This is a genomic window from Cellulomonas fengjieae (assembly GCF_018388465.1).
GTDB lineage: Bacteria > Actinomycetota > Actinomycetes > Actinomycetales > Cellulomonadaceae > Cellulomonas > Cellulomonas fengjieae.
In genome coordinates, this window is sequence record NZ_CP074404.1 from 1772338 (window position 1) to 2695083 (window position 922746).

Annotated in this window: 823 protein-coding genes, 12 tRNA genes, 1 other RNA gene, 2 pseudogenes and 3 riboswitches (1 of these 841 only partly in view); of the genes and pseudogenes, 347 read left to right on the top strand and 491 right to left on the bottom strand. The window is 72.8% G+C overall.

The window, feature by feature from the left end:
- Together KG102_RS08205 and KG102_RS08210 are read right to left on the bottom strand one after the other, a co-directional pair.
- On the bottom strand, nucleotides 1-863 hold the 5' portion of the coding sequence (locus KG102_RS08205; protein ID WP_208213577.1) for an HAD-IIIA family hydrolase. It extends 673 nt beyond the left edge of the window; 863 of the gene's 1536 nt are visible here — the first part of the coding sequence; it begins with the start codon at nucleotides 861-863; its stop codon lies off the left edge, out of view.
- Nucleotides 860-2512 (bottom strand): carbamoyltransferase family protein, encoded by a 1653-nt coding sequence (locus tag KG102_RS08210; protein ID WP_208290110.1) that lies wholly within the window; start codon nucleotides 2510-2512, stop codon nucleotides 860-862. Before KG102_RS08210 ends, KG102_RS08205 begins: the two co-directional genes overlap by 4 nt.
- A 153-nt stretch (nucleotides 2513-2665) precedes the next feature.
- Here KG102_RS08210 and KG102_RS08215 point away from each other — a divergent pair, with 153 nt between their 5' ends.
- Both KG102_RS08215 and KG102_RS08220 read left to right on the top strand, forming a co-directional pair.
- Nucleotides 2666-4135 (top strand): aldehyde dehydrogenase family protein, encoded by a 1470-nt coding sequence (locus tag KG102_RS08215; protein WP_208290030.1) that lies wholly within the window; start codon nucleotides 2666-2668, stop codon nucleotides 4133-4135.
- A 189-nt stretch (nucleotides 4136-4324) separates the two neighbouring features.
- A complete protein-coding gene (locus tag KG102_RS08220; protein WP_208290029.1) occupies nucleotides 4325-4732 on the top strand; it encodes a hypothetical protein in 408 nt (135 codons plus the stop codon).
- A gap of 282 nt (nucleotides 4733-5014) precedes the next feature.
- Here the strand turns inward: KG102_RS08220 and KG102_RS08225 are convergent, their stop codons facing one another.
- Nucleotides 5015-5725 carry a GAF domain-containing protein gene (locus KG102_RS08225; RefSeq protein WP_208290028.1) on the bottom strand — a complete coding sequence of 237 codons (711 nt, stop codon included), beginning with the start codon at nucleotides 5723-5725 and terminating at the stop codon, nucleotides 5015-5017.
- Between the two features lie 422 nt (nucleotides 5726-6147).
- Between KG102_RS08225 and KG102_RS08230 the strand changes: the two genes are divergently transcribed.
- From KG102_RS08230 to KG102_RS08245, 4 genes are all read left to right on the top strand, one after another.
- A complete protein-coding gene (locus KG102_RS08230) occupies nucleotides 6148-7110 on the top strand; it encodes a PAS and ANTAR domain-containing protein (protein ID WP_208290027.1) in 963 nt (320 codons plus the stop codon).
- A 150-nt stretch (nucleotides 7111-7260) separates the two neighbouring features.
- A complete protein-coding gene (locus tag KG102_RS08235; protein WP_243884858.1) occupies nucleotides 7261-7533 on the top strand; it encodes a hypothetical protein in 273 nt (90 codons plus the stop codon).
- Between the two features lie 22 nt (nucleotides 7534-7555).
- Nucleotides 7556-8074 carry a DUF2243 domain-containing protein gene (locus KG102_RS08240; protein WP_208290026.1) on the top strand — a complete coding sequence of 173 codons (519 nt, stop codon included), beginning with the start codon at nucleotides 7556-7558 and terminating at the stop codon, nucleotides 8072-8074.
- Between the two features lie 260 nt (nucleotides 8075-8334).
- On the top strand, nucleotides 8335-8751 hold the full coding sequence (locus tag KG102_RS08245; protein WP_213363047.1) for a hypothetical protein: 417 nt from the start codon (nucleotides 8335-8337) through the stop codon (nucleotides 8749-8751).
- 215 nt (nucleotides 8752-8966) lie between these two features.
- Here the strand turns inward: KG102_RS08245 and KG102_RS08250 are convergent, their stop codons facing one another.
- The 3 genes from KG102_RS08250 to KG102_RS08260 all read right to left on the bottom strand — a co-directional run bounded on the left by KG102_RS08250 (nucleotide 8967) and on the right by KG102_RS08260 (nucleotide 11066).
- Nucleotides 8967-9170, bottom strand: a complete 204-nt coding sequence (locus tag KG102_RS08250) for a DUF2188 domain-containing protein (RefSeq protein WP_208213569.1) — start codon at nucleotides 9168-9170, stop codon at nucleotides 8967-8969.
- A 133-nt stretch (nucleotides 9171-9303) separates the two neighbouring features.
- Nucleotides 9304-9921 (bottom strand): GNAT family N-acetyltransferase, encoded by a 618-nt coding sequence (locus KG102_RS08255; protein ID WP_208290025.1) that lies wholly within the window; start codon nucleotides 9919-9921, stop codon nucleotides 9304-9306.
- 347 nt (nucleotides 9922-10268) lie between these two features.
- Nucleotides 10269-11066 (bottom strand): GAF and ANTAR domain-containing protein, encoded by a 798-nt coding sequence (locus KG102_RS08260; RefSeq protein WP_213363048.1) that lies wholly within the window; start codon nucleotides 11064-11066, stop codon nucleotides 10269-10271.
- Nucleotides 11067-11317: 251 nt separating this feature from the next.
- On the opposite strand from KG102_RS08260, the gene KG102_RS08265 reads away from it, so the two are divergent.
- From KG102_RS08265 to KG102_RS08285, 5 genes are all read left to right on the top strand, one after another.
- Entirely contained in the window at nucleotides 11318-12610 is a 1293-nt protein-coding gene (locus KG102_RS08265) for a cation:proton antiporter (protein WP_208290023.1), read from the top strand.
- A 417-nt stretch (nucleotides 12611-13027) separates the two neighbouring features.
- Nucleotides 13028-14407: an FGGY-family carbohydrate kinase gene (locus KG102_RS08270; RefSeq protein ID WP_208290022.1), complete on the top strand. Its 1380-nt coding sequence runs from the start codon at nucleotides 13028-13030 to the stop codon at nucleotides 14405-14407.
- Nucleotides 14408-14463: 56 nt separating this feature from the next.
- Entirely contained in the window at nucleotides 14464-15366 is a 903-nt protein-coding gene (locus KG102_RS08275; protein WP_208213564.1) for a hypothetical protein, read from the top strand.
- A 19-nt stretch (nucleotides 15367-15385) separates the two neighbouring features.
- A complete protein-coding gene (locus KG102_RS08280; RefSeq protein ID WP_208290021.1) occupies nucleotides 15386-15985 on the top strand; it encodes an AAA family ATPase in 600 nt (199 codons plus the stop codon).
- Between the two features lie 35 nt (nucleotides 15986-16020).
- Nucleotides 16021-17019 (top strand): LacI family DNA-binding transcriptional regulator, encoded by a 999-nt coding sequence (locus KG102_RS08285; protein ID WP_208290020.1) that lies wholly within the window; start codon nucleotides 16021-16023, stop codon nucleotides 17017-17019.
- Here the strand turns inward: KG102_RS08285 and KG102_RS08290 are convergent, their stop codons facing one another.
- Both KG102_RS08290 and KG102_RS08295 read right to left on the bottom strand, forming a co-directional pair.
- Nucleotides 17020-18015, bottom strand: a complete 996-nt coding sequence (locus KG102_RS08290; RefSeq protein WP_208290019.1) for a LacI family DNA-binding transcriptional regulator — start codon at nucleotides 18013-18015, stop codon at nucleotides 17020-17022.
- A 34-nt stretch (nucleotides 18016-18049) separates the two neighbouring features.
- On the bottom strand, nucleotides 18050-18778 hold the full coding sequence (locus KG102_RS08295) for an SDR family oxidoreductase (protein WP_208290018.1): 729 nt from the start codon (nucleotides 18776-18778) through the stop codon (nucleotides 18050-18052).
- 251 nt (nucleotides 18779-19029) lie between these two features.
- Here KG102_RS08295 and KG102_RS08300 point away from each other — a divergent pair, with 251 nt between their 5' ends.
- The 6 genes from KG102_RS08300 to KG102_RS08325 all read left to right on the top strand — a co-directional run bounded on the left by KG102_RS08300 (nucleotide 19030) and on the right by KG102_RS08325 (nucleotide 24709).
- Nucleotides 19030-19731 (top strand): nucleoside/nucleotide kinase family protein, encoded by a 702-nt coding sequence (locus KG102_RS08300; RefSeq protein WP_208290017.1) that lies wholly within the window; start codon nucleotides 19030-19032, stop codon nucleotides 19729-19731.
- Between the two features lie 2 nt (nucleotides 19732-19733).
- Complete coding sequence (locus tag KG102_RS08305) at nucleotides 19734-20501, top strand: ATP-binding cassette domain-containing protein (protein ID WP_208213558.1); 768 nt, start codon at nucleotides 19734-19736, stop codon at nucleotides 20499-20501.
- The gene (locus KG102_RS08310; protein WP_208290016.1) at nucleotides 20501-21673 is read left to right on the top strand and encodes an ABC transporter permease; all 1173 of its coding nucleotides are present in this window, start codon (nucleotides 20501-20503) and stop codon (nucleotides 21671-21673) included. Before KG102_RS08305 ends, KG102_RS08310 begins: the two co-directional genes overlap by 1 nt.
- Nucleotides 21674-21755: 82 nt before the next feature.
- Nucleotides 21756-22739, top strand: a complete 984-nt coding sequence (locus tag KG102_RS08315; protein ID WP_208290015.1) for an ABC transporter substrate-binding protein — start codon at nucleotides 21756-21758, stop codon at nucleotides 22737-22739.
- A gap of 80 nt (nucleotides 22740-22819) precedes the next feature.
- A complete protein-coding gene (locus tag KG102_RS08320; protein ID WP_208290014.1) occupies nucleotides 22820-24286 on the top strand; it encodes a mannitol dehydrogenase family protein in 1467 nt (488 codons plus the stop codon).
- Between the two features lie 21 nt (nucleotides 24287-24307).
- Nucleotides 24308-24709 carry a universal stress protein gene (locus tag KG102_RS08325; protein ID WP_208290013.1) on the top strand — a complete coding sequence of 134 codons (402 nt, stop codon included), beginning with the start codon at nucleotides 24308-24310 and terminating at the stop codon, nucleotides 24707-24709.
- Between the two features lie 210 nt (nucleotides 24710-24919).
- Here KG102_RS08325 and KG102_RS08330 read toward each other — a convergent pair.
- Nucleotides 24920-24996, bottom strand: a tRNA-Leu gene (locus tag KG102_RS08330).
- A 102-nt stretch (nucleotides 24997-25098) separates the two neighbouring features.
- Between KG102_RS08330 and KG102_RS08335 the strand changes: the two genes are divergently transcribed.
- Nucleotides 25099-25782 (top strand): ANTAR domain-containing response regulator, encoded by a 684-nt coding sequence (locus tag KG102_RS08335; RefSeq protein ID WP_208213552.1) that lies wholly within the window; start codon nucleotides 25099-25101, stop codon nucleotides 25780-25782.
- A 51-nt stretch (nucleotides 25783-25833) separates the two neighbouring features.
- Here the strand turns inward: KG102_RS08335 and KG102_RS08340 are convergent, their stop codons facing one another.
- On the bottom strand, nucleotides 25834-26598 hold the full coding sequence (locus KG102_RS08340) for an endonuclease/exonuclease/phosphatase family protein (protein WP_208290012.1): 765 nt from the start codon (nucleotides 26596-26598) through the stop codon (nucleotides 25834-25836).
- 59 nt (nucleotides 26599-26657) lie between these two features.
- On the opposite strand from KG102_RS08340, the gene KG102_RS08345 reads away from it, so the two are divergent.
- Nucleotides 26658-27290 (top strand): nucleotidyltransferase family protein, encoded by a 633-nt coding sequence (locus KG102_RS08345; protein WP_208213550.1) that lies wholly within the window; start codon nucleotides 26658-26660, stop codon nucleotides 27288-27290.
- Between the two features lie 185 nt (nucleotides 27291-27475).
- On the top strand, nucleotides 27476-28777 hold the full coding sequence (locus KG102_RS08350) for an ABC transporter substrate-binding protein (RefSeq protein WP_208213549.1): 1302 nt from the start codon (nucleotides 27476-27478) through the stop codon (nucleotides 28775-28777).
- Between the two features lie 125 nt (nucleotides 28778-28902).
- Here the strand turns inward: KG102_RS08350 and KG102_RS08355 are convergent, their stop codons facing one another.
- From KG102_RS08355 to KG102_RS08370, 4 genes are read right to left on the bottom strand one after another with little or no spacing between them, the layout of a single operon-like run.
- A complete protein-coding gene (locus tag KG102_RS08355; protein ID WP_208213548.1) occupies nucleotides 28903-29688 on the bottom strand; it encodes an ABC transporter ATP-binding protein in 786 nt (261 codons plus the stop codon).
- Nucleotides 29685-30608 (bottom strand): ABC transporter ATP-binding protein, encoded by a 924-nt coding sequence (locus KG102_RS08360; RefSeq protein WP_208213547.1) that lies wholly within the window; start codon nucleotides 30606-30608, stop codon nucleotides 29685-29687. Before KG102_RS08360 ends, KG102_RS08355 begins: the two co-directional genes overlap by 4 nt.
- Nucleotides 30598-31584, bottom strand: a complete 987-nt coding sequence (locus KG102_RS08365) for a branched-chain amino acid ABC transporter permease (protein ID WP_208213546.1) — start codon at nucleotides 31582-31584, stop codon at nucleotides 30598-30600. Before KG102_RS08365 ends, KG102_RS08360 begins: the two co-directional genes overlap by 11 nt.
- Nucleotides 31585-31593: 9 nt before the next feature.
- Entirely contained in the window at nucleotides 31594-32946 is a 1353-nt protein-coding gene (locus KG102_RS08370; RefSeq protein WP_249667521.1) for a branched-chain amino acid ABC transporter permease, read from the bottom strand.
- Between the two features lie 327 nt (nucleotides 32947-33273).
- On the opposite strand from KG102_RS08370, the gene KG102_RS08375 reads away from it, so the two are divergent.
- The gene (locus KG102_RS08375) at nucleotides 33274-33987 is read left to right on the top strand and encodes a GNAT family N-acetyltransferase (protein WP_208213545.1); all 714 of its coding nucleotides are present in this window, start codon (nucleotides 33274-33276) and stop codon (nucleotides 33985-33987) included.
- On the opposite strand, the gene KG102_RS08380 is transcribed toward KG102_RS08375, so the two are convergent.
- Nucleotides 33903-34307, bottom strand: coding sequence for a PaaI family thioesterase (locus tag KG102_RS08380; protein ID WP_208213544.1), 405 nt, complete (start codon nucleotides 34305-34307; stop codon nucleotides 33903-33905). The genes KG102_RS08375 and KG102_RS08380 overlap by 85 nt on opposite strands.
- Between KG102_RS08380 and polA the strand changes: the two genes are divergently transcribed.
- The 3 genes from polA to KG102_RS08395 all read left to right on the top strand — a co-directional run bounded on the left by polA (nucleotide 34306) and on the right by KG102_RS08395 (nucleotide 39227).
- Nucleotides 34306-37065 carry a DNA polymerase I gene (gene polA, locus KG102_RS08385; RefSeq protein WP_208290011.1) on the top strand — a complete coding sequence of 920 codons (2760 nt, stop codon included), beginning with the start codon at nucleotides 34306-34308 and terminating at the stop codon, nucleotides 37063-37065. The genes KG102_RS08380 and polA overlap by 2 nt on opposite strands.
- Before the next feature lie 144 nt (nucleotides 37066-37209).
- Entirely contained in the window at nucleotides 37210-37560 is a 351-nt protein-coding gene (locus KG102_RS08390) for a DUF485 domain-containing protein (protein ID WP_208213542.1), read from the top strand.
- The gene (locus KG102_RS08395; RefSeq protein WP_208213541.1) at nucleotides 37557-39227 is read left to right on the top strand and encodes a solute symporter family protein; all 1671 of its coding nucleotides are present in this window, start codon (nucleotides 37557-37559) and stop codon (nucleotides 39225-39227) included. Before KG102_RS08390 ends, KG102_RS08395 begins: the two co-directional genes overlap by 4 nt.
- A gap of 27 nt (nucleotides 39228-39254) precedes the next feature.
- Here the strand turns inward: KG102_RS08395 and KG102_RS08400 are convergent, their stop codons facing one another.
- Nucleotides 39255-40073, bottom strand: coding sequence for a class I SAM-dependent methyltransferase (locus KG102_RS08400; protein WP_213363051.1), 819 nt, complete (start codon nucleotides 40071-40073; stop codon nucleotides 39255-39257).
- 102 nt (nucleotides 40074-40175) lie between these two features.
- On the opposite strand from KG102_RS08400, the gene KG102_RS08405 reads away from it, so the two are divergent.
- The 7 genes from KG102_RS08405 to KG102_RS08435 all read left to right on the top strand — a co-directional run bounded on the left by KG102_RS08405 (nucleotide 40176) and on the right by KG102_RS08435 (nucleotide 48702).
- Nucleotides 40176-41201: a 6-phosphofructokinase gene (locus KG102_RS08405; protein ID WP_208213539.1), complete on the top strand. Its 1026-nt coding sequence runs from the start codon at nucleotides 40176-40178 to the stop codon at nucleotides 41199-41201.
- Nucleotides 41202-41462: 261 nt separating this feature from the next.
- On the top strand, nucleotides 41463-42968 hold the full coding sequence (rpsA, locus tag KG102_RS08410; RefSeq protein WP_208213538.1) for a 30S ribosomal protein S1: 1506 nt from the start codon (nucleotides 41463-41465) through the stop codon (nucleotides 42966-42968).
- Between the two features lie 85 nt (nucleotides 42969-43053).
- Nucleotides 43054-43683: a dephospho-CoA kinase gene (coaE, locus tag KG102_RS08415; RefSeq protein WP_208289993.1), complete on the top strand. Its 630-nt coding sequence runs from the start codon at nucleotides 43054-43056 to the stop codon at nucleotides 43681-43683.
- Nucleotides 43680-44312, top strand: coding sequence for a pyroglutamyl-peptidase I (pcp, locus tag KG102_RS08420; RefSeq protein WP_208289992.1), 633 nt, complete (start codon nucleotides 43680-43682; stop codon nucleotides 44310-44312). The genes coaE and pcp overlap by 4 nt, the downstream gene beginning before the upstream one ends.
- A gap of 36 nt (nucleotides 44313-44348) precedes the next feature.
- On the top strand, nucleotides 44349-46454 hold the full coding sequence (gene uvrB / locus KG102_RS08425) for an excinuclease ABC subunit UvrB (RefSeq protein ID WP_208213535.1): 2106 nt from the start codon (nucleotides 44349-44351) through the stop codon (nucleotides 46452-46454).
- 204 nt (nucleotides 46455-46658) lie between these two features.
- Nucleotides 46659-47666 (top strand): TerC family protein, encoded by a 1008-nt coding sequence (locus KG102_RS08430; protein WP_208289991.1) that lies wholly within the window; start codon nucleotides 46659-46661, stop codon nucleotides 47664-47666.
- Between the two features lie 10 nt (nucleotides 47667-47676).
- Entirely contained in the window at nucleotides 47677-48702 is a 1026-nt protein-coding gene (locus KG102_RS08435; protein ID WP_249667522.1) for a TerC family protein, read from the top strand.
- 1 nt (nucleotide 48703) lies between these two features.
- On the opposite strand, the gene KG102_RS08440 is transcribed toward KG102_RS08435, so the two are convergent.
- Entirely contained in the window at nucleotides 48704-48988 is a 285-nt protein-coding gene (locus tag KG102_RS08440) for a YciI family protein (protein WP_208213533.1), read from the bottom strand.
- A 37-nt stretch (nucleotides 48989-49025) separates the two neighbouring features.
- On the opposite strand from KG102_RS08440, the gene KG102_RS08445 reads away from it, so the two are divergent.
- The 3 genes from KG102_RS08445 to KG102_RS08455 are packed head-to-tail and all read left to right on the top strand — an operon-like array spanning nucleotide 49026 to nucleotide 52435.
- Nucleotides 49026-50186 (top strand): acyl-CoA dehydrogenase family protein, encoded by a 1161-nt coding sequence (locus KG102_RS08445; protein ID WP_208289990.1) that lies wholly within the window; start codon nucleotides 49026-49028, stop codon nucleotides 50184-50186.
- A gap of 2 nt (nucleotides 50187-50188) precedes the next feature.
- Nucleotides 50189-50713 (top strand): GNAT family N-acetyltransferase, encoded by a 525-nt coding sequence (locus tag KG102_RS08450; protein ID WP_243884843.1) that lies wholly within the window; start codon nucleotides 50189-50191, stop codon nucleotides 50711-50713.
- Between the two features lie 30 nt (nucleotides 50714-50743).
- Complete coding sequence (locus KG102_RS08455) at nucleotides 50744-52435, top strand: AMP-binding protein (protein WP_208289988.1); 1692 nt, start codon at nucleotides 50744-50746, stop codon at nucleotides 52433-52435.
- Nucleotides 52436-52457: 22 nt separating this feature from the next.
- Here the strand turns inward: KG102_RS08455 and KG102_RS08460 are convergent, their stop codons facing one another.
- Nucleotides 52458-54281, bottom strand: coding sequence for a glycoside hydrolase family 15 protein (locus KG102_RS08460; protein WP_249667523.1), 1824 nt, complete (start codon nucleotides 54279-54281; stop codon nucleotides 52458-52460).
- A 107-nt stretch (nucleotides 54282-54388) separates the two neighbouring features.
- Between KG102_RS08460 and uvrA the strand changes: the two genes are divergently transcribed.
- Nucleotides 54389-57286: an excinuclease ABC subunit UvrA gene (gene uvrA / locus KG102_RS08465; protein WP_249667524.1), complete on the top strand. Its 2898-nt coding sequence runs from the start codon at nucleotides 54389-54391 to the stop codon at nucleotides 57284-57286.
- 74 nt (nucleotides 57287-57360) lie between these two features.
- On the opposite strand, the gene KG102_RS08470 is transcribed toward uvrA, so the two are convergent.
- The gene (locus KG102_RS08470; protein WP_208213528.1) at nucleotides 57361-57873 is read right to left on the bottom strand and encodes an OsmC family protein; all 513 of its coding nucleotides are present in this window, start codon (nucleotides 57871-57873) and stop codon (nucleotides 57361-57363) included.
- Between the two features lie 73 nt (nucleotides 57874-57946).
- On the opposite strand from KG102_RS08470, the gene uvrC reads away from it, so the two are divergent.
- The 9 genes from uvrC to KG102_RS08515 all read left to right on the top strand — a co-directional run bounded on the left by uvrC (nucleotide 57947) and on the right by KG102_RS08515 (nucleotide 67028).
- A complete protein-coding gene (gene uvrC / locus KG102_RS08475; RefSeq protein ID WP_208289986.1) occupies nucleotides 57947-59986 on the top strand; it encodes an excinuclease ABC subunit UvrC in 2040 nt (679 codons plus the stop codon).
- Complete coding sequence (gene rapZ, locus KG102_RS08480; RefSeq protein WP_208213526.1) at nucleotides 59983-60927, top strand: RNase adapter RapZ; 945 nt, start codon at nucleotides 59983-59985, stop codon at nucleotides 60925-60927. Before uvrC ends, rapZ begins: the two co-directional genes overlap by 4 nt.
- Nucleotides 60924-61901 (top strand): gluconeogenesis factor YvcK family protein, encoded by a 978-nt coding sequence (locus tag KG102_RS08485; RefSeq protein WP_208289985.1) that lies wholly within the window; start codon nucleotides 60924-60926, stop codon nucleotides 61899-61901. Before rapZ ends, KG102_RS08485 begins: the two co-directional genes overlap by 4 nt.
- A 47-nt stretch (nucleotides 61902-61948) precedes the next feature.
- Complete coding sequence (whiA, locus tag KG102_RS08490) at nucleotides 61949-62929, top strand: DNA-binding protein WhiA (protein WP_208213524.1); 981 nt, start codon at nucleotides 61949-61951, stop codon at nucleotides 62927-62929.
- Nucleotides 62930-63151: 222 nt separating this feature from the next.
- Nucleotides 63152-64156 (top strand): type I glyceraldehyde-3-phosphate dehydrogenase, encoded by a 1005-nt coding sequence (gap, locus tag KG102_RS08495; RefSeq protein WP_208213523.1) that lies wholly within the window; start codon nucleotides 63152-63154, stop codon nucleotides 64154-64156.
- A 117-nt stretch (nucleotides 64157-64273) separates the two neighbouring features.
- Entirely contained in the window at nucleotides 64274-65473 is a 1200-nt protein-coding gene (locus KG102_RS08500) for a phosphoglycerate kinase (RefSeq protein ID WP_208289984.1), read from the top strand.
- A 2-nt stretch (nucleotides 65474-65475) separates the two neighbouring features.
- The gene (gene tpiA, locus KG102_RS08505) at nucleotides 65476-66270 is read left to right on the top strand and encodes a triose-phosphate isomerase (protein ID WP_208213521.1); all 795 of its coding nucleotides are present in this window, start codon (nucleotides 65476-65478) and stop codon (nucleotides 66268-66270) included.
- Nucleotides 66271-66426: 156 nt separating this feature from the next.
- Nucleotides 66427-66669: a preprotein translocase subunit SecG gene (gene secG / locus KG102_RS08510; protein ID WP_208213520.1), complete on the top strand. Its 243-nt coding sequence runs from the start codon at nucleotides 66427-66429 to the stop codon at nucleotides 66667-66669.
- 11 nt (nucleotides 66670-66680) lie between these two features.
- Entirely contained in the window at nucleotides 66681-67028 is a 348-nt protein-coding gene (locus KG102_RS08515) for an RNA polymerase-binding protein RbpA (RefSeq protein WP_208213519.1), read from the top strand.
- Between the two features lie 66 nt (nucleotides 67029-67094).
- On the opposite strand, the gene pgl is transcribed toward KG102_RS08515, so the two are convergent.
- From pgl to tkt, 5 genes are read right to left on the bottom strand one after another with little or no spacing between them, the layout of a single operon-like run.
- Complete coding sequence (gene pgl / locus KG102_RS18960; RefSeq protein WP_208289983.1) at nucleotides 67095-68543, bottom strand: 6-phosphogluconolactonase; 1449 nt, start codon at nucleotides 68541-68543, stop codon at nucleotides 67095-67097.
- Complete coding sequence (locus tag KG102_RS08525; protein WP_208213517.1) at nucleotides 68540-69457, bottom strand: glucose-6-phosphate dehydrogenase assembly protein OpcA; 918 nt, start codon at nucleotides 69455-69457, stop codon at nucleotides 68540-68542. The genes pgl and KG102_RS08525 overlap by 4 nt, the downstream gene beginning before the upstream one ends.
- Nucleotides 69454-70995, bottom strand: coding sequence for a glucose-6-phosphate dehydrogenase (gene zwf / locus KG102_RS08530; protein WP_208213516.1), 1542 nt, complete (start codon nucleotides 70993-70995; stop codon nucleotides 69454-69456). The genes KG102_RS08525 and zwf overlap by 4 nt, the downstream gene beginning before the upstream one ends.
- The gene (gene tal, locus KG102_RS08535; protein ID WP_213363052.1) at nucleotides 70992-72134 is read right to left on the bottom strand and encodes a transaldolase; all 1143 of its coding nucleotides are present in this window, start codon (nucleotides 72132-72134) and stop codon (nucleotides 70992-70994) included. The genes zwf and tal overlap by 4 nt, the downstream gene beginning before the upstream one ends.
- Nucleotides 72135-72192: 58 nt before the next feature.
- Nucleotides 72193-74364, bottom strand: coding sequence for a transketolase (gene tkt / locus KG102_RS08540; RefSeq protein ID WP_208289982.1), 2172 nt, complete (start codon nucleotides 74362-74364; stop codon nucleotides 72193-72195).
- A 461-nt stretch (nucleotides 74365-74825) separates the two neighbouring features.
- Here tkt and KG102_RS08545 point away from each other — a divergent pair, with 461 nt between their 5' ends.
- From KG102_RS08545 to KG102_RS08615, 15 genes are all read left to right on the top strand, one after another.
- A complete protein-coding gene (locus tag KG102_RS08545; protein ID WP_243884827.1) occupies nucleotides 74826-75707 on the top strand; it encodes a heme o synthase in 882 nt (293 codons plus the stop codon).
- 8 nt (nucleotides 75708-75715) lie between these two features.
- Nucleotides 75716-76657 (top strand): site-specific tyrosine recombinase XerD, encoded by a 942-nt coding sequence (locus tag KG102_RS08550; RefSeq protein WP_208289980.1) that lies wholly within the window; start codon nucleotides 75716-75718, stop codon nucleotides 76655-76657.
- Between the two features lie 113 nt (nucleotides 76658-76770).
- On the top strand, nucleotides 76771-77586 hold the full coding sequence (locus tag KG102_RS08555) for a ParA family protein (RefSeq protein ID WP_243884825.1): 816 nt from the start codon (nucleotides 76771-76773) through the stop codon (nucleotides 77584-77586).
- Nucleotides 77555-78484: a segregation and condensation protein A gene (locus KG102_RS08560; RefSeq protein ID WP_307802446.1), complete on the top strand. Its 930-nt coding sequence runs from the start codon at nucleotides 77555-77557 to the stop codon at nucleotides 78482-78484. Before KG102_RS08555 ends, KG102_RS08560 begins: the two co-directional genes overlap by 32 nt.
- On the top strand, nucleotides 78481-79158 hold the full coding sequence (gene scpB / locus KG102_RS08565) for an SMC-Scp complex subunit ScpB (RefSeq protein WP_208213510.1): 678 nt from the start codon (nucleotides 78481-78483) through the stop codon (nucleotides 79156-79158). The genes KG102_RS08560 and scpB overlap by 4 nt, the downstream gene beginning before the upstream one ends.
- A 293-nt stretch (nucleotides 79159-79451) precedes the next feature.
- Nucleotides 79452-80198, top strand: coding sequence for a pseudouridine synthase (locus KG102_RS08570; protein WP_208213509.1), 747 nt, complete (start codon nucleotides 79452-79454; stop codon nucleotides 80196-80198).
- Nucleotides 80195-81304, top strand: coding sequence for a prephenate dehydrogenase (locus KG102_RS08575; protein ID WP_208289979.1), 1110 nt, complete (start codon nucleotides 80195-80197; stop codon nucleotides 81302-81304). The genes KG102_RS08570 and KG102_RS08575 overlap by 4 nt, the downstream gene beginning before the upstream one ends.
- The gene (gene cmk / locus KG102_RS08580) at nucleotides 81286-81996 is read left to right on the top strand and encodes a (d)CMP kinase (RefSeq protein ID WP_208289978.1); all 711 of its coding nucleotides are present in this window, start codon (nucleotides 81286-81288) and stop codon (nucleotides 81994-81996) included. Before KG102_RS08575 ends, cmk begins: the two co-directional genes overlap by 19 nt.
- Nucleotides 81993-82679: a lysophospholipid acyltransferase family protein gene (locus tag KG102_RS08585; RefSeq protein ID WP_208289977.1), complete on the top strand. Its 687-nt coding sequence runs from the start codon at nucleotides 81993-81995 to the stop codon at nucleotides 82677-82679. Before cmk ends, KG102_RS08585 begins: the two co-directional genes overlap by 4 nt.
- Nucleotides 82680-82691: 12 nt before the next feature.
- Nucleotides 82692-83513 (top strand): class I SAM-dependent methyltransferase, encoded by an 822-nt coding sequence (locus KG102_RS08590; RefSeq protein ID WP_208289976.1) that lies wholly within the window; start codon nucleotides 82692-82694, stop codon nucleotides 83511-83513.
- A 57-nt stretch (nucleotides 83514-83570) separates the two neighbouring features.
- The gene (der, locus tag KG102_RS08595; RefSeq protein ID WP_208289975.1) at nucleotides 83571-85046 is read left to right on the top strand and encodes a ribosome biogenesis GTPase Der; all 1476 of its coding nucleotides are present in this window, start codon (nucleotides 83571-83573) and stop codon (nucleotides 85044-85046) included.
- Nucleotides 85043-86086 carry a hypothetical protein gene (locus tag KG102_RS08600; protein WP_208289974.1) on the top strand — a complete coding sequence of 348 codons (1044 nt, stop codon included), beginning with the start codon at nucleotides 85043-85045 and terminating at the stop codon, nucleotides 86084-86086. The genes der and KG102_RS08600 overlap by 4 nt, the downstream gene beginning before the upstream one ends.
- 28 nt (nucleotides 86087-86114) lie before the next feature.
- A tRNA-Pro gene (locus KG102_RS08605) sits at nucleotides 86115-86188 on the top strand.
- 182 nt (nucleotides 86189-86370) lie between these two features.
- Nucleotides 86371-86631 carry a helix-turn-helix transcriptional regulator gene (locus KG102_RS08610; RefSeq protein ID WP_208213502.1) on the top strand — a complete coding sequence of 87 codons (261 nt, stop codon included), beginning with the start codon at nucleotides 86371-86373 and terminating at the stop codon, nucleotides 86629-86631.
- 260 nt (nucleotides 86632-86891) lie between these two features.
- A complete protein-coding gene (locus tag KG102_RS08615) occupies nucleotides 86892-87560 on the top strand; it encodes a hypothetical protein (RefSeq protein WP_208289973.1) in 669 nt (222 codons plus the stop codon).
- 335 nt (nucleotides 87561-87895) lie between these two features.
- Here KG102_RS08615 and KG102_RS08620 read toward each other — a convergent pair whose 3' ends face one another.
- Entirely contained in the window at nucleotides 87896-88540 is a 645-nt protein-coding gene (locus tag KG102_RS08620) for a BTAD domain-containing putative transcriptional regulator (RefSeq protein WP_208289972.1), read from the bottom strand.
- Between the two features lie 235 nt (nucleotides 88541-88775).
- On the opposite strand from KG102_RS08620, the gene KG102_RS08625 reads away from it, so the two are divergent.
- Both KG102_RS08625 and KG102_RS08630 read left to right on the top strand, forming a co-directional pair.
- Nucleotides 88776-89084 carry a DUF389 domain-containing protein gene (locus KG102_RS08625; RefSeq protein ID WP_208289971.1) on the top strand — a complete coding sequence of 103 codons (309 nt, stop codon included), beginning with the start codon at nucleotides 88776-88778 and terminating at the stop codon, nucleotides 89082-89084.
- A 200-nt stretch (nucleotides 89085-89284) separates the two neighbouring features.
- Nucleotides 89285-90532, top strand: coding sequence for a hypothetical protein (locus tag KG102_RS08630; protein ID WP_208289970.1), 1248 nt, complete (start codon nucleotides 89285-89287; stop codon nucleotides 90530-90532).
- A gap of 432 nt (nucleotides 90533-90964) precedes the next feature.
- Here the strand turns inward: KG102_RS08630 and KG102_RS08635 are convergent, their stop codons facing one another.
- The 7 genes from KG102_RS08635 to KG102_RS08665 all read right to left on the bottom strand — a co-directional run bounded on the left by KG102_RS08635 (nucleotide 90965) and on the right by KG102_RS08665 (nucleotide 99072).
- Nucleotides 90965-91762, bottom strand: a complete 798-nt coding sequence (locus tag KG102_RS08635; protein WP_208289969.1) for an HpcH/HpaI aldolase family protein — start codon at nucleotides 91760-91762, stop codon at nucleotides 90965-90967.
- Nucleotides 91747-92466: a 2-keto-4-pentenoate hydratase gene (locus KG102_RS08640; protein WP_243884821.1), complete on the bottom strand. Its 720-nt coding sequence runs from the start codon at nucleotides 92464-92466 to the stop codon at nucleotides 91747-91749. Before KG102_RS08640 ends, KG102_RS08635 begins: the two co-directional genes overlap by 16 nt.
- 74 nt (nucleotides 92467-92540) lie before the next feature.
- On the bottom strand, nucleotides 92541-93644 hold the full coding sequence (gene hpaD / locus KG102_RS08645) for a 3,4-dihydroxyphenylacetate 2,3-dioxygenase (protein WP_249667544.1): 1104 nt from the start codon (nucleotides 93642-93644) through the stop codon (nucleotides 92541-92543).
- A gap of 61 nt (nucleotides 93645-93705) precedes the next feature.
- Complete coding sequence (gene hpaE, locus KG102_RS08650) at nucleotides 93706-95205, bottom strand: 5-carboxymethyl-2-hydroxymuconate semialdehyde dehydrogenase (RefSeq protein WP_208289967.1); 1500 nt, start codon at nucleotides 95203-95205, stop codon at nucleotides 93706-93708.
- Nucleotides 95202-95924, bottom strand: coding sequence for a GntR family transcriptional regulator (locus tag KG102_RS08655; RefSeq protein WP_208213494.1), 723 nt, complete (start codon nucleotides 95922-95924; stop codon nucleotides 95202-95204). The genes hpaE and KG102_RS08655 overlap by 4 nt, the downstream gene beginning before the upstream one ends.
- The gene (locus KG102_RS08660; protein WP_208289966.1) at nucleotides 95906-97378 is read right to left on the bottom strand and encodes a fumarylacetoacetate hydrolase family protein; all 1473 of its coding nucleotides are present in this window, start codon (nucleotides 97376-97378) and stop codon (nucleotides 95906-95908) included. Before KG102_RS08660 ends, KG102_RS08655 begins: the two co-directional genes overlap by 19 nt.
- A 50-nt stretch (nucleotides 97379-97428) precedes the next feature.
- Nucleotides 97429-99072 carry a thiamine pyrophosphate-binding protein gene (locus KG102_RS08665; protein WP_208289965.1) on the bottom strand — a complete coding sequence of 548 codons (1644 nt, stop codon included), beginning with the start codon at nucleotides 99070-99072 and terminating at the stop codon, nucleotides 97429-97431.
- 98 nt (nucleotides 99073-99170) lie between these two features.
- On the opposite strand from KG102_RS08665, the gene KG102_RS08670 reads away from it, so the two are divergent.
- Nucleotides 99171-101015, top strand: coding sequence for an FAD-binding monooxygenase (locus KG102_RS08670; protein WP_208289964.1), 1845 nt, complete (start codon nucleotides 99171-99173; stop codon nucleotides 101013-101015).
- A gap of 6 nt (nucleotides 101016-101021) precedes the next feature.
- Here KG102_RS08670 and KG102_RS08675 read toward each other — a convergent pair whose 3' ends face one another.
- Both KG102_RS08675 and KG102_RS08680 read right to left on the bottom strand, forming a co-directional pair.
- Nucleotides 101022-101909 (bottom strand): phenylalanine 4-monooxygenase, encoded by an 888-nt coding sequence (locus KG102_RS08675; protein WP_208289963.1) that lies wholly within the window; start codon nucleotides 101907-101909, stop codon nucleotides 101022-101024.
- A gap of 75 nt (nucleotides 101910-101984) precedes the next feature.
- Entirely contained in the window at nucleotides 101985-102806 is an 822-nt protein-coding gene (locus KG102_RS08680; RefSeq protein WP_208289962.1) for a universal stress protein, read from the bottom strand.
- 400 nt (nucleotides 102807-103206) lie between these two features.
- Here KG102_RS08680 and KG102_RS08685 point away from each other — a divergent pair, with 400 nt between their 5' ends.
- From KG102_RS08685 to KG102_RS08700, 4 genes are all read left to right on the top strand, one after another.
- Nucleotides 103207-103815: a DUF5709 domain-containing protein gene (locus KG102_RS08685; protein WP_208289961.1), complete on the top strand. Its 609-nt coding sequence runs from the start codon at nucleotides 103207-103209 to the stop codon at nucleotides 103813-103815.
- A gap of 115 nt (nucleotides 103816-103930) precedes the next feature.
- On the top strand, nucleotides 103931-105157 hold the full coding sequence (locus KG102_RS08690; protein WP_208289960.1) for a PP2C family protein-serine/threonine phosphatase: 1227 nt from the start codon (nucleotides 103931-103933) through the stop codon (nucleotides 105155-105157).
- 81 nt (nucleotides 105158-105238) lie between these two features.
- Nucleotides 105239-105667, top strand: coding sequence for an SRPBCC family protein (locus KG102_RS08695; RefSeq protein ID WP_208289959.1), 429 nt, complete (start codon nucleotides 105239-105241; stop codon nucleotides 105665-105667).
- Nucleotides 105668-105729: 62 nt separating this feature from the next.
- A complete protein-coding gene (locus KG102_RS08700; RefSeq protein WP_208213485.1) occupies nucleotides 105730-106749 on the top strand; it encodes a zinc-dependent alcohol dehydrogenase family protein in 1020 nt (339 codons plus the stop codon).
- Between the two features lie 19 nt (nucleotides 106750-106768).
- Here KG102_RS08700 and KG102_RS08705 read toward each other — a convergent pair whose 3' ends face one another.
- On the bottom strand, nucleotides 106769-107269 hold the full coding sequence (locus KG102_RS08705) for a DUF4334 domain-containing protein (RefSeq protein ID WP_208213484.1): 501 nt from the start codon (nucleotides 107267-107269) through the stop codon (nucleotides 106769-106771).
- Between the two features lie 133 nt (nucleotides 107270-107402).
- A complete protein-coding gene (locus KG102_RS08710) occupies nucleotides 107403-109796 on the bottom strand; it encodes a helix-turn-helix transcriptional regulator (RefSeq protein ID WP_208289958.1) in 2394 nt (797 codons plus the stop codon).
- Between the two features lie 597 nt (nucleotides 109797-110393).
- On the opposite strand from KG102_RS08710, the gene KG102_RS08715 reads away from it, so the two are divergent.
- The 7 genes from KG102_RS08715 (at nucleotide 110394) to KG102_RS08745 (ending at nucleotide 117115) form a co-directional block, all read left to right on the top strand.
- Complete coding sequence (locus tag KG102_RS08715) at nucleotides 110394-111617, top strand: hypothetical protein (RefSeq protein WP_208289957.1); 1224 nt, start codon at nucleotides 110394-110396, stop codon at nucleotides 111615-111617.
- A gap of 13 nt (nucleotides 111618-111630) precedes the next feature.
- A complete protein-coding gene (locus KG102_RS08720; RefSeq protein ID WP_208289956.1) occupies nucleotides 111631-111936 on the top strand; it encodes a hypothetical protein in 306 nt (101 codons plus the stop codon).
- Nucleotides 111933-112181, top strand: coding sequence for a hypothetical protein (locus KG102_RS08725; RefSeq protein WP_208213480.1), 249 nt, complete (start codon nucleotides 111933-111935; stop codon nucleotides 112179-112181). The genes KG102_RS08720 and KG102_RS08725 overlap by 4 nt, the downstream gene beginning before the upstream one ends.
- A gap of 10 nt (nucleotides 112182-112191) precedes the next feature.
- Nucleotides 112192-114051 (top strand): S8 family serine peptidase, encoded by a 1860-nt coding sequence (locus tag KG102_RS08730; protein ID WP_208289955.1) that lies wholly within the window; start codon nucleotides 112192-112194, stop codon nucleotides 114049-114051.
- A gap of 68 nt (nucleotides 114052-114119) precedes the next feature.
- On the top strand, nucleotides 114120-115148 hold the full coding sequence (locus KG102_RS08735) for a trypsin-like serine peptidase (protein WP_208289954.1): 1029 nt from the start codon (nucleotides 114120-114122) through the stop codon (nucleotides 115146-115148).
- Nucleotides 115145-116152: a hypothetical protein gene (locus KG102_RS08740; RefSeq protein ID WP_208289953.1), complete on the top strand. Its 1008-nt coding sequence runs from the start codon at nucleotides 115145-115147 to the stop codon at nucleotides 116150-116152. Before KG102_RS08735 ends, KG102_RS08740 begins: the two co-directional genes overlap by 4 nt.
- Nucleotides 116153-116317: 165 nt before the next feature.
- Nucleotides 116318-117115, top strand: a complete 798-nt coding sequence (locus KG102_RS08745) for a response regulator transcription factor (protein ID WP_208289952.1) — start codon at nucleotides 116318-116320, stop codon at nucleotides 117113-117115.
- 50 nt (nucleotides 117116-117165) lie between these two features.
- Here KG102_RS08745 and KG102_RS08750 read toward each other — a convergent pair whose 3' ends face one another.
- Nucleotides 117166-117786 (bottom strand): flavodoxin family protein, encoded by a 621-nt coding sequence (locus KG102_RS08750; RefSeq protein ID WP_208289951.1) that lies wholly within the window; start codon nucleotides 117784-117786, stop codon nucleotides 117166-117168.
- Between the two features lie 131 nt (nucleotides 117787-117917).
- On the opposite strand from KG102_RS08750, the gene KG102_RS08755 reads away from it, so the two are divergent.
- On the top strand, nucleotides 117918-118073 hold the full coding sequence (locus KG102_RS08755; protein WP_208213474.1) for a hypothetical protein: 156 nt from the start codon (nucleotides 117918-117920) through the stop codon (nucleotides 118071-118073).
- Between the two features lie 26 nt (nucleotides 118074-118099).
- Here KG102_RS08755 and KG102_RS08760 read toward each other — a convergent pair whose 3' ends face one another.
- Nucleotides 118100-118843, bottom strand: coding sequence for an MBL fold metallo-hydrolase (locus tag KG102_RS08760; RefSeq protein WP_208289950.1), 744 nt, complete (start codon nucleotides 118841-118843; stop codon nucleotides 118100-118102).
- A 193-nt stretch (nucleotides 118844-119036) separates the two neighbouring features.
- Between KG102_RS08760 and KG102_RS08765 the strand changes: the two genes are divergently transcribed.
- On the top strand, nucleotides 119037-119885 hold the full coding sequence (locus tag KG102_RS08765) for a glycosyltransferase family 2 protein (protein ID WP_208289949.1): 849 nt from the start codon (nucleotides 119037-119039) through the stop codon (nucleotides 119883-119885).
- A 36-nt stretch (nucleotides 119886-119921) separates the two neighbouring features.
- Here the strand turns inward: KG102_RS08765 and KG102_RS08770 are convergent, their stop codons facing one another.
- The 8 genes from KG102_RS08770 to KG102_RS08805 form a co-directional block, all read right to left on the bottom strand.
- Nucleotides 119922-122678, bottom strand: coding sequence for a cation-translocating P-type ATPase (locus KG102_RS08770; RefSeq protein ID WP_208289948.1), 2757 nt, complete (start codon nucleotides 122676-122678; stop codon nucleotides 119922-119924).
- A 211-nt stretch (nucleotides 122679-122889) separates the two neighbouring features.
- Nucleotides 122890-123198 (bottom strand): DUF2249 domain-containing protein, encoded by a 309-nt coding sequence (locus tag KG102_RS08775; RefSeq protein ID WP_208289947.1) that lies wholly within the window; start codon nucleotides 123196-123198, stop codon nucleotides 122890-122892.
- Nucleotides 123199-123375: 177 nt separating this feature from the next.
- Complete coding sequence (locus KG102_RS08780) at nucleotides 123376-124353, bottom strand: manganese catalase family protein (RefSeq protein ID WP_208289944.1); 978 nt, start codon at nucleotides 124351-124353, stop codon at nucleotides 123376-123378.
- 61 nt (nucleotides 124354-124414) lie between these two features.
- Nucleotides 124415-125473, bottom strand: a complete 1059-nt coding sequence (locus KG102_RS08785; RefSeq protein WP_208213468.1) for a YihY/virulence factor BrkB family protein — start codon at nucleotides 125471-125473, stop codon at nucleotides 124415-124417.
- 78 nt (nucleotides 125474-125551) lie between these two features.
- The gene (locus KG102_RS08790; RefSeq protein ID WP_208213467.1) at nucleotides 125552-126178 is read right to left on the bottom strand and encodes a DUF3618 domain-containing protein; all 627 of its coding nucleotides are present in this window, start codon (nucleotides 126176-126178) and stop codon (nucleotides 125552-125554) included.
- Nucleotides 126175-126585: a phage holin family protein gene (locus tag KG102_RS08795; protein WP_208213466.1), complete on the bottom strand. Its 411-nt coding sequence runs from the start codon at nucleotides 126583-126585 to the stop codon at nucleotides 126175-126177. Before KG102_RS08795 ends, KG102_RS08790 begins: the two co-directional genes overlap by 4 nt.
- Nucleotides 126582-127277, bottom strand: coding sequence for a hypothetical protein (locus KG102_RS08800; RefSeq protein WP_208213465.1), 696 nt, complete (start codon nucleotides 127275-127277; stop codon nucleotides 126582-126584). Before KG102_RS08800 ends, KG102_RS08795 begins: the two co-directional genes overlap by 4 nt.
- A 294-nt stretch (nucleotides 127278-127571) precedes the next feature.
- Nucleotides 127572-128768, bottom strand: coding sequence for a zinc-dependent alcohol dehydrogenase (locus KG102_RS08805; RefSeq protein WP_208289941.1), 1197 nt, complete (start codon nucleotides 128766-128768; stop codon nucleotides 127572-127574).
- 141 nt (nucleotides 128769-128909) lie between these two features.
- Here KG102_RS08805 and KG102_RS08810 point away from each other — a divergent pair, with 141 nt between their 5' ends.
- The 6 genes from KG102_RS08810 (at nucleotide 128910) to KG102_RS08835 (ending at nucleotide 134360) form a co-directional block, all read left to right on the top strand.
- Nucleotides 128910-129350, top strand: a complete 441-nt coding sequence (locus KG102_RS08810; protein ID WP_208289940.1) for an SRPBCC family protein — start codon at nucleotides 128910-128912, stop codon at nucleotides 129348-129350.
- A gap of 92 nt (nucleotides 129351-129442) precedes the next feature.
- A complete protein-coding gene (locus tag KG102_RS08815) occupies nucleotides 129443-129631 on the top strand; it encodes a hypothetical protein (protein ID WP_208289938.1) in 189 nt (62 codons plus the stop codon).
- Nucleotides 129632-129805: 174 nt separating this feature from the next.
- On the top strand, nucleotides 129806-132079 hold the full coding sequence (locus tag KG102_RS08820) for a beta-L-arabinofuranosidase domain-containing protein (protein WP_208289937.1): 2274 nt from the start codon (nucleotides 129806-129808) through the stop codon (nucleotides 132077-132079).
- A gap of 44 nt (nucleotides 132080-132123) precedes the next feature.
- Entirely contained in the window at nucleotides 132124-132909 is a 786-nt protein-coding gene (locus KG102_RS08825; protein ID WP_208289936.1) for a deoxyribonuclease IV, read from the top strand.
- A 222-nt stretch (nucleotides 132910-133131) separates the two neighbouring features.
- The gene (locus tag KG102_RS08830) at nucleotides 133132-133638 is read left to right on the top strand and encodes a sigma-70 family RNA polymerase sigma factor (RefSeq protein WP_208213459.1); all 507 of its coding nucleotides are present in this window, start codon (nucleotides 133132-133134) and stop codon (nucleotides 133636-133638) included.
- Nucleotides 133635-134360: an anti-sigma factor family protein gene (locus KG102_RS08835; RefSeq protein WP_208213458.1), complete on the top strand. Its 726-nt coding sequence runs from the start codon at nucleotides 133635-133637 to the stop codon at nucleotides 134358-134360. Before KG102_RS08830 ends, KG102_RS08835 begins: the two co-directional genes overlap by 4 nt.
- A 9-nt stretch (nucleotides 134361-134369) precedes the next feature.
- Here KG102_RS08835 and KG102_RS08840 read toward each other — a convergent pair whose 3' ends face one another.
- The 5 genes from KG102_RS08840 to KG102_RS08860 form a co-directional block, all read right to left on the bottom strand.
- A complete protein-coding gene (locus KG102_RS08840; RefSeq protein WP_208289934.1) occupies nucleotides 134370-135971 on the bottom strand; it encodes an ATP-binding SpoIIE family protein phosphatase in 1602 nt (533 codons plus the stop codon).
- An 11-nt stretch (nucleotides 135972-135982) separates the two neighbouring features.
- On the bottom strand, nucleotides 135983-136981 hold the full coding sequence (locus KG102_RS08845) for an ANTAR domain-containing protein (protein ID WP_208289932.1): 999 nt from the start codon (nucleotides 136979-136981) through the stop codon (nucleotides 135983-135985).
- A gap of 139 nt (nucleotides 136982-137120) precedes the next feature.
- Nucleotides 137121-137465 (bottom strand): UBP-type zinc finger domain-containing protein, encoded by a 345-nt coding sequence (locus KG102_RS08850; protein WP_208213455.1) that lies wholly within the window; start codon nucleotides 137463-137465, stop codon nucleotides 137121-137123.
- Nucleotides 137462-138937 (bottom strand): ATP-binding protein, encoded by a 1476-nt coding sequence (locus KG102_RS18965; protein ID WP_208213454.1) that lies wholly within the window; start codon nucleotides 138935-138937, stop codon nucleotides 137462-137464. Before KG102_RS18965 ends, KG102_RS08850 begins: the two co-directional genes overlap by 4 nt.
- A complete protein-coding gene (locus KG102_RS08860; RefSeq protein ID WP_208289931.1) occupies nucleotides 138934-140619 on the bottom strand; it encodes an FAD-dependent oxidoreductase in 1686 nt (561 codons plus the stop codon). The genes KG102_RS18965 and KG102_RS08860 overlap by 4 nt, the downstream gene beginning before the upstream one ends.
- Nucleotides 140620-140681: 62 nt before the next feature.
- On the opposite strand from KG102_RS08860, the gene KG102_RS08865 reads away from it, so the two are divergent.
- From KG102_RS08865 to KG102_RS08875, 3 genes are read left to right on the top strand one after another with little or no spacing between them, the layout of a single operon-like run.
- Entirely contained in the window at nucleotides 140682-141158 is a 477-nt protein-coding gene (locus KG102_RS08865; RefSeq protein ID WP_208289930.1) for an RNA polymerase sigma factor, read from the top strand.
- Entirely contained in the window at nucleotides 141155-141751 is a 597-nt protein-coding gene (locus tag KG102_RS08870; RefSeq protein ID WP_208213451.1) for a methylated-DNA--[protein]-cysteine S-methyltransferase, read from the top strand. Before KG102_RS08865 ends, KG102_RS08870 begins: the two co-directional genes overlap by 4 nt.
- A 10-nt stretch (nucleotides 141752-141761) precedes the next feature.
- Nucleotides 141762-142082, top strand: coding sequence for a DUF2277 domain-containing protein (locus tag KG102_RS08875; RefSeq protein WP_208289929.1), 321 nt, complete (start codon nucleotides 141762-141764; stop codon nucleotides 142080-142082).
- Here KG102_RS08875 and KG102_RS08880 read toward each other — a convergent pair.
- Nucleotides 142079-142339: a hypothetical protein gene (locus tag KG102_RS08880; protein WP_208213449.1), complete on the bottom strand. Its 261-nt coding sequence runs from the start codon at nucleotides 142337-142339 to the stop codon at nucleotides 142079-142081. The two genes, KG102_RS08875 and KG102_RS08880, sit on opposite strands and share 4 nt — an antisense overlap.
- A gap of 160 nt (nucleotides 142340-142499) precedes the next feature.
- Here KG102_RS08880 and KG102_RS08885 point away from each other — a divergent pair, with 160 nt between their 5' ends.
- Nucleotides 142500-142700, top strand: a complete 201-nt coding sequence (locus tag KG102_RS08885) for a hypothetical protein (protein WP_208213448.1) — start codon at nucleotides 142500-142502, stop codon at nucleotides 142698-142700.
- Here KG102_RS08885 and KG102_RS08890 read toward each other — a convergent pair.
- From KG102_RS08890 to KG102_RS08905, 4 genes are all read right to left on the bottom strand, one after another.
- Complete coding sequence (locus KG102_RS08890; RefSeq protein WP_307802852.1) at nucleotides 142697-143878, bottom strand: App1 family protein; 1182 nt, start codon at nucleotides 143876-143878, stop codon at nucleotides 142697-142699. The genes KG102_RS08885 and KG102_RS08890 overlap by 4 nt on opposite strands.
- Nucleotides 143875-144435: a Dps family protein gene (locus KG102_RS08895; protein ID WP_208213447.1), complete on the bottom strand. Its 561-nt coding sequence runs from the start codon at nucleotides 144433-144435 to the stop codon at nucleotides 143875-143877. Before KG102_RS08895 ends, KG102_RS08890 begins: the two co-directional genes overlap by 4 nt.
- A gap of 99 nt (nucleotides 144436-144534) precedes the next feature.
- Nucleotides 144535-145413, bottom strand: a complete 879-nt coding sequence (gene ligD / locus KG102_RS08900) for a non-homologous end-joining DNA ligase (RefSeq protein WP_208213446.1) — start codon at nucleotides 145411-145413, stop codon at nucleotides 144535-144537.
- A complete protein-coding gene (locus KG102_RS08905; protein ID WP_243884812.1) occupies nucleotides 145410-146330 on the bottom strand; it encodes an ATP-dependent DNA ligase in 921 nt (306 codons plus the stop codon). Before KG102_RS08905 ends, ligD (KG102_RS08900) begins: the two co-directional genes overlap by 4 nt.
- Before the next feature lie 111 nt (nucleotides 146331-146441).
- On the opposite strand from KG102_RS08905, the gene ku reads away from it, so the two are divergent.
- The 4 genes from ku to KG102_RS08925 all read left to right on the top strand — a co-directional run bounded on the left by ku (nucleotide 146442) and on the right by KG102_RS08925 (nucleotide 149318).
- Nucleotides 146442-147344, top strand: coding sequence for a non-homologous end joining protein Ku (ku, locus tag KG102_RS08910; protein WP_208213444.1), 903 nt, complete (start codon nucleotides 146442-146444; stop codon nucleotides 147342-147344).
- Nucleotides 147341-148396, top strand: coding sequence for a PHP domain-containing protein (locus KG102_RS08915; protein WP_249667525.1), 1056 nt, complete (start codon nucleotides 147341-147343; stop codon nucleotides 148394-148396). Before ku ends, KG102_RS08915 begins: the two co-directional genes overlap by 4 nt.
- 146 nt (nucleotides 148397-148542) lie before the next feature.
- The gene (locus tag KG102_RS08920) at nucleotides 148543-148824 is read left to right on the top strand and encodes an HU family DNA-binding protein (protein ID WP_208213443.1); all 282 of its coding nucleotides are present in this window, start codon (nucleotides 148543-148545) and stop codon (nucleotides 148822-148824) included.
- An 89-nt stretch (nucleotides 148825-148913) separates the two neighbouring features.
- Nucleotides 148914-149318: a Fur family transcriptional regulator gene (locus KG102_RS08925; RefSeq protein WP_243884757.1), complete on the top strand. Its 405-nt coding sequence runs from the start codon at nucleotides 148914-148916 to the stop codon at nucleotides 149316-149318.
- Nucleotides 149319-149322: 4 nt separating this feature from the next.
- Here the strand turns inward: KG102_RS08925 and KG102_RS08930 are convergent, their stop codons facing one another.
- A complete protein-coding gene (locus KG102_RS08930) occupies nucleotides 149323-149811 on the bottom strand; it encodes a DUF6328 family protein (protein ID WP_208213442.1) in 489 nt (162 codons plus the stop codon).
- An 85-nt stretch (nucleotides 149812-149896) separates the two neighbouring features.
- Here KG102_RS08930 and KG102_RS08935 point away from each other — a divergent pair, with 85 nt between their 5' ends.
- Nucleotides 149897-150943 carry a threonine aldolase family protein gene (locus KG102_RS08935; protein ID WP_208289928.1) on the top strand — a complete coding sequence of 349 codons (1047 nt, stop codon included), beginning with the start codon at nucleotides 149897-149899 and terminating at the stop codon, nucleotides 150941-150943.
- 40 nt (nucleotides 150944-150983) lie between these two features.
- Here KG102_RS08935 and KG102_RS08940 read toward each other — a convergent pair whose 3' ends face one another.
- The 3 genes from KG102_RS08940 to KG102_RS08950 all read right to left on the bottom strand — a co-directional run bounded on the left by KG102_RS08940 (nucleotide 150984) and on the right by KG102_RS08950 (nucleotide 157203).
- Entirely contained in the window at nucleotides 150984-153206 is a 2223-nt protein-coding gene (locus KG102_RS08940) for a cellulase family glycosylhydrolase (protein ID WP_208213440.1), read from the bottom strand.
- Between the two features lie 92 nt (nucleotides 153207-153298).
- Nucleotides 153299-155899 carry a glycoside hydrolase family 6 protein gene (locus tag KG102_RS08945; RefSeq protein ID WP_208289927.1) on the bottom strand — a complete coding sequence of 867 codons (2601 nt, stop codon included), beginning with the start codon at nucleotides 155897-155899 and terminating at the stop codon, nucleotides 153299-153301.
- Between the two features lie 176 nt (nucleotides 155900-156075).
- Nucleotides 156076-157203 (bottom strand): LacI family DNA-binding transcriptional regulator, encoded by a 1128-nt coding sequence (locus tag KG102_RS08950; protein WP_322972666.1) that lies wholly within the window; start codon nucleotides 157201-157203, stop codon nucleotides 156076-156078.
- Between the two features lie 71 nt (nucleotides 157204-157274).
- Between KG102_RS08950 and KG102_RS08955 the strand changes: the two genes are divergently transcribed.
- Complete coding sequence (locus KG102_RS08955) at nucleotides 157275-159941, top strand: substrate-binding domain-containing protein (protein ID WP_208213437.1); 2667 nt, start codon at nucleotides 157275-157277, stop codon at nucleotides 159939-159941.
- A 66-nt stretch (nucleotides 159942-160007) separates the two neighbouring features.
- On the opposite strand, the gene KG102_RS08960 is transcribed toward KG102_RS08955, so the two are convergent.
- Nucleotides 160008-161774, bottom strand: coding sequence for a DEAD/DEAH box helicase (locus tag KG102_RS08960; protein WP_243884756.1), 1767 nt, complete (start codon nucleotides 161772-161774; stop codon nucleotides 160008-160010).
- A gap of 269 nt (nucleotides 161775-162043) precedes the next feature.
- The gene (locus KG102_RS08965; RefSeq protein WP_208213435.1) at nucleotides 162044-162457 is read right to left on the bottom strand and encodes a CoA-binding protein; all 414 of its coding nucleotides are present in this window, start codon (nucleotides 162455-162457) and stop codon (nucleotides 162044-162046) included.
- A 115-nt stretch (nucleotides 162458-162572) separates the two neighbouring features.
- On the opposite strand from KG102_RS08965, the gene KG102_RS08970 reads away from it, so the two are divergent.
- From KG102_RS08970 to KG102_RS09005, 8 genes are all read left to right on the top strand, one after another.
- The gene (locus KG102_RS08970) at nucleotides 162573-163169 is read left to right on the top strand and encodes a CDP-alcohol phosphatidyltransferase family protein (RefSeq protein ID WP_249667527.1); all 597 of its coding nucleotides are present in this window, start codon (nucleotides 162573-162575) and stop codon (nucleotides 163167-163169) included.
- Complete coding sequence (locus KG102_RS08975) at nucleotides 163166-164104, top strand: DUF881 domain-containing protein (protein ID WP_208289925.1); 939 nt, start codon at nucleotides 163166-163168, stop codon at nucleotides 164102-164104. Before KG102_RS08970 ends, KG102_RS08975 begins: the two co-directional genes overlap by 4 nt.
- Nucleotides 164101-164433, top strand: coding sequence for a small basic family protein (locus KG102_RS08980; protein ID WP_208213433.1), 333 nt, complete (start codon nucleotides 164101-164103; stop codon nucleotides 164431-164433). The genes KG102_RS08975 and KG102_RS08980 overlap by 4 nt, the downstream gene beginning before the upstream one ends.
- Complete coding sequence (locus KG102_RS08985; RefSeq protein WP_208289924.1) at nucleotides 164430-165416, top strand: DUF881 domain-containing protein; 987 nt, start codon at nucleotides 164430-164432, stop codon at nucleotides 165414-165416. The genes KG102_RS08980 and KG102_RS08985 overlap by 4 nt, the downstream gene beginning before the upstream one ends.
- A gap of 141 nt (nucleotides 165417-165557) precedes the next feature.
- Complete coding sequence (locus tag KG102_RS08990) at nucleotides 165558-166022, top strand: FHA domain-containing protein (RefSeq protein WP_208289922.1); 465 nt, start codon at nucleotides 165558-165560, stop codon at nucleotides 166020-166022.
- Nucleotides 166023-166062: 40 nt separating this feature from the next.
- Complete coding sequence (ftsR, locus tag KG102_RS08995; RefSeq protein WP_249667528.1) at nucleotides 166063-166824, top strand: transcriptional regulator FtsR; 762 nt, start codon at nucleotides 166063-166065, stop codon at nucleotides 166822-166824.
- 66 nt (nucleotides 166825-166890) lie between these two features.
- Complete coding sequence (locus tag KG102_RS09000) at nucleotides 166891-167412, top strand: bifunctional nuclease family protein (protein WP_208289921.1); 522 nt, start codon at nucleotides 166891-166893, stop codon at nucleotides 167410-167412.
- Nucleotides 167413-167642: 230 nt separating this feature from the next.
- Nucleotides 167643-168176 (top strand): MerR family transcriptional regulator, encoded by a 534-nt coding sequence (locus tag KG102_RS09005; RefSeq protein WP_243884804.1) that lies wholly within the window; start codon nucleotides 167643-167645, stop codon nucleotides 168174-168176.
- A gap of 55 nt (nucleotides 168177-168231) precedes the next feature.
- Here KG102_RS09005 and KG102_RS09010 read toward each other — a convergent pair whose 3' ends face one another.
- On the bottom strand, nucleotides 168232-168996 hold the full coding sequence (locus tag KG102_RS09010; protein ID WP_208289918.1) for a ParA family protein: 765 nt from the start codon (nucleotides 168994-168996) through the stop codon (nucleotides 168232-168234).
- 77 nt (nucleotides 168997-169073) lie between these two features.
- Here KG102_RS09010 and KG102_RS09015 point away from each other — a divergent pair, with 77 nt between their 5' ends.
- The 4 genes from KG102_RS09015 to KG102_RS09030 all read left to right on the top strand — a co-directional run bounded on the left by KG102_RS09015 (nucleotide 169074) and on the right by KG102_RS09030 (nucleotide 171167).
- On the top strand, nucleotides 169074-169718 hold the full coding sequence (locus KG102_RS09015; RefSeq protein ID WP_208289916.1) for an MBL fold metallo-hydrolase: 645 nt from the start codon (nucleotides 169074-169076) through the stop codon (nucleotides 169716-169718).
- A 79-nt stretch (nucleotides 169719-169797) separates the two neighbouring features.
- Nucleotides 169798-169959, top strand: a complete 162-nt coding sequence (locus KG102_RS09020; protein ID WP_208213426.1) for a hypothetical protein — start codon at nucleotides 169798-169800, stop codon at nucleotides 169957-169959.
- Nucleotides 169960-169993: 34 nt separating this feature from the next.
- Nucleotides 169994-170491 (top strand): GNAT family N-acetyltransferase, encoded by a 498-nt coding sequence (locus KG102_RS09025; protein ID WP_208289914.1) that lies wholly within the window; start codon nucleotides 169994-169996, stop codon nucleotides 170489-170491.
- Between the two features lie 85 nt (nucleotides 170492-170576).
- Complete coding sequence (locus KG102_RS09030; protein WP_208289913.1) at nucleotides 170577-171167, top strand: phosphotransferase-like protein; 591 nt, start codon at nucleotides 170577-170579, stop codon at nucleotides 171165-171167.
- A 118-nt stretch (nucleotides 171168-171285) separates the two neighbouring features.
- Here the strand turns inward: KG102_RS09030 and KG102_RS09035 are convergent, their stop codons facing one another.
- From KG102_RS09035 to KG102_RS09050, 4 genes are read right to left on the bottom strand one after another with little or no spacing between them, the layout of a single operon-like run.
- The gene (locus tag KG102_RS09035) at nucleotides 171286-171708 is read right to left on the bottom strand and encodes an iron chaperone (protein WP_208289912.1); all 423 of its coding nucleotides are present in this window, start codon (nucleotides 171706-171708) and stop codon (nucleotides 171286-171288) included.
- 16 nt (nucleotides 171709-171724) lie between these two features.
- Entirely contained in the window at nucleotides 171725-174091 is a 2367-nt protein-coding gene (locus KG102_RS09040; RefSeq protein WP_208289911.1) for an ATP-binding cassette domain-containing protein, read from the bottom strand.
- Nucleotides 174092-174502 (bottom strand): VOC family protein, encoded by a 411-nt coding sequence (locus KG102_RS09045; RefSeq protein ID WP_208289910.1) that lies wholly within the window; start codon nucleotides 174500-174502, stop codon nucleotides 174092-174094.
- Nucleotides 174503-174512: 10 nt separating this feature from the next.
- Entirely contained in the window at nucleotides 174513-174962 is a 450-nt protein-coding gene (locus KG102_RS09050; protein ID WP_213363053.1) for a helix-turn-helix transcriptional regulator, read from the bottom strand.
- 63 nt (nucleotides 174963-175025) lie between these two features.
- On the opposite strand from KG102_RS09050, the gene KG102_RS09055 reads away from it, so the two are divergent.
- The 3 genes from KG102_RS09055 (at nucleotide 175026) to KG102_RS09065 (ending at nucleotide 178397) form a co-directional block, all read left to right on the top strand.
- Nucleotides 175026-177317 carry an LLM class flavin-dependent oxidoreductase gene (locus tag KG102_RS09055; protein WP_208289909.1) on the top strand — a complete coding sequence of 764 codons (2292 nt, stop codon included), beginning with the start codon at nucleotides 175026-175028 and terminating at the stop codon, nucleotides 177315-177317.
- A gap of 4 nt (nucleotides 177318-177321) precedes the next feature.
- Nucleotides 177322-177792, top strand: a complete 471-nt coding sequence (locus tag KG102_RS09060) for a heme-degrading domain-containing protein (protein ID WP_208213418.1) — start codon at nucleotides 177322-177324, stop codon at nucleotides 177790-177792.
- 107 nt (nucleotides 177793-177899) lie between these two features.
- A complete protein-coding gene (locus KG102_RS09065; protein ID WP_208289908.1) occupies nucleotides 177900-178397 on the top strand; it encodes a hypothetical protein in 498 nt (165 codons plus the stop codon).
- A gap of 6 nt (nucleotides 178398-178403) precedes the next feature.
- Here the strand turns inward: KG102_RS09065 and KG102_RS09070 are convergent, their stop codons facing one another.
- The gene (locus tag KG102_RS09070) at nucleotides 178404-179354 is read right to left on the bottom strand and encodes an aldo/keto reductase (RefSeq protein WP_208213415.1); all 951 of its coding nucleotides are present in this window, start codon (nucleotides 179352-179354) and stop codon (nucleotides 178404-178406) included.
- Nucleotides 179355-179548: 194 nt separating this feature from the next.
- Here KG102_RS09070 and KG102_RS09075 point away from each other — a divergent pair, with 194 nt between their 5' ends.
- A complete protein-coding gene (locus KG102_RS09075) occupies nucleotides 179549-179893 on the top strand; it encodes an RNA polymerase-binding protein RbpA (RefSeq protein WP_208213414.1) in 345 nt (114 codons plus the stop codon).
- Nucleotides 179894-179898: 5 nt separating this feature from the next.
- On the opposite strand, the gene KG102_RS09080 is transcribed toward KG102_RS09075, so the two are convergent.
- From KG102_RS09080 to KG102_RS09125, 10 genes are all read right to left on the bottom strand, one after another.
- A complete protein-coding gene (locus KG102_RS09080; RefSeq protein ID WP_208289907.1) occupies nucleotides 179899-180672 on the bottom strand; it encodes a polyprenol monophosphomannose synthase in 774 nt (257 codons plus the stop codon).
- Nucleotides 180669-182234, bottom strand: a complete 1566-nt coding sequence (lnt, locus tag KG102_RS09085; RefSeq protein ID WP_249667529.1) for an apolipoprotein N-acyltransferase — start codon at nucleotides 182232-182234, stop codon at nucleotides 180669-180671. Before lnt ends, KG102_RS09080 begins: the two co-directional genes overlap by 4 nt.
- A gap of 417 nt (nucleotides 182235-182651) precedes the next feature.
- Nucleotides 182652-184280, bottom strand: coding sequence for an amidohydrolase (locus KG102_RS09090; RefSeq protein WP_208289905.1), 1629 nt, complete (start codon nucleotides 184278-184280; stop codon nucleotides 182652-182654).
- Between the two features lie 70 nt (nucleotides 184281-184350).
- Nucleotides 184351-187203, bottom strand: a complete 2853-nt coding sequence (locus KG102_RS09095; RefSeq protein WP_249667530.1) for a DEAD/DEAH box helicase — start codon at nucleotides 187201-187203, stop codon at nucleotides 184351-184353.
- A 48-nt stretch (nucleotides 187204-187251) separates the two neighbouring features.
- Complete coding sequence (locus tag KG102_RS09100) at nucleotides 187252-188166, bottom strand: diacylglycerol/lipid kinase family protein (RefSeq protein ID WP_208289903.1); 915 nt, start codon at nucleotides 188164-188166, stop codon at nucleotides 187252-187254.
- Nucleotides 188163-188945: a twin-arginine translocase subunit TatC gene (tatC, locus tag KG102_RS09105; protein WP_208289902.1), complete on the bottom strand. Its 783-nt coding sequence runs from the start codon at nucleotides 188943-188945 to the stop codon at nucleotides 188163-188165. Before tatC ends, KG102_RS09100 begins: the two co-directional genes overlap by 4 nt.
- A gap of 43 nt (nucleotides 188946-188988) precedes the next feature.
- Nucleotides 188989-189300: a Sec-independent protein translocase subunit TatA gene (gene tatA, locus KG102_RS09110; protein WP_208289901.1), complete on the bottom strand. Its 312-nt coding sequence runs from the start codon at nucleotides 189298-189300 to the stop codon at nucleotides 188989-188991.
- A 72-nt stretch (nucleotides 189301-189372) separates the two neighbouring features.
- Nucleotides 189373-189693 (bottom strand): hypothetical protein, encoded by a 321-nt coding sequence (locus KG102_RS09115; protein WP_208213406.1) that lies wholly within the window; start codon nucleotides 189691-189693, stop codon nucleotides 189373-189375.
- A gap of 1 nt (nucleotide 189694) precedes the next feature.
- On the bottom strand, nucleotides 189695-190654 hold the full coding sequence (locus KG102_RS09120; RefSeq protein WP_208213405.1) for a helix-turn-helix transcriptional regulator: 960 nt from the start codon (nucleotides 190652-190654) through the stop codon (nucleotides 189695-189697).
- Entirely contained in the window at nucleotides 190647-191660 is a 1014-nt protein-coding gene (locus KG102_RS09125; protein WP_208213404.1) for a helix-turn-helix transcriptional regulator, read from the bottom strand. The genes KG102_RS09120 and KG102_RS09125 overlap by 8 nt, the downstream gene beginning before the upstream one ends.
- Nucleotides 191661-191694: 34 nt before the next feature.
- On the opposite strand from KG102_RS09125, the gene KG102_RS09130 reads away from it, so the two are divergent.
- Nucleotides 191695-192813, top strand: a complete 1119-nt coding sequence (locus KG102_RS09130; RefSeq protein WP_208289900.1) for a DUF3866 family protein — start codon at nucleotides 191695-191697, stop codon at nucleotides 192811-192813.
- Nucleotides 192814-192816: 3 nt separating this feature from the next.
- Here KG102_RS09130 and KG102_RS09135 read toward each other — a convergent pair whose 3' ends face one another.
- From KG102_RS09135 to pyrR, 25 genes are all read right to left on the bottom strand, one after another.
- On the bottom strand, nucleotides 192817-193251 hold the full coding sequence (locus KG102_RS09135; RefSeq protein WP_249667531.1) for a PH domain-containing protein: 435 nt from the start codon (nucleotides 193249-193251) through the stop codon (nucleotides 192817-192819).
- Nucleotides 193252-193261: 10 nt separating this feature from the next.
- Nucleotides 193262-194110, bottom strand: a complete 849-nt coding sequence (hisG, locus tag KG102_RS09140) for an ATP phosphoribosyltransferase (RefSeq protein WP_208213402.1) — start codon at nucleotides 194108-194110, stop codon at nucleotides 193262-193264.
- 11 nt (nucleotides 194111-194121) lie between these two features.
- Complete coding sequence (locus KG102_RS09145) at nucleotides 194122-194385, bottom strand: phosphoribosyl-ATP diphosphatase (RefSeq protein WP_208213401.1); 264 nt, start codon at nucleotides 194383-194385, stop codon at nucleotides 194122-194124.
- Nucleotides 194382-195086: a nicotinamide riboside transporter PnuC gene (pnuC, locus tag KG102_RS09150; RefSeq protein ID WP_208289899.1), complete on the bottom strand. Its 705-nt coding sequence runs from the start codon at nucleotides 195084-195086 to the stop codon at nucleotides 194382-194384. Before pnuC ends, KG102_RS09145 begins: the two co-directional genes overlap by 4 nt.
- A complete protein-coding gene (gene ribH / locus KG102_RS09155; protein ID WP_208213399.1) occupies nucleotides 195086-195553 on the bottom strand; it encodes a 6,7-dimethyl-8-ribityllumazine synthase in 468 nt (155 codons plus the stop codon). The genes pnuC and ribH overlap by 1 nt, the downstream gene beginning before the upstream one ends.
- Entirely contained in the window at nucleotides 195550-196914 is a 1365-nt protein-coding gene (gene ribB, locus KG102_RS09160; RefSeq protein WP_208289898.1) for a 3,4-dihydroxy-2-butanone-4-phosphate synthase, read from the bottom strand. Before ribB ends, ribH begins: the two co-directional genes overlap by 4 nt.
- Complete coding sequence (locus KG102_RS09165) at nucleotides 196911-197531, bottom strand: riboflavin synthase (protein WP_208289897.1); 621 nt, start codon at nucleotides 197529-197531, stop codon at nucleotides 196911-196913. The genes ribB and KG102_RS09165 overlap by 4 nt, the downstream gene beginning before the upstream one ends.
- Nucleotides 197531-198592 (bottom strand): bifunctional diaminohydroxyphosphoribosylaminopyrimidine deaminase/5-amino-6-(5-phosphoribosylamino)uracil reductase RibD, encoded by a 1062-nt coding sequence (gene ribD / locus KG102_RS09170; RefSeq protein WP_243884755.1) that lies wholly within the window; start codon nucleotides 198590-198592, stop codon nucleotides 197531-197533. Before ribD ends, KG102_RS09165 begins: the two co-directional genes overlap by 1 nt.
- Before the next feature lie 75 nt (nucleotides 198593-198667).
- Nucleotides 198668-198800: riboswitch (FMN riboswitch) on the bottom strand.
- A 51-nt stretch (nucleotides 198801-198851) separates the two neighbouring features.
- Nucleotides 198852-199511 (bottom strand): ribulose-phosphate 3-epimerase, encoded by a 660-nt coding sequence (gene rpe, locus KG102_RS09175; protein WP_208289896.1) that lies wholly within the window; start codon nucleotides 199509-199511, stop codon nucleotides 198852-198854.
- Between the two features lie 18 nt (nucleotides 199512-199529).
- Nucleotides 199530-201038, bottom strand: coding sequence for an RsmB/NOP family class I SAM-dependent RNA methyltransferase (locus KG102_RS09180; protein ID WP_208289895.1), 1509 nt, complete (start codon nucleotides 201036-201038; stop codon nucleotides 199530-199532).
- Nucleotides 201035-201973, bottom strand: a complete 939-nt coding sequence (fmt, locus tag KG102_RS09185) for a methionyl-tRNA formyltransferase (protein ID WP_208213394.1) — start codon at nucleotides 201971-201973, stop codon at nucleotides 201035-201037. Before fmt ends, KG102_RS09180 begins: the two co-directional genes overlap by 4 nt.
- Nucleotides 201974-201983: 10 nt before the next feature.
- The gene (locus KG102_RS09190; protein ID WP_208213393.1) at nucleotides 201984-202595 is read right to left on the bottom strand and encodes an HAD-IA family hydrolase; all 612 of its coding nucleotides are present in this window, start codon (nucleotides 202593-202595) and stop codon (nucleotides 201984-201986) included.
- The gene (locus KG102_RS09195) at nucleotides 202592-204643 is read right to left on the bottom strand and encodes a primosomal protein N' (protein ID WP_208290005.1); all 2052 of its coding nucleotides are present in this window, start codon (nucleotides 204641-204643) and stop codon (nucleotides 202592-202594) included. The genes KG102_RS09190 and KG102_RS09195 overlap by 4 nt, the downstream gene beginning before the upstream one ends.
- Nucleotides 204644-204740: 97 nt before the next feature.
- The gene (metK, locus tag KG102_RS09200) at nucleotides 204741-205943 is read right to left on the bottom strand and encodes a methionine adenosyltransferase (protein ID WP_208213392.1); all 1203 of its coding nucleotides are present in this window, start codon (nucleotides 205941-205943) and stop codon (nucleotides 204741-204743) included.
- A 43-nt stretch (nucleotides 205944-205986) separates the two neighbouring features.
- Nucleotides 205987-207183, bottom strand: a complete 1197-nt coding sequence (gene coaBC, locus KG102_RS09205; protein ID WP_208289894.1) for a bifunctional phosphopantothenoylcysteine decarboxylase/phosphopantothenate--cysteine ligase CoaBC — start codon at nucleotides 207181-207183, stop codon at nucleotides 205987-205989.
- A gap of 10 nt (nucleotides 207184-207193) precedes the next feature.
- Nucleotides 207194-207457: a DNA-directed RNA polymerase subunit omega gene (rpoZ, locus tag KG102_RS09210; RefSeq protein ID WP_028046344.1), complete on the bottom strand. Its 264-nt coding sequence runs from the start codon at nucleotides 207455-207457 to the stop codon at nucleotides 207194-207196.
- Nucleotides 207458-207508: 51 nt separating this feature from the next.
- Nucleotides 207509-208078, bottom strand: coding sequence for a guanylate kinase (gene gmk / locus KG102_RS09215; RefSeq protein ID WP_208213390.1), 570 nt, complete (start codon nucleotides 208076-208078; stop codon nucleotides 207509-207511).
- Nucleotides 208079-208133: 55 nt separating this feature from the next.
- Nucleotides 208134-208445, bottom strand: a complete 312-nt coding sequence (mihF, locus tag KG102_RS09220; RefSeq protein ID WP_208213389.1) for an integration host factor, actinobacterial type — start codon at nucleotides 208443-208445, stop codon at nucleotides 208134-208136.
- A 145-nt stretch (nucleotides 208446-208590) separates the two neighbouring features.
- On the bottom strand, nucleotides 208591-209436 hold the full coding sequence (gene pyrF, locus KG102_RS09225; RefSeq protein ID WP_208213388.1) for an orotidine-5'-phosphate decarboxylase: 846 nt from the start codon (nucleotides 209434-209436) through the stop codon (nucleotides 208591-208593).
- Nucleotides 209433-212771: a carbamoyl-phosphate synthase large subunit gene (carB, locus tag KG102_RS09230; protein ID WP_208289893.1), complete on the bottom strand. Its 3339-nt coding sequence runs from the start codon at nucleotides 212769-212771 to the stop codon at nucleotides 209433-209435. The genes pyrF and carB overlap by 4 nt, the downstream gene beginning before the upstream one ends.
- On the bottom strand, nucleotides 212771-213940 hold the full coding sequence (gene carA / locus KG102_RS09235) for a glutamine-hydrolyzing carbamoyl-phosphate synthase small subunit (protein WP_208289892.1): 1170 nt from the start codon (nucleotides 213938-213940) through the stop codon (nucleotides 212771-212773). The genes carB and carA overlap by 1 nt, the downstream gene beginning before the upstream one ends.
- A complete protein-coding gene (locus KG102_RS09240; protein ID WP_249667532.1) occupies nucleotides 213937-214470 on the bottom strand; it encodes a PH-like domain-containing protein in 534 nt (177 codons plus the stop codon). The genes carA and KG102_RS09240 overlap by 4 nt, the downstream gene beginning before the upstream one ends.
- The gene (locus tag KG102_RS09245) at nucleotides 214467-215789 is read right to left on the bottom strand and encodes a dihydroorotase (protein WP_208213385.1); all 1323 of its coding nucleotides are present in this window, start codon (nucleotides 215787-215789) and stop codon (nucleotides 214467-214469) included. The genes KG102_RS09240 and KG102_RS09245 overlap by 4 nt, the downstream gene beginning before the upstream one ends.
- Nucleotides 215786-216796, bottom strand: coding sequence for an aspartate carbamoyltransferase catalytic subunit (locus KG102_RS09250; protein WP_208213384.1), 1011 nt, complete (start codon nucleotides 216794-216796; stop codon nucleotides 215786-215788). Before KG102_RS09250 ends, KG102_RS09245 begins: the two co-directional genes overlap by 4 nt.
- Nucleotides 216793-217383, bottom strand: coding sequence for a bifunctional pyr operon transcriptional regulator/uracil phosphoribosyltransferase PyrR (pyrR, locus tag KG102_RS09255; protein WP_208213383.1), 591 nt, complete (start codon nucleotides 217381-217383; stop codon nucleotides 216793-216795). Before pyrR ends, KG102_RS09250 begins: the two co-directional genes overlap by 4 nt.
- Nucleotides 217384-217577: 194 nt before the next feature.
- Here pyrR and KG102_RS09260 point away from each other — a divergent pair, with 194 nt between their 5' ends.
- Complete coding sequence (locus KG102_RS09260) at nucleotides 217578-219851, top strand: putative bifunctional diguanylate cyclase/phosphodiesterase (RefSeq protein ID WP_208289891.1); 2274 nt, start codon at nucleotides 217578-217580, stop codon at nucleotides 219849-219851.
- Nucleotides 219852-219857: 6 nt separating this feature from the next.
- On the opposite strand, the gene nusB is transcribed toward KG102_RS09260, so the two are convergent.
- The 27 genes from nusB to KG102_RS09395 form a co-directional block, all read right to left on the bottom strand.
- Nucleotides 219858-220274, bottom strand: a complete 417-nt coding sequence (nusB, locus tag KG102_RS09265) for a transcription antitermination factor NusB (RefSeq protein ID WP_208213381.1) — start codon at nucleotides 220272-220274, stop codon at nucleotides 219858-219860.
- A 1-nt stretch (nucleotide 220275) separates the two neighbouring features.
- Nucleotides 220276-220839 (bottom strand): elongation factor P, encoded by a 564-nt coding sequence (gene efp / locus KG102_RS09270; RefSeq protein WP_208289890.1) that lies wholly within the window; start codon nucleotides 220837-220839, stop codon nucleotides 220276-220278.
- Between the two features lie 132 nt (nucleotides 220840-220971).
- Nucleotides 220972-222207 carry a glycosyltransferase 87 family protein gene (locus KG102_RS09275; RefSeq protein WP_208289889.1) on the bottom strand — a complete coding sequence of 412 codons (1236 nt, stop codon included), beginning with the start codon at nucleotides 222205-222207 and terminating at the stop codon, nucleotides 220972-220974.
- 88 nt (nucleotides 222208-222295) lie between these two features.
- Nucleotides 222296-222736, bottom strand: coding sequence for a type II 3-dehydroquinate dehydratase (aroQ, locus tag KG102_RS09280; RefSeq protein WP_208289888.1), 441 nt, complete (start codon nucleotides 222734-222736; stop codon nucleotides 222296-222298).
- A 30-nt stretch (nucleotides 222737-222766) separates the two neighbouring features.
- Nucleotides 222767-223891 carry a 3-dehydroquinate synthase gene (gene aroB / locus KG102_RS09285; protein ID WP_208213377.1) on the bottom strand — a complete coding sequence of 375 codons (1125 nt, stop codon included), beginning with the start codon at nucleotides 223889-223891 and terminating at the stop codon, nucleotides 222767-222769.
- Nucleotides 223888-224445: a shikimate kinase gene (locus KG102_RS09290; RefSeq protein ID WP_208289887.1), complete on the bottom strand. Its 558-nt coding sequence runs from the start codon at nucleotides 224443-224445 to the stop codon at nucleotides 223888-223890. Before KG102_RS09290 ends, aroB begins: the two co-directional genes overlap by 4 nt.
- Entirely contained in the window at nucleotides 224442-225632 is a 1191-nt protein-coding gene (gene aroC, locus KG102_RS09295; RefSeq protein WP_208289886.1) for a chorismate synthase, read from the bottom strand. The genes KG102_RS09290 and aroC overlap by 4 nt, the downstream gene beginning before the upstream one ends.
- Before the next feature lie 103 nt (nucleotides 225633-225735).
- Entirely contained in the window at nucleotides 225736-226500 is a 765-nt protein-coding gene (locus KG102_RS09300; protein ID WP_208289885.1) for a hypothetical protein, read from the bottom strand.
- A gap of 1 nt (nucleotide 226501) precedes the next feature.
- Nucleotides 226502-227209 (bottom strand): fimbrial assembly protein, encoded by a 708-nt coding sequence (locus tag KG102_RS09305; RefSeq protein ID WP_208213373.1) that lies wholly within the window; start codon nucleotides 227207-227209, stop codon nucleotides 226502-226504.
- Entirely contained in the window at nucleotides 227206-228270 is a 1065-nt protein-coding gene (pilM, locus tag KG102_RS09310; protein WP_208213372.1) for a type IV pilus assembly protein PilM, read from the bottom strand. The genes KG102_RS09305 and pilM overlap by 4 nt, the downstream gene beginning before the upstream one ends.
- 90 nt (nucleotides 228271-228360) lie before the next feature.
- Complete coding sequence (locus KG102_RS09315) at nucleotides 228361-229146, bottom strand: prepilin peptidase (RefSeq protein WP_208213371.1); 786 nt, start codon at nucleotides 229144-229146, stop codon at nucleotides 228361-228363.
- A gap of 19 nt (nucleotides 229147-229165) precedes the next feature.
- Nucleotides 229166-230752: an RICIN domain-containing protein gene (locus KG102_RS09320; protein WP_208289884.1), complete on the bottom strand. Its 1587-nt coding sequence runs from the start codon at nucleotides 230750-230752 to the stop codon at nucleotides 229166-229168.
- 20 nt (nucleotides 230753-230772) lie between these two features.
- Nucleotides 230773-231429 carry a PulJ/GspJ family protein gene (locus tag KG102_RS09325; RefSeq protein ID WP_208213369.1) on the bottom strand — a complete coding sequence of 219 codons (657 nt, stop codon included), beginning with the start codon at nucleotides 231427-231429 and terminating at the stop codon, nucleotides 230773-230775.
- Nucleotides 231429-233240, bottom strand: a complete 1812-nt coding sequence (locus KG102_RS09330) for an Ig-like domain-containing protein (RefSeq protein WP_208289883.1) — start codon at nucleotides 233238-233240, stop codon at nucleotides 231429-231431. The genes KG102_RS09325 and KG102_RS09330 overlap by 1 nt, the downstream gene beginning before the upstream one ends.
- A gap of 93 nt (nucleotides 233241-233333) precedes the next feature.
- Entirely contained in the window at nucleotides 233334-233786 is a 453-nt protein-coding gene (locus tag KG102_RS18970) for a prepilin-type N-terminal cleavage/methylation domain-containing protein (protein WP_307802851.1), read from the bottom strand.
- A gap of 53 nt (nucleotides 233787-233839) precedes the next feature.
- Nucleotides 233840-234286, bottom strand: a complete 447-nt coding sequence (locus tag KG102_RS18975; RefSeq protein WP_307802850.1) for a prepilin-type N-terminal cleavage/methylation domain-containing protein — start codon at nucleotides 234284-234286, stop codon at nucleotides 233840-233842.
- A 198-nt stretch (nucleotides 234287-234484) separates the two neighbouring features.
- Nucleotides 234485-235717 carry a type II secretion system F family protein gene (locus tag KG102_RS09345; protein ID WP_208213366.1) on the bottom strand — a complete coding sequence of 411 codons (1233 nt, stop codon included), beginning with the start codon at nucleotides 235715-235717 and terminating at the stop codon, nucleotides 234485-234487.
- Nucleotides 235717-237315 carry a type IV pilus twitching motility protein PilT gene (locus KG102_RS09350; protein WP_208289882.1) on the bottom strand — a complete coding sequence of 533 codons (1599 nt, stop codon included), beginning with the start codon at nucleotides 237313-237315 and terminating at the stop codon, nucleotides 235717-235719. Before KG102_RS09350 ends, KG102_RS09345 begins: the two co-directional genes overlap by 1 nt.
- A gap of 116 nt (nucleotides 237316-237431) precedes the next feature.
- Nucleotides 237432-239105 (bottom strand): GspE/PulE family protein, encoded by a 1674-nt coding sequence (locus tag KG102_RS09355; RefSeq protein ID WP_208213364.1) that lies wholly within the window; start codon nucleotides 239103-239105, stop codon nucleotides 237432-237434.
- A 90-nt stretch (nucleotides 239106-239195) separates the two neighbouring features.
- Nucleotides 239196-240017 carry a shikimate dehydrogenase gene (locus KG102_RS09360; RefSeq protein WP_208289881.1) on the bottom strand — a complete coding sequence of 274 codons (822 nt, stop codon included), beginning with the start codon at nucleotides 240015-240017 and terminating at the stop codon, nucleotides 239196-239198.
- The gene (gene mltG, locus KG102_RS09365; protein WP_208213362.1) at nucleotides 240014-241210 is read right to left on the bottom strand and encodes an endolytic transglycosylase MltG; all 1197 of its coding nucleotides are present in this window, start codon (nucleotides 241208-241210) and stop codon (nucleotides 240014-240016) included. The genes KG102_RS09360 and mltG overlap by 4 nt, the downstream gene beginning before the upstream one ends.
- Before the next feature lie 7 nt (nucleotides 241211-241217).
- Nucleotides 241218-241775, bottom strand: coding sequence for a Holliday junction resolvase RuvX (gene ruvX, locus KG102_RS09370; protein ID WP_249667259.1), 558 nt, complete (start codon nucleotides 241773-241775; stop codon nucleotides 241218-241220).
- A gap of 7 nt (nucleotides 241776-241782) precedes the next feature.
- Nucleotides 241783-244461 (bottom strand): alanine--tRNA ligase, encoded by a 2679-nt coding sequence (gene alaS / locus KG102_RS09375; RefSeq protein WP_208290001.1) that lies wholly within the window; start codon nucleotides 244459-244461, stop codon nucleotides 241783-241785.
- An 86-nt stretch (nucleotides 244462-244547) separates the two neighbouring features.
- Nucleotides 244548-244907, bottom strand: a complete 360-nt coding sequence (locus KG102_RS09380; RefSeq protein ID WP_208213360.1) for a hypothetical protein — start codon at nucleotides 244905-244907, stop codon at nucleotides 244548-244550.
- On the bottom strand, nucleotides 244907-245275 hold the full coding sequence (locus KG102_RS09385) for a DUF948 domain-containing protein (RefSeq protein WP_208213359.1): 369 nt from the start codon (nucleotides 245273-245275) through the stop codon (nucleotides 244907-244909). Before KG102_RS09385 ends, KG102_RS09380 begins: the two co-directional genes overlap by 1 nt.
- A 110-nt stretch (nucleotides 245276-245385) precedes the next feature.
- A complete protein-coding gene (rpsD, locus tag KG102_RS09390) occupies nucleotides 245386-246012 on the bottom strand; it encodes a 30S ribosomal protein S4 (protein ID WP_208213358.1) in 627 nt (208 codons plus the stop codon).
- A 209-nt stretch (nucleotides 246013-246221) separates the two neighbouring features.
- Entirely contained in the window at nucleotides 246222-247592 is a 1371-nt protein-coding gene (locus KG102_RS09395) for a replication-associated recombination protein A (RefSeq protein WP_208289880.1), read from the bottom strand.
- Nucleotides 247593-247686: 94 nt separating this feature from the next.
- Here KG102_RS09395 and KG102_RS09400 point away from each other — a divergent pair, with 94 nt between their 5' ends.
- On the top strand, nucleotides 247687-249930 hold the full coding sequence (locus KG102_RS09400; RefSeq protein ID WP_208213356.1) for an MMPL family transporter: 2244 nt from the start codon (nucleotides 247687-247689) through the stop codon (nucleotides 249928-249930).
- Nucleotides 249931-249946: 16 nt separating this feature from the next.
- Here KG102_RS09400 and KG102_RS09405 read toward each other — a convergent pair whose 3' ends face one another.
- From KG102_RS09405 to KG102_RS09440, 8 genes are all read right to left on the bottom strand, one after another.
- Nucleotides 249947-250705 carry a GNAT family N-acetyltransferase gene (locus KG102_RS09405; RefSeq protein WP_208289879.1) on the bottom strand — a complete coding sequence of 253 codons (759 nt, stop codon included), beginning with the start codon at nucleotides 250703-250705 and terminating at the stop codon, nucleotides 249947-249949.
- Nucleotides 250705-252474, bottom strand: a complete 1770-nt coding sequence (aspS, locus tag KG102_RS09410) for an aspartate--tRNA ligase (RefSeq protein WP_208213354.1) — start codon at nucleotides 252472-252474, stop codon at nucleotides 250705-250707. Before aspS ends, KG102_RS09405 begins: the two co-directional genes overlap by 1 nt.
- Before the next feature lie 111 nt (nucleotides 252475-252585).
- Nucleotides 252586-253209, bottom strand: coding sequence for a hypothetical protein (locus KG102_RS09415; RefSeq protein ID WP_249667260.1), 624 nt, complete (start codon nucleotides 253207-253209; stop codon nucleotides 252586-252588).
- Nucleotides 253206-254072, bottom strand: coding sequence for a hypothetical protein (locus tag KG102_RS09420; RefSeq protein ID WP_208289878.1), 867 nt, complete (start codon nucleotides 254070-254072; stop codon nucleotides 253206-253208). The genes KG102_RS09415 and KG102_RS09420 overlap by 4 nt, the downstream gene beginning before the upstream one ends.
- Complete coding sequence (locus KG102_RS09425) at nucleotides 254066-254590, bottom strand: hypothetical protein (protein ID WP_208213352.1); 525 nt, start codon at nucleotides 254588-254590, stop codon at nucleotides 254066-254068. The genes KG102_RS09420 and KG102_RS09425 overlap by 7 nt, the downstream gene beginning before the upstream one ends.
- An 80-nt stretch (nucleotides 254591-254670) precedes the next feature.
- Entirely contained in the window at nucleotides 254671-255186 is a 516-nt protein-coding gene (locus tag KG102_RS09430) for a hypothetical protein (RefSeq protein ID WP_208213351.1), read from the bottom strand.
- Nucleotides 255183-257204: a DUF6571 family protein gene (locus KG102_RS09435; protein WP_208289877.1), complete on the bottom strand. Its 2022-nt coding sequence runs from the start codon at nucleotides 257202-257204 to the stop codon at nucleotides 255183-255185. Before KG102_RS09435 ends, KG102_RS09430 begins: the two co-directional genes overlap by 4 nt.
- The gene (locus KG102_RS09440; protein ID WP_208213349.1) at nucleotides 257204-257578 is read right to left on the bottom strand and encodes a hypothetical protein; all 375 of its coding nucleotides are present in this window, start codon (nucleotides 257576-257578) and stop codon (nucleotides 257204-257206) included. Before KG102_RS09440 ends, KG102_RS09435 begins: the two co-directional genes overlap by 1 nt.
- Nucleotides 257579-257737: 159 nt before the next feature.
- Between KG102_RS09440 and KG102_RS09445 the strand changes: the two genes are divergently transcribed.
- The gene (locus KG102_RS09445) at nucleotides 257738-258034 is read left to right on the top strand and encodes a hypothetical protein (protein ID WP_208213348.1); all 297 of its coding nucleotides are present in this window, start codon (nucleotides 257738-257740) and stop codon (nucleotides 258032-258034) included.
- A gap of 86 nt (nucleotides 258035-258120) precedes the next feature.
- On the opposite strand, the gene KG102_RS09450 is transcribed toward KG102_RS09445, so the two are convergent.
- The 14 genes from KG102_RS09450 to KG102_RS09515 all read right to left on the bottom strand — a co-directional run bounded on the left by KG102_RS09450 (nucleotide 258121) and on the right by KG102_RS09515 (nucleotide 275144).
- Entirely contained in the window at nucleotides 258121-262725 is a 4605-nt protein-coding gene (locus tag KG102_RS09450; protein WP_249667261.1) for an FtsK/SpoIIIE domain-containing protein, read from the bottom strand.
- Nucleotides 262726-262735: 10 nt separating this feature from the next.
- The gene (locus KG102_RS09455; RefSeq protein ID WP_208289876.1) at nucleotides 262736-265582 is read right to left on the bottom strand and encodes a LysM peptidoglycan-binding domain-containing protein; all 2847 of its coding nucleotides are present in this window, start codon (nucleotides 265580-265582) and stop codon (nucleotides 262736-262738) included.
- Nucleotides 265579-265980 carry a pilus assembly protein TadG-related protein gene (locus tag KG102_RS09460; RefSeq protein WP_208289875.1) on the bottom strand — a complete coding sequence of 134 codons (402 nt, stop codon included), beginning with the start codon at nucleotides 265978-265980 and terminating at the stop codon, nucleotides 265579-265581. The genes KG102_RS09455 and KG102_RS09460 overlap by 4 nt, the downstream gene beginning before the upstream one ends.
- 50 nt (nucleotides 265981-266030) lie before the next feature.
- Nucleotides 266031-266411, bottom strand: a complete 381-nt coding sequence (locus KG102_RS09465; protein ID WP_208213345.1) for a TadE/TadG family type IV pilus assembly protein — start codon at nucleotides 266409-266411, stop codon at nucleotides 266031-266033.
- 53 nt (nucleotides 266412-266464) lie between these two features.
- Nucleotides 266465-266896: a TadE family protein gene (locus KG102_RS09470; protein WP_256440274.1), complete on the bottom strand. Its 432-nt coding sequence runs from the start codon at nucleotides 266894-266896 to the stop codon at nucleotides 266465-266467.
- The gene (locus KG102_RS09475; RefSeq protein WP_208213343.1) at nucleotides 266893-267144 is read right to left on the bottom strand and encodes a hypothetical protein; all 252 of its coding nucleotides are present in this window, start codon (nucleotides 267142-267144) and stop codon (nucleotides 266893-266895) included. Before KG102_RS09475 ends, KG102_RS09470 begins: the two co-directional genes overlap by 4 nt.
- 63 nt (nucleotides 267145-267207) lie before the next feature.
- Nucleotides 267208-268128, bottom strand: a complete 921-nt coding sequence (locus KG102_RS09480) for a type II secretion system F family protein (RefSeq protein ID WP_208289874.1) — start codon at nucleotides 268126-268128, stop codon at nucleotides 267208-267210.
- A complete protein-coding gene (locus KG102_RS09485) occupies nucleotides 268125-268970 on the bottom strand; it encodes a type II secretion system F family protein (RefSeq protein WP_243884753.1) in 846 nt (281 codons plus the stop codon). Before KG102_RS09485 ends, KG102_RS09480 begins: the two co-directional genes overlap by 4 nt.
- Nucleotides 268970-270280, bottom strand: a complete 1311-nt coding sequence (locus tag KG102_RS09490; RefSeq protein ID WP_243884752.1) for a CpaF family protein — start codon at nucleotides 270278-270280, stop codon at nucleotides 268970-268972. The genes KG102_RS09485 and KG102_RS09490 overlap by 1 nt, the downstream gene beginning before the upstream one ends.
- Entirely contained in the window at nucleotides 270280-271056 is a 777-nt protein-coding gene (locus KG102_RS09495) for a P-loop NTPase family protein (protein ID WP_208213340.1), read from the bottom strand. Before KG102_RS09495 ends, KG102_RS09490 begins: the two co-directional genes overlap by 1 nt.
- A gap of 1 nt (nucleotide 271057) precedes the next feature.
- Nucleotides 271058-271786, bottom strand: coding sequence for an SAF domain-containing protein (locus KG102_RS09500; RefSeq protein ID WP_208213339.1), 729 nt, complete (start codon nucleotides 271784-271786; stop codon nucleotides 271058-271060).
- 147 nt (nucleotides 271787-271933) lie between these two features.
- Nucleotides 271934-273007, bottom strand: a complete 1074-nt coding sequence (locus KG102_RS09505; RefSeq protein WP_208289873.1) for an Rv2578c family radical SAM protein — start codon at nucleotides 273005-273007, stop codon at nucleotides 271934-271936.
- A gap of 31 nt (nucleotides 273008-273038) precedes the next feature.
- Complete coding sequence (gene hisS, locus KG102_RS09510; RefSeq protein WP_208289872.1) at nucleotides 273039-274385, bottom strand: histidine--tRNA ligase; 1347 nt, start codon at nucleotides 274383-274385, stop codon at nucleotides 273039-273041.
- Between the two features lie 42 nt (nucleotides 274386-274427).
- Entirely contained in the window at nucleotides 274428-275144 is a 717-nt protein-coding gene (locus tag KG102_RS09515; RefSeq protein ID WP_208213336.1) for an MBL fold metallo-hydrolase, read from the bottom strand.
- A 163-nt stretch (nucleotides 275145-275307) separates the two neighbouring features.
- Between KG102_RS09515 and KG102_RS09520 the strand changes: the two genes are divergently transcribed.
- From KG102_RS09520 to KG102_RS09530, 3 genes are all read left to right on the top strand, one after another.
- The gene (locus tag KG102_RS09520; RefSeq protein WP_208289871.1) at nucleotides 275308-276072 is read left to right on the top strand and encodes a peptidylprolyl isomerase; all 765 of its coding nucleotides are present in this window, start codon (nucleotides 275308-275310) and stop codon (nucleotides 276070-276072) included.
- Complete coding sequence (locus KG102_RS09525) at nucleotides 276069-277964, top strand: DUF349 domain-containing protein (protein WP_208289870.1); 1896 nt, start codon at nucleotides 276069-276071, stop codon at nucleotides 277962-277964. Before KG102_RS09520 ends, KG102_RS09525 begins: the two co-directional genes overlap by 4 nt.
- 119 nt (nucleotides 277965-278083) lie before the next feature.
- Complete coding sequence (locus tag KG102_RS09530) at nucleotides 278084-278644, top strand: hypothetical protein (protein ID WP_208213334.1); 561 nt, start codon at nucleotides 278084-278086, stop codon at nucleotides 278642-278644.
- Nucleotides 278645-278646: 2 nt separating this feature from the next.
- Here the strand turns inward: KG102_RS09530 and KG102_RS09535 are convergent, their stop codons facing one another.
- From KG102_RS09535 to KG102_RS09625, 19 genes are all read right to left on the bottom strand, one after another.
- Nucleotides 278647-280971 carry a RelA/SpoT family protein gene (locus tag KG102_RS09535; RefSeq protein ID WP_208213333.1) on the bottom strand — a complete coding sequence of 775 codons (2325 nt, stop codon included), beginning with the start codon at nucleotides 280969-280971 and terminating at the stop codon, nucleotides 278647-278649.
- Nucleotides 280972-281072: 101 nt separating this feature from the next.
- Nucleotides 281073-281651, bottom strand: coding sequence for an adenine phosphoribosyltransferase (locus KG102_RS09540; protein ID WP_208213332.1), 579 nt, complete (start codon nucleotides 281649-281651; stop codon nucleotides 281073-281075).
- Nucleotides 281648-282742 (bottom strand): protein translocase subunit SecF, encoded by a 1095-nt coding sequence (gene secF, locus KG102_RS09545; protein WP_208213331.1) that lies wholly within the window; start codon nucleotides 282740-282742, stop codon nucleotides 281648-281650. Before secF ends, KG102_RS09540 begins: the two co-directional genes overlap by 4 nt.
- A complete protein-coding gene (gene secD / locus KG102_RS09550; RefSeq protein WP_249667262.1) occupies nucleotides 282742-284592 on the bottom strand; it encodes a protein translocase subunit SecD in 1851 nt (616 codons plus the stop codon). Before secD ends, secF begins: the two co-directional genes overlap by 1 nt.
- A gap of 129 nt (nucleotides 284593-284721) precedes the next feature.
- The gene (yajC, locus tag KG102_RS09555) at nucleotides 284722-285141 is read right to left on the bottom strand and encodes a preprotein translocase subunit YajC (RefSeq protein ID WP_249667264.1); all 420 of its coding nucleotides are present in this window, start codon (nucleotides 285139-285141) and stop codon (nucleotides 284722-284724) included.
- Nucleotides 285142-285247: 106 nt separating this feature from the next.
- Nucleotides 285248-286306: a Holliday junction branch migration DNA helicase RuvB gene (gene ruvB / locus KG102_RS09560; protein ID WP_208213329.1), complete on the bottom strand. Its 1059-nt coding sequence runs from the start codon at nucleotides 286304-286306 to the stop codon at nucleotides 285248-285250.
- The gene (gene ruvA / locus KG102_RS09565) at nucleotides 286299-286910 is read right to left on the bottom strand and encodes a Holliday junction branch migration protein RuvA (RefSeq protein WP_208289869.1); all 612 of its coding nucleotides are present in this window, start codon (nucleotides 286908-286910) and stop codon (nucleotides 286299-286301) included. The genes ruvB and ruvA overlap by 8 nt, the downstream gene beginning before the upstream one ends.
- A gap of 82 nt (nucleotides 286911-286992) precedes the next feature.
- Nucleotides 286993-287559 carry a crossover junction endodeoxyribonuclease RuvC gene (gene ruvC / locus KG102_RS09570; protein WP_208213327.1) on the bottom strand — a complete coding sequence of 189 codons (567 nt, stop codon included), beginning with the start codon at nucleotides 287557-287559 and terminating at the stop codon, nucleotides 286993-286995.
- A 95-nt stretch (nucleotides 287560-287654) separates the two neighbouring features.
- The gene (locus tag KG102_RS09575) at nucleotides 287655-288410 is read right to left on the bottom strand and encodes a YebC/PmpR family DNA-binding transcriptional regulator (RefSeq protein WP_208213326.1); all 756 of its coding nucleotides are present in this window, start codon (nucleotides 288408-288410) and stop codon (nucleotides 287655-287657) included.
- Nucleotides 288411-288477: 67 nt separating this feature from the next.
- Nucleotides 288478-289089, bottom strand: a complete 612-nt coding sequence (pdxT, locus tag KG102_RS09580) for a pyridoxal 5'-phosphate synthase glutaminase subunit PdxT (RefSeq protein ID WP_208213325.1) — start codon at nucleotides 289087-289089, stop codon at nucleotides 288478-288480.
- An 88-nt stretch (nucleotides 289090-289177) separates the two neighbouring features.
- Complete coding sequence (locus tag KG102_RS09585; protein ID WP_208289868.1) at nucleotides 289178-289807, bottom strand: NUDIX hydrolase; 630 nt, start codon at nucleotides 289805-289807, stop codon at nucleotides 289178-289180.
- Nucleotides 289804-290727 (bottom strand): pyridoxal 5'-phosphate synthase lyase subunit PdxS, encoded by a 924-nt coding sequence (pdxS, locus tag KG102_RS09590; RefSeq protein WP_208213323.1) that lies wholly within the window; start codon nucleotides 290725-290727, stop codon nucleotides 289804-289806. Before pdxS ends, KG102_RS09585 begins: the two co-directional genes overlap by 4 nt.
- A 97-nt stretch (nucleotides 290728-290824) precedes the next feature.
- Entirely contained in the window at nucleotides 290825-291481 is a 657-nt protein-coding gene (locus tag KG102_RS09595) for a hypothetical protein (protein WP_208213322.1), read from the bottom strand.
- Entirely contained in the window at nucleotides 291478-292677 is a 1200-nt protein-coding gene (locus KG102_RS09600; RefSeq protein WP_208213730.1) for a glycosyltransferase family 4 protein, read from the bottom strand. Before KG102_RS09600 ends, KG102_RS09595 begins: the two co-directional genes overlap by 4 nt.
- 20 nt (nucleotides 292678-292697) lie before the next feature.
- Nucleotides 292698-293660, bottom strand: coding sequence for a phosphatidylinositol mannoside acyltransferase (locus tag KG102_RS09605; protein WP_208289867.1), 963 nt, complete (start codon nucleotides 293658-293660; stop codon nucleotides 292698-292700).
- Nucleotides 293657-294271, bottom strand: coding sequence for a phosphatidylinositol phosphate synthase (pgsA, locus tag KG102_RS09610; RefSeq protein ID WP_208289866.1), 615 nt, complete (start codon nucleotides 294269-294271; stop codon nucleotides 293657-293659). Before pgsA ends, KG102_RS09605 begins: the two co-directional genes overlap by 4 nt.
- Nucleotides 294272-294278: 7 nt before the next feature.
- A complete protein-coding gene (locus tag KG102_RS09615; protein ID WP_307802849.1) occupies nucleotides 294279-294830 on the bottom strand; it encodes an HIT family protein in 552 nt (183 codons plus the stop codon).
- A gap of 2 nt (nucleotides 294831-294832) precedes the next feature.
- On the bottom strand, nucleotides 294833-296845 hold the full coding sequence (gene thrS / locus KG102_RS09620; protein ID WP_208289865.1) for a threonine--tRNA ligase: 2013 nt from the start codon (nucleotides 296843-296845) through the stop codon (nucleotides 294833-294835).
- 131 nt (nucleotides 296846-296976) lie between these two features.
- Nucleotides 296977-297049: transfer RNA gene (locus tag KG102_RS09625), tRNA-Val, on the bottom strand.
- 288 nt (nucleotides 297050-297337) lie between these two features.
- On the opposite strand from KG102_RS09625, the gene KG102_RS09630 reads away from it, so the two are divergent.
- Nucleotides 297338-297766: an SsgA family sporulation/cell division regulator gene (locus KG102_RS09630; RefSeq protein WP_208213318.1), complete on the top strand. Its 429-nt coding sequence runs from the start codon at nucleotides 297338-297340 to the stop codon at nucleotides 297764-297766.
- 65 nt (nucleotides 297767-297831) lie between these two features.
- Here the strand turns inward: KG102_RS09630 and KG102_RS09635 are convergent, their stop codons facing one another.
- Both KG102_RS09635 and KG102_RS09640 read right to left on the bottom strand, forming a co-directional pair.
- The gene (locus tag KG102_RS09635; protein ID WP_208289864.1) at nucleotides 297832-298695 is read right to left on the bottom strand and encodes an aminotransferase class IV; all 864 of its coding nucleotides are present in this window, start codon (nucleotides 298693-298695) and stop codon (nucleotides 297832-297834) included.
- Between the two features lie 4 nt (nucleotides 298696-298699).
- Nucleotides 298700-299767 (bottom strand): chorismate-binding protein, encoded by a 1068-nt coding sequence (locus KG102_RS09640; protein WP_249667266.1) that lies wholly within the window; start codon nucleotides 299765-299767, stop codon nucleotides 298700-298702.
- A 145-nt stretch (nucleotides 299768-299912) separates the two neighbouring features.
- Between KG102_RS09640 and KG102_RS09645 the strand changes: the two genes are divergently transcribed.
- From KG102_RS09645 to KG102_RS09665, 5 genes are all read left to right on the top strand, one after another.
- A tRNA-Gly gene (locus KG102_RS09645) sits at nucleotides 299913-299984 on the top strand.
- 55 nt (nucleotides 299985-300039) lie between these two features.
- Nucleotides 300040-300110 (top strand) — tRNA-Cys (locus KG102_RS09650).
- 30 nt (nucleotides 300111-300140) lie between these two features.
- Nucleotides 300141-300215: transfer RNA gene (locus KG102_RS09655), tRNA-Val, on the top strand.
- Nucleotides 300216-300446: 231 nt separating this feature from the next.
- Nucleotides 300447-300773: an STAS domain-containing protein gene (locus KG102_RS09660; protein WP_208213292.1), complete on the top strand. Its 327-nt coding sequence runs from the start codon at nucleotides 300447-300449 to the stop codon at nucleotides 300771-300773.
- Between the two features lie 154 nt (nucleotides 300774-300927).
- Nucleotides 300928-301638, top strand: coding sequence for an ANTAR domain-containing protein (locus tag KG102_RS09665; RefSeq protein ID WP_208289862.1), 711 nt, complete (start codon nucleotides 300928-300930; stop codon nucleotides 301636-301638).
- 108 nt (nucleotides 301639-301746) lie between these two features.
- Here the strand turns inward: KG102_RS09665 and KG102_RS09670 are convergent, their stop codons facing one another.
- Together KG102_RS09670 and KG102_RS09675 are read right to left on the bottom strand one after the other, a co-directional pair.
- Nucleotides 301747-302445 carry a GAF and ANTAR domain-containing protein gene (locus tag KG102_RS09670; RefSeq protein WP_208213290.1) on the bottom strand — a complete coding sequence of 233 codons (699 nt, stop codon included), beginning with the start codon at nucleotides 302443-302445 and terminating at the stop codon, nucleotides 301747-301749.
- On the bottom strand, nucleotides 302442-303182 hold the full coding sequence (locus KG102_RS09675) for a GAF and ANTAR domain-containing protein (protein ID WP_208289861.1): 741 nt from the start codon (nucleotides 303180-303182) through the stop codon (nucleotides 302442-302444). The genes KG102_RS09670 and KG102_RS09675 overlap by 4 nt, the downstream gene beginning before the upstream one ends.
- A 439-nt stretch (nucleotides 303183-303621) precedes the next feature.
- On the opposite strand from KG102_RS09675, the gene KG102_RS09680 reads away from it, so the two are divergent.
- The 4 genes from KG102_RS09680 (at nucleotide 303622) to deoC (ending at nucleotide 307776) form a co-directional block, all read left to right on the top strand.
- Nucleotides 303622-304221: an ATP-binding protein gene (locus KG102_RS09680; protein WP_208289860.1), complete on the top strand. Its 600-nt coding sequence runs from the start codon at nucleotides 303622-303624 to the stop codon at nucleotides 304219-304221.
- A gap of 247 nt (nucleotides 304222-304468) precedes the next feature.
- Nucleotides 304469-305206, top strand: a complete 738-nt coding sequence (locus KG102_RS09685) for a GAF and ANTAR domain-containing protein (RefSeq protein ID WP_208213287.1) — start codon at nucleotides 304469-304471, stop codon at nucleotides 305204-305206.
- A 12-nt stretch (nucleotides 305207-305218) separates the two neighbouring features.
- Nucleotides 305219-306730, top strand: coding sequence for a PP2C family protein-serine/threonine phosphatase (locus tag KG102_RS09690; RefSeq protein ID WP_208289859.1), 1512 nt, complete (start codon nucleotides 305219-305221; stop codon nucleotides 306728-306730).
- A gap of 350 nt (nucleotides 306731-307080) precedes the next feature.
- Complete coding sequence (gene deoC, locus KG102_RS09695; RefSeq protein WP_208289858.1) at nucleotides 307081-307776, top strand: deoxyribose-phosphate aldolase; 696 nt, start codon at nucleotides 307081-307083, stop codon at nucleotides 307774-307776.
- 61 nt (nucleotides 307777-307837) lie between these two features.
- Here the strand turns inward: deoC and KG102_RS09700 are convergent, their stop codons facing one another.
- The gene (locus KG102_RS09700; RefSeq protein WP_208213284.1) at nucleotides 307838-308860 is read right to left on the bottom strand and encodes an aldo/keto reductase; all 1023 of its coding nucleotides are present in this window, start codon (nucleotides 308858-308860) and stop codon (nucleotides 307838-307840) included.
- Nucleotides 308861-309025: 165 nt separating this feature from the next.
- Between KG102_RS09700 and KG102_RS19040 the strand changes: the two are divergent.
- Nucleotides 309026-309448: pseudogene (locus tag KG102_RS19040) on the top strand (STAS domain-containing protein); the annotation flags it as partial.
- A gap of 135 nt (nucleotides 309449-309583) precedes the next feature.
- On the opposite strand, the gene KG102_RS09710 reads toward KG102_RS19040, so the two are convergent.
- From KG102_RS09710 to KG102_RS09755, 10 genes are all read right to left on the bottom strand, one after another.
- Nucleotides 309584-310639, bottom strand: coding sequence for a zinc-dependent alcohol dehydrogenase family protein (locus KG102_RS09710; protein ID WP_208213282.1), 1056 nt, complete (start codon nucleotides 310637-310639; stop codon nucleotides 309584-309586).
- A gap of 115 nt (nucleotides 310640-310754) precedes the next feature.
- Complete coding sequence (locus KG102_RS09715; RefSeq protein WP_208289857.1) at nucleotides 310755-311405, bottom strand: dihydrofolate reductase family protein; 651 nt, start codon at nucleotides 311403-311405, stop codon at nucleotides 310755-310757.
- A gap of 30 nt (nucleotides 311406-311435) precedes the next feature.
- Nucleotides 311436-313553 (bottom strand): MMPL family transporter, encoded by a 2118-nt coding sequence (locus tag KG102_RS09720; protein ID WP_208289856.1) that lies wholly within the window; start codon nucleotides 313551-313553, stop codon nucleotides 311436-311438.
- A 30-nt stretch (nucleotides 313554-313583) separates the two neighbouring features.
- Complete coding sequence (locus KG102_RS09725) at nucleotides 313584-315089, bottom strand: multicopper oxidase family protein (protein ID WP_208289855.1); 1506 nt, start codon at nucleotides 315087-315089, stop codon at nucleotides 313584-313586.
- Complete coding sequence (locus KG102_RS09730) at nucleotides 315086-315514, bottom strand: hypothetical protein (protein WP_208289854.1); 429 nt, start codon at nucleotides 315512-315514, stop codon at nucleotides 315086-315088. Before KG102_RS09730 ends, KG102_RS09725 begins: the two co-directional genes overlap by 4 nt.
- 49 nt (nucleotides 315515-315563) lie before the next feature.
- Nucleotides 315564-316628 carry an FAD-dependent monooxygenase gene (locus KG102_RS09735; RefSeq protein WP_208289853.1) on the bottom strand — a complete coding sequence of 355 codons (1065 nt, stop codon included), beginning with the start codon at nucleotides 316626-316628 and terminating at the stop codon, nucleotides 315564-315566.
- A gap of 10 nt (nucleotides 316629-316638) precedes the next feature.
- Nucleotides 316639-317286, bottom strand: a complete 648-nt coding sequence (locus tag KG102_RS09740) for a response regulator (RefSeq protein ID WP_208289852.1) — start codon at nucleotides 317284-317286, stop codon at nucleotides 316639-316641.
- Nucleotides 317283-318437, bottom strand: a complete 1155-nt coding sequence (locus tag KG102_RS09745) for a sensor histidine kinase (protein ID WP_208289851.1) — start codon at nucleotides 318435-318437, stop codon at nucleotides 317283-317285. The genes KG102_RS09740 and KG102_RS09745 overlap by 4 nt, the downstream gene beginning before the upstream one ends.
- 137 nt (nucleotides 318438-318574) lie before the next feature.
- On the bottom strand, nucleotides 318575-320401 hold the full coding sequence (locus tag KG102_RS09750) for a family 43 glycosylhydrolase (RefSeq protein WP_249667267.1): 1827 nt from the start codon (nucleotides 320399-320401) through the stop codon (nucleotides 318575-318577).
- Entirely contained in the window at nucleotides 320398-322050 is a 1653-nt protein-coding gene (locus KG102_RS09755) for a glycoside hydrolase family 27 protein (RefSeq protein WP_249667268.1), read from the bottom strand. The genes KG102_RS09750 and KG102_RS09755 overlap by 4 nt, the downstream gene beginning before the upstream one ends.
- A gap of 435 nt (nucleotides 322051-322485) precedes the next feature.
- Between KG102_RS09755 and KG102_RS09760 the strand changes: the two genes are divergently transcribed.
- Nucleotides 322486-323757 (top strand): glycoside hydrolase family 16 protein, encoded by a 1272-nt coding sequence (locus KG102_RS09760; RefSeq protein ID WP_208289849.1) that lies wholly within the window; start codon nucleotides 322486-322488, stop codon nucleotides 323755-323757.
- Between the two features lie 53 nt (nucleotides 323758-323810).
- Here the strand turns inward: KG102_RS09760 and KG102_RS09765 are convergent, their stop codons facing one another.
- Nucleotides 323811-324806, bottom strand: a complete 996-nt coding sequence (locus KG102_RS09765; protein WP_208289848.1) for an ANTAR domain-containing protein — start codon at nucleotides 324804-324806, stop codon at nucleotides 323811-323813.
- 241 nt (nucleotides 324807-325047) lie between these two features.
- Between KG102_RS09765 and ligD (KG102_RS09770) the strand changes: the two genes are divergently transcribed.
- The 6 genes from ligD (KG102_RS09770) (at nucleotide 325048) to KG102_RS09795 (ending at nucleotide 331436) form a co-directional block, all read left to right on the top strand.
- Nucleotides 325048-326664, top strand: coding sequence for a non-homologous end-joining DNA ligase LigD (ligD, locus tag KG102_RS09770; RefSeq protein WP_249667269.1), 1617 nt, complete (start codon nucleotides 325048-325050; stop codon nucleotides 326662-326664).
- Nucleotides 326665-326671: 7 nt separating this feature from the next.
- Nucleotides 326672-327304 (top strand): hypothetical protein, encoded by a 633-nt coding sequence (locus KG102_RS09775; RefSeq protein WP_243884750.1) that lies wholly within the window; start codon nucleotides 326672-326674, stop codon nucleotides 327302-327304.
- Between the two features lie 147 nt (nucleotides 327305-327451).
- Nucleotides 327452-327736, top strand: coding sequence for a hypothetical protein (locus KG102_RS09780; RefSeq protein WP_208289847.1), 285 nt, complete (start codon nucleotides 327452-327454; stop codon nucleotides 327734-327736).
- Between the two features lie 48 nt (nucleotides 327737-327784).
- A complete protein-coding gene (locus KG102_RS09785; protein WP_208289846.1) occupies nucleotides 327785-328765 on the top strand; it encodes a glycosyltransferase in 981 nt (326 codons plus the stop codon).
- Between the two features lie 209 nt (nucleotides 328766-328974).
- Nucleotides 328975-331230, top strand: a complete 2256-nt coding sequence (locus KG102_RS09790) for a carbon starvation CstA family protein (protein WP_208213269.1) — start codon at nucleotides 328975-328977, stop codon at nucleotides 331228-331230.
- Nucleotides 331230-331436, top strand: a complete 207-nt coding sequence (locus KG102_RS09795; RefSeq protein ID WP_208289845.1) for a YbdD/YjiX family protein — start codon at nucleotides 331230-331232, stop codon at nucleotides 331434-331436. Before KG102_RS09790 ends, KG102_RS09795 begins: the two co-directional genes overlap by 1 nt.
- 71 nt (nucleotides 331437-331507) lie before the next feature.
- On the opposite strand, the gene KG102_RS09800 is transcribed toward KG102_RS09795, so the two are convergent.
- The 3 genes from KG102_RS09800 to KG102_RS09810 all read right to left on the bottom strand — a co-directional run bounded on the left by KG102_RS09800 (nucleotide 331508) and on the right by KG102_RS09810 (nucleotide 334717).
- Nucleotides 331508-332917 carry an endo-1,4-beta-xylanase gene (locus tag KG102_RS09800; RefSeq protein WP_208213267.1) on the bottom strand — a complete coding sequence of 470 codons (1410 nt, stop codon included), beginning with the start codon at nucleotides 332915-332917 and terminating at the stop codon, nucleotides 331508-331510.
- A gap of 259 nt (nucleotides 332918-333176) precedes the next feature.
- Entirely contained in the window at nucleotides 333177-333647 is a 471-nt protein-coding gene (locus KG102_RS09805; RefSeq protein WP_208289844.1) for a DUF3237 family protein, read from the bottom strand.
- Between the two features lie 41 nt (nucleotides 333648-333688).
- Nucleotides 333689-334717, bottom strand: coding sequence for a LacI family DNA-binding transcriptional regulator (locus KG102_RS09810; protein WP_208289995.1), 1029 nt, complete (start codon nucleotides 334715-334717; stop codon nucleotides 333689-333691).
- A gap of 238 nt (nucleotides 334718-334955) precedes the next feature.
- Between KG102_RS09810 and KG102_RS18980 the strand changes: the two genes are divergently transcribed.
- On the top strand, nucleotides 334956-337400 hold the full coding sequence (locus KG102_RS18980; RefSeq protein ID WP_213362990.1) for a non-reducing end alpha-L-arabinofuranosidase family hydrolase: 2445 nt from the start codon (nucleotides 334956-334958) through the stop codon (nucleotides 337398-337400).
- 35 nt (nucleotides 337401-337435) lie between these two features.
- On the opposite strand, the gene KG102_RS09820 is transcribed toward KG102_RS18980, so the two are convergent.
- The gene (locus tag KG102_RS09820) at nucleotides 337436-337966 is read right to left on the bottom strand and encodes a pyridoxamine 5'-phosphate oxidase family protein (RefSeq protein ID WP_208214341.1); all 531 of its coding nucleotides are present in this window, start codon (nucleotides 337964-337966) and stop codon (nucleotides 337436-337438) included.
- A 176-nt stretch (nucleotides 337967-338142) separates the two neighbouring features.
- Here KG102_RS09820 and KG102_RS09825 point away from each other — a divergent pair, with 176 nt between their 5' ends.
- Nucleotides 338143-339105, top strand: coding sequence for a LacI family DNA-binding transcriptional regulator (locus KG102_RS09825; protein ID WP_256440275.1), 963 nt, complete (start codon nucleotides 338143-338145; stop codon nucleotides 339103-339105).
- Between the two features lie 48 nt (nucleotides 339106-339153).
- Here the strand turns inward: KG102_RS09825 and KG102_RS09830 are convergent, their stop codons facing one another.
- The 6 genes from KG102_RS09830 to hrpB all read right to left on the bottom strand — a co-directional run bounded on the left by KG102_RS09830 (nucleotide 339154) and on the right by hrpB (nucleotide 351036).
- A complete protein-coding gene (locus KG102_RS09830) occupies nucleotides 339154-342507 on the bottom strand; it encodes a glycosyl hydrolase (RefSeq protein ID WP_208289104.1) in 3354 nt (1117 codons plus the stop codon).
- A 394-nt stretch (nucleotides 342508-342901) separates the two neighbouring features.
- Complete coding sequence (locus KG102_RS09835) at nucleotides 342902-345043, bottom strand: glycosyl hydrolase (protein WP_243884235.1); 2142 nt, start codon at nucleotides 345041-345043, stop codon at nucleotides 342902-342904.
- An 8-nt stretch (nucleotides 345044-345051) separates the two neighbouring features.
- Nucleotides 345052-345783, bottom strand: coding sequence for an HlyD family efflux transporter periplasmic adaptor subunit (locus KG102_RS09840; protein ID WP_208214345.1), 732 nt, complete (start codon nucleotides 345781-345783; stop codon nucleotides 345052-345054).
- A complete protein-coding gene (locus KG102_RS09845) occupies nucleotides 345780-347480 on the bottom strand; it encodes a glycosyltransferase family 2 protein (protein ID WP_208214346.1) in 1701 nt (566 codons plus the stop codon). Before KG102_RS09845 ends, KG102_RS09840 begins: the two co-directional genes overlap by 4 nt.
- A 354-nt stretch (nucleotides 347481-347834) precedes the next feature.
- Nucleotides 347835-348533 (bottom strand): esterase/lipase family protein, encoded by a 699-nt coding sequence (locus KG102_RS09850; protein WP_243884234.1) that lies wholly within the window; start codon nucleotides 348531-348533, stop codon nucleotides 347835-347837.
- Between the two features lie 16 nt (nucleotides 348534-348549).
- Nucleotides 348550-351036, bottom strand: a complete 2487-nt coding sequence (gene hrpB / locus KG102_RS09855) for an ATP-dependent helicase HrpB (protein WP_208289102.1) — start codon at nucleotides 351034-351036, stop codon at nucleotides 348550-348552.
- Between the two features lie 136 nt (nucleotides 351037-351172).
- On the opposite strand from hrpB, the gene KG102_RS09860 reads away from it, so the two are divergent.
- The 4 genes from KG102_RS09860 to KG102_RS09875 all read left to right on the top strand — a co-directional run bounded on the left by KG102_RS09860 (nucleotide 351173) and on the right by KG102_RS09875 (nucleotide 356894).
- Nucleotides 351173-352630 carry an SDR family oxidoreductase gene (locus KG102_RS09860; protein ID WP_208214348.1) on the top strand — a complete coding sequence of 486 codons (1458 nt, stop codon included), beginning with the start codon at nucleotides 351173-351175 and terminating at the stop codon, nucleotides 352628-352630.
- A 42-nt stretch (nucleotides 352631-352672) separates the two neighbouring features.
- On the top strand, nucleotides 352673-353464 hold the full coding sequence (locus KG102_RS09865) for a transglutaminase-like domain-containing protein (RefSeq protein WP_208214349.1): 792 nt from the start codon (nucleotides 352673-352675) through the stop codon (nucleotides 353462-353464).
- A gap of 25 nt (nucleotides 353465-353489) precedes the next feature.
- Complete coding sequence (locus KG102_RS09870; protein WP_249667271.1) at nucleotides 353490-354209, top strand: potassium channel family protein; 720 nt, start codon at nucleotides 353490-353492, stop codon at nucleotides 354207-354209.
- Nucleotides 354210-354335: 126 nt separating this feature from the next.
- Nucleotides 354336-356894, top strand: a complete 2559-nt coding sequence (locus KG102_RS09875; RefSeq protein WP_208289101.1) for a GumC domain-containing protein — start codon at nucleotides 354336-354338, stop codon at nucleotides 356892-356894.
- Nucleotides 356895-356898: 4 nt separating this feature from the next.
- Here the strand turns inward: KG102_RS09875 and KG102_RS09880 are convergent, their stop codons facing one another.
- Nucleotides 356899-358251, bottom strand: coding sequence for a DUF6421 family protein (locus KG102_RS09880; RefSeq protein ID WP_208289107.1), 1353 nt, complete (start codon nucleotides 358249-358251; stop codon nucleotides 356899-356901).
- A 552-nt stretch (nucleotides 358252-358803) separates the two neighbouring features.
- On the bottom strand, nucleotides 358804-359259 hold the full coding sequence (locus KG102_RS09885) for a hypothetical protein (RefSeq protein WP_208289100.1): 456 nt from the start codon (nucleotides 359257-359259) through the stop codon (nucleotides 358804-358806).
- A gap of 144 nt (nucleotides 359260-359403) precedes the next feature.
- Between KG102_RS09885 and KG102_RS09890 the strand changes: the two genes are divergently transcribed.
- The gene (locus KG102_RS09890; protein ID WP_208214352.1) at nucleotides 359404-360489 is read left to right on the top strand and encodes a carboxylate-amine ligase; all 1086 of its coding nucleotides are present in this window, start codon (nucleotides 359404-359406) and stop codon (nucleotides 360487-360489) included.
- On the opposite strand, the gene KG102_RS09895 is transcribed toward KG102_RS09890, so the two are convergent.
- Nucleotides 360482-361717, bottom strand: a complete 1236-nt coding sequence (locus tag KG102_RS09895; RefSeq protein WP_208289099.1) for an NAD(P)/FAD-dependent oxidoreductase — start codon at nucleotides 361715-361717, stop codon at nucleotides 360482-360484. The two genes, KG102_RS09890 and KG102_RS09895, sit on opposite strands and share 8 nt — an antisense overlap.
- A gap of 176 nt (nucleotides 361718-361893) precedes the next feature.
- On the opposite strand from KG102_RS09895, the gene glgX reads away from it, so the two are divergent.
- The 3 genes from glgX to treZ are packed head-to-tail and all read left to right on the top strand — an operon-like array spanning nucleotide 361894 to nucleotide 368443.
- Complete coding sequence (gene glgX / locus KG102_RS09900; RefSeq protein WP_208214354.1) at nucleotides 361894-364149, top strand: glycogen debranching protein GlgX; 2256 nt, start codon at nucleotides 361894-361896, stop codon at nucleotides 364147-364149.
- The gene (gene treY / locus KG102_RS09905) at nucleotides 364146-366656 is read left to right on the top strand and encodes a malto-oligosyltrehalose synthase (RefSeq protein ID WP_208289098.1); all 2511 of its coding nucleotides are present in this window, start codon (nucleotides 364146-364148) and stop codon (nucleotides 366654-366656) included. The genes glgX and treY overlap by 4 nt, the downstream gene beginning before the upstream one ends.
- 8 nt (nucleotides 366657-366664) lie before the next feature.
- Nucleotides 366665-368443, top strand: a complete 1779-nt coding sequence (gene treZ, locus KG102_RS09910) for a malto-oligosyltrehalose trehalohydrolase (protein WP_208289097.1) — start codon at nucleotides 366665-366667, stop codon at nucleotides 368441-368443.
- Between the two features lie 51 nt (nucleotides 368444-368494).
- Here the strand turns inward: treZ and zapE are convergent, their stop codons facing one another.
- Nucleotides 368495-369526: a cell division protein ZapE gene (gene zapE / locus KG102_RS09915; RefSeq protein WP_249667272.1), complete on the bottom strand. Its 1032-nt coding sequence runs from the start codon at nucleotides 369524-369526 to the stop codon at nucleotides 368495-368497.
- A gap of 347 nt (nucleotides 369527-369873) precedes the next feature.
- Here zapE and KG102_RS09920 point away from each other — a divergent pair, with 347 nt between their 5' ends.
- The 8 genes from KG102_RS09920 to KG102_RS09955 are packed head-to-tail and all read left to right on the top strand — an operon-like array spanning nucleotide 369874 to nucleotide 377190.
- Nucleotides 369874-371532 carry a nitrite/sulfite reductase gene (locus KG102_RS09920; protein ID WP_208289095.1) on the top strand — a complete coding sequence of 553 codons (1659 nt, stop codon included), beginning with the start codon at nucleotides 369874-369876 and terminating at the stop codon, nucleotides 371530-371532.
- A complete protein-coding gene (locus KG102_RS09925; protein WP_208214359.1) occupies nucleotides 371529-371687 on the top strand; it encodes a hypothetical protein in 159 nt (52 codons plus the stop codon). The genes KG102_RS09920 and KG102_RS09925 overlap by 4 nt, the downstream gene beginning before the upstream one ends.
- Nucleotides 371684-372373: a phosphoadenylyl-sulfate reductase gene (locus tag KG102_RS09930; RefSeq protein ID WP_208289094.1), complete on the top strand. Its 690-nt coding sequence runs from the start codon at nucleotides 371684-371686 to the stop codon at nucleotides 372371-372373. The genes KG102_RS09925 and KG102_RS09930 overlap by 4 nt, the downstream gene beginning before the upstream one ends.
- Nucleotides 372370-373275 (top strand): sulfate adenylyltransferase subunit CysD, encoded by a 906-nt coding sequence (gene cysD / locus KG102_RS09935; RefSeq protein WP_243884233.1) that lies wholly within the window; start codon nucleotides 372370-372372, stop codon nucleotides 373273-373275. Before KG102_RS09930 ends, cysD begins: the two co-directional genes overlap by 4 nt.
- Nucleotides 373275-374708, top strand: coding sequence for a sulfate adenylyltransferase subunit 1 (locus tag KG102_RS09940; RefSeq protein ID WP_208289092.1), 1434 nt, complete (start codon nucleotides 373275-373277; stop codon nucleotides 374706-374708). Before cysD ends, KG102_RS09940 begins: the two co-directional genes overlap by 1 nt.
- Nucleotides 374705-375901, top strand: coding sequence for a uroporphyrinogen-III C-methyltransferase (gene cobA / locus KG102_RS09945; protein ID WP_208289091.1), 1197 nt, complete (start codon nucleotides 374705-374707; stop codon nucleotides 375899-375901). The genes KG102_RS09940 and cobA (KG102_RS09945) overlap by 4 nt, the downstream gene beginning before the upstream one ends.
- A 9-nt stretch (nucleotides 375902-375910) precedes the next feature.
- Nucleotides 375911-376708 carry a dihydrofolate reductase family protein gene (locus KG102_RS09950; RefSeq protein ID WP_249667273.1) on the top strand — a complete coding sequence of 266 codons (798 nt, stop codon included), beginning with the start codon at nucleotides 375911-375913 and terminating at the stop codon, nucleotides 376706-376708.
- Nucleotides 376705-377190, top strand: coding sequence for a hypothetical protein (locus tag KG102_RS09955; protein ID WP_208214364.1), 486 nt, complete (start codon nucleotides 376705-376707; stop codon nucleotides 377188-377190). The genes KG102_RS09950 and KG102_RS09955 overlap by 4 nt, the downstream gene beginning before the upstream one ends.
- A gap of 94 nt (nucleotides 377191-377284) precedes the next feature.
- Here KG102_RS09955 and KG102_RS09960 read toward each other — a convergent pair whose 3' ends face one another.
- From KG102_RS09960 to KG102_RS09975, 4 genes are all read right to left on the bottom strand, one after another.
- Nucleotides 377285-378457 carry an ABC transporter permease gene (locus tag KG102_RS09960; RefSeq protein WP_208214365.1) on the bottom strand — a complete coding sequence of 391 codons (1173 nt, stop codon included), beginning with the start codon at nucleotides 378455-378457 and terminating at the stop codon, nucleotides 377285-377287.
- A 62-nt stretch (nucleotides 378458-378519) separates the two neighbouring features.
- Nucleotides 378520-379212 carry an ABC transporter ATP-binding protein gene (locus tag KG102_RS09965; RefSeq protein ID WP_208214366.1) on the bottom strand — a complete coding sequence of 231 codons (693 nt, stop codon included), beginning with the start codon at nucleotides 379210-379212 and terminating at the stop codon, nucleotides 378520-378522.
- Nucleotides 379209-380090: a peptidoglycan-binding protein gene (locus KG102_RS09970; RefSeq protein WP_208289090.1), complete on the bottom strand. Its 882-nt coding sequence runs from the start codon at nucleotides 380088-380090 to the stop codon at nucleotides 379209-379211. Before KG102_RS09970 ends, KG102_RS09965 begins: the two co-directional genes overlap by 4 nt.
- A gap of 152 nt (nucleotides 380091-380242) precedes the next feature.
- The gene (locus tag KG102_RS09975; protein WP_208289089.1) at nucleotides 380243-380842 is read right to left on the bottom strand and encodes a hypothetical protein; all 600 of its coding nucleotides are present in this window, start codon (nucleotides 380840-380842) and stop codon (nucleotides 380243-380245) included.
- Nucleotides 380843-381011: 169 nt separating this feature from the next.
- On the opposite strand from KG102_RS09975, the gene KG102_RS09980 reads away from it, so the two are divergent.
- Both KG102_RS09980 and KG102_RS09985 read left to right on the top strand, forming a co-directional pair.
- Nucleotides 381012-381671: a response regulator transcription factor gene (locus KG102_RS09980; protein ID WP_208289088.1), complete on the top strand. Its 660-nt coding sequence runs from the start codon at nucleotides 381012-381014 to the stop codon at nucleotides 381669-381671.
- 4 nt (nucleotides 381672-381675) lie between these two features.
- Nucleotides 381676-382800 carry a sensor histidine kinase gene (locus tag KG102_RS09985; RefSeq protein WP_208214370.1) on the top strand — a complete coding sequence of 375 codons (1125 nt, stop codon included), beginning with the start codon at nucleotides 381676-381678 and terminating at the stop codon, nucleotides 382798-382800.
- A 24-nt stretch (nucleotides 382801-382824) separates the two neighbouring features.
- Here the strand turns inward: KG102_RS09985 and KG102_RS09990 are convergent, their stop codons facing one another.
- The 3 genes from KG102_RS09990 to gndA form a co-directional block, all read right to left on the bottom strand.
- Nucleotides 382825-383847 (bottom strand): ALF repeat-containing protein, encoded by a 1023-nt coding sequence (locus KG102_RS09990; protein ID WP_208289087.1) that lies wholly within the window; start codon nucleotides 383845-383847, stop codon nucleotides 382825-382827.
- Between the two features lie 91 nt (nucleotides 383848-383938).
- A complete protein-coding gene (locus KG102_RS09995; protein ID WP_208214372.1) occupies nucleotides 383939-385195 on the bottom strand; it encodes a carboxylate--amine ligase in 1257 nt (418 codons plus the stop codon).
- Complete coding sequence (gene gndA / locus KG102_RS10000) at nucleotides 385192-386646, bottom strand: NADP-dependent phosphogluconate dehydrogenase (protein WP_208214373.1); 1455 nt, start codon at nucleotides 386644-386646, stop codon at nucleotides 385192-385194. Before gndA ends, KG102_RS09995 begins: the two co-directional genes overlap by 4 nt.
- 201 nt (nucleotides 386647-386847) lie before the next feature.
- Here gndA and KG102_RS10005 point away from each other — a divergent pair, with 201 nt between their 5' ends.
- The 5 genes from KG102_RS10005 to KG102_RS10025 all read left to right on the top strand — a co-directional run bounded on the left by KG102_RS10005 (nucleotide 386848) and on the right by KG102_RS10025 (nucleotide 392926).
- Nucleotides 386848-387432 (top strand): DUF3000 domain-containing protein, encoded by a 585-nt coding sequence (locus tag KG102_RS10005; protein ID WP_208214374.1) that lies wholly within the window; start codon nucleotides 386848-386850, stop codon nucleotides 387430-387432.
- A gap of 25 nt (nucleotides 387433-387457) precedes the next feature.
- Nucleotides 387458-388027, top strand: coding sequence for a response regulator transcription factor (locus KG102_RS18985; protein WP_307802489.1), 570 nt, complete (start codon nucleotides 387458-387460; stop codon nucleotides 388025-388027).
- 221 nt (nucleotides 388028-388248) lie between these two features.
- Nucleotides 388249-389466: an HRDC domain-containing protein gene (locus tag KG102_RS10015; RefSeq protein WP_243884254.1), complete on the top strand. Its 1218-nt coding sequence runs from the start codon at nucleotides 388249-388251 to the stop codon at nucleotides 389464-389466.
- Nucleotides 389467-389561: 95 nt separating this feature from the next.
- A complete protein-coding gene (locus tag KG102_RS10020; RefSeq protein ID WP_208214376.1) occupies nucleotides 389562-390806 on the top strand; it encodes a thiolase family protein in 1245 nt (414 codons plus the stop codon).
- On the top strand, nucleotides 390803-392926 hold the full coding sequence (locus KG102_RS10025) for a 3-hydroxyacyl-CoA dehydrogenase NAD-binding domain-containing protein (RefSeq protein ID WP_208289085.1): 2124 nt from the start codon (nucleotides 390803-390805) through the stop codon (nucleotides 392924-392926). Before KG102_RS10020 ends, KG102_RS10025 begins: the two co-directional genes overlap by 4 nt.
- A gap of 4 nt (nucleotides 392927-392930) precedes the next feature.
- Here KG102_RS10025 and pflA read toward each other — a convergent pair whose 3' ends face one another.
- From pflA to dxs, 3 genes are all read right to left on the bottom strand, one after another.
- On the bottom strand, nucleotides 392931-393794 hold the full coding sequence (pflA, locus tag KG102_RS10030) for a pyruvate formate-lyase-activating protein (RefSeq protein ID WP_208289084.1): 864 nt from the start codon (nucleotides 393792-393794) through the stop codon (nucleotides 392931-392933).
- 7 nt (nucleotides 393795-393801) lie between these two features.
- A complete protein-coding gene (pflB, locus tag KG102_RS10035; protein ID WP_208289083.1) occupies nucleotides 393802-396072 on the bottom strand; it encodes a formate C-acetyltransferase in 2271 nt (756 codons plus the stop codon).
- A 79-nt stretch (nucleotides 396073-396151) separates the two neighbouring features.
- Nucleotides 396152-398035, bottom strand: a complete 1884-nt coding sequence (dxs, locus tag KG102_RS10040; RefSeq protein ID WP_208289082.1) for a 1-deoxy-D-xylulose-5-phosphate synthase — start codon at nucleotides 398033-398035, stop codon at nucleotides 396152-396154.
- A gap of 179 nt (nucleotides 398036-398214) precedes the next feature.
- Here dxs and KG102_RS10045 point away from each other — a divergent pair, with 179 nt between their 5' ends.
- The 7 genes from KG102_RS10045 to KG102_RS10075 all read left to right on the top strand — a co-directional run bounded on the left by KG102_RS10045 (nucleotide 398215) and on the right by KG102_RS10075 (nucleotide 404686).
- Nucleotides 398215-399669, top strand: a complete 1455-nt coding sequence (locus tag KG102_RS10045) for a GuaB1 family IMP dehydrogenase-related protein (RefSeq protein ID WP_208214381.1) — start codon at nucleotides 398215-398217, stop codon at nucleotides 399667-399669.
- A gap of 5 nt (nucleotides 399670-399674) precedes the next feature.
- Complete coding sequence (locus KG102_RS10050; protein WP_249667274.1) at nucleotides 399675-400367, top strand: type 1 glutamine amidotransferase; 693 nt, start codon at nucleotides 399675-399677, stop codon at nucleotides 400365-400367.
- Nucleotides 400364-401050 carry an NUDIX hydrolase gene (locus tag KG102_RS10055; RefSeq protein WP_208289080.1) on the top strand — a complete coding sequence of 229 codons (687 nt, stop codon included), beginning with the start codon at nucleotides 400364-400366 and terminating at the stop codon, nucleotides 401048-401050. The genes KG102_RS10050 and KG102_RS10055 overlap by 4 nt, the downstream gene beginning before the upstream one ends.
- A 1-nt stretch (nucleotide 401051) precedes the next feature.
- Nucleotides 401052-401921, top strand: coding sequence for an aminoglycoside phosphotransferase family protein (locus KG102_RS10060; RefSeq protein WP_208289079.1), 870 nt, complete (start codon nucleotides 401052-401054; stop codon nucleotides 401919-401921).
- A 20-nt stretch (nucleotides 401922-401941) separates the two neighbouring features.
- On the top strand, nucleotides 401942-402358 hold the full coding sequence (locus KG102_RS10065; RefSeq protein WP_208289078.1) for a DUF1801 domain-containing protein: 417 nt from the start codon (nucleotides 401942-401944) through the stop codon (nucleotides 402356-402358).
- Nucleotides 402359-402387: 29 nt separating this feature from the next.
- A complete protein-coding gene (locus KG102_RS10070; RefSeq protein WP_208289077.1) occupies nucleotides 402388-403290 on the top strand; it encodes an arginase family protein in 903 nt (300 codons plus the stop codon).
- Between the two features lie 76 nt (nucleotides 403291-403366).
- Nucleotides 403367-404686: a hypothetical protein gene (locus KG102_RS10075; RefSeq protein WP_208289076.1), complete on the top strand. Its 1320-nt coding sequence runs from the start codon at nucleotides 403367-403369 to the stop codon at nucleotides 404684-404686.
- Between the two features lie 11 nt (nucleotides 404687-404697).
- Here KG102_RS10075 and KG102_RS10080 read toward each other — a convergent pair whose 3' ends face one another.
- The 7 genes from KG102_RS10080 to KG102_RS10110 form a co-directional block, all read right to left on the bottom strand.
- Nucleotides 404698-405339 (bottom strand): hypothetical protein, encoded by a 642-nt coding sequence (locus KG102_RS10080; protein WP_208289075.1) that lies wholly within the window; start codon nucleotides 405337-405339, stop codon nucleotides 404698-404700.
- Complete coding sequence (locus tag KG102_RS10085; protein WP_208289074.1) at nucleotides 405336-405959, bottom strand: hypothetical protein; 624 nt, start codon at nucleotides 405957-405959, stop codon at nucleotides 405336-405338. Before KG102_RS10085 ends, KG102_RS10080 begins: the two co-directional genes overlap by 4 nt.
- Nucleotides 405956-406642 (bottom strand): hypothetical protein, encoded by a 687-nt coding sequence (locus KG102_RS10090; protein WP_208289073.1) that lies wholly within the window; start codon nucleotides 406640-406642, stop codon nucleotides 405956-405958. The genes KG102_RS10085 and KG102_RS10090 overlap by 4 nt, the downstream gene beginning before the upstream one ends.
- A 122-nt stretch (nucleotides 406643-406764) precedes the next feature.
- Nucleotides 406765-409509, bottom strand: a complete 2745-nt coding sequence (gene acnA, locus KG102_RS10095; RefSeq protein WP_208289072.1) for an aconitate hydratase AcnA — start codon at nucleotides 409507-409509, stop codon at nucleotides 406765-406767.
- A gap of 205 nt (nucleotides 409510-409714) precedes the next feature.
- Nucleotides 409715-409885: a translation initiation factor 2 gene (locus KG102_RS10100; protein WP_208214392.1), complete on the bottom strand. Its 171-nt coding sequence runs from the start codon at nucleotides 409883-409885 to the stop codon at nucleotides 409715-409717.
- An 82-nt stretch (nucleotides 409886-409967) separates the two neighbouring features.
- Entirely contained in the window at nucleotides 409968-411236 is a 1269-nt protein-coding gene (locus KG102_RS10105; protein ID WP_208289071.1) for a class I SAM-dependent RNA methyltransferase, read from the bottom strand.
- A complete protein-coding gene (locus KG102_RS10110) occupies nucleotides 411226-413229 on the bottom strand; it encodes an APC family permease (RefSeq protein WP_208289070.1) in 2004 nt (667 codons plus the stop codon). The genes KG102_RS10105 and KG102_RS10110 overlap by 11 nt, the downstream gene beginning before the upstream one ends.
- A gap of 86 nt (nucleotides 413230-413315) precedes the next feature.
- On the opposite strand from KG102_RS10110, the gene KG102_RS10115 reads away from it, so the two are divergent.
- Both KG102_RS10115 and KG102_RS10120 read left to right on the top strand, forming a co-directional pair.
- Nucleotides 413316-413966, top strand: coding sequence for a potassium channel family protein (locus tag KG102_RS10115; RefSeq protein WP_208214440.1), 651 nt, complete (start codon nucleotides 413316-413318; stop codon nucleotides 413964-413966).
- Nucleotides 413963-414637, top strand: a complete 675-nt coding sequence (locus KG102_RS10120; RefSeq protein ID WP_208214395.1) for a potassium channel family protein — start codon at nucleotides 413963-413965, stop codon at nucleotides 414635-414637. The genes KG102_RS10115 and KG102_RS10120 overlap by 4 nt, the downstream gene beginning before the upstream one ends.
- Here the strand turns inward: KG102_RS10120 and KG102_RS10125 are convergent.
- From KG102_RS10125 to dut, 4 genes are all read right to left on the bottom strand, one after another.
- Nucleotides 414570-415241, bottom strand: a complete 672-nt coding sequence (locus KG102_RS10125) for a DUF3159 domain-containing protein (RefSeq protein ID WP_208214441.1) — start codon at nucleotides 415239-415241, stop codon at nucleotides 414570-414572. The two genes, KG102_RS10120 and KG102_RS10125, sit on opposite strands and share 68 nt — an antisense overlap.
- A gap of 61 nt (nucleotides 415242-415302) precedes the next feature.
- On the bottom strand, nucleotides 415303-415671 hold the full coding sequence (locus KG102_RS10130) for an OB-fold nucleic acid binding domain-containing protein (protein WP_208214396.1): 369 nt from the start codon (nucleotides 415669-415671) through the stop codon (nucleotides 415303-415305).
- Complete coding sequence (locus KG102_RS10135; RefSeq protein ID WP_372438336.1) at nucleotides 415668-416393, bottom strand: DUF3710 domain-containing protein; 726 nt, start codon at nucleotides 416391-416393, stop codon at nucleotides 415668-415670. The genes KG102_RS10130 and KG102_RS10135 overlap by 4 nt, the downstream gene beginning before the upstream one ends.
- 4 nt (nucleotides 416394-416397) lie before the next feature.
- Nucleotides 416398-416928: a dUTP diphosphatase gene (gene dut, locus KG102_RS10140; RefSeq protein ID WP_208214398.1), complete on the bottom strand. Its 531-nt coding sequence runs from the start codon at nucleotides 416926-416928 to the stop codon at nucleotides 416398-416400.
- Between the two features lie 38 nt (nucleotides 416929-416966).
- On the opposite strand from dut, the gene KG102_RS10145 reads away from it, so the two are divergent.
- Nucleotides 416967-417446 carry a DUF3093 domain-containing protein gene (locus KG102_RS10145; RefSeq protein ID WP_208289068.1) on the top strand — a complete coding sequence of 160 codons (480 nt, stop codon included), beginning with the start codon at nucleotides 416967-416969 and terminating at the stop codon, nucleotides 417444-417446.
- Between the two features lie 98 nt (nucleotides 417447-417544).
- Here KG102_RS10145 and KG102_RS10150 read toward each other — a convergent pair whose 3' ends face one another.
- The 3 genes from KG102_RS10150 to KG102_RS10160 form a co-directional block, all read right to left on the bottom strand.
- Nucleotides 417545-417844 carry a DUF4193 domain-containing protein gene (locus KG102_RS10150; RefSeq protein ID WP_056090713.1) on the bottom strand — a complete coding sequence of 100 codons (300 nt, stop codon included), beginning with the start codon at nucleotides 417842-417844 and terminating at the stop codon, nucleotides 417545-417547.
- Nucleotides 417845-418005: 161 nt separating this feature from the next.
- Nucleotides 418006-418851 (bottom strand): inositol monophosphatase family protein, encoded by an 846-nt coding sequence (locus KG102_RS10155; protein ID WP_208289067.1) that lies wholly within the window; start codon nucleotides 418849-418851, stop codon nucleotides 418006-418008.
- A gap of 12 nt (nucleotides 418852-418863) precedes the next feature.
- A complete protein-coding gene (locus KG102_RS10160; protein ID WP_208214401.1) occupies nucleotides 418864-419496 on the bottom strand; it encodes a trimeric intracellular cation channel family protein in 633 nt (210 codons plus the stop codon).
- A 147-nt stretch (nucleotides 419497-419643) separates the two neighbouring features.
- On the opposite strand from KG102_RS10160, the gene sepH reads away from it, so the two are divergent.
- On the top strand, nucleotides 419644-420690 hold the full coding sequence (sepH, locus tag KG102_RS10165) for a septation protein SepH (RefSeq protein WP_208289066.1): 1047 nt from the start codon (nucleotides 419644-419646) through the stop codon (nucleotides 420688-420690).
- A 24-nt stretch (nucleotides 420691-420714) separates the two neighbouring features.
- On the opposite strand, the gene KG102_RS10170 is transcribed toward sepH, so the two are convergent.
- From KG102_RS10170 to KG102_RS10185, 4 genes are read right to left on the bottom strand one after another with little or no spacing between them, the layout of a single operon-like run.
- A complete protein-coding gene (locus KG102_RS10170) occupies nucleotides 420715-421374 on the bottom strand; it encodes a thymidine kinase (RefSeq protein ID WP_208214403.1) in 660 nt (219 codons plus the stop codon).
- Entirely contained in the window at nucleotides 421374-422579 is a 1206-nt protein-coding gene (locus KG102_RS10175; RefSeq protein WP_208214404.1) for an alkaline phosphatase family protein, read from the bottom strand. The genes KG102_RS10170 and KG102_RS10175 overlap by 1 nt, the downstream gene beginning before the upstream one ends.
- Nucleotides 422576-423151: a DUF5998 family protein gene (locus KG102_RS10180; protein ID WP_208214405.1), complete on the bottom strand. Its 576-nt coding sequence runs from the start codon at nucleotides 423149-423151 to the stop codon at nucleotides 422576-422578. Before KG102_RS10180 ends, KG102_RS10175 begins: the two co-directional genes overlap by 4 nt.
- A gap of 49 nt (nucleotides 423152-423200) precedes the next feature.
- Complete coding sequence (locus tag KG102_RS10185) at nucleotides 423201-425954, bottom strand: bifunctional acetate--CoA ligase family protein/GNAT family N-acetyltransferase (RefSeq protein ID WP_208289065.1); 2754 nt, start codon at nucleotides 425952-425954, stop codon at nucleotides 423201-423203.
- 104 nt (nucleotides 425955-426058) lie between these two features.
- On the opposite strand from KG102_RS10185, the gene KG102_RS10190 reads away from it, so the two are divergent.
- On the top strand, nucleotides 426059-428533 hold the full coding sequence (locus tag KG102_RS10190; protein ID WP_208289064.1) for a DNA gyrase/topoisomerase IV subunit A: 2475 nt from the start codon (nucleotides 426059-426061) through the stop codon (nucleotides 428531-428533).
- Nucleotides 428534-428540: 7 nt separating this feature from the next.
- Here the strand turns inward: KG102_RS10190 and KG102_RS10195 are convergent, their stop codons facing one another.
- Together KG102_RS10195 and KG102_RS10200 are read right to left on the bottom strand one after the other, a co-directional pair.
- Nucleotides 428541-429263, bottom strand: a complete 723-nt coding sequence (locus tag KG102_RS10195; RefSeq protein ID WP_249667277.1) for a lysoplasmalogenase — start codon at nucleotides 429261-429263, stop codon at nucleotides 428541-428543.
- A gap of 160 nt (nucleotides 429264-429423) precedes the next feature.
- Nucleotides 429424-431550 carry a DNA gyrase/topoisomerase IV subunit B gene (locus tag KG102_RS10200; protein WP_208214409.1) on the bottom strand — a complete coding sequence of 709 codons (2127 nt, stop codon included), beginning with the start codon at nucleotides 431548-431550 and terminating at the stop codon, nucleotides 429424-429426.
- Nucleotides 431551-431717: 167 nt separating this feature from the next.
- Here KG102_RS10200 and KG102_RS10205 point away from each other — a divergent pair, with 167 nt between their 5' ends.
- On the top strand, nucleotides 431718-431927 hold the full coding sequence (locus tag KG102_RS10205; RefSeq protein WP_208214442.1) for a DUF7455 domain-containing protein: 210 nt from the start codon (nucleotides 431718-431720) through the stop codon (nucleotides 431925-431927).
- Nucleotides 431928-432034: 107 nt separating this feature from the next.
- On the opposite strand, the gene KG102_RS10210 is transcribed toward KG102_RS10205, so the two are convergent.
- The 5 genes from KG102_RS10210 to KG102_RS10230 all read right to left on the bottom strand — a co-directional run bounded on the left by KG102_RS10210 (nucleotide 432035) and on the right by KG102_RS10230 (nucleotide 436345).
- On the bottom strand, nucleotides 432035-432526 hold the full coding sequence (locus KG102_RS10210) for an SRPBCC domain-containing protein (protein ID WP_208214410.1): 492 nt from the start codon (nucleotides 432524-432526) through the stop codon (nucleotides 432035-432037).
- Entirely contained in the window at nucleotides 432513-432872 is a 360-nt protein-coding gene (locus tag KG102_RS10215) for an ArsR/SmtB family transcription factor (RefSeq protein WP_208214411.1), read from the bottom strand. The genes KG102_RS10210 and KG102_RS10215 overlap by 14 nt, the downstream gene beginning before the upstream one ends.
- A 111-nt stretch (nucleotides 432873-432983) precedes the next feature.
- On the bottom strand, nucleotides 432984-434528 hold the full coding sequence (locus tag KG102_RS10220; RefSeq protein ID WP_249667278.1) for an RNA polymerase sigma factor: 1545 nt from the start codon (nucleotides 434526-434528) through the stop codon (nucleotides 432984-432986).
- 207 nt (nucleotides 434529-434735) lie between these two features.
- Nucleotides 434736-435128 (bottom strand): universal stress protein, encoded by a 393-nt coding sequence (locus KG102_RS10225; protein WP_208289062.1) that lies wholly within the window; start codon nucleotides 435126-435128, stop codon nucleotides 434736-434738.
- 92 nt (nucleotides 435129-435220) lie between these two features.
- Nucleotides 435221-436345 carry a DUF4192 domain-containing protein gene (locus KG102_RS10230; protein WP_208289061.1) on the bottom strand — a complete coding sequence of 375 codons (1125 nt, stop codon included), beginning with the start codon at nucleotides 436343-436345 and terminating at the stop codon, nucleotides 435221-435223.
- A 120-nt stretch (nucleotides 436346-436465) separates the two neighbouring features.
- On the opposite strand from KG102_RS10230, the gene KG102_RS10235 reads away from it, so the two are divergent.
- A complete protein-coding gene (locus tag KG102_RS10235; RefSeq protein WP_243884231.1) occupies nucleotides 436466-437011 on the top strand; it encodes a hypothetical protein in 546 nt (181 codons plus the stop codon).
- A 9-nt stretch (nucleotides 437012-437020) separates the two neighbouring features.
- Nucleotides 437021-438142, top strand: coding sequence for a polyprenyl synthetase family protein (locus KG102_RS10240; protein WP_208214416.1), 1122 nt, complete (start codon nucleotides 437021-437023; stop codon nucleotides 438140-438142).
- A 50-nt stretch (nucleotides 438143-438192) separates the two neighbouring features.
- Here the strand turns inward: KG102_RS10240 and KG102_RS10245 are convergent, their stop codons facing one another.
- Nucleotides 438193-438606, bottom strand: a complete 414-nt coding sequence (locus tag KG102_RS10245) for an Rv2175c family DNA-binding protein (RefSeq protein WP_208214417.1) — start codon at nucleotides 438604-438606, stop codon at nucleotides 438193-438195.
- Nucleotides 438607-438749: 143 nt separating this feature from the next.
- Between KG102_RS10245 and KG102_RS10250 the strand changes: the two genes are divergently transcribed.
- Together KG102_RS10250 and pknB are read left to right on the top strand one after the other, a co-directional pair.
- Nucleotides 438750-439910, top strand: coding sequence for a LysM peptidoglycan-binding domain-containing protein (locus KG102_RS10250; RefSeq protein WP_208289060.1), 1161 nt, complete (start codon nucleotides 438750-438752; stop codon nucleotides 439908-439910).
- A 48-nt stretch (nucleotides 439911-439958) separates the two neighbouring features.
- The gene (pknB, locus tag KG102_RS10255) at nucleotides 439959-441989 is read left to right on the top strand and encodes a Stk1 family PASTA domain-containing Ser/Thr kinase (protein ID WP_208289059.1); all 2031 of its coding nucleotides are present in this window, start codon (nucleotides 439959-439961) and stop codon (nucleotides 441987-441989) included.
- Between the two features lie 69 nt (nucleotides 441990-442058).
- On the opposite strand, the gene KG102_RS10260 is transcribed toward pknB, so the two are convergent.
- The 3 genes from KG102_RS10260 to KG102_RS10270 form a co-directional block, all read right to left on the bottom strand.
- A complete protein-coding gene (locus KG102_RS10260) occupies nucleotides 442059-443414 on the bottom strand; it encodes a class II 3-deoxy-7-phosphoheptulonate synthase (protein ID WP_208289058.1) in 1356 nt (451 codons plus the stop codon).
- Nucleotides 443411-444631, bottom strand: a complete 1221-nt coding sequence (locus KG102_RS10265) for a pyrophosphate--fructose-6-phosphate 1-phosphotransferase (RefSeq protein ID WP_208214421.1) — start codon at nucleotides 444629-444631, stop codon at nucleotides 443411-443413. The genes KG102_RS10260 and KG102_RS10265 overlap by 4 nt, the downstream gene beginning before the upstream one ends.
- Nucleotides 444632-444708: 77 nt before the next feature.
- Nucleotides 444709-445509 carry a lysophospholipid acyltransferase family protein gene (locus tag KG102_RS10270; RefSeq protein WP_243884230.1) on the bottom strand — a complete coding sequence of 267 codons (801 nt, stop codon included), beginning with the start codon at nucleotides 445507-445509 and terminating at the stop codon, nucleotides 444709-444711.
- A 134-nt stretch (nucleotides 445510-445643) separates the two neighbouring features.
- On the opposite strand from KG102_RS10270, the gene KG102_RS10275 reads away from it, so the two are divergent.
- The gene (locus KG102_RS10275) at nucleotides 445644-446258 is read left to right on the top strand and encodes a hypothetical protein (RefSeq protein ID WP_208214422.1); all 615 of its coding nucleotides are present in this window, start codon (nucleotides 445644-445646) and stop codon (nucleotides 446256-446258) included.
- Between the two features lie 56 nt (nucleotides 446259-446314).
- Here the strand turns inward: KG102_RS10275 and KG102_RS10280 are convergent, their stop codons facing one another.
- Nucleotides 446315-447259, bottom strand: coding sequence for an ROK family glucokinase (locus KG102_RS10280; RefSeq protein ID WP_208214423.1), 945 nt, complete (start codon nucleotides 447257-447259; stop codon nucleotides 446315-446317).
- 210 nt (nucleotides 447260-447469) lie between these two features.
- Here KG102_RS10280 and KG102_RS10285 point away from each other — a divergent pair, with 210 nt between their 5' ends.
- The gene (locus KG102_RS10285) at nucleotides 447470-449284 is read left to right on the top strand and encodes an AMP-dependent synthetase/ligase (protein WP_208214424.1); all 1815 of its coding nucleotides are present in this window, start codon (nucleotides 447470-447472) and stop codon (nucleotides 449282-449284) included.
- A gap of 4 nt (nucleotides 449285-449288) precedes the next feature.
- Here KG102_RS10285 and KG102_RS10290 read toward each other — a convergent pair whose 3' ends face one another.
- From KG102_RS10290 to KG102_RS10300, 3 genes are all read right to left on the bottom strand, one after another.
- The gene (locus KG102_RS10290) at nucleotides 449289-449513 is read right to left on the bottom strand and encodes a hypothetical protein (protein ID WP_208214425.1); all 225 of its coding nucleotides are present in this window, start codon (nucleotides 449511-449513) and stop codon (nucleotides 449289-449291) included.
- A 36-nt stretch (nucleotides 449514-449549) separates the two neighbouring features.
- Nucleotides 449550-450830: an NYN domain-containing protein gene (locus tag KG102_RS10295; RefSeq protein WP_208214426.1), complete on the bottom strand. Its 1281-nt coding sequence runs from the start codon at nucleotides 450828-450830 to the stop codon at nucleotides 449550-449552.
- An 81-nt stretch (nucleotides 450831-450911) separates the two neighbouring features.
- Nucleotides 450912-452408, bottom strand: a complete 1497-nt coding sequence (locus tag KG102_RS10300; RefSeq protein ID WP_208289057.1) for a S1 family peptidase — start codon at nucleotides 452406-452408, stop codon at nucleotides 450912-450914.
- 207 nt (nucleotides 452409-452615) lie between these two features.
- Between KG102_RS10300 and KG102_RS10305 the strand changes: the two genes are divergently transcribed.
- Nucleotides 452616-454541, top strand: coding sequence for a DEDD exonuclease domain-containing protein (locus tag KG102_RS10305; protein ID WP_208289056.1), 1926 nt, complete (start codon nucleotides 452616-452618; stop codon nucleotides 454539-454541).
- 8 nt (nucleotides 454542-454549) lie between these two features.
- Nucleotides 454550-454831 (top strand): Lrp/AsnC family transcriptional regulator, encoded by a 282-nt coding sequence (locus KG102_RS10310; protein ID WP_208214429.1) that lies wholly within the window; start codon nucleotides 454550-454552, stop codon nucleotides 454829-454831.
- Nucleotides 454832-454995: 164 nt separating this feature from the next.
- Here KG102_RS10310 and trpD read toward each other — a convergent pair whose 3' ends face one another.
- Both trpD and KG102_RS10320 read right to left on the bottom strand, forming a co-directional pair.
- Complete coding sequence (trpD, locus tag KG102_RS10315; protein ID WP_208214430.1) at nucleotides 454996-456054, bottom strand: anthranilate phosphoribosyltransferase; 1059 nt, start codon at nucleotides 456052-456054, stop codon at nucleotides 454996-454998.
- Nucleotides 456051-456479, bottom strand: coding sequence for a response regulator transcription factor (locus tag KG102_RS10320; RefSeq protein WP_208214431.1), 429 nt, complete (start codon nucleotides 456477-456479; stop codon nucleotides 456051-456053). Before KG102_RS10320 ends, trpD begins: the two co-directional genes overlap by 4 nt.
- Before the next feature lie 289 nt (nucleotides 456480-456768).
- On the opposite strand from KG102_RS10320, the gene ctaE reads away from it, so the two are divergent.
- The 5 genes from ctaE to KG102_RS10345 all read left to right on the top strand — a co-directional run bounded on the left by ctaE (nucleotide 456769) and on the right by KG102_RS10345 (nucleotide 461786).
- A complete protein-coding gene (gene ctaE / locus KG102_RS10325) occupies nucleotides 456769-457416 on the top strand; it encodes an aa3-type cytochrome oxidase subunit III (RefSeq protein ID WP_208214432.1) in 648 nt (215 codons plus the stop codon).
- Between the two features lie 71 nt (nucleotides 457417-457487).
- Nucleotides 457488-458273 carry a cytochrome bc1 complex diheme cytochrome c subunit gene (gene qcrC, locus KG102_RS10330; RefSeq protein WP_208214433.1) on the top strand — a complete coding sequence of 262 codons (786 nt, stop codon included), beginning with the start codon at nucleotides 457488-457490 and terminating at the stop codon, nucleotides 458271-458273.
- On the top strand, nucleotides 458270-459310 hold the full coding sequence (qcrA, locus tag KG102_RS10335) for a cytochrome bc1 complex Rieske iron-sulfur subunit (protein WP_372438333.1): 1041 nt from the start codon (nucleotides 458270-458272) through the stop codon (nucleotides 459308-459310). Before qcrC ends, qcrA begins: the two co-directional genes overlap by 4 nt.
- The gene (gene qcrB / locus KG102_RS10340) at nucleotides 459307-461037 is read left to right on the top strand and encodes a cytochrome bc1 complex cytochrome b subunit (RefSeq protein ID WP_208214434.1); all 1731 of its coding nucleotides are present in this window, start codon (nucleotides 459307-459309) and stop codon (nucleotides 461035-461037) included. Before qcrA ends, qcrB begins: the two co-directional genes overlap by 4 nt.
- A gap of 122 nt (nucleotides 461038-461159) precedes the next feature.
- Complete coding sequence (locus tag KG102_RS10345; protein ID WP_208214445.1) at nucleotides 461160-461786, top strand: superoxide dismutase; 627 nt, start codon at nucleotides 461160-461162, stop codon at nucleotides 461784-461786.
- Between the two features lie 70 nt (nucleotides 461787-461856).
- On the opposite strand, the gene KG102_RS10350 is transcribed toward KG102_RS10345, so the two are convergent.
- From KG102_RS10350 to ctaC, 5 genes are all read right to left on the bottom strand, one after another.
- The gene (locus KG102_RS10350) at nucleotides 461857-462252 is read right to left on the bottom strand and encodes an META domain-containing protein (protein ID WP_249667279.1); all 396 of its coding nucleotides are present in this window, start codon (nucleotides 462250-462252) and stop codon (nucleotides 461857-461859) included.
- Nucleotides 462249-462638, bottom strand: a complete 390-nt coding sequence (locus tag KG102_RS10355) for an META domain-containing protein (protein ID WP_208288978.1) — start codon at nucleotides 462636-462638, stop codon at nucleotides 462249-462251. Before KG102_RS10355 ends, KG102_RS10350 begins: the two co-directional genes overlap by 4 nt.
- 76 nt (nucleotides 462639-462714) lie before the next feature.
- Nucleotides 462715-463113 (bottom strand): cytochrome c oxidase subunit 4, encoded by a 399-nt coding sequence (locus KG102_RS10360; RefSeq protein WP_208214447.1) that lies wholly within the window; start codon nucleotides 463111-463113, stop codon nucleotides 462715-462717.
- Nucleotides 463110-464915, bottom strand: coding sequence for an aa3-type cytochrome oxidase subunit I (gene ctaD, locus KG102_RS10365; RefSeq protein WP_208214448.1), 1806 nt, complete (start codon nucleotides 464913-464915; stop codon nucleotides 463110-463112). The genes KG102_RS10360 and ctaD overlap by 4 nt, the downstream gene beginning before the upstream one ends.
- A complete protein-coding gene (ctaC, locus tag KG102_RS10370; RefSeq protein ID WP_208214449.1) occupies nucleotides 464915-465796 on the bottom strand; it encodes an aa3-type cytochrome oxidase subunit II in 882 nt (293 codons plus the stop codon). Before ctaC ends, ctaD begins: the two co-directional genes overlap by 1 nt.
- A gap of 246 nt (nucleotides 465797-466042) precedes the next feature.
- Between ctaC and KG102_RS10375 the strand changes: the two genes are divergently transcribed.
- Together KG102_RS10375 and KG102_RS10380 are read left to right on the top strand one after the other, a co-directional pair.
- The gene (locus KG102_RS10375) at nucleotides 466043-467236 is read left to right on the top strand and encodes a cysteine desulfurase family protein (RefSeq protein WP_372438322.1); all 1194 of its coding nucleotides are present in this window, start codon (nucleotides 466043-466045) and stop codon (nucleotides 467234-467236) included.
- Complete coding sequence (locus tag KG102_RS10380) at nucleotides 467233-467454, top strand: sulfurtransferase TusA family protein (protein ID WP_249667280.1); 222 nt, start codon at nucleotides 467233-467235, stop codon at nucleotides 467452-467454. Before KG102_RS10375 ends, KG102_RS10380 begins: the two co-directional genes overlap by 4 nt.
- 49 nt (nucleotides 467455-467503) lie before the next feature.
- Here KG102_RS10380 and erpA read toward each other — a convergent pair whose 3' ends face one another.
- Nucleotides 467504-467866: an iron-sulfur cluster insertion protein ErpA gene (gene erpA / locus KG102_RS10385; protein WP_208214451.1), complete on the bottom strand. Its 363-nt coding sequence runs from the start codon at nucleotides 467864-467866 to the stop codon at nucleotides 467504-467506.
- Nucleotides 467867-467978: 112 nt separating this feature from the next.
- Nucleotides 467979-469169 (bottom strand): glycerate kinase family protein, encoded by a 1191-nt coding sequence (locus tag KG102_RS10390; protein ID WP_208288976.1) that lies wholly within the window; start codon nucleotides 469167-469169, stop codon nucleotides 467979-467981.
- 55 nt (nucleotides 469170-469224) lie between these two features.
- On the opposite strand from KG102_RS10390, the gene nadA reads away from it, so the two are divergent.
- From nadA to KG102_RS10405, 3 genes are all read left to right on the top strand, one after another.
- Nucleotides 469225-470415 carry a quinolinate synthase NadA gene (gene nadA / locus KG102_RS10395; protein WP_249667281.1) on the top strand — a complete coding sequence of 397 codons (1191 nt, stop codon included), beginning with the start codon at nucleotides 469225-469227 and terminating at the stop codon, nucleotides 470413-470415.
- A gap of 1 nt (nucleotide 470416) precedes the next feature.
- Nucleotides 470417-471016 carry a DJ-1/PfpI family protein gene (locus KG102_RS10400; RefSeq protein WP_208214454.1) on the top strand — a complete coding sequence of 200 codons (600 nt, stop codon included), beginning with the start codon at nucleotides 470417-470419 and terminating at the stop codon, nucleotides 471014-471016.
- A 173-nt stretch (nucleotides 471017-471189) separates the two neighbouring features.
- Nucleotides 471190-471723: an acyl-CoA thioesterase gene (locus tag KG102_RS10405; RefSeq protein ID WP_208289052.1), complete on the top strand. Its 534-nt coding sequence runs from the start codon at nucleotides 471190-471192 to the stop codon at nucleotides 471721-471723.
- Nucleotides 471724-471770: 47 nt separating this feature from the next.
- Here the strand turns inward: KG102_RS10405 and KG102_RS10410 are convergent, their stop codons facing one another.
- Nucleotides 471771-473156, bottom strand: a complete 1386-nt coding sequence (locus KG102_RS10410; RefSeq protein WP_208288975.1) for a dipeptidase — start codon at nucleotides 473154-473156, stop codon at nucleotides 471771-471773.
- A 26-nt stretch (nucleotides 473157-473182) separates the two neighbouring features.
- Here KG102_RS10410 and KG102_RS10415 point away from each other — a divergent pair, with 26 nt between their 5' ends.
- Both KG102_RS10415 and KG102_RS10420 read left to right on the top strand, forming a co-directional pair.
- Nucleotides 473183-473767: a DUF3043 domain-containing protein gene (locus KG102_RS10415; protein WP_208214456.1), complete on the top strand. Its 585-nt coding sequence runs from the start codon at nucleotides 473183-473185 to the stop codon at nucleotides 473765-473767.
- A 21-nt stretch (nucleotides 473768-473788) separates the two neighbouring features.
- Nucleotides 473789-474799, top strand: a complete 1011-nt coding sequence (locus KG102_RS10420; RefSeq protein ID WP_208214457.1) for an aldo/keto reductase family protein — start codon at nucleotides 473789-473791, stop codon at nucleotides 474797-474799.
- A 41-nt stretch (nucleotides 474800-474840) separates the two neighbouring features.
- On the opposite strand, the gene yczE is transcribed toward KG102_RS10420, so the two are convergent.
- Together yczE and KG102_RS10430 are read right to left on the bottom strand one after the other, a co-directional pair.
- Nucleotides 474841-475509 (bottom strand): membrane protein YczE, encoded by a 669-nt coding sequence (gene yczE / locus KG102_RS10425; protein ID WP_243883920.1) that lies wholly within the window; start codon nucleotides 475507-475509, stop codon nucleotides 474841-474843.
- Entirely contained in the window at nucleotides 475506-475646 is a 141-nt protein-coding gene (locus KG102_RS10430) for a hypothetical protein (RefSeq protein ID WP_208214458.1), read from the bottom strand. Before KG102_RS10430 ends, yczE begins: the two co-directional genes overlap by 4 nt.
- Before the next feature lie 63 nt (nucleotides 475647-475709).
- On the opposite strand from KG102_RS10430, the gene yczR reads away from it, so the two are divergent.
- Nucleotides 475710-477167: a MocR-like transcription factor YczR gene (yczR, locus tag KG102_RS10435; protein WP_208288974.1), complete on the top strand. Its 1458-nt coding sequence runs from the start codon at nucleotides 475710-475712 to the stop codon at nucleotides 477165-477167.
- A 7-nt stretch (nucleotides 477168-477174) separates the two neighbouring features.
- Here the strand turns inward: yczR and KG102_RS10440 are convergent, their stop codons facing one another.
- The 4 genes from KG102_RS10440 to KG102_RS10455 are packed head-to-tail and all read right to left on the bottom strand — an operon-like array spanning nucleotide 477175 to nucleotide 479253.
- Nucleotides 477175-477381, bottom strand: coding sequence for a hypothetical protein (locus KG102_RS10440; RefSeq protein WP_208214460.1), 207 nt, complete (start codon nucleotides 477379-477381; stop codon nucleotides 477175-477177).
- Nucleotides 477381-478445 (bottom strand): quinone-dependent dihydroorotate dehydrogenase, encoded by a 1065-nt coding sequence (locus KG102_RS10445; RefSeq protein WP_208289050.1) that lies wholly within the window; start codon nucleotides 478443-478445, stop codon nucleotides 477381-477383. Before KG102_RS10445 ends, KG102_RS10440 begins: the two co-directional genes overlap by 1 nt.
- Nucleotides 478446-478450: 5 nt before the next feature.
- Nucleotides 478451-478897: a hypothetical protein gene (locus KG102_RS10450; RefSeq protein ID WP_208288973.1), complete on the bottom strand. Its 447-nt coding sequence runs from the start codon at nucleotides 478895-478897 to the stop codon at nucleotides 478451-478453.
- A complete protein-coding gene (locus KG102_RS10455) occupies nucleotides 478894-479253 on the bottom strand; it encodes a hypothetical protein (protein WP_208214462.1) in 360 nt (119 codons plus the stop codon). The genes KG102_RS10450 and KG102_RS10455 overlap by 4 nt, the downstream gene beginning before the upstream one ends.
- Before the next feature lie 63 nt (nucleotides 479254-479316).
- Here KG102_RS10455 and KG102_RS10460 point away from each other — a divergent pair, with 63 nt between their 5' ends.
- Nucleotides 479317-480801 (top strand): leucyl aminopeptidase, encoded by a 1485-nt coding sequence (locus KG102_RS10460; RefSeq protein ID WP_208288972.1) that lies wholly within the window; start codon nucleotides 479317-479319, stop codon nucleotides 480799-480801.
- Here KG102_RS10460 and KG102_RS10465 read toward each other — a convergent pair.
- The gene (locus KG102_RS10465; RefSeq protein WP_208214464.1) at nucleotides 480798-481136 is read right to left on the bottom strand and encodes an oxidoreductase; all 339 of its coding nucleotides are present in this window, start codon (nucleotides 481134-481136) and stop codon (nucleotides 480798-480800) included. The genes KG102_RS10460 and KG102_RS10465 overlap by 4 nt on opposite strands.
- A gap of 175 nt (nucleotides 481137-481311) precedes the next feature.
- Between KG102_RS10465 and lpdA the strand changes: the two genes are divergently transcribed.
- The 3 genes from lpdA (at nucleotide 481312) to KG102_RS10480 (ending at nucleotide 485617) form a co-directional block, all read left to right on the top strand.
- The gene (lpdA, locus tag KG102_RS10470) at nucleotides 481312-482712 is read left to right on the top strand and encodes a dihydrolipoyl dehydrogenase (protein ID WP_407645195.1); all 1401 of its coding nucleotides are present in this window, start codon (nucleotides 481312-481314) and stop codon (nucleotides 482710-482712) included.
- A 30-nt stretch (nucleotides 482713-482742) separates the two neighbouring features.
- Complete coding sequence (sucB, locus tag KG102_RS10475) at nucleotides 482743-484641, top strand: 2-oxoglutarate dehydrogenase, E2 component, dihydrolipoamide succinyltransferase (protein WP_208288970.1); 1899 nt, start codon at nucleotides 482743-482745, stop codon at nucleotides 484639-484641.
- A gap of 85 nt (nucleotides 484642-484726) precedes the next feature.
- Nucleotides 484727-485617 (top strand): TIGR01777 family oxidoreductase, encoded by an 891-nt coding sequence (locus KG102_RS10480; RefSeq protein WP_208288969.1) that lies wholly within the window; start codon nucleotides 484727-484729, stop codon nucleotides 485615-485617.
- 2 nt (nucleotides 485618-485619) lie between these two features.
- Here the strand turns inward: KG102_RS10480 and KG102_RS10485 are convergent, their stop codons facing one another.
- Genes KG102_RS10485 through KG102_RS10495 form a run of 3 tightly spaced genes read right to left on the bottom strand, consistent with a single transcriptional unit; the run spans nucleotide 485620 to nucleotide 490285 of the window.
- Nucleotides 485620-486903 carry a protein kinase family protein gene (locus KG102_RS10485; protein WP_208288968.1) on the bottom strand — a complete coding sequence of 428 codons (1284 nt, stop codon included), beginning with the start codon at nucleotides 486901-486903 and terminating at the stop codon, nucleotides 485620-485622.
- A 45-nt stretch (nucleotides 486904-486948) separates the two neighbouring features.
- Nucleotides 486949-487971 (bottom strand): Gfo/Idh/MocA family oxidoreductase, encoded by a 1023-nt coding sequence (locus tag KG102_RS10490; RefSeq protein WP_208288967.1) that lies wholly within the window; start codon nucleotides 487969-487971, stop codon nucleotides 486949-486951.
- A gap of 10 nt (nucleotides 487972-487981) precedes the next feature.
- Nucleotides 487982-490285 (bottom strand): MMPL family transporter, encoded by a 2304-nt coding sequence (locus tag KG102_RS10495; RefSeq protein WP_208288966.1) that lies wholly within the window; start codon nucleotides 490283-490285, stop codon nucleotides 487982-487984.
- A gap of 38 nt (nucleotides 490286-490323) precedes the next feature.
- Here KG102_RS10495 and KG102_RS10500 point away from each other — a divergent pair, with 38 nt between their 5' ends.
- The 6 genes and pseudogenes from KG102_RS10500 (at nucleotide 490324) to KG102_RS10525 (ending at nucleotide 493883) form a co-directional block, all read left to right on the top strand.
- Complete coding sequence (locus KG102_RS10500) at nucleotides 490324-490803, top strand: MarR family winged helix-turn-helix transcriptional regulator (RefSeq protein WP_208214471.1); 480 nt, start codon at nucleotides 490324-490326, stop codon at nucleotides 490801-490803.
- A 10-nt stretch (nucleotides 490804-490813) separates the two neighbouring features.
- On the top strand, nucleotides 490814-491485 hold the full coding sequence (lipB, locus tag KG102_RS10505) for a lipoyl(octanoyl) transferase LipB (protein WP_208288965.1): 672 nt from the start codon (nucleotides 490814-490816) through the stop codon (nucleotides 491483-491485).
- A gap of 46 nt (nucleotides 491486-491531) precedes the next feature.
- Nucleotides 491532-492533, top strand: a complete 1002-nt coding sequence (gene lipA / locus KG102_RS10510) for a lipoyl synthase (RefSeq protein ID WP_208214473.1) — start codon at nucleotides 491532-491534, stop codon at nucleotides 492531-492533.
- 41 nt (nucleotides 492534-492574) lie between these two features.
- The gene (locus KG102_RS10515) at nucleotides 492575-493291 is read left to right on the top strand and encodes a DUF4191 domain-containing protein (RefSeq protein ID WP_208214474.1); all 717 of its coding nucleotides are present in this window, start codon (nucleotides 492575-492577) and stop codon (nucleotides 493289-493291) included.
- An 8-nt stretch (nucleotides 493292-493299) separates the two neighbouring features.
- Nucleotides 493300-493578, top strand: a pseudogene (locus tag KG102_RS19045) (class I SAM-dependent methyltransferase); the annotation flags it as partial.
- A 98-nt stretch (nucleotides 493579-493676) separates the two neighbouring features.
- Nucleotides 493677-493883 carry a hypothetical protein gene (locus tag KG102_RS10525; RefSeq protein ID WP_208288964.1) on the top strand — a complete coding sequence of 69 codons (207 nt, stop codon included), beginning with the start codon at nucleotides 493677-493679 and terminating at the stop codon, nucleotides 493881-493883.
- A 4-nt stretch (nucleotides 493884-493887) separates the two neighbouring features.
- Here the strand turns inward: KG102_RS10525 and KG102_RS10530 are convergent, their stop codons facing one another.
- Nucleotides 493888-494403, bottom strand: coding sequence for an RDD family protein (locus KG102_RS10530; protein ID WP_208288963.1), 516 nt, complete (start codon nucleotides 494401-494403; stop codon nucleotides 493888-493890).
- A gap of 246 nt (nucleotides 494404-494649) precedes the next feature.
- Here KG102_RS10530 and glnA (KG102_RS10535) point away from each other — a divergent pair, with 246 nt between their 5' ends.
- The 3 genes from glnA (KG102_RS10535) (at nucleotide 494650) to KG102_RS10545 (ending at nucleotide 497884) form a co-directional block, all read left to right on the top strand.
- On the top strand, nucleotides 494650-496074 hold the full coding sequence (glnA, locus tag KG102_RS10535) for a type I glutamate--ammonia ligase (protein ID WP_208214477.1): 1425 nt from the start codon (nucleotides 494650-494652) through the stop codon (nucleotides 496072-496074).
- 146 nt (nucleotides 496075-496220) lie between these two features.
- Entirely contained in the window at nucleotides 496221-496550 is a 330-nt protein-coding gene (locus KG102_RS10540; RefSeq protein WP_208288962.1) for a hypothetical protein, read from the top strand.
- Entirely contained in the window at nucleotides 496547-497884 is a 1338-nt protein-coding gene (locus tag KG102_RS10545) for a site-specific integrase (protein WP_208288961.1), read from the top strand. The genes KG102_RS10540 and KG102_RS10545 overlap by 4 nt, the downstream gene beginning before the upstream one ends.
- Before the next feature lie 131 nt (nucleotides 497885-498015).
- Here KG102_RS10545 and KG102_RS10550 read toward each other — a convergent pair whose 3' ends face one another.
- The 5 genes from KG102_RS10550 to KG102_RS10570 all read right to left on the bottom strand — a co-directional run bounded on the left by KG102_RS10550 (nucleotide 498016) and on the right by KG102_RS10570 (nucleotide 501977).
- On the bottom strand, nucleotides 498016-498960 hold the full coding sequence (locus KG102_RS10550; protein ID WP_208288960.1) for a caspase family protein: 945 nt from the start codon (nucleotides 498958-498960) through the stop codon (nucleotides 498016-498018).
- Nucleotides 498891-499694, bottom strand: coding sequence for a hypothetical protein (locus KG102_RS10555; protein WP_208288959.1), 804 nt, complete (start codon nucleotides 499692-499694; stop codon nucleotides 498891-498893). Before KG102_RS10555 ends, KG102_RS10550 begins: the two co-directional genes overlap by 70 nt.
- A 1135-nt stretch (nucleotides 499695-500829) precedes the next feature.
- Complete coding sequence (locus KG102_RS10560; RefSeq protein WP_208288958.1) at nucleotides 500830-501075, bottom strand: hypothetical protein; 246 nt, start codon at nucleotides 501073-501075, stop codon at nucleotides 500830-500832.
- A 41-nt stretch (nucleotides 501076-501116) separates the two neighbouring features.
- Nucleotides 501117-501278: a hypothetical protein gene (locus tag KG102_RS18990; protein WP_322972662.1), complete on the bottom strand. Its 162-nt coding sequence runs from the start codon at nucleotides 501276-501278 to the stop codon at nucleotides 501117-501119.
- 309 nt (nucleotides 501279-501587) lie between these two features.
- On the bottom strand, nucleotides 501588-501977 hold the full coding sequence (locus tag KG102_RS10570) for a hypothetical protein (RefSeq protein WP_208288957.1): 390 nt from the start codon (nucleotides 501975-501977) through the stop codon (nucleotides 501588-501590).
- A gap of 401 nt (nucleotides 501978-502378) precedes the next feature.
- Between KG102_RS10570 and KG102_RS10575 the strand changes: the two genes are divergently transcribed.
- A complete protein-coding gene (locus KG102_RS10575; protein ID WP_208288956.1) occupies nucleotides 502379-502774 on the top strand; it encodes a hypothetical protein in 396 nt (131 codons plus the stop codon).
- Between the two features lie 221 nt (nucleotides 502775-502995).
- Nucleotides 502996-503244 (top strand): hypothetical protein, encoded by a 249-nt coding sequence (locus tag KG102_RS10580; RefSeq protein ID WP_208288955.1) that lies wholly within the window; start codon nucleotides 502996-502998, stop codon nucleotides 503242-503244.
- Between the two features lie 235 nt (nucleotides 503245-503479).
- Here KG102_RS10580 and KG102_RS10585 read toward each other — a convergent pair whose 3' ends face one another.
- Nucleotides 503480-505927 carry a hypothetical protein gene (locus tag KG102_RS10585; RefSeq protein WP_208288953.1) on the bottom strand — a complete coding sequence of 816 codons (2448 nt, stop codon included), beginning with the start codon at nucleotides 505925-505927 and terminating at the stop codon, nucleotides 503480-503482.
- 598 nt (nucleotides 505928-506525) lie between these two features.
- Here KG102_RS10585 and KG102_RS10590 point away from each other — a divergent pair.
- Nucleotides 506526-507476: a tyrosine-type recombinase/integrase gene (locus KG102_RS10590; protein ID WP_208288951.1), complete on the top strand. Its 951-nt coding sequence runs from the start codon at nucleotides 506526-506528 to the stop codon at nucleotides 507474-507476.
- On the top strand, nucleotides 507473-508477 hold the full coding sequence (locus KG102_RS10595; protein WP_208288949.1) for a tyrosine-type recombinase/integrase: 1005 nt from the start codon (nucleotides 507473-507475) through the stop codon (nucleotides 508475-508477). Before KG102_RS10590 ends, KG102_RS10595 begins: the two co-directional genes overlap by 4 nt.
- Before the next feature lie 364 nt (nucleotides 508478-508841).
- Here the strand turns inward: KG102_RS10595 and KG102_RS10600 are convergent, their stop codons facing one another.
- The 7 genes from KG102_RS10600 to istA form a co-directional block, all read right to left on the bottom strand.
- Nucleotides 508842-509186: a hypothetical protein gene (locus KG102_RS10600; protein ID WP_208288947.1), complete on the bottom strand. Its 345-nt coding sequence runs from the start codon at nucleotides 509184-509186 to the stop codon at nucleotides 508842-508844.
- Nucleotides 509187-509440: 254 nt separating this feature from the next.
- On the bottom strand, nucleotides 509441-510010 hold the full coding sequence (locus KG102_RS10605; RefSeq protein ID WP_208288945.1) for an HAD domain-containing protein: 570 nt from the start codon (nucleotides 510008-510010) through the stop codon (nucleotides 509441-509443).
- A gap of 756 nt (nucleotides 510011-510766) precedes the next feature.
- On the bottom strand, nucleotides 510767-511204 hold the full coding sequence (locus KG102_RS10610) for a helix-turn-helix domain-containing protein (RefSeq protein WP_208288944.1): 438 nt from the start codon (nucleotides 511202-511204) through the stop codon (nucleotides 510767-510769).
- 640 nt (nucleotides 511205-511844) lie between these two features.
- On the bottom strand, nucleotides 511845-512417 hold the full coding sequence (locus KG102_RS10615; RefSeq protein WP_208288942.1) for a cyclic nucleotide-binding domain-containing protein: 573 nt from the start codon (nucleotides 512415-512417) through the stop codon (nucleotides 511845-511847).
- Between the two features lie 1260 nt (nucleotides 512418-513677).
- Nucleotides 513678-513965 carry a hypothetical protein gene (locus tag KG102_RS10620; RefSeq protein WP_208288939.1) on the bottom strand — a complete coding sequence of 96 codons (288 nt, stop codon included), beginning with the start codon at nucleotides 513963-513965 and terminating at the stop codon, nucleotides 513678-513680.
- A 277-nt stretch (nucleotides 513966-514242) separates the two neighbouring features.
- Complete coding sequence (istB, locus tag KG102_RS10625; RefSeq protein ID WP_208288938.1) at nucleotides 514243-515031, bottom strand: IS21-like element helper ATPase IstB; 789 nt, start codon at nucleotides 515029-515031, stop codon at nucleotides 514243-514245.
- Entirely contained in the window at nucleotides 515031-516254 is a 1224-nt protein-coding gene (gene istA, locus KG102_RS10630) for an IS21 family transposase (protein WP_208288936.1), read from the bottom strand. Before istA ends, istB begins: the two co-directional genes overlap by 1 nt.
- A gap of 657 nt (nucleotides 516255-516911) precedes the next feature.
- Here istA and KG102_RS19050 point away from each other — a divergent pair.
- Nucleotides 516912-517352 carry an exodeoxyribonuclease V subunit gamma gene (locus KG102_RS19050; protein ID WP_208288934.1) on the top strand — a complete coding sequence of 147 codons (441 nt, stop codon included), beginning with the start codon at nucleotides 516912-516914 and terminating at the stop codon, nucleotides 517350-517352.
- Between the two features lie 571 nt (nucleotides 517353-517923).
- Here KG102_RS19050 and KG102_RS10640 read toward each other — a convergent pair.
- A complete protein-coding gene (locus tag KG102_RS10640; RefSeq protein ID WP_208288932.1) occupies nucleotides 517924-518835 on the bottom strand; it encodes a DNA-processing protein DprA in 912 nt (303 codons plus the stop codon).
- A gap of 286 nt (nucleotides 518836-519121) precedes the next feature.
- Between KG102_RS10640 and KG102_RS10645 the strand changes: the two genes are divergently transcribed.
- Nucleotides 519122-519856, top strand: coding sequence for a ComF family protein (locus KG102_RS10645; protein ID WP_208288931.1), 735 nt, complete (start codon nucleotides 519122-519124; stop codon nucleotides 519854-519856).
- Nucleotides 519857-520349: 493 nt separating this feature from the next.
- On the opposite strand, the gene KG102_RS10650 is transcribed toward KG102_RS10645, so the two are convergent.
- Nucleotides 520350-522443, bottom strand: a complete 2094-nt coding sequence (locus tag KG102_RS10650) for a DNA methyltransferase (RefSeq protein WP_208288929.1) — start codon at nucleotides 522441-522443, stop codon at nucleotides 520350-520352.
- Between the two features lie 251 nt (nucleotides 522444-522694).
- On the opposite strand from KG102_RS10650, the gene KG102_RS10655 reads away from it, so the two are divergent.
- From KG102_RS10655 to KG102_RS10665, 3 genes are read left to right on the top strand one after another with little or no spacing between them, the layout of a single operon-like run.
- Nucleotides 522695-525139, top strand: a complete 2445-nt coding sequence (locus KG102_RS10655) for a DISARM anti-phage system protein DrmE domain-containing protein (protein ID WP_208288927.1) — start codon at nucleotides 522695-522697, stop codon at nucleotides 525137-525139.
- Nucleotides 525136-528855 (top strand): helicase-related protein, encoded by a 3720-nt coding sequence (locus KG102_RS10660; protein ID WP_208288925.1) that lies wholly within the window; start codon nucleotides 525136-525138, stop codon nucleotides 528853-528855. Before KG102_RS10655 ends, KG102_RS10660 begins: the two co-directional genes overlap by 4 nt.
- Before the next feature lie 5 nt (nucleotides 528856-528860).
- Nucleotides 528861-530678 (top strand): hypothetical protein, encoded by a 1818-nt coding sequence (locus KG102_RS10665; RefSeq protein ID WP_208288923.1) that lies wholly within the window; start codon nucleotides 528861-528863, stop codon nucleotides 530676-530678.
- Nucleotides 530679-530989: 311 nt separating this feature from the next.
- Here the strand turns inward: KG102_RS10665 and KG102_RS10670 are convergent, their stop codons facing one another.
- The 3 genes from KG102_RS10670 to KG102_RS10680 form a co-directional block, all read right to left on the bottom strand.
- A complete protein-coding gene (locus KG102_RS10670) occupies nucleotides 530990-533620 on the bottom strand; it encodes a hypothetical protein (RefSeq protein WP_208288921.1) in 2631 nt (876 codons plus the stop codon).
- A gap of 415 nt (nucleotides 533621-534035) precedes the next feature.
- Nucleotides 534036-534866, bottom strand: coding sequence for a hypothetical protein (locus KG102_RS10675; RefSeq protein WP_208288919.1), 831 nt, complete (start codon nucleotides 534864-534866; stop codon nucleotides 534036-534038).
- Nucleotides 534867-535017: 151 nt separating this feature from the next.
- On the bottom strand, nucleotides 535018-535869 hold the full coding sequence (locus tag KG102_RS10680; RefSeq protein WP_208288917.1) for a hypothetical protein: 852 nt from the start codon (nucleotides 535867-535869) through the stop codon (nucleotides 535018-535020).
- A gap of 812 nt (nucleotides 535870-536681) precedes the next feature.
- Here KG102_RS10680 and KG102_RS10685 point away from each other — a divergent pair.
- Both KG102_RS10685 and KG102_RS10690 read left to right on the top strand, forming a co-directional pair.
- Nucleotides 536682-538100: an MFS transporter gene (locus KG102_RS10685; RefSeq protein ID WP_208214478.1), complete on the top strand. Its 1419-nt coding sequence runs from the start codon at nucleotides 536682-536684 to the stop codon at nucleotides 538098-538100.
- Nucleotides 538101-538552: 452 nt separating this feature from the next.
- A complete protein-coding gene (locus KG102_RS10690) occupies nucleotides 538553-540466 on the top strand; it encodes a heavy metal translocating P-type ATPase (RefSeq protein WP_208288915.1) in 1914 nt (637 codons plus the stop codon).
- Here the strand turns inward: KG102_RS10690 and crcB are convergent.
- From crcB to KG102_RS10710, 4 genes are all read right to left on the bottom strand, one after another.
- Nucleotides 540442-540819, bottom strand: a complete 378-nt coding sequence (gene crcB / locus KG102_RS10695; protein ID WP_208288912.1) for a fluoride efflux transporter CrcB — start codon at nucleotides 540817-540819, stop codon at nucleotides 540442-540444. The two genes, KG102_RS10690 and crcB, sit on opposite strands and share 25 nt — an antisense overlap.
- The gene (locus KG102_RS10700) at nucleotides 540816-541283 is read right to left on the bottom strand and encodes a fluoride efflux transporter FluC (RefSeq protein WP_208288910.1); all 468 of its coding nucleotides are present in this window, start codon (nucleotides 541281-541283) and stop codon (nucleotides 540816-540818) included. Before KG102_RS10700 ends, crcB begins: the two co-directional genes overlap by 4 nt.
- 88 nt (nucleotides 541284-541371) lie before the next feature.
- A complete protein-coding gene (locus KG102_RS10705; RefSeq protein WP_208288908.1) occupies nucleotides 541372-543306 on the bottom strand; it encodes a YhgE/Pip domain-containing protein in 1935 nt (644 codons plus the stop codon).
- Entirely contained in the window at nucleotides 543303-544025 is a 723-nt protein-coding gene (locus KG102_RS10710) for an ATP-binding cassette domain-containing protein (protein ID WP_208214482.1), read from the bottom strand. Before KG102_RS10710 ends, KG102_RS10705 begins: the two co-directional genes overlap by 4 nt.
- A 200-nt stretch (nucleotides 544026-544225) precedes the next feature.
- Here KG102_RS10710 and KG102_RS10715 point away from each other — a divergent pair, with 200 nt between their 5' ends.
- Nucleotides 544226-544444 carry a chemotaxis protein CheW gene (locus tag KG102_RS10715; RefSeq protein ID WP_208288906.1) on the top strand — a complete coding sequence of 73 codons (219 nt, stop codon included), beginning with the start codon at nucleotides 544226-544228 and terminating at the stop codon, nucleotides 544442-544444.
- A gap of 9 nt (nucleotides 544445-544453) precedes the next feature.
- Here the strand turns inward: KG102_RS10715 and KG102_RS10720 are convergent, their stop codons facing one another.
- Nucleotides 544454-544996 (bottom strand): NUDIX domain-containing protein, encoded by a 543-nt coding sequence (locus KG102_RS10720; RefSeq protein WP_208288904.1) that lies wholly within the window; start codon nucleotides 544994-544996, stop codon nucleotides 544454-544456.
- 102 nt (nucleotides 544997-545098) lie between these two features.
- Here KG102_RS10720 and KG102_RS10725 point away from each other — a divergent pair, with 102 nt between their 5' ends.
- Nucleotides 545099-547075: a pectate lyase family protein gene (locus KG102_RS10725; protein WP_208288903.1), complete on the top strand. Its 1977-nt coding sequence runs from the start codon at nucleotides 545099-545101 to the stop codon at nucleotides 547073-547075.
- A 120-nt stretch (nucleotides 547076-547195) separates the two neighbouring features.
- Nucleotides 547196-548755, top strand: a complete 1560-nt coding sequence (locus KG102_RS10730; protein WP_208288901.1) for a DUF4153 domain-containing protein — start codon at nucleotides 547196-547198, stop codon at nucleotides 548753-548755.
- Here KG102_RS10730 and KG102_RS10735 read toward each other — a convergent pair.
- On the bottom strand, nucleotides 548745-550412 hold the full coding sequence (locus KG102_RS10735; RefSeq protein WP_243883918.1) for a hypothetical protein: 1668 nt from the start codon (nucleotides 550410-550412) through the stop codon (nucleotides 548745-548747). The genes KG102_RS10730 and KG102_RS10735 overlap by 11 nt on opposite strands.
- Nucleotides 550413-550565: 153 nt before the next feature.
- On the opposite strand from KG102_RS10735, the gene KG102_RS10740 reads away from it, so the two are divergent.
- The gene (locus KG102_RS10740) at nucleotides 550566-551771 is read left to right on the top strand and encodes an AI-2E family transporter (protein WP_208288900.1); all 1206 of its coding nucleotides are present in this window, start codon (nucleotides 550566-550568) and stop codon (nucleotides 551769-551771) included.
- Here KG102_RS10740 and KG102_RS10745 read toward each other — a convergent pair.
- Both KG102_RS10745 and glnA (KG102_RS10750) read right to left on the bottom strand, forming a co-directional pair.
- Nucleotides 551762-554785, bottom strand: a complete 3024-nt coding sequence (locus KG102_RS10745; protein WP_249667282.1) for a bifunctional [glutamine synthetase] adenylyltransferase/[glutamine synthetase]-adenylyl-L-tyrosine phosphorylase — start codon at nucleotides 554783-554785, stop codon at nucleotides 551762-551764. The two genes, KG102_RS10740 and KG102_RS10745, sit on opposite strands and share 10 nt — an antisense overlap.
- A gap of 11 nt (nucleotides 554786-554796) precedes the next feature.
- Entirely contained in the window at nucleotides 554797-556134 is a 1338-nt protein-coding gene (glnA, locus tag KG102_RS10750) for a type I glutamate--ammonia ligase (protein WP_208214489.1), read from the bottom strand.
- An 81-nt stretch (nucleotides 556135-556215) separates the two neighbouring features.
- On the opposite strand from glnA (KG102_RS10750), the gene KG102_RS10755 reads away from it, so the two are divergent.
- Nucleotides 556216-557901, top strand: coding sequence for an NAD+ synthase (locus KG102_RS10755; protein WP_208288896.1), 1686 nt, complete (start codon nucleotides 556216-556218; stop codon nucleotides 557899-557901).
- A gap of 23 nt (nucleotides 557902-557924) precedes the next feature.
- On the top strand, nucleotides 557925-558737 hold the full coding sequence (gene panB, locus KG102_RS10760) for a 3-methyl-2-oxobutanoate hydroxymethyltransferase (protein WP_208214491.1): 813 nt from the start codon (nucleotides 557925-557927) through the stop codon (nucleotides 558735-558737).
- Nucleotides 558738-558752: 15 nt separating this feature from the next.
- On the opposite strand, the gene KG102_RS10765 is transcribed toward panB, so the two are convergent.
- From KG102_RS10765 to KG102_RS10790, 6 genes are all read right to left on the bottom strand, one after another.
- Nucleotides 558753-560681, bottom strand: a complete 1929-nt coding sequence (locus tag KG102_RS10765; RefSeq protein ID WP_208288894.1) for a glycoside hydrolase 5 family protein — start codon at nucleotides 560679-560681, stop codon at nucleotides 558753-558755.
- A 32-nt stretch (nucleotides 560682-560713) separates the two neighbouring features.
- Complete coding sequence (locus KG102_RS10770; protein WP_208214493.1) at nucleotides 560714-561553, bottom strand: carbohydrate ABC transporter permease; 840 nt, start codon at nucleotides 561551-561553, stop codon at nucleotides 560714-560716.
- Nucleotides 561546-562514 carry a carbohydrate ABC transporter permease gene (locus KG102_RS10775; protein ID WP_208214494.1) on the bottom strand — a complete coding sequence of 323 codons (969 nt, stop codon included), beginning with the start codon at nucleotides 562512-562514 and terminating at the stop codon, nucleotides 561546-561548. The genes KG102_RS10770 and KG102_RS10775 overlap by 8 nt, the downstream gene beginning before the upstream one ends.
- A 117-nt stretch (nucleotides 562515-562631) precedes the next feature.
- Nucleotides 562632-563951: an ABC transporter substrate-binding protein gene (locus KG102_RS10780; RefSeq protein WP_208288892.1), complete on the bottom strand. Its 1320-nt coding sequence runs from the start codon at nucleotides 563949-563951 to the stop codon at nucleotides 562632-562634.
- 177 nt (nucleotides 563952-564128) lie between these two features.
- Nucleotides 564129-565148, bottom strand: coding sequence for a LacI family DNA-binding transcriptional regulator (locus KG102_RS10785; RefSeq protein ID WP_208288890.1), 1020 nt, complete (start codon nucleotides 565146-565148; stop codon nucleotides 564129-564131).
- A gap of 9 nt (nucleotides 565149-565157) precedes the next feature.
- Nucleotides 565158-565337: an SPOR domain-containing protein gene (locus KG102_RS10790; protein WP_208214497.1), complete on the bottom strand. Its 180-nt coding sequence runs from the start codon at nucleotides 565335-565337 to the stop codon at nucleotides 565158-565160.
- Between the two features lie 69 nt (nucleotides 565338-565406).
- Here KG102_RS10790 and map point away from each other — a divergent pair, with 69 nt between their 5' ends.
- The 5 genes from map to KG102_RS10815 all read left to right on the top strand — a co-directional run bounded on the left by map (nucleotide 565407) and on the right by KG102_RS10815 (nucleotide 569261).
- The gene (gene map, locus KG102_RS10795; RefSeq protein ID WP_208214498.1) at nucleotides 565407-566279 is read left to right on the top strand and encodes a type I methionyl aminopeptidase; all 873 of its coding nucleotides are present in this window, start codon (nucleotides 565407-565409) and stop codon (nucleotides 566277-566279) included.
- Nucleotides 566276-567052 carry a polyphosphate--glucose phosphotransferase gene (gene ppgK / locus KG102_RS10800; RefSeq protein ID WP_208214499.1) on the top strand — a complete coding sequence of 259 codons (777 nt, stop codon included), beginning with the start codon at nucleotides 566276-566278 and terminating at the stop codon, nucleotides 567050-567052. The genes map and ppgK overlap by 4 nt, the downstream gene beginning before the upstream one ends.
- Nucleotides 567053-567131: 79 nt before the next feature.
- Nucleotides 567132-567845: an MBL fold metallo-hydrolase gene (locus KG102_RS10805; protein WP_208288888.1), complete on the top strand. Its 714-nt coding sequence runs from the start codon at nucleotides 567132-567134 to the stop codon at nucleotides 567843-567845.
- 39 nt (nucleotides 567846-567884) lie between these two features.
- Nucleotides 567885-568304, top strand: coding sequence for a VOC family protein (locus KG102_RS10810; protein WP_208288887.1), 420 nt, complete (start codon nucleotides 567885-567887; stop codon nucleotides 568302-568304).
- Between the two features lie 72 nt (nucleotides 568305-568376).
- Nucleotides 568377-569261 carry a hypothetical protein gene (locus KG102_RS10815; protein ID WP_208214502.1) on the top strand — a complete coding sequence of 295 codons (885 nt, stop codon included), beginning with the start codon at nucleotides 568377-568379 and terminating at the stop codon, nucleotides 569259-569261.
- On the opposite strand, the gene KG102_RS10820 is transcribed toward KG102_RS10815, so the two are convergent.
- The 3 genes from KG102_RS10820 to KG102_RS10830 all read right to left on the bottom strand — a co-directional run bounded on the left by KG102_RS10820 (nucleotide 569254) and on the right by KG102_RS10830 (nucleotide 570536).
- On the bottom strand, nucleotides 569254-569703 hold the full coding sequence (locus KG102_RS10820; RefSeq protein WP_208288885.1) for a GatB/YqeY domain-containing protein: 450 nt from the start codon (nucleotides 569701-569703) through the stop codon (nucleotides 569254-569256). The genes KG102_RS10815 and KG102_RS10820 overlap by 8 nt on opposite strands.
- A gap of 53 nt (nucleotides 569704-569756) precedes the next feature.
- An RNA gene (rnpB, locus tag KG102_RS10825) (RNase P RNA component class A) lies at nucleotides 569757-570138 on the bottom strand.
- A 14-nt stretch (nucleotides 570139-570152) separates the two neighbouring features.
- On the bottom strand, nucleotides 570153-570536 hold the full coding sequence (locus tag KG102_RS10830) for a tautomerase family protein (protein ID WP_208214504.1): 384 nt from the start codon (nucleotides 570534-570536) through the stop codon (nucleotides 570153-570155).
- A 47-nt stretch (nucleotides 570537-570583) separates the two neighbouring features.
- Between KG102_RS10830 and KG102_RS10835 the strand changes: the two genes are divergently transcribed.
- Nucleotides 570584-571363 (top strand): YaaA family protein, encoded by a 780-nt coding sequence (locus KG102_RS10835; protein ID WP_208288883.1) that lies wholly within the window; start codon nucleotides 570584-570586, stop codon nucleotides 571361-571363.
- A complete protein-coding gene (locus tag KG102_RS10840; protein ID WP_208288881.1) occupies nucleotides 571364-572533 on the top strand; it encodes an SLC13 family permease in 1170 nt (389 codons plus the stop codon).
- A gap of 7 nt (nucleotides 572534-572540) precedes the next feature.
- On the opposite strand, the gene KG102_RS10845 is transcribed toward KG102_RS10840, so the two are convergent.
- From KG102_RS10845 to KG102_RS10875, 7 genes are all read right to left on the bottom strand, one after another.
- The gene (locus tag KG102_RS10845; protein ID WP_249667284.1) at nucleotides 572541-573296 is read right to left on the bottom strand and encodes a histidine phosphatase family protein; all 756 of its coding nucleotides are present in this window, start codon (nucleotides 573294-573296) and stop codon (nucleotides 572541-572543) included.
- A gap of 44 nt (nucleotides 573297-573340) precedes the next feature.
- Complete coding sequence (locus tag KG102_RS10850; RefSeq protein ID WP_208288879.1) at nucleotides 573341-574087, bottom strand: zinc ribbon domain-containing protein; 747 nt, start codon at nucleotides 574085-574087, stop codon at nucleotides 573341-573343.
- A complete protein-coding gene (locus KG102_RS10855; protein WP_208214508.1) occupies nucleotides 574084-575295 on the bottom strand; it encodes a Nif3-like dinuclear metal center hexameric protein in 1212 nt (403 codons plus the stop codon). Before KG102_RS10855 ends, KG102_RS10850 begins: the two co-directional genes overlap by 4 nt.
- A 10-nt stretch (nucleotides 575296-575305) precedes the next feature.
- Nucleotides 575306-576178 carry an MOSC domain-containing protein gene (locus KG102_RS10860; RefSeq protein ID WP_208288876.1) on the bottom strand — a complete coding sequence of 291 codons (873 nt, stop codon included), beginning with the start codon at nucleotides 576176-576178 and terminating at the stop codon, nucleotides 575306-575308.
- A 113-nt stretch (nucleotides 576179-576291) separates the two neighbouring features.
- Nucleotides 576292-576365 (bottom strand) — tRNA-Val (locus KG102_RS10865).
- Between the two features lie 52 nt (nucleotides 576366-576417).
- Entirely contained in the window at nucleotides 576418-576897 is a 480-nt protein-coding gene (locus KG102_RS10870; RefSeq protein ID WP_208288874.1) for a peroxiredoxin, read from the bottom strand.
- A gap of 105 nt (nucleotides 576898-577002) precedes the next feature.
- Complete coding sequence (locus KG102_RS10875) at nucleotides 577003-577449, bottom strand: DUF3052 domain-containing protein (RefSeq protein ID WP_243883916.1); 447 nt, start codon at nucleotides 577447-577449, stop codon at nucleotides 577003-577005.
- A 282-nt stretch (nucleotides 577450-577731) separates the two neighbouring features.
- Here KG102_RS10875 and aceE point away from each other — a divergent pair, with 282 nt between their 5' ends.
- Nucleotides 577732-580476: a pyruvate dehydrogenase (acetyl-transferring), homodimeric type gene (aceE, locus tag KG102_RS10880; RefSeq protein ID WP_208214511.1), complete on the top strand. Its 2745-nt coding sequence runs from the start codon at nucleotides 577732-577734 to the stop codon at nucleotides 580474-580476.
- 62 nt (nucleotides 580477-580538) lie between these two features.
- On the opposite strand, the gene KG102_RS10885 is transcribed toward aceE, so the two are convergent.
- Nucleotides 580539-581225: a hypothetical protein gene (locus KG102_RS10885; protein WP_208214512.1), complete on the bottom strand. Its 687-nt coding sequence runs from the start codon at nucleotides 581223-581225 to the stop codon at nucleotides 580539-580541.
- Between the two features lie 206 nt (nucleotides 581226-581431).
- Here KG102_RS10885 and KG102_RS10890 point away from each other — a divergent pair, with 206 nt between their 5' ends.
- The 5 genes from KG102_RS10890 (at nucleotide 581432) to fabF (ending at nucleotide 586376) form a co-directional block, all read left to right on the top strand.
- On the top strand, nucleotides 581432-582634 hold the full coding sequence (locus KG102_RS10890; protein WP_208289045.1) for a PucR family transcriptional regulator: 1203 nt from the start codon (nucleotides 581432-581434) through the stop codon (nucleotides 582632-582634).
- A gap of 99 nt (nucleotides 582635-582733) precedes the next feature.
- Nucleotides 582734-583711, top strand: coding sequence for an ACP S-malonyltransferase (locus tag KG102_RS10895; protein ID WP_208214513.1), 978 nt, complete (start codon nucleotides 582734-582736; stop codon nucleotides 583709-583711).
- Nucleotides 583708-584712 carry a beta-ketoacyl-ACP synthase III gene (locus tag KG102_RS10900; protein WP_208288871.1) on the top strand — a complete coding sequence of 335 codons (1005 nt, stop codon included), beginning with the start codon at nucleotides 583708-583710 and terminating at the stop codon, nucleotides 584710-584712. Before KG102_RS10895 ends, KG102_RS10900 begins: the two co-directional genes overlap by 4 nt.
- A gap of 82 nt (nucleotides 584713-584794) precedes the next feature.
- Nucleotides 584795-585043, top strand: coding sequence for an acyl carrier protein (locus KG102_RS10905; protein WP_056090400.1), 249 nt, complete (start codon nucleotides 584795-584797; stop codon nucleotides 585041-585043).
- 88 nt (nucleotides 585044-585131) lie between these two features.
- Nucleotides 585132-586376, top strand: a complete 1245-nt coding sequence (fabF, locus tag KG102_RS10910; RefSeq protein ID WP_208211226.1) for a beta-ketoacyl-ACP synthase II — start codon at nucleotides 585132-585134, stop codon at nucleotides 586374-586376.
- A 68-nt stretch (nucleotides 586377-586444) separates the two neighbouring features.
- On the opposite strand, the gene KG102_RS10915 is transcribed toward fabF, so the two are convergent.
- From KG102_RS10915 to KG102_RS10935, 5 genes are all read right to left on the bottom strand, one after another.
- Nucleotides 586445-586945, bottom strand: coding sequence for a DUF3145 domain-containing protein (locus KG102_RS10915; protein WP_208211229.1), 501 nt, complete (start codon nucleotides 586943-586945; stop codon nucleotides 586445-586447).
- Nucleotides 586946-587097: 152 nt separating this feature from the next.
- Nucleotides 587098-587586 carry a peptide deformylase gene (gene def, locus KG102_RS10920; protein WP_208211232.1) on the bottom strand — a complete coding sequence of 163 codons (489 nt, stop codon included), beginning with the start codon at nucleotides 587584-587586 and terminating at the stop codon, nucleotides 587098-587100.
- A 248-nt stretch (nucleotides 587587-587834) separates the two neighbouring features.
- A complete protein-coding gene (locus KG102_RS10925; RefSeq protein ID WP_208211235.1) occupies nucleotides 587835-588047 on the bottom strand; it encodes a BldC family transcriptional regulator in 213 nt (70 codons plus the stop codon).
- 16 nt (nucleotides 588048-588063) lie between these two features.
- A riboswitch (cyclic di-GMP riboswitch) is annotated at nucleotides 588064-588138 on the bottom strand.
- 75 nt (nucleotides 588139-588213) lie between these two features.
- The gene (locus KG102_RS10930; RefSeq protein WP_208211238.1) at nucleotides 588214-588990 is read right to left on the bottom strand and encodes a DUF1206 domain-containing protein; all 777 of its coding nucleotides are present in this window, start codon (nucleotides 588988-588990) and stop codon (nucleotides 588214-588216) included.
- 86 nt (nucleotides 588991-589076) lie between these two features.
- Nucleotides 589077-589150 (bottom strand) — tRNA-Ile (locus KG102_RS10935).
- A 69-nt stretch (nucleotides 589151-589219) separates the two neighbouring features.
- Here KG102_RS10935 and KG102_RS10940 point away from each other — a divergent pair.
- Both KG102_RS10940 and KG102_RS10945 read left to right on the top strand, forming a co-directional pair.
- Nucleotides 589220-589729 (top strand): AbrB/MazE/SpoVT family DNA-binding domain-containing protein, encoded by a 510-nt coding sequence (locus tag KG102_RS10940; RefSeq protein ID WP_208288869.1) that lies wholly within the window; start codon nucleotides 589220-589222, stop codon nucleotides 589727-589729.
- Between the two features lie 47 nt (nucleotides 589730-589776).
- Nucleotides 589777-589849 (top strand) — tRNA-Asn (locus KG102_RS10945).
- 497 nt (nucleotides 589850-590346) lie between these two features.
- On the opposite strand, the gene KG102_RS10950 is transcribed toward KG102_RS10945, so the two are convergent.
- Nucleotides 590347-590772 (bottom strand): MarR family winged helix-turn-helix transcriptional regulator, encoded by a 426-nt coding sequence (locus tag KG102_RS10950; protein WP_249667286.1) that lies wholly within the window; start codon nucleotides 590770-590772, stop codon nucleotides 590347-590349.
- Nucleotides 590773-591143: 371 nt separating this feature from the next.
- On the opposite strand from KG102_RS10950, the gene KG102_RS10955 reads away from it, so the two are divergent.
- Both KG102_RS10955 and KG102_RS10960 read left to right on the top strand, forming a co-directional pair.
- On the top strand, nucleotides 591144-591605 hold the full coding sequence (locus tag KG102_RS10955) for a PNPOx family protein (RefSeq protein ID WP_208288864.1): 462 nt from the start codon (nucleotides 591144-591146) through the stop codon (nucleotides 591603-591605).
- 107 nt (nucleotides 591606-591712) lie between these two features.
- Complete coding sequence (locus KG102_RS10960; protein WP_208288862.1) at nucleotides 591713-592087, top strand: SDR family oxidoreductase; 375 nt, start codon at nucleotides 591713-591715, stop codon at nucleotides 592085-592087.
- A 31-nt stretch (nucleotides 592088-592118) separates the two neighbouring features.
- Here KG102_RS10960 and KG102_RS10965 read toward each other — a convergent pair whose 3' ends face one another.
- Nucleotides 592119-592679 carry a flavodoxin/nitric oxide synthase gene (locus KG102_RS10965; protein WP_208288860.1) on the bottom strand — a complete coding sequence of 187 codons (561 nt, stop codon included), beginning with the start codon at nucleotides 592677-592679 and terminating at the stop codon, nucleotides 592119-592121.
- Between the two features lie 171 nt (nucleotides 592680-592850).
- On the opposite strand from KG102_RS10965, the gene KG102_RS10970 reads away from it, so the two are divergent.
- From KG102_RS10970 to KG102_RS10980, 3 genes are read left to right on the top strand one after another with little or no spacing between them, the layout of a single operon-like run.
- Nucleotides 592851-593000 (top strand): hypothetical protein, encoded by a 150-nt coding sequence (locus KG102_RS10970; protein ID WP_208211259.1) that lies wholly within the window; start codon nucleotides 592851-592853, stop codon nucleotides 592998-593000.
- Between the two features lie 38 nt (nucleotides 593001-593038).
- On the top strand, nucleotides 593039-593758 hold the full coding sequence (locus KG102_RS10975; protein WP_208289044.1) for a histidine phosphatase family protein: 720 nt from the start codon (nucleotides 593039-593041) through the stop codon (nucleotides 593756-593758).
- Nucleotides 593742-594605: an NAD(P)H-hydrate dehydratase gene (locus tag KG102_RS10980; RefSeq protein ID WP_208288858.1), complete on the top strand. Its 864-nt coding sequence runs from the start codon at nucleotides 593742-593744 to the stop codon at nucleotides 594603-594605. Before KG102_RS10975 ends, KG102_RS10980 begins: the two co-directional genes overlap by 17 nt.
- Nucleotides 594606-594608: 3 nt before the next feature.
- On the opposite strand, the gene KG102_RS10985 is transcribed toward KG102_RS10980, so the two are convergent.
- Entirely contained in the window at nucleotides 594609-595052 is a 444-nt protein-coding gene (locus tag KG102_RS10985; protein ID WP_208211264.1) for a hypothetical protein, read from the bottom strand.
- Nucleotides 595053-595115: 63 nt separating this feature from the next.
- On the bottom strand, nucleotides 595116-595544 hold the full coding sequence (locus KG102_RS10990; RefSeq protein WP_208211267.1) for a transferase: 429 nt from the start codon (nucleotides 595542-595544) through the stop codon (nucleotides 595116-595118).
- A 173-nt stretch (nucleotides 595545-595717) separates the two neighbouring features.
- On the opposite strand from KG102_RS10990, the gene KG102_RS10995 reads away from it, so the two are divergent.
- Entirely contained in the window at nucleotides 595718-596512 is a 795-nt protein-coding gene (locus KG102_RS10995) for a transglutaminase-like domain-containing protein (RefSeq protein ID WP_208288856.1), read from the top strand.
- A 28-nt stretch (nucleotides 596513-596540) separates the two neighbouring features.
- Here the strand turns inward: KG102_RS10995 and KG102_RS11000 are convergent, their stop codons facing one another.
- From KG102_RS11000 to KG102_RS11030, 7 genes are all read right to left on the bottom strand, one after another.
- A complete protein-coding gene (locus tag KG102_RS11000; RefSeq protein ID WP_208288854.1) occupies nucleotides 596541-597134 on the bottom strand; it encodes a VIT1/CCC1 transporter family protein in 594 nt (197 codons plus the stop codon).
- Nucleotides 597135-597215: 81 nt separating this feature from the next.
- Complete coding sequence (gene dnaG / locus KG102_RS11005) at nucleotides 597216-599165, bottom strand: DNA primase (protein ID WP_208288853.1); 1950 nt, start codon at nucleotides 599163-599165, stop codon at nucleotides 597216-597218.
- Between the two features lie 16 nt (nucleotides 599166-599181).
- Nucleotides 599182-600480: a deoxyguanosinetriphosphate triphosphohydrolase gene (locus tag KG102_RS11010; RefSeq protein WP_243884197.1), complete on the bottom strand. Its 1299-nt coding sequence runs from the start codon at nucleotides 600478-600480 to the stop codon at nucleotides 599182-599184.
- A gap of 40 nt (nucleotides 600481-600520) precedes the next feature.
- Nucleotides 600521-602380 carry a glycoside hydrolase family 13 protein gene (locus tag KG102_RS11015; RefSeq protein ID WP_208288851.1) on the bottom strand — a complete coding sequence of 620 codons (1860 nt, stop codon included), beginning with the start codon at nucleotides 602378-602380 and terminating at the stop codon, nucleotides 600521-600523.
- Nucleotides 602381-602385: 5 nt separating this feature from the next.
- Nucleotides 602386-603288: a sugar ABC transporter permease gene (locus KG102_RS11020; RefSeq protein WP_208211285.1), complete on the bottom strand. Its 903-nt coding sequence runs from the start codon at nucleotides 603286-603288 to the stop codon at nucleotides 602386-602388.
- A 1-nt stretch (nucleotide 603289) separates the two neighbouring features.
- Nucleotides 603290-604906 (bottom strand): ABC transporter permease subunit, encoded by a 1617-nt coding sequence (locus KG102_RS11025; RefSeq protein ID WP_208211288.1) that lies wholly within the window; start codon nucleotides 604904-604906, stop codon nucleotides 603290-603292.
- A gap of 111 nt (nucleotides 604907-605017) precedes the next feature.
- Complete coding sequence (locus tag KG102_RS11030; RefSeq protein WP_208211291.1) at nucleotides 605018-606253, bottom strand: sugar ABC transporter substrate-binding protein; 1236 nt, start codon at nucleotides 606251-606253, stop codon at nucleotides 605018-605020.
- Between the two features lie 205 nt (nucleotides 606254-606458).
- Here KG102_RS11030 and KG102_RS11035 point away from each other — a divergent pair, with 205 nt between their 5' ends.
- Both KG102_RS11035 and KG102_RS11040 read left to right on the top strand, forming a co-directional pair.
- Entirely contained in the window at nucleotides 606459-607532 is a 1074-nt protein-coding gene (locus tag KG102_RS11035) for a LacI family DNA-binding transcriptional regulator (protein WP_208211294.1), read from the top strand.
- 82 nt (nucleotides 607533-607614) lie between these two features.
- Nucleotides 607615-609366 (top strand): glycoside hydrolase family 13 protein, encoded by a 1752-nt coding sequence (locus tag KG102_RS11040; RefSeq protein ID WP_208211298.1) that lies wholly within the window; start codon nucleotides 607615-607617, stop codon nucleotides 609364-609366.
- A 50-nt stretch (nucleotides 609367-609416) separates the two neighbouring features.
- On the opposite strand, the gene KG102_RS11045 is transcribed toward KG102_RS11040, so the two are convergent.
- Nucleotides 609417-610865 (bottom strand): alpha-amylase, encoded by a 1449-nt coding sequence (locus KG102_RS11045; protein WP_208289043.1) that lies wholly within the window; start codon nucleotides 610863-610865, stop codon nucleotides 609417-609419.
- 93 nt (nucleotides 610866-610958) lie between these two features.
- The gene (gene dusB / locus KG102_RS11050; protein WP_208289042.1) at nucleotides 610959-612134 is read right to left on the bottom strand and encodes a tRNA dihydrouridine synthase DusB; all 1176 of its coding nucleotides are present in this window, start codon (nucleotides 612132-612134) and stop codon (nucleotides 610959-610961) included.
- Between the two features lie 96 nt (nucleotides 612135-612230).
- On the opposite strand from dusB, the gene KG102_RS11055 reads away from it, so the two are divergent.
- Nucleotides 612231-612818 carry a SigE family RNA polymerase sigma factor gene (locus KG102_RS11055; RefSeq protein WP_208288849.1) on the top strand — a complete coding sequence of 196 codons (588 nt, stop codon included), beginning with the start codon at nucleotides 612231-612233 and terminating at the stop codon, nucleotides 612816-612818.
- Nucleotides 612815-613768, top strand: a complete 954-nt coding sequence (locus KG102_RS11060) for a hypothetical protein (protein WP_208288847.1) — start codon at nucleotides 612815-612817, stop codon at nucleotides 613766-613768. The genes KG102_RS11055 and KG102_RS11060 overlap by 4 nt, the downstream gene beginning before the upstream one ends.
- A 49-nt stretch (nucleotides 613769-613817) precedes the next feature.
- On the opposite strand, the gene KG102_RS11065 is transcribed toward KG102_RS11060, so the two are convergent.
- Nucleotides 613818-615203, bottom strand: coding sequence for a glycine--tRNA ligase (locus tag KG102_RS11065; protein ID WP_208211306.1), 1386 nt, complete (start codon nucleotides 615201-615203; stop codon nucleotides 613818-613820).
- Nucleotides 615204-615363: 160 nt separating this feature from the next.
- On the opposite strand from KG102_RS11065, the gene KG102_RS11070 reads away from it, so the two are divergent.
- From KG102_RS11070 to KG102_RS11085, 4 genes are read left to right on the top strand one after another with little or no spacing between them, the layout of a single operon-like run.
- On the top strand, nucleotides 615364-616293 hold the full coding sequence (locus tag KG102_RS11070; protein WP_208288845.1) for a metal ABC transporter substrate-binding protein: 930 nt from the start codon (nucleotides 615364-615366) through the stop codon (nucleotides 616291-616293).
- Complete coding sequence (locus KG102_RS11075) at nucleotides 616290-617066, top strand: metal ABC transporter ATP-binding protein (RefSeq protein ID WP_249667287.1); 777 nt, start codon at nucleotides 616290-616292, stop codon at nucleotides 617064-617066. Before KG102_RS11070 ends, KG102_RS11075 begins: the two co-directional genes overlap by 4 nt.
- 41 nt (nucleotides 617067-617107) lie before the next feature.
- Entirely contained in the window at nucleotides 617108-618019 is a 912-nt protein-coding gene (locus KG102_RS11080) for a metal ABC transporter permease (protein ID WP_208212627.1), read from the top strand.
- Between the two features lie 9 nt (nucleotides 618020-618028).
- Nucleotides 618029-618589, top strand: a complete 561-nt coding sequence (locus KG102_RS11085; protein WP_249667289.1) for a DedA family protein — start codon at nucleotides 618029-618031, stop codon at nucleotides 618587-618589.
- Here the strand turns inward: KG102_RS11085 and KG102_RS11090 are convergent.
- The 20 genes from KG102_RS11090 to hrcA form a co-directional block, all read right to left on the bottom strand.
- Nucleotides 618574-619356: an isoprenyl transferase gene (locus KG102_RS11090; RefSeq protein WP_208211312.1), complete on the bottom strand. Its 783-nt coding sequence runs from the start codon at nucleotides 619354-619356 to the stop codon at nucleotides 618574-618576. The genes KG102_RS11085 and KG102_RS11090 overlap by 16 nt on opposite strands.
- Nucleotides 619357-620088, bottom strand: coding sequence for a DNA repair protein RecO (recO, locus tag KG102_RS11095; protein ID WP_208288843.1), 732 nt, complete (start codon nucleotides 620086-620088; stop codon nucleotides 619357-619359).
- A 277-nt stretch (nucleotides 620089-620365) separates the two neighbouring features.
- Nucleotides 620366-622111 (bottom strand): 2-isopropylmalate synthase, encoded by a 1746-nt coding sequence (gene leuA / locus KG102_RS11100; RefSeq protein WP_208212629.1) that lies wholly within the window; start codon nucleotides 622109-622111, stop codon nucleotides 620366-620368.
- Between the two features lie 200 nt (nucleotides 622112-622311).
- Nucleotides 622312-623754: a PQQ-binding-like beta-propeller repeat protein gene (locus tag KG102_RS11105; RefSeq protein ID WP_208288841.1), complete on the bottom strand. Its 1443-nt coding sequence runs from the start codon at nucleotides 623752-623754 to the stop codon at nucleotides 622312-622314.
- A 14-nt stretch (nucleotides 623755-623768) separates the two neighbouring features.
- Nucleotides 623769-624911, bottom strand: a complete 1143-nt coding sequence (locus tag KG102_RS11110; protein WP_208288839.1) for an RDD family protein — start codon at nucleotides 624909-624911, stop codon at nucleotides 623769-623771.
- Entirely contained in the window at nucleotides 624908-627157 is a 2250-nt protein-coding gene (locus tag KG102_RS11115; protein ID WP_208288836.1) for a transglutaminase-like domain-containing protein, read from the bottom strand. Before KG102_RS11115 ends, KG102_RS11110 begins: the two co-directional genes overlap by 4 nt.
- Entirely contained in the window at nucleotides 627154-628302 is a 1149-nt protein-coding gene (locus KG102_RS11120; RefSeq protein ID WP_208288834.1) for a DUF58 domain-containing protein, read from the bottom strand. Before KG102_RS11120 ends, KG102_RS11115 begins: the two co-directional genes overlap by 4 nt.
- Before the next feature lie 2 nt (nucleotides 628303-628304).
- Nucleotides 628305-629261 carry an AAA family ATPase gene (locus KG102_RS11125; protein ID WP_208211329.1) on the bottom strand — a complete coding sequence of 319 codons (957 nt, stop codon included), beginning with the start codon at nucleotides 629259-629261 and terminating at the stop codon, nucleotides 628305-628307.
- A 52-nt stretch (nucleotides 629262-629313) separates the two neighbouring features.
- The gene (locus KG102_RS11130) at nucleotides 629314-635403 is read right to left on the bottom strand and encodes an Ig-like domain-containing protein (protein ID WP_208289040.1); all 6090 of its coding nucleotides are present in this window, start codon (nucleotides 635401-635403) and stop codon (nucleotides 629314-629316) included.
- On the bottom strand, nucleotides 635403-636953 hold the full coding sequence (locus KG102_RS11135; RefSeq protein ID WP_208288832.1) for a serine/threonine-protein kinase: 1551 nt from the start codon (nucleotides 636951-636953) through the stop codon (nucleotides 635403-635405). Before KG102_RS11135 ends, KG102_RS11130 begins: the two co-directional genes overlap by 1 nt.
- Nucleotides 636950-638485: an FHA domain-containing protein gene (locus KG102_RS11140; protein ID WP_208288830.1), complete on the bottom strand. Its 1536-nt coding sequence runs from the start codon at nucleotides 638483-638485 to the stop codon at nucleotides 636950-636952. Before KG102_RS11140 ends, KG102_RS11135 begins: the two co-directional genes overlap by 4 nt.
- Nucleotides 638482-639393, bottom strand: coding sequence for a PP2C family protein-serine/threonine phosphatase (locus KG102_RS11145; protein WP_208211353.1), 912 nt, complete (start codon nucleotides 639391-639393; stop codon nucleotides 638482-638484). The genes KG102_RS11140 and KG102_RS11145 overlap by 4 nt, the downstream gene beginning before the upstream one ends.
- Nucleotides 639394-639496: 103 nt before the next feature.
- Nucleotides 639497-641083, bottom strand: a complete 1587-nt coding sequence (locus KG102_RS11150) for an alpha/beta hydrolase family protein (protein ID WP_208288828.1) — start codon at nucleotides 641081-641083, stop codon at nucleotides 639497-639499.
- A 2-nt stretch (nucleotides 641084-641085) separates the two neighbouring features.
- The gene (era, locus tag KG102_RS11155; protein ID WP_208211358.1) at nucleotides 641086-642000 is read right to left on the bottom strand and encodes a GTPase Era; all 915 of its coding nucleotides are present in this window, start codon (nucleotides 641998-642000) and stop codon (nucleotides 641086-641088) included.
- Entirely contained in the window at nucleotides 641997-643331 is a 1335-nt protein-coding gene (locus tag KG102_RS11160) for a hemolysin family protein (RefSeq protein ID WP_208211360.1), read from the bottom strand. The genes era and KG102_RS11160 overlap by 4 nt, the downstream gene beginning before the upstream one ends.
- Nucleotides 643328-643780 (bottom strand): rRNA maturation RNase YbeY, encoded by a 453-nt coding sequence (gene ybeY, locus KG102_RS11165; RefSeq protein ID WP_208211361.1) that lies wholly within the window; start codon nucleotides 643778-643780, stop codon nucleotides 643328-643330. The genes KG102_RS11160 and ybeY overlap by 4 nt, the downstream gene beginning before the upstream one ends.
- 7 nt (nucleotides 643781-643787) lie before the next feature.
- A complete protein-coding gene (locus tag KG102_RS11170; protein WP_208211363.1) occupies nucleotides 643788-644786 on the bottom strand; it encodes a PhoH family protein in 999 nt (332 codons plus the stop codon).
- A gap of 130 nt (nucleotides 644787-644916) precedes the next feature.
- Nucleotides 644917-645675: a 16S rRNA (uracil(1498)-N(3))-methyltransferase gene (locus KG102_RS11175; RefSeq protein WP_208288826.1), complete on the bottom strand. Its 759-nt coding sequence runs from the start codon at nucleotides 645673-645675 to the stop codon at nucleotides 644917-644919.
- A 22-nt stretch (nucleotides 645676-645697) separates the two neighbouring features.
- Complete coding sequence (gene dnaJ, locus KG102_RS11180; protein WP_208288824.1) at nucleotides 645698-646825, bottom strand: molecular chaperone DnaJ; 1128 nt, start codon at nucleotides 646823-646825, stop codon at nucleotides 645698-645700.
- A 100-nt stretch (nucleotides 646826-646925) separates the two neighbouring features.
- Nucleotides 646926-647948, bottom strand: coding sequence for a heat-inducible transcriptional repressor HrcA (hrcA, locus tag KG102_RS11185; protein WP_208211369.1), 1023 nt, complete (start codon nucleotides 647946-647948; stop codon nucleotides 646926-646928).
- 136 nt (nucleotides 647949-648084) lie between these two features.
- On the opposite strand from hrcA, the gene KG102_RS11190 reads away from it, so the two are divergent.
- A complete protein-coding gene (locus tag KG102_RS11190; RefSeq protein WP_208211371.1) occupies nucleotides 648085-648942 on the top strand; it encodes a DUF3097 domain-containing protein in 858 nt (285 codons plus the stop codon).
- A 72-nt stretch (nucleotides 648943-649014) separates the two neighbouring features.
- Here KG102_RS11190 and KG102_RS11195 read toward each other — a convergent pair whose 3' ends face one another.
- Nucleotides 649015-649701 (bottom strand): hypothetical protein, encoded by a 687-nt coding sequence (locus KG102_RS11195; protein WP_208288822.1) that lies wholly within the window; start codon nucleotides 649699-649701, stop codon nucleotides 649015-649017.
- A 707-nt stretch (nucleotides 649702-650408) separates the two neighbouring features.
- On the opposite strand from KG102_RS11195, the gene KG102_RS11200 reads away from it, so the two are divergent.
- Both KG102_RS11200 and KG102_RS11205 read left to right on the top strand, forming a co-directional pair.
- A complete protein-coding gene (locus KG102_RS11200) occupies nucleotides 650409-650786 on the top strand; it encodes a DUF4870 domain-containing protein (protein ID WP_208288820.1) in 378 nt (125 codons plus the stop codon).
- Nucleotides 650783-651157, top strand: a complete 375-nt coding sequence (locus KG102_RS11205; RefSeq protein ID WP_208211377.1) for a DUF4870 domain-containing protein — start codon at nucleotides 650783-650785, stop codon at nucleotides 651155-651157. Before KG102_RS11200 ends, KG102_RS11205 begins: the two co-directional genes overlap by 4 nt.
- Before the next feature lie 9 nt (nucleotides 651158-651166).
- Here KG102_RS11205 and KG102_RS11210 read toward each other — a convergent pair whose 3' ends face one another.
- From KG102_RS11210 to lepA, 3 genes are all read right to left on the bottom strand, one after another.
- Nucleotides 651167-652174, bottom strand: coding sequence for a hypothetical protein (locus KG102_RS11210; protein WP_208288818.1), 1008 nt, complete (start codon nucleotides 652172-652174; stop codon nucleotides 651167-651169).
- Nucleotides 652175-652264: 90 nt separating this feature from the next.
- Nucleotides 652265-653482, bottom strand: a complete 1218-nt coding sequence (gene hemW / locus KG102_RS11215; protein ID WP_208288816.1) for a radical SAM family heme chaperone HemW — start codon at nucleotides 653480-653482, stop codon at nucleotides 652265-652267.
- A gap of 7 nt (nucleotides 653483-653489) precedes the next feature.
- Nucleotides 653490-655370 carry a translation elongation factor 4 gene (gene lepA, locus KG102_RS11220; protein ID WP_307802346.1) on the bottom strand — a complete coding sequence of 627 codons (1881 nt, stop codon included), beginning with the start codon at nucleotides 655368-655370 and terminating at the stop codon, nucleotides 653490-653492.
- Between the two features lie 112 nt (nucleotides 655371-655482).
- On the opposite strand from lepA, the gene KG102_RS11225 reads away from it, so the two are divergent.
- Entirely contained in the window at nucleotides 655483-656196 is a 714-nt protein-coding gene (locus KG102_RS11225; RefSeq protein WP_208288814.1) for a maleylpyruvate isomerase family mycothiol-dependent enzyme, read from the top strand.
- 4 nt (nucleotides 656197-656200) lie between these two features.
- Here KG102_RS11225 and KG102_RS11230 read toward each other — a convergent pair whose 3' ends face one another.
- Genes KG102_RS11230 through KG102_RS11240 form a run of 3 tightly spaced genes read right to left on the bottom strand, consistent with a single transcriptional unit; the run spans nucleotide 656201 to nucleotide 659564 of the window.
- Entirely contained in the window at nucleotides 656201-657040 is an 840-nt protein-coding gene (locus tag KG102_RS11230; RefSeq protein WP_208211385.1) for a transglutaminase family protein, read from the bottom strand.
- Nucleotides 657037-657966, bottom strand: coding sequence for an alpha-E domain-containing protein (locus KG102_RS11235; protein WP_208211387.1), 930 nt, complete (start codon nucleotides 657964-657966; stop codon nucleotides 657037-657039). Before KG102_RS11235 ends, KG102_RS11230 begins: the two co-directional genes overlap by 4 nt.
- Complete coding sequence (locus tag KG102_RS11240) at nucleotides 657960-659564, bottom strand: circularly permuted type 2 ATP-grasp protein (RefSeq protein WP_208211389.1); 1605 nt, start codon at nucleotides 659562-659564, stop codon at nucleotides 657960-657962. Before KG102_RS11240 ends, KG102_RS11235 begins: the two co-directional genes overlap by 7 nt.
- Nucleotides 659565-659660: 96 nt before the next feature.
- Here KG102_RS11240 and KG102_RS11245 point away from each other — a divergent pair, with 96 nt between their 5' ends.
- Together KG102_RS11245 and rpsT are read left to right on the top strand one after the other, a co-directional pair.
- Nucleotides 659661-660191, top strand: a complete 531-nt coding sequence (locus KG102_RS11245) for a type II toxin-antitoxin system PemK/MazF family toxin (protein WP_208288812.1) — start codon at nucleotides 659661-659663, stop codon at nucleotides 660189-660191.
- A 181-nt stretch (nucleotides 660192-660372) separates the two neighbouring features.
- Nucleotides 660373-660633 carry a 30S ribosomal protein S20 gene (gene rpsT, locus KG102_RS11250; RefSeq protein WP_208211393.1) on the top strand — a complete coding sequence of 87 codons (261 nt, stop codon included), beginning with the start codon at nucleotides 660373-660375 and terminating at the stop codon, nucleotides 660631-660633.
- A 193-nt stretch (nucleotides 660634-660826) separates the two neighbouring features.
- On the opposite strand, the gene KG102_RS11255 is transcribed toward rpsT, so the two are convergent.
- Nucleotides 660827-662149 (bottom strand): helix-turn-helix domain-containing protein, encoded by a 1323-nt coding sequence (locus KG102_RS11255; RefSeq protein WP_208211394.1) that lies wholly within the window; start codon nucleotides 662147-662149, stop codon nucleotides 660827-660829.
- 79 nt (nucleotides 662150-662228) lie between these two features.
- Nucleotides 662229-662369 (bottom strand): hypothetical protein, encoded by a 141-nt coding sequence (locus KG102_RS11260; protein ID WP_208211397.1) that lies wholly within the window; start codon nucleotides 662367-662369, stop codon nucleotides 662229-662231.
- Between the two features lie 218 nt (nucleotides 662370-662587).
- Between KG102_RS11260 and KG102_RS11265 the strand changes: the two genes are divergently transcribed.
- Complete coding sequence (locus KG102_RS11265) at nucleotides 662588-663316, top strand: EAL domain-containing protein (protein ID WP_208288810.1); 729 nt, start codon at nucleotides 662588-662590, stop codon at nucleotides 663314-663316.
- Between the two features lie 159 nt (nucleotides 663317-663475).
- Nucleotides 663476-664030 (top strand): EAL domain-containing protein, encoded by a 555-nt coding sequence (locus KG102_RS11270; RefSeq protein WP_208212631.1) that lies wholly within the window; start codon nucleotides 663476-663478, stop codon nucleotides 664028-664030.
- Between the two features lie 25 nt (nucleotides 664031-664055).
- Here the strand turns inward: KG102_RS11270 and holA are convergent, their stop codons facing one another.
- From holA to KG102_RS11315, 9 genes are all read right to left on the bottom strand, one after another.
- Nucleotides 664056-665027 (bottom strand): DNA polymerase III subunit delta, encoded by a 972-nt coding sequence (gene holA / locus KG102_RS11275; protein ID WP_372438329.1) that lies wholly within the window; start codon nucleotides 665025-665027, stop codon nucleotides 664056-664058.
- A gap of 67 nt (nucleotides 665028-665094) precedes the next feature.
- Nucleotides 665095-666657, bottom strand: a complete 1563-nt coding sequence (locus KG102_RS11280; protein ID WP_208288806.1) for a ComEC/Rec2 family competence protein — start codon at nucleotides 666655-666657, stop codon at nucleotides 665095-665097.
- A complete protein-coding gene (locus KG102_RS18810; RefSeq protein WP_249667290.1) occupies nucleotides 666654-667628 on the bottom strand; it encodes a ComEA family DNA-binding protein in 975 nt (324 codons plus the stop codon). Before KG102_RS18810 ends, KG102_RS11280 begins: the two co-directional genes overlap by 4 nt.
- Before the next feature lie 97 nt (nucleotides 667629-667725).
- Nucleotides 667726-668685 (bottom strand): DegV family protein, encoded by a 960-nt coding sequence (locus tag KG102_RS11290; RefSeq protein WP_208288804.1) that lies wholly within the window; start codon nucleotides 668683-668685, stop codon nucleotides 667726-667728.
- Between the two features lie 4 nt (nucleotides 668686-668689).
- Nucleotides 668690-671578 carry a leucine--tRNA ligase gene (gene leuS, locus KG102_RS11295; protein ID WP_208288802.1) on the bottom strand — a complete coding sequence of 963 codons (2889 nt, stop codon included), beginning with the start codon at nucleotides 671576-671578 and terminating at the stop codon, nucleotides 668690-668692.
- A 71-nt stretch (nucleotides 671579-671649) separates the two neighbouring features.
- Nucleotides 671650-672327 (bottom strand): metal-dependent transcriptional regulator, encoded by a 678-nt coding sequence (locus tag KG102_RS11300; protein WP_208211414.1) that lies wholly within the window; start codon nucleotides 672325-672327, stop codon nucleotides 671650-671652.
- 25 nt (nucleotides 672328-672352) lie between these two features.
- On the bottom strand, nucleotides 672353-673927 hold the full coding sequence (locus KG102_RS11305; RefSeq protein ID WP_208288800.1) for a D-alanyl-D-alanine carboxypeptidase family protein: 1575 nt from the start codon (nucleotides 673925-673927) through the stop codon (nucleotides 672353-672355).
- A 78-nt stretch (nucleotides 673928-674005) separates the two neighbouring features.
- Nucleotides 674006-675745: a metallophosphoesterase family protein gene (locus tag KG102_RS11310; protein WP_208288798.1), complete on the bottom strand. Its 1740-nt coding sequence runs from the start codon at nucleotides 675743-675745 to the stop codon at nucleotides 674006-674008.
- 30 nt (nucleotides 675746-675775) lie between these two features.
- Nucleotides 675776-676552, bottom strand: coding sequence for an LLM class F420-dependent oxidoreductase (locus KG102_RS11315; protein ID WP_208288796.1), 777 nt, complete (start codon nucleotides 676550-676552; stop codon nucleotides 675776-675778).
- Between the two features lie 105 nt (nucleotides 676553-676657).
- Between KG102_RS11315 and KG102_RS11320 the strand changes: the two genes are divergently transcribed.
- A complete protein-coding gene (locus KG102_RS11320) occupies nucleotides 676658-677026 on the top strand; it encodes a VOC family protein (RefSeq protein ID WP_208211429.1) in 369 nt (122 codons plus the stop codon).
- On the opposite strand, the gene KG102_RS11325 is transcribed toward KG102_RS11320, so the two are convergent.
- The gene (locus tag KG102_RS11325; RefSeq protein WP_208288793.1) at nucleotides 677013-677450 is read right to left on the bottom strand and encodes a MarR family winged helix-turn-helix transcriptional regulator; all 438 of its coding nucleotides are present in this window, start codon (nucleotides 677448-677450) and stop codon (nucleotides 677013-677015) included. The two genes, KG102_RS11320 and KG102_RS11325, sit on opposite strands and share 14 nt — an antisense overlap.
- Nucleotides 677451-677506: 56 nt before the next feature.
- Here KG102_RS11325 and KG102_RS11330 point away from each other — a divergent pair, with 56 nt between their 5' ends.
- The gene (locus KG102_RS11330; protein WP_249667291.1) at nucleotides 677507-677710 is read left to right on the top strand and encodes a hypothetical protein; all 204 of its coding nucleotides are present in this window, start codon (nucleotides 677507-677509) and stop codon (nucleotides 677708-677710) included.
- Here KG102_RS11330 and KG102_RS11335 read toward each other — a convergent pair.
- Nucleotides 677697-679448: a hypothetical protein gene (locus KG102_RS11335; RefSeq protein WP_208289055.1), complete on the bottom strand. Its 1752-nt coding sequence runs from the start codon at nucleotides 679446-679448 to the stop codon at nucleotides 677697-677699. The two genes, KG102_RS11330 and KG102_RS11335, sit on opposite strands and share 14 nt — an antisense overlap.
- Nucleotides 679449-679550: 102 nt before the next feature.
- A riboswitch (TPP riboswitch) is annotated at nucleotides 679551-679668 on the top strand.
- A gap of 130 nt (nucleotides 679669-679798) precedes the next feature.
- On the opposite strand from KG102_RS11335, the gene KG102_RS11340 reads away from it, so the two are divergent.
- From KG102_RS11340 to KG102_RS11360, 5 genes are read left to right on the top strand one after another with little or no spacing between them, the layout of a single operon-like run.
- Nucleotides 679799-680416: a YkoF family thiamine/hydroxymethylpyrimidine-binding protein gene (locus KG102_RS11340; protein ID WP_208288790.1), complete on the top strand. Its 618-nt coding sequence runs from the start codon at nucleotides 679799-679801 to the stop codon at nucleotides 680414-680416.
- A complete protein-coding gene (locus KG102_RS11345; protein ID WP_208211439.1) occupies nucleotides 680413-681018 on the top strand; it encodes an ECF transporter S component in 606 nt (201 codons plus the stop codon). The genes KG102_RS11340 and KG102_RS11345 overlap by 4 nt, the downstream gene beginning before the upstream one ends.
- Nucleotides 681015-682583 (top strand): ABC transporter ATP-binding protein, encoded by a 1569-nt coding sequence (locus KG102_RS11350; protein WP_208211441.1) that lies wholly within the window; start codon nucleotides 681015-681017, stop codon nucleotides 682581-682583. The genes KG102_RS11345 and KG102_RS11350 overlap by 4 nt, the downstream gene beginning before the upstream one ends.
- A complete protein-coding gene (locus tag KG102_RS11355) occupies nucleotides 682580-683377 on the top strand; it encodes an energy-coupling factor transporter transmembrane component T family protein (RefSeq protein ID WP_208211443.1) in 798 nt (265 codons plus the stop codon). The genes KG102_RS11350 and KG102_RS11355 overlap by 4 nt, the downstream gene beginning before the upstream one ends.
- A 41-nt stretch (nucleotides 683378-683418) precedes the next feature.
- Nucleotides 683419-684294, top strand: coding sequence for a CHAD domain-containing protein (locus KG102_RS11360; protein ID WP_208288788.1), 876 nt, complete (start codon nucleotides 683419-683421; stop codon nucleotides 684292-684294).
- On the opposite strand, the gene KG102_RS11365 is transcribed toward KG102_RS11360, so the two are convergent.
- Genes KG102_RS11365 through KG102_RS11375 form a run of 3 tightly spaced genes read right to left on the bottom strand, consistent with a single transcriptional unit; the run spans nucleotide 684291 to nucleotide 688287 of the window.
- Nucleotides 684291-684935, bottom strand: a complete 645-nt coding sequence (locus KG102_RS11365; RefSeq protein ID WP_208211447.1) for a CYTH domain-containing protein — start codon at nucleotides 684933-684935, stop codon at nucleotides 684291-684293. The genes KG102_RS11360 and KG102_RS11365 overlap by 4 nt on opposite strands.
- A gap of 44 nt (nucleotides 684936-684979) precedes the next feature.
- Nucleotides 684980-687526 carry an ABC transporter permease gene (locus tag KG102_RS11370; protein WP_208288786.1) on the bottom strand — a complete coding sequence of 849 codons (2547 nt, stop codon included), beginning with the start codon at nucleotides 687524-687526 and terminating at the stop codon, nucleotides 684980-684982.
- Nucleotides 687526-688287: an ABC transporter ATP-binding protein gene (locus tag KG102_RS11375; protein ID WP_208288784.1), complete on the bottom strand. Its 762-nt coding sequence runs from the start codon at nucleotides 688285-688287 to the stop codon at nucleotides 687526-687528. The genes KG102_RS11370 and KG102_RS11375 overlap by 1 nt, the downstream gene beginning before the upstream one ends.
- Nucleotides 688288-688498: 211 nt before the next feature.
- On the opposite strand from KG102_RS11375, the gene KG102_RS11380 reads away from it, so the two are divergent.
- From KG102_RS11380 to KG102_RS11390, 3 genes are all read left to right on the top strand, one after another.
- On the top strand, nucleotides 688499-689878 hold the full coding sequence (locus tag KG102_RS11380) for a DEAD/DEAH box helicase (protein ID WP_208288782.1): 1380 nt from the start codon (nucleotides 688499-688501) through the stop codon (nucleotides 689876-689878).
- Nucleotides 689879-690005: 127 nt separating this feature from the next.
- Nucleotides 690006-690608 (top strand): sulfite oxidase-like oxidoreductase, encoded by a 603-nt coding sequence (locus KG102_RS11385; protein ID WP_208288780.1) that lies wholly within the window; start codon nucleotides 690006-690008, stop codon nucleotides 690606-690608.
- A gap of 2 nt (nucleotides 690609-690610) precedes the next feature.
- Nucleotides 690611-691408 (top strand): ferredoxin reductase, encoded by a 798-nt coding sequence (locus tag KG102_RS11390; RefSeq protein ID WP_307802349.1) that lies wholly within the window; start codon nucleotides 690611-690613, stop codon nucleotides 691406-691408.
- A gap of 53 nt (nucleotides 691409-691461) precedes the next feature.
- Here the strand turns inward: KG102_RS11390 and KG102_RS11395 are convergent, their stop codons facing one another.
- Entirely contained in the window at nucleotides 691462-694146 is a 2685-nt protein-coding gene (locus KG102_RS11395; RefSeq protein WP_372438292.1) for a phosphoenolpyruvate carboxylase, read from the bottom strand.
- Between the two features lie 109 nt (nucleotides 694147-694255).
- Between KG102_RS11395 and KG102_RS11400 the strand changes: the two genes are divergently transcribed.
- The 4 genes from KG102_RS11400 to KG102_RS11415 all read left to right on the top strand — a co-directional run bounded on the left by KG102_RS11400 (nucleotide 694256) and on the right by KG102_RS11415 (nucleotide 699551).
- On the top strand, nucleotides 694256-695260 hold the full coding sequence (locus tag KG102_RS11400; protein ID WP_249667292.1) for a ketopantoate reductase family protein: 1005 nt from the start codon (nucleotides 694256-694258) through the stop codon (nucleotides 695258-695260).
- A 109-nt stretch (nucleotides 695261-695369) separates the two neighbouring features.
- Nucleotides 695370-696098, top strand: coding sequence for a TetR/AcrR family transcriptional regulator C-terminal domain-containing protein (locus tag KG102_RS11405; protein ID WP_208288778.1), 729 nt, complete (start codon nucleotides 695370-695372; stop codon nucleotides 696096-696098).
- A gap of 117 nt (nucleotides 696099-696215) precedes the next feature.
- Entirely contained in the window at nucleotides 696216-696995 is a 780-nt protein-coding gene (locus KG102_RS11410; RefSeq protein WP_249667293.1) for an ABC transporter ATP-binding protein, read from the top strand.
- 6 nt (nucleotides 696996-697001) lie between these two features.
- On the top strand, nucleotides 697002-699551 hold the full coding sequence (locus KG102_RS11415; RefSeq protein WP_208288776.1) for an ABC transporter permease: 2550 nt from the start codon (nucleotides 697002-697004) through the stop codon (nucleotides 699549-699551).
- A 185-nt stretch (nucleotides 699552-699736) separates the two neighbouring features.
- On the opposite strand, the gene KG102_RS11420 is transcribed toward KG102_RS11415, so the two are convergent.
- Nucleotides 699737-701776, bottom strand: a complete 2040-nt coding sequence (locus KG102_RS11420) for a glycoside hydrolase family 31 protein (RefSeq protein ID WP_208288774.1) — start codon at nucleotides 701774-701776, stop codon at nucleotides 699737-699739.
- A gap of 158 nt (nucleotides 701777-701934) precedes the next feature.
- Nucleotides 701935-702852, bottom strand: coding sequence for an alpha/beta hydrolase fold domain-containing protein (locus tag KG102_RS11425; protein WP_208288773.1), 918 nt, complete (start codon nucleotides 702850-702852; stop codon nucleotides 701935-701937).
- A gap of 92 nt (nucleotides 702853-702944) precedes the next feature.
- On the opposite strand from KG102_RS11425, the gene KG102_RS11430 reads away from it, so the two are divergent.
- Complete coding sequence (locus tag KG102_RS11430; RefSeq protein WP_208211468.1) at nucleotides 702945-703430, top strand: MarR family winged helix-turn-helix transcriptional regulator; 486 nt, start codon at nucleotides 702945-702947, stop codon at nucleotides 703428-703430.
- A 181-nt stretch (nucleotides 703431-703611) separates the two neighbouring features.
- On the opposite strand, the gene KG102_RS11435 is transcribed toward KG102_RS11430, so the two are convergent.
- The 7 genes from KG102_RS11435 to KG102_RS11465 form a co-directional block, all read right to left on the bottom strand.
- Entirely contained in the window at nucleotides 703612-706761 is a 3150-nt protein-coding gene (locus KG102_RS11435) for a lantibiotic dehydratase (RefSeq protein WP_208288771.1), read from the bottom strand.
- On the bottom strand, nucleotides 706758-707615 hold the full coding sequence (locus KG102_RS11440; RefSeq protein ID WP_208211472.1) for a cupin-like domain-containing protein: 858 nt from the start codon (nucleotides 707613-707615) through the stop codon (nucleotides 706758-706760). The genes KG102_RS11435 and KG102_RS11440 overlap by 4 nt, the downstream gene beginning before the upstream one ends.
- Nucleotides 707616-707855, bottom strand: coding sequence for a hypothetical protein (locus KG102_RS11445; RefSeq protein ID WP_208211474.1), 240 nt, complete (start codon nucleotides 707853-707855; stop codon nucleotides 707616-707618).
- A 295-nt stretch (nucleotides 707856-708150) separates the two neighbouring features.
- Nucleotides 708151-708223, bottom strand: a tRNA-Ala gene (locus KG102_RS11450).
- Between the two features lie 71 nt (nucleotides 708224-708294).
- Nucleotides 708295-708993 (bottom strand): histidine phosphatase family protein, encoded by a 699-nt coding sequence (locus KG102_RS11455; RefSeq protein WP_208211476.1) that lies wholly within the window; start codon nucleotides 708991-708993, stop codon nucleotides 708295-708297.
- A complete protein-coding gene (gene rsfS / locus KG102_RS11460; protein ID WP_208211487.1) occupies nucleotides 708990-709379 on the bottom strand; it encodes a ribosome silencing factor in 390 nt (129 codons plus the stop codon). Before rsfS ends, KG102_RS11455 begins: the two co-directional genes overlap by 4 nt.
- A gap of 44 nt (nucleotides 709380-709423) precedes the next feature.
- On the bottom strand, nucleotides 709424-709687 hold the full coding sequence (locus KG102_RS11465; protein ID WP_208288769.1) for a hypothetical protein: 264 nt from the start codon (nucleotides 709685-709687) through the stop codon (nucleotides 709424-709426).
- 52 nt (nucleotides 709688-709739) lie between these two features.
- Between KG102_RS11465 and KG102_RS11470 the strand changes: the two genes are divergently transcribed.
- Nucleotides 709740-710126: a hypothetical protein gene (locus KG102_RS11470; RefSeq protein WP_208288768.1), complete on the top strand. Its 387-nt coding sequence runs from the start codon at nucleotides 709740-709742 to the stop codon at nucleotides 710124-710126.
- A 637-nt stretch (nucleotides 710127-710763) separates the two neighbouring features.
- On the opposite strand, the gene nadD is transcribed toward KG102_RS11470, so the two are convergent.
- The 9 genes from nadD to KG102_RS11515 all read right to left on the bottom strand — a co-directional run bounded on the left by nadD (nucleotide 710764) and on the right by KG102_RS11515 (nucleotide 720991).
- Nucleotides 710764-711369, bottom strand: coding sequence for a nicotinate-nucleotide adenylyltransferase (gene nadD / locus KG102_RS11475; protein WP_208211491.1), 606 nt, complete (start codon nucleotides 711367-711369; stop codon nucleotides 710764-710766).
- A 26-nt stretch (nucleotides 711370-711395) separates the two neighbouring features.
- The gene (locus KG102_RS11480) at nucleotides 711396-711548 is read right to left on the bottom strand and encodes a hypothetical protein (protein WP_208211493.1); all 153 of its coding nucleotides are present in this window, start codon (nucleotides 711546-711548) and stop codon (nucleotides 711396-711398) included.
- Between the two features lie 55 nt (nucleotides 711549-711603).
- On the bottom strand, nucleotides 711604-712899 hold the full coding sequence (locus tag KG102_RS11485; protein WP_208211495.1) for a glutamate-5-semialdehyde dehydrogenase: 1296 nt from the start codon (nucleotides 712897-712899) through the stop codon (nucleotides 711604-711606).
- A 43-nt stretch (nucleotides 712900-712942) separates the two neighbouring features.
- Nucleotides 712943-713884, bottom strand: coding sequence for a GNAT family N-acetyltransferase (locus tag KG102_RS11490; protein WP_208288766.1), 942 nt, complete (start codon nucleotides 713882-713884; stop codon nucleotides 712943-712945).
- 101 nt (nucleotides 713885-713985) lie between these two features.
- Nucleotides 713986-715134 carry a glutamate 5-kinase gene (gene proB, locus KG102_RS11495; protein WP_208288764.1) on the bottom strand — a complete coding sequence of 383 codons (1149 nt, stop codon included), beginning with the start codon at nucleotides 715132-715134 and terminating at the stop codon, nucleotides 713986-713988.
- Between the two features lie 57 nt (nucleotides 715135-715191).
- A complete protein-coding gene (gene obgE / locus KG102_RS11500) occupies nucleotides 715192-716715 on the bottom strand; it encodes a GTPase ObgE (protein ID WP_208211501.1) in 1524 nt (507 codons plus the stop codon).
- A gap of 130 nt (nucleotides 716716-716845) precedes the next feature.
- Nucleotides 716846-717106 carry a 50S ribosomal protein L27 gene (gene rpmA / locus KG102_RS11505; RefSeq protein WP_208211503.1) on the bottom strand — a complete coding sequence of 87 codons (261 nt, stop codon included), beginning with the start codon at nucleotides 717104-717106 and terminating at the stop codon, nucleotides 716846-716848.
- A 72-nt stretch (nucleotides 717107-717178) separates the two neighbouring features.
- Nucleotides 717179-717487, bottom strand: a complete 309-nt coding sequence (gene rplU, locus KG102_RS11510; RefSeq protein WP_208212636.1) for a 50S ribosomal protein L21 — start codon at nucleotides 717485-717487, stop codon at nucleotides 717179-717181.
- A gap of 300 nt (nucleotides 717488-717787) precedes the next feature.
- Nucleotides 717788-720991 carry an Rne/Rng family ribonuclease gene (locus KG102_RS11515; protein ID WP_208288762.1) on the bottom strand — a complete coding sequence of 1068 codons (3204 nt, stop codon included), beginning with the start codon at nucleotides 720989-720991 and terminating at the stop codon, nucleotides 717788-717790.
- A 459-nt stretch (nucleotides 720992-721450) separates the two neighbouring features.
- Here KG102_RS11515 and KG102_RS11520 point away from each other — a divergent pair, with 459 nt between their 5' ends.
- From KG102_RS11520 to KG102_RS11540, 5 genes are read left to right on the top strand one after another with little or no spacing between them, the layout of a single operon-like run.
- Nucleotides 721451-722953, top strand: coding sequence for a cytochrome ubiquinol oxidase subunit I (locus tag KG102_RS11520; protein ID WP_208211506.1), 1503 nt, complete (start codon nucleotides 721451-721453; stop codon nucleotides 722951-722953).
- Between the two features lie 14 nt (nucleotides 722954-722967).
- Nucleotides 722968-724035, top strand: coding sequence for a cytochrome d ubiquinol oxidase subunit II (cydB, locus tag KG102_RS11525; RefSeq protein WP_208211508.1), 1068 nt, complete (start codon nucleotides 722968-722970; stop codon nucleotides 724033-724035).
- Nucleotides 724032-725669, top strand: coding sequence for a thiol reductant ABC exporter subunit CydD (gene cydD, locus KG102_RS11530; RefSeq protein ID WP_208288760.1), 1638 nt, complete (start codon nucleotides 724032-724034; stop codon nucleotides 725667-725669). The genes cydB and cydD overlap by 4 nt, the downstream gene beginning before the upstream one ends.
- Nucleotides 725666-727405 (top strand): thiol reductant ABC exporter subunit CydC, encoded by a 1740-nt coding sequence (gene cydC / locus KG102_RS11535; RefSeq protein WP_208288757.1) that lies wholly within the window; start codon nucleotides 725666-725668, stop codon nucleotides 727403-727405. Before cydD ends, cydC begins: the two co-directional genes overlap by 4 nt.
- Entirely contained in the window at nucleotides 727395-729107 is a 1713-nt protein-coding gene (locus KG102_RS11540; protein WP_307802351.1) for a sensor histidine kinase, read from the top strand. The genes cydC and KG102_RS11540 overlap by 11 nt, the downstream gene beginning before the upstream one ends.
- A gap of 30 nt (nucleotides 729108-729137) precedes the next feature.
- Here the strand turns inward: KG102_RS11540 and KG102_RS11545 are convergent, their stop codons facing one another.
- Entirely contained in the window at nucleotides 729138-729764 is a 627-nt protein-coding gene (locus KG102_RS11545; protein WP_208212638.1) for a response regulator, read from the bottom strand.
- A 57-nt stretch (nucleotides 729765-729821) separates the two neighbouring features.
- Between KG102_RS11545 and KG102_RS11550 the strand changes: the two genes are divergently transcribed.
- Nucleotides 729822-730766: a phosphoglycerate dehydrogenase gene (locus KG102_RS11550; RefSeq protein ID WP_307802835.1), complete on the top strand. Its 945-nt coding sequence runs from the start codon at nucleotides 729822-729824 to the stop codon at nucleotides 730764-730766.
- Here KG102_RS11550 and mutM read toward each other — a convergent pair.
- The 6 genes from mutM to coaD form a co-directional block, all read right to left on the bottom strand.
- The gene (gene mutM / locus KG102_RS11555) at nucleotides 730763-731665 is read right to left on the bottom strand and encodes a bifunctional DNA-formamidopyrimidine glycosylase/DNA-(apurinic or apyrimidinic site) lyase (RefSeq protein ID WP_208288753.1); all 903 of its coding nucleotides are present in this window, start codon (nucleotides 731663-731665) and stop codon (nucleotides 730763-730765) included. The two genes, KG102_RS11550 and mutM, sit on opposite strands and share 4 nt — an antisense overlap.
- Before the next feature lies 1 nt (nucleotide 731666).
- Nucleotides 731667-732359: a ribonuclease III gene (rnc, locus tag KG102_RS11560; protein ID WP_208211531.1), complete on the bottom strand. Its 693-nt coding sequence runs from the start codon at nucleotides 732357-732359 to the stop codon at nucleotides 731667-731669.
- A 65-nt stretch (nucleotides 732360-732424) separates the two neighbouring features.
- Nucleotides 732425-732622, bottom strand: coding sequence for a 50S ribosomal protein L32 (rpmF, locus tag KG102_RS11565; RefSeq protein ID WP_055913037.1), 198 nt, complete (start codon nucleotides 732620-732622; stop codon nucleotides 732425-732427).
- A 2-nt stretch (nucleotides 732623-732624) separates the two neighbouring features.
- A complete protein-coding gene (locus KG102_RS11570) occupies nucleotides 732625-733203 on the bottom strand; it encodes a YceD family protein (protein WP_249667549.1) in 579 nt (192 codons plus the stop codon).
- Nucleotides 733204-733312: 109 nt separating this feature from the next.
- Nucleotides 733313-733804 carry a hypothetical protein gene (locus tag KG102_RS11575; RefSeq protein WP_208211533.1) on the bottom strand — a complete coding sequence of 164 codons (492 nt, stop codon included), beginning with the start codon at nucleotides 733802-733804 and terminating at the stop codon, nucleotides 733313-733315.
- Nucleotides 733801-734289 (bottom strand): pantetheine-phosphate adenylyltransferase, encoded by a 489-nt coding sequence (gene coaD, locus KG102_RS11580; protein WP_208288751.1) that lies wholly within the window; start codon nucleotides 734287-734289, stop codon nucleotides 733801-733803. The genes KG102_RS11575 and coaD overlap by 4 nt, the downstream gene beginning before the upstream one ends.
- Before the next feature lie 164 nt (nucleotides 734290-734453).
- Between coaD and KG102_RS11585 the strand changes: the two genes are divergently transcribed.
- Nucleotides 734454-735098: a GNAT family N-acetyltransferase gene (locus KG102_RS11585; protein ID WP_208288749.1), complete on the top strand. Its 645-nt coding sequence runs from the start codon at nucleotides 734454-734456 to the stop codon at nucleotides 735096-735098.
- Here the strand turns inward: KG102_RS11585 and rsmD are convergent.
- Genes rsmD through KG102_RS11610 form a run of 5 tightly spaced genes read right to left on the bottom strand, consistent with a single transcriptional unit; the run spans nucleotide 735053 to nucleotide 741800 of the window.
- Nucleotides 735053-735610, bottom strand: a complete 558-nt coding sequence (gene rsmD, locus KG102_RS11590) for a 16S rRNA (guanine(966)-N(2))-methyltransferase RsmD (RefSeq protein ID WP_208288747.1) — start codon at nucleotides 735608-735610, stop codon at nucleotides 735053-735055. The two genes, KG102_RS11585 and rsmD, sit on opposite strands and share 46 nt — an antisense overlap.
- Complete coding sequence (locus tag KG102_RS11595; protein WP_249667295.1) at nucleotides 735607-737250, bottom strand: DUF6297 family protein; 1644 nt, start codon at nucleotides 737248-737250, stop codon at nucleotides 735607-735609. Before KG102_RS11595 ends, rsmD begins: the two co-directional genes overlap by 4 nt.
- Nucleotides 737247-737936, bottom strand: a complete 690-nt coding sequence (locus KG102_RS11600; protein WP_208288745.1) for an ABC transporter ATP-binding protein — start codon at nucleotides 737934-737936, stop codon at nucleotides 737247-737249. The genes KG102_RS11595 and KG102_RS11600 overlap by 4 nt, the downstream gene beginning before the upstream one ends.
- A 49-nt stretch (nucleotides 737937-737985) precedes the next feature.
- The gene (locus KG102_RS11605; RefSeq protein WP_208288742.1) at nucleotides 737986-740265 is read right to left on the bottom strand and encodes an ATP-dependent DNA helicase RecG; all 2280 of its coding nucleotides are present in this window, start codon (nucleotides 740263-740265) and stop codon (nucleotides 737986-737988) included.
- A gap of 2 nt (nucleotides 740266-740267) precedes the next feature.
- Nucleotides 740268-741800, bottom strand: a complete 1533-nt coding sequence (locus KG102_RS11610) for a DAK2 domain-containing protein (protein ID WP_208288740.1) — start codon at nucleotides 741798-741800, stop codon at nucleotides 740268-740270.
- A gap of 278 nt (nucleotides 741801-742078) precedes the next feature.
- Between KG102_RS11610 and rpmB the strand changes: the two genes are divergently transcribed.
- Both rpmB and KG102_RS11620 read left to right on the top strand, forming a co-directional pair.
- Nucleotides 742079-742270 (top strand): 50S ribosomal protein L28, encoded by a 192-nt coding sequence (rpmB, locus tag KG102_RS11615; RefSeq protein ID WP_029289091.1) that lies wholly within the window; start codon nucleotides 742079-742081, stop codon nucleotides 742268-742270.
- 83 nt (nucleotides 742271-742353) lie between these two features.
- Nucleotides 742354-742878, top strand: coding sequence for a GNAT family N-acetyltransferase (locus tag KG102_RS11620; protein ID WP_208288738.1), 525 nt, complete (start codon nucleotides 742354-742356; stop codon nucleotides 742876-742878).
- Nucleotides 742879-742896: 18 nt separating this feature from the next.
- Here KG102_RS11620 and KG102_RS11625 read toward each other — a convergent pair whose 3' ends face one another.
- Nucleotides 742897-743877, bottom strand: coding sequence for a thiamine-phosphate kinase (locus KG102_RS11625; RefSeq protein WP_208288737.1), 981 nt, complete (start codon nucleotides 743875-743877; stop codon nucleotides 742897-742899).
- A gap of 47 nt (nucleotides 743878-743924) precedes the next feature.
- On the opposite strand from KG102_RS11625, the gene KG102_RS11630 reads away from it, so the two are divergent.
- Complete coding sequence (locus KG102_RS11630) at nucleotides 743925-744401, top strand: DUF3515 domain-containing protein (RefSeq protein WP_307802355.1); 477 nt, start codon at nucleotides 743925-743927, stop codon at nucleotides 744399-744401.
- A gap of 4 nt (nucleotides 744402-744405) precedes the next feature.
- On the opposite strand, the gene KG102_RS11635 is transcribed toward KG102_RS11630, so the two are convergent.
- Both KG102_RS11635 and KG102_RS11640 read right to left on the bottom strand, forming a co-directional pair.
- Nucleotides 744406-745482 carry a fatty acid desaturase family protein gene (locus tag KG102_RS11635; protein ID WP_249667296.1) on the bottom strand — a complete coding sequence of 359 codons (1077 nt, stop codon included), beginning with the start codon at nucleotides 745480-745482 and terminating at the stop codon, nucleotides 744406-744408.
- 263 nt (nucleotides 745483-745745) lie between these two features.
- Nucleotides 745746-746909 carry a D-alanine--D-alanine ligase family protein gene (locus tag KG102_RS11640; protein ID WP_208288735.1) on the bottom strand — a complete coding sequence of 388 codons (1164 nt, stop codon included), beginning with the start codon at nucleotides 746907-746909 and terminating at the stop codon, nucleotides 745746-745748.
- Between the two features lie 127 nt (nucleotides 746910-747036).
- On the opposite strand from KG102_RS11640, the gene KG102_RS11645 reads away from it, so the two are divergent.
- A complete protein-coding gene (locus tag KG102_RS11645) occupies nucleotides 747037-748212 on the top strand; it encodes a trans-sulfuration enzyme family protein (protein ID WP_249667297.1) in 1176 nt (391 codons plus the stop codon).
- Here KG102_RS11645 and KG102_RS11650 read toward each other — a convergent pair.
- From KG102_RS11650 to leuC, 6 genes are all read right to left on the bottom strand, one after another.
- On the bottom strand, nucleotides 748209-749258 hold the full coding sequence (locus KG102_RS11650; RefSeq protein WP_249667298.1) for an NAD(P)H-dependent glycerol-3-phosphate dehydrogenase: 1050 nt from the start codon (nucleotides 749256-749258) through the stop codon (nucleotides 748209-748211). The two genes, KG102_RS11645 and KG102_RS11650, sit on opposite strands and share 4 nt — an antisense overlap.
- Nucleotides 749255-750013, bottom strand: coding sequence for a lysophospholipid acyltransferase family protein (locus KG102_RS11655; protein WP_208211551.1), 759 nt, complete (start codon nucleotides 750011-750013; stop codon nucleotides 749255-749257). Before KG102_RS11655 ends, KG102_RS11650 begins: the two co-directional genes overlap by 4 nt.
- 18 nt (nucleotides 750014-750031) lie before the next feature.
- Nucleotides 750032-751348, bottom strand: a complete 1317-nt coding sequence (gene murA, locus KG102_RS11660; RefSeq protein WP_208288733.1) for a UDP-N-acetylglucosamine 1-carboxyvinyltransferase — start codon at nucleotides 751346-751348, stop codon at nucleotides 750032-750034.
- A 94-nt stretch (nucleotides 751349-751442) separates the two neighbouring features.
- Nucleotides 751443-752138, bottom strand: coding sequence for an HU family DNA-binding protein (locus KG102_RS11665; RefSeq protein WP_208288731.1), 696 nt, complete (start codon nucleotides 752136-752138; stop codon nucleotides 751443-751445).
- A 99-nt stretch (nucleotides 752139-752237) separates the two neighbouring features.
- Nucleotides 752238-752903, bottom strand: coding sequence for a 3-isopropylmalate dehydratase small subunit (gene leuD, locus KG102_RS11670; protein WP_208288728.1), 666 nt, complete (start codon nucleotides 752901-752903; stop codon nucleotides 752238-752240).
- A gap of 20 nt (nucleotides 752904-752923) precedes the next feature.
- Nucleotides 752924-754378, bottom strand: coding sequence for a 3-isopropylmalate dehydratase large subunit (gene leuC / locus KG102_RS11675; RefSeq protein WP_208211560.1), 1455 nt, complete (start codon nucleotides 754376-754378; stop codon nucleotides 752924-752926).
- A gap of 104 nt (nucleotides 754379-754482) precedes the next feature.
- Here leuC and KG102_RS11680 point away from each other — a divergent pair, with 104 nt between their 5' ends.
- Both KG102_RS11680 and KG102_RS11685 read left to right on the top strand, forming a co-directional pair.
- Nucleotides 754483-755202: an IclR family transcriptional regulator gene (locus KG102_RS11680; protein ID WP_208211562.1), complete on the top strand. Its 720-nt coding sequence runs from the start codon at nucleotides 754483-754485 to the stop codon at nucleotides 755200-755202.
- Between the two features lies 1 nt (nucleotide 755203).
- Nucleotides 755204-755434 carry a hypothetical protein gene (locus tag KG102_RS11685; RefSeq protein WP_208211563.1) on the top strand — a complete coding sequence of 77 codons (231 nt, stop codon included), beginning with the start codon at nucleotides 755204-755206 and terminating at the stop codon, nucleotides 755432-755434.
- Between the two features lie 105 nt (nucleotides 755435-755539).
- Here the strand turns inward: KG102_RS11685 and KG102_RS11690 are convergent.
- The 5 genes from KG102_RS11690 to KG102_RS11710 all read right to left on the bottom strand — a co-directional run bounded on the left by KG102_RS11690 (nucleotide 755540) and on the right by KG102_RS11710 (nucleotide 758319).
- Nucleotides 755540-755612, bottom strand: a tRNA-Glu gene (locus tag KG102_RS11690).
- 85 nt (nucleotides 755613-755697) lie between these two features.
- Nucleotides 755698-755769, bottom strand: a tRNA-Gln gene (locus KG102_RS11695).
- A 144-nt stretch (nucleotides 755770-755913) separates the two neighbouring features.
- A complete protein-coding gene (locus KG102_RS11700; RefSeq protein ID WP_208211564.1) occupies nucleotides 755914-756369 on the bottom strand; it encodes a DUF6912 family protein in 456 nt (151 codons plus the stop codon).
- A 35-nt stretch (nucleotides 756370-756404) separates the two neighbouring features.
- On the bottom strand, nucleotides 756405-757655 hold the full coding sequence (locus KG102_RS11705) for an AAA family ATPase (RefSeq protein WP_208211566.1): 1251 nt from the start codon (nucleotides 757653-757655) through the stop codon (nucleotides 756405-756407).
- Nucleotide 757656: 1 nt separating this feature from the next.
- Nucleotides 757657-758319: a hypothetical protein gene (locus KG102_RS11710; protein WP_208288726.1), complete on the bottom strand. Its 663-nt coding sequence runs from the start codon at nucleotides 758317-758319 to the stop codon at nucleotides 757657-757659.
- A 132-nt stretch (nucleotides 758320-758451) separates the two neighbouring features.
- On the opposite strand from KG102_RS11710, the gene KG102_RS11715 reads away from it, so the two are divergent.
- A complete protein-coding gene (locus KG102_RS11715; RefSeq protein WP_208211570.1) occupies nucleotides 758452-758685 on the top strand; it encodes a helix-turn-helix domain-containing protein in 234 nt (77 codons plus the stop codon).
- A 9-nt stretch (nucleotides 758686-758694) separates the two neighbouring features.
- Here the strand turns inward: KG102_RS11715 and KG102_RS11720 are convergent, their stop codons facing one another.
- Nucleotides 758695-759219: a hypothetical protein gene (locus KG102_RS11720; protein WP_208288724.1), complete on the bottom strand. Its 525-nt coding sequence runs from the start codon at nucleotides 759217-759219 to the stop codon at nucleotides 758695-758697.
- A gap of 124 nt (nucleotides 759220-759343) precedes the next feature.
- On the opposite strand from KG102_RS11720, the gene KG102_RS11725 reads away from it, so the two are divergent.
- Nucleotides 759344-760141: a LysM peptidoglycan-binding domain-containing protein gene (locus KG102_RS11725; protein WP_208288723.1), complete on the top strand. Its 798-nt coding sequence runs from the start codon at nucleotides 759344-759346 to the stop codon at nucleotides 760139-760141.
- Complete coding sequence (locus KG102_RS11730; RefSeq protein ID WP_208288721.1) at nucleotides 760138-760770, top strand: Rv3235 family protein; 633 nt, start codon at nucleotides 760138-760140, stop codon at nucleotides 760768-760770. Before KG102_RS11725 ends, KG102_RS11730 begins: the two co-directional genes overlap by 4 nt.
- A 51-nt stretch (nucleotides 760771-760821) precedes the next feature.
- On the opposite strand, the gene secA is transcribed toward KG102_RS11730, so the two are convergent.
- The 8 genes from secA to mtrA form a co-directional block, all read right to left on the bottom strand.
- Nucleotides 760822-763638 (bottom strand): preprotein translocase subunit SecA, encoded by a 2817-nt coding sequence (gene secA / locus KG102_RS11735; RefSeq protein WP_208211585.1) that lies wholly within the window; start codon nucleotides 763636-763638, stop codon nucleotides 760822-760824.
- Nucleotides 763601-764629 (bottom strand): DMT family transporter, encoded by a 1029-nt coding sequence (locus KG102_RS11740; protein ID WP_208288719.1) that lies wholly within the window; start codon nucleotides 764627-764629, stop codon nucleotides 763601-763603. The genes secA and KG102_RS11740 overlap by 38 nt, the downstream gene beginning before the upstream one ends.
- Nucleotides 764626-765891 carry a winged helix-turn-helix domain-containing protein gene (locus KG102_RS11745; RefSeq protein WP_208288716.1) on the bottom strand — a complete coding sequence of 422 codons (1266 nt, stop codon included), beginning with the start codon at nucleotides 765889-765891 and terminating at the stop codon, nucleotides 764626-764628. The genes KG102_RS11740 and KG102_RS11745 overlap by 4 nt, the downstream gene beginning before the upstream one ends.
- A gap of 85 nt (nucleotides 765892-765976) precedes the next feature.
- A complete protein-coding gene (hpf, locus tag KG102_RS11750) occupies nucleotides 765977-766606 on the bottom strand; it encodes a ribosome hibernation-promoting factor, HPF/YfiA family (RefSeq protein WP_208211591.1) in 630 nt (209 codons plus the stop codon).
- A 200-nt stretch (nucleotides 766607-766806) separates the two neighbouring features.
- Nucleotides 766807-767547 carry a ComF family protein gene (locus KG102_RS11755; protein ID WP_208288714.1) on the bottom strand — a complete coding sequence of 247 codons (741 nt, stop codon included), beginning with the start codon at nucleotides 767545-767547 and terminating at the stop codon, nucleotides 766807-766809.
- A 73-nt stretch (nucleotides 767548-767620) separates the two neighbouring features.
- Nucleotides 767621-769273 (bottom strand): LpqB family beta-propeller domain-containing protein, encoded by a 1653-nt coding sequence (locus tag KG102_RS11760; protein ID WP_208288712.1) that lies wholly within the window; start codon nucleotides 769271-769273, stop codon nucleotides 767621-767623.
- Nucleotides 769270-770988 carry an MtrAB system histidine kinase MtrB gene (mtrB, locus tag KG102_RS11765; RefSeq protein ID WP_208288710.1) on the bottom strand — a complete coding sequence of 573 codons (1719 nt, stop codon included), beginning with the start codon at nucleotides 770986-770988 and terminating at the stop codon, nucleotides 769270-769272. The genes KG102_RS11760 and mtrB overlap by 4 nt, the downstream gene beginning before the upstream one ends.
- 16 nt (nucleotides 770989-771004) lie before the next feature.
- Nucleotides 771005-771688 (bottom strand): MtrAB system response regulator MtrA, encoded by a 684-nt coding sequence (mtrA, locus tag KG102_RS11770; protein WP_208211598.1) that lies wholly within the window; start codon nucleotides 771686-771688, stop codon nucleotides 771005-771007.
- A 200-nt stretch (nucleotides 771689-771888) separates the two neighbouring features.
- Here mtrA and KG102_RS11775 point away from each other — a divergent pair, with 200 nt between their 5' ends.
- Genes KG102_RS11775 through KG102_RS11800 form a run of 6 tightly spaced genes read left to right on the top strand, consistent with a single transcriptional unit; the run spans nucleotide 771889 to nucleotide 778386 of the window.
- Entirely contained in the window at nucleotides 771889-773034 is a 1146-nt protein-coding gene (locus KG102_RS11775; RefSeq protein ID WP_208288708.1) for a glycerophosphoryl diester phosphodiesterase membrane domain-containing protein, read from the top strand.
- Complete coding sequence (locus KG102_RS11780; RefSeq protein WP_208211602.1) at nucleotides 773031-773696, top strand: DUF4129 domain-containing protein; 666 nt, start codon at nucleotides 773031-773033, stop codon at nucleotides 773694-773696. Before KG102_RS11775 ends, KG102_RS11780 begins: the two co-directional genes overlap by 4 nt.
- A complete protein-coding gene (locus KG102_RS11785; RefSeq protein ID WP_208288706.1) occupies nucleotides 773693-774889 on the top strand; it encodes a DUF4350 domain-containing protein in 1197 nt (398 codons plus the stop codon). Before KG102_RS11780 ends, KG102_RS11785 begins: the two co-directional genes overlap by 4 nt.
- Nucleotides 774886-775896: an AAA family ATPase gene (locus KG102_RS11790; RefSeq protein WP_372438267.1), complete on the top strand. Its 1011-nt coding sequence runs from the start codon at nucleotides 774886-774888 to the stop codon at nucleotides 775894-775896. The genes KG102_RS11785 and KG102_RS11790 overlap by 4 nt, the downstream gene beginning before the upstream one ends.
- Nucleotide 775897: 1 nt before the next feature.
- Nucleotides 775898-777190 carry a DUF58 domain-containing protein gene (locus KG102_RS11795; protein WP_208211606.1) on the top strand — a complete coding sequence of 431 codons (1293 nt, stop codon included), beginning with the start codon at nucleotides 775898-775900 and terminating at the stop codon, nucleotides 777188-777190.
- 32 nt (nucleotides 777191-777222) lie between these two features.
- Nucleotides 777223-778386 carry a winged helix DNA-binding domain-containing protein gene (locus KG102_RS11800; RefSeq protein WP_208288704.1) on the top strand — a complete coding sequence of 388 codons (1164 nt, stop codon included), beginning with the start codon at nucleotides 777223-777225 and terminating at the stop codon, nucleotides 778384-778386.
- On the opposite strand, the gene KG102_RS11805 is transcribed toward KG102_RS11800, so the two are convergent.
- Nucleotides 778387-779376, bottom strand: coding sequence for a stage II sporulation protein M (locus KG102_RS11805; RefSeq protein ID WP_208211609.1), 990 nt, complete (start codon nucleotides 779374-779376; stop codon nucleotides 778387-778389).
- A 50-nt stretch (nucleotides 779377-779426) separates the two neighbouring features.
- On the opposite strand from KG102_RS11805, the gene KG102_RS11810 reads away from it, so the two are divergent.
- Complete coding sequence (locus KG102_RS11810) at nucleotides 779427-780242, top strand: RDD family protein (RefSeq protein WP_208288702.1); 816 nt, start codon at nucleotides 779427-779429, stop codon at nucleotides 780240-780242.
- Between the two features lie 54 nt (nucleotides 780243-780296).
- On the opposite strand, the gene ahcY is transcribed toward KG102_RS11810, so the two are convergent.
- The 5 genes from ahcY to KG102_RS11835 form a co-directional block, all read right to left on the bottom strand.
- Nucleotides 780297-781778, bottom strand: a complete 1482-nt coding sequence (ahcY, locus tag KG102_RS11815; RefSeq protein ID WP_208211613.1) for an adenosylhomocysteinase — start codon at nucleotides 781776-781778, stop codon at nucleotides 780297-780299.
- Between the two features lie 180 nt (nucleotides 781779-781958).
- The gene (locus tag KG102_RS11820) at nucleotides 781959-782171 is read right to left on the bottom strand and encodes a Trm112 family protein (protein WP_208211615.1); all 213 of its coding nucleotides are present in this window, start codon (nucleotides 782169-782171) and stop codon (nucleotides 781959-781961) included.
- Nucleotides 782171-783634: a phosphomannomutase/phosphoglucomutase gene (locus KG102_RS11825; protein ID WP_208211617.1), complete on the bottom strand. Its 1464-nt coding sequence runs from the start codon at nucleotides 783632-783634 to the stop codon at nucleotides 782171-782173. Before KG102_RS11825 ends, KG102_RS11820 begins: the two co-directional genes overlap by 1 nt.
- Before the next feature lie 48 nt (nucleotides 783635-783682).
- Entirely contained in the window at nucleotides 783683-783958 is a 276-nt protein-coding gene (locus KG102_RS11830) for a hypothetical protein (protein WP_208211619.1), read from the bottom strand.
- Between the two features lies 1 nt (nucleotide 783959).
- The gene (locus KG102_RS11835) at nucleotides 783960-784328 is read right to left on the bottom strand and encodes a DUF3499 domain-containing protein (protein ID WP_208211621.1); all 369 of its coding nucleotides are present in this window, start codon (nucleotides 784326-784328) and stop codon (nucleotides 783960-783962) included.
- Between the two features lie 76 nt (nucleotides 784329-784404).
- On the opposite strand from KG102_RS11835, the gene KG102_RS11840 reads away from it, so the two are divergent.
- Nucleotides 784405-784896 carry a metallopeptidase family protein gene (locus KG102_RS11840; protein WP_307802358.1) on the top strand — a complete coding sequence of 164 codons (492 nt, stop codon included), beginning with the start codon at nucleotides 784405-784407 and terminating at the stop codon, nucleotides 784894-784896.
- Nucleotides 784897-784908: 12 nt separating this feature from the next.
- The gene (locus KG102_RS11845) at nucleotides 784909-785775 is read left to right on the top strand and encodes a glycosyltransferase (RefSeq protein ID WP_208211623.1); all 867 of its coding nucleotides are present in this window, start codon (nucleotides 784909-784911) and stop codon (nucleotides 785773-785775) included.
- A 32-nt stretch (nucleotides 785776-785807) separates the two neighbouring features.
- Here KG102_RS11845 and KG102_RS11850 read toward each other — a convergent pair whose 3' ends face one another.
- The 3 genes from KG102_RS11850 to KG102_RS11860 all read right to left on the bottom strand — a co-directional run bounded on the left by KG102_RS11850 (nucleotide 785808) and on the right by KG102_RS11860 (nucleotide 791335).
- Nucleotides 785808-787442: a DUF5719 family protein gene (locus tag KG102_RS11850; RefSeq protein ID WP_208211624.1), complete on the bottom strand. Its 1635-nt coding sequence runs from the start codon at nucleotides 787440-787442 to the stop codon at nucleotides 785808-785810.
- The gene (locus tag KG102_RS11855) at nucleotides 787439-790939 is read right to left on the bottom strand and encodes a glycosyltransferase (RefSeq protein WP_208288700.1); all 3501 of its coding nucleotides are present in this window, start codon (nucleotides 790937-790939) and stop codon (nucleotides 787439-787441) included. The genes KG102_RS11850 and KG102_RS11855 overlap by 4 nt, the downstream gene beginning before the upstream one ends.
- A gap of 66 nt (nucleotides 790940-791005) precedes the next feature.
- Entirely contained in the window at nucleotides 791006-791335 is a 330-nt protein-coding gene (locus KG102_RS11860) for a WhiB family transcriptional regulator (RefSeq protein ID WP_307802359.1), read from the bottom strand.
- Between the two features lie 216 nt (nucleotides 791336-791551).
- Between KG102_RS11860 and KG102_RS11865 the strand changes: the two genes are divergently transcribed.
- Nucleotides 791552-792283, top strand: a complete 732-nt coding sequence (locus tag KG102_RS11865) for a TIGR03089 family protein (protein ID WP_208288698.1) — start codon at nucleotides 791552-791554, stop codon at nucleotides 792281-792283.
- 18 nt (nucleotides 792284-792301) lie between these two features.
- Here KG102_RS11865 and manA read toward each other — a convergent pair whose 3' ends face one another.
- On the bottom strand, nucleotides 792302-793492 hold the full coding sequence (gene manA / locus KG102_RS11870) for a mannose-6-phosphate isomerase, class I (protein WP_208288696.1): 1191 nt from the start codon (nucleotides 793490-793492) through the stop codon (nucleotides 792302-792304).
- Between the two features lie 88 nt (nucleotides 793493-793580).
- On the opposite strand from manA, the gene rfbA reads away from it, so the two are divergent.
- Both rfbA and KG102_RS11880 read left to right on the top strand, forming a co-directional pair.
- Entirely contained in the window at nucleotides 793581-794441 is an 861-nt protein-coding gene (gene rfbA, locus KG102_RS11875; RefSeq protein ID WP_208288694.1) for a glucose-1-phosphate thymidylyltransferase RfbA, read from the top strand.
- Complete coding sequence (locus KG102_RS11880; protein WP_208288691.1) at nucleotides 794441-795565, top strand: acyltransferase family protein; 1125 nt, start codon at nucleotides 794441-794443, stop codon at nucleotides 795563-795565. The genes rfbA and KG102_RS11880 overlap by 1 nt, the downstream gene beginning before the upstream one ends.
- A gap of 310 nt (nucleotides 795566-795875) precedes the next feature.
- Here the strand turns inward: KG102_RS11880 and KG102_RS11885 are convergent, their stop codons facing one another.
- Complete coding sequence (locus KG102_RS11885) at nucleotides 795876-796280, bottom strand: DUF2304 domain-containing protein (RefSeq protein ID WP_208288689.1); 405 nt, start codon at nucleotides 796278-796280, stop codon at nucleotides 795876-795878.
- Complete coding sequence (locus tag KG102_RS11890) at nucleotides 796277-797020, bottom strand: glycosyltransferase family 2 protein (RefSeq protein ID WP_249667299.1); 744 nt, start codon at nucleotides 797018-797020, stop codon at nucleotides 796277-796279. The genes KG102_RS11885 and KG102_RS11890 overlap by 4 nt, the downstream gene beginning before the upstream one ends.
- Before the next feature lie 303 nt (nucleotides 797021-797323).
- On the opposite strand from KG102_RS11890, the gene KG102_RS11895 reads away from it, so the two are divergent.
- Nucleotides 797324-799345, top strand: a complete 2022-nt coding sequence (locus tag KG102_RS11895; RefSeq protein ID WP_208288686.1) for a hypothetical protein — start codon at nucleotides 797324-797326, stop codon at nucleotides 799343-799345.
- Between the two features lie 368 nt (nucleotides 799346-799713).
- On the opposite strand, the gene KG102_RS11900 is transcribed toward KG102_RS11895, so the two are convergent.
- The 9 genes from KG102_RS11900 to KG102_RS11940 all read right to left on the bottom strand — a co-directional run bounded on the left by KG102_RS11900 (nucleotide 799714) and on the right by KG102_RS11940 (nucleotide 812560).
- On the bottom strand, nucleotides 799714-800148 hold the full coding sequence (locus tag KG102_RS11900; RefSeq protein WP_208288684.1) for a GtrA family protein: 435 nt from the start codon (nucleotides 800146-800148) through the stop codon (nucleotides 799714-799716).
- 132 nt (nucleotides 800149-800280) lie between these two features.
- Entirely contained in the window at nucleotides 800281-804387 is a 4107-nt protein-coding gene (locus KG102_RS11905; RefSeq protein ID WP_208288682.1) for a glycosyltransferase, read from the bottom strand.
- 115 nt (nucleotides 804388-804502) lie between these two features.
- On the bottom strand, nucleotides 804503-805348 hold the full coding sequence (gene rfbD / locus KG102_RS11910; protein ID WP_208288680.1) for a dTDP-4-dehydrorhamnose reductase: 846 nt from the start codon (nucleotides 805346-805348) through the stop codon (nucleotides 804503-804505).
- 107 nt (nucleotides 805349-805455) lie between these two features.
- On the bottom strand, nucleotides 805456-806610 hold the full coding sequence (locus KG102_RS11915) for a glycosyltransferase family 4 protein (RefSeq protein ID WP_208288677.1): 1155 nt from the start codon (nucleotides 806608-806610) through the stop codon (nucleotides 805456-805458).
- Nucleotides 806607-807710, bottom strand: coding sequence for a glycosyltransferase family 4 protein (locus tag KG102_RS11920; protein WP_208288675.1), 1104 nt, complete (start codon nucleotides 807708-807710; stop codon nucleotides 806607-806609). The genes KG102_RS11915 and KG102_RS11920 overlap by 4 nt, the downstream gene beginning before the upstream one ends.
- Nucleotides 807707-808954 (bottom strand): lipopolysaccharide biosynthesis protein, encoded by a 1248-nt coding sequence (locus tag KG102_RS11925; RefSeq protein ID WP_208288672.1) that lies wholly within the window; start codon nucleotides 808952-808954, stop codon nucleotides 807707-807709. The genes KG102_RS11920 and KG102_RS11925 overlap by 4 nt, the downstream gene beginning before the upstream one ends.
- Nucleotides 808951-810087: a glycosyltransferase family 4 protein gene (locus tag KG102_RS11930; RefSeq protein WP_208288671.1), complete on the bottom strand. Its 1137-nt coding sequence runs from the start codon at nucleotides 810085-810087 to the stop codon at nucleotides 808951-808953. The genes KG102_RS11925 and KG102_RS11930 overlap by 4 nt, the downstream gene beginning before the upstream one ends.
- On the bottom strand, nucleotides 810084-811331 hold the full coding sequence (locus KG102_RS11935; RefSeq protein WP_208211661.1) for a glycosyltransferase family 2 protein: 1248 nt from the start codon (nucleotides 811329-811331) through the stop codon (nucleotides 810084-810086). Before KG102_RS11935 ends, KG102_RS11930 begins: the two co-directional genes overlap by 4 nt.
- Before the next feature lie 80 nt (nucleotides 811332-811411).
- Nucleotides 811412-812560 (bottom strand): glycosyltransferase family 4 protein, encoded by a 1149-nt coding sequence (locus tag KG102_RS11940; protein ID WP_208288670.1) that lies wholly within the window; start codon nucleotides 812558-812560, stop codon nucleotides 811412-811414.
- Between the two features lie 61 nt (nucleotides 812561-812621).
- Between KG102_RS11940 and KG102_RS11945 the strand changes: the two genes are divergently transcribed.
- Nucleotides 812622-814208 (top strand): DUF2142 domain-containing protein, encoded by a 1587-nt coding sequence (locus KG102_RS11945; protein WP_208288669.1) that lies wholly within the window; start codon nucleotides 812622-812624, stop codon nucleotides 814206-814208.
- Here KG102_RS11945 and KG102_RS11950 read toward each other — a convergent pair.
- Entirely contained in the window at nucleotides 814181-815299 is a 1119-nt protein-coding gene (locus KG102_RS11950) for a glycosyltransferase family 4 protein (protein ID WP_208288667.1), read from the bottom strand. The genes KG102_RS11945 and KG102_RS11950 overlap by 28 nt on opposite strands.
- A 54-nt stretch (nucleotides 815300-815353) precedes the next feature.
- Here KG102_RS11950 and KG102_RS11955 point away from each other — a divergent pair, with 54 nt between their 5' ends.
- Together KG102_RS11955 and KG102_RS11960 are read left to right on the top strand one after the other, a co-directional pair.
- Nucleotides 815354-816355, top strand: coding sequence for a glycosyltransferase family 2 protein (locus tag KG102_RS11955; protein ID WP_208288665.1), 1002 nt, complete (start codon nucleotides 815354-815356; stop codon nucleotides 816353-816355).
- Between the two features lie 54 nt (nucleotides 816356-816409).
- The gene (locus KG102_RS11960; protein ID WP_208288663.1) at nucleotides 816410-818833 is read left to right on the top strand and encodes a glycosyltransferase; all 2424 of its coding nucleotides are present in this window, start codon (nucleotides 816410-816412) and stop codon (nucleotides 818831-818833) included.
- A 60-nt stretch (nucleotides 818834-818893) separates the two neighbouring features.
- Here the strand turns inward: KG102_RS11960 and KG102_RS11965 are convergent, their stop codons facing one another.
- Genes KG102_RS11965 through KG102_RS11975 form a run of 3 tightly spaced genes read right to left on the bottom strand, consistent with a single transcriptional unit; the run spans nucleotide 818894 to nucleotide 823359 of the window.
- A complete protein-coding gene (locus tag KG102_RS11965; RefSeq protein ID WP_208211673.1) occupies nucleotides 818894-821398 on the bottom strand; it encodes a glycosyltransferase in 2505 nt (834 codons plus the stop codon).
- Nucleotides 821385-822368 (bottom strand): GDP-mannose 4,6-dehydratase, encoded by a 984-nt coding sequence (locus tag KG102_RS11970; RefSeq protein ID WP_208211675.1) that lies wholly within the window; start codon nucleotides 822366-822368, stop codon nucleotides 821385-821387. Before KG102_RS11970 ends, KG102_RS11965 begins: the two co-directional genes overlap by 14 nt.
- Before the next feature lie 4 nt (nucleotides 822369-822372).
- The gene (locus KG102_RS11975) at nucleotides 822373-823359 is read right to left on the bottom strand and encodes a GDP-mannose 4,6-dehydratase (protein WP_208211677.1); all 987 of its coding nucleotides are present in this window, start codon (nucleotides 823357-823359) and stop codon (nucleotides 822373-822375) included.
- Between the two features lie 150 nt (nucleotides 823360-823509).
- Between KG102_RS11975 and KG102_RS11980 the strand changes: the two genes are divergently transcribed.
- The 7 genes from KG102_RS11980 to KG102_RS12010 all read left to right on the top strand — a co-directional run bounded on the left by KG102_RS11980 (nucleotide 823510) and on the right by KG102_RS12010 (nucleotide 832100).
- Nucleotides 823510-824382 carry an FkbM family methyltransferase gene (locus KG102_RS11980; protein WP_208211679.1) on the top strand — a complete coding sequence of 291 codons (873 nt, stop codon included), beginning with the start codon at nucleotides 823510-823512 and terminating at the stop codon, nucleotides 824380-824382.
- The gene (locus KG102_RS11985; RefSeq protein ID WP_208288659.1) at nucleotides 824379-825887 is read left to right on the top strand and encodes a glycosyltransferase; all 1509 of its coding nucleotides are present in this window, start codon (nucleotides 824379-824381) and stop codon (nucleotides 825885-825887) included. Before KG102_RS11980 ends, KG102_RS11985 begins: the two co-directional genes overlap by 4 nt.
- Nucleotides 825884-827446, top strand: a complete 1563-nt coding sequence (locus KG102_RS11990; protein ID WP_208288657.1) for a glycosyltransferase family 4 protein — start codon at nucleotides 825884-825886, stop codon at nucleotides 827444-827446. Before KG102_RS11985 ends, KG102_RS11990 begins: the two co-directional genes overlap by 4 nt.
- A gap of 124 nt (nucleotides 827447-827570) precedes the next feature.
- Nucleotides 827571-828425: an ABC transporter permease gene (locus KG102_RS11995; protein WP_243883908.1), complete on the top strand. Its 855-nt coding sequence runs from the start codon at nucleotides 827571-827573 to the stop codon at nucleotides 828423-828425.
- Nucleotides 828425-829633: an ABC transporter ATP-binding protein gene (locus tag KG102_RS12000; RefSeq protein ID WP_208288654.1), complete on the top strand. Its 1209-nt coding sequence runs from the start codon at nucleotides 828425-828427 to the stop codon at nucleotides 829631-829633. The genes KG102_RS11995 and KG102_RS12000 overlap by 1 nt, the downstream gene beginning before the upstream one ends.
- A gap of 3 nt (nucleotides 829634-829636) precedes the next feature.
- The gene (locus tag KG102_RS12005; protein WP_208211706.1) at nucleotides 829637-831370 is read left to right on the top strand and encodes a glycosyltransferase family protein; all 1734 of its coding nucleotides are present in this window, start codon (nucleotides 829637-829639) and stop codon (nucleotides 831368-831370) included.
- A 34-nt stretch (nucleotides 831371-831404) separates the two neighbouring features.
- Entirely contained in the window at nucleotides 831405-832100 is a 696-nt protein-coding gene (locus KG102_RS12010; protein ID WP_208211708.1) for a class I SAM-dependent methyltransferase, read from the top strand.
- On the opposite strand, the gene KG102_RS12015 is transcribed toward KG102_RS12010, so the two are convergent.
- From KG102_RS12015 to KG102_RS12045, 7 genes are all read right to left on the bottom strand, one after another.
- A complete protein-coding gene (locus KG102_RS12015; RefSeq protein ID WP_208211709.1) occupies nucleotides 832084-833259 on the bottom strand; it encodes a glycosyltransferase family 4 protein in 1176 nt (391 codons plus the stop codon). The genes KG102_RS12010 and KG102_RS12015 overlap by 17 nt on opposite strands.
- Nucleotides 833249-835441, bottom strand: coding sequence for a hypothetical protein (locus tag KG102_RS12020; RefSeq protein WP_208288653.1), 2193 nt, complete (start codon nucleotides 835439-835441; stop codon nucleotides 833249-833251). The genes KG102_RS12015 and KG102_RS12020 overlap by 11 nt, the downstream gene beginning before the upstream one ends.
- Complete coding sequence (locus KG102_RS12025; RefSeq protein WP_208288651.1) at nucleotides 835435-836706, bottom strand: lipopolysaccharide biosynthesis protein; 1272 nt, start codon at nucleotides 836704-836706, stop codon at nucleotides 835435-835437. The genes KG102_RS12020 and KG102_RS12025 overlap by 7 nt, the downstream gene beginning before the upstream one ends.
- 7 nt (nucleotides 836707-836713) lie before the next feature.
- Nucleotides 836714-837574 (bottom strand): decaprenyl-phosphate phosphoribosyltransferase, encoded by an 861-nt coding sequence (locus KG102_RS12030; RefSeq protein ID WP_208211715.1) that lies wholly within the window; start codon nucleotides 837572-837574, stop codon nucleotides 836714-836716.
- A gap of 5 nt (nucleotides 837575-837579) precedes the next feature.
- Entirely contained in the window at nucleotides 837580-838083 is a 504-nt protein-coding gene (locus tag KG102_RS12035) for a phosphatase PAP2 family protein (RefSeq protein ID WP_243883906.1), read from the bottom strand.
- 84 nt (nucleotides 838084-838167) lie between these two features.
- Entirely contained in the window at nucleotides 838168-840090 is a 1923-nt protein-coding gene (locus KG102_RS12040; RefSeq protein WP_208288649.1) for a DUF4214 domain-containing protein, read from the bottom strand.
- 100 nt (nucleotides 840091-840190) lie between these two features.
- On the bottom strand, nucleotides 840191-842314 hold the full coding sequence (locus KG102_RS12045) for an LGFP repeat-containing protein (protein WP_208288647.1): 2124 nt from the start codon (nucleotides 842312-842314) through the stop codon (nucleotides 840191-840193).
- A gap of 12 nt (nucleotides 842315-842326) precedes the next feature.
- On the opposite strand from KG102_RS12045, the gene KG102_RS12050 reads away from it, so the two are divergent.
- The 4 genes from KG102_RS12050 (at nucleotide 842327) to KG102_RS12065 (ending at nucleotide 846767) form a co-directional block, all read left to right on the top strand.
- Nucleotides 842327-842911 carry a hypothetical protein gene (locus KG102_RS12050; RefSeq protein WP_213362994.1) on the top strand — a complete coding sequence of 195 codons (585 nt, stop codon included), beginning with the start codon at nucleotides 842327-842329 and terminating at the stop codon, nucleotides 842909-842911.
- Nucleotides 842912-843016: 105 nt separating this feature from the next.
- Nucleotides 843017-844012, top strand: a complete 996-nt coding sequence (rfbB, locus tag KG102_RS12055; RefSeq protein WP_208211723.1) for a dTDP-glucose 4,6-dehydratase — start codon at nucleotides 843017-843019, stop codon at nucleotides 844010-844012.
- Between the two features lie 73 nt (nucleotides 844013-844085).
- Nucleotides 844086-845354 carry an LCP family protein gene (locus KG102_RS12060; RefSeq protein ID WP_249667300.1) on the top strand — a complete coding sequence of 423 codons (1269 nt, stop codon included), beginning with the start codon at nucleotides 844086-844088 and terminating at the stop codon, nucleotides 845352-845354.
- 483 nt (nucleotides 845355-845837) lie between these two features.
- Nucleotides 845838-846767, top strand: coding sequence for an LCP family protein (locus KG102_RS12065; protein ID WP_249667551.1), 930 nt, complete (start codon nucleotides 845838-845840; stop codon nucleotides 846765-846767).
- A 12-nt stretch (nucleotides 846768-846779) separates the two neighbouring features.
- On the opposite strand, the gene purE is transcribed toward KG102_RS12065, so the two are convergent.
- A complete protein-coding gene (purE, locus tag KG102_RS12070) occupies nucleotides 846780-847319 on the bottom strand; it encodes a 5-(carboxyamino)imidazole ribonucleotide mutase (protein ID WP_208288640.1) in 540 nt (179 codons plus the stop codon).
- 41 nt (nucleotides 847320-847360) lie between these two features.
- The gene (locus KG102_RS12075; RefSeq protein ID WP_208288637.1) at nucleotides 847361-848563 is read right to left on the bottom strand and encodes a 5-(carboxyamino)imidazole ribonucleotide synthase; all 1203 of its coding nucleotides are present in this window, start codon (nucleotides 848561-848563) and stop codon (nucleotides 847361-847363) included.
- Between the two features lie 111 nt (nucleotides 848564-848674).
- On the opposite strand from KG102_RS12075, the gene KG102_RS12080 reads away from it, so the two are divergent.
- Complete coding sequence (locus tag KG102_RS12080; protein WP_208288635.1) at nucleotides 848675-849175, top strand: GtrA family protein; 501 nt, start codon at nucleotides 848675-848677, stop codon at nucleotides 849173-849175.
- Nucleotides 849176-849178: 3 nt separating this feature from the next.
- Here the strand turns inward: KG102_RS12080 and KG102_RS12085 are convergent, their stop codons facing one another.
- Both KG102_RS12085 and KG102_RS12090 read right to left on the bottom strand, forming a co-directional pair.
- Complete coding sequence (locus KG102_RS12085) at nucleotides 849179-850492, bottom strand: ATP-binding protein (protein WP_208211734.1); 1314 nt, start codon at nucleotides 850490-850492, stop codon at nucleotides 849179-849181.
- Nucleotides 850493-850495: 3 nt separating this feature from the next.
- A complete protein-coding gene (locus tag KG102_RS12090; protein ID WP_208211736.1) occupies nucleotides 850496-851191 on the bottom strand; it encodes a response regulator transcription factor in 696 nt (231 codons plus the stop codon).
- A 153-nt stretch (nucleotides 851192-851344) separates the two neighbouring features.
- Here KG102_RS12090 and KG102_RS12095 point away from each other — a divergent pair, with 153 nt between their 5' ends.
- From KG102_RS12095 to KG102_RS12115, 5 genes are all read left to right on the top strand, one after another.
- Nucleotides 851345-852667 (top strand): sensor histidine kinase, encoded by a 1323-nt coding sequence (locus KG102_RS12095; protein WP_208288631.1) that lies wholly within the window; start codon nucleotides 851345-851347, stop codon nucleotides 852665-852667.
- Complete coding sequence (locus KG102_RS12100; protein WP_208211739.1) at nucleotides 852664-853383, top strand: response regulator; 720 nt, start codon at nucleotides 852664-852666, stop codon at nucleotides 853381-853383. Before KG102_RS12095 ends, KG102_RS12100 begins: the two co-directional genes overlap by 4 nt.
- A gap of 119 nt (nucleotides 853384-853502) precedes the next feature.
- On the top strand, nucleotides 853503-854297 hold the full coding sequence (locus KG102_RS12105; protein WP_208211741.1) for an ABC transporter ATP-binding protein: 795 nt from the start codon (nucleotides 853503-853505) through the stop codon (nucleotides 854295-854297).
- A complete protein-coding gene (locus tag KG102_RS12110; RefSeq protein WP_208288628.1) occupies nucleotides 854297-856885 on the top strand; it encodes an FtsX-like permease family protein in 2589 nt (862 codons plus the stop codon). The genes KG102_RS12105 and KG102_RS12110 overlap by 1 nt, the downstream gene beginning before the upstream one ends.
- A gap of 112 nt (nucleotides 856886-856997) precedes the next feature.
- Nucleotides 856998-860657 carry an FtsK/SpoIIIE domain-containing protein gene (locus tag KG102_RS12115; RefSeq protein WP_208288626.1) on the top strand — a complete coding sequence of 1220 codons (3660 nt, stop codon included), beginning with the start codon at nucleotides 856998-857000 and terminating at the stop codon, nucleotides 860655-860657.
- Here KG102_RS12115 and KG102_RS12120 read toward each other — a convergent pair.
- Nucleotides 860642-861028 (bottom strand): hypothetical protein, encoded by a 387-nt coding sequence (locus KG102_RS12120; RefSeq protein WP_208211747.1) that lies wholly within the window; start codon nucleotides 861026-861028, stop codon nucleotides 860642-860644. The two genes, KG102_RS12115 and KG102_RS12120, sit on opposite strands and share 16 nt — an antisense overlap.
- A gap of 385 nt (nucleotides 861029-861413) precedes the next feature.
- On the opposite strand from KG102_RS12120, the gene KG102_RS12125 reads away from it, so the two are divergent.
- On the top strand, nucleotides 861414-861662 hold the full coding sequence (locus tag KG102_RS12125; protein WP_208211749.1) for a WhiB family transcriptional regulator: 249 nt from the start codon (nucleotides 861414-861416) through the stop codon (nucleotides 861660-861662).
- A 126-nt stretch (nucleotides 861663-861788) separates the two neighbouring features.
- Here the strand turns inward: KG102_RS12125 and KG102_RS12130 are convergent, their stop codons facing one another.
- On the bottom strand, nucleotides 861789-863270 hold the full coding sequence (locus KG102_RS12130) for a sensor histidine kinase (protein WP_208211751.1): 1482 nt from the start codon (nucleotides 863268-863270) through the stop codon (nucleotides 861789-861791).
- A 99-nt stretch (nucleotides 863271-863369) separates the two neighbouring features.
- Between KG102_RS12130 and KG102_RS12135 the strand changes: the two genes are divergently transcribed.
- The 5 genes from KG102_RS12135 (at nucleotide 863370) to KG102_RS12155 (ending at nucleotide 868644) form a co-directional block, all read left to right on the top strand.
- Nucleotides 863370-863888: a DUF2505 domain-containing protein gene (locus KG102_RS12135; RefSeq protein ID WP_208211753.1), complete on the top strand. Its 519-nt coding sequence runs from the start codon at nucleotides 863370-863372 to the stop codon at nucleotides 863886-863888.
- 283 nt (nucleotides 863889-864171) lie between these two features.
- On the top strand, nucleotides 864172-865476 hold the full coding sequence (locus tag KG102_RS12140) for an ABC transporter substrate-binding protein (RefSeq protein WP_249667301.1): 1305 nt from the start codon (nucleotides 864172-864174) through the stop codon (nucleotides 865474-865476).
- A gap of 84 nt (nucleotides 865477-865560) precedes the next feature.
- Nucleotides 865561-866571: a carbohydrate ABC transporter permease gene (locus KG102_RS12145; protein WP_208211755.1), complete on the top strand. Its 1011-nt coding sequence runs from the start codon at nucleotides 865561-865563 to the stop codon at nucleotides 866569-866571.
- Entirely contained in the window at nucleotides 866568-867482 is a 915-nt protein-coding gene (locus KG102_RS12150; protein WP_208211757.1) for a carbohydrate ABC transporter permease, read from the top strand. Before KG102_RS12145 ends, KG102_RS12150 begins: the two co-directional genes overlap by 4 nt.
- 118 nt (nucleotides 867483-867600) lie before the next feature.
- Complete coding sequence (locus KG102_RS12155) at nucleotides 867601-868644, top strand: LacI family DNA-binding transcriptional regulator (protein WP_208211759.1); 1044 nt, start codon at nucleotides 867601-867603, stop codon at nucleotides 868642-868644.
- An 84-nt stretch (nucleotides 868645-868728) separates the two neighbouring features.
- On the opposite strand, the gene KG102_RS12160 is transcribed toward KG102_RS12155, so the two are convergent.
- On the bottom strand, nucleotides 868729-872013 hold the full coding sequence (locus KG102_RS12160) for a bifunctional proline dehydrogenase/L-glutamate gamma-semialdehyde dehydrogenase (RefSeq protein WP_208288624.1): 3285 nt from the start codon (nucleotides 872011-872013) through the stop codon (nucleotides 868729-868731).
- Between the two features lie 216 nt (nucleotides 872014-872229).
- Here KG102_RS12160 and KG102_RS12165 point away from each other — a divergent pair, with 216 nt between their 5' ends.
- The 3 genes from KG102_RS12165 to KG102_RS12175 all read left to right on the top strand — a co-directional run bounded on the left by KG102_RS12165 (nucleotide 872230) and on the right by KG102_RS12175 (nucleotide 875064).
- Entirely contained in the window at nucleotides 872230-872619 is a 390-nt protein-coding gene (locus KG102_RS12165; RefSeq protein ID WP_208211762.1) for a hypothetical protein, read from the top strand.
- A gap of 83 nt (nucleotides 872620-872702) precedes the next feature.
- Nucleotides 872703-873974 (top strand): Glu/Leu/Phe/Val family dehydrogenase, encoded by a 1272-nt coding sequence (locus tag KG102_RS12170; RefSeq protein WP_208211764.1) that lies wholly within the window; start codon nucleotides 872703-872705, stop codon nucleotides 873972-873974.
- A gap of 34 nt (nucleotides 873975-874008) precedes the next feature.
- The gene (locus KG102_RS12175) at nucleotides 874009-875064 is read left to right on the top strand and encodes an LLM class flavin-dependent oxidoreductase (RefSeq protein ID WP_208288622.1); all 1056 of its coding nucleotides are present in this window, start codon (nucleotides 874009-874011) and stop codon (nucleotides 875062-875064) included.
- A 3-nt stretch (nucleotides 875065-875067) separates the two neighbouring features.
- On the opposite strand, the gene KG102_RS12180 is transcribed toward KG102_RS12175, so the two are convergent.
- From KG102_RS12180 to KG102_RS12190, 3 genes are read right to left on the bottom strand one after another with little or no spacing between them, the layout of a single operon-like run.
- Entirely contained in the window at nucleotides 875068-875424 is a 357-nt protein-coding gene (locus tag KG102_RS12180; protein WP_208211768.1) for an META domain-containing protein, read from the bottom strand.
- Between the two features lie 35 nt (nucleotides 875425-875459).
- A complete protein-coding gene (gene hemQ, locus KG102_RS12185; RefSeq protein WP_208211770.1) occupies nucleotides 875460-876152 on the bottom strand; it encodes a hydrogen peroxide-dependent heme synthase in 693 nt (230 codons plus the stop codon).
- Between the two features lie 42 nt (nucleotides 876153-876194).
- A complete protein-coding gene (locus tag KG102_RS12190) occupies nucleotides 876195-877394 on the bottom strand; it encodes a ferrochelatase (protein ID WP_249667302.1) in 1200 nt (399 codons plus the stop codon).
- 285 nt (nucleotides 877395-877679) lie between these two features.
- Here KG102_RS12190 and KG102_RS12195 point away from each other — a divergent pair, with 285 nt between their 5' ends.
- A complete protein-coding gene (locus tag KG102_RS12195; protein WP_208211772.1) occupies nucleotides 877680-878540 on the top strand; it encodes a serine/threonine-protein kinase in 861 nt (286 codons plus the stop codon).
- On the opposite strand, the gene KG102_RS12200 is transcribed toward KG102_RS12195, so the two are convergent.
- Entirely contained in the window at nucleotides 878529-879047 is a 519-nt protein-coding gene (locus KG102_RS12200; RefSeq protein WP_208288619.1) for a MarR family winged helix-turn-helix transcriptional regulator, read from the bottom strand. The two genes, KG102_RS12195 and KG102_RS12200, sit on opposite strands and share 12 nt — an antisense overlap.
- 155 nt (nucleotides 879048-879202) lie before the next feature.
- Between KG102_RS12200 and KG102_RS12205 the strand changes: the two genes are divergently transcribed.
- The 4 genes from KG102_RS12205 (at nucleotide 879203) to KG102_RS12220 (ending at nucleotide 884501) form a co-directional block, all read left to right on the top strand.
- Nucleotides 879203-880663: an endo-1,4-beta-xylanase gene (locus KG102_RS12205; protein ID WP_208211776.1), complete on the top strand. Its 1461-nt coding sequence runs from the start codon at nucleotides 879203-879205 to the stop codon at nucleotides 880661-880663.
- A 68-nt stretch (nucleotides 880664-880731) separates the two neighbouring features.
- Entirely contained in the window at nucleotides 880732-881307 is a 576-nt protein-coding gene (locus tag KG102_RS12210; RefSeq protein ID WP_208211778.1) for an NYN domain-containing protein, read from the top strand.
- Nucleotides 881308-881569: 262 nt separating this feature from the next.
- Nucleotides 881570-882172, top strand: a complete 603-nt coding sequence (locus KG102_RS12215; protein WP_208288617.1) for a hypothetical protein — start codon at nucleotides 881570-881572, stop codon at nucleotides 882170-882172.
- Between the two features lies 1 nt (nucleotide 882173).
- Nucleotides 882174-884501 carry a hypothetical protein gene (locus tag KG102_RS12220; protein WP_208288615.1) on the top strand — a complete coding sequence of 776 codons (2328 nt, stop codon included), beginning with the start codon at nucleotides 882174-882176 and terminating at the stop codon, nucleotides 884499-884501.
- A 57-nt stretch (nucleotides 884502-884558) separates the two neighbouring features.
- Here the strand turns inward: KG102_RS12220 and KG102_RS12225 are convergent, their stop codons facing one another.
- The 6 genes from KG102_RS12225 to nirB are packed head-to-tail and all read right to left on the bottom strand — an operon-like array spanning nucleotide 884559 to nucleotide 891441.
- Nucleotides 884559-885335: an alpha/beta hydrolase family protein gene (locus KG102_RS12225; RefSeq protein ID WP_208211784.1), complete on the bottom strand. Its 777-nt coding sequence runs from the start codon at nucleotides 885333-885335 to the stop codon at nucleotides 884559-884561.
- Between the two features lie 44 nt (nucleotides 885336-885379).
- Nucleotides 885380-886120: a sirohydrochlorin chelatase gene (locus tag KG102_RS12230; protein ID WP_208211786.1), complete on the bottom strand. Its 741-nt coding sequence runs from the start codon at nucleotides 886118-886120 to the stop codon at nucleotides 885380-885382.
- A complete protein-coding gene (locus tag KG102_RS12235) occupies nucleotides 886117-887232 on the bottom strand; it encodes a uroporphyrinogen-III synthase (RefSeq protein ID WP_208211788.1) in 1116 nt (371 codons plus the stop codon). Before KG102_RS12235 ends, KG102_RS12230 begins: the two co-directional genes overlap by 4 nt.
- Nucleotides 887229-888494 (bottom strand): uroporphyrinogen-III C-methyltransferase, encoded by a 1266-nt coding sequence (gene cobA, locus KG102_RS12240; protein ID WP_208288614.1) that lies wholly within the window; start codon nucleotides 888492-888494, stop codon nucleotides 887229-887231. The genes KG102_RS12235 and cobA (KG102_RS12240) overlap by 4 nt, the downstream gene beginning before the upstream one ends.
- Nucleotides 888491-888865, bottom strand: a complete 375-nt coding sequence (gene nirD / locus KG102_RS12245; RefSeq protein ID WP_208211792.1) for a nitrite reductase small subunit NirD — start codon at nucleotides 888863-888865, stop codon at nucleotides 888491-888493. Before nirD ends, cobA (KG102_RS12240) begins: the two co-directional genes overlap by 4 nt.
- Entirely contained in the window at nucleotides 888862-891441 is a 2580-nt protein-coding gene (gene nirB, locus KG102_RS12250) for a nitrite reductase large subunit NirB (RefSeq protein ID WP_208288611.1), read from the bottom strand. The genes nirD and nirB overlap by 4 nt, the downstream gene beginning before the upstream one ends.
- Before the next feature lie 135 nt (nucleotides 891442-891576).
- Between nirB and KG102_RS12255 the strand changes: the two genes are divergently transcribed.
- From KG102_RS12255 to KG102_RS12265, 3 genes are all read left to right on the top strand, one after another.
- Entirely contained in the window at nucleotides 891577-892107 is a 531-nt protein-coding gene (locus KG102_RS12255) for a DUF1697 domain-containing protein (RefSeq protein WP_208211796.1), read from the top strand.
- 13 nt (nucleotides 892108-892120) lie between these two features.
- Entirely contained in the window at nucleotides 892121-892567 is a 447-nt protein-coding gene (locus KG102_RS12260; protein ID WP_208288610.1) for an HIT family protein, read from the top strand.
- Between the two features lie 135 nt (nucleotides 892568-892702).
- Nucleotides 892703-894244: a molybdopterin-dependent oxidoreductase gene (locus KG102_RS12265; protein ID WP_243883905.1), complete on the top strand. Its 1542-nt coding sequence runs from the start codon at nucleotides 892703-892705 to the stop codon at nucleotides 894242-894244.
- Between the two features lie 115 nt (nucleotides 894245-894359).
- Here the strand turns inward: KG102_RS12265 and KG102_RS12270 are convergent, their stop codons facing one another.
- The 7 genes from KG102_RS12270 to KG102_RS12300 all read right to left on the bottom strand — a co-directional run bounded on the left by KG102_RS12270 (nucleotide 894360) and on the right by KG102_RS12300 (nucleotide 902520).
- Entirely contained in the window at nucleotides 894360-895865 is a 1506-nt protein-coding gene (locus tag KG102_RS12270; protein WP_208288608.1) for an FAD-dependent oxidoreductase, read from the bottom strand.
- Nucleotides 895862-898009, bottom strand: a complete 2148-nt coding sequence (locus KG102_RS12275; protein ID WP_208211804.1) for a molybdopterin oxidoreductase family protein — start codon at nucleotides 898007-898009, stop codon at nucleotides 895862-895864. The genes KG102_RS12270 and KG102_RS12275 overlap by 4 nt, the downstream gene beginning before the upstream one ends.
- Before the next feature lies 1 nt (nucleotide 898010).
- Nucleotides 898011-899351: an MFS transporter gene (locus tag KG102_RS12280; RefSeq protein ID WP_208288606.1), complete on the bottom strand. Its 1341-nt coding sequence runs from the start codon at nucleotides 899349-899351 to the stop codon at nucleotides 898011-898013.
- Nucleotides 899352-899484: 133 nt separating this feature from the next.
- Entirely contained in the window at nucleotides 899485-900531 is a 1047-nt protein-coding gene (locus tag KG102_RS12285; RefSeq protein WP_208288604.1) for an ABC transporter ATP-binding protein, read from the bottom strand.
- Nucleotides 900528-901283, bottom strand: coding sequence for an ABC transporter permease (locus tag KG102_RS12290; protein WP_208212653.1), 756 nt, complete (start codon nucleotides 901281-901283; stop codon nucleotides 900528-900530). Before KG102_RS12290 ends, KG102_RS12285 begins: the two co-directional genes overlap by 4 nt.
- Nucleotides 901284-901330: 47 nt before the next feature.
- Nucleotides 901331-902119, bottom strand: coding sequence for a molybdate ABC transporter substrate-binding protein (gene modA / locus KG102_RS12295; protein WP_208288602.1), 789 nt, complete (start codon nucleotides 902117-902119; stop codon nucleotides 901331-901333).
- The gene (locus KG102_RS12300; RefSeq protein ID WP_208288600.1) at nucleotides 902116-902520 is read right to left on the bottom strand and encodes a TOBE domain-containing protein; all 405 of its coding nucleotides are present in this window, start codon (nucleotides 902518-902520) and stop codon (nucleotides 902116-902118) included. The genes modA and KG102_RS12300 overlap by 4 nt, the downstream gene beginning before the upstream one ends.
- A gap of 110 nt (nucleotides 902521-902630) precedes the next feature.
- Here KG102_RS12300 and ppk2 point away from each other — a divergent pair, with 110 nt between their 5' ends.
- Together ppk2 and nhaA are read left to right on the top strand one after the other, a co-directional pair.
- Nucleotides 902631-903470, top strand: a complete 840-nt coding sequence (gene ppk2, locus KG102_RS12305) for a polyphosphate kinase 2 (protein WP_208211813.1) — start codon at nucleotides 902631-902633, stop codon at nucleotides 903468-903470.
- Nucleotides 903471-903525: 55 nt separating this feature from the next.
- A complete protein-coding gene (gene nhaA, locus KG102_RS12310) occupies nucleotides 903526-904899 on the top strand; it encodes a Na+/H+ antiporter NhaA (RefSeq protein ID WP_208289029.1) in 1374 nt (457 codons plus the stop codon).
- On the opposite strand, the gene KG102_RS12315 is transcribed toward nhaA, so the two are convergent.
- The 7 genes from KG102_RS12315 to KG102_RS12345 all read right to left on the bottom strand — a co-directional run bounded on the left by KG102_RS12315 (nucleotide 904896) and on the right by KG102_RS12345 (nucleotide 911885).
- Nucleotides 904896-906656, bottom strand: a complete 1761-nt coding sequence (locus KG102_RS12315; protein ID WP_208288598.1) for a threonine/serine exporter family protein — start codon at nucleotides 906654-906656, stop codon at nucleotides 904896-904898. The genes nhaA and KG102_RS12315 overlap by 4 nt on opposite strands.
- A gap of 16 nt (nucleotides 906657-906672) precedes the next feature.
- Nucleotides 906673-907461, bottom strand: coding sequence for an SDR family NAD(P)-dependent oxidoreductase (locus KG102_RS12320; protein WP_208211817.1), 789 nt, complete (start codon nucleotides 907459-907461; stop codon nucleotides 906673-906675).
- On the bottom strand, nucleotides 907458-907967 hold the full coding sequence (locus KG102_RS12325; RefSeq protein WP_208211819.1) for a DsbA family protein: 510 nt from the start codon (nucleotides 907965-907967) through the stop codon (nucleotides 907458-907460). The genes KG102_RS12320 and KG102_RS12325 overlap by 4 nt, the downstream gene beginning before the upstream one ends.
- Entirely contained in the window at nucleotides 907964-909010 is a 1047-nt protein-coding gene (locus tag KG102_RS12330; protein ID WP_208288596.1) for an NAD-dependent epimerase/dehydratase family protein, read from the bottom strand. The genes KG102_RS12325 and KG102_RS12330 overlap by 4 nt, the downstream gene beginning before the upstream one ends.
- A 306-nt stretch (nucleotides 909011-909316) precedes the next feature.
- Nucleotides 909317-909871: a methylated-DNA--[protein]-cysteine S-methyltransferase gene (locus KG102_RS12335; protein ID WP_243883904.1), complete on the bottom strand. Its 555-nt coding sequence runs from the start codon at nucleotides 909869-909871 to the stop codon at nucleotides 909317-909319.
- A gap of 203 nt (nucleotides 909872-910074) precedes the next feature.
- On the bottom strand, nucleotides 910075-910893 hold the full coding sequence (locus tag KG102_RS12340) for an ABC transporter permease (protein ID WP_208211823.1): 819 nt from the start codon (nucleotides 910891-910893) through the stop codon (nucleotides 910075-910077).
- Complete coding sequence (locus tag KG102_RS12345) at nucleotides 910890-911885, bottom strand: ATP-binding cassette domain-containing protein (RefSeq protein WP_208288594.1); 996 nt, start codon at nucleotides 911883-911885, stop codon at nucleotides 910890-910892. Before KG102_RS12345 ends, KG102_RS12340 begins: the two co-directional genes overlap by 4 nt.
- A gap of 86 nt (nucleotides 911886-911971) precedes the next feature.
- Between KG102_RS12345 and KG102_RS12350 the strand changes: the two genes are divergently transcribed.
- Nucleotides 911972-912931 (top strand): helix-turn-helix transcriptional regulator, encoded by a 960-nt coding sequence (locus KG102_RS12350; RefSeq protein ID WP_208288592.1) that lies wholly within the window; start codon nucleotides 911972-911974, stop codon nucleotides 912929-912931.
- Nucleotides 912932-913016: 85 nt separating this feature from the next.
- Here the strand turns inward: KG102_RS12350 and KG102_RS12355 are convergent, their stop codons facing one another.
- The 3 genes from KG102_RS12355 to KG102_RS12365 are packed head-to-tail and all read right to left on the bottom strand — an operon-like array spanning nucleotide 913017 to nucleotide 916820.
- Complete coding sequence (locus KG102_RS12355; RefSeq protein ID WP_213362995.1) at nucleotides 913017-914855, bottom strand: HNH endonuclease signature motif containing protein; 1839 nt, start codon at nucleotides 914853-914855, stop codon at nucleotides 913017-913019.
- 46 nt (nucleotides 914856-914901) lie between these two features.
- The gene (locus KG102_RS12360; protein ID WP_249667303.1) at nucleotides 914902-915507 is read right to left on the bottom strand and encodes a nucleoside/nucleotide kinase family protein; all 606 of its coding nucleotides are present in this window, start codon (nucleotides 915505-915507) and stop codon (nucleotides 914902-914904) included.
- A gap of 8 nt (nucleotides 915508-915515) precedes the next feature.
- Complete coding sequence (locus KG102_RS12365; protein WP_249667305.1) at nucleotides 915516-916820, bottom strand: mechanosensitive ion channel family protein; 1305 nt, start codon at nucleotides 916818-916820, stop codon at nucleotides 915516-915518.
- Nucleotides 916821-917129: 309 nt separating this feature from the next.
- Here KG102_RS12365 and KG102_RS12370 point away from each other — a divergent pair, with 309 nt between their 5' ends.
- The 4 genes from KG102_RS12370 (at nucleotide 917130) to KG102_RS12385 (ending at nucleotide 922408) form a co-directional block, all read left to right on the top strand.
- Complete coding sequence (locus KG102_RS12370; RefSeq protein WP_208288588.1) at nucleotides 917130-917960, top strand: DNA-3-methyladenine glycosylase family protein; 831 nt, start codon at nucleotides 917130-917132, stop codon at nucleotides 917958-917960.
- A gap of 118 nt (nucleotides 917961-918078) precedes the next feature.
- Nucleotides 918079-919074, top strand: a complete 996-nt coding sequence (locus KG102_RS12375; protein ID WP_208288587.1) for a DUF4349 domain-containing protein — start codon at nucleotides 918079-918081, stop codon at nucleotides 919072-919074.
- Nucleotides 919075-919128: 54 nt separating this feature from the next.
- Nucleotides 919129-921855: a helix-turn-helix transcriptional regulator gene (locus tag KG102_RS12380; protein WP_208288585.1), complete on the top strand. Its 2727-nt coding sequence runs from the start codon at nucleotides 919129-919131 to the stop codon at nucleotides 921853-921855.
- Nucleotides 921856-921931: 76 nt separating this feature from the next.
- On the top strand, nucleotides 921932-922408 hold the full coding sequence (locus KG102_RS12385) for a hypothetical protein (protein WP_208211842.1): 477 nt from the start codon (nucleotides 921932-921934) through the stop codon (nucleotides 922406-922408).
- Between the two features lie 37 nt (nucleotides 922409-922445).
- Here KG102_RS12385 and KG102_RS12390 read toward each other — a convergent pair whose 3' ends face one another.
- The gene (locus tag KG102_RS12390; protein WP_208211844.1) at nucleotides 922446-922697 is read right to left on the bottom strand and encodes a PspC domain-containing protein; all 252 of its coding nucleotides are present in this window, start codon (nucleotides 922695-922697) and stop codon (nucleotides 922446-922448) included.
- Between the last annotated feature and the right edge of the window lie 49 nt (nucleotides 922698-922746).

The following is a 922746-nucleotide window of genomic DNA, read 5'->3' on the forward strand; positions in this document are numbered from 1 at the left end:
ATGCGGCGTCGCGCGAAGTCGCCGGTGAGGAGGAGCCAGGCGGCCGCCGCTGCCGTTGCCGGGCCGCGCCGGCCCAACGAGGCCGCGCCGACGGCGGCGACGGCCGTCCCGACCGTGACGACGTGCCACGGGAAGCGCCCGCGACCGGTGCCCGCCAGCTCACGCCAGCGCCGGCCGTGCAGGGCGCGCATCAGGGCGTCGTCCGCCGCGCCGGCCTGGACCCGCACGCTGACCCGGTCGTCGGCGGGACGCACCGGGTGGTGGGTCGTGCGCGAGCCGTGCTCCAGGCGCCAACCGGCCTGCCGGAGCCGGAGCGCCAGGTCGGCGTCCTCCCGGTAGGCGCGCGGGAACCGCTCGTCGAATCCCTGCACCGCCCGCAGCGCCGAGCGCCGGAACGCCATGTCCGCCGTCGCCCACAGAGCGTGCTCGAGCCCCGCGGTGCTGCGCTCCCAGTCGGTCGGCCGGCGGTCCGTCGGGAGGGGGACGCGCAACCGCGCCTGGGTGCCTGCCACGTCCGGACCCGCCGCACGCAGGTCGTCGAGGAACGCGCGCGCCCAGCCCGGGGGCAGCAGCACGTCGTCGTCCAGGAAGGCGACCCAGGGGTCGGCCGTCGTGCGCCACCCCGCGTTGCGCGCGGCCGCCGGGCCGCGGCCTCCGGTCCGCACCACTCGGCTCGGCCACGGCAGGTCGGGCAGGACGAGCGGCACCGTGGAAGACAGCGGGCGGTCGTCGCAGACCACGACGGACGACGGGCCGGGTTCGGCGGCCGACCAGTCCTGGCCGACCAGGCCGGCCAGGAGGGCGTCGAGAGACGGTCTGCCCACGGTGGGCACGACCACCGACCACGACGGGCCTGGGTTCATCGGGTCGCCGTCCGGAACAGCTCCCCGCGCCGCACCAGGTGCGGGCCCAGCACGAGGAGGTCGACGGGTGCGGAGCCGAACAGCTCCAGGGCGTCGCGGGGGTCGTCGACCATGGGCCGGCCCGCGGTGTTCAGGCTCGTGTTGATGACGACCGGCAGCCCGGTGCGGTCGCGGAACGCCTCGATCGCCGCTCCGAGGCGCGGCTGCGTCCGGGGGTCGACCGTCTGGATGCGGGCCGTGCCGTCGACGTGCACGGCGGCGGGGATGCGGTCGCGCCACTGCGGAGCGACCTGGTGCACGAACAGCATGTACGGGCTGGGCACAGGTCCGGCGGAGAACAACTCCTTGGCCTGGTCGAGCAGCACCATCGGCGCCACCGGGCGGAACTGCTCACGGCCCTTGACGTCGTTCAGCCGCTCGAGGTTCTCCGCGTGCCCCGGGTGCGCCAGCAGCGAGCGGTGCCCGAGGGCGCGGGGACCGAACTCGCTGCGGCCGTCGAACCAGGCCACGACCCCGTTGCCGGCCAGCACGTCGGCCACCTCGCCGGCCAGGCCGGCGGGAGTGCTGAACGGGACCGCCGCGGCGCGCAGCCAGTCCGCGAGCGCGTCGTCGGTCCAGCCGCGGCCCAACGAGGCGCCCGGCATCGGTTCCGGCGTGTCCCCGAGCTCCGCGGCGAGCTGCATCGCCGCGCCGAGCGACGTCCCGGCGTCGCCCGCGGCCGGCTGCACCCACACCTCGTCGAAGCCGCTCTCGCGCCAGATCCGGGAGTTGGCCACGCAGTTCAGGGCGATGCCCCCGGCCATGGTCAGCACGCGGTCACCCGTGCGGTGCTGCAGCCAGCGCGCCAGCTCGACCAGGACCTCCTCGAGCCGCGCCTGCACCGAGCACGCCAGGTCGGCGTGCTCGCCGCCCCACGTCCCGTCGTCGACCCGCGGGGCCGCCCAGCGGCTCCAGTCGGGGGGCTCGGCGACGAAGCCGCCGTCGCCGGTGGTGTAGATCAGGGACCGCAGGTCGTCCAGGAACGTCGGGCTCCCGTAGGAGGCCAGAGCCATGACCTTGTACTCGTCGCTCGAGCGCAGGAAGCCGAGGTGCTCGGTGAGGGACTCGTAGACCAGGCCCAACGAGCTCGGCAGCTCCTGGGTGGCCAGGATGTCCAGCCGCCCGCCCGTGTAGCGCCCGGCCAGGTGGGACGCACGCTCCCCGCGGCCGTCGAGGACCAGGACGCTGCTGTCCTCGAACGGGGAGGCGAGGGCCGCGGAGGCCGCGTGCGCGACGTGGTGCGGGACGTATCGCACGATCCCCGGGTTGATGCCCGGCAGCGCCGTGGCCAGGAAGCCGGGGACGCGCTCCGCGTAGGTGGTGCGCAGGTGGTCCCAGGGGTCGTCCAACCCGAGGTCCGCCGCGTCCTTGGCCAGGGCCGGGTCCCAGCCGTAGGCGACGGCGTCGAGGTTCTCGGGGCGCAGGCCGGCCTCCGCGAGGCACCAGCGCATCGCCAGCTCCGGCAGCTCCCAGGCCGAGAACGGCACGGGCCGCTTGCCGTGCTTGCGCCGGCTGAACCGTTCCTCCTCGGCTGCGGCGACCACCCGGCCGTCGACGACGAGCGCGGCGGAGGGGTCGTGGTAGATCGCGTTGATGCCCAGGACACGCATGGGTGGCACGCCTCTGCTCGGTGATCCAGAGTCGTGCGTGTTCTGCACACGACGCGCGATGCTCGGTTCGGCGGCTTCTGCCCGCCACTGTGGAGCACTTCTCCGAGAGCCGCACGTTGAACCGCTTCTCGCCCGTCGAACCGGAGGACGCCCATGACGATCACTTCCCGCCCGGACATCGAGGTGCACCGGCTCGCGCAGCACTACGTCGGGGGCCGGGCGGTGCCGGGGGAGGGCAGCAGGGTGTTGGAGAGGCGCAGCCCCGTCACCGGCGAGAGCACCCTGGTGCTCGTCCCGGCCACCCCGGGGGAGGTGGCGCGTGCCGTCGCGGCGGCCGACGAGGCGCGCGTCGCGTGGCGCAGGACGCCCGCAGCGACCCGGGCGACCGCGCTGCGTGCCGCGGCCGCGGCGGTCCGCGCACAGGCCGACGAGCTGGGCGCCGCGCTGTGCCGGAGCACCGGACGGCTGCTGTCCCAGTCCGTGGAGTCGGCGCGCGTCGCCGCCGACCTTCTCGACGAGGCCGCGGCCGCGGGCACAGGTGCTGCCGGGCGCGTGCTCGGAGGCCCGCTGTCGGTCCTCGACGTCGTGCGCCGTGAGCCGCACGGCGTGGTCGGCGTCATCACCCCCTGGAATGACCCGTTCCCCGCGGCGGCGGGCCTGATCGGCGCCGCTCTGGTGACCGGCAACACGGTCGTGCACAAGCCGTCGGAGCGCAGCGCCGCCCCCGGCTGGCACCTGGCGCGGCTGATCGCGGAGCAGCTCCCCGCCGGGGTCCTCGACGTGGTCAACGGCGACGGGGCGACCGGTGAGGCGCTCGTCGCCGACCAGCGCGTCGCCCTGGTCGCCCAGGTCGGCAGCACGGCCACTGGTCGGCGCATCGCCGCCGTCGCGGGTGCTCGCGGTGCGCGGGTGCTGCGGGAGAACGGCGGCAAGGACCCGCTGCTCGTCGACGACGGCGTCGATCCGACGTGGGCGGCCCAGCAGATCGCGACCGGCGCCTTCACCAACACCGGCCAGCTGTGCACCTCCGTCGAGCGCGTCTACCTGCACGAGCGGGTGGCCGACGCCGTCCTGACGGAGCTCGTCGACCTCTGCGCGCGGCTGCGGGTCGGTGACCCCGCGGACAGCTCCACGGACCTGGGTCCGCTCGTGGACGACGAGCAGCTCGCGGTCGTCGAGCGGCACGTCGACGACGCCGTGCGGTCGGGTGCCCGAGTCCTGGCGGGCGGTGCCCGGCTCGAGGGCCCGGGGGCCTTCTACCCGCCGACGGTGCTCGACGGGTGCACGGCCACGATGGAGGTCATGACGGAGGAGACCTTCGGACCGGTCGCCGCGGTGACGCGGGTGCCCGACTTCGCGGCCGGACTGCAGCTCGCGGCGTCCGGGCGCTACGGGCTCGCCGCCACGGTGCTGACGCCGCACCTCGACCACGCGCTGCGCGCCGCCGACGAGCTCGACGTCGGCACCGTGAAGGTCAACGCGGTGTTCGGCGGCGCGCCGGGCGGGTCCGCCGACCCCCGACGCGACAGCGGCGCGGGTGCCGGGTACGGGCCGGACCTCCTCGACGCCATGACGGTGCTCAAGGCCGTGCACATCGAGGCCCTGCCGCCTTCCGGGAGCTGAGCAGTTCACCCGGCGCGCGCCACGACCAGGCCGTGCCTACCCTGATGCCGTGACGCGCCCCTCCCGGAGCGGGCTGCGTCGGTGGTGCCGCGTGCACCACCCGGGTCCTGGAGACGTCGGGGCCGTCGAGGGACGAGGAGCCGTGCTCCTCAGCGACGGCCGGCCGGGCTGCCGCCGCTCGGAGGCCCCATGTCCAGCGCCGCGCCCCTGACCCGCGCACGCCGCCGCACGCCCGTGATCGTCCTCATGGCCCTGCTCCTCGTGATCCCGGGGACGTGGTTCGCGCTGGGCGGGGCTGCCTCCGCGGCCGTCGTCGCCGACGCGAGCCCGACCGGTGGGTCGGGCAGCACGTCCGGCCCGGCTTCCGAGGTGCCCACCCCGGACCATGCGACCGACTACGACGACGGGGTCGGCGGCCCCCACCAGGACACACCCGAGGAGATGACCGGCCGGGCCGTGTCCGGCGGCACGGTCGCCTTCATCGTCGCGGTCGTCGTGGTCGCGGCGGCGATTATCGTGGCCCTCGTCGTGCGCGGTCGCCGCCGGCGAGCGGCGGGGGAGGGCGACCTGCAGGGCGGGGGTGGCGACCCGCGGTGAACCGCGGTCAGCCGCGCCCCGCGCGCCCGCGCCCGCCATGCCGCCGGCCCGGTCGGCCCCGACCCAGCGCCCGGACGCTCTGAGACCTGCACAGGGCGACGAACGCGCGGGTCCAGCGGACGACTCTCGCCATGTGCTTCCTTCGGGCTCGGGGGCTCTCCTGGGGAGGACGGTTCACACCGGCCCCGACGGGCGGCCCGCGCGGCCCCCAGCGTATGCGGCCGCCTCCTCGACCAGGCAGGTCGACGGTTCGCGGAGCCGCGTGGCGCCCTGACGCCCCGCTCAGTCGCGCGGCGGACCGCCGGCGTCCCGTCCTCCGCCGAGGCCCCCGAGCACCGCCGCGGCGGCGTGCGGCAGGTCGACGTTGCGGTTGCCGGCCGCGCTGCGCAGGATCGTGAGCCCCTCGTCCGCTGTGCAGCCCTGGTTCTGCATCATGGCGCCGATGGCCTGGTCGATGGCCGCCTGGGCCGCCAGCGCGGTCTGGAACGCCTCGAGCTTGGCCTGGAGGTCCGTGACGTTCAGCACCAGGCCCATCACGAGGCCGATCTGCTGCGCGTACATGTCGGCACGCACGATCGTGTCCCGGGTCCACGGGGCGACCCGCTCCGAGTACACGTTGAAGGCGATCTCGGCATCCGGTCCTGCGGAGGAGGGGAACGCGGCTGCCGACCGGAATCCCACGGTCAGCGCCGCCTGGGTCCAGTCGTGCCAGCGGTCCTCCAGGGCGAGGTCGGGCACGAGCACCGCGTGCATCTCGTCCATCGCCTCGATACAGCCGCCGGAGTGCTCCTGGTTCTCCACGTCGTCGCAGTGCCCCGCCCGGTGGCTGCTGCTGGCCGCGCGCCGAGCGTGGCCGGTCCGGCGCAGCGTGATGCTGCACTCGCTGTCCGTCCCGAGGTGCGCGGCCGCGCGGAGCGCGAAGTCACCCAGGCACCACTGCGCCAGTGCGGCCTCGGCCTCGACCCGTCCGCTGAGGTCCCTGTAGTCGCTCATCGGGTCCTCGCCTGGTCGCCGGCCCGGGTCGAGCGCTGATGGACCTGCGGACGGCGACCCGGGGGACCGGCGCTCCTTCACCATCGCACACCTCGGCGGGGATGACGCCGGTCTCCGGTGCCCGGTCCGATCGTCGCCGGTCCGCTTCCTCGATGGTGCGCCGAGCCGCGTGGCTCACGGTCGATGGGCTCTCGAGCGCACCGTGCACGGGGTGGTCGTGGGCCGCGTCCACGTCGAGCCCCGAGCGACTCCGTCCGCCCGGTGGACGTCCCCTTCTGTCGCGGGACGCCCGGCATCGGCCTAGTGTGAACTAGCTCACCCAAGCCGACCCGGTCTCCGGTCGGCCGGGCGGATCCCCGTAGGTTCAGCTCAGCAGCCTGTGTCCCGGCGCCCCGTCCTCGTGGTGAGCAGTGGAGGCTCTTGTGACTACCGCAGCGACGATGACGGTGGGCCAGTTCACCTATTCCACCGGGGTACCTCGATGGTCGTGGTCGGACGGGATGTTCGCGCTGCACGGGATGGCGCCCGGGGACGTGGTGCCCACGCGCGCGCTGTTCCTCAGCCACGTACATCCCGAGGACCGCAGCCGGGTCGACAACCTCCTGGACGTGGACCTCACGGGCGGACAGCCGGCCGCCTCGGAGTACCGGCTCGTCGACCTCCGCGGAGAGACGCGCACCGTCCTCATCGCCATGAGCGCGGGCAGCCCGGCCGACCCACCGGACAGCGTCCGAGGGCTGGTCGTCGACGACTCCGACCGGCACCGCCGGGCGGTCGCCGACGGCGTGAACGCCGAGCTGCACCGCGCGCTGGAGTCGCACGCCGTCATCGACCAGGCCAAGGGTGCGCTGATGGCCGTCTACGGCGTGGACGGCGACGCCGCGTTCCAGCTTCTGCGCTGGGCCTCGCAGCAGCGCAACATCCGCCTGCGGGTGCTCGCCGAGAGGCTGATGGCGGCGGTCCAGTCAGCGGGCGGTCTCGGTCCGCAGGTCCGGGCCCTGGTGGACGAGACGTTGGTCGCGCTCCTCGACGACGCCGCCGTCCCGCAGCAGCAGGCCCGTCCCGCGCCGTTGCGATTCTCGTTCGACCACCGCGCACCGGTGCCGACGCTCCGGCTGGTCGGTTGTGTCGACGTGATGTCGATGGGCGACGTCTCCAGCGCCCTGAACCGGCTCATCGCCGCGGGGCGGGATCGGGACAGCGTCGCGGTCGACCTGCGGGGTGTCGACCGCGTCGGTGCGGTCGCCCGGTTCGTCCTGACGGCCGCCCGGCGACGCAGCGAGGGCCTCGGCACGACGATGCGGATCGTCGTCGACGCGCAGCCCGCCTCCGTCGGCGCGCGGGCCGGGTCCTCCCCGGAGAGCCACGCTGCCCACGCCCGGTGAGCGCCGGCGGGCACCAGCAGAGGACGGTGATGACCACTGGGCCGGCCTGGGGCGATGGGGCGGGCCCGCGTGGAAGGCGCGCCTGCCGAGAGACCATTCCACGACGTACGTCGGAGGTGGCAGGTGGGCGCGAGGAGCACGGGCAACGCCGTGGCTGCCACGGGAACGTGGACGGACCCGGACGGCGTCCGTCGGCCCGCGGGCGAGGTCCATGCCTGGCGCAGCGGTACCAACCAGACGGTGTGCGGGCTCAGCCTGCACCGCAGCAGGCTGACGCGGTTCCCGCACGTGGCGTGGGCCGACGTGCAGCCCGCGACGGGTGCCCACGCCGACCAGGTCGCTGTGGTCTGCCCGCGCTGTGCCGCGGCGATGGGCAGGCGCCGCGACGAGCGTCGCTGGTCCCGGACCCACCCCCGCCCCTGACGATCGCGACCCCTGGAGCGACATGACGACGACGAGCCACGACGGACCAGCGGACCCGAAGCCCCCGAGCATCGCGCCGGGGCTGATCCTCGGCCTCGGCCTCGGGGGATTCATCGACGGCATCGTGATCCACCAGCTGCTCCAGTGGCACCACATGGTCAGTCACACGCCGGACCACCCGATGACGACGCTGGAAGGGCTGGAGGCGAACACCTTTGCGGACGGGCTGTTCCACAGCCTCACGTGGGTCTTCGTGGTGCTGGGCATGCTGCTGACGCTGGTCGCCTGGCGCCGGGGACGGCTGGCGCCCACGTGGCGGTTCCAGATCGGGCTGCTGGTGGCCGGGTGGGGGATCTTCAACCTGGTCGAGGGGATCATCGACCACCACATCCTCGAGCTGCACCACGTCCGCGACGACCTCGGCGGGCCGCTCGTGTGGGATCTCGGGTTCCTGGCGTTCGGCGCGGCGCTGCTCGTCGGCGGATGGGCGCTGCACGTGTCCGGACGCCGGGCGCTGGCCCGCCGGTCCGTCCTGGCGTGAGACGGGTACCGCGCTCGCGGTGCCGGGTCGCCCGCCGGGAGCGTGAGGGCGCGCTCGCGTGAGCCCCGACCGGGCCTCGCGCGCTTGAGCCACCAGTGGCGGGACCCGGTAGACGGTGCAACGCTTGTTGGCGGCAAAGCCCAGGAAGCGGGCACGCCGCCCCCCCCAAACGAACGGACTGACTCTTGAGCGCCTCGACTGGAAACGCTTCCACCACTTCGTCCCGCGACACCCGCCGCGCGAAGAGCACCGGCCTCTTGGTGGCCGCTGCCGGGATCGTCGTCTTCAACATCTCGCCGCTGCTGAACTGGGTGAACCCCGACGAGGGTGCAGACCCCCGCACCGGCTACGAGACCGACTCGCTCGTCCCGTTCATCGCCTACCTGGGCATCGGCCTGCTCGTGGCGTTGTTCTATGCCCGCAAGCGGGCGCGCCGCGGACAGCACCGCGGCCTGACCCTCGTGTCGATGGCCGTCGGTATCGCTGCAGCCATCCAGTGCCTGGCCTTCGGCCTGAACCCGATGGGTGGACTCGAGCGCGGCGACAACCTCGCCGCCGACCTGGGGGTGTGGGTCGGCTTCATCGGCGCCGCCCTGTGGGCCATCGGGTCCTTCCTCCTTGCCAAGGAGATCGAAGGCGACGACGACGAGCGCGACGAGGCACACCGCACGCGCTGACCCGAGGGCAGCACCGTGAGGGGGAGACGGCACCGCCGTCTCCCCCTCACGCGTCTCAGGTGCGTGCCGACGCGGATCGATCCGTGCGCTGACAACCGGCCTCGCCCTGCTACAGGTGCACTGTCTCGTCGGGTTGGCGCAGTCGGCACGGCCTCACCGCCTTCGCCAGGGCGGATCGCTCAGAGGAGTCCCGCGGGTCGGTCGTCCCGGAGAACCTAGGCACCGCTGTAGTTCTCCGTCCGGTCGACAAGACCGTGCTCGTCGTGGATGTGGTGCTCGACGTGCCGGGCCTGTGCCTCGGCCCGCCCCGCGGCCACGGCCTCCTCACGCGTCGCGTACCGCTCTCCGACCTGCCGAGCGGCGATCTCGTTGAGCCACCAGCCCTCCCCGGGGACGGTGTGCACCGGGTGGTCTGACATCGCACTCCTCCTTTCATGCCGTCGGGCACCGAGCACCGGTCCGCCCGCGGGGTCGGTCGGCGCGACCTCGTCGCGCGCGGTGAGCCGACGTGACCCCGAAGCCGAACGTCGGCCCCGAGCCGGGCCCACTCGATCAGGACGCCGCGCTCGTGTCGGCGGCGACCTCGGTGGTCATCACGCAGTTGCCCTTCCCCTTGGGCCGCTGATAGGTGAAGCCGAGCTCCTCGTACATGGTCCGGGTCGCGTTGTAGAGGAAGGACGCCGAGGTCTTCTTGCCCACCGGCAGGTCGTGCGGGTACGACTCGACCAGGCCACCTCCCGCCGCCGCGATGAGCGCGAGCGCACCGCGGACAGCGACGGACGCCATGCCCGAGCGTCGGTGGTCGCGGTCCACGAACAGGCACGTGATCCGGAAGTCGGGCCGGCGCTCGAGCCCTCGTTCCCACTCCTTGCGGTGGTGGATGTTCTGCAGCTCGTCGACCGTCCCGAACTGGGCCCACGCCACCGCGACGTCGCCGTCGAACACCAACGCCGCGTGCGTGCGGCCCGCCTCGACCAACCGCCGCTTGAACTCGCGGTGGTCGAGTCCGCGGAACTCCTCGTCGAGTTCGGGGTAGAGGTGGAAGTAGGTGCACCAGCAGCCGCCCCACACGCCGTTGTGGCGTTCCGCCAGGTCGGCGAAGGCGTCCCAGGTCAGCGGGCTGAGCGGCTGGATCCGAAAACCGTCGACGACAACGTCCCGAGCGTCCATCTGCCGACGGTAGCCGCGGCGCTGTGACGCGACAATGCTTCGGCCTGTGCCGCGATGTCCAGCTCCATCCGGCGCAGTTCGATCGTCTGCGCCATCGAGCGGAACAGCATGTTCGACCCACCGATGGGGCGACGACACCGAGGGTCTGGGTGATCCCGTCGTGCCAGGCCCACCAGGCCGCCAGCTCGTCGGTGAGATCGAGGCCCGGGAGAGCAGTGGCGAACGTGCCGACCGGGTCGGGGTGGGGTGGGGTGGGCTGATCGGCCAAGGTGAGCCAGCCGCGCGGACTCGTAGCCCCGCACGAGCGATCCGAGCACATCGGCGGAGCTTGCTCCGGCTGCGGTCGCTCATGGCCCGTGGTCCTTCGGGCCGTCGTCCCATGGCGCAGTTGGGGTGGTGCCGCCCGTCTGCCACGGCGTGAAGCCGAGGCGCTGTTCGATGACGTCGCTCGCGATGCGGTCCAAGCTCGTGCTCTCGGCGAACGCATGGGCGCGGAGGATGACCAGGGCGTCCTCGGGCGTGAAGCCGCCGTGCGCGACGATCATGCCCGTGGCCTGGTGGACCCGGGCGCGGTTCGACCATCCCGCGAACGGCGTGGCGCCGTGCGCGCTCGGGTCGTCCAGGAGCGCGGCGCCGACGGAGTCGGCGAGGAACTGGGCGTCCTCCAGGCTGTAGGACAGCTCGCCGGTCCCGCGGTACACGGTGATGACTCCGAGCGTCGCCTCGCCCGGTTGCATCGGGATCGCCCACACCGTCAGCGGCCCTGTGAGGCTGCTCGCCAACCCGGAGAACACGGGGAACAACCGCCCGCCGAGCCCATCGACCTTGGTCACCACCGCCTGACCGCTGCGGTACGCGTCCTGGCCGGGCCCCTCGCCGAGGACGTCTTGCAGGTCCTCGATCTGCGCCGACACCCCGTCGGACGTGCTGAGGGTCAGTCGCTGGCTCGTCGTCGACGACAGTGTGATGGCGCCGCCATCCGCCCCGAGGACCTCGACATACGCACGACACAGCCGCACGGGGAGCGGCTCCTCGGCCGGCGCGGACGCGATCACTCGTGCCAGCTGTGCGAGCGCCATGATCCGGTCACTCACGGAGCCACCCCCGCCGCAAGTCGCCACCTGGCCACACGGCGACGTCTCCACCTGCGGATTGGCCGGACACATCGGTCCCGACCCGTCTTGCGACACTAACCCGATCCGATCTGCTGAGCCCGTCCAGCGGCCAACCGCTCCGCGGCTTCGTTGTTCTGGGCACGGTGCTGGGCACGCAACGAGCTCACCGAGGCGCTGTCCGCGCTGCAGCTGGCACGGCAGGGCGCGTTCTCCACCAGCACGCTTACCGATGCCCCCCGGGCCACCGGGCCGGTTCCCTTCCTCGCCCGTACGTTGGGCAGGTGTTCCCTGTCGATGGCCCAGCCGCGATCTTCCTGGCGGTTGGCGTGGCGACCCTGGCCGCGGCCGTGCTGCCCCGGCTACTGGTCCGGGCGCCGATCTCTATGCCGGCTGTGTTCCTCGCCATGGGAGCGCTGGGCTTCTGGCTGTTGCCCCAGCTGCCGGACCCCAGTCCGAGCCAGCACCCGGACATCGCTCTGCACCTGACCGAGGTCTGTGTGATCGTCTCCCTGATGGGTGCCGGTCTGGCCATCAACCGCCCGTTCACGTGGCGGTCCTGGGGCACGACCTGGCGGCTGCTGGGAATCACCATGCCTCTGTCGATGATCGCCGTCGGAGTCCTGGGCTGGGCCGCCCTCGGCCTCGGTGCGGCGAGCGCGATGCTGCTCGCCGCGGCGCTCGCCCCGACGGACCCGGTGCTGGCGACCGAGGTCCAGGTGAGCGAACCGGTCGACGAGCCCGGCACCCAGGATGACGAAGCCCGCTTCGCGCTGACCTCTGAGGCCGGCCTGAACGACGGTCTGGCCTTCCCATTCACCTACGCGGCGATCGCGGTCAGCCTCTCGGGGGTGGCGCCAGGCGGTTGGTTGGGCCACTGGTTCCTGCTCGACATCGTGTGGCGGCTGAGCGTGGGGGTCGCCATCGGGTTCCTCGTGGGTTGGCTGCTCGGCCGCCTGTTCTTCTCGACGTTCGCGGAGCGGCTGCACATCACCGAACACACCCAGGGCTTCGTCGCGCTCGCGGCCACCTTCCTCGCCTACGGCGTGGCCGAGCTGGCAGAGGGGTACGGATTCGTTGCGGTGTTCGTGTGCGCGGTCGCCCTGCGCGGCACCGAGCGCGAGCACCAGTACCACAAGGTGCTGCACGCCTTCGTCGAGCAGATCGAGCGGTTGCTCACGGTGGCTGTGATCGTGCTGCTGGGTGGGGCGCTGGTGCGTGGGGGATTCACCGGGTTCGGCTGGGCAGAGGTGGGTCTGGTGCTGGTCTTCCTCCTGGTGGTGAGGCCGCTCGCTGGGTGGGTGGCGCTACGGGGCGGTCGGACGGGACCGCGCGAGCGCGCCGTGGTGGCGTTCTTCGGCGTGCGCGGCGTCGGATCGCTCTTCTACATCGCCTACGCCGTCCAGGAGGGTGACTTCGCCGACGCGGACCGGCTGTGGGCGATTGTCGCCCTCGCGGTCGTCGGTTCGGTGCTGATCCACGGGGCAGCCGCGACTCCGGTCATGCGCGCACTCGACCGTCGGCGCGACCGGCACGCGCGGTCTGCGGGCGGCAACGCCGCTGAGACTCCCGTGTGACTCAGGCCTCCGAGAGCAGCCACCGCATCGACGGAGTTGAGTACGAGCCATGGGTGGCGGTGCTGGGCGCACCGGTGCACCCGTCAGCAACTCACCGCGACGGTTCCCGGCTGGGCAACGACCTCCCGGCACCCCGTCAGAGAACGTCAACCTAGCCAGCGCAATATCTGCAGGCCCTCCGCGGCGACAGGCCAGCCACACCTCCGCTTCATGATCGATGTGCCGCGCCCGCCGGCTCGTCGAGGGGGCCGAGGGGATTGACAAGAGCTACTCGGGCCACACACTATCGAGGCAGACATGACACCGGTGTCAGACACCGGTGTCATCACCGGTCCGAGCTACGGACGGCCGCGGACGCGCGGCCCACCAGCTAGCACGACGAATCGATGCCCCAGTGGAGGAAGCAGTGCGACAGCGGTGAGCCGACGACACGTGGCCGGGCTCGACCTCGGAAGCACCGGGATCAAGGTCCTGATCGCCGACGAGCTCGGGAACGAGGTGCTCGTCCGCCAGCAGCCGACGCCCTGGCACCCGGGGCCCGCCGGGACGACGACGCTCGATGCGGACGCTCTGGTCAGGAGCGTCCGGACGCTCCTGACGGATGCTGCCCAGGACCTGCGAGTCGCTACGGCTGACCCACTCGCCGCGGTCGAGGTGCTCGCCGTGTCGGGCATGGGGGAGACCGGGTTCCTGGTCGATCGCGAGAACCGGGCCGTCGCGGCGGGCATCGCCTGGTTCGACCCGCGGGGTCGGGCAGAGATCGAGTCCCTCCCGGCTCACATGCTCGAGGAGTTCGCCGGCCGCACCGGGCTTCCAGCGGGGGCGCAGGTGTCCGTCGCCAAGCTCATCGTCCTGCGCAACGCCGGGGTGGAGCTGCGCGACCGGCGGTGGTTCAACCTGCCGGAGTTCATGGCGGTGACGATGGGCGCGCAAGGGGTGAGCGAGTACTCGCTTGCCTCGCGGACCGGACTCTTGGACCAGGACACGGGGCGACCCTGGCGGGAGCTGATCGAGCACCTGGGAGCGACCGAGAAGCTGCTCCCGCCGCTCGTGCACGCCGGCACCGCGCTGGGATCGGCGAGGGCCGACTGGGTGCCCCAGGGGTTCGCGGGCGCCCACGTCACGGTCGCCGGCCACGACCACCTCGTCTCGGCCGTGTCCGGTGGAGCCATCGCACGCGACCGCTATCACGTGTCCATCGGGACCGCGGAGGTGCTCCTGCGGGTCGTCGACGAGCCGCTGTCCTTCGACGACCGCGCAGAGCTCGCCCGGTCCTTCATCAACTCGGTCCGACACGTCATCCCTGGCCAGAGCGTGGTCGTCGCCGGCGTGAAGAGCGGGCTACTGATGCGCCGCGCCCTGCAGCTGTCCGGGATCACCGACCGCGCAGGCCGGGACAGGCTGGACGAGGAAGCCTCGGCGCTGGCGCTCGAGGGCGGGCTCGACCCGGGCAGCGTCGAGGTCCGTGGTGCCCGCAACGACGACGGAGTGCTGGCGTTGACCGTCCGTGGGGACGGTGTCAGCCCGGCGGAGCTGTTCAACGCCGTGCTGCGGCACAGCAACGACGAGATCCAGCTCCTCATCGACGCCATGGACCGAGTGATTGCGCCGGCCCGATCCAGCCTCCTGACCGGCGGATGGGCGGGGATGGCGAGCGTCCAACGAGCGCGTGGTGCCGTGCTTCCCGGGCTGGTCGTCTCCGGCCGTGACCAGGACACCGCGTACGGCGCAGCCCTCTTCGCCATGGGTCTTCTCGAAAGAGACCTCCAACCGGCGGTGAGCCGCGACTCGGCCTGACGTCCTGCACAGTCCGCGAGCAGCCGCTCGGAACCGAAGAGAACCTGGAGAGTCCCATGAACGAGCTCACCACCCTCGAGCGCCGCGGCATGGCCGCGATCTCGACGCCCGCCGGCCACATGCTGATCGTGGCGGCAGACCAGCGCAACGGCATGAAGGCCGTGATGACGGATGCGCCCGACGGACCGGGGTCCGTCACGCTGGCACAGCTCGCCGGTGCAAAGGCCGACCTCGTGGAGTACCTCGGGAACGAGGCACCAGCGATCCTGCTCGACCCGGAGGTCGCCCTGCCGGCGATCGTCGACGACGGCACGCTCGCCCGCGGCACGGCGCTCGTGGTCGGTATGGACGCATCCGGCTTCGAGACAGTCGACGGGCTGAAGTTCACGCACTTCGTCGACGGCGTCACGGCGCGGACCGTCCGTGAGCTGGGCGGCGACGTCGCGAAGATGCTCTGGTACATGCGGCCCGACAAGCAGGATGCCGCCTCCCGCGTGGGCGACGAGATCCGTGACCTGGTGAAGTCCTGCGAGGCCGAGGGCCTGCTGCTGATCGTCGAGGTGCTCACGTACCGGCTCGAGGACGAGAGCGAGGCCGACTACCAGGCAGTCTTCCCGCAGCTGGTCGCGGACTCGGCGCGCATCTCGGGGGAGTGCGGCGCCAAGGTGCTCAAGCTTCCGTACCCGGGGTCGGCCGCCGCGTGCGTGGCCGTGACGGCGGCCGCCGACGGCGTGCCTTGGGCCGTGCTGTCCGCCGGCGTGAACCACGAGACGTTCATCAAGCAGGTCGAGATCGCGGTCGCGAACGGCGCCAGCGGCGCGATGGCGGGACGGTCGCTCTGGAAGGACAGCCTCGCGGTCTCGCACGAGACCCGGCACGACCTGCTCACGACGCGCGCGCTGCCCCGCCTGCGGGAGCTCGCCGCGGTCGTCGACGGGGCGCCGGTCGGCGCACCATGAGCGGTCGTCGGACAGTGCGGTGAACGAGGCGGGCGGGGAGTCCCTGGCAGTCGTCGTCACGGGCCCCCAGGGGTCGGGCAAGAGCACCCTGGCCGCCCTCTTGGCGCCGCGGCTGGGCGCCGCCCTGCTCGACCTCGACACCGCGACGGCGGACCTCACCGCCGTCATCGGCGACCTGCTGGGGGTCGAGGACCTCGACGACCCGGTGCTGGCACTCGCCACCCGGGACGCGCGCTACGCGGCCATCATCGCGGTGGCAGAGGAGAACCTGCGGCTGGGCCTGAGTGTCGTCCTGGTAGCTCCGTTCACGGCCGAGCGCCGCGACCCGACGGCGTGGGCCGCCCTGGCGGCTCGGCTCGAGGCTGCGGGCGGCAGGCCGTCCCTCGTCTGGCTCGAGATCGACGCCGTGGCCGTCGTGGAGCGGATCCGACGACGTCGTGCCGGTCGGGACGCACCCAGGCTCGCTCGCGAGGGCGGCGTGTCCGGCCTGGACCTCGCCGCCCCGCGGGTGCCGCACATCCGTGCCGACGCTGGTCAGGCACCGGAGGCGCTCGTCGGCCCGGTCCTCGAGCGCGTGCTCGGCGGGTCCGTCCGTGGGGATGTGCCATCGGTGTCATAGATTCTCCGCAGACTCGACGTCGGACGGAGAAGACCATGGCCACCATGCGTGATGTCGCCGCGCACGCGGGCGTCAGCCCCAAGACCGTCTCGCGGGTCCTCAGGGGCGAGGGGTACGTCCGGGCGGAGGTGCGCGAGCGCGTCCAGGCGTCCGTGCGGGAGCTGGACTACGTCCCGAACGTCCTCGCGGTGAGCTTCCGCGCAGGGCGCGAGTCTGCGATCGGGGTCGCGGTGCCGGACATCGCCGACCCGTTCTTCGCGCAGGTCATCCACGCGGTGGAGGCGGTGGCCAAGGCTCGGCACACCGGTGTGATCGTCACCAGTCTCGGCAACGACGCCGGCGACGAGCAGGAAGCAGTCGAGAACCTGCTGAAGCGACAGATCGCCGGTCTCATCTCGTGCCCCATCGGGCAGGACCAGTCCTACCTGCGACCGTGGCAGGCGAGGACGGCGATGGTGTTCGTCGACCGAGCACCGGGCAAGCTGGTCGCGGACTCGGTGATCGAGGACGACGAGGGGGGAGGTCGCGAGGCGACTGCCTACCTGGTGGCCAACGGTCACCGGCGCATCGCCTTCGTCGGCGACGCCTATCGCTTCCGTACGACAGCACTGCGGCTGCAGGGCTACCGCGAGGCGCTTGCCGAGGCGGGAGTCGGTGCGGACGACGGGCTGGTGTATCTGGGCGACACGGACGGCGCGGACTTCGATGCGGCGCTGCGGGAGTGGCAACAGCTGGCGAGCCCGCCCACAGCGATCTTCTCCTCCAACGCGCGGTGCAGCCTCGACGTGGTCCCAGCGCTCCAGCGGGTCGGCTGGACCGACGTCGCTCTGGTGAGCTTCGGCGACTTCCCGATGGCCGGATCGCTCACACCGCCGGTCACCGTCATCGACCAGGACCCTGCTGAGGTCGGGCGGTTCGCGGCCGAGCGGCTGTTCCAGCGGATCGACAACCCCGATCGGCGACTGCGCAGAAAGACGGTTCTGCCGGTTCGGCTGGTCGACCGCAGCCCTGCCGCGAGGGCCACGCCGGCCTGATCAGCCCCGCCGCCTGGTCGGGAAGCACGACGCACGCTCCACGAGCTCGACCGGGAGGACGGTGTGGCGTCGGTATCGGCGCCGGGGATGCGCCAGGCGATCGAGGATCCGCTGCGCGGCGAGCGTGCCCAGCGCAACCGGGTTCTGATCGATCACGGTCACCGACGGTTCGAGCATGTCCGCCATCGGGAAGTCACCAAAGCCTGCCAGGGCCAGCCGCCTGTCGGAGCGGAGGACCGGCACCAGGCTCATCGTCACCCGGGCGTTCGAGGCGAAGATCGCCGTGGGTGGCTCCTCGAGACGCTCCAGGGCAGAGAAGGCGGCGGCGGCCGACGCGCGGTCCAGGGCGCCGAGGGCGACGAGTGACTCGTCGTACTCGATGGCCGCGTCGAGGAGCGCTGCTCGGTATCCCACGAGCCGGCCACGGCTCGTCGGGATGGCGGTGCTGTCACCGAGGAAGCCGATCCGGACGTGGCCGTGCTCGACGAGGTGACCGGTGGCCGCCCGGGCGCCGGCGTGGTCGTCCTCGGTGAAGGAGTCGGCCACGACGCCCAAGGCCCGACGGTCCACGAACACGAGCTGGGTGCGGCCCGCCCAGACGCCGAGGTAGGACTGGTCGCCCGCGATCGGCGCGATGACCAGCCCGCTGAGCGACTGGCGCAGGAGCGACTGGACGATGGCGGGCTCACGCGCGGGGTCCTCGCCCAGGCTGGTGATCACGACGGACATCCCGTGCACGGCCGCCAACGCCTCGACGGCCTTGGCGAGCGCCCCGAAGAACGGGTCGGCGATGTCCGGGACGGCGACTCCCATGACCGGTGCTCGACCCGAGCGGAACGTCGTCGAGAGCGTGCTCGGGACGTAGTTCAGCTCGCGCAACGCGACCTCGACGCGCTCTCTCGTCGCCAGGCTCACGTGCAGGTCGTGGTTGAAGACCCGCGACACCGTCTTTGCGCTGACCCCGGCACGACGTGCGACGTCGCGCATCGTGGCCATGTGCCGCGCCCCTTCCGTCAGTCGGACGACTGTGTCATCGGGCGGTGTAGCCACCGTCGATCGGCAGCGAGACGCCCGAGATCATCGAGGCGGCGTCACTGAGCAGGAAGGTGATGGGCCCGGCGATGTCGTCCTCGGTCGCCCACCGTCCGAGCGGCATGGCCTCCAGGAACGGGCCCTGGATGTCCTCGCGGCCCCAGTACCAGGCCGACATCGGCGTCATCACCACGGTGGGGTTCACGCTGTTCACCCGGATGTCGTACCTGCCCAGCTCGAGCGCCGAGACCCTGGTGATGTTGTCCACGGCGGCCTTGGACGAGCCGTACGAGATGTGGCCGGTCAGGGCGACGAGGCTGGCCTGGCTCGACACGTTGACGATGGCGCCGCCCTGCCCGAGGCGGATCATCGACCGTGACGCGTACTTGGTCACCAGCAAGGTTCCGCGTGCGTTGACGGCCATCACCTTGTCGAACACCGCGATGTCGGTGTCCATCGGTGTAGCGATCTCACCGCCGAACCCGCCACAGTTCACGACGCCCCACAGGTCGGTGCCGTCCAGCGCCTCCCGCACAGAGTCCTCGCTGGTCAGGTCGAACGGGAGCGTCCGGACGCCCGTCTCAGCCGCGAGGGCGTCGACCGAGTCCTGGGTCCTGCCGCTCGCGATGACGTCGGCGCCGACCCTCACGAGGTGGCGCACCGTGGTCCCACCGATGCCACCACCGGCACCGGTCACGAGGATCGTGCGGCCGTTGAGATCGAACATCGGAACTCTCCCTCGGTCAGCTGTGCGGGACCTGCTCGCGGGTGGTCAGGGCACGACCTCGTCCTCCACGACGCCGCCAATGTAGCCCGGAATTGCCTGTGTGTCACCGGTGACATGAAGACTCTTGTCACCGGTGACAGAGAATCCTTGACACCGGTGACATGTCCGGTTTAGCGTCTCGACAACTCGACACCGACGGATCGACCAACGCCGCCGGACCGCCAGTACAGCCACTGCGAAACGAGTTCCCCATGGTGACCAACGTCGACACCACCAGTCCCGCGGTGGCTGCGCCAGACCCGGTGCGCGAGCTGTCGGTGGACGACCTCATCGAACGCGCCCGTGCCCTGGCCCGGCCAGGCAGGCGCACCGTCCTGGGCATCACGGGCGCGCCAGGGGCCGGCAAGTCGACGGTCTGCGCAGCGTTGCTCGACGCCCTCGGTGACGACGCGGTCCTTGTGGGAATGGACGGCTTCCACCTCGCGGACGACGAGCTCGTGCGCCTCGGCCGCCGAGGACGCAAGGGCGCGCCGGACACGTTCGACGTCGGCGGCTACGTGGCCCTGCTCCGACGCCTGCGCCCCCAGGCCGATGCCGTCGTGTACGCACCACGCTTCGACCGCGGTCTCGAGGCCGCCATCGCCGGCGCCGTCCCCATCGACGTGGAGACGCCCCTCGTCGTCACGGAGGGCAACTACCTCCTGCTGGACGACCTCGGGTGGGACGCAGTCCGACCGTGCCTCGACGAGGCATGGTTCCTCGACGTGCAACCCCACGTTCGCAGCGAGAGGTTGGAAGCACGACGCCGGTCGCACGGTGACTCACCGGACGACGCACGAGCGTGGGTCGCGAACGTCGACACCGCGAACGGCCTCATCGTCGAGGCCACGCGCACCAAGGCCGACCTCGTCGCCCGGCTCACACCAGTACCCACCCCACCGAAGGAGCGCTGACGATGACGTCGACCACCCCCATTCTCGAAGCTCGGGGTCTGACCCGCAGCTTCGGCGCCGTGCGCGCCCTCGACGGAGCCGACTTCGACGTGCACGCCGGAGAGGTCGTCGCCCTGATCGGCGACAACGGCGCCGGCAAGTCGACCTTGGTCAAGGCGCTGTCGGGGAACCTCGCGCTGGACTCCGGCACGATCCTGTTCAACGGACAGGAGGTCGACCTCAGCTCCCCGAGCGTCGCGAGCCACATGGGCATCGAGACGGTCTTCCAGGACCTGGCGCTCGCACCACACCTCACTCCGCCGCAGAACATGTACCTCGGCCGTGAGCTCCCGGCGTCGGGATTCCTCGGCACACTCGGCTTCCTGGACAACAAGACCATGCGGGCCAGGTCGAAGGTGGCGTTCGACGAGCTCGGCGCGACGGTCCGCAGCTACAGCAGCCCGGTCGGCAGCATGTCCGGCGGCCAGCGTCAGGCGATCGCCATCGCGAGGGCCGTCGCCTGGGCCAAGGGAGTCGTCTTCCTCGACGAACCGACCGCAGCGCTGGGCGTCGTCCAGACCAAGAACGTCCTGGAGACGATCCGCCGCGTCCGCGACAAGGGCGTCGGGGTCGTCTTCATCAGCCACTCGATGCCGCACGTGATCGAGGTCTCGGACCGGGTCCAGGTCCTTCGACTGGGACATCGCGTGGCCACCTTCGACGCCAACGACACCTCGGTCGAAGAGCTCGTCGGCGCCATGACCGGCGCACTGGACGCAGGAGCGAAGTGATGAGCAACGACGGCATCTCCGCCAAGAACGCCACAGCCGACGCCGTCGGGGTGGCGGCCGACGCCCAACCGAGCGGTGAGCCTCGCAGCGAGGCCGCGGTCAGCCCGGACGCTCCCCTCCTGACCGTCGACTCGGAGCGCGGCATCGCCGGACTCGCCCGCCGCATCGTCAAGGTCCAGTCGTTCCAGATCCTGCTGGTGCTGCTCGCGATCTTCGTCGTGTTCTCCATCCTCGCGCCGGACACGTTCCCGACCTGGTCCAACATGCGACTGGTCATCCAGAACGTGTCGATCCTCGCCGTGCTCGGCATCGGGATGACCTACGTGATCATCACCAGCGGCATCGACCTGTCCATCGGCTCGGTCCTGGTGTTCTCCGGCGTGATCGCAGCCAAGGTCATGCAAGGCATGGGAGGAGACGGCTGGGGAACGGCGATCGTCGGCATCCTCGTGTCCATCCTCTGCGGCATCCTCTGGGGCATCTTCAACGGGGTGCTGATCGCCAAGGCGAAGGTCCCCCCGCTGATCGTCACCCTGGGCACGCTCAGCGGTGCTCTCGGGCTCGCCCAGGTCATCACCGGCGGTGTCGACATCCGCGAGGTGCCGGCCGTGCTCGCCAGCAACATCGGCTACGGCAACATCCCTGGCACGACCATCCCGACGATCTCGGTGATCGCGCTGGTGTTCCTGCTGATCTTCGGCGTCGTCCTGCACAAGACCAAGTTCGGCCTGTACACGTACGCGATCGGCTCCAACGAGGAGTCCGCCCGACGCGTCGGCGTCAAGGTCGACCGCCACCTCATCCTCATCTACGCGCTGTCGGGCCTCATGGCGGGCATGGCGGGAATCCTGTCCCTCGCCCAGTACTCCACGACAGCCATCGCCGGCCAGTCCACGACGAGCCTGGCCGTCATCGCCGCGGTCGTGATCGGTGGCACGAGCCTGTTCGGCGGCGTCGGCACGATCTTCGGCACGATCGTCGGCCTGTTCATCCCGGCCATCCTGCAGAACGGCTTCGTGATCACCGGCGTTCAGCCGTTCTGGCAGCAGGTCGCCATCGGCGCCGTCCTCATCGTCGCGGTCTACATCGACCAGCGTCGTCGGGCCGCCGCTTCCCGGGCCACGAAGACCGGCAAGCGGTCCCTCGCCCACCTGTTCCGACGGTCAGCGTGAGCCGGCAGTCGCAGCACCACCCGTCACCCAGCTCGACGGCGCCAACGACGCGCTCGACTCGACACCCCGGAGGAACCAGATCATGAAGACCATCACCAAGCTCGTCCCTCTGATGGCCGCGAGCGCGCTCGCGCTCACCGCCTGCAGCAGCGGTAACGGCGACTCGGGCTCCGACTCGGGCGCGAGCGGCGACACCCAACAGCTCACGTTCATCCAAGGCGTCGCCGGCGACGAGTTCTACGTCACCATGCAGTGCGGCATCGAGGCCGAGGCGGAGAAGGTGGGCGCGGAGGTCAACACCCAGGGCCCGGCCAAGTTCGACCCGACGCTGCAGAAGCCGATCGTCGACTCGGTCGTGGCCAGCCAGCCCGACGCGATCCTGATCGCCCCCACCGATGTCTCGGCCATGCAGGCGCCGCTGAAGGCCGCCGCCGACCAGGACATCGAGGTCGTGCTGGTCGACACCACCGTCGACGACCCGTCCTTCGCGGTCTCGCAGATCTCCTCGGACAACGAAGGTGGCGGCGCGGCGGCGTTCGAGGCCATCCAGACCCAGAACCCCGACGGCGGCAAGATCCTCGTCATGTCGACGGACCCCGGCATCTCGACCGTCGACGCTCGCGTGAAGGGCTTCGAGGAAGCCGCGGCGGAGGACTCCTCGTTCGACTACCTCGGCGTCCAGTACAGCCACAACGACACCGCGACCGCCGCCCAGCTGATCACGGCGGCCCTCGCCAAGGACCCGGACATCGTCGGGGTCTTCGCGACGAACACCTTCTCCGCCGCCGGTACCGCGACCGGCGTCCGCCAGGCCGACAAGCAGGACCAGGTCACCGTCGTCGGGTTCGACGCGGGCCCGGACCAGGTCGGACAGCTCAAGGACGGGACCGTCCAGGCGCTCATCGCCCAGGACCCGTACCAGATCGGCGTCGACGGCGTCACCCAGGCCATCGCCTCCCTGACCGGTGCTGAGGTCACCCCGCAGATCCAGACCGGCTTCCACATCATCACCGCGGAGAACGTGGACGGCGAGGGCGCTCAGTACCTCTACAAGTCCAGCTGCTGAGCACCCCGGACGCGGCTTCCCCTGCGCACCCTCAGGCAGGGGGAGCCGCGTGCCCGACCCGTTCCGAAGGACCCCCACCCATGACGACCCACCTCGACGCTCGTGCCCTCGACAGCCTCGACCCCCGCGTGGCCGTACCCGGCTACGACCGCGACCAGGTCGAACCCGGCATCGTGCACCTCGGTGTCGGCGCGTTCCACCGCTCCCACCAGGCGATGTACGTCGACCGGCTGCTGCACGAGGGCGATTCGGGGTGGGGGATCTGCGGGGTCGGTGTGCTGCCGTCCGACCGGACCATCGCCGACGTGCTCCACGAGCAGGACGGCCTGTACACCCTGCTCACCGTCGACCCGGACGGACGTGCCGAAGCGCGAGTGATCGGCTCCCACGTCGCGCACCTGCACGCGCCGAGCGATCCGCAGGCGGTCGTCGACCGCCTCGCCGACCCCGCGACGCGGATCGTCTCGCTGACGATCACCGAGGGCGGCTATGGCGTCAACGACGCCACCGGCGAGTTCGAGCCCCGCGACCCGGCGACGCTCGCGGACCTGGCGGGGTCCTCGCTGCCCTCCAGCGTCCTCGGCCTCGTGGTCGCCGCTCTGGAAGTCCGCCGGGCCGCCAGGACCGTGCCGTTCACCGTCATGTCCTGCGACAACATCCAGGGCAACGGGCACGTTGCCAGGACCGCGGTCACGGCGTTCGCCCGCACTCGCGATGCCGACCTGGCGGACTGGATCGGCCAGCACGTGGCGTTCCCGAGCTCGATGGTGGACCGGATCACGCCCGCCACGACCGCTGAGGTGGTCGCCGCCGTGGCCGCGCTCGGCGTCGACGACCGCTGGCCGGTCCGCTCCGAGTCGTTCACCCAATGGGTCCTCGAGGACCGGTTCAGCGCCGGTCGGCCCGCCTTCGAGACGGTGGGCGTGCAGGTCGTCGACGACGTGACGCCGTACGAGCTGATGAAGCTACGCCTGCTCAACGCCTCCCACCAGGCCATGGGCTACCTCGGGATCCTCGCCGGCGAGACGTACGTGCACGACGTGTGCCGTGACCCGCTGTTCGTCCGATTCCTGCTCGGCTACATGCACCATGAGGCGATCCCCACCCTGCGGCCGGTACCCGGAATCGACCTGTCGGAGTACTGCGACCAGCTGATCGCACGGTTCAGCAGCGAGGCGATCCGCGACACCCTGGGCCGCCAGGTCATCGACGCCTCCGACCGGATCCCCAAGTTCCTGCTCCCCGTTGTGCGAGCACAGCTGGCTGCCGGTCGCGAGATCACCCGGTGTGCACTCGTGTTGGCAGCGTGGTGCCGCTACCTCGAGGGCACCACGGACGCCGGCCTGACGATCACGGCCGAGGACAAGCGGCTGAGCGAGATCCGGGCGTTCGCCGAGGCGGAGAAGAGCTCGCCGGGTGCCTTCCTGACGTACGAGCCCGTGTTCGGGGACCTCGGGTCGAATCCCGTGCTCCGTGACGCCTTCGGCGCGGCACGTACCAGCCTCGCCCACGACGGCGCTCGCGCCGCGACAGCCGCGCTCGCCTGAACCGATCGCAGGAGGAACGACATGAACATCGTGGTGGGTTACGTGCACACGCCCGAGGGTGAAGCGGCCTTGGACGCAGCCATTGCGCAGGCGCGGGTTTCCGACGCCGACCTGTTCGTGATCAGCGGCCCGGACACCGGTGACGACAACGCCTTCGAGATCTCGCTGGAGCAACATGCAGACGCGCTCAGCACGCGGCTCGACGGGCTTCACGTGCGCAACGTGGTGTACCCCCACGACCCGACGATCGACCCGGCCGACGCGATCCTCGACCGGGCACGCATCAGCGGCGCGGACCTGATCGTGATCGGCGTGCGGCGACGCAGCCCCGTCGGCAAGCTGCTCCTGGGGAGCACCGCGCAGCGGGTGCTGCTCGAGGCCGACGCCCCGGTACTTGCGGTCAAGCGGCACCCCGCGACCTGAGGGGCCCCTGCGGCTACCCGCTGGCATCTACCGCTACCCGAATCACCGCAAGCGCGAGGTGGGTACGGGGGAGAAGGCCGGGCACTTTTTGACAGCGCCGGGGGCCGTGCCGACAGCGCGCCGTCGCGGGTTCGCCTCCGGCCCGGCGGGAGCCCTGGCCACTCCTCATGACACGCATAGGACACGGCATCACGTTCTCGCAGGTCAGACTGGTGCCCCGAGTGGGATTCGAACCCACACTGGATCGGGTTTGAGCCGAACGCCTCTGCCGGTTGGGCTATCGGGGCCGGGCGCCAGGATAGCCGTGAGCACGGCTCCACGAGGACCCGCGCGGCGCCCGTGGGACCAACAACCGCGAACCACACGGCGTCGCGCACTACTCTGTGCAGGTGAGCACTGACGCGACCCCCGGCCCGACCGAGTCGGCACCTGCCGCCTTCGACCTGAGCACCCCCGCCCCGACGGAGGAGCCGAGCGCCCCCGTGGCGCGTCCGGCGCGGCGTGCCGTCGTGGCGGAGGACGAGGCGCTGATCCGGATGGACGTCGTCGAGACCCTGCGTGACGCGGGCTTCGACGTCGTCGGCGAGGCCGGTGACGGCGAGCAGGCCGTGCAGCTGGTCACCGAGCTCAAGCCCGACGTCGTGGTCATGGACGTGAAGATGCCCGTCCTCGACGGCATCTCCGCCGCGGAACGGATCGGCAAGGCGCACCTGGCGCCCGTCGTGCTCCTCACGGCGTTCTCGCAGAAGGAGCTGGTGGAGCGCGCGCGCGACGCCGGCGCCATGGCGTACGTCATCAAGCCGTTCAGCCCGGCGGACCTGCTGCCCGCCGTCGAGATCGCCATCTCGAGGTACGCGCAGATCACGGCGCTGGAGTCCGAGGTCGCGGACCTGGCAGAGCGGTTCGAGACGCGCAAGCGCGTGGACCGGGCCAAGGGTCTGCTGATGACCAAGATGGGCCTCACGGAGCCGGAGTCGTTCCGGTGGATCCAGAAGACGTCGATGGACCGTCGGCTCACCATGCGCGAGGTGGCCGACGCGGTCATCGAGCAGGTGGGTGGCGCGTCGTCCTGACGCCGTCGCGACGAGGGCCGGCCGGAGCATTCCGTGCCGGCCTTCGTCGTCTCAGCGCAACGTCAGGTCGACGACGAGCGCACGGTGGTCGGAGAGTCCGGTGTCGACCGACCGTGCGGGGCCGGCGGGCTGGACCGGCCCGTCGCCGAGGATGTGGTCGAGCTGGCGGTGCGGCATGCGGACGGGGAACGTGGCGGCCGTCGCCAGCGGCCGCAGGCCCGAGGACCGGACCGCGGCGTCGGGCCCCATGTTGAGGTCGCCCGCCAGCACGAGCGGTCGGGGGTGCGGCCGCACCATCGCGACGAGCTCGCGCAGCTGGCGGCGGTTCCAGCCGGGGATGTAGGTCAGATGGGTCGCGACCACGGTGATGTCGCCGGCCGGGTGCTGCACGACCGCGACGAGCGCCGCGCGCGGCTCGTCGCGCACCAGGGTCGGCCAGCGCGCGTCCGGCCAGCGCACGGGAGTCCGACGCCGCAGGACGGGCAGCTGCAGTACGTGCCAGCTACGCACGGGATATCGGCTGAGCAGGGCGATCCCGTAGCTCGCGACCGCGGGCTGGTGGTCGCCGGTCGCGGCGGTCCACAGGCCCGGCTCGCCGTGCAGGGTGGCGACGAAGCGGTGCTCGGGGGCCCCCATCGCCTCGGCCGCGACCATCGTCAGGTCGGCCCCGTGGGAGCGCGGCTGGTCCCGGTCCACCTCCTGGAGCGCGAGGACGTCGGCGTCGAGCTCGCGCACCGCGTCGGAGAAGCGCCCGAGGTGCACCTCGCCGTCGATGAGGGACCGACCATGCAGGATGTTGAAGGTTGCCAGGCGCACCCTGCCGATTCTCCCGGCCGACCTGCGAGTGCGCCCGTCGGCGTGTAGACAGTCGTTCCATGAGCCAGCAAGGAGCCCTCGTCGACCCGCCCGACGACCGCACGGCACTCCAGGACGGACTGCGCCTCGTCGCCGTCGCCCTCACGGACGCCAAGATCCCGTTCGCCCTCGTCGGCGGCTACGCCGCCTGGGCACGCGGGGCCCCGGAGCCGAGTCACGACGCGGACTTCGCGGTGACCCCCGAGGACGTCGACCGCGCCAAGGAGGCGATCGCCGCGTCCGGGCTCGTCGTGGAGCAGCCGGCCGAGAACTGGCTGTTCAAGGCGTTCCACCACGGTCAGCTGGTCGACATCCTGTTCCGGATGGTGGGGGAGCCCGTGACGCGCGAGCTCCTGGAGCGCAGCGACGAGCTCGAGGTCCTGGCCGTGCGGATGCCGGTACTGCAGGCCACCGACGTCGTCTCGGCGAAGATGCGCGTGCTGGGCGAGCACGCGTGCGACTTCGGCCGGTTGCTCGCCATCGTGCGTGCCCTGCGAGAGCAGATCGACTGGCCGCGGATCCGCGCCGACGTCGTCGGTCACCCGTACGGCCGCGCGTTCCTCTTCCTGGCCGACGAGCTCGGTCTGACGGACGCCACCGGTGACGCGCAGCCCGCCGAGGTCGCCCCCGGGGCGGCCGCGCCAGTGTCCTGAGCGGCCCCTGGTGCCAGTCGGGCGTCCAGATCGCGGTGTTACCGGTTGGTCACAACTCGGCAACAACCCGCCGTGAGACATCCCCATTCACATCGCGGACACAAACAATGAGTACCTTCGCGCCACACCTGCAGGATCCTCACCGGGGTTCCGCGGATCGCAGTACTCACAGAGGGGTACCAGGCATGATTCGTTCCACCCACGTAGTCCGCGCCGCCGCGCTCGCCGGCGCTGTCGCCCTCGCCCTGACCGCGTGCAGCGGATCGGACGAGCCGGCGGACGAGGACACCTCCGCCGCGCCCACCGCGTCAGGTCCGCTGAAGATCGGTTCCCTGCTGCCCGTCACGGGCAACCTCGCGTACCTCGGCCCGCCCGAGATCGCCGGCGTGGACCTGGCCGTCAAGGACATCAACGACGCCGGCGGTGTCAACGGTCAGCCGGTGACCGTCTCGCACAAGGACTCGGGCCCCACGTCCGACCTCGCGACGATCGGCACCCCGTCCGCCAAGGCGCTCATCGAGGAGGGTGTCCACGTCATCGTCGGCGCCGCGTCCTCGGGCCTGTCCCTCGGTGTCGTCGGTCCGATCACCGACGCGGAGATCGTGCAGATCTCGCCCGCCAACACGGCCGCGGACCTGTCCGGCATCAGCCCGTACTACTTCCGCACCGCTCCGCCGGACGAGGTCCAGGGCCAGGCCCTGGCGACGCAGATCATCGCCGACGGCCACAAGAACGTCGGGGTCCTCGTCTTCGACGACCCGTACGGCACCGGCCTTCGCGGCTTCGTCCAGAACAACCTGGAGCCCGCGGGCGTCAACGTGACGTACGGCGCCGAGGGTGCCGGTCAGGACTTCCCGCCCGAGCTGTCCGACTACTCCACCGAGGTGGGCGAGGTCCTCGCCACGAACCCCGACGCGATCGTGATCATCACGTTCGACGAGGTCCGCGTCATCGTCCCGCAGCTCGTCCAGGCCGGCTACGACATGTCGAACGTGTACCTCGTCGACGGCAACGTGGCCAGCTTCAAGCAGGACCCGGCGGACAGCTCGAAGTTCTTCTTCGACCCGGGCACGCTCGAGGGCGCGCAGGGCACCAACCCGGGCGCCAACCCGACGGACGAGTTCAAGGCCCGCCTCCTCGAGGTGAACCCCGGCCTGAAGGACTTCAACTACGGCCCCGAGTCGTACGACGCGACCATCCTTGCGGCCCTCGCGGCGGTCAAGGGCGGCGCGAACGACGGCCCGACCGTGCAGGAGAACATGGCGGCCGTCTCGGGCGCGACGGACGGCGAGGAGTGCGACACGTTCGCCGACTGCGTCGCCCTGCTCGAGGACGGCAAGGAGATCTTCTACCAGGCGGTCTCCGGCGTCGGCCCGTTCAACGACAACAACGACCCGTCGTCCGCGTACGTCGGCGTCTACAAGTACGACGCCGAGAACGTGCCCGTGTGGCAGAAGGCGGAGTTCGGCGAGGTCAAGGGCGAGTGACCCTGGTCTGACCTGCATGACAGGAGGCCCTGCAGCGGAGCGATCCGCTGCAGGGCCTTCGTCGTCGCCCGCCGGGCACGAGAGAGGCCCGGCCGGGCAGTCCGGCCGGGCCTCCTTCGCGGCCGTCAGTCGTCCGTGGCGATCTCGTCGGCGGCCAGGGTGCCCAGATACAGCTCGACCACCTTCGGGTCATGCATGAGCTCGCGACCGGTCGCCGTGTAGGCGTTGCGGCCCTGGTCGAGCACGTAGCCGCGGTCGCAGATCTGCAGGGCGCGGCGGGCGTTCTGCTCGACGATGATGATCGAGACGCCGGCCCGGTTGATCTTGCGGGTACGGATGAACGTCTCGTCCTGGCGCACGGGGGACAGGCCCGCGGAGGGCTCGTCGAGCAGGAGAACCTTCGGGTCCATCATCAGCGCGCGTCCCATCGCCACCATCTGGCGCTCACCGCCGGACAGCGACCCCGCTCGCTGCCCCCGGCGGTCCTTGAGGTTCGGGAACAGGTCGACGATGAAGTCGAGCCGCTCCGCGAACTTCCCGGGCTTGAGGTAGCCGCCCATCTGCAGGTTCTCCTCGACGGACAGCGAGGGGAAGACGTTGTTGTTCTGCGGGACGCAGCCGACCCCGCGGGCGACCAGGGTGTTGGCCTTGAGGTTGGTGATGTCCTCACCGCCCAGCGTCACGGAACCGGAGCGCACGTTGACGAGGCCGAAGATCGCCTTGAGCAGCGTGGACTTGCCCGCCCCGTTGGGACCGATGATCCCGACGAGCTCCCCGGGGTACAGGTCGAGGTTGCACCCGTTGAGGATGTTGACGCCGGGGATGTACCCGGCGACGAGCTCGTCGGCACGCAGCAACGGCTCCCCGCGGTCGACGGGGGCGGGTGCGGCGGCGGGGTCGGTGACGGTCATGACGTGGCCTCCTCGGCCTCGAGCTGCTCGAGCACACCCTCGGCCATGACGCTCTCGTCGCCGAGGTCCGTGTCGTGGTGGGCGCCCAGGTAGGCGTCGACGACCGCGGGGTTCTCCATCACGGCGGCCGGCGGGCCCTCGGCGACAATCTTTCCCTCGGCCATGACGATCACCCAGTCCGCGATGCGGCGGACCATCTGCATGTCGTGCTCCACGAACAGCACGGTGGTGCCCTCGTCGCGCACGGTCTGGATGTGGCCCAGCAGCGACTGCGTGAGCGCGGGGTTCACGCCCGCCATGGGCTCGTCGAGCATGACGAGCTCGGGGGTGGCCATGAGCGCGCGCGCCATCTCGAGGAGCTTGCGCTGGCCGCCGGACAGGGAGCCGGCGAAGTCGTCCCGCTTGGCGTCGAGCTTGAAGCGCGCCAGGAGCACCTCGGCCTGCGCCGTGATCTCCCGCTCGCGGGCGACCCACAGCGGCTTGACCAGGGAGGTGAAGAAGCCCTCGCCCGGCTGCTTGGTGGCGCCCAGCTGCATGTTCTGGAGGACCGTGAGCCGGGACAGGGCCTTGGTCAGCTGGAACGTGCGCACCATGCCTGCGCGGGCGACCCGGCCCGCGGGCACGCCGTTGAGCCGGCGCCCGTTGAACTCCCAGGTGCCGGAGTTCGGCCGGTCGAACCCGGTGAGCAGGTTGAACAGCGTGGTCTTGCCGGCGCCGTTGGGTCCGATGAGGGCGGTGATGGCGCCGCGCTGCACCTCGAGGTGCCGCACGTCGACCGCGGTCATGCCGCCGAACCGGCGCACGACGTCGTCGGCGACGATGATCGGGTCCGGCTTGGCGACGCCCGGCTCGGGAACGACACCCGCGAGCGCCTGCGCGGCGGTGGCCGCCGGGGGAGTGGGGGACGGCTCAGCGGACATCGAGCATCAGCTCCTTCTTGTCACCGAAGATGCCCTGCGGCCGGAAGATCACCAAGAGCATCAGCGTGATGCCCACCAGGATGCCCGCCAGCGGTTCGAGCTGCTCGGGCTGCATGACCGACGGCGGCAGCAGGTCACGCATCACCGTCTTGATGAGCATCAGCGCGACGAAGAAGATCATGGAGCCGATCACGGGCCCCCACAGCGTCGCGGCGCCGCCGAGCAGCAGGATCGTCCAGATGAAGAACGTCATCGACCGGCCCATCGCGTCGGGCTGGACGCTGGCCGGCATCACGAACAGGATGCCCGCGAACCCCGCCATCGCGCCGCCGAGCACGAGCGCCTGCATCTTGTAGCCGTAGACGCTCTTGCCCAGCGACCGCACGGCGTCCTCGTCCTCGCGGATGCCCTTGAGCACCCGGCCCCACGGGCTCGACATGAGACGCCAGACCAGCAGCACGGCTAGCAGGACCACGCCCCACGCGACGATGCGGGTCCACCAGCCGTCGCCGACGTTGTTGGAGTAGGAGAACGGCCCGAGCGCGGTCCGCCCGTCCGGCAGCACCGACAGCTCCAGGAAGCCCTGGTTGAACCTGCTGGCGGGGATCCCGGCGGCGCCGTTGGTCACGTCCGAGAGCACCGACGACCGGCCGGTCAGGCGGACGATCTCCGCCGCGGAGATCGTGACGATCGCGAGGTAGTCGCCGCGCAGCTTCAGTGTCGGTATGCCGAGGATCAGCGCGAAGATCACCGAGCACCCCACCCCGACCAGGGCGGACAGTGCGAAGCCGTGCTCGGCCTGGGCCGTGGCTGCGAAGCCGTAGGCGCCGACGAGCATGAAGCCCGCCTGCCCCATGTTGAGCAGCCCGGTGAAGCCGAAGTGGATGTTGAGGCCGATCGCGGCGAGCGCGTAGGCGGCCGTCGTGGGGGCGATCAGCTCGCCCGCGGTGAGGGACAGCAGGTCCGACCAGTTCATGGGAGTCTCCTAGCCGATCCGCTCGGCGCGGCCGAGGATGCCTTGAGGTCTGACGAGCAGGACGAGGATCAGGATCAGCAGTGCGACGGCGAACTTCAGGCTCGACGGCAGCCACAGCGTCGACATCTCCACGACGACACCGATGATGAGCGAGCCGATGAGCGCGCCGTAGGCGGTGCCCAGCCCGCCGAGGGTGACCGCCGCGAACATCAGCAGCAGCATCTGCAGGCCCAGGTCCCACGAAGCACCGTTGAAGGCGAGCGCCAGCAGCGCGCCGCCCAGGCCGGCGAGGCCGGTGGCGAGGATCCACACCAGGCGGATGATCTTGTCCACGTCGATGCCGGAGGCCGCGGCGAGCGCCGGGTTGTCCGAGATGGCGCGCGTCGCGCGACCCGTCCGGGTGCGCTGCAGGAAGAGCGCGACGCCGACGAGGACGACGGTGGCGCAGCCCATCGCGATGTACGACGGGATCGACAGCCGGATCGGCCCCACGCTCCAGGCCTTGGCGATGGACGGCAGGACCTGCAGGGTGCTGCCGCCGAACTGGAACTGGAAGAGGTACTGCAGGGCGAGCGACAACCCGATGGTGACGATCATGAGCTGGACGAGGCCGACTCTTCGCCGTCGCAGGGGTCTCCACAGGACGATGTCCTGGAGCCAGCCGCTCAGGGCGGACAGGATCACCGCGGCGAGGACCGACAGGACGATCGGCCAGTGCAGCTGGATCGAGAACACGAACGTCAGCAGCGCACCGAGCGTGACCTGCTCGCCGTGCGAGAAGCTCGACAGGCCGGTGGTCCCGTAGATCAGGGACAGGCCGACCGCCGCGAGCGCCAGGATCAGTCCGTACCGGATGCCGAGGGCGAACTGCTGGAGCAGCCGGGTGGGGGTGACCGTGCCGGTGGCGGACGTGCTGCCGCCCGCGTTCGGGGTGGCGTCGAGCACGAGGTTGAAGTCGACCGTCGACGACGCGCCCGCCACGGCCAGCTTCTCGACCGGGTTCTCCGCCGTGTCCGCGAGGGCGGCCGTCGTCGGGAGGGTCGACTCGTCGAGCTCGACGGTGTAGCGCGCCCGCTCGGGGATGGCCACCGACCAGGTGCCGTTGGCCGCGGTGGTCGTCTCCTCCTCGAAACCGTCGTCGTCGGTCACGGTGATGGTCACGCCCTCGACCGGGCCGGCGCTGTTCTGCAGCGTGCCTCCGATGCAGCCCGTGTCCGCGTTGGCGACGCACGCGGCCGGTGCGGCCGCGAACGCCGGGCCGGACTGCAGGCCGATCACCGCGACGAGCGCGGCCGCCAGCATGCCGAAGGCGATCAGCAGTCGAGTTCTGCGGGGCCTGTCCGTCGTCGCGACATGCGGCACGGTGGGTCTCCGTCCAGGTTCAGGGGGCCGAGCTCTCGTACGGTCCGACGTCGTCGTCGAGCTGCGCGACGCCTGCCGTGTGGCAGGACGATAGGCACGGATTGTGTCCTGTTCGTTTCGCCATGGCGAGTCACTGGGCGCCGCGGATCTGCGCGTGTCGGTGTTTATGGTCAGTTGTCCATGATCTGAGGCACCCGGAACGCTTCGCCCCATGGGACGACTAGGCATTCTGGAGCCGCTGCGTCATGATCGGGGGCGGCGCCGTCGTGGGCAGAGGTGGCGTCGCCTGACAGGATCCCCCTCGTCCCGTCTGGAGGTACCACTGCCGTGCGACTCGGAGTGCAGGTCCGTCAAGCCGAACCCGGTGACCTGGAGAGTCTCGTCGCGCTCTGCCTCACCGCACGCGGTGAGGCAGCGGTCGGCTCACAGCTGTGCACGGACGACGCCGACCGGCTGCGCGACCAGCTCGGAGCGCTGCTCGCTGTGCCGGGCGGTCGCGTGCTGGTTGCGCTGCTCGACGACGAGCCCGCGGGCCTCCTGCTGGCTCGCGTGGTCGGGCCGGGCCCGTTCACCGATCTGGTGAGCCTCGACATCGAGGCCGTCTACGTGTTGCCCGCCGCCCGACGTCGCGGGCTCGGTCACGCCCTGCTGGTCGCTGCGGCGGCGGTGGCCGACGAGGCCGGTGCCACCGAGCTGTACTCCTCGCCGCTGCCGGGCGCGCGCGGCATGCAGCGGTTCCTGGCGCGGCTCGGCTTCGCGCCCGCGGCCTCGCACCGTGCGGTCACCACCGCGACCCTGCAGCGCAAGCTCGCTCACGAGCACGCGCACGTGGGCAGCGGTACGGTCCGACGTCCGGGCTCGCGCAGCCTCGAGGACCTCATCGCCCGTCGGCGCCAGGTTCGTGCGGCACGCCAGCCCGCGGAGGATCAGGTGTCCTCGCGGGTGTCCGGTGCCGCTCAGTCCCGTGCGTCGATCACCATGCAGGTCAACCGCGCCGTGCAGAGCGGCCGCCCGTCCTCGTCCTCGACCACGACCTGGTAGCTCGCGAGCGTCCGGCCCAGGTGCAGTGCGGTCGCCGTGCCGGTCACCAGGCCGGAGCGGGTCGAGCGGTGGTGCGTCGCGTTGAGCTCGATGCCGACCGCCGCCCTGCCCTCGCCCGCGTGCGCGGCGGCGGCGTAGGAGCCGAGCGTCTCGGCCAGCACCGCCGACGCGCCGCCGTGCAGCAGGCCGTACGGCTGGGTGTTGCCGGCCACGGGCATGGTGCCGACGGCGCGCTGCGCGGAGACCTCGATCACCTCGATACCCATGCGTTCGATGAGGGTTGCGGGGAACGGGTGGGCGGGGGCGGTCGTGTCGGACATGGCAGATAGGTTGGCACCCGTGAGCGACGCACTGCCAGCGGTTCCGCCGGCCACCCCCGGAACGCCTGCCCGACTTCTCCTGATCGACGGTCACTCGATGGCCTACCGGGCGTTCTTCGCGCTCCCGGTGGACAAGTTCGCGACCTCGGCCGGCGAACCCACCAACGCGGTGTTCGGGTTCTTCTCGATGATCGCGAACCTCCTGCGCGACGAGCAGCCCACGCACGTCGCGGTCGCGTTCGACGCGGGGCGGACCACGTTCCGCACGGAGGTGTACGAGGCCTACAAGGGGAACCGCAACGCCACTCCGGCGCCGTTCAAGGGACAGGTCGCGGTGATCGAGCGGGTCCTGGAGACCATGCACATCCCGTCGCTGACCAAGCCGCAGTTCGAGGCCGACGACATCCTGGCCACGCTGTCGGTCCAGGCACGCGCGCAGGGGATGCAGGTCCTCATCTGCACCGGCGACCGCGATGCCTTCCAGCTGGTCAACGAGGACGTCACCGTGCTGTACCCCGTGAAGGGCGTCTCGGAGCTCGCGCGGATGACGCCGGCCGCCGTCGAGGCCAAGTACGGGCTGCCGCCGGAGCGCTACCCGGACCTGGCCGCGCTCGTCGGGGAGTCCAGCGACAACCTGCCGGGCATCCCCGGCGTCGGACCGAAGACCGCCGCGAAGTGGATCCAGCAGTTCGACGGGCTCGAGGGGATCCTGGCGGCCGCCGACAAGGTGCCCGGCAAGGCGGGGGAGTCGCTGCGCGAGAACCTCGAGCAGGTGCGGCTGAACCGCCAGCTCAACGCCCTGATCACGGATCTGGAGCTGCCCCTGGGCCCGGAGGACCTCGCGGTGCGGCCGTGGGACCGGGCGGCGCTGCACGCGATCCTGGAGGAGCTCGAGTTCCGCGCGATCCGCGACCGGCTCTTCGCGATGCTCCCCGACGAGAGCGGCACCGGTCCGGACATCGTCGAGGCGGCCCAGATCGACCACACGGTCCTCGGCGCCGGCGAGCTGGGCGCGTGGCTCGAGGCGCGCGCGGGGCGTCCGCTCGGGATCGACGTGCGGGGCTCCGGGGCGCCGGCGAACGGTGACGCGTGGGGGATCGCGCTCGCCGGCCCCGACGGTCAGGCCGCGTCGTTCGACCTGGCCGAGATCCTGCCGCCCGACGAGTCGGCACTGGCGGCGTGGCTCGCGGACCCAGCGGCACCGAAGATCGTGCACGCGTCCAAGGAGGCGTGGCACGCGCTCGTCGGGCGCGGCCTGCCCATCGCCGGGGTCGTGTTCGACACGGAGCTCGCGGCCTACCTGTGCCAGCCCGACCGCCGGGCCTACGACCTGACCGACCTGGCCATCGGGTACCTCCACCGGGAGCTGGGCGCGGACGAGGCTGCGAGCAGCGGCCAGGGTGCCCTGGACCTCGAGCTGGACGGCACGGACGAGGGCCGGCGCGCAGCCGTGCGTGCCGCGGCGGTCCGTGACCTCGCGGACGTGCTCGGTGGCGAGCTCGCCGACCGGGGCGCCACGGACCTGCTGGAGAACCTCGAGCTGCCGCTGGTCGACGTGCTGGCACGCATGGAGCGCACCGGCATCGCGATCGACTCCGACTACCTGTCCGGTCTCGAGAAGTCGTTCGACGCCCAGGTGCAGAACGCCGCCGCCGAGGCGTACGCGGTCATCGGCCGCGAGGTCAACCTCGGCTCGCCCAAGCAGCTCCAAGAGGTGCTGTTCGACCAGCTGGGCATGCCGAAGACCAAGAGGATCAAGACGGGCTACACCACGGACGCGGCCGCGCTCACGGATCTGTTCGCCCGTACCCAGCACCCGTTCCTCGAGCACCTGCTCGCCCACCGGGACGCCATCCGGCTGCGTCAGACGGTCGAGGGGCTCCTGCGCTCCGTCGCGACCGACGGGCGGATCCACACCACGTTCCAGCAGACGATCGCCGCGACGGGGCGGCTGTCCTCGGTGGACCCGAACCTGCAGAACATCCCGATCCGCACCGAGGCCGGGCGCCAGATCCGTCGCGCTTTCGTGGTCGGCGATGGCTACGAGACCCTGCTGACCGCCGACTACTCCCAGATCGAGATGCGCATCATGGCGCACTTGTCGGGTGACGAGGGGCTCATCGAGGCGTTCCGCTCGGGCGAAGACCTGCACAGCTACGTCGGCTCGCGCGTGTTCGGCGTGCCCACCGACGAGGTCACGCCGGCGATGCGCTCCAAGATCAAGGCCATGAGCTACGGCCTGGCGTACGGGTTGTCGTCGTACGGGCTCTCCCAGCAGCTCTCGATCGAGGTGTCCGAGGCCGCCGCGCTGATGCAGGACTACTTCTCACGCTTCGGCGGGGTGCGCGACTACCTCACGGGGGTCGTCGACGTGGCACGCCAGACGGGCTACACGGCCACGATCCTGGGGCGCCGTCGCTACCTGCCCGACCTGACCAGCGACAACCGCCAGCGCCGCGACATGGCCGAGCGGATGGCGCTCAACGCGCCCATCCAGGGCAGCGCGGCGGACCTCATCAAGGTGGCCATGCTCGGCGTGGACCGGGAGCTGACCCGCCGGGGTCTCGGGTCGCGCCTGCTCCTGCAGGTGCACGACGAGCTGGTGCTCGAGGTGGCCCCGGGGGAGCGGGACGAGGTCGAGGCGCTGGTGCGTGAGCAGATGGGCGCGGCGGGGGACGCAGCCAAGGACGGTCCGCTCGACGTCCCGCTGGACGTCACGGTCGGCGTGGGAGGGTCCTGGCACGACGCCGCGCACTGACGGCGGCTCGTCGCTCGAACGTGCGGATTCCTGAGATTTCGCCAACTTGGTCGTAAGTATCGGGTGCATTTTTGGGTGATCTACGCCACAGTGTGCGGCACACAGTGGCGACGGAGCCGCTGACGTCCCTCCCGGGAGGCGCTGGTGTCCGACACTTTCTCAGCAAGCGAGACCGACTACCAACGGGTGCAGAACAGCGACGAGTTCCAGGCGCTCAAGCGCCGGTTCCGTCGGTTCGTCTTCCCCATGACGGCACTCTTTCTCGCCTGGTACTTCCTGTACGTGCTGCTCGCGGACTACGCCCACGACTTCATGTCCACCAAGGTCTGGGGGAACGTCAACGTCGGCCTGCTGCTGGGCCTGGGGCAGTTCGTGTCGACGTTCGCCATCACGATGATCTATGCGCGGTGGGCCAACAACAAGCAGGACCCGGTGGCAGAGCGCCTCCGCCTGCACATCGAGAACGGTGACTCGCTGGACGGTGGGGCCGCATGAGCGCCTCCCTGACCTCGACCCTGACCGCGGCGCTCCGCACGGCGGAGACCGAGGACATCGGCAACCCGTTGGTCAACATCGCCATCTTCGGCGCGTTCGTCGCCATCACCCTCGTGATCGTCTTCCGCGCCTCCCGCAACAACAAGACGGCCGCCGACTACTACGCGGCCGGTCGCTCGTTCACCGGCCCGCAGAACGGCACGGCCATCGCGGGCGACTACCTGTCGGCCGCGTCGTTCCTCGGCATCTGCGGCGCCATCGCGATCAACGGGTACGACGGCTTCCTCTACTCGATCGGCTTCCTCGTCGCGTGGCTCGTCGCGCTGCTGCTGGTGGCCGAGCTCCTCCGGAACACCGGCCGGTTCACCATGGCCGACGTCCTGTCGTTCCGGCTCAAGCAGCGGCCCGTCCGCATGGCCGCCGCGCTGGCCACGCTGACCGTCGTCTTCTTCTACCTGCTGGCCCAGATGGCCGGCGCGGGTGGGCTCGTCGCGCTGCTCCTGGGCGTGGAGAGCACGGCAGCCCAGGGTCTGGTCATCGCCGTCGTCGGCGCGCTGATGATCCTCTACGTCCTGGTCGGCGGCATGAAGGGCACCACCTGGGTGCAGATCATCAAGGCGGTGCTGCTCATCGCCGGCGCCGCGGTCATGACGCTGTGGGTGCTGGCGCAGTTCGGCTTCAACTTCTCGGACCTGCTGCAGGGTGCCATCGACATGGCGGGGGAGGGCGGCGAGGCCGTCATCGAGCCCGGCAAGCAGTACGGCGTCAGCGCGATGAGCCAGCTGAACTTCCTGTCGCTCGCGCTCGCGCTGGTGCTCGGGACGGCCGGCCTGCCGCACGTCCTGATGCGCTTCTACACGGTGCCGACCGCCAAGGAGGCGCGGCGCTCGGTCGTGTGGGCGATCTGGCTGATCGGCATCTTCTACCTGTTCACCCTGGTGCTCGGCTACGGCGCGGCAGCGCTGGTCGGTCCGGACACCATCAAGGCGGCACCGGGCGGCGTGAACTCCGCGGCGCCGCTGCTCGCGTACGAGCTCGGCGGCACGATCCTGCTGGGCATCATCTCGGCGGTCGCGTTCGCGACGATCCTCGCCGTGGTGGCCGGTCTGACGATCACGGCGGCGGCGTCGTTCGCGCACGACATCTACGCGTCGGTGATCAAGCACGGTGAGGTCAAGCCCGACGGCGAGGTCCGGGTCGCCCGGATCACGGTGGTGGTCATTGGGATCCTGGCGATCATCGGCGGCATCTTCGCCAACGGCCAGAACGTGGCGTTCCTGGTGGCGCTGGCCTTCGCGGTCGCCGCCAGCGCCAACCTGCCGACGATCCTCTACTCGCTGTTCTGGAAGAGGTTCAACACGTCGGGTGCGCTGTGGAGCATGTACGGCGGCCTCATCTCGTGCATCGTGCTCATCGCGTTCTCACCGGTCGTGTCGGGCAAGGTCGACCCGGTCACGGGGGCGAGCCTGTCGATGATCCGGGACACGAACGTCGACTTCGCCCTGATCCCGCTGGAGAACCCGGGGCTCATCTCCATCCCCCTCGCGTTCCTCCTGGGCATCGTCGGCACGTATCTCAGCAAGGACAAGAGCAGCCCCGAGAAGTACGCGGAGATGGAGGTCCGGTCGCTGACCGGCGCCGGCTCCGAGAAGGCGACGGTGCACTAGCCGGCGCTCGTACCTGGCGCGGCCGCCCTACGCGGGCGGCCGCGCCAGGTGCGTCACGAAGATGGCGGTCCCGGGCAGTCGGGCCCCGCGGACGGGCCCCCACCCACCCCACGTGCGGTCGTGCCCGGCGGGCCACTCGGGCTCCACGAGCCGGTCGAGCACGAAGCCCGCGGCCGCCAGCTCGCCCACGTGGTCGCCCAGCGTCCGGTGGTACTCGGCGTACAGGACAGCGCCGGACTCGCCGACCTCGGCGTAGGGCGTGCGGTCGAAGTACGACCGGGTCGCGGTGAGTCCGGCCACGCCGGGGTCGTCGGGGAACGCCCACCGGATCGGGTGCGTCACGGAGAACACCCACCGCCCGCCGGGTCGCAGCACGCGTGCCACCTCGGCGTGCACGCGCTCGGCGTCGGGCACGAACGGCAGCGCCCCGAACGCGGTGAAGGCGACGTCGAACGCGCCGCCGGCGAACGGCAGGGCGCGCGCGTCCGCCTGGACGAGGGGGGTCGTCCGCCCGACCTGGGCGTCGTAGCGGTCGGCCGCGGCCAGCATCCCCCCGGAGACGTCGGTCGCGACGACGTCGACGCCTTCCCCGACCAGCCAGCGCGAGCACTGCGCCGCGCCGGCGCCGACCTCCAGCACCCGGGCACCGGTCAGGTCGCCCAGCAGGTGGGCGTCCTGCTCGCGCAGCCCTTCGGGGCACCAGCAGAAGTCGGCCGGCCCGAGGAACGTCCCGTGCTCGTCCAGGTACTCGTCCGCGTTGGCGTCCCACCACCCGCGGCTCGCCGTCCCGCCCTGCTCGGACGGGACGTCGAGGTAGCCGGCCTCGGCCAGCGGGTCGTCGGTCATGGGACCAGTGTCAGGGTTCGGCACCGGTGAGCGCGGTTACGCTGGCAGGACGGCGGCCCGAAGACGTGCTCCGACAGATGTCCCCGTGATGAAGGAGTGCTCGTGCGAGTCGGTCTGCTGACGGGCGGCGGTGACGTTCCCGGCCTCAACGCCGCGATCCGCGCCGTGGTCAAGCGTGGCGAGGGGGAGTACGGCCACACCATCACCGGCTTCCGCAACGGGTGGCGTGGCGTGGTGGACGGGATCAGCGTCCCCCTCGGCCGCGAGCACATCCGCAACCAGCTCGCCGTGGGCGGAACCCTCCTCGGTACCGCGCGCTACCACCCGCACGCGGACGACGGCGGCCTCGACGCGGTGCTGTCCACGCTCGAGTCGGAGAGGATCGAGGCGCTCATCTGCATCGGCGGCGACGGCACCCTGCACGCCGCCAGCAAGGTGGCCGAGGCGGGTGTCCGGATCGTGGCCATCCCGAAGACGATCGACAACGACGTCTGGGGGACCGACCAGTCGATCGGCTTCGACACCGCGGTGGCCATCGCCACCGAGGCGATCGACCGCATCCACACCACCGCGGAGAGCCACAACCGCGTGATGATCGTCGAGGTCATGGGCCGGCACGCGGGCTGGATCGCCGCCACGTCCGGCATCGCCGGGGGCGCCGAGCTCGTGCTGGTCCCCGAGGCGCCGTTCGACATCGACAAGATCGAGAAGTTCCTCAAGCACCGGCACCGTGCGCACGCGAGGTTCTCGATCATCGTGGTCGCCGAGGGCGCGATCCCTGCCGCCGGCACCTCGATGGACTACGAGACGCCGATGGGCAAGTTCGGCGACATCGTCGCGGGCGCCATCGGCGAACGGCTCAAGATCGAGATCGAGAAGCGCACGGGCTTCGACACGCGGGTCGTCGTGCTCGGGCACGTGCAGCGCGGTGGCATCCCGACGCACGTCGACCGCATCCTCGGCTCGCGGTTCGGCGTCGCCGCGATCGACGCCGCCAGCGCGGGGCAGTCGAACGTGATGACCGCGCTGCGCGGCGAGCACGTGGAGATGATCCCGCTCAGCGACGTGGCCGGGAAGGTCAAGTACGTCCCGGACGAGCTGCTCTCCGTGGCGCGCGCGCTGGCCTGAGTCGCTTTGACCGGTCCACCGTCCCGCCGATAGGGTGGACGGCGGTGCCGCGCGCCTTGTTGCGTCGGCGATACCCACGCGTACTGCTCGTACGTGGTCGGCCTCCGTGCCGGCCGGGGGCGTCCCAACGGTTCGTGGTCACCGCTGTGCACTCGCGTGCACATCTCTTCACCGCACGCGTCTTGCATGCTCGTCACCGTGCCGCCGGCACACACGTCCAGTCCGTACAACTTCCCTGTCCGCATCGGAGCCCATCCCTACATGAGCATCACCACCCCCGCGAAGCCCGCCACCCCGCAGGTCGCGATCAACGACATCGGCTCGGCCGAGGACTTCCTCGCCGCGATCGACGCCACCATCAAGTACTTCAACGATGGCGACATCGTCGAGGGCACCATCGTCAAGGTCGACCGCGACGAGGTCCTTCTCGACATCGGTTACAAGACCGAGGGCGTCATCCCCTCCCGTGAGCTGTCCATCAAGCACGACGTGGACCCCGGTGAGGTCGTCAAGGTCGGCGACGTGGTCGAGGCCCTGGTCCTCCAGAAGGAGGACAAGGAAGGCCGGCTGATCCTGTCCAAGAAGCGCGCACAGTACGAGCGCGCCTGGGGCACGATCGAGAAGATCAAGGAGGAGGACGGCGTCGTCACCGGCACCGTCATCGAGGTCGTCAAGGGCGGCCTCATCCTCGACATCGGGCTGCGCGGCTTCCTGCCCGCGTCGCTGGTGGAGATGCGTCGTGTCCGCGACCTCCAGCCGTACGTCGGCAAGGAGATCGAGGCGAAGATCATCGAGCTCGACAAGAACCGCAACAACGTGGTCCTGTCGCGCCGTGCGTGGCTCGAGCAGACGCAGTCCGAGGTCCGCTCCACCTTCCTGCAGACGCTGCAGAAGGGCCAGGTCCGCCCCGGTGTCGTGTCCTCGATCGTCAACTTCGGTGCCTTCGTGGACCTGGGTGGCGTGGACGGGCTCGTGCACGTCTCGGAACTGTCCTGGAAGCACATCGACCACCCGTCCGAGGTCGTCGAGGTGGGCCAGGAGGTCACCGTCGAGGTTCTCGACGTCGACTTCGACCGCGAGCGTGTCTCCCTGTCGCTGAAGGCGACGCAGGAGGACCCGTGGCAGGCCTTCGCCCGGACGCACGCCATCGGCCAGGTCGTCCCGGGCAAGGTCACCAAGCTGGTCCCGTTCGGTGCGTTCGTGCGCGTCGAGGACGGCATCGAGGGCCTGGTGCACATCTCGGAGCTGGCCGTGCGCCACGTCGAGATCCCGGAGCAGGTCGTCCAGGTGGGCGACGACGTCTTCGTCAAGGTCATCGACATCGACCTCGAGCGTCGCCGCATCTCGCTGTCGCTGAAGCAGGCGAACGAGGGCTTCGACCCGGCCAGCGAGGACTTCGACCCCGCGCTGTACGGCATGGCGGCCGAGTACGACGAGGCCGGCAACTACAAGTACCCCGAGGGCTTCGACCCGGCCACGAACGAGTGGCTCGAGGGCTTCGAGGCGCAGCGCGAGGTGTGGGAGGCGCAGTACGCGCAGGCCCACGAGCGCTGGGAGGCGCACCGCAAGCAGGTCGCCGACGCCGCGAAGGCCGACGCGGAGGCCGCCAGCGGCGCCGCCGAGGGTGCGACGTCCTCGTCCTCGTCGTCGAGCTCGTCCGCCGGCCCGGTGCCGTCGACGTACTCGTCGTCCACCGAGGAGGCCGCGGGCACGCTCGCGTCCGACGAGGCGCTCGCCGCTCTGCGCGAGAAGCTCACGGGCAACTGATCCACGCCTGACGTCCGAAGGCCGGTCACCCCTCGCGGGTGGCCGGCCTTCGGCGTCCCCGGCCACGAGAGGGCAGGATGGACGGATGCAACGCATCGGTCTGACAGGCGGGATCGCGGCCGGCAAGTCCGTCGCGGCACGGCGACTGGCTGAGCTCGGGGCGGTCGTGATCGACTCCGACGTCCTGGCGCGGGAGGCCGTGACGCCGGGCTCCGCGGGGCTGGACGCCGTGGTCGAGGAGTTCGGGCCGTCGGTGCTGACGCCCGACGGGTCGCTGGACCGGGCCGCGCTCGCGTCCGTCGTGTTCACGGACCCGGCCGCCCGCGCCCGGCTCGACGCGATCGTCCACCCCATCGTCCGACGGCTCTCGGCGGAGCGGGAGGCCGCCTCCGCGGTGGCCGACCCCGGGGCCGTCGTGGTGCACGACATCCCGCTCCTGGTGGAGACGGGACAGGCCGACGCCTTCCACGTGCTCGTCGTGGTGCACGCGCCGGCGGTCCTGCGTGTCGAGCGCCTGGTCCGGCTGCGCGGCATGGACCGGGCGGCCGCCGAGGCGCGCGTCGCCGCGCAGGCGAGCGACGACGAGCGGCTCGCGGTCGCCGACGTGGTGCTCGACGGTGCCGGCAGCGACGAGAACCTCCGGGCGCAGGTGGACGTCCTGTGGGACCGCCTCGCGGCGGAGCGGGCCGACGAGCTCGCCGCGGAGAAGCCGTGACCCGTGTCCTGCTGACGGGCTTCGGCCCGTTCGACGGCCAGTCGGTCAACGCCTCGTGGCTCGCCGTGCGGGAGGTGGCCGAGCGCTGGTCCGGCCCGGAGCTCGTCGTGCGGGAGCTGCCCGTGTCGTTCCGCGGGGCGCGTCAGGCGCTCCGGGTGGCGGTCGCCGAGGTGGAGCCCGACCTGGTCGTGTGCGTCGGCGAGGCGGGCGGGAGGACCGCCGTCGGGATCGAGCGCATCGCGGTGAACGTGATCGACGCCCGGATCCCCGACGCGGACGGTTCGGCGCCCGTGGACGTCCCGGTGATCGCCGGGGCCCCTGCGGCGTTCTTCTCCACGCTGCCGGTCAAGGCGTGCGCCGCGGCGGTGCGCGAGGCGGGCGTCCCGGTAGAGGTGTCCAACACGGCAGGGCTGTACGTCTGCAACGCGACGTTCTACGCGCTCCAGCACCTGCTGGCCGGCGGGCCGGTGCGGAGCGGCTTCGTGCACGTGCCCCGCACGCCCGGCCAGGTGGAGGAGGGGGCACCGTCGATGGGCACCGCCGAGGCGGCCACGGCCGTGCACGCCGTCCTGCAGGCGGCGCTCACGACCACCACGGACCTGCGGGTGTCGGCCGGCACACTGGCCTGAACCACGCGTGTCGGTGGTGCCACGTACGGTGGATGCATGCGTCCTGTCACCGACCTCCAGCGGACCGTCGCGCCCTTCGAGGTCATCTCCGAGTACACGCCATCGGGTGACCAGCCGAAGGCGATCAAGGAGCTGACGGCACGGATCAAGGCGGGCGAGAAGGACGTCGTCCTGCTCGGCGCCACCGGGACCGGCAAGTCGGCGACGACGGCCTGGCTCATCGAGCAGGTGCAGCGGCCGACGCTCGTCATGGCGCCCAACAAGACGCTGGCGGCGCAGCTGGCCACCGAGTTCCGGGAGCTGCTGCCCAACAACGCGGTCGAGTACTTCGTGTCGTACTACGACTACTACCAGCCCGAGGCGTACATCGCGCAGACGGACACCTACATCGAGAAGGACTCGTCGATCAACGACGAGGTCGAGCGGCTGCGGCACTCCGCCACCAGCTCGCTGCTGACCCGCCGGGACGTCATCGTCGTCGCCTCGGTGAGCTGCATCTACGGTCTGGGGACACCGCAGGAGTACGTCGACCGCATGGTGACGCTGTCGGTCGGGGACCAGGTGGACCGCGACCAGCTGCTGCGCAAGTTCGTGACCATGCAGTACACGCGCAACGACATGGCGTTCACGCGCGGGACCTTCCGCGTCCGCGGTGACACGGTCGAGATCATCCCGGTGTACGAGGAGCTCGCCATCCGGATCGAGTTCTTCGGCGACGAGATCGAGGCGATCGCCACGCTGCACCCGCTCACGGGCGACGTGGTGCACTCCGAGCAGCAGATGCACATCTTCCCCGCCACGCACTACGTCGCCGGTCCGGAGCGGATGGAGCGCGCGATCAAGGGGATCGAGCTGGAGCTGGAGGACCGCCTGGCCGAGCTGGAGCGGCAGAACAAGCTGCTCGAGGCCCAGCGCCTGCGTATGCGGACCACCTACGACATCGAGATGATGCGCCAGATCGGCTCCTGCTCCGGCATCGAGAACTACTCGCGGCACATCGACGGCCGCGCACCGGGGACCGCGCCGAACACGTTGATCGACTACTTCCCCGAGGACTTCCTGCTCGTCATCGACGAGTCGCACGTGACGGTTCCCCAGATCGGCGCGATGTTCGAGGGGGACATGTCCCGCAAGCGCGCGCTGGTCGACCACGGGTTCCGCCTGCCGAGCGCCACGGACAACCGTCCGCTGCGCTGGGAGGAGTTCGTCGAGCGGATCGGTCAGACGGTGTACCTGTCCGCGACCCCGGGCAACTACGAGATGTCCATCTCCGACGGTGTGGTGGAGCAGATCATCCGGCCGACCGGGCTGGTCGACCCGCAGGTCGTGGTGAAGCCGACCACGGGCCAGATCGACGACCTGCTGGGCGAGATCCACGACCGGGTCGCCAAGGACGAGCGCGTCCTGGTCACCACGCTGACCAAGAAGATGGCCGAGGACCTCACGGACTACTTCCTGGAGAAGGGCGTGCGCGTCCGCTACCTGCACTCGGAGGTGGACACGCTGCGCCGCGTGGAGCTGCTGCGCGAGCTGCGGATGGGGGAGTACGACGTCCTGGTCGGCATCAACCTGCTGCGTGAGGGCCTCGACCTGCCGGAGGTGTCGCTCGTCGCCATCCTCGACGCCGACAAGGAGGGCTTCCTGCGCTCCGGCCGTTCGCTCATCCAGACCATCGGTCGTGCCGCTCGCAACGTGTCCGGCGAGGTCCACATGTACGCCGACCGGATCACCGACGGGATGGCGCAGGCCATCGAGGAGACCGCGCGGCGCCGGGAGAAGCAGGTCGCGTACAACCTCGAGCACGGCATCGACCCGACGCCGCTGCGCAAGAAGATCGGTGACATCACGGACCTCCTGGCGCGCGAGGACGCCGACACCGCGGAGCTGCTCGGCGGCGCTGGCCGGCAGACCAGCCGCGGCAAGGCGCCGGTGCCGGGGTTCGGGTCGAAGGGTGCACCTCGCGACGAGCGCACCCGGCTGACCGGTGCCGCCGCGAGCGAGCTCGCAGACCTCATCCAGCAGCTGTCGGACCAGATGCACGCGGCCGCGGCCGAGCTGCAGTTCGAGCTGGCGGCGCGGCTGCGCGACGAGATCTCCGGCCTGAAGAAGGAGCTGCGCCAGATGCAGGCCGCCACGGCCTGAGACGTGCCGGCTGTGGACGCGTCACGCGCCGGACACATGCGTGCCTTATGCTGGCCCGCGTTGAAGGGGAGTACCCCACACACGATCCCGTCGTCATCACGGACCCGCTAGTGCGGTGCCCGGCGCGGTCGGTCCGCAGCGGTTGGTGACGCGGGCGGGGGAGACCTTCGGTACCGAAGCACATCTCGTACCGGGGGTACATCTATGGACGTGTCCGGCTGGATCTGGGCAGCGACGGCGGTCTTCGTCGTCGGACTGGTCGTCTTCGACTTCTACGCGCACGTGCGCACACCGCATGCTCCGGGCTTCAAGGAGTCCGCGCGCTGGTCGATCTTCTACATCGGGCTCGCGCTGATCTTCGGTGTCGTGGTGGGCATGGTCTGGGGCTGGGGCCCTGGCGCGGAGTACTTCGCCGGGTACGTCACGGAGAAGAGCCTCTCCGTCGACAACCTGTTCGTCTTCCTCATCATCATGACGAAGTTCGCGGTGCCCCGGGAGTACCAGCAGAAGGTGCTGCTGGTCGGCGTGGTGATCGCGTTGGTCCTGCGCACGATCTTCATCCTGGCCGGCGCCGCGGCGATCGAGCGGTACTCGTGGGTGTTCTACATCTTCGGCGCGTTCCTCGTGTACACGGCGGTGAAGCTGGCCCGCGAGCACCACGACGACGAGCACCCGGATCCCCGGGAACAGCGGGACAGCCTCCTGGTCCGCATGCTCAAGCGCGCGCTGCCCACCACGGACGAGTACCACAGCGACCGCCTGACGGTGAAGATCGACGGCAAGCGGCTCCTCACCCCGATGCTCCTCGTCATGGTCGCCATCGGGTCGACCGACATCCTGTTCGCGCTCGACTCGATCCCCGCCATCTACGGGCTGACCGAGGAGCCGTACATCGTCTTCACGGCCAACGCGTTCGCCCTGCTCGGGCTGCGTCAGCTGTACTTCCTCATCGGTGGCCTGCTGGATCGCCTGGTGTACCTCTCGCAGGGGCTCGCCGTCATCCTCGGCTTCATCGGCGTCAAGCTCGTGCTGCACGCCATGCACGTCAACGAGCTGCCCTTCATCAACGGTGGCGAGCCCGTCGAGTGGGCACCTGAGATCCCCATCTGGCTGTCCCTCACGGTCATCCTCGGCACCCTCGCCGTCGCCACCGTCGCCAGCCTGCTGAAGACCCGGAACGACGGGCGCATCGCCTCGTCCACAGAGAGCTGAGGACTACACGGTGAACGTCGACCCCCTGGTGTGGATGGTTTCGCTCGGCATCGCCGGGCTCCTGATCGTGGTCGACATCGCCGTCGTCGCTCGTCGCCCCCACGTGCCGTCCACCGCCGAGTGCGTGCGGTACCTGGCCTTCTACATCGGCCTCGCCGTGCTGTTCGGGATCGGGGTCTGGGCGACCTCCGGCGCCGAGTTCGCCGGCCAGTTCTACGCGGGGTGGCTGACCGAGTACTCCCTGTCGGTGGACAACCTGTTCGTGTTCCTGCTCATCATGGGCAAGTTCGCGGTCCCGAAGCAGTACCAGCAGACGGCGCTGCTGGTCGGGATCGTCCTGGCGCTCGTCTTCCGCGGGCTGTTCATCCTGGCGGGCGCCGCCGTGATCGATGCCTTCAGCTGGGTCTTCTACCTCTTCGGTGCGTTCCTGGTCTGGACCGCGTGGAAGGTCGGCCGTGAGGGCGAGGCCGACGACAGCGACGAGTTCCACCCGCCGCTGATCCTGCGCCTGGTGCAGAAGTGGTTCCCGGCCACCCAGCAGTACCACGGCGTGAAGCTCACCGTGGTCGAGGGCGGGCGCCGGCTGGTCACGCCGATGTTCGTCGTCCTGGTGGCGCTGGGCGCGACGGACCTGCTGTTCGCGTTCGACTCGATCCCGGCGATCTTCGGGCTCACGAGCGAGCCGTACCTGGTGCTCATGGCCAACCTGTTCGCGCTCATGGGCCTGCGCCAGCTGTACTTCCTGCTGGGCGACCTGCTCAAGCGCCTGGTCTACCTGAACATCGGGCTGGCCGTGCTGCTGGGCTTCATCGGCGTCAAGCTCGTGCTGCACGCTCTGCACGAGAACGAGGTGCCGTTCATCAACGGCGGTGAGCCCGTCGCGTGGGCGCCCGATATCCCGATCTGGCTGTCGCTGAGCGCCATCGTCATCATCCTGGGCGCCACCGCGGTGGCGAGCATCGCCAAGGTGCGCCACGACGAGCGCAGGGGAGTCATGCCGGTTCCCGTGCTGCCCGTCGTCGGCGCACCCGACTGACTCAGGCGCTCCAGGGACCGAGCACGACGTCCCAGGCGCGCACGTCGCTGTGGGCGACGAGGCCCTCGCGGACGAACGGGTCGTCCGCCAGGATCGCGTCGACCACCTCCGGCGAGGGCGCGCGCAGGACGAGCAGGGCGCCGGGGTCGCCGTCGGTGAACGGGCCCGAGCCGAGCAGCGTGCCGTGCTCGACCAGTGCGGACAGGTACGTGCGGTGCTCGGGCCGGAAGTGGTCGCGCACGTCGGTGCGCTCGTCGTACGTGTAGCGGACGGCATAGGTAGGCATGGCGCCATCCTGCCCGAGCCGGTGGCAGAGTGCTGACATGGCACGGACCCTGCGCACGCTGCTCACCGACGACGTCCTGGCGCGCATCCACGAACGGGCGCCCGCACACGACCGGGACAACACGTTCCCGCACGAGGACCTGGCCGACCTGACCGGGCTGGGGTACCTGTCCGCGTTCGTCCCCGAACGCCTCGGCGGTGCCGGGCTGAGCCTCGAGGAGGTGGCCCGGGAGCAGGTGCGGCTCGCGGGAGCGGCACCGGCGACCGCCCTGGCGGTGAACATGCACCTGGTGGTCACCGGCCTCGCGGCGCTCCTCGTGGCCAGGGGCGACGACTCCGTCGAGTTCATCCTGCGCGACGCCGCGGCGGGTGAGATCTTCGCGTTCGGCAACTCCGAGCCCGGCAACGACCTGGTCATGTTCGGCTCGCGGACCCGTGCCGAGCGGCAGCCGGACGGGTCGTACCGGTACACGGGGACCAAGATCTTCACCTCCCTCTCGCCGGTGTGGACGCGACTGGCCACGTTCGGGCTCGACGACGCCGACCCGGACGACCCCCGGCTGGTGCACGGGGTGGTGTCCCGGGCGGACGGGGGTATCGAGGCGCGCGACGACTGGGACACCCTCGGGATGCGCGCCACGCAGTCGGAGACGACCGTGCTCGACGGGGCGCTCGCCCGGGCCGACCGGGTGTACCGCTCGTTGCCGCCGGGGCCGAGCGCCGACCCCTTCGTCTTCGCACTGTTCGCGGTCTTCGAGATCCTGCTCGGGGCCGTGTACACCGGCATCGGGCGGCGGGCGATCGAGCTCGGGATCGCGGCGGCGCGCCGGCGCACGTCGATGAAGTACGACGGCCGCAGCTACGCCCAGGACCCCGACATCCGCTGGCGGATCGCCGATGCCGTGCTCGCCCAGGACGGCGCCGAGCTCCAGGTCTTCGCACTCGCACGCGACGTGGACGAGCAGGCGGACCACGGGGCGCGCTGGTTCGCGCAGCTGGTCGGGCTGAAGGTCCGTGCGACCGAGTCGGCGCGGGTCGTCGTCGACGACGCGATCCGGGTCTCCGGGGGCAGCTCGTACTTCTCCGGCAGCGAGCTCGCCCGGCTGTACCGCGACGTGCTCGCGGGACTGTTCCATCCGTCCGACGACGAGTCGGCGCACGCCACGGTGGCCACCTCGGTGCTCGGTCCGCCGGCGTGACGATGGAGCTGCCGGAGGCGCTGGACCTGCCCGTGCGTGAGGCTCGGATGCGGGCGCTGCGTGACGACGACTGGGTCCTGGACCGTGACCTGTCCCGGGTCCCCGACGTGCCCCGGTGGACGTACTACCCGGCAGACCTCAGCGCAGAGCGCGCCCGGGAGTGGGTCGCCCACAGTCTTGCCGTGCGCGCCGACCGACGCGGCGGGCGGTTCGTCGTGGAGGTCGGGGGCGCTCCTGTCGGCACCGTCGGGATCACCCTCCGTCCGGACGGGCCCTCGGTGTACTACGCGTTCCTCCCCGCCGGCCGGGGGGGCGGCCTGGCGACGGAGTCGGTGCGGGCCGTCGCCCGCTGGGCTCTGGCGGACGGAGCGCCGCACGTCGACGCGCGCACCATGGTGGATAACGTGCCGAGCGAACGGGTCCTGGAGCGGGCGGGATTCCGGCGTCGTGGTCTGGACGTCGGGCCGGACGGCGTGCAGCTCACCTGCTGGAGACTCGCCCGCGACCGGCAACCTACTAAGCAGTAACTTACGCTTCCGTAGGTTACGATTTGTGCTATGACCACAGAGGGACCGCACCACGTGTCGACCGCCGCCTCGAACGATGCCCCGCGCGAGATCGAGATCCCCGACGAGCCGCTCACCGCAGCCCTCGACCGAGCGGCCGAGCGCTGGCCGGACCGGGTGGCCGTCGACTTCGTCGGCGGTTCGACGACGTACCGCGAGCTGGCCGACGCGGTCGCCCGCGGCGCCCAGGTGCTGCTCGACCTGGGCGTCCGCCCCGGTGACCGGGTGGCACTCGTGCTGCCCAACTGCACCGCTCACGTCGTCGCGTTCTACGCGGCGCTGCGCATCGGCGCGATCGTCGTCGAGCACAACCCGACGTACTCCGCCGGGGAGCTCGCTCACCAGCTCGCCGACTCCGGTGCCGTCGTCGCGCTCGTCTGGGAGAAGGCCGTCGACCGGGTGCTGGAGACCCTGCCGCGCACTGCTCTGAAGGCCGTCGTCGCCGTGGACCTCTCGGCCGACCTGCCCCTCGCCAAGCGCCTGGCGCTGCACCTGCCGGTGCCCAGCGCCCGGCGCACCCGCCAGGCGATGTGCGGCAAGGTGCCGCCCGCGTTCCCGATGTGGCACCGGCTCGTGGCGAAGTCGGCCCCCCTCGACCCCGCGCACCCGGTGCCCGCCGCGTCCGACATCGCCCTCCTGCAGTACACCGGGGGCACGACGGGGACGCCCAAGGGCGCGATGCTCACCCACCGCAACCTGGTCGCCAACTCCCTCCAGGGACAGGCCTGGACCGGTGCGGTGCCGGGCACCGAGGTGGTCTACGGCGTCCTGCCGTTCTTCCACGCCTTCGGTCTGACGCTCTGCCTGAGCTACGCGATCCGCGTGGGCGCGACGCTCGTCGCGTTCCCGTCGTTCGACCCGGCACTCGTGCTGGCCGCCCAGAAGCGCGTCCCGGGGACCTTCCTGCCCGCGGTCCCGCCGATGCTGGACCGTCTGGCCGACGCTGCTGTGGCGGCCGGGGCGGACCTGTCGTCGTTCCGCTACGCGATCTCCGGCTCGATGGCCCTGCCCGCGGCGACCGCCGAGAAGTGGGAGCGGGTCACCGGCGGCCTCGTGATCGAGGGCTACGGCATGACCGAGACCTCCCCGGTCGCGCTCGGCAACCCGCTCACCGACGCTCGCCGGCCGGGCACCCTCGGCCTGCCGTTCCCGAGCACGTCGATCCGCGTCGTCGACCCGCAGGACGCCACCCGCGAGGTCGCCACGGGCGAGCGCGGCGAGCTCCTGATCAAGGGCCCGCAGGTGTTCGCCGGGTACTGGCAGCGGCCGGAGGAGACGGCCGAGCAGCTGCTCGAGGGCGGCTGGCTGCGTACCGGGGACATCGTGACGGTCGACGAGACCGGCTGGGTCGTGCTGGTCGACCGGATCAAGGAGATCATCGTCACGGGTGGCTTCAAGGTCTACCCGTCGCAGGTCGAGGACCACCTGCGGGGCATGCCGGGGGTGGCGGACGTCGCCGTCGTGGGCGTCCCCGGAGGCGACCTGGGGGAGACCGTGGTGGCCGCGGTGGTGCTCGACGCCGGTGCGCGCGGGATCGACCTGGACGCCGTCCGGGCGTGGGGCGAGCGTCACCTCGCCCGTTACGCGCTGCCCCGCCGGCTCGTGCTCGTCGACGAGCTTCCGCGGTCGCAGGTCGGCAAGGTGCTGCGGCGCGTGGTGCGGGAGTCCCTGCTCAAGCGCTGACGGTCGCCGTCGGCGGTCGCGCTCAGCGGCCGCTTCGCTCGAGGGCCTGGTCGTGGCTGTGCACCGCGCGGACGAGCGCGAGGTGGGACAACGCCTGCGGGACGTTGCCCGCCATCCGCCGGCCGACCGGGTCGTACTGCTCGGCCAGGAGCCCGACGTCGTTGGCGAGCCCGACGAGAGTGTCGAGCACCTCGGTGGCGCCGTCCAGGTCGTCCGAGCGAGCCAGCGCGTCCGCGAGCCAGAACGAGCAGGCGAGGAAGGCGTGCTCGTCTCCCTCGAGGCCGTCGTCCGTGTGCTCCGTGCGGTACCGCCGCAGGAGCCCCGGGGCGACCTCCAGCTCGGCGCGGATCGCCGCGAGGGTCGAGAGGATCCGCGGGTCGTGCGCCGGCAGGAAGTCCACCTGGGCGAGCTGGAGGAGTGCCGCATCGGTGTGCCCGGCGCCGTAGAACTGCACGAACGTCCCCCGCTCGGCGTCCCAGCCGTGGGCGAGCACGTCGGCGTGGATGGCGTCCCGCTCCTCACGCCAGCGCTCCACCGGACCGTCCAGGCCGTGCTTCTCGACGGCGCGCACCGCCCGGTCCACCGCCGCCCAGGCCATCACCTTGGAGTGCGTGAAGTGCTTGCGCTCCCCGCGGACCTCCCAGATCCCACGGTCCGGCTCGCGCCACCGGCGGAGCAGCTCCTCGAGAAGGTGGCACTGCAGAGACCACGAGGAGCTCGTCTCGGTCAGGCCCTCCTCGCGGGCGAGCTCCAGCGCCAGCATGACCTCACCGAGCACGTCGTTCTGCACCTGGTCGACGGCGGCGTTGCCGACGCGGACCGGTCGGGAGCCCGCGTACCCGGACAGGTGGGTGAGCTCTCGCTCGGGCAGGTCCCGGGCGCCGTCGACGCGGTACATGATCTGCAGGTCGCTCGGCCCGCCGGCGACGGCCCGCAGGAGCCAGTCCCGCCACTCGGTCGCCTCGTCGCGGTACCCCTGCTCGAGCAGCGCCTCCAGGGTCATCGCCGCATCACGCAGCCAGGAGTACCGGTAGTCCCAGTTCCGCTCGCCCCCGAAGTCCTCCGGGAGCGAGGTCGTGGCGGCGGCGACGATGCCGCCGGTCTCCGAGTCCGTCAGCAGGCGCAGGACCAGCAGGGACCGCACGACGGCCTCGCGGTACGTCCCCGTGTACGGGCAGCTGCGCGCCCACAGGCCCCAGGAGATCCGGGTGGCGTCGATGCGGGCCTCGATGGTCAGCCGCGGCGGGACCGGGGCCCACGACTGCGTCCAGGTGAGCGCGAGCTCGACCGACTCGCCCTCCTGCAGGGTGAAGCGGTCGGTGTGCCGGTGGCCGTCCGGCGTCGGGAGGCGGTCACCGCGCAGGAGGAGCGAGTCCGGGCCCGCGATCGCGCGGATGGCGTCGTTGCCGTCGGCGTCCTCGATGTGCTGCACCCACGGCTCCACGGCGCCGTACCCGAACCGCACGACCCACTCGTGCTCGACCTCGATGCTCCCGCGGGTGCACACGAGCCTGCGGACCAGGTCCGCGCGGCCGTCGTTGAGGGGCATCGTCTCCTGGGCGACCGCGGTGCCAGTCGGCGTCTCGTAGGTGGTCTCCAGGACGAACGAGTCGTCCAGGTAGCGGCGGGTCACCGTGGTCGCGTCGCGCACGGTGAGCAGCCAACGACCGTTGCCGGGGTCGCCCAGGAGCCGGGCGAAGCACGCCGCGGAGTCGAAGTGCGGCAGGCACAGCCAGTCGACCGAACCGCGCAGGGAGACGAGCGCCGCCGTCTTGCCGTCGCCGAGGACGGCGTAGTCCTCGATGGGCACGAGCGGGGGGTCGATGAGGGCATCGCGGCTGTTCACGCGCTGAGCATGGCCTGCAGCCCTCGGACCGGCACGTCGACGCGCCCGGCTGTTCGCCGATGTCGAACGCATGTGCGATTGTCAGAGAGGGCACGTAGACTCCCCGCGTGAACGAACGACTGGTGGTGCAGGGCGCCCGGGAGCACAACCTCCGCAACGTCGACCTCGACCTCCCTCGTGACACGCTCATCGTGTTCACCGGTCTGTCCGGGTCCGGGAAGTCGTCGCTGGCGTTCGACACGATCTTCGCGGAGGGGCAGCGGCGCTACGTCGAGTCGCTGTCCGCGTACGCCAGGCAGTTCCTCGGCCAGATGGACAAGCCCGACGTCGACTTCATCGAGGGTCTGTCGCCGGCGGTGTCGATCGACCAGAAGTCGACCAACCGCAACCCTCGCTCGACCGTGGGCACGATCACCGAGGTCTACGACTACCTGCGACTGCTGTTCGCGCGTGCCGGCACGCAGTACTGCCCGATCTGCGGCGAGCGGGTCACGGCGCAGACGCCCCAGCAGATCGTCGACCGCCTGCTCGAGCTGCCCGAGGGCACGCGCTACCAGGTGCTCGCGCCGGTGGTCCGCGGCCGCAAGGGCGAGTACGCCGACCTGTTCAAGGAGCTGCAGAGCAAGGGGTTCGCGCGCGCCCGGGTGGACGGCGAGGTCGTGCAGCTCACCGACCCGCCGACGCTCGAGAAGAAGCTCAAGCACGACATCGAGGTGGTCATCGACCGACTCGTCTCGCGTGAGGGCGTCAAGCGTCGCCTGACGGACTCGGTCGAGACGGCGCTGGGCCTGGCAGGTGGCCTGCTGGTCATCGAGCTGGTGGACGCGGACGCCGACGACCCGGGCCGCGAGCGGCGGTTCTCCGAGCAGCGCGCCTGCCCGAACGACCACGTCCTGACGCTCGACGAGATCGAGCCGCGCACGTTCTCGTTCAACGCGCCCTACGGCGCCTGCCCCGAGTGCACCGGGATCGGGTCCCGCCTCGAGGTGGACCCCGAGCTGGTGATCCCGGACGAGGACCTGTCGCTCGACGAGGGCGCCGTGGCGCCGTGGTCGCAGATCTCCAGCGAGTACTTCGCGCGCGTGCTCAGCGCCCTGGCCTCCGACATGGGGTTCTCCACGTCGGTGCCGTGGCGGGCGCTGCCGCAGCGGGCGAAGGACGCGGTCCTGCACGGCCAGAACCACGAGGTCAAGGTCAAGTACCGCAACCGGTGGGGCCGCGAGCGGCAGTACTCGACCGGCTTCGAGGGTGTGCTCACGTTCCTCGAGCGGCGGCACACCGAGACCGACTCGGACTGGAGCAAGGAGAAGTACGAGGCCTTCATGCGCGAGGTCCCGTGCCCCGTCTGCAAGGGTGCGCGGCTCAAGCCGGAGGTCCTCGCGGTCCGCGTGGGGGACAAGTCCATCGCCGACGTCTGCGCCCTGCCCATCCGCGAGGCCCGGACGTTCCTCGACGGCCTGGAGCTGGGCGAGCGGGAGCGGGCGATCGCCGCGCAGGTGCTCAAGGAGATCCAGGCGCGCCTGGGCTTCCTGCTCGACGTCGGACTCGACTACCTCTCGCTGATGCGTCCGGCGGCGACGCTGTCGGGCGGCGAGGCGCAGCGGATCCGGCTCGCCACGCAGATCGGCTCCGGCCTCGTGGGCGTGCTGTACGTCCTCGACGAGCCGAGCATCGGCCTGCACCAGCGCGACAACCGCCGGCTCATCGACACCCTGACGCGGCTGCGGGACCTCGGCAACACGCTGATCGTCGTCGAGCACGACGAGGACACCATCCGCGCGGCCGACTGGATCGTCGACATCGGCCCCGGCGCCGGCGAGCACGGTGGCCGCGTGGTGCACTCCGGTGACCTCGCCGGGCTGCTCTCGTCGACCGAGTCCGTGACGGGTGCGTACCTCTCCGGACGCCGGTCGATCCCGATGCCGCAGGCCCGTCGCCCGATCGACAAGGACCGCCGGCTCACGGTGGTGGGCGCGCGCGAGCACAACCTGCGGGACATCGACGTGTCGTTCCCGCTCGGCGTGCTGACCGCCGTCACGGGCGTCTCGGGCTCGGGCAAGTCGACGCTCGTCAACGCGATCCTCTACACCGTGCTCGCCAACGAGCTCAACGGCGCGCGCCAGGTCGCCGGCCGGCACAAGCGGGTGACCGGCCTGGAGCACCTCGACAAGGTCGTGCACGTCGACCAGGGCCCCATCGGCCGTACGCCGCGGTCCAACCCGGCCACGTACACCGGCGTCTGGGACCACGTCCGGCGGCTGTTCGCCGAGACCACCGAGGCCAAGGTGCGCGGCTACACGCCGGGCCGGTTCTCGTTCAACGTCAAGGGCGGACGCTGCGAGGCGTGCTCGGGCGACGGCACGCTGAAGATCGAGATGAACTTCCTGCCGGACGTCTACGTCCCCTGCGAGGTCTGCCACGGCGCGCGGTACAACCGCGAGACGCTCGAGGTGCACTTCAAGGGCAAGACCGTTGCCGACGTGCTCAACATGCCGATCGAGGAGGCCGCGGAGTTCTTCGCCGCCGTCCCCGCCATCTCCCGGCACCTGCGCACGCTCGTCGACGTCGGCCTCGGGTACGTCCGCCTGGGCCAGCCCGCCCCCACGCTCTCCGGCGGCGAGGCCCAGCGCGTCAAGCTGGCCGCCGAGCTCCAGCGGCGCTCGACGGGCCGGACGATCTACGTGCTCGACGAGCCGACCACCGGTCTGCACTTCGAGGACATCCGCAAGCTGCTCGGGGTGCTCCAGTCGCTGGTGGACAAGGGCAACTCCGTCATCGTCATCGAGCACAACCTCGACGTCATCAAGAACGCCGACTGGGTGGTCGACATGGGTCCCGAGGGCGGCAGCGGCGGCGGGCTGGTCGTCGCGGAGGGCACGCCGGAGCACATCGCGTCCGTGGAGGCGAGCCACACCGGACGGTTCCTGGCCGAGGTCCTGGAGCCGGTGGCGACACCACAGCCGGTGAAGCGCAAGCGTGCCGTCAAGCAGGCGATCCCGGCCTGATGGTGAGCGGGACGGACGAGTCTCGCCTTCGGCTACGTCCTCGAACCTCGCTGGCTGAGCCGGCGGTTCGGGGTTCAGTGGGCGACGGACTGCGCGGTCCGCACCGGGACGGGTTCGTGGCGGACCGGGAAGTTCACGGACCGCGCGATGAAGCAGTGCTCGTGGGCCTGGTGGTGCACGTCCGCGAGCACGCCGTCGGTGATCGCGGCGCCGGTCGGCAGGTGGGCGCCCGCGGCGACCGTCACGCGCGGCCGCAGGACGACCTCGCGGAACTGCCCGTGGCCCGCCGCCTCGACGCGCATCGTGCCGACCGCCTGGTCCTCGTACCCGACGACGACCACGCCGGCCGCAGCCGCGAGGTGCAGGAACCAGAGCATGTGGCACTGCGCGAGCGAGCTAACCAGCAGCTCCTCCGGGGAGTAGCGCGACGGGTCGCCCCGGAACGCGGGATCGGACGACCCGGGCAGCGGCGGCTTGGTGCCGATCCTGACCTCGTGGTCGCGGCTGTAGGCGGTATAGCTCGAGGTGCCGCTCCGACCGGCCCCCGTCCAGGTGAGGTCGACGGAGTAGGTGTGCAGGGGGCCCATCTGCCCACGGTAGCGGCGCCGCACCGGCCGTGGGCGATCCGTGTCCTCGATCCGGCGAACTACGCTCGAACCCATGGCTGATCCCGCCACGTACCGCCCCGCACCGGGAGAGATCCCGGACCAGCCGGGCGTGTACCGCTTCCGCGACGAGCACGGCCGCGTCATCTACGTCGGCAAGGCCAAGAGCCTGCGCTCGCGCCTGTCCAGCTACTTCCAGGACCTCTCCGGGCTGCACCAGCGCACGCGGCAGATGGTCACCACGGCCGCCTCGGTCGAGTGGACCGTGGTCGGCACGGAGGTCGAGGCGCTGGCGCTGGAGTACTCCTGGATCAAGGAGTTCGACCCCCGGTTCAACGTCAAGTACCGCGACGACAAGTCGTATCCGTACCTCGCCGTGACGCTCGCCGACACGTACCCCCGCATCCAGGTGATGCGCGGCGCGAAGCGCAAGGGCACGCGGTACTTCGGGCCGTACCCGCACGCGTGGGCGATCCGGGAGACGGTCGACCTGCTGCTGCGGGTGTTCCCGGTCCGCACCTGCTCGGCGGGAGTCTTCAAGCGCGCCCGGCAGCAGGGCAGGCCGTGCCTGCTCGGCTACATCGACAAGTGCTCGGCGCCCTGCGTCGGTCGCATCTCGCCGGAGGACCACCACCAGCTGGCGAAGGACTTCTGCGACTTCATGGCGGGCGACACCGCCAAGTTCACGCGCCGGCTGACGGCCCGCATGAAGGAGGCGGCGGCGGAGCTCGACTACGAGCGCGCCGCGCGCCTGCGCGACGACATCGCGACGCTCGAGCGTGCGACCGAGAAGAACGCCGTGGTCCTGGCCGACGGCACGGACGCGGACATCTTCGCGCTGGCCGGCGACGAGCTCGAGGCCGCGGTGCAGGTGTTCCACGTGCGTGACGGGCGCATCCGCGGGCAGCGTGGCTGGGTGGTGGAGAAGGTCGAGGACGTGACCGACGCCGAGCTGGTGGAGCACCTGCTCCAGCAGATCTACGGGTCGGAGGCGGCCGCGGGCGACGGCGGCGCCGGGTCGTCGGCGGTCCCGCGCGAGGTTCTGGTCCCGGTGCTGCCCCCCGACGTCGAGCAGGTGCAGTCCTGGCTCACCGGGCTGCGGGGCAGCCGCGTATCGGTCCGCGTTCCGCAGCGCGGCGACAAGCGCGAGCTGGCGGCGACCGTGCAGCGCAACGCGGAGCACGCGCTCGTCCTGCACCGCACCCGGCGCGCCGGTGACCTGACCACGCGGAGCCAGGCGCTGCAGGAGCTCCAGGAGGCGCTCGACCTGCCGTCCGCGCCGCTGCGCATCGAGTGCTACGACGTGTCGCACAACCAGGGCACCTACCAGACGGCGTCGATGGTGGTGTTCGAGGACGGACTGGCCCGCAAGAGCGAGTACCGCCTGTTCACCATCCGAGGGCCCGAGGGCCAGGGCGCGCGCGACGACACCGCAGCGATGCACGAGGTGATCACCCGACGGTTCAAGCGCTACCTCGCCGAGCGGTCCGAGGCCGGCGACGTCGAGCTCGGCACGGGCGAGGACGACGACGGCCAGCCGATCCGCTCGGGCCCCATCGACGAGACCACCGGCAGGCCGGTGCGGTTCGCGTACCCGCCGAACCTCGTGGTCGTCGACGGAGGTCCGCCGCAGGTGGCCGCGGCCGCCGCCGCCCTGGCGGAGCTCGGCATCGACGACGTCGCGCTCGTGGGTCTGGCCAAGCGGTTGGAGGAGGTCTGGCTGCCGGGGGACGAGTACCCCGTGATCCTGCAGCGCAGCTCCGAGGGCCTCTACCTGCTGCAGCGGCTGCGGGACGAGGCGCACCGGTTCGCGATCACCGCGCACCGCAAGCGTCGCAGCAAGGGCATGACCACCTCGGTGCTCGACGGCGTGCCCGGGCTCGGTCCGGCCCGTCAGGCGGCTCTGCTGCGCCACTTCGGGTCGGTCAAGCGCCTGCGCGCGGCGTCCGTCGAGGAGATCGCGTCGGTGCAGGGGATGGGGGAGCGCACGGCGGCGGCGGTGGTCGCGGCCCTGGCCGCCCCGGGCGAGAAGGCGGGCGTGCCCGCGGTGGCGGACGCGGCCGCGGACTCTTCTGCTGGCATGCTGGACGCATGACCCACGAGCCTTCGCCGATCACGGTGCCCGCCGGGATCCCCGCCCTCGAGGCGGCCACCGAGGCGCCTCACCTGAGCCAGCCGCAGGTCCTCATCATCACGGGGATGTCCGGCGCGGGTCGCACCCGCGCGGCCGCCGTGCTGGAGGACCTCGACTGGTACGTCATCGACAATCTGCCGGCGCAGATGCTCACCCACCTCGTGGGCATGCTGACCAGCGGGCCGGCGAGCGCCCGGGCGCAGCGGCTCGCCGCCGTGATCGACGTACGCGGGCGCGAGTTCTTCCAGGACCTGGCCCCCGTTCTGGAGGGGTTGCGGGAGCTGGGGGTGGAGTACCGGATCCTCTTCCTGGACGCGTCCGACGAGGTGCTCGTCCGGCGGTTCGAGCAGGTGCGACGTCCCCACCCGCTGCAGGGGCAGGGCCGGATCCTCGACGGCATCGCCGAGGAGCGGGCGATCCTCGAGGACCTGCGTGAGCGCGCGGACACCCTCATCGACACCTCCGAGCTCAACGTCCACGACCTCGCGCGGGAGGTCCGCGCGGTGGTCGCCAGCGGCGCCGAGGACGCGCTGCGGATCTCGATCGTCTCGTTCGGGTTCAAGTACGGGCTGCCCCTCGACGCGGACCACGTGGTGGACATGCGCTTCCTGTCCAACCCGTACTGGATCACCGAGCTGCGGCACCTGACGGGTCGGGACGCCCCGGTGCGCGACTACGTGCTGGGACTGCCCGGGGCGGTCACGTTCATCGACCGCTACGTCGATGCCCTCGAGCCGGTGCTCGCCGGGTACCTCAACGAGGAGAAGCGCTATGTGACCATCGCCATCGGCTGCACGGGCGGCAAGCACCGCTCCGTCGCCGTCAGCGAGGCCGTCGCCGCGAGGCTGCGGGACCGCGGGCACCTGGTGGCGGTGTCCGCCCGCGACCTCGGCAAGGAATGAGGGCGGCCTCGCCGGCCGTCGTCGCGCTCGGCGGCGGCCACGGCCTGTCCGCCTCGCTGTCGGCACTGCGCCTGATGACCGACCGCATCACCGCCGTGGTCACGGTGGCGGACGACGGAGGCTCGTCGGGACGGCTGCGCGACGAGCTCGGCGTCCTGCCGCCGGGCGACCTGCGCATGGCGCTGGCCGCCCTGTGCGACGACTCGGACTGGGGCCAGACCTGGCGCGACGTGCTGCAGCACCGGTTCAGCTCGGCGGGCGACCTGGACCAGCACGCCGTGGGGAACCTGCTCATCGTGGCGCTCTGGGAGCTGCTCGGCGACACCGTCGAGGGCCTCGACTGGGTGGGCAAGCTGCTGGGCGCCCGCGGACGGGTGCTGCCGATGGCGGCGGTCCCGCTGCTGATCGAGGCCGACGTGGTGGACGCGGCCGGCACCACGAGACGCGTCGTCGGCCAGAGCGCGGTCGCCGTGACCACCGGGACCATCAACCAGGTGCGGCTCGACCCCGCGGACCCGCCCGCGTGCCCCGAGGCGGTTGCGGCGATCGAGTCCGCCGACTGGGTCGTGCTCGGGCCGGGCTCCTGGTACACCTCGGTGCTTCCCCACCTGCTGGTCCCCGGGCTCCACGACGCGCTGCACCGCACCCGTGCCCGCATGATCGTGACCCTCAACCTCGCGGCGGGGGACTCGGGGGAGACGGCCGGGATGCGGGCCGACCAGTACCTCGAGGTGCTGCAGAGGTACGCCCCCGACCTTCGGGTCGACGCCGTGGTGGCGGACCCGTCCGCGGTCGACGACGTGGCGGCGCTCTCCGCGCGGTGCGCCGGGCAGGGCAGCCGGCTCCTGCTGCGCCAGGTCGGTCGCGGCGACGGCACGCCGCGCCACGACCCGCTGCGGCTCGCCGGGGCCTACTCCGACGTCCTGGACGGCTTCCTCGGCGACGTCGGCACGCGCGAGCTGCCCGACCAGTGACGGAGCCCGTTGCCGGACACGCGTCCCACAATGGCAGGATGCACCCCATGGCGCTGACGGCACAGGTGAAGGACGAGCTCGCCCGTCTGAAGGTGGACAAGACGACCGCACGCAAGGCCGAGGTGTCGGCCACGCTGCGGTTCGCCGGGGGCTTGCACATCATCTCGGGCCGGATCGTCATCGAGGCGGAGCTGGACACGGGGATCGCCGCCCGTCGGCTGCGGCAGGCGATCTCGGAGGTCTACGGCCACGAGAGCGAGATCATCGTCGTCTCGGGCGGCGGCCTGCGCCGCGGAAGCCGGTACGTGGTGCGCGTCGTCAAGGACGGCGAGTCCCTCGCCCGGCAGACGGGCCTGCTGGACAACCGCGGCCGCCCGGTGCGCGGGCTGCCGCCGCAGGTCGTGTCCGCGGGCGTGGCGGAGGCAGAGGCCGCCTGGCGCGGCGCGTTCCTCGCGCACGGCTCGCTCACCGAGCCCGGCCGGTCGTCCGCGCTCGAGGTGACGTGCCCCGGTCCGGAGGCTGCCCTGGCGCTCGTCGGCGCCGCGCGCCGGCTCGGCGTCGCCGCCAAGGCGCGCGAGGTCCGCGGCATCGACCGCGTGGTGATCCGCGACGGGGACGCCATCAGCGCGATGCTGGCCCGGCTCGGCGCGCACGACACGATGATGGTCTGGGAGGAGCGCCGCGTGCGGCGCGAGGTCCGCGGCACGGCCAACCGCCTGGCGAACTTCGACGACGCGAACCTGCGCCGTTCGGCCCGGGCCGCGGTGGCTGCCGGCGCGCGCGTCGAGCGCGCGTTCGAGATCCTCGGCGACGAGCTCCCGGACCACCTGCGCGAGGCCGGCGAGCTGCGCCTGGCGCACAAGGAGGCCTCCCTGGAGGAGCTCGGCAAGCTCGCCCAGCCGACCCTCACCAAGGACGCGGTGGCGGGCCGGATCCGCCGCCTCCTGGCGACCGCGGACAAGCGCGCCGCCGAGCTGGGGATCCCGGACACCGAGGCCGGTCTGAGCCCGGACCTGCTCGACCTCTGACCTGCGAAGGGGCATCGCACGGCGTCCTATCAGGACCTTTGTCACGGCGGGCGGGCAGCTACTGGTATAGGCTTCATGTCATCCGAACGTCATACGACGGTCATGTAATGGGCACAAAGCAATGGCTCAGTACCGCCGACGTCCGGAGCGCACAGCGGCGTGCGTGACCCCATCAACAAATGTGTGCGCCGGCCCCCATGTCGGCGCTGCCGAGGAGGGCAAGTGACCATCCGCGTCGGTATCAACGGCTTCGGCCGTATCGGGCGTAACTTCTACCGGGCCATCCTGGCTTCCGGTGCCGACATCGAGATCGTCGGCGTGAACGACCTCACGGACAACAAGACGCTCGCGCACCTGCTCAAGTACGACACGGTGCTCGGTCGTTTCCCGCTGAGCATCGGCTACGACGACGAGAACATCATCGTCGACGGCAAGCCGATCCGGGCGCTGGCCGAGCGGAACCCCGCCGACCTGCCCTGGGCCGAGCTGGGTGCCGACATCGTGATCGAGTCGACCGGCTTCTTCACCGACGCGACCAAGGCGAAGGCGCACATCGACGCCGGCGCCAAGAAGGTCATCATCTCCGCCCCCGCCAAGAACGAGGACGGCACCTTCGTCGTCGGTGTGAACCACACCGACTACGACGCAGCGACGCAGCACATCATCTCCAACGCGTCCTGCACCACGAACTGCCTGGCCCCCGTGGCCAAGGCGCTGAACGACTCGATCGGCATCGAGCGTGGCCTCATGACCACGATCCACGCCTACACGGGTGACCAGAACCTGCAGGACGGTCCCCACCGCGACCTGCGTCGGGCCCGCGCCGCCGCGGCGAACATCGTCCCGACGTCGACGGGTGCGGCCAAGGCCGTGGCGCTCGTCCTCCCGGAGCTCAAGGGCAAGCTCGACGGCTTCGCGCTGCGCGTCCCCGTCATCACGGGCTCGGCCACGGACCTGACGTTCACGGCCTCGCGTGAGGTCACCGTCGAGGAGGTCAACGCTGCGGTCAAGGCCGCCGCGGAGGGCCCGCTCAAGGGTGTTCTCGAGTACGTCGAGGACGAGATCGTGTCGAGCGACATCGTCACGAACCCGCACCAGAGCATCTTCGACTCCAAGCTCACCAAGGTGAGCGGCGACCTGGTCAAGATCATCGCCTGGTACGACAACGAGTGGGGCTACTCGAACAGCCTCGTCGCACTCACGAAGTACGTGGGCGAGCGTCTCTGACGTCTCCGCTGCACCCGCAGTGACGGTCATGCGTCCGCGTGCGCCCCGGCCCTCGAGGCCTCGGCGCACGCGGACGCAGCCGTGTCCGCCCACGATCGAGTCAAGGTAGGAGTTGCCATGAAGACCATCGAGGATCTCGGAGACCTGCGCGGCAAGCGCGTCCTGGTCCGTTCCGACTTCAACGTGCCGCTCGACGGCACGACCATCACCGACGACGGCCGCGTCCGCGCGGCCCTCCCGACGCTCCAGGCGCTGCTCGCCGCCGGTGCGCGCGTCGTCGTGATGGCCCACCTCGGCCGCCCCAAGGGTGCGCCGGACGACAAGTACTCGCTCAAGCCGGTCGCCGACCGTCTCTCCGAGCTGCTCGGCCAGCCGGTCGCCCTGGCGACGGACGTCGTCGGCGACTCGGCGCGGTCGACCGTCGAGGCGCTGCAGGACGGGCAGATCGCCCTCCTGGAGAACATCCGGTTCGACCCGCGCGAGACGTCCAAGGTCGACGCCGAGCGCGCCGAGCTGGCGGGCGAGCTGGCCGGCCTCGCTGATGTCTTCGTGTCCGACGGCTTCGGGGTCGTGCACCGCAAGCAGGCGTCGGTCTACGACGTCGCGCAGGTGCTCCCGCACGCGGTCGGCAAGCTCGTGCTCAAGGAGGTCGCGTCGCTGCGCAAGGCGACCGACGACCCGGCCCGGCCCTACGTCGTCGTGCTCGGTGGCTCCAAGGTCTCGGACAAGCTCGGCGTCATCGCCAACCTCCTGACCAAGGCTGACCGCCTGCTCATCGGCGGCGGCATGGTCTTCACCTTCCTCGCCGCCAAGGGCTACTCGGTGGGCGCCTCCCTGCTCGAGGCCGACCAGATCGAGACCGTCAAGGGCTACCTCGCGCAGGCCGAGGAGGCCGGTGTGGAGATCGTCCTGCCCACCGACATCGTCGTCGCCGACGAGTTCAAGGCCGACTCCCCGGCGCAGGTCGTGCCGGCCGACGCCATCCCCGACGGCAAGATCGGGCTGGACATCGGCCCCGCGTCGCGCGAGCTCTTCGCGAGCAAGATCGTCGACGCCAAGACCGTCGTCTGGAACGGCCCGGCGGGCGTCTTCGAGTTCGAGGCGTTCTCCGGCGGCACGCGTGCGGTCGCCCAGGCGCTCGTCGACGCGGGCAAGAACGGCGGCTTCACCATCGTCGGCGGTGGCGACTCCGCCGCGGCCGTGCGCACGCTCGGCTTCGACGAGGCCGGGTTCGGACACATCTCGACCGGTGGTGGCGCGAGCCTCGAGTTCCTCGAGGGCAAGACGCTCCCCGGTATCGCAGTTCTGGAGGACTGAGCGTGACCACTCGTACCCCGCTGATGGCGGGTAACTGGAAGATGAACCTGGACCACCACCAGGCCACCCACACCGTGCAGAAGCTCGCGTGGACGCTCAAGGACGCCAAGCACGACTTCTCGGCCGTCGAGGTCTGCGTCCTGCCGCCGTTCACCGACCTCCGCAGCGTGCAGACGCTGGTCGACGCCGACAAGCTCGAGCTCGTCTACGGCGCGCAGGACGTCTCGGCGCACACGTCGGGCGCCTACACCGGCGAGATCTCGCCGCTGTTCCTGGCTAAGCTCGGCGTCACGTACGTCGCGGTCGGTCACTCGGAGCGCCGGGAGTACCACAACGAGTCCGACGAGCTGGTCAACGCCAAGGTGAAGTCGGCGCTCGGCGCGGGCCTCGTCCCGATCCTGTGCGTCGGTGAGGTGCTGGAGGTCCGCAAGGCCGGCCAGCACGTCCCGCACACGCTGGCGCAGCTCGAGGGCGCCCTGGCCGGTCTGACGGCCGCGCAGGTCGCGACCGTCGTCGTCGCCTACGAGCCCGTCTGGGCCATCGGCACCGGCGAGACCGCCACGCCCGAGGACGCCCAGGAGCTGGCCTCGGCCATCCGCACGCGGATCGGCGAGCTGTACGACGCGGAGACGGCCGAGGCCGTGCGCGTGCTGTACGGGGGTTCGGTCAAGTCGTCGAACGTCGCCTCCATCATGGCCAAGCCCGACGTCGACGGTGCGCTCGTCGGCGGCGCGAGCCTCGACCCCGAGGAGTTCGCCGCGATCGCGCGGTACAAGTCGCACGCCGTCGGTCTCTGATCGTCGCCGGTGGGTTCCGCGGACGTCCGCGGAACCCACCGGAGTCGGGTGGTGGCCTATCGCCCCACTCGTCGCCTACCCTGTACCGCGGTCCACCGCAACGTGACCGGCGCTCGTGCCGGGGACGTGCCCGCCCAGTGAGGAACTGACTCCGACGTGACTGGCCTTCGTATCACCCTCCAGGTGCTGCTGGTGCTGACCAGCCTCCTGCTCGTCCCACTTGTCCTGCTGCACAAGGGCAAGGGCGGTGGCCTGTCCGACATGTTCGGCGGCGGCATCACGAGCAGCGCGGGGAGCTCGGGCGTCGCGGAGCGCAACCTGAACCGCATCACGGTCGGTACGGCGCTCGTGTGGACGGCGATCATCATCCTGCTCGGTCTCATCGAGCGCACGGTCTAGGGCGGTAGACGATGGCGAGCGGGAGCGCGATAAGGGGGTCGCGCGTCGGCGCCGGCCCCATGGGTGAGGCCGAGCGCGGCGACACGGCCCCGCGGACCTGGGTGTCCTACTGGTGCGCCAACGGGCACGAGACGCGCCCCAGCTTCGCCGAGGAGGCCGCTCTCGATGCACCCGTGACGTGGGACTGCCCCCGCTGCGGGTTTCCGGCCGGGCAGGACCAGGAGAACCCTCCCACGCCGTCGAAGAACGAGCCCTACAAGACGCATCTCGCCTACGTGAAGGAGCGGCGGTCCGACGAGGACGGCGCCGCGATCCTCGACGAGGCCCTCGCGGCCCTGCGCGCCAAGCGCGGCGGCTGACCCAGACCTCGACGAAGGCCCCCGCAGCGCTGCGGGGGCCTTCGTCGTTCCCGGTACCGGTCCGGCTCAGTCGCGGACGCGCAGGAGGGCGAGCCCATCGTAGCCCTTGGCTCCGACGGTCTGCAGCACGGTGGCGTCGTAGCGGGGGTGGTCCGTGAGGAGGTCCACCATCGCGCGGACGCCCTGCACCCGCTCGTCCGGGTGGTCCGCGTCCAGCACCGCACCGCCGCGTACGACGTTGTCGACCACCACCACCGATCCCGGGCGTGTGAGCTCGAGCAGCTGCTCGAGATAGCGGGGGATCGACTGCTTGTCCGCGTCGACGAACACCAGGTCGAACGGTTCGGTCCCGTCGGAGACCAGCCGGTCGAGCGTGTCCGCCGCGGGTCCGACCAGCACGTCGACGTGGTCGTCGACGCCGGCCTGGGTGAGCGAGTCCACCGCGACCCGGGCGTGCTCGGGGTCGATCTCGAGCGTCGTGAGGGTGCCGCCGGACGGCAGCGCCCGGGCTAGCCACAGCGTGCTGTAGCCGCCGAGCGTGCCGATCTCGAGGATCCGGCGGGCGCCCACCGCCTGCGCGAGCAGGTGCAGGAGCTTGCCCTGGTTGGGGGCGACCGCGATGTCGGGCAACCCACCGGTCGCGGCCGCGTGCCGGGTCTCGACCAGGGCGAGGTCCTCGGGCACCAGCGCGGAGAAGTACTCGTCCACGCGCTGCCAGAGGCCTGCCGCCTCCTGCACCGGTGCGGGGAAGGCCGCGGCGGTCGTGGAGAGCGCAGCGGGCGTGCCCAGGGCCTGCGTGGCGGCCACGTCGACCAGCCAAAGAGTCCGTTCGGTGCCGAGGGCGCCCGCGGCGGGCGTCGTGTCCACCGGCGCGCCGCGGAGCGCGGAGGCGACGGCCTGGGCCTTCTCCGTACCGGCCGCGACCACCCAGACCTCCCGGGCGCCGCGGATCGCGTCGTAGGTCAGCGAGACGCGCTCGGGCGGCGGCTTGGGGGAGTCGTGCACGGCGACCGTGGGTCGCCCGGTGACCGTCAGCGCCTCGTGCCCCGGGAACAGGGACGCAACGTGCCCGTCGGGACCCATGCCCAGCAGCACCACGTCGAAGGCGGGGGAGCCCTGCTCGGCCAGCGTGGTCGCGTAGGCCTCCGCCGCCACCTCTGGCGTCGGCACCTCCTCGGACCGAGCCGCCATCGCGTGCACGTTCTGCGCGGGCAGCGCATCGCCGAGCGCGTCGATGAGGGCCGCGCGGGCCTGCGTCTCGTTGCGGTCGGGGTCGCCGTCGGGCAGGAAGCGCTCGTCTCCCCACCACAGGTGCACCCCGGACCAGTCGACGGCGTCGCGCACCGGGCTGGCCGCCACCGCCGCGAGCGTGGCGATGCCCACGGTGCCGCCGGTCAGGGCGACGTGGACGGGGGAGCGGTGGGACTGGACGTCCACCAGGTGGGTGAGCAGCCGGGCCGCGGCGGCCGCGGCGAGCACCCGGGCGTCCGGGTGGACCACCACGTCACGCGTCATGCGTCGATCCTCGCGAGACCCTTCTGCAGCACCTCGCCGTACACCTCGTCCGCGTCCAGGCGGCGGAGCTCCTCGGCGAGGCACTCGCGCAGCTGGCGGATCGGCAGTGCGATCCGGTGCTCCGGGTGGTCCGGCTGGCGCAGGGCGGCCGTCTTGCCGTCCGGCCGGTCCAGGACGATGTCACCGGAGCTCCGCTCGAGCCGCACCTGCGTGAGCGCGGGTGCGTCCTTGACGCGCTGGACCTCGACAGGGCAGCGCAGCGCCTGCGCGAGCCAGGCGGCCATCAGGTCGACGGAGGGGTGTGTGCTCTCGCCCACCACGACGGCGCGCTGCACCGGCTCGAACGGGGGCTGGTCGAGGGTCGCGGCGATGAGCCCGCGCCACAGCGTCGCCCGGGTCCAGGCCAGGTCGGTGTTGCCGTCGGTGTGGGACGCAGCGAGCTTGCGCAGCGCGGCGTTCGGGTGGGCGACCTGGGTGGTGTCCGTGATCCGCCTGGTCGCCATGCGCCCGAGCGGGGACTCGGCGACGTCGTCCGGGATCTCGTAGGGCCACCACGTGACGATGGGCGCATCGGGAAGCAGGAGCGGGATCACGAGCGTGTCGAGGTGTCGTTCCAGCTGACCGGACGGGCGCAGCACGACCACCTCGCTCGCGCCGGCGTCGCCGCCGAGCCGGATCTGGGCGTCCAGGTTGGAGCCGCGGTCCGCGGTGTCGTTGGCGATGACGATGACGCGGCACGGGTGCTCGCGGCTGGCGTCGTTGGCGGCGTCGATCGCCTCGTCCGGGTCCCGGTCACCCACCGCGATGATGAGGGTCAGGACCCGGCCGAGCGCGATGGCCCCGCCCTCGTCGCGCTCCTTGACGAGGCGCTTGTTGATGTCCCGGGTCGTCGTGTCCGGCATCTCGATGATCATGGCCGCCTCCAGGCACGCCCGTCGCGCGCCATCATCTTGTCCGCGGACTCCGGGCCCCAGGTGCCCGAGCGGTACTGCTCCGGCTTGCCCTTGCCCGCCCAGTACGCCGTCACCGGGTCCAGCACCTTCCAGGACAGCTCGACCTCCTCGTGCCGGGGGAACAGCGGCGGGTCGCCCAGCAGCACGTCGAGGATGAGCCGCTCGTAGGCCTCGGGGGAGGACTCGGTGAACGCGTGCCCGTAGCCGAAGTCCATCGTCACGTCGCGGACCTCCATCGCGGTGCCAGGCACCTTGGCGCCGAACCGCAGTGTCACGCCCTCGTCCGGCTGCACCCGGATGACCAGGGCGTTCTTGCCCAGCTCCTCCGTGGCGGTCGACTCGAACGGCAGGTGCGGCGCACGCTTGAACACGACGGCGATCTCGGTGACACGCCGGCCCAGGCGCTTGCCGGTGCGCAGGTAGAACGGCACGCCCGCCCAGCGACGGTTGTCGATGTCCACCCGGATCGCCGCGAACGTCTCGGTGGTCGAGTCCGGGTTGAAGCCCTCTTCCTCGCTGTAGCCGACGACCTTCTCGCCGCCCTGCCAGCCGGCGGCGTACTGGCCGCGCGCGGTGTGCTTGCCGATGTCGCGGGGCAGCTTGACCGCGGACAGGACCTTGATCTTCTCCGCGGTGAGGCTGTGGGCGTCGAACGACGCCGGCTCCTCCATCGCCGTCAGGGCGAGCAGCTGCAGCAGGTGGTTCTGGATGACGTCGCGAGCCGCGCCGATGCCGTCGTAGTAGCCGGCGCGTCCGCCGATGCCGATGTCCTCGGCCATCGTGATCTGGACGTGGTCGACGTAGTTGGCGTTCCAGATGGGCTCGTAGAGCTGGTTGGCGAAGCGCAGGGCGAGCAGGTTCTGCACCGTCTCCTTGCCCAGGTAGTGGTCGATGCGGAAGATGTCGTCCGGCCGGAAGACGCTCGACACGATCTCGTTGAGCTCGCGCGCACTGGCCAGGTCGTGGCCGAACGGCTTCTCGATGACCACGCGCCGCCACGTGCCCTCGGTCGGCTGCGACAGGCCCGACCTCGCCAGCTGCTTGCAGACCACCGGGAAGGCGCTCGGCGGGACCGACAGGTAGAAGGCGTGGTTGCCGCCCGTGCCGCGGTCCTTGTCCAGCTCGTGCACCGTGTCGCTCAGCCGGTCGAAGGCGTCGTCGTCGTCGAACGTGCCCTGCACGAACCGGATCCCGTCCAGCATCTGGCGCCACGTGGCCTCGCGGAACGGCGTGCGGGCGTGCTCCTTGACCGAGTCGTGCACGATCTGGGCGAAGTCCTGCGTGGCCCAGTCGCGCCGCGCGAAGCCGGTCAGCGCGAAGCCCGGCGGGAGCAGACCGCGGTTGGTGAGGTCGTAGACGGCCGGCATGAGCTTCTTGCGGGCGAGGTCACCGGTGACGCCGAAGATGACCAGGCCGCACGGCCCGGCGATCCGGGGGAGGCGCCGGTCGCGCGGGTCGCGCAGCGGGTTGTTCCCCGCGGACACCTTGCTCGGGCTCACCTGGCGTCCTGGTCGGCGTTCTGCTGCACCGCGCCTGCCAGCCCGTCCGAGACGGTGCTGAGCAGCTCGTCCCAGCTCGCCGTGAACTTGTCCACTCCTTCGACCTCCAGCTGTTCGGTGACCTCGTCGATGTCGATGCCCAGCTCGCGCAGTCCCGCGATGACGGCCTCGGACTCCTGCCGCGTCCCGGTGACCGTGTCCGTGCCGTCGCCGCCGTGGTCCGCGACCGCGTCCAGCGTGGCCTCGGGCATCGTGTTCACCACACCGGCGACGACGAGCTCGTCGACGTAGCGGGTGTCCGGGTACGACGGGTCCTTGACACCGGTGGAGGCCCACAGGGGCCGCTGCGGGCGCGCGCCCGCCGCGGCGAGCGCCGCCCAGCGGTCGTCCGCGACGACCTCCTGGTAGAGGCCGTACGCGAGGCGGGCGTTCGCGATCGCGGCCTCCCCGCGCAGCGCGGCGGCCTGCGGCGTGCCGATCGCGTCGAGCCGCGGGTCGATCGCCGCGTCGACGCGGGAGACGAAGAAGGACGCGACCGAGGCGATGGAAGCGAGGTCGTGACCGTTGGCCTTCGCCTGCTCCAGCCCGGTCAGGAACGCGTCGAGGACCTTGCCGTACCGCTCGATGGAGAAGATCAGGGTGACGTTGACGCTGATCCCCTCGGCGAGGACGGCCGTGATGGCGGCGAGGCCCTCCTGGGTGGCGGGGATCTTGATGAACACGTTCGGGCGGTCGACGGTCGACCACAGCGACCGGGCGGTGGCGAGGGTCGCGTCGGCGTCCTTGGCGAGCCGCGGGTCCACCTCGATGGACACCCGGCCGTCCACGCCGTCCGTGGCGTCGAAGACCGGGCGCAGGACGTCGGCGGCCTGCCGGACGTCGTCGGTGGTGATGCGGAAGACGGCGGCGTCGGCGTCCGCGCCGTCCGCGGCGAGCTCGCGCAGCTGCGCGTCGTACGCGTCGCCCTTGGACAGCGCGCTGGCGAAGATCGACGGGTTGGTGGTCACGCCGACCACGCCCTTGTCCCGGACCAGCTCGGCGAGGTTCCCCGTGCGCAGGCGTTCTCGCGAGAGGTCGTCGAGCCAGATCGCGACGCCGGCCTCCGCCAGCCGTGCGAGGGGGGTGCTGCTCGGTGCCATGGTCGATCCCCTTCTGCCGCGCGTCGGCCCCGGGCGACCGGGGCCGACGCGTCCTGACTCAGACCTTCTGGTCGCCCGTCCCGCTCTCCGTGGGGACGCCGGCCGAGTTCGCGGGGCTCGTGCCGCCCGCTGCTGCCGCGATCGACTCGTGCGCCGCGGCGACGACGGCCTCGGGCGTGAACCCGAACTCGCGGAAGAGTGTCTCGGCGTCTGCCGAGGCGCCGTAGTGCTCGATCGACACCGACCGCCCGGCGTCCCCGACGAGCTTGTGCCACGACAGCGCGATGCCGGCCTCGACCGACACCCGCGCGCGCACCGAGGACGGCAGCACCGACTCGCGGTACTCCTCGTCCTGCTCGGCGAACCACTCGAGCGACGGCGCCGACACCACGCGCGTGGCCACGCCGGCCGCCTCGAGGGTCTCGCGCGCGGCGACCGCCAGCTGCACCTCGGACCCCGTGCCGACGAGGATCACGTCGGGGGTGCCGCTGCTCGCCTCGAGCAGGACGTACGCGCCGCGCGCCACGCCCTCGGTGGTGGCGAACCCGTCCTCGCCGCGCGGGAACGTCGGGACGTTCTGGCGGGTCAGGATGAGCCCGACCGGGCCGTCGGCGCGCGCCAGGATCGCTCCCCAGGCGGCCGACGTCTCGTTGGCGTCCGCGGGCCGCACGACGGCGAGGCCCGGGATGGCACGGACCGCGGCCAGGTGCTCGATCGGCTGGTGCGTCGGTCCGTCCTCGCCGAGCCCGATGGAGTCGTGCGTCCAGACGTAGATCGCCGGCACACCCATGAGGGAGGCCAGCCGGACCGCGCCGCGCATGTAGTCGCTGAAGGTGAAGAACGTCCCGCCGTACGGGCGCGTCAGGCCGTGCAGCCGGATGCCGGACAGGATCGCGCCCATCGCGTGCTCGCGGATCCCGAAGTGCAGCGTCCGGCCGAACTCGTCACCCGCGAACTCGTGCGTCGAGCGTTTGGCCGGGAGGAAGGACGGCTCGCCCTTCATGGTCGTGTTGTTGGAGCCCGCCAGGTCGGCGGAGCCGCCCCAGAGCTCGGGCAGCACGGGGGCGAGCGCGCTGAGCACGTCGCCGGACGCGGCGCGGGTGGCCACGGACTTGCCCGCGGGGAATGCCGGGAGCGCATCGGTCCAGCCGTCCGGCAGCTCTCCGGCGACGAGCCGGTCGAGCAGCGCGGCGTTGTCGGGGTTCGCCGTGCGCCACACCTCGAAGTCGCTCTGCCACTGCGCCTTCACCGGCGCGGTGCGCTCCGACAGGCCGCGCGTGTGCGCCAGCACCTCGGGGTCGACCTCGAAGGTCTTCTCCGGGTCGAAGCCGAGGAGCTCCTTGAGCCCACGGATCGCCTCGGCGCCCAGCTTGGAGCCGTGCGAGGAGTGGTCGTTGGTCTTGGTCGGCGTCGGCCACGCGATGAGCGTGCGCAGGCCGATGAACGACGGGCGGTCGGTGACGGCCTTGGCGGCCTCGATCGCGGCGTGCAGGGCGTCGACGTCCTCGCGGTACCCGTCGGGTCCGCCGGTCCAGTCCACGAACTGCACGTGCCAGCCGTACGCCTCGTAGCGGGCGAGGACGTCCTCGGTGAACGCGATCTCGGTGTCGCCCTCGATCGAGATGTGGTTGTCGTCCCACAGCACGATGAGGTTGCCGAGCTCCTGCGTGCCCGCGAGGGACGACGCCTCGCTGGTCACGCCCTCCTGCAGGTCGCCGTCGGAGGCGATGACGTACACGTGGTGGTCGAACGGGCTCGTGCCCGGGGCGGCCTCGGGGTCGAGCAGCCCGCGCTCACGCCGGGCGGCCATCGCGAAGCCGACGGCGGACGCGAGGCCCTGACCCAGGGGGCCGGTGGTGATCTCGACGCCGGTCGTGTGCCGGAACTCCGGGTGGCCGGGCGTCTTGGAGTCCCACGTCCGCAGCGCCTCCAGGTCCTCGATCTCCAGGCCGAAGCCGGCGAGGTACAGCTGGATGTACTGCGTGAGGCTCGAGTGGCCCGCGGACAGGACGAACCGGTCGCGGCCGAGCCAGTGGGGGTCGGCCGGGTCGTGACGCAGGACGTTCTGGAAGAGCAGGTATGCCGCCGGGGCGAGGCTGATCGCCGTCCCGGGGTGACCGTTGCCCACCTTCTCGACCGCGTCCGCGGCCAGGACACGCACCGTGTCCACCGCTCGCAGGTCCAGATCCGTCCATCCGACCGTCTCGGCCAGGGGAGCCTTCGCGTTCACCGCACCTCATTTCCACCCGAGCAGGTGGTCGGGTGTCGTGTCGGACCAGATCGGCACCCACATCAGGCTGCCGGGCAGGTGGGACGCCACGCCGATGGCGGTCGTCGGACCGTGCCCACCGACCCTATAGCGGACCGGGCAGCGCACGCCCGGGGTGACCATCCGGCAGCGACGTCCGTGCTCTTCCGAGCCTGCGGCGACCGATCTCACACGCGTGTAGCGGTGATCCGGGGCCGGCGTCGTGCCTCGGCCCAGGCGCAGGCCGTAGCATGGCCGGGCGACCTACCCCCGCCGGACCACGAACGGAACCGCAGCGCGTGCGCCTCAGCAGCCCCCTGTCAGTCGATGACGCCGGAGCGTCGTCAGCGTCGACCCCGGGCTCGAACGAGACGTCGGCGCCCGTCGCGGCGACCTCCTCGGACACGACGGTCTCCGTCGCGCCGAGCGGCCCGCTCGCGCGGCTGCGCCGGGTGGTCGGTCCGTACGTCGCGCTGACCAAGCCCCGGGTCATCGAGCTGCTGCTCGTCACCACCCTGCCGACGATGATCCTGGCGCACGGAGGGTTCCCCTCGCTGAGGCTCGTCGTCGCGACCCTGGTCGGCGGCGCCGCCGCAGCGGGTTCGGCCAACGTGCTGAACTGCTACCTCGACCGCGACATCGACAAGATCATGAACCGCACCAAGCGGCGGCCCATCGTGACCGGTGAGGTGACGCCCCGCGCGGCGCTGGTCTTCGGGCTCGTGCTCGGCGTCCTGTCGCTCACGTGGCTCGCCGTGATGGTGAACCCGGCGTCGGCCTGGCTGACGGCCGCGGCGATCCTCATCTACGTCGTCGGCTACACGATGATCCTCAAGCGCCGCACCCCGCAGAACATCGTCTGGGGCGGGGCCGCCGGGTGCATGCCTGTCCTCATCGGGTGGTCGGCCGTGACCGGAGGGGTGTCGTGGACGGCGGCGCTGCTGTTCGGAGTCATCTTCTTCTGGACGCCGCCGCACTACTGGCCGCTGTCGATGAAGTTCCGCCGCGACTACGCGGCCGCGGGTGTCCCCATGCTGCCGGTGGTGGCCAAGGACACCAAGGTCGCCCGCGAGATGATCGCGTACACGATCGCGATGATCGCGTGCTCGCTGCTGCTGGTCCCCGTGCAGGGCATGACCTGGGTCTACGGGGTGGTCGCCCTGGCGCTCGGGCTGTGGTTCCTGTGGTCGTGCATCGGCCTCCTGCGTCGTGCGGAGCACCCCGAGGCCGGCAAGCTGCGCGCGATGTCCGTCTTCCACGCGTCGATCACCTACCTGACGCTGCTGTCCGTCGCGATCGCGGTGGACGTCTTCCTGCCGTTCTGAGCGCGCGGGTGACGGCCACCGAGATCGGCTCGGCGCTCGAGCTGTATCTCGCCCACCTCACGGTGGAGCGCGGCCTGTCCGCCAACACCCTGCTCGCCTACCGGCGGGACCTCACCCGGTACACGGCGTATCTGGAGTCCCGCGGGCACCGCACGCCGGCCGACGTCACGGAGCTCGACGTCGAGGACTTCCTGCTGGCCGTCCGCACGGGGTCGGACGGACGCACCGCCCTGTCGGCCTCGTCGGCGGCGCGCATCGTGGTCGCCGTTCGGGGATGGCACAAGTTCCTCCTCCTGGACGGCGTGACCGGTATGGACCCGGCGCGCGCCGTGAAGCCGCCGGCACAGCCCAAGCGCCTGCCCAAGGCCATCTCGGTCGGTGACGTCGAGCGCCTGCTGGACGCGGCCGGGCTCGGCGACGGCCCCGTCCCGTTGCGCGACCGGGCGCTCCTGGAGCTGGTCTACGGGACGGGGGCGCGCATCTCGGAGGCCGTGGGCCTCGACGTCGACGACGTCGACCGCACCCCGGGGCGTGCCGCCGTCCGGCTGTTCGGCAAGGGCAGCAAGGAGCGGGTCGTCCCGCTCGGGTCCTTCGCCCTCGAGGCCGTCGAGGCGTACCTGGTCCGCGCCCGGCCTGCGCTGGCCGTCGGCAGCAGGGGCGGGTCCCCGGGCCTGTTCCTCAACACCCGGGGTGCGCGCCTGAGCCGGCAGAGCGCCTGGGCGGTGCTGCGCGTCGCCGCCGAGCGTGCGGGCCTGGCCGGTGCCGAGCACATCTCGCCGCACACGCTGCGGCACTCGTTCGCGACGCACCTGCTGGCCGGGGGAGCGGACGTCCGGGTGGTGCAGGAGCTGCTGGGGCACGCCTCGGTGACGACCACCCAGATCTACACGATGGTGACGCCCGACACGCTGCGCGAGGTCTACGCGGCTGCGCACCCGCGCGCGCGGTGAGATCCGCGCTGCGTCGGACTGTCGCGGGGCCATCGGGCACCCGCCTCCGGTAGGTTGTCCGCGTGGTGAGCCAGCAGACGACCGACCCGCAGCTCGACGCCGTCGGGCGGCCGATGCCTGTGTTCCCGGACCCCGCCCCGCTCGCGTCGCACGGTCCGGCGCGGGTCATCGCGCTGTGCAACCAGAAGGGTGGCGTCGGCAAGACGACGACCACCATCAACCTTGCCGCCGCGCTCGCCGAGTACGGCCGCAAGGTGCTGATCGTCGACTTCGACCCGCAGGGCGCCGCCTCCGTGGGCCTGGGCATCAGCCCGCACGAGCTGGACCGGACGGTCTACAACCTGCTCATGGAGCGGGACGCGGACATCCACTCGCTCATCCAGCAGACGGCGACGCCGGGCCTGGACCTGCTGCCCGCCAACATCGACCTGTCCGCCGCCGAGGTCCAGCTGGTCGGCGAGGTGGCGCGCGAGTCGGTGCTGTCCCGGACACTGCGACCGGTCTTGGACGACTACGACGTGGTGCTGATCGACTGCCAGCCGTCGCTCGGTCTGCTGACAGTGAACGCCCTGACCGCCGCGCACGGCGTGCTCATCCCGCTGGAGTGCGAGTTCTTCGCCCTGCGCGGTGTCGCGCTGCTGGTGGAGACCATCGAGAAGGTGCGCGACCGGCTCAACCCGCGGCTCGAGCTCGACGGCATCCTGGCCACCATGTACGACCCCCGCACGCTGCACGCCCGCGAGGTCGTGGCGCGCGTCAAGGAGGCGTTCGGGGACACGCTGCTGCACACCGTCATCAGCCGCACCGTGAAGTTCCCCGACGCCACCGTCGCCGCCGAGCCGATCACCACCTACGCCCCGACGCACTCGGGTGCGGCGGCCTACCGTCAGCTGGCACGTGAGCTCGTCGCCCGTGGCGACGCCGCCTGACCAGCGCGCGGTCCCGCCCTCGACGTCGGTCCCCGCGCCGACCGGTGCGAGCGCGCCCGTGGGCACGAGTGCGTTCGAGGTCCACCTCACCAACTTCAGCGGGCCGTTCGACCTGCTACTCGGGCTGATCGCCAAGCACAAGCTGGACATCACCGAGGTCGCGCTCGCACAGGTCACCGACGAGTTCATCGCGCACATCCGGGCCGCCGAGAAGCAGTGGGACCTGGGGCAGGCCAGCGAGTTCCTGGTGATCGCCGCCACCCTGCTGGACCTCAAGGCCGCCCGGCTGCTGCCCTCCGCGGACGTCGAGGACGCGGAGGACCTGGAGCTGCTGGAGGCCCGCGACCTGCTGTTCGCCCGGCTCCTGCAGTACCGGGCGTACAAGCTGGTCGCCGCCGACCTGGCGGAGCGGTTCGCCACCGAGGGGCGACGCTTCCCGCGGCTGGTCCAGCTCGAGCCGCACCTGGCGGCGCTGCTGCCGGAGCTGGTCTGGCAGATCGGCCCCGAGCAGCTGGCGGCGCTGGCGGCCAAGGCGGAGCAGCCGAAGGCGGCGCCCCCGGGCGTGGACATCAGCCACCTGCACGCCCCGGCGGTGAGCGTCCGCGAGCAGGCGGCGGTCCTGGTGGACCGGCTCCGGCACGGCGGTGCGCTCTCGTTCCGGGACCTGACCGCGGACGCGGACGCCACGGTCGTGGTGGTGGCCCGGTTCCTGGCGCTGCTGGAGCTCTTCCGGGAGGGCGCCGTCGCCTTCGAGCAGGTCACGCCCCTGGGCGAGCTGACCGTGCGGTGGACCGGCGCCGAGGAGGGCGAGATCGAGGTCTCGGACGACTTCGACACGCTCGACACGACGCTCGACGCAGAACTTGCCCGTGACCGGGCACCCGAGGAGGACGCATGAGCGAGCAGCCGGTTCCCGACGAGCCGACCGACGAGCCGGTCGACGAGCAGGTCGCAGCCGAGAGCGCCGCCGCCGACGAGCTGGCGTTCGACGTCGATGACCTGCCCGGCGGCGCGCTGGCGGCGCTCGAGGCGGTGCTTATGGTGGCCGACGAGCCGATCTCGGCGGTGCGCCTGGCGACGGTTCTCGCGCTGCCGACCAGCCGCGTCGAGGCGCTGCTGGCCGAGCTCTCCGCCGAGTACCGCGGCGAGCTCGGGGGCCGCCCGCGGGGCTTCGAGGTCCGGCGCGTGGGCGACGGCTGGCGGATCTACTCCGCCCCCGCCTACGCCGACGTCGTCGGGCGGTTCGTGCTGGACGGGCAGACGGCCCGGCTGACGCAGGCGGCGCTCGAGACGCTCGCCGTGATCGCGTACCGGCAGCCGGTGACCCGCGGACAGGTGTCCGCGGTCCGCGGGGTCAACGTGGACGGCGTCGTCCGCACGCTCACCACCCGCGGGCTGGTGGCGGAGATGGGCACGGACCCGTCGAGCGGTGCGGTGCTCTACCAGACCACGGGATACTTCTTGGAGCGGATGGGGCTGTCCAGCCTGGACGAGATGCCCCCACTCGCGCCCTACCTGCCGGACATCGACTCCTTCGACGGGGTCGACCAGGCGATCGGAGACAGCAGATGAGCCCCCAGGAACGACGATCAGGAGGCGCCGGCGCGTCCGGTGGTCGATCCGGCGGCAGGCGCGGCGCCGGGGCCGACAGCGGCTCGCAGGGCGGCTCCGCGGGCGGCGCCTCGCGCGGGTCCGCGAGCGGTTCGCCCCGCAGCGGTGCGCCGCGCGGCGCGGCGCCGCGGTCTGGCGGCGGGTACCCCCGCAGCGGTGCCCCCAAGGCCGGTGGCGGGCCGCGCAGCGGCGGCGGTCGCCCCCGCAGCGACGGTGCGTCGAGCAGGCCCTCGAAGGCCAGTCGCACGCCCGAGGTGACCATCGACGTCCACGACCCGGACGGCGTGCGCCTGCAGAAGGTGCTCGCCGCGGCGGGTCTCGGGTCGCGGCGCGCCTGCGAGGACCTCATCTCCGCCGGCCGCGTGACCGTCGACGGGAACAGGGTGGACGAGCTCGGCGTGCGGGTGGACCCGCTGACGGCGGTCATCCACGTGGACGGCATGCGCGTGCAGCTCGACTCGTCGATCGTCACGATCGCGCTGAACAAGCCGCGCGGCGTCGTCTCCACCATGCACGACCCCGAGGGGCGACCGTCGATCGGGCAGTTCGTGTCCGACCGGTCGGAGCGGCTCTTCCACGTCGGCCGCCTGGACGCCGAGACCGAGGGCCTGATCCTGCTGACCAACGACGGGGACCTGGCCAACCGCCTGTCGCACCCGTCGCACGGCGTGCCGAAGGTCTACCTGGCCCAGCTCGAAGGGCGCGTGACGCCGTCGCTCGGGACCCGGCTGGTCAAGGGCATCGAGCTCGAGGACGGCCTCGCCAAGGTCGACAAGTTCCACATCGTCCAGACCACGCCCCAGGCGAGCCTGGTGGAGATCGAGCTGCACGAGGGTCGCAACCGCATCGTGCGCCGGATCTTCGAGGAGGTCGGTCATCCCGTCACCCAGCTGGTCCGGACGCAGATCGGCCCCATCCGCCTGGGTGACCTCAAGCCCGGGCGCACGCGTGTGCTGTCCAAGACCGAGGTGGGCTCCCTGATGACGCGGGTGGGCATGTGACGCTGGCGACGCGCGGGCCGGTGCGGATCGTCGGCACCGGCCTGCTGGGCACGTCGGTGGGCCTCGCGCTGACCGCCCAGGGTGTCGACGTCGTCCTGCACGACCCGTCCCGGACGGCGCTCGCCCTCGCGCGCGACGTCGGGGCCGGACGGCCTGCCTCCCCGACAGACATGACGCCCGCCCTGATCGTCGTCGCCGCCCCGCCCGACGTGACGGCGGACGTGGTCCGTGCCGAGCTCGCCGCCTACCCCGACGCCGTCGTGACGGACGTGGCGAGCGTGAAGGGGTACGTGCTGGCCGAGCTGCGCTCCTCCGGCGCGGACCTGGGGCGCTACGTCGGCTCGCACCCGATGGCGGGCCGCGAGCGTTCCGGTCCGTCCGCCGCCGTGCCCGACCTGTTCCTGGGGCGGCCGTGGGTGGTCTGCGACTCGGGCTCGTCGCACCCGGACGCCGTGCTGGCCGTGCGCTCGCTCGCCGTCGACCTCGGCGCGGTGCCGGTGGCCATGGACGCCGACGCGCACGATGCCGCGGTCGCCGCGGTCTCCCACGTGCCGCAGGTCGCCGCCAGCCTGGTCGCGGCGCGCCTGAGCGGCGCCGACGACGCGGCGCTCGCCCTGGCCGGCCAGGGACTGCGGGACGTCACCCGCCTCGCGGCGTCGGACCCGGCCCTGTGGACCTCGATTCTCGCGGCGAACGCGGCCGCCGTGCGCGACGTCCTGGTGGACCTGCGCACGGACCTGGACGGCGTCATCGACGCCCTCGGCCGGGCGGCGGTGGCGGACGGTCCCGAGACGGTCGAGCTCGGGGCGTTGGCCGCCCTGGCGCAGGCGATCGCCGACGGGAACGCCGGCGTCGCGCGCATCCCCGGCAAGCACGGCGGGGCGCAGCGGACGTACGGCGTGGTCAGCGTGCTGGTGCCGGACGCACCCGGTGAGCTGGCCCGGCTGCTGACCGAGGTGGGGGAGGCCGGCGTCAACCTCGAGGACCTGCACCTCGAGCACGCGGCCGGCCGGCCGGTCGGCATGGCGGAGATCTCGGTGCTGCCCGGCCGGGTGGAGCACCTCGAGGCGGAGCTGACGGCCCGCGGATGGAGACTGGTGAGTTGAGCAAGGCTGTGGTCGTGGCGATCGACGGGCCCTCCGGGTCCGGCAAGTCGAGCGTCGCCCGGGGGGTGGCGCGCGCGCTCGGGCTCGCGTACCTCGACACCGGGGCGATGTACCGCGCGGCGACGTGGTGGTGCCTGCACCAGGACGTGCCGCTCACCGAAGTCGACGAGGTCGCCGCCCAGGTCGAGGCGCTGCCGCTGGTCATGGGCACGGATCCGGCGCACCCCACGGTGCGGGTGGACGGCACCGACGTCGGGGAGGCCATCCGCACCACGGAGATCTCCGCGGCCGTCAGCGCGGTCGCGACCAACCTCGCGGTCCGCGCCGAGCTCGGCCGCCGGCAGCGGGCCGAGATCGAGACGGCCCGCCAGACCGGGAGCGGGATCGTCGCGGAGGGCCGTGACATCACGACCGTCGTGGCTCCCGACGCGGACGTCCGCGTGCTGCTCACCGCGAGCGAGGAGGCCCGCCTGGCCCGTCGGGCGCGTGAGGTGCACGGCACCGACGACGCCGCCGCGGTGGAGGCCACCCGTGACCAGGTGCTGCGCCGCGACGCCGACGACTCGACGGTGGTCGAGTTCCACGTCGCCGCCGACGGCGTCGTGACCGTGGACTCCTCGGACCTGGACCTCGAGCAGACCGTGCAGGCCGTCCTCGACGTCGTCGAGTCGGTCGTCGGCCCCCGCCCGTGAGCACGGCCGTCGGCCCGTCGGAGCGGGGTCCGCGCTGGGCGCGCTGGGTCGGGCGCTTCCTGGCGAAGGGCGTGTGGGACACCGAGGTCGTGGCTGCGCACCTGGTGCCGGCCGAGGGACCCGTGCTCCTGGCCGCCAACCACACGGGGCTCGTCGACGGACCCGTGCTGCTCGGGGTCTCACCGCGGCCCTCGCACATGCTCGTGAAGTCGGAGATGTTCTGGGGGCCGGTCGGCTCCGTGCTGCGCGCCTCCGGCCAGATCGCCGTGGAGCGCGACGGCGGTCGCTCCGCGCTCACCAGCGCCCTCGCGGTCCTCAAGCGCGGCGGCGTGGTCGGCGTGTTCCCGGAGGGGAACCGCGGCAAGGGCGACGCGGCGAACGCCCGCGCGGGCATCACGTGGCTGGCGCTGAACGCCAAGGCTCCCGTGGTGCCGGTCGCCGTCCTCGGCACGCGCCGGACGGGGGAGTCCGTGGGCCACGTGCCCGGGCTGCGACGCCGGCTCGCCATCGAGTTCGGTGAGCCGCTGACGATCGAGCGCACACCGGGGATGTCGGGTCGAGGGGCCCTCCAGGAGGCCAACGAGGCCATCCGGGTAGCCCTCGCCGACCTCGTGGACCGGGCGCAGGCGCGGACGGGGATCGCGCTGCCGACGGACGACCCCAACCGCGAGCGGGTCGGCTGAGGCAGGTCGGCCATGGACCGGGACCGGGACTGGGAGTGGGACCCGACCCTGTTCGCCGGGACGGCGGCGCACTACTCCGTCGGCCGGATGGCGTACCCGCCCGCACTGGCCGACGCCCTGCGTGACGCGCTGAGCCTCGACGGGACGGGCCGCCTGCTGGACGTCGGCTGCGGCCCCGGCTCGCTCACCCTGCTGCTCGCACCCCTGTACGCCGCGGCGGTCGGGGTGGACCCGGACCCGGACATGCTCGTCGAGGCCCGCCGCGCAGCGGGGTCGCTCCCCGTGCAGTGGCGCCGGCTGCGCGCCGAGGAGCTGCCCGCGGACCTGGGCAGGTTCCGGACGGTCGTGTTCGCGCAGTCCTTCCACTGGATGGACCAGCCGCTGGTCGCCGAGCGCGTGCGGGCGATGCTCGACGCGGACGGCGCGTGGGTGCACGTCTCGGCGACGACCCATCGCGGGGTCGGGATCGACGACGCGACGCTCCCGCACCCGCAGCCGCCCTGGGAGCACATCGACCAGCTGGTGCAGGACTACCTGGGGCCGGTCCGACGAGCCGGGCGCGGGTCGCTTCCCCACGGCACGCGCGGCGGCGAGGACGACGTGATGCGCGCCGCCGGCTACCGCGGGCCGCAGCGGCTCGTCGTCCCGCGCGGCGAGGTGCTCGAGCGCACCACGGACGACGTCGTCGCCGCCGTCCTGTCCCTGTCCAGCTCGGCCGCGCACCTGTTCGCCGACCGGTTCGACGACTTCGTGCACGACCTGCGCCTGCTGCTCGGTGCCGGCCCGTTCAGCGAGCGGGCGCGCGATGTGGCGGTGGCGATCTGGCGGCCGTGACGGGACTCTCGGCGGTCGGCGTCCCCGCGCGGTCGGCGGACAGGGGACAATGGACGCATGACTGAGCCCGAGCCCACCTTTGCGCTGCCCGACGAGGCCGGCGACGCCGACCGCGAGCGCGCGCTGCGCGCCGGGCTCACCGACTACGAGCTCGAGGACGAGGACCTCGCTCTCCTGCACGCCGGGGACGTCGGCGAGATCGGCGAGGAGCCGGTCGTCGTCTTCCCGGTGCTCGCGGTCGTCGGACGGCCCAACGTCGGCAAGTCGACGCTCGTCAACCGTATCCTCGGGCGCCGCGAGGCCGTCGTCGAGGACAAGCCGGGCGTCACGCGCGACCGCGTGAGCTACCCGGCCGAGTGGTCGGGCAAGCGGTTCACGCTGGTCGACACCGGTGGCTGGGAGGTCGACGTCGCCGGGATCGAGGCGCGCGTGGCCCAGCAGGCCGAGGTCGCGATCTCGCTCGCCGACGCCGTGATCTTCGTCGTCGACGCGACCGTCGGAGTCACCGAGACCGACACCCAGGTGGTCCGGCTCCTGCGCAAGGCCGGCAAGCCCGTGGTGCTGTGCGCCAACAAGGTGGACGGACCCGCCGGCGAGGCGGACGCCGCCAACCTGTGGTCGCTCGGGCTCGGCGAGCCGTTCCCCGTCTCCGCTCTGCACGGGCGGGGCACGGGCGACCTGCTCGACGCCGCGATCGCGGCCCTGCCCGAGGTCTCGGCGCACGGCAAGCCCATCCCCGACGGCCCTCGCCGTGTGGCGCTGGTCGGCCGCCCGAACGTCGGCAAGTCCTCGCTGCTGAACAAGGTCCTCGGCGCCGAGCGCGTCGTGGTCGACGAGGTCGCCGGCACCACCCGTGACCCGGTCGACGAGCTCGTCGCCCTCAAGGGCAAGCCGTGGGTGTTCGTCGACACCGCAGGGATCCGCCGCCGGGTGCACCAGACGTCCGGCGCCGACTTCTACGCCTCGCTGCGCACGCAGGCCGCGATCGAGAAGGCGGAGGTGGCGGTCGTGCTGGTCGACGCCTCGGTGAAGCTCACGGAGCAGGACACCCGCGTGATCACCCAGGTCATCGAGGCCGGTCGCGCGCTCGTCATCGCGTACAACAAGTGGGACCTCATGGACGAGGACCGCCGCCCGTTCCTCGAACGCGAGATCGAGCAGGACCTGGTCCAGGTGCAGTGGGCGCCGCGGGTCAACATCTCCGCCAAGACCGGCTGGCACACGGACCGGCTGGTGCCCGCGCTCGAGCGCGCGCTGGAGTCGTGGGACATGCGCATCTCGACCGGGCGCCTCAACGCGTTCCTGGGCGAGCTCGTCGCGGCCCACCCGCACCCGCTGCGCGGCGGCAAGCAGCCCCGCATCCTGTTCGCGACGCAGGCGTCCACCCGCCCGCCGCGCTTCGTCATCTTCGCCACCGGCTTCCTCGACCCCGGCTACCGCCGGTACATCGAGCGTCGCCTGCGCGAGACGTTCGGCTTCGAGGGCACGCCGATCTCCATCTCCGTCCGGGTCCGGGAGAAGCGCAAGCGGTGACGTCGAAGGGTCCGGTGCCGCCTCGGCGGCTGCCACTGCGGCTCGGGCTGCCGCGCGACCCCGCGTCGAGCAGCCACATCACGGCGTTCCTGGCGATCACGCTCGCGACGGTCGTCGTCACCCGTCTGCTGCTTCGGCTCACCGGCTTCCCGCAGCTCGGCGGCGGGGGAGTGCACATCTCCCACGTGCTGTGGGGCGGCCTGCTCATGGCCCTGGCGTTCATCGTCCTCATGACGTTCGTCGGCCCGGTCGTCCGCCGGGTCGTCGTGGTGCTCGCCGGCGTCGGTTTCGGGCTGTTCATCGACGAGATCGGCAAGTTCGTCACGTCGGACTACGACTACTTCTGGGAACCGACGGCGGCCCTCATCTACCTCGTGGTCGTCGGCCTGGGACTCTTCGCGGACATGCTGCACCGCCGCCATCCGCGCGAGCCGTCCGAGTACCTGGCCGCGGCCGCCGACCAGGCGGTCGCGGGCCTCGCGGGCGGCTTCAGCGCCCGGGAGCGCACCCGGGCGCACTGGTACCTCGAGCGCGCCGGCGACGCCCCGGGCGCCGCGCAGGTGCGTGCGCTGCTGGAGGCGGTGGAGCACGACGCCCACGAGCTCCCCGACCCCGTGGGGGCGATGTCCCGGGGGATCGTCCACGTGTCCCGCTGGCTCGTCCGGGCCCGTTGGGTGCCCTGGGTGACGGTCGCCCTGCTGGTCGCGACGTCCGCCGTGACGCTGGCGCGTGGGATCTACGGCTGGACGGCGTCCGCCGACGAGCCCGCCTGGCTCGTCGTGGGCATCCTGCTCAGCGGGTTCGCCTCGACCGCCTTCGCCGTGGTCGGTCTGGCCCGTGTGCGCGGCGACCGGGAGGACGGCTACCGCTGGTTCCGGCGCGCGGTCCTGGTGGCGCTGCTGGTCACGCAGATCTTCCTGTTCCGGCTCGCGCCCTGGGACGCGACGATCGGGCTGCTGGTGGACCTGGTGATCCTGGCGGTGGTCGCGGCCGAGCTCGACGTGATCGCCGATGACCGGACCACGTCGCCCGTGGGGTAGAGTTTCGGAGGCTTCTACGGGAGCCGTTCGGGCTGTGGCGCAGCTTGGTAGCGCACTTGACTGGGGGTCAAGGGGTCGCAGGTTCAAATCCTGTCAGCCCGACGTATCAGGCCTGGTGAGACGGTGTCTCACCAGGCCTGAGGTGTATCCAGACATGCTCGATCCCGCGTTTTCCCTGCGTTTATCGTCCCGCGCCGCACGAACGCACCAGGGCATGCACGCGATGGCAGGCAACGATGTGCATCGCCGTCGTGCCTTGCTCATCGGCGCGCACACCTTCGTGTATGAACACGAACGAGTCACCCACAAGCGCCTCGACACAATCGACGGCGACGGCCGACGGCCTCGAGCCGCTGCTCAGCATCGAAACACTGGCGGAGTACGTCGGTGTACCGGTCGTGACCATCTACCGATGGCGGACCGAGGGCAAGGGACCGTGCGCCGTACGGATCGGCCGCCACCTCAGGTTCGCCCTCTCGGACGTTCGAGCGTGGCTGGAGACGGTCCACGAGAGCCAGCCGGGTATTGCGCCGCGCATTCGATGATGCGCCGTGGGTAGGGGTCTTCCGAGAGATCACCGGAGACACTCCGATCCCGCTCCTCGTCGAGTACTGGCGCACGGAGCTCGAGTCCGAAGGTGAGCTCGCGGTCAGCACCAGAGAGCGGTACGTGTGGGAGGTGACGCACCTCTTGCTGCCGGCGTTCCAGCACTTCACCATTCGGGAGGTCACCGTCGACAGGGTCTGGCTACCCAGCAGTACAACCAGCACCACATCGACCACCTCAACAACCGGAGCTGATTGTGATGAGGAAATCGCTCAGATTGCTCCCTGCCGCAGTTTCGGCCGTCGTCGCCGTCACCGTGCTCGGCGCGTGTGCGCCCAGCTCACTGGAAGACCGATCTGCCTCGGCGTTGGCTGATCTCTTCGCCGGCTACTCCGCGGACTACGATCCGGTGGCCTCTCCGGCCGAGCTGGCAAAGGCGTCAGACCTGGTCGTCGCTGGCAAGATTGTCCGCATCGTCGACGGACCGCAATACGGCACCTCAGCGGACGACCCCGGTCTGAGCAGTTCGGTCGTGCTGCAGGTGCACGTCGACAAGATCTACGCGGGCTCCTTGCCCAGTCAGGCCCGCGAGATGGTGTACGTCGTCCTTCCTGCGCCCGGTGGCACTCCTGCGAGTTCCTACGACAAGCACGTCCCGAAGGCATCCACCGCGGTCTTCTACCTCGAAGCGGCAGCAACAGCCGAACAGACACCCATGCTTGGGGGGGATTCCGGTCGGCCGAAGAAGCAGCCGCTGCTGACACCCCCGAGCCCCCAGGGGATCGTGATCGAGGATGACGGTGACGTGGTTCAGCTTCTCGAGAAGACCACCTTCGAAGGTACGGACCTGAGCGCATTCATCCCCGAGTCTGAAAAGTTCCCGGTCGACCCGGGTGCGCCTCAGGAGCCCGACGTCGATCCTTCCTGATCCCGGGGCACACACTCACGCCAGCCTTCTACCGCCGCGCTACACGTGAAGTGATGAGGCCGCCTCCCCGCGGAGCGGTCTCATCACTTCACGGTTGAGTGAATAACCTCACTCACTTCGGTTCAGTCGCCACTCCGCTGCGCAGAGCAGTCTCGCCGGGGCGCTCTCCTCAAGCGTGGCACTGCCCGAACCGTGGTGTAGCCGGGATGCTGATGCACGCTGCGCACTGACGCCGTCGAGAGCACCGGGAGCCTGCCGATCTGTTTGCCTTCCACTAGCCGGGATTAGGGCCCGGGTTTGGTCCGCTCAGATGCAGCTCAACATTTCGTGAGTACCTAGCCAGCAAGTTCTGGATCAAGGTCGCCGAGCAGGGCGGAGAACCGTGCTCGGAGTCGAACTGCTTCCTCGGGACCGCCGGTCGCCAGGGCTGCTTCGAGGGCCATGCCTTGAAGTGACTCGGAGTAGGGCGCCACCTGCATGCCGTGGAGCGCGGTGTCCAGAGCCTCGCGCTCACTGCCCGAGTCGCGCTGGAAGCGCGCCAGTATGGCGGCGGCTTCAGCGATCGCTCCGGTCATCCGCTGAATGTCGTAGTCCGCCCATGCGTACTCGGCGCCACTGATGCCGCGGAAGGGTCGGTCACGAACGAGGTCCAGGGCATCGCTCAATCGATCGATCTCCGAGCCTCCGTCGCTCGGATGCTCGTTCTCAAGCACCCGTCGGAACTTGTGCCAATCGGTGGTGGCCCCGTCGCCGAGACGGTAGCGGCCATCCTTGTCAGCGACCGGCAGGACCTGCGCTCCGACGTGGCGGCGGGTCCTGTAGATGAATGCGTTGCGGGTACCGGCGTTGATGCGGGTTCCATTCCATAGGACGTCGTCTAGGTCGGCGCCGGCGTCCAGCTCCACGACGACGCTGACGCCGAACAGCAGCCAGGCGACGGCACCACAGCCCGTCGCCGCGCCGCAACCAGTGAATTCCAAGCACCTCGGTGCCCGCGACCGCTACCTCGCGACCATGCGGGCATGGTGTGGAACCTCCTGCGGCTCGTGCTTCCCGACAGCCAGCGTCGGAGCAACGATGACCTGACGGCGGATCTCGACCTGTCGGCGGGGGAGGTGTCAGCCAAGGGCTCGGCCTTCTGGACGATGCTCTTCCTGAGTGCCGTCATCGCGACAGCAGGTGTGCTGGCCGACCACAGCCACCTTCATCGGCGCCATGATCATCGCCCCGCTGTCGACCCCGATCATGGGCCTGGCGCTCGGTCTGGCCAAGTGTCCGTATCGCGCGACGCTGTACTCCGCCGGGGTCGTGCTCCTCGGTGTCACTCTCGTCGTGGCGGTCGGTCCGGTGTTCTCGATCGTCGTGCCGACGTCGTTCGGCCTGCTGTCGAACGAGCAGATCGCGAGCCGCGTCGAGGGTGGAGCGAACGGCTCGTCGCCGACGTGTGCGTTCGCATTTCGCCGCAGGAGAGTCTGGCCGTGGCGCAGCTCGCTCCGCCTGCGTGTGAGTGAGCTACACGGTTGAGCGCCTAGAAGCAAAGTAATCGAGCGTTCGGCGACTCCGCCGGGTGCGTCCTTTTGGCGGCTTGAGCGTCTTCGTAGGTGTCAGCCGCACGCGCCACTGGTTACTGACGACTAGCAGGTGTATCGGAACAGCCACCGGGGTCCCATTTGTTCTGGGGCCCTGTCATGAGGACCGGGCCACGACCTCCGACGGAGGACCTGATGGTCAAGAACGAGCGTTCGACCGATCCCAATGCCTCCGCGGCTCCTGCCACGGTTACGCCCGTGTTGTCCGCGGACGAGGTCCCTGCCGACGCATCCCCGGTTATCGAGGTGAGCCAGGAAGTTCCCGGTCCCGATGCCGTCCCTTCGACCGATCCCAATGCCCCCGCGGCTCCTGCCACGGTCACGCCCGTGTTGCCCGCGGGCAAGGCCTTTGCCGACCAATCCCCGGTTATCGCGGCGAACCAGGAAGTTCCCGGTCCCGATGCCGTCCGGGGCGACGACCAGCGCGCTGCCGTGCCGGGCAATGGAGCGGGAGGGGGGGCGCCAATCGTCCCCCGCTACACGTGGCAGGCCGCCGCGGAGGCGCGACGTAGCGAGCTCGCGCGGGAGGTGCGCCTGCAGCGCGCTGCAGGCGGTCTCGACCAGTACAGAGCAAAGTTGTTCCTCGACGACCTGGACGTGGTCTCTCTCATGATCGACGTGGGGCGGCGCGGTAGCGGTACTCGGTTGAGCGAGTGGTTGCGCGGTTCGCGTATCGAGATGGTGTGGCGCCTGTTGCACGGCGTTGAACGCGACCTGGCAGGCTTCCGTTCCAGCCAAGTCCTGCAGGGGGCCCTCCCTGGCATCGTCAGCAGCGCGCAGCGCTACTTGCCCAAGAACACACGCACCGTCGACGCCGCCGTGAGATGGATGAAGGACGTACCGGGGGAAGCGAAGTTGCGAAGCGGGGTACGTACCTTGCTCGAGGAGTCCCATTCTGCGTCGGATGACTACTACACCGCGGTTCGGAATCTCCGGAACAGGATGCTCGCGCTGTCGCTCACGGCTGTTCTCGGTGCGGTGCTCTTGGTGGTGGTGCAGTGGCGGGTTGCTGCCCTGCCAGTCATCCCGCCGCCCGACGGGTTCAAGGGCGACCCGTGGCATTTGCTCGTGTTCGTCATGCTCTCTGGTGCGCTCGGCGCGTTCGTCACCGGCCTGGTTCCCATGCTGAAGGCTGCAGGAGGGAAGTTGCCGTACAAGCTGCCGTTCCAGCAAGGGTTGCTCAAGATCGCCGTCGGTCCGCTCGCGGCGGTCGTCGGACTGGTGTTCGTCGTCGGCGGTCTGACCGGGACGCAGCCCAACGGGCTTCCGCAATTGTTCGCGATCGCCGTCGTGTTCGGCGCAGCCCAGCAGGTTCTCACCGGCTTCGCGGACCGCAGCGCCGCGGAGATCCTTGCCAAGAAGGAGAACCCGGCGACGTCGTAGAAGGGGTGGTGTCCGCCTCGCTGCGTGGTTGCAGCTGTCGGCGCCGGTCGCGGCGTGCGTGGTGGCACCCGGGTTACCGGGACCTTGGCAGCAGGCCAGCACGAGCGCCGTCGCGACGACGACGACGAGCGCACGGTCCCGACGTGACGTGGGGTCACGCTGGCAGACGTTGTAGCCGACCGCGATGCCCTTCATCCGTGTGGCCGTGCCGTTGCGCGACATTCGGGTGATACGTCAGAAGACCAGCGATGTGACCTGGGCCGACGTCCTCCCTTCGGCCTCGCCCTGTGCCGGAGCTCGCAGGACGAACCCCATGGGCCTGTCCCGGCGCACCTTCCGCTCAGTCGTCGTCGGGTTCGCGCACATAGGTGAACTACCTGGGCACGCGATTGAACCAGGTTCTGCGTCGGCTGGGCCCCGGCCATGCGAGCGTCAGGAGCTTGTGCCCTCCGCGGCTGCGGACCCGAACTGCTCAGCGAGCGCCTCGGACCCGCGCGCGAGGAGAGTCACGTCGGCCCCGACGAGCACGAAGGTGGCGCCGGCACCGACGTAGCCGCGGGCCAGGGCAGGGTCGAACGCGTTGACACCGACGGGCTTGCCGGCCGCGCGCACGGCCTCGAACGTGCGGTGCACGGCGGCGACGACGTCCGGATGGTCCTGCCGGCCGAGCAGCCTCATCGAGGCGGCGAGGTCGGACGGCCCGACGAAGACGCCGTCGACGCCGTCGATCGCCGCGATGTCGGCCGCGGCCTCGACGCCCTCGGCGGTCTCGATCTGCACCACCAGAGACACGTGCCGGTCAGCATCCTGGAGGTACCCCTCGACGCGGTTCCACCGGGCCGAGCGGGCCAGCGCGGACCCGACGCCCCGGCGCCCACGCGGTGGGTAGCGGACGGCCTCGACGACCGCCTGCGCCTGCTGTGCCGACGACACCATGGGCACGAGGAGGTTCTGCGCCCCGAGGTCCAGGACCTGCTTGATCGTGACGACGTCACCGGTCGGTACCCGCACGACCGGGGTGACGGGGTACGCGGCGATCGCCTGCAGCTGGGCCAGCACCGACTCCAGGCCGTTGGGGGAGTGCTCCATGTCGACCAGCAGCCAGTCGAGCCCGGAGCCCGCGCAGATCTCCGCGACGAGCGGGCTGCCGGTGCACACCCACATGCCGGTCAGCGGGCGGTCCGCTCGCGCGAGGGCGTCGCGGAACGTCGGTGTCAGCGGAAGCGGCATGTGATCGTCCCCAGGTCGTGATAGTCGGCGAGCACGGTGTCGCCCGGGTGCACCCAGATCGGGCGGGTGAACGAGCCGGCGAGCACCAGCTCGCCCGCCTCGAGCCGGTCGCCGTGCTGGGCCAGCTTGTTCGCCAGCCACACGACGCCCATGGCGGGGTGGCCCAGCACTGCCCCGGCCACGCCGGACTCCTCGATCGTCTCGTTGCGGTGCAGCAGTGCGGGGACCCAGCGCAGGTCGACGTCGTCGGGCCGGACGGGGGTGCCGCCGAGGACCATCGCCCCCATCGCGGCGTTGTCGCTGATGGTGTCGACGATCGTGCGGCCCTGGAGCGCGATGCGTGAGGACAGGATCTCCAGCGCGGGCACCACGTGCTCGGTGGCGGCCAGCACGTCGATGATCGTCGCGTCCGGTCCCTCGACCGGCTCGGCCAGCCGGAACGCGAGCTCGACCTCGATGCGCACGCTCGAGAACCGGTCGTGCTCGATCACCGACCCGTCCTCGTAGACCATGTCCGCGAAGATCGACCCGTAGTCCGGCTCGTCGATGCCCGTGGCCGCCTGCATGGCCTTGGAGGTCAGGCCGATCTTGCGGCCGACGGGCCGCCTGCCCGCGGCGATGGCGCGCCTGCGCCACTCGCTCTGCACGGCGTAGGCGTCCTCGACGGTCATGCCGGGGTGGCGCGCCGTGAGCAGCGGCACCATGGTGCGGTCACGTTCGGCCGCGGCCAGCTCGTCGGCGACGGCCGCGACGGCGTCTGGCGACAGCACACGGTCGCTCACAGCTGGTGCCCCAGCTTGTACTCGCCCTGCTTCCAGCTCGGCAGCTCCTCGGGCCCGTCGCCCTTGCGCGTGTAGGAGAACCCGTCGGCGCCGATGGTGACCTCCATCTCGCTGCTGTCCGTGCGTGCGACGACCGGCTGCGGGACGCCATCGAGGTCGAGGACGAGCGACGCCTCGGTGTACCAGGAGGGGACCACCGGGTTGCCCCACCAGTCGCGGCGCTGGTTGTCGTGCACGTCCCAGGTGACCACCGGGTTGTCCGGGTCCCCGGTGTAGTAGTCCTGCGTGTAGATCTCGATGCGGTGCCCGTCGGGGTCGCGCAGGTACAGGTAGAACGCGTTCGACACCCCGTGCCGGCCGGGGCCGCGCTCGATCCGGTCCGACATCCGCAGCGCGCCGAGCTTGTCGCAGATGGCCAGGATGTTGTGCTTCTCGTGGGTCGCGAACGCGACGTGGTGCAGGCGCGGTCCGTTCCCGCCCGTCATCGCGGTGTCGTGGACGGTGGGCTTGCGGCGCATCCACGCGGCGTAGGTGGTGCCCGCCTCGTCCTGGATGTCCTCGGTCACGCGGAACCCGAGGTCCTCCAGGTGCCTCACCGCGCGCGGCACGTCGGGCGTGACCTGGTTGAAGTGGTCCAGGCGCACGAGCACGCCCGGGGTGTACAGGTCGTAGCGCCAGGCGAGCCGCTCGACGTGCTGGACGTCGTGGAAGAACTCGTACGGGAAACCGTGCGGGTCCTGCACGCGCACGGAGTCGCCGACCCCTGTGGTGAAGCCGTCGGCCCGGCGCTCGACCCGGCATCCCAGCTCGCGGTAGAACGCGACCGCCTTGTCGAGGTCCTCGGGCGCGCGAACCCGGTAGGACAGCGCGGCGACCGCGGCCACCGGCCCCGCACGCAGCACGAGGTTGTGGTGGATGAACTCCTCGAAGCTGCGCAGGTAGACGCCTGTCTCGTCCTCCTCGGTCACCACGAGGCCGAGCACGTCGACGTAGAAGCTCCGGGCCGCCGGGAGGTCGGTGACGACGAGCTCCATGGAGGCGGCGCGCAGGATGTCGGGCGGCGGGCAGGCCGGCGTCGGGATGGCGTCCGCCGCCCGGATCGTGTCGTCGGCGGTGACGACGGGCTCGGGCCCGTGCGGGGTGAGGGGCGTCGCGCTCACGTCAGAGTCCTTTGCCGAAGGTCGGGTTGTGCGCGCCGCCGAGCGTGACGTGCACCGCCTGCTGGTGCGTGTAGAAGTCGATCGAGCGGTACCCGCCCTCGTGCCCGAGCCCGGAGGCCTTGACGCCCCCGAACGGGGTGCGCAGGTCCCGGACGTTGTTGCTGTTGAGCCAGACCATGCCCGTCTCGAGCGCCTGGGCGAAGGTGTGCGCCCGCCGCAGGTCGTTCGTCCATACGTAGGCCGCGAGCCCGTAGCGCACGCCGTTGGCGAGCGCGAGCGCCTCCTCGTCGGAGTCGAACGGCGTGATGACGACCACCGGGCCGAAGATCTCCTCCTGGAACACGCGGGCGTCCGGGGCGACGTCGGCGAAGACGGTGGGAGCCACGTAGTTGCCGGCGGGGAAGCCCTCCGGGCGCCCGCCTCCCGCGACGAGGCGCCCCTCGGTCCGGCCGAGCTCGATGTACTCCATGACCTTGGCGTAGTGCTCCGGGTGCACGAGGGCGCCGACCTCGGTCGCCGGGTCGTGCGGGGGACCGACGACGACACGGGTGGCCTGGGCGGCATAGCGCTCGACGAACTCGTCGTAGATCTCGCGCTGCACGAGGATCCGGCTGCCCGCCGTGCACCGTTCGCCGTTGAGCGAGAACACCCCGAAGATCGTGGCGTCGATCGCCGCCTCGAGGTCCGCGTCGGCGAACACGACGGCGGGGGACTTGCCGCCGAGCTCCATCGACAGGCCCTTCAGGTGCGGGGCCGCGTTGGCGAAGATGAGCTGCCCGGTCCGGCTCTCACCGGTGAACGAGATCAGCGGGACGTCCGGGTGCCGCACGAGCGCGTCGCCCGCCTCCTCACCGATCCCGTGCACGAGGTTGAAGACGCCCTCGGGCAGCCCGGCCTCCTCGAAGATCCCCGCCCACAGGGACGCCGAGAGCGGTGTGAACTCCGCCGGCTTGAGCACGACCGTGTTGCCGGTGGCCAGCGCGGGTCCGAGCTTCCAGGACTCGAGCATGAAGGGGGTGTTCCACGGCGTGATGAGCCCCGCCACGCCGATCGGCTTGCGGTTGACGTAGTTGATCTGCCGGCCCGGCACCTTGAAGGCGTCGTCGGTCTGGGCGACGACGAGGTCGGCGAAGAACCGGAAGTTCTCGGCCGCTCGGCGCGCCTGCCCGAGTGCCTGGGTGATCGGCAGCCCGGAGTCGAAGCTCTCGAGCTCGGCGAGGCGGGCGTCGCGCGACTCGACGAGGTCGGCGACACGGTGCAGGATCCGCGAGCGTTCACGCGGCAGCATCCGGGGCCAGGGACCGTCGTCGAACGCCCGCCGCGCCGCGATGACGGCCCGATCGATGTCCGCCGCTTTGCCCGCGGCAGCGCGCAGGTACGTCTCGTTGGAGACGGGACCCAGGACCTCGAACGTCGACCCGTCCATCGAGTCGACGTGCGCGCCGCCGATGTAGTGCTGGATGCGCTCGGGCAGGTCCGCCGGGACATGGTGCGGGGTCATCGGATCACCTCTCGGTCCCTGGTCACGTCGGCGTCGACCGGCGCCTCGGGGTGCTCGTGGCTGAGGTAGGCGGTGAGCGTGGCCGAACGGTGCGACCGGGCCGCACGCTCGATGTCCGCCAGGGGTGCGCCGGCCTCGACGAGGTCGACGATGGACTCGTGCTCCCGCACGGACTCCCGCGCGCGACCGGGCACGAAGCTGAACGTCGAGTCGCGCAGGTGCCCCAGCCGCACCCACTCCGCCTCGACGAGCGCGAGCAGGTGCGGGTTCGGGCAGGAGGTGAAGAGCGCCGAGTGGAACTGCTGGTTCAGCGAGGTGAAGAGCCGGGGGTCGAAGTCGTCGAGCAACTCGACGAGACGGCGGTTGAGCAGGCGGGCTCGTCGGACGTCGTCCACGCTCAGGTGCCGCGCCGCGAGCGCCGTGGCCGCCCCCTCGAGGATGGCCAGCGTCTCCATGCTGTGGCGGTACTGCGAGTCGTCGATCATCGCCACGCGGGCGCCGACGTTCCGCTCGAAGGTCACCAGGCTCTCAGCCTCCAGCCGGCGGATCGCCTCCCGCACCGGCACGACGCTCATCCCGAGCTCGTCCGCGATGGACCCGAGGACCAGCCGGTACCCCGGCGCGAGCTCCTCACGGGCGATCCGCTCCTTGATCCAGTGGTAGGCACGCTGCGACTTGCTCCCGGCGGGAGCGTCCTGGCTCACCGGCTCGCGCGCCATGCGTCGTACCTCGACCTCCACTGCGGGTTCATCGGGAAGAGACCCTCGATCGGGTGTCCGGCCGCCACCTGCTCGGCGATCCAGCCGTCCTCCTCCTCCTGGGCCAGGGCGGCGTCGACCACCTCCTCGACGAGGGCCGGGGGGATGACGACGACGCCGTCGCGGTCACCGACGACGACGTCGCCGGGCTCGACGGTCGTCCCGCCGCACGCGATCGCGACGTCGAGGTCCCACGGCACGTGGCGCCGGCCGAGGACGGCCGGATGGGCCCCGGCCGAGTACACCGGGATGCCGACCGCGGCCACGGCGTCGTGGTCACGGACACCGCCGTCCGTGACGATGCCGGCGGCGCCCTGCGCGTGCGCGCGCAGGGCGAGGATGTCACCGAGCGTCCCCGACCCGGTCTCGCCGCGCGCGCTGATGACGAGCACCTCGCCGGGCTCCACGGTGTCGAAGGCGCGCTTCTGCGCGTTGTAGCCGCCGCCGTGCCGGGCGAACAGGTCCTCGCGTCCCGGCAGGAACCGCAGGGTGCGCGCGGTGCCGACCAGCGTGGCGGACGGGTGCATCGGCAGGACGCCGTCGATCGTCACCTCGTCGAGACCCCGCTTGCGCAGCTGGGCGCTGAGCGCGGCGACCGGTGCACGGAGCAGCTTCGCGCGCAGCTCCGGGGTGAGGACGGACGACCGCGGGGACGGTGCCCCCCACGCCTCGGCACGCTGGACGTCGTCGACGGCGGGCAGCGACCCGAGCGCGTCGTCGAACGGGTGCTCGCCCTGGGTGACGGTCGTGACGAGCCGGCCGGAGGTCGGCGCCCCCGGCGCGTCCGGTGCGTCGACCTCGACCTCGACGACGTCCCCGGGGACCACGACCGAGGAGCCGGCGGGCGTGCCGGTGAGGATGACGTCGCCCGGCTCGAGCGTGAGGTGCTGCGACAGATCGGCCACCAGCCGGGGGAGCGGGAAGAGGAGCCCCGCGGTGGTGTCGTCCTGGCGGAGCTCGCCGTTGACCCAGGCCCGGACGCGCAGCGCGTCGGGCCGGACCGCCCGGGCGTCGAGCAGCTCGGGTCCGATCGGCGTGAACCCGTCGCCGCCCTTGGACCGGACGTTGGAGCCCTTGTCGTTGGCGCGCAGGTCGTACAGCCCGAGGTCGTTGGCCGCCGTGACCCAGGCGACGTGCTCCCACGCGTGCTCGACGGGCACGTGCCGGGCGGTCGTGCCGATGACCAGCGCGACCTCGCCCTCGAAGGCCAGCAGCTCGGTGCCGTGCGGGCGCTCGACCGTGCCGCCGGACGCTGCCACTGAGCTCGACGGCTTGAGGAAGTACGAGGGGTCGGAGGGCCGGCGGCCGCGCTGGTCGGCGCGGGAGGCGTAGCTCAGGTGCACCGCGATGATCTTGCCGGGACGGCCGGGCAGGGCGGAGAAGCGGTGGTCGGTGCCGGTGCTCTCGTCGGTCATGTGGTCCTCGCCCGTCTGGTCAGGGGTCGTGTGCGGTCGTCGGTCACGGGTCACCCGCTCGCCTGGGCGATCTCCTCCCAGAACGGCGCGACCACGGCACCGGAGATCCGGAGGTCCAGCAGGAGGAACGGGCGGTCCGCCGGCGGGCGGGCACTCCACGTGGTGAGCACCTCCAGGTCCTCCACCGAGCACACGGCGACGCCCTCGGCACCGAGCGCCGTGGCGACGGCGGCGAAGTCGACCTCCGGGATGAGCATGGGGTCGGGCGCCAGACCCTTGCGTCCGTACAGGTGCACCTCGGCGCTGTAGGCCCCGTCGTTCCACACGACGGCGATCCCTCGGCCACCTGCGACCCGGACCGCCGACTCGAGGTCGGACAGGGCCATGAGCCCGCCCCCGTCGCCCGTGGTCAGGACCACCGTCGCCTCGGGCCGGGCGAGCGCGGCGCCGACGACGCTGGGGAAACCGAGCCCGATCGACTGGAACGCGGTGCCGACCATGACCATCCGGTCCGGTGCGGACACCGGCCAGTACATGTTCGACCAGCCGAGGAAGTGCCCGCCGTCGGAGACGACCACGCGGTCCTCGGGCAGCAGCTCCGCCAGGCGGGCCGCCGCCGACCGGGGGTCCAGCCGCCCGTCCGCCGCGATCCCGTCGCCGGCGTCGTGCTGTCGGGCGGTCGTGAGGTCGACGGACTCGCGCCACCCGCTCGGCGCACCCGTGAGCTCGCCCAGGATCGCTCCCGCGACCACTGCGGCGTCCCCGCGGACGTACCCGCTGACGTGCGGGTGCGTGGCCGCGGGCGCCACGTCGACCTGGAAGAGCCGGCAGCCGGGGGCGAACAGCTCGCCGAACCGCATCGTGAACTGGTTGAGCGCCGCGCCGACGACCACCGCGACATCCGCCTCGCGGACCAGCGCCATCGCCTCCTCGGCACCGAACCCGCCGGCGACTCCGAGGTCGAACTCGTTGCGGGGGAAGATGCCCCGTCCGAGCGCCGTGGTCGTGGTGAGGGCACCGGTCGCGTCGGCGAGTGCACCGAGCGCCTCGCCCGCGCCGGCCAACCAGGCACCGCGGCCGGCCAGCAGCAGCGGCCGGCGCGCCGTGGCCAGGGCCGCCGCGATCTCGCGCACCACGCCGTGGGCGAACTCTCCCCTGACGGCCAGCGGCGCGGGCAGTCGCGGGGTCGGTGTCTCGGGCACCCCGCCGGTGTCGAGGGTCGCGACGTCGTACGGGATCGCGAGGACGGTCGGCACCCGGTACGTCAGCGCGTGCTCGACGGCGATGACGGTCGTGGCGGCGGCGTCCGTGCGTCCCACGGTGTAGGTGCGGGCGCCGACGGCCGACGCCATCGCGATCTGGTCGACGTCCCAGGGGCGCGGTCCCGACGTCGGCTCGTCGCCCACGACGAGCACGAGCGGCACGTGCGCCTGCACCGCCTCGGCCAGGGCGGTCAGGGTGTTGGTGAACCCCGCCCCGTACGTCGTGGTCGCCGCGGCCAGCCGCCCGGAGGACCGGTGGAACGCGTCGGCGGCGACGACGGCGCCTGCCTCGTGTCGCACCGGGACGAAGTCGGCGTCGGTCTGGCGCGTCAGGGCGTCGAGGAAGTACGCGTTGCCGTTGCCCATGACTCCGAAGACGTGGTCCACGTGGGCGGCGAGCGTGATGGCGACGTGCGCGGAGACCGTCGTCATGGCGGGGGCCTCTCGGTCCGGGGCGACCGCGGCGTTGCGGTTCTGGGGATAATATACGATCCGTTCACCTCGACAGCGGCGTCAGGGGAGTCGGTCCCATGCAGTTCCACCACCACGGCTACGTCTCCGGCGATCCGCGGATCCAGCCCGCGGCAGGCGTCGGCCTCGACCGGCCCGACGAGCTCCCCGACGAGGTGGACGTCCTCATCGTCGGCTCCGGGCCGGCAGGGATGATCGCCGCCGCACAGCTCTCCCAGTTCCCCGAGGTCACCACCCGGATCGTCGAACGCCGCGAGGGTCGGCTCCCGATCGGGCAGGCGGACGGGATCCAGGCGCGCAGCGTCGAGACGTTCCAGGCGTTCGGCTTCGCCGGGCGGATCGCCGAGGAGGCGTACCGGATCACCGAGATGTGCTTCTGGCACCCGGACCGCACGGATCCCTCGCGCATCGTGCGCGGCGAGCGCCCGGCCGACGACCCCGGCGGCATCAGCGAGTTCCCGCACCTGATCGTCAACCAGGCGCGGGTGCTCGACTACTTCGCCGAGTACATGGCGAGCTCGCCGAGCCGGATGGTTCCCGACTACGGCTACGAGTTCGAGGGCCTGGTGCGGTACGGCGACCACGTGGACGTCACGCTCAGGCGCGCCGGGCAGGTGAAGGTGGTGCGAGCCAAGTACGTCCTGGGTGCCGACGGTGCCCGCAGCCGGGTACGTGCGTCGATCGGCTGCACCATGGCGGGGAACGCGGCCTTCCACGCCTGGGGCGTGATGGACGTCCTGGCCGTCACCGACTTCCCGGACATCCGCCTCAAGTGCGCGATCCAGTCGGGTACAGGGGGCAGCATCCTGCTCATCCCGCGCGAGGGCGGGCACCTGTTCCGCATGTACGTCGACCTCGGCGAGGTCGACCCCGACGGTCACCACGAGGTGCGCAGCACCACGATCGAGCAGATCGTCGCGCGCGCGCAGGCGATCCTGCACCCGTACACGCTCGACGTGCGGGACGTGGCCTGGCACAGCGTCTACGAGGTCGGACACCGGCTGACGGACCGGTTCGACGACGTCCGGGTCGAGGAGCGGGGCACGCGGACCCCCCGGGTGTTCATCGCGGGCGACGCCTGCCACACGCACAGCGCCAAGGCCGGTCAGGGCATGAACGTCTCCATGCAGGACGGCTTCAACCTGGCGTGGAAGCTCGGGTACGTGCTCACGGGCCGCAGCCCGGAGAGCCTGCTGGCCACGTACTCCGCGGAGCGTCAGGCGGTGGCCCAGAACCTCATCGACTTCGACAAGGAGTGGTCGACGCTGATGGCAACGCCGCCGGAGGAGCTGGGGGACCCCGGCGCGCTCGCGGACTTCTATGTGCGCACCACAGAGTTCCTGTTCGGATTCATGACGCAGTACCCGCCGTCGATGATCGTCGCCGAGCCGGTCCACCAGGCGCTCGCCACCGGCTTCCCGGTGGGCAAGCGGTTCAAGTCCGTCCCCGTGGTTCGCGTCGCCGACGCGAACCCCCTGCACCTCGGGCACCAGCACCGCGCGGACGGTCGCTGGCGCGTGTACGCGTTCGCCGACGAGGACGCCTCCCTCCTGTCGACGTGGGCCGAGTGGATGGCCGGCGCGCCGGACTCCCCGCTGAGCCAGGGCGTCGTCGACCTCAAGGCCGTCTACCAGCAGCGACATGTCGACGTCGATCTCGCGGCCGTGCCGGAGCCGTTCCTGCCACGGACAGGTCCGTTCCAGCTCGTCGACTACGAGAACGTGTTCGCCACCCACCCGGACGACGACATCTTCGAGCTGCGCGGCGTGGACCGGGGCGGCTGCGTCGTCGTCGTGCGGCCCGACCAGTACGTCGCCGCCGTCCTGCCGCTCGACGCGACGGACGCCCTCGCGGCGTTCTTCCGCCAGCACCTGCGTGTCCCGGAGCGGGTGGCGCAGGCGTAGCTCCGTCTACGCGGCGTCGTGGGCCAGCCGGGCGGGTGTCTCGTCGTCGAACTCGGCAAAGAAGCCACCCACCCGGTCGGTGAGCTCGCTCATGCCGTCGCAGGCGAACAGGATCGGCTGGTAGTGGCTGATGTCGTACTCCAACGTAGCCATCTGGTGGAAGTCGACCGGGCGCACGTCCGCGCCACGGAACTCCTCGATCTCGCCGTAGGAGGACAGCAGCCCGGCGCCGTACGCGCGCAGCTCGCCGTGCTCGTACATCACGCCGAACTCGATGGTGAACCAGAAGACGTCGGCCACGTACTGCAGGCCCTCGGGCGTCTGGCACCGGCGTGCAGCCTCGCCGGCCCGCCGCTTGACCTCGGCGATGCCGGGATTCGCCAGCAGGTTGCAGTGCCCGACCACCTCATGGATGACGTCCGGCTCCGGGGTGTACAGCGGTTGCGAACCGTGCCGCAGGTACTGGGTGGAGTGGAACACCCCGTCCGCGAGCGAGCCGTAGAACACGTCGAGCGGCACGAGCCCCGCCGCGGGATGCAGCCGGAAGTCGCTGAGCGACCCGAGCCCCGCACTGACCTCGTCGAGCTGCAGCACGTGGTCGGTGGGCAGGCCCAGGGCCTCCTTGCCCTCCAGGAAGCCGCGGATCGCGAGGCGCTCGTGCTTGGGCGCCAGCTCCCGGCACACGGTCGCCCAGATCTCGTTCTCCGCGTCCGTGTACTCGACGCGCGGTACCGGGTCCCCGGGCTGCCAGCCCAGGGCCGGACCGGCGATCGCCTCACGGCGGCGGCGGTAGTCCTGGTCCTGGGCACCCGGGTGGTCGTCGGCGAGGTGCACCGTGACCGTGCCGTCCTCGTCGGCGGTGACGGGGGCGTACAGCTGTCCTTCTTCGAACATGCGACCCGTTCTACGCCACAAGCCGGGCGGGCGCCATACCTCGACGTCCGCCGACGGCGTCGAGGCCGTGGCCTGTCAACCCACCGACGGCTGGACGACGACGACGGGGCAGCTCGCGTGCGACACGACCACCTGGCTGACCGAGCCCAGCAGCAGGCCACCGAAGCCTCCCCGGCCGCGGGAGCCGACGACCAGCAGCTGCGCGTCGCTGGCTGCGTCGAGGACGACCGGCGCGGGGGCGCCGAGCTGCACCACCGTCTCGACCTTGACGTCCGGGTACCGGTCGGCATGGCCCGCCAGGCTCTCCGCCACCACGGCCTTCTCGGTGACCAGCAGCTGCTCGACCTCCTCGAGGGTCCACGGCGGGACCGGGCCCATCATGGCCGGCAGGTCCCAGGCGTGCACCGCGACGAGGGGAGCGTTCCTCCACGATGCCTGGTCGAAGGCCAGGTCGATCGCACGGACGCTCGTCGGTGAGCCGTCGACCCCGACGACGACGGGTCGCACGCCCGACGTCGAGGAGGCGTCGGGAACCTGGCGGACGACGACAACCGGGCAGTGGGCGTGCGCCGCGACAGCGCTGCTCACGGAACCCAGCAGCAGGCCCTCGAACCCGCCGCGTCCGCGTGATCCCACCACCAGGAGGTGGGCGTCGCTGCTCAGCCTGATCAGCGCGCGCGGGACGCTGCGGTCCGCCTCGACGTCCGCGGTCACCTCCACGCCCGGGGCCTCGGAGCGCACGCGTTCCACCGCCGCGTCGAGCGACTGACCGTCGCCCTCTCCCACGTGCACGAGCCGCAGCGCGCGGCGTTCTCTGCGAGCCTCCTGCGCGGCCCACGCCAGAGCCTGCTGAGCCTGGGGTGAACCGTCGTACCCCACCACGATCGCGCCGTTCATCTGCTACCTCCGATGTGCCTTCGCCGCGCGGCTTCGGCGGCGTGGTGACTCTCGTGCGGCAACTCCCCGAACGCACCGAGCGTGAGCTCCGGAGCGCTGGGCTGTATCGATCATGCGCCCGCTCGCCGTCGTCCGCTCACCAGGACGCCTCGGGCATGGCTCGTCGGCAGCTCCAGGCGTGCCGCCACCAGCCCCGCCGCGCTGGTTCCGCAGCAGATGAGGGCTCGGGCATCACCCGGTGCCGGTCACCTACGAGGCGTCTGCACGGTAGAGCTTGATGACCCGTCTACCGTGCTTGAAGGCGCGCAGTGACGGGGGAAGGTCCTGGAGATCCGTACGGCAGTTCGGACCCGCCGGGCGCCGCCTCGCAGGGCACGTCGGTCGGTGTCATCGTGCATTCATGACTGACGAGACACCGGGCACCCGCACGGACCCCGCCCTCGGCTCCGAGGGCGACTCGAACCAGCTCCCGGGTGAGGACACGTTGGCGGAGCCCACCGACGACACGATGCTCGACGAGGGCTACTCCCCGCCGGACCACCCGCGGCAGAACCGCTTCGGTGAGACGGCATGGGAGGAGGCGCACGGCGAGACGCTCACCCAGCGCCTCGAGGAGGAGGAGCCCGAGGTCTGGGAGGACGTCGCGCCGGCCGACCCGAACGTCACACCGGACGGGGCGGGCCAGCTGGTCGAGGACGACGATGCGGTCGCGGCCGGTGGCACCGACGTGTTCGCGATCGAGACCGGGTCGGCCGCCGGCACGGTCAGCGCGGAGGAGGGCGCGATCCACGTCGTCGAGGAGGAGGACGTGGTCCTCGACCAGCTCGAGCTGGCCGACGCCGACGAGACCTTCGAGGACGAGGACCCGCGCGTCGACCAGGACGTCCTGTTCGACGATCTCACCGCAGGCACCGACGGGGCGACCGACCGTGACGTGCTGGGTGATCTCGGCCTCACCGAGGACCCGCTCAGCACCGACGCGCCCTACCTGGCGGAGGACGACACCTGACGAGCGGCCTGGGTCCGCGAGGTTCGCTCGACGACGGTGGCCGCAGGGGCGGGGGAGAAGCCCTTCGGGCAGGTCCCGGCGGGCGGCCGTTCGGTGGCCGTGACATGGTTGCGCCGTGACTTCTCTTGCCCAGGTCGACATCCCCGCGCTGCTCACGGCCGTGGAGGACGTCCCCCCTGCCGAGGCGATGTCCGTCGCCGCGGACCAGCTGCGCCGGACGCTCGGCGTGCAGTCCGCGACGTTCCTGATCGCCGACGCTGCAGGGAGCACGCTCGTCGATCCTGCGGACCCGGAGGGCCGATTCGAGCTCGACCGCACGGAGCCGGGGCGGGCCTGGCGCGAGCAGCGCACCGTGCACGGTCCGGACGGATGGGTGTACTCGCCGGTGACCGTGCGCGGCGATGCCCTGGGCGTGCTGGCCGTCCAGATGCCCGTGCGCACCGCTGGCGAGGACGCCACGCAGGACGTGGCCACAGCCGAGCATCTCGCCGCCGTGGCACACGCCCTCGGCTATGTCCTCATCGCGAACCAGCGGCACACCGACAAGTACGAGACGGCCATGCGGCCGGTCGAGTTCACGCTCGCCCGCGAGATCCAACGACGCCTCCTGCCGCCCGGGTTCGTCTGCGAGGGCGGATCCTTCACGATCGCCGGATGGCTGGAACCCTCCGCCAGCGCCGCCGGCGACACCTTCGACTACGTCGCGTCCTCCGACCGCCTCACGGCGTCGCTCACGGACGCCACGGGTCACGACCTGGGCGCCGCCATGGTGGCGACCCTCTCGGTGAATGCCCTGCGGAACGCCCGGCGGCGGGGTGCCGACCTCGCCGAGCAGGCCAACGCCGCCAACACCGCCCTGCTCGAGCACGGCGGGGACCGCAGCCTCGTCACGGGGATCCTCCTGGAGATGGACCTGCGGTCGTCCGGTGGCGAGGACGGCGGCGACGACCGCACGGTGGCTCGGATCATCAACGCGGGGCACCCCGGCGCCCTCTTGCTCCGCGACGGGCAGGTCACCAGCGTCGCGCCGGCCAACAACCCGTTGCTCGGGCTGCAGGAGCACGAGTTCCAGGTGCAGGAGATCGAGCTGTTCCCCGGCGACCGGTTGCTGCTCATGACCGACGGCATGTTCGAGCGCAGCGCCGCGAGCTTCGACCTGCCCGGTGCGCTTCGCGACACCGCAGACCAGCACACCCGCAGCGTGGCCCAGGGCATCTCCCGGATCTTCCTCGACACGGTCGGCAACGACATCCAGGACGACGCGGCCCTGCTGCTCCTCGAGTGGCACGGCGGCACGACGAGCCGAAGCACCCATGGTGGGGCGGACCACGAGCACCACTAGCGCCCGGTCGCGGGCCGGAGCGGGCTCGCACGCTCCGGAAAAACTCCTCGCGCCGCGAGAGGCCGTCACTACACTCGGCGCATGCCCGGCGTGCAGCACACGGTCATCATCGCGGCCCCGCCCGAGCGGGTCTGGGCCGTCGTCGTCCACGTCGAGCGCTGGCCCGAGCGGATCCCGACGGTCGAGGCCGTCGAGCGGCTGGACGACGGCCCGCTCGCCGTCTGTTCCCGGACCCGGTTGCAGCAGCCCCGGCTCGCCGCGGCGGTATGGACGGTCACGGAGCTGTCCGAGGGGTCGTCCTTCACGTGGGTGTCCCGGTCGTCCGGCGTCACCGTGACCGGCCTGCACGCCGTCGAGCCGCACCCGGAGGGGAGCCGGCTGACGCTCGCCCTGACGATGTCCGGCCCGCTGTCCGGGCTCGCCTGGTTGCTGACGGGCTCGAGGACCAGGAGCTATGTCGCGACGGAGGCCGCCTCCATCAGGCGCGCTGCCGAGGCTCCGGCCGCGTAGAGCGGTGGCGCGCACGCGCCCGGTGGGATGCACTGGCTCCTAGGTCGAGCGAGGAGTACGTCATGCGTGGAGTCGTCATGTACGCCCCGGGGGACGTGCGGGTGGAGGACCGCGAGGACCCGACCCTCGTCGAGCCGACCGACGCGATCGTCCGGCTGACGGCCACCTGCATCTGCGGCTCCGACCTGTGGCCGTACCGGGGTGCCGAGCCCGTCGACCACCAGCCCATGGGCCACGAGTACGTCGGCGTGGTGGAGCAGGCCGGGGACGGCGTCCGGGACGTCGCGGTCGGTGACTTCGTCGTCGGGTCGTTCTGGGCCTCCGACAACACGTGCGAGATCTGCCGGTCCGGGTATCAGGCGTACTGCATCCACCGGGTGCTCATGGGCACCATCGGCACCCAGGCCGAGAAGGTGCGCGTGCCCCTGGCCGACGGCACCCTCGTCGCGACCCCGGGGCAGCCCGACGCCGACCTGGTCCCGTCGCTGCTGGCGGCGTCCGACGTCCTGGGCACCGGGTGGTTCGCCGCCGTCGCCGCGCAGGCCGGTCCCGGCAGGACGGTCGCCGTCGTGGGCGACGGGGCCGTCGGACTGATGGGTGTGCTGGCCGCGAGGGAGCTGGGGGCGGAGCGCATCATCGCGATGTCGCGCCACGCCGAGCGGCAGGCGCTGGCCCGCAGCTTCGGGGCGACGGACATCGTCACGGAACGCGGAGATGCGGGCGTGGCACACGTCAGGGAGCTCACGGGCGGGCTCGGTGCGCACAGCGTCATCGAGGCGGTAGGCACCCAGGAGTCGATGATGCAGGCCATCCACGCCGCGCGGCCCGGCGGGCACGTCGGGTTCGTCGGCGTCGCCCACGGCGTCTCCCTGCCGGGGGAGGACCTGTTCGGGGCGGGGATCCACCTGCACGGTGGACCGGCCCCCGTGCGCCGGTTCCTGCCGGACCTGGTCCGGCGGATCTGGGACCGCGAGATCGAGCCCGGAAAGGTCTTCGACCTGACGCTGCCGCTGGAGGACGCCGCCGAGGGCTACCGTGCGATGGACGAGCGTCGCGCCGTCAAGGTGCTGCTGACCGTCTGAGCCCGACCTCCCGGGTGACTCACCGGTCGGTGACGCGGTGCAGCCGGAACAGGTACGGCTGCGCCATCCCGCGCGCGTCCATCGCACCCAGCACCGTGTCGTCGTCGACGGCCCGGAACACGTCGATCACCGGCAGGTCGTCGTAGACGAGCGCCGCCGAGACCACGCCGCGGAAGCGGACCTCGCGCAGCCGGGCCCGCGGTCGACGGGTGGTCATGAAGGGCCGGACGAGCGCAAACGCGCCCGCGGCGGGCGCCGTGCCCAGCAACGGAGCCACGCGCAGGACCAGGCCGAGCGGCACCAGGGCCGGGTTGACGGCGGTCAGACCGCCCCGCCCGCGGAAGACCAGCGGCTGAACCCGGTCGTCGTCGTCGAACCGCTTGCCGAACCACCCGAGCCGTTCCAGCACCCCGTCGAGCCGGTGGCCGGTCGGCACCCCGGTGCCCCGCCACAGCCCGCGCAGGTCGGAGCACCCGACCGGCGCGAGTCGGTCGTAGCGGTCCAACGCGTTCTCGGACATGGTCACCTCCCGGGTGCGGTGCCTCAGCGTGGCACCGCCGGGCGACCCGCGCGTGCCTAGCGTCCAGCACGACGCGTCCGTCGATCGCACTGTGCTCCGATCCTGGCGAAGATGTCGTTGATGTGCGCCGTGGTCAGCCGCGCGAGTGGCCGGGCGCACGCGGTACGACGGTGCCGTAGGCCAGGTCGAGGTCCTCGCGGCGGGCGATGCCGAGCTTGCGGTAGATGTGCTGCAGGTGGTTCTCCACGGTCCGGCGGGACAGGCTCAGCCGTTGCGCGATCTGCGCGGACGTCTCGCCGCGCACGACGGCTTCCGCGATCTCCAGCTCCCGGGGGGTCACTCGGGCGACCCGCGCAGACGCGGCCCCCCACGACTCGGGCAGCGCCACGTCGTCCTCCTGGTCGAGGCGGCCCAGCACCCGCGTGGCCCGCGCGGCCCATTCCACGCCCAGGTGGGAGCGGTCTGCACCGGCCAGGGCGGCGGCGGCAGTCTCTGCAGCGAGCCAGCGCAGACCGAGCCCTTCGAAGTGCTCCGCGGCGTCGGTCAGGCCCGGCCGGTCGCCGCTCACGGCCGCAACGGCGTGTGCGCCGTACCGGACCGCCAGGTCGAAGTCGGCGGTGTCGGCGACCTGCGCGAGCTCGTCGGCCACCGCGGCGGACGGATTGGTCCGGGCGACCAGGTGGAGGGCCTGCAGGAGCACGAGGGGCCACCCCCCGGTGCGGGCCCGGTCGGCCACCAGTCCGGCGAGCTCGGCGGCGGCCCGCCGCCGGCCTCCGAGCAGCAACGCCTCGGCTTCCGCGAGGTGCCCCAGCTCGGTCAGCAGAAGGGGCGCCGGCGTGGTCCGGGCGTCACCCGGAGCGGCGCTGTCCGCGCCCGGTTCGCGGCCCGACATCCGGTGGGCCAGGGCCAGGGCCTGCAGGATGCCGCGGCGGTCCACGAGGGGGGCCGCCTGCGCTAGCGACGCGGCGCTCTCCGACAGGCGACGGCGCGCGAGCTCCGGCCGCGCCTCGGCGGCGGCGGCGCGGCCCCGCAAGAAGGCGCCCAAACAGTAGGCCAGGTGCCACTGCTCGTCGATGCCGACGCGGCACAGACGCTCGCCGTGGGAACCGGCCTCCCGGACGGAGCCGCGGACCAGGTTGGCGAGTCCCACGGTGAACACCAGCAGGCACTCGGATGTGGTGCGCTCCACGCCGGGCGGGCCGGCCGGCGCGGTGCCGGCCAGATCCAGCGCCTGCTCGACCTGCCCGAGCTGCAGGTGCGCCCAGCTGGTGGCGGCCAGGCGCAGTGAGCGGCTCTGCTCGGGCAGCCGCGTGCTCGCCAGCGACCGGCCGCCTACCGCGGCGGCCGCCTCCAACCGCCGGCCGGACCAGGAGTCCGCGCACAGCATCGCCACCGGGTCGGACCCCACGGTGTCGGAGTCGTCCGGCTCACCGGCCAGCGCGCGCAGCGCGGCTGACCAGGGCGGCCCGGCGGAGGGTACAGGCGATGCCGCAGGCTCGGCGCCGCCGGCGGGCATGGGCGCACCGAGCGTGATGGCGGCGTCCCTGAACCGTCCCTGCTCCGCCAGCGCGGCCGCGCGCACCTGCACCGCGGCCGCGTCCGGCATCTCGTCGGTGAGCTCCACGGCGAGGGCGGTCCGGTGGCGCCGGAGGGCGGTGGCTGCGGCGGGAATCCGGACGCTCTCGGGCAGCCCGACCCCGGTCTGCACGCACGCGGCGACGGCGGCGACCATCGCGTCGCCGTCGCCGTGCCTCTCCACCGCGAGCGCCTCGACCAGCGCGGCGCGCAGCGCGCGCTGGCGCAGCTGGGAGACCGACGCGGCCGCGACCTGGCCGTCGAGGTGCCGTGTCAGGTGGACGAGCACACCGTTCCGGGTGGACGTACTCATGAGCCAGCCGCGGTCCTCGGCGTCCGTCACCGCCGCGAGGGAGTGCACGCGCACCAGGACCGGCAGCGACAGAGGTTCGGCGATCGCGAGGGTGGTCAGCACCTCCAGCACCGCGGAGGGCTCGTCCGCCAGGATCGACCACACCCGCGCCGCGGTGATCGGCGGCACGGTCAGCGGCAGCGCCCAGGACCACACCGCGTGCCGACGCTGCAGCCGGCCCGTGAGCCGGCCGTGCTCGATCATCTCGACCAGGCACAGCGGGTTGCCGCTGCTGAACTGGACGAGTGCGGCGCCGTCGACGGGGTGCAGAGGCCCGTCGAGCACCGCGCGCGTGTGGTGGGACAGGTCCGCGGCCCGCCACGGCGGCAGCTCGACCAGGACCGGCGCCTCTGCGGGCCGGAACCGGCTCAGCAGCTGCTCGAGCGCGGACGACCGGACGGTCGCGACCAGTGCCGCACGCCGCGCGTCGACGGCGTCGGACAGCAGGTGCAGCAGGGACGGGCTCCACCGGTCGAGGTCGTCGACGGCCAGGATCCGTCGTCCCGATGGCGCCAGCTCGGGCGGGTCCGGTTCCAGCAGCGCCCGGATCGCCCGCGGCCGCAGCGCTCCCGCGGGGAGCACCGGCGGCTGGCTACTCATCTTGCGGGCGCTACCCAACCCGCGCATCACACCGCGCAGCGCATGGGTCTTCCCGCTGCCTGACGGACCGACGAACACGGCGCCCGACCTGCGGCTGTCCGCGAGCGCGGCCAGAGCCACCTGCACGGGGTCTGGTCGGGGCCGCGCCCCCATGCTCTCCATCTCGACCCACCCATCCGAAGCGGCACCGTGACAGAACCAAGTATCCGTAGGCGACCCGGCCGGGGGATGTGCGTACTAGTACTCACTCGACACCTCCGGCCGGAATGAGTAGGCATCTACGGTTGACATCGACGGAGGCGGGCGCGGCGCCCCGAGCACGGTGCCCGCTCGGCACCGCGATCACGGGCAGCTCCGCGTCGAACGACGCTCCGAGCCGGGCCGTCTCCGCCGGGGAGTGTCGCCGTGCTGCGGACCGCGGCGCCAGGGTGCCCCGTACTCACTCCGCGCCGCCGTCCGGGCCGCGCGGCGCCCGGGACATAGGTAGCCGTACTCACGCGCCCGCTGGGCACGGGCCGAGTATCGCCATGCCCATGACCAGCGGAGTCGCCGCCAGCACAGTGAATGGCGTCCACCCCGGAGCACCAAGGAGTCATCATGAGCGGATCGATGAGCGCAGAGGTCGACAGCATCGGCGCGGCCTCCACCGGGAGCGGCTCGTCGCCGGGCACCCCGGCCACCGGAGGCACCGACACCGAGCGGCCCTCCTACCTGTCGCTGTACAGCTCGAGCTCCACGACCGAACCGCTGATCCTCATGCCGGCGGGGATCGTCGGCGACATCGTCGGCAGCCTCGGGAGCACGATCGGCGGCGAGCTCGGGGGCTGGTTCGGTGACCGGGCTCTCGGCAAGACGCTCGGGGGCGCCGCGGGCGAGCTCATCAAGGGCCTGTCGCCCTGGTCGGTCGTTCCCCCGTCCGTGGCTCCGGCGTCAGCCGGTCCCGGTGCGGTGCCCAGCGGCTCCGACGAGTCGCTGGTGATCGTCCCGGCAGGCTTCATCACGGGCCTGCTCGGCGGCGTCGGAGGCAAGCTTCTCGGCGGCGCGGTCGGCGGTCTGTTCGGCAACAAGGATCTCGGCGAGCAGATCGGCGGGGGCGCCGGCGGTGCCCTGGGCTCCTTCTTCGGACCGTTCTCCGTCGTCCCGCCGCAGAACGTCGCCCCCCAGTCCAACGGCCCCGCGGCCACCACGCCGCAGGAGGCGATGGTGGTGGTGCCGGCGGGCTGGCTCGGCCACCTGTTCGGCGGCGTCGCCCGCGGCGTGGGGCAGATGGTCGGCGGTGACACCGCCACGACCGTCGGCAACATCGCCGGCGACCTGGCGGAGAAGTTCGTCCCGTGGTCGGCTCTTCCCCCGAACCTCGTCCCCGCCTCCGCCGGACCGGCCGGGCCGCAGCAGACGGAGGACCTCGTGCTGGTGCCCGCCGGATGGTTCGGCAAGATCGCCTCGACGTTCGGGAGCACGATCGGTCGCGGCGTCGGCGGCTGGCTCGGGAACGCGAAGCTCGGTGCACAGCTGGGCGGCGCTGCCGGCGAGGCCCTCAAGGCGTTCTCCGTCCTGCCCGACGCCCTGCAGCCCGCGTCGGCGGGTCCCGGCGGAGGCGGCACCGAGGAGGACAAGCTCGTGGTGGTCCCGGCCGGTGTGATCGGCGGTCTCCTCGGCAGCCTCGGCGGCCTGGTCGGCGGGTCGGTCGGCGGGATGTTCGGCAAGAAGGACCTCGGCCGTCAGATCGGTGACATCGCCGGTGGGCTGGCCGAGAAGGTCCTGCCCTGGAACACCGGCGTGGAGCCGTTCAGCATGCTGCCGCCCGCAACCGCGCGCTGAAGGGGTGACCGTCATGCCTTTCACCTGGATCCGCGACGCGGACTCGGCGGTGCACACGTCCACGACCGTCGCCCCGGCGGCGGCGGTCGTGGCGGACGACCAGCTCCTTCGGGCCGCCTCCGTCCTGCCGAAGATGTTCGCCTACCTCCGCGACAACGCGCCGAACCACCCGAGCCTGGCGCCGGCGATCGCGGAGACGACCACGGCGGTCGCCGCCTATCAGTCGGGCCGGGCGGACGACGTGCAGGCGGCGCTGCGGCGAGCGCTGCAGGCGATCGAGGCCGAGCGCCGGACCGATCCGACCATCCCGCAACCGTGAGCACGACAGACGGGCCCGTGCCCCGGACCGAGCAGTTCATCGTGGCCGGGCCGCCCGGTGTCCTGCGGCCGCTGCTCGACCTCCTGGAAGCCGACCCCGAGACCGCGGTCACCGGCGTCACCCGGAACGACCAGACCGATCCCGAACGACTGACCATCTCCATCGACCCGGCGAGGGCGGCCGCCATGAGGACAGCCCTCGGGACGCTGGTCCTCATCGAGCCGGACGAACCTCTCATCCTCTAGGACCGCCACCATGACCGACGTCCTCTCAGCCGGCTCCCCACCGAGCCGTCCCCGCACGTTCCTGGTTGCTCAGGACACGTCCATCAACCCGGCCAGCGCCGGCCCGCTCCAGTTCGACTGGATCGTCGAGCAGCTCAGCGCCACCCCCGGCGTGCACGTCGAGAAGACGCTGCGGCCGCAGAACCTGCGTGCGATGAACCTCAGCAGCTCGGTCACCGACGAGGTCGTGGTCGCCACCATGACGGAGGACGTGGCGGCCGACCTCGGCCGGCACCCGCAGGTGCTGGTGGAGGAGGACGCCCCGCTGCTCCCGCAGCCGGCGGAGGTCGACGCCCCCACCGGGACGGTCGACGTCAACCCCGGTGTGCTCAGCCCGTTCGGGGTCAGCAGCTCGTGGACGGTGCAGGTGACGGGGACCGACGGCGCGCCGGTGGCCGAGGCGACCGTCTACCTCTACGGCAGCGGTGTCCCGGTCCAGGGGCGTACCGACGGCCAGGGCACGGTGACCCTCAGCCTGATGAACGAGAGCGACGCGACCCTGCGCGCCCTCTACGTCAACCCGGTCCGCGACTACTGGTCGCTGTGGCTGGCACGGCCGCCGCTGACCGGCGGTGCCACCACGACCATCACGCTGCAGCCGCTGGCGGACTCCACCACCGGGTTCCCGGGCACCGAGGTGCTCGGGTGGGGCCAGCAGGCGATGCGGCTGGACCAGGTGCCCGCCGACATGAGCGGGCGTGCCATCAAGGTCGCTGTGGTGGACTCCGGCGCCGCGGTGACCCATCCCGACCTCGCCGCCATCGGCGAGGGTGTCGACCTCACCACCACGCCGACGAACGACACCCAGTGGCGCGACGACACGATCGCCCACGGATCCCACTGCAGCGGGGTGATCGCCGGCGCCCGCAACGGCAGCGGGGTCCGCGGGTTCGCCCCGGACGCCGAGCTGTTCGAGGCGCGGATCTTCCCCGGCGGCCGGATCAGCAGCCTGATCGACGCGGTGGACTACTGCATCGACCACGAGATCGACGTGGTCAACATGAGCCTGGGTACCGGCGGCACCTCGCAGATCATGTTGCAGAAGCTCGCACAGGCCAAGGAGCTGGGCGTGGCGTGCATCGTCGCGGCCGGGAACACCGGCGGAGAGGTGCAGTTCCCCGGCACCTCGCCCGACGTCCTCACGGTCTCGGCGATCGGCCGAGACGGCACCTTCCCGGAGACCAGCTACCACGCGCAACAACGCTGGACGGGCGGGTCGGGGGACCAGGGCTACTTCTCCGCGCAGTTCTCCTGCCACGGCCCGGAGGTCGACGTCGCGGGACCGGGCGTCGCCGTGCTCTCGACCGTGCCGGCGACGGGGTACGCCTCCTGGGACGGCACCTCGATGGCCACCCCGCACGTCGCGGGGCTGGCCGCGCTCGTGCTGGCGCACCATCCCGACTTCCAGACCCCCGAGCTCCAGCTCCGCGGGGCGGCGCGCGTGGACCGGCTGTTCGCCATCCTCAAGGCCTCGGCCACCCCGCTCGCGTTCGGCGACCCGCACCGGGTCGGGCACGGCCTCCCGGACGCCCCACGTGCGCTCGGGCTGGACGCGGGCGCTGCGCCGGGCGGGCTGCAGGAGGCGCAGGCGACCGCCGTGCAGGTCGCGCTCGCGCAGCTGGCGCAGGCCATGTCCCGGGCCGGGCTGCTCGTGGACGTCGCGTCCGTCCAGCCGCTGGTCTCCGCCCACCTCGCGGCGGTCGACAGCACAGGCACCAGCACCCAGGTGCGGCGGGGTCTCGCCGACCTGCTCGCACGGATCCGCGGCGCAGGCCTGTGGAACAAGCGGCCGCCCGAGTTCTCTGCCGGCGCCGGCCGAACGCCGTTCTGAGCAGCCACGCACGGCTGTCGGAGGAGGAGCGCGGACATGGTCGGGACAGCAGCGATGGCGGTCGGCTCATGAGCGAGACGGCGGCGGCCATCCCGAACGACGACAACCCCTCCAGCAGCGCGCCAGAACGGCTCCCGGAGCCCGACGACCCGTCGCGGGCGCTCCACGAGAAGGTCCGCGCAGCCCCCTCGTCGGCCTGGCGCCTCGAACCCGAGGAGCGCAAGCGCCGCTACCTGACCCGTCACGGCGTGGGCCTCCCGGCCCAGGCTCCGCCCGAGGAAGTCGACGACGCACTCGAACGGGTCATCGGAGCCCGCGACTTCCTGCCTGGCAACTGGCTGTCGCTCGGTGCGCGGCGGGCGGACGCGGTGGGCATGGTGCGGCTGCCAGGTCAGACGGCGACAGGGTTCCTGGTCTCACCCTGGCTGCTGCTGACCAACGCCCACGTCCTGCGCGACCCGGACAGCGCCCGCGGCCAGGAGGTCGTCTTCCGCTACGTGCTCGACGAGCGCGAGCGCGCCGGCCGCGCACGGACGGTCGGTCTCGACCCGGACGCCTGCTTCGTCACCGGGTCCGTCGACGACGACGGGCTGGACTTCACGGTCGTCGCCCTGGAGCCGTTCCCGAACGGGAAGCCGGCCGGGGCGACGCTGGGCGTCATCCCCCTGCGCGGCCTCACCGGCAAGGCCGTCCTCGGGGATCACCTCAACATCATCCAGCACCCGGGTTTCAACACTCCGTTGCACGTCGCCCTGCGCAGCAACCTCCTGGTCGAGCTCGACGACGAGCGCCACCTCACGTACGAGACGGACACCGACTCGGGATCCTCCGGCTCGCCCGTCCTCAATGACGACTGGGACCTGGTCGCCCTCCACTCCCGGGCGGTCTCCGCCCGCGACGAGCACGGCCAGGACATCGACCGGGACGGTCAGCTGGTCACCCGCGACACACCGGCGTCGCGCCGCGTCTGGGTGGCCAACCGCGGCGAGCGCGTGTCCGCCATCGTCGCGGAGCTCCGAGCACGAGCCCTCGACGCGGCCGGGAGCCGCGCGGGCGACCTCATCACCGAGGCACTGACCCTGGGGGGGAACACATGACCGCGTTGCTGCTCGTGCACGGACGCAGCCAGCAGATGGCGAAGGAGCTCGGGCGCGACCAGGATGCCGTGGACCGCTACGTGGCCGGGAAGACCCGTACCTGGCTCGGCGGACTGGCCAGGGGATTCGTGCTCTCCGGGGCGGGTCCGGTGCCCGCGGACGTGACCTACTTCCCGTTCTACGGCAACGACCTGGCCGACGCCCTCGTGGCCTACGAAGCGGCCGGTGGTCCGCGACCGGATCTCGAGGCGGGAGTGGACATCGCAGCTCTCCACCGCGAGATGGTGATCGAGGCGGCCGAGGAGACGGGGTTCCTGGCGTCGCACCACATGCTCGACCACGACGCCGCGACGATCGACGCGGTACGGGAGGTGGAGAGGCTGCGCCGCAGCGGGCAGGAGGCGGGATGGTCCGACCTCCTGCAGCTGAAGATCGCCCGGTCGGCGTTGCAGTTCCTCTCGGACAAGACGGGCACGGCCGAGTGGGTCATCGAGCAGTACCTGCGGGATGTCGCCTACTACCTGGCCGACCGCGGCGCACGCGACCTGGTGCAGGGGCACGTGCGCAGGTCGATGGAGCAGGCGCGCGACGACGGGCACGGCGAGATCATCGTGATCGCGCACAGCCTCGGCACCGTCGTCGCGTACGACGCGCTCGATGACCTGCCGGAGGGCGTGACGGTGCGGCTGTTCGTCACGGCCGGGTCCCCGCTGGGGCAGAAGGTGGTGCGTCGGAACCTGCGCGGCCCCGACGTCGGCTCGGAGCGCCGTCCCGTGCCGAGGTCGATCACCCCCGTCGCAGGTCAACCGACGTGGGTCAACGCCTACGACGTGCGCGACGTCGTGGCGGTGATCCATCCCATCGCCCACCTCTTCTCGGGCGGCGACGCGTCCATCCGGGACGAGCGGACCCACAACCCGCTGTACCCGCACGCGATCGACGACTACCTGTCCGACCCGGACGTCGCCGGGCCGATCGCACAGGCGCTCGCCGCGGACCGGTGAGCGGTCAACCGGATCGGCGTTCGTCAGGGCCGGTTCGTACCACGGAGCCGAGCCGTGACAGGGACTCGCGCAGCGTGGTAGAGCGGGGGAGTGGGGGCAGCGGGGCCCGGGGGGGCGGCGGCGCTCGGTACGCGGGGTCGGCTGGTTGACCTCGCGGTGGCGGCCATGGACGGCATCGGGGTGGAACCGGCGTTCCCCGTGCGCCTGCTCAGCCTGCTCTGCGACGAGCTCGACGCGACCGGCGGCGGCGTGTGGCAACGCGTCGACTGGCGCACCGGGGACTCCGAGCTGTTCCTGCACGGCCAGCCACAGGCCTCGGTTCCGACGTTGCTGCAGGCCACCCGATCGCTGCGCCACACGCACCCGTTGCTGGTGGCGTGCGCCCGCGGCGAGCTGGCACCGCTGACGGCACAGCAGGCCGCGGGAGGTCGCTCGGCATGGCAACGGTCGCCGTGCCAGCGATTCCTGGCCACCCTGGTGGAGTCGCCACAGATGGTGAGCGTCGGACTGCGTGGCGGCAGCACGGAGGTGTGTGGCCTGGCGTTCGCCCGGTCGGGGACGGACTTCACCCCGGCCGCACTGAGCTTCCTGGCCGAGGTGCAGCCGGTGCTCCAGGCGGTGGACCGGCACGTGACCCGGCTGAGCCGGTGGTCCGACACATCACCCGCCGGCGCCGCAGAGGTCGCGGGCCGGATCGGCCTCACGTCCCGCGAGGTCGAGGTGCTCGTCCTGGTCGCGGAAGGGCTGACCGCTACTGCGGCCTCGCGCCGGCTCGGCTGCTCGATCCGGACGGTGCACAAGCACGTCGGGCACCTGTTCCAGAAGCTGCAGGTGCACGACCGGCTCGGTGCGGTGCTGGAGGCCCAGCGGCTCGGGCTGCTTCGTTTCCCCTCTCCGCTGTTCCGTTCCCGTGCCTACTCGCCCGTGGCAGCCGGTCGGGGACACGAGCCGCTCCCCACGTGACGCCCCTGATCAGGCGTCGTGCCCGAGCGCCCCGACGCCTTCTGTGGCGGTCACGAGGGCGGGTACGGCTCGCGTGCCAGGAGCCGCGCAAGGTGCGCGGTGTGCGCGGCGAGGGTCGCGGTCGTCGACGCGACCGACTCCGGCGTCTGGTCGAGGTCCTGGTAGTCGACGCCCTCCATCGCACGGCCCACCCAGTACGTCACGGCACCGGCCGGGATCGTGAACCCCACGTCGTCGAGGGCCTGGAAGAGCTCGGCGCTGACGTGGTGCGCGCCGTCCTCGTTGCCGACGACCGCGACGGCGGCCACCTTGCCGTAGGTGAGGAGCCGGCCCTGGTCGTCCTTCTCGGACAGCTCGGCGTCGAGCCGCTCGAGGGCGCGCTTGGTGACGCTGGAGGGCTGGCCCATCCAGATGGGCGTGGCGACCACGAGGATGTGGGCCGCGAGGATCTGCGCGCGGATCGCCGGCCAGGCGTCGCCGTCGCCCATGTCGGCCTGCACGCCGGGCCGGATGTCGTGGTCGACGAGGCGGATCACCGTCCCGGTGACCCCGTGCGCGGACAGGGCGGAGAGGACCTGGCGTGCGAGCAGCTCGCTGCTCGAGGGTGCGGGGGAGGGGGAGAGGGTGCCGACGAGGACGACGGCCGTGAGGTCGGGCGTGGTGTTCGTCATCGAGGCATCGTGCGACCGGATCGGCGGGTCTGCCACTGGAGCGTGCGGACGACGTTCACCGACCGTCCCGGCGCGCGCGATCGGGCGCGGCGGCCTACCGTCGCAGCACGCCAGCCACCCGGAGGTGCTCCATGAGTGACCCGATGCCCGACCCCGACCTGGTTCCCGACGCGCCGGACTCCACCGAGCTCGACGACCGCGAGCAGTCGCCCGACGCGATCCTGCTCGGGGAGGACGAGCGCGAGACCGACGACGCCGCGGTCGGCTCGATCGAGCCGCCGGACTGACTGCGGACGTCAGCTGGCACGACGCGTCAGTGGGCGCCGCGCGCCCGCGCCTCCTCGACCGCCCGCTGGACGCCCGCCGTCCACGGCTCGCCGTGACCGGGCAGGACCGTCGATGCGCCGGTGGCGGCCAGCGCGTCCAGTGAGGCGAGCGCCTGCTCGCTGTCCGCGGTCGCCGCGCCGGCCACGATCTGCGGGCCGGGGACCGCGGTGTACGGGTCGAGGGTGACCAGCGCGTCGCCGCTCAGCACGGTGTCGCGCCCGGGCAGGTGCAGGGCGCAGTGGCCGTACGTGTGGCCCGGCGTCGGCACCACGACCGGCGACCCCGGCAGGTCGAGCGCGCCCGTCGGCGGCAGTGCCCGCAGACCGCTCACCCCCGGGACGCGCAGGGCGCCGGCGCGCGCCATCGCGGCGAGGATCCGCACCGCGCGCGGGTGCCGGATCGGGTAGAGGGCGCGCGGGTTCTCGTGCGCGTAGCGGTACGGGTGCTCCGCCAGGGCGAAGTCGTCCGGGTGCGCCCAGACCGGCAGCCCGAGCTCCGCCTGGACGCGGGCCGCGACGCCGGTGTGGTCGAAGTGCGCGTGCGTCAGGACCAGGGCCGCAATGTCCTGCGGCCGGCGACCGTGCTCGCGCAACGCCCCCGCGAGCTGGGGCCACATCGCCGGGAGCCCGGCGTCCACGAGCAGGAGGCGGCCGTCCTCCTCGACGAGGTAGCAGCTGACGAAGGCGTGGCCGAGCCGGTAGACGCGGTCGGCGACCTCGGTGGTGATCATTCGGCGCTCCTGGGGGCGTGCCGTCGCCGCACGCCTCCGGACGGGTCGTCACGATCATGACCCGCCGTCGCGTGCCGTTCAACCGATGGCCCGCTGGACGCGCGCGAGCCGGTGGTGGTGCCTAGCCTGAGCAGGATCGGGACGGCGACGGCGCCCGTCGGCCGGTCGAGGAGCAGAGGCGGCACGAGCAGGGATGATCAGGACCGTCGAGGACGCGCGCGTCACCGTCGTGGTGATGAGCCGCAACCGTCGAGCGGCGCTGCTCGACTCGCTGGCCCGGCACCGCGCGCCCGTGATCCTGGTCGACAACGGGTCGGACGACGGCACGGTCCAGGCGGTCCGCGAGGTGTTCCCGGACGTCGAGGTCGTGGCGCTCGGAGGGAACATCGGGGCCGCGGCTCGCACCGAGGGCGCGCGTCGCGCTGCGACGCCGTTCGTCGCGTTCGCCGACGACGACTCGTGGTGGGCGCCGGGCTCGCTGCGCCGCGCGGCGGACGTGCTCGCCGCGTCGCCCCAGGTCGCGGTGGCGCACGCGCGGGTGCTGCTGGGCGAGGAGGAGCGGATCGACCCGTTCGACCGGGTCCTGGCCCGTTCGCCACTCAGCCCGGTGGGCGGACGGGCCTCGCTGCTGGGCTTCATGGCGTGCGGGTCGATGGTCCGCAGGGACGCCTTCCTCGACGTCGGCGGGTTCGACCCGATCGTGCGCTTTCCCGGCGAGGAGCAGCGGGTGGCCCTCGACCTGGTGGGCGCGGGGTGGTCGCTCGTGCACGTCCCGGAGGCGCTCGTGCACCACCACCCGTCGCCGATGCGCGACGCGCCGGAGGTCCGGGCGGCGGCCGTGACCCGCTCGCAGGTCCTCACCGCGGTCCTGCGCCTCCCGTGGTCCGACGTCCTGCGGGTGGGAGCACGGGCGTGCCGCCGGCCCGAAGGTCGCAGCGGCCTGCGCGCCGCCCTCCGTGACCTGCCCGCGGCCGCACGCGAGCGGCGCGTCGCCCCGGCGCGCGCCCTGCGGGCGTGGGAGACGGTGCGCAGGGCCGGGTGAGCGCGGTCGGTCCGTCGGGGCGGCCCCCTGGAAAGGTCACGTCACCGCCCGCCGTCCGGTCGCGGCCCGTGCCCCGACGCGCCGCACCGCGGCCTTGGCGGCCTCCATGACGAGGAACACCACCACGGCGATCCCCGCCGTGAGCGCCCAGCTGCGCAGGCCGATCGGGGTGGAGCCGAACCACGAGTTCATGAACGGCGCATAGGTGAAGACGAGCTGCAGGACGAGCAGGGCGCCGGCCGAGACCCACAGGCCGCGGTTGCCGGTCAGCACGCGGGTGGTGAACGCCGACCCGTTCAGCAGGCGGCAGTTCAGCAGGTAGGCGAGCTGGCCGAGGGCGAGCATCATGACCGCGGACGTCTGCGCGACTGCGTAGTCGCCCGTGCGGTCGCGCTCGAGCAGGAAGACGGCGAGCGTGGCGGCCCCGAGGACCCCCGAGGCGATCAGGACCACTGCCATCGCGCTCGACGACAGGACCTGCTCGCCCGGGGAGCGCGGCTTGCGCTGCATGATGCCCGGCTCCGCGGGCTCGCCCGCCAGCGTCGCCGAGAGGGTCAGTGCGGTGGCGAGGTTGATCCAGAGGATCTGCACGGGTGACAGCGGCAGGGTCAGGCCGGCCAGCACGGCGACGAGGATCACCAGGGACTGCGCGCCGTTGGTCGGGAGCAGGAACACGACGGCCTTGCGGATGTTGTCGTAGATCCGCCGGCCCTCCTCGACAGCTCGTTCGATCGTCGCGAAGTTGTCGTCCGCGAGGACGATGTCCGCGGCCTCCTTGGTCGCCTCGGTGCCCTTGATGCCCATCGCGACGCCGACGTCCGCCCGGGTGATCGACGGCGCGTCGTTGACGCCGTCGCCCGTCATCGCCACGACCTCGCCGTGGGACTGCAGGGCACGCACGATCCGCAGCTTGTGCTCCGGCGAGGTGCGCGCGTAGACGTCGACGTCGCGCACCACCTCGCGCAGCTCGTCGTCCGACATCGCCTGCAGGTCCGCCCCCGTCAGGGCCGGGACCCTGCCCTCCTCGGGGGCGATGCCGAGCTCCCGGGCGATCGCCGTGGCCGTGCCCCGGTGGTCGCCGGTGATCATCTTCACGCGGATGCCCGCGGCGTGCGCCTCCGCGATCGCCGCGGTGGCCTCGGGGCGCGGCGGGTCCACGATGCCGACGACGCCGAGGAACGTGAGGCCGCCGTCGAGATCGTCGAGCGTGAGGGTCTCGACGCCGTCGGCGGGGCGCGCCGCCGCGGCGAGCACGCGCAGGCCCCGGGCCGACAGGGCGTCGATCCGCTCGTCCCAGGCGTGCCTGTCCAACGGAGCGACCCCACCCGGTGCCGGCTCCGTGCTGCAGCGGTCGAGCAGCCGGTCCGGAGCACCCACGGCGTGCACGACGCGCGCAGCACCGAGCTGCACCGCGCCGGGCGGGAGCTGGTCGAGGGTCGCAGCGAATTTGTGGGCGGAGTCGAAGGACACGGCAGCGACCCGGGCGACCCCGGCGAGGTCGGCCCCCGCCTTCCTCCGCAGCACGTCGAGCGCACCCTCGGTCGGTGCTCCGACCACGCGCCAGCCGTCGTCGGTGGGCTCCACGTGGGCGTCGTTGCACAGTCCGGCGGCGAGCACGAGGGCGGCGAGGTCGGGGTGCGTGGCCAGGTCGGCGGTGGCGCCGTCGACCGTCACGACGCGGCCCGTCGGGTCGTAGCCCGTGCCCTCCACCGTGTAGGTCCCCGTGGCGGTGACCACGGCGCGCGCGGTCATCTCGTTCTGGGTGAGCGTGCCGGTCTTGTCCGAGCAGATGGTCGTCGTGGACCCGAGCGTCTCGACGGCCGCCATCTTGCGCGTGATGGCGTTGCGGCGCGCCATCTGCTGCACGCCGAGCGCGAGGGTGATGGTCACCAGGGCGGGCAGCCCCTCGGGGACGGCGGCGACCGCGAACCCGATGGCCGCGGAGATCAGCTCCTCGGCGTCGAGGTCGTGCACGAACCGGCCGACCAGCAGCATGACGACGGCCAGCACGCCGATGAGGATCGACAGCTGGGTGCCCAGGTGCGCGAGCTGGCGCGCCAACGGGGTGTCCACCGTCTCCTGCTCGGTGACCAGGGTGGAGATGCGCCCGATCTCGGTGTTGCCCCCGGTCGCCACGACCACGCCCTCGCCGGTCCCGGCGGTCACGATCGTCCCGGAGAACAGCATCGAGGTCCGGTCGCCGACGCCCGCGTCCGGGGCGTTGACCTCGTCGAGCTTGTCCACGGCCAGCGACTCGCCCGTCAGCGCCGACTCGTCGACCTCCAGCTGGGTGGAGGTGAGCAGGCGGGCGTCGGCCGGCACCCGGTCGCCGCTGCGCACCCGGACGAGGTCACCGACCACCAGCGTCGCGGAGTCGACCACGCCCCACTCACCGTCGCGCCGCACCTGCGCGTTCAGCGACTGCATCCTGCGCAGCCCCGCCAGCGCCGACGCCGCCCGGCCCTCCTGGACGAACCCGATGAGACCCGTCGCGACGATCACTGTGACGATCACCGTGAAGTCGACCCAGTCACCGGTGAACCCCTTGAGCGCCGCCGCCGCGATCAGGATGTAGATGAGCACGTCGGCGTACTGGCTCAGCAGTCGCCTGAGCACGGACGGCTGGGGCGGCTCGGGCAGCTCGTTGCGGCCGTCGCGAGCGAGCCGCCGCGCCGCGTCCTGCGAGGTCAGCCCGTCCGGCGACCCGGCGACCGCCCGCAGCACCTCGTCAGCGGGGAGCGACCAGGGCGTGCTCAGGGGGGTGCCGCGGCCGTCCGGTGCGGTGATCGTCATCCGTCGGGCTCCTCTGCGGGGTCATACGGCGCGGGGCCGGGGACAGCCCTCCCAGGGCTCTCTCGCAGCCTCGCGTCCGCCACGTCCCTCAGCCGCCGATGCGGGGCTCATACGAGCGTGCGACGCATCGCGTCGTGCCGCCAGCCGACGCCCGCGCCGACACGTGCCGTGGGGCCGCCGAGGACACTGCCGGCGGTCGAGCGGACCGCGGTCAGGCGGTGACGGGCTTCGCCAGACGGACACGCCACGCGTCAGGCCCGTCGACGAGCACCTCGACGTCGATCGGGCCGCGGTCCTGGAGCTGCGCGATGAGCGGGCGCGGCAGGTGCGGGGCGACGAGGACCATGGAGCTTCCGGGAGCGACCGCATCGAACGCGCCGAACACCGCTCCGTGCCGGATCGCGTGCGGGATGGTGCGGACGTCGAGGACCGGCTCGGCCTCGTCCTTGCCGCCGCAGCCGCACGTGTGCGCGGCCGGCTGGGGCGTGGTGGTGAGGATGTCGATGGGCTCGGCGGGCATGAGCGTCTCCTTCAGAGATGCAGAGATGGTCGGGGCGCGTGTGCCCAGGCGACCAGTCGAACGCCTGGTCGGGGCCGCGCCCTGGGCCTTCGGTCCCAGAGCGCGGCGCCCGACCGCCCGCGCGCGACGGGCGCCGGCGGCCGATGTGGACCGCCGGCGCCCGTCGTCAGGTGCCGCTCAGGCGGTGGTCGTCGCTCCGCCCGGGGCGATCGGACCGAACAGCGCCGGCATCGGCTCGGCCATCTCCAGGTCTGCGGTCGCCTGGATCAGAGCGAGCAGGTCGGTGTCGAGGCCGGGGGAGAACTCCTCGAACCGCTCCTCGGCGATCGTGATGGGGACGCCGCCGGGCGCCTGCTCACGAGCGTCGAGCTGGGTGCCGTCGTTGGAGGGCGACATCCCCTGGAAGATCCGTCCCGCCTCCGACGAGGCGGTCAGGTCGAACGTGTACTGCTTGCTCTGCAGGCCCAGGTCGAGCAGCTTCTTGACCTCGGGGAACTTCTCCGCGTTCGTCTTGGGGATCGGCAGCACGGACGCCCAGTTCACGCCCAGGGTCTCCAGGGCCTTCGCATACGCGTTCTCGTGCGCCTGGTCGCGCACGATGAGGTAGGCGATGGTCGAGCGGGCCGTCTTGTTGGAGGTCATCTCGTAGATCCGGCACTTCTGCAGCCGGCCCGTGGACTCGAGCATCAGGTTGTAGAGCAGATCCAGCACCAGGTTCCCGGAGTTGTAGACGTAGGTCCCGCTCCACGGGTTGCCCGCGGCGTCGACCGGCCGGGCGCCCTGGGCAGCCACCAGGTAGTGGTGGATGTTGCTCTGGTGCAGCGCGTTCTCCAGGGGCGTGGCCCCTCCTGCGCCCGGCGCGTCCAACGGGTCGGTCTTCTTGCCGTTGTACCGCGGCGAGCCGTCCAGCAGGCGGGCGATCGTGGTGCCGATGAGCTCGACGTGGCTGATCTCCTCGGTGCCGATGCCCTGGAGCAGGTCCCGGTACGGCTTACCGCTCGGGCCTCGGAAGTTGATGCTCTGGAAGAGGTACTGCATCATCGTCCGCATCTCGCCGAACTGGCCGCCGAGACCCTCCTGGAGGGCGTTCGCTGCGGCCGGGTCCGGCTCGTCGGCCTCGATCTCGTTGATGAGTCGCTGAACGTGCAGGTACATGGGAACTCCTCTGTCGTCGCGCCGGGTGGACCCGGCGCCCGTTCGTCGAACCGTCCTGGCCTCACCCGCGCTGTCGACGCAGGGCACGACCCCGCTGCACGTCCTCCTCCTGTTTGGCCTGCTTCTTCTCGCTCGCACGCGTGTCGCGCGGCGGAAGCTGGATGGTCCGCTCGGCCTCGATGCCGGCCTGCAGCTGACGTCCGCGCTCGATCTCGGCATCGAGCTCCGCCCCGAACAGCAGCGCCAGGTTGGTGATCCACAGCCAGAGCAGGAAGACGATCACGCCGGCCAGCGAGCCGTAGGTCTCGTTGTAGCTCGAGAAGTTGGTGACGTAGAACCCGAACGCCGCGGAGGCGAGCACCCACACGACGAGTGCGACGATGGCGCCGAGGCTGATCCAGCGGAACTTCGGCTGCTGCACGTTGGGCGTCGCGTAGTAGAGGACCGCGATCGCCGTGACGACCAGGGCGACGATGACTGGCCACTTCGCGATGTTCCAGACCGTGACCGCGGCATCGCTCAGTCCGACGGCCGCGCCGATCGAGCGGGCGACCCCACCGGACAGCACGACGGCGGCGACGACCACCACGGCGATCAGGACCAGCACCACGGTCACGACCAGGAGCACGGGGCGCAGCTTCCAGATGGGCCGGCCCTCGTCGATCTCGTACACGCGGTTCATCCCGCGGCTGAACGCCGCGACGTAGCCCGAGGCCGACCACAGCGCCAGGGCGAGGCCGAGGACGAACGCGAGCCCGGCGGCCGGCGCCGAGGTCAGGTTGTCGAGGATCGGTCTCAGCGTGTCGTCCACCGAGGAGACGCCGGCGTCGCTCGCGATCTTCAGGACGTCGGTGATCATCTTCTCGGGGTCCCCCACGAAGCCGAGGACCGACACGATGGCCAGGAGGGCGGGGGCGATGGCCAGCACGGCGTAGTAGGTCAGCGCTGCGGCCAGGTCGGTGCACTGGTCCTTGGTGAACTCCCGCACGGTCTTGCGCAGGACGTACAGCCACGACCGTTTGGTCATGTCGCCGGGGGAGTCCGGCTTGCGCGGGTCGTCCGGGTCCGGTGCTGCCGTCTTCTGCGTGCTCTCAACGCCGCTCGCGTCGTGCGTGGTCATCGCGACTCGACTTCCTTTCCCGGTGTGAGGTCCGTGCCACGCGGCGGGGCACCACGATGTGCCCCGCCGCGCAGGCTTCTAGTACCCGGACCGGTTGCCCTCGTCCGCGTGCGCGCCCTTGACCGAGTCGGCGGCGTCCGTCGCCCCGGAGCGGAGGTCGTCGGCTGCCGATCGTCCCTCCTCCTGGAGCGTGGACCCGGCCTCCGTCGCGCGGTCCTTGACGGCGGCCACGGCCTCCTGCGCGGGTTCGCGCAGGTTGTCGGCCATACCCTGCGCGGCGTCCTTGGCCTGCTGCACGAGGGGGGCGGCCTGCTCCTTCGTGGCCTGAGCGAGATCCTGCTCCCGGCGGGTGCTCGGCAGCAGGGACGAGATCAGCCACCCGGCGCCGAAGGCGACGAGGCCCGCCGCCAACGGGTTCCCGCGCGCACGGTTCCTCGTGGCGTCGGGAAGACCTGCGGCGGACTGGCCGAGCGAGGACACCGACCCGCCCAGTGACGACGCGGTCGAGCCGACGGAGCCGGCGCCGTCGGAGACGCCGCCCATCACCTTGTCCTTGACGCCCGTGACCGCCGAGCGGACCTTGTCGGCCTGGCGCTGTGCGGCCTGCGTCGGGCTGACCTTGTCGGTCAGGGCGTCGACGTCCGAGCTCAGCTCGCTACGGGTGCGCTCGATGTCCTCGCGGATCTGGTCGGGATCGGTGCTCATGCGTTCTTCTCCTCGTGACCTTGCAGTGCGTTCGGGATCTTCTTGACGGTGTCGGCTGTCTGCGGCATGCCGCCGACGCGCTTGCTCTCGGCCTTGCCACGCGCGGCCAGGACGGCCGCGACGACGGCCCACAGTGCGGCGACGATGACGGCGGACCAGCCCAGCGAGTCCATCGCGTCACCGAGCGCCCACCACAGGGCGAGCGACAGGAACAGCAGGACGAAATGGCCGGCGACGGCGGCCCCGGCGAACATGGACCCGCCCTTCGCGGCGGCCTTCGCCGACTGGCGAGCCTCGGCCTTGGCCAGCTCGACCTCCTGGTGCAGGAGGTTGGACAGGTCACGCGTGACCTCGCCGAGCAGCTCCCCGACGGACTGGCGCGGGGGTGCGCCGAGCGGCTCGGTCATCGCTGGTCCCAACCGGTCGTGCTGGGCACGGGCGAGCCGACCTCGTCGGGGAGCTGCGGGCGCTCCTGGGCCACGTCGGCGTAGACGGGCAGGACCTCGGTCGGTTCCGCCACCGGCTGTGCGGTGGGGACGGACGTGGTCGCGGGCGAGGCGCTCGTCGACGAGGTCGGCGTCGCGTCCTTGAGCCCGCGCGTGAGGCGACCGATGACGACGCCCGCGCCCGCGGCCACGAGCAGGAAGGTGCCGGGACGGCGCCGCGCGAAGGTGCGCACCTCCTCGAGCACCTCGTCGGGTCCGTGGTTCTCGAGCCACTGGCCGAGCGCGTCCACGCGGTCGCCGACCTCGCGCACGATGTCCGTCGCGAAGTTCTGCTCCTCGGGTGCGGAGGCCATCTGCGTGAGCTGGCCCCCCACGGCGGTGAGACCGCCTGCGAGCCGGGTCTGCTGGCTGCTCGCCTGGTCGGTGACCTCCGTGCGTGCCTGGGTCCACAGGTCGCTCAGCTGGCGGCGCGCCTCCTGCGTGACGGCCGCGGCCTCGCTCTTGGCCTCGCCGACCAGGTGCCCACCGGCCCCCGCGGCGTTCTCCTTCAGCGTCTTGGCCTGCTCCTTGGCGGTGTCCGCCGTGCTGGCTCCGCCGTCCGTGCCGGATCCGCCGTCGCCGTGCGGATAGCTGCTCGTGTAGTCGTCAGTCATGGCGTGTGTCTCTTCTCGGGTCGTCGAAGGGCCGCCCGGCCACTGCCGGGCGTGCTCCGAGGGGCATTTGTTGGGCGCGGACCTTCTGCCGCGCGACCGCCTTGCATGGAGAGGGCGGGAAACGCTCGTGCGCTTCCGTGACCCGGCTCTCAGGGTGTGCGGGCCACAGCGCCACACACCCGTCCCATGCCCGGGTACGGGTCTGTCCCGGGTGACGGTCCGCCGGGCGACTCTCGTCGTTCGACACCTTGGACGTTAGGCCAGCCGCGATGCGGTCGCCACCCGAGCCGCGCCTCAGCCCGCCTGCGGGTCCAGCACCACCTTGATGCAGCCGTCGTGCTTCTTCTGGAACATCTCGTACGCCGCGGGCGCCTCCCGCAGCGGGAGCCGGTGGGTGCGCAGGTCCAGCACGCCCAGCGGGTCGGCGTCGTCGGTCACGAGCGGCAGGAGGTCGTCGATCCACCGGCGCACGTTGGCCTGCCCCATGCGCAGCGTGAGGCCCTTGTCGAACATCGTCATCATCGGCAGCGGGTCGACCGCGCCGCCGTACACCCCGGAGATCGAGACCGTGCCGCCGCGTCGGGCGATGGCGATCGCGGACTGGAGGGCCGCGAGCCGGTCGATGCCGGCCTTCTCGATCACAGGAGTCGCGAGCGCGTCCGGCAGGAACGTGGCGGCCCGCTGCACGACCGACGCGGCCGGCGAGCCGTGCGCCTCCATGCCCACGGCGTCGATCGCCGCGTCGACGCCCCGGCCGTCCGTGAGGTCCAGCACGGCCGCTACGAGGTCCTTGGTCTCACGCAGGTCGATGACGTCGATGCCGTGGCGGCGCGCCATCGCGAGTCGCTCCGGGACCCGGTCGATGCCGATCACCCGGGACGCGCCGCGGTGGGCGGCGATCCGGGCGCTCATCTGGCCGATCGGCCCCAGGCCGAGCACGCCGACGGTCCCGCCGGCCGGTACCTGCGCGTACTCGACGGCCTGCCACGCCGTCGGCAGGACGTCGGACAGGTAGAGGTACCGCTCGTCGGGCGACCCGTCGTCCGGCACCACCACGGGCCCGAACTGGGCCTGCGGCACGCGCAGGTACTGCGCCTGACCGCCGGGGACCTGTCCGTACAGCTTGGTGTACCCGAACAGCGCGGCGCCCTTGCCCTGCTCGCGCACCTGCGTGGTCTCGCACTGCGAGTACAGCCCCCGTGTGCACATCCAGCACGTGCCGCACGCGATCCCGAACGGGACCACCACGCGGTCGCCCACCCGCAGCGAGCCGGCGGCGGAGCCGACCTCCTCCACGACGCCCATCGCCTCGTGCCCGAGGATGTCACCGGCGTCCAGGAAGGCGCCGAGCACGGCGTAGAGGTGCAGGTCCGAGCCGCAGATGGCCGTGGACGTCACCCGGATGATCGCGTCCGTCGGCTCCTGGATCGACGGGTCCGGAACCTCGTCGACGCTGACCTTCTCGCGTCCCTGCCAGGTCAGAGCATGCATGTGCGCCTCCGTGTCGAGCGTCGTGCGGTCGAGCAGGGTGCGCCGCTGGCTCCGCGCACGGCGACGCTAACCGCGGCCCCGACGGACCGCACTCCGAACCGGCCGGGTTGCTCGTCGCGCACGGCTCGCTAGGTTCGGTGCATGGCCACCGTCACCCGCGTCATGCACTGCCCGCCCGAGCGGGTCCTGAGCGTTCTCGCCGACGGCTGGACGTACGCGACGTGGGTCGTGGGCACCTCGCGGATCCGGGCGGTCGAACCGGGGTGGCCAGCCGTCGGCTCGCGCATCGACCACTCCGTCGGCGTGTGGCCCGCGCTGCTCGACGACGACACGACGGTGCTCTCGTGGGATCCGCAGCAAGGCATCGAGGTCCAGGCCCGGGGCTGGCCGGTGGGCGAGGCGCGGATCAGGATCGACGTCCGCTCCCGACCCGACGGCGGGAGCGACGTGCGGATGATCGAGGACGCCGTCCGCGGTCCGGGCACGCTGGTCCCTCGGCCGGTGCGTACCGCCCTGCTGGTGCCGCGGAACACCGAGACGCTGCACCGGCTCGCGCTGCTCGCCGAGGGTGGCGCCCGCTGACCGTCGCCTCGGGGTGCGCCGTGCACGACCCTGACCGACGATGGGCACCGGCGTCCGACAGCGTGCGTCGACCCCCGACCACCGGAGGCACCATGTGGGCCCTCGTCTTCCGACGGCTGCGACTCATCGTCGTGGCGGCCGTCCTGCTCCCCGTCGTCTCGTCGATCGCCCGCCGGCTGGCGGAGCGGGTCGAACGCCGCAAGGCGGGGCCGACGCTGGGCTCGCGAGGCCTGCGGGCGGTCGAGTCGGCCGCCACCAAGGGCCGGAAGCTGCTGCGCTGACGTGAGCGTCCGGCGGTCCTGGTCGACGCGATGCTGAAGCGCGGGGGAGGGCAGCCCGCACCCGGGACGCACCGGGACCACGTCGTCGGGTCGTGACCTCGGGGGATGGGATCATCGTGCCTCCGCCCGGCAGCGAGCCGGGGCTCGACCATCCGACGAGGGGTCACGGCCGCCATGACGTCTGCCGACTTCCTGCCGCTGTCCGCCGTCGAGCTGGGGCCGGGGCTGTTCCGGACCGCGCAGGAGCGCGTCCGCGAGACCCTTCTCGGACTGTCCGTGGACCGGTTGCTCGCACCGTTCCGGCGGGAGGTCGGGCTGCCGCCGGTCGCCGCGTCGTACGACGGCTGGGAGTCCTCGGGGCTCGACGGGCACACCGCCGGTCACGTCCTGTCCGCGCTCTCCTCCCTGACGCAGTCCGGATACCCCGAGGTGCGGGGTCGGGCTGAGCAGCTGGTCGCGGGGCTGCGCGAGTGCCAGGTCGCCGGCGGCACCGGCTACGTCGGGGGGATCCCTGGGGGCGGGGCGCTGTGGGACGAGCTCCGCACCGGCGACATCCGGGAGACGTCGTTCCACCTCAACGACCGGTGGGTCCCGCTGTACAACCTGCACAAGACGGTCGCAGGGCTGGTCGATGCCGTGACGGCGCAGGTCTCGGGCGCCGACGCTGTGCTCACCGACGTCGTGCGGTGGTGGGAGCGCCTGCTGGCGGACCTCGACGACGCCGCCCTGGCCCGGGTGCTCGTCACCGAGTCGGGGGGACTGGTCGAGACGTTCGCCCGGGTCGCCGAGCTCACGGGGGAGCCGCGGCACCTCGCGACGGCGCGACGCCTCCTGCCCGCGATCGCGGAGCCGCTCGTCGCGGGCCGGGACGAGCTCGACGGGCAGCACGCCAACACGCAGGCGCCGGTCGCGGTGGGGCTCGCCACCGTCGACCGGGTTGCGCGCTCGCTCGAGGATGCCGCTGGTGATGAGGCCTGCCGCGTCGGGGCGCAGACCTTCTGGACCTCCGTGGCCCGGCGCCGGTCCGTCGCGATCGGGGCGGCCAGCGTGCGCGAGAACTTCCACTCCGCCGAGGACTTCTCCCCGATGTTCACCGGTCGGGAGGGTCCGGAGAGCTGCCTCACCTACAACATGGTCAAGCTCTCGGCCGAGCTGTTCCGGACCACGGGCGACGACGACTACCTCGACGTCGCCGAGCGCGCGCTGGTCAACCACCTGCTCTCGACGCAGCACCCCGACGGCGGCTTCGTCTACTTCACCTCGATGCGTCCCGGGCACTACCGCAGCTACTCGGCGCCGGAGCAGGGGTTCTGGTGCTGCGTCGGCACCGGGCTGGAGACGCCGACCAGGCACGGCGCCTGGGCGTTCTCGACGTCCGGGGACGAGCTCGGCGTCAACCTGCTGCTCGACGCGACCGCGCGCTGGCGGGACCGGGGCGTCACCGTCCGGGTCAGCTCGGGCTACCCGCTCACGGAGCGCGTCACCCTCGAGGTCACGGCGGCGCAGCCGACCCGCTTCACGCTCGCGGTACGCATCCCCAGCTGGGTGGGCACCGCCGCGACCGCGACCATCGACGCCGAGCGGACGGCCGTGGCCGCGGGGTCGCGCCTGCGGGTGGACCGCGAGTGGGCCGGCACGACGACGGTGGACCTGGTGCTGCCGGCGGCCGCCCGCCTCGAGCAGAGCCCCGACGGGGGGCCCTGGGCGCAGGCGCTCTGGGGCCCGCTCGTCCTCGCCGAGCGCGTGCCCGACGACACGGTGAGCTACGTCGCGGCCCCCACCCGGATGGGGCACGTCGCCGGTGGTCCGCTGCGACCGCTGGCCGAGGCACCGGTTCTCGGCCCCGGGTCGGGCAGGTCGATCAGCCGGACGCCGGACGGGTTCACGATGCGCGACATCGACGGTCTGCCGATCGTGCTCGAGCCGTTCGCGACGCTCCACGACGCGCGCTACGTCGCCGCGTGGCCGTTCGCGCCCGACGGTGACGCCGTCGGGCGCCGGGCCGCACTGCAGGCCGTCGACCAGTCCTCCCTGAGCCTCGCGGCTCGCACGCTGGACGAGGTGGCGTTCGGTGAGCAGCAGCCCGAGGTCGACCACGGGGTCGTGGGCAGCGGCACGGTCGTCGGGCGGGAGGGTGACGAGCGGTGGCGGTCCGCGACGGGCGACATCCGCCTGACCGTGCTCGACTGGCGCAGCACGGCGACATCGCTGCGCCTGGAGTGGCTGAGCGACACCGAGCCGACCGCGCTGCGCGTCGTCGCCGCGGGCCAGGTCGTCCTCGACGAGCTGCTCGAGCCGGACCCGCTCGGTCGCAGGGTCGTCCAGGAGGTCGGCCTACCGCTCGGTCGGGAGCTCAACGTCGAGATCCCCGTCGTGATCCACGCCGGCGAGGGTCGCTCCACACCGCGGCTGCTGGGCCTGCGCCTGCTGGCCGCGGCCGGGGACTGAGCGGCGAAGCACGCCGGCGTGCACGGCCGGGTCTAGCCTGGCGCATGCCCGAGCAGAGGGAGGACGACGTGGTGCTGATCGGCGCGCATGTGCGTGGAGACGACCCGGTGGCGGCAGCCGCCGAGCTGGACGCCCAGTGCGTCCAGCTGTTCCTGGCACACCCGCAGGGCTGGAAGAAGCCGGTCCCGCGCGACGACGCGGACGCGCTGGTGGCCTCCGGGCTCGGGGTCTACGCGCACGCGCCGTACCTGGTGAACGTGGCGTCGACCAACAACCGGATCCGCATCCCCAGCCGGAACATGGTCGCCCAGCACGCGGCCGCGGCCGCGGGCCTGGGTGCGCGCGGGCTCGTCGTGCACGGCGGGCACGTGGGCGACGGCGACGACATCGCCGTCGGGATCGAGAACTGGCGAAAGACGTTCGAGCGCGCGACGTTCCCCGTGCGGGTCCTCGTCGAGAACACGGCGGGCGGGGAGAACGCGTGCGCGCGCACCCTCGACCGCCTCGCCATGCTGTGGGACGCGATCGGGGAGTACGAGGTCGGCCTGTGCCTCGACACGTGCCACGCCTGGGCGGCGGGTGAGGACCTGGAGACGATCGTCGAGCGTGTGCGCGGGATCACCGGGCGGATCGACCTGGTGCACGCCAACAGCTCGCGGGACCCCGCCGGCTCGGGCCGCGACCGGCACGCAGGCTTCGCCTCGGGCACGATCCCGCCCGAGCTGATCGCGCACGTCGTGCGCGAGGCCGGCTGCGACGCGCTCGTCGAGACGCCCGCGGAGAGCCAGGCGCAGGACATCGCGTTCCTGCGCGCTGCCCTGGCCGGCTGAGCAGGCGGCGTCAGCTCGACAGGATGCGGCTCTTCTGGGCCTCGAACTCGGCCGTGCTCAGGACCCCCGCGTCACGCGGAACGTACCACCGCGAATCGGACGGCCACAGGGGCGCCGCCTCGCTCGGCGGGGGACGTCGCGTCGGATCGTCCCGGGGTTTGAACCTCAGGGCGGCGTGCGCCGTTGACGGGGTAGGACCGACGGGCAGACCAGGGAGGCGGCGTGGCGGATGAGGCCGACGCACTCCTGCGAGCGCTCCACCAGGCGTACGCGCGCCCCCTGCAGCACTACGTCGTCCGCCTGACCGGTGACCACGCGCTCGCCCAGGACGTGGTGCAGGAGGCGATGGTCCGGGCATGGACGCACCCTGAGGTCCTGACCCGCGACGAGGGCGCGACCCGCGCCTGGCTCTACACGGTCGTGCGCAACCTCGTGATCGATGACCGTCGAAGCGCGCGGCACGTGCGGGAGCGCAGCACGGAGCACGCACCGGACACCGCCCAGCCGGACGCGTCCCAGGCCGTCCTCGACAGCTGGCTGGTGGCCGATGCGCTGGAACAGCTCACCCCCGAGCACCGGGCCGTCGTGGTCGGGGCGTACTACGGGGGACGGTCCGTCGCCGAGCTCGCCCGCGAGCACCAGGTGCCCGAGGGCACCGTCAAGTCGCGGATGCACTACGCACTGCGAGCGCTGCGGCTCGCGCTCCAGGAGAGAGGAGTGACCTCATGACCGGCCGGGACGAGGACGAGCCCACCGTGTCGAGCGACGACGCGTTCCGTGACTGGGACGCGGCCTACGTCCTCGGGTCGCTCGGTCCAGCGGACCGCCGCGCCTTCGAGGAGCACCTGCGCACCTGCGCACCGTGCCGGGCGGCCGTCGGTGAGCTCGCCGGGCTGCCGGGGCTGCTCCGGCTGGTTCCGGCCGAGGAGGCTGCGACCCTCGGCGGCCCCGCCGCGGACGTGGTCGAGCTGGCGTCGGTCGCTCGCGCGGCCCAGCGGGTCCGCCGGCGCGGGCGGGTCAGGCTGGTCGGAGCGGCGGCGGCGTTGCTGCTGCTCGGCGGGGTGGCGGGCGTCCAGCTCGGCCGCCCCGCGGGGACGACGGCGCCGGTGGCGTCCCCGTCGGCCACCGCCGCGGTGCGGGCCCTCGAGCTCGAGCCCGTCGGCGCCGTGGCCGTCAGCGCCGACCTGACCCTGCAGGAGAAGGGCTGGGGCACCCGGATCGACTGGGAGTGCAGCTACCCGGAGAAGGCCTGGGCCGACGGCACGGGGCCGGTCTACGAGCTCGTGCTCGTCGAGGAGGACGGCACGACCACGGTCGTGGCGACCTGGTTGGCGCGCAACGTGGGGGCGCGCGGACTGGGCGCGTCGTCGAGCATCACGACGGACATGATCCGCCGGGTCGAGATCCGGGTGGAGGGCGCGGACGCGCCGCTCGCGGCGGCGCACACCTGACTGGCCCGGTCAGCGTCCGGCGAGAGGGACCACCTGCGGCCTGCCGTCGTCGGCTTCGGCATCCGCTTGCGCGAGGGACACCGGCCGCCGCGCAGGGCATCTGAGGGTGACCGCGGTGCCGGTGGACCCGGTCACGACACGGACCTGGAGGCCCGCCGACAACATCATGGGGAACCCCCGCCCGCGGTCGCCCGGGTCGGAGGGCGGCTCGTGCCATCGGCCATGGTCCCGGACGACCACCTCGACGGTCGCGTCATCGTGGACCGCGGCGTGGATCTCGACCGTGCCGACGGCCGCGTCCGCCGCGGTGCCGTACGCGTGCTCGACGGCGTTGGCCGCGGCCTCGCTGACGCCCAGCACGAGGCCTGCGCGGTCGCGGTCGCCGAGGCCGACGCCACGGGCCCAGGCCTCGATCTCGCCCCGCACCGGTGCCAGCTGCCGAGCCTCGGCGGGCACCACCAGGTCGAGCGGTGCGGGAGGCGTGCGGCGGTGGGCGACGAGCACCGTGACGTCGTCGGCCCGGCCCTCCGCGGTGAGCACCCCGGAGACGTCCCGGCAGAGGTCCGCGGCGACGGAGGAGTCCGCCGTCCAGACGCCCCCGGTCGCGACGTGCAGCGGCGCGAAGGCGTCCTGCCCGGGGCCGCCCTCGCGACCGTCGGCGTACAGGACGATCGCCTCACCGTCGCGCAGCGCGGCGCGCAGCACCCGCTGCTCGGAGCGCGAGGCCGGCCGCCGGCCGCTGGCCGCCGGCAGGCTCCGCGTGCCGTCCGGTCCGACGACGAGGGGCGTCGGGTGGCCAAACGTCGCGTACTCCAGCTCGCCCGAGCGCGGGTCCAGGAACGCGATGCAGGCGGTGGTGCGGTGGAGGCCGACACGCTCGGCGTACGCCTCCGCCGCCTCCAGAGCCTCGAGGACGCCGGCACCCTCGGAGAGTCGCGCCGCCAGCACGGTACGCAGCTCGCTCGTCGCGGCCGACGCCTCGACACCGCCCGGGAGGTGGCCGGCGGCCAGCGCCACCCGCCCGTCGGAGAGCGACGCGGTGTCGAACCAGCCGGCGCCGCCGTCCTGCTCGGGTCGGGCCAGCAGGTAGGACGCGGCGACGTCCAGCCGAGGAAGAAGCGGGACGGTCGCGGGCAGGAGCGCGCCCTGCAGGCGTCCGGTGACCTCCCGGGCACGGGCGAGGAGCTCGTCGGCCTCGGCGGCGCGCGCGCGCTCGCGACCGGCAGCTCGGACGTGCTCGGTCACGTCCACGCCGGCAGCGACGGCGCCCACCACGTTCCCGGACGCGTCCAGCCACGGCGAGACGCGCAGGTCGATCCACCGGCCACCGGACCGGCCCGACCAGTCGGTCACGACCGGCACGAGGTTCTCGTGGAACGGCACCCCCGTCCTGGCCACCTCGGACAGGGCGGTCACGACGACCTGCACGCCCGGAGCCCGCAGCTCCGGGAGGCGCAGCCCCACCAGGTCGCTGCGGTCCAGGCACTCCCGGGCACCGCGGTTGGCCGCGACGACCTGCAGGTCGGTGGAGCGGACGACGATCTGGATCCCGGGAGAGCCGTCGAACGCGTGCAGCACGGCAGACTCGTCGGCGTACCCGCCGGTGGCCATCCGCGTGCGCCTCAGCCGGTGGGAGCGCTCAGGCGCGTCCGCGACGGCGCGGGCGCGGTCACGATGTCCAGGTCGTGCGCCCCGACCAGACCGAGGCCGATCCCTGCGGAGAGCACGATCCGCATCTTGACCCCGGCCGCCGTGCTGCGCCGGTTGGCGGCGCTCAGGGCGGAGACCCCGACGGAGCCCAGGTGCGTCACCAGCCGCAGGTCGACGACCATCTCGCCGACCTCGCGTGCCGTGATCATCAGCTGCGTCACGGCGGCCGTGAACTCGTGCGCGGTGGCCAGGTCCACCGGACCGTCGATGCGCACGACCGGGACGCCGTCGGAGGTGTCGAACGTGGCCAGCAGCGTGGGGGAGTTCCGCGCGGCGGGCGGTTCGGGTGTCGGCTCGGTGAAGCTCTCGACGTAGAAGTCGTCCAGTCGCTGGCGCGTCTCCGACCCGAGCCCGCCACCGCTCTCGACCGCGGCGACGAGCCGTTCCGAGAGCGTCAGCAGCCGGACGTTGCGCTGCTGGGAGCCCCACCGCAGCAGCTCGAAGGCCGCCTCGCCGTCGATCCCGTACCCGAGCATCAGCGCGCCCTTGGCCTGGTCGATCACGGCGTGCGACTGCAGGGCCTGGGTCAGTTCCTGGTTCACCCGGCGCGCGACCGCGTCACGCTGGGACGCGGTGACGTCCACCAGGAACCCGGACACCGTGCGCGGTGCGTCCCCGTCCGGGTCACCGGCCCCCGTCAGTGTGACGGAGCGCTCGCCGCCGGTCAGGTCCAGCAGGCGGTAGTGGCAGCCGAACGGCTCGCCGTCGACGGCGCACTGGCTCAGGGCGTCCATGACCCGGCCCCGGTCGTCGGGGTGGACGTGGCGTGACATCAGCGCCAGCGTCGGCACGACCTCGCCGGGGGCCATGCCGTGGATCCGAAACATGCCGTCCGACCAGGTCCATCTGCCGGTGGGTGCGGTGTACCGGAAGCGACCGACCTGGGCGGGGCTGGGGGTGGGGGTGGGCACGACGTCCTCCGCGTAGGCCCCGGTGAGCGGGGAAGGAGCTCTGGGCCGGGCTCGTTGCTGAATCCGGGTCGTCGGGCTGCACGCCCGGCGTGTTTGCGTTGCGCAGCGTATGTCAGGATCCCGGGCGGGTTGTAGCCGCTCAGTGCAGGCGACGCCGCCAGTCCGCCGGCACCCGCTCGGCCGGACCTGGCACGGGCTGTTCCAGCGGTCGGTGCTCGGGCGGCGCGAGGGGTGGGCCGTCGGTGTAGTCGTCGGCGGCGTAGTCCCAGAACCAGTCCTCGCCGGGCTCGAACGTGCGCACCACGGGGTGCCCGGTCGCGCGGTAGTGCGCCGTCGCGTGCTGGTTGGGTGACGTGTCGCAGCAGCCGACGTGCCCGCAGGTGGCACAGCGGCGCAGGTGCAACCACCAGCTCCCGGTCGCGTCGCACTCGACGCAGCCGCTCCCGCTGGGCGGCACGGTGGGGTCGATCGCGGTGTCGGTCACGGGGTGGGTCCTTCCGTCGGGGAGTACGGCAGCCGGACGAGGAAACGGGTGTCGCCGGGCACGGAGGTGACGCTCAGGTCCCCGTGGTGCAGTCCGGTGACGATCCGCCAGGAGATGTCGAGCCCGAGGCCCGTGCCCGACCCGACGGGCTTGGTGGTGAAGAACGGCTCGAAGATCCGGCCCACGACGCCGTCCGGGATGCCCGGGCCGGTGTCCGCGACCTCGACCTCGAGCCAGTCGTCGCGGCGCCGCGTCGTCAGGGTGAGCGTGCCGTGGCCGTCCATGGCCTGCGCCGCGTTGTCGATGAGGTTGGTCCAGACCTGGTTCAGCTCGGCGGCCAGCACGTGGATCGGTGGCAGCGTCCGGTCGTAGTCCTTGACCACGGTGACCCCGTCACCGATCTTCCGCTCGAGCATGGTCGTGGTGCTGTCGAGCAGCTCGTGGATGTCGACGTCCTGGTCGGGCGCCCGACCGATCTGCGAGTACTGCTTGGCGGCGCCGACGAGGGACGAGATCCGGCTCGTCGCGTCCTGCACCTCGTTCATCAGCGACTCGGTCTCCAGCGTGTACGCCAACCACCGCACGGCGCCCTCGAGGATGTCGGGACCGACCCAGGTGGCGACCCCGTCGAGCCACTGCGGGCCCAGGCCTGCGGCCACGAAGCTCGGGGCGAGCTCCCAGCCCTCGGCGATGTCGTGCTCGTCCATCCAGTCCGCGAGCGCGTCCTCGAGGTCGGACACCTCCAGCGCGCTCGGCACGACCCCGGACGCCCGTTGCTGCGCGAGGGCCACGACCGCCTTCTCCTGCAGGTGGATGATCTGCGCCAGCTGGTCGCGGTCGTACGGACCCGAGGCGATGAGGGCCAGCTTGTGCCGCATCCCGGCGACGCGCTCACGCAGCGTCGCCGTCGCCCGGGTCGCGGCGGCGGCCGGGTTGTTGAGCTCGTGCGTCAGGCCGGCCGACAGGGACCCCAGCGCCAGCAGCCGCTCGCGCTGGCCCGTCGCCGCCTGGGTGCTCTGCTGACCGAAGAAGAGGCCCTCCAGCAGGTGCACCGCCATCGGGAACCAGTCGCTCATGAGCGACGCGAAGTCCTCGGCGGCCAGCACGTAGAAGCGCGACGGCTCCAGGACGCGCAACGTCTGGGTGTAGGTCTGCGGGACCCGGTCGTCGAGGTAGGCCCCCCAGGCGCCGGCGTACACGCCGACCTGGCCGGTGCGGGTGATCTCGACGTCGTCCGTGCCGACCCGGCGGTACAGCGCGAGCGAGCCGTCGAGCAGCACGTAGAAGCTGGCGGCCGGCTCTCCTTCGCGGTACAGGATGCCCGGCTCGACGTGCTCGACGTGCCCGTGCCCGCACAACCACGTGAGCTGCTCGTCGCTGAGGCGCTCGAAGAGGAACAGGGTCCGCAGCTCGTCGATGTCGCACGGCAGGCGGGTCGCCGTGGTGGCCGCGATCGGTTCGGTGGTGGTCACAGCTGCTCCAGGTAACGATGGACGAGCATCACGGCCATGGCGCCCTCGCCCACGGCGGACGCCACACGCTTGGCGGACTCGGCGCGCACGTCGCCGGCCACGAACACCCCGGGGACGCTCGTCTCCAGGTGGTACGGAGGACGGTCGAGCGGCCACGAGTCGGGTGCCTTGCCCTCGACCAGCAGGTCGTGCCCGGCGCACACGAACCCGTGCTCGTCACGGGTCACGGTGCCGTCCAGCCACGTGGTCAGGGGTGCGGCCCCGATGAACACGAACAACCAGCCGGTGTCCACGGATTCCTGCTCGCCCGTGACGGTGTCGCGCAGCACGACCTGTTCGAGGTGCTCGGCGCCGACGGCCTCGACCACCTCGCTGTGCGTGCGCACGCGGATCCGGTCGTTGCCCTCCACCTGCTCGACGAGGTAGCGGGACATCGACTGGTCCAGCGAGCCGGCGCGCACCACGAGGGTCACGGAGCGTGCGTGCCGGGACAGGTACATCGCCGCCTGGCCCGCCGAGTTGGCGCCGCCGACCACGTAGATGTCCTGGTCCTCGCAGGCCGTCGCCTCGGTCAGGGCCGAGCCGTAGTACACGCCGCGCCCGGTCAGCTCGCCGATCCCCGGGCCAGCGAGCTCCCGGTACGCGACGCCGCTGGCGACGATCACGGTGTGGGCGTCGACCGTGCTGCCGTCGTCGAAGCGGACCGAGCGCCCCGCACCGCGGACCTCGAGCGCGACCGCGTCGCGGGTCAGCACGATCTCCGCCCCGAACTTCAGGGCCTGCCGCCGCGCGCGCTCGGTGAGCTGCGCGCCCGACACCCCGTCGGGGAAGCCCAGGTAGTTCTCGATGCGCGAGCTCTGCCCCGCCTGGCCCCCGGTCGCCGTCCGCTCCACGAGCGCGGTCCGCAGTCCCTCGGAGGCGCCGTACAGCGCGGCGCTGAGCCCGGCGGGGCCGGCGCCGATGACGACGAGGTCGTAGAAGCGCTCCGACGCGTTCACGGACAGACCCACCTGCTGCGCCAGCTGGGCGTCGGTCGGCGCGACGAGCACGCCGCCCTGCGTCGTCACGACCACGGGCAGGCTCGTGGCGTCGGCCTCCGCCGCGTCCAGCAGGACGCGACCCTCGGGGCTGTCGCTGGAGTACCAGCGGTACGGCACCTGGTTGCGCGCCAGGAACTCCCGGACCTCCGACGACCGGGCCGACCAACGGTGGCCGACCACCTTGGTCTCGACGACCGTCCTCGGGGGGTTCGCCGTCCACGCCTCCAGCTGCGCGTCGAGCACCGGGTAGAACTTCTCCTCCGGCGGGTCCCACGGCTTGAGCAGGTAGTGGTCCAGGTCGACGACGTTGACCGCGTCGATGGCCGCGTCGGTGTCGGCGTACGCGGTGAGCAGCACGCGCCGCGCCTGGGGGTAGATGTCCATCGCCTGCTCGAGGAACTCGATGCCCGTCATTCCGGGCATCCGGTGGTCGGCCAGCAGCACCGCGACCTGGTCGCCGCGCAGCCGCAGGTCACGCAGCGCGTCCAGCGCCAGCGGGCCCGAGTCGGCGCGCACCACGCGGTACGCGCTCCCGTAGCGCCGCCGCAGGTCACGGGCCACGGACCGGGACACGGCGGGGTCGTCGTCCACGGTCAGCAGCACGGGCTTGCGGGTCGCGGAGTCCTCCTCGCGGTAGGTCACCGGCCCACTGTAGGAGGCGGACCTCACACACGGGGGGCTTCGTGCGTCTGCAGACTGTGAGCATGAAGGAGCCCTTCGAGCGGGTGGTCGCCCGGCACGGCGCCACGGTCCTGCGCGTGTGCCGCGCGGTGGTCGGGCCGGTCGATGCCGACGACGCCTGGTCGGAGACGTTCCTGGCGGCCCTGCGCGCGTACCCGGACCTGCCGTCCGACGCCAACGTCGAGGCCTGGCTGGTGACGATCGCGCACCGCAAGGCGGTCGACGTCGTGCGGCGGGCCTCCCGGCACGCGGTGCCGGTCGCGCAGGTCCCGGACCGGGTGGTCCAGCCGGCGGACCGGCACCTCGACCTGTGGTCCGCGGTCGCGGCGCTGCCCCCCAGGCAGCGCGAGGCCGTCGCCTACCACCACCTCGGCGGGCTCCCGTACGCCGATGTCGCCGCACTCGTCGGCGGCACGGCGGCAGCGGTGCGCCGCGCAGCATCGGACGGCGTCGCGACCCTGCGCCGCACCTACCCCACGATCGACCAGGAGGAGCTATGACCCGCGTGACCGACGTGGACGAGGCGGACCTCGCCCGGCTCCACGCGCGCCTCGTGGCGGCCGCCGCGGCCGATGGTCTTCTGGACGTCGCCTACCGCACCGTCGACAGCCCGGTCGGCCGGCTGCTGCTCGCGCGCACCGCGGCGGGACTGGTGCGCGTGGCGTTCGACGTGCAGGACCACGACGCCGTCCTGCACGCGCTCGCAGCGACCGTCAGTCCTCGCGTGCTCGAGGCGCCCGACCGGTTCGACGACGTGGCGCGCGAGCTGGACGAGTACTTCACCGGCCGCCGGACCACGTTCGACGTGCCGCTGGACCTGCGGCTGCTGCGGGGGTTCCGGCGCGACGTGGTCCTGCACCTGCCCGACATCGCGTACGGGCGCACCGTCAGCTACGCGGACATGGCGGACCTGGCCGGGAGCCCTCGAGCGGTGCGGGCCGTCGGCACGGCGTGCGCGCTCAACCCGTTGCCGGTCGTGCTGCCGTGCCACCGGGTGGTGCGCTCGGACGGGATGCCCGGGCAGTACGCGGGCGGGGCGGCGGCCAAGCGCGCACTCCTGGACCTGGAGACGCGCGTCGGGGCGGCGGCGTAGCGTCGGCGGCATGTGCCGGAACATCACCACGCTCCGAGGGCTCGAGCCACCCGCCACCTCGGAGGAGATCGAGGCCGCCGCGCGGCAGTACGTCCGCAAGGTGACCGGGGTCCAGTCGCTGAGCGACGCCACCCGTGAGCCGTTCGAGGACGCCGTCCGGCGGGTCGCGGAGATCACCGCGCGGCTGCTGGACGACCTTCCGCAGCGGCGCCAGCCGCCGACGACGGTGCCACCCCTGCGCCGGGCGGACGTGCAGGCGCGGATCGCTGCGCGGGAGGCGCACGAGCGGGCGCACGAGCTCGGCCTGCCGCACGAGCACGCCGCGGTCTAGAGGGGCCAGCGCACCAGCCGCGGGATGCCGGCCGGTGCCACGGCGGCGAGTGCGAGGAACCGCGCCTCCGCGCGGTGCAGCCGGATGTGCTCGTCGAGCGACCAGGTCGGCCCGTTCGTGAGCTCCATGCCGCAGGCGCACGCGATGCTCACGCGCCCGTCGGTGGTCGCCACCTGCCCGACCGTCGTGTGCTCGGTGGCGGCGCGGACCTTGGCGTTGCGCATCTCCGCGCTGACGGCTTCGACGTGGTCGGTCATGCCGCCATTCTCGCGCAGTGCACCGCGATGCCCGACCTGCCGCGGCGCCCGACCTGCCGCGGCCGGCCGGGCCGGCGCCGCGCCGTGCCGCGGTGGGACGGCGCCGACCAGTGGGCGGTCCGCGCGTGCGCCGTGGGGCGGCGCGGGGTAGAACCGAACCATGAGCCGCGACCTGACGTCCGACCCGTCCGCCGAGCGCCTCGCCGACCACGCGCCGGCGCAGGCGGAGCTCGACGCGGGCGACGCCCGGTCAGGCGGCAACGTCGAGCACGCGCCGCGCTCCCTGCACTCCGTCGAGATCACCGCGGACGACGAGGCGATCGCGAGCAGCGACGACTGGGACGACCCCGAGCGCCTCTAGGCGGGGTCCAGGCCCCGTTCGCGCACCAGGCGCAGCAGCTCCGTACCGTCGGCACCCTGCAGCACAGGGATACCGTCCGGGCGGCGCGCCGCCCGCTCCTCCGCACGCACCGAGTCGACCGTGGGCGCCGGTACACCGTGCGCCAGCACGTGCTCGCCGAAGGTCAGCTGCCGGATGAGGATGGCCCGGACATGCCCGCCGAAGTGCTGCGCGGCGCCCGCGTAGATCTCGGGGTCATGCTGCCCGTCGTCGCCCACGAGGATCCACTGGACGTCCGGCAGCTCGGCGAACAGCCGGCGCAGCTGGGCCACCTTGTGGGCCGGACCGCTGCGGAACCAGCCGCTGTTCGTGGGTCCCCAGTCCGTCAGCAGGAGCGGGCCCGCCGGGTACCGGTTCCTGCGCAGGAACCGCGCGAGCGTGGGCGCGGCGTTCCACGCACCCGTCGACAGGTACACCACGGGAACGTCCTCGTCGCGCTCGCGCAGCTCGGCGTAGAGCCGGGCCATCCCGGGCACGGGCTCTCGTGCGCTCTCGTGCCGCACGAACACGTTCCACGCGGCGACGAACGGTCGAGGCAGACGCGTCACCATCACGGTGTCGTCGATGTCGCTCACGATGCCCGTCCGCACGTCCGGGCCGATCACGTGCACGGGGGCGTTCGCTGTCGCTCCGTCGCTGGTCGTGAGGCGCACGTCGTGCCAGCCCGGCGGCAGGTCGGACTCGAGGATGGTGTCCACGTAACCGCCGCGGTCGGTGACGACGGTGTGCGTCCGGTCGCCGACCCGCACCTCGAGCTCGGCACCGGACACCTGGGCCGTCGCAAAGCTGCGCCAGCCGCGCAGCGCCGTGGCGGAGCGTGATCCTGCCTGCGCGCTGCCACCCGCGCCGGGCAGCTCGTGGTCGCTCACCTGCGGCGCCGCGAGCAGCGTCCTGGCGAGGACGCGTACCCACCCCGTGGCGCCGTAGCCCGCGTACGGCTCGATGCGGACGGTCCAGCCCCGCGCGCGCAGCTGGTGGGCGAGCGCGCGGTCGAACCCGTCCTCCAGCCGGGCTGCGAGGTGGGAGCGGGGGACGGACGACGCCGGGTTGGTCGACGCGCCCGTACCGCGGGCGGTACGAAGCACCGGCCCGCCGTCGGACGGACCGACGGCGGGCCGGGCGTTGGAGGATGCCGTCACGCGGTGTCCTTGGCGGACGCCTTCCGCGCCGCGGTCTTCTCGCTCTGCGTGGCGCCCGTGGTCAGGACCCCGCCGGCGGACTCGAGGTGCGCCCGGACGAACCAGTGGAAGAGCTCCAGCTCGCCGAGGTGCCCGACCAGGAGGTCGTTGGTGACGTCGTCGATCTCCTCGACGTCCTTGGCGGCCTGGCGGTGGTCCTCGATGACGCCGGTGTAGACGACGTCGAGCGCGCCGAGGTGGGCGATGGCGCTGTCGCGGCCGATCGAGTAGTCGTCCCACGTGCGGCTCTGGACGAGCGCGCCGGGGGTGCCGACAGGGGCGCCACCGAGGGTCGCGATGCGCTCGGCGAGCGCGTCCACCATGAGCCGGACGGCGTCGACCTGCGGGTCGAGCATCTCGTGCACCGCGATGAAGTGCGGGCCGACGACGTTCCAGTGGACGTGCTTGAGCGTCAGGGCGAGGTCGTTCAAGGCGTCCAGTCGCTTCTGCAGCACTGCGGCGACATCGGCCCCCTCCTGGAGGGTGAGGGACGGGACGGTGTACTTCGGCAACGCCATGACGGAACTCCTCGTTCAGTTCGTGCGGGTCGGTACCCGGCTCGGCTCAACGGTGCCGCAGGTCAGACCGTGCCGCCATCGGAACGGGACGCGTCGGTCTCAGGCGAACGGGTCGCCGCGGTCCGCCAGGCGCGTGGCCACCTCGTCGGGACCGAGCTGCTGCAGACCCGGCCCGATCTCCTCCCACCACCGCGGTGCGGCGACGTGGGGCACGTCCCGACCCCGCAGCGAGTAGGGGGTGATGGTCGTCTTGGCGGGGTGGTTCTGCGACCAGTCGATGAGGACCTTGCCGCCGCGCAGGTCTCGCTTCATGATCGCCACGACCTGCTCGGGGTGCGCGGCCGCGATCTCGTACGCGACGTCCCGCGCGTACTGGCGGATCTCCATGACCGTGCGGTTCCCCGGAAGTGGTGCGTACAGCTGCATGCCCTTGCTGCCGGACGTGACCGGCACCGTGGTCCCGAGGCCGTCCTCGCGGAGCCGGTCCGCCACGAGGTGAGCGACCGCGGCGCACTCGTCCAGCCCTGCGGGGGCGCCCGGGTCGAGGTCCACGACCAGGCGGTCGGGACGATGGATCTTGCCGCGCGGGCCCACCCGCCACTGCGGCGTGTGGAGCTCGAGCGCACCCTGGTTGGCGGCCCAGACCAGCCCGGCGAGGTCGTCGAGGAACGGCAGCTCCAGCTCGGCACCCTCATCCTCGGCCCCCGGCGCGGCCCGCAACGTCTGCCGGCGGATCCAGTCCGGGGCGCCGCGCGGGGTGTTCTTCTCGAAGAACTTCTCGCTGCCGACACCGTCCGTCCACCGGATCCGGGTCACGGGCCGGTCGCGCAGCTGGGCCAGCAGCGCCGGGGCGACCTGGACCAGGTAGTTCATCACCTCGGCCTTGGTCATCCCGGTCGCCGGGTACATGACCTTCTCGAGGTGGCTGACCCGCACCTGGCGCCCCTCGACGTCGACCATCTGGCGTTCTGGTGTCACGGCTGCTCCCAGGGGTCGGCGTCGGTGTCCGTGCGCACGGCACGCACGACCGGCTGGCGCAGGCGACCGGTCGGGTTGCGGGCCAGGTAGAGCGTGTCGACGACGACCGTGGGCTCGCACCACCGGGTGCCGCGGGCGTCGACCGCCGGCACCTCGTCGTCGAAGGGGGAGTCGCTGCGCGGGACCAGCAGCCCACGGAGCTCGGTGGCGCGCCTGCCGGTCAGGCCGCTGCCGGCGCGGCCCAGGAACCGCAGCGCACCCTGGGCGTCGCGGGCGCCGAAGAGCACGGCGCCCATCCGGCCCGAGCCGTTCGTCTCCTCGCGCCAGCCGCCGACGAGCGCGGCGCGGGTCCGCCGGTGCGGCGCCTTCACCCAGTCGGCCGAACGGCGGCCCGGCACATAGGGGGAGGAGCGCCGTTTGGCGACCACGCCCTCGAGCCCGAGCTGCTTCGTGATCTCCCACAGCTCCTGCCCGTCCGGGTACACCGGCGACAGCTCGACGCGGTCGGGCAGCTCGAGCCGGGAGAGGGCCGCGCGGCGCTCGTCGTAGGTGCTCGCCGTCAGGTCGACGCCGTGCAGCCGGAGCACGTCGAACACCAGGAACGTGACGGGGCGCTGGGCCGCCAGCGCCGCCGCACGTCGGGGGTCGCGCACGTGCATGCGCTCCGCGAGCGCCGTGAAGGAGGGGATGCCGTCCGCCATCAGGACGATCTCACCGTCGAGCACCGCGCCCTCCAGCGCCGCCAGACCGCCCAGCTCCGGGTACGCCAGGGTGATCTCCCGCTCGTTGCGGCTGAAGAGCCGCAGGTGGCCCGAGGTGGTGTCCGCGAGCGCGCGCACACCGTCCCACTTCACCTCGAACGACCAGTCGGAACCGCGCGGAAGCTCCGCCGGTCCGGCCGCAGGGGTGGCGAGCATGGGCTGCACGGGTCCATCCTGCCCATGGAGGCCGCGCTGCGCGCGGTCGATCCCGACATGCGCGTGACCAGGAGTGCTCCTGGTCCGCCCCAGCAACGGAGGTCAGGCCACATGCGAGCGATCTGGAAGGGCGCGGTCGCCTTCGGGCTGGTCAACGTCCCGGTCCGGCTGTACTCGGCGACCGGCGAGCACGAGGTCACCCTGCACCAGGTGCACAAGGAGGACGGCGGCCGCATCCGATACCGCAAGTTCTGCAGCATCGACGGTGAGCCCGTCGAGATGTCCGACATCGCGAAGGGCTACGAGACCGACGACGGCGAGCTCGTGGTGCTCACGGACGAGGACTTCAAGTCCCTGCCGTTGTCCACCGAGCGCGAGATCGAGGTGCTCGAGTTCGTGCCGGTCGACCAGGTGGACCCGATCCTGCTGCAGAAGACGTACTACCTCGAGCCGGAGAAGGCCGCCGCCAAGCCGTACGCGCTGCTGCGCGGTGCGCTGGAGCAGGCCGACCGGGTGGCGGTCGTCAAGGTCGCCCTGCGCCAGCGGGAGTCGATGGCGATCCTGCGGGTGCGGGACAACGTGATCGTGATGCAGACCCTGCTGTGGCCCGACGAGGTGCGCGCCGCCGACTTCCCGGTCCTCGAGGAGGACGTGTCGGTGCGCCCACAGGAGCTCGCCATGGCGGCCTCCCTGGTGGAGTCGCTCGCCGCGGACTTCGACCCCTCGCAGTACGAGGACCGCTACGCCGGTGCCCTGGAGCAGCTCATCGAGGCCAAGGTCTCGGCCGGGAGCACCCGCGCGGTGCCGTTGCCGGCGGGTGAGGAGGAGTCCGGCGACGGCGGAGGCGACGTCGTCGACCTGCTGGCCGCCCTGCAGCGCAGCGTCGAGAAGGCTCGGGGCGCGCGCGACGAGGCACCGCCCGAGGAGAAGCCGAAGGCGAAGGCCAAGGCGAAGAAGCCGAAGAGCGACGAGGACGAGCCCACCCCGCGCAAGACGCGCCGCAAGGCGTCGTGAGCGGCCTGTCGCGCAGGGGAGCCGCCCAGCAGCAGGCCGACGCCGTGGCGGCGTTGCGCCGCATCGCCTTCCTGCTCGAACGCGCCCAGGCGAGCCGCTACCGCGCGGAGGCTTTCCGGGGCGCCGCGCGCAGCATCGAGCGGCAGGACGAGCAGCGGCTCGCTGCGCTGGCCGCCTCGGGCTCGCTGACCGACCTGCCGTCGGTGGGGGCCCGGACGGCCGACGTGGTCGCGCACGTGCTGCGCGACCAGCCCGTGGAGTACCTGGACGAGCTGGAGCAGCAGTACGCGTCGGCGGGCGCGTCGCTCGACGCCGGCGCCGCGGCGCTGCGCGAGCGCCTGCGCGGCGACCTGCACTCGCACACCGAGGCGTCCGACGGCGCGACGCCGATCCAGGAGATGGTCCTCGCGGCCCTCGAGCTGGGACACGAGTACCTCGCGATCACCGACCACTCGCCGCGGCTCACGGTGGCCAACGGGCTGTCGGCGGCGCGCCTGCGCGCCCAGCTGGACCAGGTGGCGGCCCTCAACCGGGCGGTCGGTCCCTTCCGGGTCCTCTCGGGGATCGAGTGCGACATCCTCGAGGACGGCGGTCTGGACCAGGACCCGGACCTGCTCGACGAGCTGGACGTCGTGGTCGCGTCGGTGCACTCCAAGCTGCGCATGGAGTCCGGACCGATGACCCGCCGGATGATCGCGGCGGTCAGCAACCCGCGCACGGACGTCCTGGGGCACTGCACGGGGCGCCAGGTCGCAGGCAAGAGCCGGCCGCCCAGCGAGTTCGACGCGCGGGCGGTGTTCGACGCCTGCGCGGAGCACGGCGTGGCGGTCGAGATCAACTGCCGCCCGGACCGGCTCGACCCGCCGCACGAGCTGCTGGCCATCGCGATCGACGCGGGCTGCGACTTCTCGATCGACACCGACGCCCACGCGCCGGGCCAGCTGGACTGGCTGGCGGCGGGCTGTGCGCGCGCCGCGCAGCACGACCTCGACCCGGCACGGGTGATCACGACCTGGCCCGTCGAGGACCTCCTGGCGCGTACGCACCGGTGACGCGACACGCCTGATGCACGGAAACGCGCGCCGCCCGGGTTAGTGTCAACCGATTGTCCTCGGCAGCTCGCGGTTTACCGCATGCCCGAGGCAACAGCCCGGAACCGGACTCGCATGTCCGTGTGAACACAAGAGGAGCACATCTAGTGAGCGTGAACCGCACCGAGCTCGTCCAGGCCGTCGCCGCCAAGACGGGCCTCACCAACACCGACGCGGACAAGGCCATCAAGGCCTTCCAGGAGGTCCTGATCGAGAACCTCGCCGCGGGCGAGGCCGTCACGATCCCCGGGTTCCTCGCCGTGTCGCGGGCCGAGCGCGGGGCGCGTACCGGCATCAACCCGCAGACGGGTGAGAAGCTCGAGATCCCGGCCGGCTTCCGCGTGAAGCTCACCGCCGGTAGCGCCCTCAAGCGCGCCGTGCAGGGCTGACCTCAGCACACTCGACCGGGCCCGCGATCCTGAGGGATCGCGGGCCCGGCCGCGTTATAGTGGGAATCAGTCTCAGGAAGGGTCACGTCATGGTGGTCATGCCGCGCCAGACGCGCCAGCGCGCGGAGATCCTCGACCTGCTCGAGGACCTCGACGAGTTCCGCAGCGCCCAGCAGCTGCACGAGATGCTCCGGGCCCGGGGGTCGAGCGTCGGGCTGGCCACCGTCTACCGCGCGGTCCAGGCGCTCTCCGAGCACGGGGACGTCGACATGCTGCGCACGCCCGACGGCGAGTCGGTCTACCGCCGGTGTGCACAGCGCAGTCATCACCACCACCTCGTCTGCCGGACGTGCGGGCGCACGGTCGAGATCGAGGCCGGTCAGGCGGAGGCCTGGGCCGCGCAGGTCGGCGCCGCCCACGGGTTCGACGACGTGGAGCACACGATCGAGCTGGTGGGCACCTGCGCAGGCTGCCGCGCGGTCGCCTCGTCCTGACGGCTCAGGCGCGCGCCTGCCAGGCGAGGAGCCGGGGGACGAGCCACCACGACACGGCGAGGAGCAGGATCGAGGACAGACCCACGGTCCAGCCCGCCCGGCGCGACAGGACGACGTCGAAGATCAGCATCGCGCTCCCGGCCATCACCAGGGCCAGCACCACCAGGCCGGCCCGGGCGAACCGGCTCCCCGCGGTGACCAGCTCCGGCTTGAGCCGACGCCCGAAGAGGACGCGGTGCAGGCTCACCGGGGCGACGAACAGGGCGGTGGCCAGCACCGCGAGAACCACGAGCACCAGGTACACGTCCTGCTGGTAGGCGTCGAGGTCGTTGAACCGCTGCTGGAACGGGATCGTCAGCAGGAAGCCCGTGAGGATCTGCGTGCCCGTCTGCGTGACGCGCAGCTCCTGCAGCAGCTCGTTCCAGTTCCGGTCTGCGCGCTCGTTCTGCGTCTCGGAACGGCCGTCGTCCGGCCGGGCTTCGTGCTCGTGCACGGTGGTCCTCCTCGTGGTCTGGACGGATCATCCTCTACCTGCCCGTCGTGCGCAGGTGCAGCCGCCGATCGGGGACACTTGCCCCGTGACCCGACTGCATGATGCCGACCGCCGTGACTTCGCCTCCGACAACTACGCGGGGATCCACCCCGAGGTGCTGGAGGCGATCGCGGCCGCGAACGGCGGACACCAGACCGCGTACGGCGAGGACGTCTACACCTCCCGGCTCCAGGAGGTGACCGCGCAGCACTTCGGTGACGGCGCCAGTGCCTTCCCGGTCTTCAACGGCACGGGCGCCAACGTGCTGGCGCTGCAGTCCGTGCTGCCGCGCTGGGGTGCTGTCGTCTGCGCGGACACCGCGCACATCCACACCGACGAGAACGGTGCCCCCGAGCGCGTGGGGGGCATCAAGCTGCTGACCGTGCCGACCCCGGACGGCAAGCTGACGCCGGACCTCGTCGCGGCGCAGGCCTGGGGGTTCGGGGACGAGCACCGTGCGCAGCCCGGGGTCGTGTCGATCACCCAGTCGACCGAGCTGGGCACCGTCTACACCCCCGACGAGGTGCGAGCGCTGGCCGACCAGGCGCACGACCTGGGCCTGCGGCTGCACATGGACGGGGCGCGGATCTCCAACGCCGCCGCCGCGCTGGACCTGCCGTTGCGGGCGTTCACCACCGATGCCGGCGTGGACCTGCTGTCCTGGGGCGGCACGAAGAACGGCCTGCTGTACGGGGAGGCCGTTGTGGTGCTGGATCCCACCGCGGACGGCGGGCTCGCCTACCTGCGCAAGATGGACATGCAGCTCGCCTCCAAGATGCGCTTCGTGTCCGCGCAGCTCGTCGCGCTGTACGAGGGGGACCTGTGGCTGCGGTCTGCGCAGCACGCCAACGCCATGGCGGCGCGGTTGCGCGCGGGCATCGAGCACCTGCCGGGTGTCCAGGTCACGCGCCCGACGCAGGCGAACGGTCTGTTCGTGATCTTCCCCGCGGGCGTGGCCGACGTGCTGCGCCGTCGGTGGCGGTTCTACGACTGGACCGTCGAGACCGGCGAGGTCCGCCTGATGTGCTCGTTCGACACGACGGACGCCGACGTCGACGAGCTGGTGGCAGCCGTCGCCGACGCGGTCGCCTGACGCGTGGGGGTCCGCTGCCGGACCCCCACGCGTCATCGCCTCACAGCACCTGGCAGCCGGCGCCGTTGACGGTGAAGTCGACCGGCGCCGTGTTGGTGCCGGTGTGCGTGCCGTTGAACCCGATCTCCGTGCTGGCGCCCGGCGCCAGCGTCGAGTTCCACGCCGCGCCGGTCGCGCTGACCGCCGCGCCGGTCTGCGTCCAGGTGGCGCTCCAGCCCTGCGTCACCCGTTGACCGTTGGCGTAGGTGAAGCCGAGCGTCCACCCGGTCAGGGCGCTCGTGCCCGTGTTCGTGATCCGGACCGTCCCGGTGAACCCGGTGCTCCAGGTGCTCGCGCTGTACGTGACCGCGCACGAGCCGGTCGGCACGTCGGGTGCCGTGTAGGCCGTCAGCGCGGCGGACGCGGCCGACCGGTTCCCGGCCGCGTCCCTGGCCACCACGGTGAACACGTACGGGGTGCCCGGGGCGAGCCCCGTGGCGGTGTAGCTGGGCGTCGCACTGCTCCCGACGAGGGTGCCGGCGCGGTAGACGTCGTAGCCGACCACCCCTGATCCGCCCGCGTTGTCCGCCGACGCCGTCCAGCGCAGCGGGATCGCCGTGGTGGACGCCGTGCCGGCCTCCAGCCCGGTGGGCGCACCGGGGGCGACCGTGTCCCCACCGCCGCCGGCGGCCGTCCGGACGCTGACCGGCGCCGAGCTCGCCGAGACGTTGCCCGCGACGTCCCGGGCCCGCACGGAGAACGTGTACGACGTGTCGGGGGAGAGCCCGGTCAGTGTGACGGCCGGTGACGTGGTGGTGGCGACGAGCGTCGACCCCTGGAAGACCTGGTAGCCCGCGACCCCGGAGCCCGCGTCCGTGGACGCCGACCACGTGAGCGGCACGCTCGTCGCCGTCGGGGTGCCCACCGAGAGGTTGGCCGGGGCCGTCGGTGCCGTCGTGTCCCCGGGCTGCCCGCCGACGTCCGAGAGCGACTTGCCGGTGGTGCTGCCGACACCCCCCAGCGGCACCGCGTGGTCGAGGCCGACGAACTTGCCGCCGTCCTGCCACAGCGAGGGCTTGAGGAGGGCGTACTTGGGTTCGTCCCAGGTGGTCCAGTCGTAGTTGAGCAGGCCGCCGGTGTCTCCGGAGTTCGGGTTGAGCACCCAGAAGGTGTGGCTCAGCCGGCGGTCGACGATGAGGTCACGGATCGCGACCATCCACTTCTCGTTGCGGCCGCCGTCCATGAACCCGCCCCACTCGCCGATGAGCAGTGGCGCGATGTTCTCCTTGTGCAGGTACAGCCAGTTCGGGTCCCACACGTCGCGCTCGAGCGTCGACCGGTCCCACTCGCCCTGGAACCACTTCTGGTCGAAGACGAGCGGTCCGTAGTCGTGGGGCGAGTAGACGAGCTGGTCCTGGTTCGCCCCCAGGTCGATCGGGAAGTCGCGCACGCCGCGCAGGTTGCCGCCCCACCACGTGCCGTAGTAGTCGGTGAGACCGGTCGACGTCCACGGGACACCGGGCTTCGGGTACACCTCGATGCCCTCGACGAAGATGAGCCAGTGCGGGTTGATGGCCAGGATCTTGCGGCCCGCGGTCTGCGCGAAGTGCCGGAAGTTGTCCTTGTCGGTCGTGCCGTCCCACTTCGCCCGCTCCGTGGAGCCCTGGGTGCCGTGGGGCTCGTTCTTGACGTCCGCGCCGATGATCGTGTCGTTGTTCTTGTACCGCTCGGCCACCCACTCCCAGCCCGCGTACACGTCCTCGGTGGTGATCGACCCCTTCCACCACACGGGGTACACGTGACCGGAGTTGTCGGCCTCCGCGCTGTGCACGTCGAGGAAGACCTTGATCCCGTACCGCTCGCACAGCGTGAGCCAGTAGTCGAAGATCTGGAGGCTGTTCTTGCCCTCGAGCTCGGGGTTGGCGTAGGTGTTGACGTTCGGCGTGAGGAACGTCCCCGCCTTCCACTCGAGGAGGAGCTGGGTCGAGATCGGCACGCGCACGGTGTTGATGCCGCGGTCGGCCATGCTCTTGGTGAGGGTCGTGATGTTCGCCGACCAGAGGCCGTGGAAGACGCGCTCGCTCGCGTTGAAGCCGAACCAGTTGGTCCCGGTGAGCCACACCTCCTTCCCGGACTCGTCGACGATCTTGTTGCCCGAGACATGCAGCCAGTCGTCGCCCACGGCGGCGTGGGCGGGGGCGGCTCCGAGCACGAGCGGTGCGGCCAACGCGGCCGTGGCGGCGACGCTCGTGGCGAGCGCGCGCAGACGATGGGTGGAAGACACGGTTCTCCTCAGGCTCTGGTCGGGGTGCGGTGGTCCCTGCACGACGAGCGGGGGCCCTCGGTGGGAGGACCCCCGCTCGTCATGCCGCTAGCTCACGCGACGGTGCAGGCTGCACCGTTGATCGTGAAGGCGGTGGGCGCGTTGTTCGTGCCCGAGTGAGAGCCGTTGAACCCGATGTCAACGCTCTGACCGGCGCCCAGGGTGCCGTTCCATGCGGCGCTCCTGGCCGTCACCGCCGAGCCGGACTGCGACCACTCGGCGCTCCAGCCCTGGGTGACGCTCTGCCCGTTCGCGAACGAGAAGCCGAGCGTCCAGCCCGTGAGGGCGGAGGTCCCCGTGTTGGTGACCTTGACGGAGGCCGTGAAGCCGTTGTTCCAGCTGTTCGCCGTGTACTTCACCGAGCAGGAGCCCGTGGAGGCGCCCGGCTGCGTGGTGGCGGAGACGGCGGTGGAGGCTGCCGAGACGTTCCCGGCGGCGTCCTTGGCGCGGACCGTGAACGAGTACGCGGTGGCGGCGGTCAGGCCGGTCACGGTGTAGCTCGTCGAGGTGGAGGTACCCACCAGGGTGGTGCCGCGGTAGACGTCGTAGCCGGTGACGGCCACGTTGTCGGTGGACGCCGTCCAGGACAGCGGGACGCTCGTCGACGTCGTCGTGCCGGCCGTCAGACCCGTCGGCACCGAGGGCGCCGTCGTGTCCGTGACCGAGCCGGACTGCGTGGTGGCCGAGACGGCGGACGACGCGGCGGAGACGTTGCCCGCGATGTCCTTGGCCCGGACCGTGAAGGAGTACGCGGTGGCGGCGGTGAGGCCGGTCACCGTGTAGCTCGTCGAGGTCGTCGTGCCCACCAGCGTGGAGCCGCGGTAGACCTCGTACCCGGCGAGTCCCGACCCACCGGCGTTGTCCGTCGACGCCGTCCAGGACAGCGGGACGCTCGTCGACGTCGTCGTGCCGGCCGTCAGACCCGTCGGCACCGAGGGCGCCGTCGTGTCGGTGACGGAGCCGGACTGCGTGGTGGCCGAGACGGCGGTGGAGGCTGCCGAGACGTTCCCGGCGGCGTCCTTGGCGCGGACCGTGAACGAGTACGCGGTGGCGGCGGTCAGGCCGGTCACGGTGTAGCTCGTCGAGGTGGAGGTACCCACCAGGGTGGTGCCGCGGTAAACGTCGTAGCCGGTGACGGCCACGTTGTCGGTGGACGCCGTCCAGGACAGCGGGACCGTGGTCGCCGTCGTGGTGCCCGCCGTCAGACGCGTCGGCACCGAGGGCGCCGTCGTGTCGGTCGGGTTGGTGCCGCTGCCGGGGATGACCGGGTAGGCGTTGGCCACGAGGGTCCGGAACTGGTCCTCGAACCACTGGCCGGCCAGCGGCGCGTTCGGCGTGGCTCCGGTCAGCTGGTTCTCCAGCTTGGGGGAGACGAACGTCGGGTCGCACATGCGGTCGAACCGCTTGCCCTGGTCGTTGGGGATGTCCGAGGACGCCCCGTCGGACTCACCCGGGGGCTTGATCCACACGAACGCGTCGATGTGGGACGCGGCGTAGCCGGCGGGGGTGGCCTGCGGCAGCTCGCCGATGCCCGCGCCCATCGGGTTGCACCACGCGCCACGGTGGACGCGCTGGTCCACGCGCGACTGGTTCACGTACGTGTTCACGTCCGTGCTGGTCGAGACCGCAGTCGGCCGGTTCGGGCCGCCCCAGCCGTTGCGGGACGTGTCGATGAGCATGCCGAGCGAGGACGGGAAGCCCGCCGCGACCAGCAGCCGGTGCATGTGGGCCGTGAAGTCGGCCTCGTCGAAGTCGAAGTTCCACTCGTAGAAGTCGCTCGACCGGATGGGCGTGCCCCCGACGGAGATCGAGGAGTCCGGCAGGAACGGCTCGTTGAGCGGGGTCGTGTTGGCGACGTCGCTGACGAAGCCGTCGACCGACGCGAACCCGGCGGTGGTGGACTTCGCCACCTCCGCGAAGAGCGTCGCGGCGGGACCGGCGTTGCTGTCCCAGCCGAGCCAGCCGGAGTGGCCGATGTCGATGTAGTTGTAGACGTTCGGGATGGCGTGCAGCTTGTCCAGCGCGTACTTCACGCCGGCCCGGTAGTACGGCGCGGCCTGCTGGCAGGCGGCCTCGGAGATGTTGGTCACCAGGTTCGGCAGGGAGTCCGGCTCGATGGTGGCCGAGATCCGGATGTCCGCGTACTTCGGGTCGGCCAGGAGCGCCGCGATCGGGTCGATGTACTCGGTCTTGTACCGCGCCAGGCCGGCGTCGGTGGCGGGGAGCTCACCGTTGGACGCGAGGGCGTAGCAGTCGCGGCCGGGCAGGTCGTAGATGACCAGGTTGAACACGATCGGGCCGGAGCCCTTCTGGGCGACGGCGTTGTCCAGGTGGAACTTCAGGCCGTTGCCGTCCGCGTTGCCGTTGATCGCGCTGATGCGGTCCATCCAGACGGCGGTCGGCTGCTTGGCGACCGTCCGCATCTTCGCTGCGAGGGTGGGGTCGCCGGCGCGTGTGGCAGCGCTCTCAACAGCTGCCGCGTACGTGGGGTTCACGTACTGCGTCGCGCCCGCATAGGGGTTGTCCACGTGCGCCTCGGCGGCGCTCGCAGTCGTGGTGATGCACAGTGGTGCGGCGATCAGCGCCATCGCTGCCGCTGCGGTGGCGGCGGCGCGCACGCGTTGCCTCACCGCTCTGTTGCCGTGTGTGGACACGTAGTCCTCCGGGTGGTCGATCGGCGTGCCCGGCCGGTCGACCCGTCCGAGCGCAAGTCGGCCGGGAAAGTCCACGGCGACTGGCCGCTAGATCACCACGCGGACTTTCCGGACGGCACGGGGCAAATCGTTTAGGTACCTGCCGTTACCAAAATGTGACATGGATGAGGGTGTGCTCATCGCGACCGTGGGCCGGTGCTCCCGCGGACCGCGAGGCCACCGATGTGGAGCTCCCGCTGCGCGCGCGGGTCCCCGTCGAGCACCGCGAGGACGACCTCGCCGGTGGCCGCACCGAGCTCGCGCTGGGCCGAGGGAAGGGTGGTGATCGACGGCGTGGCGAGCCGGCACAGCGCCGAGTCGGACCCGGCGACCACCGACAGGTCCCAGGGCACCGCCAGGCCCGTACGGCGCGCGACGTCGAGCGCCGCGACCGCCATCTGGTCGGAGTCGTAGACGATCGCCGTGGGCGCCCGGCCCCCCGTCACGAGGCGTCTGGTGGCGACCGCGGCCTCCTCGGCAGTGCCGCCGGTGGCCTCGTGGACCAGCAGCCCGCCGGCCGCGTCGAGCACCCCGGTGAGCGCCGCGAGACGTTCCCGGGTGCGTTCCAGCTCCGTCGGACCGCTGACGAGGGCCACGTGCCGATGTCCCAGCTCGAGCAGGTAGCGCCCCACCCGGACGAAGCCCTCGGTGTGGTCGAGCGTCACCGAGGCGACGTCCGCGTCGCTGTGACCTGCACCGACGATGACGGCCGGCGCGCGCAGGCGGCGCAGCGCGTCGATCCGGGGGTCCTCGACGAGGACGTCGGTCACCACCATGACGTCGAACCGGCGCTCGGCCCACCAGTCGCCGTAGAGGCTGACGGCCGCCTCCGGGCCGTCCACGATCTGCAGCATGAGCGCGAGGTTCCGGGTCGCCAGGACCTCCTGCAGCGCGATGACGAACTCGAGGACGCCGGTCGCCTGCGCCACGGGGCCGGCGGCGCCGCGGTCGACCACGAGACCGATCGCGCGCGGGCCGGAACGCATCGACCGCGCCGCCGCGCTCGGCCGCCAGCCGAACTCGTCGGCGACGCGCAGCACCCGCTCCCGCGTCGCCGCCGAGACGCCGGGGCGACCGTTCAGGGCGTAGGACACGACCGCGATCGATACCCCGGCGGCGCGCGCGACGTCGGTGATGGTCGGTCGCCTCGCCGGGGCGGGAGCCGGGGGCGAGGGGGTGGGGGAGGACGGCCCGGACGACGGCGTCGACGGTGACGCGGTAGAGGCGGGTACTCCGGAGTCATATGCAGGTGTGACCACGATCACCTAGTGTGTCGCCCGATGCGGGTGAAATGCATCATCTCGGCTCCGACGACGTGGGCGAGGGATGTGGGGTCATGGGAACAGTGCGACGCGGACCGGTCTCACCGACGGCACGACGGACCATCGGGGTGCTCTCGCCGGTGGTCGGCGGCTTCTACTTCGGAGCATTGATCGCCGGCGTCGCGCGGGCGGCCCGCGCCGCGGGGCACCGCGTGGTGGCCGTGCAGACCTACCCGGCGGGCCTGGACCGGGAGCGCTACCCGGACGAGTCGATCCTCGACGCCCCCGTGGCGCTCGGCGCGGTCGACGGCCTGGTCGTGGTGGGCAAGGCGCTGCGCAGCGACCGCCTGGCGTCCGTCCAGCAGTGGGGCCTGCCGGTCGTGCTGGTCAGCGAGGAACCGCTGTCGAGCGAGGACGCGGTCGTGCTCCCCGACAACGTGGGCGGTGTCCGCGCGGCCCTCGAGCACCTGCTGGAGCACGGTCACACCGCGATCGGGTTCGTCGGCTGCCTGACCCAGCGCGACATGCGCGAGCGGTTCGCCGCCTACCGCGCGACTCTCGCCGAGCACGGGATCGAGCCCGCCGACTCCTGGTTCTACGAGTCGTCGGACAACCATGAGCAGGGTGGCGCGGACGCAGCGGCCCGCATGCTCGCCGCCGGGTCACCCACGACCGCGGTGGTCGCCGCCACCGACCGCAACGCGGTGGGGTTCCAGCGCGCGCTGCGCGCGGCGGGCCTGGTCCTGCCGCGGGACCAGGCGGTCGTCGGGTTCGACCACGCCGACTCGGGCGCCCGTGTGACGCCCCGGTTGTCGACGGTCGACGCCCACTACGACCGCGTCGGCGAGACGGCGGTCTCCCTGCTGCTGTCGCGGATGCGCGGCGAGGAGGTCCCCGGCGGGGAGTACCGCGCGCCGTCGACCCTCGTGCTGCGCGAGTCCTGCGGGTGCACGGAGCCCGCGCAGTCGGCCGCCCCGGCGGCCGGGACGGGCAGCCGCGGCGGCTACCAGGTGCTGCGCGCGCTTGCCGGGACCGCGTTCGTCGGCCCGACCGGAGCCGCGGGGGCGCGCCGGACCGGCGTGGCGCCGCGCGAGACGTGGTGGCACGCCGTCGTCGAGCCGATCGAGACGGCAGCGGAGCGGGGCACGCCGCCCAGCACCGCCGGTCTGGCGCGCCTGGCCGACGTCACGTCGGCGATGCAGCCCCACCCCGAGGCGCTGGAGCAGCTGGTGAGCTGCCTGCGGGGCGTGGAGTCGGACGTGGTGGAAGCGCTCTCTCGCCCGGAGCACGAGCCCGTCGTCCGGCGGGCCGTCACGGAGGTGCTCCTGGCGATCACCAAGGGCTGTACGCGGGCGATGCTGGCGCGCAGCGGACAGCTGGAGCGCACGATCGTCGACCAGTACGAGGTGGACATGGACCTCCTGCGCGGCGACGGCGCCAGCCCTCGGGCGCTCGGCTGGCTCCCGCGCGGCGTGCGCGGCCACGCCTGCCTCGGCCTGTGGCTCGGTGCCGACCGCGGCCCGGGGGACCGGGAGATGGAGATCGTGGGGGTGCACGACACGTCCGGGACGCTGTCGCGCCTCGTCGGCGTGCGCACGACCGCCAGCCAGTTCCCGCCGGCCGCGCTCACGCGTGCCGGGACGGTCGGCACCAACGAGGTCACCTTCGTCGTCCCGGTCACGTTCGGTGGCAGCGACTGGGGCCTGCTCGCGATCGACGGCCTCGTCGAGACGCGGGCCACGAGCGCACGCGACAGGTTCAACCACTGGGCCGCTCTGCTGGCGGTCGCCCTGGACCAGGAGCGGCTGCTGGCCAACCTGCGTGAGCAGCGCCGCGCCCTGGAGCAGGCCGCGGCGCGCGAGCGGTCGCTCGCGGACACCGTGCGGGCCAGCGAGGAGCGGTACGCGCTGGCGTCGATGGCGGCCCACGACGGCACCTGGGACTGGGACGTGTCGGCGGGCACGGTGTACTACTCACCGCGCTGGAAGCAGACCCTGGGCTACGACGACGACGTGATCGGCGACTCGCCGGGGGAGTGGCTCGAGCGCGTGCACCCGGCGGACCGGGACGAGCTGTCGGCGGCGATCGCGTCCCAGCTCGCGGGTGCCGGGACCCCGCTCGAGCTCGAGCACCGGGTCCGCACGTCCTCCGGCGACTACCGCTGGATGCTGTGCCGCGCGGTGACCGTCCTGGACGACGCGGGCTGTCCCGCGCGGCTCGTGGGCGCGCTCGTGGACGTCACGGAGCGCAAGGAGCAGGAGATCGCCCTGCAGCGCGACGCGCTGCGGGACCCGGAGACCGGCCTGGTGAACCGGCTGCTGTTCCTCGACCGGCTCGGCGCCGCGGTGCTGCGGACCCGGCGTTCGCCGGGCTACGACTGCGCGCTCGCGCTCGTGCGGGTCCTGGACGGTGGGGCCGAGTCGGACATGGACGCGCGGCTCGACCTGCACCGTGAGCTGGTCCGCCGGCTGCGCCGTCCGCTGCGCGAGGGGGACACGCCGGCGCGCATCGCGGAGGACGACTTCGTGGTCCTGCTCGACGACGTGGGCCAGGGCGGCATCCCCAACCGGCTCACCCTCCTGCTCGACCAGCTGCGCCACGAGCTCGGCTCCCGGGTGGCCATCGGGGTCCTCGGGAGCGTCCGCGGCTACCGGGACGTCGGCGAGGTCCTCCGCGAGGCGGACATCACGCTGCTGCGCGGCACCTCGCGCCAGGGCAGGCCCGGTCCGGTCCTGCGGTAGCCCGACGACACCCGGGCAGCACGACGCCCCTGCCTCCCGGACGGGGGGACAGGGGCGTCGGGGTGCTCAGCTGCGGCCGCGGGCCGGGCCGTGCGCGGGCCGGGAAGCGCCGTGGCCCGGGCGCGGGCCCGCGTCGAGGCGGATGCGCAGCGGGCGCCCGGCGACGCGGGTGCGCGCCAGCCGGTCGATCACGTCGGCGGACAGCCCGTCCGGGATGTCGACGAGCGCGAAGCTGCCGAAGATGTCGATCTTGCCGACGTCCTTGCCGGTCAGCCCGCCCTCACCGGTCAGCGCGCCGACCAGGGCACCCGGCTGCAGGCCGTCGCGGTGGCCCACCGCGACGCGCCAGCGGGGCGACCCGCCGGCGACGTGGGAGTCGGCGCGACGGCGCTCGCCGCGCTCCGGCCGGTCCGGCCGGTCACCGCGGTCGCTGCGGTCGTTGCCACCGGTCAGGTGGGCGCGCGACAGGGCGTCGTCGAGGTCGTCTCCCTGCCGGACGGCCACCGGACCCTCGTCACCCACGGCGAGCGCGGTCACGACCGCCAGCAGGTCCACCGGGTCGACGTCGGGGTTCTGCGCCAGGTGCACCGCGATGGCCTCGCGGTACAGGTCCAGGCGGTCCAGCTCGGCGCGGGCGCCGGTGCGGGCCAGCAGGGCGTGCACCCGGTGTGCGGAGACCTCCGCCGGCGACGGGATGTCGACCTGCAGGAGCGACTGACGCGTCGTCCGCTCGATCTGGCGCAGGCGCGACTGCTCGGACGGCGTGACGAACGACAGCGCCTCACCCTCGCGGCCGGCGCGGCCCGTGCGGCCGATGCGGTGCACGTAGATCTCGGGCTCGCGCGGCACGTCGAAGTTGACGACGAGGCCGATGCGGTCGACGTCGAGCCCACGGGCGGCGACGTCGGTGGCGACGAGGACGTCGAGCGCGCCGGTGCGCAGTCGGTCGACGATCTTCTCGCGCTCGGTCTGGGCGACGTCCCCGGAGATGTACGCCGCGGAGATGCCGCGCTCGATCAGCGCGCTGCCGACCTCCTCGGCCGCACCGCGGGTGCGGACGAACACGATCGCGGCGTCGGCGTCGGAGACGGCGAGCACGCGAGCGAGCGCTCCGGTCTTGTGGCGGTGCGGGACCACGGCGTACGTCTGGCGCACGCTCGTCACGGTCGACGCCTGGCGCGAGACCGTGATCTCGACCGGGCGGTTCAGGTGCTGCTCGGCGACACGGCGGATCTGCGGGGGCATCGTCGCGGAGAAGAGGGCCACCTGGCGCTCGCGCGGCGCCGCGGACAGGACCTTGTCGACGTCCTCGGCGAAGCCCATGCGCAGCATCTCGTCGGCCTCGTCGAGCACCAGGAACCGGACCTGGTCGAGCTTCAGCGTCCGGCGTTCGAGGTGGTCCAGGACGCGGCCGGGGGTCCCGACGACCACCTGGGCGCCACGGGCGAGCGCACGCTGCTGCGGGAGGAACGGCGAACCGCCGTAGACCGCCAGCACGTTCAGGCCGGGAAGGTGGGTGGCGAACGACTGGATGGCGTCGGCCACCTGCATCGCGAGCTCGCGCGTCGGGGTCAGGACGATGGCCTGCACGGCCGGCAGGTCGTAGTCGATCGAGGCCAGCAGCGGCAGGCCGAACGCGGCCGTCTTGCCGGTACCGGTCTGGGCGACGCCGACGATGTCACGGCCGCTGAGCAGCGCGGGCACGGCCTGCAGCTGGATGGCGGACGGGACGGTGAAGCCGAGGTCGACGATCGCGGCGTCGAGGGCCGGCGGCAGACCGAGGTCGGCGAACGTCGCGTCGACGAGAGCCTCGGCGGGCAGGGCAGAGGGCATGGCAGAACTCATGAAATGGGGAAACCGATCATCGCGGGGCGGAGCCCTGAACCGTGCACCGGGACGGCGAACAGCGGGTCGCAGCCCCGGACCACCCAGTGACAACGCTTGCGCGATGTCCAGACCACACCACGCGAGGCGGGCCCCGACCGCCTCAGCGGTGGTGGCGACGCCTCGAAGGGGGACGCGACGAACTCCAGATTCGTTGCCTACTCTACCTGGTCAGAGGGCTGCGCCGCAGGTCGGGCGCGGTGACGTCCGGCACAGCGTCACAGTTCGCGTCGGGGGCCCTCGATCGCCGGGCACGCGTCCATGACGACGTCCAGCCCGGCCGACCGGGCGCGCTCGGCGGCCTCCTCGTCGACGACGCCGAGCTGCAGCCACACCGCGCCGGCGCCGACCGAGATCGCCTGGTCGACCACCGCCCCGGCACGGCCGCTGTTGACGAACACGTCGACCACGTCGACCGGTCCGTCGATCTCACCGAGCGCGCGGACCCCCTGGGCTCCGTGCACGACGGGCGCCTTCGGGTGGACCGGGACGATCTCGTGCCCCAGGGCCTGGACGTAGCGCGCGACGCCGTAGGCGGCACGGGCCGTGTTCGTCGAGAGGCCGACGACTGCCCACCGTCCCGGGGTGCTCAGGAGCCGGGTGATCACCTCGGGGTCGTTGCGGTGCGCCATCCGTGCACTCTCGCACCGACGGGCGTGCAGCGCGGTCAGGGCGCGGCGTCGTTGGGCCTGGCGCGTGGGCCGCATAGGATCGACGCCGCCAGCACGGACAGCGACGGGGGAGGCAGTGACGAGCAACGACGTCGTCTCCATGCGTGTGCTGACCGTGCCGAACCTCATCAGCTTCGCGCGACTGCTCCTGGTCCCCGTGTTCGCGCTGCTGCTTGCGCGCGGGCAGGACGGCTGGGCGCTCGCCGTGCTCGCCGGCTCGGGTGCGAGCGACTGGCTCGACGGCGTGCTCGCGCGGCGGATGGGGCAGGTCTCCCGGCTCGGTCAGATGCTGGACCCCGCGGCCGACCGCCTGTTCATCGTCGTGACGCTCGTGGCCCTGGCCTTGCGCGAGATCGTGCCCTGGTGGCTGCTCGGCGTCCTGGCCCTGCGCGACGTCGTGCTCGCGGTGATGCTCGTCGTGCTGGCGCGCGCCGGCTACGCGCCGCTTCCGGTGCACCTGGCCGGCAAGGCGGGAACGTTCGCACTGCTGTACGCCTTCCCCCTCCTGCTGCTCGCCGAGTGGGACTCGTGGCTGGGCACGGTCGCCGGCGTGGCCGGGTGGGCGTTCGCGCTGTGGGGCGTTGCGCTCTACTGGTTCTCCGCGGTCCTGTACCTGGCCCAGGCCCGCGAGCTCCTGCGCGACGACCCGATCGACGCCCCGGACCCCGCATGAGCGTGCGGCACGGTTCCAGCGAGCCGCCGCGCAGCCCGGACGCGTCCATGACGCTCCTCACCGAGGTCTACCGACGGCCGCTGGACCCCGGGTACGCCGAAGCCGCCCAGCGGCGGTCGTCCGGTACCGCGCCGCGGCGCAGCGTGCGTGCCACGGCGGTGATGGTCGTGCTCGCGATCGGGCTGGGGCTGGGGGCGACCGCCGCGACCCTGGCGCTGCGTCGCCCCACCGGCTCCGTGCTGGCCGCCCGTGAGCTCCTCGAGAGCCAGATCGGCCAGCGCAGCGCCGAGGCGGACGCGATGCAGAGCGAGATCACCGCGATGACGGACGAGATCGCCACGCTGCAGGAGCAGTTGCTCGGCGGCGAGGGTCAGTCCGTGCGGGACCAGATCCGGGCGGACGCCGTCGAGGCCGGCGTGATGCCGGTCGCGGGCCCCGGACTGCGGGTGGTGCTCACGGACGCGCCGTCGGACTCGCCCGACGAGGAGGATCCGTCGTTGCGGGTGCAGGACGTGGACCTGCAGGTCGTCGTGAACGGGCTGTGGGCGACGGGGGCCGAGGCCATCGCGGTGAACGGGCAGCGGCTGACGGCGACGACGGCGATCCGCAGCGCCGGGGATGCGGTCCTGGTCGACCTCGTGGCGCTGGGCAGCCCATACACGGTCGACGCGATCGGCGACGCCGTGCACATGCAGACCGAGCTCGCGCGGGCCAGTGCCGGGCAGCACCTCGCGACCCTGCGCTCCACGTTCGGTATCGGCGTCCAGCTGACGTCGCAGAGCAGGCTGGAGCTGACCGGCTCGGGGATGGTCACGATGCGCGAGGCCCAGGTGCCCGGGGCTGCCGACGATCCCGAGGCGCTCGGGTCAGGACGTGCGCCGCAGGACGGCGATGTGACAGGGTCGGCACGTCCGACGGGAAGGGACGGCACGTGATCGCAGTCATCGGTCTGGTCATCGGCGTCGTCGGGGGCCTCCTCCTGCAGCCCACGGTGCCCCAGGAGCTGCAGCCCTATCTGCCCATCGCGGTGGTCGCCGCGCTCGACGCCCTCTTCGGTGGCCTGCGCGCCATGCTCGACGGCATCTTCGACGACCGCGTCTTCCTCGTCTCGTTCCTGTCCAACGTGGTGCTCGCGGCGCTCATCGTGTTCCTCGGTGACCAGCTCGGTGTGGGCACGCAGCTGTCCACGGCCGTGGTCGTGGTGCTCGGTATCCGCATCTTCTCCAACGCCGCCTCGATCCGCCGGCACCTGCTCAAGGCATGACGATGACCCCGTCGCACGGTGAGCACGACGCGCACGACGAGCAGCACGACGAGCTCGTCGCGGGCGACGAGCACGATGCACCGACCGTCCCCGACGCACCGACCGTCCCCGACGCGCCGGCCGTCCCCGACGAACCGGACCTCGAGCCGGTGCCGCCACCGGATCCCGGCGCGGAGCCGAGCGCCGGCGTACCCGCGGACGCAGGCAGCGAGGAGCCGACCGGACCCGCAGAGCCGGCGACCGCGCGGGCCGACGGCGCACCGCCCACCGGGTGGGCCGTGCTCGGTCGCGCCCTGAGGCCGCGCGCCACTCGCGCGCAGGTGGTGGCGGGGATCCTGTGCGCGGTGCTCGGCTTCGCGCTCGTGGCCCAGGTGCGCCAGTCCGGGGAGGCGGACCTCGGCGGCATGCGGCAGGACGATCTCGTCCGCATCCTCGACGAGGCGACGAACCGCGGCGACAGCCTCGCGCGTGAGGCCGCGGACCTCGCCCGGGAACGGGACGAGCTGCTCTCCGGCTCCGACCGGCGGCAGGCCGCCCTGGACGCCCTGCGGCGCAGCGCCGAGACGCAGGGCATCCTCACGGGCCGGCTGCCCGCCGAGGGGCCGGGCGTCGTGGTCACCCTGACGGACACCGACGGCGTCAAGCCGATCACGATGCTCAACATGCTCGAAGAGCTGCGCAACGCCGGGGCCGAGGCGATCGAGCTCAACGACCTGCGCGTCACCGCGAGCAGCGCGTTCACGGGCACGGCGGGGGCCGTGGTGCTCGACGGCGTCACCCTGGCCCCGCCGTACCGGTGGATCGCGATCGGGGACCCCGACATCATCGCGCCGGCGCTGACGATCCCCGGTGGAGCGATGGCGCAGGTCCGCAACAACGGCGGCAGGGGCACGGTCGACCGGGAGGAGCTCGTGTCGGTGGACGCGGTGCGCGTCGTCCCGGACCCCGTGTACGCCACGCCGGTTCCGCCGCAGGGCGGTTGATCCCCTTCTGCGCTGCCGACGAGCGCCGACGCCGCCGCGACCTGGTGTGGCGTGCTGCGCCGACCCGCTCGGTCCGCATAGGGTGTGCGTGACCCCGAGGATCGCCGGTGGTCGACGTGATGGACGGGCCGGGGAGGTGGCATGAGCGGCGAGGACCCGCAGGTCGGGCGTCCTGCCCACGGGCCGGACACGACGATGAGCTTCGGAGCCATCGAGTCTGTCGAGATCGAAGGGTCGGCCCCCGTCGGGCTGACCGCGGACGAGGTCTCCGCGGTGCACGCGCTGCCGCCGACCTCGGCGCTGCTGGTGATGCAGCGCGGCCCCAGCGCCGGGGCACGGTTCCTGCTCGACGCCGAGCGGACCGTCGCGGGACGGTCCACCGCGGCCGACATCTTCCTCGACGACGTCACCGTCTCGCGCAAGCACGCGGAGTTCGTCCGCGAGGGGCAGACTTTCTTCGTGCGGGACATCGGCTCGCTGAACGGCACCTACGTCAACCGCTCGCGCATCGATCAGTCCGCGCTGCGGGCCGGTGACGAGGTGCAGATCGGCAAGTACCGCATGACGTTCCACCCCAGTCCGCACCGCGGCACGGCCGGCGCGTGACCGGGCGGCTCCGGACGCTCGACCAGACGGGGAGTGCCAGGTGGTGAGTGCACGCGCGCAGCGCGTCCAGGCCGACCCCGGGCCTGCCCCGGTCCCGCACGAGCCGTGGCCCCGGGGAATCTCCCGGCGGCCGTCCATGCGCATCTCCGACGTGCTGGCGTCGCTGCGGATCGAGTTCCCGGCGGTCACCACGTCCAAGCTGCGTTTCCTCGAGGAGCAGGGGCTGGTCGAGCCCGTGCGCACCGCGGCCGGCTACCGCCAGTACTCGCCGGCGGACATCGAGCGGCTGCGGTTCGTCCTGCGCCAGCAGCGGGACCGCTACATGCCCCTGAAGGTGATCGGCGACCGGCTGGCCGCACTCGACGCGGGGGAGGAGGACGAGCCGGCGCCGCGCGCACGGCTCGCCACCCGCGACGGTGTGGCCGAGGCCCCCGGCACGCACCTGACCCTCGAGGCGCTCGCCGGCGAGGCGGGCGTCGAGGTGGAGTTCGTCCGGGACCTGTTGGCCGCGGGCGTGCTCCGGACGCACAAGTCCGGGGCGTTCGACCTGTGGGCGCGAGAGATCGTCGTCGCCGCGGCTGCCCTGGCCGAGCACGGCATCGACGCGCGGCACCTGCGGCAGTTCCGCACGTCCGCCGACCGGCAGGCCGACCTCGTCGAGCAGGTCGTCGCCCCGTGGCGCGGCCAGCGCAGCGCCTCGTCGCGCGCGCGGGCGGGCACGCTGGCGGCCGAGGTGGGTGAGCTCTGCACGCAGATGCACACCGCGCTCGTGCGGGCCGCGGTCGCGGACCTCACCCCGTAGCAGGTCCACCCGCGCAATGCGGCGCGGAGAGCGCCGGATCGGCGACGGCGTCGTAGCGTGGATGTCATGGGGGACGACGCCGAGCTGGTACCGGTCGAGATCGTCGGGGTGCGCCAGCACCTGGCCAACGACGAGATCGTCGTGCTGCTCCTCGACCCCGACTCCGAGCTGCTGGTCCCGATCCTCATCGGTCCCACGGAGGCGAGCGCCATCGCGTCCGCGCAGGCGGGCATCGTGCCACCGCGCCCCATGACCCACGACCTGCTGCGGGACGCCCTGATCGCCGCCGGCTCGAGCCTCAGCCGGGCCGAGATCACCCGGTTGGAGGACGGCGTCTTCCACGCGACGCTGGTGCTCGACTCCGGTACGCGTGTCGACTCGCGCGCGTCCGACGCGATCGCGCTGGCGCTGCGGTTCGGCTGCCCGGTGCTGTGCTCGGCGGAGGTCGTCGCGGTGGCGGGCGTCGAGGTGCGGACCACGACGTCGGAGCAGGACCTGGAGCGGTTCCGGCGCTTCCTCGACGTGGTGACGCCCGAGGACTTCTCGACGGGCGTCGAGCCGGACGACCCGGGTGGCGAGGGTCGATGACGGTTGCTCACGCCCACCGAGGGCCGCAACCTTCGAGTTCAGGTCGAAGTTGAGACTCGCCCGACGCGACACGCCCGGTGGGCGTCATGGCGTCTGCACCCCGACGGGCCTAGTCTGACAAGCAGCCGGGGGAGATGTGCGCCGACCGGCGTGCGACGAGTGGAGGATTCGTGACCAGCAACGAGAGTGCCGAGAGCGTCAGCGGGACAGTGCCGCAGCGCGCTCAGGGCATGCTGTTCGACGACGACCTCCCCGACCTCGACACCGCCACCGGCTACCGCGGCCCCACGGCCTGCCGTGCCGCCGGGATCACGTACCGCCAGCTGGACTACTGGGCGCGGACCGGTCTGGTCGAGCCGTCGATCCGCCCGGCCACCGGCTCGGGCACGCAGCGGCTCTACAGCTTTCGCGACATCCTCGTGCTCAAGGTCGTGAAGCGACTGCTCGACACGGGTGTCTCGTTGCAGCAGATCCGCACGGCGGTCAGCCACCTGCGTGAGCGGGGCGTCGACGACCTCGCCCAGATCACGCTGATGTCCGACGGTGCGAGCGTCTACGAGTGCACCTCCGCCGACGAGGTCATCGACCTCGTGCAGGGCGGTCAGGGCGTGTTCGGCATCGCGGTCGGACGCGTCTGGCGCGAGGTCGAGGGCACCCTCGCCGCCCTGCCGACGGAGCGGGCGGACGAGGACGAGGACGGCCGCGTCCAGCCGTCCGTGAACGACGAGCTCGCGGCGCGCCGGCAGGCCAGGACCGCGGGCTGACGTCACCGACCTACGCGAGCGGCTGCCCGACGAACGGGCGGCCGCTCTCGTCGTCTCAGTGCCGAGGGGCGCGCAGCGCCCGGTCGAGGAGGGCCTCGAAGGTCCGTGCGAGCTCGGCGGCCGCAGCGCCGGGCCACGCGTGCACCGGCTGCGCAGCACCCTGGGCCTGCTGGAGCGCCGCGCGCTCGGGCACCGGGGGAGCGAGGACCAGGGGCCCGTAGAGGGTCTGCAGCTCGTCCAGCCGGAACGCCTGCTCGATCGAGCGGGTCCGCACCCGGTTGACGACGATGCCGAGGGGCTGGAGCGCGGGCGCGGGACCGCGACGCAGCTCGTCGATGGTGCGCATGGCCCGCCCGACGGCCATCACCGCGAACAGCCCCGGCTCGGTCACCACGAGGGCGCGGTCGCACGCCGCGAGGCCGGTGCGGGTGAGCCCGCCGAGCGACGGGGGGCAGTCGATGAGGACCAGGTCGTACCCGTGGACCCAGGAAAGCGCGTAGCGCAGCCGGTCCACGTCGGTGCCGTCGAGGCGGTCGTGGACGGCCGAGCGCTCGGAGCCGGCGAGCACGTCGAGCCCGTCGTCGGCCCACGACGACAGGACGGTGGCGGCCGACATCGTCGCGGCGCCCGGCTCGTCGAGCACGGACGCGACGTCCCCGCCCTGCGGCCGCGCGCCGAGCGCCATCGTGCTGTCGCCCTGGGGGTCGAGGTCGATGACGAGCGTGCGCAGGCCGCGCTCGAGCGCGGCCGACGCCAGGCCCAGCGTGACGGACGTCTTGCCGACGCCACCCTTCAGACTGCACACCCCGAGCACCAGCACGGGCGCAACCGTAGCGGGGCCGGCGCTCCGCGTCGAAACGCCGCGCGCGTTCGTGCTGGTCAGGACAGACTGAGGCGATGAGCATCCGACTGAGCCGCTGGGGCCACGCCTGCATCCGCCTCGACCGCGGGGACCATCACGTCGTGATCGACCCCGGCGTGTTCTCCGACCTGCCGGGGGCGCTCGACGGCGTGTCCGCAGTGCTCGTCACGCACGAGCACCCCGATCACCTGGCCGTCGAGCCGGTCGTCGAGGCGCTGCAGGGTGGTCTCGAGCTGTGGGCGCCCCACGCCGTCGTCGATGCCCTCGTCGCCGCCGGCGCCCCTGCCGACCGCCTGCACGCGGTGCAGGGTGGTCAGCGCGTCTCGGCCGGCGGGTTCGACGTGGACGTGCTGGGGGAGTGGCACGGGCTGGTGCACGCGGACGTGCCCCGTGTGCACAACGTGGGCTACCTCATCGAGGGCGTGCTCCATCCGGGGGACGCCTACGTCGACCCGGCCGGCGCGCACGTCGAGGTCCTGTGCACGCCGATCGGCGCGCCGTGGCTGAGGCTCGGGGAGGTCGTCGACTACGTCCGCGGGGTGGCTCCCGCGCGCGTCGTGGTGGTGCACGACGCGATGCTGAGCGCCATCGGCCAGGGGATGGCGACCGACCTCCTGGGGCGGCTCGCGGGCGCGGGGGAGCCGGTCGTGCTGGACCCCGGAGAGGGCATCGACCTCTGAACGCACCGCCTGCACGCACCGTCTGGACACACCACCGCGACCGCACCGACCGTCCTGTAGAGCCCGAGAGGAGAACGTCATGACCACGCCCGTACCGAACGAGGTGCCCGAGCTCGAGTACGACGAGAACGTCCCGCCCCGCCCCGAGGAGGAGATCGCCGACGTCGCGCGCTCGGTCCCGGACCCCGACGGGCACGGCGGCACGCCGCAGGAACCGTCGGCGGCGCGCCGGGAGCGGTGACGCGCGTCCGGCGCTCCTGGGGCATCCTGTGTCCGTGCGCATCCAGCAGGTGACAGAGGACGACTGGCCGCTGGTCCAGGACGTCCGCCTACGCTCGCTGCGCGAGGACCCTGCGCTGCTCGGGGCCTCCCTGGTGCGCGAGGAACGGTTCGTCGAGTCGCACTGGCGCATGCGGCTGCGCACGTCGACCACCTGGGTCGCGGTGGACGACGCCAGCACCGGTCGCGGGATCGTCACGATGATGCAGGAGCCCGGGTCGCCGACCGACGACCGGCACATCGTGTCGCTGTGGGTGGCGCCGGAGTCACGTCGCCAGGGCGTCGGCTGGTCGCTCGTCGACGCCGTCCGTCAGGCTGCCCGGGAGCAGGACGCCCGGACGGTGTCGCTGTGGCTGCTGGACGGCAACCATGCCGCCGGTGACCTGTTCGTCCGGTCCGGGTTCACCCGCACCGGCGAACGGCAGGTCGTGCCGCGCGACCCGTCGCAGACCGAGGAGCGCTACCAGCTGACCCTCCGGGACGGCGTGGCCTGAGCAGGTGATGCCCAGCCCCGCGGGTTCGCGACGCTGGTCACCGACCTCCTCTGCCCGTCCAGCCGGCACGCGACGGAGGGGAACCATGCAGGAACCAGGTCACGCGATCATGCTGATCGGCACGTCCGGCGCGGGCAAGAGCTCGACAGCCACGGAGCTCCAGAGGGCCCTGCCGGAGCCGTTCCTCGCGCTGGGGCTCGACACGTTCTTCGGCACGCTCCCGCGCCGGTGGTCCAGCGAGGGGGAGCGTGCCGGCGACGGCTTCTCCTACCTCCGGGATGTCGACGACGAGGGCCATCCGCGGTTGCGGATCGGGTACGGCCCGGTAGGCGCACGCGTGCTGGCGGGGATGCGGGGGGCGGTCGCCTCGCTGCTGCGCGAGGGCAACAACGTCATCGTCGACGAGATGCCGATCGATCCGACGGTTGTACCGGCCTGGCGTACCGCGCTGTCGGGGTACCGGGTGCTGTGGGTGCACGTGGGCGCTCCGCTGGACGTGCTGGAGGAACGGGAGGCGGAGCGCTATCCGGAGACGTTCCGTGGGCTCAGCAGGGGTCACTACGACGTCTGCGGACCGGACCGCTTCGACCTGGTGCTCGACTCCTCGGAGCTGGGACCGCAGGACCGCGCGCACCGCATCGTCGCGGCGTGGGCCTCGCGTCGTGCGACGCGGTGAGACGACGACCGCGACGCGCCACGGCTAGAGACGCCGATCGGGGGGTCGTGAACGGCGTAATGTCATAATGTGCATTATCGGCGAACAGGACCAGAGCGCAGGCCCTCGAGGGAGCCGCTCAGCCGAGCGCCTTCCGGACGAGCTCGGCGATGCGGCGTTCGTCGGCGGCGGTCAGTCGCGTGAGCGCGAAGGCGGTCGGCCACATGGCGCCGTCGTCCAGCTGGGCCGCCTCGTTGAACCCGAGCGTCGCGTAGCGGGTGCCGAACTTCGACGCGGCCTGGAAGAAGACGACGACCTGTCCGTCCTTGGCGTAGGCCGGCTGCCCGTACCAGGTCTTCGGCATGAGCTCGGGCGCCGTCTCGGTGACGATGGCGTGGATGCGCTCGGCCATGACGCGGTCCGCCTCGTCCATCTCGGCGATCTTGGCCAGCAGGTCCGCCTCGCCGTTCGCCTTCTTGCGCGTCTCCTTCGCGCGTTCCTTGATCGCGGCGCGCTCCTCGGCTGTGAAGCCCTCGGAGGCGTCCTTCGTGGTGCTCGCCATGGCAGGTGCCTTCCGGTCAGGCGCCGACGTAGGCGGCCAGGTGCTGGCCCGTCAGCGTGGGTCGGGTGGAGACCAGGTCGGACGGCGTGCCCTCGAAGACGATCCGGCCGCCGTCGTGGCCGGCGCCCGGACCGAGGTCGATGATCCAGTCGGCGTGGGCCATGACCGCCTGGTGGTGCTCGATCACGATGACCGAGCGCCCGGAGTCGACCAGCCGGTCGAGCAGGGCGAGCAGGTTCTGGACATCCGCCAGGTGCAGCCCGGTCGTGGGCTCGTCGAGCACGTAGACGGTGCCCTTCTCCCCCAGGTGCGTCGCCAGCTTGAGTCGTTGTCGCTCGCCACCGGACAGCGTCGGCAGCGGCTGTCCGAGGCTCACGTAGCCCAGGCCCACGTCGACCAGCCGCTGGAGCACGGCGTGCGCGGCCGGGGTTCGGGCCTCCCCCGCGGCGAAGAACGCCTCCGCCTCGGACACCGGCATGGCAAGCACCTCGCTGATGTCGCGTCCGCCCAGCCGGAAATCGAGCACCGAGGCCTGGAAGCGCTTTCCCTCGCAGACCTCGCACTCCGTGGCGACGCCGGCCATCATCGCCAGGTCGGTGTAGATGACACCGGCACCGTTGCACGCGGGGCACGCGCCCTCGGAGTTGGCGCTGAACAAGGCGGGTTTGACCCCGTTGGCCTTGGCGAAGGCCTTGCGGATCGGCTCGAGGAGGCCCGTGTAGGTCGCCGGGTTGCTCCGGCGCGACCCGCGGATGGCCCCCTGGTCGATCGACACCGCGCCGTCGCCCGCGGGGATGGAGCCGTGCAGCAGCGAGCTCTTCCCCGAGCCCGCCACCCCCGTGACGACGACCAGCACGCCCAGCGGGATGTCGACGTCGACGTCGCGCAGATTGTTGGCCGTCGCGCCGCGAACCTCGAGCGCGCCGGACGGTTGTCGGACCCGCTCCTTGAGCCTGGCCCGGTCGTCGAGGTGGCGCCCCGTCAGAGTCCCGCTGGCGCGCAGGCCGTCGATGGTGCCCTCGAAGCAGACCGTGCCACCGGCCGCGCCGGCGCCCGGGCCGAGGTCGATCACGTGGTCGGCGATCCCGATCATCTCGGGCTTGTGCTCGACGACCAGCACGGTGTTGCCCTTGTCCCGCAGCTGCAGCAGCAGGGTGTTCATGCGCTCGATGTCGTGCGGGTGCAGGCCGATGGAGGGCTCGTCGAACACGTAGGTAACGTCGGTGAGCGACGAGCCGAGGTGGCGGATCATCTTGGTCCGCTGCGCCTCTCCCCCGGACAGCGTCCCCGCCGGTCGGTCGAGCGACAGGTACCCGAGGCCGATCGCCACGAACGAGTCCAGCACGTGCTGCAACCCGGTCAGCAGCGGCGCCACGGACGGCTCGTCGAGCTCGCGGACCCAGTCGGCCGCGTCGCTGATTTGCATCGCGCACACGTCGGCGATGCTCTTGCCCTGGATCGTCGAGGACCGCGCCTCCGCGCTCAGCCGGGTGCCGTGGCACTCGGGGCAGACGGCGAAGGTCACGGCCCGCTCCACGAACGCCCGGATGTGCGGCTGGAGGGCGTCGACGTCCTTGGACAGCATCGACTTCTGGATCCGCGGGACCAGGCCCTCGTAGGTGAGGTTGATCCCGTCGATCTGGATCTTCGTCGGCTCCTTGTACAGGAGCGCGTCGAGCTCCTTGCGGGTGTACTTCGCGATCGGCTTGTCGGGGTCGAAGAACCCGCAGCCGCGGAAGATCCGGCCGTACCAGCCGTCCATGCTGTAGCCGGGGATGGTCAGGGCACCGGCGTTGAGCGACAGACTCGCGTCGTAGAGCTGCGTGAGGTCGATGTCGTCCACCCGGCCCATGCCCTCGCAGCGTGGGCACATGCCGCCCAGCACCCGGAAGCTGCGCCGCTCCTTGACCTCGCGGCCGCCGCGCTCCATGGTGACCGCGCCGGCACCGCTGATCGATGCGACGTTGAAAGAGAAGGCCTGCGGCGGCCCGATCTGCGGCGTCCCGAGCCGGCTGAACAGGATGCGCAGCATCGCGTTGGCGTCGGTCGCGGTGCCGACGGTCGAGCGGGGGTTGGCGCCCATGCGTTCCTGGTCGACGATGATCGCGGTCGTCAGGCCGTCCAGGACATCGACGTCGGGGCGCGCGAGGGTGGGCATGAAGCCCTGCACGAACGCGCTGTAGGTCTCGTTGATCATGCGCTGCGAGTCCGCGGCGATCGTGTCGAACACCAGCGAGCTCTTGCCGGAGCCGGAGACGCCGGTGAACACCGTCAGCCTCCGCTTCGGGATCTCGACGCTGATGTCCCGGAGGTTGTTCTCCCGTGCCCCGTGCACCCGGATCCGGTCGTGGCTGTCGGCGGGGTGCCGTGTCTCGACGCTCATTCAGCGCGTCTCGTTGATGCGGACGAGGTTGCCCGAGGGGTCCCGGAAGGCGCAGTCGCGCACGCCGTACGGCTGATCCGTCGGCTCCTGGACCACCTCGGCACCGCGTGCGACCAGCTGCGCGAACACCTCGTCCAGGTCGGGAGTGGCCAGCGTGATCGCGCCGTAGCTGCCCTTGGCCATCATCTCGGCGATGGTCCGCCGCTCCGCGTCCGTGAGTCCCGGCTCCGCGGCCGGCGGGTGCAGGACGATCGCCGTGGCGGACGGGTCGGCGGGGCCGACGGTGATCCAGCGCATCCCGTCGTAGCCGACGTCGTTGCGGACCTCGAAGCCGAGGGCGTCGCGGTAGAACGCGAGAGCGGCATCCGGGTCGTCGTGCGGGAGGAACGCGTAGTGCAGGCTGATCTCCATGCCGGTCACGCTAGGCGCGGCCTGCGGCGCGCGCTTCTCGATTCCTGACGGGTCTGGTGACCTGCTTGGCGATGCAGGACGGCATGCCCTCCGTGGCACCCGCGGACTGCGTCCGGTACACGCTCGGTGGCACGCCGACCAGCTCGGTGAAGCGGGTGCTGAAGGTGCCCAGCGACGAGCAGCCCACGGCGAAGCAGACGTCGGTGACGCTGAGGTCGCCGCGTCGCAGCAGCGCCATCGCGCGTTCGATCCGCCGGGTCATCACGTAGGCGTACGGCGACTCCCCGTACGCGCGGCGGAACTCCCGGCTCAGGTGACCGGCCGACATGTGCGCGCCGCGCGCCAGCGACTCCACGTCCAGCGGCTGCGCGTACTCGCGGTCGATGCGGTCGCGCACGCGTCGCAGCCGTACCAGGTCGCTCAGGCGCTGCTCGTCCGCACGGCTGCTGCTCACCTGCATGATCGTGCCACGCGGTGTGCCCGGACGGGTATAGTTGAACTGTCAATCATCGAGAGGACGTCCATGCCCGACTACGGCCACGATCTGGTGCTCGGCACGTTCCTCACGCCGTCGGCGGCGGACCCGCACCGCGTCGTGGGGCTCGCGCAGGCAACCGAGCACGCCGGGCTGGACCTGGTCACGTTCCAGGACCACCCGTACCAGCCCGCGTTCCTGGACACGTGGACGCTGCTGTCCTGGGTGGCCGCCTCGACCGAGCGGGTGCACCTCGCCGGGAACGTGCTCAACCTGCCGTTGCGGCCCCCCGCGGTGCTCGCTCGGGCGGCGGCCAGCCTCGACCTGCTCTCGGGTGGCCGCGTCGCCCTGGGGCTCGGCGCCGGTGCGTTCTGGGACGCGATCGTCGCGATGGGCTCGCCCCGTCTGACACCCGGTCAGGGCGTCGACGCGCTCGACGAGGCGATCGACATCATCCGCGGCATCTGGGACGCCGCCGAGCGGACGCCCCTGCGGGTGCACGGGACGCACCACCACGTGGACGGTGCCAAGCGTGGCCCGTCACCGGCGCACGACATCCCGGTGTGGCTCGGCGCGTACAAGCCCCGGATGCTCGCCCTGGTCGGGCGAAAGGCGGACGGATGGCTGCCGAGTCTCGGCTACCTGCAGGACGGTGACCTGGCCGCGGGCAACGCGCGCATCGACGACGCTGCGCACGGTGCCGACCGGGACCCGCGGGAGATCCGCCGCCTGCTCAACCTCGGGGGTGGGTCGTTCTCCGGCTCCGGGTTCCTGCAGGGCCCGCCGCAGCGGTGGGTGGACGACCTGCTCCCGCTGGTGCTCGACCAGGGCATCTCCGGGCTCGTGCTCAGCACGGACGACGCCCGCACGATCGCGCGGTTCGGCGAGGAGGTGGCCCCCGCCCTCCGGGAGGCCGTCGCCGCGGCACGCGCCTCGACGGGGACGTCGACCGGCTCCGTGCGCTCGCTCGCTGCGCTGGCGGCGCGCCGGACCGGGATCGACTACGACGCGGTCCCGGCGTCCCTGGTGGAGAACGCCGTGGAGCCGGGCGACCGTGACTACGGCTACGTCCGGTCCACCTACGTCTACACCGGCTCCCCCGGCCTCGTCCTGCGGCCTCGCGACGCGGCGCAGGTGCAGGAGGCGCTGGTGTTCGCGCGGGCGCAGGACGTGCCGTTCGCCGTGCGCAGCGGCGGCCACGGGATCAGTGGCCGGTCGACGAACGACGGCGGCATCGTGATCGACGTCGGCGCGCTCGACACCGTGGAGGTGCTGGACCGGGACCAGCGGCTCGTCCGGCTCGGCGCCGGGGCGCGCTGGGGCGACGTCGCTGTCGCGCTGCAGCCGCACGGGCTCGCGATCAGCTCGGGTGACTACGGGGACGTCGGCGTCGGCGGGCTCGTGACGGCCGGCGGGCAGGGTTTCCTCAGCCGCTCGTACGGCCTCACGCTCGACCACGTGGTCGCCGCCGAGGTCGTCCTCGCCGACGGGCGGCTGGTGCGGGCCGACGCGGAGCACGAGCCAGACCTCCTGTGGGCCGTCCGGGGTGCCGGCGCCAACTTCGGGATCCTGACCGCGGTCGAGATCCAGGCGGCCGAGCTCGGCGACGTCGTCTACGCGACCGTCATCTTCGACGCGACGGACACGGCGCCGTTCGTGGAGTCGTGGGCGGCCCTGGTCGAGTCCTCGCCGCGCGAGCTCACCAGCTTCCTGAGCCTGGTCCCCGCGCGCGGACAGGACCCGGCGGTCGGCTACGTCGTCCTCGTCTGGGCGAGCGACGACACCGCCGCGGCGATCACGTCGCTCGAGCGGTTCCTCGACCTGGCGCCGGTGCTCCAGCAGCAGGCCCAGCTGGTACCCTACGCGGCGACGGTGGTGGCCTCGCACAGCCGGCACACCGGCGGCGCGGAGGCCACGACCCGCGGCGGCCTCGTCGAGCACGTGACGCCCGAGCTCGCCGCGCGGCTGGGCGAGCTGCTGGCAGCGCGCGACGCCGACATGCTGCAGCTGCGCGCGGTCGGCGGTGCGGTCAACGACCTCGGCCCGGCGGAGACGGCCTACGCGCACCGGACCCAGAACTTCTCGTTGCTCGCCACCGCCCGCGGAGCCCGCCGTGCACGGATCGACGAGTGGTGGGACCGGCTCGAGCCCCACCTGAACGGTGTCTACCTGAGCTTCGAGACCAACCAGTCCCCCGCCCGCGTCGCTGAGGCGTTCCCGCCGGAGACCCTCGCGCGCATCGCGCGGCTCAAGGGTCGCTACGACCCGGAGCACGTGTTCGACGGCAACTTCGGGGTGGCGCCCCTCCCCCGGGCCGACGCGAACGACGTGCCACGATGAGCCGATGAGCACCGACATCGACGCCACCATCGCCCGCGTCGTCCAGCAGGAGCAGGACCTCGAGTTCGCCACGTTCGACAACGACGACGCGTGGCGGCTGGGCTGCCTGCTCGTCGAGCTCGCCCAGGAGCGGGCCCTGCCCGTCACGGTCGACATCCGCCGCGGCACGCAGCAGCTCTTCCACGCCGCACGTCCCGGTACCAGGGCGGACAACGACAGCTGGATCGAGCGCAAGGTCCGGGTGGTGCAGCGCTTCGAGGAGTCGTCGTACCTGGTGGGGCTGCGGGCCCTCGCGAAGGGCACCACGTTCGCGGCGGAGCACGACCTGCCGCTCCAGCAGTACGCCGCGCACGGCGGGGCGTTCCCCGTGCGCGTGCGCGGCGTCGGCGTCGTGGGCGTCGTCACGGTCTCGGGGCTCCCGCAGGCGGACGACCACGCGCTCGTCGTCGAGGCCGTGACCGCGCACCTCGCCTGAGCGGCTCAGGCCGCCGAACCGCCCACAGCCCGCCCGCCTGCGTCGACGTTCCCCAGCCCGCGTACGGGCGTCCGCGTCGTCCGCGTCGGTGCCGAAGGCTGCTCGGCATGACGGAGCACGGGTGGTTCGGTGAGGGCTGGGACGACGACGGCACCGACGCGTGGGACGACGTGCCGTGGCGCGCCGACGGCCCCGACCACGACCTCCCCGACCCGCCCGGGTCGCCGTTGCGGTCGGCTGACGAGGCCCTCGCCGTCCTGCTCGACCTGGTGGGCCCGGAGCGCGCCGGTGCGCCCGCCCTGTGGTTCCTCCTCCTGGACGCGCAGTGCCGCACCATCCCCGTCGTGCTGCCGATCGTCGACGTGCCCGTCCGTGCGGACGAGGCGGTCGCACGCCGACTCGTCGGGGTGCTCGGGTCGGTGCTGACGTCCGACGCACCCGGCGGGTCGATCGTCGTGGGGCTCGTCCGCGCCACAGGTGGCGACCGCGGTGCGTTCGAGCTCCAGTGGGGTGCTGCGCTGCGCACCGCGGCCGACGACGCGGGTGTGCCCGTCTGGGCGGTGGTCGCGATCGGCGAGAGCCGCGCGCGCGTGCTCGAGTGGTGAGCGCCGTCAGGACGCCGGGCCGGGCGCGGCCTCGTCGATCGCCGCCAGCTGCTCGAGGGTCGGCTCCCAGGCGATCGACGCGACGTTCGCCCGCAGCTGCTCCGGCGTGCGCGCGCCCGCGATGACGGTCGCCACGGCCGGCTGTGCGGCCAGGCCACCGAGCGCGAGGGTCGGCAGGTCGATGCCCCAGCCGGCGGCCAGGGACTCCAGCGCCTCGATGCGGCCGAAGTCCGCCCGGGCGAGCCGCTCGGGCATGCGGGTGAGGCGCGAGCCCTCGGGTGCCGACTCGCCCCGCCGGTACTTGCCCGTGAGCAGACCGGAGGCCAGCGGGACGAATGGGATGAGGCCGACGCCCACCTGCTCGGCGGCCGGCACCAGCTCGGCCTCCGCGCCGCGGTCCAGCAGGTTGTACCGGTTCTGCGCGGACACGAACGGCGTCGTGCCGGCCGTGCGGGCGCTCCAGTCGGCGTCCACCACCTGCCACGCCGCGAAGTTGGACGAGCCGATGTAGCGCACCTTGCCCTCGACGACGAGCTCGTGCAGCGCGGCGAGCGTCTCCTCGATGGGGGTGACGGGATCGGGGGCGTGCATCTGCAGCAGGTCCACGTGGTCCGTGCGCAACCGCGTCAGGGAGCTCTCCACGGCCCGCCGCACGTAGCGCCGCGACCCGCGCACGCCCCAGTCGGGACCGTTGAGACCGCGAGTGTCCATGCCGAACTTGGTGGCGATGACGACGTCGTCGCGGTGGCCCGCCAGCGCTGCCCCCAGGAGCTCCTCGCTCTGACCGGGCACCCCGCCGTAGACGTCGGCCGTGTCGAAGAAGGTGATGCCCGCGTCCAGCGCCGCTGCGACCAGGGCCGGGACGTCCTGCGGTGCCAGCGTGGCGCCGAAGGTGTTGCAGCCCAGCCCCGCGACCGAGACGACGAGGCCGCTGTCGCCGAGCTGTCGAAAAGACATGGGGGCGTCGATGCGAGAGGCTGGGGACACGGGAGCGGTCGAGTTGTTCATCCGAGCAACCCTAGGCCTCTCCTCGCACGAACCGCGTTCACGAGACCTTCACGTCCTCCTGGAACACCGGAGGGCCGTCGGCCGTTGACACCGGTGGAAGTTCTCACTATCGACGGCCGGACACCGGCACGGAGGTTCCCCAGATGGCAAACCGGTCCCTGCGCGGCATGCGCATCGGGTCCCACAGCATGGAGACGGAAGCGGGCGTCGAGTTCGCCCCCCGTCTTCAGGCTCACTACGACTGCCCCAACGGGCACACCATCATCCTTCCGTTCTCGGTCGAGGCCGACGTTCCGGTCGTGTGGGAGTGCCGTTGCGGCGAAGAGGCGCTGCTGCGCGACGCGTCGCGTCCCGAGGTGAAGGCCGGCAAGGCGCCGCGCACGCACTGGGACATGCTGCTCGAGCGCCGCACCGTCGGCGAGCTCCAGGAGCTGCTCGACGAGCGCCTCGACCTGCTGCGTTCGGGGAAGTTGCGCCGCAGCGCCTGACGCACTCAGCCTGACGAACGACGGAACGCTCCCGCCACATGGCGGGAGCGTTCTGCTATCCCCCACCGGGTGACGCTGAGCAGGGCCTCGACGACGATCGCGCGGCTCATCTTGGACTGTCCGAGCGCGCGCTCGACGAACGTGATGGGTACCTCGACCACGCGCGCTCCCGCGCGCACCGCTCGCCAGGCCATGTCCACCTGGAAGCAGTAGCCCTGCGAGGCGACGTCGTCGAGGCGGAGCCCGCGCAGCAGCCCCGCGCGGTAGGCCCGGAACCCGCCGGTCGCGTCGCGCAGCGGGATGCCGAGCGCGAGGCGGGTGTACGTGTTCGCCCCCCGCGACAGGACGTGCCGGCTGACCGGCCAGTTGACGACGCTGCCGCCCGGGACCCACCGCGAGCCCAGCACCAGGTCCGCGTCGGCGAGCGCGGCGAGCAGCCGCGGGAGGTCCTCGGCGCGGTGCGAGCCGTCGGCGTCCATCTCGACGACCACGTCATAGCCGCGCTCGAGCGCCCAGGAGAACCCCGCCACGTACGCGGTGCCCAGCCCCAGCTTGCCCGCGCGGTGCAGGACGTGGACGCGCTGGACGCCGTCCGCCGCGACCTCCCGCTCCGCGATCTTCTCGGCGAGCTCCCCGGTGCCGTCGGGTGAGCCGTCGTCCACGACGAGCACGTCGGCGTCCGGGACGTGGGCGCGCAGGCGGTCCAGCGCTCCCGGGAGGTTCTCGCGCTCGTCGTACGTCGGGACCACGACGAGCACGCGCGGGGAGGTCTCGCTCATACGGCCGTCTCGATCCGGTCGGCGCGGCGCACCCGGCGCGCCCCGGCAGCACCGGCGAGCACCACGCACACCGCGAGGGCGTCGATGATCCATGCGGGCCACGAGCCCAGCCGCGTTGCGGGCGTCAGCGTGTCGCGCAGGGGAAGGCTAGCCACCATCTGCTCCGCGGTGAAGAGGCCGGTCTGCTGGCTCACGACGCCGTTCGGCTCGATCACCGCGCTGACGCCCACGGTCGAGATCTGCACGGTGGCCCGCCCGTGCTCGATGGCGCGGATGCGCGACATCGCCAGCTGCTGCGTGGACTCGTCGGACACTCCGAAGGACGCGTTGTTGGTCTGCACCACGAGCACCTCTCCCCCGGTCCGCACCGCGTCGCGCACGATGCCGTCGTAGGCGACCTCGAAGCAGATGACGTCGCCGATGCCGACGCTCCGGCCGAGCCGCTCGGAGTCGAGCGGGACGTAGCCCGGTCGGTCGCCGGGCAGCATGTCCCGCGTCACCAGGTCGACCGCGGACGAGAACTGCCGGACGAACGAGCGGATGGGGATGTACTCGGCGAACGGCGCCGGGTGCTGCTTGGTGTACGTGGCGGTGACCCCGGCGCCGGGCTCCCACAGGACAGCGGTGTTGTAGCGACCGCCGCTGTCCGGGTACTGGACCGTCCCGACCAGCATGGGCGCTCCGACGGCCCGGGCTGCGCCGTCGATCAGGTCCGCGGCCCCCTGGTCGACCTGGGGGTCGATGTCGGTGCCGTTCTCCGGCCACAGCACGAGGTCCAGCTCGCCGGGTTCCACCCGGTCGAGCAGCGCCAGCGTGCCGCTCACGTGGTTGTCCAGGACGGCCTGGCGCTGGCCGAACGCGTCGAGGCCCGTGCCGGGGACGTCACCCTGGACGGCGCCGACGCGCAGCGAGCCGCTCTGGGCCTGGGTGTCGAGCGGCACCAGCAGCCCCACCACGAGCACGGCCACGGCGACCGAGGCGGACGCGACCACCTCGCCGACGCGCAGCCTCGGGGCCGCCAGCACCACCCGTGCGAGCAGCACGCCGACGACCACCACCGCGGCCGTCAGCAGCGGGGTGCCGGCCAGCGATGCCAGCGAGGCCAGGGGCGAGTCCGCCTGCGAGAACGCCAGCCGCCCCCAGGGGAAGCCCCCGAACGGCCACGCCGCCGCGAGCTCCTCCGTGGCGACGAACAGGATCGTGAACACCGTGACCTGCAGCCCGACGTTGCGCCAGACCGAGTTGCCGCGCCGCGCCCAGCTCCACGCCGCGCCGAACAGGGCGAAGTACCCGGCCTCCAGGGTGCTGAGCGCGAGCCACGGCACCAGTCCGACGGCCTCGTCGGCCCACGTGATGAGGGGCAGGAACAACGCGAGGCCCCACAGGAACCCCACCAGGGCGTTCCAGCGCGCGCTGTCGCGGCGCAGGGCCAGGTAGAGCAGGGCGACGCCGACGAACGCGGTGCCCCACCAGCCGGGCGCCGGGAACGCGAGACGCGTCAGCAGCCCGCCTGCCACGGCCAGGACCACGGTCCACAGGCGGGCGGGTTCGCGGGCAAGCACCCCAGGAGGGTACGTCAGCAGGCTGAGCCTCTCGTGACGAGGGGAACGTCCGCCGAGTCGCCCGAGGTCCGACCGACCGGCCCGCGTGTCCTTCGTACCGGTCGGCGTGCATGCGCACGGACCGTTGTCTACTGAACACGCGGGCCCGGTCGGAGCCCTGCCCCCCAACACTGCCCCCCAGGCCCGACGTCGTCGTGGGCATGTCGCAGCGGTGGATCTCCTGAGGAACCTATCGAGATCCACAGAGGTGTCAAGGCGGTGACGACGCAGGTGAGGGTCGTCCGTGCAGGTCATCCACGCACCATCGGTCCCCTCTATCCGGTTCGGCTCGGCGTGTCGCCGGGTGTGTCGGCGGATCGGGTCGAAGCGGGCGGATCCGGTCGCCCTCGAGACGCCGAAACTTCACCCGCTCCCGGCTCAGAGCGCGTCGTGCAGGACCACCCCGGCGCGGACGGTCCGCAGGCAGTCCGGCGGCGGGACGTCGGGCCCGAGGTCCGGCAGGAGCGGGATCCCGGCGCGTGCATCTGCGCTCCACGACGAGAACCGGCCCTCGGCCGCCTGCACGGCGAGGTGGTCCGCGCGCCAGACCGCGAGGTGCGCGGGGGCGCCGACGCGCAGCTCGCCGGCGCCCGTGTGGTCGAGCCCCGCGAGCCGCCAGCCACCTCGCGTCGAGGCCCGGAAGGCCGCGCGGGCCGAGATGCGCTGGTCGGCCGCATGGTGGTGGACGGCGGCGCGGACACCCGCCCACGGGTCCACCGCGGTGACGGGCGAGTCGGACCCGAACGCCAGGGGGACGCCCGCGGCGGCGAGGTCGGCCAACGGGTTGAGCGCGGCCGCGCGGCCGGCGCCCAACCGGGCTGCGTACATGCCCTCGGTCCCGCCCCACGCCGCGTCGAACGCCGGCTGGACGCTCAGTCGCACCCCGAGCAGGACGAGAGCGGCGAGCGTCCGGGCGTCGACCATCTCGGCGTGCTCCAGCCGGTGGCCCATCCGCGCCATCGCGTCGGCACCCTCCACGTCGACCGCGGCACCCAGCCCGACCAGCAGCTCGTCCATGGCGCGGTCACCGATGACGTGGAACCCGGCCTGCACCCCGGCACGGGTCGCGGCCGTCAGGTGGTTGCAGATCTGCTCCGCCGCCAGGTACAGCACCCCCGCGCCGGTGGGATCGTCCGCGTACGGGGTGCGCAGGGCGGCGGTGTGCGAGCCCAGCGAGCCGTCGACGTTCAGGTCGCCGCCGATGCCGGTCAGCCCCGGGATCGCCTCCAGGAGCTCGCGGGCGTCGTCGACGGTGACGCACAGCTCCCCCCGGTACGCCACCAGGTGCGGCAGGCCGCCGCGCGCGTCCGCGGTCAGGTCGAGCAGCTCGACGAGGCCGGCGCGGGTGTCGATGGCGGGCGCCGAGTGCTCGTGGACGGAGACGACCCCACGCGCCGCTGCGTGCTCCAGGGCACGGCGGTACAGGGCCGTCCGACGCTCGGGGCTGACCGCCCTGGCGGCGTCCCGTGCCGCGTGGTGCGCCTCGCGCTCGACGCGTCCGTCGAAGCTCCACCCGGGCAGCCGGTCGAGCCCCGCACCGTGCGACAGCGCGCTCGAGACCACGGCGGAGTGGACGTCGACCCGCGCGAGGTAGACCGGGGCGCCCCCGCCGGCGGCGTCGAGCTCCTCCCGGGTCGGGGGCCTGCCCTCGGGCCAGCGCAGCTCGTCCCAGCCGTAGCCGAGGACCGGCTCGCCGGCAGGCAGTGCGGTGGCCGTCCGGTGCACGGCGTCGAGCGCGTCCGCCAGCGAGCGCACGCCGCCCGCGGGAGACAGGTCGATGCTCTCCAGCGCGAGGCCGGTCTCGAGCACGTGCACGTGGGCGTCGACGAACCCGGGGGTGACGAGGGCGCCGTCGAGGTCCACCACCTCGTCGGCCCGCGCGACCAGCCCGTCGGCGGTGTCGTCCGCCCCGACCCAGGCGACGGTGCCGTCGTCGACCAGCAGCGCTTCGGCGAAGGGGTCGGCCGAGGTGTGCACGACGCCGTGCCGGTACAGGGTCGAGGTCACAGGGGCACCCTAGAGCAGCCCGGGGCCCGGGGCCGGTCCGCCGGGACCGCGCGGGCGCCGGGACGCGCGGCTAGACCGACGAGTACGCCACGACCCCGCGGCGCAGGGCGTCGACCGCCTGCCGTGCGGTCTCGCGCAGCCGCGGGACGGGTGCGGCCTGGGCGACCTGGTCGAGCACGTCGATCACCTGCTTGCACCACCGCACGAAGTCGCCCGCGGACAGCTCACCCCCCTTGAGCACGGCGTCCAGGCTGCGGCCGTTGGCCCAGCGGTGCACCGCCTCGACCAGACCCGCGTCGAGCGGCTGGATCGTCTCCACCTTGTGCGCGCTCTCCAGGTCGTCCAGCTCCGACCACGCCCGGACGCACCCGTCCAGGGCGACCCCGAGGCGGCCCCCCGGTCCGCCGGGCACGCGGGGCTCGCTCTGGTCGTCGCGCCGGGAACGGTAGACGAGCGTCGAGACCACCGCCGCGAGCCCGGGCGCGTCGAGCTCGTCGAAGATGCCCCGACGCAGGCACTCGGCCAGGAGCAGGTCGTTCTCCGCGTAGAGCCGACGCAGCCACCGCCCGTCGTCGGTGACCTGCACCGCGGCGCGGCCGGCGTCGTCGGTCGCCGTCTCGAGGTAGCCGAGGCGCAGCAGGATGTCGCAGATGCGGTCGAACACGGCCGCGATCGAGCCCGTCCGGCCGGCGATCCGGGCGACCAGGGCGTCGTGCTCGGCGCTCAGGCGGGACCAGCGCTCGGCCCACCGTGCGTGCTCCTCACGGTCGGGGCAGCTGTGGCACGGGTGCGCGCGCAGCCTGCGCCGCAGGGCGGCGATCTCCGCGTCGTCCGCGGCCGCCCGCTGCCCGCCCTTGGGGCGGTCCTTGCGGGTCGGGCCGGACGCCGTGCCGACCGTGGAGCGCAGCGCCGCGGCCAGATCACGTCGCGCCGCCGGCACCCGCGCGGTGAAGCCCTTCGGCACGCGCAGGAAGCCGACGGTCCGGACGCCGGTGCCGACGTCCGCGACGGTCAGCTTGCGCACCTGCCGGTCCACGGTGAGCACCGTCGGCTTGGGTCCGTCGAAGCCGGCGTCGCCGCCCGGGTCGATGACGACCGCGTGGCCGGAGCGGCGGCCGATCGGGATCTCGAGCACGTCGCCGACGCGCAGGCCCTGGAGCGTCCGCGCGACCTCGGCCCGGCGGGCACCCGCCTCGGCACGGGTGAGCTCCTTCTCCCGGGCCGTGATCTGCCGGCGTAGCGCCGCGTACTCCGCGAAGTCGCCCTGGTGGCACACCATCGCCCGGGCGTAGCCCTCCAGGGCCTCTGCGTGCCCCTGTGCCTGCCTGGCGAGGCCCACCACGCCGCGGTCGGCCTGGAACTGCGCGAAGGACGTCTCGAGTACCTCGCGTGCCCGGTCGCGACCCACCTGCGCCACGAGGTTGACGGCCATGTTGTACGTCGGCCGGAAGCTCGAGCGCAGCGGGTAGAGCCGCTTGGAGGCCAGGCCGGCCAGCTGCACGGGGTCCAGGCCCGGGTGCGCGACGACGACCGCGTGTCCCTCCGTGTCGATGCCGCGCCTGCCCGCCCGGCCGGTCAGCTGCGTGTACTCCCCCGGCGTGACGTCGACGTGGCTGGACCCGTCCCACTTGACGAGCTTCTCCAGCACCACGGAACGCGCCGGCATGTTGATCCCGAGCGCGAGCGTCTCGGTGGCGAACACGACCTTGACCAGCCCGCGGGAGAACAGGTCCTCCACGGTCTCCTTGAACAGCGGGAGCATGCCGGCGTGGTGCGCGGCCACACCGCGCTGCAGCGCGTCGCTGAACTCCCAGTACCCCAGGACGTCCAGGTCCTCGGGCGGCACGGCCGCGCAGCGCTCCTCGACGATCCGGCGGATCTCCGACTGCTCGGCGGGGGTGGTCAGCCGGATGCCCGCGGCGAGGCACTGCTGCACGGCGCCCTGGCACCCGGCGCGCGAGAAGATGAAGACGATGGCGGGCAGCAGGCCGTCGCGGTCGAGCGCGTCGACGACCGCGAACCGCGGCGTCGGACGACCCAGGGGCCGGCCACCGGTGCGCTGGCGCCCGCCCCGGTCGCGCGGACCGCGCCGCTGCTGGGTCGGCTCCTCGCGGTTGCTGCGCCGCAGCAGGTGCGTCAGGTCCGGGTTGATCGGCGGGTCGACGCCCGGCGCCGTCGGGTCCACGTGGCCCGCGTACAGGTCCAGGAGGTCGCCGCGCACCAGGACGTGCTGCCCGAGCGGCACGGGCCGGTGCTCGCTGACCACCACGGTCGTGTCGCCGCGCACCGTCGCCAGCCAGTCACCGAACTCCTCCGCGTTGGACACGGTGGCGGACAGCGAGACCAGCTGCACGTCGTCGGGCAGGTGGATGATCACCTCTTCCCACACGGGTCCCCGGAACCGGTCGGCGAGGTAGTGCACCTCGTCCATGACGACGAAGCCGAGGCCCTGCAGGCTCGTCGAGCCCGCGTAGAGCATGTTGCGCAGCACCTCGGTGGTCATCACGACCACCGGGGCCTCGCCGTTGATGGTGGTGTCACCGGTCAGCAGCCCCACCCGGTCGGGGCCGTAGCGGCGGACGAGGTCCGAGTACTTCTGGTTGGACAGCGCCTTGATGGGTGTCGTGTAGAACGCCTTGCGTCCCGCGGCCAGCGCGAGGTGCACCGCGAACTCGCCGACGACGGTCTTGCCCGCGCCGGTGGGCGCGGCGACGAGCACGCCGCTGCCGCGCTCGAGCGCCCGGCACGCGTCGACCTGGAAGTCGTCCAGCGGGAAGCCGAGGAGCTCCCGGAACTGGCCGAGCTCGCTGCGCTCGACCTCGGCCCTGCGCCGGGCGGCGGCGTACCGCTGCGCCGGTGACGGCTCAGCCGGCGAGTCGTCGTGCGGCGACGGGGGGACGGATCTGCGGGAGCGCGATACCACCCGCACACCCTAGGCACACGGGCGACGGCCGCACCTCGCGACGCGTGCTCAGCACAGGACGGACAGCGCTCCGGGGTCGACCGAGACGCGCAGCGGCAGCGGACCCACCCGCTCCCCGTCCGCGAACGCGACCGGCGGTGGCGGACCCAGGTCCGTCAGCGGCTCGATCAGCACGGTCCGGCTGCGCAGGACCTGGACGGCCGGGTGGCTCAGGTGCCGGCCCCGGGTGATGCCCGGGAAGATCTTCACGATGCCGGGTTTGGTGAAGGGGCCGGCCACCACGACGTCGAGGAGCCCGTCGTCGACGTGTGCGTCGGGTGCGATCTGGAACCCGCCCCCGAACCACGCCGTGTTCGCGACGGCCACGAGGCTGCCGGCCGACTCCCAGACCGCGTCATCGAGGGTCACCCGGTAGCCGTAGGGGCGGAACCTGCCGAGCTCGGCGAGCAGCGCGCGCACGTACCGACCGGCACCCCGCGGCCACGCCATCTCGTTCGCGCGGGCGTTGATCGCGGCGTCGAACCCGCACGACAGCACGCCCAGGTACCACTCGTGCGCGGCGTGCTCCGGGGATCCGACGCGCACGGCATCCACCCGGCGTGGGCCGTCCAGCAGGCCGTGCTCCAGAGTGGCGACCGACGCCGCGACGTCACCCCGCGGGAGCGCCAGCGTGCGGGCGATGTCGTTCCCGGTACCGGCCGCGATGATGCCCAGGGGCAGCCCCGTACCCGCCGCCACGTTCACGCCGAGGTGCACCATGCCGTCCCCGCCGACCACCACGAGGGCGTCGAGGCCCTGGACCGCAGCGGCCCTCGCCTGATCGGTGGCCTGCGCCAGCGTGGCCGCGGACAGGTCCTCCACCTTGTGCCCGCGCGACTGCAGCAGGTCGTGCGCCCGACGGCCCGCCTCGGTGCCGCGCCCGCTGCCCGCGGTGGGGTTGACGACCAGCCCCAGGTGGATCACGCGGTGCCCGGCTCGTCGGCCATCGTGCCGTCCAGCCGGGGCAGCCCCGCGGCCACCCGCTTGCGGTCCACCCGCCGGTCGTGCAGGACGCAGACGCCGAGGGCGAGGAAGTACAGCGCGCACATCGGCAGCGCGACCGCGAGCATCGTGACCGCGTCCGGGGTCGGGGTGACGATCGCGGCGAACACGAACGAGGCCAGCACGGCCCACCGCCAGCTCCTGCGCCAGGTGGCCGCGGTGCCGATCCCCGCGAAGTTCAGCGCGACCATGACCACGGGCAGCAGGAACGCGGCACCGAACGCGAGCATGATCTGCATGAAGAAGCCCAGATACGTCTGGGCGTCGATGATGTTGGTGGCTCCCAGCGGGGTGAACTGGATCAGCAGCCGCACGGCGTTGGGCAGCACCCACCAGGCGACGAACGCTCCGGCCAGGAAGAGCGGCACCGCGGCGCCCACGAAGGCGAACGCGTACATACGCTCCCGGCGGGTCAGACCGGGCGTCACGAACGCCCAGAACTGGTAGAGCCACCACGGGCTGGACAGGATCACGCCCATGAAGAACGAGACCTTCACCTGCATGTCGAACGAGGACGCGATGCCCGCGAAGTTGAGCGAGACGAGCATGTCGCGCTCCTCGGCCACCTGCATGATCGGCGACTGGAGCGCGTGGAACACCGGGTCGTAGAGCAACCAGCCGATCACCGCGCCGACCACGATGCCGAGGGCGGCGAGGAACACACGGCGACGCAGCTCGGCCAGATGCTCTCGCAGCGGCATCCGGCCGCCGGGTTCACCCCCGCGGCGCGTTCTCACGACAGGCTCAGACCTTCGGCGGGGCGTTGCCCTCGGACGGATCCGCGACGGGTGGGACGATGGGCGTCACGTGCTGGGGGTCCGCAACCGGCGGGACGGCGGGCGGGCTGCCGACGGGCGTGACGCCGGTCGGGGGCGGCGGGACGGTCGCGGTCGTCGTCGCCGTCTCGTCGGTCCGCAGGTCCTTGACCTCGTGCTTGAAGATCTTCATCGACTGGCCCACGCTCTTGGCCAGGTCGGGGAGCCGCTTGGCACCGAACAGCAGGAGAACGACGAGCAGCACGATGAGCACGTGCACGGCGGTGATGTTGCGGCCCACGTCGAGTCCTCCGTCGCGATGTCGATGACCGGGCGATCCTACGCGCTCCACCTGGGGATCAGGTGCCGGCGCCTACCGCCAGTACGCGGTCCAGCGCAGGCGGGTCGCGACGTGCCGCTCGCGCCGCAGCACCCGGCGATCGGCAGCGGCCTCGCGCACGGCGTCCCACCGCGCGCGCAGGACGTCGCGGTCCGCGAACAGCGTCGGTCCCGTCCGCGGACCGGCCGCAGCCTGGAGCCGGTCGACCTTGTCCGCAAGCTCCGCGGTGACATCGGCGGCGCGGGACAGCTCGCGGCCCAGCGCGACGGCCGAGCGCCACAACCGGCGGCCGAGCAGGAACGCTCCGCCCACCGTGCCGAGCACGAGCACCGTCCAGACCGAGAACCAGAGCACGTCAGACCTCTCCGTAGGCGCGCAGCGCTGCCCGCGCCGCGGCGGCGACCTCGTGGGCGATCCGGGCGGGCCGGATCTCGAGCACGTCGTCGGCCACCTGGAGCACGAGGTGACGCAACCACGCCGGTTGGACCACGCGGACGTCGATCTCGAACGAGCCGTCGTCGAGGTTGCGGATCGCGTCGACGGGGGTGGTCTCGGCCACCCAGCGCACCTGGCTGCTCAGGTGCAGGGTCACGAGCTCGCCGTCGGGGCCCGGGGAGAAGACCTCGGCACCCGCTCGCACCTTGTGGTCCTCGGCGTCGGTGTCCAGCACCACCGCGGACAGGACCCGGTCGACCCGGAAGAGGCGCTCGCCCTCGACGAGCAGGCACCAGCCGAGCAGGTACGACCGCTCGTCGTCGGTGACCAGCCGGATCGGGTCGACGTCGCGCTCCGTCGTCACGTCGGAGGCGTTGACGTACCGCAGGCGCAGCCGCCGTCCGTGCCGCAGGGCCGTCGCGACGGCGGCGGCGACGTCGGGCGCGGCATCCACCGCGAGCTGGACGTCCACGGCGGCCGCCGCGTCGCCCGTGGCGGCCGTGAGCTTGGCCAGGGCGGAGCGCAGGACCGCGGCGCGCTCGGGGTCCATGGCGCTGCCGAGCGCACCCTCGACGGCGCGCAGGGCCGCGACGAGGGCGACCGCCTCGCGCGCACCCAGGCGCAACGGGCGGGTCATCCCGCGCGACTCCGTGAGCCGCACGACCCCCTGCTCGTAGGAGGCGGCGTCGAAGTCGATCAGGTCGTGCGGGTAGTAGCCCGGGGTGCCCGTGACCCACAGCGTGTCGATGTCGTCCATGACCTGACGGGCGCTCACACCGAACTGCTCGGCGATCGCCTCCACCGGGACACCCTCGTGCCGGTCCAGGTAGGTGATCATGCCGAGCATCCGCAGGAGCCGGTCGCTCGCCCGCTCAGCCATCCGAACGCACCCCCTGGTCCAGCGTCGCCGCCCTCCGCAGCAGGTGCAGGACGGCCTCCCGCAGACCGGTCGGAGCGAGCACCACGACGGCGTCGCCGTACCCGACCAGCTCCTCCGCGAGCTCCCACTCGGCCCGGAACGGCACGTACACCAGGTCCCGGTGCGCCAGCAGCGGCTCACCTGACAGGTCAGGCGCGTCGGGTGGCGGCGGGACGGCGCGTGCGCGCGGGGCGCTGGCCCGCTCGGGCAGGATCGCGAGGGTCGCGATGCGCTCGGGACCGCTGGCCCACGACTGCAGCGCGGCAGCGAGCTCCTCGGCGCTGGGCGCCGTGAAGGAGCCCGGCTCGCCCACCGTCCGCACGGCACCCTCCACCCGGCTGAGGCGGAAGGAGCGGCTCGCGCCCCGGTCGCGGTCGCGCCCGACCAGCACCCAGCCGCCGCGTCGGGCCAGCAGCTTCCACGGCTCGACCGTGCGCTCGCGCACCTCCCCCGTGGTCGCGGCCCGGTACGTGAACCGGACGGCCTGCCGCGCCTGCACGGCGTCGACCAGCGGGCCGAACGCGTCTCCCCCGGCCCGCACGCGGGGCGCCAGGCCAGCCACCAGGTCGGTGGACTCGGGGGCGTCGCCCACGGCCCGCAGCTTGGTCAGCGCTCGCGTGGTGTCCGCCCGGACTGCCTGGTCCTGCCACACCTGGGCCGCCATCGCGAGCACCCCCAGCTCGGCGGCGGTGAGCTCCAGGGGCGGGAGCGCGTACGCCTCCAGGTCCACCCGGTAGCCGATGTCGTCGCCGTGCCCGGCGTCGGTCACCGTGAGGATCGGGACGCCGAGGTCGCGCAACGTGTCCTTGTCCCGTTCGAACATCCGCTCGAACGCATCGTCCGACGGAGCCTCCTGGTATCCGGCGACGCTTCTGCGCACCTGCTCCTTCGTCATCCGCCCCGCGGTGTTGACCAGGGCGATGACGAGGTTGAGCAGGCGCTCCGCGGGTGGGATCTGAGCAGCCATCGGGCACCACCGTAGTGGCCGGTAGCGTGAGCGCGTGATCACGTGGCGTGCGGGTGTCGTGGTGTCGCTCGGGGCCACGTGGCCCGGGGCCGCCGAGGTGACGGTCGAGCTGGAGGCGCCGGTCGGCACGGCGACCGCCGGGGACTCGGTCCGCGCGCTGGCGTTCCCGGACCTCGTCGGCAGCCCTGAGATCGGCGACCGCGTGCTGCTCAACGTCTCCGCGCTGGCCCGCGGGCTCGGCACGGGCGGCTACGCCCTCGTGATCGCCCTGCCCGACCGCACGCCCGCCGACCCGCCCGAGGGACCCGGCCACCTGGTCAAGGCCCGCTACACGCCGCTGCAGGCCATGGTCCTCGGGGTCGACGACCAGGAGTCCCCGCACCACGAGGTCCTGCGGGACGCCGACGACCTGGCCGGCCTGCCGGTCGTCGTCGCGGACCTGCACTCGGCCCTGCCCGCGATCGTGGTCGGCGCGCGGTTCGCCGCGAGGCGGGCCGGTCGCCCCGCGCCGCGCGTGGCCTACGTGATGACCGACGGCGGCGCGCTGCCCGCATGGTTCTCGCGCACGGTCGCCGGGCTGCGGTCCGCCGGGTGGGTCGAGGCGTGCATCACCACCGGGCAGGCGTTCGGCGGCGACCTCGAGGCGGTGTCGGTGCACACCGGCATGCTGGCCGCGCGGCACGTCGTCGGCGCGGACCTCGCCGTGGTCGCGCAGGGACCGGGCAACCTCGGCACCGGCACCCGGTGGGGCTTCTCCGGGGTGGCCGCCGGGGAGGCCGTCAACGCCGCCGCGACCCTGGGCGGCCGCCCCGTCGCGTCGCTGCGGGTGTCCGGCGCCGACCCGCGCGAACGGCACCTGGGCATCTCCCACCACTCGCGCACGGCCTACGGACGCGTCGCCCTGGCGCCCGCCGACGTCGTCGTGCCGGTGTTCGAGGAAGGTCCCCTCGCCGAGCTCGGCCGACGGGTCGCCGACCAGGCCGACGAGCTCGGGGCTCGTCACCGCCTGGTGCCGGTGACCGCGGGCGCGGACCTGCTCGACGCGCTCACGGCGTCCCCCGTCCGGCTGGCCACGATGGGGCGCGGTCTGGCCGACGACCCCGCGTCCTTCCTCGCCGCGGCCGCCGCGGGAGTCCACGCGGCCGACCTCTGAGGCTCAGTCGTCGCGCGTCGTCGTGGTGTGCATCGCGACGAGCGTCGCCAGCCGGCGCGCCTCGGCGTCCGCGAACTCGCCGTCGGCGCGCTGGATGCCCATCACGGCCAGGGTGTCGCCGTCGGACAGGTCCAGCTGGACCCACGGCCGGCCGGAGCCGAACCGCACCGACACGATCTCGGCCCACTCCAGCCGACGCGTGAACAGGAGGTTGCGCACGGTGAGCCCGTCGTCACGGACCAGCGCGGTGACCGAGGCCTGCCGCCACAGGAAGCCGGCGATGAGCGCGCCCACCAGGGCGAAGCCGATCTTGTCGCCGGTCGACAGCACGGGCATCGCCACGATGATCGCCGCGGTCAGGGCGAGCACGACCACCGCGAGGACGAGCGTGACGACGCGCGCGAACCGCGGCCGGAACGGGGCTGTGAGGTCGTCCACCGCGGTCCGATCAGAGCCGGCAGGCGTGGATCGAGGTCACGAGGATCGCCCGTGCACCGATGTCGTACAGGGAGTCCATGACCCGGTTGGTCTGGTCGCGGCGGACCATCGCGCGCACGGCGGCCCAGTCGCGGTTGTGCAGCGGCGAGACCGTGGGCGACTCCAGGCCGGGGGTGATCGCGACGGCGTCGTCGACCAGGCCGAGCGGCACGTCGTAGTCCATCAGCACGTACTCGCGGGCGGTGAGCACGCCCTGGATCCGGCGCGTCAGGATGTCGAGCCCGGCCGGCTCGTCCACGTCGGAGCGGCGGACCAGCACCGCCTCGGAACGCAGGATCGGCTCGGCGAAGATCTCCAGCCCAGCCGCACGCAGCGTGGTCCCGGTCTCCACCACGTCGGCGATCACGTCGGCCACGCCCAGCCGGATGGCCGACTCCACGGCACCGTCGAGGCGGACCACGCCGGCGGGCTCGATCCCGAGCGAGCGCAGGTACGCGCGGACCAGCACCGGGTACGACGTGGCGACCCGGCGGCCGCCCACCTGCGCGACGTCGGTCCACTCCCCCGCCGTCCCGGCGAACCGGAACGTCGAACGGGCGAAGCCCAGGGGCAGGTGCTCGACCGCGGCGGACTCGGAGTCGAGCATGAGGTCGCGGCCGGTGATGCCGACGTCGACCGTGCCCGCTCCCACGTACACGGCGATGTCCCGCGGGCGCAGGAAGAAGAACTCGACGTCGTTGTCCGGGTCGGGCAGCACCAGCTCGCGGGAGTCGCGACGCTGGCGGTACCCGGCCTCCTTGAGCATCTCGGTAGCAGGCTCGGACAGGGAGCCCTTGTTCGGGACGGCGATCCTCAGCACGGTCGTTCTCCTCAGAGGTGGGTGTAGACGTCGGCAAGCGTGAGCCCGCGCGCGATCATCAACACCTGCAGGTGGTAGAGGAGCTGCGAGATCTCCTCGGCCGTCCGCTCGTCCGACTCGTACTCCGCGGCCATCCAGACCTCGGCGGCCTCCTCGACGACCTTCTTGCCGATGCCGTGCACACCGGTGTCCAGCTCGGCGACCGTCCCCGAGCCGGCGGGTCGGGTGGCGGCCTTGTCGGACAGCTCGGCGAACAGGGTGTCGAAGGTCTTCACTCCGCCAAGAGTAGGGGCTGCCGCGGGAGCTCTCGGTCGCCGTCCGCGGGCCGGGCGCGGTCTCGCTGGCGCCACCAGACCGCGAAGCCCCAGATCACGACGCCCGCGTAGACCAGGTAGAGCACCGCGGACGGGTAGTAGCCGGCCGCGAACAGCAGAGGCACCCCGACGGCGTCCACCGCGATCCAGATGAGCCAGAACTCGATCCACCCGCGCGCCATGCCGTACGTGGCCAGGAACGAGCCCGTGAAGATCCAGGCGTCCGCCCACGGCCCCCACGACCCGAGTGCCTGGAAGATGTAGGCGAACGCGACGGTGCCGACGACCCCGATGCTGACGAGCTGGATCCAGCCCCGTCGGCCGGCCCAGTGCGGCACGACGGCGGGTGCGTCGCGGTTCCCCTGCGCACGCCCCTCCGCGCGCGCCTGGCGCCACCGCACCCAGCCGTAGACGGAGACGGCCACGAAGAACACCTGTCGCCCCGCCTGCCCGTACAGGTCGCGGGCCTGGGGCGTGTGGAAGACCCCGCCGAGGAAGACCGTGAACAGCAGGACGTTGCCCGCGATGCCCACCGGCCACGCCCAGACGCGGCGGCGCATGCCACCGACCGCCGACGCCAGCCCGAACCCGTTGCCGACGATCTCCCGCCAGAGGATGTCGTTCCCGGCGATCGTCCAGGTGGCGTCGAAGAGCCAGTGCATCACAGTCCGCGCAGCGCCACGACGGTGGCGACCGCCGCCTCGGCAGCCTCGGCGCCCTTGTCCTCGTGCGAGCCGGACAAGCCGGCCCGGTCGAGGGCCTGCTCCTCGTTGTCGCAGGTCAGCACGCCGAAGCCGACCGGGACGCCCGTCGAGGTGGCGACGTCGGTCAGCCCGAGGGTGGCGGCCTGGCACACGTACTCGAAGTGGGGCGTCCCTCCACGGATCACCACGCCGAGCGCGACGACGGCGTGCGCACCGGCGTCGACGGCGGCGCGTGCGGCGACCGGCAGCTCGAACGTGCCCGGCACGCGGATGATGGTGACGTCCTCGACGTGGGCCGCCGTCAGGGCGCGCTGCGCGCCGGCCAGCAGTCCGTCCATGACGACGGTGTGCCAGCTCGCGGCGACGACGACGACCTTCAGGCCGGTGCCGTCGACGGTCAGGGTGGGTGCTCCAGCACCGCTCATGCCAGGTCCTCCAGGCTCTCGAACGCGTGGTCGTCGTGGTCCGCGCCGGGGGTGGCCGGCGTGGCGTGCACGGGCGAGACCGGGATCGGCTCCCGCTCCGTCCCGGGCGGCAGGTGGAGCAGGTGCCCCATCGACGTCGCCTTGGTGCGCAGGTACGCCTCGTTCTGCGGGGTGCGGCCCACCTCGAGGCTCTGGATCTCGGCGACGTCGATGCCGTGTGCCCTCAGCCCGGCCACCTTCGCCGGGTTGTTGGTGAGCAGGGTCACCCGCTGCACCCCGAGATCGCTCAGGATCGCGGCGGCGGCGCCGTACTCGCGTCGGTCCGCGGGCCAGCCCAGGTCGAGGTTCGCCTCGACCGTGTCCCGACCCTCGTCCTGCAGCGCGTACGCGGCGACCTTGGCCAGCAGGCCGATCCCCCGGCCCTCGTGGCCGCGCAGGTAGATCACCGCACCGCCGCGCTCGGCGGCGAGCTCGAGGGCCGCGTCGAGCTGCGGCCCGCAGTCGCAGCGGGCCGAGCCGAACGCGTCGCCCGTGAGGCACTCGGAGTGCACGCGCACGATGGGGTGGGCGGCCAGGCCGGCCGTCGGCACCAGGGCGACGTGCTCCGCGCCGGTGCGCAGGTCGCGGTAGCCGTGGATGCGGAAGTCGCCGTGCTTGGTCGGCAGGTAGGCGGTGTGCGTCGCGTGCACCCGGGCCTTCGGTGGCGCCGCGACGGCCACGTCGGCCGTCACGTCGTCGCCGTGTTGCGTCCGCCAGGCGACGATGTCCTCGATCGTGAGCAGCACCAGCCCCTCGGCCTCGGCCAGCGCGGACGCCACCGGCAGCCGGGTCATCGACCCGTCGTCGTTGACCAGCTCCGCGATCGCGCCGACGGGCTCCAACCCGGCGAGGCGGCACAGGTCGACGGCCGCCTCGGTGTGCCCGGCACGGTGCAGCACGCCGCCGGGGACGGCGCGCAGCGGCAGCACGTGCCCCGGCCGGATGAGGTCCTCGCGGCCCGACGCCGGGTCGGCGAGCACGCGCAGGGTGCGCGCCCGGTCCGCCGCCGAGATGCCCGTGGTCACGCCGGTGGCGGCGTCCACGGTGACGGTGTACGCCGTGCGCCGGGGGTCCTGGCTGTGCGGCACCATGAGCGGCAGGTCGAGGGCGTCCGCCCGCGACGCCGGCATGGGTGCGCACAGGTAGCCCGACGAGTGTCGGATGGTCCAGGCGATCCACTCGGGCGTCGCCGACTGCGCGGCGAGGATGACGTCCGCCTCGTTCTCCCGGTCGGGCGAGTCCGCGACGAGCACCGGACGTCCCGCGCGCAGGGCCTCGAGCGCCTCCTCGACGGTGCCGAGCCGTACCGACGTGGCGGTCATCGCAGCACCCCGGCCGACGACAGCAGCCGCTCGGTGTACTTGGCCAGCACGTCGACCTCCAGGTTGACGCGGGCGCCGGGCGCCAGCGTGCCGAGCGTCGTGGCCTCCAGCGTCGTGGGGATCAGCGACACCCCGAAGGACTCGTCGGTGACGTGCGTGACCGTCAGCGAGATCCCCGACACGGCGATGGAGCCCTTCTCCGCGACGTACCGCGCGAGCTCGGGCGCGAGACCGATCTCGACGTCGTCCCAGCGCGGTCCGGGCGAGCGGCTCAGGATGGTGCCGACGCCGTCGACGTGCCCCTGCACGACGTGCCCGCCGTACCGGCCGCCCACGGGCAGCGCCCGCTCCAGGTTGACCGGGCTGGAGACCCCGAGGTCCGCGAGGGCGCTGCGGCGCAGCGTCTCCGGCATCACGTCGGCGAGGAACGTGCCGTCGCCCGGGAGCTCGGTGACGGTCAGGCACACCCCGGAGACGCAGATGGAGTCCCCCAGCCGCGCGTCGGACACGACCAGCGGACCGCGGACGCGCAGGCGGGCGTCCGCCTCCTGCGGCCCGTCGGCGCCACGCTCGATCGACTCGACGGTGCCGATCTCCTCGACGATTCCGGTGAACATCAGTGCTCCTGGGGGGTGTGCGGGTCGACGGTCGCGACGACGAGGACGTCGGGACCGAGCGGACGGACGGAACGGGTGGTGAGGCGCAGGGCGTCGGCGATCGTGGTGATCCCCAGGTCGGCCAGCGCCGAACGGCCGGACCCGAGGAGGACGGGGGCGACATAGGCGTGCACCTCGTCGACGAGCCCGGCGGTCAGGAAGGCGGCGGCCAGGGTGGGCCCGCCCTCGACGAGCACGTGGCGGACGTCGCGCTGCGCGAGCGTGGCCAGCACGTCGGCGGGGTCGTGCGTCCGCACCTGGACGAGCTCACCACCCGGGCCGTGCAGTCGGGCGGCCGCCGGCAGGTCGCGGTGGCCGACCACGACGCGCAGGGGCTGGTGCCCGCGCAGCTCGCCGGCCGCGTTCCGTGCGGTCAGCGACGGGTCGTCGACCAGCGCGGTCCCGGTGCCCACGACGATCGCGTCGACCTCGCCCCGCAGACCGTGCGCGTGCTGCCGCGCGACCTCGGACGTGATCCACCGGCTGGTCCCGTCGGCGGCGGCGACGCGGCCGTCGAGCGACGTGGCGAGCTTCAGGGTCACGAACGGTCGGCCGCGCTCGACCGACGGCAGCCACGCGCCGAGCAGCTCACGGCCCTCGTCGGCCAGCAGGCCGGTCTCGACGTCGACGCCCGCGGCACGCAGCCGCTCGGCACCACCCGCCGCGACGGGGTTCGGGTCCGGTACCGACAGCACGACGCGCGAGATGCCCGCGGCGAGGAGCGCCTCGGAGCACGGGCCGGTGCGTCCCGTGTGGTTGCAGGGCTCGAGGGTGACCACCGCCGTGGCCCCGCGCACGGACGCGCCCCGCTGGGCGGCGTCGGACAGTGCGGCGACCTCCGCGTGCGGCGTGCCGGCCCCGCGGTGCCAGCCCTCTGCGAGGACCACGCCGTCCGGACCGAGCAGGACGCAGCCGACCCGGGGGTTCGGGCCGGTCGCCGGGCCGCGCCGCGCGATCTCGAGCGCGTGCCGCATGGCGTCGACCTCGCAGGGGGCGTGCACATCGCTGCCAGTGCTGGCCATGCTCACCTCCGGACGCGCGGGGCTCCGGGGTGAGGGCGGCAGGAAGTTCCCGCAGCCACGACGCCGAGGCGCCGCCACGTGATCCTCCCATCCGGACTTTCACCGTCGGTCCTGGAGTTCCACCAGGTCAACCGCGCGGTCCTTGCGGACCGAACGGGTCGCGGACTGTCACCGCCGGCTCGGAATTACACCGACCCCGGAGCACGTGTATGTGTTCGTACTGCGCCAACGATCATGCCACACGGGGCATTCCCGGACGTCAGGCGGCCGCGTCCGCCAGGTCGCGCAGGGCCGCGATCTCGGCGGCGACGTCCGGTGCCCCGTAGACCGCCGAGCCCGCGACGAACACGTTCGCGCCGGCCTGGGCGATCCGGCCGATCGTGTCCCGGGAGACCCCGCCGTCCACCTGGATCCAGGTGGCCGCACCCGACTCGTCCAGCGCGGCCCGGGCACGGCGGATCTTGGGCAGCGTCCCCTCGATGAACGACTGCCCCCCGAACCCGGGCTCGACGGTCATCACGAGCAGCATGTCGAACTCGGGCAGCAGGTCGAGCAGGGGTTCGACGGGTGAGGCCGGCCGCAGGGCGATCCCCGCCCGGATGCCGCGGGACCGCAGCTCGCGCGCCAGCCGGACCGGTGCCTGGGTTGCCTCGGCGTGGAACGTCACCGAGGCGGCGCCGGCGGCGGCGTACTCCGGGGCCCAGCGGTCGGCGTCCTCGATCATCAGGTGCACGTCGAGCGGGAGCGTGGAGACCTCGGCGATGCGGGTCACCACGGGCAGCCCGAGCGTCAGGTTGGGCACGAAGTGGTTGTCCATGACGTCGACGTGCACGAAGTCGGCCGTGGCGATCGCCCGGAGGTCACGCTCGAGGTTGACGAAGTCGGCGGACAGGATGCTCGGGTTGATCAGCGCAGGCACCTGGCCAGCGTAGACGGCTCAGCGGCGGCGCAGCAGGGTCAGGTGCATCGCGTCCGTGCCGTGCACGTGCGGCCACAGCTGGACGTCGGTCCGCGCCTCGTCCAGGTCCACGTGCCCCGGCGCGATCGCGCGGACCAGCGCGGGCGCGTCGACCTGCTCGGTCCCGACGCCCAGGCGGCCGGCGGCGCGCACGGCGTCCTTGACCACCAGCTGCGTCTCCACGAGGTGGGGCGAGCACGTCACGTACGCGACCACGCCGCCGACCCGCACGGCCTGCAGCGCGGAGACCAGCAGGTCTCGCTGGAGGGCGCTGAGCCCGGCCAGGTCGGCGGGAGTGCGCCGCCACCGGGCCTCCGGGCGGCGCCGCAGTGCGCCGAGCCCGGTGCAGGGCGCGTCCACGAGGACACGGTCGTACGCGCCCGGCTCGTCGGTCCCCACCGTGCGCCCGTCGCCCGTGCGCACGTCCTCGACGGCGTCCGCGGGCACGGCCCGCAACGCCTGCTCGACCAGCCGCGTGCGGTGCGGCTGCACCTCGTTGGCGACGATCCTGGCACCGCGCTCCCCCGCGACGGCGGCGAGCAGCGCGGCCTTGCCCCCGGGACCCGCGCACAGGTCGAGCCAGCGCGCGTCCGGGCCCTCCAGGGGCGCGCTCGTCAGGGCGAGCGTGACCAGCTGGCTGCCCTCGTCCTGCACGCCCGCACGGCCGTCACGCACGCTGGGCAGCGCGGCCGGGTCGCCCCCGGACAGGACGACGGCGGTGGGCGCCAGGCCCCCGACCGTGCCGACACCGTCACCCGCGTCGCCGACGACCTCGTCGGCGGTCGCCAGTCCGGGCCGCGCCACGAGCGTCACCCGCGGCGCAACGTTGTCCGCGGCGAGCAGCGCGCCGATCTCGTCGGCCGACCGCCCGTTGCCCACCAGCGCCTCGCGCAGCGCGCGCACCACCCAGACCGGGTGGCTCTGCAGCACCGCGAGGCGCGCCACCTCGTCGTCCCCCGCGCTCTGCGCGATCCGCTGCTCCCAGTCGCTCTCGTCCGACCGACCCACGGTGCGCAGGACGGCGTTGACGAACTGCGAGGGTCCGGTGCCCAGCTGCTCGCGGGCGAGTCCCACCGTCTCCGAGACCGCGGCGTGGGCCGGCACCCGCATGCCGAGGAGCTGGTGGACGCCGAGCCGCAGGACGTCGAGCGCCGGGGCGTCGATGCTGCCGACCTCCCGATCCGCCGCCAGCGCGATGATCGCGTCGTACCGGCCGCGCAGCCGCAGCGTCCCGTACGCGAGCTCGGTGGCGAACGCCGCGTCGCGACCGGTGATCCGGCGCTCGCGCAGCAGCGGCGGCAGCACCAGGTTGGCGTACGCGTCCGAGCCGTCGACGGCCCGCAGGACGTCGTAGGCGGCGGTCCGCGCGGGGTCGCTCCCCCGGCGGCGCTGCGACGGCGCGGACGCGGAGCGCTGGGTGCGGCCCTGCGCCCGCGCGGCGCCGCGCTGCCGGCCGCTCGGGTCGCGGCGGTCGTCCGCGGGGCTCACGCTCCGCCGCCCAGCACCGTGTCGTCGGCCAGGCGGGCACCGCGGGCCCAGTCGGCCGCTGCCATGGTCCGCTTGCCCTGCGGTGTCACGTCGGTCAGCCGCACGGCGTGCCCGCCCGTCCCGACGAGCACCTCGTTCTTGCCCGCCCGGAGCCGACCCGGCGCGAGGTCGGTGACCTCCGCCATCGGGACCACCGGCGCCAGACCGAGACGTGAGCCGTCCGGGAGCGTGGTCCAGGCGCCCGGGGCAGGCGTGCAGCCGCGGACCAGCCGGTCCACCGCGTGGGCGGGGTGCGACCAGCGGACGCGGGCGTCCTCGACCTCGATCTTCGGGGCGTGGCTCACGCCGTCGGTGGCCTGCGGGACAGGGCTCAGGATGCCGTCCTCGAGCGCGTCGAGCGTCTGGACCAGGAGCCCGGCGCCCGCGATGGCCAGCCGGTCCAGCAGGTCGCCGGCGGTGTCGCGAGGGCGGATGGTCTCGGTGAGGAACCCGAACACGGGTCCGGTGTCGAGGCCTGCCTCGAGCCGGAACGTCGAGGCGCCGGTCACCTCGTCGCCGGAGATGATCGCGTGCTGCACCGGGGCCGCTCCGCGCCAGGCGGGCAGCACCGAGAAGTGCAGGTTGACCCAGCCGTGGGTCGGCACGTCGAGCAGGGCAGGCGGGATCAGCGCGCCGTACGCCACCACGGGCGCGGCATCCACGGCCAGCTCCGCGAGCCGGGCCTGGAACTCCTCGTCGCGTGGGCGCTGCGGAGTGAGGACCTCGAGCCCGGCCTCGAGGGCGCGCGCCTTGACGGCGCTCTGCGCCGACGACCGGCCCCGGCCGGACCTGGCGTCGGGGCGCGTGAGGACCGCCACGATCTCGTGGCGCGAGTCGAGGAGCGCCTCGAGCGACGGCACCGCGGCCGCGGGAGTTCCGGCGAAGAGCAGTCGCATGGCGTCGATCCTAGGCGCGCGGCAGGGGCACCCCGCGCGCCACGAGCTCCGCGCGCAGTGCGTCGGCAGTCGTGAAGAGGAGGGCGTCGAACCCTGCCTCGGCCGCCGCGGCGACGTTCACCGGGGAGTCGTCGGCGAACACCGTGCCGGCCGCGGCCAGGCCGTACCGGTGCGCCAGGAGCGCGAAGATGCGCGGGTCCGGCTTCGCGAGGCCCACCTCGCCGGAGACGAGCACGTCCTCGAGCAGCCCGATCGCCGGTGCCGCCGGCTCGGCCAGGTGGAACGTCTCCGCGGACCAGTTGGTCAGGCCCAGCAGCCGCACGCCGGCAGCGCGCAGGTCCCGCACGAGCCGCTCGGTGCCCGGGACCGGCCCGGCCAACGTCTCCTCGAAGTGCTCGACGTAGACGTCCAGCGCCGGCAGGTGCTCCGGCGCGCTCGCGGCAAGAGCGGCTCGCCCCCGCGCCCACGAGCGGCCGGCGTCCTGGTGATGGTTGAAGGTCATGAAGTCGAACTGCGTGAGGAACGCCTCGACCGCGTCCGGAGCCAGCCGCCCGGCGAACGGACGGCGCGGCTCCCAACGCACGAGCACGTTGCCGAGGTCGAGCACGACGGCCTCGATCACCCGAGCTCCGTCGGGTCCAGCTGGACGCGCACGGACCCGCCCTCGCGGCGGGCGCTGCGCACGGCGAGCGACGACGCCAGCGCGCGTGCGAGCGCCGCTCCCGACGCGCGCGACACCCGCACCAGGGCCCGGACGTCGGGCTCCAGTGCGCCCTTCTCCGCCTCGCCGGTCGGGACGGGTCCGAGCACCTCCGCGTCCGGCAGGTCGAGCCGGCCCAGGAGCGTGTCGACGGCGTCGCGCGGTCCGGTGACCGCGGCCATCCGCACGGCCGGAGGCAGCGCCAGCTCCACCCGCTCGGCGAGCTCGCGCGACGCGTACCCGGCGGGGTCCCAGCGGACCAGAGCCTGGGTCGCGCGCTCCTCGGCGTCACCGACGAGCACCACGGTGCCACCCTCGGACGCGGGCCGGACGAGTGCCGCGGCGGTGAGCCAGCGCCGCAGGGCGTCCTCCCCGGTGCGCAGGGACGTGCCCGCCGTGCTGACGGCCGCGTCCAGCAGCAGGGCGGCCGCGTAGCCGTCCGGCGCGACCGGCTCGGCCCCCGGGGTCGCGACGACGACGGCCGGTACGTCCGGGACGGTGGCCAGCACTCCCCCGGCCGCACGGGCACCGGAGACCCGGACGGGCACTCCCGGGAACGCGCGCCCCAGCTCCTCGGCGGTCCGCTCGGAACCGACCCGGACCGACCGCAGCGCTCCGGCGCCGCACTCGGTGCAGCGCCAGTCGGTGGCCAGGCGCCCGCACCAGCCGCAGGTCGGGACGCCGCCGGCGCTCGTCAGCCCCAGCGGTCCGTGGCAGGCACCGCAGCGCGCGGCTGCCCGACACCGCCCGCAGGCGACGGCGGGCACGTAGCCGGCGCGGGGCACCTGCACCAGGACGGGCCCGTCGGCCAGCCGATCGCGCAGCGTGCGCCACGCGGGCGCCGGGAGGCGCGCCGCCGCGGCGGGACCCTCACGGGCCAGCTCGACGGAGGTCAGCGCCAGCACGCGCGCCGCACGAGCGCGGGTGGTCGGGCGGTCCGCCACGACCTCGCGGGCCCAGCCGGACTCGACCAGGGCCTGCGCCTCCACGCTCCGTCCGTGGGCGGCGACGAGCAGGGCGCACTGCTCCAGCTCGGAACGCAGGGCGAGCACCTCGCGCACGTGCGGGTAGGGCGCGCGCGGCTCCGCGTGCAGCGGGTCGCCGTCGTCCCACACGACCGCGAGCCCGAGGTCGGCGACGGGCGCGAACGCCGAGGCGCGGGTGCCCACGACCACCCGGGCATGACCCCGCAGCGCGGCGAGGAACGATCGGTAGCGGCCCGCGGGGCCGTCGTCGGCCGCCAGGCGGACCGCGCCGCCCGCGGTGCCGGGGGTCCAGCGCGGGATCCCGGCGTCCTGCAGCGCGGCCAGGACGCGGTCGATGTCCCGCGCGTCGGGCACGACGACCAGCGCACCTCGGCCACCCAGCACGCAGGCGGCCACGGCCTGGGCGATGGCGTCCGGCCACCGCTGCCCCGCCGCGCCCGGCAGCGCCGTCCACACCGCGCGCGGCGCTCCGCCGCCCGTGACGTGCTGCAGGAAGGCCGGACCACCGCGATAGGGCGCCCAGGCGGTGGCGGACGTGGACGGCGGAGTCGGCTCCTGCGGAGCCACCGGCGTCTCCGCCTCGACCCGCGCGTGTCGGGCGGGGACCGCGAGCCGCAGCACGTCGTTGAGGGTGCCGGCCCAGCGATCGGCGACGGCGCGGGCCAGCCGCGTCACCTGCGGGGTCAGCACGGGCTCGGCGGAGACCACCCGCCGGATGGGCACCAGCGTGCCGTCGTGCTCGGCCTCCGCCACCCGGTCGAGCACGTACCCGTTGACGTCCTGCGCGCCGAAGCGCACCTTCACCCGCGTGCCCGGGACGGCGGTCTGTTCGAGCGCGGCGGGGACGAGGTACTCGAAGACACGGTCGAGGTGCGCGGGGACGAGATCCACGCAGACGCGGGCGACCGGCAGGTGCTCCGCCATCGGCACCCCGCCGACCGCCGGGCGCGCCCGCCGCTTCGGCGTCGGAAGACCCTCGAGCATCAGCTGCTCACCGTCGCCGCTCACGTGCACGCGTCCATCAGAACATCGCGCGCCCACGCACGGCGCGCCGTCGACCGCGCCCGGCGGCGCCCCGGCGTCAGCCCACCGCGGACTGGAGGTCCGCCACGCGGTCGGTGCGCTCCCACGTGAACTCCGGCAGCTCGCGGCCGAAGTGCCCGTACGCGGCCGTCTTGCGGTAGATCGGACGGAGCAGCTCGAGGTCGCGCACGATCGCCGCCGGGCGCAGGTCGAAGACCTCACGGATGGCGGCGGTGAGCCGCGCGACGGGGACCGTACCGGTGCCGAACGTCTCGACGTACAGGCCCACGGGGTTGGCCTTGCCGATCGCGTAGGCGACCTGGACCTCGCACCGACGGGCCAGCCCGGCAGCGACGACGTTCTTGGCGACCCAGCGCATCGCGTAGGCCGCCGACCGGTCCACCTTCGAGGGGTCCTTGCCGGAGAACGCGCCGCCGCCGTGGCGGGCGATCCCGCCGTAGGTGTCCACGATGATCTTGCGCCCGGTCAGCCCCGCGTCGCCCTGGGGCCCGCCGACGACGAACGAGCCGGTCGGGTTCACCAGGAGGCGGTAGTCGCTCACGTCGAGGTCCAGCTGCTCGAGGACGGGCGCCACCACGAGCTCCGCGATCTGCGGACGGAGCGTGGTCTCCAGCTGGACGTCGGGGTCGTGCTGCGTGGACAGGACGACCGTGTCGAGCCGGACGGCGCGGTCACCGTCGTACCCGATGGTGACCTGCGTCTTGCCGTCGGGGCGCAGACCGGGCAGCAGGGCGTCCTTGCGCACGAGCGTCAGCCGCTCGGCGAGCCGGTGCGCGACCCAGATCGGCAGCGGCAGCAGCGTCGGTGTGTCGTCGCAGGCGTAGCCGAACATCAGGCCCTGGTCGCCCGCACCCTGCGCGTCCAGCGGGTCCAGGTCCGCCGAGTCCTCGCGGACCTCGAGCGCCTTGTCAACGCCGGCCGCGATGTCCGGTGACTGCTGCCCGATGGACACCGAGATGCCGCAGGAGTCGCCGTCGAACCCGATCGCGGACGAGGTGTAGCCGATCCCCCGGACCACCTCCCGCACGATCTGCGGGATCTCGACGTACGCGCTGGTCGTGACCTCGCCGGCGACGTGCACGAGGCCGGTCGTGACCATCGTCTCCACGGCGACGCGGGCCTGCGGGTCCTGCTCGAGCATGGCGTCGAGGATGGCGTCGGAGATCTGGTCACAGATCTTGTCCGGGTGCCCCTCGGTCACGGACTCGGACGTGAAGAGGCGCATGTCGGGCTCGGTCATGCCGGACAGCGTAGTGGTCAGGCGTCCGTGTGCGGGCGTGGGTTCAGCCGCGCGTCAGCACGGCGTCCCAGACGGCGTCGGCGACCTCGTCCTTGCTCCCCGACGCGGCGGCGACGACGGTGCCCGCCCCGTCGAGCACGGTGACGTCGTTGTCGTCGGTGCCGAAGCCCCGCCCGCCGCCGACGGCGTTCAGGACGAGGAGGTCGGCGCCCTTGCGCCGCGCCTTGGCCCGACCGTGCTCGAGGACGCTGCCCGTGTCGTCGCCCGTCTCCGCGGCGAAGCCGACGACCACCTGTCCCGCTCGGAGCCGCTCACGTGCCAGCTCGGCGAGGATGTCGACCGTCTCCACCAGCTCGAGCACCGGAGCGGTGCCGTCCGGCTGCTTCTTGATCTTGCTCTCCGCACTGGTGCGGGGCCGGTAGTCCGCGACGGCGGCCGCCATCACCACCACGTCGGCGTCCTTGGCGGCGGCCCGCACGGCGTCCCGCAGCTCCGCCCCCGTCTCGACGCGGACCACGTCGACGCCCTGCGGGAGGGGAACCTCGACGTTCGCCGCGACCAGCGTGACGCGGGCGCCGCGGGCGTGGGCGGCGCGCGCGAGCGCGACTCCCTGCCGGCCGGACGAGCGGTTGCCCAGGAAGCGCACGGGATCCAGGGGCTCACGGGTGCCGCCGGCGGAGACGACGACGTGCAAGCCGTCGAGGTCACGCGGACGGGCGGCGACCAGCGCGAGGGCGGCGGCGGCGATGTGCTCCGGCTCCGGCAGCCGCCCGGGCCCGGTGTCGGACCCGGTGAGGCGGCCTGCGGCGGGGTCGAGCACGTGGACGCCCCGCGCCCGCAGGGTGGCCACGTTGGCGACGGTGGCGGCGTGCTCCCACATCTCCGTGTGCATGGCCGGCGCCAGCAGCACGGGACACCGCGCCACCAGCAGGGTGGCGGTCAGCAGGTCGTCCGCCTGCCCGGTGGCGGCTCGGGCCAGGAGGTCGGCGGTGGCCGGAGCCACGATGACGAGCTCGGCCTGCTTGCCGACGGCGACGTGCGCCACCTGGTCGACGTCCTCGAAGACGTCGGTCGTCACCGGCTGCCCGGACAGTGCCTCCCACGTCGCGCGCCCGACGAACTCGAGCGCCGCGCGCGTGGGCACCACGCGGACGGCGTGGCCGTCCTCACGCAGCAGGCGCAGGAGCAGGACCGCCTTGTAGGCGGCAATCCCGCCCGCGACGCCGAGGACGATGCGCATGGCGGGCTGGTCAGCCCTCGGTGGCCTCGGACGTGAGCAGACCGGCGTCGATCTCGCGCATGGCGATCGACAGCGGCTTCTCCTGCGGGCGGGTGTCCACCAGGGGGCCGACGTACTCGAGCAGGCCCTCGTTCAGCTGCGAGTAGTACGCGTTGATCTGGCGGGCGCGCTTGGCCGAGTACAGGACGAGCGCGTACTTGGAGTCGGCGCGCTCGAGCAGGCGGTCGATGGGCGGGTCGGTGATGCCGGTGGGGGCAGCGACGGTTCCGGACAAGGTGATCTCCCTGAGGGCAGAGGATGGGGCAGGCGGGGCCTGTAGGTCATCCTACCTGGTCGGGATACCCATCCCGCGGACCAGCTCGTCGGTCGCCCGGTGGACGTCGTCGTTGACGATCACCTGGTCGAACTCGGAGGCCGCGGCCAGCTCGACGCGGGCCGTGCTCAGGCGGCGCTCGCGCTCCTCCTCGTCCTCGGTCCCCCGCCCCACCAGCCGCCGCTCGAGCTCGGCGAACGACGGCGGGGCGAGGAACACGAAGTGGGCGTCGGGCATCGACTCCCGCACCTGACGGGCGCCCTGGAGGTCGATCTCCAGCAGCGCCGGCTTGCCGGCCGCGAGCCGCTCCTCGACCGGCTTGCGGGGCGTCCCGTACCGGTTGCGACCGTGGACCACGGCCCACTCGAGTAGGTCGCCGTGCTCGACCATACGGTCGAACTCGTCGGCCGACACGAACAGGTAGTGCACCCCGTCGACCTCACCAGGGCGAGGCGGGCGGGTGGTCGCGGAGACCGACAGCCACACCTCGGGATAGCGGGCACGGACGTCGGCCGACACGGTCCCCTTGCCGACAGCGGTCGGTCCGGCGAGAACGGTCAGCCGGGCAGGCGTCGTCGTCATGGGTGGTGCGGTGCTCCTCGAGATGTACGGTGCGGCCCGCCCCTCCTCGAGCTGATCACCCGAATCGGTCGACGAGAGCCTTCACCTGGTGCGGTCCGAGACCGCGCACGCGGCGCGTCTCGGAGATTCCGATCTCGGAGATGATCGCACGGGCCTTGACCTTGCCCACGCCGGGCAGGGACTCCAGCAGCGCCAGGACCTTCAGCTTGCCGATCGTCTCGTCCTGCTGCCCCTGCGTGATCACCTCGGACAGGGTGCCCTGCGAGTACTTCAGACGGTTCTTGACCTCAGCGCGGGCTTGCCGGGCTGCAGCGGCCTTCTGGAGCGCTGCTGCTCGTTGTTCGGGAGTCAGCGGAGGGAGTGCCACGCGCGTCACCTTCTCGTCTCTGGGCCGGCGACCCATGTGGAAATGCACGGGTTCGTGACAATGAAACTAGCGAGCGGCACCCTCATCGGCAACGCGGACGCGCATCGTGTCGCCCCGGACCTGCACCGACATGGAGCCGATGAGCTCACGAGAGCGCTGCGGAGGCCTCCTGGGCGGCCTGTCGGGCTGCTGCCCGCAGCGCCCCGACGTCGGGGCCCGCGGCGAGCACACCGCGCGACGACGAGGCGAGAACCTGACCCCGCGCGGCGCCGAACACCTGCGCCAGCTCCCGCGCACCTGCACCCTGCGCGCCGATGCCCGGCGCGAGCAGTGGCCCGTTCACCGCGGCCAGGTCCACCCCCGTTCGATCGGCGGCGTCCCCGACGGTGGCACCCACGACGAGCCCGATGGACCCGAGCGGCGCGACGTCGGCGTTCAGGGCTGCGGCGCGGGCCGCCATGCGCGCCGCGACGGTCACCCCGTCGTCGGTGCGCGCGTGCTGGACCTCGTGCCCCTCCTTGTTGGAGGTGAGGCACAGGACGAAGAGGCCGCGACCCGAGGAGAGCGCCAGGTCGACCGCCGGGTCGAGAGAGCCGAACCCGAGGTAGGGCGACACCGTGAGCGCGTCACCGGCGAGCGGAGAGCCGTCCCGCAGGAACGCGTCGGCGTAGGCACCCATCGTCGAGCCGATGTCGCCCCGCTTCGCGTCGACGATCACCAGCGTGCCGGTGTCCCGACCGGCCGCCACGATCTCCTCGAGCACGGCGACGCCCGCGGAGCCGTGCCGCTCGAAGAAGGCGGCCTGCGGCTTGACCGCGGCCACCCGCCCGGCGACGGCGTCCAGCACCGTCAGGGCGAAGGAGCGCAGACCCGAGGCGTCGTCCGCCAGTCCCCACGCGCCGAGCAGGCTCGGGTGCGGGTCGATCCCGACGCAGAGCGGCCCGTGCGACCCCATGGCGGCCGCCAGGCGGGCCCCGAACGGTGCGGTCATCCGCGGGCCGCCGCGCGCGCCGCACGGCGGCCCAGGATGGCAGCGTCGTGCTCCTGCAGGCTGGTCACGCGGAACGGCCCGGCCTGCCGCGCCTCGATCGCCTGCACGGCCGCTCCCAGCTGCTGCACGGTGGTGACCATGGCCTTGTCGGCCGCGGTCGTCGCCGCACGGATCTCGTAGCCGTCGGCCCGGGCACCCTGCCCCGAGGGGGTGTTCACCACGATGTCGACCTCACCGGACGTGATGAGGTCCACGATGGTCGGCTGCCCGTCGGCGCCACGGCCCGCGGAGTACTTCCGCACGACGGTGGAGGCGATGCCGCTGCGGTGCAGGACGGCCGCGGTGCCCTCGGTCGCGAGGATCTCGAAGCCCAGCTCCGCGAGCCGCTTCACCGGGAACACGATCGAGCGCTTGTCGCGGTCGGCCACCGAGATGAAGGCCCGACCCCCCGTCGGGAGCCCGCCGAACGCCGCGTCCTGCGACTTGGCGAACGCCGTCGGGAAGTCGACGTCGAAGCCCATGACCTCGCCGGTCGAGCGCATCTCCGGGCCCAGGACGGTGTCGACGACGACGCCCTCCTTGGTGCGGAAGCGCTTGAACGGCAGGACCGCCTCCTTGACCGCGATCGGCGAGTCGAGGTCCAGCACGCTCGCGTCGTCCACCGGCAGGATGCCCATGGCGCGCAGGTCCGCGATCGAGCGGCCGGCCATGACCAGCGCCGCGGCCTTGGCCAGGGAGACGCCCGTGGCCTTGGACACGAACGGCACCGTGCGCGACGCCCGCGGGTTGGCCTCGAGCACGTAGAGCACGTCCGAGACCAGCGCGAACTGGATGTTGAGCAGGCCGCGCACGCCGACCCCGCGCGCGATCGCCTCGGTCGACAACCGGATCCGCTCGAGCTCGGACGTGGACAGGGTGACGGGCGGCAGCGTGCACGCCGAGTCGCCGGAGTGGATGCCGGCCTCCTCGATGTGCTCCATGACGCCGCCGAGGAACAGCTCGGTCCCGTCGAACAGGGCGTCCACGTCGATCTCGATCGCGTCATCGAGGAAGCGGTCGATGAGCAGCGGCGGCAGGGTCCCCGCCCGCCCGCCGTCGGCCGCGTTGTCGAGCGCGCGCTGCACGTACTCGTTGAGCTGGGGCTCGTCGTAGACGATCTCCATGCCGCGGCCGCCGAGCACGTAGCTCGGCCGCACCAGGACGGGGAAGCCGATCCGGCGGGCGGTGTCGCGGGCACCCGCCTGCGTCGTGGCCGTGCCGAACGCCGGTGCGGGCAGGCCGGCGGCCTCGAGCACCTTGCCGAACTCGCCGCGGTCCTCGGCCGCGTCGATCGCGGCGGGCGACGTGCCCAGGATCGGCAGGCCCGCGTCGTGCAGGCGCTGCGCGAGCGAGAGCGGGGTCTGGCCGCCGAGGGTCACGATGAGGCCCTCGACCGGCCCGGCGGCGAGCTCGGCGGTGTAGACCTCGAGCACGTCCTCGAAGGTCAGCGGCTCGAAGTACAGCCGGTCCGACGTGTCGTAGTCCGTGGAGACCGTCTCCGGGTTGCAGTTGATCATCACGGTCTCGTACTCGCCCTTGAGCGCCAGCGCGGCGTGCACGCACGAGTAGTCGAACTCGATGCCCTGCCCGATGCGGTTGGGGCCCGATCCCAGGATGAGGATCGCGGGGCGCGTGCGCGGGGCGACCTCGGACTCCTCGTCGTAGGACGAGTAGTGGTACGGCGTGCTCGCGGCGAACTCGGCGGCGCAGGTGTCGACGGTCTTGAACACCGGCCGCAGGCCGACAGCGTGCCGGGCGCGGCGCACGGCGTCCTCCGAGGTGCGCCGCAGCGTCGCGATCTGCGCGTCCGACAGGCCGTGCCTCTTGGCGTGCAGCAGCACGTCACGGGTCAGTGCCTCGGCCGTGCGGGTCTGCTCGGCGACCTCGTTGATGAGCTGGATCTGGTCGAGGAACCACGGGTCGATGCCCGTGAGCTCGTAGACCTGCTCGAGGCTCACCCCGGCGCGCAGCACCTGCTGCACGTCGACCAGCCGGTGCTCGGTCGGCCGGGAGATGGTCGCGACCACCGCGTCCAGGGCGGGCCCCGCAAGGGCGTCGCCGGCCCAGTGGAACACCGAGTCCTTCTTGTCGAGCGAGCGCATCGCCTTGCCGAGCGCCTCGGAGAAGTTGCGGCCCATGGCCATCGCCTCGCCGACCGACTTCATGGTCGTCGTCAGCGTGTCGTCGGCCGCGGGGAACTTCTCGAACGCGAACCGCGGGACCTTGACCACGACGTAGTCGAGGGTCGGCTCGAACGACGCGGGGGTCGAGCCGCCGGTGATGTCGTTCGGGATCTCGTCGAGCGTGTAGCCGATCGCCAGCTTGGCCGCGATCTTCGCGATCGGGAAGCCCGTCGCCTTCGACGCCAGGGCCGAGCTGCGCGACACGCGCGGGTTCATCTCGATGACCACGACGCGGCCCGTGGACGGCTCGATCGCGAACTGGATGTTGCAGCCGCCCGTGTCGACGCCGACCTCGCGGATGACCGCGATGCCGATGTCCCGCAGCCGCTGGTACTCGCGGTCGGTCAGGGTCAGCGCGGGGGCCACCGTCACCGAGTCCCCCGTGTGCACGCCGACGGGGTCGACGTTCTCGATCGAGCAGACCACCACGACGTTGTCGTGCTTGTCGCGCATGAGCTCGAGCTCGTACTCCTTCCAGCCCAGGATCGACTCCTCCAGGAGCACCTCGGTGGTCGGCGAGTAGTGCAGGCCCTGGCCCACGATGCGCCGCAGGTCGGTCTCGTCGTAGGCGATCCCGGAGCCCAGGCCACCCATCGTGAAGGACGGGCGGACGACCACCGGGTAGCCGAGGACGGCGACGGCGGCGAAGGCGTCGTCGAGCGAGTGCACGATGGCGGACTTGGCGCTCTCGGCGCCGCAGACCTGCACGACCTCCTTGAACTGCTCGCGGTCCTCACCCTTCTGGATGGACGCGATGTTGGCGCCGATGAGCTCGACGTCGTACTTCTCCAGCACACCGGCCTCGTCCAGCGCGATGGCGGCGTTGAGCGCCGTCTGGCCGCCCAGCGTCGGCAGGATCGCGTCCGGGCGCTCCTTGGCGATGATCGTCGTGAGGATCTCCGTGGTGATCGGCTCGACGTACGTGGCGTCGGCGAACTCCGGGTCCGTCATGATCGTCGCCGGGTTGGAGTTGACCAGGATGACCCGCAGGCCCTCCTCCTTGAGCACGCGGCAGGCCTGCGTCCCCGAGTAGTCGAACTCGCACGCCTGGCCGATCACGATCGGGCCGGAACCGATGACCAGCACGCTGCTGATGTCTGTGCGCCGGGGCATCAGGCGGCACCCTTCTGTGAGTTCTCGGGATCCTTCATCAGATCGATGAAACGGTCGAAGAGATAGGCGGCGTCGTGCGGCCCGGCCGCGGCCTCGGGGTGGTACTGCACGGAGAACGCCGGTAGGTCGAGCGCGCGCAGGCCCTCCACCACGTCGTCGTTCAGGTCGACGTGGCTGACCACGACCCGGCCGTACCGACCGGCGTCGTGCGGCGCGACGGACTCCCCGTCGAGCGGCGCGTCGACCGCGAAGCCGTGGTTGTGGGCCGTGATCTCCACCTTGCCGGTGGCGCGGTCCATGACCGGCTGGTTCACCCCGCGGTGGCCGTAGCCGAGCTTGTACGTGCCGTAGCCGAGCGCTCGCCCGAGCAGCTGGTTTCCGTAGCAGATGCCGAAGAACGGGATCTGGCGGTCCAGCACGTCGCGCAGGAGCTCGATCTCGTGCGTCGCCGCGGAGGGGTCCCCCGGGCCGTTCGAGAAGAACACCCCGTCCGGCTCGGTGGCCAGCACGTCGTCGATCGTGGCGTGCGAGGGCAGCACGTGCACGCGCACGCCGCGCTCCGCCAGCCGCTGCGGCGTCATGGCCTTGATGCCGAGGTCGACCGCGGCGACGGTCGCGACGTGCTCACCGATCGGCTCGACCACGTAGGCGCTGGCCGTGGACACCTCACCGGCCAGGTCCGCGCCGGCCATCGCGGGCGCGGCCAGGACCTGGTCCAGCAGCTCGTCGTGCGGCGCGCGCCCGCCCCCGTCGTCCAGCAGCGCCGCGCCCGAGAAGATGCCGGCGCGCATGACGCCGCGCTCCCGCAGGTGGCGGGTCAGCGCGCGGGTGTCGATGTCACTGATGCCCACGATCCCCTGCGCGACCAGGTCGTCCGCGAGCGTGCGGGCGGCGCGCCAGTTGGACGCGCGCCGAGCGGGGTCGCGCACCACGTAGCCGGCGACCCAGATCTGCCCGGACTCGACGTCCTCGTCGTTCACCCCCGTGTTGCCGATGTGCGGCGCCGTCATGACCACGATCTGGCGGTGGTACGACGGGTCGGTCAGCGTCTCCTGGTAGCCGGTCATCCCCGTGTTGAAGACGATCTCGCCCAGCGTGGAGCCTTCGGCACCGTAGGCGCGGCCGGTGAAGGTCCGCCCGTCCTCGAGCACGAGCACTGCGTCGGTCATGAGTTCTCCTCCTGCGCGGGCGCCTGGCCCGTGGTCAAGGTCGTAAGTGCGTCGATGAGCCGCGTGCGGTCGGCGGCGCGTCGCGGGCGCAGCCCTGTGTCCAGGCCGCGCGGGTCCTGCGGGTCGGCCTGCCAGGTCAGGACCACGAGGCCGTCCCCGCCGACGACCTTCCCGGCCATCCCGGGGGCGGCGGCCGCGCCACGCAGCGCCGCGGCCGGGACGAAGAGGTCCGGAGCGCCCTGGCGGGTGATCAGCACCCCGGCGTCGTGGACGCTCACCTGGGCGGGGCTGCGCACGCCCAGGCCCTCGGCGGTCACCCGGTCGAGCCAGTCCCCGGCGCGCGTGGTGGACACGTAGACCGCCTCCACCGGGCCCGCACGCAGGGCGCCGAGCTCGGCGGGAGGCACCGGGAGGCGGGGCACCAAGGCGGTGGACTTCTGGGTGCGCGCGCGCCAGCCGGCGCGCATGGCCCAGAAGACCGCGAGGACGACCAGCAGGAGGACGACGGTGGAGGCCAGCTGGCGGATCACGAGCTGACCACCACGCTCTCGTCGCACGCCGAGCCGTCCATGACGGTCGCCCGGCCGCGCAGCCAGGTCGCGATCACGCAGCCGGACAGCTCTCGGCCGCCGAACGGCGAGTTGACGCTCTGCGTGGACTGCTGCTCGGGCACCACGACGCGCCGGATGCCCGGGTCCACCAGCGTGAGGTTGGCCGGCTCCCCCACCGCGATCGGCCGGCCGTGGTCGGGGACGCGGCCGATGCGTGCCGGGGCCGTCGACAGCACCCGCGCGACGTCCGCCCACGTGAGGCGGCCGGTGTCCACCATCGTCTCCTGCACGACGGACAGCGCGGTCTCCAGGCCGGTCATGCCGAAGGCCGCGGCACCCCACTCGCAGTCCTTGTCCTCGCGGGTGTGCGGGGCGTGGTCGGTGGCGACGATGTCGATCGTCCCGTCCGCCAGGCCCTCGCGGACCGCCTCGACGTCCCGCTGGGTGCGCAGGGGCGGGTTGACCTTGAACACCGGGTCGTAGCCGCGGGCGAGCTCGTCGGTCAGCATGAGGTGGTGCGGCGTCACCTCGGCGGTGACGTCGATCCCGCGGGACTTGGCCCAGCGGATGATCTCGACCGAGCCCGCGGTGGACAGGTGGCAGACGTGCAGCCGGGACCCGACGTGCTCCGCGAGCAGGACGTCCCGGGCGATGATCGCCTCCTCCGCGACGGCGGGCCAGCCGGCCAGGCCGAGCTCGGCGGACACGACGCCCTCGTGCATCTGGGCGCCCTCCGTCAGCCGCGGCTCCTGGGCGTGCTGGGCGATGACGCCGTCGAAGGCCTTGACGTACTCGAGCGCGCGACGCATCACGACGGGGTCGTGCACGCACTTCCCGTCGTCGGAGAACACCCGCACCTGGGCTGCGGACTCCGCCATCGCCCCGAGCTCCGCCAGTCGCTCGCCCTCGAGGCCGACGGTGACGGCACCGACCGGTCGGACGTCGGCCCAGCCGGCGTCGCGCCCCAGCCGCCACACCTGTTCCACCACGCCCGCCGTGTCCTGCGTCGGCGTGGTGTTGGCCATCGCGTGGACCGCGGTGAACCCGCCCATCGCCGCCGCGCGCGTGCCCGACCGGACGGTCTCGGCGTCCTCCCGGCCCGGCTCGCGCAGGTGGGTGTGCAGGTCGACGAGCCCGGGCAGCAGGATCAGGCCGCCGCCGTTGATGACCACCGCGTCGTCGCCCGCCAGCGACTCCGCGTCGCCACCGATCGCGGCGATCACGCCGTCGGCGAGGAGCACGTCGGTCGTGCCGTCGCCGAGCGGGCTCACGTCCCGCAGCAGGTACTTCCTCGTCACGCGTCCACCTTCGTCTCGTCCGTGATGCTCGGGGCGGCCGCTCGGACAGCGGCGTCGCCGCCCGCGAGCAGCAGGTACAGGACGGCCATGCGGACCGCCACGCCGTTGGCCACCTGCTCCACGATGACCGCACGGGGCGAGTCCGCGGCGTCCGCGGAGATCTCGAGCCCGCGGTTCATCGGGCCGGGGTGCAGCACGATCGTGTGCTCGGGGAGCATCGCGAGCCGGCGCGCGTCCAGCCCGTAGCGCCGCGTGTACTCCAGCGGGCTCGGGAAGAAGCCGCCGCCCGCGCTCGACATCCGCTCGCGCTGCACCCGCAGCATCATGACCGCGTCCGGCTTCTCGTCCGCGATCACCTCGTCCAGGTGGTAGGACACCCGGGCAGGCCAGGACCCGACCCCGACGGGCAGCAGCGTGGGCGGTGCCACGAGCACCACCTCGGCGCCGAGCGTGTGCAGCAGGTGCACGTTGGACCGCGCGACCCGGCTGTGCAGCACGTCGCCGACGATCGCCACCCGCAGGCCGGCGAGATCCCGGCCGGTCACGTCGCCCGGGCCCGACAGGTGCCGCCGCAGCGTGTACGCGTCGAGCAGGGCCTGGGTGGGGTGCTGGTGCATCCCGTCACCCGCGTTGATGACCGCGCCGTGGGTCCAGCCGGACGTGGCGAGCGTGTGCGGCGCTCCGGACGCGTGGTGCCGGATGACGACCGCGTCCGCGCCCATCGCCTGCAGCGTCAGGGCGGTGTCCTTGAGCGACTCGCCCTTGGAGACGCTGGAGCCCTTGGCGGAGAAGTTGATGACGTCCGCGGAGAGCCGCTTGGCGGCCGTCTCGAACGAGATCCGCGTGCGGGTGGAGTCCTCGAAGAAGAGGTTCACCACCGTGCGGCCGCGCAGCGTGGGCAGCTTCTTGATCTCGCGGGCCTGCGTCGCCGCCATGGTCCCGGCCGTGTCGAGGATCCGCACCGCGTCGAGGACGTCGAGGTCCGCGGTGGACAGCAGGTGCTTCATCGCGTTCCTCCCTCGATGAGGACCGCGTCCCGGCCGTCGGTCTCCTCGAGCAGCACACGGACCCGCTCGACCGTGGAGGTCGGCAGGTTCTTGCCGACGTAGTCGGCGCGGATCGGCAGCTCGCGGTGCCCGCGGTCGACGAGGGCGGCAAGCTGGACGGCGCGCGGCCGTCCGAGGTCGCTGATCGCGTCGAGCGCCGCACGGATGGTGCGGCCTGAGTAGAGGACGTCGTCCACGAGCACCACCACCTTGCCGTCGAGCCCGCCCGGGGGGATGTCGGTGGCTCCGATGGTCCGCGTGGGATGGTGCGCGAGGTCGTCGCGATACATCGTGACGTCGAGGCTGCCGACCAGCAGCGCGAGGTCCAGCCCGGGCTCGACGGCGATCAGCCGTTCCGCGAGGCGCCGGGCCAGCGGCAGGCCACGCGTGGGGATGCCCAGCAGGACGACGTCGGACCCGCCCCTGTTGCGCTCGAGGATCTCGTGCGCGATGCGGGTCAGAGCCCGGCCGATCTCCGGGGCACCGAGGACGACGTTGGCGTCGTCGTCGACGCTGTCGTGCGTGGGTGCGGGCGTGCCGGTGCTCATCAAGCAAACTCCTTCCCCGCCTCACGGGACGGGTCTTAAAGGAATGTCTCTCGGGCAGCCAGCCTACCGTGCGGCACGGGCCCTCCCGGCGCGACGTCCGTCACTGTCGCGCGGCACGTGGCGGGACCGGGACGCCGACGCAGTCACCCGGATGCCAGGTCATCCCCCGCCCGGGAGATGACGATTCACGGGTCGTGCTGGGAAGCGTTCCGACCTGGGTCACCGTGCTGCAGCTGCTGGCTGCCGGTCTGGTGGGTGGCTTCTGCGCGCTCCAGTGGCTGTGGTGGCGCGGCGAGGTCCGTCCCGCCAGCGCGGCCTGGTCCCTGGCCTGGTCCACCGACATGGCCCTGGTGCTGCTGGCCGGCGGGCTGTTCGCGCTGACCACGCCGGGTCCGGTGCGGGACGCCCTGGTCTACGCGCACGCGCTGCTCCTGGCCGGCTTCCTGATCATCGCGATCCCCGCCACCCGGGCGATCGCGGGCGGTCCGAGGATCCGGTACTGGCTCTGGGCGGCCATCCCCCTCTTCACCGCCCACGCCGTGCTGTGGTGGGTCCCGCTCGAGCGGTACGTGGCCGACCACGACGTCCTCACGGCCGCCCTGCTGCTCGTCCCCACCGCGGTCGTCGTGTCGTACGTCGTCGCGGCGCTGGGCCGGATCCGGCTCACGGGGTTCGACAGCCTGCTGGTGATCGCCGGGGCGGCGTCGCTGACCCTGTTCACCGCGGGCGTCCTGTGGTCCGACCACCCGGTCGGAGCGCTGTGCTCGGCCCTGGGATCCATCCCGCTGGCCGTGGGCATCGAGCTGCTCGCCCTGAACCGGCTCCGCCTCGCCCAGGACGAGGCGGCCCGGCAGCACCGCATGCGCGACGCCCTGGCCCGGCTCGCCAACGCCGCCTGGTACATCAAGGATGCGGACGCGCTGCTGCTCAGCGCGCGCGACGAGGCACGCACCATCCTGGGCGACCCGAGCGTCGAAGGCTCCCTGCGCCCGATCGCGCGCGACCGGTTCGTCAGCGAGCTCTACTCCGCCGACGAGGTGGACCACACCGCGCGGGCGCGGGCGTTCCTCATCGACCTCGCGCAGATCGTCTCGGCGGCCGCCGAGCGCTACCAGCTGAGCGAGCGGCTGCACACGACGGCGTTCACCGACCCGCTGACGCGCATGCCGAACCGCAGGGCCGTCGAGGAGCACCTCCTGGCGATGCTCGAACGGGCGAACGTGGAACGCACCAGGGTGTCCCTCGCCTACTGCGACCTGGACGGGTTCAAGCGCGTCAACGACTCGTTCGGGCACGCGCACGGCGACGCGCTCCTCGTCCGGGCCGCCGAGTACCTGCGGCGGGCCGTCGCCGACCTCGACGCGCACGTCGGCCGCGTCGGCGGGGACGAGTTCGTCATCGTGGTCGCGCGCGCGCCCGAGGACGCGCACCTGGTCGCCATCGCCCGCGAGATCCGCGAGGGCTTCGTCGACCGCCACGCGGGCAGCAGGCCGGCACGGCTCACGGTGGGTGTGGCCACGTGGCAGCCCGGCGACATCGTGGACACCGACGCCCTGATCCGGCACGCCGACACCGCGATGCTCGAGGCGAAGCGCTCACGCTCGGGCTTCCGCGTGTTCGACCGCGAGCTCCGGCAGCGGGTCGAGGCGCAGCGCCACCAGCGCACCGCCCTCGAGCACGCCGTGGCGGACGGGCGCTTCACGGCGCACTTCCAGCCCATCGTGGACGCGCAGACGCTCGAGATGGTGCAGGTCGAGGCGCTCGCCCGCTGGCAGCACCGCGGGCGGTTCGTCCTGCCCGCCGAGTGGCTCGACCTCGCCGAGGAGTCCGGCCTCATCGTGCCGATCGGCCTGGAGATTCTGCGCCAGGCCCGCCGTGCCCTCGAGCGGTTCCAGATGCCCGTCTCGGTCAACCTGGCGGCGCGCCAGCTGGCCGAGGTGGACGCCCTGGAACAGATCGAGACCGCGTGGGGCGGCGCCTTCTGGGAGCACCTGACCCTGGAGATCACCGAGAGCGCGCTGATCCAGACGTCGTCCGCGATCCCGGTGCTGTCCGAGCTGCGAGCCCGCGGCGCCCGGATAGCGGTCGACGACTTCGGCACCGGCTACAGCTCGCTGGCGCGCATGTCCCGGCTCCCCGTCGACGAGCTGAAGATCGACCGCTCGTTCGTGCGCGACATGGGGACCGACCGCGGGCGTGGCGTGGTGCGGGCGATCGTCGCGCTCGCGAGCACGCACGGCCTGTCCATCGTCGCGGAGGGCGTCGAGACGCCCGTGCAGCTCACCGCCCTCGCCGAGATGGGCGTGACCCGCGTGCAGGGCAACTTCCTGGGCCGCCCGGCGCCGTCGCTGCCGGTCCGCGGCCCCCGACCGGCGACCGTGCGCACGCCTGCGCGACGGCCGGTCGGGGTGCCGCAGCCCAACTCGGCGCAGGACGACTCCCGGCTCGTCGTGCCGCGCACCGTGTGACGGGCGTCAGGCCAGCAGGGTCGGCTTGAGGTCGACGATGCGGCCGAGGAGGCCGTTGACGAACTGGGGCGAGTCGTCCGTGGACAGCGACCGCGCGAGCTCCACGGCCTCGTCCACCGCGACCGCGTCCGGCACGTCGTCGTTGTAGAGGATCTCCCACGTGCCGAGGCGCAGCAGCGCGCGGTCGACGGCCGGCATGCGGTCGATGGTCCAGCCGTGCGCGTGGGTCGCCAACAGCTCGTCGATGCGGTCCTGCTGCGCGATCACGCCCTCGACCAGGTCGACGGAGTACTGGGGCAACGCCGCCTCGGTGCCCGGCTCCGCGATGCGGTCGGCGAGCAGCCTGATGGGGTCCAGCCCTCGCTGGTCCGCCTCGAACAGGACGTCGAGGGCCCGCTTGCGGGCCTTGGTGCGAGCTCCCACCTCAGTCGTTCACGCGGCCCAGGTAGCTCCCGTCCCGAGTGTCCACCTTGACCTTCGTGTTCGCCTCGAGGAACAGCGGGACCTGGATCTCGTAGCCGGTCTCCAGGGTCGCGGGCTTGGTGCCGGCGGACGAGCGGTCGCCCTGCAGACCCGGCTCCGTGTAGGTCACCTCGAGCACCACCGACGGCGGCAGCTCCACGTACAGCGGGATGCCCTCGTTGGTCGCGACCATGGCGTTCTGGTTCTCCAGGAGGAAGTGGGCGACGTCGCCCACCGTGGTCTCCGAGATGTGCACCTGGTCGTAGTTGTCCGTGTCCATGAACACGAAGTCCGTACCGTCCTTGTAGAGGTACTGCATGTCGCGCTTGTCGACGTTCGCCGTCTCGACCTTCAGGCCGGCGTTGAACGTGCGGTCGACCACCTTGCCGGACATGACGTTCTTCAGCTTGGTACGGACGAACGCGCCACCCTTGCCGGGCTTGACGTGCTGGAACTCGATCACGGTCCACAGCTGGCCGTCGATCTTGAGCACGGTGCCGTTCTTGAGGTCGTTGGTGGTCGCCACGATCGTCGCTTCCTGTCGATGAGCTTCGGTGCGGCCCGCCGGAGGCGCGGCCCCGGAGGGGCGTGCGCGGCATCTACGCAGCAGACCGCCGACCATCGTACCGTGCGGCCGGCACACGGCAGTCCGTCGCGCCTACGTGGTGGTGCCCGCGGCCTCCGGCAGGTGCGGACGGTGGATGACGGTGGCGCGGGTCCGGCCGAGCGCACTGCGCGTCGCAACGACCACGACGCCGACGAGGACGGCGGTCCCGACCACAGCCTGGAGGCCGTGCGGGAGCAGGTACGGGGCGAGCGTCACGACCGGCGCCGCGACGAGCACGGGGACCCGGAGCCCACGGACCACGCCCGCGCTCGACGTCCAGGCCCAGAGCACGAGCACGGCGAGCAGCGGCCCGGAGTAGTACGGGAAGCGGATCGGGTCGAGCAGGAGGCGGACCGCCAGCACGGCCGCCACCACCGCGAGCGGCTCGGCGCGACGCCACGCGAGGCCCGCGCCGACCACCAGGACGGCGACGCCCTGGGCGATCCGCAGACCCCAGCCCGCGGGAGCGGCCGTGCCGAGGGCGAGCCCGACCGTGGACGGTCCGGACACTGCCCAGACGAACTCGAACGTGCGGACGTCGCCCCACACGAGGAAGGGTCCGTACAGGGCCAGCGCGAGCGCGAGCGCGACGGCGACACGCGCCGCGGCGGCCCGCGGACGGCGGTCGACCAGGGCGAGCGGCAGCCCGAGGATCGCCCAGAGCTTCACGCCCACGGCCAGACCGAGGACGAGCCCGACGGACCACCGCCGCCCGTCCATGCAGGACAGGGCCGCCCACGCCAGGGCGAGGCCCAACCCGATCTCCTCCGCGTGGCCCATCATGGTCGCCTCGGCGAGCGAGCCGCTCAGGAGCAGGACCGCGGTGAGGACCCATCGCGCGACGTCCGGTGACGTGCCCCCGCGGGTGGCCGCGCGTCCGGCGACCGCCTGCGCCAGCACGAGCACCAGCACCGCCTGCACGGCTCCCAGGAGGAAGAGCGCGGAGACGCCGAGGACGTCCGCGATGGCGGCGACGACGCCGGCGAGCAGCAGCGCGAGCGGCCCGAGCTGGAGCTCCGGGTCGGCGAACACGTCGAGTCCCTGCGGTCCGAGCAGGCGCCGGCCGGCGGCCAGGAACATCACGGCGTCGCTGTCGGGGTTGCTCGCGCCGAGGACGCCGAAGGCGACGAACGACAGCGGCAGGACCGTCCAGGGCCGCGCCCACACCCATCTCGCCGCGCCGACGAGGCGAGGGCGCTCGACGGCCAGCAGTGCGGCCTCCCGCGTGAGCCTGGCGGCCGGCCGCTCGGGCCCGGCGACGCGCACGGGTCCCCCGTTCGACGGCACGGACGTCAGCTCCTCCCGGTGGTGGCTACGTCCTGTTGTTCGGTCCGTGGCCACCCGGAGTTGAGGCCGGGGTGCCCGCCAACAGCCGTCAGGAGCGGGCGGCGATGACCTCGAGCGCCAGGCGATAGCCCTCGACGCCGAAGCCCGCGATGGTGCCCGTCGCGACCGGACCGATCACCGAGACGTGCCGGAACGCCTCCCGCGCGTACGGGTTGGACAGGTGCACCTCGACCAGCACCAGTCCCGCGTGCGTGACCTGCGCCGCCGCGTCTCTGAGTGCGTACGAGTAGTGGGTGAACGCGGCTGGGTTGAGTGCGACGTGCGCCCGCGCGTCCACCGCCTCGTGCAGCCAGCCGACCAGCTCCGACTCGTCGTCGGTCTGGCGGACGTCGGCGTCCAGCCCCAGGTCCGCGGCCCACTTCTCGACCGCGGTCACGAGCTCGTCGTGCGTGCTGGAACCGTAGACCTCGGGCTCCCGCACCCCCAGTCGAGCGAGGTTGGGACCGTTGAGCACCAGCACGCGCGTCATACCGGGCAGCCTAGGTGAGGTCCGTGCCGGTCACAGGGAGATCGCCCGTGACGGCGCCGGTGCGCCCTCGCTGAGCTCGGCGTACGCCGCTGCGAGCAGCGCCGGGTCGGGTCCCTCGAGGCGGACAGGCTTGGCGACGTCCTCCAGCACCACGAACCGCAGCAGGTCGCCCCGGGTCTTCTTGTCCCGCCGCATGGCGGCGAGGAGGCGGTCCCACCGGTCGCCCCGGTACGTGACGGGCAGGCCGAGGGAGGTGAGGATCGCGCGGTGACGGTCGACGACCTCGTCGGGGAGCCGTCCGGCCAGCCGCGCGAGCTCGGCGGCGTAGACCATGCCGACCGACACGGCCGCGCCGTGCCGCCACTGGAACCGCTCGACGTGCTCGATCGCGTGCCCGAGGGTGTGGCCGTAGTTGAGGATCTCGCGCAGGCCCCCTTCGCGCAGGTCCTCCCCCACGACGCGCGCCTTCACCGCCACGGCCCGCTCGACCAGCTCGAGGAGGACGGGTGACGAGGCCGCCGCGACCGGGTCGGTCAGCACCGCGGTGTTGGCCTCGACGAGCTCGAGGATGCGCGGGTCGGCGATGAACCCCGCCTTGACCACCTCGGCGAGACCGGCGACGAAGTCGTGCCTCGGCATGGACTCGAGCGCCGCCAGGTCGCACAGGACGCCGGCGGGCGGGTGGAAGGCACCCACCAGGTTCTTGCCCTCGGCGGTGTTGATCCCGGTCTTGCCGCCGACCGCCGCGTCGACCATCGCGAGCAGCGTCGTCGGCACGTGCACGACCCGGATCCCGCGCAACCAGGTCGCCGCCACGAAGCCGCCGAGGTCCGTGGTCGCACCCCCGCCGACGGCGACGATGGCGTCGCTGCGCGTGAAGTCGGCCTGCCCGAGCACCTGCCACAGGAACGCGGCCACCTGGGCGGTCTTGGCCTCCTCCGCGTCGGGCACCTCGGCGATGAACGCCTCGTACCCGTGCGCCGCGAGGTCCTCACGGACGGTGTCGGCGGTGGCCGCGAGGGCGGACGGGTGCACGACGAGCACGCGTCGCACGCCGCTGCCCAGCACCTCGGGGAGCGCACCGAGCAGGTTCCTGCCGATGACGACGTCGTACGGCTGGTCGCCCTCGACGCGCACGGTCCTCGGGTCGGTCATGACGCGCTCCCCTCGCCGCGGCGCAGCACCGCCAGCTCCTCCTCGATCACCACCGCGACGTCCGTCGGCCGCCGGTCGTCCGTCAGCACGCGGACGGTCGACACGCGTTCGTACACCGGACGCCGCGCCTCCATGAGCGCCTGCCACTGCGCGCGCGGGTTTCCGAGCAGGAGCGGTCGCGCCTGGTTGAACCCCACCCGCGGTGCGGCGTGGGCAAGCGAGACGTCGAGGAAGACCACCATCCCGCCGCCGGCGACGTACGCGCCCAGCAGCTCCTGCGTGGACTCGTCGAGCACGGCTCCCCCACCGAGGGCGAGGACGCCGTCGTGCTCGTCGAGCGCGCGCCGGACCGCGTCCCGCTCCAGGGCACGGAACACGGGCTCGCCGTCCTCGACGAAGACCTCGGCGATCGTCTTGCCGACGGTGCTCTCGACGTCCGCGTCGGTGTCGCGGACCGCGAGCTGCCACCGCTCGCCCAGCGCGATCGCCACCGTCGACTTGCCGGATCCCGGAGGACCCACCAGAACGATGCGCGGGCCCGGCGCGGCGCTCATGCCAGCAGCTCGGGGATCGCGGTCACGTAGGACTCGAGGTTGCGGCGGACCTCCGCCACGGAGTCACCGCCCGTCTTCGCGAGCAGCGCGTCGGCCAGGACGAGGGCCACCATCGCCTCCGCGACCACGGCCGCCGGCGGCACCGCGCAGACGTCCGAGCGCTGGTGCTGCGCCTTGGCCGCCTCGCCGGTCGCGGTGTCCACCGTGTCGAGCGCCCTGGGGACCGTGGAGATCGGCTTCATGGCCGCGCGGACCCGGAGCACCTCGCCGTTGGTCATGCCACCCTCGAGCCCACCGGCCCGGTTGGTGCGTCGCACGATCCGACCCGTCGCATCCCGCTCGATCTCGTCGTGCGCCTGCGACCCGCGCCGTGCTGCGGTGCGGAAGCCGTCGCCGACCTCGACCCCCTTGATCGCCTGGATCCCCATGAGCGCGGCCGCGAGCTGGCTGTCGAGGCGGCGGTCGGCGTGGACGTACGAGCCGAGGCCCGACGGCAGGCCGTAGGCGAGCACCTCCACGACGCCACCGAGGGTGTCGCCGTCCTTGTGGCACTCGTCGATCTCCGCGACCATCGCCGCCGACGTCGCCGCGTCGAAGCAGCGCACCGGGTCGGCGTCGAGGGCGGCCGCGTCGTCGGGCGTCGGCACCGCGGCGTCCTCCGGGGCGGCGACGGGACCGATGCTGACCACGTGCGAGACCAGCCGGACACCTGCCGCCTGCTCGAGGAACCGGGCGGCGACGGTCCCGAGCGCCACCCGGGTGGCCGTCTCGCGCGCGCTGGCGCGCTCGAGGACCGGACGGGCGTCGTCGAACCCGTACTTGCGCATCCCCACCAGGTCCGCGTGACCCGGCCGCGGACGGGTGAGCGGCGCGTTGCGCGCGCGGTTGAGGACGTCCGGGTCGTCCACGGGGTCCGACGACATCACGTCGACCCACTTGGGCCACTCGGTGTTGCCGATCTCGACGGCGACGGGGCCGCCCTGCGTGCGCCCGTGCCGGACGCCACCGAGCAGCCGGACCTCGTCCTGCTCGAACTTCATGCGTGCACCCCGGCCGTAGCCGAGGCGCCGGCGGGCCAACGCCTCCTGGATGTCCGACGTCTGCACCTCGACATCCGCCGGGAGGCCCTCGAGGATGCCGACGAGCGCCGGACCATGGGACTCACCGGACGTCAACCAACGCAGCATGGGGTGATCCTTCCATGGGCGCCGAGTGCCGCCGCACGACGTCCGAAGAACGGGCGAAGGGCCCCCCTGCCGCCGCAGGAGGGCCCTTCGTCGTGACGTTCGCTCAGCCGAGCGGCAGGAGCGGGTTGCGGCCGTTGGCCGGCGGGAGCGGCGTCGGCGCAGGGGGCTCCGCCGCCGGGTCGGCCACCGGGACCGCGGCGTCGGTGGGCGGGAGCACGTAGAGCGACCCGGTGACGATGAGCTCCAGATCGCCCTCGTTGAGCTGGGGCTTCCCCCCGGAGGCGTCCGACGGCGTCTGGGCGGCGCCCGCGAGCTGCTCGACCAGCATCAGCCGCTGCGTTCCGGTCTGCACGTCCTGGAGGAAGGCCAGGACGTTCTCGTACGAGCCCACGACGTTGATCGTGACGGGCACCGTGAACGTGGTCACCACCGGCGGGGCCGGCACGACCGCGTCGGCGGCCTCGCCCTCGGTAGCGGCGTCCGTGGACTCGGCGACGGGCTCGGGTGCGGCCGGCGGGGTGACCCCCACCGCCGTGGCGGCCTGGAAGGAGACGATGGTCACGGAGTGCGCCGCGGCGACCGCGTCGACCTGCCGCTTGTACGTGGACAGCTCGGCGGTCGGCGGCACCTGGAGCTGGAGCGCGGCGAGCTCCGAGCGCAGGGCATCGATGTTCTCGAACTGCTCCTTGAGCTTGGCCAGCTTGATCTTCGCGATCGCGTTCTGGTCCAGCTGCGACTCCGCCGCCGCCCGCGTCTCCGCAGCGGTCGCCAGGGTCGGCGACACGAGGACGAACCATGCGGCGGCGAGCACCAGGATGCACGCGAAGGCGGTTCCGGCGATCCAGCCGCCGGCCTTGTTCTTGGTCATGTCAGCTGCCTTCCGTGGCGGTGTCGGCGGCGGGGAACCGGCGGGCGAGCGCAGCCATGTCGACCTGCACCATCGACGTCACCTCGTAGGCGACGACACCGTCGATCTCGCCGAGCGTGTCGGACGACGTCGACGCGCCGTAGAAGCCGGGGATCGTGTTGAGGGCCTCGGTCCAGGCGGCGCTGTCCGGGAGCGTCTTGGCCCGCGCGGCGAACTGCACGGTCGCGACGCCCTGCGCGGTGAGCGCGTCCGGGGACGTCGGGGGCGGCGCGACGAGCCCGCCCTGCACCACCGAGAAGGTCGTGATGCTCACGTCCTGCGGCAGGACCGCGGAGATGGCGTCGAGGTACGGCTTCCACAGCACCTCCGGCGCCATCCCGACGGTCCGGGTCTCCGTGGTCCGCCGCAGCCCGTCGAGCACGGGCTGGACCTCGGCGTACTTGGCCTCCTGCGACTTCAGCTGGGCGGCCTCGCCCTGCGCATCAGCGAGGGCGGAGTCCGCGGACGTCCGGGAGAGCAGGGCGAACGCGTACATCACCCCCGCCATCGCCAGCACGAGGAGCAGCACCACGACGAGCCACTGCTTGACGTGGCGCAGCGTGCGCGCCGCCTTGACCTCCGGCGGCAGGAGGTTGACCTGGGGAAGACCGACGAGGAGAGCCCCGCCGGCGCGCTTCTGCGGCTTCGAGCGCTCGAGCAAGGTGGTCATGCGGCAACTCCGTACGCGAGTCCGACGGGCAGGGCGATGAGCGACTCGAGACCGTTCAGGGAGTCGCGGTGCACGGTCTTGGCCATGCGAAGACCGGCGAGCGGGTCACCGAGCGTGACGGGCAGCCGACTGGCGCTCGACAGGTACTGGCCGAGCCCGGGCAGGTGCGACCCGCCACCGGTGAGCACGACCACGTCGAGGCCCTTGCCCGGGTTGCTGCCCGAGTAGTAGACGAACGTGTTGCGGATCGACTCCACGAGAGAGGTGACGACGGTCGCGATGGCCTCGGCCGCGTCCGCCCGGTCCGGGCCGACCGCGTAGCCGATCCCGATCTCGCGCTTGAGCTGGTCAGCCTCGGTGGCGGGGATCTTCAGGGCGGTCGCCACGGCGTTGGTGACGTTCACGCCCCCGGAGGGAAGCGCGCGCACCAGGCGAGGAGAGCCCTGCGCGGAGATCACCACGGTGGTCAGGCTCGCCCCGATGTCGACGAACGCGGCCGTGGCACCGGACAGCTCGCCGTGGGAGAGCGCCCGGATGAGGGCGAAGGCGTTGAGGTCCACCATGCGCGGCTTGAGCCCGGCGCCCTCGACCGCGACGACGTTCGACGCGACGGTGTCCCGCTGGGCGGCGACGAGCATGCCGCGCACCATGCGGCCCTGCGGTCCCTCGAGCTCGCCCGTCGGGAAGAAGTCCAGCAGCGCGTCGTCCGTGGACATCGGCAGCAGCTCCATCACCTGGAACGGCAGCGACTCCTTGAGCTGCGCCAGCGGCATCCACGGGAGGTCCAGGTCGCGGACGATGACGCGCTGGTTGCCCACGCCGATGATGACGTCCTTCGACGTGAACTTGGTCTGCGCCCACAGCTGACGCAGCGCCTGGGACACGATCGACGGCTGCTGCACCTCGCCGTCGCGGACGGCCCCGACCGGGAGCGGCGCCTGACCGAACCGGACCAGGGTGGGGGCGTTCTTGCCGCTGGGGCCGCCGCTGCCGAACTCCAGCTCGGCGGCGCGCACCGACGACGAGCCGATGTCGAGCCCGATGACGCGTGACGTGGCCACGAGGGTCCTTCCGAAGGATCGATGAGTTCCCAGGTGCTATCGGGCGGAACACCGGGCGACTTGAGCCGTTCGTGGAACGGCTGCGATCGTTCAGAGCAGGCCGACGTACCAGTCCGCGACCGCGGGGCCGAGGACGAGACCGACCGCCGCGCCGGCGAGCATCCAGGGGCCGAACGGGATGCCGGAGCCGCGCTTCGCCCGGCGGGTCAGCAGGAGGCCGACGGAGAACACTCCCCCGAGCAGGAAGGCTGCGAACCAGCCGACCACCAGGGCGTCCCAGCCGACCCAGCCGAGGTACAGCCCGAGGACGCCAGCCAGCTTGACGTCGCCGAAGCCCATCCCCTTCGGGTACACGATGATCAGCACGAAGTAGACGGCGAAGAGGATCGCGGCGCCGAGGGCCGCGCGCAGCAGCGGTGCCCAGTCCGGCTCACCGGTGGGGTTCCACGACGCGAGCGCGAGCAGGGCGAGGGCCACGGGGTAGGACGGGAGGACGATCGCGTCGGGCAGGCGGTTGACGTCGATGTCGATCAAGGCCAGCGCGATCGCGATAGCGGCCAGGTACCAGAACGCCGGGAGCGCCCACGAGACGCCCAGCCACCAGGTCACCAGCGCGAAGGCGACCCCCGTGCCCAGCTCGACGGCCGGGTACCGCCCGGAGATGGCGGCGCCGCAGTCCCGACATCTGCCTCGCAGCAGCAGCCAGGACACGATCGGCACGTTGTCGTAGGGCCGGATCGGGTGCGCGCACTGCGGGCACGCGCTCGGTGGCGACACGACGGACTCGCCGCGGGGCACGCGCCACACGACGACGTTCAGGAACGAGCCGATCACGCTCCCGATCACGACCGAGAGCCCGATCAGCGCGCCCGTCACGTCATGTCCCCCTGGTCCATCAGCTGGTCTCCTCGAGGTAGTTGCCTACCTCAGCCTCGACGTTCTCCGCCGGAGCGTTCCACTTCTGCGCGGTGCTGCCGTCGCAGGTGGCCATGACGAGCGAGGTCCAGTTTCCGTTGTACCTGCCACCGCTCGCGGCGACACAGCGACCGGTGCTGTCCTGGATCGTCCAGCTGGTCGTCTTGTTGCCCGTGGCCGTGTGCCGGATCCACTGGGACGCCGGCGTCGCAAGATTGCACGAGGTCGTGATGACCGGGTAGAACCCCACGCCGATCCCCGCGTAGCCGGAGGGGGTCGACTGCGCCGCCGGGGACTGCAGGCAGTACTGGGTGCCCGCGGCGTTGTAGATGTAGATCAGCTGCTTCGGCGCCGTGGTGCCGACGAGGGGCTCGTTGTAGAACCACTTGTGGTTCCACTTCAGCGCAGCGCCGGCAGGGGGGTCCTGCTTGCACGGGTAGGAGATCAGGAACGGCCGCGACGTGGTCTCGTCGGTCACGTCGAAGCACCGGCCGAACTCGAGGTAGTTCACGATCTGGTGGGTGTTGACGCTCGCCGCGCCGGGACCGACCGCGGGGTCCGGCGAGAAGGACCCGTAGGGCTGGTTGTCGGCGCAGCCCGAGGTCAGCTTCAGCAGGTCGCCGTCCCCCGGGGTGCCCGAGGTCTTGGGCGAGCCCAGGCACCGTCCACTGTCCGCCTTGCCCGAGTCCTGCCCCTGCCACGTCGCCTTGCCTGCCTCGTGCCACGACCACAGCTGTTCGTAGGTGGGTGAGGCGCAGCTCTTCAGCTTGATGTCCGAGCCGATCGTGGTCAGGCACAGCGTGTTGGCCGTCAGCGTGGAGCTGGCCAGCTTGATCGTGTAGTCGGTGTCGTAGACCCAGAGCTCGTAGTCCTCGAGGGCGTTGGTCCCGCAGGTGCCGACGGGGCGGTACTTGATGGTGGAGCCGTCGGTGAGCCCCTCGGCCCGCAGGCAGAACTGCGCGGTGCTCGAGTTGGCGACGTACGAGTAGATCCGTCCGCCCGCGACGTTGGTGGTCGTCGTCGAGAACTGGTAGATCATCGCGATCGACCGGTCCGCCATGTCGCTCTTGACGCGCGCGGAGGAGACGGCCTGGCCGTGCGACGAGATGTAGGCGTACGACGGCAGCTGGGCGTTGGTCCCGAGACCGTTCGAGCACGGCAGCGCGTTGGTCGCGCGCCAGCCGGCCGACCGGCCCGCCGGGTCCTCCTTGAAGTACTGGATCGTGACGTCGTAGGTCGTCCCCGACGCGGCGGTGTCGACGGCGCCGGTGAGCGTGCACGGCAGCTTCTTGGGATCGCCGTACACGTTGCCCGTGAAGTCCGCGACGGCGACCGCCGTGCGGATGCGCGCCAGGCTCGCCTCCACGCCCGCCTCGGCGGCGAAGATGGTGCGGGTGCTCTTCTCGGAGAAGTGGGTCGGTTTGACCTGGCTGACCACCAGGCCGAGGACCAGGACGCTCAGCGCGCTCATGATCATGATCATCAGCAGCGCAGTCAGGAGGGCGACGCCACGATCGCGGTCCGCTCCCCCGGTCCTGTCCTGCAGTGCTCGCACGGCGTCCCGCATGACCATTCCTCCTCGTCGGTTCACGGTCGGAACCCCGCCGGCGCGCAGACCGGGTTGTCCGAGACGCCGTCCGCAGGGGCGCCGTCGATGTTGCTGGGTGACTCCACCGAGCTGTTCCGGGCGACGAAGCTCGACGCGGACGAGACCTCGGCGGCCTCGGCGCCCCTGAAGAGCAACGACACCGTCACCTCCTGGCGCGGGTGCAGCGGGGAGGCGAGCTCCACGGAGAAGGGGTACCCGGCGGTCGCCGCGTCGGCCAGGTCCGTCGTGACTCCGACGAACGACGGAAGGCTCCCGGCGCCGTCCGCCCACGAGCGCATGGCCACGACCCCGGTCGCGGGGTCCCAGCGCCACTGCGTGCACGTCGTGACACCGCTCTTCGCCACCGTGGCGGGCGTCCGGAACTCGATGTACTGACGTCCGCCGCCGCCGGCACCGGGCAGGTTCACCGCGTCGGCGTAGCGCACCTGCTTGTCGAACCGCTGCAGCACCAGTCGCGCCCTGTCACCGGCGTTCACAGTGACAGTGCTGCGCACGGCGTTGTTGGTCATGACCACCACACCGCTGAGGAAGATGGCCACGACCGAGACGAAGATCCCCATCGCGACGATCAGCTCGATCGTCGTGATGCCGGAGTCGCGCTCGTCGGAACGCGCGCGGCGCAGGATGCCGCGCATCAGTTGTTCACCTTCAGCGTCACGGTCACCGTGTTGGACGTCTGGTAGCCGCTGTCGTTGGGGGTGATGCGGTACGTGAAGGAGCACGTCCTCGCACTCGTGGGCGACGAGTAGGTGACCTTGCCGTTCGTGGCCCACTTGCTGCTGTCGATCGAGCCACAGTTGTTCGGCAGGGCGCTGAGGACCGTGAACTTTGTGTTGGCGAACGCGCCGTCGTTGGCACCGACGTCGAGCTCCGTCTTGACCGTCAACTTCCCCGACTTCGTGACCGTGAACGCGTCGGGCTGCGCCACGGGTTGCGTCCTGATGGTGGCGGTCGCGACCGGGGACTTGTTCCCGTCGAGGTCGAGCATCTCGTAGGTGAAGGTGTAGACCGCGAGCTTCTTCGCCTCGGGCGTGAAGGTCACCGACGTGCCGGTGGTTCCTGCGGCGACGGCCTGGACACCGTCGACCCTGAGCGACGTCCCGGTCGGCGGCGACGCCTGCCCGAGGACCCGCACCCGGTAGTTGGCGGCGGGCAGGTTGTTCGTCGCGGTCTGCAGGTTCAGCGCGTAGTTGCTCGAGCTGGCCGGGATGCTGATCGTCACCGGACCGTTGACGGGCGGGGCGTAGTTCGTCACGTTCAGGGTCACCGTGCCCGGCCGGCTGACCATCGCCTCGGAGTCCGTGTACGTGTACGTGATCGTCTTGGTCCCGGCCGTGGTGGGAGTCCATTTGATCGAGGTGCCCGCGACGGAAACGCCGGGCGGGACGGCGCCGGTCAGCTCGATCGAGACCGGGTTGGTGCCGTAGCGCGTCTTGATGGGGACCGAGCCCGGCACACCGACCACGGCGGCGCTCGAGTAGTTGACGGCGAGCGGGTTGACGTACACGTGCACCGTGCCGGTCGTGGTGCGCGCCCCGATCGTGATCGTGTACCGGAACGTGACCTCACCGTGCGCGTCGTCGTTCGGGTCGAACTTGATGGTGCCGTCCGCGTTGATCGTCGTGCTCCCCATCGACGGCGCCGTCGTGGACGGCTTGAGGGGCTGGGTGACCGACGCCACCGGGTTCGACGTCAGCGCAGGGAGCGTGTCGTTGTCCAGCACGTCGATGTTCACGGGTGTCGCGTCGGCATCCATCGCCAGCGAGTCGTCAGCGGCGAGGATCAGGGTGGTGTTGTTCCACTTCAGGTCGTGGTTCGGGTCGATCAGGGACGAGATGTTGTACGTGCACACCGTGCCGCCGCAGCTCCCCGTGATGTCCGGCCAGGTCACCATCACGGCCGCGCGGATCATGCGCTGGTAGCCGGGGTCGGCCACCCAGGCGGCGGTGCCGCCGCTCTTCGTGCACGGCGCGCCCGGGAGCGTGGTGCTGCGGTAGCACGAGCCGAAGAGCGTGGTGACCGTGTACTTGATCCGGGACTTCTCGACCTGGTACGTCAGCTTGACCGCGTCGTCGCCGGTCCCGGCCAACGGTGCAGGGCTGGTCGACGCGTCCCAGTCCGGGAATGCGTCGCTGAGGCCGACGACCCCCGCCGCGGTCGCGGTGGACCACGCCGCCTGGACCTCCGCCTTGGTCCGGCCGACCACCATTCCCGACGTCTTGGTCGTGGAGAACTTCGCGACCCGCGAGAAGGAGTCCTCCATGGCCTCGTTGGCGATGGAGGTCGCGTTCTGCTGGCGCTGCTGGGTGGTGACGGTGCGCGTGCCGTTGATGAAGAAGGCCAGCGACGCGCTGGCGACGATGGCGATGAGCGCGAGAGCGACCAGCACCTCCATCAGCGTGAAGCCGGCGTCCGGCGCGTCGTCGCGCTGCAGTCGCTGGATCATGGCTGGCCTCCCTCGGGTCGTGTGGCGTGCACCGAAGCGGTGCGGAGACGGACGAGTCGCCGTCTCCGCACCGCCGTGACTACGTGGTGGTGATCAGCAACCCGCGGCCTTGGTCGTGGCCGTGCCCGGCTGCAGGCCGCCGCCGGCGCTCAGGTAGCTGAAGCCGGCCGTCGTGCCGCCGGTGCCCTTCGCGCTGTAGCCGTACACGCAGTACGAGTTGGAGTCGATGAGCTTGTACGACACGACGTTCTCCCCGGAGAGGGTGATGGGCGAGCCCGTCGTGATCGTGATCTTCGGCGGCGTGCCGGTCGAGGTCACCCCGGCGGTCGGGTAGGCCTGCGAGTCCGTGTAGTAGGACTCGACCTCCTGGGCGACCGTGCGCAGGTCGGACTTGATCGACGCGTCGACCGCCTTCTTGCGCTGGTTCAGGAACACCGGGATGGCGATGGCCGAGAGAATGCCGATGATGATGATCACGACGAGGAGCTCAATGAGCGTGAAGCCCTTGTCCTTCTGCGCGATCGACTTCTGCATACGAGCAATCATGTTCTTCTTCTTTCCGGAGTCAGGGATAGATCAACAGTGGGTTGTCGCGCAGGTCACGGAGCGGCGGTCGTGACGACCGTGCTCTTCAGGCCGCCCTCGTCGCTGTCGTACAGGTAGTACTTGGACGCGGTGTTGGCCGTGCCCTTGTCGTTCCATCCCTTGAGCTGGTACGCCTGGCCGCTGGTGTCGAGCGCGTAGCTGATCTCCGTGCCCGCGCTCGTCTTCGCGGCGTCGCCGTTGGTGATGACGACGTCCTTGCCGGCGCCACCCGTCTGGGCGACGTCGGCATTGGCGGGGTACTTCTGGAAGTCCGTGTAGTACGACTCGATGGACTGGGCGACCGAGCGCAGGTCAGACTTGACCGAGGCGTCGACCGCCTTCTTGCGCTGGTTCAGGAACACCGGGATGGCGATGGCCGAGAGAATGCCGATGATGATGATGACGACGAGAAGCTCAATGAGCGTGAAGCCCTTGTCCTTCTCCGCCATGGACTTCTGCATGCGAGCGATCACAGTCAGCTCCAGGTTGTGGGTGCGGTCGAATTGTCGTGTTCAGTCCGGCGGAGCCGGTTCGGTGGTGCACCCGTGCTATCGACCCTGAGCAGCGCATTCTTGACGCGCAGTGCGACCTTTTCCCTGTGATCACCCGGTCGGCGCAACGAAGGCACGGCCGCTGGGCGGCCGTGCCTTCGAATGGGCTTACGAGATCAGGTCGAAGACGCCGAAGATCGGCATATACATCGCGATGACCATGGCGCCGATGATCGCGCCGATGACGACGATCATGAGCGGCTCGATGAGGCTCGTCAGCTGTTCGGTGGTCGCCTCGACCTCGGCGTCGTAGAAGTCGGCGATCTTCCCGAGCATGGTGTCCAGGGCGCCCGTGTCCTCCCCGACGGCCATCATCTGCACGACCATCGGCGGGAAGACGGCGTGCTGGGACAGCGGGCCGGACAACGACTCACCGCGCCGCACGGACTCCTGGACCGCCTTGGCGGCCTTCTCGATCACGAGGTTCCCGCTGGTCTCGCCGACGATGTCGAGCGCCTGCAGGATCGGCACGCCGGCGTGGATCATCGTGCCGAAGTTGCGGGTGAAGCGGGACACCGCGATCTTCTGGAACAGCTTGCCGAACACCGGCAGCTTGAGCTTCATCGGGTCCATCCGCATCCGGACCGACTTGTCGTTCTTGTGCTTGCCCCACCAGAACGAGAACGCCACGAGCACGACCAGGATCGGGATCGCCGCGACCTTGAGGATCTCGGAGAGTCCCATGAGGATCTTCGTCGGCAGGGGCAGGTCGCCGCCCAGGCTCGAGAACATGCCCGCGAACACCGGCACGATGAAGAGCAGCATGCCCGCCACCGCCAGGATCGCGACGACGAAGACCACGACCGGGTACGTCATGGCCGACTTGATCGTGCTGCGGAGCTTGACCTCGGACTCGAAGTTGTTCGCGACCGACACGAGCACCTGGTCGAGGAAGCCGCCCACCTCACCGGCCTTGACCATGTTGATCATCAGCGGCGGGAACGTGTTCGGGTGCTTCTGCAGCGCCGTCGAGAAGGCGGTGCCGCCCTCGACGTCGTTGCGGACCTGACCGACGACCTTGGCCAGGGGCTTGGACTCGGTCTGGTCCGCCAGGATGCTGAGCGCGCGCAGCAGCGACAGGCCGGAGTCGATCATGGTCGCCAGCTGGCGGGCCATGATCGCGAGGTCCTTGAGCGAGACCTTGTTCTTGCCGAAGCCGGGGATGTTGATCTCGGTGTTCAGGCCCCCGGTGCCGACCTCGGAGATCGAGACCGCCGCCAGCCCCATCTCCCGCAGCCGGTTGGCGACCGCGGCCTGGTTGTTCGCCTCGACCCGGCCCTTGACCAGCTTGCCGCCCTTGTCGCGGACCGCGTACTCGTACGTCTTCTGCCCGGTGGGCATCAGAGCGCCTGGCTTCCGTAGGAGGCCCCACCCATGGACACGGCGTCACCCATGCCGGCCGCCCCCTGCGAGCCGCCGGAGAACCGGCCGGTCAGGCGGTTGAAGTCCTCGACGTGGTGGCACTTCTCGAGGCCGGTCTCGTAGGAGATCTTGCCGACCTTGACCAGGTCCGCGAGGTGCTGGTCCATCGTGTGCATCCCCTGCTTGGCGCCGGCCTGCATGGCGGAGTAGATCTGGTGGGTCTTGCCCTCACGGATGAGGTTGCGGATGGCCGGTGTGGCGACGAGGACCTCGGTCGCGACGGCACGCCCGGGGGCGTCCGAGCGCTTCGCGAGCGTCTGGCACACGACGCCCTGGATGGCTCCGGCCAGCTGCGTGCGGATCTGCGCCTGCTGGTGCGCGGGGAACACGTCGATGACGCGGTCGATCGTCTGGGCCGCGTCCTGCGTGTGCAGCGTCGCGAAGACGAGGTGCCCGGTCTCGGCCGCGGTGAGCGCCACCGAGATCGTCTCCAGGTCGCGCATCTCGCCGACGAGGATGATGTCCGGGTCCTGACGCAGGACGTGCTTGAGCGCGTTCGCGAACGAGTGGGTGTCCTGGCCGACCTCACGCTGGTTGACCACGCACTTCTTGTGCCGGTGGAGGAACTCGATCGGGTCCTCCACGGTCATGATGTGGTCCTGCCGGGTCCGGTTGGCCAGGTCGACGACCGACGCGAGCGTCGTCGACTTGCCCGAACCCGTGGGTCCCGTGACCAGCACGAGCCCACGGGGAAGACCGGCGAACGTTCCCACGATGGCCGGGACGCCCAGCTCCTCGAGCGGCTTGATCTCGTACGGGATCACGCGGAAGGCCGCGCCGATCGACTCGCGCTGCTGGTAGATGTTCACGCGGAACCGGGCGAGGCCCCGCACGGCGTACGAGAGGTCCAGCTCGAGGTTGGCCTCGAACTTCTCGCGCTGCTTCTGGGTGAGGAACGCGTAGATCGAGCGGCGCAGGCCGTCCGGCGTGACCTGGCTGAAGTTCTCAAGGGCGTGCAGCGAGCCGTTGACCCGCACCATCGGTGTCGTCCCCGTCGTGAGGTGCACGTCGGAGGCACCGAGCCGCACCATCTCGGTGAGGATCGCGTCGATCGGGAGGTCGTCGGCCTGCAGGTCCTCCGCCGAACCGCGACGAGGCCCTCGGTCCCGGCCGGCGGGCGTCGGACGCTGCTCCCGCGTCGGCGGGGTGACCACCGCGACGGGCGCGGGAGCGGGCTCTGGAGGCGGCGGCGGCGCCGGCAGGAACAGTCGCGTCCCCGTGGACGGAGCCGCGGGCGCGGCCTGGCCGCCGGGCACGAAGGTGGCCGGGCCCGTGAAGCTGGGCGGTCCCGCCGGCGCGGGCGCCTGCGCCGCGAAGCCGGGTCCAGCCTGCCCGACGCCGGGGGAACCGGCGGGTGCCCCGTAGGGGTGGATCGGTGCCGGTGGCGCTGCGGGCGCGACGCTCTGCGACGGGATCGGCGAGAACGCGGCGACCGCGGTCGGCTGCGGGCCCGCCGGTCGATAGGGCGGCAGGGGGCGCGTCGGCTCCGCCACGGGCTCCCGATAGTTCTCGCTCACGTCATTCCCTCCAGTTGGTCGCTCGCTGCGACCGCCACGGACGTACCGCTGGACCGTTCATCGGCGGCACCGATGACCGACTTGAGACATCCGCACGCGTCACGTGCGTGCGTGGGTCATGCCACGACCCGGAGGATCTCCTCGATCGACGTCTGACCGAGCACGACCTTCTGCCAACCGTCGTCGCGCAGCGGGATCATGCCCTGCTTGATGGCGGTCGCCGAGATGTCGGCGGACGACGAGTTGGCCACCGCGTGACGCTCGATGTCCTCGGTGACGCTCATGACCTCGTGCAGCGCGAGGCGACCTCGGTACCCCGTCTTCGAGCAGGTCACGCAGCCGGCGGGACGGAAGAGCTCCGGGATCGGCTCACCCGGCACCCACGGGAACCGGGAGGCGACGAGCTCCTCGGGTGTGGGCTGGTACGCCTCCTTGCACTTCGAGCACAGGCGCCGCGCCAGGCGCTGTGCGACGACGCAGTCGAGGGCGGAACCGACGAGGAACGGCTCGATCCCCATCTCGGTGAGCCGGGTGATGGCCGAGGGGGCGTCGTTGGTGTGGAGGGTCGAGAGGACGAGGTGCCCGGTCAGGGCGGCCTCGATCGCGATCTGCGCGGTCTCGTGGTCGCGGATCTCACCGAGCAGCACGACGTCCGGGTCGGAGCGCAGGATGGAGCGGAGCGCACCCGCGAACGTGAGGCCCGCCTTCGGGTTCACCTGCACCTGGTTGATCCCGGCGAGCCGGTACTCGACCGGGTCCTCCACCGTGATGACGTTGATCTCCGGCTTGGAGACGGCGTTCAGCGTGGCGTACAGGGTGGTGGACTTGCCGGAACCCGTGGGTCCGGTCACCAGGATCATCCCGTACGGCTTGGTGTACGCCTCGCGGTAGACCTCGTAGTTGCTGTCCAGGAACGACAGGTCCCGCAGGTCCAGGCTCGCCGTGGAGTTGTCCAGGATCCGCATGACGATCTTCTCGCCCCACACGGTCGGCAGCGTCGCCACGCGCAGGTCGATCTTGCGTCCGTTGTGCACGACCGACATGCGGCCGTCCTGCGGCTTGCGCCGCTCGGCGATGTCGATGTCGCTCATGATCTTGACGCGGCTGATGACACCGCTCTGGATCTGCTTGGGGGCGCGCTGCGTCTCGTGCAGCACGCCGTCGATCCGGTACCGGACCCGCAGGTCCTTCTCCGACGGCTCGATGTGGATGTCGGAGGCGCGGTCGGTGATCGCCTGCGTGACGAGGAGGTTCACGAAGCGGACGATGGGGGCGTCGTCGTCGGCGATCTCGCCCATCTTCGACAGGTCGGCCTCGGGCTCGGAGTCGATCTCCTCGAAGGCCTGGGAGAGGTCCTCCATCTCGTCGTCGGCCCGGCAGAACCGGTCGATGGCGCGCAAGAGGTTGTCGTGGGTGGCGATGACCGGGATCACGGACATCCCGGCGACGTTGCGGACGTCGTCCACCGCCATCACGTTGCCGGGGTCCGACGTCGCCAGGACGATCGAGCTGCCCTCGATGGCCACGGGCAGGACCGAGTACCGACGGCACAGCGCGCTCGGCACGAGGCTGACGGCCGTCCGGTCGACCGGGTAGTCGTCGAGGTCGACGAACGCCATCCCGACCTGGGTCGCGAGAGCCCGCACCAGCTGCGTCTCGGTCAGGACGCCGATCTCCACCAGCGTGCGTCCGAGCGTCGAGTTCCGGGCCATCGTCTCGTCGAGCGCCGCGAGCAGCTGCGCCTCCGTGACGAGCCCGTCATCGAGCAGGATCTCCCCGAGCTGCTTCACGCGCCGTCCCTCCGTCCGAGCCGGCGGCCTGTCGCGGCCGCGCGGGTGTCTCCCGGTCAATCGGCACGACGGACCACCCGACTGAGGAGGTCAGGAGGTGAGTTTGTCCTCGAGCGCCGCGGACATGGCGGCGAGCGGCGCGGGGTGCCCCGTCATCAGGCGCACCTGCTCGGCCGCCTGGTGCAGGAGCATCTGCTCCCCGCCGACCGCCGCTCCCCCGGCCGCGGCCCACGCCACCGACAGTGCCGTGGGGCGCGGGTCGTAGGCGACGTCGAGCAGCACACCGGCGACGTGCGTGAGGTCACCCGCGAGCGGGTCTGCGGCGTGCGGCGGGAGCGTGGAGATCACGACCTCCGCTCCCCCGAGCTCCTGCGGTGCCACGTCGAGCGTGCGGTACACCGGCGTCACGCCCATGCGGTGCGCGGCCCGCATCAGCGCCCCGGCGCGGGCGATGGCCCGGACGTACACGACGGGCGACGTGCAGCCGAGCTGCGCGAGCGCGGCCAGGCTCGACGACGCGGTCGCCCCGGCCCCGAGCACGGCCGCGCTCGTCACCGGCCGGTCGAGCGCGAGGGCCGCCACGATCCCGTGCACGTCGGTGTTGGCGCCCACCAGCGTGCGTCCCTGGAAGAGCACGGTGTTGACCGCTCCGACCACCTGGGCGAGCGGCTCGACGTGGTCGAGCAGCGGGATGACCGTCTGCTTGAGCGGCATGGTCAGGCTGAGCCCGGTCCACGAGGGGTCGAGCCCGCGCACGAACTCGGGCAGCTCGTCCTCGGTGACGTCGACGGCGTCGTAGCGCCAGCCGTCGAGGCCGAGCGCTGCGTAGGCGGCGCGGTGCAGCACCGGCGACAGCGAGTGCGCCACCGGGTGCCCGAGCACCGCCGCCCGCCGGGGGGCGGCGACCGTCACCCGCTGTTCTCCGCCTGCCACTGGCGCAGGAGCTCCCGGTTCGCGTTGTGCTCGTCGTTGGTGACAGCGAAGCGGGTCTCGCCGGTGTCGAGGTTGATGGCCACCCAGAAGATCCAGTCGCCCGGCGCGGGGTTGAGGACCGCGTCGATCGACACCGCGCCCGGGGAGGCGATGGGCGTCGGCGGCAGCCCGAGGTGGCGGTAGGTGTTGTAGGCGTTGGAGTCGTCCTGCGTCATCGCCGTGGTCAGGTCCATGCCGGAGATGCCCAGGCCGTAGGCGACGGTCGCGTCGACCTGCAAGGGCATCTCCTTGGCGAGCCGGTTCTCGATCGCACGCGCGACCTTGGGCCGGTCCTCGGGGAGCCGCGCCTCGCGCTCGACCAGGGACGCCTTGTTGAGCACCTCGGCCCACTGGTCCTGCGGGACGCCCTTCTGCGTCAGCACGGCGACCGTCTGGGCGGTCATCTGCGTCAGGACGCCAGCCGGCGTCGCGTCGGGCTCGATGTCGTAGGTGGCCGGGTACAGCCAGCCCTCCGCGTTGCCGTTCGCCTCGGCGGGCAGGCCGATGGCGGCGGGGTCCGCGATGGCGGCCTTCACGTCCTCGACGGGGACGGCCATCTTCTCGCTGATCTTGGTGGCGATCTGGTCCTTGGTGAGCCCCTCGGGGATCGTCACCGTGAAGGACACCCGGCTCGACGGGTTCAGCAGCTCCGTGATGGCGTCGGACGCCTTCATCTCGAGCAGGAGGCTGTAGGTGCCCGGCTGGATGGACGCGGCCTGCGGGTTCGCGGCGAAGGCTTCGTTGAACGCCTTGACCGTGGCAACCACGCCGGCGTCCACGAGCGTGACCGCCATGTCCTCGCCGGTGTCGCCGGGCTTGATGACGACCTCGACGGCGCCGTGGCCGACGCCGCTGTAGTCCTCGACACCCTTGGCGGTGTCCGCTCCCTGGAAGAGGCCGCCCATGAGCGAGACCACCACGTAGCCCGCGCCGGCGACCATGAGGATCGCCACGACGAGCACCCAGATCGAACGTCGGCGCCGACGCTTGCGCTCGCGCTGCTCCCGCGCGCGACCGCGCGCGCGCTGGGGACGGCCCTCGGCGGGTGCGAGACGACTCTCCCCGTCGACGGTGCCGTGCGACTCGTCGGTCGGTGCTACGGGTGCCCACCACTCGGTCTGCCTGTTGGTCACGTGCGCGTCACTCCACCGTCGTCCGTGCGTCGCCCGCAGCCCCCCCGCGCGCTGCTGGAGGAACGTGCGGGTCGATCACGACCCGCTCACCGGGGCGTCGCCCCGACACACGCTCCGCGTCCAGCGCGGTCTGCAAGATCACCACCGCGGCAGCCTGGTCGACTACCTGTCGGTGGCGGCGTCCGGATCGGCCGGACGCCTGAAGCGCCTGATGGGCGGACACTGTGCTCATCCGCTCGTCGACCAGACGCACCGTTACCGGTGCGATGGCCTGCGCCAGTTGGACAGCGTACGCGCGCGCAGCACCCGATGAGGAGCCCTCGGACCCCGACAGATGCATCGGGAGGCCGACATACACCACCCGAGCAGCGCGCTCGTTCACCTCGTGCACGATCTGCGCGATGTCCTCGGGCAGCCGCTTCTTCGAGCCCGTGGCCCGCGCGAGCGTCGCGACCGGGGTGGCGATCAGGCCGTCGGGGTCGCTGCTGGCGAGCCCGACCCGGACCGATCCGACGTCCACCGCGAGGCGGGCGCCGCGCACGACGGCCTCCGGGTCGGGGGTCACCGGCACGTCAGCCCGCCACCGCCGTGGCGACCGCAGCCAGCGCCTCGGCCAGCCGACCCGCGTCGGTGCCGCCGCCCTGCGCGAGGTCGTCCTTGCCGCCGCCCCCGCCGCCGAGGATGCCCGATGCGGTCCGGACGAGCGCACCGGCGCGCACGCCGCGCTCACGCGCGGCCGCGTTGGTCGCGACGACCACCACGGGCCGACCCTTGCTGACGCCGCCGATGGCGACGACCGTCGGCTTCGCCTCGCCGAGCCGCGACCGCACGTCCAGCACCAGGGTGCGCAGGTCGTCTCCGCCGACCTCGCCGGCATCGTGCGTGACCACCAGCGTGTCGCCCACGCTCTGTGCGCCGGCGGCCAGCGTGCCGGCCTGCGCGAGCAGGGTCGCCTGGCGCAGCGCAGCCAGCTCCTTCTCGGAGTCCTTGAGCCGCGTCAGCAGGGACGAGACCCGGTCGGTGAGGTCGTCCGGGCGCGCACCGAGCAGGCCGGAGAGCTGACCCACGAGCGCCCGCTCCTTGGCCTGGTACCCGTACGCACCCTCGCCCACGAGGGCGTCGACACGTCGGACGCCGGAACCGATGGACGACTCGCCGAGCAGCGTGACCAGGCCGAGCTCGCCCGACCGCTTGACGTGGGTGCCCGCGCACAGCTCGCGGGACCAGTCCCCGCCGATCGAGACGACACGCACCTCGTTGCCGTACTTCTCGCCGAACAGCGCCATCGCGCCCAGCGCGCGCGCCTCGGCGATCGGCATCGTCTGCTCGGTCACGTCGAGGTCGTCCTGGAGCCGGGTGTTGACGCGCTCCTCGATCTCGCCGAGGGCGCCGCTGGGGACCGGCGAGCCGGAGCGGAAGTCGAACCGGATACGGCTGGGTGCGTTCTCCGAGCCGGCCTGCGTCGCGGTGTCCCCGAGCGACTCGCGCAGCGCCTTGTGCACCATGTGCGTCGCCGTGTGTGCCCGCGCGATCGCGCGGCGCCGGTCGATGTCGATCGTGGCGGTCCCGCCCTCGCCGAACGTCACGGTGCCGTCCACCAGCCGCCCGTGGTGCACGGACAGACCCTTGACCGGCGCCTGCACGTCGTCGACCTCGATGCGGGCGCCGCCGTCGAGCACGATCACGCCCGTGTCCGCCAGCTGGCCACCGGACTCGGCGTAGAACGGCGTCACGTCGAGCACGACCTCGACGTCCGCGGGGGCGGTCGCCGCGGGAGCGGGGACGCCGTCGACGAGCAGCCCCACCACGCGCGAGCGCGCCGTCGCGTCCGTGTACCCGATGAACTCGACGGGCTTGGCGTTCTGGGAGCTGAGCGTGCTGTGCAGCTCCTGGTACGCGGCGGTGTCCGCGCGGCCCGCGCGCTTGGCCAGCGCGTCGGCCCGGGCCCGGTCGCGCTGCTCCTTCATCAGGGTGCGGAACGCGGTCTCGTCGACCGCGACGCCCTGCTCCGCCGCCATCTCGAGCGTGAGGTCGATCGGGAAGCCGTACGTGTCGTGCAGCTGGAACGCCTGCGAGCCCGTCAGGACCGGAGCGGGCGCGCCCTTCGCGGCCTGGACCGCGGTGTCGAGGATCGTCGTGCCCGCCGCGAGGGTGCGGCGGAACGTGTCCTCCTCCGCGTACGCGACCTGGCTGATCCGCTCGAAGTTCTCCGCGAGCTCCGGGTAGGACGGGCTCATGGCGTCCTTGCTCAGGGGCAGCAGCGTGGGCAGCGCCAGGTCGTCCACGCCGAGGAGCCGCATCGCGCGGATCGAGCGCCGCAGCAGCCGGCGCAGCACGTAGCCGCGTCCCTCGTTCGAGGGGGTCACCCCGTCGCCCATGAGCATCAGCGAGCTGCGGACGTGGTCGGCGACGACGCGCATGCGGACGTCGTCGTCGTGCACCGCGCCGTACCGCCTGCCGGAGAGCTCCTGGGCGCCCTGGATGACCGGGAAGACCTCGTCGATCTCGTACAGGTTGTCGACGCCCTGGAGCAGGTACGCCACCCGCTCGAGACCCATGCCCGTGTCGATGTTCTTCTGCTTGAGGTCCCCGAGGATCGGGAAGTTCTCCTTGCCGCCCCCGTCGCCGCGCTCGTACTGCATGAACACGAGGTTCCAGATCTCGAGGTAGCGGTCCTCGTCGACGACGGGGCCGCCCTCCGCGCCGTACTCGGGGCCGCGGTCGACGTAGATCTCCGAGCAGGGTCCCGACGGCCCACGGGCGCCGGTGGACCAGAAGTTGTCCTTCCACCCGCGTCGCTGGATGCGCTCGTCGGGCAGGCCGGCGATCTGCTTCCAGAGGTCCGCGGCCTCGTCGTCGTCGTGGAAGACCGTGACCCAGATGGTGTCCGGGTCGAACCCGAAGCCGCCCGCGTCCCTCGACCCGGTGACCAGCTCCCAGGCGTAGGTGATCGCGCCTTCCTTGAAGTAGTCCCCGAAGGAGAAGTTGCCGTTCATCTGGAAGAACGTGCCGTGGCGTGTGGTCTTGCCGACCTCCTCGATGTCGAGGGTGCGCACGCACTTCTGCACGCTGGTGGCGCGGGGCCACGGTGCGGTCTGCTCCCCCAGCATGTACGGGATGAACGGCACCATGCCCGCGATGACGAACAGCGTCGACGGGTCGGGCGAGATCAGCGAGGCCGACGGGATGACGGCGTGGCCCTTGCTCTCGAAGTAGTCGAGCCAGCGCTGGCGGATCTCGGCGGTACGCATCGTGTCCTCGTCGTCCATCTGTTGTGCCTGTGGTGCCGCGTCGGGTGACGCCTGTCGTTGTGGGTGCCGGCGAGCGGTGCCGGCGCCTAGAAGAAGGTGTAGCCGTCGTCGTCGTCGGGGTCCTCGGTGGGCCCGACCCTGCCGGCGCCGGCGTGCCGCGAGTCCCACGAGCGACGCAGGTCGGCCACCCGCTCGGGCCGCTGCGCGCGGAGCTCGTCGACGTCCACGTCGCCCACCAGGTCGTGCCGCAGCTGCTGCTCGCGCTCGGCCATCGCCGTGGCGAACTGCGTGCGCAGCGTGACGACCGCGTGCGAGACGCGCTGGACGCCGTCGATCGTGTCGGTCGCCCCGGCGGGCAGGTACGTGTCGGCCAGGGAGCGCCCCTTGCGGACCGCCACGACCGTGAGGCCGACCCCGATCGCGAGCCACGTCAGCCTGCGCGCCATCATCGACCCCGACGCGCGCTCGCCGCGAGCCCCGACAGCGCCGTGCGCACGCCGTAGGAGAAGGCGGCCACCTTGATCAGCGGTCCGCCGAGCGTCGCGGCGAACAGCGACGTGAGTGCGGAGACGTTCTCCGAGACCTGCGCGGCCGCCGTGGTGACGGTGTCGATGTTCGCCAGCTGGGTGTTGGACGACGCGACGAGCGTGGCCGCCTCGTCGAGCACCGGGACCGTGTGGTCGGTGATCTCCTTGACGGAGGTCCGGGTCTCGTCCAGCACGCGCCCGAGCTTGAGCAACGGCACCGCCACGACGCCCACGAGCAGCACGAACGCGATCGCGGCGATCAGACCCGCGATGTCACCGACCGACATGTCCAGCCTCCTGGTTCCGGGGCCCTCGACCCCGCGGAAACCCTACCCGCCCCACGCACACGGACGCCCCGCGGCGCAGCTGCGCGGCGGGGCGTCCGGGACGGGCTCGATCAGCGGGCGTAGTACTCCACGACCAGCTGGACCTCGCAGGTCACGGGGATCTCCGCGCGCTTCGGGGCGCGCACGAGCACGGAGCTGAGCTTCTCGAGCTGCACGTCGAGGTAGCCCGGGACCGTGGGCAGCACGTCGCGGTGCGCACCGGCGGCGGCGACCTGGAACGGCACGGTGGCCTGGCTCTTCGGCTTGACCTGGAGCGTCTGGCCCGGCTTCACGCGGAAGGAGGGACGGTCCACGATCTTGCCGTCGACCAGGATGTGGCGGTGCACGACGACCTGGCGGGCCTGCAGGATGGTGCGGGCGAAGCCAGAGCGCAGGACGAGGGCGTCCAGGCGGGTCTCGAGGTTCTCGACGAGCGCCTCACCGGTCAGGCCCGGGGCCTTGCGAGCGTCCTCGTACGCGCGAGCCATCTGCTTCTCGCGAAGCGCGTACTGCGCACGCAGACGCTGCTTCTCACGAAGGCGGACGGCGTAGTCGGACTCGGTGCGACGACGCGCACGGCCGTGCTCGCCGGGGGGGTACGGCCGCTTCTCGAAGTGCTTGACGGCCTTGGGCGTCAGCGCGAGGCCGAGGGCGCGGGAAAGGCGCACCTGGCGACGCGAGCGGGTCACGCTGCTCACAGAGTTACTTCCTGTCGTTGTAGACGTCACACCCGGGACGGAGATGTTCCGCCGGGCGTGGGGCCGACCGTGGATGCGTCGCGTCTGTTCTCGACGCTGGCTAAGGCCCCAGGTGGCCGTCCGAGCTGGGGGCGTGCTGTGTCTTCAGCGCACACCCGTCCCCGCGGACGACCTGCACACTCTACCCTGCGACGGTCGGGATCCCCGAATCAGGACGACTCGTCGAGGATGGCGCGGATCCGGTCCAGGCGCTCGGTGACCTGGCGCTCGTAGCCCCGGTCGCTCGGCTCGTAGTAGCGCGTGCCCACCAGCTCGTCGGGCAGGTACTGCTGGGCCGCCACCGCGTGCGGCTGGTCGTGTGCGTAGAGGTACTTCGTGCCGTGGCCCAGCTCCTTGGCGCCCGGGTAGTGCGCGTCGCGCAGGTGGGCGGGCACCGACCCGATGCGTCCGGCGCGCACGTCCGCCAGCGCGCGGTCGATCCCCGTGTAGGCGGCGTTGGACTTCGGCGCGGTCGCCAGGTGCACCACGGCCTCCGCCAGGATGATCCGGGCCTCGGGCATGCCGATGAGCGCGACCGCCTGCGCCGCGGCGACCGCCGTCTGCAGGGCGCTCGGGTCCGCCATGCCGACGTCCTCCGCCGCGGCGATGACGATCCGGCGCGCGATGAACCGCGGGTCCTCCCCCGCCGCGATCATGCGCGCGAGGTAGTGCAGGGAGGCATCGACGTCGGACCCGCGCATGGACTTGATGAAGGCGCTGATGACGTCGTAGTGCTGGTCACCGTCGCGGTCGTAGCGCACCGCGGCGACGTCGATGGCGCGCTCCATGGTCGCCAGGTCGACCAGCACGGGCAGAACGGCGTCGGGCTCGGACAGCGCCGATCCCGCGGCGGCCTCCAGGATGGTCAGCGCCTTGCGGGCGTCGCCGCCGGCCAGGCGCAGCAGGTGGTCCTCGGCGTCCTCGGCGAGCGTGATCGACCCCTCGAGGCCACGCTCGTCCTCGACCGCGCGGCGCACCAGCCGGCGGACGTCGTCGGTGTCCAGCGGCTGGAGCGTGAGCAGCAGCGACCGGGACAGCAGCGGCGAGTTCACCGAGAACGACGGGTTCTCCGTGGTCGCCGCGACGAGCGTGACCCACCGGTTCTCGACGCTCGGCAGCAGCGCGTCCTGCTGCGCCTTGGTGAACCGGTGCACCTCGTCGATGAACAGGACGGTCTCGGTGCCGTCGGTGGCCAGCCGGCGGCGGGCGTCCTCGATCACGGCCCGCACGTCCTTGACCCCGGCCGTGACCGCCGACAGCTCCACGAAGCGCCGGCCCGACGTCGCGGCGATCAGGTACGCGAGCGTGGTCTTGCCGGTTCCGGGCGGTCCCCAGAGCACGACCGACGTCGGCGCGGCCCGCCGCGCGGCCTCGTTGGCAGGTTCGACGAGCCGGCGCAACGGCGACCCGCCGACGAGCAGGTGCTCCTGGCCCGCGACCTCGCTCAGGTCACGCGGGCGCATGCGGACGGCGAGGGGTGCACCGGCCCCGACCGCGGGCAGCCCGGCGGCCGTCGACGTCACCGCATCGAACAGGTCCATGCGGGCAGGGTACGCACGGCGACGGACGCCCCGCGTCGCGCGCGGCGCGCCGTCCGGCTCGCCGGTGTGCGAGGTCGCCCCTCCACCTGCGACGATGGCCCGCGTGTTCGCCCGCGTAGGTCGCGCAGTTGCCCATCACCCTCGCCTCACGATCGTGGCCTGGCTCGTCTTCGCCGTGCTCGGCTACGGCCTGGCGGTCCTCGGCGTGCACGGCGAGAACCTGTTCGACCGGCTGAGCACCGGCGCCCCCGGGGTGCCCGGCTCGCAGAGCGACGAGGGCTTCCGGATTCTCGAGGAGTCCGACGACGCGGGTGTCTCGCTCACGCTCGTCCTGGACGGCGTCGACCCGGCGGACCCCGAGGTGGCGACCGAGCTCGCGGCAGTGCGCCAGGACGTCGCGGCCGTCGACGGCGTGGTCACCGTGATCGACCCGCTCGCGCTGCCCGGCGGTGCCACCAACCCGGCGGCCGCGCCCCTGCTCGCCGACAACGGCGACGGGCTGCTCGTCGTGGTCGAGCTGTCCCCCGACCTGTCCGACACGGAGCAGCAGGCGGCGCTCGACGCCGTGCAGGATCGGCTCGAGCAGGTACCGGCCGACCTGCGCGGGACGGCCCCGGGCGCCACCGGGATCGTCGGCGGCACCACGCTGATCATCGACGCGATCACCGACCAGGTGCAGACCGACCTGCGCACGGGCGAGACCATCGCGCTGCCCGTCGCCCTGCTGATCATGGTGCTCGTGTTCGGCGGCTTCCTCGCCGCCTCGATGCCGATGGTGGGCGCGGTGGCCTCGATCGCCGGGGGCCTGGCGGCGCTGCTCGGCTTCTCCTACGTGATGGACCTCGACTCGTCCGTCGTCAACATCGTCACCGTGCTCGGGCTCGGCCTGTCGATCGACTGGGGACTGCTGATGGTGTCGCGGTTCCGCGAGGAGCTGCACCACCTCGTCGACGACGACGGGGGCTCGCGCAGCCGGCGGCGGCGCGGCGACGGCGCGGTGCTCGCGGCCATCGAGCGGACGATGTCGACGGCCGGGCGCACCGTCACGTTCTCGGCGCTGATCGTCGCCATCTCGATCGCCGGGCTCCTCGCCTTCGAGCCGCCGATCCTGCGGGCGTTCGGCGCGGCCAGCGTCGCGGTGATCCTCGTCGCGGTCGCCACGGCACTGACCCTGGTCCCCGCGCTCCTCGTGCTCGCCGGGCGACGCCTCATCCGCCCGAGCGTCCTGGCACGGGTCCCCGGCCTGCGGGGCATCCTCTCGCGCACGGCCGACGTGCAGACAGAGGAGGGCCTGTTCTCCCGGCTCGCGGCGCGCGTGCAGCGCCGTCCGTGGACCGTGCTGCTCGCGTCGCTGGCCGTGCTGGGGGTCCTGTCGCTGCCGCTCGCGCACCTCGAGCTGCGCAACTCGACCACCGAGCTGCTGCCGAGCGGGAGCACCCAGCGCGAGTTCGTCGAGACGCTCGCGAGCGACTACCCCGCCGCGTCCTCCCCCGCGATCACGGTCGTCGCCCAGACGTCGCTCGACGACGCCACCGGGTGGGCCGCGACGCTGGGCGACCTCGACGGGGTGGCGAGCGTGGACGCGCCGTCCCCCGTCGACGCCTACGTCGTGATCGGTGTCCGGCCCGACACCGACGACCCCGGTGACGCCGTGGCGCGCGACGTCGTGCAGCAGCTGCGTGACCTGGACGCCCCGTTCCCCACGTGGGTGACCGGTCAGGCCGCGTCCCAGATCGACTTCACGGCCGCCGTCGTGGAACGGGCGCCCTGGGCGATCGGCATCGTCGCGGTCGCGTGCCTGGTCCTGCTGTTCCTCATGACCGGGTCCGTGGTCGTGCCGATCAAGGCGCTGCTCACCAACGTGGTCTCGCTCGCCGCCTCGCTGGGTGTGCTGGTCTGGGTGTTCCAGGACGGGCACCTGTCCGGGCTGCTCAACTTCACGCCGACCGGAGGCATCGAGACGTACGTGGTGGCCCTGGTCATCGCGTTCGGCTTCGGGCTGGCGATGGACTACGAGGTGTTCCTGCTCGCCCGCATCAAGGAGCTCGTCGACCAGGGCGTCCCGAACGACGACGCGGTGCGGCTCGGGCTGCAGCGCTCCGGCCGCATCATCACGTCGGCCGCGCTCATCGTCATCGTCGTGTTCGCCGGCTTCGTCGCCGGCGAGCTGCTGGTGATCAAGGAGGTCGGCTTCTCGCTGGCCGTCGCGGTGCTGATCGACGCGACCCTCGTCCGGATGCTCCTGGTCCCGGCCACCATGACGCTGCTGGGGCGGGCGAACTGGTGGGCACCCCCGTTCCTGCGCCGTGCGCACGACAGGGCCGCGATCACGCACTGAGACCTCTCGGCCTCCCTCAGCCCGGCGGCCGGTCGGCCTCCGGCGGCGCGAACGACCGGAACTCGGCGTCGATGCGGAAGCCGAGCCGGCGGTAGAGCCGTCGGGCGGTGTCGTTCTGCGCGTACATGCCGAGCGACACCCACGACGCGCCGGCCGTCAGCGCGGCGCGGACCACCGCCGCCGTCAGTGCCGTGCCGGTGCCCGTCCCCCGCAGGCGGGGCCGCACACCCAGACCGTGCAGGTGCCACGACCGTCCGTCCCCGGGTCCACCGCGCTCGACGACGCCCACCACCCCGCCCAGCACGCCGTCCGCCTCGACGCCCCACCAGCCGATCTCGTGGGGACCTGCCGGGTCCGCGGACGTCCCCGGGTTGGCCTCCCGCAGGCACGCTCGGATGGCCTCGGCGTCCGCGTCGAGGTCGAGCGCGCGCACGGCGCCCTCCCCGTCGACCGCCGGAGGCACGACGTCCGTCGACAGCCACTCCCACGTGGAGAACGGGACGAGCCCGAGCCGGGCGACCGTCTCCGCGCTCGGGTGCGCGCCACGCGGGACGCTCATCCAGCGGGCCGGACCCACGTCGAGGCCGTCCACCAGGCGCTCGACGAGGTCGGGGTCGCCGCGGCCGAGCAGGCTCGGCCGGTCCGGTCCGCCGACGAGCAGCAGGACGGCGTCGTCGTCCCCGACGACCTCGACCGCGTCCCAGCGGACACGGTCGCCCAGGAGGATCCGGTCCTGCCGCCACCGGGGCGGCAGGACCTCGAGCAGGTCCGCCATCAGGCCTCGGGTGCGACCTTCGGCTTGGCGTCCACGCCGGCCTCGCGGCGCTGCTCCGGCGTGATCGGGGCGGGCGCCTGCGTCAGCGGGTCGTAGCCGCCACCGGACTTCGGGAACGCGATGACGTCGCGGATGGACTCCGAGCCCGTCAGCAGGGCGAGGATGCGGTCCCAGCCGAACGCGATCCCGCCGTGCGGCGGCGCACCGAACTGGAAGGCGTCGAGCAGGAAGCCGAACTTCTCCTGCGCCTCCTGCGGCCCGATCCCCATGACCGTGAACACGCGCTCCTGCACGTCCCGGCGGTGGATACGGATGGACCCGCCGCCGATCTCGTTGCCGTTGCAGACGATGTCGTAGGCGTAGGCCAGCGCGGCACCCGGGTCCTGCTCGAAGGTGTCGATCCACTCGGGCGTGGGCGACGTGAACGCGTGGTGCACGGCGGTCCAGGCGCCGCCGCCGACCGCGACGTCGTCGTCCTCGCCGGTCGGCTTGAACAGCGGCGCGTCGACGACCCAGACGAACTTCCACTCGTTCTCGTCGATCAGCCCGCCGCGCCGGCCGATCTCCAGACGCGCCGCACCCAGCAGCGCCCGGGCGTCGTTGACCGGTCCGGCCGCGAAGAAGACGGCGTCACCGGGGTTGGCGCCGACGGCGGCCACGAGGCCTGCGCGCTCCGCCTCGGAGATGTTCTTGGCGACCGGGCCGCCCAGCTCGCCGTCCTCGCCGACCGTCACGTACGCGAGGCCCTTGGCGCCGCGCTGCTTGGCCCACTCCTGCCAGGCGTCGAACCCGCGGCGAGGCGTCGAGCCACCGCCGGGCTGCACGACCGCACCGACGTAGGGCGCCTGGAAGACCCGGAACGGCGTCTCCGAGAAGAACGACGTGAGCTCGACGAGCTCGAGCCCGAAGCGCAGGTCCGGCTTGTCGTTCCCGTAGCGCGCCATCGACTCCGCGAACGTGATCCGCGGGATCGGGGTCGGGATCGTCACGCCGATGAGCTCCCAGAGCGCCACCAGGATCTGCTCGCCGAGCGCGATGACGTCGTCCTGCTCGACGAAGCTCATCTCGACGTCGAGCTGCGTGAACTCCGGCTGGCGGTCCGCGCGGAAGTCCTCGTCGCGGTAGCAGCGGGCGATCTGGTAGTACCGCTCCAGCCCACCCACCATGAGCAGCTGCTTGAACAGCTGCGGCGACTGCGGCAGCGCGTACCAGGAGCCGGGCGACAGCCGCGCCGGGACCAGGAAGTCGCGGGCGCCCTCGGGGGTCGAGCGGGTCAGGGTCGGGGTCTCGACCTCGACGAAGTCCTGCGCGTCCAGCACCCGACGGGCTGCCTGGTTGGCCTTGGCCCGCAGGCGCATCGCGTGCGACGGTGCCGGGCGACGCAGGTCGAGGTACCGGTACTTGAGCCTCGCCTCCTCGCCGACGACCTCGTCGAGCGAGGACGAGACCTGGAACGGCAGCGGGGCCGACTCGTTGAGCACGACGACCTCGCTGGCGACGAGCTCGATCTCACCGGTGGCCAGGTTCGGGTTCTCGTTGCCGGCCGGGCGGCGACCGACCTCGCCCGTCACCTGCAGCACGTACTCCGCGCGCAGCCCGTGCGCGACGGCCTCGTCGCGGATGACGACCTGGGCGATGCCCGAGGCGTCGCGCAGGTCCACGAACGCCACCCCACCGTGATCGCGACGCCGGTCCACCCAGCCCGTGAGGGTGACGGTGGTGCCGATGTCCTCGGCTCGCAGCGAGCCGGCGGTGTGGGTGCGGAGCACGGAATGTCCTTCGGGGTCGTGGTGGGCGCCCGAACGGGCACCGGATGATCTTAGTGCGACGGGCAACGCGGCCCGATCGGATATCTGCCGGTGCGCCCGGGACGCCGGCGGTTACCGGTCCGTCAGCTCGACCGTCGTCCGCACCCGCGTCACGCTCGGTGTCGACGGCACCGACGAGAACCCGAACCGCACGGGCGGCACGACGAGTCGCAGCGCGCCGAGGTCCGCCGAGCCCCACAGAGCACGCACCGCGGTGATCGCGTGCTGGTCCCCCGCGGTGTACCACTCGCGGCGGCCACGGCCGGCCGAGCCCCGGGTGCGGACGCCCTCGAGCAGGAGCCGCGCGAACGGGTCGGTCACGGTCGCCACGAGGGGGGCGATGGCGCGGTTCTGTGGCACCGCCGCGAGCAGGTGCCCGACGCGGGTCCGGGAGCCGAGCGTGAGGTCCGCCGTCAGCGGGCCGGCCCGGAGCCGCCACCGCCGTCTCGCCTCGTCGGCTCGCAGCCCGACGGGCACCACGTGCACCGCGTCGAAGCGGTAGGTGCCTGCGACGAGGTCCGCGACGTCGTCCCGGGTTGCCAGGAGCAGCCGCGTGCCGTCGGATCGCTCGACCATGACGTCGGTGAAGGCGCCGAGCGGGGACGAGAGCCAGCGCCCGACGACCACCCGGGTGCCCTCGGCCGTGCCGAACCCGGCGATGTGACCGTCGAAGGTGGCCCGGGTCGCCACCGTCACGGCGTCCGGGTCACCACCGACTGCACCTCCGCGACCGGGATGGAGACGGTGGCCCACGGGGACTGCAGCGAGTCCGGCGTGCCGGGGATCACGAGCGGCGCTCCGTTGACCTCGAACCGCACGTCGTACAGGAGGCGGGCGCGCGCGGTGTAGGCCGGTCGGCCGTCGGCGTCGGCCGGCCGGCCCGCCGAGGACCGGTCGTACGTGTGCGCGCACGTGCCGGACGCCGTCACGGTCCACGGACAGGTCCGCGTACCGGACCCGTCACCGGGGTCGAGCTCGATGCCGGACGGCGTACCGATCGCGACCACCCCGAGCGCGGCGGACCCGGTGATGTCGGGCGCACCGGCCGGGTCGACCCAGTACCAGGTCGGGATGCCCACCACGGCCTGCCGAGGCGGGTTGACACCGATCTGGAAGGCCGGAACGACGAGCGCGCCGAACGCCTGCTGCGCCGCCTCGTCGAGCGTCGGCCCGGTGACCTCGCGCCAGGTGTACCCGGACAGCGGGTTGGTGTCGTCCTCGTCGCACCGCTGGTACACCCAGACGGCTTCCGGCGACGGCTTCGCGGCCTCCTCCGCCGGCGTGGGCGGGACGGCGGCGGGGATGTTGCTCCAGCAGCCCACCGAGCCGATGCAGTAGTCCTGCAGCCCGGTCAGGGTGCAGCTCGGGACGGTGCCGCCGCCCTCGCCGCCACCGGGGGTGCCGGGCTCGCCCTCGCAGACGGTCTTGTAGATGAGCTTGCCCCGCGCGTCGATCCCGACCACCTTCGTGGTGCAGGCTGCCTGTGCGGGTGCCGCGGCGACCACACCCCCGACGAGCAGGACGACGAGACCGACCAGGACGCGCCAGAACCTCAACATGTGTACTCCGCGGGTGGGACGAAGGCCTCGGTGACGACCCAGGCCTCGCCTCGGCGCGCGAACGAGAGGCCGTTGGGCTGCACGAGCGAGATTCCCGGCTCGACGGTCTGGCCCGCGACGGTCCACGTGGAGTTGTCGACGCAGACCAGCACCGTGGCGGCGTCCCCCTGCACGTCCATCAGCTGACCGGAGAACGTCGGAGCGCCCTCGCGCACGAGGCCGTTGGCCTGGAAGTCGCGGGCGATCGCCAGCGAGTCCTCGACCATGGTCCCCTCGGCGACGCCGACGAACAGTGCCGGGTCCGGGTTGCCGCGCTGGGCCTCGACCTCGGCGGCCCAGTAGCGATCGAACGCCGCCTGGACGGCGGCCTCGTCGTCCACGACCGTCTCGGTGGGCGTCGGGGTCGGCGTGGCCGTGGTCGACGACGGCTCGGTCACGGAGGGCTCCGCGTCGGGCGAGCACGCTCCGAGGGAGACCGCGCCGAGCACGAGGACCGCGATGCTGAGGAGACGAGTCACTGGCCGCTGCATGTCACGCACCCTAACCGTGGACCGCTCGACGTGCTGACCAGCGGGGACGTTCCCCGGTGGCCCGCACCTCAGCCGGCCTTCGGGGCGTCTGCGTCGCCGCACGCCCAGGGGAGCATGGAGGTCAGCAGCGCACGGGCGTCAGCCCGCGGGTCGCGACCCTCCGTGTCGACGTCGATGAGCTCGGCGGCGAGCACGCGCTCACCGCAGACCCACATCGCGGTCGGCTTCGAGTCCCCGAACAGGTACCCGGAGCCGTCGACGTCGGCGTCGATCGCCTCGGCGCCCTCCTGGTCGGCGGCCTGCTCCAGCGGGAGGAAGGTGGAGGGGTCCCCATAGGTGACGAGGACCTTCCCGCCGTCGCGCGTGACCGAGCACGAGAACGCCGGTCCGTCGGCGGTCCACGACCCGGTCTGCGTCGCCTCCGACGCCCCGCCGAGCGCGAGCTCGACCCCGCGCTCGGGCACCCCGTCGCAGACGTACGGGCCGTCGGCGGTGTCCGGGACGGCCGTCGTGTCGGGGGACGTGCACGCGCCCAGCACGAGCACGGCCGCGACGAGACCGACCGCGAGAGGTCGCCGCCTCATCCGGCCCGCTCCACGCCGCGGTCGAACATCGCCGCGAGGTCGGGGATGAGGGCCGTCGGCGTCGAGCCGAGGCTTCCGCCCGTGAGCCACAGGGTGAACGCGTCCCGGACCGACGGGTCCGCCAGGTCGTCGGCGCTGAACGTGCCGCTGTCGAACCACTGGTGCGTGACACCGTCGATGTTCGTCATCGAGCCCTCGGGCAGCTTCCCGGCCTCCGCCAGCGCGATCGCGAGCGCGATCTGCTGGTCGGTCCAGGCGACCTCGCGGACCTTGTGCTGCTCGGCGTCGACGCGCGACTCGTTGCCCGTGAACTTGTCGGACACCCAGTCCTGCCCTGCGCCCTTGGCCTGGTCGGAGAGGAACGACGCGAAGGTGCCGCCGGTGGGGACGAGGCCGACGACGTCGGACGCCATGTCGATGAAGGCCTGCGCCTGCTCGTCGGCGTCCTTCGCCTCGTCGGACAGGCCCGCGCCCATCGTCTTGAGGATGAAGCCCTGCAGCGTCGCGCCGTTGTTGACGGCGGCCTGCAGGTAGCCGGTGTCGGTCCCCTCGCCGCCCCAGTTCTCCGCCGCCCAGTTGAGCCGGTCGGCGTTGAGGGCCGCCGTCGCGGCACCGAGCTGGCTGGCAGCCCCGGTGTCCGTGAGGACCTCGCCCATGACCTTGCGCAGGGCGTCGAAGTCGAAGTCGGCACCGATCGGGTAGGTCGCCTGCCACGGTGAGTTCCTCGGCGCGTCGTGCGTCCCGAGGCCGCCCTCCGCGCCGGCCGCGGCGGCGTCGATGTCCGCGACGTACGTCGCCAGGATGTGGCCGAGGCTGTCCTTTCCGGCATCGCCGATGACCGGGTCGCCGTCGCGCTCACCGAGGAACTTGATGGTCGCCGACGCCACCCACGCGGCGCGCTCCGCGTTCGGGTCACCGGCCTTGTGGAAGGCCGTCGACGCGCTGTCCAGGGCGAGGCCGAGCGCGTTGAAGTCGTCCGCGCGCCACGTCCGCTCCTCGATGAAGTACTTGGCGCGCTCCTGGGCGTCGTCGCCGCCGCTGTCGGGGTTCAGGAAGTCGAGGGACGCCTCGGGGTTGCGGCCCATCGCCTCGAACAGGCCGATGAACGGGTCGTAGTACTTGGTGTCCCCGTCGGTGCCGATCTGCCAGTTGGCGACCTCGCTGTTGAGCTGGTTGCCCCAGATCGGGCCGCTGCCGCCCTCCTCCTTCTCGAACTCGTACAGCCCCTCGCCCACGTTGACCAGGAAGGCGGAGTCGTACTCGCCGTAGCGCAGCACCTGGGAGAGTCCGAAGCTCTCGCCCGTGCGGTTCTTGACCGCGTCCACGATGCCGTTCGCGTACTCGTCCTCGTCGAAGCCCGGCGTCCTGGTGTAGTTGCCGAACCCGGTGCCCAGGGACTCGATGAACTTCTGCTGCATCTCGGAGATGTGCTCCGACATGGGCGTGTCCTCGTCCCAGAACAGGTCGTCGTCGGACTTGCCGCCGAGGTCCCGCTGGTACTGGTCGGCGAAGTCCTTGAGCATGATCGGCAGCTGGACGACGCCCTCCGGCCCGAGCTCCTCGAACATCCCGGTCATGACGGAGGGGTCCGCCTCGTACTTCTCGAGCAGGCCGACGTAGTAGTCGTAGGCCTCCACGTCGTCGCGGTCCAGGTAGTCGCCGTACGGCGCGATCTTCTGGAGGTTCTCGGCGAGCTCCTTGCCCAGCTGCTCCTTGACGGACTCCATGCTGTCGCTGCTGCCCGACAGCTCGTACGTCAGCACCCCGCCGCTCGGGACATGGCCGCTGTCGCCCGTGTTGTAGAGCTGGGCCAGCTCGACCCGCGAGTCCAGGTCGTTCGCGGACAGGGAGATGAGGACCAGCGGGTCCTGGAGCGCCTTGAGGGACGCCGTGCTCACGAGCGCGCTCGACGCCGCGTTGGCCACGGCGGTCCACTCGTCCATCGCGTCGTCGTAGAACGTGCGGAACGCCTTGCTGACGCCCTGCGCCGCCTCGACGTCGATCGAGACCTTGACCATCAGTAACCCCCGCCGTACGGCGCGCTCGCGCGTGTGGCGATCCGGGAACGCGACGCCTTCCAGCCTTCGAGCGGGTCGTCGGCGTCCACCTCGGTCGGCTCGGCGTCGGCCAGGGACGTCGCGTGGTCCGCCTGCGCGTCGAACGCGGACATCACCGCGGTCCCGGCACCCGAGAGGTTCTCCGCGAACGTGGTCCGCTCCCGCGCGGGCGAGACCCAGGCGTCCTCCAGTGAGGCCAGCGCACTCTGCAGCGGGTTGCCGCCACCCGGGGCGAGCGTCGTCCCGGTCTGACCCGCGCGCGTCGCCGCGTCGCGCATCATGAGCTTGAGCTGGTTCGTCTTCATGTCGGGCGCCTCAGGAGTGGGCTCGGACACGTTCACCTCCGATGAGCTGGTCGCGGGTCACCCTATACATCGCGACGGTTAGCGACCTCCCGGACGCCCGGAAGTGGGATACGTAACGCGCAATCGGGGAATGCATGCCAAAGTGTCCCGGTCACCTTTCTGACACAGAACAGACTGAGGAGTCGAATCATGGCCTTGACCGCCGAGCTGTCCACCCTCGAGGCGCTGTACCAGACGCTGAAGAGCAACGTCACCAACGCCTACGAGATCCGCACGTCGACCGACCGTGACCTCAACAACGCCGTGTGGGACACCCCGAACGCGGAGTCCTTCCGCGCCGCGTGGGAGCAGTTCCGCCCCCACCTGCAGAAGTTCGAGGAGACCCTCGCGGCTGCGGCGACCGACGTCGCCAACAACCACAACAACAACGCGGCGGTCAACGGCGTCACCGACGCGCCGAACCTCGCTCCGGTCTCTGCGCTCTGATTTTTCACCCGCTCGAAACAGAACGGCTCGGCCCCCTCGGGGCCGAGCCGTTCTGCTGTCACGGAGCGCTACCGGCCCACCGTCGCTCAGGGGTCCGGAGGCCGCGGGACCTGGACCCACTCCCACGCGCCGGACCTCACCCGGATGCCGCGCCCGACCGGGACGGCCGCTCCGATGGACCGCGGCAGACGCGACCCCAGGATGTCGCCGTCGGCCGCCGAGCGCGGCGCCAGGATGAGTCCGCCGCGCGACTTGCGCAACGTCGCCGTCACGCCCCGGTACATGCCGGAGACCTCGTCGATCCCGCACGCCACCGCGATCGCGTCGCCGCTGTCCCGGATCTGCTTGAGGTAGTCGTCCGCGACGACCGACAGCGCGTGCTCGCCGCCGAGCACCTCGAAGTCGTCGATCACCAGGAGACGGCGACCGCGGGTGTCGAGCGCGGCCTTGAGCTCGTCCGCCGTGCTGTCGGCCGTGAGCACCGCGCGGATGCCGGGCCGGCCGGCCAGGTCGCGCAGGGGGCTGCGCCGCGGGGCGACGACCGTGACCTGCCACCGCGCCTCGAGCGCGTCCGTCAGGGTCGCGAGCAGCGCCGTGCTGCGTCCCGAGCGCTGCGGGCCCACGACGAGGTAGCCGGGACCGTCCATGTCGACGTCGTGCTCGCGGACGCTGAGCGAGTCGCCGCCGACGCCGACCAGCAGGCGACCGGGCGACGCGGCCTCGTCGCGCAGCTCGAGGGCGTCCGACCAGGTGAGCGCGGGAGGCAGCTCGTCGACGCGTGCCGGTCGCAACGGCGCCGGGATGGGACCGGCCGCGTCGCGGGCGGTGGCCGCGATGCGCTGGAGGGCGGCGACCTGGGCGGTGCCCGACGGGTCCTCGTCCAGCAGTGCCAGCTGCATCTCGACCGCGTTCTCCCCGCTGCGGAACGCCCGCCCGGCAGGCATCCGGGTGGGGACGTCGCGCTGCCGCATGCCGACGTACGAGAAGTCGTCGGCCGACGGCATCCGGAGCATGATCCGGTCCTCGAGCGCCATGCCCATCCGGCCGACGAGCATGGACCGGTCGCCGGTCAGCACGGCACGCAGCCCGACCGCGACGCCCTCGCGCAGGAGCGAGACCACCTGCTCGATCATGATCCCGCCGTCGGAGCCCTCGTACGCCGCGACGTAGCCCTCCCAGCGGTCGAGCATCACCACGAGGTAGGGCAGGCGGTCGTCCGGGGCCGCGTGGGTGCGTTGCTCGATGATGTCGGCGAAGCCGCCCGCCGCGAGCATCTGCTGGCGTCGGGACACCTCGCGCCCGAGGAGGGCGAGCAGACGACGCAGCCGGTCGGGCTGGTCGCGCGTGACCACGGCGCCCGTGTGCGGCAGCGTCAGGAGCGGCAGCAGCGCTCCGTTCCCGCAGTCGATCCCGTAGAGGTGGACGTCGAGCGGCGACGTGGCCAGCCCGATGTCCGCGGCGAGCAGCCGCAGGGCGCTCGACCGGCCGGCCCGGGTCTGGCCGATGACGGCCAGGTGTCCCCCGGCGACGAGGTCCCACGTGGCGTTCTCCTGCCGCTGCAGCGCGGGCAGGTCCGCGGTACCGAGCGGGAGGGCGGGGATCCGGCCGCGCTCCAGCGGCGGGATGGGCAGGTCGTCGAGCAGGACGACGTCCGGCAGCGCCGCGAGCCACGGGCTGGGCTGGTGCGGGATGCCGAGCTGCGTCGTCGCGGCCGTGACCGCGGCGACGAGGGTCGCCAGGTCCGTCGGGGTCTCGATGCCCTCCTCGTCGACGGCCTGCACGCGCGGCCCGGGGATACCGAGCGTGCTCCACGACAGGTCCCGCACGCTGACGGAGGCAGGCCCCTCGCCGGGCGGCCGACCACCGACCCGGGAGGACTGGAACGGGATCAGCTGGGCGTGCCCGAGGCGGGCGTAGGCCCGGCCCGGCAGGCTCGGCTCAATGTGCGCGGCCACGTCCGACTCGATGACGTCCTGGCTGTCCCCCGGGTCGGTCACCCGCAGGGCGATCCGCAGGTTGGTGTTCGACTTGATCTCCGCCGACACCACACCCGCGGGGCGCTGGGTCGCGAGCACCAGGTGCGTGCCGAGCGAGCGGCCACGCCGCGCGATGTCCACCAGACCCGTCACGAAGTCCGGCAGCTCCGTCACCAGGGCCGCGAACTCGTCGATGACGATGAGCAGCCGCGGCATCGGCGCGTCGTCCGGGCCGCGTGCGGCGAGGTAGTCGTCGATATCCTTGGCGCCGGCGTCGGCCAGCTGGTGCTCGCGGCGGCGGAGCTCGGCTCCGAGCGACTCGAGCGCGCGGGACGTGAGGTGCCCGTCGAGGTCCGTCACCATGCCGACCGTGTGCGGCAGGTGCGCGCAGTCCTTGAACGCGGCACCGCCCTTGTAGTCGATCAGCACGAACGTCATCTCGTCGGGACGGTTGCCGACGGCGAGCGACGCGATGAGGGTCTGCAGCAGCTCGGACTTGCCGGAGCCCGTGGTCCCCGCGACCAGCCCGTGGGGGCCGTCGGTCCGCAGGTCGACGCTGAACGGGCCGTCCGCGATCTCCCCGATGATCGCGGACGTGGTGCGTCCGCCGCGGGCCCAGCCGGCGGCGACCGTGTCCGCAGTCGGCGGGTCGATGCGCAGCACGGACAGCAGCCGGCTCGTGCGCGGCACGGCCGAGACCGCTCCGGCCGAGCTCACGTCGTGCACGGGTGCCAGGGCGCGTGCGACACGTTCGCACCAGGCGTCGGGGACGAGGTCCGCCCGGACCCCCTCGACCATCGGACGACCCGTCGTCTCGACGCGCAGCGCGCCGTACGCGCTGCTCACCACCGTCCGGCACTCCTCGGGGAGCAGCGTCACGTCGGAGTCGAGGCACAGGAACGTGAACCCGTACGACGGGCCGGTCCGCAGGAGCCCGACCATCCCGGGCAGCAGCCGCAGCGCGCGCGCACCGTCGAGCACCACGAGCACGGACTCGAACCGGGTCAGCCCGCGGTCGGCGTCGGCCGCCTCACGCCGCGCCTCGAGGAGGGCGACCAGGTCCGCGACTCGTCTTGCGGTTGTCTCCTCGTCGGTGCCGACGGCCGCGATCGGGCCCGCGCTGGACCCCGCACGCACGTGCGGCAACCAGCGCACCCACGCCCAGCGGTCCGCGTCCTGCGATGCGGTCAGCAGCACCACGCGCACGTCCGCGGGACTGTGCCAGGTGGTCACCTGCCCGAGCAGCCCCTGGGCGATCCGCTGGGCGAGCCCGTCACGGGCGGCGATGCCCGTCACCCCGGAGTCGAGCAGCGAGATGGTGACCGGGACGTCCGGGGCGGTCCACACGAGCGTGCCCTGGTGCTTCTCCCGCGCGGGATCGGTCAGGACCACCTCGCTGGGCTGGTCCGCCGTCCCGATCCGCACCGTCAGCCAGTCCGTGTCGAGCGCCCGCCGCTCCCAGAGCCGCGATCGCGGACCCGTCGCCTGCAGCAGGACCTCCGCGGCATCCGCGGCGTCGACGCGGCGGGCGGCGCGCTCCTCGAGCAGCGCCTCGAAGGCGGCTGCCTCCACCCGTGCGCGGCGCTCCTCGTACTCGCGGACCTGGTCGACGTACCGCGCGCCCTGCGTCTTGCGGCCCTGCCACCAGTTGGCGATCATCAGCAACGGCGACAGCGCGATGAAGAGCAGCGTCTGGACGCGCTGGGTGATCATGAACATCGCCAGGCCCATGATCATCGGGGCGATGACCACCAGGATCGGCAGGGCCTGGCGCGCCGGACGCGACGGTTCCTTGGGGAGCGCGAAGTCCGTCAGGCGCGGTGGCGGGAGCAGCCGCGGCGGCCGGTTGTAGTCCATCGTCGCGCCCGTGGGGCTCGGCGACAGCGAGGCGTCGGGAGCCGTCGGCACGGCCACCTCGAGCAGGCTCGCCCCGACGGTCAGCGGGGTGCCCGGCTCCCAGACGGAGCGGGTGGTCAGCGGGAGCCGGTCGAGCTCGACCGGTGCGCGCTCGGCGTCGGGGTCGACGTCCGCGTGGTCGGGCAGCGGGGTGTCCGGGACGGCGGACTTGCGGCGGCGACGTCGGCGGACCGCCGGGGCGCTGGCTTCCGGGCCGCGCCGGCGCACGACGATCGGGCCGTCGAGCGGCCGGGTCCGCACCGGCGCGGGGACGGGCTCGTCCGTGGTCCCGGGCACCGGCTGCACGTGCACGTCACCGCGCGAGCCCACCTCGATCTCCACCGACGGCGAGGGCTCCTCCAGCCGGACCGAGGCCGCGGCGCCGGGACCGAGCAGGTGCACGCCGAGCCCGAGCCGCCGCACGGTCCCGGCCCCCGGTCCGGAGACCACCCGGACCTCGATGACGCCCGTGGGCTCCGCCAGCGTGAGCGCCGGAGGCGCCCCCAGGCCCACGAGGGCTCCGTTGCGCAGCGCGCTGGCCGCGACCGGCTGCGCCGGGTCCAGCTCGAGGGAGCCCACGAAGAGCCGCGGGACGCTGCCGCTCGCCGTCGCCGCGACGGGCTCGGACTCGTCGATGACGACGCCGAGCCGCCGGCCCGTGTCGCGGACGCGCGCGACGGCCGCGCCGGCGCGGGACGGCACGTCGAGGTCGGCCAGGCGCGCGGCGACGGCCCGCACGTCCGCGTCGTCGTCGCAGTCGATCGCGACGTCGTGCCACGGGCCGTCGGGCCCCGGCCCCGCCGTCAGGAACAGGCGCACGGCAGCTCCCTCATGCGGAGCCCTGCAGCCGGGAGTCGAGCGGTCCGGGCGCGAGCTCCTCGAGCAGCGCCACGGTGGGGGCGCCGATCTCGGTGACCCCGGCAGAGTGCAGGGTCATCTCCATCTCGGCGGCGACCGAGCGCACCTCGTCCGCGCCGCCGGTGGCGAACGCCGCACGCAGCACGTCGCGCCACAGCACCTCCTCCGTCGGCGCCACCGCCAGTCCGGCCCACGCGGCGGCGCGGGCACCGGCCGGGTCGTCGTCGTGCGAGCAGATGACGGCGAGCCGGTGGGCCGCGTCGACCAGCAGGTCGCGCGCGGCGCGCTCGACCCGGACCCGCGCGATCCACGCGTACCGGCCGGGGGGACGGCGGGCGAGCACACCGCCCTGCACCAGCCGCAGCGCGGCCATCAGGTCGCGCCGCTCCTCGGCCTCGCTGGTCCGCGTGCGGGACCGGGCGGCCAGCGTGCAGACGACGTCCCAGTCGAGCACCACGTCGGGCCCGAGGACGAGCTTGCCGTCCTCGCGCTTGCGCAGGTGCGGCACGCCCGACCGGTCCGTGCCGAGCCAGTCGCGGGCGCGCTCGATCGTCGCGTCGCGCACCGCGGCGGTCACGCCCCGGGGCCACAACGCGGCGCCCAGGACCGTGGGGTGCACACCCTCCGGCTGGAGAGCCAGGTGCACGACGAGCTCGGTGCACAGGCTCACGCGCTCGGCGTCGAGCGGGTGGGGTGCGGTCACCAGCGGCGTGCCGAGCACCCGAACGCGCACCGGCGCACCGGCCAGGTCGGCCGGCTCGACCGGACGCAGGACGACCGGGGGGACCGGCCGTGCGACCTGCTCCTCGTTCCGGGCGACGCGCGCCGGGTCCACGACGGCCGGCGGCTCCTCGGTCAGGAGCTCGGCAACGGCCGCGGCGAGCGCCGGCGTGAGCCGGTTGGCCCGGACCGACACGTCCAGGAGGTCGACCGTCAGCGAACCGGCGCTGTCGACCTCCAGGCGCCACCGGGCACCGGGCAGGTCACCCGCGCACACGACACCGAGCGGTGCCCGCAGGGTGGTGCCGGTGAGCCGGAGCAGGTGGTCGACGGTCGCCGGGTCCGGCGGCGTGCCGAGCACGACGTACTCCGGCACCCAGCCGCTCTCCCCCGCGCGCCGCAGCCGTCCGCTCAGGACGTCGCCGCCGATGAGGTCCACCTGGCGCTCCGCGAGGGCGGGCAGGACGTCCGAGGCGGTGCGCACGGACCGGTAGCGTCGCGGGCCGAGCGCCGTGAGGCCGCCCGGCAGGTCCACGCCGGTGACCCGGACGTCGTCGGACCACCGGTTGGTCGCCAGCTCGGCGGCGATCGCCGCGACGACCTCGGCGGCGACCACGGAGTCGCCCACGACGCTGATCGGGCCCTGCGCGGCCTCGAGGTCGACGAGGACGTCGGCCCCCGACGAGTCGCGTCCGAGAGACACGAGTCCCGGGAACGGCGCGACGGCCTGCCGCGGCACCGGTGCGCGGTCCCGGCCGGAGAGCACCCAGCGGGCGCCGTCCTGCTCGGCCACCCACGGCGCCGGCGCGTCAGCCACGGCGGGCGCGAGGTGCAGCGTGAGCGCTGCGTCATCGACGACGGCCGCGTAGACCGGCGGCAGGTCCCGGCCCGCCTCGCGCAGCGTCGCGCCGAGCGTGCGGAGCGCGCCGTCCAGCCGGGTGGCGCGCTCGGGGTCGGCGCCCACGCGCAGGGCGACCTCGGCCTCGACGGCCGCCTCGGACGGCTCCGGGGTCCGCCGACGTCGCCGCAGCTGGTCCACCGCGACCACGAGGCCGGCGGCGAGCAGTCCCGCACCGAGCAGCCCGCCCAGGTCGACACCGCCACGCCGCTCGTCGAGCGTCGCGGTCGCGGTCGCGGACTCGGTCGCCGTGCTCGCCTCGGCCGTCGCCGGTGCCGGCGTGGTGGGTGCGACGGGGGCCGGAGCGGGGGCGACCTGAGGTGCCGGCGCGGTCACCGCGGTGACGCGCTCGACGCCGACTGCGTCCTCGGGCATCACGAGGAGCCAGTTGGGGTAGATCAGTCGCGCGAGCGACAGCTCATGCCCGTCGGGCTGGTCCCGTCCCTTGTTGAGCTCGTAGATCTCCTGGTAGCGGCGTCCGTCACCGGTCGTCCGCTCGGCGATGTCCCAGAGGTTGTCGTGGTACCGGCCGTCGGGGGGCTGCACCACGTACACCCGCTTGCCCACCAGCTCGGCGCCCTCCTCCGCGCTGAGCACCATGTCACCCAGGTGATAGGTCACCTCCCCTACGGCAGCCGTCTGCTCGACGGGCGCCACGGCCTGCGGCGCGGGCTCGCTGACCTGCCCTGCGACGGCGGTGGACGTCACCGCGGTCGGCGTGGCCAGGTGCTCCGCGACGCTCGGGGCGACCGCGGCGGTCGCCTGGCCGGCGGCGGTGACCAGCAGCAGGACGGAGGCGACGAGGACGCGCGCGGCGCGCTGGCTGGGACCGGCGAGCGGCACACGGGTGGGGAGCCCGACGCCCCGCAGCGCGGAACGGAACTCGACGGCCACGCACACCGTGAACTGCAGCCAGGCCAGCCAGACGACCCAGACGAGCACGCTCAGGAGCTGGGCGGCGCCCAGGGTGCCGGTGAGCTGCTCGCGGGTGGGCAGCGAGGTCGGCAGCTCGGGAACGCCACCGAGGGCGATCAGCGCCACGGGCACGCCGACCACGAGGCCGAGCAGCAGCAGGGCCGACCCGATCGAGGAAACCCGCGACGGGCGGCTCTCGGTGGGCGCGGCCTGCAGGAACCGCTCCGGCCCGCGCTCGGTCGGTGCCGGCCGGGCCGGGCGGTCCGGGTCCAGGTGGGTACTCATGGTGCTCCCGCAATCTCGGAGTCGATCCCGACGGCGGCGCGAGCAGTCGCACCGCCGGTGACATGGAACGAACGGATCAGGACGAGCGACAGCAGCTGTGTCGGCACGTCCTGCTCGATGTCGACGCGGACCCGGTTCGCATCCGCGTCCGCGACGATCTCGTCGGGCGCGTAGCCGCGCACCAGGAGGAAGTCCTCTGCCGCGGACTCGGCCGCGGCGGGGTCGATCCGCACCTCGCCGCTGCCCCGCAGCGCAGCCAGGTCCAGCTGGTTGGCGCCCGCGCGGGCGGCCTGCTCGGCGTCGTCGGACAGGGCGGCCCGGGCGTTGACCGCGCGGCCGCCATCGACCACGAGCCCGGCGACGACCATGAGCATGACGATCAGCCCGATGACGTACACCGACGCGGACCCACGGTCGTCTTGCCCGATCCTGCGCCGGAGCCGGGCCATCACGGCGCACCAGTCCGGCGGTAGAGGTCCAGCGGTGCCGAGCTCGACGCCGTGACGTCGGCCGTGCCGGTCAGACCGATCAGGCCGAGGTTGGACCACGAGACCGTGCACGCGAGCTCGACGGTCACCGTGCCGCCGGCGACGAACGCCCCGCGCAGCTCGGCCGGCGCGCAGACGAGCGAGTCCGGTGTGCTGGCCTGCGCGGCCGACTGTGCCGCGGCGAGGGCGCTCGGCTCGTCGCGCTGCAGGGACGCGGCACGCACGGCCTCGCGCGCGGCCGCCTGCGCGTCACCCTCCGTGGTCACGTAGCGCCCGAACGCCACGATGAGCACCATGACGAGCACGAGCATGGGGACGAGCACGACGATCTCGACGGCCATCGACCCCTCCTCCGCTCCACGCCCGACAGTGCGGCGCCCGCGCGTCCTGGCCGTCACAGGTCCGGCCGGAACGTCTCGACGGGGCCCTCGACCTCGGCGCGCACCCGAGGGGCGAACCCGGGCACGAGCTCGACCGATCGACCGGTCACGGTGGCCCGCACCCGGTCGTCGCCGAGGAGCACGACGTCGACGGTCACGTTGCGCAGCGCATTGCCCCCCACCACCGTCGCGTACTGCCTGCCCTTCGCCTCGCCGTCGTCCAGGGACTGCGGGGTCCCCCCGCCGATCCGCGCCTCACGGGCGGCTTCCCGCGCCACGACGCCCGCGATCTCCTGCCCGTGCCAGGTCAGCGCGAACTGCACGATCAGGAAGGTCACCAGCATGAGGATCGGCGTGTACATCACGAGCTCGATCGACGAGGCTCCCGCGTCGCCGGAGAACCGGGGGGCGCGGGCGCCAGCGCGCCTGCGCCCCGGCCCGGTCACGTGTCGCCGCCTCCGCCGCCACCGCCGCCGCCACCCGGTGCGTCGGGGATGTCGATGCTCTCCGCCTGGTCGTTGACCATGTTGTAGATGACCAGGCCGACGGCCGCGGCCAGCGCGACGAGGACGCCCGTGATGATCACCCACTCGATGGCCGAGGCGCCCAGGTCCTTGGTGCTGCGGGCGCGGTCGATCCGTCGTCTGAGCTCGAACGCGAGGAAGCCCCACGGGGTCGTCAGGTCGTGATGCATGGTCCGGTCCTTTCAGTGTCAGCAGATGGCCGCCGTCGGGCCGAGACGTCGCGGTCGCGCACGCTACAGCCCTCCGAGCACGGTCACCAGCGCGGGGTACATCAGGAAGATCAGGAAGCCGACGCAGAGCAGAAGCTGCGCGACCATCATCGACTGCGAGCTCTCTCCGGCACGACCCTCCGAGTCGGACAGCTCCCGCCGACGCATCGAGCCCGCGCGCGCCGCGAGCGACTCACGCACCCGTGCACCGTCCTCCGCGACGAGCGCGAGAGCGGCGGCGAGGTCACGGAGCTCGTCGATGCGCAGCTCCGTGCCGAGGTCACCGAGCGCGGACCACGGGGTCTGCCCCCGCAGCCGCGCGGTGCCGAGCGCATCACGGATGCGGATCATCGCCCAGCCGTCGCTCAGCTCCGAGGCCGCCTGGAGCGCCTCGGGCACGCCGCGCCCACCGGCGAGGCTCATCGCGACGAGGTCGAGGAACGACCCGACGACGTGCCGGAAGTCCCGCCGCCGCGCTCGGGCCTTGCCGCGCACGACGAGCGTCGGCACCGCGGCGGCGATCATCGCGACCACGATGCTCGCGACGGCCGGGACCGGCACGGCCAACGGCACCCGCACCAGGAGGAGCAGCACCGAGACGAGGACCGGCGCGACGAGCCCGACGACGGCGGCGATCACCGTGGAGGCCAGGTGCAGGTCGAGCGGGCGGCCGACGACCGCCAGGTCGGAACGCAGGCCGCCCAGCTGGATCCCCGAGCCGGCGAGCGTGGCGGCGGAGCGCCGGCCGAGGTCGTGCACCCACCCGGGGCCCGACGCGGCGGAGGGGTCGACGGCCAGGATGCCCGCACGCTCGCGAGCCTCCGTGCGCTGCAGGTCGAGCCGGGCGAGGGCCGCCCCGGGTCGACGACCGGGCGGTGCGACCACCAGGACGATCAGGAGGAGGCCGAGGCCCGCGACCGCTCCTCCCAGGAGCGCGCCGATCATGCGTCCTCCTCCACCACGAGGAACCGACGCGGCGTGTCGATCCCGGACAGCCGCTTCATCCAGAAGAACCCGCCGGCGAAGCACGCCACCACGACGAGCAGGACCACCTGGCCGGTCGGCGAGTCGTACGGCGCCACGTAGGACGGGTTCACGATGGTGAGCAGGGCGATCACACCCACCGAGAACGCCATCACGATCTGCGAGGAACGACGGGTCGCGGAGCGTCCCGCCGTGACGCGCTGGCGCATCTCGAGCTCGGCACGTGCGGCCTCCGACAGGGACGTCAGCACCTGGCGCAGACCGGGCCCGCGCAGCTTGGAGTTGAGGATCAGGGCAGCCACCACCATGTCGGCGCTCGGGTCGTCGAGGTCGTCCGCGAGCCGCCGGAGCGCGACCGCCAGCGGTGTGCGGACGCGCAGCCGGTCCACCACCATGCGCAGCTGGGGGCGGATGGCCGGGGAGGCGGCGTAGGCCGTCGCGGGAATGGCCTGCTCGAGCCCGACGGCACCGGCGATCGTGTCCCGCAGCGACTCGGTCCACGTCGCGAGCCCCTCGAGCCTGGCCATCGCCTCGCGCTCCGTCTTGGCGCCGCCGAAGAGAGCGGGCGCGGCGAGGACCAGCGCGGCGGACGCCACCGCGGCGACGGGCCACGCCGTCCCGACCAGGACGACCAGGCCGACCCCGATCGCGATCAGCGTGCGGCGCCCGAGGCGCTCGACCAGGTTCCGTCCGCCCGCCACGCGCGGCGGGCGGTGCGTCGGTCGCATCGCCGCCACGAACAGCACGATGCCCCCACCGATGACGCCGCCCATCACGATCATGAGAACGGTGGTGCTGGACATCACATGCTCCGTGCGTCGGCGAACGACTGCGTGTAACCGACCGCCGCGAGCTCGTCGATGCACGAGATGGGCGCAGCGGCCGTCGCGACCCCGTCGGGGCCCGGCGCGAAGATCTCGCTCGACAGGACGCGCCCGTCCACGCCGTTGACCTCACGGATGCTCGCGACGTAGCGCCGCAGGCGCCCACCCTCGTGGTAGTCGTTGTGCTTCTGCACGAACACCACGAAGTCGATGGCGCCGGCGATCAGCATCATCGTGGCGTCGACCGGCAGCCGCTCGGCGGACTGGATGGCGTACGTCGAGATGCGGTTGAACACCTCGATCGAGCTGTTCGCGTGGATGGTGGACAGCGAGCCGTCGTTGCCCTGGCTCATCGCGTTGAGCATGGTGACGATCTCGTCGCCCAGGACCTCACCGACGATGACCCGGTTCGGGTTCATGCGCAGGCTGCGCCGGACCAGCTCGGCCATCGTGATGGCACCGAGCCCCTCGGAGTTGGGCAGCCGCTCCTCGAACGAGACCACGTTCGGATGCAGGTCGGGGAACTCGCCCAGCCCGAGCTCGAGCGCCCGCTCGACCGTGATCAGCCGCTCGTGCGGCGGGATCTCGTTGGCGAGCGCACGAAGCAGGGTCGTCTTCCCGGCGTTCGTGGCGCCGGCGATCATGATGTTCTTGCGCGCCATCACGGCCGCCGACAGGAAACCGGCCACGTCGGGGGTCAGCGAGCCGAACCGGACCAGGTCGTCGAGGTGCACCCGCGAGAGCCGCGAGCGGCGGACCGAGATCGCGGGCCGCGAGCACACGTCCATCACCGCGGACAGGCGGCTGCCGTCGGGCAGCCGCAGGTCCAGCTGCGGGTTGGCGGAGTCAAACGACCGGCTGGTGAGCCCCGAGTACGCGCCGAGCACCTGGACGAGCTCGACGAGCTCGTCGTCCGAGTCTGCGATGGGCAGCCCGCGCTCCTCGCGGCCGTCGGCGAACTGGACGAACACCTGGTCGAACCCGTTGATGTCGATGTTCTCGATCTGCGGGTCGTCCAGGAGCGGCTGCAGCCGGCCCACGCCGTAGAGCGCGGCGTGGATGCCTGCCGCGATCTCCTCCTCCTCGGCGGGGGTGGGAGGCGTCCGGGCCGACGCGATCTCGCCGCGGGCGTGCGCGTCGAGCACCCGGCTGATGACGGCGCGCGCGAACTGGCGCTCGTCCTCCGCCGACATCGGGGGCAGGCCGCTGGCGGCGTCGTCGCGGCGCTGCCGGGCGAGGATGTCCGCGACCTCCTCGCGGAGCCGGCGGACGAGGGCCTGGTCGAGCATCAGCGCACCACCATCCGGGGCTGGCGTGTGTCGGCGAGCGACCGCACGGAGTCGACGAGCGAACGGGTGGACCGCACCAGCAGCGACCGGTCGATGCCGCGGGAGAGCCTGCCCCCCACGACGTCAGCAGCGCGCGGGTCGTTCGCGACCGTCCCGAGGACGTGTGCGGACAGCCCGCTGTGGGCGAGGAGCGCGGACAGGTCCTTCGAGGACCGGGAGTCGCGCGCGTCGGTGACCACGACGACGCCGACGGGCGGCGGCTGGCTCCCCGCGTTCTCCATCGTGGCGATCCAGGTGAGCCGCTCGCGCAGGTGTGCGTAGGACTCGACGTGGGGTCGGACGACGAAGACCAGCACGTCCGCGGCAGCCACCACGGGCGTCACCGGGCTGCCGAGGGTGAAGCGCCCGACGTCGGCGACGACGGTGCCGACGTGCCGGGTCAGCATGGTGCCGATGGTCCCCCAGACGGGGCCCATGCCTGCCACCTGCTCCGGACGCTGCACGCCACAGAGCACCTGCAGCCCGCCGTCGATCTCCTGCAGGTGCGGCTCGAGCGACATAGCGGCAGCCCCGCGCCGGGCGTCGACGGCGAGCGAGAGCAGCCCGCGCTCGGGGTCCAGCGGCTCCTGCGTCGCCGTGCGCGCGACCAGGGCGACGTCGCCGCCCGCGGGGTCGGCGTCGACAAGGACGGCCTGCGTGGGCCAGACCGACGCGAGCACGCGTGCGGTCGTCGTCACGCCGGGCGCCCCCTTGGCGGAGGCCATCGCGACGAGCACGTCAGCTCCCCTCGTCGATCGGCTGGCCGCGGGTCACGAGGATCACCGAGAGGTCGCCGGACGACGCGACCGCGGCAACCTGCGGCGCGTCGGCGGTGTCCACGATGAAGGTCGCCGTGATGCCGGATCCGGCGCTGCCCGCGGTCGTCGCAGCACCCTTGTTGCGGGTGGCGCTGACCAGGGCGTCCGGGACGAGCACGCGACCCGCGGCGTCGGTCACCGCGACGAGCTGGACGATGTCTCCGGGCTGCAGCCCGCTGGCGGGCATCCGGCCGGGCTCGATGTCCGCACCCACGGCGACCATGCCGTCCTTCAGAGGCCCGGAGTCACCGAGCATGGACACGTCGAGGAGCTGCCCCTCGGACAGCTTCACCCGCGCGTACTTGCCCACGACGTCCGCCATCTGCGAGGCGGGCACGAGCAGGGTGCCGTCCGCGGCCACCGGCACGCTGTGCAGGTCGTCCTCACCGATCTGCGAGCCGGCGGCGACGTCCTTCGAGACGGCCAGCATCGGCACGCGCTCGTCGGCGCGCAGCGCGAGCAGCCCGGCCACCGCGGCACCGCCGACGATGAGCAGCACCGCGAGGGCGGCCAGCATCGGACGCCGCTCACGGGGTGCGGGCGGCAGCCGGTCGCTGCGGGCTCCGGTGGCGGAGATGCCCCGGTCCTCGCGTGCGCGGCGGCGGTCGGTCACGTTGTCGCGCGCCTGGGCGCCAGTCGGGCTCGTCATCTGGGAGTGTCACACCTCGTGTCGGACGGACCCGACACCTGCCGGGACGACGTGAACTATAAGGCGAGACCTGCGGCGGCCGCCGCGTGGGCCGCCCCCGTGGGCCAGACATCACCCGCAGGTCCCGTGCGGTGCGGACGTGGGGCCCTAGAAGAGCACCGGCTGGGCGGCCGCAACCGTGGGCTCATGCACCGTGAGCAGGCCGGACGCCAGGCTCCCCGCCGGGTAGGTGCCCTCCCCCGCCGGCCCGTCCCGCCTCGTGCGGTGGCCCGACGAGTCCGCGAAGCCGTGCCGCACGAGCAGCGGCCGGACCCGCTCGTCGAGCCACCGCACGTACTCCCGAGGCGCGTACGCCCCGCGACCGTAGAGCTCCTCGTAGCGGGGCACGAGCGCCGGCGCGTGCTCCCGGAGCCAGGCGAGGAACAGCGGCTTGACGGGTCCCCGGAGATGCAGAGGAAGCACGGTCACCCCGGTCGCCCCCGCGTCGGCGAGGTCCCGCAGGAGGGCGTCCAGCTGGGCGCGGTCGTCCGTGAGCCACGGCAGGACCGGTGCGACCATGACGCCGCACGGCAGACCCGCCTCCCGCACGGCGCGGATGAGGTCGAGCCGAGCGCGCGGCGTCGGCGTCCCGGGCTCGACCGCCTGCTGCAACGACTCGTCCCCGACGGCCAGCGAGACGCCGATGCCCACGGGCACCGCCCGCGCCGCCTCGGCCAGCAGCGGCAGGTCCCGGCGCAGCAGGGTCCCCTTGGTCAGGATCGACAACGGGGTGCCGCTGCCCGCCAGCGCCTCGATGATCCCCGGCATGAACCGGTACCTGCCCTCGACCCGCTGGTACGGGTCCGTGTTGGTGCCGAGAGCGACGTGCTCGCGCGCCCAGGACCGGCGGCCCAGCTCCGCGCGCAGCACGTCGACGACGTTGGTCTTCACGACGATCTGCGTCTCGAAGTCCCGCCCGGCCCCCAGGTCGAGGTACTCGTGGGTGGGCCGCGCGAAGCAGTACGTGCAGGCGTGCAGGCAGCCGCGGGTCGGGTTGACGGTCCACCGGAACGGCATGCGGGACGCTTCCGGCACCTTGTTGAGCGCGCTCCTGCACGTGACCTCGTGGAAGGTCACGCCCGCGAACTCGGGGGTCCGCACGCTGCGCACCAGCCCGGCGAGCGTCAGCCCGGGCAACGCGTCGGTGTCGTCCGTCCCCAGCTTCTGGCCGTCCCATCGCATGCCCTCATGCGAACACGTGTTCGAACGACTGTCAAGCAGGAACCACGCGGGGCCACAGGTCCGCCTCGGCCGGCGCCCACGTCGCGGCGTCCGCGTCGACCTGCTCACCCGAGCGGATGTCCTTGACCTGGTCCGCCCCGTCCTCGCCGACGAACCACACGAACGGGATGCCGCGGCGGTCGGCGTGCCGGATCTGCTTGCCGAACTTCGCGGCGGACGGAGCCACCTCGACGGGGATGCCCCGCGCCCGCAGGGACGCCGCGACCGCGTCGGACCGGTCCCGCGCCTCCTCGGCGCTCACCGCGACGAGGACCGCACTGGGCACCGACCGCGTGGTGGTCACCAGCCCGCCGCCGATGAGCCGCGACACCAGCCGGGACACCCCGATCGACAGGCCGACCCCGGGGTACGTGTTCGCGCCGTCCGACGCCAGCGTGTCGTAGCGGCCACCGGAGCAGATGGAGCCGAGCTGCTCGTGGCCCACCAGCACCGTCTCGTAGACCGAGCCCGTGTAGTAGTCGAGGCCGCGCGCGATCTTGAGGTCCGCGACCACGACACCGGGTGCTCGCGCGGCGGCGGCCCGCAGGAGCGCGCCCAGCTCCTCGAGCCCTTCGTCGAGGAGCTCGTTCGACGTGACCGCGAGGTCCCGCACCCGGGCGACCACCGTCTCGTCCGAGCCGCTGATCGACGCGAGCTCCAGGCACGCGCGCGCCTGCGCCTCGTCGGCCCCGGCCTCCTCGACCAGCAGCGCGGCGACGGCGTCGGCGCCGATCTTGTCGAGCTTGTCGATGTTGCGCAGCACGGCGTCGACGTCCGTCAGCCCGAGTCCTCGGTAGAAGCCCTCGGCCACCTTGCGGTTGTTGACGAGGATGCGCACCGGCGGCACGCCGATCTCCCGCAGCGCGCCGAGCGCCTCGGCCATCACCAGGGGCAGCTCGACCTCGTAGTGGTACGGCAGCGCCCCGGCGCCCACCACGTCGATGTCCGCCTGGACGAACTCGCGGAACCGACCGTCCTGGGGACGCTCTCCGCGCCACACCTTCTGGATCTGGTAGCGCCGGAACGGGAACGCCAGGTGACCGGCGTTCTCGAGTACGTAGCGCGCGAACGGCACCGTGAGGTCGAAGTGCAGCCCCAGGGTCCCCGCGCGGTCCGGATCGACGCCGGCGTCCTCCTGCAGGCGGCGCAGCACGTAGACCTCCTTGGAGGTCTCGCCCTTGCGCAGCAGCTGGTCGAGGGGCTCGACCGCCCGAGTCTCGATGCCGGCGAAGCCGTGCAGCTCGAAGGTGCGGCGCAGCACGTCGAGGACGTGCTGCTCGACGAGGCGCCCGTCGGGCAGCCACTCGGGAAATCCGGACAGAGGGGTGGGTCGCGCCATGGGGCCCGATCCTTCCAGACCCTCGGGGCGCTCGAGGACCGGCTAGAGACGCTGCAGGTACGGGTTGTGCGCCAGCTCGCTCGAGATCTCGCTCGTCGGGCCGTGCCCGGGGACGACGACGGTCCCGGGCGGGAGCGTCGCGACGACCTCCCGCAGCGTCCGCTGCATCGTGGCCTGGTCACCGCCGGGCAGGTCGGTGCGTCCCACGGAGCCGGCGAACAGGACGTCACCGGTGAACGCGAGGTCCTCGACGAGGTACAGGGTCGACCCCTCGGTGTGGCCCGGTGCGTGCCGGGCGACGATCCGCAGCCCGCCGAGCTCGAGCACCGAGTCGGCGGAGCGGACGTCGTCGACGCCCCCGAACGGCTCCACCCGATCCGGCGCCGCGTAGCGCGCCGGGTCGACACCCGTCGCCACCAGGGCCTGCGCCAGCGGGCCGGACGGATCGTGCGTCGGCGACCCCGACGAGCCGAGCAGGCCCAGCGTGCCGAACGGGTCGGCGAGCCGGTAGGCGTCGGCGGCGTGCAGCAGCACCGGGACGTCGAGCGCCGCCGACAGGGGTCCGGCGTCCCACGTGTGGTCGACGTGGCCGTGGGTGGCCAGGACAGCGGCCGGGCGCAGGCCCCGCGCCCGGACCAGGCTCAGCACCTCCTGCATGACGCCCGCGCCGGCGTCGATGACGACGCACGACCCGTCGTCGTCGACGAGCACGCTGCACCGGGCGCCGAAGACGGCGGACACGAGGGTGATCACCTGCATGGCAGGCACGGTAGTCCTCCTGCGTGTCCGAACTCTGACGTCACCCGCGCCGCCGCTGGTGGTCGGTCTCCCAGGCTTGCCTAGACTGTCCCGGGTCCCCTACATGCAGTGCGGCTGGCGGACGACCGGAGCCGCACACCGCGACGACGCAAGGAGCGTGTGCGTGTCCACCAAGAGCGAGCGTGAGTACGAGCGCCGCCGGTACGAGAAGTGGCAGGAGCGCCAGGCCAAGGCCCGCGCCCGTCGCCATCGTCAGCGCGTCATCGCCGGCAGCATCGTCGGCGCCCTCGTGCTCGCCACCGGTGTCGTCGCGGCACTCGCGCTCACGAACGACGACACGCCCGCCGCCGCACCGACGCAGTCAGCGCCCGCGCCGGACGCCGGGCAGGTCCCGGACCCGTCGCTGGCCGAGGGCCGCACGTGGACCGGCACCCTCGCGCTGTCCCAGGGTGAGATCGGCATCGAGCTCGACGGCGCCGCCGCGCCCCAGGCGGTGGCCAACTTCGTCAGCCTCGCCGGGGACGGGTTCTTCGCGAGCACGAAGTGCCACCGTCTCACCGAGGAGGGCATCTTCGTCCTCCAGTGCGGTGACCCGACAGCGCTCGGCACCGCGGACCCCACCACGGGCGGCACCGGCGGACCCGGCTACAGCTGGGGACCGATCGAGAACGCACCGACGGACGACGTCTACCCGGCGGGAACCATCGCCATGGCGCGCACCGGCGACGACGGCAGCTCCATGGGCAGCCAGTTCTTCCTGGTGTACAAGGACTCACCGATTCCCGCAGATGCTGCGGGTGGCTACACCGTGTTCGGCCAGATCACGTCCGGCATGGACGTGCTGCAGGCCATCGCCGACGCGGGCACCGTCGAAGGGACCACGGTCCCGGTGTCCGACGTCATCATCGAGGGAGTGAACATCCAGTGACGCAGACCCCGACGTCCGGACCCGTGCCCGAGCAGCCCGAGGCACCCGCCGTGCCCGACGAGCGCGACGCTGCGGCTCCCGACACGGTCGCACCGGACGCTCCCCCGGTCGACACACCCGGCGAGGTGGCCGGCGCGCCCGAGGCAGCCGCCGAGGACACCTCCGAGCCGGAGGCAACCCCCGAGGAGACCACCGAGCCGTCGGCAACCCCCGAGGAGACCACCGAGCCGTCGGCAACCACCGAGGAGGCCACCGAGCCGGAGGCGACTCCCGACGAGGCCGGCGAGTCCGTGGCGCCCGCCGACGACGCCACCGACGCCGGGGCCGCTGTCGAGGTTTCCACCGAGACCGAGGCGGCTGCCGAGGCGACCACCGAGGCCGAGCCGCAGACGGATGCGTCCGGCGCCGCGGAGCCCGCGGAGCCCGCGGAGGAGCCCGCCCCCGCGGAGACCGCACCGCAGACCGAGTCGGCCACGGAGTCGCCGGTCGACGCACCGGCTCCTGCGGCGCCCCCCTCGGGCGCACGGCCCGTCCCGCGTCCCCGCCCGGTTCCGCACCCGCCCGCCCACCCGGCCCCCACGGCCGCGGCGAGCGTCCCGGCCGCGCCGGTCGCCCCGCCGCAGGACGCCGCCGAGGCAGCCCACGCCGCCACGTTCGGCAGCGTCGACGAGGAGGGCAACGTCTCCGTGCGCGAGGCGTCGGGCGAGCGCGTGGTCGGGCAGTACCCCGGCGCGAGCACGCAGGAGGCTCTCGCGCTCTACGTGCGCCGCTTCCTGGACCTGCAGGCGAAGGTCACGCTGTTCGAGGCACGCCTGACCGCTGCGGACCTGTCGGTCAAGGAGATCGACCAGACGCTGGCCAAGCTCACCGAGGAGGTGGCGGAGCCGGCGGCCGTGGGCGACCTCGACGGGCTGCGCAGCCGCCTGGAGGCGCTGCGGGTCACCGCGGCATCGCGCCGGGCCGCCGCCGAGGCGGAGCGTGCCGCGGCACGGGAGGCCGCGGTCGCGGCTCGCACGCAGATCGTGGAGCAGGCCGAGAAGATCGCGTCCACGGATCCGGCGCGTATCCAGTGGCGCCCCGCGGGCGAGCAGCTGCGTCTCCTGCTGGACCAGTGGAAGGAGGCCCAGCGCACCGGTCCGCGTCTGGACCGACCCACGGAGGAGTCGCTCTGGAAGCGGTTCAGCCACGCGCGCACCACGTTCGACCGCGAGCGTCGGCACTTCTTCGCCGAGCTCGAGCTGCGCAACGCGTCCGCCAAGCAGGTCAAGGAGAACCTCGTCGCCGAGGCCGAGCGCCTGCAGTCGAGCACCGACTGGGGTGCCACGGCGGGGGTGTTCCGCGACCTCATGACGCAGTGGAAGGCCGCGGGACGTGCCAGCCGCGCCGACGACGACGCCCTGTGGGCCCGCTTCCGGGCGGCGCAGGACGCCTTCTTCGCCGCCCGGGACGCCCAGTCGGCCGCGACGGATGAGGAGTTCCGCGCCAACCTCCAGGTCAAGGAGGCGCTGCTCGCCGAGGCCGAGGCGCTCGTGCCCGTGACCGACCTGGCCGCGGCGAAGGCCGCCCTGCACCGGATCCAGGACCGGTGGGAGGCCGCGGGCAAGGTGCCGCGTGCCGACGTCCAGCGGGTCGAGGGCCGCCTGCGCGCCGTCGAGACCGCCATCCGGGACACCGACCAGGCCCAGTGGCGGCGGACCAACCCCGAGACCCGTGCGCGGGCCGAGGGCGCGGCGGCGCAGCTCGAGCAGGCCATCGCCGGGCTCGAGGCCGACCTCGAGCGCGCGAAGGCGGTCGGCGACGCACGCAAGATCGCCGACGCGCAGGCCGCACTCGACGCCCGCCGTGCGTGGCTGGAGCAGGTCCAGCGCGCCGCGCAGGACGCACGGGGCTGACGGGCTGACCTCACCCCCAGCGGTCGGACCAGGCCCTCGCCCACCGGGCGGGGGCCTGGTCCGTCCACAGATCCCCGACGAAGGCGCTGTCGGCACCGACGAGCGGCCATGCTGGCCCGGTGAGCACCCGCCTCGACGCGTACCGCGCGGTGCCACCGGTGCTGCCACGCACGGTGACCCGCGACGACGTCGGCGCAGCGGCGTGGTTCGGGCTCCTGCGCGACGGGGTCGTGCGGGTGGTGTGGGGCGACGTCGCCATCGCGGCCGACCTGCCCGACACCCCGGAGCTGCGGACGCTCGCCCTCGCGCCGCTGGTGCCCGCCCGCGGCGTCATCGGCCGGCGCACGGCGGCGTGGGTGCACACGGGGCTGTTCCCGCCGGTGCGCGTCGAGGTCCTGGTCCGCACGGGCGGGCGCCGGACGGACCCGCACCCGGAGCGGGTCGCGGCTGAGGCGACCCTCGCGCCGGAGGACGTCGTGCGGGTCGGTGGGCACCAGGTGACGTCCGTGCAGCGCACCGGCCTCGACCTGGCCCGGATGCTGCCGTACCCGGAGGCCGTCCCGCTTCTGCGGGCGCTTCAGGGCGTCGGGCTGGACCCGACACGCGCCCTCGCGTCGCTCGACGCGTTCCGCGGTCAGCGCGGGGTCCGCCGGGCGCAGAGCACCCTGCGCGGCCTCTGAGGTCAGGCGCGGATCGCCGGCTCCTCGGCGGCCTTGGCCCCCGTGATGCGGTAGACGTCGAAGACGCCCTCGACCTTGCGCACGGCGGCCAGCACGGAGGCGAGATGGGAGGGCTCGGCCATCTCGAACACGAACCGCGACAGCGCCACCCGGTCGCGCGACGTCGAGACGGATGCCGACAGGATGTTCACGTGCGAGTCGGACAGCACGCGCGTCACGTCCGAGAGCAGGCGGCTGCGGTCGAGGGCCTCGACCTGGATCTGCACCAGGAACATGGACGAGCTGTTGTGGCTCCAGTCGACCTCGACCATGCGCTCGGGCTGCTCGCGCAGGCTGGCGACGTTGATGCAGTCGCTGCGGTGCACGCTGACGCCGGAGCCCCTCGTCACGAAGCCGACGATCTCGTCGCCGGGCACCGGGGTGCAGCACTTGGCGAGCTTGACCCAGATGTCGTCGACGCCCTTGACCACCACCCCGGGGTCGCCCGTGCGCACCCGGCGCTGCGTCTGGCCGGGCCGAGCGACCTCGGCGAGGTCCTCCTCCGCCGCGGGCTCCCCACCCATGGACTGGACGAGCCGCTGCACGACCGTCCCGGCGGACACCTGGCCCTCGCCGATCGCCGCGTACAGCGCCGAGACGTCCGCGTAGCGCATCTCGTTGGCGAGTGCGACGAGCGACTCGTGCGAGAGCAGGCGCTGGATCGGCAGGTTCTGCTTGCGCATCGCCTTGGCGATGGCGTCCTTGCCGTGCTCGATCGCCTCCTCGCGGCGCTCCTTGGAGAACCACTGGCGGATCTTGTTGCGCGCGCGGGGGCTCTTGACGAAGCCGAGCCAGTCACGCGACGGGCCGGCCGTCTCCGACTTCGACGTGAACACGTCGACCACGTCGCCGTTCTCCAGCGACGAGTCCAGCGGCACGAGCCGCCCGTTGACGCGCGCACCCATGGTCCGGTGGCCCACCTCGGTGTGCACGGCATAGGCGAAGTCGACCGGCGTGGAACCGGACGGCAGCCCGATCACGTCGCCCTTGGGGGTGAAGACGTAGACCTCGGACCCGGCGATCTCGAACCGCAGGGAGTCGAGGAACTCGCTCGGGTCGGCCGTCTCCTTCTGCCAGTCGACCAGCTGCCGGAGCCACTGCATGTCGTTGCCGGAGGCGTCCTTGTCGGACTTCTCGGAGCTCTTCGCGCTCTCCTTGTACTTCCAGTGCGCCGCGACGCCGTACTCCGCGCGCCGGTGCATGTCGTGCGTCCGGATCTGGATCTCCACCGGCTTGCCGCCGGGGCCGATCACGGTGGTGTGCAGCGACTGGTACAGGTTGAACTTCGGCATGGCGATGTAGTCCTTGAACCGCCCCGGCACCGGGTTCCACCGCGCGTGCAGCGCGCCGAGCGCCGCGTAGCAGTCCCGCACCGAGTCGACCAGGACGCGCACCCCGACCAGGTCGTAGATGTCCGCGAAGTCGCGACCGCGGACGATCATCTTCTGGTAGATCGAGTAGTAGTGCTTGGGCCGGCCGGTCACGGTCGCGCGGATCTTCGCCTTGCTGAGGTCCGCACCGACCTGCTCGCGGACGGTCGCCAGGTACTCCTCGCGCGCCGGTGCGCGCTCGGCCACCAGGTGCACGATCTCGTCGTAGACCTTCGGGTACAGCGTCGCGAACGACAGGTCCTCGAGCTCCCACTTGATCGTGTTCATGCCGAGCCGGTGGGCCAGCGGCGCGTAGATCTCGAGCGTCTCGCGGGCCTTCTTCTCCGCCGACGCCGCGGCGACGAACTTCCAGGTCCGGGCGTTGTGCAGCCGGTCCGCCAGCTTGATGACGAGCACCCGGATGTCACGCGACATCGCGACGACCATCTTGCGGACCGTCTCGGCCTGCGCCGCGTCGCCGTAGGTGACCTTGTCCAGCTTGGTCACGCCGTCGACCAGCATGGCGATCTCGGGTCCGAACTCGCGACGCAGCTGGTCCAGCGAGTAGTCGGTGTCCTCCACGGTGTCGTGCAGGAGTGCCGCCGCGAGCGTCGAGGGCGTCATCCCGAGCTCGGCCAGGATCGTGGCGACCGCGACCGGGTGGGTGATGTACGGGTCACCGCTCTTGCGCAGCTGGCCGCGGTGCGCCTTCTCGGCCACCACGTACGCCTGCTCGACCACGGCCAGGTCGGCCTTGGGGTGGTTGGTTCGCGCCGCCTGCAGCACCGGCTCGATTGCCGGGAAGGCGGCGCCGCTGCGGGCGCCGAAGCGGCCCAGGCGCGACCGCATGCGGCTCGACGGGGAGTCGCCGGGTGTCGACGGGACCCCGGACTCGGGCGTGCGGACGTCCTCGCTCATCACACCCCCTCCCACGGTCGAGGCGACAGTCTACGACCGCGCGCGAGCTGGGACGTCCACGGGACGGCAGGGCACCGCGCACGGCGTCGTGCCGAGTGTCGTCAGGGAACGGCGACCAGGACGTCGACGGGGTGCCCCGCGAGTCGCTCGCGACCGCCCAGGGCCTCGAGCTCGACCAGGAACGAGAGGCCGACGACGTGCGCACCGCACCGCTCGAGCAGCGCGACCGTGGCGGCCGCGGTACCACCGGTCGCCAGCACGTCGTCGATGACCAGGACGCGGGCGCCGGCGGGGACCGTCGCGGGGTGGATCTCGATCGTGGCCGTGCCGTACTCGAGGTCGTAGGACTCCGCGGCCGTCGGCCCGGGCAGCTTGCCGGCCTTGCGCACCGGGAGCACCCCAGCGCCGAGCGCGACCGCGACGGGCGCAGCGATCAGGAACCCGCGCGCCTCCATGCCGGCGACCAGGTCCACCGGCCCGTCCACGCGGGCGGCGATCTCGGCGATCACGGCCGCGAACGCCGCGGCGTCCGCCAGCAGGGGCGTGATGTCCCGGAACATGACGCCCGGCTTCGGGTAGTCGGGAACCAGGCGCACCAGCTCGTCGATCCGGCGCAGCACGTCGGCCCGCGAGACGGGTGCGCCGACCGGCGCCACCGTCACGCGCTGTGCCTCGGTCATCGCTTGCGCTTGGGCTGCGCGGCGAAGCCCTGGTGCGCACCGGGCTTCAGGGCACCGACCGCCACGCGGACCTGACCGGCGGGCTCGAGCTCGTCCTGGCCGCCGGCGGCGCGTGCGGCGCGAGCCGCCAGGACCTTCGCGGTGTGCTCCCGGATCGCCGGCTCACGCTCGCGCAGGGCGACCTCGACGGGCGTCGCGATGAAGACCGACGAGAACGTGCCGATCAGCATCCCGACGAAGAGGGCCAGTGCGATGTCCCGCAGCGTCCCCGCGCCGAGGATGAAGGCGCCCACGAACAGGATGGCGCTGACCGGCAGCAGGGCGACGACCGACGTGTTGATCGAGCGCACCAGCGTCTGGTTGACCGCCAGGTTGGCCTTCTCGCTGTACGTGTAGCGCGACTGCTGCAGCGTGTCCGCGGTGTTCTCCCGGACCTTGTCGAACACGACGACCGTGTCGTAGATCGAGTACCCGAGGATCGTCAGGAACCCGATGACCGTCGCCGGGGTGACCTCCCAGCCGACACCCGCGTAGACCCCGACCGTGATGATCAGGTCGTGGAACAGCGCGATGAGCGCGGCAGCGGCCATCCGCCAGTTGCGGAAGTAGAGGGTCATCACGACCGCCGCGAGCAGCAGGAACACCACGATGCCGGTGATGGCCTTCTGCGAGATGTCCTTGCCCCACGACGGGCCGATGAACGAGCTCGTGACGTTCGTGGCCTCCTCCACGTCGTACGCCGCGGCGAGGGCGTTCTTGACCTCCGTCACCTCGTCGTTGGTGAGGGTGGAGGTCTGGACCCGCAGCGCGCTGTCACCGACGGTCGTGACCTTCGGCTGCTCGTCGGGCGAGACGGCGAGGACCGTGTCGATGGCGAGCTGCTGGTCCGTGTCCGAGACGCCGGAGACCACGAACTCGGAACCGCCGCGGAACTCGATCCCCGGGTTCAGGCCCGGGCGGACCAGCAGGACCGCGGAGATCAGGACGAGGACCGCCGAGATCGCGAACCAGATCTTCCGGCGGCCGACGATGTCGTACGACCGACGGCCGGTGTAGAGGTCGTTGCCCCACTGGGCGAAGCCGGAGGCCATCAGTGCTCGTTCCCCTCGGTGCGCCCGGACTCGGGCTCGGACTGCTGGCTGGCGTCGACCGGCGCGTCCGCGGCGGCCTTCTGCTCGGCGGCGCGTGCCGCGGCCCGGCGCTCGGCGATCGTCAGACCGCCCCCGCCACCGCCCCCGGCGCCGACTGCGACCGGGACACGGGTCGTCGTCTCGGACTCCAGGGCCGCGTCCTCGACGGGCGCGTCCTCGGGCGTCGCCGAGCCGGAGACCACGCGTCCGCGGCCCACGTAACGGGTTCCCGGTGCTCCCAGCCGCCGCGGGTCCAGGCCGGAGAGCCGGTGCCCCTGGCCGAAGAACTTGGTCCGGGCGATGAGCTGCATGATCGGGTGCGTGAACATGAAGACCACGATCACGTCGATCAGGGTGGTCAGACCGAGGGTGAACGCGAAGCCGCGGACGCTGCCCACGGCGAGCACGTAGAGCACGATCGCGGCCAGGAAGTTCACCGCGTCGGACGCCAGGATGGTGCGGCGGGCCCGCTCCCAGCCGCGGTCGACCGCCGCCACGAGCGTGCGGCCCTCGCGCAGCTCGTCACGGATCCGTTCGAAGTACACGATGAACGAGTCCGCGGTGATGCCGATGGCGACGATCAGGCCGGCCACACCGGGCAGCGAGAGCCGGTAGCCCTGCGTCCAGGACAGCAGGGTGATGACCCCGTAGGTGAGCAGCCCTGCGACGACCAGGGAGGCCACGGTCACCAGACCGAGCGCCCGGTACTGCAGCAGCGAGTAGATGACGACCAGGCCGAGCCCGATCAGACCGGCGAGCAGGCCCTTCTCGAGCTGCTCGGAACCGAGCGTCGCCGAGATCTGCTCCTCGCTCTCCACCGTGAACGTCAGCGGAAGCGAACCGAAGTTGAGCTGGTTGGCCAGGCTGGCCGCCGTCTCACGCGTGAACGTGCCGGAGATCTCCGCCTTGCCGTCCGAGATGATCACGCCGGTGTCCAGGCTCGGGGCCGAGATCACGAGGCCGTCGAGCACCATCGCGAACTGGTTCTGCGGCGGCGTGCCGGCCAGGCTCTGCAGACGCGTCGTGACGTCGGTGAACTGCGTGGTGCCCTTCGAGTCGAACGCGATGTTGACGACCCACTGGTTGGTCGTCGCACCGGTGGACGTCACTCCCAGGCCCGAGCTCGCGCTGGAGATGCGCGCACCCTCGATCTCGACCGGACCAAGGATGTACTTCGCGCTGCCGTCCTGGCTGCACGTGACGAAGGCCTTGTCCGGGTCGCCGTTGACGCCACCGGTCAGGTTGGCGGCGTCGGTGCAGTCCAGGGCGTCGAACTGGGCCTGGACCGCCGGGGTGATGTAGTACGCCGCGTCGCTCGGGGTGTCGGGCGCCGCCTTCGCCGGCTCGTCCGAGGGCTCCTCGGCTGCGGCGGTCGGCTCGGGCGTGGCGGCCGGCGCCGCCGGGTCCGTACCCGCCACGGACTCGGTGGGCTCCGGCGTCGGGGTGGTGTCCGTCGGCGTCGGGTTCCCGATGGCCAGCACCGGGCGGAAGGCCATCTGCGCCGACGTGCGGACCAGCTCGAGCGTCTCCTCGCTGGGGTTGCCCGGCAGCGCGACGACGATCTTGCCGCCGCTCTGGCTCGTGATCTCCGCCTCCGCCACGCCGGACGAGTCGACGCGCTGGCGGATGACGTCGATCGCCTGCGTGATCGACGCCGAGGTGACATCCTCGCCGCTGTCCGCGACCGGGGTCAGCACGATCTGCGTCCCGCCCTCGAGGTCGAGCGCGAGGTTCGGCGTCAACGACGCGGTGGACCACTTGGTCCCCGCGGCGATGCTGCCGAGGAGCGCGAACACGAGGACGGCGAGCACGACGAGCGTGCGGACGGGCCTCTGGCGGCGTGTAGGAGGAGCCAACGGAGTTCTTCTCTCGTGCGCGCACCGGCCGCGCGGGCGGCCGGTGGGGTCGAGGTCCGGGCGTCGTCACCCGGACCGAACGGTCTACTTGGTGTCCGGCTCCCCGTCCTTGCGGACCGGAGGCAGCGTGGACAGGTCGTCCGGGACGTCGATCACGTCGTCGTTCGCGCGGCTGATGCGGTCGGCATCGGTCACCACGGTGTCCTCGTCAGCGAGCTCGTCGACCTCGTCCGTCTCGTCGTCGATCTCCTCGACCGGCGGCTCGATCTTCTTCGCGATCGCGGCCCGGATCCAGCGGGTGTGGGCGCCGGGGCTCGACTCGAGCGTGATGACGTCGTCCTCGACCGCCACGACGGTGCCGAGCAGACCGGAGGCCGTCATGACCTCGTCTCCGGGGACCAGGTTGTTCCGGAACTCCTGCGCCATCTTCTGCTGCTTGCGGGTACGGCTCGACATGAGCCAGAGGGCGCCCAGGGCGATGGCCATGATGATGATGAGTTCCACTGCAGTACAGCTCCGATCGGGGTGGTGTGTCCGCCGCAGTCTAGGCGCAGCGGCTCGCCGCTCCAACGCATGGAGCCGCCCGAGGGTTCCGCGATCGGGCCGCGGGTCAGCCGAAGAGCGTGCCGGAAGCGGCGGGCACCTGGAGCCCGAGGTGCGCCCAGGCGGCCGGCAGGGCGACCCGACCACGGGGGGTGCGGCCGATCAGGCCCTCGCGCACGAGGAACGGCTCAGCCACCGTCTCGACGGTCTCGGGCTCCTCACCGACCGCGACGGCGAGCGTGGTCAGACCCACCGGTCCCCCGCCGAACCGCGTGCACAGTGCCGTGAGCACCGCGCGGTCTAGCCGGTCCAGCCCGAGGTCGTCGACCTCGTAGACCTCGAGCGCCGCGCGCGCTGCAACGAGGCTCAGCGTGCCGTCCCCGCGCACCTCCGCCCAGTCGCGCACGCGCCTGAGCAGGCGGTTCGCGATCCGAGGCGTGCCGCGCGAGCGCGCCGCGAGCTCGGCCGCGGCGGTGTGGTCCAGCGGGACACCGAGCAGCCCGGCCGACCGCACGAGCACGCGCTCGAGGTCGTCCGCCGAGTAGAAGTCGAGGTGCGCGGTGAAGCCGAACCGGTCGCGCAGCGGTGCGGGGAGCAGCCCGGCGCGCGTGGTCGCACCGACGACCGTGAACGGTGGGAGGGTCAGCGGGATCGCGCTGGCGCCGGCTCCCTTGCCGACGATCACGTCGACCCGGAAGTCCTCCATCGCCATGTACAGCAGCTCCTCGGCGGGCCGAGCGAGCCGGTGGATCTCGTCGATGAACAGGACCTCGCCCTCCTCGAGCGAGGACAGGACGGCCGCGAGATCGCCCGCATGCTGGATGGCCGGGCCGCTGGTGACCCGCAGAGGCGCCCCCATCTCCGCCGCGATGATCATCGCGAGCGTCGTCTTGCCGAGCCCGGGAGGCCCCGAGAGCAGCACGTGGTCGGGCGCCTTGCCACGACCGCGGGCCGCGTCGAGCACGAGCGAGAGCTGGTCGCGCACCACGCGCTGCCCGACGAACTCGTCGAGCCGGCGCGGACGCAGGGCCGCCTCGGCCGCACGCTCCAGGTCGTCGGCACCCGCCTGCACGAGCGACTCGGCGGCGAAGCGTTCGGTCACCAGCTCCTCGCGCTCCTCAGCCATGCCCGCCCCCGAGCGTCCGCAGCGCCGCACGCAGCACGCCGGCCACCTCGTCGGCCGCGACCGGGCCCTCGGTGCCCTCGAGCACCGTCGCCACGGCGTCGCCGGCCGCGCGCGCGTTCCAGCCGAGTCCGACCAGCGCCTCGACCACCTGGTCGCGCCGGTCGCCGCCGAAGACCGCGGCCGCCGGGGCCGAGGTGCTCGCCGGGACGCCGATGCGGTCCTTCAGCTCGAGGACGATGCGCTGCGCGCCCTTGAGGCCGATCCCGGGCACGCGCTGGAGCGCCTTGAGGTCCTCGTCGACGACCGCTCGGCGCAGCCCGTCCGGGGTGTGCACCGCGAGCATCGCCAGGGCCAGGCGCGGGCCGACGCCGCTGACGGTCTGCACGACCTCGAAGACCTCGCGCTCGTCGCCGTCCGCGAACCCGAAGAGGGTCAACGCGTCCTCGCGGACCACCAGGGACGTCTCGAGCTGCGCGGTGGATCCCACCCGCAGTCCCGCGAGGGTGGCCGGCGTGGCGTGCAGCAGCAGGCCTACTCCCCCGACCTCGACCACCGCGGCGTCGAGCCGCACCGCCTGCACCGTGCCGTGGACCGACGCGATCACCGGCCACCTCCATCGCCTCGAGAGTCAGTCTGCTGCGCACACTCTGACACACGCAGACGAACAGGTGTACGAAGACACGCGGTCACCCGCGGCGCCGGGCCGCCTGCTCCGCGGTCGCCCACGCGCGCTGCGCGGCGGTCAGCGAGCCGGGAGCCCGCTGTGGTGCGCCCAGGGCTCCCGCCGGCCGCCACAGGTGACAGACCGCGAGGGCGAGAGCGTCCGCGGCATCGGCCGGGCGGGGCAGCTCCTCGAGCCGCAGGAGCCGCTGCACCATGGTCTGGACCTGGGCCTTGTCGGCCCGACCGTTCCCGGTGACCGCGGCCTTGACCTCGCTCGGGGTGTGCAGTGCGACGGGGATGCGGCGTCGCGCCGCGGCGAGCATCGCGATGCCCGCGACCTGAGCGGTGCCCATCACCGTGCGCAGGTTCTGCTGGGCGAAGACCCGCTCGACCGCGACGGCGTCGGGCGCGTGCTCCTCCAGCCACTCCTCGAGCTGCCGCTCGATGGCCAGCAGGCGCTGGTCGACGTCCCAGAGCGCGTCCGAGGTGGCGACACCCACCGCCACCATCGACAGCCGCCGCGACGAGTGGCCGTCGACGACGCCAAGACCGCACCGGGTCAGGCCGGGGTCGACTCCGAGGACGCGCACGGCACATGGTCCCAGGCGTCCCCGGCCGATCCGGGGAGGCCGCGCCGGACGTCGACGTGACCTGGCCGACGCGCGGCCGGGATCACGCCCGCGCCTCAGTCGTTCTCGAGCTCCGCCATGACCTCGTCGGACGCGTCGAAGTTCGCGTAGACGTTCTGCACGTCGTCCGAGTCCTCGAGCGCGTCGATGAGACGCAGGATCTTGCGGGCGCCCTCCGCGTCCACCTCGATCTGGGTGGCGGGCCAGAACACGACGTCCGCCGAGTCGTACTCGATGCCCGCGTCCTGCAGCGCCGTGCGCACGGGCACCAGGTCGGTCGCCTCGGAGAGCACCTCGAAGGCCTCGCCGATGTCGTTGACGTCCTCGCCCCCGGCGTCCAGCACGGCCTCCATCACGGCCTCCTCGCTGGTCCCCTCCTTGGGCACGATGACGACGCCCTTGCGCGAGAACAGGTAGGACACCGAGCCGGGGTCGGCCATCTGGCCGCCGTTGCGGGTGAACGCGACGCGCACGTCCGAGGCCGCCCGGTTGCGGTTGTCGGTCAGGCACTCGACCAGGACCGCGACCCCGCCGGCGCCGTAGCCCTCGTACATGATCGTCGAGTAGTCGGCGCCGCCGGCCTCCTGGCCGGAGCCGCGCTTCACCGCCCGGTTGATGTTGTCGATCGGGACGGAGTTCTTCTTGGCCTTCTGGACCGCGTCGAACAGCGTGGGGTTGCCCGCGAGGTCACCGCCGCCCGTGCGGGCGGCCACCTCGATGTTCTTGATCAGCTTCGCGAACAGCTTGCTCCGCTTGGCGTCGACCACGGCCTTCTTGTGCTTGGTGGTGGCCCACTTGGAGTGACCCGACATCGCTTCAGCTACCCCTTCGTCTCCTGTGCATGCCCGGGTGCCCCGGCCTCGGCTGCTGCGCCGACGGTCACAGGCTGTCGCGGACGATCTCTACGAACAGTTGGTGCACCCGGGTGTCTCCGGTGACCTCCGGGTGGAACGAGGTCACGAGCAACGGGCCCTGGCGGACGGCCACGATCCTACCGGCGGCGGGGCCCGACTCCACGCGCGCCAGCACGGTGGCGTCGGGACCGACCTCCTCGACCCACGGCGCGCGGATGAAGACGGCGTGCAGCGGTTGCTCGGCGGCGGCCTGGAGCCCGTCGATGACCAGGTCGGTCTCGAACGACTCCACCTGCCGGCCGAACGCGTTGCGCCGGACCGTCACGTCGACGCCGCCGAGCGTCTGCTGGCCCTCGATGCCGCCGAGCACCCGGTCCGCGAGCAGGATCATCCCCGCGCACGAGCCGTACGCGGGCATCCCGTCGCGCAGGCGGGCGCGCACGGGCTCGAACAGGTCGAAGGCGCGCAGGAGCTTGTCCATCGTCGTCGACTCACCGCCGGGGATGACCAGCGCGTCGACGGTGTCGAGCTCGCGCTCACGGCGCACCGGGACGGCGGTCACGCCGGTCGAGGCCAGGGCGTGCACGTGCTCACGCACGTCTCCCTGCAGGGCGAGGACTCCGACGGTCACGGTCACGACGGGAAATTCTAGGCGGTGCCCGGGCACCGACGGGTCCGCCGACCCCGCCGTCGCGGCGACGGCGGGCCCCAGTCGACGGACCGGTCTACTCGCGGACCAGGCCGAGGTGACGCGTGTGACCGTCCCAGGTGGGCAGCAGGCCGCGGACCAGGTCGACGAGACCGTCCGGGAACACCTCGATGTCGACGCGGTCGAGGTCGTCGAGCGACCACCAGCGCAGCTCGTCGATGACGTCGAGCTCGAGGTCGGTCCAGCCCGCGCGGTCGGCGCTGTCGAACGCGGACGCCGGCACGCGTGCGAGGTAGAGGATCTCGTCCTGGCGGCAGTGCTCGGCGAAGAAGTCGAAGATCGCCGACCGCGTGAACACCGGTCCGACCACGGCCTCCGGGTCGAGCACGATCCCCGTCTCCTCGCGGACCTCACGCACCGCGGCCGACAGGGCGTCCTCCCCGTCGTCGATGCCGCCACCGACCGTGAACCACCAGCTGCGGTCGGGCTGGTCGACGTCGTGCCCGCGGATCAGCAGCACCCGGTCGTCCTCGTCGAGCAGGATCACCCGCGCGGCCTCGCGGAACAGCAGGCCGTCGTCGTCGCGGCGCCACTCCGGCCCCAGCCCGTGCACCGGACCGCCGCCGTGCGCGCTCGAGCGCGGGGGGACGGCGAAGGCCGCGGACTCGTCGCCCGCGGCCTCCGGCGTGACAGGGTCCTGCGTCACCAGCCGCGCTCGGCGAGGCGGTGCGGCTCCGGGACGTCCTCGACGTTGATGCCGACCATGGCCTCGCCCAGCCCGCGCGAGACCTTGGCGATGACGTCCGGGTCGTCGAAGAACGTCGTCGCCTTCACGATGGCCGCGGCCCGCTCGGCCGGGTTGCCCGACTTGAAGATGCCGGAGCCGACGAACACGCCCTCGGCGCCCAGCTGCATCATCATCGCGGCGTCGGAGGGGGTGGCGATGCCGCCCGCGGTGAACAGCACGACGGGGAGCTTGCCCGCCTGCGCGACCTCCTTGACCAGGTCGTACGGCGCCTGCAGCTCCTTGGCGGCGACGAACAGCTCGTCCTCCGGCAGCGAGGTCAGGCGGCGGATCTGGTCGCGCAGCGTGCGCATGTGCGTCGTCGCGTTCGACACGTCACCGGTGCCCGCCTCGCCCTTGGAGCGGATCATGGCCGCGCCCTCGGTGATGCGGCGCAGGGCCTCGCCCAGGTTGGTGGCGCCGCAGACGAACGGGACCGTGAAGGCCCACTTGTCGATGTGGTGCGCGTAGTCGGCGGGCGTGAGCACCTCGGACTCGTCGATGTAGTCGACACCGAGCGACTGCAGCACCTGCGCCTCGACGAAGTGGCCGATGCGGGCCTTGGCCATCACGGGGATGGAGACGGCCTCGATGATGCCGTCGATCAGGTCGGGGTCGCTCATCCGGGCGACACCCCCCTGGGAGCGGATGTCGGCGGGGACGCGCTCGAGGGCCATCACGGCGACCGCTCCGGCATCCTCGGCGATCTTGGCCTGCTCCGCGTTGACGACGTCCATGATGACGCCGCCCTTGAGCATCTCCGCCATCCCCCGCTTCACGCGGGCGGTGCCGATGACGCCGGCGTGCGTCGCGCTGGTGGACTGGCTGTTCTCGCTGGTCACGTCAAGCCTCACAGATCGTGTGCGGGATTCGGACGGCCGCGGCGGCGGCCGGATCGGTCAATCGTAGTCCTCGGGCCGTCGATCGCCCGGCCCCGTCTCAGCGGGACGACGGGCTCTGCTCGGTGCCGCTGCGGGCGCCGGGACGGCCCAGGTTCTCGGGCCAGGCGTCGTCCAGCTCCAGGCCCACGGGCTCCGGTGCGTGACCCGCCAGGCGCAGCAGGCGGACCATCGGTCCGCTGCGTGCCCGCGCCGTCTGGGCGACCGCCTCGTTGTGGAACCGACGGGCCAGCTGCACCCGGTACCAGGACGAGGCCAGCAGCTCGACCAGCTCGTTGCCCGCGGGGTCCGCGCGCAGCGCGGCGACCTCGTCGGGATCGTCCAGCGCCTCGCGCAGGGTCGCGGACAGCTCGCTCTCGATCCCGCCGCGGTCCACGGGGACGGTCGTCGTCGTGCCCTCGGGGTGCTCGTCCGGGCCGACGAGCGCCAGGAGGTCCGCCGGCAGCTCGCTCGCCTGGGTGGAGAGCGCGGCCCAGGCCGCCTCACCGACGAGCACCGAGCTCACCGGGTCCAGCAGCCCGGAGGTCGCCAGCTCGGCGGCCACCGTGGCGCGGCGCACCAGCTGCGCGTCGAGCACGGCACGCGACGTCCCGACCTTGCGGTGCAGCCGGTCCAGCCGGGAGGCAGCGACCCACACCCACCACAGCACGAGCGCCAGGACGAGCGTCACGTAGACCGTGATCTCCGACCACATCATCGGACGTCACCCCGGGCACGGCGCATCTCGAGCAGACGCGCGCCGCGCACGGACGACGGGTCCTCGCGCACCGGGGTCTCCTGGCCGGCCACGACCATCTCGTACACGGCGAGCACCTGGCCGGTGACGGTCGACCAGTCGTACTGGCGCACCACCTCCAAGGCGTGCGCGGACACGCGTGCCCGCAGCTCGGCGTCGCCCAGGACCCGCACGAGGGTCCCGGCCAGGTCCTCGCTGTCACCCGTCCGGAACAGGACCCCGGCGGCGCCGTCGTCCAGGACACGGGAGAACGCCCCCAGGTCGCTCGCGACGACGGTCGCGCCCGCGCTCATCGCCTCCACCAGGACGATGCCGAAGCTCTCTCCACCGGTCTGCGGGCCGCAGTACACGTCGACCGAGGCCAGCAGGTTCGCCTTGTCGTCGTCCGAGATGCCGCCGAGGAACTCGACGCTCGCCGCCGCCTCGTCACCGAGGAGCTCGCGCACCTCGTCGGGGCCCGTCTCGCCGCGCCCCGCCACGAGGAACCTGGCGCCGGGGATCTCGGCCAGCACGCGCGGCACCGCCTCGAGCAGGACCGGCAGGCCCTTGCGCGCCTCGTCCAGCCGGCCGAGGAAGGCGATGGTCGGTCGCTCGGGCGTGCCGGTCCAGCGCGCGTCGGGCTGCGCGACGGTGAACGCGTCGACGTAGACCCCGTTGGGGATGACCACCGCGTCCCCGCCCATGTGCTCGACGAGCGTGCGCCGGGCGTCCTCCGAGACGGCGATCCGGGCACCGATCTTCTCCAGCGACTGCCGCACCAGCGGATAGGCCATCTGGAGCGGCCGCGACCGGATGAGCGCCGTGTGGAACGTGGCGACGATGGGGCCGTCCGCGATCCAGAGCGCGAGCATGCCGAGGCTCGGGGTGACCGGCTCGTGCAGGTGCAGCACGTCGAACTCCCCCGCCGCGAGCCACTTGCGCACGCGCGCCGCGGTCACCGGCCCGAAGGTCATCCGCGCGACCGCGCCGTTGTACCGCACGGGGATCGCCCGCCCGGCCGCGGTCATGTAGGAGGGGATGGGGGTGTCGTCGTCGGCGGGCGCGAGGACGGACACCGTGTGCCCGCGGGCGATCAGCGCCTCGGCCAGGTCCCGCACGTGGAACTGGACGCCGCCGGGGACGTCGTAGGAGTACGGGCACACGATCCCGATCCGCAGCGGGCGCGCTCCGTCCGGGCTCATGCGGCCCCCTCCTGTGCGGCGACCGTCGCGGCGTAGCGCACGGGGTCGAGATCCTCGACGAACACCTTCTGCAGCATGTGCCAGTCCTGCGGGTGCTGCCGCACGCCCGCGGCGAACTCGTCGACCCAGGCCTGCGTCAGGACCCGCACGCGGTCGGCGCGCGGCACGTCCGCGGGCAGCTCGACCGGCGTGCTGAACTGGACGACGATGCCCCACGGCGAGCCCGCCGCCCGGCGGCGCGCCCCCGTGAGCCGCTCGTAGTAGATGGTCGTGCTCAGCAGCGGGGCGCCCGTCGTGATGGCCAGCGCCGCGGGACCCGCGGCGACCCGGGCGCGCTCCCCGAGCAGGTCCACCTCGACGCCCCGGGACGTCAGGTCGCGGTCCGCCAGCAGCGGGAGCAGGACCGGACCACCCCGCGCCGCGCGCACGAGCCCGCGGAAGACGTCGCCACCGCCCGTGAGCGGCAGGATCGTGATGCCGATGCTCTCCCGGAAGCCGAGGAACTCCTGGAAGAGCTCCTCGGGCTTGAGCCGCTCGGCCACGGTGGTGACCGGAGCGATCTCCCGCGTGCAGTAGGCGCCCGCCAGGTCCCAGTTGCCGGTGTGGCCCAGCGCGAGGACGACCGGCTGCCCCTGGTCGGTGAACGCCCGGAGGTTCTCCTCCCCCTCGATGCGCACCCGTGCCTCGATCTGGTCCCTCGACATCGTCGCGAGGGCGAACACCTCACCGAAGTACCGCATGTACGAGCGCATGCCCGCGCGGCTCAGCCGGCGCAGTGCCCGTGGGTCCAGATCGGGCCGCACGCGCGCGAGGTTCTTCTCCAGCTGAGGCACACCGCCGCCCCGCCGCAGCCATGTGGCGTCCGCCGCGAGGTCGCAGAGCGCGCGCAGCAGCGGTCCCGGGATCCGCCCGGCCAGCCTCCACCCCAGGGCGTACGCCCGCGCCACGTCGACCTTCACTCGGACACCCGCAGGGCGGCCTGGCGGTAGACCTTGCTCATCCGCTGGACGATCGTGACCGCGGACGCGAGGGCCAGCAGCGCCAGCGTGACCGTGAGCACCACGTCGGGCGCACCAACCCCGACCGCGGCCGTGGCCACCAGGACCAGCGCCAGCCGGTCGGCGCGCTCCGCGATACCACCGGACGCCGTCATGCCGAGGCCCTCCGCGCGGGCGCGGGCGTAGGGCACGATCGAGCCGAGCACCAGGCAGGCGAGCGCGAGGACCGCGGTCAGGCGGTCGTCGCCCCCCGCGGTGAACCACAGGACGAGCCCCGCGAAGATCGCACCGTCCCCGAAACGGTCGAGCGTGGAGTCGAGGAACGCGCCCCACGGCCCGGACCGTCCGGCCTGCCGCGCCATCACGCCGTCGAGCGAGTCGGTGAGCACGAACACCGCGATGACCAGGGTCCCGACCAGCAGGCGCCCGGTCGGGAACGCCCACAGCGCCGTCACGACCACGACGAGCGTCCCCGTGACGGTCACGGCGTCGGGCGAGACCCCCAGGCGCAGCAGAGCCTTTGCCACGGGCGTGAAGAAGCGCGTCATGGCGCCGCGCAGTCCGTTCAGCACGTACCGATCATCCCTTCGGTGCGGTCGGCCAGGCGGCCGCCAGGCGCGTCCGCGTGTCGCTCAGCAGCTCGGGCAGCGCGCGGGTGCGGGCGACGATGGGCAGGAAGTTCGAGTCGCCCGCCCACCGCGGCACGACGTGCTGGTGCAGGTGCGCAGCGATCCCGGCGCCGGCCACGTCGCCCTGGTTCATGCCGAGGTTGAAGCCCTGCGGCGACGTCACCTCGCGGGTCACCCGCATCGCGGTCCGGGTGAGCGCCGCGACCTCGGCGACCTCGGGCTCGGTCAGGTCCGTGTAGTCGGCGACGTGGCGGTACGGGCAGACCAGCAGGTGACCCGAGTTGTACGGGTAGAGGTTGAGCACGACGAAGGCGACCTCGCCGCGCGCCACGATCAGGCCGTCCTCGTCGCTCGCCTGCGGGGCGCGGCAGAACGCGCAGCCGTCACCGGCCTCCCCGTCGACCGGCTTGTCCTGGCCGCCGATGTACGCCATGCGGTGCGGCGTCCAGAGGCGCTGGAACCCGTCCGGCACGCCTGCGAAGTGGTCCGCCGGCTCGCTCACGCTCAGACCTGCACGCGGTCGCGCACCGCCGACACGATGCGCTCGATCGCCTCGGCGACGGGCACACCGTTGTCCTGACGTCCGTCCCGGTAGCGGAACGAGACGGCCCCGGCCTCGGCGTCCTCGCCACCGGCGATGAGCACGAACGGGATCTTCTGCGTGCTGGCGTTGCGGATCTTCTTGCCGAACCGGTCGTCCGACCGGTCCACCTCGGCGCGGATCCCCTGGGCGCGCAGCTGCTGCACGACCTCGTCGAGGTAGCCCTCGAACGGCTCCGCGACGGGCACGGCGAGCACCTGCACCGGCGCCAGCCACGCGGGGAACGCCCCGGCGTAGTGCTCCGTGAGCACGGCGAAGAACCGCTCGATGGAGCCGAAGAGGGCGCGGTGGATCATCACCGGCCGCTGACGGGTGCCGTCGGGGGCGGTGTACTCGAGCTCGAACCGCTCGGGCAGGTTGAAGTCGAGCTGGATCGTCGACATCTGCCAGGTGCGACCGAGCGCGTCCTTGGCCTGCACGGAGATCTTCGGGCCGTAGAACGCGGCGCCGCCGGGGTCGGGCACCAGGTCGAGCCCGGACGCCTCGGCCACCTGCCGCAGCGTCTCGGTCGCCTCGTCCCAGACGGCGTCGGACCCCACGAACTTCTCCGGGTTCTTGGTCGACAGCTCCAGGTAGAAGTCGTCGAGCCCGTAGTCCTTGAGCAGGTCGAGCACGAACGTCAGCAGGCTGGTCAGCTCCTCCTGCATCTGCTCACGGGTGCAGTAGATGTGCGCGTCGTCCTGGGTGAACCCGCGCGCGCGGGTCATGCCGTGCACGACGCCCGACTTCTCGTACCGGTACACGGTGCCGAACTCGAACAACCGGAGCGGCAGCTCGCGGTACGAGCGTCCCCGCGCCGCGAAGATCAGGTTGTGCATCGGGCAGTTCATCGGCTTGAGGTAGTAGTTCTGCCCCTGCTTGCGGATGTTGCCCTCGGCGTCGCGTTCCTCGTCCAGGACCATCGGCGGGTACATGCCGTCGGCGTACCAGTCGAGGTGCCCCGAGATCTGGAACAGCTGCTCCTTGGTGATGTGCGGGGTGTTGACGAACGAGTACCCCGCCTCCACGTGCCGCCGGCGCGAGTAGTGCTCCATCTCCATGCGGATGATGCCGCCCTTGGGGTGGAACACCGCCAGCCCCGAGCCGATCTCCTCCGGGAAGGAGAACAGGTCGAGCTCGTTGCCCAGCTTGCGGTGATCGCGACGCTCGGCCTCGGCGATGCGCTCGAGGTACGCGCGCAGCTCGTCCTTGGTGGGCCAGGCGGTGCCGTAGACGCGCTGCAGCTGCGGGTTCTTCTCCGAGCCGCGCCAGTAGGCGGCAGCCGAACGGGTCAGCTGGAAGCCGTTGCCCAGCAGGCGGGTCGTGGGGATGTGCGGACCGCGGCACAGGTCCTGCCACACGACCGCCTCGGACTCGCGGCCCGCACCGCGCACGTTCTGGTAGATGCTCAGCCCGCCCAGGCCGACCTCGACGGACGCCCCGTCGGCAGCCGTCGGGTCGCCCTTGAGCCCGATGAGCTCGAGCTTGTACGGCTCCTCGCGCAGCTGCGCCCGGGCCTCGTCCTCGGTGACGTCCCAGCGACGGAACGTCTGACCCTCCTTGACGATCCGGCCCATGACCTTCTCGATCGCCTTGAGGTCCTCGGGGGTGAAGGGGGTGTCGACGTCGAAGTCGTAGTAGAAGCCGTCGGTGATCGGCGGGCCGATCCCGAGCTTGGCCTTCGGGTTGACCTCCTGCACGGCCTGGGCCAGCACGTGCGCCGCCGAGTGCCGCAGGACGGCCAGGCCGTCGGGGTCCTCGATGGTCACGGCCTCCACGACCGCGCCGTCGGGCAGCGGGAGGTGCAGGTCGCGCAGCTCGCCGTCCACGCGGACGACGACGACGTCGCGCCGGGAGGAGTACAGGTCCGTACCCGTCGTCCCCGGCTCCACCGTGGTCGCGATCCCGTCGACGGTCAGGGTGATGAGCTCGGTCACCGGTACAGCCTCCTTCATGGCCGCTCGCCCTCGCGGCGAGCCCCTCGATGCTACCGGCGGGCCTGCCGCGCGCCGGACCTCTATATACGGCAGAAGGGGCCGGCCCGCTGGGCCGACCCCTTCTGGTCCTGTGGGCGATACCGGACTCGAACCGATGACCTCCTCGGTGTGAACGAGGCGCTCTACCAACTGAGCCAATCGCCCGTCGTCCGCCGGTCGGGTCGTCCGCGACACGCCGTGTGCCGGGACGACGACCACCCGCGGGTGACGTCGAGGAGGATGCTACCCGGCGCAGGACGAGAACCGGAAACCGAAGCCGCGCAGGTCACGGCGGCCACGCCCCGAGCGTCGCCGTCATCAGGACGGGTGGCGCCGCCGCAGGCCGTGAACGCGCCGCAGGTCCCTCCGGGTGAACTCGACCTCCGTACCGGGCCATTCCGGCACGTGGCCTGCCATGATGAGACTTCCAGCCGTTGTGAACAGGAGGACCCGATGCCGAGCTCGTCATATGACGTCGTCGAGGTCGTCGCCATGCAGCTCATCGGGTCCGACGCGAGCGTCCTGCCGGTGAGCACCGAGTTCTCCTTCAGGACTACGGACCCCTACACGGTGCGCGCGGTCTTCACCGGCCCGCACACCATGTCGACCTGGCTCGTCGGCCGCGAGCTGCTCTCCCTCGGGATGCACGCGACAGCCGACGCTCCCGCCGGGACCGGCGACGTGCAGGTGTGGCGCGACGAAGACCCGGACTACACGCTCCTGTCACTGAGCGGTGTGGAGGGAAGCGCGCTCCTCGCCGCTCCCGCCGAGCCCATCGAGCGCTTCCTCGCCGCGACGGAGGCCCTCGTGCCCCTCGGCGCCGAGAGCGACCGCATGGAAGGCGAGATCACCGCGCTGATCGCCGCTCTGCTTACTGCCTGAGCGCTGACCGCCTGACCCGCTGTTCACCGACCGGCCCCGCCTGAGGCGGGGCCGGTCGTCGCACGTCACGGGTCGAGGTCGTCGGCCAGCCTCGCCTGGAACAGCCGCTGCGCCTCGACGCAGAGCGGGCCGGCCTCCACCTCCGAGCCGTCGAGGCTCACCACGGGCGACACGTTGCGGATCGATCCGCTCATCGCCAGGTGGGCCGACCCCTCGACCACCTCGTCGAGCACGTCGTAGCGCAGCTCACCCGGCGCCGCCTCGCGGACGGGAAGCCCGACCGCGGCCGACCACTCCAGCAGCAGCTCACGGGTGATGCCCGCCAGGCAGCCGCTGGACAGGGGCGGGGTGAGCAGCTCGCCCTCACGCTCCAGGAAGACGTTGGACGCGGTCCCCTCGCACAGCTCCCCCACGGTGTTGGCCAGGACCGCCTCGTCGGCGCCGAGCCGGTACGCCTCGGAGACCGCCACCACGTTCTCGGCGTAGGACGTGGTCTTCAGACCGGCGACCGCCGACCGCTCGTTGCGCACCCACGGGACGCGGATGACGCGCGACACGTCGGACGGTGCACCGGAACCGGCGAGCACGAACAGGCTCTGGCGCTGGTCCGCGGGCGCGAACCGTGGGGAGCCGAGCGGTCCGGGCCCCCCCGTGAGCGTGATGCGCAGCCGGCCGACGTCGGGGCCCGAGGCCGCGATCACCGCGGCGACGCCCTCGCGGACGGCGCCCTCGTCCGGTGCCGTCAGGCCCAGGCCCAGCGCGGACCGCGCCAGCCGGCGCAGGTGGCGGGTCAGCGCGAACGCCGTGCCGTCGTACACGGCGCACGTCTCGAACACGCCGTCGCCCACCGTAAGGCCGTGGTCGATCCCGGGCGCCAGGGGCTCCTCGGGACCGTAGAGACGGCCGTTCGACCAGATCACGACACCCATCGCGTCAGTCTGTCACCAGCCCGGCGTCGCCGCCGGACGCCAGAGCGACCAGCCGCGCGGCCTTGAGCTCGGTCTCGGCCCACTCGGACTGGGCGTCGCTCCCCCACGTGATCCCGGCTCCCGTCCCGAACCGCAGGACGTCGTCCGCCCACCAGAACGTGCGGATGCCGACCGCGAGCTCGGCGCGCACCGAGCCGTCCACGGCGACCTCGACCCACCCGACCGCGCCGCAGTAGGGACCGCGGGGCACCGGTTCGAGCGCGTCGATGACGTCCAGCGCCGACGACTTCGGCGCACCGGAGACCGAGCCCGGGGGGTAGGTGGCGTCGAGCAGCCGCGCCCACAGGTCCGGGGCCGACGCGACGTCCTCGGCGAGCGCCCCCTGCACGGTGCTCACCAGGTGCACCAGGCCCGGGTGGTGCTCCTCGCCGAGCAGCGTCGTCACCTCCACCGTGCCGGGCGCACAGACCCGCTGCAGGTCGTTGCGCACCAGGTCGGTGATCATGATGTTCTCCGCGCGGTCCTTGTCGGTCATCGCCTCGGCAGTGGCGGCCGTCCCCTTGATGGGGCCGCTGGTCACGATCCCGTCCGCGATCCGCAGGTACAGCTCCGGGGACGCGCTGACCACCCACGCCTCCCCCGGTACGTGCACCCCGCCCGAGTACGGCGCGGGGTTGCCCGCGTCCAGCACGGCTCCCAGCGCCCGGGCGTCCGGCTCCCCCGCCAGCGGCGCGCTCAGCATGCGGCAGATGTTGGCCTGGTAGACGTCGCCCTCCTCGATGTGCGCCCGCACCCGCTCGACGGCCTCGACGTACTGCGCACGGTCGAGCGACGACGTCCAGGCCTCCGGTGAGGGGCCGACCCAGGGGCCTGGGGCCGCGGGCGCGGACGCGGCGACGTCGGCGAACCGCCAGGCGCGCACGCGGCCCTCGAAGTCCCCCACGACGGCCCACCACCCGGGCGTGACCAGGCGCTCCGGCTGGAGCCGTACGTCGACGACCTCGAGGACGCCGGACGCCTCGACGCCGGCGAACCACGCCACACCACGTCGACTGCCGGTCTGCTCGGGCACGCCCACACCCTACGGAGCGGGCGCCGGAGCCGTGCGATCCGCACGATCACCCGGGTGCGCGGAGCCAGTTGGACTCTCGCCGAGATCGTCGGTTAGAGTTCGGGACACACACGGAGCACCGGTGAAAACCGGGAGGACGTGCTGTGCGGACGTGGCTCAGTGGTAGAGCATCACCTTGCCAAGGTGAGGGTCGCGGGTTCGAATCCCGTCGTCCGCTCGGAGGCAGACACTCCTGATCGGCTGGCTGCAGCCGCTGAGGACTGCGGTCTCAGGGTGGAGTGGCCGAGTGGCGAGGCAGCGGCCTGCAAAGCCGTATACGTGGGTTCGAATCCCATCTCCACCTCGTAGCAACCTGCTTTAACGGATTCACTCCGGGCGATTGGCGCAGCGGTAGCGCGCTTCCCTGACACGGAAGAGGTCACTGGTTCGATCCCAGTATCGCCCACCAGCATCACTGCACGTCAGAGGGTCGTCACCGAGTCATCGGGGCGGCCCTCCGTCGTGCATGAGCCACCGGCCCCTGGCATCACGCTGTCGACTTGACACCGGGGCCCATGCTGGAGGTGTCGTTGGCTCACTGAGCCTACTCACCTTGGGTGGACCGTCTGCGATGCACAGCACGTAGAACCCGGACCGTCATTGGTCCTCAGGGGTCCCTGTGAACACGCGCCTACCCTCGATGATCCGTACCCCCTTCGCCCAGATACGCGTGACCACCTCCGCAGACAGCGTCCTGATCGCGTTCTCGGGAGAGCTCGACCACTCCCTGACAGAGGAGTTCACACCCATCCCCGCCGCCCTGAAGGCTTCCGGGCTCCCCGTGCGGGTGGACCTGAGCGAGGTCACCTTCTTCGGTGCATGGGCGGTGCGCGCACTGCTCGCACTTCGCGCGGCCGCCCCGGGCGGAGTGTTCACCGTGCTGGCGGACAGCGACGCGGTTCGCAGAACTGTGGTCGCCTCTGGCGTCACCGACTTGGTTCCCCTTGTCGGATCCACAGCCCTGTGACGGCTTGCCGGCCACGGCGGGGACATCGCATTGCTACCTCCGCATCGCAGGTCGCCCTGGGCTGCACCGGCGGACCCAGACCTCGTCGGCGCGCCGAGCAGAGCACCCCCGGTCCAGAAGAGGCCGCCCCCACCTCGCGCACGGAGGCCCTCGTGTGACGGACCGCATGTCTGTGCTGGCCTGGCTCGCGCGCGTGATCGCCGACGGCTCAGGTGACCGACCGCTCGCGCAGCGGTTGTGCGTGGCGTGCGTCGAGATCCTGGACGCGCACGGTGTGGCGATCACATTGGCGTCGTCGCGCCCCGAACGGCTCACGGTGTGGGCCACCGACGGGACCTCCGCGCGGTTGGAGGACTTGCAGGACGTCTTGGGAGAGGGCCCAGGCCAGGAAGCCTTCGACACCAACGCCGTCGTGATCACCCACATCGACGGTGAGACCCACGGGCGGTATCCGCTCTTCACCGAGCTGGCGGGGGCAGCCGCGGGCGCCGCGACGATCTGGGCACTGCCGATGCGCATCTCAGGGGGCCGCGCGGTCGGCGTCGTGACGCTGTACCGCCGGGGCGGACGGCTCGCGGGCACCCTCGAGGACGCGCAGCTCCTTGCCGACGCTGTCGGCGCCGTGGTGATCAACGACCCCGACGGACCCGTCAACGGCCAGGCCTGGTCCCTCCGGGCGCGCGTCCATCAGGCCACCGGGATGGTCGTCGCGCAGCTACGGATGCACCCGGACGACGCGCTCGCCCTGCTGCGCGCGCACGCGTTCGCCGACAGCTCCTCTGTCGACGCCGTCGCTGAGGCCGTCATCACTCGGGAGCTCACCTTCGCGCAGGCGGAAGACAGCACAGAGAGCGGTACGCCCTGAACGAGGTCGCGCACCGCGTTCGCGAGTAGGAGCTGTGATGGCGAGGCGCAGAAGGGCCGAGTCTCGCCCCTCCGCCCATGGCGCCTCTCTCGGTCCCTCCAGGAGAGCTCAGCGCTGGTGGGCGGCGTGCACCACGTCCTGAGCGACCCGTGCGAGCGTCGACCCGGTGGACCTGGTGCGCGTGATGAGCTCGTCGTACGCCTCCGCCATGCCCAGCCCCAGCTGCTGCGCCAGCACGCCCTTGGCCTGCTCGACGACGATGCGTCCCTCCAGTGCGAGCGACACGTGACGGGTCAGCTCGTCGTCGGCCATCACCGCCGGCTGCACGATGGTCAGCGTCGCCAGGTCAGCCATGCTCTGCGCCAGCACGGCGGCATCGTGGTCGAACTCCTCCGGTCCGGTCGAGAACAGCCCCAGACCCCCGAGCGCGTGCTCGCGGAACAGCAGTGGGAAGGCGTGCACTGCCTGGAACCCCGCGTCCACGATCTCCCGGCCGACGTCCGGCCAGCGCGCGACGACGGTGTCCGCGCCCACCGCGAACGTCGCCTCCCCGGCGCGCGAGGCGTCGACGCACGGACCCGACTCGCGTTGGGCCTGGTACAGCTCGAGGTGGGCGACCCCGTGGGACGTCGCGCTCAGCAGCTCCAGCTCGTCGGCGGCGTTGCGCACCAGGATCGCGGCCGCCGTGACGGGGAGCAGCTCGACGCAGTCGTGCAGGAGCCGTGCGAGCACTCCGGTGATCTCCTGGTCGTGCACCAGCGCTGCCGCGACCTCAGCGAGGGCTTCTGTCGGTGTGCGTGTTGTCATGATCCGTCCATCCCCGTGCTGTCGTCCGGGAGAGCTTCGTCGACGTCGGAGCCCGACGTGGTGTCCGCGAAGGTGAGGCGTCGCTCGGTGACGGCACGTGCCACCTCATCGAGGGTGGACGCCTCCGAGAACGCGTGGGCGCGCAGCAGGGCCAGGGCGTCCTCCGGGGCGACCACGAGCTGCACCACCACCATGCCGGTGGCCTGGTGCACCCGCGCGCGGTCGGACCAGCCGGCGAACGGTGCCTCCTCGCCGGCCGCGTCGTCGAGCAGCGCAGCACCCACCGCGTCGGCGAGGAACTGCGCGTCTTCGAGGTCCCCTGCCAAGGGGCCGAGCAACCGGTAGAGGGTGACGACGCCGATGGTGTGACCGCCGGGGTGCATGGGTATGGACCACACAGTCACTGGCCCGGTGATGTCACGAACAAGCTCATCGAACAGCGGGAATCGTCCATCTCCGGAGCCGTCGACATTCGCGACGACCGCGTGACCATCGCGGTACGCCTCATGCCCAGGCCCCTCGCCCAGCACGTCCTGCAGGTCCTCCATGCGGGCCGAGTTCCTGTCGGTAGCGCTCACGGTCAGACGCTCCGGCTCGGTCGGAGCCAACGTGATCGAGCCGCCGTCGGCTCCCAGGATCTCCACGCACGCACGGCACAGCCGTGTCGCGAGAGGCTCGTCAGCGTCGCCGGCCGCCACGGAGGTAGCCAGCCGCCCGAGCACCACGCTGCGCTTCATCAGCTCTCCCTCCCCGCTCCGCCCGCGTCGACGTGCCGATGCGCTCCCGACCATCTTCGCCCACCGTCGGGTCTCACGACCCAGGTACGCAGATGTGCACACGCACCGAGCGGTCCTCGAGCGCTGCCCGAGCGATCCGCCGGAGGCCTCCTCGGTGCTCGGTTGCGCGCCATGGTCCATGTTCGCCTCCATGCCGCCCGAATGCCCACTCCGGGACGGCAGGACGTGTGCCGAGCCGCTGAGATCCCGGGAGGGAGGCGTCCTCGACGACGTCCGCCACGAGGCGCCGCTCGACGGCCCCACCGGGTTCCGCGCCGCCCCGGCGCCGGTACCCGAGGTGGTCGCCACCGGACTCCTCGGCGGATGCGCACCTTTCGGACGTGGCACAAGATGGGGTACTCGCGGCAGATCGCCGCATCGAATCCCCGAGAGCCGACCCGTGCGCCTCCGCTTCACCGCCGACCTGTCGACGATCGCCCGTGCTCGTCATTGGGTCGTCGATCAGGCGCACGCCCACGGCGCTACCCCTCGCGCGGTCCGGACCGTCGAGCTGCTCGCCAACGAGGCCGTCACCAACGCGGTCGTCCACGGCCCCGCAGCGGGCGGTGTCGAGGTGAGCATCCGCAGGCGCGGACACCACCTACGCATCAGTGTTCGCGACGAGAGCGACGCCCCGCCGATTCTGCGCGACCCCCGCCTCACCGCGCCGGGGGGACGAGGCATCCTGCTCATCGACCGCCTCTCCAGCGCCTGGGGTGTGCAGCCACACCCTGCCGGCGGGAAGACCGTCTGGTTCGAGCTCCACGACCGCGACCCTGGGACCCCGCAGCCATCAGACGGTGAGGCGCTGCTCGGCCGGCCAGTGGAGGCCGCGCTCGAGGGGGGAGTCACAGCCGAGCGCGCTAAAGGGGTCCTCGCACAGACCCAGCACATCGACATGGTCGCCGCGGACGACATGCTGCGCCAGATCGCGAACGCGCAGGACATCACCGACTCGGACGCGGCCGAGAACGTGGTCCGCAGCGCACAGGACCGATAGCCGGTTCACGTGCGGGATGCGGGTGGGCCGGACCTCGCATCATCAGCGCGCCTCCCGTGATGCGGTCCGCAGCCTCTCCGTGCTGTACCGGACACTGTGCGGGTAGTGTGCGTAGTGCGCACAGTGAGCAGACACTTTGCGTCAGTGGCTCCGACCGGAGCCGGTGTCAGCTTCTGCCCGAGTTCTCGGGTATGGGCGCAGGCAGCTCGGCCACGGGCCGAGTGCCGACCGAATCGGGGTTCCCCAGGTGTCTGCGAGCCTTCCTGAGCGTGATCTGCCACTGGCCGAAGAGCTGGCCACGGTCTTCACGCAGATGTCCGGTCTGCTGCTGTCGCAGGAGACGGTCGAGACGGCTCTGCACACGATCGCGACATTGGCGCAGACGACTTTGCCGGGCACGGTTGCAGCTGGCCTGACGTTGGTCGACGTGCACGGGCGCCGGACCACAGCCGGCGCGTCGGACCGTGTCACGCAGCGGGCTGACGCGCTGCAGTACGAGCTCGATGAGGGGCCGTGCCTGACCGCGTGCGCACAGCGCACCCTCGTCCGCGTGGACGACGTCGCGCATGACGAACGCTGGCCGCGGTGGGCTCGAGCGGTGCGGCCGCTCGGGGTGTACTCGACCCTCAGCGCACCCCTGGTCGCCGGTGACACCACCCTCGGCGCGATCAAGGTCTACGGGCAGCACCCGGGGATCTACGACGCCCATGCCGAACACGTCATGACGTTGTTCGCCGCACAGGCCGCGGTGCTGGTCGCCAACGTCCAGACGGTGGAGAACGCCCGCAGTCTCAGTACTCAGCTGCGGGATGCGCTGCGCAACCGGGACGTGATCAGCACCGCCAAGGGAGTGCTGATGGCCCGCGAGGGCGTCGACGAAGACACCGCCTTCGCCCGCCTCGTCGCGATGTCGCAACGCGACGGGCGCAAGCTGCGCGATGTCGCCGAGACGCTGGTACGCGCCGCATCCCAGCGTCGACGCTGAGCGCAGGTTCGCATGAGCATGCGTGCCGCCACCGCCGACGAGCAGCGCCACGCCCTGGACATCGCGTATCGCCGAGCGCACCTGAGCCTCGACGACCTCTGGCTGGCCTACTTCACCCTCGGCGGAGAAGCGGGACCGATGGAGGTCGAGGCGTACCTGCATGGCCTGATGCCGCTACCCCGCGGGCAGCGCGACATGCTGGCCCACGCGGTCAACGAACGCCTCGACGACCTCACCACGCGACTTCGGGTGCCCTACACCCGAACCCTTCGCGACCCGACCCCGATCACCGGGCCCCTTGCCGCACTGGCCGGCCTCCTGGACGGTACCCTCCAGGCCGCGCCGGAAGAGCTCGTTCGACTCCTCCCCCTTGCCGCCGACGCCCTGGGCGTGCGAGCCGTCCTGCACGTCATCGACTACGCGCAACGCCAGCTGGTCCCCGTGCACCTGGACCCCGCCGGTCGGGGCCGCATCGTCGGCGGTGAGCCCCTGGGAGTGGACTCCACGCTGGCCGGCCAGGCGTTCCAGCGCGGCCACGCCATCTCCAGCCCTGCCGATGACCGGCACCGGATGTGGGTGCCCGTGATCGACGGAGTCGAGCGCCTAGGCGTCCTGGAGATCACCCCGGGCGACGACGAAGACCTCGACGACCCACAGCTGCGCCGCGACTGCCTCTGGGTGGCCAACCTCGTCGGTCATCTCATCAGTGCCGGCGGTGCGTACGGCGACGCGTTCGACGCAGTACGCCGGACCAAGCCACGCTCCGCTTCCGGTGAGCTGATCTGGAACCTCATACCGCCCCTGACCGCCGGGACGGACCGCTTCGTGATCGCCGGCCAGTTCGAGCCCTGCGACGACGTCGGGGGTGACGCCTTCGACTACGCACTGTCCCAGGAGACCGCCAGGCTCGCGATCTTCGACGCGACGGGCCATTCACTGGCCTCCGGGCTCGCCGCCGCTGCCGCGCTGGCCGCCTCCCGCAACAGCCGACGCTCCGGCGCGGGACTCGTGGAGCAGGCGTCGGCCATCGACGATGTCATCGCCACGCACTTTGCCGACCGCATGATGTACGTCTCGGGGATCCTGGCCGAGATCGACCTGACGACAGGCCGGCTGCGATTCATCGTGGCCGGGCATCCGGCCCCGCTCCTTCTTCGCGACGGCAAGATCGTCAAATCCTTGGCCGGCGACGGACGAGGCATGTTCGGCCTGCAGATGCGGGCCATGTCCGTGGGCGAGGAAACTCTCGAGCCGGGCGACCGCCTGCTGCTCTACACCGACGGCATCACGGAGGCTCGCGACCGTGACGGGCAGTTCTTCGGTTCCGACCGACTGGAGAACTTCCTCCAGCGCGCCGACGCCGCGGGCTATCCACCGCCGGAGACCGTCCGCCGGCTGACCCGCGCAGTCATGGAACACCAGCACGGCCGCCTGCAGGACGACGCCACCGTTCTGCTCGCCTCATGGTTGCCGACACCGTCGGAGCACCCGGCACCCGGCACCCCTCGCCGAGCGCTGACCTGACAACACCCCGGCCGACATCAACGCCGGAGCTGAGCGCGCGAGAGGGCCCGCGTCGCGCACACCACGCTCTCCCACACCCACTAAACTTCTCAGGCGGGTGATCGCCGACCGGCCCCACGCCGTCGCGCGTTCGGCCTGGCGCCCACACCCCGACCGACGTAGTCCCTTCGAGCGCGCGCGGGTTCGAGGCCGAAGGACCCACGTCGGGCGCCGGCGGATCCGCCAGGGTGGGGCGCACGCGCCCGACGTCGGCGGACCCCGCACGCACCATCCCCCACACGACGCACGCACACGCCTCACGACCACGTGATCCGGACGGCCGGAGCCGCCCAGATCGACAGGAGAGTCCCATGACCACGACCGCCACCACCGGCATCGACCCCGCCGCGCTCGCCCAGTACGTCGACCACACCCTGCTCAAGCCCGAGGCGACAGCAGCGGACGTGGCCGCCCTGGTCGCCGAAGGTGCGCAGCTCGGCGTGTACTCGGTGTGCGTCTCGCCGTCGTTCCTGCCGCTGGACCTCACCCAGGCGCCGAACCTGCGGGTCGCTGTGGTGTGCGGCTTCCCCTCCGGCAAGCACCACAGCAGCATCAAGGCCGCCGAGGCGGCACTGGCCGTGCAGCACGGGGCCGACGAGGTCGACATGGTGATCGACGTCGGCGCAGCCAGGTCCGGGGACTTCGCCGCGGTCGAGGCCGACATCGCCGCCGTCCGCGCCGCAGTGCCGGCCCCCGGGGTCCTGAAGGTCATCGTCGAGTCCGCGGCGCTCGACGACGCGCAGATCGTCGGCACCTGCCGAGCCGCCGTCGCCGCGGGCGCCGACTTCGTGAAGACCTCCACGGGCTTCCACCCAGCCGGCGGCGCCACCGTGCACGCCGTCGAGCTGATGCGCGCGACCGTCGGACCCACGATGGGCGTCAAGGCATCGGGCGGCATCCGCACCGCCGCGGACGCGCTGGCCCTCATCGAGGCGGGCGCCACCCGCCTGGGCCTGTCCGCCACGGGCGCCGTGCTCGCCGGCCTGGACGGCGGCGCCGGCTACTGACCGGCGACTGCGACCGACCGGGCTCCCCCGTCGGAGCGCCACCGGGTCGTGGGCGACCTCGTCAGAGCCCACCCCGGTGGCGTTGCGCCACGCCGGCGGTGCCGTAGGGGTAGTCGTCGACCCTCGGCGCGCTCACCTCGGTCAGCCGCTCGAGCTCGGCGGCCGTGAGCACCAGGTCGGCGGCGCGCAGGTTGTCGCCGAGCTGCTCGCTCGTGCGGGCTCCGATGATGACCGAGGTGACCCCCGGGCGGGCTGCGAGCCACGCCAGGGCGACCTGGGACATGGTCACCTCGCGGGCGTCGGCGACCTCCCGGACGGCGTCGATGACACGCCACGTCCTCTCATCGGCGTTCCGTGCCTCCCACGCCTCCATGCCTCGGGTGGGATCCTCGCCCAGCCGGGACGAGCCCTGCGGGAGGACGTCCCGCTCGTACTTCCCGGTGAGCCAGCCGCCGGCCAGCGGTGACCACGGCAACAGCCCGAGGCCCGCGTCGAGGGCTGCGGGAACGACCTCGTGCTCGATGTCGCGTACGAGCAGGTTGTACTGGGGCTGGAGCGTGACCGGCCGCGACCAGTCATGGGCACGCGCCGTGTGGACGGCCTTCGTGAGCTGCCACCCGAGGTAGTTGGAGAATCCGTAGTACGAGATCTTGCCCGCGGCGACGGCCTCGTCGAGGAACCCGAGCGTCTCCTCGACGGGGGTGAGCGCGTCCCAGGCGTGCATCTGGTAGAGGTCGATGTGCTCGACACCCAGGCGACGCAGTGAGGCATCGAGCGCCTCGCGCAGATGGCGGCGAGACAGGCCCAGGTCGTTGCGACCGTCTCCCATCGCGAACCGCCCCTTCGTCGCCACGACGAGCTGCCGTGCGTCCGTGGGGTGGGCGGCGAGCCAGCGTCCGAGAATCTCCTCGGAGCCGCCCTGCGAGTAGACGTCGGCGGTGTCGACGAACGTCCCGCCGTGCTCGACGAACGTCGTCATCATCTCGGCGGACGCCCGTTCGTCCGCCTCGGCGCCGAACGTCATGGTGCCGAGGCACTGCGCCGAGACGATCGTTCCGCTGGTGCCGAGGGTGCGGTACTGCATGGTGTACCCCTCCTGGTTGCCGACTGGATCGAGGACATCACGAGTCTGCGGCGCCCGCCACCGTGCGCGGCGCCCGATCTGCGTCGATGGTGGAGGCACGCCGGAACGCGCCGCATGACGCGCCGCGGGGACCGGCGACAGGGTGCTGGGCCCCAGCTCGGCGTCATGACGTTCGGCATCCTGCAGGGCGTGTTCATCGGGGTCGGGCTCTCCATCCTCTGGCTGGTGTCACGCTCCGCCCTGCCCCCCATCCCCGAGCTCGGTCGCAAGCCCGGTACCGACGCGTTCTACGACCTCACTCAGGGCGACGACTTCGAGACGTATCCCGGGATCCTCGTCCTGCGCTTCGACTGCGGTCTGTTCTTCGTGAACGCCGACGCCCACGGCGACCCGCTGCACCGGATCCGCACCGAATCGGGGCAACAGCTCGGCGCCGTCATCCTCAGCATGGAGGGCGTCGACTTCATCGACACCGAGGGCGCCGACGTCCTCAAGAAGCTGGCCAAGGCTGACGCGGTCCGCGGGATCGACCTGCGACTGGCCCGGGTCAAGCCGAGGGTCGAGCGCGTGCTGGCGCGCGACGGCTTCTTCGACGTGATCGGCCGCGACCCCTGCACGACACCATCGCGCAGGCGGTCGAGACGCACCTCACGCTGCATCCTGCGCCGCCGGAGCGGAAGCCCGGGGCGCGGTCGCGCTCCTGAGACCCGCCCCGAGCGTGCGTCAGCGGGACAGCAGCACCTTCAGCGCCCGCGTCTGCGCGGCGTCGTCGAACGTGCCGTAGGCCTCCATGATGTCCGCCAGGGCGAACCGGTGGGTCACGAACGCGTCGACCGGCAGCTTTCCGGCCGCCACCAGGCGCAGGAGCATGGGTACGGTGGTCGCGTTCACCAGGCCCGTCGTGATCGTGAGGTTCTGGATCCAGAGGTCCTGCAACGCCAGCTCGACCGGCTTGCCGTGCACGCCGAGGTTGGCGAGGTGGCCCCCCGGTCGGACGAGCTGGGTGCACATGGTGAAGGTCTGCGGGATCCCGACGCACTCGATGGCGACGTCGACCCCGTCGGCGTCGGTGGCCGCGAGCACCTGCTCCCGCCAGTCGGCTGCCGAGGCGTCGACAGTCACCGTGGCGCCGAGCCCCTTGGCCACCTCGAGGCGGTTCAGGTCCCGGTCGATCGCGACGATCGTGGCCGCCCCGTACAGTCCCGCGGTCGCGACCGCGGCCAGGCCGACGGGTCCGGCACCGACCACCGCGACGGAGTCGCCGGGCTTCACCTGGCCGTACTGCACGCCGATCTCGAAGCCCGTGGGCAGGATGTCGGAGAGCAGGACGGCCAGCGGGTCCGGTACCGCGGGTGGCAGCCGGTGCAGGGAGCCGTCGGCGAACGGCACGCGAACGAGCTCCGCCTGCGTCCCGTCGATGAGGTGCCCGAGGATCCAGCCGATGCCGGGTGCCCCCTCGGGGGCCAGACAGTGCGAGGGCATCTGGCTCCGGCAGTACCGGCACACCCCGCACGAGCTGATGCACGAGATGATCACCCGGTCCCCCGGCGCGTGGTTGGTGACGCTCTCGCCCACCGACACGACCGTGCCGACCCCCTCATGACCGAGGATGCGGCCCGCCGTGACGGCCGGCACGTCGCCGCGCAGGATGTGCAGGTCCGTCCCGCAGATGGTCGTGGTGTCGACCTGGACGACCGCGTCGGTCGACTCGACCAGCGCCGCGTCCGGCACGTCCTCCCACGCGATGCTGCCCGGACCATGGAACACGAGCGCCTTCATGGTGACCCCCCACCTCGACCCCGCGGGCACGGTTGCCCGTCGTGCGGTCGGCTTCCCAGCCACGCTACGCGCGAGCACGGTGCGCGGCTCGTCGGCACGGGTGCCCCGTCGTCCGCTACGCGATGCTCTCCTTCCCGTCCTGCACCGCGTACGACCGGGTCTCGCGACCACCCTGCCGCGCGCCCCGCAGCTCGACCGAGACGACGCCACCCGGGAGCGCCGTCGCGGTGGGGTGGTCGAAGCCCGTGGGCATCACGCCCTCGTCGAAGAGGCGCTTCCCGCCACCTCCCACGACGACCGGGAACACGAGCAGGCGGTAGACGTCGACGAGACCGGCGTCGTGCAGGGCGCGCACCAGCTGCCAGCTGCCGTGGACCTGCAGGTCGCCGTCGCCGCGCGCCGTGAGGTCCCGGACCCCCGTGACGGGGTCGCCGCGCAGGACGGTCGTGTCGCCCCAGGCGGCGTCCTCGTCGCTGAGCGTGCTGCTCACGACGTACTTGCGCCCGCCGTTGAGCACGGCGGCGACCCTGTTGTCCGGATCGGTGACCAGCGGCCAGTACTCGCGCATCATGGCGAAGGTGGTCCGGCCCAGCAGGACGGCCGAGGTGCCGGAGAACCAGGCATCGACCACAGGGCCCCAGCCGGCGACGTCGAACGGGACGAGCCAGCCGCCGCCGGTGAACCCGCCGGTGGGGTCCTCCTGCGGACCGCCTGGGCCCTGCATGACCCCGTCGAGGCTGACGAAGGCGTTCACGGACAGCTGCATGGTGCGTCTCCTTGTCGGTGCGGCGGTCGGTCAGGCCGAGGTGGTGCGCGCGTACTGCGGGTTCGTGGAGGGGGTGGCCGCCTCCAGAGCCGGGTCCTCCAGGCGGATGGTCGGAAGGATGCGGCCGAGCGGACCGGGCAGCCACCACGCGCGCTCACCGAACAGGTGCATCACGGCGGGGACCACGAGGCAGCGGACGACCGCGGCGTCGAGGAGGACCGCGACGGCCAGTCCGAGGCCCATCTGGCCGAGCATCCGGCTCGGGCTGAGCATGAAGGACCCGAAGACGACGACCATGATCGCCGCGGCGGCCGTGATCACGGTGCCGGTCCCCGCGAGACCCTCGCGGACGGCGTGCCGGGCGTCACCGCTTCGCCGCCACTCCTCGTGCATCCGGGACATGAGGAACACCTCGTAGTCCATGGAGAGCCCGAAGACGACGGCGAACACGATCACCGGCAGGAACGCCTCGATCGGCCCGGGCGCCTGGCCGAGCGTGCCTTCGCCATAGACCAGCTGCATGACCCCGAGGGCGGCCCCGATGGACAGCAGGTTGAGCGCGGCCGCCTTGAGCGGGATGAGCAGCGACCGGAAGACGGTCATCAGCAGGAGCGAGGAGATCCCCACGACGACCGCGACGAACCACGGCATCCGGTCGGACACGCCCTCGGCGAAGTCGATGGCGGCCGCGGTCGACCCGCCGACGGAGAAGCGGCCCTCGTCGGCGACGGCGGGCAGCACGTCGTCCCGTAGGCGGTGCACGAGGTCGATCGTGGCATCGTCCGCCGGCCCCGTCTCCGGGAAGACGATTACTGTCGACCCGTCGTCGCCGGGGATGGGTCCGACCACGTCCGCGACGCCGGGCGTCTCGCGGATCGCCTCGGCGGCGCCGGCCGCCTCGGCCTCAGGGGCCTCCGCGAGGACGACGAGCGGCCCGTTCGCTCCGGCGCCGAATCCCTGGGCAAGGAGGTCGTACGCCTCCCGGGTCGTCGATCCCGCGGGGTCGGTGCCGGCGTCGGCGAAGCCGAGGCGCAGGGAGAACATCGGCACGGTGAGGGCGACGAGGACGAGGACGCCGCCGACCAGGGCCGGCCACGGTCGGCGCGCGATGGCATCGGACAGTGCGCGCCAGCGGTCGGCCTCCCGGCCCCGCCCTCGTGCGGCGCGTCTGCGGACGGACCGCTCGATGCGACCACCGAACAGCGTCAGCAGCGCCGGCAGGAGCGTCGCCGAGGCGAGCATCGTCATGAGCACGGTCACCGCGACCGCGATGGCAAGACCCCTGAGCGCGCCGAGGCCGAGCACAACCAGGCCGAGCAGGGCGATGACGACGGTCGCACCCGCGAACATGACGGACCGCCCGGCTGTGCGCTGTGCCACGATCGCGGCCTCGGTGCGCGGCCGACCGGCCAGCAGCTCGCTGCGGAACCGGGAGAAGATCAGCAGCGCATAGTCGATACCGACGCCCAGGCCGACGAGCATCATCATCGGCGCCGCGTACGTCGGCACCGCGGTGACGTGCGACACCAGGGCCGCCGCACCGATGCTCGACCCGACCGCCAGGACCGCGCTCAGGATCGGCAGGGATGCCGCGACGAGGCTGCCGAACAGGAACACCAGGATCACGAGCGCGGCGAGGATCCCGATGCCCTCGGCGGCGCCGCCCGACTCCTGCGCGCCCCGGACCGAGGCGCCGCTGAGCTCGATCCCGACCTCGTCGGTGGCGTGCTCCTCCGCGACGTCGAGGATGCCCCGGACGTCGGCAGGGTCCGTCTCGAGCGGGGTGGTCTCGAGCGTCACGGTGGCATATGCGATGCGGCCGTCGTCGCTGACCGAGTGGGCGTCGACCGCCGGCGCCTGCACCGACTCCACCCCCGGGAGCTCCTCGATCTCGCCGAGTGCTGCCTCCACCGCGGCGTCCTCGGCGACCGGCGCCGCGCCGTGGAAGACCACCGCGACCGTGTCGAGCGTGGGCTCGCCGGACTGCTCCAGGCGGTCCGACACCCGCTGTGACTCGGTGCCCGGCAGCGTGTGGTCGTCGTAGTACGCCGAGCCGAAGGCAGCCGACGCAGCCTGCAGGGCCACGATGAGCAGGATCCAGAAGGTCACCGCCCACCACGGCCGTCGCATCGCCCAGGTGCTCTTCATCAGGTCCTCCGTCGGTCTCGATGTGTGTGCTCAGTGGTCGTGGTGCGTCGTCGCGACGCGGCCTGCCCGCCCGTCGTCGGTGACGACGAACTGCGCCATCAGCCCCTGGTCCTCGTGCAGGAGGAGATGGCAGTGGGCCATGTACGGGGTGTCCGGGTCGGCGAAGTCCTCGAACCGCATGGCCAGGCGGTAGGTGCGACGCGGCTCCAGGTAGACCGTGTCCTTGCGTCCCCCGAGCTCTGGTCCCGGCGGGTCGCCTTCGACGTCGAGGACCTGGAACTGCACGTCGTGGACGTGCCAGTTGTGCGGGAAGAGGTCGAGGTTCGTGACCTCCCAGATCTCGGTGTCGCCCACGCGGACGGTCTCGTCGATCCGGTCCATGTCCATGGTCCGGCCGTTGATGCTGCGGTCCTGGATGGCGAACCGCCGCGTGACGGCGGCGTCGTCCGCGTCCACGGTGTCGTCGGCGAGCGGCTCGAACGCCACCGGCACCGGTGCCGCGGCCGCCAGCTCAGGGGCCGCGCTCAGCCGCAGCACGGGGAACTCGTCGTTGGCGCCGACGGCGAACGGTGCAACGACCCCGCCGAGGTCGGGGGCCCGTGAGACGAGCATCGTCTCCGAGCCCGGCGCCAGGGACACGACGATCTCCGCCCGCTCGCCCGGCGAGAGCCGGACGTGGTCCGTCTCGTACGGCGTCGGCAGGAGCCCGCCATCCGTGCCGACGTGGGTGAACGGACGGTCGTCCTCGAAGGCGAAGTCGTAGACGCGGGCCGTCGATCCGTTGAGCAGGCGGAGCCGCACGAGCTCCGTCGTGACCTCGTGCACCGCGCCGGCGACGCCGTTGGTCACGATGGTGCTGCCGAGCAGGCCGACCTCGTTCCCGTCGGAGTCGAGGACCAGGCGTCCGTCGTCGTCGAGGCGCTTGTCCTGCACGATCACGGGGACGTCGTCGACGCCGTAGTCGTCCGGCAGGCCGGAGGCGCGGTCGTCGTCCAGCAGGAACATCCCGGCGAGACCCCGGTAGACGTGCTCCTCGGTCCGGCCGTGGGGGTGCGGGTGGTACCAGAGGGTGGCCGCCGGCTGGTCGATCTGCCAGGTGGGACGCCAGGTGTCCCCCGGCTCCACCATCTGGTGCGGTCCCCCGTCCATGTCGGGCGGCAGGTGCATGCCGTGCCAGTGCACCGTCGTGGGCTCGTCGATCGAGTTGGTCACCTCGACAGCGACGCGCTCCCCGCGCGTGGCGCGCAGGGTCGGGCCGAGGACGTCGCCGTTGAACCCCCAGGTGGGTGTGCTGACGCCAGGGACGATCTCGGAGGTTCCCTCCTGCGCCTCGAGGGAGAACACCCGGACGCCGTCGACGACCGTCGAGGGCGCCAGCGGCGGGATCGGCAGCGGGATGTCGAACGACGACGGGGACTCCACCGGTGACAACGATCCCCCGCCGCCGACCGGGTTGACCGGCACGCATCCCCCGGCCGTGAGCACGGCGGTGACCGCCACCGCCGCCGCGGCCAGCCGCCCGCGCACGCGGGTCATCGTGCGGCCCTCGAGCGCTGGAGGGAACGCGCGAGGAGCCCGGCGAGCGCGCCGAGCCCCGCTGCGCGAGCGATCTCGAAGACGGCGACGACCCCGCCGAGGACGCCGCCGATGGACGGTCGGTCGCCGAGCAGCTCCGACATCGCCATGAGGAGGATGCCGTAGACGACGCCGGCCAGGGTGAGCGTCACCACGGGCTGCGGGACCCGGCCGAAGCCGACCCCCAGCACCCAGGCCGCGCCGACGACCGCGAGGACGAGGAAGGCGGCGGCCGGTTGGCCGAGCGAGTCTGCCAGGCCGAGCGCGTCGACCAGCGGCCACAGGAGCGCGAGCGAGCCGAAGCCGATGACGAGGGGCCAGCTCAGGCGCTCGGGGCGCCGCGTGCCGGTCGGGACGGAGTCGGGGTGCGTCGGGTCGTGTGCCATACCGCGACGCTAGGAACCGGCGCCCCGGTCGCGGGTCGCCCTCCGGGCGTCAGTGCGGGTCGCGCACCGTCGACTCGTCGGTCGCTCGGCGTCGACCCGGCGTGACGGTGAGCAGGCCGCGCAGGGCGAGGTCACGCGGACCGGCGCCACCTTCGGCCGTGCTCACCCGGTTGACCACCCGGGCCAGGCGCACGAGCCGGCGGGTCGGCGGGCGCCGGTCCCGGTCGTACCGCCGCAGTCCCTCGTCCACGTCCTGGCCCACGGTCAGCGCGTCGGCCAGTGCCACGGCGTCCAGCAGCGTCTCGCACGCTCCGCGGCCGAGGTTCGGCGCCATGGCGTGCGCCGCGTCGCCGAGCAGCGCGACCCTCCCCCTCACGTAGGTGGCCAGCGGCGGGAGGTCGGAGAGCCGGCGGCGGTCGACACCAGCCGGGTCGACGGCGTCGACGACGGCTGCCACGCCGTCGTGCCAGCCGTCGAACAGCTCGCGCAGCGCGGCCGCCGTCGTGCCCGGGGAACGGTCGGTGGGCACGCGCTCCGCCCGCACGCAGGCGAACCAGTTGGTGGCGCCGTCGCCGTTCGGGGTGATGCCGAACAACCGGCCGCGGCCCCACGTCTCGGTGACGGTGGACACCGTGCCGGGGACGGTCCCGCGGAACGCCACGGTGCCGAGCGGCCGCGGGCCCGCCGGCCGGAACACGGAGTGGATGCCGTCCGCCGCCACGACGAGGTCCGCCTCCGGGACGTCGGCGGGACCGCGCACCGGGTGCCCCCACCGGATCGCGCCGTCCGGAAGGCTGTCGGCGAGCGTCGCCAGCAGGTCACCGCGCGAGACGAGGTGGACGCTCCCCCGGCCGCCGACGCGCGCGAGGACCGCGCCGTCAGGGCGCAGGATCTGCCCGCCGCGCTGCGCGGCCGACCGGAGCCGGACGGCATCGCCCAGGTCGAGGCGGTCGAGGGCCGCCATGGCCTGCGGCCACATGCCCAGCGCGGTGCCGCCCGTGGTCGGCGCGTCGCTGCGCTCCCGGACCTGCACGCGCCAGCCGGCGAGCAGGAGGGCTCGGGCGGCGGCGAGCCCGCCGATGCCCGCACCGACCACCACAGCAGAACCACGCACGGGAAACTCCTCAGGTCAGGCCGGAGCGGTGCGCGATGATCGCGAGCTCCGTGCGGTCGCGGGCGTCCAGCTTGGTCAGGATCCGGCTCACGTAGGTCCGCGCCGTCGCCGGGCTGAGGAAGAGCGCCACGGCGATCTCGTCGTTGGTGTCGCCGTGGCCGACCCGCTCGAGCACCTCGAGCTCGCGCTCGCTCAGCGTGCCGAGCCGGGGGTGGGGAGCGGGCGGCGGCGAGCTCGCGGCCACGAAGTCCATCAGGCGCCGGGTGATCGCCGGGGACAGGAGGCTGCCGCCCGCCGCAGCGGTGTGCACCGCCTGGCGCAACGCGGGTCCGGGGGTGTCCTTGAGCAGGTAGCCGGCCGCACCGACGCGGATCGCCTCGATCACGTCGTCGTCGTCGTCGAACGTCGTCAGGATGAGGACGCGTGTCTGCGCGAGCCGCGGATCGGCGCGGATGCGACGGGTCGCCTCGATGCCGTCCGTGCCGGGCATGCGGATGTCCATGAGGACGACGTCGGGGCGGTGGCGCACGGCCAGCTCGACCGCGCGCTCCCCGTCCGCCGCATCGGCCACCACCGTGATGCCCGGGTCGTTGGTGAGGAGGGCACGCAAACCGGCCCGCACGAGGTCCTGGTCGTCGACCATCAGGACGGTCGTCACGGTTCCTCCTCCATCGGCAGTGCCGCGGCGACGACGAAGCCCGTCGGGGTGGGTCCCGCCGTGAGCGACCCGCCCAGCGCCTCGGCACGCTCACGCATGCCGGTGATGCCGTGCCCGACCGTGCTCGGCCCGACGCCCGCGGGCCCGTCGTCCTCGACGCGCACGCGCAGGATGCCGTCGTCGGCGCGGACGTCGACCCGCACCCGGCTGGCCCGAGCGTGCCGTACGACGTTGGTGATCGCCTCCTGGACGATCCGGTACGCCACCGCTCCGGCGGGCCCGGGCGCGGACCCGGCGTCGATGTCGGCCACCACGTCGAGGCCCGCCTGTTGCGCGGGGCGCAGCGCCGTGGCCAGGTCGCCGAGCCCCGGCACGTCGCGCGCCGCGGGTGCGGCCTGCCGGAGCAGCGCCACCGTGCGGCGCAGGTCCGTCAGGGTCGCGGTCGTCGTGTCCCGGATGACGTCGACCGCGTCCGCCGCCACCGCCTCGTCCCGCCCGATGGCCTCGCCGGCCACCTGGGCGTGCAGGGCGACCACGGTCAGCGCATGACCGACCGAGTCGTGCACGTCACGGGCCATGGTCAGGCGCTCGCGCGTCACCCGCTCCTCCGCCTGGCGGCGGTACCGCTCGGCGAGCAGGGCCGCGACCTCCCGCGCGCGGACGCCCAGCTCGCGGCGCGATCGGACCCCGTCGCCGAGTGCGACCACGGCGGCGAGCAGGAGGCCGTTCCACACGAGCTCGTACCCGAGGACGAAGCTGGCGGCCTGGCCGACGGCGAGCCGGTACCCCGTCGCGATGGCGAGGATCGCCACCGAACCCACCACGGCGACCGCGAGCCGCCCCGCCTCCGCCGCGGAGAAGACCGCTGCGGCGACGGGGACGGCCACGCCGACCGGCGGGTAGCCGGCGGCGTAGTAGCCGAACAGGCCGACGCCCGTGAGTGCGACCACGGCGGCGGGATAGCGGCGGCGCACGAGCATCAGTGCGCCGAGACCGGCGGCCCAGAGGTAGGCGGACCCCTCGGGTCGGGACTCGTCGACGTCGGCCGCGATCACGAGCGACAGGACCAGCGTGACGGCGACGGCCAGGACGGCGTCGGCGACCCACGGTGCGGTGGCCGGGTGCGCTGCCTCGGGTTCCGCGGCTGCCATCTCGCCAGGCTAGACAGTTCCGCGGCTCCGGGGCAGTCGACTCCGGGCGACACCGCGGTCGACTTCTGTCGCACCCCCGCACGCCGGCGTCAGCCGAGCCGTCGTCGTGGCCGGGTGGGCGCACCCCGCGGCCCGCCTCACGAGCGGGACCACTGCATGCTGGTCGCCCCGCTGCACGTCCGCTGCTCCAGCACCGCCCCGGCCGCGGTGGAGCCGTTCACGACGTTGAGGCACTTTCCGCTGTTGAGGTTGACCAGCTGGGAGTAGCCGTCGCCGGTGGAACGCCAGCTGAACACCTGGTTGGCCCCCTGGTGGCAGGTGTACTGGATGATCGCAGCGCCGTCCGCCACGGAAGCGTTGCCGACGTCGACGCACCTGCCGCTGTGCACGCTCTGCAGCCGCACGTTGCCGTTGCCGGCATCCAGGTACCGCCACTGCTGCCACGCCGCACCGCTGCTCGTCCACTGGCCGATGACCGCGAGGTCGTCGACGCTCCCCTGCTGGACGTCAACCACCTGACCGCTGTTCCGGTTGGTGATCCGGTACGCCGGTGCGGTGCTGCTGCCGCGTGCGAACTGCCACCAGCCGACGTTGAACAGGTTGCCGCTGCCGCCGACGAAGCGCAGGTAGAGGTCGCGGGTGCCGGTGGCGCCGCTGACGGGACAGGTCGTCGTCGTCCAGCTCTGCCATCCCCCGGTGCCGCCGACGGTGCACGTGCCGACGACCGGGCCGCTCGTGCTGTCCAGCCGCACCTCGATCCGACCACCCGAGGTCGCGGAGGCGACGCGTGCGGAGAACGAGGCTGCGCCGGTGCCGAAGGCGACGCCCTTGACCCGCACGTAGTCCGCGTTCTCGATCCAGCCGATGTTCATCCCGCCCTCGCTGGACGGCTCCGTCTCGATGCCGGAGCTCCACGCGATCGTCTCGGCCTCCTGCCGGACGAACGGGTCGAGCGTGCCCACCTGGGGTGCGCCCGCTGCGGTCATGGTGATGGTCGGGATGGTGCCGTCGGCGTTGTAGCTGAACTTCTCGACGGCCACGGAGCGCGTGTACCCGCCACCGCCCGGCAGCGCCCCGTTGTGGTAGAAGAAGTAGGACCCGCCGTTGAAGTCGATGACGCCCGGGTGGTTGGTGAAGCTGCTGCCCTGCGTGGGCATGATCGTCCCCCGGTACGTCCACGGCCCGGTCGGGCCCGGCGCCGTGGAGTACGCGAGGAACTCCGAGCAGCACCGGGCCGCGAACACGTTGTAGTAGAGCCCGCCCCGCTTGTAGACCCACGGCCCCTCCTCGTAGAGCGTGGGGCGCTCGGCGTTCCCGCTGCGTGCACCGAACCCGGCGGTCGTGAGCGGGATCTGCGTCGGGCTGCCGGAGAACGAGATCATGTCGGCGTTGAGCCGCACGTACCAGAGTCGGGGGTTGCCCCAGTACAGGTACGCCTGCCCGTCGTCGTCGACGAGGACGGTCGGGTCGATCTCGCCGTTGCCCACCAGGGGGCGGCCGATCGCGTCACGGAACGGGCCGGTCGGGCTGTCCGAGACACCGACCCCGATGACCATCTGGCCGGTCGACCGCTGCCGCACGGGGACGTACCAGTAGAACTGCCCGTTGCGTTCCACCACCTGCCCGGCCCAGGCGTTCACGTCCGCCCAGGAGAAGGTCGCGAGCGACATCGGGGAGCCGTGGTCCGTCCAGTTCACCATGTCGACGGAGGAGAAGACCCGCCACTCGCGCATGGTGAAGTACGTCGAGGCGTCCTCGTCGTGCCCGGTGTAGAGGTACACCCGGCCGTCGTGCACCAGCGGCGCCGGATCGGCGGTGTAGAGGTGCTGGACGATCGGGTTGTCCGCCTGGGCGGGGGCGGGCAGGAGGGTGACGGCGCCGACGAGCGCGGCCAGCACCGCGACCGCCGAGCGGAGACGCGGTCGGGCCCGGCGGACCGGCCCTCGCGACGACGGGCCCGTCACGACCTGCTCCAGCGTTGGTTGGCGTTCCCGTGGCAGGACCACAGGATCACGCGCGTGCCGTTCGCGCTGGCGCCGTTGTCGACGTCGAGGCACAGCGACGGGTGCCGGACGCTGCTCACCGTGCCGTTGCCCTGGAACGTCCACTGCTGGTTCGTCCCACCGTTGCAGTCCCAGATCTGCACCCGGGTGCCGTTGCCAGCGGTCAAGGGCGCGTCGAGGCACTTGCCCAGGATCCGCAGGCTCTGGCCGCTCTGGGTGATCTGCTGGTTGGCGTTGCCGTGGCAGTCCCAGATCAGGGCGCCCGTGCCGTTCGCGGTGTTCGAGGCCTCGAGGTCGAGGCACCGACCGGCGGACTCGCTGCGCAGCCGGAACGTGGTGGGCGTCGACGGGTCGGTGGTGGTGCCTCCGCTGACCCGGTAGACCACCGTGCCGTGGGCGGGGACGCTCGCCGAGATGCTGCCGGTGGTGGTCGAGGTGGCGTTGGTCCAGGAGTCGCGCAGCGTGAACGAGGTGCCCGTCTTGCCGATCGCCGCGGCCGAGGTGGAGACGGTCGTGGTCGAGCTTCCCTCGTTGAACAGGGCGACCGCGACGTCGCCGTTCGCCAGTCGCTTGGCCAGCACCCGGCGGGTGCCGTCGTGGGAGACCTGGACCGCCTGCCGGCCGAGGGGGTCCTGGTTGATCGCGATCAGGTTGCCGTTCTTGAGGATGTCCAGCGTCCCGGCGCCCGCCGAGCGCACGTCGTTGCCCATCATGAGCGGGGCGGCCAGCACGGCCCACAGGGCGAAGTGGCTGCGCATCTCCGTGTCCGTCATGCCGCCGTTGCCGACCTCGAGCATGTCCGGGTCGTTGAACCCGCCCGGTGCCGCATACCCGGCCAACGGCACGGTGACGTCCACGATGTTCTGGATGCCCATCGGGTAGCCGTTGGTCTGGCCGGTGTCCCACGCGTTGGTGATGTCCTCCGTCGTCCGCCACAGGTTGGCGACGTCGCTCCAGTTGCGCTGCGGCCCGGTCTTCTCGTGGATGCTGTTGGAGTTGATGCTGTAGACGATCGGCCGGCCGGTGGCCGCGAGCGCGTCCCGCATGATGGCGAACCGCGCGACCTGCTCGGAGATGCTGCCGGTGGGTGAGCACCAGTCGTACTTGAGGTAGTCCACCCCCCAGGCGGCGAACTGCCGGGCGTCCTGGTACTCGTGGCCGAGGCTCCCGGTCGAGCCCGGGTAGCTGTCGAAGTACTGCGCGCAGGTCTGGTCCAGCGGCCCCTGGTAGATGCCGAACAGCAGGCCACGGGCGTGCAGGTAGTCTCCCAGCGCCTTCATGCCGCTCGGGAATCGTTGGGGGTCGCCCTGGAGGTTGCCCTGCGCGTCGCGGTTCGGGTTGAACCAGCAGTCGTCGACGACGACGTACTTGTAGCCCAGGTCCCGCAGCCCCTTGCTCACGATCGCGTCGGCCATCTGGCGGATGAGCGTCTCGTTGATGTTGCAGCCGAACGTGTTCCACGTGTTCCAGCCCATCGGCGGCGTCCGGGCGACGCCGTTGTCGAGGGCCTGGGCGGGACGGGGCGCGACGAGCGCGTCGGTCGTCACCGTGGTGAGCGTGAGGGCGAGGACGCTCAGGACAGCCGCGAACCATGTCTTCGGTGTACGCACGTGCATCTCCTTCGTCGGGGAGAACAGCGGTGCCGGTGCTCATCAGCACGGCATGTCCTGCGCGGGTCGACGCCGCGGCGGCCTGGCGCTCCTCGTCGGGCGAGCGGGCGGCTTCCTCGGGCGAGGATGGCCCCGGCGACGGGGCGCCGGGTCGCGGTCGTCGCCGTCGTCGCGCACCGGTCGTTCGGTCGTGGCGTCATTGCCGGCGCGACGAGCAGAATGTTATCGCTCACATTTGCTGGTCAATCGTTTAGGTCGTCATTCTCGGCCCGCACCCGGCCAGTTAATGGTTACTTGCCAGTCAGTAATGCATGTCGTTACTCTCGCCCCGGACGAACAGGTCGCCCGCACGTGGCGCAGCGTTGGTGACACGTGTCATGCGGGCGACGCCGACCACGGCGCCCGTCCGATCGCGACCGGTTCCAGGAGGCAACGATGCATCCCGCCCGCCCACGCACCCCCCACCAACCGGCAGGACGACTCACCGCGGCTCTCGGCGCCGCCGCCCTCGTCGCCGCCGGGCTCGTCGCCTCGGCCGCCGCCCCTGCACAGGCGGCGATCGGCGACGTCATCTGGTCGCAGGAGTTCAACGGTGCCGCGGGCAGCGCGCCGGACTCGTCCGTCTGGAGCTACGACACGGGCGCCGGCGGCTGGGGCAACGCCGAGCTGCAGAACTACACGACGTCCCGCAACAACTCGGCGCTCGACGGGCAGGGCAACCTGGTCATCACCGCGCGGCGCGAGGCCGACGGCTCGTACACGTCGGCGCGGCTGCAGAGCAACAACAAGGTGGAGCTGACGTACGGCCGCGTGGAGGCCCGCATCCAGATCCCCCGCGGCCAGGGCATCTGGCCGGCGTTCTGGATGCTCGGCGCCGACTTCCCGCAGACCTCGTGGCCGTCGTCGGGCGAGATCGACATCATGGAGAACGTCGGCAAGGAGCCGCACCGCACCTACGGCACGGTGCACGGCCCCGGCTACTCGGGCGGTGCCGGCATCACCGGTGCCTACCAGCACCCGCAGAACTGGGCGTTCGCCGACACGTTCCACACGTTCGCCGTCGACTGGAAGCCCGGCTCCATCACGTGGTCCGTGGACGGCAACGTCTTCCACCAGGTCACGCGCGCGAGCGTCGGCGGCAACCCCTGGGTGTTCGACAAGGCGTACTTCCTCATCCTCAACGTCGCCGTCGGCGGCCAGTGGCCGGGCTACCCCGACGCCACCACCCAGTTCCCGCAGCAGATGAAGGTCGACTACGTCCGCGTCTACGACAACGGCTCGGGCTCGGGTGGCGGTGGCGGCGGTGGTGGCTCACTGCCCACGGGCACCGGCACCGTCCGCGTCGCGAACTCGCTGTGCCTCGACGTGCCGTGGGCGCAGACCCACGACGGCAACCCCATCCAGGTGGCGGGCTGCAACGGCAACGCGGCACAGCAGTGGACCCGCACCGCGGACGGCACGGTGCGCGCCCTCGGCAAGTGCCTCGACGTGAGCGGCAGCGGCACGGCCAACGGCACGGTCGTGCAGCTGTGGACCTGCAACGGCACCGGCGCCCAGAAGTGGACCTACGACTCCGCGACGCGCACGCTGCGGAACCCCCAGTCGGGCCGCTGCCTCGACGCCGTCGGCGGGACACCGGTGCACGACGGGCAGCGCGTCCACCTCTGGGACTGCCACGGCGGCGCGAACCAGCAGTGGTTCCTGTGAGGCGCTGACCCTCCGTCCGGCAGTCTGGTCGCCCAGGCTGCCGGACGGGCCGGTCACCCGCCGGGAGAGGTCGTGGCGGACGCGCGCTGCGTGCCCCGGGGCCGCCGGTCCTCCTCCGTCGTCCAGGCGCGGCTCGGCGACATCGGCAGATGCGGGCTGGCGAGGATCTGCATGGCGATACCGCGCGCCTCGTTACGGCGCTTGGCGGTCGCGAGGACGAACCGTGCGGCGGCGCCCACGACGGGCACGCCACGCAGGTCCACGACGACGCCGTCGCGGCCTTCGCCGGCGGCCGTGAGCCTGCTCAGTGCGCCGGCGAGCTCCCTCAGCGACGCGAGGTCGACCCGCCCGCTCACCCGCAGCGTGGGCGTCGTCGCCGCGAGGTCGACCGACAGACGCACGGGCTCGGCCGTCGTCCGCTGAACCGGGAGATCGCCGTCCTCGAGCACGGCGACGAAGGTCTCATCCATCCTCGCCCTCAGCTGAGGACCCATACCGCCGAACGACCGCACGGCCCCGACCAGCCGCTCGGCCAGCACCCGGAGCCTGACGCTGCGCTGCTGGGAGGCCCATCGCAACATCTGGAACGCCTCCTCCGCGTCTACCCCGTAGACGAGCATGAGGGCGCCCTTGGCCTGGTCGATGACCGCGTGCGACTCCAGGGCTCGCTGGAGCTCGGCGTTGACGCCCGCGGAGATCGCCTCGCGCTGGCGCGTCGAGTCGTCGATGAGCACCCCCGACACCGTGGCCGTCAGGTCGTCGGGCCGGGCGGGTGCGAGGGCGATCACGACGTCGCGCGTCTCCCCGGAGAGGTCGGCCAACCGGTAGTCGCAGCCGGCCGGGACCCGCTCCACCACGCTCGCGTGCAGGGCGTACTCGACCCGCCCGCGGTCCTCGGGATGAACGTGGCTGAGGAACAGCTCGCGGGTCGGCACGACGTCGCCCGGTTCCATGCCGTGCAACGTGTACATCGCATCCGACCAGAGCCATCGAGGCGCATCGGGCGAGAACGAGAACTGGCCCAGGGCCATCGACGTCGGGGTAGTCACATGTCCTCCGGCGCTGCACACGTGGACGGATCCCGATCGCCCGGCTCATTGCCGAACCTGGGGGATCCGCCGGGTCGACCGGTGACGGGACCGACCTGTGGGGCTGCGTGCCAGCAGGCTAGGACAGCCCGGCGGCGGCCGCGACCGGGGCGTCCGGTCGCACGTTCGCGCCGATCTCAGGACAATCGGGACCTCCGGGTGGCGCAGCGAGGCAGCCATCGCGCAGGGAGACGGGTGACAGGTGGAGCGAGAGCGCGGTCCCGGCACCGGGTCGCTCGAGACGTACCGGTCGATGCGCGACTTCAGCCGCACGCCGGAGCCGGCCGGTGCCCGTGCGGGTACCGCTCCGGCGACCGCGCGCCGGTTCGTCGTGCAGCGCCATCGCGCGCGCCGCCTGCACTACGACCTGCGGTTCGAGATCGACGGCGTCCTGGTCAGCTGGGCGGTCCCTCGCGGCCCGACGCTCGACCCCGCGGTGCGGCGCATGGCTGTCCACGTCGAGGACCACCCGCTGGAGTACGCCGACTTCGAAGGCGTGATCCCGGCGGGCGAGTACGGCGGCGGTGACGTCATCGTCTGGGACCGCGGCACGTGGGAGCCCACGAAGACCCAGGACCCCGCCGCCGAGGTGGCCGGCGGCGAGCTGCACGCCGTGCTGCACGGCTCCAAGCTCCGCGGGCACGTCGTCCTGGTGCGGCGGGACGGGGCCGACGACGGCAGCAAGGAGCAGTGGCTCCTGCTGCACAAGCGCGACGAGCACGCCGTCCCGGGGTGGGACGCGGAGGATCATCCGCGGTCCGTCCTGAGCGGGCGCACGAACGACGAGGTCCAGGCGGACCCCGACCGGCTGTGGCGCTCCGACCTGCCCGCGGCGGAGGCTTCCATCGACCTGCACCCCGAGCCCGTCGCGCCGCCCACGGCCGACGAGCTCGCCGCCCTGGACGACCTCGGCCCGGCCGGCACCTGGGACGTCTTCGGCCGGCGCCTCCGGCTGACGAACCTCGACAAGGTGCTGTTCCCCGCACGCGACCGAGAGGAGCCCGTGACCAAGCGGGAGCTCGTCCGCTACGCCGCGCTCGTCGCGCCCGTCGCGCTCCCCTACCTGCGCGGCCGCGCCCTCAACATGCACCGCTTCCCGCAGGGCGCGGCCCACAAGGGGTTCTGGCACAAGCAGCTGCCCGAGCACGCACCGGCGTGGGTGGGGCGCTGGGTGAACCCCGAGGCCGACCCCGGGGAGACGACCACCTACCTGGTGGTCGACGAACCGGCCGCACTGGTGTGGGCGGCCAACTTCGGCGCCCTCGAGTGGCACGCGTGGACCTCCCGGACGGCCGACCCGCACCTGCCCACGTACGCCCTGATCGACATCGACCCGGGCACCTCGACGTCCTGGCAGGACGTGCTCCTGCTCGCCCGGCTGCACCGCGACGCGTTCGAGCACCTCGGCGTCCGCGCCCAGCCCAAGCTGACCGGGCGGCGAGGCATCCAGATCTGGGTCCCCATCGCCACCGGCCCCACCTTCGACGACACCCGAGCCTGGGTGCAGACCCTGTCGCGCACCGTCGGCAAGGTCGTCCCCGACCTGGTCAGCTGGCGGTGGGAGGTGCGCGAGCGCGGTGGACAGGCGCGCCTGGACTACACCCAGAACGCGATCAACAAGACGCTCGTCGCCCCGTACAGCCCGCGGGCGGCGGCCGGTGCGCCGGTCTCCGCACCCATCGCCTGGGACGAGCTCGACGAGCCGTGGCTCCGGCCCGACGCGTTCACCCTGCGCACGGTCCCGGACCGGATCGCACAGCGAGGGGACCTGTTCGCGACCGTGCTCACGGCCGACCAGGCTCTCCCGAGGATCCGGTAGGCCCCCGGTGCTGTCCCGGTCCCTGGGCGCGTTCCTCGGTGTGCTCGTCGGCGCGGCGGCACGGCTGCGCCGTGGCGGCCGGCCGTTGCACCCGCGCGGCACGGTGCTGCGGGGGACGCTGCGGATCGACGCCGACCCGGATGCTCCGGGCGCACGGCCGGCGTACGTGGGCCCCGCGCTCGTCCGGGTGTCACGCGCCGCCGGCCTGCCACCCCCGTGGCCGGACGTGCACGGGCTGGCGTTCCGCTGGCAGGAGGACGGCCGCCTCAGCGACGTGCTCCTGTCCTCCACGGGCAACGGGCGGCTCGGCCGGTTCGTGCTGTCGCCTCGGCGGGGCGCCTGGTCGGGCTGGTTCACCTCCGTCATGCCGTTCCGCACCGGCGAGGGGCCAGTGCTGCTCGCGGCGTGCCCGACCGCCGCGGCACGCGGAGGTGACGCCCCGGTCGTCGACGTGGTGCTGCTGTCCGCACGCGCGGGGGGCCCGTGGCACCGGTGGGGCCGGCTCACCGCGTCGGCCGTGGACCCGGAGGGGATCCGGTTCGACCCGGTGCTGCACGCCCCGGCCGGCCTGGGCACCTACCCGTGGGCAGCGGCCCTGCGGCTGCCCGCCTACCGGAGGGCGCGCCGCCCACTGAGGTGACCGCGCCCGGTCACGGCCCCGGCGACCGGTCCCCCGCCCTGCCCGGCAGCTGGCTGACCGGCCGGTCCTGGCGGCCGTCGGGGAGGCGTGCGATCCTGGAACCGGCTTGAGCACGTGGCCGTGGCAAGAACCGAACGGACGCCTGCTGTGACCAAGGACATCGTCAGCCGGACCGACTGTGCCGCCGCCCCGCCGTACGTGGTGTGGCGCGCACTGCTCGCCGCCGCACAGTTCGGCCTGCGCGGCAGGGCACGCTGGGCGGACATCACGTACCGCGCCACGGCGCACCTGATCCCGCACCGGGACAGCACCCGGCTGGTCCTCACCGGCGCGCCTGACCGCGTGCCCGCCTGCGCGTCGAGCCTCCGGCAGCTCCACGCCCGGCGGCAGGCCAAGCGGGACCTGCACCACCTCGCACAGGCCGCGTCGTGAGGGATCGCCTCGGGTCGGACCGGTCCCACGTCGAGCCTCGGCATGCAGATGGCCGTTGAGACCGCAGCGGACGGCCTGCGAGCGCAGTACGTGCTTCCGCTGCGCTGGGAACACGACGACGAGCTCGACGAGCTGACCGACTACCTGGTGATGATCGCCCGCCATCTGCCGGTCGTCGTGGTCGACGGGTCGCCGGACGGCCTGTTCCAGGAGCACGCCCGGCGGTGGTCGGAGGCGGTGCAGCACGTGCGACCAGCGCCCTGGCCCGGACGCAACGGCAAGGTCGCCGGGGTCATGACCGGCCTTCGGCTCGCCCGCGAGGAGGCGGTCGTGATCGCCGACGACGACGTCCGCTGGCGGCCCGACCAGCTGCGCGCGGCCGTCGCACTCCTCGAGCACGGTGAGGTCGTGCGCGTGCAGAACGTCTTCGAGCCCATGCCGTGGCACGCGCGCTGGGACACGGCACGGTCGCTGGTCAACCGCGGGCTCGGCGCCGACTTTCCCGGCACGCTCCTCGTCCGACGGTCCGCGGTGCTGCGTGCGGGCGGGTACGACGGTGACGTGCTCTTCGAGAACCTGGAGCTGCTGCGGACGGTTCGGGCGGGTGGCGGCCGCGAGATCCGCGCGGACGACCTCTGGGTCCGGCGACGCCCACCGACCGTGCGGCACTTCTGGTCGCAACGCGTGCGGCAGGCCTACGACAGCCTCGCTCAGCCGGCCCGGCTGTGCGCCGAGGCGGCCGTCCTGCCGACCCTCGTGTGGGCGTTGCTGCGCCGTCGTCCCGGCCCCGTGGTGGCCCTCGTCGCGGGTGTGTCCGCGATCGCCTGGCGCGGTCGCCGGCGCGACAGGGGGTCGGACGTCGTCCCCGCCTCCTCGGTCGGTTGGGCCCCGGTCTGGCTCGCGGAGCGGGCGGTCTGCATCTGGGTCGCCCTCGCGCTCCGTGCCACCGGGGGCGTGCCGTACCGGCGGCAGAGGATGCTCCGGGCCGCCTCGCCGACGTCGTCGTTGCGCCGCCGGACGACCCTGTGAGCGGGACCCGCGGAGGTCGGGCACACCCGTGCGCCGTCGGCCGCGCACCCCTACGCTCGGGCCGTGGCCCAGCACCGTGCACGCCGCGCCGTCGCCACAGTGGGCGTCGCACCGGTACCCGCCGCTACCGGGGCTGATCCGGTGCCCCGGGCCGCGCAGCGGCCCCGGCGCTGAGCATCCGGCCCGCACGCCATTCTCAAGGAGGAGAGATGGACGCTCGGCAGGACAGCACACCGCTCGTGCAGGACCCCACCCTTCCCCCGGTCGCCGTCGACCCCGCCGTGCAGGCCGCGGAGGAACGGCACTGGACACCCGCGAAGATCGCGGTCTGGGTGGCCATCGCCCTGCTGGGCGGGGTCAGCTGGGTCATCATCGCGATCATCCGCGGCGAGACGATCAACGCCATCTGGTTCGTGTTCGCGGCGGTGTGCTCGTACCTGATCGCCTTCCGCTTCTACTCCAGGTACATCGAGAGACACCTGGTGCGGCCCGACGACCGCCGCGCCACCCCGGCCGAGTACAAGGCCGACGGGCGTGACTACGTCGCGACCGACCGGCGGGTGCTCTTCGGGCACCACTTCGCCGCGATCGCCGGCGCCGGACCGCTGGTCGGCCCTGTGCTCGCCGCCCAGATGGGCTACCTGCCCGGCACGATCTGGATCATCGTGGGCGTGATCCTGGCGGGTGCGGTCCAGGACTACCTGGTCATGTTCTTCTCGATGCGACGCGGCGGACGCTCGCTGGGTCAGATGGCCCGCGACGAGCTGGGGGTCGTCGGCGGGACTGCGGCCCAGCTCGCCACCCTCGTCATCATGGTCATCATCATCGCGATCCTGGCGCTGGTCGTCGTGAACGCCCTGGCCGAGAGCCCGTGGGGCGTGTTCTCCGTGTCGATGACGATCCCGATCGCCCTCCTCATGGGGTGCTACCTGCGCTTCCTGCGTCCGGGGAAGGTCACCGAGGTCTCGATCATGGGCTTCGTGCTGCTGATCGCCGCGATCGTCGGCGGCGGCGTGATCGCCGACACCGCCTGGGGCTCGGAGCTCTTCCTGCTCGACAAGGTCACGATCGCGTGGGGCATCATCATCTACGGCTTCATCGCCGCGGTCCTGCCGGTGTGGCTCCTGCTCGCCCCGCGCGACTACCTGTCGACGTTCATGAAGATCGGCACGATCGTCATGCTCGCGGTCGCGATCGTCATCGTCCGCCCGGAGATCGACGTGCCCGCGGTCAGCGAGTTCGCGTCCTCGGGCACCGGCCCCGTCGTCGCGGGGACCCTGTTCCCGTTCCTGTTCGTCACGATCGCGTGCGGTGCGCTGTCGGGCTTCCACGCGCTCATCGCCTCGGGGACCACGCCCAAGCTGCTGGAGAAGGAGCGCCAGACCCGGTTCATCGGCTACGGCGGCATGCTCATGGAGTCGTTCGTCGCGATCATGGCGCTCGTCGCGGCGCTCTCCATCGACCGCGGCATCTACTTCGCGATGAACTCCTCCGCGGCGCTCACCGGCGGCACGGTCGAGGGTGCGGTCGCGTTCGTCAACGGACTCGGCCTGCAGGGTGTGAACCTCACGCCCGACATGCTCACCACCACCGCGGAGAACGTCGGCGAGGAGTCGATCGTGTCCCGCACAGGTGGGGCCCCGACGCTCTCCGTCGGGCTCGCGAACATCATGTCCGGGTTCATCGGCGGTACCTCGATGATGTCGTTCTGGTACCACTTCGCGATCATGTTCGAGGCGCTGTTCATCCTCACGGCTGTCGACGCCGGCACCCGCGTGGCCCGGTTCATGCTGCAGGACAGCATCGGCAACCTGGTCCCGCGGTTCAAGGCGACGTCGTGGCGTCCGGGGGCCTGGATCGCGACGGCGATCATGGTGGGCGCCTGGGGTGCGGTCCTCCTGATGGGCGTCACCGACCCCCTCGGCGGCATCAACACGCTGTTCCCGCTGTTCGGCATCGCGAACCAGCTCCTCGCGGCGATCGCGCTCGCCGTCTGTCTGGCCATCGTCGCCAAGCAGGGCACGTTCCGGTACCTGTGGATCGTCGCGCTGCCGCTCGCCTTCGCGTCGGCGGTCACGATCACGGCGTCGATGTACAAGATCTTCTCGTCGGTCCCGTCCATCGGGTACTTCGCTCAGAACAGGGCCTTCTCCGACGCTCTCGCAGCCGGAGAGACGCAGTTCGGCACCGCCACCAGCGTCGCGGCGATGGAGGCGGTGGTCCGCAACACGATGATCCAGGGCGTCCTGTCCATCGTGTTCGTCTCGCTGGCGATCATCGTGATCCTCACCGCGCTGTGGGCCACCGTGAAGTCCTTCCGTGCCGGCGGCGGCCCGAGCAGCGAGGATCCCGCTGTGCCGTCGCGGACCTTCGCACCGTCCGGCTGGATCGCCACGCCTGCCGAGAAGGAGCTCGAACGGCAGTGGGCGGACCTGCCCGGCAGGGTCCCGGCGGGGCACCACTGATGCGCGCGCTCGAGGGCGCGCGCCGGGCGGGGCACCGGCTCGCCTGGTACGTCCACGGTCTGGTCGGCCAGGACGCGTACGACAAGTACGTCGCGCACATGAGGGCGACCCACCCCGACGACCCGCGGCCGGTGATGACGGAGCGGGCGTTCTGGCGCGACCGGGCGGACCGCCAGGACGCGAACCCGCAGGGCCGCTGCTGCTGACGCGACAGCGGGCGCGGCACCGACCGGTGCCGCGCCCGCTGCGCGTCGTGTGCGACGACCCGAGGTCCGGGTCAGGAGGCCGTGCAGGTCACGGCGGGCCACCTCCAGTTGCCGTTGTGCTGGACCGTGAACCCGAAGGACGCGGTCTGACCGGCGGAGAGGGCGCCGCTACCGCTCGGTCGCATCGTCATCACGTTGCCGGACGAGTCCCACGTCGGCGAACCGCTCCAGGTGGCGATGATCCGTTGCGGGCTGCTCACCGTGACCGTCGAGCTCCAGCCGCTGATGTTCGTGTTCGCGCGGATGGTCACCGTCCCGTTGAAGCGGTCACCCCACTTCTGTCCCTCCGAGTAGGTCGCGGTGCAGCTTCCGCCGGTGGTCGGCGGGGGCGTGGTCGGCGGCGGGGTGGTGGGCGGCGGCGTGGTGGGCGGCGGCGTCGTCGGGTCGGGGGTGGTGGTCCCGCCCGCGTTCAGCGCGTTGAGCACGCTGGTGTAGGCCGCCTTCTTGTTGCCCGAGCCGTCGAACAGCAGCGGCGTGCCGGAGGCGCGCCACGAGTCGCTGTCCCGCACACCCCACACGGTGATGCCGGTGCAGCGCGCCACGGACAGGCACGCCTGGACGACCCCCTGGTACTGCTGGGCCTGCGAGCTCCCCGAGCCCTCGATGTCCAGCTCGGTGATCTGCACGTCGACGCCCAGGGCGGCGAAGTTCCGCAGCGTGGTGTCGTAGTTGGACGGCACCGGGTTGCCCGAGTTGAAGTGCGCCTGGAACCCGACGCAGTCGATGGGCACGCCGCGGGACTTGAAGTCCCGGACCATGTTGTAGACGCCCTGCGTCTTGGCGTGGGACCAGTTGTCGGTGTTGTAGTCGTTGTAGCAGAGCTTCGCCGCCGGGTCCGCGGCACGGGCTGCCCGGAACGCGGCCTCGATCCAGTCGTTGCCGGTGCGCTGCAGGTTGGAGTCGCGGCGCCCGCCGGACCCGCCGTCGGCGAAGGCCTCGTTCACCACGTCCCAGCTGTGGATCTGCCCCCTGTAGTGGGTGGCCACCTGTGTGACGTGGTTGAGCATCGCGTTGCGCAGGGCGGTGCCGGACATGTTCTGCATCCAGCCGGGCTGCTGCGAGTGCCAGGCCAGCGCGTGCCCACGCACCTGCTTGCCGTTCTGCCGGGCCCAGCTGACGATCCGGTCGCCGCTGCTGTAGTTGAACTGGTTCTGCGACGGCTCCGTCGCGTCCATCTTCATCTCGTTCTCGGCCGTGATCATGTTGAACTCACGGTTCGCGATGGTCGAGTACGTGGTGTCGCTCAGCCTGTTCGCCGCGATCGCGGTACCGAAGTAGCGACCGGTCTCGGCTGCGGCCGCCTGCAGCGTGCTGCCCGCGGCGGCGGCCGGCACGGCGAGCGTCACCGTCAGGGCCGCCACAGCGAGGCCGCCCACAGCGGCGGCGATACGGCCGCGTTGGCGCAGTGGTGGGGTCGTCATTGATCCTCCTCGATGGTCCTGCCCGGCTGGTCGCCGGCGCCACACCTTTGGCCGGGCTGCAAGATCGGGTCAAGAGCAGATCCCGACGCGAAGGTTTCGATAGTTTTTCCGAAACGGTTTATCACCCGGACGGGTGAAGTACACCGGTGTAGAAGGCCGCCATCTGGGCGATGAGGGAGCAGACGGCGGCCCGGATCGGGGCACGCCTGTTCGGCGTCTCGCAACTATCGGGGCGCGGCGTACCGACCGCGGAGGGCCGTCAGGGCGCCGCGCTCAGCCGGTGGATCTCGATGCGGACCCGGCCCTCGTCCAGCCGCGGTGTGAGCAGGCCCAGGAAGGCGCCTGTGCGCAGGTAGACCGGGCCGTCGGCGCCGACGTCGAACCGCGGTGTCGTGAGGATGGGAGCCGGCGCGTCGGGCGCGTGCACCGCGGCGTTGGTGACGGAGACGACCGCGCCGTCGGCGAGCCGGATCTCGTACCGGGCCCACAGCTCGGTGGAGCCGTCGGCGCGCTCGAGATTCCAGTCCGCGCCGCCCGGGAGCACGGTCCCCTGCAGACCGTCGGACACCGTCCCGCCGACGACGGGGATCACCCGGCGGTGTCCGGTGGGGGTCTGTCCCACGTCCACGACCGGTCCCAGGAGCGCGTCGATCGTGAAGAGGTGCGTGCTGCGTACCGACCTGCCTCGTGGGCCGACCTTCGCCGCGTCCGGCCCCGTGTCCTCGGTCACGGAGGGTGACAGTACGCCTGCCCGCAGGGACCACGGTGAAGTCACGCCCCGGCGCGGCGCGTCGGCGTGCTCTCCCGCTGGACCAGGCGCATACCCGCGCGGTGCAGCACGGGAGGCTGCGGCCTCCCCGGGCCGAGACGTTCCTGCACCCGACGGTGCAGGATCTCGACGGCGACCTCCGCGATCTCGCGGCGGCCGGGGTCGATCGTGGTGAGCGTCGGCACGCAGAAGCGGGAGTCCTCGATGTCGTCGAAGCCGACGACTGCGACGTCCTGCGGGATGGCCAGCCCACGCGTCTGGAGCTCGTGCATGGCCCCGATGGCGAGTGCGTCGTTGAAGGCGACCACGCCGTCGACGGGGGCGCCGGAGTCGAGCACCTGGGCCATGGCGCGGGCGCCGTTGGCGCGGTGCCAGCCGTCGTCCGCCCAGCCGAGGTGCCGGCTGTCGACGTCTATCCCCCGAGCCGCCAGTGCGTCGCGGTAGCCGGAGAAGCGCAAGGACGCCGACCCGGCGGTCCGGGCATGGAGCATGCCGAGGACGGCGATCCGGTGTCGCCCCGCGTCCAGGAGCAGGTCCGTCGCCGCCCGCGCCCCCTCGACGTTGTGCATGCTCACGTGGTCCACGCTCGACGAGAACAGCTGCTCGCCCAGCAGCACGAGTGGGTAGCCGAGTCCCTCCAGGAGATGCGCGTCGCTCTGGACGAGGGCGGCGGGGCTGAAGATCAGCCCGTCGAGCAGGCCGCGCCGGGGCACCCGCAGCGCCGCCAGCTCGCCGTCCCGGGTGAACCCCGTCGGTTCGATGAGCACCTGGAGCCCGTGCCGACGCGCGGCCTCGAGGACCTCGTCGGCGAGCTCGCCGAAGTACGGCTGCCCCACCTCGGGGACGGCCAGACCGACCACCCCGCTGCGGCCGGAGCGGAAGATCCTGGCCGTCACGTTGATCTCGTAGCCGAGCGCGTCGACGGCGGCGAGCACGCGCTCCCTCGTCGCGTCCCGGATGTGCGGGTACCCGCTGAGGACGTTCGAGACGGTCTTCACCGACACCCCGGCGTGCCGTGCGACGTCCGCCATCGTCGTCACGGCCCCTCCTCCACCCTCGCCGCCCGCTGCACCGGGGCGCCTCGCGCCACGTGCCGACGCCGAGAGTGCTCGCTCCCGGCTCCGCGGTACACCGGTGTAAATCGTTTCGGGACCTGGCCGCCCGGTCCGAGGTCCACCAGTGTGAGCGTTCACACGGCCGATGAGGACGTCCCTGGCGGGAGCCCACCCGCCTGCCGACGACGCCCAGGCCTTCGAGGAGAGGTGCCGGATGACCACCACACCCCCGCGCCGGCGGCACGCGCTCGTCGCCGTGACGCTCGCCGCCGCCACCGCACTCGCCGGCGTGGTCGCCGCCCTGCCGGCCCAGGCCGCCGCCAGCACGCTCGGCGCCGCCGCCGCCCAGAGCGGCCGGTACTACGGCACCGCGATCGCGGCGGGTCGGATGAGTGACTCGACGTACATCGGGATCGCGAACCGTGAGTTCAACATGATCACGGCCGAGAACGAGATGAAGTGGGACGCCACCGAGCCGAACCAGAACCAGTTCAGCTACAGCCGCGGCGACCAGATCGTGAACTGGGCCCGCAGCAACGGCAAGCGGGTCCGCGGCCACGCCCTGCTGTGGCACGCCCAGATGCCCGGCTGGGCGCAGAACCTGTCCGGCAGCGCCCTGCGCAACGCCGCGATCAACCACGTCACCAAGGTCGCGACCTACTACCGCGGCAAGATCCACTCCTGGGACGTGGTCAACGAGGCCTTCGCCGACGACGGTCGCGGCAGCCGTCGCGACTCGAGCCTGCAGCGCACCGGCAACGACTGGATCGAGGCCGCGTTCCGCGCCGCCCGCGCCGCCGACCCCGGCGCCAAGCTCTGCTACAACGACTACAACACCGACGGCATCAACGCGAAGTCCACCGGCATCTACAACATGGTCCGCGACTTCAAGTCCCGCGGCGTCCCGATCGACTGCGTCGGGTTCCAGGCCCACCTCGGCACGAGCATGCCCGGGGACTTCCAGGCCAACCTGCAACGCTTCGCCGACCTGGGCGTGGACGTGCAGATCACCGAGCTCGACATCCAGCAGGGTGGCAACCAGGCCAACATGTACGCGGCCGTGACCAACGCCTGCCTCGCCGTCTCACGCTGCACCGGCATCACCGTGTGGGGCGTGCGCGACTCCGACTCCTGGCGCACCGGAGCCAACCCCCTGCTCTTCGACGCCTCCGGCAACAAGAAGGCCGCCTACACCTCCGTCCTGAACGCCCTCAACGCCGCACCGCCCACGCAGAACCCGACCACACCGAACCCGACCACCCCCAACCCGACGACACCGAACCCTGAGCCGACGACGCCCGCGCCCACGTCGAACCCGGGCACGGGCTGCTCGGTCACCTACGCCGCGCCGAGCCAGTGGCAGAACGGCTTCACCGCGAACGTCCGGATCACGAACCTCGGCGTCGCGATCAACGGGTGGACGCTCACCTGGGCCTTCCCCGGGAACCAGTCCGTCACCCAGGCCTGGAGCGCCGCCGTGACGCAGAACGGCAGCCAGGTGACGGCGCGCAACGTCGACTACAACCCGCGGATCGCCACGGGCGGGACCGTCGAGTTCGGGTTCAACGGCTCGTACAGCGGAGCCAACCCGGCGCCGACGAGCTTCCGGCTCAACGGGGTCCTGTGCGACGGACGCGTGGCCCCGACGCCTGGGCCGACCACCGAACCCACGCCGACCGAGAGCCCGACCAACCCGACCGGCGCGCTCCCGTCGAGCTTCCGTTGGTCCTCCACCGGGGCGATCATCGGCCCGAAGCCGGACGGCTCGCACAACCCGGTCTCGGTCAAGGACCCGAGCGTCGTGTACGCCGACGGGAGGTGGCACGTCTTCGCGTCCATCTACGCCGGCGGCTACAACCTGATCTACACGAGCTTCACGGACTGGTCCCAGGCCTCGGCCGCCACCCCGTACTACCTCGACCGGTCGGCGATCGGGACGGGGTACCGCGCGGCGCCCCAGGTCTTCTTCTTCGCCCCGCAGAACCTCTGGTACCTCGTCTACCAGACCGGCGCGGGCGGCTCGTACTCGACGACGTCCACCATCTCCGACCCGGCGTCCTGGTCGGCGCCGAAGAACTTCTACTCCGCGCAGCCGCAGATCATCACCGACAACATCGGCAACGGCTACTGGGTGGACTTCTGGACGGTCTGCGACACGACGACGTGCTACCTGTTCTCGTCGGACGACAACGGTCACCTGTACCGGTCCGAGACGACCCTGGCGAGCTTCCCCAACGGGTTCACCAACACCGTGATCGCGATGCAGGACCCGGACCGGTACCGGTTGTTCGAGGCGGCCAACATCTACAAGGTCGCCGGTCAGGACAGCTGGCTCATGGTGCACGAGGCGATCGGTACCGACGGCAAGCGGTACTTCCGGTCGTGGACGGCGCCCTCGATCAGGGGCTCGTGGACGGCGCTTGCGGACACCGAGGCCAACCCGTTCGCCCGGGCGAACAACGTGACGTTCCCGGCCGGGGCGTGGACGCGGGACATCAGCCACGGCGAGATGATCCGCTCCGGCACCGACCAGACGATGGAGATCAGCCCGTGTGACCTGCGGTACCTCTACCAGGGCATGGACCCCAACGCCTCGGCCGACTACAACGAGCTCCCGTGGCGCCTGGGCCTGCTCACGCAGACGAACTCGACCTGCTGACTCCCCTGCCCCTGCCCGCCGACCTGAGCCGACCCTCAGAACCGGTACGCCGTCTGGCCGTGCCCCCCGCCGAACGCGAGGACCTTGCCGGGCGCGAGCCGGTAGACGGGTGCGGTCTCGTCCGTCGCAGCCGCCTCGCTCGCCTCGACGAACCCCTGGCCGCGCACCTCGAACCTCCAGTCGTCGCCGTACTTGGCGAACCAGGCGTCGGCCAGCCGTTGCAGCCGGTCCGGGTCGGTCACCCGCGCGACCTCGCCCTCCATCACCAGCTCGACCCCGCTGTCCCAGCGGCCGGCGCCCGTGGTCCCCGTGGTCACCGCGACGGACGGGTTGCCGTCGAGGTTGCGCACCTTCTGCTCCTGTGCCGTGGTGCAGAAGGCGAATGCCCCCTCGTGCCACACGCCCACCAGCGGGACGGCGTGCGGGCGCCCGTCGGCGCGGACCGTCACGATCCAGTAGAGGCCCGCGTCCTGAAGGCGGCGCTCGATGTCCGCCCACGGCGGTGGGGTGGCCGACGGGTCCCCGTACCGGGGGTCGATGACGCCGGTCGGTCCCGTCTGACTCATGTGTCCTCCTGCGCTGCCGCACCGCGGCCCGGTACCGTTTTCTGCACCTTTGTCCGCGGTGCTGCGCGTGTCAATCGATTGAGGTCGGCGCCCACCGGCGTGGGGCACGGCGGACTAGGGTTGGCGGGACCTGTGCTGGGAGGGGACTGTCCGTGCCACGGTTGACGAGTGCCGATGTGGCGCGTGAGAGCGGGGTTTCGCGAACGACCGTGAGCTACGTCCTGAACGGCAAGGACGGCGTCACGATCCCCGAGTCCACGCGCCAGCGCGTCCGCGACGCGGCCGCGCGGCTGGGCTACACCCCCTCGGCTGCAGCCCGCACGCTGCGCTCCGGACGCAGCGACCTGGTCCTGTGCGTGGTGCCGGACTGGACGATCGGCCCGGTCATCGACACGCTGATCGACCACCTCACCACCCAGCTGGCCGAGCGCGGCCTCTCCGTCCTGGTGCACCAGGCCCGCGGTCCGCGGCCCCTCGCCGAGCTGTGGCGGGCCGTCACCCCGCGGGCGGTGCTCGGGCTCTCGCCGTTCGCCGAGGACGATGCACGCGCCATGCGGCAGGCGGGCATCCGTGTGGTCGGCAGCACGCTGGACGAGGATGCCGACCCCTGGACGTTCGCCGTCCCGCAGACCCGGATCGGCCAGCTGCAGGTCGAGCACCTCGCCGAGCGCGGTCACCGTGTGATCGGGTACGCCTCGCCCCGCGACGACCGCCTCGCCGCGTTCGCCGACCGGCGACTCGCAGGCGTCGTGCAGGAGTGCGAGCGCCTCGGCCTGCGCCCGCCCTCCGTGCAGGTCGTGGACCTCGACGTCCCCTCCGGTGCCGCGGCCGCACGCGAATGGCGCGCGAGCCCGGACCCGGTCACCGCCGTGGCCGCGTACAACGACGAGGTGGCCCTGGCCGTGCTGGCCGGCCTGCGGGCCGAGGGTCTGCGCACGCCGGACGACGTGGCGGTCATCGGCGTGGACGACATCCCGGCGGCCCGGCTCGCCGCACCGGCGCTGACCACCGTGTGGCAGGCCATCGACGCGCAGGCGAGCTACCTCGCCGCCGCCGTGCTCGCTGCGCTCGACGACGGGGTCGATCCCCCCGCGCTGCCGAGCGACGTCCTGCACGTCGTCGCACGGGACTCCACCTGACACGCGTGACCCGGCGGCACGTCGGCGCCGCCGGGCCACGAGGGTCCGCTACTGGAACGTGAACCAGTTGAGGTTCATGAAGTCCGCCGGCTGTCCCGAGTCGAACGTCAGGTAGACGGTGTGGGTGCCCGTCGTGCCCTGGATGTTGGCCGGGATCGTCTGCCAGCTCTGCCAGCCGCCGGTGCTGGCGATGGCGAAGCTGCCGATGGACGGGCCCGTGAGGCTGTCCAGCCGGACGTTGACCAGCCCGCTGACCCCGCCCGCCGCTCCGGACGCGACCCGCGCGCTGAACGTGCGCCTCGGGGTGGTCCCGAAGTTCACGTTGTCGAACCGGAGGTGGTCGCCGTTGGCGATCCAGGCGACGTTCTCGCCGCCTCCGGTGTCGGACGTCGCCTCCTTGGCGACTCCCGCCATCCCGTTGTACGCCTCCGCCTGGATGCGCGACGTGGCGTCGACGCCTGTCGTCGCGGCCGCGGTGGTGACGGTCACCGCGCCGCTGGCGCCGGATCGGTTGCCCGCCGCGTCGTAGGCCCGGACGGTGAACGTGTACGCCGTCGACGGCTGCAGCCCGGTCACCGCGAACGTGCGGCTCGCCGTCGTGCCGACGACGGTCGTGCCGCGCAGCACCTCGTAGCCGGCGACCCCGACGTTGTCGGTGGACGCGGACCACGCGAGCGTGGTCGCGCTCGACGTGGTGCCGGACGCGCCGAGGCCGGTGGGCCCGGACGGTGCCGTGGTGTCGCCGCCGCCTGCGGACGTGGTGACGGAGACCGCGGTGCTGCTCGAGGAGCGGTTCCCCGCGGCATCCAGGGCACGGACGGTGAACGAGTACGTCGTCGAGGCCGACAGCCCGGAGGCCGTGTAGCTGGTCCCGGACGCCGTGCCGACCACCGAGCCGTTGCGGAGCACCTCGTAGCCGCTGACGCCCACGTTGTCGGTGGACGCGGACCACGACAGGTTGGTGGAGCCGGCCGTCGTGCCCGAGGCGGTCAGGTTCCCGGGGGTCGTCGGAGCGGTCGTGTCCGTCGGCGCCGACGTGTTCGAGCTGGCCACCGAGCGCGCGGGCACGGCGAGCGTCACACCGTTGGAGAAGGTCACGGTGATCGCCGAGCCGCTCATGTTGGCCGCCTGGTACGTCCGGACGCCGTTCTTCACGAACACCGCGTGCAGCGGGGTGTTCGCCGTGACGGACCGGTCGACCGTGCCGAGGCCGGACAGGTTCTTGAGCCAGTAGAACGTGTGCGCCCGGGACTCGCCCTCCTCGACCGCGTAGGTGCCCGCCTGGGAGCGGAACTGCGCGAGCGCGGTGGGGGCGTCCGCCAACGCCTGGAACTCCCAGATGATGTCCTGCCAGACCGTGGCCGGGCCGCCGTTGTTGCGTTCCAGCTCGGCGATGTTGCGCCCGATGTAGGACGGGTTGTACCCGAGGTACAGGTGTCCCGCCGTGCTCGGCAGCAGGTTGATGCCCTGGATCATCTCCGGCTCTGCGCTGAACCAGGTCGAGTAGGAGCCACCGTCACCCCAGACCATGCCGACCGTCGAGTGCCCGAACGCCGCGGGGAACGCTTCGTCGTCGGTGTCGAACCAGTAGTTCTCGATGGCCGACGCCTGGGTCGTGTACAGGTAGATGCCGAGGTCACGGACGGCCTTGTTGCCGGTCACCTGGCCCCACTGGATCAACCCGCTGGCGAAGTTCATGCCCTCGGACGACGACTCCTGGTTGTTCCCGGCGGCGAAGGCTCCGTGCCCGGAGGCCCAGTCGTGACCGGCATAGATGTCGAAGTCGCGCAAGAACGGGAAACGGGTGTCGGTGCGGTCCCAGTTCGCCGCGTCCTTGATGACGGTGTTGACCATGCCCCCGTAGGCGGACTCGGCCGCCCATGACGGGTCGAACTGCGCCACCGTGGCCGCGCCGACCACGTAGTAGCCGTAGTGGAAGTGGTGGTCGTTCAGGTCCGTGTCGGAGCCGTACGACGCGGGATAGCCGATGAGCGTCCCCCACGACGGGTTGTACCAGAACGACCGGGTGGTCTCTCCGGGTGACGCGGTCATCCAGTCCGTGAGCCGGGTCCGCATGGCGGCGACGAGGCTGTCGCGCGCCGAGGTGTTGCCGGTGAGGTTGGCCATGTGCGCGACCTGCGAGGCCCGCCCGAACGCCTTGCCCGTCCAGTACGTGTCATCGCCGAAGCCGGCGAACGGGTCTCCGGACGCCACCTGGGAGATGTAGCCGTTCAGCTGGTTGGCGTCCGCCGAACCCGCGGGGAAGCCCGTGTTGGCCAGCTGCGGCAGGACGCCGTTGAACGTCGAGACCGTCTGGAACTGCGAGCTGCCGACGACCACCCGCATCGGGCCGCGCGGTGAGACGTAGGAGTAGCCGCTGAGCGTGGCCCCGGTGAGGTGGTCACGCTGGTGCGGGTAGAGCGCGTAGACGGTGCCCGTGCCGGAGCCCTGGCGCGCGGTGGTCGTGAACGCGTACGTGGCCGTCATCTTGGCGGTGGCCTCGTTGTACGACCACGAGACCTTGGTGCCGGTCACGTGGTTGTGGGCGTACGGCGCGTACGCGTTCAGCGCCGCGGTCCGGTCGGCGTTGCTGCTGCTCGACGACGTGGGCAGCACGGCGACGGAGAAGAACGACCCCCCGTACAGCGAGGAGCTGATGGTGTTCCCGGACACCGTCCAGGTGGAGCCGGCCGGCCCGAACGCGGCGTAGTCGTGGCCGTTGATCGTGTAGCCGATCGCACCGTTGCCCGTCGACCAGACGGTCGGCGCGGCCGTCCCGGTCAGGGTCGCGTTGCCGCCGGTCTTGGTCGCGTACACGAACGGCAGCCCGTGGCCGAACGTCGTGCGCAGGCTGCTGCCGCCGTTGCTCCACAGCTCGCTGACCGTCCAGTCGGAGTAGCCGTCGACCTTGCCGTCCGCCGTCAGCCCGGCGATGCCGAGCCGGAAGTCCTCGGCGTAGCCGTAGTGGTACTCCCCCACGCCGGTCGACGTGCCCGAGATGCTCGGCGTGGTCGGGTAGCTCACGCCGAGACCGTTGGTGAACGCGTGGAACGCGAGCGGGTGCGCCATGAGGTTCTCGGATACGGAGTCGCAGTTGAACTTGCGCCACAGCAGGGACGTCCACCAGTCGTTGGTGGGCAGGGCGCCCGCGGGAAAGTTCGACGTCACGTGCGCCCGCGGGTTGGTCACCGGGGTGTTGTTGCACTCGGTGGGCACCGCCCCGCCGGTCGGCGTGCCTTCCGCGTAGCTCCCCGAGCCGACCGGGACGGCCTCGGCGCGCGGCACCGGCAGCGCGATGGCCTGCACGAGGTACGCCAGCAGGGCGCCGACGGCGACCATGGCGACGAACCTGCGGCGGTGCGGTGCGCGCCGGCTCGAGAGCGGTTGTGCGTGTGCAGACATCCCGTGATCTCCGTTCGGTGGGGGCACGCAGCGACCGGCCGCTACAGCCCGAGGGCGTGGCGTGGCCGTCCGCCGGCGGCCGAGGTGCACGGGACGTCAGGTGGGGCGCGACGCTGCGCTCGACCTGTCTGCAGTGCTGCCATGCGTGGGAGCCACGCGTCGGTGGAGGTCCCGGTGCGGGGGCACCGAGGACCGCGTCGTGCGAGTCGGCCCCGCAGGTGCCTCGCCGGTGAGGAACCGCGCGGGTGACTCGTGTCACTACCGTGTGATCACAGGGTGCGTCGACCGACGACCAAAGTCAAGCGGAACCTCACTGCCGATGGCCCGTCCGATACGCGTGGGCACGACGACGCCCGCTCCCCTGCGGGGAACGGGCGCCGTGGGGTGCCGCAGGTCAGCCGACCGGTCGTGCCTTCGCCGACGCGATGAAGGCGAGCATCGCCGACCGCGAGCTGCCGTCGTCGACGGCCACGTCCGGGAGGCTCGTCGCCTCCGTCCACGCAGCTGCCGCGTCGTCCGGGCCGGCCAGGGCCCGGTACATCAGCAGGTAGCCGCCGAACTGCACGCCGTACCCACCGGGGGTGGCCTCCTCGACGGACGCCCGGATCCGCTCCGGGTCCACCCCTGTGGCCATCGCGGTCTGCACCGGCCCCATCGGGATGAGCTGGATGCCCAGGATGGCGTTGGGCTCGGGGCTGAACCAGGTGGCGTAGTCCCGCTTGCCGCCCCAGTTGAGCGACATCATCGTGTGCTCGAAGCCCTCGAACTGCTCGAGGTCCGGCGCCGTCCAGTAGGTCCGAGCGGTCAGGGCCTCCGTCGACGCGAGCCACGTGGCCTGCGTCTCGAGCTCGGGCTGGGCCGAGGCCCGCGCCCACAGGCCGAGGCCGTTCCAGGCCGTGACCGCCTCCGAGGACGACTCCTGGTTGTTCCCGTCCGCGAACGGGGACGTCCCGGACGCCCACGAGTGGCCGGCGTACGGGTCGAACGCCCGCAGCTGCGGCAGCTCGTCGGAGGGCAGAGCCGCTGCGATGTCCTGCGCGAGCAGGTTCATCACCGGTGCGAGCTCGTCCGCGAGCGACGCGTCGTCCTGCGCCAGCAGGCCCGCCGCCGCCAGGAAGTAGCCGTAGTGGAAGTGGTGGTCGTTGAGCTCTTCCGAACCGAACGAGGGCGTGAGCCCGATGACGGAGCGTGCCGTCTCGTCGTAGACCACGCAGCGCGCGTCCCGCTCCGCGCAGCCGTCCGGCTGCGCCCACTCCCGCAGGGCGTCGACGGTGGTCGACCTGAGGTCGGCCACGACGTCGGGCACGCCGAGCTGCTCCCCGAGCACCACCAGCGAGGCCGCCCGGTTCAGCGCCTTGCCCCCGAAGTACGTGTCCGACGGGAACGCGGGGGTCGCTGCGACGTCCGCCGCGAGCGCGTCGACGATCGCGGTGCGCTCGTCCTTCGAGATGCCGTCCAGGTCCAGCTCGGCGGCCGCGGGCAGCGCGGGGGCGAACGACGTCAGGCTGGACCCGGCGCACAGCTCCAGGTCTCCGTACACGCTCGGGTACGCGCCCAGCCCGCAGTCCCGGCGCGGCTGGTCACCCGCGTTGTGGTGCGGCATGAGCACGTACGCCGTCGGCGTCCCGCCTGCCGTGAGATAGGTCAGGGTGGTCCGTGCGACCGTCTCGTCCACGCCGTAGCTCACCTCGACCCCGGTGACGGGGTCGGCGGCGGCGGAGCGCAACGTGGCCTCGGCAGCCGCGCTCGCGTCGGGGGGCAGCGCGTACCAGGAGGCGCTCTGGCCGGCGCTCAGTGTCGTCGACCCACCGTCGGTGGTCCCGCCGACCAGCCCCCACTGCGATGTGCCGGCGTCCGCGGTCGCCGCGCCGCCATCCCCCGCCTCGAAGCTGCCGCCGGAGACGGCGGAGCTCAGGGTCAGGTCCTTCTGTGCCGTGAGGCTGACGAACGGTGAACCCGCCGCCAGGACCACCCGACCGAGCACCTCGCCGGCACCGTCGAGCAGGTCGATCGTGACGCTCACCGGGTCGGCGGCGCTGATCTGCGCGGACGTCGCGCCCGCGTCCACGGTCACGGCCGGGACGTGCGGCGCGATGACGACCTTGGCGTCGACCGTCGGGTCGGGCAGCCCGAGCGTGAAGCCCGAGCCCGTGAGGCCGAACGACAACGGCTCGGCGAACACCGGCTGCGGCTGGTCACCGAACACCAGGCCGCTGTACCAGCGGTTGCTGGGCGGGACCACGCCCGGCGCGAGCCGCACCGGGTCGATCTTGGCCACCGGTTCGGCGGGCACCGCGGCGACGAGAGCCGCGGGGTCCACCTCCGGCGGTGTCGCGTCGGACGGACCGCTGACGTCCGCGTCCGGGGCGGAGCCGGGAGCCGCGCCGTCGGTAGGTGCCGAGTCGTCGCCGGCCCACGGGGCGACCGCCACGAGCACCGCGACGAGCGCGACGGCCACCGCCACTGCGGTACCGACGATCCACCACCGCCGTCGCGACGTCGGCGGGGGTCGGACATCGGTCAGGTGTTCTGTCATGCGAGTCGTCATCGGAAGAGCCCTCCCACATAGTCCTTCACGGAGGCCGCGGTTCGCGTGACCAGCCCGTCGTTGTCGAGCTGCAGCTCGGCCGTCACCGGGGTGCCGGCCGAGACGAGCCCCTTCTGGGCGCCGTCGCGCAGCGAGTCGCCCGTGAGGGTGAGGACGGCCTGGGCCTGACCCGCGGCGGTCTGCACGTCCACCTCGGACACGTACGCGGTGATCTCGCTCTGGTTCGGCAGCACCACGGTCACGGAGGCGTCGTCCGCCACCCGCGCGTACTCCTTCGGGGTGAGGGTGTACTCGGCCTGCACGTACAGCGTGTTCGCGCGCTGCACCCTGGCCAGCTCGGTCGCCGACTGGACGAACGTCCCCCGCTCGGAGGCGATGTCCGTGACGACGCCGTCGCCCGTCGCGAGCACGACGAGGCGGCCCTCGGCGTCGATCTGCGTGGCCTCCGTCGAGGCGCGCGCGAAGCCGTTGTCGACGTCGTACTGCAACGTCGCGGAGTCGATCACGAACAGCTGCTGGCCCGTCGTCACCTCGTCCCCCACCTCGACGAGCTGGTCGACGACCAGGCCGGAGTAGGGCGTGCCGACGCCGTAGGACTTGGCGAGGATCTGTGCGGAGTCGCTCGTGGCGACGCCGCGGGACTCGTTGAGCTGGTAGGTGGCCCAGGCGGCCAGGACGAGCACGATGATCGTGCCGACAGCCAGTCGGATACGGCTGCTCCAGGTCATGCTGCACCTCCGGTGAGTGCGGTCGCGGGGACGCGGGGGGCGCGACGACGGGGGGCGGCGTTCAGCTTGGCCGCAGCCCGCCCCCGGCGTCCCTCCCGCCAGGCGGTGAGGATGAAGCCCCCGAGGATCAGGGTGTTGGTGGCGTTCCATGCCAGGGCGAGGCTCGGATAGCCGTTGCTCACGTCCTTCCACACCCCGACCACCGTGGTGATCAGCAGGAACTGGAAGAAGATGACCTGCGGGAGCATGAACGCGAACGGTGAGCGGTAGGCGCCCTTCTGGCCGGTCACGTGCCATCGCTGGTCCCTGCCCAGGACGGCGTTGACGAGCGCGCGGGTGTAGATCGGGAAGGAGACCGCGGCGAGCAGCAGCACCTCCCACCGGAACGAGCCGAGCGTGTAGAACGCCACGACCACCTGCATCACGTAGAACCCCGCGTAGAACAGGGCCCAGGTCAGCGGGGTGAGCGTGAGGTTCATCGGCGTCAGGTTGAAGTAGATCTGCAGCGGCGGCACCACGATCAGCAGCAGCGGAGTGATGCCGGTGAGGTAGTGGGTGGCCGTCACCAGGTACTGCAGCCGCTGGTCCATCGTCAGCGTGCGCTTGGGCGACAACGGGTTGTGGGTGAGCATGATCTCGAACCCGCCGGTCGCCCAGCGCAGCTGCTGCTTGGTGTAGGCCTCGACCGTCTCCGGCGTGTCCCCGACAGCCAGCTCGGTCGGGATGTAGATCGTCCGCCAGCCCTTCTCGTGCAGCATGAGCGACGTCCAGACGTCCTCCGACTTGGAGTCGGAGTAGATCCCGCCGATGGAGTCGGCGGCCGCGCGCCGGTAGATGACGTTGGTGCCCACGGAGAAGGCCGCGTTGAACCGGTTCCGGCCCGGCTGGATGAACTTGTAGAACACCGCCTGCATGTAGCCGGCTCCCCGCGAGATGACGCTGTCGAGGTTGCCGTAGACCTGGGGCGTCTGTACGAACGCGACATCGTCCGCGGCGAAGAACGGCACCGTCTCGTGGAGGAACTGCGGCAGCGGCGCGAAGTCGGCGTCGAAGATCACGAAGAAGTCGCCCTTGGTGATCGACAGCGCGTGGTTGATGTTCCCCGCCTTCGCGCCGTTGCTGGACAGCCGCCGCACGTAGCGCGCGCCGAGCTCCGCCGCGAGGTCGCGGACCTCGTCGGAACGGCCGTCGTCGAGCACCCAGGTGTCGTGCTTGCCGTGCATCGCGACGGCAGCGGTCACCGTGCGCCGGATCGCGTCGACGTCCTCGCCGTAGGTCGTGATGAAGACGTCGACGCTGATCGGCCACTCCTGCAGGTACATCCGCCACGCCGTGGGGTCCTTCTCGACCCCGTCGCGGATGATCTCCGCGACGTCGAACAGGCGGTCCTGCGCGTGGTGGAAGGAGAACCCGCGGGGGTCGTGCCCGCTGGAGAGCATGGTCCACATCGCCAGCAGGGCGTGCCCCACGAGGATCGACTCGGCGACGATCACCAGGGTGTACGGCAGCCAGTCGCCGCGGTTGCCCGGGTTGAGTAGGAAGACCGCGTAGATGAGCACGCCGGCGCAGGCCAGCAGCACCAGCAGCATCAGCGAGGGGCTCTGGGCCGACTCGTTCTCGGCGGCCCTGGTGGGCTTGATCCTGATCTCCTCGGTTCTCCGAGGTTCACTCAGGAGCGTGTCGAACGTTGTTGCCATAGGAAGCACCCTTCGGTCGTCCAGTCGGACGGCCGGGTGGACTCACGGGTCCACCTGACCGGTGTGACGGCGACGCTGGCGCCAGGAACGCGCAAGGACGGCGGCCGTCAGAACCCGGGGAACCCGGATCGCAACAGGCGCCGCCGCCCTTGTGATGCCGAGGACGCTACGGAGTTACGGGGCCTCTGTCCACATTTGGGGCAGCGAGTCCGGTCACACCGTGGGAGCGCGTCCACCCAGTGAGACCGCGGATGCCTCGACCAACGCCCCGGGCCCCACACCATCGAACGGTGACGGACGCCGGCGGCGGATGGGCCGAGAACACCCCAGGTGCCCGCGTGTGCAGCTGCCGGGCTAGCGACCGACGATCCGCTCGACAAGCAGGGTGTGCAGCCGCGGGTCCGTCAGCGGGAGGAAGTGTCCCGGGGTGTCCAGGACCACGTCCTGCGCTCCGTCCAGCGCACTGCCTCCGGGGATGTGCGGGTCCCAGCGGCTGTGCACGGACGTGATCCGGCGGTTGACCTCGAGCTCCGCGCCGAGCGCGACGATGGTCGGGTCGCTCGGGATGAAGGCACGCACGGCGGGGACCACGAACCAGCGGGCGTACGCCGACCCCGCGAACGGCGTGTTGACGGCGATCATCGAGGAGATCCGCTCGTCCGGGTCCTCGCGCAGCATGGCCAGCTTCCCGATCAGCCCGCCCTTGCTGTGCGCGACGAGCACGGCGTCGTGCAGGTCGTGCTCCGCCAGGTAGCGCCCCAGCAGTGCCGCTCCTGCCGGGACGGGTCGGCGGTTGATCCCGAGCTCCGGGAGCACGTGGACCCGCACGCCGTGCCGGTGCAGCAACCGCGCCAGCGGGAGCAGGAAGTGCCACGACTCGTAGACGCCGGGAAGCAGCACGACGGGTGGCCCGACCGGGCGCTCCGGCGTGCGCAGGTCCTGCGGATCGACGCGCGAGACGATCCCCGCGGCCTGCCAGGCGAGCACGGCGGCGTAGTCGCGCACCCGCCACCAGGTCCGGCGCAGGACGCCACCGGGGCTCGCATCGGGCATGACGACATCCTGCGGCCTAGCGGCGCACCCCGCGCACCGGGGAGGCCAGGAGCGGGTCGTCGGGCCACGCGTGCTTCGGGTACCGCCCCCGCAGCTCGGCGCGGACCTGCGGATATCCGGTCCGCCAGAACGACTCCAGGTCCGCGGTCACGGCAGCCGGCCGACCGGCCGGCGAGAGCAGGTGGAGCAGGACCGGCACCCGCCCGTCCGCGAGCCGCGGCGTGGCCCGCCAGCCGAAGACCTCCTGCAACCGCACCGCGAGCACGGGCTGGTCGCCGCTGTAGTCGACGCGGATGCTCGAGCCGCTCGGGACCGTGATCCGCTCGGGTGCCAGCACGTCGAGCCTGCTCGCCGCCGGCCACGGCAGCAGCCTCCGCAGCGCCTGCGCGACGTCGACGCGCGCGAGGTCCCTGGGACGGCGCAGGTCCGGCCCGAGCCACGAGTCGAGGTCCGCCAGCAGGGCGGCGTCGGCGACGTCGGGCCAGGGCTCGCCCAGCGCCGCGTGCAGGAACGCCAGGCGACGGCGCAGGCTCGTCGCGGCCTCGGTCCACCGCAGCAGCCCCAGGCCGTCCCGCGCGAGCGCCTCCCGCATGGCCTGCACGACCAGGTCGGGCGGCGGGCCGGCCAGCGGTGCCGACGCCAGCTCGATCGCCCCGAGCCGCCGGGTCCGCCGCGCGACCACGGTGCCGCCGGACCACGCGACCACGTCCTGCTCCTGCAGGAGCGCCGGCGCCGCCACGCCCGCCAGGTCGAGGTCGAGGGGTGCGGCGGAGCGGATGGTCGCGTCCCGGCGGCCGGCCCCGCGATCGGCGTCGGCGACGGCCAGCCACGGCAACCCCACCAGCGCGGACCCGGGCGCGAGCGCCGCACCCGTGCCGGAGGTCATGAGGTACGTCGAGCCACCGGGGCGCAGCCGGGCGATCCGGTCGGGGTGGGCCAGCGCCACGACCAGCCCGACGGCGAGGTCGTCGGTCAGGTCGGTCGCTCCCGATCCCGCGGGGACGAGCGCCCGGAGCCGGTCCACCTGCGACCGCCACGCCGACGACGGCGGACCGCCGCGACGCATCGCTCGCAGCGCCGCGACGAGGTCGCCGCCCGGCGCCCGGACGTCGTCCGACAGCAGCGCGACCACCTCGGCCGCTCGCCGCGAACCCACGAGCTCCGCACCGTCGAGCAGCGCGCGTCCCAGCCGCGGGTCAGCGGGGACCGCGGACACGGCACGGCCGCGCGCCGTCGGGTGCCCGTCGGCGTCCACGGCGCCGAGCGCGACGAGTGTCGCGTGCGCCACCGCCATGGCCGCCGCCGGGGGCGGGTCGAGAAGGGCGAGACCGGCACCCTGCGGGGTCCCCCAGCAGGCGAGCTCGAGCGCGAACGCCGTGAGATCCGCCGTGAGGATCTCTGGCTGCGGGTGCGCGACCAGCCGGGCGTGGTCGTGCGCCGACCAGCAGCGGTACACGGCGCCGGGGCCCTCACGTCCGGCCCGGCCGGCACGCTGCTCGGCCGCCGCGCGGCTCACCCCGACCGTCACGAGGCCGGCCAGGCCGCGCCGGTGGTCGGTGCGCGGCTCACGCGAGAGGCCGGCGTCGACCACCAGCCGCACGCCGGGCACCGTGAGCGACGACTCGGCGACCGCCGTGGAGACGACGACCCGCCGCCGGGCGCCGATGCTCAGCGCGAGGTCCTGCTCGCGGGCGGGCAGCCGGCCGTGCAGGGGACGGACGTCCGCGTCGACGCCCGCGAGCCGCCGGGCCACGCCCTCGACCTCGCCCGCTCCCGGCACGAACACGAGCACGTCGCCCGCACGCTCCGCGAGCGCCCTGCGCACGGTGGCGGCGACGTGGTCGAGGAACGCGGGGGTCACCCCGCGCTCGTCGGTCCGCGCGGTGCGTGCCGGCGCCGGGCACCAGACCTCGTCCACCGGGAACAGGGACCCGGCGACGGCCACGACCGGCGCGGGCTCGTCGCCGCCGAGGAGCGCTGCGGTGCGCTCCGCCTCGACGGTGGCGGACATCGCGACCACCACGAGGTCGTCGCGCAGGTTGCTGCGCACGTCCACCAGGAGCGCGAGGGCGAGGTCGTCGACGAGGTGCCGCTCGTGCACCTCGTCGAGGACGACCGCACCGACGCCCGGCAGCTCCGGGTCGCGCTGCAACCGTCGTACGAGCACTCCCGTGGTCACCACCTCGACGCGGGTGGTGGCGCTCACCGCGCTCTCGCCGCGGACGGAGAAGCCCACGGTCCGGCCGACCGGCTCCCCGAGCAGGTGCGCGAGCCGCCGCGCGGCGGCGCGGGCGGCGATCCTGCGGGGCTGGGTGACGATGACTCGCCCCGGCACCGCGGACGCGACCGCGGGCGGCACGAGCGTCGTCTTGCCGGTGCCCGGCGGTGCCTGGACGACGACGACGCCCTGCGACCGGACGGCGGCAAGGATGTCGGGGAGCCCGTGCCGCACCGGAAGGTCCGGTGGGTCGGCGAGCAGCCGGCTGATCGTGTCGACGTCCACGCGAGGAGTCTGCGGGGTCACAGCACCGAACGCTCCCTCACCCGCTCCACCGGGTACGATTGGCCGATCCCCGCATGTCCGGCTCTCGTGCTCTCCCGCCCGTCGGCCTTACCGACGACCAGCTAGGAACTGCACGATGACTGCCCCGAGCACCGCCCCCGAGACCGCCCACGGCGTCGACGCCGCCGAGCTGGACGTCTTCCTCCGGGTGGCGGACCAGATCAGCCGGCTGCCGTCGGACCACCCGCACCTGGCGCTCGCACGGCGTGCGACCTCCGCCCTGTTCAAGGCCGCCAAGAAGCAGCGCCGGGCCGAGAAGCGGGACGCCATCAGCGCCGCCGACCGCGCGGTGATCCACGCGACCGCCACGGGCAGCCCCGGTCGCATCGACGACGAGACCCAGGGCATCCCCCTGGTCTCCAGCGTGCGGGGCGCCTCCGCGGGAACGCTGCTCAAGGCCCGGCCCTGCTACATCTGCAAGGAGCCGTACGTCGACGTCGACGCGTTCTACCACCAGCTCTGCCCGGCCTGCGCGCGGCTGAACCACGCCAAGCGCGACGCGCGCACCGACCTCACCGGCAAGCGCGCCCTGCTCACCGGCGGCCGCGCCAAGATCGGCATGTACATCGCCCTGCGGCTGCTGCGCGACGGTGCCACGACGACGATCACCACCCGGTTCCCGCGCGACGCGGCACGCCGGTTCGCCGAGATGCCCGACAGCGCCGACTGGCTGGACCGGCTCAGCATCGTCGGCATCGACCTGCGCGACCCCGCCCAGGTGGTCGCGCTCGCGGACTCCGTCGCCGCGCAGGGCCCGCTGGACATCCTCATCAACAACGCGGCGCAGACCGTCCGCCGCTCCCCCGGCGCCTACTCGCACCTGGCCGACGCGGAGCTCGAGCCGCTGCCGGACCGTCCGCTGCCGCAGATCACCACGTTCGGCCGCACGACGAGCAGCGCCCACCCCGTCGCGCTCGCCGGATCCGTCACCGAGCTCACCAGCGTCTCCGCGGGCGTCTCCGCTCTGGCGCTCAGCGCCGAGCACGCCTCGCTCGAGCGGCTCGTGGCCGGCACCGCGATCGACGCCGGCGGGCTGGTGCCGGACACCGCGGAGACCAACAGCTGGGTGCACACCGTCGACCAGGTGGACCCGATGGAGCTGCTCGAGGTCCAGCTGTGCAACCAGACCGCGCCGTTCATCCTCGTCAGCCGTCTGCGCGGTGCCATGCGGGCGACCGCGGCGGGGCGCGCGTACGTGGTCAACGTCTCCGCGATGGAGGGCGTCTTCTCGCGCGGCTACAAGGGCCCCGGCCACCCGCACACCAACATGGCGAAGGCCGCGCTCAACATGCTGACCCGCACGAGCGCGACCGAGCTGGCCACCGACGGCATCCTCATGACCAGCGTGGACACCGGCTGGATCACCGACGAGCGCCCCCACCCGACCAAGGTGCGGCTCGCCGAGGAGGGCTTCCACGCACCGCTCGACCTGGTCGACGGTGCGGCGCGCGTGTACGACCCGATCGTGCGCGGCGAGGCCGGCGAGGACCTGTACGGCTGCTTCCTGAAGGACTACGTGCGCTCGGCCTGGTAGCCACGGGAGGCGAGCCGGGCGGCGGTGCACCACGATGAGCGCGTGCACCGCGAACTCAGCGCCCACCTGTCCCTGAACGTCACCTCCCCCGCCACCCTCGCGTTCGAGCTCGCCGCGTCCCGGCAGGTCGCTGCGCACGAGTCCCTGCGGATCACGCTGGACGGCTCGCCCGTCCAGGCGCAGGAGATCCCGGACCACCACGGGACCCGCCTCCACGTGGTGCACGCCGAGGTCGGGCGCCTGGTGCTCGACTACTCGGCGTCGGTCGAGGGGCGGGCCGCGCCGGTCACGTCGGACGAGGCGGACCTGCTGCGTTACCTGCGCCCGAGCCGGTACTGCGAGTCGGACACGCTGGGTCCGACGGCCTACGCCGAGTTCCGCGGGCTGCAGGGTTACGACCTGCTGGCCGCGGTGAGCTCCTGGGTCGGCTCGCACCTCTCGTACGTCCCGGGGTCGAGCCTGCCCACCGACGGAGCGGTCCAGACGCTGCTGGCGCGCAAGGGCGTCTGCCGCGACTACGCGCACCTCGTCATCGCGCTGCTGCGCGCCCTCGACGTGCCGGCCCGCCTGGTGTCCGTCTACGCTCCCGGGCTCTCGCCCATGGACTTCCACGCCGTGGCGGAGGCCAACCTCGACGGCCAGTGGTACGTCGTCGACGCGACGACCCTGGCGCCGCGCACCAGCCTCGTGCGGATAGCGACGGGTCGCGACGCGTCGGACACCGCCTTCCTCAACGTCCACCACGGCTACGCAGACCTGGACGAGCTCAAGGTGACGGCGGTCGTGGACGCCCTCCCCGACGACGACGTGCGAGACCTCGTCACGCTGGGCTGAGACAGCCGCTGCTAGCCTCCCGAACGTGACGGAACGGGACGAGCCGGGCACCGCGGTACCGCGACCGCGTCGCTCGTTCCTGGCCCGGCGCACGGGCACGGACGACTTCGGGATCGTCCTCGCGCTGCTCGTCACGGCCTACGTGGCCTACGCCCTGAGCTCCGCGCTGTGGGTCGAGCTGGTCGTCCTCGTGCTCTACCTGTTCACGCTCGGGCTGGCGGTGCGCACGTCGCGCCCGATGCCGCGCCAGAAGCGGACCGTGCGTGTGGTGCTGGCGGTCTCCGCCGCGGTCGCCGCGTTCGCGCTGGTGGCCCTGCCGGCGACGACCGCGGACGGCGTCCTGGACGGCGTGGTCTGCGTGATCCTGCTGACCGCCCTGGTCGTCATCCTCGACCGGATCCTGCGGCGGACGGCGGTCACCGTGCAGTCCCTGGCCGGCGCCCTGAGCGCGTACCTGATCATCGGCATGTTCTTCGCGAGCGTCTTCGGCCTCATGGACTCGCTCACCCCCGGGCCGTTCTTCGCGTCCGGCGAGGCCGCGAACGCGCGCTCGTTCCAGTACTTCTCCTACACGACGCTGACCACCCTGGGGTACGGCGACTACACGGCTGCACAGTTCCCGGGCCGCAGCATCGCGACGTTCGAGGCGCTCGTCGGCCAGGTGTTCCTGGCCGTCCTCGTCGCGCGGCTCGTGGCCGCCTTCCACGGTCGCGGTGAGGCGGTCCTACCGGGGAACCACGAGTGATCCGGGAGTCGGCGCCGAGAGGCCGCCCGCCGGGGCCACCCGCCGCGCGACACCGCCCCCGTATCCACCGGTCGTCGCCGCGCTCCTCTCACCCGAGTCCGTCGGTGTCGACCGCAGGAGGCTGCCATGGCACGCGATGAACGATCCGCCGGTCTGGTGCCGGCACCGGTGCCGCTCGGGGGGCTGACCGAGATCCGCGTGCACGGGGTCGGGGGGACGGGGCCCGACACCCTGCTGGGCGACCCGGCACCCACGCGGGTGGCCGGCGACCGGGTGGCGGGCTTCTACCGGACGACCGACGCCGGCGGACGGCACCGCGAGGCGTACTCCTGGGGCGGGCTGACCTCCCGCAGCCGGATGCGGGCGCTGTGGGCGCTCCTGCTGCCGTCGATGCTCGCGAACATGGCCGGGTGGATGGCACGGCGCTGGGTGACGGCCGGCGAGGAGGAGGCGGACCGGCCCGCCACGCTGTGGATCTTCCGGTGGTTCGCGCGGCTGACGGCCCTGGCGCTCACGCTGACCAGCGCGGCGATGGTGACCTACCTGGCGCTGGACGTCCTGGCGTACCAGTGGGGCAGGACGGAACCGGTGCCGGTCCCGGCGGCCGGGGCATCGACCGACGGGTGGCAGGCGGACCTCGCCTCGTGGTGGGCACAGGCCATCGCGACCTGGACCGCCGCCGACCGGCCCGGCAACCGTCTCGTGCTCGGGGCGCTCGCCGCCGTGCTGGTGGCGCTCGGGTTCGCCCTGCTGGCCCGCCAGACACGCTCCTCCTACGAGAGCGTCGTTCCCCCCACCCCGATCAGCGCCGAGCCCGGCGCGCGGGACGTCACCGCCACCGTCGGGCGGCCCCGCCCGTCGCTCCGCTCTGCTGCCGCGCTGGACGGCGGGCTGCGGAACGCCGACTTCTGGGCGGGTCTGGAGTGGCACACGTTCCTGTCGCGCCTGCACCTGACGGCCTGCCTCGGCGTGGTCGCGCTGCTGCTCGGCTGGTCGTCCGCCGCGCTCGGTGCGGGGTCGAGCATGGCGTCGTTCGGGCAGGTCGCGGCGGTCGCGGCCGGCGGCGGGATCCTGCTGGTGATGGGGCTGCTCGCGTTCGACGACGCGGAGCACGACCTCGCCCGGGTCGCGCTGGCGCTCACCACGTGCGCCCTGCTGCTGGCCGGGATCTCGGCCGCGCTGGTCCCAGCCGGGCCGGGTCCCGACGGCATGCTGCCGGGCTCACGGTCCGCGCTGAACCTGGTGTGGGGCGCCAGTCTCGTGCTGCTCGTCCCGCTCGCGCTGCAGCAGAGCGGGGCGTGGCTCTACCGGCTCTGGCAGGCCGGCAGGCTCCGCCGGCAGGGCGAGCGGCTCCCCCGGCTGACGATCTTCCCGTGGGCCGGGCCGTTCGTGATGAACACCGCGGCCGTGGTCGTCGCGAACACCGTGCTGCTCTCGGCGATCGTCTATGTGGCGGGCCTGGTCGGCACGGTCGAGTGGGGCTTCGGCCCGGACGCCGGAGCCCGCGGCGCGCCGGGCACCATCTACGTCCCCATGGCGATCGGCTCCCTCGCGTCGATCCTCTCCCTCGGGCTGATCGTGCTCGTGGTGCTCTTCGCGGCCGTCTTCCTCCTCGTACTCGGCCGGCGCCGGCGGGCGAACGCACGACGCGTCGAGGCGGACCTGCGCGAGCAGTACGCGGCGGCGCACGTGCCCGACGTCGACGCCGACCCGCCCGCCCGCTCGGAGGCCGGCTGGTGGCGCTCGGCGTTCGACCCCCCACTGTTCGGGCCCCCGGACCGGCGTCCCGGGCGGCCGACGCCGTGGGTGCACAAGGTCACGGCCATGCGGTTCCTCGGGGACCACTCCCGCTCCGTCGCGGCCCTGCTGATCGCGCTGACCGTGCTGGCCGTCGTCGGGCTGTTCCTCTTCCTCAACGAGGTCCTGCGCCTGCACCACGACCCGCCGATGCTGTTCGTCGGGCTGGGCACGAAGGTGGCGGTGGCATTCCCCCCGCTCTACGTCCTGGTGCTCACGCTCGCCTGGCGCAACGAGAGGTGGCGCCGCGTCCTGGGTTCGCTGTTCGACGTCGGCACGTTCTTCCCCCGGGCCTTCCACCCGTTCGCCCCGCCCGCGTACGCCGAGCGCGCGGTGCCCGAGCTCACCCGGCGCATCTGGCGTCTGCACGACAACGGCGGCCGGGTCGTGGTCACGGCCCACTCGCAGGGCAGCGTCATCGCGGCCGCCGCCGTCGGTCGCACGTCGGGCCGTGCCGACGCCGAGCCGGCCATCGGGGTCGTCACCTTCGGGTCACCGCTCGGCAAGCTGTACCGGTGGGCGTTCCCCGCCCTGTTCAGCGACGGCTTCCTGGCGGGGATCGCCCGCGGACGACCCGGCATCGGACCCGTCCTGTGGCGCAACGTCTACTACGCGACCGACTACATCGGCGGCCCCGTCCGCACCGGGACCTCGATCATCCCCGACGGTGTCGACCTCGAGCTCGTCGACCCACCCACGCACCGCTACGTCGTCGACCAGCCGCTCCCGCGCGTCCTCAGCCACACCGGCTACTGGTACGACGAGGCCCTCTGGACGCAGGTCGACGCGATGTGCGCGGCGATCGGCGCACCGCCACCGGACGCGGCGAGCGCACATCCCTGGGACACCGTCGCGCCCGACCCGGACCTGCCGGGGCGGTACCGCTGACCCGCTACGCCGTGATGCCGCTGGTCGAGGCCACCACGTCACCGATCTTGCGGGCCAGCGCCTCGTAGAACATCGACAGCGGGAACTCGTCGTCCAGCACGGCGTCGGTCAGGCCCTTGGGCGGCCCGTCCAGGGGCAGGTCGCCGCGCGCCCACGCCGACGCCGGGTGCGGGGTCACCGTCCCGGACACCAGCGCGTACGCGGCGAGCCAGTGCGCCGTCTTCGGCCGGTCGATCGAGCGCCAGTAGAGCTGCTCGATCTGCTCGGCGAGCGCGATCACGGCCCCCGGCACCTGCGGCCAGTCGATCGTCAGCCGGGTGTCCGTCCAGTGCAGGACGTGGTGCTGGTGCAGCCAGGCGAACAGCAGCTGCCCGCCGAGGCCGTCGTAGTTGCGCACCCGCGTCCCGGTCACGGGGAACCGGAAGATGCGGTCGAAGAGGATCGCGTACTGCACGTACCGGGCGTGCGGCACGCCGTCCGCCTCGAGCCGCACCGCGGCGCGGAACGCCGTCAGGTCGCAGCGCAGCTCCTCGAGGGAGTAGAGGAAGAACGGCATCCGCTGCTTGATCATGAACGGGTCGAACGGCAGGTCCCCGCGCATGTGCGTCCGGTCGTGGACCAGGTCCCACAGCACGAACGTCTCCTCGGCCAGCCGCTGGTCGGCGAGCAGCCGCGCGGCGTCCGGCGGCAGGGCCAGCCGCGTGGTGTCCGCGGCCGCCCGGACCACGCGGCGGAACCGGGCGGCCTCCCGGTCGGCGAAGATCGCGCCCCAGGTGAACGGCGGTACCTCGCGCACCGCGACCGTCTCCGGGAAGAGGACGGCGGAGTTGGTGTCGTAGCCCGCGGTGAAGTCGAGGAACGTCACGGGCACGAACAGCGCGTTGCTGAACTGCTCGGCCTCGAGCTGCGCGACGACGTCCGGCCAGCGCACCTGGAGCAGGACGGCCTCGATGCGGCGGTCGGTGCTGCCGTTCTGCGTGTACATGGGGAAGAGCACCAGGTGGGGCAACCCGTCGACCCGCTGGCGCTGCGGGTGGAACGCCATGAGGGAGTCGAGGAAGTCGGGCACCCCGAAGCCGGCGTCCGACCAGCGCAGCAGGTCCTTGCCGACGGCCGTCAGGTAGTCCTCGTCGTGCGGGAGCGCCGGCGCGAGCTCGTCCAACGCGAGCGACATCGCGTGCACCAGCTCTCGGGCGCGCGCGTGCTGCTCGGCGTCGGGCACCGACCCGTCCTTCACCTGCATCGCCCGGAGCTCGGTGACGTCGCGCTTGAGCCTGCCCCACGCCGGATGTGCGGCGAGGGCCGAACGGTCGGCGGCCTCGTCGGCGTCCGCGGTCGGGCGGGCCGCCCAGAGCAGCGCGTTGAGCAGGACCTCGGGCGAGGCCAGCGCGTCGACGCCGAGGACGAGGAGGCCACCGGCGCCGTCGCGCTGCCCGGCACCCACCACGGCGCCGAGCGCCTGGCTGCCGGTAGCGGCCCGCAGCAGCGGTACCGCGGGGCCGTCGGCGGACAGGGTCGCGCGCACGGGGAGCACCAGGTCGGTGGTCCATGCGAGGAGGTCGTCCGCGGTGGGGTCGTCGGCCACCACAGCGCTGTCCGCGCGGTCGGCGGCGAGCACGCCGAGGCCGCGGGAGGCGAGCAGCTGAACGACGTCGGGAGCCTCCGATCCCGTCGCGAGCACCACGACACCGGCGTGGGCGAACCTCTCCCCGGGGGCCGTGCCCGGGAGCACCAGGACCACGTCCGGGTCGTCGTCCGGGCCGACGAGGACAAGACCGTGGCCGTCGAGGTGGGCGCGGTGCTCGGCCGGCAGATCGGCGGTCGCGTGGACGGTCGGGAAGAGCCTCATGCGTCATCTCACCATTCGGACGGCAGCGTTACTGAACGGTACGGTCCGGCTGCCACCTGGTCAACGGTTCCGTGCCACGCCCGGCGCCGCGTCCGCCCGGCGACGGCCACGCAGGTCAGGCGGACGGGCCGACGACCCGTCGCACGACCAGCCGACGAGCACCGCGACGCCGACCGGCCGGCCGGCCGTCGCGAGGGCGCCGAGCGCCCGCACGGCCATCGGGAAGACGGGGAAGAACGCGATGCTCGACTGCTCGCCGGGCACGTAGTCGTACCCCTGCGTGCCGATCTGCAGGTACCAGGCCGCGTCGTCGCGGAACCAGCCGTCGCGCCAGGCCGGGCCGGTCAGCGTCGCGTTGGTGTCCGCGAACATACGGTGCGGGTGCGCGAGTCCCACGATCACCGTCAGCACCGCGCCCACCGCGACGAAGGCCGCTGCCACGCGGTTCCACGGGTAGCCGGCGGTCGCGGCCTGCTGGCGGAGGCGAGGAACGTTCGGCACCGGACGGCCGTCCACATGCGCTCCCGTGCCCAGGCACCGCCACCCGCGGCGCTCGGGGCGCAGCATGGGGCCCGACCAGCACGGAGCGCCCCGATCTTCGGGGGTTCCCGCGGGGCCCGCTGCCGTGCGAGGTCGGGGCGGTTCCCCCACACTGTTGCGATGCGAACCCTGGGCGTCGAGGAGGAGTTCCTGCTGGTCACCCCGGAGGGGCGACCGCAGCCCGTAGCGACGGCGGTCCTGCGTCACGCGTCCACCACCGGCCGCGCGGACGGGGACGAGCCCGGCGGGAACCTCGAGAAGGAGTTCAAGCAGGAGCAGATCGAGACGTCGACCCCGCCACGCGCCGAGCTCTCGGAGCTGGCGACGGAGATCCGCGCCGGCCGCGCCCGGACCGACGAGGTCGCCCGCCGCGCGGGTGCCAGGATCGCCGCGCTCGCCACCGCCCCGCAGGCCGTCGACTCGGTCGTCCTGCCCGACCGGCGCGCACACACCATCCGGGCCTCGTTCGGGCAGACCGCCCGGGACCAGCTCACCTGCGGCTGCCACGTGCACGTGTCGATCAGCGACGAGGCGGAGGGCGTGCGGATCCTCGACCACCTCCGACCGTGGAACGCGGTCCTGCTCGCGCTCTCGGGCAACAGCCCGTCCTGGCAGGGCACGGCGACGGGGTACGCCTCGTACCGGTCGCAGGTGTGGGGCCGGTGGCCGACCGCGGGCCCGACCGCCCCCTTCGGCGACCCGGCGGGCTACCACGCGGTCATCGACGACCTGCTGAGCTCGGGGGCGATCCTCGACGAGGGGATGGTCTACTTCGACGCCCGCCTGTCGTCCCGGTACCCGACGGTCGAGGTGCGGGTCGCGGACGTGTGCCTCGATGCGGACGACGCCGCTCTGCAGGCCGCGCTGGTCCGCGGCCTGGCCGAGTCCGCCACGGGTGAGCCGGTCGCCCAGCCCCGCACGGAGCTCCTGCGCGCGGCGACGTGGCGGGCCGCACGCTCCGGGCTCACGGGCAACCTGGTCAGCCCGCTGTCGGGCAAGCCCCTCCCGGCCGCCGAGGTGGTCGCCCAGCTGCTCGAGCACGTCCGCGGCGCGCTCACCGAGGCCGGTGACCTCGACTGGGTGGAACGACAGGTGGCGACCGTGCTGCGCCGCGGCAACGGGGCCATCCAGCAGCTGGGCTGGCGCGCCGAGGGTGCCGACGACGACGAGGTGGTCCGGCGCGCCGTGGACCGCACGCTCATCTAGGGAGCAGGTCGGCGAGCGGCACGTCCGGATCGGCCAGCCGGGCGCTGTCGATCACTGTGCGCGACCGGATCAGTGCCTGCACGTCGTCGACGACACCCCACACGTTGACGTTCATCGCGGCCAGCAGGCGGCCGTCCCGGCGCCAGAACGCGATGAGCGTGCGGCTCGAGAGGTCACCCCGCACGACCACCTCGTGGTAGCCGTGCAGCCCGACGTGGCCGACGTACTCCATGCCGAGGTCGAACTGGTCGGTGAAGAAGTACGGCAACCGGTCGTACGGCTCGTCGGCGCCCATGATGCTCGCGGCGGCCGTCGCCGGCTGGTTGAGGGCGTTCGCCCAGTGCTCGACGCGCACGTGCGTCCCGAGGAACGGGTGCTGCGCTCGGGCGATGTCGCCGACGGCGAGCACGCGAGGGTCCGACGAGCGCAGGTGGGCGTCGACGACGACACCGTCCTCGACGTGCAGCCCGGCCGACCTCGCGAGGCCCACCCGCGGCGCGGCACCGATCCCGACGACGACCACGTCGGCCTCGATCGACGTCCCGTCGTCCAGCTCGACGGACCCCACGTGCGCGCCCTCGCCGGCGGGCACGACGGCGGACACCTCCGTCCGCGAGCGCAGGTCCACCCCGTTCTCCCGGTGCAGGTCCGCGAACATCGCCGCGAGCTCGGGACCGAGCACCCGGGCCAGCGGGAGCGGGTCGCGCACGACGACGCTCACCTCGCAGCCGGCGGCGCGCGCGGCCGCGGCGACCTCGAGCCCGATCCACCCGCCGCCCACCACGACCACCCGCCGCCCCGCCGTGAGCAGCGCCCGCAACCGCTCGCTGTCGGCCAGGGTCCGCAGGTGCACGACGCCGTCGAGCCCGGCGCCCGGCACCTGGAGCCGACGTGGCTCGGAGCCCGTCGCCAGCACCAGGTGATCCCACCCCGTGCGGGTCCCGGAGGCGTCGACGACCTCTCCCGCGCGGAGGTCGATCGCGTCCACCGCGGTGCCCTCGCGCAGCTCGACGTCGTGGGCCGCGTACCAGTCCGCGGGGTGCACGAACACGCTGTCGCGCTCGTCGCTGCCCTGCAGGTACCCCTTGGAGAGCGCAGGGCGCTCGTAGGGCCGCTCCTTCTCGGCCCCCAGCAGGACGATCCGGCCGTCGTAGCCGCGCCGTCGTAGACCCTCGACCGTCTTGGCACCCGCCAGCCCGGCACCCACCACCGCGACCCGACCGCTCACCGTCGTCCCCCGAATCGATCGGTCCGTCGGCCCCGTCCTCGCCGCGGTCACCCCGTCCTGGGGTCCAGCGCAGCAGGTCCGAGGCGCGGGCGCAACGGTCTCGGTGTGGCGAAGGCAACCCTTCTGACCTGCCCACTGGCCGCGCCGGATCCACGACTGCCTGGCACCCTGGGCGCATGCTGATGTGGCCGGGACGCCCCTACCCCCTGGGCGCCACCTACGACGGGACCGGGACGAACTTCGCCCTGTTCTCCGAGGTGGCTGATCGAGTCGAGCTGTGCCTGATCGATGAGGACGGAACGGAGACCCGCGTCGACCTGCCGGAGGTGGACGCCTTCGTCTGGCACGGGTACCTGCCCGCGATCTCCCCGGGGCAGCGCTACGGCTACCGGGTGCACGGCCCGTACGATCCCGCGCAGGGCCAGCGGTGCAACCCGAACAAGCTGCTGCTGGACCCGTACGCCAAGGCGATCGACGGGCAGATCGACGGCGACGAGTCCCTGCACTCCTACCGGTTCGACTCCCCGGAGGAGCGCAACGACGACGACTCCGCGCCGCACACCATGACGGCCGTCGTCATCAACCCGTACTTCGACTGGGGCCACGACCGCCCGCCGCAGCACGAGTACCACGAGTCGGTCATCTACGAGGCGCACGTGCGCGGCCTGACCATGCAGCACCCGGCCGTGCCGGAGGAGCTGCGCGGGACGTACTCCGGCCTGGCGCACCCGGCCGTGATCGAGCACCTCACGTCGCTCGGGGTCACCGCCGTCGAGCTCATGCCGGTGCACCAGTTCGTGAACGACCCGTCCCTGGTGGAGAAGGGCCTGTCCAACTACTGGGGCTACAACACCATCGGGTTCTTCGCGCCGCACAACGGCTTCTCGGCGTTCGCGACGTCGGGCCAGCAGGTGCAGGAGTTCAAGGCCATGGTCAAGGCGCTGCACCAGGCGGACATCGAGGTCATCCTCGACGTGGTGTACAACCACACCGCCGAGGGCAACCACCTGGGCCCGACGCTGAGCTTCCGCGGCATCGACAACGCCAACTACTACCGGCTCGTCGACGAGGACCAGGCGCACTACTTCGACACCACGGGCACCGGCAACTCGCTGCTCATGCGTTCCCCGCACGTGCTGCAGCTGATCATGGACTCGCTGCGGTACTGGGTCACCGAGATGCACGTCGACGGCTTCCGGTTCGACCTCGCGGCCACCCTGGCCCGCCAGTTCCACGAGGTCGACCGTCTGTCGGCGTTCTTCGACCTGGTGCACCAGGACCCGGTCGTCTCACAGGTCAAGCTGATCGCCGAGCCCTGGGACGTCGGCGACGGCGGCTACCAGGTGGGCGGGTTCCCCCCGCTGTGGTCGGAGTGGAACGGCAAGTACCGCGACACGGTGCGCGACTTCTGGCGCGGTGAGCCCTCCACCCTCGGCGAGTTCGCCAGCCGGCTGACGGGATCCTCGGACCTGTACGCGCACACGGGCCGCCGGCCCATCGCGAGCGTCAACTTCGTCACCGCGCACGACGGCTTCACGCTCAACGACCTCGTCTCCTACAACGAGAAGCACAACGAGGCCAACGGCGAGGGAAACAACGACGGAGAGAGCCACAACCGGTCGTGGAACTGCGGGGCCGAGGGGCCGACGGACGACCCGACGATCAACGCGCTGCGTGCGCGCCAGCGGCGCAACTTCCTGACCACCCTGCTGCTCTCGCAGGGTGTCCCGATGATCGCCCACGGTGACGAGCTGGGCCGGACCCAGGAGGGCAACAACAACGTCTACTGCCAGGACGGCCCGATCGCCTGGATCGACTGGGACCTCGACGAGGACAAGACCGACCTCCTCGAGTTCACCCGTCGCCTGGTCCGGCTGCGCCAGGACCACCCGGTGTTCCGTCGCCGGCGCTTCTTCGCCGGCGCGCCCGAGCACGGCGGCGAGTCCGACCTGCTCGACATCGCCTGGCTCTCCCCCGACGGCCAGCACATGCGCGACGAGGCGTGGGGCGCCGACCAGGCGCGCGCGGTGCAGGTCTTCCTCAACGGCGACGCCATCGCGGAGCCCGACCTGCGCGGCCAGGAGATCGTCGACGACAGCTTCCTCATCCTGTTCAACGGCCAGCCCGACAGGGCGACCTTCACGCTGCCCGACGCCAGCTACGGGGACGTCTGGACCGCGGTCGTGGACACCGACACGCAGATCGAGTCGGGCAGCACCGTCGAGGCGGGTGCCGCGCTGACGCTGGAGGAGAAGTCGATCATCGTCTTCACGCGGCCTCCGCTGACGCCGTCGCCGACGTCGTCCGGGATGGGCGCGGTCGCCGACGCGGCCCGCGAGGCCACCAAGCAGGCCAAGCGGTTCTCCCAGTCTCCGGGAGGGGCCGACCTGATCCCCAAGCGCCGCACCACCAAGCCGCGCCCGAGCGCATGAGCGATCAGCGCCCGACCCCCACCCGCCGGCTGCCGACGGCGGGGATGCCCGTCCCGGTCTCGACGTACCGGTTGCAGCTCGGCACCGACCTGACCCTCGACGACGCCGCCGCGCGCGTGCCGTACCTCGCGTCGCTCGGGGTGACGCACGTGTACCTGTCGCCGATCCTGCGGGCCGCTCCGGGGTCCACCCACGGCTACGACGTCGTCGACCACGACGAGATCGCACCGGAGCTGGGCGGGCTCCCGGCGCTGCGGCGCCTGGCGACGGCCGCACACGACGCGGGCATGGGCCTCGTGCTGGACATCGTGCCCAACCACATGGCCGTCCCGACGCCCGTGTGGCACAACCGGGCGCTGTGGTCGGTGCTCGCCGAGGGCTCGGAGTCGCCCTACGCGGACTGGTTCGACGTGGACTGGTCCGCGGGCGACGGCGCGGTGCTCATGCCGGTGCTCGGCGACCGCATCGGCGCCGTGCTGGGTCGCGACGAGCTGACCCTGGACGAGGTCGAGATCCCCGGCGACGGCACGCGGACCGTGCTGCGCTACTACGACCACGTCTTCCCGGTCCGTCCGGGCACGGAGGCGCTGCCCCTGGCGGAGCTGGTGGACCGCCAGCACTACCGGCTGGCGTACTGGCGCGTTGCGGACGAGGAGCTGAACTACCGGCGGTTCTTCGACGTGGGCACCCTGGTCGCGCTCCGGGTGGAGGACCCCGCGGTGTTCGACGCGACCCACGCGCTGGTGCTGTCGCTGCTGGCCGACGGCACCATCGACGGCCTGCGCATCGACCACCCCGACGGCCTCGCCGACCCCGCCGGGTACCTCGCGCGGCTGCGCGAGGCGAGCGGTGGCGCCTGGGTGGTCGTCGAGAAGATCCTCGAGGGCGCCGAGACGCTCCCTCCCGACTGGGAGACCGCCGGCAGCACGGGCTACGAGGCGCTGTGGCGGATCCAGGAGACGTTCATCGACCCCGGTGGCGCGGCCGTCCTCGGCGCCGTCATGCACCGGCTCACCGGCGACACGTCCGACGCGTTCGCGGGCATGGCCGAGCAGGCCAAGCGCGAGATCGTCGACGGCCCGCTGTACGCCGAGGTGCACCGACTGACCTCGCTCGCGGCCGACATCTGCCGCGAGGACCTGCGCCTGCGTGACCACACGTGGCGGGCGCTCGAGGACTGCCTGATCGAGCTGCTCGTGGCGTTCGACCGTTACCGCGCCTACGTCGTGCCGGGCGAGCCGGTGCACCCCGAGTCCCTCGAGGTCATGCTCACGGCCGCCTCGCACGCCCGGGCTCGGCTGTCCGAGGAGCGCAGCGAGACGATGGACGTCGTCGTCGACCTCCTGCTCGGACGCGAGGTGGGCAGCGCGGGACGCACCCGCGGTGCACGTCGCGACGAGCTGGTCGTGCGGTTCCAGCAGACGTGCGGCGCCGTGATGGCCAAGGGCGTCGAGGACACGGCGTTCTACCGCTGGACCCACCTGACCGGTCTCTGCGAGGTCGGCGGGTCGCCCGAGCAGTTCGCCCTGACACCCACGGACCTGTCCGCCTGGGCGGCCGAGATGCAGATGTCCGCACCGCTGGGCATGACGACGCTGTCCACGCACGACACCAAGCGGGGCGAGGACACCCGGGCTCGTCTCGGCGTCCTGAGCGAGCTGCCGCGCGAGTGGTCGGCGCTGGTCGACGCGCTGCGCGCCGCCTCCGCCCCGTACCGCAGCGCGCTTCTCGACGGCCGGACGGAGTACCTGCTCTGGCAGACGCTGGCCGGCACCTGGACCGAGGAGGGCCCGATCGCCGAGGACCGCCTGGTCGAGTACCTGACCAAGGCGATCCGGGAGGCGAAGAGCCGCACCACCTGGACGGCACCGGACGAGCCGTACGAGCGCGCGGTGCTCGACGCCGCACGCCAGGCGCTCGTCGACCCGACCGTGGCCGAGCTGCTCGGCGGCTGGGAGGTCCGGACCCGGGACGCGGTCCGCGCCGCCACCCTGGGCACCAAGCTGGTCCAGCTCACCCTGCCGGGCATCCCCGACGTCTACCAGGGCTCGGAGGTCCCCAACCCGGTGCTGGTCGACCCGGACAACCGGCGCCCGGTCCCGCTCGACCCGCTGGTGGCCCGCCTTGCCCGGCTCGACGACGGCGCCGGGCCGCGCGACCTGGCCGACGAGAAGCTCCTCGTCACGTCCCGTGCGCTGCGTCTGCGCCGGTCGGTCCCGGAGGCCTTCGTCGGCCCGGACAGCGGCTTCCTGCCGCTGGCGCACTCGTCGGGCCACTCGCTGACCTACGCCCGCACGGTGGCCGGCGTGCCCCAGGTGGTCGTCGTCGCGACCCGGCTGGCGGCAGCGGTCGACCGGCTGGGCGGCTGGGCCGACCACACGGTCGCACTGCCCGACGGGCAGTGGCACGACGTGCTCACGGACCGACCCGTCGCCGGCGGCGTCGTGGACGTGGCTCCCCTGCTCGACCGACTTCCCGTGGCCCTGCTCGTCCGTTCGGAAGGCTGACCGACCTCATGATCCCCCGCGTCTGGGCCCCCTCGGCCACGCGTGTCGACCTCGTGCTCGGGGACGTCCGCGTCCCGTTGACCGCCGACGGCGAGTGGTGGGTCGGCGACACCGACCTGCCGCACGGCACGGACTACGCGTACTCGGTGGACGGGGGTCCGCCGCGTCCGGACCCGCGCAGCGCGTGGCAGCCCGACGGCGTGCACGGGGCGAGCCGCGTCTACGATCCCGGCACGTTCGCCTGGACCGACGACGGCTGGTCGGGCGTCGACGTGCGCGGGCACGTGGTCTACGAGCTGCACGTGGGGACGTTCACCCCCGGTGGCACGCTCGCGTCCGCCGTCGAGCACCTCGACGAGCTGGTGTCGCTGGGCGTCGACCTGGTCGAGCTCATGCCGGTGGCGCCGTTCAGCGGCGTGCACGGCTGGGGGTACGACGGCGTCTCCACGTTCGGGGTGCACGAGCCCTACGGCGGACCGGCCGGGCTGCAGGCGTTCGTCGACGCGGCGCACGCCCGGGGGCTCGGGGTCTGCCTCGACGTGGTGCACAACCACATGGGACCGTCCGGCAACTACCTCGGCGAGTTCGGGCCCTACTTCACGGACGCGCACGAGACGCCGTGGGGTACCGCGATCAACCTCGACGGCGAGGGCTCCCACGAGGTCCGCCGCTGGGTGTGCGACAGCGCGCTGCGCTGGTTCCGCGACTTCCACGTCGACGCGCTGCGCCTGGACGCCGTGCACGCCCTCATCGACTTCTCCGACCGGCACGTGCTGGCCCAGCTCTCGGACGAGGTGGCCGCGCTCGCCGACACCCTGGGGCGGCCGCTGTCCCTCGTGGCGGAGTCCGACCTCAACGACCCCGTGTCGGTGACGCCGACGGCCGAGGGTGGTTGGGGCATGACCGCCCAGTGGGACGACGACGTGCACCATGCCGTGCACACGCTGGTCACGGGCGAGCGGCACGGCTACTACGGCGACTTCGGCTCGCCCGAGGTGCTCCGCAAGGCGCTCACCCGGGTGTTCGTGCACGACGGCGGCTACTCGACGTTCCGGGGGCGGGACTGGGGCCGCCCGGTGCCCCCGGAGACGGACGGGCACCGGTTCGTCGCCGCGGCCTCCACGCACGACCAGGTGGGCAACCGTGCGCTCGGGGACCGCCCGTCCGCGCGGCTCGACCCGGGCGGGTTGGCCGCCGAGGCGGCGCTGGTCCTGCTGTCACCCTTCACCCCGATGCTGTTCATGGGCGAGGAGTGGGGCGCCCGCACGCCGTGGCAGTACTTCACCGACCACCCGGATCCCGAGCTCGCCGCTGCCGTCCGTGACGGTCGGCGCCGCGAGTTCGGCGGGCACGGGTGGGACGCGGTCTACGGCGGCGAGATCGAGGTGCCCGACCCGCAGTCCCCCGAGACGTTCCGCGCGAGCGTCCTGGACCGCACCGAGCTGGACGACCCCGCCCACCCGGAGCACGCCCGCCTGCGGGAGTGGTACCGGTCCCTGATCGCCCTGCGCCGAGCCGTCCCGGACCTCGCCTCCGGGGACCGGTCCACCACGGACCTCGTGTGGGGCGGGTCGGGCCAGGGCGACGGGCCCTGGGACGGCTGGCTCGTGCTGCACCGCGGGGGCGCCCGGGTGGTGGTCAACCTGTCGGACCAGCCCGCCGCCGTCCCGGTGCAGACGCAGCGGCCGGTCGAGGTCGTGGCGGCCTGGGACCCCGCGGTGGTCGAGCAGACCCCCGGCGGCGCGCTCGTGACGGCCTCCCCCAGGTCGGTCGTGGTCCTGGCCTGACCGGCGATCCCCGCCCGGGCGCCGGCCGACGAACGGTCGGCCGCGGGTCGGTCAGCCGACCAGGGCGGCGCCGTCCGCGGCGAGCGAGCCGAGGCGGGACAGCGCGCGGTAGTACTTCTTGCGGTACCCGCCGGCGAGCATGTCGGCCGGGAACAGGTCCTTCGCCTGCGTGCCGCCGAGCAGCACCGGCACGTCGCGGTCGTAGAGCCGGTCGACGAGCACGACGAGCCGCAGCGCGACGTCCTGCGTCGGGACGGCCTGGACGCCGGTCAGCGCCACCAGGCCGACGCCGTCGAGCAGCGCGCCGTAGCGGCTGGGGTGCACGGTGGCCAGGTGGGCGAGCAGGTCCGTGAAGTCGTCGAGCGTCGCATCGGGGCGGTCTGCGGCAGCGGCACGGACCTCGTCGTCACGCAGCCCCTGGACGTCCGTGCGGACCGAGCGGTGCCGGTAGTCCTCCCCGTCCACCCGCACGACCTCGAACCGCGACGCGAGCGCCTGGATCTCGCGCAGGAAGTCGTCGGCCGCGAACCGGCCCTCGCCCAGCGACCCCGGCAGCGTGTTCGACGTCGCCGCGAGCGCGACACCCCGGTCGGCCAGCTCCCGCAGCAGGCGGGACATCAGAACGGTGTCCCCGGGGTCGTCCAGCTCGAACTCGTCGATGCACACCAGGCGGCGTCGGGCCAGGGCCTCGACGGTCGGCAGGAACCCGAGGGCTCCGACCAGGTTGGTGTACTCGACGAAGGTCCCGTAGGCCGCCTGGTCGACGCCGACGCCGACGGCGTGGGCGAGCGATGCGAGCAGGTGGGTCTTGCCGACCCCGAACCCACCGTCGAGGTAGACCGCCGGAGCCGCCGTCCGGCCGCGCTTCCAGAACGGCGTCTTCTGCGACCTGCGCCGGACCTGCTCCGCGACGGAGGACAGCCTCGTGACGGCGGCCTGCTGGGACGGGTGCGCGGGATCTGGCCGGTAGGTCGCGAACGACTCGGCGGCGAAGTGGCGCGGCGGGACGAGCTCGGCCAGGAGGCGGTCCGGTGGCACGACCGGCCGACGCCGGGTCAGGCTGGGGGCACCACCGGATGTCACGATCGAGCAGCCTACGTCGCCGCGTGGGCGACGGGGTGCCCCGCACGGCGTGCTGGACGGTCGTCCCACATGTCGACCGCCCGATCTCACGTGCCGGACGCCCTCTCCCGCGCGACCGTGCCGCGTGACAACCTCGTCGGGTGATCGCCCCCGGGTTCCGCCTCTCGTCGCTGTGTGCGTGCTCCTGCGCGCGCACCGTCGCCGCGGACCTGTGCGTGTGCTGCTGTCCGCGGAGCAACTGACCCGCCCCACGTCCCCCTCGGGCGCGCGGTCTGCGTCCCGGAGAACCGTTCCCCCACGGAGCGGTGGGTGCAGGCGCACGTCCATGTTCTCCGGAGGTGCGCCCGATGGCGCAGACCAGGATCGCCCCGCCCGCAGCTCGTGCCGAGGGCCAGTGGGCCTTCGACCAGCGTGAGCCCCTCAACGGGAACGAGAAGTTCAAGCAGGACGACGACGGCCTGAACGTCCGCCACCGGATCGAGACGGTGTACTCCCGGGACGGCTTCGCGTCGATCGCGCCTGAGGACCTGCGCGGGCGGATGCGCTGGTGGGGGCTCTACACGCAGCGCAAGCCGGGCATCGACGGCGGCAGGACGGCGACGCTCGAGCCGCACGAGCTCGACGACGAGTTCTTCATGCTGCGGGTCCGCTGCGACGGCGGTGCGCTCAGCCTCGAGCAGCTGCGGGTCATCTCCCAGGTGTCCGTCGAGTTCGGACGCGGGACCGCGGACATCACGGACCGGCAGAACATCCAGCTGCACTGGATCCGCATCGAGGACGTGCCGGAGATCTGGCGCCGCCTCGAGGCCACCGGGCTGAGCACGCAGGAGGCCTGCGGCGACACGCCGCGCGTCATCCTCGGCTCCCCCGTCGCCGGGGTCGCGGCCGACGAGATCATCGACGGCACCCCGGCGATCCGCGAGATCGCGGAGCGGTACATCGGCGACCCGGCGTTCTCCAACCTGCCCCGCAAGTTCAAGACGGCGATCAGCGGCTCGCCGCACCACGACGTCGCGCACGAGATCAACGACGTGGCCTTCGTCGGCGTCGTGCACCCCGAGCTGGGACCCGGCTTCGACGTGTGGGTCGGCGGTGCGTTGTCCACCAACCCGAAGCTCGGCGTCCGGCTGGGCGCGTTCGTCACGCTCGACCAGGTGCCGGAGGTGTGGACCGGCGTCGTCGGCATCTTCCGCGACTACGGCTACCGCCGGCTGCGCACGCGGGCCCGACTGAAGTTCCTGGTCGCGGACTGGGGGGCCGAGCTGTTCCGGCAGGTGCTGGAGGGCGAGTACCTGGGCTGGACGATGGCCGACGGGCCTGCGCCGCCCCCGCCGCCGACCGGTCGGCGCGACCACGTGGGCGTGCACCCGCAGAAGGACGGGCGCTTCTACGTCGGCGTCGCGCCCACCGTCGGCCGCATCTCCGGTGAGCTGCTCGGGCAGGTCGCCGACCTGGTCGAGGCCGCCGGTTCCGGTCGGCTGCGCCTGACCGTCGAGCAGAAGCTCGTCGTCCTGGACGTGCCGCCCGACCGGGTCGACGCCCTGGTCGACGGGCTCGAGGCGGCGGGGCTGCCCGTGCGGACGGCCTCCACGTTCCGGCGCGGCACCATGGCCTGCACCGGGATCGAGTTCTGCAAGCTCGCCATCGTCGAGACCAAGGCGCGCGCCACGCACCTGATCGGTGAGCTGGAGGACCGCCTGCCCACCTTCGACCAGCCCATCACCATCAACCTCAACGGCTGCCCCAACTCGTGCGCCCGGATCCAGACCGCCGACATCGGCCTCAAGGGCGCGCTGGCTGGCGGCGAGGACGGCTACCAGGTGCACCTCGGCGGCGGGCTCGGCCTGACCAGCGGGCTCGGCAAGACGCTGCGCGGTCTGCGGGTGCCCGCCGAGGAGCTCCCCGACTACATCGAGCGCGTGACGCGCAGGTTCGACGAGCAGCGCCTCGAGGGCGAGCTGTTCGCGCAGTGGACCCAGCGGGCGGACGAGGAGGACCTGCGATGAGCGCGAGCAGCTCCGAGCGAGCGGTCCCCTACTACTGCCCGTTCTGCGCGAGCGAGGACCTGTGGCCCGCCGGCGAGAAGCACGGCGAGTGGGAGTGCCGCTCGTGCACCCGGGCCTTCGGTCTGCGGTTCGTCGGGCTGGTGGCGCGGTCATGATCACCACCGACCTGCGAGGGCTGGCCGAGCAGGCGGGCCGCGACCTGGAGGGCGCGCACCCCGCGGACGTCCTGCGGTGGGCGGCGGGGATGTTCGAGTCCGACCTCGTCCTCGCCTCCTCGATGGGCGACGAGGTGCTCGTGCACCTCGCTGCGGCGACCGTGCCCGGCATCGACGTCATCTTCCTCGACACCGGCTACCACTTCGCCGAGACGCTCGGTACTCGCGACTACTACGCCGACTTCACGAGCATCTCCCTGCGCACGGTCCTGCCGCTGCACACGGTCGCCGAGCAGGACGCGGTGCACGGTGCCCGGCTGCACGACCGCGACCCGAACCTCTGCTGCGCGCTGCGCAAGGTCGAGCCGCTGGAACGCGGGCTGGCGCCGTACACCGCCTGGATCAGCGGGATGCGCCGCGAGGACGCCCCGACCCGCACGGACATCACCGTCGTCGGCTGGGACGCCCGACGGGGCAAGGTCAAGCTCAACCCCCTGGCCGCGTGGACGCAGGCCGACGTGGACTCCTACGTCGCGGAGCACCACGTGGTGCTCAACCCGTTGCGCCAGGCGGGGTACGCCTCCATCGGCTGCGCCCCCTGCACGCGAGCCGTCGCGCCCGGCGAGGACCCACGCGCGGGCCGCTGGTCCGGCACCTCCAAGACCGAATGCGGGTTGCACACATGAGCACCGTCACGACCCTCACCCAGCTCGACGCCCTGGAGTCCGAGGGCATCCACGTGATGCGCGAGGTGGCGGGCGAGTTCGAGCGCCCGGTCCTGCTGTTCAGCGGCGGCAAGGACTCGATCGTCATGCTCCACCTGGCACGCAAGGCGTTCTGGCCGGCCCCCGTGCCGTTCTCGCTCATGCACGTCGACACCGGGCACAACTTCCCCGAGGTCATCGAGTACCGCGACCGCGTCGTGGCCGAGCACGGCCTGCGGCTCGTGGTGGCCAGCGTCCAGGACGCCATCGACGACGGCCGCGTCGCGGAGCGCACGGACGGCTCCCGCAACCCGCTGCAGACCGTCCCCCTGCTCGACGCGATCACCGCGCACCGGTTCGACGCGGTGTTCGGCGGCGGCCGTCGCGACGAGGAGAAGGCGCGCGCCAAGGAGCGGGTCTTCTCGCTGCGCGACGAGTTCGGCCAGTGGGACCCCCGCCGCCAGCGACCCGAGCTGTGGGATCTCTACAACGGTCGGCACAGGGTCGGCGAGCACGTGCGGGTCTTCCCGCTGTCCAACTGGACCGAGCTGGACGTCTGGCGGTACATCGAGCGCGAGCGGATCGAGCTGCCGGCGATCTACTACTCCCACCGGCGCGAGGTGTTCCTGCGCGACGGCATGTGGCTGGCGCCGGGCGGCTGGGGCGGTCCACGGGCCGACGAGGCGCTCCAGGTGCGCACCGTCCGGTACCGGACCGTCGGCGACATGAGCTGCACGGGCGCCGTCGAGTCGACCGCGTCGACCGTCCCCGAGGTCATCGCCGAGGTCGGCGCCAGCCGCCTGACCGAGCGCGGCGCCACACGCGCCGACGACCGCGCGTCGGAGGCCGCGATGGAGGACCGCAAGCGCGAGGGGTACTTCTGATGAGCACGGTGACGACCGCCGACCCGGCAACGATCGAGGAGACCTCCACGGTGAGCGAGCACGCGACGCGGGACCTCCTGCGCCTGGCCACAGCCGGGTCCGTCGACGACGGCAAGAGCACGCTGATCGGCCGGCTGCTCTACGACACGAAGTCCGTGCTGGCCGACCAGCTCAGCGCCGTCGAGGCGGCGACGGCGGCGCGCGGCGGCGGTGACGTCGACCTCGCGCTGCTCACCGACGGGTTGCGTGCCGAGCGCGAGCAGGGCATCACGATCGACGTCGCCTACCGGTACTTCTCCACGGCGACCCGCGCGTTCGTGCTGGCGGACACCCCGGGCCACGTGCAGTACACCCGCAACATGGTGACGGGTGCCTCCACCGCCGAGCTCGCGATCGTGCTGGTCGACGCCCGCAAGGGGGTGCTCGAGCAGACCCGTCGGCACGCGACGATCACCGCGCTCCTGCGCGTCCCGCACGTGGTGCTGGCCGTGAACAAGATGGACCTGGTCGGCTTCGACGAGGCCACGTTCCGGAGCATCGCCGACGAGTTCACCGCGTACGCGGCCGGTGTCGGCATCGCGGGCGTCACCGCCGTCCCGTTGTCGGCCCTCGCCGGCGACAACGTGGTGACCCGCTCCGAGCGCACCCCCTGGTACGACGGACCGACGCTGCTCGAGCACCTCGAGTCCGTGCCGGTGGGCCGCGACGCCCTGTCCGAGCCGTTCCGGTTCCCCGTGCAGGTGGTCATCCGCCCGCGCACGGCCGAGCACCCCGACTACCGGGGCTACGCGGGACGCATCGCGTCCGGCGTCGTGTCGGTGGGCGACGAGGTCACCGTGCTGCCCTCGGGCAAGAGGAGCACGGTCGTGGGGATCGACACCTTCGACGGCCCGTTGCCGCAGGCGGCCGCCCCGCGGTCCGTCACGCTGCGGCTGGCCGACGATCTCGACGTGGCGCGCGGGGACGTGCTCGTCCCGAGCGCGGCCACCGTGGCCGTCGGCACGGACCTGGTGGGCACGGTGTGCTGGCTCGCCGACAGGCGCAGCGTGCTGGGAGCGCGCGTGCTGGTCCGCGTGGGAACCCGCACGGTGCGGGCGCTGCTGCGTGAGGTCGGTGCCCGGCTCGACGTGGACTCGCTGACGGTCGAGGCCTGGGACGGCGTGGACACCCTGCACGCGGTCGACGCCACCGACACCTCCTCGGACATCCCACCCCGGGCCCTGACGCTCAACGCGATCGGCCGGGTCACGATCCGGCTGGCGGAGCCCGTGGTCCTCGACGAGTACGCCACTCACCGCCGGACGGGCGGGTTCCTGCTGGTCGACCCGGCGGACGGCAGCACGCTCGCCGCCGGGATGATCGGCGCCACCCTGCTGGACCGCCTCGCGTCCACCCCGCAGGACGACGGCTGGTTCGCCGGAGCAGGGATATGACCCGGCCCCAGCACGCCCTGCTCCTCGACGTGTCCGGCCGGCGCGTCGTCGTCGTCGGGGGCGGGCCCGTCGCCGCCCGGCGAGCGGCCCGGCTGATCGAGGACGGCGCCGACGTGGTCGTGGTCGCACCCGCGCTGTGCGAGGACCTCGCGGACCACGCGGCCGCCGACCGGCTGACATGGCATGCGCGGGAGTACGCGGGCGGCGACCTCGACGGTGCGTGGCTGGTGCACACCGCGACGGGCGACCGGGGGGTCGACGACGCCGTCGCGGCCGACGCCGAGGCGGCTCGGCTGTGGTGCGTGCGGGCCGACGACGCGGGCGCATCGAGCGCCTGGAGCCCGGCCGTCGCGCGGTCCGGTGACGTGACCGTCGCGGTCGGCGCCGGCGGCGACCCCCGCCGCGCGGTGGCGCTGCGGGACGCGGTCGCCCTCCTGCTCGACACGGGTGCGCTCCCCCTGCGCCGTCGACGGCCGGTGCGCGGCAGTGTGGTCCTCGTCGGCGGCGGCCCGGGCGACCCGGGCCTGATCACCACGCGCGGCCGGCGAGCGCTCGCGGAGGCCGACGTCGTGGTGGTCGACCGCCTGGCCCCGCGGGCGCTGCTGGCCGACCTCGACCCCGCCGTCGAGGTGATCGAGGCCGGCAAGTCCCCGCACGCCCACACCCTGACGCAGGCGCAGATCAACGACGTGCTCGTCGAGCGCGCCCAGGCCGGCAAGCAGGTCGTCCGGCTCAAGGGCGGCGACCCGTTCCTGCTGGGTCGCGGTGGCGAGGAGGTGCTCGCCTGCATCGAGGCGGGCGTGCCGGTGGAGGTGGTGCCGGGCGTGACCAGCGCGCTCGCGGTGCCCGCGGCCGCGGGGATCCCGGTCACGCACCGTGGCCTGGCGCGCCAGCTCACCATCCTGTCCGCGCACGACGCCACGCCGGACTGGCGCGTGCTGGCGCGCCTGGAGGGCACGCTCGTCCTGCTCATGGGCGTGGCGCAGCTGCCGGCGCACACCCGCGCGCTCCTCGCGCACGGCAAGGACCCGGGCACCCCGGTCGCGATCGTCGAGAACGGCACCCTGCCCGGGCAGCGCACGACCGTCGGAACGCTCGCCGACATCGCGGACCGCGCCCGGGAGCGCGGCGTCGGCAACCCCGCGGTGGTGGTCGTCGGGGACGTCGCGGCAATGGCTGACGTCCTGGCCTAGGTTGTCGGCGTGGCCGACCTCCCCGCCCTGGACGTCCTCGTCCCCCTCGACGCCCCGGTGCGCCTGCTCGCCCCGCGGTCCGACGAGGCGGAGCTGATGGCGCTCTTCGCCGACGGACCCTCGACGACCGGCATCCACGTGCGCGCCAACATGGTGAGCGCGCTCGACGGCGCCGCGACCGGTGCCGACCGCGTGAGCGGCTCGATCAACGGTCCCGCCGACCTGCGGGTGTTCCGCGTGCTGCGGGCGCTCGCGGACGTCGTGCTGATCGGTGCCGGCACCGCACGAGCGGAGTGCTACACGCCGCTGGACGTGCCCCCCGAGCTGCGGGCGGCACGGTCCGCGCGCGGGCGGGCCGACGACCTCGAGCTGGCCGTCGTCACCGCCAGCGGAGAGCTGCCCGCGTCGCTGATCGAGTCCGAGAGACCACCGCTCGTGCTCACCACCTCCTCGGCGCCGGCGCTCGGTGCGCTGCGCGACCGGCTCGGACCCGACCGCGTGGTCGTGGCCGACGGTGGTGCGCCCGGCACGGTCGACCACCGGACCGCCCTGGCCGCCCTCGCCGACCGCGGGCTGCGCCACGTCCTGACGGAGGGCGGGCCCATGCTCCTGGGTCAGCTGGTGGACGCCGACCTGGTGGACGAGCTCTGCCTGACGTGGAGCCCGCAGCTCGTCGGAGGACCGGCCGGGCGCGTCACGCACGTGCCCGCCTGGTTCTCGCCGCCCAGGGAGCTGACCCTCGCGCACCTGCTCCACTCGGACGGCGTGCTGCTGGGCCGCTGGCAGGTGGTTAGGCTCGGCGCGTGACCGACACGATCATCGTCCTCACGGAGGACACCCTGGCCAGCGCCGACGTCGAGAACCTGCTCGCCCTGCACGAGGGCGAGACGTTCACGTACCGCATCCTCGTCCCGGCGGACACGGACCGACCCCTCGTCTCCACGATCATCGACAACCTCAGCCTCGGCGAGCTCAAGGAGGCGTGGCAGCGCGCGCTCGGCAAGGAGCCCTCCCCGCGCGAGGCCAAGGCCACCGCGGCCGAGCAGCTCGCCGGAAGCATCGCCGCGTTCGTCGCGGCGGGCCGCGTGGCCACCGGCACGATCGTCGACGACGACCCGCTGCCCGCACTGCGGACCGCGGTCGCCGACGGTGACGTGTTCGAGGTCGAGATCGTGACCTACCCGCACGCGGTCGAGGACACGTTCCACCGGGACTGGGCGTCCCGGGCACGCGAGGAGCTCCAGGTCCCCGTGCTGCACCTGTACGCGGGCACCAGCGAGCTCGGCTGAGCGACAGGCGCCCGTGCAACGGTGCACTCGCCCAGGTGGCTGAGCACCGACACCGTTGCACGGACGTCCTGACCCCCTCGCTACCGTCGGCCCGTCAGACGGAGCGCAGTGCCTCGGTCGGCGGCACCCGCGCTGCGCGAAGCGCCGGGTAGAGGCCGACGACCGAGCCGACGAGGAGGGAGCACACGAGGCCTGCGGCGACGGGCAGCCACGGGACGATCACCGCCCACGCCTGGCTCGCGGCGAAGCCCCACGTCACCGCCACACCGAGCACCACACCGGCGGTCCCCCCGAGCAGGGACAGCAGGACCGACTCGACGAGGAACTGGCCCGCGATCGAGCTCCGGGACGCGCCGAGGGCACGTCGGACCCCGATCTCGCGCCGCCGCTCGAGCACCGACACGACCATCACGTTGGCGATGCCGACACCGCCCACGAGCAGCGCGACGGCTCCGAGCCCCACCGCGAGCAGCGTGAACGACCGCTCGGCCGCGTCGCCGGCCGCGAGCGCGTCCGACGGACGGGACACCCGGACCTCGTCGGGAGCCGCGGGGTCGGCGGTGCGACCCAGCGCCTCCCCGGTCGCCGCCACCTGGTCGGGCTCGACGCGGACGTACACGGCGGACGGAGGGAGGTCGTCGTCCACGACCGTGTGCGCGACGGCTGTCCCGACCAGTGCCGCCTCGTCGAGCTCGGGGGCCAGGATCACGGGGCCGAGGATCCCGAGGACCGTGAACGGGCGGCCTCCGAGCGAGACGTCGACCCCGGCGTCGATCGGCCCGATCCCGAGCCGTCGGGCGGCCGTGTCCCCCAGCACGACCGCCGGGTAGCGCTGCGTCGCCGCGTCGAGCCAGCGTCCCTCGCGGACGCTTGCCGCCACGGTGCCGAGCAGGTCGAGGTCGGCCGCCAGGACGGAGATCCCGCCCGTCCGGGTCTCGGGGACCTTGTCGGACCGGCGCACGGTCGCGTCGACCGCGCGCACGGCCGAGGCCGCCGTGACGGTCGGGATCCGCGTGATCATCGCGACCGACTCGTCGGGCAGCGTGCCCTCGTCGCCTCCGAAGCCCTGGCCCGGGGTGACCGTGAGCAGGTTGGTGCCGAGCGCGTCGAGCTGGCTCCGCAGGTCGGCTCGTGACGACTCGGCGAGCCCGAGCACGCCCACCAGAGCGGTGATGCCGATCGCGATTCCCACCGCGGACAGAGCGGTGCGACCGGGCCGGACGGTGAGGCCCCGGCCGCTCAGCCGGAGCCGGTCGACGAGGGACATGCGGCGGACGGTCGGTGTGCGACCGGCCCAGACCGGCGGGCGTGGGTCGACGCGGGTCCCGGTCATGCCGGCACCGCCGGGACGCCGTCGTGCTCGACCCGCCCGTCGCGCATCGCGACGACCCGCGGGAGCCGACCGGCGATTCGCTCGTCGTGCGTGACGACGACGATCGTCGCGCCGTCCGCGTGCAACGAGTCGAGCAGCTCGAGGACCGCCGCGCCGGACGCCTGGTCGAGGTTGCCCGTGGGTTCGTCGGCCAGGAGGATCTGTGGATCGTGCACGAGCGCCCGCGCCACTGCGACGCGCTGGCACTCCCCTCCGGACAGCTCCGTCGGCGTGTGCCGTTGCCGGTCCGCGAGCCCGACCCGCTCCAGGGCGTACCGCGCGCGCTGCAACCGCTCGGGCCGCCGGACGCCCTGGTACAGCAGCCCGTCGGCCACGTTCTCCAGCGCCGACCGGCCGTCAAGCAGGAAGAACTGCTGGAACACGAACCCGAGGCACGCCGCCCGGACCCGGGACAGTGCGGCATCCGACAGCGCGGTCACGTCGTCGCCCCCCAGCCGCACCCGACCGGTGGTCGGGCGGTCGAGCGCGCCCATGACGTGCAGCAGCGTCGACTTGCCCGAGCCCGACGGGCCGACGACCGCCAGGTAGTCACCGTCCTCGACCGTGAGATCGATGCCCTGCAGCACCGTCAGCGCCGCCGAACCACTGCCGTACGTCTTGGTGACGCCTTCCAGGTCGAGGACGCTCACGGCGTCACCACCACCTCGTCGCCCTCGGCGACGTCGTCACCGGAGACCTCGACGGACGTCCCCGCGAACGCGCCGGTCGTCACGGTGACGTACTGCGAGGTGCCGTCGGCGAGCAGCTTCTGCACCCCGTAGCCGCCGTCGGCGAGCGCGACCAGGGCTGTCACCGGCACCGTCAGCACGTCGGTCGCGATGGTCTGGTCGAGGCCGACCTCGACGGGCGTGCCCTCCACCAGGGGGTCGACGAGGACGTCGGCCGGGGTGATCGTGACCCGCAGCTGCGGCTGCTCGTCGACAGTGACGACCGCCGTCGACGTGATCGTGCCGTCCGTCGACGACCCGTCGGGCAGCGTGAGGGACGCGGCCCCGCCGACCGGTGCCAGAGCGGCCTGACTGGTCCTCAGCGCCACCGTGACGAGCCGCCGCGTCGCGCCGACGGAGAGCACCGGCGCACCGGGCTCGACGAGCGCACCGAGATCCACCAGGTGCTCGTCGACGCGCACATCGTGCGGCGTGAACACCACGCCGCCGAGCGGGACGGTACCCGTCCGCGAGAGCCCCAGGGACGTCTGCCACCGTCTCACGGCGGCCGTCGTGACCGAGGTCCACTCCTCGTCGACGGTCAGGTCCAGACCCGTGGTGTGCCCGAGATCGGCGAGCGCCTGCTCGAGCTGGCGGACGTCGACGCCGTCGGTGCAGGACGGACCGAGGTCACGCCACGCCGGGGAAGCCCCCGGCAGGCGGACGACCGGCCGGGCGTCGACGGCGTACACGGGCTGCCCGGTCCCGACCGTCGACCCGACGGGGGCAAGCCACGTCACGGTGCCCGGCACCGGCGTCGCGACCTCGGTCGTGATGCCGTGGTCGACCTCGCCGCTCACCGTGGTCGTCGAGACCAGGTCGCCGCGGGCGACCGACCGGGTCGTCCAGGCTGCCGGCGAGGCAGACGGATCCTCGGTCGCCGAGGGTGCACTGCACGCTCCCAGCGGGACCAGCACCGCCACTGCTAGGCCGGCAGAGCGGCGCAGCATCGTCACCTGTCCTGCCCCTCGGTCGAGCCATCCGGCGTCTCCACCCCTGCTTCGACAAGGCACTCCTGCATGTCCTGCTCGAACTGCGGGTCGTCCGGTGCGGGGGCGCCCTGCGCGCCACGCCGGAACTGCGACTCCACCCGTCCCCCGTCGAACGTCGGGTCCGGCATGTCCCAACCGCGGTCGCGCATGCACTGGGCGTGGTCGAGGAACGACTGCTTCTGCTCCGCGGTCAGCGGTGTCGTCCCGGCACCAGACTCCGCCATCCGCTGCCACGGCTCGCACGCGTCGTCCGCGGCCTCGGCCTGCCCGGGCGTGAGGCCCTCGGCGTCGCCGAGCCGATAGTGGCCGTCGGTCGAGTCGGGCACGTCCACGCCGTGGTCCCGCATGCACTGCGCCCACGCGAGCATCGCGTCCTCGGGGTCGAGGACGGTCGAGGACGCCGACGGCGCCCCGGACGTCGCCCCGCCGGCTCCGGGGAGCAGGGGGCCCGGTGTCGACGTGCACGCGGCGACCGCGCCGAGCAGGAACACGGCCGCGACGACCGGCGCGACGCGCTGGCGTCGACCGGTGGGCGGTGGGGTGGTGGGCAGCGCGCTCATGGTGGTTCCCCTCGTCGAGGTCGGACTGACCCGCCCAGCACATCGCGCGCCCGATTCGGGCAGCGTTGGGTCCGGCTCCGCAGCAGGTGCACGGCTTTACGCTGGCTGAACACGACAGGACCGATGCTGCGCGGACGGCCCCTCGCACGGGCCGGGACGGAGGTGTCCGGTGCGGGTACTGGTGGCCGAGGACGAAGAGGTGATGGCCGACGCCCTGGCCCGCGGCCTGCGCAGGGCCGGGTACGCCGCCGACGTCGCGATGGACGGCGGCACGGCCGTCGAGCTCGCGGCGCTCAACCCGTACGACGTGGTGCTGCTCGACCGCGACCTCCCGGTGGTGCACGGTGACGACGTGTGTCGGGCGCTCCTCGCGTCGGGTTCGACGGCCAGGATCCTCATGCTCACCGCCGCCGGCGGGCTGCAGGAGAAGGTCGACGGGTTCGGTCTCGGCGCGGACGACTACCTGGCCAAGCCGTTCGCCTTCGCGGAGCTCCTCGCCCGCGTGCGCGCCCTCGCTCGCCGCACGGCCCCGGCACAGCCGCCCGTCCTCGAGGTGGCCGGTGTGCGGGTGGACGTGGCGCGGCGCGCTGTCACACGTGACCGTCGGCCGGTCGACCTCACGCTCAAGGAGTACGGGGTCCTCGTCGAGCTGCTGCGCGCGGCCGGTGCCGTGGTGTCGGCCGAGGACCTCCTGGCCCGCGTGTGGGACGAGAACGCCGACCCGTTTACCAACGCCGTCCGGGTCACGATGGTCGGGCTGCGCCGCAAGCTCGGCGATCCCCCGCTCGTCGAGACGCTCCGTGGCGCGGGGTATCGAGTGATGGCGTGATCGCGTGACAAGGTCGCTGAGCGTCCGCTGGCGGCTCACCATCGCCTACACCGTCATCGTCGCGCTGTCCGGCGCGGTGCTGCTCACCCTCGTCTACGGGCTGGTCACCGGCGGCGAGGTGCGCTCCGGCAGCGTGACGACCGAGATGACGCCGGGCGCGGACGACGACGGCCCACCGCCCGTGCCGCCCGAGCTCCGCGACGACGAGCGCACGCACGGGTCAGGCGAGCTCCTCCAGAGCTCGTGGCTCGCCCTGGCCTTCGTCACAGTGGTGTCCGTGGGGATCGGCTGGGTCGTCGCGGGTCGCCTCCTCGCCCCCGTGCACACCATCACGGCGCGCGCGCAGCGCATCTCCGCCGACTCCCTCGACGAACGCATCGCGCTGGGCGGTCCGCGCGACGAGCTGCGCGCCCTGGCGGACACGTTCGACGCCCTGCTCGGCCGCGTGCAGACCACGGTGACGTCGGAGCGGCGCCTGGTGGCCACCATGTCCCACGAGCTCCGCACTCCCCTGGCGAACCAGCAGGCCGCGCTGGATGTCGCGCTCGCCGACCCCAAGGCCGGGCCCGACGAGCTGCGGGCGGCGGCGACGACCGCGCTCGACCAGAGCCGTCGTGCGGCCCGCACCATCGACGCGCTGCTTCTGCTCACCCGCGCGCAGTCGGGCGAGGCCACCGGACTGCCCAGCCCGGTGGATCTGCGAGCGACGGTCGCCGAGGTCGTGGAGCAGGTCCGCTCGCCCGACGACGGCCTCGCGTGGGAGGTCGACCTCGCGCCCGCGACAGTTCCCGGCGAGCCGGACCTGCTGGCGCGCGCTGCCGCGAACCTCGTGGACAACGCCGCGCACCACAACGTGCCGCACGGCCGGGTCGTGGTCCGGCTGACCGTCGAGGAGGGTGTCGCTCGGATGGTCGTCGAGAACACCGGCCCGCTGGTTGCGCCGGGAGCCGCAGAGGATCTCGTCCTGCCGTTCCGGCGGGGGTCAGCTGACCGGACCGCGGGCGGCGGTGGCGTCGGCCTCGGCCTGACCGTGGTGAGCGCCGTCGCGGAGCACCACGGCGGTCAGCTCCTCCTGAAGCCACGACCTGACGGTGGCCTCGTCGCCGAGCTGCTCCTGCCGACGCCGTGAACGTCCCGCGGCCTCTGGAGGGGTTCAGGCCCGACGGCGCCGGCGGGCAACGACGACCAGACCGGCGCCACCGAGGACCGCGGCGGCGGCGAGCATCGCCATGGGCGCCTCGGCGAAGGGCCCCGTGGCGGCGAGCAGAGGGCCAGAGCGCTCGGCGACGGCAGCACGCGGCGCCGCGACCGACGGATCGGCCGGGGCCGCGGGTGCAGCAACAGCATGGGCCGGGGCCGCGGGTGCAGCAACAGCATGGGCCGGGGCCGCGGGTGCAGCAACAGCATGGGCCGGGGCCGCGGGTGCAGCAGCCGCAGCAGCAGCCGCGTCGAGCGCGCGCGCCGTGAACTGGCCGGTGAGCAGGAACTGGCGAAGGTCGGAGGCCGTGCCGGACAGCGCCGCCTGTGCCGCCGCGTCGAGCGCCGGACCGCTGTTGTTCACGCCACCGGTCAGCATCGTGGCGGCGGTCAGCCTGTCGTCGGCGTACTGCGCCTGCGCGAGGCCCGTCGACAGGAACGCGGACACCACCTGAGGGTCATTGCTGGCCAGGGCCGCCTGCGCGCCGGCCCTGACGGCAGGACCGGTCGCCGCGTCGAGCACGCGCGCCACCTCCAGGCGGTCGTCGGCGTACTGCGCGAGCGGCAGTCCGGTCGTGAGGAACTCGGACCACACCCGGGGGTCATTGCTGGCCAGGGCCGCCTGCACGCCGGCCGTCACCGCCGGACCGGTCGCCGCGTCGAGGACGCGCGCCAGCCGTAGGCGCTCGTCAGCGTGCCACGCGGCGAGGTAACCCCCGTCGACGAAGGCCCGCAGCTGCACATCGGTCCCCGCCAACGCATCCGTCGCTGCTCGACCCGTCACCGGGCTGTCGGTGGACGTCGCCAGGAACTCCGCCCATGCCCTGTACTCCGCGTCCGTCGTCCCGCGGAATCCGGCCTCGACGAACGCACGAAGATCCGCGACGGGATCCGCCGCAGCGGCGACCCCCGCACCGAACCCGAGGCCTGTCACGGACAGCGCCAGGGCCACAGCCAACAGACGCAGCAGTCTCCGCACCACACACTCCTCGCCATCCACACGACCGGGCCAAGCCCGCCAGACACTATCGTTCTGGTGCGCTTTTGCGTGGTCTTTCCGGGGAAGAGGGTCAGAATCCGGTCGACGTGACCTCGGGGTAGTAGCGGCGGAACTTGCGCACCTGGTTGACCAGCGCCATCGCGACGTACAGGCGCCGGCGCGGGGACAGGTCGCCCGGGTACGCAAGCGGTCGGGCGACCGCCTTGGCCCTGATCAGCCGGCGCACGCGCGCGGCCAGCCCCCGGTCGCGCACGTAGCGCAGCAGCAGCCTGTGCGGGACGACGGAGTAGAGGATCTCCTTGTCGACGACCACGGGCGGGATGGAGCGCCCCTCGACGGCGTCCTCGACCACGAACCGCATGGGGTTGGCCCCCGCGGCGGTCACGTAGTAGTTGTTCCGGCCGATCCGCGGGTTGACCTCGAAGAACCGGAACTTCCCGGTGCGCGGGTCCACCTTGACGTCGAAGTTGGCGAAGCCCCGGTAGCCGGTCGAGGCCAGGAAGGTCCGCGCCTGCTCCAGCATGGGGTCGTCGCGGTAGGTGATCATCGCGGCCGGGTTGCCCAGGCCCGAGGGCGTGTGCTCCTCGAGGAGCACGTGCGCCGCGCAGAGGAGCGTGATCTCGCCGTGGGTGTCGACGTAGGCGGTGACCGACCGCATCTGGGTGTCGTCGCCGGGCACCAGCTCCTGCACCACGAAGCGACCGCGGAAGCCGGCGTCACGCAGGGCGCCCCACAGCCAGTCCAGCTCCTCGGGCGTGGCGATCTCGAAGACCTTCTTCTTGCCCTCGAACTCGACGTCCTGGTAGTCCGCACTGCTCGCGGCCTTGGCGATCAGCGGGTACTCCAGGTCGACCGCGACGGCCTCCCACGGCTCGGCCGAGCCGAACTCCTGCACGAGGGTGCGCGGCACCGAGATGCCGAGGTCCGTGCAGATCTCCGCGAACGTCGCCTTGTCCGAGATCCGGTCGAGCAGCTGCTCGGACAGGAACGGCACGACGTAGTGCTGCTCGAGCACCGCGCGGTGCTGCACCACGACCCGGACGAGCCAGTCGGAGTTGGCCATGAGCAGCAGCCGGCGGTCGGGCATCGACCGCGCGACGCTGACCAGGCGGTCGACGAGCTGGCGCGGGTCGTGCCCGTCGGCGACGATCTCGTGCCGGACGATGCGCGAGTGCGCGACCGGGCCGAGGGCCGCACCGGCGACGACGACGGACGTGACGCCGTACGCCTCGTGGAACGACCGCGCCAGGGCGTACACGCCGATGTCGGCGCCCAGGATGACGGGCTGCAGCGGGCCCGACCGGGCTCCGGGGCGGACGTCGCTCACGCGTTCTGCTCGGTGCGGTCGCCCGACCAGGTCGTGTGGAACGTCCCGTCCTTGTCGGTGCGCCGGTACGTGTGCGCCCCGAAGAAGTCGCGCTGCGCCTGGATCAGCGCGGCGGGCAGCCGCTCCGCCCGGACGCCGTCGTAGTACGCGAGCGACGACGAGAACGCCGGGGTCGGCACGCCGTGCAGCGCCGCGCCCGCGACGATCCGGCGCCAGGCCTCGACGCCGTTGCCGACGGCGCCGGTGAAGTACTCGTCGGCGAGCAGCAGGGGCAGGTTCGCGTCGCGCTCGTACGCCTCGGTGATGCGGTTGAGGAAGCGCGCCCGGATGATGCAGCCGCCGCGCCAGATGCGCGCCATCGCGCCACGGTCGATGTCCCAGCCGAACTCGGCGCTGGCGGCGGCGATCTGGTCGAAGCCCTGCGAGTACGCGACCACCTTGGAGGCGTACAGCGCGAGCCGCACGTCCTCGATGAACGCGTCGCGGTCGGTGACGTCCCACGCGGTGGTGTGCGCGGGCAGGACGCCCACGGCGGCGGCGCGCTGCGGCACGGAGCCGGACAGCGCGCGCGCGAACGTGGCCTCCGCGATCCCGGTGATCGGCACGCCGAGGTCGAGCCCGTTCTGCACGGTCCAGCGACCGGTGCCCTTCTGCTCGGCCTGGTCGAGCACGATGTCGACAAAGGCGGAGCCGGTCTCCGCGTCGACGTGCTGCAGGACGTCCGCGGTGATCTCGATGAGGAAGGACTCGAGGTCCCCGGTGTTCCAGTCGGCGAAGATCTGCCCGATCTCCGCGGCCGAGGCACCCAGCCCCTGGCGCAGCAGGTCGTACGCCTCCGCGATGAGCTGCATGTCCGCGTACTCGATGCCGTTGTGCACCATCTTGACGAAGTGCCCCGCGCCGTCCGGGCCCACGTAGGTGCAGCAGGGCACCCCGTCGACCTTGGCCGAGATCTTCTCCAGGATCGGGCCGAGCGACTCGTACGACTCCCGGGTGCCGCCGGGCATGATCGACGGTCCGAGCAGTGCACCCTCCTCGCCGCCGGAGACGCCCGAGCCGACGAAGTGCAGCCCCTTCTCCCGCAGCGCCGCCTCCCGGCGGATGGTGTCGGGGAAGTGCGCGTTGCCGGCGTCGACGACGATGTCGCCCTCCTCGAGGAAGGGCACGAGCTCGTTGATGACCGCGTCCGTGGGGCCGCCGGCCTTGACCATGATGACGACCTTGCGCGGCCGCGCGAGCGAGGCGACGAAGTCCTCGACCGACTCCGAGGGCACGAAGGTGCCCTCCTCGCCGTGGTCGGCCACGAGCGACTGGGTCTTGGCGTAGGACCGGTTGTGCACCGCCACGGTGAAACCGTTGCGCGCGAAGTTCCGGGCGAGGTTGCGGCCCATCACCGCCAGCCCCGTGACGCCGATCTGCGCTGTTCCGGTGGCGGTTCCTGAGGCGACCATGCGGGGAGGGCTCCTTCGATCGACGGCCCGGCCGTACCGCCGCCGTGACGGTGTCCTGCGCGTGGTGAGCACGCGCGGGCGCGGGGCGGCTGGGGAGGCGTCCGGGGGTTCTGGGTGCGGCCACAGCCTAGTGCGGAGCGCTCACGTCGGAGTCGGCGTGCCGGAAGCCGAGACGGCACGCCCGTGCGTACGCTCCACAGCGTGACACCCGCTGGTCCGGAGGACGTCCCCGTCGAGTTCGTCAGTGCGCTGCGCTCCCTGCGGCAGGTGACGGTCCGGCCCGAGGTGATCCTCGACGAGGTGCCCGGTCCGGCGCGCATCGCACCGTTCTCGGCGGCCCTCACCGCGGAGGTGCGGACCGCGCGGCGGTCCGTGGCCGCGGCCGAGCTCGCGTCCGGCCGCTTCGTCGTCCTGTACGACCCGGCCGGTCAGGAGGCGTGGGACGGTCACTTCCGCCTCGTCACGCTCGTCCGGGCGACGCTCGAGGCCGAGGTCGGCGCCGATCCCATGCTGGCCGAGGTGGCGTGGACCTGGTTCACGGACGCCCTCGAGGAGTCGGGCCTGGACACCCACGCGGCAGGCGGCACGGTCACCCGGGTCCTGTCGCAGAGCTTCGGTGCGCTCGAGCGCCGCTCCGAGCAGACCGAGCTGGAGATCCGCGCCTCGTGGACCGCCTCCGACGAGGACCTGGGCCCGCACCTGCAGGCCTGGGCCACCCTGCTGTGCACCGCGGCGGGCCTCGAACCGCTCCCCGACGGTGTCGTCGCCCTCGGGCCCAGGCGCTGAGCGCACGGGCCCGGATGCTGCAGCGATGAGCAACCGGTGCACCCTCAAGTCGACCGAGGTGCCTGCCGATGACGCAGGGGTGACGATCGAGCCGCTGCGACGAGACCTTGCCCCGGCGCGACGGCCCGAGCACCGCTCGTCCGCAGCCGGCGCGCGCGTGTCGCCGCCGGCGCCCACCCAGATGTGCGTGGTGGTGACGGAGGTCGCGGACGGCGACGGCGCCCCCCTCGTGCGCAACCTGCGTCGTCGCGGTGCCCCACGCGTCGTGGTCCTCACCCGCCGCGCGAGCCGACCCGAGGTCGGTGTGCTGCTCCAGGGCGGCCTGCGCGGGGTCGTCGCGGGTGCGACCGTCCCCAGCCTGCCGCGCGCGCCGGTCGTCGCGGCGCCGCCGCCGCCGCTGCCCGACCTGACCGCGCGCGAGCTGAGCGTCCTGAAGCTCGTCGCCGACGGCCGCACCAACCGCCTGATCGGCGAGGACCTCGGCCTGTCCGCGCTCACCGTCAAGAGCCACCTGGCACGCATCTCTCGCAAGCTCGGCACAGGTGACCGCGCGGAGCTCGTCGCCATGTCCATCCGCGGCGGCGTGCTGTCCTGAGCGGGCCGCTACGCAGCCGCCGCGGTCGAAGTAGTCGCTGCCCGCGCGGCCTGCACGGGAGCGTCCCCGTCGTCGCTTAACGTGTCCTCATGCGACCCGAGGTGACCCCTGGCGCCCCGGAAGGGGCATCCGCGCCGCCCACCACCCCGGACGGCAGCACCCGCGAGACGTCCGTCGAGACCTCTGTCGAGACCCCCGTCGAGACGACCCCCGAGGTCGTCATGCTCACCGAGCCCGCCGACGGGATCCCGCCCGTCGTCGAGACGCCCGAGGCCCTGGCCGCGGTGGTCGAGGCGTTCGGCGCCGGTACCGGCCCGGTGGCCGTGGACGCCGAGCGCGCGTCGGGCTACCGCTACGGCCAGCGCACCTACCTGGTGCAGCTCCGGCGCGAGGGCGCCGGCACCGCGCTGATCGACCCCATCGCGCTGCCGGACCTGTCGTCGCTGTCGGAGGCGCTGGTCGGCGTGGAGTGGGTGCTGCACGCCGCGTCGCAGGACCTGCCCGGTCTCGCGGAGCAGGGTCTGCGGCCCAGCCGCGTCTTCGACACCGAGCTCGGCGCGCGCCTGCTCGGTCTCGACCGGGTCGGACTGGCGGCGGTCGTCGCCGACGCCCTGGGCCTGGGTCTGGCCAAGGAGCACTCCGCCGTCGACTGGTCGACCCGGCCGCTGCCCAGCGAGTGGCTGCGCTACGCCGCCCTCGACGTCGAGGTGCTCATCGAGCTGCGCGAGGTGCTGGCCGAGCGGTTGGCCGTCGCGGGCAAGGCCGAGTGGGCCGCGCAGGAGTTCGAGGCCGTCCGCACCGCTCCTCCCGCGCCGCCCCGCGTCGAGCCGTGGCGCCGCGTGTCCGGCCTGCACGCCATCCGGGACGCCCGCCGCCTGGCGGTCGTCCGCGAGCTGTGGCTGACGCGCGACCAGAACGCCCGCACGCGGGACATCTCCCCGGGTCGCGTGCTGCCCGACCACGCCATCGTGGCCGCCGCCCAGGCCCTCCCCCGCAGCGTCGGCGCGCTGACCGCGCTGCCCTCGTTCGCCGGCAAGGGCACCCGCCGCCGGGCGGTGCTCTGGCAGCAGGCCATCGACCGCGCGCTCGCCCTGCCCGAGTCGGAGCTGCCGTCGGTCCGGGGGCCCAAGAGCGACGCCCCGCCCCCGCCGCGCGCCTGGGCCGAGAAGGACCCGGCGGCCGCGGCCCGGCTCGTCGCCGCCCGGGAGGTCGTCACCGGCCTGTCGGCCGAGCACGAGGTGCCGGCCGAGAACCTCCTGCAGCCGGATCTGCTGCGTCGACTGTGCTGGACCCCGCCGGCGGTGCTCGACGCGGACGGGATCGCGGAGTTCCTCCGGGCCGGCGGCGCGCGGCCCTGGCAGGTCGAGCTGGTCGCCCAGCGGCTGGCCGCCGCCTTCGCGGCGCTGCCGGGCTCCGGAGCGGATGTTACTCAGGAGTAGCTTGGGCTGGCTCTCCTCGGGGTAGCCGGGTACCGTCGGCCGTCACGGGCCGCTCTCGCGTGCTCGTCGGACACCGCCGTCCCCCTGGAGGCTCGATGCCCACCCCTGCCGCGCGACCCGCACCCCTCGTCCGCCGCGTCGTCTTCGTCGACGGGGTTCGCACCCCGTTCGGCCGGGCGCGCAAGGACGGCCTCTACGCCCACACCCGCGCCGACGACCTGTCGGTCAAGACGATCCGCGAGCTCCTGCGTCGCCATCCCGAGCTCCCCCCGGAGCGCATCGACGAGGTCGCCATCGCGGCGACCACGCAGCAGGGCGACCAGGGGCTGACGCTGGGCCGGACGGTCGGCGTGCTCGCCGGCCTGCCCCGTTCGGTCCCCGGGTACGCCATCGACCGGATGTGCGCGGGAGCGATGACGGCCGTGACCAGCACCGCCGCGGCCATCGGGGTCGGGGCGCAGGACGTCGCCCTCGCCGGCGGCGTCGAGCACATGGGGCACCACCCGATGGGCTTCGACGCGGACCCGAACCCGCGGTTCCTGTCGGAGCGCCTGGTGGCCAACGACGCCCTCAACATGGGCGTCACCGCGGAGAACCTGCACGACAAGTTCCCGGCCCTGACGCGCGAGCGGGCCGACGCCTACGGCGTCGCCAGCCAGGACAAGTACGCCGCGGCGCTTGCCGCCGGCAAGATCGATCCCGACCTGGTCCCGGTCGCGCTGCGCGACCCGGAGCACGGCTGGGGCCTGGCCACCGCGGACGAGCCCCCGCGGCCCGGCACCACCGTCGAGGCCATCGCGAAGCTGGCCACGCCGTTCCGTGCCGGCGGTCGCGTGACCGCCGGGACCGCCGCGCCGCTCACCGACGGTGCCGCCTCCTGCCTGCTCGCGGCCGAGGACACCGCCGCCGAGCTGGGCCTGCCCACGCGCATGCGCATGGTCACGTTCGCGTATGCGGGCGTGGAGCCCGAGATCATGGGCATCGGCCCCGTCCCCGCGACGGTCAAGGCGCTCGAGCGCGCCGGCCTGTCGATCGAGGACATCGGCCTGTTCGAGATCAACGAGGCGTTCGCCGTCCAGGTGCTCGCCTTCCTGGACGCCTTCGGCATCGCCGACGACGACCCCCGCGTCAACCAGTACGGCGGCGCGATCGCCGTCGGGCACCCGCTGGCCTCCTCCGGCGTGCGGCTGATGACGCAGCTCGCCCGCCAGTTCGAGGAGAACCCCGACGTGCGCTTCGGCCTGACCACTATGTGCGTCGGGCTCGGCCAGGGCGGCACCGTCATCTGGGAGAACCCGCACCACGCCGACTACGAGCCTCTCGAGGGGGACGACAAGTGAGCACCGCCAGCACCGACAGCCCCCGCACCGAGCGCGTCAGCCACGCCCTCGTCCGCGACGTCCCGCTGCCCGGTGGCGCCGGGATGCTCGCCCTGATCACCATCGACAACGGCCTGGACCACACCAAGCCGACGACGCTCGGTCCGCAGGGCATCGCGGAGCTGACCGCGACGCTGACCGCCGTGCGCGAGCGCGTCGCGGCCGGCGAGGTCGCGGCCGTCGCGGTCACCGGCAAGCCGTACTTCCTGGCCGCCGGGGCCGACCTGACGCAGCTCGGCTCCGTCCCCGGACGCGAGGGCGCGCTGCTGCTCGGGCAGGGCGGCCACGCGGCCTACGAGCTCCTGCACTCGATGGGCGTCCCCACGTTCGCGTTCGTCAACGGCATCGCGCTGGGCGGCGGCCTCGAGCTGGCGCTGAACTGCGACTACCGGACCGTCGCGTCGGACGTCCGCGCCCTCGCGCTGCCCGAGACCGGGCTGGGCCTCGTGCCCGGCTGGGGTGGCGCGTACGTCGTGCCGCGGCTCGTCGGCGTGGAGAAGGCCCTCGACGTCATCCTCGCGCGCCCCGCGGCGAACAAGCCGTTCGCCGCGGGGGAGGCCACCACGATCGGGCTCATGGACATCGTGCTCGACCCCGCGGACTTCCTCGAGGAGTCCATCCGCTGGGCCGCGGGGGTGGTCACCGGCGAGATCGTCGTCCCCCGGCGCGAGCTCGACCCGGCCGAGCTCTGGGACGGTGCCGTGGCGGCGGCGCGGCAGCGCCTCGACGCGGTCATCCACCGCTCCCGCCCCGCGCCGTACCGCGCGCTCGACCTGGTGGCCGCGGCGCGCACGGCGAGCCGCGAGGAGGCGTTCGCGGCCGAGGACGAGGCGCTCGCCGACCTGATCATGAGCGACGAGATGCGCGCGTCGGTCTACGCGTTCGGTCTGGTCTCTGGGGGCAAGAAGCCCGTCGGCGCACCCGACCGCTCGCTCGCGCAGCCGGTCACCCGGGTGGGCATCGTCGGCGCCGGACTCATGGCCGCACAGATCGCCATGCTGTTCGCGCAGCGGCTGGGCGTCCCCGTCGTCATGCGCGACCTCGACCAGGAGCGGGTCGACAAGGGGCTCGCCGCGGTCCGGTCCTCGGTCGAGCGGCTCACGTCGACCGGCCGGATCAGCGAGCCCGCGGGGGCGCGCCTGCTCGGCTCGATCCACGGCACCACGGACCTCGCCGAGTTCGCCGCGTGCGACCTCGTCATCGAGGCGGTCACCGAGATCCTCGACCTGAAGAAGAAGGTCTTCGCGGAGCTGGAGACGGTGGTCTCGCCCACGACGATCCTCGCGACGAACACGTCGGCGCTGTCGGTGACCGCGATGGCGGCCGACCTGCAGCACCCCGAGCGGGTCGTCGGGCTGCACTTCTTCAACCCCGTCGCGGCGATGCCGCTGGTCGAGGTGGTGCAGGCGGAGCGCACGTCGCTCGAGGCGCTCGCCACCGGGTTCGCCGTGGCGGCCACGCTGCGCAAGACGGCCGTCCTGGTGGCCGACCGGCCCGGCTTCGTCGTCAACCGCCTGCTCGTGCTGCTGCTCGGCGTGATCGTGGACGCGGTCGAGCACGGCACCCCGGTCGAGGTCGCCGACCGCGCGCTGCGTCCGCTCGGCCTCCCGATGCCGCCGTTCGAGCTCTTCGACCTCGTCGGGCCGGCCGTGGGACTGCACGTGCTCACGTCGCTGCGCGAGGCGCTCGGCGACCGGTTCCCGCGCTCCCCCGGACTGGAGAAGCTGGTGGCCGACGGCACGACCGTGGTGCTCCCCGCGAAGGCCAAGGGCCTGCCGAAGCCGGTCGACCCCGCCATCCAGGCGGTGTTCGACAGCTCCCGCGAGGGCGACGGCACCCCGCTCGACGAGGCCGGCGTTCTGGACAGCGTGCTGACCGCCCTCACGGTGGAGGTCGGGCACATGCTCGAGGAGGGGGTCGTCGCGACCCCGCAGCAGATCGACCTGTGCATGATCCTGGGCGCCGGGTGGGGCTTCCACCTGGGCGGCATCACGCCGTACCTGGACCGCACGGGCTACTCCGAGCGCGTCCTGGGCCGTCGGATCCTGCCCGACGGCGTCGCGAACGTGCCGAACCGGTAACCCGTCAGTAGACCGACAGCCCCCGGTCCCGGAACGTCGCGCGCACGCGCTCGACGAGCTCCGGGGCCGGGGGCTGCGTCTCGTCCAGCTCGTAGCGCATTCCCAGCTCGTCCCACTTGTCGCGGCCCATCTGGTGGAACGGGAGCACCTCGACGCGCTCGACCACCGGGCCCATGGCGACGACGTGGTCCGCGACCGCCTCGACGTTCTCCGGCGCGTCCGTCAGGCCGGGCACCAGCACGAACCGGATCCACGTCCGGGTGCCGCTGTCCCGCAGCCGGCGGCCGAAGTCGAGCGTCGGCTGCAGCGCGCGTCCGGTCACGCGGCGGTAGGCGTCCGGCAGGCCGGACTTGATGTCCAGCAGCACCAGGTCGATGTTCTCGAGCATCTCGTCGGAGCACTGTGCGCCGAAGAAGCCCGACGTGTCGACGGTCGTGTGCACGTCCATCGCCTTGGCCCCCCGCAGCAGCCTGGCCAGGTACGCGGGCTGCATCAGCGGCTCGCCACCGGAGACCGTCAGGCCACCACCGGTCGCCTTGAACACGGTGCGGTACCGCGCGACCCGCGCCAGGATCTCGTCGGCCGGCACGTCCGTGCCGCGGCGCATCTGCATCGTGTCGGGGTTGTGGCAGTACAGGCACTGCAACGGGCAGCCGGCCAGGAACACGGTCAACCGCGTCCCGGGCCCGTCCACCGCGGTGACCAGCTCCCAGGAGTGCACGGACCCGACCTCGCCGGCCCGCACGGCCGTCATCCGTGCGGCGTGGTCGAGCTCGACCGAGGCCAGTCCCGCGGTGCCCGAGCGCGACCGGGGCAGGCCCAGGGGCACGGCGGGCATCGCCGTGTCGTGCCCCTGGGCCAGTGTCATCGCCCGCTCACACCTTCGAGTGGAAGGTGCGCGACAGGACGTCCAGCTGCTGCTCGCGGGTGAGCCGCACGAAGTTCACGGCGTAGCCCGACACGCGGATGGTCAGCTGCGGGTAGTCCTCGGGGTGCTCCATGGCGTCCTCGAGGGTCTCGCGGTTGAGCACGTTGATGTTCAGGTGGTAGCCCGACGACATCATGTACGCGTCCATGAGGCCCACCAGGTTGGTCACCTGCTCCTCCGGCGTCCGGCCGAGGCCCGAGGGGATCACCGTCGAGGTCAGCGAGATGCCGTCCTGAGCGTCCAGGTAGGGGATCTTGGCGACCGAGAGCGCCGAGGCGAGCATGCCGTGCGCGTCCCGACCGTTCATCGGGTTGGCACCGGGTGCGAACGGCTGGCCGGCGGCCCGGCCGTCGGGCGTGGAGCCCGTCGACTTGCCGTAGACCACGTTCGACGTGATCGTCAGCACCGACTGGGTGTGCACGGCGTCCCGGTAGGTCGGCGTGCGACGCAGCTTGGTCATGAACGACTTGACCAGCCACACCGCGATCTCGTCGGCGCGGTCGTCGTCGTTCCCGTACGTCGGGTACTCCCCGTCGACCTCGTACTCGGTGACCAGGCCATCGACCGTGCGCACGGGGCGGACGGCCGCGTACTTGATCGCGGACAGGGAGTCGGCGACCACCGACAGGCCGGCGATGCCGCAGGCCATGGTCCGCAGCACGGCACGGTCGTGCAGCGCCATCTCGAGCCGCTCGTACGCGTACTTGTCGTGCATGAAGTGGACGCAGTTCAGGGCGTCCACGTACGTCTGCGCGAGCCAGTCGAGCATCACGTCGAGCTTGGCCGCGACGTCGTCGTAGTCCAGGACGTCACCGGCGACGGCGGGCGCCGAGGGGGCGACCTGCTTGCCGGTGAGCTCGTCGCGCCCGCCGTTGATCGCGTAGAGCAGGGCCTTGGCGAGGTTCACCCGCGCACCGAAGAACTGCATCTGCTGACCGACCCGCATGGGCGAGACGCAGCACGCGATCGCGGCGTCGTCGCCCCACGAGTCGCGGATCAGGTCGTCGGACTCGTACTGCAGCGCCGAGGTGTCGATCGAGACCTTCGTGCAGAACCGCTTGAAGCCCTCCGGCAGGCGGTCGGTCCAGAACACCGTCAGGTTCGGCTCGGGGGCCGGCCCCAGGTTGTAGAGCGTCTGCAGGTAGCGGAAGGACGTCTTGGTGACCAGGGTCCGCCCGTCCTCGCCCATGCCACCGATCGCCTCCGTCACCCAGGTGGGGTCACCGGAGAACAGCTCGTCGTACTCGGGCGTGCGCAGGAACCGCACGATGCGCAGCTTGATGACGAGGTCGTCGATGAGCTCCTGCGCGTCCTGCTCGGTCAGCCGGCCGGCAGCCAGGTCGCGCTGCAGGAAGACGTCGAGGAACGTGGAGGTCCGGCCGAGCGACATCGCCGCACCGTTCTGCTCCTTGACCGCGCCGAGGTAGGCGAAGTACAGCCACTGCACGGCCTCCTTGGCCGTGGAGGCGGGGCCGGAGATGTCGTAGCCGTACGAGGCGGCCATCGTCTTGAGCTCCTGGAGCGCGCGGATCTGCTCCGCGTTCTCCTCGCGGTCGCGGATCACGTTCTCCGACGAGCGCTCCCGGTCCATCTCGGCCCGGTCCTCACGCTTGGCGGCGATCAGGGCGTCGACGCCGTAGAGCGCCACGCGGCGGTAGTCGCCGATGATCCGGCCCCGCCCGTACGCGTCCGGCAGGCCGGTGATGAGGTGGGCGGAGCGGGCGGCGCGGACCGCCGGCGGGTACACGTCGAAGACGCCGTCGTTGTGCGTCTTGCGGTACTTGGTGAAGATCTCGCCGACGATCGGGTCGGGCGCGAACCCGTAGGTCTCGAGCGCCTTCTCGACCATCCGGTAGCCGCCGTTGGGCATGATCGCGCGCTTCAGCGGCGCGTCCGTCTGCAGGCCGACGATGATCTCGTGGTGCCGGTCGATGTAGCCCGGCTCGTGCGACGTGATTGAGGACGGCGTGTGCGGGTCGATGTCGTGGACGCCGCGGGCGCGCTCCGCCGGGAACATCTCCGTGAGCCGAGCCCACATCGCGGTGGTGCGGGGCGTCGGGCCGGCGAGGAAGTCGGCGTCGCCGGTGAACGGCGTGTAGTTGCGCTGGATGAAGTCGCGCACGTCGATCCGGTCCACCCACGGCCCGGCCGCGAAGCCGTCCCAGGCCGGGGCACCGGCGGACTCGTTGCGCTGGTTGGGCAGGGTGCTGGTGGACATCTGTACTCCTCCGACGTGGTCGATACCACGACGTTACAGACGTGGGATGACTTGCACCTGGGACCAAAGCCCCCAGAAATCAGACGGAGCGGTCCAGGGCGGCGAGCACGTCGCGCGCGATGTCCGCGGGCCGCAGCCGCAGCTCGGTCACGAGCTGCTCACGGGTGGCGTGATCGAGGAACGCGCGCGGGATCCCGACGTTGTGCACCACGGTCGAGATGCCCGCCTCCCGTGCCCGCTGCGCCACCAGGGAGCCCAGGCCGCCGTCCACGACGCCGTCCTCGATGGTCACCACGTGGTCGTGGTCGCCCACGAGCTTGGTCAGGGCGCTCGGGACCGGCATGGCCCATCGCGGGTCGACGACCGTCACGCGCAGGTGGTGGGCGGCGAGCACCTCGGCGGTCTCGAGCGCGGTCTGCGCCATGGCGCCGAAGCCGACCAGGAGCACGTGCGGCGCGTCGGCCGGACCGTCGTGACGCGCGAGGACGTCCACGCCGTCGAGGTGGTCGATCGCGGGTACGGGGTCGACCAGCGCACCCTTCGGGTACCGGATCACCGTGGGCGCGTCGTCGACGTCCACGGCGGTCCGCAGCGCCTCCCGCAGCGTCTCCTCGTCGCGCGGCGCGGCGAGGCGCAGGCCCGGGACGACGCCGAGCATCGCCATGTCCCACATGCCGTTGTGGCTCGCACCGTCGCTGCCCGTGAGCCCGGCGCGGTCGAGCACGAACGTGACGCCCGCCTTGTGCAGCGCCACGTCCATGAGCACCTGGTCGAACGCCCGGTTGAGGAAGGTCGCATAGACCGCGACGACCGGGTGCAGTCCGCCGAAGGCCATGCCCGCGGCCGAGGTCGCCGCATGCTGCTCCGCGATGCCGACGTCGAACACCCGCGCGGGGAACTCCGCCGCGAACGGCGCGAGGCCGACGGGCTGGAGCATCGCCGCGGTGACGGCGACGACGTCCGGACGGCGCCGGCCGATCCGGACCAGCTCGTCGGCGAACACGCTGGTCCACTCGAACCGCGACGGCGCGACGGGCAGACCGGTCTCCGGGTGGATCTTGCCGACCGCGTGGAACCGGTCGGCCACGTCCTGCTCGGCGGGGACGTAGCCGCGCCCCTTCTCGGTGATGACGTGCACGATCACCGGACCGCCGAAGGCCTTCGCGTTGCGCAGCGCGCGCTCGACCGCACGCACGTCGTGCCCGTCGACCGGGCCGACGTACTTGATGCCCAGGTCCTCGAACATGCCCTGCGGCACGAGGACGTCCTTGATCCCCTTCTTCATCCCGTGCAGCGCCTCGTACGTGGCACGGCCGGGGAGCCCGGAGCGTCGCAGCGTGCGCTTGCCCCACGAGAGCACGTTCTCGTAGCCGCGCGTGGTGCGCAGCATGTCCAGGTGGTGGGCCAACCCGCCGATGGTCGGCGCGTACGAGCGGCCGTTGTCGTTCACCACGATCACCAGCCGCCGGTCCTGGCCCGCTGCGATGTTGTTCAACGCCTCCCAGGCCATCCCCCCGGTCAGGGCGCCGTCGCCGATCACCGCGACCACGTGCCGGTCGCCGCGGCCCTGCAGCTCGTTGGCCTTGGCGATCCCGTCGGCCCAGCTGAGGGCGGTCGAGGCGTGGGAGTTCTCGACGACGTCGTGCTCGGACTCGGCGCGGCTCGGGTAGCCGGACAGGCCGCCCTTGCTGCGCAGCCGGGAGAAGTCGCGTCGGCCGGTCAGCAGCTTGTGCACGTACGCCTGGTGGCCCGTGTCGAACACCATGGTGTCCAGCGGCGACTCGAAGACCCGGTGCATCGCGATCGTCAGCTCGACGACCCCGAGGTTGGGCCCGAGATGGCCACCCGTGCGGGAGACCTGCTCGACCAGGAACGTGCGGATCTCGCCGGCCAGGTCGTCAGCCTGCTGCGAGGTGAGACGGCGCACGTCGTGCGGTGAGCTGATGCGGTCGAGCTGACCCATGGTGAGCCTCCTCCTCCGGTGCGCGGCGACGATGCCCGCACCGTGCGGACGCCGGAAATCCCTGCCCACACTGTAGGCCGACCTGGCTGAGCACACCTGGTCGCGCAGGTCAGCAGGGTGTGCGGGACCCGTGAAGAGCCGGGCTCGAACCACTAGCATGGCCCGGAAAGGGGACACTCATGCGCTTCCTGCCCGGCCACGCGGCCACCTCGGACCTCACCTACGGAGACGTCTTCCTCGTCCCGTCGCGCTCCGAGATCACCTCCCGCTTCGATGTCGACCTCGCGGCGGCGGACGGCACCGGCACGACCGTCCCGATCGTCGTCGCCAACATGACGGCCGTCGCGGGTCGCCGGATGGCCGAGACCGTCGCCCGGCGCGGCGGCATCACGGTCTTGCCGCAGGACGTGCCGACGGACGTGGTCGCCGAGGTCGTCTCCTCGGTCAAGTCCCGCCACCCCGTGGTCGAGACCGCGGTGGTCGTGAGCTCCCACGACACGGTGCACACCGCGCTGACCCTCATCGGCAAGCGAGCGCACGGCGCTGCGGTCGTGGTCGACGCCGGCAAGCCGGTCGGGGTCGTCACCGAGGCCGACTGCCAGGGAGTCGACCGCTTCACCCAGGTCGAGGAGGTCATGAGCGCCCACCCGACGACGGTGGACCTCGCGATCGTCGAGCAGGGCGGGCTGCGCGGCCTGGAGGCGGCGTTCGAGAAGTTGCACGGGTCGCGCCGCAAGTTCTCTCCCGTGGTCCGCGACGGCGAGCTGGTGGGCGTGCTGACCCAGGTGGGCGCGCTGCGGTCGTCGATCTACCAGCCCGCCCTGGACGCGCGCGGCCGGCTGCGCGTCGCCGCGGCGGTCGGCATCAACGGCGACGTCAAGCAGAAGGCGCTCGAGCTGCTCGAGGCCGGCGTGGACGTGCTGGTGGTGGACACCGCCCACGGCCACCAGCGCAAGATGCTCGACGCGCTCGGCGCGGTCCGGTCGCTCGACCCCCGGGTGCCGGTGGTCGCGGGCAACGTGGTGACCGCCGAGGGCACGCGGGACCTGATCGCCGCGGGCGCGGACATCGTCAAGGTCGGCGTCGGGCCCGGCGCCATGTGCACCACCCGCATGATGACCGCCGTCGGCCGGCCGCAGTTCTCCGCGGTGCTCGAGTGCGCCGCCGAGGCGCGTCGGCTCGGCAAGCACGTGTGGGCCGACGGCGGCGTCCGGCACCCCCGGGACGTCGCCCTGGCGCTCGCCGCCGGTGCGTCGCAGGTCATGGTCGGGTCGTGGTTCGCCGGTACGCACGAGTCGCCGGGCGACATGCACGAGGACGGCAACGGGCGGCTCTACAAGGAGAGCTTCGGGATGGCGTCCGCGCGCGCCGTCGCTGCCCGCACCCGCGGCGGCTCGGCGTTCGAGCGTGCCCGCAAGGCGCTCTACGAGGAGGGGATCTCCTCCTCCCGGATGTACCTCGACCCCCGTCGGCCGGGCGTCGAGGACCTCATCGACCACATCACCGCGGGCGTCCGCTCGGCCGCCACCTACGTCGGCGCCACGTCGCTCGACGAGCTCCACGAGCGTGCCGTCGTCGGCATCCAGTCGGCCGCGGGCTACGAGGAGGGGCGCCCGCTGCCCGACGGGTGGTGACCGGCGTGCGTCCGGTCCTCGTGATCACGCACGCCCCGCACGAGGGCCCCGGGCTCATCGCGCCCGGCCTCGACGCACCGCTGCGGGTGCGGACCGTCCTCGACCTCGAGGACGCGCGGCTCCCGCGCCTCGACGAGGTCTCGGGGGTGGTCGTCATGGGCGGGCCGATGGACGCGGACGACGTGTCGGGCCATCCCGGCCTGGCCGCGGAGCGCGCCCTGCTGGCCGCGGCGGTGGACGCCGACGTGCCCGTGCTCGGCGTGTGCCTCGGCATGCAGCTCCTCGCGCTCGCGCTGGGCTCGCACCTGCACCGGCGTGCCGCCACCGAGATCGGGTTCGCCCCGATCGACGTCCTGGCCGAGGACGAGGTGCTCGGTGCGCTCGGCACGCGACCGACCGTGCTGCACTGGCACTCCGACGCCGTCGACCTGCCGCCCGGCGCCACGCTGCTGGCCTCCACCGAGGCGACTCCCGTGCAGGCGTTCCGCGCCGGCAGCGCCCTGGGACTGCAGTTCCACCCCGAGCTCGACGCCGGGATGCTCGACCTCTGGCTGAGCACGCCGGACATGGTGGGCGAGCTGTCGGCCGAGGACGTCGACGAGATCCGCAGCGACGGTGCCCGGCACCTGCCCGCCCTCCTCCCCTCCGCCGAGAAGATGTTCGCCGCCTTCGGGGAGCTCGTGCGAGCTCGCGGATGAGCTCGCCGACACCGGACGGGCGCGGCGCGCGCGCGGAGCTCGCGGAGCTGTGCGCGCGCGGTGTCGACTGGCGCGTCGACCCCGCACGCGTCCTGGGCGACGTGTCGAGCGCCCGTCCCGCCGCGGTGCTGGTGCTGTTCGGCGCCCTGGACCCGGCTCCCGCCCGCACCGGCTCCCCCGCGGTCGCCCGCGACCTGGACGTGCTGCTGCAGCGGCGCGCCGGCACCCTCGGCCACCACGCCGGGCAGATCGCGTTCCCCGGGGGTCGGCTCGAGCCGTCCGACGCCGGGCCGCGGGAGGCGGCCCTGCGCGAGGCGGTCGAGGAGGTCGGGCTGGACCCCACCGGCGTCGAGGTGCTCGGCACCCTGCCACCCCTGCCCGTGCCGGTCAGCAACCACCTGGTGACGCCGGTCCCCGCGTGGTGGACACGTCCGTCCCAGGTCGCCGCGGTCGACCACGCCGAGACGGTGGACGTGTTCCGGGTGCCGGTCGCCGACCTGCTCGACCCCGACAACCGCGCCAGCGTCGAGCACACCCGCTGGGGCCGCGCGGTCCGGACGCCCGCGTTCACCGTCGACGGCGTGCTCGTCTGGGGCTTCACGGCGATCGTGCTGTCCCGGATGTTCGACGCGCTCGGCTGGGCGGTGCCGTACGACGTCCGCCGGATCGTGGCGGTGCGCTGACGTGGTGCATCCCCTCCTGGAGATCGACGTCACACAGGAGCTGGTCCGCTCGCTCCTGCGCGAGCAGCACCCCGACCTCGCCGACCTGCCGCTGTCCTGGGCGGGCACCGGCTGGGACAACGCGCTGTGGCGGGTCGGGGAGCACCTGACCGCCCGCTTCCCCGTGCGGGAGGTCTCCGCTCCCCTGGTGACCCACGAGCAGCGCTGGTTGCCCGTGCTGGCGCCGCTGCTCCCCGTCGACGTGCCCGTGCCCGTCCGGGTCGGCGTGCCGTCGGCCGCGTACCCGTGGGCGTGGAGCGTCGTGCCGTGGTTCGACGGGGTCCCGGCGCACCACACCCCGGTCCCGGACCGCACCGCGTGGGCGCCGCAGCTCGCGGAGTTCTTCCTCGCGCTGCACCGACCGGCTCCCGCGGACGCTCCGGCCAACCCGTTCCGGGGCGTGCCGCTCGACCCCCGCGCGGAGGTGCTCGTCGAGCGCGTGGAGCGGCTGGGCCTGCCGGACGCCGACCGCATCCTCGAGCGCCGGCGTGACCTGGCCGCCGCCCCGCCGTGGGACGGCCCACCCCTCTGGCTGCACGGCGACCCGCATCCCGCCAACCTGCTGGCGCACGACGGGCGCCTGCGCGCCGTCATTGACTTCGGCGACGTGACCTCGGGCGACCCGGCCTCGGACCTGGCGACCGCGTGGCTCACGTTCGATGCCGAGGGCCGCGCCCGGCTGCGGGAACGGCTGGCGTACGACAGCTCGACGTGGCGGCGCGCGCAGGCCTGGGCGCTGCACATGGCGGTCGTCCTGCAGATGCACCCCGTCGACCATCCGCACCTCGCCGAGATCGGTCGGCACGGGATCTCGCAGGCGCTCTCGGACTGATCCGGTGGGATGCTGGCTCGATGGCGCACGAGCCGAACGGCACCTCCGACGTCGACGCCTTCCTCGCGGCCGTCGATCACCCGGTCCGCCGTCGCGACGCGCTGGCGCTCGCTGCCCTGATGGCGCGGGTGACCGGTGAGCAACCACGCATGTGGGGCCCGAGCATCGTCGGCTTCGGTACCCACCACTACGTGTACCCCTCGGGTCGTGAGGGCGACACGCCCGCCACCGCCTTCTCACCGCGCAAGGCGGCGACCACGATCTACCTCGCCGACGGGACCGAGGCGCACGCCGAGCTGCTCGGTGTCCTCGGTCCGCACACGCTCGGCAAGGGCTGTCTGTACGTCAAGGACCTCGAGACGGTCGACCCGGGCGTGCTCGAGCAGATCCTGCGCCGCTCGTACGCCGCGGTGACCGAGGGGACGTTCGGCGGTTGAGTGTCGGTGGTCGCTCCTAGCCTGGCCCGATGTCCAACCGCACGCTCGGCGTCCTCGGGGTGCCTTCCAGCGCAGCAGCCCACGCACCCGGTCTCGAACGCTCTCCCGCGGCGCTGCGCGCAGCCGGGCTGCTCACTGCGCTCGGGGCGTCGGGCCGCGCCGTGGTCGACCACGGCGACACCCCGCAGGCCCGGTGGCGCCCCGACCCGCCGGAGCGGTCCAACCCGCACGACGTCGCCCGGGTCCGCGCGGGCCTGCAGGACGTGCGCGAGGCGCTCGGCCCGGTCCTGGCGTCCGGGCACCTGCCGGTCGTCCTCGGCGGCGAGTGCACCGTGACGCTCGCCGTGCTGGCGGCGTCGGCCGAGCGGGGCCTGGACCTCGGACTCGTCTACGTCGACGGCGGGCAGGACCTCCACGTGCCCGCCGACCACCCGGACGAGCCGATCGCGGACTCCATGGGCGTCGCGCACCTGCTCGACCTGCCCGGTGCACACGACGACCTGGCGGGCCTGGGTCCGCGCCGACCGCTCCTGGCTCCCGACCGGCTGTGCTTCGTCGGCTTCGCGGACGACGACGAGGACGTGCACGGCCTGGTCCAATCCGTGCGCATCCCGGCGGAGGTCGTGCACCAGGACCCGCGGGCGGCCGCGCACCAGGCCCTGGCCGCGGTGGCGCACGCGGCCGACGGGTTCATCGTCCACCTCGACGTCGACGTGCTGGACACGTTTACCCTGCCGCTCGCGGACATCCCGCAGTACGGCCGCGGGCTGACCCCGTCCGTCCTGCAGGAGCTCCTGGCCGGGCTCATGTCCGCGCCCGGCTGGTCGGGCCTGGTCCTGGTGGAGGCCAACCCGGATCGCGACGACGAGAACGGCACCGCGATGCGGGCGCTGGTCGACCTCGTGGGCGCGGCGGTCAGCGCCTCCCGCTGACGCCCGACCGCCTCCGGGCGGGTGACATCGTGGCGGTCCGCCCCGCCGCGGCACGTCGCACGCCATGATGTCCGCCGTGACCGACGCATCGACCACCACCTCCGCACCACCTGCTGGCCTGCGTGCCTGGCTGCGCGACCTCGGCACGGTCGTGGCCCAGGGTGTGCGCCTGTGGCTGCGCAGCTGGCCGCTGCTGCTCGTGATCGCCCTGCTAGCCGTGGCCGGACGGCACGCCGCAGGGTGGGCCGCCGTCAACGCGTCGAGCGTGAACAACACGCTCGGCTGGGCGGTGCTCGTGCTCGCCCCGCTGAGCATGGTCGCGGGGATCGTCGCGATGCTGCACGTCCTGCGGCGCGACCTGCCGGCGCTCGACGCCATCGGGCGCTCCCGGGGCCCCGACGACGCCCCCGGCCACGAGCGCGGGCTGGTCGACGTGCTGGCCTCGGTGTTCGTGCCGTTCCTCGCGCTGTACGCGTCGTACGGGCTCCTGGCCGAGGACCGGGCCCGCTTCCTCAACACGGCGACCTACCGCGAGTTCATCGAGAACGGGTTCTCGCTCACGGGCGACGGTCCCGACGGCGGCTTCGTCGACCTGGCCACGGGTTGGGGCCTGGTCGCCCTGGTGGTGGTGGCCGTCGTGCTCCGCTGGCTCCTGGGCCGGTGGGAGGCGCGCAGTCACCGGCGGGCGATCGCGTTCGGCGGTGCGTACGTCGAGGCGTTCTGGCTCCTGGCGGTGGCGGCCTTCGCGACGCAGCTCCTGGACGAGGTCTGGGCCTGGATCGAGAGCCGGCGCGCCGTCTCCATCGTCCTCGACTGGTGGCTCACGCTGCTCGACGCGCTCGGCCCGGTGGCAGGTCCCGTCGACGCGGCCGTGAACGCCGCCGCGGGGGTGCTGGGCAACCTCGACGACCTCGTCGTGATCCCGCTCGCGTGGCTGACCGTCGGTGCGGTCGTCTACGGGCACAAGCTCGCGGCTCCACCGAAGCGCGAGCCGCGCATCCGGCTCGCCGCGTGGCAGCGGCTGCCCGCCCCCGTGCGCCGCTGGACCACCGAGGCTGCCGCTCCCGTCGTGGGCGACGTGCGGGGCCGCTTCACCGCACTCGTCGACGGGCTGCGCCGCCTGGCGATCGCCGGCCTGGGCACGATGCTGGTGTTCGCGCTCGCCTTCCTTGCCGCGACCCGGATCGAGGAGGGCCTCCTCCTGCTCGCTCGCGCGGTCAGCGGGCCGCGGGACGTCGACACCTGGCTCGCGTTCGCGCCCATGGTGACGTCGGTCGCGACGGCCCTCGGCCTGACGGTGACGATGGCGCTCCTCGCGGCCGGCGTGGACCGCATCCTCGCGGGACAGCACGCCGCAGCGCTCGCTGCGCCGGCGCAGGTGGCGCCGGCCGGGTAGGGCGCGCCGGTTCAGCCCTGGCGGTCCGGCACCTCGAGCAGGACGTACTGCGGCATCTGCCACCACAGCACCACGTCGGCGATCTCCACGTCGTCGGGGACGACGACCACCGGCGACACGGACCACGTCTCGGGCCGGGGCGGCGTGCTCTGCTCCGACAGGACGTCGTCGAGGTCGCCCAGCGACGGTCGCGGCCCCGGCGTGTCCGCCGGGACGCACGGGACCACCGCCTGCAGCGCACCCCCGCTGTTCCACTCGTACACGTAGCGCGTCCCGGTCGCGTCCCGCACCGCGAGCGAGCAGCCGGTGAGCACGACGTCGGGATCGGCACTCAGCGTGAGGTCCACCTGGACCGCCCGGGTGCCGGCCGGCAGCGTCATGTCGTCCGGCAGCACCGGCGCGTCATCGACGCCGTCGAGGCGCACCTGCACGTCGACCGGCATGGTGCCCCCGACGCCGTCGAGGACGCGCTGGCGGAACTGGATGCTCTCGCCACCCTCGGCGGTCGCCGGGCGACGCAGGTCCTGCTGCCACCACATCGTCCGGACGCGGTCCCCCGACGCCGCGAGGGCGAGCACGAGAGCAGCCGGCAGGGCGACCAGCGCCCAGCGGTTGCGCCGCCACCACCCCGGCGCCGTGCCGGCCGCGCTCACGGCTGCACGTCCGAGGACCTGGTGGCGACGACCGGCGTGTCGTCGGCGGCCCACGCGTCGGCGTCGGCCCGCGTCAGCCCGAGATCGATCTCGGCGACGTCGTCGCGACGCTGGTCCTTCTGCTCCAGCCCGATGCGCAGCCGCGCTCCGGGCACCGCCTCGGGCGGGAGCTCGACCTGCACGGTCGCGTAGCGCGGGATCCCGGGCTGCGACGTGCCGGGCAGGAACGTCGAGCGCCCGCCGGTGAAGACCCGGTAGGTGCGGCCGTCCCCGCCGAGCAGCTCCGCGAACCCGAGCGCGCGCGGCTGCCCCTTGGTCTCGATCGTCAGCGGGACCGCGAGCCACACGCCCGGCGTGGCGAGCAGCGTGGAACCGTCGCCGGGGTCGAGGACCGTCGAACCGGTGGGTGCACCGGCCGTCAGGTGCGCGTAGCGGAGCTGGACCCGCTCGCCGACGGCTGCGGGGCGGACGAACGAGGCCTGGACGCGCTCGTCGACCGGGAACGCGGCGACGACGACGTGCCCCACGGCGAGCGCCGCCAGCACGGCCGCGCCCGCACCGAGCGTCTGGGCCCGGGGACGGCGCGGCGCAGGGACGGGGCCCGGTGTCGGCGTGCTCACGCGTCGCCCTCCGCGTCGGCGTCGGACCGGGCCGCCCGAACGTCGAGCTCGGCCTGCAGCGTGGTGGTGGGGTCCCACCACGCCATGGTCGGGTCGAGGCTGCCGCTGCGCCACGTGTGCCGCTGGAGCAGCACGGTCGCGGTGGTGGGCGGCTCGACGGACCCCTCCTGCTCGAACAGGAACACGGCCTCGTACGTCAGGCCCGGCTGCACCGGGCTGAGCGACGAGCCGTCCTCCAGGAGCGCGATCGACGTGCTGGTGACCCCCGGGACCACGAGGCCGGTCTCCTTGACCAGGCCCTCCACGTCGGTGAGCGTGAGCGCGTCACGCAGCGTGACGCCGAGGATGCCGGCGTCGCTCGTGTTGCGCAGTGTCGCGACGACACCGATCCACCGGTTGCCGTCCTCGGTCAGGTACTGCCCCGGCAGGTCGGTGGTCCACACGACTCGGTGCACGGTCAGCTCGAACGGTGCGACCTCGACCGGCGTGTCGAGCACGAGGACCTCGGGAGCGTCCTGCGTCTGCTCCTGGAGGCCGCCGAACGCCGCCGTGACCGCGAGGAGCACGACCGCGCCGCCCATGCCGATGCGCCGCAGGGGCTGGTCGAGTACGCGGCGCGCGACGGTGCTGCCGCTGCTGCGCGCGCGGGCGCGCAGGTCAGCGGGGGCGGCGGGTCCGGACACGCGCCCGAGTGTAGGGGCGCGTGCGGCCGGCCGCGCCGCCCCAGCGGGTGAGGTCGCTGGGCCATGACGCACGACGGCCCCCGAGCACCTCGCGGTGGTCGGGGGCCGTCGCGCCGCGCAGATCAGGCCTTGACGAGCGAGCGAAGCACGTACTGCAGGATGCCGCCGTTGCGGTAGTAGTCCGCCTCGCCGGGGGTGTCGATGCGCAGCACCGCGTCGAACGCCACGACCGAGCCGTCGGCCTTCGTGGCCGTCACGGCCAGCGTGCGCGGCGTCGCGCCCTCGTTCAGCGCGATGACACCGGTGATGTCGAACGTCTCGGTGCCGTCCAGGCCGAGCGACTCGGCCGACTCACCCTCCGGGAACTGCAGCGGCAGCACGCCCATCCCGATGAGGTTCGAGCGGTGGATCCGCTCGAAGCTCTCGGTGATGACCGCCTTGACGCCCAGCAGGCTGGTGCCCTTGGCGGCCCAGTCGCGCGACGAGCCGGAGCCGTACTCCTTGCCGCCCAGGACCACCAGCGGGATGCCGGCCGCCTGGTACGCCTGCGAGGCGTCATAGATCGACGACTGCTCGCCCGTGAGGAGGTTCCTGGTGAACCCGCCCTCGACGCCGGGGACCAGCTGGTTGCGCAGCCGGATGTTGGCGAACGTGCCGCGGATCATGACCTCGTGGTTGCCGCGGCGCGAGCCGTAGGAGTTGAAGTCGCGACGACCCACGCCGTGCTCGGCCAGGTACAGGCCGGCGGGGCTGTCCGCCTTGATCGAACCGGCCGGGCTGATGTGGTCGGTGGTGACCGAGTCGCCCAGCTTGGCGAGCACCCGCGCACCGTGGATGTCCACCACGGGCGCCGGCTGCGCCTGCATGCCCTCGAAGTACGGGGGCTTGCGGACGTAGGTGGACTGGGGGTCCCACTCGAACGTGGCGCCCTCGGGCGTCGGAAGTGCGCGCCACCGCTCGTCACCGGCGAACACGTCCGCGTAGTCCTTGGTGAACATCGCACGGTCGATGGAGGCGTCGATCGTGGCCTGCACCTCGTCCGGCGTGGGCCAGATGTCCCGCAGGAAGATCGGCTGCCCGGTCTCGTCGCGACCCAGCGGGTCCGCCTCGAAGTCGAAGTCCATGGTGCCGGCCAGGGCGTAGGCGATGACCAGCGGCGGGGACGCCAGGTAGTTCATCTTGATGTCGGGGTTGATGCGCCCCTCGAAGTTGCGGTTGCCGGACAGCACGGCGGCGACGGCCAGGTCGTGCTCCTGCACGGCCTCCGAGATCTTCTCGTCCAGCGGGCCCGAGTTGCCGATGCAGGTGGCGCAGCCGTACCCGACCAGGTGGAAGCCCAGCTTCTCGAGGTACGGCCACATGCCGGCCTTCTCGTAGTAGTTGGTGACGACCTGCGAGCCGGGCGCCATCGACGTCTTGACCCACGGCTTGGCGGTGAGGCCCTTCTCGACGGCCTTCTTGGCGACGAGGGCGGCGGCCATCATCACCGACGGGTTGGACGTGTTGGTGCACGACGTGATCGAGGCGATCGCGACCGCACCGTGGAACAGGTCGAACGAGCGACCCTGCGTGTCCGTCACAGGGAACACGCGGGTGGCCGACGACGTGATCGCGGGCGAGTCCGACGCGGGGAACGACTCGCGCTCGGCCTGGTCGACCCCGTTGGTGGTCTCCGGGGCGTACGTGGGCAGGTCGCGCTGGAACTGCTCCTTGGCACGCGAGAGCTCGATGCGGTCCTGCGGGCGCTTCGGGCCGGCGATCGACGGCACGACCGTGGACAGGTCGAGCTCGAGGTACTCGGAGAACACCGGCTGGACGTACCCCTCCGCGGTGGGGTCCAGCCACATGCCCTGCTCCTTGGCGTACGCCTCGACGAGCGCGAGCTGCTCCTCCGAGCGCCCGGTGAGGCGCAGGTAGTCGATGGTCACGGAGTCGATCGGGAAGATGGCGGCCGTCGAGCCGAACTCGGGGCTCATGTTGCCGATCGTCGCGCGGTTGGCCAGCGGCACGGCCGCGACGCCCTCGCCGTAGAACTCGACGAACTTGCCGACGACGCCGTGCTGGCGCAGCTTCTGCGTGATCGTCAGCACGATGTCGGTTGCCGTGACGCCGAGCGGGATGGAGCCGGTGAGCTTGAAGCCGACCACGCGCGGGATGAGCATCGACACCGGCTGACCGAGCATGGCGGCCTCGGCCTCGATGCCACCGACGCCCCAGCCGAGCACGCCCAGACCGTTCACCATCGTGGTGTGCGAGTCGGTGCCGACGCAGGTGTCGGGATACGCCTTGCCGTCACGCACCATCACGACCCGAGCCAGGTACTCGATGTTCACCTGGTGCACGATGCCTGTGCCCGGCGGGACGACCTTGAAGTCGTCGAAGGCCGTCTGGCCCCAGCGCAGGAACTGGTACCGCTCGAAGTTGCGCTCGTACTCCAGCGCGACGTTGCGCTCGAACGCGTCGGCGCGGCCGGCCACGTCGATCTGCACGGAGTGGTCGATGACGAGCTCGGCCGGCGCCAGCGGGTTGATCCTGGCGGCGTCACCGCCGAGGTCGACGACGGCCTCGCGCATGGTGGCCAGGTCGACCACGCAGGGCACGCCGGTGAAGTCCTGCATGATCACGCGCGCAGGCGTGAACTGGATCTCGGTGTCGGGCTGGGCGTCCGGGTCCCACTGCGCGAGCGCGCGCACGTGGTCGGCGGTGATGTTCGCGCCGTCCTCGGTGCGCAGCAGGTTCTCGGCGAGCACCTTGAGGCTGAACGGCAGGCGCTCCACCCCGGGCACCGCCGAGAGTCGGAACACCTCGTAGGAGGCGTCACCGACCTCGAGTGTTCCCTTCGAACCGAAGCTGTCGACGCTGCTCACGGGGGGCTCCTTCGCTGGCGAGTGTGCCGGTGGTGCTGCCGGGGATGGCGCTCACCCGGACCGCTGTACGGTGCGACCTCCCAGCCCGGTGGCCGGGGTCGCGATTTATCTTGACATCAAGATACATGCTCGCGGGCCCCCGCGCACGCACGTCCACGTCGGCGTGGCGCAGGTGCACGGGGGCCCGCGGCTCCGTCGGTCGTACTCAGTGCCCGCCGGCCCGTTCGGCGTCCAGGGCGTCCTGCGCCTTGCGCTCGGCCTCGATCGCGCGTTCGTGCGAGCGCGGGTCGTACTCCGGCGTGCCCTGCTTGTGCAGCTCCTGGGTGACCAGCCGCTTGGCCTCCGCCAGCCGGCTCACCGCGTCCTTCTCGCTCACCGTGCCGCTCCTCCCTGCCGGGCCGTGGCCGGTCCGGCGACGCCGACCACGCTAGTGCGGGCTCCGGCGGCGTGCACGCGCGTCACCGCGTCAGGACGGCCACGGCCTCGAGGTGGTGGGTCATCGGGAACAGGTCGTACGCCTGCAGGTCCGCCAGGGCGTAGCCGGCATCGGCGAACAGTGCGATGTCCCGGGCCAGCGCGGCCGGGTCACAGGCCACGTAGACCACGCGCTCCGGACGCAGCTCGGTGATCCCGGCGACGACCTTGCGCCCGGCTCCCGTGCGCGGCGGGTCGAGCACGACCGCGTCCGCGTGCACCACGTCGGAGTCGGCGTCCACCTGCCCCGAGAGCACCCGAGCCACGTCGCCCGCGTGCAGCTCGACGTTGCTCCGGCTGTGCAGGTTGCGACGCGCGTCCTTGACCGCACGCGCGTCGCCCTCCACGGAGACGACCTGGCCGGTCTCGCCGACGGCGTCGGACAGCGGCGCCGTGAACAGACCCGCACCCGCGTAGAGGTCGAGGACCGACGCACCGTCCACGTCACCGAGCCCGGCGAGGACCGCGGCGACCAGCAGGTCCGGCGCCTCACGGTGCACCTGCCAGAAGCCGGTCCCGGTCACGCGGAAGTCGTAGCCCACCTCTCCGTGCTGGACGTGCTCCTTGACGGCCGTGCGGGCGTTCGGGCGGCCGTCCATGCGGCCGCGGCCCAGGTCGAACGGGGCGCCGTCGACGAGCACGAGCGGTGCGTCACCGCTGGACGGGGCGATCGCCTCGATCCGGGCACCGCCGGACCAGCGACGGCCGAACAGGTCGAGGGCAGCGATCGCCTCGTTGGCCAGTGGCATCGAGTCGAGCACGTGCACGTCGTGCGAGCGGAAGCCGTACATGCCGGCGCGTCCCTCGGCGTCGGTGACCAGCTCGATGCGCGTGCGCCAGCCGAGCCCACCGCGCTCGTCGTCGCCCGGCGCCGCCTGCACCGGCACCTCGAGGTCCAGCTTGGCCAGGCGCCGCAGCTGCTCGGCCAGGACCGCGGTCTTCCAGGTGCGCTGGGCGGGCAGCGCGACGTGCGCGAGCTCTCCCCCGCCGACGCCGCCCGGTCCGGCCGCGGGCCACGCCGACTCGACGCGGTCCGGCGACGCCTCGAGGATCTCGACGGCGTCTGCGCGCCAGAACTTGGCGGTCTCCCCGGCGTCGGTCAGGCGGGCGCGCACGCGCTCGCCGGGCAGGGTGTGCCGGACGAAGATGACGCGTCCCTCGTGCCTGGCGACGCAGTGCCCGCCGTGGGCCACCGGGCCGATCTCGAGCTCGACGAGCCCCTCGGAACGGTCGGATGAAGTCTCAGTAGCCACGCGGCACGGTACCCCGGACGGGCTCCTCGAGCCCCGTCTGCCCCTCGGAGGAGGCCAGCTGCCACGGCACGGACGCCACCACGACGCCCGGCGTGAACAGCAGCCTGCCCTTGAGCCGCAGCGCCGACTGGTTGTGCAGCAGCTGCTCCCACCAGTGCCCGACCACGTACTCGGGGATGTAGACGACGACGAGGTCACGGGGGCTCTCGCGTCGGATCGAGCGCACGTACGTCAGCACGGGGCGCGTGATCTCGCGGAAGGGTGAGTCGAGCACCCGCAGGGGCACGGGGAGGTTCATCGCCTCCCACTGCTCGCGCAGGACCGCGACGTCGTCGGGGTCGACCCCGACCGTGACCGCCTCCAGCAGCTGCGGTCGTGACGCGCGGGCATAGGCCAGCGCGCGCATCGTCGGACGGTGCAGGTGCGAGACGAGGACGATCGCGTGCACGCGGCTGGGCAGCGCGCGCGCCGCCTCCGCGTCGGTGCCCAGGGCGAGCTCGGCACGGACCTGCGCGTAGTGCCGGTGGATCGACTGCATGAGCACGAAGACGACCGCCATGGCCAGGATCGCGATCCAGGCGCCGTGCGTGAACTTGGTGATCAGGACCACGACGAGCACGGTCGCGGTCATCGCCAGGCCCACCGAGTTGATGATGCGCGAGCGCTTCATCCGCGTCCGCGCCGCCGGGTCCGGCTCCGTGCGCAGGTGCCGGGTCCAGTGCCGCACCATGCCCAGCTGGCTGATGGTGAACGAGACGAAGACACCCACGATGTAGAGCTGGATCAGCCTGCTCACCTGCGCGTCGAACGCCCAGATCAGCACGATGGCCGCCAGCGCGAGGGTCACGATGCCGTTGGAGAACGCCAGCCGGTCGCCGCGCGTGTGCAGCTGACGGGGCAGGTAGCCGTCACGCGCCAGGATCGAGCCGAGGACGGGGAACCCGTTGAAGGCCGTGTTCGCGGCGAGCACGAGGATGAGGCCCGTGACGACGGCCACGAGGATCGCGACGACCGGCACCCCGGAGAACACCGACGCCGACAGCTGGCTGATCACCGGGTGCTGGACGTAGCTCTCCGCCACCGGCGCCCCGTTGTCCAGGAGCTGTGCGTGCGGGTCCTCGGCGTACACCACGCCCGTGGCGCGCGACAGCAGCAGGATCGACATGATCATCGCGATCGAGAGCCCGCCCAGGAGCGCCAGCGTCGTCGCCGCGTTCTTCGACTTCGGCTTCTTGAACGCCGGCACGCCGTTGCTGATCGCCTCCACACCGGTCAGGGCGGCACACCCCGAGGCGAACGCGCGGAGGATCAGGAAGAAGCCGGCGAGACCGGTCAGGCCCTGGTCGAACGCTGCCTCCGGGGCCAGCTCGAAGCCCGCGCTCTCCGCCATGGTCACGTTCCCGGTGAGCACCTGGACCGCGCCCACGACGGCGATCGAGCCGATGGCGAGCATGAACAGGTACACGGGGATGGCGAAGAGGCTGCCGGACTCCTTGACGCCGCGCAGGTTCGCGAGCGTGAGCAGCACCACGAGCCCGATCGCGAAGAGCGGCTCGTGCCCGCGCAGGGCCGGGAACGCCGAGGCCGCGTACTGCGCACCGGACGAGATGGAGACCGCGACCGTCAGGACGTAGTCGACCAGCAGCGCGCTGGCGACGGTGACGCCCGCGTTCTTGCCCAGGTTCGTGGTCGCGACCTCGTAGTCGCCGCCGCCGGACGGGTACGCGTGCACGTTCTGCCGGTACGACGCGACGACCACGAGCATGACCGCGACGACCGCCAGCCCGACCCACGGCGACACGACGAGCGCCGTCATCCCCGCGAGCGAGAGGGTCAGCAGGATCTCGTCGGGCGCGTACGCGACCGAGGAGAGCGCGTCGGACGCGAAGACCGGTAGGGCGATGCGCTTCGGCAGGAGCGTGTGGCCGAGCCGGTCGCTGCGGACGGGACGTCCGAGCAACAGGCGTTTGGCGGCATCCGAGAGGTCCGACACGATCCGCAATGCTAGGCCTGCTCGGGACCGCCCACACCACCGTGCGGCGCACGGGTATAGCGTGCCCCACTGTGCACTTCGTGATCATGGGATGCGGCCGGGTCGGAGCGACCCTCGCCAAGAGCCTCGAGGACAACGGCCACTCGGTCTCCGTCATCGACCAGAACCCGGAGGCCTTCCGCCGCCTGGACGCCGACTTCGGCGGCAACAAGGTCACCGGTCTGGGGTTCGACCGCGACACGCTCACGCAGGCCGGGATCGAGGACGCGTTCGCGTTCGCCGCGGTCTCGGACGGTGACAACTCGAACATCCTCGCCGCGCGCGTCGTGCGGGAGACGTTCGGGGTGGAGAACGTGGTGGCGCGCATCTACGACCCGCACCGGGCGGAGATCTACCAGCGGCTCGGCATCCCGACGGTCGCGACGGTCCGCTGGACCGCGCACCAGGTGCTGCGCAGGCTGCTGCCCATGGGCGCGACGGACGAGTGGCGCGACTCCTCGGGGCAGATCCAGCTCTCCCAGGTGGACGTCCACCCGGGCTGGGTCGGCCGGCCCCTGCGCATGCTCGAGGACGCCACCGGCGCCCGCATCGCGTATCTCACCCGCTACGGCGACGGCCTGCTGCCGACCGCCACCACCGTCCTGCAGGAGAACGACACCGTGCACGTGCTCATGCGGGCGGACGCCTCCGCCCTGGTCGAACGCATCCTCACCAGCGCCCCGGCGGTGACCGCGTGAGGGTCGTCATCGCCGGTGCCGGGTCCGTCGGACGCTCCATCGCCCGCGAGCTCCTCGGGCACGGCCACGAGGTCACGCTCATCGACCGCCAGCCGTCCGCCATGCGCGTCTCGCAGGTGGCCGACGCCGACTGGCTGCTGGCCGACGCGTGCGAGCTGCCGACGCTGCGCGAGGTCAAGACCGACGAGTGCGACGTCGTGGTCGCGGCGACCGGCGACGACAAGGCCAACCTCGTCATCTCGCTGCTGGCCAAGACCGAGTTCGGCGTCCCGCGCACGGTGGCGCGCGTGAACAACCCGAAGAACGAGTGGATGTTCGACGAGGCGTGGGGCGTCGACGTGGCCGTGTCCACGCCGCGGATCATGACGGCGATGGTCGAGGAGGCCGTCACCGTCGGCGACCTGGTCCGCATCTTCACGTTCCACCAGTCCCGGGCCGACATCCTCGAGCTCACGCTGCCCGACGACTCGCCCCTCGCCGGGGTGCGGGTCGGTCAGATCACGTGGCCCGCGGACACGGTCCTGGCCTGCATCGTGCGCGACGCGCGGCCGATCGCACCCAGCCCGGACGACACGCTGGAGGGTCGCGACGAGCTGCTGTTCGTCACCGCTCGGGACGCGGACGAGGCCGAACTGGAAGCGCTGCTGACCCACGGACCAGCGACCAGCTGAGCCAGAGCGTCAGCGCGGTCAGCGGGAGCCCCATCGCCAGCTTGGCGGTGCCGAGCCACGCCACCTCGTCCGCGAGGTACAGCGGCACCTGGACCACGAGCCGCAACGCGAACATCGCCACCCAGGGCCAGGTGGCCAGCGCGTACCGGCGACGCAGCACGGCGTCGCTGCGCCACGCGATCGCGGCGCCCCACGACCCGCTGCTGGACAACGGCCCCTCCGGGCGGAACAGGCCCATGACGAGACCGACCAGCGGCCAGCCGGCCAGGACCGACGCCAGCGTGCCGACCAGGTAGACCACGTTGACCCAGAGCCCGTACGCGAAGTAGTCCGACGCGTCACCCGACCGCCACGCCCACACCACGCCGATGCCGACGCCGAGCAGGCCGGAGAAGGCCTGCGTGACGGGCGTCCGCTGCGCCAGCCGGACGATCACCGCCAGCACGGCGGCGCCCGAGGCCGCGACGAGCGCGGGCGTGAGCCGCTGCCCCGAGGCGATGTAGACCACCACGAACAGCAGGCCGGGCGCGACGGACTCGATCACGCCGCGCACGCCGCCGAGGGCGTCCGCCGCGGAGAACTGCTCGGCGGTCAGCGCACGCATCCCACGCAGGCCGCCCTCCTCGGGCGGGACGACGTCGTCGATGGCGTCCAGCGGTCGCTCGTCACTCACCGGGACGGGGCCTGAGCTCGTAGCGCGGGTTGAACACCGTGCGCCGGCCGTCGATCATGCACACCAGCCCCTCGATCTTGAGGCGGCGGCCCGGGGTCACCCCGGCGATCTCCCGACGGCCGAGCCACACCAGGTCCAGGGCGCCGCTCCCGTCGTACAGCTCGGCCTCCAGGGCCGGCACCCCCTCGCGGGGTCGCAGCGTGACGGACCGGATCACGCCGGACACGCTCGCGCGGGACCGGTCGCGCAGCTGCTCGATCGGGGTGCAGCCGACCGAGCGGTGGGCGTCCGCGCGCTCCTCGTCGGCCTCGATCTCGGCCTGGGAGGCGACCGCCTTCTTCAGGCGTTCCTTGAGGCTCATCGGATCTCCGTGATCTCCGGGCCGCGGGTCAGCGGGTCGAACTCGGGGGCAGCCGGCTTGTCCGCGTCGGCGGGCGTGAGGTCCGGCGTACCGGGTCCCGGCAGACGCAACGTCAGCAGGTCCCGAGGCGCGCGCGCCTCGGTGCCTCGGACCACGACGATCCCGGCGAAGAGGTCCTCGAGCGCCTTCGCCGCCGCCGGGTCGACCGCCGCACGGCCGGTGACGACCCCGCGCACGAACCACCGCGGACCGTCGGCCCCGATGAACCGGGCGGGACGGTGCCCCGTGCGCCCCTCGGGCGTGCGGATGGGGAGCCGGGCGAGCAGCTCGCGCCCGAACGGACCGGGCAGGTCGTCGGCGGAACCGCCCTGCTGCGTGACGGACTCGGCGATCTCGGCGCGGATCTCGTCCCAGATGCCCTCCGTGCGCGGCGCGGCGAACGCCTGCACCTGCAGCGAGGAGCCGTCCAGCAGGATCGACGCGGCGGACACCACGTCGGACGCCTTGTCGATCTCCATCCGCAGCTCCATGCCCGGCACGCCGGGCACGAGGATCGCACCGAGGTCCACGCGCGGGAGGTCATCATCGACCTCCGAGGCGTCCCGCGGGCCGCGGGGGCGCTCGGACGCGGCGGGCCGTCTCTGGTCGACCTCGACGGCGTCCGTCTCCGTCACCGTGTCATCAGTGGCAGGAGTCTTCCCACCACGCCGGAACAGCGCCACGTGCTTACTCCTCTTCGACGCGCTCGCGCGCATCAGTTGCAGACAGATCGACAGTAGTCCCGCTCGCGCCGGTCGGCGCAGCCTTCCAGCCGCCGCTGGAGCCGAAGCCACCGCCGCCCCGGTGGCTTCCGGGCAGCACCGCCGCCTCGACGAACCGGACCCGCTCCACCCGCTGGACGACGAGCTGGGCGATGCGGTCGCCCCGGTGCAGCTCGAGCGCGTGCTCCACGTCCGTGTTGAGCAGCGTCACGGCGATCTCGCCCCGGTAGCCCGCATCGACCGTGCCCGGCGCGTTGACGATGGTCAGCCCGTGGCGCATGGCCAGACCCGACCGCGGGTGCACGAAGGCGGCGAACCCGTCGGGCAGCGCGATGGCGACGCCGGTGGGTACCGTCACCCGACCCTGCGGCGGGATCACGACGTCGATCCTGGACACGAGGTCGGCGCCGGCGTCACCGGGATGGGCGTACGCGGGCGCGGGCAGGTCGGGGTCGAGGAGCTGCAGGAGCACCTCGGTGCTGGGGTCGGCCGTCACGGGGCTCGACCCTACCCGGCGGATGGGATGCTGGATGCATGCCCGACGCTCCCGCCAGCAACCCGTTGCCCACGTCCCGGACCGCCGCCCCGACCTACTCCGAGCGGCTCTGGCTCGGTCCCGGCGGCTGGGTGCTGCTCGCCCTGTTCGCGGCCATGATGGCCGTCGCGTTCATCCCGCTCGACCGGCGGGTGGCGGCCGTGGTCGGCGTCGTCGTCCTCGCGCTCGGCGCGGCCGTGCTCGTGGGCCGCGCCCCGCGGGTCGAGGTCCGCGACGGCGTCCTGCGCGCCGGCGGGGCGCACATCCCCGTCGCGCTCCTCGGGTCGGCCGTGCCGCTCGACGCGGACGCGACGCGGGCCGAGCTGGGGCCTCGCCTGGACGCGCGCGCACACGTCTGCCTGCGCGGCTGGATCCGTACCGCCGTCCGGGTCGAGGTGCGCGACCCCGAGGACCCCACGCCCTACTGGGTCATCTCGACCCGCCGGCCAACGGAGCTCGCCGCCGCGCTGCAGGCCTGAGCGCCCCAGGCCAGGGGCGCCGCACGCCTGAGGGCCGGCCGCCCGGTGTGCTGGGCGACCGGCCCTCAGGAGAGCAGATCAGGATCGAGCGTGTGCGCTCAGGCAGCGCACTCCGAGCAGACGGGTCGACCGTCGCGCTCGTAGGCCAGCTGGCTGCGGTGGTGAACCAGGAAACAGCTCGAGCAGGTGAACTCGTCCGCCTGCCGAGGAAGCACGCGTACGGAGAGCTCCTCGCCGGACAGGTCCGCGCCCGGGAGCTCGAACCCTTCGGCCGCCTCGGTCTCGTCCTCGTCCACCACGCCCGAGTTCTTGTCGGAGCGCCGAGCCTGGAGCTCCTGGAGCGAGTCCTCGCTCAGGTCCTCCTCGGTCTTGCGCGGGGCGTCGTAGTCGGTAGCCATGTGTGGCGTCACACTCCGTGGTCTTGAAGGAATCTCATACGCGGCATCAATGCACGGGACCGGCTTTTTGTTCCCCCGCGCGGTCGGATTCTGCACCACTTTGGAGCGCGGAGCGAACCGGACACGTGACCGATTTCGTCACGCCGTCGCTGAGAGCGTTTTCACCCGTCCGAGTCCGCGTCCAGCGATTCCAGGAGCGACCTCAGCTCCTCGATGCGGCCCGCTGGTCCGGCCACGGTCATCGACTCCTGCGCGGGGCCCCCGCGAAGCCCTGTGACCTGCGCACCTGCCTCCTGGGCGATCAGCGCCCCGGCCGCGAGGTCCCACGGCTGCAGGCCTCGTTCGTAGTAGAGGTCGAGCGTTCCGGCGGCCACGGCGCACAGGTCCAGGGCAGCACTACCGACGCGACGAATATCACGTACCCGCGGCAACAGTTCTGCGACGATTCGACCCTGCACGCGCCGACGTGTTGCGACGTATCCGAAGCCCGTCCCCACCAGCGAGTCGATGAGCGGGCGCGGCTCGTTCGCGTGAAGCCGCACGCCGTCCAGGGACGCACCGAGCCCCAGCCCCGCGGTGAACGTGCGGCCGTCCTCGGGAGCGAACACGCACCCGGCCACGGCGGTCCACGTGGCCGGGTCCGGTGCGGACGTCGGGTCGGGCCCGACCACCGCGGCGACGGACACGGCGTAGGCCGAGATCCCGTAGAGGTAGTTGACCGTCCCGTCGATGGGGTCCACCACCCAGGTGATCCCCGAGGTGCCGGGCCGGAACGCCTCCTCCTCGCCCAGGATCGCGTCGTCGGGCCGCAGCTCTGCCAGCCGCCGTCGCAGGAGCGCCTCCGACGCGAGGTCCATCGCCGTCACCACGTCCTGGGCGCTGGACTTGGTCGCCGCGACGCCGACGTGCCGGCGCCGCCCCTCGCGGACGAGCTCGCCGGCCTCCTGCGCGAGCGTTCGGGCGGTCTCGACGAGCTCGCGGACCTGGTCGGGTGAGAGTGCGTTCACGCGCACATCCTGTCAGCGCACCGTCCCGCGCCACGGACCGGGCGCCTTGAGCTTGAACCGCAGGGCGCCCACCCGGAGCGCGAACACCGCGATCACGACGGCGACGACGGTCACGGTGCTGGCCGCGTCCTGCCACCACAGGATCGCGGTGGCCGTCGCGCCCAGGAGCGCGGGGATGGCGTAGAGCTGGCGATGGTGCAGCACCACCGGGACCTCGCCGGACAGCAGGTCCCGCAGCACTCCCCCGCCGACCCCGGTCATCACGCCGACGACGACCGCCGCCGTGAGGGTGGTGCCGTACTCGAGCCCCTTGATCGTCCCGACGACGGTGAACAGGGCGAGCGCCCCGGCGTCGAGGACCTCGATGAACCGGCGCGCGCGCTCGAGCCGCGGATGGAAGAAGTAGATGACGGTCGCACCGGCGACGGCGGTCGCGATGAACCGCCAGTTCGAGATGCCGACCGGTGGGACCGCACCGATGAGGACGTCGCGCAGGATCCCGCCACCCAGCCCGGCCGCCCACCCCAGCACCAGGATGCCGAACACGTCGAACTGCTTGCGCACCGCGGCGAGCGCCCCGGACATCGCGCCGACGAAGACCCCGACCAGCTCGAGGACGGGCTCCAGGGGGATGTCGGTCTCCACGACAATGATCCTCTCAGCGCCCCGGGCACCGGCTGCGCAGGCGTCGCGAGTGGTGCGTCACGGTCTCTATCGTGCGCCGCACCGCCCCGGGTGCACGCCGTCGGGGCGGATCGGTGGCAGGCTCGTACCGAGGTACCGGGAGGTCGCATGGGTGAGCTGGAGCTGGTGGGTCTGCACGAGGACGGGGAGCATCTCGTCCTGGTGGCCCCGGACGGAGCACGCTTTCGTGTGCGCATCGACGAACCGCTGCGCGCCGCGGTGCGCCGCGACCGCCCGCAGCTGGAGCAGCTGCGCGCGGAGAGCGCCGGGACGCTGAGCCCGCGAGAGATCCAGGCCCGCATCCGCGCGGGTGCGACGACGCAGGAGGTCGCCGACTCCGCCGGCCTGCCGGTCGAGCGCGTCCGGCGCTACGAGGGCCCCGTCCTCGCGGAGCGTGAGCACGTCGCCGAGCAGGCCCGCGCGACGCGGGTCGGCCGCGACGTCGGTGCGCCGACGCTCGGCGACCTGGTGACGGACCGGCTCGCCGCCCGCGGCGTGGATCTCGCCTCGCTCGCCTGGGACGCCGCTCGCGACGCGTCCGGACCGTGGGTCGTCCTGGCCCGGTTCGCCGTCGACGACGCGCAGCACGAGGCGCGCTGGACGTTCGACCTGGCGAAGCGAACGGTCGTCGCCGACGAGGACGAGGCGCGCTGGCTGTCCGAGACGGAGCTCCCGGACGAGCCTGTCTCGCGGCGCCACCTCGCCGCCGTGCGCGACGTCGTCTTCGACTTCCAGGGCGAGGGTGCCGTGGCACGCGCCCCGCACGACCTGCCCGCCGAGGAGCCCGAGTCGGCGCCGGACGCCCAGGAGCAGACCGCCTCCCTGCTGGACGACCTACGCAGCCGCCGCGGCGTGCGCCAGGCCGTGGAGCTCGGCGACGACGAGGACGGCGAGGAGTTCGAGGGCTTCGGGCCGCAGCACGCGTTCGACTTCGCCCGCGGCGACGCGGCCGTGCCGGGTGCCCACCCCGTCGACGCCGATCCCGAGGCAGAGGCGCAGGTCTACTCCGCCCCGGTGGCCGTCGCGGAGCCGACGACCGCCCCGGCAGCCGCTCCCGCTGCGGAGCAGGAGGACACGGAGCGCCCGCGCACGCGGCGCGGTCGCGCCAAGGTGCCCAGCTGGGACGAGATCGTCTTCGGCGCCAAGCCCGAGTGACCGGACGTCGGTGACGTCCGGCCTTCAGATGATCAGCTCCTCCACGGAGGCGAGCGTCTGCGGGCTGGGCGACGACGCACGCGCCGTCGCGGCGGTCATGTGGCGCATGTGGTGGCGTCGGCACAGGACCTCGTAGCCCACCTCGTCGGCACCGGCCTCGACGTCGCCGACCACCACCTGTGCGCCCTCGACCACCATGGCCCCACCGATCGTCCGGGCGTTGTGGGTGGCCCGGGCGCCGCACCAGCACAGCGCGCGGACCTGCAGGATCTCCACCCGGTCCGCGAGCTCGACCAGCCGCGCCGCCCCGGGGAAGAGCCGCGCACGGAAGTCGGTCGAGATGCCGAACACGTAGACGTCCACACCGAGCTCGTCGACGATCCGCGCCAGCTGCTCGACCTGCGCGGCGGTGTAGAACTGCGCCTCGTCGCCGATCAGGTAGTCGACGGGGCGCCCGTGCGTGCGGCGCGCGATCACGTCCGACCAGAAGTCGGTCGAGTCGTCGACCTCGTGCGCACGCTGCGTGAGCCCGAGCCGCGACGAGATCGTCGCGGTGCCGGCGCGGTCGTGCCGGGTGAACAGCACGCCGTCACGTCCCCGGGCTGCGTGGTTGTGGTGCATCTGGAGGGCGAGCGTCGACTTGCCGCTGTCCATCGTCCCCGAGAAGAACACCAGCTCCGCCATCAGGCGACCACCAGGCAGGGGACGAGCATCTCGTGGTGGGTGAGCGACCCGTGCACCCCGACGAGGTCCAGCGAGGCCGGCGTCTGCGTCGCGGAGTCGACGACCGTCGCGCGCCCGGTCATGGCGACCACCACGTCGCCGATGATCGGCAGGACGTGCGGCGCGACGTCCCCGAACCACCCGTCGGCGACCGCCTCGTCCCGCGTCGCCACGACGGCCGCGGCGCCGAGCACGTCGCGCCAGCGGTCTGCGAGCCCGCCGGGGTCGGTCCCGGCCTCGAGGTGCAGGTGCAGCGCCCGTGGCTCGCCGGCGACCAGCGCGACTCCCTGGCCGAGCCTCGAGTCGGTCGCGACGTCCCAGCGCTGGGTCCGGTCGACGTCGACCATGCCGTGGTCCGCGGTGATCACCAGCACGGTGTCCCGCGGGAGCAGCCGCGCGAGCCGGCCGAGCTCGGCGTCGAGCTCGGAGAGAGCGTCGCCCCACTGTCGCGAGCCCCAGCCGTGGTGGTGCCCGGCCTTGTCGACGTCACCCCAGTAGAGGTACGCGACGCCCGGTCGCCGCAGGGCGTCCACGGTCGCGTCGACCCGCGCCGCGAGCGTCTCCGCCGCCGTGTAGGCGGGTCCCCGCAGGGCGGCCTCGGTGAGCCCGGAGCCGGCGAACCGCGCCGGCCCGATGCTCGTGACCGCGGTCCCGGCCGCGGCGAGGCGCTCGAACACGGTGGTCTCGCGCTGCCACTGCCTCGCGGGCGGCAGGCCCGTCCAGCTCACGAGGTTCCCCAGCTCGCCGGTCGCCGGGTCGCGGACGGTGTAGCCCAGCATCCCCGTGCGGCCAGGAGACGCCCCGACCCCGAAGGTGCCCATCGCCGTGGCGGTCGTCGAGGGGAACGTGCTGGTCAGCGGGGTCGAACCGGCGAGCCGGCCGCGCAGGAACGGCGCGTGGCCGGCGCGCTCGGCCAGGTTGGTGTGGCCCAGCCCGTCGACGAGCACCACGCACACCCGCGTGGCATCGGGCAGGCCGAGGATCTGCTGGGACGCGGCGGCCTCCGGCACGTCCGTCGCCCCGACGGAACCTGCGACGGCGGGCAGCACGCGCCCCAGGCACGGGTAGGTCGTTCCGGGCACCACGAGGTCGGCCGCCTCCAGCAGGTCGCACGAGCCCCTCCACCCCGACGGCGCGACCGCCCGTGGCTCCTCGAGGTCGGTCATCGGGCTCGTGCGCTCGCCGCGGACAGCTCCCGGGCGAACGCCGTCGCGGCGCGCACGGAGTCCAGCCCTTCCGCAGCCGCGCTGACCCGGACGACGACGTCGTCGGGCGCGAGCGTCCCGGTCAGCCCGTGGTCGGCGTCGCAGCTGGGGTCTCCGCACGTGGCCGGCTCCAGGTCCACCCGGGAGACGGCACCCCAGCCGATCACCAGCGTGAGCTCCCGTGCCGGCTGGCCGCGCTCGTGCTTCTCCGGCAGGGGCACCACGTGCGTCAGCGCGACCGACGTGAGCTCGGCGAGCGGGACCGCCTCGGTCGTGGCCGACGCGGACGCCGACGGGTGCTCGGAGTCGGCGGGATGGTCGTCGACGTGCGCGACCACCAGGCGGGTCGGCGTCAGGACCAGGACCGTGACGTGGCGTCGGACCTCGGCGGCGTCGAACGTCGTCTCGGGGTGGACCAGGTGAGCCACGACTTCCTCGTCGGCCAGGGCCACGTCGAGCACGTCGACGACGAGCTCGGGGTAGTAGCCGGCACGGTGGAGATCGTGGTGCAGGGCGACAGCAGCAGCGGGCACCCGTCCATCCTCCCACCTCAGCGGCCGTGGCTTGCGTCCGTGCACAGCGTCACACCCTCGGCAGGCGCCGGGTGGCGTCCGCGCGGTCCGCCCGGGACACGGACGCACGGGCACCCAGGACCACGGCGCCGTGCTCGGAGACGACCACCGGGTTGAGCTCGAGCGAGCGCAGCTCCGGCAGGTCGTCCGCGAGCACCGCCACGCGGGCGATGACGTCTTCGAGCGCCCCGACGTCGAGCGCGGGAAGACCTCGGTAGCCGAGCAGTCGCGGGGCCGCCCTGGCGTTCCGGACCAGCTCGGACACGTCGACGTCGGTCAGGGGCGGGACCCCGTACGCGATGTCGCCGAGCAGGTCCGAGGCGTCGCCCGCCAGGCCGAAGCTGATGATCGGACCGAACAGCGGGTCCTCCACGGATCGCACGACGCAGGCCGACCCGTGCTCCGCCATCGCCTGGACCTCGAGCGGCGAGTCCAGACCGCCACCCTCGAACCCCGCGGCGAGGTCGAGCACCTGCGCGACGTCCGCCCGCAGCTCGGCCTCGTCGGCCACGTCCAGGCGCACTCCCCCCAGGTCCGCCCGGTGCCGCAGCGCCGGGACGGTGGTCTTGAGCGCCACCGGCCAGCCGATGCGCTCCGCGGCGGCGACCGCCTCGTCGGCGTCCCGCACCCGGGTCGACGGCAGCACCGGGACGCCGATCGTGGCGAGCAGCTGTGCCGTGCGCTCGTCGTCGAGCCCGAGCACCGCGTCCCCCGACGCCTCCGCGAGCCACCCCGTCACCAGCCGACGCGCCGCACGCAGGTCGACCCCCTCCGGGTGCAGCGGCCGACCGCGGTCCGCCGCGCGCCACTGCGCGTACCGCGCCGCGTGCCCGAGGGCCAGAGCCGCGTCCTCCGGCGTGCTGTAGGCGGGGACCGTCCACTCCCGACCGTCGTCGTCCCGTCCGGTCAGCTCGGCGGTGATGCCGTGCAGGTCGTAGATGCACGCCACGGTGGTGCGCCGGGAGCGCGCCGCCGCGCGCGCGACCGCCTCCTGCAGCCCGACGTCGGGGTCGCCCACGGTCGGGATGCGCACCACGACGACGACGTCGCTGTCCGGGTCGCCGTAGAGCGCGTCGACGGCTGCCTGGACCTGGTCGGCCGGGGCATCCTCCGGTAGCAGCTGCACGTGCCCGCTGACCACGAGCCCGGCCGCGGCCGCGGCCTCGGCGACGAGGGCGGCGACGGACGCGGAGCTGGCCAGGATCGCCGTGCGCCGACCTGCGGGCAGCGGCTGGTGGGCGAGCACCTGCGCCACGTCGAGCATCTGGTGGGTGTTCTCCACCTGCACGACCCCGCTCTGGCGGAGCATCTCCGCAAGCGTGCGCGGTGGCGCGTGCGTGGGGCGCACCGCGTGCCCGGGCGGCACCACCTGGCCCGATCGCCCCGCCGTCACGACGATGACCGGCTTGGTCGACGACAGCCGCCGCGCCACCCGGGAGAACTTCCGGGGGTTGCCCAGCGACTCGAGGTACAGGCCCACGACGTCGGTGCGGTCGTCGTCGGTCCAGAACTGCATGAGGTCGTTGCCCGACACGTCCGCGCGGTGGCCCGCGGAGACGAACTGCGAGACCCCGATCCCCCGGCGCCGCACCGAGCCGAGCAGCGCGACCGCCAGGGGCGCCGACTGGCAGAACAGGCCGATCCGGCCCACGACCGGCGGCGTGCGCGCCAACGACGCGTTCAGCCGGAGCCCGTCGTCGCGCGTGGAGATGATCCCGTAGGAGGCGGGGCCGACGATGCGCATCCCGGCCCCGTGGGCGGCGCGCAGCATCGCCCGCTGCCGGTCCAGCCCGTCCGGACCCTGCTCGGCGAACCCGGCCGTGAGCAGCACGATGCCGTGCACGCCCAGGCGCGCGAGGTGCCGGACCACGTCGACCGTGTCCGTGGCCGGCACGGCGACCACGGCGAGGTCGACCGGCCCGGTGATGTCGCTCAGCCGCGTGCGAACCGGCACCGACGGGGCGCCCGCGACCCCGATCGCGTGCACCACCGCTGCCGGGTCCGAGGCGACGATGTCCTCCAGGACGCGCGAGGCGAGCCGCCCCGCGAGCGTCTCGGCCGAATCCGCACCGGGGCCGACCACGACGACCGAGCCCGCGTGCAGCAGCCCGCGCATGGAGCGGGCCTCCGCCCGGTGCTCGCGGTCCGACATCACCGCGAGCGACCGGTCCGTCGGGTCGATGTCGAACGCCACGGCGACGACGCCGTCCTCGGTGCGCTGCCGGACCTCGTACCCGGCCTCCTTGAACACGGAGATCATCCGGCCGTTCTGCGGCAGCACCTCCGCCACGAACCTGCGCACGCCGCGCTCGCGGGCCGCCGCGGCGAGGTGCTCGAGCAGCACGGAGCCGAGGCCGCGCCCCTGGTGGGCGTCGGCGACGTTGAAGGCGACCTCCGCCTCGTCGGGGCCGGAGCGGTCGTACCGCGCCACGCCGATGATCTGGTCGGCGCCCTGGTCGGCCGAGGCGGAGACCGCCACCAGGGCGACGCGGTCCACATGGTCCACGTTGACCAGGCGGTCCAGGTCCCGCTCCGACAGCCGCTCCATCTGGGCGAAGAAGCGCAGGTAGGTGGAGCGCTGCGACTGCCCGACGTGGAACGCCTGCAGCGCGTCGGCGTCGTCCGGGCGCATCGGGCGCACGTGCGTGGTCGAGCCGTCGTGCAGGACGACGTCGGCCTCCCACGCGGCGGGGTACGGCGGACCCTGTCGCGGGCGGCCCCCGGGCCGATCGGCCGCGATGTCGTCAGCCGTGACGTCTGCCATGACGGTCACGCTAGTGGGGTCGGCCGCGCGCCGCGGCACACCGGGCCGCGCCGACGGTCCACAATGGTCGGCGCACCGCAGTCCGCCCCCGAGGAGCAGCACCCATGGCGCGTCGCCCCGCGACCCCCGATCTCCCGCCCGAGGACCTCGTCGAGCGCATCGTCGACATCGACGTCGCGACCGAGATGGAGGGCTCGTTCCTCGAGTACGCCTACTCGGTCATCTACTCGCGCGCCCTGCCCGACGCCCGCGACGGGCTCAAGCCCGTGCAGCGCCGCATCCTCTTCCAGATGTCCGACATGGGCCTGCGCCCGGACCGGCCGTACGTGAAGTCCGCCCGGGTGGTCGGCGAGGTGATGGGCAAGCTGCACCCGCACGGCGACACCGCCATCTACGACGCCATGGTGCGGCTGGCGCAGCCGTTCTCGCTGCGCCTGCCCCTGGTCGACGGCCACGGAAACTTCGGGTCGCTCGACGACGGACCCGCCGCGCCGCGCTACACCGAGGCGCGCATGGCGCCGGCGGCGCTGGCGATGACCACGGGCCTCGACGAGGACGTCGTCGACTTCGTGCCGAACTACGACAACAAGCTGACGCAGCCCGACGTCCTGCCGGCCGCGATCCCGAACCTGCTGGTCAACGGCGCCAGCGGCATCGCCGTCGGCATGGCCACCAACATGGCGCCGCACAACCTGGTCGAGGTGATCGCCGCCGCGCGCCACCTGGTCCTGCACCCCGACGCCACGCTGGACGACCTGCTGCGCTTCGTGCCCGGCCCCGACCTGCCGTCGGGCGGCAAGATCGTCGGGCTGGAGGGCGTCCGCGAGGCGTACCGCACCGGTCGGGGGGCGTTCCGCACCCGCGCCACGGCGCGGATCGAAAACGTCACGGCCAAGCGCAAGGGCATCGTCATCACCGAGCTGCCCTACACGGTGGGCCCGGAGAAGGTCATCGAGAAGATCAAGGAGGGAGTCCAGAGCAAGAAGCTCTCGGGCATCTCCGACGCCGTCGACCTGACCGACCGCGCGCACGGCCTACGGCTCGTCATCGAGATCAAGACGGGGTTCCACCCGGAGGCCGTGCTCGAGCAGCTCTACCGGTACACGCCGCTCGAGGACTCGTTCTCGATCAACAACGTCGCGCTGGTCGACGGACAGCCGCGCACCCTGGGCCTGCGCGAGCTGCTGGTGGTGTGGGTCGAGCACCGCCTCGTCGTGGTCCGCCGCCGCTCGCAGCACCGCCTGGCCAAGCGCCTCGAGCGACTGCACCTGGTCGAGGGCCTGCTGGTCGCGATCCTGGACATCGACGAGGTCATCCAGGTCATCCGCACGTCCGACGACGCGGACACCGCGCGGGCCCGGCTGCGCACCGTCTTCGACCTGTCCGAGCCGCAGGCCGAGTACATCCTCGAGCTGCGACTGCGGCGCCTGACCCGCTTCTCCCGGATCGAGCTGGAGAAGGAGCAGCAGCAGCTGCTCGCGGAGATCGCCGAGCTGCAGGCGATCCTGGCCGACGAGAGCCGCCTGCGCGGGCTGGTGTCGGACGAGATGGCCGAGGTCGCCGCGACGTACGGGACGCCACGGCGGACGATCCTGCTCGAGTCGGCGGGCGGCACGTCGATCACGGGCGCTCCCGCGGCGCGCGGCGCAGCGGCGCCGCTCGAGATCGCGGACACGCCGTGCTGGGTCCTGCTCTCGGGCACCGGGCTCCTGGCTCGCACCGCGTCCGACGACCTGCCGGCACGCGTCCCGGGCGCACGGCGGGCCAAGCACGACGTCGTGACCGCCGCGGTCCCGGCCACCGTCCGAGCCGAGATCGGCGTCGTGACCTCGCAGGGGCGGATCGTGCGCGTCTCCGTGCTCGACCTGCCGGGTCTGCCGCCCACCGACGGCGCGCCCTCCCTGTCGGGCGGGGTGCCGCTCGGTGAGGTGGTCACGCTGCTGCCGCGCGAGCGGGTGGTCGGCCTGACGTCGCTGTCCGCCGACGCGCCGACGCTCGCCCTGGCCACCGCGCAGGGCACGGTGAAGCGGGTGACGTCCGGCGACATCCCGGGCAACCGGGACGCGTGGGAGGCGATCTCGCTGAAGGACGGCGACGAGGTGGTCGGTGCGGTCGCCGTGCGCGACACCGACGAGCTGGTCCTGCTGTCCTCCGACGCGTCGCTGCTGCACTTCCCGGCGTCCGCCGTGCGTCCGCAGGGACGCGCCGCGGGCGGCATGGCGGGCATCAAGGTCGCCCCCGGCCAGCGCGTGGTCGCGTTCGGCGCCGTCGCCGCGGACGCCGTGGCCGATGCGGTCGTCGTGACCGTCGCGGGTGCGTCGGACGCGCTGCCCGGGACCCAGACCGGCTCCGCGAAGGTCACGCCGTTCGAGCTCTACCCCGGCAAGGGCCGGGCGACGGGTGGCGTGCGCGCGCACCGGTTCCTGCGCGGCGAGGACACCGTGCTGCTGGGCTGGGTCGGCGCCGCGCCGGCGTGGGCGACGGGGTCGGCCGGGCAGCCGGTCGACCTGCCGCCCGTCGACCAGCGCCGGGACGGGTCCGGCGCGCCGCTGCTGGCGCCGGTGCACGCCCTGGGGTGATGCCCGATCAGACGAACGCGACGACGTTGTCGGGGACCGGCGGGCGCTGCGTGTTCGTGCGGACCGGCGTCGGTGTCCGGCGCTCGGTGAGGTTGCCGCGCACCACGGCCGCGGCGAGCAGCCCCTGGCCGACCGTGTAGGTGAGCATCACCCAGAAGTCCTGGCCGGCGAGGTCCCACCAGGGCACGAACGCCTCGAGCGCGATCAGCGAGTCGCTGACCAGGAACACCGCGCCGCCGACGGCCGCCATGCGTCCGAGACCGGTGGCGAGCACCGCCATGGCGACCAGCACGCCGCCGTAGACCGCGACCGGCACCAGCAGGGCCTCCGCGCCCGGCGCGCACAGCGCGATCAGCCCCACGAGGACGACCGCGTACGGGATCAGCAGCACGCGACGGGTGTGCAGTACGGACCGGCGCGCCGCGGGCGCGAACGCGACGACGTACGCCAGCTGCGCGAACAGGAAGCACCCGACCATGACGAGGAACGACGTGTCCTCGCCGACGAGCGAGGGCAGCAGGTCTCCGAGCCAGGAGAACCCGAGGGCGACGAGCGTCCACGTCACGACCCGACCGCGGGGCCACCGGGTCGCGGTCGCCACGACCGCGGCGAGCGCCGGCATCAGCGTCCACTGGCTCACGGTCGCGAGGTCGTCGGCCCCCGCCAGCAACGCCACCAGATGGACGCCCACCAGTGCCACGAACACGACAGCCCAGACGCACGCAGCCACGGACACAGACCGTCTCACTACGACCCTCCCTCGACACCGGACACCCGCGTCCGGCGGCAGACACGCGGCACGTCGTCGTACCGCCGCGCCGATGCTAGCGCGCGCGGTGCCGGGGTGCGCCGTCGGGGCTCCGTCTCCCTGGCGGGGGCGGCGCGGCAGGTCAGGCGTCGATGCGGCTGCGGTCGAGCGCGTCGGCCCCGGCGACGATGAAGTCCTTGCGAGGCGCGACGTCGGAGCCCATCAGGAGCTCGAAGATCTCCTCCGCGCGCTGGGCACCCTCCACGGTCACGCGGCGCAGCGTGCGGTGTCGCGGATCCATGGTGGTCTCCGCCAGCTGGTCCGCGTCCATCTCCCCCAGGCCCTTGTACCGCTGGATGTCGTCCTTGTAGCGCTTGCCCGCACGGTCGAGCTTCTTCAGCGTCGCCACCAGCTCGGCCTCCGAGTACGTGTACACGTACTCGTTCTTGCGCCCACCCCCGCCGATGACCTCGATGCGGTGCAGCGGCGGCACGGCGGCGAAGACGCGCCCAGCCTCGACCAGCGGGCGCATGTACCGGAACAGGAGCGTGAGCAGCAGGGTGCGGATGTGGGCGCCGTCCACGTCGGCGTCGGTCATCAGCACGATCTTGCCGTAGCGCGCCGCCTCCAGGTCGAACGAGCGGCCCGACCCGGCGCCGACCACCTGGATGATCGCGGCGCACTCGGCGTTCTTCAGCATGTCCGTGACGGACGCCTTCTGGACGTTGAGGATCTTCCCGCGGATCGGTAGGAGCGCCTGGAAGTCGGAGCTGCGCGCGAGCTTGGCGGTGCCCAGCGCGCTGTCTCCCTCGACGATGAACAGCTCGCTGCGCTCGACGTCGTCGCTGCGGCAGTCGGCCAGCTTGGCCGGCAGCGACGAGGTCTCCAGGGCGTTCTTGCGGCGGGAGATCTCCTTCTGCTTGCGGGCGGACAGCCGCGCACGCATCTCGCCGACGACCTTGTCCAGCAGCAGGGACGACTGCGCCTTGTGGTCCCGCTTGGGGGACACGAAGATCGCGCCGAGCTCCTTGTCGATGACCTTGGCGACGATCGCCCGCACCGGACCGGTGCCGAGCACCTCCTTGGTCTGCCCCTCGAACTGCGGCTCCGCGAGGCGGACCGTCACCACGGCCGTCATGCCGGCGAGGACGTCCTCCTTCTCGATGCGCTCGGAGGTGTCCCGCGCCGAGATCTTCAGGCGTCGCGCGTTGGCGTCGACGGCCTTGCGCATGGTGCGCAGGAGCCCGGCCTCGAACCCGGCGAGGTGGGTGCCGCCCTTGGGCGTCGAGATGATGTTGACGAAGCTGCGCACCTCGGTCTCGTAGCCGGTGCCCCACCTCAGCGCGATGTCGACGTCACAGGTCCGGGCCACCTCCTGCGCGGTCATGTGGCCCCGCTCGTCGAGCACCGGGACCGTCTCGGTGAACGCCCCGGAGCCGGTCAGGTGCCACGTCTCCGTCACCGCCGTGTCGGGCGCCAGGTGGTCCACGAAGTCGACGACGCCGCCGCTGTGCAGGAACGTCTCCTCGTGCGGGCCGTCGGCTCCGGGCGTGCCCGGGATCCCCCGCTCGTCGCGCACCGTCAGCGTCAGGCCGGGGACCAGGAAGCTGGTCTGGCGGGCGCGCGTGACCAGCTCGTCGTAGGCGAAGACGGCCGTCTTCGGGAAGATCTGCGGGTCCGCCCAGTAGCGCACGCGGGTTCCGGTCCGCGCGCGTGCGACCTTGCCGGCGACCTCCAGCTCGGACCCGGAGACGAAGGGCTCGAACGGGTTGTCGGGGCCGATGCCGCCGCGGTCGTCGAACGTGCCGGGCTCGCCGCGGTGAAACGTCATGCGGTGCGTCCGGCCGCCCCGGTCGACCTCGACGTCGAGCCGTGCCGACAGGGCGTTGACCACCGACGCACCGACGCCGTGCAGCCCGCCGGACGCGCCGTAGGAACCGCCACCGAACTTGCCACCGGCGTGCAGCTTGGTGAACACGACCTCGACGCCGGTCAGGCCGGTCTTCGGCTCGATGTCCACGGGGATGCCGCGCGCGTTGTCGCGCACCTCGACCGAGGAGTCCGCGTGCAGCACGATCTCGATGCGGTCACCGTGGCCGCCGAGGGCCTCGTCCACGGAGTTGTCGATGATCTCCCAGAGGCAGTGCATGAGGCCACGGCTGTCCGTGGTGCCGATGTACATGCCGGGGCGCTTGCGGACCGCCTCGAGACCCTCCAGCACCGAGAGGTGCCGGGCGGTGTAGCCGGACTGCGAGGAGGTCGTCGTCACGGGGCCGATGGTAGCCGCCGAGCCTTCGCGCGCGGCGGCACCATGCCGCTGGGCAGCAACGGCAGTGTTGCAGCACGGTCACAGTCTGCTACGCGGTGAGCGAACCACACGCCCTTGGTGCGCTCGAACGGCCGGCGGGATGGTTCTATGGATCTGTGACCGGGACCATGACGCATCCATTGACCGCGGCCGACCGCTGCGACCGCTGCGGCGCACAGGCCTATGTCCGAGTTGTTCTCTCGGTGGGAGAGCTCCTCTTCTGCGCGCACCACGCGCGCGAGCACGCCCCGAAGTTCGCCGAGATGGCAACCCACGTGCAGGACGAGACCGACCGCCTGCTGGCTGAGCACGGAGCCGGAGCCGGCGCCGCGAGCTGACCGACCAGACCTGACGACACGAGGCCCGGACCTGCTGGTCCGGGCCTCGTCGCGTCTGTCTCGCCTCTCGACGGGCTCGCCCCGTCAGGCGAGCACCCCGGACCCACTCACGGCGCACCCTCGTCGACGCGTACAGCCAGCCGGCCGAGGATGATCCCCCACCCCCGCAGGTACGAGCCGCCCCGATAGCCTTCGGGCAGCGCGCACGCACCGCCCAGCTGCTCCTCGGTCATCCGCTCCCAGCCGCGATGCTCGACCGACACCCGGGTCAGCGCGGGGCCCAGCGCCTGGAAGCGCAGCTCCACCTCCGTGGGCTCCGGCGTGAGCAGCCATGACATGGTGAAGCCGCGCGGCGGGTCCCACGCCACGAGCCGGCCCCAGGGGCGCACCGTCCCGTCGTCCCATGTCTCGACGACGCTGCCGCCCAGTCGCGGCTCGACGGACACGTCGCGCGCGCGGTCTCTCCCGGTCGAGAAGGGCTCGACCGGCCACCAGAGGCCGATCTCCCGGACGAACACGTCGAACGTGCGGGTGACGTCGGCCCGGACGGTGGTCGCCTGGCGGACCGGCGGCGCCGTCACGACCTCACGCGGTGGCACGGTCGCTCCCCTCCTGGCCGTTCGCATCCACCACGCCGGCGTCCGCCTCGACGAGGCGGCGCGCCGTGTCCAGGGAAGCCGCCCACGTCCTGTCCAGGTAGGCGCGCAGACCGGCAAGGCCCTCAGGGCGGGACCGGTAGAAGTTGCGGGTCCCCTCGGTCCTGCGTGTCACCAGCCCGGCGTCCTCCAGCACGCGAAGGTGCTGACTCACGGCGCTGCGCGTCACGTCGAACTCCTCGGCCAGCCGTCCCACCGGGACCTCGTCGCGCGCCAGCGCCGTCAGGATGTCGCGACGCCGCGGCTCGGCCAGCGCTCGGAGGACCGTGTCAGTCTCTGTCTCGCTCACGCGTCAACGGTAAGCAGTCACTAACGGTTAGTCAATACTTACGGACGCGGAAACGACGAAGGCCCGGACCACCCGGTCCGGGCCTTCGTCGTTCGATCAGCGCTGCAGGCGTCAGTCGAGGTAGTCGCGCAGCACCTGCGACCGCGACGGGTGACGCAGCTTCGACATCGTCTTCGACTCGATCTGGCGGATCCGCTCGCGGGTCACGCCGTAGACCTTGCCGATCTCGTCGAGCGTCTTCGGCTGGCCGTCCGTGAGGCCGAACCGCATGGACACCACGCCGGCCTCGCGCTCCGACAGCGTGTCGAGCACCTGGTGCAGCTGCTCCTGGAGGAGCGTGAAGCTCACGGCGTCCGCGGGGACGACGGCCTCGGAGTCCTCGATGAGGTCACCGAACTCGCTGTCACCGTCCTCACCGAGCGGCGTGTGCAGCGAGATGGGCTCGCGACCGTACTTCTGGACCTCGACGACCTTCTCGGGGGTCATGTCGAGCTCCTTGGCGAGCTCCTCGGGCGTGGGCTCGCGGCCCAGGTCCTGGAGCATCTGCCGCTGGACGCGGGCCAGCTTGTTGATGACCTCGACCATGTGCACCGGGATGCGGATGGTGCGGGCCTGGTCGGCCATGGCGCGCGTGATCGCCTGACGGATCCACCACGTGGCGTACGTCGAGAACTTGTAGCCCTTGGTGTAGTCGAACTTCTCGACCGCGCGGATCAGACCGAGGTTGCCCTCCTGGATCAGGTCCAGGAACAGCATGCCGCGACCGGTGTAGCGCTTGGCCAGGGAGACGACGAGGCGCAGGTTGGCCTCGAGCAGGTGGTTCTTGGCCCGACGGCCGTCGTTCGCGATCCACTCGAGCTCGCGCTTGATCTTGGGCTCCATCGTGATGCCCGCGTTCAGCCGCTCCTCGGCGAACAGGCCCGCCTCGATGCGCTTGGCAAGGTCGACCTCCTGCTCGGCGTTCAGCAGCGCGACCTTGCCGATCTGCTTCAGGTAGTCCTTGACCGGGTCGGCCGTCGCGCCGGCCGTGACGACCTGCTGGGCCGGGGCGTCGTCGTCGTCCGCGTCGGAGTAGACGAAGCCGCTGTCCTCGCTCTCCTCCTCCTTGGCGGCGGGCTTCTTCTCGCCGTCCTCGGAGTCCTCGTCGTCCGACTCGGTGGCGTCCTCGACGACCTCGACGACGTCGACCGCCTCGACGACGACCTCCTCGATCGCCTCGATGTCCGGCTCGTCCCCGTCGACAACCTCGACCTCGTCCCCGACGGGGGCGGTCTTGGCACCGGCAGCCTTCGCGGCTGCCTTGGTCGCGGGCTTGGCCGCGGCGGTCTTGGGGGCCGCCTTCGTGCGGGTGGCCGGCTTGGCAGCGGCAGCGCCCTCGCCTGCGACGACGGCCTTGGCCGACGGGCGAGCCTTGGCGCTCGTCGCGGCGACGGCGCGGGCGGGGACCGCGGGCTCACGGACGCCGATGCCGGCGGTGGACAGGCCGCGGACGACAGCGCGCAGACGCTTGGCGTCCTGGACGTCCGCCTGCTCGCACGCGGCACGCAGCTCCTCGGCGCCGACGGAGCCGTGGGTGCGACCGCGCACGACAAGGTCCTGGAGGGCGGGGTGCTCGAACTCACGCGGAAGAGCGGGATGCGGGGTCTGGGACGACACGAACGACCTTTCGGCAGCGCGACACCCGGAACGGGGCCGGGAGGTAGATGGATATTGTACCGACCCTGAGGGCCGCTCGGCGCGATGACGGGCACCACAACACGGCCGTCCGGAACGATCTCGGACGGGTTCCTCCTGGTCAACGACCGGGGAGGGCGAGAGATTCCCGTGGTCGGAAGGGCCGGGACACGCGTGCCTGCAGGGCCCTCAGAGATCCGGCTTGACGGTGAGCACGGGGCACGGGGCGTCGAACAGCACGCGCTGGGCGTTGGCCCCGAGGATCAGCTTGCCGACCGGGCTCCGCCGGCGCAGCCCGAGGACCACCAGCTGGGCGCCGATCTCCTCCGCGGTCGCGATGAGGTCGTCGGCCACGTCGCCGCCCGTGAGCAGCCTCACCTCGTGGTCGACGTCGGCCGACGACAGCTGCGCCCGGACCCGGTCGAGCTCCGCCTCGATGGCGTTGCGCTGTTCCTCCGGAGCGTCCGGGCGCTCGCTCACCACGACCACGACGCGCGTATCGCGCTGGCGTGCCTCCTCGATCGCCGCCCCGAGGGCCGCCCGACCTTCCGGAGTGGCCAGATAGCCGACCACGATGCCCATCGGTCCCCCTCGTCGCACACACGTCCTTGTCTGCGTGACGCTACCCGAGCGGACGGGCTGCCACGACCTCACAGGCGGGATCCCGGCGCAGGTCAGTCGCCGTGCCTGACCCATCCGGGCGGTATCGCCGCGCGCAGGACGTCGTCGAGCAGCTCCGCGAGCCGGTGCTCGGCGTCGGCGTCGAGCGCGCCGTCGAGCAGCACGCGCGCCCGTGCGCCGTCACCGCGCCACCACGCCAGCAGCGCGAGCAGCGTCAGCGCGGGAGCCTGCTCCCCCGTCCTCCCGCGGGCGACCACTGCCTCGAGGACCTGCTCGTGCACGGACGTCGCGCGTTCCGGCGGGACCACGCCAACCCGGGGGTCCAGGATCAGGCCCATCGCCGCACCGACGGCGGCGTCGAGCTCCGCGGTCGGCTGGACGCTCCGCACGCAGCGCTCCGGCAGGTCGCCCGTCCCGGGGACGAGCGCGACGAGCACGCCGTCCCGGACGCGGCGGTCGGCCAGCCCTGCCTCGATCCGCCCCCACGGTGCTCCCCCGGACCCCGGACCGCCGGACTCGACGAGCCGGACGCCCGCACGCCAGGCGAGCAGCGAGTCCTCCCGCCACCGCGTCGCGGCGGTCACGCTCGTCACCACGGCCTGGTCCCGTCTGCTCTCCCAGCGCCGCCGGACGCGCGCCACGGATCGCCGTACCTCCGCGTTCTGCGCAGGGATCCGGGCGATGTCCTCCCGCGAGTCGGCCACCGCCGAGCCGGCCAGCACGAGCGTGGCGCCCACCTGCGTCGAGTCCAGGTCCCGCAGCGGTCGACCACCCGGCGGGCAGCAGTCGTCCGTGCAGTCGAGCGCCAGGTAGCCCTCCGGGGTGACCACCCAGACGAGGATCTCCCCCAGCGCCTCCGCGGCGGCCTCGGCGACGTGCTCGGCGGCCCGCTGTGCCGGGCCGTGCTCGCCGCGGGGGTCCCGGTCGGTGTAGAGCACGAGGACCCCGCGGCGGGCCGCGTCGCGACCGAGATGCGCGACGAGCGTCCGTGCGAGCAACGGCCCGTCGACCGGGTCCGCGAGGTGCGGCAGGTCCACGCGCATGACGACGCCGACCTCCCCTCGGGGCGGGCGCAGGCTGACGGCGACGGCACTGTCCCTCGGCCGGAACCCGAGGCGGTGCGGGACGAGCGCGAGGATCTCCCGAGGTTCGCTCACGCGGAGCGTCGTGGTCTGCATGGCGTCAGCCCACAGGACCGGCGGCATGCGGCGGCCGGGCACGGCGCGACCTGTGCACGCGGCCCGCGATCACGGGGCATGTGGGCGTCTCGGTGCGCGCCGGGCGGATAGCCTGTCGCGATGCCCCGTCCCGTGCTCATCCCAGCGCGCACCCGGTCCGGGCTCGCCTGCATCGCGGTGACACTGGTGCTCGGTGCGTCGACCGCCGCCTGCTCGACCAGCGGACCCGGTCAGGAGGCCACCAGCAGCGCGCGACCGGTGCTCACCCCCGTCCCGACGGAGACGCTCCTGCCCGACGGCGGCGGCGACGAGCACTCGGCGGTCGGCGAGCTGGCCGACGGCTTCCCCTCCGACGTCCTGCCCGTGCCCGAGGGGGCGCAGATGCTGCTCTCGTCCGCTGAGCCCGTAGCGGGTACGGACCTGACGGCGATCAGCCTCAACCTCCGGACCACCCAGGACGCGGCCGGTCTGCTCGCCGCCGTCCGGGGACCGCTGGTCGCAGCGGGCTTCGCCGAGGGCGCTCCGCCGGTCCCCGAGCCCGGGCTGGCCGTGCAGTCCACGTTCTCCCGGGGCGACGGCGCCGAGCTCGTCGTCGTCGGCATCCTCGACCGCGACGGCGAGCGGACCCTCACCCTCGGCGGTCGGATCCGCAGCACGGCGCCGTAGGCTGCCTGCGTGAGCCCCGCGACACGGTCCCTCGTCGACGTCGAAGACGTCCGGTCCCGCATCGACGAGCTGCTGGCGAGGCACGTCGCGCAGCTGCGCACGGTGCTCGCCGCGGCCAGCGACGACGCCGACGTCCTGGCGGACGCGGTGGCGCAGATGCTCAGCGGCGGCAAGCGGCTGCGCGCGGCCTTCTGCTACTGGTCGTGGCGCGCCCACGGCGGTCAGCCGGGCACCCCGGCCGCGGACGCCGTCCTGCGGGTCGGCGCAGCGCTGGAGCTCTTCCAGGCAGCCGCGCTCTTCCATGACGACGTCATGGACGACTCCGACACCCGGCGGGGCTTCCCGGCGGCGCACCGTGCCTTCGCCCAGCGGCACGGCGAGCAGGCCCTGACCGGAGACGCCGAGCGGTTCGGGATGTCGGCCGCGATCCTCCTGGGCGACCTCACGCTCATCGCCAGCGAGCAGGAGTTCGCCGGCGCCCTGGCGCTGCAGCCCGTCGGCCGGGCCGAGCGCGCGCGGGTGGTGTTCGACCTCATGCGCACCGAGGTCACCGTGGGGCAGTACCTCGACGTCCTCGCGCAGGCGATGCCGTGGGGCGACGACCCGGCCGGTGACGAGGTCCGGGCGCGTGAGGTCATCCGCGCCAAGGCGGCCCGCTACAGCGTGGAGCACCCGATCGTGCTGGGGGCCTCGCTCGCCGACGCGAGCGAGGACGACCTCGAGGCGTGCCGCGCGCTCGGGCTGCCGCTCGGCGAGGCGTTCCAGCTGCGGGACGACCTGCTGGGGGTGTTCGGCGACCCGCGCTCGACGGGAAAGCCCGCCGGGGACGACCTGCGCGAAGGGAAGCGGACCATCCTGACGGCGCGAGCGGTGGCCCGTGCGCGAGCCCGTGGCGACGACGCCACGGTGCACCTGCTGCGCGACCGGCTCGGCGACCGCGCCCTGAGCGAGGCCGACGTGACCGTCCTCGCCGACGCCATCGCGGGGACGGGCGCCCCCGACGACGTCGAGCTGCTGATCGCCGACCTCGCCGGGCGGGCCTTCACCCTCATGGACGCGCGCCCGTGGGTGGACCCGGCGCGTAGCCAGCTGATCGCGCTGGCGCACGCGGCGGTCGACCGGCACGCCTGAGCCGGCCGGGGCCGGCTCGGCCCGGTCGCAGGCCGGCCCCGGCCGGACCGTCAGAGCTCGGCGGCCGCCAGGCGACGGATCTCGGTCTTGCGTCCCGCCCGCAACGCGTCGATCGGAGTGCCCGGCAGCGAGTCGTCGGGCGTGAAGAGCCACGCGATCGCCGCCTCGTCGCTGAACCCGGCGTCCGACAGCACCGTCAGGGTGCCCTGCAACGAGGCAAGGACCGTCCACGGCTGACCGGCCTCGGGCTGCGTCGGCTGGGCGGGGTTGGCCAGGTGTCCGGGGACGAGGAACGCCGCCGGGATGGAGAAGACGCGGGGATCGCCACGGCGGGCACCGATGATCCGGCGCTCCTGCACGATCCGACGCACCTTGGAGGCGTCGAGGCCGAGCCGGTCGGCAACGTCGGGCACTGTGAGCCACTCGTCGACCAGGCGGTCGAGGGCTTCTGCGGAATCGTTCACCCGACAAGAGTACGCATCTCCGAATTACATCACCGCAATTCGCCCGCGCGCTTTCCCCTGCGTCTGTATTCGGATACGTTCGCATTCTGTCACACCAGTCACACAGGCACCATCCGTTCACTTACGTAACATGAGGTAGGACCATGACGCAGCACGCCACCGCCCGCCGCGTCGCCACCGGAACCGGGGCGACGCTCGCGCTGGCCGTCATCGGCGTGACCGCGACGGGGGGCGCGGCCTACGCCGACGACTCCTACACGGTCCGCAAGGGCGACACCGTCAGCCACATCGCGGCGCGCAGCGGAAGCACCGTCGCCGCCATCACCCGCGCCAACGCGCTCGGCGACGCCGCGCGCATCCGGGTCGGGCAGGTGCTGACCATCCCGTCGTCCTCCACGCCGGACCGGCCGCCCGCCGCGCCCGCCCCGACCGCGGGCTCGTACACCGTCGTCTCCGGGGACACCGTCAGCCACATCGCCGCCAAGCTGGGCACGTCGGTCCCGGCCATCGTCGCCGCCAACGGCCTGGACGCCCGCGCGTTCATCCGCGTCGGCCAGACGCTGAACGTGCCCGGTGCCTCGACCCCCGCAGCTCCCGCTCCGGCGGCCGCCCCGCAGACGGCAGGCTCGAGCTCCTACACCGTGCGCCCCGGCGACACGGTCTCCGCCATCGCCACCCGGCACGGCACCACCGTCACCGCGGTCGTCGCAGCCAACGGGCTGGGCTCCCGGGCGTTGATCCGGATCGGCCAGACCCTGACGATCCCTGCTGCGGCTGCGGCTGCGGCTGCGGTCGCGCCCGCAGCGCCGGCAGCCGCCTCGGTGGGCAACACGTTCGCCGGACGCACCTACGCCGACTCGGTCGTGGCCGCCGCCAACGCGAACCTCGCCACGCTGCGCGCCTCCGCGACGCCGTCGAAGGCGGACATGCAGGCGAAGATCGCCGCGACGGCGCGCGCGATGGGCGTCGACCCCGCGCTCGCGCAGGCCGTGGCCTTCCAGGAGTCGGGCTTCAACCACGCCGTCGTCTCCCCCGCCAACGCGATCGGTGCCATGCAGGTGATCCCGACGTCCGGCCAGTGGGCGTCGGACCTCGTGGGCCGCCAGCTCAACCTGGTGAACCCGGACGACAACGTCACCGCGGGCGTCGCCATCCTGCGGTCCCTCGTCGGCACCGCCCCCGACCTGCCGACCGCGATCGCGGGGTACTACCAGGGCGCGTCCTCGGTGAAGAAGAACGGGATGTTCGCGGACACCCGGCGCTACGTCGCCAACGTCCAGACGCACATGACGCGCTTCCGCTGAGGCCCTGCCTGCGGCGATCGAGCGGGTCCCGACCGTAGACTCCCAGCCGTGGGAGCCACCATCACCGATCCGTTCGTCGGCCGTCTGGTCGACAGCCGGTACGAGGTCGTGTCCCGCATCGCCCGCGGGGGCATGGCGACCGTGTACCTGGCTGTCGACCGCCGCCTCGACCGTGACGTCGCCCTGAAGGTCATGCACCCGCACCTCGCGGAGGGCACGTCCGGCTCGGACTTCGTCGCCCGCTTCCGACGCGAGGCCCGCACGGCGGCCCGGCTCACCCACCCGGGCCTCGTCGGCGTGTACGACCAGGGCGTCGACGGCGAGACCAGCTATCTGACGATGGAGTACATCGACGGGATCAACCTGCGGCGCCACATCGGCGAACGCGGTGCCCTGACCGTCGACGACGCGCTGCGCATCGGCGAGCGAGTGCTGGACGCGCTCGCGGCCGCGCACCGCGTGGGGCTCGTGCACCGCGACATCAAGCCCGAGAACGTCCTGCTCGCCACGGACGGCCGCGTGAAGCTCGCGGACTTCGGCCTGGCGCGCGCGGTCACCGAGGTCACGTCGACGACCACCGGGACGGTTCTGGGCACGGTCGCCTACCTGGCGCCCGAGCTGGTCGTGCGCGGGGTCAGCGATGCGCGCACGGACGTCTACGCCTGCGGGATCCTGCTGTTCGAGATGCTCACCGGTCGTCAGCCCTTCACCGGTGAGACGCCGATCCAGGTCGCCTTCCAGCACGTCAACAACGACGTGCCGGCACCGTCCGAGCTCGTCGACTGGCTGCCCATCGAGATCGACGACGCGGTGCGCGCGCTGGCTGCGCGGGACCCCGACGACCGTCCGGTGGACGCCGCTGCCGCCCTCACGCTGCTGCGCCGAACCCGCGCAGCGCTCGACGAGGACACCCTGGCGCGCCACGCCGACGTCCCGCCGTCCATCGTGCTGCCCAGCGCCACCGACCCCGACGAGACCGAGCTGGACACGGGATCGACGACCGCCGACGACGGCGGTGCCCCCGACACCGACGCCGCGCCGCGCGACCCCGACGAGACCACCCGCATCGACACCGGCGACGGGCGCGGGACGACCGTGGCCCTGCCGATCGGTCTCGGCGTGCGCCCCGCTCTGGCTACGAGCGAACCCGCCGAGCCCGAGCGTTCCCGTCGGACGCGCTGGATCATCGCCCTGGCCGTCCTGGCCGCGCTCCTCGGCGGCGGAGTCTGGTGGTACCTGCAGCAGGGCCCCGGGGCGTACACCACCGTCCCGACGATCATCGGGCAGGACGCGACCGAGGCCACAGCCATCCTCGAACGGGCGGGGCTCGGAGCAGACCCGACGTCCGCGTTCGACGCCGAGGCCCCGATCAACACCGTGTTCGCGACCGATCCCGCCCAGGGCGACCGGATCCGCAAGGACGGCACCGTCTCGTTCACCGTCTCCAAGGGTCCCGACTACGTGCCCGTCCCGGAGGGCGTCGTCGGGGAGCTGCAGGCCGCGGCCGAGGCCGCGCTGACCGCAGCCGGCCTGGAGGCGCAGTACACCGAGCCCGACTTCAGCGACACCGTGGCGAACGGCCACATCATCAGCGCGACGCTCCCCGACGGCTCCCCCGCCGAGCCCGGCGTGCAGGCGATCCGGGGCATGGAGGTGACGCTCACCGTCTCGAGCGGACGCGCGCCCGTCACCATCACCTCCGTCGTGGGCATGTCGGTCGACGACGCGACCGGCCAGCTCGAGGCCGACGCGCTCACGCTCGCTCCGACTGAGGTCTTCAGCGACACGGTCGCCGCCGGCCTGATCATCGACCAGAGCCCTGCGGCCGGTGCCAAGGGCCACCGGGGCGACACCATCGCGGTCAACGTGTCCAAGGGCCCGGAGATGCTGGCGCTGCCCAGCACCTACGGCCAGAACGTCAAGAACGCGACCGCCGCGCTCGAGGCCGCCGGGTTCGTCGTGAAGGTCGAGCACCCGCAGGGGATCTCACCGCTGAACATCGTGTACTCGCAGAAGCCCGAGGGCGGCGACGGGAAGACGGCCCCCAAGGGCAGCACCATCACGATCTACGTCTTCTGACACCCGTCCTCCCAGAGCACGAACGCCCGGCCCCGACCGACGTCGGGACCGGGCGTTCGCGTGGAGGCCTCAGGAAGCGGCGCGGAGCAGCTCGACCACCTGGAACGCCATCTCGAGCGACTGCTGGTGGTTCAGGCGCGGGTCCACCAGCGTCTCGTACCGTCGCGCCAGCCCCTCGTCGTCGATCTCCTCGCTGCCACCCAGCACCTCGGTCACGTCGTCACCCGTGAGCTCGATGTGCAGGCCGCCCGGAACGGTGCCGAGCCCGCGGTGGACCTCGAAGAACCCGGCCACCTCGTCCATGACGTCGGAGAACCGGCGGGTCTTGTAGCCGGACGCCGAGGTCAACCCGTTGCCGTGCATCGGGTCGCACACCCACGTCACCGGTCGACCGTCGGCGGTCACCTTCTCCACGAGCGCGGGCAGCAGGTCACGGACCTTGCCCGCACCCATGCGCGTGATGAAGGTGATGCGGCCTGCCTCGCCCTGCGGGTTGAGCTTGTCGATGAGCGCCAGGGCGTCGTCCCCCGTGCTCGTCGGGCCCAGCTTGATGCCCAACGGGTTCTGCACGCGGGAGAAGTAGTCGACGTGCGCACCACCGAGCTGGCGGGTGCGCTCCCCGATCCAGACGAAGTGCGCCGAGCAGTCGTACGGCAGGCCCGTGCGCGAGTCGATCCGCGTCAGCGGACGCTCGTAGTCGAGCAGGAGACCCTCGTGGCTGGAGAAGAAGTCGACCGACCGCAGCGCGTCAAAATCGGCGCCACAGGCCGCCATGAAGCGGATCGCCCGGTCGATCTCCGCCGCGATCTCCTCGTACCGCGCGTACGACGGGTTCGCCATGAAGCCGCGGTTCCACTCGTGCACGCGCAGGAGGGACGCGAACCCGCCCGTGGTGAACGCGCGGATCAGGTTCAGCGTCGACGCCGACGTGTGGTACGCCTCGAGCAGCCGCTGCGGGTCCGGCGTGCGGGCCTCGGCCGTGAACTCGTGGTCGTTGATGATGTCGCCACGGAAGGCGGGCAGCGTGACGCCGTCCCGGGTCTCCGTGTCGGAGCTGCGGGGCTTGGCGTACTGACCGGCCATCCGGCCCATCTTGATGACGGGCAGGCTGGCGCCGTACGTGAGCACCACGGCCATCTGCAGGATCGTCTTGATCTTGTTGCGGATGTTGTCCGCGGTGGCGGTGCTGAACGTCTCGGCGCAGTCGCCGCCCTGCAGCAGGAACGCCTCGCCCCGGCCGGCCGCTGCCAGCTGGGCGCGAAGGTGGTCGGCCTCCCCCGCGAAGACGAGCGGCGGGAGGGTGGACAGGCGCGACGTCACTGCCTCCAGTGCCGCCGCGTCGGGCCAGTGGGGCTGCTGGAGCGCGCCCATCGACCGCCAGGCGTCCAGCCCTGCGACGACCTGCGGGTCGGCCTCGATGCTCACGAGTGGCTCGCCGGGACCAGTGGCTGACCGATGTCCTCGAGCAGCGCACCGAACCACGGCTGGGAGACGTCGAACGCCTTGCCACCGGCGATCCGGGGGAACTCGATGGCACGCAGCACGTCGCCCTGCTCCTCGTCGTGACCGATGACGCCGGACTCGCCGCGCAGGGCGCACTCCACGGCCAGGTCGGTCATCGACTTGATGAGCCGCAGGTCCTCGGGGTTCGCCGCCGCGGCGCGCGAGTAGTAGCCCGACTTCTGCACCATGACCTTCTCGGCGTCGAGCTTCTCCGCGAACTGCTTCGCGAACCACTGCCCCGGGTTGATCGTGTCGAGACGCACGTGCCCGAAGGCGTCCCGCAGCACCTCGGTCCCGGAGGCCTCGAGCTGCTCGACGATCTCGTGCATCCCGGCGCCCTCGGACAGGAAGATGTTGACGTTGCCCTGCTCGTCCATGATCGTCTTGAGCCGCGCGGCCTCGGCGTCGATGTCGAGCGCGAGCTCCGGCAGGAAGACGGCGTGGATGTCCCAGCGCTCGCGCGTCAGGCCGATGCCCGGGACCCACTCCTGGGCGTCGAGCCACTTGCGGTAGTCGGCGGCCGCGGCGGCGGTGAGCCACCCGCAGTGCCGGCCCATGACCTCGTGCACGATGAGCATGCGCGGGCCGGAGCGGTGCTCGCCGATGATGTTCGCCGCGAACCCGGCGGCCTCCTCGGCCGCGGTCCAGGCACCCAGCGACTGCTTGATGGGCACCACGTCGTTGTCGATCGTCTTGGGCAGGCCGACGACGGTGAGCTCGTAGCCGTTGTCGTGCAGGTAGGCGGCGAGGTCGGCGGCGGTCGTGTTCGTGTCGTCGCCACCGATGGTGTGCAGCACGTCCACGCCGTCGGCCTTGAGGCGCTCGGCCGCGACCTGCAGCGGGTCCTCACCCTCCTGCACCAGGCCACGCTTGACGCAGTCCTTGGCGTTGGTGAGCTTGACGCGCGAGTTGCCGATGGGCGAGCCGCCGAACTTGTGCAGGATCCCGGCCTTGGCCCGGGTCTCGTCGTCGATGACGATCTTGTCCCCGCGCAGCAGCCCGTAGTACCCGTGCTCGTACGCGATGATCTCGATGTCGGGAGCGATCTCCGTGTACCGCTCGATGAGCCCGCCGACGGCGGACGACAGGCACGGGGCGAAGCCACCTGCGGTCAGGAGGGCGACGCGACGAACCGACATGAGACTCACCTCTCGTAGACAACCTTCGGTGCGCACGTGGAACGGCGCCCCGCCGAGCCGGCCTCAGGCCGACCGCGTCATCCTACTGACGTCGGGGACCCGTCCTCGGGCGGTACCGGCACCTGGACGTCCGGGACCGGCCGTCCGCCCGGCGCGGCGGGCAGGTGGTCGGTGCCGTCGCCCGCGACCGCGGGGTGCCCGGTGGCGATCCGCGCCTTCTGCGTCGCCGCGTAGACGTCGACGTACTCCTGGCCGGACAGGCTCATGATCGCGTACATGATCTCGTCGGTGACCGACCGCAGGATGAACCGGTCGTTCTCCATGCCGCGGTACCGGCTGAAGTCCAGCGGCTCGCCGATGACGACGCCGATCCGCATGACCTTGGGGATCCGGCGGCCCAGGGGCTGAGCCTCGTCGGTGCCCACCATCGCCACCGGGATGACGGGGGCGCCGGACTCGAGCGCCAGCCGTGCGATCCCGGTCTTGCCGCGGTACAGCCGCCCGTCGGGGCTGCGGGTGCCCTCCGGGTAGATGCCGAACAGGCCGCCGTCGGCCAGCCTGCGCAGACCCGTGCGCAACGCGGCCTCGCTGGCCTTGCCGCCCCCGCGGTCGACAGGGATGGTGCCGACGCCGCGCATGAAGCCCGCCGTGAGCCGGCCCTTGATCCCGGCGCCGGTGAAGTACTCCTGCTTGCCGATGAACACGATGTCCCGGTCGAGGACCAGCGGCAGGAAGAACGAGTCGATCACCGCGAGGTGGTTGCTCGCCAGGATGGCGGCTCCCTCCGTCGGCACGTTCTCGGCACCGCGCACCCACGGCCGGTAGACCAGGTGCAGCAGCGGGCCCACGAACACCCGCTTCATCAACCAGTAGAACAACGGTTCACCTCTCGACCCGACCTACGGACTGTCCGTCCACCCGAGCCCGGTGCTGGCACCCGGCGATCCCCTGCTGTGGCCGGGAGCCGAGCATGTACCGCCCCGACTGCTCGGTCCGACTCTAGAGTGCTCCTATGGCACCTCGCCCCGACGACCCCGACGACGGCGTCCCGCCGACGGGTGCGGACGTCCCGCCGTCCTCGTCCGGCGAGCCGCCGGAGCCGCCTGATCACGGCGCACCGCCCCCGCCCACGGACGACGAGGTGTGGGCGGCGATCGTCGCGGATCTCGCCGAGCTCGACGGGTCTGCACCCTCCCCGAAGCCGGTCGACCCCTCGACGACCGACGCGCCGGCGACCGGTCTGTCGTTCCCGGTCGCCCCGTGGCTCGCCGACCGGCGCGTCGTGCGACCGGCCGAGGAGCAGTCGACCCGACCGGAGCTCAGCGGGCGTGACTGGGACGGCACCTCCCAGATCGACGACGCCGAGGCCTCGGTCGACGCGGACGAGCACTTCGTGCCCCCGGACCCCGGACCCGTCCTCGGCGGCGACCCGCTGCTGACGATGGCGTGGTGCGCGGCCGCGGGTGTGCCGATCTTCCTGCTCGTGGTCCTGGTGGCCTGGCGGGACGCGCCCGTCGTGCTCGTGCAGGTGGCGGCGGCCCTGTTCGTCATCGGCGTCGGGGTGCTGGTGTGGCGGATGCCGCACCGCCGCGACCCGGACGACGACGACACCGGCGCGGTGGTCTGAGCGGTCTGGTCGGGCGCTGTCGTCCGAACGGCGCGGGCGGCTCCGGGCGTCACCCGTCAGCGACGTGCGAGGTCGGCGGCGCCGACCATGCCGGCGTCGTTGCGCATCGACGCCACGACGATCGCTGCCTCCGGCCGGTGTCCCCGTCCGGAGAGCTGCTCGTCGAACGCCTTGCGGGCCGGCGCCAGGAGCAGGTCGCCGGCGTCGGCCACGCCTCCACCGACGACGATGAGCGCCGGGTCGAGCAGGGCGGTCGCCGATGCGGCACCCTCGCCCAGCCAGCGTCCGAGCTCCGCGAGAAGCTCGACGGCGAGCGGGTCGCCCTCCTGCGCCGCCTGGGTCACATGAGGGCCGGTCAGCTTGGTGACCTCGTCGCCCGCGAGCTCGAGCAGCCGCGCGGCGCGCTCGGGCTGGATGATGAGCGTCGCCTGGGCGTCACGGACCAGGGCGCTGCCCGAGGCGTACTGCTCCCAGCAGCCCTCGTGCCCGCAGCCGCAGTAGTGCCCGCCGGGGACCACGCGCATGTGGCCGATCTCGGCCGCGACCCCCCAGGCGCCGCGCACGAGGGTGCCGTTGGACACGATCGCGCCACCCAGTCCGGTGCCGACGGTCAGCATGAGCATGTCGTCGACGTCACGTGCGGCCCCGAACTGGAACTCGGCCCAGCCGGCCGCGTTGGCGTCGTTCTCCACGACGATCATGACGTCGTCCTGCAGGATCGCCTGCACCCGCTGGCGCAGCGGGTAGTCGCGCCACGCGATGTTCGGCGCGAAGAGCACGGACGACCGGTCCGCCGACACGAACCCGGCCGCGGCCACGCCCACGGCACCGACCTCGTACGAACCGCTGAGCTCGAGGTAGACCTCGGCGATCGCCTGGTCGATGCCCGCGACGTCGTCGGGCGACGTGTCGCGGCGCGTCTTGGCAAGGATCGTGCCGTCCTCGTCGACGACCCCCGCCGCGATCTTCGTCCCGCCGATGTCCACACCGATGGCGTGCATGTTCGTGTGTGCTCCTACGCGCTCGTACCGTGCTCGCTACCGTCCGGTGCGGGCTCCCACGCTATCCGTACGTGCGCCCCGCGGGGGCCGCACGGCCCTGGACCACCGCCATCTGTCCGCCGCAGAGCGTACCCATTCGGGTGGTGCCCTCATCGGGCCGGACGTCCCGTATCCTCGGGGCACATTCGCCCCCCTGTCACTGGAGCCAGCATGGACGAGTTCCACATCCCGTTGCGCGTCGAGGTCGACGCCTCGAAGAACCTCAACGACCTGCTCGCGGAGCGTGTCGGTAGCACACCCGACGGCATCCTCATCGAGCACAAGACCCAGCAGGACGGGCCGTGGATCCCCCTGACGGCACGTGAGTTCGACGCCGAGATCGTCGCCGCCGCGAAGGGCCTCGTGTCGCGCGGGGTCCAACCCGGCGACCGGGTCGGCATCATGTCGCGCACCCGGTACGAGTGGTCACTTCTGGACTGGGCCGTCTGGGCCGCCGGAGCCGTCCCCGTGCCGCTGTACGAGACGTCGTCGGCCGAGCAGGTCCTGTGGATCCTCACCGACGCGGACGTCTCGCTCCTCGTGGTGGAGTCCGCCGCGCACGCCGCCCTCGTGGAGGAGGTCCGCGCCGAGGCCCCCGGCCTGCGCGAGGTCCTGGTCATCGACGAGGGTGCGATCGACGCGATCGTGACGAGCGGGGCCGAGGTGAGCGACGACGAGATCGCGCGTCGCCGCAACCTCGCGTCGCTCGCCGACCTGGCCACCGTCATCTACACCTCGGGGACGACCGGTCGTCCGAAGGGTGTGGAGCTCACGCACGGCAACTTCTACGAGCTGACCGTCAACGCGGTCGCGGACCTGCACGAGGTCTTCCAGGAGCCCGGCGCTCGCACCCTGCTGTTCATGCCGCTGGCGCACGTGTTCGCCAGGTTCATCGAGGTGCTCTGCATCCCCGCCGGCGCCGTGCTGGGCCACAGCCCCAGCACCGTGACTCTGCTCGACGACCTCGGCTCCTTCCGGCCGACGTTCATCCTCGCGGTCCCGCGCGTCTTCGAGAAGGTCTACAACTCGGCCGAGCAGAAGGCGGCGGCGTCCGGCAAGGGCGCGATCTTCCAGCGGGCCGCCAAGACCTCGATCGTCTACTCCCGAGCCCTCGACGACCCGCGCGGGCCGAGCCTGTGGCTGCGGGTGCAGCACAAGGTGGCGGACGCGCTCGTGCTGCACAAGCTGCGCAACGCCCTGGGTGGCCAGGCGCGGTGGGCCGTCTCGGGCGGCGCCCCCCTCGGGGAGCGCCTCGGCCACTTCTACCGGGGCCTGGGCCTCAACGTTCTCGAGGGCTACGGGCTGACCGAGACCACCGCCCCCGCGACGGTGAACCGACCCGGTCGGGGCACCAAGATCGGCAGCGTCGGGCTGCCGCTGCCCGGCAGCGGGGTCCGTATCGCGGCGGACGGGGAGGTCGAGCTCAAGGGCATCCAGGTGTTCCGTGGCTACCACAACAACGAGGCTGCGACCGCCGAGGCCATGCACGACGGCTGGTTCCGGACCGGTGACCTCGGCGCCCTCGACGAGCAGGGGTACCTGCGGATCACCGGGCGCAAGAAGGAGATCATCGTCACGGCCGGCGGCAAGAACGTCGCGCCCGCCGTGCTCGAGGACCGCATCCGTGCCCACCCCCTGATCAGCCAGGTCGTCGTCGTCGGTGATCACCGGCCCTTCATCGGGGCGTTGATCACGCTCGACCCCGAGGGCGTGCCCGGGTGGCTCTCCGCCCACGGCAAGCCGCCGATGACGCTCGAGGCCGCAGCCAAGGACGCCGACGTCCTGGCGTCGCTGGACAAGGCGGTCGAGAAGGCGAACCGGGCCGTGTCGCGGGCCGAGTCGGTGCGCAAGTACCGGATCCTCGACACGGACCTGACCATCGCGAACGGCTACCTCACGCCGAAACTCAGCATCCGGCGCAACGAGGTGCTCAAGGACTACGCGGGCGAGATCGACGCGCTCTACGACGGACCCGCGCAGGACTGACGGCTCACACCGCACGCAGACGCAGGGGCGGGACGAGACCCGACGCCGCGAGCACGCCGATGGCGTGCTGCTCCGCGGCGTCGAGCTCGACCGCCCCTGCGGCGTTCCCGGCCACCCGGACCGGTACCTCCTGCGGGGTGGCGCGGCGCACCGGGATGGTCAGGAACGTCACGACGCAGTCGGCACACGCGGCGCCGCGCTCCGTGCAGGTGTCGCAGTCGATGATCATGCCGCGGACGCTAGCGACGACCACCGACACGGTGAGTCACAGGCGCTGCAGGCGCGCGACCAGCGTGCTGGACGGTACGACCCACGCGCCGGCCGCCTCCACGTCGCGGACCACCTCCTGGTCGCTGGTGACGACGACGAGGACGCGCCCCGGTGGCTCGGCGTGGACCAGCCGCCTGATCAGGTCGTCCGCGATCTCGCCGGCGGTGAACAGGACGCGGACGCCGCGCGCAGACCCCCCGGGCGCCTGCTGCGGCCCGTCCTGCCCGTCGAAGCAGCAGGTGATCTCGGCGCCCGTGCGGGCCCCCAGCGCGGCGAGGCCGTCGACCAGGCGACGACGCTGGTCCGCCAGCGAGAGCCCGGAGTACCCGGACTTCGACACGTTGTAGCCGTCGACCACCAGGTGCGCCCAGGGCTGACGGAGGAGCTCGTCGAGCAGCTCGGGGTCGTCGACCGAACGCCCACGCGATCCGGGTCGCGGCACAGCCCGATCCACGGTCGGGCTGACCAGGTCGGCCGGCAGGTCCGCGACCGGTGGCAGAGCCAGCTCCGAGCGCAGCCCGCTCGCCGCGTCGACGATCGTGTCGAGCAGCAGACGCACCCGCGTGTCGGCGAGCTTGCGGGCCGCACGCATCTCGGCACGGGCCGCCGTCCGCTCCGCCTGCGCCGACCGCCGCTCGTCCCGGGCCTGCCGCAGCTCGTCGGCCGCGCGGGACTGGGCGGCCTGGGCTGCGTCCAGCGCGACGCGGGCCTCCTCGGCGACCCGTCGCCCCTCGCTGCGCGCGCGGTCGGCGTCCGAGCGCAACCTGCGCAGCTCGCGCTGCAGCGCCGTGAGCTCCTCCTGCGCGGACCGCGCCTCCTCGCGCGCCGTGGCCGCGTCCGACCGGAGCCGCTCCGCGTCGGCCTGAGCCCGTTCGAGCCTCGCCCGGGCCTGTCCCCCGTCGTCGACGACCGGTACCGGCAACAGGTCCCGCCACCCCGGGTTGCCCAGGAGCCAGGCGCCCGTCGCGGCACCCACCGAGGGCGCCGCGGGCTCGGGCGAGTCCGGCGCCACCCCGGCGGCGAGCTCCGGGTTCGTCTGCGCCCACACCCGCGCGACGCGCGCCCGGAAGGCGTCGTCCTGCAGTGCCGCCCACAGCGGTCCCGCACCTGCGCTCGCACGACGGCGCGGGGCGAACCGGTGCACGGCACGCAGGGCGGGCGGCACCTCGGTCGGCTCGGCGGCGCCCAGGACATCCGCCGCGAGCTGGACCAGGGCAGCCTTCACCGCCGTCGGCACCGCCCCGGCGTCCTCGCCGGTCACCTCCGCAGCGTTCATGCCCAGCACCCTAGGCTGCCCGGGACGTGCGACGGCCCGGCGGCCACCCTCGCGGGCGACCGCCGGGCCGGCGACGCGACGTCAGGGCGTCGTCGCACCCAGGACGTAGGAACCGGAACCGGAGTACGCCAGGACGACGTACCGGTAGGTGCCGGCCGTGCCGGAGTACGTGATCGCCTCGTTCGCCGAGGCCGTCGTGCCCTGCGCCACGGTCGACCAGGTCGAGCCGCTCCGCTTCTGCAGGTACAGGTCGAAGTCGGCGCCCGACGGGCCCGCGAGGCAGAGCCGGATGGTCCCGCTGCGCGACACGGTCACCGAGCCGCCGGACGGCTGCGCGACGGCCGCACCGGAGCTGAGGGTGCCCTGGTAGCTGCTCGCGTAGCCGGAGCAGGCCGTCGTCGGTGGCGGCGTGGTTCCTCCACCGCCCGTGATCAGCGTCAGCCCGTACGCGGACAGGATCTCGTTGACCGGCTGGAAGTAGGTGGTGCCCCCCGAGGAGCAGTTCCCGGACCCGCCGGACGTCACACCCTGGGCCTGGTTGCCTGCGATGAGCGAGCCGCCCGAGTCACCCGGCTCGGCGCACACGTTCGTGCGGATCAACCCGCTGACCGTCCCCTGCGCGTACGTGACGCTCGCTCCTCGGGACTGGATCGTCCCGCAGCGCCAGCCGGTGGTCGAACCCGAGCGGCAGACCGCGGCACCGACGGCCGCATCGGTCGAGCCGGCGACGGACACGCGGGTGCCGTCGTAGCGGTTGACCGCGCCGACCGGCGTGTTGCCCGACGCGGCGGCGACCCACGCGTAGTCGTTGCCGGGGAAGCTCGACCCGCGGAACGTCCCGCTCGGCGACGCGGTCGTCGCACCGACCCTCCCGCAGTGCCCCGCGGAGACGAAACCGCCGGTCACGGCGAAGCCGACCGAGCACCGCGAGGTGCCGCCGATCGTGTACGCGTTCCCGCCGACGATGTCGATGAAGGTCCTGGGCGCCTCCTCGGTCGCCTCGAACGTCACCGAGCCGGCCGGCACGCCGGCCCGCGCCACCAGGTCCTGCGCCGCCGCCTCGCCACCCGGCCGCACGGAGACCACGACGGAGTTGGTGGTGACGTCGACGTACCAGCTGGGAACCTGGTCGGGAGCGTCCAGCCGCGCCGCGTCGAGCGACGCCTGCCACTGCTCGAGCTCCGCCAGCGTGTGGTCGACCACGACCGCCCTGGCACCCGCCGCCCGGACGGCGGCCGCAGCGGTGCCGTCGGCGACCCCGACGTACATCACGTTCTTCGTCGGGTCGACCCACGCCCCCGCGTAGGTCGCACCGAGCCGTTGCGCGAGGTCGTCGCGGATGCTCGAGGCCCGCGCCTGGAACGTCAGTCGGGAGCCCGCGTCGGAGCGGCTGATGCCGAGGTCGCGTTCCAGGGCACGCGCGATGCCGGGGTCCACCTTCGGCGCGATGCCGAGCTGGTCCGGTCGGACCGATCCCGGGTCGGACGGCGCCGCCGTCGATCCCAGCGCCATCGGTCCCGCCAGGAGCGCGCCGGCGGCACACGCCGTCACCGCGACCCTCCAGGTGTGTCGGGTCATGTCAGTCGTCCTCTCAGTCGGTCACCTCGGCTTCCACGTCAGTCACGCTACTCGTGACAACGGTCAGAAAACAGATCACTGTCGCATTTCATCGGGCCGGACGAGCAGGGGCCCGCGGGCGTCCGTCAGGTCGTGGACGCACCCCTGTGATGCGACGCACCGCCGCGGGAACCGGGGTTGTCGGTGGCCGTGGGTAGCGTCGCCACCATGCCCCCGGCCCGCCGCCTACGCCCCGTCTGGGCCGACGCCTCCATCGACCCCGCCGCTCGCCCGGTACAGCTCACGCTCGACCAGCTCGGCACGCCGCTGTCCGACGTCACGTTCGTCGTCGTCGACCTTGAGACCACCGGGGGGACGCCCGCCGACTGCGCGATCACCGAGATCGGCGCCGTCAAGGTGCGCGGGGGCGAGGTGCTGGGCGAGTTCCAGACGCTCGTCGACCCCGGCGGCCCCGTCCCGCCGTTCATCCAGGTCCTCACGGGCATCACCACGACGATGCTGATCGGCGCCCCACCGATCGAGCGGGTCCTGCCGAGCTTCCTGGAGTTCTCGCGCGGTGCCGTGCTCGTGGCGCACAACGCCCCCTTCGACGTCGGCTTCCTCAAGGCGGCGGCGGCCCGCACCGGACACGCCTGGCCGGGCAACCAGGTGGTGGACACCGTCCGGCTCGCTCGCCGTGTCGTCACCCGGGACGAGGCGCCGAACCACAAGCTGTCCACGCTCGCCGCGCTGTTCGGCACCACCGTGACGCCGAACCACCGGGCCCTGTCCGACGCGCAGGCGACGGTCGACGTGCTGCACGCGCTCCTCTCGCGGCTCGCCCCCCTCGGCGTCACGCACCTCGAGGACCTGGCGACCGCGACCGACCCGGTGCCCGAGGACGTGCGCCGCAAGCGCACGCTCGCGGACGGCCTGCCCGACTGTCCCGGCGTCTACCTCTTTCGCGGGCCCGGGGAGGAGGTGCTGTACGTCGGAACCTCCACCACGTCCCTGCGCCAGCGCGTCCGGTCGTACTTCACCTCGGCGGAGAAGCGCAGCCGGATGGTCGAGATGGTGCGTGTCGCGCACCGCGTCGACCCGGTGCCGTGCGCCACGCCACTCGAGGCGCGCGTCCGTGAGCTGCGCCTGATCGCCGCGCACTCCCCCCGGTACAACCGCCGGTCCCGGTTCCCCGAGCGCATGCCGTGGGTCCGCCTCACATCGGAGCCGTACCCGAGGCTGTCGGTCGTGCGCGAGGTGAAGGACGAGGACGGTGCCACCTACATCGGCCCGTTCTCGTCGTCGTCCTCGGCGCAGCTGGCGGTGGATGCCCTGCACGAGGCCTTCCCGATCCGGCAGTGCACCCGCCGGCTCCCGCTGCTCGCCGCCGCGGGCGCGTCGGCGTGCGTCCTGGCGGGGATGGGCAAGTGCGGTGCCCCGTGCACCGGCCACCAGGACGCGTCCGGCTACGCGACGGTCGTCGAGCGCGTCCGGCACGCGATGCTCGCGGACGCCAGACCGGTCGTGGAGGCGCACGCTGACCGGATCTCGTCGCTGGTGGCACAGGAACGCTTCGAGGAGGCCGCGACCGTCCGTGACCGGCTGGGCGGCTTCCTGCGCGGTGCCGCGCGCGCCCAGCGGTTCGCTCCCCTCGCGTCGAACGCGGAGCTGGTCGCCGCACGACGGTCGGACGACGGGGGCTGGGAGCTCGTGCTCGTCCGCTACGGGCGGCTGGCCGGGACCGCGCGGGTCGACCGGCGGACCGACCCCCTGCCGGCGATCGACACGCTCCGGGCCACCGGCGAACGCGTGGAGCCCGCAGTCGCGCCCGCCACCGCCGCGCACCCGGAGGAGACCGACCTGATCCTGGCGTGGCTGGACAAGCCCGGTGTGCGGCTCGTCGCGGTGGACATGCCGTGGGCGTGCCCGGTGCGCTCCGCCGAGTCGCTGGGCGACCCGGCGGCGGCCGTCGCCACCGTGGTGCGACCCCGACTCGCCACGGCCGAGGACGGCCGCGTCGTCCAGCTCGTGCCCGCCTCGGACGGAGCCGACGGTGAGCGCGAGCTCGACGTGGCCGAGGCGCGCCCGGTCACCATGGACCTCGACGACGCGCGGGTCATCCCCCTGCGCATCCGCCCGCCGCGCACGGCATGATGACGAGCATGCTGACTGCCATCGTGCTCATCGACGCGGACGCCGCCAAGATCCCGGAGGTCGCCGCGGCGATCGCCGACCTCGCGGGCGTCAGCGAGGTCTACTCGGTCACCGGGGAGGTGGACCTGATCGCGATGGTCCGCGTCCGCGAGCACGACGATCTCGCCGACGTCATCGCCGACAAGGTGAGCAAGATCGACGGCGTCATCCGCACGCAGACCTACATCGCGTTCCGCACGTACTCGCAGCACGACCTGGAACAGGCGTTCGCCCTCGGGTTGGAGGACTGAGCCGGAGCGCAGCGGAGTGTGAGGGGCGCGGAGCGTCATTCGCACGGAGCGGAGCGCAGGCTCAGGCCGACCACAAGCACAGGGACTGACGGCGACCCACGCGCGAACGCGACCACGTCACTCCCACCGAGCGGAGCGCAGGCTCAGGGACTGAGCCCCACCCCTCAGGCGGCGCTCGCCGCTCGCCAGCGAGCCAGGACCTCTGCCGCGGCCCCGCTGTCCAGCGATGCGCGCGCGTGCTCGCTCCCGGCGGCGAACCTCTCGACGAGGCTCCCGCCCGAGGTCCCCGGCAACGTGCCGTCGGCCACCAGAGCCGCCGCGGTGTTCAGCACCACGGTCTCGCGCACGGGACCGGCCTCGCCGTCAAGCAGCCGCCGGGCGACGTCGGCGTTGTAGTCCGCCTTCTCGCCCCGCAAAGACTCCAGCTGCACCCGGCCGACGCCGAGCTCGGCCTCCCAGTCGATGACCGACTCGGTGACCCGGCCGTCCCGGACCTCCCAGAGACGCGTCGGACCGGTCGGTGCGATCTCGTCGAGCCCGTCCTCGCCACGGAAAACCATCGCGCTGGCACCGCGCCGGGCGAGGACGCCCGCCATGAGGGGCGCCATCCGTGCATCGGCGACCCCGATCGCGGCGGACCGCGGCTGGGCGGGGTTGGTGAGCGGCCCGAGGAAGTTGAAGGCGGTGCCGATCCCCAGCTCGGTGCGCGCGGCGGCGGTGTGCCGGAACGAGGGGTGGAACACCTGCGCGAAGCAGAAGGTGATGCCCACCTCGGTGGCCAGCTCGGCGACGCGAGCCGGCGAGTGGTCGAGCCGGATGCCGAGTGACTCCAGCACGTCGGCGGACCCGGACGAGGAAGAGGCGGCACGGTTCCCGTGCTTGACGACGGTGATTCCGGCGCCGGCGACCACGAGGGCCGACATCGTCGAGATGTTGACCGTGTGCGAGCGGTCGCCCCCCGTGCCGACGATGTCCAGCGTCCGGCCGGGGACCTCGATCCGCACGGCGTGCGCGAGCATCGTGTCGGCCAGCGCCGTGAGCTCGGCGACCGACTCGCCCTTCGTCTTCAGCCCGACGAGGAACGCCGCCACCTTGGGCGTGGACGCCGCCCCGGTCATGATCTCCGACATCGCCCAGGACGTCTGCTCGGGGCTGAGGTCACGCCGCGCCGCGAGCGTGGCGAAGAGGTCGGGCCAGGCCGGCGTCGCGGGGGCGTCGGTCATCGGGTGACGGCGGGCGTCTCGATGATCGCCGCGACGGCGTCGTGGAGCACGACCGGGTCCAGCGGACGGCTCACGACGGCGTCGGCGTTCGACCACGAGGCGAGCCAGGCGTCCTGCGGTCGACCGGTGAGGACCATGGTCGGGGGGCAGCGGTAGATCTCGTCCTTGAGCTGGCGCGCGAGCCCCATGCCGCCGACCTTGTCCGCCTCGCCGTCGAGGATGAGCAGGTCCAGCCCGCCGGCCTCGACGCGGGTGATCACGGCGGGGCCGGTGGCGACCTCGACCCACTCGATGTCGGGGGCGCCGCGGCGGAGCCGGCGACCGACTGCGAGCCGCACCTGCTGGCGGACGTCCACGTCGTCGCTGTACAGGAGGATCCGCGGCCCGGGGGTGGCGGATGCGTGGTCGGTCTGCACCGTGCTCATGAAAAGAGGTCCTCACTCGTCGTCGACGTGCTCCTGGGGGATTCTGGCACGCCTCGTCCCGCCTGCGTGAGGCGGCCGGGGCACGTGTCTGCGCGGCGCCTAGCAGACCGGGAGCGACGCGCCGGATCCGGCGGCGTCACGGCGAGGCGTGCGCGGACCGCGAGCGGCCGCAGAACCGCGTGATCTCCTGGTCCGGTCTCGCCGGGACGCCCCGGATCATGACGATGTGACATTTACCTGCGGTATGCCGGGGGGCCTAACGTCCCATGCGCGGGTGTCATCAGCCATAATGGCGATTGTGTCGACCGCAACGGCTGCCCCGCGCACCAGCCCCCACGTGAGTGTCAACCGACCGAACCCCGTGTCGGTGGGGACGATCGTCTGGCTGGCCAGCGAGCTCATGTTCTTCGCTGGCCTCTTCGCCATGTACTTCACGCTGCGAGGAGCAGCGCCGGAGTCGTGGGCGGAGAACACCCCCAAGCTGAACATCACCTTCGCGGCGATCAACACCACGGTGCTGGTCCTGTCGTCGGTGACGTGCCAGATGGGCGTGTGGGCCGCCGAGCGGTTCCAGCCGGTACGCACGGGCTCGCTGCTCCAGGTGAACCGCTGGGGCATGAACGAGTGGATGTCGCTGACGTACCTCATGGGCGCGTTCTTCATCGGCGGCCAGATCTTCGAGTACGCCGAGCTGGTGCACCAGGGTCTGACCATCTCCTCGAGCCCCTACGGCTCGGTCTTCTACCTGACGACCGGCTTCCACGGCCTGCACGTGGTCGGTGGCCTGATCGCCTTCCTGGCGCTGCTCGGTCGCTCCTTCAGCGCCAAGCGTTTCGGCCACCACGAGGCCACGACCGCGATCGTGACGTCGTACTACTGGCACTTCGTCGACGTCGTGTGGATCGCGCTCTTCGCCGTGATCTACCTCCTGAAGTAGAGACGGCGGGCGCCTTCGCCCATCGACTCGTTGTTCCCCCTATCCCCCATGTGTGAGACGAGGATCGATCCGTGAAGGCACTCGCAGCCCGCAGGCATGACCGGCGTGCGCCGGTCCTGCTGCTCCTGCTGGCGCTGCTGCTCACCGGTGGCCTGTACGCGGTGCTGGCACCGACGTCGGCCGACGCGACGCCTGTCAAGGCGAGCACCAACGACATCGCGACCGGCGAGAAGCTGTTCCAGGCCAACTGCGCCACGTGCCACGGACCGGCCGCGTCCGGTACGGAGGACGGCCCCTCACTCATCGGCGTCGGCGCCGCGTCGGTCGACTTCCAGGTCGGAACCGGCCGCATGCCCATGCAGGCCAACGGGCCGCAGGCGCTCGCGAAGCCGGTGCAGTTCGAGCAGGAGCAGATCAACCAGCTCGCCGCGTTCGTGGCGTCGCTGGGTGCGGGCCCCGCCATCCCCACCGAGGAGCAGGTCGACCCCGCACTCGGTGACGTGGCGAACGGCATGCTGATCTTCCGGACCAACTGCGCGATGTGCCACAACGCCGTCGGTGCCGGCGGTGCCCTGTCCGAGGGCAAGTTCGCGCCGAACCTGTGGGGCACCACCCCCACCCACCTCTACGAGGCCATGCAGACGGGCCCCCAGTCGATGCCGGTGTTCAACGACGCCAACATCACGCCCGAGGAGAAGCGCGACGTCATCGCGTACGTCGCCGACCAGGGCAAGACGTCTCCCGGCGGGCTCGACCTCGGCTCGTTGGGCCCGGTCAGCGAGGGCCTGTGGGCCTGGGTCGTCGGCATGGGCCTGCTCATCAGCGCAGCAGTCTGGATCGGAGCGAAGTCCTCGTGAGCAACCACGACACGGGCCACGGGGCCGACGACAACGAGCTCGTCGCCCGCACGCCGGGCGCCCTGCCCGACCGGTTCGAGGACCCGGGCCACCCGGAGCACCACGACCGCATGGGCGACACGGACCCGAAGGCCAACAAGCGCGCAGAGCGCCAGGTCGTCGTTCTCTTCGCGATCTCGGTCCTCGCCACCATCGGCTTCCTGATCGCCTACTTCGCCCTCCCGCCGGGTGAGACCGCCGACTCGATGCTGCGCTCGAACCTCGCGCTCGGTCTCGGGCTGGCACTGTCGCTGCTCGGCATCGGGCTCGCCGCGGTGCACTGGGCCAAGGCACTCATGAACGACCACGAGAAGTCCGAGGATCGCCACCAGCTGCGCAGCTCCGACAAGGACCGCGAGGCCGCCGTCGAGGTGCTCAAGGAAGGCGCCGCAGACTCGGCCATCGGCCGGCGCGGCGTGCTGCAGGGCGCCATGATCTCCGCGCTCGCGCTCTTCCCCCTCGCGATCGTCGTGCCCATCGTCGGCAACGCCGGCGGCGAGTGGAACGTCGGCGCGTTCCGCCACACGTTCTGGCGCAAGGGCCGCAAGTTGATGACGGACCCGTCGAACCGGCCGATCAAGGCCGCCGACGTGACCATCGGCTCCGTCTTCCACGTCATCCCGGAGGGCATCAACGAGTCGGAGAACCCGCTCAACGAGAAGGCCAAGGCCGTCGTCCTCCTGGTCCGGCTGGACCCGGCGGACCTCAAGGAGGCCGAGGACCGCAAGGGCTGGTCCTACGACGGCATCGTCGCGTACTCCAAGATCTGCACCCACGTGGGTTGTCCGGTCGCGCTGTACGAGCAGCAGACCCATCACCTCCTCTGCCCGTGCCACCAGTCGACGTTCGACGTGGCCGACGGCGCGAAGGTCGTGTTCGGACCGGCCAAGCGGCCCCTGCCGCAGCTGCCGATCACCGTTGACGACGAGGGCTACCTGATCGCGCAGAGCGACTTCACGGAGCCCATCGGCCCGAGCTACTGGGAGCGTCTCAAGTGACGACCACGGCCACCTCCACCGCCGGCGGGAAGCTCGCCGGCCCCGCGGACTACCTCGACCAGCGCACGGGTGTCGGGACGTTCGTCAAGACGTTCGCCCGCAAGATCTTCCCGGACCACTGGTCGTTCCTGCTGGGCGAGATCGCGCTGTTCAGCTTCGTCACCCTGCTGATCTCGGGTGTCTTCCTCACGCTCTTCTTCGTGCCGAGCATGAACGAGGTGCACTACGAGGGCCCCTGGGCCGCCATGAACGGTGTCGAGATGTCCGAGGCGTTCGCCTCGACGCTGCGGCTCTCGTTCGAGGTGCGCGGCGGACTGCTCATGCGGCAGATCCACCACTGGGCTGCCCTGATCTTCATGGCCTCGATCGTCACCCACATGATGCGGGTGTTCTTCACGGGCGCGTTCCGCAAGCCGCGCGAGGTCAACTGGGTCGTCGGCTTCGTGCTGATGATCCTCGGCCTGGCCGCCGGCTTCACCGGCTACTCGCTGCCCGACGACGTGCTCTCCGGCAACGGTCTACGGATCACCGACGGCGTCGTGAAGGCCATCCCGATCATCGGCAGCTACACGTCGATCTTCCTGTTCGGCGGCGAGTTCCCGGGCCACGACCTGATCCCCCGCCTGTTCACGGTGCACATCCTGCTGGTGCCCGGCATCATCCTGGCGCTCATCGCGCTGCACCTGTTCTTCGTCGTGCTGCACAAGCACACGCAGTACCCGGGCTCCGGCAAGTCCGACAAGAACGTCGTCGGCTACCCGCTGTTCCCGATCTACGTGGCGAAGGCCGGCGGCTACTTCTTCATCGTCTTCGGCGTGATCGCCCTGATGGCGGCGACGATGACGATCAACCCGGTCTGGAACTACGGACCGTACGACCCGTCACCGGTCTCCGCGGGAGCCCAGCCGGACTGGTACATGCTGTTCCTCGAGGGAGCTCTGCGCCTCATGCCGGGGCAGGCGGAGATCGTGCTGCTCGGCTTCACCATCCCCCTGAACGTGATCATCCCGGGGATGGTCGTCCCGGGGATCCTGTTCGGGCTGCTCGCCACGTACCCGTTCATCGAGGCGGCGGTGACCGGCGACAAGCGCGAGCACCACGTGCTCGACCGGCCGCGCAACCGCCCGTTCCGCACCGCGCTGGGCGTCTCGGTGCTGACGGCGTTCTTCATCCTCATCCTGGCCGGGTCCAACGACCTCATCGCGACTCACTTCGACCTGTCGCTCAACGACATCACCGGGGTGTTCCGCGTCCTGTTCTTCGTCGGCCCGTGGTTCGCCTTCTGGGTGACGAAGCGCATCTGCCTCGGGCTGCAGCGCAAGGACCGCGAGCTGGTCCTGCACGGACACGAGACGGGACGCATCGTGCGGTTCGCCAACGGTGAGTACATCGAGGTGCACAAGCCGCTGGACGCGCACGAGCGCTGGCTCCGGGTGCAGCACGAGGCGATCCGTCCGCTGGAGATCGAGCCGGCGGAGGACGCCCGAGGCGTGCGTCGCAAGGGTTACCGCAAGGACCAGCTGCGTCAGCGCATCTCCCGGATCTTCTACGAGGACCGCGTCGAGCCGGTGACGCCCGCCGAGCTGGCGGCCTCCCACTCGCACGGCGAGCACGACGCGATCGCGCCCGTCGACGAGCACGCACCGGCGCAGCTGACCGGTACGGGCGGCGGACAGCACCTGGTGGATCCGCAGGATGAGACGGCCCCCGACGGGCGGAATCGCTGATCCTGGGAAAGAGTTGAGCGTGGAGTCGGGCGGCTCGCCATCACGGCGAGCCGCCCGCTCACTTTCACAGAGGGGACCGCGGCACGCGGTCCCGGACCGACGTAGGAGAGGTGTACTCACGCATGGCTGACTACTCGCTTCCGGATCTGCCCTACGACTACGCGGCACTCGAGCCGCACATCTCGGGCAGGATCATGGAGCTGCACCATGACAAGCACCACGCCGCGTACGTGACGGGCGCCAACACGGCCCTCGAGAAGCTCGCCGCGGCCCGCGCCGCCGATGACTTCGCCGCCGTGAACCTGCACGAGAAGAACCTCGCGTTCAACCTCGGCGGCCACGTCAACCACTCCGTGTTCTGGCAGAACCTCTCCCCCGAGGGTGGCGACAAGCCCACCGGTGAGCTCGCGGCCGCCATCGACGAGTTCTTCGGCTCGTTCGAGGGGTTCCAGAAGCACTTCGCTGCCACCGCGCTCGGCATCCAGGGCTCCGGCTGGTCCATCCTCGCCTGGGACTCCATCGGCCAGAAGCTCGTGATCGTGCAGCTGTACGACCAGCAGAGCAACATCGCGCTCGGCCTGGTGCCGGTCGTCGTGCTGGACATGTGGGAGCACGCCTTCTACCTGGACTACGTCAACGTCAAGGCGGACTACGTCAAGGCGTGGTGGAACATCGTGAACTGGGCCGACGCCGCGGCGCGGTTCGACCGTGCGCGCACGCAGACCGCCGGGCTCATCGTCCCCGTCTGATCGTCCCCGTCTGAGCGCTCCGTCGACGAAGGCCGGCCCGACGGGCCGGCCTTCGTCGCGTCCGGGTGGTTCAGGAGTTGCGCTGGAGCGTCCCGACCACGACGCCCTCCGGACCGACGAAGACGAGGTTCTCCCCCTCGAGCGTGGCCTTCACGGACAGCGACAGCCACGTGTCGACGCTCGGGCACGCCATCCGCGTCACCGCCCACGGACCGAAGGCCACCTGGGTGCCGTCCTGCTCCCAGGTCCCGAGCATCCGGTTGCACCCGTCGGTCCCCGTGGCCGTGCCGTCGTCGTCCAGCGCGAGCGAGGCGGTCCCCTCGGTGTCCTGGACGCCCCACAGACCGCCGAGGTCGGCGACCGCGCCAGACGACCCTGGGCTCCCCGCGGCCGCACCGCACGCGGTCAGGCCGACGACGAACCCCGCCAGGAGCGCGGACCGCAGCACCGGCGCCTGGCCGGTCACGACCGCTCCAGCGTCCCGATCACTGCGTCGTTCTCGCCGATGACCGTCAGCTCGTCACCCGCGAGGGTCGCGGAGTCGGCGCCGGACAGCCACGTGTCGACGCCCTCGCACGCCATCATGGTCGCCGCCAGGTTGCTGAAGTCGATGTCGTCCTCGTCGAGCTCCCACGTCCCGTTCAGCTGGTTGCAGCCGTCGGAGCCGGTCACGGTGCCGTCGGATGCGAGCTCCAGGCTCACGGCGGGGTCGGAGCCCGGCGCGACCCACTCACCGACGATGTCCTGTGAGCTCAGGGGGGCGCTGGACTCAGGTTCGGGGTCCGGGTCGGAGCAGCCGACCAGGGCGACGGAGAGCCCGACCAATGCGAGGGCTGCCCAGGATCGCCTCATGCCACCGACGCTAGCGCAGAGCGCGCGAGAAGGCCCGCCCCCGGAACGGGGCGGGCCTTCTCGTCGCTGCAGCGGCTCAGTGCGCGTGCTGGCCGCGGGAGAACTCGAACACCCAGCCGACCAGGCCGATGACGCCGACGGCGACGCCGATGTACACGAGCCACCAGCCGATCGCGAGGCCGGCGAACACGACGGCGGCAGCGGCGCCGAGCACCAGCGGCCACCAGCTCCACGGGCTGAACACGCCCTGGTCGCCCGCACCCTGCTCGATCTCACCCAGCGGGTCGTCCTCGGGGCGGGCGTCGATCCGGCGGGACAGCAGCGCGAAGTAGGCGCCGATCATGCCCACCAGGCCGCCGACCAGCGGGATGCCCACCGTGCCGACCGGCTCGCCGCCGCTCCAGGCGGCGTAGATCAGCCCGACCGGGACGAAGAACAGGACGCCGTACAGGAAGAGTCTCGCCTCGAACTTCATCGCGTCCCCCCCTCGGTGTCCGGGCGGTCGTCGACGATGGTCGCGGTCGACTGCTCCTGCTCACCCTTGTCGTTGGCCATGCGGTCGGCGGCGACGTCCTGCTCGCCGCGCCGGTCGGCCTCCCAGTCCATGGGGCCGGGGTCGGGCTCGACGTGGTCCATGGCGGCGACCTCGGGGTGGTGCAGGTCGAACGCGGGACGCTCCGAGCGGATCCGGGGCAGCGACGTGAAGTTGTGCCGCGGCGGCGGGCAGCTGGTGGCCCACTCGAGCGAGGCACCGTAGCCCCACGGGTCGTCGACCTTCACGAGCGGAGCGTTGCGCCACGTCGTGTAGACGTTCCAGAGGAACGGCAGCGTCGAGGCCGCGAGGATCGCCGCACCGACGGTCGACAGCTGGTTCATCCAGGTGAAGCCGTCCTCGGGCGAGTAGTCCGCGTAGCGGCGCGGCATGCCCTTGACGCCCAGCCAGTGCTGGATCAGGAACGTGGCGTGGAAGCCGATGAAGAGCAGCCAGAAGTGGATCTTGCCCAGCTTCTCGTCGAGCATCCGGCCCGTCATCTTGGGCCACCAGAAGTAGAAGCCCGCGAACATCGCGAACACCACGGTGCCGAAGACGACGTAGTGGAAGTGAGCGACGACGAAGTACGAGTCCGACAGCTGGAAGTCGAGTGCGGGGCTGGACAGGATGATCCCGGTCAGACCGCCGAACAGGAACGTGACCAGGAAGCCGATCGTCCACAGCATCGGCGTCTCGAACGTGAGCTTGCCGCGCCACATCGTGCCGATCCAGTTGAAGAACTTCACTCCCGTGGGCACCGCGATCAGCATCGTCATGAACGCGAAGAACGGCAGCAGCACCGAGCCGGTGACGTACATGTGGTGCGCCCACACGGTCACGGAGAGCGCAGCGATCGCGATCGTGGCGTAGACCAGGCCCTTGTAGCCGAAGATCGGCTTGCGGCTGAAGACCGGCAGGATCTCGGTGACGATGCCGAAGAACGGCAGCGCGATGATGTAGACCTCGGGGTGACCGAAGAACCAGAACAGGTGCTGCCAGAGGATGGCGCCCCCGTTCTCGGGGTTGAACACCTGGGCACCGAGCCGGCGGTCGGCACCAAGGGCGAACAGCGCGGCGGCCAGCGGCGGGAACGCCATGAGCACCAGCAGCGACGTCACCAGGGTGTTCCAGGTGAAGATCGGCATCCGGAACATGGTCATGCCGGGTGCGCGCATGGTCACGATGGTGGTGATGAAGTTGACGGCTCCGAGGATGGTGCCGAAGCCCGTCAGCGCGAGGCCGAACACCCACAGGTCTCCACCGAGCCCTGGTGAGTACACGGCGTTCGACAGGGGCGCATACGCGAACCACCCGAACGACGCGGCGCCCTGGGGCGTGAAGAAGCCTGCGGCGGCGATGGTGCCGCCGAAGGCGTACAGCCAGTAGGCCAGCATGTTCAGCCGCGGGAACGCCACGTCGGGCGCGCCGATCTGCAGGGGCATGATCACGTTGGCGAAGCCGGCGAACAGAGGTGTGGCGAACAGCAGCAGCATGATCGTGCCGTGCATGGTGAACGCCTGGTTGTACTGCTCGCGGGACTGGAAGACCTCCATGCCCGGGGCGAAGAGCTCGGCGCGGATGAGCAGCGCCAGGATGCCGCCGATGGCGAACCAGACGAACGACGTGATCAGGTACAGGTACCCGATCGTCTTGTGGTCGGTCGAGGTGATCCACTTGATCACCGAGCGACCGAGGCTCTGGCGCGACGGCGCCAGCCCGGGGATGTGCTCCACGACGGCGGCCATCAGTTCTCGCCTTCCTTGGGAGCGGTCTCGACGTCCTGCTGGCGGCTGTACTCGAGGCCGAGCGCGCCTTCCTGGCCCTTGGCGCGAAGCTCCTCGATGTGGGCGTCGTACTCCTCCTGGGAGACGACGCGCACCGTGAAGAGCATCGAGGAGTGGAACTCACCGCAGAGCTCGGCGCACTTGCCGGCGTACACGCCCTCCTGCTGGGGGACGACCTGGAACGTGTTCGTCTTGCCCGGGATCATGTCGAGCTTGAACAGGAACGACGGGACCCAGAACGAGTGGATGACGTCACGCGCGTCCAGCGTGAACTCGACGCGCTTGTCGACCGGCAGGTACAGCGTGACCTGGTCGGCGAGCGAGCCGGTCCCGGCGGTGCCGATGTCCTGCGCCTGCTGCCCGGTCTCGTAGACGTCCTCGTCGAGGTAGTTGAAGTCCCAGCTCCACTGCTTGCCGATGGCCTGCACGTGGACGTCGGCCTCCGCGGAGGTGTCGACGAGCGCGGTGGTGTCGCGGTTCGTGTAGTAGAAGAGGACCCCGACCATGATGATCGGCAGGATCACGTACATGACCTCGAGCGGCACGTGGTACCGGAGCTGCACGGGGAGGGTGTCGTCACCCTTGCGCTTCCGGTAGACGGCGACGCACCACAGGATCAGGCCCCAGGTGATGACGCCGACGATGAGCGCCGCGATCCATGAGCCGACCCACAGGCTGGTGACCCGGCCGGTCTGGTCGGTGATCTCGGCTTCCGAGCTGCCGGGGAGCCAGCCGCGCTGCACCTCGGCGGTACAACCGCTCAGTGCGACGACGACGACGCCCAGCAGACTGGCCAGCAGCAGAGCTGGTCGTCGCGTACGACGGGGGGTGTCCGGGTGCAACGGGGGACCTCTCACTCGCGTCCCGTCAGCACCCCCGCCTTGCTGCAGGGCACCACCCGGGACCTTCGTCCTCAATTCGAGCAGCCTAGCGCGCCGACCAGCCCCTTTCGTGCTGGCGACGCCCGTTGACGACACAGTGTCAGCACCATCACTAACCGATGCCTTCACCGGGCACGTCGCTCGGTACGGGACCGAGGATCGACGTCCCGCGCCTGGTCACGCCCCCCGCGGGGATACGGTGCCCCCGTGAGCAGCGCTCCCGACCATGATCCCGCCGAGCGGCCGGGCCCGCAGCCTGTGACGCACGCCACTGCCTCCCGGGCCGTCCTGGACGCCGGTGGGCGCGCCCCGCTGCTGCCCGCGGCGCGGACCGCTTTCCTCGAGGCCCTCGACCAGGGCTGGGCCGACCCGCGGCGGCTGCACGCCGAAGGTCGGCGGGCGCGGATGCTGCTCGACGGCGCACGCGAGGCGATCGCCGGCGCCATCGGCGCACGCACGCAGCAGGTCGACCTCGCACCGTCGCACACCGCCGCGCTGCACGCCGCCGTGCGGTCGGTCGCCCGCGGTCGGCGCCGCACCGGGGACCAGGTGGTCGTCGGTGCCGTCGAGCGGGCGGCCGTGCTCAACGCCGCGGACTTCGCGGGCGACCGCGTCACCGTGGCGGTCGACGCGGACGGCCGGGTGGACGCGGACGAGTTCTCTGCGGCGCTCGCGCGCCCGGGGGTCGCGCTCGCCGCGCTGCAGCACGCGAACGGTGAGGTCGGCACGGTGCAGCCGGTCGCCGCCGTGCATGCTGCGGCCCGGACCGCTGGTGTCCCGCTGCTGGTGGATGCGGGGTCCAGCCTCGGTCACGTCGACGTCGCTGAGACGTGGGACCTCCTGGCCGCCGACGCGGGCGACTGGGGCGGACCCGGTGGGCTCGGGGTGCTCGTCACGCGCTCCGGCGTGCGCCGCTCCCCCGACTGGCCCGAGGACGAGGACCGCTGGTTCCCCGGTGGCGTGAGCGTGCCGGCGGCACTGGCCGCCGCGGTCGCGCTCCAGGTGGCGGTCTCCACCCGCGACGCCGAGGACACGGCCCGGCGGCGCCTCGTCGACACCGTCCGGTCCCGCGTCGCCGCCGGGGTCCCCGATGTCGAGGTGGTCGGCCACCCGGTGGAGCGACTCCCCCACGTCGTCACGTTCTCGTGCCTGTACGTCGAGGGCGAGGCGCTCCTGGCGGCCCTGGACGCGCGGGGGTTCGCGGTCGGCTCCGGGTCCGCCTGCACGTCGAGCTCCCTGGAGCCGAGCCACGTGCTCGCGGCCATGGGGGCGCTGACGCACGGCAACATCCGCCTCGCGCTCCCCCGCGGCACCCGCCTGGAGGACGTCGAGCGGTTCCTCGACGAGCTGCCGGGCATCGTGGCGGGCGTCCGCGCGGCGTGGGGGGTCGGTGGCCTGTGACCACGGTCGACGCACGAGGGCTGCGCTGCCCCGCCCCGGTGATCCAGCTGGCGCGGGCCGCCGCGCAGGCGCCCGGAGGCACGGAGCTCACGGTGCTCGCGACCGACCCGGCCGCGGTGCACGACGTCCCGGCGTGGGCCCGCATGCGGGGGCACCAGATGGTGGGCGTGACCGAGCGGGACGGGGTGCACGCCCTGACCGTGCGCACGCACGCATGACAACGGCCCGGCCCCCCAGAGGGGACCGGGCCGGTGCCGAGCGCTCAGGTCAGCTGAACGAGCCACCGCACGCGCAGGCGCTGCCGGCGTTCGGGTTGTCGATGGTGAAGCCCTGCTTCTCGATCGAGTCGGCGAAGTCGATCGTCGCGCCGTCCAGGTACGGGACGCTCATGCGGTCGACGACCACCTCGACGCCGTCGTAGTCCTTGAGGACGTCGCCGTCCAGGACACGCTCGTCGAAGTACAGCTGGTAGATGAGGCCCGAGCAGCCACCGGGCTGGACGGCGACGCGCAGACGCAGGTCGTCGCGGCCCTCCTGCTCCAGCAGGCTGCGGACCTTCGAGGCGGCGAAGTCGGTGAGGAGGACGCCGTGCGTCTCGGTCGCGCCCTGCGTCGCGGTGGTCTCGCTCATGGTGTCTCCTGGGTGCTCGCTCGACAGCAGTTCTCGTACGTCAACCCTCGGTAACAGCGCCACACCCGAGGTTGTTCCCGTCCAGGGTACGACTCCCGCGTCCGACTGCCGCTCAACGTGACCAGGTTCTCGCGACGCGGGCGGAGCGGTCGGCGAGGGAACGCGCCGGATCGGCCAGGGCCGCGGCCACCTGCTCCGGGCTCTCACCGACCGCGTAGGCGGCGGTGATGCCCGCCGCCGACAGCTCACGGCGCCCGACCAGCACCTGCCCGGCGACGACCACGGTCGGGACGGCGTGGGCGAGCGCACGCTGCGCCACCTCCGAGGCCACCTTGCCGTGCAGCGACTGCCAGTCGAACCGACCCTCCCCGGTGACCACCACGTCGTGCCCGGCGATGAGGGCGTCGAGCCCGACGGCGTCCGCCACCAGGACCGATCCGGGGACCAGCCGCGCACCGAGCAGCGCGAGGCCGAACCCCAGGCCCCCGGCCGCCCCGGCGCCCGGCGCCGCGGTGAGCCGCGAGACCGCCGACGTCGCGCGCGAGCCGGCCAGCAGGTCCGGGCGGACGGCGTCCCCGAGGGCAGCCGTGGCCACGTGCGCGAAGTGGCCGAGCGACCGCTCGAGGTCCTGCGCCTGCTCCGCGGTCGCGCCCTTCTGCGGGGCGAAACCGGCGCTGGCGCCCTGCAGCCCCAGCAGAGGGACGTCGACGTCCGTGGCGACGACCAGCTCCACGCCGCGCAGGTGGTCGCGCAGCGCGCGCAGGCCGACGAGGTCGTCCGGAGTGACGGCACCCAGCGCCCCGCCGCCGGCGTCGAGCACGTCCGCCGGTCCGGGCAGCCCCAGCGCACGCGCCAGGCCGACGAGCGCACCCGCACCAGCGTCGTTCGTCGCGGAGCCGCCGAGCCCGACCACCACGCGACGCACCCCTGCGCCGAGCGCGGCGGCGAGCAGCTCGCCCGCGCCGCGGCTGGTGGTCCGTGTCGGGTCGCGCAGCTCGGCCGGCACGAGCGCCAGACCGACGGCCTGCGCCGACTCGACGTAGGCGGTCCCCCCGACGAGCAGGACCACGGCCGGCACCGGGACGCCGACAGGCGAGGTCACAGTGACCGGGATCAGCTCGCCGCCCAGCGCCGCGTGCATCGTGGCGACGAAGCCCGGACCGCCGTCGGACAGCGGGCACGCGGTCACCTCGTCGTGCGGAGCCGTGGATCGCCACGCTCCGGCGATGGCCTGGGCGGCCTCGGCCGCCGTCAGGCTGGAGCCGAAGCTGTCGGGGGCTATGAGCACGCGCACGGCGTGCATCGTGGCACGCTCGGGGGCCGCCGGCGCACGCCCGGGCGTGTGGAAGGATCGCCGCGTGAGCGCGATCACCTTCTCCGAGCCGGCGCCGTCGGCCCTCCTCCTGCTCGGCCGTGGCGTCGATCTGGCGTCGGAGCGCGGCGTCGAGTGCGTCGGCGACCTGCCCGCACCGAGCGACCCCGACCTGGTCGCCCGCGCCCGCGCCGCCCGCGCGGCCCTCGGCTCGCGAGCGTTCGTGCTCGGGCACCACTACCAGCGCGACGAGGTCATCGAGTTCGCCGATGTCACCGGCGACTCCTTCAAGCTCGCTCGCGAGGCGGCGGCGCGGCCCGACGCGGAGTTCATCCTGTTCTGCGGCGTGCACTTCATGGCGGAGTCCGCCGACATCCTGACGTCCGACCAGCAGCAGGTGATCCTCCCGGACCTCGCGGCGGGCTGCTCCATGGCGGACATGGCGGCCATCGACCAGGTCGAGGACGCGTGGGACGTGCTGGTGGACGCCGGCCTGGCCGAGTCCACCGTCCCGGTGACCTACATGAACTCGGCGGCGTCCATCAAGGCGTTCACCGGCCGGCACGGCGGCACCATCTGCACGTCCTCCAACGCGCACGTCGCGCTGCGGTGGGCGTTCGACAAGGTGGGTGGCCTGGGCGCCACCGGCAAGGTCCTGTTCATGCCCGACCAGCACCTGGGGCGCAACACCGCCGTCCAGCAGCTCGGGCTGTCGCTGGACGACTGCGTCGTGTTCGACCCGCGCAAGCCCGGTGGCGGCCTGACCACCCAGCAGCTGCGCGACGCCCGCATGATCCTGTGGCGCGGGCACTGCTCGGTGCACGGCCGGTTCTCCGTCCGCAACGTGACCGACATGCGCGCGGCCGTGCCGGACGTCACGGTCATCGTGCACCCCGAGTGCCAGCACGAGGTGGTGCTCGCCGCGGACCTCGTGGGCTCGACGGAGTACATCGTCAAGGCGCTCGACGCCGCTGCACCCGGCAGCTCGTGGGCCGTCGGCACCGAGCTCAACCTGGTCCGCCGACTCGCCGCCGCGCACCCGGACAAGAACATCCACTACCTCGACTCGACGGTCTGCTTCTGCTCGACCATGAACCGGATCGACCTCCCCCACCTGGTCTGGGCCATGGAGTCCCTGGTGGCGGGTCGGCCCGTGAACCGGATCGTGGTGGACCCGGACGACGCGCACTGGGCGCGGGTGGCCCTGGACCAGATGCTCGCGCTGCCGGGGTACTGACGTGGCCACGGGAAGGCCCCTGCGCGTCGGGATCTTCGTCTTCGACGACGCCGAGGAGCTGGACGTCGTCGGCCCCTACGAGGTGCTTGCGTGGTGGGCGGCCCACTCGCCGCTGCGACCCGAGGTCGTGACGTTCTCGCCCGACGGCAACGGGGTCCGCTGCTCGAAGGGCCTGCGGCTCGTCCCCGACCTCGGCGGCGACGACGTCGGCCCCCTGCACGTGCTCGTGTACCCCGGCGGCAAGGGCACGCGCACGCTGCTGCGCGATCCGGAGCACCTGGACTGGGTGCGGGCGATGCGCGCGTCGACACCGCTGATGACCAGCGTCTGTACGGGCGCGCTCGTGTACGCCGCCGCGGGGCTCCTGGCCGGACGTCCGGCCACCACCCACTGGGGCTCGTTCGACGAGCTGGCCACGCTCGAGCCCACGGTGCTCGCCGACACCGACGCGCGGTTCGTCGACGACGGCGACGTCATCACCTCGGCCGGCGTCTCCGCAGGGATCGACATGGCGCTGCACCTGGTGGCCCGGCTGGAGTCGGTCGACGCCGCCCGCACCGTCCGGCGCGGCATCCAGTACGACCCCGCGCCCCCGGTGTGACCGGCCCGCTGGAAGCCCCCGTGGTCCGGCACGCGCTGCCCCGTGCGCCCCGGCGACCTGGGTTTGAGCGGGCGATGGCGGCCGCACTCCCCCTCGTGGCCGAGATCCCCGGCTTCCGGGGCTTCCACGTCTTCCCTGAACCTACCCGCGGGTAACATCGCGGCGTGACCCGGATGATCCAGCTCGCGCTCGCCACCACCCGCCCGCGCCCGGCCGTCCCCGGGCGAGGGCTCTTCGACCCGTCGGTGACCCGGCTGCGGGTCCGCCTCGGCGACCTGGACTTCTACCGGCACGTCAACAACGGTGTCTACCTGCAGATGATGGACGTCGGGCGCAGCAACTACCTCGCCGACCTGGGCGCGTTCAGCCTGCTCAAGGAGCGCGGCTGGTACCCCGTCGTGGCGTCATCGACCATGTCGTACCGCCGGTCGCTCACGCTCGGACAGCGTTTCGAGATCACCACCCGCCTGCTCGGCTGGGACCCGCGGTGCGCGTACCTGGAGCAGACGTTCAGCCGCGGCGACGAGCACGTCGCCCGCGGGGTCGTCGCGGGGCGGTTCCTCGGCCGGGACGGTTCGCGCATCGCCGCGCCCGACGTCATCGGGCTGCTGGGGACGCACGACGGGCCGTCCCCCGAGCTGCCCGCCGACGTGCGCGCGTGGGCCGAGGCCGTCGGAGTCGCGCACCGGGACCAGCCCGCCGGTTGACCGCCGCTGGTCGGGCACCATGGTCCGACCCGTGCCGCCGGCCGACCTCAGCCGGCCGCGAGCCGCTCCAGCAGCAGCACCTCGGCGAGCACGACCTTCTCCAGCTCCCCCAGGTGGACCGACTCGTTCGCGCCGTGCGCGCGACTGTCGGGGTCCTCCACGCCGGTCACCAGGATGGCGGCGTCCGGGTAGACCTCGAGCAGGTCGGCGATGAACGGGATGGAGCCGCCGACGCCGATGTCCACGGGATCGGTGCCCCACGACTGCGCGAACGCCCACCGCGCCGCCTGCATCGCGGGCGAGTCGGTCGGCGCCTGGAACGGCTTGCCCGTCTCGCCGTCGGTCACGGTCACCTTGGCACCGAACGGCGCGTGCTCGACCAGGTGCGTGCGCAGGGCGTCCATCGCGACGTCCGGGTCCTGGCCGGGTGCGATGCGGACCGAGAGCTTGGCCGACGCCCGCGGCGCGATGGTGTTCGAGGCGCTGGCCACCCGCGGGGCGTCGAAGCCGATGACGCCGATCGCGGGGCGCGTCCAGAGCCGCGCGGTGATCGGTCCCGTGCCCGCCAGGCGGACCCCGTCGAGCACGCTCGCGTCGGCCCGGAACGCCGCCTCGTCGTAGTCCACCGACGGGTCCGGTGCGTGCACCAGCCCGGCGACCGCGACGTTGCCGTCGTCGTCGTGCAGCGTGGTGATGAGTCGGGCGAGCAGCGTCGGTGCGTCGAGCACCGCACCGCCGTACATGCCCGAGTGGACCGCGTGCTCGAGCACCGCCACCTCGACGACGCAGTCCACCAGGCCGCGCAGCGACGTGGTCAGTCCGGGCGTGCCGACCGCCCAGTTGGAGGAGTCCGCCACCACGATGACGTCCGCCGCCAGCAGGTCGCGATAGGTGTGCAGGAACTCGGCGAACGTCGGGGACCCGATCTCCTCCTCGCCCTCGATGAACACCGTGACGCCGACCCCGAGCTCCTCGCCGAGAACGCGCAGCGCACCGACGTGCGCGATGACACCCGCCTTGTCGTCGGCTGCTCCGCGCCCGTAGAGGCGCCCGTCGCGCTCCGTCGGCTCGAAAGGCTCGGTGTCCCACTCCGCCTCGTCACCGGGCGGCTGGACGTCGTGGTGCGCGTACAGCAGGACGGTCGGAGCGCCCTCAGGAGCGGGACGGCGACCGACCACGGCGGGCGCGCCGGACGGTACGGAGAGCACCTGCACGTCGTCGATCCCCGCTCCGCGCAGCAGCGCGACCACGGCGTCCGCGCTGGCGGCGACGTGCCTCTGGTCGAACTCCGCGTTGGAGACGCTCGGGATGCGCACGAGGGCGTCGAGGTCGGCGCGCAGGGCGCCGAACGCGGCAGCGGTCCGCGCACGCAGCGCGTCCGTGCGGTCGCCGGGGAGGATGGACGAGTGCGGGGCGGCGTCGGTCACGGACATCCACGCTACTCGACTACCCTGACGGGGTGTTCGGACGCAGCAACAACTCCCAGCCCGTGACTCCTGCACTGTCGGAGAGCACGCCGTCCCCGGCGGACCCGGGCAAGGGACGCCCGACGCCCAAGCGCAAGGTGGCCGAGGCCGCGAACAAGCGTCCGCTGGTGGCCCCCGCCACCAAGAAGGCCACCCGCGAGCGGGCCAAGGCGCAGCGTGACCTCGAGTACCGCGCGATGCAGACCGGCGACGAGCGCCACATGCCGGCCAAGGACCGCGGCCCGGTGCGCCGGTACGTCCGGGACTCGGTCGACGCGCGCTGGAACCTCGGTGAGTTCTTCCTGCCCGTCGCGGCCGTCTTCCTCGTCATCCAGTTCGCGCTGGCGCAGAGCGGACTGGCGATCCTCGCGATCCTCGCGCTGTACGTCTACATCATCGCCGCGGTGATCGACGTCTGGCTCATGTGGCGCGGTCTGAAGAAGCGGGTGGCCGCCAAGTTCCCGGCCGACCAGATCCCTGCGCGCGGTCTCGCGATGTACGCGGTCCTGCGCGCGTTCCAGATCCGACCGTCGCGCCTGCCGAAGCCCCAGGTCAAGCACGGGCAGCGCCCCGCCTGACGCAGCCTTAGGGTGGCGAGCATGGTTTCCTACCGCTACCTCGGCCGCTCCGGCCTGAAGATCACCGAGATCACCTACGGCAACTGGCTCACGCACGGCTCGCAGGTGGAGAACGACACCGCGAAGGCCTGCGTCCGCGCCGCGCTCGACGCCGGCATCACCTCGTTCGACACCGCGGACGTCTACGCCAACACCAAGGCCGAGACCGTCCTGGGCGAGGCGCTCAAGGGTGAGCGACGCCAGTCGCTGGAGATCTTCACCAAGGTGTACTGGCCCACCGGGCCCGGTGGCGCCAACGACTCGGGCCTGTCCCGCAAGCACATCCTCGAGTCGATCGACGGCTCGCTGCAGCGACTGCAGACCGACTACGTCGACCTGTACCAGGCGCACCGGTACGACCTGTCGACGCCGCTCGAGGAGACGATGCAGGCGTTCGCCGACGTCGTGCGCTCGGGGAAGGCGCTCTACATCGGAGTCAGCGAGTGGACGGCCGACCAGATCCGCGCCGGGCACGCCCTGGCCAAGGACCTGGGGATCCAGCTGATCTCCAACCAGCCGCAGTACTCCGCGCTGTGGCGGGTCATCGAGGGCGAGGTGGTCCCGGCCTCCGAGGAGCTCGGGCTGTCGCAGATCGTCTGGTCGCCGGTGGCGCAGGGCGTGCTCACCGGCAAGTACAAGCCGGGTCAGGCACCGCCCGCGGGGTCGCGCGCCACGGACGACAAGGGCGGCGCCCGGATGATCGGACGCTTCCTGGAGAAGCCCGACGTCCTGCAGCGGGTCCAGGACCTCACACCGGTCGCGGACGAGCTCGGCCTCTCGATGGCCCAGCTGGCCGTGGCGTGGGTGCTGCAGAACCAGAACGTGGCCGCCGCGATCATCGGTGCGTCCCGCCCGGAGCAGGTCACCGAGAACGTCAAGGCGTCGGGAGTGACCATCCCGGCCGAGCTCATGGCCCGGATTGACACCGTCCTGGGCGACGCCGTGGTCTCCGACCCGGCCGAGACCGCGAAGGGCGCCCCGGGGCCCCGCTGAGCCGTGGTCCGGCCCGGGGCGCACGCTCCGGGCCGGACACGTCACACGGCGACGGGCTCGACGACCTCGGCGGGCACCGTCAGCCACGTGAGGAACAGGTGCACCAGCGGACCGATCGCCAGCGCGTAGGCGAGCGTCGCGAGACCGACGGTGCCGCCCAGCAACCACCCGACCGACACGACCGTGACCTCGATGGTCGTGCGCACCAGCCGCACCGAGCGGCCGGTCCGGTGGACGAGCCCGGTCATCAGGCCGTCCCGCGGTCCGGGGCCCAGCCGCGCGCCGACGTAGAGTCCCGTGGCCAGCCCGTTGAGCACGATGCCGGCGACCACGAGCGTGATGCGCACGCCCATCGCGTCGGGCAGGGCGGCGAGCAGCGCGAGGAACGGGTCCACCAGCGCGCTGATCACCACGACGTTCGCCACCGTGCCGATCCCGGGGCGCTGACGTAGCGGGATCCAGCAGGCCAGGACCACCAGCGAGACGAGCAGCGTGACCACGCCGAACGACAGGTCGGTCCGCCGGACGACGCCCTGCGTGAGCACGTCCCACGGCATGCTGCCCAGGCCGGCGTCGACGAGCATCGCGATCGAGGCCGCGTACAGGACGAGCCCGGCCAGCAACTGCACGGCCGCGCGTACGCCGGGCCGCCCGGGACGCGTCGATGTCCGCACCGCGTGAGCGTACGTGGTCTCGGGCGCCGGACTCATCTGGGCACCTCGAACCAGTCGTAGTGCGACGCCGGGGGTTGCCGGTGCCCCAGGCCGTCCCTGCGCACGGCCCACAGGAGCGCCGCGAGCAGGCTCACGAACGCAACCGCCAGCAGGACAGATATCCACATGCTCATGGCGAGCAATCCTGTGGCCCAAGTGGCCTTACCTTGAATAGCCACTTCTGCCATAGTGGCCTCATGCCCACCGGTGAGCTTCCCGTCGACCGCCGGATCAGCGGCCATCGCCTGGCCGCGGTGCTCGGTGCGTGGCAGCGGCCCGGACCTGCCTACGTGGCCCTGGCGGACGCCGTCCGCGCGGCGATCCTGTCCGGGTCCGTGCCCCTGAGCACGAGGCTCCCGAGCGAACGCGAGCTGGCCGAGGCCATCGCGACCTCACGCACGACGACGACCGCCACCTACGACGTACTGCGCGACGAGGGTTACCTGGTCAGCCGCCGGGGCTCGGGGACGGTCACCACGCTTCCCGGTCCGAGGGCTCGCGTGTCCCCGGCAGACGGCGTCGCGGGTGTACCCGGGGTGGTGGACCTGGGCATGGCAGCCCCCTCGGCGCCCTCGTCCCTGCACGGCGCCTACCTGGCCGCGCTCGAGGCACTCCCCCGGTACCTGTCCGGAACCGGGTACGCGCCGCTCGGCATCACGGTGCTGCGGGAGGCGATCGCCCGCTGGTACACGCTGCGCGGCACCCCGACCACGCCCGACCAGGTGCTGGTCACCACCGGCGCGCAGCAGGCGATCGACCTGCTGGTGACCGCGCACGCAGGCCCCGGCGACCGGGTCGTCGTGGAGCACCCCACCTACACCCACGCGATCGACGTCGTCCGGGCTGCCGGCGCCCGCCCCGTGCCTGCGCCGTCCGGGCAGGGCGGGCTCGACATCGACCTGCTCGAGTCGACCCTGCGCCAGGTCGCCCCGCGGCTCGTGTACCTCATCCCCGCCCATCGCAACCCGACCGGCACCAGCCTCAGCAGCGAGGACCTGTCCCGGGTCCGCGCGCTGGCGCGCCGGTACCGCACCACGATCGTGGGCGACGAGGTGCTGACCGAGCTGACCATGGACGGTCCCGCCCCCGCCTCGTTCCCGGGCGACGGGACCGCCGCCGCGTACGTCGTCTCCATCGGGTCGGCCTCCAAGGCGTTCTGGGGCGGCCTGCGCGTCGGCTGGGTACGCGCACACCCCGACCTGGTCGCCCGGCTGGCCAGCACCCGCTCGCACGCGGACATCGCCACCGCTGTCCTGGAGCAGCTGGTGGTCGCCGAGCTGCTCGCCCAGTCCGACGAGCTGCTGGCCGCCCGCCGCGTCGTCCTGCGGGAGCGACGGGACCTGCTGGTCGGCCTCCTCCTGGACCAGCTGCCCTCGTGGCGGTTCGAGGTGCCGGCGGGCGGCCTGGCTCTGTGGACCGACCTCGGCGCACCGGTGTCGAGCGCGCTCGCTGCGACGTCGACGCGGTACGGCGTGCGCGTGCTGCCCGGCACCGCGTTCGGTGTGGACGGCAGCTTCGAGCGGAACCTGCGCCTGCCGTTCACCACGACGCCCGACGAGCTGCGCCGGGCGGTGGCCGGGCTCGCGGACGCGTGGGGCGCGCTCGGCGTGACCGAACCCTCCGCCGGACCCGCCGGCGTGCACGCGATGGTCTGAGGTGGGGTCAGGGAAGCGTGAGCGTCGGCGTCGCCTGGACGCTCTCGTGCATCAGGGTCACGGCCTGGACCCCCTGGGCGGCCAGCGTGCGCCAGTGCTCGCCGACCCACTGCTCGGCGTCGTACTGCGTGGTGAACACCGGGCTGATGGGTCGGTCGAGAACCGTCCCGTCGGCCGCGTCGAACCGCCACTCCCACTGGGGCCGCAGCACCATCACGTCACCGCCTCCCCACGGACCCGGCCGCGCAGCGACTCGTCGGTGGCGAGTGCACGGGCGATCCTCGACGCGTAGGCCGGCCCCTCGTAGATCAGACCCGTGTAGCCCTGCACCAGCGTCGCGCCGACCGCGATGTACTCGCGCGCATCCGCCGGGGTGCTGATGCCGCCGACGCCGATGATCACCGCATCCGGCCCCAGCCGGCTGCGCAGCCGTGCGACGACGTCCAGACCCCGCGCCAGCAAGGGAGGCCCCGAGAGCCCGCCGGGGCCGAGGTCGTGGTCGATCGTGGTGTTCACCGCGACGATCCCGTCCAAGCCCAGCTCGGCGGCCAGCTCGGCGACCGCGTCGACGTCGGCGTCGGACAGGTCCGGGGCGATCTTGACGAGCAGCGGGACCGGCGCCCGACCGGCCGCCGCGGTCGCCTCGTCGGCGGCGACGCGCGTCGCCTCCAGGATCGGGCGCAACGCCTCGACGGACTGCAGGTCACGCAGGCCCGGAGTGTTCGGCGAGGACACGTTGACCACCAGATAGTCGGCGTACGGGGCGAGCCGACCGGCACTCGCGGCGTAGTCCGTCGCCGCGAACTCGGCGGGAGTCACCTTGGTCTTGCCGATGTTCACGCCGACCACCAGCCGCCGGCCCGCGGGGGTGGCCCGAAGGCGCCGCAGCCGCTGCGCGACGGCCACCGAACCCTCGTTGTTGAAGCCCATCCGGTTGCGCAGCGCCCGCTGGTCCAGCTCACGCCAGAGCCGCGGCAGCTCGTTCCCCGGTTGCGGCTGCGCAGTGACCGTCCCCACCTCGACGAAACCGAAGCCGAGCATGGTCAGACCGGCCACCCCGACCGCGTTCTTGTCGAACCCGGCCGCGACGCCGAACCGCGACGGGAACCGCCGACCCCACACGTGGACCGCCCCGGTGTCGGCCGACCGGAACGCCTGGCGCACCACGTCCCGCAGCAGCGGGATCCGCGCGACGAGCCGGATCAGCCGGAACGCGACGTCGTGGGCGCGCTCGGGGTCCATGCGCCGGAAGACGAGGTCGAACAGCAGGCGGTACACGATGTTCACCCTAGGTCGTCCTGCGGGGACGGCACGCGGGCAGCCCGGCCGGTCCGCCACAACCACAGCAGCCCCAGGAACGGCAGCACCAGGGGCACGTACCCGTACCCCTGACCGAAGCCGGACCACACCGTCTCGTCCGGGAAGTCGCCCACGTCGACCAGGGAGAGCACGCCGACGGTCAGCACGCCGACCATCTCGATCGAGACTGCCCACCACGCGACCGACCGGCGCTCGGTGGCGAGGGCATACGTCGCGACCACGTAGACCAGCCCGGCGAGCAGGGAGAGCACGTAGGCCAGCGGCGCCTCGTCCAGCTTGGTCGCCACCTGGTAGACGCCACGCGCGGTCGCGGCGATCGCGAGGACGCCGTACACCGCCACGAGGAGGCGGCCGGGGCCGCTGCCGGTGCGGCCCCCGTGCTCAGGACGTGCGGCGGGTCGGTCGGTCACACGGTCCCCCAGATCTGGAGCAGTCGGAACTCGAGGAAGGCCACGGTCAGCGCCGCGACGAGCAGCACCACCGAGCTCCACCGGCTGCGCTCGGCGAAGGCCCACGCGGCCGCGACCGGCAGCACGCACAGCTGGGTCAGGACGTAGCCCCACAGCAGGACGCCGTCGACGTCGGGTGAACCCGTCGCGGCCAGCACTCCCGCGATGAGCGCCTGCAGCACCAGGGCGCCCTCGATGACGGCGCCGCCCCAGAGCTGACGCAGCACCACGGCGCGGTCTCGCACGACGAACCAGGTGGCCCATGCCCCCAGCGCCAGGCACAGCAGGGCGACGACCAGCGCGAGAGGGAGGACCACGATGCCCCACCGTACCGGCGGTAGACGGCCGGTCCGCGCACGCCTCGGACCTATCATCGAGCCGTGACCGTCTCGCTGACCTCCCAGGACCCTGCCCACCTCGCCGTCGACGCCCTCGTGGTCGCGGTCGCCCAGCGCGACGGCGCCCCCGTCGTCCTCGGCGCCGAGCGGCTCCCCGCGCAGCTGCGCACCGAGCTGGCCGACGCCGCCGCGCTCGGCGTCACCGGAGCGGCCGACGAGGTCCGCCGCCTGCCCGGCACGGGGCTCGCCGCCACGGTCGTCGTGCTGACCGGGGTCGGCCCCGAGGACAAGGTCACCCCGGAGGTGCTGCGCCGCGCGGCCGGCGCCGCCACCCGGGAGCTCGCCGGCACCGCGAGCGTGGGTCTGGCGCTCCCCGCCGACGACGCCGCGTCGGTGACCGCCGTCGCGGAGGGCGCCCTGTTCGGCGCGTACTCCTACACGCGGTACCGCGCCTCGGAGGTGACCAAGCAGGCTCCCGTGCGCGCGATCCAGGTCGTCACCGCCCACCCCCGCGACGCCGCGGCGCTGGCCGGGGCCGCCCGGGCGGCCATCGTGGCCGACGCCGTGCACGGCACGCGCGACCTCGTCAACGCCGCACCCAACGACCTGTACCCGGCCGCGTTCGCCGACGCCGCCAAGACCGCGGTCAAGGACTCGGGCGCCAAGGGCCTGAAGGTCACCGTGCTCGACGACAAGGCCCTGGCCGCCGGCGGGTACGGCGGCCTGCTCGGCGTCGGCCAGGGCTCCGTCCGCGGTCCTCGCCTGGTCAAGGTGGCCTACACGCCGTCGCGACCGAAGGCCAAGGTCGCGCTGGTCGGCAAGGGCATCACGTTCGACTCCGGCGGCATCTCGATCAAGCCCGCGGCCGGCATGGAGGCGATGAAGTCCGACATGGCCGGCGCGGCCGCGGTCCTGCACACCGTCATCGCCGCCGCACGGCTCGAGCTCCCCGTCGCCGTCACCGGCTGGCTCTGCCTCGCGGAGAACATGCCCTCCGGGACGGCTCAGCGTCCGTCCGACGTGCTCACGATCCGTGGCGGCACTACGGTCGAGGTCCTCAACACCGACGCGGAGGGGCGCCTCGTGATGGCGGACGGCCTCGTCGCGGCCGTCGAGGAGAAGCCGGACGCGGTCATCGACATCGCCACCCTCACGGGTGCGCAGGTGGTCGCGCTGGGGCACCGCGTCTCCGCCGTGATGGGGACCGACGACGTGCGCGGCGAGGTCGTCGCCGCGGCGCAGGCCAGCGGGGAGCAGTTCTGGCCGATGCCGTTGCCCAGCGACCTGCGCGCCGGCCTGAAGTCCAAGGTGGCCGACCTCGCCAACATCGGCGACCGCTTCGGCGGGATGCTGACCGCGGGCATCTTCCTGCAGGAGTTCGTCGGCCAGACGCCCTGGGCGCACCTCGACATCGCAGGGCCCGCCTACAACGAGCGCTCGGCCCACGGGTACACGCCGGTCGGCGGGACCGGCGTCGGCGTCCGGACGATGCTGGCCCTCCTCGAGGGCAGGGCACCGACCGCCTAGGGGTGCTTGCGCCTGTGCGCGAGCCGCTGCCGCGAGTTCCAGTCGCGCACGCGCTGCGGGTACCCGGTGCGCTGCACGTCGTACACGGGGATGCCGAGGTCGCGCGCCAGCTGCCAGGCGGTCTTCGGGTCGGGCACGCGGCGGCGGGTCCACTCGCCGTCGGTCGCGACGAGCATCATCGTCGTCGGGGTGTCGTGGGTCTGAGGTTCCACGTAGGCCTCGACGCCGACCCGCGTGCCGACGAAGTCCGTGAGGTGGGCGAGCGTGGCCGCACGGGCGTCCCGGTCGGTCGGGACGTCCGTCGGGGATGGCTTGCGGCGCGAGAACAGGCCCATGGCGCACGAGAGTAGCCTGCGGACCCATCGGTCCGTGGGGCGTGGTGGAGCCGATCCGGCCCGGCATTCATGGGACGTTTGTTCGGAGCGTCACACGCTCGCCGGAGCGGTCCAGGTCGTTCCACGGCTGCGGGGATGACAGGATGGTCGCGAGCTCGAGCCCACACGTCTGCGTATGAGGAGTCTGCACGTGGCCGACACGAACGGCACCGCTTTCGACATCGTCGTCCTGGGCGGAGGCAGTGGCGGCTATGCAGCCGCACTGCGGGCCGCGCAGCTGGGCAAGACCGTCGCCCTGATCGAGGCCGACAAGGTCGGCGGCACCTGCCTGCACTACGGGTGCATCCCGACCAAGGCGCTCCTGCACGCCGCCGAGCTGGCGGACGACGCCCGCCACGGTGCGCAGTTCGGGGTGCACACCACCCTGGACCGCATCGACATGAACGGTGTGAACGAGTACAAGGCCAACGTCATCGGCCGCCTCTACAAGGGCCTTCAGGGCCTGGTCAAGTCCCGCAAGATCACCGTCATCGACGGCTTCGGCAAGCTCGTCGCGCCGGACACCGTGGAGGTGAACGGCCAGCGGATCACCGGCGGCCACGTCATCCTCGCGACCGGCTCGTACGCGCGCTCGCTGCCCGGTCTGGAGATCGGCGGGCGCGTCGTCACGTCCGACCAGGCGCTCCAGCTCGACTGGGTGCCGAAGTCCGTGATCATCCTCGGCGGCGGGGTCATCGGCTCCGAGTTCGCCAGCGTGTGGAAGTCGTTCGGAGCGGACGTCACGATCATCGAGGCGCTCCCCCACCTGGTCCCCAACGAGGACGAGGCGCTGTCCAAGGCGTTCGAGCGTGCGTTCCGCAAGCGCGGCATCAACTTCAACCTCGGCGTGCGATTCTCGGGCGTGACCCAGGACGACAACGGCGTGCACGTCTCGCTCGAGGACGGCAAGACCTTCGACGCCGACCTGCTGCTCGTGGCCGTCGGTCGCGGCCCGCGCACGTCGGACGTCGGCTTCGAGGAGCAGGGCGTCACGCTCGACCGGGGCTTCGTCATCACCGACGAGCGTCTGCACACCGGTGTCGGCAACGTCTACGCGGTCGGCGACATCGTCCCCGGCCTGCAGCTCGCGCACCGCGGGTTCGCGCAGGGCATCTTCGTCGCCGAGGAGATCGCGGGCCTCAAGCCCGCGGCCATCGTCGAGTCCGGCATCCCGCGCGTGACGTACTCCGACCCCGAGGTCGCCTCGGTGGGTCTCACGGAGGCGCGCGCCAAGGAGGTGCACGGGGCCGACGGCGTCGAGACGCTCGAGTACAACCTGGGCGGCAACGGCAAGAGCCAGATCCTGGGCACGCAGGGCTTCATCAAGCTCGTGCGCCAGAAGGACGGTCCGGTCGTCGGCGTGCACATGATCGGTGCGCGCGTCGGCGAGCTCATCGGCGAGGGGCAGCTCATCGTGAACTGGGAGGCGTACCCCGAAGACGTCGCCTCGCTCGTGCACGCACACCCCACGCAGAACGAGGCCCTCGGTGAGGCGCACCTCGCGCTCGCCGGCAAGCCGCTGCACGCCCACAACTGACCTCACGAATCAAAGGAGACACGAGCGGTCATGTCCGACAACGTGCAGCTGCCCGCCCTCGGTGAGTCCGTCACCGAGGGGACCGTCACCCGCTGGCTGAAGAACGTGGGCGACACGGTGGAGGTCGACGAGCCGCTGCTCGAGATCTCGACCGACAAGGTCGACACCGAGATCCCGTCGCCGTTCGCCGGCGTGCTCGAGCAGATCCTGGTCCAGGAGGACGAGACCGTCGAGGTCGGCGCCACCCTGGCGGTCATCGGATCCGGCGAGGGTTCGCCCTCGCAGGACGCCGCGCCCGCGCAGGAGCAGGCCGAGCCCGCCGAGCAGGAGGCGCCCGCGCAGGAGGCGCCCGCCGAGGAGTCGGCGGCCGAGGCGACCCCGGCGCAGCAGTCCGTCGAGCAGCACGAGGAGGCCGGCGAGGCGCCGGCTCCCGCGGCCGAGGGTGGTGACGACGCACCGGCGGCTGCCGCCGGTGGCGACGGCGCCGGCACCGGCGAGAACGTCACGCTGCCCGCCCTGGGCGAGTCGGTCACCGAGGGCACCGTCACCCGCTGGCTCAAGGCGGTCGGCGACGAGGTCGCGGTCGACGAGCCGCTGCTCGAGATCTCCACCGACAAGGTCGACACGGAGATCCCGTCGCCGTTCGCCGGGACGCTGCAGCAGATCCTCGTCCAGGAGGACGAGACGGTCGAGGTCGGTGCGGTGCTCGCCGTGATCGGCTCCGGCGCCGCGCCCGCCTCGACCCCCGAGCCGGCCGCGCAGCCCGCACCCGCGCAGGAGAAGGCGCCCGAGCCTTCGCAGGAGGAGGCGCCCGAGCCTGCGCAGGAGAAGGCACCCGAGCCGCAGAGCGCGCCCGAGCCGTCGGCCGAGCAGGAGTCGTCCACCCAGGCCGCCCCCGCCCCGGTCCCGGCCACGCCGACCCCGGCACCCGTGCCCGCCACCTCGGCACCCGCACCCGCGGCCGGCAGCACGCCGTCGGCGTCCGGCACGTACCTCACGCCGCTCGTCCGCAAGCTCGCGGCCGAGAAGGGCGTCGACGTGACCGCCCTCGTCGGCACCGGCGTCGGTGGCCGCATCCGCAAGGAGGACGTCCTCGAGGCGGCAGCCAAGGCGGAGTCGGAGAAGGCAGCCAAGGCCCAGGCCGCGGAGGCGAAGCCCGCCGCCGCACCTGCACCGGCCGCCAAGCCGGCGGCCGTCCCGGCGGTCTCCCCGCTGCGTGGGACCACCGAGAAGGCGAGCCGGCTGCGCCAGATCATCGCCGAGCGCATGGTCGACGCCCTGCACTCGCAGGCGCAGCTGACCACGGTCGTCGAGGTCGACGTGACCCGGGTGGCACGCCTGCGCGCCCGCGCCAAGGAGGACTTCAAGGCCCGCGAGGGTGTCAACCTCACCTTCCTGCCGTTCTTCGTGCTGGCCGCGATCGAGGGTCTCAAGGCGTTCCCGAAGATCAACGGCGTGCTCGAGGGCAACCAGATCACGTACCACGCCCAGGAGAACGTCGGCATCGCGGTCGACACGGAGAAGGGCCTGCTCGTCCCTGTCATCCGCGACGCGGGCGACCTGAACCTCGCCGGCATCTCGCGCAAGATCGTCGACCTCGCCGGCCGCACGCGGCAGAACAAGGTTACGCCGGACGAACTGAGCGGTGCGACCTTCACGGTCACCAACACCGGTTCGGGCGGGGCGATCATCGATACGCCGATCGTCCCGGGCGGCACGTCGGCGATCCTGGGCACGGGCGCGATCGTCAAGCGCCCCGTGGTCATCCAGGACGCCGACGGCGCCGAGGTGATCGCCATCCGGTCGATGTGCTACCTGTCGCTGTCGTACGACCACCGCCTGGTCGACGGCGCCGACGCGTCCCGCTACCTCGCGGCGGTCAAGAACCGCATCGAAGAGGGCGCGTTCGAGTCCGAGGTCGGGCTCTGACCACGACCCGCTGACGCACGACGACGGCCCGGTACCCCTCGAGGGTGCCGGGCCGTCGTCGTCGACCGACCGTAAGGTGAACGCCATGCTCGTCGTCATCGCAGGATCGCACGGGTTCATCGGCACCGCCCTCGTCCCGCACCTGCGGCGCAGCGGCCACGAGGTCCGCATCCTCGTGCGGGCGGAGGCGCACGGTCCGGCCGAGATCCCGTGGGACCCCGGCACGGGACGCCTCGACCCGCACGCGCTCGCCGGCGCCGACGCGGTCGTCAACCTGGCCGGCGTCAACGTCGGCTCGAGGCCGCTCACCGCCGCCCGCAAGCGCGAGGTGCTCTCGTCACGGCTGCTCACCACCGACCTGCTGTCACGGACGCTCGCCTCCCTCGACGACCGGCCACGGGTGCTGCTCCAGGCATCGGGGATCGGCGCCTACGGCTCGCGCGGCGACGACGTGCTCGACGAGGGCGAGCCCCTGGGAACGACCTTCTTCGCGGGCGTCGTGCGCCGGTGGGAGGCCGCGACGGCGCCCGCGCAGGACGCCGAGGTCCGCGTCGTCCACCTGCGCACGGGCATCGTGCTGGGACAGGGTGGCGGTGCGCTCGGCCGCCTGCTCCCCGTGCTCAAGGCGGGTCTCGGCGGTCGCCTCGGGTCCGGTCGGCAGTTCTGGCCGTGGATCACGCTGGTGGACGAGGTCCGGGCGATCGAGCACCTGCTGACCGCCCCGGTGCACGGCCCGGTGAACCTCGTGACCGCCCCGTCCCGCAACGCCGAGGTGGTGGCCGCGCTCGCCCGGGCGCTGCACCGGCCGGTGGTCGTGCCCGTCCCCGCGTTCGCGCTGCGTGCCGTGCTCGGCGACTTCTCCTCGGAGGTTCTCGGGTCGATCCGGGCCGTCCCGGCGGTGCTGGACGCGAGCGGCTTCGTGCCGACACACGGCGACCTGCGGAGCGCCGCCGAGTGGGTGGCCCGGGCGCGCTGACGTCACTGCTGCTCCACGACGTCCCAGACCCGCCAGCCCTGCGCCGTCCAGCGCAGCCCCAGGACGACCGTCCGGGCAGGCGAGGCCGGCACCGCTGTGACGGCACCGTCGTCCGTGACGCGCGAGTGCGCCGACATCACCGCCGTCACAGCCACGTCGGTGGTGCCCCCGCGCGTCCCGTCGTCCGGCACGAGCCACGCATCGCGCACGTCCACCGTCAGCCCGTCCACCGTCGCACCCCCCAGGCCGTCGAGCAGTCGCGTGTCGGCCGCGTGGGCCGGGCCGTCGGCGATCTCGACGTCGACCAGCCGGGCGGCGTCGCCGGACCGGACGATCTGCGTCCGCGCGCTGCTGAGCTCGATCGCGGCCCGGACCGGGTCGTCCGACGGTGCGGCGGGCGCGCCCGACGACGGCCGGTCGAGGTGGCGCCACGCGACCGCTCCGCCGCCCAGCAGGACCGCGACCGTCAGGGTGGCCGCGAGCACCCGGCCCCGCAGTCGGCGCCGGCGCCGCTGCCGGCGTGACGCACCCGCCGCCGGGTCGTGCCCGCGCGCGATCGCGGCCAGCGCCGACGACGCACGCGCGCCCGCGTCGGGCAGCCGCACCGGGGCGGGCTCCGTCGCCTCGAAGCACCGGTCCACCACCTGGTCGGCGCCGAGGCCGGGCAGGGTCAGCAGGTCGGTGAGCGCCTCCCGCAGACCGGGTGCCCCCGCCGGGTCGGCGACGAGGTGCACGTCCGCGTCGGGCATCTGCGCGAGGACCGTGCTGACCAGCCGGCGCACGTCGCCCTCCGCGTCCGCCGCACCCGTCAGGGCACCACGCAGCTCCGTGAGCATCGGACGCCCGTCGGGCCGGACCACGATCGACGACCCGCTCACGGCACCGTGAGCCAGGCCGGCCCGGTGCAGCGCGTCGAGCGCACCGGCGACCGGGATGGCCACCGTCGCGGCCTCGCCGTCGGCGAGCGGGGCGCGCGCGGTCCGGACCTGCTCGAGGGTCAGGCCGTCGACGTGCTCGACGACGAGCCCGGTCCGGCCCGGCGACAGCTCTACGACGTCGAGGACCCGGGGCAGGTGCTCGTGCCGCAGGGCGCGCATCCGCCGGGCACGCTCCGTCAGCCCGGCGTCAGCGACCGCGGCGACCACGTGGAGCTCGAGTCGCCGCTCGGAGCCGTCCGACGCGACCGCGAGCCAGCCGGCACCGGCCACGGCGACGGGCTCGAAGCCCGCGGCCGCGAGTGCGTCCGCCACGTCGGTCGGCACGAGGAAGCGGTCCATGAGCGTCATCCAAGACCGCTCGGGCCGAGGGCGTCGGCCGTCATCCACAGCCCGTCAGGGCAGTGCGACCACCCGGCGCTCGGCGGCGGACAGCAGTGCCGCGTCCAGGACGCGGGCGGTCCGGACAGCGTCCTCGGGGTCCACGGGAGGCGGTCCCCCGTCCTGCACCCACCGCACGACGGCGCGGTACAGGTCGACGTGCCCGCCGGGCGCCCGGGGCACGGGCCGGCGGTCGGCGCCGCGCACCAGCCATCCCTCGTGCACGGGCTCGCCCGGGCGTCGCGTCTCCTCGTAGGCGTCGTCGAGCGCAGCGAACGGGGTCGGCTCCCCCTCGAAGCTGGTCACCAGGTAGGCCGCCGCGTCGCCGAGCACCCGGGTGCGGGGACCGGGCGCACCGACCACCGCGCCGGCCTGCAGGTGGCTGACCACCCCGCCGGCGTGCTCGAGGGCGAGGAAGACGTCGTCCACCGCCGGGGTGCTGCGGGCATGCAGCTCGGCGAAGACGTGCGCGACGGGGCCGAACAGCTGCACCGCCGAGTCCACCAGGTGGGCGCCGAGGTCCAGCAGCAGACCGCCGCTGTCGGGGTCGTTCTCCTTCCAGCGGTCCTGCGGGACCGGCCGGAACCGCTCCCAGCGCCGCTCGAACCGGTGCACGGCGCCCAGCTCACCGCCGGCGAGCAGCCCGCGCAGGGTCAGCTGCTCGCTGTCCCAGCGGCGGTTCTGGAAGACAGTGAGCCGCCCGTCGGCTCGTCCCACCAGGAGCTCCGCGTCGGCGGTGGACGTGGCCAGCGGCTTGTCGACGAGCACGTGCACGCCCGCGTCGAGCGCGGCCAGCACGTGCGCGACGTGCTCACCCGTCGGGCTCGCGATCACCACGAGGTCGAACGAGTCCGCACTCTCGAGCAGGGCGGCGACGTCCGGGACCACGGTCGCACCGGGCCAGTCCGCCTCGACCTGGTCCGCGCGATGGCGCGTGACCACGCAGGTCACGCGCTGCCCGGCCTCGCGCAGCAACCGCGCATGGATCCCCCGGCCGGCGGCCCCGTACCCCACCAGTGCGACCCGCAAGGCGTCCATGCGCCTCACTCTAGGTGGGTCGTCCCACCTCGGGAGCGGCCGTGTGCTGCCCGTGCTCCGGGCGGCGCGACAGGGCGCTCGGCCACCAGGTCCGACGGCCGATGTCGTGCACGAGCGCGGGCACCAGGAGGCTGCGCACCACGAACGTGTCCAGCAGGACACCGAAGGCCACGATGAACGCAATCTGCGCGAGGAACAGGAGCGGGATGATCCCCAGTGCGGCGAACGTCGTCGCCAGGACGACGCCGGCCGACGTGATGACGCCTCCGGTCACGGCGAGCCCCCGGATGACGCCCGCACGCGTCCCGACCTTCACCGACTCCTCGCGCACCCGGGTCATCAGGAAGATCGAGTAGTCGACCCCGAGGGCCACCAGGAAGACGAACGCGAACAGCGGGACAACGGGGTCCGCCCCCGCGTAGTCGAAGACGTGGTTGAACACGATCGCCGAGACGCCCAGCGCCGCGGCGAACGACAGCACGTTCGCGCCGAGCAGGAGCGCTGCCGCGACAACCGATCGCAGCAGGGCCATCAGGATCAGGCCGATGACCAGCAGCACCACCGGGACGATCACGCGGACGTCCCGCTCGCTGGAGCGCTGCGTGTCCAGGGTCTCCGCCGCGGCTCCCCCGACCAGTGCGGAGGGGCTGACCTCGTGCACCGCGGTGCGGACGTCCTCGACCGTGGCGACGCCCTCCTGCGTGTCCGCGGAGGCCGCGGTGGTCACGTCGAGGCGCACGCGTCCGTCGACGACGACCGGGGGCGCATCCGTGGCGGGTGCGCCTGGCCCACCGGGCGCACCGGTGTACGGGACGACCGCGTCGACTCCCTCGACGGCCTCGGCGGCCGTCGTGACGGCGTCCACGTCGCCCTCGTCGACGATGACGATCGCAGGCTGCACCGCTCCGGCCGGGAAGTGCTCGGCCAGGACCTCCTCGCCGGAGACCGCGTCGACGTCGGTCAGGAACACGTCCACCTGGTTGGTGCCGGACGCCTTGAGCGTGGGCAGGAACGCCGCCCCGACGCAGAGCGCCAGAGCCGTGATGATCCACACCGGTCTGGCCCTGCGCCCGACGAAGCGCGCGAGCCGCGGCCAGAGGCCGGGTCCGTCCGCCGGGTCCGGCTCGGCCGCCTGGTCGACGTGCGCGTGCTCGCCGCCGGCGCTCACCACGGCGGTCTGGACCCGGGGCGCGCGCGGCCAGAACAGGGCACGGGAGCGCTTGCCGAGCAGGAGCAGCAGGGCGGGCAGGAGCGTGAGAGCACCCAGCAGGGCCGACGCGATGCCGATCGCGGCCACCGGTCCGAGGCTGCGGTTCGAGCCGAGGTCGGACAGCAGCAGGCAGAGCACACCGGCGATCACCGTCCCGGCGCTGGCGGCGATGGGCTCCACGCACGCCCTCAGCGCGCGGCGCATGGCATCGGCGGGATGCTCCACGTGCAGCAGCTCTTCCCGGTACCGGGCGACCAGCAGCAGGGCATAGTCCACCGACGCGCCGACCACCAGGATCGACAGGATGCCCTGGGACTGCCCGTTCAGGACCAGGGTCCCGTTCTTGGCCAGGTTGTAGACGACGAGGCCCGCCAGGCACAGTGCGAACACGGCGGTGAGGATCACGACGAAGGGCAGGAACGGGGAGCGGTAGACGACGGCCAGGATCAGCAGGACCGCGCCCAGGGCGACGAAGAGCAGCACGCCGTCGATCCCGCCGAACGCCGTGACGAGGTCCGCCACGAACCCGGCGGGACCGGTGACCCAGGCCTGCAGGCCCAGGTCCCCCGCCGACGTCGCCGTGGCGCCGAGGTCCTCCTCGAGGGACTCGCGCAGCGCGACGACGAAGGAGCCGGAGACCCGCTCCTCGCCGGCCAGCAGCTCTTCGGCCTTCCCCCCGTCCAAGGACAGCGCGACGAGCAGGGCCTCACCGTCCTGCGCCGGGACGACGGCGACCTCGCCCATGAGGTAGTCGGACCAGGTGCCCTCGTTCCCGGGCGGCAGCGCCAGGTCGGGCACCTCCTGCGCCCACTCCTGCACTGCGGCCAGCTGGTCGGGGGTGATCTCGCTGCCGTCCGCCGGCTGGAGGACCACGAGCGCGGGGAGCGTCTCCGTCTCGACGAAGCCCCTGCTCTCCTGCGCCGCACGGGTGGACTCGGCGGAGGACGGCAGGAACGCCGCGGCATCATTCGTCTGAACCTGAGACAGTTTGCCCTGGGCAACACCGCCGACCGACCCGATGCCGAGCCACACGACCAGGGCGACCGCAACGAGGACGGCGCGGACGAGTGTGGACCGGCGATTACTCAGCATGCTGAGTATCATCGGTGTGGATCGTCGATACGGCAAATGGAGGCACGAGCGTGCAGGAGGACAGCGGGCCGGCTCGGGCGCTCGATCCCGCGTCGCCCGATCCCGCCCAGTGGCCCGTCGGACGACTGCTGTCCGCCGCCTCCCGGCGCGTCGAGCGGGACTGGAACGCGCACCTGGCCAACTGGGACCTCAACCACGCGAGCCTGCCGGTCCTGGCCCACCTCCAGCGCGGTCCGATGTCGCAGCGCGAGCTCGCCGCGGCGTGCGGCGTCACGGAGCAGACCACGAGCCGGGTGCTGGCCCGCATGGAACGCACGGGCTACGTGACACGCAGCCCGCACCCCGACGACCGACGTCGCCACGTGATCGCGATCACCGACGCCGGCCGACAGGCCTTCATCGTCTCCGCGGACCGTGACCTCGCGGAGAACCTCGTGACGCGGGACCTCACCGCCGAGCAGGCGGAGCAGCTGCGCCGGCTGCTCGCGGTCGTCGCGCTGCCGGACCCGGCCCGACGGACGACGGACTAGCCTGACGGCCATGCTGTTCGACGCGCTCGACCTCGGCACCCGTCTGGTCCCCTACGAGCCGACATGGCAGCTGCAGCGAGAGGTGCACGCGGCCGTGGCGGACGGCACCCGCGAGGACGTCGTGCTGCTCTGCGAGCACGAGGACGTCTACACGGCGGGGCGGCGCACGGCGTCGTGGGACCGTCCGGTCGACGGGACGCCGGTCGTGGACGTGGACCGGGGCGGTCGGATCACCTGGCACGGGCCGGGTCAGCTGGTCGGCTACCCCATCGTGCGGCTCGCGACCCCCGTCGACGTCGTCCGCTACGTGCGGGTCCTCGAGGAGGCGCTCATCCGGACGTGCGCGGACCTGGGGCTGACCGCGATCCGCGTCGAGGGGCGCAGCGGCGTCTGGTTCGCCGCCGACACGGACCGCGGGCTGCGCGAGCGCAAGGTCGCGGCGATCGGGGTGCGCGTATCGCGCGGCGTGACCATGCACGGCTTCGCGCTGAACTGCGAGCCGGACCTCGCAGCGTTCGACCGCATCGTGCCGTGCGGCATCGACGACGCGGACGTCACCTCGCTGTCCGTCGAGGCCGGGCGGAGCGTGCCGATCGCCGAGGTCGTGCCGCTCGTCAGCGGCCACCTGCTCGACACGCTGCCGCCGATCCTGCACGCCGGGCAGGCCGCCGCCCGGGTGTGACGCACGACTCCCCCCGCCGCCGACCCCGCGGGTTAGTCTGACCGACGTGACGATCGCAGCCGATGGCCGACGCATGCTCCGCATCGAGGCGCGCAACTCCGAGACGCCGATCGAACGCAAGCCGGAGTGGATCCGTACCCGCGCGACCATGGGTCCGGCGTACACCGAGCTCAAGGGCCTGGTGAAGCGCGAGGGGCTGAACACGGTCTGCGAGGAAGCCGGCTGCCCCAACATCTTCGAGTGCTGGGAGGACCGCGAGGCCACGTTCCTCATCGGCGGCGACCAGTGCACGCGGCGCTGCGACTTCTGCCAGATCGACACGGGCAAGCCGGCCGCGTTCGACGCCGACGAGCCGCGCCGTGTCGCTGCATCGGTGCAGGCCATGGGGCTGAAGTACTCGACCGTGACCGGTGTGGCGCGCGACGACCTGCCCGACGGCGGCGCCTGGCTCTACGCCGAGACCGTCCGCCAGATCCACGCGGTCAACCCCGGCACGGGCGTCGAGCTGCTCATCCCCGACTTCAACGCGACCCCCGAGCTGCTGGCCGAGGTGTTCTCCTCGCGCCCCGAGGTGCTGGCCCACAACCTCGAGACCGTCCCCCGGATCTTCAAGCAGATCCGTCCCGGCTTCCGCTACGACCGCTCGCTGTCGGTCCTGACCGCGGCCCGCGAGGCCGGCCTGGTCACCAAGTCCAACCTGATCCTCGGCATGGGTGAGACGACCGAGGAGGTCGTGGAGGCGCTCGCCCAGCTGCACGAGGCCGGCTGCGACCTCATCACCATCACGCAGTACCTGCGCCCGTCCGTCCGGCACCACCCCGTGTCGCGCTGGGTGCGCCCCGAGGAGTTCGTCGAGCTGTCGCAGGAGGCCGAGCGCCTCGGGTTCCTGGGAGTCATGTCGGGCCCGCTGGTGCGCTCGTCGTACCGCGCCGGGCGGCTCTGGGGCCAGGCGATGCGCCGCTACGACCGGCCGATCCCCGAGGCGCTCGCCCACCTCGCCGAGCCGACGACCTCCCGCCAGGAGGCGGCGAGCCTGCTCGCCCGCTGAGGGGTCAGCACCGGCCCGATACGTCGGTAGACTTCGGGCCTATGGCCCGCAACAGCGCCCCCGAGGCGGCACCCGCACCCAAGGTGAAGAAGACCCGCTGGTACCACCAGGTGTGGCAGGCGTACCAGATGACCCGCAAGAACGACCCCGCGGTCACCTGGATCATCCTCGCGGTGTTCTTCGGCATCCTCGCGCTGGGCCTGATCATCGGGTTCCTGGTCAACGCATGGGTCTACGTCCTGCTCCTCAGCATCCCGTTCGCGCTGCTCGGAGCGATGTTCATCCTCGCCCGGCGCGCGGAGACGGCCGCGTACACGCAGATCGAGGGCCAGCCGGGGGCGGCGTACGCCGCGCTGGGAACCATCCGCCGCGGCTGGACCTTCACGCAGGAGCCCGTCGCAATCGACCCCCGCACCCAGGACCTCGTGTTCCGCGGCGTGGGCCGTGCCGGTGTCGTCCTCGTCGGCGAGGGCCCGGCGCCGCGCATCGCCAAGCTCCTGGAGTCCGAGCGCAAGCGCACCGCGCGGGTCATCTCCGGTGCCCCCATCACGCTCATCCAGGTGGGCAACGGCGAGGACCAGGTGCCGCTGCGCAAGCTGCCGCGCGCCGTCCAGAAGCTGCGCCCGAAGCTGAGCAAGCAGGAGGTGGCCGAGGTGAACAAGCGGCTCACCGCGCTCGGTGGCGTCAAGCTCCCCGTGCCCAAGGGCGTCGACCCCATGCGCGCGCGTCCCGACCGCAAGGGCATGCGCGGCCGCTGATCGCGCCGATGACGCAGCGCTGGAACCACAACACGCACTACCACCGGCTCGCCCTGCGGGCAGCGGCGGGCGCTCGCACCGCACTGGATGTCGGGTGCGGCGAAGGCCTCCTGACCCGAGAGCTGCGCGCGTCGGGCGTCGCGGCGGTCACCGGGCTCGACCTCGACGCCGAGCAGGTCGCACAGGCGCGGGCGCAGGGCGGCGACGGGCTCCGGTACCTCGTCGGCAACATCCTCGAGGTACCCGACGACGGTCGCTTCGACCTGGTGACGTGCTACGCGACGCTGCACCATCTCCCCCTCGACCACGGCCTGCGACGGCTGCGGGACCTCGTCGCTCCCGGGGCCACCTGGTCGTCGTCGGGCTCGCCCGGGTCCGCAGCCCTGTGGACGCCGCGCTCAGCCTCGCGGCGGTGCCGGTGGCGAAGGTCGTCGATCGCGCGCGCGGGACCTGGGAGCACGGCGCCCCGATGCGCGATCCCGAGCACAGCTACGGCGAGATCCGGACCGCCGCGCAACAGATCCTGCCGGGAGCACGATGGGGACGACGCCTGTACTGGCGCTACAGCCTGGTCTGGCAGGCAGCCGCCTGATCGGTCAGCGCCGCACGATCGCGGTGCCGGCCACCCGGTCGTGCAGCCCCCGCCCGTCGGAGTCCCACACCACGGCGGGGACGACCAGGCACAGCAGCAGCGTGCGGGTGAGGGCGCTCAGGAAGCCCGGCGCCCGCGTCGCCCAGCCCGCGTCGACCCGGCTCTGCCCCGGGAAGACCCGGCGCACCCTCAGCCCGAGCAGACGGTGCCCGAGCGTGTACCCGAGCGAGCCGACCAGCACGATGTTCTCGACCACGAAGATGGCGAGCGTCGCCGTCGGGTTGCCCCGGCTGAGCAGGAAGGCGTCGGGCGCCGTCGCGAAGACGGCCGCCGAGATCAGCAGGCACGCCACCCAGTCGATCACCAGCGCGACCAGCCGACGGCCGAGCGGCGCCGGAGAACCGGGGCCGTCCGCGGGCAGTCCCAGCCGCCGACCGCGGGCCGCCGCGGCGGCTCCCGCCCCGTCGGGCTCGCCGGTCCCGCCGCCGAGCCACGAGCTGAGGTCCCGTCGATCTGCCACCCGACGAGGGTAGGCGACCCGGCTGAGCACGACCGCCACCGCACCGAAACCTCGCCGACACAGGCCTCTCCTACGGTGGGCGAGATGCGACCGCAAGGGCAGGTCTGCAGGGCATAGGGTCAGCAGTCGTTACACGAGGGCTGGTCCCGTAACGCTGTCGAAACACTTGGTACACGACAGAGAAATCCGGCGCTCGTAGCCTCACCTTGCCCGACCCCACGGGTACCACCGACCGAGGAGCAGCGGATGTTCAGCAAGCCAGAGGAAGTCCTGGCCTTCATCAAGAGCGAGGACGTGAAGTTCGTCGACGTCCGGTTCTGTGACCTGCCCGGCACGATGCAGCACTTCAACGTCCCGGCCTACTCGCTGGATCTCGACTTCTTCACGGACGGCCAGATGTTCGACGGATCCTCGATCCGCGGCTTCCAGGCGATCCACGAGTCGGACATGAAGTTGATCCCGGACATCGGCACCGCCTACATCGACCCCTTCCGGGTCGAGAAGACGCTGAACATCAACTTCCACATCGTCGACCCGTACACCGACGAGCCCTACAGCCGCGACCCGCGTCAGGTCGCCGCGAAGGCCGAGGCGTACCTGAAGTCGACCGGCATCGCCGACACCGCCTTCTTCGCCCCCGAGGCGGAGTTCTACATCTTCGACGACGTCCGCTTCCACACGAAGCAGAACGAGTCGTTCTACTCGATCGACTCCTTCGAGGCGGCCTGGAACACCGGTCGCAAGGAGGAGGGCGGCAACCTCGGCCACAAGATCCCCTACAAGGGCGGCTACTTCCCGGTCCCCCCGGTCGACGGCTTCTCCGACATCCGCGACCAGATCAGCCTGCAGCTGGACGCCCTCGGCCTCGGTGTCGAGCGCGCCCACCACGAGGTCGGCACCGCCGGCCAGCAGGAGATCAACTACCGCTTCGACAAGCTCGCGATCTCCGGCGACAAGGTCATGCTCTTCAAGTACGTCGTGAAGAACGTGGCCCACGAGAACGGCAAGACGGCGACCTTCATGCCGAAGCCGCTCTTCGGTGACAACGGCTCCGGCATGCACGTGCACCAGTCCCTGTGGAAGGACGGCCAGCCGCTGTTCTTCGACGAGAAGGGGTACGGCGGCCTGTCCGACCTGGCGCGCTGGTACATCGGTGGCCTGCTCAAGCACGCGCCCTCGCTGCTGGCGTTCACCAACCCCACGGTGAACTCCTACCACCGCCTGGTCCCCGGCTTCGAGGCCCCCGTCAACCTGGTCTACTCGGCCCGCAACCGCTCCGCGTGCATCCGCATCCCGGTCACCGGTTCGAACCCGAAGGCCAAGCGCGTCGAGTTCCGCGTCCCGGACCCGTCGTCGAACCCGTACCTGGCGTTCTCGGCCATGCTCATGGCCGGCATCGACGGCATCCAGAACCGGATCGAGCCGCCGGACCCGGTGGACAAGGACCTGTACGAGCTGCCCCCCGAGGAGCACGCCCAGATCCAGCAGGTCCCTGGTTCGCTCGGCGAGGTCCTCGACAACCTCGAGGCCGACCACGACTTCCTCACGGCGGGCAACGTGTTCACGCCCGACCTGATCGCGACGTGGATCGACTACAAGCGCAACGCCGAGGTCGACCCGATCCGGCTGCGTCCGCACCCGCACGAGTTCGAGCTGTACTACGACGTCTGATCGTCAGCGCTCACGGCTGCTCCCGTGAGCGCCTGACCTGCAGTAACGGCACCCCCGTCACCCTCGTGGTGGCGGGGGTGCCCCACGTTTGCCACAAGATCGGTGCGGCGAGTGCACGACAGACGCAGGTCATCACAGTGCAAGCAATGCACACCAGAACCTCCGACCTTCCCCCCATCGAGCCGAGCGACCCGATCTGGACCGTCGAGCACCTCGCCGCGGCTCTGCGCCAAGGCGAGCGCGCCACCAGGACCCTGACCGGCGACGCGTCGTTCCCCGCCGGGTTCCGGCTCAACGACTCCCCCAATGCCCGTCGGTACTGGCTGCGTGAGCACGTCCTGGACCACTTCGCCTCCCTGTGCGCCACCTCCGCCGGCCCAGTGCCGGTGCCTTCTCAGCGTCGGCCCGCCGACACGGACGTCCTCGCCCGGACCGAGATCGCTGCATTGCGCGCCAACACCGGGCGTATCCGATGACCCGCCGCGACGGCGTGCTGGTCGGCAACGGGCACGTCACGCTGCACGAACCCACTGCGAGCAAACCGAACTACCGCCTCGACTACGTCGACGAGACCGGCCGCCGGCGCCAGCCCTCCGTGGGCCGCAGCCCGGCCGCTGCGCTGGAGCGCGCCAAGCGGATCGACGCCGCGCTGTCCCGCCGCCGCGGCGGCGACGACGAGCGCAGCCTCGGGGACCTCCTGGGCGAGTACCTGTCTACGCCGGTCAACCGGCAGCGCTCGCCGCACGGACGACTGACCGGGCGAACCTGGCAGCCGAACCAGTTCTCCTCGGTCACGCGCGACCTACGCCGCGCGGTCAAGGGACTCGAGGACATGGCCGCCTGGCAGGTCGACCGGTCGGTCATTGACGCCATGCGCACGGCCTGCGGCACCCCTGGGCAGGTTACGCAGATGACCGGACGAGTCCGCGGATTCCTGCGCTGGTGCGAGGAGCAGGGCGCGCTGTCCGCCGAGCAGGTCGGCCTCCTGCCAGCGACGCTGGCGCCCGTCAAACGTCCCAGATTCAGCCAGCCTGAGCCGCGCTCCGCCCGCCCGCATCAGGCACCTCTTCAGGGCCGGTCCGAGCTCTACGTCGACGAGGAGGACTGCCCGCCCCGGTCCGAGGTGCTCAGCCTGGCCGCGGAGCTCGGTCGGGCGGCACCGTCGTGGGGTGAACTGGCGGTGCACACCGCGGTGGCGGCCGGCCCGCGGCAGGGTGAGCAGTTCCAGCTACGTGCCAATGACATCCGCCCGTACGGCGCGGACGACTACGACATCCACATCGATCATCAGTGGTCGGACACCCCGGGACGCCGCGCGGCACCCAAGCACCGCAAACGGCGGGTGGTGCCCATCAGCCCGGTCACACGCGACGGCTACCCACTCCTGCAGGCGCTGCTAGACCGTGCCGAGCAGGCCCGCGTCGAGCAGGCGGAGGGCCGCAACCCCGAGGCTCTGCTCTTCCCCGCGCCCGGAGGTGGAATGTGGTGGCCCTCAGGCCTGTCTAGCGACCTCCTCGTGCCCGCAATGAAGGCGGCCGGGTGGACCTTCACGATGGTGCACGAGACCAGGACGCTACGAAACGGCACGTCCAAGGTCGTGGCTGTGACCCAGATGGACCGGACCTGGCACTCCCTGCGCCATCGCTTCGCCCGCGACATGATCGATTACTTCGAGATCAAGGAAGGCGCCCTGATGGCCATCGGGGGCTGGGCGACGCTGGAGGTCATACAGGCGCGCTACTACCGCACCGGCGCTGAGCACGTCGAGATGGCCCGCCATGCGCTGGGCCGGGAACATCCAGAGTCCTGATCCCCGCGGGTCTGCAGGTCGGATTGGGCACGGGTTCCCGCACGCAGTCGACCGCGTGCGCAGAATCTTCGGGCTCTTGCGCTTCTGCGCCGCGTCTGGTGGATCTGCTCCAGAGGTCTCCAGCTCGCTGTTCAGCGTGCGGGGTCCCCGCTCAGGGCGCGCCGGTTGAGCAAGGATTCGTCGTGGCTGTCGTAGTAGCAGACGGGCTCGGCCGCATGCGCCCCGTCGGGCAGCCGGTAGGTGCGTACGGCGTCGCGTACTCGCTGCGCAAGCTGGGCGTGGCTCAGGTCGGGATGCTTACGAAGCGTCTCGGTGAGCTGAGTCGTGTAGAGGCCCCGGGCCCGTTGGCCCCCTGAGTCGGGGAGCTCGGCCGCAGACTCGAGGTCCGAGCAGGCCGCAAACACGATCCGTGAGCGAGGCGGCGGCTCGGCCGAACGCTCAGTTAGGGCAGGCAGGGCTGGGAGCTCGCCAGTGGTTTCCTCCTGGCGCTCGCTGTCCGAACCTACCGTTCGCGGCCGGTGCGGCTGGCACATCCCGAGGACGGGCGGCTCGGGATAGATGATCAAGGAACCCCCGGTCAACGAGCGCACGGAGCTCGCAGAGGCGCAGGCGTCGACGACCATCACCCACGACGAGCCGGGTCGGGCCTTGGGCCAGAACGTCCCAGCGAACCAGTCGTCGACGAGGAAGCCGTCCTCGCACACGAGAGCTTCGTCGGAGTGGTCCTCATCGTCCCCGCTGTAATCCGCCAGGCCGACGCCGTGCCCGGCGAAGTAGAAGATGCTCAGGTCGCCCTCACCAGTCACGTTAGCCAAGTCCAGCAGCGCGGTCTGGACTGCTGAGAGGCTCGCATTCCTCTTGATGAGCGGGTCGTTGGTCGCCACCCCTCGGGAGGACAGGAGGCCACGCATCGTGGCGATGTCCACGAGAGTGCCCGGCAGCGGCTCGAGACTCGGGTCGTAGCGGACGCGCGTGGTGGGGACCCCGACGAGCAGGGACCGGGTCGTCACGAGGGTGGTGTGCTGCTGACCGACGGTGAGATCGCCGGCGGGGCTGTCGTGGAGCTCGTCATCCACGCGGTCGCCAGGATGACTATCAGGCCGCCGATGAGGACGAGCCCCGCACCGCGGAGCGCGCCGAGCGCCTTGATGACCTCAGCTGGGTCGACGGCGACGTTCCCTCGGAAGGTTGTTGACTTCCCCGCTGCGAACCGGCCGCGCCACTCGACCAGGGCCATCGCCAGGCCGAAGACCACCAGCGCCAGCCCGACCAGGAACGTGGGCCCGATGACACGAGCGGCCAGCTTGTTCGCTGGTGTCAGTGCGTCGTACACCTCTGCGCTCAGGCCGAGGTCCGGCTCCATCAGCGGGGTCAGCGCGGCAGTCAACCCCACCACCACCCCTGCTGCGAACAGGACGACCCAAGCGAACACCGCCGGCCACTTTGGCGGTTCCTCCCGTGGAGCGGTGCCTTCGCCTGCTGCCTCGGCACCATCGACGGTCAGCGTGAACGTCGCGCTCTTCGCGGGCGGGTTCGCCTGCGGGCCGTATGTCGCGGTCGCTGTGTACTCGCCGGCTGAGGTGGCGGACACGTTTGCGATCTTCAGGGTCGCGGCGTCCTGCCCGGTGGTGTCGGACGGGAACGTGCCAGCCTTGCCGTCGGCGCCCTTGAACGTCCAAGCCCAACTCTGCGGGTCACGAATGACTCCGGCTTCCTCGGAGACCGCGGTCAGCTCGAAAGGACTGGTCTCCTTCACCGTGTCGCTAGCCGCAGCCTTGCCCTCGAACATGATCTTGACCTCGGGTGCCATGGCCGACTCTCCGCTTCCCTGCGCAGGCCCGAATGGGGTCAAATCGGACTGTAGCGGAAGCTGGCGGCCGGATGGCAGGACGAAAGCGCGAGCCCACGCCCGGTGGACGTCTGTCGGTTGCTAAGCGCGGGCAGGTTCGCTCAGGACGCTAGGCACCGATCCCCCTTCACACGCGGCACCGGCACCGCATGGGCAGGTTTCCACCAAAGGTCTGGCTGTCATGCTCAGGTCTTGGTGGTCGCACGTTGCCCGCAGTGCGAGCCGATGACTCTGGGACGTGTACTCGACAGGGAGAGCGACGACGACGCCCGCGGAACCGATGCTGGTCTGCCCTGCCTGCTCTGTGCAGTCACAGACATCTGGCGACATCTGCGGCCCTACCGACCAGCGCCGAACGGTCCGTGCCGGGGTGTTGGTGCGCCAGAGCGCGATACCGAGCCCGGCGCAGCCGGCGACGAGGGCGGTCGGGCACCGTAGCCGGCGTACGCGGCAGCGGAGGACAGGTTCGCGGTGGGTTGCAGCCCCGACCCGAACCGCACCCACCCTTCGGGCAGACCGTCCGACCGGAGCTGTCTGAGGAACTCCCCGAATGGGCCAGTGGCGGTCGCCGTCGAGAGGTTCAGGCGGCGCAACATCTCCTCGACCAGGGTGAAGGCCGTCCCGGTCGCCATGACGAGTAGAAGCCAGTCCACCGTGGCGAAACGTGACGCACGCCGCGGCTGCCGCGACAGCACCGAGCGGAAGGAGCTTGAGGGCCTCCTCAGTAAGGGCTGCGATCACCGTGGACGGGTCGGCGGATATTACGGACAACTCGGCACCGGCCGCGAGGAGCCAGGAGATGACCCCGATGGCGACCGACCATGGGATGCACGCAGCGAATGAGCGCATGTAGCCCGACTAAGTCAACGACTTCGTGTCCGGACCGACGGCCCAGATGCCAATGGCGGTCTACGTCGGGCCGCTTCACGCGTGTTCGGCTAGCACCCGAGGCCAGGTGATGGGCACGCGGCAAATTGTCCAGACGCGTCTGGACGATTCTTCCGAGGTCCGACGCCCGCAACGTCGGCCCACCCAATCGGTCCGGACCGACGCTCATATCCCTTGAGGGCACGACCACACCGGTCGGGCCCTCGCTTCACGCCGGCTCGGCCAGCAGAGCGATGTGTCGGGACACGGGCCTGCGCAGCGGGCGGACGCGGACGATGCCACCGTCGATGTCCGCGATCTGCGCGACAGCCTGAGTGCGGGTGCTGCCCACGACGATCCAGGCGCCTTTGTGCCGGCGCTCGAGGTCGCGGGCCTTCCTGAACGGACCCCAGGGCAGCCCGGAGTCGTCCTCACTCCTCAGGTCGACCGGCAGGTCGACGACGTGCTTGCCCATCGTTGCTCCTGCTCATCGGGGCCTCGAAGAGATCGCTCTCGCTACGCCTGTTGGCGAAGATGCGGTGCGGCGAGCTTGTGCAGAACCTCGGGCGCCAAGTCGGCTCCATCAGGCCACGCGAGCGTGCCGCTCTCGTCGACGACCACCTGCGCGAACAGGCCATTGTCATCCCGGACCGCGGCGAGGAGTTGACGCTGGAGCATCGGGATCAGGTCGACCTCCCCAGCTGTGCGGTCGGTGTACTGGAGCCAGAGCTTGCGTCCAGCCGCGGGAGCGGACCGCCTGCACGTCAGGCGACGTCGGGGTGGTGTGACCCATGTGGCCTCGTCTCAGATGAGCGGTTCGCTCGCTCCCGGGTGCTCGTAGCGCTGCTGCCTTCTCCCAGGCAACCGCCCGGTCGTTGGCGTGCTTGGTGGACCCCTTGGGCAAGGCCTGAGCGCCGGGCGCGGCAGGTTGCAGTCGAGCACACGGCTACCGCCACAACCGGGCGACCGCCGGCAACGAGGCTGGGCTCAGCGCGCGTACGCGGCATAGATGCCCTGGAGCTGCGTGACCCAGAACGCGAGCTTGTCCCCGCTGGCGTGGAACAGGCCCTTGTCCTTGCCCAAGGCGTAGAACCCGGGTCCCGGCTCGTTGCCGCCCACGTAGTGCACCAGAGCGGACAGCATGAAGCCCGAGTCGGGGTAGTCGCGCGACACGATCAGGTACAGCAGGTGACCCATCGCCGCGCGGCCCAGTTCGCTGGAGAAGTCGAATCCAGGCAGGCCGGTGCGTTCCACGAGCTCGCGGTTCAGCTCGGTGTACGAGGTGTCCTCCCCCCGACGGGCGACCTCGATGAGGTAGGTACGCCCAGCTTCCTCGAGCTCGACCCACTCGCTGTCCTGGCGCCCGTAGCTGCTCACGTGCACAACGTAGCGACCCAGCTGGACGCGCTCGCGGTTGCGCGCCGCGAGCCGCCGCGGACAATGCTGCGGGACGGTGCCACTCGCGCCACCGAACCGTCGCACACGGCGCCCTGGTCGATCAGAGCACCGACCGCCGCTGGGCCGGCGTCCACTTGCTCCCCGCGCACCGAAGGCAGCGAGTGGGCAAGGCCGCCGCTGCGACGACGTACGGGGACCTCTCGGACCGCACGACTCAGCCCTCGCCGCTGAGCAGGTTTCCTCGTGACCCACGATGCTCCGCGGCGCGAGCACCATCAGCGCCACCGACGCTGTGCCGGCCGCCCGCGCAGCCACGGCGTAGCCGCGCCGACGCCGAGGGGTCAGTACCTGCGGGCGATGGGACGAGGTGCGCCTGAACCGTGCGCACCGTCCTGGCTCTCATCGCGCGGTGCGAGCAAGAATGCCGGGTCCTCGACGGGGACGGTCGGCACCTGCGCAGCCTGAGCGCGCGCTTCCCACCGCCGCTGGGCCGCGTAACGCTCCTCGGACGCAAGCCGCGCCGCAGTCTTCGCGTCGGCGGCCTCCTGCGCGACACGGTCAGCCAGGCGCCGACTCTCCTGCGCGTGATGAGCTGCCGCCGCGACGTCCGTCGCCGTAGCCAACGCTACGTCTGCGGTCGCAGCGCGATACGCAGCTCGGCGGGCCTGGAGCCCCAGGTCGTGAGCGACCCGGGACGCCTCGGTCGACCGCTGCTCGGCGGCCCGACGCTCAGCGAGCAGGGCTGCGTACTCGCGCAGCTCCTCGCCGTCAGCTGATGCCCTCACACGCCACCTCCCACCGAAGATTCGGCCGCCCGCGCTCCCGACTTGAGCCAGCCCGAAGCGCCGAGACGCAGCACGAAGGACACCGCTCGACGCGTAGACCGGTGGGGAGCTTGACCCGCTTTCCCGAACGCCAGGTCTGAGGCGAGGACCGCCTCGGCGACAGAAGCCCTGAATTGTCTGCAGCCAAGCCACCGGAGGTCCGGCGCCAAGCAATGGACCTGGCCCGTTCGAGTCAGCAACCGGCCGCGAAGATCGCGTCCAATCTAGGGATCAGCGAGTCGGGCCTGCGCCGGCGGGTGGCCCAGGACGACATCGGCGCCGGGCGCCGCGAAGGCATCAGCACCGACGAGCGCCGCGAGCTCGTCGTGCTGCGGCGTCGCAACCGGGTGTTGGAGATGGAAGGCGAGATCCTCAAGCGCGTTTCGGCCTACTTCGCCCGGGAGAACGTCATCCCAACCTGAGCGCCCGGCGGGTCCAGGGACTTGCGACTGACGTGGTGCTCGGCGCGCTGACCTGCCGGGTACTCAGGATCTCTCGCTCGGGCTCGATGACGCCCTTACCTAGCGCGGGTGCCTGCCGGGTACGCGTGAAGCCGGCCGACGTGAAGCGCCACCGGCACCTCGGCCGTAACTCCGGCCATTCCCGCAGGAGCACCGCCTCCGCCGTCGCCTTCTGCTAGCCCGTCGTGCGTGCATCTCAACGCCTTCGATGCTTGTTGCTCGCGCGGCGTATGGCGCGCGGCTTCGCGTGCGGCGGCAGTACCCGTGGCGTGCGATCTGGCGGGACGAGTTTCATCTCGCGTGCTAGACGGTCCAGCTCCGGATCTGGAGAGGGCGGGTCTGGCATCCAGAGCGTCATGCGCGGCTTTCCGTCGGGCCGCAAGAAGAAGGCCATGGCGCGGTCGGCGTGCTCCTGGTGCTTCTTCGCGCGCAGGTACAGGCTCAGGTGATCGATGTTCTTCGGAGTGTCCGGTCCGGTGGCGAAGATGAACAGCCATCGACCGGAGTCACTCGTGCCCCCGGTGGCGTAGGTATGGAACTGCCCGTCCCGCGCGGACAGGCGGAGCGCCCCGAGGGCGTTGTCGGCGAGTGCCTGCTGTGCGCGTGCCGAGTGCCCGTCCAGGTCGGAACTGGTCCTCCACCATCCGGGAGCGCCATGAGCGGTCATCTGGTCGATGATGCCTCGCACGAACTCATTGCTGTCTCGGGTCGGGCGGGTCGCGGGTGCCGAGGAGCTGCCCTCCCGACTGTAGAACCACGCGTCGAGCGGGTCGGTGAAGGTGCCGACGACCGTGCGGCCCTGATCGGCGTAGTTGCGCCGGTCCTTCGCCGTCGGCGGGCGACCTCCGGGGTGGTCGTGGTGCAGGCGGTCGGGGTCCGGCTCGAAGTAGAAGCCGCCCCCGATAAACCACATCACGATGTCGAGCTCGTCGACTGCTGTCACCCAGAGGGCGGCGTCACGGTTGGTGCGCCGGCGAAGGTAGGTAAGGAACTCTTCGGGACGATCGAAGAGCTCGGCGATTACCAGGATGTCGTGCACGCTGACGATCCACGGGAGGATCGTCTGCGTCAGGACACCGCTACGTACCAACGCTTCGACGTCCAGCGCAGCTGGGCCGAGGTCGTCTAGCGTGACGACGACACTGTAGATCTCACGGATGTCGGGCAGGTCGAGCCACGAACCGTCCTCAAGCCAAAGCCCGTGGTGGGTGGCCATGAGTGTTCGGAGGCGGTCTGCTTGAGCTGCAGCCTTGCGGACCGTCTCCTTCAGGTCCCGGTGCAGATGCGTGGTGCGCCCTTGGCGTGACGGTGTCCTGATCGACCCTGCCTTCACCTCGATGCAGAGCGCGACGCCGTCGAGCACCAAGAGAGCGTCCGCCTCGGCACTCTCAGCCTGACGGGCGCTTGTTGAGGACGCGGACAGGTCGACGGCCTGGCCTGCGCGGGGTGCGGCGCGGTAGCGAAGCTGGCGGTGGATGTCACCATGACCCTGAACCAGCCTGTGGAACGTGTCGGCGACAAGCGCTTCTGCCGTAGCGTCGCGACCTTTCCCGTACTTTGCCCAGGCCGCTGCGTCCTTGGCGATCGGCGCCTCGGCTGCTCGACGGATCTCGTCGAGCGCGATGGCGCCAGGCAAGACCAAGTACCCGCGGCCTGGCGCCTTGATGATCCCTTTGCCGGCCATGGGATTGCGGCCGGCGACAAACTCTTCGATGAGCTCGAGGGACGTCCTTCCGTTGGGCGCGACGCTGAACACGTCGAGGACACGCGTCACGACGTCAGGGTCGAGTCCGGTGTGGCCGGCCACCTGCCCGGGGGTGATCAGGTCGAGCACCGACGGCGTCATGAATAGCGAACGCAGGGCTGCGAGCGTGCCCGCGTCCGGCGCCGCGTCCGTCGCCGCAGCGTCGGCGATGCGTTCGAGGACGGCCTGGTGCTCCGCGCCGAGGACATCGACCAACGTCTCGCGTACCGCCAGGACATCTGCGTACCCGAATCCGAGTACGCGACGCCAAGTGGCATCGGCGTTCGGTCGGCGGAGGGTCGCCTCGTTGATCCGCTCGGCCATCGAGACGTACTGCCGTCCGCGAACAGTCGTCTCGTAGCTGCGCAGCCGCCATGCTATGTCGCTGACTGCCGCTTCAGATGCCGACTGCTGCACCGCCTCCGCGCGGGTCGCCATCGACGCGAAATCCGCGAGGTAGACCACGCGCGCAGCCGCCTGGACGAGATCGGGGACGATCTCGGCTGTGCGTGCCGACGGATTCGAGCGCTCCGGCAAGCCACTACCGAGCAGGACGAGAGCCACGACTTCAGCACATGCCCAGGAGTCGGCAATCCGAGAGCCACCTTCGGACCAGAGGGCGAGGTCCGGGGGAACGAGGTACTGCCGGAGCATCGACATCACGTCGAGTGCGTCGTGGCCGGACAGTAGGTCGGACAGGGCCGTGGCGGTGCGCTCGACCTCCACAGCGAGACCAACGGCGCTCCTCACCCCCTCCCTCTCAGTCTCTTTCTCCTTTTCTTCCGCGTCCGCGTACGCGACCAAGAGCTGGACCGCCGACTCAAGGGCTGCAGAACTGCCCGCCACCACGCGCAGACGCTGACCCTCAGGGCTGATGTAGACCGCCTCGTGCGAGGTCATGCTGGGTTCGGGGTCCACTGCGCGTGCCCAGGAAGGCAGACGCGCCCGTCGGCTATCGGTGTCGTCCGAGGCTGGATTCACGCGAAGAGCGTGTCAGGTGCCACTGACGGACCGCTCTACGACACTCGCGGGACGCCGGTCGGCATCGGCCAACCCGCCCTCAGTGACCGGACGCGGCGCAACGCCGATGCAACCCCCAAGAGGGTCCAGGCGCAACGCGAGGAACCCAGCACAGTGCCCTCCAGTCGCTCATGGTGAGCGGCGAAGGGCACGAGAAGAGCTATTCCCGTTCCCTTCAGATCAGCCGGCTCCCGCCGGCCGAAGGGCACTTATTGTGAAGAACATGCACCCCGCGGGATCCTCCGCCACCCGCACTCCCCTGGCCGGTCGGCTGGACCCCGACCGGCTCACCGCGAGTGCCGGGGACGCAGCACCGGCAGGCCGGTTCGCCCGTTTCGTCGCGAAGGGCGAGGAGCAGCGAGTCCGCGACGAGCAGGGCCGCACGACGCATGAGCTCGAGTCCGGCTCGGTCCGACCGCAGGAGTGGGCCGACAGCGATCCCACCGCGATCCTGCAGCTTCCCGGTGGCAGGCACCCGGTGGACCTCACCATCGGCCGCTCGAAGGAAGGCAAGTCGCGCACGGAGTTCGCCCGCAAGGTGCGGTCCTGCTGCGAGATGCTCGCCGGAGCCGAGCCCCGCTCCATGTCCACGGAGGACGTCCGCGCGTTCCCCTGGCACCAGGTAAGCGTGGAGCAGGCCGAGGACTTCCGCCGCGCCATATACGCCCGGTACGGCCCGCAGACCACGCGCAACGACATGGTCTCGGCTGTGCGCCGGGTGGTCGCCCAGTGCTACAAGGCGGGTCTGATGAGCGCGCTGCGCCACGACCTGCTCCTGGACGCCCTGTACACGCTGGCGCCGGGCCCCTCGAGCAAGCGCCGCCGGCTGTCCTCACTCGAGATCGCCGACCTGCTGGCCGCCTGCGAGACACTGGGCACCCCCACGGAACGCGCCCGCAACTCCGCGATCGTCGCGCTGTTCTGGACATCCGGCATGCGGGTCGGCGAGCTGGTCAACATCCGTGTAGACGACTGGGACCGCACCGGGAACACGATCTTGCTGCGCGACACCAAGAACGGCCGGAACCACGTCGTGTTCGTTCACCCCGGAACTTCCGGCTACCTCGAGCGCTGGCTCGGATTCCGCGGCCCGGGGCAGGGGGCGCTGTTCTGCCCGACCCGAGGCTCCGAGAAGCGAGCCCTGAGCCCGTGCGGCATTCGCTACATCCTCCGGAAGCGCGCGGACGCTGCTGGCGTCGCACCATTCGGATGCCACGACTTTCGCCGTACGTTCGCCACCTGCATGCTCGAGCGGCACGACGCATTTCTCGTCAGCAGCCTGATGAACCACAAGAAGCCCCAGAGCACGATGGTCTACGACCTGCGCGGCGACGAGGCGAAGATCGCCGCCGTCGCGGGCCTGTACCTACCGTCGCTGGGCACTACGGCCTCGGGCAACGAGACGGCCAGACGGCGATCCGCCGCATGACCGGCGCGCTGATCCACTCCGTAACCGAGCAGGACGCGCTCAGGGTGGCCCTGCGGGCCGAGGCCCTGCAGTTGTTCGCTGACCGCTACCGGCACAGCCCGGAAAGCCAGCGGGCCATGCTCGGCGGCCTGCGCCGACTGGCGACCACGTTCAGCGAGGGCGCCAACGACGAGCGCACCTTCCCGTGGGAGCTCCTCGTCAACGAGCAACTCGCGAACGAGGTGTGGTCGAGCGTGGCTGCTGGGTTCGCCCACAAGACTGCCGTGCGCGACGCCTCGGCACTCCGCGTCCTGCTGGGGTTCTGCTACCGCGTCGGGCTCCTGACGTACGAGCAATACCGGCACGCACGCTCGTTCGAAGCCAAGGGCGGCAAGCATCTCCCACGCGCCGGCACCTACCTGAGCACCGAGGACATGGCAACGATCGTGCACACCACCGAGCACGGCAGGGGCAGCGCGAACACCCGGATCCGGGACGTCGCTCTGCTGATGACCATGGCCGGCTCGGGTCCGCGCCGCGACGAGGTCACCAACGTCCTTCTCAAGGACGTCCACGTGAGCGAACGCCGGGTCTGGCTCGGGAGGACCAAGGGCGGCAGGCCGCGCGACGCATACCTGCACCCGTCGGCCGTTGAGGCGCTGACGCGGTGGCTGGAGGTCCGGGGTGAGGCCCCCGGGGCGCTGTTCGTCCCGCTGTCGCGGACCGGTCGCCCCATGCTCGAACACGGCAACCTGAGCGCCCACCAGACGTGGAAAATCATTCAGGCCCGGGCCTCCGACGCCGGATTCAACGGAATCTCGCCGCACGACTTCAGGCGCTTCCTGATCTCCCATCTGCTCGAGACCACTGACGTCGTCCTGGTCGCGGCCATCGTCGGCCACAAGAGCACACAGACGACCGCCGAATACGACCAGCGGCCGGCTGCCAAGCAGCGCGACGCGGTGGCCACGATCGAGCTACCCACTCTCGGTCGCGTGGTGCCCGACCGGCCGGCGGGCTGACCCGCACGGCCCACGGGCCGCGGGTTCGGCAAGACTTCTCTGTGTCGGATCCCCCGACGTGCCGCCATCGTCATGCAGCAGGGCCGGACGCCCGGCGCCGCGTGGGTCCAGCTTCGATACCTATCACCCATGAAACCATGAACGTGAACCCCTTAGGCGAACTCCATAACGGCCCTCTCGCCACTCCGAGGCTCACCGGTCCAAGGCGATCTGCTCAGCCGCGCGTCGCAGCCACGGCCGAGCCGACGCCGACGCAGTCCGACCGGATGAGGGCGCTGCGCGCCGAGCTGGCCGGCATCCTGCGCGACCCCGAGGCGCGCGGCTGCTTACCGCGGTCAGGGTGACGCTCAGCGTCCCGGCCAGCTCAGTGAGACGCCACCGCTCGTCCGCACACCCGGCACAGCGCATCTGTACATCCGTGGGTGGACTCACCCGTTTCGTAGTCGTGCACAGCGGGCAGGTCGTTACTCAGCGGCGTCCGACAGGGCCTCTCGTCGAACGGATTACGGATGACGTACCAGGGCAGTGTGCCCACCGGGCGTGACACAGCAATGCGGGCGGCGATCGCGGCGGCAGGCTGCAGCGCAGCGCAATTGCTCGGACCGTCCGCCCATAGGGAGGCATAACCAACGGGGACGGCGAGGATGGACTCGGCGGCGGTGAGAGGCTTGGCATCGGGATCCGACATCGCGGCGGTGAGGATATGCATGCGGGAGGACCGTGCCGGGGCGCGCGTGCGGCGCAATCGGCACACGTGACGACCGGTGTCTCGCACGAGATCAGGCGAAATCTCTCAACTGTCGGCGGGCGCTTCCGACTGCCCATCTATCGGCTCCAGAAGCACCGGCAGTTCTGCTTCTCCTCCGCTGCCGCACGCGATTGGCAGACAGGTCCCAACTGCGCCGAGGAGGTGTTCGCGCGGCTCCGCAGCAGAGCAACGCCCCGACGGTGCGGCTCGACCGGTCAGGAGGCAGACGAGGGCTGACCGCCCAAAAACGCGCGCACGCGCTGGAGGTTGGTGAGCGTCAGGCCAGGCGTGGCCATCGTCGTGAGGAGCAAGCCATTGGAGCGGGTGTCGTCTCGCAGCGCCCGCTTGACGTCTCGATCCAGCAGGTCATCCGTCCAGACGTACGGCGCGCCCGGCTGGCTGTCGATGTGTTCGAGGACGCGACCCGTCTTCCACCAGATCTCACCGCGCCGCGGGTGCGAGACCCACCCTCGGGGCTGAAGGTCCCGCGGCTGCGGACACACGTCGAAGTCGTCCAGACCAACCGCCGGTGCGAGGACAGTGCGCGCCTCGTCATTCCACGTGGTCAGCCATACGACCCGCGCAAGGCGCTCTCGACTCATCGCGTTGATCTCCGCGATGACTGGCGCGAAGAACTCAATGCGGTACACCGCGCCCGCAACAGCTACGTCGGTCGTTTCATAGCGACCATGCTTCTGGTGCGGGGTCCGCGTCGCGTTGACTACCCCATCGACGTCCAGGAACCACGTCGGCGTCGAGGGCCGCGACGTTGGTTCTGCTCTCACGCCACGAACTTAGCGAAAATCGGGGATCCTGATCTGCTCACCCAACGGCGGCCCGCACCCCCACCCCCTCGCGAAGGCAGCCGTGGTCTGCCCTGGCCGGTCCATGGCCTGAGCTGCTGGATCTACCTACGGACGGCTGTCGGTGCTGACCACCGCCTTGTCAGGGGTGCCAGGACTCGAGCATCGGCAACCAGTTCCGCCCTGGCCGGAAACCCGATCCTCCCGCACTGCTGCTGCCCTACGTTCGGCCAGGAGCTGGTCGACGAGTCCATCACCTTGTAGTTCAGCGCGCAGCGCTTCGAGATCGTGTTCACGGTCCGCTCGCGCCATCGTGCAACCCCCAACCAGAACCGGCCACGCATCGGGTAACGATGCCAAGCTCTCCCAATCCAGCGGCGGGCACCGACGACGCGCGCAGCTGGCGGTCTCGACGGCGTCAACTCTCCGCCTCCCGTCGAGCGCGGTCAAGGCACCAGGGCCGCGGCGCGATCTACTTTCCGGTGTTCAGGGCTGTCGTGGCGGGGCCGGGCCGAGGGCTGGTTCAAGGTCGACTCGCAACCCACCTATCGACAGCCGTCCTGGGCATCGAGGGGGCGTTACTCAGGAAGACGACACGGCGTCACTGAGCGAGGAGCGCGGCCACGACCACTCGAGACGCGACTCCATTAGGTCACGAGCCCGAACACGACCCTGCAGCAGTCCCTTGCCTGGTGCACTACTGGACTGCCGAGTCCAGCGAGGCGGATGGCCTCCGCGTCAGAGCGAGTCGAGGTCGGCGAGCGCTGCTGCCGACACCGGAACGGTCTTGTCCAGGTGGCGATCCTCGATCGATGTCGCATTCGTGCGAGCTGTCGCCACGAGCTTACGTGCGGCCAGGCGGCGCTCATCGAACTCGAGCAGGTCGCAGACCCGGATGCGTCGGTGCGTGCCGACACGCGTGAACGCCAACGCACCGGCGTCCATGAACGACAGCAAGTGAGGCCGGCTCATGCCGAGCATCCGCGCGGCCACGTTCGGCGAGACATGCTCGTCCTGCTCGAGCAGCGTCACGCGCCCGCCGCGACCGAGGGTCACGGCGAGGTTCTGGAGCAGTCCGAGAACCACCGAGTCAGCAGCAACCCGCCCTTCGGCAGCTTCGAGAACGCTGCGCAGATCCCGCAGAGTCTCGGGCTCCGCACTGACCGTAGTGACCATGACGCACCTCTTCCTATCTGTCACAACTGTAGGTGATGAGTGAGCGCACGCGCATAGATCTCCAAGCTCAAGATCTATGGGTTCAGGATTGGGCGGACGGGCCGTGCGTCGAAGTGCGGGTGTCCCGAGGCCGAGGCGACCAGTCAAGGCCGATATCGAGGACGGATGCGAGAGCTCGAGGACGCGCTAGAGCACGCACTCGCACATCGCCCCGCCTCAACCTCTCGTGGCGGGGCGATGCGCTGCGCAACGCAAGACGGAAGCGACCGAGAGCGCGCGGACCGCATGCCGACCCCCGGTCGCCGCGGACGGCTCGCTGATCGAGAGCGACCTTCCGGCCGACGTAGCCCTTCGGCGGGCAACTGCCTGCGGCGGGTTGTGGTCGGACGGCCGCTCGCGCGTCAGCCATGACCGACGATCGCGGTTTCCTTTGAGGAGCACCCCGTGATCGACTGAACATCGCCTCGGCGTCGTCGAACAGCCAAGACCGCTGCTCTGTCCGCCAAGCGCCACGCAGGCCCGCAACCGGCGGAGGACCACGATCGGCTGGCTATAGCGCCTGCGCGCGGCTGCTCGATCCTGGATTGCCCGAGGTCGGCGCCGATCACACGGGCAGACGCCGCCCGCAACGCAAGGACGCTCACCGGGTCAACCGCCCCAGAAGCGCATCAGCCGCCAGCGCATTCCCCGCATGGGTCAGGTCCGCCCACGCACGCCATGGAGACAGCAGCGGCACGCGCCCGTCGCCCCGCCGCACAGCCTCCAGCAGGTGCGGATCTTCGCTGACAGCGAGTGTCAGCGTCGCCGATTCGGGAGCTGCCGGCGTCGCGCCTACAGCACCCAGGTCCACCAACGACGCCGACCACAGCCATGCGGACCGTGGTCGTGCCCACGCCGCCCAGGCGTCGGCGGCCACATCGCCACTGACTCCGTGCTGGACCTCGACCTTCTCGAGGAGCCCGGAGACTAGGGCCGCCGCCTGCACGGGCGGCTCGAGCATCGTCCACGTCGAGGCCAGATGGGGCGACGAGGGGTACCGCTCCACCAGCCACGCCGCCAGGTCACGCCGATCGCGGGCAGCCCAACCGCGGCGGGAACGCTCCACCAAGTTCTCAAGCTCCTCAAGCACCTGAGTCACCCGGACCCGAGTGACCCCCGCACGGGCCGCCAACTCCTTCTGGCTGCCCGCCGGCGCCTCCAGCAGCGCAAACACGACCGCGTACGTCCCCCAGGGCACCCGCCCAGGGCGCCGCGCCCGCGCGGGGCCTACCGGGGCCCCGCGGCGCAGCTCATGGGACACGCCAGCAGCATCTACAAGGACACCCTGTAACTCGCCAGCCTCCGTGCACAGCACTGAGACACCCGCCGCAGCGGCCGCGAGCGCGGACTGCTGCGACAACCTGGGGGTCAGCACCAGCAGCCGCACCGCCTCTGGCGTTGAGGCAGCGAGTTCCCCGACACTCGAGGGACGCAGGGCACGGCCGCGCAATGACTTGACCCGGTACACCGTCGTGGCCATGCCCGGTCCCCGCAGCACCACATCCGCGCCCAGGCCTGGGCCTGGTGCCGGAGCATCCGCGACAATGCCACGCTCGGTAGCGAGCTCGTTCCACACCCGAGGTGATGTAAGCATCATGCGTCTCCCGCGCCTATTGCTTACATCCTAGGTTGGGCTTCGCCGTGAGCAGGGCGTGCTGACCTCCCGAAGCGGTCGGTGTACGACAACTCGTATCCCGACCACGAGCTCCTCGCGGCGTCGACCAGCCTGCTGTCAGCTTCCTGCAGTACCACGACGTCGGCATCCAGTTCCGCGACCACGGCAACTACCGTCCGAGGAAATGGGCATGTCCGGCCCACTTCCTCGGACGGGGTCACGTTCCGGCTGGGCGCCCCCGCCGAATGACGACAGCCGCAGCAACTGCGATGGCGATGACACCCAGTAGGACCGCACCCGCGCGAAGCCGGGCCGGCTGGGCCCTGCGGGATCGCGAGGGTGAGGACCGCGACACCGAGGACGGCAAGAGCGCCCACGACGTACGCGTTCCAAACCCGATGGCTGCGAGCCGCGGCGACGAGCAGCAGGGCTACCGCCACTACGGTCGTTGGCCAGATCATGCGCAATTGGGCTGGCTGGGACGGATGCCTACCGTGCGGTCTTTGTCGTCTTTAGACTTGTTGGGTTCCGCACCCGCACCCGCACCCGCACCGACGCCGTGAAGAGCACCTCTGCGTCGGGTAACAGGCACTTTCACCACAGATGGGGTCTTCACCAGGTCAGCATCGAGCCGGGGCCAGGCGGGCGGACCTCAACCGTTGGTGCCGCGCAGCAGGTCGAGCTCGCGCGGCGCTCCTGTCAACGGCGGCTGAATCCTGATCAGGGATCGACGTCAGAATGTTGACCACCCCTGAGCGGAGGACGTTCATGCAGTGAGGTGCCACTTGGCGCGTTTCGAGATGGTGGACGTCGGTAGGTTTATTGCCCGACCTCGAACTCGTAGGTCGCCGGTTGCTGTCGATCGTCGCGGATAGTCACGGTGCCCGCGGGCGTGCCGGCGGGCACGTGCACCTCGACGGCGAAGCCCATGTCCGGACCGCCGGGGTCGAGGTTGCCCAGATTGACGACGTCACCGCCGGGCAGCGTCGCGGTCAGGTGCACCGGAGCCAACGGCTGGAGGGGTTCGTTGCCGCCGGTGTCGTTGCACGTCGTCGTGTACCAGTGCCCGTAGATCGTGATGGCGCCCCCGGAACTCACGGTCGGCATCGGCGCTCCGAACGCACCGCTCGGCGGCTGGTCATCGAGGTACGGTCCGACGCACGACGCGCTCGACCCGCCGCCCAGCGAGCCGCTGCATCCGGCGCAGAGCATCACCAGCGCAGCGGCGACGAGTTGGCGGCCGGCCCTGGGCGGGCAGTGTCGAAGGAGTGCGCCGCGTCTCGGCTCCGCTGACATGCACCAGATCATGACGCGGCGCGGCGGCCATGTCGTGCACTTGAGATTCCGATTCGGATACGGCCCGGGCGCTCTCAACGATGGCCGTTCAGTCTGCGCCAGCTGCGGGTGGGCGGCCGAGGTCGCGGTTCTTGAGCCGGTAGGAGTCGCCCTTGAGGGCGATGACGTCGGCGTGGTGGACGAGGCGGTCGATCATCGCAGCGGCGACGGTGTCGTCGCCGAAGACCTCGCCCCAACGTCCGAACGGCTTGTTCGAGGTGACGATCAGGGAGGCGCGTTCGTAGCGGGCCGAGACGAGCTGGAAGAACAGGTTTGCGGCCTCGGGCTCGAACGGAATGTAGCCGACCTCGTCGATCACAAGCAGCGGGTAGCGGCCCAGACGGCGCAGCTCGTCCTGCAGGCGTCCGTCGTGGTGCGCGGTCGCGAGCCGGTCGACCCACTCGGACGCGGTCGCGAACAGGACCCGATGCCCGGCTTGGCAGGCGCGGACCGCGATCCCGGTCGCGAGGTGGGTCTTGCCGGTGCCGGGCGGGCCGAGGAACACGACGTTCTCCCGGGCGGTCACGAAGTCCAGCGTCCCGAGGTGGGCGATCTGGTCGCGGGGCAGCCCGCGGGCGTGCTCGTAGTCGAAGTCCTCCAACGACTTGCGGCCCGGGAACCGGGCGGCGCGGATCCGCCCTTCCCCGCCGTGGGCTTCACGGGCAGCGACCTCGCGTTGCAGGCAGGCCGCGAGGAACTCCTCGTGGGTCCAGGACTCCGCCCGAGCCCGCTCGGCCAGCCGGTCGACCGCGTCACGCAGGGTCGGGGCCTTCAGCGCGCGGGTCAGGAACGCGAGCTCGCTGGTCACGTCCCGGGCCGGGGCCTTGGTGGCGGGCATCAGGCGACCTCGGTCACGCCGAACGCGGCGTCGTAAGCGGAAAGGTCACGCTGCTCGACCTCGTCGGCGGGCGAGGCCGGTGGTCGGTGGGCGGCAGTGTGGGACATCGCCAACGCGGCAGCCTTATGGTCCTGGTCGGTGAAGGTCTGCCAGCGCGCCCAGGACCGCTCGTGGACAGCGACGACCCTCGAGCCCAGCCGGACGGTGACCTGGCGCATGTCAGCGAGCACATCGACGAACCGGCCGACCGCGACCGGGTCCACCGAGTAGTCGTTGGTGCCCAGACGCACGTAGTGGTCCCGCGGCAGCCGGACCCGCGCCCGCCAGCCGAGCTGCGGAGCCACGGGCGGCAGGACGAGCATCGCGTCCCGGTCGACCGACCACCGGTCCACCGGCCGGCAGCCCAGGGCGCGGTGCTGGCGGGCATTCGCGACGGGCAGCCAGCCGGCCAGCTGGGCGTTGAAGTCGTCGGGGCCGGTGAACACCCGCCCGGGCAGGAACGAGGTCTCCAGGAATCCGTTCGCCCGCTCGACCAGGCCTTTGGCCTCCGGGTCCCGAGGCCGGCACTGATGCACCCCGATGCCCAGAACCCCACGGAACGCCTCGAACTCCTCAGTGAGCTTGGGTTTGCCGGCCCGCCAGGACCCGACTGCGGACTCGTTGTCCCAGACCAGCTCGCGGGCGACCGCACCCATGCCCTGTAGCAGCGCCCAGTGCCCGGCGATCAGATCGGGCGCCTGCCGCGACGGCAGCATCAGCGCGAACATCATCCGCGAGTAGCCCGAGACCATCACCAGCACCGGTGGTGAGCCGACCTGCCCCGCACCCAGTGGCACGTCGACTGGAGGGAACCACAGGTCGCACTGCAACCGGTGCCCCGGCTCGTAGGTCGTGCGCGTGGCCGGGTCCGGCGGCAGGTAGTACGGGCGCAGAACCCGCACCCGGTCCTTCAAGATCGTCAACGAGCGCGCCCAGCCGATCCGCTGCGCGATCACCGTCGCCGGCATCGTTGGACACGAGACCAGCAACCCGCGGATCTGTGGTTCGACCTCGTCGACCAACGACCCCCGGGCCGGGCGCTCATACTTCGGCGGCCGATCAGAGGCCAGCGCCTTCTTGACCGTGTTCCGCGCGATCCCGAGCCGGCGCGCGATCGCCGAGATCGCCATCCCCTCGACCCGACGCAGCCGACGGACCTCTGCCCAGTCCTCCACACCGATCACCCTCCGCAGGATCGCGGCAAAGATGGTCAGATTTCAGCCGACGATCCCTGGTCAGTATTCAGGCGTCGCCGACAGCTCCGCCATCCCTTCACCGTGAGAAGCCCAGTTGCGAGTCCGCACGTCCCCTGCCGGTTCAGGATCTGTCGTCGACGTGCGGCAACTCATCCATCGGCACCGACCCGCGTTGTGGGTGGACGAAGGGAACCCCCGGCTCGTCGCAGTCAGGTTGCGCTCGAAGGAGGGAAGCCGCTGACGGAGTTCGCCCGCGAGGTGCAGTCTGCTGCGAGATGACCGCCGGAGCCGAGGCTCGATCCATGTCCACAGAGGACGTCCGTTCGTTCCCCTGACCACCGCCTTGTCAGGGTCCTAGGACTCGAGCATCGGCAGCCAGATCCGCCCTCGCCGGAGCCAGATCCCCTGCACTGCTGCTGCCCCACGTTCGGCCAGGAGCTGGTCGACGAGTCCAGCACGTTGCAGTTCAGCGCGCAGCGCTTCGAGAGTGTGTTCACCGTCCGCTGCCGCCATCGTGCAACTCCCAACCCACAACCGGCCACGCATCGGGACGCGATGCCGAGCTCACTCAACCCAGCGGCGGGCGCCGCTCATCGCGGGCACCGGGCGGTCTTGGCGGCGTAAAGACTCCGCTTCCCGTCGAGAGTGGTCAAGGCACCAAGGCCGCGGCGCGATCAGGTTGAGCACTGGGTCGCCCAGCGGCTCGCACACCGACTCGGTCAGGGCCGGGTGGGAGGCATCTGCGCTAACGTGCTGTTTGACCCGCCGTGGACGCTCGTGCACGAGGCCCTCGCGGCGACCATTGCCCTCAACCCCGACGGCGACCCGTGGCGTTCCGACCTGCTGGCGTGGCACGTTCTCGCCGCGATCAAGCAGTCAACTCACGCCATGCGACTCGTGCAGGTCGACTATGGGCACAGCCCGCCAGTCCAAGGACACACCTGCGGATCGAAGTCCGCCGAGCACCGCTCCCGCAGAAACCGTGCGTTGTCTCCAAAGTCCGGCCTAATCCACCTCGCTGCAACCATCGCTGAGACGTGGCTTGCGTCGGCGTCACGAAGAGACAGCGCGGCCGATTGCACGTGACCGCCCGAAGTCCAGGTGTCGTCAACCAGGAGCACGTGCGAGCCCGTGGGCAACTTCGTCTCCGCTCGAAAATTGCCGGCATCCATTGAGCGCGGGCTGGCCGGAGCAGGGTTGGACACCAGCACGATCTCTTGTCCCGGTGCGGCGCTCGCAACAATCTTTCGGAGAGGGTGCCCATCGAGTTTTGCTGGGAGCGAGGGCACAAAACTCCAGTGTGTGACCGGCGCTCCGACCAGGCGACCTACGCATGCTGCATGGTCGGTGAGCGCAACGATCAGGAGCATCGCGACGATGCCGTAGTGCTCGGCCACCGGCGGACGAGCCTTATACCCGCGCATGACGTACCCCGACTGATGGGTCGCGACGGCATACGTCAGCGGTGCGACCAGAGTCGCCGCCGCTCCGGCTGACAGATGGGTCTTGCACCTGTAGCAGTGCGTGTAGCCGTCGACGGGCGTAGTGCAGGTCGCGCAGGTAGTGCGGTCCTCCCGAATCGGGTTGCGCAGGTATCCGCCCGCCTCCTGAACGAGGACTCTCCTAAACTGCGCAACTACCTCAGACGGAACGGCTGTCACGCTGGTGTTAGCCATCGCAGGGCGCCACTCACTGCGTCTCGATCGTCAACGATGCGCTCTACAGCGTTGACGACGTCCGCGATTCCGGCAGCAACGGTGACGCCCGGCCGTCCGCGAAGCGCCCGTGCCCACTCATTTCTTTCGACGACGAGGTCGGTAAGGATCACAGGGCGCCCGTGCTCGACGGCCATACGCGCCTGGGCCCGAGCACCACTCTGCTCCCCGGCTTCCACAACTACCGTCGCCAGCCCAAACCCAGACATCGTCGCGTTGCGCATCAGGAACGTGTGCTTCTGGGGTGGAGCGTCCGGCCAAAACTGCGACAAAAGCAGCCCTCGCCGCGAGATCTCCTCATGAAGGTCGCGATTGGCAGCAGGATAGACCTTGTTGATGCCGGTTCCAATGACCGCGACCGTGCGGCCGTGCGACTCAAGCGCCGCTCGATGTGCAGCGGTGTCAATTCCAAGGGCAAGTCCCGCGACAACAGAGATATCCAGTGAGACCAGAGAGCGTGCGACTGCGGTAGCGATCGCAATGCCTCGTTCCGATGCGGCGCGCGAACCGACGACCGATACGGCCCGCTCGTCACGTCTGAGCTCACCTCGCGCGAAGAGGACCGGCGGTGCCTGATGAATGCCGCGAAGCCTCTCCGGGTACTCGTCATCAAGCACGGTCACGATCCTGTGGCCCTCGGCCGACCAGCGTTCAAGTTCGCGCCGGGCCACCGCGAGGGGGTCTTCCACGCCGGGTTCCTCGATGAGCGTCGCCTGCGTCGAGGAGTGCCAGACCGCCAGCGCGCTGCCCGCCTCCAATACATCAGCGGTGATCGCAGGCCACCGTGCGCCGTTTGGCCGTTCGTTCAACAGCGCGACCAGAGCTGCGTGCTCTTCGCGTGCAGTGCTCAGCATGCACTCACACTACGGGTGGTCTTGCGGGCTCGACACATGTCGGCTCCCTGCCGTCGGCTGCTGAAAGTGAAGCATGCCGCCCTGCACCCACGCCCTCGTGGAGGTAGCTGGGTGCGGCGACCCGAAGTTCACCCGCATTGGGATCTGAGAGCCTCGTCGCCCGACTACGAGCGCGGCGTACTGTCCCGACGAGGCGGCGATCGCATCGTCACGAGGGGGCCAAGTGGCATACCGAAACTTCGTCCGCCCTGCGTTGCCGATGACTGGGCACTCGCAGAGTGACTGGATGCGATGGCTCGACGAGGAGGGACTCCTCCAGCCTGTCGCTCCCGCGCCCTCGCGCAGCTGTCGGCGCTGTTTTGGCGCCGTCGGCGCGCGCGATGGTCGCCTATTCGACCATTGCCCGCAGTGCGGCCCACTCAGAAGCGATCCGCTCGACGGGTTCGTCCCCGTTCTCTACACCACTGACGGCGCGCTCGAGTCGATGCTCCACAGCTTCAAGGACTGGCATGAGCGCGGACTTGCCGACCACACATGGCTGAAGATCCCCCTCGGGTGCATCCTTGCCGACTTCTGGGGGCGACACGCTGCCTGCGTCGATCAGTTCTATGGGAGGTTCGACCTGGTACTCGCGGTGCCCAGCGACAATCGGACACGCCGCTACAGCCAGCTGTCACTGATCAACGAGCTGCGGCAAACTCCGACGCTCGATCTCGTCGAGGGTGTCGTGATGAGGGACTTTACGCAACGACGTCCGCCGCGGCGCGGATATGAGCCCGGCGCGTACGTTGTGCCGGATCCTCGTCTCGTGGCTGGTCGCGCGATACTGCTGGTTGATGACACATGGACCACCGGCGCGACCCTTCGGAGTACCGCAGGCGCTCTCAAGTTGGCCGGGGCAGCCTCGGTTGTTGCCTTTACTCTAGGTCGGCAACTGAGTCCGGGATTCGGAAACTCAGCCGACCTTCTGCACGAGATTGGCGGCCGGAGCTGGTCAGCAACATGCGTGCTCTGCGCGTGAGCTAAAGACGTTGCTCCCACAGGTGGACGCACTCCAAATCGGGAGACGCCGAGCTGCACTGGTGCTATCCGCGAAGTTCGCAACGAGCGACCGCCACATCCTGACAGCCAGCGGTACCCCCGCCGAGCTCTAGCCCCATGTTGCTGCCGCGAGGGGCCAGATTCCCGGACCACTAGACGACATGAGCAGAGATACGTCTCGCCGATCCAGCCGGCCCAACTTCGTCAGGCGCTTCCCCACCCCGGCGCCGTCCGCGTTGAATCCCGACCCTGCGGCTCGGTCCAGGTCACCGACGACCCGCGACTTTGGCCATCCATCGGCGCAGGGACGGCTCGCTGATCCTCGATCGGACGCGATCTTCGCGACCTGTCGCTGACCACTACGGGCCAGGTCCACTGCTCGGCGCCGGAACTCCGGCAGCTTGGCTGCAGGCATCCAAGACTTCTCTCCCGAGCCGATCATCGCCTCAGATTTGGTGTCCGGGAAAAGCGGGTCAGGCTCCATCCTCGAGCGCCCCGCCTGTTACGGACCGTTCGAAGACCGCAACCGCGCTGTCCGCTTCGGCGTCGGCATACCTGGCGAGCTCTGTCCAGTCCATTTCGGGGTCTTTAGTTCCCTCTGCCAGCACCCCGGCTCGTACCGCGGTTCGCACGTCGCCGGCGCCCAGGAGCACGCCGCCCGTGGTAAGTGCGCCGACAGCCCGCATCACGCGGGTACGCGCCTGGTGGGGGGTTAGTGCATGTTGCGCCGAACGCTTGCGGCAGACGACGATGACGTCGACGCGGTTCGGCTCGGCAGCGGCGTGCTTAGTCAAACTTGTGGTGACTTCGGCGACGACTAGGTTGGTCGCGGTCACCATCAATCCCGAGTTCGCGAGGGATTCCATCAGAGCCGCCCAACCCGATGTCTGGGACTGGTGAAAACTGAAGATCAGCAGCCCGTTGTCGGACAACACTCGCGCGCACTCACGCCATACGTCACTGATCATCGTCTGGAACCCAGCAACTGCGGTGTTCTGCACCTCCCGTGCGTCGCGTGTGCTGTCGCACTGCGGGTACGCCGGGTGCGGGCGCATCGTGCGCATCCACGCATGGAAGAAGTCCGCTAGCTCGGAGTAGTGCACATTGTCGAAGTACGGTGGGTCGGTCACCACGAGGTCCACTGACAGATCCGGAATGTCGGTGCAGGCAGCGTCCCCGGTCACGACGTAAGCGCTGCCGGGGTCGTCAACCAGCCGTTGCCAGGAATCGACCAATCTTCGTTCCACCGAGGAGGAGAACCCCGAAGCGGTGACAACGCGCGCTGAGACTGAAACGAGATCAGTGGGCTGCTGCTTGTAGACGTGCGCACGGCGCAGCCTCTCCAAAGTCCCGCTGTACCCGCCCGACGCTCCCTTCTCGCCCCACGGGTCACCTTCGAGGCTGAGGCGCTCGGGTCGTAACACGTGGTTGTGAAAGATCGACCTCACCGCGCCTGTGCCCTCGCCCTTGAACGAGCAGAACACGTTGTGGTGCTCGAGGGTCTTGCCGAACGCCGCTATCAGCGCCTCCCGCTCAGGACCATCCCCCGGCAGGTCGCGCAGCGCGGCGCCAATACGTCCCAGACAGTAGAGCTGGCGGTCGTTGAAGAACTGCGCCCAGTACCGGTAGCCCCAGTTGATTGCTTGGGCTGTGTTGGAGCCGTGCTCGAGAGTCCCTTCAGGGATGGCGAGCTCGCCGGCTGCTGCATCGGCCAGCAGCTTTGACGCGCGATCGTAGAGGTTCAAGTCGAAGTCGTCGATCGGGCGGTACTCCCGCAGCCTTCCATCGACCCGAACAGCTTTCGCGAACATCCTGCGCTGCGGTGCCCGGCCGGCCAGTGCAGCGATCACAGGCGTGCAGTGACCCCGGGCGCACGTCATCGTCTTGCCCCTGACGGGTCCACCAGCCAGCTCGAAGTGCAGGTCGCATCGTCGGCAGGTCGCTGTGGTGTCGGTACCGACTGTCACGGGGACCACGTAATGGCACGACGGGCAGGTGGCATGTCCGCGGTCTGACCTGCTGCGGACAGCGTGCTTTGCAAACACGTAATTGGTGAAGAGTTCGACCTCATCCCCGCACTCTGGGCACGTCGCAACCGCCACCCAGAAGTAGTGCATGACCCGCTCGCCTCGGGCGGTGACGAACAGCACCTCGATATCGGTGCGGACCTGGTCCTCGACGGCGGCGAACAAGCGCTTGACCTGGTCGAAGTCCCACGCAGCAAGGCCCTGACGCTGAGTGAGCGTGGCTACGGGGTTGATATCCCGGCCCACGACGCGGGCGCCGAGCTTGGCTGCTTCGACGAGTGTGGTGCCAGACCCCGCGAACGGGTCGTACGCCACCAGCCCGTCCAGCGCCGTGGCGGCCCCTTGCCCTTCGTCCGCGCCGACCGCGTCCAGCAGGATGCGCCGGAAGACCGTCCCCAGCCGCCGTGCCCACCACTTATGCACGTACGTCGCCGGGCGGTGAATCTCCCTGCGCCACGACTCGTGCTCAGCCAGGTGAGAAACGGCCGCGGGGAAGTGCCCGGCCTCCAGCGCCGTCACCTGCGGGATGGTGCGGCGCAAGACGACCTCCCCAGACGGCGTGAAATTGCTCGCAACAGGTTTCGAAGGCGGCCATCGCCGCTCCGAACGGAATCACAGACGATCGTTCACCTTAGAGGGCCCGCTCCGCGCCGCTTAGCAAATTCGCCCGGTCGGCTGGCGTGTCCTTCAGGCTTCTCGTGCCAAGTTGGACTCGATGTGTGGCGGGTCACCGTATTGTCCGACGGCTTCGGGTTCGTCCATCTCACCACCAGCCCATCGAAGGGGGGCGGATGCAGTACCTCGACGTGCTCGTCCCTGCCGAAATCCATCCCGGTGATCTGCTCGAGAAGTTGCACAGTCTCCGGGTTAGCGACAACGGCGCCCCAGTCACGCCGGGACCGTTGGACCAGGCCACCATCAACCTGGTGCGGGAGGTCCTGACACGCACCGACAAGAATCTGTCTCTGGAGATGCCCCGCGGACGAAGCGACATCGCGGTCTTCATGGGCGTCTACCTCCACCTGATGCGCCAAGGCGCCCGGTTGCGGCAGCAGTTCGACGCCGAAGGGTTCGGCGGCGTCGTCGCCGTTATCGGACGCAACACCAACCTGACCGAGCGCCTACGTCTGATCAAGATCGGCAGGTACAACCTCTCGGAGGGACTCAGCGCCCAGAGGGTCCGCGCCGACGGTCGACTGACCGACATGCACGGGAAGATCCACGACCCCGCCGAGCGTCCCGACTGGATCCTGTACCTCAACACGACACTGGGCTGGCCGGCACTCACCGGCGTGAAGGTCGGACTGGCCGTCATCGACCGAGCCAGTTTCCGCAACCCCGAGACGCTCGAAGGTGCGCTCGCATGGTGCAAGGAACACCACGCCGGTCGAATCATCGTCATCGGATCGCTCGGCGATCCTCCTCCGATGCCCGGCGACGCCGGGTGGCTGCGTTGGCCCTGGACGCCGCGGCTCCGCACCGACATGGTGCCCGAGGTGGGCGCCGGACGCGCCTGTGGCGCCCTATCTACCAACTGCTTACTGACGATGCTGCCCCGCCCCCTGGGCGTGGCCATATATTCCGCCCCGGAGCTTGCGTCGCTGCGCAGGACATGCTTGATGTCTATCGCTGCGGCGCGCAAGGTCGGCGGGCCGTTACCCCGCCCGGTCGCCGACGCGGTTCGGTTGGTCAACCTGCTAGGCAGCCTGTGGGGACAGGTCCCGACGGCGAACGTGTGGGCGGCCGCCGACCCGCGCGGGGTCAGCGCTGCCACTCTCGCGGCATACCTCCGGCGTTCGCGCGGAGAGGACCTGCGCGACCGGTGGGCGTCTTTTCGGGAGACGCACTGGCCCGACCTGCGCCGCGCTGCGCTGCAAATGACGGACCTACTGACCGAATGCAACCCGCGTCTGGACCTCCTCCTTGGACTGCTCGACTGGGCCGAGGCGAACCGCCCCGGTGCACGGGTCGTTGTCCGGGCACACAGCCGGCCCGCCGCCCGTGCGCTCGAGGCGGATCTCCTCGAAGCGCGCCCGAGCCTGGCCGGACAAATGGATGACGGAGACCCAGCTCACGCCAAGTTGCGTGTCATTCCGTACAGTGACACCGGTCCGTGGGCGTCGGCCCCAACGCTTGAGCTGCACCTGGGTGCCCCGGCTCCCTGGCGGCGCGGCGCCCTGCTATCGGGCGAGGCGACGGAGCACGTCGTGGCGGTCGACCGGGACGAGGAGCGTTGGCTGCACCTGTCCATCGGCGCGGTCGAGACCGACCTTCGCACCGCGCTCGCCAGCGCCGGTGCGGATCTGGCACTTGAGGTGCCACAGGTGCAGCAGCCTCGGCCAACCGTCGTGTACGGACCCGTGCGCATAGACGATCGCGGCGAACACGACGAGGCGCCTGCTAGCGTCCCTGGGATCGACCTGACTGACCTGTTCGAGGACTTCTCCCTGGCAGTCACCCAACTGACCGGCCCGAACACGCCGGATCTCGGCGGCCGCCCTGTGTCGGCCGTTCCGGTCACCCTGGAGCCGGACGGTGCGGTGTACTGGCTGCCCGCCTCGGCGCAAGTCGAGGTCCTGGCCGGTACGCGGTATTTCTCGACCCCGGTTCACGGTCTGCAACCTGGCATGCAGCTGCTCATTCCCCGCGGGGAGAGTCGCGGCGGGCTGTACCAACGACTGCTGCAGTCGGTTCACAGCGAGGCTGACGTCATGGCGGTCGAGCTCATCCTGCGACGCTTCCGAAATGCCGTGGACGAGCTTCACGACCGCTTCGGCAGTTGGGACGCGGTCGCGCGCGCGCTCAACCAGCGCGGCAGCAAGATCACCACCGGCGCCACCTGCTCGAATTGGGCGCGCGGCACAGTGATCGCCCCCGACGACATCGAGGACATCCGGCGCGTTGGGCGCCTCGCATGGCAGGACACGCTCCTGGTAGACCGGACATGGGAGCGGATCGGCGCCCTGGCCGTTCGGCTTCGCGGGCTGCACCGCGCGCTCGGACAGTTGCTGTCCGCCGCGATCGCGGAAGCGGTCTCCGGCGCCGGTGGGACGCACCTTCAGCGGCTGTCAGACCTATGCGGAGGCGTCGATCCCACCGAGATCCTCGAGGAGTTTGACGTCCGCCAGGTTCGCTCCATTGGACCCTCAAACGTCGTACCCAGCGTCGAGTTGCGGCGACTTACCTACTCGGGGCCCCGGACCCGTCCGATGCACCCAACCTTGGAGTCTCGTTGACCATCGATAGGCACCGCCCGCCGTCAGCGCCTCCGGGCGCGCCCCTCAAGAACCAGCGCGAGGGCGCGATCGTCGATTGGCTCATCGGTCGAATCGGCGACCGGCTCGGCGACCGCTCTGGGCAGCGCCACGCCCCGCCCTGGGAACCGAAGCAGAACGTCGTGCTCGGGGTGCTGGAGCCGATCCGGATCACCCCCGCCCCGGCCGCTCCGACGGCCTCGCCCGTAGCGCCGACGCCCGCGGCACCAGCAGGGCCGCTGTCGACCGCTCCCACGGGAGAGATCCCGTCGATCGCCCTGGACTTCCGAATGCGCGAAACGTCCCCCGGGGCCGGGCTGGCGCTGAACCTGGACGTCGCGTTCGCGCTGTACATGGAGGAGGTCGCCACCCTCGCCGAGCAGCGCACATACCTCGGGGCCGCGGAGACCGCGGAACTGGTGGCACCGGCGCATGACAGCCCCGCAGATGGGGTGCAGGACGACCACGCGACCACCGGCACGGAGGGCACTGAGGGAGGCACGAACGAGGTCGTGGCGCCAACGGCGGCCGCTACCGCCACTCCTGCCGTCACCCTCGGCTCCCGGGTAGTGCGCAAGCGCGCGAAGAAGACACGGTTGTTAGGTGCCTGGCGCCGCCACGAGATCACGTTGCCGACCATGCACGTCGACATCTCCGCCGACGGTGCAGTCACGACGATCGCCGCGCCACTGGTCGAGGCGGCGAAAGCTGTTATTGATGCCCACTACGCCGGCGCGTCGGCGATGCGCCCGTTCGTCGGTTCAGCCCGGAACGAGCTGCCCCGAGAGGTGCTGGACGACGAAGCAGTATTCGCGGCAGCCGTCGACCGCGCGCTGGACCGTGCCTGGGCTCCGCGGTATCCCGACCTAGAGGTCACCGCGTTTGCACAGCCGCTCGGCGACGGCGAGTACCTCGTCAGCGTCGCACTGCGCAACGCGACCGAGTTGACCGAACGGACCTTGCAGGACCTGGCGGTCTACGACACGCAGATCGCCGTGCATCCCGGCGCCACCACCGAGTTCGTGCGCCAGCGGTTCGACCTCGCCCCGGACGACTACCGGATGGAGGACCTGGCCGAGGTCCCAGGCCGCGGCACCGCATGTGTCGCCGTCGCCACCGACGCCGGCGGGATTCGCGCCGAGACGCTGCCCACGCACGTGCAGCGCGTGGTCGATCCACGCGTCGGGCACGTCGACCCGCTGCAATGGTCAGCGCTGTCGGCAGCCCCCGAGCTCATTCTGGACTCCGTCCAGGCCGCGATGGAGGACTACGCCGCCGAGTACGCCCAGTTCGTCGCCGCGGCCGGTGGTACCTCGCACCACCGCGAGGCGCAGGCCGGCCTGGACCAGTTCACAGACGAGTTGCGCCGCTTCAAGCTCGGGCTGCGCGCCATGCGGGACGACCCGCGCTTAGCGCAGGCGTTCCAACTAGCCAATGAGGTGTTCGCCCAGGCCAACTCAGGCGCGCGCTTCGACACCTGGCGCCTGTTCCAGCTCGTCTACATCGTGTCCCACCTGCCCGCGCTGGCTGCTCGTGAAAATGATGACGTCGAGATGCGCCGCGAGCTGGACCACGCCGACGTGCTGTGGTTCCCCGCCGGCGGGGGCAAGACCGAGGCGTACCTGGGCCTGATCATCACCGCGATGTTCTACGACCGGGACCGCGGCAAGGACGGCGGAGTCACATCCTGGCTCCGCTTCCCGCTGCGCATGCTGTCCGTCCAACAACTGTTCCGCATGCTGCGAGTCCTGGTCATCGCTGAGGACCTGCGCCGAGAGAACAACATCGGCCGGGCCGGCGCGGACCCGTTTTCACTGGGGTACCTCGTCGGCGGCGGCGGAACGCCGAACAGCCTGAAGTACCCCAAGGCGTGGTGGCGCGGCTGGGAAGCCGAGGTGCGCGCTGTCGCCAACGGCACGTTCACTGAAGACCACGCCAAGGACCGACTGGTGACAAGGTGCCCGTACTGCTCGGCAGCGAGCATCGATCTCGTACTCGACGTCGACGCAGTGCGGCTAATCCACCAATGCACCACATGCGGGCGGTCGCTGCCGCTCCACATGACCGACGTCGAGGTGTACCGACACCTGCCGACCGTGGTGATCTCCACGGTCGACAAGCTAAGCGGGTACACCTGGTTCCCGGAGTACACCGCATTTAGTCGTGGCGCCCGGTTCCGGTGCCCCAAGCACGGCTACTTCTCGTTCCCGACCGGTGGAGCCTGCCTCGCCGGCGCGGACCTGTGCGACCCGCCGAAGTCCGGGTACCCGGCCGCGCCGTACTTCAAGGATCCCGTCCCCGCACTGACGATCCAGGATGAGATGCACCTACTCAAGGAGGAACTCGGCGCCTTCAGCGGGCACTACGAGGGCCTGATCGCGGAACTGCAGCGCGGGGGGCCGTCGGCGCTACCGACGAAGATCTTGACGGCGTCGGCGACAATTGAGCAGTACCAGGACCAGTTGCGCCAGGTCTACGGGCGCATCCCCCGGGCGTTTCCGTCGCCTGGCTACGACCGCGACCGCAGCTTTTACACCCAAACGCAGCCGACGGTTCGGCGCACTTTCCTGGGGATCCTGCCGCACTACCGGCGCAAGGCCGACGTCGCCGCCGCCGTACAGGGTGAGCTTCTCCGTGCTATCACCGAATTGCAGGACGACCCCGCAGCGCTGGCCGCGCTCGGCCTCGAGGACCCAACTTCTTGGGCAGACGAAACAGCACGCACTCAGCCCCCCCAGCATGCCGACGCTGTCGAGCTTCTGTTCAATTACGAGGTTTCGCTGGGATACGTAAACAGCAAAGCGCACGGCTCCAAGCTTGAGGAGGAGTTGCGCTCGCTGTCATCGGACATGGAGCACGACGGGCTTGGCGCAGTGCAGCACGTAGTACTGACGGGCCAGGTTCCGATCCCAGACCTGGCCGAGGCGATCAGCCGCGTGCAAAATGAGACGCTGGCTACCGACCGCGCTGAGCGCCTCCGGGCAATGGTCGGCACGTCGGTTGTCAGCCATGGCGTCGACTTGGACCGGCTCAACGTCTTGATCATGGCTGGGATGCCGACCACAGCCGCGGATTACATCCAGGTCACCGCCCGCTCGGGGCGCACCCACGCCGGCCTGGTGGTCACTGTCTACGACGCATTCTCGCGCCGGGAGCGCTCGCTGTTCACGAACTTCGCCAGCTACCACCAGTTCCTTGACCAGATGGTCACCCCGGTGCCGGTAAACAAGTATGCCTACTTCGTCGCTTCGCGCACCGTGCCAGGGCTTGCCCTGGCTTTGCTGCATGATCTCGCTCGGGACCCAGCGATGAATGCGCCGGGCGCCGGGGTGCGCCGCGCGAAGGACTTCCAGGACTGGTGGCGCAGCCACCGAGCCGCAGTCGACACGGTGCTACGCGAGAGGTTGCGCCGCTGCTACGAAACCCCGATCGGCGGCGTGAACGACCCGACCATGGAGCGAGAACTGGCCGACCGTGCGCTGGAGCGGTGGGCTGACATCGAGTACCCAGCGCTGTCGGTGCCTGCGCAGCACAAGCTGACCTCCGAACTGTTCCACCAGGCACCGTTGAGCAACTTCCGCGACATCGACGAGCCAGCGGACTTCCCCGTCACCCACCACAGCCGCGACGCCTTCGCTGCCCTAACCGGACACAGCTGGGTTAGCGACCAGGCGACCGACGCCGCCGACAAGGAGTAGCTCCCGTGCTTCGCAGCCACAGCCAGGTCCTGTACAGCTTCCTGCCCGGGGCTGTATTCCGGCACGAGGACCGCGTGTACGGACAGGTGTTGTCCGTCGACGGACGCCGTCTGACAGACCTCAACGACGTCGTCATCTTCTCCGAGATCGCCGACTACCTTGAGAACTGGCCCGAGGACGATCGGTACGATCTTCCCCTGCCGCGCGACGCGCGGATGAATGAGTACCGCATCATCTCCCCGGAAGCGGTCCGATGGGAGCTGTTTCCGCTGATCCTGGAGTGCACGCGCCGCTCGTGCGGGCGGGTTCGCAGCTACCAGAATGCCCGCGATATCGCCGCCGAAGGTGGGCGGTGCGCTAAGTGCGGCGCCGCCCAGCAGCAACTGCGCTTCTATAGCGCTCATAACTGCGGGCAGGTTAAGAAGGTCTACGTCCCCAAGTGCCCTACGCACGGGTACGACGAGATCTCATTCGACAACACCGGCAGCTTCCTGACTGCGACGTGGCGCTGCCACGGACCCGGGTGCAATGGCGCGGTCACCTCGCGCACGAACATGTCGCCGTGCAGCTGCGGAAAGTGGCCCGGCCCCGACGGGGTAGTCCGAATGCGCGCACACACGCTCGACGACTCGCGCGCGTACCGGGCTCACTACGTCGACCTGGTCAATGTCGAGTCCTCGACCTTCCAGACCTACCAGCGTCACCCTAATCGCAACCAGATCGCCGTGGCACATTTCCTGGGGCTCATCGGCTCAATCAAGGACGGCCTCGGCGAGGCGGACACTCGAAGCGACGGCAAGCGGATGACCGCCGCGCAATGGGAGGTCAAGGAAGCCGTTTACATCGAGATGGGGCTCAGCGCCGACGAGATCGCAGACCTGAAGAGGGTGCGCGGCCCGGTCGAGACCGGCCTGGCCGCACTGGGAACGGTGTCGGAGGCCGCCGTGGAAATCGTCGCAGCCGCCCGCACGTTCTATGAGCGCGCCGCCGTCTACGACCGGAACGAGGTCCCGCGCATGGCACTCGCCGACCAGGTCGAGGTGGCCCGCGAGCGCGGGGACACCTTGCAGGCCGACGCCATGCAGCAGGCGGTTGACGTGGCGACCACCATGGGGATTTCCGAGCTCGCTGTCACATGGGAGTTCCCGATCGCCAAAGTCGCGTTCGGCTTCACCCGCGAGCAACACGAGCCGGGCCATGGCGCGATCCGCGGCTTTCGCAACCAACGTGAGCACGACAACAAGTACCCGGTGTACGCCGTGGCCACCACGACGGAAGCGCTGTTGGTGACCTTGTCACCCAAGGAAGTCCTCACATTCCTGCACGAGCGGGGGGAGGCCGTCACCGCTCCTACGGATGAGCGCACGGCCCGGCGCCAGTTGTTGGAGATATTTGCTGATGCTGGCGCGCGGCCGGCGCCGGCGGACACCATTCGCACGCTCATTCACACCCTGAGCCACCTCCTGCTGAGAGGGCTGGACGACGGGCAGGTCGGCTTCGCTGAGTCCAGCCTGGCCGAGTGGATGGTGCCGGAGACACTCACCTTCGCGGTGTACGCGAACTCACTGAAGGACTTCACCCTCGGGTCCCTTTGGACTCTGCTGAACAGCCGGTCGCTCAGCTGGCTGCGCAGCGTGTGCGACCAAGTTATCCACTGCGAGAACGATCCCATCTGCTACCAGCGTGAGCACCGGTCGTGTGAACGGTGCGCCTACCTGACGTTCGGGTGTCGACACTTCAATGCCGACCTGGATCGCCGGGTCCTGGCCGACTTCCTGCTGTCCCGCGGAGCGCTCGCGGCGGCGCGGCCGGCAGCCGTGTAAAAGGGCGTTCGGCACCTCACCCTGTCCGCTCCAGCGATCCGCGCGATACAGCCTGTCGGCGCCACGGCTAGTCACTAGTCGGCGACTAGGTTTGCTGCTCGAAAGCCCGTCCGCCCGATGCAGCCGACGGATCTCAGCCCACGCCTCCAGCGCGATCACCCCTCCAGAGTCCCGGAGGCCGGTCGCATCCGTCGTCAGAGGACTTTCTCAGCGCGTCGTCGACATTCCGACCGTTCCTGACCGCGAGCAGGAGTGGTGACCCCTACGCCGGCACAGCCAAACCCTGCGCCGCGCCGGCCCGCGCGGCAACGTCACCCGCAGGTGCCCTCACGCCGCGCCAACTTCATCTGATGCGCCGTCACTGAAGGCCCGAACCTGCGAGGCAGCTCCTGAGAGAGCAGGGCCCACCCTGCCTGCTGCCACGTCCCGAGCATCCACGCAGCACCCGCCACGTTAACCATCGTCAGCGCCGCGATCAGGATCAGCGCATCCACGTAATCGCTCGCAGCCACCTCACCCAGCGACGACGCCCCCGACCCGGCCAATGTGGCCCCCTCGAAAAGAACTACCACCACCACCGCTACCAGGAGCGCGATCGCCGAATATAGGGCGCGCACCGCCCAGTCACGGCGGCGCGTCACGACCCACGACGAGCTCAGCTCAGCTGGCCTTACGAAGAGCGCCACCAGAGCCACGAGGAACCCAGGAAACACACCCGCAACCAGCGCGACCCCCACCCCCAGCAGAACCACCACCGGCACCTCCCCCCACCGCGGCTTCGACAAAGACCGCCGCCCGGCCGCTCCTGGTCCACCGAACACAGCCATGCCCACCCACAACGGCAGGTAGGGGTCATCCGGGAAGTTCCACCCGACGAGCACCAGCATCACCAACAACGACCACAGCAGCGGGTCACTCCCCTGCGACCCGTAGCGGCACGCGAGGGCCACCAGCACGACCAACAGCGCCCCGACGAGCCGCGCGGCGCTCCCGAACGAACTCAGCTCGGGATCGTCAGCCATCGCCCTCATCAGGCCGACAGCCCCGGCCGCAGCCACCAACGCCCACGTCCGACCATCGAGAACCCTGGCCATCCCGACCGCAGCCGCCCACCGCCGCAACGCTGCTAGCGCGGCCTGCCCCGACGGGGTGTGCGCAACGATGCCTACCGCCGCAGCCACCCCCAGCAGCGCAATCGGACCCAGTTGCAGGCTGGACTTGTTCAACACACGGAGAACGACGTGCGCGAACCCCCACACCACGAAGATCCCCAGCACCGCCATCCGCCACCCACGGCCCGCATCACCGGCTACGACCGCCTGCACCACCAGGGCGCCCGTGATTACGAGCACCACCATCACCAGAAACTGCTCGAGCACGGACACGTCGGCGTACCGCTCGAACGACGGCCATGCCCATTGCAGACTCACCCCAGCAAGCAGAACGACCACCAACACCCGCTCGAAGCGCGACAGCGCACGCCGCACCGAGACCACCACCAGCGCCGCCACGACGCACCAGCCGACCGACCGCGCGGCGCTACCCGTCGCATCCGACAGCTCAGGCCACTCCCACCACAGGAGAACACCGTCAGGACCGACCCTCGACGACTCCGGCGCTGGCGCGATCACCGCTAGAACCGCCAGCGTCACGCACGCCAGCACCCACCCCCAGGTGCGCCCCCGCAGAGCAGCGCTCGCCACGATCACGCCTGCGACCACCGCCCACGCGTACACAGACGCATCCGCGCCAACCACCAGCCCGACCGCCGCCACCCACGCGAACGCACCAGCAGCACCCGCCCACCACTCCACGCTCAACCTGCCCCGAGCGCGAACCACCAGCACGACCACCAGCAGCGAAGCGCTCCAGCCCACCGCCTCGTGCGGACTGGCACTGTGAAGCAGGTAGGCGAGCGGGACGCCTACCACCAGCGCAGCGGCCGCCGCCCCCACCCACTGACGGGCCTGCACCGGTCGCGGCATCCCATTGAGGTGCAACGACGCACCCATCACGAGGAACGCCCCCACGACAACGCACGACGCAAGCAACCCAAGCAGCGCCGGGAAGCTGAGCCCCATCCAGGCGTCCGCGTTGATGGAGACCGTAGAACCTGTCACCACCGCAGCAAGCCCCACCGTCAACGTCACGGCCAGCACCGACAGCAGCAACGCCGGCAACCTGCCCGCCAGGTACCGCCACGCCCCACCCGACACCCGCGAACCGGCCAAGGCCGCGGCGCCGTCGGGCTCAACAGCATCCGCATCCCAGGCGGGGTCCGCGCACGCCCCGCACGCTCCCCCGTCCACCACCGCCACCCACAGCGACCCCGGCCACGCCCCGACGAACCGACGAATTGACCGCACCACATCGGGGCCCGGAGCCCCGGAGGGGTCGTCGTCGCTGCCGTCAGCGACGAACGCGACCCGAAACGCGCGAGGCACACCGAATGTGTGCCCACGTCCCAGACCCGCCCGCGCACGCACGGCCCGCTCGAAGTCCCCCCGGACGGCGTCAACCTCCGCCGAGTCGACCCGGACAGCCGCGAACCCATCGTGCGCCGCACCCCGAAGCAGCCCGGCCACGACCGCCGGCCGATGAGCAGGACACGACGCGACCCGCACCATAGGTCCAGCCGCACTATCACGAGCCACCGCCCACGCGCCGTGATCAACCACCCGGCCGGGGCCCGCATCCCACGCGAGCGTGTCAGAGTTCACCTGCTCACGTGGCAGCCCACCACCCGACCGGGCAGAGACCAGCACGTTGCCGCCCACCGCGAGCAACAGCGCAACCACCTGCGCGGCAAGGAACTGCACCGTCGAAGGTTCAGTACCGTCGCCCCACCTGAGCAACCACGCCGACAAGGCACCCGCGGCTAGGAACGCCACCAGCACCAGCTGACGCACCGCGAACCGGCCACTCGACACGGCGCTACCCATCGGTCTCCTCACGGCGACCCGACTCACGGCGGGCGGGCGCGAGCGTCAGCGTGCCCGAATCGCACCGCTCCGGTCTATAGGCCACCGCATCTTCGCCCACCACGGCACACGCTGCAGGGACTGAAGGCGAAATGCCACCCATACCTCTGCCTCGAGGTGATCAGGCTGGTACCGAAACTCCGGGCAGGTCCCCATGACCGTGAACCGGTGATCGGCCCCACGGCTCGCGACACCACCCGAAGTGCCCCACGGCCCATAGCCGCGCCGCCGACTTGCCACCATGGCCGCATGTTCGTCGGGAACCCCTATGCTCACCCTCTCGCATGCGTCGGGCCGCGAGGGCCAGCTCGGACCCGCTTCTACCTCCGTCCCGATGCCGAACGATCCGCGACTAGCTCAGCGGTTGCCACCGGCACTACTCGCCCTGGCGAACCCGGAACATGAAAAAGGCGCCTTGGTCGTAGGTTCCGGCCCGGTGGTACTGGGTGCCCTCGGCCTGCATCCGAACTGTCACTGCAAGGCTCTCGCGTACGTCGTCATCCACGACGTGCCACTCGAGCTCAACCTGTACGCCCGATTGCCCGACAAGACCGCCGAGCGAGCCACGCGCCTCTGAGGACAGCCACCAACGCAGGTCACGCCCCTGGGGATCGATGCCGACACAGCTGAACGTCACGATGTCGCCGACGCGCACGGTCGGGGTGGGCGCGCCGGCGGGCACGCTACCCGCCGTCTCATCTACCTCCGGCCAGAGTTCCACCGCGCGACCGAAGCTGTCGTGCGCAGCCTCGATTCGCGGATAGGTGTCGCCGGCGGGATCCTGACTCGACATGTAGAGAGTCACCTCGTTTCGAATGAGGCCGGCGACTCCGGAGATGAGTTCGCGCTCGAACGGCATGAGGTCGCGTGAGTGCTGAGTGGAGTTGCGCAGTCGCACGACGTGCTGCAGCAGCGGAAGGTTCTTCCTCTTCTCGCCGAGAGCTGGAGCGATGTGCTGCCAGTGCCTGTCCGCGATTGCCACCAGGTGGGAGAGCTCGCTGTAGGCGAGGCCGACGGGAGCCACGACCGCGACCCCGTGCCGCCGGCTCTTCTCCTCGTCGTAGAGACTTGCCCATCGCGTGCGCTGCTCGCCGGTACTCACACGGTCCAGCCACTCGGCGCCGTAGACCTGTTCGAACTGGCGCGTCATCAACTGGCGAAGAGCAGCCTCGAGGGTCGAGACGGCGATCTGCGGCTCCAGCGTCACGTGGCACCACCTGGGTGTCTGTTGATCGCCTCGGGAATCGGCACGCGAGAGATCGTCTCGAAAGAGAGGCGACGCGTCATCAGCTGAAGGTGCGGCGATCGACGCGCAGGTCCAGAATCGCGTCGGCGAAACAGGCGATGGGGCTCACGACTCATCGGGAAAGCGCTCGGCGCAACTGGCGATTCGTGAGGACGCTGTGCCACACGAGGAGGGTGGGCGTAGACGGAAGTCGCTCGAAGCCGAGCACGCGGGTCCAGTGTTCCGCGAGCCGCGCCTGCTCTGCATTCCATAGCCGTTGCTCGACCTCGTCCAGGTCGTTGCGATGGGCTATCCCTGGGATCGCATCGCGACGACTCACTGGCGCAGCCTTGGCCGCGACAAGGGTCGCGCCGCCAACCAAAGCGCTTACGGCTCGAGCAACTGCCCAAGCGCCGATGCCATTTCCTCGGACGACTGGCGCGACGCGAACAGTGCGCAGGATCAGCAAGGCGTCAGAGACCGCCGCATCCGGAAACAGCTCGCAGATCTCATCGCTGAACATCTCGTCCGCTCCGACTATCGGCGCGACCGTGTCGATGAGGTCGTCAGCCGCATCGTCGGCCGCCAAGGCCAAGGAGTGCCCGTCTGAGATCACAGGCCGATCGGCACCCGCGCCGGTGTCGTCGTCGAAGCGCGCTACCACGAACGTCGCGTCCGCCACCCGAGCGCCGCGGTCCCCATTGATGCCGATGCCGTGGTCGAGGAGTGCCTCGTCGAGTTCAGCATCCGACATGAGTGACCGCCCGAGGTGCTCTTCGAGCGCCACCCGCCACTCCCCGAGCTGCTCATCGTCGCTCAGGTCGACGCGGACGGTCATGTCCCAAGAGTCGAGCCCGACAGCCCAGGCGTCATGGTCGTGGCCTGTCGTGAGCTGCATCTCCAGGTACCGGACCCGCAGGCGGAGTTGCTGCGTCGCACAGCATCCGGGCAGGCCATCGGCGAAGTAGTACGCCTCAGTCGTCACACTCGGACGCTACCGACTCATGGATGTCGGAAGGGGCCCACGACCTCCTGCATGTGTCCATCGCATCGTCCCGAGAAGACGCGCAGTATTGGTGGTCGCACGTCGAGGATCCAGAACAGGCAAAGCCGCGACACTGTGCCCTACGAAGTCGAACGCCGATACCAGGGCGTCGGGGCAGGCCCTGGTCCGCCGCACGCAGAAGACGGCGACCCGGATTAGGTACCTACCGACGGCGCTTGCACCGATGCGGATGAGAGCGGGAACTCCGCAGGCGCTTAGGCAGCCACCGCCGACCGATCGACCACAGCGTCCACTACGAAGCCGATCGATAGGGTCGGCGGCCCTTGCGGCCTCGACCGACCGGCGGGAGCCTTGTAGTTGCCACACCGCTTGCCACAATTGCGTGTTCAGTTGTGGCACAGGACGCACAGCAGATGCACCTCGCTCGAACGAACGCCCCGGTCAGATCCCTCTGACCTGGGCGTTCGGTGTTGGAGGAGACATGGTTCAGGCTCTACTACGACGTCTGACAGTCACCGCGCACGGCTGCTCCCGTGAGCGTCTGACCTGCAGTAACGGCACCCCCGTCACCCTCGTGGTGGCGGGGGTGCCGCACGTCCGGGAACGCGCGACGGTGCGCGGCGTCCCCCGTGGCGCGCGCCGAGGGCCTCGAGGCGTCGCATGCGACCTTCCCTCGCAGAGGGTGCGGGCTCGCGGTGACGCTGGCCCGCGCCTAGCGTCGGTGCCATGGCGCCGACGTGGCGGGGGACGTCGCGCCGCGACCCGGTGGGCCGCGGCCGGACGGGCCTGCGGTGAGCCCGCGCGCGGCACCGGGGATCGCGACCGTCGTGGTGGCGGTGGCCGTGGCGGTCGCCGACGTCAGTGCCGTCAACTCGGTGCTGCCGGAGCTGCGGCGCGACCTCGGGGCCGACGCGAGCGACCTGCAGTGGGTCGTCTCGGGGTACATGCTCACCTACGGCCTCGCGATGATCGTCACCGGCAGGATCGGCGACGCCCGTGGTCGACGACCGACCTTCCTCACCGGTGTCGTGGTCTTCACCGTGGCGAGCGTGCTCGCCGCGGTCGCGCCCGGGCCCGGTGTGCTCGTCGTCGCGCGGCTCCTCCAAGGCTTCGGCGCGGGGTTCCTCAACCCCCAGGCCATGGCGCTCGTCCGCGAGCTCGTGCCGGAAGGGCCGAGACGTTCGGCTGTCTTCGCGCTCTACACGGCTGTCGTCAGTGCCGCGCTCGCTGTCGGCCCGCTCCTCGGCGGGCTGCTGGGTTCGGTCGGCTGGCGGTGGGTGTTCTGGGTTAACGTCCCCCTCGGCGCGCTCGTCCTGCTCGCCGGCCTGCGCGTGCTGCCACGTGCCGTACCCACGGGGGCGAGGGTCCTGCCCGACGTGCCCGGCGTGGCGCTACTGTGGGCCGGCCTTTCGCTGCTGCTCGTACCGCTGTTCGAGCTCTCCGACCTGCCGGCCGGGGTGGTCGTCGCCGGACTGCTGTCGGCGGTGGTCGCGCTCGCGGCCTTCGTCGTCCGGGAGCGCCGGACCGCGGCGCGCGGTGGTGCACCGGTCGTCGACCTCGCGCTGTTCCGTGACCGCTCGTACACCTGCGGCGTCCTGCTCAACACCACGTTCCAGGCCGGGCTCACGGGCGTCGTCTACGTGCTCACGCTGTACCTGCGCAGCGGGCTCGGGCTCGACCCGGTCGTCGCCGGCGCCGCGCAGCTCCCCGTGGCACTCGGCGCGCTGCTCGTCGCACCCTTCGCGGCACGGCTGGCACGACCGCGGCGCGGCGAGCTCACGGGGGTCATACTGCTCATCGTCGGCTCGGCGGCCGCGTGGGCCGCCGTCGAGGTGCTCCCCGACGCAGGCACCACGATCGTGTGGGCGCTGGCCGTGCCACTCCTCGTCGTGGGCGTCGGCAGCAACCTCGTCTCGGCGCTCAACCTCGGCGTCACCAACGCGCGGATCCCCGCCGAGGAGGCGGGCAGCGCCAACGCCGTACGTCAGACCACCGCCCGCATCGGGTCCGCGGTCGGCACCGCCACCGTCGGTGCGCTGCTCGCCGCGGCACTCGCGCCCGCCGGCCTCGGAACGGCTGCCCGGGCGGACTGGGACCGTGCCATGAGCGCGGGCATGGCGCTGTCGGTGGCGTTCCTCGCGGCGTCGCTCGTGCCGGTGCTCATCGACCTCGTCGCGACGCGACGCGAGGTCCGCGCAGCCCGCTCCTAGCAGTGGTACCACCTGCTGAGGCAGCCAAGAAGGCCTTCGCCTCGGTCTTCCGCCCGCCGAGCCGGTCTTCGACATCGCATCCGCCATCATCAGGACGACCGCAACTCTGAGCGGCCCGTCGCAGCCGTTCGGCAGCTCGCACACCCGCACGATCGGCATGCAGCGCGACCCGAACAACCCGGACGGCTGCAGACTCGCTGACCAGCACAAACGCAGCGGAGTCGGTTGTCGCTCGAGCTCTACTACGACGTCTGACAGTCACCGCTCATGGCTGCTCCCGTGAGCGTCTGACCTGCAGTGACGGCACCCCCGTCGCCCTCGTGGCGGCGGGGGTGCCGCACGTCCGGGGGTCCACCATCACCGCGTGCGGCCGCTCGTTCTGCGCGGAGGTGGCCGCGCGAGCTAGCGTGGCAGCAGGCCCGCGACGACCCCGCGGTGCGCGAGGACTCCCCATGACGCAGGCGGTGCGACCGGCGCGCGACGCGCAGCCCGTGCCGGCAGGTGAGGGCCTGGCCCGGCGGTTGGTGCGGCAGTACCCCCTGGTGGTCGTCACGATCGCCGTCCTCGTCGCGACGCTGCTGCTCCGTGCGGCCGGGCAGGCAGTGGCCGGTGGCTGGCTCGGATCGGTCTGGGCGCTGCTCGTGGCGGCCCAGGTGTTCCGGGGCATGGTCCAGGACATCCGGGCCGGCAAGTGGGGCATCGACCTGCTCGCGGTCTCCGCGATCATCGCCACGGTGGCGGTCGGCGAGTACGTCGCCGCGCTGGTGGTGGTGCTGATGCTGACCGGCGGGCAGGGCCTCGAGGACTATGCCGCGCACCGTGCCCGTGGAGAGCTCCGCGCGCTGCTGGAGCGGGCACCCGTCGCGGCGCACCGGCTCGCGCCGGACGACTCGGTGGTCGACGTCCCCGTCGGGGAGGTCGTGGCCGGCGACCGTCTGCTCATCCGTCCCGCCGAGGTCGTCCCGGTGGACGGGACGCTGCTCAGCGACGAGGCGGAGCTCGACGAGTCGTCGCTGACGGGTGAGAGCCTGCCGGTCCCCCACCGCGCCGGCGACCCAGTGCTGTCGGGTGCGCTGAACACCGAGCGTGCCGTCCTCGTGCTCGCGGGCGCGTCGGCCGAGCAGAGCCAGTACGCGCGCATCGTCGCGATGGTCCGAGAGGCCACGCAGTCCCAGGCGCCGGTGGTCCGTCTCGCCGACCGGTACGCCGTCCCGTTCACTGTCCTCGCGTTCACCATCGCCGCGGCCGCGTGGTGGTGGCACGGCGACGCCACGGTGGTGGCGCAGGTGCTGGTCGTGGCCACGCCGTGCCCGCTGCTGATCGCCGCGCCGGTGGCCTTCCTCGCCGGCATGAGCCGGTCCGCGCACGCCGGCGTCATCATCAAGGACGCCGGGACGCTCGAACGGCTCGCCGCTGTGCGGACCGTCGCGTTCGACAAGACCGGCACCCTGACCTACGGGCGACCCGAGCTCGTCACCGTGCATGCACGTGCACCGTGGGGCCAGGACGACGTGCTGCGCCTCGCGGCCTCGGCCGAGCAGTACTCGTCGCACGTGCTGGCCAGGTCCGTGCGCGACGCCGCCACGGCGCGGAACCTGGTGCTCGCCCCCGCGGTCGACGCCCACGAGGAGGCGGCGCACGGAGTCACCGCACACGTGGAGGGGCACCTGGTGGTCGTCGGCAAGCGGGCGCATGTTGCCGCCACCGCTCAGGGCGTGCCGGACCAGCAGGTGTACCCGGGCGAGCTGGCGGTGTACGTCGCGGTCGACGGTCAGGGCGCCGGCGTCCTGGTGCTCAGCGACCAGCCCCGCGCAGACGCGCGCACGACTCTGGAGGAGCTCACGCGGCTGGGCATCACCGACCGCGTGGTGATCAGCGGTGACGCCGCGCCCACCGTCGCGCACGTCGCCGAGGCCGTCGGCATCACACGGACGTTTGCCGAGTGCCTGCCCGAGGACAAGGTCCGCCTGGTGCGCGACCTGCCGAACCGCCCGGTGATGATGGTCGGCGACGGGGTCAACGACGCACCCGTGCTGGCCGTGGCGGACGTCGGTGTGGCCATGGGTGCGCGGGGGTCCACCGCCGCGAGCGAGTCGGCGGACGTCGTGATCCTTACGGAGGACCTCGAGAAGACCGCCGCAGCGGTGCGCGTCGGCCGGCGGACCATGCGGGTCGCCCTGCAGAGCATCTGGCTCGGCATGGTGCTGTCCGTCGGCCTCATGCTCGTCGCCGCGACGGGAGTCATCCCGGCGGTCGTCGGTGCACTGTGCCAGGAGGTGGTCGACCTGCTCTCGATCCTCAACGCGCTGCGGGCTCTGCGCGGGCCGGCGGGGGCGAGTCCCTACATCGAGGTACCCCAGCGGTAGCCGACGAACGCCAGCGCGACGCACACCAGCAGGATGCCGATACCGTAGAGCAGCGCGGTGCCGTACTTCCTCTCGCGGACCAGCTGGACCGTCTCGTAGCTGGCCGTGCCGAACGTCGTGTAGCCAGCCAGGAACCCGGTGGCGAGCACGACGCTGAGCTCCGTCGAAGCGACCCGGCCGACCACCAGACCGGTGAGCACACCGAGGACGAGCGAACCGGTCATGTTGATGATCGCGGTGGACCACGGGAACTTCTTGGACGCGCGGGCCCTGATCCAGTCATCGAGGAGGTAGCGCACGACGGCTCCCGCTCCCCCGGCGACGATCAGCAGCAGGAACTCGCCGACGCTCATGACGCCCTCCCGGTGTCGGTTGCTGTCGCGCGACTGGCCAAGGCGATGCCGGCGAGGGTCGCGAGCGCGCCGAGGAGCACGGTCCCCAGCGCGTAGGCGAGCGCGAGGTCCACGCGGGACTTGTCGAGCAGCACGGCGGTGTCGGTGGCCAGCGCGCTGTAGGTGGTCAGGCCACCGCAGAAGCCGGTGCCCACCAGCAGCTTGAGCCGGGCGGTCCGTCCCGGCCCCGGCGACCTGCGTGTCAGGTGCTCGTAGAGGTAGCCGAACACGAAGGCGCCCAGGACGTTGACCAGAATAATGACGACAGGGACACCGTCGAGCGGCGGGACCTCTCGCGACAGGAACTCACGGATGGCGACGCCGCCGCCGGCGCCCGCAGCGACGAGGCCGATGGCCGCCCCGCGACCAGGAACCCGGTCGGGTATGACGGGGCGCGTCGAAGAGCCTGATTCTTGGCGGGCCATGGCCCGACGGTAGGCCGATGAAGCCCGCGCGCGGTGTGCGACGCGCGGCGCATCAGGTGCTCACGGCGTCCGGCGCATCTGAGCCGGCTCACTCCCCCAGGACGGGCTTGACCTGGGTGATGGTCCAGCGCCGCCGCCACACGACGGCCGCGACCCCGAGCAGGAGACCCGTGAGCCCCCAGGCACCGACGACCAGAATGTCGCGCACGTACCGGTCCGACGGTCCGCCGGTGAGCGCGATCCGCAGGCCGTCCACGACGTAGGACATGGGCAGGAGCGGGTGGATCGCGCGCAGCGGGCCCGGCAGCGTCTGCATCGGGTAGATCCCGGCGCAGCTGGTCAGCTGGAGCATCAGCAGCACGAGCGCTATCGACGAGCCCACCACCCCGAACGCGGCCCGCAGGGCGTGCGCGATGGCGGTGAAGGCCATCGACCCTACGGCCACCAGACCGAGCGTCGCCGGCCAGCTGCGCGGCTCCATGCCCAGACCGAAGTGCAGGATAGCGGTCAGCACGAAACCCCCGGTCACCCCGATCGACGCGACCGGGAGGTACCCCGCGAGCGCCACCCGCACCGAGTGCGCGCGCGACATGAGCCCTCGCGGGTTCACCGGACGGAGCACCGTGAACGCCGCGACGCCGAAGACGCACAGGGCGATGCCGAAGAAGAACGGCGCCAGACCTTCGCCGTAGTACTTCGCGTCGTTCACTGCGGAGTCCGTGACCTTCGTCGGCGACGCGAGCTCGCGTGCGACACCTTCGGGGTCGTTCTCGCCGATGGTCGGGATCTGCTGGACGGCGGAGGTCAGTCCGTCGGTCAACGTCGATGCGCCGCTCTCCAGCTCGGCCGTCCCGCTGACCAGCTGGTTCGCCCCGTCCGTCGCGCTCTGCAGTCCGGTCGACAGCTCGCCCAGCCCGGTCGCGACCTCCTGGGACCCGGACGCCAGGCGGTCGATGTCGGACTGCGCGGCGCGGATCCTCGCCTGGATCACGGGGACGTCGGCGTTGACCTGGGCGGCGCGGGCAGCGACCCGGTTCGCGGCCGTGCTGACCTCCGCGGCCGTCCTGGTGACGTCACCGGCGCGCGCGTGCGCGGCCTCGGCCCGCGCCACGACCTGCTGGAAGCCCGGGTCGCTCGCCGCGCCGCTGCTGTTCCCCCACTGCTGGAGCTCGTCGAGGAGCTGCCCGGTCCGCGAGGGCAGCCCGTCGGCGTCCTGCGCCACCTGCCCGGCCAGCTGTGCCGCCTTGTCGGCGACCGTCTGCGCGGCACTCGCCACCCCGGGCAGCGCAGGGACGACCTCATCCACCAACGGGTTGACGACGTTCGCGATGCGCTGGTCGCCCTGCGCGACCTGCTCCGCGCCGTCGCGCAGCGCGACCGAGGCCTGCTGCGCCGACGCCAGGCCCCCGGCCAGCGTCACCGTCCCGTCGTGCGCGGTCGTCAGGCCGTCACGCAGGCGGCCGGCACCGTCGGCCGCCTGCTGCAGCCCGCTACGCAGCTCGTCCAGACCCTCGAACAGGACGGTGAAGTACGCCGCCGTCGCGGCGGCGTTGATCCGCTCCTCGAGCTCGATCGCCAGTCCCCGGGAGGCGACGCTGACGATGAACCCGTTGGCACCGTCGCGGCGCAGCAGGACCTCGGCCACCTTCGGGTCACCCGACTGCACCGACGCCAGGTTCGCGGAGAAGTCGTTCGGGATGGTGATCGTCATCAGGTAGGTCCCGTCGGACAGACCGGCGGCCGCGTTGGTCGCGCTGGTCGGGGTCCACTCGACGATCGGGTCCTGCTGCAGCTCCTCGACGACCTGGCTCCCCGCCCGGACGTCCTTGCCCTGGACGGTCACCGCCTGGTCCTCGTCGACCACCGCGACCTTGATGTCCTCGAGGTGCCCGTACGGGTCCCAGTTGGACCACAGGTACAGGCCGCCGTACAGCGACGGCAGGAGAACCAGGAACAGGAGCGCCACGCGTTCGAGCGGACGCCGGTACCGCCGCAGCTCCGACCAGGCGAGGGAGAGGATCATGACTCCTCCACGTGCGTCGCGTGCAGCTCGAGAACGGACCGACCCGCTGGGTGGTCGCGCGGGTCACCACCGGCGGTGGTCGCGATCGTGATGCACTCGTCGGCGGCGGAGACCTGACCGAGCGCGGTCCAGACCATCGCCTGCTCGTCGGGCGGCAGGCCGTCGTCCAGGTCGTCGAGCACCAGCACCTTGGGCCGCTCCAGCGCCGCGAGCGCCACCGCGAGCAGCGTGCGCTGGACCGCGGGGAGCCCGGCGACCCGTTCACCACCAGCGGCACCCAGGGCGGTCAGCTCGCGCACCTCGTCGACCCGGTAGCCCGTGCCGTCGGAACCGGCAGGATGGACCCGGTCCCAGCGCGCTCGCTCACGGAACGCCTGGTCGACCGTGTGCTGGTCCTCCGGGCCGACGACGTCGTCCAGCCGGGCGACCGACGCCAGGCCGCGCACATGACGGGTGTCGTGCGGGAGCTGGTGCCCCAGGACCCACAAGGTCCCCGTCGTCGCCCGTGCCCTGCCGGCCAGCGTGAGCAGCAGCATCGAGCGACCCGTCCCACCCGCACCGCGGACCTCGAGGACCTCGCCCGGGAAGGCACTCACGGTGACGTGCCGGTAGACCCAGCCTTCGCCGGCGCGCATCCCCAGGCCCCTGGCCCGGATGCCCTCGGGCGGCTGCTCCGGCGGGAGGTCCAGCGGATCGGTGCGGCTCTGCTCGATCGTCATCACGGGCCCCTCCCCCGGAGGTCCCCTGATCCCTGGAGCCCTCTGCGCCTCCAATGTCGCAGAACTGCGGTCCGTGGGCGCGGGGAGCGTCCCGGACCCGACCAGGACCAAAGACACGTCCGTCCCGCCTCCGCGCGCAGGACCATGGTCCTTGCCGGTCACCCCGGCTGTATGTCCACGTGCACCCACAGGAGCGCCCCATGGCCACCATCCGTCCCGACGTCCGTCCCGCCCGCCGGCTCGAGGAGCGTGTGCGCGAGCTCGCGACCACCGTCCGGTGGGCACCCGCACCGCGCTGGGGAAGCTCGACGCGTGAGCACACGCGGTACGCGGGCTACCTCGGGGGCAGCATCGTGGGCTGGACGGCCCTGGGGCTTGCGACGGCCGCGGTCATCGGTCGGGCGCTCGGCGCCGCCTGAGCGGCCCGCTCACCTGACCCGACCGAGCGCGATCGCGGCGTACATCAGCGCCGCGACGGTCTCGCCGTCGGTGATCGACCCGTCCGCGACGAGCTCCAGCACCCGTGGCCACGGCTCGCGCCGCACCGCGGTGATGCCCTCGGCCTCCTGCTCGACCGGCTCGTCCGCGGACCGCAGGCCGCGGGCCAGGTAGACGTGCTCCGGGGCGTGACTGACCCCGTTGAGCGCGAACATCGACCCCACGTGCTCCCAGTGGTTCGCCACGAGGCCGGTCTCCTCGCGGAGCTCGCGCTGGGCGGCGAGCACCAGGTCCTCGCCGTCGCTGCCGCCGGCGGGCACCTCGAGCGACCTCCCGGTGGTGTGCCGCACGACCTCGACGAGCACCACCTCGTCGTCCGCGGTCAGCGGGACGATGAAGACCGCGGGGTGGCGCAGCTCGACGACGCCGTAGACCCCTGCCGTCCCGTCCGGGCGCTCGACCGCGTCCTCGCGCACGCGGATCCAGGGGTTCTCGTAGACGGTGGTGGTGCTGTGCGTCGGCCAGTGCGTCATGGACGCAGCCTGGCAGAGGCACTGCAGGGATTGCGCTTACCGGACATTCTATGGCACGCTCCGGAAACCGGTTTCTGGTAGTTCTCGGGACAAGGACGTCTCATGAGGGTTCGTCGTACCGCCGTCGTCACGCTCGCCGCCGCAGCGCTGCTCCTGCCGGCCACCACCGCCCACGGCTCGCCCGCGCCGGTCGACCTGGGCCGAGAGGTGCTGCCGCCGGGCGACGGATGGGCGTCGTACGCGGGTCCCACGGCCCCCGACGGCAAGCCGACCGTGGCGACCGGCACCACCGGCGGGGCCGACGCCGCCGCGGCGGAGGTCTACGTCGTCGACACCTGGCAGGAGCTGCGCGACGCCCTGGCCGGTGCGCCGGGCGGCAGCCAGACCGACGCCCGCCGCAACGTCGTCCCCCGGATCATCTACGTGAACGGCACGATCACGGCCTTCGAGCCGAGTGCGTGCGAGTCGTTCGGCGCGCAGGTCACGGTGTCCGACACGGGCCGGCCCTTCCGGATGGCCGACTACATCGCACACTTCGAGCCGGCCGGGCCGTGGGGCCGCGTCAAGCCGAGCGGCCCCCTCGAGGACGCCCGGGTCGCCGCCGCCGCCGTGCAGGCGGCGCAGACGCTCCAGCACGTGGGCTCGAACGTCACGTTGGTCGGCGTCGGCGACGACGCGCGGATCGTCGGCGCGAGCCTGCGGATCCGTGACGCGCACAACGTCATCGTCCGGAACCTGACCATCGCCGACGCCTACGACTGCTTCCCGGCCTGGGACCCCACCGACGGCACCGCCGGCAACTGGAACTCCGCGTACGACAACGTGTCGGTGTGGACCTCGACCAGCGTGTGGGTGGACCACAACACGTTCGACGACGGCGACCACCCGCACTCGGCGCTCCCGACGGTGTACGGACGGCCCTTCGAGGTGCACGACGGGCTGCTCGACCTCACGCACGGCTCCGACCTGGTGACCGTGTCCTACAACCGGTTCCAGGACCACGACAAGACCGAGCTGATCGGCTCCTCCGACTCACGCCCGCAGGACCGCGGGCAGCACCGGGTGACGCTGCACCACAACCACTGGATCGACATCGGCCAGCGCGCACCGCGCGTGCGCTTCGGCGACGTGCACCTCTACGACAACCTCTACACGCAGACCACCGAGGGCCTGTTCCAGTACTACTGGGGGGCCGGCATCGAGTCGAGCATCGTCGCGGAGAACAACGCGTTCGAGCTCGCGCCCGGCGTGGACCCCGGACGCATCATCACGCGGTGGGGCGGCAGCCAGCTGCTCGAGCGCGGCTCGACGGTGAACGGTCAGCCGACCGACCTCCTCGCGGCGTTCAACGCGACCGCACCCGTGCCGCTGGCACCGACGGCACGCTGGAACCCGGCCGACGTGTACGACTACACGCTCGATCCCGTGCGCGACGTGCCTGCGCTGGTCCGCGCTCAGGCGGGCGCCGGCGTGCTGCGTTCCGGAACCCCCGTGGCCACCACCGCGCCCGGTGTCGCGGTGCTCACCGACGACAACGGCTGGGACACCGGCCTGCGCGACGGCTCCTACACGGTCACCGCGAACCTCTGGTGGGGCCAGAACGCGACCGTCGCCCGGCTCTACGAGAACGGCGTGCTCGTCGACGCCCGGTGGCTCACGGGCACGACGCCGCACCGTCAGACCGTGAGCTTCCCCGTCGCGGGCCGGGGCGACGGGACGTACTCCTACGTGGTCGAGCTGCTCAACCCGTACGGGACCAGCATGTCGCGCCCGCACGCCGTGGTCGTGTCCGAGGCGGCGCCGGGACGCGCGGTCCTGAGCGACGACAACCGCGACGGCGACGGCTCGTTCACGCTGAGCAGCACCCTGTGGTGGGGGACGAACGCGACGCACTACACGCTGTACCGCGACGGTCAGGTGGTCGACGAGCAGGAGCTCACCGCCGCCACGCCCCGACGTCAGACGGTCCGGACGGACGTGTCCGGGCTCGCGCCGGGGACGTACCGGTTCGTCGCCGTGCTGAGCAACGACGCGGGAAGCACCCCGACCGGCGAGCGGGTGATCACGGTCCGCCGCTGAGCACCTGTGGGCCCACCATGCGTCAGTTGTGGAGGGTGTCGCCGGCACTGCACACAACGTGCACGGGACCCCCGCGCAAGTGCCTGACGTGCGCAGACGCTGCTGTCTAGCGTGGCGCTCATGACCGACTCCGCAGCGCCGACGCCCCCGTCCCCGCCCGCACTGCCCGGCCCGCCACCCACCTGGGTGGCGGGCCGCTCTGCTGTCCCGACGGTGCCCGGTCGGGTCTTGCGGGTCCTCGAGCCGTTCTGGGCCGAGCGGCGGCGGCCGGTCACCCTCCCCACGCTGATCGCGAGCGGCGTGGTCGGCGTGCTCGGTGGGGTGCTGCTGGTGGGCCACCAGCCCGGGCTCGGCGCCGCGTTGGTCGGGCTGGCGGTGTGGGCGGCGGCCGCTCCGGCGCTCGTGCGCCGCCGCAACGCCGACGACCTGGTCACCGCGGCGCTGTCGATCGTCCTGTTCGCGGTGGTCGCCGTGCGCGACGCCGGCTGGGTGGTGGTGCTCTGCGCGCTCGTCGCGATGTGGACGGGTGTCGTCGCGGTGACGTCGTCCCGATCGGCGCCGGCCGCGGCGCTCGCCCCGCTGACCTGGGCGGCCGGGACCGCCCGGGCACTGCCGTGGGTGGCCAAGGGCGTGGGCGCCCTCGCGGGGTCGCGCCGCGGCCAGCTGCTGGTCGTGCTGCGGACCGCGGCCATCACCCTGGCCCTGCTCCTCGTCTTCGGGCTGCTGTTCGCGAGCGCCGACCGGGTCTTCGCCAGCCTGATGCCCCGGTTCGAGCCCGACATGCTGCCCGGGCAGGTCGTGGTCGGCACCCTCGTGGCGGTCGTCGCGGCGGCCCTGGCGCACCTTGCGCTCGCGCCGCCCAGCTGGTCGGACGCCCGCCTGGCGCCGCGGGGACCGGCGTCCCGTGGCGAGTGGCTGGTCCCCGTGCTGGCGCTCGACGCGCTGGTGCTGCTGTTCGTGATGGTGCAGGTCGGCGCGCTGCTCGGGGGCCACCAGCACGTGCTGGCGACCGCGGGCCTGAGCTACTCCCAGTACGCGCGCGAGGGGTTCGCGCAGCTCCTCGTCGTCACCGCGCTCACGCTGGTCGTCGTCGCAGTGGCGGCCCGTCGGGCGCCGCGCGCGACCGCGACCGACCAGCTCGTGTCCCGGCTCGCGTTGGGCGCCCTGTGCATCGGGACCCTGGGAGTCGTCGCCTCCGCATTGCGGCGGATGGACCTGTACGTCGACGCCTTCGGGCTGACCCGGCTCCGGCTGTTCGTCACGGTGGTCGAGATCGCCCTCGCGGCCGTCTTCGTGCTGCTCCTGGTCGCCGGCGTCCGGTGGCGCGGGCGCTGGCTCCCCCGGGCAGCCGTGCAGGTGGTCGCCGTCGCGATGCTCGGCCTCGCGCTGGTGAACCCGGACGCGCAGATCGTCCGGCACAACACGACGGCGGAGCTGGCCACCGACCTCGACGTCGACTACCTGGCTGGGCTGTCGGCCGACGCCGTGCCCGCCTTCGCCCGGATCAGCGGCCAACCGGCGCTGCGCTCCTGCCTGCTGGCTTCGGCGTACGTACCGCCCGATCCCGGCCTCGCCGACTGGAACCTGGGGCGCGAGCGCGCCACACAGGTGCTGGCCACCCAGGATCCGGGTACGAGCACCGCCTGCAGGCGGGACAGGTGGACGAGCGTCAGGCCGTGACGGCGGGCTCCTGCCGAGCCGCGGTCCGCGGTCGCGCGGCCAGGGTCACCAGTCCCAGGACCAGGAGCGCGACGACGAACACCCCGACCACGTACGCAGGCGTCGGCCGGTCCGCCAGCACGAGGGCCAGGCCGGCGAGGGAGATGACGACGACGCGCACCAGGACGCGCTGCTCGTCGAGCCACACCCCGACCGGACCGGTGCTGATCGAACGCCGGTCACCCGCATCCCGGATCCACGCCGCAGCCCGGGAGCCGGACGCCCGGAGCTGGCGCGCCGCGGTCGTGTCCCCCGCCAGGAACGCCGCGAACGCGACGACCAGCCCGAGGACCAGGACGACACGCAGCTGGAGGCGGAGCAGCGAGACCGCCTGGTCGTAGATCGCGACGGCGGTGTCCACCCGCTGCACGCCGGGCGGCAACGAGCCGGCGTACAGCGACCGGCCGATCACCAGCCCGAGCGCGAGGACCAGCATCCCGGCCGCCAGGGACAAGCCCGCGACCACGAGCGCCCGGGACCGGTGCCGCGCGGCCAGGACCCCGCCCGCGAGCAGGGCGAGCGCCAACCAGGGCAGGACCCCTCCCACGACGTCGAGGAACCGGTACGCGGACTGCAGCCGGACCAGGTCGGCGCTCGAGCCGATCGGGAAGGTCACGTTCACCGTCGGGATGCGGCTCGCGAGCGTGAACCCGGACTGCTCGAGCGAGGCCTTTGCGTCCTCCACGATCGGCGTGATGTCCAGGGTGAGCGCGCCGTTGCTGCTGATCTGCGCGAGCGCGTCCGGGTCACCCCGCAGGCTGGCCACGATCTGTTCGTGCGCGACCCGGTTCGCCTCCTGCCAGGCATCCGCGAACGCGGCCGAGCTGACGATCTTGGTGACGTTCGTGCGGATGAACCCCGTGATCGCGTTCTCCAGCGGGGTCTGGAGCGACGTGGCCGCCTCGGAGACGACCGGTGGCAGGTCGAGCGAGGCCACCGCGTCCGTCGCCTGCGTGGTCAGCTGCCTGACGTCCAGTGCCTCGACGACGGCCGTGGTGATCCGGCCCGCCACGGCCGACCGGACCAGCGGGTCCTCCGCGATGGGCGCCACCGTGTCGACGTAGGCGTCCGTGTCCACCACGAGCTCGCGCGCCCAGCTGCCGACCACGGCGACCGGCGCCAGCAGGGCGCCGAGCAGGACGAGGGCGACCGTGGCCGAGGTCCGGCCGCGCCCGCGCCGGGGATTCGGGCGCGGGCCTGGTTCCGCGCCCGCCGCCTGGGCCCGCAGCCGCGCGTTCTCGGTCTCCAGCAGCTGGAGCCGGGCCAGCAGGACCGCGCGCTCCTCCGTCGGGGACGAGACGGGGACGTCGACGTCGATGGACGCGGGAAGCCCGGCCGTGTCCTGCTGTGCGTCGGCGACGGACTCGGTCGTGTCGGCCTCGTCCACGGCGTCCACCGGACCCGTGTCCTGCGGGGTCCTCTCGTCCGGGATGACGGACCGCGACGCCGTCTCCGGCAGGTCGGGCAGGCCCGGCAAGTCCTGCGCCTCGGCGTCGTCGGGCCGGGGTGCGGCCGTCGGCCCCGGCCGGGTCTCGCGCGGTGGGCGTGACGACGGCTTCTTCTCGACCACGGGGTCCCCTCCCCAGAACGGCGTGCGCGCCTGCGACTCGTCGAGCATGGCAGCCGCTCGGTCCCGGCGCGACGGTCTGCCGAGACGACGTGGCCGGTCACCCGGCGAGATCACGTGCGGCGGCCCGTGCGACCGGTACGGTGCCCCCCGAGACGTCCGACACCCGCGAGCCCGCTCGCCCACCCTGAGCCGAGGGACCCGATGCCGAACCGATCCGCCCCACCGGTCGTGCTGCCCGCGACCGACCCGCGCAAGCCGCCGCTGTGGCTGCCGCGCGCGCTCGTGATGACCGCCTTCGCGGTGTTCGTCGCGGTGGCCGTGTGGCGGGCGCTGGGCATGCTCAGCAACGTCATCTTCATCATCGTGATCTCGTGGTTCCTGTCCCTGGCGATGGAGCCGCTGATCCGCTGGCTCGTCGCGCACGGCGTCCGGCGCACGCGCGCCACCGGGATCGTCATGCTCGGCGCCCTGGTCCTGATCGGCGTCGTGATCGCCCTCTTCGGCGGGTTGTTCATCACCCAGGTGATCGCGCTCGCGCAGTCGCTGCCCGACGTCTACGACCAACTGGTCGTCCGGGTCGACGAGTCGTTCGGCTTCCAGCTGCCCGAGGTCGACGAGCTGCTGGTCAACCTCGGCGACCACTGGCAGGAGCTGGCACCCGGCCTGCTCGGCATCGGCACCTCGATCGTCGGCGGCCTGTTCACCTTCACGTCCGTCCTCCTGGTCGTCTACTACATGGCCAGCGCGGGACCGCGGTTCCGCGCCTCCATCTGCCGCCTCCTGGCCCCTGCCCGGCAGCGCGAGATCCTGCGGCTGTGGGAGGTCTCGCAGGAGAAGGTGGCCGACTTCATCAACTCGCGGATCGTGCTCGCGGCGCTCTCCACCGCGATCACCTTCGTCTTCCTCACCGTGCTGGGCATCCCGTACGCGCTGCCCCTGGCCGCGTTCACCGGCGTGGTCTCCCAGTTCGTGCCCACGATCGGTACCTACATCGGCGGCGCTCTGCCCATCGCGGTGGCCCTGACGGTCTCGCCCGTCAAGGGTCTGCTGACGCTCGCGTTCATCGTCGGGTACCAGCAGGTGGAGAACCTGCTGTTCGCCCCGAAGGTCTCGGCCCGCTCCATGGAGATCAACCCCGCGGTCGCGTTCCTCGCGGTCATCGGGTTCGGCGCGGTCTTCGGGCCGATCGGCGCGTTCCTCGCCCTGCCCGTCGCGGCCACGATCCAGGCGGTGTCGTCCACGTACATCCGCCGCCACGAGCTCGTCGACGACGAGCTGTTGCGGGAGGACGACAAGGACGCGTCGGCGAAGGACGAGGACGGCGACGCCGAGGCGGCCGACGACCGCACCGGCGACCGCTCCGGTGACCGCACCGGCGAGGACGAGCGCCCGGTCGCTCAGCCGTAGAAGACGCGCTCGACCACCGCGCGGCAGCGCCGTGCGGTCCGCAGGTAGTCCTGCTCCAGCTCGCCGCCCGAGCCGGCGGGGTAGCCGACGACGCGGGCCAGCCCGGCGAGCGCCTGGCGGTCGTGGGGCAGCACGTCCGCGTGCGCTCCGCCGCGCCCGGTCCACAGGACGTTGGCGTCCCGCAGCCGGCTCGCCAGCAGCCACGCCTCCGTGAGCACGCGGGCGTCGTCGGCACCGAGAAGTCCCGCGTCCGCCGCGGCCTCGAGCGCCTCGAGCGTCGCGGTCGTGCGCAGCGTCGGCACCTCGTGCGCGTGCCGCAGCTGCAGGAGCTGGGCGGTCCACTCGACGTCGGAGATGCCACCGCGGCCCAGCTTGAGGTGCCGGGCGGGCTCGACCCCCCGCGGGAGCCGCTCGGCCTCGACCCGTGCCTTGATCCGGCGCACCTCGCGCTCCACCGCCGGGTCGACCCCGCCGACGGGGTAGCGCAGCGGGTCGATCAGCTCGACGAACCGTCGGCCGAGCTCGTCGTCACCCGCCGCCGGCCGGGCCCGCAGCAGCGCCTGGCTCTCCCACGGCGACGCCCAGCGCTCGTAGTACTCGGCGTACGAGTCGAACGAGCGGACCAGCGGTCCGTTGCGTCCCTCGGGGCGCAGGTCGGCGTCCACCTCGAGGGCGGGCTCCGGCCCGACCGAGCCGAGCAGGGTCCGCAGCCGAGTCGTGACCTGCAGCGCGAAGTCCTGGGCCACCAGCGGGTCGGCGCCCTCGTGCGGGTCGTGCACGAACAGGACGTCGGCGTCCGAGGAGTACCCCATCTCCGCGCCGCCCCACCGGCCCATGGCGACCACGAGCAGACGCGTGGGACTCGCGTCCAGGCCCTTCTCCTCACGCACCACCCACTCCGCGACCCGGAGGGCTCCGGCGACGACCACGTCCGCCGCAGAGCTCAGGCTCCGGGACGTGCGCTCCCCCGTGACGACGCCGAGGACGTCGGCGGCGGCGGTGCGTGCCAGCTCGCGCCGGCGCAGCCCGCGCAGCGCCGTGAGGGCCGCGACCTGCTCGTCGGACCGCGTGAGGATGGCGTCCGCCTCGGCGGTCAGGCGCTCGACCGAGCGCGGCAGCAGATCGGTGTCGTCCGCCAGCCACGTGACCGACTCGGGAGACCGGGTCAGGGCCTCGGCGACGTAGCGCGACGTCGACAGCACCTGGGCCAGGCGGCGGGCCGCCGTCCCGGAGTCCCGCAGGAGCTTGAGGTACCAGTGCGTCGTGCCGAGCTCGTCGGAGAGCCGCCGGAACGCCAGCAGGCCGCCGTCGGGATCGGCACCGTCGGCGAACCACCCGAGCATGACCGGGAGCAGCTGGCGCTGGATGGCCGCCCGGCGGGACACCCCCTCCGTGAGCGCCGCGATGTGCCGCATGGCGCCTGCGGGGTCCGTGTAGCCGATGGCCGCCAGCCGCGCCTTGGCGGCCTCCGGCGCGAGGCTCGCCTCGGCGGTCGACAGCTCGGCGGTGGCCGGGAGCAGCGGCCGGTAGAACAGCTCCTCGTGCAGACCGCGCACCTCACGACGCGTCGTCCGCCAGCGCTCGAGCAGGCCCTCGGCGCCCTCGGCCCGCATGCCGATCGAACGCGCGAGCCGGCGCAGGTCGGGCTCGGCCGTCGGCAGCAGGTGCGTGCGGCGCAACCGGTACAGCTGGATCCGGTGCTCGAGCACGCGCAGCAGGCGGTAGCAGACGGCGAGCTGCGCAGCGTCGGTACGGCCGACGTACCCGCCCGCGGCCAGCGCCGCAAGGGCGGTCAGCGTGCTCGGGCTGCGGATGGACTCGTCGGCGCGCCCGTGCACCAGCTGGAGCAGCTGCACGGTGAACTCGACGTCGCGCAGACCGCCCACGCCGAGCTTGAGCTCCCGGTCCGCCTCGGCGGCGGGGAGATGACCCTCCACCCGCCGGCGCATGGCCTGGGAGTCCTCGACGAAGTGCTCGCGCGTCACGGCGCTCCACACGAACGGCTGGGTCATGGCCACGTACTCGCGGCCGAGCGCCTCGTCGCCCGCGAGCGGTCGCGCCTTGAGCAGCGCCTGGAACTCCCACGTCTTGGCCCAGCGCTCGTAGTACGCCTTGTGGCTGGCGAGCGTGCGGACCAGGGGGCCGTCCTTGCCCTCGGGCCGCAGCGCGGCGTCGACCGGCCAGAGCGCCGGCTCGGTCGACGGCGTCGAGCACGCGCGGGCCAGGCCCGCGGCGAGCCGCGACCCCGCGGCGAGCGCCTCCGCCTCGTCCACGCCCTCGACAGGCTCCGCCACGAACACGACGTCGACGTCGCTCACGTAGTTCAGCTCACGGCCGCCGCCCTTGCCCATGCCGATGACCGCGAGCCGGACGCCACGGCCGTGGTCGTCCAGGTCCGCACGGGCCAGCGCGAGCGCCGCCTCGAGCGCGGCACCGGCCAGGTCGGCGAGCGCGGCCGCCACCGCCGGCATCCGGGTGAGCGGGTCGGTGCACGTCAGGTCGGTGGCTGCGATCCGCAGCAGCCGCGACCGGTAGGCCAGCCGCATGGCGTCCGTACCGGCGGCGCCGGCGAGCGTGGCCACGGGGACGTCCGCGTCGGCGTCGGCGCCGACGGCCGCCAGGAGCTCCGCCCGGACGGTACGCACGGGGACCCCGGTGCCCGGGGCGTCGTCGAGCAGGACCCGCAGGTTCTGCGGGTGGGCGACGAGCGTGTCGCCGAGCGCGACGGAGGCGCCGACCACGGCCAGCAGCCGCGCCCGTGGCGGGCCGTCCTGCAGGAGGATCTCGCGCAGGATCGCGATCAGCCGGCGGTCGCCGACGACGGCGCCGGCCAGCTTGGCCAGCGCGAGCAGCGCCTGGTCGGGGTCCGCGACGTCCGCCAGGGGCGCGATGAGGACGTCCGCGGGTTCCTCGACGACCTCGAGCAGGGCGGCGTCACCGAGCAGCCGCTCGGCCCGCCGGGCATCGGTGACGCCGACCCGCGTCAGCCGGGCGGCCAGCGTGGAGCCGCGCACCGGGGCCCCCGTCACAGCACCGGGAGGAACCGCCGCAGCTCGTACGGCGTGACCTGCTTGCGGTACTCCCCCCACTCCTGGCGCTTGTTGCGCAGGAAGTAGTCGAAGACGTGCTCGCCCAGGGTCTCGGCCACGAGCTCCGAGCGCTCCATGATCGAGATCGCCGCGTCCAGCGACGTCGGCAGAGGTTCGATGCCCAGTGCCCGGCGCTCGGCGTCGGTGAGCTCCCACACGTCGTCCTCGGCGCCCTCGGGCAGCTCGTAGCCCTCCTCGACGCCCTTGAGCCCGGCGGCCAGCATGAGCGCGAAGGCGAGGTACGGGTTGGTGGCCGAGTCGACCGCGCGGTACTCGATGCGGCTGGAGTTGCCCTTGCCGGGCTTGTACATCGGCACGCGCACCAGCGCGGAGCGGTTGTTGTGGCCCCAGCACACGTAGCTCGGCGCCTCGGCGCCTCCCCACAGGCGCTTGTAGGAGTTCACGAACTGGTTGGTCACGGCGGTGATCTCGGCCGCGTGCCGCAGCAGGCCGGCGATGAACGAGCGCGCAGTCTTGGACAGCTCGAGGTGTCCGCCGGGCTCGTGGAACGCGTTGCGGTCGCCCTCGAACAGCGACAGGTGCGTGTGCATCCCCGAGCCGGGCTGGTCGGCCAGCGGCTTGGGCATGAAGCTGGCGAAGACGCCCTGCTCGAGCGCGACCTCCTTGACCACCGTGCGGAACGTCATGATGTTGTCGGCCGTGGTCAGCGCGTCGGCGTAGCGCAGGTCGATCTCGTTCTGGCCGGGTCCGGCCTCGTGGTGGGAGAACTCCACCGAGATGCCCATGGACTCGAGCATCGTGATCGCCGCGCGTCGGAAGTCGTGCGCCGTGCCGCGCGGCACGTGGTCGAAGTAGCCGCCCTGGTCCACCGGGACCAGGGGCTGCGTCGGGTCCGCCGGGGCGTCGAAGAGGTAGAACTCGACCTCGGGGTGCGTGTAGAACGTGAACCCCTTGTCGGCGGCCTTGGACAGCGCGCGCTTGAGCACCGTGCGCGAGTCCGCGAGCGACGGCTCGCCGTCGGGCGTCAGGAGGTCGCAGAACATCCGGGCGGTGCCGTGCCGTTCACCCCGCCAGGGCAGGATCTGGAACGTCGAGGGGTCCGGCTTGGCGATCATGTCCGCCTCGTAGACCCGGGTCAGCCCCTCGATGGCGCTGCCGTCGAAGCCGATGCCCTCCGAGAAGGCGGCCTCGAGCTCGGCGGGGGCTACCGCCACCGACTTCAGGATCCCGAGCACGTCGGTGAACCAGAGACGGATGAAGCGGATGTCCCGCTCCTCGACCGTGCGGAGCACGAACTCCTGCTGCCTGTCCATGCGGTACATCCTGCCTGATGAACGGCCCGGCGCAGGGTCGTTGTCCGGGGCGGGTCGCCCGAGATGGTTAGGCTCGGCCACATGCCTTCTCCCCGCATCGCTCTTGCGCAGATCGACACGCGCGTGGGCGACGTCGACGCGAACGCCCGAGCCGTCCTCGACTGGTCCCGCCGGGCCGCGGAGGCGGGCGCCGACCTGGTCGTGTTCCCGGAGATGACGCTCACCGGGTACCCCATCGAGGACCTGGCGCTCCGGGCGTCGTTCCGCCGGGGTGCCGAGGCCGCGCTGCAGAGCACGGCCGCGGCGCTGGCCACCGAGGGCCTCGGGAACCTGGCCGTGCTCGTCGGGACCGTCGGCGAGAAGTCGGTGACGCCCGTGGACGCGCCGGGCGCGCCCGAGGGGCCGCGTCGACCGACCAACCAGGCGGTGCTCCTCCAGCACGGCCAGGTGCAGGTGCGCTACGACAAGCACCACCTGCCCAACTACGGCGTGTTCGACGAGTACCGGATCTTCGCGGCCGGCGACGACGTGTGCGTGATCGACGTCGCGGGCCGCCGGGTGGGCGTCGTGGTGTGCGAGGACATCTGGCAGGACGGCGGCCCCGTCTCGCAGATGGACGAGAACGAGGTCTCGCTGCTGGTGGTGCTCAACGCGTCACCGTACGAGGAGGGCAAGGGCCACCAGCGCGTCGAGCTCGCCGCCCGCCGGGCGCACGAGGTCGAGGCGCCCGTGGCGTACGTCAACCTCGTCGGGGCGCAGGACGACCTCGTGTTCGACGGCGGGTCGTTCGTCATCGCCACCGACGGCACCGTCGTGGCCCGCGCACCGCAGTTCGTGGAGCACCTGCTGGTGTGGGACCTGCTCGGCGACGACGACGCCCCGGCCGTCGGCACGATCGCGCCGCCGCTGGACCCGGACGAGGAGGTGTACCGCGCCCTGGTCACCGGCCTGCGCGGGTACGTGTCCAAGAACGGCTTCCGGTCCGTGGTGTTCGGGATGTCCGGCGGCATCGACTCCGCGCTGGTCGCCGCGATCGCGGCCGACGCCATCGGGGGTGAGAACGTCGTGGGGGTCTCGATGCCGTCGGTGTACTCCTCCCAGCACAGCCGGGACGACGCGGCCGACCTGGCCGAGCGGATCGGCGCCGACTACCGCGTCCAGCCGATCTCCGCGATGGTCGAGGCCTTCGAGCGCGAGCTTCCCCTGGACGGTCTCGCGGAGGAGAACCTCCAGGCGCGCATGCGCGGGGTGATCCTCATGGCGCTCTCGAACTCCGAGGGCCACCTGGTGCTCGCTCCCGGGAACAAGACCGAGCTCGCGGTCGGCTACTCGACGATCTACGGCGACGCCGTCGGCGGCTTCGCGCCGATCAAGGACGTCGACAAGTCTCGGGTGTGGGCGCTCGCCCGCTGGCGCAACCACGCGGCGATCGACGGTGTCTTCGGCCCCGACGAGATCCCGCCGATCCCCGAGTCGTCCATCACCAAGCCGCCGTCGGCCGAGTTGCGACCGGGGCAGGTCGACCAGGACTCGCTCCCGCCGTACGACCTGCTCGACGAGGTCCTCGACGCGTACGTCGAGCACGCCGAGGGGCGCGCGGAGCTGCTCGCCCGCGGCTTCGACCCGGACGTCGTCGACAAGGTGCTCACCCTGGTCGACCGTGCCGAGTGGAAGCGCCGCCAGTACCCGCCGGGCACCAAGGTGACCGCGCTGGCGTTCGGCCGCGACCGTCGACTGCCCATCACCACCCGCTGGCGCGAGCCGTGACCATCCCGACAGGAGCCCCCCGAATGTCCCCCACCCCGAAGCGCGTGCGCGTGCACCACCTGCGCGAGGCCAAGGAGCGCGGCGAGCGCCTGACCATGCTCACCGCGTACGACGCCGTCACCGCGCGGATCTTCGACGAGGCGGGCATCGACATGCTGCTGGTCGGCGACTCGATCGGCAACACCATGCACGGCCACACCACGACGCTGCCGGTGACCGTGGACGACCTGATCCCCCCGGCGCGTGCCGTCGCCGGTGCCGCCCGGCGCGCGTTCGTGGTCGCCGACCTGCCGTTCGGGTCGTACGAGGCGGGTCCCGAGCAGGCGCTCGCGACCGCCGTGCGGATGATGAAGGAGACCGGCGTCTCCGCCGTGAAGTTCGAGGGCGGCAAGCGAGTGGTCCCCCAGATCCGCGCGATCACCGACGCGGGCATCCCCGTCGTCGCGCACCTGGGCTACACGCCGCAGTCGGAGAACCTCCTGGGCGGTCCCCGTGTCCAGGGCCGGGGGGACCTCGCGGCCGAGCTCCTGTCGGAGGACGCCGTCGCGATCGCCGAGGCCGGTGCCGTCGCGGTGGTGCTCGAGATGGTCCCGGCGCCCGTGGCCGCCCGCGTCACCGAGATCCTGCAGATCCCCACCATCGGCATCGGCGCCGGCACGGAGTGCGACGGTCAGGTCCTCGTGTGGGTCGACATGGCCGGGATGACCGACTGGTCGCCGCGGTTCGCCAAGCGCTTCGGCGAGGTCGGCGCGGCCCTGCGTGCGGCCGCGACCGCCTACGCCGACGAGGTGCGGGGCGGCACCTTCCCGGACGCGGAGCACCAGTTCGACGCGTGACCGCCGGCCGGCTGCTCAGCGGGTCCGGCGCAGCACCGCCACGCCGTACGGCTCCAGGTCCACCGACTCCACCCGGGTCCCGTCGAGCGTCTCCAGCCCGCCGGTGACCGTCGGCGTCACCGTGGTGCCGTCGGGGTGCTCGCTGACCAGCACGACGACCTCCCGGCCGTCCGCCTGGACCAGCCGGTCCGCCAGGACTCGGGGGTCGTCGGGCACCCGCACGGGTCGGCCGATCCCCGCGAGCGTGGCGAGCGCGTCGTACAGGCGCCAGGTCTCCTCCGGGTTCACCCGGCCCTGGGCGCTCGCCAGGTACTCCACCGGGTAGGTGCACAGCACTGCCCGGCCCGGCCCGTGCTCCTTGACCACGATCGCCGGCCGGCCCTGCGCGTCCCTGGCGACGACCGTGCCGTCCGTGACGGTCACCGGCAGATGGGCACGCGCCTCGGTGGTGCCGGCGACGCGGAACCGCAGCACGTCGCCCGGGCGCAGGGACCCGAGCTCGGCCTCGACGGTCAGCACGACCTCGTCGTCGGCGATCGGGTCGTTCAGCCCGTACGCCAGCTCGGGCAGGACGCCGAAGAGCTCCTCCGTCCGGATCCACCAGGGTCCGCGCTGCACCGGCGACTCGCCGGCGCAGTACGACGCGTAGACGGTCGCGCCCGACTCCGCGAGCTCGAGGACCTGGACCCACGACGGCCCGGTCAGCTGCTTGACCGACGGCAGCAGGTACAGGTCGTAGCCGGCCGGCAGCCCGCCGTCCGTGGCCTCGCGCACCACCCCGACCGGCAGGTCGGCCTCGCGGGCCGCGATGTACGCCTGCTCACCGGTGCGCACGATCAGCGCACGTTCGACCTCGTTGGTGAACGGGTAGTCCGCGGCCAGGTGGGACGGGACGACGAGCGCGGCCTGTGCCTCGGCGCGACGGCACGTGCGGACGTCGATCTCGCGCAGGGTCGTGGCGAAGCGCGCGAGCTCGAGCAGCGGCGGCTTGGGCTCACCGGTGGACGTGGTGACGCCGAAGTGCAGCTCGAACGGGTGGTGGGTGTACGGCCGCTGGTGCAGCACGGTGTCGTAGTCGGTGTTGTTCCACGCGATCCAGCCGGTGGCGCCCGCCAGGAGCGTGGTGTGCAGGAGCTGGCGGTAGTACGCGGCGGCACCGGCCGGGGACACGAAGTCGCTCGACAGCCCGAACTCCTCCATGACGACGGGCCGTCCGCCGACCGCCGCCAGCTCGCAGACGTACGCCGCCTTGAGGTGCTGCCGGACCTGGTCGGTCTCCATGCGGTACACGTGCGGGCCGGTGAAGTCGACGAACCGCCCGAGGTCCACCGTCGAGTAGCCGTTGTCGTGCCCGGTCTGCTCGATCCCCCAGGCGCCGTCCCCGATCGACACCGGCTGGTGCCCGCCACCGGCCCGGACGGCATGGACCATGAGCTGCGCCCAGGCAGCCACGTCCTCGCGCCGCCCCTCTCCCCCGTAGATCGGCATCTCGTTGGAGATCAGCCATCCCGCGACCGCGGGGTGCTCGGCGTACCGGGCGGTCAGCGTGGCGACGTACCAGGCCTGCCGGCCGACCAGCCACACGTCGGTGTAGAGGTCACGCCCACCGCGCCAGACGGGGTCCCAGTTCTCCCCCGACATGTGCCCGACCAGGAAGGTCGGGATCGTCGTCATCCCCAGCTCGGCGTGGGCGTTGAGGAAGTCCGCGTAGTGCGTGCAGAGCTCCTCGTCGACCGTCGTCGGTGTCGGCATGAAGTCCGGCCAGTAGAAGAACGACCGGGTCATGCCCAGCCCGTGCTCCGCGAGGACGGCGAGCTCCTCACGCACCAGGTCCGGGTCGTAGCTGCGCCACATGAGCGGCCCGCCCGCGCGGGACCAGAAGTTGGCCCCCAGCCACGAGACCGGGCCGGTCGGCCCGACGACGACGTCGAAGCTTCGATGCATGGGGGTCCCTCACTCCGGGTGGCTGGGCGAGCTCACTTCACGGCTCCCGCCGTCAGGCCGGCGACGAAGTGCCGCTGCAGCAGGAGGAAGCCGATCACCACGGGGATGCTCACCACGAGCGAGGCCGCCATGATCTCGTTCCAGTACACGTTCGTCTGCGTCGAGTACTGCCGGATGCCCACGGCGAGCGTCCGGTTCTCCTCCGTCGTCATCACCGACGCGAACAGGACCTCGCCCCACGCCGTCATGAACGCGTAGATGGCCACGGCGATCACGCCCGGCCGGGCCGCGGGCAGCACGACGCGCAGCAGGGCGCCGATCGGGGAGCAGCCGTCGACGCGGGCCGCCTCGTCCAGCTCCTGCGGGATGCCGTCGAGGTACCCGGCCAGCATCCAGATCGAGAACGGCAGCGAGAACGTCAGGTACGTGATGATGAGCCCGATCCGCGTGCCGATGAGCTGCACGCCGGAGCCCTGCTCGATGTTCACGAAGATGATGAACAGCGGCAGCAGGAACAGCACGCCGGGGAACATCTGCGTCGACAGCACGGTTGTCGAGAAGACCGACCGGCCCCGGAACCGGTACCGAGACAGGGCGTACGACGCGAAGATGGCGATCACCAGGCTCGCGAGCGTCGCGGCGGTGGCCACGATGACGCTGTTCAGGAAGTACCGCGCGAGCGGCACCGTGGTCCACATGTCGACGAACGGCTGGAACGTGATGGTGGTGGGCCACCAGGAGAACGCCCCCCGGACGTCCTGCAGGGGCTTCAGGGACGACGTGACCATGATGTACAGCGGCAGCAGCGTCACCACGCCGAGCACGAGCACGACGACGAGGCGGAACGTCTTGAAGGCGCGGGTGTCATGCACGGCGTGACCTCCGGTTCATCACGATGAGGTAGGTCCCGGTGACCAGGAGCAGGAACAGCAGCAGCAGGACCGACATCGCAGCACCGGCGCCGAAGTTCCAGGTCAGGAACGACGCGTTGTAGATGTGGAACGAGATCAGGTCGCCCGCGGCCGGCTGCGCGGTGCCGAACAGGATGTAGGGCGTGTTGAAGTCGTTGAACACCCACAGGAACATCACCAGCACCAGCACCAGGTTCACCGGCCGCAGCATCGGGAGGGTGATCGAGCGCCACGACCGGAAGGCGTGCGCCCCGTCCACGGCGGCGGCCTCGTAGATGTCGTTCGGGATCGACTGCAGGCCCGCGGTCAGCATGAGGAAGGCGAACGGCCACATCCGCCAGACGGCGACCACCAGGATCGAGATGAACGCGTAGCCGCCGATCAGCCAGAAGGGCCGCTCCTCCAGCACACCCAGGTTGTCCACGAGCAGGTGGTTGATCACCCCCGAGTCGCGCTGGAGCATGAAGTTCCACGTGACGATGCCGGCGTAGACCGGCAGGGCGTACGGGACCAGGAACAAGGTGCGGAAACCGGACCGGCTGCGGAACGGCCGCTGCAGCGCGACCGCGGCGGCCATGCCCAGCACCCACGACACCCCGACGACGATGACCGTGTAGGCGCACGTGATCGCGAACGAGTTGAGCAGTGATCGCCCGACCGCACCGTCGATGTCGAGGGCGACCCGGTAGTTGTCGAGCCCCACGAACGGGGCGCTGGTCCAGCTACGGATGAAGAAGCGGGTCAGCTGCGTGAAGCTCATCCAGATGCCGGTGAGCATCGGCACCAGGTGGATGACCAGCTCCAGCACGACCGCAGGCGCGAGCAGCGCGTAGGGCAACCACCAGCCGCTCTTGCGCCGGCGGCGGCCGGTGTCCGGGCGGACCGCGGGACGGGGCGGGGCGGGGGACGTCGTCGTGGCCATGGCATCTCCTGGGTCGCTCAGGGAGGGCCGGCGGCGCGGGCGCCTCGTCGCGCCGCCGCTGGGTGCGGCCGTCGCGTGGTCCGGGCGTCGGCCCGGACCACGCGGCGACCGTCTCGATCAGCCGACCGACGCCTGGACCTGGTCCTGCGCGGTCTGCATCGCTTCCTTCACGTCGTCCGCCGTGACCGTCCCGCCCGTCGCGATGGTGGCGAACATGGTGTTCATCGCTTGGCCGACCGTCGTCTCGAACTGGTCCTCGGCCGGCACCAGCGGGAGCGGCGCGGACCGCTCGTTGTAGATCTGCGTGAAGGTCTCCGCCTCCTCCGCGTTGTCGGTGAAGACCGCCTCGGCGCCCTGGAGCACCGGCAGCGACGAGAACGGCTTGCCGAGCGTGGTCTGCACCTCTTCGCTGGTCATGTACTCGACGAACTGCAGCGCCTCGTCCGGGTGCTCGGTGTTGGCGAACACGGAGAGGTTGATCCCCGCCACGTGGCTGGCGACGTCGCTCGGCGCGTCGGACGGCGCCGGGAACGGGACGACGCCGTACTGGTCGGGGGTCATGCCGTTCGCCTGGATCGTGGAGTTGGCGTTGTTCTGGTTGAGGATCATCGCCGCCTTCCCGGTCGCGAAGTCCGCCACCGCGAGGGTCCCGTTGTCGTACTGGGCGTTCGACGGGTTCACCACCTCGTCGCTCTGCATCAGGTCGAGGTAGCGCATGATGCCCTCGACCACGCCGTCCTCGGTGAAGGTGGGGTTGCCCTCGTCGTCGAAGAGCTCGGCACCGTTCTGCGTGGCGTTGATGAACGCGAAGTGGTTGTTCTCGGTGTAGCTGCCCGCCGCCAGCGACATGCCGTAGACGCCGGCCGCCGGGTCGGTGAGCGCCTGCGCGGCCGAGACCATGTCCTCCCAGGTGGTCGGCGGTTGCAGGCCGGCCGCCTCGAACATCGCCTTGTTGTAGTACAGCCCGTACGCCAGTCCGTACAACGGCACCGACGTCGGGTCCGTGCCCTCTGCCCCGCCGGTCGCGAGGGCGGCCTCGACGAACTTGTCCGCACCCCCGATCGCCTCCATCGCCTCGTCGTCGAACGGCATGAAGGCTCCGGTCGCCTGCAGCGAGACGGCCCACGTGTTACCGATGTTGACCACGTCGGGGGCCTGGCCGGAGGTGACGGCCGTCTGGATGCGCGTCTGCAGGTCGTTCCACCCGATGACCTCGAGGTCGACGCCGATGCCCGTCTCCTCCGTGAACTGCTCGAGGACGGGGGTCAGGACCTCCTCGTCGTTCTCGAGGCTGGTGCCCTGGTTGCTGGCCCAGTAGGTCAGGGTCACGTCCCCGTCGCCGGAGGACTCCCCACCGCCATCACCACCCCCCGAGCAGCCGGACACGACGAGCAGGGCGGGCACGACGGTGAGGACTGCGAGGTTGCGAAGCTTCACGGTGACTCCCTTGTCGAGCGCGGAAACCTAACCGGTTCAGTTGGCAGGCCCAAGTATCCGCCCGAACCCCCTCGAAGGGAACGTGTCGGACAAAAGTCACCGCGGCAGCGCGGGTTGCCTGGGCACGCCGGCCCAGAGCACTCAGAGCACCCAGCGCGCTCAGAGCACTCAGCGCGCTCAGGGCGCGGCGGGTCCGGTGCTGGCGCGCACGCGCAGCTCGCTCGGCTGCGGTACCGCACCGTCGTCGGCCACGCCGGCGATCTCGTCCAGCAGGGCTCGCGCGGACAGGCGGCCGTACTCGCGGGGATGACGGTCCAGCGCGGTCATCGGCGGCGCGCCGACCTCGCAGAGCATCGAGTCGTCCCAGCTGAGCACGGACACCTGGCCGGGGACGCCCACCCCCGCGGCGGCGGCGGCCCGCATCGCACCCAGCGCCATGAGGTCGTTGGACGCGACCCACGCCGTGGGACCGCCCCGGCGACGCAGGTGCTGGGCGACCAGCCGCGCGGCCGTGTCGACGGTGTAGTCCGCCGGCACCGTCTCGACGAGCATGCCGCGCCGCGCGGCGACCTCCCGCATCAGCTCGTCGCGCCGCTCCTCGTGCAGGAGGTCGAGCGGGCCGGTCAGGTGAGCGACGCGCCGGTGCCCCAGCGCGTGCAGATGCCCGACGACACGCTCGGCGTCGCCGCGCTCGTCCGGCACCACGGCCCTGATCCGCGCACCGGGGCCGGGCACGCCGTGCAGCACCGCGGGCAGCCCGAGGAGCTGCACGAGCGGGATGCGCGGGTCGACCCGGCGCTGGTCGAACAGCATGACGCCGTCCACGCGCTTCTCACCGGCCCACTTCTCGTAGACGGCGAGGTCCCGACCGGGCTCCGCGGTCACCATGCGCAGGAGCAGCGCGTACTCGGAGTGGATCAGCACCGACTCGATGCCCGAGATGACGAGCATGTAGTACGGCTCGGTGCCGATGACCTCCGGCTCCCGGGCCAGGACCACGCCCACCACCCCGGCCCGCCCGCCGGACAGCGCCCGCGCCGACGAGCTCGGGTACCACTGCAGCTCCCGGGCCAGCTCCAGCACCCGGGCACGCGTCTGATCGCTCACCCCCGGCTGACCGTTCAGGGCGTAGGAGACCGACGCCTTCGATATCCCCAGGAGCCGAGCCAGCTCGCCGATGTTCACCCGCCCGGCCATGGCGTGATCCTAGGGGCCGGTCTTCTCCTGGTCCTCCAGGTCCCAGGCCTCGGTCCGCCGGCGCGCCTTGTCCAGTGCGTGCGCGGCCTCGTCACGCGTGGCGTACGGGCCCATGAGCTTGGTCCAGTCGCTCTTGCGGCCCTCCTCGACCTCGTGCGTCTCGATGTTGAACCAGTACTTGCCAGCCACGTCGCTCTCCCTCCTACCTGCACCGGCGCCGACCCGCCCCGATGCACTCCTGTCCGTAGACTGCCAGGTATGTCGCCCGTGCACGCGTCACGATCCGCCCTCGCCCCGGGGATCGTCAGCCCTCGTCGAGCCGTTCCGCCGACCATCGCCCGGCCCGAGTACGTCGATCGGCCCGGACCGGAGCGGTGGGACGGCAGCGACGTCTTCGAGCCCGAGATGATCGAGCGCATCCGGCGGGCCGCTCGCATCGCGGCGCAGGCCCTCGAGCTGGTCGGCAGCCACGTCACCCCGGGGATCACCACGGACGAGCTCGACGCGATCGGCCACGAGTTCCTGATCGACCACGGCGCCTACCCCTCGACGCTCGGCTACCGCGGCTTCCCCAAGTCGCTGTGCACGTCGATCAACGAGGTCATCTGCCACGGCATCCCCGACTCGACCGTCGTCGAGGACGGCGACATCGTCAACATCGACATCACGGCGTACATCGACGGGGTGCACGGTGACAACAACGCGACGTTCCTGGCGGGGGACGTCGACGAGGAGTCGCGGCTCCTGGTGGAGCGCACGCAGGAGGCGCTCGCCCGCGCGATCAAGGCGGTGGTCCCGGGGCGCGAGCTCAACGTGATCGGCCGCGTCATCGAGAAGTACGCGGCGCGCTTCGGCTACGGGGTCGTGCGGGACTACACCGGGCACGGTGTCGGCCCGGCGTTCCACACCGGGCTGGTGGTCCCCCACTACGACGCCGCACCCGCGTACGACGCGCTCATCGAGCCCGGCATGGTGTTCACCATCGAGCCCATGCTCAACCTCGGCACACCCGACTGGGTCATGTGGGACGACGACTGGACCGTCCTGACGGCCGACGGACGGCGCAGCGCGCAGTTCGAGCACACCCTGCTGGTCACCGAAACCGGAGCGGAGATCCTCACCCTGCCATGAGCGACCACAAGCACAAGAAGTCCGTCGACACAGCGTTCGGCATCGACATCGGCGGGAGCGGCATCAAGGGCGCGCCCGTGACGCTGTCCGACGGGCAGTTCGCCGCCGACCGGGTGCGGATCCCGACGCCCCAGCCCTCGACGCCGGACGCCGTCGCAGCGACCGTCGCGAAGGTCGTCGACTCGTTCCACCTGGGCAGGGACGTCCCGATCGGCGTCACGTTCCCGGCCGTGATCCTGCACGGGGTGGCGCAGTCCGCGGCGAACGTCGACAAGTCGTGGATCGGCACCGACGTCGAGAAGGCGGTGCACGACGCGACCGGGCGCAAGGTCCTCGCGGTCAACGACGCCGACGCCGCCGGCTACGCCGAGGTGCGGTACGGCGCCGCGAAGGGCGTCGACGGCGTGGTCCTCGTCGTGACGCTCGGCACCGGCATCGGCTCGGCCCTCATCATCGACGGCCACCTGGTGCCCAACACCGAGCTCGGGCACCTCGAGATCGACGGGTACGACGCGGAGTCGCGCGCCGCCGAGAGCGTGCGCGACCGCGAGGACCTCAACTGGGCCCAGTGGGCCGAGCGGCTGCAGCGGTACTTCTCCGTGGTGGAGAACCTGTTCTGGCCCGACCTCATCGTGGTCGGCGGTGGCGTGAGCAAGCACCACTCCGACTTCCTGCCGCTGCTCGACCTCCGCACCAAGATCGTCCCGGCGAAGCTGCGCAACGCGGCGGGCATCGCCGGAGCGGCGGCGCTCGCGGCGCAGGCCCACGGCTGAGGCTGCGCGCGACCTCGTCGAGGTCGCGCCGGGGGTCCACGTCGCCACGAGCACCGTCTACACGACGACGTCGACCGTCGTGGTCGCAGATCATGGCACGTGCCTGGTGGTCGACCCTGCCGTGACCGCGCGCGAGGTCGACGCCCTGGCGGCGGCGATCCGCGACCGCGGCTGGACCCCCGTGGCCGTCTGGTCGACGCATGCCCACTGGGACCACGTCCTCGACGGGCCAGGGCTGGCGCACCTCCCCCGCTGGGCGGCCGCTGCACCGGCCACCGCCCGCGAGACGCTCGCCGCCGAGCGTGACACCGACCCGGAGCTGGCGGCGTCCGGCGAGCGCCCGGCGCCCATCGCGGCCGCGGCGACGCCCTTCCCGCGGCGCACCGCCACGGTCCTCGACTGGGCGGGGCCGACCGTCCACGTCCTGACCCACACCGCTCATGCCCGTCCGCACACCGCGCTCGTGCTGCCGGAGGCGGGCGTCCTGCTGGCGGGCGACATGCTCTCCGACGTCGAGGTCCCCCTGCTCGACCTGGCCGCGGCCGACCCCGTCGGCGACTACCTGGCGGCGCTGACGCTCCTCGAGTCCGCCGACGCGCGCACGGTCGTGCCGGGGCACGGGCACGTCGGGCGCGGCGCCGAGGTGGGCCGGCGGCTCGACGCGGACCGCGCGTACCTCGCCGCACTCATCTCCGGCACGGACCTGGCCGACCCCCGGTGCGCGCTCCCCTGGGTCGCTGCCGCGCACGCGGCGCAACGCGCGGCCGTCAGGGGCCCGGGAGCCGAGGGATAACACCTGGCGCGGATGGGTGCTCGGCCCTACCGTGCGGGCATGGCACCCGTGGTCTCCCAACTGACGATCGACAGCGCCGACCCGCACGCCCTCGCCCGGTGGTGGAACGAGGTGCTCGGGTGGCGCCACGCCTGGGACCCGGCGGACGACGAGGAGGAGGTCGGCATCGAGCCGGCCGACGGCTCCGCGACTGCCTGGCTCTTCCTCAAGGTCGCCGATGCCAAGGCGGGCAAGAACCGCCTGCACGTCGATCTGCGCCCCCAGAACGGCTCCGACCAGGCCACGGAGCTGGAGCGGCTGCTGGCGCTCGGTGCCACGCGCGTGGACATCGGCCAGGGTGACGTCCCCTGGCACGTGCTCGCCGACCCCGAGGGCAACGAGTTCTGCCTCCTGCGCAGCACGCCCGACGAGGCCGCCGCGGCCGACGCGGCCGACGCGGAGCAGGCCACCGGCGCCTGAGCCGCTCGCCCGCCCGGGTGACAGTCGTCCGACATGCTCGAATTCGGACGAATCGGTCGGTAGGTTCCTCGCATGGTCAGCGCCGCACTACCGGTCCTGGGCGACATCGCGTGGCAGGACTGGGAAGAGTGGGTGCCGCTCGCCCTCTCGGTGCTCACGCTCGTCGTCGCGCTCTTCGCGTGGGGCTCGGCCGCCCGAGCCGGGCGCCGGGTCGCGCGCCAGGGCGAGGCGACCTTGCGGCAGGCCAAGGCGTTCGACGAGCAGGTCGCGATCGCCCGTGAGGCGCTCGAGCTCGCCCGCCGGGAAGCCCTCGACGCACGCGCCGATGCGGACCGCCAGCGGCAGGAGACCGACCGGACGCGGCGCATGCTGGAGGAGGTGCGACTCGACTCGCTCGCGCCCGTCGTCGTCGCACGGGCCATGCCGAGCGGCTCGGACGCTCCGGGGCGCCCCCGGCTCGATGCGTGCCAGCTCACGGTGGGTGGCCAGGGCACCTGGCGCCCGCTGTCGGGGCACCTCGCCGTCGGGCTGGACCAGGCCTACGCCTTCCGCACCGCCCTGACCCTCTGGTTCGAGAACGTCTCGGACCGAGCCGCACAGGTGGACATCCTCGACTCCGCCGGCGGCGAGCTCGACCTGCTGCCCGGCCACCCCGTCGTCATCCCCGCGCGCGAGTCGCGCAGCGTGACGTGGGTGCGCACGTGGTCCTCGCATGACCTGGCCAGTGACGAGCAGGTCCAGGATCCCGCCGCGTGGCTGTTCAACCTGTCCTTCACCGTGACCGACCTCGGGCTGCACGTGCGCGACACCTACGCGTTCGACGGCGACCTGCGGTTCTTCGACCGGGACGGCTCCTGGCTCGTCGTGATGCCCGAGCCTCCCCTGCCCTGGACGTCCGACGTCGCCTCGATGCTGCCCGGGCGGGCCTACCAGCGCCTCGACGCGCCGGTCAGCTGAGGGCCGCGCGCACCGACGCCGAGAGCTTCTTGCCGTCCGCCGACGCACCGGCCCGTGCCGTCGCCTCCTTCATGACCGCGCCCATGTCGCGCAGGGACGTGGCCCCGACGTCCGCGATCACCGCGGTCACCAGCGCCTGCAGCTGGTCGTCGGACAGCTGCGCGGGCAGGTAGGTCTCGATCACGTCGGCCTCGGCGCTCTCCGTGGCGGCACGCTCGGGCGCCCCCGCGTCCGCGTAGATCTGCGCGGAGTCGCGGCGCTTCTTCACCTCGCGCGCCAGGACCTTGAGCACCTCGTCGTCCGACAGCTCCTTCTCGACGCTGCCCGCCTTGGCCTCGAACCGGACGGCCGCGATCAGCTGGCGCAGCGTGCTGACGCGCAGGGTGTCGCGGGCCTTCATGGCGGTGGTCAGGTCGGACGTCAGCTGGTCGAGGGTGCTCATGGAGCCATCGTGCCCTGCGGACGCCGGCCGGCGCAGCGGCACTCGCGGTGGAGCGGATGAGTCAGTCGATACGCCGGGTTCTGTCCTCGCGCGCGGTTGCCCGCACTGCGCGAGTGGCGGCCATCCCTCTACGACGTACGTTGCCGCACGCCTCCAGCGGCCTACCCGGGAGCTCGGGCGAGCAGCCCTCGAACGCTCCCTGTCTGACCTTGCTCCGGGTGGGGTTTACCTAGCCGCACCGGTCACCCGGCACGCTGGTGGTCTCTTACACCACCGTTTCACCCTTACCCGACCAGCGAACCGGTCGGGCGGTCTGTTCTCTGTGGCACTGTCCCGCGGGTCACCCCGGGTGGGTGTTACCCACCACCCTGCTCTGCGGAGCCCGGACGTTCCTCGGCGAGCCCGGGGGCTCGACGCGGCCGCCTGACTGACTCATCCGCGGTGACAGCCTAGACGTCCACGCGGTAGGTCAGGGACAGCTCGTCGCCCGAGGCGCCGCGGATCCCCCAGTTCTCCGGCGGGCTCTCGATGATGACGACCTCGAGGTCGTCGGTGGACAGGCCGAGGGTCGGCGCGACGTCGTCGAAGAACGCGGCGATCAGGGCGCGACGGGCCGCGCGCGAGCGCCCGGTGAAGCAGAGGATCTCGACGACCAGGTAGTCCCTGCCGCGCGGTGCGACGAGGTCGTCGCCGTCGAGCAGCAGGAACCGGTGGAATCGCTTGTCCTCGGGCAGTCCCCAGGTGCCGACGAGGGCGCGGTGGACCGCGTCGGAGACCGAGCCGCGGCGGTCCTGCCAGACGTCGCGCCGGCCGTAGATCTTCACGTGCGCCATCGGACCTCCATGCGCGTCGTCGTCCCGCGGGAGCCTACAGTTCTGGCGTGCTCGTGCTCCTGCCGCCCTCCGAGGGCAAGACGCCACCGCGCGCCCGCGGCCCCCTGCTCGATCTCGACAGCCTCTGCTCGCCCGGGCTCACGCCCGTCCGGGAGAAGGTCCTCGACGCGCTGGTCGAGGTGAGTGCGTCGCCCGATGCGATGACGGTGCTCGGCGTCGGCGCCAGCCTGTCCACCGAGGTGGCGCGCAACGTCCACCTGAGGACCGCGCCGACCGCACCGGCGAAGCAGGTGTACACCGGGGTCCTGTACGCGGCCGCGGGACTCGACCGGCTCACCCCGACCGGACGCACCCGGGCCGCGCAGAGCGTGCGGATCGTGTCCGGCCTGTGGGGACTCGTCGCGCCGGACGACCCGATCCCCGCCTACCGCCTCTCCATGGGCACCGACCTGCCGGGCATCGGCCCCCTCGCCGCGGCCTGGCGGGGGGCGCTCGGCGTCGAGCTCGGGGCGCGCGCCGAGGGCGAGCTGGTGGTGGACTGCCGGTCGGCCGCCTACCTCGCCGCATGGCACCCGCCGCGGTCGGCCGACTGGGTGCAGGTGCGCGTCCTGCGCGAGCTCGACGGCGCGAGGTCCGTCGTGTCGCACAACGCCAAGCACACCCGCGGGGTGCTCACCCGCCACCTGCTGACGCGCCGCGGGCGCGCGCCGCACGATGCCGAGTCGCTGGCCCGGGTGGCGGGCGAGCTCGTCGGCTCCGCGCTGCTGGCCGTCGAGCTCGGACCTCCCGCGCGCGGGGCACGCACGCTCGAGCTCGTCGTGGCCTGAGTGGCCCGCCGACGCCGCGTGCCGTGGTGGCTCGTCGCGGTCGTCGTGACCGTTCTCGTGCTCGTCACGGGAGCGCTGCCGACCGACGACGCCCGGGAGCTGGCCGAGCGGACGCTGCCGGTCCTCGTGTTCGTGGCGGCCCTCACGGTCGTCGCCGAGCTGTGCGCCGGCGCCGGGCTGTTCGACGCCGCGGCTGGGCTCGCCGCGCGTCTGGCCGGTGGGCGGCGCTGGGTGCTGTGGGCGCTCGTGGTGGTGCTGGCGATCGTGAGCACCGCGGTGCTGTCGCTCGACACGACCGCGGTCCTGCTCACGCCCGTCGTCATCGCCCTCGCGCGCCGGACGCGCACCTCGCCGCTGCCGTTCGCCCTCGCGGTGCTCGCCCTGGCCAACACGGCCTCCCTCGTCCTGCCGGTCTCCAACCTGACCAACCTGCTCGCCGACCACACGCTGCGGGCGGCCGGCGTCGGGTACCTCGCCCTGATGTGGGCGCCGGCCCTCGTCGCGATCGTCGTGACGGTCGCGTTCCTCGGCGTGCGGGACCGGCGCGCACTCGCCGGTCGCTTCGACCCGCAACCACCTCACCCCGTGCGCGACCGGCCCCTCCTGCTGGTGTGCGCGCTCGCGGTCGGCGCCCTCGCGGTCGTGTTCGTCGCGGGCGCCGAGCCCGCGCCCACCGCCGTCGTCACCGCCGCCGTGCTGCTCGCCGCCACGCTCGCGCGGCACCAGAAGCTGCCCGTCGCGGCTCGCGACCTGGTGCCGTGGCGCACGCTCGTGGTGGTGCTCGGCCTGTTCGTGGTCGTCGCGACGGCCCACGCGCAGGGCCTCGGGCAGGTGCTCGCCCAGGCAGCGGGCACCGGGGACGGGCCCGCGTCGTTGCTGCGGATCGCCGCGGTCGGCGCCCTCGCGTCCAACGGCATGAACAACCTGCCCGCCTACCTGGCGCTGGAGCCGGCGGCGGGCGCCGAGCCGCTGCGGGTCGCGGCCTTGCTGGTCGGCACCGGTGTCGGCCCCCTGATCACGCCCTGGGGCTCGCTGGCCACCGTCCTGTGGTGGCAACGCTGCCGCACCCTGATGCTCGATATCCCAGCCGGGACGATCGTGCGTCAGGGCCTCGTGCTGGCGCCGCTGGCGGTCGTGGCCGCCACCCTCGCCCTCGTCGCCGCGGCCTGAGGGCGGCTCAGGCCGACCAGCCCTCGCTCGGCACGCCCACCACGGCGATCTCGTCGCGTCGGTCCGCGAAGAGCCGCACGATGCTCACCGACGCGGGGGCGACCCGCAGCTGGCTCCACGACGAGGGCTGCGCGCCCATCGTCACGCCGAGCGCGGCGCGGATGGAGACCGCGTGGCTCACGACGACGACGGTCCGGTCGACCCCGGCGGCCAGCAGCGCGTCCAGGCCGCGCTGCAGGCGGTGCCCGACGTCCTGGATCGACTCGCCACCCGGCGGGCGCAGGTCCGCCTTCGTGTGCCACGGCTCGAGCTGGCCGGGCCACCGCTCCTCGATCTGCTCGGCGGTCAGCCCTTGCCACTCGCCGAAGTTCGCCTCCTGGAACGTGTCGTTCGTGAGGAGGGGCAGGCCCAGCCGCTGGGCGATGATCTCTCCGGTCTGCTGCGTGCGGACCATGGGCGAGGCGATGATCTCGCTCGGGTACGGGATGTCGCCCCACAGGTCGCGTCCGACGCGGTCGACCAGGTCGGCGGCGTCGCGCGCCTGGCGCAGCCCGGTCTCGTCGAGGGGCGGACCGGGCTCACCCGAGCCGGAGTACCCGCGGGAGACGGTCATGGTGGTCTGACCGTGCCGCACGAGGACCACGGTGACCGGCTGCTCCTCGTCGAACCGCACGCCCGCCCCGGACGGCCGCGGCGCCCGCTTGGGCGGGGACCCGGCAGGGTCGGCGGTGGTGCGGTCCAGCGGTTCGGCGGCGTCGCTCACGACTCGCAGTCTGGCGCGCGGGCGCCCCGGGCGCGACCCCCTGCTCAGCCTCGGGCGGGCTCCGGCAGCCGGACCAGGATGCGGCCGCACTCCTCGCACCGCACCACCTGGTCCTGCGGGGCCTTGACGATGGCCTCGACGTCGAGCGGGTTGAGCTCGAGCCGGCAGCTCTCGCAACGCCGGCCGCGCAGCGCTCCCGCGCCCTTCCCGCCGAGCTGCGCGCGCAGTCGCTCGTAGAGCGTCACGAGGCCGGCGTCCAGGCCCTCGACGGCCGCCGCACGCTCGGCGCGCACCGACTCGGCGTCGGCGTCCAGCGCGGCGTACGCGGCATCGCGCTCCGCCTCCACGGCCGCACGCTTCTGCGCCAGCGACTCGTGCGCGGTCGTGACCTCGGCGAGCGCCGTCTCGTGCGCCTCGAGGCGCTCCATCACGTCGAGCTCCACCTCCTCGAGCTCCGCCTGGCGCCGGCCGAGGGCGACGAGCTCGCTCTGCAGCGCCTGGAGGTCCTTGGGGCTGCCCTGCCCCGAGTCGAGCCGCGACTGGTCGCGCGCGGCGCGCACCCGCACCTGCTCGACGTCGGCCTCGGCCTTGCGCAGCTCGCGCTGGAGGTCGCTCACCGCCGTCTGGGACGTCACCAGCGCGGTGTGCAGGTCGGTCACCTGGGACGCGAGCTCGACGAGCCGGGCAAGCTCCGGCAGCGTGCGCTTCTTGTGGGCGATCTGGTCCAGGCGGGTGTCGAGAGCCTGGACGTCGAGCAGTCGGCGCTGGTCCGCTGCGGGGGCAGTCGTCACGGGTGTCCTTCCGGCGGTGCTGTGGGGGCGTTCGGTTCCGGGCTCGCGACGCGACCCGTCCACGGGTCGGTGCTCACCGTGCTGACGCGGGTCTCCACCGTAGTGCCCGCGGCGGCGCAGTCGTGCTCAAGGGTCCGGGCGGCGAGCTCGAGCCAGGGCCACTCGGACGCGAAGTGCGCGACGTCCACGAGGTAGGGCGTGCCCGAGCCGACGGGCGACCCGTCGTGGCGGGCGCGTTCGCGCAGCTCCGAGGAGGGGTGGTGGCGCAGGTCCGCCGTCACGTAGGCGTCGACGCCCGAGGCGCGCACGGCGTCGAAGAACGAGTCCCCCGACCCGCCGACGACGGCAACCCGCTCGACCCGCCCGTCGGGGTCCCCCGCGAACCGCACGCCCTGCGCGGTCGCCGGAAGCGCGGCGGCGACGGCGGACGCGAACGCCCGCAGCGTCGTCGGCTCCGCCAGCGACCCGACACGGCCCGTACCGGTGGCCGCGGGCCACGAGGCCAGCTCCAGCACGTCGAACGCCGGCTCCTCGTACGGGTGGGCAGAGCGCAGCGCCGCGACCACCGACGCGCGCAGGCGACGGGGCGCCACCATCTCCACGCGGGCCTCCACCACGCGCGCCGCCTCTCCCGCGGAGCCGATCGTCGGTGAGGCCGCGTCGGTCGGTGTGAACGTCCCCTCCCCGGTCGAGGTCCAGGCGCAGCGCGTGTACTCGCCGATCGCGCCCGCTCCCGCGGCGGCGAGCGCGTCCACGAGGCGCTCCGCGTCGGCGACCGGGACGAAGACCACGTGCTTGTCGAGCGCCTCGGAGGCCGCCGGTTCCAGTGGCGACGTGCCGACCAGACCGAGGGCCGCCGCCAGCGCGTCGTTCACGCCGCCGGCGGCCGCATCCGCGTTGGTGTGCGCCGTGAACAGGGCGGTACCGGAGCGGACGAGCCGGTGCAGGAGCGCGCCCTTGTAGGTGGTCCCCGCGATCGAGTGGACCGGCCGCAGGAGCAGGGGGTGGTGCGTCACGACGAGGTCGGCACCCCAGTCCGCTGCCTCGTCGGCGACGACCGCAACGGGGTCGACCGCGAACAGGACGCGACGGACCGGCTGGGACGGGTCGCCCGTGACGAGGCCGACCGCGTCCCACGACTCGGCGGTGGACGGGGGGTAGCGCCGTTCGAGCAGTCGGACGACGTCGGCCAGGGTGGTCGCACTCACGTCCCGCACGCTACCGGTCGGACGTCTCGACGCGGTCGCCCGCCCTGATCCGGCCGGTGCGTACCGGAACCATCTGGACGCCGAACCACACCTCGCCGTCGGCGCGTCGGTGACGGGCGAGCGACAGCAGCGGCTCCCTGCCCTTGACCTGCGTGTCCGGGTCGATCGTCGTCATCACGCACCGCCCGCAGCGGTCCGCGAACCGGAGCTCGACCGCGCCGGCCACGAGCCGTCCCCAGCCGTCCTCGGCGAAGGGCGCGAGGTCGCCGTCGACCACCAGGTTGGGCCGGAACCTGCGCATGTCCAGGGGCCGCCTCGGCTCGGGCGCCGGCTCGCCGGCCCGCAGAGCCCGCTCCACGCGCTCGTCGTGGAGCTCGGCGGCCCAGCCGTCGAGACGGCGCAGCGACGCGGTGGTCGTGACGTGCACGGGCCCGGTGTCGACGAGGGCCAGCGGGTCGGCGGGCGAGCCGCCGTGCTCGGCCGACATCCCGCGTCGCGCCGGGTCGTCCAGGTGCACCAGACGGACGGACCGTCCCAGCAGCTGCGAGCACCAGGCGTCGGCGTCGCCGCCCGCGCTCGTCGCCGCATCCAGCCGGCTGAGGCGGACGGGGACGTCGGGCGGCCCGTCGGGGACGTCGACGAGCAGGCTCGGCATGCCCGGCGCCGAGAGCCGGACGCGGTCACCCTCGGGTGCCGCGACGGCCGCGAGCATCCGGGGGTGCTTGCGCGCCGTCAGGGTCACGCCGTCGGCGTCGACCAGCATCCAGCGCCGGTCACCGCGCGGGCCGGAGGCGCCCACCTCCATCGACTCCACGGGAGTCCCCGCGAACGACTTCACGGGGAACACCGTCATCGCGGAGACGACCGGCGCGGTCAGGGGCATGGCCGGACCCTAGCAACCGGCGGCTCCGACGCTGCCCGCTGCTCCGAGCCGTCGAGCGGGCACCGGCGCCCGCGCCCGCACGCGCCGCACCGGGCATCCGACCTGGGGAAACGTGGGCCCGGCCGGTTTCGAACCGGCGACCTCCGCGGTGTAAGCGCGGCGCTCTGACCAGCTGAGCTACAGGCCCCGACGGACGCCCGACGCGCGGGCGGCTCGACGGGCGCACAGCCTACCGGCGTTCAGGCGGTCAGAGCCGCGAGGGCCTCGCGGTAGGCCGCGACGTCCCGCGGCTTGCCGGGAGGGTTGACGACGCTCCACCGCAGCACGCCGGCGGCGTCGAGCAGGAAGCTGCCGCGCACGGCGAAGCCCCGGGACTCGTCGAAGACGCCGTAGGCCTTGGCCACCTCGCCGTGCGGCCAGAAGTCCGACAGCAGGTCGAACGCGAAGTGCTCCTGCGCCGCCCACGCACGCAGGGCGTGCCCGGGGTCGCAGGACACGACGAGCACGTGCGCGCCGGCGTTCTCGAAGTCCGTGATGTTGTCGCGCAGCTGGCACAGCTCGCCCGTGCAGGTGGCGGAGAACGCGAACGGCACGAACACGACGACCACCGGCCCGCCCCGCAGACCGGCCAGGGTCACCGGGGTCCCGTGGGTGTCAGGCAGGGAGAAGTCCGGCGCCGGGGCACCGAGCGGGGGGGTGGTTCGCGCGATGTCTGCCATGGCGCGGACTGTAACAACCGAGGACGACACGGTCCGCCCGGAGACGCCACGAGGGGCCGCGACCGCGCCGGTCGTGGCCCCTCGTCGAGCTGTGCAGCAGGTCGGTCAGCGACCGCGTCCGCGGGTGCCGAGCCGCGTGGCGGACCAGTCCCGCGCGATCGCGAACGTGCTCATCGCGTGCAACCCGGAGGTCGTCGCCGCCTCCTCGATGTCGCTGTGCGAGACGTGACCGGGGCGTCCGGCCTTCGGTGTCAGCACCCAGATGGGCCCGCCGTCGTCGAGCACGGTCATCGCGTCCACGAGCGCGTCGGTGAGGTCCCCGTCGCCGTCGCGGAACCAGATCACCGCACCGTCCGTGACGTCGTCGAACTCCTCGTCGACCAGCTCCGTGCCGGTCATCGCCTCGATGCTGGCGCGGAGCTCCTCGTCGACGTCGTCGTCGTACGCGAACTCCTGGATGACCTGGCCCGAGGTGAATCCCAGGCGGCTGGCCGCCTGCGACGCGCCTTCGTCCGCGGTGGATGACACGTCCGGACCGCTCCCTTCCGTCATGGCGACCTCGTGGGCGCCCCTGCTCGTTGCCGCACACGCTAGCCCACCGCACCCGAGCAGGCCCACGCAAGGCCCGCACGGGCGAGGGTGTCGCCACCGCCGACGCCCGACTGTCGTGGACGTCACGCTCCCCGGTGTGACTTTCGGGGCCTTCGGGTCAGACAATAGGTGGATTACCCGCACCCGCCCTCCCCGCCCCCGGGCGCTCAGGACCGGGCCGGGCCAGATGCGCCGCCGACGCCGACCGGGCTCGTGCGCGCGCACGAGACGCAAGGAGCGCTGGTGGCTTCGATCGACGAGACGGGACCCCTCATCGGTGGTCTGCTGAGCCAGGTGCCGGACATCGACCCGGACGAGACCGGTGAGTGGGTGGAGTCCCTCGACGGACTCATCGACGACAAGGGCGGACCCCGCGCCCGGTACGTGCTGCTGAGCATGCTGCGGCACGCCCGCCAGCGGAACGTGGCCATCCCGGCCTCCCTCACCACCCCGTACGTGAACACCATCGCGGTGCACGACGAGCCCTACTTCCCCGGCGACGAGGCCCTCGAGCGCCGCTACCGGTCCTGGATCCGCTGGAACGCCGCGGTCATGGTCACGCGGGCCCAGCGCCCCGGGGTCGCGGTCGGTGGGCACATCTCCTCCTACGCGTCCGTCGCGACGCTGACCGAGGTGGGCCTCAACCACTTCTTCCGCGGCAAGGACCACCCGGGCGGCGGTGACCAGGTCTACTTCCAGGGTCACGCCTCCCCCGGCGTGTACGCCCGCGCCTTCCTCGAGGGCCGGCTGACCGCGCACCAGCTCGACGGGTTCCGCCAGGAGCTCTCGCACCCGGGCGGCGGGCTTCCGTCGTACCCGCACCCGCGCCTGGCGCCCGAGCTGTGGGAGTTCCCCACGGTGTCGATGGGCCTGGGTCCGTCGTCGGCCATCTACCAGGCCTGGACCAACCGCTACCTGCACCTGCGGGGAATCAAGGACACCAGCCAGCAGGACGTCTGGGCGTTCCTGGGCGACGGCGAGATGGACGAGCCCGAGTCCCGCGGCATGCTCCAGCTGGCCGGCCAGCAGGGTCTGGACAACCTGACGTTCGTCGTGAACTGCAACCTGCAGCGCCTCGACGGCCCCGTCCGCGGCAACGGCAAGATCATCCAGGAGCTCGAGGCGCAGTTCCGCGGCGCCGGCTGGAACGTCATCAAGGTCGTCTGGGGGCGTGAGTGGGACGCCCTGCTCAACGCCGACAAGGACCGCGCGCTCGTCAACCTGATGAACACGACGCCGGACGGCGACTTCCAGACGTACCGCGCCGAGAGCGGCGCCTTCATCCGCGAGAACTTCTTCGGCCGCGACCCGCGGACCAAGCAGCTCGTCGAGAAGATGACGGACGACGAGATCTGGGCGCTCAAGCGCGGCGGGCACGACTACCGCAAGATCTACGCGGCCTACAAGTCGGCGCGTGAGCACACCGGGCAACCGACGGTCATCCTCGCGCACACCATCAAGGGCTACGGCCTGGGCTCCGGCTTCGCGGGGCGCAACGCCACGCACCAGATGAAGAAGCTGAAGTCGGACGACCTGAAGACGCTGCGCGACTCGCTGCACATCCCGATCACGGACGAGCAGATCGACGAGAACCCGTACGTCCCGCCGTACTTCCACCCGGGCGCGGAGGACGAGGGCATCAAGTACATGCTCGAGCGTCGCCGGCAGCTCGGCGGCTTCGTGCCCGAGCGTCGCACGGCGCACAAGCCGCTGACCCTGCCCTCGGACAAGGTCTACGAGGGCCTGGCCAAGGGCTCGGGCCAGCAGGAGGTCGCCACGACCATGGCGCTCGTGCGCCTGTTCAAGGACCTGGTGCGGGACAAGGAGTTCGGCCACCGCCTGGTGCCGATCATCCCCGACGAGGCCCGCACGTTCGGTCTCGACTCGATCTTCCCGAGCGCCAAGATCTTCAACACGAACGGCCAGAACTACATGGCCGTCGACCGCGAGCTCATGCTCTCCTACAAGGAGTCCGAGTCCGGTCAGATCATGCACACGGGCATCAACGAGGCGGGGTCGGCGTCGGCCTTCCAGGCCGTCGGCACGTCGTACGCGACGCACGGCGAGCCGCTCATCCCGTTCTACTTCTACTACTCGATGTTCGGGTTCCAGCGCACCGGCGACCAGTTCTGGGCCGCCGGCGACCAGATGACCCGTGGCTTCCTCATCGGCGCCACCGCAGGCCGCACGACCCTCACGGGCGAGGGCCTGCAGCACGCCGACGGGCACTCGCCGCTCCTGGCGGGGACCCAGCCGCACGTCGTGCACTACGACCCGGCCTACGGGTACGAGATCCGGCACATCGTCAAGGACGGCATCGAGCGGATGTACGGCGAGGGTCACGACCGTGACCGCGACGTCATCTACTACCTCACCGTCTACAACGAGCCCATGCACCAGCCGGCGGAGCCCGACGGCGTCGACGTCGAGGGCATCCTGCGCGGCATCTACCAGCTCGCACCGGCCGAGGGTGACGGGCCGCGCGCCCAGATCCTGGCGTCGGGCGTGGCCGTGCCGTGGGCGCTCGAGGCGAAGAAGCTGCTGGCCGAGGACTGGGGCGTGCAGGCCGGCGTCTGGTCGGTGACGAGCTGGAACGAGCTGCGTCGCGACGGACTGGCCGCGGACCGGCGGGCCTACCTGCACCCGGGCGAGGAGGAGCGCGTGCCGTACCTGACGCAGAAGCTCCAGGGTGCCGAGGGTCCGTTCGTCGCGACCACGGACTACGACCACCTGGTCGCCGACCAGGTGCGGGCGTGGATCCCGGGGACGTACGCCACGCTCGGCGCGGACGGCTTCGGCTTCTCCGACACCCGCGCGGCGGCACGTCGCCACTTCAAGATCGACGGTCCGTCGACGGTCGTCCGGGTGCTGCAGCAGCTCGCCCGCACCGGAGCGGTGAGCGCCGAGGCACCCGCGCAGGCCATCGAGCGCTACCGCCTGTACGACGTCACTGCGGGCACGTCGGGCAACACCGGCGGCGACAGCTGACCTGACGCACGCACGACGAAGGCCCGGGCTCTGCTGAGCCCGGGCCTTCGTCGTGCCCCGCGTCAGGTGCCGGGGATCGTCTGTTCCGCGTGGGCGACGTCCCGCGCGAGCTCGCTCCTGAGCTCGGCGATGGCCTTCTGGTCCGGGTAGAGGTCCAGCGCGGCGACGTGCTGCTTGGCCTCCAGCGGCCGACCCGCCTCGATCGAGGCGAGCACGAGCTGGCGCGCGACCTCGGGGTCGTGCTCACGCGGCCGCCAGTGCCCGACGCCCAGCCCGAGGGCGTCGACGGGCATGCCCGCCTCGCGCAGCAGCCCCAGGGCGGCGGCGAGCGCCTTGCCGGAGGGGTCGCGCTCCGCGGCGGTGGTCAGCCGGCGGACCGTGCCCTCGTGGTCGTCGTGCACAGACAGCCGGGCGACCTCGATGAGCGGGTACCACGCGCGCGGGTTGCCGGCGAGCTCCTCGCCGAGGGCCCAGACGGCGAGGTCGGCCGCGCGCTGGCGCTCCGTCTCGTCGACCGGCGCAGCGAGCGGGTCCTGGTCGGAGTTGGGGTCGGCGGCTCGGCGACGGACGATCTCCGCGAGGGCCACGAAGGCGCGCTCGTTGTTCGGGTCGTCGCTGAGCATGGAGCGCAGCGCGTCCTCGTGGAGCGTGTCGCCGCGCCGCGCAGCCTTGGTGGGACGGCGCGCACCGACCCGCGAGGCCGAGGACGGCCTTCGCATGAGCTGACGCAAACGGGGCAGGAGAGCCATGACGCGACCCTATCCGGTAGGGACGGAGCCCACCTGGTCGCGGACGTACCTCACATTTCCGTGATGGTTGCCTGAGACCGCCGTTTGTCGACTTCCCACAAGGCGAACCTTATGCTCCCCCCATGTCCAGCACCCTCCACCCGGCGAGCCCCGTCGCGCCCGACTCGCCGGACCCGGCGTTGCAGGGCCGCGTGCGCCGCTCTCCGATGGCTCGGATGCGCCCGCCGGTGCTCGAGGCACGCGGTGGACCCGAGACGCAGCGCCGGGTGCGTGACGGCGCAGGGCTCCTCTCCGCTGCAGCGATGCGGCGCCTGGACGACGACCTCGACTGGTACCGCGTGCTGCCCGCCGAGGACCGCTCCTGGGTCGGCCTGGTCGCCCAGGCGGGCATCACCGCGTTCGTCACGTGGTTCGCCGAGCCGACCCGGCCGCCGCACGGGGTCGGCGACATCTTCGCCGCGGCCCCGCCCGAGCTGACCCGGTCCATCTCGTTGCAGCACACGCTCCAGCTCGTCCGCGTGGTGGTGGACGTGGTCGAGACCCACAGCGACCGGCTGGCCGCACCGGGCGACGAGCGCGAGGTCCGGGAGGCCGTCCTGCGGTACTCGCGCGAGGTCGCCTTCTCCGCCGCCGAGGTCTACGCCCGTGCGGCAGAGGTCCGCGGCGCGTGGGACGCCCGGCTCGAGGCGCTCGTCGTCGACGCCCTCGTCCGGGGCGACGTGGACGACGCCCTGCGCTCCCGGATCGCGGCGCTCGGGTGGAGCGGCCGCGGATCGACGCTGGTGCTGGTCGGGACGACGACGGCGGCGCTGGACGAGGTGCGGGGTGCCGAGCTCCGGCGCGCCACCCTGCGCGCCGCCGACGACGCGCTCGTCGGCGTCCAGGGCGACCGCCTCGTGGTGTTCCTCGGCGGCGAGGGCGACCTGCGCGCCGCGGCCGAGACGCTGCTGCCGCGGTTCGGGCCCGGCCCCGTCGTGATCGGCCCGGTCGTCGGTGACCTGACGGACTCGCCCCGCTCGGCACGCGCAGCGCTGTCGGGGCTGCTCGCGGCCCGCGCGTGGGAACGGGCGCCCCGACCGGTGCTGGCCGACGAGCTCCTGCCCGAGCGCGTGCTCGTGGGGGACGTCGTCGCGCGGCGGATGCTGGTGGCACAGGCGTACGAGCCGCTGGCCGCCAGCCAGGGGTCTCTCCTGGAGACGCTCTCGGCCTACCTCGGCACCGGACGCTCGCTCGAGGCGGCCGCCCGCACGCTGTACGTGCACCCCAACACGGTGCGGTACCGCCTGCGCCGGGTCTGCGACGTCACGGGCTGGGACCCGCTCGACGCCCGCGAGTCGTACGTGCTCCAGACGGCGCTCGCGCTCGGGCGCCTGGACACCCCGGCGCCCGCGCCGGACGTCGCCCGCTGATTGGACCTGCCAGGGTTGTAGGAGTCGCACAAGGGCACCCGCCAAGGTTGGTGCACGCCGTGCGGCGGTCAGACGCCCGGGGCCGGGCAGAGTGGTCGGATGCTCGTCGTCGTATGCCCCGGTCAGGGCGCCCAGTCCCCCGGCATGCTCGCCCCGTGGCTCGAGCTGCCGACCGTCGCCGAGTCGATCGCGCGGGCCTCCCGCACGACCGGTCTCGACCTCGTCGCCCACGGCACCACGTCCGACGCCGACACCATCCGGGACACCGCGGTGGCGCAGCCGCTGCTCGTCGCGACGGCGCTGGCAAGCCTGCGCGCGGTCCTCGACGTCGGTCCGGACGACGCGCTCGACATCGCCGCCCAGAAGGTCGTGGGAGCCACCGCGGGGCACTCGGTCGGTGAGCTCGCCGCGGCGGTGGTCGCCGGCGTACTGACGGACGACGAGGCCCTGCGACTCGTAACCGTGCGTGGCGCGGCGATGGCCCGCGCGGCCACCACGACCCCGACCGGGATGAGCGCCGTGCTGGGCGGCGACCCGGACCAGGTGCTGGCGTCGCTCGCCGAGCACGGTCTGGTGCCTGCCAACGTCAACGGTGCCGGCCAGGTGGTCGCGGCGGGGACGCTCGAGGCCCTCGCGGCGTTCGCTGCCGCTCCGCCGGCGCGCGCCCGCGTCGTCCCGCTGCAGGTGGCCGGCGCGTTCCACACCGAGCACATGGCGCCGGCGGTGGCCGAGCTGCGTAGCGCGGCCGATGCCGTGACGCCGGGCGAGCCGATGATCACCCTGCTCACCAACTCCGACGGCAGCGTCGCACCGTCGGGCGCCCGGGCGCTCGAGCTGATCGTCGCCCAGGTGGCCAACCCGGTGCGCTGGGACCTGTGCCAGTCGACGCTGCAGCGACTGGGTGTCACCGGCCTGCTCGAGGTGGCGCCGGGAGGCGTGCTCACGGGTCTGGCGCGGCGTACGCTGCCCGGGGTCGAGACGGTCGCCGTCAAGACTCCCGCCGACCTCGACGCCGCGCGTGACCTGGTGCGTCGGCACACCGGAGCCCCCGAGAGCAGCCTGGAGAACCCGTCGTGACCCGTCCCACCCTCACGCAGGCCACCGGCCCCGCCCACACCCGCATCCTGGGCATCGGCGGCGTCCGCGGCGAGCGGGTCGTCCCCAACGACGAGCTGGTCGCCGCGATCGACTCCTCCGACGAGTGGATCCGCCAGCGCACCGGCATCGTGACGCGCCGCCGTGCCGAGGCCGGCACCGACGTGCTGGACCTCGCCGAAGGCGCCGCCCGGGCCGCCCTGGAGAACGCGGGCCTGACCGGCGCCGACATCGACGTGGTGATCCTGTCGACCGTCACGTACTTCCACCAGACGCCCGCGGGCGCCGCCATCGTCGCCGAGCGCATCGGCGCCATCCCCGCCGCGGCGTACGACATCTCGGCCGCCTGCGCCGGCTACTGCTACGGCATCGGCCAGGCCGACGCGCTCGTCCGTGCCGGCTCCGCCCGCAACGTGCTGGTCATCGGCGCCGAGAAGATGAGCGAGTTCGTCGACCCGACCGACCGCTCCATCTCCTTCCTGCTCGGCGACGGCGCCGGCGCGGTCGTCGTCGGCCCCTCCGACACGCCCGGCATCGGCCCGACGATCTGGGGATCCGACGGCAGCCAGGCGCAGGCCATCCGGCAGACCCACTCGTGGCTGGCCACCCGCGACGAGGGGCTCGGCTGGCCGACGCTGCGCCAGGAGGGTCCGAGCGTCTACAAGTGGGCCGTCTGGCAGATGGCGCCGGTCGCGCAGAAGGCGATGGACGCGGCGGGAGTCACCGCCGACCAGATCGAGGCGTTCATCCCCCACCAGGCGAACATGCGGATCATCGACCAGATGGTCAAGACCCTGAAGCTGCCCGACACGGTCGTCGTCGGACGGGACATCGTGGACACGGGCAACACGTCCGCGGCCTCGATCCCGCTGGCGACCGAGCGGCTGCTGCGGGAGGGCCAGGTGCCCAGCGGCGCGGTCGCCCTGCAGATCGGCTTCGGCGCGGGCCTCGTCTACGCGGCGCAGGTCGTCGTCCTGCCCTGACGGCCTGCGCACGACGCCGGTTGTACGGTTCGTCCCACCCCCAGCACCATCCACCAGAACGACACGACACGAGGAGACACCGATGGCGTACAGCGAGCAGGAGATCCTGGCCGGCCTGGCCGAGATCGTCAGCGAGGAGACCGGTCTGCCCACGGACTCCGTCCTGCCCGAGAAGTCCTTCACCGACGACCTCGACATCGACTCGCTGTCGATGATGACGATCGTCACGCTCGCCGAGGAGAAGTTCGACGTCCGCATCCCCGACGACGAGGTCAAGAACCTCGCCACCGTCGGCGACGCCGTCTCGTTCATCACGGGCGCGCAGGCCTGAACCTGCCGAACCCGGGTCGGTCCCGGGCAGTGAACGCCCGGGACCGACCTCTCTCGCACCACCTCTCGACCGCCGACCTGGAGCACCGATGAGCCACGTACCCGACGTCGTCGTCACCGGACTGGGGGCCACGACGCCCCTCGGCGGCGACGTGCCCAGCACCTGGGCAGCAGCACTCGCGGGCGAGTCCGGCGCACGGCCGTTCGACAACGACTGGGTCGAGACCTACGGGCTGCCCGTCACCTTCGCGGCGACCATCAAGGTCCGGCCCGAGGACGTGCTGCCCCGTCCCGAGATGAAGAAGATGGACCCCTCCGCGCAGTACGCGGTCATCGCGGCGCGGGAGGCGTGGGCCGACGCCGGCGCCCCCGAGGTCGACGGCGACCGGCTCGGTGCCGTCGTCTCCTCGGGCATCGGTGGCATCTGGACCACGCTCGACGCCTGGGACACGCTCAAGGAGAAGGGCGCCCGCCGCATCCTGCCGATGACGGTGCCCATGCTCATGCCCAACTCCCCCACCGCCTACGTCTCGCTCGAGCTCGGCGCGCGCGCCGGTGCGCACGCCCTGGTCTCGGCCTGCGCGTCGGGCGCCGAGGCCATCGGGTACGCCGTCGAGATGATCCGGACCGGCCGCGCCGACGTCGTCGTCGCCGGCGGCACGGAGGCCTCGATCCACCCCATGCCGGTGGCGGCGTTCGCCGCGTCGCGCACCCTCTCGCTGCGCAACGACGACCCGCAGGGCGCCTCGCGCCCGTACGACGTCGACCGCGACGGGTTCGTCCTCGGTGAGGGCGCCGGCGTGGTGGTGCTGGAGAGCGCCGAGCACGCGGCCGCCCGTGGCGCCCGCGTCTACGCCCGCATCGCGGGGGTCGGCCTGTCGGCCGACGGGTACCACATCACCTCACCGGAGCCCACGGGCGACGGGCAGGTCCGCGCGATGCGCGCCGCCCTGGAGCAGTCGGGGATCGACCGGCTCGACGTGGTGCACGTCAACGCCCACGCCACGTCGACGGTCGTCGGTGACCTCATCGAGGCGCGGTCGATCCGTGGGCTGCTCGGCGACGAGGCGGACCACGTGGCCCTCTCCGCCACGAAGTCCATGACCGGGCACCTGCTCGGTGGCGCGGGTGCGCTGGAGACGATCTTCACTGTGCTCGCGCTGCACGACCGTCAGGCGCCGCCCACGATCAACGTCGACAACCCGGACCCTGAGCTGCCGCTGGACCTCGTCCGCGACAAGCCCCGCGCGCTGCGCGACGGAGACGTCGCCGCGGTGAACAACTCGTTCGGCTTCGGTGGCCACAACGTGGCCCTGGTCGTCGCCTCCGTCTGAGGTCCGACGCGACCGTGCCCTGACCGACGCCCACGGCTGCCGTGGCACAGGTCAGGGCACGGTCGTCCTCAGCCCACGCGGTGCAGCCACCGGACCGGCGCGCCCGCGCCCGCGTACCGGAAGGGCTCGAGCTCGTCGTCCCACGCCTGCCCGAGCGCCAGGTCGAGCTCGGTGCGCAGGCGCAGCGGGTCGGCGGCGTGCTCGAGGGCGGCGCGGATGCGGTCCTCGGGGACGACGATGTTGCCGTGCACGTCGGTCGCGGCGTGGAAGATCCCGAGCTCGGGCGTGTGGCTCCAGCGGGAGCCGTCGACGCCGTGGCTCGCCTCTTCGGTGATCTCGTAGCGCAGATGCGCCCAGCCGCGCAGCGCGGAAGCAAGTCGGGCGCCGGTCCCCTGCGGGCCCTGCCAGGAGTGCTCAGCGCGGTAGAAGCCCGGTCCGGCCGGCTGCGCCGTCCAGTCGAACGTCGCGCGTGTGCCCAGCACGTTGCCTGCCGCCCACTCCACGTGGGGGCACAGCGCGCGGGGTGCAGAGTGCACGAAAAGTACACCGCGGGTGATCGCACCTGCCATGTCGTCCTCCTGAACGGGCTCGAGGTTCGCCTTCCCCAACGACCTCAGTCACGTTCACAGGACTCACGGATGATGTGCAGACAGCACGCGCGGCGTGCTGGGGACAGCATGCCGGACGGATCCGCAGGGCGCCAGCCCTTGGGCAGGAACGGCTACAGCGTGTCGCGGATCGCGCGCATCGCCTTCTTGCGCACCGACCGCTCGAGGCGGTCGAGGTACAACATCCCGTCCAGGTGGTCGACCTCGTGCTGCAGGCACCGCGCCATGAGCTCGACGCCCTCGACGACGACCTCCTTGCCGTCCAGGTCGGTGCCGACGACGCGTGCGTACCAGGACCGGTGCGTGGGGAACCAGAGGCCGGGGACCGACAGGCAGCCCTCGTCACCGTCCTGGTACTCGTCCTCGGACAGCTCGACGATCACGGGGTTCAGCACGTAGCCGACCTCGTCGTCGATGTTCCAGGAGAACGCCCGCAGGCTGACGCCGATCTGGTTCGCAGCCAGGCCCGCGCGGCCGTCCGTGTCCACGGTCTCGAGCAGGTCCTCGACGAGGCCGCGCACGCGGTCGTCGATGGTCGTGATCGGGTCGCAGGGGGTGCGCAGGACGGGGTCCCCGACAGTCCGGATCTCTCGCATCGCCATGCGCAGATCCTCGCACGGCGCGCGGTTCGAGGAGGCGCACACGACGCCCGCGAGGCCCCGGAGGCCGGTGAGTGTGAGCAGCGTGACATCCCGTGGCCGTCCCGCGCGCCGGACCGCGACGGTCGCCGGTCCCCGTCTTTCCGGCAGGGCCAGCTATCACCGTCGCCGGCACGTTCGTGCGGACGCAGGAATGCAGAAAACCCCCGAGCTCATCGAGCTCGGGGGCTTTCTTGACGTTCAGCGAGAATTCACTCGCCGCGCTGCGTGGGAACACCCGTGAGGAGCGAACGCACCTCGGCCTCGTGGAAACGGCGGTGGCCGCCGAGCGTACGGACGGCCGACAGCTTGCCGGCCTGGGCCCAGCGGGTGACCGTCTTCGGGTCGACGCGGAACAGCACCGCGACCTCGCCGGGAGTAAGCAGTGCGCCCTGCGAGAGGGGGGCGTCGGTGGTCGTGGCCATGGTGGTTCTCCTGTCGTTCGGTAGCTCGGCTGGCCCTGTGGGCCCCGTGGCTTTGCGTCCCCGCCTTGCGGCGGGTTTGCCGTTGTCGCTGACAACAGGAACTATGCCCGAATCTGGACGCTTGTGCAACAACCTCCGCGCACGATTCGCGGGGCAAACGGGTGATTTAGATGCGGCCATATCGGGCGCGAACGAACGAGTAGGCACCGAACGCCACGAACCCCGCCGCGACGATCACCAGGAGCAGCACGCCAGCGGGCTGGTCGCGCAGGGTGTGCAGGGCGCCGTCGAGTCCCGTGGAGCTCGACGGGTCCGACGTCACCGCCGCCTGGACGAAGAGCGCGCCGACGATGCCGAGCGCCACGCCCTTGGCCACGTACCCGAGCACGCCGAGCCGCAGCACGACGGAGCCGGCCGTGCCCGAGGGCAGCCGGTTCAGGTCCTGCAGGAACTTCTTCTTCCAGCCCTTGTAGACGTGGTAGACGCCGACGGCGATGATCCCGAGCCCGACGGCTGCCACGAGGACCCGCCCGCCAGGAGCGCTCATGAGCGTGGCGGTCAGGTCCGCGGTCTGGGTGGACGCGGCGGACCCGCCGCCACGCGCGAAGCTGAGCGCCGCGAACGCGAGGGCGATGTAGACGACCGCGCGCCCCGCCGACTTGGCGCGGTCCCCGGTCTCGCGGGAGTGGAACGCCCGCGCCACCTGCCAGGCACCGAGCGCGACGAACGCCACGACCGAGAACCACAGGATGGCGGCACCGAAGGGGGTGGCGGCGATGGCGCTGAGCGCCCCGGACTGGTCCGCCTGCTCGCCGCCGCTGCCGAACGCAACCCGCAGGGCCAGCACACCGATCAGCACATGGAGCACTCCGCTGACTGCGTATCCCGCCCGTGCCGCCAGCTCCCAGGACCTCTGCGCATTGACCGTGCTACTTGTCGTCACGGTGACATCTCCTCCGTCTCGGGCCCCCCGTGGCGCCGATGGTGGCAGCACTGGGATGGGACGGCGACCCGAGAGCTCCGACATCGTGGGGCAGGTGGGGCTTGAACCCACGACCGACGGATTATGAGTCCGCTGCTCTGACCGGCTGAGCTACTGCCCCGAAGCAGCCTCACCCTACCGAGGGGCGTGCGCGTGCGTCCGTCACGCGCGCCGCGGGTACCGTGATGCGGTGCCCCTGTTCCGTCGTCGTCTCCCCGCTGCCGTCCGCGCCCGTCTGGACCTGCGGCCGGGCGACACCGTGCTGGTGAGCACCGAGCTGTCCGACGGCCGGTGGGCCGTGGCCTCCCGTCGCGCGCTGCACCTCGTCCCTCCCGACGGCCCGGCCGCACGGCACCCCTGGTCGGACGTCGACCACGGCTCGCTGGACCCGGAGACCCGCACGATGACCCTGCGCTGGGTCTGGGGCGACTCCGAGCGGCTGACCTTCTCGGAGGCGCCGGGGTCGTTCGCGTTCTCCCAGACGTTCCGCGAACGCGTGCAGCAGTCGGTCGTCCACGCCGCGGCGGTCTCGCTGCCCGGTGGGAAGCGGGCCCGGGTGGTGCTGCGCCGCGACGAGGACGGAAAGCTGTTCACCCAGGTTCTGGGCGATGCGGCCATCGACCTGACCGATGCCGCCGTCGCGGCTGCGGTCGACGCGGCCGAGGACGAGGTCCGCGACGCCGTCGGGCTGCCCCGCTGACCGGTCCTGGGCACCCCTGACCGGCTGCTAGAGTTCTTCCCGCACGATCCCTCGTAGCTCAATTGGCAGAGCATCCGACTGTTAATCGGACGGTTACTGGTTCGAGTCCAGTCGAGGGAGCAACGAAAGGGCCGCTGACCTGGGGTTTTAAACCCTGGCAGCGGCCGTTCGTCTTTCCCCCTTGGGCGTGCGATCGACGTCGACTCGACAAGTATTCGGAGGCGAGCCCCCAGAGCCGGGTGCCTCCGTACCCCCGCATCGACCCGCTTCGCACTCCTCGGAGCGAACTGATCGAGGATCGCCCGCCGGTCCGAGCAACCGTCGAATGTCGCAGCCATCCCCGCGCGTCTGGGCAGGGCGCTTTCGGTTGTGCTGGCGGCCCCGCTCTCGCCGGGTTGGTGGGGCTTGGCGCTACTCCTGCTGGCTGGTCACCGGTGCTTGCCGCGCTGATCGCCGCAGGAACCCCCGCGCTCTCGGGCTAGCCCCCGCACGAATCATGGTCTCAGCGTCGAAGCCGGGCCATGAACGGTAGCTATCGCAAGTCTGGTAGCCGGCTGGCACAGCGCTCGCGCCGTCGGGGACAACGCCGAACAGATACCAGGAGAGACCGTGAGCGTTCAGAAGGTGGAGCTGGCCTGTTCGAGGTAGCGGGCGACAAGGCCGAGTTCTTCTTCGGTGAACTCGGCGTTGGTCCGGTCGAGCGTGTCGGTGTACTGGCCGTAGCGGTTGATGATCGGCGCGATCTTCTCGGGGATCAGTTCGATGTTGATGCGGCGTCGGTCCTGTGGGTCATGCGCGCGCCGCAGGTAACCGGCTGCCTCGAGTCGGTCGAGGACGCGCGTGATGGTGCTCGTGGGTAGGCCCGTCGTCTGACTGAGCTGCTTGGGTGTGCGTACGTCGTCGCGCAGGACGAGCAGGTGCAGCGTCTGGAGGTCGGTGACGAGCAGGTCGAACTCGCGCGCGATGCGCTCGTTACCGAGCACCGCGTTGACCAACGCGCCCCGGAGCGCCCGCTGAATTCGCGCGCCGTTCGGACTGGACACCTCACACCTCCATGGATATTCTTCCCGATACGGGACTATCCCAGATGGGGATTGAGTCATGGTGGGATGTTCCCGTCTTCGAAATCGTAGCGGGAGGAGCCCTCCGGTCTCGGTGTCGCTGTGGTGGGCGCATCGAAGGGCCAGTCCGCAACCTCCGCCTGCGCCGCCCGTCCGGCGTCCCCGTCGGAGTCCGCATCGGCGGCGGAGCGCATTGCATCCACAGCGACGGCGAAACTCGGCGCGATCGGACGCGGCTACCGCAACACCGCGCCCACCAGCCCGGACCACGACACGCTCGTCATCGCCAGAGCCGTGGACGGGCTCACCGTCACCGACTAGCCGGACCGATAACACCGCGAAGGAGCACACACATGTCCGACATGGGAACACTGCCCGGATGGCTCAAGCCAGCAAACCGCGTCGTGAAGTTGCTGCACCGCCTCGGTGTGCCCCTCGGGACCATCCACCTCATCACGATTCCTGGCCGTGCCACCGGCGAGCCCCGATCGACGCCCGTCTCCCCCCTGACCGTCAACGGACGCCGGTACGTGATCGCCGGACTCGCGAACTCCAACTGGGCCGAGAACGCCCGCGCCGCCGGCCACGGGAGGCTCAGCAAAGGCCGCGGTCACGAGGTCATCGACCTCATCGAGGTCACAGATCCCGCGACGCGCAGACAGGTCATGACCGCCTTCCCCACTGAAGTACCCCACGGGGTCCAGTTCTTCATCCGCATCGGACTAGTCAGCAGCGGCGATCCCGCCGCCTTCGCTGCGGCCAGCGACAAAGTGGCCGTCTTCGAGATACGTCGTGGCGAGCGATCGGATGGTTGAGCGGGGCTCTTATGAATGCGAACAGGGCGAACGGCCAAGGCGCGCCCGCGCTCGTGGGGACGACTGTCGCGGCCGGACGGTTCCGCGGTCCGAGTTCCGTGGTCAACGTGTCCTCGCACCAGGCGCAACGGCCCGTCCGCGGCTCGCTCCCCTACGCGACGGCGAAGGCGGCGGTCGAGGGTCTCACCCGCGCCGCCGCCGTCGAGCACGGGGCGCGGCAGGTCCGGGTGAACGCGGTCGCACTGGGCTCGATCTCGACCGCGCGCTACGACGCGCTGCTCGACGCGAGCGGGCCCGTGCACGCTCGCGACATCGAGGAGCAGATGCGCCGGCTCCATCCGCTCGGGCGGGTGGGGCGCGCGCAGGAGGTGGCGGCGACGGTGGCCTACCTGCTCTCCGACGCCGCGTCGTTCGTGAGCGGCGCGGTCCTGCCGGTGGACGGCGGCCGTGCCGCGCTAGGGCTGGACCCCGAGGCGACCTGAGGCACCGGCCGCCGCTACCGCACGCCGCGGATCACCCCGCGACGGAGCGCGCGCCCGGGTCGAGCGGTCGCGGCCCGGGCAGCAGGCTCGTGATCGACACGCCCCACGAACGCGCGCGCTCGAGCTCGCCGTCGCGCAACGGCCCGGTGGTGCCCAGCACCCAGAACGACTCCGCCTCGGCCGAGACGTCGAACCCCGCCCGCCGCAGGGCGCGCCACGCACCGACGGCCGCGGAGCCGGGCACGTGCGGGCTGTGGATGCGCGTGTCGAACGTCGCGGCATGGACCTGCCGAGCAGGTGGCTTCAACGACGCGAGCCACTCCCGGACGCCGACCGTCGGACCGTTGTCGGCCATACCGGCCCACTGCCGCGCGTCGGCGCGCGTCGACGCCCGGCTCATGCCGAACGCCTGCGTCGGACCGCCGACCACCAGCAGCTCGAGGTCGCCGGGGAGGCCCACAGGCGCCGCGCCGACCTCCATCACCGACGTGTCCGGCACCCGGGTGCACATGCCCTCCCACACCGCCCGCGCGATGTTGGCGGTGCTCCCGAACCACGACTCATAGATCACCAGGGCACGCACTGCACTCACCGTCCTCGTCGAGCGGTTGGACCACTCCAGGATCCGCGCCGCGGACAACCGCCGCCCAGGGCCATAGGTCCTGAATGCACCATGTGATGAGCGGATCCAGCGGTACGGGATGCACCGACGGGCGAGCAGGGCGACAGTGGTGCCGCACAGATTGACGACGAGGGAGAGACGATGAGCGAGCTGAGCAGCCAGTCGGCGGACGACACGCCCGCACTGCCGGAGTCGACCCCGGACCACGGACAGCCGGAGGAGGGCGACAACCAGGACGTGGCCGTCGAGAAGATCTATCCCAGCGACCCCACGGGGGCCGAGCCCGAGTGAGCACCACGTCCCCCGGCATCGCCGGTGTCACCGAGCTCATGCTGGTCCGCCACGGTGAGAGCGTCGGGAACGTCGCCGCGACCGCGGCGGAACGCGCCGGCCTCGAGGTGATCGACCTGGAGACGCGTGACGCCGACACCCCGCTGTCGGCGCGGGGCGCCGAGCAGGCCGAGGCGCTGGGCACGTGGCTGCACGAGCAGTCGCCGGGCGCCGGTCCCGAGGTCGTCTGGTGCTCGCCGTACGTGCGGGCGGAACAGACGGCGACGATCGCCCTGGCGGCCGCCGGCGCGACCCTCGACGTGCGGCTCGACGAGCGGCTGCGCGACCGCGAGCTCGGCATCCTGGACCTGCTCACCCGGACCGGCGTCGAGGCGCGCTACCCGCAGGAGGCGGCCCGGCGACGGCACCTGGGCAAGTTCTACTACCGCCCGCCGGGCGGCGAGTCGTGGGCGGATCTCGCGCTTCGCGTGCGCGCCTTCCTGGCCGACCTCGACCGTGTCGAGAGCGGCAGGCGCGTGCTGCTCGTGGCGCACGACGCCGTGATCATGACGATCCGCTACGTCTGTGAGGCGCTGACCGAGCACGAGGTGCTCGAGCTCGGCCGGCGGGACCCGGTCCGCAACGCCACCGTGACCCGGCTGGCGCGGACGCCGGCGGGGGCGTGGACGCTGACCGCGTTCAACCACGACTACCACCTGGAGCGCGAGGGCGCCGCCACGACCACCCACGCAGGAGACCGCGATGCCCTCCCGCACTGAACAGGTCACGCCCGCCCTGCTGCGGGACTGGCCGCTGCCGGCCGACGCGGACTCCAAGTACAGCCGCGGGCAGGTCGTAGCCGTCGGAGGGGCGCGGACCACCCCCGGGGCGGTGCTCCTGGCCGGGGTCTCGGCCTTGCGCGTCGGAGCAGGCCGGTTGACGCTCGCCGTGGCGCGGTCCGTCGCGGTGCCCATGGCGATCGCCCTGCCAGAGGCCGGGGTCGTGGGGCTCCCGGAGACCGAGACGGGGTCCCCGGACGGGACCGGCGTCGACCAGCTCATGGGTGACCTGTCGAGCGCGGACGCGGTGCTCGTGGGGCCGGGCCTGGACGACCCCGACCGGACCGTCGACCTGCTGACGTCGATGATCGACGGCATCCCCGACGAGGCCGCGGTGCTCCTCGACGCCTTTGCACTGGGGGTGCTCCCCCGCGTCCCCGAGGTCGCCGAGCGGCTCCAGGGGCGGCTCGTCCTGACCCCGAACGCCAAGGAGGCGGCCCTGCTGCTCGGGGTCGAGGAGATCGACGACCGGTCGGCCGCGCGCATCGCCGCGACGTACGGTGCCGTGGTCAGCTGTCAGGGCCGGATCGCGGCTCCCGACGGCTCGCAGTGGGAGGTCGCGACCGGTCTCGCCGGGCTGGCCACCTCCGGCAGCGGAGACGTCCTCGCGGGTGCCCTCGTCGGGATCCTCGCCCGCGGGGCGCCGCCGGACCAGGCCGCCTGCTGGGCGACGCACCTGCACGCGGCGGCCGGTGACCGGCTGGCGACGCGGGTCGGCCGCCTCGGCTACCTGGCCCGCGAGCTGCCCGACGAGCTGCCGACCCTCCTGACGGAGCTGACGCCGTAGCCGTCAGGCCGCGCGCAGCACCAGCAGGTACTGGCCGCCACCGGGCTCCACGTCCGCCGTGACGCGCAGGTCGGGTGCGAACCGGGAGAGCCGGTCCACCAGCCACGCCGCGGCCTCCTCGGCGTCGGCGCGCGTGGGGCACCGCGCCACCATCTCGCGGCCGCCCTTGCGGGTCAGCCGCTCGACCGTGCCGACGATCGGTGCCGGGTCGACGACGAACAGGTCGGGCGACCAGGCGACGACGGGCTTCACGGCACCCTTGCGGGTGTTGCAGGCGCGATGTGCGAGCCGCTCGGACCCCGCGGTCGGCTTCTTGCCCTTCGGCGTCGCACCCCCGTCGATGCTCGGGCCGCGGTCGGCGTTGACGGACGCATCGGGGTCGACGGGCTCGTCGCACAGCCAGCATCGCCATCCGTCGCGCCGGCCGACCTCATCCAGGGTGCTCATGGCCCGGAGACTACGTGAGGCCGCGGCACCGCCGGTGCACGCCTGGACGCCTGGGCACGCTCGCTAGGCGGCCTGCCCGTACCCTGCGCGGCGCGTCCGGCCGGCGCTCTCGACGACGGCACCGTCCCGCACCACCCCGTCGGCCTCCACGATGGCGCCCTGCTCGATCGACACCCGCTGCCCGACGCGCGCGTTGGCGCCGACCCGCGCACGGGCGCCCACGCGCGTCCGTGCGCCCAGGTGCACGTTGCTCCCGATCTGGACCCCGGGGCCGAGCACGACGTCCACGTCGACCCAGCTGCCGGCCCCGACGCGCGCACCCGGCCCGACGACGGCGCCCGCCTCCACGTACGCCGTGCGGTCCAGCCAGGCGTCCTCGTGCACGCGCGCCCCGGGTGCGACCAGGCCGCCACCGTTCGCGTGCGGGATGTACCGCATCACCGCACCACGGTCGTCCTCGAACTCCACCAGACCCTTGATCCGCCGCGACATACCTCTCCTCAGCTGCTGTTCTCGCATGACATAACGACCGAGTCCCCAGGAGGTTTCCCGGACCGCTCAGCCGTCCGCGAACACCGGCTGGACGCGCGGCCGCGCGAGCCCCACACTTGCGCCTGCCCCCCTGCTTGGTCCGGCCGCCGATGGTCGGGAAAGGACTCTCGGCCGTGCTGCGCACCGTCACCTCGCACCTGTCCCTGGACGTGCGCTCACCGCTCGAGATCCTGCTCAGCGTCGCCGTCGCGGACGGCGCCCACGACCGCTCCGAGATCCTGTCCGTGCGCCACGAGGACGGGCCCCTGGACGTGGCCGAGATCAAGATGGCCCACGGCGGTCGCATGCACCGCGTGCTGTCCCCCGCGGGCCGCCTGGTGGTGGACTACCAGGCCACGGTGACCGGCCTGGCCGACCCGCCCGCCATCGACGACGTCGACCTCGTCGAGTACCTGCGGCCCAGCCGCTACGCCGACTCGGACCGCCTGCTGGCCTTCGCCAGGGACCAGTTCCGCGAGCTGCGGGATGCCGAGCTGCTCGACGCGGTCGTCGCCTGGGTCGCCGGCCACGTCACCTACCTGTCGGGTGCCAGCCTTCCGACGGACGGCGCCACGGACACGCTGCTCAAGCGACGGGGCGTGTGCCGGGACTTCGCGCACCTCGTGGTCGCCCTGCTGCGGGCCAGGGACGTGCCCGCCCGCCTCGTCTCGGTGTACGCCCCCGGGCTCAAGCCGATGGACTTCCACGCGGTGGCCGAGGCCTACGTCGAGGGTGCCTGGCGCGTGGTGGACGCGACCGGGCTGGCCCGGCGTGAGTCGCTCGTCCGCATCGCCACGGGTCGCGACGCCACCGACACGGCGTTCCTGTCGTACTACGGTGGCCAGCTCTCGATCCGGGCAATGACCGTGACGGCCGCGGTGCACGGCACACGCGACGACGACGTCACGCGGCTCGTCGCGCTGCGCTGACGGCCCACGGCTGCGCTGTCGGCCGACGTTAGAGCGCGACCCCGACGAACGCGCCGACGGCGAACGTCACGGCCATCGCGACGGACCCGCCGACGATGTTGCGCAGCACCGCCCGCCGCGGCTCGGCCCCGCTGAACCGTGCCGCCACCAGGCCGGTGAGGGCCAGCGCGACGACGACGGCGGCGAACGTCGCGGGGACGCGGGCCGCGCCCCAGGGTGCGAGGACGACCACGAGCGGGATGAGACCTCCCGCGACGAAGGCGCCGAGCGAGGCGACGGCGGCGTGCCACGGGTTGGTGAGCTCCTCACCGCCCCGGACCACGAGCGTCGGCAGCACGCGGCCCCGACGGACGGCGGCCCGCTCCGCGTCGCGCTGGCTGCTCACCGACACGTACTCCCCCGCGGCCATGGACAGCGCCCCCGCGACGAGCGCGGCGATGCCGGCGACCGCGATGGTCCGGACCGGGGTCGACGCTCCCGCCACGCCGAGCACGGTGGCGGCGATGGAGACGATCCCGTCGTTGGCCCCGAGCACCCCGGCGCGCAGCCAGTTGAGGCTGGACGTCGTCACCTCGCGGCGGCGCCCTGGGGCCGGGGATCGGCGTGCGGACAGGACGGTCATCTGTCCACGGTAGGCCGGTCGGCCGGCCGTGTCACCGAAGCAAAGGCTGCCCTGACCTGCGACGATGCAGGACCGCCTGGCCTAGGCCGAGGCGCTCTCGCGCAGGTTGCGACGACGGCCTTCGACCTCGACGAGCTCGGCGAACGCGGCCTGGTACGCGGCCGGGTCGGCCTCGGCGTCCATGCGCTGCAGGCGTCCGCGCAGGTCCGCGATGTGCCGGGTGAACCCGATCTCCACGAGACGGAGGACCACGCCCTTGACGTAGCCCTCGAGGGACTCGGGGCGGTCCTCGGGCAGGGGCGCGACGGCGAGCTCGGTGACGAGGGGCCGGACGGGTTCCGCGGCCTGCTCGATGACGGCACCCACCCATCCGGTGGATCCGCCCGAGGCCTGCACCAGGGGTCGCGCGGCGCTCAGCCCACCGGCCGCGCGGATGGCCTCGTGCACCGCCCGGTACGCCGGGGCGCCGAACGCGTCGGTCGGAAGCTCGTCGAAGTCCGACGCCACCAGGTCGGGGCGCTGGAGCACCACCTCGAGGGCGGTCCGCTCGATCTGCGCGACGGGGTCACGGCGGTCCGGGACGGGCATGCGCACGATCGGGACCCGCACGGGCTCCGCCGACGCCGACGTCGATGCCGAGGGCCGCTCGCCGCGCGTCGTCTGCGGCCTCGTCGACGCACCGTGCACGGCCCGGCGCACGGCGTCGGGGTCGTCGATGCCGAGCCAGCCGGACAGCATCCGGGTGTACTCGGGACGCAGACCCGCGTCGCGGATCCCGGCCACGATCGGGGCGGCGGCACGCAGCGCACCGATCCGGCCCTCCGCGGTGCGCAGGTCGTAGGACGCGAGGGTCGACCGGATGACGAACTCGTACAGCGGCGTCCGGCCGGCCACGAGCGCCCGGACGGCGTCCGGACCCCTGGCCTGCCGCAGCTCGCAGGGGTCCATGCCGGACTTCTCGACGGCCACGAACGTCTGGGCCGAGAACGACTGGTCCTCCCCGAACGCGCGCAGCGCCGCCTTCTGACCTGCGGCGTCACCGTCGAACGTGAAGATGATCTCGCCGCCGACCGAGGCGCCGGATGCCAGCTGGACACCCCCCGAGGACCCCGAGTCGCCGATCAGCCGCCGCACGATCCGGGCGTGGTCGGACCCGAACGCGGTGCCGCAGGTGGCCACGGCCGTGCCGACGCCGGACAGGTGCATGGCCATCACGTCGGTGTAGCCCTCGACGACGACCACGCGCTTCTCGCGCTGCAGGTCCCGCTTGGCCAGGTCGATCCCGTAGAGCACCTGCGACTTCTTGTAGAGCGGCGTCTCGGGCGTGTTCAGGTACTTGGGCCCCTGGTCCTGCTCGAACAGGTGCCGCGCACCGAAGCCGATGGTCTCGCCCGTCAGCTCGCGGATGGGCCACACGAGGCGGCCCCGGAAGCGGTCGTAGATGCCCCGCTGCCCCTGGCTGACGAGCCCGGAGAGGGTGAGCTCGGCCTCCGTGAAGCCCCGGCCGCGCAGGTGCCGCAGGAGGGAGTCCCAGCCCTGCGGCGCGAACCCGACGCCGAAGTCTGCGGCGGCGCTCCGATCGAAGCCGCGCTCGGCGAGGAACTGCCGTCCCGCGGCGGCGGCCGGCGTGCTCAGCTGCTCGCGGTAGAACTCCTCGGCCACCTTGTGCGCCTCGATGAGCCGACGCCGCTTGCCGGGCTCCTCGCCGGGCCGGGGGGCGCCGCCCTCCTCGTACCGCAGCTGCAGGCCCACCTTGCCGGCCAGGTACTCGACGGCCTCGGAGAACCCGAGCCCGTCGACCTTCTGCACGAAGTCGATGACGTCGCCACCCTCGCCGCAGCCGAAGCAGTGGTAGCGCCCGACCTGGGGCCGCACGTGGAAGGACGGGGACCGCTCGTCGTGGAACGGGCACAGGCCCTTCATCGACCCGACGCCCGCGGACCTCAGCGTGACGTGCTGGCCGACGATCTCCTCGATGTGGGCACGCTCGCGGACTGCCTCCACGTCCTCCCGCCGGATGCGTCCTGCCACGCGAGGAGTCTAGGCGTCACACGAGGACGGCCGGTCCGCCGTGCCGCGGCGGGTGGACCAGGCGCGCGTGCAGCTCGGCCGCGGAGACGTCGGTGAGCGAGGCCACCTGGTCGATCACCACGCGCAGGCGCGCGGCGTCGTCTCCGGCCTGCGCCCAGTCCGCGGCGAACGGCGGCTCCAGGGCGATCGGTGCACGCTCCGACAGCACGTGCACCAGGTCGACGAGCACCTCGCGCTGCCGGTGGTACAGCGGCTCCAGCTCGCGCGGCGCCATGACGTAGGTGACGGCCAGGCCCTTGAGCACCAGGATCTCGGCGAGCGTCTCGTGCGGGACGATCAGGTCGGCCGCGTAGCGGGTGAGCGGCCCGGGGCCGTACTCCTCGCGCGTGGCCAGCTGCGAGGCCTTGGCGAACCTGCCGATCAGCTGGCTCGTGGCGTCCTTGAGCGACGCCAGCGCAGCACGGGAGCCGTCGAACCCCGGGCGCCACAGCCGCGCACGGACCAGCCGGTCGATCGCGTCCTGCAGCCCTTGCTCGCTCACCGCGTCCCCGTACCAGGTGTGCACCGCCTCGACCACGCGGTCGCGCTCGGTCGCGACGCCGAGCACCTCCAGGTCCAGCCGCCCGCCGACGACCGCGTCCTCGACGTCGTGCACCGAGTAGGAGATGTCGTCGGCCAGGTCCATCACCTGCGCCTCGAGGCACTTGCGCGCGTCCGGGGCCGGCTCACGGAGCCACTCGAACACCGGCAGGTCGTCCTCGTACACGCCGAACTTGTGCGTCGGCCGGCCGCTGGCCGCGCTCACCGGCCCCTGCCCGTGCCGCCACGGGTACTTGACCGAGGCGTCGAGGCTGGCGCGGGTCAGGTTGAGCCCCACCGCGCGACCGTCGGGGGCGACGACCTTGGGCTCCAGCCGGGTCAGCAGCCGCAGCGTCTGGGCGTTGCCCTCGAAGCCGCCGATCCCCTTCGCCAGCTCGGCCAGCGCACGCTCGCCGTTGTGCCCGAACGGGGGGTGCCCCAGGTCGTGCGCCAGGCAGGCGGTGTCGACGATGTCCGGGTCGCAGCCCAGCGCCTTGCCGATCTCCCGGCCCACCTGCGCGACCTCGAGGGTGTGCGTGAGCCGCGTGCGGACGAAGTCGTCCGACGACGGCCCGAGCACCTGCGTCTTGGCGCCGAGGCGGCGCAGCGCCGAGGAGTGCACGAGCCGCGCCCGGTCGCGCTCGAAGGCCGTCCGCTCACGCGACTTCACCGGCTCGGTGACCCAGCGCTCCCGGTCGGCGTCGACGTACCCGTCGACGTCCAGGGACTGGTCCAGTGCGGTCACGCCCCCAGCCTAACGAGCCGCCACGACGCGACTACGCGAGCCGCCAGACCTGGACGCCCGGCCCGTCACCCGGGAGCACCAGCGCCCCGTCCACGAGCCGCAGGTCACCGCCGCCGTACAGGTTCTGCGCGCGTTCGCCGGGCGCCAGCAGGTGGCCCGGCAGCAGGGCACCGCTCCACGGGCCGCGCGCGAGCAGGACCAGCACGCGCTCGTCGGCGGTCTCGCGCAGGAAGGCCACGGCGTCGTCGGTCACCACGGCCCAGCGCAGGCCTCCGGTACGCAGCGCGACCGACGAGCGGCGCAGGGCGGCGAGCCGGCGGTACGTCTCGAACGTCGTGGCGTCCCAGTGCGGGCCACCGCCGGCGTCGATCTCGTCCCACGGCATGCTCGCCCGCGCGTGCTCGCCGTTCTCGCCGGTCATGCCGCCCTCGTCGCCCGCGAACACGACCGGCGTGCCGGGATAGGTGAACAGCATGGCCGCGGCCACCTCGGCACGCTCGCGGCTGCCGACGACCGTGCGCAGCCGCGCCGTGTCGTGGGACGCCAGCATGTTCCACTGGTGCCGCGTGACGGACCACGGCACGGCGGCGTCGAAGTCGCGCATGGTCTCGACCATCGTCCGGCCGCTGCGGCGCGGGACGACGACCGGCATGCCGATGAACGGCAGGGTGCTGCCCGGCTCGACCAGCCACGACCACACGGGGCGCGTGAACGCCGAGTAGTTCATGTTGACGTGCCAGCCGCCGACGCCCATGTCCGCGCCGGCGTCGTGGAAGTGCTCGGAGACCAGGACCGCGTCGCGGTTGTGCGCCCGCATCGTCGACCGGATCATCCGCGCGACCTCGTGCGTCTGGTCCTGCCCCCCGTAGCGGCCGGTCATGTTGGCGACGTCGATACGCCAGCCGTCCAGGCCGTAGGGCGGACGCAGCCACCGCGCGATGACCGACTCCGGTCCCTCGACCATCCGGCCGGCCAGGCCGGGTGCCGACCAGTCCAGCTTGGGCAGGGAGGCGTGCTCGAGCCAGCCGACGTAGCCCGGCGGCTCGTCGGAGGGGTAGTAGAACCGCGCCTCCTCGCTGGAGGGGTCGGCCTGCGCGGTCACGAACCACTCGTGGCCCGCCCCGGTGTGGTTGGTCGTGAGGTCCCCGACCAGGCGCATCCCCCGCGCGTGCAGCTCGCTCGACAGCGACGCCAGCGCCTGGTCGCCGCCCAGCAGCGGGTCGACGCGGTCGAACGTGCTCGCGTCGTAGCGGTGGTTGGACCGGGCGGGGAAGATCGGGGTCAGGTAGAGCGTGTCGACCCCCAGTCTCTGCAGGTGGTCGAGCCGCGACTGGATGCCGGGCAGGTCACCGCCGAACAGCTGGGTCGAGGTGTCCCGGCCGAGGGCCGCAGGCTCCGTGCCCCAGGCCACCGGCTGCGCCCAGTCCGGCAGCGGCCCGGCGGGTTCGCCGTGGTGGCCGCTCGACCGGGCGAACCGGTCCGGGAACACCTGGTACACGAACGCCGTGTCCAGCCACGCGGGCGCCGGGTCGTGCGCCGACAGCCTGAAGTCGGCGGCGTCCGGGACGTCACGCTGGTGCGCCCCGCGCCCGTTGAGCCACCGGTAGCCGCCCGGTTCGTCCAGCAGGAACCGGTAGCTGGTGAGCGGGTTGTGCACCAGGACGTCGGCGACGTACCACCGCTCGTGCTCGGTCTCCTGGTCGAGCCGCGCCGGCTCGAGCCGAGGCTCGCCGTCGCGGATCGTGCGCAGCCAGACGGCACGCTCCGTGCCGGAGGCCGGGACCCGGACCCGGACCGGGACGCGCTCGCCGAGCGCGGCCCCGGCCGGTGCGTACAGCGGTGACCCGTCGTGGTGCGGGGTGTCGAGAAGGTGCGCGACGGGGCCTCGCATCGCCGTCATCCCTTGACCGCACCAGCCGTCAGGCCGGAGACGATGTACTTCTGCAGGAACAGGAACAGCAGCATCACGGGGAGGGCCGCGAGCACCGCGCCCGCGGCGAACAGGCCCCACTGCGCGGTGCGCTCGTCGGCCGCCCAGAAGAAGAGACCGAGCGCGAGCGTGTACTCCTCGGGCCTCTGCAGGACCACCTTGGCGATGATGAACTCGCCGAACGTGCCGATGAACGACAGGAACCCGACGACCGCGAGGATCGGTGCGACGAGCCGCAGGATGATGGTCCAGAAGATCTGCGCGTGGCTGGCGCCGTCGATCTTCGCGGCCTCGTCCAGCTCACGGGGCACGGTGTTGAAGAACCCGTACATGAGGAACGTGTTCACCCCGAGGGCGCCGCCGAGGTAGACCGCGATGAGCCCGTACCGGCTGTTGAGCCCGAGCGCGGGGAACACCTCCCCGATGGAGAGCAGGACGAGGAAGATCGCGACGAACGCCAGCATCTGCGGGAAGATCTGGATGATCAGCAGGGTGGTCAGGCCACCGCGGCGGCCCTTGAACCGGAACCGCGAGAACGCATACGCGGCGGCACCTCCCATGAGCACGGTGCCCACGGCGGTCACCGTGCAGATGATGAGGGAGTTCGCGAACCAGCTCCCGTACCCGCGGCCCCACAGTTCCCCGTAGTTCTGCAGGTCGACCGTGCGGAACAGGTCGTTCGAGCCGGTCAGCGTGCCGCCGGGGTTCAGCGACGCCGACAGCACGTACACCAGCGGCAGGACGCAGACGACGATCATCACGAGGCCGATGACGTGCCGCCAGCCGATCTCGATCCACCAGCGGCGCCCGCGGAGGGACATGTCGCGCTCCACGAAGGTGTCGGTCCGATCCACGAGTGTGTCGGCCATCTCAGATCTCCTCGAGGGTGCGCGTACGACGGAAGGCGAGGTAGGCGATGACTCCGACCACGATGAAGATGAGGATCGACAGCGCGCTCGCCAGTCCGTACTGCTTGGTCCCGCTCTCGAAGGCCACGGAGTAGACCATCGAGATGAGGAGGTCGGTGTGGCCCACCACGACCGGGGAGCCCACGAAGTTGGGACCACCACCGGTGAGCATGAAGATGAGCGAGAAGTTGTTGAAGTTGAACGCGAACGACGAGATGAGCAGCGGCGCCACCGAGACCATGAGCAGCGGGAGCGTCATGGACTTGAAGATGCGCCACGGGCCCGCGCCGTCGATCCGCGCGGCCTCGATGGTGTCCGCGGGGATGGACTGCAGCGCCCCGGTGCAGACCAGGAACATGTACGGGAAGCCGAGCCAGAGGTTGACCAGCAGGATCGAGAGCTTGGCCAGCCAGGGGTCGGAGAGCCATGGGATGCTCGCGCCGCCGAGCAGGACCTCGTTCACGTACCCGAACTTCTCGTTCAGCATGCCGCGCCAGACGAGCGCGGACAGGAAGCCGGGGAACGCGTACGGGAGGATGAGCAGCGAGCGGTAGATCTTGCGGCCGCGGATCCGGGGGTCGTTGAACACGATCGCCAGGAAGAGCCCGAGCGCGAACGTCGAGGCCACCGAGAGCGCCGCGAAGGCGAACGTCCAGGCGGTGATCTGCAGGAATGGGCCCGTGAGCCGGGAGTCGGTGAAGACCCGCGTGAAGTTGTCGAAGCCGACACCGACGCGCCACCCGGGGGTCAGGCGGTCGCCGTCCTCCGACACGAAGTTGCCGGTGTCCGCCGGGCTGAAGGTCTCGCCCGTGGCCGTGTCGACGAACGTGTCGCTGGCCTCGTCGTACGCGAGCGTGGGCTGGTACACGTAGCCGGTCGAACCGTCCTGCGTGCGCACCGAGCCCTCGGCCGGGTCGTCGGAGAACGGGACCCGCAGCTCGGTGATCGCCGCCTGGTCCTGGGCGATCTGGGCGAAGCCCAGGACCTCCCAGCCCGGGAGGGCCGTGACGCGGTCGCCCTCGACGGTGGCGTCGTCCACGGTCGTGAACGGCTCCTCGGCCGTGCCGACCTCGGCGTCGCCGTCCTGCACGATCGCGAACCCGAGCTCGCCATCGCGCGCCACGATCGTCAGCGGCAGCGTGGGCGAGCCCTCGACGCGGGTCTCGTTCTGGATCGAGATCGACTCGATCGCGTCGGCCTTGGTGGAGTTGTGCCCGTCGCCGTAGTTCGTGAACGCCACGTACCCGGTGTAGGCCATGACGAAGATCTGGTAGACGAGCAGGAAGAGCAGGCCCGGGACCAGGTACTTGGCGGGGACGGCGCGCTTGGAGAAGTAGACCCAGTTCGCGACGAGCAGCGCCACGACGAGGAACGCCACGATCCCCCATGACTGCACCGCCCAGGCGGTGAGGACCCCGTAGACGCCCAGCGCGTCGACCAGGGCGATGAGGATGAGCTTCGCGAAGAAGCCCGGGGACATGTTCCGGGCGTGGGAGCCGTCGCCGCGCGAGCGGCGCCGGGACCTCGCGCCGGGCTCTTCCGGGGGCGCCGGGGGCGCCACGGTCTGCTGGTCGGTCATGCGAGGTCCTCCGGACACGGGTCACTGCTGCGGGGATCGCCGGGCTGGGGCGGCGGGAGCGAGAACGTCCCGCCGGGCAGCATGCCGCCCGGCGGGACGTTCACGAAGCCATCACGCCTTGTCGATGGCGTCCTGGATGTTGGTCACCATGGTGTTCCATGCACCGGCCGGCTCGGCCTGTCCGCCGATGATCTGTGCCTCCGTGGCGCCCCAGAAGGCCCACACGGTGCTCATCGCGGGGATCGCCGGCATCGGGGCACCGGTCGCGCCGGCCTCGTTGAAGCCCTGAAGGATCGGGTTCTCGACCTTCGCGGCGGCAGCGGAGTTGGCGGGCATGCGGCCACCCTCCTCGTACAGACGGTCCTGCGCGGCCTCGGTGGACAGGTAGTTGACCACGAGCTCGTTGGCGAGGACCGGGTTCTCCGACTTGGCCGAGATGAAGACGCCCTGGACGCCCACGAACGGCTGCGCGGGCTGCCCACCGGCGCTCGGGACGGGGAGCACGGTGATGTCCATGCCCGCCTCCTCGAAGGCCGAGGTGTTCCACGGCCCGGTGATCATGTACGGCGCCTGGCCGTCGAGGAACGCCTGCTTGGCCTTCTCGCCGTCGATCGCGAGCTGGAGGACCTGCTCCTGGCCGAGCTTGGCCAGGTACGCGGCGAACGCGTCGCCGGCCGGGCCGCCGAGCGCGAGCGTGTCGGTGTAGGAACCGTCCGCGCTCTGCTCGAAGACGGGGGCGCCGAACGAGGTCTGCAGCGGGTACAGGTGGTACGGGTCGGACGCGTCGCCCTGCTGGACGAGGACCGAGAACGGGGTGCCCGTGCCCTTGGCCTGCGCGACCAGCTCGTCGAACGTCGCGGCCGGCGTCTCCGTGAGGAGCGCGTTGTTGCGCACCAGGGCGATGTTCTCGATCGAGATCGGGACACCGTAGGTCTTGCCGTCGTACGTGACACCGGCGAGGGCCGACTCGGAGAAGTCGGCGGCCTTGTCGCCGAGCTCCACGGGTGCGACGACGCCGTTGTTGACCCACTCGCCCAGGCCGTCGTGCGCCGAGACGATGATGTCGGGGCCCTCGCCGGTCGGGACCTGCGCGACGAAGTCCTTGCCGATGTCGCCCGAGGCCTTCTGGACCAGGTCGACCTTGATGTCGGTCTCGGCCGTGAACTCCTCGACGACCGGCTTCATCTCGTCGATGCGGGTGTCGTCCACCCACATCGTCAGCGTGCCGCCAGCCTGCTCGGCGGGTGCGCTGGACTCCGTGTCGGCCGGGTCCGACGAGCCGGAACAGGCGGCCAGGGCGAGCGTGATGCCCAGGGCCGCAGCGGTAAGGGGGATGCTCCGTCGCATCGTGTATCTCCTAGATCGAGGTAGTGAGCCGCAGCGGCAGATCCCTACGATCGACCAGCGTTGGCGTGATGACGCGACGGTAACCTCGTTGTGTCCGCGGCTGCAACTCGTTACGGTAAGTTGCGGCGAACCGTTGCAGAAGCGTGACTCGGAGGATCCTCCGGTCCTCTGACAGCGGTGGCTGCTACCCGGACAAAGGAGTGTCGTGGTCCCCACCGTGCCCATCGCGCGAACCCGCCTGACGGATCTTGCCGAGCAGGCCGGGGTCAGCACGGCGACGGTGTCGCGGGTCCTCAACGGCAAGCACGGCGTGTCGGCGCAGGCGCGCCAGGCCGTGCTCGCAGCCCTGGACGTGCTCGGGTACGAGCGCCCCGAGAAGCTGCGCACCCGCTCCGCCGGACTGGTCGGGCTCGTGGTCCCGGAGCTGTCGAACCCGGTGTTCCCCGCCTTCGCGCAGGTCATCGAGACGATGCTCACAGAGCGCGGCTACACGCCGCTGCTGTGCACCCAGTCCCCCGGTGGCACCACCGAGGACCAGTACGTCGAGATGCTGCTCGAGCACAACGTCGACGGCATCGTCTTCGTCTCCGGACTGCACGCCGACACGACGACCAACATGTCGCGCTATCACCGGCTGCGCAGCCGCGGCATGCCGATCGTGCTGATCAACGGCCACGCCGACGAGGTCGACGCACCCTCGGTGTCCACCGACGACTCCGCCGCCCTCGACCTCGCCTTCCGCCACCTGGTCTCCCTCGGCCACCGCAGCATCGGTCTGGCCATCGGCCCCGAGAGGTTCGTGCCCTCCGCGCGCAAGCGCACCGAGTTCGCGATCAACCTCGAGCGCCACCTCGGGGTCACCGACGCCGACCCGCACATCGTCACCACGCTGTTCACGGTCGAAGGGGGCCAGGCCGCGGCGCTCGACCTCCTCGACGGCGGCCACACGGCGATCATCTGCGGGTCCGACCTCATGGCCCTCGGCGCCATCCGTGCGGCCCGCTCCCGCGGACTGACCGTGCCCGGCGACCTCTCGGTCGTCGGCTTCGACGACTCCCCCCTGATCGCCTTCACCGACCCGCCCCTGACCACCGTCCGCCAGCCCGTGCTGTCCATGGGGCACGCCGCCGTCTCCGCCCTCGTCGCGGAGATCACCGGAACCCCCGCGTCTCGCACGGAGCTGAAGTTCCACCCCGAGCTCATCGTCCGCGACTCCACCGGTGCCGCGCCGGCGCTGACCTCGGTCGCTGTCACCCCAGAGGCGCCCGCCGTACCCTGACCGGCCGCGGGTTCCCGGTGGACCCACGCCCGGCAACGGCGCCTCCCCCCTCGAGATACACCCCGAAGTGAGGCATGCCCGCATGACGACGATCGACACCCGACCCCTGCGCACCCTGGTGCACACCGCCGGCTCGCCCGACGGCGAGTGGTGGCGCGATGCCGTGATCTACCAGGTCTACCCGCGCTCGTTCGCGGACGCGTCCGGGGACGGAATCGGCGACCTGCCGGGCGTCACCTCGCGGCTGGACCACCTGGCCGAGCTGGGGGTGGACGCCGTCTGGCTCTCCCCGTTCTACCGGTCACCGCAGGCCGACGCCGGCTACGACGTGGCCGACTACCGCGACGTGGACCCCCTGTTCGGCACGCTCGAGGACTTCGACACCATGCTGGAGCGCGCGCACGGCCTGGGCCTGCGCGTGATCGTCGACCTGGTGCCCAACCACACCTCGGACGAGCACGTCTGGTTCCAGGCCGCCCTCGCCGCCGGACCCGGTTCGCCCGAGCGCGCCCGCTACCTGTTCCGTGCGGGCCGCGGCATCGACGGGTCGGAGCCGCCCAACAACTGGCAGTCGATCTTCGGCGGTCCGGCGTGGACCCGCACGACCGACCCCGACGGCACCCCCGGCGAGTGGTACCTGCACCTGTTCGACTCGCGTCAGCCCGACCTCGACTGGGAGCACCCCGAGGTCCGGTCCGAGTTCGAGGACGTCCTGCGGTTCTGGCTGGACCGTGGTGTCGACGGCTTCCGCATCGACGTCGCGCACGGCATGGTCAAGGCGCCGGGGCTGCCCGACTGGGACGGGCACGTCTCCATGATCGAGGGCTCGGAGGGCGTCGCGCCCACCGACGTCGACCCGACCGACGCCGTCTCCGGCTCGGGCAACCAGGGTCCGATGTTCGACCAGGACGGCGTGCACGACATCTACCGCTCCTGGAACAAGGTGCTCGCCGAGTACCCCGGTGACCGCGCGCTCGTCGCCGAGGCCTGGGTGGAGCCGCTGTCGCGCCTGAGCCGGTACGTGCGCCCGGACGAGATGCAGCAGGCGTTCAACTTCGCGTTCCTGAGCACGCACTGGGACGCGCCGGCGCTGCGGTCCGTCGTCGAGGCCTCCTACCGTGCGTCGGACGCCGTGGGCGCCCCGACCACCTGGGTGCTGTCCAACCACGACGTCGTCCGCCACGCCTCGCGCCTCGGCCTGGCCGAGCCGGGCTCGCGCCCCAACGGGATCGGCCACGGCGACGAGCAGCCCGACGAGGTCCTTGGGCTGCGTCGTGCGCGTTGCGCCTCCCTGCTCATGCTCGGCCTGCCGGGCTCCGCGTACCTGTACCAGGGCGAGGAGCTCGGCCTGCCGGACCACACCTCGCTCGACGACGGCCTGCGCCAGGACCCCGCGTTCTTCCGGACCGGCGGCGCCGAGCGCGGTCGCGACGGGTGCCGCGTCCCCCTCCCCTGGGCGGCGGGCGAGGCCGGGTTCGGGTTCTCCCCGACCGGCGTGACGTGGCTGCCCCAGCCCGCCGAGTGGGCCTCGTACGCGCTCGACGCCCAGCGCGGCGCCGCCGGGTCGACGTACGAGACGTACCGGGCGGCGCTCCGGCAGCGCCGGGAGTCGCGCCTCGGCTCCGGCGGGATGGAGTGGCTGCACGGGCTCGGCGACGACGTGATCGCGTTCGTGAACCGTGACGTGCTGGTTGTCGCCAACCTCGGGGCCGACGCCGTCGCGCTGCCGGCGGGCACCGAGGTGCTGCTCGCCTCGATCGACCTGCCGGTCGGCGCCGACGGTGACGTGCTGGTTCCCTCGGATGCCACCGTCTGGGCGCGCCACACCGCCTGAGCTGCACGAGGACGGCCCCGCCGAGCCTGCTCGGCGGGGCCGTCCGGGTGTCAGGGGCGGGCTGCGACGTGGAACGCCTGGGCGCTCAGCGGCGGCACCACGACCGCGACGCTGCCGTCCTCGACGCGGATCGCGGCGCCCGGGCACGCCTCACCGGCCGCGACCGGCAGCCCGAGCACGTCGCAGTAGCGGCCGTCGGGCAGGCTCGTCGACAGCGTCGTGTCGAGCGGCTCGTCGCCGAGGTTGACCACCACCAGGCCCCGCTCGCCGCGGCCGACGGCGACCGCGTCACCGTCGGACCAGGCGTCCACCATCGGCGCGTCCCCGACGACGTTGCGCCAGCCCACCATGCCGGCGATCGGCGTCCAGCGGTGCTGGCACACCCAGTCGCCGTCGGCGAGGTCCACCCGCGGCCCCGCCTCGCGGCACGACGCGTCCAGCACGCGGCCGTCGGCGTCCTGCGGCGGACCGGCGTCACGGTCGGAGAACGCGTAGCCGCTGTACACCGCCGGCGTCCCGTACGTCCCGGCGAGCATCAGGACGTTCGCGAGCGCGTACTGCTCCGCGTCGGCGTAGCTGAGCGTCGACCCGTTGCGCTCGGTGTCGTGGTTGTCGACGAACACCACCGCGTCATCCGTCGGCAGGACCTGCGAGGACGTCCCCAGCTCGAGCGCGCGCCCGGGCGCCCCCGCGAGCACGCCCTGCAGCTCCCTGCCGTACGCGAACTCGTAGACCTTGCCGTTGCCCACGTACTGCTCGGGCGTCACCGGCTCGCCGGAGCCTCGGATGACCTCCTGCGCGATGCCCGTGCCCTCGGGCAGCTCCGCGACGATGGCCGCGACGTCCTGCGGGGCCATGTGCTTGGCCGCGTCGATCCGGAACCCGTCGACGCCGAGGGACAGCAGGTCCTCCAGGTAGGCGACGACCGTGGCCCGCACGTGCGCGGTCCCCGTGGCCAGGTCGGCCAGGTTGACCAGCTCGCACGTCTGCACCTGGTGCGCGTCCTGGTAGAGGGCGATGTCGTCGTTCGGCGTCAGGCCGCAGTGGTGGAAGTCGGCCTCGGAGTACAGCCCGGGGTACTCGTAGTGCGCGTACGGCGACCCCGCCCACCCGGTGCCCGGCGCGTCCTGGCCGGTCATGTGGTTGACCACGGCGTCGGCCCACACGTCGACCCCGGCCTCGTGGCACGTCTCCACCATGGCCGCGTACTGCTCGCGCGTGCCCAGGCGCGACTCCACCCGGTGGCTGACCGGCTGGTAGGCCGTCCACCACTGCTCCCCCACGATGTGCTCCTGCGGCGGGCCGGTCAGCACCCACGCGTAGCCGGCGGGACCCAGGGCCTCCGTGCACTCGGTCGCCACGGCGTCCCACGTCCACTGGAACAGCTGCACCCCGACGTCACGCGTCTGGGTCACGGCCGGCTCGGACGGACCGCTGCACGCGGCCAGGACTGCCAGGGCGCCGACCAGGACGGTCGTGCGGGCGCGCAGGTGCGACATCGTCACCTCGGGAGTGGGCCGCAACGCGTTGCAGCAACGTGCAGGACGGCACACCCTAACGCGCGGGGTGGTCCCACAGCATCGAGTCGAGCATCAGCCGCCCGACACGCTCAGCTCGGCCTCGTGCAGCGCGGCGGCGAACTCCGGCGACAGGTCGCGCGAGTCCAGCCAGCCGTACGGCAGGAGCGGTCGCTTGGGCGATCCGGCGCGTCCCCGCTGTCCCTCGGCACCCGCGCCCGGGTAGCCCTGGTCGAGGTCGAGGCGGGCCAGCCGCTCGTCGAGCTCGGCCATGGTCGAGACCAGCCCGAGGGCGGCCCGGGTCTCCCCACCGACGACGTAGCCCTTGAAGTACCAGGCCATGTGCTTGCGCATCTCACGCAGCGCCTTGCCCTCGTCGCCGAAGTGCTCGACCATCAGCTCGGCGTGCCGGCGCACGATCGACGCGACGTAGCCGAGGCCCGGCCGGATGCGCTCGTCGGACCCGGCGAACGCGGCCGCGAGGTCGGCGAACAGCCACGGACGGCCCTGGCAGCCGCGACCGACGACGACGCCGTCGCAGCCGGTCTGCGCGACCATCTCCAGGGCGTCCTCCGCGGACCAGATGTCGCCGTTGCCCAGCACCGGGATGTCGGTCACGGTCTGCTTGAGCTGGGCGATCGCGTCCCAGTCGGCCGTGCCGGAGTAGTAGTCGGCGGCGGTGCGGGCGTGCAGCGCGACCGCCGCGACACCGACCTCCTGCGCGACCAGGCCGGCCTCGAGGTAGGTCAGGTGGTCGTCGTCGATGCCCTTGCGCATCTTCACGGTGACCGGGACGCCGTAGGGGCTGGCCGCGTCGACCGCGGCCGTGATGATCGCCCGGAACAGATCCCGCTTCCAGGGCAGCACCGCTCCCCCGCCGCGGCGCGTGACCTTGGGCACCGGGCAGCCGAAGTTGAGGTCGACGTGGTCGGCGCGGTCCTCGCTCGCGATGAGCCGGACCGCGGCGCCGACGGTCGCGGGGTCGACGCCGTACACCTGCACGGAGCGCGGTCGCTCGTCCGGCTCGTGCGAGATAATCCGCATCGACTCCTCGCCACGCTCGACCAGCGCACGCGACGTGACCATCTCGGCCACGTACAGACCGGCGCCGGACTCGCGGCACAGCCGGCGGAACGCGGCGTTGGTGACGCCGGCCATGGGCGCCAGCACGACGGGGGTGTCGATGGTCAGCGGGCCGATGCGCAGCGGCGGCAGGACGGCACCGGGGCGCGCCGGAACCGCAGGAGTCATCGTGGTCACGCAGCCATTGTCCCTCAGCCGGGCAACCCGGCGTCCACGGCACTCAACCTTCCGGGATGCTGCTGCGTCTTCTACGGTGTGACCCCCATGCCGCAGGCGCCGCAGCTACCCGCCCCGGCCGACGACGACGTCGGCGCCGAGTTGACGCGTGTGCTGCCGTCGGGACCTGCGACGACGGTCGACACCGACGCCGAGTTCACCGAGTTCATGGCCGCCCACAGCGCCGACCTGCTACGCACCGCGTGGCTGCTGGTCGGTGAAGCGCACCGCGCCGAGGAGCTGGTCCAGCACGCGCTGGTGCGCACCTACGCGTCCTGGTCCCGCGCCCGGCGCGACGACCCGCTGGCGTACACCCGACGAACCCTGGTGAACCTGCGCATCGACACCTGGCGACGACGACGTCGCGAGGTGCTGTCCGCGCCGGAGCACCTGCCCGAGAACGCCGCCGGGGGCACTCTGGGCCCTTCCGACGACCGCGACCAGCTAGTCCGTGCGCTCGCCCTGCTCTCTGCGCGCCAGCGCCGGATCGTCGTGCTGCGGCACTTCGTCGGGCTCCCGGAGGCCGAGGTGGCCGCCGAGCTCGGCGTCAGCGTCGGCACCGTGAAGTCCACGTCGTCCCGCGGCCTGGCGACCCTGCGCACGGCCCTGACCTCCACAGACCGGAGCACCCCGTGACCTCCATGCTGTCCGACGAGGACCTCGTCCGAGCCCTGCGCACCCGCGCCGACGTCGCGCTGCCGACGATGACCCTCGACCCCGGCGAGACCGTCGCCGCGGGTCGTCGGCGGCGCCGTCAGCGTGCGATCGGTGGCTCGGTGTCGGCCGTCGCGGCGCTCGCCCTCGTGGCCGGCGGGGCCGTCGGCGCCATCCCCCTTCCGCACCGCACGCCGGTCGGCACCCAAGCGCCACGGATGCTCGGCACCGACCCCTCGGTCGAGGTGGCGCAGAACATGTGGGCGGCCAACGTGCCGGTCCTGCGAGACGGGCCGGACGGCAGCTGGCTGGACCTGAACCTGTCCGTCGAGGTCGACAGCCGGAGTCCCACCGGTGGGCGGATCTACGCGGTCGGGGTGCAGGCCCTCGGCGACCTTCCCGACGGCCGCGCCGGCGTCACGGTCGCCGCTCGGGACGGGTACGACGGCGGGGACGGCTCATCGCTCGGCACGGCCGCCACGGTCACGTGGAGCACCGACAGAACCCTGGACCGCGGTGCGCTGTACCCGGCGGCACGGCGGGCCACCTTCTTGCCACCCGAGAGCGCCAGCAGCGACTGGCGGAGCACCGTCGTGATCCTCGTGGGCGACGTACCGCCCGGGCTCGAGAACCCGCGCGTCTTCGTCACGTACCCCGTGGGCGTCAACGAGGACGTCGACGGCGACGACGTCATCGCGCAGACGGGAGCGACCTTCGAGGTCCCCACCTTCCGGGCACCGGGCTCCGACAGACTCCTCTTCGCGGTCCGCGAGAACACCACGGTGGCCAACTTCATCGAGTTGCAGGGCTCCGCTCCACCGTTCACGACGTTCGTCGGCGCGGACGGCGCGACCGTCGCGGGCGAGGGCTGCGGCAGGCTCGACGCCTGCGAGCTCACCGCCGATCAGGTCCTCGCGCGCGTCCAGCCCTAGACGCACCGCAGGCCCGGAGCAGCGCTCCGGGCCTGCGGGACGTGCGAGGTCAGGCGCCGACGAGGTGCTGCGCCAGGTAGCCGGTGACCTTGTCCAGGGCCACGCGCTCCTGCGTCATGTCGTCGCGGTGCCGGATGGTGACGGCCTGGTCGTCGAGCGTCTCGAAGTCGACCGTGATGCAGAACGGCGTGCCGATCTCGTCCTGCCGGCGGTAGCGACGGCCGATGGCGCCGGCGTCGTCGAAGTCGACGTTCCAGTTCTTGCGCAGCTCGGCGGACAGGTCGCGGGCCTTGGGCGACAGCGACTCGTTGCGGGACAGCGGGAGCACCGCGGCCTTGACCGGCGCCAGGCGCGGGTCGAGCTTGAGCACCACGCGGGTGTCGACGCCGCCCTTGGTGTTGGGCGCCTCGTCCTCGGTGTACGACTCGACGAGGAAGGCCATGAGCGAGCGGGTGAGACCGGCGGCGGGCTCGATGACGTACGGCACGTACCGGGTGTTCGTCGCCTGGTCGAAGTACGACAGGTCCTGGCCCGAGTGCTCGGTGTGCGTCTTGAGGTCGAAGTCGGTGCGGTTGGCGATGCCCTCGAGCTCGCCCCACTCGCTGCCCTGGAAGCCGAAGCGGTACTCGATGTCGACGGTGCGCTTCGAGTAGTGCGACAGCTTCTCCTTCGGGTGCTCGTAGTGCCGCAGGTTCTCGCGCGCGATGCCCAGGTCGGTGTACCAGTCGGTGCGCTGGTCGATCCAGTACTGGTGCCAGGTCTCGTCGGTGCCGGGCTCGACGAAGAACTCCATCTCCATCTGCTCGAACTCGCGCGTGCGGAAGATGAAGTTGCCCGGCGTGATCTCGTTGCGGAACGACTTGCCGATCTGGCCGATGCCGAACGGCGGCTTCTTGCGGCTCGTCGTGCTCACGTTGGCGAAGTTCACGAAGATGCCCTGCGCGGTCTCGGGCCGCAGGTAGTGCAGGCCGGACTCGTCCTCGACCGGGCCGAGGTAGGTCTTGAGCATCATGTTGAAGTCGCGCGGCTCGGTCCACTGGCCGCGGGTGCCGCAGTTCGGGCACGAGATGTCGGCGAGGCCGTGCTCGGGGGCGCGGCCCTTCTTCTCCTCGAACTGCTCGAGCATGTGGTCCTCGCGGAACCGCTTGTGGCAGGAGAGGCACTCGGTGAGCGGGTCGGTGAAGACGCCGACGTGACCGGAGGCCACCCAGACCTGGCGGGGCAGGATCACCGAGGAGTCCAGGCCGACGATGTCGTCGCGGCTGGTGACCATCGTGCGCCACCACTGGCGCTTGATGTTCTCTTTGAGCTCGACGCCCAGCGGTCCGTAGTCCCACGCGGACCGGGTACCGCCGTAGATCTCACCGCTCGGGAAGACGAAGCCGCGCCGCTTGGCGAGGGAGACGACGGAGTCCAGGCGGGAGGGTGCAGCCACGATCGATCACTCCAGGGTGGTGGCGCCCGCGGCTGGGTGCCGCGGACGGATGGACCGCAGCGGGGACCGCCGCGGTTGAGCAGATGAGTGCAGCCCAGGCTACCGGTCGCCCGGCCCGAGCGTTTTGACAACCGTTCTCGCCTAACTGAGAATGATCGTCATGTACAACGCTCGTCGTCTCGCTCTGCTGGCCCCGCTGGCCGCCCTGCCGCTCCTCGTCAGCGGCTGCACCAGCGATTCCGGTACCGAGGACGGGACCGTCGACGTGATGGCGTCGTTCTACCCCCTGGAGTTCATCGCCGAGCAGGTGGGCGGCGACCGGGTGGACGTGCGGTCCGTGACGCCGCCGGGGGCCGAGCCGCACGACGTCGAGCTCTCCCCCGCGCAGGTCGCACGGATCGACGGTGCGGACCTGATGCTCTACCTGTCCGGCTTCCAGCCCGCGGTCGATGACGCGGTCGCGCAGACGTCGCCCGGGCACGTGGTCGACGCGGCCTCCGACACCACGCTGCTGGCAGCTGACGAGCACCACGAGGACGAGACTGCCGAGGAGCACCAGGAGCACGACCACGGGGAGCTCGACCCGCACTTCTGGCTCGACCCCAGCCGGATGCCGGCCGTCGTCGACGACGTCGCGACGGCACTCAGCGAGATCGACCCCGAGGGCGCGGACACGTACGCCGCCAACGCGGCTGCGCTCAACCAGCGGTTCGAGGACCTCGACGCGGCGTACGCCGCAGGGCTCCAGCAGTGCGGGTCGCGGACCTTCGTCACCTCGCACGACGCGTTCGGGTACCTGGCGGACCGGTACGACCTGGACCAGGTCGGCATCTCCGGCATCGACCCGGACGCCGAGCCGTCGCCCGCCCGGCTCGCCGAGGTGAAGGACATCGTGCGCGACGAGGGCGTGAGCACCATCTTCTTCGAGAGCCTGGTGAGCCCCAAGGTCGCCCAGACGCTGGCCGCCGACCTCGGGATCGACGCCGCCGTGCTCGACCCGCTCGAGGGGGTCACGGAGCCCGACGCCGACTACTTCTCGGTCGCCGAGGCGAACCTCGACGCCCTGCGCATGGCATTGTCCTGCTCGTGAGCACACCCGTGATCGAGGCAGCCGGGCTCGGTGTGACGCTGGGCGGCCAGCCGATCCTCGACGGCATCGACCTCACCGTTCCCGCGGGCGAGGTCCTCGCCCTGCTCGGCGCAAACGGCTCCGGCAAGTCCACCCTGGTGCGCACGCTGCTCGGCGTGGTGCCCCGCACGTCCGGCACGGTCCAGCTTTTCGGCGCCCCCCTGGGCCCGTCGGCACCGTGGGACCGCATCGGTTACGTCCCGCAGCGGCTGCCCGCGGCGGCAGGTGTACCGGCCACCGCCTACGAGGTCGTGACGTCGGGACTGCTGCACGGCCGCACGCTGCGGCCCGCGCGCGGGCGCAGGCACCGCGTTCTCTCCGCACTGGCCGACGTCGGCCTGGCCGACCGGGCGTTCCAGCGCGTGCAGGAGATGTCCGGCGGCCAGCAGCAGCGCGTGCTCATCGCCCGGGCCCTGGTGCGCGACCCCGACCTGCTGGTGCTCGACGAGCCCACGTCGGGCATCGACATCCCCACGCAGGCCACCTTCGTCGACACCGTCAGCCGCCTGCACGACGCGGGGACCACCGTGGTGGTGATCCTGCACGAGCTCGGTCCGTTCGCCCCGCTCATCGACCGCGCCGTCGTGCTGCGGCACGGCAGGATCGCGCACGACGGGGCGCCACCCCGTGCCCGCGGTGAGCACGCCGGCGCCGACCACGTCCACACGCACGCGCACCCGGACCCCGAGCCGCCGCGCACCGGCCCGTCCCTGTCCGTGGAGGTGAACCCGTGAGCCCGTGGGACCAGGTCCTCGAGCTACTGAGCTCGCCCCTCATGCAGCGCGCCCTCATCGCCGCGATCCTGGTCGGCGCCGCCGCCCCCGTCGTCGGCACCTTCCTCGTGCAGCGCCGCATGGCCCTGATGGGTGACGGGATCGGGCACGTCGCCCTCACCGGCGTCGCACTCGGCTGGCTCGTCGGCAGCTGGGCCGGCCTGGTGCCGCAGGACACTCTGGCCCTGCCCGGCGCGGTGGTCGCGGCGGTCGTCGGCTCGGTGGTCATCGAGCTCGTGCGGGAGCGCGGCCGGACCAGCGGTGACCTCGCGCTCGCCCTGATGTTCTACGGCGGCATCGCCGGCGGCGTCCTGCTCATCAAGATCGCCGGCGGCACCAACGCCAACCTCATCAGCTACCTGTTCGGCTCCATCTCGACCGTGTCGACCGCGGACCTGTGGTGGACGGGCGGCCTCGCCCTGCTGGTGCTCGGTGTCGGGATCGGGCTGCGCACGGCCCTGTTCGCCGTCAGCCACGACGAGGAGTTCGCCCGCGCGAGCGGGCTGCCCGTGCGGCTGCTGTCGATGGTCGTCGCGACCCTCGCGGCGCTGACGGTCACCATCGCGATGCGGGTGGTGGGGCTCCTGCTGGTCAGCGCCCTGATGATCGTGCCGGTGGCCGTCGCGCAGCTGTTCGCGCGGTCGTTCAGCCGGACCATGATCATGGCCAGCGTGATCGGCGTCGCCGTCAGCGTCGTGGGCCTCTCGCTCACCTACTGGCAGGACATCCCGCCCGGCGCCACCATCGTCGTCCTCGCGATCCTGGTCTACGCCGTCACCGCCACCCTCGAGCCCTTGGTGCGCCGTCCTCCGCCACCGCGGGACCCGCACCCCGACATGGTGGACGACGTCCTGCTGGTGGACGACGTGCGCGACGACGACGGGGCCACGGGTCGGCCCGTCCCGTCGCCGTAGAATCACCGGGTGGACCCCCGCGACGCCTACCAGCTCGGCACCGTGCCCCTCGCGGTCGCCGTCGCCGGGCTGTTCGTCATCGTGATGGCCCGCTCGCACGCCACCTACTGGGCCGGCCGCGGCGTGGTCCGTGGCGCCCAGGTGGTCCATGAGCACGAGGGCGCACCCGAGTGGTGGCACGCGACCATCCGCCGGCTCGAGGCCTGGACGGACACCCGCAGCGCCCAACGGGGCCTCGACCTGGTGCGTCGCTGGGGCGCGATCGGCGTCACGCTCGCGTACCTGACCGTCGGCGTGCAGACCGCGGTCTTCGCGGCCGCCGGGTTGATCCGGATGCCCTACCCCCGGTTCTTCCTCGCCTCGCTGCCGGGCGCGGTGGCCTGGGCCGTCGTCTGGGCGACGATCGGCTTCGGCGCCCTGTGGGCCGCGTTCGCCCTGTTCACCACGTCTCCCTGGGCGCTCGCCGGCGCGCTGGTGGTCGTCGGCATCCTCGTCGCCTGGCTCCTGCGGCGCCGGGCGCGGCGTCGCGCGGACCAGGGCGCTGCCGCGGAGGTTCAGGCGGAGGTCTGACCCGGCTTGTCGACCGCTCCCCCGTACCGGCGGTCCCGACGCGCGTACGTCTCCACCGCCCGCCACAGGTGCCGCCGGTCGACGTCGGGCCACGGCTCGTCCAGGAAGACCAGCTCGGCGTAGGCGGCCTGCCAGATCATGAAGTTCGACGTCCGCTGCTCACCCGACGAGCGCAGGAACAGGTCCACGTCCGGCAGGTCCGGCTCGTCGAGGTACCGGGCGAAGACCTTCTCGTTGACCTTCTCCGGCTTCAGGCGACCGGCCGCGGCCTCCCGCGCGATCGCCTGCGCCGCGTCGGCGATCTCCGCGCGACCGCCGTAGTTGACGCACATCGTCAGCGTGACCGTGGAGTTGTTCCTGGTCTGCTCCTCGGCCGTCTCCAGCTCGGTGATGACCGAGCGCCACAGCCGCGGCCGCCTGCCCGCCCAGCGCACCCGGACGCCCCACGAGTCCATCAGGTCTCGCCGGCGGCGCAGCACGTCCCGGTTGAACCCCATGAGGAAGCGCACCTCGTCGGGTGAGCGCGACCAGTTCTCCGTGGAGAACGCGTACGCCGAGACGTACTCCACGCCGACCTCGATGGCACCGGCCACCACGTCGAGCAGCGACGCCTCTCCGGCGGCGTGGCCGGCCGTGCGCGGCAGCCCGCGGGCGTTCGCCCACCGACCGTTGCCGTCCATGACGACGGCCACGTGCCGGGGGACGAACTCCTTGGGGATGGCGGGCGCGCGCTCGCCGCTCGGGTGCGGCGGGGGTGGGACGGGCATTCAGACCCTCTCGACCATCGGCAGCGAGCGCAGCTGGCGCTCGAGGTGGAACTGGCAGAACGCGGCGACCAGGCCGTTGCCCTCGCCGCGGTGCCGCTCGGCGCTGGCGTCGGCGACGGACCAGTCTCCCTCGAGCAGCGACGCGAGCAGCGCGAACGTCTCGGGCGCCGGCGCGGCGGCGCCGGGCGGCCGGCACGCGCGGCAGACGGCGCCGCCCGACGCCACGGCGAACGCCGAGTGCGGACCCGTGGCCCCGCACCGCGCGCAGTCGGTGAAGCTGGGCGCCCAGCCCGCCATGGCGAGCGCCCGCAGCAGGTAGGAGTCGAGCACCAGTCCCGGGGCGTGGTCGCGGTAGGCCAACGCCTTCACGGCGCCGACCAGGAGCCAGTACTGCTGCAGGGCCGGCTCGTGCTCGGCCTCGACCAGCCGGTCGGCGGTCTCGAGCATGACCGTGCCGGCGGTGTACAGCGTGTAGTCCTCGCAGATCCGGCGCCCGAACGGTCCGAGCGTCTCCGCCTGCGTGACGATGTCGAGGTTGCGGCCGGTGCTCAGCTGCAGGTCGACGTACATGAAGGGCTCGAGCCGGGAGCCGAACTTCGAGGACGTGCGGCGCACCCCCTTGCCGACGGCACGGACCTTCCCGTGCGACCGGGTCAGGAGGGTGACGATGCGGTCGGCCTCCCCCAGCTTGTGGGTGCGCAGGACGATCGCCTCGTCGCGGTAGAGGCTCACCGGACCATTCTCCCCCGCGCCGCCCACAGTCCGCGTCGGCGCGCGGGGACGACCGGCATCGGTGGCGGCGAGATCGTGGGTTCGGCGCCAGATCGGGTGTTCACAGGCACGAGCTCGTGCGAAACCCACGATCTCGCGGCCGCCGCACGGTGCCGAACCCGCCGGGCAGTGCTGACCCCGGGGAGGGACACGCTCGGGTTTGCCGAGCACAGCCCCTCCCCGGGTACACCGTCCAGCCGGGGTCGACCGCCCGGACGGTGGCTCTGGGTGGGTGCGGTCAGCGCTCGTGCCGGTTGACGGCCGAGATGATCGCCTTCAGGGAGGCGGTCGTGATCGACGGGTCGATGCCGACGCCCCACAGGATCTCGTCGCCGATCGCGCACTCGACGTAGGCCGCCGCGGTGGCGTCCCCGCCTGCGGACAGCGCGTGCTCGGCGTAGTCCAGGACCGCGACGTCGACGCCGAGGGTCTTGACCGCCGCGACGAACGCCGCCACCGGGCCGTTGCCGGAGCCCTGCAGCGTCCGGTCGACCCCGCGGTCGACGAGGTCGACCTCGAGGGTGTCGGGCCCGTCCTCGGCGCTGGTGCCGCGCGTGCCCCGCAGCGAGAACCGCCCCCACGGCGCGAACGGGCTGCCCGGCTCGACCGGCAGGTACTCGTCGTTGAAGATGTGCCACAGCTCGTCGGCCGTGACCTCCGTGCCGTGCTGGTCGGTGTGCCGCTGCACCACCTGGGAGAACTCGATCTGCAGCCGGCGCGGCAGGTCCAGGTCCTTCTCGGACTTCATCAGGTAGGAGATGCCGCCCTTACCGGACTGCGAGTTCACGCGGATGATCGCCTCGTACGAGCGACCCACGTCCTTCGGGTCGATCGGCAGGTACGGCACGGCCCACACGACGTCGTCGACGGTCTTGCCCTGACGCTCGGCCGCCCCCTCGAGGGCGGTCAGGCCCTTCTTGATGGCGTCCTGGTGCGACCCGGAGAACGCCGTGAACACCAGGTCCCCGCCGTACGGGTGCCGCTCGTTGACCGGCAGCTGGTTGCAGCGCTCGACCGTGCGCCGGATGTGGTCGATGTCGGAGAAGTCGAGCTGGGGGTCGACGCCCTGGCTGAACAGGTTCATGCCGAGCGTCACCAAGCAAACGTTGCCCGTGCGCTCGCCGTTGCCGAACAGGCAGCCCTCGATGCGGTCCGCACCGGCCAGGTAGCCCAGCTCGGCGGCGGCGACCGCGGTGCCGCGGTCGTTGTGCGGGTGCAGCGACAGCACGACGCTCTCGCGGTAGCGCAGGTTGCGGCTCATCCACTCGATCGAGTCGGCGTAGACGTTCGGGGTGGCCATCTCGACCGTCGCCGGCAGGTTGATGATCACCTTGCGGTCCGGCGTCGGCTCCAGGACATCCAGCACGGCGTTGCAGATCCGCAGCGCGAACTCGAGCTCGGTGCCCGTGTAGGACTCCGGCGAGTACTCGTAGAACACGTCGGTGTCCGGGACGAGCTCCTCGTACTTCTTGCAGAACCGCGCCCCGGAGACCGCGATGTCGACGATGCCGTCCTCGTCGGAGCGGAACACGACCTCGCGCTGCAGCGTCGACGTCGAGTTGTAGAGGTGCACGATGGCCTGCTTGGCCCCCGCGATCGCCTCGTACGTCCGCTCGATCAGGTGCTCGCGCGCCTGCGTCAGCACCTGGATGACGACGTCGTCGGGGATGCGGTTCTCCTCGATGAGCATCCGCACGAAGTCGAAGTCGGTCTGCGAGGCCGACGGGAAGCCGACCTCGATCTCCTTGAAGCCCATCTGCACCAGCAGCTCGAACATCTCGAGCTTGCGGGCCGGGTTCATCGGCTCGATCAGGGCCTGGTTGCCGTCGCGCAGGTCGACCGCGCACCAGCGAGGCGCCTGCGTGACGCGGGTGTCGGGCCACCGCCGGTCGGGCAGGTCGACGCGGATCTGCTCGTGGAACGGGCGGTACTTGTGCACCGGCATCGTCGACGGCTGCTGTGCGCTCGTCTCCAGGTAGGTCATGGTCTTCTCGTCCTTCGGGTGGATCGGCGGGGAGTCAGCCGGCACACACGACACCGCGACGAGGTTGCGGCCTAGAGGGCCTCGTCGCGGCAGCGAAGAAGGAGGGTGACTGCGAGCACCACGTCACCGTACTCCTAAAGTCCCGACCATCCGCAACCGCACCGCCGCCCGAGACGTGCTGACCCGACGACCACCCGCGCTCAGCCGTAGACCACGAGCTCCTTCTCCGTGCGCACGACGAGGACCCCGCCGACCGCGTCCACCCGCCGCACGCCCTCGGGGAGCGCCACCGACCAGTACCGGACGCCGTCCTGCAGCCCTCTGCCCCACAGCTCGGGGCCTCCCCCGGGTGAGCTGCCCGGGCCGAGCACGAGCGTCCCGTCGGAGGTCGGGTACCACGGCAGGGCGGTACCCGTGTCGATCTCCCACAGCTCCGTGCCGTCGGTGGCGTCGATGACTCCGTACGTGCTCGCGCCCGAGGCGACCAGCCGGCGCGAGACGAGCAGCCGCGGATCGAGCGAGGACTGCGTCCTCCACAGCGGCGCGCCCGTCGCCTCGTGGACGGCGGTGAGCTGCGACCCCTCGTCGATGATCACCCCGTCCGGCAGCGAGCCGTCGTCCGCCGTCAGCTCGGCCGGCAGGCCCTCGACGGGGTAGAGCTCGGAGCCGTCGATCGCGTGCACGTGCCCACCGCCGGACGGCGCCCAGGTGGCGAACCGCTCGCCGAGCGCGGAGACCTGGAGGGCACCGAACCGCGCGCCCGTGACGAGCGTGCGGCCGTCCCGGACGTCGAGGACGAGCGTCTGCCCGCCGTGCAGCACGACGACCGGCGGCCGCACGTGCAGGGACGCGGTCACGATCTGCTCGGGTGCCTCCATCACCTCCGGCGTGACCATCGACCAGACGACATCGCCCGTGCGGGCGTCGCGCCGCTGCACCAGGAGGTGACGGTCGTCGTCGAGCGTGCCGACCACGATGTCGTCGCCGACCCTGTCGATCCCCACGACGTCGCCGCGGACCTCCCACCCACCCAGCCGAGCACCGTCGCGCGCGCTGAGCGGGACCACCGCGAGCCGCGGCGGCTCCTGGTTGGACACGTCACCGGAGTAGAGGACCTGCGGCTCGCGGACGAGGCACACGAGGAGGCTGCCGAGGTCGGCGCGCGACGCCGGGCAGATGACGTCCGTGGACTCGAAGCCGCTGCGCGAGACAGGCGCGACGTCGGCCGTCCAGCGCGGTGCTCCCGACACGGGGTCGTGCGAGGTCACGGTCCACGCCTCCGCGCCCTCGACGAGCACGACGAGGCCCCCGTCGGCGGCCAGCACCGTGCCGGGTGCGATCGAGGCACGGGTCTGCCACAGGGGCTCCGGCGCGGCGTCCAGGGGCCGCACCAGTCCCGGCACCGCCGCGACGCGCGCGACGAACGCGCCGTTGCGCGCCGACACCACGACCGTGGCACCGGTCAGCACGAGCACGGCGAGCGCGGCGACGGGCCACCAGCGGCGCAGCGTGCCCCGCGGGCGTCCGGCCCGGGCATCCGGTGCCGCCCCGTGCGGGGGCGTCGGCTGCGCACCGGTCGTCACGCTCGGGGCATCGTCGACCTCCACGAGCTGCATCCGCGCACCGGTGCGCCGATCCGCCATGGACCGACTCTAGGTCACCCGTTGCGGCCGGGGGCGCGGACGAGCCGCAGCGAGCAGTCGCCGAACGACACCGTCGAACCCGCACGAAGACGCACCTGCTGGTCCACCTGGCAGACCACCTGGGCACCGTCGGGCAGCGTCACCACGGTGCCGTTGGTGGAGCCACGGTCCGCCACCCAGACACCGCCCGGCTCGACGCCGATCTGCAGGTGGGTCTTGGACACCGACCGCCCCGGGTCGATCACCCGCACGAGCTGCACGTCGGCGTCGGACGCCGGGTTGCGGCCGACCAGGGCGGTGCGGGCGACCGTGATGCGGCGACCGTCGGCGAGCTCGATCTCGGCGGCCGCGCTGTCGACCGGGACGGGGTCGGCCGGCTGGACCAGGTCGTCGCGCGGGCCGGCAGGGCGGGTCATCTCGAGCTCGGGAGCGAGGCCGTAGCTGAGGCCGACCTGGCGCACCACGGGCATGGCCCGGGTGTCCAGGTCCGGTCCGCTGCGCTGCGGCGAGAGAGGCGCCAGCACGAGGCCGGACCGCGCGCCACCCGGAACGACCGCGTTCTGGCCGGTGGTGGGCGGGAGCTCCGCGAGCGCCCAGTCCGGGACGCTCACCGCGCGGCGCTCCGGACGCGGCGGGGCGACCTCCTGCTGGCGGCGCGGTGGCACAGCGGCGGCCGGCACCGGTCCCCGCGCGGCACGGACGTCCAGGACCTCGTCGCCAGCGGCCAGGTCGTGCCAGCCCCGCCTGCGGCCGGTCCTGTCGAACGCCGGCGACGCCAGGACGACGAGCAGCCCGACCACGGCCGCGAGCGAGCCGGCCGCGACGACGAGGCCGCGCAGCAGCACTCGCAGCACACCGATCGGGCGGCGCGACTCCACGTCGAGCGTGCGGATACCGACCGCCCGCCGCCCGAGGGTCCAGCCGGCCCGGCCGTGCAGGACCCACTGGACCACCGAGACCATCACCAGGCCGGCACCGCCGACGGCGACCATGCGGGGCTCGGCCAGCACCAGGCCGAGGATCACGAGCCACCCGCCCAGCGCGAGGAGCAGCGCGAGGTCGAGCAGGCCCGCGGACAGGCGACGCGCCGCCGTGGCGGGTGGGAGATCGTGCGCGAGTGCGAGCCGCGGTTCCGGCCGGACTGCCTGATATGTCATGACGTGCCCTTCGGGCGTCGGTGGCGGCGATCCTTCAGGGACGCCGTCGACATTCGTGCCCGCATCCGTCGACGCCAGCCGACGCTGTGGGCCATGGCGTGGACGGTCTCCTGGACGTCCGCCCAGTATGCCGTCGCGTGCTCGCGGCTGGGCTCCCCCGGCCCGAAGACCGCCTGGTCGGCCGACCTCGCGAGCGCGCCGACGCGGGCGGCGACGACCCCGCCGCCGGGCGTGTCCGCGAACGCCGTCGCCAGCTCGCGCGCCGACTCGTTCCGCGTGGCCAGCCGGCCGGCCGGTCGGCGCAGGTCGCGCGCGGTGTCCAGCACCTCGTCCCAGCCCCCCGCGACCCGGGCGACGGTGTCGGGGGCCCGACTCCGCCGGCGCCGGCGACGCGCCTTGAGCGCGACGACCACCAGCAGCGGCGTCGCCAGCACCAGCAGGGGGAGCGCCACGAGACCGGCCGTGCGCAGGATCCGCCAGAGCGCGCCGTCGTCGTCCTGCGCGTCGGGGTCCTCCGTCTGCGGCTGCTCGGTGTCCTCGTCCGGCGGTGTGACGGCACCCGGGGGCGGCGGCGGCGGCTGCACCACCTGCGGGTTGGGTTCCGACGGCTTCTCCTGGTCCTCCTGCTGCGGGGTCTGCTCGGGGGGCGGCGTCGCATCGAACGGCACCCAGCCGTAGCCCTGGAACGCCACCTCGACCCACGCCTGCACGTCCGCGCCGGTCACCTCGACGGGCCCCTCGGCGCCGCCCGGCTCCGGCACGAAGCCCAGGACCACGCGGGCAGGCAGCCCCATCTCGCGCACCATGAGCGCCATCGCGGCGGCGTACTGCTCGCCGTCGCCCACCATGAGGTCCCCGCCCAGCAGGGTCGTGATCCGGTCCGCGCCGTGGCCGGAGAGGGACTCCGTCCTGGAGATGTCGAACCCGTGGCTGAAGTAGCCCTCCTCTGCCAACCAGGTGGCGAGCGCACGGCTGATCTGCACGGGGCTGCCGGCGTCACGCGCCACGTCCGCGGCGGTGACCAGGACCACGTCCGGCACGCCCGCTTGCGGCGGCTGGACCAGGTCCGACGCCGGCGCCCGCCCCACCTCGCCGTCCTCCGGCACCCGCGGGACCACGGCCTCGACGGTGTACCGCAGGCCGTCGCGGACACCGCCGGTGAGCACCGCGGCACCCGTCGCGTCGTTGAACCGCAGCCCGTCGGCCGCGTCGGCGTCGTCGACGTCGAACGCCGTCGCCTGGCCGACGGTCGGCAGCCACACACCCGCGAGCTCGTCGATGGTGAACTCGACGCGGACCCGCTCGCCCCGCGCGCTGGTCTCGATCTGCGCGCCGACCCGCCGGAACTCGCCCGACGCCTGCGCGGAGCCGTCCCCCGCGACGTTCCAGACCACACCGTCGTAGCGGTCCATCGTCGCCAACCGGACGCGGGCACCCTCCGGCAGCCCGGTCACGGTGAACAGCGGGGCGTCCTCCTTCAGGTACTGGCGGAACGCGGACAGCGGGCTGCGGTAGTCCCGGGGGTCGAACGGGGGCACCAGCTCGTCCCGCACGACGAAGCGGTCCGCCCCCGCCACCACGGGCGCGGCGAGGAGGCCCGCCGCCAGCGCCGCCGCCACGAGCACCCCTGTGGCGACCACGCGCCGGGCGCGCAGCAACCCGGCCCGCCAGGCCGCCCACGGCAGCAGCACGACCGCCAGGACCAACCCCGTCAGCACCGGGGGTACCGTCGGCCGGCGCGTGCCCAGGACGATCACCATGACCGCGACGGCGACCGGCACCAGCGCGCCCGCGGCGGCCGCCCCGCCGCGGGCACGCAGGGCGACGGACACCGCGACGGCCGAGCCGACGAGCGAGAGGAACCACGCCGCCACCAGGAGCGTGCCGTCCGCCCCGACCGGCGGCTGGAGCGTGAGCACCTGCTTCCACGTGGACGCGGTCCCGCGCGCCAGGTCGAGCACCGTCTGCGGCGTCGGCACCACCCCGGCGACCGTCGTGGCGGGCGCGGCCAGGGGTCCGCCTGCCAGCACGAACACCACCACCACGGTGGCGACCACGGTGATCGCCGACCAGCGCCGCACCGCGCCCACGACCGCGGTCGCCGTGCCCAGCAGCAGGCCGGCCACCAGGACCACCAGTGCGGACGGGCCGCCGTAGACCTCGAGCAACGGCACCAGGACCAGCGCGAGAGTGCCCACCAGGCACACGAGGTCGACGGCCGCCCTGCGGGCCGGTCGCGCGGTCACGCGGTCACGCGCCGGAGCAGCCGCGGCAGGTCGTCGAGCCGGCCGATGGTCGCCAGGCTGAGCGAGCCCTGCGTGCGCACCGACACCTCGGCGCCGCGCTCGCACCGCACCACGACCGTCCGTGTGCCCGTCGGGACGTGCCGCGCACCGAGGCGACGGTCCGCGTCGCTCGGCACGGAGCCGGTCACGAGCATCGCGACGGACGCGTCCGCGGCTTCCCGCACGATGCGGCGACCGAGGAGCGCGATCCCGGCTCCGCCGGGCGCCAGCGCGATCCCCGAGCAGTCGTCGAGCAGCAGCGGCGGCGTCTCGACCCGCAGCCGGCCCGGTCCGGCCAGGACGACGAGGTCGCGCTCCTCGCGCAGGGTCTGGACGCCGACCGAGGCGACCACCGACACCGCCAGCTCGAGCTCGTCGTCGTCGCCGTAGTCACGCGGGTCCGTGGCCAGCGCGACCGCCGTCGTGGTGCGGCGAGTGTCCTCGAACTGCTTGACCATGAGGCTGCCGCGACGGGCGGTCGTCCGCCAGTGGATGTACCGGCGGTCGTCGCCCGCCACGTAGTCGCGCAGCGCGTGGAAGGACAGGTCCGAGTCGGACAGGTCGCGCGTGGCCTGACCCTCCAGGTCACGCAGCAGGCCGGCGCTCGCGCCCGCGAGCGAGACGAGCAGCGGGTGCACGAACACCTCGACGGGACGGGTCCAGCGCACGCTGCGGCGGGCGATGCCGAGCGGGTCGCCGCGCACCGAGCGCACCGGGCCGACGACGATGACCGCACGCCGGACGGTCGGGATCGCGAACAGGTCGTCGTGCTCGGCGCCCGGGGCGAGCGGCGGCACGGGGATCTCCGCGACCGCCGAGCCGACCGGCAGCTCGATGCGCGACGGCAGCGACCGTCGACGAGCGACGTTGCGTACCTCGACGCGGCCGAGCGCGCGCTCCCCCACCTTGACGCGGCGGTCGGCCATGTCGAGGGTGACGGCGTAGCGGGCGCGGCCCGCGGTCATCAGGAGGGCCACCAGGAGCACCGCACCGAGCGCGGCACCGAGCGCCGCGAGCTCGAGCCAGCCGAACCACCGGCCCAGCACGAGGCCGAGGGCCGCCAGCACGGCGACCCCCCACCCGAGCGGTGAGACCCGAAGACCCACGGTCAGACCACCCGCAGCGCCGGCGGTGCCGTCGTCTCGAGGATCCGCGCGAGGATCTGCGTCGCCGTGACGCCCGCGAACTCGGCCTCGGTGTCGAGCAGGAGGCGGTGCGCCAGCACCGGCTGGGCGAGGTCCTTCACGTCGTCGGGGATGACGTACTCGCGACCGGCCGCCGCGGCCCACACCTTGGCGGTCCGCACGAGTGCGAGCCCGCCGCGCACGCTCGCGCCGATCGCGGTCTGCGAGTCGTCGCGGGTGGCCTCGGTGAGCCGGGCGACGTAGTCGAGGACGACGTCGTCGATGTGCACCGTCTGCGCCAGGTCCGCCATCGCGGCGACCGCCTGCGTGGTGATCCGGGGGGTCAGGACGGTCGTGCGGTCCTTGGCGCCGGCGAGGATCTGGATGGTCGAGGCGCGGTCCGGGTAGCCGAGCGAGGTCTTGATGAGGAACCGGTCCAGCTGCGCCTCGGGCAGGCGGTACGTGCCGGCCTGCTCGATGGGGTTCTGCGTGGCGATCACCATGAACGGCCGGCCCACCGGGTGGGTCACGCCGTCGACGGTGATGTGGCCCTCCTCCATGACCTCCAGCAGCGCGGCCTGCGTCTTCGGCGAGGCGCGGTTGATCTCGTCGGCCAGGACCACCGACGCGAAGATCGGACCCGGGTGGAACTCGAACCGGTGGGTGCTCTGGTCGTAGATGGTCACGCCCGTGACGTCGGACGGCAGGAGGTCGGGCGTGAACTGGATCCGATGGTGGCTGCCCTGGACCGTCGCCGCCAACGCCTTGGCCAGCGACGTCTTGCCGGTCCCCGGCGCGTCCTCGAGCAGGAGGTGGCCCTCCGCGACCATCGCGGTGAGCGCCAGGCGGACGGCGTGGTCCTTGCCGAGCAGCGCCAGCCCGACGTTGGCGACGAGCGCGTCGAACGTCTCGGCGAACCAGATGCTCTGCTCGGGGGTCATCGGGCACTTCTCCTTCGGTGTCGGGGCGTGGCGCCCCTCGGGTGCGGGTGCGTCATGGCGCGACGACCGTGTAGGTCGCGGGGGTCGACTGTCCGGCGCCGCGGTAGTTCTGCGCCGTCACCGTGACGGTGACGGTGTCGTTCGGTTGCGGGTCGGGCAGCCCGATGCGGTCGAGCCGCTTGTCGGCGGTCGTCCCCACGACGGTGTCGCACGTCTGCTCGACGCCGTTGACCGACCAGCACACCCGGTAGGAGTCCACGCCGATGCCGCCGTCGCTGGCGGGGACCGACCATGCGACGGAGACCCGCTCCGGCGACGCCGGGTCGTCCGACGTGATCGTCAGGCCCTGCACGGCGCCCGGTGCCTGCCCCCACGACACCTCGGCGGCCGCGGTGCCCTCGGTCGCGCCGATGGCCGTTCGTGCCGTGACCGTCGCGGTGACCCGGGCGCCACGGAAGGGCAGGTTCCAGCCGGAGACGTCGACCTGTGCCGACCGGCCGCTGAACGTCCCCGACGCGCTGTCCCCGCGGTCGCTGCTGAGCACCCAGGTGTACGTCACCGTGCCACCGCCGCCGTCTGCGACGTCCGATCCCCGGTCGATCGTGATCTGTGTGGGGCGGCCACCCGTGGCGTTGCCGGAGACCGCGACGCCCACCGTCGGACGACCCGGTGCGGTGGTCGCCGTCGCGGACGCCGCTGCGCTCCACCCGCTGGACCCGGCCCCGTTCACCGTGCGCACCTGGTAGGCGTAGCTGGCTCCGCCGGTGAGGTTCTCGAAGGTGTAGGACGTGCGACCGCCCACGTCGAGCTCGCCGCCGTCGGGCAGCCGGACCACGTAGGACTGGATCGGCGTGCCGTTGTCGTCCGCCCCGGACCACCGCAGGTCGATCCGACCGGTCCCGGCGACCGCGGTCGCCGACACGGTCGTCGGAGCGGTCGGCAGCCCGAACGTGGACGCCGTGGCGCTGCCCGCCGCGCCCCAGCCGGCCTTGTTCCTGGCACGCACCGACACCCGGTACGGGTACTTCGTCTGCGCGCGGTCGAACGTCATCTGCTGCGTCCCGGCCGGGACCGGGTACGTGTCCCCGCCGGGTCCGTCCACCACGACCTCGTACTGGGCGACGGCGTCCCCGTTGTCGCCGGGCACGCTCCACGCGATCGCGATCAGCCGCCCGACGGTCGAGTCGGTCGGCGTCGCGCTGACCTGCGGCGGCTCCGGCGCGCGCGCCGGGACCATCGGTGCCGAGGACGGCGACCAGCCGCTGGGCTCCGGTGCCTTGTTGTGCGCACGGACCCGCACGGAGTAGGCCGTGCCGTTCCTCAGGCCGCTGAAGGTGTAGCTGGTGGTGAGCGCCGTGACCGACGCCGGACCGGCGGGCGGTGCCGGGGAGATCTCGACGGTGTAGCTGGAGATGGGCGAGCCGGCCGAGGCCGGCGCCGCCCACGTCGCGCGGACGGAGCCGTCGCCGAAGTCGAGCGTCGGCGCGACGGGCGCATCGGGCATGGCGTCGGGCCGGGCGCCCGCCGACGGCGCGCTCGGCTCCGACCAGTCGACGTCGTTCTGCGCCGCCACCGTGAAGGTGTACTCGACGTCGTTGGTGAGGCCGTCGATGGTGCACGTGGTGCTCGCGCACGGGCGCACGATGTTCCCGGGGCTCGCGACCACGCGGTAGCCCGTGATCGGGGCGCCGCGGTTGTCGGGTGCGTCCCAGGACAGCACGACGGTGCGGTCCCGGACCTCGCCGACCCGGGGGGCGGTCGGCGTCGCGGGCTTGCCGCGCACGACCACGACGACCCGCCCCTCGACCTCGCGGTCGGGGTCGCCCGTGACGTCCCGGACGCGGTAGCGCGTGACCATCTGCCCGATGAAGCCCTGCGCGGGTCGCACGCTCACGGTGTCGGCCGACGCGCCGGCGGTGCCCGCGCCCGGGGTCTCGACCGTGGCGCCGACGACGGTCATGGGCGAGTCGGGGAAGGGGTTGAACGCACCCTCGAGCACCGCGACGGTGCTCTGCCTACCCTCGACGCCGTCGGTGATCGTCCGGTCGACCAGCCGGATCGTGGGCCGGGTGCTCGCGATGACGCGCAGGTCGATCGTCGTGTCGATCGACCCCGTGCGGCCGTAGCCGATCCGTACGGAGAGCGTGTCGGTGCGCCCCTTGGGCGTGGTCTCGTCGGCCGCGATGCTCAGGACGCCGTTGCTGATGCCCCCCGAGAAGCCCGCCGGGACGGCCGCGGTCAGCGTGTAGGCGTAGCGGCCGCTGGTGGGGCTCGCGCCCTCGGGACCCGTGGTGAACGCGCGCAGGTCCACCGACAGCGGCGCCTCACCGGGTGCCACGTCGATGACGGACGGCGTGAACGTCGGCGGGTGGTCGTCGACGGCGTAGACGGTGATCTGCAGGGTGATGACCGCGGTCCGGCCCGACGTGTCGCCCGGGCCGGAGGCGTCCGTCACGGGGACGGTGATCGACGCCGGGCCCGCGTAGCCGGGGGCGGACCGGAACTGCAGCGTCGTCGCGTCCCTGACGGGGTCGGAGAGGTCCGACTTCGTCGCCGAGACGGCCAGGGGGTCGGCGATGGACGCCGTGCGCCCCGGCGCCACCTGCACCTGCTCGTCGAGCGGGATGAGCAGCTGCTCGCCCGACGCCACGCGCAGCTCGGGGGCCTTGGGACGCGGGGTCGGCGGGAAGAAGCCGAGTGCGGGCACGGTGATGAACGCGTACGACGACGCCGAGGTCGCCGTCCTGTTGGTCAGCAGGTACGGCACGGTCTGGGCGTGGTCCACGAGGGTCACCACCACGTCGCCGCGCGGGGTCACCCTGGCCACGTCGGACTGCGACCCCGGGACCGAGACCTCGAGGTCGCTGAGCGGGCCGCTCGGGTTCTGGGCGACCGCGAGGACGTTGACGGACACCTCCGTGCGGCCCAGCGTGTCCAGCGCGGACACCACGACGTCGCGCGCGATGGGCGCCAGCACGGGCGCGTCGGAGACCACGTGCACCGTGAGCACGCCGGTGTCCCGCCCGCCCCGGCTGTTGGAGACGGTGTACGCGTACTGGAGCACCGTCGGCGCCTCCGGGGCCTGCACGATGATGCGGCGGCCGGAGACCTCGGCGCCCGCCCCGGACGGCTCGAGCACGCGGTCCAGCGTCAGGTCGCCGCCGCTGGAGTCGACGTCGTTGGCGAGCACCCGCACCTCGACGCGCTGCCCGGGCCGCACGGTGACCTCGTCGTCGCGGGCCACGACGGGCGCCGCACCGGTCGGGCGAGGGCTGATCCCCACCCGGATCGTGGCGACGGCCCGCTGGCCGACCCAGTCCTCGACCGCGTAGGTGAACTCGTCGGTGTCGCGCTCGCCGGGAAGCGCCTGGTACTCGAGCCAGTCCGGTCCGACCGCGGTGATGCGCCCCATCTCGGGCGACGTCGCGATCCCCAGCAGGGTCACGCCGTCCCCGTCGGCGTCGATCCCCACGAGCGGCACCGGGATCCGGACGGTGTCCCCCTCGAACACCCGGGCGACCAGGTCCACGGGCCGGGGCGGGGGCTTGGCGCTCGGGTCGGACTGGTGCACGCGGACGGTGAGTGTCGCCGCCGTCTCGTTGCCGGTCGCGTCCCGGACCGCGAACGTGGCGTGCGCGGTCAGGGCGTTCGCGGGCGCCTGGTACCGCAGCACGTCGCCGGAGACGAACAGCAGGCCCTCCCCCTCGCCGAGCGGCTCGGCCAGCTCGGGCACCAGCGTCAGACGGTCACCGTCGGGGTCGTACGCGTCCTCCAGCACGGGGATCGTCACGACTCCCCCGGTCCGGACGCTGACCTCGACGTTCTTGACCACTGGGGGCTGCGACGTCGACGACGGAGGGACCGGGTGCACGACGATCTCGCCGACCGCGCTCGACTGTCCGTTGGACACGGTGTACGGGAGCGCCACGGGGCCCTCGAGGGTCCGCTCCGCGGTGACCTGGACGAGGTGGTGCTCCAGGATCGCGACCCGCAGACCGGAGCCCGGTGGGACGTCGACCGACTGCAGGACCAGCACCTTGCCTGCGGGGTCGCTGTCGTTCGCCAGCGGGTCGACCGTGACCTCGCCGCCGGCCGGCAGGAACGCGCGGTCGCGGACAGCCACGGGCGGCTCCGGCGTCTCCGGCCAGGGGCGCACGTCGACGCGGGCGAGACCCGTCGCCTGCTGCGGCGGGGCGGAGACGAGGAACCGCACGTAGTGACTGCCCGGGCGGGCCGAGCTGAACGTGAAGGTGCCGCCCTGCAGGTCGGTCGTGATGGTCGCCCCGACCACCTCGTCGACGCCGGCGAGGCGGGCCGGCTCGGCCGACGAGCTGCGCACCGCGTCGAGCGGGCGCAGCGTCACCGGCTGGTCGACGTACGTGACGGCGTGCACCGGGTCGATCTGCGGCGGGAGCGAGCCCGCCGGACGCACGTCGACGTCCAGCAGCCCCTCCGTGGTGGACGTGCCGTCGGAGACGAGGAGCGTCACGGTGGTCCGACCCAGCCGGCCCCCGTCCGCGCGGAAGGTCACGGAGCCGTCCTGGCGGAAGCGCACCGATCCCGCGGCCGGGTCGGCGGTCGCGCCCACGAGCACGAGGTCGTCCCCGTCGGGGTCGGCGAAGTCGGCCAGCGCCTGGTGGTCCGTCTGCCCGCCCTGCTCGACCCGCACGGCACCGGTCCGCAGCTGGACCGGCGGCGAGTCGAGCGACCCGTCCCGCACGGTCAGCCTGACGCGTGCCGTCGACGGGGCGGTCGTCCCCTGACCGTCGGTGATCGTGTACGTGAGCTCGGCGGTCCCGGTGGCGTCCGCGGCGACGGCCACCTGGAGCGACCGGCCGCCGTGGATCGCCTCGACCCGGCCGAACTCGGCGGGCAGGGGGTCGTGCTCGGAGACGACGAGGATCCCGCAGTCCGACGAGGAGTCGTTGTCGATGACCGGCAGGATCGTGGTGCGTCCCGGCCGCACGCCGAACTCGTCGTCGGCGGCTGTCGGGGGTGCCGGTTCCGCGGAGCACTCGGTGACGAGGTCCTGGGTCGTGTCGGAGGTCTCCGTCTCCTCCTCGGCCTCGTCCGGTTCCTCCTCCGGCTCGATCTGCGTCCACTCAGGCACTCGCAGGTCGGTGTCCTGCAGCGGCATCCACAGCCGGCCGCGCAGTGTGTCGTTCAGGACGACCACCTGGCGGTTCACCCGGAACGCGAGCACGTCCGCGCTCGACATCTCCTCGAGGTTGCTGACCTCGGCGTCGCCGCCGTCGCACAGCTGCAGGTAGGAGCCGATGGCGGACGCCCAGGCGCCGTGGGCGCACCGGTCCACCCGGACCGGCGCGGCGGGCACACCCGACCCCTCGGTGGGGTGGCTGACGACGGTGCCGCCGTCGAGCGGGACCTCCAGGAGCGCGGTCCGGCTGGCCACGAGGGCGCGCGACGACTCGGGACCGGGCTGCTGCAGGGCGAGCTCGTCACCCTCGACCTCCACCGCACCGGCGAGGGTGCGCACGGTTCCGCCGGACAGGACGACGGGCTCGTCGCCCACGGCGCTCAGCCGGTCGATCTCACCGGCGCCGAGCGTGCCGAGGGGGGTCGTCTGCCGGACGCCGTCGACCACGTCGATCCTGGTCACGGCGCCGTCCTGCGCCGCCACCGCCAGGACCGCACCGCTGCGCGCCACGACCGCCGCTCCCCCGTCGCCCAGCTCGACGTCCGGCGCGTCCGTCGCGATGCGCAGCGAGTCGAGCTCGGCGATCGGCCGGACCCAGGCGTTCCCGTCCGGGTCGACCACGGCGACCACACCGGCCGCCATCGTCACCTCGGCGCCGGGCACCGCGACCTGTGTCGTGAGCGTGACCGAGGCCGGGTCCACGACGGCGACGGAGCCCGGCTCGACCAGGAGGACATCCCCCTCGTCCTGGAGCACGTCGAAGGTGCTGCCCGAGGCCGCGAGGCCGCCGTTGAGCTCCTCCACCTGGGCGTTGTAGCGGCCCAGCTGCAGCTTGCTCGTCGCCGTCAGCCACACGCCGCCGTCGTTCAGGTCCAGGCGCGCGAGCGGGAAGCCCTGGTCGAGCACCGCGAGGACGAGAACGAGCACGGGCACGGTGACGACGGCCGCGGCGGTCGTGGCGCGGTGACGCACCGAGCTCCACATCACGGGGCGCACCCCTGCGCCGGAGCAGCCGAGACCCGGCGGTCGGCACGCACGATCGCCACCTCGACGCAGACCTGCCCCGCCGACGGGTCGGCCGGGACGGTCACGGTGGCCGCCTCGACCAGCGCCAGCTCGGGCTCACCCGTCGCCTGCCGGACGCCCCACAGGTACTGGTCGCCCTGCTGCGGGTCCGGGTTCTCCCAGGTGAACACCACGGACCCGTCCGCCTGGCGGGTGCCCAGCAGGGAGTGCGGCGACGGGACGGCGTCGGTGATCCGCGTGGGCTCGGCGTCCTGGGTGAAGTCGGCCGTCGTCGTGGGCCGGTCCCCCGGCTCGGCCCCGCCCCGGATCGCGGCGGCGCCGATCGCGGCGACCGCGGCCAGCACGATCACGCCCGACACGATGCCCGCGAGCACGCGGGGACGGCCCCGCCCACCGACCTCGTCCTGCTCGTCGACGACCGGCTCCGGCGGCGCGACGAACACCGGCACGGGCCGCGCCGCGTGCGGGGCGACCGACGTCACGCCCCGCAGGCGGGTCGGATCGTCCGCGCCGGCCGGTGCCGGTTCGGCGTCGACGCCCGGCGCCACGCTCACGATGGAGCGCAGGCGGGTCGCGTCCTCACGACCCCCGTCCGGGGACGGCACGGGGACGGCGCGGTCCAGGCCCGCGTCGGGGGCGTCGGTGAGCTCCAGCGGCGTGATGGGCAGGCGGAGGTCGGCCTCGACCTGCTGGAGGGCCCGCGCGACGGCTGCCGCCGAGGCGAAGCGGCGGGCGGGGTGCTTGGCCATCGCCCGCTCGAGGACCTCCTGCAGGCCCGGTGGCACGTCGTCGCGCCCGGTGAGCGGCAGCGGCGCGCGCTCGATGCGAGCGACGAGCTGCTGCGCGGTGTTCTGCCCGCCCGGGATCTCGAACGGGGTCCGTCCGGCGAGCAGCGAGTAGATCGTGGCGGCCAGGGAGTAGACGTCCGAGCGCTCGTCCCCCGAGGGGTGGTCACCGAGCAGCTCGGGCGGCGACCACGGGATCGACATGCCCACCGTGGCGCCCCCGCCGTGACCGGTGGTCGCGGCGATGCCGAAGTCGGTCAGCGCCGGCCACCCGAAGTCGGTGGTGAGCACGTTCGCGGGCTTGATGTCGCGGTGCAGGATCCCTGCGCGGTGGGCGGTCTCCACCGCCGACGCCAGCCGGATGCCGATCCGCAGGGACTCGGCGACGGAGATCCGCTCCTGCCGGTACCGCTCCGCCAGACCGGGCCGGGAGCAGTACTCCATGACCAGGAACGGACGTCCGTCGGCGGCGATGGCCGCGTGGTAGATCGTGACGATCGACGGGTGGTGCGACAGCTGGGCCATGTGGTTGGCCTCCTGCTGGAACCGCCGGCGCACCTCGTCGTCCAGGCTGCCCGCCAGCAGCACCTTGACCGCGACCTCACGGCGCGGAAGCTCCTGCTGGTACAGGAAGACGTCGGCGAAACCGCCCAGGCCGAGGACACGGAGGAACTCGTACCCCGGCAGCCGGGGCGGCGTCGATGCTTCGCGACGTGCGGTCACGAACCCCGCTCCACCGAGAACGTCACCCCGTCACCGAGGTCGACCACCTCGTCGGCACCGACGACGCTCGGCTCGCCCGGGTGCAGCCGCCGGGCGCCCTCGCCGGCACGCGCCACGTGGATGCCGTTGGTGGAGTCGAGGTCCGTCACCACGACGTGCTCGCCGTCCACGCGCACCTCGGCGTGCGTGCGGGAGATGTCCTGCTGCGGGCTCGGCACGGTGATCAGCCGCGGCAGCTCCCGGTTGGTGACCCGGGCGACCTGGGGCGCGCGGCCCAGGAGCACGGCCCGGTCGAGCGGCACGACGAGCCCGGTGGACAGGACCAGCCGCGCGGGGCTGCTGTCCCGCGCCGGTACCCGGAACGGCCCGGGCACCTCGTCCGCGGCCCAGGACGGCAGCTGGTCGCGGATCTCCGCCAGGTCGGTCGACAAGATCGTCAGACCGTCGTGGTCGTCCAGCGACGCGCCGCCCACCGGCACCGGGCTCGTGCCCGCGGGCGGGGTCAGGAACGACTCGGCGACCGCCACGACGCCCGTCGGGTCCTCGAGCCGGTCGCGGCGGTCGCGGTCGTCGACGTCGTCGTCGCGGCCCGGCCGGTCGGCAGCCACGGGAACGAGCTCGACCTCGGTCGGCTCGTCCCACGTCACCGAGTCGAACGTCGCCGACGAGTGCGCCGCGGCCTCGAGGTCGACGGCCGCAGCCGGCGACGCGGCGGGCTGGACCGGCCACGCGGGCAGCACGACCGGCTCGGCCCGGAACACGGCCGGGACCTCACGCTGGCTCTCGCCCTGGGCCTCGTCGTGGCTCGCGTCCGGGCCCTCGTCGTGGCTCTCGCCCGGGCCCTCGTCGTGGCTCTCGCCCGGGCCCTCGTCGTGGCTCTCGCCCTGGGCCTCGTCCTCGGTCGCGCCCCGGGTCTCGTCCTGCGTCTCGTCCTGCGTCTCGGCCTGCTTCTCGGCCTGGGGCGCGTCGACCTGCTCGCCGGCGTCGGCGACTGGCATCTCGGGCTCGTGGGCCGTGACCTGGGGGGCCGGCGTCTGCACCGCGACGGGGGCTGTCGCGACCGCGGCGGCGGCCGGTCCTGCGACGCCGTCCCCGCCGTCGCGCACGCTCAACCCCACGCGGACGCGCGAGGCGCTCGCGATCCCGTCGACGAGCGGCAGGCTGCCGCCGCCGAGGTCCGCGCCACCCACCTGCACGACCACGTCGGACACACCGTCGAGCACGCGCTCGGTCCAGGTGCTCACCTCGCCCGACCGCCACACGTCCGACCGGCCGCCCACCTCGACGACGACCTCGACGTCGCCGCGCAGGGCGGCGTGCACGCGCTGACCCTCGACGGACACCACGGCGAACGGGGGCAGACCACCGAACCCGTCGCGCGCGAGCAGCGCCAGGGCCGCGAACACGCCCTCCCCGGCGTCCTGCCACAGCGCACGGACGGTCGACTCGGCTGCAGCCGGTCCGAGCAGCGCCACGAAGCCGGGCCGGACGACCGCGGTCCACTCGCCGGCGGAGTACTCGGGCACGCTCATGACGGGAGCTCCTCGATCGATGGAGACGGGTTGGGTACGCGCGGAGCGGGTGGGACCCGCCGGATGGGCTCCGTACCGGTGCCCGGACGGGAGCGACGCGGGACGGTGACACCGTTGAGCATCTCGTCCCACACGTGCGGACCCAGCTCGGCACCCGTGCGCGGCACGGTGATGTGCACGTCGTCGTGGGCACCGGCAGCGGTGGCGACATCGACGACGACCGCGCTCACGTTGTCCCGGGCGCCGTGCTCGAGGGCGAGCCGGACGAGGTGCGTCGCGGCGTCCTGCGGGTCGCCCGTCTCGGCCAGGACACGCGCCAGGGCCTCGTCGCCGAGCTCGCGGGTCAACCCGTCGGTGCAGATCAGCAGGCGGTCGTTCAGACCGGCGGGCAACAGCCAGTACTCGGGCTCCGGCGCGTCCCCGGTGCCGAGCGCGCGGGTCAGGACGTGCCGCTCCGGGTGCGTCGTCGCCTCGGTCCGGTCGATCTCACCGAGGTCGAGCAGCTCCTGCACCACCGAGTGGTCGACGCTCACCTGGACGAGCTCGTCACCGGACCAGAGGTACACCCGGGAGTCACCGACGTTGAAGACGAGCCAGTAGGAGCCGCCGTCGTGCTCGGTCACGGCGACACCGGCCACGGTCGTACCGCCCTGGCGTCCGCCGGTGAACTCCGAGCGGATCCGCGCGGCCGTCCGGTCGAAGCACGCGTGCACGTCGTCCGCGGTGGCCGCGGCCTGACCGGCGAGCTGCGCGAACTCCTCGACGGCGATCCGGCTGGCGAGGTCGCCCGCGTCGTGGCCGCCCATGCCGTCGGCCACGAGGAACACGGGCGGGTACGCGAGCAGCGCATCCTCGTTGACCTCGCGCACGAGGCCCCGATCGGTGGCCGAACCCCACGACGTGCGCACGCGACCCCCTCGTCCACAGAACGGTCCTGACGGTCCGTTCAGTTCATCGGCGCACATCGTGCCGTACGTGAGCGCCTGGTACACAACGCGACCGCTGCCGAGGTCAGATCCCGAGCTGGAAGATCCCCCAGTAGGCCAGGACCACGAGCAGCACGACGGAGCCTACGACGCCGGCCCACAGCACGGCGGTCCGCACGATCCCGGGGAAGGGGGTGCCGCCGGCGAGGCGCACCCGGCGGCAGCGGCGCAGCAGCAGGAGGCCGGCCACGACCACCGCGATGCCCAGGACGCGCACGGCGATCCAGCCGCCCTGGACGACGAGGTCGTCACGCTGGTAGTCGAGGGCCAGCCGCGCCACCGCGACGATGTACCAGACCAGGCACACGACGGTGCCGATCGCGCCCACGCCCAGGGCGAGCAGCCGCGGCAGGACCCCCGGCGCGAACCGTGGCCCCTCGAGCGCCGCTGCCCCGCGCTGGCGCCGGACCCGGTCCCTGGCCTCCTCCACGCCTCGCGCCATGAGCAGCGCCAGCGGGCCGAGCAGGATGAGCCCCACCGCCGCCACCACGAGCGCCACGACGACGTTGCCGTCGCCGAACCACCGGGGCTCCGGCACGGGCGCCGCCATGTACGTCTGCACGGGCTGCGCGCCGGCGATGCGGGGCGCGGCGTCCCCTGTGGCGGGCAGGCCGCGCACCCAGCCGGCCAGGTCGTCCAGGAACACGGGATCCACCTCGCCGTGCACGCGGATGCCGTGGTTGGCGTCCTCGTAGTAGCGGACGGTGACGTCGTGGTTCCCGCCGACGGCCGTGTCCCGCAGCACCAGCTCCGCGCCCTGGATCACGGGCATCGACGCGTCACCCGTGCCGTAGACCACGAGCACGGGCTGGTGCATCTCGCGCTGGTACGGGGTGACGTCGAAGTCGGCGTACTCGAAGCCGCCGCCGGGCACCGACATGCCGACGGCGCGTGGGATCGCGCGGAACACCCCGCCGGGCACCCCGGTGTTGCGCAGGTAGGAGTCGACCGCGAAGGCGGCCTGCTCGCGGGGGGGCACCACGGGCGAGGACACCAGCACGACGAACGCGATCGACCGGTCCTTCGCGGCCATGACCGGTGCGATCCAGCCACCCTCGCTCTCCGCGTAGAGCCCCACCTGCTCCGGGTCGACACCCGGGTGGGCCTGCAGGACCTCGACCGAGGCGTCGTAGTCCGCCGCCATCTGCACGTAGTCGCGGTGCCGGGTGGTGTAGGTGTCGAGGCGCTTGTTCGGCACCATCGCGACGACCCCCGAGGAGGCCAGTGCGCGCGCCTGGGCGATGAACGCGGTGTCGTAGCGGCCGGTGCCCGCACCGTGCACGAAGACCACGCCGCGCTTCGGCCCGTCGAGGCCGACGGGCTCGCTGATCTGGGCCTCCACGGTCGCGCCGTCGAGTTCCACCGTGACGATCGAGGTGCGCACGTCGTACGTAGGGACCGGCTCCGCACCGCCGATCGCCGTCGACGACGACTCGACGACGAGCGGGTCGACCAGCGGGACCGGGTCCCACTGGGGTCCCATCACGGCACCGAGGATCGCGAGGACCACGACGCCCAGCGCCGTGCTCGCCACCAGCCGGTAGGCGCCGCCGCGCCCGTCCTCGGTCGTCACCGTCTGCCCGGCCGGGTCCCGTTCGCCTGCCCTCAGCATCCTCAGAAGCCCAGCTTGCCGAGCTGCTTGGGGTCCCGCTGCCAGTCCTTGGCCACCTTGACGTGCAGGTCGAGGTACACGCGAGCGCCCAGGAGCGCCTCGATCTCACGGCGCGCCTGGCTGCCGACGTCGCGCAGCCGCGCGCCGCCCTTGCCGATGATGATGGCCTTCTGGCTGTCCCGCTCGACGAACAGGTTCACCCGGACGTCGAGCATGGGCACGCCGTTCGCGGCCGGCTCGTCGCGCGCCACGATCTCGTCGACCACCACCGCGAGCGAGTGCGGGAGCTCGTCGCGCACCCCCTCCAGCGCGGCCTCGCGCACCAGCTCCGCGACCATGACGGCCTCGGGCTCGTCGGTGAGCTCGCCGTCGGCGTACAGCGGCGTGCCCTCCGGCAGGTGCCCGATCAGCACGTCCTCGAGCACGTCGACGTTGTACCCGGACGTCGCCGAGACCGGCACGATGTCGGTCCAGTCCCCCAGCGCCTGCACCGCCATGAGGTGCTCGGCGAGCTTGCCCTTGCCCACGAGGTCGGCCTTGGTCACGACGGCGACCACCGGGGTGCCGCGCCCGTCGCGGGCGAGCTCGGTCATCTGCTCGGCGATGAACCGGTCACCGGGCCCCACCCGCTGATCGGCGGGCAGGCAGAAGCCGACCACGTCGACCTCGGTGAGCGTGTCCTTGACGAGGGCGTTGAGCCGCTCCCCGAGCAGCGTGCGCGGCCGGTGCAGACCGGGGGTGTCGACCAGGATCAGCTGCGCGTCGGGCCGGTGCACGATCCCCCGGACGGTGTGCCGGGTGGTCTGCGGACGCCCGGACGTGATGGCGACCTTCTGGCCCACGAGGGCGTTGGTCAGCGTGGACTTGCCGGCGTTGGGTCGGCCCACGAAGCAGGCGAATCCGGAGTGGAAGGTCATCGGGTGGCTCCGTGGTTGTCGGTCGGGGCGCGGCCCGGGGTGGTGGTGTCCGTGGGTCGGTCGGTGCTGTCGACCATGCTGACGAGCACGGTGGCGAGCTGGCGGCGTCGGCCCTCGGCCCGGTCTGCGACGAGGTGCAGCCCGTGGATGTCGCCGGCCGAGCCCGGCAGCGGCACCTTGCCGAGCGCCTTGGCCAGCAACCCGCCGACCGTGTCGACGTCCTCGTCCTCCACGTCGAGGTCGAACAGCTCGCCGAGCTCGTCGCGACCGAGGCGTGCGGGAACCCGGTACACGCCGTCACCGAGGTCCTCGACCACGGGCGCGGTCCGGTCGTGCTCGTCCGTGAGCTCGCCGACGATCTCCTCGAGCGCGTCCTCGATGGTCACCAGACCGGCGATCCCGCCGTACTCGTCGACCACCATCGCCATGTGCGAGGACCCGCTCTGCAGCTCGCGCAGCAGCTCGTCGACCGGCTTGGACTCCGGCACGAACACCGCGGGCCGCGCCAGGGAGGAGGCCGGTGCGTCGAGCATGGCTTCCTGCGTCCGGCGGTCCGACGGCCCCGCCGGGGCGATCGGCAGCCGCCCGACCACGTCCTTGAGGTAGAGGACGCCGCGCAGGTCGTCCACCGAGTCCCCGACCAGGGGGATCCGGGAGAACCCCGAGCGCAGCAGCAGGGCGAGCGCCTTGCGCAGCGGCGTGCTCTCCGGGGCGGTCACCATGTCCGTGCGCGGCACCATGACCTCGCGGGTGAGCGTCTCGCCCAGCTCGAGGACGGAGCGGAACATCTCGCGCTCCTCGTCCTCGATGACGTCCGACTCGCTCACGCGCTGGACCATGTCCCGCAGCTCGTCCTCGTCCTCGGCCGCCGACCCGGCGCCGGGGTGGCTGGCCGCACCGAGCCGGCCCGCGACCGCGTTGACGGCCGCCAGGAGCCGCGACAGGCGCGTCAGGACGGCGACGGGGTGCCGCCTGCCGATCGTGCGCGGGCTCGCGCGCACCAGCAGGAACGCCACCAGGGCGCACACCGCCACCGAGACCAGGAGCACGGCCCACCACGCCAGGCCCGTGGCGACCACGACGAGCGCGATGCAGACGGTGCCCGTCATCTCGGCGAGCAGCCGCACGAACGCGGCGGCTGCGGCGACCCGTGCGGGGTGCTCGGTCAGCCGGCGCACCCGCTCGGCGGACGGGGACCGCTCGGCGAACAGCTCGGTCACGGCGGCGCGCGAGACGCGCACGACCGCCACCTCGCCCGCCGACAGCGCCGCGGCGGACGAGATGCCGATCACGGCGACCAGGACGAGGAGGGCGACGGGGACGTCCGTCATCGGGCCGCCAGGAACGTCAGCAACAGCTGACGCTGGAGGGCGAACATCTCCTTCTCCTCCTCCGGCTCCGCGTGGTCGTACCCGAGCAGGTGCAGGATCCCGTGGGTGGTCAGGAGCAGGAGCTCCTCGGCGGTCGAGTGCCCGGCGGCGCGGGCCTGCTGCGCGGCGACCTCGGGGCACAGCACGACGTCACCGAGCAGGCCCGCCGGCGTGGGGTCGCCCTCGCGGCCGGGCCGCAGCTCGTCCATGGGGAACGACAGCACGTCGGTCGGCCCGGGCTCATCCATCCACTTCACGTGCAGGTCGGTCATCACGTCGGTCCCGACGAGCAGGATCGAGACGTCCGTCTGCGGGTGCACGTGCATCGCGTCCAGCACGTAGCGCGCGAGCGCGGCGAACTCCGCCTCGTCGACGTCGTACCCGGACTCGTTGTTGACCTCGACGCTCACGGCCGCCTCAGCTCCTGTCCCAGCGCGCGTACGCGTCGATGATGTCGCTGACCAGGCGGTGCCTGACGACGTCGGAGGACGTCAGGCGGCAGAAGGCCACGTCGTCCACCCCGTGCAGGATCTGCTCGACCACGCGCAGACCGGACGCCTGTGACGCCGGGAGGTCGACCTGGGTGATGTCACCCGTCACGACGACCTTGGAGCCGAAGCCGAGCCGGGTGAGGAACATCTTCATCTGCTCGACGGAGGTGTTCTGCGCCTCGTCGAGGATGATGAAGGCGTCGTTCAGGGTGCGCCCACGCATGTACGCCAGCGGCGCCACCTCGATGGTCCCCGCCTCCATGAGCCGCGGGATGGACTCGGCGTCCACCATGTCGTGCAGCGCGTCGTACAGGGGGCGCAGGTACGGGTCGATCTTGTCGGAGAGGTTGCCGGGCAGGAACCCGAGCCGCTCCCCCGCCTCGACCGCCGGCCGGGTGAGCACGATGCGGTGCACCTTGCGGTCCTGCAGCGCCTGCACGGCCTTGGCCATCGCCAGGTAGGTCTTCCCGGTTCCGGCAGGCCCGATGCCGAACGTGACCGTGTGGCGGTCGATCGCGTCGACGTAGTCCTTCTGGCCCGAGGTCTTGGCGCGGATCGTCCGGCCACGACCCGTGAGGATATTGAACGACAGGACGTCCGCCGGGCGGGCGCTCGAGGCCGCCGTGAGCATCGCCACGGAGCGGGTCACCACGTCGGGGGTCAGCGGGGTGCCGCCGGCCGCCATCTCGACGAGCTCGTCGATGAGCCGGGACACGAGGGCGACGTCGCCGACCGGGCCGGAGAGGGTGACCTCGTTGCCACGGACGTGGATGTCGACACCGGTGAACCCGGACTCGATGGTCCGCAGCACCTCGTCCCGCAGGCCGAGCAGCTCGACCATCGAGACCTCGGACGGGACGCTGATCCGGTGCTCGACGCGCGCGGGCGCGCCGGAGGCGCGGGCGTCTGATGTGAACTCGGTCATGTGCTCGGCGTGCGCCGTGCGCTCCTTAGGTCGGTGCAGGTTGCATGCAGGTGCGTGCGGATCGGTGCCGCGGGTGCGACGGTCGCCAGTCTACGAGGAGGCACCCACAGGATTCCCCCACTGCGGCGGTTCAGCTCCAGCGACCGAGTCGCTCCGCCAGGAGGGCGAGCGCCACGGGTCCGGCGGTGGACGTGCGCATCACGTGCGGGCCGAGGCGCACGGCTCGTGCCCCCGCCTCGACCAGGCGACCGAGCTCACCGTCGCCGATGCCGCCCTCCGGCCCCACGACGACGAGGCACTCGCCCGACTCCGGCAGCGGGGCCGACGCGAGGGACTGCGTCGCGGCCTCGTGCAGGACGAGAGCCGCGCCGCCGCCGTCCGCGACGGCGCGGACGCGCTCGACCAGCCCGCGCGAGTCGAGCGCGGTCTCGACCTCGGGCACCCGTGCCCGCCGCGACTGCTTGGTGGCCGCCCGCACGGTGCCCAGCCAGCGGGCACGGCTCTTGGCCGCCCGGTCCCCGCGCCACACCACGATCGAGCGCTCGGCCTGCCAGGGGACGACCGCGTCGACACCCACCTCGGTCGCGGCCTCGATCGCCAGCTCGTCGCGGTCGCCCTTGGCGAGCGCCTGCACGAGCACGAGCACCACCGCGGGACGCTCCTCGACGACCCGCTGCTGCACGTGCACCAGCACGCCGTCACCGCTCACCGCGCCCACCACCCCGCGCAGGCGCACCCCCGCGCCGTCCACGACGTCGACCCGCTCCCCGGGGCCGCGCCGCTGCACGACGCCGGCGTGCCGTCCCTCGGCCCCCTCGAGCAGGTAGGTGCCACCGTCGGTGACCGCGTCGAGCGTGCCGGGGTCGGCCAGGAAGACGGGCGCGCTCATGCCGCGCCCGGCGCCGGCACGCTCACCGGCCGGAGAGCTTGTCGCGCAGCTTGGCGAACACGCCGGAGCTGGAGGCCGCGAGCCGGGACTCGGGGCGCTCCTCGCCGCGCAGCGCCGCGAGCCGTCGCAGCAGCTCGGCCTGCTCCTCGTCCAGCGCCGTCGGGACGTGCACCTCGACGTGGACGTGCAGGTCGCCGCGGCCGGGGGCGTGCAGGTGACCGACGCCCAGGCCCTTGATCGACACGATCTGGGACGGCTGGGTACCGGGACGCAGGTCGACGTCGCGCGGACCGTCCAGCGTGTCGAGCGTGAGCACCGTGCCCAGGGCGGCGGCGGTCATCGGCACCTCGAGCGTGGCGTGCAGGTCGTCACCGCGGCGCACGAAGGTGTCGTGCTTGCGCTCGCGCACCTCGAGGTAGACGTCGCCCGCGGGACCGCCGGCGGGACCGACCTCGCCCTGGCCGGTGAGCTTGATCCGCGTGCCCGTGTCCACGCCGGCCGGGACGTCGACGCTGAGCGTCCGGCGCGAGCGCACGCGGCCCTCGCCCGAGCACTCGGTGCACGGCTCGGGGATGACCGTGCCGAACCCGTGGCACGCCGCGCAGGGCTGCGTCGTCATGACCTGACCGAGGAACGACCGGGCCACCCGCTGGACCGAGCCGCGCCCGCCGCAGACCTCGCAGGTCCGGGGCGAGGTGCCGGGCCGGCAGCATGAGCCGTTGCACGTCGGGCACAGCACGGCCGTGTCGACGGGCACGTCCTTGTGCACACCGAAGGTGACGTCCGCGAGGTCCAGGTCGAGCCGCACGAGGGCGTCCTGACCGCGCCGGGCGCGCGGGATCGGGCCACGCTGCGCGGCGGCGCCGGTGGCGGCACCGAAGAACGTCTCGAAGATGTCCTGGAAGCCGAACCCGCCGCCCATGCCGCCCCCGGGGGACGACGGGTCGCCGCCCAGGTCGTACGCGCGGCGCTTCTCGGGGTTGCCGAGCACGTCGTAGGCGCGCGAGACGTCCTTGAACCTGTCGTCGGAGCCGGCGTCCGTGCCCGCCACGTCGGGGTGGTGCTCGCGCGCGAGCTTGCGGTACGCCTTCTTGATCTGCTCCGGCGTCGCGTCACGCGGCACACCGAGGATCTCGTAGTAGTCGGTCACAGGAGGGTCTGCTCGCTTCCAGCGTTCGTCGTCGGGTGTGTCGCTGCGGGGGTCTCTGCAGGGGTCTCGGTCGGGGTCGTCGCGGGGGTCGTCGGGCCTGTCACTGGGCGAGGATGCGGGTCAGGTACCTGGCCACCGCCCGCACCGCGGACATCGTGCCGGGGTAGTCCATCCGCAGCGGCCCGATGGAGCCGATGCGCGCGACCGAGCCACCACCCTCGTCGCCGTAGCCGGTGGTGACGAAGCTCGTCTCGACCAGCCCCTCGTGCTGCGTCTCCCGGCCGATCCGCACCGCCACGGCCGCGGAGTCCTCGGCCATCTCCGAGAGCAGGCGCAGGAGCACCACCTGCTCCTCGAGCGCCTCCAGGACCGGCCCGATGGCGCGGACGTCGGAGCTGCCTGCGCGCGCGAGGTTGGCGGTCCCCGCCAGCACGACACGCTCCTCGCTCTCCTGGGCCAGCGTCTCCTCGACGACGCCCACGGCCGCGTGCACCAGCGGGTGGTCGTCCGGCGCGAAGGCCTCGGTCAGCTCGCTCAGCACGACGGGCAGCTCGGACAGACGGCGCCCCGCCGCGCTGACGTTGAGCCGGGTCCGCAGGCGCGCGACGACCGACTCGTCGAGGTCCGAGACGAGCTCGAGGGTGCGCTGCTCCACGCGGCCGGTGTCGGTGATGATGACCACCAGCAGGTGACGCGCGCCCACCGGCACCAGCTCCACGTGCCGCAGCGCCGAGCGCCGCAGCGACGGGTACTGCACGACGGCGACCTGCTGCGTGAGCTGGGCGATGAGCCGCACCGCACGGTCCACGACGTCGTCGAGGTCCTGCGCGCTCTCCAGGAACGCGCCGATCGCCCGGCGCTCCGGGCTCGACAGCGGCTTGATGGTCGAGAGCCGGTCGACGAACAGGCGGTAGCCCTTGTCGGTCGGGACCCGGCCTGCGGAGGTGTGCGGCTGGGCGATGTACCCGCCCTCCTCGAGCGCCGCCATGTCGTTGCGGATGGTCGCGGGCGACACCCCGAGCGAGTGCCGCTCGACGAGGGCGCGCGAGCCCACCGGTTCCTTGGTCGCGACGTAGTCCTCGACGATCGCGCGCAGCACGTCCAGCCGCCTGTCCTCGCTCATGCCGCCTCCTTCGCCCGATCTCGTGGGTAGCACTCGTGCTCGTCGAGTGCCAATCCTACGCCGCGCACCCGACACCCACGGGGCGTCCGCCGCGTGCCTCGACCGTCACGCCGGCACGGACCTCTAGGCTGCCCGGGTGAACGAGGACCGCTACGGCTCGGACGTGCTCGGGGGCTCCGGGCAGACGCACCACCGGCCTGCCCGCACCAGTCGCCCGCAGGCCGCCGAGACCGGCCTCGTCGTCGAGGAGGTCACCACCGGGTGGGTCGGTGCGGTGGTCCGGGTGGAGAAGTCCGGCGGCCAGCACGTGGTCGTGCTCGAGGACCGCCGCGGCCGCACGCGCACGTTCCCGCTCGGTCGCGGCTTCTGGGTCGACGGCGAGCCCGTCGCGCTGACCGCACCCGTGCGAGCCTCCGCGCCGGCCCGCCCCACCCGCACGGCGTCCGGCTCGGTGGCGGTGCACGACGCCCGCGCCCGCGTCGCCCGGGGCAGCCGGATCTGGGTCGAGGGCAAGCACGACGCCGAGCTCGTGGAGAAGGTCTGGGGTGACGACCTGCGGCTCGAGGGGGTCGTGGTCGAGCTGCTGGACGGCGTCGACAACCTCGCGGCGGCGCTGCGCGACTTCGCACCCGGGCCCGGTCGCCGCGTCGGCGTCCTCGTCGACCACCTGGTCCCCGGGTCCAAGGAGACCCGGATCGCCGACGAGGCCGTCCGCGGGATGCCCGCCGGCTCGGTGCTCGTGCTCGGGCACCCGTACGTCGACGTCTGGCAGGCGGTGCGTCCCGAGCGCGTCGGCCTGGATGCCTGGCCGGTCATCGAGCGCGGCACGGAGTGGAAGCGGGGCATCCTGCGCGAGCTCGGCTGGCCGGCCGACGAGCAGGCGGACGTGGCGCGCGCGTGGCAGCGGATCCTGCGCTCCGTGCGCAGCTACGCCGACCTGGAGCCCAGCCTGCTCGGCCGCGTCGAGGAGCTCATCGACTTCGTCACCGCATGACGGTGCCCGGCCGCCGAGGCGGACCGGGCACCGTCCGGACGTCGCCCGTCGGTCGGGCTGGTGCGACGTCCGTCAGGCGGAGATCGGGTCGCCCAGGAGCCGCTTGAACAGGAACGCGGTCGCCACGAGCACGACGGGGAGCGCCACCAAGAGGCCGACGCCGCACACGATCGCACCGGCGAAGACGACGACCACGGACAACAGGTAGAACAGGATCGTCGTCGACAGGTTCGCCACGATGAGCTGGTAGCTCGCCTTGATCGCGTCGACCGGGCTCAGGTGCTTGTCGATCACGAACCAGAAGGTGAACAGCAGCAGGAAGCCGGCCACGAACGAGAGCAGCTGGCCGAAGAACGGCACGAGGTTGAGCACGATGTTGATCGCGGCCAGCAGCAGCGCGGTCAGCAGGACGGGACCCGGGTCCGGGAACTTGAAGAAGTCGCCGAACGAGATCCGCCGGCCGTCCGTCACGTCGAGCGCCGCCCGGATGAACGCCGCCTGGACCAGGTAGCCGATCAGGAACGCCGCCGCCGAGACGACGAACGCGCCCAGCGACGCGACGATGCTGAGGGTGGGTCGCATGCCGCGACCGTCCGGGTCGAGCAGGGCACCGAAGCCGCCGAAGATCAGCGAGAGGACCACCAGCACGATCGCGGCCCCGACCAGCCACACCAGCGCGGCGCCGACGAAGATGCCGCCGAACTGCGTGAACTTCTTCCAGCCGTAGGAGAACGACTCCCCGATGGGCGACGGCGGCACGGCTTGGCCGTAGCCGGCCGCCGGTGGCGGGAACGCCCCGGGCTCGGCGTAGCCGGGCGGGTACCCGGCGGCCGACGGCTGCCCGTACGGCGGCGAGCCTGCGGGCGGCTGCCCGTACGGAGGCTGGCCGTACGGCGGGGAGCCGGCCGGCGGCTGGCCGTAGGGCGAACCGGTCGACGGCTGCCCGTACGGCGGTGCCGGCGGCGCCTGAGGTGTCGGCGGCGCCTGAGGTGTCGGCGGCGCCTGAGGTGTCGGCGGTGCCTGAGGTGTCGGCGGCGCCGAAGGCGCGACGGGGGGTGCGGGAGACGGGGCGACCGGTGGCGCCGCCGGCTCGACCGGCGGGGTAGGCGGTGTGGAGGGTGTGTCCGGGCTTGAGCCCGGGGCGGGTTCCGGTGCGTCCGGCTCGGTCGGACGGGACGGTGCCGGCGACCCCGTCCCCGGGTCGGCGGGGCCGGTCGGGTCCGGCTGGGCCGGGTGGTCGTCGTCGCGCGGCGCAGTGCCGCCCGGGTTCTCGCTCATGCGTGGCCTCCCTGGTCACAGGGCGGTCGTCGCCCTCTGCCAGGGAACCCGCGGCGGACCTGGCGTGTCAAGGAACGCGGCCGCTGGTCGCCCCTCGGCGGCTGCGTCCCGTCGGCACGCGCTGGCCAGGCGCCCTCGGTAGGCTGCGCGTGCCGTGAGCGCACGGCCGACCCGAGGAGCGACGACCCATGTCCTACGACGACCACCGCCCTGCCTCGAGCGGCGCGGACCAGGCCCGCACCTGGGCGATGCTGGCGCACCTCGGAGGGATCCTGGCGTACTTCTGGATCGGCTGGCTTCCCGCGCTCGTCGTCTGGTTGGTCAACCGCGAGAAGAGCACCCTCGCCGTCGCCGAGGCCCGCGTCGCACTCAACTTCCAGCTCACGGTCCTCATCGGGCTCGTCGTGTGCACCATCCTGCGCTCCGTGCCCGTGCTGGGTGTGATCGGCCGGATCGGGTTCATCGCGATCAGCATCGCGAGCCTGGTGCTGAGCGTCGTGGCGGCGCTCGCCGTCCAGCGCGGTGGCACCTACCGCTACCCGTACAGCATCGAGCTGGTCCGATGACCGCACCCTGGACCGGTCCCGTCTACGGGCCACCCCCGCTGCGACCCGACGAGGAGCGCAACTGGGCGATGCTGGCCCACCTGCTGGCGCTGCTGGGCGGCTGGGTGGCCCCGCTGGTGATCCTGCTCGCGTTCCGCGGACGCGGACGCTATGTGGAGGACCAGGCCAAGGAGTCGCTGAACTTCCAGCTCACGCTGCTGCTGGCCGTCGTCGCGGTGGTGGCCGTCACCCTCGCGACCTTCGGCCTGGCCGCCCTGGTGCTCGTGCCGGTCCTCGGGCTCGTCCAGCTGGTGTTCCCGATCCTCGGAGGGGTCGCCGCCTCGCGGTTCGAGTGGTACCGGTACCCGGTCAGCCTCCGCATGGTGAGCTGACCGGCGGACCTAGCGGTCGCGGCCCGTGTGCGTCGCGGCCCGCACGAGGACGAGCGCCAGGGCGAGCAGGACGATGTTCTGCCCGTACCCGCCCGACGGGCGGGGCGTCATCTCGGTGACCGACGCGAAGCCGACCAGCGCCCGCGCGACGACGGCCGCGCCGCCGACGGCCGCCACCCGCCTCGGGTCCCAGGCGGCCGACCGCGACCAGTGCACGACCACGGCGCCCGCCACCCCGAGGACGCCCACGCCGACGGCGACGCCGAACCAGGTCGGCGGCACGAGGACGTACCCGACGGCCGCGGTGAGCACGAGGCAGAGCACCGCCACCGGTGGCGGCACCCGTGCTCCCGTCGGCGTCGGCAGGGTCCGGCGGCCGAACGTGAACGCGGCCCCGACCAGGACGCCGACGACCAGCAGCGCGCCGACCAGCTGCGCGGCCGAAGCCCGGTCGCTGCCCGCGCTCCTGACGTCGGACCAGACGAGCGCGGCAGCGGCGGCGTACAGCACCGTCGCAGCGACCAGCCCGGGGGCTCGAAGCCACGAGCGCCGCGGTCCGGGCCGGTCGAGGCCCTCGACCAGCGCGATCGGCGCCGCGAAGCTCCAGACGGCGTGTCCGACGAGGAAGTTCAGCGCCGTCGCGGCGCTCAGCCCGAGCGGAGCGACGAACGTGGGACGCAGCTGCTCGGCCCAGTCGTCGTAGCCGGCGTAGGTGGTGGCGAACAGGGACTGGTCGACGACGCCGGCCTGCAGGGTCCCGGCCGCGGCCGCCAGCGCCAGGATCCCGGTCCAGTGCAGGCGCGCACGTGCGGCGATCTCCCGGATCAGCAGGGCGGGGGCCCCGTACAGCGGCGCCAGCACGAGCAGGCCGACGAGCAGCGCCGCGGGGTCCCCGGTGCTCGCCGGGTCGTAGGCCTGCAGGTACTCCGCGCACACGGGCGCGGTGACCAGCAGCACGAACGCCAGGATCCGGGGCCGCGCGCGCGACGCGGGCGCGGGCGGCGAGGCGGGGTCCATGAACGGCATCGTCGCGGCCGACGGCTCGCTGCAACACCCCCGTCGGACGGAGACCGGCCTACCTCAGGGTGGAGGTGCCCCGAGGACTCGTCAGCCGGCCAGGTCCCGGACCACCGCGTCCGCGAGCAGCCGACCGCGGCGGGTCAGCACGACGCGCCCGCCGATCGCCGCGCGGCCGTCCACCAGCTCGTCGGCGACGAGTCCGGCCACCGCCGGGCGCGCCCGCACCGGGAGGTCGTCGAGCGCCAGGCCCCCGGCCAGGCGCAGGCCGAGCATCAGCCGCTCGAGCACAGCCCCCTCGCCGCTGACCGTCTCCCGCCCGGCCGCCGGGCTCAGCCCCCGGTCGAGCCGGTCGGCGTACGCGCGCGGGTGCTTGACGTTCCACCAGCGCACGCCGCCCACGTGGCTGTGCGCCCCGGGACCGACGCCCCACCAGTCGTCGCCGCGCCAGTACGCGAGGTTGTGCCGGCAGGCGTCCGCGGGCGTCCGCGCCCAGTTGCTGACCTCGTACCAGTGCAGGCCGGCCGCCTCGAACAGGTCGTCCGCCAGCTCGTACTTGGCCGCCTGGTCGTCGCCGTCCGGCAGCTCGAGCTCGCCGCGGCGCACCTGCACGGCCATCCGGGTGCCGGGCTCGACCACGAGCGCGTAGGCGGACACGTGGTCGACGCCCGTCGCGAGCGCCGCCTCGACGCTGGTGCGCCAGTCGTCGAGCGACTCCCCCGGCGTGCCGTAGATGAGGTCCAGCGAGACCGCCAGCCCCGCCTCGCGCGCCCAGCGCACGACGTCGGGGATCCGTCGGGGGTCGTGGGTGCGGTCCAGGGTCGCCAGGACGTGCGGGACGGCCGACTGCATGCCGAAGGAGACGCGGGTGAAGCCGGCGTCGGCCAACGCCTGCAGCGACTGCGGCGTGACCGAGTCGGGGTTGGCCTCGGTGGTCACCTCGACGTCGTCGGCGAAGCCCCACGCGTCCCGGACCCCGCCGAGCATCCGCGCCAGGTCGGGCACCGACAGCACGGTGGGGGTGCCGCCGCCGACGAAGACCGTGCTCACCGGCCGCCTCGGCAGGTCCGCGAGGACGTCGGCCGCCAGGGCGATCTCCCGCAGCGCGGTGTCCGCGTAGGCGTGCTGGTTCGCCCCGCCGCCCAGCTCGGTCGCGGTGTAGGTGTTGAAGTCGCAGTACCCGCAGCGCACCCGGCAGAACGGCACGTGCAGGTAGACGCCGAACGCCCGCTCGGCGACGCCCGCGCGCACCGAGCCTGGCAGGCGGCCGTCGTCGGGAGCGGCGTCGCCGTCGGGCAGGGCTGCCATGCTCAGGTCACTTCTTCTTCGCGTCCTTGCCGCCGGCCGACCCCGCGGGCTCGCTGGAGAGCGCGGCGATGAAGGCCTCCTGCGGCACGTCGACCCGGCCGATCGTCTTCATGCGCTTCTTGCCCTCCTTCTGCTTCTCCAGCAGCTTGCGCTTACGCGTGATGTCGCCGCCGTAGCACTTGGCCAGGACGTCCTTGCGGATGGCCCGGATGGTCTCGCGGGCGATGATCCGGGCGCCGATGGCCGCCTGGATCGGCACCTCGAACTGCTGGCGCGGGATGAGCTCCTTGAGCTTGGCGGTCATCATGACGCCGTACGCGTAGGCCTTGTCGCGGTGCACGATCGCGCTGAACGCGTCGACCGTCTCGCCCTGCAGCAGGATGTCGACCTTCACCAGGTCCGCGACCTGGTCACCGACGCGCTCGTAGTCGAGGCTCGCGTACCCGCGGGTCTTGGACTTCAGCTGGTCGAAGAAGTCGAACACGATCTCGGCCATGGGCAGCAGGTAGCGCAGCTCGACGCGGTCCTCGGACAGGTAGTCCATGCCCTGCAGGTCGCCGCGCTTGGTCTGGCACAGCTCCATGATCGCGCCGATGAACTCGCTGGGCGCCAGGATCGTGGCCTTGACCACCGGCTCACGGACCTCACCGATCTTGCCCGTGGGGAACTCGCTCGGGTTGGTGACCGTGACGACGCTCTTGTCCTCGAGCGTGACCTCGTAGACCACGTTCGGGGCGGTCGAGATCAGGGCGAGGTCGAACTCGCGCTCCAGCCGCTCGCGGATGATCTCGAGGTGCAGCAGGCCCAGGAAGCCGACGCGGAACCCGAAGCCCAGCGCGACGGAGGTCTCGGGCTCGTAGTTCAGCGCCGCGTCGTTGAGCTTCAGCTTGTCGAGGGCGTCGCGCAGGATCGGGTAGTCGGTGCCGTCGATCGGGTACAGGCCGGAGAACACCATCGGCTTGGGGTCGGAGTACCCGCCCAGCGCCGAAGCGGCCGGCTTGCTGGCGTTGGTGACCGTGTCACCGACCTTCGACTGGCGCACGTCCTTCACGCCCGTGATCAGGTAGCCGACCTCGCCGACACCGAGCCCCTTGGTGGGCACCGGCTCCGGGGAGATGACGCCGATCTCGAGCAGCTCGTGGGTCGCGCGCGTCGACATCATGACGATCTTCTCGCGCGGGTTCAGGTTGCCGTCGACCACCCGCACGTAGGTGACGACGCCGCGGTAGGTGTCGTACACGGAGTCGAAGATCATGGCGCGGGCGGGGGCGTCCGCGTCACCCGTGGGCGGCGGGACGAGCTCGACGATGCGGTCCAGCAGCTGCTCGACGCCGGCACCGGTCTTGCCGGAGACCCGCAGGCAGTCCTCCGGGTCGCCGCCGATGAGCTTGGCCAGCTCCTCCGCGTACCGCTCGGGCTGAGCGGCTGGCAGGTCGATCTTGTTCAGCACCGGGATGACCGTCAGGTCGTTCTCCAGGGCGAGGTACAGGTTGGCCAGCGTCTGGGCCTCGATGCCCTGCGCGGCGTCGACCAGCAGCACGGCGCCCTCGCAGGCGGCCAGCGACCGGGACACCTCGTAGGTGAAGTCGACGTGCCCGGGGGTGTCGATCATGTTCAGCGCGAAGGCGTCCTCGCCGACGCCCCACGGCATGCGGACGGCCTGCGACTTGATGGTGATGCCGCGCTCGCGCTCGATGTCCATCCGGTCCAGGTACTGCGCACGCATGGCGCGCGAGTCGACCACGCCGGTGAGCTGCAGCATGCGGTCGGCCAGCGTCGACTTGCCGTGGTCGATGTGCGCGATGATGCAGAAGTTGCGCAGCAGCTCGGGCGCGGTGGCCGCGGGGTGGATGCGCGACGACGCGGCTGCACTCGGGATCGGGGACAAGCGAACTGCTCCTGGGCGTCGGAGTCGGGCAGCGCACGTGCTGGCGCCTTCCCGACGAACGGTGACCGGTGACTGCCTGTCGGCCGTCGGTGGTCTATCCCACCATGGTCCCATGACCACGGACCGGGCCGATGCGCCGCCCGACCTCCTGTCGGTGCTCGGCGCCCTGCAGGCGGACTTCCTCGCCACGATCCCGCTCGTCGACCCCACCACCCCCGTCCCGTGGTGCGGCCGCTGGCGCGTGCGGAACCTGGTCGTCCACCTCGCCCGCATCCACCACTGGGCCGCAGGGCAGGCCCGCCGCAGGCAGGAGACGCCGCTGGGCCGCGGCCCGTTCGACCTCGAGGACCTCTACGCCACCTGCGCCGCCGAGCTGCACGACACCCTGACGGCGCTCGGCCCGGACACACCCGCGTGGACCCTCGACGACACCGGGACGGCGTCGTTCTGGCATCGCCGCCAGACGCACGAGACGCTCGTGCACCTGTGGGACCTGCGCACGGCGGGCCGCCTGGACCTCGCGGCGGCGCCGACGCTGTGGGCCGACACCGTCGACGAGGTCGTCACGGTGCTGCAGCCCCGCCAGGAGCGGATGGGCCGCATGGACGCGCTGCCCGCACCCGTCGCCCTGGTGGCGCCGGACGTCGACCGGACGTGGCTGCTGGGCGCGACGAGCCGGGTCGACCCGGCTGTGACGGTCAGCGGCCCCGCGGCAGCCCTGGCGCTGCTGCTGTGGGGGCGCACCACGCCGCAGGACGACCGCCTGAGCACGACGGGCGACGGCGCGGCCCTGCGTGAGGCGCTGGGCCGACGGCTGACGCCCTGACCCGTCAGGCCTCCCGCGTGATCCGCACCTGGACCTCCGCCGCCTGCGTGCCCGCACCGGCGTAGATCCCGCGCAACGGCGGCACGTCGTCGTAGCACCGTCCCCGGGCCAGCACCACGTGGTGGTCGCCGGCGACGACGCGGTTGGTGACGTCGTACGCGAACCACTCGCCCACCCACCACTCGACCCAGGCGTGCGAGTCGCCCACGACCGTCGTGCCGACCTCCGCCTCCCGGTCGGGGTGCAGGTAGCCGGAGACGTACCGCGCGGGGATCCCGATCGACCGCAAGGCACCCACGACGACGTGAGCGAGGTCCTGGCACACCCCCGCCCGCGCGGCCCACGCCTCCGACGCCGGCGAGTGCACGGTGGTGACGCCGGGGATGTACTCCATCTCGTCGCGCAGGGCGGTGGAGACCGCGAGCGCCGCATCGGCCGGATCCAGGCCGTCCGCCGCGCGCCGGGCCAGCTCGGCCACCTCCTCGGGCGGCGCGGTCGTGGGCGTGTCGGCGAGGAACTCGGCCAGCCGGTCACGCAGCTCGGCGCCGCGCAGCGTCTCCCACCCGGCCGGCGACCGCACCGGGCCGCGCTCGGCCACCTCGACCAGGTGCTCGGCCGTGATCACCATGGACTCGTGCGGGGTGAGCACCTCGAACGCGGTGACCGCCGTCCCCCAGTAGTCGCGGTACTCGTGCCACCCCGTGCTCGGCTGGACGTCGAGCTTCGTCTCCAGCACCGTCTGCCCCTGCTGGGAGTACGGCGTCATGCGCGCCTCGTTGTACGACGCCACCACCGCGCTCCCGTACCGGAACGTCGACGTGTGCACCACCCGCAGCCGGCTCACAGCGCCTCCCCCACCCAGTTGGTCGACGACGCGCTCGGGAAGTACCGCCCCCGGATCGCGTCCGAGGCCGCCGAGCAGGCGCGCTGCACCCGCTCCATCTCCTTGGGGAGCGTGTCGAGCACCTCGATCAGCGGTCGGTACTCCAGGTTGGTCCGCACGTAGCCGATGTGCCGCCGCGCGTCGTCCACCGCCGCACGGTCGGAGGTCCCCTCCAGGTTGGCGAGGCAGGCCTCCGCCTGGTTGAGCGCGAACACGATGGACCGCGGGAACAGCCGGTCCGTCAGCAGGAAGCCGGCGGCACGCTCGTCGGACGCCGCACCGCGGTACATCCGAAGGAACGCCTCGTGGGCACCGCAGGACCGCAGCAGCGTGGTCCAGCTCGGTCCCGCCGACCCCGCGAGCGCGCGGGTGGTGAGCAGGCGAGCGGTCATGTCCGCCCGCTCGATCGAGCGCCCGAGCACCATGAAGTTCCACGTGTCGTCGCGGGGCGTCGCCGAGTCCATGATCCCGGCGACGATCGCTGCGCGCTCCCGCACCCAGGTGAAGTAGTCGTGCGGCCGCGCGGGCCGCATGTGCGACGGGAGCTGGTTCCAGGTGGCGTTCAGGCACTCCCACAGCTCGGTCGAGATGATCTCCCTGGCCCGTCGGGCGTTCTCGCGCGCGGAGACCAGCGACCCGGCGATGGACGACGGCGCGAACCGGTCGTACGCCAGCATGTCGAGCACGGACTCCCGGCCCACCAGGACGTCCGCCGGCGGAGCGGCGCGGTCCATCACGGACAGCAGCGACCGGCAGGCGAGGTCTTCCTCCGCCCACGGGTCCTCGAGCAGGATCTGAACGTGCACGTCGAGCAGCCGCGCGGTGTCGTCCGCCCGCTCGACGTACCGGCCGATCCAGAACAGCGACTCGGCGATGCGGCTCAGCACGCGACACCTCCGTCGGTCGTGGCAGTGGTGGTGACCGTGCGGCCCTGCTGCTGCTGCATCACCTGGGCGCGCACGTCGTTGGGGTTGGACTCGATGGGCACGGCGGCATCCTGCGCGACGGCCTTGGGCAGGTCGGACTCGTGACGCACCGCCCGGCGGGGCACCGCGCCGCCGAGCACCCACGTGTCCTTGGACCCGCCGCCCTGGGAGGAGTTGACGACCAGCTCCCCCTCCGGCAGCGCCACCCGGGTCAGCCCGCCGGGCAGGACGAACACCGACTCCCCGTCGTTCACCGCGAACGGACGCAGGTCGGTGTGCCGCGGCCGCAGGCCGTCCTCCACCAGGGTGGGAATGGTCGACAGCTGCACGACCGGCTGCGCGATCCACCCGCGGGGGTCGTCGCGGAGCCGGACCTTGAGCGTCGCGAGCTCGGCCGCAGAGGCCTTGGGGCCCACGACCAGCCCCTTGCCCCCCGACCCGTCGACCGGCTTGACGACGAGCTCGTCGAGCCGGTCCAGCACCTCCTCGAGCGCGTCCGGCTCCTCGAGCCGCCAGGTGTCGACGTTGCGCAGGATCGGCTGCTCGCTCAGGTAGTACCGGATGAGGTCGGGCACGTACGTGTAGACCAGCTTGTCGTCGGCGACGCCGTTGCCCACGGCGTTCGCGATGGTCACGGTGCCGTTGCGCGCGCAGGTCATGAGCCCGGGGCTGCCGAGGTAGGAGTCGTTGCGGAAGACCACGGGATCGAGGAAGTCGTCGTCGACCCGTCGGTAGATGACGTCGACCCGTCGGCGGCCCTGCGTGGTCCGCATCCAGACGCGACCGCCCGAGCAGGACAGGTCACGGCCCTCGACCAGCTCGACGCCCATCATCCGGGCCAGCAGCGAGTGCTCGTAGTACGCGCTGTTGAAGACGCCCGGCGTGAGCACGACGACGGTCGGCTCGTCGACGCCCGCCGGCGCCGCCGCGGTCAGCGCGGAGAGCAGCCGCCGCGGGTAGTCCGCGACGGGGCGGATCCGCAGTGCGGCGAACAGCTCGGGGAAGGTCTGCGCCATCGCCCGCCTGTTGGACAGGACGTAGCTCACCCCGCTGGGCACGCGCACGTTGTCCTCGAGCACGCGCCACCCGCCGAGGCTGTCGCGGACCAGGTCGATGCCCGACACGTGGACGCGCACGCCGTTCGGCGGGTTGATGCCGCGGGCGGCGCGCAGGAAGTTGGTCGACGAGACGACGACGCGGCGCGGGATCACCCCGTCCGCGATGGCCCGCTGCGGACCGTAGACATCGGCCAGGAACGCCTCGAGCGCCCGCACCCGCTGCGCGACCCCGGGCGCCACGTGCTCCCACTCGTCACCGGCCAGCACGCGCGGGACGACGTCGAGCGGGAACGGCCGCTCCTCACCCGCGAAGTCGAACGTGACGCCCTGCGCCAGGTACGACCGGGCAAGGGTCTCGGCGCGCGCACGCAGCTCGCCGGCACTCAGCTTCGCCAGGGCGCGGTGCAGTCCCGAGTACGCCGGGAGGGAGCCGCCACTGTCGGGATCCATCATCTCGTCCCACGCCGGACCGGTGGGATAGTCGTCGAACAGGTGGGCCATGATCCGGACAGTATCCGCCCGGTGATAACGCCGCGTTACGTAGCGACGCACCGGCGGGTCGGGCCGCCCACCTGCACTCCCGGTACCGTCGCCCCCGTGACGACCAGCCGCTGGACCCGCGTGCGGCGCGCGTTTCGCGACCGCGTCGCCCACCTCGCCCGCCCGACCCGACCGGCGCCGGACCGGACCTTGCCGGACCGGACTGTGCTGCCGGACCGGACAGTGCTGCCGGACCATCGAGAACCCGTTCAGCTCGAGTACGCCCCCGCACCGGACGGCGACGCCGATCCCGGGGAGATCGTCTGGGCCTGGGTGCCGTTCGAGGACGACCCGAGCAAGGGAAAGGACCGGCCGGCGCTCGTCATCGGCCGGGCGTCCGCGGACCTCCTGGCCCTGATGCTCACGAGCAAGGACCACTCGCGCGACGCGGCCCTCGAGGCCCGCCACGGCCGGGTGTGGATGGACATCGGCACCGGCGCGTGGGACTCGCGGCGGCGTCCCAGCGAGGTGCGCCTCGACCGGGTGCTCCGGCTGCACCCGTCCGCCGTCCGCCGCGAGGGCGCACGTGTGGACCGGCAGCTGTTCGACACCGTCGCCGTGGCGCTGCGGCGCGCCCAGGGATGGTGACGCGATCTGGGGTTCGGTCGGCGGCCTCTCGCCTGATAGCATTGCCATTCGCGTGTCCGCCCGGGTCGGCGGGCACAAGCCCAGCTCCTCTCCACGGGTACCCCCACGCCCTAGTCCCGGAGCTGTGCGCGCCCTCTAGACCTGTCAGATCGCTTCGGCGAACGCACAAGAGAGTCCACACGTGGCCAACATCAAGTCTCAGATCAAGCGCATCACCACCAACGAGAAGGCGCGCCTGCGCAACAAGGCGGTGAAGTCCGAGCTCAAGACGCACATCCGTCGTGTCCGCGAGGCCGTCGCCGGTGGCGACAAGGAGGCCGCTTCGACGGCTCTCGTCGCCGCGTCGCGCAAGCTCGACAAGGCCGTCTCCAAGGGCGTCATCCACGAGAACCAGGCCGCCAACAAGAAGTCGGCGCTGGCGAAGTCGGTCGGCGCGCTCTGACCAGCCGCTAGCGCGTCACGGCCCGCCGTGACCGCATGAGGCGTACGAAGCATCGACGAAAGGCGTCACCCTCGGGTGACGCCTTTCGTCGTCCGCGGCCCGCATCCCGACGCGGGCAGCCGGACAACAGCGAAGGCGCCACCCCAGAGGGGTGACGCCTTCGCTGTTCGGTCGGTCGGATCAGCTCGCTCGGTCAGATCAGCGACCAGGTCTCCCACGAGCTGAGCGGGATCGTCGGACGGAAGCCCGCCTCCCGCAGTGCCCGGTCGTACGCCTGGGCCGCCGCGGCGCTGTCGCCGTGCATCGCGTACCGGTCGCCCAGGTCGCGCCAGGCCGAGGCCGACGGACGCGACGCCGACATCATCCCGAGCAGGTCCGCGGCCGACTCGTACGCCTGAGCCGCGCCCACGACGTCACCCCGGGCGTGCAGCGCGTCGCCGCGCGACAGCTGGGCGAACGCCGTCTCGAGTCGCGGCGGGTCGCCGAGCCGCTCGAGCGCCGACAGCGCGAAGCGCTCCGCCGCATCCACGTCTCCGAGCAGGAGGTGCGCGCGCGAGCTCTCGACGTCGACCCGCGCGAGGTCGTGCTCGGAGCCGAAGACCTTCAGGCCGGGGGTCGCGAGCTCGATCTGGTCCAGCGCGGCCCGCGGGTCCACCGGGTCGGAGCGCAGCAGGAGCCACGCGTAGTTCAGGCGGAGCCGGGGCAGGTCGCGGTCGGCCTGCCCTTCCGACAGCAGTGCGAGCGCGCGCTCCGTGTACCGCTGCGCGAGCTCGTAGTCCCGCCGCTGCTCAGCGACGAGCCCGGCGTTCCAGTAGACGCTCCCCCGCCCGCGGGGCGTCCCCAGCGACTCCGCGAGACGGACCAGCTCGGCCGCCCGGTGCGTCGCGTACAGGAGGTCGCCACGCTCGACGTAGGCCCACAGGACCGTCGAGGCGAGGCGCAGGTGCTCGTCGGTGCCGCTGAGGTCGGCCGCCTCGAGCTCGTCGAGCGTGCGCTCGCCGACCTCGATGCTGCGGTGCAGGTCGCCGGCCTCGAGGTACGCCGCCACGAGAGCGTTCGCGATCTTGGCGGACTCGACGTGGTGCGAGCGACCCCGCGCGTCCGCCAGCAGCGGCTCGAGGATCGCGACTGCCGCCTCCAGGTCACCGAGCACCTCGAAGGCGTGCGCCAGCGTGGTCAGCGCATCGACCCGCACCGCCGGGGAGACGATCTCGAGATCGAGTGATTCGAGCCGGTTCCTGGCCCCGGCGGCGTCGCCCTGGGACATGTCCAGCTTCGCGTAGTCGATCTCGAGCCGCGTACGCGCCTCGTTGGGACCGTCCTCGCCGTGCTTCAGGTACTCGAGTGTCGTGCCCAGGCGGGTAGCCAGCACGGCGAGCGCGGAGTCGGTCGGTTCCCGGTGACCCGCCTCGATCAAGGAGATGTAGCTGGGCGAGAAGGCAGATCCCGCGAGCGAGGTCTGGGAGAGCCCAGCAGCGAGCCGGGCGTCACGCACCCGGTCAGCAATCGTGGTCATGGTCAGTCATTCTATGTGTGACGCCCCCCCGTTGCGCCACCCCCACAAATCGGCGTGTCCGCCGCGAATGGGTGAAGTGTCAGTTGATCGTCTTGCAGCAGCCGGAGGCGCCGCCGGAGAACACGGAGATGCCGCCGTCGGCGAGCGCCGAGCTGGGCAGGACCGCCAGCGAGCCGAGCACGGTGAGGACGACGAACGCGGACTTGAGGGACTTGCGCATGGGAGGGGCTCCTTGTCAGTCATGCCGAGGTTCAGGTTGGTGCCCATGATGGCGCGCACGGCTGCATCCTGTCTGCGCTTACCCACCAGTCCGTGACCGAACGAGTGAATGGACCGTGCGGGAGGCACTCTACGACGAGCCGGGGCGCTACGGGGTCCCAAAAATTCCACCCGCGCCAGGTTCGTTCACAGATTGCAACGTGTGGTGTCATAGATCCCATGACACCCGACGACGCCGACGGGCGGCTCGCACAGCTTGCAGCCGCGGTGGAGGACGCCATCCCCGCTGCCCTGCGGCAGGAGTGGGCGCAGCGCATCTCCCACGAGCCCGTGCTCGTCGCCCGGCAGGGGATCTTCTCCGAGCACGGCCGTCCGTTCGCCTACCAGCTGTCGTTCCGGTCCCCGGACCAGCACACCGCGGCCGCCGTCTCGTGGAGCTCCCACCAGCACGAACGGGCCACCGCGCACGTGTTCGGAGCCACGTTCGGCCGGGCCGACCTGGAGCACGTGGCGCACGGCCGGCTCCTGTTCGTCCGGTGCCCGCGGGCGTACCTGGTGGGCGAGCTGCCCATCCCGCGCCGGCCGGACCGCCTGGTCATCGAGGTGAACGACGCGGTCACGGTCGACTCGGCGGTGCTGTCCGGCATCCGCCGGCTGCGCGAGGAGGGGTTCCGCGTCGCCGTCCCGTCCTTCGTGAGCAACCCGAACCAGCGGCGCCTGCTGCCGCACGCGGACTTCGTCAAGATCGACGTCCGGGACCTCGACGTCGAGGGCCCACCGGTGGTGCACCTCGCGCGGTCGTACGGCGCGCTGCTCGTCGCCGAGTACGTCGAGAGCACCGACACCCTGCGCCACGCCCGCGACCTCGGCTTCACCCTGTTCCAGGGAAACCTGCTCGAGCGCGCCGGGGTGCTCGACCGGGCGAGTGCGCGTCGTGTCAGCCTGTAGCCGCCCGCTCCGCGCCCACACCGTCACAGCCCATTGCGCCACTCGGGTGAACGGGCGTCATGGATCGCTCACGTGCCCCTCTCATCCGGTGTGACCCCGCCCGTCGTCGCCCCAGCCGCGCCCGCCCGACTGCCCATCGCGCGCCAGCCCATCTGGACAATGGACGGCCAGCTCTTCGGCAACGAGTTCCTCTACCGGTCCCGCGACGGCCTCCCCGCGCAGGTCGACCGGTGGCGTTCCGACCGCCAGGACGTGGCCACGGCGATGGTGCTCGACGTCCTCTTCGGCGACGGGCCTCCCGCCGACACCACCTTCGCGTTCGTGAACATCACCCGCTCGTTCCTGGTGAACGACCGTCCCCTGCCCGCGCACCCCGGCCGCCTCGTGCTCGAGGTCGTCGAGTCCGTCAGGGCAGACGACGCCGTGCTGGCCGGACTGCAGCGCCTGCGGCAGCGGGGGTACCGCATCGCGATCGACGACTTCGTCGGCGACGCGGACCAGGTGAAGATGATGCCGTACGCCGACTTCGTCAAGCTCGACTGCCGCGACGTGCGGCGGCAGGGCGCGGGCCTCGTGCAGCTGGCGCGCCGTCACGGTGCTCGGCTCGTGGCCGAGCGGGTCTCCGACTCGCTCCTGGTCGAGGAGTGCCGCGCCTGGGGCTTCGACTTCATGCAGGGCGACCTGCTCGGTCCCGCCGTGACCGAGCGCTCCTAGCCCGATCCGCGCACGGGCCCGACCGTCAGGCCCCGACCGCCCCCGCGACGCGGAGCACGGCGCGCTCGACCGCGAACCGCGGGTCGCGCCCCTCGCCCTTGACCTCGGCATCCGCCTGGGCCACGGCGCTGATCGCGCTCGCGAGGCCCTCCGGCGTCCATCGGCGCAGGTCCGACATCGCCCGGTCCGTCTGCCACGGCGCCAGCCCCAGGTCCCGCACGGCGCCGGCCCCGCGGCCGCGTACCGCCGCCACCTTGGCCAGTACCCGCAGCTTCGCCGCCAGGGCGGCGACGATCGGCACGGGGTCCACACCGGTGGCAAGGGCGTGCCGCAGCAGCGCCACCGCCTGGCCGGACTGACCGGCGACCGCGGCGTCGGCGACCCGGAACCCGGTCGCCTCGATGCGCCCTCCGTAGTACCGCTCGACGACGTCGGGACCGATCAGCCCGGTGGTGTCGGCGACGAGCTGCGCGCAGGAAGAGGCGAGCTCGCGCAGGTCGCTGCCCACGGCGTCGACGAGTGCTCTGACCGCCTGCCCGTCCGCCCGGCGGCCGGCTCGCCGCAGCTCGGCGGAGACGAACGCGCTCTTGTCCGCGTCGGACTTGATGACGTCGCACGCCACCGTCGGGGCGCCGGAGGCGCGCAGGGCGTCGAGCAGCTTCTTGCCGCGCTGCCCACCGGCGTGCCGCACGACGAGGACGACGTCACCGGGCGGTGCGGCGAGGTAGGCGGTGACGTCGTCGATCAGCTCCTCCCCCGCACGTTCCAGCCCGTCGACCACGACGACCTTGTCCTCCGCGAACAACGACGGGCTGGTGACCACGCCGAGCGTCCCCGCGGCGTACTCGCCGGCGTCGAGCCGGGTGACCTCGACGTCCGGGTCCGCGGCGCGCGCCAGGGACACGACCCGGTCGACGGCCCGGTCCGCGAGCAGCGCCTCGGCACCGCTCACCAGGATCACCGGCGCCAGCTCGACCGCCTCCCACGACACGCCCACCGTGCCCCGAGCGGTGCGGGCGGCGGGGCGGCGGGAGGAAGGAGGCACGGGCACAGCCTGCCAGACCTCACCGACGCTCCCGCGTCCGGTGGACGAGCAGCACGCGGAACAGGCACCCGCCGGCCGCCGCGAGGACCGCGAAGCCGGCCCATCCCGGCAGCCACGCGACCTCGGAGGCCGGCGCGGCGGCTGCGACGCGGCCGACCGCCCCGATCCACCAGCACGCCGCGCCGGCCCCCAGGGCCAGGACCTGCGCGCCGTGGGTCCACCACGGCGCCACGCAGCCCGCCGCCAGGCCGAGCACGGTCGCGGGCGCCACGGCGGGCGCGACCAGGACGTTGGCCGGCACGGCGTAGAGGGAGACCGCCGGCGTGAGCAGCAGGATCACCGGGGCGCAGACCAGCTGGGCCGCGACCGGCAGCGCGAGGGCGGTCGCGACGGGGCGGCCGAACGCCGTGGCCCACCGCTCGGCGAGCGGCCCGCCCAGGAGGACCAGGGCGCCGGTCGCCAGGACGGAGAGGACGAAGCCGAGCTCACCGGCCAGCCACGGGTCCGCGACGAGCAGCACGACGACGGTCGCGGCGAGTGCCGCCGGTGCGCGGTGCGGACGGCCGAGCAGGATGCCGAGCACGGCGACCAGCCCCATCGCGGCGGCGCGGAGCACGCTGGCGGACGGGTGCACGACGAGCACCATCGCCGCCATCGCCAGGACGGTCAGACCGGCCCTCGCCGCCCGCGGCAGCCGCATCGCCGAGGCCAGCGCGAGGACGAGCGCCGCGACCAGCGAGAAGTGCGCGCCGGACACGGCCGTCACGTGCGTGAGGCCCGCCGTGCGCAGCGCCGCCTCGAGGTCGTCCGGGACCGCACCCGTGTCGCCGATCGTCACGCCGGCGAGCAGCGCACCGGCATCGCCGGGCAGCGCCGCCGCGAGGTCCCGCACACCGCCCCGGAAGCGGGCCGCCGCGGAGTCGGCCGTCGACGGTGGTCGGCGCACGTCCGGCGGTGCGCTGCTCAGCAGCACGGCGACCGTCCGCCGGCCCGGCTCCCCCGGCCGGAGCCGCCCGGAGGCCGCGACGTGGGCACCGCGGGGCAGTTCCGCCCACGACGACGGCCCGACCACGAGCACCTGGCCCGTGGCGGCGGACGACCGGCCGCGGGCGGTCACGCGGTCGACCGCGAGCAGGCACCGGACGCGCTCGGGCGCGCCCGGCCACGCGGGTGCAAGGACCGTCGGCTCGGCGACGACCACCCCCTCGACCCGACCGACCGCCCTCTCGCGGACGAGGTCGGGCAGCAGCCCTAGTCCACGGGCTGCCACCTGGGTCGCCCCCGCCCCCAGCACCGCCGACCCGGCGACGAGGGCGAGGGCGACCACCGGTCCGACCGCGCGCCGCGACGCCGGCGAACCCGCGGTGGCGGGCCCGGACCGCACGAGCACCGTGATCCCCACGGCGAGGCACAGGGCCGCTGCCAACGCGGCACCCGCCGGCGCCACCCGCGCCACCACCAGCGCCGCCACCCACGCAGCCGCAGCGGCCGGCAGCAGGCGCACGTCCACGGTGATCGGCGGGTCGGAGTCGTCGGGCGGGGAGTCCCCTGCGGTTGTCGGGGACGGCCCGGAGCGCGTCATACCCGCACCAGGTCGCGGAGGCGCTCCAGCAGGGTGGGCCCGATGCCGGCGACGTCGGCGAGCTCGTCGACCGACGTGAAGGGCCGATCCTGCCGGTGCGCCGCGATCCGCTCGGCGAGCACCGGACCGATGCCGGGCAGCTCGTCCAGGGCGGCTGTGTCCGCGGTGTTGAGGTCGACCAGCCCGCCGTCGTCGGGCGCTGCCGCCGCGGCTGCCGGCGACTCCCCCTGCAGCGGCACCACGATCTGCTCGCCGTCGAGGAGCACGCGGGCGAGGTTGAGCGCACCGAGCTCCGCCTCCGCGGTGGCACCCCCGGCGGCAGCCAGGGCATCGACCACCCGGGAGCCCGCCGCGAGCCGGACGACCCCGGGCGTGACGACGGCCCCGGCGACGTCCACGACGACGGGCGTCGGCGTGGTGGCCGCCGGCACGGGGCCGCTCGGGGCAGGCGTCGGCAGGCTCACCGCGGGACCCGGCGCGAGGGACGCCGCGCGCACGCCGACGGCAACGGCCACCAGGAGCAGCACGCCCGCGGCGGCCGTCGCGAGACGCCGCGACACGGCCCAGCGGATGCGACGCCTGGGCGTCGGGGCGTGCGGATCCCCGTGCGTCGCCGTGTACCCGTGGGCGGCGATGCGCAGCGCGGCGGTGGTCGGGGGCTCGGGCGACGGCGGCTCGGGCCGCAGCGGCGGTTCGGCCGGGAACGGCGGCTCAGGTGGTCGAGGCGGCTCGGGCGGTTGCGGTGCGACGAGGTGCCGGCCGCGCGCGGGCGACGTGCCGGCGGTCGGCGCCGTGACGAGCCGGGGGGTCCAGCCCGTCGGCGCCTGCGCACCCGGGCGCGGCGCCGCACCGGCGGGTGCCGTGCCGGGCGCCGCCGCCGGGTCGGCCGGCGCGGCCGGGGCACGGGGCGCCGCGAGGGCGCTCAGCCGGTGCCGGGCGATCCGGGCGAGGTCGCGGTCACGGCGTGGCACCCGGCGAACCTAGGAGCGACGCACCGCCACGCCGGAGCTGCTGTGGACGACGCCGCCCGCGGGCCGGCCACCCGCGGGCTGTGGGCGGCTGGGGGCGTCAGCCGGCGACGACGATCGCCAGCAGGCCGGGACCGGCGTGCGCGGCCAGCACCGCGCTCGACTCGCAGACCGCCACCTCGACGATCTGCGCACCCGTCGCGGCGGTGAGCTCGGCCGCCAGCGCGTTCGCGAGGTCGGGCTGCCCGAGGTGGTGCACGGCGACGCGGGCGGCAGGGCGACGCGCGACGTCCTCGACGGCGAGCGCCACCAACCGGTCCCGGGCGGCCCGCCGGGTGCGGACCTTCTCGACGACGTCGATGCCCCCGTCCTGGAGCGTGAGGATCGGACGCAGCCCCAGCACGATGCCGATCGCCGCGGCCGACATGCTCAGCCGGCCGCCCCGGCGCAGGTGGTCGAGGGAGTCGACGAGGAACCAGACGCGCGCCGACTCCGCGACCGCGCGTCCGCGCTCGGCCACGTCCGTGCCGGTGGGCAGCCCGGGTGCGGCCCGACCGCGCCCACGCCACCAGGAACGCGCCGAACCGAGCGGCCCGGCCGACGGCGCGGGCGCCCCGGCCGCCGACGGGCCGACGGAGAAGCGAGCGGCGTCGAGGACGGCGAAGCCGAGGGCCATCGCCACCGCCCGGGAGTCCACCACGTGGACCGGGACGCTTGCGGTCTCGGCCGCCAGCCGGGCGGCCCGGACCGTGCCGGAGAGCTCCCCCGACAGGTGCAGCGAGACGATCTCCGTGGCACCGGAGGCCGCCGCACGCGCGTAGGCCGCCGCGAACGCCGCGGGCGGAGGCTGGGACGTCGAGACCTTCGCCCCGGCCGTGAGGGCCTCGAGCAGCTCGGCCGGTGCCAGGTCGACACCCTCGACGTGCCGTTCTCCGTCGACCACGACGTCCAGCGGCACGACGCCGATGCCCCACCGCTCCGCCGCGCCCTCGGGCAGCGACGCCGTCGAGTCGGTGACGATCGCGACGGACGGCTGCTCGGGCGGACGTCGGCCGACCATCCGATCAGGCCGGGACGACGTTGACGAGCTTGGGCGCCCGGACGATGACCGTGCGGACATCCCGACCGTCGAGCGCCCGCTGGACCCCCGGGTCGGCCAGCGCCAGCGCGCGCAGGTCGTCGTCGGAGACGTCGGGCGCGACGTCGGCCCGCCCGCGCACCTTCCCCTGCACCTGGAAGATGCACGTGACCGTGTCCTCCACCAGGTACGCCGGGTCGGCCACCGGGAACGGCTCGTGCGCCAGCGAGCGGTCGTGGCCCAGCCTCGACCACAGCTCCTCCGCGACGTGCGGAGCGACGGGAGCCGTCATCAGGACGAGGGCCTCGACGGCAGCCCTCGGGGCCGTCGGCAGGGTGGTCAGGTGGTTGTTCAGGACGATCAGCCGGGAGATCGCGGTGTTCAGCCGCATCGCCGCCATGTCCGCGGTGGTGTCCGTGATGGCACGGTGCAGCACCCGCAGCGTCTCCTGCGAGGGCGCAGCGTCGGACACGACGGTCTGCCCGGTGGCCTCGTCGACGACGTTGCGCCACAGCCGCTGCAGGAAGCGCTGCGAGCCGACGACGGCGCGGGTCTCCCACGGCCGCGACAGGTCCAGCGGGCCCATCGACATCTCGTACACGCGCAGGGTGTCGGCCCCGTACTCGGCGTACATGTCGTCGGGCGTCACCATGTTCTTGAGCGACTTGCCCATCTTCCCGTACTCACGGTGGACCGGTTCGCCGCGCCAGGTGAAGCCCGTCTCCGCAGCGGCGTCCTCGATGACCTCGTCCGCGGGGACGTGCACGCCACGGGCATCGGTGTACGCGTACGCCTGGATGTACCCCTGGTTGAACAGCTTCTGGAACGGCTCACCGCTGGAGACGTGGCCCAGGTCGTGCAGCACCTTGTGCCAGAAGCGCGCGTACAGCAGGTGCAGGACGGCGTGCTCGACGCCGCCGACGTACAGGTCGACGCCGCCGACCGAGTCCGGTGCCTGCTCGCCGTGGCCGGGGCCGATCCAGTAGCGCTCGAGCGCGGGGTCCACCAGCACCGCGTCGTTCGTCGGGTCCAGGTAGCGCAGGTGGTACCAGCAGGAGCCGGCCCAGTTGGGCATCGTGTTGGTGTCCCGGCGGTACTGCTTCGGGCCGTCGCCCAGGTCGAGGGTGACGTTGACCCAGTCGTCGTTGCGCCCCAGGGGCGGCTCGGGTGTGGAGTGCGCGTCGTCGGGGTCGAACGTGCGCGGCGAGTAGTCCGGCACGTCGGGCAGGTCCACCGGCAGGGCGGAGTCCGGGACGGCCAGGGGCAGGTCGTGCTCGTCGTAGACGATCGGGAACGGCTCGCCCCAGTAGCGCTGCCGGCTGAAGAGCCAGTCGCGCAGGCGGTACGTGATCGTGCCCTCCCCGACGCCCTTGGCGGTCAGCCAGTCGATGATCGCCGCCTTGGCCTCGGCGACGTCCATGCCGTCGAGGCTGATCTCGTCGTTGGCGGAGTTGATCGCGATGCCGTCGCCGATGCGGGCGCCGGGCTCGGTGCCCTCCGGTGCGTCGACCGTGTAGATGATCGGCAGGTCGAAGGCCTCGGCGAACGCGTAGTCGCGCGTGTCGCCGCCCGGGACGGCCATGATGGCGCCGGTCCCGTAGCCCATCAGCACGTAGTCGGCCGTGAACACGGGCAGCAGCTCGCCGTTGACGGGGTTGGTCGCGAGGTGGCCGGTGAACACGCCCGTCTTGCGCCCGGCGTCCGCCTGACGCTCGACGGCGGTCTTGGCCGCTGTGTCGGCGCGGTAGGACGCGACCGCGTCGGCCGGTGTGCGGTGCCCGCCGGTCCACACGTCCTTCGTGCCGTCGGGCCACTCCGCAGGGACGTCGTCCAGCAGGGGGTGCTCGGGCGCGACGACCACGAACGTGGCACCGAAGAGCGTGTCCGGGCGCGTGGTGAACACCTCGACCTGCTCGCCGCCCTGGACCGCGAACCGGACGCGCGCGCCCGACGAGCGACCGATCCAGTTGCGCTGCATCGCCTTGACCTTCTCGGGCCAGTCGATGAGCTCCAGGTCGTCGACCAGACGGTCGGCGTAGGCCGTGATCCGCATGTTCCACTGGCGCAGGCTGCGCTGGAACACCGGGAAATTGCCGCGCTCGGAGCGGCCGTCGGCGGTGACCTCCTCGTTGGCCAGCACGGTGCCCAGGCCGGGGCACCAGTTGACCGGCGTCTCCGAGACGTAGGCCAGACGGTGGGTGTCCAGCACGCGACGGCGCTCGACGGCGTCCAGCGTGGCCCACTCGGCGCCGCGCGAGCCCGAGTCGTACTCGGCGACGAGCTCCGCGATCGGGCGCGCCCGTCCGACGCCGCCGTCGGGGCGCGGGGCCGTCTCGTCGTACCAGGACTCGAAGATCTGCAGGAAGATCCACTGCGTCCAGCGCACGTAGCCGGGGTCGATCGTCGCGAACGAGCGGCGCGGGTCGTGCGCCAGGCCCAGGCGGCGCAGCTGGCGCTGCATGATCTCGATGTTCGCCTCGGTGGTCGTGCGCGGGTGCTGCCCGGTCTGCACCGCGTACTGCTCGGCGGGCAGGCCGAACGCGTCGAAGCCCAGCGCGTGCAGGACGTTGTCCCCCTGCATCCGACGGAACCGGCCGACCACGTCGGTGGCGATGTACCCGAGCGGGTGACCGACGTGCAGCCCGGCCCCGGAGGGGTACGGGAACATGTCCATCACGAAGAACGACGGCTGCGCGGGGTCGGCGTGGCGGCCCTCGCCGTCCGTCAGGTCACCGCTGGGGTTGGCGGCGAAGAACGTGCCGCGCTCGGCCCACTCGTCCTGCCAGCGCAGCTCGATCTGCCGCGCGAGCTCAGGCGTGTACCGGAACGGCACGTCGTCGGTGGCGGTGGCTGTGGGGGCGTCCGGCGAGGTCACCCGGCGAGTTTACCGACCGACCGTCGGGCCGCCGTACCCAGGGGCTCCGCTCCGCCCGCCGGACGGAGCCGTCAGGAGGCGGGGACCAGCCAGATCGCGCGGGCGGCCACCTCGCCGAGGTCGACGGTGCGGTCCGCCGTCCGCACGCAGATCACCCCCGCGACCGTGCGTCGCTCGGCCACCTCGACCGGCGCGTCCAGGACGAGGCCGACCGACTCGAGGTAGCGCAGCAGACCCGGGTCGGCGTCGGAGATCCGTGCGACCGCCCAGTCCCCCGGCTCCGCGTCCCACAGGACGCTCGCCGCAGGTGTGTCGAGGGCGCCGTCCGCGCCGGGGATCGGGTCCCCGTGCGGGTCCCGGGTCGGATGGCCGAGCCGTGCCGACAGGCGCTCGACGAACAGGTCGGAGACCGCGTGCTCCAGCACCTCGGCCTCGTCGTGGACCTCGTCCCAGCCGTACCCGAGCATCTCCACCAGGAACGTCTCGATCAGGCGGTGGCGGCGCACCACCGCCAGGGCGTGGCGCTCGCCCTCCGCAGTGAGCTCGACGGCTCCGTACGGCTGGTGGGTGACCAGTCCGCTGTCGGCCAGCCGCCGGACCGTCTCCGACACCGTGGACGCGCCCACCCCGAGGCGCGTGGCCAGCATCTTCGTGGTGACGGGCTGCTCGGACCACTCACGCGCCGACCAGACGACCTTGAGATAGTCCTGCGTGACGTTGCTCAGCTCGGGGGTCGTCGGCGTGCTCACGGCATCCAGCGTAGGCCGCGACCGGTCACCAGCCGTCGACGCTCCAGTGCCACGGCTCGCCGGGCAGGTTCTCCAGGCCGTAGTCGGCGGCGTGCTCGGCGAGCCACAGGAACGCCGGTGAGCCGGCCCGCAGCACCGACCCGCCGATCGTGAAGTCCAGCGCCAGGCCGCGCTCGTGCCGGGAGGTCCCGGGCGGTGCGGTCGGCGGCCGGCAGGCGACCACGGTGGGGTCCGACGCCGCGGGGCCGCAGTTCTTGGCGCGCAGCGCGATCTGCTGGCTCGCGCTGCGCCAGCCACCCGCGTGCAGCTCGATCCCGTCCTCACGGGCGGCGCTCATGAGCGCATCGACGGCCTCGGCGAGGCAGGAGTGGACGCGGACACCGGACTCGGTCACCACCGTGTCGTCCTGCGGCACGGGGCCCGTCACCTCGGTGCAGTCGGTGGCCACGGGCTCCCGGGTCACCAGGTCGGTCGGGACGTCGACGCGCCACAGCTCCTGGCCGGTCGACGCCCGCACCAGCAGACCGCTCTCCTCGAGCTGGACCGTCGCCCCGGGGTGGCCCTGGGTCATCGCAGCCCACAGGACGGCACCGTCGGCACCGGTCAGCACGACGTTGCCGTCGTCCTGCACCGTGAGTGCCGCCGCGCCGGCAGCGCCCGCCGTCCAGACCACCGTGTCGTCGTAGGCCAGGGTGAGGCCGTCGGTCCCGAGCACGAGCCGCACGTGGCCGTCCGGCGAGCCGAGCACCTGACCGACGGCGAGGGGGACGCCCGCCGCCAGGGACGGTGGCCCGACCACGGTGCCGGTGCTCCAGACAGCCGCTCCGGCGGCGTCGTACAGCGCGAGGTCACCGTCGTCCTGCAGCACGAGCGACGCACCCGGATGACCGGCGGTCCGGCTGCGCCAGAGGACCTCCCCGGCGGCGTCGGTGACCACCAGGTCGCCGTCCTCGCGCAGGGTCAGACCGGCTCCCGGCTGGTCGGTGCCGGGTGACCAGCGGGTCGCCGCGTCCGGGCCGAGCAGTGCGAGCTGTCCGTCGTCTCGCAGGAGCAGCGCGTGCCGGCCGTCGGGTGAGGCGAGCGCGTCTCCCGGTCCCAGGACGCCCCCGGCCGGCAGGATCGACGGCCGGACGGCCGTGCCGGACTCCCACACCTGGGTGCCCTGCGGGTCGAGCACCACGACGTCACCGTCGTCCTGCAGGACGAGCCGGGACCCCGGGCCGCCCGTCGCCTCCGGACGCCAGACGACCGTGCCGTCCGCGGCGGTCAACGCCACGTCACCGTTCTCCCCGACCACGAGCCGCGATCCGGGGACCGTGGGGCCGGCCACCCAGCGCGGCTCGGGCTCGGCGCCGAACAGGGCGAGGACGCCGTCCGGCTGCACCACGAGCGTCTGGGACCCGTCCGCGGAGACCAGCGCCTCCCCGGACGCGAGGACCTCCCCCGGTCGCAGCTCACCCTCACCGGGCGCTGCGGACGCCCACGGTGCCAGCCCGAGGGTGGCGACGATCACGCAGGCGCTGGTCACGACGGCACGGACGGCGAGGTGCGCGCGCGCACCCCGCTCCCGACCGACGACCGACTGAGCCCCCCGGGTCATAGACCCCCCCCTCGCATGCGCGGAGCCGACGACCGGTCGGACCCGCGCGTTTCCCACACTAAGCCGATGTGGCCGCGATCACACGGGTGAAGGGGTGGCGCGGTTGCCGGACAGGGTGGGGACGGCCGGCGTGGCGGGCCATCGAACGCGTGGCGAGACGGTGACCGTGGTGTCCGGCTGCACCTGGACCAGCTGGTAGTCGACCATCCGCCGGGACTGTGGGTCCCACCGGAGCACCGTCATCTCCGCGATGCCGTTGAGCGGTCCGACGGTGGCCTGCCCGAGGATCGCCCCCGCCGTGCTCGAGCTGATGTAGCGCACGCCGCGGCCCTCGAGCTCGGGGCCGGCGCGCCGGTGGAGGTGGCCCGAGACCTGCGCGGGAACACACCCCTCCTCCAGCGCGGACTGGCCGACGGCCGGGGTGTGGACCAGGAGCAGGTCGACGCCCTTGTCGTCGTCGCACGCGACCTCGGCGAGCCGCTGCGCGGCATCCGTCGTGGACTCGTCCCCGGCCTGGGCGGTCCCCCCGCCGCCGACGCGCGTCTCGTTGGGGTCGCTGTCCCCGAGGATCCGCAGCCCGTCCACCTCGATCACCGAGCCGTCGAGCACCGTGGCACCGGCTCGTGCGTAGTCCTTGGAGGTGTCCCGGGAGTCGTGGTTGCCCGGCGACGTCACGAGCTCGACACCGTCGGGGACGGCGCGCGCGAACGTGGTGACGCAGTACTTCTCGACGGACGTGCCGTTGATCGTCGTGTCGCCGGCGTCCAGCACGATGTCGGCGCCGGAGCGCTCGGTCAGCGTGCGGATCAGCGGCGCCATGCCGACGTTGCAGTGCAGGTCGGAGACGACGACGATCGTCACGAGGCTCGACTCGTCGAGGCTCGGGCTCGGTGTCGGGCTCGGTGTCGGGCTCTCGCTCGGCGTCCCCTCGCCCGGCCCCGCCTCGGTCGGCGCCGGCTCGGTCACGAGGTCGGCACCGGCCCGCGCACCGGCCTGCGCCGCGATCTCGGCCTCGGTGCCCTGCGCGCCCGCCTCGATCAGCTCCTGACGCTCGTCCCAGGCGGCCCGCAACGACGCGTCCGCCGCCGCGTAGAACTCCTCGTTCTTGCGCAGCTCGGCCACCACCTGACCGCCGTAGGTGTTGATGACACCGCCGAGCCGGCCGGTCACGCGCGCCCCCTCCAGCGGCGTCCCGTCGAACACGGAGGAGGCCGGTTGCGACACCGACGGCCGGTCACGGTGCGACAGGCTCGACGTGAGGACGGTGGCCGCGAGCGCGACGACGACCGCTCCGGCGACGGCGGCCCGCAGGTGCGGGCGCACCCGCGCGCGCAGCTCGGCCCGACGCGCCGGGCCCACGAGGAACCGGACCAGGTACCAGGCTCCGACGAGCACCACGAGCGCGAGCACCGTGCGCTGGAGCGCCTGCACCGCCAGGGCGCGAACCACGTCCTGCACGGTCGCCTGCGGGCCGGAGAAGAACTGCAGGTAGCTCTGCAGGTCGCCGCTCAGCGCGGCCAGCGTGCGCGACTGGTCGAGCTCGGTGACCGTCGCGGGGATCTCCTGCACCGTGACGCGCGCACCGAGCGTCAGCGGCAGCGGGGAGTCGATCTGCAGCGTCCCCAGCGGACCGAGGTCGACGGTGATGGTGTCGTCGGTGGTGACGTCGTACCTGGCCTCGTGCGGGCCGAAGCCGCTCTCGACCGAGGCGGTGGTGACCCCGAACGTGAGTGCGACGAGGACAGCACCGAGGAGCAGGAGGGCACGCGGCCACCAGCGGTGCTCGTCGCCCGTGTCCGGACTGCTCGGGTGGCTCATCGCGCCCGAGCCTATGCGGGTACGCGCTGGTCAGCCCTGCGCGTCCCGCCAGGCCACCCACTGCGCCGCCAGCGACAGGTCGTAGTCCGGCCCGCTCGCGCCGACCGTCAGCAGGGTGGCACCCGCGGCGACGAGCGCGTCGGCGACCTCGTGCGGGGGCGCCTCGACGGCGACCGACCGTTCGACCGCCGAGGCGGTGTCCCGACCGACCGCGGCGCCGTGCTCGTCCAGGATCGCGCTCTTGCGCCGCAGCGTGTCGACGTCCCCGAACGAGTGCCACACGTCCGCGTGCTCCGCCACGACCCGCAGCGTCTTGCGCTCTCCCCCGCCGCCGATCAGGACGGGGATGTCACGCGTCGGCGCCGGGTTCGAGGCCGCCCAGCGCGCCTTGATCCGCGGCATCGCCTGCGCGAGGTCGGCGATCCGGGACCCCGCGGTGCCGAACTCGTAGCCGAACTGGTCGTAGTCCTTCTCGAACCAGCCCGCGCCGATCCCGAGGATCAGGCGACCGCCGCTGATGTGGTCGACCGTGCGGGCCATGTCCGCGAGGAGCTCCGGGTTGCGGTACGAGTTGCAGCTCACCAGCGCGCCGATCTGCACGCGGCTGGTCTGCTCCGCCCAGGCGCCGAGCATGGTCCAGCACTCGAAGTGCTTTCCGTCCGGGTCACCGGAGAGCGGGAAGAAGTGGTCCCAGTTGAAGATGACGTCGACGCCGAGGTCCTCCGCCCGGCGCACGGCGTCGCGGATCTGGGGGTAGTCGGCGTGCTGCGGCTGGAGCTGGACTCCGATGCGGATGGGATGCGTCATGGGTCGAGACTACGGAGAAGCGCGCGACCGGGCAGACGGAAAGAGGTCGGGATCTGACCGCTTCGGGTCCGATGCTGGTACCCCGACCTCAGTGAGGAGTGACCGATGGACATGAGGCTCGAGCTCGTCTCCGTTCCCGTGACCGACATCGACCGGGCCAAGGCGTTCTACGTGGACCAGGTGGGGTTCGTCGCCGACCACGACATCCCGGTCGACGACTCGTTGCGGTTCGTCCAGCTGACTCCACCCGGCTCCGCGTGCTCGATCGTGCTCGACGTGGACATGACGTCGATGCCGGCGGGCACCCAGCAGGGCCTGCAGGTGGTGGTCGACGACGCCGACGCGGCCTACGCGCACCTGGTCGGCCGCGGGGTCGCGGCCGAGCCGGTGGTCGAGTTCCCGTGGGGTCGCTTCACGTTCTTCGCGGACCCCGACGGAAACCGGTGGGCGGTGCAGCAGCTCAACCGCGGGTAGGGGTCGCCGCCGAGATCAGGAGCTGGGCCGCGCTGCGGATCTGCTCGACCTGCTCGGTGCTCAGGCCGAGCCCGGCCACCATCGCCGCGGGGATGCCCACCGCCGACGCACGCATCGAGCGGCCGTCCTCGGTGACCACGATCTCGAGCGCGCGCTCGTCGCCGCTCGCCCTCTCGCGGCGGACGAGGCCCATCGCCTCCAGGCGCTTGACCAGCGGCGACGCCGTGGCGGGCTCGAGATGCAGCAGCGCCGCCAGGTCCTTGAGCGAGAGCCGCTCGTACTGCCAGAGCGCGAGCATGGCCAGGTACTGGGGGTGGGTCAGGCCGAGCGGCTCGAGCAGCGGACGGTAGAACGCGACGAGGCTGCGCGCGGCGGCGGACACGGTGAGGCAGACCTGGGCCTCGACGGCGAGCGGATCGTCCATCCGCCGATGATAGTTCGCGCGCATATAGTGAGGGCACGAACGAGTGGGGGTGGGCCGTGCCGAAGAAGCACCGACGCGACATGACCGAGTGGTGGCTCACCTACCTCGGACCGGCGCAGGTCGGCAACATCCGCGGACCCCGCAAGGACCTCACCGACGACGAGCGCGCCCGCGACGCCGAGCTGCAGCAGCAGTTCGACCGGGTGGTCGACGCGAACGGCCGGTCGTTCCTGGTCGAGCGCCCCGCTACTGGTAGGTGACCAGGTCCGGCACCGGCTGCACCCGGTAGGTCTGCACGGGGTCGAGCACCGGGACGTCCTCGTCGTAGAAGTTCTTCCAGCCCCAGTGCACGCTCGGCGCATCCGCCCGCAGGGCGTTCCACGTGCCCGCCTTGGCCTCCTGCGACCCCTGACCATCGACGTGGATGACCACCGCGATCTCGTCGCGTGACGTGTCGAGCCGTGCGCGCTCCTGGATCATCCGGCCGGAGAACTGGTGCAGCACGAGCATCTTCTGCGGCAGCGCGCGCTGCGCTGTGAAGTCGGAGAGCCAGGCGACGACGGCGTTGACCTCGTCGATGCCGACGGACCCGATCTGCCGCAGGTGCACCTGGTCGGGCGCCAGGCGCCACTCCGGGTCGAGCGCGAGGCCGACGTACGGCAGCGCGAGCAGCTCCTGGAACTGCTGCGCCTGGGTCAGGAAGTCCGTGCGCCCGGGCTGCAGGTCCAGCACGACGGCCATGCCCGCCGCGCCGGCCGCCTCGACCAGCGGGCGCAGCTGCTCGACCGACCGCTCCTGGGAGTAGTTGCCGTCGTCGCCGGGACCGGCCGACGCGATCGTCGCGATGATCTCGACGGCCGGCACGACGGCGTCGGTGGTCAGGGCCCGGTACGGCGCCGCGACGGCGTCCGCCCTGGCCAGCGTCTCCGGCACCCCCTGCTCCCCCAGCACGCCGAGCGCCCCGGATCCCGGGGTGCCGTACAGGGCGACGTACTTCTTGCCGGGGACGCCCGGGACCTGCGGGAACACGAGCTGGCCACCGCCCCCCAAAAGCGTGCCGGTGCGCGCCGCGGCGACCCGGCGGGCCAGCCGGTCCGCCGGGCCGAACGCGGACCCGAGCGCGATGGTGTGTTCCGGCGCAGCAGCGGCGAGGGCCTGCACGCCGGCCGTCGTGGCGCGCGGGTCACCGCCGGGCACGTCGAGCACGGGCACACCCGCGGCTCGGATCGTCGCGAACGCGGCGAGCGGGTCCACACCGACGCCGGTCAGCGCCACCGTGCCGGCAACCGGCTCCGGCGGGGCCGTCGCGGGCAGGACCGGGACCGGCGACCGGCTCGCCGACGGTGTCGACGCGGGAGTGGGCGCGGCAGGCGGCTGCGCGACAGCGGGCGCACCCGCGACGACGAGCACGGACGGACCGGGCGCGGCCAGGGCGCGAACGCTCGCGACCTCCTGCCCGGCTGGCACCTCCGTCGGGGGACCGAACGTCGCCCCGGTCGCCGCGCGCAGGACGTCGCCGTCAGCGCCCGCGGGAACGGGGACGACGTCGACCGGGCTCGGCGGTACCAGCGTCACCGCACCGACCGCGAGCACGGCCCGCGTGTCGAGCCTCGCGAGCTCGGCCAGCACGGGCGCCGGGTCGCCGCCCGGGCTCGTCAGCAGCACCGGCGCGCCCAGCGCGACCGCCGCGGATGCCGCGGTGAGCTGGCCCGCGACGTCCTGCGCACCCACGACGACGACCACGGGAGCCGTCACGAAGAGGGCACGGGAGACGTCCAGGGCGGCCTGCTCGGCGGTGGCCGCCTCGATCACCGTGGCCGCCTCGGCCGGTGCCCCGACCTGGGCGGAGACGGTCGGCGTGGGAGTCGGCGTGGGGGTCGGGGTGCTGGCGCCCGAGGTGGTCGGTGTGGGCTCGACGGGCGAGGCGTCGTCGGTGCAGCCCGCGAGCGCGAACAGGGTCACGCACGCGACGGCGAGGCCGGCGCGTCGTCGGCGCATCGGCACGGCACTACCTCCTGGCGGTCGGCGGGCAAGCATACGAGGGCCCAGCACCCGGACCGGGGGTTCCCCCACCGGGGCGCGCGGGCTAGGTTCGACGACGACAAGCCCCCGGGGAGCGCAGGAGCGCTGAGAGTGCGGCCGGACACCACGTCCCACCCGCAGACCCGTGGAACCTGATCTGGTTCACACCAGCGTAGGGAGCAGGGCACTGTCGTCGGCGGCGTGCCGGCGGCCGGTCCTCCGGGCAGGTCGCGCCGCGGCGCGCCCTCCTGGCGGAGCGGCCGGGACGCACCGCAGGTGACCTCGTGCGGCTGCCCGGGGGTCCCGCCGCGACACCGGAGGACCCGATGAGCACCGAGACCCGACCCCAGTCCGTCCGACGCCTGACCGACCTCGGCGTCGGCGCACGCTTCTCCCTGCACCCGCACTGCGACGACTACGTCGAGGTGATCACCAGCGCGCTCGCCGCCGCCGACGCCACGCGTGTCGACGTGCGCACGGACGACGTCTCGACGTTCGTGCGCGGCGAGGAGGCGGACGTCATCCGCTACGTGCATGCGGCCCTCGCCGCCGCGGGCGGGACCCGGTGGCACGTCGTCGCGCACGTGCTGCTGTCCCGCGGCTGCCCGGGCGAGGTGGCCTGCGAGCTGCCCGACGACGTGCTGCTGGACGCGGTCGGCGTGCCGGAGCTTCCACCGACCGGGCTGTCGGCGAGCGCCCACTGGGCCCTCTACCCGCTGGACGACAGCGGGACCGACCACCTGGCCCAGATCATGGAGGCCATCGGTACCGCCGGATCACGGGCGACGGCCTCCCCGGAGCACTTCGTCACCCGCCTCGACGGAGACCTGTCCGACGTCCTCACCGCGGTCGCGGCGGGGTGGCTGGAGGCCGCGCGCCACGTCCGGCACGTCGTCACGCACGTCACCGTCTCGATGCACTCGCCCTCGGGCGGCCCCCGGTGAACCGCCGTCGGATCTCGCTGTCCGAGCTCGTCCTGCTGGCCGTCCTCGCCGTGGTCTCCGGCTTCGTCTACTGGGCCCTCGTGCAGGCGTGGATCGCGCTGCAGATCGCGATGGGACCGTTCGGTGACCTCGCGCAGAACGTGCTCATCGGCGGCTGGATGGTCGCCGCTCCGCTCGCGCTGTACATCGTGCGGCGACCGGGGGCCGGGATCGTGGTGGAGCTCGTGGCCGCCCTGGTGGAGGTGGCCTTCCTCGCCTCGCCGGTCGGTCCCATGCTGCTGGTCGTCGGCCTCGTGCAGGGTGCGGGCGCCGAGCTCGGGTTCGCCCTGACCCGGTACCGCCGGTACGACTGGTCCGTCTTCGTGCTGTCGGGCGCGCTCGCCGGGCTGGCCAGCACCGTGCTCGGCATGGTGCGCTTCGGCTGGCTCACCCAGGACTGGTTCGCCTGGCGGCTGGGCCTGCAGGTGGCCAGCGGCATCCTGCTGTGCGGCATCGCGGCCAAGGTGATCGGCGACGCGCTCGCGCGCACCGGTGTGCTGGACAACACGGCGCTCGGCCGGGCCCGCCGCCAGGACCCCGCGACGCCGGCGCCTGTGCCGTGATCGAGGTCCGCGGTCTGGGTGTCACGTTCCCGGGCGGCGTCGCGCCGGTGCTCCGCGATGTCGACCTGGACGTCCCGCCGGGCGAGCAGGTGCTGGTGCTGGCCGGGTCCGGCGCGGGCAAGAGCACGCTCCTGCGCGTGCTGGCAGGCATCGTGCCGCAGGTCGTCGACGCGCACGTCACCGGTCGCGTCCGGGTGGCCGGGCTGGACGCCACGACGACCCCGACCGCGGACCTGGCCCGGCACGTCGCGACCCTCACCCAGGACCCGACCGACCAGCTCTGCCTGCCGACCGTCCTCGACGAGGTCGCGTTCGCACTCGAGAACCGCGGGGTCGACCCGGCGCTCATCGGCCCGGCCGTCGACCGCACCCTGTCCGCGGTCGGCGCCGCGCACCTGCGGGACCGCCGGACCGCCGAGCTCTCGGGCGGCGAGGGCCAGCGCGTCGCCCTCGCCGCCGCGCTGGTGGCCGACCCGAAGGTGCTGCTCCTCGACGAGCCGACCGCCCTGCTGGACCCCGCGGCGGCGCGCGCCGTCGCGGGGGCGGTCCGGGCAGCAGCGGGCTCGGGCCGGTCGGCGGTCCTGGTGGAGCACCGGCTCGACGAGCTCGGGCAGCTGCCCGGTCGGGTCCTGGTGCTCGACCCGGACGGCCGGGTGCGCGCCACCGGCCCGACGCTCCAGGTGCTGCACGAGGACGCGCCCGCGCTGGCGCGCCTGGGCACCTGGCTCCCCCTCTCGGCCGAGCTGGTCGCGGCGGGGGTCGACCGGATCGGCGACCTCACGGTCACGGCCACTCCGAGGGCACCCGCGGGCCCGACCGTGCTGAGCGCCCGCGCGCTGCGCGTCCGGCGGGACGGTCGGACCGTGGTGGACGGCCTCGACCTCGACGTGCGGGCGGGCCGGGTGACCGCGGTCGTCGGGCTCAACGGGTCCGGGAAGAGCTCGCTGCTGCTGGGCCTCGCCGGCCTGCTGCCGGTCGAGGGCACCGTGCGGGGCGGCTCGGTGGGGTTGGTGTTCCAGCACCCGGAGCACCAGCTCCTCGCGCGGACCGTGCGCGACGAGGTGGCGTGGGGACCGCGACGCGCCCGACTGGGAGGCGTCGACGAGCGCGTGTCCGGCGCGCTCGAGTCCTACCGGCTCACCGGGTTCGAGGACCGTGACCCGTTCCGGCTCTCGGGCGGGCAGCAGCGCAGGCTCTCGCTCGCCGCGATGGCGGTGTGCGGCCACGACGTTCTCCTGGCCGACGAGCCCACGTTCGGGCAGGACCGGGCGACGTCGGTGGCGTGCGCCGAGGCCCTGCGCGCGCTGGCCGACGAGGGGCGCGGCGTCGTGCTGGTCACGCACGACCTGCGGCTGGTGGGCGAGGTCGCCGACGACGTGCTCGTGCTGCACGCGGGCCGCGCCCTCGCGCACGGACCCGTCGACGCGGTCCTCGCCGACGACGCCGTGCTGCGCGGCGCCGGACTTCCTCTACCGCCGGTCCTCGCGGCGTGGCGCAGGACCGGGCACCCGGTGCGCGCCACCCTGCAGGCGCTCCGTCGGGCCGGGCTGGCGGTGCCGGCATGACCGGCCTCGGACAGGCACTCCCCCATGACTCCGTCCTGCACCGGCGCAACCCCACGGTCAAGCTCGCCGTCTTCCTCGTCGTCTCGCTCGTCCTGCTCGTGCCGGTCGACCCGTGGACCCCGCTCGCGCTGCTCCTGCTGGCCCTCCCCGCCGTGGCCTGCGCCGGGCGCATCCCGCTCCCGGTACTGGGCCGCGCGGCGCTCCTGTTCGGCCCGTTCGCCTGCTCGCTCCTGGCGGTCAACGCCGTGACGCGCGACGGGCCGGTGGTGGCCGACGTCGCCGGTCTGCAGGCCACCAGCACGGGGCTGGCGATCGGCGTCGCGCTGGCGCTGCGCACGGTGCTCGTGGGCACCCTCGCCGTGGCGTTCAGCCTCACGACCGACGGTGCCCGGCTCATGACGAGCCTGCACCAGCACGCCCGGCTCGGCGCGCGCCCGACCTTCGCGGTCCTGGCGGGCTACCGGGTGCTCGAGGACCTGCCACAGCGGTGGACCACCATCCGGCAGGCCCAGTCGGTCCGCGACCCCCGGCATCGGGCCGGCCGGCTGCCGCGGGATCCCGCCTCGCTCGCCCGCGCCGCGTTCGCGCTGCTCGTGGTGGCGCTGCGGCAGGGCGAGCGGATGGCGATCGCGATGGAGACCCGCGGGCTGGGCTCCGGGCCGCGAACGGTGCACCGGCCGGTGGCGCTGGACCGGCGCGACGCCGTCTTCGCGGTCGTGGTGCTGAGCGTGTGCGGGCTCGTCGTCCTGGCGTCGTGGCGGGCCGGCGTGCTCCGGACGTGGAGCACGGTCTGACGTACCGCGCGTGCCCGGCGTCGCCGTGCCAACCTCGGACCATGGGAACCGCGGGCGAGGTCGTGCAGGAGTACGTCACGGTCCAGGTCGAGCGGTTGCTCGGCGCGGTCCCGGCCCTGCGCTCCGGGGACGACGACGCCGTGCACGACGCGCGCGTGGCCACCCGGCGGCTGCGCGCGGCTCTGTCCGTCTACCGCCCCGTCCTCGACCGTTCGGGCTGCGACCCGGTCCGGGACCAGCTCACCGAGCTCGGGCACGTGCTCGGCGACGCCCGCGACGCCCACGTGGAGCGACGCGCGCTCGAGGACCGGCTGACGCTCGAGGACCCCGCGACCGTCGTCGGGCCGGTCGAGCAACGCATCCAGGAGGACCGCGCCGCCGCGCGACTGCTCGCCCAGGACCGCCTCGAGGCCTGGCTCACGTCGCCACGCTTCGAGGCACTGGCGGCCGCGCTCTCCCAACCCCTGCCCGCCGGCCCCCGCGCGGGACGTGCGGCGGCCGGGTACCTTCCCCGCCGAGCCCGTCGGGCCTGGGAGCGCCTGGACGACGCGGTGGCCGTGGCGGCCCAGGTGGTGCCCGGGAACGAGCGCGACGAGGCCCTGCACGAGGTGCGCAAGGCCGCGCGCCGCGCGCGGTACGCCAGCGAGGTCGTGGAGGCGGTGGTCGGCGAGCCCGCGCGGCGCAGCGCGGCGAGGGCGCACCGGGTGCAGGAGGTGCTCGGGGACCTGCACGACACGGTCGTCCGGCGGGAGACGCTGCGGCGGCTCGCCCACCTGGCGGACCTGGACGGCGAGAGCACGTTCACCTACGGCCGTCTGCACGCCCTCGAGCAGGCGGCGGGCGACGCCGCGGAGTCGGCGGCCGAGCGGCCGGTGCGGCGCGCCACACGATGGGGCCACCGCCGCTGGATGAGCTAGTCGCTCCCGTGCTCGCCGGCGCGGTGGTTGTGGCCCAGGCTGCGCAGGAACCGGGGTCCGACGGCGGCCAGCTCGGCCTCGTACGCGGCAGCCCAGGAGCCGTACGGGGTGCCCGCGAGCGCGTCGTTGGAGAACCGGGGGTCGCTGGTCACCTCCGTGACGCAGAACTCGGGGATGGTCAGGTCCGTGACCGGTCCCCCGCGCTCCACCTCGGCGATGACCAGCGGCGCGTTGCCGCCCGCGAAGGTGTCCACCACCCAGCCGTCGTCCCCGAGCCACACGGAGTGCCGGGTCTTGGCCACCCTGGCACCACCGCGGCGCACCAGCTCCAGTCCCACCGAGACGTCGAGCTCGCGCTCGGCCTCGTACCGGGTCCCCTCGTTCATCGGACCCTTGACCGTGATGGCGCAGAAGTCCATGCGGTCGGCGAACCGGTCGAGGATCGCGAGCTCGTCGAGGTCCGGCTCGAGGACCAGGCCGGGCACGGTGGCCTGCACGCGGACGCGGATGGCGAACCCGGCGTCGGCCAGGACGTAGCTCTGCACGATGAGGGCGGGCGACGCGTCGAGGAGCTCGGCGGGCACGTCGCGCGCCCAGAACCGACGCTCGAACTCGAAGTCCCCGTACCCGGTGTCGCTCACCCTGCGAGCGTATCCGTCGAGGTCACCGCGCGGGTGGACGCTCGCTACTCGGTGCTCACCGCGTCCAGCACCGGCAGCCGCGCCGCCCGGACCGCCGGCCACAGCGCGGCGACCATGCCGACGACCACCGCGAGCGCCAGCATGAGCGCGAGGCTCGCCCACGGGATCGCGAGCGTCCGCAGTCCCACGTCGGCGAACACGGTGGGCAGGGTCGACGCGAGCGCGACTCCCAGCACCAGGCCCACCGTGGTGCCGAAGAGAGCCGTGAGCACCGACTCCAGCGTGATCGTCGTCCCGAGCTGGAGCCGGCCCAGCCCGACCGCGCGCAGCAGCCCGATCTCGCGGGTGCGCTCGATCACCGAGAGCGCCAGCGTGTTCACGATGCCGAGCACCGCGATGACGATCGACAGGCCCAGCAGCGCATAGAGGATGACGAGCACCCGGTCCACCTGCTCCGCCAGGTCGGAGACGAACTGCTCGCTGTCCATCACCGACACCACGACGTACGGGCGGACCGCGTCGGTGAGCTCCGCGCGCAGCGCCGCCGCGTCCGTCACGGCGGCCGCCGTGACGAAGACGGTGGTCACCCGTTGCTCGTCCGGCGGTAGGAGGGCGTCGAGCAGCTCCTGCCCGACGACGAGCGGCACCCCGAACGCCGGGGAGTCGATGACCGCGCCGATCGTCGCGGTCCGCCTCCCGGTCGACCCGACCAGCACGAGCTCCTGCCCGAGGGACCAGTCCTCGTCGTCCATGGTGGTCCGCTGCACCGCCACCTGCCCCGAGTCGAGCGCGCCGACGAACGAGCCGGCCACCTCCTGCGTGCGGATGCTGCGCCCGACGGCCGTCGGGTCGATGCCGGTCACGGCGAACGGCGTCCCGTCGACGAGCACCGAGGCGGTCGAGAACGTGTCGGCGGCGCGCACGCCCGGCAGCGCCCGCACGTCGGCGACCGCCTGCACCGGCACGGTCCCCTGCGCGGCGCCGCGCAGGATGTAGTCGGTGGTCGCCTCCCGCGCCACGATCGCGCTGGTCGACGCCTGCGTGGTGGCGGCGATGACCGCGGCGGCACCGACGAGTGCCATCCCGATCATGAGGGCGCCGGCCGTGTTCGCCGTCCGCCGCGGGTTGCGGGTGACGTTGCCCCGCGCCAGCGGTCCGACGGGCCGCCATCGGGCGACCGGTACCGAGACCGCGCGCAGGAACCCGCGCGCCAGCACCGGTGACGCCGCGAGCACGCCGAGCACGACCGCCCCCGCGCCGCAGCCCAGGAGCACGTCCGCGTGGTCCGCGGTCGGGTCCAGCAGCGCGGCCACGAGCGCGGCGACCCCCAGCACGACGAGCGACGCACCTGCCACGGCCCGCCGCCACAGGGAGCGCTCGGGCAGCGTGACCTCGTCGCGCAGCGCCTCCACGGGCGGGACCAGCGCGGCCCGCCGGGCGGGCAGGGCCGCGGCGAGCACGCTGACCAGCGTCCCGACCAGCACCGACACGGCCAGCGTGAAACCGTCCACGGGCACGCGACCCGTCAGCTGCATGCCCACGGCGCCCAGGACCTCGCGCAGCACGACGACGAGACCGAGCCCGCCGGCCACGCCGAGCGCCGCCCCGACCAGCCCGACCATCGCCGCCTGCAGCACGATCGAGCTGAACACCTGCAGCGGCGAGGCACCCACCGCACGCAGCAGCGCGAGCTCGCGGGTCCGCTGGCGCACCCACATCGAGAAGGTGTTGGCGATGATGAAGGCGCCGACGAACAGCGAGATCCCCGCGAACACCAGCAGGAACGTCGTGATGAACCCGAGGATCGACAGGATGTTCTCGGTGGCCTCCTCGCGCAGGCTGTCCCCGGTGACCGCCTCCGCCGGGGTCGACGCGGCGGCGACCACGGGCGCGATCCGGTCCACCAGCTGCTGCTCGCTCAGCCCGTCGTCCGCCAGGACGGAGATGGTCGCCACCGTGCCGTCGGGGGCGAACGCCGCCTGCGCGGTCGCCGCGTCGAGGAACACCACGGTCGCCCCGGCGAGCGCCGAGCCCAGCCCGATCTCCCCGACGACGGTCACGGGCCGCACCTCGCCACCGACCACCACGCTCGTCGCGTCGCCGAGCGCCAGGCCCGAGGCACGCAGCGTCGCCGACTCCACGGCGATCTCGTCGGGACGCTCGGGCGCCCTCCCCGCCACGACGTCCACCGCCCGGTCCCGCGGGTCGTACGCGAACCCGAAGCTCGGCGCCTGGGTGCTCTGCACCGCGGTGCCGTCCGCGCCCACCAGCACGAGCGGGCCCTGGGCGTCCGGCAGCGCCGCGGCCACGCCGTCCACCGCCTCCAGGTCCGCGACGAGGCTCACCGGGACCGGGTTGCGCACCTCCGCGCTGATCCGGTCCGGCCCGCCGGTGCCGCCGGCCGACTCGGCACCGCGGACGTAGGCGTCGCCGAGCGTCGTCGTCGCGACGATGTCGGTGAACGTGGAGCCGAGCATCGTCCGCAGGGCGAATGTCCCCGCGACGAACGCGACCCCGAGGGCCACCGCGAGCACCGAGAGGCAGAACCGCACCAGGTGCGCCCGCACGCCCCGCAGGGCGACCCGGACCATCAGCCGGTTCCGGTCCGGGACACCGTCAGGGCCGCCAGCGCACCGAGCACCGACTCCGGGGTCGGGTCCCGGAGCTCGCCGACCAGCCGACCGTCGCCCAGGAACAGCACCCGGTGCGCGTACCCCGCGGACGTCGGGTCGTGCGTCACCATGACGACGGACTGCCCCAGCTCGTCGACGCTGTCGCGCAGGAAGCCGAGCACCTCGGCGGCCGACGCGCTGTCGAGGTTCCCGGTCGGCTCGTCCGCGAACACCACGGCCGGCCGCGCCACGAGCGCCCGCGCGCACGCCACCCGCTGCTGCTGGCCGCCGGACAGCTCGCTCGGCTTGTGCCCGAGCCGGTCGGTCAGGCCGAGCGTCCCGACCACGAGGTCGAGGTGTGCCCGGTCGACCTTCCGGCGGGCGATGTCGAGCGGCAGGGTGATGTTCTCGAGCGCCGTGAGGGTGGGCACGAGGTTGTAGGCCTGGAACACGAACCCGACCCGGGTCCGGCGCAGCGCGGTCAGCCGCCGCTCCGACATGCTGCTCACGATCGCCCCGTCGACGACCACGGAGCCGGACGTCGGCCGGTCGAGCCCGGCCAGGCAGTGCATGAGCGTCGACTTGCCCGAGCCCGACGGGCCCATGATCGCCGTGAGCTCGCCACGGGCCAGGTCGACGTCGACCCCGTCGAGCGCCCGGACGGCCGTCGTCCCCGCCCCGTAGACCTTGACCAGGTCGCGGGCAGAGGCGATCGGCGTCGGCGCCGCGGCGGTGTCCATGCGCGCATTCCTCCTCGTCAGAGAGGCTCTCTGAGCCGATCGTCCCTTGTGACACTCACCACCGCGAGCCCGAGCATCGGGTCGGGTGTGAGAGGCTGGGGACATCAAGGGCTGCGCGAACCTGCGCGCCCCGCGTCGTGGAGGTCCCCCGGAGCACTCGCTCTGGTTGCTCTGGCGGCGGACCCCGACCAAGCCCCGAGAGGCTCTATCTGTGACTTCTTTCGTCGAACTCGGCGTGCCCTCTGCGCTGTCCATCGCGCTGACGGCCCAGGGCATCACCGCCCCGTTCCCCATCCAGACCGCCACGCTGCCCGACTCCCTGGCCGGCCGTGACGTGCTGGGCCGCGGCCGCACCGGCTCCGGCAAGACCCTCGCGTTCGCCCTCCCGCTCGTCGTGCGGCTCGCCGCCACCGCGGGCAAGGGCAAGACCGCTCGCCGGCCGCGCGCTCTCGTGCTGGCCCCGACGCGTGAGCTGGCCTCGCAGATCGACGCCACCATCGCCCCCCTCGCCAAGGTGATGGGCCTGAACACGACCGTCATCTTCGGTGGCGTGTCGCAGGGAAAGCAGACGTCGGCGCTCAACGGCGGCATCGACATCGTCATCGCGTGCCCGGGCCGCCTCGAGGACCTCCTCAACCAGAAGGCACTGTCGCTCGACGACGTCCAGATCACGGTGCTCGACGAGGCCGACCACATGGCCGACCTGGGCTTCCTGCCGGGCGTCAAGCGCATCATGGACAAGACCCCGAAGGTCGGTCAGCGCCTGCTGTTCTCGGCCACGCTGGACAAGGGCGTCGACCAGCTGGTCAAGCGGTACCTGACCTCGCCGGTCGAGCACTCCGTGGACAGCGCCGAGTCGCCCGTCTCCGCCATGACCCACCACCTCTTCGAGGTCCGCGACGCCGACGCCAAGAAGCAGGTCGTGCACCACCTGGCCTCCGGCACCGGCCGTCGCGTGCTGTTCATGCGCACCAAGCACCAGGCCAAGAAGCTGGCCAAGCAGCTGACCATGGACGGCATCCCCGCCGTGGACCTGCACGGCAACCTGGCGCAGGGCGCCCGCGAGCGGAACCTCGAGGCGTTCTCCTCCGGTGCCGTCCGGGTGCTCGTCGCCACGGACATCGCCGCGCGCGGCATCCACGTCGACGACATCGAGCTCGTCGTGCACGTCGACCCGCCGGCCGAGCACAAGGCGTACCTGCACCGCTCCGGCCGCACCGCGCGTGCCGGCTCGGGTGGTGACGTCGTCACGATCGTCCTGCCCGAGCAGCGCGGTGACGTCCGCGCCCTGACGCGTGCCGCCAAGATCACGGCGACGCCGAAGCCCGTCTTCCCCGGCGACGCGACGCTCTCGCGCCTCGTCGGCGAGGTTGCGGCACCCGTCACCTATGTCGCGCCGCCCGCTGCGCCCAGCACCGGTGGTGGTGGTGGTGGCGGCGGTCGTGGCCGCGGTCGCGGTCGCGGCGGCGCGCCGGCAGCGGCCCCCGCCGGCGGGACCGGTCAGCGTCGTCGTCGTGGCGGCAGCGGTCGCGGCACGGGCACCGGCGGCGCGACGTCCGGCGGTCCGCGCGTGGTCTACTCGCGCGGCTGAACGAACCCGCAGTTCAGGGGCCGGTCCGAATTCTCGGGCCGGCCTCTGGCATGTCTGCGGCAGGGAGCGCCATGATGGGGCGCACGTCGACCCCGGGAGGCACCATGCCGAACCCCACGGACCTGTGATGGCGATCGTCTCCCGCGGGTTCCGCGGCCGGCGCGAGGTCGACCCGCGCATCCCGCCCGGTCAGTACCTCGAACGCGGCTTCCCGGTGCTGTCCGCCGGACCGACGCCGCGCGCGGACCTGGCCACCTGGACGTTCTCGATCACCGCGGGCGGCGTGCCGCGTGCCCGGTGGACGTGGTCCGAGCTCACGCACCTGCCCCACGAGGACGTCGTCAAGGACATCCACTGCGTGACCAAGTGGAGCAAGCTGGACTCGGCCTGGCGGGGCGTGTCCCTGGACACCCTGCTGGACGGTGTCGAGGTGGGCCCCGAGGAGCAGTACGTGATGGCGCACTGCGACGGCGGCTACACGACGAACGTGCCGCTGGCGGACCTGCGCGGCGGGAAGGCGTGGATCGCGTACCAGTACGACGGCGCCCCGCTGGCCCCGGAGCACGGAGGCCCCGCGCGGCTGCTCATCCCCCACCTGTACTTCTGGAAGTCCGCGAAGTGGGTGCGCTCGCTCGACCTGATGACGGAGGACGCCTGGGGCTTCTGGGAGCGGCTCGGGTACCACGCGTACGGCGACCCGTGGAAGGAGCAGCGGTATTGGGGCGACTGAGCGTGCCCTCCGCTGACAACGAGACCGACACCGAGCTGTACGCCCTGCCGTGGATGGTGGGCACGGTCGTCAGCCGCACCGCCGAGACCCCTACCGCCGCGACCCTCCTGATCGACGTGCCCGGCTGGCGCGGCGCCCTGGCCGGGCAGCACGTCGACGTCCGCCTCACCGCGGAGGACGGCTACTCCACGCAGCGCTCCTACTCGCTGGCCTCGCCCGGGACGATGGGACTGCCCGGCGTGCCGCCCGATCCCGCCGCCCACGACAGCCGCATCGCGCTCACGGTGCAGATCGTGGAGGACGGCGAGGTGTCGCCGTACCTGACCCAGGACCTGCAGGTGGGCGACCAGCTCGAGCTGCGCGGACCCGTCGGGCACTGGTTCGTGTGGCACCCCACCGATCCGCACCCGGTCCAGCTGATCGCGGGGGGCTCGGGCCTCGTGCCGCTCATGTCGATGCTCCGCACACGCCGGCTCGCCCGGAGCGTGGCGCCGTTCCGCCTGGTCGTCTCGGTCCGGACGCCGCAGGACGCGCTGTACGCCGACGAGCTCGAGGCGCTCGGTACCGACGTCCGGATCACCCGGGTGTGGACCCGTCGCGGGCCCGACGGGTGGACCGGTCGGATCGGCCGGATCGACGCCGGGCTGCTGCGGGACGTCTGCTTCCCGCCCGACGAACGCGCCCACGTCTTCGTGTGCGGGCCGACGCCGTTCGTCGAGGTCGCGGCGGACCTCCTGGTCGACCTCGGCCACGATCCGGAACGGATCCGCACCGAGCGCTTCGGACCCACCGGCCCGTGAACGACGGAGGGACCCGGCACAGGCCGAGTCCCTCCGTGCGGTGCCGGGTGCGGTCACCCGGTGTTCTGGAGCCCCGCGGCGACGCCGTTGACGGTGAGCAGCAGGAGCCGGCGCAGGTCGTCGGCCTGCTCGGGGGCGTCGCCCGTGCGCAGGCCGCGCAGGGCGCGCAGCTGGAGCAACGACAACGCGTCCACGTAGGGGCTGCGCAGCTGCACCGCGCGGCCGAGGATCCGCCGGCGGGACAGGATCGCCTCGCTCTGCGTGATGTCCAGCACCCAGCGCCGGGTCAGGGCCATCTCGTCGACGATCAGCTGCGCCAGGTCGTCGCGGTCGCCGAGCGCCAGGTACCGCTGCGCGATGCGCTCGTCGGTCTTGGCCAGGGACATCTCGACGTTGTCGATCATGGTGGTGAACAGCGGCCACTGGGCGTACGCCTCGCGCAGCTCGGTGAGGTCGGCCGTCGCCGCCAGCGCGGTGCCCAGCCCGTACCAGCCGGCCAGGTTGATCCGCGCCTGGGACCAGCTGAACACCCACGGGATCGCGCGCAGGTCCTCCAGCGACTCGACCGACAGCCCGCGCCGGGCGGGCCGCGAACCGATCGGCAGCAGGCCCACCTCCTCCAGCGGCGTCACCTCGGCGAACCACTGCGGGAACCCCGGGGCCTTCACCAGCTCGTGGAACCGGACCCGGGACGCCTGGTCCAGCTGCGCGGCGAGCGGGGCGAACCGCTCGGTGGCGGCGGAGTTGCGCCGCTCGACCGACGGCGCACCGGCCAGGAGCGTCGCCGCCGCGACCTGCTCGATGTGGCGCGCAGCGATCACCGGGTCGCCGTAGCGGGCGAAGATGACCTCGCCCTGCTCCGTCAGCTTGAAGCGCCCGTCGACGGACCCGGGGGGCTGCGCGAGCAGCGCACGGTTGGCCGGGCCCCCGCCGCGTCCCAGCGCTCCGCCGCGGCCGTGGAACAGCGTCAGCTCGATGTCGTGGCGGCGTGCCCAGTCGGTGATCCGTCGCTGCGCCGTGTCCAGCGTCAGGGTCGCCGAGACCGGACCCACGTCCTTGGACGAGTCGGAGTACCCGAGCATGACCTCCATCCGGCGGCCGTTCTCCGCGAGCCGGCGCTGCACCTGCGGGAGCGCGAGCGAGCCCTCGAGGATGTCGATCGACGCCTCGAGGTCGGCGAACGTCTCGAACAGCGGCACCGCGTCGATGACGGGCGTGTCCATGCCCGCGAACGCGTACTCGGCCAGCTGGTACACGGCCGCCAGGTGCTCCGACGACTGCGTGAACGACACGATGTAGCGGCGTGCCGCCAGGACGCCGTACCGGCGCTGCACGGCGCCGATGGCGCGGAAGGTGTCCAGCACCTCCAGCGTCCGGGGCTCGAGGCTCCCGTCCACACCGTTGGCGGCCAGGTCGGCGAGGGCTGCCTCGTGCACCTGCGAGTGCTGGCGCACCTCCAGCTCGGCCAGGTGGAACCCGAAGGTCTGCACCTGCCAGATCAGGCGCTGCAGGTCGCCGTACGCCGCACGGGTGGCGCCGGCCTCGGCCAGGGAGCGCTGCACGACGCCGAGGTCGTCCTCGAGCTCGGACGCCGCGACGTACCCGAGGTCCGCGTTCCGGGTCCGGGTGGCGGCGATGCGCTCGGCCAGGAAGTAGACGACCCGCCGGTGCGGCTCGTTGGGGGCGTCGACGGCGATGCGGGCGGCGAGCGTCGCGGCGAGGCCCCGCTGCTTCTGCCAGAGCGCGGTGAGCTCGCCGGAGGCGGGCGTGCCCGACGCGTCGAGCGTGAGCCCGTGCGCGACCGAGCGCGCCGACCTCTCGAGCTCCAGCAGCGCGTGCTCGGACGCCATCGCCGCGGCGGTCTCGGTGATGTCCGCGGTGACGTTGGGGTTGCCGTCGCGGTCCCCGCCGATCCACGTGCCGAGCCGCGCGAACGAGCGCACGGCGGGCGCGGTGGTGCCCGCGGCGTCGGCCAGCAGCCAGTCGTCGAGGCGGCGGTAGACGGCTGGCAGCACGTCCGCCAGCGTCGACTCGAACACGTTGATCACGGTGCGGACCTCGTCGAGCACCGACGGCTTGGCCTCGCGCAGGGGGGCGGTGCGCCAGAGGGTGTCGATCTCGCTGAGCAGGCGGCGGTCGTTCTCCGCCAGCGACATCCCACCCGTGTAGCGCAGGTCGCGCTCGGCGACGAGCTCGGCGATGCGCCGGATGGACGCGGACACGGCCCGACGGCGCGCCTCGGTGGGGTGCGCCGTGAACACCGGGCGGAACTCGAGCTCCGCCAGCCGCTGGCGGGCCACGTCCTCGCCCACCTCCTCGGCGAGCTGCGCGACGGCCGCCGGCAGCGAGTCGTCCGGTGCCAGGTGGTGGGGCAGGAGGTTGGCCTCGCGGTCCCGCAGGACGCGCACCCGGTGGTACTCCTCCGCGGTGTTGGCGAGGTGGAAGTAGCACGTGAAGGCGCGGGCGACCTCCTCCGCCCGGGACAGGCTGAAGCCGGCGACGAGCTCCTCGGCCTGGGCGAGCGCGTCGTCGTCGGGGCCGTTGTGCGACCGGATGGCGAGCTCGCGAAGGTGCTCGACGTCGGCGAGCAGGTCCTCGCCGCCCGTCTCGCGCAGCACGCGGCCGAGGAACTCCCCCAGCACCCGTACGTCGTTGCGCAGGGGTTCGGGTACCTCGTGGTTCACCGACCTCGTCGCAGAAGTCTGCACGGTCTCGCTCGGGATCTGGGGTGCACTCACGAAGCCAAAACTAGGCCACCCGGCGCCTTCGGGTCCCCGCAGTCCAGGCGGTGGGCAGTGTGACGTGGTCCACGGACCACCGTGCGCCCGGCCCGCGCACCGTGCGACGGTGTCCCCCGTGCGGCACATCATCATCGGGACAGGTGCGGTCGGCGGCGTGATCGGCGGGCTGCTGGCCGGCGCGGGCAGCGACGTCGTGCTCGTCGCCCGGGGGCGTCAGCTCGACGCGCTGCGCGCCGACGGACTCGAGGTCACGACGCCGGCGGGGAGCGTGCGCGTGCACCCCGCGGTCGCCGCGGGGCCGCCCGACGTGGACCTGCGTCCGGACGACGTGCTCGTGCTCGCCGTGAAGAGCCAGGACACTGTGGCCGCCCTCGACGCGTGGGCCGACCGACCCGTCGCCGGCGGCGGGAGCGCCGCCGAGCGGCTCGCCGTGGTGTGCGCGCAGAACGGCGTGGCCAACGAGCGTGCGGCACTGCGCCGGTTCCGCACCGTCGTGGCGATGTGCGTGTGGCTGCCCGCCACCTTCCTGGAGCCGGGCCGCGTCAGCGCGGGCGGCACCCCGGTCCCCGGCGTGCTCACCGTCGGCCCGGCCGCGGCGTCGTCCGTCACCGACGCTGCGCTCACCGCCTACGCCGAGGACCTGGCCGGCGCAGGGTTCGCCGCCCCCGTGACCGGCGACGTCATGGCGTGGAAGTACCGCAAGCTGCTGTCCAACCTGGCGAACGCGGTCGAGGCGCTGTGCGGGACCACCCGCGACGACGGCGCTGCCGAGCTGGTGGCCCGCGCCGACGAGGAGGGTCGGACGGTCCTGCGCGCCGCCGGGATCCGCGTCCTCGACGAGGCGGTGCACGATGCCGCGCGCGCGGGCTTCCACGTGGCGCGCCTGCCCGGGCAGGCCGGCGGCGGCTCGTCGTGGCAGTCGCTGGCCCGCGGCACCGGGTCGATCGAGTCCGACTACCTGAACGGCGAGATCGTGCTGCTCGGTCGGCTGCACGGGGTACCGACGCCGGTGAACGCGGTGCTGCAGCGCAGGGCACGGCAGGCCGCTGCCACGGGAGCCGGTCCGGGCTCCACGGTCGCCGCCGACGTCCTGAGGGAGTCGCTCGCCTGAACCGGCCATCCGGGCCGCGGCGGGGCTTCCACCGTCGGCGCCTGGCTGTGCCGAGCGTGAACAGTTCACGCCATGCACCGCCGTGCGGGAGCCGCGGTAGGGTGCACGCGTGGAGGAGCGGAGCGGCTTGCCGCGGGGTGTGCGCCAGGCGTGGGGGCGGGATGCGGCGCCCGGCAGGCCCGGCCCGAAGGCGATGCTGAGCATCCCCGGGATCGCGGCCTCCGCGACCGCCCTGGCGGACGCGGAAGGCGCCGCGGCCCTCTCGCTCGGGCGGATCGCGGAGCGTCTCGGCGTGACCCCGAACGCCCTGTACCGCTACGTCGACTCGCGTGACGACCTGGACGTCATCGTCCACGACCACGCCCTCGGCGCACCGACCGGGATCCGCGCCGGCGAGGACTGGGGGGATGCTGCCGCCGCCTGGTGCCGCGCCCTGCGTGACCGGTATGTCCGCCACCCGTGGCTGAGCGACATGCGTGTCCGCGTCCCGTTCGCGCCGAACTCCCTGGCCTGGCTCGAGAACCTGCTGGAACGCCTCGAGCCCAGCGGGCTCGGCGAGCGCCGGGCGCTCCAGGCGGCGGGTGTGCTCGACGGGTACGTGCGCAGCCGCGCCGCCGCGGTGCGCGACCTGGTCCGTCCCGGCGGCACCACCGATCCCGGCGCGCTGGTCGAGCTGGTCGGCGCCGACCAGCTCGCGGCCCGGCTGCCTCGGGTCGCGTCGCTGATCTCGTCCGGCCTGTACCGGGAACCGCAGGCTCTCGCCGACGAGGACTTCGAGTTCGGCCTCGCGAGCATCCTCACCGGTCTTCGACAGCTCGCCGACCGGCCCGGGCACTGACACCGACCGCGACACTCAAGCCCTCGCCTGGATCCACCTGAGGTAATCCCTGTCGCTCGCGCGCGCATCTGTGTACGTTCGTAACTGTTCGTACCGTGCACAGACTGGAGGCAGGCCGTGACCGCAATCTCGACCAGGCGCGTGACGACAGATGTCGCCCCCGTGGTGCTGGAGCACGTGACGAAGACCTACGGCGGCACCGGCTCGAGCGCCGCGACGGTGCGCGCGCTCGACGATGTGACCCTGGAGCTGCCGGAGGGGTCCTTCACCGCGGTGATGGGCCCGTCCGGATCGGGCAAGAGCACGCTGCTGCACTGCGCGGCGGGCCTGGACGCACCGACCACGGGCCGGGCGGTGCTCGCCGGTCACGACCTGACGGGCATGTCCGAGGACGCTCTCACGCGGCTGCGGCGCGACCGGGTCGCCTTCGTGTTCCAGGCGTTCAACCTGATCCCCACCCTGACCGCGGCGCAGAACGTCGAGCTTCCGGGACTTCTGGCCGGACGCGGGCGGGACCCTCGCAGCACCGACCGCGCCCTGGCGCGGGTCGGGCTGGGTGACCGTCGCGCCCACCGCCCGGGCGAGCTGTCGGGGGGCCAGCAGCAGCGCGTGGCGATCGCCCGGGCGCTGGCGGTGAAGGCCGCGGTCCTGTTCGCCGACGAGCCGACCGGGGCACTGGACACCGGCACGGCCGCACGCATCCTGGAGCTGCTCCGGACGGCCGGCGCCGAGGACCGGCAGACCATCATGATGACCACGCACGACCCGGTGGCCGCCGCCTACGCCGACACCGTGATCTTCCTGGTCGACGGCCGCATCGTGGAGCGGATGACCGCGCCCTCGGCCGAGCAGGTGGCTGCCCGGCTGTCGCGGCTGCCCGGCGACCGGGGAGCGTGAGCCGCGATGCTGATCCTGATCCTCGCGGGCCTGCGCCATCGCGCAGCCGCCCTCCTGTCGATCGTCGTCGCCGCCGGCCTCGGCTCGGCACTCATCGTGCTCAGCGGGGCCATGTTCGAGACCGGCATCCGGCTGGTCGCACCGCCCGAGCGCGTCAGCGGCGCCGACCTGGTCGTCATCGGCGACCCCGGCTACACCATGCTGGACCGAGAGGGTGGCCAGACCACCGACCACCGGCCGTTGCCCGAGCGGCACCGCCTGAGCGACACCGTCGTCCGGGAGGCCATCGGGATCGAGGGCGTCGACCGGGCCGTGCCCGTCCAGCTGGTCGAGACCTTCGCCCGGAGCGGTCTGCGAGCGGCCACGCTCACCGGCCAGAACTGGGCATCGGCGAGCATGAGCGGCCTGACCGTGCCCGAGGGACCGGCCCCGGGGCCCGACGAGGTCGTGCTCACGGCCCCGGCCGCCGCGACGCTCGGCGTCGCCCCCGGTGACAGCCTCACCCTGACCGTGGCCGGCCGGACCAGCACCGTCGAGGTCCTGGGCGTTCTCGGCGGGACCGGCGGCCCGGCGACCGTGTTCCTCGCCGACGTGGCGCCCGGCGTCGCGGCGGGCGAAGCGGACGATGCGGACGATGCAACACGCGGCGCAGGGCGGATCGACGCGCTCGGCGTGACCCTCGCGGCCGGGGCCGACGACGCCGCCGTGCGTGACGCCCTGGGCCGTCTCGGCCCGGTGCGCGTGCTGGCCGGCGACCACCGGGGCGCGGCCGAGGATCCGGCGATCTCGGCCTCCCGCACCCCGACGATCGTCATCGGCGCCGTCTTCGGCGGCATCGTGCTCACCGTGCTGGCCACCGTCACCTCCGGGATCGTGTCCCTGTCGGTCCGCCAGCGCGGCCGCGAGATCAGCCTGCTGCGTGCCACCGGCGCCACCGGGCGCCAGGCCGGCGCCCTGCTCGTGGGCGAGGCGTCGATCGCCGGCATCGTGGGCGCAGTGCTCGGGCTCGCGCTCGGCGTCCCGCTCGCCCACGCGCTGTTCGACGCGATGCGCGCGGGCGGCGTCGTCCCGGACGGGCTCGCGCTGCGCGCGGGACTCGTCCCCTTCGCCGTCGCCGTGGCGACCTGCGGCCTCGTGGTGTGGCTGGCCGCCCGGATCGCGGCACGCCCGGCACGCCGCTCGCGCGCCATCGACGCCCTGCGGGAGGCCGACCTGCCTCCCGCGCGGCTCGGGTTCGTCCGGGGCCTGCTGGGCGTCCTGGCCGGGCTCGGCGCCGTCGCGCTGGCCGTCATCACGACCGCCATGGAGCCGGCCCTCGTCTCCGCCACCGCGGGTCCCGCGGTGCTCGCCGGCGGGATCTCCGCGGTGCTCCTCGCCCCGGCCCACCTGCGTCTCGGTCTGGTCCTGCTGCGGCCGCTCCTCGGCGAGCGCCGCGGCGAGCTCGCCCGGGTCAACGTCCGGTCCCGGGTCGCAGCCCTGTCCACGGTGACGGGTGCCGCCGCCCTGGTGGTCGGCATCGGCGTCGGCAACCTCGTCTCCCAGACCATGCTCACCACCGCCGCCGGTCGAGCCCAGGTGGAGACGATCACGGCGCAGGCCGTCGTCCGTGGCCCCGCGGGCACAGGCGTCGAGCTCGCCGCGGAGATCGCCGCCCTGCCCGAGGTCGGCGCGGTCACGCCGTTCGTCGCCTCGGGCGGATGGATCGAGCGCCCGTACGACCGGTCCCACCGCGACCGGCCGTGGCCGGTGCGCGGGCTGGACGGCGCGCAGGCCGAGCGGGTGCTCAGCAACCGGCTCGTCGACGGCGGGCTCGCCGCTCTCACGGGCCGGTCCATCGCGCTGCCCGCCCGGACCGCCGAGGCTCTCGGCGTGCGCACCGGGGACACGGTCGACTTCCGGTTCGGCGACGGCGCCGGGGCCGAGCTGCGCGTCGTCGCGACGTACGACGACCTGCCCGGCTACGAGAACCTCCTCCTGCCCGCGGACCTGCTCGCTGCGCACACCACAGCCCGGACGCCCGGCACGCTCCTGGTCAGCGCCGACGACGGCACGTCTGCCGACCGGCTCGCGACCGCGCTGGACGACGTCGTCGCCGACCATCCCGCCGTCGTCGTCGGCGACCGCGACGACCTGGAGCACGCCCTCCAGGAGGGGCTCGGCGTCAACGCGCTGATCAACACGCTCATGCTGCTCGTCGTCCTCGCCTACGCCATGGTCGCGGTCGTCAACACGGTCGCGGTGTCCACCCTCGGCCGTCGCCGGGAGCTCGCGTTGCTGCGTCTCGCGGGGGCGACCCGCCGGCAGGTGCGCACGCTCCTGCTCACCGAGACCGGGATCGCCGCCGTCGCGGGCCTCGGTGCGGGCCTGGTGGTGGCGTGCGCCGCCGTGGCCCCCACCGCCGTCGTCGTGGGAGCCGACCTCCTCGGCCCGCTCGCCCTGGCGGCCCTCGCGGCCGGCGGTCTCGCCGTCGCGCTCATCACGCTGCCCATCACCGCCGCCGCCACCCGGCGGGCCCTGTCCGGGCGCCCCGCGGACGTCCTCACCCGGGCGGCCTGAGCCGCACCGGTCACACGCCCGGTGAGCGGGCGTCCGCCCGCGGCCGGACGCGCGGCGGGCGTGCGTGGTGTCGTCGACGCCCAGGACGTCCCGAGACCGGTGTTCGGGTTAGCCCACGGCCTGCGGGCTCGGCCGCACCTCCCGCGTCCCTGCGCACGTCAGTGCACGAGGGAAAACCGCCCTCCTCAGGCGGGAGCGAGACGACCCACGAGCCGGTCCAGCGCCCCGTCCCGCGCGAACACCGGGATGACCGTCAGCGGGGCGTCCACGTCGACCCAGCGGCCGCCCTCATGGACCGCGCCCGAGCTCAGGCAGGTCCACGTCGCACCGTCGGGCAGGTACACCCGTCGCGAGGTCGCGCCGGCCTCCAGGACCGGCGCGACGAGCAGCGAGGGCCCGTACAGGTACTGGTCGGCGACCGTCCACCCGATCGGGTCGTCCGGGAACTCGTGGAACAGCCCTCGCATGACCGGCTGACCGTCGGTGTGCGCGGCGGCCATGAGCTCCCGCGTGTAGTCCCGCAGGTCTTCGCGCAGGTGGACGTACCGCTCGAGCACGTCGTACACCGCCGGCCCGAAGGACCACAGCTCGTTGGCCGCGCCGCTGGGCTGTCGCGGTGACCCGTCCGCCGCGCGCACCTCGTGGGACGGTCCGCGGTCGCCGTGCAGGCGCATGACCGGCAGGAACGTGCCCACCTGGAACCACCTGACCAGGAGCTCGTGGAAGTCCAGGTCGTCGGTGCGCCCGCCGCCGAAGCCGCCGATGTCAGTGGTGAACCACGGGATACCAGCCACCCCCAGGTGCACCCCCGCGACGATCTGCCGCCGCAGGGTCGGGAAGTCGGAGTGGATGTCCCCCGACCACACGAGGGCGCCGTACCGCTGGGACCCGGCCCACGCGCAGCGCACCAGGTTGACCACGGACCCCTGCCCCTGCGCGGTCAGCCCGTCGAAGAACGCGCGGGAGAACGCCTGGGGGTAGAGGTTGCCGACCTCCGTGCCCTGGCCGGCGTGGTAGCGGTACGCGTCGTGGTCGTACACCCCGTACTCGGGCTCGGCCTCGTCGAGCCAGAACAGCCGGATCCCGTACTGCCCGTAGCCCTCGCGGCACCGGTCCCACAGGAAGGCCCGCGCCTCGGGGTTGGTCACGTCGACGAAGCGGCTGGGCCCCCCGAACCACATCTGGACGTCGATGCCGCGGTTGCTGCTCACCAGCAGGTTCCGGCGGGACATCTCCGCGAAGTTCTCCGACTCCAGCGAGACCTGCGGCCAGACTGACACCATGAGCTCCACCCCGAGGTCTGCGAGCTCGGCAACCATCGCGGCGGGGTCCGGCCAGAACTCCTCCTCGAACCGGAAGTCGCCCATGTGGGGCCAGTGGAAGAAGTCCGCGACGATCACGTCCAGCGGCAGCCCTCGGCGGACGTGCTCGCGCGCCACCTCGAGCAGCTCCTCCTGGCTGGAGTAGCGCAGCTTGCACTGCCAGAACCCGAGGCCGTGCTCGGGCATCATCGGCGCGTGCCCCGTGGCCTCGGCGTACCGCGCGCTGATCGCCGCGGGCGTCGGCCCCGCGGTGACCCAGTAGTCCAGCTGCCGGCAGCTCTGCGCTGACCACTCGGTGCGGTTGCTCGCGAAGGTCGCCCGACCGATCGCCGGGTTGTGCCACAGGAAGCCGTAGCCCTCGCTCGACAGCACGAACGGGACGCTGGCCTGGGAGTTGCGGTGCGCCAGCTCGAGCGTGCAGCCCTTGAGGTCCACGAGGTCCTGCTGGTACTGGCCCATGCCCGCGAGGTGCTCACCCGCCGGAGTGTCGAGCGACAGCTCCGCGCTGACGCCGCCGCCGGCCAGGGGCCGGTAGGTGCGGGAGCGCAGCTTCAGCGCACCGCCGGACGCGGACTCGGAGAACAGGAGCCGCCCGTCCGCGTCGTGGAACGCGAGCCGGCAGTCGTGGGACAGGGCACCGGTCTGCCAGTCCAGCCCGCTCCAGGCCGTCGCGACGACGGTGATCCGGCCGTTGGTCAGGGTGGCCGTCGCACCGTCGACCGAGACGGTGGTCCCGCCGTGCACCGCCGGGTCCTGCCGGATGAGGGCCCAGTCCGCGTCGACGACGTCGCCCAGCGCGGAACGCACGCGGACGCTGTCCCGACCCCAGGGCTCGATCACCAGGGTCTCGCCGCCGCCGCTCCAGCGCAGGGTGGTCCCGTCGACGGTGAACAGGTCGGTCACGGACGTCTCGTCTCTGCCCGTGATCGGGCGGGTGTGGCGCGGGTCGTTCCCGCGACGGCGGCTCGGTCGTCGTCGGCCGTCGGCCGCGACTCGCGGCACCGAGTCTCACCCGGGCCGACCCGTGTCGACAAACGACACCGCGGCCACGGCAGACACCGTCAGCGCGCGGGTGTGCGCTGACGCCCTGCCGGCGAGGTCGCCAGGTGGCCCGCGAGGAAGCACCCGGCGCGGTCGATCGCGAGGTCGGCCTCGTCCAGCCGGCCGGCGAAGTGCTGGAACACGTGCGGCGCACGGGCCACGACCTCGAGCGTCACGGCCACGTGGGCCGCGGCTGCTCGGGCGGCGAGCCGGGTCGCGTCGTCGAGCAGGACCTCGTTCGTGCCCACCTGGACGAGCAGGGGCGGCAGCCCGTCGAGATCGGCGAGGACCGGGCTGGCGAGCGGGTCGGCGGGGTCGTGGTCCCCGAGGTACCGCGCCGCGTACTCGGCGACGTCCGCCGCGTCGAAGATGGCGTCGTCCGCCTCCTTGGTGCGCAGGCTCTCCCCGCTCAGCGTCAGGTCGCCCCACGGCGACATGACCACGACGGCCGCCGGCTGCGGCAGCCCGGCGTCCCGTGCGGCCAGGAGCAGTGCGAGCGCGAGGCCGCCGCCGGCGGAGTCCCCCGCGAGGACGATCTCCCCCGGCTCGTGACCGTCGGCGAGGAGGGCGCGGTAGGCGGCGAGGCCGTCCTCCGCGGCGGCGGGGAACGGGTGCTCCGGCGCGAGCCGGTAGTCCAGCGAGTACGCGACCGCGTTCGCACGGCGGGCGAGGGCGGTCGCCAGGCCGGCGCCCGATCGCGCGGACCCGATGACGTAGCCCCCGCCGTGCAGGTACAGCAGTGCGGTCCGGGCCGCTCCCGGGGGCGTGAGCCGCAGCGCCGGCACGCCCCCGAGCAGGACCTCGTCGACCGTGACGTCGCGCTCGACGGGACGAGCAGCGAACTCCTCGAAGCCGGCGCGCTGCTCGGCGAGGGTCTGGGGCTCGCGCTGCCCGCCGCGCAGCGCGGCATCGATGGCGATGAGCTGGGCCTGCGACATGACGACCTCCTGGTAGCGTCCGAGATGGATTCCGTGACAACCATCACAGCGCATGATGCATTCCTTGGAATACATCTTGTCCAGGAGGTCGTATGCCAGCCGGCGCCGGGGCGGTGCTGATCGACCTCGTCCGCGTCGAGACGGTCCTGTACAACACGGTCGACGCGCGCCTCAAGGACGCGGGCGGGCTGACGCTGCCGCAGCTCGAGGTGCTGAGCGTCATCCGCGACGTGCCGGGCTGCCGCGTCCTGGACGTCTCCCTCACCATCTCCATCACCGTCGGCGCGGCGAGCAAGGCTGTCGACCGTCTCCAGGAGCAGGGCTGGTGCCGGCGCACCGTGGACCCGGACGACCGGCGGTCCTCCGTCCTGTCGCTGACCACGCTCGGCTCCGCGGCTGTCGACCAGGCCGCCCCGGTGTTCGAGGCGGCTGCGGCCGACGCCCTGGGGGCGCTCCTCCCCGCGCACGATCTGGAGCACCTGGCGCGGACCCTCAGGTCGGCGCGGGCCGTGCTCCAGCCCGGCGTGGACCGGGCGGCCGGGCACCCGCACGCACAACGCGGACCTGCCGGTCCGTGACCCCCTGAATCACTGCAGCGACATCGGTCAGCGAACAGGTACCTGGTGGATGCGCGAAGCCCGTGCGTGCGACCAGATCGGTCCGGTGCTTCTGTTCTGAAAGCGGCCGTGCCGAAAACGGCGTCGAGGCTCCTGGGCCGCTGGGAGACGTCGTCGTCCAGGCTCGGCTGCACACGCCGGACTACAGCTCGATGCCGCGGGCCGTCCGGGACGCGTAGGAGCGGTGCAGGAAGTCCAGGACGACGAGCTCCTGGCGGCGCACATCGGCGCCCAGCAACCGGTTCGCGTGCATGTGCAGCAGGCTGCTCAGGACGCCCGGCATGTCGTTCGGCGCCACGACAGCGCCCAGCTCAGCGAGCAGCGGGCGCACGGTCTCGCTGCGCCGGGCGAAGATCGCACACGCAGCCTCGTCGGCGCTGTCCGGGCCGTCGAGCAGCCGGTCCACCAGGGGCCGCTCCCTGCGGTACAACGCGCCGAGACGTCGCGCCAGAGCGTCAGGGGCGCCGTGGGCCGAGAGTGCGTCGGCTCGCCGGTCGCGCACGAGCCGATGCCGTGCTGAGAGGCCGAGCCCCGCGTCGCGCAGGAGCGCGTCGAACCCCTGGACGCAGGCCCGCCAGCGGTCCTGCGGAAGGTCGAGCAGATCGAGGACCGCGTCACTGTCCGCCGCGAACACCTGCTCGGCGAGGTCGATCCCGCGCGCTCCCCCGTAGCGCACAACCTCCCGTTCGTAGGTGTCGACCTGGGCGCGCCAGATCAACCCGGAGGCCAGGTGTGGTGCCGCGGCCTCGAGCACGCGTGGCAGCACGCCGTGCAGCAGGCGGACAGGGTCACCCTGCAGGCGCAGCCGCAGATGCCACTCCGGGTCGCCGTAGCGGACGAAGAACCAGCGGACCGCCTCCTGGGCGGCCATCGCGTCGCGCACGACCGGCCGGACCAGGTCACGCAGCACGACGTCGTCCCCGATCGTGCCGGTGTAGAGCTTGACGTACAGCCACCCCGACCCCGGCGGGAATCGACGGGCGCCCTCTGCGGGGTGGACCACCCGGGTCGGGCGGTGCGGCGCCGCGGTGCGCAGGAACGGAACCACGAGCTCATGCACGTACCGACCGCCCGGCCCGCGCGCCAACACGTCGTCCCGCCCGTGGAACACCTCGACGAGCGTGACCCCGGACCGGCGCCGAAGCATCGCGGCGGCGGCGTCCACCAGCAGGACGTCGTCCAGGTCGACGGGTAGCACGCTGTCGCCGTCGGCGACGGCCACCCAACGTGGCAGCGCGAACTCCTCGCGGATCGCCGACAGCGCGCCGAAGCGCGCACGGTCAGGGGCCGTCACCAGAGGCGCCAGGTCGGCCGCAGTGAGGTTCCAGCGAGCCCGACTCAGCACGAGCCGCCCGGCCGTCAGGCGCGGCACGTAGCGCGCGTCCGACAGTGGTCCCAGCACGAAGCGCACGGCCGACGCCGCGTCCTGGTACTGCAGCGCGGCCAAGAACCGGTACACACCGAGGTTGCGCGGGCCACGGAAGTCGTGGGCGACGCCGAGGCGAGGGACGACCACCCGGCCACGCCGGCGCGACCGGAGCACTACTCGCCCCTGCCGGACGGCGACGACCAGGTCGTCGAGATCGATCTGGTCCTCCCTGGGCGCGCCGGAGCGCCCGATCACAGGGATCTCGTACTGCCGGAGCACCGGACGAGACACGACGTTGCCCGAACGTGGAGTTGGCCGGTGCACGACCTCGGCAAGCAATGCGTCGGGCTGCAGCTCCTGCTCCGCCTGGAGATACCGGCGCACGTGCTCGGTCAGTACGGCGTCACCGGCACAGAACCGACCGAGCAGGGTCGCGCCCGACGGCCCGGTGATTCCCGCGAGGTGCAGGCGGAAGTCACCGCGGGCGACCGCCTCCGACGAGCCGGCGAGGACGGTAGCCATCACGGCCACGGCGTCGGCGATCGGAGTCGGCTCGCCCTGAGCACGTGCCAGCTGCTCGAGGTCGGACGCAGCGAGCTGTACCTCGGGGTCCCTCGCCCGCTGCGCCTCCCCCACCAGCCGAGCCAGCACGTCGTCGCGGGGAGTCGGGCCCGGCCTGGTCGGCGCCACCCGCTCGCCGCTCGAGAACCCGTCGAAGAGCGGGGGCGCCGGCACGGGCCGACCGCCGCCGGCCCTGAGACCGACGCCGCACTCGTCGTCGAGTGCCTCCAGCAAGGGGACCTCACGGTCGCCGTACCGCGACGTGAATGCGTTCCGGAAGTCGGCGAAACCGTCGACGTAGATGCCACCGCCGACGCGGCTCAGCACCTCGATCCCGCGTTGGAGCTCTGCGATGACGCCGTCGCCCAGGCGGAGGTCACCATCGAGACGCAGGTCCGTGCGGAACAACCGCGCCGGATCCGCGGCGACCGGCAACGGCGAGAGCGCATCGGACACCCGATGGTATCGATCGAGCTCCACGCCCGGTGGCTGTGCGTCGATCCGGTCGAGCTCGACCTGCGCGTCGCGGAGCGGCAACGCGAACGCGTGCGCACCGACGTCCTCGAGAGCATGCACCATTCCGTCGGCCGGGTCGGAGCCGGTAATCAGCGGGACCAGCTCGCTCACCAGCACCTGGGCATCGATCAGCTCGTTGACGAACTCCGCTGCCTCCGGCCGCTCGACGGTCGGTTCGATCTCCGCAACCTGGTCGACCAGCTCGTCTAGCCGAGCCCCGGCCGCCGCTCTCGCCAGCACCGCGCGCAGGACGACTGTCGGCTCGACGACCACGAGATCGTGGACGGCTCCTCGGGACTCGACATAGCGGATCCGACCCGCGGCCTCGTAGAGGGTCGGGTTGGGGTGATAGCGCAGCCGCTCACGCATTCCCGGGGCGTCCTCGAGGACGCGGGACAGCTCGAGCAGGTAGCCCGCGTCGAGGGCCGACGTACGGCTGGCACGGCTCAGGTCGAGGTGGGTCGACGCTCCGCCGACCATGCCGAGCGACCAGCCGGCGAACAGCCCGAAGGGTGTCGTCCGGCCAGCCATCCGTGACAGGTACCGCAGGAGCGCCCGCTCCACGCGTCTCTGACCCGATCCCGCGTCGAGAAGCCAGGCGTCGACCCGGCCCGCCAGCCCCGGAGAGGCGAGGAACAGCGCCTCTCGTACGTCCGGCCGTGAAGCCAGCTCGCGCAGCATCGCTCGCGAGCGAACTCTGTCGCGCTCGGCCGCGGGCGGGTCATCCGGCGCCCCCGGCGCTTCGGCGTCGGCGCCCAGGTGCTCGAGCGCGTCGAGATGCAGGGCAGGCATGCGCGCGACGAAGAAGTCGGCGACCTGCCACGCGCCGGACGCCCGCGTCGTCATCCGCCACCCAAGGTTCGCGCCAGTCGCGCACGCCCCCGACGCAGCAGGAACCCCCAGAGCATCGGCACCGCGAGACCTTGCGGGAACGGCCGTGGCCAGAAGAAGTTGACATTGACGGCCCACGCCGAGGTGACAGTGACCTGGTGGAACCAGCCGACCGGGATGTAGAGCGACTCCCCCGGGCCGAGGGTCGTCTCGAAGCCGCGGACATCCGCAGCCCGCGGGAACCTCCGGAGGTCGAGCGCGTTCGGGTCGACGCGGCAGTGCGTCCCGTGCCCGATCCGCCCGAGCCTGCGCGCGCTTGACGGCGGGAACAACGAGAAGTGCTTGCTGCCGACCACCTGGACGTTGCAGTTCGGCGACACGTCGCAGTGCAGGCCCGAGGACGTGCCCTGCACGCCGCACCAGAAGTTGACGTCCGGGGCCGGCCGCCGAAACCACTGCGGATCCGGCGCATCGGACGTCAGCGTCGGCGACAGCCGGACGAGGTTGGCGTCCAGGTAGTAGGAGACGTCCAGGCGCGACGCTGCGACCAGCCCGGTGATCTGCCGTGGGTCCGTCAGGTCAGCGGTGACCGGCTGCAGGTCTCCGGCCGTCGCCAGTACCCAGTCCAGGTAGTCGCCGAACGGGACCGCTCCGCCCTGTGCCAGGTGCTGGTACATGTTGTTGGGCGGACCGTTCCGCTCCCGGACCACCACCTCGACGCCTCCGGCGACCGCCCGCAGGTAGTCGCTGTCCCAGCGCTCGAGCGCCGGCCAACCGGCCACGTTCCCGACGACGACGCGCGGCTCGCCACCGAGCCGCGGAACGCGGAAGTCGTTCCGGTCGACCCGGGGGACGGCGTCCAGGTGCACCTACTCCGGCCGCCTGTCGGGGGGTCGGACCTCCACGTGCACCTCGACACGAACCGCGTCGATCTGCACGAAGGTGGGCTCCGGGTCTTCCCGTGGATCGAGGCCCGGGCACGTCCAGAGGCTCTCGCCGGCGGTCGAGAGGATGTCCTCGGTCAGGTTGCGCAACGTCTCTCGGCGCAGCTTGAGCTTGCGGGTCGTCGACGCGACCGGCTCCGGCTCCTCGTTCATGATCTCGTCCATCGGTCCCACGTCCCCCCAGGTCGTCGTACCGCCTCTCAGTACACTCCCGGTCCTGGGTCAAGGGCTACCCCCCGGGGCACACGAGCCGGCCACGTCTCGATCGCCGCGTGGCGGAACCGCACGTGTCGATCCGACACGCTGACCGGGGCCGTGCGGCCGGGGCGCAGGCCGCGCCGCTTGGGGCCTACCGACAGGTGGCCGCGGTCTCGGACAGGTGATCGCCGACGACATGGCGATGGCCACGTCAGGCTCCCATGTTCAGGATCCCGGCGTGGCCTCTGACCAGCACATTCGGTGGAGCTGAGGGGATTCGAACCCCTGACCCCCTGCATGCCATGCAGGTGCGCTACCAGCTGCGCCACAGCCCCGCAGCCCCCCGGAGGGAACCACTTACGCCCGTAGGCGCTCGGCGAGTCTAGATCGAACGCGGGCCCAAACGCTAATCGGGGTCGCGCGTCTCGGAGTCGGCGTCGGAGTCGTGCGTCGTGTCCGGTCCGGCGTTCCAGTCGGTCGACGCGTCGGTCGGGCCGATGTTGTAGCTGACCATCCGCCACGACGGCGCGTAGGCGCCGCGCGTGGCCACGAGCTCGGTCCAGTGCGCGTTGAGCATGCCCGAGAAGCCGTGCCAGTCGGTCGGCATGCCGAGCAGGTCCCCGACGCCGCAGCTGATCGCGGAGCCGTGCGAGACGACGACCAGGGTGTCCCCCGGGCCGAGCGCGGCGGCGTGCTCGAGGATGCCCTCACGCACCCGCCGGGCGACCTCCGCGCGCGTCTCGGCACCGACCCCCTCGGGCTGGCCGCCGGCCCGCCAGACGGCGAACTCGTCGGGCCAGTCGCGCCGGAGGTCCTCCCCCGTCAGCCCTTCCCAGACACCGAACGCCCGCTCGCGCAGCCGGGGGTCGACCACGAGGTCGAGCCCGGCAGCGCGGCCGAGGAAGCTCGCGGTCTCGTGCGCGCGGCTCAGGTCCGACGTGACGATCACGGTGGGCTCGTGCCGCGAGAGCAGGTGCGCGGCGGCGGTGCGCGCCTGCCAGCGGCCGACCGCGTCGAGCGGGATGTCCACCTGGCCCTGGAGCCGCGCCTCCGAGTTGTACGCGGTGCGGCCGTGGCGGACCAGCAGCAGACGGCCGGCGGTCACGCCTCGGTGCCCTCGTCGGTCCCCCGCGCGTCGGCGGGCAGCTCGATGACAGGGCAGTCCTTCCACAACCGCTCGAGGGCGTAGTAGACGCGGTCCTCCGCGTGCTGCACGTGCACCACGACGTCGCCGAAGTCCACCAGCACCCAACGGCCTGCGGCCTTGCCCTCGCGGCGGATCGGCTTGGCGCCGAGGTGGAACAGCGCCTCCTCGACCGCGTCGACGATCGCGCCGACCTGGCGCTCGTTGGTGCCGGAGGCGATCAGGAAGACGTCGGTGAGCACGAGCTGCTCGCTGACGTCCAGCGCGATGATCTCCTCGGCCTTGATGTCGGAAGCGGCACGAGCCGCCGCCAGGGCCAGCTCGATCGCACGTTCGGTCGCAGCCACAGGTCTCCTAGGTTCGGGTCAGGTTCAGGTCAGGGTCGAGCAGGTCAGGAGGGGCCGACGGGCAGGCCCGACGCCGTGGGGGTCGTGGACGACTGCGCGGCAGTGGAGCCCGGGTCGTCGTCCGAGCCGTTGTTCAGCAGCAGCACGATGAGGAAGCCGAGCACGAATGCCACCAGGGCCAGCACGATGAGGTGCAGCCACGTGTACGGGTGGCGAGGCCGCTCGTCGTCGTAGTCGTCGTCCTCGTCGTCGTCGTACTCGTCGTCCCGGGGCTCGGCGGCCGGACGGCCCGGCCGGTCGGGGGCCACCGCGACCGGTTCGCCGCCTCGCGGGGCAGGCAGCTCGCCGGCTGACAGGCCGGTGGGAGCCCACGCCGCAGGGGCAGCCGGCTCGGCCGCGGGCGTCGGCGCGGCGGTCCAGCTGCGCTGGGCCGGCGCGTCGGGCCGGCTCGTCACCGGGCCCGCGGAGGTCCGCGCCGGTGTGGGCTGCCACGACGGCGCGGCGGTGGCGGACGCAGGTGCGGGCTGCTGCGGGGCTGCCGGTGGCCGCGGGGAGCCGGGCTGGGCCGTGCGGGCGGGACCGGCTGCTGCGGCGGCGGCCCAGCTGGGGCCGTCGCGGCGCACGGTCGGCGGCGTGGCGCCGGGCTGCGAGGCGTCCGTCGACCGCTCCGGCGACGCAGCACGGGTCGCGGGCGTCGGAGCCCAGCCCCCACCGGTGGCGGAGCCGGTCTGGTCGGTCCCGCGCTGACCCCACGGCGTCGGGGACCCGGGTGCGGGTCGGACGGCGGGTTCGACGGGCGCGGCGGCCCCCGGGCGCGATGCCGCGCTCTGCGGGGCTGCCGGGGCTGGACGTGACGCGGGCCGCTCGGCGCCCGGGGTGGCGGGGCGGGACGTTCCCGGGGCAGCGGGGCGCTGGGCATCCGGGGCGGCCGGGCGCTGGGCGCTCGGGGTAGTCGGGCGCTGGGCTCCCGGCGCAGCGGGCCCACGCCCGGCCGAGGACGGACCGTTCGGGTGCGAGGTCGCGGCGGAGCCGGTACCGCCCTGGCGCGGCGGCGCGGCCGGCCGGGTCGCCGCGGGTGCGGTCCACGCCGGGGTGCCGGTGCCCGCCGACGCCGGGCGGGCGCTCGTGGGGTCGAGCGCCGTGTCACGGATCGACCGGCGGGAGCGCCCGCCGTCGCTGGCGGACGTCGAGGCAGCCGTCCCGCGCGGGGGCGTCTCGTCGGCACCACCCTGGCCACGCATCGCGCGGCGGGACACCGGGCCGTCGGCACGGGGGGCCGTGGCCGCCTGACCGGCCGGGGCCCCGGGCTCGGGTGCAGGCCCCGGGACGGAACCCGTCTCGGGGTTGCGGTGGAGGTCGCGACGTCGGCGCCGCTCCGGTTCACTCATGACTGACCTCGATACAACCTGTGCTTGGCGATGTACTGGACGACCCCGTCGGGGACGAGGTACCAGACCGGCTGTCCGGCCCGTTCACGTGCACGGACGTCGGTCGAGGAGATCGCCATGGCAGGGACCTCCAGGACGTGGACGCGATCACCGGGAAGCCCGTCGACCGTCAGCGCGTGCCCGGGGCGGGTGACCGCCACGAACTGCGCCATCGCGAAGAGCTCCTCGGCATCCTTCCACGTGAGGATCTGAGCGATGGCGTCCGCACCCGTGATGAAGAGAAGTTCGGCGTCCGGACGCGCGGCCTTGAGGTCCCGGAGGGTGTCGACGGTGTACGTCACACCCGATCGGTCCACATCCACCCGGCTCACCGTGAACCGGGGGTTCGATGCCGTGGCGATGACCGTCATCAGGTAGCGGTGCTCCGCCGCGGTGACGCCGTGGTCGACCTTGAACGCCGGGTGACCCGTCGGCACGAACACGACCTCGTCGAGGTCGAACCGCGAGGCGACCTCGCTGGCGGCAACGAGGTGGCCGTGGTGGATGGGGTCGAACGTGCCACCCATCACTCCCAGGCGTGTCCTGCGCTGCCGCTGCGTCATCGATCCGGTGCCCCTCGATGCGTCGGTCAGTGGCGCGTCCAGACGTTGCGGAAGGCGAACGTGATCAGCAGGAGCGCGACGAGGCCGACGAACGCACCGGCACCGAAGACGACCGGCGGGAAGGGCAGCTCGATGCCGTGCTCGGCGGCCTCAGCAGCGGCGATCAGGGCAGCATGCACGTCGTTCCTCCAGGGGGTGATCGGGGGGATCAGTGTCGCACGGCGGACTGGGCCCTCAGGGTCGGACGTGCCCGTCGCCGTGCACGATCCACTTGGTCGTCGTCAGCTCACCGAGCCCCATCGGGCCGCGGGCGTGCAGCTTCTGCGTGGAGATGCCGATCTCCGCGCCGAGCCCCAGCTGGCCGCCGTCGGTGAACCGCGTCGAGGCGTTGACCATGACCGCCGCGGAGTCGACCTCGGCGACGAACCGCTCGGACGCCGCCAGGTCCCGCGTGACGATCGCCTCCGTGTGCCCGGAGCTCCACACGCGGATGTGCTCCAGTGCGTCGTCGAGCGAGTCGACCACCCGGACGGCGAGGTCGAGCGACAGGTACTCGCGCGCCCAGTCGTCGTCGGTGGCCGGCTCGCAGGCCGCCTCCTCCGGCGCGAGCGCGAGCGTCGCCTCGTCGCCGTGGATGGTCACGCCCTCGTCGGCCAGCATCGCCAGGGCGACGGGCAGGAACTCGTCGGCGACCGCCTCGTGCACCAGGAGCGTCTCGGCGGCGTTGCAGACCCCGACGCGCTGCGTCTTGGAGTTCAGCAGGATGGCGACGGCGACCGCCAGGTCCGCCGTCTCGTCGACGTAGACGTGCACGTTGCCGACGCCCGTCTCGACCACCGGCACGGTGGACTCGCGCACGACGGTCTGGATGAGGTCCGCCCCGCCGCGCGGGACGAGCACGTCCACGAGCCCGCGGGCGTGCATGAGCGCCACTGCACCCTCGCGCCCCCAGGCGTCGATCGACTGCACGAGCGTGCCCGGGAGCCGCTGGGCGACGAGCGCCCCGGACAGGACGTCCACGATGACCTCGTTGGTCGCCGCCGCGGCCGAGCCGCCCCGCAGGATGACCGCGTTCCCGCTCTTGAGCGCGAGCCCCGCGGCGTCCACGGTCACGTTGGGCCGGGCCTCGTAGATCATGCCGACGACGCCCATCGGCACGCGCACCTGGCGCATCCGCAGACCGTTGGGGAGGGTCTGGCCGCGCACGACCTCCCCGACGGGGTCCGGCAGCGCGGCCAGCTCGCGCAGGGCGCCCGCGATGGCCACGATGCGCTCCGGGGTGAGCTCCAGCCGGTCCAGCAGGCCGGGCGACGTGCCGGCGGCGCGACCTCGCTCCAGGTCCAGCGCGTTGGCGGCGACGATCTCGGGCGTCGCGACGACGAGGGCGTCCGCCATCGCGTGCAGCGCCGCGTCCTTGGTGGCACGGGTGGCGGTGGCGAGCCGCCGGGACGCGGTCTTGGCCCGCTCCGCCACGGCGCGGACCTGTGCGGTCACGTCCGTCTGCACCTGCTGGTCGAGCGACGTCGTCATCGGACCAGGGTAGACCTGGGCCCCATGCAGGCGGCACGACCCGTCAGTCGAGCTGCTCCACCTTCGCGTAGGTCGCCGTCGTCCTGGTCTCGACGAAGCCGAGCGAGGCGTACATCTCTCCCGCCCCGGTCGGGTTCACCGAGTCGACCTCGAGCTCGACGACGTCGTAGTCGCCCGAGGCGGCGGCCGCCGCGACCGTCCCCGCGAGGCACGCGCGGGCAAGTCCCCCGCCCCGGGCGGACTGTCGGGTCCCGACCAGGCTCACGTACAGCTCGCGCGGGACCCACTGGGCCGTCAGGACGTACGCGAGGACCACGTCGCCGTCCCGGACGATCCGGGAGGTCTCCGGCCGGAAGGAGCGTGAGGTCACCATGTGGGTCCACTGCTCGACGGTCTGCGCCGTCGAGCCCCAGTGCGTCGCGAACGCGTCGTTGTGGGCCAGCCGGACGGCGTCGGCCAGATCGGGCCGGTACGGCTCCACCCGCGGGTCCGTCGCCGCGATCGGCGTCCCGGGAAGGGGCCTGGCCATCTCGGTGAAGTACCGCACGACCGAGTACCCCCGGTGCTCGAGCAACGGCCGCACCGGGTCGCCCTCGAGCCGGCCGCTCGAGCGCAGCTGGAGCGGCGCACCCGGGTGCCGCTGCGCGGACAGCTCGCGGGCGCGCGGCTCCATCCGGTCCATCAGCTCGGTGCCGATCCCCCGCGCACGCCACTGCGGGTGGACACCGCCGTCGAGGTTGGCGCGCACGTAGCCCTCGGCCGTGAGCGCCGCGCTCAGGCGGAGTTGGCCGTAGCCGACGAGCCGGTCCCCGTCCCACACCGCGATGCTGTCCCGCACACGGTCGAAGTCCTGCTCCTCGAGCTCCTCCGCGAGGTCCTCCGGTGCGTAGAACTCCTCGGTGCGGTCGACCGTGGCCAGCAGGTTGGTCAACTCCGACCAGGCCACGACGTCCGGGGTGTCCAGATACGTCCAGCGCAGCGACATGGGTGACCTTCCAGCGAGTTCGAGGGGCGGCTCGGTGCCGGGTTGCCGGCACGCACGAGCGAGCGCGCGCCGTGGCGCGCAGCCCCACGGACGTTACGGCGTCAGCGGCGCTCGCGCACCAGGACGAGGTCGTCGCGGTGGACCAGCTCGCGGTCGTAGCCCGGCCCCAGCGAGGCGCGCAGCTCCGAGGTCGAGCGACCCAGCAGGGGCGGCACCTCCTCGGCGTCGTAGGCGACCAGTCCCCGCGCCACCAGGATGCCGTCGGGGCCGACGAGCTCCACCGGGTCGCCCGCCTCGAACGTTCCCTCCACGCCGGTGACACCGGCTGGCAGCAGCGAGGTGCCGCGCTCGAGCACGGCCCGGACGGCACCGGCGTCGAGCACGAGGCGCCCGCGGGTGTTCGCGGCGTGCGCGAGCCACAGCCGGCGGATCGACGTGCGCCGACCGGTCGCGGTGAAGAACGTTCCGACGTCCTGACCGGCCAGCGCCTGCGCCGCCTGAGCGGCAGACGTGAGCACCACGGGGACCCCGGACTGGGTGGCGATGGCGACGGACTCCAGCTTGGTCACCATGCCGCCCGTGCCGACCGCGCTCCCCCGCGACGCCACGTCGATGCCCTCCAGGTCCCGCGCGTCGACGACGGACGCGATGCGGCGCGACCCGTCGCGCGACGGAGGGCCCGTGTAGAGCGAGTCCACGTCGCTGAGCAGCAGCAGCGCGTCCGCGTGCACCAGGTGCGACACGAGCGCCGCGAGCCGGTCGTTGTCGCCGAACCGGATCTCGTCGGTGGCCACGGCGTCGTTCTCGTTGATCACCGGGACGATGCCGAGGTCGAGGAGACGGGTCAGCGCCCGGTGCGCGTTGCGGTAGTGCACGCGACGCACCGTGTCGTCCGCGGTCAGCAGCACCTGGCCCACCTGCAGCCCGTGCCGGGCGAAGGCCGCGGTGTAGTGCGCCACCAGGAGCCCCTGCCCGACCGACGCGGCGGCCTGCTGGGTGGCCAGGTCCCGGGGGCGGGTAGCGAGTCCGAGCGGGCCGATCCCGGCGGCGATGGCACCCGAGGACACCAGGACGACCTGTCCGCCGGCGGCGCGGCGCTCGGCGAGCACGTCCACCAGGGCGTTCAGCCGCTCGGGGGCGAGCCGCCCCCCGGGTCCGGTCAAGGAGGACGAGCCGATCTTGACGACCACCCGGGACGCCGAGGCCAGCTGCTGGCGTTCGGTCAGGACGGTGGCGGTCACAGTCGGCATTCTGCCGGGTGGCAGCCGCAGGTCACGCGCATATCCGCCGGCCGGACACGCCCGGACTCAGCGCTCGGCCGCATCCGTCCAGACGCCGGCCTCGCGCTCGGTCCACAGCTCCTCGCGCGCCTCCGTCTTGGCGTCCATGCGCTCCTTGTACTCCTGACGCTTCTCGCCACGCGTCGGGCGCGAGCGGTCCTCGATCCGCAGGTCGACACCGCGCGGGCCGCCGAGGAACTCGGATCCCGTCATGAGCGTCGGCTCCCAGTCGAAGACGACCGCGTTGTGCTCCGGCCCGATGCGGACCTCGTCGCCGGCGACCGCACCCGCGGCGAACAGCCGGTCCTCGACGCCCAGGCGGGCGAGCCGGTCCGCCAGGTAGCCGACGGCCTCGTCGTTGGAGAAGTCGGTCTGCCGGACCCAGCGCTCCGGCTTCTCGCCGCGCACCCAGAAGTACACGCCCTGGCCGTCGACCTCGCGCCGCGTCACCGTGAAGCCCGCGTCGTCGACCGCCTTGGGGCGCAGGACGACTCGGGTGTTCTCGGGCACCGGCGCCTCGCGGCGAGCCTTGTCGACGATCTCCCCGAGCGCGAAGGTCAGCGGTCGCAGGCCTTCGTGGCTGGCGGTCGACACCTCGAAGACGCGGAACCCGCGGGCCTCGAGGTCCGGCTTGACCAGCTCGGCGAGGTCGCGAGCCTCGGGAACGTCGATCTTGTTGAGCACGACGACCTGCGGGCGCTCGAGGAGCGGTACGCGACCGCCCTCGATCGACAGGTCGCCCGCGTAGGTGCGCAGCTCGGCCTCGATGTCGTCGAGGTCGGACAGCGGGTCGCGGTCGGGCTCCAGGGTCGCGCAGTCGAGCACGTGCACGATGACCGCGCACCGCTCGATGTGACGGAGGAACTCCAGCCCGAGGCCCCGCCCCTCCGAGGCGCCCGGGATGAGCCCGGGCACGTCGGCGACCGTGTACCGCGCGCCACCGGCCTGCACCACACCGAGGTTCGGCACCAGGGTGGTGAACGGGTAGTCCGCGATCTTGGGCCGCGCAGCCGAGATGGCGGCCACGAGGCTGGACTTGCCGGCGCTCGGGTAGCCGACCAGCGCGACGTCGGCGATCGTCTTGAGCTCGAGGACGATGTCCTGCTCGGTACCGGGCTCGCCCAGCAGCGCGAAGCCGGGGGCCTTGCGCCGCTGCGAGGCGAGCGCGGCGTTGCCGAGTCCCCCGCGGCCGCCCTGCGCAGCGACGTACTGCGCGCCGACGCCGACGAGGTCGGCCAGGACGGTGCCGTCGGTCGACTTCACGACGGTCCCGTCGGGAACGCCCAGCACCAGGTCGGCGCCCGTGGAGCCGGCCCGGTGGTCGCCCATGCCCTGGGTCCCGGACGGGGCGTGCCGGTGCGGGGAGTGGTGGTAGTCCAGCAGCGTGGTGACCTGCGGGTCCACCGCGATGATCACCGAGCCGCCGTTGCCGCCGTTGCCCCCGTCGGGTCCGGCGAGCGGCTTGAACTTCTCCCGGTGGATGGACGCACAACCGTGCCCACCGTCACCGCCGGTCGCGTGCAGCACGACCCGGTCGACGAATGTCACCACGGCTGGACCTCCCTTGCCTTCACATGCCCTACTACGTCTCGATCCTCACACGCAGAAGGGGCGCACCGCACCGGTGCGCCCCTTCCACGAATGACCCGACGCGGACCGATGCCGCGTCGTCATGAACTGCTCAGACCTGCGCTGCCGCCACGATGTCGATGACCTTGCGGCCACGGCGCGTCCCGAAGGTCACGGCGCCGGGGGCGAGGGCGAACAGCGTGTCGTCGCCGCCACGGCCGACGTTGACGCCGGGGTGGAAGTGCGTGCCGCGCTGGCGGACGATGATCTCGCCGGCCTTGACGACCTGGCCACCGAAGCGCTTGACGCCCAGGCGCTGGGCGTTCGAGTCGCGACCGTTGCGCGAGGAGCTCGCGCCCTTCTTGTGTGCCATGACGAACCTGCTTTCGTGCTCAGAGTGTGGAGGGCTGCGCGTGCCTGTGGCCGTACGGCCGACGGCGCGAGATCAGGAGATGCCGGTGACCTTGAGGCGGGTCAGCTTCTGGCGGTGACCCTTGCGCACGCGGTAGCCGGTCTTGTTCTTGTACTTGAGGATGTCGATCTTGGGACCCTTCTCGTCCCGCACGACCTCCGCCGTCACCTTGACCTTGGCCAGGGCCTTGGCATCGGTGGTGACGCTCTCCCCGTCGACGAGCAGCAGAGCGGTCAGCTCGATGGTCGACCCGGTCTGCGCGGCGAGGCGGTCGACGACGACGACGTCGCCCACCGCGACCTTCTCCTGGCGGCCGCCAGCCTTCACGATCGCGTACACCACGTTGCTGCTCATCTCTGCTCGTCGAACTACTTAGGTCACAATGCTCTGCGGTGCCCTGCCAGCGCCCGCGCACATCCCGCTGCCACCGAAATCATCCGGCCGTGGGGGTTCGCGTCGGCGCCGCTGCGGCGGCACACCTGACCAGCACGCACACGACGCGCCGACGATCTAGGGTACGGACCCCACGGCGCACGGTCAAACCTGGCGGGCGCCCCGCGGCTCCGACGTGACGGAACGCACGTCGAACCCCGCGCGACGGGGAGCTCGCGCCGGCCGGGCGGCCGACGCGAGCTCCCGCCGTCAGTCCTGCGTGCGGTCGGCGCCGCCGACCCAGCTGGCATCACTGTCGTCGTCGACCTCGTCGACGTCGTCGGCCTCGAACACGTCGGCGGGGACCGCCGTCAGCTCGAGCTCGTCGCTCGGCGTCGCCGCGCCGCCCCCGGCGTCGGGCTCGGCCTGCGCGCGTCCGGCCGAGAGCTCGGCGAGCACGTCCAGGCCCGGGGCCTTGGTCTCCTCGGCCGCGGCATCGCCGTCGACCTCGGGCGCCGCCGGCACCTGGGGGTCGTGGTCGTGAGCGTGCGCCGCCGCCGCCGCGATCGTGGCGAGCGTGGCCTTGACGGCCTCCCGCGCCTCGGGCAGGACGGGCACCCCTGCGTGCAGGACGTGGGCGACCGTCTCCTTGGCGCCGCCACGCTTGCGGCGGGACCGCTTGGCGTCCCCTTCCGAGGCGACGGGCTGCTGCGGCGCCCCGGCGTCAGGACGCTGGTTGTTCTTCTCGATCGGGTCCTCGTGCACGATGAAGCCGCGCCCGTGGCAGTGCTCGCACGTCTCGCTGAACGCCTCGACCAGCCCCTGGCCCACCCGCTTGCGGGTCATCTGGACCAGGCCGAGCGAGGTGACCTCGGCGACCTGGTGCTTGGTCCGGTCCCGGCCCAGGCACTCGACCAGCCGGCGGAGCACGAGGTCACGGTTGGACTCGAGCACCATGTCGATGAAGTCGATGACGATGATGCCGCCGATGTCGCGCAGCCGGAGCTGACGCACGATCTCCTCGGCGGCCTCGAGGTTGTTGCGGGTCACCGTCTCCTCGAGCGTGCCGCCCGAGCCGGTGAACTTGCCCGTGTTGACGTCGACGACCGTCATGGCCTCCGTGCGGTCGATCACGAGCGAACCGCCCGAGGGCAGCCAGACCTTGCGGTCCATGCCCTTGGCCAGCTGCTCGTCGATGCGGTGCGCGGCGAACACGTCGGCGTCGGACTCCCAGCGGGACACCTTCTGCGCGAGGTCCGGAGCCAGCTCGTCGATGTACGACGAGATGGTGGACCACGCCTCGGCGCCCGCGACGACGAGCGAGGAGAAGTCGTCGTTGAAGATGTCGCGGACCACGCGGATGGCCATGTCCGGCTCGCCCTGGAGCAGGGCCGGGGCGGACGCGGACTTCGACTTCTTCTCGATGGCCGCCCACTGCCCCTGCAGGCGGGCGATGTCGGCGCGCAGCTCGTCCTCGCTCGCCCCCTCGGCCGCCGTCCGGACGATGACGCCGGCGGAGTCCGGCACGATCTCGCGCAGGATCTTCTTCAGGCGGTTGCGCTCGGTGTCGGGCAGCTTGCGGCTGATGCCGGTCATGCCGCCGCCCGGCACGTAGACCAGGTACCGACCCGCGAGCGTGACCTGCGAGGTCAGGCGCGCACCCTTGTGGCCGATCGGGTCCTTGGTGACCTGCACCAGGACCGGGTCGCCGGACTTGAGCGCCTGCTCGATGCGACGCGCCGAACCGCCTTCGAGGCCTGCCGCGTCCCAGTTGACCTCACCGGCGTAGAGCACCGCGTTGCGGCCCTTGCCGACGTCGACGAACGCTGCCTCCATGCTGGGCAGCACGTTCTGCACCCGGCCCAGGTAGACGTTGCCCACGGTCGACGCCTGCGCCTGGTTGGACACGTAGTGCTCGACCAGGACGCCGTCCTCGAGGACGGCGATCTGCGTCCGGTTGTTCTTCTCGCGCACGATCATCGCGCGGTCGACCGACTCGCGGCGGGCCAGGAACTCCGACTCGGTGATGATCTGGCGACGCCGTCCGGCGTCGCGGCCGTCCCGGCGGCGCTGGCGCTTGGCCTCCAGCCGCGTGGAGCCGCGCAGCGCGGTGACCTCGTCGCTCGGCGCCCGCGTACGGGCCGGGCGTGCCTCGCCCTGGTCGCCGGAGTCACCCCGGGACGACCCGCGACGACGACGGCGACGGCGACGGCTCGAGCTGTCGCCCTCCCCCGTCGAGTCGTCGGCGTCGGCGTCGGGCTCCGTGTCGGACTCGGCGCCCTCGTCGGTGTCCTCGTCCGACTCGTCGGCGTCGTCGGAGTCGGCGCTGTCGGGACGGCTGCGCCGGCCCCTGCCGCCGCGGCGACGGCGCCGGCGCGGGCCGCCACCGGCGGTGTCGTCCTCGGCCTGCTCGCTGTCGTCCTCGTCGCTCTCGACCTGGTCGTCGACGCTCTCGTCCGCAGGAGCCTGCGCGGTCGGCTCGGCGTCCTCCTCGACCACGAGGTCCTCGGCCGGGGCGGTCTCCGCCCCGCGGCCGCGACGGCCGCGACGGCGGCCTCGCGCCGAGGGTGCGGCTTCCTCGACGACCTCGGCCACCTCGTCCGACCCGCGCGCCTCGGCCTCGGCGGCCTCCTGCTCGGCGCGGCGGGCGGCCTCGGAGATCTCCTCGGGGGAACCCGTGCTCGCCTGGGCACGACGCCGGCGCGGGCGCGCCGCGGCGGGGTCCGGTGCCTGGAAGAGCAGCGCGGTGGTCGCGAAGCGGCGGCCGGTCGAGGTCGAGCTCGTGGTCGTCGACGGCTCGGTCGGCGTGACGGTCGCAGCCAGCTCGGCCAGCACGTCGAGGGCGGGGGTGGGCTCGGCGGCCTCCTCGACCTCGACCTCGACCTCCGGCGTCGGCGCGGGGGCCTGCGGCGCCGCGGCAGCGCGGGTGCCGGAGCGGCGGCGACGAGGTGCGGTCGTCGCGGGCTCGTCGGCGGCGGGCTGCTGGGCGGCCGGCTGCTCGGCAGCGGGCTGCGCTGCCACGGGCTCCTGGGCCGCGGCGGCCTCGTCGGCCGCCACCGGGACCACGGTCCGCGTGACGCGGCGCGACTTCTTCTTCGGCGCGACCGGCGCCTCGGCGGCGGGCTCCTCGGCGGCCGGCTCCGCAACCGGCTGCTGCTGCGCGGCCGGCTCGTCCGCGGGAGCCACCGGAGCGGCCGGCGCCTGGTCGGCGGCGACCGGCACCACGGTGCGGGTCACGCGGCGCGACTTCTTGACCGGGGCGGCCGGCGCCTCGGCGACCGGTTGCTCCGCCGGTGCCTGCTGCTCGACGGGTACCGGCTGCTCGGCCGGCGACGGGACGGTCACGACGCTCTCGAGCGGTGCGTCGGTGCTGGGGGCTGCGGTCACGCGAGTGGCGCGGCGGCGGCGCGGCGGCGCGGCGGGCGCCTCCCCGGCAGCCGTCGTGTCAGCGGTGGAGGTGTTGTCGTCGGTCACGCGCGGTGCTCCTGGTGCCGGGAACCACCACCCACACGCGGCGGCACCCAGTCGGTCGGTCGTCGCACGCGTGCTGCGCGGCGACGGAAGTCGGCGGTCGTGGCTGCGGCACCGGTCGGCGCCATCGCCTGCGACGCCGGAGCCGGCGGTCCCGATCTGGGACCAGCGGGCGGCGGAGCGGCGGCTGGCGCGCACGACGTGCTGGTGCTGCGAGCTCAAGGGTCCCCGGGCGGTGTGGTCGTCCAAGGAGCCGCGGTCAGTATCGCACAGGGCTCCTCGGGTGGTGCGACCGGGTACACGTCGGCGCGTCCGCGGGGCCCGGTACCGGGACTTTGGTCCCAGGCGCACACTGGAGGCAGTTCTAGCGTCTTCCCAGACCTGACGTCTGTCACCTGGCACGCCCCCGAGCGTGTCGGCCGCCCGGAGCCCATCCGAGCACGAACGCCCATGGAGGAACCCGTGGACACCCTCGACGTGGCGCGCTGGCAGTTCGGCATCACGACCGTCTACCACTTCATCTTCGTCCCGCTGACGATCGGCCTGGCGCCGCTGGTCGCGGGCATGCAGACGGCCTGGGTGCGGACCGGCAACGAACGCTGGCTGCGGCTGACCAAGTTCTTCGGCAAGCTCCTGCTGATCAACTTCGCGATCGGCGTGGCCACCGGCATCGTCCAGGAGTTCCAGTTCGGGATGGCGTGGAGCGAGTACTCGCGGTTCGTCGGCGACGTGTTCGGCGCGCCCCTGGCGATGGAGGCCCTCGCCGCGTTCTTCGTGGAGTCGACGTTCCTCGGGCTGTGGATCTTCGGCTGGGACAAGCTGCCCAAGAAGATCCACCTCGCCTGCATCTGGGCGGTCGCGATCGCCACCAACCTGTCGGCGTACTTCATCCTGGCCGCGAACTCGTGGATGCAGCACCCGGTCGGCGCCACGTTCAACGCGGAGCGCGGGCGGGCCGAGATGACCGACATCGGCGCCGTGCTGTCCAACAACACGCTGCTCGCGGCGTTCCCGCACACGATCTCCGCCGCGTTCCTCACCGCGGGGACCTTCGTCGCGGGCATCGCCGCGTGGTGGATGGTCCGGCTGGTGCGCGCCGGTCAGGCCGACAAGGCGCGCGACGTCTACCGGCCGGCCGTGGTGCTCGGCGTGGTGGTCATGCTCGTCTCGGGCATCGGCGTGGCCGTCTCCGGCGACGCGCAGGCCAAGCTCATGTTCGAGCAGCAGCCGACCAAGATGGCTGCCGCCGAGGCGCTGTGCGAGACGGAGTCGGGCGTGGCGTTCTCGATCCTCGCCGTGGGCCCGCTCGGCACGGGCGCCAACTGCGACAAGGTCACGCACCTGATCTCGATCCCCGGCGCGCTGTCGTTCATGGCCACCGGCGACTTCGACTCCACGCTGCAGGGCACCGACGAGCTGCAGCGCGAGTACACCGAGAAGTTCGGGTACACCACCGCGGACGGGCAGCCCGTCAGCTACATCCCCAACCTCGCCATCACGTACTGGTCGTTCCGGCTCATGATCGGCTTCGCGCTCGGCTCCGCCGCGCTCGCCCTCGTCGCCCTGTGGGTCACCCGCAAGGGGCGCGTGAGCGGCAACGTGTGGGTCGGCAGGCTCGGCATCGCCGCCATCGCGACCCCGTTCCTGGCCTCGTCGTTCGGGTGGATCTTCACCGAGATGGGCCGCCAGCCGTGGGTCGTCGCGCCCAACCCGAACCCCGGCGGCGTCGACGGCGTCTGGCTGCTCACCGCGCGGGGCGTGTCCACGGTGACGAGCACGGGGACCGTCCTGACGAGCCTCATCGCGTTCACCCTGCTCTACGGCGTCCTGGCCGTGTTCTGGTACCGCCTCATGCACCGCTACGCGATCGAGGGCGTCGCGGACACCGAGCACGACCCCAGCCCGGACAACCCCGACAACGACCCGGACGGCGCGGCCGACCGTCCGCTGTCGTTCGCGTACTGAGCGGAGCGGCGACCATGGAGCTCACCACCGTCTGGTTCCTGCTCATCGCGGTCCTGTGGACCGGGTACCTCGTGCTCGAGGGGTTCGACTTCGGCGTCGGGATGCTGCTCGGGCTGCTGTCGCGCGGCGACCGCGCGGCCAAGGACCGCGACCGCCGCGTCATGATCAACACGATCGGACCCGTCTGGGACGGCAACGAGGTGTGGCTGCTCACCGCCGGCGGTGCCACGTTCGCGGCGTTCCCGGAGTGGTACGCGACCATGTTCTCGGGCTTCTACCTGCCGCTGCTGCTCATCCTGCTGGCGCTCATCGTCCGCGTCGTGTCGTTCGAGTGGCGGGGCAAGATCAACGACGACCGCTGGCGGGCGCTGGCCGACCGCAGCCTCATGGTGGGCTCCTGGGTCCCGGCGGTGCTCTGGGGCGTGGCGTTCGCCAACCTGGTCCGCGGCGTCCAGCTCGACGCCGAGCACCAGTACGTCGGCGGGTTCTGGGCACTGCTCAACCCGTTCGCCCTGCTTGGCGGCGCGACGACCGCCCTGATCTTCCTCACCCACGGCGCGGTGTTCCTCGCCCTGAAGTCGGACGGCGAGATCCGCGCCCGCGCCGGGGCGTTCGCCGCGCGGTCGTCGCTGCTCACCCTGCTGGTCGCCGGGGTCTGGGCCGTCTGGGCGCAGCTGGCGTACTCGGTGCCGTGGACGTGGGCGGCCGTCGTCGTCGCTGCCGGTGCGCTCGTGGTGCTGGTCGCCGCGACGCAGCGCCGCAGGGAAGGCCTCGCGTTCATCGCCTCCGCGGTCGCGATCGTCGCCGCCGTGGTGCTCATCTTCGGCTCGATGTACCCCGACGTCATGCCCGCGTTCGACCCCGCCAACTCGCTGACGGTGACCAACGCGTCCTCGACCGACTACACGCTCACCGTGATGACCTGGGTGGCGGTGGCGCTCACCCCGCTCGTGCTGATCTACCAGGGCTGGACGTACTGGGTGTTCCGGAAGCGGGTCTCGTCGGCGCACATCCCCGAGCACACCGGCCTGACCTTCGCCAAGGTGCCCGCCCTGAACAAGCCGTCGTCCAGCGACCAGTGAGGCCGCTCGACCCGCGCCTGCTGCGGCACGCCCGGGCCGCTCGGGGGTACGTGGCACTGACGGCAGCGCTCGGGGTGCTCACCGCGGCGCTGGTCGTGGCGCAGGCGGTGCTGCTCGCCCACGCGCTCGGAGACGCGGTGACGGACGGGGTCTCGCTCACCGTCCTCGGTCCGACCGTCGCCTGGCTGGCTGCCGTGGTGCTCGCCCGGGCGCTGGTGACCGCGGTGCAGGAGCGCTTCGCGCACCGCGCCGCGACCCGCACGGTCGCCGAGCTGCGCGAGCAGGTCGTGGCGCACGCCGTGGCGCTGGGGCCCCGCTGGCTGGCGTCCGGCGAGGGTCCGCGCGTGGTGACCCTGGCCACGCGCGGCCTGGATGCCCTCGAGCCGTACTTCGTGCGGTACCTGCCGCAGCTGGTGCTCGCCGCGACGGTCACCCCGGGCGTCCTGCTGGTCGTGCTGGGCCTGGACTGGATCTCCGCCGCGATCCTGTTCGTCGTCCTCCCCCTGGTGCCGATCTTCATGGTCCTCGTCGGGCGGCTGACCGAGGGCCGCTCGGAGCGAGGTCTGGCCAGCATGCAGCGGCTCGGTGCCCAGGTGCTGGACCTGCTGGCCGGCCTGCCCACCCTGCGCGCCCACGGCCGCGAGCGCGGTCCGGGAGCACGGGTGCGGTCGCTCGGCGACGCCCACCGCCGCGCGACGATGGGGACCCTGCGGGTCGCGTTCCTGTCGGGCATGGTCCTGGAGCTCCTCACGACCCTGTCCGTGGCGCTGGTCGCCGTCGGGATCGGCCTGCGGCTGGTGGAGGGCGACCTCGACCTGGTCACGGGGATCGCGGTCCTCGTCCTGGCACCCGAGGTGTTCCTCCCCCTGCGTCAGGTGGGCGTGCAGTTCCACGCCGCGGCCGACGGGGTCGCGGCCGCCGGGCAGGCGTTCGAGGTGCTGGAGACCCCCGTGCCCCCGGTCGGCAGCCTGCCGGCCCCCGACCTGCGCACCGCGACGCTGCGTCTGGAGGGCGTCGGCGTGCGGACCGGGGGTGGGAGCACGCCGCACGCCCTGGACGTGGTGCTGCGCCCCGGGACTGTGGTGGCGCTCACCGGGCCGAGCGGCGTGGGCAAGACCACCGCGGTCGAGGTGGCGCTCGGGCTGCTCCGGCCGGACGTCGGACGCGCGTCGGTGGACGGGGTCGACCTGGTGGACCTCGACCTGCAGTCCCTCTGGGCACAGGTCTCATGGCTGCCGCAGCGCCCCGTGCTCGAGCCCGGGACCGTGGCGCAGCTGGTGGGCGGTGACGAACCCGCGCGACGGGCCGCGGCCGCGCTCACCGGGCTGGACGCGGTGCTCGCGACGCTGCCGGACGGCTGGTCCACCGTGCTCGGGCGCGGCGGCGAAGGACTCAGCCTCGGCCAGCGGCAGCGCGTCGCCCTGACGCGCACGCTCGTCGAGAGCACCCCGCTCGTCGTGCTCGACGAGCCGACCGCCCACCTGGACGCTGCCGGCGAGCAGGTGGTCCTGGACACGGTCCGCGCGCTGCGGGACGCCGGCCGGACCGTGCTGCTCGTCGCCCACCGCGCCTCGCTGGTCGCCGCGGCCGACGAGGTCGTGCGCGTGCGGTCGGCCGCACCGGTGCCCGCATGACGCGCGGGACGTTGCGCCGTGCGGTCCGCCTCCTCGACATCGACCCGAGGCGCCTGGCGCTGGCCCTCCTGCTCGGTACGCTCGCGCTCGGCTGCGGGGTGGCACTGGCCGCCGTGTCCGCCTGGCTCATCGCGCGGGCCTCCCAGATGCCGCCGGTGCTCCAGCTGTCCGTGGCGACCGTCGCGGTGCGCGCGTTCGGCATCGGGCGCGGCGTGCTGCGCTACCTCGAGCGGCTCGTGTCCCACGACGTCGCCCTGCGCGGCATGACCCAGCTGCGCACCACGCTGTACGACCGGCTCGCGACGGCGCGCCCGGAGACGCTGCTGCGCCTGCGCCGGGGAGACCTGCTCGCCCGCGTCGGTGCGGACGTCGACACGGTGGGGGACGTCGTCGTGCGCGGGCTGCTGCCCGCCGGGGTGGCGACGCTCCTGGGCGCGGGCACGGTGCTGGCGATGTCGTTGTTCTGGCCACCGGCCGGCCTCGCCCTGGCCGGGTGCCTCCTGCTCGCCGGGGTGGCAGGACCCGTGATCGCGGCCCGCGCGGCGCGGACCACGGAGGAGCGGGCGCTGCAGAGCCGGGCGGACATGACCGCGACGGCGCTCGGCCTCCTGGACGACGCCGGCCCCTTGGTGGTCGCCGGGCGCGCACCCGGCGAGCTGGCCGCCCTGCGGGACGCGGACCGCCGCCTGGCCGTCGCGACCGACGCCGGGGCCGGCCCCGCCGCGCTCGCCGCCGGCCTCGGACAGCTCGCCGTCGGCCTCGCGGTGCTGGCCGCCCTGGTCACCGGCGTGCCCGCGGTCGGCGCGGGCCTGCTGACCCCGGTCGAGCTCGCCGTCGTGGTCCTCACACCGCTCGCGGCCTTCGAGGCGACCTCACTCCTTCCCGCGGCCGCGATCCAGGTGCAGCGCTCACGTGCCGCGGCCGCGCGGGTCCTCGCCCTCCTGGACGCGCCGACCGACCCTGCGCCGACCGACCACGGCCCCGCCGGTCCCCCGCTCGTCGCGGTCGACGTCGCCGCCGGCTGGCCCGGAGCGGTCCCGGTGGTCACGGGGCTGGACCTCGAGCTGCGTCCCGGCCGCTCCGTGGCGATCGTCGGCCCGTCCGGCACGGGCAAGACCACGACGTTGCTGACCCTGGCCGGCCTGCTCCCCCGGCGCCACGGCTCGCTCACGCTCGGCGGCCACGACGTGGACCACCTGGACCGCGGGACCGTCGTCGGCGCCGTGGTCGTCGGGACCGAGGACGCCCACGTCTTCGGCACCACGGTGCTGGAGAACCTCCGCGTGGCGCGCGGCGACGTCACGGAGGCGGAGGCGGTCGCGGTACTCGCCCGCGTCGGGCTCGACGAGTGGCTCGACGGCCTGCCGGACGGGCTGGACACGCTGCTCGGCCCCGACGCCCGCACGGTCTCCGGCGGAGAGCGTCGCCGCCTGCTGGTAGCGCGGACGCTGCTCTCGCCCGCCGCGCTGCTCCTGGTGGACGAGCCCGCGGAGCACCTCGACCCGCAGCGGGCGGACGCGCTGGTGGCCGACCTGCTGGACGACCCGCGGGGGGTGGTGCTGGTCACGCACCGGCTGACCCCGCTGGCCGCCGCCGACGAGATCCTCTGGCTGCAGGACGGTCTCGTCCGTGCGCGCGGGACGCACGCGGACCTCGTCGCGTCGTCGCCCGGTTACCGTGAGGCGTTGCAGCGCGAACGCGCCGGCGACGAGACGGAGGCAGAACGTGCACGGTGAGTCATCGTCCGGCCAGCTGACCGAGGTGGCCGACTGGCGGCGGCCCCTGACGGGCGACCCGCTCACGGACCTCCTGGGCGCGATGCTCGCGGTCGCCGGCGAGCTGGAGCTGCCGGTCGTGCTCGAGCGCTTCGTCCAGGTCAGCGCGGAGCTCACCGGCGCGCGCTACGGCGCGATCAACGTCCTGGATCCGCACGGGACCTCGACGACGTTCGTCTACACCGGCGTCCCGACCGCGGTCGCCGCCGCCCTGCGGACCGCGCCGCACGCTCAGGGCGTGCTCGGCCAGATCCCCGAGGTCGGGGTGCTCCGGCTCGCCGACCTGCGCGAGCACCCGTCCTTCCGTGGCTTCCCGCGCGAGCACCCGCCCATGGGGTCCTTCCTCGGGGCCTCGGTCCGGGTGGGACCGCGCGTCTACGGCCAGCTCTACCTTTCCGAGAAGGACGGCGGCTTCACGCAGGCCGACGAGGACGTGGTCCTCGCACTGTCGGCAGCCGCCGGTGTGGCTCTGGCCAACGCCCAGCTGTACGCCGAGGCCGAGCACCGCGAGCACTGGCTCCGCGCGGGGCAGGACATCACGACGATGCTCCTCGAGGGGATCGACGAGGAGGAGGCGCTCGACCACATCGCCGCCACGGCCCGCGAGGTCGCGGGTGCGGACACCGCCGCGCTCGCTCTGCCCGGGGTGGGCGGCGAGCTGCTGATCGAGCTCGCGGTGGGGTACGCGAGCGACCGCATCCTCGGCGCCCGGATGCCTCGCGGCGGCCGGGCCTGGACCGTGATGACCGAGGGCAAGGGGCTGACCACGCCCTCGCTGTCGGCGGCCCGCTCGGTCGCCGTGCCGGTCATGCGCGCCTTCGGACCCGCGCTGTACGCACCGCTGCGCTCGACGGGGCGGGACATGGGCGTCCTGATCCTGCTCCGCCGGATCGGCGCCACCCCGTTCGACGAGAGCGACCTGGCGACCGCCGAGTCGTTCGCCGCGCAGGCCGCGCTGGCCTACGTGCTCGCCGGTGCACGGCACGCGCAGGACCTGGCCTCGCTGCTCGACGAGCGCGAGCGCATCGCCCGCGACCTGCACGACCTGGCCATCCAGCAGCTGTTCGCGACCGGCATGCAGCTGGAGACGGTGCGCCGACGGGCGGCGCGAGGCGTCGACCCCTCCGAGCTGATCGACATCGTGGACCAGGCGCTCGACAACGTCGACGCGTCCGTGCGCCAGATCCGGCACATCGTGCACGAGCTGCACGACCCCGACGCGGCCTCCGGGCTGGTCGAGCGGCTGCGCCGCGAGGCGTCGCTGGCCCGCACCGGGCTCGGCTTCGCACCGTCGTTCGTCGTCAGCCTGGACGGCGTGACCGTCGTCGACGGCGGCCTCGAGGAGGACCGCCTCGACGAGCGGGTGGGTGCGGAGCTGACGTCGGACGTGGTGGCGGTGGTACGCGAGGGCCTCGCCAACGCCGCACGGCACGCGCACGCGTCGTCCGTCATCGTCCGCGTCACGGTGACCGGCACGGGGCCGCTCGGGATCGTGCTGGTCGAGGTCCAGGACGACGGCACGGGCCTGCCCGCCCACCGCGACCGGCGGTCGGGCACCGGGAACCTCGCGTCACGAGCGCGCCAGCACCGGGGGACGTTCAGCCTCGGGGTACCGCCGGACGGCCGCGGGACGCTCCTGACCTGGGAAGCCCCCCTCGGCTGAGCCGCCGCCGGGGGGCCGCGCGGTTCGCGGTCAGTGCCCGGACTCGGACCGCCAGCCGGCGTGCCGGTGCGACGCGACCCACGCGGCCACCTGCGTGCGTCGCTGCAGGCCCATCTTCGCCAGCAGCGACGTGATGTGGTTCTTGACGGTCTTCTCCACGACGCCCAGGCGCTCGGCGATCTCGCGGTTCGACAGGCCCTCGCCGATGAGGTCGATGACGCGCAGCTCGCTCGGCGTCAGGCTCTCCGTCGGGTCGTCGTGCCCCGCCTTGCGGCGCGTCACGGTGCGCTCGTCGAGCAGGACGCGCCCGGCCGCGACCGCGCGGATCACGTCGGTGATCTCGGCCCCGCGCACCGACTTCAGCAGGTAGGCGGCGGCCCCGGCGTCCAGGGCCTCCGCGAGGGCGTCGTCGTCGTCGAACGACGTGAGCACGATCGCGCGTGCGCTCGGCAGCTGCTCGCGCACCGCCGTCAGAAGCTCGATCCCGGTGCCGTCCGGCAGCTGGAGGTCGACCAGCAGGACCTGCGGGCGCACCAGGGCGGCGCGCCGGACCCCGTCGGCGACCGACCCCGCCTCGGCGACGACCGTCATGCCCTCGGCCCGGTCCACCACCTCGGCGATACCCCTGCGGACCACCTCGTGGTCGTCGATGATCATGACGGTGATAGGGGCGGCGGAGGCGCTGATGGGAGGCACGGTGGCATGGTATCGAGAGTGACGACGCTGCTGCTGCCGACCTCCATGACCGATGACCCGACGACGCCCCCGGATGTCCGGGTCGTCCGGTATGACGTCACCGAACCCGTCCCGGACGACGCGCTGGACGCCGACGCGCTCGTGCTGTGGGGCAACGGTCGCGACCAGATGGCCGACGCCGCGCGTCGCCTCACGCGCCTGCGCTGGGTGCAGACCCTGGCCGCGGGTCCCGACGCCGCGCTCGCGGCGGGGTTCGCCGACGACGTCGTGATCACGTCGGGTCGAGGCCTGCACGACGGCCCCGTCGCGGAGCACACCCTGGCCCTCGTGCTCGCCGCGGCGCGGCGCCTGCCGGACCTCGTCCGCGCGCAGAGCGAGCACCGGTGGGCCGACGAGCTGGGCGGCATGCCGGACCCCGACGCCGGCCCCGCGTTCCGGACGCTCGACGGAGCCCGGGTGCTCGTCTGGGGCTTCGGCTCGATCGCGGGCCGCCTCGCGCCGCTGCTGACCGCCCTGGGCGCTCAGGTCACCGGTGTCGCCACCACCGCCGGTGACCGCGGCGGGTTCCCCGTCATCTCGACGTTCTCGCTGCCCGACCACCTCCCGCAGACCGACGTGCTCATCTGCCTGCTCCCGGCCACCGAGCAGACGCGCCACGCCATCGACGCGGACGTGCTCGACCTGCTCCCCCGGCACGCGTGGGTGGTCAACGTCGGGCGCGGGACGACCCTCGACGAGGCCGCGCTGCTGGACGCCCTGCGCTCCGACAGGCTCGCGGGGGCCGCCCTCGACGTGTTCGAGACCGAGCCCCTGCCCGCCGACTCGCCCCTGTGGGACGAGCCGCGCGTGCTGGTCAGCCCGCACGCCGCAGGGGGGCGGCCGATCGGCGCCGGCGACCTCGTGACCGCGAACCTCACCGCGTTCCTGGCCGGCGGGCAGCTGCGCAACGTCGTCGCGCGCTAGGAGCGGGGAGCTCGCGGGCGGGGCTGACAGCGCGGGCAGCTGAAGGAGGAGCGGTTCATGAACTCCTCGCGACGCACGGGCGTGCCGCAGCGGGGGCAGGGCCGCCCCTCCTGCCCGTACACCGCCAGGGAGCGGTCGAAGTAGCCGGAGGCGCCGTTCACGTTCACGTAGAGGGCGTCGAAGCTGGTCCCGCCCTGCGCGAGCGCCTGGCTCATCACCGCTCGCGCGCTCTCGAGGGCACGCACGACGTCGGACCTGCGCAGCGCACCGGTCGGACGCGCATGGTGCAGCCGGGCCCGCCACAGCGCCTCGTCGGCGTAGATGTTGCCGATCCCCGACACGAGGGTCTGGTCCAGCAGCGCCCGCTTGAGGCCCGTCCTGCGACGCCGCACCGCGGCCACCAGCGCCGCCTCGTCCAGGGCGGGGTCGAGCAGGTCCCGGGCGATGTGCGCGACCGGCGCGGGCACGGCCGCCAGCGGTGAGCCGAGGCCGCCCGGGGCCCCGTCGGTCGTCGGCACCAGGTCCGGGACGCTCAGGTGCCCGAACGTGCGCTGGTCCACGAAGTCGAGGGCCGACCCGTCGTCGAGGTCGAGCCGCACGCGCAGGTGGGGGTGCTCCGGTCGCGCTGCACCGGGATGCCGGACGAGCAGCTGTCCGCTCATCCCCAGGTGCGCCATGAGCGCGTCGTCGTCGCGGTCCAGCAGCAGCCACAGGAACTTGCCGCGCCGGACCGCCGACGCAAGGCGACGGCCTCGCAACCGTCCGACGAAGTCGAGCGGCCCGTCGGTGTGCCGCCGGACGCTGTAGTCGCGGCGGACCTCGACACCCGTGACCGTGCGACCGAGCACGTGCCGCGCCAGCCCGTCCCGGACCGTCTCGACCTCGGGGAGCTCGGGCACGTCAGGGCTGCTGCTGCGCGACGAGCACCCGGTAGGCGTCCGCCGCGGCGTCCTGCTCGGCGATCTTCTTGGCGGGTCCCACGCCGATCCCCCGCGGCTGTCCGGCGACCACCGCACGAGCCGTGAACGTGCGCGAGTGGTCCGGGCCTTCACCGACGACCTCGTAGGTGGGCGCGCCCAGCCCCATCGCCGCGGAGAGCTCCTGCAACGAGGTCTTCCAGTCGAGGCCGGCTCCCAGCCCCGCGGCGGCCTCGAGCGACGGTCCGACCAGCCGCTCCACCAGGGCGCGCGCGGTCTCCACGCCGTGGCTGAGGTAGACCGCACCGAAGACGGCCTCGAGGGTGTCGGACAGGATCGAGTCCTTGTCCCGCCCGCCGGTGGACAGCTCCCCCTTGCCCAGGAGCACGTAGCTGCCGAGGTCGAGGTCCCGCGCGACGACGGCGAGCGCGCGCTGCGAGACCGTGGCCGCGCGCATCTTGGCGAGCGCCCCCTCGGGCAGGTCCGGGTGTGCGCGGTACAGCGCCTCGGTGACCACCAGCCCGAGCACGGCGTCCCCGAGGAACTCGAGCCGCTCGTTGGTCGGGATACCGCCGGCCTCGTGCGCGAAGGAGCGGTGCGTCAGGGCCAGCACCAAAAGCTCGGGGTCCAGGTGGACCCCGAGCTTCTCGTGCAGGAGCTCTGCCGCGACACTCACGCCGGTCCTCCGGTCATCGAATGCTCAGGCGGACGAGCGGGCTCTGAGAGCCGCGACCTCGATGCTCAGCGAACCTCGAACTCGGTACGGACGGCCTCGGCGTAGGCACGGTCCTTGTAGGTGCCGCACGACGGGCAGGCCGTGTGGGGCATCTTGTTGGCCTTGCACTGCGGGCACGTGTGGAGCGTCGTGGCAGTGGTCTTCCACTGCGACCGACGCGCACGGGTGTTGCTGCGCGACATCTTGCGCTTCGGAACAGCCACGGCTAGCTCTCTTTCGTCTCGTCGTTCGATCCCAGCAGGCCGCTGAGGGCGGACCAGCGGGGATCAAGCATCTCATGCGAGTGGTCAGGGTCATCCGCGAGCCGCGCTCCACACTCGGAGCACAGACCGGGGCAGTCGGGGCGGCACAGCGGCTGGAACGGCAGAGCCGGTACGACCGTGTCCCGCAGCGCGGGTTCGAGGTCGACCAGGTCGTCCTCGAACTCACGCACGTCTTCTTCGTCGTCGCCGTCCTCGGCCGCGACAGCCGCGCGCTCAGGGTAGACGTACAGCTCCACGAGGGGGACGTCGACGTTCTCGACGACCTCTCCCAGGCAGCGCACGCACTCCCCGATCGCCCGGCCACGGACCGATCCGGTGACCAGGACCCCCTCCACGACCGCCTCGAGCCGCACATCCAGCTCGACGTCGGTCCCGGTGGGGATGCCGATCACATCGGTGCCGAGATCCTCGGGGGCGCCCACGGTGCGCTGCACGGTCCTGGTCGATCCCGGGCGTCGGCTGAGCTCGTGCGTGTCGAGCACGAGCGGCGAACGGGGATCGAGGCGAACTGGGCGCTGCACGGCCAAGGGTCCCCTCGTTGATCTCGGTCCCGCCATGAGCGGCTGAACCAACGGATAACTCTACGGCACAGGTCAGGGCCGCCCAAATCCTCGTCGAGTGGCGAGAGTCTCAGCTCTCGTCCACCCCGAGCCGCCCCGCGAGCTTGGCCCGGCCGGCCTGGACCTGGCCGAGGACCTTGCCCAGGTCGATCTCGAAGTCGGCGAGCCGGCGGTCGCAGTAGTCGTCGGCGTCCCGCCGCAGTCCCTCGGCGACCTGCTCGGCCTCGGCGACCAGCTGAGCCGCCCGCTCCCGTGCCGCGACGACCACCGTCTCCTGGTCGACGAGCGCGGCTGCCTGCTCCCGCGCCCGCGCCAGCAGCGCGTCGGCGTCCGCCTGCGCGGCCGACCGGGCGGCGTCCGCGTCGGCCAGCACCTCGTCGGCGCGCGACAGCTGGCTGGGCAGGACGTCGCGTGCCTGGTCCACCAGGTCGAGCAGCTCGGCGCGGTTGACCAGCACCGAGGACGACATCGGCATGGCACGCGCGCTGCCGACCGCGGACGCGATCGCGTCCAGCACGCCGGTGAGGCCCTCGGGCCTGGTGGTCGGATCCGTCTCGGTCATCGTGCATCCCCTCCTGGAAGTGCCGCCCGCACCGCGTCGGCGACGCCGGCCGGGACCAGGTCGTCGATCGGCCCGCCGTACCGCGCGACGTCCTTGACCAGCGACGACGCGATGTGGGCCAGGCGCTGGTCGCCGATCACGAAGACCGTCTCGGCGCCCGACAGGTGCCGGTTCATCAGGGCCATCGCGAGCTCGGCGTCGAAGTCGGCGCCGCCCCGCAGGCCCTTCACCACAGCGATGGCTCCCACCGTACGGACGAAGTCCGCGAGCAGCCCGTCGACGGGCTCGACCCGCACCCCCGGCACGTCCGCGAACGCGGCCCGCGCGAGAGCGACGCGTTGCTCGACGGCCAGCAGCGGCGACTTGGCCGAGTTCCGCGCGACGCCCACGACGACCTCGTCGAACATGGAGCGGGCACGGCGGACGACGTCCACGTGGCCGAGCGTGAGGGGGTCGAACGACCCGGGGCAGACGGCAGTGGTCACCCGGTCAGGGTAGGCCAGCGGCCAGGTCCGACCGCCGACGCGTGCCGCGCGCCGCGTCAGTTCCGTCCGACCTCGGAGCGGGCCACCTCACTGGTCCCCGTGGCCAGCCGTCTGCCGACCCGCTGCCCCTGGCCGGACGGGCGAGACCGGTGCCACCCTCGGGTATGCCGCTCGACGTCTCGGTCGATGCCGCCACCGCGGCCGACTCCCCCGCCATCCGGACGGTCCTCGCGCGCGCCTACCGGGCGAACCCGCTCATGGTGTGGGCGCTGCCCGACGAGGCGACCCGCGAGGACGCCTGCGCGGCCTGGCTCGGGCCGTCGGTCGACCGCTACCTGGCCGTCGGCCGGGTGGACGTCGCGCGCCTCGACGGAGGCGTGGTCGGCGTCGCCGCGTGGCGGCTCCCGGGCGCGCCACCGCCGCCGGTCTCCCTTCCGTCGCCGGCGGGGGTGCTCGCGGCCCTCGTGGGCCGAGGACGGGCCCGGGAGGTCCTGGAAGCCCTCGGGTCGGCGGCGGCTCTGGCCCCCGCGGCGCCGGCCGCCTACCTCAACTACCTCGCCGTCGAGCCAGCCCTGCAGAGACGAGCCGTCGGCCGGCTCATGGTCGAGCAGGGGGTCGCCGCCGCGGACGCCGGGCGCATCGACACGTACCTCGGCACGACCGACGCCCGGAACCTGCCGTTCTACCGGCGTCTCGGGTACCGGTCCACGGGTGCGGTCAGGCTCGAGCCCGACGGACCCGTCCTGGAGGTGCTGCACCGCCCTCAGGGGACGGCGAGCTCCGCGAACCACATGACGGTGTCGCCGTAGGCGCGCCGGTCGAGCAGCACCAGGGTCGTCGGCCACGCCGGCTCGGGCGTGCGCGACGCCCGCTCGACGACCACGACCGCGTGCATCGAGAGGGCATGCCCCACACCGGTCAGCACGCCGGCGAGGTCGTCCTCGGGCAGGTCGTACGGGGGGTCGATCAGCACCAGGTCCCAGGGCTCGGCACCGGCCCGCTGGGCGAACCGCTCCGCCTTCTCCGCGACGACCTGCACGGTCCCGGTCAGGCCGAGCGCGGTCACGTTCCGGCGGCACACGTCGGCGGCGTCGCGCGCCGACTCGACCAGCGTCACGTGCGCCGCGCCGCGGGAGGCGGCCTCGATCCCGAGCGCACCCGACCCGGCGTACAGGTCGAGGACGCGGGCACCCTCGATCACGTCGAGGTGCTCCAGCCGGGAGAACAGCGCCTCGCGGACGCGCTCGCTGGTCGGCCGGGTGCCGGCACGCGGCACCGCGAGCGTCCGGCCCCCGACGGTCCCGGCCACGATCCGGGTCACCGGCGCGATCCCGCCTTCTCCTGCTCCTGGGCGTCCAGGAGCCGCTCCATGAGCGAGCCGGTCTTGATCGACGACGCGATCGCCACAGCGATGACCGACAGGACGATCTGCACGTAGAGCAGCGTCGGGTTCACCGTGCGCAGCAGGACAGCGATCCACACCGGCAGCAGACCGAGCACGACGAGGTCCGGCCCGCGGGCGAGCACCGCCGCGACGCCTGTCGGCACCGCGCCCATCGGGGTCGAGACCAGTGCTCCCGCCCAGTTCGGCGCGGGGCGGTAGGACGCGCGGACCGCCGCTGCGGCCCACACCGGCGTCGAGGCGAGGCCGAGCGCGATCCAGCCGGGCACGTCGGACGCCCACCGACCGACCGCCGCGAAAGCGACGACCGACCACACCGCCATGGCGGCGGCGGGGACCACCATGCGCAGGCGGCGCACGGTCCTGGCCTCGATCGGCAGCAGCCGGTCGAGGATCGGCGCCATCTCCGCCCGCCGGGCGCCCTCCCCGGTCGCGCTCATCGCCACGTACCCCGCGACCAGCAGGCTCAGGAGCACGCCGAGCGGGCTGGCGAGCTCCGGCACGGTGCTGACGAGCACCGGCACGAGCGCGGCCACGACCAGCTGGACGACGTGCCGGCCGGACCGCCGGAGCACCACGAGGTCGGCCGTGACCAGCGCCGAGGCCGGTCCGCGCGCGGTGACGAGCCGGGAGGTCCACCGCCGCACCGGCGCCGCCGCGCCGTCGGTCAGCGCCCGACCGAGCTCGCGGGAGTCCATCGACACGACGGCGCCCACGGCCTGCGTGGCCACCGATCCGCTCTCGCGCAGGGTCCGTGCGGGGATCCGGCCGAGGCGACGGTCCACGACGACCGCGAGCGCGGCCAGCACGGGGACCAGCACCGCCAGGAACCACCAGGGCGGCACGGGGAGCCCGTCGACGGACCAGCCCGCCTGCGCGAGCACGACGGCGGCGACCGGCGCGAGGAAGAGCAGGACGTCACCGGCGAGTGCGGTCGACCTGCGCGAGACGCCCGCCGACTGCCCGACGGCGGCCAGCAGGACGATCCCCGCGGCCACGACCGCGGACGTCGCCGCGACCCGGGCGACGCGCAGGCCGGGGTCGGCGAGCAGGCCGGCGTCCAGCAGCGCCACGAGCACCGCACCGACGAAGCCGGCGAGCAGAGGCAGCCGGCGCGCGGCGGGCCGCAGGAGCCCGCGTCGGTCGACGGGCAGCCCCAGCCACCAGGCCGCCTCCGCTCCCCCGGCGCCGACCGGTCCCAGGCGGCCGGCGAGGGACAGCAGGGCCCCCGCGAGCGCGACGACCACCACCACCACCAGGGTGGCGAGGCTCAGTGAGAACGGCTGGTCCACCTCGGGGGCCGGCGGCAGGGACGCCCGCATCGACTGCGCGGCACCGAGCGCCACGCCGACGCTGATCGCGATGCTGATGCCGGCGTAGTACACGCTGCCGAGCAGCGAGCCGATGCTGGCACCGCCGCGGGCGTTGCCCGCCTGGGCCGTGAAGCGCCGGATGCTCGTCGCGGACGGCACCTCGCCGAGCTCGAACGGCTGGACCGCGGGCTCGTCGTCGGGCTCGTCCAGCCAGTCGGCCTCGTCGGCCCGGCTCGCGTCGGTCACGGGTTCTCCTGCGAGATGATGTCGGCGGCCTGCGCCGTGGGCAGCACGCGGGTCACGTCGTCCGCGACGTGCACGGCCCGGTCCGCGACGGCCCGCAGCAGGTCCGGGTCGTGCGTCGCCAGGAGGACCGCCCCGCCCGCCGCCTTCTCGGCGACGATGCGCGCCGCGAGCCGGTCGCGCATCGCGCGGTCGAGGCGCTGCTCCGGCTCGTCGAGTACCAGCAGCGACCGGGGCCGCACGAATCCCGCCGCCAGCAGGAGCCTGCGGCGCTGACCCGACGACAGCGCGACGGGCAGCGACCGCGCGTGGTCGGACAGGCCGAACTCGGCGAGCAGGCCGGCGACCACCTCCTGCGCCCCGTGCACGCCGTGGCCGCGGGCGGTCAGGTACAGGTGCTCGGAGACCGTGAGGGCCGGGAAGTACGCGTCGTCGTCCAGGACGCTGGCGACCTTGGTGCGGAACGCGACGTCCCGCTCGTCGACGCGGGCGCCGAACACCTGCAGCGACCCGCCCGACGGCTCGAGCAGACCGATGACCGCGCGCAGCACGGTCGACTTGCCCGAACCGTTGGCCCCGACGAGCGCGACGACCTTGCCGGGTGCCAGCGTGAACGACACGGGAGCGCACACGGGCGCCCCGCCGTAGCCGACGAGCAGGTCCTGGGCGCGGATCACGGGCTTCGACACGTGCGCCAGGGTAACCGTCCACGTCGCGGCTCCTACGCCAGTCGGCGCCCTAGCTCTGCCCGAGGAAGTCCTCGCGTCCGTCGGCGAGCTGCAGGTCGATCGCCGCACGCAGCGCGGGCCACGCGGTCAGCTCCGGGTCCGCCTCCACCAGCGCCTGGGCGTCCTCGCGCGCCCGCTCGATGACGGCGGCGTCGCTGACGATGCGCAGGAAGCGCAGCGTCCCGCGCCGGCCGGACTGGGCGGAGCCCAGGACGTCACCCTCCCGCCGCAGCTCGAGGTCGACGCGGGCGAGCTCGAACCCGTCCGTCGTCGCGGCGAGCGCGCCGAGCCGCTGCGCGGCGACCGTGCCCTCGGGCGCGTCGGCGACGAGCAGGCACAGTCCCGGCGCATTGCCTCGGCCCACCCGACCGCGCAGCTGGTGCAGCTGTGAGAGCCCGAAGACCTGCGCGTCGAGGATCACCATGGCCGTGGCCGCCGGCACGTCGACACCCACCTCGATCACCGTGGTCGACACCAGCACCGGCGTGCGCCCGGACGCGAAGTCGGCGATCGCCCGGTCCTTCTCCTCGGCCGTCATCCGCCCGTGCAGGAGGCCGACCGCCACGCCGCCCAGGCGCGGGTCGCCGCGCAACGTCTCGGCGACCTCGAGGACCGCGCGCAGCGGCCGCTTGGGAGCACGCTGCGCGGCGGCCTGCGCCTCCCCGACCGTCGTCGGCTCGTCGAGGATCAGGTCCGCGCCGTCGCCGTCCCGGGACCCGGCGTCGGAGTCCTCGTCGATGCGCGCGCACACCACGAAGGCACGTCCCCCGCGCTCGACCTCCTCGCGGACCCGGCTCCACGTCCGGTCCATCCACGCCCGGTTGTCCGCCGGCACGACGTGCGTGGTCACCCCGCTGCGCCCGGCGGGCACGTGCCGCAGCTCCGAGATCTCCAGCTCCCCGAAGACCGTCATCGCCACGGTCCGTGGGATCGGGGTCGCCGTGGTCACCAGCAGGTGGGGCGTCTTGGCGGCCTTCGCCTGCAGCCGGCCGCGCTGCTCGACCCCGAACTTGTGCTGCTCGTCGATGACCACGAGCCCGAGGTCGGCGAACTGCACGGGGTCCGACAGCAGCGCGTGCGTGCCGACGACGATCCCGGCCTGGCCGCTCGCCGCCTCCAGCAGGTTGCTGCGCCTCTCGGCGGCGCTCTGCGCACCGGTGAGCACGGCGACCCGCGTCCCGATCTCGGAGCCGCCCAGCAACCCGCCCTCGGCGAGGTCGCCCAGCAACGCCCGCAGCGTGCGGACGTGCTGGGCGGCGAGCACCGACGTGGGGGCCAGCAGTGCGGCCTGCCCGCCCGCGTCCACCACCTGCAGCATCGCGCGCAGGGCCACGACCGTCTTGCCGGAGCCGACCTCGCCCTGCAGCAGTCGTTGCATGGGCTGCGGCCGCGCGAGGTCCGCGGCGATCTGCTCGCCGGCGGCCACCTGACCTTCGGTCAGGACGAACGGCAGCCGGGCGTCGAAGGCCTCGAGCAGCCCGCCGGGCCGGGCGGGCCGGGCCGTCGACTCCTCGCGCTGGGCGCGGGCGCGCCGGCGGGCGAGCTCAGCCTGGAGGACGAAGGCCTCCTCGTAGCGCAGGCGGGCCTGCGCCTTGCGCCAGTCGTCCTCGGTGCGCGGCAGGTGCACGCCGCGCAGGGCGCTCCAGCGCGACGCGAGGTGGCGCGCCACGCGGACCTGGTCGGGCACCGGGTCGGGGACGTCCTGCTCGGTCAACGGCTCGAGCACGGACCGCACCGCGGCACGGATCTTGTCCGACTCGAGCCCGGCCGTCGCGGGATAGATCGGGATGGGCCACTCGGCCTCCTCGAGCGCGACCGCCTCGTCGACCTCGTGCCCGAAGATCGCGTACGTGGGGTTGGCCAGCTGGAGGCGCCCGTTGAACAGGTTGATCTGGCCCGAGAACAGCCCGAGCGACCCCGGCACGAGGCGCTGCAGGTGGAACTTGGCCGCCGCCTCGTGCGGCATGAAGATCACGAGGTCGAGCGTGCGGGTCCCGTCGGTGACCTTGGCCTCGACCCGGGGCTTGCCCGTCTTCTGCGCGTGCCTGATCTCGGCGCTGCGCACCTGCGCCACGAGGGACACGTTGTGCCCCACGGTGAGGCTCGCGATGTCGGTGACCTCACGGGAGTCCGCGTAGCGCCACGGGTAGTGCGCCAGCAGGTCGCCGACCGTCTCGATGCCCAGCGCCGCGTACTTCTTGAGCACGGGCCCCTTGCCGGGAACGCGGCGGAACAGCAGGTCGACGTGCGAGTGCACGCTGTCGGGGTAGGTGAGCCCGTCGGCGGTCATGGTCAGTCCAGCCCGAGCACGAGCGCCGGCCCGTGCCCCGTCGGGCCCACCACGGTCGCCTCGACGCCCGGGTGGTGGGCGGCCAGGTGCGCCACGATCCCGTCGACGATGCCGTCGTGGGCCGTGTCCTGGAGCAGGACCGTCAGGCTCTCGCCCGCCGTGGCGCGTGGTGAGCGCAGCAGGGTCTCGACGGCGTCGGTCACCGACTGCGGGGCGGCGACGTCGATCGTCCGCACGTCGAGCCGCGCCAGGGCGGCCTGCGCGGCCGAGCACCCGAGGGACGTGGGCCCGGCGCCGGCCAGCGCCAGCGAGCCGACGCAGGCGCGCATCTCGTCGCACGCGTCGAGCACGTCGACCACCACGCCCGGGGGCTGCAGCAGCACGGCCTCGTCGCGCTCGACACCGCTGCCCGGCAGCAGCACCACGTGCGTCGCGCCCGTGTCCGTGACCGCTCGTGCCAGGTGCTCCGTGCGGACCGGGGCCTCGGGACAGCGGACGACGACGACGGCCCCCGAGCTCGCGTACCAGCCGGAGAGGTCCGGCGCGGCGGTGCACACCACGACCCCCCAGCGCTCCGACCCGACCCGACCGGGCAGGGCCGACCCGCCCGCGTGCGCGCCCGCCAGGAGCCGCACCAGGACCTGCTCGCGGCGGCCCAGCGCCGCCCGGGCGATCGCCGCCGCCGGATCGTCGGTGTGGACGTGCACGTGCCACCACCCGTCTCCGCCGACGACCGCCACGGAGTCGCCCAGGCTGCCCATGCGGCTGCGCAGCTCCGCGCCGGTGTCGATCCGTGGACCATCCGGGGCCGCGGACCCGTCGTCGCTGACCAGCAGCATCACCTCGAACGCTCCGCCGGTCGCCTCCACCGACGCGTGCTGCGCGGAGGTCGTCGGGAGCCAGTCGAGCGGGACCCGCGCCGGCCGCTCGTCGTCCACCGCACGCGCCAGCGCGTCGAGCACGACGACGAGCGCGCACGCCCCCGCGTCGAGGACCCGGGCGGCGCGCAGCGTGGGGTGCAGGCCGCTGATCCGGCCGAGCGAGCGCAGCGCCTCGGCCACCGCCTCGGCCAGCGTGGTGGGCAGGTCCGCGCCGGCATCGGCCGCCGTGCGGGCCGTCGCCGCGACGACGTCGGCGAGCGTGAGCACCGTGCCCTCCTGGGGCTCGGCCGTCGCCTCGCGCGCGGCCCGCGCCGCCACGTCGAGGCAGCGCGCCACCTCCGGGGCGCCCGCACCGTCCGGCAGCGCACGCGCGAAGCCGGTCAGGTACTGGCTGACGATGACGCCGGAGTTGCCCCGCGCGGCGATCAGCGCACCTCGGGCGAAGGCGCGAGCCACCTCGGTGACCGGGGCGCCCAGCGGGACACGCTCGACCGCCTCGAGGCCGCCGACGACGGTCAGCAGGACGTTCGTCCCGGTGTCCGAGTCCGCCACCGGGAACACGTTGACGGCGTCGATCCGGTCCGCCGCCTCGTCCAGGGCGGAGCGAGCAGTGGCCGCCCAGGCGCGCACCGCCGCAGCGTCGAGCAGGTCCACCGCACCTCCGTCGTCTCGCACCTGGCCGACCCCGCAGCCGGGTCGCCGGTGCGCGGTCGACGACCACCCTGCCTCATCGGGCCCACATTTGGGTCGGCGTCCGCGATGGGCTAGTCTTGACCGGTTGCCCGGCCATGCTGGGCACTGGTGGTGCCCGATCGCGGCCCCCGAGTCCACACCCGGAAACGGTACGGAGTCGGTGTCGTGCGTGCCCCCCGACACACATGACTTCGCCGCACACGCGGCACATGATCCGCAAAGAGCAACAGGAGAAGACCGTGGCTGCCAACTGCGACGTCTGCGCCAAGGGCCCGAGCTTCGGGCACAGCATCTCGCACTCGCACGTGCGCACGAAGCGGCGCTGGAACCCGAACATCCAGCGCGTGCGTGCCGTCGTCGCGGGGACGCCCAAGCGTCTCAACGTGTGCACGTCGTGCCTCAAGGCCGGCAAGGTGCAGCGCGCCGTCTGACCTCGTCCGACGCATCGAAGGCCCGTGAGGTTCTCACCTCACGGGCCTTCGTCATGCCCGGTCCGTGTGGCAGGGTGACGTCCATGGTCGAGCAGCTGGACGAGGTGACGATCCGGACCGCCAGCGAGGGGGACGCCGCAGAGATCGCGTCGGTGCACGTCCGCTCGTGGCAGGAGGCGTACGCGGGGATCGTGCCCGACGCCTACCTCGCCTCCCTGGACGCGGAGGAGCGCACCGCGATGTGGCGGGAGTACCTGCGCGACGGGCCCGCCGAGGAGATCCGCACCTGGGTGGCGCTCAGCGCCGACCGGGTGATCGGCTTCATCACCGTCGGTCCCAGCCGCGACGAGGACGCGCGTCGCGGCGACCGGGAGATCTACTCCATCTACCTCGACCCCGGCATGTGGGGTCACGGCGTGGCCCGCGACCTGATGCGGACCGTGATCGCCGACATCGGCGAGCGGACCACCGTCACGCTGTGGGTGCTCGCGGACAACGAGCGGGCGCGCCACTTCTACCGGCGCCACGGCTTCCACGCCGACGGTGTCGAGCGCTTCGACGAGATCGGCGGCGAGAACCTGCTGGAGGTCCGCTACCGCCGCGGCTGACGCTCCCTCAGCCCGCCCTCAGCCGGCGAAGTGGTCCCAGCCGGATGCCGCGGGCGCCGGTTCCCCGTCGACGTGCACGCCCGCACCCGCCCGGACCCGACCGACGGGCCGGAACGCGTCGGGCAGCGCGCAGCCGGGTGGGAAGGCGGCCAACAGCCCGTGGTCCTCCCCGCCGTCCAGGACCCAGCGCTGCGCCACCGCACCGAGCGTGTCAGCGGCCGCACGCAGCCGCTCCTGGTCCTGACGGAACGCTGCACTGTCCAGCTCGATCCGTACCCCGCTCGCGCGCGCCATGCGGCCCGCGTCGCGCAGCAGCCCGTCGGACACGTCGAGCATCGCGCTCGCCCCCGCGGACGCAGCCTCGGGGCCGGCGGCCACGGGCGCCACGGGCCGCAGGTGCGCGGCCACGAGCTCGGGATCGACGTCGGCGCGTCCGGCCTCCAGCAGCGCGAGACCCGCCGCGGACCGACCCGCCACGCCCGCGTGCGCCAGGAGGTCCCCGGCGCGGGCGCCCGAACGCAGCACGGGTGCCCGTCCGCCGAGGTCGCCGTGCGCCGTGACGGCCACGACCACCGCGGGCCCCCCGGACAGGTCACCGCCCACGACGCCGACGCCGAGCGGCAGGCACTCCGCGGCGAGCCCGCGCGCCAAGCCCTCCACCCAGGAGACGGGCAGGTCGCCGGGGATCACCAGCGCGGCGACGAGGCTCGTGGGGCTCGCACCCATCGCCGCCACGTCGGCCAGGTTCTGCACCGCGGCGCGACGGCCGACGTCCTGCCCCGACGACCACGCCCGGCGGAAGTGCCGATCCTCCACCAGGACGTCGGTGGTGACGACGAACCGGCCGTCCGGTGCGGCCACCACCGCGGCGTCGTCGCCGGGCGGTACGAGGGTCTGCTCTCCCCGCGGCAGCAGCGGGAGGATCCGAGCGAGCAGGCCGTCCTCGGACAGCTCGCGGACGAGGGGGCCGTCGGACGCGGGCGGGGTGTCGGCGGTCACCCGCACACGGTAGAGGCTCGGCGCGGTGCACGGGTTACCGTGAGGAGGTGCCCCGGATACGCCGTCGACTGCAGCTGATCACCCCCGTCGCCGGCCTGCTGGCCCTGGGCGGCTGCGCCGCCGCCGTTCCCGCGCAGGTGGCGCCGCACGCGACCGACCCCGTGTGCGCGAGCGTCGTCCTGGCCGCGCCCGAGTCCCTCGGCGAAGGCCTGCCCCGGCGGGACACCAACGCCCAGGCGACGACCGCGTGGGGTGACACGTCCGCACCTGTCGTCCTGCGGTGCGGCGTGGAGCCCCCCGGTCCCACCACCGAGCGCTGCGAGAGCGTCGAGACGCCGGGCGGTGTCCGGGTCGACTGGATCGTGGTCGAGGGTGACGACGGCTGGACGTTCACCACCTACGGGCGCGAGCCCGCCGTCGAGCTGCACGTGCCGGCGCAGGTGGCGGCCGAGCGGTCGACCGCGTTCGTCGACCAGCTCGGCAGCGCCGTCTCGCTGACGGAGCAGCTCCGCTCCTGCGTGTAGCGGCTCAGCGCCCGTACTGGGCAGCGACCGGACAGTCGAAGGCGCCGCGGTCCGCGAGGCCGACCCGGTTGAGGTAGCTGACGATGATCTTGTACGACCGGAAGAACCCGACCTCGGTGTACTTGACGTCGAGCTTTTCGCAGTAGTCCCGGACGACCGGCTGCACCAGCTTGAGGTTGGGCCGCGGCATGCTCGGGAACAGGTGGTGCTCGACCTGGTAGTTCAGGCCACCCATCATGAAGTCGACGGCGATACCGCCCCGGATGTTCCGGGAGGTCAGCACCTGACGGCGCAGGAAGTCCACCTTCATCCCGGCCGGGATGATCGGCATGCCCTTGTGGTTGGGCGCGAACGAGCCGCCGAGCAGGACGCCGAACAGCGCCATCTGCACCGCGATGAACGCGACCGCCTTGCCGGGCGGCAGCAGCAGGAACAGGGCCACCGGGTACGCCACGAGCCGGGTGACCACCATCGGCAGCTCGACCCAGCGGTGCTGCACTGGCTCCTTGCTCAGCAGCAGCCGCAGGCTCGACACGTGCAGGCTCAGGCCCTCGAGCGTCAGGAGGGGGAAGAAGAACCAGCCCTGGTTGCGGCCGAACCAGCCGCTGAAGCCGGTGCGGGTGTCCAGCACGTCTGCCGTCCAGACGACGACTCCGGGAGCGATGTCGGGGTCCGAGCCCTGCTGGTTCGGCGAGGCGTGGTGCCGGTTGTGCTTGCTGCGCCACCACGAGGCGCTGAGCCCGGCGAAGCCGCAGGCCCAGATGCGTGCCGCCCAGTCGTTCCACGCACCCGACGTGAAGATCTGCCGGTGCGCGCTGTCGTGGCCGAGGAAGGCGACCTGCGTCAGCACGACCGCGAAGGCGGCGGCGACCGCGAGCTGCCACCACGAGTCACCGACGAGCACGACGGCGACCCAGATCCCCGCGAACGCGGCGGCGGTCGCGACCATGCGCGTCCAGTAGTACCCGTAGCGGCGCTTCAGCAGGCCCGACTCGCGCACGTAGGCGGCCAGCGCGGTGTAGTCCTGCGCGTTCCTGGCGGCACGGGGTGCCGTGGTCGACGGCGACACGGGCGCGCTCACGCGGCGCTACCGGGCGCGGACTCGACGAGCAGGGGTCGCGACGGGGCGACTCGGGTGGCGGCCATGACGGTCACAACCAATCTGCAGGGAGCCGTCACAGCGTGTCGGCCAGGCGGCGCACTCCCGGTCGAGAGTGCGGGTGGGACACCGGTACGACGTCCCGACCGTGACGGTGCGACCGGCGAGCAGGGGGTCGTCGTCGCCGTACGCCCCGTCACGAGTTCCCGAAGCGTAACCTGCGTCACGCCGGACGTCCCGTCGGCTCAGCGAAGCCCGGTCGGACGTGCCAGAGCGAGCCGGAGAAGCTCGTCGACCAGCTCCGCGTAGGCGACGCCGGAGGCCTCCCACATGCGCGGGAACATCGAGTGCGAGGTGAACCCGGGCATCGTGTTGATCTCGTTGACGACCACGTCGCCCTCCGGGGTCACGAACACGTCGACGCGCGCGAGACCCTCGCAGCCGACGGCCTCGAACGTCCGCACCGCCACGTCGCGCACCGCCTCGACGATCGGCTCGGGCAGGTCCGCCGGGCAGGCCAGGGTGACGCCGGCCTCGTCCAGGTACTTGGCCTCGAAGTCGTAGAACGCGTGCCGGTGGTCCGTGACGACGATCTCGCCCGGCAGGGACGCCCGCGGGCGGTCGCCGTCGTGGCCGCCGAGCACGCCGCACTCGATCTCCCGACCGACGATCGCGGCCTCGACGATCACCTTGGGGTCGTGCTCGCGGGCGGCGGCGATCGCGGCGGGCAGGTCGGCCAGGTCAGTGACCCGCGAGATGCCCAGGCTGGAGCCCGCTCTCGCCGGCTTGACGAACAGGGGAAGCCCCAGCTCGGCGATCCGGGCGGTCACCGCGTCGGCGTCGCGCTCCAGCTCGCCGGGGAGGACCACGCGGAACGGGCCGACCGGCAGACCGTGGCCCTCCAGGACGAGCTTCATCATGTGCTTGTCCATGCCGACCGCGGATGCGAGGACCCCCGCGCCCACGTACCGCACGTCGGCCAGCTCGAGCATGCCCTGCAGCGTGCCGTCCTCGCCGAACGGGCCGTGCAGCAGGGGGAAGACCACGTCGACCTCACCGAGCACGCGCGGGAGCCTGCCCGGTTCCAGCACCTGGACGTCGCGGTCGTCGACCGCCTGCGGGAGCAGCACGTGCGCCGCGGTGTCCTCCACCTGCGGCAGGCGGCCGTCCGTGATCGCCCAGCGGTCGGGGTCGTCGTCGGCGAGCACCCAGCGACCGGCGGGCGTGATGCCCACGGCCAGGACGTCGTAGCGGTCACGGTCGATGGCGCGCAGCACGCCGCCGGCGGTGGCACAGCTGATCGCGTGCTCGCCCGACCGGCCTCCGAAGAGAACCATCACGCGGGGGCGGCGACCGGGGGTCGGCGCGGGGGTGTCGTCGTGGCCCGAGGGCTCAGGGGTGGCGTCCATCGCGCCCGACCCTACCGTCGGCGGGCCCGTCGCCCGCACCGCGCGGCGGGCGGCGCGCGACTCGCCGGTCTGCCCACGCAGCGCGCTCGGACGGCCCCCTCAGCGCCGCCGCGGGTAACCTGCGACGGTGACCTCGCCGAGCCCGTCGCCCACCCCCGAGGACGCCGCCGACGCCCTGAGTCCCGCGACCCTCGCCGTGTCCGCCGGACGACCGGCCCGCAGCCAGGGCGCCCCCGTCAACGCGCCGCTGGTGCTCTCCTCGACCTTCGTGTCCCAGGGCGTCCCGGAGCCGGGCGAGCCGCTGTACGGCCGGATGGATGCCACGACGTGGCACCCCTTCGAGGAGGCGCTCGGCACGCTCGAGGGCTCCGCACACCCCGCGCTCGTCTACTCGTCGGGGATGAGCGCCATCGCCGCGGCCCTGTCGCTCGTCCCGCCCGGCGGCCGGCTCGTCCTGCCCCGCCACTCCTACCAGGTGACTCTCGGGTACGCGCGGGACCTGGCGGAACGGCTCGGTGTCGACGTCGCGCTCGTCGACATCGACGACACCGCCGCCGTGGCCGCCGCGCTCGCGTCACCCCGGCCGGCCTCGATGCTCTGGGTGGAGACGCCGACGAACCCCATGCTCGAGGTCGCCGACCTGCCGGCGCTGGTCGAGGCGGCGCACGCGGTCGGCGCGCTGGTAGGCGTCGACAACACGTTCGCCACTCCCCTGGTCCAGCGGCCCCTGGAGCACGGCGCCGACGTCGTCGTCCACTCGGTGACCAAGTACCTCGCCGGTCACACCGACGTCGTGCTCGGGGCGGCACTGGCCGACGACGCGGCCCTGCACGCGCGGCTGCACGCCTACCGGACGCTGCACGGCTCGATCGCGGGGCCGTTCGAGGTCTGGCTCGCGCTGCGCGGCCTGCGCACGCTCGCGCTGCGGGTCGAGCGCGCCCAGGCCAGCGCCGCCGAGCTGGCCCGGCGGCTCAGCACGCACCCCGGCGTCGCCGAGGTCCGGCACCCGAGCCTGCCGACGGACCCCGGGCACGAGCGTGCCGCGCGGCTGATGACCGGGTTCGGGTCGATCATCGGGCTCCGTCCGCACGGCGGTCCGGACGCCGCGGACGGGGTCGTGGCGGCGCTTCAGCTCTGGGTGCCCGCCACGAGCCTCGGCGGGGTGGAGTCGATGCTCGAGCGCCGACGCCGGTTCGCCACCGAGTCGCTCACCGTGCCGGAGGACCTGCTGCGGCTGTCGGTCGGCATCGAGGACGTCGAGGACCTCTGGCGGGACCTCGACCGGGCGCTGCGGTCGGTCTAGGCGCCCTCGGCCTTGTGCGGCCGGGCGAGCAGGAGCGGGGCCAGCTGGTCGACGGGCAGGCCCTCGTGCAGCACCTGGACGACGGCCGACGTGATCGGCATCTCGACACCCAGCGACGTGGCGAGCTCGAGGACCGACCGGCACGACTTCACACCCTCGGCGGTGCCCCCGGTGGCGGAGATCGCCTCGTCGAGCGTCATGCCGCGGCCGATGTGACCGCCGAGCGTGTGGTTGCGCGAGTCGGGCGACGCGCACGTGGCCATGAGGTCGCCGAGGCCGGCCAGGCCCGGGAACGTGTCGGCGTCGGCGCCCAGGGCCAGCCCCAGCCGGGTGATCTCGACCAGCCCGCGCGTGATGACCGTCGCCATGGTGTTGAAGCCCAGGCCGCGGCCCTGCGAGATGCCGACGGCGAGCGCGATGACGTTCTTCACGGCGCCGCACAGCTCGACGCCGACGACGTCGTCGTTGGTGTACGGCCGGAAGTACGCGGACGCGCACGCGCGGGCGACCAGCTGGGCAGTGGCGTCGCTGGTGGAGGCCACCACCGTCGCGGTCGGCTGCCGGCGGGCGATCTCGAGCGCGAGGTTCGGCCCGGACACCACGGCGATGCGGTGCGCGGGGATCGCGAGCGACTCGGCGACGACCTCGCTCATGCGACGGTCGGTCGACAGCTCGACACCCTTCATGAGCGAGACGGCCACGGCGTGGCTCGCGACGGCGTCGGCCAGCGGCGTGAGTGTCGCACGCGCGCTCTGCGAGGGGATGGCGACCGCGACGACGTCCGCCCCGGCGAGCACGGCCCGGGGGTCGCTCGACGCGGTGACCGCCGCGGGCAGCTCGATCCCCGGCAGGTAGGCCTCGTTGCGCCGCTCGTCGGCGATCTGCCGGCAGACCTTCTCGTCGCGTCCCCAGACGACGACGTCGCAGCCGGCGTCCGCCATCACGGCGGCGAAGGTCGTCCCCCAGGCGCCGGCACCCAGGACGGCCGCACGCAGGCGGGGTGCGCCGGCCGCGGGGAGGTCCTGCGTCACCCGGTCCGCGGTCACGCCGGCTCCGTGCCGGTCGGGTCGGCACCCGGACGCTCGACGCGTGTCGCCGGCTTGCGCATGTCGTAGCGGACCGACGGCGGGGTCCCGCCGCGGACGCCCGCCAGGAGGACCGTGATCGCGTCCATCACGCGCTCGGTCGCCTCACGCAACGTCGCGGTGTCCTGCGGTCGCCCGTACAGGTCGTCCAGCACCACGGGCGGGCCCGCCACGATGGTGATCTTCTTGCGCGGGATCGGCTTGAGCACCTTGCCGTACCGGGCCAGCAGCAGCTGGGGACCCCACTGGGCGACCGGGATGACCGGTGCCTGCGTGGTGAGCGCGAGCCGCGCGATCCCCGTCTTGCCGACCATCGGCCACAGGTCCGGGTCCCGGGTCAGCGTTCCCTCCGGGAACACCGCGACGACGTCGCCGTCCTGGATCGCCGTGACCGCGGCCGTGAGCGACTCCCCCGCCGATGCCGTGTTCCGGAACACCGGGATCTGCCCCGTCGCGCGCAGCACTTGTCCCAGCACGGGCACCGAGAACAGCGAGGCCTTGGCCAGGACCTTGGGCGCGACGCCGTTGTCCCACAGGAAGTGCGCGAACGTCAGCGGGTCGATGTTGGTCATGTGGTTCGCCGCCACGATGAACCCACCCTCGCGCGGGAAGTTCTCGGTGCCGCTCCAGTCCGGGCGGGTCATCGCACCCAGGACAGGCCGCACGATGCGGGCGACGTTGCGAAAGGCGCGATTGGATCTGGCCGGCGGATGCACGGGAGCCGATGCTACCTGTCAGTCGCGACTGAACTCGGCGCCCAGAGCCTCGAGCTTCGCGGTGAAACGCTCGTACCCGCGGTCGATGAGGCTGATGCCCCGCACGGACGACGTGCCCTTGGCGGCGAGCGCCGCGATCAGGTGGCTGAACCCCCCGCGCAGGTCGGGCACCTCGATGTCCGCCGCGGCCAGCGGGGTCGGGCCCGAGATCACCGCGGAGTGGAAGAAGTTGCGCTGACCGAACCGGCACGGCCGCCCGCCGAGGCACTCCTTGTACACCTGGATCGTCGCCCCCATGCCGACCAGGGCCTCGGTGAACCCGAAGCGGTTCTCGTAGACCGTCTCGTGCACGATCGACAGCCCCGTGGCCTGCGTGAGCGCGACGACGAGAGGCTGCTGCCAGTCCGTCATGAAGCCGGGGTGCACGTCCGTCTCGAGGGTGATCGAGCGCAGGTCGCCACCGGGGTGGAAGAACCGGATGCCGGTGTCGTCGATCGCGAACTCGCCGCCGACCTTGCGGAACGTGTTCAGGAACGTGGTCATCTCGGGCTGCGTCGCACCGCGCACGTAGATGTCACCGCCGGTGGCAAGGGCCGCGGACGCCCACGACGCGGCCTCGATCCGGTCCGACAGCGCGGTGTGCTGATACCCGACCAGGCGGTCGACCCCCTCGATCCGGATCACCCGGTCGGTGTCCACGGAGATCATCGCGCCCATCTTCTGCAGCACGTTGATGAGGTCCATGATCTCCGGCTCGATGGCCGCGTTCGCCAGCTCGGTGACGCCTTCCGCCCGCACCGCCGTGAGCAGCAGCTGCTCGGTGGCCCCCACGCTCGGGTAGGGCAGCGCGATCTTGGTCCCCTGCAGCCGTCGCGGCGCCCGGATGTGGATGCCGTTGTCGGTCTTGTCCACCACCGCACCGAACTGCCGCAGGATGTCGAGGTGGTAGTTGATCGGACGGTCGCCGATGCGGCATCCACCGAGGTCCGGGATGAACGCCTCGCCCAACCGGTGCAGCAGCGGTCCGCAGAACAGGATCGGGATGCGGCTGGACCCCGCGTGGGTGTCGATGTCCGCGACGTGCGCCGACTCGACGTCCGTCGGGTCCAGGTGCAGGACCCCCGACTCGGCGTCGGCGTCCACCTTCACGCCGTGCAGCTCCAGGAGCCCGGTCACCACGGCGACGTCCCGGATCTGCGGGACGTTGCGCAGCACGCTCGGCGTCTCGCCCAGCAGGGCGGCGACCATGGCCTTGGAGACGAAGTTCTTGGCGCCGCGGACGGTGATCTCGCCGGCGAGCGGGTTGCCGCCGTTGACATAGAGCAGATCGGTCATCGAACCATCGTCTCCCACCCGAAGGCGTGCTGCTGACCGTACCCGCGCCGCCACGCCGGACCGGTGCGGGACCTCACATGGCCGCGGCCGGGCGTCACGACTTCTTGCCGCGACCCTTGCCGTCCTTCTGGTTCTTCTTGGCCTGCTTCTTGCCGTGCTTCTTGGCGTCCGCCTTCTTGGCGTCAGACTTCTTGGCGTCGGCCTTCTTCGCGTCGGCCTTCTTCGCGTCGGCCTTCTTCGCGTCGGCCTTCTTCGCGTCGGCCTTCTTCGCGTCGGCCTTCTTCGCGTCGGCCTTCTTCGCGTCGGCCTTCTCGCCGCGGACCTTCGTGGCGTCAGACCTGGCAGCGGTCGTCGTGCCGGTCTTGCCGTCGGCCTTCGTGGCCGGCGCCTCGGGCGCCACGTCGGCCGTGGGCGCTGCCTCGGCCGACGCCCCGGCCTGGGCCGGACCGCCCAGCCCCTGCACCGAGCTCAGGTCCGCGACGGCGCCGTGGGTCCCGGTGCCCGCGGTCCCGGGTCCGCCGGCCACCCGCGCCCGCAAGGTCGCGCCGGGACGGAACCGGGCGACCGTGGTGGCCGGAACCTCCAACGGCTCGCCGGTCCGCGGGTTGCGGGCGGTGCGGGCTCCGCGCCCGGCCGCCTCGAACGTCCCGAAACCGGTGAACGTCACCCGCTCGCCGGACGCGAGCGCCGCGGTGATCTCGTCGAGCACCGCGTCGACGGCGGCGGCCGCCGCCGGGCGGGTCGCCCCTCGTGCTGCGATCCGGTCAGCGATCTGAGCCTTGCCCACCATGGCGGTTCCCCTCGTCCACGGCGCGCACCGCACCGTACGGTCCACAGGCTAGCCACGCCGCCCCTGCGACGGGCCGCCGGAGCAGGCGACCCGCCGGTGTCAGGGTCGGCGGCCGATCTCGACCGGCACCCCGACCGGCCGGGCCGCGACGATCTCGGCCGGGGGCAGGTGCTTGGCCGGCAGCGTCGCCGGACGCCACGACTCGCGGTGCGACTCGAACTCGGAGATCTCGTCCGCGTGCGCGAGCGTCAGCCCGATGTCGTCGAGGCCCTCCATGAGGCGCCAGCGGGTGTAGTCGTCGACGTGGAAGGGCACCACGACGTCGCCGCACGTGATCGTTCGGGACTCGAGGTCGACCGTCACCTCCGTGCCCGGTCGCGTCTCGAGGATCTTCCAGATGAGCTCGATGTCCTCCTGCGCGGCCTGGGCGGCGAGCAGGCCCTGCTTGCCGGAGTTGCCGCGGAAGATGTCCGCGAAGCGGTTCGAGATGACGACCTTGAAGCCGTAGTCCTTCAGGGCCCACACCGCGTGCTCGCGCGAGGAGCCCGTGCCGAAGTCGGGACCCGCGACGAGCACCGAGCCGCTCGCGTACGCCTCCTGGTTCAGGACGAACGCCGGGTCGCCGCGCCAGGCGGCGAACAGCGCGTCCTCGAACCCCGTGCGCGTCACGCGCTTGAGGTAGACGGCGGGGATGATCTGGTCGGTGTCGACGTTGCTGCGGCGCAGCGGGACGCCCACGCCGGTGTGCTGGCGGAACTTCTCCATCAGTCTTCTCGCTTCCTGGGTCAGACCGTCTGGAGGTCGGTGAGGGGGCTGCCGTCGGGCGCCGCGAAGTCGGCCTCGAGGTCGGCGAACGACGAGAGGGTGCCGCGGATCGCGGTCGCCGCGGCGACGAGCGGCGAGACCAGGTGCGTGCGGCCGCCCTTGCCCTGACGGCCCTCGAAGTTCCGGTTGGAGGTGGACGCCGAGCGCTCCCCCGGCGCCAGCTGGTCCGGGTTCATGCCCAGACACATCGAGCACCCGGCGTTGCGCCACTCGGCGCCGAAGTCGAGGAAGATCCTGTCCAGCCCCTCGGCCTCCGCCTGCAGGCGCACGCGGGCCGAAGCCGGCACCACGAGCACGCGCACATCGTCCGCCTTGCGCTTTCCCCGGACGACCTTGGCGACCGACCGCAGGTCCTCGATGCGCCCGTTGGTGCACGAGCCGATGAAGACCGTGTCGACCTTGATCTCGCGCAGCGGCTGGCCCGGCGTCAGACCCATGTACTCGATGGCGCGCTCGGCCGCGACACGCTCGTTCTCGTCCGCGATCTGCTCGGGCACCGGGACCGACCCCGACAGCGGCAGGCCCTGGCCCGGGTTGGTCCCCCAGGTGACGAACGGCTCGAGGTCCTCGGCCTTGAGGACGACCTCGACGTCGAACTCGGCGTCGTCGTCGCTCTTCAGCGTGCTCCAGTACGCCACCGCGGCGTCCCAGTCGGCCCCCTCGGGCGCGTGCGGGCGGCCCTTGAGGTAGTCGAACGTCGTCTCGTCGGGGGCGATCATGCCGGCGCGCGCGCCCGCCTCGATCGACATGTTGCACACGGTCATCCGGGCTTCCATCGACAGCGCGCGGATGGCCTCGCCGCGGTACTCGAGCACGTAGCCCTGCCCGCCGCCGGTGCCGATCTTCGCGATGATCGCCAGGATGATGTCCTTGCTGGTCGCGCCCACGGGCAGCTCGCCGTCGACCGTGATCGCCATGGTCTTGAACGGCGCCAGCGGCAGCGTCTGCGTCGCCAGCACGTGCTCGACCTCGCTCGTGCCGATCCCGAACGCGAGGGCGCCGAACGCCCCGTGCGTCGAGGTGTGCGAGTCGCCGCACACGACCGTCAGACCGGGCTGCGTGAGCCCGAGCTGCGGCCCGACCTGGTGCACGATGCCCTGGTCGGCGTCGCCGAGGGAGTGCAGCCGGATCCCGAACTCGGCCGCGTTGTTGCGCAGCGTCTGGATCTGCGTGCGGCTCGTCTCGTCCGCGATCGGCTGGTCGATGTCGAGCGTCGGCGTGTTGTGGTCCTCGGTCGCCAACGTCAGGTCGGGGCGCCGGACCCCGCGGCCCGCGAGCCGCAGTCCTTCGAACGCCTGCGGGCTCGTCACCTCGTGCACGAGGTGCAGGTCGATGTAGAGGAGGTCGGGCGCCCCGTTCGTGCCCCGTCGCACGACGTGCGCGTCCCAGACCTTCTCCGCCAACGTGCCGGCCATCTCTCGGTCCGTTCTCTCGTCGTCCTGTCGGCCGGGGGTGTGCTTTTCCCAGCTCGTCTGCCGTCGCACTTGCATCTCAGCCTTCGAGACGCCAATATCGACCTATGGACAACTCTAGCGGAGTCGGCGTGCTGGACAAGGCCGCATCCGTTCTCAGCGCTCTCGAGTCGGGACCGGCCACGCTGGCACAGCTCGTCACCGCCACCCACCTCGCCCGCCCCACGGCCCACCGCCTGGCCGTGGCGCTCGAGCACCACCGCCTCGTGGCGCGCGACATGCAGGGACGATTCGTGCTCGGGCCCCGCCTGTCCGAGCTCGCCACCGCCGCCGGCGAGGACCGGCTGCTCGCCGCCGCAGGCCCCGTGCTCGCCGCACTGCGCGACCACACGGGCGAGAGCGCACAGCTGTACCGCCGCCAGGGCGACCAGCGTATCTGCGTGGCCGCGGCCGAACGGCCGATCGGCCTGCGCGACTCCATCCCGGTCGGCGCGACCCTCACCATGCACGCCGGCTCCGCGGCCCAGATCCTGCTGGCCTGGGAGGAGCCCGACCGCCTGCACCGCGGGCTGCAGGGCGCCAAGTTCACCGCGACCATCCTGTCGGGCGTCCGACGCCGCGGGTGGGCGCAGTCCGTCTCCGAGCGAGAGGTCGGCGTCGCCTCCGTGTCCGCCCCCGTGCGCGGGCCGTCGGGCAGGATCGTGGCCGCCGTCTCGGTCTCCGGGCCGCTCGAGCGACTCTCCCGGCAGCCGGGTCGGCTGCACGCCGCCGCAGTCGTCTCGGCAGCCAACCGGCTCACCGAGGTGCTGCGCCGGACGGCGGACTGACGTGGCCGTGCGCGGCGCCGCCGCCTCCCGCCGCCGGCTGCGGCGTCGGGTCGCGGCCGGCGCGGCAGCCGTGGGGCTCGTCCTCGGCGTCGTGCTCGCCCTGCTGGGCGGTGGCGGAGCCGGCGACGCCGCGGTCACCGGCGTCCTGCTGGGTGCTCTTGCGGGCCTCGTCGGCTGGGGCGTGGTCGCCCTGCTGCCCACGTCCTCGTACGGGCCGCCCGGCCAGCACTGAACCGGCGGGAAGCCGACCCGACTGCGTCGCGCACCCCGCCTGCGACGTACGGCTCGGACATGCAGAAGGGCCCGGTCACCGTGGTGACCGGGCCCTTCTGTCATGTACCCCCGACCGGATTCGAACCGGCGCTACCGCCGTGAGAGGGCGGCGTGCTAGGCCGCTACACAACGGGGGCCTATTCGCTGCTCGGCCCGTAGGCCTTGCGTGCGTGTGAACACTCTATCCGATCCTCCGAGGAGGTCGGATCAGCGGTGCTCGCGCTGGGGTACCAGGACTCGAACCTAGACTAACTGAACCAGAATCAGTCGTGCTGCCAATTACACCATACCCCATGGGGGTACAACGCCCGGAGCCTGAGAGTCGCCTGGCGGGGCGAACCCGCAGGCAAACCGGACGTCGTACCGGCGGTGAACATTACCTGAGGCGTGAGGCAGGGTCCAACCAGCCCGACGTGACGAATCCCACGGCGGCGGAGGTCAGCGCGGGATCTGCCCCAGCTCGGACGCGTCGTACCAGAGCAGATCCCGCTCGTCGAGGCGATCCACCGCGGCGTCGTCACCCGCCGCGGCCAGCACGACATCCCCGGCCGCAGCGGGCTCGTCGACGTGCACGCAGATGACGTCGGACTGCGGCACGTCCTGGGTCAGCTCGACCGCGCTGGGCACGTCGTCGTCCGACGACACCTCCCGGACCGCGCCGTCAGGGACATCCACCGACACGACGAGGCGCAGCTGCGGAGCGTCGGGACGCGCGCCGAGGAGCTCGAGCGAGTCGTCGGCCGCGGCGAGCTGCGCCGCGAACTCGAGCCCCTCGTCGTCCTCGTCGGGGAACATCGCACGCAGCGCCGGTGTCACCGCGTGCGCGCGACGGGCCGCGAACGGTCCCGCAGCGGGGTCGAGCTGGTCGAGCGAGGCCGGGAGGTAGATGCGCACCCGGCCAGTGTGCCGCGTGCGCATCGGCGCAGCGATCAGGCGCGCACGGGCTCGGCGACCGGCGCCGGCGCGAGCAGGGCGTCGACCCGCGCCGCAAGGGTGCCCAGCGCGCGGCGCGCCGGCGACCCGGGTGCGGCCTCCCGCAACGTCCTGGCCTCGAGGAGCGCGGTGTCCAGGGCCGGGCGGTCGTCGGGGACGATGCAGGCGTCGGTGACCCCGGCGTACCGCGCGAGCGCGTCGGCGATGGCCTCGGCGGGGTGCGCGCCGGCGACCGACGACCGGACGCGGTTGACCACGACGACCCTGGTTCCGCCCAGGCCCAGGTCGGTGAGCTCCCCCAGCCCCCGGACCAGCCGCTGGATGCCGACGGGGTCCCCGGAGCCGACCACCAGCACGACGTCCGCCGCGTCGAGCGCGCTCAGCGTGGCGGCGTTGCGGCGCGGCGCCCGAGTGTCGTAGCTGAGCACCTCGTCCTGCTCGAGGCAGAAGCCGCAGTCCACGACCGTCCACTGCGCGAGCGCGCGGGCGACGGGCCACACGGCGTCGAGGGACGACGACGGGAGCTCGGGCCACCGGTCGGCCCGCGAGATGCCCGACAGCACCCGTAGGTCCGTCGCGATCGTCGGCGTCAGCCGCGCGAGCGTGTTCAGGTCCAGGGCGCCGTGCCCGGCCGCACGCGCGGCCGCGGCCAGGCCGGGGGCCTCGTCGAGCATCCCGACGACCTGCGCCACGCACCCGCCGTACGTGTCGGCGTCGACCAGCAGGGTGCGCCTGCCCGCGGCGGCCAGCTCGGCCGCGACGTTGACGGCGACCGTGGTCCGGCCCGGGGCGCCCGTCGGCCCCCACACGGCGACCACGAGGCCGCGGGCGGGGGGCCGGACGGCGTCCGGCTGCCCCGCGGGCGGCTCCTCGTCCGGTGCGCTCGCGAGCATGGCCAGCGCCGCGCGGACCACGTCGCCCGCGGACGCCTCGTCGTGCGGCGCGACAGCCACCAGGTCGGCGCCCAGCGTCTCCAGCCGCTCTCCGAGCCACGGCCGCGCCGCGTCACCGATACCCAGCACGCGCACGCCTGCCCGGTGCAGCAGCTCGATCGTCTCGCGGTCGAGCAGGTCCAGGTCGCCGGAGACGACGGCCAGCCGGCCCAGTCCGGCCTCGGCGGCCGCCAGGAGCTCCGTGAGGTCGGCGCACCGCCGCGTCACGCTCAGGCGGCCCCCCGTCTGCTCGACGGCCTGGACGATGATCGCCTCGGCCGAGCCCTGGACGGCGCACAGCACCCCGACGGCCACGTCAGCCCCCGGTCCCGGGGACGGGCACCACGTCGACGGTGCCCTCCGCCGCCAGGGCCGTGAGGATGTCGGGCAGCAGGTCCAGCGGGACGAGGACCTGGACCGCGCTCCCGCCCGCGGAGGCGAACGCACCCGCGGGCTCGCTGACCTCGGCGACGGTGAGCCCACCGGCCAGCTCGCGCGGTTCGACCGGGTCGGCGCCGTCCTCGGGAGCCGGCGGGGTGAACCAGAGGTCGACGAGCGCGCCCGGCACCACGTCGGCCGACGGCGTGCGAGCGAGCGTCACCGAGACCGGTCGCAGGTCGAGGTCGGCCGCGGACCCCAGCGCCGAGGCGGGGACCAGCTCACCCCGTCCGACGGCCCGCACCACCACCTCGTCCTGCGCCACCGGCCGGTCCGCGCGCAGGTAGCGGTCGAGGTCCACGGTGCCGAGCCGGACGTCCACGACCGCCAGGTCCCGAACCGCGACCCGGTCCCCGGGCACGAGCGCCCCCCGCGCCGCGTAGAGCGGCACGGTGGCCTGCGCCGTGCGGACCGCCCAGGACCCGAGCAGCACGGACGCCGCGACCATGGCGACCCCCGCGAGCAGCCGCGGATCCCGCCAGCCGGGACGTCGCAGCCTCGCCGCCGCCGGTGCGGGCAGGTCGATCACGCTCGTGTCCATCGACTCTCCTGGTTCGTGACGCGCTGCCCCGGCCCCCGGCCGCTCGACGGCCATCCTGCCGCGTGCGGCACACCGCGCACGGAGCATTGTGGACAAACCGGTCCACGCGCTACCGCGTGCCAGACTGCGGTCATGCCTTCGCGGTTCCTGACCCTCGCGGACGTCACCGAGGTGCTCAACATCTCGGCACCGCAGGCCTACGCCCTCGTGCGCTCCGGCGAGCTGCCTGCCATCCAGATCGGCGGGCGGATGCAGTGGCGCGTGGAGTCCACGGAGCTGGAGAAGTACATCCAGCGGATGTACGAGGAGACCCGGGCTCGCATCTCGAGCGACGGCACCGCGGCCCACGGCGCCGGCGACGACTGACGCCGGCGCTCAGCCCGTCTGAACCGCCCGCAGGCCGGCGAACGCCACCGCCCACGCGCCGCGACCCGTGCCCCCGAGGTCGGTCAGGTCGAGGTGGTCGGCGCCCACCCGCTCGATCCGTCCCGTCAGATCGGTGTCGCCCGTGCGCACCCTGACCACGACGCGGTCGCGCGCGAGCGCCCGCAGGGCGTGACCCAGCCCGAGGCCCCGCTCGACCGGCCCGGGGCCGGGCGCGGCGTGGTCCTCGAGCCCGGCGACCGCGATCGCCGACCCGGTCGGCACCAGCGCGCGGCGGGCCGGTGAGGTGGCGACCAACAGCCACTGCGGGGCCGCGTCGACGAGCTCGCCCTCGATCACGTCGGTGCCGCCGAGCAGGATCCGCACCTGACGACCGACCGACGCCCGCGCCCGGGACGCGAGCGTGACCGAGGCACGCTCCGCACGCGCCAGCTCGGCGACGTCCGCCCGCACGTCGGCCACCCGTCCGGCCACCAGCTGGGCCTCCATGTCCGCGAAGAGTGCCTCCCACCGCATGTGAGCACCGTAGGGCGTGTGCGTCGACCGCGAACTCCCCCTGGACACCGCGCGAGGCAGTGCGATACACCTATCCCACTCAAGTGATACCAAACAGCATCAAACGACATCACCAGGGGGCACGATGACGAGCCACGGGGCACGGGACAGTCAACGCGCGGGACACGGCCGGACCGGCGCCGTCATCGCCGCGTTGCTCGGGGGGACGGTCGCCGCCGGGACCCTCGCAGCCCTGCTGGTGCTGCGTCTGCAGGCACTCCACCCCGGAAGGGGAACGTGGCGCGTGGACGCCGTGACCGAGGTCGCGGTGACCACGGTCGGGGTCCTCGTCGCGGGGTGGCTCGCCTGCTCCGCCCTGGTGGCGGCCGCGTGCCTCCTGCTGCGGGCTGCAGGTGCCCGCTGGCGGACCGGTGAGCGGCTGGTGCACCGGTACGCCCCGCACGTGGTGCGCAAGGCCCTCGCCCTGACCGTCGGGGCCGGGATCGGGCTCGGCATGGCCACCGGGGCGTCGGCCGCCCCGCAGCCCGCTCCCCCGGCCGCCGTCACGGTCACGGCAGCGCCGGCCGACCTCGGGTGGGTGGTCACCGACGCCTCCGCCGTCCAGGACCCACCCGCGCCGACCGCGGCGGCCACCGCCGCGCCGACCGCGCCGGACGCCGCGCCCCCGGGCCTGCCACTGGTCGCCGACGTCACCCGGGCCGAGCACCCCGCACCGACCACCGCCGGCACGGTGCTCGTGCACCCCGGCGACACCCTCTGGGCCATCGCGGCCCGGCACCTGCCGCACGATGCCACCGACGCGCAGATCGCCACCGCCTGGCCGCGGTGGTACGAGGCCAACCGTGACGTGGTCGGCGCGGATCCCGACGTCCTCCACCCCGGCCAGGTGCTGACGGTCCCCGCCGCCGGGGTGTCCCCGTGAGCGCGCTGACGCTGCCGCGCGGCGTGACGCCGGCCGAGGACGCCTTCGCGCGGGTGCGCGGCACCGTCGGCCAGCACGGGCCGACCCCGGCCCGGCCCGGCGAGCACACCCACGGCCCCGCCCGGGCACGGCCACCGCAGGTCCGCCTCGTGCCCGCGGTGGCAGCCGCGGTCGTCGAGGAGGCGACCGGACCTGCCCACGCGGCTCCCGTGGCGGCGGCCGACCGGATCGCGGTCCTGCGCGCGAGCGACCGGTCGGTCGTCACGGACGCCGACGACGACGCACCCCGGACGCTCCCGGAGGGCGACCCGGCCGTCGTCGCCCGCGCCGTCGCGCTCGCCGCGCTGGAGGTGCTGTCCGGTCGCCGCTCCGTGGCGCAGCTCGCCCGCTGGCTCACCCCCGGCGTGTACGAGCCGCTGCAGGTGCGGGCAGGGCTGACCCAGCGGGTCGTGGGCACGCCCGCGGGCACGCGTCCGCCCGTGGTCCGCCGAGCCCGGGCCTGCCGGGTCGAGGCGCACGTCGTGGAGGCCACCGTCGTGGCCGACGACGGTGCCCGGGTCCGGGCCGTGGCGCTCCGGCTCGAAGGGCACCGGGGCGCCTGGCGGGTGACCGCGCTCGAGATCGGCTGAGCCCGCACGCGCGGACGCCCGCCCCGACGTCGGGGCGGGCGTCCGGGCGTCTCAGCGCTTGCGCTGCTGCTTGGCGGCCTTGCGGCGGGCCTCCCGGTTGGACGCGCCGTCGGCGCCACCGGTCGCGACCGGCGCGGTGCCAACCTTCTTGCCCCCGGCGTCACGACGCGTCACGACTGCACCGTCACCGTCCGCCGACGGTGCGGAGTACTGCAGCGGAGCGCGCTGCTCCGGGCCGTCGATGCCCTTCGCCACGAGCTTGCCGGGCGCCGGACCGTCGGACGGTGCCGCCGGCACGGCCGCCTGCGCACCCGCGCTCGCGGCCGCCAGGGCGGCCGAGTCCGCGGTGACGGCGGGTGCGTCGGGCTGTGCGACCTGGACCTCCAGGTTGTACAGGTACGCGACCGTCTCCTCCTTGATGGCGTCCGTCATGGCGTTGAACAGCTGGTACCCCTCGCGCTGGTACTCGACCAGGGGATCGCGCTGCGCCATCGCCCGCAGGCCGATGCCCTCCTTGAGGTAGTCCATCTCGTAGAGGTGCTCGCGCCACTTGCGGTCCAGGACCGAGAGCGTCACGCGGCGCTCCAGCTGGCGCATGTTCTCCGAGCCGATCTGCTCCTCGCGCTCGGCGTACGCGTGCTCGGCGTCCGAGAGGATCTCGCGCTCGATCAGCTCGGTCGTGAGGCGCGTGGGCCCACCGGCCTCCTCGACGACCTCGTCGGGGGTGATGGAGACGGGGTACACGGCCTTCAGCGCGGCCCACAGCGCGTCCAGGTCCCACTCCTCCGGGCGGCCCTCGGTCGTGGCCCCGGTGATGTAGGCACTGAGCACGTCGGAGCGGAAGTGCTTGACCTGCTCGTGCAGGTCCTCACCCTCCAGCACGCGGCGGCGCTGCTCGTAGATGACGACGCGCTGCCGGGACATCACGTCGTCGTACTTGAGCACGTTCTTGCGGATCTCGAAGTTGCGGGCCTCGACCTGCGACTGCGCCGACTGGATGCCGCGCGTGACGATCTTGGACTCCAGCGGCATGTCCTCGGGGAACCCCGCCCGCGTCATCATCGACTCCGCGAGGCTGGAGTTGAACAGCCGCATGAGGTCGTCCTGCATCGACAGGTAGAACCGCGACTCGCCCGGGTCACCCTGCCGGCCGGACCGGCCACGCAGCTGGTTGTCGATCCGGCGCGACTCGTGACGCTCCGTGCCGAGCACGTAGAGCCCGCCGAGCTCGACGACCTCGTCGTGCTCGGCCGCCACGGCGTCCTTGGCCTTCTCGAGCGCGGCGGGCCAGGCGGCCTCGTACTCCTCGGCCTGCTCGGCCGGGTCCAGGCCGCGGGCGGCCAGGTCGGCGACGGCCATGAACTCGGCGTTGCCGCCGAGCATGATGTCGGTGCCTCGGCCCGCCATGTTCGTCGCGACCGTGACGGCGCCCTTGCGGCCCGCCTGCGCGACGATCGAGGCCTCACGCGCGTGCTGCTTGGCGTTCAGCACCTCGTGCGGCACGCCCTGCTTCTTGAGCTTGGAGGAGAGCAGCTCGCTCTTCTCGACGCTCGTCGTGCCCACGAGCACGGGCTGGCCGTGCGCGTGCCGCTCGACGATGTCGGCGACGACGGCGTCGAACTTGCCCTCCTCGCTCTTGTAGACGAGGTCGCGCTGGTCGATGCGCAGCATGGGGCGGTTCGTCGGGATCGGCACCACGCCGAGCTTGTACGTCCCCTGGAACTCGGCTGCCTCGGTCTCGGCCGTACCGGTCATCCCCGCGAGCTTGCCGTAGAGGCGGAAGTAGTTCTGCAGCGTGATCGTGGCGAGCGTCTGGTTCTCGGCCTTGATGGCCACGCCCTCCTTCGCCTCGATCGCCTGGTGCATGCCCTCGTTGTAGCGGCGACCCGGCAGGATGCGTCCGGTGTGCTCGTCGACGATGAGCACCTCGCCGTTCATGACGACGTAGTCCTTGTCGCGCTTGAACAGCTCCTGCGCCTTGATCGCGTTGTTGAGGAACCCGATCAGCGGCGTGTTGAGGGACTCGTAGAGGTTGTCGATGCCGAGGTAGTCCTCGACGCGCTCGATGCCGGGCTCCAGCACGCCGACGGTGCGCTTCTTCTCGTCGACCTCATAGTCGCGCTCCGCCTGCAGGCGGCGGACGACCTTGGCGAACTCCGCGTACCAGCGGTTGGTGTCGCCCGAGGCGGGGCCGGAGATGATCAGCGGGGTCCGCGCCTCGTCGATGAGGATCGAGTCGACCTCGTCGACGATCGCGAAGTTGTGGCCCCGCTGGACCAGCTCGTCGGTGCTCCACGCCATGTTGTCGCGCAGGTAGTCGAACCCGAACTCGTTGTTCGTGCCGTACGTGATGTCGCACGCGTACTGCTTGCGGCGCTCGGCCGGGTTCTGGCTCGACAGGATCACGCCGCTGGTCAGGCCCAGGAAGCGGTAGACGCGGCCCATGAGCTCGGACTGGTAGCTGGCCAGGTAGTCGTTGACCGTGACGACGTGCACACCCTTGCCCGACAGGGCGTTCAGGTACGCGGGGGCGGTCGCGACGAGGGTCTTGCCCTCACCGGTCTTCATCTCCGCGATGTTGCCCAGGTGCAGCGCGGCGCCGCCCATGAGCTGCACGTCGAAGTGGCGCTGGCCCAGCGTGCGCCGAGCGGCCTCGCGGACCGCGGCGAACGCCTCGGCCAGCAGGTCGTCGAGCGACTCGCCGTCCGCGAGCCGGGCTCGGAAGCGGTCCGTCTCCTCGCGCAGCTCGGCGTCGGACAGCGTGACGAAGCTGTCCTCCAGGGCGTTGACCTGCTGGGCGATGCCCGACAGCTTCTTGACGATCCGGCCTTCACCGAGGCGCAGGACCTTCTCGAGGATCGCTGGCACGCACTACTCCCGACGTGTTCGCGCTCCCGGCGCGAGCAGCGTCGGAGCGGCTGAGGTGACCGGCCGCACGGCCGGGCGCGTCCATCGTAGGCGAGCCTGCGCGGCGAGGGCGAAGAACGACCACCGCGGCGCCAACGAGCCCCGCGCCGAGCACGCCGTGGAGGCCCAGCTGCTCGCCCCGGAGCAGCACAGCGCCCACGGTCGCGGTGAGGGGCTCGAGCAGGGCGAGCAGCGCGGCCGTCGTGGCGGGCACGTGCCGCAGGCCGGTGAAGTACGCGCCGTACGCGGCTGCCGTGGGCACCACGGCGAGGTAGGCGAGCAGGAGCCAGCCGTCGACGTCCGACGGGACGGCCAGTCCCGTGGTCGCGGAGCCCGTCAGCGCGGCGACCGGCAGGAGCGCGGCACCGCCCAGCGTGAACGCCGTCGCCGTCAGCGGCAGCGGACCGAGGCCCGGCACGCCGCGCCGGTTCAGCACGGTCATCGTCGCGAACGCCACGGCGGCCAGCAGCGCCAGCAGTGCCCCGACGGCCGCGCGCGGACCCGCCTCCGAGGGGCGGACCAGGAGCACCAGACCGGCCAGCGCGAGACCGAGGGCGGCGAGCGTGCGTGGGGCCGGCAGCCGCCGCGTGGACACCGTCGAACCCGCCGCGACCGCGAGCGGCGCCGCGCCGAGCGCGACCAGGGTCGCGACCGCGACGCCGGCACGCTGGACCGCCGCGAAGTACGCCGCCTGGTACACCGCGGCCAGCAGCGCCGTCGCCAGCACCCGGACGACCACCGGCCGCGTCCGGGCGAACCCTCGCAGCGCCCCGGCCGCGGCGAGCCCCAGCAGCAGCACTCCCCCGCCCCCGAGCAACCGGTAGGCCGCGACCGTGAGCGGCGCCAGGTCGGCGGCGTCGGCCAGGGCCGCACCCGCGAGCCCGCCCGTGCCCCACAGGACGCCGCCGAGCGCGACGAGCGCGAAGTCTCGCGGACGGGGCTCGGCCGTCATGCAGAACGCACGGCGCGCGCGAGTCCCGGCGCGAGGTCGCCGCGCAGGACGCCGTCCCGGTCCCCGACGACGACGTCGTCCAGCCGGAGCCAGCCGGCAAGCTCTCGCAGCTCCGCCGCCAAGGGCTCCACGACGTCGGCGTCGGGCAGCGAACCGGTCGCCCGGTGCGCAGCGTGGACGCGCAGGATGCCCGCCTGCCGGTCCGCCTTGAGGTCGACCAGCGCCGGCAGCGCCTCGCCGAGCAGGAATGGCAGCACGTAGTACCCCCACACGCGCTGGGGCTCGGGGACGTAGATCTCGATGCGGTAGCGCAGGCCGAACAGCGCCTCGAGGCGGCTGCGCTCGAACACCAGCGGGTCGAACGGGCTGAGCAGCGCCCGGCCCGACGCCCTGCGTGGCAGGTCCGCGTCACGGTGCCGCCAGACCTTCCCCTGGTCCCACCCGTCGACGGTGACCTGCCGCAGCACCCCGTCCTCCACCAGCTCGGCGACGGCCCGCGCCGCCCGCTCCTGCGGCAGCCGGAAGTAGTCGGCGATGCTGCGCAGCGTCCCGATACCGTGCGCGCGGGCGCCGATCTGCACCAGCGCGCGGATCGCGTCGTCGTCGCTCGGCTCCGGCGCGAGCAGCACGTGCGGCGGCAGGACCCTGCTCGTCAGGTCGTAGCGGCGCTCGAACGCGCTGTTGCGTCCCGCCGAGGTGATCTCCCCCGTGAAGAACAGGTACTCGAGCACGCGCTTGGCCACCGACCAGTTCCACCCCCACTCGCCCCGCGTGGTGGGGTGCTCCGCCTCGAAGTCCGCCTGGACCTGGCGCGCGGTGAGCGGGCCCCGCTCCGCGATGATCGCCCGGACCTCCTCCACGAGCGGCGACAGCTTGAGTGAGACGTCCTCGATAACACCCCAGTCCTGCGTGAGGTAGGCGCGCTGGCGCCAGCCCAGGAGGCGGTACGTCTCCGGTGGCACGAAGGACGCGACGTGCGCCCACGTCTCGACGAGCCGGCGCGGCGCCCGGCCGGACGCGCGGTCCAGGAGCGCGGGGTCGTAGGCGCCGAGGCGCGAGTACGCCGGCATGAGGTGGGCGCGCGCGAGCACGTTCACCGAGTCGATCTGCAGCACACCGAGGCGGTCGACCACCTGCTGGAACTGGCGCATGGTCGGCGGTGCGGGACGTAGCGGACGCGGGCGGTCCAGCCCCTGGGCGCGCAGCGTGATGCGGCGGGCCTGCGACAAGGAGAGGCGCTCTGCCTCGAGCGACGGGATCACCCGCCCATCCTGTCGTGCGGCACCGACACGACGGCGCCCGGCCGGTCCGTGGACCAGGCCGGGCGCCGTGCGTGCGAGGTCTGCGTCAGCCTCCGACGGCCGCCAGCGACGTCGGGCTCACGGCAGCATCCAGCTTGATCACGCCGTAGCTCCAGCCCCGTCGCCGGTACGCGACCGACGGCTGGGCCGTCTCGGCGTCGATGAACAGGTAGAAGTCGTGCCCGACGAGCTCCATCTCGTAGAGCGCGTCGTCGACCGTCATCGGCTCGGCGTGGTGGACCTTCTCGCGGATGACCACCGGCGAGTCGCCCAGGGTGATCTCCACGGCGCCGTCCGGGTCGGCCGGTGCCTGCACCTCGGGCTCGGGCTCCGGCGGCCGCACGTCCACGGGGGCGAGCGGAGTGTGGTTGCGGTGGTCCTTGCGCCGGTCGCGAGTCCTGCGCAGCCGCTCGAGCAGCTTGCCGAGCGCCAGGTCCAGGGCCGCGTACCTGTCGTCGGCGCACGCCTCCGCACGGATCACGGGCCCCCGGTCGACGACGGTGAGCTCGACCCGCTCACTCGTGCCTGCCTGTCGGGGGTTCGTCTCGTGCGACACGACGACGTCGACGCGCTGGGCGCGGGGGGCCAGCTGCTCGACTTTCGCGAGCTTCTGCTCGACGTGCGCCCGGAACTTCGGGAGCACCTCGGTGTGCCGGCCTGCAACCACGATCTCCATGTGATCCTCCTACGAGGGTCAGGGACGAGCAGAGCCCGTCCAGGGGGGACAGTGCAATGGGGCTGCCCACAGGCAGTCGGGCGGCGTCACCTCCTCCCGCGGCGGACCCGAACGCCCAGGTGAGGCACGTCCGAGCGCACCATCGGCTCTGACACCACGCTAACCCCGGAGCGCGTCTGGAACCACTCGCCTCGCCCCGATCACCCCCGTGCGCGGTCGGGGCGGGGCGGCAGCCGAGGTGCCCCGGACGGTCCGGGCGTCGATGCCAGCGTCACGGCTCCGACCACCGCGGCACCCGCTCGCTCGAGCGCCGACCGGCAGGCCGCGATGGTCGCGCCGGTGGTCAGCACGTCGTCCACCACCAGCACCGTCCGTCCCGCGTACCGGCCCGCGGCACGCTCCGGGACCCGCACCTGACCGGCCAGGTTGCGCGCCCGGGCGCGGGCGCCGAGCCCGACCTGGTCGTGACCGCGCGCACGCGAGAGACCGGCTCCCGGTTGCGCGGGGAGGCCGGCACCGCTCAGGCCGCGGCCGAGGCCCGCCGCGAGCGCGTCGACCAGGTTGCCCCCGCGCCGACGGCGCGCCGCGGACGTGGAGGGTGCGGCGGCGACGAGCAGCGGGACGGGCGCCAGGTCCGTGGCGAGCGCACCACCCGCCGCGCAGAGCGCGGCGGCGAACGCGGCGGTGAGGTCGACCCGGCCGCGGTCCTTCCACGCGACGATCGCGCGGCGGACGTCCCCCGAGCAGTCGGCCAGCGTCCACACCGGCAGCGTTCCGCGGCCGTCCAGCCGGTCGAGCCGCGGGGCGCGGTCCTCGCACCGCCACGGACCGCCGGCGAGCCGCGCGGCGCAGGAGGGGCACCAGGCGACGTCCTGCGTCCCGCACCCCGCGCACTCGACCGGGACCAGCAGGCCGAGCAGCTCCCGCGCCAACCCCGTCATGGCCCGAGCGTGCCCGTCGGGTCGCGCCCGCAGGCGGGCTGGCTGTGCACGGGGCGGGCTGTGGGCGGCCCGGTCAGCCGGGGAACGTCGGGTACGAGGCGCCGGCCACGGCGCTGACCTGTGCCCACGTCGAACCGACGAGCCGCCGCAGTCCGCCGTCGGTGGTGCTCACGTAGATGACCGAGCTGCCGGCCAGGTCGGCCAGGCCGGCCACCTCGGGCAGCGGCCTCGTCGGACCCGCGACGGGGACCAGGTGCACGGCGGCCTCGCCGACCGACGTGCCGACCACCCCGAGCAGCAGCTCCTCGGACCAGACCACCGACGTCGCGTCCGCCAGCGAGGCGCCCGCGCGGACCGGCTCGCCCAGCTGCTGCGGCGCGCCCGACTCGTCGCGCGTGATCGCCGCGACGTCGAGCTGCACGCCGTCGGCACCGGTGGACACGACCGCGATCCGGACCCCGTCGCGCGCCACCCGCACGGCCCGGACGGACCGCCCCTCGAGCCAGTCCGCGGTGACCCGCACCGGCTCGGCGTCCACCCGCGCGGCCAGCAGGCCGGTCCCCGGCTGGGCGGTCCACGCCCACCCGAACCGGTCGACCGACGGGGCGACGAGCGCGGGTCCGGTCAGCAGCGTCTGGGCGGGCGCCTCGGCGGTGGGGACCGTGGTCAGCGTCGCCGGCCCGGAGAGCATGACGCGCACCGACCCGTCCTCGTTGCTGGCGGGGCTGCGCGGGTCGAGGCCGTCGAGCGGCTCGATCCCCGGGACCGGCTCGGGCTCGCCGTCCACCAGCGCGACGATGCGGCCGTCCTGGACGAACTCGACGTTGCTCGGCGGGGCGGAACCGCCCTCCAGCTCCGCGGCACCCTCGAGCGGCACGTCGTCGGCGAAGACCTGCACGGAGCCGATGCCGGCGACCGGCCGCAGGCTCGCGTCGATCTGGGCCAGCAGGAGGTCACGGTCGGCGCGCGTCACCGCGAGCGCGGGCTCGAGCCGGACCTCGGCGACGCCGTCGTCGACCGGCACGGCTGCCGGCGTGAGCTCGACGCCGTCGGGCACCGCGGTCACGACCGCATCCTGCAGCCAGGCGGAGGGACCGTCGAGGAGCTCACGGACGATCGACGTGGAAAGGTTCTTCTCCGGGAACCAGCGTTCCTCGGGGACCAGGAACGTCTCGTCCGGGGACAGGAAGTACAGCGCGGCCGACCGGTAGCTGCGGCTGAAGTCCTCCTGCTGGAGGATCAGCCCGTCGGGGGTGGTGGCGATCCGCCACTCGCCCGCGTCGTCCTGGACCATCCCGAACGTCACGGACTCGCGTCCGTCGAGCGGGGCCTCGGCGTAGACGCCGTCCTGGTCCACCCGGGCGAGGACCGGGACGTCGATCGTGATCTCGGTCTGCGTGCTGGCGGGGGCGGGCTCCACCGGGCCCGAGACGACGACGCCCGCCGAGGGGTTCCAGGAGGCCTTCGTCTCCCCCGCCAGGTACTCCCGCGCGGTCACGAAGTTGTCGGTGAAGCCCGCGGCGCCCGCGGCGAGGAAGCCGTCGACGATCTCCGCGGGGGTGTCGCCCGACTGCGGTCCCTCGGCGAGCACGTCGATGTCCGAGGGCTCGGACACCTCTGTGTCGCCCTGCTCGACGGAGCCGGACGTGGGGATGGCGGAGCAGGCGCCCAGGAGGGCGACGCCGAGCGCCATCACGAGGCCGCGGTGCAGCCGGGTGCGGGTCATCGGACCTCCTGCCGGTCGCCGTCGGACGCTGCCGTGTCGAGCTCGTCGGACTCCAGGTCCGGGAGCCCTGCGGGGTCGGTCCGCGAGCGCACGGCGGGCACCGGGACGGCGTCGACCACCGGCGGCTCGTCGGGCGCCAGCGACAGCGGCGACGAGGTGAGCCGGATGCCCGCACGGCGCGGCAGGGTGAGCCGGAAGCTCGCACCGCGACCCGGCCGGCCCCACGCCTCCAGCCAGCCGCCGTGCAGGTGGGCGTCCTCGAGCGAGATCGCCAGGCCGAGGCCGGTGCCGCCCGTGGTCCTCGCCCGCGCGGGATCCGCGCGCCAGAACCGGTCGAACACGTGCGCCGCCTCGTCCTGGGTCATCCCCACCCCACGGTCGCGCACGGTGATCGCGACCGCGTGCGCGTCGGCACCGACGGTCACCTCGACCGTGCTGCCCTCCGCGTGCTCGACCGCGTTGACCAGCAGGTTGCGCAGGATGCGCTCCACCCGGCGCGGGTCGATGTCGGCGACGCAGCGCTCCTCCGGGACGACCACGTGCAGCCACGCGCCGCGCCGCTCGGCCAGGCTCGCCGCCTGGTCCACCGCCTGGATGACCACGTCGCGCACGTCGCGCCCCTCGGCGTCGAGCACCGCCGCGCCCGCGTCGAACCGGCTGATCTCGAGCAGGTCGGCCAGCAGGTCCTCGAAGCGGTCGAGCTGGGTCTGCAGCAGCTCGGCCGAACGCTTCACGGCCGGGTCGAAGTCGGCGCGGGCCGCGTGAATGACCTCGCCGGCCATCCGGATCGTCGTCAACGGTGTGCGCAGCTCGTGCGACACGTCGGAGACGAACCGGCGCTGCAGCGTCGAGAGCTCCTCCATGCGGTGGATCTGGTCCTGCAGGCTGTCCGCCATCTCGTTGAACGAGCGGGCGAGCGTGGCCATCTCGTCCTCGCCCTTCTCGGGCATGCGCTCGGACAGGTGCCCGTCGGCGAGCCGCTCGGCCACCTCGGCGGCGCGGCGCACGGGCCACACCGTCTGCCGCGTGACCAACCAGGTCATGCTGCCCAGGAGCGCCACCAGGATGACCGCCGCGAGCCCGAGCGTGCGCTGCAGGAAGTCCAGCCGGTCCTGCTCCGACTGCAGGCTGTAGAGGAAGTAGAGCTGGTAGGTGCCGTCGACCGGCACGGTCACGTCCTGGCCGACCATGACGCCCGGGGCGACGCCCCCGTCCTCGCTCGGGATCGCGACCGACTGCCACTGCTGTCCGCCGCGCGCGGTCGCGGTGCGCAGCGCGGGGCTCACGAGCGGGACGAGGGTCTGGTCGGACGCCGCGCCCGAGATGTCGAGGGGACCGCCCTGCTGCCCCGGGGCGCGCAGGAGGAAGACCTCCCGCCGGTCGGACCCACCGGTCCGCTGGGCGCTGCCGACGTCCCGGATGAGGCGCTGCACGTCCGTGGCGACCGTCGCCGTCGAGGAGTCGAACGTCGACTGCGCCTGCAGCGTGGACCGGGCGCTCTCCTGGAGCACCTGCTCGAGCCGCGCGTGGAACAGCCCGTCCGCCATGCGCTCACCGACGTACGCACCGACCAGCGCCAGGGCGGCCAGACCGATCGCGAGCGTCGAGGTGATGACCCGGAGCTGCAGCGAGGAACGCCACAGCCGCGACCAGGACCGGACCCGGCGCCGCACCCGGACCCGGACGAGCCGCCAGGCGCCGCTCACCCGGACCATGGCGCCGTCCGTGAGCTCACGTCGAGGCCACGCCCGCCTTGTAGCCGACCCCGCGGACGGTGACGACGATCTCGGGCTGCTCGGGGTCGTTCTCGATCTTGGACCGCAGGCGCTGCACGTGGACGTTCACCAGGCGCGTGTCCGCGGCGTGCCGGTAGCCCCAGACCTTCTCCAGCAGGACCTCGCGGGTGAAAACCTGCCAGGGCTTGCGGGCGAGCGCGACCAGCAGGTCGAACTCGAGCGGCGTCAGCGAGACGGGACGACCGGCACGCTGGACCCGGTGCCCGGGGACGTCGATCGTCACGTCACCGATCGCGAGGTGCTCGGGGGCGGGCTCGTCGCTGCGGCGGAGCCGCGCCCGGACGCGGGCCACGAGCTCCTTGGGCTTGAAGGGCTTCGAGATGTAGTCGTCGGCGCCGGACTCCAGCCCGAGCACGACGTCGACCGTGTCGCTCTTGGCGGTGAGCATCACGATCGGCACGCCCGACTCGGCGCGGATCTGCCGGCAGACCTCGTTGCCGTCCTTGCCCGGGAGCATCAGGTCGAGCAGGACGAGGTCGGGCTGGGTGGCGCGGAACACACCGATCGCCTCGTCACCGTCCTCGCAGAACACCGGGTCGAAACCCTCCGAGCGCAGCACGATGCCGATCATCTCGGCCAGCGCGGTGTCGTCGTCGACCACCAGCACGCGTCCCTTCATGGCGGCATTCTCGCACCGCTCGGGCCCCGACCTGGGCCACTGGGCGCGACGGATGCCCGCGCGCCTCCACAGATCACCCGGACGCGCCTCCCGGGACCTGGGCCCCATGGCACGATGATTGCTCCGTGGGAGGCCGTGGCGGCGGCGAGAACCCTCCGTACGACCGTCCGCACGACGACAGCCGAGGGAGCCGCGCTCGCATGACGAGCCCGCACGACGACGCGCCGCGCCCGCCCACCTGGGCGGCGCCGGCAGGCACAGGAGCACCGCCGCCCGAGGGTGTGCCCCCGACCGGACCCGCAGCACCGACCCCTCCGCAGCCACCCACCGGGTGGGGCCAGCAGCAGCCGCCCGGCGCGCCCGGTGCCTGGGGTCCCGCCGCGCCTCCGCCGCCCGGTGTGGCCTGGCGGCCGCCGGCCCTGCAGCCGGGGATCATCCCCCTGCGCCCCCTGGGCATGGGCGAGATCTACGACGGCGCCTTCCGTGCCGTGCGCGCCAACCCGCGCGTCATGTTCGGCCTCGCCGCCCTCGTCGTCACGCTGGCCGTCACGCTGCAGTCCGTCGTGCAGTGGTACATCAAGGGGATCATCGCGCCGCAGCTGACGGACCTGTCCACCGAGGTCGACCCGTCGGGGCAGATGGGCTTCGCCGAGCAGATGGGCTCGTCGTTCGGCTTGCTCGTCGCCGCGCCCGTCACGACGATCGCGACCACGATCCTCACCGGCCTGCTGATCCTCTCGGTGAGCCGCTCCGTGCTCGGGCAGGTCGCGACCGTCGGAGAGGTGCTGCGCTCGCGGCGGGTCTGGCTCGTCGTCGGGTTCACGTTCCTGACGGGCCTCGCCACGCTGCTCGTGGTCGGCGCGCTGGCCGCGGCCGTCGTCCTGCTGGCGGTGAACGACCAGATCGGTGCCGCGGTCGCGGTCGGCCTGGTCGGCTCGCTCGCGCTCGTCGTGGCGGCGGTCTGGTTCGCCACCCGCACGCTGCTGGTGCCGCCGGCGCTCATGCTCGAGGGCAAGAAGTTCTGGCCGACGATCACCCGGGCGTGGAAGCTCACCCGGGGCAGCTTCTGGCGCCTGTTCGGGATCTACCTGCTCACGTCGATCCTCGCGGGGATCATCGCGCAGATCATCGTCGTCCCGGCCTCGGTCTTCGGCCAGCTGGTGCTGCGCGACCCCACCGCCACGTCGTTCGCCTCGATCGTCGTGACCGGGATCGCGACCGTCATCGCCTCGACCCTGTCCACGACGTTCGTGTCCGCGGTGGTGGCCCTGCTCTACATCGACGTGCGGATGCGCCGCGAAGGGCTGGACGTCGAGCTCGCACGCGCCGCAGAATCCACCGCGTGAGCGTGCTGGCCCGGCTGGCGTCCGACGTGCCCGTCACCCCGGACGCCGAGACCGCCCGGCGCTGGGCGACCGAGGAGCTGCTCGGCGCGGAGTACCACCAGCAGGCCTCGCTGTTCAGTCGGCTGCTCGACTGGCTGGCGGAGCAGCTGGCGGGGCTGCGCACCCCGGCCGCCCTCGACCCGCTCGCGGTGCTGGCGGTCGTCGGGGTGGTCGTGGCCGTCGTCGTCGTCGCATTCCTCGTGGCCGGTCCCGTGCGCCTCTCCCGGCGCGGTGCCTCCTCCCGCAATGTCCTGGCCGAGGACGACGTGCGCACGGCCGAGCAGATCCGCGCGGCCGCGGACGCCGCGGCCGCCCGCGGCGACTGGGCGCTCGCGGTGCTGGAGCGGTACCGCGCCGTCGTGCGCGGCCTCGAGGAGCGGGCCGTCCTCGAGGAGCGCGCCGCCCGCACCGCGCACGAGGCCGCGCTCGCCGCTGCCGCGCGGCTGCCGGACCTCGGGGCCGACCTCGTGTCCGCCGGCCGGACCTTCGACGACGTCGCCTACGGCGACGTGCCCGCGACGGCCGACGACGAGCGCCGCCTGCGTGAGCTCGACCAGCGGGTCCGTGGCACGCGTGCCGCCGGTTCGGGGACCGCACAGCCGGCCGTGGCGGCGCCCCGATGACCACCACCATCACACCGGACGCCTCCGTCGTCGGTGACGGCACCTCCGCTCGCAGCCGGTCAGCCCACAGGTGGCGCCGCGCACGGTGGCCGCTCGGGCTGCTCGCGCTCGTGGTGCTCGCCGGCCTGCTGACCGCACTTCCCGCGCCCCAGACATCGACGGTGACCCTGGCGCCCGACAACCCGGCGGACCTCGGCGGCCGGGCGGCCGCGCAGATCCTGGGCCAGCAGGGCGTCGACGTCCGCTACGTGCGCCGGCTGGCGCAGGTCGAGTCCCTCGCGGGACCCGGCTCGACGGTCCTCGTCGTCGGCGACTACCTGCTCGAGGCGGAGCAGGTCGAGGCGCTCGGCGCCACCGGTGCCGACCTCGTGCTCGTCGATGCCGGATGGGCGCTGAGCCTGCTCACCGACGCGATCACGGCGGGCGGGAGCGCGTCGGGCGAGGCCGAGGTGCGCACCGCCCAGTGCGACGACCCGGACGCCGTCGCCGCCGGCCGGATCACGGCCCGCGGCGAGCTGCTGGCCACCGGCGCCGGGGCGGTCGTGTGCTTCCCCGGTCCCGAGAGCCAGCGCGGCGGGGCCTACGCGGTCGTCGAGTCCGACGGCCGCAGGATCGCCGCGCTCGCCGACGTGTCCCCGCTGACCAACCAGTACCTCGCCGACGAGGGCAACGCGGCGCTGGTGCTGCGCGCCCTCGGCCGCCACGAGCGGCTCGTCTGGTACATCCCGTCGCTCGACGACGCGATGGCCGGCGGCGAGGAGGCGGGCACCGACACCAGTGCCGTGCTGCCGCCCGTGGTCCCCATCCTCGGACTCCAGCTCCTGCTGGTAGTGGCGGTGGCCGCTCTCTGGCGCGGAAGGCGCCTGGGCCGCCTCGTCACGGAGCCGATGCCCGTCGTCGTCCGTGCCGGCGAGACGACCCGCGGTCGCGGGCGGCTCTACCGGCGCGCGCGCTCCTACGGGCACGCCGCGGCCGCGTTGCGCGCAGGGACGGCGGCACGCAGCGCCGCCAGGCTCGGCCTCCCCCGCTCGGCGCCGGCCCCGCTGGTCGTCGACGCGGTGGCGCGCGCGACGGGTCGCCGGTCCGCGGACGTCGAGGCGCTGCTGTACGGACCCCCACCGACCGACGACCGCGGGCTGGCGCAGCTGGCCCGTGACCTGGATCATCTCGAGAGCGAGGTTCACCGACCGTGACCGACGACAGCCCCGTGCAGGCAGCGACAGCCCCTACCCGCGAGCCGCACCACCCGTCCGACGAGCTCCGCGCCGCCCTCGGTGCCGTGCGCGCCGAGGTGTCCAAGGCGGTCGTCGGGCAGGACGCCGCCGTCAGCGGCCTGGTCATCGCACTGCTGTGCCGCGGTCACGTGCTCCTGGAGGGCGTGCCGGGGGTCGCCAAGACGCTCCTGGTCCGCTCCCTGTCTGCCGCGCTCGACCTGCAGACCAAGCGCGTCCAGTTCACGCCCGACCTCATGCCGGGCGACGTGACGGGCTCACTGGTGTACGACGCCCGCACCGCGGAGTTCTCGTTCCGCGAGGGACCGGTCTTCACCAACCTGCTGCTGGCCGACGAGATCAACCGCACGCCCCCCAAGACCCAGGCCTCGCTGCTGGAGGCGATGGAGGAGCGTCAGGTGTCGGTCGACGGCACGCCGCGGCCGCTGCCGGACCCCTTCCTGGTGATCGCGACCCAGAACCCCGTGGAGTACGAGGGCACGTACACGCTCCCCGAGGCGCAGCTGGACCGCTTCCTGCTCAAGCTCGTGCTGCCCCTGCCCGAGCGCCACGAGGAGATCGAGGTGCTGACGCGGCACGCCGCGGGGTTCGACCCGCGGGACCTCGCCGGCGCGGGCCTGCGCCCCGTGGCGACCCCCGACATGCTCGCGCGCGCCCGGGCCGAGGTCGGTCACGTGCAGGTGGCGCCCGAGGTGCTCGGGTACGCGGTCGACGTGTGCCGCGCGACGCGGCAGTCCCCGTCGCTGTCGCTCGGCGTCTCCCCCCGCGGCGCGACGGCGTTGCTGGCGACGTCGCGCGCCTGGGCGTGGCTGTCGGGTCGCGGCTACGTGACACCCGACGACATCAAGGCGCTCGCGCACCCGACCCTGCGGCACCGCGTCCAGCTGCGACCCGAGGCAGAGCTCGAGGGCGTCAGCACGGAGACCGTCCTGGACACCGTGCTCGCGTCCGTCCCCGTCCCCCGCTGACATGGCGGTCACCTGGCGCGCCGTCGCGCTCGCGGCGCTCGGTCTGCCGGTGGTGCTCCTGGTCCCGGCCACCGGGACGGTGCTCCTGTGGACCCTGCTCGTCGTGGTGGCGTGCACGGTGGACGTCCTGCTCGCAGCGTCCCCGCGGCAGGTCGGCGTGCGTCGGCAGGTCCCGAGCTCCGTCCGGCTCACCGAGCCCGCCGTCTCGACGCTGACCCTGAGCAACCTCGGCACGCGGCGGCTGCGCGCGCTCGTGCGAGACGCCTGGCCGCCGTCGAGCGCTGCGCAGGCCGACCGGCACCGCGTGGACGTGCTGCCGGGCGACGGGACGCGGGTGCGCACCGTGCTGGTGCCCACCCGGCGTGGTGACGCGCACGCGGACCGGGTGACGGTGCGCACGCTCGGGCCGCTGGGGCTGGCGGGCCGGCAGGCCTCGCTCGAGGTGCCGGGGCGGCTGCGCGTGCTGCCCGAGTTCGCCTCCCGACGGCACCTGCCCAGCCGGCTCGCCCGGCTGCGGGAGCTGGACGGCCGGACCTCCGTCCAGGTGCGGGGGCCGGGGACCGAGTTCGACTCGCTGCGCGAGTACGTGATCGGCGACGACGTGCGCGCGATCGACTGGCGCGCGACGGCACGGCGCTCCGACGTCGTGGTCCGCACGTGGCGGCCGGAGCGTGACCGACGGGTCCTGATCGTGCTGGACACCGGCCGCACGTCGGCGGTCCGGGTGCTCGACGCGCCTCGCATCGACGCCTCCATCGAGGCTGCGCTCCTGCTCGCCGCGCTCGCCACGAAGGCGGGCGACCGGGTGGAGCTGCTGGTCTACGACCGCAGGGTGCGCGGGCGGGTGGCCGGAGCCACGGGTCCGCGGGTCATGTCCTCCTTCGCGGACACGCTCGCGCTGGCCGAGCCGGAGCTGGTGGAGACGGACTGGCCGGGCGTCGTGGCGCAGGTCCAGCAGCGGCTCAGCCAGCGCGCCCTCGTCGTGCTGCTCACGGCGCTCGACCCGGCCGCGGTCGAGCAGGGCCTGCTCGGCGTGGCCGGGCAGCTCACCGAGCGGCACCAGGTGGTGCTGGCGTCCGTGTCCGACCCCGAGGTGGACGCCCTGCGGACCTCGCGCAGCGACGCCGCCGCGGTGTTCGACGCCGCCGCCGCCGAGCGGGTCGGCCTCGAGCGCGCCGCGGTGGCGCTGCGCCTGCGCCAGCGCGGCGCCGAGGTGGTCGACGCGCTGCCCGACCAGCTGGCGCCCCGGCTCGCCGACACCTACCTCGCCCTGAAGGCGGCCGGCCGGCTCTGAGCTCCGTGGGTGGTCCCCGGTAGGTTCCGGCTGTGACCGAGCTGCTGACCCGTGCCCGGCTCAACCGCGCCCTGCTGGCGCGCCAGCACCTGCTCGAGCGCCGGCCCGGCCCCGCGCTCGACGTCGTGGACCGCCTGGTCGGGATGCAGGCGCAGAACGCCTGGTCGCCGTACGTCGGGCTGTGGAGCCGCGTCGAGGGCTTCGCGCCCGACCACCTGGCAGCGGCGTTCTGGGACCGGTCCGTCACCCGGATCGCGGTCATGCGCGGCACCATCCACCTGGTCACCGCGGCGGACGCGCTGGTCCTGCCCCGCCTCCTCGCCCCCCTGTACGCCAAGGACCTGCGCGTCAACGCCTCGCACGCGGCGGCGCTGCGCACGATCGACCTCGCCGAGCTCACCGCGGCCGCGCGCGCCCTCGTGGAGGCGGAGCCACGGGTGACCACGGAGCTGGGCCGGCTGCTCGCCGACCGCTGGCCGGACGTGGCCACCAGCACGCTGGCGTACGCGGCGCGCGGGACGCTGCCCCTGGTCCAGGTCCCGCCCCGGGGCGTCTGGGGGCGTTCCGGGGCGACGACGTGGACCACGGCGACGGCCTGGCTGGGCCCGGAGCTGACGGCCGCGGCGCCCGACCTGGGCGACCCCGCGGTGCACGCCGCGCAGCAGGAGCGGCTGGTCCTGCGCTATCTGGCGGCGTTCGGCCCGGCGTCCGTCGCGGACCTGCAGACCTGGTCCGGCCTCACCGGCCTGCGCGAGGTGGTGGACCGCCTGGACCTCGTCCGGTACCGCGCCGAGCCGTCGCCCGGGGCGGTACGCGAGCGTGAGCTCCTGGACGTACCGGAAGGACCGCTGCCCGACGCGGAGGTCCCCGCCCCCGTGCGGTTCCTCGCCGACTACGACAACGTGCTGCTGAGCCACGCCGACCGGACCCGGATCATCGCGCCGGAGCACCGTCGACGGCTGGCGAGCCCGAACGGGGTCTTCCCCGCCACGTTCCTGCTGGACGGCCGGGTGGCGGGGACCTGGGAGATGCCCCGGGACCGCCGGGCCCGCGACCGGGTCACCCTCACCGTGCGCCCGTTCGGCGCGCTGACGGCGGCACAGCGCGACGAGGTCCGGGCCGAGGCGGAAGGGCTGGCCGCGCTCATGGCGGACGAGGCCGCCGAGCGCCCCGTCGTGGTGGTCGAACCGGACTGATCAGCCCGCGGTCGCCAGGACGTAGCCGGCCCGGTCGGCCTCGAGGTCGCCGGTCTGGCCGGCGCGTACCGCCCGCCGGCCCAGCACGAGCGTGTACGCCCAGAACGTCGCGAGCGCGATCGCCCCGATGACGACCTTGACGGCCCACGGCAGGCTCGAGCCCGTGACGAAGCCCTCGATGACTCCCGAGACCGCCAGGACCCCGACCAGGCCGATCGCCACCGTGAACAGGGCACGGGCCTCCTGGGCCAGGGCGCGTCCGCGTGGCCGGTGCCCCGGGTCGATCCAGGTCCAGAAGATCCGCAGCCCCGCGGCGCCGGCGACGAACACGGCGGTGAGCTCGAGCAGGCCGTGCGGCGCGATGAGCTGCAGGAACACGTCGAGGCTGCCGTGCGCCGCCATCATCCCGCCCGTGGAGCCGATGCTCACCGCGTTGACGACCAGCAGGTAGACCGGAATCACGCCCGTGATGCCCGTCGCGATGCAGACGGCCGTCAGCCAGGCGTTGTTGGTCCACACCATGGCCGCGAAACCCGCCCCGGGCGAGTAGTACTCCGCGAACGAGCTGTCCACGTACTCCTGCTGCTGGCTCGGCGTCCCCATCGCGGCGAGCGCCTCCGGCTGCGTCGCCACCCAGACGCCCGCGGTCACCCCGAGCGCCAGGAACGCGACCATGACGGCCACCGTCCACCAGCGGATCCGGTACAGGGCGGCGGGCAGCGCGACCACGACGAACGAGGTCACGTCGCGCCAGCTCGGCTCGTGCGTGCCGGAGATCGCCGCGCGGGCGCGGCCCACGAGCATCGACAGCCGCGTCACCATCTCCGGGTCGGGCGCCGCGGACCGCACGCTCGACAGGTCGGTGGCGACCGCCTGGTAGAGGCGCACCAGCTCGTCGGACTCGGCACCGCTGCGCCGGCGCTGCCGGACCAGCTGGTCGAGCCGCTGCCAGTCGGCCGCGCGTGCCTGCTCGAAGGCGTCGAGGTCCATGCCGCACAGCCTGCCATCCCGAGCGCGCGGCAACGGCTAACCTGCCCAGCATGGACGGCATCATCACGGGCGAAGGGGTCCTCCTCGACGCGCGGCCCACCTCGGCCGCCACACGACTCCTGGCTGCGCTGCTGGACCTCATGGTCCTGGGCGTCGGCCTGTTCGTGCTGTTCGTCGCGCTCGGCGCCGTCGCCCCGGACGCGTCCGAGGAGATGGGCCGGATCCTGGTCATCGTGCTGATGGCGACCGTCACGGTCGTGATCCCGACGACGGTCGAGACGCTCACGCGCGGCCGCTCGCTGGGCAAGCTGGCGATGGGCATCCGGATCGTGCGCGACGACGGCGGCCCGCTGGTGTTCCGCCAGGCGCTCGTCCGCGCGCTCACCGGCGTCGTCGAGCTCTGGTTCACGCTCGGCACGGTCGCCCTGATCTGCTCGATCGTGCACCCGCAGGGCAAGCGTGTCGGCGACATCCTGGCGGGCACCTATGCGGTGCGGGTGCGAGGGGCGGCCAAGGTCCGCACGCCGGTGCTGATGCCCCCGCAGCTCGCGGGATGGGCCCACACCGCGGACCTCGCGCGGCTGCCCGACGGGCTCGCGCTGTCGGTCCGCCAGTTCCTCGGCCGCGCCGCGTCCCTGCACCCGGCGTCACGGGTGCAGCTGGGCTCACAGCTGACGGCCGAGGTGCAGCGCTACGTCAACCCGCTGCCCCCGGTGGGCACCCACCCCGAGGCGTTCCTGGCCGCGGTGCTCGCGGAGCGCCGCGAGCGGGAGACCGTCGCCCGGCTGCGCGCCGACCAGCGCGCCGCCGTGGAGGCGTCGCAGCTCCAGCGACTCCCCCACGGCATCCCCGACCCGGTGAACTGACGACCTGGTGCACTGACGACCTGGTGCACTGACGACCCGCCGACCTGACGCCGCTCAGTAGCGGTAGTGGTCCGCCTTGTACGGACCGGCCACGTCGATGCCCAGGTACTCGGCCTGCGACTTGGTCAGCTCCGTGAGCCGGACGCCGAGGGCGCCCAGGTGCAGGCGCGCGACCTTCTCGTCGAGGACCTTGGGCAGCCGGTACACCTCGCGGGCGTACTCGTCCGGCTTGGTGAACAGCTCGATCTGACCGATCACCTGGTTGGAGAACGAGTTGCTCATCACGAACGACGGGTGGCCGGTGGCGTTGCCCAGGTTCAGCAGCCGACCCTCGGACAGCACGATGATCGAGCGCTCAGGACCCACCTCGTCGGCGGGGAAGGTCCACTCGTGCACCTGCGGCTTGATCTCGGTGCGGGTGATCCCCGGCACGGCCGCGAGCCCCGCCATGTCGATCTCGTTGTCGAAGTGCCCGATGTTGCCGACGATGGCCTTGTTCTTCATCCGGGACATGTGCGCGGCCGAGACGACGTCCTTGTTGCCGGTCGTGGTGATGACGAAGTCGGCCTGGTCGATGACGTCGTCCAGGAGAGTCACCTGGAAGCCGTCCATCGCCGCCTGGAGCGCGCAGATCGGGTCCACCTCGGAGATGATGACGCGCGCGCCCTGCCCGCGCAGCGCCTCCGCCGCCCCCTTGCCCACGTCGCCGTAGCCCGCGACGAACGCGACCTTGCCGCCCATGAGAACGTCCGTCGCCCGGTTGATCCCGTCCGGGAGCGAGTGCCGGATGCCGTACTTGTTGTCGAACTTGGACTTGGTCACCGAGTCGTTGACGTTGATCGCGGGGAACAGCAGGCCACCCGCCTCCGCCAGCTGGTACAGGCGGTGCACGCCGGTCGTCGTCTCCTCGGTCACGCCCTTGATCTGGGCCGCGATCGTGGTCCAGCGCTGCGGGTCCGCCGCGAGCGAGCGCCGCAGCGTGTCCAGGATGACGAGCAGCTCCTCGGAGTAGCCCTGCTCCCCCGGACCGGGGTCGGCGGGCACGGCGCCGGCCGCCTCGTACTGGACGCCCTTGTGCACCAGGAGGGTCGCGTCGCCGCCGTCGTCCAGGATCATGTTCGGCCCCGTCCCGCCCGGCCAGACGAGGATCTGCTCGGTGCACTCCCAGTACTCCTCGAGGGACTCGCCCTTCCAGGCGAACACCGGCACCCCGGCCGGCGCGTCGACCGACCCGTGCGGGCCCACGACGACGGCGGCGGCGGCCTCGTCCTGCGTCGAGAAGATGTTGCAGGACGCCCAGCGGACCTCGGCGCCGAGGGCGACGAGGGTCTCGATCAGCACCGCCGTCTGCACGGTCATGTGCAGCGAGCCTGCGACGCGCGCACCGGCGAGGGGCTGGGTGGGACCGAACTCGGTGCGCAGGGCCATGAGGCCTGGCATCTCGTGCTCGGCCAGGCGGATCTGGTGACGGCCGGCCTCCGCGAGGGTCAGGTCGCGGACCTTGTACTGGCCGGGGAGCTCGCTGAACGTGGGCATCTCACTCCTGAGGGTGCGCATGTGGGCGTGGCCGACCGGGGCATGCGCCCTGGTCGTTCGCGCCGGCGCGACCCCTCTCGGTCTGCGGGCATCACCCACGCCGTCCCGGCCATGCTAGCCGGGTGTGAGCCGCGCCACACCGTCCCAGGTCAGACGGGGTCAGACCCGGTCAGACCCGGCTCAGACCCGAGGAACCGGCACACCCTCGGTGACGAGCAGCACGGGGATCCCGTCGCGCACCGGGTAGGCGAGCGGGTTGTCCGGGTCCGTCGACACGAGCGTCGGCTCGCCGTCGGGACCGACGCCGTCGACCAGCGTCGCGCCCGTGGCGGGGCAGCGCAGGAGCTCGCGCGCCCACGGCTCGAGCGAGCGTCCGTCCTCGGTCGCGCCCATCAGGACGCGCCGTCCTGACGGACCAGCGCGAGCACGTCGTCGCGGACCTTCTCCATGATGTCCTCGTCCGCCGCCTCGACGTTGAGCCGCAGCAGCGGCTCGGTGTTCGACGCCCGCAGGTTGAACCACCACTGCGGGTGGCCGTCCCAGTGCGACACCGTCAGGCCGTCCAGCTCGTCGACGGTGACCGGCCCCGCGCCCTGCTGCGTCACGTACGCCTCGACGACGCGCGCGCGGGCCGCCGGGACGTCGGACACGCGGGAGTTGATCTCGCCGCTGGCCGAGTACGGCTGGAACTGCAGGGCCAGCGCGGACAGCGGGTGAGGCTGACCGCCGAGGGCGGCCAGCACGTGCATCGCCGCGAGCATGCCCGTGTCGGCGAAGAAGAAGTCGCGGAAGTAGTAGTGCGCGCTGTGCTCGCCGCCGAAGACCGCGTCGTGCTCGGCCATCTGCGCCTTGATGAACGAGTGGCCCACGCGGGTGCGCACGGTCGTCGCCCCCGCGGCCGTGAGCAGGTCCGGAACCACCTGGGAGGTGATGAGGTTGTGGATCACGGTCGGCGTGCGGCCCGCGGCGCGCTCGCGCTCGACCTCGCGCAGGCCGACCAGCGCCGTGATGGCCGACGGGCTGACCGGGTCGCCGTTCTCGTCGATGACGAAGCAGCGGTCGGCGTCGCCGTCGAACGCGAGACCGAGGTCCGCGCCGTGCTCCACGACCGCGGCCTGCAGGTCCCGGAGGTTCTCCGGCTCGAGCGGGTTGGCCTCGTGGTTGGGGAACGTGCCGTCCAGCTCGAAGTACAGCGGCACGACGTCCAGCGGGAGCGCCGGCAGCCCTGCCCCCGTGCCGAGCACGGCCGGCGCCGTGAAGCCGCCCATGCCGTTGCCCGCGTCGACGACGACCTTGAGCGGGCGGATGCCGGACAGGTCCACCAGCGACCGCAGGAACGAGGCGTACTCGGCCAGCATGTCGCGGTCCTCCACCGTCCCACGCTGGGCGGCGTCGACCTCGGGCACCGAGCCGGCGAGGTAGTCGCCCGCCAGCTCGCGCACGGTGGTCAGCCCGCTGTCCTGGCCGACCGGGCGGGCACCGGCCCGGCACAGCTTGATGCCGTTGTACTGCGCGGGGTTGTGGCTCGCGGTGAACATGGCGCCGGGGATGCCGAGCACGCCGGACGCGAAGTACAGGCCGTCCGTCGACGCGAGGCCGATCCGGATGACGTCGACGCCGCGCGCGGCCAGGCCGTCGGCGAAGGCCGCCACCAGCTCGGGGCCGGACGGCCGCATGTCGTTGGCGATGACGACGCGGGGGCGGTCCGTCGCCTCGGGGAGCACCACCACGTCGGCGAACGCCGCGCCGATCGCGCGGGCGACGGCGGGGTTCAGCTCGTCGGGGACGACACCTCGGACGTCGTAGGCCTTGATGAGGGCAGTCAGATCGACACGGTCGGCTGCTGGGGAGGTCACGCGGTCATCGTACCGGGGACGAAGACCGTCCCGGTCGGGCCCGACGGCTCAGGCGGGACCACCGACGACGTCGTCACGGTCCAGCGGGACACCGCGACCGTCGAGCGGGAACCAGTTGCGCTGCTCGCAGGCCGGGCACGACACGAAGACCACCTGCCGCCCGTCGGCGAGGGCCATCCGGATCCGGGTCAGCTCGGTGTCGCCGCACCGCAGGCACGCCGCGGTTCCGGGCACGCCGGGACCGTGCGGCTGGCTGATCGAGCCCAGTGGCTCCCCGGCACGCTCCGCGCGTGCACGCGCTGCCTCGCCCTTGCGGCGCGCCACGTCAGCCGTCCCCGCGCAGCACGCGGAGGTGACCGCGGCGAGGGCCGTCGACCAGCGCGGCACCGAGCGTGGGCACGGGCACCGTTTCGGGCTCCGTGCGGCGGCCGGCCTCGCGCACCGCGTCGGCCAGCGCCAGCAGGTCGTCCCGGCTCGGCGGCGCGGGCGTGAACTCGGGCGTGAGCCGGACGACCTCCCACCCGCGGGGGGCCGTGAGCCGCTCGGCGTGCTCGATGCACAGGTCGTACGAGTGCGGCTCGGCCTGCTGCGCCAGGGGTCCCAGCACGGCGGTCGAGTCGGCGTACACATAGGTCAGCGTGGCCACGGCCGCACGGCCGCAGGCCGTGCGCGAGCACTGCCTCACGGATCTCACGGGGTGACCGTACCCCCGGGCACCCGGACGCGGGTGTCCCCCACGCCGTCGCCCCTCCCCGATCTACAGTGCTCGGGTGAGCTCTGCACCTCCGCCCGCCCGCCGACCGTCGGGGATCGGCCGCCGCGCCCTCGCGCAGCCCACCGCGGTCGCCCCCGTGCGTCGGCGCGACCGTCGTGGGCGGGGGCCGCGTGGACCGCTGCTGCCCAGCACCATGCCGGCCTACCGGACGCGGGCCGAGCGCTTCGACGACCTGGTCCTCGACGCGGTGGAGCGCATCGAGCGGACCTGGGCCCGTCAGCTGGACGGCACCGAGTTCGCGGTCGAGGACGTCCCGCCGTCCGACCCCGCTCCGTGGGAGCACGGCGGAGTCCCGCTGGGTCGGTACTTCCCGCCCGACGCCGGGCTCCCCGCACGGATCCTGGTGTACCGCCGGCCGGTCGAGGCGCGCGCGACCGACCCGGCCGACCTGGCGGACCTGGTCCGCGACGTCGTCGTCGAGCAGGTCGCCCACCTGCTGGGGCGCGCACCCGAGGACGTGGACCCCGGCTACGGCGATGCCCACTAGCCTGTCCGGACGATGAGCACCGCCGAACCTGCCCTGCCCCCCGCCGTCCGCGTCGTCTGCGTCGTCTACCACCCCGGTGACGAGCTCGCGACCTTCGCCCGGACCCTGGCCACCGCCTCGACGGCGCCGGTCGAGCTGGTGATCGTCGACAACGGCACGGACGCGTCCGTCGCGCGCGAGGTGGCCGACGAGTTCGGCGCCCGGCTGGTGGCCACCGGGGCGAACCTCGGCTACGGGGGCGGCGCGAACGCGGGTGCGGCCGGGACCACGGCGCCGTGGATCGTGGTCGCGAACTCCGACATCGAGTGGCAGCCCGGCTCGCTGGACGTGCTCCTCGAGGCCGGCCGGTCCGACCCGCGCATCGGGTCCGTCGGCCCGACCCTGCTCAACACCGACGGGACCGTGTACCCGTCCGCGCGCGAGCTGCCGTCGCTGACGCAGGGGGCCGGCCATGCGCTGTTCGTGCGCTTCTGGCCCGGCAACCCGTGGACCCGGCGGTACCGGGCGCACGAGCGCGACGCCTCGGTCCGACGACCCGCGGGGTGGTTGTCGGGCGCCTGCCTGCTCCTACGCCGGGAGGCGTTCGAGGCCGTGGGCGGCTTCGACGACGGCTACTTTATGTTCTTCGAGGACGTCGACCTCGGCGAGCGCCTCGGACGGGCCGGGTGGGTCAACCTGTACGTGCCGGAGGCGCAGGTCACGCACGTCGGAGGCACCTCCTGGCGCGCCAAGCCCGCCGCCATGATCTCCGCGCACCACGCGAGCGCCGCCCGGTACGTCGGGCGCCGCTACCCGCACTGGTACCAGTGGCCCGTCCGCATGGCGGCCACCCTCGGGCTGCGCCTGCGGGAACGCGCGGAGCTGCGCGCCGCGCACTGAGCGGCTGCCGGCCGGGTCACCGGCCTGCTGCGTCAGCGGGTGCCGAAGCGCGGGTCCTCACGGACCGCGACGTCCGCCGCCCTGCGGGGCACGGGGACGGGGTCGAGCACCGAGACGAGGAAACCGTCGGGCCGGGCCACCTCGGCGACGAGGGCCCAGGCCAGTCCGACGTCGGCACCGTCCTCGGTGACCAGGTCGACGCCCACGACCCCCGCCGGAGGTGCCGGCGGCGCAGCCGGGTCGGCGACGGCGACGTCACCACTGCCGGCCGCGAGGTCGTCGACCGACCAGGACGCGGTCGTCCCGGCGGCGAGCCGTAGCCGCCGCTCGGCGAGCACGGCACCGTCGGCGCCGAGCAGCCGCAGGGTCGCCGTCGCCTCGCCGCCGGCCGCCGGGTCGGTGTCGCCCGAGACGGCTCCGACCACGAGCGTCCCACTGGTGCCGTCCGGCACGGCGACGACCCCGCTGCGACCGACGGGGGTCGAGGCGGCCCAGGCGCGCTCGACGCTCGGGACGTCGTCCAGCTCGCCGACGGTTCCGGGACGCGTCAGCACGGCGGCGGCGAGCACGGGCTCGTCGGCGTCCACCACGACGGTGTAGGCACCCGCGGGCAGGCCGCCCAGCGGGATGTCGGTCACCTCACCGGGCACCAGGGCCAGCGCCTCGGCGCCGGGCAGCACGGTGGCGCCCGCCGGTCCGAGCAGCGTGACCCGCGCCGTGGTGGCCGTCTCCCCCGGCACGAGCAGCCGGAGCGCGGAGACCGCCGGGTCGTCGACCGCCGAGGTGACCACCGCGACACCGGGCACCACCTGTCGGCGCGCCGGCGCCGCTCCCGGCACCACCAGATCGGTCCCGGCTGGGGTGAAGCCGTCGAGGGCCGAGTCCTGGACGTGCACGCCGACCCGGCCCCCGGTCGCGGTCACGTGCAGGGCGAGGCGGCGCTGCTCGGCGGCCACGCCGCCCAGGACCACCACGCGCTGCGCGCCGGGTGCCACGAGGAAGCGCTCGCCCGACAGGTCGACGGGACCGGACGGGCCCCAGAGCTCGAGGGTGACCTCGGCGGGCGTCGACCCGGCGTTGTCCAGGACGAGCTGTGCGGTGCTGGTGAGGTCGGTGGCACCCCCAAGCAACCACGCGTCGGCGGTCGGCTGCTGGCACGACGCCGCGGAAAGGCCGCGCAGGTCCCCCGCGGTGACCAGGCCGGCGGCCGACGCGGCGACGCGGGCGGGAGCGGCGCCGGGCTCGGCGAGCACGACCTGAGGTCCGGAGGTCCCGGTGACCACGGCAGTGCTGCCGCCCGGGGCGAGCGTCGCCGTCGTCGCGGACCGATCGAGCGATCCGACGGTCCCGGCCGAGCCCGGCTCGCCGTCGGGGACGGACGTGACCGCGGTGACGGTCGTCACGGGGTCCACGGGGGTCGGGTCGAAGGCCGAGTCCCCGCGCCCGGTGTCGTCCGGCTGGATCAGTGGGCCTGCGCACACGAGGGTCGAGAGGGCGGGCGGCACGGAGATCCGTGCGGCGGCGACGGGGTCGTCGGACGAGCCGGGCATCCGGGCACCCGCCACCACGACGGCGACCGTCAGGCCCACGACGACCAGCCCCGACGCGGCCCGGGAGCTCCGCCCCCACCACACGGACCGCGTGCCGGGCACGCCTTCCCCGCTCATGTGCGCACCCCTCGGCGACGGCGCACCGGCGCCGCCAGCAGGAGCGTGACCAGGGCGACCAGGCCCTGCACCGCGAGCCAGGGCGTGCGGTCGGGACTGTCGTACCGGACCTCGAGGTCTCCGCCGTCCGCGCCGAGCGCGAACGTCTGGCGCCAGCCGCCCTCCACCGCACGCAGGGGCCGACCGTCGAGCCAGGCGTGCCAGTGCGGATCGGCACGCTCGGCGAGGACCAGCAGCCGGGCCGCGTCGCCGGCCGGCAGGGCCGTGTCCACGGTGCGGTCGCGCGAGGCCACCGGCACGACGGGCACGGTCGGGTCGGTGACGTCCGCGCTGACGGGCACGACGCGCGCCCACGCCGGGACCACGCTCGGTGCCTGCCCCCCGGCCACGGCGGCGGTCGCCTGAACCCGCCACAGCGTCCCGGTCGCGTTCTGCGTCACCCGCTCCAGGCCGGCCGTCGAGTCGAGCCTGCTGACGAGCTCGTCGCGCTGCGCCTGCGCGACCTGGGGGTCGACGCCGCCGAGGTCGTCGGGAACGGGGGGCACGACCACGTCGGCCACCGCCAGGGCGGCGAGCTCGCCCGCCACGTCTCCGGTCGCCGCCGTCGCCAGTCGCGCGACGAGCGCGTCCACCTCCAGGGTCGCGGCATCGGCAGCGGTCGGGTCCGGCGTGAGCAGGTCACCGCTCAGGGCGCGGGTCGACCCCGAAGCGGCCTGGTCGACGAGCTGCGGACCGTCACCGCGCATCAGCTGCCAGGTGACCGTGGAGACCTCGGCGTCGACGCTGGGCTCGAGGCTGACGGTGAGCACGCGGGACGAGAGGTCCGAGACCTGCGCCTGTCGGCCGACGGCGGGCACGATCGCCCGCTCGATGCTCCGCAGCCCGACGGCGTCGCCGCTGCGGGCCTGCCAGGTCCACGTGCCGAGCCAGGCGACCGGGACGACGACGGCGACGGCCGTGACCAGTGCGACCACGGGCTGGCGCCAGCCGAACGTGTAGTGCGCGAGCCGGACCCGGAGCTGGTCCGCGCCGATGACGGCCGCCGTCAGCAGGCCGGCGCCGGCCAACGAGAGCGGGGGCCCGGCCCAGCCGTGGACCACGACGCCGTCGGACACGGTGACCGGGATCGCGACGACCAGGGTGGCCGTCGCGGCACCCAGTGCCGCGACGATCCACGCGCCGCGCACCGCGCGCGAGACCGGGGCGCCCCGCAGGAGCGCGAGCCCGGCGAGGAGCAGCACCACGGCCCCGAGCGCGAGCGGCCACCCCTGCGCGAGCACGGGCGGTAGGCCGTCGGGGACGAGCGAGGACGCGTCGGCCGGGACGCCGAGCAGCCGGCTCACCGGGCCCGCGGGGTCCGACGCGCTCTGCAGGCCCGGGTCCGCGACGAGCAGGCGCCAGCCCGCGAGCCCACGCCCCGCCGCCTCCACGAGCGTCGGACCGAGCAGCGCGAGCGCCGGCACGGCCACGAGCAGCACCCGACCGCGGCCGCGCGGGGCACACAGGGCCACGACGCAGAGCGCGAGGATGCCCGGGACAAGCAGGACCGGGGCGCCGGCGACGACGAACGCGAAGGCGATCGAGGCGGCTGCGGCGGCGGTGATGGACCCCGTCGGGTCCGGTGCCCCCACCCGCGCCGGCGCGGGCTCGACCACGGCCGGGACGTCGCCGCTCACCCGGGGGGTGGGCACCGTGGGAGTGCCGCGGACCGGCGTCTCCACCTCGAGCTCGGTCACCCCGTCCTGCCGCTGCGCCGTCGCGACGCCGGACAGCACCTGGTCCACCCGCTGCACGCCGACCGCCCGGGCGAGGCCGAGGGCCAGCCACGGCAGCGCGACGTGGGCCAGGACGCCGCCGAGCCGCCCGTCACCCAGGCTCAGGAGCAGGACGGGCGCGCCGGCCCAGACGACGGCGGCCCACGCGCGCACACCGACCGAACGCGTCGCCGCGCCGGCTGCCGCCCACGCACCGACGCCGGCGAGGACCACCGAACCGAGCAGCAGCACGGCCACCGCGGCCGACGTCGACCCGCCGACGAGTGCCGTGGGCGCAGCCAGCATGGTCAGCAGGGCGTCGGCCGGGCCGGGTCCGCCCAGCCCGCCCGCGACCCAGCCGGACGTGGCGGTGGACCACAGCTCGCCGAGCCGCGCGGAGGCGGGCAGCAGGGCGTCGCCGACCAGGCTCGCTCCGCCCGCGACGGGGCCGAGCAGCGCGCCGAGCGCCGAGCCGACGGTCAGCACCAGGACGCCGACGACCGCGGCCAGCACGGTGCGCCGCCGCGTCGCCAGCGCGGCCAGCTCCCGCAGCTCGAGCTCGCTGGGCGCCTGGACCACGCGCCGGGCCTCGGCCCGCGCCAGGCGGCGGTCGTGCGCCTGCGACCAGACGTCGCGCCATCCGGCCTGCAGGGGCCGCAGGTCGCGCCGCGGCATGCGTCGGCTGCGGGCGGCGCGGCGGCGCGCGCGCAGGATGCCGTCCGGCCGGGCCAGGGCGCCCAGCGCCGCGCGCACCTCGTCGACGGCCATGCCGGGCTGCTTGACGGCGAGCTGGCACAGGGCGCGCACGACGGCGGCGAGCAGGGCGAAGACCACGACCACGGGCAGCAGCGGCAGCGGTGCGGCGACGAGGCGGCTGTGCACCAGCGCACGGCGGCGGGCGGCGAACGAGCGGCGGGGGTCGGCGCGGTCGTCCTCCCCGTCGCCGTCGACGTCGACGGGCTCACCGGCGCCCGAGGCGGTGGAGCGCAGGCCGAGGTAGCCGGCCTGCGCGTGGCGGACCACGGCCGACGGGACGACGACGACCCGATGACCGGCCAGCCGGGCGCGCCGCGACAGGTCGAAACCGTCGCCGAACGGGCCGAGGAGGGGATCGGTGCCGCCGAGCTCGTCCCAGACGTCGCGCCGCACGAGCGCGCCGACGATGCCGACACCGAGGACGTCGTCGCGGCCGTCGTGCTGGCCCTGGTCCAGCTCCCCCGGCTCGACGTCGGTCATCCGGCGGCCGGACCTCGAGGTGCGCAGGCCCACCTCGAGCAGCCGCTCCGGATCGGTCCAGGTGCGCTGCTTGACCCCTGCGACCCCGACGGACCGCGCACGGCCGACGGCGCGGACCAGCTCGGACAGGGCGGTGGGTGCGGGCGCGCTGTCGTCGTGCAGGAGCCAGAGCCAGCTGGTGGCGGGGCCGTCGTCCGCGTCGAGGGCACGGCGCACGGCGTGCCCGAAGGTCCGGGCGCCGGGCGCGTGCACCACCCGCAGCACGGCGGGCGTGCCCTGGACGGCGGCGAAGGCGCTGTGCAGGAGGTGCCCGAGGTCGTCGGTCCCGTCGGAGACGTCCACCAGCAGGACCCGCACCGGGCGTCGGGTCTGGGCGGCGAGCGCCTCGAGCGTGGTGGGGAGGTATGGGGTGAGTCCGTGCGTGACGACCACTGCGGACACCGGCGTCGTCACCGGTGTGGGAGAGGTCGCGGTGGGCAGGTCCACCGGCAGGAGCGTGTCCGTCATGACCGGAACATCATGCCGTCGCACGGGACGAGGCCCGCGCGCGACACTCCCGGCCGGCGAAGACCGTCAGACGACACGCCGCTTGAGCTTGCGCCGCTCGCGCTCGGACAGCCCGCCCCAGATGCCGAAGCGCTCGTCGTTCGCCAGGGCGTAGTCGAGGCACTCGGAGCGCACGTCACATCCCGTGCACACCTTCTTGGCCTCGCGGGTCGAGCCGCCCTTCTCGGGGAAGAACGCCTCAGGGTCGGTCTGCGCGCACAGTGCCCGCTCCTGCCAGCCCATCGGTCCCTCGTCGTCGAGGGCTCCGAAGATGGGCAGGACGTTCGACGCGTGCGTCTGTGCACTCGTGCGTGCGTCCGTGGGAAAGATCTCGTCGTTGTCGAGCAGGTTCCACATGCGTGCCTCCGTGCGTCCTCTTGGTTCTGCTGCTCGTTCAGGCTCGGCGTGCGACGCTCTTCCGGGTGCCGCGTGTGGTGCTCGCGCATGAATCCGTTCTAAGGAATTACACGCGTGTCGTTCTCGTTGGTCAAGCCGAGACGTGGTAACTGTCCGTTTTCTCCGGGTGAACTTTCACACGTCGGGCGTGTCGGCGTGTCGGCCTAGGCTGTCCCGGTGCCCGCGACCACCACGTCTGACCTGCTCCATCTCCTCACGCGCGAGCCGGGCCGCCCCCGGATCACCTGGTACGGCGACGGCGGCGAACGGGTGGAGCTGTCCGGCGCGGTGCTGGAGAACTGGGTGAGCAAGACCACCAACCTGCTGGTCGAGGAGTTCGACGCGGGACCCGGCACGCGCGTCCGGCTGGACCTGCCAGGGCACTGGCGGACCCTCGTGTGGGCCCTGGCCACGTGGCGCACCGGCGCCGAGGTCGTCATGACCGACCGGGACGACGAACCCGTCGGTCTCGTCGTCTCGGACCGGCCGGACCGCTGGCCGTCGGCCGACCCCCTCGTCGTCGTCGCGCTCCCCGCGCTGGCCCGCAGCTTTCCCGGCGCCCTGCCGCCGCGGGCGATCGACGCCGCCGCGGCCGTCATGACCTACGGCGACGTCGTGGGCTGGGCGCCCGCGACCGAGGCGGGTGCGAGCGCGCTGCCCGGCGTCGCGCACGGGGCCCTCCTGGCGCACGCGCAGTCGGCGTTCCCCGCGGACGCCGCGGGACGCGTGCTGCTCGACGCCGGCGCCGATCGCTCGTCCGACGTCCTCGTGCGGACCCTGGCCACCCTGGCGCGGAACGGCTCGGTCGTGCTCACCTCCGCCGCGGTGGCCGACGAGCTCCGGCACGACGAGCCCCGGCGTGCGCGCCTGGTCGACAGCGAGCGGATCACGGACGACGAGCTGGGCTGAGCCCCTCCGCCGGACGGGTCAGGGGACGTCGGCCTGCACGATGGTCCCGGCGCCGCGCACCGTCAGCGCGCCGTCCCGCGCGGGGACGAAGGCCACGTGCCCGCGCTCCAGCTCGAGCGTGCCGTCGTGGGCGGTGGACACGGTGAGCCGTCCGTCGAGGCACAGCAGCACACGCGGACCGCGACCGGGCAGGGGATGGACCCCGTCGTCGTCGATCTGGGTCACGGAGAGCTCGAAGTCGTCGACCGGCGCGTAGTACACCTTCGTGGCTCCGTGGAAGACCTCGGGAGCGATGCGGATCGGCGGGGCGGCCACGTAGTCGACGTTGCGCAGCAGCTCCGGCACGTCCACGTGCTTGGGGGTCAGGCCCGCACGCAGCACGTTGTCGGAGCTGGCCATGATCTCCACCGCGACGCCGTGCAGGTAGGCGTGCACTCCCCCGGCCGGGACGAACATCGCGTCCCCCGGCTGGAGCGTGACCGGGTTGAGCAGCAGCGAGGTCACGACCCCGGGGTCACCCGGGTACTCCCGCTGCAGGAGCACCACGGTGCGGTCCGCACGCGGTGAGGGAGATCCGGCGGCGAGGCGCGCGGCGCACGCCTCCGCCAGCTCCCGGACCTCGTCGACGCTGGGCGTGGTCGCGGGCTCGAGCAGCTGGGTGAACGCCGCCCGGATCCCCGCCGGGGACGGGTCCGCGACGAGGATCCCGTGCAGCTCCTTGGCGAGCGGCGCGTCCAGCCCCACCAGGAGCTCGGCCGCACGTCGCGGTGCGCGGAACCCGCACATGGCCTCGAACTGCGTCAGCGCGTAGACCAGCTCGGGCTTGTGGTTGGTGTCGCGGTAGTTCCGATGGGGCGCGTCGATCGGGATCCCCGCGAGGTCCTCCTCCGCGTACCCCTGCCGCGCGCGCTCGATGTGGGGGTGGACCTGCAACGAGAGCGGACGCTCGGCCGCGATCACCTTGAGCAGGTACGGCAGCGACGAGCCGAACCTGTCCACCACGTCCTGCCCCAGCGACCCCTCGGCGTCGCGTGCGATCAGCTGAGGCAGGGTGAGCAGGTCGCCGTCGAGGCCTCGGGACGGTGACGACGGGTGCGCCCCCATCCACGCCTCCGCGATCACGCCGGTCGCGTCGTGACCGAAGAGGTCATGGATCGCGGTGTGCGACCCCCAGGCGTACGCCTGCGTCGCGTGGGAGATTCGGTGCACGGGTGACCCCATCGATCGAAGAACGGTTCCGAGCATGCTACCGGGGTCATTTTCTCGCTGACGTCGCTATACGCCACACTGTCTGCCCATGCGAGGAATCATCCTGGCCGGAGGCTCCGGTACGCGGCTGCATCCCATCACGCTCGGGGTGAGCAAGCAGCTCGTCCCGGTCTACGACAAGCCGATGATCTACTACCCCCTCTCCACGCTGATCCTCGCCGGGATCCGCGACATCCTGGTGATCACGACACCCCACGACGCCGCCCAGTTCGAGCGCCTGCTCGGGGACGGCTCCCAGTTCGGCGTCTCGATCACGTACACGGTCCAGGCGGAGCCGAACGGCCTCGCTCAGGCGTTCGTGCTCGGCGCGGACTTCGTCGGCTCCGACTCGGTCGCCCTGGTCCTCGGCGACAACATCTTCTACGGGGCCGGCCTCGGCTCCCAGCTGGAGCGGTTCGAGGACATCGACGGGGGCGCCGTGTTCGCCTACCGCGTCGCCGACCCCACCTCGTACGGGGTCGTGGAGTTCGACGACGCCGGCCGCGCGCTCTCGCTCCAGGAGAAGCCCGCCGCCCCGCGGTCCAACTACGCGGTGCCGGGCCTCTACTTTTACGACAACGACGTCGTCGCCGTCGCGCGCGACCTCAAGCCGTCGGACCGTGGCGAGTACGAGATCACCGACGTCAACCGCTGGTACCTCGAGCAGGGCCGGCTGCAGGTCGAGGTGCTCCCGCGGGGCACCGCGTGGCTGGACACCGGGACGTTCGACTCCCTTCTCGAGGCCTCGGACTTCGTGCGCACGATCGAGCACCGGCAAGGGCTCAAGGTCGGCTGCCCGGAGGAGGTCGCCTGGCGGCGGGGCTTCCTGTCCGACGACGAGCTGCGCGCTCGTGCCGGCGCACTCGTCAAGTCCGGCTACGGGTCGTACCTGCTCGGCCTGCTCGCCTGATGGTCACGACGGCCGACGTCCGACCGAGCAGCAGCATCCTGGACCGCGCCACCGGCTGGTTCGGTGTGGGGTCGTGGCGCCTGCTCCTCGCGGGCTTCGTCGCGGCGTCGCACCTGTGGAGCCGGATGGTCCAGGGCCCGGCCGCGTACGCCGTGTGGGGCTTCTACGTGCTCAGCGGTTACCTGATGACGTACGTCCTGATCGAGAAGTACGGGTTCTCGGCCAAGGGCATTCGCAACTACGCGTTCAACCGCTTCCTACGCATCTACCCCGGCTACTGGATCGCAGTCATGATCGGCGTCGTCGTGATCACCGTCGTCACGTCCCGCGGAATCGACCCGACGGCGCTGAACCCTGAGTTCTACCTTCCCCAGGGGTGGTACTGGCTCAATCCGCTGACACTCTTCCCACTCTTCCCGCACTCGGGACTGCCGGTCGCCGTCTCGTCCGCGCTCGCCATCGAGATCGGCGCCTATCTCCTGATGCCGCTCCTGGCCAAGGCGCGAGCGGCCGCCTGGATGACGGCCATCACCGCGCTCCTCGCCGCCTTGGCGCTCGGTTTCGGCCTGGACTCGTTCGCCGTCCGCTACGCGACCCTGCTTCCCTGCCTGCTCCCGTTCGCCGTCGGCGCGCTCCTGTGCCACTACCGATCGACGCTCCTGCGGTTCGTCGCGCCGCGCACGAGCCTGGTCGTGTGGCTCGTCCACGCGGTGTTGTGGTGGCAGTTCCCCTACTGGCCCTGGACCTACGGGCTCTACTCGTCGATGGTGCTCTCGGCCTGGGTGACGCTCTCCCTCACCGCTCGCAGGTCCGGCCGTGCTGACACGCTGTTCGGCGACCTCTCGTACCCCGTCTATCTCCTGCACACCGCGGTCGGTGCGTGCTTCCTCGGCATCTGGGGCTACGACCGACCGTTCCGCTTCTTCGCCCTCTCGATGGCGGTGACGCTCGTGGCCTCGTGGTTGCTCATGACGTTCGTGGAACGCCCGTTGTACCGGTTGAAACGTCCCGCCGCGCGTCGCGAACCCTCCGCCGATGTCGGCGCGTCGGATCCGGCGCCCGATCTCGTTCCGTCTCCTGCTGGCACCATCACCGCATCAGAAGCGGACAGTCGAACGTCCTGACAACACGGTCGGGCGTCTCCCCCCGTGCCGATGAACGACCTGGGCCGGGCACTCCTCTCGGGGCGGGCGGAGCTCATCGATACGTTCACGCGGGTCGTCGACAGCGGCTTGCTGGTCCACAGGCTCGAGCACCGCGCGTTCGAGGACGAGCTCGCCGCATTCCTCGGGGTGGATCCGCTCGAGGGCAACACGGTGGGCGCGCCGCCCCCCACTCGCACGGATCTCGGCGCGCGGCGCCCGGGCGACGCAGCGGCACGTCGAGCTCTCGCTCGACGGGCAAGGGCTCGCCGACGCAGCCCGGAGCCAGCCGTCAGGAGACGGCGTCGTCGACGTCCCGGCTCAACGAGCCCTCGGGTCCGGTGGCGTCGTCGAGGGCGTTCCCGAGACGCTCGAGGCGCAGCCGCAGCAACGCGGTCTGCTCCGCCAGCGACTGGTTCTCGTGCTCGAGCTCGCTCACCTCTGCGCTGATCTGGACGCAGACCACCAGCAGCACGAGCATGCCGAGGAAGAACACGAGATTGATGGGCGTCGTGATGCCGACCAGGTCGGCCAGCCACGCAGTGACACCGGGGAAGACGGCAGCGACGAGCACGACGAGCGCGATGACGATCCAGAAGCCGGCGTACTTCTCGCGCAGACGACGGCGCCGCATCAGCTCGAACATGAACACGAGCGTCACGAGGGCGCCGAGGAGGGCAAACAGGTGGCCGCTCATACGACAGCAGCCTCCGAGGGGACGATCCGCTCCCTGCGGCGGAGAAGCGAGACCGCGAGCGCGAGGCAAGCACGGGCGAGGTACACCGTGGCCTTGAAGGGGCTCTGCGACGGCCGACCGGCCGATCGCTCGCGCATCGACACGCCGATCTGCTCGATGCGCAGCCCGTTGCGGGCCGCGAGGACGAGCGACTCGACGGTGTCACCGAGGTACTCCGCCGGGTAGTGGAAGGCGAAGAGCTCGACGGCGCGCGGCCCGGCCCCACGGAAGCCGGACGTCGTGTCGGTCAGGCGCGTCGACGCCACGCGGCTAAGCACACCTGCCAGGAGCCACATGGCCCACCGTCGGGGCCCGCGGGCCTCGTACTGGCCTGTGCCGGCGAACCGAGCGCCGATCACGACGTCCGCGTCCGCGAGCCGCTCGACGATGCGCGGCACGTCGCGCGGATCGTGCTGCCCGTCCGCGTCGACCTGGACCACGATCTCGTGCCCCTGCTCGAGCGCGTACCTGAAGCCGGCGCGCATGGCACCACCGACGCCGAGGTTGAACGGGAGTTGGAGGACGTCCACACCGTTGGCACGTGCCAGGGCGGAAGAACCGTCATGCGACCCGTCGTCGACGACGAGCACCGCGACACCGGGAAGGTGCTCACGGATCTCCGCAAGCACGATCGGAAGGGCCTCGCGCTCGTTCCACGCAGGTAGGACGACGAGCACGCGCGCATCAAGGGGGGCGGACACGGCCGTTAGACTACCGTCCAGTAGGCGGCCGCCTGCACGATCCATCCGTCACAATGGGGCACCACCCCCCGCACCCACCGCACCGCAGCGCGCGGGCACGGACCGAGGAGCAACGCCTCATACGAGCGGCGACCACGCCGCGACCCGACCACGGCACCGCCGCCCCCGCGGTGCCACGTCCGGGCACGACGAACCGTGGCCCGCGACGACGCGCCTCCCCCCAGGGCACGTCCGCCCGCGCGACGTCCGCGCGAGCCGGTGGGCGAACGACCACTCCCCCATCCATCGACGCGAAGGAACACCGTGCAGGCCCTGCTCCAGACAGACGCGCCCACGCGACGTCCGCGCACCGACCGCCTGCCCGGGGTGCCGACCCTCGTGCTGCGGGCGTCCGTCGGGGCGCTCGTGACAGCTGCCGCCGTCGTCGCGCTCCGCTCCGTGCCGTCGACGCGCCTCGTGGCAGGGATCCTCGTCCTTGCGGCGCTCGTCGTGCTCACGCCCGTCGCGCGCACCCTCAGCCGGCGGCTCCTTCTCGTCGGGACCGCGCTGCTCGGCTGGGTCCAGGTGCTGTGGTGGCTCGACCTGTCGGCACTGCCGATCGATCGCACCTCGCTGCTCCTGGCGGCCTGGAGCGCAGCGCTGACCGCCTGGGTACTGGCGGGTCGCCGACCACGGCAGCGGGTGGCCGCACTCGTCCCCACCGTTCGCGCTGTCGACGCCATCCCCGTCGTGGGCGCGGGCGTCGCGCTCGCGGCGCTTTCCGACCGCCTGCTCGTGCGGGACCCGGCGCGAGCCCTCGACACCCTTCTCGGCGGTTGGGACAACGCGGGCCACTTCGCCATGTTCCATATGATCCGCCTGCGCGGGACCACCGTCGCCGAGCAGGTCCCTCCGGTCGACGCGGCCTCCTGGGGGTATGCCGACTACCCGCAGGGCTACCACGCCCTCGCCGCTTCGGTCGCAGAGCTCCTGGCCGGGGCTCATGACGGCGGCGGGCCCATGCTCGAGCTGCTCCTCTTCTCGCGGGCGACGGCGATCATCGCGATCGCCGGCTGCCTCGTGGTCCTCGCGGGCGTCTGCAGCCTCGAGCCGCTGCGCCGCATGGCCGTCGCGCTCCCTGTGGCCGCGGTCGTGCTCACGGCGCTGTCCCTCGGCACGGGGTACGAGCTGCTGCGATGGGGCTTCCCCAACTTCTTCCTGGCCACGACCCTTGCGGCCGCGCTCTTCTTCGTCACCTATCGCAGCCAGGGCCCTCGTGACCTCCCGATGCTCGTGGCGGCGACCGGCGCCGTCGTGGGGATCGTGCACGGCTGGTTCCCACTGGCCGCGATCGCCGGCCCGCTGGCCCTCGCCGCGTTCGGCCCTTTGCGCCGGTCGACGTGGCACCTGAGCCGGGCACGGTGGACAAGTGTCGGCGTACTCGCGGTGTGCACCCTGGCGGCGGTCTACTACAGCCGCACGATCCTCGGTGAGGTCGACACCCGGACCTCGATCGGCCTCGATGGCGGCTTCCCGGCCGAGGACCACGGCATCGTCATCGCCGTGGTGTGCGTGACGCTGTGTCTCAGCGTCCTGCGGGCAGCCACCCGACGCCGGGGCGACGCGTTGGCCGACCCGCACGCATGGGCCACCGTCCTCGCGGTCACCGCGGGGACCGGCGCCGCCGTCTTTCTCGCGGTGTACCAGCAGACGAACTTCGGCAAGCTCACGTACTACCTCTGGAAGTTCGAGTCCGGGCTGCTGCTCGCCTGCACCCTCATCGGGGCCGCGCTCCTCGGGCTCCTCGGCGCGCGACTGCTCGCCCCCACCGGCGTGGCCCAGCGCCGCACGACGCTCGTCGCGTCCTCGGTGGCGGCGCTCGGCCTCACGCAGTCGATGGGCATGGTTGTCCCCAACCTCGACGGCACAAGCATCATCACCTCGATCACCTCCCCGAGGCCCGAGCCGTTGGCGCTGCCCGCCCAGGTCGACCGGCTCGTCGCCACGGGCGACCTCATCGAGGCGACCGAGGCCGCGGCACGCAGGCCGGACGCGATCGTCGTGTACCTCGCCTACCCGACCGACTACCGCTCGATCGGCCGCAACACGCAGCAGTGGCTCCTGGGGCTCACCGACCGGTGGACCGACGTCGGCCAGCGCACCTACAGCGCGATGCCGGACGGGGTCCCCGGGACACCGGAGGAGGCTGCACAGTTCGCGGGCGAGCTGCTGGAGACCTCGCCCCGAGTCGTACTGGCCGTCAGGGCGGAGTCGGCCGACCAGATCGTGCCGATCCTCGTCGCAGCCGACCCGGCGTACGCGGACCGCATCGAGGTGATCGGCTGACGGTCGCGGGCGGTGACCGGAGACACCTGCGGGTAGCTCCTGGCCGCCCAACTGCAGCAGAGGGACGGCCTCGGTACGCCGATGGTGAGGGCGTGACGCCGAGCAGAACCTTCCCGGCAAGGCGGTCGTGCCCCACCTGACAGCCGCGGGCCGGATGTCGGGCGCGGCGCCCGGCAGCGTCCTTCGTCGCCCCGTGCCGAGGAGCAGCGCGACCGCCGAGAGGGCCCGGAGGGCGTGGCCCGCCCACTCGCGGCGACGGACCGTGACACACCGGTCGACGCCCCTATCCCGCTCGTGCCGGACAGGATGCCCCTCTAGCGCCGATGACGAGGGGCCTCGACGGCGCGGCACAGCGATCGGACGCGGCCCTACACGTCTGCCAGCCCCGCCCCCGGCCGCGGGAAGACCCACAGGCGGTACAGGACGTAGTTCCACACGGTCTGCGCCGCCGTCACCGTCGCCTTCCCGGTCGCGTACCCCAGGCCGGCGCGCTGGAACCACTCGACCACGACGACGTTGATGACCGTGTTGACGAGCAGAAGCGCGCCGTAGCGCACGAGCGCGTGCCCTGCCGGCAGGTCCGAGCCGAACGCGAACCGGCGCTGAAGCCAGAAGTTCGCGAAGACGCTGCCCCAGAACCCTGCGGCCGTGGCGAGCCAGAGCGGCGCGCCGACGACCCGGTACACGAGAGCCAGGAGTCCGAGGTCGATGAGGAACGACAGGCCACCCACGCCCAGGTAGCGCACCGCCGAGGAGTCGAGAAGCCTGCTGCGCGGAGATACCTGGTACCGCTCCCGCGTCATTCTCCCTCGATCGTTTTGGTGTGGCAGATGCGCCCGGAAGACTACCTCACGGATACCGGCCGACATGGCGCGACGACCTCGTGCACGCGTCAGGGCCCCCGCCGACCGGCGGGGGCCCTGATGTCGCTCCCGTCAGGACGCGACGGCCGCGCTCTCCGATAGGCCTGCACGCACGTCGTCACGGGTCGGGAGCAGGTCCGCGAGCAGCTCGGTGAATCTCGCGGTCCCGAAGACCTGCTCGATGTGGTCGCGTGCCGCGTGCGAGAGTGCCGTCCAGGTCTCGTCGTCCTCGAGCAGCGTGAGCACACCCGCCGCGAAGCCGGCCGCGTCGTCGGCGACGACGGCGGTCTCGCCGTCCCGGATATCCATGCCCTCGGCACCGACGGGGGTCATGACGACCGGGACGCCGTGCGACATCGCCTCGCCGATCTTGCCCTTGACCCCAGCTCCGAAGCGCAGCGGGGCGATGACGACGCGTGCACCCGCATACAGCGGCGCCAGGTCCTCGACCCAGCCGTGGTACGTCACCCCGGGCGGGGCGGACTCGACGAGCTCGGGGAGCGGGTCCCGCCCCACGACGTCGACGCGCAGGCCCGGACGCGCCGCCTCGAGGAGGGGCAGCACCTCCGACGTGAACCACCGCAGCCCGTCGGCGTTCGGCGGGTGCGCGAAGGAGCCGACGAACAGCACGCCCTCGCGGCCCTGGGGTGTCACGTCTGCGGCATCGGGACGTTGCTCGTGCACGGTGGGCAGCACGCGTACCCGCGCCTCGGGCACGAGGGTGGTCAGCAGGTCGCGCTCGAACGACGACACGACCACGGTCGCGTCGGCGGCACGGACCATCGCGAGCTCGAGCTCACGCAGCGCCACAGCCTTGGGCGGCAGCCCTTCGAGCCCAGCGAGCTGGGCCGCCCGCTCCTCGCGCAGGAAGTGCAGGTCCACGGTGTCGAACACGAGCGGGACCTCGGGCACCAGACTGCGGACCTGGACGACGTACCCCCACGCGACCGTGACACGCGAGGCCACGACGGCGACGAGGTCCTCCCGTAGCTCGATGAGCAGCGTGCCGAGGTTCCCGTGCCCGTAGAGCACCTCGACGCCCATGTCCTGCAGGGTGCGCGTGTAGGGCTCGCTGCGGTGCCGGTTGTCAGGGACGAAGAAGACCGCAAAGCCCAGCTGCCTGAGGGCGCGCATCATGGCGAGCATGCGCACCGAGCCGGCGTCCTCGTCGGCACGCGGCACGTAGTGGTCGATGACGACAACGATGCCGTTGCCGTGCAAACGGCGCGCCGCCCGCTGGACGAGCGCAGCGTCCGGCGGCAGGTGGAGCGCCAGCTCACTCGCCCACTTCTCCTGGAACTTCGCACGGTTGACGACCTGGTAGGCCTTGATCCCCGAGGTCTCGTCCGTGCCGTGGGAGATGCCCTCGTCGTGGACGACCACAGAGGTCGGCTCGTAGACGGTCCGCAGGCCCAGCGCCCGGACGGAGAACGCGAGGTCCGCGTCGTCGTAGTAGGCGGGAGCGAACCGCGTGTCGAGGCCGCCGAGGCGCTCGAGCACCTCGCGACGCACCATGATCGACGCGCCGGAGACGTAGTCGACGTCCCGCCGGTAGGTGAACGCGGGGTCCTCCGGCTCGCAGAACTTGCCGTAGTTCCACCCCGAGGCGTCGGAGAAGATGATCCCGCCGGCCTCCTGGAGGCGGCCGTCGGGGTAGATCAGACGCGAGCCCACGAGCCCCACGGTCGGGTCATCCATGACCCGCACCAGAGGCTCGAGCCAGTCGGGGTCGACACGGGTGTCGTTGTTGAGCAGGACCACGAGCTCGCCGCGCGCCGCAGCGATGCCACTGTTGCACGCGCCGACGTAGCCCGTGTTCACCTCGTGCGCCACGACACGGACGCCCTCGACCTCGCGGAGCCGGGCGAGCGAGTCGTCCGGTGAGCGGTCGTCGACCACGACGACCTCGAAGGGCACGTCGCCGCGGGTCTGGGCGAGCGCACGCAGGCACCGCTCGGTGTAGTCCCACTTGCCGTAGACGGGCACGACCACGGTGACCAGGGGCTCCTGCGCCGCGGGGACCCGCAGCGGCCCCGGCGCGACGGGCGCAGCGCGTCGACCGGTCAGCACCCGCAGCAGGACCACCGTCCGCCGCAGTAGCGCGGAGTAAGCCCGCCGGCGCCGGGACCCCACGGGGGCCAACCGGTCGACGAGGCGGTAGTACCGCCCGATCGCCTTGAACGCCCGGGAGCCGCGCATCGCGGCCAGGGCGGCCTCGGCATGGTCCGCACGTGCAGCCTGGCGGCCGTAGCGCTCCTCGGCGACGCCGACGCGCTGGGCGGTGAATGCCTGGTGCGCCTCGGCCGAACGGGTCTTCTGCTCGCTGCGCCGCGCAGCCTCTTGCGCGGCGGCCACGTCGGCCGCGGCGGCGGCGGCCTCCTCCTGCGCCCGTACGAGGTCCTCCGCGGCGCGATCCAGCACCTCCTGCGCGACACGCGCCTGCTCGAGCTCCGACAGCAGGTGAGCGTTGCTCTGCTCGGCGGTGACCAGGTGGCCTCGGACCCGCTCGAAGAGGTCGGGCAGGCGCGTCCCCAGCGGCAGGTCCTCGACCGCATCGTCGAGCATGGAGGCGAGGTCGGCGCGCCGGCGGGCCGCCTCGGCGGACGGGTCGTCGTCGAGCCGGCGGCCGATGAGCGCGAAGAACTCGGCCTCCTCGTCGAGCGCGAGCTCGAGCCACTCCCCACGCTCGTCGAAGCCCGTGGCCGCGCCCAGCGCCACCGCGACGTCCCTCACGGTGGCGAAGCCGACCCAGCGGGATGGCGGTGTACGGCGGACGAGCATCGCCGCGAACCACAGCAGGCCGCGCCGCATGACGCGGTCCACGGACCACCCCGGCGCGAACCACTCCTGGTCCACGGGGACGAGGTCGTCACCCGACACGACGAGGTTGTTCGGCACGAGGTCCAGCGGGGTGCCGCCGGACAGGTCCGCCGCGGCGAGCTCCGCCCGCCACCTACGGACCAGCTCGGCGATCTCGGGGAAGCTGGCGGTCGACGCCATCTCGAGCATCGTCGGGCCCTGGACGAAGGGCTCGTCCTGTGAGCGGACGACGATCGCGGCGCCCGCGTCTGGGTCAGCGACCGGGATCCGCTCGATGCGCAGACCGTCCCCGGTGCGCACGACGCGCTTCTGGAACGCGTAGCCCTCACGGCGCGAGCGCGAGAAGTACACCGCGCCCAGGTCGTCCGGCCACAGCGTCTGGGCGCCGTCAGGCGACGCGAGCACGAGGAAGGAGTTGGCGACGTCGGCCGCGAGCCCGGCGTCGACGAACGAGCGCCAGACGAGCTCCTCGTCGGCGAGCCGCGGACGGGGCGACCGCAGGTCCGGGCTGGGGAACGCAGGGAGATTGCGGAGCAGCTCGGGCGCCGTCGCGGTGAGCGCGTCGACGTCCATGACGGCGCGGGTGAGCTTGTGGTCCGGGAAGACCGCACGGGTCGTCGGGGTCAGCCCGGCCTCGACGAACAGCGCCTCGAGCTCGGCCCGCGAGAACGTGCGGACGGCCGGCCCCGCAGGGTAGCCCTCGATGCCGTCGAAGATCCCGTCAGTGTGGTCCTCGGGTGCACCGACGAGGTACTTGACCCCCAGCTTGTTCTCGATCGCCACCGCGACCGTGCCACCGGGCTTGAGGCACCGGCCCAGGTGACGGAGGAAGTCGACGTACGGCTGGGGGTCGGCGGAGCCGGCCCCCACGTACTCGAGTACACCGACGACGACGACGACGTCGTAGGTCGGCTCGGCCGGCACGTCGTCGTGGCTGCCCATGAAGACCTCGACGTTCGCGAGGTCCCGGGTCCGCGCCCGGGCGGCCCGCGCACGGGCCATGGCTGGCTCGATTGCGTCGACGAGGCCGGCGCGCTCACCGAGGTACCGGGTGATCGCGCCCATGCCGGCGCCGATCTCGAGCACGCGGGCGTCCGGCGCGATGGCCAGGCCGCGGACGACGTTGGCACGGTCGGCATCGAGCTGGAACGCCTGGGCGGGGCCAGCGGCGTGGCGGGCGAGGTCCGTGCTCGTGGACCGCAGGTCATCCTCGCCGAGGAAGAGCTCGGTGAGCTCGTCCTCGATGCCGTCGGAGTACATGCCCGCGGAGGCACCCACCCGGATCCAGCCCTCGGCGGTCCGCAGCCCGCGCCCGCGCAGGGGCGTCTCGTGGCGCGGGGTCTGGTTCTCGGTGCTCACTTCTTGGCTCCTCGGTCGCTGTCGGTCGCCGGTGGCAGGACGTCGGCGTCGGCGCGGGGGGACAGACGATGCGGCACCGCGGAGTTGCGCGTCCGGTAGCCGGCGAGGTGGGGCGTCACAGCACACCTGCGGCGGCCTGCGACCAACGGAGGGACCAGTCAGCGATGGGCTCCAGCCCGGCAGCGACCAGGGCGTCGTGCCCGAGTACCGAGAAGGCCGGCCGGGCGGCGGGACGCGCGAACCGGTCCGACGTCGTGGGCCGGACCACGTCACGGTCGAGGCCGGCGGACTCGACGACCCGCTGGGCGAACTCGAACCACGAGCCGCTCCCGGACGACGTGCCGTGGTACGTGCCCGCACCGGCCCCGCTCGCGACGAGCCGCTCGATCAGGTCCGCGAGGTCGACGGTCCACGTCGGCTGCCCGAGCTGGTCGTCGATCACGTCGAGCGCACCGCGCTCCGCGGCCACGCGGGCGATCGTCTTGGGGAAGCACGCACCGTGCGCCCCGTAGAGCCAGGCGGTGCGGACGATGAGGTGGTTCTCGGGCGCCTCCGCGCGCACGGCCCACTCGCCGGCGGCCTTCGTGCGGCCGTACGCGTTCTGCGGGGCGATGACCGCGTCCTCGGCGTAGGGCTCGGTGGCGGCACCGTCGAACACGTAGTCCGTCGAGACCTGCACGATCCGCGCACCCGCCAGCGTCGCGGCCCGCGCCAGCAGCGCCGGGCCGACGGCGTTCACGGAGAATGCGGCGGCCTCGTTCGCCTCGGCGTCGTCGACCGCGGTGTACGCCGCGCAGTTGGCGACCACGTCGACGTCGTGCACGTGCTCGGCGACGGACTGCGGGTCGGTGATGTCGAGCTGCTCGCGGTCGAGTGCGACGACGTCGTGCCCGCGCGACTCCAGCAGGTCCACCAGGTCGCGCCCCAGCATTCCGTTCGCCCCTGTGACCAACCAGCGCACGCGGCATCCTTCCTTCGTTGTCGACGGACGTCGGCGATCCTACCGGCGCCGATGTCCTGGTCAGGCACACTTCGGCCCGTCTCGGGGACCGTCCAGCCTGCCCGGCGTCAGGGGGCCGGGCGGTCCGGCACGCCGCCGGGCGGGCGACCCAGGGCCGCGCGGAACGCCTCGACGTGCTCGCGCGCGGCGGCGGCCCACGTGAAGCCGGCGGCGCGGGCGCGCGCCGCCGTGGCGAGCTCCGCACGCCGGGCGTCGTCCAGGAGCAGGGCGTGCAGCTCGGCGCCGATGCTGTCGGCGTCGGTCCCGCAGTAGGCGACGGCGTCCCCGCCCACCTCGGGCAGCGACAGCTCGCGGGTGGTGAGCACCGCGGCGCCGCAGGCCATCGCCTCGAGCACGGGGAGACCGAAGCCCTCCCCGAGGCTCGGGTAGGCGACCACCACCGCGCCGGACAGGAACCCGGGCAGGTCCTCGAGCGGCAGGTAGCCCGTGCGCCGCACGGTCAGGCCGGCGGGGACCGACTCCACGGCCGGGCCGACCCGGGTGTCCCACCCGGGCCCGCCCGCCAGCACGAGTGCCGGGGGCGGCTCGAGCCCGGTCACCGCTGCCGCCCAGCCGCGCACGAGGGCGGGGACGTTCTTGCGGGGCTCGAGGGTGCCGAGGAACGCCACGTACGGCAGCTCGCCGACGCCCAGGGTGGCGCGCACCCGCGCGCGCTCGACGTCGTCGACCGGGTGGAAAACCGTCGTGTCGACGCCGTGGTAGGCCACGTGGAACTTCGCCGACGCGGCGCCGGTGAAACGCCGCACCTCGTCCGCCGTGGCCTGGGACGGGACGACGAGGGCCGCGGCGTGCCGCACGGCGTAGCGGATGGCCCGCCGGAAGAAGACCCGCTTGACCCGCGAGTGCAGCTCGGGGTGGCTGAAGAACGTCGCGTCGTGCAGCGTGACCACGACGGGCACCCCGGCCCGCACGGGCATCGTGTAGTGCGGGCTCAGCAGCAGGTCCGCACCCAGCCGCCGGACGAGCCGCGGCAGTCCCACCTGCTCCCACACCAGCCGCGCGGGACGCCGGCCGGTCGACGCCGGGGCGGCCACCACGTCGGCGGCCGGCACCAACGCGGTCAGCAGCTCCTGGTCCCGGGGCTGGCAGACGACCACCAGGTCCACCCCGGCCCCGACCAGCGCCGGCAGCAGCGCGTCGACGTACCGTCCGACCCCGCCCCGGTCGACGGGCACCGCCGTCGCATCGATCACGACCTTCACGCGAGCACTCCTTCGATCGTCTCGGCCATCTGGCGGCCGCTCCGCTCCCACGTCCACTCTCGCGCACGAGTGCGGGCCTGGGCGGCCCTGTCGTCGCCCGCCCTGGTGAGCCGCACCGAGATCGCCTCGGCGAAGGCTCGCGGGTCGAGCGGGTCGACGTAGTCCACCAGCCCTGCGCCGATCTCCCGGAACGGTGGGATGTCCGAGACCACGGCCGGCACCCCCGACGCCATCGCCTCGAGCAGGGGAAGGCCGAAGCCCTCGTACAGGCTCGGGAACGCGAACAGGGTCGCACCCGCGTACACCGCGGGCAGGTCGGCGTCCTCGACGTACCCGGTGAACGAGACCTCGGCCAGGACGTCGGCCGGGACGTCCCCGGGCAGGTCCCGAGACCCCCACCCGGCGCGACCCACGATCACGAGCGGGTGGGCCCGCCGCAGGGCCGGGTCGACGCGCGACCAGGCGCGCAGCAGGGTGACCAGGTTCTTGCGCGGCTCGAGGGTGCCCACGGCGAGCACGTACCCCGAGGGCAGCGCCGGGCCCGCGGTCAGCGGGGCGAGGAAGGCCGGGTCGAGGCCGCAGTCCACGAGGTGCACGGGCGCGTGCCCCGGGAACTCCGCGTCGATGCGGGCGGCGGTGAACGGGGAGATCGTGGTGATCGCCGCCGCCTCGCGCATCGACCGCGGCACGTGCTTGCGCAGGTACGCGAGGTTCCGCTTCTCGATCACGTCCGGCAGGTCGACGTACGCCAGGTCGAAGACCGTGACCACCGACGGCACGCGCAGCGCCGGGAAGGCGGTGTAGTTGGTGCTGACCAGGGCATCCACGCGCGGGACCAGCCGGTCGACGGGCACGCGGGCGACCAGCGAGTACACCGCCTGGTAGGCACGTCGCGGCACCGGCAGCAGCACGCGCTCCACGTTCGGCAGGTCGGGCAGCAGGTACGGCCGCGCGCGGTCGTCGGTGAACCCGAGGACGACGAACCTCCAGTCGGGACGCGCGAGCGCGGTCTCGCGCAGGACGTTGGCGCTCCACCGGCCGATCCCGTCCATCGGCCGGGACAGCGGCGTGCCGTCGACCGCGATGGTGGGCCCCGTCACGGCGTCACCGTCGGGGTGCCGGCGTGGGTCGACGAGATCGCGGCGATGTGCCGCAGGGCGGGCAGCATGACGACCGTGGTGGCGACCAGCTCACCGAGCAGCAGACCCACCGCCGCGCCCACCGGCCCGACGGCCCACGCGAGCACGGCGATGCCCGTGATGCCGACGACGGCACCCCAGATGGTGGAGACCACCACCTGGCGGACGCGACCCGCAGGGACCAGCACGTGCCGGGTCGCCGAGATCCGCGCGGAGACCAGGAAGAACGCCGCACCGAGCCAGAAGCACGCCGGACGCGTCGCGGCGACGTCGGGTCCGAAGAGCACGCCCGACGCCCAGGGCCCGAGGACCGCGAGCACCGCCCAGCCGACGATCCCGACGCCGACGTGCGCCGCGAGGGCGACGCGCAGCCGGTGCGCGCGCTCGTCGAGACGCCCCTCGACCGTCCAGCTCTGGAACGCGTTGGCCAGCGTGATGGGCACGTAGAGCCCGAACTTGAAGAGCTTGTCCGCGGAGGCGAAGGAGCTGGCCGCGGCGGCCGGTGCGGTGGCGCTCACGACGGGCACGGGGAGGCTCTGGTACGCGCCGCCGGCGATGTCGTTGAACGCGATCGCCCGGTCCCGCACGACCAGCCGCCACAGCCCGGCCCGGCTCCAGCGCACCGGGGCCGTGCCCGCCAGGGTGCGCCTGCTGAAGAGCACCAGGCCGCCGAGGGAGGCCGTCAGGGCGAGCAGGGGGTAGAGCGTCAGCTCTTTCGTGGCGATGACGAGCGCGGCCGAGAGCGCCGCCGCCGCGACGCGCGGGACGGCCTCGTACAGCGCGATCGACCGCGGGTCCGCCGCCCCGACGGCGTACCAGGAGAAGGACAGCCCGGTCACGGAACCGGCCAGACCCATGAGGACCGTCGGCCACCCGTAGCCTGGCGCCGCGACGAGCCAGCAGATGAGCGAGACGACCGGGACGAGCGCGACCGTGAGCGCGCCGCGCACCGCGAGGCTCTCGCGATAGAACCGGGCGCGCGCCTCGCGGTCATCCGTGAGGGCGATCCGGGGCGGACCGGCCGTGTTCCAGCCGTAGGCGATGGCGATCGCCGCGAGCGTCCCGATGGACTCCCCCGCGGCGAGGCTGGCCCACCCCGCCTGGCCGGCGACCCGGCCCAGGACGGGCAGCACCAGGAGCGGCGTGACCAGCGAGATCATCGGGAGCCCGGCGAACCCGGCGAGCCGCCCCCCGAACGACCTCACGCTGCTCCGGCCAGCGCCTCGTCCAGCGCCTGTGCCGTCAGCTCTGCCGACCGGTCCCAGGTGAACTGCGCTGCCCGCGCACGGCCGCGGCGCACCTGCTCGGCCCGCTCCTGCGGGTGGTCGAGCATGTCGAGGAGCTCGCGCGCCAGGGCCTCGTGGTCGAGCGGGTCGCCGTAGTAGCGCGCGGCGTCGCCGCCCACCTCACGCAGCGCGCCGATCCCCGACGCGAGGACCGCGCACCCGTGCGCCATCGCGTCGACGACCGGGAGGCCGAAACCCTCCGCGAGCGAGGGGCACACGTACACCGCGGCGGACTCGAACAGGGCGTCGAGCTGAGGGGCGGTCACCCAGCCGAGCAGGTGGACGTCCTGGTCGAGCCCGAGCTCTGCCACGACGGGCGCGAGCGGGTCCGCACCGTGGCTGCCCGTCACGGCGAGCTGAGGGCGCCGGTCGGCGGGGATCGCGGCGAGGGCCCGCAGGAGCGTGACGAAGTTCTTGTGCGGCATCCGGTTGCCCGTGCTCAGCACCAGCGGCCGGGCGTCGTCGATCCCGAGCTGCGCCAGCTCGTCGCCGGTCGCGTGCGCCGAGGCGAGTCCCTTGGTGCCGTGCGGAGCGACCCGGATGGTCGAGGCCGGGACGCCGAGCACGCGCGTGATCGACGCCGCGGCGTCGTCGCTGCCGGTGACCACGAGCCGCGCGCTGCGCGCCGCCCGGCGGATCAGCCACGACGTGATCGCCTGCGTGATCCTGCTGACCTCGGGGTTCGGGAAGTCGTCCGCGATGACGTCGTGCACCGTCACGACGGTCGGCACGCCGGTCGACCGCGGGCCGAAGTTCGCGGGGCACCACACGAGGTCGGCGCCCGCACGGCGAGCGGCGCGCTGCACGAGCAGCACCTCCGCGGCGGCCCACAGCGGGCGGTTCAGACCGTCGACGCGCAGGGGCCGGGTGGTCCCGGGGAACCACTCGCGGATCGCCGGGTCCGCGGTGGTGTTCGTCAGCCCGACCAGCTCGACGTCCGGCCGCAGCGCGGCGAGGCGCGGCAGCAGCGCGCGTGCGTACGTCTCCGTCCCGCCTCGCTTGCCGGTGAAGTACAGCAGGTCGACGGCGATGCGGGGCCGCCGAGCCGTCACGGTGCCGTGCCCGTGGGGGTGAGCGGCAGGTCGAGCTCCGCGACGTCGTCCGGGACCGCCTCGGGCGCCGGCGGGTTGGACCGCGCGCGCGTCGGGATGGTGAGGATGCCGACGAACATGCTGGACATCATCGTCTGGAAGCCGAGCATGAGCCCGAGCGCCGCCGGGACGGCGATGCGGACGGCCGAGCGGGCGTCGAGCCCGCCGAAGTCCACCGAGCCCCAGCGCAGCACCTGGGTCACGGCGACGGCGAGGCCGAGCACGAACAGGGCCAACCCGATGAGCAGACCGCGTTCGAGGGTGAGCCGGTCGGCGATCGCCCGGAACCGGGGACCTGCGGGCAGGAAGCCCTCACGCTCCGCGAACACCTTGGTGAGGATGGCGAACAGGACGGCCTGGTACCCGACCACCGCCGCCGCGGTCGCGTAGATCATGGTCGACACGTCGAACCCGACGGAGCCGATCTCGACCGGTCCGAACAGCAGGACGAGGTTGGCCAGGATCCCCACGGCGAACAGCACGGCGCCGGGGTAGAAGAACAGCCACTTGGGCGAGAAGACCAGCAGGAAGCGCAGGTGGCGCCAGCCGTCGTGCCAGCTGCGCAGGTGCGGAGGCCGCGTGCGGCCGTCCTTGCTCAGCGTGGTGGGGACCTCCACGATCCGGAGCTTGGCCAGGCACGCCTCGACCACCATCTCCGAGGCGAACTCCATCCCGGACGTGCGCAGGCCGAGCCCCAGGATCGCCTGCCGGTCGAAGCCGCGCAGACCGCAGTGGAAGTCCCGGACGCCGGGCTTGAAGAAGCGTGCTCCGATGCCCGACAGCACCGGGTTGCCGAGGTACTTGTGCAGCGGCGGCATGGCACCGGGCGCAATGCCGCCCCGGAAGCGGTTGCCCATCACCAGCTGGTAGCCCTCGCGGAGCTTGGCGACGAACGGGTCGAGCGACGAGAAGTCGTAGCTGTCGTCGGCGTCGCCCATGATCACGTACGTCCCACGCGCGGCGGCGATCCCGCCGATCAGCGCGGAGCCGTAGCCCTTCTCCGCGACGGGCACGACCCGGGCGCCGGCCAGGCGCGCGATCTCCTGCGAGCCGTCGGTGCTCCCGTTGTCGGCGATCAGGACCTCGCCGTCGACACCCGAGCGCTCCAGATAGCCGAGCGCCTTGCGGATGCAGACCTCCAGCGTCTCTGCCTCGTTGAGACACGGCATGAGGATGGTGAGCTCGCAGCTCTGCGGCTGAGCCATGGCGTTCCGTCCGGGTCGACGAGAGGGGCGCGCAACTGTACCAATGTCCAGGGACGGCCCCGCCGGCCCCGGGACACTCGTCAGGAGCGTGTCAGCGCAGCCAGAATGCCCCGCGCCGCGGCGTCGGCGGTGCGCTCGCGTGCGGCGTGCTCGAACCAGGCCCGGGCGCCGGCGCGCAGCGCAGGTCCTCCCCGGACGGCCGCGACGAGGGCGGCACCGAGCGACTCCGCGGAGGCGGAGTCGGCGACGAAACCGTTCACGCCCTCCTGCACCAGCTCGACCGATGCGTTGTCGTCGCCCGCGACGAGCACGACCGGCGTGCCCACAGCGCAGGCCTCCACGACCACGAGGCCGTAACCCTCCCGGCGGGACGGGTTGACGAGCACGGCGGCGTCGCGCACGGCGGCCTCGAGCACGTCCTGCTCGACGAACCCCGGCAGCTCCACGACGTCGGTGAGCCCCAGCCGCCGGACCTCGGCCAGGACCGCAGGCCGCTGCTGGCCGTCGCCCAGGATCACCGCGCGCAGGTCCGGCACGTGCCGGCGCGCGACCTCGACGGCCGCCGGGATCGTCTCCACCTGCTTGTCGGGGATGTGCCGTCCGACGTACACGACCGTCGGCGGTTCGGCCGCCGCGAGGGACACGTCCGCCGTCGCGGCGCCGTGGATCAGGCCCGGGCTGACGACCGGCGGGCGACGGGCACCCTCGGCGACCAGCCGGCGCCCGTTCATCTGGCTGTGCGCGCTGACCAGGGGGCTGGCCCGGACGGCACGCCGCTGCAGCCAGGCTGCCACGCGGCCCAGCACTGGTCCGGAGTACGCGAGCCACTGGTCGCGGCGCCACACCTCGAGGAAGTCGGCGCAGATGCGCGTCCGCGTGCCGAGCAGCGCCAGCCGGACCGCGAACACGTTGAGCACCGGCAGCGCGCTGACGAGCACGGCGTCGTAGCGGCCACGCGTGCGCACCATGTGGCGGAACACCGCGAACGCGAAGACGAGCGCCGGCCAGGGGCGGCGCGCGCCCTGCGCGTCGTAGAGCTCCGACGGCCCCGAGACGGGCACCACCCGAACCCCGTCCAGGTCGGGCGGCGGACCGTCCCACTGCCGGCGGGTCAGGTAGTCGACGTCCCACCCCTGCTCCCGGAACGACTCGGCGAACAGCCTGTACTGGCGTTCGCCACCTCCGGTGCTCCACGGGAACAGGCAGTCGAACACGACGGCGATACGCACAGCGAGAGGGTAGCGGGCGATATCCTCGCCACCGCCCCACGCCAGCCGACCAGGGAGACCGATGCAGCCCGCCCCGACCGTCGAGCCGCACGCCATCCGCCTCCGTGCCGGCGGCGCACGCCCGTTCTGGCTCGCGTTCGGGATCCTGTTCGCGTTGACGGCGACCTGGTCGCTGGCCAGCCCGCTGGCGTCCGGTCCGGACGAGAACGCCCACATCGTCAAGGCCGCCGGGGTGGTGCGCGGCGACCTGCGCGGCCACTCGACACCCGACAACCCGGGTGCCGGCTCGGTCACCGTCCCCTACCTGTACCGGTTCACGCTCGACTACCCCGCCTGCTTCGCCTTCCGGGGCGCCGAGCCGGCCGACTGCGCGCCGGCGATGCCCGAGGGTGACGCGGCGGAGGTCCCGACGGACACCTCGACCTGGGTGATCCGCAACAACCCCCTCTACTACGCACTCGTCGGCACCCCCACGCTGCTGCCGCCGAGCACGCTCAACCTGTACCTCATGCGGCTGCTCAGCGCCGCGGTGTGCTCCGCGGTGCTCGCCTGGGGGTTCCGCGAGGTCCTCGCGCTGCGCCGCCGACCGCTCGTGACCGTGGGCGTCGTCGCCGCGCTGACGCCGATGGTCGTCTACCTCAACAGCACGGTGAACCCCTCCGCGCTCGAGATCAGTGCCGCGGTGACCCTGTGGGTGTGCCTGCTCGCACTCGTGCGCGCACCCGACCCGACGCGGCTGCGGTCGCGCGCCGCCGGGATCGCGGTCGTCGCCGTGCTCCTGGCCAACACGCGGGGGCTGTCGCCCGTGTGGGTGGCGCTGATCGCGCTGACCGTCGTCGCCGTCGGGCCGTGGAGCGGTGTCAGGGCCGTGCTCACCGATCGCCGGTCGTGGCCGTGGCTGGCCGTCGTGGTCCTCGGCACGGGCGCCGCGCTCGCGTGGACGTTCTCCGCGGGGACGCTCGAGGCCGGCGGGGCCGACCACCCGGAGCTCGGGTTCCTCTCGACGGCCAACCGCACCTTCTTCGACACGGGCGACTTCCTCGTCGCGTCCATCGGCCGGTTCGGCTGGCTCGACACGAGCCTCCCGCAGCTGGTCTACATGGTCTACACCGCCCTCATCGGCCTGCCCACGCTCCTGGCACTCTCCCTGGCCCGCAGGCGCGACCAGCTCGCGATGCTCGTGGTCATCGGGGTCGCGGTGCTCGTGCCGACGTTCCTGCACGCGTGGCAGGCGCGCAGCGTGGGCTACATCTGGACGGCCCGGTACTCGATCCCGCTCTTCGTCGGTGTGGTCGTCGTGGCCGGGTTCATCGGCCGCGACGCCGTGCGCGGGCTGCCGCGGTGGGTCGAGCAGCGCCTGGTCTCCACGCTGGTCCCGCTGCTCGCGGTCGGGCAGCTGATCGCGTTCCTGGTGAACCTGCGCCGGTACACGGTCGGTGACGGCGGGTCGTGGCGGCAGATCCTCTCCGGCGAGTGGGCGCCGCCCGTGCCGTCGGTCCTCCTCCTGCTCGTCCAGGTGGGCGCGCTCGCCGCTGGGACCTGGGCGCTGACCCGCCCGCAGCCCGACCTCGAGCCCGATGTCGACCCCGACGACGGTCCCGACGTGACGCCGGACGAGCGTCAGCCCGAGGGCGCCGCCGCACGGTAGACCGCGACGTGCGCCCGCGCGCTGGCCTCCCACGTGAAGCCGGCCGCGGTCTCGACGAGCTCCGCGGACGGCGCGGCCACCGAGACGGCGCGCACCAGGCCCGCGGCGATCGCGTCGACGTCCAGGGGGTCGACCAGCTGCGCGGACGACCCGGCGAACTCCGCCATCGAGGTGCCGGCGGACGTGACCACCGGGACGCCGTGCGCCATCGCCTCGAGCACCGGCATCCCGAAGCCCTCCCAGAGCGAGGGGAACGCGAAGGCCGACGCGGCCGCGTAGGCCGTCTGCAGGTCGGCGTCGTCCAGCCGGCCCAGCATGTGCACGGCGCCGGCCGGCAGCACCGACAGCGCCTGCTCGACCTGCGCGCCGCTGCCACCCCACCCGGCCGGGCCGACGAGCACGAGGTCGTGCTCGATGAGGCGCGCGGCCCGCGCACGGGCGAACGCCTCGACCAGCCGGACCACGTTCTTGCGCGGTTCGAGGGTGCCGCACCAGAGCACGTACGGCCGCTCCAGCCCGTGGGCCGCCCGCCACGCCGCCACCCGCTCGGAGGTCACGGGCGCCGCCCGCACACCGTGCGGCACGACCGTCAGGCGAGCCGGGTCCAACCCTTCCGCGACGCAGTCCGCACGAGTCGACTCGGACGGCACGACGATCCCGGCCGCCTCGTCCCGCACGATCCGCAGCGCACGCCGGAAGAAGGCGTTGCCCCGCTCGGTGAAGTGACCCGGGTCGCGCAGGAAGGCGAGGTCGTGGACGGTGACCACCAGGGGCCGCCGGTGCCCCGGTATCGCCCAGGTGGTGGCGTGCACGACATCGGTCGGTCCCGCCAGACGCTCGACCCGGGGGCGGCGCCAGCGGCTCCACGACTCGTACAGCGCCACGCGGGGCAGCCGGGAGTGACGCACCGGCACGCTCAGGAGCGGGCGTGGCAGGTCGGCCGCGGGGTGCCTTGCGGCGACGCCGACGACCCTCGCGGAACCGAGTGCCGCCAGGGCACCGCTCAGCTCGGCGATGTAGGAACCCGAGCCCCCGGGCACGGGCTGCCAGCACTGCTCGACGGTCATCGCGACCCGTACCGGATTCTCCACCCGGCGAGCGTAGTGGCGTCCGGCCGCTGGCTCCCGACGCCCTAGACTTCCCAGGTGCCTCCTGCCGTGCGGGTCCGGGCCCTGGTCGTGACCTGGGACGCGGCGGACCTCCTCCCCGCCTGTCTCGACTCCCTCGAGGCGCAGACCGTCCGGGACCAGATGGAGATCGTCGTCGTGGACAACGCGTCCAAGGACGGCACCGCCGAGCTCGTCGCGGAGCGGTACCCCGACGTCCGCCTGGTGCGAGCACCCCGGAACCTGGGTTTCGCGGGCGGTGCGCACCTCGGGCTGGCAGACCTCGACGCGGACTACGCGGTGCTGCTGAACAACGACGCCCGCTTCGCACCCGACGCGGTCGAGCGCCTCATGGCCGAGCTGGACTCCCCCGGGTCGCAGCGCGCCGGCGCCGCGACCGCCAAGATCGTGCTCACCACGCGCGACGCCGCCGGGCGCCGCCTGGTGAACTCGACGGGCAACATCGTCACGTCCGGGGGCACGGGCACGGACCGGGACTGGCTGGCGCCGGACGGCACGGAGTCCACCGACCCGGACGTCTTCGGCTTCTGCGGAGGTGCCGCGATGCTGCGGCGGGCCGCGCTGGACGACGTCGGCGACTTCGACCCGTCCCTGTTCCTCTACTACGAGGACACCGACCTGTCGTTCCGGCTGCGCAGCGGCGGGTGGACCGTGCGGTACGTCCCGTCCGCCGTCGCGGAGCACGACCACGCGGCCAGCTCGGGCACCGGCTCGGCGGTCTTCCGCTACTACAACACCCGCAACTCGCTCATCGTCATGACCCGGCACGCGCCCTGGCCCGTGGTGCTGCGCACGACGACTCGCCAGCTCCTGGGCCTCGTCCGGGCCGCCCTCACCGACGGCGTCCGGTCACCCGGCACAGGCGCACGGGCCCGTGGGCTGCGCGATCACCTGGCGCGACTCGGCAGGACCCTCGCGGAGCGTCGGCGGCTCGGCCGCGACGCCGTCGTGGACCGGTCCGCGCTGGCGCGGCTGCTCGTTCCCGCTCGACGGATCGCGGCTGATCCGCCACAGCGCTGAGCACAGTTCCAGGCGTTACCCTCAACCAGCATCCCGCCCCAGGAGGACTCGTTCGTGCACATCTGCAGCATCGTCGCAGCGCACAACGGCCCGGCAGCGCTCGTCACCTTGGCGGCGCTCCGCGGCCGTCACACGGATGCCGAGATCCACGTCCTCGACGTCGACGGGATCTGCGCCGACTGGCCCGACGTGCGGGTGCTGACGCCGGCGGACGTCGGCATCTCCCGGGCTGAGCTGCACATGGCGGGCATGCTCGCCGATGCGTCGACGCTGCCGGAGTGGCTCCTGCCCCGCCTGCTGCGCCTCCTCGTCTCCGAGGGCGCCACCGCCGTGTACGTCGCTCCGGGCATGCGTCCGGTGGGCGACCTGTCCCCGATCCGGGACGCCGCCGCACGCTCCGGGCTGGCGGCCGTCGCGCGCCGGGACACCCTGCCGCCGGACGACGGGATGTCCCCCTCTCCTCGTGACCTCGTCCGCGAGGGTCCGTTCCACGCCGGGATGCTCGGCGTGGGTCCGGGCGCGGAGAACCTCCTCGACGCCTGGATCGCGCTGTCGGACCCGGGCCTGCCCGCGCCGTGGCAGACCGCGCTGAGCGCGACGGCCCACGAGCTGGTCGGCTCGGCGACGATCATCTCGCCGTGGAACGTCGATCCGGACTCCGTCATCGTGGACGACGCCGGGACCTGGACGCTCAACGGGCTGCCCGTCGCCGCGATCGACCTCACGGAGACCGACCCGGCCCGCCCGTGGCTGTTCTCGACCGACGGGGCGGACACCGCGCGGGCGCGGCTGAGTGACCACCCTGACCTCGCCGCCCTCGTCACCCTGCACCTGGCGGAGGTCGCGGCGCTCGAGCCCGCCCAGCAGCCGGTCGCCCGGTTCGAGCGCACCGCCGGCGGGATCGTGGTGCACAGCGTCCTGCGCCGGGTGTTCCGCGAGGCCGTCGAGGCCTGGCGCGCGGGCGCGGGCCCCGTCCCGCCGGACCCGTTCGACACGACCCGTCCCGAGCAGTTCACGCAGTGGCTGGACGAGGTGGTGACCCGGAAGGGGACACCGCTCACCCGCTACGTGCTGGGGCTGTACCGGGACCGCCCGGACCTGCAGGCGCGCTACCCGCACGTCCCCGGGTCGGACAGCAAGAGCTTCATCGCCTGGGCCCGGGTGCACGCCCAGGTCGAGGGCGACTACGCGCGCGAGCGCGTCGCGGCGGGGGTGGCGACCGCCGCCCGCCAGCACGCACGCCCGTCGAACGGCGTGCGCACCGGACCCGTGGAGTGGCTCGTGGGCCGCTCCGGGATGCCGACCGGCGTCAACGTGGTCGGCTACCTGCGCGGCGAGCTGGGTGTCGGCGAGGCGGCCAGGCTGGTCCTCGGCGCGCTCGACACGACCGACGTGCCGCACCGCCCGTTCACGGTCGACGAGCACCTGCAGTCCCGGCAGCGGGCCGACGGGGACCAGGCGCCGGCCGCCGTCGAGGAGGCCGCCGCGACGTTCGCGACGACGCTGCTGTGCGTCAACGCCGACCAGGCCGGCTTCGTCCTCGACGGCCTGCCCGAGCTGAACCCGACCTACCGGATCGGGTACTGGTACTGGGAGGTCGAGGACTTCCCCGCGACGCTGCACGGTGGCTTCGGGCACGTCGACGAGATCTGGGCGGCCACGGACTTCGTGCGCGAGTCGATCGCCGCGCACACCCAGCTCCCCGTCGTCACGATGACCCCGGCGCTCCCCCAGCGGTCGGCACCCACGGAGCTGACCCGGCCCGAGCTCGGCCTGCCGGAGGACCGGACGCTGTTCCTGTTCTCGTTCGACCACCTGAGCACCACCGAGCGCAAGAACCCCGTCGACCTCATCGACGCGTTCCGGCGCGCGTTCGCCCCCGGCGAGGGACCGTGCCTGGTGATCAAGTCGATCAACTCCGACAAGCGGGTCGGCGACGCCGAGCGCGTGCGCCTGCGGGCCGCCGCGGAACCCGACGTGCTGCTGCTGGAGGAGTACCTGCCGCCGGCACACCGGGACGCGCTGGTCCAGCTGTGCGACGCCTACGTCTCCCTGCACCGCTCGGAGGGCCTGGGCCTGACGATCGCGGAGGCCATGGCACAGGGCAAGCCCGTCATCGCCACCGCCTACAGCGGCAACATGCAGTTCATGACGGACGCGAACTCCTACCTCGTGCCGTGGACGCCCGTACCGATCCCCGAGCACAGCGAGCCGTATCCCGTGGGCGGACGGTGGGCGCAGCCCGACCTGGACGCCGCAGCCGCCTGCATGCGGGCCGTCGTCGACGACCCTGCGGACGCCGCGCAGCGTGGTGAGCGTGCCGCGCAGGACCTGCGGACGCTGCACGGCCCCGAGACGGCGGGCCGGCGCATGGCGGCGCGCCTGGCCGAGATCGAGCGGGACATGCCCAAGGTCCGCTGGCGCGAGCGCGCCGCCCGGGGCCGCCGGTTCGTGCGGCGGGTCAGCCCGCTGTCCTGAGGGGGCAGCCCGCTCAGATCCTGAGGGGGCGGCCCGCTCAGATCCTGAGGGGCAGCCCGCTCAGATCTCGTCCTCGGCGCGGCCCACTACCCGGCGCACGCGGCCGGCCGCCCGGCGCACGACCTCGCGTGCTCCCCCGGCCGACATGTACTGCTTGGCCAGGGCGACGTCGTCGCGGATGCTCGGGCGCTGCCGGCGGAACACGGAGGCCCGCGGGGTGGGCTCGCCGAGCCGTACCGCGAGGTCGGCCGCGCGCCGGGGGAACCGGCAGAACTCCACGAGCGGCTGCAGGGAGACGCTCCAGGTGTACCGGCTCCGGAACTCGGCGACGCGTTCGGCGGCCTCGGCAGAGGCGTCCTCGTCGTAGAGCATCTCCTCGAGGGCTGCGACGAGGGCGTCGACGTCCCGCTCCGGCACCACGCGGCCGAGCCCGTGGTCGCGGATCAGCTCGCCGAACGTGTCACCGTCCGTCGCCACGATGGGCAGCGACGCCCACAGGTAGTCGAGGATGCGGGTCCGGAAGGAGAACGCCGTCTCGATGTGCAGGAAGTGGGTGGAGACCCCGACGTCGGCGTCGAGCAGGTAGTTGGCGCGCTGCGCGTACGGCACCCAGCCGTGGTTGAAGAACACGTGCTTGTTGGTCAGACCCAGCTCCTCGGCGAGCTGCTGGGTCTCCCACGCCATGCGCATGTCCGGCACGCCGGGGTTCGGGTGCTTCAGGCCCATGAAGTACAGGCGCACGTCCGGGTGCGCGACGCTGAGCCGGTGCACGGCCCGCAGCAGGGTCAGGGGATCGAACCAGTTGTAGACCCCGCCGCCCCAGAGGATCACCTTGTCGTCGGCGCCGATGCCGTCGACCACCCCGCGGATGGCCGAGGCGGTGCGGACGGGCGGCTCGTCGGGGATGCCGAAGGGCACGACGGCGATGAGCGCGTCGAGGCTCGCGTCCTCGTCGTACAGCGCGGGGTTGATCCGGCCCTGGCCGGCCAGCTGCCCGAGCCAGAAGTCGCGCTGCTTGTCCGAGGCGCACAGCAGGAAGTCGGCGCGACGCAGCTGCTCGTTGAGCACGCGGGTCGTCTCTCGCACGGCGAGAGCGCGTCCCCCGGTGCCCAGGTCTCGCGCCTGCTCCAGCTGCTCGAGGTGCATCGGGTCGTAGACGTCGGCCACGAGGATCTTCGAGCTCTTCTTGAGCCACGGAGCGGCCTCGAGCAGGAAGCCCTGGAAGATGATGACGTCCGCCCACTCGCAGGCGTCGTCGAGCGCGCGGCCGGAGGCGTAGGACGTCGAGAACGCGTCGCTGCTCACCTGGCAGCCACCCGTCGAGACGAGGCGGACGTCGTGCTCCGGCGCGAGCGCCCGGGCGATCTCCCAGGCCCGGATCGCCGGCCCGGCCATCCGCTCGAGCAGCGGCTCCCCCGTGACCACGAGGACGCGCTGCCGCGAGATGAAGTGCTCCGCGAGCCCGAAGGCGGCGACCACGTCGCGGTGGGCCGACAGGTAGGACGGGAAGCCGTACGCGGGCTCGATGGCGTGCCGGAACAGCGGGAACAGCTCGCGGTCGGTCCGCCGCCGCAACGCCTGGAGCTCCTGGCGCGTCTCGGTCAGGCTCGCCAGGTTGTCCGTGAAGTAGTCGATCGCGTAGACGCCGGTGAGGGCCATCTTCGGCAGCACGACGTCGCCCTCGTCGTCCCCGCCCGGGGAGCGCTGCAGGTCGAGCGTGGTCGCGTCGACGTCGGCCCGCGCCAGGGAGCGGCGGACGGCCAGCGCCATCGCGCCCGGCAGCGCCTTGGCGAGCGTCTCGTCGTCCATGTTCTTGTACATGGACATCAGCGCGTTGCGCTCGAGCAGGTACGACTCGCGGAAGCTGCCGAACTTCTTCATCGTCACGTGGTGCTTGTGGAAGGCCAGCGACCGCGGCTCGTACCGGACCCGGTAGCCCAGGAGGTTCAGCCGCCAGCCGAGGTCCACGTCCTCGTAGAACATGAAGAAGCGCTCGTCGAAGCCGCCGACCGCGCGGAACACGGCGGTCGGCATGACCGTCGCGGCGCCCGTGGCGAACAGGACGTCCTTCGGCACGTCGAACTCGGCGGAGTCGGCGCGGCCGACCTCGCGCTTGTAGCCCATGCCGTACCAGGTGAGGGACCCGTCGACGTAGTCGACGACCTTGCCGTCCCAGTCCAGCACCTTGCTGGCGATCGCGCCGATCCGCTCGTCCGACCGCAACGTTTCGACCGCTGCCGCGACCCAGAGCCGGTCCGGGCGCGCGTCGTTGTTGAGGAACGCCACGTACTCGCCGGTCGCGTGCGCGACACCGAGGTTGCAGCCCCCCGCGAACCCCGTGTTGGACCCGGCCGGGATCACGGTCGCCTGCGGCACGGCGGCACGGATCCGCGCGACGCTGTCGTCGCCCGAGTCGTTGTCGACCACGAGCAGCTCGAGCAGGTCCGCCGGCCAGTCCATCTCGAGCAGGTGCCCGAGGCAGGTGATCGTGTCGTCGGCGCCGCGGTAGTTCACGAGCACCACGGACACGACGCCCGGGCGGATCTCTGGCTCAGCGGATCTCATGCGTGCCTCTCAGGATCGACATGTCGTGCTCGACCATCCGACCCACGATCTCGTCGAAGGGGACGGTCGGTGCCCAGCCGAGCACCCGACGCGCCCGGCCGGCGTCGCCGACCATCTCCGTCGGGTCGGCGGGTCGGACGAAGGCAGGATCCACGACCACGTGCTGACGCCAGTCCTCGATCCCGGCCCTGCGGAACGCGGCCTCCACGAACTGCGCCACCGAGTGGGCGTGGCCGGTGGCGACCACGAAGTCGTCCGCCTCGTCGTGCCGCAGAGCCCGGACGAGGGCGTCGACGTAGTCCGGCGCCCAGCCCCAGTCGCGACGTGCGTCAAGGTTGCCCAATGCAAGCGTTCCGGCACCATCATGCGCTATCCGAGCCGCGGCCGCAGTGATCTTGCGGGTGACGAAAGCGGTCGGGCGCAGCGGCGACTCGTGGTTGTACAGGATGCACGTGGCGACGTGGAGGCCGCGCGCCCGGTAGACCGCCGCCATCTGGTGCGCGTACGCCTTCGCGGCGCCGTACGGCGAGACCGGGCGGATCGCGGTCGTCTCGTCCTGCGGTGCCACCTCGGGGAGGCCGAACATCTCGGCGCTGGACGCCTGGACGAGCCGCACCGGCAGGCCCCGGTCCTGCTGGAGGCGCCATGCCGCGTCGTACAGCCCGACGGCACCGAGCCCCGTGACCGCACCCGTGAGCACGGGGTGCTCCCAGGAGAACGCCACGGAGCTGATCCCACCGAGGTTGTAGATCTCGTCGGGCTCGACCTCGCGGACGAGGTCGCGGATGCGCTCCGCGTCGGTGAGGTCCCCGACGTGCACCTGCACCTCGGGGACCCCGTCGAGCGCCCACTCGTCGCGGTCACGCGCCTCGCGGGCCAGACCGTGCACCTGGATGCCTTCAGCCACGAGCCGGCGGGCGAGGATCGTTCCGTCCTGCCCGGTGATGCCCGTGACGAGCGCCGTCGTCAACTGCTCACCTTCCGTTGAGCGCGCGCTGCTCCGCGAGGTCGTTCTCGACCATCATCGTGACGAGCCCGGGGAAGTCGACCTTCCGCTCCCAGCCGAGCTGGTCGTGCGCCTTGCTCGGGTCACCGATGAGCAGGTCCACCTCGGCAGGCCGCATGAACCGCGGGTCCTGCTTGACCAGCGGCTCCCAGTCGTCGATGCCGACGTGCCGGAACGCGATGTCCAGCAGCTCGCGGATCGAGTGCGTCTCGCCGGTGGCCACCACGTAGTCGTCGGCCTCGTCCTGCTGCAGCATGCGCCACATGGCGTCGACGTAGTCGCCGGCGAAGCCCCAGTCGCGCTTGGCGTCGAGGTTGCCCAGGGTGATGTCGTCCTGCAGGCCGAGCGAGATCCGCGCGACCGCCTGCGACACCTTGCGGGTGACGAACTCCGGGCCGCGGCGGGGCGACTCGTGGTTGAACAGGATCCCCGAGGAGGCGTGCATGCCGTACGACTCGCGGTAGTTGATCGTCATGTAGTGGCCGAACACCTTGGCCACGCCGTAGGGCGAGCGCGGCCACAGCAGCGTGTTCTCGCGCTGCGGGACCTCCTGCACCTTGCCGAACATCTCGGAGGACGACGCCTGGTAGAAGCGGACCTTCGACATGTCGTCGTGCGAGTAGAGCCGCACGGCCTCGAGGATGTTCAGCACCGCCTTGCCCGTCACCTCGGACGTGAGGAGCGCGTTCTCCCACGAGTAGGCGACGAACGAGATCGCACCCAGGTTGTAGACCTCGTCCGGCTGCGCCACCTCGAGCGCGCGGATGAGGGAGGAGATGTCGGTGAGGTCGCCGGTGACCAGCTTGACGCCCGGGACCGTGTTCCGCACCAGCTCGAGCTTGGGGTTGTTCTGCCCCCGGATGAGGCCGTAGACCTCATATCCCTTGGCGAGCAGGAGCTCGGAGAGGTAGAGACCGTCCTGGCCGGTGATGCCGGTGATGAGTGCGCGGGGCATGATTCCTCAGGGTCTAGGGCGGATGGGCACCTAGGAGAGTACCGGGTTCACCGACCTCAGTTGAGGTCCTCGCACCGCCCCCCCACGTATGATCGATCGGTGCCCCCTTCTCCGACGTTCGTGTCGTATGCCCAGAACCGGGAAGACGTGGTGCTCTGGAGGGCACTGCGTGGGATCCCGGAAGGTCGCTATGTCGACGTCGGAGCCAACGACCCCCGTCTGTTCTCGGTGACCCGCGGCTTCTACGAGCTCGGCTGGTCGGGTATCACCATCGAGCCGGTCCCGGCCTTCGCCGCGGCGCAGCGCGCGGAGCGCCCCCGCGACACGCTCATCGAGGCCGCCGTCACCGACGAGGCGATCGACACCGTCACGCTGCACGTGTTCGAGGACACCGGGCTGTCCACGCTCGTCGACGAGGTGAGCGAGCGGCACGTGGGTGCGGGCTTCGCCGGTTCGGACGTCGTGGTCCCCGCCCGCACGCTCGACGACATCCTGGCCGAGGCCGGCTGGGACGACGTCGACATCCACTTCATGGTGGTGGACGTCGAGGGCGCCGAGGCGGCCGTCATCCGCAGCGCCGACCTCGCACGCTGGCGGCCGTGGGTGCTCGTGATCGAGTCGACCGCGCCGCTGTCGACCGAGCCGACGCACGAGGTGTGGGAGGGCGACGTCCTGGCTGCGGGCTACACCTTCTGCCTGTTCGACGGCCTCTCCCGCTTCTACGTCTCCCCCGACCACCCCGAGCTGGTGCCGCTCGTCTCCTACCCGGCGTGCCCGCTCGACGAGTACGACACCGACGCGGAACGCGAGCAGCGCGCCTCGATCGAGCGCCTGACCGACGAGGTGGTCCGGTGGCGCACCGCCGCACTGACCCGGTGGGCCGATCGCTCCGACAGCACCCTGAGCCGTGCCGCCGACCAGCGCCGCATCGCCGCGCTGGAGGCCGAGCTCGTCGCGGTCAGGCGGACGGTGTCCTGGCGCCTCACAGCACCGCTGCGCGCGGTGCGTGGGGTGGCTCGATGACGGTCGGGACGACCTCGGCCCCGAGCATCGACGTCACGGTCGCGCTGGCGCAGCGCCTGCGGTCCGCCGCGGATGCGGCCATCGCCCAGCCACCGGCGCGCGCCGACGAGCCGGCCGAGGACGCCGACGCCTGCCTGGCCGCGCTCGTCGCCCGGCTCCGGGACACGCGGGACCCCGCCCTGGCCTGGTTGGTCCTCACGTCCCTGGCGGGCGCGTACCCGATGGCCGAGGACGTCCGGCACATCCTGCGTCGGGTGGACCTCGAGGACACGACCGACCTGACGCTGCACGTCCTGGACCGCGCGGACACGATCGCCTCCGAGCACGCCTCCGTGCGCCGGCACGCGGTGGTGACCACCGGGGTCGTCGTCGACGTCGACATGTGCGCGCGCCACCCCTTCCACAACGGGATCCAGCGCACCGCCCGGGAGGTGGTGCGGGCCTGGTCGACCGAGCACGACACCGTCCTGACGGCCTGGACCTCGAGCGCGGGGATCCTGCGCACGCTGACGCCCGACGAGCAGGAGCTCGCGGCCCGGTGGGACGACTCGTTGCGCGACCGCCCGGCGAGCGAGACGGATCCCGACGACGAGACCGACATCGTGATCCCGTGGGGCGCGACGCTCGTGCTGGCCGAGGTCCCGCTGGCGGACCGCTGCCCCCGCCTGGCGGCCCTCGCGGAGATGTCCGGGACCCGGGTCGTCTGCATCGGCTACGACGCGATCCCCGTGATCAGCGCCGACCTGCGCCCGCTCGGCGAGCCCAACGGCTTCGCGAGCTACCTCGCGGTCATCAAGCACGCGGCGCGCGTCGCCGGGATCAGCGCGTCCGCCGCCGAGGAGTTCGCCGGCTTCGGCGCGGCGCTGTCGGCGCAGGGCCTGCCCGGCCCCGTGGTCAGCGAGGTCACGCTGCCGGCCACCGTGCCCCCCGCCCCCGAGGGCTGGGTACGGGTGCCGCCGGCGCGTCCCCTCGCGCTCGCGGTCGGCCGGCTCGAACCGCACAAGAACCACACGGCGCTGCTGCACGCGGCCGAGCGGCTCTGGCAGGAGGGGGTCGAGTTCGACCTGCGCCTGGTGGGCGGTGCCGGCTGGGACACCACCCGGGTGGAGGCGCAGCTGGACCGCCTGAAGCGTGCCGGAGCGCCCGTGACCTGGGACCGCACGCTGGGCGACGACGAGCTCTGGTCGCTGCTGCGCACCGCGTCGTTCACCGTCTTCATCTCGCTGCACGAGGGCTTCGGGCTCCCCGTCGCCGAGTCCCTCGCCTGCGGCACGCCCGTGCTCACCACGAGCTACGGCAGCCAGGCGCAGATCGCCGCCGCCGGTGGCTGCCTGACCGTCGACCCGCGCGACGACGAGTCCGTGCTCGCCGGCCTGCGTGCCATGGTCACCGACCCGGACCTGCGCGCCCGGCTCCGGGACGAGGCCGCGCACTACCCCGTCCGGACGTGGCAGGACTACGCCGCCGACCTCTGGACCGATCTCGTCGAGGGAGGAGCACCGTGACCCGGACCGTCAACCCGCGGTACGCCGTCGGTCGCACCCTCGCGCGCGCCGGTGCGATCCGTGCGCGCGTCGGGGAACCCCGCGTGTCGCCGTCGCAGTGGCACCGCCGGCTGCTCACGCTGGCCCGGGCGCTCGAGCCCGACGTGCCGGGGTCGCTCGACGCCACCCAGGCCGAGCACCACGTGCTGCGGCTGCTCGGCCCCGCCGACGACGCACGGACCTGGCTCGCGCTCGCGGTCCTGTCCGCCCGGTTGCCGACCGCGGACGAGGTCACCGACGCCCGCCGGGCCGCGCAGCTCGCCGGCCCGCGCGCCCTGCTCGAGGCGGCGCGCGCGGCGGGCACCGCAGAGTCGGTCCGCCGCGAGGTCCGCGTGGTCACCGACGACACCATCGTCGACATCGGCGACCTCGTGCTCTTCCCGCTGGGCACGGGGATCCAGCGGGTGGCGCGCAGCGTGACGCGGGCGTGGCGCGAGCAGCAGTCGTTCACGGCCGTGGGGTGGACCCCGGACATGGACGCGATCTACGCGCTCGACGACGCCGCCTGCGACGCCGCGCTCTCCGGCGCCACCCGCGTGGTCGCCTATCCCCACGATGACGACACCGACGGCGACGACGCACCCGTGACGGTGGTCGTGCCCTGGCGCGGCACCTACGTGCTGCCGGAGCTCGCCATCCAGGCCCGCCGGTGCGCCTCCCTCCAGTCGATGGCGCGGTTCTCCCGCACCCGCTGCGGCGTGATCGGCTTCGACTGCGTGCCGCTGACCTCTGCCGAGACCTCCGCGACCGGGTTCCCCGCGGTCTTCGCGCTCAACCTGGCGGCAGTCGCCGAGTTCGACGTCGTCGCGACGATCTCCCGCGCCGCGGCGGCGGAGTACGAGGGGTGGCGGCGCATGCTCGCCGGCGCCGGGCTGCCGGGGCCTCGCGTGACTCCCCTCCTGCTGCCCGCCCACGCGCCGAAGCCGTCCCCGAAGGCGCTGCAGGACGCGCGCGAGCGCTTCGTGGTCGCCCAGATGCCGTTCGTCCTGTGCGTCGGCAGCCACGAGCCGCGCAAGAACCACCTGGCCGTGCTGCACGCGGCCGAGGTGCTCTGGCGGCGCGGCATGCAGTTCAGCCTGTCCTTCGTCGGCGGCAACTCGTGGAACAGCGACGAGTTCACCGAGCGGCTCGGCGAGCTGATCGGCGCGGGCCGCCCGGTCGAGTCGGTGAGCAGCCTGAGCGACCGGATGCTCTGGGGCGCCTACCGACTGGCTCGGTGCACGGTCTTCCCGTCGGTCAACGAGGGGTTCGGCCTGCCCGTGGCCGAGTCGCTCGCCGCGGGGACGCCGGCGATCACCTCCGACTTCGGCTCGATGCGGGAGATCGCCGCGCACGGCGGCGCGCTGCTCATCGACCCGCGGCGCGAGGACCAGCTCGTCGACGCGCTCGAGCGGATGCTCACCGACGACGAGCTGCACGCCACGCTCAGCGCGCAGGCCGTGTCCCGGCCCGAGGGCACGTGGGAGCAGTACGCAGCCCGCCTGTGGGAGATCTTCCACACCACGGCGGTGGACGGTTGACACGGAACGTCCCGGTACGCTGTCGGGGCCGATCCAGCGGTCGGCCGCAGGACCATCCGCTTGGAGCGACGAACGAATGACATCCATCAGCGAAGAGCGGGCTGCTCGCCTCCGTCTCGAGCCCATGCGCACCACGGGCCCCAAGCCCGGCCTGGCGGCCGGCACAGCGGCCCAGATGAAAGAGATCTGGCAGCACCGCGAGCTGCTGAACATGCTCATCCGGCGCGAGCTCAAGTCGCGCTACAAGGACAGCGCCCTGGGCTTCGTCTGGAGCCTGCTGCGCCCGCTCGCCCTGCTGCTCATCTACTTCGTCGCCCTCGGGCAGTTCCTCGGGGCCGCGCGCCAGATCCCCGACTTCGCTGTGTTCATCTACACGGGACTCACCGCGTGGGGGCTGTTCTCCGAGGCGGTGACCACCGGGTCCGCGTCGATCGTCAACAACGGCGGCCTGATCAAGAAGGTGTACCTGCCGCGGGAGATCTTCCCGCTCAGCGCGCTGGGCTCCTCGCTGTTCAGCTTCGCGATCCAGCTGATGATCCTGTTCACCGCGACCATCGTCGTCGGCGACGTGCCCACCGGCAGCAAGTGGCTCTACCTCCCCCTGTCGCTGGCGGTCATCATCGTCACCGCGCTGGGCTGGTCCCTGCTCCTGTCGGCCGTGAACGTCTACCTGCGGGACGTCACCTACCTCGTCGAGATCGCGCTGATGATCGCCTTCTGGGCGTCGCCGATCGTCTACTCCTGGGCCCTCGTGCAGGACAAGGCCAGCCCGCTGCTCGAGCAGATCTACCTGACCAACCCGATGACCGTCGCGGTGATGGGCTTCCAGCAGACGTTCTGGATGGCCGGCCGCGACCAGCCCGTCCCGGAGAACCTGGGCACGCTGCTCGGCATCTGGCTGGCCGTCGGCATCGTCTTCGTCTGGGTCGCGCAGCGGGTGTTCGTGCGCCTCCAGGGCAACTTCGCACAGGAGCTGTGATGAGCAACCCCACGGTCGTCCAGGTCAACGACCTGTCCAAGCGCTTCGTGATCCGCAAGGAGAAGTCGCTCAAGGAACGGGTGGTCAACTTCGGCCGCTCGAACCTGCACAAGGAGGACTTCTGGGCGCTCCGTGACGTGAACATCGCCATCGAGTCCGGGACGACGGTCGGCCTCATCGGGCCGAACGGCTCGGGCAAGAGCACCCTGCTCAAGATGATCGGCGGGATCCTGCAGCCCACCACGGGCACCGTGCAGGTCCGCGGCCGGATGGCCGCGCTCCTGGAGCTCGGGGCCGGGTTCCACCCCGACCTCACGGGCCGCGAGAACGTCTACCTGAACGCGTCGATCCTGGGGCTCAGCACGGCGCAGATCGACCGGTACTTCGACGCGATCGTCGACTTCTCCGGCATCGAGCCGTTCATCGACACCCAGGTCAAGTTCTACTCGTCGGGCATGTACGTGCGCCTCGCCTTCTCGGTGGCCGTGCACGTCGACCCCGACCTGCTCCTGGTCGACGAGGTCCTCGCCGTCGGTGACGAGCCGTTCCAGCGCAAGTGCATGGACCGCATCCGCCAGTTCCAGACCGAGGGCCGCACGATCGTGCTGGTGACGCACGGCCTGGACCAGGTGGCGGAGCTGTGCGACCGGGCCATCGTGCTCGAGCACGGCGTCGTGAAGGCCGACGGCGCCCCGCGCGACGCGCTGCGCGTGCTGCGCACCGACTTCGACCAGATCCGCGCCGATGAGCTCCAGCGCGAGCGGGCCGACACGTCGGCCCAGGGCGCCGAGGCGCGCCCCAGCGCGCGCATCGTCAGCGCGCAGGTCCTGCAGGACGGCCAGCCCGTGGACACCATCTCCGTCGGGACACCGATCACCATCCGCGTCACCCTCGAGGCCGCCGACCCGCTCGAGTCCTGGATCCTCGGGTTCGGCTTCGACTCCGCGGGGGGCCAGACCATCTACGGGACCAACAGCAAGCTGCTCAAGGTCGCCCTGCCCACGGTCGTCGGGACGGCGTCGTTCGACTTCGACGTCCCGCAGGCCCGTCTGGGCGAGGGCGCCTACACCGTGCACGGCGCCATCGCCGACGCCTCGGGCGCCGAGATCCACCGGCTGCGCGAGGCCGCCCGGGTGCACGTCACGACCCCCGGCACCGAGATCGGGTTCGTCCACCTCGGCGCGACGCTCGCGGCCACCCCGGTCTGACGCATGCAGAGCGAGACCCTCGGCCTCGACGCCGACGTCACGCCCCCGCAGCGGGTGCCGCTGCGGTCGCGGGCGCGCGCACGTACCGCTCGCGCCCTGCGGCGTGACGGCCACCTGTGGCCCACCGTCACGCTCGTGCTGTGGATCATCGTGTGCTGGGCTCGGCCCATCCTGCGCGACCCCCGCAACCTGCGGCTGTCCAACCCCGGTGACTCGGAGTCGTTCGCGTACTACCTCTCGTGGAACGTGCACGCCCTGACCAACCTCGAGGACCCGTTCTTCGCGCCCAACCTCTACGCCCCCGAGGGCCTCGACCTGGGCAACGCGATCTCCGTGCCGGCCGTCTCCATCCTCGTGTCGCCGATCTCGGCGGCGTTCGGGGGGACAGCCGGGTACAACGCAGCGATCCTCCTGTCGATCCTGTTCGCGGGCCTGGCCGTGTACCTGCTCGCCCGCGAGCTCACCGGGTCGGTCGTGGGCGGGACGCTCGCCGGTGCGCTGATGGTCGTGAGCCCGTACGTGACCGGGCACTCGCTCAGCCACCTCAACCTCATGTGGGTGTTCGGGCTGCCGCTGCTCGCCTACCTGGTCGTGCGGGCGGTGCGGGGCACACTGCGGCGCCGGTGGCTGGTCGTGTGGACCGCCGCCATCGTGGCCTTCACCCTCGGCGCGTCGACCGAGCTCATGGTGACCGAGAGCGTCTTCGCCCTGGTCGCCCTCGTGATCGCGCTCGTCGTGGTGCGCGGACCGGCACGCGCGACGCTGCTGCGGACGGTCCCCTGGCTCGCGCTCGGGGCCGTCATCGGTGCGATCGTGGCCTCGCCGGTCATCGCCGCCGGACTGAGCTCCGGCATCCCGGAGTCCGTGGCCAACCCCCCGTCGCTGTACTCGAGCGACCTCACGAACGTGGTCGTGCCGACCGAGCAGCTGCTCGTGGGCGACTCGTTCTTCGCCGACCTGCGCACCCGCTGGCTGGGTAACGGCGCCGAGAACACGGCGTACCTCCCCTTCACTCTGCTGCTGCTCGTCCTGGCCTCGGCCATCGCACGTCCCTCGCGCCTGCAGGCCGGGGTGGGCGCCTTCGCGGCGGTCGCGCTGCTGTTCAGCTTCGGTCCGGTGCTGAACATCGCGGGCAGCCCGACGGTGCCCCTGCCGTGGCGGCTGGCCGAGCTCGTCCCCGGCCTCGACCACGCCCTACCCGCCCGGTTCTCCGCGTTCGTGTTCATGGCCCTGGCCGTGCTCGTGGCGGAGGCGTGGGCGCGGCGCGCCCTGCCCCGGTGGTTCGTGGGCGGGTGCGTCGCGATCAGCGCCGTGCTGCTGCTGCCCAACCTCGCCCAGCTGGGCTTCCCGACCGACGCCCACGAGCCGCCGTTCGTCACCGACGGGGCCATCAAGGAGGTCGTCGAGCCCGGTGACAACGTCCTGGTGCTGCCGGCAGGCCAGTGGGGGCCCGGCATGCGGTGGCAGGACACGCTGGACTTCTCCTTCGACATGCCGACCGGCAACGGCGGCGGCGCGCAGGCGCCGGAGGCCCTGAGCGATCCCGTCGGCTGGGCGCTCTACAACCGCGACCTGGAGTTCGACTACGCCGGCACCCTGCCCGAGTACCTGCAGGAGTACGACGTCGACACCGTGATCGTGGACGGCACGCACCCTGCGTGGGACGCTGTCGTGTCGGAGGCGCTGGGGACCTCCGGACGCCAGGTCGGGGGCGTGCACGTGTACGACGTCCCCTGACCGGGCAGCAGCCGGGCGGCCGATGGGGGTAGCAGTGTTCGCTGGTCAGCACTACGACGAGTCGTACTACGCGGCGAACGGGCAGCTCGGTGACCGGCCCGCCCTGCGCTACTACGACCGCCTGGTCGGCAGGTACCTGAACCCCAGGCACGTGCTCGACGTGGGCTGCGGGACCGGCCACCTGCTGGCTCGCATGGCGCGGCACCGGCAGGCCGACGGGCTCGAGCTGTCCTCGTACTCGGCCTCCGTCGCGCGGCAGGTCTCCCCCGGGAGCACGGTCTGGGAGGACGCGGCCGTGCTGCCGCCCGGAAGGTTCGACGCCTTCACGGCCGTGCACGTCTTCGAGCACATCCCGGACGAGCCCCTTGCCGAGCTCCTCGCGCAGCTGCGCCGCGCGACGACCCCCGACGCGCGAGCGCTCGTGGTGGTCCCGGACCCCGCGGGGGCTGCCAGCAGGCTGCACGGGAGCCGCTGGAACGCACTGACCGACCCCACCCACATCAACCTCAAGCCGCACGCCGAGTGGCTGGACTACTTCGACGCGCACGGCCTGCGCGTCGTGCGTTCCTGCTCCGACGGGCTGTGGAACTTCCCCTACTCGTCGCTCCCGATGCCGTTCGACGCCCTCCGGCACGGCCTGCCGATGGCCGCGCAGTTCCTCGCCGGGCGCATGTGGCTGACGCCGGGCTCGGGCGAGTCGTCGTTGTTCGAGCTCACCTGGGCGAGCTGAGGCCCCGTTCGCGCAGGAGCCGGTCGAACAGCTCGGCATGCTGCTCCACGACCACCGAGTCGAGGTAGCGCGCCCGGGCCTGCGCGGCGCCCGCGACGGGGTCGAGCCCGGCGTCGGAGATCTCCCGCAGCGCCTCGGCGATGGCGGGCGCGTCACGCGGGGGCACGATCCGCCCGAACCCCGTGTCGCGCACCGGCATGCGCACCCCCGGCAGGTCGCTGGCCACGACGGGGATCCCCTGCATCATCGCCTCGACCTGTACCAGGCCGAACGCCTCGAGCGAGTTGACCGACGGCAGCGCGAAGACGTCGAGCGAGGCGTAGAAGTCCGGCAGTGCCTCGTCCGCGACGAAACCCATCAGCCGGATCCGCGGATCGTCGCCGATCGCCTCGCGGACCCGGTCCACCACGCTCCCGCCGGCGACCTTGGCGAAGTCGCCACCGATGAGCAGCCGGGCGTCCGGCCCGAGCTCACGGAAGCCCCGCACCAGGTACTCGAGACCCTTCTCCTCCACGATCCGGCCCAGGAACCCGACGTGCAGGCCGTCCCCGTCGCGGAACCGGGGCTGCCCGCCCGAGCGGTCGACGGCCGGGGCGGGCAGGGCCTGCGTCCGCCCGGCCATCGCGCCGGCCAGCCGGCTGGCGCGCGCGTAGTCCTCGCTCGTCACGGCCACGACGTCCGACCGACGCAGCGCGATCCGGTGTGACCGGTCGAGCGCCCAGGTCTGGAAGGAGTTGAACAGCCCCGCGGGCAGGGTCACGTCGCACTGGTACGTGGTGACCAGCGGGACGCCCCGGACCCCGAGCGCGATCGCGCCGGCCTCGAGCATCGGCAGGTGCAGGTGGACCAGCTTCGCCTTGCGCGCCCAGCGCAGGACGGTGGGCACGAACGACGGGCTCACGATGCCCTTGCCGATCCTGGCCACGACGGGCGTGCGCAGGACGTCGACGCCGCCGATCCGCTCGATCCGGGGCGTGCTGGGGTCGTGGTGCCCGGCGATCACCAGGACCCGGTAGCCGCGTGCGACCAGGCCCTCGGCGGTCACCCGCGCGGCCTCCGTCACGCCCGAGACGTAGGGCGCGTAGTAGTTGAGCGCCACGAGGACGTCGTACGGGCGGGGCGAGGTCGTCTCGAGGGGCGAGGCAGTCTCAGGGGGCACCGTGCACTCCGATCAGGGCGAGCTGCTGCGTGGGTTCGGCGCCTTCGGCGCCGACGTCGAGCTGGATGGTCGCGATCGACGCGTCGCCGAGCTCCACCGGGACCAGGGCCCGACCGTCGACGATGTCCGCGCGCGCGACCTGGCCGGTCTCGAGCACCGTCGCCCGTACCTCCCCGGCACCGGCTGCGGCGAGCTCGAGCTCGACCGGACCGGTGAGACCGGGAGAACGAACGACGGTGATCTTGCCACCGTCGGGACCAATCATGCTGCCGTCCGCCTGGGCGTACGGGGACCAGGTGGGCAGGTCCAACGGCACGGCCGCGACGGCGGGGGCGGCGCCCAGGTCGACCATCCGGAAGCGGTCGTTCTGGGCGACGACGGCCGCGGGGTCCGCATCGAGGAACGCGCCGGGACCGACGAGGAGGAACGGGTCCTGCTCCCCCGCCCAGTACGTCGTCATCCCGAGGTAGTCGGGCCGCAGGGACACGTACGAGACGAGCGGGTCCTCCCGCAGCGCGTGTGCGAGCCACATCTGGCTGAAGAGGTCCGCGGCGAGCACGGTGACGCCCTGGCCGCCCTCGCCTCCGTCCTCGTCGACCCACCGGGCGGCCTCGTCGTAGGTGGCGTCGACGTGCCGCTCCGGCAGGCGGCCACGGTCGATGCCGTCGGGCGCGCTGCGCACGTTGACCACGACGGCGACGACGACGATCGCCGTCAGCGTGGCGGTGAGCCCCGTGACGAGCCGGGGAGCGAGCGCCGACCGCGCCGTGCCCCCTGTCCGGACGCGTGCCGCTCGCCGCAGGCGTGCGCCGAGGGTGGACCAGCCGGCGGCGCTCGCCAGCAGCAGCAGGGGCAGCAGGACGCTCGCGGCCCGCACCTGGGTGTAGCCGCGGTGCTCGGCCGTGAGGAACCCGAGGTAGCCGAGGCCGACCGCGAGCAGCGCGAACCACATGCCGCGGTGCCGGTCCAGGACGAGCGCCAGCACCCAGCCGAGGACGAGCGTCGCCGCGAGCACCACGACCAGCGCGGTGCCGAGGTTCGGCCCGGCGGCGCCCACCGGCTCGGCGAGCGCTGCGGTGCCGACGACGCGGCTGACCGCCGCGAACCAGCCGTCGCTGAACAGCGGCGACCCGAAGCCGTCTCCCGCCCGTGGCAGGGTCAGCGCCTGCACCCCGCGCACCCAGGAGGTCGGTGCCATGGCGACGGCCATGCCGAGCACCGCCAGCAGGCGCCCGGCGCGCCGGCCCAGCCCGCGCGGCCGGCGGAGCAGCACGGCACCGAGCACCGCCGGGACGACGAACAGCGCGTACTCGGTGTAGACGCCGGCGAGCGCGGCCGTCACGAGCGCCGCCGGCCACAGCGGCAGCCGGCGCTCGGTGGCGGCCATGACCGCACCGATCGTCAGCAGGGCCAGGCCGGCGCCGAGCAGGGCGTCCACGTTCTGCTGATAGCTCTGCTGGACGACCACGGCAGAGGTCGCGCAGACGGCGGCCAGGAGCATCGAGGCCAGCCGACCGAGTCGCAGCAGCCGCCCGGACACGAAGGCGGCCGGTGCCAGCAGGGCGATCCAGAGAGCCATGACGCCCATCACGGAGCCGACGGCCGGCTGACCGGTCACGGCGCCGAGCGCCGCGTGGACCAGGGGCTGGCCGACGCGGAGCGGGAACGCCAGCGCGGCCCGCAGGGGCACGTCGGCAGGGGTCGCGTTGCCCTCGCCCGGGACCGCGCCGGGCTCCGGCACGGGCGAGATCGGGTGGTCCCCCATCCACGCCGACTCCGCCACGTAGAAGAACACGTCGCCCGAGTCGTTCGCGGACAGCGCGCGCCCGTCACCGGCCCACGCGCTCGGCAGCAGGGCGACCGCGGCGCCGATCGCACCGATGCCGACGAGCAGCACCGCGAGACCGACCGCACTCAGGTCGACCCGCCACGGCGACGTACCCCGTCGGACGCCGACGACCACCAGGACCGCCGCCACGACGGCGGTCACCGCCAGACCCCCGCGGGCGTCGAGCCACCACGACGACGTCGACATGACGACGGCGAGGAGTGCGGCGCCGAGCAGGGGCGCGGCCGGTACGAGCGCCGCGCGGCGGCGGGGTCGCATGGGTGCGAGCACTGCGAGCCCCAGCACGAACAGCACGACGAGCGCAGCGGCCATCCAGATCAGCGTGCTCACCATGCGGGTGCATCCGGGCGTGCGCGGCGGATGACGACGGGGAGGAGCACGGCCGCGGCTGTGAGTGACCCGACGAGCAGCGGGAGCGCGCTGCGCACGATCAGGTCGGGCACGGCGACGGCGACGACCACCGCGGTGAGCAGGGCGCACACCCACGCCGGGCTCGTCCACCGGTGCGCGCCCAGAGCGACGGCGACGTCGTTGGTCACTGACGCAACCAGGTACGCCGCGATCCCGCCCGCCACCAGCGTGACGGCCGCGCGCGAGACCGTGTAGTCCGGCCCGAAGACGAGGCTCACGAGCTGCGGCCCGACCGCCGCCGCGACCAGGACCGTCGCCGCCGCCATGGCCAGCACCGCACTCGCGACCATCAGCAGGAGCCGCCGCAGTGCGGCGTGCTCACGGCGGTGGGCCAGGTCGGCGATCCTCGAGACGTAGGCGGCCTGGGCGGCCTGCAGGACGAAGACGGGGAGCCGGGCGAGCGTCAGGGCGGCCAGCAGGTGGCCGGCGACGACCGCGTCCTGCCCGGTCCCCGCCGCTCCGGCCACGACGAGGCCGCTGTTCAGCAGCGCCTGCATGCAGAGCATCGCCACGACCAGGCCGCCGACCTCGTGCGCGAGGGTGGCGCCCCTGCGCGGGGGGGCCTCCGCGACCACCGGCATGGCCGGGGCGTGCCGGTGCCATCGATGGACGAGCCAGGCCCCGACCGCGCCGCACACCAGCGACGAGGCCGCCACGGCCGCCACGTACGGCCCGACGCTGTGCACGCCGGCGGCCCACAGCACCAGGGCGAGGACGGCCCGCAGGCCCGCGTCCACCACGACGACCACCGCGTACTGGCGGAAGGCTGTGCGCCCCGCCAGGACGCCCCGGGACGGGAACTGCCACGCGTAGCCGAGGCAGGCGAGCGCGAAGGCCACGACCGAGATCACCACGGCGTCCGTCGAGCCACCCCGGACGAGCTGGATGACCGTGTGCACGGCGATCGCGATCGCCGCCACGACGAGAGCGAGCCGGGTCCCGCTGACGCGGAGCGCGACCACGGACGCGGCACTCGCGCGCCGGCCGGCGGACCGCCGGGCGAGGACCTGCTCGAACGGGAGGAACGCGCCGAGGGACGTGATGATGATCGCGGCCCAGAACAGCGAGAACCGGCCGTACGCCGCCGGGCCGACCGCCCGTGCCGTCACCACGAGCAGCACGTACGTCGCCGCGCCGGACGTGAGCGCCCCGAGGGCGACCCAGGTCGGCGAGTCGCTCCGCCTCACCGCGGGGTCACCCGAGCGCGGCGCTGGCCGTGAAGATGGCGAGCCACGCGACGCCCAGGACCTGCAGCGTGCGGTCGCCGAGCACGATGGACTCGGGCTCCCCCGCCGCACCGCGGTCGATGTCCACCGCGTACCGCAGCAGCGCGACCACGAACGGCACGACCGACAGCTGAGGCAGCAGGTCGTTGGTCCGCTCGAGGCTGAAGGCCCACAGGGAGTAGAAGGTCAGCGTCGCCGCGCCGGCGATGCTCCAGACGAAGCGCAGGTAGCTGGCGGAGTACAGCTCGAGGCTGCGCCGCGTCGACGCCTCCCCCTCACCGACCAGGTGCACCTCGGAGTAACGCTTGCCCGCCACCATGAAGAGCGACCCGAAGGCGGCCACGAGCAGGAACCAGGGCGACAGCTCGACCGAGGCGGCGACACCGCCCGCAACCGCCCGGAGCAGGAAGCCGGACGAGACGATCGCGAGGTCGATGACGGCCTGGTGCTTGAACCACAGGCAGTACGACAGCTGCAGGACGATGTACACCGCGAGCACGACCGCGAGTACGCCGTACCCGAGCAGGGCGGCGGCCGCCGGTGCCCCGAGCAGCAGGAGCACTCCGACGATCACCGCGAGCCGGACGGACACGGCCCCGGAGGCGATGGGCCGGAACTTCTTGACGGGGTGCGCGCGGTCCGCCTCGCGGTCCAGCACGTCGTTGATCATGTAGATCCCGGACGACGCCGCGCAGAACGTCACGAAGGCGACCAGGACTGCGACCACGGTGTCGGCGTCGGCGATCGTCCCGGCCGCCAGGGGCCCGGCGGCGACGAGGACGTTCTTGACCCACTGGCGTGGGCGAGCGGCACGGAGCAGCGGAGGCATGGCGCTCACCGCCCGTCGGACGCGACGCGACGCACGACGACGGCGGAGACCGCGCCGAGCGCGGCTCCCACGGCGACGTCGCTCGGGTAGTGCACGCCCAGCAGCACGCGCGAGAACGCCATGCCCCCGGCCGCCGCCACCGCGAAGGGCATCCCGACGAGCGGCGCGAGCGCCACGACCGCCGCGGTGGTCGAGGCGACGTGCGCGCTGGGGAAGCTCAGGTCCGACGGTGTGGAGGTCAGGACGGCGACCCGCGGGTCGTTCGGCCGCTTGCGCCGCACCACCCGCTTGAGGACGACGGCGCCCGCGTGCGCGCCGAACGCCGCGGCGCTCACGCCGAGCCAGAGCCGACGCCGGTCGCGGTCCACGGCCGCGCCGACGACGCCGAGGGCGAGCCAGCCGCGAGCGTGCTCACCCCACGACGAGTAGCCGCGCGCGAGGGACGGGAGCGGTCCGTCCCCGGCGACCTCCTGGATCCGTCGCATGACGTCGATCTCGGCGTCGGTCAAGACGGAGGCCCCCTCGGTGTCAGCTGCGCAAGTGCCTGGAAAGACTACACAGCGCAGCGGGAGTCCCCGAGCACGGCGGGCGCGTCAGGGGTTGTTGGCGACCGACCGGTTGCGGTACTCGACGCTGCCCACCAGCTGGCTGCGCAGCTCACCCTCACCCCGGGCGAGCAGGACCGGCGGCCACGTCGCCATCCCGGCGGGATCCGCCGAACGGCCCAGGAAGCGCTGGTACGCCGCCTCGACCCGCAGGTTGGCGCTCTCCCCGGACTTCCAGAAGCCCCGGACGACCGCGTCCTTGCCGGCGCTGCGCACCAGCGGTGCCCAGAACGCGACGTCCCCGCTGCCGGCCTTGCGGCCCAGCACGTCCCGGTAGAGCGCGGCGACATAGGTGTTGTCCGTCTCACCGGAGATGTTGTAGTACTCGACGCTCCCGAACAGCCAGATGCGCAGGTCCTCCGAGCGCATCTGCCCCTGCATGATCGCCGAGGTCCACGTGGACAGACCCTGCGGGTCGGGCGCGCGCCCGAGCACGTCGTCGTAGTCGCGGGCGACGGTCGCGTAGGCGTACTCGGTGCTCGTGGCCAGTGCCGTCGCGACCTGCGCGGGCGACATGCCCTGCACCATCGCCCGGCTCCACCCCTCGAGCCCGCCCGGGTCGGCCTCCCGGCCGAGGACGTCCTTGTAGAGCTGCTTCACCACGGGACGGACCACGCCGAACGCCGGGGCGGAGCTCGCGGCGGCCGCCTGCTGGCGGATGGTCCCGAGCGTGGAGTACCCCTGGTTCCCGGGGCACGCGGTGTAGGCGACGTCACGGTGCCCGAACACCCGCGGCAGGTTGACCCACTGGTTCGTGTAGCGCGAGTTCTCCCCCGCGCCGGTGTAGTAGTCCATGCGTCCGAGCGGGTCGACCAGGTACTGGCCGAGCCGCCACCCGATGATCTGGGCCACGGAGGCGACCATCGCGCCCGACGGCGCGACGTTCGAGTAGTCCCCGAGCATGGACACGCCGACGGTGCCCGTGTTGAAGCCCCCGGCGTGCACGCCGATCACCGGGTTCATCAGGCTGTCGGCCCGGCCCTCGTAGAGGTTTCCCCACTTGTCGACGACGAAGTTGTAGCCGAGGTCGCACCAGCCGCGGCTGTCCATGTGGTACGCCTGGTCGTTGCGGATCTGCTGCATCGCTGCGCCGACGCTCGAGTACGAGTTGGGGCCGGCGGTGTGGTGCACGACGGCGCCGACGAGGTTCGCGGCGACGTCGGGCCTGCAGGACTGCGGACGCGCACCCCAGGCACCGCGCAGGATCACCTGCGGCGCCACCGCGTCGGTCGCGAGGACGGCGGAGCGGACGACCGCGGAGCCGCTGGACGCCGACTGGGTCACCGTCGCGTCGCTCGGCGCGACCTCCGGCGACCCGATGAGCGACAGGCTCATGCCCTCGGGACCACCCTCCGGGGTGGCCGCGAACGACAGCTGCAGCGCGGTGGCGTCGCCGATCCAGATCGCGTCCGTCCCGCCCCGCAGCTCGTGCTCGGCGTCGGCCGTGCCCGCGTCCGCGTACGAGTCCGACGGGTCGAGCTCGACCCAGTCCCCCCACTCGCCGTCCGTCTGCGTGCGCACCTGGGCGCCCAGACCGTCGACGACGGCACCCTCGGGCCAGGTCACGCCGATCGTCTGCACGGCGTCGGTGTCGACGGGCGGGGTCACCACCCGGTCGCCCGCCTGGACGTCCGCGACGACGGCGTCCTCACCCGGGTCGACCTCGGTCGCCTCCTCGGGCGGGGCGCTGTCCGGGGTCTGCGTGGGGGCCACGTCGGGGTCGACCCGCGTCTGCGGCTCGGCGGTCACCGTCAGGTCGACCTCCTGCACCGTCGTCTCGTCCGCGACCGTCGTGCTGGTCGGCGCGGACCCGACCGCCGGCACGACGACGTGCTCAGGACGGGCAGCACCGACGCCGGGAACCCCGAGGGTCGCGGTGAGGACGAGGGCAACGACGACGTTGAGCAGCATGGGAGTCCTGACACAGGTGGACGTGGTGTGTTAGCAGCGTCACCCGGCGGCAGCAGCCAGTCAAGGACCGTGGCCCCCTGCGGTTGCGTGTCGGCGCAGATCAGCGTACGAGGACACCCGTCGCGCCGGACCAACTGATGGTCCCCCGTTGGAACGTCTGCGTACAGCCCGCCACGGGGTCGCAGCCGAGGACCGTCGACGTCGGCAGGCCGAGCGGGGAGGCCATGCCGCCCAGCTCCGTCCACCGTGCGTGGATCAGGCCCCCGATCAGCTGCGGGCCCGTGGCCTGCGACCACACAGCGGCACCGTTCTGGAGCGGCTGCACGCAGCCGGAGTTGGGGCACGCCAGGACGGTGCCGGTGGGAAGCCCCAGGCCCGCCTTCAGTCCGCCGGCCTGCACCCAGCGCGCGTACAGCAGCCCACCCATGAGCTGGGCACCCGCCGCGGCCGACCAGGTGGCCGCGCCGTTCTCGAACGGCTGCACGCAGCCGAGGTTCGGGTCGCACGCCTGCACGGAGCCGGTCGGGAAGCCCAGCCCGGCGGCGAGCCCGCCCTCGGCCGACCACTTGGCGTAAAGGAGGCCACCGATCAGGGCGCTTCCCGACGCGGCGGTCCACGTCATGGCGCCGTACTGGAACTTCTGCAGGCAGGCCTGCGGGGTGCACGTCGACGGCGCCTCGACCGGCAGGCCGATCCCGGCCGACGGCCCGCCGAGAAAGAGCCACGAGCCCGCGATCGCCCCGGTGACCGGCTGCGCGCCGGTCGCACCGGACCACGTGATCGCTCCGCCGGTGAACTGCTGCATGCACCCGGCGGACGGGTCGCAGGACAGGGTGGTCGTCGTCGGGTAGCCGAGTGGCCCCGTCGCGCCGCCGTGCGCGTCCCACGTCGCGCGGATCGCGCCGCCGATGAGCTGCGCGCCGGTCGCCGCCGACCACGTCACGAGGCCCGCCTGGAACGTCTGCGTGCACCCGGCGACGCCGTCGCAGCCGAGCACGGTGTTCGTCGGGTACCCGATGCCCGCCGCGATGCCGCCCGCGGCCATCCACCGCGCGAAGATCAGGCCGCCCACCAGCTGCGGGCCCGTCGCCGCCGACCAGGTGATCGCGCCACCCTCGAACTGCTGCACGCAGCCCGCGGCGTTGTCGCAGGCCAGGACCGTCGTGGTCGGGTAGCCGATGCCGGCGGAGAGCCCGCCCGCGGACATCCACTTGTCACGGATGCTCCCGCCGACCGCCTGGGCGCCCCCGCCGGGCGACCAGTAGACCGTGGCGCCGGTGAACTCCTGCGAGCAGCCGGTCGGGACGAGGTCGCACCGCTGGTGGCTCGTCGGGACCCCGAGAGCGCCCCGCGAGCCGCCCAGCGAGCTCCAGAGGGCGTTCACCTGCGGGCTGACGCCGTAGCCGTGCGTGGGCCCGAACCAGTCGGTGAAGTAGTTCCAGAAGTTCCGGTTGCCGTACGACGAGCAGGCGTCACCCGTCCCGTAGCCGGCCGCGAGGGCCGCCGCGTTCGGCTGGTAGGGCGTGTAGTTGTACAGCCCCGCCGTCGCCTGGTTCTCGATGAGCACCGGTGACGTGCCGCAGGCCGCGTTGGGGTGGAACCGCACGTTGTTGGTGAGGCCGGCGCGGTGGGCGTAGCGGCTGGGGTTGAGCGCGTAGTTCTTGAACTGCCACGCCGCCTGGTACACCTGGTTGAAGAAGCCGTAGTACTTCTCGTCGCAGGGCGCGGTGTCGGGGCAGCCGAAGCCCATCGCCTTCTGGTACCGCGCGGCGGTCGCGGCCGCGCCGGTCGTGGTGACGAGGCCCTGCTCCTTCTGCAGGATCACCAGGATCGCCTGGGCGTTGATCCCGCAGGCCCGGGCCACCTTGGCGATGATCGCGGACGCCCGCTCGTTGCCGACCCCGTCGTACTGGCCCCGGCAGCGGTCGTCCGCCGGCCGCGTCCACGTCGACTGCCGATAGTTCTTCAGGCACGCCGAGCCGTCGGCGCCGACGCCGCAGCCGGCGCCCTTGGTGTCGAGGAACGACTGGACCGCGCCCTCGCCCCACCACTCCCCGTCGAAGAAGACGGCGTCGCTGATGATGTTGCCCGGCCGGAACCCGCTGAGGTCGGCCGCGGTCGCCGGCGCCGCGAGCGGGCCGCCGAGCGCCACCGTGATCGAGCCGACCGCGAGCAGAGCGACCGTGACGACGCGGGCCGCGGCGCGCAGCACCGGGCCCCTCACGGGACGACCACCGTGATCGCGTCGGCGGTACCGGTCGACGTCGGCGACTCGTACCCGACGGTGGCGGTCCACGTCCCCGGGCCGCCGACCGGTGAGCGCAGCTCCCCGCAGGAGGTCGACCCGGCGTCGGGCACCGCCGGCGTGGTGACGCTGGCGGTGGTGCCGGGTCCGGTCAGGACCAGCGAGCACGAGCCCTCCGACTCGACGACACCGTCGACGTACGCGCCGACCAGGACCATCCCGTCGGCCGACGACCAGCCCGCATACGTGGTGGTGACGGAGACCGCGGTCCGCGGCGGCCCGGCCGGCGGGCTCGTCGGTGCGACGGTGGGCGCGGTCGACGGGTCCGTCGACGGCGACGCGACGGGCGCGGTCGCGCTCGGCGCGGTCCCGCCGGGGGTGCTCGTGGCGCTCGCGGTCGGCGACGGCGACGCGGGCTCGCCCCGGTCGATCTCCGGCGCCGTACACCCCGCGCCGAGCAGCAGCGTGACGACGGCCGGGGCCGCGACGGCCCACCGCCCGGTCACGTGCCGGGAGGACTGCCGGGCGGGCAAGGTGCGGGGGCGGCATCGGTTCGTCATGGCGCGCTCATGCTGACACGCACACCCCCGCCACCTGCGGGCGGAGCCCGGCGACACGCGGGCAGCGATGCCGAGTCGGCTATCGTCAGGGCCGTCATCGACACCGACGTGGGGAACCACCATGCACGTGCTCGTCACCGGCGGAGCCGGTTTCATCGGCTCCAACTTCGTCCACCAGACCGTGCGTGAGCGCCCGGACGTCCGCGTGACGGTCCTGGACGCCCTGACCTACGCGGGCGACGAGCGCAGCCTGGAGCCGGTCGAGGGCAAGGTCGTCTTCGCCAAGGGTGACGTCGCGGACCCGGACATCGTCGACTCCCTCGTCAAGGACGTGGACCTGGTCGTGCACTTCGCGGCCGAGTCGCACAACGACAACTCCCTGCACGACCCGTGGCCGTTCCTGCGCACCAACATCATCGGGACCTACCAGCTCCTCGAGGCGGTCCGCCGCCACGACGTGCGCTACCACCACATCTCGACCGACGAGGTGTACGGCGACCTCGAGCTGGACGACCCCGCGAAGTTCACGCCGGAGACGCCGTACAACCCGTCGAGCCCGTACTCCTCGACGAAGGCCTCCTCCGACCTCCTGGTGCGCGCCTGGGCCCGCAGCTTCGGGGTGCGCGCCACCATCTCCAACTGCTCGAACAACTACGGGCCGTACCAGCACGTCGAGAAGTTCATCCCGCGCCAGATCACCAACGTGATCGACGGGGTGCGCCCCAAGCTCTACGGCTCGGGCGAGAACGTCCGGGACTGGATCCACGTCGAGGACCACAACAGCGCCGTCTGGGCGATCGTCGAGCGTGGCCGCCTGGGCGAGACCTACCTCATCGGCGCCGACGGCGAGGAGAGCAACAAGACCGTCGTCGAGGACATCCTCGAGATCATGGGCCGCCCGCGCGACGCCTACGACCTGGTCAGCGACCGCCCGGGGCACGACATGCGCTACGCGATCGACTCGACCAAGCTCCGCGAGGAGCTCGGCTGGGTCCCGCGGTACGAGAACTTCCGCACCGGCCTGGAGGCCACCGTCGCCTGGTACCAGGCGAACGAGGCGTGGTGGCGGCCGCAGAAGGACGCCACCGAGGCGAAGTACGCCCAGCTGGGCCGCTGATCTGCACAGGTCCTCCACGACGCCGCTGCCTGCACTCCCTCGTACGCACGGTTCGCCCTCCTACGATCATCCCGTGAGCCGTCACGCCGCTGTCCAGCGCCCCCGTCCCGCCAGGCACTCCCGTCGCCTGCGGACGCACGGTGCGCTGCGCGGGGTCGCTCTCGTCGTGGCGGCGGTGCTCGTGTTCGGCGCCAGCGGCGTCGCGGCCGTGGCCGCCAAGCTCAACGGCAACATGGACAAGGTCGACGTGTCCGCGCTGGTCAATCCGATGCCGTCCCAGAACACGGAGCCGGACCCCGACGACCCGAACGCCGGTCAGGCCGTCAACCTCCTGATCCTCGGCTCCGACCAGCGCGACGGTGAGAATGCCGAGATCGGCGGCGACGACGAGGGGATGCGCTCCGACACGACGATGGTGCTGCACATCTCGGCCGACCGGTCCCGCGTCGAGCTCGTCTCGATCCCCCGCGACTCCCTCGTGGAGATCCCCTCGTGCACGATGACGAACGGGAAGACCACCAAGGCCACCCGGGCCATGTTCAACTCCGCGTTCGCGTCAGGCTGGGACAACGGCGGCGACATGGAGTCCGCGGCCGCGTGCACGATCAACACGGTGCAGCACAACACCGGGCTGACCATCAACCACTTCGTCGTGGTGGACTTCGCCGGCTTCCAGCAGATGGTCGACGCCATCGGCGGGGTGCCGATGTGCATCCCGACCCCCATGTTCTCCCCCGACGCCGGTCTGGCGCTGTCGCCCGGGTTCCAGACGCTCAACGGCACCACGGCCCTGGCGTACGCCCGGGCTCGCAAGGGGCAGGGCGTCGGCGACGGGTCGGACACCAACCGCATCGGCAACCAGCAGAAGCTCATGGCGGCCATGGTCCGCGAGGTGCTGTCCCGCGACGTGCTGACCAACCCCCAGAAGCTCATCTCGTTCCTCAGCGCGGCGACGAGCTCGCTGACGACCGACACGGCGATGTCCATCCCCAACATGACCGGCCTCGCCTACAACCTGCGCGACATCGACAGTGGCAACATCACGTTCATGACGATCCCGTTCGCCCCGGCGAAGTCCGACCGGAACCGGGTGGAGTGGACGGCCGAGGCCGACGTCGTGTGGTCGAACATGGTCAACGACCTGCCCGCGCTCGGCGAGGCGCCCGCTGCGCCGACGCCGGACGCGCCCGTGGAGCCCCCGGTCACGCAGGCGCCGGTCGAGACCACCGCGCCGAGCGCCCCCGCCGCCACGCAGCCACCGCCGGAGGTCCCGACGCCTGTCGAGACGAAGGAAGCCGGCAAGGAAGCGTTCTCCGTCGACGACACGACCGACGTCTGCTGACGGATGAGCCCGGACGAGCGCACACCTCGAAAGCCGCCGCCCAGCTTCGCGCCCGGGGCGCCGGCGCGGCCGGTACGTCCCGAGACCGCCGAACCCATCGTGGTCGGCCGTCCGGCCCGGCCCGCACCCGCCGGACGCCCCGCCCGACGCCCGGCGACGCGCGAGCCGCTGCAGCCGGGCCGCCCGGCCGGCGAACCGCGCCAGCCCGGCCCGTCCGCCGCGGGGACCTCCCCCGCGTCGATCGCGCCCTCGGCCCGGTCCGGCCGCCCGGAGCAGCGGCCCGCCGCCGTCGAGGTCCCGGGACGAGCGCCGACACCGCCGGCGTCCGCGGCCCCCGCCCGGTCCGCGCCCCGCAGCACCCAGTCGCGCCCCGCATCGGGGCGGCCCGCGTCCCGGCCCGCGCCGCCGCAGGGACCGCGCACCCCGGCGCCGGAACCGGTGACGGCGGACGCGCCTCGGCCCCGCAGGAGCCGCCGCGGGCTCGTGCTGGCGATCGCCGGGCTGGTGGTCGTCGCCCTGCTCGCGTGGCCGATCGGCCTGCTGGTGTGGGCGAACGGCAAGGTGCAGCACACCTCCGCACTCAGCGGCGCGCCGAACACCCCCGGCACCACGTACCTGCTGACCGGCTCGGACTCCCGTGCCGACGGAAGCGTGGGCGAGGACGGCACGGAGGGCGCGCGCACCGACACGATCCTCCTGCTGCACGCGCCGACCAGCGGCCCGACGGCCCTGATCTCCCTGCCGCGTGACACGTTCGTCGACATCCCCGGCCACGAGCCGTCCAAGCTCAACGCCGCGTTCTCCTGGGGCGGTGCACCGCTACTGGTGCAGACCGTCGAGGCGCTGACCGGTCTGACGGTCGACCACTACGCCGAGATCGGGATGGCGGGCGTCGAGCAGATCGTCGACGCGGTCGGCGGCGTGAACCTGTGCCACGACGCCGACGTCCACGACCCGGACTCCGGCATGGAGTGGGCCGCCGGCTGTCACGACGTCACCGGCGTCCAGGCGCTGGCGTTCGCCCGGATGCGCAAGTCCGACCCGACCGGGGACGTGGGCCGCGCGGAGCGTCAGCGTCAGCTGATCGGTGCGGTCATGGGCAAGGTCGATCCCGCGCAGCTGCTGGTCCGGCCCGGTCAGCAGGTCGCGCTCATCGACGCGGGAACCGGTGCGCTGACGGTGAGCGACGGCACCGGCATCATCGACATGGCCAAGCTCGCGCTCGCGTTCAAGGCGGCCAACGGCCCGGACGGCATCACGGGCACGCCGCCGATCGCCAGCATCGACTACCGCCCCGGGAACGGCGTCGGCTCCGCGGTCCAGCTGGACCCGGACGCGTCCCCGTCGTTCTGGGCCGCCATCCGCGACGGGTCGCTCCCGCCCGGTCCCGTGGGCGGCATGCCCGGCGCGTGAGGCGCCAGGGGCTCAGACGCTGAAGCCGACGCTCGGCCGCGCGCTCGTCTGGGCGCGCAGTCGCTCGCCCTTGGTGTCGGCCTGACCCTGCAGGTCCTCCTGGAACGCGGCCATCGCCGTCCGCAGCCGCACCGCCTGCTCACCCTCTCCGGAGGCGAGGATCCGCACCGCCAGCAGACCGGCGTTGCGCGCTCCACCGATCGACACCGTGGCCACGGGGACGCCGGCGGGCATCTGCACGATCGAGAGCAGCGAGTCCATGCCGTCGAGGTAGGCGAGCGGGACGGGCACGCCCACGACCGGCAGCGTGGTGACCGACGCCAGCATGCCGGGCAGGTGCGCGGCCCCGCCGGCCCCGGCGACCACCACACGCAGGCCACGCTCGGCCGCGGTCCGGCCGTAGGCGAGCATCTTCTCCGGCTGACGGTGTGCCGAGACCACGTCGACCTCGACAGCGACGTCGAACTCCGCGAGCACCTCGGCGGCCGCCTTCAGGACGGGCCAGTCCGAGTCCGAGCCCATGACGATCCCCACCAGGGCCTGCGCTGCCATCGCCGTCTCCGTCCCGCCGCCACCGTGACGCCGCGCGCCCATCATGTCCCAGCCGGTGCGTCCGCCGGGTCGTGTTCGCGTCGGGCGGACGGGGCCCCGTGCAGCAGCGCCACGGCCCGCACCGCACGTCGCCGGACGTCGGCCAGGTCCTCGCCGCTCACGTTGACGTGGCCGAGCTTGCGCCCCGCGCGGACCTCCTTGCCGTACAGGTGCACCTTGGCTCCCGGGTCGAGGCGCGCGACGTCGGCCAGGGCGAGCGTCGGGTCCTCGAGCGTGCTGCCCAGGAGGTTCGCCATGACCGTCCACGTGGACCGCGGCGCCGTGTCGCCGAGCGGCAGGTCCAGCACCGCCCGCAGGTGCTGCTCGAACTGGCTGGTCACGGCACCGTCGATGGTCCAGTGGCCGGAGTTGTGGGGGCGCATCGCCAGCTCGTTGACCAGGACGCGCGGCGGGCCACCCGCGGCGTCCGCGACCTCGAAGAGCTCCACGGCGAGCACGCCGGTGACGCCGAGGCCACGAGCGATCCTCGTCGCGACGTCCACGGCCTCGGCCCGCGTCGCGGGATCCAGGTCCGGGGCGGGAGCGACGACCTCCGAGCACACGCCCTCGCGTTGCACCGACTCGACCACCGGCCAGGTCCGCGTCTCGCCGCTGGGGCGCCGCGCGACCAGGACCGCGAGCTCGCGCGTGAACGGGACCTTCTCCTCGACCAGCAGCGGGGCTCCTCCGCAGGCGGCGGCCGCGAACCAGTCGGCCGCCTCGTCCGCGGAGCGCACCACCCGCACACCCTTGCCGTCGTACCCGCCGCGGGAGGTCTTCACGACCGCCTCGCCGCCGTGGTCCGCGAGGAACCGCGCGAGGTCCGCGGGGGACGCCAGCGCCGCCCAGGCCGGCACGGGGATGCCGAGGGCCGCCAGCCGCGTCCGCATGACGATCTTGTCCTGCGCGTGCACCAGCGCGGCCGCGTCGGGGTGGACGGCCACCCCGGCCGCCTCGAGCCTGTCGAGCAGCGCGTTGGGCACGTGCTCGTGCTCGAACGTCAGCGCGTCCGCGCCCTCGGCCAGCCGGATGATCGCGGCCTCGTCGGACGCGGCGCCCACCGGCGCGTCGACGACCACCTGTGCCGCCGAGGACGTCGGGCTCTCCACCAGGACCCGCAGGTGCAGCCCGAGGGCCGTCGCCGCCGGCGCCATCATGCGGGCGAGCTGCCCGCCTCCGACCACTGCCACCACGGGTGCCGTCACGGGCGACGACACTAGCCGAGCGTCCCGGCGGGCCGAAACGCTTCGCCCGGCGGGCTCCCAGCCGTGCGGGATATCCTCTCGGGACCGTCTGCCCGACCCTCGAGGAGCCCCGTGAGCGCCAGCGACAGGCTGACCGACCGCGTGGTGGTGACGACGCCTGTCGCCCCGGCTGCTCGGACCGCCGCGCTGCGGGCGCGGGCGTACGAGCTCGGCCGGTTCCTGTCGGTCGGCGGCCTCGCGTTCGTCGTCGACCTCGGCCTGTTCAACCTGCTGCGGTTCGGGCCGGGTCAGGTGCTCGAGCACAAGCCGCTCACCGCCAACGTCATCGCGATCGTCGCGGCGACGCTCGTGTCCTGGTTGGGCAACCGGCACTGGACCTTCTCCCGGCAGCGCACGGACGAGCGGGTGCGCGAGCTCACGGTGTTCGCGGCCATCAACATCGTGTGCGCCGTGATCCCGGTGCTGACCCTCGCGTTCTCGCACTACGCCCTCGACCTCACCACGCCGCTGGCGGACAACGTCGCCAAGGTTCTCGGCATCGCCATCGGGACGGTCCTGCGCTACCTCGGCTACAAGCGCTGGGTGTTCACCGGGCTGCGCACGAGCGTCTGACGGTCAGCGCCGGCGCCGGGCGGAGACGACCGCGCCGAGCGGCAGGACCACGTCGGGCCGCATCGACGCGGGCACCCCCGACAGGAAGAGCGCGAAGACCGCGGGACGGCGCTGCGCCAGCTCGAGCCGGCCACCGTCGGCGGATGCCAGGTCCCGGGCCAGGGCGAGGCCGAGGCCGGTCCCCTTGCCGGACGTCACCTCGCGCTCGAAGATCCGCGGCGCCAGGTCGTCGGGCACGCCTGCTCCTTCGTCGGCGACCTCGATGACCACCGCGCCCGACGGACCGCCGGAGCGGGACCGCACGGTCGTGGTGCCCGCTCCGTGCCGCAGGGAGTTCTCGATGAGCGTCGCGAGCACCTGGGCGAGCGCCCCCGGGGTGGCCAGCACCTGGGTGGCGGGGTCCACCTCGACGACCAGCCGGCGGCCGCTCGCCTGGAAGGTCGGCTGCCACTCCTCCTCCTGCTGGTGCACGACCTCCAGCAGCCGGACCGCCTCGGTCGTGCCGCCCTGGAGCCGGCGCGAGCTGGCCAGCAGGTCGTCGACCACGCGCACCAGCCGCTCGACCTGCTCGAGCGAGATGCGCGCTTCCTCGCTGACGTTCGGGTCGTCCGTGGCCAGCATGATCTCCTCCAGCCGCATGGACAGCGCCGTCAGCGGCGTCCGCAGCTGGTGGGAGGCGTCGGAGGCGAACTGCCGCTCGGCGGCGAGCCGGGCGGCCATCCGGTCCGCGCTGCGCGCGAGCTCCGCGGCCACGAGGTCGATCTCCTCGACCCCCGAGGGTTCGAGGCGCGGACGCACTTGCCCGGCGCCCAGCTGCTCGGCGGACGCGGCGAGATAGACCAGGGGCGCGGTGAGCCGGTTGGCCTGCCAGATGGCCATGGCGATCCCCGCCGCGAAGGCCACGACGGCGGCGACGACGACGAGGGCGATCACGCGGGCGCTCAACCAGAAGACGTCCCACCACGACACGTAGAGCAGCACCGTGGCGCCGGTGTCGGAGACGACCCGGACCGACAGGCTGCGCCCCTCGACGCGCTCGCCGGCCTGGTACTGCTCGCCGTCGGGCGCGCTGACGATCACGGAGGCCGGGATCTCCCCGGCGTCACCGGTCGCGGTCTCGAGCAGCCGGTCGGTCAGGGCGATGTCCTGCTCGACGCGGAAGTCGACGGAGTTGGCGAGCGACTCCGCCCGCGACTGGAGGGCCTGCACGGCGTTCTCGCGCACCAGCTGCGCGCCGAGGAAGGCCAGGGGGAAACCGAGCAGCACGACCGCGACGGTGACCGCCGCGATCGTCGCCTGCAGGACGCGACGGCGCAAGGCTCAGGCCCGCTCGGCGTTCGCGCCCGTCTCGAACCGGAAGCCCATCCCCCGCACCGTCGTGACGTACCGCGGGTTGTTCGCGTCGTCACCGAGCTTGCGGCGCAGCCACGAGACGTGCATGTCGAGGGTCTTGGTCGAACCCGTCGGGTCCGAGCCCCAGACCTCACGCATGAGCGTCTCGCGGGCGACGACCGTGCCCGCGGCGCCCACGAGCACGCGCAGCAGGTCGAACTCCTTGGCGGTGAGGTGCAGCTCGCGCTCGCCCTGGAAGGCACGGTGCGCGGCGACGTCGACCCGCACGTTCTGGGCGTGCAGCTCGTCCTCGTCGGCGGGGTCGCCCACGCTGCGGCGCAGCAGGGCGCGGACGCGGGCGAGGAGCTCGGCCAGGCGGAACGGCTTGGTCACGTAGTCGTCGGCGCCCGCGTCGAGGCCGACGACCAGGTCGACCTCGTCGGCTCGCGCGGTGAGGACGAGCAACGGGGTCGTCAGGCCCAGGTTGCGGATGGCGCGGGCGACGTCGAGGCCGTCCATGTCCGGCAGGCCGAGGTCGAGGACCACCAGGTCAGCCGCCGCAGCCCCGTCGATGGCGCCTTGACCAGTACCTTGCACGCGCACGTCGTAACCTTCACGCCCGAGGGCGCGGGCCAAGGGTTCGGCAATGGCAGGGTCGTCCTCGGCCAGCAGCACCTGGGTCATTCGCCCATGCTAGGTCATGGCACGGTCTTGACCACCAGCGGGGCGCGCCCACAGGTTTGCGTGAACCGGGTGCGCCCGCGGGCGGAGCCGCCGACGACCCGTGTCGTCCCCCGGGCGCACGTCTCCCCGCGTGCTGCGCCCTACCCTCGTGGGGTGACGAGATGGGAGCGCCTGCTGCGCTGGGAGGAGGAACACCGGTTCGCGGTCGACGCCACCGGCACCGGGATCCTGCTGCTGTTCGTCCTGGTGACGGCGACCCACATCACGAGCGCGGCAGGTGACCCGGCGCGGAGCGTCGTGACGCTCCTGGTCTCCCTGCTCATCGTGGCGCCGCTGGCCTGGCGCCGGGTGCGGCCCACCGCCTCGGCGGCGGCCGTCTACACGGCCGCGCTGCTGCAGCTCGCCTTCTACACCCCCCTCGTGGTGCCCGCCGACTTCGCCGTCCTGCTGGCGCTCTACTCGGTCACCGTGCACGGCCCGCGGTGGGCGCACCGGGTCGCCATCGCCGGTGCGCTCGTCGGCTGCCTCCTGCTCGGCGTGGCGATGAACGGCTGGTACAACAGCGCCGGCGCGTCGTCGACCGCCGTGTTCACCGGCGTGGTGGCCCTGTCCGTCTGGGCGTTCGGGCTCGTCCGGCGCTCGCGCCGCGAGACCATCGAGGCCCTGGTCGACCGGGCCGAGCGCCTGGAGGTCGAGCGGGACCAGCAGTCCCAGATCGCCACGGCGGCCGAGCGCGCCCGCATCGCGCGCGAGATGCACGACATCGTCGCCCACTCGCTGACGGTGATGATCGCCCAGGCGGACGGCGGCCGGTACGCCGCCGACGCCGACCCCTCGGCCGCGCCCCGCGCGCTGGGCACGATCGCCGAGACCGGCCGCGCCGCCCTCACCGACATGCGCCGCCTGCTCGGGGTGCTGCGCGGCAGCGCGGAGCCGATCCCGTCGGCCGGTCAGGTCCCGGCGGTGCCCGGACCCGGCGGGCTGCGCCCGGCCGCGACGCAAGACTTCGCCCCGCAGCCCGCCGAGTCCGACATCGGGGCCCTGGTCGAGCAGATGCGGGCCAGCGGCCTGCGCGCCTCGCTGGTCCGCATGGGAGAGCCGCGCAACCTGCCCCCCGGCGCGGGGCTCACGGTCTTCCGGATCGCGCAGGAGTCGCTGACCAACGTGCTCAAGCACGCCGGTCCCGACCCGTTGGTCACGGTGCTGGTCCAGTGGCTGCCGGCGGCCATCGTGCTCGAGGTCAGCGACGACGGCCGCGGTGCGTCGGCGGCGAGCCCCGACGGTCTCGGCCAGGGCCTGGTCGGCATGCGCGAGCGCGCCGCCATGTTCGGCGGCTCCGTCAGCGCCGGGCCGCGACCCGGTGGCGGCTTCCGCGTCCGGGCACAGCTGCCCACCCCCACAGACACCGCCCCCAGCACCGCCAGCCCCGACGAGAGGACGACACCCGTGCCGAGCACCCAGGACGAGCGCCGATGACCGCCACCGCACCGATCCGCGTCGGGCTCGTGGACGACCAGCAGCTGGTCCGCGCCGGGTTCCGGATGGTCATCGACTCCCAGGCGGACCTGCAGGTGGTGCTCGAGGCCGGGGACGGCGCGCAGGCCGTGCGCGCACTGGACCCCGCGGCCCACACCGCCACGGGGCCCGTCGACGTCGTGCTCATGGACGTGCGGATGCCGACGATGGACGGGCTCACCGCGACCGCGCAGATCACGGCGCGCGCGACCGACGCCTCCCCCGCGCCCCGGGTCATCGTGCTGACCACCTTCGACCTCGACGAGTACGTGCTCTCGGCGATCCGCGCCGGCGCCAGCGGGTTCCTGCTCAAGGACGCGCCGCCCGAGGAGATGCTCGCGGCCATCCGCACCGTGCACCACGGCGACGCCGTCATCGCCCCGTCGAGCACCAAGCGTCTGCTCGAGCACCTGGTCACAGCGCTGCCACCCGACGAGCCCGGCGCGCCCTCCGACCCCGCGCGCGTGGCCGTCGCCTCGCTGACCGACCGCGAGCGCGAGGTCCTCGTCCTCATGGCGCGGGGCCGGTCCAACACCGAGATCGGCAGCGACCTGTTCGTCGCCGAGGCGACCGTCAAGACTCACGTCGGCCGGATCCTGGCCAAGCTGCGCGCACGCGACCGCGTGCAGGCCGTCGTGGTCGCCTACGAGACCGGTCTGGTCCGGCCGGGCTCGTAGCACCCGGGCCGGTCCGTCGGTCCACGGGATGACGGACCACCCGCCCGGGGCCTGATGTGCCCGGGGGCACCGGCTCCGTAGCGTCGGGGACGTCGTCATCCGTACCGAAGGAGCCAGTCGTGGACACCACCGTCTTCCGCCCGTCCGACGAGGGGCCGCCGCCCGTACCGGGATCGGTCGCCGTGAGCGCCCGGTCCCTCTCCAAGTTCTACGGGCAGGGCGCGGCCGAGGTCCGGGCGCTCGACGGGGTCGACGTCGACTTCGCCGCGGGGGCCTTCACCGCGATCATGGGGCCGTCCGGCTCCGGCAAGTCGACGCTCATGCACGTCCTGGCCGGCCTGGACCAGGCCACGTCGGGCACCGCCCGCCTGGGCGCCACCGACATCACGTCGCTGGACGACGCGGCGCTGACCCGGCTGCGCCGCGACCGGGTGGGCTTCGTGTTCCAGAGCTTCAACCTGCTGCCGATGTTCACCGCGGAGCAGAACATCCTGCTGCCGCTCGAGCTGGCGGGCACGGCGGTCGATCGGCCGTGGTTCGACACGCTCGTGTCCACGCTCGGGCTCGGCCAGCGGCTCACGCACCGGCCGGCGGAGCTGTCCGGTGGCCAGCAGCAACGCGTGGCGATCGCCCGCGCACTGATCGCGAAGCCCGAGGTCGTCTTCGCCGACGAGCCCACCGGCAACCTCGACTCCCGGTCCGGTGCCGAGGTGCTGAGCTTCCTGCGCCGCTCGGTGCGCGAGCTGGGCCGCACGATCATCATGGTCACCCACGACCCCACGGCCGCCGCGTACGCGGACCGTGTCGTGCTGCTGGCCGACGGCCGGATCGCCGGCGACATCGCGGACCCGACGCCGGAGTCCGTGCTCACCGGCCTCGACGCGCTGCGCTCGCTGGACCAGGTGGCCCTCTGATGCTGCGACTGACCCTGGCGCAGATGCGCCGCAGCGTCGGTCGTCTGACCGCCGCCGCGGTCGCCATCGCGATCGGCACGGCCTTCCTGGCCACGACCCTGCTGGCCGGCAACGTCATCACCCGGACCGGGTACGACGCGGTGACCGCGACGTACGCCGACGCCGACGTCGTGCTGACCGGGGAGATCACCGACGCCACGCTCGACGACGTCCGGGTGCTGCCCGGGGTGGACTCGGTGGCGGTGCTCGCCCCCACCGGGATCGAGATCCGCAAGGGTGGCGCGAGTCGCTGGCAGATGATGCTGCCCACCTCGGACAACCCGCGCCTGAGCTCGCTGGAGGTCCTGGACGGCACCGAACCGTCGTCCGCGGGCGAGATCGCGCTGCCGGCGACGACCGCGAAGGCCCTCGACGTGGGCGTGGGCGACACCGTCCAGGTCCGGTGGATGTCCGACGAGCCCGCCGACGACGCCACCGCGGACGCCGACGGTGCGGTGACCACCGAGGAGACGTGGCGGACGGTCGACGACGCGGTCGTGGTGACGGGCATCGCGACCGACCCGGCGGACGCGTGGGCCGCGACCGGCGGCGCAGGCCTGATGACAGCGCAGGACGCCCTGCGCTGGACCGGGGCCGACTCGCTCGCGGACCTCAGCACGGCGGGGCTCGTCACCGCGCAACCGGGCACGAGCGCCGAGACCCTGCGCGACGCCGTCGCAGCCGCGGCACCCGGTGCGGACGTGCTGACCAGGGACGAGGCCGCCGCCGAGGCGGTCGCCGAGTTCTCGGCCGGCGGAAACCTCCTGGTGACCGTCGTGCTCGGCTTCGCCGCCGTCGCGCTCCTCGTCGCCGCGCTGGTCATCGCCAACACCTTCCAGGTGCTGGTGGCGCAGCGCACCCGCACGCTCGCGCTGCTGCGGTGCGTGGGAGCCGGCAAGGGTCAGCTGCGCCGCTCGGTGCTGACGGAGGCCGGGATCCTGGGGCTCATCGCGTCGGTGGTCGGGCTCGCCGCCGGCATGGCGCTGGCGCAGGCCGCGCTGCTGGTGCTGGGCCGCCTCGACCTGGGCGTCCCGCTGCCCAGCACGATCCAGGTGACCGTGCCGGTCGTCCTGCTCCCGCTCCTGGTGGGCATCCTCGTCACCGTGCTCGCCTCGTTGGTGCCGGCGCGCGAGGCCACGCGGGTCTCCCCCATGGCGGCGCTGCGGCCGGTGGACGCCCCGGTCGTCAGCAGGCGCGGGGGCAAGGTGCGCCTCGCAGCCGCCCTCGTCCTCATGGTGGGCGGGGTCGCGATGCTGCTGCTGTCGGCGGTCCTGGCCCGCAGCGGCGGCGCCGACCCGATGCTGCTGCTCGGCGCCGGAGTCCTGGCGGGCGCGCTGTCGTTCGTCGGGGTCCTCCTCGGTGCCGTGTTCTGGGTGCCCAAGGTGGTCTCGCTCGCCGGTCGGGCGCTGTCCGGCACGGGCACCAGTGCTCGCCTCGCAGCCGCCAACACGGTGCGCAACCCGAGCCGCACGGCGGCGACGAGCACCGCGCTGCTCATCGGCGTGACGCTCGTGGCGATGATGAGCACGGGTGCTGCGAGCGCACGGGTCTCGCTGGCGCAGGAGCTCGACGAGCGCTACCCGGTGGACCTGATGGTCGACGCGTCGGTCCAGGGTGACGACGCCGCACTGGCGGAAGGGCTGGCGACGGAGGTCGCGGACGTCTCCGGAGTGCGGACCGTCCTCGAGATGCGGGTCGCTTCGGTCCTGATCGGCGACGAGTGGGTCACGGTGGCTGCCCCCGCCGCCGGTGCGACGACGGACGTCCTGCGCGATCCCCGCGTCGTGTCCGGGCTGGCCGACGACACCCTGGTGCTTCCCAAGCGGGTCGGTCAGCAGATCACCGTCGACTCGGCCACCCTGACCGCGTACGCCGAGGGCGGGGACGGCTCGACGCCGGCCCCCGGGGGCTCGGCCGCGACGCTCGAGATGGTCCGCAGCGACCTGGGCGGCGGCTTCGCCCTCGTCACACCCAGCACGTTCGAGGCGCTCGCGCCGCAGGCCCAGGTCGTGATGCTCTGGGTCGGTCTCGCTCCCGGGGCGGACGAGGCAGAGGTGCTGCAGGACGTGCGCGCAGCGCTGCCGGACACGCCCGCCGAGGTGAGCAGCGCGGCGGCGCAGCGTGCCGGCAACGAGCGGCTCATCGACACGTTCCTCGCGATCGTCGTCGGGCTGCTGGCGGTGGCCGTGGTCATCGCACTCATCGGCGTGGCCAACACGCTGTCGCTGTCGGTGCTGGAGCGGCGTCGCGAGTCCGCGACCCTGCGTGCGATCGGGCTGTCCCGCCGCCAGCTGCGCTGGATGCTGGCGGTCGAGGGCATGCTCATCGCCGGTGTCGGCGCGCTGCTGGGGGCCGTGCTCGGCCTGCTGTACGGCTGGGCGGGCGCCGCCATCGTGTTCGGGGAGGTCAGCGGCGTCGTGCTCGTGGTCCCGTGGACCGACCTGCTGCTCGTGCTGCTGGTCGCCCTGGTCGCGGGTCTGCTCGCCTCGGTGCTGCCGGGCCGCGCGGCCGCGCGCACCTCGCCCGTGGCGGCGCTCGCCGTCGACTGACGCCGTCCCACAGGCCCGCCGAACCGACCGGCGGGCCTGTGGACGGCCGACCCGTCCCCGCCGGCCGGAGGGCGGGTCCCCGGATCCCGGGGTAGGCCCCCAGAGTCACCGCGTGCGGTTCACCCTGCTCCACCCCGACCCCTCGCGAGGGCCCGGCCTGCACCCCACCGACGTCGAGGCGGACGTCGGCATCGCGCTGTCCGCACTGCGGCCCGCGCTCGCACGCGCGAGCGGGTACGCGGGCTGGGCGAGTGCCGGTATCCGGCCCGCCGTGGGGGACGTCGCTCTCGACGAGCACCACGTGGTCGGTCAGCCGCCGCTGGTCCACGGGTGCGTCCTGCGCACGGGGACCGGCGCCCCGTCGGAGGCCGTTCTCGCGGTGCGCTCGCCGTGGCACGTGGCCGTCGTCGCGGGCCCGGACAGCGGCGGCGTGCTCGCGGTGCCCGCCGTCGGCACGGTGCGCCTCGGGCCCCCGGGACGCACCGACGCGCCGTCCCTGACCGTGCACGACCCCACCCTGACCACCGTGCACCTGCGGCTGCGCGGCCGGCGCGTGCGCGCACGGGTCGGGCGCGGGCCGTGGCGGCGGTGGCGACCGGACCGTCCCCACCGGGTCGGGCGGACGACGCTGGTCGTGCGCGGGGAGCCCCGCGACCGGACGCCCCACCAGCGGGCGCCCGACGAGGTGCCGTCGACGATGGCCCGGCCGGTCACCTGGCTGGCTCCCCTGCTCGGCACCGTGGCCCTCGCGGCCGCGCTCCGGCAGCCCCTGCTCCTGGTTGCCGGCCTGGCCGTGCCCCTCCTCGCGCTCGGCCCGGCTGCCGTCACCCGCTGGCGCCGCCGCGGCCGCGCGCCCGCCGACGACGCGGTGCTCGACCTCGCGGCGCTGGCCGCTGCCACCGCGCACGCCCGCGTCACCGCCACCGCCGAGCCCATCCTGCTCGAACCGCCCTGGGACCCCGGCGGCTCGCTGGCGGTCGTCGGCCCGCGCGACCTGGCCCTCCCGGTCGCACGGGCCGCCGTGCTCGGCGCCCTGGGCACCCACCTGGGCACCCGCCTGGCCGTCCGCAGCCTGCGGTCGAAGGACTGGGCGTGGTGCGTCTGGGCGACCGCTGCCGACGCCCCGCTGCCCCGCGGGGTGGAGCCGGCACTGGTCGTCGCCGACCAGCCGCCCGATCCGGCGGCCCTCGCGCGGTGGCGGTCGCAGGCCCCGGCGGCGCAGCGCGTGCTGGTGCTCACCGAGTCGGTGGCCGGGGTGCCGGCGTGGTGCCGGGCGCGGCTCGAGGTCGGGCACCGCTCGGTGCGCCTGCACGACGCCGGGGGTCGGGTCGAGGAGGTCCCACGGCACGGCATCTCCGTGCAGCGCGCCGAGGACCAGGTGCGCGCCGCCGCGGCCGTGCACGCGTCGGTCGAGTCGTGCGGACCCGACGTCGCGGCGACGCTCCCGACCCAGGTGTCGCTCGCGGACCTCGACGGCATCCCGGCTCCCGGGGCCGTGGCCCAGGCCTGGGCGACGCCGCGCACCGGGCTGGTCGCGGCGCTCGGGACGGGCGCAGGCGGCACCACCTCGGTCGACCTGGTCGGCGACGGGCCGCACGCCCTGGTGGCGGGCACGACCGGTGCCGGGAAGTCGGAGCTGCTCACCACCCTCGTCCTGTCGCTGGCCCTGACGCACCCCCCGGACCGCCTGGCGATCCTGCTGGTCGACTTCAAGGGCGGGACGGGACTCGGTCCGGTGGCGGTGCTCCCCCACGTCCTGGAGCACGTCACCGACCTCGACGCGGCGCATGCCCGGCGGGTTCTCGCCGCGTTGCGGGGCGAGCTGCGCCGGCGGGAGACCGTGCTCGCCGCGGCGGGGGCGCGCGACCTGGCCGAGCTGGATCCGGCTGCCGGGGCGCCGCCCCGGCTGCTCGTGGTGGTCGACGAGCTGCGCGCACTCACCGAGGACGTGCCCGACGCCTCGGCGGCGCTCACCCGGATCGCGGCGCAGGGCCGTGCGCTCGGCGTGCACCTCGTCCTCGCGACGCAGCGCCCGGCCGGAGCCGTCGCCGCGGACCTGCGCGCCAACGTCGCCCTGCGCATCGCCCTGCGCGTGACCGACCCCGCCGACTCGACCGACGTGCTCGACGCGCCGGACGCGGCCCTCCTCGACCCGACCACGCCGGGCCGGGCGTGGGTGCGCCGGGGGACGCGCCCGCTCGAGCCGGTGCAGGTCGCCCGGGCGGTCGCGGGGTCGTCCGGCCCCGGGGTGGTCGCGGCACGACCGTGGTGCGACGCCGTGGGGGGCTGGTCACCGACAGCACCCCCGCCAGCCGCCGACGACGCGTGCGCGGCCTGGCTGCGCGCCGCCGACGCCGCTGCCCGCGCGCGTCCCACGACCGCACGTCCGCCGTGGTTGCCGGCCCTGCCCCCGGTCGTCCGCACCGGCGACGTGCCCGACGGTCCGGGACTCGCCCTGGCCGTCGCGGACCTGCCGGACGAGCAGCGCCGCGGGGCGGTGCGGTGGGAGCCGGCCGACGGTCCCCTCCTCGTCGTCGGAGGGCCCCGGTCCGGACGCACGACCACCCTGGTGGCCGCGGGCGCCGGGGCGCTCGCGCGCGGGTGGGAGGTGCACGCGATCGGGCTGCCCGCCGAAGCCGTGGCGCACCTGCGCGACGTGGATCCCGACGGAGGGCTGGGCAGCGTGCTCGCGACGGAGGACGCCCGTGCGGTCGCGCGCCTGCTCGAGCTCGTCGCCACGGCCCAGCGCCGCCGGGTGCTGGTCGTCGTCGACCGCCTCGACCTGCTGCTCGACTCGCTCGGCCTCCTGGCGCGGGGGGCGGGCGCTGACCGGCTGACCGCGCTGTGGCGCGGCAGGTCGGGCGGGGCCGCCCTCGCGGCCGCTGCCGGTCCCGGCGGGGCGGCGCTCCAGCACGCGGCCGCATTCACGCACCGGCTCGTCCTCCCACTGGCCGACTCCGCCCTGGACGCGCTGGCGGGCGTGCCGGCCGCGCTCGCGGGACGCCGCACCACGCCGGGCCGGGCCGTCCACGTGCACGCGGCGGGCGCCGAGCTGTGCCAGGTGGTCCTCCCGGAGCGCGCTGCTGCGCCGCGCCACGGCCCCCGGGCGGCACCGGCCCCGCTGCTCGTACGCCCGCTGCCCGAGCGGTCCGACCTGCCGGCGCATCTCCCGGCGGGCGGGCTGCTCCGGGTCCCGCTCGGTCAGGGAGGTGACGACGCGGAGACCGTGTGGGCGGACCTGACGGAGGGGCTGCTGGTGGCCGGACCGCCGGGCTCGGGGCGCAGCACCGCACTGCGGGTGGTCGCGCAGGGATTGGTCCGTGCCGGCGTCGGGGTGGTCCGGCTGACGGGCACCGGCACCGCGCCGCTGCCGGGGGTGCGTGACGTCGGGCCGGACGACGTGGTGGCGGCGTGCCAGGCAGGTGGGGGCGATCCGGCCGCTGTGCGGGCCCCTGCCGCGGTGCTGCTGGTCGACGACCTCGACGACCTCGAGCGCGCACACCCCGAGCTCACCGCGCTGCTCGCCTCGTCCTCGGCGACCCTCGTGGCCGCCGTGACCTCCGGCAGTGCCGCCCATGCCTTCCGGGGGCCGGTCGCGGCGATGCTGCGCCGCCGCCGGCTGCTCGTGCTGGACGTCCACGACCCCGCGTCCGCCGAGCTCGTCGGCCCGACCGCGGCCTGGCACGTCGACCCGCGCAGCCGCCCGGCCGGACGGGGGGTGCTCCTGCACGGCAGAGCGGCAGTCGTCGTGCAGGTCTACTCGGCGTCCTGACGGCGAGCCGGCGCGCCCCCGGCCGGCAGCAGCAGCCCGACGCCGACCACCACGGCGATCACCAGGACCGCAGCCGCCCACACCGTCTGCTCGGCGCCCAGCCAGCCGACGGCCAGCACGACGAGGAGGATCTGCCACATGATCACGGGCGAGCGCGCCCACCGCCGACCCCGCCACAGACCCCGGGCCGCGAGCAGGAGGAGCAGCGCGATCCCGAAGCCGAACGCGGCCAGGAACAGGCTCGCGGCCGGCATCGTGGCGGCGCCGCGCACGACGTCGGTGGTCCACGCCACCGCCAGGCCGAGGAACGCGGCCGCCTCGAGGACGACGAGGAGGCACACGACGAGCAGGACGGGGCGGCGTTCGGTCACCCGAGGAGCCTAGGCACGTCGGCTCGACGCGTCCGCGGGGACCCGCCGACGGCTGGTGGCGTCGGGTCCGATACCACGGCTCGAGGGTGACTCACGACACGAGGTGACGCCGATCACGCTACCGGCGCAGGGCCGCGACCAGGACTTCCGGCTCAGAATGCCCCTCACCTGCGGCGATGTGCGTCCTATCGCGATGCACAGGAGACTCCCAGGTGTGACGAACGCATCAACCGTCACCGAGATGAAACCTTCCTGTAACCCTTGTGGACTCACCACACGGGTGCGAGCCTAGAGGCAGTACGTCCACCCACCCCCCCGATCTCACGTGCAGACTCGTGCGCCCTGCCCCCCGGGCGCTCAGCGACGTGTGCCTAGGAGCGAACTCATGGATTGGCGCCACCGCGCAGAGTGCCTCGACGAGGACCCGGAGCTCTTCTTCCCCATCGGGAACACCGGTCCTGCGCTGCTCCAGATCGACGAGGCGAAGGCTGTCTGCCGTCGCTGCCCCGTCGTCGACACGTGCCTGAAGTGGGCGATCGAGACCGGTCAGGACGCCGGCGTCTGGGGCGGCCTGTCCGAGGACGAGCGCCGCGCGCTCAAGCGGCGCACCGCCCGTCAGCGACGCGCCGGCTGACACCCGCACCGCCTCACCCGGCCCCGCCGCGCACCGCGCGGTGGGGCCGAGCCGTGTCCGGAGGGAGCCGACGGCGCCCGGCAGCTCAGGCCAGGGCCGCGATGTCGCAGCTCAGGATGTCGCAGCTCAGGCCAGAGCCGCGATGTCGCGGGGGCCGCGCAGCCGCGCCTCGATGACGACCGAGGTGCCGCCGCCCTCCCGGTGTCGCCACTCGATCGTGCCCCGCATCTCGTTGGTCACCAGGGTCGAGACGATCTGCGTGCCGAGCCCGGTCCCCGCGCCCCGGTCGGTCGGCACCCCGGAGCCGTCGTCGGCCACCTCGACGCGCAGCGTGTCGTCCTGGCGGTCCACGATGACCTCCACCGTGCCCGACTCCCGTCCCGCGAACCCGTGCTCGACGGCGTTGGTGACCAGCTCGGTGAGGATGAGAGCGAGCGCCGTGGCGTCCTGCGCGGGGATCGAGCCGAACGAGCCGCGCACGAGCGTGCGCACCTGGGCGCCCTCGGTGGCCACGTCCGCAGCGAGCCGCAGGCTGCGGCCGACGAGGTCGTCGAAGGGCACGCTCTCGTCCAGGGTCTGCGACAGGGTCTCGTGCACGAGCGCGATCGTGGCCACGCGCCGCATGGCCTCCACCAGCGCGTCCTTGGCCTCCGGCGAGGCCACCCGGCGGGACTGCAGCCGCAGCAGCGCCGCCACGGTCTGCAGGTTGTTCTTCACGCGGTGGTGGATCTCGCGGATCGTGGCGTCCTTGGTGATGAGCTCGCGCTCGCGGCGTCGCAGCTCGGACACGTCCCGGCACAGCAGCACCGCACCGACCCGCTGGCCGTGCTCGGTCAGGGGCACCGCGCGCAGCGACAGCGCCACGCCGCGCGCCTCGACGTCCACGCGCCACGGCGCCCGCCCCATGAGGACGAGCGGCATCGACTCGTCGACCGTGTCGTGCTGCTCGATGAGCTCCGCGGTGACCTCGACGAGCGAGCGCCCCACCAGGTCGCCCACCACGCCGAGCCGGTGGAAGCACGACAGCGCGTTGGGGCTGGCGTAGAGCACCTCGCCCTCCGAGTTGAGGCGCACGAGCCCGTCCCCGACGCGGGGCGCACCACGGCGCGGGCCGGTCGGGGCGTCGGGGGCCGGGAACTCGCCGCGGCCCACCATCGCGAAGACGTCGTCGGCCGCCTCGACGTAGTTCAGCTCGAGCCGGCTCGGGGTCCGGGTGCCACCCAGGTTGGTCTGCCGGGCGAGCACCGCGATGGCCTTGCCGCGCCGGACCACCGGGACGGCTTCCTCGCGCACCGCGTAGGAGCCGAACCAGCGCGGCTCGCGCGACCGCTGCGGCACCCGCTCGTCCAGCGCACGCTGCAGCTGGCCCCGCTGGCCCTCCGGGGCGCTGGAACCGACCACGTCGTCGTAGTGCACGGTCGCCCCGGTGGACGGCCTCGCCTGGGCTATCGCGATGAAGTCGCCCTCGCTCGTCGGCAGCCACAGGACGAGATCGGCGAACGCGAGGTCGGACAGCACCTGCCAGTCGCCCACGAGGAGGTGCAACCACTCCAGGTCATGAGCATCGAGCGCGGCATATCGAGCGGCAAGGGTGCTCAGCGTAGACACGGTGCCCAGGGTAGGTCGCCGCTCGGGGGCCGTGGGCAGGACGGCCAAGGCCCGGGCGGCTAGCCTCGGACCACCGACCCGATCACGTAAGGAACAACCGTGCGACTGAGCGTGACGCTCGACCTGCCGACGGACCCGCACGCCGCGGCGCTGATGCTGTCCGACCCCGCGTACGTGGACCAGAAGGTGCGCGCGAGCGGGTCGCTCGAGCACCACGTGGACGTCACCGGCTCCCCCGAGGACGCGTTCACCGTGACGACCCGCCGCGCGATGCCCACGGACCAGATCCCCGGCCACCTGCGCAACCTCGTCGGCAACCAGATCGACGTCCGCCTCGTCGAGGCATGGGAGGCCGCGGCCGCCGACGGCTCCCGCGTCGGGACCGTCGTGGTCGAGATCGCGGGTGCTCCCGTGCGCCTCAGCGGTCGCACCGCCCTGGTCGCGAACGGGGCGCACCGGAGCACGGTGACGTACGACGGGGAGCTGCGCGCGACGGTGCCGATCTTCGGCTCCGCGATCGAGCAGGCCGCCGCCGGTGCGATCCGCTCCGCGCTGCAGGTCGAGCAGGACGTCGCGAACCGCTGGATCACCGGTCACGGACAGGCGCCACAGCCGTAACGATTCGGTAACACGGACCGATGTCCATATCGCTCTGACCTGCGCAAACACCTGTGTGGAATCGCTACCACACCGATTACCCCCACACGGCTCCTTGACACCCGCGGGGGCGCCGACGACAGTACTCCGCAGCGCGTGGGAACGCTCCCGTACTGCGGAGGGGAGCGCGACCACGCCGGGTCCAACGGCCCAACCCGACGTCCCCCCGCTCCCTTTCGGCGACCGGACGACGGGCGCCCTACGGGTACGGCGAGGACGCCGTCCGACTGACAAGGGAGTCACAGTGCGCAAGACCACCAGCAAGATGTGGGCGGCCGCGGCAGGGGTCACGGGCATCGCCCTCCTCGCCACCGCCTGCTCCGGCAGCTCCGACACGCCGGGCGACGACGAGTCCGAGGGCGGCAGCGAGAACATCACCCTCACGCTCGGCACGTTCAACGAGCCGGGCTACACGGACGAGATGTTCGCCGCGTACGAGGCCGAGAACCCGGGCATCACGATCGAGAACAAGAAGGCCGCGACGTCGAACGAGGCGCGCGACAACCTGAACACGCGCCTCGCGGCCGGCTCGGGCTCCTCGGACATCGAGATGATCGAGATCGACTGGCTCCCGGAGCTCATGCAGTACCCGGACAAGTTCGTCGACCTGACCGACCCCGAGCTCGCGGACCGCTGGCTGCCCTGGAAGGTCGAGCAGGCCACGACCCCCGACGGCATCCTGCTCGGCTACGGCACCGACATCGGCCCGGAGGCCATCGCGTTCCGCGGCGACCTGCTCGCCGCGGCCGGCCTGCCCTCCACGCGCGAGGAGGTCGCCGAGGCCATCGGTGGCGCCGACGCCACGTGGGAGAGCTACTTCGAGTTCGGCCGCCAGTACAGCGCCGCCTCCGGTGGCAAGCCGTTCTTCGACTCCGCCGGTGCCACCTACCAGGGCATGATCAACCAGGTCAAGAACGCCTACGAGGAGGAGGACGGCACGATCATCGCCGCCGAGAACCCCGAGGTGAAGGCGATCTACGACGCCGTCACCAAGGCGTCGGTCGACGACGGTCTGTCGGCCCACCTCAGCCAGTGGAGCGACGACTGGGCCTCCTCCTTCCAGACGGACGGCTTCGCCACCATGCTGGCCCCGGGCTGGATGCTCGGTGTCATCGAGGGCAACTCGGCCGGCGTGACCGGCTGGGACATCGCGGACGTCTTCCCCGGCGGCGCCGGCAACTGGGGCGGTTCGTTCCTCACGGTCCCGTCGCAGAGCAAGCACCCCGAGGAGGCCAAGAAGCTGGCCGCCTGGCTCACCGCGCCGGAGCAGCAGATCGCCGCGTACAAGAGCAAGGGCACGTTCCCGAGCCAGGTCGAGGCGCTCGCCTCGGACGAGCTGCTCAGCTCCACGAACGAGTTCTTCAACAACGCCCCCGCCGGCCAGATCCTGGCCAACCGCGCGGTCGGCATCATCGCCCCGTTCAAGGGCAAGCAGTACTTCGCGGTCAACGACGCGATGCAGTCGTCCCTGACCGAGGTCGACGTCAACGGTGGTGACCCCGCCGCTGCGTGGGACACCTTCGTCAGCGCGGTTTCCGCACTCGGCTGACGCTCGTCGGACCGGACCGGTGGGTCAGCCCACCGGTCCGGTCCCCCAGCGCCCGACCCTGCCACTGCCTGAGAAGGACACCTGATGGTCACCTCCACCACGTCGCCCCAGCTGGACACCGGTCCGCAGGGCGACCCCGACCGGGCACCGCGCCGGATCGGCTTCAGCCAGACCCTGGGTCGCTGGGACGTCAAGGTCTCGCCGTACCTCTACATCTCCCCGTTCTTCATCCTCTTCGCGATCACGGGCCTGTTCCCGCTCGTGTACACGGCCTACGTGTCGGTGCACGACTGGAACCTGATCGGCGGCAAGGGCGCCTTCGTCGGGCTCGAGAACTACGCGTTCGTCCTGCAGGAGCCCAACTTCTGGAGGGGCCTGCGCAACACCTTCAGCATCTTCCTGATCTCCACGGTGCCGCAGCTGATCATCGCGATCGTGATCGCCGCGCTGCTGGACGCGAACCTGCGCGCCAGGACGTTCTGGCGCATGGGTGTGCTCCTGCCCTACGTCGTCGCACCGGTGGCCGTCAGCCTCATCTTCGGCAAGCTCTTCGCGGACAAGTTCGGCCTGATCAACACGGTGCTCGGCTACATCGGGATCGACCCGATCGGCTGGCACGCACAGGTCCTGCCCAGCCACATCGCGATCGCCACGATGGTCGACTTCCGCTGGACGGGCTACAACACCCTGATCCTGCTCGCGGCGATGCAGGCGATCCCGCGTGACCTGTACGAGGCGGCCATCCTGGACGGCGCCTCGCGCGTCCGGCAGTTCTTCTCGGTCACCATCCCGATGCTGCGGCCGACGATCATCTTCGTCGTCATCACCTCCACCATCGGTGGCCTGCAGATCTTCGACGAGCCGCGGCTCTTCGACCAGACCGGACAAGGTGGCCCGAGCCGTCAGTGGATGACGGCCACGATGTACATCTACGAGCTCGGCTGGGGCAACCAGAAGAGCTTCGGGCGTGCGTCCGCGGTCGCCTGGATCCTGTTCCTCATCATCATCGTGATCGCCATGATCAACTTCTCGATCACTCGGAAGATCGCGTCGGAGAGCTCGACGACGAAGAAGCGGAAGAAGGTCTCCCGATGAGCGCCCCCTCACTGCCGGTCATCCGGCAGACCGCGGGCCGCGGTGCCGCCCGCGCCGCGTCCCGTCGCCGCCCGTCGTCCGTCGGGTCCGAGCGTCGGCCCGGCTGGGTCACGTACGTGCTGCTCGGGCTCGCCATCCTCGTGGCGATCGCGCCGCTGTACTACGCGTTCCTGCTCGCGTCGTCGAACTCCGCGTACATCGCGCAGAACCCGATCCCCTCGCTGATCCCGCAGGGCGAGTTCTTCACGAACGTCGGCAAGGTCCTGAACTCGGACATCCAGTTCTGGAAGGCCCTGAGCAACTCGGTCATCGTCAGCACGGTCACCTCGCTCTCCGTGGTCCTGTTCTCGACCCTGGCCGGCTTCGCGTTCGCGAAGCTGCGCTTCCGTGGCCGCAGTGGACTGCTCGTGTTCGTCATCGCCACCACGGCCGTGCCGACGCAGCTCGGCATCGTCCCGCTGTTCATCCTGATGTCCGAGCTCGGCTGGACCGGCAAGCTCATCGCGGTCATCGTGCCGGGACTCGTCACCGCGTTCGGTGTCTTCTGGATGACGCAGTACCTCGAGTCGGCGCTGCCCTACGAGCTCGTCGAGGCGGCCCGCGTGGACGGTGCGTCGATGATCCGGACGTTCTGGCACATCGCGCTGCCGGCAGCGCGTCCCGCGGCCGTCATGCTCGGCCTGTTCACGTTCGTGTCCTCGTGGACGAACTTCTTCTGGCCGTTCATCGTCCTGGGCAACCAGAACCCGACGCTCCCGGTGGCCATCCAGCTGCTCCAGGCGTCCTACTTCAAGGACATGTCGCTGATCATGGCGGGGGTCGTGGTCTCCACGTTCCCGCTGATCATCCTGTTCTTCATCGCGGGCCGTCAGCTCGTGGCAGGCATCATGCAGGGCGCAGTCAAGGGCTGATCTCCCGCCGCCCCCGGCCCGCCCGAAGGATCAGGATGGCGGGGTGCTCGCCGAGCACCCCGCCATTCTCATCACCCGCTCGTCCCCGCTGCCTCGGCAGCCACAGGAGGGAAGACCAATGGTGGTCGACAACATCCCAGTCCGCGCGGACCCGGTGCGTCCCCCAGCACCCACGCTCGAGCAGGTCGCCGAGCGCGCAGGTGTCTCGCGCTCGACGGCCTCCCGCGCCATCAACGGCGGCCTGCGCGTGTCTCCCGAGGCCCTCGCCTCGGTCGAGGCCGCCGTCGCCGACCTGGGCTACACCCCGAACCGCGCCGCCCGCTCGCTGGTGACCAAGCGCACCGACTCGATCGCCCTGGTGGTGCCCGAGCCCGACGAGCGCGTGCTGTCCGACCCGTTCTTCGCCGGCACCCTGAACGGCCTGAGCAGCTCGCTCGCCGACTCCGACATGCAGGTGGTGCTGGTCATCGCCCGGCCGGGCGAGAGCGAGCGCACCGTCCGGTACCTGCGCAACGGCCACGTCGACGGGGCGATCGTCGTGTCGCACCACGCCAACGACGAGCTCGACCGCGCGCTGCTGCTGTCGCACGTGCCCAACGTGTTCGTCGGCCGGCCGCTGTCGGCCGACGAACGGGACGTGCAGTACGTCGACACGGACAACGTCGAGGGCGGTCGCCTGGCCACGCAGCACCTCATCGACCGGGGCTGCACCCGCATCGGGACCATCGCCGGACCGGCCGACATGTCGGCCGGGATCGACCGCCTCACCGGGTGGCGCACGGCGATGCGCGCGGCGGGGATGTCCGACGACGCCGTGGTGCACGGGGACTTCACGATGGCCTCCGGCACGATCGCCGCGCGCGAGCTGCTCGAGCGGTTCCCCGACCTCGACGCGATCTTCATCGCCTCGGACCTCATGGCCGCAGGTGCCCTGACCGTGCTCGCCGAGCACGGCAAGGAGGTGCCGAAGGACATCGCGGTCGTCGGCTACGACAACCTCGGCGTCGCCGCGTCCACCACTCCCCCGCTGACCAGCGTGATCCAGCCGGTCGTCGCGATGGCCCGCGCGGCCGGCGCCCGGCTGCTGGACCAGCTCGGCGGCGCGCAGGCGTCGCCGCCGCTGATCTTCGCGCCCGAGCTGGTCGTCCGCGAATCCGCCTGAGCGGTTCTACCGGCTGAGCGCTACCGCCGGCTGAGCGCTACCGAGGGCGGGCCGGGATCCACCAGGCCCGCCCTCGCCGCGTCGTCAGCCCGCCGCCGCGGGCGGCACGTGCCCGAACCGGTGCAGCGTCCGGCTCACGGCCTGCTCCCGCACGACCGAGAGCAGCTCGCGCGCCCCGCTGGCGAGCACCGGCCCGTCCAGCACCGTGACGTGCCCCACCCGGGTGGCCGCGGCCTCACGCAGACCCGGGGCGGAGCCGACGACCCGCACCCGGCCGGTCACCTCGCCCGCCCGGACGCGGGCGGCGAAGGCCTCGTGCGACTCACCGGACACGTCGCTGACCGTCACGCGGACGCCGGCCGTGCGCGCGGCGTGGCACACCCGGTCGACCTCGCGGGCCCGGGCGGCGTCGCCGGCCCGCACCGTGAGCTCCGTGAGGGGCAGGTAGCGCAGGATGTTCGCCTCGGCGCGCAACCCGGAGGGGTCGTGCGGGCGGGACAGCTCGTCGGCCCACACGCGCTCGTCGTCCGCCTGCGCCCACGCGAGCCAGGCCGCGTCGTCCTGCAGGAGGTCCGGGGCGTCCCACCAGTCCCCGAGCTGGGCGACGTAGTGCGGGCCGCCCGCCTTGGCACCGGGTCCGACCGTCGAGCCCTTCCACCCGCCGAACGGCTGGCGCCGCACGATCGCGCCGGTGATGTGCCGGTTGACGTAGGCGTTCCCCACCTCGACGCGGCTGAGCCAGTGGTCGATCTCGGCCTCGTCCAGGGAGTGCAGGCCCCCGGTGAGCCCGAAGTCGACCGCGTTCTGCAGGTCGATCGCCTCGTCGAGCGTCTCGACACGCATGATCCCGAGCACGGGACCGAAGCACTCCGTCCGGTGGAACCACGAGCCCGGCGCGACGCCGTACTTCACGCCCGGGCTCCACAGGCGGCCCTCGTCGTCGAGCCGGCGCGGGGTGACGAGCCACGACTCCCCCGGGTCCAGGGTGGTCAGGGCGCGCAACAGCTTGCCCGACGCCGGCTCGGTCAGCGGTCCGACCGCAATGCCGAGGTCCGTCGCCGGACCGACCCGCAGCGAGGAGACCGCGTCGGCCAGCTGGCGCCGCAGCCGGTCGGAACGCCCCGCGGAGCCGACCAGGATGGCGAGGGACGCGGCAGAGCACTTCTGGCCGGCGTGCCCGAAGGCGGAGCGGACCAGGTCGGCGACCGCGAGGTCCACGTCGGCGGACGGCGTGATGACCAGGGCGTTCTTGCCGGACGTCTCCGCGAGCACGTCGAGGTCGGGCCGCCAGCCGGAGAACAGCTGGGCGGTCTCCAGGGACCCGGTCAGCAGGACGCGGGCCACGTCGGGGTGGGTGACGAGCCGGCGCCCCACCTCTCCCTCCGGGCTCAGCACGACCGTGAGGATGCCCTCGGGCGCACCGGCCGAGTCGAGGCCGCGCCGGACGGCGGCCATCGCCACCTGCCCGCAGCGGGGCGCCTGAGGCGCCGGCTTGACCAGCACGGGGCTCCCGGCAGCCAACGAGGCCAGGACCGAGCCCACCGGGATCGCGACCGGGAAGTTCCACGGTGGCGTGACGACCGTGAGCCCGGCGGGCCGGTGCACCGCACCCGGTACGACGCCGTCTGCCAGCTCCGTCGCGCGGTCGGCGTAGTAGCGCGCGAAGTCGACGGCCTCGCTGACCTCCGGGTCGGCCTCGGCGACGGTCTTGCCGGTCTCGTGCACCATCGTCGCGACGAGGTCGGCCCGCGCCGCCTCGAGGGACGAGGCGACCTCGCGCAGCGCCCGCGCCCGCTCGGCCGGGGCCGTGCCCGCCCAGGCGGGCAGTGCGGCCGACGCCCGCGCGACGAGCGCGTCGACCTCCTGCGTCGTCGAGACGACGACAGCACCGCCGGGCACGGGCACGTCACGGTCCAGCAGGTCCCGGGCCCACACGCGGGCGGCCGGCGCGGCCGGGTCGGTGTCGGGGGTGTTCTCGAAGCCGGTGTCGGGCGCGCCCGCGGCGGGCCGGGCGGTGCGGCGGGCCTGCGTCGATGGCACGTCCCGGTCCCGAAACGCCGTCCGGAAGGCCTCCTCCTGCGCGTCCATCGCCTCGCTGTCGGCGAAGAGCGCATGCAGGAAGTTCTGGCTCGCGGAGTTCTCCTCCAGCCGGCGCACCAGGTAGGAGATCGCGACGTCGAAGTCGTGCCGCGCGACCACCGGCGTGTACAGGAGCACCGCGCCGACCTCCTCCCGGACCGCCCGCGCCTGCGCGGGAGCCATGCCCTGCAGCATCTCCACGTCGAGCGCCTCGGAGACGCCGCGGCGCTGAGCCAGCAGGTGGGCGGCGGCCACGTGGAAGAGGTTGTGGCTGGCCACGCCGACGCGCAGGACCGCGGTGCGGGCGGGGTCCAGGGCACGGTCCACCAGCCGCAGGTAGGCGGCGTCGACCTCCGCCTTGGAGCCGTAGGGGGCCTGCGCCCAGCCGTGCAGCTCGGCCTCGACCTGCTCCATCGCCAGGTTGGCCCCCTTCACCAGACGCACCTTGAGCCGGGCACCACCGGCGGCGCGGCGCCGTGCCGCGATCGCGGTCAGCTCCTCGAGGGCGTCGGCGGCGTCCGGCAGGTAGGCCTGCAGGACGATCCCTGCCTCGGCGCCCAGCAGCTCGGGCTCCATGACGAGCCGCTCGAACACCGTCAGGGTGAGCGCCAGGTCGCGGTACTCCTCCATGTCGAGGTTGAGGAACGTGCCGTGCCGGGCCGCCGTCCGGTACAGCGGCCGCAGCCGCTCGACCACGCGCTCGACGCTGCCGTCGGTGTCCCACGTGGACAGCTGGCTGGCGACCGCCGACACCTTGACGGACACGTAGTCGACGTCGGGCCGCTGCACCAGTGCCTGCACGCGCTCCAGCCGAGCGAGCGCCTCGCGCTCGCCGAGCACGGCCTCCCCCAGCAGGTTGAGGTTCAACCGGAACCCCTCGGCACGCGTCGCCGCCAGGTGGTCCGCCAGCCCGCGCCCGTCGTCGGCGACGAGGTGGCCGACGAGGCTGCGCAACCGCTGCCGGGCGGCCGGCACGACGATGTCCGGCAGGACCGGCGCGACGCGCGCGCCCACGCCGAGCATCACCCGGTCGAGCGGGCCGAGGAAGCTCGCCGCCGCCCCGGGGGTGAGGTCCGCGAGCTCCGTCGCGGCCACGCGCACGTCCTGCGGGCGGGCGACCCGGTCGACGAACCGCACGGCGAGCTCGAGTCCCGCCGGGTCGGAGACGAGGGCGGCCAGCCGTCCGGTCGTGCGCCGCTCCCGGGCCGTCTGGTCCTGGGCCGTCGCCGACAGCCAGGCCCGGGCCAACCGGACCGCGTCCTGGGTGACGTCGTCGTCCGTGCTCGACATGGCGCTCCTTCGTCCGGCGAGGGGCCGGGGTGCCGGCCTCGCTGTGCACGGGCCGGGTACGGCCCGCGCCAATTCTGGGCTCTTCCGCAGGTCCGTGCGACGTCCGCCGCTCGGATCCCCATTGACCCGGGCCGCCGGGTGTCGCCAGGGTGGCACTCGTCCGCACGACGACGTGCGGACGAGCCGACGCGACAGCCACCACCTGGGGGACCCCACATGCCTGCACCCGTGCGCTCACGTCCCGTTCTCGGCGCCGTCCTCGCCGCCGTCGTCCTCGTGCTCGGCGGCATCGTCGCCGCGGCACCGTCCACCGCGACGGAGCTGGAGCCGTCCCTCGAGCGGGTCGACCTGCGCCCGGGCGGCGACGTGCAGCCCCAGGCCACCATCGAGAACGAGGAGGCGTTCTGCGGCTGGCTCAGCGGCTTCTACGTCAACCACCCGACCTACTACACGGTCCGCGTGTACAACTGCCGGCACACCGACATCTTCATCAAGGGCGTCTACCTCAACGGCTCCTTCGCCACGTGCGTCCTGGTCCCGGCCCGGCACTCCCGGCACCTCGGCGGCTCGATCGTGCGGCCCATGGAGGACGCACAGATCTGCTGACCGCCTGCCCGTCACGCGGACACGACGCGTTCGCCTGTCGGGCCTGACCGGCTGCGCGCCGCCGGGGTGCCACAGTGGGGCCCGTGACCGATCTCACAGCGGAGACCCCGCACCCGAACACGCCTCTGACCACCGCCAAGGCCCAGCTCGCCGGCGCCGTCGAGATCCTCGGCTACACCGAGGGCCTCCACCGCATGCTGGCCACACCCCGGCGCGAGATGAACGTCGCCGTGCCGCTGCGTCGCGACGACGGCGAGATCGAGCTGTTCACGGGGTACCGGGTCCAGCACAACATCTCCCGCGGACCGGCGAAGGGAGGCCTGCGCTACTCCGCAGGTGTGGACGTCGACGAGGTCCGCGCCCTCGCCATGTGGATGACGTGGAAGTGCGCGGTCGTCGACGTGCCGTACGGCGGCGCCAAGGGCGGGGTGACCATCGACCCGCGGCGGTACTCCCAGGCCGAGCTCGAGCGCGTCACCCGCCGGTACACCAGCGAGATCATGCCGATCATCGGCCCCGAGCGGGACATCATGGCGCCCGACGTCGGCACCAACGAGCAGACCATGGCGTGGATCATGGACACCTACTCGGTGAACCGCGGCTACACCATCCCCGCGGTGACGACCGGCAAGCCGTTGGCCGTGGGCGGCTCGCTCGGCCGCGCGACCGCGACGTCGCGCGGCGTCGTGCACACGGCCGCGGCCGCGCTCGGTGACGCCGGGGTCCAGCTGCGGGAGGTCAGCGCCGCCGTGCAGGGCTTCGGCAAGGTCGGCTCGCACGCCGCGCGGTTCCTGCACGACGCGGGCACGCGCGTGGTCGCGGTGAGCGACGAGCAGGGCGGCGTGATGCGCTCCGACGGTCTCGACGTCAGCGCGCTCGAGCGGCACGTGCTGTCGACCGGGACGGTCGCCGGGTTCGACGGCGGCGAGCCGATCGACAACTCCGAGCTCCTCGCGCTCGACGTCGACCTGCTCATCCCGGCGGCGGTGGAGGGCGTCCTGGACGCCGACGCCGCCGGCCGGGTCAAGGCGCGCTGGGTCGTGGAGGCGGCGAACGGTCCGACGACCCCCGAGGGCGACCGGGTGCTGGCCGAGCGCGGCGTCGTGGTGGTGCCCGACATCCTGGCCAACGCCGGCGGCGTCGTCGTGTCGTACTTCGAGTGGGTGCAGGCGAACCAGGCCTACTGGTGGACCGAGCGCGAGATCGAGGACCGGCTCGAGCACCGCATGGTGACGGCCCACCGCGCGGTCGCCGCGCTGGCGGGTGCGGAGGGGGTCTCGCTGCGCGACGCGGCGCTGACCATCGGCGTGCGACGGGTGGCCGAGGCGCACCAGATCCGCGGCCTGTACCCGTGACGGGAGTACGGACGGCCGTGCGCGCGTTGCTGACATGGTGACCACCAGCAACCGTGTACCCCTGTCCGTGCTCGACCTCGCACCCGTCGCCGTCGGGCAGTCCTCAGCCGACGCCCTCGCCGCGACGACCACCCTCGCCCGCACCGCCGACGCCGCCGGGTACGCGCGGTTCTGGGTCGCCGAGCACCACGCGATGGCGGCCGTCGCGTCGACGTCCCCCGGCGTGCTGATCGCCCACCTGGCCGCGGCGACCGACCGCATCCGGGTGGGGTCGGGCGGCGTCATGCTGCCCAACCACCCGACGCTGGTGGTGGCCGAGCAGTTCGCGATGCTCGAGGCGCTGCACCCGGACCGCATCGACCTGGGCATCGGCCGCGCACCCGGCGCCGACCCGATGACCGCGGCCGCGCTGCGGCGCACCGTGGAGGGACTCGGCGTGGAGGACTTCCCGGCGGAGGTCATCGACGTCCTGGCCCTGCTCGGGCATGAGCTGCCGGGTCGGGCACCGTCGTTGCGGGCCACCCGGCTGTCCGCCACGCCCGCGGCGACCTCCAGCCCGCAGGTCTGGCTGCTCGGGTCGAGCTCGTTCAGCGCCGAGCTCGCGGGCAGCCTCGGGCTGCCGTTCAGCTACGCGCACCACTTCAACACGGGGCACACCCTGCAGGCGGCCGAGGCCTACCGCCGGGCCTTCCGCCCGTCGCCCGCGCTCGACGCCCCGCGGCTCATGGTCTCGGCGTCCGTGCTGGTCGCGGACTCGGACGAGGAGGCCGAGCACCTCGCCGGACCCAGCCGGGTGATGGCCCTCGCCCTGCGTACGGGCCGGCCGCTCGGGCCCATCGTGTCGCCCGAGGAGGCGGCCCGTCAGCTCGCCGGACTGGATCCGGTCGCAGCCGCCGAGTTCTTCGCCAAGGTGCCGGGGACGCAGGTGGCCACCACGGCCGACCGTGCGGTCGAGGAGCTCGCCGCGCTGGTCGAGCGCACCGGTGCCGACGAGCTGATGCTCACCGGGACGGCGTTCGACACCGCCACCCGGGTGCACACCCTCGAACAGCTCGCCGCGCGCTGGCCCGCGGCCGTGGACGCCGTCTGACGCCTAGTCCGACGCGTCACCGGCGCCGGGGTCGCGCACCAGGCGGGCGCGCAGGACGCCCGTGAGCTCGAGCGTGTCCTCGTCGGGGGTCGAGACCGTCACCGGCTCCCCGACGAGGCGCAGCACCTGCTGCTCACGCGTCATCGCGTCGGGGGGTCCCGCCATCAGCGTGGACACCATGGGCCCGAACGTCAGCGTCCCGCCGGCCAGCCGCCAGGTCCCCCGGATGCGATTGACGCCGGCGAGCCCGAACACCTGCCCGTCGCCGTCGAACGTCAGCCACGGGGTCCCCCGGTACGCACCCTCGAGCTCGGCGCCCTCGAGTGCCGTGAACCGCCACGTCCCCGCCAGATCCACCATCGCCCGATCATGGCACTGTCGGGGCGCGGCCGCGCTCACCCGCGAGGCTGCCGGTCCGCCCAGGTCTCCAGGGTGACGCGCGGGCCGGTGTAGAACGGCACCTCCTCGCGCACGTGCAGGCGCGCGTCGGTGGCCCGCAGGTCACGCATGAGGTCGACGATCCGGTGCAGCTCCGGCGCCTCGAACGCCAGGATCCACTCGTAGTCCCCGAGCGCGAACGCCGAGACGGTGTTGGCCCGCACGTCCGGGTAGTCGCGCGCAGCCTGCCCGTGCTCGACGAGCATCCGGCGGCGGTCGTCCTCGGGCAGGACGTACCAGTCGTACGACCGCACGAAGGGGTACACGCAGAGGTAGTCCCCCGCCGGCTCCCCCGCCAGGAACGCGGGCACGTGCCCGCGGTTGAACTCCGCAGGGCGGTGCAGGCCGACCACGGACCACACGGGCAGCAGGTGGCGGCCGAGGTCGCTCGCGCGCAACCGCTGGTAGGCGCCCTGGACCTCCTCGACCGTCTCGGCGTGCCACCAGACCATGAGGTCGGCGTCCGCCCGCAGGCCGGCGACGTCGTACCAGCCGCGCACCACCAGCCCGTCCGCGGCGACGGCGGCCTGCGCGGCGGTGATCAGCTCCGCGCGCTCGTCGTCGTCCTCGGGAAGGACCTCCTCGAGCGCGAAGACGGTCCACATGGTGTACCGCACGGTGGCGTTGAGGGTCTCGGTGTCGTGCGTCATCGCGGTGGCTCCAGGGGTGGTGAGGGTCAGGACCGAAGGGTCCTACGAGAGGGGGTCGGCCGAGCAGGCCGCGGGGATGCCGGTGGCCACGCCCTCACGCATCCGGCAGCAGCCGGGGCGGCACACGGAGGGGAACGCCGGCAGCGCCCCGACGGTGGCCTGCTCCAGGGCGGGGGCGTCGCCCTGCGGGAGGAGCGCGGGGTCGGCGCCGAGCTCACGCGCGAGCGCGGCCCGCTCGAGCACCAGGTCCACGAGCCCGCGGACGAACGGCTCCCGGACGCCGACGGTGTCGGCGCGCACGGCGACGATGCCCAGCTCGGCGGCGGTCTGCATCGCCTCCGTGTCGAGGTCGAACGCGACCTCCATGTGGTCGGAGACGAAGCCGATCGGCGACATCACGACCGCCTGCACACCGTCCGCCGCGAGCGCGGTCAGGTGGTCGTTCACGTCCGGCTCGAGCCAGGGCTGGCTGGGCGGACCGGAGCGTGAGCAGTACGCCAGGTCCCACGTCAGCGGTCGGCCCAGGCGCTCCTCGACGGCGGCGGCGACCGTCGCGGCGACGTCGAGGTGCTGGGCCCGGTACGACGCCCCGGACACCTCCGAGGCCGCGTCCATCGTGTCGGGGATCGAGTGCGTCACGAAGACGAGGCGCGCGTCGCGGCCGATCGACTCGAACGCCTCCGTCACCGCGTCGATGTTCGCCTGCACGAAGCCCGGGTGGTTGAAGTACGAGCGCACCTTGTCCACGACCAGCGGGTGCTCCCCCGCCGGGAGGCCGAACTCCGGGCCGAGCTCGTCCAGCGACGCCCAGAGGTTCTCCCGGTACTGCCGGCACCCCGAGTACGACGAGTACGCGCTCGTGACGACCGCGACGACCCGTCGGGCGCCGTCGGCGTATGCGGCGGCGAGGGCGTCGCGGGTGTACGGCATCCAGTTGCGGTTGCCCCACAGCACCGGCAGGTCGAGACCGCGCCGGGCGATCTCGTCCGTGAGCGCGCGCTGCAGCGCCTGGTTCTGGCCGTTGATGGGGCTCGCCCCGCCGAAGTGGTGGTAGTGCTCCGCCACGACGGCGAGCCGCTCGTCGGGGATGTTCTTGCCGGCCGTCACGTTGCGCAGGAACGGCAGCACGTCGTCCGGGCCGTCGGGACCGCCGAACGAGAGCAGGAGCAGCGCGTCGTACGGTGCGACGGCGCTCGGTTCGACGTCGGACGGCAGCGAGTTCACGGCGGTATCAGGGGCCACCAGACGATCATCGCACCGGGCGGCGGCGGCCTCCCGGCGAGCAGGGGCGCCGCCCGCCGTGAGATTGTCGAGACGCCGCGTCAGCAAAGCTCGGGGCTCGACGGAGCAGCCGTCGAGCCACAGCCGCTCGACCAGCGCGGACGTCGAGCGGGGCCTACGCTGCGGCACGATCACCCTGCACACGAGCCGGGGAGCGTCGGCCCGGCGCGGCGCCCCCGGCGTGCGCAGGACGCCGCATGCTTCTACCGTCGGAGTACCCGCTGCTCCCGGAAAGACAGGACTCCTGTGCACTCGACCGAGTCCCGCACGCCGACGAGCACCCCGCTCGGCAGGCGGTACCACCTCGAGCACCCGCTCGGGCGCGGCGGTTCGGGTGAGGTCTTCCGCGCGACCGACAACCGGCTGCGCCGACCGGTCGCCCTCAAGCTCTTCGCCATCGGCGCCGCGACCCCCGACGAGATCCGGCGCTACGCGCACGAGGCGCGGGTCCTGTCCTCGCTCACCCACCCGAGCCTGGTCGCCCTGCTCGACGTCGGCGCGGACGTGCTGCCGGGCGCGGGCCCCGTGGCGTTCCTCGTCATGGAGCTCGTCGACGGCCGGACCCTGCGCGACACGATCGCGGACGGTCCCCTGACGCCCGGCCTCACGGCGGACGTCGGTCGGCAGCTGGCGCTCGCGCTGAACCACGCGCACGGAGCCGGCGTCGTGCACCGCGACGTCAAGCCGTCCAACATCCTGGTGGCCGCCGACCGGGCGGACAGCGGCGCCCGCGACGCGCCGTGGATGCCGGTGGTGCTCGCCGACTTCGGCATCGCCCTCACGACAGCCAACGCGCCGCGCTCCCCGCGCGGGTCGTCCGGCACGGCCGGGTACCAGAGCCCGGAGCAGGCGCTCGGCGAGCCCGCCGGGCCGGCGACCGACATCTACTCCCTGGGACTCGTGCTGCTCGAGTGCCTGACCGGCGAGCGCGCCTACCCGGGCGATCCGCTGTCGAGCTCGCTCGCGCGGTTGCTCGACCCCGTGGTCGTACCCGCGCAGTTCGGCCGGGACTGGAGCCGGCTGCTGCTGGCGATGACCGCGCCCGACGCGGCCGCCCGCCCCGGGCCAGCCGCCGTCGCCGCGGAGCTGCGCGCGCTACGCGTCTGACGACTCGTCGGGGATCTGCGCCTGTGCGAGCCGCAGCTTGTCGGTGAGCGCCCGCAGAGTCGCCAGCTCCTGCGTGTCGAGCGCCCCGCCGACGAGCCGGCGGATCGTGCGCACGTGCCGGCGGCCGATCTCGCGCTGCACGCGTCGTCCCTCCGGCGTCAGCCCGACCGCGACCCCCCGGGCGTCCCCCGCGACGGGGCCGCGCCGCACGAGCCCGGCCTGCTCCAGCCGCTCCACCATGCGCGACAGGCTCGGCTGGCTCAGGAGGCTGTTCTCGCCCAGGTCCCTGAGCCGCGCCGTGCCGTCCGGGCACCGGGACAGGGTGAACAGCACGTCGTACTCGCGGATCGTCAGGTCGCCCCAGACGTCGTCGCGCTGGAACCGCCGCATGAGCGCGACCTGGGCGCGGAACAGCGACTCCCAGGCCTCGGCCGCCTCCCGGGTGCCGGGCAGCTCGCGCGTGCCGTCGCTCGTCGACCGACCCGGACCGCCTTCATGCGTACGCATAGACCACCTCAACCGCGCGACCTCGGCGTCTGTTCCGGGGAGCCGACTATCGAAAGTGTCGGGCGCCGCAGCCTGAAATGTTTCGGTACCTCGCGGCGACCGGGGCGTGGCGACCACTGTGCGATCCGGACCTGGCTCAACGAGGAGGAACCCCCATGCCCGTCACACACCCCAGGCGCAGCACCACGCTGCGCACCGCCGCGGTCGCACTGGCCGCCACGATCGCCGTCGGCGCCGCCGTCACGATCCCCGCGCAGGCCGCGTCCACCCTGAAGGACCTGGCCACCGCGGCCGGCAAGGACATCGGCTTCGCGCTCGCGCCCGACCGGCTCTCCGAGTCGGCCTACAAGTCCATCGCGGACAGCGAGTTCAACCTGGTGGTCGCCGAGAACGCGATGAAGTGGGACGCCACCGAGCCGTCCCAGAACTCGTTCAGCTACGGCGCCGGCGACCAGGTGGCCAGCTACGCGGCGAGCACCGGCAAGGAGCTGTACGGGCACACGCTCGTCTGGCACTCGCAGCTGCCCAACTGGGTGAAGAACCTGTCCGGCACCGCGCTCCAGTCCGCCATGACCAACCACGTGACCAACGTCGCGACGCACTACAAGGGCAAGGTCTCGTCCTGGGACGTCGTCAACGAGGCGTTCGACGACGACGGCACCCGCCGGGACGACTCGACGTTCCAGCAGAAGCTCGGCGACGGCTACATCGAGACCGCGTTCCGCGCGGCACGTGCCGCGGACCCCACCGCCAAGCTCTGCATCAACGACTACAACACCGACGCGATCAATGCGAAGAGCACCGCGATCTACAACCTCGTCCGGGACTTCAAGGCCCGCGGCGTGCCGATCGACTGCGTCGGGTTCCAGTCCCACCTGATCATCGGGCAGGTCCCGTCGACCATGCAGCAGAACCTGCAGCGCTTCGCCGACCTCGGCGTTGACGTCCGGATCACCGAGCTGGACATCCGCATGCAGACGCCGGCGGACGCCAACAAGCTGGCGACGCAGGCCGCCGACTACAAGAAGGTCTTCCAGATCTGCAACGCCGTCAGCCGCTGCCAGGGCGTGACGATCTGGGGGATCACCGACAAGTACTCCTGGGTCCCCGACACGTTCCCCGGTCAGGGAGCCGCTCTGGTCTGGGACAGCAACTACGCCAAGAAGCCCGCGTACGACGCGATCGCCTCGGCCTTCGCGGGCATCACGCCGACGACGCCCCCGGTGACCCCGCCGGTCACCGACCCGCCGGTCACCGAGCCGCCGGTCACCGAGCCGCCGGTGACGCAGCCGCCGACGGCCGGCTGCCAGGTGACCTACGGCGTCAACCAGTGGAACACCGGGTTCACCGCCAACGTCACGGTGAAGAACACGTCGACCGCCCCGATCAACGGCTGGACCCTGACGTTCTCCTTCCCGTCCGGGCAGACGGTCACCCAGGCGTGGAGCTCGGTGACCACGCAGTCAGGCTCGGCCGTCACCGTGCGGAACGCGCCCTGGAACGGCTCCATCCCCGCGGGCGGCAGCCAGCAGTTCGGGTTCAACGGCGCGCACAGCGGCACCAACGCGGCACCGACCGCGTTCGCCCTCAACGGCACCGCCTGCTCGGCGGGGTGACGCCCGGCCGGCCCGGGACCCGCGGGTCCCGGGCCGGTGCACGCGCTCCGGGTCGATACGCTGGCGCGATGACGATCGAGGCGGCACCGCGCACCACGTACCTGCTGGTGGACGGAGAGAACATCGACGCCACGCTCGGGTCCTCGATCCTCGGCGGGCGGCCTACCCCTGAGCAGCGCCCCCGCTGGGAACGCGTGCTGACGTTCGCGCAGCAGACGTGGGACCAGCCGGTGAAGGCGCTGTTCTTCCTCAACGCCTCCAGCGGGTCGCTGCCCATGTCGTTCGTGCAGGCGCTCACCGCGATCGGATTCCAGCCGATCCCGCTGTCGGGCGAGTCGTACGAGAAGGTCGTCGACATCGGCATCAAGCGCACCCTGGCGGCGATCGCCGGCCGCGGGGGCGACGTGCTGCTGGCCAGCCACGACGGCGACTTCGCCCCGGAGCTGGAGGTGCTCGTCGACGACGAGGAGCGCCGCGTCGGGCTGCTCGCCTTCCGCGAGTTCACGAGCACCCAGCTGTCGGGCCTCGTCGGGCGCGGGCTGGAGACCTTCGACCTCGAGATCGACGTCGCCGCGTTCAACGTGCAGCTGCCGCGCCTGCGGATCATCCCGCTCGAGGAGTTCGACCCGCTGCGCTACCTGTGACCGGCGGGTCCCCTCGCGCCCACCGCACCAGTGACCTAGGTCACGGGTCCGTAACGATGTACCTGATACCGCGGTCGTTTACCTAGTACCGCGTGGCTCAGGCGCTTCGTGCGCTGGTAGACAGTGCGCTGGCCCCACCTGAGATGTCCGCTGGGCTGCCCCGTCAACGGCGATGGTGCAGGTCAGCGGCCGCCTCGGGTGGGCACTCACCAGCAGCGCTGGCCGGGAGAAGCGCCCGGTCAGTCACCACGACGAGGTGGTCATGAAGCGTCACATCTTGGCGGGGCTCGTCCTCGCGCTCCTCACGACGGCGATCGTCCTGTTCTCGGGTCCCGAGCTGCAGAGCGTCGCGCTGCTCGGCGCCGCGCTCGGCGGAGCCCTCGGGCTCGTACCGGACCGCTCCCCGGCGCAGCGCGCCGCAGGGTTCGCGGTCGGCTTCCTCGCCGCGTGGATCGGCTACGCGCTGCGCGCCGCGGCCCTGCCCGACGCCGCTGCCGGCCGAGCCGTGGCGGTGCTCGTCGTCATCGCGCTGTGCCTGGCCGTCGCCGGTGTCACGCGCGGCAGGCTCCCGCTGTGGTCGGCGCTCCTGGGCGCGGCCGCGATGGCCGGCGCCTACGAGGCCGTCTACGCCGCCGACCCCGCCGCGTTCGTCTCGTCGTCGGCCACCACCGCGACGTCGATCCTGCTCGCTGCCGGTGCCGGGTTCCTCGCCACGTCCCTGCTCGGCGTCGTCGTCGAGCAGGACCGGGAGCAGGAGCGCGCAGCGCAGGAGCCGGTCGTCGAGTACGCCGGTGCCGAGCCCGCCCGGGCCCCGCACCGCGGTCTGCCCGCCACCCGTCCTTTCGACCCCCAGCCGGAGGCCTGACGTGCGACGCACGACCACCACCGCGACCGCCGCGGTCCTGCTCATCCCCCTGCTGGTCACGGCCGTGGGGTCCCCCGCGCTCGCCGCGGACTCCGGGGACGTCGCCGTGACCAACACCGAGACCGTGCAGGCCCGCCTGTCCGCGACGGGCGCGTTCCAGAGCGCCCGCGTCTACGAGCAGCTCACGCTGTCCGGCCGCGGCACCACGACCGTCGAGAACCCGGTCTCCACCAAGAGCCTGCGCAACCTCGACGGGTTCGGCGGTCACGAGGTCGTCGACGGCAAGCTGGTCACCACGCTCGACGTCGACGGCGAACGGCGCGAGCGCTCGCTGAGCGACTACGACAAGGACCTCCCCCTCACGGTCGACATCAGCTACCTGTTCGACGGCGAGCCGATCCAGCCCGGTGCGGTCGTCGGCAAGTCCGGCACCCTCGAGGTGCGCTACACGGTCACCAACGTCACCGGCCGCACGCAGGACGTCACCTACGACGACGGCACGGGCACGATGGCCACCGCGTCGGCCGAGACCGTGATCCCGATGATCGGCCAGCTGGTCACGGTGCTGCCCTCCACCTTCACCGACGTGCGCTCCGACGAGGCCGGGATCGCCGGCGACGGGCGCGGCGGCACGCGGATGCAGTTCCAGATGACGCTCTTCCCGCCCATCGGCTCGGCCACGGCCGAGTTCGGCTACACCGCGCAGGTCAGCCGCGCGGTCATCCCCAAGGCCACGCTCACCTCGATGGCGGTCTCCCCGCTCGAGTACCCGTCGTTCAAGGGTGGCGCGGCCAGCTACGAGGCCGGCGCGCAGAAGGGGGTCGACCTGACCGCCGGTGCGACGACGATCGACGCCTCCGTCCTGCAGCTGCACGACGGCGCCGCCCAGCTGCTCGCGGGCCTGCTCCAGCTGCGCGACGGCGCGGCGAGCCTGTCGGCCGGCCTGAACGACACGGCGGCACCCGGTGCGGCGAAGCTGGCGACCGGTGCGGGCAAGCTCGAGGCCGGGCTGTCCCAGGCCGGCGCCTCGGCGCCGCAGCTCGTCTCCGGGCTCAGCCAGGTGGACGCAGGCCTGGCGCAGGTCGACGCCGGGCTCGCCAAGCTGTACGGCGACATCGGCAAGCTCCCGACCGACCCGCGCGTGCAGCAGCTGCAGGCCGGGATCGCCCAGCTGCGGGCCGGCATCGGCTCGACCACCACCCCGGAAACCCTCCTGCACGGCGCGGAGCAGCTCCGGCAGCAGGTCGGCACCGCCGCCCCGCAGGCGCTCGCGACGATGGCCGCGGGCGTCTACAACGAGAGTGCCACCGCCCCCGGCGCCTACCAGAAGCTCGGCTGCGCGGTCACCGTGCTCATCCACCTTCGGGACGGCGCGCTGCCCGGCGCGGACCCGTGCTACGCCGCGTCCGGTGGCATCCGCCCGCCGCTCACCCCGACGGTCGACCCGTACAAGGTCGCCGTCCTCAACGGCCTCATCGCTCAGCTCGAGGCCGGTCGGGCCGACCTGGCCGACCCCGCCAGCCTGGGCGACCCCACGTCCCCGGCGTTCTTCGGCGCGGCCCCCGCGGCCGACCCGACGCTCCAGCAGGGACTCACCTACCTGCAGGGCCGCCTGACCTACATCGCCGGTCCGGGCCTGGCCAAGATCCAGTGCGGGCTGAGCTCGAAGTCGTACGACAAGTGCGACCAGGCCAAGCCCGGCCTGCTCGAGGGCCTCACCAGCGTGGACGCCGGCGTGAGCCAGCTGCTCGCCACCGTGGTGACCAGCGTCCAGACCGGCGTCGGCGGACCGAACGACACCGCGGAGAACGGCACCCTGCGCGGCGGGGTGCACTCCCTGCAGGCCGGCACGGACAAGCTGGAGGCCGGCAGCGGTGCGCTCGTCGGCGGGCTGAAGGAGCTCCGCGCGGGCGCCAGCCAGCTGGATGCCGGTGCGGACGCGCTGGCCGACGGCCTCGCCACCGCCGCCGACGGCTCCACGCAGCTCTCCGACGGCCTGGTCACGGCGACCGAGGGTGCCCCGAAGCTGGTCGACGGCACGCAGCAGCTGTCCGACGAGGGCACCTCTCAGCTGGTCGCCAACGGCAAGAGCACGGCCGAGGACTTCGGCGTGAAGTACGCGGTGCTCAGCGCCGGGGCCGACCGGGCCGCGACCGAGGGGATGGCGTACGGCGCACCGGACGGCGCGGCGGGGTACACGGCGTACTCGCTGGAGATCGCCGGGGTCGACGGCACCGGCGTCAGCGCGATCGGCCGGCTCATCCTGGCGATCGTCCTGTTCGCCGCCGGGATCGGCGTCGCCACCCTGGCGCGGCGCAGGTTCGCCTGACCGGTCCGTGAGCAGCATCGACGGCGTGCGACCCCCGGGTCGCACGCCGTCGGCGTGTCAGGCGAAGCCCGCCGCGAGCGTCTCGTCGATCGCCTGCTGCACGTGCTCGCGGTGCTCGGAGGTCAGCAGCGCCACCCCGTGCGCGCTCCCGGCGAGCTCGAGGAACGTGCTCGGGTCGTCGGCGCGCGACACGTCCCGCGACGAGTCGACGCCGACGCTCGAGTCGTCGGTCGAGGCGACGACCAGCAGCGGGCCGGTGTAGCCGCTCGACGCGGACTGCGCGTCCTGGCCGTCGAACGCGGCGGGCGGCCCGAGGGCCACCACGGACGCCGCGTCGACGTCGTCGGCGAGCGCTGCGGCGTACGTGCCGCCCTTCGAGGCCCCGACGAGCGCGACGTCCGCGGCACCGAGGCTGCGCAGGACGTCGACCGCGGCGACGAAGGACGTCTCGCCGTCGCCCGACCAGCCGAACGAGGCGACCAGGTAGCCCTCCCCGGCCAGCCGCGCGAGCTCGTCGGCCCACTGGCAGGCGTCCCCCTGGTCCTGCGGCGCCAGGAGCACGCCCTTGCTGCCCGCACCGGTGAAGGACACGAGCGTCGGGTCCGCCTCCGGGCCGGCCGTGACGGTCGCGGTGCCCTCGGGCAGGCAGGTCGGGGTGTCGGCGGGACTCAGCGCGGCGGTACCGGCCGCGCTCGGCGGTGCTGCTGCGCTGGGGGGCGCGTCCGCGCCGCGGGACGGGGTCGCCGTGGCGTCGCCGTCCGCGGTGCAGGCGACGAGCGCGAGGGCGGCGAGCACGGTGAACGGGGCGGTCAGGACGCGCGCGGCTGAGGGCATCCCCTGTTCCTAGGGGGTGGTCACCCGCAGGGGCAACCCTCGTCTCACGTGGCCGCGTCGTACCGGTCGAGCACGATGTCCACGAGTCGCACGTCGGGCGCGAGCGGCTCGGCGACCGCGTCCGCGCCGGCCTCGAGCACGCGGTCGTAGAAGTACCCCGGCGCCAGCAGGTACGAGGCCACGACCACCCGGCCGCCGGGCGGCAGGTCCGCCCGCGCGGTCGCCACGGCCGCCGTGACCCGCGGCTCGGCGCCGGCGCCGTAGCCGATCGTCACCGGCTGCTCGAGCCGGTCCGCCAACCCGGCCGCCACGGCCTCCACCGCGAGCGCGGCGGCCGGGTCGGTGGACCCGGCGGCCGCGAGCACGACGGAGTCGTCGGGCCCGAGCCCCACAGCGGTGAGGCGGTCCAGGAGGATCTCGACCAGGCGGGGGTCGGGACCGAGCGGCGCGGCGGCCGTCGCGCCGGGCTGGTCCACCGCGTCGGCGATGTCGACTCGGACGTGGAACCCGACCGACAGCAGCAGGGGCACGACGACCGCGCCGGGTGCGTCGCTGTCGAGCGCGTGCGTGACCACGTCGGCGACCGCGGGCTCCTGCACGTCGACGAACGCCTCCCGGACGTCGAGCTCGGGCCGGGCGGCGGCGACGCCGGTCAGGATGGAGCGGATGGCCGCGCGGCCGCGCAGGTCGTCCGTGCCGTGCGAGCAGCCGACCAGGACCGGTCCCCCGGCGCCGGCCGGGGGACGCTCGGGTGCGGGATCGCGGGCGTGCAGCGCGTTCGTCATCGGGCCTCCAGCTCGAGACGGTATCCCCTCTTGACCACCGTGCGGATGAGCTCACGGCTGCCGCTGGCATCGCGCAGCCGGGCGATGGCCACCTCGGCGGCGTGCGGGTCCCGCGAGTCGCCCGGCAGCACGGCCAGGACCCGGTCCCGCGGCACGACGGATCCGCCCGCGGCGGCCAGCAGCCGGAGCACCTCGAGGCCCGTCGGGGTCAGCGGGAGCACACGCCCGTCCAGCACCGCGGTACCCCGGTGCACCTGGAGCGGGCCGGCCACGGTCTGCAGGGCCTGCAGCCCGGCGTAGTGCCCGACCACGGCCCGGACCAGCGCACCGAGCCGGCCCCGCTCGGGGACGATGGGCTCGATGCCGCGCTCCTGCAGGGGCTTGGCGGTGATCGGTCCGACCGCCGCCATCACCACGCTGCCGCCCCGGACCAGCGCGGCGATGTCCTCGACCACGCCGGCCTCGCCGGCCGCCTGCAGCCACGCGTGCGCACCGGGGGCGGACGTGAAGACGACGGCGTCGATCTCGCCCGCCGCCACGCCCCGCACGGAGCCGGCGACCAGGTTCGGGTCCGGCGGCGGCCCCCAGCGGTAGACCACGAGGCTGCGCACCCGGGCACCGGCGGCGGCGAACGCCTCGTCCAGGCCGTCCGCCCCGGCGCCGTGGTGCTGCACCGCGATGTCCCGGCCGGCGACACCCTCGTCGAGGAGCACCTGGGCGATCTCGGCGTTGGTCTCGGACTCGGCGACCCAGTCGGCCGTCAGCCCCGCGGCCTGGATCGCGCCGCGTGCCTTGGGACCCCGGGCGACGATGCGGGTACCCCGCAGCATCTCGACGAGCGGCTCGTCGAGGCCCGCCGCGTCGGCCGCCTCGATCCACCCGCGGAACCCGATCCCCGTCGTGACCACCACCGTGTCCGGCGGATCGGCCAGCAGCGCGCGCGTCCCCGCCAGGAGCGTGGCGTCGTCGGTGTGCGGCACCATGCTGAGCGCGGGCGCGTGCCGGATCGCGGCCCCTCGCCGCCCCAGGGCGGCTGCGAGCTCCGCCGACCTGCGGTCAGCGGTCACGAGCACGACGAGGCCGGCCAGGGTCTGGTCGATGGGCTCGCTCACGACGCCATTGTGACGGTCCCCGTGGCCCCCGGGCCCGACGCGCCCGCCGTGCGGGGCGTGTCACCGTCGGGCCCGAGCAGGCCGGCGGCGGCCACCGCGCCCAGGACGATCACCGCCGGGGCCCGCACACCGGCCGCGGCGGCGACGTCGACCACGTCGGCGAGGCCGGCACGCGTGACGCGCTGACCGGGCAGGGTGCCGTCCTCGACCAGCGCGACGGGCGTCGTCGGGTCGACCCCCGCGTCGAGCGCCTCGCCGGCGAGCGCGGCCAGCGTGCCCACGCCCATCAGGACCACGACCGTGCACGACCCGTCCCGCAGACCGGCGAGCGCCGCCGACGACCAGCCGTCGTGACCGTTCATCACGTGCACGGCGCCGACCGTGCCGCGGTGCGTCAAGGGGATCCCCGCGGCGGCGGGCGCGGCGAACGCGCTGCTCACGCCGGGCACCACCTCGACGGCGACCCCGGCCTGACGGCAGGCCAGCACCTCCTCGCCACCCCGGCCGTACACGAACGGGTCCCCGCCCTTCAGCCGGACGACGACGCGGCCCCGCTGCGCGTGCTCTACCAGGAGCCGGCAGATCTCGTGCTGCGGGACCGGATGGTGCCCGGGTGTCTTGCCGACGTCGACGATCTCCACGCCCGGCGCGAGCTCGTCGAGCACGGCGACCGGACCCAGCCGGTCGGTCACCACGACGTCGGCCTCGGCCAGGGCGCGGCGGCCCGCCAGGGTGAGCAGGCCGACGTCTCCAGGCCCGCCGCCGACCAGGACCACCCGGCCGGGGTGCGTCCGGCGTCGGCGCAGGTCGACGCGTCCCTCGCGCAGGTGCTCCGCGAGCGCGTCGCGGACCGCGACCGTGCGCCCGGGATCGGGTGCGCCCGCCGAGACGACCCCGAGCAGGACGTCGCCCTGCTGGGTCGTCGCCGGTGTCCGGGCCGAACCGTCCGCGCCGCCCGCGTCGACGCAGAACGTCTGCCGCGCCGTCGCCCACGCGAGCACCGCCGCGTCCGTGGACCGGTCCCCGGTCGCGGTGTGCACCAGCCAGGCCCCGTCCAGGTCGGCCTCCTCCACCTCACGCACCCGCCACTCGATCAGCCCCCAGCGGTGCAGGTCCAGCAGGACCTCGCACACCTGCGGAGCGACCACAACCACCTCGGCGGCGTCGGCGAGCAGGGCCTGCACCCGCCGCGCGGCCACCGGGCCGCCACCGACGACGAGCACCCGCCGGGCGGTCAGCTGCAGCCCCAGCATCGTCGTCACGTCCCGACCTCCACGAGCCCGTCGCGAACCCGCACGGGCCAGGTCCGCAGGTCCGGGGCTGCGCCGCGGACGGGCGCCTTTCCCGCGACGTCGAGGCAGCGCCCCGTCGTCAGGTCGAACACCTGCTTGTACATGGGAGACGCGACCGTCGGGACCTCGAGCTCGCCGACGTGCCGGGACCCGACGATCCCCCGCGAGATGACGTGCGCGTCACTGAACGGGTCATGCTGCTGGACGGCCAGCACGGAGTCGTCGAGCAGGCGAAACAGGGCGACCTGGTCATCGCCGAGCAGCGCCGCGGCACCACGCTCGGGCGCCAGGTCGGCCAGGGCACAGACGGCGGTCCACACGGATGTCTCGAGCGCGGTCACGAGCGCACCTCCAGGGTGGTTCCGGCCACGAGGACGGCGTGGTGCGGCACCGGGCGGGCACCGGCGCGCTCGTCGGCGGTCGCCGGGCGCGACTGGCCCCGCTCCGGCACGTAGGCCAGCGACGGGTCGGGGATGTCGGGCGCGTTGACGAACGACGCGAACCGGCGCAGCTTCTCGGGGTCGTCGAGCGTCGCGCGCCACTCGTCCTCGTACTCGTCGACGTGCTGGGCCATCTGCGCGTCCAGGTCGGCGGCGATGCCCAGGGAGTCGTCCAGGACGACGGCCCGGACGCCGTCCAGGCCACCCTCGACCTCCTCGATCCACGGCGCCGTGCGCTGCAGGCGGTCCGCCGTGCGCACGTAGTACAGGAGGAAGCGGTCGATGGTGCGCACGAGCGTCTCGGTGTCCAGGTCCTCGGCGAGCAGTCGTGCGTGCCGCGGCGTGAAGCCGCCGTTGCCGCCGACGTAGACGTTCCAGCCCTTGTCCGTGGCGATCACGCCGACGTCCTTGCCACGGGCCTCGGCGCACTCGCGCGCGCAGCCGGACACGCCCAGCTTGATCTTGTGCGGCGAGCGCAGGCCCCGGTAGCGCAGCTCGAGCATGACCGCGAGCGCGACCGAGTCCTGCACACCGAACCGGCACCAGGTCGAGCCCACGCAGGACTTCACGGTGCGCAAGGACTTGCCGTAGGCGTGCCCGGACTCGAACCCGGCATCGACCAGGCGCTGCCAGATGAGCGGCAGCTGGTCGATCCGCGCGCCGAACATGTCGATCCGCTGACCGCCCGTGATCTTGGTGTACAGCCCGAAGTCCTTGGCCACGGCGCCGATCGCGATGAGCCCCTCGGGCGTCACCTCGCCGCCCGCGATGCGCGGGACCACCGAGTACGAGCCGTCCTTCTGCAGGTTCGCCATGACGTGGTCGTTGGTGTCCTGGAGCGTGGCGCGCTCGCCGTCCAGCACGTGCGCCGGGGACGTGGTCGCCAGGATGGAGGCGACCGTCGGCCGGCAGATGTCGCAGCCGCGCCCGCCCGTACCGAACCGCTGGATCACCTGCGTGAACGAGGAGACCCCGCTGACGCGGACCGCGTCGTACAGCTGCGCCCGGGACAGGCCGAAGTGCTCGCACAGCGCCGTGCTGACCGCGATCCCCTGGGCGGCCAGCTCGGTGGTGACCAGCTTCTTGACCAGCGGGAGGCACGAGCCACAGCTGGTCCCCGCCTTCGTGCACGCCTTGACGGCCCCCAGGTCCGTGCAGGCGTGCTCGGTGACCGCCGCGCGGACGGTGCCGGCGGAGACGTTGTTGCACGAGCAGACGGCGGCGTCGTCGGGCAGCTCGAGCTCCGGCACCCCGCCGCCCTCGGGCAGCAGGTAGGCGGCTGGGTCGCCGGGCAGCTCGCGGCCGAGCATCGGACGCAGGCCGGCGTAGGCGCTGGCGTCGCCGACGAGGACGCCGCCGAGCAGCGTGCGGGCGTCGTCGGACATGACGAGCTTCTTGTAGACGCCGTTGACGGAGTCCGCCCAGACGATCTCGAGCGCCCCGGGGGTCCGGCCGAACGCGTCGCCGAAGCTCGCGACGTCCACGCCGGACAGCTTGAGCTTGGTGGCGGTGTCCGCGCCCGGGAACGTCGAGCTGCCGCCGAGCAGCCGGTCGGCGGTGATCTCGGCCATCGCGTAGCCGGGGGCCACCAGGCCGATGCAGGCACCCCGGATGCAGGCGACCTCCCCGACGGCCGAGATGCGCGGGTCGCTGGTCAGGCAGGTGTCGTCGACGACGACACCGCCCCGCTCCCCGACCGCCAGGCCGCTGGACCGGCCGAGCTCGTCGCGCGGACGCACGCCGGCGGCGACCACGACGACGTCGGCGTCGACGCGGCCGCCGTCGGCGAGGTCCAGGTGGCCCACCCCGCCGCGGCGGTGCGGCCGGATCCGGGTGGTCGTCGCGTTGAGCCGCACGCCCACGCCGAGCCGGTTGATCAGCCGGCGCAGCGCCTCACCTCCGCCCAGGTCCACCTGCGCCGACATGAGGTGCGTGCCCACCTGCAGCACGGTGGTGCGCGCGCCGAGCGCCTGGAGCGCACCCGCGGCCTCGAGCCCGAGCAGGCCGCCCCCGAGTACTGCCCCCTTGACGACCCGGTCCGCGGCGAGGCGCTCGACGTACCCGCGCAGCTCCGCGACGTCGTCGACCGTGCGGTAGACGAACACACCCGGCAGGTCAGCCCCCTCGATGGGCGGGACCCAGGCCGACGAGCCCGTCGCGAGCACGAGGTGGTCGTAGTGCTCGATGCGACCGCTCGCGGTGGTCACCGTCCGGGCGTCGCGGTCGATCTGCGTGACCGTGTCGTCGCGGACCAGCCGGACCAGCGGGTCCGACCACAGCTGGGGGTCGCCGAGCGCCAGGTCGTCGGCGTCCCGACCGGAGAAGTAGCTGGTGAGCGCGACGCGGTCGTAGGGCCGGCGCGGTTCCTCCGCCAGGACGGTGATGCGCCACATCCCGGCGGTGTCGCGGTCCCGCATCGCCTCGACCAGCCGCTGCGCGACCATGCCGCCGCCGACGACGACGAGGTGCTGGGTCATGGGGTGCTCCATCGGGCTGGGGGGCGGGGCACCTCCCACGGTAGGAACCGGTTGTTTCCACCGAGGGCGCGGCCCGGTTTCCTCGGGGGAACCTTTCGCGCACACGGTGTGGGTCGACGGTGTGAGAGTGGAGGCATGAGCCCCGTCATCGCCCTGCTGCGGGCCGTCAACGTCGGCGGCCGCACCGTGCGGTCCGCGCAGCTGCGCGAGGTGGCCCAGAGCGTCGGCCACACGCAGGTCGCCACCTACGTGAACAGCGGGAACATCGTCCTGGTGCCCGCCGGGACGGCGTCCGACGTCGGCCCCGGGCTCTCGTCGGCGCTCGCCGCGGAGCTGAGCTTCGACGTCCCCGTGCTCACGCGGACGATGTCCGAGTGGGACGCGGTCGTCGATCGGCTGCCCTTCCCGGACGAGGCCTCCGCCGATCCGTCGCACCTGGTCCTCTACTGCTGGGACGGTGACCCGGGCACGTCCTTCGACCCCACGCCGTACGGCGCCGAGTCGGTGGAGCTCGCCGGGCACGAGGCCTACGTCTACTACCCGGACGGCATCGGCCGCTCGAAGCTCACCCTGCCCGTCCTGGAGAAGGCCACCGGTCGGACCGGGACCGGGCGCAACTGGAACACCGTGCTGGCCCTGCAGCGTCTCGCCCGCGAGCGGGCATGACTAGCGTGGTCCCATGAGCACCCTGTTCAGCCAGATCATCGCCGGGGACATCCCCGCCCGGTTCGTGTGGGCCGACGACGTCGCCGTCGCGTTCGGCACCATCGCTCCGATCACGGACGGTCACATGCTCGTGGTCCCCCGCGCCGAGATCGTGCAGCTCACCGAGGCGCCGGACGACGTCCTGGCGCACCTCACGATCGTCGCCAAGGCGATCGGGCAGGCACAGCAGCAGGCATGGTCGGCGCCTCGGGCCGCCCTGCTGGTCGCGGGGTTCGAGGTCGAGCACCTGCACCTGCACGTGCTGCCCGCGTGGGACGAGGCGAGCCTGTCGTTCCGCAACGCCCGCAGCGACGTCCCCGCGGCCGAGCTCGATGCCGCCGCGGAGCGGATCCGCACCGCCCTCCGCGACCAGGGCCACGCGGCACACGTCCCCACCACCCTGTCGAGCCCCGCCCTCTGACCCGCAACGTCCGAGGAGATGGAGGCTCTGACCCACATCTGCTCGGACGCAACAGATCCGTGGACGCAACGTCCGAGCAGATGGAGGCTCTGACCCACATCTACTCGGACGTTGCGGGTTCTTTGGGGGTGACCGATGAGTGAGGGAGGGACGTTGCAGATGGCGGGACGTCGTGACGGGCTTGCCGCGCTCGCCGGGATCGCTGCCGGTGCCGTGACGGTCGGGGTCGGCGCGCTCGTGGCGCTGGTCGCCGGCCCCACGTCCGATCCCCTCGTCGCGGTGGGGTCCGCGTTCGTCGATGCGACGCCCGGGTGGCTCAAGGACGTCGCGGTCTCGACGTTCGGCACCGCGGACAAGGTGGTCCTCGGGATCGGGGAGGCGGTCGTGCTCCTCGCGCTGGCGGCCCTCGCGGGAGTGCTTGCCGCCCGACGGTGGGCCTGGGGCGCGACGCTCGTGGTGGTGCTCGGTGCGGTCGCCGGGCTGGCCGCGATGGGGCGCCCCGAGGCGGGCATCCTCGCACCGGCCCCGGCCATCGCGGGCGCGATCGCGGGGCTGCTCGTCCTGCGCGAGCTGATCCGCCGCCTGCCCGCGGCCGAGCCGCGGGACGAGGGGGTCCAGCGCCGCACGTTCCTTCAGGCGGCGCTCGCCGCCGGGGCGCTCGGCGTGGTCGCCGTGGTGGTCGGCCGGGCCATCGGCGCCGGCGCACGGGGGGCGCAGGCCGCGCGTACCGCGCTGCGGATACCCCGGGCGACCACGACCGCGGCGCCCGTGCCGGCGGGGGTCCAGGTCGGCGTGGACGGCGTCGGCCCGTGGCAGACCCCCGCGGCGGAGTTCTACCGGATCGACACGGCGCTGGTGGTGCCGCAGGTCGACCCGAGCACCTGGAGCCTGCGGGTGCACGGCATGGTCGAGCAGGAGATCACGCTCACCTGGGACGAGCTGCTGGCCGGCGACCTGGTCGAGGCGTGGGTGACGCTCGCGTGCGTGTCCAACCCGGTGGGCGGCGACCTCATCGGCAACCAGCTGTGGCTGGGGCTGCCGATCGCCGACCTGCTGGCGCGCGCGCGGCCCACCGGGGACGCGGACATGGTGCTCTCCCGCAGCGTCGACGGGTTCACCGCGTCGACGCCGCTCGAGGCCCTGACCGACGGACGCGACGCGCTGCTCGCCATCGCCATGGACGGCGAGCCGCTGCCGCTCGAGCACGGCTTCCCGGTGCGCATGGTCGTCCCCGGGCTGTACGGGTACGTGTCCGCGACGAAGTGGGTGACGGACCTCGAGGTGACGCGGTTCGCCGACGCGACGAGCTACTGGACCGACCGCGGCTGGTCCCCGGAGGGCCCGGTCAAGACCCAGTCCCGGATCGAGGTGCCGCGGCACGGCTCCTCCGTGCCGGCCGGTTCGGTCGTGGTGGCGGGGACCGCCTGGGCGCAGCACCGGGGTGTCACCGGCGTGCAGGTGCGCGTCGACGAGGGCTCCTGGAACGACGCGACCCTGGCCGACGACGGCGGCATCGACACCTGGCGGCAGTGGTCCTGGACGTGGGATGCCGAACCGGGCTCCTACCTGCTGTACGTCCGCGCGTCGGACCCCCAGGGCCCCCAGACGGGCGCGGTGGCCGACGTCGTCCCCGACGGCGCCACGGGCTACGACTCGGTCCGCGTCACCGTCACCTGACGCACGGACAGAGGTCCCCGGCGGGAGAACGCCATGAGTCGCGTTCAGGGTGGTCGACGCGCGACTCATGGTGTTCTCGACGCCGACCGGTGACGACGGTCGGGCCGGCCGGTGGTCAGCCCGTCAGCGCGTGGACGGTATCCGGGGACGGCGCGGTCTGGTCGGGGTCAGCGCGGCGGAGCCAGTCGACGATGCCGCAGACCGCGTCCTGGCACCCGCCGCAGCCGGTCGTGGCGCGGGTCGCGGCCGCCACGTCCTCGACCGAGCGCGCCCCGTGGCGCCAGCAGCCGACGATGTCGCCCTTGGTCACCCCGTTGCACCGGCACACCACCGCGCGGTCGGGCATCATCGTCGGGCTCACGGCGGGCACGGCCGTGCCGGCGACCGGTCGCAGGAGCAGCTGCGCCGGGTCCGCGGGGACCGGCGTGCCCCGGGTGTACGCGGCGACGAGGTCCGCCGCGACCGGACCCGCGCCCACGCACGTGGCGCCGACGACCCGGCCGTCGGCGACCACCACCTCGATGTGCCGACCGCCCTCGGGGTCGCTGAGCCGCACGCGCCGGCCCGGCGAGCCGGACCTCGACCCGCACTCCCCCATCGCCACCACGTCGAGCCCGACGCCCTTGACCTTGACCACGTCCGTGCCGACCGTCGGCAGCGGGACGGCATCGCGTGCGGCGGACGGCTCCGTGAGCAGGGTCGCGAGCCGGCGGGCCTGGTCCCAGCCCTGCGCGATGAGCCCGGAGCCACCCTCGGGCGGCTCGGCGCAGTCGCCGATGGCGAAGACGCGCGCGTCGGAGGGCGAGGCGAGGTCCGGGCCGACGACGATGCCCCGCGCCACGTCGAGCCCCGCGCGCTGGGCCAGCGCCACCTCCGGGACGGTGCCCGCGGTCAGGACGAGCAGATCGGCCGGCAGCATCTCACCGCCCTCGAGCCGGACACCGGTCATGCGACCACCACCGACCACGGCCTCCTCGGTGCGGGTGCCCACCCGGACCCCGATCCCGAGCGCCGTGAGCCGTGCGAGCGCCACCGTGGCGGCGGGTCCGTCGAGCTGGCGGTCCATCAGGTGCGCGCCACCGTGGACCACCGTCACGGCGAGCCCTCGGTGCGCGAGCCCGCACGCCACCTCCAGACCCAGCACCCCGCCGCCGACGACCACCGCGCGCCGGGCGTTCGCCGTGGCCGCGACGATCTCGCGGGCGTCGTCCAGGGTGCGCAGCGCGTGCACGCCCGCGGGCAGGTCGTCGCCGGGACGCCGGCCGAACAGGTCGGGGACGCGGGCGCGGGCGCCGGTGGCCAGCACGAGGACGTCGTACGGGTGCCGCTCCCCGGCCTGGTCGTGCACGACGCCGGCGCACCGGTCGACCGTCACCGCGGTGGTCCCGGGCAGGATCTCGGCCACGCCCCGCTGGGCGGCGCGCGGCAGGGCGATGGCCGCGACGTCCAGCTTGCCCGCCACGACCTCCGAGAGCAGCACGCGGTTGTACGGCTCGTACTCCTCGGCGCCGAGCACCACGGTCCGGAACCGGGCGTCCGGGTCGCGCTGGTGCAGGTCGTCGACGAACCGTGCGCCGACCATGCCGTGGCCGACCACCACCACGCGGACCTGGGTGCTCATCGAACCTCCTGGGCGTACAGCAGGGACGGGTCGTCGAGCACGTCGGGGGGACCGTCCCAGCGCCGCACCGCGACGGCGCACACCTTGAACTCCGGCATGCCGGAGACGGGGTCGGTGGCGTCCGTGGTGAGCCGGTTGGCGCTGCCGGTGCCCGCCCAGTGGAACGGCAGGAACACCGTGTCCGCCCGCACCGCGTCGGTCAGCCGCGCGCGGACCACACCGCGCCCGCGCGCTGTGTCGAGCTGCACCGGGTCTCCCTCGCCGATGCCGAGCAGGTCCGCCAGCAGCGGGTGCACCTCGACGTACGGCTCCGGGGCGCTGCGCACGAGCTCGGGCACCCGGCGCGTCTGCGCCCCGGACTGGTAGTGCGCCAGCACGCGGCCGGTGACCAGGAAGAGGGGGGCGTCCCGGCGTAGGTCGTCCGACGGACCGCGGTGGTCCACGGGGACCAGGCGGGCGCGTCCGTCGGGCGTCGCGAAGCGGTCGAGGAACAGCCGCGGGGTGCCCGGGTGCGGCGTCGGCCCGGCCGGCACGGGCCAGAACAGGTCCGGCTCGGCGTCCAGGCGCGCGTGGCTCAGGCCGCTGTAGTCGGCCCGCCCGCCGGCGGAGGCCCGGGCGAGCTCGTCGAAGACCGCCGCGGGGGACGTGTCGAAGTGGACGGACGACCCGAGCCGGCGCGCGAGGTCGGCGAGGACCTCCAGCTCGCTGCGCACCCCGGGCGGCGGCGGGACGGCACGACGGCGCCGCAGGACGCGGCCCTCGAGCGACGTCATCGTGCCCTCCTCCTCCGCCCACTGCGTGACGGGCAGGACCACGTCCGCCAGCAGCGCCGTCTCCGACGGCAGGAAGTCGCACACCACCAGGAGATCGAGGGACGCGAGCCGCTCGCGCACCCGGTCCGCGTCGGGCGCGCTGACCACGAGGTTGGAGCCGTGCACGAGCAGCGCCTTCGGGCCGTCCGGCGTGCCGAGCGAACGCAGCAGCTCGACGGCGGGCATCCCCGTGCGCGGCAGGTCGGCCGGGTCGACGCCCCAGACGCCGGCGACGTGCGCCCGCGCGGCCTCGTCCTCGATGGACCGGTAGCCCGGCAGCTGGTCGGCCTTCTGCCCGTGCTCGCGGCCGCCCTGCCCGTTGCCCTGCCCGGTGATCGCGCCGTACCCGGACCCGACCCGGCCGGGGAGCCCGAGCAGGAGGGCGAGCGTGATCGCCGCGGTGACGGTGTCGGTGCCCTGGGTGCTCTGCTCGACCCCGCGGCCCGTGAGCACGTACGCGCCTGCGCCCCCGCGCGACGGTGAGGCGTTGGCCAGCAGGAACGCGGCGCGGCGCAGGGTCGCGACGGGCACGCCCGTGACCTGCTCGGTCCGCTCGGGCCACCAGAGCGCCAGCGAGCGCCGGACGTCGTCGAGCCCCGTGGTCCGCGCCGCCAGGTACTCCTGGTCCGCGAAACCCTCGGCGAGCACGATGTGCGCCAGGCCGAGGAGCAGGGCCAGGTCCGTGCCGGGGACGGGTTGCACGTGCAGCCCGCCGTCGTCGGCGGTCAGGTCCGCCGTGGCGCTGCGCCGGGGGTCGACCACGATCAGGCCGCCGGCCGCCCGCACGCCCGCCAGGTGCTGCACGGCGGGCGGCATCGTCTCGGCGAGGTTCGAGCCCAGCAGGAGCACCGCCCGGGCACCGCCGAGGTCGGCCAGCGGGAACGGCAGGCCGCGGTCCAGGCCCAGCGACCGGTTGGCGCCCGCCGCCGCGCTCGCCATGCAGAACCGGCCGTTGTAGTCGATGTTCGGCGTGGCCAGCACGGCACGCGCGAACTTGCCGAGCGCGTACGCCTTCTCGTTGGTCAGGCCCCCTCCCCCGAACACCGCGACGGAACCCGCACCGTGCGTCGCACGCAGGGAGGTCAGCCGGTCCGCGACGAACGACAGCGCGGTGTCCCACGAGACCGGCTGCCCGCGCAGGAGCGGGGTGGTCAGGCGGTCGGCGGCGCGCAGGACGGCCGGAGACGTCCACCCCTTCTGGCACATGCCGCCCCGGTTGGTCGGGAACTGCCGGCCCGCGGCGGTGACCGTGCCGTCGGCGCCGGGGTGCAGCGTCTGTGCGCACTGCAGCGCGCAGTACGGGCAGTGCGTGTCCGCCGCGGGCCCGGCCACCTCAGATGACCGTCGTGCCGTACGCGCCGGTGCGGCGCTGGTAGACGGCCCACGTGGTGACGCCCATGACCACGTACATCCCCACGATCACCCACAGCGCCGCCTGGATGTTCCCGGTGGCGGTCGTCGAGACGGCGAAGCCGCGTGGGATGAGGAAGCCGCCGAACGCTCCGACCGCCCCGGCGATGCCGAGGCAGCCCGCCGCCGCCTTCACGCGCCGGGACCGGTCCTCGTCGTCGGTGGCTCCGAACCGGAACACCGCGGGGATCATCCGGTACACGGAGCCGTTGCCGGCGCCGGTCGCGACGAACAGCACGAGGAACGAGGCCAGGAACGGGCCGAACGCGTGGGCACGCAGGGCGAAGATCGCGCAGACGACACCGACCGCCATCACGAGGAACGCCACGACGGTCACGCGGGCGCCGCCCAGCCGGTCGGCCAGGGCGCCGCCGAGCGGCCGGGCGATCGAGCCGACGAGCGCGCCGGCGAAGGCGATGGACATCGTCACCTCGGGGAACTGGTTCTTCAGCAGCGTCGGGAACGCCCCGGAGAAGCCGATGAACGAGCCGAACGTGCCGATGTAGATGAACGAGATGATCCAGGTGTTCCGGGAGCGCGCCGCCACGCCGTAGGAGCGCGGGTCGGCCTTGGCGCTCGACACGTTGTCCATGTACCGCCAGGCCAGGAGCGCCGCGACGAGCACGAGCGGCACGAACATCAGTCCCGCCCGCTCCAGCTCGAGCCCGGCGGCCCCGACGATCACCAGCGGCACCGCGAACTGGACCGCCGCCGTGCCGAGGTTGCCGCCCGCGGCGTTGAGGCCCAGCGCGCGTCCCTTCTCCCGTTCCGGGTAGAAGAACGAGATGTTCGCCATCGAGGAGGCGAAGTTGCCGCCGCCGACGCCCGCGAGCGCGGCGACCGCGAGCAGGGCGCCGAAGCCAAGCTCGGGGTGCTGGACGGCGAAGGCCAGTGCCACCGTGGGGACCAGGAGCAGCAGCGCGGAGACCACGGTCCAGTTCCGCCCGCCGAAGACCGGCACCGCGAACGTGTAGGGGATCCGCAGGGCAGCGCCGACGAGCGAGGGCAGCGCGATGAGCCAGAACATCTGGTCGACGGTCAGGTCGAAGCCCGCGGCCGGCAGCTGCGGGACCACGATGCTCCACAGCGCCCACACGGCGAACCCGAGGAACTCGGCGAAGATCGACAGTCCCAGGTTCCGTCGGGCCACCGCCCGGCCCGTCGACGCCCACTGGTCGCCGTCCTCGGGGTTCCAGCCGTCGATCCAGCGGCCGGGGCGGTGGCTCAGCGGCGCAGAGGTGTCGCGGATCGTGGTGGCGGTCATCGGGGCTCCTGCGGTCGGGCGGGCGGGGGCTCGGTCGCCGACGACGCTAGGGAGCGCATGTTTCGACGGACCTGCCCGGTCCGTTGCGTGCACGGTTCTTTTCGCGCACGGGTGGCCCGCCGGGCCTGTGAGATCACCCGAGCGTGCGCACCCGCACGTGCTCCGTCGGGACGCTCAGCCTGAGCTCGGTGCCGACCTGCAGCCCCAGCCGCGCGACCTGCGCGGGCGGCAGGTCGACGAGCACGTCGCCGGTCGTCCGGACCCGCACGCCGGTGGTCCCGGGCTCCAGGTCGACGACGCGGGCGGGCCAGCCCGCGCCGACGGTCACCGCCGACGGCGAGAACGTCACCTGGGCGCGGGTGCCGTCGGTGGCGGAGCAGGGCACGCGCACCCCGCCGGGTCCGGCCAGCGCCGTCGACCCGTCGGGCTCCCGCACGAGCCTGCCGACGACGAGGTTGACCCCTGCCAGCGCCGCGGTGAACGGGTGGGCGGGCTCGGTGAGCACGTCGAGCGGTCGACCGCGCTCCACCACCTGGCCGTCGTGCAGCACGACCACCCGGTCCGCGAGGGTCACGGCGTCCAGCACGTCGTGGGTCACCAAGACGGTCGAGGTCCGGGTCCGCCGCACCTGGGCACGGACCAGGTCCCGCAGCTCGGCGGCCGTGCGCACGTCCAGCTGGGCGAACGGCTCGTCGAGGAGCAGCACCGCCGGCTCGGCCGCGAGCGCCCGCGCGAGCGCGACCCGTTGCCGCTGACCCCCGGACAGCGCGTCCGGGCGCCGGTCGGCCAGGGCGCCCAGCCCGACCGCGGCCAGCCACTCGTCGGCCGTGCGTCGCGCCTGCGCGGCGGGCACACCGGCCGCACGCGGACCGAACGCGACGTTCTCGCGGGCGCTCAGGTGCGGGAACACCAGGGGCTCCTGACCGAGCAGGCCGACGGACCTGCGCTCCGGGCGCACCGCCGTGGTCACCCCGTCCCCGACGGCGGTCAGGGTCCGCTCGCCCACGCGCACCACCCCCGCCGACGGCGCCAGGTGACCGGCGAGCACCGCCAGCAGGGTGGACTTGCCCGCGCCGTTGGGACCGAGGACGGCGACGATCTCGCCGGGCTGCGCGGTGATGGTCACGTCGAGCGCGAAGGCCCCCCGCCGGACGGCGACCTGCGCGTCCAGGGCCGTCATGCGGCACGCCCCGGCCGCCACGCCCGCGCGGCGAGCAGCACCGCGACCGCCGCGAGCACGAGCAGCAGCGACAGGGCGACCGCGGTCCCCTGCGTCACCCCGGCGCCGTTGAACGCCGAGTAGATCGCCAGGGGCATGGTCTGCGTGACGCCCGGCGAGTTGCCGGCGAAGAGCGCCGTCGCGCCGAACTCGCCGAGCGCCCGCGCGAAGCACAGGACCGTGCCGCTGACCAGCCCCGGCAGCACGAGCGGCAGGGTGATCCGGCGCAGGACCGTCCAGCGACCGGCCCCGAGGCTGGCCGCGACGACCTCGAACCGCGTGCCCGCCGTGCGCAGCGAGCCCTCGACCGACAGGACGAGGAACGGCATCGCGACGAACGCCTGCGCGATGACCACGGCCGCCGTCGTGAACGGGATGCTGATCCCGAACCACGCGTCGAGCGACTCCCCCACGATCCCCCGCCGGCCCAGCAGGTAGAGCAGTGCGATGCCACCGACCGTCGGGGGCAGCACGAGCGGCAGCGTGACGAGTGCCCGCAGCACGTCTGCGGGCCAGCCGTCGGCGCGTGCGAGCACGACGGCCAGCGGAACCCCGAGCACCAGGCACACCCCCGTGGCGACCACGGACGTGGACAGCGACAGCCACAGCGCGTCCAGGGCGGCCGGGGTCGTGACGTCCGCGGGCAGCGACGGCCAGTCGGCGCGGAGCACGAGCGCCACCACTGGCAGCACCAGCAGGCCCGCGGCGAGCATCGCCGGGAGCCAGAGGAGGCCCGGGACGCCGACCGTGCGCACGCGCGTCACGGTGTCCCGAATCCCGCGTCGGTCAGGACCCGGCGGCCCTCGGCCGAGAGCACGAGCTCGACGAACGCGTGCGCGACCTCGGGGTGGCGGGCACCGTCCAGGACGACGACCGGGTACTCGTTCACCACCGACGCGGCCTCGGCGAACTCGATGCCGTCGACGGTGTCACCGGCCGCCTGCACGTCCGTCCGGTACACCAGGCCCGCGTCGGCATCCCCGGACCGGACCTTGGTGAGCACCGCCGTGACGCTCTGCTCCTCGCTGACCGGGACGAGGTCGAGGCCGGCCCCGTCCAGGACCGCGCGTGCCGCGGAGCCGCACGGCACCTGGGCCGCGCACAGCACGACGTCGCCACCCGACGCGGCCAGTGCGGCGAGGTCGGCCAGCGAGCCGATCCCCTGCGGGTTGCCCGGTGCGACGACGATCTCGAGCGTGTTGGTCGCCAGGACGACGGGCTCCCCGGCGAGGTCCGCGTCCGTGACCGCCGACATGGTGGCCCGGTCGGCGGCCGCGAAGACGTCCGCGGGCGCTCCGCCGACCAGCTGCGTGGCGAGCGTCGCCGACCCGTCGTACGTCACCGGCCGCACGGCGACCCCGGGGTTCTCCCGCTCGAGGCGCGCCGCGAGCTGGTCGAACGCGCCCTGCAACGACGCTGCGGCGAAGACGGTGAGCTCGCCGGCGAGACCGGACCGTGCGGATGCTGCGGTCGGTTCCGCGGGCGTCACCGACGTGCACCCCGCCAGCGCGAGCAGGACCGCCGCACCGGCCAGGGCCCGGCGCCTCATCGCTGCGGCCGGGCCGTCTCGACGAGCACGGTCGTGGCCTTGACCACGGCGACCGCCCGCGACCCGACCTCCAGGCCGAGCTCCCGGACCGCTTCGGTCGACATGAGCGAGACGAGCCGGAACGGACCGGCCTGGAGCTCCACCTGGGACATCACGGGGTCGGACACGATCCGCGTGACGAGTCCGGGCAGCCGGTTGCGGGCCGAGCTGGACCCGGCGGCGGGGTCGTCGGGCGTGCGCGCCCGGTCCACGGCCAGCGCCGCGAGGTCGGCCCCGGCGACGACGGTGCGCCCGGCCTCGTCGTCGGCGGCCGGCAGCGCACCGGAGTCGACCCACCGGCGCACCGTGTCGTCGCTCACGCCCAGCAGGTCCGCAGCCTCGCTGATCCGATAGGTGCTCATGTCGGCGATCGTAGCGCCGCACCTGCGGCCCTGTGGCCGCTGCGGATCCGCAGGTGCGGAGCCGGATGGGTTGCCCAGCGGTACAGCCCGGGGAGCGGTACGTTCCCACGATGGCGAAGGGGTCCGGCAAGAAGCAGAGCAAGATCGCGAACGAGGTCTACGAGGCGGAGCTCTTCCGTCTGCAGGCCGAGCTGGTGAAGGTGCAGCTCTGGGCCAGGGACACCGGCGCGCGGGTCGTCGTGGTCTTCGAGGGCCGCGACGCCGCCGGCAAGGGCGGCACGATCAAGCGGATCGCCGAGTACCTCAGCCCCCGCGTCGTGCGGATCGCTGCGCTGCCGACGCCCACCGAGCGGGAGAAGGGGCAGTGGTACTACCAGCGCTACGTCGCGCAGCTGCCCACGGCCGGCGAGATCGTGCTGTTCGACCGCTCCTGGTACAACCGCGCGGGCGTGGAGAAGGTCATGGGCTACTGCACGCCGCAGGAGTACCACCGGTTCATGCGCCAGACGCCGATCTTCGAGCAGATGCTCATCGAGGACGGGATCCTGCTGCGCAAGTACTGGTTCTCCGTGTCCGACAAGGAGCAGCTCAAGCGGTTCCGGTCCCGGCTCGACGACCCGGTGCGGCAGTGGAAGCTGAGCCCGATGGACCTCGAGTCGATCAGCCGCTGGGAGGACTACTCCAAGGCCAAGGACGAGATGATGGTCCACACGGACACCGCGCAGAGCCCGTGGTTCGTCGTCGAGTCGGACGTCAAGAAGCACGCGCGCCTGAACATGATCAGCCACCTGCTCTCGACCATCCCGTACACCGACGTGCCGCGCGAGAAGGTGGTCCTGCCGGACCGGCCGGCCTCGTCGACCGGCTACGAGCGCCCGCCGCGCGCGCTGTCCACCTACGTCCCCGACCACGTCGCGCAGCTGCGGGGCGACCCGGAGAAGAACCTCTGACGCCAAGCGCGAACGGGCGTTGCGTCCCGGGCGATCTCCTGCGACGTTGAGCGACATGTCGGTGACGTCCACCAGCCCGGGTCCCAACCTGCGGGTGTCGCTGCCGTCGCTGCAGCCCTCCGTCAAGGACTTCCTCACCAACGAGGCCGGCAGCGCCGTCTACCTGCTGGCCGCGACGGTCCTTGCCCTCGTCTGGGTCAACTCCCCGTTCGGCGGCTCCTACGACGCGCTCTGGCACACCAGCGCGGGGTTCCACCTGGGGACCTGGGGCATCGACCTGGACCTGCACCACTGGGTGAACGACGCGGCGATGGCCGTCTTCTTCGCGGTCGTCGGCCTGGAGATCAGCCGCGAGGCGACCACCGGGGAGCTGCGCGACAAGCGGACCGTCGCGGTCCCGGCCCTCGGCGCCCTGGGCGGGCTGCTGGTCCCGGTCCTCATCTTCCTGGCGTTCAACGCGGGCACCGATGCCGTGCACGGGTGGGGCGTCGTGATGTCGACCGACACCGCCTTCCTCGTCGGCGTCCTCGCGCTGTTCGGCCCCAAGTGCCCCGACCAGCTCCGCCTGTTCCTGCTCACCCTCGCGATCGTCGACGACATCGGCGCCATCACGGTGATGTCGATCTTCTACACCGATCAGGTGGACGTGGCCGCGCTCGCCATCGCCGGGGCGGTCGTCGTCGGGATCCTCATGCTGCGCTGGCTCAAGGTGTGGCAGCTCGCCCCCTACGTCGCGGCGGGCGTCGCCCTGTGGTTCGCGGTCCAGGCCTCGGGGGTGCACGCGACTCTGGCCGGCGTGATCATCGGGCTCCTGGTGCCGGCCCGGCCGCCGGCCCAGCAGACGATCGACGAGGTCGCCGGGTACGGCCGCAAGCTGATGGACGAGGCGACCGCCGAGCGCGAGCACCTCGCCGAGCTGGCCGCGCGGGCCGCGGTGCCCACCAGCGACCGGCTGCAACGGCTCCTGCACCCGTGGAGCGCGTTCGTCGTGGTGCCCCTGTTCGGGCTGGCCAACGCGGGGATCGGGCTCCACGCCGAGGCACTCCAGGTCGCCGCGCAGTCGCGCCTCGCCATCGGCGTCGCCGTCGCCCTCGTGCTGGGCAACGCCATCGGCATCACCGGTGCGGCGACGCTCGCCATCAGGCTCGGGCTCGGCGACCTGCCGGGCCGCGTGCGGTGGGGTCACCTGCTCGGCGGCGCCGTGCTGGCCGGCATCGGGTTCACCATCTCGCTCTTCATCGCCGAGCTGGCCTTCGACGACCCCGAGCACCTGGCGGACGCGAAGATCGGCATCCTGGCCGGGTCGCTCACCGCAGCCATCCTGGGGTCGATCCTGCTGCGGTGGCTCGGCGAGAAGCTGCCGCTGTGCTCGCCGCTCAGCGACGCCCCGCCACCGCTGCCGCCCCTGCCCTGGCGGGCACCGGCCTAGAGGCGCGTCACCGCGAGGCCCGTGCGGCGTCCTATCGCGGAGCCGAGCGCGATCCCGGCCAGGACGCCCAGCGAGATCGCGACCATCGTCGTGCCGGCGGTGACGACGGTGGACAGCGCCCGGGTGTCGTCCCCGAGGATCGAGGTCACCCCGACCAGGCCGAGCGCCCCGGGGACCAGGAGCCAGAATGCGGGCAGGAAGCCCACCAGCGCCGGCGGCCCGCTCGGCCGGGTGGCGGCGAACATGGCGACCGGGGTCATCAGGAGCGCCCCGACGAACGCCGACATGACGCCCCCGAAGAAGACGCCCCCGATCACCTGCCCGGCGTAGGCGACGACGAGCACGAGCACGATCCACGGCAGGGCAGCCCGTCGCGCGCTGTAGTAGAACACGACGCCCGTGCCGTAGACGAGCACGCCCACCCACGGCCCCGCCCAGCCCAGCGGGCCGGGGGCCGCGGCGCCGACGCCGGACGCGGGGACGCCGACGAGCGCGGCGGCGCCGGTGACCCCCAGCGCGAGCAGGACCAGCTGCATGGTTCCCGCGGCCAGCCGCGCGGCTCCGGCGATCATCTGCCGGGTCGCCAGGTCGATCGCCGCGGTGGTGAGCAACGCACCGGGCAGGAAGGTCACGAGCGGCGCTGCCAGGGGCGCGAGCGTGCCGACGTCGAGGCCCGTGCGGGACAGCGCGAACACGGCAGCCGCGACCACGAACGCGCAGCTGAGCACGACGAGCGCCTGGTAGGCCGCCGGCAGCCGGGCGGTGGCCACCTGCAGGCCGGCGATCACGGCACCGAGCACGGCGGCGACCAACGTGTCGAGCAGGCTGCCACCGAGGATCATCGCGAGGCCAGCGGAGACGGCCACGTACCCCGCGACGCGCACCGCGCCGCCGTACACCGGTGGCGCGGAGATCGCGGCCTCGATCCGTTCGGCCCCCTCGACCGGTCCCACCCGACCCGACTCCGCGTCGTCCGCGACGGCGAGCACGTCCTGCACCTGGTGCAGACGCAGGCTCCGCCACCCCGCCGACGAGGCGGCCGTCTGCACCGAGGTGCGGCCCGGCACGGAGACGAGCAGGGCCGTGGGGAGCGCGATCACCTCGACGTCCGGGGCGCCGTTGATGGCCGCGACGCGCTCCAGGGTCCGGGTGACCTGGACCACCGGTGCGCTGGAGTCGATCATCGCCTGGCCCAGCACCATGAGGAACCGGACCGTCGCGACCGTGTCCGCGGGTGCCGCCCCGGGGACGGCGACGGCCCGGGACTCGTCCAGCACCCCGATCCCCGTGGTCGTGGCGGCCGGCTCCAGGGCGGCCGCCGCGATCGCACCCGCCGGCCGGGGCGTCCGGTAGCGCCGCACCAGCAGCACGAGCGCCGCCGCCGCGAGGACGAGGACCAGGGCCGCGGTGAGGATCGCGGCGAACGGGATGGTGGAGGTCGTCACCGCGGGATCACGGCCCCACGGGACCTGGACGGCGGTCTGCGTGGGGGTCGGCGCGGGCGACGAGGGCTGCGACGACGGCACCGTGGTGGCGCCCTCGGTGGGGTCCGCACCCTGCGTCTGGCTCGGCACCGGCGCGACGCTCGGCGTCGGCGTCGGGATCGCGGTCTCCGCGGGCGGCGGGGCGGTCGGCTGGGGTGCCGGCGTCGTCGGTTCGACGGTCGTGGTGCTCCGCGGCTCGGTCGTGCCGTCGGGGGTCACCTCGACCCCCGTGACGAGCACGGCACGGCTGTCCCCTACCGACGACGAGCGCATGGCACCCCGGTCTCTGTCAGGCCACCGGGTCGTCGTCGCCGTACGGGCCGAGGCGCAGCGTGCGCGCCCCCGCCGCGAGGATCTGCGGCAGCGCCGTCAGCAGCGACTCCACGGTATCGGTCCCCGCCCGCACGAACCGGCCCGAGAGGGCGTCGAGCTCGCCGTCACCGAACGCCCGGACCAGCTCGGCCACCGCCTCGACGGGTGTCCACTCGATGCGGCCGTCGTGCACGGGCATCGAGGCCGTCATGTCGGTCTGCACCTGCCCTGGGGCCAGGTCGAGCACGCGGATGCCCCGGTCGCGGTACTGCGCGTCGAGCTGCGTGGTGAACCGGGCGAGCGCACCCTTGCTGATCGCGTACCCCGTGTAGCTGGTCATGGCCCGATGGCCGGCGCCGGAGTTCATGTTGAGCACCCGCCCCTCGCCGCGGGCGAGCATGCCGGGGAGCACCGCGTGGGTGACCAGCAGCGGACCGCGCACGTTGGCCTCGATCACCCGCCAGGTGTCCTCGACGTCGTCCTCGACGAAGGGCACCTCCGCACGCTCGATGACGCCCGCGTTGTTGACCAGGAGCCCGATGCCACCCAGCTGCTCCTCCACCCGGGCCACGGCGTCCAGCACCGCGGTCCCGTCCACCAGGTCGGCGGCCGCCACGCAGACGTCCCCGCCGATCTGCTCGGCGACCGCGTCGAGGTGCGCCCGGGTGCGCCCGACCAGCCCCACGGTGTACCCCGCCTCCGCCAGGCCGAGCGCGATCCCCCGGCCGATGCCGCGGCCCGCGCCGGTGACCAGCGCCGTCCTCATCGGACCGCCGCCACGGCCTCGCGCAGCCGGTCGAGGGTCGGCTTGCCCTGGAACCTGGTGCCCTCGACGAAGATCGTCGGCGTCCCCCGCACGCCCGCGTCGATGCCCGCCGCGTAGTCGGCGGACACGGCGGCGGCGTGGACCTGGGCGCCGTCGCCCGCGACCTCGGACGGGTCGAGCCCGAGGGCCTGCGCCGCCGCCCGCAGGTCTGCCTCGGCCAGCCGGTCCTGGTGGCGCAGCAGCTCGTCGTGCATCTCCCAGAACTTCCCGTGCAGCCCGGCGGCCTCCGCCGCCAGCGCCGCGGAGAGGGCGTAGGGGTGCACCTCGAACAGCGGGAAGTGCCGCCACACCAGCCGCACCTGCCCGTCGGAGGTGTCCACCAGCTCACGCAGCGTCGGCGCCACGGCCCGGCAGTACGGGCACTCGAGGTCGCCGAACTCCAGCACGGCGACCGGGGCGTCGGGGTTGCCGTACACGTGCCGCTCCGCGGCGAGGGACTCCGTCATGCGTCGAGGATGCCAGGGTCGCGGTGCCGGGGTCGCATGGGTGGGCTCGCCGTCCCCGCGCCGGCGGCGATGCCCGCGATCAGGTCCCGCGCGGCCTCGATCCCGGACCAGGCGGGCCGCCAGCCCAGCTCCCGCTCGGCGCGCGACGTGTCGAGCAGGGGCGCCGACAGCGCCATGTCCAGCCAGCCGGGTCCGACGGGGACGACGCGCGCGTGCCACCCCACCGCGACGGCCGCCCGGGCCTGCGCCACCGGGACGGTGCGCATGCGGCCGTTCGCGAGGATGTCCGCGAAGTCCTGACCCCGCAGCACCTCGTGGGCGGCCAGGTTGAAGGGACCACGCACCCTGCGCACCACGGCCTCGCGGAACGCCTCCGCGACGTCCTGCGCGTGCACGACCTGCAGGCGGAGCCCTTCGGGCCAGGGCAGGACGGGGAGGTGACCGGCGAGGGCGCGCTTGGGCACCCAGGGGCCGAGGAAGTACCGGGAGATCTCGTGCCCGGCGGCCCGCTGGAAGACGAGCGCCGGCCGGATCCGGGCGATGGTCAGCTCGGGGTGCGCCTCCTCGATCTCGTCGAGCACCCGCTCCACCGCGACCTTGTCCACGCTGTACGAGGACGACCGCACACCGGCCGTCGCCCAGCCCTCCCCGCGCGGCACGTCGTCGGGAGCAGGGGCGTACGCGCCGATGCTCGAGGCGACGACGACGTGCGGGACCCCGGCGCGGCGGGCGGCGTCGAGGACCCAGCGCGTGCCCGCGACGTTGACGTCGTGCAGCCGGCGGCGGTCATGGCTCGGCTGGATCGCCCACGCGAGGTGCACGACCGCGTCGGCCCCGGCGAACGCGGTCGTGAGGGTGTCGACCGCCGACGGCGCCGCGACGTCGCAGGCGACCCAGGTCGCGACGTCGTACGGAGCCGGCGGGGTGCTGCGGGGCACCCGGCGCGCCACACCCACCACGGAGGTGATCGAGCCGTCGTCGACCAGGCGTCTGAGCAGCGCCGTACCGACGTTGCCGCTTGCGCCCACCACGACGACTCTCATGCGCTCTCCCGGGGCTCGTGCAGATCCACGGGAGCCACGTTCGCACCAGTTGCCGGTGCCCGCATCCGTTGGGCGCTCCCGGGCCCGCGCCGGCCATCGCGCCGCGTACCCGCAGGTCATGAGCGTCGGGCTGCCGCCGGAGCCGGAGGACGGCCGCCTGACGTGCGACGACCGCGGGAGCGCCCACCCCCGTGGACCGGACCCGCGGCGCTCGACCCCGGACCTCGCTCCGGGCGGCCCGGACCACGCACGCTGCCCTCGAGCCTGACGTCCCGGGCGGCCTGGCCAGGGCCCGGACCGAGCGACTCAGAAGAGCACGTGCTCGCGCGGCCGCCCCTTCGCCTCGTGGCCGAGCAGGAACCGCTTGCGCTCCAGTCCCGCCGCGAACCCCGTCAGCGAGCCGTCCCCGCCGATCACGCGGTGGCAGGGCACCACGATCGCGATGCGGTTCCGTCCGTTGGCCGCACCCACCGCCCGCGACGACGTCCGGGGCACCAGCCCGATCTCGGCGGCGAGCTCCCCGTAGGAACGCGTCTGCCCGTACGGGATGCGCAGCAGGCCCTCCCAGACCCGGCGCTGGAACGTGGTGCCCAGGAGGCGAAGCGGGAGGTCGAACTCGGTACGGATCCCCGCGAAGTACTCGTCGAGCTGCGTCCGGACCTCGTCGAACTCGTCGTCGGCCCGCTCGCCGAACGGACCCTGGACGGCCTCGTACTTCGAGTCCGGGAGCAGGAGGGCGGACAGCGCGCCGTCGTGGGCGACCAGGGTGAGCGGACCGAGCGGCGAGTGCGTGACGGTGTGGACCACGCGCGGCTCCGCGCCGCCGGGCACGAAGCCCTCGGGCACCGGACTCTCGGGCATGACTCTGCCGGGCACCGGACTCTCGGGCATGACCCCGTGTGCCGCACTGCGGGTCATGCCCCAGGTTCCCCCCTGCACCGTCATGATCGTCATCCTGCCGCTCCCCACTGACACGCACGCTGACACGCGTACCGACCCGGACACGACACGCCTGCGGCGCGCGCCCTCTCGGAGAAGACGCGCGCCGCGCGGGGGTTGTGAGGTCAGTCCGTGCTGCGCAACAGCGTTCGCACCCCCACGGTCAGCCCCAGCACCGCCGTGAGGACCGCCGCGAGCCACCCCGCCCCCACCGCACTGCTGGTCAGGTCGCCGGCGAACAGTGCACGCTCGGCCTCGACCACCCAGCGCACGGGGTCGAACGCGGAGGCGACCTTCATCCACTGCGGGCCGGTCTCGAGCGGCAGGAGCATGCCGGACAGGATGAGCAGCGGGAACAGGACCGTCTGCTGGACCACCCAGAACGTCCAGTCCTGCTTGCGCACCGCGATCGCCAGCGCGTAGCTGAGCGAGCCGAGGCCGACGCCCAGCACCGCGAGCATCGCCAGGCCCAGCGGCGCACCGACGGGGTCGGCCCGGAAGCCGAACGGGAGCATGACCAGGATGACGATCCCCGCCTGGGCGACCAGCGGCACCATCTCCTTGAGCGAGCGCCCCACCAGCTGCGACGACCGCGACAGCGGGGTGACGAGCAGCCGCTCGTGCGCACCGGTCTGCATCTCGACCAGCAGGTTGGCACCCGTGGTCGACGTCCCGAACAGCGTGGTCATCACCAGGATCGCGGGGACGAACCACTGCCAGACGTCCGCCCCGGCGAACCCGGCGGACTCCCCGACGGAGCCGGCGAGCAGCGGCCCGAACAGCCCGAGGAAGACCAAGGGCTGGATCAGCCCGAAGACGACCGAGAACGGCTCCCGGACGATCGGCCTGAGCTCGCGGGCCATCACCAGGCGCACGTCGCCCAGCCAGGGACGCCGGGCGGTGGCCACGGTGGTGGTCGGCGGGGTCGCGGTGATCGTGGTCATGCTGCTGCCTCCTCGTCGGTGGTTCCGGTCGGGTGCGCGCCCTCGTCGCGCAGGCTGCGGCCGGTGAGGGCCAGGAACACGTCGTCGAGCGTGGGCCGCACGGCGAGCGCCTCGAGCAGGGGCGCGCCCGCCGCGGACGCGGCCAGCACCAGCTCGGGCACCGCCCCGGCCGCGTCGGACACGCGCGCGTCGATCCGGTTGCCGTCGACGGTGACGTCGCGCGCACCGGGCAGCGCGCCCACCAGACCGGCCACCCGCGCCGCGTTCCCGCCGGGGGCCACGCGCACCACCACGCGGTCACCGGCGAGCGTGCGCTTGAGTCCGTCCGCGGTGTCGTCGGCGATCACCTGGCCGTGGTCGACCACGACGACCCGCTCGGCCATGGTGTCGGCCTCGTCGAGGTAGTGGGTGGTGAGCACGATCGTCATGTCGTGCTCGGACCGCAGCCGCGCGATGTGCTCCCAGAGGTTCGCGCGGTTGTGCGGGTCGAGTCCTGTGGTGGGCTCGTCCAGGAACAGCAGCCGCGGCGCGTGCACCAGGCCGAGCGCGACGTCGAGCCTGCGGCGCTGGCCGCCGGACAGGTCGGCCACCTTGCGCGTGGCCAGCGCGGTCAGGTCGAGCGCGTCGAGCAGCTCCCCCGTCCGCCGACGGGCCGACGCCCGATCGAGCCCGTAGACCTGGCCCTGCGTGGTGAGCTCGTCACACGCGCGCTGCTGGTGCCCGGCGCCGTTGCCCTGCCCGACGTAGCCGATGTGTCGACGGACGTTCGCCGGGTCCGCGACGACGTCGATGCCCCCGACGGTCGCCGTGCCGGAGGTCGGGCGGATCAGCGTGGTGAGCATGCGCATCGTCGTCGACTTCCCGGCGCCGTTGGGGCCGAGCACCGCCACCAGCTCCCCGGGTGCGATGTCGAGGTCGATACCGCGCACGGCGTGCACGGTCTCCGTCCGGCTCACCGCGAAGTCCTTGGTGAGGCCTCTGGTCTGGATCATGGGTTCTCCCTCGTGAGTGGGTGCGGCACCAGCCTGTCGTTGGTAGCGGTCAGGCTTTGTCCGCTACTGCGTGCGATCCTGGCGACATGTCCACGCCGGCCTCTCGTCTGCTCTCCCTCCTGTCGCTGCTGCAGGCCCGGCGTGACTGGCCGGGCGAGGCGCTCGCCGACCGCCTCGGGGTGAGCCCCCGCACGGTCCGGCGCGATGTCGACCGCCTGCGCGAGCTGGGTTACCCGGTGCACGCGACCAAGGGACCCGATGGCGGCTACCGGCTCGAGGCGGGCACGCAGATGCCACCGCTCCTGCTCGACGATGAGCAGGCCGTGGCGCTCGTCGTCGCCCTGCAGACCACGTCCAGCGGGGTGGCGGGGGTCGACGAGGCCGCCCTGCGCGCGCTCGCCACGCTCCGCCAGGTCATGCCCGCGCGGCTGCGCGCAGCGGCCGACGCCCTCCAGGTCACCGCCGTCGCCAGCGCAAGCCGCCATCCGGAGGTGGACCAGCACGTGCTGCTGACCGTCGGATCGGCCGTACGTGCTCGTGAGGTGCTGCGGTTCGACTACGTCGGCGGTGGCGACACCGGACCCCGCGGGCCCCGCCGGGCCGAGGCGCATCACCTGGTCACGTGGGGCGGGCGCTGGTACCTGGTCGGCTTCGACCTGGACCGCGCGGACTGGCGGACCTTCCGCGTCGACAAGATGACGCCCAAGACCGGATCCGGCCCGCGCTTCGCACCCCGAGAGCTCCCCGCCGCCGATGTCGCCGCCTTCGTGGCGCAGAGGTTCACCACGATCAACCCCTGGCCGTGCCGGGGCGAGGCGGAGGTCGACATGCCCGCGTCCGAGCTCGCCCGGTGGGCCGGCCCGGGCGCCCTGGTCGAGGCCCTCGGCGAGAACCGGTCGCGCGTCGCGCTGAGCGCCTGGTCCTGGGACGGGGTGGCCTCGACGTTCGCCATGTTCGGTGTGCCCCTGCGGGTGCTCGGCCCGCCCGAGCTGGTCGACGCGATGCACCGCCTGGCGGACCGCGCCACCGCCGCTGTGGACCGCTGACAGGCACCGCCGGACCGGACGCGCCGTCTGCGGGGGCGTCCGGGCCTGGCGCGGTGCGCGGGTGGCGGACCTCCGCGCACGGGCGTCAGGCGTCGGGACGGTGACCCTCGGGTGCGTTGACGGTGAGGCCACGGGTGTTGCGGAACACGTACCGCATCGGCTCGCGGCCGACGGGCTCGGCCAGCACACCACCACCGCGCCCGTCGGGCCTGCCCCGCTCACCGCGTCCGCGTTCGTTGGGCTCGCCCTGCTGACCAGCGCCACGCGCGGCGGGCTCGACCCGCTGACCACCGCCACGCGCGGCGGGTTCACCCCGCTCACCACCACCACGCGCGGCAGGCTCGCTCCACTCACCGCCGCCGTGCGCGTCGGGGGTGCTCTGCTCTCCGACGTCCCCACCGTCGCCGCGTGCCGCAGCCGCAGCCGCTGCCTCGGTGCGTTGTCGTCTGGTCCAGCCCGGGGGCTTTTCCTGGCGGTGGATGCTCAGGTGCAGTCGGTGGACCTCGCTGTGGTGGAACCGGCACAACAGGGCGGCATTGGCCACCGACGTCGGGCCGGCATCGCGGCCCCACCAGCGCACGTGGTGGACCTCGCAGCGGGAGGCGTGCTGTTCGCACCCGTTCCACACGCACTGCCCGTCCCGGGCGACCACCGCCCGGCGTTGCGCGGTGCTGAACAACCGCTTGGTGCGGCCCACGTCCAGGGGCAGGCCTTCGGCGGACATGACGATCCGGGTGAGGTCGGCCTGGCACAGCACCCGGGCCAGCTCGGACATCGCCACCGGGGTGCCGTCCTCCAACGTCGCCGGCGCCACCGTCCCCCACGGCAAGGTGATCGGCGGGGCCACCACGTCGGCCCCGGCCCGCTCGTGGGCGATCAGCTCCGCGACCGTCTCGGCCGGCACGAGCAACGACACGTGCGGACGACCCACGGTCCCGGACCCGCCAGCAGCACCGCCCGCGCCCGTCGCGCCGCCCCTCCCACCCACACCGGTACCCGCAGCCTCGCCCGCACCAACGCCAGCGCGCGCACCCACACCCGCACCGGCAGCTGCACCGGCACCAGCGCCGGCGCCTGCACCGGCAGGTGCCGTGGCGGACCGCTCCCCTGCGCCCGGGCCGGTTCCGGCGCAGGCCTTCTCCGCGAGCATGGTCAACGCGTCGGCGCTGGCTTGGGCTGGGGAGCGGGTGTGGTCGCCGAACTGGCCCATCGCGTCCAACGCCACCCGCAGGCTCTCTCCGGCGACCCGGTCCAGGCGGCCCTTGAGGAACACCCCGTCAGGTTGGGCGGACAGGGTGAAGAACCGTTCCCGGTACTGCCGGTCGTGCTCGCCCTGCACCCCGGCGGGGTCCTGGGTGGCCACGAACCGGGCCAACGCCCGGGCGAAGTCCGGCGCGGACCGGGTCCGGGCCATCGCCAGCACCGCCTGCTGGGTGTCCGGGGCACGCAGGACAGACGCGACCTGCGGGGACGCGGTCGCGGCGACCCGGGCGAGGGCATTCAGGTGCGGCAACGGCACCGACCCCTCCCGCACCCCCGCAGCCACCACCGGCATCGAGACCAACGCGTCGGCCTGACGCACCTGCCGGGTCGCCTCACCGATCCCCGCCCGGGAGACCCGGGCGTGCGCGGCCTCGAACGAGCGGTCCCCGGGGCGGCGCACGGTGTCCCCGGCCTGACGGTCGGCGACCAGCAGGTGCGCCCGCGCCTCGGCCAACGCAGCCTCACCGGCCCGCACCGCGGCCAACGCCTCAGCACGCTCCGCAGCGCTCCAGGCGGCGCTGGCCCGGGACACGGCAGCCAGATCGGCGGCGGCGTCGCGCACCCGCGCCGTCACCTCACCGACCCGCACCACCGTATCGAACATACGTGCGATTCTACTCGAACCGAACACCCGGATCAATGCTCTGACCTGCACAAACATATCCACAGGCAGCACCACCGAGCCGCCCACAGCCCGGGCCAGCCGGTCACGCCGACGTGACCTCCAGTGCCGGCCGCCGCGGGTCGTCCACGTGCACCACCACGTCGGCGACGCTGCCCGGCAGCACCTCCTCGTCGTACCGAGCGAAGGCCGCCAGCGCCCAGGCGTCCCCCGGCGCGGTCGTGCGAGCCAGCGTCGACGGCCGCACGGCCAGGTGCACCGTGAGGTCGGCGTCGAGCCAGCGCCCGAGCAGCAGGGCCCCGTCCAGGACGAGGACGGCGCGATCGGGTGCGTGCTCGACCGCCGCCCGGGTCGAGCGATCCGCCACGGCGTCCCAGAGCGTCGGTAGGTACCGACCGGTCTCAATGAAGGGGTCGAGCACCTCGCGCGCGAGCGCCCCCACGTCCAGCCGGTCCTCGAGATAGGCGTCCGGGTCCCGTCGCCCACGCTCATACCGGACGGACGCGGGCCGCACGAAGTCGTCGGCGTGGACGCGCACCACCGGGCGCCCGAGCCCGCGCAGCGGCTCGACGAGGGCGTCGGCGAGCGCGCCGGGTCGCGTCTGCGGTGCACCGTCGACGAGCACGCGCACTCTGCCCTCGTGCGCGTCGACCAGGCGCACGAGCCGGTCGACGAGCACGTCGGGGGTCACCGGCTGGATCAGGGGTGCCGGCCCTCCCCGTGGTCCTCGGCGCTCTGCTCGCGCTCGTCGATGACCTCCTGCCCCGGCCCGGAGAAATGCCGTGACCGCTCCACGGCGTCGATGCTGCCCGTGAACAGGCGTGCGTCCCGGTTCCCGGTGAACAGCGTCTGGGTGTCGTCCGGTGACCACGCCCTCGGGGCGGGAAGGGTCCGCGGCTGCGTGGCCTCCGGACGGGCACGCGGGGCCTCGGGCTTCGCCCCCTCCCAGCGCGTCTTGGGCAGGCCCTGCGGTGCCTCGCGCTGGAGCCAGCTCACCAGGCCTTCGCGCACGTAGCAGCGCAGGTCGAAGAGGGTCGGCGCGTCGACCGCGCTGGCCAGCGCGCGGATGCGGACGAGCCCGCCGACGGCGTCCGTGACCTGCAGGATGCCGACGCGACGGTCCCACAGGTCGGTGTCCTGCAGCAGGCGCGTCAGCTCCGTCCGCATGTCCTCGACCGGGATCTCCCAGTCGACGTCGAGCTCGACCGTGCCCAGCAGGTCGGCCGCACGGCGGGTCCAGTTCTCGAACGGCGTGGTCGTGAAGTACGTGGACGGCAGGATGAGCCGCCGGTCGTCCCAGATGTGCAGGACGATGTAGGTCAGCGTGATCTCCTCGATGCGACCCCACTGGTCGTCCACGATCACCACGTCGTCCACGCGGATCGCGTCGGTGAACGCGAGCTGCAGCCCGGCGAACACGTTGGCGAGCGAGCTCTGCGCCGCGAGACCGGCGACGATCGAGATGACACCCGCCGACGCCAGGAGGCTCGCTCCGACCGCTCGTGCGGAGGGGAAGGTCAGCAGGATCGCCGCGAGGGCGCACAGGACCAGGACCGCCACCGTGATGCGTCGGAGCACCTGGATCTGCGTGCGGACGCGGCGCGCGTGCCGGTTGTCGGCCACGTCGATCCGGTACCGCTGGAGGGCCGCGTCCTCGAGCACGAAGGCGAGGCTCCCGATGAGCCAGGTGATGGTGCAGATGAACGCGATCAGCAGGACGTGACCGACCGCGCGGGTCCACTCGGCCGTCTCCGTGCTCACCCGCAGGGCGATGCCGATCGCGACGACCAGCAGGACCGCACGCATCGGCTTGCGGGACCGCCGGGTGAGGTCCGCCGCGACCGCCGACCTGCGCGCGATCCGCCGGACCACCACGCCGATGAGCGTCGCCGTGACGAACGCGGCCACGACGGCCGCGAGCAGCGCGGCCACGGGGACCACGACCCCCTGGACGCCGTCCGAGACGGAGTCGTCGACGACGCCGGGGTTCAGGAGAGGCAGCACATCTCTCAGCGTAGGCACGCCCGGACATAGGTGCGCCCCGTCCCCTTGACGGGGACGGGGCGCCACGGAGAGGCGTCTCGCCGGCACGAGGCTTGGCGCACTCCCTGAACCCTCACGGGCGGTCCGGCTCTCGCCGCGACCCTCGGCACACAAGGCTTTACTTGCCACCGGCTGGTCGCTCCGGGCTTCCGGTGCGATCAGCTAGGACCTTTCTAGCACCGCCACGCGGGGGGCGCATCCTTTCCATGGAATTGTCTTCACTTGGCAAAGCGTCCAACCCCCTCCCCGCCACCGAGATCGGAGCAGACCGTGACCACGGCCCTCGTGCAGCGCCCGTTCGATCCCGCTCCGGCCCTCGCATCGATCGTCGCCCACGCCGTTCCCGGCGTGGAGACGGTGGACGGCAGCACCGTGCGGCGCGTCGTCCGGTTCGGCGGGGAGCCTGCGCTCGTCGAGGCGACGCTGCTGCCCGACCGCATCGAGCTGCGCGGTTCGGCCGGCACGCCGGAGGACCTCGTGGCCCTCGCGCACTCGTGGTTCGGCCTCGGCGACGACCTGGGCGCCGTGCACCACGCGTTCGAGGCCGACCCCGTCCTCGGGCCACTGGTGCGCGCACGCTCCCGCCTGCGGATCCTCGGGCACCCCGACGGCTTCGAGGCGGCGATGGCCACCGTGCTCGGGCAGCAGGTGTCGCTCGCCGCGGCACGGACGTTCGGGGGCCGGCTCGCCGCCGCCTACGGCACGCCCGGGCCGGGCGGGCTCATCGCGTACCCGACGCCGGACCGGCTCGCACGGGCCGACGCCGTGGAGCTGCAGAGCGTCGTCCGGATCACCCACGCCCGCGCCCGCACCCTGCATGCCGTGGCCGACGCCTGCGCCCGCGGGCTGACCCTGGCACCCGGTTCGCCCGACGCCCGCGCCCGGTTGCTCGAGCTGCCGGGGATCGGTCCCTGGACCGCCGACTACCTCGCCCTGCGCGTCCTCGGTGACCGCGACGCCATGCCCATGGGCGACCTGGTGCTCCGCCGCGCCCTCGCGGTCCGGACGGCGACGGAGGTCACCCGTCTGGCCGAGCAGTGGCGGCCGCTGCGCGCCTTCGCCGCCGTGCACCTCTGGACGGCCACCGCGTACGCGCTCTGAGCAGCCACGACGCGTTCCGGTGTCGGCCCGGTCACGATTCGGCCGTGTACGCCCGACCGCCGTCACGGTTGGGTCACGGCTACCCCGCGACGCTGCCCACGGCCCTACGGTCACCGCCATGACGCCGACGACGAGCCGCCCACGCAACGTCCGCACGCGTGCCGCCCGACTGGGGGTTGCGGGGATCATCGCGCTGAGCGCCCTGCTCAGCGCCTGCAGCGCCGGCGACGACGGCGCGAGCGCCGACATGCAGTCCGAAAGCCTCCCGGACTCCGGTGCCGTCGGTGCCGACGAGGGCGGCGGCGACCAGGGGGCGAGCGCCCAGGCGCCCGAGGGCTCCGTCGCGCCGGCCGCGAGCACGGCCGGCGCCAACCGCCAGGTGGTGCAGACGGGCGACGTCACGATGTCGGTCGAGGACCCGCGGTCGGCTGCGGACGCCATCGTGCGGCTCGCGGAGGACGCCGGGGGCAGGATCGACGACCGCGTCGAGCAGGCACAGACCGAGACCGAGATCGCCACTGCGCAGCTGACGCTCCGGCTCCCCGCAGCGACCGTCTCCTCGACACTCGTCGCGCTGCGCGACCTCGGCGACGTCGAGAAGGTGAACCTGGCGAAGAAGGACGTGACCGAGGCCGCGCAGGACCTCGACGCCCGCATCCACGCCATGGAGCTCTCGGTGAGCCGCATGACGGCCCTGCTGGCCACGGCGACGACGCACGACGACATCGTCGCCGCGGAGGACGCCCTCACGCAGCGGGAGACCGCCCTGGAGCAGCTACGGTCCCAGCGGGCGGGCATCGCCGAGCAGGTCTCCCTGTCGACGATCCGGGTCGCCCTCGTCGGGCCGGACCTGCCGCCGTACGTCGAGCCGGCGGCCCCGCCCACCGGCCCGCAGTCGTTCGTCGAGGGTCTGGTCACCGGCTGGGGCTCGCTGGTCGACGTGGTCTCGGGGGGCGCCATCGTGCTGGGCGTCCTCCTGCCGTGGCTCGCGTTCGGGGGGGCCGTCGGGGCCCTGGCCCTGGCGGGGGTGCGCTGGGTCCGCCGCCGGCGCGGACGGACGGTCGTGCACCCGCTCGCGGCCGGACCGGTGGTGGAGCCGACCCAGCCGCACTGACCCACGCGCTGACGATCGCGTATCTGCGCGCGGGGGCCACCCCTCCTCGTCTAGGTGGTGGTTCCCCGCGCGACCGTGCGCCCTCCGGGCATCGTCGGACGTGACCTCGAGCTGCAGCGGGTCGAGGCGTTCGCCGCCGAGGTGGGCGCGCCGGCCCGCTCCCTCGTCCTGGTCGGCGAGGCGGGGATCGGCAAGACGACGCTGTGGGAGCACGGGGTCGCGCGCTGCCGGGCCGCGCACGCGCAGGTGCTCGTCACGCGCCCGAGCGAGGACGACAGGGACAGCCCCGCGCAGGGCCTGCACGACCTCTTCGACCGGCACCCGGCGTACCCCGACCTGGCCCGGGTCCGGCCGGTCGTCGAGCGGTCGCGATGGGTGCTCGACCAGCTGCGGACGCTCGCGGCCCACGGCCCCGTGGTGGTTGCGGTGGACGACCTGCCGTGGCTCGACGACATCACGCGGCGGACGCTGCGCTTCGCCCTGCGCCGGCTCGGCGACGAGCCCGTGAGCCTCCTGGCGACGGCTCGGACCTGGAGCCCCGAGCGGCTCGCGGCTCCGGCGCCTGGCCTCGACGGCGTCGAGCTGCTCGACCTCCCCCGCCTGGAGGCGGGCAGCCTGCGCCGCATCGTCACCGCCGCGGCGCCCACGCTGAGCCTCCCCGTGGCCGCGCAGGTCGGGGACCTGGCGCACGGCAACCCGTTCTTCGCGCTCGAGCTCGCCCGCGCCTATCGGCTCGGCACCACCGTCACGCCCGACGGCTCGCCGCTGGCCGTGCTGGGCCACCGCGTCGCGCGGCTGCCGGCAGGCACCCTGCGCCTGGTGCGGCTGCTCGCGCTCGCGGGTCCGTCACCCCTGCGGGTCCTGGCCGCGGCGGGCGACCTCGACAACATCGACGACGCCGTCCGGCCGGGGCTCGAGGCCGACGTCGTGGCCCTCGAACGCGACGACGTCCTGCGGTTCACGCACCCCCTGATCGCGACCGCGGTGCTCGCCGGCATGCACGCGCTCGACCGCCGCGCGCTGCACGCGGCCCTGGCGCGAGCGGTCACCGAGCCCGACGCCAGGGCGGTGCACCTGGCGGGCGCGGCGGAGGGCGTCGACGCCGCCGCCGCGGACGAGATCGAGGCCGCCGCCCTGCGCCTGGCGCGCCGGGGTGCGCCCCGCGTGGCCGCCGACCTGCTCGCCGACAGCGTGCGCCTGACCGCACCGGGCGATGCCGAGGCGTGTGTCCGGCGGACCGTCGCCGAGATGATGCAGCGCGCCACGGCCGGCGACCTGCCGACCGCGGTCGGGATCGCGGACGCGCTCCTGGCCCGGCTCGATCCCGGACCGCTGCGTGCCGCCGTGGTCACCGGCCGCGTGGTGCTCGAGTTCACGAACGCGGAGGCCATCCTGCGCGCGGCGCTGGACGACGTGCCCGGCGACGAATCCGACGACACCGCGCGGCTGCGCGGCCGGCTGCTCGCCCTGCTCGGCTGGCTCCTGGCCATCCACCTCGGCCGCGTCGAGGAAGGGCTGGGGCACGCGCAGGCCGCGCTCGACATCGGCAGGTCGCTCGACGACGCGGTCCTCGTCGCGCAGGCGGCCTCGGCCGTGTCGACCGCCTCACTGCTGCTCGGCCGCCCGGCGGACGGGCTGATCGACGAGGCCGTGGCCCGCGGCGCGGAGGTCGTCCAGTCCCAGCTCGCGCTGTGGCCGCGGGTCCTGCGCGGCCGCCAGCAGCTGTGGGACGGGTACCTCGGTCCCGCGCGCGCCGACCTCGAGCAGATGCACCGCACGGCGATGAGCAACGGCGCCGAGTTCCAGCGCTCGTACCGGCTGTCGGACCTCGCGCTGGTGGCGCTGGCCGCGGGCGACCTGGCGTCCGCGGCACAGCACGTCGAGGACGGCACCGAGGCGGCGCTGGACTGCGGCGACGAGCGTGCGATGGCCTGGCTGGCGTATCCGGCCGGACTGCTCGCGGCGCTTCGCGGGTGCGACACGGCCAGGGCGCACGCCGACCGGCTGGACTCCTGGGCCGGGCGCGTGGGTGAACGACCCCGGCACGCCATGGCGGGGCACGTCCGCGGCGTGCTGGCGACCGCACACGGCCGCTGGTCGGACGCACTGGAGGAGCTGCTGCGCGCCCTGTCCGCCCTCGATTCCCTGGGTTACGCGCACCCGGGGGCCGTCCCGGTGCTGCCGCAGGCGATCCACGCGGCCTGCCAGGCGGGCGACGCCGACAGCGTGGAGCACCTGCGGGACCGGCTGCACCGGCAGAGCGCCGCTCTCCGGTCGCCGTGGGCCGACGCCGGCCTCCTGGCGGCGACGGGGCAGCTCATGCTGCTGCGCGACGACCCGGCCTCGCTCGACACCCTCGGCCGGGCGCACGACCGCCTGGCCGACCTCGGCTACCGCCTCGACGCCGCACGCGTCGGCGCGTTCGTGCTGGCTGCCGCACTGCGGACCGGCCGGCGCCAGGTGGTCCGTGACCTGGGCGGACGCTGCCTCGCGACGTTCGAGGCGGCCGGGGTGCGCGGGTGGGACGACGTGGTGCGCGCACACCTCGACCGGGTGCGCGGGGCGTCGGACGACGGGCTGACCCCGACGGAGGCGGAGATCGCCGCTCTCGTCGCAGACGGGCTGCGCAACCGTGAGATCGCGGTGCGGATGTTCGTCAGCGAGTCGACGGTCGAGGCCCACCTGACCCGGACCTACCGCAAGCTCGGCCTGCGCAACCGTGCCGAGCTCTCCCGCCGCGTGGAACGTTCTGGGGTGTCCGCAGGGGTTTCCCCGCTGTAGCGGTGCACCCCTGCCGACCTACGTTCGCCGGGTCGGGCCGAGAGCCGGTCCGCCAGCAGAGCAGGGGGAAACGATCATGACCATCCTCACCGACCTCGCCGACGAGCTCGAGACCTACCCGCGCGACTTCCTGGACGTCCAGATCGTCCAGGTCGACCCGCCCGGCAACGCGCTCAACGCCGGCGAGAACGCCAGGTTCCGCATCCAGGTGGCCAACTCCGGCCCGGTGGACGCCAACCAGCTCAGCCTGCTCGTCGAGGGGCTGAACGGCACGCTCGTCGCCAGCAACGGCGTCAACCGCGACCTGCAGGACGCGTTCACCATCTCGGGTGCGTTCTTCGGCGACGTGCCCGCCCACTCGGCGACGACGCCCCGGGTCTCGCCCGGCGACCCGTTCGAGTTCCGGGCGTCGACGAGCTCCACGAGCGTGCGCGACCTCGTGCGTGTCTCGGTGGCGGGCTGGGAGACCACGTTCAACCATCTGACCTCGGGGCACACCCGCGAGGACGCGGAGGCGAACGACGTCTACAGCTCGACGGTCTCGCCCGCGTGAGCTCGTAGGCCCGTCGCGGCCCCGGCCGCGGCGGGCCTCAGCGCTGCCCGGGTGCGGCGTCCGTGGGGGACGGCGCCCAGCGCTCGGTCGGCATGAGGATCCACAGGATCGGGTAGATGATCAGCTGGCTGCCCGGCAGGACCAGCAGGCCGAGCACGAACAGCAGGCGTGCGGGCAGCGGGTTGATACCGAACCGGCGGCCCAGACCGGCGCACACACCGGCCAGGATCCGGCCCTCGACCGGACGGACGAGGCCTTGCCGAGCCATGCCGTCGTGGATGGCGCCCATGGTGCTCTCCTCTCGCGCCGGCCACGGCGGCCGGCGCGACCAGCATCCC

What these genes read in the sequence shown, in the direction of transcription:
- KG102_RS09420 (WP_208289878.1), bottom strand. Translation starts at nt 254,072, where the DNA reads ATGTTGAGGTTCTGGCGCGTCCTGGTCGGTCTCGTCGTCCTGCTCGTC.
- KG102_RS08255 (WP_208290025.1), bottom strand. Translation starts at nt 9,921, where the DNA reads ATGGACGCTCGGGACGTTGTCGTCGACGGTTTTCGGATCCAGCCGCTC.
- KG102_RS12300 (WP_208288600.1), bottom strand. Translation starts at nt 902,520, where the DNA reads ATGAGCACCTATCGGATCAGCGAGGCTGCGGACCTGCTGGGCGTGAGC.
- mtrA (WP_208211598.1), bottom strand. Translation starts at nt 771,688, where the DNA reads ATGAAGGGACGCGTGCTGGTGGTCGACGACGACACCGCGCTGGCCGAG.
- hpf (WP_208211591.1), bottom strand. Translation starts at nt 766,606, where the DNA reads ATGGAGATCGTGGTTGCAGGCCGGCACACCGAGGTGCTCCCGAAGTTC.
- KG102_RS10670 (WP_208288921.1), bottom strand. Translation starts at nt 533,620, where the DNA reads ATGGGTAGCGCCGTGTCGAGTGGCCGGTTCGCGGTGCGTCAGCTGGTG.
- KG102_RS10230 (WP_208289061.1), bottom strand. Translation starts at nt 436,345, where the DNA reads ATGCAGACCACGACGCTCCGCGTGAGCGAACCTCGGGAGATCCTCGCG.
- KG102_RS11640 (WP_208288735.1), bottom strand. Translation starts at nt 746,909, where the DNA reads ATGGACGCCACCCCTGAGCCCTCGGGCCACGACGACACCCCCGCGCCG.
- sucB (WP_208288970.1), top strand. Translation starts at nt 482,743, where the DNA reads ATGTCCGACAACGTGCAGCTGCCCGCCCTCGGTGAGTCCGTCACCGAG.
- KG102_RS11090 (WP_208211312.1), bottom strand. Translation starts at nt 619,356, where the DNA reads ATGCCCGTCCCACCCCCGCCGCACCCGAGCGGCGAGCGCGCGCCCGCC.
- dusB (WP_208289042.1), bottom strand. Translation starts at nt 612,134, where the DNA reads ATGACTCCTGCGGTTCCGGCGCGCCCCGGTGCCGTCCTGCCGCCGCTG.
- panB (WP_208214491.1), top strand. Translation starts at nt 557,925, where the DNA reads ATGTCCCCCACCCCGAAGCGCGTGCGCGTGCACCACCTGCGCGAGGCC.
- KG102_RS08625 (WP_208289971.1), top strand. Translation starts at nt 88,776, where the DNA reads ATGATCATCGCCCCGCTGTCGACCCCGATCATGGGCCTGGCGCTCGGT.
- KG102_RS10515 (WP_208214474.1), top strand. Translation starts at nt 492,575, where the DNA reads ATGGCCCGCAACAGCGCCCCCGAGGCGGCACCCGCACCCAAGGTGAAG.
- KG102_RS12160 (WP_208288624.1), bottom strand. Translation starts at nt 872,013, where the DNA reads ATGTCGAGCACGGACGACGACGTCACCCAGGACGCGGTCCGGTTGGCC.
- era (WP_208211358.1), bottom strand. Translation starts at nt 642,000, where the DNA reads ATGACCTTCCACTCCGGATTCGCCTGCTTCGTGGGCCGACCCAACGCC.
- KG102_RS08750 (WP_208289951.1), bottom strand. Translation starts at nt 117,786, where the DNA reads ATGACGAACACCACGCCCGACCTCACGGCCGTCGTCCTCGTCGGCACC.
- ribD (WP_243884755.1), bottom strand. Translation starts at nt 198,592, where the DNA reads ATGGCCAGCACTGGCAGCGATGTGCACGCCCCCTGCGAGGTCGACGCC.
- KG102_RS10990 (WP_208211267.1), bottom strand. Translation starts at nt 595,544, where the DNA reads ATGTCGCGGCGGATCAAGGGTCTGGTGGAGTTCGAGGACGACCGTGGT.
- KG102_RS10300 (WP_208289057.1), bottom strand. Translation starts at nt 452,408, where the DNA reads ATGACCCGACACACCTGGAGGGTCGCGGTGACGGCGTGTGCCGCCGGC.
- KG102_RS08670 (WP_208289964.1), top strand. Translation starts at nt 99,171, where the DNA reads ATGCAGTTCCACCACCACGGCTACGTCTCCGGCGATCCGCGGATCCAG.
- KG102_RS11055 (WP_208288849.1), top strand. Translation starts at nt 612,231, where the DNA reads ATGCCGCAGGCGCCGCAGCTACCCGCCCCGGCCGACGACGACGTCGGC.
- KG102_RS11485 (WP_208211495.1), bottom strand. Translation starts at nt 712,899, where the DNA reads ATGACGACGTCGCTCGACCAGCAGGTGCAGACGGACGTGACCGCACAG.
- KG102_RS09290 (WP_208289887.1), bottom strand. Translation starts at nt 224,445, where the DNA reads ATGAGCGCCGCGCCGGGCCCGCGCATCGTTCTGGTGGGTCCTCCGGGA.
- KG102_RS11320 (WP_208211429.1), top strand. Translation starts at nt 676,658, where the DNA reads ATGGACATGAGGCTCGAGCTCGTCTCCGTTCCCGTGACCGACATCGAC.
- KG102_RS08640 (WP_243884821.1), bottom strand. Translation starts at nt 92,466, where the DNA reads ATGGTGCCGCTGCTCACGGCGCGCCACCCCGGCATGACCGTCGAGGAC.
- KG102_RS11445 (WP_208211474.1), bottom strand. Translation starts at nt 707,855, where the DNA reads ATGGACGAGATCATGAACGAGGAGCCGGAGCCGGTCGCGTCGACGACC.
- KG102_RS09505 (WP_208289873.1), bottom strand. Translation starts at nt 273,007, where the DNA reads ATGCGATGGGACGGCCAGAAGCTGGGGACGGACGACACCGACGCGTTG.
- KG102_RS12230 (WP_208211786.1), bottom strand. Translation starts at nt 886,120, where the DNA reads ATGACGAACGCGCTGCACGCCCGCGATCCCGCACCCGAGCGTCCCCCG.
- KG102_RS09720 (WP_208289856.1), bottom strand. Translation starts at nt 313,553, where the DNA reads ATGAAGAGCACCTGGGCGATGCGACGGCCGTGGTGGGCGGTGACCTTC.
- KG102_RS11045 (WP_208289043.1), bottom strand. Translation starts at nt 610,865, where the DNA reads ATGTCGCACCTGCGCGCCCGCACGACCGTCCTGGTCGGCGCCCTGGCA.
- modA (WP_208288602.1), bottom strand. Translation starts at nt 902,119, where the DNA reads ATGAGGCGCCGGGCCCTGGCCGGTGCGGCGGTCCTGCTCGCGCTGGCG.
- KG102_RS11425 (WP_208288773.1), bottom strand. Translation starts at nt 702,852, where the DNA reads ATGTCGCAGGCCCAGCTCATCGCCATCGATGCCGCGCTGCGCGGCGGG.
- der (WP_208289975.1), top strand. Translation starts at nt 83,571, where the DNA reads ATGACTGAGCCCGAGCCCACCTTTGCGCTGCCCGACGAGGCCGGCGAC.
- KG102_RS10705 (WP_208288908.1), bottom strand. Translation starts at nt 543,306, where the DNA reads ATGATCCTCTCCCTCGCCTGGTCGGAGCTGCGGCGGTACCGGCGTCCG.
- KG102_RS09960 (WP_208214365.1), bottom strand. Translation starts at nt 378,457, where the DNA reads ATGTCCCTCGTCGACCGGCTCCGGCTGAGCGGCCGGGGCCTCACCGTC.
- KG102_RS08800 (WP_208213465.1), bottom strand. Translation starts at nt 127,277, where the DNA reads ATGACTGACGACTACACGAGCAGCTATCCGCACGGCGACGGCGGATCC.
- KG102_RS09670 (WP_208213290.1), bottom strand. Translation starts at nt 302,445, where the DNA reads ATGACAACACGCACACCGACAGAAGCCCTCGCTGAGGTCGCGGCAGCG.
- KG102_RS10775 (WP_208214494.1), bottom strand. Translation starts at nt 562,514, where the DNA reads ATGGCCACGACGACGTCCCCCGCCCCGCCCCGTCCCGCGGTCCGCCCG.
- KG102_RS08275 (WP_208213564.1), top strand. Translation starts at nt 14,464, where the DNA reads ATGAACGAGCTCACCACCCTCGAGCGCCGCGGCATGGCCGCGATCTCG.
- KG102_RS09830 (WP_208289104.1), bottom strand. Translation starts at nt 342,507, where the DNA reads ATGTCTGCACACGCACAACCGCTCTCGAGCCGGCGCGCACCGCACCGC.
- KG102_RS08675 (WP_208289963.1), bottom strand. Translation starts at nt 101,909, where the DNA reads ATGTTCGAAGAAGGACAGCTGTACGCCCCCGTCACCGCCGACGAGGAC.
- KG102_RS12210 (WP_208211778.1), top strand. Translation starts at nt 880,732, where the DNA reads ATGACGATCGAGGCGGCACCGCGCACCACGTACCTGCTGGTGGACGGA.
- KG102_RS08965 (WP_208213435.1), bottom strand. Translation starts at nt 162,457, where the DNA reads ATGGCGCACCGCAACGACCCCGAGGTGATCACCCGGCTCCTGAGCACC.
- KG102_RS08345 (WP_208213550.1), top strand. Translation starts at nt 26,658, where the DNA reads ATGAGCCAGCAAGGAGCCCTCGTCGACCCGCCCGACGACCGCACGGCA.
- KG102_RS09465 (WP_208213345.1), bottom strand. Translation starts at nt 266,411, where the DNA reads ATGGCCGTCGAGATCGTCGTGCTCGTCCCCATGCTCGTGCTCGTCATG.
- KG102_RS08835 (WP_208213458.1), top strand. Translation starts at nt 133,635, where the DNA reads ATGACCGGCCGGGACGAGGACGAGCCCACCGTGTCGAGCGACGACGCG.
- KG102_RS18970 (WP_307802851.1), bottom strand. Translation starts at nt 233,786, where the DNA reads ATGATTGCTCGTATGCAGAAGTCGATCGCGCAGAAGGACAAGGGCTTC.
- KG102_RS08720 (WP_208289956.1), top strand. Translation starts at nt 111,631, where the DNA reads ATGCCTTTCACCTGGATCCGCGACGCGGACTCGGCGGTGCACACGTCC.
- KG102_RS12150 (WP_208211757.1), top strand. Translation starts at nt 866,568, where the DNA reads ATGAGCGCCCCCTCACTGCCGGTCATCCGGCAGACCGCGGGCCGCGGT.
- KG102_RS08715 (WP_208289957.1), top strand. Translation starts at nt 110,394, where the DNA reads ATGAGCGGATCGATGAGCGCAGAGGTCGACAGCATCGGCGCGGCCTCC.
- KG102_RS11965 (WP_208211673.1), bottom strand. Translation starts at nt 821,398, where the DNA reads ATGAGATCCGCTGAGCCAGAGATCCGCCCGGGCGTCGTGTCCGTGGTG.
- KG102_RS12255 (WP_208211796.1), top strand. Translation starts at nt 891,577, where the DNA reads ATGAGCCCCGTCATCGCCCTGCTGCGGGCCGTCAACGTCGGCGGCCGC.
- KG102_RS18990 (WP_322972662.1), bottom strand. Translation starts at nt 501,278, where the DNA reads ATGCTCCAGCGTCAACTCCTCGCCGCGGTCCGGGATGACAATGGCCTG.
- KG102_RS12100 (WP_208211739.1), top strand. Translation starts at nt 852,664, where the DNA reads ATGACCGCCACCGCACCGATCCGCGTCGGGCTCGTGGACGACCAGCAG.
- KG102_RS09045 (WP_208289910.1), bottom strand. Translation starts at nt 174,502, where the DNA reads ATGGAGATCAGCCTGCACTACGCGTTCCTCCCGCACGACGACCCGGAT.
- KG102_RS11975 (WP_208211677.1), bottom strand. Translation starts at nt 823,359, where the DNA reads ATGCCCCGCGCACTCATCACCGGCATCACCGGCCAGGACGGTCTCTAC.
- KG102_RS09875 (WP_208289101.1), top strand. Translation starts at nt 354,336, where the DNA reads ATGGCACGCGATGAACGATCCGCCGGTCTGGTGCCGGCACCGGTGCCG.
- KG102_RS09475 (WP_208213343.1), bottom strand. Translation starts at nt 267,144, where the DNA reads ATGCATCACGACCTGACGACCCCGTGGGGCTTCCTCGCGTTCGAGCTC.
- KG102_RS09385 (WP_208213359.1), bottom strand. Translation starts at nt 245,275, where the DNA reads ATGTCGGTCGGTGACATCGCGGGTCTGATCGCCGCGATCGCGTTCGTG.
- KG102_RS09660 (WP_208213292.1), top strand. Translation starts at nt 300,447, where the DNA reads ATGATCCGTACCCCCTTCGCCCAGATACGCGTGACCACCTCCGCAGAC.
- KG102_RS10485 (WP_208288968.1), bottom strand. Translation starts at nt 486,903, where the DNA reads ATGACGCTCATGGACCGCTTCCTCGTGCCGACCGACGTGGCGGACGCA.
- KG102_RS10820 (WP_208288885.1), bottom strand. Translation starts at nt 569,703, where the DNA reads ATGAGCACCCTCGACCAGCTGACGTCCGACCTGACCACCGCCATGAAG.
- KG102_RS12285 (WP_208288604.1), bottom strand. Translation starts at nt 900,531, where the DNA reads ATGACGGCCCTGGACGCGCAGGTCGCCGTCCGGCGGGGGGCCTTCGCG.
- KG102_RS10410 (WP_208288975.1), bottom strand. Translation starts at nt 473,156, where the DNA reads ATGTCCGTGACCGACGCCGCCCCGCACTCGTCCATCCTCCCCGGCGAC.
- KG102_RS11110 (WP_208288839.1), bottom strand. Translation starts at nt 624,911, where the DNA reads ATGACATATCAGGCAGTCCGGCCGGAACCGCGGCTCGCACTCGCGCAC.
- scpB (WP_208213510.1), top strand. Translation starts at nt 78,481, where the DNA reads ATGAGCGAGCAGCCGGTTCCCGACGAGCCGACCGACGAGCCGGTCGAC.
- cobA (WP_208289091.1), top strand. Translation starts at nt 374,705, where the DNA reads ATGACCCGGCCCCAGCACGCCCTGCTCCTCGACGTGTCCGGCCGGCGC.
- KG102_RS08615 (WP_208289973.1), top strand. Translation starts at nt 86,892, where the DNA reads ATGAGGAAATCGCTCAGATTGCTCCCTGCCGCAGTTTCGGCCGTCGTC.
- uvrC (WP_208289986.1), top strand. Translation starts at nt 57,947, where the DNA reads ATGGCTGATCCCGCCACGTACCGCCCCGCACCGGGAGAGATCCCGGAC.
- KG102_RS10020 (WP_208214376.1), top strand. Translation starts at nt 389,562, where the DNA reads ATGCCCACCCCTGCCGCGCGACCCGCACCCCTCGTCCGCCGCGTCGTC.
- KG102_RS10465 (WP_208214464.1), bottom strand. Translation starts at nt 481,136, where the DNA reads ATGGGCCTGTTCTCGCGCCGCAAGCCATCCCCGACGGACGTCCCGACC.
- KG102_RS10655 (WP_208288927.1), top strand. Translation starts at nt 522,695, where the DNA reads ATGCAGTACCTCGACGTGCTCGTCCCTGCCGAAATCCATCCCGGTGAT.
- KG102_RS12350 (WP_208288592.1), top strand. Translation starts at nt 911,972, where the DNA reads ATGTCCACGCCGGCCTCTCGTCTGCTCTCCCTCCTGTCGCTGCTGCAG.
- KG102_RS09165 (WP_208289897.1), bottom strand. Translation starts at nt 197,531, where the DNA reads ATGTTCACCGGAATCGTCGAGGAGATCGGCACCGTCGAGTCGATCGAG.
- KG102_RS10870 (WP_208288874.1), bottom strand. Translation starts at nt 576,897, where the DNA reads ATGGCAGACATCGCGCGAACCACCCCCCCGCTCGGTGCCCCGGCGCCG.
- KG102_RS11845 (WP_208211623.1), top strand. Translation starts at nt 784,909, where the DNA reads ATGAGCACCGCCGAACCTGCCCTGCCCCCCGCCGTCCGCGTCGTCTGC.
- KG102_RS12005 (WP_208211706.1), top strand. Translation starts at nt 829,637, where the DNA reads ATGCAGAGCGAGACCCTCGGCCTCGACGCCGACGTCACGCCCCCGCAG.
- KG102_RS08450 (WP_243884843.1), top strand. Translation starts at nt 50,189, where the DNA reads ATGGAGCTGCCGGAGGCGCTGGACCTGCCCGTGCGTGAGGCTCGGATG.
- ctaD (WP_208214448.1), bottom strand. Translation starts at nt 464,915, where the DNA reads ATGGCCGCCGTCGTGGAGCACATCCCCGGGCTGGCGCCGTCGCGCCAG.
- KG102_RS08885 (WP_208213448.1), top strand. Translation starts at nt 142,500, where the DNA reads ATGAGCCGCGACCTGACGTCCGACCCGTCCGCCGAGCGCCTCGCCGAC.
- KG102_RS08655 (WP_208213494.1), bottom strand. Translation starts at nt 95,924, where the DNA reads ATGGCGCGCGAGCCGGTGAGCCAGGACGCTCCCGCCGGGAGCAAGTCG.
- coaE (WP_208289993.1), top strand. Translation starts at nt 43,054, where the DNA reads ATGCAACGCATCGGTCTGACAGGCGGGATCGCGGCCGGCAAGTCCGTC.
- KG102_RS10190 (WP_208289064.1), top strand. Translation starts at nt 426,059, where the DNA reads ATGGCGCGTCGCCCCGCGACCCCCGATCTCCCGCCCGAGGACCTCGTC.
- KG102_RS10710 (WP_208214482.1), bottom strand. Translation starts at nt 544,025, where the DNA reads ATGACGATCGAGCAGAGCCGCACCGATCCGCTGGACCTCCCGCCGGAG.
- KG102_RS09120 (WP_208213405.1), bottom strand. Translation starts at nt 190,654, where the DNA reads ATGGCTGAGCGGGCGAGCGACCGGCTCCTGCGGATGCTCGGCATGATC.
- KG102_RS08895 (WP_208213447.1), bottom strand. Translation starts at nt 144,435, where the DNA reads ATGGCGTTGCCGAAGTACACCGTCCCGTCCCTCACCCTCCAGGAGGGG.
- KG102_RS08225 (WP_208290028.1), bottom strand. Translation starts at nt 5,725, where the DNA reads ATGAGCGACTACAGGGACCTCAGCGGACGGGTCGAGGCCGAGGCCGCA.
- KG102_RS08805 (WP_208289941.1), bottom strand. Translation starts at nt 128,768, where the DNA reads ATGCATGCTCTGACCTGGCAGGGACGCGAGAAGGTCAGCGTCGACGAG.
- KG102_RS08440 (WP_208213533.1), bottom strand. Translation starts at nt 48,988, where the DNA reads ATGCCTACCTATGCCGTCCGCTACACGTACGACGAGCGCACCGACGTG.
- KG102_RS10860 (WP_208288876.1), bottom strand. Translation starts at nt 576,178, where the DNA reads ATGCCCCTGACCGCGCCGGTCGTCTCCGCGATGACGGTGTTCCCCGTG.
- aroC (WP_208289886.1), bottom strand. Translation starts at nt 225,632, where the DNA reads ATGCTGCGTTGGTTGACGTCCGGTGAGTCCCATGGTCCGGCGCTCGTC.
- KG102_RS12375 (WP_208288587.1), top strand. Translation starts at nt 918,079, where the DNA reads ATGACGCCGACGACGAGCCGCCCACGCAACGTCCGCACGCGTGCCGCC.
- KG102_RS08710 (WP_208289958.1), bottom strand. Translation starts at nt 109,796, where the DNA reads ATGAGTAGCCAGCCGCCGGTGCTCCCCGCGGGAGCGCTGCGGCCGCGG.
- nhaA (WP_208289029.1), top strand. Translation starts at nt 903,526, where the DNA reads ATGTCGGTGACGTCCACCAGCCCGGGTCCCAACCTGCGGGTGTCGCTG.
- KG102_RS08880 (WP_208213449.1), bottom strand. Translation starts at nt 142,339, where the DNA reads ATGACCGACCACGTCGAAGCCGTCAGCGCGGAGATGCGCAACGCCAAG.
- KG102_RS10310 (WP_208214429.1), top strand. Translation starts at nt 454,550, where the DNA reads ATGCTGACTGCCATCGTGCTCATCGACGCGGACGCCGCCAAGATCCCG.
- dxs (WP_208289082.1), bottom strand. Translation starts at nt 398,035, where the DNA reads ATGGGTCAGCTCGACCGCATCAGCTCACCGCACGACGTGCGCCGTCTC.
- KG102_RS11415 (WP_208288776.1), top strand. Translation starts at nt 697,002, where the DNA reads ATGCTGATCCTGATCCTCGCGGGCCTGCGCCATCGCGCAGCCGCCCTC.
- KG102_RS10905 (WP_056090400.1), top strand. Translation starts at nt 584,795, where the DNA reads ATGGCGTACAGCGAGCAGGAGATCCTGGCCGGCCTGGCCGAGATCGTC.
- KG102_RS10320 (WP_208214431.1), bottom strand. Translation starts at nt 456,479, where the DNA reads ATGAGCACGGTGCAGACCGACCACGCATCCGCCACCCCCGGGCCGCGG.
- KG102_RS09730 (WP_208289854.1), bottom strand. Translation starts at nt 315,514, where the DNA reads ATGGCACACGACCCGACGCACCCCGACTCCGTCCCGACCGGCACGCGG.
- KG102_RS10225 (WP_208289062.1), bottom strand. Translation starts at nt 435,128, where the DNA reads ATGGGCATCGTGGTCGGCTATCTGGCCACTCCGGAAGGTCGGGCGGCC.
- KG102_RS11140 (WP_208288830.1), bottom strand. Translation starts at nt 638,485, where the DNA reads ATGAGCGTGCCCGAGTACTCCGCCGGCGAGTGGACCGCGGTCGTCCGG.
- KG102_RS09300 (WP_208289885.1), bottom strand. Translation starts at nt 226,500, where the DNA reads ATGACCAAGAACAAGGCCGGCGGCTGGATCGCCGGAACCGCCTTCGCG.
- KG102_RS08820 (WP_208289937.1), top strand. Translation starts at nt 129,806, where the DNA reads ATGACGTCTGCCGACTTCCTGCCGCTGTCCGCCGTCGAGCTGGGGCCG.
- KG102_RS12110 (WP_208288628.1), top strand. Translation starts at nt 854,297, where the DNA reads ATGCTGCGACTGACCCTGGCGCAGATGCGCCGCAGCGTCGGTCGTCTG.
- KG102_RS11680 (WP_208211562.1), top strand. Translation starts at nt 754,483, where the DNA reads ATGGACAACTCTAGCGGAGTCGGCGTGCTGGACAAGGCCGCATCCGTT.
- proB (WP_208288764.1), bottom strand. Translation starts at nt 715,134, where the DNA reads ATGCCGACTGTGACCGCCACCGTCCTGACCGAACGCCAGCAGCTGGCC.
- KG102_RS10600 (WP_208288947.1), bottom strand. Translation starts at nt 509,186, where the DNA reads ATGCATATCCTCACCGCCGCGATGTCGGATCCCGATGCCAAGCCTCTC.
- KG102_RS09975 (WP_208289089.1), bottom strand. Translation starts at nt 380,842, where the DNA reads ATGAGCGCGCTGCCCACCACCCCACCGCCCACCGGTCGACGCCAGCGC.
- leuA (WP_208212629.1), bottom strand. Translation starts at nt 622,111, where the DNA reads ATGACCTACCTGGAGACGAGCGCACAGCAGCCGTCGACGATGCCGGTG.
- whiA (WP_208213524.1), top strand. Translation starts at nt 61,949, where the DNA reads ATGGCGCTGACGGCACAGGTGAAGGACGAGCTCGCCCGTCTGAAGGTG.
- KG102_RS08660 (WP_208289966.1), bottom strand. Translation starts at nt 97,378, where the DNA reads ATGACCGACGAGAGCACCGGCACCGACCACCGCTTCTCCGCCCTGCCC.
- KG102_RS12265 (WP_243883905.1), top strand. Translation starts at nt 892,703, where the DNA reads ATGAGTGAGGGAGGGACGTTGCAGATGGCGGGACGTCGTGACGGGCTT.
- KG102_RS12215 (WP_208288617.1), top strand. Translation starts at nt 881,570, where the DNA reads ATGAAGCGTCACATCTTGGCGGGGCTCGTCCTCGCGCTCCTCACGACG.
- KG102_RS09325 (WP_208213369.1), bottom strand. Translation starts at nt 231,429, where the DNA reads ATGCGCGGCATCCTGCGCCGCGCGCGTTCCGACGAGCGCGACTCCGGC.
- KG102_RS09080 (WP_208289907.1), bottom strand. Translation starts at nt 180,672, where the DNA reads ATGAGCGAGACCTCCCCGCGCGTGCTCGTCGTGGTCCCGACGTACGAC.
- KG102_RS11665 (WP_208288731.1), bottom strand. Translation starts at nt 752,138, where the DNA reads ATGGTGGGCAAGGCTCAGATCGCTGACCGGATCGCAGCACGAGGGGCG.
- KG102_RS09845 (WP_208214346.1), bottom strand. Translation starts at nt 347,480, where the DNA reads ATGGCAACAACGTTCGACACGCTCCTGAGTGAACCTCGGAGAACCGAG.
- KG102_RS10275 (WP_208214422.1), top strand. Translation starts at nt 445,644, where the DNA reads ATGGCACCTCGCCCCGACGACCCCGACGACGGCGTCCCGCCGACGGGT.
- KG102_RS10890 (WP_208289045.1), top strand. Translation starts at nt 581,432, where the DNA reads ATGGCTCGGATGCGCCCGCCGGTGCTCGAGGCACGCGGTGGACCCGAG.
- KG102_RS08305 (WP_208213558.1), top strand. Translation starts at nt 19,734, where the DNA reads ATGACGTCGACCACCCCCATTCTCGAAGCTCGGGGTCTGACCCGCAGC.
- KG102_RS09195 (WP_208290005.1), bottom strand. Translation starts at nt 204,643, where the DNA reads ATGCTCGAGGGTCTTCCGACGCCGAAGCGGCGGGCGCGCCCGGCGGTC.
- KG102_RS12260 (WP_208288610.1), top strand. Translation starts at nt 892,121, where the DNA reads ATGAGCACCCTGTTCAGCCAGATCATCGCCGGGGACATCCCCGCCCGG.
- KG102_RS11265 (WP_208288810.1), top strand. Translation starts at nt 662,588, where the DNA reads ATGACACCCGACGACGCCGACGGGCGGCTCGCACAGCTTGCAGCCGCG.
- KG102_RS08220 (WP_208290029.1), top strand. Translation starts at nt 4,325, where the DNA reads ATGTCCAGCGCCGCGCCCCTGACCCGCGCACGCCGCCGCACGCCCGTG.
- KG102_RS09030 (WP_208289913.1), top strand. Translation starts at nt 170,577, where the DNA reads ATGCAGGAACCAGGTCACGCGATCATGCTGATCGGCACGTCCGGCGCG.
- KG102_RS08515 (WP_208213519.1), top strand. Translation starts at nt 66,681, where the DNA reads ATGGCGAGCGGGAGCGCGATAAGGGGGTCGCGCGTCGGCGCCGGCCCC.
- KG102_RS08395 (WP_208213541.1), top strand. Translation starts at nt 37,557, where the DNA reads ATGAGCGCCTCCCTGACCTCGACCCTGACCGCGGCGCTCCGCACGGCG.
- KG102_RS10175 (WP_208214404.1), bottom strand. Translation starts at nt 422,579, where the DNA reads ATGACCGACCTCGAGGAGCCACGGGCGGTCGCGCCGTCGGGGTGGAGG.
- KG102_RS10720 (WP_208288904.1), bottom strand. Translation starts at nt 544,996, where the DNA reads ATGACGCACTGGCCGACGCACAGCACCACCACCGTCTACGAGAACCCC.
- KG102_RS10430 (WP_208214458.1), bottom strand. Translation starts at nt 475,646, where the DNA reads ATGAGCATGTGGATATCTGTCCTGCTGGCGGTTGCGTTCGTGAGCCTG.
- KG102_RS08955 (WP_208213437.1), top strand. Translation starts at nt 157,275, where the DNA reads ATGGGAACAGTGCGACGCGGACCGGTCTCACCGACGGCACGACGGACC.
- KG102_RS11740 (WP_208288719.1), bottom strand. Translation starts at nt 764,629, where the DNA reads ATGACGGCCGAGCCCCGTCCGCGAGACTTCGCGCTCGTCGCGCTCGGC.
- cysD (WP_243884233.1), top strand. Translation starts at nt 372,370, where the DNA reads ATGAGCACCGTCACGACCCTCACCCAGCTCGACGCCCTGGAGTCCGAG.
- KG102_RS09930 (WP_208289094.1), top strand. Translation starts at nt 371,684, where the DNA reads ATGATCACCACCGACCTGCGAGGGCTGGCCGAGCAGGCGGGCCGCGAC.
- KG102_RS08740 (WP_208289953.1), top strand. Translation starts at nt 115,145, where the DNA reads ATGACCGCGTTGCTGCTCGTGCACGGACGCAGCCAGCAGATGGCGAAG.
- KG102_RS08755 (WP_208213474.1), top strand. Translation starts at nt 117,918, where the DNA reads ATGAGTGACCCGATGCCCGACCCCGACCTGGTTCCCGACGCGCCGGAC.
- KG102_RS11360 (WP_208288788.1), top strand. Translation starts at nt 683,419, where the DNA reads ATGGGAACCGCGGGCGAGGTCGTGCAGGAGTACGTCACGGTCCAGGTC.
- KG102_RS10250 (WP_208289060.1), top strand. Translation starts at nt 438,750, where the DNA reads ATGACGCAGCACGCCACCGCCCGCCGCGTCGCCACCGGAACCGGGGCG.
- KG102_RS11280 (WP_208288806.1), bottom strand. Translation starts at nt 666,657, where the DNA reads ATGACGCGCTCCGGGCCGTCCCCGACAACCGCAGGGGACTCCCCGCCC.
- KG102_RS09690 (WP_208289859.1), top strand. Translation starts at nt 305,219, where the DNA reads ATGAGCATGCGTGCCGCCACCGCCGACGAGCAGCGCCACGCCCTGGAC.
- KG102_RS12270 (WP_208288608.1), bottom strand. Translation starts at nt 895,865, where the DNA reads ATGAGCACCCAGGTCCGCGTGGTGGTGGTCGGCCACGGCATGGTCGGC.
- KG102_RS09305 (WP_208213373.1), bottom strand. Translation starts at nt 227,209, where the DNA reads ATGACCACCTTGCTCGAGCGCTCGAAGCCGCAGAAGCGCGCCGGCGGG.
- KG102_RS09035 (WP_208289912.1), bottom strand. Translation starts at nt 171,708, where the DNA reads ATGGCGAGCACCACGAAGGACGCCTCCGAGGGCTTCACAGCCGAGGAG.
- KG102_RS12290 (WP_208212653.1), bottom strand. Translation starts at nt 901,283, where the DNA reads ATGCTCGCCGCGGGCCTGCTGGTGCTGCCAGTGGTGGCGCTCGTGCTC.
- KG102_RS11025 (WP_208211288.1), bottom strand. Translation starts at nt 604,906, where the DNA reads ATGACCGACCAGCAGACCGTGGCGCCCCCGGCGCCCCCGGAAGAGCCC.
- KG102_RS08760 (WP_208289950.1), bottom strand. Translation starts at nt 118,843, where the DNA reads ATGATCACCACCGAGGTCGCCGACCGCGTCTACCGGCTCGGCCACGCC.
- KG102_RS08250 (WP_208213569.1), bottom strand. Translation starts at nt 9,170, where the DNA reads ATGTCAGACCACCCGGTGCACACCGTCCCCGGGGAGGGCTGGTGGCTC.
- KG102_RS08430 (WP_208289991.1), top strand. Translation starts at nt 46,659, where the DNA reads ATGGACGTGTCCGGCTGGATCTGGGCAGCGACGGCGGTCTTCGTCGTC.
- hrcA (WP_208211369.1), bottom strand. Translation starts at nt 647,948, where the DNA reads ATGAGCGAGGACAGGCGGCTGGACGTGCTGCGCGCGATCGTCGAGGAC.
- pgl (WP_208289983.1), bottom strand. Translation starts at nt 68,543, where the DNA reads ATGACGCGTGACGTGGTGGTCCACCCGGACGCCCGGGTGCTCGCCGCG.
- KG102_RS12030 (WP_208211715.1), bottom strand. Translation starts at nt 837,574, where the DNA reads ATGCCTCCGCTGCTCCGTGCCGCTCGCCCACGCCAGTGGGTCAAGAAC.
- KG102_RS10955 (WP_208288864.1), top strand. Translation starts at nt 591,144, where the DNA reads ATGTCCGACATGGGAACACTGCCCGGATGGCTCAAGCCAGCAAACCGC.
- KG102_RS11620 (WP_208288738.1), top strand. Translation starts at nt 742,354, where the DNA reads ATGGTCGAGCAGCTGGACGAGGTGACGATCCGGACCGCCAGCGAGGGG.
- lpdA (WP_407645195.1), top strand. Translation starts at nt 481,312, where the DNA reads ATGAGGAGTCTGCACGTGGCCGACACGAACGGCACCGCTTTCGACATC.
- KG102_RS08735 (WP_208289954.1), top strand. Translation starts at nt 114,120, where the DNA reads ATGAGCGAGACGGCGGCGGCCATCCCGAACGACGACAACCCCTCCAGC.
- KG102_RS08240 (WP_208290026.1), top strand. Translation starts at nt 7,556, where the DNA reads ATGACGACGACGAGCCACGACGGACCAGCGGACCCGAAGCCCCCGAGC.
- KG102_RS12155 (WP_208211759.1), top strand. Translation starts at nt 867,601, where the DNA reads ATGGTGGTCGACAACATCCCAGTCCGCGCGGACCCGGTGCGTCCCCCA.
- KG102_RS08905 (WP_243884812.1), bottom strand. Translation starts at nt 146,330, where the DNA reads ATGCTCGCCACCCCTGCGGCCGGACCGGCGGAGCTTCCGCGCGGTTCC.
- deoC (WP_208289858.1), top strand. Translation starts at nt 307,081, where the DNA reads ATGACCACGACCGCCACCACCGGCATCGACCCCGCCGCGCTCGCCCAG.
- KG102_RS08365 (WP_208213546.1), bottom strand. Translation starts at nt 31,584, where the DNA reads ATGAACTGGTCGGACCTGCTGTCCCTCACCGCGGGCGAGCTGATCGCC.
- KG102_RS10390 (WP_208288976.1), bottom strand. Translation starts at nt 469,169, where the DNA reads ATGCACGCCGTGCGCGTGCTCATAGCCCCCGACAGCTTCGGCTCCAGC.
- KG102_RS18980 (WP_213362990.1), top strand. Translation starts at nt 334,956, where the DNA reads ATGACCACCACACCCCCGCGCCGGCGGCACGCGCTCGTCGCCGTGACG.
- KG102_RS09490 (WP_243884752.1), bottom strand. Translation starts at nt 270,280, where the DNA reads ATGCTCGACCAGGCCCTCGTCCGCCGGCTCCGCGAGGAGGTCGCGGAC.
- hemW (WP_208288816.1), bottom strand. Translation starts at nt 653,482, where the DNA reads ATGGCAGCCCTGCCCGACGGCGACGCCGCTCCCGACGACGGCCGCCTG.
- KG102_RS08325 (WP_208290013.1), top strand. Translation starts at nt 24,308, where the DNA reads ATGAACATCGTGGTGGGTTACGTGCACACGCCCGAGGGTGAAGCGGCC.
- KG102_RS09675 (WP_208289861.1), bottom strand. Translation starts at nt 303,182, where the DNA reads ATGAAGCGCAGCGTGGTGCTCGGGCGGCTGGCTACCTCCGTGGCGGCC.
- KG102_RS10355 (WP_208288978.1), bottom strand. Translation starts at nt 462,638, where the DNA reads ATGAGGCGATCCTGGGCAGCCCTCGCATTGGTCGGGCTCTCCGTCGCC.
- KG102_RS09785 (WP_208289846.1), top strand. Translation starts at nt 327,785, where the DNA reads ATGGCCGTTGAGACCGCAGCGGACGGCCTGCGAGCGCAGTACGTGCTT.
- KG102_RS12330 (WP_208288596.1), bottom strand. Translation starts at nt 909,010, where the DNA reads ATGAGAGTCGTCGTGGTGGGCGCAAGCGGCAACGTCGGTACGGCGCTG.
- KG102_RS08525 (WP_208213517.1), bottom strand. Translation starts at nt 69,457, where the DNA reads ATGATCATCGAGATGCCGGACACGACGACCCGGGACATCAACAAGCGC.
- KG102_RS10975 (WP_208289044.1), top strand. Translation starts at nt 593,039, where the DNA reads ATGCTGGTCCGCCACGGTGAGAGCGTCGGGAACGTCGCCGCGACCGCG.
- pyrF (WP_208213388.1), bottom strand. Translation starts at nt 209,436, where the DNA reads ATGACCGCACCGTTCGGGGCCCGCCTGGCGGCCGCCATGGGGTCGCAC.
- KG102_RS08500 (WP_208289984.1), top strand. Translation starts at nt 64,274, where the DNA reads ATGAAGACCATCGAGGATCTCGGAGACCTGCGCGGCAAGCGCGTCCTG.
- KG102_RS11130 (WP_208289040.1), bottom strand. Translation starts at nt 635,403, where the DNA reads ATGTGGAGCTCGGTGCGTCACCGCGCCACGACCGCCGCGGCCGTCGTC.
- KG102_RS11605 (WP_208288742.1), bottom strand. Translation starts at nt 740,265, where the DNA reads ATGACCGCCGACGGGCTCACCTACCCCGACAGCGTGCACTCGCACGTC.
- KG102_RS10055 (WP_208289080.1), top strand. Translation starts at nt 400,364, where the DNA reads ATGAGCTCGCCGACACCGGACGGGCGCGGCGCGCGCGCGGAGCTCGCG.
- KG102_RS10480 (WP_208288969.1), top strand. Translation starts at nt 484,727, where the DNA reads ATGCTCGTCGTCATCGCAGGATCGCACGGGTTCATCGGCACCGCCCTC.
- treZ (WP_208289097.1), top strand. Translation starts at nt 366,665, where the DNA reads ATGATCCCCCGCGTCTGGGCCCCCTCGGCCACGCGTGTCGACCTCGTG.
- KG102_RS08700 (WP_208213485.1), top strand. Translation starts at nt 105,730, where the DNA reads ATGCGTGGAGTCGTCATGTACGCCCCGGGGGACGTGCGGGTGGAGGAC.
- KG102_RS11720 (WP_208288724.1), bottom strand. Translation starts at nt 759,219, where the DNA reads ATGCGGTGGGAGGCACTCTTCGCGGACATGGAGGCCCAGCTGGTGGCC.
- KG102_RS12145 (WP_208211755.1), top strand. Translation starts at nt 865,561, where the DNA reads ATGGTCACCTCCACCACGTCGCCCCAGCTGGACACCGGTCCGCAGGGC.
- KG102_RS11370 (WP_208288786.1), bottom strand. Translation starts at nt 687,526, where the DNA reads ATGGTCCGGGTCGCCCTGCGGGGCGTGCGGGCGCACCTGGTGCGGTTC.
- KG102_RS10495 (WP_208288966.1), bottom strand. Translation starts at nt 490,285, where the DNA reads ATGATACTCAGCATGCTGAGTAATCGCCGGTCCACACTCGTCCGCGCC.
- erpA (WP_208214451.1), bottom strand. Translation starts at nt 467,866, where the DNA reads ATGAGCGAGACCACCGCGACGCAGGGCGCGACCGAGACGCACGGCGTC.
- KG102_RS08775 (WP_208289947.1), bottom strand. Translation starts at nt 123,198, where the DNA reads ATGCCCGCCGAGCCCATCGACATCCTCACCACCACGCCCCAGCCGGCC.
- KG102_RS09320 (WP_208289884.1), bottom strand. Translation starts at nt 230,752, where the DNA reads ATGCGGGACGCCGTGCGAGCACTGCAGGACAGGACCGGGGGAGCGGAC.
- KG102_RS08295 (WP_208290018.1), bottom strand. Translation starts at nt 18,778, where the DNA reads ATGTTCGATCTCAACGGCCGCACGATCCTCGTGACCGGTGCCGGTGGT.
- KG102_RS10730 (WP_208288901.1), top strand. Translation starts at nt 547,196, where the DNA reads ATGACCGACTCCGCAGCGCCGACGCCCCCGTCCCCGCCCGCACTGCCC.
- KG102_RS08380 (WP_208213544.1), bottom strand. Translation starts at nt 34,307, where the DNA reads ATGTCCGACACGACCGCCCCCGCCCACCCGTTCCCCGCAACCCTCATC.
- KG102_RS12390 (WP_208211844.1), bottom strand. Translation starts at nt 922,697, where the DNA reads ATGGGCGCCATCCACGACGGCATGGCTCGGCAAGGCCTCGTCCGTCCG.
- KG102_RS09480 (WP_208289874.1), bottom strand. Translation starts at nt 268,128, where the DNA reads ATGATCGGCGCGCTCCTGGGAGGAGCGGTCGCGGGCCTCGGCCTCCTC.
- KG102_RS08665 (WP_208289965.1), bottom strand. Translation starts at nt 99,072, where the DNA reads ATGACGACGGTCTCCGCGCACGTCGCCATCACGCTCGCCGCCCACGTG.
- KG102_RS08455 (WP_208289988.1), top strand. Translation starts at nt 50,744, where the DNA reads ATGACCACAGAGGGACCGCACCACGTGTCGACCGCCGCCTCGAACGAT.
- KG102_RS08745 (WP_208289952.1), top strand. Translation starts at nt 116,318, where the DNA reads ATGGACGGCATCGGGGTGGAACCGGCGTTCCCCGTGCGCCTGCTCAGC.
- KG102_RS09810 (WP_208289995.1), bottom strand. Translation starts at nt 334,717, where the DNA reads ATGGCGGACGTCGCACGGCACGCCGGGGTGTCGGTGAAGACCGTCTCG.
- KG102_RS11170 (WP_208211363.1), bottom strand. Translation starts at nt 644,786, where the DNA reads ATGACCGAGTTCACATCAGACGCCCGCGCCTCCGGCGCGCCCGCGCGC.
- KG102_RS12340 (WP_208211823.1), bottom strand. Translation starts at nt 910,893, where the DNA reads ATGACCACGATCACCGCGACCCCGCCGACCACCACCGTGGCCACCGCC.
- KG102_RS10765 (WP_208288894.1), bottom strand. Translation starts at nt 560,681, where the DNA reads ATGCATCGAAGCTTCGACGTCGTCGTCGGGCCGACCGGCCCGGTCTCG.
- KG102_RS11000 (WP_208288854.1), bottom strand. Translation starts at nt 597,134, where the DNA reads ATGACCGTCCTGTCCGCACGCCGATCCCCGGCCCCAGGGCGCCGCCGC.
- KG102_RS11040 (WP_208211298.1), top strand. Translation starts at nt 607,615, where the DNA reads ATGACGACGATCGACACCCGACCCCTGCGCACCCTGGTGCACACCGCC.
- KG102_RS08705 (WP_208213484.1), bottom strand. Translation starts at nt 107,269, where the DNA reads ATGTCCGAGAACGCGTTGGACCGCTACGACCGACTCGCGCCGGTCGGG.
- KG102_RS09835 (WP_243884235.1), bottom strand. Translation starts at nt 345,043, where the DNA reads ATGACAGAACACCTGACCGATGTCCGACCCCCGCCGACGTCGCGACGG.
- KG102_RS10895 (WP_208214513.1), top strand. Translation starts at nt 582,734, where the DNA reads ATGCTCGTCGTCGTATGCCCCGGTCAGGGCGCCCAGTCCCCCGGCATG.
- pflB (WP_208289083.1), bottom strand. Translation starts at nt 396,072, where the DNA reads ATGTCCACCAGCACCCTGCCCAACCAGCGCAACGAGTCCGCCGGTGCC.
- KG102_RS10305 (WP_208289056.1), top strand. Translation starts at nt 452,616, where the DNA reads ATGCCCCCGGCCCGCCGCCTACGCCCCGTCTGGGCCGACGCCTCCATC.
- KG102_RS11860 (WP_307802359.1), bottom strand. Translation starts at nt 791,335, where the DNA reads ATGTGGAACCTGCTCGACAACGACGAGATCTTTCCCACGGACGCACGC.
- KG102_RS09455 (WP_208289876.1), bottom strand. Translation starts at nt 265,582, where the DNA reads ATGAGTACCCACCTGGACCCGGACCGCCCGGCCCGGCCGGCACCGACC.
- cydB (WP_208211508.1), top strand. Translation starts at nt 722,968, where the DNA reads ATGGAGCTCACCACCGTCTGGTTCCTGCTCATCGCGGTCCTGTGGACC.
- KG102_RS12175 (WP_208288622.1), top strand. Translation starts at nt 874,009, where the DNA reads ATGGTGACCACCAGCAACCGTGTACCCCTGTCCGTGCTCGACCTCGCA.
- KG102_RS11775 (WP_208288708.1), top strand. Translation starts at nt 771,889, where the DNA reads ATGACGAGCCCGCACGACGACGCGCCGCGCCCGCCCACCTGGGCGGCG.
- KG102_RS11855 (WP_208288700.1), bottom strand. Translation starts at nt 790,939, where the DNA reads ATGACGGACACGCTCCTGCCGGTGGACCTGCCCACCGCGACCTCTCCC.
- KG102_RS10610 (WP_208288944.1), bottom strand. Translation starts at nt 511,204, where the DNA reads ATGGTCACTACGGTCAGTGCGGAGCCCGAGACTCTGCGGGATCTGCGC.
- KG102_RS10785 (WP_208288890.1), bottom strand. Translation starts at nt 565,148, where the DNA reads ATGGCCGGGCGGGTGAACATCGGCGAGCTGGCTCGGCTCCTGGGGATA.
- KG102_RS10070 (WP_208289077.1), top strand. Translation starts at nt 402,388, where the DNA reads ATGTCCAACCGCACGCTCGGCGTCCTCGGGGTGCCTTCCAGCGCAGCA.
- KG102_RS11545 (WP_208212638.1), bottom strand. Translation starts at nt 729,764, where the DNA reads ATGATCATCGACGACCACGAGGTGGTCCGCAGGGGTATCGCCGAGGTG.
- KG102_RS09020 (WP_208213426.1), top strand. Translation starts at nt 169,798, where the DNA reads ATGACCACGCCCGTACCGAACGAGGTGCCCGAGCTCGAGTACGACGAG.
- KG102_RS09330 (WP_208289883.1), bottom strand. Translation starts at nt 233,240, where the DNA reads ATGATCCAGCGACTGCAGCGCGACGACGCGCCGGACGCCGGCTTCACG.
- KG102_RS08695 (WP_208289959.1), top strand. Translation starts at nt 105,239, where the DNA reads ATGCCCGGCGTGCAGCACACGGTCATCATCGCGGCCCCGCCCGAGCGG.
- KG102_RS10970 (WP_208211259.1), top strand. Translation starts at nt 592,851, where the DNA reads ATGAGCGAGCTGAGCAGCCAGTCGGCGGACGACACGCCCGCACTGCCG.
- treY (WP_208289098.1), top strand. Translation starts at nt 364,146, where the DNA reads ATGAGCGATCAGCGCCCGACCCCCACCCGCCGGCTGCCGACGGCGGGG.
- KG102_RS09005 (WP_243884804.1), top strand. Translation starts at nt 167,643, where the DNA reads ATGCTGTTCGACGACGACCTCCCCGACCTCGACACCGCCACCGGCTAC.
- KG102_RS09890 (WP_208214352.1), top strand. Translation starts at nt 359,404, where the DNA reads ATGCGAACCCTGGGCGTCGAGGAGGAGTTCCTGCTGGTCACCCCGGAG.
- leuC (WP_208211560.1), bottom strand. Translation starts at nt 754,378, where the DNA reads ATGGCCGGCACGTTGGCGGAGAAGGTCTGGGACGCGCACGTCGTGCGA.
- KG102_RS10290 (WP_208214425.1), bottom strand. Translation starts at nt 449,513, where the DNA reads ATGATCATCGACTGCGACACCTGCACGGAGCGCGGCGCCGCGTGTGCC.
- KG102_RS09820 (WP_208214341.1), bottom strand. Translation starts at nt 337,966, where the DNA reads ATGAGTCAGACGGGACCGACCGGCGTCATCGACCCCCGGTACGGGGAC.
- KG102_RS10740 (WP_208288900.1), top strand. Translation starts at nt 550,566, where the DNA reads ATGCCGAACCGATCCGCCCCACCGGTCGTGCTGCCCGCGACCGACCCG.
- KG102_RS08975 (WP_208289925.1), top strand. Translation starts at nt 163,166, where the DNA reads ATGAGCGTGCGGCACGGTTCCAGCGAGCCGCCGCGCAGCCCGGACGCG.
- KG102_RS09125 (WP_208213404.1), bottom strand. Translation starts at nt 191,660, where the DNA reads ATGGCTGCTCAGATCCCACCCGCGGAGCGCCTGCTCAACCTCGTCATC.
- KG102_RS10045 (WP_208214381.1), top strand. Translation starts at nt 398,215, where the DNA reads ATGCGCTTCCTGCCCGGCCACGCGGCCACCTCGGACCTCACCTACGGA.
- KG102_RS08400 (WP_213363051.1), bottom strand. Translation starts at nt 40,073, where the DNA reads ATGACCGACGACCCGCTGGCCGAGGCCGGCTACCTCGACGTCCCGTCC.
- hemQ (WP_208211770.1), bottom strand. Translation starts at nt 876,152, where the DNA reads ATGACGCACGACACCGAGACCCTCAACGCCACCGTGCGGTACACCATG.
- KG102_RS10235 (WP_243884231.1), top strand. Translation starts at nt 436,466, where the DNA reads ATGCCCCGTCCCGTGCTCATCCCAGCGCGCACCCGGTCCGGGCTCGCC.
- KG102_RS10490 (WP_208288967.1), bottom strand. Translation starts at nt 487,971, where the DNA reads ATGGACGCCTTGCGGGTCGCACTGGTGGGGTACGGGGCCGCCGGCCGG.
- KG102_RS11760 (WP_208288712.1), bottom strand. Translation starts at nt 769,273, where the DNA reads ATGACCCGCACCCGGCTGCACCGCGGCCTCGTGATGGCGCTCGGCGTC.
- KG102_RS11490 (WP_208288766.1), bottom strand. Translation starts at nt 713,884, where the DNA reads ATGTCGCTGCGCTGGACGTATCTGGACACCCCGGACGTCGTGGCCTGG.
- KG102_RS08630 (WP_208289970.1), top strand. Translation starts at nt 89,285, where the DNA reads ATGGTCAAGAACGAGCGTTCGACCGATCCCAATGCCTCCGCGGCTCCT.
- KG102_RS10725 (WP_208288903.1), top strand. Translation starts at nt 545,099, where the DNA reads ATGAGGGTTCGTCGTACCGCCGTCGTCACGCTCGCCGCCGCAGCGCTG.
- KG102_RS11175 (WP_208288826.1), bottom strand. Translation starts at nt 645,675, where the DNA reads ATGAGCGCGCCCGTCTTCCTGGCCGACCCCGGCACGCTCGACGCGGTC.
- KG102_RS09575 (WP_208213326.1), bottom strand. Translation starts at nt 288,410, where the DNA reads ATGTCGGGTCACTCCAAGTGGGCCACCACCAAGCACAAGAAGGCCGTG.
- KG102_RS10585 (WP_208288953.1), bottom strand. Translation starts at nt 505,927, where the DNA reads ATGACCTCGCACGAGGCGGTCTACATCAGCCCTGAGGGTCAGCGTCTG.
- KG102_RS11810 (WP_208288702.1), top strand. Translation starts at nt 779,427, where the DNA reads ATGGACGGCATCATCACGGGCGAAGGGGTCCTCCTCGACGCGCGGCCC.
- ahcY (WP_208211613.1), bottom strand. Translation starts at nt 781,778, where the DNA reads ATGCCCACGTTCAGCGAGCTCCCCGGCCAGTACAAGGTCCGCGACCTG.
- KG102_RS11725 (WP_208288723.1), top strand. Translation starts at nt 759,344, where the DNA reads ATGACGAGCCACGGGGCACGGGACAGTCAACGCGCGGGACACGGCCGG.
- lipB (WP_208288965.1), top strand. Translation starts at nt 490,814, where the DNA reads ATGCTGTTCGACGCGCTCGACCTCGGCACCCGTCTGGTCCCCTACGAG.
- KG102_RS08785 (WP_208213468.1), bottom strand. Translation starts at nt 125,473, where the DNA reads ATGACCACGCACGACGCGAGCGGCGTTGAGAGCACGCAGAAGACGGCA.
- KG102_RS08215 (WP_208290030.1), top strand. Translation starts at nt 2,666, where the DNA reads ATGACGATCACTTCCCGCCCGGACATCGAGGTGCACCGGCTCGCGCAG.
- KG102_RS10985 (WP_208211264.1), bottom strand. Translation starts at nt 595,052, where the DNA reads ATGAGCACCCTGGATGAGGTCGGCCGGCGCGACGGATGGCGATGCTGG.
- KG102_RS08210 (WP_208290110.1), bottom strand. Translation starts at nt 2,512, where the DNA reads ATGCGTGTCCTGGGCATCAACGCGATCTACCACGACCCCTCCGCCGCG.
- KG102_RS11715 (WP_208211570.1), top strand. Translation starts at nt 758,452, where the DNA reads ATGCCTTCGCGGTTCCTGACCCTCGCGGACGTCACCGAGGTGCTCAAC.
- KG102_RS11385 (WP_208288780.1), top strand. Translation starts at nt 690,006, where the DNA reads ATGGCGATCGTCTCCCGCGGGTTCCGCGGCCGGCGCGAGGTCGACCCG.
- KG102_RS12315 (WP_208288598.1), bottom strand. Translation starts at nt 906,656, where the DNA reads ATGCGCTCGTCGTCGGTAGGGGACAGCCGTGCCGTGCTCGTCACGGGG.
- KG102_RS11340 (WP_208288790.1), top strand. Translation starts at nt 679,799, where the DNA reads ATGAGCACCGAGACCCGACCCCAGTCCGTCCGACGCCTGACCGACCTC.
- KG102_RS10690 (WP_208288915.1), top strand. Translation starts at nt 538,553, where the DNA reads ATGACGCAGGCGGTGCGACCGGCGCGCGACGCGCAGCCCGTGCCGGCA.
- KG102_RS10420 (WP_208214457.1), top strand. Translation starts at nt 473,789, where the DNA reads ATGGTTTCCTACCGCTACCTCGGCCGCTCCGGCCTGAAGATCACCGAG.
- KG102_RS10280 (WP_208214423.1), bottom strand. Translation starts at nt 447,259, where the DNA reads ATGCACGCCATCGGTGTGGACATCGGCGGGACGAAGATCGCGGCGGGG.
- purE (WP_208288640.1), bottom strand. Translation starts at nt 847,319, where the DNA reads ATGGCAGCGCAGGCCCTGGTGGGGATCGTCATGGGCTCGGACTCGGAC.
- yczE (WP_243883920.1), bottom strand. Translation starts at nt 475,509, where the DNA reads ATGAGTCCGGCGCCCGAGACCACGTACGCTCACGCGGTGCGGACATCG.
- KG102_RS11260 (WP_208211397.1), bottom strand. Translation starts at nt 662,369, where the DNA reads ATGCGCAAGTCCCTCAAGTCCGCGTTCGTCGTCCTCACCGTGCTCGGC.
- map (WP_208214498.1), top strand. Translation starts at nt 565,407, where the DNA reads ATGTCGCCCGTGCACGCGTCACGATCCGCCCTCGCCCCGGGGATCGTC.
- KG102_RS10560 (WP_208288958.1), bottom strand. Translation starts at nt 501,075, where the DNA reads ATGGGCAAGCACGTCGTCGACCTGCCGGTCGACCTGAGGAGTGAGGAC.
- KG102_RS08765 (WP_208289949.1), top strand. Translation starts at nt 119,037, where the DNA reads ATGATCAGGACCGTCGAGGACGCGCGCGTCACCGTCGTGGTGATGAGC.
- KG102_RS11435 (WP_208288771.1), bottom strand. Translation starts at nt 706,761, where the DNA reads ATGACGACGCGGGCGTCCGGCGCGTGGCAGGTCGCCGACTTCTTCGTC.
- KG102_RS10555 (WP_208288959.1), bottom strand. Translation starts at nt 499,694, where the DNA reads ATGGCACCCGAGGTCAAGATCATGTTCGAGGGCAAGGCTGCGGCTAGC.
- KG102_RS10440 (WP_208214460.1), bottom strand. Translation starts at nt 477,381, where the DNA reads ATGGTGCTGCGGCCCCAGTGGGAGTGGCGGTTCGACGCGGCCGACGGG.
- nirB (WP_208288611.1), bottom strand. Translation starts at nt 891,441, where the DNA reads ATGACCCAGCACCTCGTCGTCGTCGGCGGCGGCATGGTCGCGCAGCGG.
- KG102_RS10700 (WP_208288910.1), bottom strand. Translation starts at nt 541,283, where the DNA reads ATGGCCCGCCAAGAATCAGGCTCTTCGACGCGCCCCGTCATACCCGAC.
- KG102_RS12040 (WP_208288649.1), bottom strand. Translation starts at nt 840,090, where the DNA reads ATGCTGCTCAACGTCGTCGTTGCCCTCGTCCTCACCGCGACCCTCGGG.
- KG102_RS09795 (WP_208289845.1), top strand. Translation starts at nt 331,230, where the DNA reads ATGCGCGCGCTCGAGGGCGCGCGCCGGGCGGGGCACCGGCTCGCCTGG.
- KG102_RS08555 (WP_243884825.1), top strand. Translation starts at nt 76,771, where the DNA reads ATGCCTGTGTTCCCGGACCCCGCCCCGCTCGCGTCGCACGGTCCGGCG.
- KG102_RS11030 (WP_208211291.1), bottom strand. Translation starts at nt 606,253, where the DNA reads ATGCGACGGAGCATCCCCCTTACCGCTGCGGCCCTGGGCATCACGCTC.
- KG102_RS10715 (WP_208288906.1), top strand. Translation starts at nt 544,226, where the DNA reads ATGGCCACCATCCGTCCCGACGTCCGTCCCGCCCGCCGGCTCGAGGAG.
- KG102_RS11200 (WP_208288820.1), top strand. Translation starts at nt 650,409, where the DNA reads ATGTCCTACGACGACCACCGCCCTGCCTCGAGCGGCGCGGACCAGGCC.
- KG102_RS11710 (WP_208288726.1), bottom strand. Translation starts at nt 758,319, where the DNA reads ATGGACACGAGCGTGATCGACCTGCCCGCACCGGCGGCGGCGAGGCTG.
- KG102_RS11900 (WP_208288684.1), bottom strand. Translation starts at nt 800,148, where the DNA reads ATGACGCGGGAGCGGTACCAGGTATCTCCGCGCAGCAGGCTTCTCGAC.
- KG102_RS11430 (WP_208211468.1), top strand. Translation starts at nt 702,945, where the DNA reads ATGCCAGCCGGCGCCGGGGCGGTGCTGATCGACCTCGTCCGCGTCGAG.
- coaBC (WP_208289894.1), bottom strand. Translation starts at nt 207,183, where the DNA reads ATGCGCATCGTCCTCGGCGTCGCGGGCGGGATTGCCGCCTACAAGGCG.
- KG102_RS11315 (WP_208288796.1), bottom strand. Translation starts at nt 676,552, where the DNA reads ATGACGCATCCCATCCGCATCGGAGTCCAGCTCCAGCCGCAGCACGCC.
- KG102_RS18975 (WP_307802850.1), bottom strand. Translation starts at nt 234,286, where the DNA reads ATGCAGAAGTCCATGGCGGAGAAGGACAAGGGCTTCACGCTCATTGAG.
- KG102_RS11850 (WP_208211624.1), bottom strand. Translation starts at nt 787,442, where the DNA reads ATGAGCGGGGAAGGCGTGCCCGGCACGCGGTCCGTGTGGTGGGGGCGG.
- KG102_RS10640 (WP_208288932.1), bottom strand. Translation starts at nt 518,835, where the DNA reads ATGCTGAGCACTGCACGCGAAGAGCACGCAGCTCTGGTCGCGCTGTTG.
- KG102_RS09635 (WP_208289864.1), bottom strand. Translation starts at nt 298,695, where the DNA reads ATGGGTGTCGTGATCTGGTCGAACGGCCGTCTCTACGGTCCCGAGGAG.
- gmk (WP_208213390.1), bottom strand. Translation starts at nt 208,078, where the DNA reads ATGACGACGACGCCTGCCCGGCTGACCGTTCTCGCCGGACCGACCGCT.
- KG102_RS11290 (WP_208288804.1), bottom strand. Translation starts at nt 668,685, where the DNA reads ATGGTCGGCCGACGTCCGCCCGAGCAGCCGTCCGTCGCGATCGTCACC.
- KG102_RS11585 (WP_208288749.1), top strand. Translation starts at nt 734,454, where the DNA reads ATGCCGCTCGACGTCTCGGTCGATGCCGCCACCGCGGCCGACTCCCCC.
- KG102_RS09000 (WP_208289921.1), top strand. Translation starts at nt 166,891, where the DNA reads ATGGGGGACGACGCCGAGCTGGTACCGGTCGAGATCGTCGGGGTGCGC.
- KG102_RS10915 (WP_208211229.1), bottom strand. Translation starts at nt 586,945, where the DNA reads ATGGCAGGTGCGATCACCCGCGGTGTACTTTTCGTGCACTCTGCACCC.
- KG102_RS10145 (WP_208289068.1), top strand. Translation starts at nt 416,967, where the DNA reads ATGCCCGACGCTCCCGCCAGCAACCCGTTGCCCACGTCCCGGACCGCC.
- mtrB (WP_208288710.1), bottom strand. Translation starts at nt 770,988, where the DNA reads ATGGTCCGGGTGAGCGGCGCCTGGCGGCTCGTCCGGGTCCGGGTGCGG.
- KG102_RS09700 (WP_208213284.1), bottom strand. Translation starts at nt 308,860, where the DNA reads ATGCAGTACCGCACCCTCGGCACCAGCGGAACGATCGTCTCGGCGCAG.
- pyrR (WP_208213383.1), bottom strand. Translation starts at nt 217,383, where the DNA reads ATGAGCACCGGCACGCCCGCACCCACGCACGACAGCGTCGACGACGAC.
- KG102_RS08310 (WP_208290016.1), top strand. Translation starts at nt 20,501, where the DNA reads ATGAGCAACGACGGCATCTCCGCCAAGAACGCCACAGCCGACGCCGTC.
- KG102_RS10540 (WP_208288962.1), top strand. Translation starts at nt 496,221, where the DNA reads ATGCACACCAGAACCTCCGACCTTCCCCCCATCGAGCCGAGCGACCCG.
- KG102_RS08875 (WP_208289929.1), top strand. Translation starts at nt 141,762, where the DNA reads ATGTGCCGGAACATCACCACGCTCCGAGGGCTCGAGCCACCCGCCACC.
- aroQ (WP_208289888.1), bottom strand. Translation starts at nt 222,736, where the DNA reads ATGACGCGCGTGCTGGTGCTCAACGGTCCCAACCTCGCTCGACTGGGG.
- KG102_RS11335 (WP_208289055.1), bottom strand. Translation starts at nt 679,448, where the DNA reads ATGCGCCGACGACGCGCCGGCCTCGCCGTCGCGTGCGTGACCCTGTTC.
- KG102_RS08360 (WP_208213547.1), bottom strand. Translation starts at nt 30,608, where the DNA reads ATGTCCGCTGAGCCGTCCCCCACTCCCCCGGCGGCCACCGCCGCGCAG.
- KG102_RS08610 (WP_208213502.1), top strand. Translation starts at nt 86,371, where the DNA reads ATGAACACGAACGAGTCACCCACAAGCGCCTCGACACAATCGACGGCG.
- KG102_RS08590 (WP_208289976.1), top strand. Translation starts at nt 82,692, where the DNA reads ATGGACCGGGACCGGGACTGGGAGTGGGACCCGACCCTGTTCGCCGGG.
- KG102_RS08290 (WP_208290019.1), bottom strand. Translation starts at nt 18,015, where the DNA reads ATGGCCACGATGCGCGACGTCGCACGTCGTGCCGGGGTCAGCGCAAAG.
- KG102_RS11945 (WP_208288669.1), top strand. Translation starts at nt 812,622, where the DNA reads ATGCAGCCCGCCCCGACCGTCGAGCCGCACGCCATCCGCCTCCGTGCC.
- KG102_RS09380 (WP_208213360.1), bottom strand. Translation starts at nt 244,907, where the DNA reads ATGGCGCGCAGGCTGACGTGGCTCGCGATCGGGGTCGGCCTCACGGTC.
- KG102_RS10735 (WP_243883918.1), bottom strand. Translation starts at nt 550,412, where the DNA reads ATGCTCGACGAGTCGCAGGCGCGCACGCCGTTCTGGGGAGGGGACCCC.
- KG102_RS12200 (WP_208288619.1), bottom strand. Translation starts at nt 879,047, where the DNA reads ATGCGTACGCATGAAGGCGGTCCGGGTCGGTCGACGAGCGACGGCACG.
- KG102_RS10580 (WP_208288955.1), top strand. Translation starts at nt 502,996, where the DNA reads ATGGACCTGGCCCGTTCGAGTCAGCAACCGGCCGCGAAGATCGCGTCC.
- KG102_RS09920 (WP_208289095.1), top strand. Translation starts at nt 369,874, where the DNA reads ATGGCGCAGACCAGGATCGCCCCGCCCGCAGCTCGTGCCGAGGGCCAG.
- KG102_RS08300 (WP_208290017.1), top strand. Translation starts at nt 19,030, where the DNA reads ATGGTGACCAACGTCGACACCACCAGTCCCGCGGTGGCTGCGCCAGAC.
- KG102_RS12320 (WP_208211817.1), bottom strand. Translation starts at nt 907,461, where the DNA reads ATGAGGACGGCGCTGGTCACCGGCGCGGGCCGCGGCATCGGCCGGGGG.
- KG102_RS12385 (WP_208211842.1), top strand. Translation starts at nt 921,932, where the DNA reads ATGACCATCCTCACCGACCTCGCCGACGAGCTCGAGACCTACCCGCGC.
- istB (WP_208288938.1), bottom strand. Translation starts at nt 515,031, where the DNA reads ATGCCCGCCACCAAGGCCCCGGCCCGGGACGTGACCAGCGAGCTCGCG.
- KG102_RS11270 (WP_208212631.1), top strand. Translation starts at nt 663,476, where the DNA reads ATGGACGGCCAGCTCTTCGGCAACGAGTTCCTCTACCGGTCCCGCGAC.
- KG102_RS08285 (WP_208290020.1), top strand. Translation starts at nt 16,021, where the DNA reads ATGGCCACCATGCGTGATGTCGCCGCGCACGCGGGCGTCAGCCCCAAG.
- KG102_RS11995 (WP_243883908.1), top strand. Translation starts at nt 827,571, where the DNA reads ATGCGCACCACGGGCCCCAAGCCCGGCCTGGCGGCCGGCACAGCGGCC.
- KG102_RS10170 (WP_208214403.1), bottom strand. Translation starts at nt 421,374, where the DNA reads ATGGCGGAGCTGGTGTTCTTCTCGGGGACGATGGACAGCGGCAAGTCG.
- KG102_RS11885 (WP_208288689.1), bottom strand. Translation starts at nt 796,280, where the DNA reads ATGAGCGGCCACCTGTTTGCCCTCCTCGGCGCCCTCGTGACGCTCGTG.
- KG102_RS08795 (WP_208213466.1), bottom strand. Translation starts at nt 126,585, where the DNA reads ATGACCGAGCCGCTCGGCGCACCCCCGCGCCAGTCCGTCGGGGAGCTG.
- leuD (WP_208288728.1), bottom strand. Translation starts at nt 752,903, where the DNA reads ATGGAGAAGTTCCGCCAGCACACCGGCGTGGGCGTCCCGCTGCGCCGC.
- KG102_RS12355 (WP_213362995.1), bottom strand. Translation starts at nt 914,855, where the DNA reads ATGTTTGTGCAGGTCAGAGCATTGATCCGGGTGTTCGGTTCGAGTAGA.
- KG102_RS10285 (WP_208214424.1), top strand. Translation starts at nt 447,470, where the DNA reads ATGGACGAGTTCCACATCCCGTTGCGCGTCGAGGTCGACGCCTCGAAG.
- KG102_RS11070 (WP_208288845.1), top strand. Translation starts at nt 615,364, where the DNA reads ATGTACAACGCTCGTCGTCTCGCTCTGCTGGCCCCGCTGGCCGCCCTG.
- KG102_RS08445 (WP_208289990.1), top strand. Translation starts at nt 49,026, where the DNA reads ATGGCACGGACCCTGCGCACGCTGCTCACCGACGACGTCCTGGCGCGC.
- KG102_RS12090 (WP_208211736.1), bottom strand. Translation starts at nt 851,191, where the DNA reads ATGACCCAGGTGCTGCTGGCCGAGGACGACCCTGCCATTGCCGAACCC.
- KG102_RS09940 (WP_208289092.1), top strand. Translation starts at nt 373,275, where the DNA reads ATGAGCACGGTGACGACCGCCGACCCGGCAACGATCGAGGAGACCTCC.
- KG102_RS11375 (WP_208288784.1), bottom strand. Translation starts at nt 688,287, where the DNA reads ATGGACACCGCCGCGGCGCCGACGCCGATCGCCTCTGCCCGCGACCTG.
- KG102_RS11805 (WP_208211609.1), bottom strand. Translation starts at nt 779,376, where the DNA reads ATGGACCTCGACGCCTTCGAGCAGGCACGCGCGGCCGACTGGCAGCGG.
- KG102_RS11355 (WP_208211443.1), top strand. Translation starts at nt 682,580, where the DNA reads ATGACCGGCCTCGGACAGGCACTCCCCCATGACTCCGTCCTGCACCGG.
- carB (WP_208289893.1), bottom strand. Translation starts at nt 212,771, where the DNA reads ATGCCCCGGCGCACAGACATCAGCAGCGTGCTGGTCATCGGTTCCGGC.
- KG102_RS12335 (WP_243883904.1), bottom strand. Translation starts at nt 909,871, where the DNA reads ATGCCCGAGAGTCCGGTGCCCGAGGGCTTCGTGCCCGGCGGCGCGGAG.
- KG102_RS08315 (WP_208290015.1), top strand. Translation starts at nt 21,756, where the DNA reads ATGAAGACCATCACCAAGCTCGTCCCTCTGATGGCCGCGAGCGCGCTC.
- KG102_RS09745 (WP_208289851.1), bottom strand. Translation starts at nt 318,437, where the DNA reads ATGGCAGCCGCGGAACCCGAGGCAGCGCACCCGGCCACCGCACCGTGG.
- ribH (WP_208213399.1), bottom strand. Translation starts at nt 195,553, where the DNA reads ATGAGCGGTGCTGGAGCACCCACCCTGACCGTCGACGGCACCGGCCTG.
- alaS (WP_208290001.1), bottom strand. Translation starts at nt 244,461, where the DNA reads ATGCGTACCGCCGAGATCCGCCAGCGCTGGCTCGACTACTTCGAGAGC.
- KG102_RS12280 (WP_208288606.1), bottom strand. Translation starts at nt 899,351, where the DNA reads ATGACCGCCACCACGATCCGCGACACCTCTGCGCCGCTGAGCCACCGC.
- KG102_RS11575 (WP_208211533.1), bottom strand. Translation starts at nt 733,804, where the DNA reads ATGACCGAGACGGATCCGACCACCAGGCCCGAGGGCCTCACCGGCGTG.
- KG102_RS11240 (WP_208211389.1), bottom strand. Translation starts at nt 659,564, where the DNA reads ATGGCCCACCTGTTCGACGACTATCCCACCGGTCCGGCGTGGGACGAG.
- KG102_RS08790 (WP_208213467.1), bottom strand. Translation starts at nt 126,178, where the DNA reads ATGAGCACCGATCCCGACCAGATCCGCGAGGACATCGAGCGCACCCGT.
- KG102_RS09430 (WP_208213351.1), bottom strand. Translation starts at nt 255,186, where the DNA reads ATGAGGCGGCGACCTCTCGCGGTCGGTCTCGTCGCGGCCGTGCTCGTG.
- hisS (WP_208289872.1), bottom strand. Translation starts at nt 274,385, where the DNA reads ATGGCGCGACCCACCCCTCTGTCCGGATTTCCCGAGTGGCTGCCCGAC.
- KG102_RS11935 (WP_208211661.1), bottom strand. Translation starts at nt 811,331, where the DNA reads ATGGCTCAGCCGCAGAGCTGCGAGCTCACCATCCTCATGCCGTGTCTC.
- aroB (WP_208213377.1), bottom strand. Translation starts at nt 223,891, where the DNA reads ATGACCGACCCGAGGACCGTGCGCGTCGAGGGCGACCAGCCGTACGAC.
- KG102_RS09250 (WP_208213384.1), bottom strand. Translation starts at nt 216,796, where the DNA reads ATGAAGCACCTGCTGTCCACCGCGGACCTCGACGTCCTCGACGCGGTG.
- KG102_RS12020 (WP_208288653.1), bottom strand. Translation starts at nt 835,441, where the DNA reads ATGGTGAGCACGCTGATCTGGATGGCCGCTGCGCTCGTCGTGCTGTTC.
- KG102_RS10185 (WP_208289065.1), bottom strand. Translation starts at nt 425,954, where the DNA reads ATGGCAGACGTCACGGCTGACGACATCGCGGCCGATCGGCCCGGGGGC.
- KG102_RS09515 (WP_208213336.1), bottom strand. Translation starts at nt 275,144, where the DNA reads ATGCAGGTGATCACCCTCGTGTCCGCCGTCTTCGGCGCCCGGTGCAGC.
- KG102_RS09595 (WP_208213322.1), bottom strand. Translation starts at nt 291,481, where the DNA reads ATGATGTGGTCGGAGATCACGGTCTACGTGACGCTCGTCCTGGCGCTC.
- gndA (WP_208214373.1), bottom strand. Translation starts at nt 386,646, where the DNA reads ATGGTCGCCTCAGGAACCGCCACCGGAACAGCGCAGATCGGCGTCACG.
- pflA (WP_208289084.1), bottom strand. Translation starts at nt 393,794, where the DNA reads ATGACACTGGCCCAGGGGCACGACACGGCGATGCCCGCCGTGCCCCTG.
- KG102_RS08840 (WP_208289934.1), bottom strand. Translation starts at nt 135,971, where the DNA reads ATGGCCACCGGCGGGTACGCCGACGAGTCTGCCGTGCTGCACGCGTTC.
- KG102_RS11225 (WP_208288814.1), top strand. Translation starts at nt 655,483, where the DNA reads ATGACCACGGACCGGGCCGATGCGCCGCCCGACCTCCTGTCGGTGCTC.
- KG102_RS08780 (WP_208289944.1), bottom strand. Translation starts at nt 124,353, where the DNA reads ATGTACCTGCACGTTCAGCGACTCATCAACGAGATCGAGGCCGACGAG.
- KG102_RS11150 (WP_208288828.1), bottom strand. Translation starts at nt 641,083, where the DNA reads ATGCTGAGGGCAGGCGAACGGGACCCGGCCGGGCAGACGGTGACGACC.
- cydC (WP_208288757.1), top strand. Translation starts at nt 725,666, where the DNA reads ATGACGCGCGGGACGTTGCGCCGTGCGGTCCGCCTCCTCGACATCGAC.
- KG102_RS11125 (WP_208211329.1), bottom strand. Translation starts at nt 629,261, where the DNA reads ATGACCCCCGAGCAGAGCATCTGGTTCGCCGAGACGTTCGACGCGCTC.
- KG102_RS12205 (WP_208211776.1), top strand. Translation starts at nt 879,203, where the DNA reads ATGCCCGTCACACACCCCAGGCGCAGCACCACGCTGCGCACCGCCGCG.
- KG102_RS10545 (WP_208288961.1), top strand. Translation starts at nt 496,547, where the DNA reads ATGACCCGCCGCGACGGCGTGCTGGTCGGCAACGGGCACGTCACGCTG.
- KG102_RS10130 (WP_208214396.1), bottom strand. Translation starts at nt 415,671, where the DNA reads ATGAGCCTCAAGGAACGCCTGAAGAAGGCGGTCGCCTCCCAGGCCGAG.
- ribB (WP_208289898.1), bottom strand. Translation starts at nt 196,914, where the DNA reads ATGACCGCCACGTCGGTACGGCTCGGCACCGTCGAGGAGGCGCTCGAG.
- KG102_RS09445 (WP_208213348.1), top strand. Translation starts at nt 257,738, where the DNA reads ATGGCCTTGACCGCCGAGCTGTCCACCCTCGAGGCGCTGTACCAGACG.
- KG102_RS12000 (WP_208288654.1), top strand. Translation starts at nt 828,425, where the DNA reads ATGAGCAACCCCACGGTCGTCCAGGTCAACGACCTGTCCAAGCGCTTC.
- rpmA (WP_208211503.1), bottom strand. Translation starts at nt 717,106, where the DNA reads ATGGCACACAAGAAGGGCGCGAGCTCCTCGCGCAACGGTCGCGACTCG.
- crcB (WP_208288912.1), bottom strand. Translation starts at nt 540,819, where the DNA reads ATGAGCGTCGGCGAGTTCCTGCTGCTGATCGTCGCCGGGGGAGCGGGA.
- KG102_RS08990 (WP_208289922.1), top strand. Translation starts at nt 165,558, where the DNA reads ATGAGCGGCGAGGACCCGCAGGTCGGGCGTCCTGCCCACGGGCCGGAC.
- def (WP_208211232.1), bottom strand. Translation starts at nt 587,586, where the DNA reads ATGGCGATGCGAGAGATCCGGACTGTCGGGGACCCCGTCCTGCGCACC.
- KG102_RS09925 (WP_208214359.1), top strand. Translation starts at nt 371,529, where the DNA reads ATGAGCGCGAGCAGCTCCGAGCGAGCGGTCCCCTACTACTGCCCGTTC.
- cmk (WP_208289978.1), top strand. Translation starts at nt 81,286, where the DNA reads ATGGAGACTGGTGAGTTGAGCAAGGCTGTGGTCGTGGCGATCGACGGG.
- KG102_RS09500 (WP_208213339.1), bottom strand. Translation starts at nt 271,786, where the DNA reads ATGACGAGCCCGACTGGCGCCCAGGCGCGCGACAACGTGACCGACCGC.
- KG102_RS11795 (WP_208211606.1), top strand. Translation starts at nt 775,898, where the DNA reads ATGGCGGTCACCTGGCGCGCCGTCGCGCTCGCGGCGCTCGGTCTGCCG.
- KG102_RS10360 (WP_208214447.1), bottom strand. Translation starts at nt 463,113, where the DNA reads ATGAAGTTCGAGGCGAGACTCTTCCTGTACGGCGTCCTGTTCTTCGTC.
- KG102_RS11785 (WP_208288706.1), top strand. Translation starts at nt 773,693, where the DNA reads ATGACCACCACCATCACACCGGACGCCTCCGTCGTCGGTGACGGCACC.
- KG102_RS11015 (WP_208288851.1), bottom strand. Translation starts at nt 602,380, where the DNA reads ATGCGAGGCCCCGTCGCGCACCTTCTCGACACCCCGCACCACGACGGG.
- KG102_RS10810 (WP_208288887.1), top strand. Translation starts at nt 567,885, where the DNA reads ATGGCACCCGTGGTCTCCCAACTGACGATCGACAGCGCCGACCCGCAC.
- KG102_RS11210 (WP_208288818.1), bottom strand. Translation starts at nt 652,174, where the DNA reads ATGGACCCCGCCTCGCCGCCCGCGCCCGCGTCGCGCGCGCGGCCCCGG.
- KG102_RS08865 (WP_208289930.1), top strand. Translation starts at nt 140,682, where the DNA reads ATGAAGGAGCCCTTCGAGCGGGTGGTCGCCCGGCACGGCGCCACGGTC.
- yczR (WP_208288974.1), top strand. Translation starts at nt 475,710, where the DNA reads ATGCCCACCGGTGAGCTTCCCGTCGACCGCCGGATCAGCGGCCATCGC.
- KG102_RS10115 (WP_208214440.1), top strand. Translation starts at nt 413,316, where the DNA reads ATGGGATGCGGCCGGGTCGGAGCGACCCTCGCCAAGAGCCTCGAGGAC.
- ctaE (WP_208214432.1), top strand. Translation starts at nt 456,769, where the DNA reads ATGGCGATTGTGTCGACCGCAACGGCTGCCCCGCGCACCAGCCCCCAC.
- KG102_RS10980 (WP_208288858.1), top strand. Translation starts at nt 593,742, where the DNA reads ATGCCCTCCCGCACTGAACAGGTCACGCCCGCCCTGCTGCGGGACTGG.
- KG102_RS08770 (WP_208289948.1), bottom strand. Translation starts at nt 122,678, where the DNA reads ATGACGATCACCGCACCGGACGGCCGCGGCACCCCCCTGAGCACGCCC.
- KG102_RS11020 (WP_208211285.1), bottom strand. Translation starts at nt 603,288, where the DNA reads ATGGCCGACACACTCGTGGATCGGACCGACACCTTCGTGGAGCGCGAC.
- KG102_RS10620 (WP_208288939.1), bottom strand. Translation starts at nt 513,965, where the DNA reads ATGCCGACCGTGAGTTCCGGGGGCGCCATCACGATCTACGGGCACTGG.
- sepH (WP_208289066.1), top strand. Translation starts at nt 419,644, where the DNA reads ATGGGTGAGCTGGAGCTGGTGGGTCTGCACGAGGACGGGGAGCATCTC.
- KG102_RS09760 (WP_208289849.1), top strand. Translation starts at nt 322,486, where the DNA reads ATGCATCCCGCCCGCCCACGCACCCCCCACCAACCGGCAGGACGACTC.
- KG102_RS08825 (WP_208289936.1), top strand. Translation starts at nt 132,124, where the DNA reads ATGCCCGAGCAGAGGGAGGACGACGTGGTGCTGATCGGCGCGCATGTG.
- KG102_RS10925 (WP_208211235.1), bottom strand. Translation starts at nt 588,047, where the DNA reads ATGGCCACGACCACCGACGCCCCCCTCTCGCAGGGCGCACTGCTTACT.
- KG102_RS08635 (WP_208289969.1), bottom strand. Translation starts at nt 91,762, where the DNA reads ATGCCGCTTCCGCTGACACCGACGTTCCGCGACGCCCTCGCGCGAGCG.
- KG102_RS09435 (WP_208289877.1), bottom strand. Translation starts at nt 257,204, where the DNA reads ATGGTCAAGGTCTCGATCGACGTCGAGGCGGCGCAGGGCGTCAGCAAG.
- rfbB (WP_208211723.1), top strand. Translation starts at nt 843,017, where the DNA reads ATGCACGTGCTCGTCACCGGCGGAGCCGGTTTCATCGGCTCCAACTTC.
- KG102_RS08815 (WP_208289938.1), top strand. Translation starts at nt 129,443, where the DNA reads ATGTGGGCCCTCGTCTTCCGACGGCTGCGACTCATCGTCGTGGCGGCC.
- KG102_RS11755 (WP_208288714.1), bottom strand. Translation starts at nt 767,547, where the DNA reads ATGACGGGGTTGGCGCGGGAGCTGCTCGGCCTGCTGGTCCCGGTCGAG.
- KG102_RS09015 (WP_208289916.1), top strand. Translation starts at nt 169,074, where the DNA reads ATGAGCATCCGACTGAGCCGCTGGGGCCACGCCTGCATCCGCCTCGAC.
- KG102_RS08350 (WP_208213549.1), top strand. Translation starts at nt 27,476, where the DNA reads ATGATTCGTTCCACCCACGTAGTCCGCGCCGCCGCGCTCGCCGGCGCT.
- ruvB (WP_208213329.1), bottom strand. Translation starts at nt 286,306, where the DNA reads ATGGCTGAGGAGCGCGAGGAGCTGGTGACCGAACGCTTCGCCGCCGAG.
- KG102_RS08960 (WP_243884756.1), bottom strand. Translation starts at nt 161,774, where the DNA reads ATGCCCTCTGCCCTGCCCGCCGAGGCTCTCGTCGACGCGACGTTCGCC.
- KG102_RS11105 (WP_208288841.1), bottom strand. Translation starts at nt 623,754, where the DNA reads ATGGCGGATCGGCGCACCGGTGCGCGGATGCAGCTCGTGGAGGTCGAC.
- metK (WP_208213392.1), bottom strand. Translation starts at nt 205,943, where the DNA reads ATGACCGAGCCCGACATGCGCCTCTTCACGTCCGAGTCCGTGACCGAG.
- pnuC (WP_208289899.1), bottom strand. Translation starts at nt 195,086, where the DNA reads ATGCACTGGCTCTTCGACGCCACCTGGACGATCGCCGGGAACGACATC.
- KG102_RS09400 (WP_208213356.1), top strand. Translation starts at nt 247,687, where the DNA reads ATGGCCCGCGTGTTCGCCCGCGTAGGTCGCGCAGTTGCCCATCACCCT.
- KG102_RS09710 (WP_208213282.1), bottom strand. Translation starts at nt 310,639, where the DNA reads ATGAAGGCGCTCGTGTTCCATGGTCCGGGCAGCATCGCGTGGGAGGAC.
- KG102_RS11325 (WP_208288793.1), bottom strand. Translation starts at nt 677,450, where the DNA reads ATGGACGATCCGCTCGCCGTCGAGGCCCAGGTCTGCCTCACCGTGTCC.
- KG102_RS10815 (WP_208214502.1), top strand. Translation starts at nt 568,377, where the DNA reads ATGGTCAGCGCCGCACTACCGGTCCTGGGCGACATCGCGTGGCAGGAC.
- KG102_RS09535 (WP_208213333.1), bottom strand. Translation starts at nt 280,971, where the DNA reads ATGAGCGAGGACGTCCGCACGCCCGAGTCCGGGGTCCCGTCGACACCC.
- KG102_RS11205 (WP_208211377.1), top strand. Translation starts at nt 650,783, where the DNA reads ATGACCGCACCCTGGACCGGTCCCGTCTACGGGCCACCCCCGCTGCGA.
- KG102_RS12225 (WP_208211784.1), bottom strand. Translation starts at nt 885,335, where the DNA reads ATGCCCTCAGCCGCGCGCGTCCTGACCGCCCCGTTCACCGTGCTCGCC.
- KG102_RS08685 (WP_208289961.1), top strand. Translation starts at nt 103,207, where the DNA reads ATGACTGACGAGACACCGGGCACCCGCACGGACCCCGCCCTCGGCTCC.
- fabF (WP_208211226.1), top strand. Translation starts at nt 585,132, where the DNA reads ATGAGCCACGTACCCGACGTCGTCGTCACCGGACTGGGGGCCACGACG.
- KG102_RS10405 (WP_208289052.1), top strand. Translation starts at nt 471,190, where the DNA reads ATGATCCAGCTCGCGCTCGCCACCACCCGCCCGCGCCCGGCCGTCCCC.
- KG102_RS09345 (WP_208213366.1), bottom strand. Translation starts at nt 235,717, where the DNA reads ATGCCCACCGGGCAGAAGACGTACGAGTACGCGGTCCGCGACAAGGGC.
- KG102_RS09405 (WP_208289879.1), bottom strand. Translation starts at nt 250,705, where the DNA reads ATGGCGGACCTGCTCGAGGTCCTGCCGCCCCGGTGGCGGCAGGACCGG.
- rpsA (WP_208213538.1), top strand. Translation starts at nt 41,463, where the DNA reads ATGAGCATCACCACCCCCGCGAAGCCCGCCACCCCGCAGGTCGCGATC.
- KG102_RS08470 (WP_208213528.1), bottom strand. Translation starts at nt 57,873, where the DNA reads ATGGGCCCCCTGCACACCTACTCCGTCGACCTCACCTGGACGGGGGCC.
- trpD (WP_208214430.1), bottom strand. Translation starts at nt 456,054, where the DNA reads ATGACCGACGCCCCCGCGACGCCGGCCTGGCCCGACCTCTTCGCCACG.
- glgX (WP_208214354.1), top strand. Translation starts at nt 361,894, where the DNA reads ATGCTGATGTGGCCGGGACGCCCCTACCCCCTGGGCGCCACCTACGAC.
- KG102_RS10645 (WP_208288931.1), top strand. Translation starts at nt 519,122, where the DNA reads ATGCGATGGCTCGACGAGGAGGGACTCCTCCAGCCTGTCGCTCCCGCG.
- KG102_RS10065 (WP_208289078.1), top strand. Translation starts at nt 401,942, where the DNA reads ATGGCGCACGAGCCGAACGGCACCTCCGACGTCGACGCCTTCCTCGCG.
- KG102_RS10755 (WP_208288896.1), top strand. Translation starts at nt 556,216, where the DNA reads ATGCCTTCTCCCCGCATCGCTCTTGCGCAGATCGACACGCGCGTGGGC.
- KG102_RS10150 (WP_056090713.1), bottom strand. Translation starts at nt 417,844, where the DNA reads ATGGCTACCGACTACGACGCCCCGCGCAAGACCGAGGAGGACCTGAGC.
- KG102_RS12180 (WP_208211768.1), bottom strand. Translation starts at nt 875,424, where the DNA reads ATGGTGGATCTGGCGGGGACGTGGCGGTTCACGGCACTCGAGGGCGCC.
- tatC (WP_208289902.1), bottom strand. Translation starts at nt 188,945, where the DNA reads ATGCCGCTGCGAGAGCATCTGGCCGAGCTGCGTCGCCGTGTGTTCCTC.
- KG102_RS09060 (WP_208213418.1), top strand. Translation starts at nt 177,322, where the DNA reads ATGAGCACCGACATCGACGCCACCATCGCCCGCGTCGTCCAGCAGGAG.
- KG102_RS11310 (WP_208288798.1), bottom strand. Translation starts at nt 675,745, where the DNA reads ATGAGCCACCCGAGCAGTCCGGACACGGGCGACGAGCACCGCTGGTGG.
- KG102_RS08485 (WP_208289985.1), top strand. Translation starts at nt 60,924, where the DNA reads ATGAGGGCGGCCTCGCCGGCCGTCGTCGCGCTCGGCGGCGGCCACGGC.
- KG102_RS08925 (WP_243884757.1), top strand. Translation starts at nt 148,914, where the DNA reads ATGGTGGTCATGCCGCGCCAGACGCGCCAGCGCGCGGAGATCCTCGAC.
- KG102_RS09395 (WP_208289880.1), bottom strand. Translation starts at nt 247,592, where the DNA reads ATGGACCTGTTCGATGCGGTGACGTCGACGGCCGCCGGGCTGCCCGCG.
- KG102_RS09055 (WP_208289909.1), top strand. Translation starts at nt 175,026, where the DNA reads ATGCCCGACTACGGCCACGATCTGGTGCTCGGCACGTTCCTCACGCCG.
- KG102_RS08985 (WP_208289924.1), top strand. Translation starts at nt 164,430, where the DNA reads ATGACGATGACCCCGTCGCACGGTGAGCACGACGCGCACGACGAGCAG.
- KG102_RS09860 (WP_208214348.1), top strand. Translation starts at nt 351,173, where the DNA reads ATGACTGCCCCGAGCACCGCCCCCGAGACCGCCCACGGCGTCGACGCC.
- KG102_RS08680 (WP_208289962.1), bottom strand. Translation starts at nt 102,806, where the DNA reads ATGAACGGCGCGATCGTGGTGGGGTACGACGGTTCACCCCAGGCTCAG.
- KG102_RS09790 (WP_208213269.1), top strand. Translation starts at nt 328,975, where the DNA reads ATGGACGCTCGGCAGGACAGCACACCGCTCGTGCAGGACCCCACCCTT.
- KG102_RS11305 (WP_208288800.1), bottom strand. Translation starts at nt 673,927, where the DNA reads ATGACCCGGGGGGCTCAGTCGGTCGTCGGTCGGGAGCGGGGTGCGCGC.
- KG102_RS09540 (WP_208213332.1), bottom strand. Translation starts at nt 281,651, where the DNA reads ATGACCGAGGCACAGCGCGTGACGGTGGCGCCGGTCGGCGCACCCGTC.
- KG102_RS08355 (WP_208213548.1), bottom strand. Translation starts at nt 29,688, where the DNA reads ATGACCGTCACCGACCCCGCCGCCGCACCCGCCCCCGTCGACCGCGGG.
- KG102_RS10345 (WP_208214445.1), top strand. Translation starts at nt 461,160, where the DNA reads ATGGCTGACTACTCGCTTCCGGATCTGCCCTACGACTACGCGGCACTC.
- KG102_RS12125 (WP_208211749.1), top strand. Translation starts at nt 861,414, where the DNA reads ATGGATTGGCGCCACCGCGCAGAGTGCCTCGACGAGGACCCGGAGCTC.
- KG102_RS11880 (WP_208288691.1), top strand. Translation starts at nt 794,441, where the DNA reads ATGGTCACGACGGCCGACGTCCGACCGAGCAGCAGCATCCTGGACCGC.
- KG102_RS12325 (WP_208211819.1), bottom strand. Translation starts at nt 907,967, where the DNA reads ATGACGGAGTCCCTCGCCGCGGAGCGGCACGTGTACGGCAACCCCGAC.
- rapZ (WP_208213526.1), top strand. Translation starts at nt 59,983, where the DNA reads ATGACCCACGAGCCTTCGCCGATCACGGTGCCCGCCGGGATCCCCGCC.
- KG102_RS09850 (WP_243884234.1), bottom strand. Translation starts at nt 348,533, where the DNA reads ATGCCCGATGCGAGCCCCGGTGGCGTCCTGCGCCGGACCTGGTGGCGG.
- KG102_RS09715 (WP_208289857.1), bottom strand. Translation starts at nt 311,405, where the DNA reads ATGCAGCTGTCCGTGAACGCCTTCGTCAGCCTCGACGGGGTCATGCAG.
- KG102_RS11160 (WP_208211360.1), bottom strand. Translation starts at nt 643,331, where the DNA reads ATGACGGACGTCCCCGTCGCCCTCCTCGTCCTGGTCGCCGTGATCGGC.
- murA (WP_208288733.1), bottom strand. Translation starts at nt 751,348, where the DNA reads ATGACCGATCTGCTCTATGTCAACGGCGGCAACCCGCTCGCCGGCGAG.
- ppk2 (WP_208211813.1), top strand. Translation starts at nt 902,631, where the DNA reads ATGGCGAAGGGGTCCGGCAAGAAGCAGAGCAAGATCGCGAACGAGGTC.
- KG102_RS10205 (WP_208214442.1), top strand. Translation starts at nt 431,718, where the DNA reads ATGACGCATCCATTGACCGCGGCCGACCGCTGCGACCGCTGCGGCGCA.
- KG102_RS10265 (WP_208214421.1), bottom strand. Translation starts at nt 444,631, where the DNA reads ATGTCGGTTCGTCGCGTCGCCCTCCTGACCGCAGGTGGCTTCGCCCCG.
- KG102_RS10125 (WP_208214441.1), bottom strand. Translation starts at nt 415,241, where the DNA reads ATGCGTGCGCTGACCGCCGAGCAGTTCTCCGCGGCGGACGCCCTCGGC.
- KG102_RS09065 (WP_208289908.1), top strand. Translation starts at nt 177,900, where the DNA reads ATGACGGAGCACGGGTGGTTCGGTGAGGGCTGGGACGACGACGGCACC.
- hpaE (WP_208289967.1), bottom strand. Translation starts at nt 95,205, where the DNA reads ATGACCCCGCACCATGTCCCGGCGGACCTGCCCGAGCGCATCCAGCAC.
- KG102_RS09840 (WP_208214345.1), bottom strand. Translation starts at nt 345,783, where the DNA reads ATGACCTGGAGCAGCCGTATCCGACTGGCTGTCGGCACGATCATCGTG.
- polA (WP_208290011.1), top strand. Translation starts at nt 34,306, where the DNA reads ATGGCAGATAGGTTGGCACCCGTGAGCGACGCACTGCCAGCGGTTCCG.
- KG102_RS11255 (WP_208211394.1), bottom strand. Translation starts at nt 662,149, where the DNA reads ATGACCACGATTGCTGACCGGGTGCGTGACGCCCGGCTCGCTGCTGGG.
- KG102_RS08320 (WP_208290014.1), top strand. Translation starts at nt 22,820, where the DNA reads ATGACGACCCACCTCGACGCTCGTGCCCTCGACAGCCTCGACCCCCGC.
- KG102_RS08810 (WP_208289940.1), top strand. Translation starts at nt 128,910, where the DNA reads ATGGCCACCGTCACCCGCGTCATGCACTGCCCGCCCGAGCGGGTCCTG.
- KG102_RS12345 (WP_208288594.1), bottom strand. Translation starts at nt 911,885, where the DNA reads ATGATCCAGACCAGAGGCCTCACCAAGGACTTCGCGGTGAGCCGGACG.
- KG102_RS10885 (WP_208214512.1), bottom strand. Translation starts at nt 581,225, where the DNA reads ATGGCTCTCCTGCCCCGTTTGCGTCAGCTCATGCGAAGGCCGTCCTCG.
- KG102_RS11080 (WP_208212627.1), top strand. Translation starts at nt 617,108, where the DNA reads ATGCAGCGCGCCCTCATCGCCGCGATCCTGGTCGGCGCCGCCGCCCCC.
- KG102_RS08870 (WP_208213451.1), top strand. Translation starts at nt 141,155, where the DNA reads ATGACCCGCGTGACCGACGTGGACGAGGCGGACCTCGCCCGGCTCCAC.
- carA (WP_208289892.1), bottom strand. Translation starts at nt 213,940, where the DNA reads ATGACCGACGCAGTGCTCGTGCTCGAGGACGGGCGGACCTTCACCGGC.
- ku (WP_208213444.1), top strand. Translation starts at nt 146,442, where the DNA reads ATGCGAGCGATCTGGAAGGGCGCGGTCGCCTTCGGGCTGGTCAACGTC.
- glnA (WP_208214489.1), bottom strand. Translation starts at nt 556,134, where the DNA reads ATGGACAGGCAGCAGGAGTTCGTGCTCCGCACGGTCGAGGAGCGGGAC.
- KG102_RS10015 (WP_243884254.1), top strand. Translation starts at nt 388,249, where the DNA reads ATGCTCACCGAGCCCGCCGACGGGATCCCGCCCGTCGTCGAGACGCCC.
- KG102_RS09725 (WP_208289855.1), bottom strand. Translation starts at nt 315,089, where the DNA reads ATGACCCGCGTGCGCGGGCGGCTGGCCGCGGCGGCGGTGGCGGTCACC.
- KG102_RS09800 (WP_208213267.1), bottom strand. Translation starts at nt 332,917, where the DNA reads ATGACGACCCCACCACTGCGCCAACGCGGCCGTATCGCCGCCGCTGTG.
- glnA (WP_208214477.1), top strand. Translation starts at nt 494,650, where the DNA reads ATGTTCAGCAAGCCAGAGGAAGTCCTGGCCTTCATCAAGAGCGAGGAC.
- secF (WP_208213331.1), bottom strand. Translation starts at nt 282,742, where the DNA reads ATGGCCTCCGGCTTCGCCCAGTGGGGCAACGACCTCTACACCGGCCGT.
- KG102_RS10830 (WP_208214504.1), bottom strand. Translation starts at nt 570,536, where the DNA reads ATGGCGCACGTGAAGATCTACGGCCGGCGCGACGTCTGGCAGGACCGC.
- fmt (WP_208213394.1), bottom strand. Translation starts at nt 201,973, where the DNA reads ATGCGACTGCTCTTCGCCGGAACTCCCGCGGCCGCGGTGCCGTCGCTC.
- ppgK (WP_208214499.1), top strand. Translation starts at nt 566,276, where the DNA reads ATGAGCGACCACAAGCACAAGAAGTCCGTCGACACAGCGTTCGGCATC.
- KG102_RS09070 (WP_208213415.1), bottom strand. Translation starts at nt 179,354, where the DNA reads ATGTCTTTTCGACAGCTCGGCGACAGCGGCCTCGTCGTCTCGGTCGCG.
- uvrB (WP_208213535.1), top strand. Translation starts at nt 44,349, where the DNA reads ATGCGTCCTGTCACCGACCTCCAGCGGACCGTCGCGCCCTTCGAGGTC.
- KG102_RS09075 (WP_208213414.1), top strand. Translation starts at nt 179,549, where the DNA reads ATGGCAAACCGGTCCCTGCGCGGCATGCGCATCGGGTCCCACAGCATG.
- tal (WP_213363052.1), bottom strand. Translation starts at nt 72,134, where the DNA reads ATGGCACCGAGCAGCACCCCCCTCGCACGGCTGGCGGAGGCCGGCGTC.
- KG102_RS09630 (WP_208213318.1), top strand. Translation starts at nt 297,338, where the DNA reads ATGCCGAGCTCGTCATATGACGTCGTCGAGGTCGTCGCCATGCAGCTC.
- KG102_RS10595 (WP_208288949.1), top strand. Translation starts at nt 507,473, where the DNA reads ATGACCGGCGCGCTGATCCACTCCGTAACCGAGCAGGACGCGCTCAGG.
- KG102_RS12165 (WP_208211762.1), top strand. Translation starts at nt 872,230, where the DNA reads ATGCCTGCACCCGTGCGCTCACGTCCCGTTCTCGGCGCCGTCCTCGCC.
- KG102_RS08730 (WP_208289955.1), top strand. Translation starts at nt 112,192, where the DNA reads ATGACCGACGTCCTCTCAGCCGGCTCCCCACCGAGCCGTCCCCGCACG.
- rfbA (WP_208288694.1), top strand. Translation starts at nt 793,581, where the DNA reads ATGCGAGGAATCATCCTGGCCGGAGGCTCCGGTACGCGGCTGCATCCC.
- KG102_RS11820 (WP_208211615.1), bottom strand. Translation starts at nt 782,171, where the DNA reads ATGGGCGCGACCGAGGACGGACGCTCGCTCGAGCCGTGGGCGCGCGAG.
- KG102_RS10875 (WP_243883916.1), bottom strand. Translation starts at nt 577,449, where the DNA reads ATGACGGAAGGGAGCGGTCCGGACGTGTCATCCACCGCGGACGAAGGC.
- KG102_RS09485 (WP_243884753.1), bottom strand. Translation starts at nt 268,970, where the DNA reads ATGTCCAGCACCACCGTTCTCATGATCGTGATGGGCGGCGTCATCGGT.
- nadD (WP_208211491.1), bottom strand. Translation starts at nt 711,369, where the DNA reads ATGACGCAGCGGCAGCGCAGGACACGCCTGGGAGTGATGGGTGGCACG.
- KG102_RS11985 (WP_208288659.1), top strand. Translation starts at nt 824,379, where the DNA reads ATGACGGTCGGGACGACCTCGGCCCCGAGCATCGACGTCACGGTCGCG.
- KG102_RS09050 (WP_213363053.1), bottom strand. Translation starts at nt 174,962, where the DNA reads ATGCAGGTGAGCAGCAGCCGTGCGGACGAGCAGCGCCTGAGCGACCTG.
- KG102_RS18985 (WP_307802489.1), top strand. Translation starts at nt 387,458, where the DNA reads ATGAGCAACCGGTGCACCCTCAAGTCGACCGAGGTGCCTGCCGATGAC.
- KG102_RS10295 (WP_208214426.1), bottom strand. Translation starts at nt 450,830, where the DNA reads ATGAACGCTGCGGAGGTGACCGGCGAGGACGCCGGGGCGGTGCCGACG.
- KG102_RS09040 (WP_208289911.1), bottom strand. Translation starts at nt 174,091, where the DNA reads ATGAGCGTCGAGACACGGCACCCCGCCGACAGCCACGACCGGATCCGG.